The 898,702-nt window shown below is 72.2% G+C and carries 845 protein-coding genes, 11 tRNA genes, 1 other RNA gene, 46 pseudogenes and 3 riboswitches (2 of these 906 only partly in view); of the genes and pseudogenes, 394 read left to right on the forward strand and 509 right to left on the reverse strand.

What is annotated here, in order from left to right; all coding sequences use genetic code 11:
• The 9 genes from KRR39_RS17345 to KRR39_RS17380 all read right to left on the reverse strand — a co-directional run.
• On the reverse strand, window positions 1-1,675 hold the 5' portion of the coding sequence (locus KRR39_RS17345; protein ID WP_216938734.1) for a rhamnan synthesis F family protein. 470 nt of this gene lie to the left of the window's left edge; only the first 1,675 of its 2,145 coding nucleotides appear in the window; it begins with the start codon at window positions 1,673-1,675; its stop codon lies off the left edge, out of view.
• Window positions 1,672-2,232, reverse strand: coding sequence for a hypothetical protein (locus KRR39_RS17350; protein WP_216938735.1), 561 nt, complete (start codon window positions 2,230-2,232; stop codon window positions 1,672-1,674). The genes KRR39_RS17345 and KRR39_RS17350 overlap by 4 nt, the downstream gene beginning before the upstream one ends.
• 145 nt (window positions 2,233-2,377) lie before the next feature.
• Window positions 2,378-3,166 (reverse strand): type III pantothenate kinase, encoded by a 789-nt coding sequence (locus KRR39_RS17355; RefSeq protein WP_216938736.1) that lies wholly within the window; start codon window positions 3,164-3,166, stop codon window positions 2,378-2,380.
• Window positions 3,163-4,077 carry a carboxylating nicotinate-nucleotide diphosphorylase gene (gene nadC, locus KRR39_RS17360; RefSeq protein WP_254185221.1) on the reverse strand — a complete coding sequence of 305 codons (915 nt, stop codon included), beginning with the start codon at window positions 4,075-4,077 and terminating at the stop codon, window positions 3,163-3,165. Before nadC ends, KRR39_RS17355 begins: the two co-directional genes overlap by 4 nt.
• Window positions 4,074-4,382 carry a hypothetical protein gene (locus KRR39_RS25085; RefSeq protein WP_254185222.1) on the reverse strand — a complete coding sequence of 103 codons (309 nt, stop codon included), beginning with the start codon at window positions 4,380-4,382 and terminating at the stop codon, window positions 4,074-4,076. Before KRR39_RS25085 ends, nadC begins: the two co-directional genes overlap by 4 nt.
• A complete protein-coding gene (locus KRR39_RS17365; RefSeq protein ID WP_254185223.1) occupies window positions 4,382-5,719 on the reverse strand; it encodes an L-aspartate oxidase in 1,338 nt (445 codons plus the stop codon). The genes KRR39_RS25085 and KRR39_RS17365 overlap by 1 nt, the downstream gene beginning before the upstream one ends.
• Before the next feature lie 10 nt (window positions 5,720-5,729).
• Window positions 5,730-6,146 carry an aspartate 1-decarboxylase gene (gene panD, locus KRR39_RS17370; RefSeq protein WP_216938737.1) on the reverse strand — a complete coding sequence of 139 codons (417 nt, stop codon included), beginning with the start codon at window positions 6,144-6,146 and terminating at the stop codon, window positions 5,730-5,732.
• Entirely contained in the window at window positions 6,146-7,003 is an 858-nt protein-coding gene (panC, locus tag KRR39_RS17375; protein ID WP_216938738.1) for a pantoate--beta-alanine ligase, read from the reverse strand. Before panC ends, panD begins: the two co-directional genes overlap by 1 nt.
• Window positions 7,000-7,896, reverse strand: a complete 897-nt coding sequence (locus KRR39_RS17380) for a Rossmann-like and DUF2520 domain-containing protein (RefSeq protein ID WP_216938739.1) — start codon at window positions 7,894-7,896, stop codon at window positions 7,000-7,002. Before KRR39_RS17380 ends, panC begins: the two co-directional genes overlap by 4 nt.
• A gap of 151 nt (window positions 7,897-8,047) precedes the next feature.
• Here KRR39_RS17380 and KRR39_RS17385 point away from each other — a divergent pair, with 151 nt between their 5' ends.
• Window positions 8,048-9,022: an SAM-dependent methyltransferase gene (locus KRR39_RS17385; protein WP_254185224.1), complete on the forward strand. Its 975-nt coding sequence runs from the start codon at window positions 8,048-8,050 to the stop codon at window positions 9,020-9,022.
• Here the strand turns inward: KRR39_RS17385 and KRR39_RS17390 are convergent.
• The 3 genes from KRR39_RS17390 to KRR39_RS17400 are packed head-to-tail and all read right to left on the reverse strand — an operon-like array spanning window position 9,012 to window position 11,986.
• Window positions 9,012-10,118 (reverse strand): calcium:cation antiporter, encoded by a 1,107-nt coding sequence (locus KRR39_RS17390; RefSeq protein WP_216938740.1) that lies wholly within the window; start codon window positions 10,116-10,118, stop codon window positions 9,012-9,014. The two genes, KRR39_RS17385 and KRR39_RS17390, sit on opposite strands and share 11 nt — an antisense overlap.
• 12 nt (window positions 10,119-10,130) lie before the next feature.
• Window positions 10,131-11,498 carry a PH domain-containing protein gene (locus KRR39_RS17395; RefSeq protein WP_216938741.1) on the reverse strand — a complete coding sequence of 456 codons (1,368 nt, stop codon included), beginning with the start codon at window positions 11,496-11,498 and terminating at the stop codon, window positions 10,131-10,133.
• Window positions 11,495-11,986 (reverse strand): PH domain-containing protein, encoded by a 492-nt coding sequence (locus KRR39_RS17400; protein WP_216938742.1) that lies wholly within the window; start codon window positions 11,984-11,986, stop codon window positions 11,495-11,497. Before KRR39_RS17400 ends, KRR39_RS17395 begins: the two co-directional genes overlap by 4 nt.
• 102 nt (window positions 11,987-12,088) lie before the next feature.
• Between KRR39_RS17400 and KRR39_RS17405 the strand changes: the two genes are divergently transcribed.
• Both KRR39_RS17405 and KRR39_RS17410 read left to right on the forward strand, forming a co-directional pair.
• Window positions 12,089-14,002, forward strand: a complete 1,914-nt coding sequence (locus tag KRR39_RS17405) for a glycosyltransferase family 2 protein (RefSeq protein ID WP_216938743.1) — start codon at window positions 12,089-12,091, stop codon at window positions 14,000-14,002.
• On the forward strand, window positions 13,999-15,579 hold the full coding sequence (locus KRR39_RS17410; RefSeq protein ID WP_216938744.1) for a glycosyltransferase family 2 protein: 1,581 nt from the start codon (window positions 13,999-14,001) through the stop codon (window positions 15,577-15,579). Before KRR39_RS17405 ends, KRR39_RS17410 begins: the two co-directional genes overlap by 4 nt.
• Window positions 15,580-15,840: 261 nt before the next feature.
• Here the strand turns inward: KRR39_RS17410 and KRR39_RS25090 are convergent, their stop codons facing one another.
• Window positions 15,841-16,050: a hypothetical protein gene (locus KRR39_RS25090; RefSeq protein ID WP_254185225.1), complete on the reverse strand. Its 210-nt coding sequence runs from the start codon at window positions 16,048-16,050 to the stop codon at window positions 15,841-15,843.
• Between the two features lie 71 nt (window positions 16,051-16,121).
• Between KRR39_RS25090 and KRR39_RS25095 the strand changes: the two genes are divergently transcribed.
• Together KRR39_RS25095 and KRR39_RS17420 are read left to right on the forward strand one after the other, a co-directional pair.
• On the forward strand, window positions 16,122-16,796 hold the full coding sequence (locus tag KRR39_RS25095; RefSeq protein ID WP_254185226.1) for an NADH-quinone oxidoreductase subunit D-related protein: 675 nt from the start codon (window positions 16,122-16,124) through the stop codon (window positions 16,794-16,796).
• Window positions 16,797-16,858: 62 nt separating this feature from the next.
• The gene (locus KRR39_RS17420; protein WP_216938745.1) at window positions 16,859-18,727 is read left to right on the forward strand and encodes a glycosyltransferase; all 1,869 of its coding nucleotides are present in this window, start codon (window positions 16,859-16,861) and stop codon (window positions 18,725-18,727) included.
• On the opposite strand, the gene KRR39_RS17425 is transcribed toward KRR39_RS17420, so the two are convergent.
• Genes KRR39_RS17425 through KRR39_RS17435 form a run of 3 tightly spaced genes read right to left on the reverse strand, consistent with a single transcriptional unit; the run spans window position 18,714 to window position 23,681 of the window.
• Complete coding sequence (locus KRR39_RS17425; protein WP_216938746.1) at window positions 18,714-19,724, reverse strand: sulfotransferase family 2 domain-containing protein; 1,011 nt, start codon at window positions 19,722-19,724, stop codon at window positions 18,714-18,716. The genes KRR39_RS17420 and KRR39_RS17425 overlap by 14 nt on opposite strands.
• Before the next feature lie 4 nt (window positions 19,725-19,728).
• Window positions 19,729-20,472, reverse strand: coding sequence for a class I SAM-dependent methyltransferase (locus tag KRR39_RS17430; RefSeq protein ID WP_216938747.1), 744 nt, complete (start codon window positions 20,470-20,472; stop codon window positions 19,729-19,731).
• Entirely contained in the window at window positions 20,469-23,681 is a 3,213-nt protein-coding gene (locus KRR39_RS17435) for a bifunctional glycosyltransferase/CDP-glycerol:glycerophosphate glycerophosphotransferase (protein ID WP_216938748.1), read from the reverse strand. Before KRR39_RS17435 ends, KRR39_RS17430 begins: the two co-directional genes overlap by 4 nt.
• Between KRR39_RS17435 and KRR39_RS17440 the strand changes: the two genes are divergently transcribed.
• Window positions 23,650-24,888: an acyltransferase family protein gene (locus KRR39_RS17440; RefSeq protein ID WP_302053507.1), complete on the forward strand. Its 1,239-nt coding sequence runs from the start codon at window positions 23,650-23,652 to the stop codon at window positions 24,886-24,888. The two genes, KRR39_RS17435 and KRR39_RS17440, sit on opposite strands and share 32 nt — an antisense overlap.
• 6 nt (window positions 24,889-24,894) lie before the next feature.
• Here KRR39_RS17440 and KRR39_RS17445 read toward each other — a convergent pair whose 3' ends face one another.
• From KRR39_RS17445 to KRR39_RS17455, 3 genes are read right to left on the reverse strand one after another with little or no spacing between them, the layout of a single operon-like run.
• On the reverse strand, window positions 24,895-27,462 hold the full coding sequence (locus KRR39_RS17445) for a glycosyltransferase (RefSeq protein WP_216938750.1): 2,568 nt from the start codon (window positions 27,460-27,462) through the stop codon (window positions 24,895-24,897).
• Between the two features lie 43 nt (window positions 27,463-27,505).
• A complete protein-coding gene (locus KRR39_RS17450; protein ID WP_216938751.1) occupies window positions 27,506-28,576 on the reverse strand; it encodes a GNAT family N-acetyltransferase in 1,071 nt (356 codons plus the stop codon).
• Between the two features lie 35 nt (window positions 28,577-28,611).
• Window positions 28,612-31,791: a glycosyltransferase gene (locus tag KRR39_RS17455; protein ID WP_216938752.1), complete on the reverse strand. Its 3,180-nt coding sequence runs from the start codon at window positions 31,789-31,791 to the stop codon at window positions 28,612-28,614.
• 229 nt (window positions 31,792-32,020) lie between these two features.
• On the opposite strand from KRR39_RS17455, the gene KRR39_RS17460 reads away from it, so the two are divergent.
• Complete coding sequence (locus KRR39_RS17460; protein WP_216938753.1) at window positions 32,021-33,409, forward strand: glycoside hydrolase family 16 protein; 1,389 nt, start codon at window positions 32,021-32,023, stop codon at window positions 33,407-33,409.
• Between the two features lie 6 nt (window positions 33,410-33,415).
• On the opposite strand, the gene KRR39_RS17465 is transcribed toward KRR39_RS17460, so the two are convergent.
• From KRR39_RS17465 to dacB, 17 genes and pseudogenes are all read right to left on the reverse strand, one after another.
• Complete coding sequence (locus KRR39_RS17465; RefSeq protein WP_216938754.1) at window positions 33,416-34,756, reverse strand: CDP-glycerol glycerophosphotransferase family protein; 1,341 nt, start codon at window positions 34,754-34,756, stop codon at window positions 33,416-33,418.
• Between the two features lie 1,699 nt (window positions 34,757-36,455).
• A pseudogene (locus KRR39_RS26250) lies at window positions 36,456-36,920 on the reverse strand (glycosyltransferase family 2 protein); the annotation flags it as partial.
• A 39-nt stretch (window positions 36,921-36,959) separates the two neighbouring features.
• Window positions 36,960-37,613, reverse strand: a complete 654-nt coding sequence (locus KRR39_RS17475) for a hypothetical protein (RefSeq protein WP_216938755.1) — start codon at window positions 37,611-37,613, stop codon at window positions 36,960-36,962.
• Between the two features lie 18 nt (window positions 37,614-37,631).
• Window positions 37,632-38,114, reverse strand: a complete 483-nt coding sequence (locus KRR39_RS17480) for a DUF3180 domain-containing protein (protein ID WP_216938756.1) — start codon at window positions 38,112-38,114, stop codon at window positions 37,632-37,634.
• A gap of 7 nt (window positions 38,115-38,121) precedes the next feature.
• Window positions 38,122-38,691 carry a 2-amino-4-hydroxy-6-hydroxymethyldihydropteridine diphosphokinase gene (gene folK, locus KRR39_RS17485; RefSeq protein ID WP_216938757.1) on the reverse strand — a complete coding sequence of 190 codons (570 nt, stop codon included), beginning with the start codon at window positions 38,689-38,691 and terminating at the stop codon, window positions 38,122-38,124.
• A complete protein-coding gene (gene folB, locus KRR39_RS17490) occupies window positions 38,688-39,074 on the reverse strand; it encodes a dihydroneopterin aldolase (protein WP_216938758.1) in 387 nt (128 codons plus the stop codon). The genes folK and folB overlap by 4 nt, the downstream gene beginning before the upstream one ends.
• Window positions 39,067-39,498 carry a nuclear transport factor 2 family protein gene (locus tag KRR39_RS17495; protein WP_216938759.1) on the reverse strand — a complete coding sequence of 144 codons (432 nt, stop codon included), beginning with the start codon at window positions 39,496-39,498 and terminating at the stop codon, window positions 39,067-39,069. Before KRR39_RS17495 ends, folB begins: the two co-directional genes overlap by 8 nt.
• Window positions 39,491-40,303 (reverse strand): dihydropteroate synthase, encoded by an 813-nt coding sequence (gene folP / locus KRR39_RS17500; protein WP_216942766.1) that lies wholly within the window; start codon window positions 40,301-40,303, stop codon window positions 39,491-39,493. The genes KRR39_RS17495 and folP overlap by 8 nt, the downstream gene beginning before the upstream one ends.
• Window positions 40,304-40,418: 115 nt before the next feature.
• Window positions 40,419-41,294: a TylF/MycF/NovP-related O-methyltransferase gene (locus KRR39_RS17505; RefSeq protein ID WP_216938760.1), complete on the reverse strand. Its 876-nt coding sequence runs from the start codon at window positions 41,292-41,294 to the stop codon at window positions 40,419-40,421.
• 16 nt (window positions 41,295-41,310) lie between these two features.
• The gene (locus tag KRR39_RS17510; RefSeq protein WP_216938761.1) at window positions 41,311-42,351 is read right to left on the reverse strand and encodes an endonuclease/exonuclease/phosphatase family protein; all 1,041 of its coding nucleotides are present in this window, start codon (window positions 42,349-42,351) and stop codon (window positions 41,311-41,313) included.
• Between the two features lie 147 nt (window positions 42,352-42,498).
• Entirely contained in the window at window positions 42,499-43,110 is a 612-nt protein-coding gene (gene folE / locus KRR39_RS17515) for a GTP cyclohydrolase I FolE (protein ID WP_216938762.1), read from the reverse strand.
• Window position 43,111: 1 nt separating this feature from the next.
• On the reverse strand, window positions 43,112-45,118 hold the full coding sequence (gene ftsH, locus KRR39_RS17520; RefSeq protein ID WP_216938763.1) for an ATP-dependent zinc metalloprotease FtsH: 2,007 nt from the start codon (window positions 45,116-45,118) through the stop codon (window positions 43,112-43,114).
• A 136-nt stretch (window positions 45,119-45,254) separates the two neighbouring features.
• Window positions 45,255-45,806 (reverse strand): hypoxanthine phosphoribosyltransferase, encoded by a 552-nt coding sequence (gene hpt, locus KRR39_RS17525; RefSeq protein ID WP_216938764.1) that lies wholly within the window; start codon window positions 45,804-45,806, stop codon window positions 45,255-45,257.
• A 4-nt stretch (window positions 45,807-45,810) separates the two neighbouring features.
• Window positions 45,811-46,800, reverse strand: coding sequence for a tRNA lysidine(34) synthetase TilS (gene tilS, locus KRR39_RS17530; protein ID WP_216938765.1), 990 nt, complete (start codon window positions 46,798-46,800; stop codon window positions 45,811-45,813).
• A gap of 2 nt (window positions 46,801-46,802) precedes the next feature.
• Window positions 46,803-47,534: pseudogene (locus KRR39_RS17535) on the reverse strand (zinc-dependent metalloprotease); the annotation flags it as partial.
• A 49-nt stretch (window positions 47,535-47,583) separates the two neighbouring features.
• Window positions 47,584-47,886, reverse strand: a pseudogene (locus KRR39_RS25105) (zinc-dependent metalloprotease); the annotation flags it as partial.
• 9 nt (window positions 47,887-47,895) lie between these two features.
• On the reverse strand, window positions 47,896-49,401 hold the full coding sequence (gene dacB, locus KRR39_RS17540) for a D-alanyl-D-alanine carboxypeptidase/D-alanyl-D-alanine endopeptidase (RefSeq protein ID WP_216938766.1): 1,506 nt from the start codon (window positions 49,399-49,401) through the stop codon (window positions 47,896-47,898).
• A gap of 2 nt (window positions 49,402-49,403) precedes the next feature.
• On the opposite strand from dacB, the gene KRR39_RS17545 reads away from it, so the two are divergent.
• Entirely contained in the window at window positions 49,404-49,970 is a 567-nt protein-coding gene (locus KRR39_RS17545; RefSeq protein WP_436972061.1) for an inorganic diphosphatase, read from the forward strand.
• 11 nt (window positions 49,971-49,981) lie between these two features.
• Here KRR39_RS17545 and KRR39_RS17550 read toward each other — a convergent pair whose 3' ends face one another.
• The 6 genes from KRR39_RS17550 to KRR39_RS17575 all read right to left on the reverse strand — a co-directional run bounded on the left by KRR39_RS17550 (window position 49,982) and on the right by KRR39_RS17575 (window position 58,859).
• The gene (locus KRR39_RS17550; RefSeq protein WP_216938768.1) at window positions 49,982-51,934 is read right to left on the reverse strand and encodes an acyl-CoA dehydrogenase family protein; all 1,953 of its coding nucleotides are present in this window, start codon (window positions 51,932-51,934) and stop codon (window positions 49,982-49,984) included.
• Window positions 51,935-51,989: 55 nt separating this feature from the next.
• A complete protein-coding gene (locus KRR39_RS17555) occupies window positions 51,990-53,480 on the reverse strand; it encodes a C40 family peptidase (protein ID WP_216938769.1) in 1,491 nt (496 codons plus the stop codon).
• Between the two features lie 517 nt (window positions 53,481-53,997).
• Window positions 53,998-55,086, reverse strand: coding sequence for a phosphatase PAP2 family protein (locus KRR39_RS17560; RefSeq protein ID WP_254185229.1), 1,089 nt, complete (start codon window positions 55,084-55,086; stop codon window positions 53,998-54,000).
• Window positions 55,087-55,097: 11 nt separating this feature from the next.
• Complete coding sequence (locus KRR39_RS17565; protein ID WP_216938770.1) at window positions 55,098-56,111, reverse strand: ABC transporter ATP-binding protein; 1,014 nt, start codon at window positions 56,109-56,111, stop codon at window positions 55,098-55,100.
• Between the two features lies 1 nt (window position 56,112).
• Window positions 56,113-57,777 (reverse strand): ABC transporter permease, encoded by a 1,665-nt coding sequence (locus KRR39_RS17570; protein ID WP_216938771.1) that lies wholly within the window; start codon window positions 57,775-57,777, stop codon window positions 56,113-56,115.
• An 8-nt stretch (window positions 57,778-57,785) separates the two neighbouring features.
• On the reverse strand, window positions 57,786-58,859 hold the full coding sequence (locus KRR39_RS17575; RefSeq protein WP_254185230.1) for a thiamine ABC transporter substrate-binding protein: 1,074 nt from the start codon (window positions 58,857-58,859) through the stop codon (window positions 57,786-57,788).
• Window positions 58,860-58,898: 39 nt separating this feature from the next.
• A riboswitch (TPP riboswitch) is annotated at window positions 58,899-59,005 on the reverse strand.
• A gap of 38 nt (window positions 59,006-59,043) precedes the next feature.
• Here KRR39_RS17575 and KRR39_RS17580 point away from each other — a divergent pair.
• Genes KRR39_RS17580 through KRR39_RS17590 form a run of 3 tightly spaced genes read left to right on the forward strand, consistent with a single transcriptional unit; the run spans window position 59,044 to window position 61,615 of the window.
• A complete protein-coding gene (locus KRR39_RS17580) occupies window positions 59,044-59,478 on the forward strand; it encodes an alpha/beta hydrolase (protein WP_216938773.1) in 435 nt (144 codons plus the stop codon).
• Window positions 59,478-59,924 (forward strand): alpha/beta hydrolase fold domain-containing protein, encoded by a 447-nt coding sequence (locus tag KRR39_RS17585; protein ID WP_216938774.1) that lies wholly within the window; start codon window positions 59,478-59,480, stop codon window positions 59,922-59,924. Before KRR39_RS17580 ends, KRR39_RS17585 begins: the two co-directional genes overlap by 1 nt.
• Window positions 59,924-61,615: a phosphatidylglycerol lysyltransferase domain-containing protein gene (locus tag KRR39_RS17590; protein WP_216938775.1), complete on the forward strand. Its 1,692-nt coding sequence runs from the start codon at window positions 59,924-59,926 to the stop codon at window positions 61,613-61,615. The genes KRR39_RS17585 and KRR39_RS17590 overlap by 1 nt, the downstream gene beginning before the upstream one ends.
• A gap of 13 nt (window positions 61,616-61,628) precedes the next feature.
• Here KRR39_RS17590 and KRR39_RS17595 read toward each other — a convergent pair whose 3' ends face one another.
• The 4 genes from KRR39_RS17595 to KRR39_RS17610 all read right to left on the reverse strand — a co-directional run bounded on the left by KRR39_RS17595 (window position 61,629) and on the right by KRR39_RS17610 (window position 63,608).
• A complete protein-coding gene (locus tag KRR39_RS17595) occupies window positions 61,629-61,823 on the reverse strand; it encodes an HNH endonuclease signature motif containing protein (RefSeq protein WP_216938776.1) in 195 nt (64 codons plus the stop codon).
• Window positions 61,824-62,223: 400 nt separating this feature from the next.
• Window positions 62,224-62,490 carry a DUF222 domain-containing protein gene (locus tag KRR39_RS26255; protein WP_216938777.1) on the reverse strand — a complete coding sequence of 89 codons (267 nt, stop codon included), beginning with the start codon at window positions 62,488-62,490 and terminating at the stop codon, window positions 62,224-62,226.
• On the reverse strand, window positions 62,406-62,783 hold the full coding sequence (locus KRR39_RS17605) for a hypothetical protein (protein ID WP_216942994.1): 378 nt from the start codon (window positions 62,781-62,783) through the stop codon (window positions 62,406-62,408). The genes KRR39_RS26255 and KRR39_RS17605 overlap by 85 nt, the downstream gene beginning before the upstream one ends.
• A 114-nt stretch (window positions 62,784-62,897) precedes the next feature.
• A complete protein-coding gene (locus tag KRR39_RS17610) occupies window positions 62,898-63,608 on the reverse strand; it encodes a transporter substrate-binding domain-containing protein (RefSeq protein ID WP_216938778.1) in 711 nt (236 codons plus the stop codon).
• A gap of 105 nt (window positions 63,609-63,713) precedes the next feature.
• Here KRR39_RS17610 and KRR39_RS17615 point away from each other — a divergent pair, with 105 nt between their 5' ends.
• From KRR39_RS17615 to KRR39_RS17635, 5 genes are all read left to right on the forward strand, one after another.
• A complete protein-coding gene (locus tag KRR39_RS17615) occupies window positions 63,714-64,796 on the forward strand; it encodes a ferredoxin reductase (protein WP_216938779.1) in 1,083 nt (360 codons plus the stop codon).
• 29 nt (window positions 64,797-64,825) lie between these two features.
• Window positions 64,826-66,022: a fatty acid desaturase family protein gene (locus KRR39_RS17620; protein ID WP_216938780.1), complete on the forward strand. Its 1,197-nt coding sequence runs from the start codon at window positions 64,826-64,828 to the stop codon at window positions 66,020-66,022.
• Window positions 66,019-66,456, forward strand: coding sequence for a hypothetical protein (locus KRR39_RS17625; RefSeq protein ID WP_216938781.1), 438 nt, complete (start codon window positions 66,019-66,021; stop codon window positions 66,454-66,456). Before KRR39_RS17620 ends, KRR39_RS17625 begins: the two co-directional genes overlap by 4 nt.
• Before the next feature lie 72 nt (window positions 66,457-66,528).
• Window positions 66,529-66,957 carry a GNAT family N-acetyltransferase gene (locus KRR39_RS17630; RefSeq protein WP_216938782.1) on the forward strand — a complete coding sequence of 143 codons (429 nt, stop codon included), beginning with the start codon at window positions 66,529-66,531 and terminating at the stop codon, window positions 66,955-66,957.
• Between the two features lie 212 nt (window positions 66,958-67,169).
• Entirely contained in the window at window positions 67,170-67,619 is a 450-nt protein-coding gene (locus tag KRR39_RS17635) for an iron chaperone (protein WP_216938783.1), read from the forward strand.
• A 16-nt stretch (window positions 67,620-67,635) separates the two neighbouring features.
• Here the strand turns inward: KRR39_RS17635 and KRR39_RS17640 are convergent, their stop codons facing one another.
• Both KRR39_RS17640 and KRR39_RS17645 read right to left on the reverse strand, forming a co-directional pair.
• Complete coding sequence (locus tag KRR39_RS17640; protein WP_216938784.1) at window positions 67,636-69,087, reverse strand: phospholipase D-like domain-containing protein; 1,452 nt, start codon at window positions 69,085-69,087, stop codon at window positions 67,636-67,638.
• A 119-nt stretch (window positions 69,088-69,206) separates the two neighbouring features.
• A complete protein-coding gene (locus KRR39_RS17645) occupies window positions 69,207-70,223 on the reverse strand; it encodes an MBL fold metallo-hydrolase (RefSeq protein WP_254185231.1) in 1,017 nt (338 codons plus the stop codon).
• 153 nt (window positions 70,224-70,376) lie between these two features.
• Between KRR39_RS17645 and KRR39_RS17650 the strand changes: the two genes are divergently transcribed.
• From KRR39_RS17650 to KRR39_RS17660, 3 genes are all read left to right on the forward strand, one after another.
• Complete coding sequence (locus tag KRR39_RS17650; RefSeq protein WP_216938785.1) at window positions 70,377-71,432, forward strand: zinc-dependent alcohol dehydrogenase family protein; 1,056 nt, start codon at window positions 70,377-70,379, stop codon at window positions 71,430-71,432.
• 31 nt (window positions 71,433-71,463) lie between these two features.
• A complete protein-coding gene (locus KRR39_RS17655; RefSeq protein WP_216938786.1) occupies window positions 71,464-72,048 on the forward strand; it encodes a hypothetical protein in 585 nt (194 codons plus the stop codon).
• Window positions 72,049-72,166: 118 nt separating this feature from the next.
• The gene (locus tag KRR39_RS17660) at window positions 72,167-73,300 is read left to right on the forward strand and encodes an MFS transporter (RefSeq protein ID WP_436972062.1); all 1,134 of its coding nucleotides are present in this window, start codon (window positions 72,167-72,169) and stop codon (window positions 73,298-73,300) included.
• On the opposite strand, the gene KRR39_RS17665 is transcribed toward KRR39_RS17660, so the two are convergent.
• Entirely contained in the window at window positions 73,278-74,162 is an 885-nt protein-coding gene (locus KRR39_RS17665) for a DMT family transporter (RefSeq protein ID WP_216938788.1), read from the reverse strand. The two genes, KRR39_RS17660 and KRR39_RS17665, sit on opposite strands and share 23 nt — an antisense overlap.
• Window positions 74,163-74,217: 55 nt before the next feature.
• Here KRR39_RS17665 and KRR39_RS17670 point away from each other — a divergent pair, with 55 nt between their 5' ends.
• Window positions 74,218-74,808 carry a TetR/AcrR family transcriptional regulator gene (locus KRR39_RS17670; protein ID WP_216938789.1) on the forward strand — a complete coding sequence of 197 codons (591 nt, stop codon included), beginning with the start codon at window positions 74,218-74,220 and terminating at the stop codon, window positions 74,806-74,808.
• Here KRR39_RS17670 and KRR39_RS17675 read toward each other — a convergent pair.
• From KRR39_RS17675 to KRR39_RS17690, 4 genes are all read right to left on the reverse strand, one after another.
• Window positions 74,791-75,111 carry a helix-turn-helix domain-containing protein gene (locus tag KRR39_RS17675; RefSeq protein WP_216938790.1) on the reverse strand — a complete coding sequence of 107 codons (321 nt, stop codon included), beginning with the start codon at window positions 75,109-75,111 and terminating at the stop codon, window positions 74,791-74,793. The genes KRR39_RS17670 and KRR39_RS17675 overlap by 18 nt on opposite strands.
• A gap of 85 nt (window positions 75,112-75,196) precedes the next feature.
• A complete protein-coding gene (gene lon / locus KRR39_RS17680; RefSeq protein WP_216938791.1) occupies window positions 75,197-77,521 on the reverse strand; it encodes an endopeptidase La in 2,325 nt (774 codons plus the stop codon).
• A 107-nt stretch (window positions 77,522-77,628) separates the two neighbouring features.
• Window positions 77,629-78,663 carry a YihY/virulence factor BrkB family protein gene (locus KRR39_RS17685; protein ID WP_216938792.1) on the reverse strand — a complete coding sequence of 345 codons (1,035 nt, stop codon included), beginning with the start codon at window positions 78,661-78,663 and terminating at the stop codon, window positions 77,629-77,631.
• 43 nt (window positions 78,664-78,706) lie between these two features.
• On the reverse strand, window positions 78,707-79,582 hold the full coding sequence (locus tag KRR39_RS17690) for a LysR family transcriptional regulator (RefSeq protein WP_216938793.1): 876 nt from the start codon (window positions 79,580-79,582) through the stop codon (window positions 78,707-78,709).
• An 84-nt stretch (window positions 79,583-79,666) separates the two neighbouring features.
• On the opposite strand from KRR39_RS17690, the gene KRR39_RS17695 reads away from it, so the two are divergent.
• Both KRR39_RS17695 and KRR39_RS17700 read left to right on the forward strand, forming a co-directional pair.
• Window positions 79,667-80,563 (forward strand): EamA family transporter, encoded by an 897-nt coding sequence (locus tag KRR39_RS17695; protein ID WP_216938794.1) that lies wholly within the window; start codon window positions 79,667-79,669, stop codon window positions 80,561-80,563.
• On the forward strand, window positions 80,560-81,270 hold the full coding sequence (locus KRR39_RS17700) for a polyamine aminopropyltransferase (protein ID WP_216938795.1): 711 nt from the start codon (window positions 80,560-80,562) through the stop codon (window positions 81,268-81,270). The genes KRR39_RS17695 and KRR39_RS17700 overlap by 4 nt, the downstream gene beginning before the upstream one ends.
• Here KRR39_RS17700 and KRR39_RS17705 read toward each other — a convergent pair whose 3' ends face one another.
• Together KRR39_RS17705 and KRR39_RS17710 are read right to left on the reverse strand one after the other, a co-directional pair.
• Window positions 81,271-81,846, reverse strand: coding sequence for a GNAT family N-acetyltransferase (locus KRR39_RS17705; protein WP_254185232.1), 576 nt, complete (start codon window positions 81,844-81,846; stop codon window positions 81,271-81,273). It lies immediately after the preceding gene.
• The gene (locus tag KRR39_RS17710) at window positions 81,836-82,219 is read right to left on the reverse strand and encodes a DUF427 domain-containing protein (RefSeq protein ID WP_216938796.1); all 384 of its coding nucleotides are present in this window, start codon (window positions 82,217-82,219) and stop codon (window positions 81,836-81,838) included. The genes KRR39_RS17705 and KRR39_RS17710 overlap by 11 nt, the downstream gene beginning before the upstream one ends.
• A gap of 169 nt (window positions 82,220-82,388) precedes the next feature.
• Between KRR39_RS17710 and KRR39_RS17715 the strand changes: the two genes are divergently transcribed.
• Window positions 82,389-82,835, forward strand: coding sequence for an SsgA family sporulation/cell division regulator (locus KRR39_RS17715; protein ID WP_216938797.1), 447 nt, complete (start codon window positions 82,389-82,391; stop codon window positions 82,833-82,835).
• 20 nt (window positions 82,836-82,855) lie between these two features.
• On the opposite strand, the gene KRR39_RS17720 is transcribed toward KRR39_RS17715, so the two are convergent.
• Window positions 82,856-83,449 (reverse strand): helix-turn-helix domain-containing protein, encoded by a 594-nt coding sequence (locus KRR39_RS17720; RefSeq protein WP_216938798.1) that lies wholly within the window; start codon window positions 83,447-83,449, stop codon window positions 82,856-82,858.
• 47 nt (window positions 83,450-83,496) lie between these two features.
• Between KRR39_RS17720 and KRR39_RS17725 the strand changes: the two genes are divergently transcribed.
• A complete protein-coding gene (locus tag KRR39_RS17725) occupies window positions 83,497-84,321 on the forward strand; it encodes a class I SAM-dependent methyltransferase (protein WP_216938799.1) in 825 nt (274 codons plus the stop codon).
• A gap of 116 nt (window positions 84,322-84,437) precedes the next feature.
• Window positions 84,438-84,647, forward strand: a complete 210-nt coding sequence (locus KRR39_RS17730) for a hypothetical protein (protein WP_216938800.1) — start codon at window positions 84,438-84,440, stop codon at window positions 84,645-84,647.
• Between the two features lie 3 nt (window positions 84,648-84,650).
• On the opposite strand, the gene KRR39_RS17735 is transcribed toward KRR39_RS17730, so the two are convergent.
• The 3 genes from KRR39_RS17735 to KRR39_RS17745 all read right to left on the reverse strand — a co-directional run bounded on the left by KRR39_RS17735 (window position 84,651) and on the right by KRR39_RS17745 (window position 88,519).
• The gene (locus KRR39_RS17735; protein ID WP_216938801.1) at window positions 84,651-85,448 is read right to left on the reverse strand and encodes a DUF4386 domain-containing protein; all 798 of its coding nucleotides are present in this window, start codon (window positions 85,446-85,448) and stop codon (window positions 84,651-84,653) included.
• Window positions 85,449-85,473: 25 nt separating this feature from the next.
• A complete protein-coding gene (locus KRR39_RS17740) occupies window positions 85,474-85,740 on the reverse strand; it encodes a DUF8691 family protein (RefSeq protein ID WP_216938802.1) in 267 nt (88 codons plus the stop codon).
• A gap of 64 nt (window positions 85,741-85,804) precedes the next feature.
• On the reverse strand, window positions 85,805-88,519 hold the full coding sequence (locus KRR39_RS17745; RefSeq protein WP_254185233.1) for a winged helix-turn-helix domain-containing protein: 2,715 nt from the start codon (window positions 88,517-88,519) through the stop codon (window positions 85,805-85,807).
• 149 nt (window positions 88,520-88,668) lie between these two features.
• On the opposite strand from KRR39_RS17745, the gene KRR39_RS17750 reads away from it, so the two are divergent.
• Together KRR39_RS17750 and KRR39_RS17755 are read left to right on the forward strand one after the other, a co-directional pair.
• Complete coding sequence (locus KRR39_RS17750) at window positions 88,669-88,908, forward strand: hypothetical protein (protein ID WP_216938804.1); 240 nt, start codon at window positions 88,669-88,671, stop codon at window positions 88,906-88,908.
• Window positions 88,909-89,243: 335 nt separating this feature from the next.
• Window positions 89,244-89,615 (forward strand): annotated as a pseudogene (locus tag KRR39_RS17755) (MFS transporter); the annotation flags it as partial.
• 19 nt (window positions 89,616-89,634) lie between these two features.
• On the opposite strand, the gene ctlX reads toward KRR39_RS17755, so the two are convergent.
• Both ctlX and KRR39_RS17765 read right to left on the reverse strand, forming a co-directional pair.
• Window positions 89,635-90,666: a citrulline utilization hydrolase CtlX gene (ctlX, locus tag KRR39_RS17760; protein ID WP_216938805.1), complete on the reverse strand. Its 1,032-nt coding sequence runs from the start codon at window positions 90,664-90,666 to the stop codon at window positions 89,635-89,637.
• A 113-nt stretch (window positions 90,667-90,779) separates the two neighbouring features.
• Window positions 90,780-92,258, reverse strand: coding sequence for an aldehyde dehydrogenase (locus KRR39_RS17765; RefSeq protein ID WP_216938806.1), 1,479 nt, complete (start codon window positions 92,256-92,258; stop codon window positions 90,780-90,782).
• Between the two features lie 138 nt (window positions 92,259-92,396).
• Here KRR39_RS17765 and KRR39_RS17770 point away from each other — a divergent pair, with 138 nt between their 5' ends.
• Window positions 92,397-92,864, forward strand: a complete 468-nt coding sequence (locus tag KRR39_RS17770; protein WP_216938807.1) for an OsmC family protein — start codon at window positions 92,397-92,399, stop codon at window positions 92,862-92,864.
• Between the two features lie 73 nt (window positions 92,865-92,937).
• A complete protein-coding gene (locus tag KRR39_RS17775) occupies window positions 92,938-93,744 on the forward strand; it encodes a GTPase domain-containing protein (protein WP_216938808.1) in 807 nt (268 codons plus the stop codon).
• On the opposite strand, the gene KRR39_RS17780 is transcribed toward KRR39_RS17775, so the two are convergent.
• Genes KRR39_RS17780 through KRR39_RS17790 form a run of 3 tightly spaced genes read right to left on the reverse strand, consistent with a single transcriptional unit; the run spans window position 93,735 to window position 96,372 of the window.
• On the reverse strand, window positions 93,735-95,414 hold the full coding sequence (locus KRR39_RS17780) for a bifunctional 3'-5' exonuclease/DNA polymerase (RefSeq protein ID WP_216938809.1): 1,680 nt from the start codon (window positions 95,412-95,414) through the stop codon (window positions 93,735-93,737). The two genes, KRR39_RS17775 and KRR39_RS17780, sit on opposite strands and share 10 nt — an antisense overlap.
• 38 nt (window positions 95,415-95,452) lie before the next feature.
• A complete protein-coding gene (locus tag KRR39_RS17785) occupies window positions 95,453-95,755 on the reverse strand; it encodes a hypothetical protein (RefSeq protein ID WP_216938810.1) in 303 nt (100 codons plus the stop codon).
• Window positions 95,756-95,802: 47 nt separating this feature from the next.
• Window positions 95,803-96,372: a mycothiol transferase gene (locus tag KRR39_RS17790; protein ID WP_216938811.1), complete on the reverse strand. Its 570-nt coding sequence runs from the start codon at window positions 96,370-96,372 to the stop codon at window positions 95,803-95,805.
• 106 nt (window positions 96,373-96,478) lie between these two features.
• Here KRR39_RS17790 and KRR39_RS17795 point away from each other — a divergent pair, with 106 nt between their 5' ends.
• The 3 genes from KRR39_RS17795 (at window position 96,479) to KRR39_RS17805 (ending at window position 98,525) form a co-directional block, all read left to right on the forward strand.
• Complete coding sequence (locus KRR39_RS17795) at window positions 96,479-96,913, forward strand: VOC family protein (RefSeq protein ID WP_216938812.1); 435 nt, start codon at window positions 96,479-96,481, stop codon at window positions 96,911-96,913.
• Window positions 96,914-97,012: 99 nt separating this feature from the next.
• Window positions 97,013-97,621 (forward strand): maleylpyruvate isomerase N-terminal domain-containing protein, encoded by a 609-nt coding sequence (locus tag KRR39_RS17800; protein WP_216938813.1) that lies wholly within the window; start codon window positions 97,013-97,015, stop codon window positions 97,619-97,621.
• Between the two features lie 88 nt (window positions 97,622-97,709).
• Window positions 97,710-98,525, forward strand: coding sequence for a methyltransferase domain-containing protein (locus KRR39_RS17805; RefSeq protein WP_216938814.1), 816 nt, complete (start codon window positions 97,710-97,712; stop codon window positions 98,523-98,525).
• Here the strand turns inward: KRR39_RS17805 and KRR39_RS17810 are convergent.
• From KRR39_RS17810 to KRR39_RS17830, 5 genes are all read right to left on the reverse strand, one after another.
• Window positions 98,512-99,054 (reverse strand): dihydrofolate reductase family protein, encoded by a 543-nt coding sequence (locus KRR39_RS17810; protein WP_216938815.1) that lies wholly within the window; start codon window positions 99,052-99,054, stop codon window positions 98,512-98,514. The genes KRR39_RS17805 and KRR39_RS17810 overlap by 14 nt on opposite strands.
• A gap of 96 nt (window positions 99,055-99,150) precedes the next feature.
• A complete protein-coding gene (locus KRR39_RS17815; protein WP_216938816.1) occupies window positions 99,151-99,831 on the reverse strand; it encodes a hypothetical protein in 681 nt (226 codons plus the stop codon).
• A gap of 117 nt (window positions 99,832-99,948) precedes the next feature.
• The gene (locus KRR39_RS17820) at window positions 99,949-100,575 is read right to left on the reverse strand and encodes a hypothetical protein (RefSeq protein WP_216938817.1); all 627 of its coding nucleotides are present in this window, start codon (window positions 100,573-100,575) and stop codon (window positions 99,949-99,951) included.
• The gene (locus KRR39_RS17825) at window positions 100,572-101,576 is read right to left on the reverse strand and encodes an inorganic phosphate transporter (protein ID WP_254185235.1); all 1,005 of its coding nucleotides are present in this window, start codon (window positions 101,574-101,576) and stop codon (window positions 100,572-100,574) included. The genes KRR39_RS17820 and KRR39_RS17825 overlap by 4 nt, the downstream gene beginning before the upstream one ends.
• Before the next feature lie 183 nt (window positions 101,577-101,759).
• Window positions 101,760-102,227, reverse strand: coding sequence for a YybH family protein (locus tag KRR39_RS17830; protein WP_216938819.1), 468 nt, complete (start codon window positions 102,225-102,227; stop codon window positions 101,760-101,762).
• 222 nt (window positions 102,228-102,449) lie between these two features.
• Here KRR39_RS17830 and KRR39_RS17835 point away from each other — a divergent pair, with 222 nt between their 5' ends.
• From KRR39_RS17835 to KRR39_RS17845, 3 genes are all read left to right on the forward strand, one after another.
• Entirely contained in the window at window positions 102,450-104,282 is a 1,833-nt protein-coding gene (locus KRR39_RS17835; RefSeq protein WP_216938820.1) for a glycoside hydrolase family 15 protein, read from the forward strand.
• A gap of 77 nt (window positions 104,283-104,359) precedes the next feature.
• Window positions 104,360-104,959 carry a dihydrofolate reductase family protein gene (locus KRR39_RS17840; RefSeq protein WP_216938821.1) on the forward strand — a complete coding sequence of 200 codons (600 nt, stop codon included), beginning with the start codon at window positions 104,360-104,362 and terminating at the stop codon, window positions 104,957-104,959.
• Window positions 104,960-105,133: 174 nt separating this feature from the next.
• The gene (locus KRR39_RS17845) at window positions 105,134-105,538 is read left to right on the forward strand and encodes a DUF1003 domain-containing protein (protein WP_216938822.1); all 405 of its coding nucleotides are present in this window, start codon (window positions 105,134-105,136) and stop codon (window positions 105,536-105,538) included.
• Between the two features lie 6 nt (window positions 105,539-105,544).
• On the opposite strand, the gene KRR39_RS17850 is transcribed toward KRR39_RS17845, so the two are convergent.
• On the reverse strand, window positions 105,545-105,886 hold the full coding sequence (locus KRR39_RS17850; RefSeq protein ID WP_216938823.1) for a DUF2200 domain-containing protein: 342 nt from the start codon (window positions 105,884-105,886) through the stop codon (window positions 105,545-105,547).
• A 135-nt stretch (window positions 105,887-106,021) separates the two neighbouring features.
• Between KRR39_RS17850 and KRR39_RS17855 the strand changes: the two genes are divergently transcribed.
• The 3 genes from KRR39_RS17855 to ppsA all read left to right on the forward strand — a co-directional run bounded on the left by KRR39_RS17855 (window position 106,022) and on the right by ppsA (window position 109,848).
• Complete coding sequence (locus KRR39_RS17855) at window positions 106,022-106,501, forward strand: VOC family protein (RefSeq protein WP_216938824.1); 480 nt, start codon at window positions 106,022-106,024, stop codon at window positions 106,499-106,501.
• A 117-nt stretch (window positions 106,502-106,618) separates the two neighbouring features.
• A complete protein-coding gene (locus KRR39_RS17860) occupies window positions 106,619-107,464 on the forward strand; it encodes a pyruvate, water dikinase regulatory protein (protein WP_216938825.1) in 846 nt (281 codons plus the stop codon).
• An 11-nt stretch (window positions 107,465-107,475) separates the two neighbouring features.
• Window positions 107,476-109,848, forward strand: coding sequence for a phosphoenolpyruvate synthase (gene ppsA, locus KRR39_RS17865; RefSeq protein WP_216938826.1), 2,373 nt, complete (start codon window positions 107,476-107,478; stop codon window positions 109,846-109,848).
• A 12-nt stretch (window positions 109,849-109,860) separates the two neighbouring features.
• Here the strand turns inward: ppsA and KRR39_RS17870 are convergent, their stop codons facing one another.
• A complete protein-coding gene (locus tag KRR39_RS17870; RefSeq protein WP_216938827.1) occupies window positions 109,861-110,250 on the reverse strand; it encodes a hypothetical protein in 390 nt (129 codons plus the stop codon).
• 229 nt (window positions 110,251-110,479) lie between these two features.
• Between KRR39_RS17870 and KRR39_RS17875 the strand changes: the two genes are divergently transcribed.
• The 5 genes from KRR39_RS17875 to KRR39_RS17895 are packed head-to-tail and all read left to right on the forward strand — an operon-like array spanning window position 110,480 to window position 113,917.
• A complete protein-coding gene (locus tag KRR39_RS17875) occupies window positions 110,480-110,980 on the forward strand; it encodes a VOC family protein (RefSeq protein ID WP_254185236.1) in 501 nt (166 codons plus the stop codon).
• A 12-nt stretch (window positions 110,981-110,992) separates the two neighbouring features.
• Window positions 110,993-111,160 (forward strand): hypothetical protein, encoded by a 168-nt coding sequence (locus KRR39_RS17880; protein WP_216938828.1) that lies wholly within the window; start codon window positions 110,993-110,995, stop codon window positions 111,158-111,160.
• Window positions 111,157-112,530: a dihydrolipoyl dehydrogenase family protein gene (locus KRR39_RS17885; RefSeq protein WP_216938829.1), complete on the forward strand. Its 1,374-nt coding sequence runs from the start codon at window positions 111,157-111,159 to the stop codon at window positions 112,528-112,530. Before KRR39_RS17880 ends, KRR39_RS17885 begins: the two co-directional genes overlap by 4 nt.
• Window positions 112,527-113,285 (forward strand): SDR family oxidoreductase, encoded by a 759-nt coding sequence (locus KRR39_RS17890; protein WP_216938830.1) that lies wholly within the window; start codon window positions 112,527-112,529, stop codon window positions 113,283-113,285. The genes KRR39_RS17885 and KRR39_RS17890 overlap by 4 nt, the downstream gene beginning before the upstream one ends.
• Window positions 113,282-113,917, forward strand: a complete 636-nt coding sequence (locus tag KRR39_RS17895; protein WP_302053596.1) for a redoxin domain-containing protein — start codon at window positions 113,282-113,284, stop codon at window positions 113,915-113,917. The genes KRR39_RS17890 and KRR39_RS17895 overlap by 4 nt, the downstream gene beginning before the upstream one ends.
• A gap of 20 nt (window positions 113,918-113,937) precedes the next feature.
• Here KRR39_RS17895 and KRR39_RS26260 read toward each other — a convergent pair.
• The 5 genes and pseudogenes from KRR39_RS26260 to KRR39_RS17920 all read right to left on the reverse strand — a co-directional run.
• Window positions 113,938-114,273 (reverse strand): annotated as a pseudogene (locus KRR39_RS26260) (nuclear transport factor 2 family protein); the annotation flags it as partial.
• A gap of 124 nt (window positions 114,274-114,397) precedes the next feature.
• Window positions 114,398-114,772 (reverse strand): annotated as a pseudogene (locus KRR39_RS26265) (nuclear transport factor 2 family protein); the annotation flags it as partial.
• Between the two features lie 29 nt (window positions 114,773-114,801).
• Window positions 114,802-115,824, reverse strand: a complete 1,023-nt coding sequence (locus KRR39_RS17910) for an FAD-binding oxidoreductase (protein WP_216938832.1) — start codon at window positions 115,822-115,824, stop codon at window positions 114,802-114,804.
• A 133-nt stretch (window positions 115,825-115,957) separates the two neighbouring features.
• Window positions 115,958-116,092, reverse strand: a pseudogene (locus tag KRR39_RS26270) (hypothetical protein); the annotation flags it as partial.
• The gene (locus KRR39_RS17920) at window positions 116,061-116,537 is read right to left on the reverse strand and encodes an MOSC domain-containing protein (protein ID WP_216938833.1); all 477 of its coding nucleotides are present in this window, start codon (window positions 116,535-116,537) and stop codon (window positions 116,061-116,063) included. The gene KRR39_RS17920 and the pseudogene KRR39_RS26270, both read right to left, overlap by 32 nt.
• Before the next feature lie 244 nt (window positions 116,538-116,781).
• Between KRR39_RS17920 and KRR39_RS17925 the strand changes: the two genes are divergently transcribed.
• Window positions 116,782-117,054, forward strand: a complete 273-nt coding sequence (locus tag KRR39_RS17925) for a hypothetical protein (RefSeq protein ID WP_216938834.1) — start codon at window positions 116,782-116,784, stop codon at window positions 117,052-117,054.
• Window positions 117,055-117,087: 33 nt separating this feature from the next.
• Here KRR39_RS17925 and KRR39_RS17930 read toward each other — a convergent pair whose 3' ends face one another.
• Entirely contained in the window at window positions 117,088-118,536 is a 1,449-nt protein-coding gene (locus KRR39_RS17930; protein WP_216938835.1) for a DUF2252 domain-containing protein, read from the reverse strand.
• A 219-nt stretch (window positions 118,537-118,755) separates the two neighbouring features.
• Between KRR39_RS17930 and KRR39_RS17940 the strand changes: the two genes are divergently transcribed.
• The 4 genes from KRR39_RS17940 (at window position 118,756) to KRR39_RS17955 (ending at window position 121,960) form a co-directional block, all read left to right on the forward strand.
• On the forward strand, window positions 118,756-120,210 hold the full coding sequence (locus tag KRR39_RS17940) for an MFS transporter (RefSeq protein WP_216938836.1): 1,455 nt from the start codon (window positions 118,756-118,758) through the stop codon (window positions 120,208-120,210).
• An 89-nt stretch (window positions 120,211-120,299) separates the two neighbouring features.
• Window positions 120,300-120,626: an ArsR/SmtB family transcription factor gene (locus KRR39_RS17945; protein WP_216938837.1), complete on the forward strand. Its 327-nt coding sequence runs from the start codon at window positions 120,300-120,302 to the stop codon at window positions 120,624-120,626.
• Window positions 120,623-121,156 carry an SRPBCC domain-containing protein gene (locus KRR39_RS17950; protein WP_216938838.1) on the forward strand — a complete coding sequence of 178 codons (534 nt, stop codon included), beginning with the start codon at window positions 120,623-120,625 and terminating at the stop codon, window positions 121,154-121,156. The genes KRR39_RS17945 and KRR39_RS17950 overlap by 4 nt, the downstream gene beginning before the upstream one ends.
• A 132-nt stretch (window positions 121,157-121,288) precedes the next feature.
• On the forward strand, window positions 121,289-121,960 hold the full coding sequence (locus tag KRR39_RS17955) for a VC0807 family protein (protein ID WP_216938839.1): 672 nt from the start codon (window positions 121,289-121,291) through the stop codon (window positions 121,958-121,960).
• Window positions 121,961-122,003: 43 nt separating this feature from the next.
• Here the strand turns inward: KRR39_RS17955 and KRR39_RS17960 are convergent, their stop codons facing one another.
• Window positions 122,004-123,017, reverse strand: a complete 1,014-nt coding sequence (locus KRR39_RS17960) for a LacI family DNA-binding transcriptional regulator (RefSeq protein WP_254185237.1) — start codon at window positions 123,015-123,017, stop codon at window positions 122,004-122,006.
• Window positions 123,018-123,136: 119 nt separating this feature from the next.
• Between KRR39_RS17960 and KRR39_RS17965 the strand changes: the two genes are divergently transcribed.
• Together KRR39_RS17965 and KRR39_RS17970 are read left to right on the forward strand one after the other, a co-directional pair.
• The gene (locus KRR39_RS17965) at window positions 123,137-124,168 is read left to right on the forward strand and encodes a Gfo/Idh/MocA family oxidoreductase (RefSeq protein ID WP_216938840.1); all 1,032 of its coding nucleotides are present in this window, start codon (window positions 123,137-123,139) and stop codon (window positions 124,166-124,168) included.
• Window positions 124,165-124,956, forward strand: coding sequence for a TIM barrel protein (locus tag KRR39_RS17970; RefSeq protein WP_216938841.1), 792 nt, complete (start codon window positions 124,165-124,167; stop codon window positions 124,954-124,956). Before KRR39_RS17965 ends, KRR39_RS17970 begins: the two co-directional genes overlap by 4 nt.
• Window positions 124,957-124,959: 3 nt before the next feature.
• Here the strand turns inward: KRR39_RS17970 and KRR39_RS17975 are convergent, their stop codons facing one another.
• Both KRR39_RS17975 and KRR39_RS17980 read right to left on the reverse strand, forming a co-directional pair.
• Window positions 124,960-125,961, reverse strand: a complete 1,002-nt coding sequence (locus KRR39_RS17975; RefSeq protein ID WP_216938842.1) for a sugar phosphate isomerase/epimerase family protein — start codon at window positions 125,959-125,961, stop codon at window positions 124,960-124,962.
• Complete coding sequence (locus tag KRR39_RS17980) at window positions 125,958-127,181, reverse strand: Gfo/Idh/MocA family protein (RefSeq protein WP_216938843.1); 1,224 nt, start codon at window positions 127,179-127,181, stop codon at window positions 125,958-125,960. The genes KRR39_RS17975 and KRR39_RS17980 overlap by 4 nt, the downstream gene beginning before the upstream one ends.
• A gap of 133 nt (window positions 127,182-127,314) precedes the next feature.
• On the opposite strand from KRR39_RS17980, the gene KRR39_RS17985 reads away from it, so the two are divergent.
• Window positions 127,315-128,334: a LacI family DNA-binding transcriptional regulator gene (locus tag KRR39_RS17985; RefSeq protein WP_216938844.1), complete on the forward strand. Its 1,020-nt coding sequence runs from the start codon at window positions 127,315-127,317 to the stop codon at window positions 128,332-128,334.
• Between the two features lie 4 nt (window positions 128,335-128,338).
• On the opposite strand, the gene KRR39_RS17990 is transcribed toward KRR39_RS17985, so the two are convergent.
• From KRR39_RS17990 to KRR39_RS18050, 13 genes and pseudogenes are all read right to left on the reverse strand, one after another.
• Window positions 128,339-129,205 (reverse strand): sugar phosphate isomerase/epimerase family protein, encoded by an 867-nt coding sequence (locus KRR39_RS17990; RefSeq protein ID WP_216938845.1) that lies wholly within the window; start codon window positions 129,203-129,205, stop codon window positions 128,339-128,341.
• A gap of 45 nt (window positions 129,206-129,250) precedes the next feature.
• The gene (locus tag KRR39_RS17995) at window positions 129,251-130,258 is read right to left on the reverse strand and encodes a Gfo/Idh/MocA family oxidoreductase (protein WP_216938846.1); all 1,008 of its coding nucleotides are present in this window, start codon (window positions 130,256-130,258) and stop codon (window positions 129,251-129,253) included.
• A gap of 57 nt (window positions 130,259-130,315) precedes the next feature.
• Entirely contained in the window at window positions 130,316-131,239 is a 924-nt protein-coding gene (locus tag KRR39_RS18000) for a TIM barrel protein (protein ID WP_216938847.1), read from the reverse strand.
• An 11-nt stretch (window positions 131,240-131,250) separates the two neighbouring features.
• Window positions 131,251-132,748: pseudogene (locus KRR39_RS18005) on the reverse strand (CoA-acylating methylmalonate-semialdehyde dehydrogenase).
• A gap of 82 nt (window positions 132,749-132,830) precedes the next feature.
• Window positions 132,831-133,010: a universal stress protein gene (locus KRR39_RS25110; protein ID WP_254185238.1), complete on the reverse strand. Its 180-nt coding sequence runs from the start codon at window positions 133,008-133,010 to the stop codon at window positions 132,831-132,833.
• A gap of 236 nt (window positions 133,011-133,246) precedes the next feature.
• The gene (locus tag KRR39_RS18015; protein WP_216938848.1) at window positions 133,247-134,071 is read right to left on the reverse strand and encodes an ATP-binding cassette domain-containing protein; all 825 of its coding nucleotides are present in this window, start codon (window positions 134,069-134,071) and stop codon (window positions 133,247-133,249) included.
• Between the two features lie 2 nt (window positions 134,072-134,073).
• Entirely contained in the window at window positions 134,074-135,138 is a 1,065-nt protein-coding gene (locus tag KRR39_RS18020) for an ABC transporter permease (RefSeq protein WP_216938849.1), read from the reverse strand.
• Between the two features lie 73 nt (window positions 135,139-135,211).
• A complete protein-coding gene (locus KRR39_RS18025) occupies window positions 135,212-136,204 on the reverse strand; it encodes a substrate-binding domain-containing protein (RefSeq protein WP_216938850.1) in 993 nt (330 codons plus the stop codon).
• A gap of 251 nt (window positions 136,205-136,455) precedes the next feature.
• Window positions 136,456-138,408 carry a 3D-(3,5/4)-trihydroxycyclohexane-1,2-dione acylhydrolase (decyclizing) gene (gene iolD / locus KRR39_RS18030; protein WP_216938851.1) on the reverse strand — a complete coding sequence of 651 codons (1,953 nt, stop codon included), beginning with the start codon at window positions 138,406-138,408 and terminating at the stop codon, window positions 136,456-136,458.
• A complete protein-coding gene (iolB, locus tag KRR39_RS18035; protein ID WP_216938852.1) occupies window positions 138,405-139,334 on the reverse strand; it encodes a 5-deoxy-glucuronate isomerase in 930 nt (309 codons plus the stop codon). Before iolB ends, iolD begins: the two co-directional genes overlap by 4 nt.
• Window positions 139,331-140,212 carry a class I fructose-bisphosphate aldolase gene (locus KRR39_RS18040; RefSeq protein WP_216942784.1) on the reverse strand — a complete coding sequence of 294 codons (882 nt, stop codon included), beginning with the start codon at window positions 140,210-140,212 and terminating at the stop codon, window positions 139,331-139,333. The genes iolB and KRR39_RS18040 overlap by 4 nt, the downstream gene beginning before the upstream one ends.
• 5 nt (window positions 140,213-140,217) lie before the next feature.
• The gene (gene iolC, locus KRR39_RS18045; RefSeq protein WP_302053509.1) at window positions 140,218-141,177 is read right to left on the reverse strand and encodes a 5-dehydro-2-deoxygluconokinase; all 960 of its coding nucleotides are present in this window, start codon (window positions 141,175-141,177) and stop codon (window positions 140,218-140,220) included.
• Window positions 141,174-142,178: a Gfo/Idh/MocA family protein gene (locus KRR39_RS18050; protein ID WP_216938853.1), complete on the reverse strand. Its 1,005-nt coding sequence runs from the start codon at window positions 142,176-142,178 to the stop codon at window positions 141,174-141,176. The genes iolC and KRR39_RS18050 overlap by 4 nt, the downstream gene beginning before the upstream one ends.
• 152 nt (window positions 142,179-142,330) lie before the next feature.
• On the opposite strand from KRR39_RS18050, the gene KRR39_RS18055 reads away from it, so the two are divergent.
• Together KRR39_RS18055 and KRR39_RS18060 are read left to right on the forward strand one after the other, a co-directional pair.
• Window positions 142,331-143,071 (forward strand): GntR family transcriptional regulator, encoded by a 741-nt coding sequence (locus KRR39_RS18055; RefSeq protein ID WP_216938854.1) that lies wholly within the window; start codon window positions 142,331-142,333, stop codon window positions 143,069-143,071.
• Window positions 143,072-143,199: 128 nt separating this feature from the next.
• Window positions 143,200-143,457 (forward strand): hypothetical protein, encoded by a 258-nt coding sequence (locus KRR39_RS18060; protein WP_216938855.1) that lies wholly within the window; start codon window positions 143,200-143,202, stop codon window positions 143,455-143,457.
• 50 nt (window positions 143,458-143,507) lie between these two features.
• Here the strand turns inward: KRR39_RS18060 and KRR39_RS18065 are convergent, their stop codons facing one another.
• Entirely contained in the window at window positions 143,508-144,434 is a 927-nt protein-coding gene (locus tag KRR39_RS18065) for a ketopantoate reductase family protein (RefSeq protein WP_216938856.1), read from the reverse strand.
• Between the two features lie 161 nt (window positions 144,435-144,595).
• Here KRR39_RS18065 and KRR39_RS18070 point away from each other — a divergent pair, with 161 nt between their 5' ends.
• Window positions 144,596-144,892 (forward strand): DUF4193 domain-containing protein, encoded by a 297-nt coding sequence (locus KRR39_RS18070; protein ID WP_216938857.1) that lies wholly within the window; start codon window positions 144,596-144,598, stop codon window positions 144,890-144,892.
• Between the two features lie 31 nt (window positions 144,893-144,923).
• Here KRR39_RS18070 and KRR39_RS18075 read toward each other — a convergent pair whose 3' ends face one another.
• Window positions 144,924-145,103, reverse strand: a complete 180-nt coding sequence (locus KRR39_RS18075) for a hypothetical protein (RefSeq protein WP_216938858.1) — start codon at window positions 145,101-145,103, stop codon at window positions 144,924-144,926.
• 132 nt (window positions 145,104-145,235) lie between these two features.
• Between KRR39_RS18075 and KRR39_RS18080 the strand changes: the two genes are divergently transcribed.
• Window positions 145,236-145,700 (forward strand): DUF8821 family protein, encoded by a 465-nt coding sequence (locus KRR39_RS18080; RefSeq protein WP_216938859.1) that lies wholly within the window; start codon window positions 145,236-145,238, stop codon window positions 145,698-145,700.
• Here the strand turns inward: KRR39_RS18080 and KRR39_RS18085 are convergent.
• On the reverse strand, window positions 145,684-146,103 hold the full coding sequence (locus KRR39_RS18085; protein ID WP_216938860.1) for an SRPBCC family protein: 420 nt from the start codon (window positions 146,101-146,103) through the stop codon (window positions 145,684-145,686). The two genes, KRR39_RS18080 and KRR39_RS18085, sit on opposite strands and share 17 nt — an antisense overlap.
• Window positions 146,104-146,276: 173 nt before the next feature.
• Between KRR39_RS18085 and KRR39_RS18090 the strand changes: the two genes are divergently transcribed.
• Window positions 146,277-146,813 (forward strand): gluconokinase, encoded by a 537-nt coding sequence (locus tag KRR39_RS18090; protein ID WP_254185240.1) that lies wholly within the window; start codon window positions 146,277-146,279, stop codon window positions 146,811-146,813.
• On the forward strand, window positions 146,810-148,393 hold the full coding sequence (locus KRR39_RS18095; RefSeq protein WP_216938862.1) for a GntP family permease: 1,584 nt from the start codon (window positions 146,810-146,812) through the stop codon (window positions 148,391-148,393). Before KRR39_RS18090 ends, KRR39_RS18095 begins: the two co-directional genes overlap by 4 nt.
• Window positions 148,394-148,422: 29 nt before the next feature.
• On the opposite strand, the gene KRR39_RS18100 is transcribed toward KRR39_RS18095, so the two are convergent.
• The 7 genes from KRR39_RS18100 to KRR39_RS18130 form a co-directional block, all read right to left on the reverse strand.
• The gene (locus tag KRR39_RS18100) at window positions 148,423-149,430 is read right to left on the reverse strand and encodes a sugar phosphate isomerase/epimerase family protein (protein ID WP_216938863.1); all 1,008 of its coding nucleotides are present in this window, start codon (window positions 149,428-149,430) and stop codon (window positions 148,423-148,425) included.
• A gap of 25 nt (window positions 149,431-149,455) precedes the next feature.
• A complete protein-coding gene (xylA, locus tag KRR39_RS18105; protein WP_216938864.1) occupies window positions 149,456-150,622 on the reverse strand; it encodes a xylose isomerase in 1,167 nt (388 codons plus the stop codon).
• 33 nt (window positions 150,623-150,655) lie between these two features.
• On the reverse strand, window positions 150,656-151,864 hold the full coding sequence (locus KRR39_RS18110) for a Gfo/Idh/MocA family protein (RefSeq protein WP_216938865.1): 1,209 nt from the start codon (window positions 151,862-151,864) through the stop codon (window positions 150,656-150,658).
• Between the two features lie 89 nt (window positions 151,865-151,953).
• Window positions 151,954-153,006: a substrate-binding domain-containing protein gene (locus tag KRR39_RS18115; RefSeq protein WP_216938866.1), complete on the reverse strand. Its 1,053-nt coding sequence runs from the start codon at window positions 153,004-153,006 to the stop codon at window positions 151,954-151,956.
• Between the two features lie 82 nt (window positions 153,007-153,088).
• Window positions 153,089-154,183, reverse strand: a complete 1,095-nt coding sequence (locus KRR39_RS18120) for an ABC transporter permease (RefSeq protein WP_216938867.1) — start codon at window positions 154,181-154,183, stop codon at window positions 153,089-153,091.
• Window positions 154,180-155,733 (reverse strand): sugar ABC transporter ATP-binding protein, encoded by a 1,554-nt coding sequence (locus KRR39_RS18125; RefSeq protein ID WP_254185241.1) that lies wholly within the window; start codon window positions 155,731-155,733, stop codon window positions 154,180-154,182. Before KRR39_RS18125 ends, KRR39_RS18120 begins: the two co-directional genes overlap by 4 nt.
• A gap of 93 nt (window positions 155,734-155,826) precedes the next feature.
• On the reverse strand, window positions 155,827-157,035 hold the full coding sequence (locus KRR39_RS18130; protein ID WP_216938868.1) for an ROK family transcriptional regulator: 1,209 nt from the start codon (window positions 157,033-157,035) through the stop codon (window positions 155,827-155,829).
• A 295-nt stretch (window positions 157,036-157,330) separates the two neighbouring features.
• Here KRR39_RS18130 and KRR39_RS18135 point away from each other — a divergent pair.
• The 4 genes and pseudogenes from KRR39_RS18135 to KRR39_RS18145 all read left to right on the forward strand — a co-directional run.
• Window positions 157,331-158,812 (forward strand): annotated as a pseudogene (locus KRR39_RS18135) (PAS domain S-box protein); the annotation flags it as partial.
• A 31-nt stretch (window positions 158,813-158,843) separates the two neighbouring features.
• Window positions 158,844-159,005 (forward strand): annotated as a pseudogene (locus KRR39_RS26280) (hypothetical protein); the annotation flags it as partial.
• Window positions 159,006-159,053: 48 nt separating this feature from the next.
• On the forward strand, window positions 159,054-159,506 hold the full coding sequence (locus KRR39_RS18140; protein WP_216938870.1) for an EAL domain-containing protein: 453 nt from the start codon (window positions 159,054-159,056) through the stop codon (window positions 159,504-159,506).
• A complete protein-coding gene (locus KRR39_RS18145; protein ID WP_254185242.1) occupies window positions 159,424-159,870 on the forward strand; it encodes an EAL domain-containing protein in 447 nt (148 codons plus the stop codon). The genes KRR39_RS18140 and KRR39_RS18145 overlap by 83 nt, the downstream gene beginning before the upstream one ends.
• A 22-nt stretch (window positions 159,871-159,892) precedes the next feature.
• On the opposite strand, the gene KRR39_RS18150 is transcribed toward KRR39_RS18145, so the two are convergent.
• Both KRR39_RS18150 and KRR39_RS18155 read right to left on the reverse strand, forming a co-directional pair.
• Complete coding sequence (locus tag KRR39_RS18150; protein WP_216938872.1) at window positions 159,893-160,909, reverse strand: acyltransferase family protein; 1,017 nt, start codon at window positions 160,907-160,909, stop codon at window positions 159,893-159,895.
• A gap of 48 nt (window positions 160,910-160,957) precedes the next feature.
• Window positions 160,958-161,461 carry an SGNH/GDSL hydrolase family protein gene (locus KRR39_RS18155; protein WP_367303751.1) on the reverse strand — a complete coding sequence of 168 codons (504 nt, stop codon included), beginning with the start codon at window positions 161,459-161,461 and terminating at the stop codon, window positions 160,958-160,960.
• A gap of 471 nt (window positions 161,462-161,932) precedes the next feature.
• Here KRR39_RS18155 and KRR39_RS18160 point away from each other — a divergent pair, with 471 nt between their 5' ends.
• Complete coding sequence (locus tag KRR39_RS18160) at window positions 161,933-162,148, forward strand: hypothetical protein (protein WP_216938874.1); 216 nt, start codon at window positions 161,933-161,935, stop codon at window positions 162,146-162,148.
• 103 nt (window positions 162,149-162,251) lie between these two features.
• On the opposite strand, the gene KRR39_RS18165 is transcribed toward KRR39_RS18160, so the two are convergent.
• Window positions 162,252-163,046 carry a hypothetical protein gene (locus KRR39_RS18165; protein WP_216938875.1) on the reverse strand — a complete coding sequence of 265 codons (795 nt, stop codon included), beginning with the start codon at window positions 163,044-163,046 and terminating at the stop codon, window positions 162,252-162,254.
• An 803-nt stretch (window positions 163,047-163,849) separates the two neighbouring features.
• A complete protein-coding gene (locus KRR39_RS25680) occupies window positions 163,850-164,278 on the reverse strand; it encodes a hypothetical protein (RefSeq protein WP_302053510.1) in 429 nt (142 codons plus the stop codon).
• Between KRR39_RS25680 and KRR39_RS26285 the strand changes: the two are divergent.
• Both KRR39_RS26285 and KRR39_RS18175 read left to right on the forward strand, forming a co-directional pair.
• Window positions 164,258-164,317, forward strand: a pseudogene (locus KRR39_RS26285) (hypothetical protein); the annotation flags it as partial. The gene KRR39_RS25680 and the pseudogene KRR39_RS26285 sit on opposite strands and share 21 nt — an antisense overlap.
• A 37-nt stretch (window positions 164,318-164,354) precedes the next feature.
• Window positions 164,355-164,792 (forward strand): PP2C family protein-serine/threonine phosphatase, encoded by a 438-nt coding sequence (locus tag KRR39_RS18175; RefSeq protein WP_367303752.1) that lies wholly within the window; start codon window positions 164,355-164,357, stop codon window positions 164,790-164,792.
• Window positions 164,793-164,817: 25 nt separating this feature from the next.
• Here KRR39_RS18175 and KRR39_RS18180 read toward each other — a convergent pair whose 3' ends face one another.
• The 6 genes from KRR39_RS18180 to KRR39_RS18205 form a co-directional block, all read right to left on the reverse strand.
• Window positions 164,818-165,762: a PilZ domain-containing protein gene (locus tag KRR39_RS18180; RefSeq protein WP_216938877.1), complete on the reverse strand. Its 945-nt coding sequence runs from the start codon at window positions 165,760-165,762 to the stop codon at window positions 164,818-164,820.
• A gap of 257 nt (window positions 165,763-166,019) precedes the next feature.
• The gene (locus KRR39_RS18185; protein WP_216938878.1) at window positions 166,020-168,740 is read right to left on the reverse strand and encodes an EAL domain-containing protein; all 2,721 of its coding nucleotides are present in this window, start codon (window positions 168,738-168,740) and stop codon (window positions 166,020-166,022) included.
• 17 nt (window positions 168,741-168,757) lie between these two features.
• Window positions 168,758-168,832: riboswitch (cyclic di-GMP riboswitch) on the reverse strand.
• 150 nt (window positions 168,833-168,982) lie between these two features.
• Window positions 168,983-170,029, reverse strand: coding sequence for an AraC family transcriptional regulator (locus KRR39_RS18190; RefSeq protein WP_216938879.1), 1,047 nt, complete (start codon window positions 170,027-170,029; stop codon window positions 168,983-168,985).
• Window positions 170,030-170,292: 263 nt separating this feature from the next.
• Window positions 170,293-170,859 (reverse strand): hypothetical protein, encoded by a 567-nt coding sequence (locus tag KRR39_RS18195; RefSeq protein ID WP_216938880.1) that lies wholly within the window; start codon window positions 170,857-170,859, stop codon window positions 170,293-170,295.
• Window positions 170,860-170,894: 35 nt separating this feature from the next.
• Window positions 170,895-171,953 (reverse strand): hypothetical protein, encoded by a 1,059-nt coding sequence (locus KRR39_RS18200; protein WP_216938881.1) that lies wholly within the window; start codon window positions 171,951-171,953, stop codon window positions 170,895-170,897.
• Between the two features lie 14 nt (window positions 171,954-171,967).
• Complete coding sequence (locus KRR39_RS18205; protein WP_216938882.1) at window positions 171,968-172,489, reverse strand: hypothetical protein; 522 nt, start codon at window positions 172,487-172,489, stop codon at window positions 171,968-171,970.
• 100 nt (window positions 172,490-172,589) lie between these two features.
• A riboswitch (cyclic di-GMP riboswitch) is annotated at window positions 172,590-172,665 on the reverse strand.
• A gap of 324 nt (window positions 172,666-172,989) precedes the next feature.
• On the opposite strand from KRR39_RS18205, the gene KRR39_RS18210 reads away from it, so the two are divergent.
• On the forward strand, window positions 172,990-174,045 hold the full coding sequence (locus KRR39_RS18210; protein WP_216938883.1) for a hypothetical protein: 1,056 nt from the start codon (window positions 172,990-172,992) through the stop codon (window positions 174,043-174,045).
• A 69-nt stretch (window positions 174,046-174,114) separates the two neighbouring features.
• On the opposite strand, the gene KRR39_RS18215 is transcribed toward KRR39_RS18210, so the two are convergent.
• The 8 genes and pseudogenes from KRR39_RS18215 to KRR39_RS18255 all read right to left on the reverse strand — a co-directional run bounded on the left by KRR39_RS18215 (window position 174,115) and on the right by KRR39_RS18255 (window position 183,866).
• Window positions 174,115-175,782 carry a cyclic nucleotide-binding domain-containing thioredoxin-disulfide reductase gene (locus KRR39_RS18215; protein WP_216938884.1) on the reverse strand — a complete coding sequence of 556 codons (1,668 nt, stop codon included), beginning with the start codon at window positions 175,780-175,782 and terminating at the stop codon, window positions 174,115-174,117.
• Window positions 175,760-176,038 (reverse strand): UBP-type zinc finger domain-containing protein, encoded by a 279-nt coding sequence (locus KRR39_RS18220; protein WP_216938885.1) that lies wholly within the window; start codon window positions 176,036-176,038, stop codon window positions 175,760-175,762. The genes KRR39_RS18215 and KRR39_RS18220 overlap by 23 nt, the downstream gene beginning before the upstream one ends.
• Window positions 176,035-176,535, reverse strand: coding sequence for a thioredoxin (gene trxA / locus KRR39_RS18225; protein WP_216938886.1), 501 nt, complete (start codon window positions 176,533-176,535; stop codon window positions 176,035-176,037). Before trxA (KRR39_RS18225) ends, KRR39_RS18220 begins: the two co-directional genes overlap by 4 nt.
• A complete protein-coding gene (clpB, locus tag KRR39_RS18230) occupies window positions 176,532-179,168 on the reverse strand; it encodes an ATP-dependent chaperone ClpB (RefSeq protein ID WP_216938887.1) in 2,637 nt (878 codons plus the stop codon). Before clpB ends, trxA (KRR39_RS18225) begins: the two co-directional genes overlap by 4 nt.
• On the reverse strand, window positions 179,159-180,475 hold the full coding sequence (locus KRR39_RS26590) for a DnaJ domain-containing protein (protein WP_436972001.1): 1,317 nt from the start codon (window positions 180,473-180,475) through the stop codon (window positions 179,159-179,161). The genes clpB and KRR39_RS26590 overlap by 10 nt, the downstream gene beginning before the upstream one ends.
• On the reverse strand, window positions 180,475-180,987 hold the full coding sequence (locus KRR39_RS18245) for a nucleotide exchange factor GrpE (RefSeq protein WP_216938889.1): 513 nt from the start codon (window positions 180,985-180,987) through the stop codon (window positions 180,475-180,477). The genes KRR39_RS26590 and KRR39_RS18245 overlap by 1 nt, the downstream gene beginning before the upstream one ends.
• An 11-nt stretch (window positions 180,988-180,998) precedes the next feature.
• Window positions 180,999-182,898 (reverse strand): annotated as a pseudogene (dnaK, locus tag KRR39_RS18250) (molecular chaperone DnaK).
• Between the two features lie 101 nt (window positions 182,899-182,999).
• The gene (locus KRR39_RS18255) at window positions 183,000-183,866 is read right to left on the reverse strand and encodes an MEDS domain-containing protein (RefSeq protein ID WP_216938890.1); all 867 of its coding nucleotides are present in this window, start codon (window positions 183,864-183,866) and stop codon (window positions 183,000-183,002) included.
• A 133-nt stretch (window positions 183,867-183,999) separates the two neighbouring features.
• Between KRR39_RS18255 and KRR39_RS18260 the strand changes: the two genes are divergently transcribed.
• Together KRR39_RS18260 and KRR39_RS18265 are read left to right on the forward strand one after the other, a co-directional pair.
• Entirely contained in the window at window positions 184,000-184,533 is a 534-nt protein-coding gene (locus tag KRR39_RS18260) for a thioredoxin family protein (protein ID WP_216938891.1), read from the forward strand.
• A 570-nt stretch (window positions 184,534-185,103) separates the two neighbouring features.
• Window positions 185,104-186,072, forward strand: a complete 969-nt coding sequence (locus KRR39_RS18265) for an AraC family transcriptional regulator (RefSeq protein ID WP_216938892.1) — start codon at window positions 185,104-185,106, stop codon at window positions 186,070-186,072.
• Window positions 186,073-186,094: 22 nt separating this feature from the next.
• Here KRR39_RS18265 and KRR39_RS18270 read toward each other — a convergent pair whose 3' ends face one another.
• Complete coding sequence (locus KRR39_RS18270) at window positions 186,095-186,436, reverse strand: response regulator transcription factor (protein ID WP_254185760.1); 342 nt, start codon at window positions 186,434-186,436, stop codon at window positions 186,095-186,097.
• Complete coding sequence (locus tag KRR39_RS26295; protein ID WP_367303678.1) at window positions 186,376-186,912, reverse strand: MEDS domain-containing protein; 537 nt, start codon at window positions 186,910-186,912, stop codon at window positions 186,376-186,378. Before KRR39_RS26295 ends, KRR39_RS18270 begins: the two co-directional genes overlap by 61 nt.
• A 174-nt stretch (window positions 186,913-187,086) precedes the next feature.
• Between KRR39_RS26295 and KRR39_RS18280 the strand changes: the two genes are divergently transcribed.
• Window positions 187,087-187,677: an NADPH-dependent FMN reductase gene (locus KRR39_RS18280; protein WP_216938895.1), complete on the forward strand. Its 591-nt coding sequence runs from the start codon at window positions 187,087-187,089 to the stop codon at window positions 187,675-187,677.
• An 81-nt stretch (window positions 187,678-187,758) separates the two neighbouring features.
• Here the strand turns inward: KRR39_RS18280 and KRR39_RS18285 are convergent, their stop codons facing one another.
• The 4 genes and pseudogenes from KRR39_RS18285 to KRR39_RS18300 all read right to left on the reverse strand — a co-directional run bounded on the left by KRR39_RS18285 (window position 187,759) and on the right by KRR39_RS18300 (window position 192,001).
• Window positions 187,759-189,480, reverse strand: a complete 1,722-nt coding sequence (locus KRR39_RS18285) for a putative bifunctional diguanylate cyclase/phosphodiesterase (RefSeq protein ID WP_367303754.1) — start codon at window positions 189,478-189,480, stop codon at window positions 187,759-187,761.
• Window positions 189,481-189,574: 94 nt separating this feature from the next.
• Window positions 189,575-190,198: pseudogene (locus KRR39_RS26300) on the reverse strand (PAS domain-containing protein); the annotation flags it as partial.
• Between the two features lie 368 nt (window positions 190,199-190,566).
• Window positions 190,567-191,475, reverse strand: a complete 909-nt coding sequence (locus KRR39_RS18295) for an AraC family transcriptional regulator (RefSeq protein ID WP_216938897.1) — start codon at window positions 191,473-191,475, stop codon at window positions 190,567-190,569.
• A 154-nt stretch (window positions 191,476-191,629) separates the two neighbouring features.
• Window positions 191,630-192,001, reverse strand: coding sequence for a hypothetical protein (locus KRR39_RS18300; protein ID WP_216938898.1), 372 nt, complete (start codon window positions 191,999-192,001; stop codon window positions 191,630-191,632).
• A gap of 85 nt (window positions 192,002-192,086) precedes the next feature.
• On the opposite strand from KRR39_RS18300, the gene KRR39_RS18305 reads away from it, so the two are divergent.
• Together KRR39_RS18305 and KRR39_RS18310 are read left to right on the forward strand one after the other, a co-directional pair.
• On the forward strand, window positions 192,087-192,587 hold the full coding sequence (locus tag KRR39_RS18305) for a MarR family winged helix-turn-helix transcriptional regulator (protein WP_216938899.1): 501 nt from the start codon (window positions 192,087-192,089) through the stop codon (window positions 192,585-192,587).
• Window positions 192,588-192,593: 6 nt separating this feature from the next.
• Window positions 192,594-192,884, forward strand: a complete 291-nt coding sequence (locus tag KRR39_RS18310; protein WP_216942788.1) for a FadR/GntR family transcriptional regulator — start codon at window positions 192,594-192,596, stop codon at window positions 192,882-192,884.
• A gap of 68 nt (window positions 192,885-192,952) precedes the next feature.
• Here KRR39_RS18310 and KRR39_RS18315 read toward each other — a convergent pair whose 3' ends face one another.
• From KRR39_RS18315 to KRR39_RS18340, 6 genes are read right to left on the reverse strand one after another with little or no spacing between them, the layout of a single operon-like run.
• The gene (locus KRR39_RS18315) at window positions 192,953-194,314 is read right to left on the reverse strand and encodes an MFS transporter (RefSeq protein WP_216938900.1); all 1,362 of its coding nucleotides are present in this window, start codon (window positions 194,312-194,314) and stop codon (window positions 192,953-192,955) included.
• A 3-nt stretch (window positions 194,315-194,317) separates the two neighbouring features.
• Window positions 194,318-195,571 carry a xanthine dehydrogenase family Fe-S subunit gene (locus tag KRR39_RS18320; protein WP_216938901.1) on the reverse strand — a complete coding sequence of 418 codons (1,254 nt, stop codon included), beginning with the start codon at window positions 195,569-195,571 and terminating at the stop codon, window positions 194,318-194,320.
• Window positions 195,571-196,488: an FAD binding domain-containing protein gene (locus KRR39_RS18325; protein WP_216938902.1), complete on the reverse strand. Its 918-nt coding sequence runs from the start codon at window positions 196,486-196,488 to the stop codon at window positions 195,571-195,573. Before KRR39_RS18325 ends, KRR39_RS18320 begins: the two co-directional genes overlap by 1 nt.
• Window positions 196,485-197,264: an enoyl-CoA hydratase/isomerase family protein gene (locus KRR39_RS18330; protein WP_216938903.1), complete on the reverse strand. Its 780-nt coding sequence runs from the start codon at window positions 197,262-197,264 to the stop codon at window positions 196,485-196,487. The genes KRR39_RS18325 and KRR39_RS18330 overlap by 4 nt, the downstream gene beginning before the upstream one ends.
• A 1-nt stretch (window position 197,265) precedes the next feature.
• Window positions 197,266-199,683, reverse strand: a complete 2,418-nt coding sequence (locus KRR39_RS18335) for a xanthine dehydrogenase family protein molybdopterin-binding subunit (RefSeq protein WP_216938904.1) — start codon at window positions 199,681-199,683, stop codon at window positions 197,266-197,268.
• Entirely contained in the window at window positions 199,680-201,251 is a 1,572-nt protein-coding gene (locus KRR39_RS18340; protein WP_216938905.1) for a class I adenylate-forming enzyme family protein, read from the reverse strand. Before KRR39_RS18340 ends, KRR39_RS18335 begins: the two co-directional genes overlap by 4 nt.
• 69 nt (window positions 201,252-201,320) lie before the next feature.
• On the opposite strand from KRR39_RS18340, the gene KRR39_RS18345 reads away from it, so the two are divergent.
• Both KRR39_RS18345 and KRR39_RS18350 read left to right on the forward strand, forming a co-directional pair.
• Window positions 201,321-201,860 (forward strand): PadR family transcriptional regulator, encoded by a 540-nt coding sequence (locus KRR39_RS18345; protein ID WP_216938906.1) that lies wholly within the window; start codon window positions 201,321-201,323, stop codon window positions 201,858-201,860.
• A gap of 95 nt (window positions 201,861-201,955) precedes the next feature.
• Entirely contained in the window at window positions 201,956-202,630 is a 675-nt protein-coding gene (locus KRR39_RS18350) for a GntR family transcriptional regulator (protein ID WP_216938907.1), read from the forward strand.
• 72 nt (window positions 202,631-202,702) lie between these two features.
• Here the strand turns inward: KRR39_RS18350 and KRR39_RS18355 are convergent, their stop codons facing one another.
• From KRR39_RS18355 to KRR39_RS18425, 16 genes and pseudogenes are all read right to left on the reverse strand, one after another.
• Window positions 202,703-203,896 (reverse strand): MFS transporter, encoded by a 1,194-nt coding sequence (locus tag KRR39_RS18355; RefSeq protein ID WP_367303679.1) that lies wholly within the window; start codon window positions 203,894-203,896, stop codon window positions 202,703-202,705.
• A complete protein-coding gene (locus KRR39_RS18360; RefSeq protein WP_216938909.1) occupies window positions 203,880-204,350 on the reverse strand; it encodes a MaoC/PaaZ C-terminal domain-containing protein in 471 nt (156 codons plus the stop codon). The genes KRR39_RS18355 and KRR39_RS18360 overlap by 17 nt, the downstream gene beginning before the upstream one ends.
• Window positions 204,351-204,420: 70 nt before the next feature.
• Complete coding sequence (locus KRR39_RS18365) at window positions 204,421-205,011, reverse strand: CoA transferase (RefSeq protein WP_216938910.1); 591 nt, start codon at window positions 205,009-205,011, stop codon at window positions 204,421-204,423.
• Window positions 204,947-205,642, reverse strand: coding sequence for a CoA transferase (locus tag KRR39_RS18370; protein ID WP_216938911.1), 696 nt, complete (start codon window positions 205,640-205,642; stop codon window positions 204,947-204,949). The genes KRR39_RS18365 and KRR39_RS18370 overlap by 65 nt, the downstream gene beginning before the upstream one ends.
• A gap of 28 nt (window positions 205,643-205,670) precedes the next feature.
• Complete coding sequence (locus KRR39_RS18375) at window positions 205,671-206,633, reverse strand: cyclase family protein (protein ID WP_216938912.1); 963 nt, start codon at window positions 206,631-206,633, stop codon at window positions 205,671-205,673.
• Between the two features lie 20 nt (window positions 206,634-206,653).
• Entirely contained in the window at window positions 206,654-207,406 is a 753-nt protein-coding gene (locus KRR39_RS18380) for an enoyl-CoA hydratase (RefSeq protein WP_216938913.1), read from the reverse strand.
• A 133-nt stretch (window positions 207,407-207,539) separates the two neighbouring features.
• Window positions 207,540-207,935, reverse strand: a complete 396-nt coding sequence (gene sodN / locus KRR39_RS18385) for a superoxide dismutase, Ni (protein WP_216938914.1) — start codon at window positions 207,933-207,935, stop codon at window positions 207,540-207,542.
• A 35-nt stretch (window positions 207,936-207,970) separates the two neighbouring features.
• Window positions 207,971-208,411, reverse strand: coding sequence for a molybdenum cofactor biosynthesis protein MoaE (locus KRR39_RS18390; protein WP_216938915.1), 441 nt, complete (start codon window positions 208,409-208,411; stop codon window positions 207,971-207,973).
• Window positions 208,412-208,413: 2 nt separating this feature from the next.
• Entirely contained in the window at window positions 208,414-208,692 is a 279-nt protein-coding gene (locus tag KRR39_RS18395; RefSeq protein ID WP_216938916.1) for a MoaD/ThiS family protein, read from the reverse strand.
• On the reverse strand, window positions 208,689-209,726 hold the full coding sequence (gene moaA / locus KRR39_RS18400) for a GTP 3',8-cyclase MoaA (RefSeq protein WP_436972002.1): 1,038 nt from the start codon (window positions 209,724-209,726) through the stop codon (window positions 208,689-208,691). Before moaA ends, KRR39_RS18395 begins: the two co-directional genes overlap by 4 nt.
• Complete coding sequence (locus tag KRR39_RS18405) at window positions 209,723-210,622, reverse strand: XdhC family protein (protein ID WP_254185245.1); 900 nt, start codon at window positions 210,620-210,622, stop codon at window positions 209,723-209,725. Before KRR39_RS18405 ends, moaA begins: the two co-directional genes overlap by 4 nt.
• Window positions 210,623-210,744: 122 nt before the next feature.
• Window positions 210,745-210,819 (reverse strand): annotated as a pseudogene (locus KRR39_RS26655) (hypothetical protein); the annotation flags it as partial.
• Window positions 210,820-210,882: 63 nt separating this feature from the next.
• Complete coding sequence (locus tag KRR39_RS18410) at window positions 210,883-211,845, reverse strand: cyclase family protein (RefSeq protein WP_216938917.1); 963 nt, start codon at window positions 211,843-211,845, stop codon at window positions 210,883-210,885.
• Between the two features lie 53 nt (window positions 211,846-211,898).
• On the reverse strand, window positions 211,899-214,364 hold the full coding sequence (locus KRR39_RS18415; RefSeq protein WP_216938918.1) for a xanthine dehydrogenase family protein molybdopterin-binding subunit: 2,466 nt from the start codon (window positions 214,362-214,364) through the stop codon (window positions 211,899-211,901).
• Window positions 214,361-214,843, reverse strand: coding sequence for a (2Fe-2S)-binding protein (locus tag KRR39_RS18420; RefSeq protein ID WP_216938919.1), 483 nt, complete (start codon window positions 214,841-214,843; stop codon window positions 214,361-214,363). Before KRR39_RS18420 ends, KRR39_RS18415 begins: the two co-directional genes overlap by 4 nt.
• A gap of 4 nt (window positions 214,844-214,847) precedes the next feature.
• Complete coding sequence (locus tag KRR39_RS18425; RefSeq protein ID WP_216938920.1) at window positions 214,848-215,702, reverse strand: FAD binding domain-containing protein; 855 nt, start codon at window positions 215,700-215,702, stop codon at window positions 214,848-214,850.
• Between the two features lie 220 nt (window positions 215,703-215,922).
• Between KRR39_RS18425 and KRR39_RS18430 the strand changes: the two genes are divergently transcribed.
• Both KRR39_RS18430 and KRR39_RS18435 read left to right on the forward strand, forming a co-directional pair.
• Entirely contained in the window at window positions 215,923-217,143 is a 1,221-nt protein-coding gene (locus KRR39_RS18430) for a CaiB/BaiF CoA transferase family protein (RefSeq protein WP_216938921.1), read from the forward strand.
• Window positions 217,144-217,248: 105 nt separating this feature from the next.
• Complete coding sequence (locus KRR39_RS18435) at window positions 217,249-217,557, forward strand: CBU_0592 family membrane protein (RefSeq protein ID WP_216938922.1); 309 nt, start codon at window positions 217,249-217,251, stop codon at window positions 217,555-217,557.
• 150 nt (window positions 217,558-217,707) lie between these two features.
• Here KRR39_RS18435 and lhgO read toward each other — a convergent pair whose 3' ends face one another.
• The 8 genes and pseudogenes from lhgO to KRR39_RS18465 form a co-directional block, all read right to left on the reverse strand.
• Window positions 217,708-218,520: an L-2-hydroxyglutarate oxidase gene (gene lhgO / locus KRR39_RS18440; protein ID WP_254185248.1), complete on the reverse strand. Its 813-nt coding sequence runs from the start codon at window positions 218,518-218,520 to the stop codon at window positions 217,708-217,710.
• Window positions 218,517-218,783: an FAD-dependent oxidoreductase gene (locus KRR39_RS25135; RefSeq protein ID WP_254185249.1), complete on the reverse strand. Its 267-nt coding sequence runs from the start codon at window positions 218,781-218,783 to the stop codon at window positions 218,517-218,519. The genes lhgO and KRR39_RS25135 overlap by 4 nt, the downstream gene beginning before the upstream one ends.
• Window positions 218,784-218,787: 4 nt before the next feature.
• Entirely contained in the window at window positions 218,788-219,339 is a 552-nt protein-coding gene (locus tag KRR39_RS26305) for an aldehyde dehydrogenase family protein (protein WP_367303680.1), read from the reverse strand.
• 103 nt (window positions 219,340-219,442) lie between these two features.
• Window positions 219,443-220,261 (reverse strand): annotated as a pseudogene (locus KRR39_RS26310) (aldehyde dehydrogenase family protein); the annotation flags it as partial.
• Window positions 220,262-220,335: 74 nt separating this feature from the next.
• Window positions 220,336-222,849 (reverse strand): ATP-binding cassette domain-containing protein, encoded by a 2,514-nt coding sequence (locus KRR39_RS18450; RefSeq protein WP_216938923.1) that lies wholly within the window; start codon window positions 222,847-222,849, stop codon window positions 220,336-220,338.
• A gap of 101 nt (window positions 222,850-222,950) precedes the next feature.
• Window positions 222,951-224,051: a substrate-binding domain-containing protein gene (locus KRR39_RS18455; protein WP_216938924.1), complete on the reverse strand. Its 1,101-nt coding sequence runs from the start codon at window positions 224,049-224,051 to the stop codon at window positions 222,951-222,953.
• A gap of 32 nt (window positions 224,052-224,083) precedes the next feature.
• Window positions 224,084-225,151, reverse strand: coding sequence for an ABC transporter permease (locus tag KRR39_RS18460; RefSeq protein WP_216938925.1), 1,068 nt, complete (start codon window positions 225,149-225,151; stop codon window positions 224,084-224,086).
• Window positions 225,152-225,295: 144 nt separating this feature from the next.
• The gene (locus KRR39_RS18465; RefSeq protein WP_302053511.1) at window positions 225,296-226,219 is read right to left on the reverse strand and encodes an NAD(P)-dependent oxidoreductase; all 924 of its coding nucleotides are present in this window, start codon (window positions 226,217-226,219) and stop codon (window positions 225,296-225,298) included.
• Between the two features lie 170 nt (window positions 226,220-226,389).
• Between KRR39_RS18465 and KRR39_RS18470 the strand changes: the two genes are divergently transcribed.
• From KRR39_RS18470 to KRR39_RS18490, 5 genes are read left to right on the forward strand one after another with little or no spacing between them, the layout of a single operon-like run.
• Entirely contained in the window at window positions 226,390-227,169 is a 780-nt protein-coding gene (locus KRR39_RS18470; RefSeq protein WP_216938927.1) for an SDR family NAD(P)-dependent oxidoreductase, read from the forward strand.
• Window positions 227,170-227,204: 35 nt separating this feature from the next.
• Window positions 227,205-228,584, forward strand: coding sequence for a M24 family metallopeptidase (locus KRR39_RS18475; protein WP_216938928.1), 1,380 nt, complete (start codon window positions 227,205-227,207; stop codon window positions 228,582-228,584).
• A gap of 17 nt (window positions 228,585-228,601) precedes the next feature.
• Window positions 228,602-229,714: a zinc-dependent alcohol dehydrogenase gene (locus tag KRR39_RS18480; RefSeq protein ID WP_216938929.1), complete on the forward strand. Its 1,113-nt coding sequence runs from the start codon at window positions 228,602-228,604 to the stop codon at window positions 229,712-229,714.
• Window positions 229,711-230,769: a 2,3-butanediol dehydrogenase gene (locus KRR39_RS18485; protein ID WP_216938930.1), complete on the forward strand. Its 1,059-nt coding sequence runs from the start codon at window positions 229,711-229,713 to the stop codon at window positions 230,767-230,769. The genes KRR39_RS18480 and KRR39_RS18485 overlap by 4 nt, the downstream gene beginning before the upstream one ends.
• A 27-nt stretch (window positions 230,770-230,796) precedes the next feature.
• The gene (locus KRR39_RS18490; protein WP_216938931.1) at window positions 230,797-231,777 is read left to right on the forward strand and encodes a zinc-dependent alcohol dehydrogenase; all 981 of its coding nucleotides are present in this window, start codon (window positions 230,797-230,799) and stop codon (window positions 231,775-231,777) included.
• An 84-nt stretch (window positions 231,778-231,861) separates the two neighbouring features.
• Here the strand turns inward: KRR39_RS18490 and KRR39_RS18495 are convergent, their stop codons facing one another.
• Complete coding sequence (locus tag KRR39_RS18495; protein ID WP_367303681.1) at window positions 231,862-233,097, reverse strand: SDR family oxidoreductase; 1,236 nt, start codon at window positions 233,095-233,097, stop codon at window positions 231,862-231,864.
• A 106-nt stretch (window positions 233,098-233,203) separates the two neighbouring features.
• Here KRR39_RS18495 and KRR39_RS18500 point away from each other — a divergent pair, with 106 nt between their 5' ends.
• The 3 genes from KRR39_RS18500 to KRR39_RS18510 all read left to right on the forward strand — a co-directional run bounded on the left by KRR39_RS18500 (window position 233,204) and on the right by KRR39_RS18510 (window position 236,263).
• Window positions 233,204-233,857, forward strand: a complete 654-nt coding sequence (locus KRR39_RS18500; protein ID WP_216938933.1) for a helix-turn-helix domain-containing protein — start codon at window positions 233,204-233,206, stop codon at window positions 233,855-233,857.
• Between the two features lie 151 nt (window positions 233,858-234,008).
• Complete coding sequence (eboE, locus tag KRR39_RS18505; protein ID WP_216938934.1) at window positions 234,009-235,226, forward strand: metabolite traffic protein EboE; 1,218 nt, start codon at window positions 234,009-234,011, stop codon at window positions 235,224-235,226.
• 5 nt (window positions 235,227-235,231) lie between these two features.
• On the forward strand, window positions 235,232-236,263 hold the full coding sequence (locus KRR39_RS18510; RefSeq protein ID WP_216938935.1) for a ketopantoate reductase family protein: 1,032 nt from the start codon (window positions 235,232-235,234) through the stop codon (window positions 236,261-236,263).
• A 14-nt stretch (window positions 236,264-236,277) separates the two neighbouring features.
• Here KRR39_RS18510 and KRR39_RS18515 read toward each other — a convergent pair whose 3' ends face one another.
• From KRR39_RS18515 to KRR39_RS18530, 5 genes and pseudogenes are all read right to left on the reverse strand, one after another.
• Complete coding sequence (locus KRR39_RS18515) at window positions 236,278-236,730, reverse strand: VOC family protein (RefSeq protein WP_216938936.1); 453 nt, start codon at window positions 236,728-236,730, stop codon at window positions 236,278-236,280.
• Window positions 236,731-236,768: 38 nt separating this feature from the next.
• Window positions 236,769-237,599, reverse strand: a complete 831-nt coding sequence (locus KRR39_RS26595; RefSeq protein ID WP_254185250.1) for an FAD-dependent oxidoreductase — start codon at window positions 237,597-237,599, stop codon at window positions 236,769-236,771.
• Window positions 237,600-237,672: 73 nt separating this feature from the next.
• A pseudogene (locus tag KRR39_RS26600) lies at window positions 237,673-238,146 on the reverse strand (FAD-dependent oxidoreductase); the annotation flags it as partial.
• A gap of 52 nt (window positions 238,147-238,198) precedes the next feature.
• Complete coding sequence (locus KRR39_RS18525; RefSeq protein WP_216938937.1) at window positions 238,199-239,533, reverse strand: dihydrolipoamide acetyltransferase family protein; 1,335 nt, start codon at window positions 239,531-239,533, stop codon at window positions 238,199-238,201.
• 27 nt (window positions 239,534-239,560) lie between these two features.
• Window positions 239,561-241,741, reverse strand: coding sequence for an alpha-ketoacid dehydrogenase subunit alpha/beta (locus KRR39_RS18530; RefSeq protein WP_216938938.1), 2,181 nt, complete (start codon window positions 241,739-241,741; stop codon window positions 239,561-239,563).
• A gap of 127 nt (window positions 241,742-241,868) precedes the next feature.
• Between KRR39_RS18530 and KRR39_RS18535 the strand changes: the two genes are divergently transcribed.
• Entirely contained in the window at window positions 241,869-242,375 is a 507-nt protein-coding gene (locus KRR39_RS18535; RefSeq protein ID WP_216942792.1) for a VOC family protein, read from the forward strand.
• A gap of 28 nt (window positions 242,376-242,403) precedes the next feature.
• The gene (locus tag KRR39_RS18540) at window positions 242,404-243,090 is read left to right on the forward strand and encodes a GntR family transcriptional regulator (protein WP_216938939.1); all 687 of its coding nucleotides are present in this window, start codon (window positions 242,404-242,406) and stop codon (window positions 243,088-243,090) included.
• A 96-nt stretch (window positions 243,091-243,186) separates the two neighbouring features.
• Here the strand turns inward: KRR39_RS18540 and KRR39_RS18545 are convergent.
• The 10 genes from KRR39_RS18545 to KRR39_RS18590 form a co-directional block, all read right to left on the reverse strand.
• A tRNA-Thr gene (locus KRR39_RS18545) sits at window positions 243,187-243,262 on the reverse strand.
• Window positions 243,263-243,335: 73 nt separating this feature from the next.
• Window positions 243,336-244,337 (reverse strand): agmatinase, encoded by a 1,002-nt coding sequence (gene speB / locus KRR39_RS18550; protein WP_216938940.1) that lies wholly within the window; start codon window positions 244,335-244,337, stop codon window positions 243,336-243,338.
• Entirely contained in the window at window positions 244,337-245,893 is a 1,557-nt protein-coding gene (locus KRR39_RS18555; protein WP_216938941.1) for an alpha/beta hydrolase, read from the reverse strand. Before KRR39_RS18555 ends, speB begins: the two co-directional genes overlap by 1 nt.
• A 31-nt stretch (window positions 245,894-245,924) precedes the next feature.
• Window positions 245,925-247,064, reverse strand: coding sequence for a DNA polymerase III subunit delta' (locus KRR39_RS18560; RefSeq protein WP_216938942.1), 1,140 nt, complete (start codon window positions 247,062-247,064; stop codon window positions 245,925-245,927).
• Window positions 247,061-249,031: a dTMP kinase gene (gene tmk, locus KRR39_RS18565; protein WP_254185251.1), complete on the reverse strand. Its 1,971-nt coding sequence runs from the start codon at window positions 249,029-249,031 to the stop codon at window positions 247,061-247,063. The genes KRR39_RS18560 and tmk overlap by 4 nt, the downstream gene beginning before the upstream one ends.
• A gap of 107 nt (window positions 249,032-249,138) precedes the next feature.
• Complete coding sequence (topA, locus tag KRR39_RS18570; RefSeq protein ID WP_216938943.1) at window positions 249,139-251,868, reverse strand: type I DNA topoisomerase; 2,730 nt, start codon at window positions 251,866-251,868, stop codon at window positions 249,139-249,141.
• A 65-nt stretch (window positions 251,869-251,933) separates the two neighbouring features.
• The gene (locus KRR39_RS18575; RefSeq protein WP_254185252.1) at window positions 251,934-253,430 is read right to left on the reverse strand and encodes a DUF7059 domain-containing protein; all 1,497 of its coding nucleotides are present in this window, start codon (window positions 253,428-253,430) and stop codon (window positions 251,934-251,936) included.
• 82 nt (window positions 253,431-253,512) lie between these two features.
• Window positions 253,513-255,822: a sodium-translocating pyrophosphatase gene (locus tag KRR39_RS18580; RefSeq protein ID WP_216938944.1), complete on the reverse strand. Its 2,310-nt coding sequence runs from the start codon at window positions 255,820-255,822 to the stop codon at window positions 253,513-253,515.
• Between the two features lie 193 nt (window positions 255,823-256,015).
• Window positions 256,016-256,417 carry an ATP-binding protein gene (locus KRR39_RS18585; protein WP_216938945.1) on the reverse strand — a complete coding sequence of 134 codons (402 nt, stop codon included), beginning with the start codon at window positions 256,415-256,417 and terminating at the stop codon, window positions 256,016-256,018.
• A 4-nt stretch (window positions 256,418-256,421) separates the two neighbouring features.
• Window positions 256,422-256,760 carry an anti-sigma factor antagonist gene (locus KRR39_RS18590; protein ID WP_216938946.1) on the reverse strand — a complete coding sequence of 113 codons (339 nt, stop codon included), beginning with the start codon at window positions 256,758-256,760 and terminating at the stop codon, window positions 256,422-256,424.
• Window positions 256,761-256,816: 56 nt separating this feature from the next.
• On the opposite strand from KRR39_RS18590, the pseudogene KRR39_RS26315 reads away from it, so the two are divergent.
• The 4 genes and pseudogenes from KRR39_RS26315 to KRR39_RS18600 form a co-directional block, all read left to right on the forward strand.
• A pseudogene (locus KRR39_RS26315) lies at window positions 256,817-258,070 on the forward strand (DEAD/DEAH box helicase); the annotation flags it as partial.
• Window positions 258,071-258,212: 142 nt separating this feature from the next.
• Window positions 258,213-258,794, forward strand: a complete 582-nt coding sequence (locus KRR39_RS26320) for a hypothetical protein (protein WP_367303682.1) — start codon at window positions 258,213-258,215, stop codon at window positions 258,792-258,794.
• A gap of 175 nt (window positions 258,795-258,969) precedes the next feature.
• On the forward strand, window positions 258,970-259,239 hold the full coding sequence (locus KRR39_RS26325) for a Zn-binding domain-containing protein (protein ID WP_367303755.1): 270 nt from the start codon (window positions 258,970-258,972) through the stop codon (window positions 259,237-259,239).
• Between the two features lie 67 nt (window positions 259,240-259,306).
• Window positions 259,307-259,699, forward strand: coding sequence for a hypothetical protein (locus KRR39_RS18600; protein WP_216938947.1), 393 nt, complete (start codon window positions 259,307-259,309; stop codon window positions 259,697-259,699).
• A gap of 65 nt (window positions 259,700-259,764) precedes the next feature.
• Here KRR39_RS18600 and KRR39_RS18605 read toward each other — a convergent pair whose 3' ends face one another.
• The 7 genes from KRR39_RS18605 to ssd form a co-directional block, all read right to left on the reverse strand.
• Window positions 259,765-260,133, reverse strand: coding sequence for an Rv3654c family TadE-like protein (locus KRR39_RS18605; RefSeq protein ID WP_216938948.1), 369 nt, complete (start codon window positions 260,131-260,133; stop codon window positions 259,765-259,767).
• Complete coding sequence (locus KRR39_RS18610; RefSeq protein WP_254185253.1) at window positions 260,130-260,597, reverse strand: TadE family protein; 468 nt, start codon at window positions 260,595-260,597, stop codon at window positions 260,130-260,132. Before KRR39_RS18610 ends, KRR39_RS18605 begins: the two co-directional genes overlap by 4 nt.
• Before the next feature lie 2 nt (window positions 260,598-260,599).
• Window positions 260,600-260,785: a DUF4244 domain-containing protein gene (locus tag KRR39_RS18615; RefSeq protein WP_216938949.1), complete on the reverse strand. Its 186-nt coding sequence runs from the start codon at window positions 260,783-260,785 to the stop codon at window positions 260,600-260,602.
• 144 nt (window positions 260,786-260,929) lie between these two features.
• Window positions 260,930-261,673 (reverse strand): type II secretion system F family protein, encoded by a 744-nt coding sequence (locus KRR39_RS18620; RefSeq protein WP_216938950.1) that lies wholly within the window; start codon window positions 261,671-261,673, stop codon window positions 260,930-260,932.
• A complete protein-coding gene (locus KRR39_RS18625; RefSeq protein ID WP_216938951.1) occupies window positions 261,670-262,455 on the reverse strand; it encodes a type II secretion system F family protein in 786 nt (261 codons plus the stop codon). The genes KRR39_RS18620 and KRR39_RS18625 overlap by 4 nt, the downstream gene beginning before the upstream one ends.
• The gene (locus KRR39_RS18630) at window positions 262,452-263,627 is read right to left on the reverse strand and encodes a TadA family conjugal transfer-associated ATPase (protein ID WP_216938952.1); all 1,176 of its coding nucleotides are present in this window, start codon (window positions 263,625-263,627) and stop codon (window positions 262,452-262,454) included. Before KRR39_RS18630 ends, KRR39_RS18625 begins: the two co-directional genes overlap by 4 nt.
• Complete coding sequence (gene ssd / locus KRR39_RS18635; RefSeq protein WP_216938953.1) at window positions 263,624-264,694, reverse strand: septum site-determining protein Ssd; 1,071 nt, start codon at window positions 264,692-264,694, stop codon at window positions 263,624-263,626. Before ssd ends, KRR39_RS18630 begins: the two co-directional genes overlap by 4 nt.
• A 351-nt stretch (window positions 264,695-265,045) precedes the next feature.
• Between ssd and KRR39_RS18640 the strand changes: the two genes are divergently transcribed.
• Window positions 265,046-265,855, forward strand: coding sequence for an HAD family hydrolase (locus tag KRR39_RS18640; RefSeq protein ID WP_216938954.1), 810 nt, complete (start codon window positions 265,046-265,048; stop codon window positions 265,853-265,855).
• A 262-nt stretch (window positions 265,856-266,117) separates the two neighbouring features.
• Here the strand turns inward: KRR39_RS18640 and KRR39_RS18645 are convergent, their stop codons facing one another.
• The 3 genes from KRR39_RS18645 to abmR are packed head-to-tail and all read right to left on the reverse strand — an operon-like array spanning window position 266,118 to window position 267,774.
• Window positions 266,118-266,813 carry a Fic family protein gene (locus KRR39_RS18645; protein WP_254185254.1) on the reverse strand — a complete coding sequence of 232 codons (696 nt, stop codon included), beginning with the start codon at window positions 266,811-266,813 and terminating at the stop codon, window positions 266,118-266,120.
• 39 nt (window positions 266,814-266,852) lie between these two features.
• Window positions 266,853-267,203, reverse strand: coding sequence for a cupin domain-containing protein (locus KRR39_RS18650; RefSeq protein ID WP_216938955.1), 351 nt, complete (start codon window positions 267,201-267,203; stop codon window positions 266,853-266,855).
• 49 nt (window positions 267,204-267,252) lie between these two features.
• Window positions 267,253-267,774 (reverse strand): ATP-binding transcription factor AbmR, encoded by a 522-nt coding sequence (abmR, locus tag KRR39_RS18655; protein ID WP_216938956.1) that lies wholly within the window; start codon window positions 267,772-267,774, stop codon window positions 267,253-267,255.
• A 59-nt stretch (window positions 267,775-267,833) separates the two neighbouring features.
• Between abmR and KRR39_RS18660 the strand changes: the two genes are divergently transcribed.
• The 8 genes from KRR39_RS18660 (at window position 267,834) to acs (ending at window position 276,599) form a co-directional block, all read left to right on the forward strand.
• Window positions 267,834-268,685 (forward strand): class I SAM-dependent methyltransferase, encoded by an 852-nt coding sequence (locus KRR39_RS18660; RefSeq protein ID WP_216938957.1) that lies wholly within the window; start codon window positions 267,834-267,836, stop codon window positions 268,683-268,685.
• Window positions 268,686-268,691: 6 nt separating this feature from the next.
• Window positions 268,692-269,813, forward strand: a complete 1,122-nt coding sequence (locus KRR39_RS18665) for a sensor histidine kinase (RefSeq protein WP_216938958.1) — start codon at window positions 268,692-268,694, stop codon at window positions 269,811-269,813.
• Entirely contained in the window at window positions 269,810-270,541 is a 732-nt protein-coding gene (locus KRR39_RS18670; protein ID WP_216938959.1) for a LytR/AlgR family response regulator transcription factor, read from the forward strand. The genes KRR39_RS18665 and KRR39_RS18670 overlap by 4 nt, the downstream gene beginning before the upstream one ends.
• Window positions 270,538-270,909, forward strand: coding sequence for a hypothetical protein (locus tag KRR39_RS18675; RefSeq protein WP_216938960.1), 372 nt, complete (start codon window positions 270,538-270,540; stop codon window positions 270,907-270,909). The genes KRR39_RS18670 and KRR39_RS18675 overlap by 4 nt, the downstream gene beginning before the upstream one ends.
• Window positions 270,906-272,405 (forward strand): sodium/solute symporter, encoded by a 1,500-nt coding sequence (locus KRR39_RS18680; RefSeq protein WP_216938961.1) that lies wholly within the window; start codon window positions 270,906-270,908, stop codon window positions 272,403-272,405. The genes KRR39_RS18675 and KRR39_RS18680 overlap by 4 nt, the downstream gene beginning before the upstream one ends.
• Window positions 272,406-272,538: 133 nt before the next feature.
• Entirely contained in the window at window positions 272,539-272,916 is a 378-nt protein-coding gene (locus tag KRR39_RS18685; protein ID WP_216938962.1) for a DUF485 domain-containing protein, read from the forward strand.
• Entirely contained in the window at window positions 272,913-274,535 is a 1,623-nt protein-coding gene (locus tag KRR39_RS18690) for a monocarboxylic acid transporter (protein WP_216938963.1), read from the forward strand. Before KRR39_RS18685 ends, KRR39_RS18690 begins: the two co-directional genes overlap by 4 nt.
• 129 nt (window positions 274,536-274,664) lie before the next feature.
• Entirely contained in the window at window positions 274,665-276,599 is a 1,935-nt protein-coding gene (gene acs, locus KRR39_RS18695; RefSeq protein ID WP_216942802.1) for an acetate--CoA ligase, read from the forward strand.
• A 3-nt stretch (window positions 276,600-276,602) separates the two neighbouring features.
• Here the strand turns inward: acs and KRR39_RS18700 are convergent, their stop codons facing one another.
• Window positions 276,603-277,196: a pentapeptide repeat-containing protein gene (locus KRR39_RS18700; protein ID WP_254185256.1), complete on the reverse strand. Its 594-nt coding sequence runs from the start codon at window positions 277,194-277,196 to the stop codon at window positions 276,603-276,605.
• An 84-nt stretch (window positions 277,197-277,280) separates the two neighbouring features.
• Between KRR39_RS18700 and KRR39_RS18705 the strand changes: the two genes are divergently transcribed.
• Window positions 277,281-277,709, forward strand: coding sequence for a phage holin family protein (locus tag KRR39_RS18705; RefSeq protein ID WP_216938964.1), 429 nt, complete (start codon window positions 277,281-277,283; stop codon window positions 277,707-277,709).
• Entirely contained in the window at window positions 277,702-278,625 is a 924-nt protein-coding gene (locus tag KRR39_RS18710) for an alpha/beta fold hydrolase (protein ID WP_216938965.1), read from the forward strand. Before KRR39_RS18705 ends, KRR39_RS18710 begins: the two co-directional genes overlap by 8 nt.
• Here KRR39_RS18710 and KRR39_RS18715 read toward each other — a convergent pair whose 3' ends face one another.
• From KRR39_RS18715 to nth, 5 genes are read right to left on the reverse strand one after another with little or no spacing between them, the layout of a single operon-like run.
• The gene (locus KRR39_RS18715) at window positions 278,626-279,798 is read right to left on the reverse strand and encodes a MarP family serine protease (protein ID WP_216938966.1); all 1,173 of its coding nucleotides are present in this window, start codon (window positions 279,796-279,798) and stop codon (window positions 278,626-278,628) included.
• Between the two features lie 10 nt (window positions 279,799-279,808).
• Window positions 279,809-280,537 (reverse strand): NUDIX hydrolase, encoded by a 729-nt coding sequence (locus KRR39_RS18720; protein ID WP_254185257.1) that lies wholly within the window; start codon window positions 280,535-280,537, stop codon window positions 279,809-279,811.
• A 20-nt stretch (window positions 280,538-280,557) separates the two neighbouring features.
• Window positions 280,558-280,992, reverse strand: coding sequence for a VOC family protein (locus tag KRR39_RS18725; RefSeq protein ID WP_216938967.1), 435 nt, complete (start codon window positions 280,990-280,992; stop codon window positions 280,558-280,560).
• A 10-nt stretch (window positions 280,993-281,002) separates the two neighbouring features.
• Window positions 281,003-281,614: a TlpA family protein disulfide reductase gene (locus KRR39_RS18730; protein WP_216938968.1), complete on the reverse strand. Its 612-nt coding sequence runs from the start codon at window positions 281,612-281,614 to the stop codon at window positions 281,003-281,005.
• A complete protein-coding gene (nth, locus tag KRR39_RS18735) occupies window positions 281,611-282,312 on the reverse strand; it encodes an endonuclease III (RefSeq protein ID WP_436972063.1) in 702 nt (233 codons plus the stop codon). Before nth ends, KRR39_RS18730 begins: the two co-directional genes overlap by 4 nt.
• Before the next feature lie 116 nt (window positions 282,313-282,428).
• Here nth and KRR39_RS18740 point away from each other — a divergent pair, with 116 nt between their 5' ends.
• Window positions 282,429-283,106, forward strand: a complete 678-nt coding sequence (locus KRR39_RS18740; protein WP_216938970.1) for a Crp/Fnr family transcriptional regulator — start codon at window positions 282,429-282,431, stop codon at window positions 283,104-283,106.
• A gap of 51 nt (window positions 283,107-283,157) precedes the next feature.
• Here the strand turns inward: KRR39_RS18740 and KRR39_RS18745 are convergent, their stop codons facing one another.
• The 4 genes from KRR39_RS18745 to sp36 are packed head-to-tail and all read right to left on the reverse strand — an operon-like array spanning window position 283,158 to window position 285,454.
• Entirely contained in the window at window positions 283,158-283,958 is an 801-nt protein-coding gene (locus KRR39_RS18745; protein ID WP_216938971.1) for an MBL fold metallo-hydrolase, read from the reverse strand.
• Entirely contained in the window at window positions 283,955-284,836 is an 882-nt protein-coding gene (locus KRR39_RS18750; RefSeq protein WP_216938972.1) for an NUDIX hydrolase, read from the reverse strand. The genes KRR39_RS18745 and KRR39_RS18750 overlap by 4 nt, the downstream gene beginning before the upstream one ends.
• Window positions 284,837-284,843: 7 nt before the next feature.
• Window positions 284,844-285,302: a RidA family protein gene (locus KRR39_RS18755; protein ID WP_216938973.1), complete on the reverse strand. Its 459-nt coding sequence runs from the start codon at window positions 285,300-285,302 to the stop codon at window positions 284,844-284,846.
• A complete protein-coding gene (gene sp36 / locus KRR39_RS18760; RefSeq protein ID WP_216938974.1) occupies window positions 285,299-285,454 on the reverse strand; it encodes a Sp36 family protein in 156 nt (51 codons plus the stop codon). The genes KRR39_RS18755 and sp36 overlap by 4 nt, the downstream gene beginning before the upstream one ends.
• Window positions 285,455-285,508: 54 nt before the next feature.
• On the opposite strand from sp36, the pseudogene KRR39_RS26330 reads away from it, so the two are divergent.
• The 5 genes and pseudogenes from KRR39_RS26330 to KRR39_RS18780 all read left to right on the forward strand — a co-directional run.
• A pseudogene (locus KRR39_RS26330) lies at window positions 285,509-285,670 on the forward strand (alpha/beta hydrolase family protein); the annotation flags it as partial.
• A 25-nt stretch (window positions 285,671-285,695) separates the two neighbouring features.
• Window positions 285,696-286,241, forward strand: a complete 546-nt coding sequence (locus tag KRR39_RS18765; protein WP_216938975.1) for an alpha/beta hydrolase family protein — start codon at window positions 285,696-285,698, stop codon at window positions 286,239-286,241.
• 13 nt (window positions 286,242-286,254) lie between these two features.
• A pseudogene (locus tag KRR39_RS26335) lies at window positions 286,255-286,902 on the forward strand (styrene monooxygenase/indole monooxygenase family protein); the annotation flags it as partial.
• A gap of 70 nt (window positions 286,903-286,972) precedes the next feature.
• The gene (locus KRR39_RS18775) at window positions 286,973-287,986 is read left to right on the forward strand and encodes a flavin reductase family protein (RefSeq protein ID WP_216938976.1); all 1,014 of its coding nucleotides are present in this window, start codon (window positions 286,973-286,975) and stop codon (window positions 287,984-287,986) included.
• Window positions 287,987-288,114: 128 nt separating this feature from the next.
• The gene (locus KRR39_RS18780; RefSeq protein ID WP_216938977.1) at window positions 288,115-289,056 is read left to right on the forward strand and encodes a type IV toxin-antitoxin system AbiEi family antitoxin domain-containing protein; all 942 of its coding nucleotides are present in this window, start codon (window positions 288,115-288,117) and stop codon (window positions 289,054-289,056) included.
• Between the two features lie 51 nt (window positions 289,057-289,107).
• Here the strand turns inward: KRR39_RS18780 and KRR39_RS18785 are convergent, their stop codons facing one another.
• Both KRR39_RS18785 and KRR39_RS18790 read right to left on the reverse strand, forming a co-directional pair.
• Window positions 289,108-289,758 (reverse strand): CoA transferase subunit B, encoded by a 651-nt coding sequence (locus KRR39_RS18785; protein WP_216938978.1) that lies wholly within the window; start codon window positions 289,756-289,758, stop codon window positions 289,108-289,110.
• Between the two features lies 1 nt (window position 289,759).
• Window positions 289,760-290,551: a CoA transferase subunit A gene (locus tag KRR39_RS18790; protein WP_216938979.1), complete on the reverse strand. Its 792-nt coding sequence runs from the start codon at window positions 290,549-290,551 to the stop codon at window positions 289,760-289,762.
• A gap of 174 nt (window positions 290,552-290,725) precedes the next feature.
• On the opposite strand from KRR39_RS18790, the gene bagA reads away from it, so the two are divergent.
• Window positions 290,726-291,718 carry an ATPase BagA gene (bagA, locus tag KRR39_RS18795; RefSeq protein WP_216938980.1) on the forward strand — a complete coding sequence of 331 codons (993 nt, stop codon included), beginning with the start codon at window positions 290,726-290,728 and terminating at the stop codon, window positions 291,716-291,718.
• Entirely contained in the window at window positions 291,715-292,896 is a 1,182-nt protein-coding gene (gene bagB, locus KRR39_RS18800) for an ArsA family ATPase (RefSeq protein WP_216938981.1), read from the forward strand. Before bagA ends, bagB begins: the two co-directional genes overlap by 4 nt.
• Before the next feature lie 35 nt (window positions 292,897-292,931).
• On the opposite strand, the gene KRR39_RS18805 is transcribed toward bagB, so the two are convergent.
• Window positions 292,932-293,240 carry a WhiB family transcriptional regulator gene (locus KRR39_RS18805; RefSeq protein WP_216938982.1) on the reverse strand — a complete coding sequence of 103 codons (309 nt, stop codon included), beginning with the start codon at window positions 293,238-293,240 and terminating at the stop codon, window positions 292,932-292,934.
• 357 nt (window positions 293,241-293,597) lie between these two features.
• On the opposite strand from KRR39_RS18805, the gene KRR39_RS18810 reads away from it, so the two are divergent.
• A complete protein-coding gene (locus KRR39_RS18810; RefSeq protein ID WP_216938983.1) occupies window positions 293,598-295,988 on the forward strand; it encodes a transglycosylase domain-containing protein in 2,391 nt (796 codons plus the stop codon).
• A gap of 38 nt (window positions 295,989-296,026) precedes the next feature.
• Here KRR39_RS18810 and KRR39_RS18815 read toward each other — a convergent pair whose 3' ends face one another.
• The gene (locus KRR39_RS18815) at window positions 296,027-296,491 is read right to left on the reverse strand and encodes a GatB/YqeY domain-containing protein (RefSeq protein ID WP_254185260.1); all 465 of its coding nucleotides are present in this window, start codon (window positions 296,489-296,491) and stop codon (window positions 296,027-296,029) included.
• A gap of 64 nt (window positions 296,492-296,555) precedes the next feature.
• Between KRR39_RS18815 and KRR39_RS18820 the strand changes: the two genes are divergently transcribed.
• The 5 genes from KRR39_RS18820 to KRR39_RS18835 all read left to right on the forward strand — a co-directional run bounded on the left by KRR39_RS18820 (window position 296,556) and on the right by KRR39_RS18835 (window position 300,474).
• Complete coding sequence (locus KRR39_RS18820; RefSeq protein WP_216938985.1) at window positions 296,556-297,509, forward strand: metallophosphoesterase; 954 nt, start codon at window positions 296,556-296,558, stop codon at window positions 297,507-297,509.
• Between the two features lie 26 nt (window positions 297,510-297,535).
• A tRNA-Pro gene (locus tag KRR39_RS18825) sits at window positions 297,536-297,609 on the forward strand.
• A 452-nt stretch (window positions 297,610-298,061) separates the two neighbouring features.
• Window positions 298,062-298,187 carry a hypothetical protein gene (locus tag KRR39_RS25690; protein WP_302053513.1) on the forward strand — a complete coding sequence of 42 codons (126 nt, stop codon included), beginning with the start codon at window positions 298,062-298,064 and terminating at the stop codon, window positions 298,185-298,187.
• An 83-nt stretch (window positions 298,188-298,270) separates the two neighbouring features.
• Window positions 298,271-299,596, forward strand: coding sequence for a helix-turn-helix domain-containing protein (locus KRR39_RS18830; protein ID WP_216938986.1), 1,326 nt, complete (start codon window positions 298,271-298,273; stop codon window positions 299,594-299,596).
• A gap of 53 nt (window positions 299,597-299,649) precedes the next feature.
• On the forward strand, window positions 299,650-300,474 hold the full coding sequence (locus KRR39_RS18835; RefSeq protein ID WP_216938987.1) for a hypothetical protein: 825 nt from the start codon (window positions 299,650-299,652) through the stop codon (window positions 300,472-300,474).
• On the opposite strand, the pseudogene KRR39_RS18840 reads toward KRR39_RS18835, so the two are convergent.
• The 7 genes and pseudogenes from KRR39_RS18840 to ffs all read right to left on the reverse strand — a co-directional run bounded on the left by KRR39_RS18840 (window position 300,475) and on the right by ffs (window position 306,752).
• Window positions 300,475-301,516 (reverse strand): annotated as a pseudogene (locus KRR39_RS18840) (aspartate-semialdehyde dehydrogenase).
• On the reverse strand, window positions 301,513-302,781 hold the full coding sequence (locus KRR39_RS18845; protein WP_216938988.1) for an aspartate kinase: 1,269 nt from the start codon (window positions 302,779-302,781) through the stop codon (window positions 301,513-301,515). Before KRR39_RS18845 ends, KRR39_RS18840 begins: the two are co-directional and overlap by 4 nt.
• Window positions 302,782-302,929: 148 nt before the next feature.
• Window positions 302,930-303,538, reverse strand: a complete 609-nt coding sequence (locus KRR39_RS18850; protein WP_216938989.1) for a DUF5063 domain-containing protein — start codon at window positions 303,536-303,538, stop codon at window positions 302,930-302,932.
• Entirely contained in the window at window positions 303,535-304,131 is a 597-nt protein-coding gene (gene recR / locus KRR39_RS18855) for a recombination mediator RecR (protein WP_216938990.1), read from the reverse strand. The genes KRR39_RS18850 and recR overlap by 4 nt, the downstream gene beginning before the upstream one ends.
• 3 nt (window positions 304,132-304,134) lie before the next feature.
• Window positions 304,135-304,509: a YbaB/EbfC family nucleoid-associated protein gene (locus KRR39_RS18860; RefSeq protein WP_216938991.1), complete on the reverse strand. Its 375-nt coding sequence runs from the start codon at window positions 304,507-304,509 to the stop codon at window positions 304,135-304,137.
• Window positions 304,510-304,536: 27 nt separating this feature from the next.
• Window positions 304,537-306,570: a DNA polymerase III subunit gamma and tau gene (locus KRR39_RS18865; RefSeq protein ID WP_216938992.1), complete on the reverse strand. Its 2,034-nt coding sequence runs from the start codon at window positions 306,568-306,570 to the stop codon at window positions 304,537-304,539.
• Window positions 306,571-306,659: 89 nt separating this feature from the next.
• Window positions 306,660-306,752, reverse strand: an RNA gene (gene ffs, locus KRR39_RS18870) — signal recognition particle sRNA small type.
• 85 nt (window positions 306,753-306,837) lie between these two features.
• On the opposite strand from ffs, the gene KRR39_RS18875 reads away from it, so the two are divergent.
• Window positions 306,838-306,925, forward strand: a tRNA-Ser gene (locus tag KRR39_RS18875).
• Window positions 306,926-307,006: 81 nt separating this feature from the next.
• Here the strand turns inward: KRR39_RS18875 and KRR39_RS18880 are convergent.
• Window positions 307,007-307,990 carry an EamA family transporter gene (locus KRR39_RS18880; protein WP_216938993.1) on the reverse strand — a complete coding sequence of 328 codons (984 nt, stop codon included), beginning with the start codon at window positions 307,988-307,990 and terminating at the stop codon, window positions 307,007-307,009.
• Between the two features lie 39 nt (window positions 307,991-308,029).
• Between KRR39_RS18880 and KRR39_RS18885 the strand changes: the two genes are divergently transcribed.
• The 7 genes from KRR39_RS18885 to KRR39_RS18915 all read left to right on the forward strand — a co-directional run bounded on the left by KRR39_RS18885 (window position 308,030) and on the right by KRR39_RS18915 (window position 312,962).
• A complete protein-coding gene (locus KRR39_RS18885; RefSeq protein WP_216938994.1) occupies window positions 308,030-308,569 on the forward strand; it encodes a CGNR zinc finger domain-containing protein in 540 nt (179 codons plus the stop codon).
• A 287-nt stretch (window positions 308,570-308,856) separates the two neighbouring features.
• On the forward strand, window positions 308,857-309,960 hold the full coding sequence (locus tag KRR39_RS18890) for a PucR family transcriptional regulator (RefSeq protein ID WP_216938995.1): 1,104 nt from the start codon (window positions 308,857-308,859) through the stop codon (window positions 309,958-309,960).
• 113 nt (window positions 309,961-310,073) lie between these two features.
• Entirely contained in the window at window positions 310,074-310,328 is a 255-nt protein-coding gene (locus KRR39_RS18895; RefSeq protein WP_216938996.1) for a twin-arginine translocation signal domain-containing protein, read from the forward strand.
• Window positions 310,329-310,333: 5 nt separating this feature from the next.
• A complete protein-coding gene (locus tag KRR39_RS18900) occupies window positions 310,334-311,731 on the forward strand; it encodes a DUF4331 domain-containing protein (protein WP_216938997.1) in 1,398 nt (465 codons plus the stop codon).
• Complete coding sequence (locus KRR39_RS18905; RefSeq protein ID WP_254185261.1) at window positions 311,728-312,105, forward strand: hypothetical protein; 378 nt, start codon at window positions 311,728-311,730, stop codon at window positions 312,103-312,105. Before KRR39_RS18900 ends, KRR39_RS18905 begins: the two co-directional genes overlap by 4 nt.
• Before the next feature lie 204 nt (window positions 312,106-312,309).
• The gene (locus tag KRR39_RS18910; protein ID WP_216938998.1) at window positions 312,310-312,570 is read left to right on the forward strand and encodes a hypothetical protein; all 261 of its coding nucleotides are present in this window, start codon (window positions 312,310-312,312) and stop codon (window positions 312,568-312,570) included.
• Between the two features lie 32 nt (window positions 312,571-312,602).
• Window positions 312,603-312,962, forward strand: coding sequence for a YrdB family protein (locus KRR39_RS18915; RefSeq protein ID WP_216938999.1), 360 nt, complete (start codon window positions 312,603-312,605; stop codon window positions 312,960-312,962).
• A 3-nt stretch (window positions 312,963-312,965) separates the two neighbouring features.
• Here the strand turns inward: KRR39_RS18915 and KRR39_RS18920 are convergent, their stop codons facing one another.
• Complete coding sequence (locus tag KRR39_RS18920) at window positions 312,966-314,564, reverse strand: helicase HerA-like domain-containing protein (RefSeq protein WP_216939000.1); 1,599 nt, start codon at window positions 314,562-314,564, stop codon at window positions 312,966-312,968.
• Between the two features lie 48 nt (window positions 314,565-314,612).
• Here KRR39_RS18920 and KRR39_RS18925 point away from each other — a divergent pair, with 48 nt between their 5' ends.
• The gene (locus KRR39_RS18925; RefSeq protein ID WP_216939001.1) at window positions 314,613-314,909 is read left to right on the forward strand and encodes a type II toxin-antitoxin system VapB family antitoxin; all 297 of its coding nucleotides are present in this window, start codon (window positions 314,613-314,615) and stop codon (window positions 314,907-314,909) included.
• Window positions 314,910-314,914: 5 nt separating this feature from the next.
• The gene (locus tag KRR39_RS18930) at window positions 314,915-315,457 is read left to right on the forward strand and encodes a LytR C-terminal domain-containing protein (RefSeq protein WP_216939002.1); all 543 of its coding nucleotides are present in this window, start codon (window positions 314,915-314,917) and stop codon (window positions 315,455-315,457) included.
• Here the strand turns inward: KRR39_RS18930 and KRR39_RS18935 are convergent.
• A pseudogene (locus KRR39_RS18935) lies at window positions 315,454-316,936 on the reverse strand (potassium/proton antiporter). The gene KRR39_RS18930 and the pseudogene KRR39_RS18935 sit on opposite strands and share 4 nt — an antisense overlap.
• A 230-nt stretch (window positions 316,937-317,166) precedes the next feature.
• On the opposite strand from KRR39_RS18935, the gene KRR39_RS18940 reads away from it, so the two are divergent.
• Window positions 317,167-318,348 (forward strand): pyridoxal phosphate-dependent aminotransferase, encoded by a 1,182-nt coding sequence (locus tag KRR39_RS18940; protein ID WP_254185262.1) that lies wholly within the window; start codon window positions 317,167-317,169, stop codon window positions 318,346-318,348.
• Between the two features lie 7 nt (window positions 318,349-318,355).
• Here the strand turns inward: KRR39_RS18940 and KRR39_RS18945 are convergent, their stop codons facing one another.
• On the reverse strand, window positions 318,356-319,015 hold the full coding sequence (locus KRR39_RS18945; RefSeq protein ID WP_216939003.1) for a hypothetical protein: 660 nt from the start codon (window positions 319,013-319,015) through the stop codon (window positions 318,356-318,358).
• A gap of 189 nt (window positions 319,016-319,204) precedes the next feature.
• On the opposite strand from KRR39_RS18945, the gene KRR39_RS18950 reads away from it, so the two are divergent.
• The gene (locus tag KRR39_RS18950; protein ID WP_216939004.1) at window positions 319,205-320,020 is read left to right on the forward strand and encodes a COG4705 family protein; all 816 of its coding nucleotides are present in this window, start codon (window positions 319,205-319,207) and stop codon (window positions 320,018-320,020) included.
• A 46-nt stretch (window positions 320,021-320,066) separates the two neighbouring features.
• On the opposite strand, the gene KRR39_RS18955 is transcribed toward KRR39_RS18950, so the two are convergent.
• The 3 genes from KRR39_RS18955 to KRR39_RS18965 form a co-directional block, all read right to left on the reverse strand.
• Window positions 320,067-320,153: transfer RNA gene (locus tag KRR39_RS18955), tRNA-Ser, on the reverse strand.
• A 43-nt stretch (window positions 320,154-320,196) separates the two neighbouring features.
• Window positions 320,197-320,637, reverse strand: coding sequence for a tRNA adenosine(34) deaminase TadA (gene tadA / locus KRR39_RS18960; protein WP_216942812.1), 441 nt, complete (start codon window positions 320,635-320,637; stop codon window positions 320,197-320,199).
• A 26-nt stretch (window positions 320,638-320,663) separates the two neighbouring features.
• Entirely contained in the window at window positions 320,664-321,161 is a 498-nt protein-coding gene (locus KRR39_RS18965) for a tRNA adenosine deaminase-associated protein (protein WP_216939005.1), read from the reverse strand.
• Between the two features lie 114 nt (window positions 321,162-321,275).
• Here KRR39_RS18965 and upp point away from each other — a divergent pair, with 114 nt between their 5' ends.
• Window positions 321,276-321,917, forward strand: a complete 642-nt coding sequence (upp, locus tag KRR39_RS18970; RefSeq protein ID WP_216939006.1) for a uracil phosphoribosyltransferase — start codon at window positions 321,276-321,278, stop codon at window positions 321,915-321,917.
• A 7-nt stretch (window positions 321,918-321,924) separates the two neighbouring features.
• On the opposite strand, the gene KRR39_RS18975 is transcribed toward upp, so the two are convergent.
• The 5 genes and pseudogenes from KRR39_RS18975 to KRR39_RS18990 all read right to left on the reverse strand — a co-directional run bounded on the left by KRR39_RS18975 (window position 321,925) and on the right by KRR39_RS18990 (window position 325,025).
• Window positions 321,925-322,098 (reverse strand): hypothetical protein, encoded by a 174-nt coding sequence (locus KRR39_RS18975; RefSeq protein WP_216939007.1) that lies wholly within the window; start codon window positions 322,096-322,098, stop codon window positions 321,925-321,927.
• A 111-nt stretch (window positions 322,099-322,209) separates the two neighbouring features.
• Window positions 322,210-322,557: an NAD(P)(+) transhydrogenase (Re/Si-specific) subunit beta gene (locus KRR39_RS25155; RefSeq protein WP_367303756.1), complete on the reverse strand. Its 348-nt coding sequence runs from the start codon at window positions 322,555-322,557 to the stop codon at window positions 322,210-322,212.
• 109 nt (window positions 322,558-322,666) lie between these two features.
• A pseudogene (locus KRR39_RS18980) lies at window positions 322,667-323,593 on the reverse strand (NAD(P)(+) transhydrogenase (Re/Si-specific) subunit beta); the annotation flags it as partial.
• The gene (locus KRR39_RS18985; protein ID WP_216939008.1) at window positions 323,590-323,880 is read right to left on the reverse strand and encodes an NAD(P) transhydrogenase subunit alpha part 2; all 291 of its coding nucleotides are present in this window, start codon (window positions 323,878-323,880) and stop codon (window positions 323,590-323,592) included. The gene KRR39_RS18985 and the pseudogene KRR39_RS18980, both read right to left, overlap by 4 nt.
• Complete coding sequence (locus KRR39_RS18990; protein ID WP_216939009.1) at window positions 323,877-325,025, reverse strand: NAD(P) transhydrogenase subunit alpha; 1,149 nt, start codon at window positions 325,023-325,025, stop codon at window positions 323,877-323,879. Before KRR39_RS18990 ends, KRR39_RS18985 begins: the two co-directional genes overlap by 4 nt.
• Before the next feature lie 128 nt (window positions 325,026-325,153).
• On the opposite strand from KRR39_RS18990, the gene KRR39_RS18995 reads away from it, so the two are divergent.
• Window positions 325,154-326,134 (forward strand): magnesium transporter CorA family protein, encoded by a 981-nt coding sequence (locus tag KRR39_RS18995; RefSeq protein WP_216939010.1) that lies wholly within the window; start codon window positions 325,154-325,156, stop codon window positions 326,132-326,134.
• Window positions 326,135-326,269: 135 nt separating this feature from the next.
• Here KRR39_RS18995 and mmsB read toward each other — a convergent pair whose 3' ends face one another.
• The 9 genes from mmsB to KRR39_RS19040 form a co-directional block, all read right to left on the reverse strand.
• The gene (gene mmsB / locus KRR39_RS19000) at window positions 326,270-327,541 is read right to left on the reverse strand and encodes a multiple monosaccharide ABC transporter permease (protein WP_216939011.1); all 1,272 of its coding nucleotides are present in this window, start codon (window positions 327,539-327,541) and stop codon (window positions 326,270-326,272) included.
• Complete coding sequence (gene mmsA / locus KRR39_RS19005) at window positions 327,538-329,085, reverse strand: multiple monosaccharide ABC transporter ATP-binding protein (RefSeq protein WP_216939012.1); 1,548 nt, start codon at window positions 329,083-329,085, stop codon at window positions 327,538-327,540. Before mmsA ends, mmsB begins: the two co-directional genes overlap by 4 nt.
• An 82-nt stretch (window positions 329,086-329,167) precedes the next feature.
• On the reverse strand, window positions 329,168-330,256 hold the full coding sequence (chvE, locus tag KRR39_RS19010; RefSeq protein WP_367303683.1) for a multiple monosaccharide ABC transporter substrate-binding protein: 1,089 nt from the start codon (window positions 330,254-330,256) through the stop codon (window positions 329,168-329,170).
• Between the two features lie 62 nt (window positions 330,257-330,318).
• Window positions 330,319-331,824: an L-arabinose isomerase gene (araA, locus tag KRR39_RS19015; protein WP_216939014.1), complete on the reverse strand. Its 1,506-nt coding sequence runs from the start codon at window positions 331,822-331,824 to the stop codon at window positions 330,319-330,321.
• The gene (locus KRR39_RS19020; protein WP_216939015.1) at window positions 331,821-332,534 is read right to left on the reverse strand and encodes an L-ribulose-5-phosphate 4-epimerase; all 714 of its coding nucleotides are present in this window, start codon (window positions 332,532-332,534) and stop codon (window positions 331,821-331,823) included. Before KRR39_RS19020 ends, araA begins: the two co-directional genes overlap by 4 nt.
• On the reverse strand, window positions 332,531-334,222 hold the full coding sequence (gene araB / locus KRR39_RS19025) for a ribulokinase (protein ID WP_254185263.1): 1,692 nt from the start codon (window positions 334,220-334,222) through the stop codon (window positions 332,531-332,533). Before araB ends, KRR39_RS19020 begins: the two co-directional genes overlap by 4 nt.
• A 79-nt stretch (window positions 334,223-334,301) precedes the next feature.
• The gene (locus tag KRR39_RS19030) at window positions 334,302-335,396 is read right to left on the reverse strand and encodes a LacI family DNA-binding transcriptional regulator (RefSeq protein WP_216939017.1); all 1,095 of its coding nucleotides are present in this window, start codon (window positions 335,394-335,396) and stop codon (window positions 334,302-334,304) included.
• On the reverse strand, window positions 335,393-336,037 hold the full coding sequence (locus tag KRR39_RS19035) for a class I SAM-dependent methyltransferase (RefSeq protein WP_216939018.1): 645 nt from the start codon (window positions 336,035-336,037) through the stop codon (window positions 335,393-335,395). Before KRR39_RS19035 ends, KRR39_RS19030 begins: the two co-directional genes overlap by 4 nt.
• A 10-nt stretch (window positions 336,038-336,047) precedes the next feature.
• Window positions 336,048-336,959: a 1,4-dihydroxy-2-naphthoyl-CoA synthase gene (locus tag KRR39_RS19040; RefSeq protein WP_216939019.1), complete on the reverse strand. Its 912-nt coding sequence runs from the start codon at window positions 336,957-336,959 to the stop codon at window positions 336,048-336,050.
• 94 nt (window positions 336,960-337,053) lie between these two features.
• Between KRR39_RS19040 and KRR39_RS19045 the strand changes: the two genes are divergently transcribed.
• Window positions 337,054-337,488 carry a nitroreductase family deazaflavin-dependent oxidoreductase gene (locus KRR39_RS19045; protein WP_216939020.1) on the forward strand — a complete coding sequence of 145 codons (435 nt, stop codon included), beginning with the start codon at window positions 337,054-337,056 and terminating at the stop codon, window positions 337,486-337,488.
• Window positions 337,489-337,516: 28 nt separating this feature from the next.
• Here the strand turns inward: KRR39_RS19045 and KRR39_RS19050 are convergent, their stop codons facing one another.
• The 6 genes from KRR39_RS19050 to KRR39_RS19075 form a co-directional block, all read right to left on the reverse strand.
• On the reverse strand, window positions 337,517-337,720 hold the full coding sequence (locus KRR39_RS19050) for a ferredoxin (protein ID WP_216939021.1): 204 nt from the start codon (window positions 337,718-337,720) through the stop codon (window positions 337,517-337,519).
• The gene (locus tag KRR39_RS19055) at window positions 337,701-338,909 is read right to left on the reverse strand and encodes an NADH-ubiquinone oxidoreductase-F iron-sulfur binding region domain-containing protein (RefSeq protein WP_216939022.1); all 1,209 of its coding nucleotides are present in this window, start codon (window positions 338,907-338,909) and stop codon (window positions 337,701-337,703) included. The genes KRR39_RS19050 and KRR39_RS19055 overlap by 20 nt, the downstream gene beginning before the upstream one ends.
• Window positions 338,906-339,493: a ferric reductase-like transmembrane domain-containing protein gene (locus tag KRR39_RS19060; RefSeq protein ID WP_216939023.1), complete on the reverse strand. Its 588-nt coding sequence runs from the start codon at window positions 339,491-339,493 to the stop codon at window positions 338,906-338,908. The genes KRR39_RS19055 and KRR39_RS19060 overlap by 4 nt, the downstream gene beginning before the upstream one ends.
• Entirely contained in the window at window positions 339,490-340,401 is a 912-nt protein-coding gene (locus KRR39_RS19065; RefSeq protein WP_216939024.1) for an FAD:protein FMN transferase, read from the reverse strand. The genes KRR39_RS19060 and KRR39_RS19065 overlap by 4 nt, the downstream gene beginning before the upstream one ends.
• A 1-nt stretch (window position 340,402) precedes the next feature.
• Window positions 340,403-340,720: a hypothetical protein gene (locus KRR39_RS19070; RefSeq protein ID WP_216939025.1), complete on the reverse strand. Its 318-nt coding sequence runs from the start codon at window positions 340,718-340,720 to the stop codon at window positions 340,403-340,405.
• 99 nt (window positions 340,721-340,819) lie between these two features.
• The gene (locus KRR39_RS19075; RefSeq protein WP_216939026.1) at window positions 340,820-341,206 is read right to left on the reverse strand and encodes a hypothetical protein; all 387 of its coding nucleotides are present in this window, start codon (window positions 341,204-341,206) and stop codon (window positions 340,820-340,822) included.
• Between the two features lie 260 nt (window positions 341,207-341,466).
• Between KRR39_RS19075 and xylA (KRR39_RS19080) the strand changes: the two genes are divergently transcribed.
• From xylA (KRR39_RS19080) to KRR39_RS25165, 6 genes and pseudogenes are all read left to right on the forward strand, one after another.
• Entirely contained in the window at window positions 341,467-342,651 is a 1,185-nt protein-coding gene (gene xylA / locus KRR39_RS19080) for a xylose isomerase (protein ID WP_216939027.1), read from the forward strand.
• A gap of 204 nt (window positions 342,652-342,855) precedes the next feature.
• On the forward strand, window positions 342,856-343,998 hold the full coding sequence (locus tag KRR39_RS19085) for a sugar ABC transporter substrate-binding protein (RefSeq protein ID WP_216939028.1): 1,143 nt from the start codon (window positions 342,856-342,858) through the stop codon (window positions 343,996-343,998).
• Between the two features lie 100 nt (window positions 343,999-344,098).
• On the forward strand, window positions 344,099-344,875 hold the full coding sequence (locus tag KRR39_RS19090) for an ATP-binding cassette domain-containing protein (RefSeq protein WP_216939029.1): 777 nt from the start codon (window positions 344,099-344,101) through the stop codon (window positions 344,873-344,875).
• Between the two features lie 248 nt (window positions 344,876-345,123).
• Window positions 345,124-345,267: pseudogene (locus KRR39_RS26340) on the forward strand (ABC transporter permease); the annotation flags it as partial.
• 334 nt (window positions 345,268-345,601) lie between these two features.
• Window positions 345,602-346,210: an ABC transporter permease subunit gene (locus tag KRR39_RS25160; protein ID WP_254185264.1), complete on the forward strand. Its 609-nt coding sequence runs from the start codon at window positions 345,602-345,604 to the stop codon at window positions 346,208-346,210.
• Window positions 346,207-347,415 (forward strand): ROK family transcriptional regulator, encoded by a 1,209-nt coding sequence (locus KRR39_RS25165; protein ID WP_254185265.1) that lies wholly within the window; start codon window positions 346,207-346,209, stop codon window positions 347,413-347,415. Before KRR39_RS25160 ends, KRR39_RS25165 begins: the two co-directional genes overlap by 4 nt.
• Before the next feature lie 15 nt (window positions 347,416-347,430).
• Here KRR39_RS25165 and KRR39_RS19100 read toward each other — a convergent pair whose 3' ends face one another.
• From KRR39_RS19100 to KRR39_RS19110, 3 genes are read right to left on the reverse strand one after another with little or no spacing between them, the layout of a single operon-like run.
• Window positions 347,431-348,267 (reverse strand): SDR family oxidoreductase, encoded by an 837-nt coding sequence (locus KRR39_RS19100; RefSeq protein ID WP_367303684.1) that lies wholly within the window; start codon window positions 348,265-348,267, stop codon window positions 347,431-347,433.
• Between the two features lie 3 nt (window positions 348,268-348,270).
• Window positions 348,271-348,921 (reverse strand): ACT domain-containing protein, encoded by a 651-nt coding sequence (locus tag KRR39_RS19105; protein ID WP_216939031.1) that lies wholly within the window; start codon window positions 348,919-348,921, stop codon window positions 348,271-348,273.
• 2 nt (window positions 348,922-348,923) lie between these two features.
• Window positions 348,924-349,676, reverse strand: coding sequence for an MOSC domain-containing protein (locus tag KRR39_RS19110; protein WP_254185266.1), 753 nt, complete (start codon window positions 349,674-349,676; stop codon window positions 348,924-348,926).
• Window positions 349,677-349,794: 118 nt separating this feature from the next.
• Between KRR39_RS19110 and KRR39_RS19115 the strand changes: the two genes are divergently transcribed.
• The 3 genes from KRR39_RS19115 (at window position 349,795) to KRR39_RS19125 (ending at window position 351,609) form a co-directional block, all read left to right on the forward strand.
• Complete coding sequence (locus KRR39_RS19115) at window positions 349,795-350,121, forward strand: YidH family protein (protein ID WP_216939032.1); 327 nt, start codon at window positions 349,795-349,797, stop codon at window positions 350,119-350,121.
• Between the two features lie 69 nt (window positions 350,122-350,190).
• A complete protein-coding gene (locus KRR39_RS19120; RefSeq protein WP_216939033.1) occupies window positions 350,191-350,694 on the forward strand; it encodes a SigE family RNA polymerase sigma factor in 504 nt (167 codons plus the stop codon).
• Between the two features lie 9 nt (window positions 350,695-350,703).
• Window positions 350,704-351,609 (forward strand): hypothetical protein, encoded by a 906-nt coding sequence (locus tag KRR39_RS19125; protein ID WP_216939034.1) that lies wholly within the window; start codon window positions 350,704-350,706, stop codon window positions 351,607-351,609.
• A 1-nt stretch (window position 351,610) separates the two neighbouring features.
• Here the strand turns inward: KRR39_RS19125 and KRR39_RS19130 are convergent, their stop codons facing one another.
• The 3 genes from KRR39_RS19130 to KRR39_RS19140 all read right to left on the reverse strand — a co-directional run bounded on the left by KRR39_RS19130 (window position 351,611) and on the right by KRR39_RS19140 (window position 355,814).
• Window positions 351,611-352,087, reverse strand: a complete 477-nt coding sequence (locus KRR39_RS19130; protein ID WP_216939035.1) for a (2Fe-2S)-binding protein — start codon at window positions 352,085-352,087, stop codon at window positions 351,611-351,613.
• Window positions 352,088-352,100: 13 nt separating this feature from the next.
• The gene (locus KRR39_RS19135; RefSeq protein ID WP_254185267.1) at window positions 352,101-354,236 is read right to left on the reverse strand and encodes a molybdopterin cofactor-binding domain-containing protein; all 2,136 of its coding nucleotides are present in this window, start codon (window positions 354,234-354,236) and stop codon (window positions 352,101-352,103) included.
• 363 nt (window positions 354,237-354,599) lie between these two features.
• Window positions 354,600-355,814, reverse strand: coding sequence for a PucR family transcriptional regulator (locus tag KRR39_RS19140; protein ID WP_216939036.1), 1,215 nt, complete (start codon window positions 355,812-355,814; stop codon window positions 354,600-354,602).
• Between the two features lie 303 nt (window positions 355,815-356,117).
• On the opposite strand from KRR39_RS19140, the gene KRR39_RS19145 reads away from it, so the two are divergent.
• The 7 genes from KRR39_RS19145 (at window position 356,118) to KRR39_RS19175 (ending at window position 363,542) form a co-directional block, all read left to right on the forward strand.
• Window positions 356,118-356,879, forward strand: coding sequence for a DeoR/GlpR family DNA-binding transcription regulator (locus KRR39_RS19145; protein ID WP_216939037.1), 762 nt, complete (start codon window positions 356,118-356,120; stop codon window positions 356,877-356,879).
• A 137-nt stretch (window positions 356,880-357,016) separates the two neighbouring features.
• Entirely contained in the window at window positions 357,017-358,357 is a 1,341-nt protein-coding gene (locus tag KRR39_RS19150; RefSeq protein WP_216939038.1) for an ABC transporter substrate-binding protein, read from the forward strand.
• Window positions 358,358-358,504: 147 nt separating this feature from the next.
• On the forward strand, window positions 358,505-359,434 hold the full coding sequence (locus KRR39_RS19155; RefSeq protein WP_254185268.1) for a carbohydrate ABC transporter permease: 930 nt from the start codon (window positions 358,505-358,507) through the stop codon (window positions 359,432-359,434).
• Window positions 359,431-360,339 carry a carbohydrate ABC transporter permease gene (locus tag KRR39_RS19160; RefSeq protein ID WP_216939040.1) on the forward strand — a complete coding sequence of 303 codons (909 nt, stop codon included), beginning with the start codon at window positions 359,431-359,433 and terminating at the stop codon, window positions 360,337-360,339. The genes KRR39_RS19155 and KRR39_RS19160 overlap by 4 nt, the downstream gene beginning before the upstream one ends.
• Window positions 360,340-360,382: 43 nt before the next feature.
• Window positions 360,383-361,396, forward strand: a complete 1,014-nt coding sequence (locus KRR39_RS19165; RefSeq protein WP_216939041.1) for an NAD(P)-dependent alcohol dehydrogenase — start codon at window positions 360,383-360,385, stop codon at window positions 361,394-361,396.
• The gene (locus tag KRR39_RS19170) at window positions 361,393-362,010 is read left to right on the forward strand and encodes a nucleoside/nucleotide kinase family protein (RefSeq protein ID WP_254185269.1); all 618 of its coding nucleotides are present in this window, start codon (window positions 361,393-361,395) and stop codon (window positions 362,008-362,010) included. Before KRR39_RS19165 ends, KRR39_RS19170 begins: the two co-directional genes overlap by 4 nt.
• 44 nt (window positions 362,011-362,054) lie before the next feature.
• Window positions 362,055-363,542: a mannitol dehydrogenase family protein gene (locus tag KRR39_RS19175; RefSeq protein ID WP_216939042.1), complete on the forward strand. Its 1,488-nt coding sequence runs from the start codon at window positions 362,055-362,057 to the stop codon at window positions 363,540-363,542.
• Between the two features lie 117 nt (window positions 363,543-363,659).
• Here the strand turns inward: KRR39_RS19175 and KRR39_RS19180 are convergent, their stop codons facing one another.
• Window positions 363,660-364,712 (reverse strand): ROK family glucokinase, encoded by a 1,053-nt coding sequence (locus KRR39_RS19180; protein ID WP_254185270.1) that lies wholly within the window; start codon window positions 364,710-364,712, stop codon window positions 363,660-363,662.
• Between the two features lie 34 nt (window positions 364,713-364,746).
• On the opposite strand from KRR39_RS19180, the gene KRR39_RS19185 reads away from it, so the two are divergent.
• A complete protein-coding gene (locus tag KRR39_RS19185) occupies window positions 364,747-365,442 on the forward strand; it encodes a L,D-transpeptidase family protein (protein WP_216939043.1) in 696 nt (231 codons plus the stop codon).
• Window positions 365,443-365,457: 15 nt separating this feature from the next.
• Here KRR39_RS19185 and KRR39_RS19190 read toward each other — a convergent pair whose 3' ends face one another.
• The gene (locus KRR39_RS19190) at window positions 365,458-366,294 is read right to left on the reverse strand and encodes an aldo/keto reductase (protein WP_216939044.1); all 837 of its coding nucleotides are present in this window, start codon (window positions 366,292-366,294) and stop codon (window positions 365,458-365,460) included.
• A gap of 94 nt (window positions 366,295-366,388) precedes the next feature.
• Between KRR39_RS19190 and KRR39_RS19195 the strand changes: the two genes are divergently transcribed.
• Together KRR39_RS19195 and KRR39_RS19200 are read left to right on the forward strand one after the other, a co-directional pair.
• Entirely contained in the window at window positions 366,389-367,012 is a 624-nt protein-coding gene (locus KRR39_RS19195; protein WP_216939045.1) for a DUF4232 domain-containing protein, read from the forward strand.
• Between the two features lie 53 nt (window positions 367,013-367,065).
• On the forward strand, window positions 367,066-367,407 hold the full coding sequence (locus KRR39_RS19200) for a hypothetical protein (protein ID WP_216939046.1): 342 nt from the start codon (window positions 367,066-367,068) through the stop codon (window positions 367,405-367,407).
• 12 nt (window positions 367,408-367,419) lie between these two features.
• On the opposite strand, the gene KRR39_RS19205 is transcribed toward KRR39_RS19200, so the two are convergent.
• The 3 genes from KRR39_RS19205 to KRR39_RS19215 all read right to left on the reverse strand — a co-directional run bounded on the left by KRR39_RS19205 (window position 367,420) and on the right by KRR39_RS19215 (window position 370,572).
• Entirely contained in the window at window positions 367,420-367,878 is a 459-nt protein-coding gene (locus KRR39_RS19205) for a BLUF domain-containing protein (protein ID WP_216939047.1), read from the reverse strand.
• Window positions 367,879-367,996: 118 nt separating this feature from the next.
• The gene (locus tag KRR39_RS19210) at window positions 367,997-369,175 is read right to left on the reverse strand and encodes a CaiB/BaiF CoA transferase family protein (RefSeq protein ID WP_216939048.1); all 1,179 of its coding nucleotides are present in this window, start codon (window positions 369,173-369,175) and stop codon (window positions 367,997-367,999) included.
• Window positions 369,175-370,572 carry an SLC13 family permease gene (locus KRR39_RS19215; RefSeq protein WP_216939049.1) on the reverse strand — a complete coding sequence of 466 codons (1,398 nt, stop codon included), beginning with the start codon at window positions 370,570-370,572 and terminating at the stop codon, window positions 369,175-369,177. The genes KRR39_RS19210 and KRR39_RS19215 overlap by 1 nt, the downstream gene beginning before the upstream one ends.
• Window positions 370,573-370,694: 122 nt before the next feature.
• Between KRR39_RS19215 and KRR39_RS19220 the strand changes: the two genes are divergently transcribed.
• Both KRR39_RS19220 and KRR39_RS19225 read left to right on the forward strand, forming a co-directional pair.
• Window positions 370,695-371,363, forward strand: coding sequence for a FadR/GntR family transcriptional regulator (locus KRR39_RS19220; protein ID WP_254185271.1), 669 nt, complete (start codon window positions 370,695-370,697; stop codon window positions 371,361-371,363).
• Between the two features lie 8 nt (window positions 371,364-371,371).
• Entirely contained in the window at window positions 371,372-372,148 is a 777-nt protein-coding gene (locus tag KRR39_RS19225; protein WP_216939051.1) for a sulfite exporter TauE/SafE family protein, read from the forward strand.
• Window positions 372,149-372,341: 193 nt separating this feature from the next.
• Here the strand turns inward: KRR39_RS19225 and KRR39_RS19230 are convergent, their stop codons facing one another.
• Window positions 372,342-373,910 carry an MFS transporter gene (locus KRR39_RS19230; protein ID WP_254185272.1) on the reverse strand — a complete coding sequence of 523 codons (1,569 nt, stop codon included), beginning with the start codon at window positions 373,908-373,910 and terminating at the stop codon, window positions 372,342-372,344.
• Between the two features lie 58 nt (window positions 373,911-373,968).
• Between KRR39_RS19230 and KRR39_RS19235 the strand changes: the two genes are divergently transcribed.
• Both KRR39_RS19235 and KRR39_RS19240 read left to right on the forward strand, forming a co-directional pair.
• Window positions 373,969-374,853, forward strand: a complete 885-nt coding sequence (locus KRR39_RS19235) for a MarR family winged helix-turn-helix transcriptional regulator (protein WP_216939052.1) — start codon at window positions 373,969-373,971, stop codon at window positions 374,851-374,853.
• Between the two features lie 54 nt (window positions 374,854-374,907).
• Window positions 374,908-374,983, forward strand: a tRNA-Arg gene (locus KRR39_RS19240).
• A gap of 560 nt (window positions 374,984-375,543) precedes the next feature.
• On the opposite strand, the gene KRR39_RS19245 is transcribed toward KRR39_RS19240, so the two are convergent.
• The 5 genes from KRR39_RS19245 to KRR39_RS19265 all read right to left on the reverse strand — a co-directional run bounded on the left by KRR39_RS19245 (window position 375,544) and on the right by KRR39_RS19265 (window position 379,950).
• Window positions 375,544-376,665 (reverse strand): 2Fe-2S iron-sulfur cluster-binding protein, encoded by a 1,122-nt coding sequence (locus KRR39_RS19245; RefSeq protein ID WP_216939053.1) that lies wholly within the window; start codon window positions 376,663-376,665, stop codon window positions 375,544-375,546.
• 91 nt (window positions 376,666-376,756) lie between these two features.
• Window positions 376,757-378,034 carry an aromatic ring-hydroxylating oxygenase subunit alpha gene (locus KRR39_RS19250; protein ID WP_216939054.1) on the reverse strand — a complete coding sequence of 426 codons (1,278 nt, stop codon included), beginning with the start codon at window positions 378,032-378,034 and terminating at the stop codon, window positions 376,757-376,759.
• A 74-nt stretch (window positions 378,035-378,108) separates the two neighbouring features.
• A complete protein-coding gene (locus KRR39_RS19255; protein WP_216939055.1) occupies window positions 378,109-379,146 on the reverse strand; it encodes an NAD(P)-dependent alcohol dehydrogenase in 1,038 nt (345 codons plus the stop codon).
• A gap of 58 nt (window positions 379,147-379,204) precedes the next feature.
• Window positions 379,205-379,477, reverse strand: a complete 273-nt coding sequence (locus tag KRR39_RS19260) for a CBU_0592 family membrane protein (RefSeq protein WP_216939056.1) — start codon at window positions 379,475-379,477, stop codon at window positions 379,205-379,207.
• 44 nt (window positions 379,478-379,521) lie between these two features.
• Complete coding sequence (locus KRR39_RS19265; RefSeq protein ID WP_216939057.1) at window positions 379,522-379,950, reverse strand: hypothetical protein; 429 nt, start codon at window positions 379,948-379,950, stop codon at window positions 379,522-379,524.
• Between the two features lie 240 nt (window positions 379,951-380,190).
• Here KRR39_RS19265 and KRR39_RS19270 point away from each other — a divergent pair, with 240 nt between their 5' ends.
• The 3 genes from KRR39_RS19270 to KRR39_RS19280 all read left to right on the forward strand — a co-directional run bounded on the left by KRR39_RS19270 (window position 380,191) and on the right by KRR39_RS19280 (window position 384,094).
• Window positions 380,191-381,213 carry a helix-turn-helix transcriptional regulator gene (locus KRR39_RS19270; RefSeq protein WP_216939058.1) on the forward strand — a complete coding sequence of 341 codons (1,023 nt, stop codon included), beginning with the start codon at window positions 380,191-380,193 and terminating at the stop codon, window positions 381,211-381,213.
• A gap of 184 nt (window positions 381,214-381,397) precedes the next feature.
• Complete coding sequence (locus tag KRR39_RS19275) at window positions 381,398-382,801, forward strand: ammonium transporter family protein (RefSeq protein WP_216939059.1); 1,404 nt, start codon at window positions 381,398-381,400, stop codon at window positions 382,799-382,801.
• Window positions 382,802-383,227: 426 nt separating this feature from the next.
• A complete protein-coding gene (locus KRR39_RS19280; protein WP_216939060.1) occupies window positions 383,228-384,094 on the forward strand; it encodes an aldo/keto reductase in 867 nt (288 codons plus the stop codon).
• A 16-nt stretch (window positions 384,095-384,110) separates the two neighbouring features.
• Here KRR39_RS19280 and KRR39_RS19285 read toward each other — a convergent pair whose 3' ends face one another.
• Window positions 384,111-384,287: a hypothetical protein gene (locus tag KRR39_RS19285; RefSeq protein WP_216939061.1), complete on the reverse strand. Its 177-nt coding sequence runs from the start codon at window positions 384,285-384,287 to the stop codon at window positions 384,111-384,113.
• Window positions 384,288-384,680: 393 nt separating this feature from the next.
• On the opposite strand from KRR39_RS19285, the gene KRR39_RS19290 reads away from it, so the two are divergent.
• Together KRR39_RS19290 and KRR39_RS19295 are read left to right on the forward strand one after the other, a co-directional pair.
• Window positions 384,681-386,171, forward strand: a complete 1,491-nt coding sequence (locus KRR39_RS19290; RefSeq protein ID WP_216939062.1) for a tetratricopeptide repeat-containing diguanylate cyclase — start codon at window positions 384,681-384,683, stop codon at window positions 386,169-386,171.
• 49 nt (window positions 386,172-386,220) lie between these two features.
• Window positions 386,221-386,517, forward strand: coding sequence for a putative quinol monooxygenase (locus KRR39_RS19295; protein WP_216939063.1), 297 nt, complete (start codon window positions 386,221-386,223; stop codon window positions 386,515-386,517).
• Here the strand turns inward: KRR39_RS19295 and KRR39_RS19300 are convergent.
• The 4 genes from KRR39_RS19300 to KRR39_RS19315 form a co-directional block, all read right to left on the reverse strand.
• Entirely contained in the window at window positions 386,501-386,878 is a 378-nt protein-coding gene (locus tag KRR39_RS19300) for a cupin domain-containing protein (RefSeq protein WP_216939064.1), read from the reverse strand. The genes KRR39_RS19295 and KRR39_RS19300 overlap by 17 nt on opposite strands.
• Entirely contained in the window at window positions 386,875-388,083 is a 1,209-nt protein-coding gene (locus KRR39_RS19305; RefSeq protein WP_216939065.1) for an MFS transporter, read from the reverse strand. The genes KRR39_RS19300 and KRR39_RS19305 overlap by 4 nt, the downstream gene beginning before the upstream one ends.
• 104 nt (window positions 388,084-388,187) lie before the next feature.
• Complete coding sequence (locus KRR39_RS19310; RefSeq protein WP_216939066.1) at window positions 388,188-388,640, reverse strand: hypothetical protein; 453 nt, start codon at window positions 388,638-388,640, stop codon at window positions 388,188-388,190.
• Window positions 388,637-389,185: an RNA polymerase sigma factor gene (locus KRR39_RS19315; RefSeq protein WP_254185273.1), complete on the reverse strand. Its 549-nt coding sequence runs from the start codon at window positions 389,183-389,185 to the stop codon at window positions 388,637-388,639. Before KRR39_RS19315 ends, KRR39_RS19310 begins: the two co-directional genes overlap by 4 nt.
• Window positions 389,186-389,328: 143 nt before the next feature.
• Between KRR39_RS19315 and KRR39_RS19320 the strand changes: the two genes are divergently transcribed.
• Genes KRR39_RS19320 through KRR39_RS19350 form a run of 7 tightly spaced genes read left to right on the forward strand, consistent with a single transcriptional unit; the run spans window position 389,329 to window position 392,119 of the window.
• Window positions 389,329-389,793, forward strand: coding sequence for an Asp23/Gls24 family envelope stress response protein (locus KRR39_RS19320; RefSeq protein ID WP_216939067.1), 465 nt, complete (start codon window positions 389,329-389,331; stop codon window positions 389,791-389,793).
• Complete coding sequence (locus KRR39_RS19325) at window positions 389,790-390,098, forward strand: hypothetical protein (protein ID WP_216939068.1); 309 nt, start codon at window positions 389,790-389,792, stop codon at window positions 390,096-390,098. Before KRR39_RS19320 ends, KRR39_RS19325 begins: the two co-directional genes overlap by 4 nt.
• A complete protein-coding gene (locus KRR39_RS19330) occupies window positions 390,095-390,385 on the forward strand; it encodes a hypothetical protein (RefSeq protein ID WP_216939069.1) in 291 nt (96 codons plus the stop codon). Before KRR39_RS19325 ends, KRR39_RS19330 begins: the two co-directional genes overlap by 4 nt.
• A 37-nt stretch (window positions 390,386-390,422) precedes the next feature.
• On the forward strand, window positions 390,423-390,602 hold the full coding sequence (locus tag KRR39_RS19335; RefSeq protein ID WP_216939070.1) for a hypothetical protein: 180 nt from the start codon (window positions 390,423-390,425) through the stop codon (window positions 390,600-390,602).
• Window positions 390,595-390,987, forward strand: a complete 393-nt coding sequence (locus KRR39_RS19340) for an Asp23/Gls24 family envelope stress response protein (protein ID WP_216939071.1) — start codon at window positions 390,595-390,597, stop codon at window positions 390,985-390,987. Before KRR39_RS19335 ends, KRR39_RS19340 begins: the two co-directional genes overlap by 8 nt.
• Window positions 390,984-391,541, forward strand: a complete 558-nt coding sequence (locus KRR39_RS19345; RefSeq protein ID WP_216939072.1) for a DUF6286 domain-containing protein — start codon at window positions 390,984-390,986, stop codon at window positions 391,539-391,541. Before KRR39_RS19340 ends, KRR39_RS19345 begins: the two co-directional genes overlap by 4 nt.
• Window positions 391,538-392,119: a hypothetical protein gene (locus KRR39_RS19350; RefSeq protein ID WP_216939073.1), complete on the forward strand. Its 582-nt coding sequence runs from the start codon at window positions 391,538-391,540 to the stop codon at window positions 392,117-392,119. The genes KRR39_RS19345 and KRR39_RS19350 overlap by 4 nt, the downstream gene beginning before the upstream one ends.
• A gap of 4 nt (window positions 392,120-392,123) precedes the next feature.
• Here the strand turns inward: KRR39_RS19350 and KRR39_RS19355 are convergent, their stop codons facing one another.
• Window positions 392,124-393,131 (reverse strand): aldose epimerase family protein, encoded by a 1,008-nt coding sequence (locus KRR39_RS19355; protein ID WP_216939074.1) that lies wholly within the window; start codon window positions 393,129-393,131, stop codon window positions 392,124-392,126.
• Window positions 393,132-393,154: 23 nt separating this feature from the next.
• Between KRR39_RS19355 and KRR39_RS19360 the strand changes: the two genes are divergently transcribed.
• The 3 genes from KRR39_RS19360 (at window position 393,155) to KRR39_RS19370 (ending at window position 397,480) form a co-directional block, all read left to right on the forward strand.
• Entirely contained in the window at window positions 393,155-394,150 is a 996-nt protein-coding gene (locus KRR39_RS19360) for an aldo/keto reductase (protein WP_216939075.1), read from the forward strand.
• Window positions 394,151-394,481: 331 nt separating this feature from the next.
• The gene (locus KRR39_RS19365; RefSeq protein WP_216939076.1) at window positions 394,482-396,311 is read left to right on the forward strand and encodes a phosphoenolpyruvate carboxykinase (GTP); all 1,830 of its coding nucleotides are present in this window, start codon (window positions 394,482-394,484) and stop codon (window positions 396,309-396,311) included.
• A 128-nt stretch (window positions 396,312-396,439) separates the two neighbouring features.
• Entirely contained in the window at window positions 396,440-397,480 is a 1,041-nt protein-coding gene (locus KRR39_RS19370) for a phospholipase D-like domain-containing protein (protein ID WP_216939077.1), read from the forward strand.
• Window positions 397,481-397,725: 245 nt separating this feature from the next.
• Here KRR39_RS19370 and KRR39_RS19375 read toward each other — a convergent pair whose 3' ends face one another.
• The 5 genes from KRR39_RS19375 to KRR39_RS19395 form a co-directional block, all read right to left on the reverse strand.
• Window positions 397,726-397,908 (reverse strand): hypothetical protein, encoded by a 183-nt coding sequence (locus KRR39_RS19375; protein ID WP_216939078.1) that lies wholly within the window; start codon window positions 397,906-397,908, stop codon window positions 397,726-397,728.
• A 320-nt stretch (window positions 397,909-398,228) separates the two neighbouring features.
• Window positions 398,229-400,790 carry a CHAT domain-containing protein gene (locus tag KRR39_RS19380; protein ID WP_216939079.1) on the reverse strand — a complete coding sequence of 854 codons (2,562 nt, stop codon included), beginning with the start codon at window positions 400,788-400,790 and terminating at the stop codon, window positions 398,229-398,231.
• 10 nt (window positions 400,791-400,800) lie between these two features.
• Window positions 400,801-401,316: a hypothetical protein gene (locus KRR39_RS19385; RefSeq protein WP_216939080.1), complete on the reverse strand. Its 516-nt coding sequence runs from the start codon at window positions 401,314-401,316 to the stop codon at window positions 400,801-400,803.
• Window positions 401,316-401,936, reverse strand: a complete 621-nt coding sequence (locus tag KRR39_RS19390) for an RNA polymerase sigma factor (protein ID WP_216939081.1) — start codon at window positions 401,934-401,936, stop codon at window positions 401,316-401,318. The genes KRR39_RS19385 and KRR39_RS19390 overlap by 1 nt, the downstream gene beginning before the upstream one ends.
• Entirely contained in the window at window positions 401,933-403,549 is a 1,617-nt protein-coding gene (locus KRR39_RS19395; protein WP_216939082.1) for a S8/S53 family peptidase, read from the reverse strand. Before KRR39_RS19395 ends, KRR39_RS19390 begins: the two co-directional genes overlap by 4 nt.
• Before the next feature lie 453 nt (window positions 403,550-404,002).
• On the opposite strand from KRR39_RS19395, the gene KRR39_RS19400 reads away from it, so the two are divergent.
• The 3 genes from KRR39_RS19400 (at window position 404,003) to KRR39_RS19405 (ending at window position 406,311) form a co-directional block, all read left to right on the forward strand.
• Window positions 404,003-404,701, forward strand: coding sequence for a T3SS effector HopA1 family protein (locus tag KRR39_RS19400; RefSeq protein WP_216939083.1), 699 nt, complete (start codon window positions 404,003-404,005; stop codon window positions 404,699-404,701).
• A gap of 27 nt (window positions 404,702-404,728) precedes the next feature.
• Window positions 404,729-405,382, forward strand: a complete 654-nt coding sequence (locus KRR39_RS26345) for a hypothetical protein (RefSeq protein ID WP_367303685.1) — start codon at window positions 404,729-404,731, stop codon at window positions 405,380-405,382.
• Between the two features lie 170 nt (window positions 405,383-405,552).
• On the forward strand, window positions 405,553-406,311 hold the full coding sequence (locus KRR39_RS19405) for a metallophosphoesterase (protein WP_367303757.1): 759 nt from the start codon (window positions 405,553-405,555) through the stop codon (window positions 406,309-406,311).
• A gap of 139 nt (window positions 406,312-406,450) precedes the next feature.
• Here KRR39_RS19405 and KRR39_RS19410 read toward each other — a convergent pair.
• A tRNA-Ser gene (locus tag KRR39_RS19410) sits at window positions 406,451-406,541 on the reverse strand.
• A 77-nt stretch (window positions 406,542-406,618) separates the two neighbouring features.
• Window positions 406,619-407,077 carry a hypothetical protein gene (locus tag KRR39_RS19415; protein WP_216939085.1) on the reverse strand — a complete coding sequence of 153 codons (459 nt, stop codon included), beginning with the start codon at window positions 407,075-407,077 and terminating at the stop codon, window positions 406,619-406,621.
• 114 nt (window positions 407,078-407,191) lie between these two features.
• Here KRR39_RS19415 and KRR39_RS19420 point away from each other — a divergent pair, with 114 nt between their 5' ends.
• Window positions 407,192-407,554 carry a hypothetical protein gene (locus tag KRR39_RS19420; protein WP_216939086.1) on the forward strand — a complete coding sequence of 121 codons (363 nt, stop codon included), beginning with the start codon at window positions 407,192-407,194 and terminating at the stop codon, window positions 407,552-407,554.
• Here the strand turns inward: KRR39_RS19420 and KRR39_RS19425 are convergent.
• The 5 genes from KRR39_RS19425 to KRR39_RS19445 all read right to left on the reverse strand — a co-directional run bounded on the left by KRR39_RS19425 (window position 407,515) and on the right by KRR39_RS19445 (window position 412,353).
• Entirely contained in the window at window positions 407,515-409,794 is a 2,280-nt protein-coding gene (locus tag KRR39_RS19425) for a SpoIIE family protein phosphatase (RefSeq protein ID WP_216939087.1), read from the reverse strand. The two genes, KRR39_RS19420 and KRR39_RS19425, sit on opposite strands and share 40 nt — an antisense overlap.
• A gap of 99 nt (window positions 409,795-409,893) precedes the next feature.
• A tRNA-Ser gene (locus tag KRR39_RS19430) sits at window positions 409,894-409,985 on the reverse strand.
• A gap of 43 nt (window positions 409,986-410,028) precedes the next feature.
• Window positions 410,029-410,262: a biotin/lipoyl-binding carrier protein gene (locus KRR39_RS19435; RefSeq protein ID WP_216939088.1), complete on the reverse strand. Its 234-nt coding sequence runs from the start codon at window positions 410,260-410,262 to the stop codon at window positions 410,029-410,031.
• 49 nt (window positions 410,263-410,311) lie between these two features.
• Complete coding sequence (locus KRR39_RS19440) at window positions 410,312-411,484, reverse strand: hypothetical protein (protein WP_216939089.1); 1,173 nt, start codon at window positions 411,482-411,484, stop codon at window positions 410,312-410,314.
• Window positions 411,485-411,573: 89 nt separating this feature from the next.
• Window positions 411,574-412,353 carry a carbon-nitrogen hydrolase family protein gene (locus KRR39_RS19445; RefSeq protein ID WP_216939090.1) on the reverse strand — a complete coding sequence of 260 codons (780 nt, stop codon included), beginning with the start codon at window positions 412,351-412,353 and terminating at the stop codon, window positions 411,574-411,576.
• Between the two features lie 25 nt (window positions 412,354-412,378).
• On the opposite strand from KRR39_RS19445, the gene mobA reads away from it, so the two are divergent.
• The 4 genes from mobA (at window position 412,379) to KRR39_RS19465 (ending at window position 414,954) form a co-directional block, all read left to right on the forward strand.
• Complete coding sequence (gene mobA / locus KRR39_RS19450; RefSeq protein ID WP_254185274.1) at window positions 412,379-412,969, forward strand: molybdenum cofactor guanylyltransferase; 591 nt, start codon at window positions 412,379-412,381, stop codon at window positions 412,967-412,969.
• 80 nt (window positions 412,970-413,049) lie between these two features.
• The gene (locus KRR39_RS19455) at window positions 413,050-413,355 is read left to right on the forward strand and encodes a DUF6457 domain-containing protein (protein ID WP_216939091.1); all 306 of its coding nucleotides are present in this window, start codon (window positions 413,050-413,052) and stop codon (window positions 413,353-413,355) included.
• Between the two features lie 33 nt (window positions 413,356-413,388).
• On the forward strand, window positions 413,389-414,366 hold the full coding sequence (locus KRR39_RS19460; protein ID WP_216939092.1) for an NAD(P)H-quinone oxidoreductase: 978 nt from the start codon (window positions 413,389-413,391) through the stop codon (window positions 414,364-414,366).
• A gap of 9 nt (window positions 414,367-414,375) precedes the next feature.
• Entirely contained in the window at window positions 414,376-414,954 is a 579-nt protein-coding gene (locus tag KRR39_RS19465; protein WP_302053515.1) for a bacterial proteasome activator family protein, read from the forward strand.
• Between the two features lie 157 nt (window positions 414,955-415,111).
• Here KRR39_RS19465 and KRR39_RS19470 read toward each other — a convergent pair whose 3' ends face one another.
• Genes KRR39_RS19470 through KRR39_RS19485 form a run of 4 tightly spaced genes read right to left on the reverse strand, consistent with a single transcriptional unit; the run spans window position 415,112 to window position 418,886 of the window.
• Window positions 415,112-415,888: a succinate dehydrogenase/fumarate reductase iron-sulfur subunit gene (locus KRR39_RS19470; protein ID WP_216939093.1), complete on the reverse strand. Its 777-nt coding sequence runs from the start codon at window positions 415,886-415,888 to the stop codon at window positions 415,112-415,114.
• A 52-nt stretch (window positions 415,889-415,940) separates the two neighbouring features.
• Window positions 415,941-417,812: a fumarate reductase/succinate dehydrogenase flavoprotein subunit gene (locus KRR39_RS19475; protein ID WP_254185275.1), complete on the reverse strand. Its 1,872-nt coding sequence runs from the start codon at window positions 417,810-417,812 to the stop codon at window positions 415,941-415,943.
• On the reverse strand, window positions 417,812-418,603 hold the full coding sequence (gene sdhC, locus KRR39_RS19480; protein ID WP_216939094.1) for a succinate dehydrogenase subunit SdhC: 792 nt from the start codon (window positions 418,601-418,603) through the stop codon (window positions 417,812-417,814). Before sdhC ends, KRR39_RS19475 begins: the two co-directional genes overlap by 1 nt.
• A gap of 7 nt (window positions 418,604-418,610) precedes the next feature.
• Window positions 418,611-418,886 (reverse strand): Rv0250c family protein, encoded by a 276-nt coding sequence (locus KRR39_RS19485; RefSeq protein ID WP_216939095.1) that lies wholly within the window; start codon window positions 418,884-418,886, stop codon window positions 418,611-418,613.
• A 107-nt stretch (window positions 418,887-418,993) separates the two neighbouring features.
• On the opposite strand from KRR39_RS19485, the gene KRR39_RS19490 reads away from it, so the two are divergent.
• The gene (locus KRR39_RS19490; RefSeq protein WP_216939096.1) at window positions 418,994-420,232 is read left to right on the forward strand and encodes a multidrug effflux MFS transporter; all 1,239 of its coding nucleotides are present in this window, start codon (window positions 418,994-418,996) and stop codon (window positions 420,230-420,232) included.
• A 10-nt stretch (window positions 420,233-420,242) separates the two neighbouring features.
• On the opposite strand, the gene KRR39_RS25170 is transcribed toward KRR39_RS19490, so the two are convergent.
• The 6 genes and pseudogenes from KRR39_RS25170 to KRR39_RS19510 form a co-directional block, all read right to left on the reverse strand.
• Window positions 420,243-420,647 (reverse strand): HAD family hydrolase, encoded by a 405-nt coding sequence (locus KRR39_RS25170; protein ID WP_367303758.1) that lies wholly within the window; start codon window positions 420,645-420,647, stop codon window positions 420,243-420,245.
• Window positions 420,648-420,831: 184 nt separating this feature from the next.
• Window positions 420,832-421,107, reverse strand: a pseudogene (locus KRR39_RS25175) (HAD family hydrolase); the annotation flags it as partial.
• Window positions 421,101-421,508, reverse strand: coding sequence for a nuclear transport factor 2 family protein (locus tag KRR39_RS26605; RefSeq protein ID WP_254185767.1), 408 nt, complete (start codon window positions 421,506-421,508; stop codon window positions 421,101-421,103). The gene KRR39_RS26605 and the pseudogene KRR39_RS25175, both read right to left, overlap by 7 nt.
• A pseudogene (locus tag KRR39_RS19500) lies at window positions 421,494-422,306 on the reverse strand (HAD family hydrolase); the annotation flags it as partial. The pseudogene KRR39_RS19500 and the gene KRR39_RS26605, both read right to left, overlap by 15 nt.
• Before the next feature lie 7 nt (window positions 422,307-422,313).
• Window positions 422,314-423,603 carry a serine--tRNA ligase gene (gene serS / locus KRR39_RS19505; protein ID WP_216939097.1) on the reverse strand — a complete coding sequence of 430 codons (1,290 nt, stop codon included), beginning with the start codon at window positions 423,601-423,603 and terminating at the stop codon, window positions 422,314-422,316.
• 47 nt (window positions 423,604-423,650) lie between these two features.
• Entirely contained in the window at window positions 423,651-424,781 is a 1,131-nt protein-coding gene (locus KRR39_RS19510) for a phospholipase D-like domain-containing protein (protein ID WP_216939098.1), read from the reverse strand.
• 155 nt (window positions 424,782-424,936) lie between these two features.
• Here KRR39_RS19510 and KRR39_RS19520 point away from each other — a divergent pair, with 155 nt between their 5' ends.
• Window positions 424,937-426,514, forward strand: a complete 1,578-nt coding sequence (locus KRR39_RS19520) for a bifunctional phosphatase PAP2/diacylglycerol kinase family protein (protein WP_254185276.1) — start codon at window positions 424,937-424,939, stop codon at window positions 426,512-426,514.
• Window positions 426,515-426,566: 52 nt separating this feature from the next.
• Entirely contained in the window at window positions 426,567-427,646 is a 1,080-nt protein-coding gene (locus KRR39_RS19525; protein WP_216939101.1) for a C45 family autoproteolytic acyltransferase/hydrolase, read from the forward strand.
• A 25-nt stretch (window positions 427,647-427,671) separates the two neighbouring features.
• Here the strand turns inward: KRR39_RS19525 and KRR39_RS19530 are convergent, their stop codons facing one another.
• The 6 genes from KRR39_RS19530 to pheA are packed head-to-tail and all read right to left on the reverse strand — an operon-like array spanning window position 427,672 to window position 432,292.
• Window positions 427,672-428,208, reverse strand: coding sequence for a hypothetical protein (locus KRR39_RS19530; RefSeq protein ID WP_216939102.1), 537 nt, complete (start codon window positions 428,206-428,208; stop codon window positions 427,672-427,674).
• Complete coding sequence (locus tag KRR39_RS19535) at window positions 428,205-429,989, reverse strand: alpha/beta hydrolase (RefSeq protein WP_216939103.1); 1,785 nt, start codon at window positions 429,987-429,989, stop codon at window positions 428,205-428,207. Before KRR39_RS19535 ends, KRR39_RS19530 begins: the two co-directional genes overlap by 4 nt.
• Entirely contained in the window at window positions 429,986-430,297 is a 312-nt protein-coding gene (locus KRR39_RS19540) for a hypothetical protein (RefSeq protein WP_216939104.1), read from the reverse strand. The genes KRR39_RS19535 and KRR39_RS19540 overlap by 4 nt, the downstream gene beginning before the upstream one ends.
• Window positions 430,294-430,845 carry a hypothetical protein gene (locus KRR39_RS19545; RefSeq protein ID WP_216939105.1) on the reverse strand — a complete coding sequence of 184 codons (552 nt, stop codon included), beginning with the start codon at window positions 430,843-430,845 and terminating at the stop codon, window positions 430,294-430,296. Before KRR39_RS19545 ends, KRR39_RS19540 begins: the two co-directional genes overlap by 4 nt.
• Window positions 430,846-430,904: 59 nt before the next feature.
• Entirely contained in the window at window positions 430,905-431,330 is a 426-nt protein-coding gene (locus KRR39_RS19550) for a DUF4446 family protein (protein WP_216939106.1), read from the reverse strand.
• A 23-nt stretch (window positions 431,331-431,353) separates the two neighbouring features.
• Window positions 431,354-432,292, reverse strand: coding sequence for a prephenate dehydratase (gene pheA / locus KRR39_RS19555; protein ID WP_254185277.1), 939 nt, complete (start codon window positions 432,290-432,292; stop codon window positions 431,354-431,356).
• A gap of 97 nt (window positions 432,293-432,389) precedes the next feature.
• On the opposite strand from pheA, the gene larB reads away from it, so the two are divergent.
• Genes larB through KRR39_RS19575 form a run of 4 tightly spaced genes read left to right on the forward strand, consistent with a single transcriptional unit; the run spans window position 432,390 to window position 436,131 of the window.
• A complete protein-coding gene (gene larB, locus KRR39_RS19560) occupies window positions 432,390-433,082 on the forward strand; it encodes a nickel pincer cofactor biosynthesis protein LarB (protein ID WP_254185278.1) in 693 nt (230 codons plus the stop codon).
• Window positions 433,079-434,272: a nickel pincer cofactor biosynthesis protein LarC gene (larC, locus tag KRR39_RS19565; protein WP_254185279.1), complete on the forward strand. Its 1,194-nt coding sequence runs from the start codon at window positions 433,079-433,081 to the stop codon at window positions 434,270-434,272. The genes larB and larC overlap by 4 nt, the downstream gene beginning before the upstream one ends.
• Before the next feature lie 6 nt (window positions 434,273-434,278).
• A complete protein-coding gene (locus KRR39_RS19570) occupies window positions 434,279-434,887 on the forward strand; it encodes a TMEM165/GDT1 family protein (protein ID WP_216939108.1) in 609 nt (202 codons plus the stop codon).
• Between the two features lie 20 nt (window positions 434,888-434,907).
• Window positions 434,908-436,131 (forward strand): arginine deiminase, encoded by a 1,224-nt coding sequence (locus KRR39_RS19575; protein ID WP_216939109.1) that lies wholly within the window; start codon window positions 434,908-434,910, stop codon window positions 436,129-436,131.
• Window positions 436,132-436,386: 255 nt separating this feature from the next.
• On the opposite strand, the gene KRR39_RS19580 is transcribed toward KRR39_RS19575, so the two are convergent.
• The 6 genes from KRR39_RS19580 to KRR39_RS19605 all read right to left on the reverse strand — a co-directional run bounded on the left by KRR39_RS19580 (window position 436,387) and on the right by KRR39_RS19605 (window position 441,262).
• Window positions 436,387-437,352, reverse strand: a complete 966-nt coding sequence (locus tag KRR39_RS19580; RefSeq protein WP_216939110.1) for a DUF5926 family protein — start codon at window positions 437,350-437,352, stop codon at window positions 436,387-436,389.
• Window positions 437,353-437,400: 48 nt separating this feature from the next.
• On the reverse strand, window positions 437,401-437,811 hold the full coding sequence (locus KRR39_RS19585; RefSeq protein WP_216939111.1) for an ATP-binding protein: 411 nt from the start codon (window positions 437,809-437,811) through the stop codon (window positions 437,401-437,403).
• Between the two features lie 80 nt (window positions 437,812-437,891).
• A complete protein-coding gene (locus KRR39_RS19590; protein ID WP_216939112.1) occupies window positions 437,892-438,698 on the reverse strand; it encodes a glycerophosphodiester phosphodiesterase in 807 nt (268 codons plus the stop codon).
• Window positions 438,699-438,752: 54 nt separating this feature from the next.
• On the reverse strand, window positions 438,753-439,649 hold the full coding sequence (locus tag KRR39_RS19595; protein WP_216939113.1) for a hypothetical protein: 897 nt from the start codon (window positions 439,647-439,649) through the stop codon (window positions 438,753-438,755).
• 44 nt (window positions 439,650-439,693) lie between these two features.
• Window positions 439,694-440,887: a DUF8462 domain-containing protein gene (locus KRR39_RS19600; protein WP_216939114.1), complete on the reverse strand. Its 1,194-nt coding sequence runs from the start codon at window positions 440,885-440,887 to the stop codon at window positions 439,694-439,696.
• 111 nt (window positions 440,888-440,998) lie between these two features.
• The gene (locus KRR39_RS19605) at window positions 440,999-441,262 is read right to left on the reverse strand and encodes a hypothetical protein (protein ID WP_216939115.1); all 264 of its coding nucleotides are present in this window, start codon (window positions 441,260-441,262) and stop codon (window positions 440,999-441,001) included.
• 57 nt (window positions 441,263-441,319) lie between these two features.
• On the opposite strand from KRR39_RS19605, the gene KRR39_RS19610 reads away from it, so the two are divergent.
• The gene (locus KRR39_RS19610; RefSeq protein ID WP_216939116.1) at window positions 441,320-442,186 is read left to right on the forward strand and encodes an Fpg/Nei family DNA glycosylase; all 867 of its coding nucleotides are present in this window, start codon (window positions 441,320-441,322) and stop codon (window positions 442,184-442,186) included.
• Window positions 442,187-442,241: 55 nt separating this feature from the next.
• Window positions 442,242-442,577 carry a rhodanese-like domain-containing protein gene (locus tag KRR39_RS19615; RefSeq protein ID WP_216939117.1) on the forward strand — a complete coding sequence of 112 codons (336 nt, stop codon included), beginning with the start codon at window positions 442,242-442,244 and terminating at the stop codon, window positions 442,575-442,577.
• A gap of 52 nt (window positions 442,578-442,629) precedes the next feature.
• On the opposite strand, the gene aat is transcribed toward KRR39_RS19615, so the two are convergent.
• Window positions 442,630-443,313 (reverse strand): leucyl/phenylalanyl-tRNA--protein transferase, encoded by a 684-nt coding sequence (gene aat / locus KRR39_RS19620; protein WP_216939118.1) that lies wholly within the window; start codon window positions 443,311-443,313, stop codon window positions 442,630-442,632.
• 83 nt (window positions 443,314-443,396) lie between these two features.
• On the opposite strand from aat, the gene KRR39_RS19625 reads away from it, so the two are divergent.
• Window positions 443,397-444,077, forward strand: a complete 681-nt coding sequence (locus tag KRR39_RS19625) for an EcsC family protein (RefSeq protein WP_216939119.1) — start codon at window positions 443,397-443,399, stop codon at window positions 444,075-444,077.
• Here KRR39_RS19625 and KRR39_RS19630 read toward each other — a convergent pair.
• The 8 genes from KRR39_RS19630 to KRR39_RS19665 all read right to left on the reverse strand — a co-directional run bounded on the left by KRR39_RS19630 (window position 444,038) and on the right by KRR39_RS19665 (window position 454,224).
• On the reverse strand, window positions 444,038-445,267 hold the full coding sequence (locus KRR39_RS19630; RefSeq protein ID WP_254185280.1) for a hypothetical protein: 1,230 nt from the start codon (window positions 445,265-445,267) through the stop codon (window positions 444,038-444,040). The genes KRR39_RS19625 and KRR39_RS19630 overlap by 40 nt on opposite strands.
• Window positions 445,264-446,466, reverse strand: coding sequence for a hypothetical protein (locus tag KRR39_RS19635; protein ID WP_216939120.1), 1,203 nt, complete (start codon window positions 446,464-446,466; stop codon window positions 445,264-445,266). Before KRR39_RS19635 ends, KRR39_RS19630 begins: the two co-directional genes overlap by 4 nt.
• The gene (locus KRR39_RS19640; protein ID WP_216939121.1) at window positions 446,463-447,554 is read right to left on the reverse strand and encodes a hypothetical protein; all 1,092 of its coding nucleotides are present in this window, start codon (window positions 447,552-447,554) and stop codon (window positions 446,463-446,465) included. Before KRR39_RS19640 ends, KRR39_RS19635 begins: the two co-directional genes overlap by 4 nt.
• A gap of 15 nt (window positions 447,555-447,569) precedes the next feature.
• Window positions 447,570-448,490, reverse strand: coding sequence for a hydroxymethylglutaryl-CoA lyase (locus KRR39_RS19645; protein WP_254185281.1), 921 nt, complete (start codon window positions 448,488-448,490; stop codon window positions 447,570-447,572).
• A 16-nt stretch (window positions 448,491-448,506) separates the two neighbouring features.
• A complete protein-coding gene (locus tag KRR39_RS19650) occupies window positions 448,507-450,453 on the reverse strand; it encodes an ATP-binding protein (protein ID WP_254185282.1) in 1,947 nt (648 codons plus the stop codon).
• Between the two features lie 65 nt (window positions 450,454-450,518).
• Window positions 450,519-452,075, reverse strand: coding sequence for a carboxyl transferase domain-containing protein (locus KRR39_RS19655; RefSeq protein WP_216939123.1), 1,557 nt, complete (start codon window positions 452,073-452,075; stop codon window positions 450,519-450,521).
• A gap of 188 nt (window positions 452,076-452,263) precedes the next feature.
• A complete protein-coding gene (locus tag KRR39_RS19660) occupies window positions 452,264-452,812 on the reverse strand; it encodes a hypothetical protein (protein ID WP_216939124.1) in 549 nt (182 codons plus the stop codon).
• Window positions 452,813-453,132: 320 nt separating this feature from the next.
• Window positions 453,133-454,224: a class I SAM-dependent methyltransferase gene (locus tag KRR39_RS19665; protein WP_216939125.1), complete on the reverse strand. Its 1,092-nt coding sequence runs from the start codon at window positions 454,222-454,224 to the stop codon at window positions 453,133-453,135.
• A gap of 145 nt (window positions 454,225-454,369) precedes the next feature.
• On the opposite strand from KRR39_RS19665, the gene KRR39_RS19670 reads away from it, so the two are divergent.
• Genes KRR39_RS19670 through KRR39_RS19685 form a run of 4 tightly spaced genes read left to right on the forward strand, consistent with a single transcriptional unit; the run spans window position 454,370 to window position 456,473 of the window.
• Window positions 454,370-454,924: an SACE_7040 family transcriptional regulator gene (locus KRR39_RS19670; protein WP_216939126.1), complete on the forward strand. Its 555-nt coding sequence runs from the start codon at window positions 454,370-454,372 to the stop codon at window positions 454,922-454,924.
• 5 nt (window positions 454,925-454,929) lie between these two features.
• A complete protein-coding gene (locus KRR39_RS19675; protein WP_216939127.1) occupies window positions 454,930-455,607 on the forward strand; it encodes a VOC family protein in 678 nt (225 codons plus the stop codon).
• 39 nt (window positions 455,608-455,646) lie between these two features.
• A complete protein-coding gene (locus tag KRR39_RS19680) occupies window positions 455,647-455,982 on the forward strand; it encodes an ArsR/SmtB family transcription factor (protein WP_216939128.1) in 336 nt (111 codons plus the stop codon).
• On the forward strand, window positions 455,979-456,473 hold the full coding sequence (locus KRR39_RS19685) for an SRPBCC domain-containing protein (protein ID WP_216939129.1): 495 nt from the start codon (window positions 455,979-455,981) through the stop codon (window positions 456,471-456,473). Before KRR39_RS19680 ends, KRR39_RS19685 begins: the two co-directional genes overlap by 4 nt.
• On the opposite strand, the gene KRR39_RS19690 is transcribed toward KRR39_RS19685, so the two are convergent.
• The 5 genes from KRR39_RS19690 to KRR39_RS19710 form a co-directional block, all read right to left on the reverse strand.
• Window positions 456,470-456,922: a group II truncated hemoglobin gene (locus KRR39_RS19690; protein ID WP_216939130.1), complete on the reverse strand. Its 453-nt coding sequence runs from the start codon at window positions 456,920-456,922 to the stop codon at window positions 456,470-456,472. The two genes, KRR39_RS19685 and KRR39_RS19690, sit on opposite strands and share 4 nt — an antisense overlap.
• A 64-nt stretch (window positions 456,923-456,986) precedes the next feature.
• Window positions 456,987-457,898 (reverse strand): haloalkane dehalogenase, encoded by a 912-nt coding sequence (locus tag KRR39_RS19695; RefSeq protein ID WP_216939131.1) that lies wholly within the window; start codon window positions 457,896-457,898, stop codon window positions 456,987-456,989.
• Window positions 457,899-459,365: a cryptochrome/photolyase family protein gene (locus KRR39_RS19700; RefSeq protein WP_216939132.1), complete on the reverse strand. Its 1,467-nt coding sequence runs from the start codon at window positions 459,363-459,365 to the stop codon at window positions 457,899-457,901.
• 39 nt (window positions 459,366-459,404) lie between these two features.
• Entirely contained in the window at window positions 459,405-460,190 is a 786-nt protein-coding gene (locus KRR39_RS19705) for an ABC transporter permease (protein ID WP_216939133.1), read from the reverse strand.
• On the reverse strand, window positions 460,187-461,095 hold the full coding sequence (locus KRR39_RS19710) for an ABC transporter ATP-binding protein (RefSeq protein ID WP_216939134.1): 909 nt from the start codon (window positions 461,093-461,095) through the stop codon (window positions 460,187-460,189). Before KRR39_RS19710 ends, KRR39_RS19705 begins: the two co-directional genes overlap by 4 nt.
• A 129-nt stretch (window positions 461,096-461,224) precedes the next feature.
• On the opposite strand from KRR39_RS19710, the gene KRR39_RS19715 reads away from it, so the two are divergent.
• The 7 genes from KRR39_RS19715 to KRR39_RS19740 all read left to right on the forward strand — a co-directional run bounded on the left by KRR39_RS19715 (window position 461,225) and on the right by KRR39_RS19740 (window position 469,198).
• Complete coding sequence (locus KRR39_RS19715) at window positions 461,225-462,400, forward strand: sensor histidine kinase (protein ID WP_216939135.1); 1,176 nt, start codon at window positions 461,225-461,227, stop codon at window positions 462,398-462,400.
• Window positions 462,388-463,056 carry a response regulator gene (locus tag KRR39_RS19720; protein ID WP_216939136.1) on the forward strand — a complete coding sequence of 223 codons (669 nt, stop codon included), beginning with the start codon at window positions 462,388-462,390 and terminating at the stop codon, window positions 463,054-463,056. The genes KRR39_RS19715 and KRR39_RS19720 overlap by 13 nt, the downstream gene beginning before the upstream one ends.
• A 224-nt stretch (window positions 463,057-463,280) precedes the next feature.
• Window positions 463,281-464,477 (forward strand): ABC transporter transmembrane domain-containing protein, encoded by a 1,197-nt coding sequence (locus tag KRR39_RS25185; protein ID WP_254185283.1) that lies wholly within the window; start codon window positions 463,281-463,283, stop codon window positions 464,475-464,477.
• Window positions 464,474-465,073, forward strand: coding sequence for an ATP-binding cassette domain-containing protein (locus tag KRR39_RS25695; RefSeq protein ID WP_302053516.1), 600 nt, complete (start codon window positions 464,474-464,476; stop codon window positions 465,071-465,073). Before KRR39_RS25185 ends, KRR39_RS25695 begins: the two co-directional genes overlap by 4 nt.
• Window positions 465,066-466,988, forward strand: coding sequence for an ABC transporter ATP-binding protein (locus tag KRR39_RS19730; RefSeq protein WP_216939137.1), 1,923 nt, complete (start codon window positions 465,066-465,068; stop codon window positions 466,986-466,988). The genes KRR39_RS25695 and KRR39_RS19730 overlap by 8 nt, the downstream gene beginning before the upstream one ends.
• A gap of 43 nt (window positions 466,989-467,031) precedes the next feature.
• Window positions 467,032-467,517, forward strand: coding sequence for a glutathione peroxidase (locus KRR39_RS19735; RefSeq protein ID WP_216939138.1), 486 nt, complete (start codon window positions 467,032-467,034; stop codon window positions 467,515-467,517).
• 121 nt (window positions 467,518-467,638) lie between these two features.
• Complete coding sequence (locus tag KRR39_RS19740) at window positions 467,639-469,198, forward strand: DHA2 family efflux MFS transporter permease subunit (protein ID WP_367303687.1); 1,560 nt, start codon at window positions 467,639-467,641, stop codon at window positions 469,196-469,198.
• Window positions 469,199-469,267: 69 nt separating this feature from the next.
• On the opposite strand, the gene KRR39_RS19745 is transcribed toward KRR39_RS19740, so the two are convergent.
• A complete protein-coding gene (locus tag KRR39_RS19745) occupies window positions 469,268-471,223 on the reverse strand; it encodes a M13 family metallopeptidase (RefSeq protein WP_302053517.1) in 1,956 nt (651 codons plus the stop codon).
• Window positions 471,224-471,282: 59 nt separating this feature from the next.
• Complete coding sequence (locus KRR39_RS19750) at window positions 471,283-472,251, reverse strand: NADPH:quinone oxidoreductase family protein (RefSeq protein ID WP_216939139.1); 969 nt, start codon at window positions 472,249-472,251, stop codon at window positions 471,283-471,285.
• Between the two features lie 224 nt (window positions 472,252-472,475).
• On the opposite strand from KRR39_RS19750, the gene KRR39_RS19755 reads away from it, so the two are divergent.
• A complete protein-coding gene (locus tag KRR39_RS19755; RefSeq protein WP_216939140.1) occupies window positions 472,476-473,189 on the forward strand; it encodes a GAF and ANTAR domain-containing protein in 714 nt (237 codons plus the stop codon).
• Window positions 473,190-473,240: 51 nt separating this feature from the next.
• On the opposite strand, the gene KRR39_RS19760 is transcribed toward KRR39_RS19755, so the two are convergent.
• Window positions 473,241-474,497 carry a M15 family metallopeptidase gene (locus KRR39_RS19760; RefSeq protein WP_216939141.1) on the reverse strand — a complete coding sequence of 419 codons (1,257 nt, stop codon included), beginning with the start codon at window positions 474,495-474,497 and terminating at the stop codon, window positions 473,241-473,243.
• Between the two features lie 142 nt (window positions 474,498-474,639).
• On the opposite strand from KRR39_RS19760, the gene KRR39_RS19765 reads away from it, so the two are divergent.
• Together KRR39_RS19765 and KRR39_RS19770 are read left to right on the forward strand one after the other, a co-directional pair.
• Window positions 474,640-476,421 (forward strand): molybdopterin-dependent oxidoreductase, encoded by a 1,782-nt coding sequence (locus KRR39_RS19765; RefSeq protein ID WP_216939142.1) that lies wholly within the window; start codon window positions 474,640-474,642, stop codon window positions 476,419-476,421.
• Window positions 476,422-476,534: 113 nt separating this feature from the next.
• On the forward strand, window positions 476,535-477,218 hold the full coding sequence (locus KRR39_RS19770; RefSeq protein ID WP_254185284.1) for a fasciclin domain-containing protein: 684 nt from the start codon (window positions 476,535-476,537) through the stop codon (window positions 477,216-477,218).
• 478 nt (window positions 477,219-477,696) lie between these two features.
• Here KRR39_RS19770 and KRR39_RS19775 read toward each other — a convergent pair whose 3' ends face one another.
• Entirely contained in the window at window positions 477,697-478,323 is a 627-nt protein-coding gene (locus tag KRR39_RS19775) for a TetR/AcrR family transcriptional regulator (RefSeq protein WP_216939143.1), read from the reverse strand.
• Window positions 478,316-478,483 carry a rubredoxin gene (locus KRR39_RS19780; RefSeq protein WP_216939144.1) on the reverse strand — a complete coding sequence of 56 codons (168 nt, stop codon included), beginning with the start codon at window positions 478,481-478,483 and terminating at the stop codon, window positions 478,316-478,318. Before KRR39_RS19780 ends, KRR39_RS19775 begins: the two co-directional genes overlap by 8 nt.
• Before the next feature lie 94 nt (window positions 478,484-478,577).
• Between KRR39_RS19780 and gnd (KRR39_RS19785) the strand changes: the two are divergent.
• Window positions 478,578-480,024, forward strand: a pseudogene (gene gnd / locus KRR39_RS19785) (NADP-dependent phosphogluconate dehydrogenase).
• A 55-nt stretch (window positions 480,025-480,079) separates the two neighbouring features.
• On the opposite strand, the gene KRR39_RS19790 reads toward gnd (KRR39_RS19785), so the two are convergent.
• The 3 genes from KRR39_RS19790 to KRR39_RS19800 all read right to left on the reverse strand — a co-directional run bounded on the left by KRR39_RS19790 (window position 480,080) and on the right by KRR39_RS19800 (window position 483,111).
• The gene (locus KRR39_RS19790; RefSeq protein ID WP_254185285.1) at window positions 480,080-481,255 is read right to left on the reverse strand and encodes an alkane 1-monooxygenase; all 1,176 of its coding nucleotides are present in this window, start codon (window positions 481,253-481,255) and stop codon (window positions 480,080-480,082) included.
• A gap of 63 nt (window positions 481,256-481,318) precedes the next feature.
• Window positions 481,319-482,077 carry an ABC transporter permease gene (locus tag KRR39_RS19795; protein ID WP_254185286.1) on the reverse strand — a complete coding sequence of 253 codons (759 nt, stop codon included), beginning with the start codon at window positions 482,075-482,077 and terminating at the stop codon, window positions 481,319-481,321.
• Window positions 482,074-483,111, reverse strand: a complete 1,038-nt coding sequence (locus KRR39_RS19800; protein WP_216939145.1) for an ATP-binding cassette domain-containing protein — start codon at window positions 483,109-483,111, stop codon at window positions 482,074-482,076. Before KRR39_RS19800 ends, KRR39_RS19795 begins: the two co-directional genes overlap by 4 nt.
• 132 nt (window positions 483,112-483,243) lie before the next feature.
• Between KRR39_RS19800 and lepB the strand changes: the two genes are divergently transcribed.
• The 3 genes from lepB to hrpB all read left to right on the forward strand — a co-directional run bounded on the left by lepB (window position 483,244) and on the right by hrpB (window position 487,095).
• Entirely contained in the window at window positions 483,244-483,948 is a 705-nt protein-coding gene (lepB, locus tag KRR39_RS19805; protein WP_216939146.1) for a signal peptidase I, read from the forward strand.
• A gap of 10 nt (window positions 483,949-483,958) precedes the next feature.
• Window positions 483,959-484,579 (forward strand): LURP-one-related family protein, encoded by a 621-nt coding sequence (locus tag KRR39_RS19810; protein WP_216939147.1) that lies wholly within the window; start codon window positions 483,959-483,961, stop codon window positions 484,577-484,579.
• A gap of 149 nt (window positions 484,580-484,728) precedes the next feature.
• Entirely contained in the window at window positions 484,729-487,095 is a 2,367-nt protein-coding gene (gene hrpB / locus KRR39_RS19815; protein ID WP_254185287.1) for an ATP-dependent helicase HrpB, read from the forward strand.
• A 37-nt stretch (window positions 487,096-487,132) separates the two neighbouring features.
• On the opposite strand, the gene KRR39_RS19820 is transcribed toward hrpB, so the two are convergent.
• From KRR39_RS19820 to KRR39_RS19835, 4 genes are read right to left on the reverse strand one after another with little or no spacing between them, the layout of a single operon-like run.
• Window positions 487,133-487,807 carry a response regulator gene (locus KRR39_RS19820; protein WP_216939148.1) on the reverse strand — a complete coding sequence of 225 codons (675 nt, stop codon included), beginning with the start codon at window positions 487,805-487,807 and terminating at the stop codon, window positions 487,133-487,135.
• Window positions 487,804-489,642: a DUF4118 domain-containing protein gene (locus tag KRR39_RS19825; RefSeq protein WP_216939149.1), complete on the reverse strand. Its 1,839-nt coding sequence runs from the start codon at window positions 489,640-489,642 to the stop codon at window positions 487,804-487,806. Before KRR39_RS19825 ends, KRR39_RS19820 begins: the two co-directional genes overlap by 4 nt.
• 26 nt (window positions 489,643-489,668) lie before the next feature.
• Entirely contained in the window at window positions 489,669-491,645 is a 1,977-nt protein-coding gene (locus KRR39_RS19830; RefSeq protein WP_367303688.1) for an APC family permease, read from the reverse strand.
• A complete protein-coding gene (locus KRR39_RS19835; RefSeq protein WP_216939150.1) occupies window positions 491,642-492,010 on the reverse strand; it encodes a hypothetical protein in 369 nt (122 codons plus the stop codon). Before KRR39_RS19835 ends, KRR39_RS19830 begins: the two co-directional genes overlap by 4 nt.
• Window positions 492,011-492,167: 157 nt before the next feature.
• Between KRR39_RS19835 and KRR39_RS19840 the strand changes: the two genes are divergently transcribed.
• The 3 genes from KRR39_RS19840 to KRR39_RS19850 all read left to right on the forward strand — a co-directional run bounded on the left by KRR39_RS19840 (window position 492,168) and on the right by KRR39_RS19850 (window position 494,353).
• The gene (locus KRR39_RS19840) at window positions 492,168-492,680 is read left to right on the forward strand and encodes a GNAT family N-acetyltransferase (RefSeq protein WP_216939151.1); all 513 of its coding nucleotides are present in this window, start codon (window positions 492,168-492,170) and stop codon (window positions 492,678-492,680) included.
• A gap of 127 nt (window positions 492,681-492,807) precedes the next feature.
• Entirely contained in the window at window positions 492,808-493,545 is a 738-nt protein-coding gene (locus KRR39_RS19845) for a DUF222 domain-containing protein (protein ID WP_216939152.1), read from the forward strand.
• Between the two features lie 4 nt (window positions 493,546-493,549).
• Complete coding sequence (locus KRR39_RS19850; protein WP_216939153.1) at window positions 493,550-494,353, forward strand: methyltransferase domain-containing protein; 804 nt, start codon at window positions 493,550-493,552, stop codon at window positions 494,351-494,353.
• Between the two features lie 10 nt (window positions 494,354-494,363).
• Here the strand turns inward: KRR39_RS19850 and KRR39_RS19855 are convergent, their stop codons facing one another.
• On the reverse strand, window positions 494,364-494,981 hold the full coding sequence (locus tag KRR39_RS19855) for a hypothetical protein (RefSeq protein ID WP_216939154.1): 618 nt from the start codon (window positions 494,979-494,981) through the stop codon (window positions 494,364-494,366).
• 26 nt (window positions 494,982-495,007) lie between these two features.
• Here KRR39_RS19855 and KRR39_RS19860 point away from each other — a divergent pair, with 26 nt between their 5' ends.
• Window positions 495,008-495,178 (forward strand): hypothetical protein, encoded by a 171-nt coding sequence (locus tag KRR39_RS19860; RefSeq protein ID WP_216939155.1) that lies wholly within the window; start codon window positions 495,008-495,010, stop codon window positions 495,176-495,178.
• 40 nt (window positions 495,179-495,218) lie between these two features.
• On the opposite strand, the gene KRR39_RS19865 is transcribed toward KRR39_RS19860, so the two are convergent.
• Window positions 495,219-495,662, reverse strand: a complete 444-nt coding sequence (locus KRR39_RS19865) for a pilus assembly protein CpaE (RefSeq protein ID WP_216939156.1) — start codon at window positions 495,660-495,662, stop codon at window positions 495,219-495,221.
• 173 nt (window positions 495,663-495,835) lie between these two features.
• Here KRR39_RS19865 and KRR39_RS19870 point away from each other — a divergent pair, with 173 nt between their 5' ends.
• The gene (locus KRR39_RS19870; protein ID WP_367303689.1) at window positions 495,836-496,264 is read left to right on the forward strand and encodes an Hsp20/alpha crystallin family protein; all 429 of its coding nucleotides are present in this window, start codon (window positions 495,836-495,838) and stop codon (window positions 496,262-496,264) included.
• Window positions 496,265-496,306: 42 nt separating this feature from the next.
• On the opposite strand, the gene KRR39_RS19875 is transcribed toward KRR39_RS19870, so the two are convergent.
• Window positions 496,307-497,932 carry an alpha-amylase family protein gene (locus KRR39_RS19875; protein WP_254185770.1) on the reverse strand — a complete coding sequence of 542 codons (1,626 nt, stop codon included), beginning with the start codon at window positions 497,930-497,932 and terminating at the stop codon, window positions 496,307-496,309.
• 336 nt (window positions 497,933-498,268) lie between these two features.
• On the opposite strand from KRR39_RS19875, the gene KRR39_RS19880 reads away from it, so the two are divergent.
• The 6 genes and pseudogenes from KRR39_RS19880 to KRR39_RS25705 all read left to right on the forward strand — a co-directional run bounded on the left by KRR39_RS19880 (window position 498,269) and on the right by KRR39_RS25705 (window position 501,765).
• Window positions 498,269-498,703, forward strand: coding sequence for a PGPGW domain-containing protein (locus KRR39_RS19880; protein WP_216939158.1), 435 nt, complete (start codon window positions 498,269-498,271; stop codon window positions 498,701-498,703).
• 8 nt (window positions 498,704-498,711) lie between these two features.
• On the forward strand, window positions 498,712-499,194 hold the full coding sequence (locus KRR39_RS19885) for a DUF2867 domain-containing protein (RefSeq protein ID WP_216939159.1): 483 nt from the start codon (window positions 498,712-498,714) through the stop codon (window positions 499,192-499,194).
• Window positions 499,195-499,266: 72 nt separating this feature from the next.
• Window positions 499,267-500,145 carry an aldo/keto reductase gene (locus KRR39_RS19890; RefSeq protein WP_216939160.1) on the forward strand — a complete coding sequence of 293 codons (879 nt, stop codon included), beginning with the start codon at window positions 499,267-499,269 and terminating at the stop codon, window positions 500,143-500,145.
• A gap of 1 nt (window position 500,146) precedes the next feature.
• Window positions 500,147-500,791: a TetR/AcrR family transcriptional regulator gene (locus tag KRR39_RS19895; protein ID WP_216939161.1), complete on the forward strand. Its 645-nt coding sequence runs from the start codon at window positions 500,147-500,149 to the stop codon at window positions 500,789-500,791.
• 61 nt (window positions 500,792-500,852) lie between these two features.
• Window positions 500,853-501,365: pseudogene (locus KRR39_RS25700) on the forward strand (aldo/keto reductase); the annotation flags it as partial.
• A 73-nt stretch (window positions 501,366-501,438) separates the two neighbouring features.
• Window positions 501,439-501,765 carry an aldo/keto reductase gene (locus KRR39_RS25705; protein WP_302053602.1) on the forward strand — a complete coding sequence of 109 codons (327 nt, stop codon included), beginning with the start codon at window positions 501,439-501,441 and terminating at the stop codon, window positions 501,763-501,765.
• Between the two features lie 8 nt (window positions 501,766-501,773).
• Here the strand turns inward: KRR39_RS25705 and KRR39_RS19905 are convergent, their stop codons facing one another.
• Window positions 501,774-502,577: a hypothetical protein gene (locus KRR39_RS19905; RefSeq protein WP_216939162.1), complete on the reverse strand. Its 804-nt coding sequence runs from the start codon at window positions 502,575-502,577 to the stop codon at window positions 501,774-501,776.
• Window positions 502,578-502,636: 59 nt separating this feature from the next.
• Window positions 502,637-503,884 carry an MFS transporter gene (locus tag KRR39_RS19910; RefSeq protein WP_216939163.1) on the reverse strand — a complete coding sequence of 416 codons (1,248 nt, stop codon included), beginning with the start codon at window positions 503,882-503,884 and terminating at the stop codon, window positions 502,637-502,639.
• Between the two features lie 134 nt (window positions 503,885-504,018).
• Here KRR39_RS19910 and KRR39_RS26350 point away from each other — a divergent pair, with 134 nt between their 5' ends.
• A complete protein-coding gene (locus KRR39_RS26350; RefSeq protein WP_367303690.1) occupies window positions 504,019-505,629 on the forward strand; it encodes a phospholipase D-like domain-containing protein in 1,611 nt (536 codons plus the stop codon).
• Window positions 505,630-505,734: 105 nt separating this feature from the next.
• On the opposite strand, the gene KRR39_RS19920 is transcribed toward KRR39_RS26350, so the two are convergent.
• Window positions 505,735-505,822 (reverse strand) — tRNA-Leu (locus KRR39_RS19920).
• A gap of 219 nt (window positions 505,823-506,041) precedes the next feature.
• Here KRR39_RS19920 and KRR39_RS19925 point away from each other — a divergent pair.
• From KRR39_RS19925 to pknB, 8 genes are read left to right on the forward strand one after another with little or no spacing between them, the layout of a single operon-like run.
• A complete protein-coding gene (locus KRR39_RS19925) occupies window positions 506,042-506,818 on the forward strand; it encodes an FHA domain-containing protein (protein WP_216939164.1) in 777 nt (258 codons plus the stop codon).
• Window positions 506,806-507,297, forward strand: coding sequence for an FHA domain-containing protein FhaB/FipA (locus tag KRR39_RS19930; RefSeq protein WP_216939165.1), 492 nt, complete (start codon window positions 506,806-506,808; stop codon window positions 507,295-507,297). The genes KRR39_RS19925 and KRR39_RS19930 overlap by 13 nt, the downstream gene beginning before the upstream one ends.
• Window positions 507,298-507,308: 11 nt before the next feature.
• Window positions 507,309-508,820 carry a PP2C family protein-serine/threonine phosphatase gene (locus KRR39_RS19935; protein ID WP_216939166.1) on the forward strand — a complete coding sequence of 504 codons (1,512 nt, stop codon included), beginning with the start codon at window positions 507,309-507,311 and terminating at the stop codon, window positions 508,818-508,820.
• Between the two features lie 5 nt (window positions 508,821-508,825).
• Complete coding sequence (locus KRR39_RS19940) at window positions 508,826-510,214, forward strand: FtsW/RodA/SpoVE family cell cycle protein (RefSeq protein WP_216942856.1); 1,389 nt, start codon at window positions 508,826-508,828, stop codon at window positions 510,212-510,214.
• Window positions 510,211-511,677: a peptidoglycan D,D-transpeptidase FtsI family protein gene (locus KRR39_RS19945; RefSeq protein WP_216939167.1), complete on the forward strand. Its 1,467-nt coding sequence runs from the start codon at window positions 510,211-510,213 to the stop codon at window positions 511,675-511,677. The genes KRR39_RS19940 and KRR39_RS19945 overlap by 4 nt, the downstream gene beginning before the upstream one ends.
• Window positions 511,674-512,111: a hypothetical protein gene (locus KRR39_RS25205; protein ID WP_254185288.1), complete on the forward strand. Its 438-nt coding sequence runs from the start codon at window positions 511,674-511,676 to the stop codon at window positions 512,109-512,111. The genes KRR39_RS19945 and KRR39_RS25205 overlap by 4 nt, the downstream gene beginning before the upstream one ends.
• Complete coding sequence (locus KRR39_RS19950) at window positions 512,003-513,289, forward strand: protein kinase domain-containing protein (RefSeq protein WP_254185772.1); 1,287 nt, start codon at window positions 512,003-512,005, stop codon at window positions 513,287-513,289. The genes KRR39_RS25205 and KRR39_RS19950 overlap by 109 nt, the downstream gene beginning before the upstream one ends.
• Window positions 513,286-515,286: a Stk1 family PASTA domain-containing Ser/Thr kinase gene (gene pknB / locus KRR39_RS19955; RefSeq protein ID WP_436972004.1), complete on the forward strand. Its 2,001-nt coding sequence runs from the start codon at window positions 513,286-513,288 to the stop codon at window positions 515,284-515,286. Before KRR39_RS19950 ends, pknB begins: the two co-directional genes overlap by 4 nt.
• Here the strand turns inward: pknB and KRR39_RS19960 are convergent.
• Window positions 515,207-515,938: pseudogene (locus KRR39_RS19960) on the reverse strand (DUF881 domain-containing protein); the annotation flags it as partial. The gene pknB and the pseudogene KRR39_RS19960 sit on opposite strands and share 80 nt — an antisense overlap.
• A 112-nt stretch (window positions 515,939-516,050) precedes the next feature.
• Here KRR39_RS19960 and KRR39_RS19965 point away from each other — a divergent pair.
• A complete protein-coding gene (locus tag KRR39_RS19965) occupies window positions 516,051-516,524 on the forward strand; it encodes a cell division protein CrgA (protein ID WP_216939170.1) in 474 nt (157 codons plus the stop codon).
• Window positions 516,525-516,785: 261 nt separating this feature from the next.
• Here the strand turns inward: KRR39_RS19965 and KRR39_RS19970 are convergent, their stop codons facing one another.
• Window positions 516,786-517,682 carry a rhomboid family intramembrane serine protease gene (locus KRR39_RS19970; RefSeq protein ID WP_254185289.1) on the reverse strand — a complete coding sequence of 299 codons (897 nt, stop codon included), beginning with the start codon at window positions 517,680-517,682 and terminating at the stop codon, window positions 516,786-516,788.
• Between the two features lie 11 nt (window positions 517,683-517,693).
• A complete protein-coding gene (locus tag KRR39_RS19975) occupies window positions 517,694-518,215 on the reverse strand; it encodes a peptidylprolyl isomerase (RefSeq protein WP_302053519.1) in 522 nt (173 codons plus the stop codon).
• A gap of 151 nt (window positions 518,216-518,366) precedes the next feature.
• Between KRR39_RS19975 and KRR39_RS19980 the strand changes: the two genes are divergently transcribed.
• A complete protein-coding gene (locus KRR39_RS19980; RefSeq protein ID WP_216939172.1) occupies window positions 518,367-519,173 on the forward strand; it encodes an apolipoprotein A1/A4/E family protein in 807 nt (268 codons plus the stop codon).
• Window positions 519,174-519,245: 72 nt separating this feature from the next.
• On the opposite strand, the gene KRR39_RS19985 is transcribed toward KRR39_RS19980, so the two are convergent.
• From KRR39_RS19985 to KRR39_RS20000, 4 genes are read right to left on the reverse strand one after another with little or no spacing between them, the layout of a single operon-like run.
• On the reverse strand, window positions 519,246-520,292 hold the full coding sequence (locus tag KRR39_RS19985) for a 1-acyl-sn-glycerol-3-phosphate acyltransferase (protein ID WP_216939173.1): 1,047 nt from the start codon (window positions 520,290-520,292) through the stop codon (window positions 519,246-519,248).
• Entirely contained in the window at window positions 520,289-521,128 is an 840-nt protein-coding gene (locus KRR39_RS19990) for a patatin-like phospholipase family protein (RefSeq protein WP_216939174.1), read from the reverse strand. Before KRR39_RS19990 ends, KRR39_RS19985 begins: the two co-directional genes overlap by 4 nt.
• A gap of 10 nt (window positions 521,129-521,138) precedes the next feature.
• A complete protein-coding gene (locus tag KRR39_RS19995) occupies window positions 521,139-521,495 on the reverse strand; it encodes a DUF3817 domain-containing protein (protein WP_216939175.1) in 357 nt (118 codons plus the stop codon).
• A complete protein-coding gene (locus KRR39_RS20000) occupies window positions 521,492-522,349 on the reverse strand; it encodes an SURF1 family protein (protein ID WP_216939176.1) in 858 nt (285 codons plus the stop codon). Before KRR39_RS20000 ends, KRR39_RS19995 begins: the two co-directional genes overlap by 4 nt.
• Window positions 522,350-522,461: 112 nt before the next feature.
• Between KRR39_RS20000 and KRR39_RS20005 the strand changes: the two genes are divergently transcribed.
• Window positions 522,462-524,273, forward strand: coding sequence for a sensor domain-containing diguanylate cyclase (locus tag KRR39_RS20005; RefSeq protein ID WP_216939177.1), 1,812 nt, complete (start codon window positions 522,462-522,464; stop codon window positions 524,271-524,273).
• 54 nt (window positions 524,274-524,327) lie between these two features.
• Here KRR39_RS20005 and KRR39_RS20010 read toward each other — a convergent pair.
• Both KRR39_RS20010 and KRR39_RS20015 read right to left on the reverse strand, forming a co-directional pair.
• A tRNA-Ala gene (locus KRR39_RS20010) sits at window positions 524,328-524,401 on the reverse strand.
• 34 nt (window positions 524,402-524,435) lie between these two features.
• On the reverse strand, window positions 524,436-524,561 hold the full coding sequence (locus tag KRR39_RS20015) for a DLW-39 family protein (RefSeq protein WP_216939178.1): 126 nt from the start codon (window positions 524,559-524,561) through the stop codon (window positions 524,436-524,438).
• A 199-nt stretch (window positions 524,562-524,760) separates the two neighbouring features.
• On the opposite strand from KRR39_RS20015, the gene KRR39_RS20020 reads away from it, so the two are divergent.
• The gene (locus KRR39_RS20020; RefSeq protein ID WP_216939179.1) at window positions 524,761-526,359 is read left to right on the forward strand and encodes a GGDEF domain-containing protein; all 1,599 of its coding nucleotides are present in this window, start codon (window positions 524,761-524,763) and stop codon (window positions 526,357-526,359) included.
• A gap of 52 nt (window positions 526,360-526,411) precedes the next feature.
• Here the strand turns inward: KRR39_RS20020 and KRR39_RS20025 are convergent.
• The 9 genes and pseudogenes from KRR39_RS20025 to dnaA form a co-directional block, all read right to left on the reverse strand.
• A tRNA-Ile gene (locus KRR39_RS20025) sits at window positions 526,412-526,485 on the reverse strand.
• Between the two features lie 100 nt (window positions 526,486-526,585).
• A complete protein-coding gene (locus KRR39_RS20030; protein ID WP_254185290.1) occupies window positions 526,586-527,272 on the reverse strand; it encodes a DUF3566 domain-containing protein in 687 nt (228 codons plus the stop codon).
• A complete protein-coding gene (gene gyrA / locus KRR39_RS20035) occupies window positions 527,272-529,941 on the reverse strand; it encodes a DNA gyrase subunit A (RefSeq protein WP_216942862.1) in 2,670 nt (889 codons plus the stop codon). Before gyrA ends, KRR39_RS20030 begins: the two co-directional genes overlap by 1 nt.
• Before the next feature lie 138 nt (window positions 529,942-530,079).
• Complete coding sequence (gyrB, locus tag KRR39_RS20040) at window positions 530,080-532,140, reverse strand: DNA topoisomerase (ATP-hydrolyzing) subunit B (RefSeq protein ID WP_216939180.1); 2,061 nt, start codon at window positions 532,138-532,140, stop codon at window positions 530,080-530,082.
• Between the two features lie 366 nt (window positions 532,141-532,506).
• Entirely contained in the window at window positions 532,507-533,121 is a 615-nt protein-coding gene (locus tag KRR39_RS20045; RefSeq protein WP_216939181.1) for a DciA family protein, read from the reverse strand.
• Window positions 533,111-534,268, reverse strand: coding sequence for a DNA replication/repair protein RecF (gene recF / locus KRR39_RS20050; RefSeq protein WP_216939182.1), 1,158 nt, complete (start codon window positions 534,266-534,268; stop codon window positions 533,111-533,113). Before recF ends, KRR39_RS20045 begins: the two co-directional genes overlap by 11 nt.
• A 13-nt stretch (window positions 534,269-534,281) precedes the next feature.
• Complete coding sequence (gene gnd / locus KRR39_RS20055; protein WP_216939183.1) at window positions 534,282-535,181, reverse strand: phosphogluconate dehydrogenase (NAD(+)-dependent, decarboxylating); 900 nt, start codon at window positions 535,179-535,181, stop codon at window positions 534,282-534,284.
• Between the two features lie 79 nt (window positions 535,182-535,260).
• Window positions 535,261-536,409, reverse strand: a complete 1,149-nt coding sequence (dnaN, locus tag KRR39_RS20060) for a DNA polymerase III subunit beta (RefSeq protein WP_216939184.1) — start codon at window positions 536,407-536,409, stop codon at window positions 535,261-535,263.
• A gap of 433 nt (window positions 536,410-536,842) precedes the next feature.
• Window positions 536,843-538,343 (reverse strand): annotated as a pseudogene (gene dnaA, locus KRR39_RS20065) (chromosomal replication initiator protein DnaA).
• A gap of 694 nt (window positions 538,344-539,037) precedes the next feature.
• Between dnaA and rpmH the strand changes: the two are divergent.
• From rpmH to KRR39_RS20115, 10 genes and pseudogenes are all read left to right on the forward strand, one after another.
• Window positions 539,038-539,175, forward strand: a complete 138-nt coding sequence (rpmH, locus tag KRR39_RS20070) for a 50S ribosomal protein L34 (RefSeq protein WP_216939185.1) — start codon at window positions 539,038-539,040, stop codon at window positions 539,173-539,175.
• Window positions 539,176-539,205: 30 nt separating this feature from the next.
• Window positions 539,206-539,556 carry a ribonuclease P protein component gene (gene rnpA, locus KRR39_RS20075; RefSeq protein ID WP_216939186.1) on the forward strand — a complete coding sequence of 117 codons (351 nt, stop codon included), beginning with the start codon at window positions 539,206-539,208 and terminating at the stop codon, window positions 539,554-539,556.
• Complete coding sequence (gene yidD, locus KRR39_RS20080; protein ID WP_216939187.1) at window positions 539,553-539,819, forward strand: membrane protein insertion efficiency factor YidD; 267 nt, start codon at window positions 539,553-539,555, stop codon at window positions 539,817-539,819. The genes rnpA and yidD overlap by 4 nt, the downstream gene beginning before the upstream one ends.
• Window positions 539,800-540,741: pseudogene (gene yidC, locus KRR39_RS20085) on the forward strand (membrane protein insertase YidC); the annotation flags it as partial. The gene yidD and the pseudogene yidC, both read left to right, overlap by 20 nt.
• Window positions 540,742-541,258: 517 nt before the next feature.
• Window positions 541,259-541,714 carry a Jag family protein gene (locus tag KRR39_RS20090; protein ID WP_216942865.1) on the forward strand — a complete coding sequence of 152 codons (456 nt, stop codon included), beginning with the start codon at window positions 541,259-541,261 and terminating at the stop codon, window positions 541,712-541,714.
• Window positions 541,715-541,791: 77 nt separating this feature from the next.
• Window positions 541,792-542,475, forward strand: coding sequence for a 16S rRNA (guanine(527)-N(7))-methyltransferase RsmG (rsmG, locus tag KRR39_RS20095; RefSeq protein WP_254185291.1), 684 nt, complete (start codon window positions 541,792-541,794; stop codon window positions 542,473-542,475).
• Window positions 542,476-543,067: 592 nt separating this feature from the next.
• Window positions 543,068-543,955, forward strand: coding sequence for a ParA family protein (locus KRR39_RS20100; RefSeq protein WP_254185773.1), 888 nt, complete (start codon window positions 543,068-543,070; stop codon window positions 543,953-543,955).
• A 134-nt stretch (window positions 543,956-544,089) separates the two neighbouring features.
• On the forward strand, window positions 544,090-545,100 hold the full coding sequence (locus KRR39_RS20105) for a ParB/RepB/Spo0J family partition protein (protein ID WP_436972064.1): 1,011 nt from the start codon (window positions 544,090-544,092) through the stop codon (window positions 545,098-545,100).
• A 415-nt stretch (window positions 545,101-545,515) separates the two neighbouring features.
• On the forward strand, window positions 545,516-546,136 hold the full coding sequence (locus tag KRR39_RS20110; protein ID WP_216939190.1) for an ArsR/SmtB family transcription factor: 621 nt from the start codon (window positions 545,516-545,518) through the stop codon (window positions 546,134-546,136).
• A complete protein-coding gene (locus KRR39_RS20115; RefSeq protein WP_216939191.1) occupies window positions 546,136-547,371 on the forward strand; it encodes an MFS transporter in 1,236 nt (411 codons plus the stop codon). The genes KRR39_RS20110 and KRR39_RS20115 overlap by 1 nt, the downstream gene beginning before the upstream one ends.
• Window positions 547,372-547,417: 46 nt before the next feature.
• On the opposite strand, the gene KRR39_RS20120 is transcribed toward KRR39_RS20115, so the two are convergent.
• From KRR39_RS20120 to KRR39_RS20130, 3 genes are read right to left on the reverse strand one after another with little or no spacing between them, the layout of a single operon-like run.
• Complete coding sequence (locus KRR39_RS20120; RefSeq protein WP_216939192.1) at window positions 547,418-548,182, reverse strand: lysophospholipid acyltransferase family protein; 765 nt, start codon at window positions 548,180-548,182, stop codon at window positions 547,418-547,420.
• 19 nt (window positions 548,183-548,201) lie between these two features.
• On the reverse strand, window positions 548,202-549,257 hold the full coding sequence (locus KRR39_RS20125; RefSeq protein WP_216939193.1) for a D-alanine--D-alanine ligase family protein: 1,056 nt from the start codon (window positions 549,255-549,257) through the stop codon (window positions 548,202-548,204).
• Window positions 549,254-550,618 carry an aminotransferase-like domain-containing protein gene (locus tag KRR39_RS20130; RefSeq protein WP_216939194.1) on the reverse strand — a complete coding sequence of 455 codons (1,365 nt, stop codon included), beginning with the start codon at window positions 550,616-550,618 and terminating at the stop codon, window positions 549,254-549,256. The genes KRR39_RS20125 and KRR39_RS20130 overlap by 4 nt, the downstream gene beginning before the upstream one ends.
• An 82-nt stretch (window positions 550,619-550,700) precedes the next feature.
• Between KRR39_RS20130 and KRR39_RS20135 the strand changes: the two genes are divergently transcribed.
• The gene (locus KRR39_RS20135; RefSeq protein WP_216939195.1) at window positions 550,701-551,387 is read left to right on the forward strand and encodes a GNAT family N-acetyltransferase; all 687 of its coding nucleotides are present in this window, start codon (window positions 550,701-550,703) and stop codon (window positions 551,385-551,387) included.
• 13 nt (window positions 551,388-551,400) lie between these two features.
• Here KRR39_RS20135 and KRR39_RS20140 read toward each other — a convergent pair whose 3' ends face one another.
• From KRR39_RS20140 to KRR39_RS20180, 9 genes and pseudogenes are all read right to left on the reverse strand, one after another.
• On the reverse strand, window positions 551,401-552,588 hold the full coding sequence (locus KRR39_RS20140; protein ID WP_216939196.1) for an N-acetylmuramoyl-L-alanine amidase: 1,188 nt from the start codon (window positions 552,586-552,588) through the stop codon (window positions 551,401-551,403).
• A 166-nt stretch (window positions 552,589-552,754) separates the two neighbouring features.
• Window positions 552,755-553,073 (reverse strand): annotated as a pseudogene (gene trxA, locus KRR39_RS20145) (thioredoxin).
• Between the two features lie 129 nt (window positions 553,074-553,202).
• Window positions 553,203-554,228 carry a thioredoxin-disulfide reductase gene (trxB, locus tag KRR39_RS20150; protein WP_216939197.1) on the reverse strand — a complete coding sequence of 342 codons (1,026 nt, stop codon included), beginning with the start codon at window positions 554,226-554,228 and terminating at the stop codon, window positions 553,203-553,205.
• 136 nt (window positions 554,229-554,364) lie between these two features.
• Window positions 554,365-555,087: a hypothetical protein gene (locus tag KRR39_RS20155; protein WP_216939198.1), complete on the reverse strand. Its 723-nt coding sequence runs from the start codon at window positions 555,085-555,087 to the stop codon at window positions 554,365-554,367.
• The gene (gene sigM, locus KRR39_RS20160; RefSeq protein WP_216939199.1) at window positions 555,077-555,844 is read right to left on the reverse strand and encodes an RNA polymerase sigma factor SigM; all 768 of its coding nucleotides are present in this window, start codon (window positions 555,842-555,844) and stop codon (window positions 555,077-555,079) included. Before sigM ends, KRR39_RS20155 begins: the two co-directional genes overlap by 11 nt.
• Window positions 555,841-556,539: a hypothetical protein gene (locus tag KRR39_RS20165; RefSeq protein ID WP_216939200.1), complete on the reverse strand. Its 699-nt coding sequence runs from the start codon at window positions 556,537-556,539 to the stop codon at window positions 555,841-555,843. The genes sigM and KRR39_RS20165 overlap by 4 nt, the downstream gene beginning before the upstream one ends.
• A 71-nt stretch (window positions 556,540-556,610) precedes the next feature.
• Window positions 556,611-557,918, reverse strand: coding sequence for a protein kinase family protein (locus tag KRR39_RS20170; RefSeq protein WP_216939201.1), 1,308 nt, complete (start codon window positions 557,916-557,918; stop codon window positions 556,611-556,613).
• Window positions 557,919-557,987: 69 nt separating this feature from the next.
• Window positions 557,988-559,796: a murein biosynthesis integral membrane protein MurJ gene (gene murJ, locus KRR39_RS20175; protein WP_254185292.1), complete on the reverse strand. Its 1,809-nt coding sequence runs from the start codon at window positions 559,794-559,796 to the stop codon at window positions 557,988-557,990.
• The gene (locus tag KRR39_RS20180; protein WP_216942998.1) at window positions 559,793-562,009 is read right to left on the reverse strand and encodes a DUF6049 family protein; all 2,217 of its coding nucleotides are present in this window, start codon (window positions 562,007-562,009) and stop codon (window positions 559,793-559,795) included. Before KRR39_RS20180 ends, murJ begins: the two co-directional genes overlap by 4 nt.
• A gap of 96 nt (window positions 562,010-562,105) precedes the next feature.
• Between KRR39_RS20180 and KRR39_RS20185 the strand changes: the two are divergent.
• Window positions 562,106-563,513, forward strand: a pseudogene (locus KRR39_RS20185) (CCA tRNA nucleotidyltransferase); the annotation flags it as partial.
• Window positions 563,514-563,654: 141 nt separating this feature from the next.
• Here KRR39_RS20185 and KRR39_RS26660 read toward each other — a convergent pair.
• Entirely contained in the window at window positions 563,655-564,314 is a 660-nt protein-coding gene (locus tag KRR39_RS26660; RefSeq protein ID WP_496113270.1) for a YdeI/OmpD-associated family protein, read from the reverse strand.
• Between the two features lie 40 nt (window positions 564,315-564,354).
• Window positions 564,355-565,032 (reverse strand): NADPH-dependent F420 reductase, encoded by a 678-nt coding sequence (locus KRR39_RS20195; protein WP_216939202.1) that lies wholly within the window; start codon window positions 565,030-565,032, stop codon window positions 564,355-564,357.
• Window positions 565,033-565,117: 85 nt separating this feature from the next.
• On the opposite strand from KRR39_RS20195, the gene KRR39_RS20200 reads away from it, so the two are divergent.
• On the forward strand, window positions 565,118-565,684 hold the full coding sequence (locus KRR39_RS20200) for a TetR/AcrR family transcriptional regulator (protein WP_216939203.1): 567 nt from the start codon (window positions 565,118-565,120) through the stop codon (window positions 565,682-565,684).
• Between the two features lie 6 nt (window positions 565,685-565,690).
• On the opposite strand, the gene KRR39_RS20205 is transcribed toward KRR39_RS20200, so the two are convergent.
• The 3 genes from KRR39_RS20205 to KRR39_RS20215 all read right to left on the reverse strand — a co-directional run bounded on the left by KRR39_RS20205 (window position 565,691) and on the right by KRR39_RS20215 (window position 568,854).
• Window positions 565,691-566,983, reverse strand: a complete 1,293-nt coding sequence (locus tag KRR39_RS20205) for an MFS transporter (RefSeq protein ID WP_216939204.1) — start codon at window positions 566,981-566,983, stop codon at window positions 565,691-565,693.
• Between the two features lie 116 nt (window positions 566,984-567,099).
• Window positions 567,100-568,179 carry an inositol-3-phosphate synthase gene (locus KRR39_RS20210; RefSeq protein ID WP_216939205.1) on the reverse strand — a complete coding sequence of 360 codons (1,080 nt, stop codon included), beginning with the start codon at window positions 568,177-568,179 and terminating at the stop codon, window positions 567,100-567,102.
• A 27-nt stretch (window positions 568,180-568,206) separates the two neighbouring features.
• Complete coding sequence (locus KRR39_RS20215; RefSeq protein ID WP_216939206.1) at window positions 568,207-568,854, reverse strand: PadR family transcriptional regulator; 648 nt, start codon at window positions 568,852-568,854, stop codon at window positions 568,207-568,209.
• Window positions 568,855-569,124: 270 nt separating this feature from the next.
• Between KRR39_RS20215 and KRR39_RS20220 the strand changes: the two genes are divergently transcribed.
• The 4 genes from KRR39_RS20220 to KRR39_RS20235 all read left to right on the forward strand — a co-directional run bounded on the left by KRR39_RS20220 (window position 569,125) and on the right by KRR39_RS20235 (window position 574,710).
• Window positions 569,125-571,509 carry a transglycosylase domain-containing protein gene (locus KRR39_RS20220; protein WP_254185293.1) on the forward strand — a complete coding sequence of 795 codons (2,385 nt, stop codon included), beginning with the start codon at window positions 569,125-569,127 and terminating at the stop codon, window positions 571,507-571,509.
• Window positions 571,510-571,534: 25 nt separating this feature from the next.
• Window positions 571,535-572,938 (forward strand): glycosyltransferase family 87 protein, encoded by a 1,404-nt coding sequence (locus KRR39_RS20225; RefSeq protein ID WP_216939207.1) that lies wholly within the window; start codon window positions 571,535-571,537, stop codon window positions 572,936-572,938.
• 95 nt (window positions 572,939-573,033) lie between these two features.
• The gene (locus KRR39_RS20230; protein ID WP_216939208.1) at window positions 573,034-574,083 is read left to right on the forward strand and encodes a glucose 1-dehydrogenase; all 1,050 of its coding nucleotides are present in this window, start codon (window positions 573,034-573,036) and stop codon (window positions 574,081-574,083) included.
• Between the two features lie 69 nt (window positions 574,084-574,152).
• On the forward strand, window positions 574,153-574,710 hold the full coding sequence (locus KRR39_RS20235) for a TIGR03086 family metal-binding protein (protein WP_216939209.1): 558 nt from the start codon (window positions 574,153-574,155) through the stop codon (window positions 574,708-574,710).
• On the opposite strand, the gene KRR39_RS20240 is transcribed toward KRR39_RS20235, so the two are convergent.
• The 6 genes from KRR39_RS20240 to KRR39_RS20265 all read right to left on the reverse strand — a co-directional run bounded on the left by KRR39_RS20240 (window position 574,707) and on the right by KRR39_RS20265 (window position 580,881).
• Window positions 574,707-575,756, reverse strand: a complete 1,050-nt coding sequence (locus KRR39_RS20240; protein WP_216939210.1) for an alanine racemase — start codon at window positions 575,754-575,756, stop codon at window positions 574,707-574,709. The two genes, KRR39_RS20235 and KRR39_RS20240, sit on opposite strands and share 4 nt — an antisense overlap.
• A 4-nt stretch (window positions 575,757-575,760) precedes the next feature.
• Window positions 575,761-576,912, reverse strand: a complete 1,152-nt coding sequence (locus KRR39_RS20245; protein ID WP_254185294.1) for a lipid II:glycine glycyltransferase FemX — start codon at window positions 576,910-576,912, stop codon at window positions 575,761-575,763.
• Between the two features lie 18 nt (window positions 576,913-576,930).
• Window positions 576,931-577,785 (reverse strand): alpha/beta hydrolase family protein, encoded by an 855-nt coding sequence (locus KRR39_RS20250; RefSeq protein WP_216939211.1) that lies wholly within the window; start codon window positions 577,783-577,785, stop codon window positions 576,931-576,933.
• Window positions 577,782-578,579, reverse strand: a complete 798-nt coding sequence (locus KRR39_RS20255; protein WP_216939212.1) for a deoxyribonuclease IV — start codon at window positions 578,577-578,579, stop codon at window positions 577,782-577,784. Before KRR39_RS20255 ends, KRR39_RS20250 begins: the two co-directional genes overlap by 4 nt.
• A gap of 10 nt (window positions 578,580-578,589) precedes the next feature.
• Window positions 578,590-580,284 carry an AMP-binding protein gene (locus tag KRR39_RS20260; protein ID WP_216939213.1) on the reverse strand — a complete coding sequence of 565 codons (1,695 nt, stop codon included), beginning with the start codon at window positions 580,282-580,284 and terminating at the stop codon, window positions 578,590-578,592.
• Between the two features lie 99 nt (window positions 580,285-580,383).
• Entirely contained in the window at window positions 580,384-580,881 is a 498-nt protein-coding gene (locus tag KRR39_RS20265; protein WP_216939214.1) for a pyridoxamine 5'-phosphate oxidase family protein, read from the reverse strand.
• 239 nt (window positions 580,882-581,120) lie between these two features.
• Between KRR39_RS20265 and rpsF the strand changes: the two genes are divergently transcribed.
• The 5 genes and pseudogenes from rpsF (at window position 581,121) to KRR39_RS20290 (ending at window position 584,703) form a co-directional block, all read left to right on the forward strand.
• Window positions 581,121-581,411, forward strand: coding sequence for a 30S ribosomal protein S6 (rpsF, locus tag KRR39_RS20270; protein WP_216939215.1), 291 nt, complete (start codon window positions 581,121-581,123; stop codon window positions 581,409-581,411).
• A 30-nt stretch (window positions 581,412-581,441) separates the two neighbouring features.
• A complete protein-coding gene (locus KRR39_RS20275; RefSeq protein ID WP_216939216.1) occupies window positions 581,442-582,068 on the forward strand; it encodes a single-stranded DNA-binding protein in 627 nt (208 codons plus the stop codon).
• Window positions 582,069-582,145: 77 nt separating this feature from the next.
• Window positions 582,146-582,382: a 30S ribosomal protein S18 gene (gene rpsR, locus KRR39_RS20280; RefSeq protein WP_187580252.1), complete on the forward strand. Its 237-nt coding sequence runs from the start codon at window positions 582,146-582,148 to the stop codon at window positions 582,380-582,382.
• A 15-nt stretch (window positions 582,383-582,397) separates the two neighbouring features.
• Window positions 582,398-582,842, forward strand: a pseudogene (rplI, locus tag KRR39_RS20285) (50S ribosomal protein L9).
• A gap of 217 nt (window positions 582,843-583,059) precedes the next feature.
• Window positions 583,060-584,703 (forward strand): phospholipase D-like domain-containing protein, encoded by a 1,644-nt coding sequence (locus tag KRR39_RS20290; protein WP_216939217.1) that lies wholly within the window; start codon window positions 583,060-583,062, stop codon window positions 584,701-584,703.
• Here KRR39_RS20290 and KRR39_RS20295 read toward each other — a convergent pair.
• Window positions 584,700-585,227 (reverse strand): hypothetical protein, encoded by a 528-nt coding sequence (locus tag KRR39_RS20295; RefSeq protein ID WP_216939218.1) that lies wholly within the window; start codon window positions 585,225-585,227, stop codon window positions 584,700-584,702. The two genes, KRR39_RS20290 and KRR39_RS20295, sit on opposite strands and share 4 nt — an antisense overlap.
• Before the next feature lie 220 nt (window positions 585,228-585,447).
• Here KRR39_RS20295 and KRR39_RS20300 point away from each other — a divergent pair, with 220 nt between their 5' ends.
• Together KRR39_RS20300 and KRR39_RS20305 are read left to right on the forward strand one after the other, a co-directional pair.
• A complete protein-coding gene (locus KRR39_RS20300) occupies window positions 585,448-586,536 on the forward strand; it encodes a phospholipase D-like domain-containing protein (RefSeq protein ID WP_216939219.1) in 1,089 nt (362 codons plus the stop codon).
• On the forward strand, window positions 586,493-586,843 hold the full coding sequence (locus KRR39_RS20305; RefSeq protein ID WP_216939220.1) for a hypothetical protein: 351 nt from the start codon (window positions 586,493-586,495) through the stop codon (window positions 586,841-586,843). The genes KRR39_RS20300 and KRR39_RS20305 overlap by 44 nt, the downstream gene beginning before the upstream one ends.
• 377 nt (window positions 586,844-587,220) lie before the next feature.
• On the opposite strand, the gene KRR39_RS20310 is transcribed toward KRR39_RS20305, so the two are convergent.
• A complete protein-coding gene (locus KRR39_RS20310) occupies window positions 587,221-588,558 on the reverse strand; it encodes an MATE family efflux transporter (protein WP_254185295.1) in 1,338 nt (445 codons plus the stop codon).
• A gap of 545 nt (window positions 588,559-589,103) precedes the next feature.
• Between KRR39_RS20310 and dnaB the strand changes: the two genes are divergently transcribed.
• Window positions 589,104-590,489, forward strand: coding sequence for a replicative DNA helicase (dnaB, locus tag KRR39_RS20315; RefSeq protein WP_216942874.1), 1,386 nt, complete (start codon window positions 589,104-589,106; stop codon window positions 590,487-590,489).
• Between the two features lie 1,832 nt (window positions 590,490-592,321).
• Entirely contained in the window at window positions 592,322-592,765 is a 444-nt protein-coding gene (locus KRR39_RS26360; RefSeq protein ID WP_367303691.1) for a helix-turn-helix domain-containing protein, read from the forward strand.
• A gap of 518 nt (window positions 592,766-593,283) precedes the next feature.
• Here KRR39_RS26360 and KRR39_RS20325 read toward each other — a convergent pair.
• From KRR39_RS20325 to KRR39_RS20350, 7 genes and pseudogenes are all read right to left on the reverse strand, one after another.
• Entirely contained in the window at window positions 593,284-593,979 is a 696-nt protein-coding gene (locus tag KRR39_RS20325; RefSeq protein ID WP_216939222.1) for a helix-turn-helix domain-containing protein, read from the reverse strand.
• Window positions 593,976-594,878, reverse strand: coding sequence for a V-type proton ATPase subunit F family protein (locus tag KRR39_RS20330; protein ID WP_216939223.1), 903 nt, complete (start codon window positions 594,876-594,878; stop codon window positions 593,976-593,978). Before KRR39_RS20330 ends, KRR39_RS20325 begins: the two co-directional genes overlap by 4 nt.
• A 286-nt stretch (window positions 594,879-595,164) precedes the next feature.
• Window positions 595,165-595,962, reverse strand: a complete 798-nt coding sequence (locus KRR39_RS20335; protein ID WP_216939224.1) for an AAA family ATPase — start codon at window positions 595,960-595,962, stop codon at window positions 595,165-595,167.
• A gap of 43 nt (window positions 595,963-596,005) precedes the next feature.
• Entirely contained in the window at window positions 596,006-596,587 is a 582-nt protein-coding gene (locus KRR39_RS20340) for a Mu transposase C-terminal domain-containing protein (RefSeq protein ID WP_216943001.1), read from the reverse strand.
• Between the two features lie 78 nt (window positions 596,588-596,665).
• A pseudogene (locus KRR39_RS26365) lies at window positions 596,666-596,788 on the reverse strand (hypothetical protein); the annotation flags it as partial.
• A gap of 13 nt (window positions 596,789-596,801) precedes the next feature.
• Window positions 596,802-597,611 (reverse strand): annotated as a pseudogene (locus KRR39_RS26665) (TnsB C-terminal domain-containing protein); the annotation flags it as partial.
• Entirely contained in the window at window positions 597,608-598,519 is a 912-nt protein-coding gene (locus tag KRR39_RS20350) for a hypothetical protein (protein WP_216939226.1), read from the reverse strand. The gene KRR39_RS20350 and the pseudogene KRR39_RS26665, both read right to left, overlap by 4 nt.
• A 311-nt stretch (window positions 598,520-598,830) precedes the next feature.
• On the opposite strand from KRR39_RS20350, the gene KRR39_RS20355 reads away from it, so the two are divergent.
• Window positions 598,831-599,214, forward strand: coding sequence for a hypothetical protein (locus KRR39_RS20355; RefSeq protein WP_216939227.1), 384 nt, complete (start codon window positions 598,831-598,833; stop codon window positions 599,212-599,214).
• Window positions 599,215-599,367: 153 nt separating this feature from the next.
• A complete protein-coding gene (locus tag KRR39_RS20360) occupies window positions 599,368-599,736 on the forward strand; it encodes a hypothetical protein (RefSeq protein ID WP_216939228.1) in 369 nt (122 codons plus the stop codon).
• Between the two features lie 585 nt (window positions 599,737-600,321).
• On the opposite strand, the gene KRR39_RS20365 is transcribed toward KRR39_RS20360, so the two are convergent.
• Both KRR39_RS20365 and KRR39_RS20370 read right to left on the reverse strand, forming a co-directional pair.
• Entirely contained in the window at window positions 600,322-602,556 is a 2,235-nt protein-coding gene (locus tag KRR39_RS20365) for a hypothetical protein (protein ID WP_216939229.1), read from the reverse strand.
• Window positions 602,557-602,797: 241 nt separating this feature from the next.
• Window positions 602,798-603,772, reverse strand: a complete 975-nt coding sequence (locus KRR39_RS20370; protein WP_216939230.1) for a hypothetical protein — start codon at window positions 603,770-603,772, stop codon at window positions 602,798-602,800.
• 463 nt (window positions 603,773-604,235) lie between these two features.
• Between KRR39_RS20370 and KRR39_RS20375 the strand changes: the two genes are divergently transcribed.
• From KRR39_RS20375 to KRR39_RS20410, 8 genes are all read left to right on the forward strand, one after another.
• Window positions 604,236-604,532, forward strand: coding sequence for a hypothetical protein (locus KRR39_RS20375; protein ID WP_216939231.1), 297 nt, complete (start codon window positions 604,236-604,238; stop codon window positions 604,530-604,532).
• Window positions 604,513-606,717: a DEAD/DEAH box helicase gene (locus KRR39_RS20380; RefSeq protein WP_216939232.1), complete on the forward strand. Its 2,205-nt coding sequence runs from the start codon at window positions 604,513-604,515 to the stop codon at window positions 606,715-606,717. Before KRR39_RS20375 ends, KRR39_RS20380 begins: the two co-directional genes overlap by 20 nt.
• Before the next feature lie 40 nt (window positions 606,718-606,757).
• On the forward strand, window positions 606,758-609,466 hold the full coding sequence (locus KRR39_RS20385; RefSeq protein WP_216939233.1) for a helicase-related protein: 2,709 nt from the start codon (window positions 606,758-606,760) through the stop codon (window positions 609,464-609,466).
• Window positions 609,467-609,799: 333 nt separating this feature from the next.
• Window positions 609,800-612,049, forward strand: coding sequence for a helicase-related protein (locus KRR39_RS20390; RefSeq protein WP_216939234.1), 2,250 nt, complete (start codon window positions 609,800-609,802; stop codon window positions 612,047-612,049).
• The gene (locus tag KRR39_RS20395) at window positions 611,946-612,344 is read left to right on the forward strand and encodes a DUF8741 domain-containing protein (protein WP_496113267.1); all 399 of its coding nucleotides are present in this window, start codon (window positions 611,946-611,948) and stop codon (window positions 612,342-612,344) included. The genes KRR39_RS20390 and KRR39_RS20395 overlap by 104 nt, the downstream gene beginning before the upstream one ends.
• 44 nt (window positions 612,345-612,388) lie before the next feature.
• A complete protein-coding gene (locus KRR39_RS20400) occupies window positions 612,389-614,125 on the forward strand; it encodes a DNA methyltransferase (RefSeq protein WP_216939236.1) in 1,737 nt (578 codons plus the stop codon).
• Complete coding sequence (locus KRR39_RS20405) at window positions 614,088-616,277, forward strand: hypothetical protein (RefSeq protein WP_216939237.1); 2,190 nt, start codon at window positions 614,088-614,090, stop codon at window positions 616,275-616,277. The genes KRR39_RS20400 and KRR39_RS20405 overlap by 38 nt, the downstream gene beginning before the upstream one ends.
• Window positions 616,278-616,419: 142 nt before the next feature.
• The gene (locus KRR39_RS20410; RefSeq protein WP_216939238.1) at window positions 616,420-617,397 is read left to right on the forward strand and encodes a 5'-nucleotidase; all 978 of its coding nucleotides are present in this window, start codon (window positions 616,420-616,422) and stop codon (window positions 617,395-617,397) included.
• 309 nt (window positions 617,398-617,706) lie between these two features.
• On the opposite strand, the gene KRR39_RS20415 is transcribed toward KRR39_RS20410, so the two are convergent.
• The 7 genes from KRR39_RS20415 to KRR39_RS20445 all read right to left on the reverse strand — a co-directional run bounded on the left by KRR39_RS20415 (window position 617,707) and on the right by KRR39_RS20445 (window position 623,470).
• Window positions 617,707-618,294: a DUF3618 domain-containing protein gene (locus KRR39_RS20415; protein ID WP_216939239.1), complete on the reverse strand. Its 588-nt coding sequence runs from the start codon at window positions 618,292-618,294 to the stop codon at window positions 617,707-617,709.
• Window positions 618,270-618,692: a phage holin family protein gene (locus tag KRR39_RS20420; protein WP_216939240.1), complete on the reverse strand. Its 423-nt coding sequence runs from the start codon at window positions 618,690-618,692 to the stop codon at window positions 618,270-618,272. The genes KRR39_RS20415 and KRR39_RS20420 overlap by 25 nt, the downstream gene beginning before the upstream one ends.
• Window positions 618,689-619,414, reverse strand: a complete 726-nt coding sequence (locus KRR39_RS20425; protein WP_216939241.1) for a hypothetical protein — start codon at window positions 619,412-619,414, stop codon at window positions 618,689-618,691. Before KRR39_RS20425 ends, KRR39_RS20420 begins: the two co-directional genes overlap by 4 nt.
• A 305-nt stretch (window positions 619,415-619,719) precedes the next feature.
• Window positions 619,720-620,487, reverse strand: coding sequence for an alpha/beta fold hydrolase (locus KRR39_RS20430; protein WP_216939242.1), 768 nt, complete (start codon window positions 620,485-620,487; stop codon window positions 619,720-619,722).
• Window positions 620,488-620,535: 48 nt separating this feature from the next.
• A complete protein-coding gene (locus KRR39_RS20435; RefSeq protein WP_216939243.1) occupies window positions 620,536-621,423 on the reverse strand; it encodes a fructose bisphosphate aldolase in 888 nt (295 codons plus the stop codon).
• Between the two features lie 137 nt (window positions 621,424-621,560).
• Window positions 621,561-622,457, reverse strand: a complete 897-nt coding sequence (locus KRR39_RS20440; RefSeq protein WP_216939244.1) for an ornithine cyclodeaminase family protein — start codon at window positions 622,455-622,457, stop codon at window positions 621,561-621,563.
• The gene (locus tag KRR39_RS20445) at window positions 622,454-623,470 is read right to left on the reverse strand and encodes a proline racemase family protein (protein ID WP_254185297.1); all 1,017 of its coding nucleotides are present in this window, start codon (window positions 623,468-623,470) and stop codon (window positions 622,454-622,456) included. Before KRR39_RS20445 ends, KRR39_RS20440 begins: the two co-directional genes overlap by 4 nt.
• 102 nt (window positions 623,471-623,572) lie before the next feature.
• Here KRR39_RS20445 and KRR39_RS20450 point away from each other — a divergent pair, with 102 nt between their 5' ends.
• The 5 genes from KRR39_RS20450 (at window position 623,573) to KRR39_RS20470 (ending at window position 628,720) form a co-directional block, all read left to right on the forward strand.
• The gene (locus tag KRR39_RS20450) at window positions 623,573-625,174 is read left to right on the forward strand and encodes a hypothetical protein (RefSeq protein ID WP_216939245.1); all 1,602 of its coding nucleotides are present in this window, start codon (window positions 623,573-623,575) and stop codon (window positions 625,172-625,174) included.
• A gap of 130 nt (window positions 625,175-625,304) precedes the next feature.
• Window positions 625,305-625,715, forward strand: a complete 411-nt coding sequence (locus KRR39_RS20455; protein WP_216939246.1) for a YciI family protein — start codon at window positions 625,305-625,307, stop codon at window positions 625,713-625,715.
• A 6-nt stretch (window positions 625,716-625,721) separates the two neighbouring features.
• Window positions 625,722-626,945 (forward strand): RNA polymerase sigma factor, encoded by a 1,224-nt coding sequence (locus KRR39_RS20460; RefSeq protein WP_254185298.1) that lies wholly within the window; start codon window positions 625,722-625,724, stop codon window positions 626,943-626,945.
• The gene (locus KRR39_RS20465) at window positions 626,942-627,838 is read left to right on the forward strand and encodes an MBL fold metallo-hydrolase (protein ID WP_216939247.1); all 897 of its coding nucleotides are present in this window, start codon (window positions 626,942-626,944) and stop codon (window positions 627,836-627,838) included. The genes KRR39_RS20460 and KRR39_RS20465 overlap by 4 nt, the downstream gene beginning before the upstream one ends.
• 51 nt (window positions 627,839-627,889) lie before the next feature.
• Window positions 627,890-628,720 (forward strand): NYN domain-containing protein, encoded by an 831-nt coding sequence (locus KRR39_RS20470; protein ID WP_216939248.1) that lies wholly within the window; start codon window positions 627,890-627,892, stop codon window positions 628,718-628,720.
• 10 nt (window positions 628,721-628,730) lie between these two features.
• Here the strand turns inward: KRR39_RS20470 and KRR39_RS20475 are convergent, their stop codons facing one another.
• Window positions 628,731-629,603 carry an EamA family transporter gene (locus KRR39_RS20475; RefSeq protein ID WP_216939249.1) on the reverse strand — a complete coding sequence of 291 codons (873 nt, stop codon included), beginning with the start codon at window positions 629,601-629,603 and terminating at the stop codon, window positions 628,731-628,733.
• A 98-nt stretch (window positions 629,604-629,701) separates the two neighbouring features.
• Between KRR39_RS20475 and KRR39_RS20480 the strand changes: the two genes are divergently transcribed.
• Window positions 629,702-630,499 (forward strand): alpha/beta fold hydrolase, encoded by a 798-nt coding sequence (locus KRR39_RS20480; protein WP_216939250.1) that lies wholly within the window; start codon window positions 629,702-629,704, stop codon window positions 630,497-630,499.
• Window positions 630,492-631,076, forward strand: a complete 585-nt coding sequence (locus KRR39_RS20485) for a TetR/AcrR family transcriptional regulator (RefSeq protein WP_216939251.1) — start codon at window positions 630,492-630,494, stop codon at window positions 631,074-631,076. Before KRR39_RS20480 ends, KRR39_RS20485 begins: the two co-directional genes overlap by 8 nt.
• A gap of 15 nt (window positions 631,077-631,091) precedes the next feature.
• Here KRR39_RS20485 and KRR39_RS20490 read toward each other — a convergent pair whose 3' ends face one another.
• Window positions 631,092-631,745, reverse strand: a complete 654-nt coding sequence (locus KRR39_RS20490) for a response regulator (RefSeq protein WP_216939252.1) — start codon at window positions 631,743-631,745, stop codon at window positions 631,092-631,094.
• Window positions 631,742-632,923 (reverse strand): sensor histidine kinase, encoded by a 1,182-nt coding sequence (locus KRR39_RS20495; protein WP_216939253.1) that lies wholly within the window; start codon window positions 632,921-632,923, stop codon window positions 631,742-631,744. The genes KRR39_RS20490 and KRR39_RS20495 overlap by 4 nt, the downstream gene beginning before the upstream one ends.
• 204 nt (window positions 632,924-633,127) lie before the next feature.
• On the opposite strand from KRR39_RS20495, the gene KRR39_RS20500 reads away from it, so the two are divergent.
• The 3 genes from KRR39_RS20500 to KRR39_RS20510 all read left to right on the forward strand — a co-directional run bounded on the left by KRR39_RS20500 (window position 633,128) and on the right by KRR39_RS20510 (window position 634,900).
• On the forward strand, window positions 633,128-633,604 hold the full coding sequence (locus tag KRR39_RS20500) for a hypothetical protein (RefSeq protein WP_216939254.1): 477 nt from the start codon (window positions 633,128-633,130) through the stop codon (window positions 633,602-633,604).
• Window positions 633,605-633,672: 68 nt separating this feature from the next.
• Entirely contained in the window at window positions 633,673-634,170 is a 498-nt protein-coding gene (locus tag KRR39_RS20505) for a thioesterase family protein (RefSeq protein ID WP_216939255.1), read from the forward strand.
• A gap of 4 nt (window positions 634,171-634,174) precedes the next feature.
• Window positions 634,175-634,900: a VOC family protein gene (locus tag KRR39_RS20510; protein ID WP_216939256.1), complete on the forward strand. Its 726-nt coding sequence runs from the start codon at window positions 634,175-634,177 to the stop codon at window positions 634,898-634,900.
• Here KRR39_RS20510 and KRR39_RS20515 read toward each other — a convergent pair.
• Entirely contained in the window at window positions 634,897-635,070 is a 174-nt protein-coding gene (locus KRR39_RS20515; RefSeq protein ID WP_216939257.1) for a BBE domain-containing protein, read from the reverse strand. The two genes, KRR39_RS20510 and KRR39_RS20515, sit on opposite strands and share 4 nt — an antisense overlap.
• Before the next feature lie 35 nt (window positions 635,071-635,105).
• Here KRR39_RS20515 and KRR39_RS20520 point away from each other — a divergent pair, with 35 nt between their 5' ends.
• Complete coding sequence (locus KRR39_RS20520; RefSeq protein WP_216939258.1) at window positions 635,106-635,513, forward strand: PPOX class F420-dependent oxidoreductase; 408 nt, start codon at window positions 635,106-635,108, stop codon at window positions 635,511-635,513.
• On the opposite strand, the gene KRR39_RS20525 is transcribed toward KRR39_RS20520, so the two are convergent.
• The 7 genes from KRR39_RS20525 to KRR39_RS20555 form a co-directional block, all read right to left on the reverse strand.
• Window positions 635,504-635,953, reverse strand: coding sequence for an MmcQ/YjbR family DNA-binding protein (locus KRR39_RS20525; RefSeq protein ID WP_216939259.1), 450 nt, complete (start codon window positions 635,951-635,953; stop codon window positions 635,504-635,506). The genes KRR39_RS20520 and KRR39_RS20525 overlap by 10 nt on opposite strands.
• 55 nt (window positions 635,954-636,008) lie before the next feature.
• Entirely contained in the window at window positions 636,009-637,442 is a 1,434-nt protein-coding gene (locus KRR39_RS20530; protein ID WP_216939260.1) for a selenium-binding protein SBP56-related protein, read from the reverse strand.
• Between the two features lie 184 nt (window positions 637,443-637,626).
• Entirely contained in the window at window positions 637,627-638,388 is a 762-nt protein-coding gene (locus tag KRR39_RS20535) for an alpha/beta hydrolase family protein (protein ID WP_216939261.1), read from the reverse strand.
• Window positions 638,389-638,425: 37 nt separating this feature from the next.
• Window positions 638,426-639,217: a hypothetical protein gene (locus KRR39_RS20540; protein ID WP_216939262.1), complete on the reverse strand. Its 792-nt coding sequence runs from the start codon at window positions 639,215-639,217 to the stop codon at window positions 638,426-638,428.
• An 80-nt stretch (window positions 639,218-639,297) separates the two neighbouring features.
• The gene (locus KRR39_RS20545; RefSeq protein WP_216939263.1) at window positions 639,298-639,717 is read right to left on the reverse strand and encodes a hypothetical protein; all 420 of its coding nucleotides are present in this window, start codon (window positions 639,715-639,717) and stop codon (window positions 639,298-639,300) included.
• Between the two features lie 4 nt (window positions 639,718-639,721).
• Window positions 639,722-640,786 carry an endonuclease/exonuclease/phosphatase family protein gene (locus tag KRR39_RS20550; protein ID WP_216939264.1) on the reverse strand — a complete coding sequence of 355 codons (1,065 nt, stop codon included), beginning with the start codon at window positions 640,784-640,786 and terminating at the stop codon, window positions 639,722-639,724.
• 85 nt (window positions 640,787-640,871) lie between these two features.
• Window positions 640,872-641,405, reverse strand: a complete 534-nt coding sequence (locus KRR39_RS20555; protein ID WP_216939265.1) for an exonuclease/endonuclease/phosphatase family protein — start codon at window positions 641,403-641,405, stop codon at window positions 640,872-640,874.
• Window positions 641,406-641,908: 503 nt separating this feature from the next.
• Between KRR39_RS20555 and KRR39_RS20560 the strand changes: the two genes are divergently transcribed.
• From KRR39_RS20560 to KRR39_RS20570, 3 genes are all read left to right on the forward strand, one after another.
• Window positions 641,909-643,159, forward strand: a complete 1,251-nt coding sequence (locus KRR39_RS20560) for an alpha/beta fold hydrolase (protein WP_216939266.1) — start codon at window positions 641,909-641,911, stop codon at window positions 643,157-643,159.
• The gene (locus tag KRR39_RS20565) at window positions 643,156-644,142 is read left to right on the forward strand and encodes a DUF2332 domain-containing protein (protein WP_216939267.1); all 987 of its coding nucleotides are present in this window, start codon (window positions 643,156-643,158) and stop codon (window positions 644,140-644,142) included. The genes KRR39_RS20560 and KRR39_RS20565 overlap by 4 nt, the downstream gene beginning before the upstream one ends.
• Window positions 644,143-644,204: 62 nt before the next feature.
• Window positions 644,205-645,704, forward strand: coding sequence for a flavin-containing monooxygenase (locus tag KRR39_RS20570; protein WP_216939268.1), 1,500 nt, complete (start codon window positions 644,205-644,207; stop codon window positions 645,702-645,704).
• Here KRR39_RS20570 and KRR39_RS20575 read toward each other — a convergent pair.
• Window positions 645,701-646,057, reverse strand: a complete 357-nt coding sequence (locus tag KRR39_RS20575) for a hypothetical protein (RefSeq protein ID WP_216939269.1) — start codon at window positions 646,055-646,057, stop codon at window positions 645,701-645,703. The two genes, KRR39_RS20570 and KRR39_RS20575, sit on opposite strands and share 4 nt — an antisense overlap.
• Before the next feature lie 52 nt (window positions 646,058-646,109).
• On the reverse strand, window positions 646,110-646,685 hold the full coding sequence (locus tag KRR39_RS20580; RefSeq protein ID WP_254185299.1) for a CGNR zinc finger domain-containing protein: 576 nt from the start codon (window positions 646,683-646,685) through the stop codon (window positions 646,110-646,112).
• Window positions 646,686-646,754: 69 nt separating this feature from the next.
• On the opposite strand from KRR39_RS20580, the gene KRR39_RS20585 reads away from it, so the two are divergent.
• Window positions 646,755-647,999 carry an MFS transporter gene (locus KRR39_RS20585; RefSeq protein ID WP_254185300.1) on the forward strand — a complete coding sequence of 415 codons (1,245 nt, stop codon included), beginning with the start codon at window positions 646,755-646,757 and terminating at the stop codon, window positions 647,997-647,999.
• Here KRR39_RS20585 and KRR39_RS20590 read toward each other — a convergent pair.
• Window positions 647,893-648,408, reverse strand: a complete 516-nt coding sequence (locus KRR39_RS20590) for a class I SAM-dependent methyltransferase (RefSeq protein ID WP_216939271.1) — start codon at window positions 648,406-648,408, stop codon at window positions 647,893-647,895. The genes KRR39_RS20585 and KRR39_RS20590 overlap by 107 nt on opposite strands.
• Window positions 648,409-648,605: 197 nt before the next feature.
• Window positions 648,606-650,678: an MMPL family transporter gene (locus tag KRR39_RS20595; RefSeq protein ID WP_216939272.1), complete on the reverse strand. Its 2,073-nt coding sequence runs from the start codon at window positions 650,676-650,678 to the stop codon at window positions 648,606-648,608.
• 24 nt (window positions 650,679-650,702) lie between these two features.
• On the opposite strand from KRR39_RS20595, the gene KRR39_RS20600 reads away from it, so the two are divergent.
• On the forward strand, window positions 650,703-651,200 hold the full coding sequence (locus KRR39_RS20600; RefSeq protein WP_216939273.1) for a MarR family winged helix-turn-helix transcriptional regulator: 498 nt from the start codon (window positions 650,703-650,705) through the stop codon (window positions 651,198-651,200).
• Window positions 651,201-651,254: 54 nt separating this feature from the next.
• Here the strand turns inward: KRR39_RS20600 and KRR39_RS20605 are convergent, their stop codons facing one another.
• The 3 genes from KRR39_RS20605 to KRR39_RS20615 are packed head-to-tail and all read right to left on the reverse strand — an operon-like array spanning window position 651,255 to window position 653,256.
• On the reverse strand, window positions 651,255-651,581 hold the full coding sequence (locus KRR39_RS20605) for a putative quinol monooxygenase (RefSeq protein WP_216939274.1): 327 nt from the start codon (window positions 651,579-651,581) through the stop codon (window positions 651,255-651,257).
• Window positions 651,582-651,615: 34 nt separating this feature from the next.
• Complete coding sequence (locus KRR39_RS20610; protein WP_216939275.1) at window positions 651,616-652,236, reverse strand: TIGR03086 family metal-binding protein; 621 nt, start codon at window positions 652,234-652,236, stop codon at window positions 651,616-651,618.
• A gap of 6 nt (window positions 652,237-652,242) precedes the next feature.
• Window positions 652,243-653,256, reverse strand: coding sequence for a sigma-70 family RNA polymerase sigma factor (locus tag KRR39_RS20615; RefSeq protein WP_216939276.1), 1,014 nt, complete (start codon window positions 653,254-653,256; stop codon window positions 652,243-652,245).
• A gap of 116 nt (window positions 653,257-653,372) precedes the next feature.
• Here KRR39_RS20615 and KRR39_RS20620 point away from each other — a divergent pair, with 116 nt between their 5' ends.
• On the forward strand, window positions 653,373-655,307 hold the full coding sequence (locus tag KRR39_RS20620; RefSeq protein ID WP_254185301.1) for a penicillin-binding transpeptidase domain-containing protein: 1,935 nt from the start codon (window positions 653,373-653,375) through the stop codon (window positions 655,305-655,307).
• 51 nt (window positions 655,308-655,358) lie between these two features.
• On the opposite strand, the gene KRR39_RS20625 is transcribed toward KRR39_RS20620, so the two are convergent.
• Window positions 655,359-656,024: an RDD family protein gene (locus tag KRR39_RS20625; protein WP_216939277.1), complete on the reverse strand. Its 666-nt coding sequence runs from the start codon at window positions 656,022-656,024 to the stop codon at window positions 655,359-655,361.
• Between the two features lie 149 nt (window positions 656,025-656,173).
• Here KRR39_RS20625 and KRR39_RS20630 point away from each other — a divergent pair, with 149 nt between their 5' ends.
• Window positions 656,174-656,977, forward strand: coding sequence for a PP2C family protein-serine/threonine phosphatase (locus KRR39_RS20630; protein ID WP_216939278.1), 804 nt, complete (start codon window positions 656,174-656,176; stop codon window positions 656,975-656,977).
• 107 nt (window positions 656,978-657,084) lie between these two features.
• On the opposite strand, the gene KRR39_RS20635 is transcribed toward KRR39_RS20630, so the two are convergent.
• The gene (locus tag KRR39_RS20635; RefSeq protein ID WP_216939279.1) at window positions 657,085-660,132 is read right to left on the reverse strand and encodes an ExeM/NucH family extracellular endonuclease; all 3,048 of its coding nucleotides are present in this window, start codon (window positions 660,130-660,132) and stop codon (window positions 657,085-657,087) included.
• Window positions 660,133-660,353: 221 nt separating this feature from the next.
• Between KRR39_RS20635 and KRR39_RS20640 the strand changes: the two genes are divergently transcribed.
• Window positions 660,354-660,878: a YbaK/EbsC family protein gene (locus KRR39_RS20640; RefSeq protein WP_216939280.1), complete on the forward strand. Its 525-nt coding sequence runs from the start codon at window positions 660,354-660,356 to the stop codon at window positions 660,876-660,878.
• A gap of 275 nt (window positions 660,879-661,153) precedes the next feature.
• On the opposite strand, the gene KRR39_RS20645 is transcribed toward KRR39_RS20640, so the two are convergent.
• Together KRR39_RS20645 and KRR39_RS20650 are read right to left on the reverse strand one after the other, a co-directional pair.
• The gene (locus KRR39_RS20645) at window positions 661,154-662,701 is read right to left on the reverse strand and encodes a glycerol-3-phosphate dehydrogenase/oxidase (protein ID WP_216939281.1); all 1,548 of its coding nucleotides are present in this window, start codon (window positions 662,699-662,701) and stop codon (window positions 661,154-661,156) included.
• Window positions 662,698-663,315 (reverse strand): TetR/AcrR family transcriptional regulator, encoded by a 618-nt coding sequence (locus KRR39_RS20650; protein WP_216939282.1) that lies wholly within the window; start codon window positions 663,313-663,315, stop codon window positions 662,698-662,700. The genes KRR39_RS20645 and KRR39_RS20650 overlap by 4 nt, the downstream gene beginning before the upstream one ends.
• 17 nt (window positions 663,316-663,332) lie before the next feature.
• Between KRR39_RS20650 and KRR39_RS20655 the strand changes: the two genes are divergently transcribed.
• Window positions 663,333-664,910, forward strand: a complete 1,578-nt coding sequence (locus KRR39_RS20655) for an FAD-binding oxidoreductase (RefSeq protein ID WP_254185302.1) — start codon at window positions 663,333-663,335, stop codon at window positions 664,908-664,910.
• 204 nt (window positions 664,911-665,114) lie between these two features.
• Here the strand turns inward: KRR39_RS20655 and KRR39_RS20660 are convergent, their stop codons facing one another.
• Both KRR39_RS20660 and KRR39_RS20665 read right to left on the reverse strand, forming a co-directional pair.
• Window positions 665,115-665,813: a pirin family protein gene (locus KRR39_RS20660; protein ID WP_216939283.1), complete on the reverse strand. Its 699-nt coding sequence runs from the start codon at window positions 665,811-665,813 to the stop codon at window positions 665,115-665,117.
• A gap of 10 nt (window positions 665,814-665,823) precedes the next feature.
• The gene (locus KRR39_RS20665) at window positions 665,824-666,813 is read right to left on the reverse strand and encodes a GGDEF domain-containing protein (protein WP_216939284.1); all 990 of its coding nucleotides are present in this window, start codon (window positions 666,811-666,813) and stop codon (window positions 665,824-665,826) included.
• Between the two features lie 223 nt (window positions 666,814-667,036).
• Between KRR39_RS20665 and KRR39_RS20670 the strand changes: the two genes are divergently transcribed.
• The 3 genes from KRR39_RS20670 to KRR39_RS20680 are packed head-to-tail and all read left to right on the forward strand — an operon-like array spanning window position 667,037 to window position 670,179.
• A complete protein-coding gene (locus KRR39_RS20670) occupies window positions 667,037-667,492 on the forward strand; it encodes a hypothetical protein (RefSeq protein ID WP_216939285.1) in 456 nt (151 codons plus the stop codon).
• A 48-nt stretch (window positions 667,493-667,540) separates the two neighbouring features.
• The gene (locus KRR39_RS20675; RefSeq protein WP_216939286.1) at window positions 667,541-668,917 is read left to right on the forward strand and encodes a GH1 family beta-glucosidase; all 1,377 of its coding nucleotides are present in this window, start codon (window positions 667,541-667,543) and stop codon (window positions 668,915-668,917) included.
• A complete protein-coding gene (locus KRR39_RS20680; RefSeq protein WP_216939287.1) occupies window positions 668,914-670,179 on the forward strand; it encodes an MFS transporter in 1,266 nt (421 codons plus the stop codon). The genes KRR39_RS20675 and KRR39_RS20680 overlap by 4 nt, the downstream gene beginning before the upstream one ends.
• A gap of 84 nt (window positions 670,180-670,263) precedes the next feature.
• Here the strand turns inward: KRR39_RS20680 and KRR39_RS20685 are convergent, their stop codons facing one another.
• The 4 genes and pseudogenes from KRR39_RS20685 to KRR39_RS20700 form a co-directional block, all read right to left on the reverse strand.
• Window positions 670,264-670,680 (reverse strand): hypothetical protein, encoded by a 417-nt coding sequence (locus KRR39_RS20685; protein ID WP_216939288.1) that lies wholly within the window; start codon window positions 670,678-670,680, stop codon window positions 670,264-670,266.
• Between the two features lie 66 nt (window positions 670,681-670,746).
• Entirely contained in the window at window positions 670,747-671,184 is a 438-nt protein-coding gene (locus tag KRR39_RS20690; protein ID WP_216939289.1) for a VOC family protein, read from the reverse strand.
• 57 nt (window positions 671,185-671,241) lie between these two features.
• Window positions 671,242-671,835, reverse strand: a pseudogene (locus KRR39_RS20695) (alpha/beta fold hydrolase); the annotation flags it as partial.
• A 238-nt stretch (window positions 671,836-672,073) separates the two neighbouring features.
• A complete protein-coding gene (locus KRR39_RS20700; RefSeq protein WP_216939291.1) occupies window positions 672,074-672,628 on the reverse strand; it encodes a hypothetical protein in 555 nt (184 codons plus the stop codon).
• Between the two features lie 136 nt (window positions 672,629-672,764).
• Here KRR39_RS20700 and KRR39_RS20705 point away from each other — a divergent pair, with 136 nt between their 5' ends.
• A complete protein-coding gene (locus KRR39_RS20705) occupies window positions 672,765-673,685 on the forward strand; it encodes an NAD-dependent epimerase/dehydratase family protein (protein ID WP_216939292.1) in 921 nt (306 codons plus the stop codon).
• Here the strand turns inward: KRR39_RS20705 and KRR39_RS20710 are convergent.
• On the reverse strand, window positions 673,682-674,362 hold the full coding sequence (locus KRR39_RS20710; RefSeq protein WP_216939293.1) for an SRPBCC family protein: 681 nt from the start codon (window positions 674,360-674,362) through the stop codon (window positions 673,682-673,684). The genes KRR39_RS20705 and KRR39_RS20710 overlap by 4 nt on opposite strands.
• Window positions 674,363-674,402: 40 nt before the next feature.
• Entirely contained in the window at window positions 674,403-675,620 is a 1,218-nt protein-coding gene (locus KRR39_RS20715; RefSeq protein ID WP_216939294.1) for a wax ester/triacylglycerol synthase domain-containing protein, read from the reverse strand.
• A 265-nt stretch (window positions 675,621-675,885) separates the two neighbouring features.
• Here KRR39_RS20715 and KRR39_RS20720 point away from each other — a divergent pair, with 265 nt between their 5' ends.
• Window positions 675,886-676,101, forward strand: coding sequence for a hypervirulence associated TUDOR domain-containing protein (locus tag KRR39_RS20720; protein ID WP_216939295.1), 216 nt, complete (start codon window positions 675,886-675,888; stop codon window positions 676,099-676,101).
• A 13-nt stretch (window positions 676,102-676,114) separates the two neighbouring features.
• Here the strand turns inward: KRR39_RS20720 and KRR39_RS20725 are convergent, their stop codons facing one another.
• Genes KRR39_RS20725 through KRR39_RS20740 form a run of 4 tightly spaced genes read right to left on the reverse strand, consistent with a single transcriptional unit; the run spans window position 676,115 to window position 678,613 of the window.
• Window positions 676,115-676,789, reverse strand: a complete 675-nt coding sequence (locus tag KRR39_RS20725) for a VOC family protein (RefSeq protein ID WP_216939296.1) — start codon at window positions 676,787-676,789, stop codon at window positions 676,115-676,117.
• Window positions 676,786-677,232 (reverse strand): YdeI/OmpD-associated family protein, encoded by a 447-nt coding sequence (locus tag KRR39_RS20730; protein WP_254185303.1) that lies wholly within the window; start codon window positions 677,230-677,232, stop codon window positions 676,786-676,788. The genes KRR39_RS20725 and KRR39_RS20730 overlap by 4 nt, the downstream gene beginning before the upstream one ends.
• A gap of 56 nt (window positions 677,233-677,288) precedes the next feature.
• A complete protein-coding gene (locus KRR39_RS20735; RefSeq protein WP_254185304.1) occupies window positions 677,289-678,050 on the reverse strand; it encodes an SDR family NAD(P)-dependent oxidoreductase in 762 nt (253 codons plus the stop codon).
• On the reverse strand, window positions 678,047-678,613 hold the full coding sequence (locus KRR39_RS20740) for a GNAT family N-acetyltransferase (RefSeq protein ID WP_254185305.1): 567 nt from the start codon (window positions 678,611-678,613) through the stop codon (window positions 678,047-678,049). The genes KRR39_RS20735 and KRR39_RS20740 overlap by 4 nt, the downstream gene beginning before the upstream one ends.
• Before the next feature lie 255 nt (window positions 678,614-678,868).
• On the opposite strand from KRR39_RS20740, the gene KRR39_RS20745 reads away from it, so the two are divergent.
• Window positions 678,869-680,152: an alpha/beta hydrolase gene (locus KRR39_RS20745; protein ID WP_216939299.1), complete on the forward strand. Its 1,284-nt coding sequence runs from the start codon at window positions 678,869-678,871 to the stop codon at window positions 680,150-680,152.
• Between the two features lie 136 nt (window positions 680,153-680,288).
• Here KRR39_RS20745 and KRR39_RS20750 read toward each other — a convergent pair whose 3' ends face one another.
• The 3 genes from KRR39_RS20750 to KRR39_RS20760 form a co-directional block, all read right to left on the reverse strand.
• A complete protein-coding gene (locus KRR39_RS20750) occupies window positions 680,289-681,419 on the reverse strand; it encodes an aminotransferase class V-fold PLP-dependent enzyme (RefSeq protein WP_216939300.1) in 1,131 nt (376 codons plus the stop codon).
• A gap of 351 nt (window positions 681,420-681,770) precedes the next feature.
• The gene (locus tag KRR39_RS20755) at window positions 681,771-682,394 is read right to left on the reverse strand and encodes an NADPH-dependent F420 reductase (RefSeq protein WP_216939301.1); all 624 of its coding nucleotides are present in this window, start codon (window positions 682,392-682,394) and stop codon (window positions 681,771-681,773) included.
• A 178-nt stretch (window positions 682,395-682,572) separates the two neighbouring features.
• On the reverse strand, window positions 682,573-683,307 hold the full coding sequence (locus tag KRR39_RS20760; RefSeq protein ID WP_216939302.1) for an SDR family NAD(P)-dependent oxidoreductase: 735 nt from the start codon (window positions 683,305-683,307) through the stop codon (window positions 682,573-682,575).
• A gap of 137 nt (window positions 683,308-683,444) precedes the next feature.
• Between KRR39_RS20760 and KRR39_RS20765 the strand changes: the two genes are divergently transcribed.
• Window positions 683,445-684,086, forward strand: coding sequence for a TetR/AcrR family transcriptional regulator (locus tag KRR39_RS20765; protein WP_216939303.1), 642 nt, complete (start codon window positions 683,445-683,447; stop codon window positions 684,084-684,086).
• A 726-nt stretch (window positions 684,087-684,812) separates the two neighbouring features.
• Here KRR39_RS20765 and KRR39_RS20770 read toward each other — a convergent pair.
• Window positions 684,813-685,691: a Gfo/Idh/MocA family protein gene (locus KRR39_RS20770; RefSeq protein WP_216939304.1), complete on the reverse strand. Its 879-nt coding sequence runs from the start codon at window positions 685,689-685,691 to the stop codon at window positions 684,813-684,815.
• A 558-nt stretch (window positions 685,692-686,249) separates the two neighbouring features.
• Between KRR39_RS20770 and KRR39_RS20775 the strand changes: the two genes are divergently transcribed.
• Together KRR39_RS20775 and KRR39_RS20780 are read left to right on the forward strand one after the other, a co-directional pair.
• Complete coding sequence (locus tag KRR39_RS20775) at window positions 686,250-686,870, forward strand: antibiotic biosynthesis monooxygenase (protein ID WP_216939305.1); 621 nt, start codon at window positions 686,250-686,252, stop codon at window positions 686,868-686,870.
• 76 nt (window positions 686,871-686,946) lie between these two features.
• Window positions 686,947-687,105, forward strand: a complete 159-nt coding sequence (locus KRR39_RS20780; RefSeq protein ID WP_216939306.1) for a hypothetical protein — start codon at window positions 686,947-686,949, stop codon at window positions 687,103-687,105.
• Between the two features lie 538 nt (window positions 687,106-687,643).
• On the opposite strand, the gene KRR39_RS20785 is transcribed toward KRR39_RS20780, so the two are convergent.
• Genes KRR39_RS20785 through KRR39_RS20795 form a run of 3 tightly spaced genes read right to left on the reverse strand, consistent with a single transcriptional unit; the run spans window position 687,644 to window position 690,688 of the window.
• Entirely contained in the window at window positions 687,644-689,059 is a 1,416-nt protein-coding gene (locus tag KRR39_RS20785; protein WP_216939307.1) for an amidase, read from the reverse strand.
• Window positions 689,056-689,238: a hypothetical protein gene (locus KRR39_RS20790; protein WP_216939308.1), complete on the reverse strand. Its 183-nt coding sequence runs from the start codon at window positions 689,236-689,238 to the stop codon at window positions 689,056-689,058. Before KRR39_RS20790 ends, KRR39_RS20785 begins: the two co-directional genes overlap by 4 nt.
• Window positions 689,239-689,248: 10 nt before the next feature.
• Window positions 689,249-690,688: an APC family permease gene (locus KRR39_RS20795; protein WP_216939309.1), complete on the reverse strand. Its 1,440-nt coding sequence runs from the start codon at window positions 690,686-690,688 to the stop codon at window positions 689,249-689,251.
• 194 nt (window positions 690,689-690,882) lie between these two features.
• Between KRR39_RS20795 and KRR39_RS20800 the strand changes: the two genes are divergently transcribed.
• From KRR39_RS20800 to menC, 3 genes are all read left to right on the forward strand, one after another.
• Window positions 690,883-691,785 (forward strand): hypothetical protein, encoded by a 903-nt coding sequence (locus KRR39_RS20800; protein WP_216939310.1) that lies wholly within the window; start codon window positions 690,883-690,885, stop codon window positions 691,783-691,785.
• A 59-nt stretch (window positions 691,786-691,844) separates the two neighbouring features.
• Window positions 691,845-692,942, forward strand: a complete 1,098-nt coding sequence (locus KRR39_RS20805) for a M20 family metallopeptidase (RefSeq protein WP_254185306.1) — start codon at window positions 691,845-691,847, stop codon at window positions 692,940-692,942.
• Window positions 692,943-693,146: 204 nt separating this feature from the next.
• Complete coding sequence (gene menC, locus KRR39_RS20810) at window positions 693,147-694,052, forward strand: o-succinylbenzoate synthase (RefSeq protein ID WP_254185307.1); 906 nt, start codon at window positions 693,147-693,149, stop codon at window positions 694,050-694,052.
• Between the two features lie 3 nt (window positions 694,053-694,055).
• Here the strand turns inward: menC and KRR39_RS20815 are convergent, their stop codons facing one another.
• Entirely contained in the window at window positions 694,056-695,669 is a 1,614-nt protein-coding gene (locus tag KRR39_RS20815) for a PucR family transcriptional regulator (protein WP_216939312.1), read from the reverse strand.
• Between the two features lie 227 nt (window positions 695,670-695,896).
• Here KRR39_RS20815 and KRR39_RS20820 point away from each other — a divergent pair, with 227 nt between their 5' ends.
• Complete coding sequence (locus tag KRR39_RS20820) at window positions 695,897-697,153, forward strand: FlgD immunoglobulin-like domain containing protein (RefSeq protein ID WP_216939313.1); 1,257 nt, start codon at window positions 695,897-695,899, stop codon at window positions 697,151-697,153.
• A 644-nt stretch (window positions 697,154-697,797) separates the two neighbouring features.
• Window positions 697,798-698,871, forward strand: coding sequence for a hypothetical protein (locus tag KRR39_RS20825; protein WP_216939314.1), 1,074 nt, complete (start codon window positions 697,798-697,800; stop codon window positions 698,869-698,871).
• A gap of 106 nt (window positions 698,872-698,977) precedes the next feature.
• Here the strand turns inward: KRR39_RS20825 and KRR39_RS20830 are convergent, their stop codons facing one another.
• From KRR39_RS20830 to KRR39_RS20855, 6 genes are all read right to left on the reverse strand, one after another.
• Window positions 698,978-699,766, reverse strand: coding sequence for a hypothetical protein (locus tag KRR39_RS20830; protein WP_216939315.1), 789 nt, complete (start codon window positions 699,764-699,766; stop codon window positions 698,978-698,980).
• Window positions 699,767-699,916: 150 nt separating this feature from the next.
• Window positions 699,917-700,828 (reverse strand): tyrosine-type recombinase/integrase, encoded by a 912-nt coding sequence (locus KRR39_RS20835; protein ID WP_216939316.1) that lies wholly within the window; start codon window positions 700,826-700,828, stop codon window positions 699,917-699,919.
• 151 nt (window positions 700,829-700,979) lie between these two features.
• A complete protein-coding gene (locus KRR39_RS20840) occupies window positions 700,980-701,657 on the reverse strand; it encodes a hypothetical protein (protein WP_216939317.1) in 678 nt (225 codons plus the stop codon).
• A gap of 189 nt (window positions 701,658-701,846) precedes the next feature.
• Complete coding sequence (locus KRR39_RS20845; protein ID WP_216939318.1) at window positions 701,847-703,190, reverse strand: FlgD immunoglobulin-like domain containing protein; 1,344 nt, start codon at window positions 703,188-703,190, stop codon at window positions 701,847-701,849.
• 218 nt (window positions 703,191-703,408) lie between these two features.
• Entirely contained in the window at window positions 703,409-704,002 is a 594-nt protein-coding gene (locus KRR39_RS20850) for a hypothetical protein (RefSeq protein ID WP_216939319.1), read from the reverse strand.
• Window positions 704,003-704,152: 150 nt separating this feature from the next.
• Window positions 704,153-704,917 carry a thermonuclease family protein gene (locus KRR39_RS20855; RefSeq protein WP_216939320.1) on the reverse strand — a complete coding sequence of 255 codons (765 nt, stop codon included), beginning with the start codon at window positions 704,915-704,917 and terminating at the stop codon, window positions 704,153-704,155.
• 416 nt (window positions 704,918-705,333) lie between these two features.
• On the opposite strand from KRR39_RS20855, the gene KRR39_RS20860 reads away from it, so the two are divergent.
• Window positions 705,334-705,852 carry a hypothetical protein gene (locus KRR39_RS20860; protein WP_216939321.1) on the forward strand — a complete coding sequence of 173 codons (519 nt, stop codon included), beginning with the start codon at window positions 705,334-705,336 and terminating at the stop codon, window positions 705,850-705,852.
• A gap of 291 nt (window positions 705,853-706,143) precedes the next feature.
• Here the strand turns inward: KRR39_RS20860 and KRR39_RS20865 are convergent, their stop codons facing one another.
• Complete coding sequence (locus tag KRR39_RS20865; RefSeq protein ID WP_216942886.1) at window positions 706,144-707,085, reverse strand: DUF2510 domain-containing protein; 942 nt, start codon at window positions 707,083-707,085, stop codon at window positions 706,144-706,146.
• Window positions 707,086-707,382: 297 nt separating this feature from the next.
• Here KRR39_RS20865 and KRR39_RS20870 point away from each other — a divergent pair, with 297 nt between their 5' ends.
• The 3 genes from KRR39_RS20870 (at window position 707,383) to KRR39_RS20880 (ending at window position 710,343) form a co-directional block, all read left to right on the forward strand.
• Window positions 707,383-707,628: a hypothetical protein gene (locus KRR39_RS20870; protein WP_216939322.1), complete on the forward strand. Its 246-nt coding sequence runs from the start codon at window positions 707,383-707,385 to the stop codon at window positions 707,626-707,628.
• A 181-nt stretch (window positions 707,629-707,809) separates the two neighbouring features.
• Window positions 707,810-709,156, forward strand: a complete 1,347-nt coding sequence (locus KRR39_RS20875) for a Swt1 family HEPN domain-containing protein (RefSeq protein WP_216939323.1) — start codon at window positions 707,810-707,812, stop codon at window positions 709,154-709,156.
• 323 nt (window positions 709,157-709,479) lie between these two features.
• Complete coding sequence (locus tag KRR39_RS20880) at window positions 709,480-710,343, forward strand: hypothetical protein (RefSeq protein ID WP_216939324.1); 864 nt, start codon at window positions 709,480-709,482, stop codon at window positions 710,341-710,343.
• Between the two features lie 119 nt (window positions 710,344-710,462).
• Here KRR39_RS20880 and KRR39_RS20885 read toward each other — a convergent pair whose 3' ends face one another.
• Window positions 710,463-711,566, reverse strand: coding sequence for a DUF4365 domain-containing protein (locus KRR39_RS20885; RefSeq protein WP_216939325.1), 1,104 nt, complete (start codon window positions 711,564-711,566; stop codon window positions 710,463-710,465).
• Between the two features lie 348 nt (window positions 711,567-711,914).
• Between KRR39_RS20885 and KRR39_RS20890 the strand changes: the two genes are divergently transcribed.
• From KRR39_RS20890 to KRR39_RS20900, 3 genes are all read left to right on the forward strand, one after another.
• On the forward strand, window positions 711,915-712,811 hold the full coding sequence (locus KRR39_RS20890; protein WP_216939326.1) for a DUF4238 domain-containing protein: 897 nt from the start codon (window positions 711,915-711,917) through the stop codon (window positions 712,809-712,811).
• A gap of 417 nt (window positions 712,812-713,228) precedes the next feature.
• Window positions 713,229-714,326 (forward strand): DUF262 domain-containing protein, encoded by a 1,098-nt coding sequence (locus KRR39_RS20895; protein ID WP_216939327.1) that lies wholly within the window; start codon window positions 713,229-713,231, stop codon window positions 714,324-714,326.
• Between the two features lie 11 nt (window positions 714,327-714,337).
• A complete protein-coding gene (locus tag KRR39_RS20900; protein ID WP_216939328.1) occupies window positions 714,338-714,979 on the forward strand; it encodes an MAE_28990/MAE_18760 family HEPN-like nuclease in 642 nt (213 codons plus the stop codon).
• A gap of 337 nt (window positions 714,980-715,316) precedes the next feature.
• Here KRR39_RS20900 and KRR39_RS20905 read toward each other — a convergent pair whose 3' ends face one another.
• Window positions 715,317-716,054, reverse strand: coding sequence for a FadR/GntR family transcriptional regulator (locus KRR39_RS20905; protein WP_216939329.1), 738 nt, complete (start codon window positions 716,052-716,054; stop codon window positions 715,317-715,319).
• Between the two features lie 81 nt (window positions 716,055-716,135).
• Here KRR39_RS20905 and KRR39_RS20910 point away from each other — a divergent pair, with 81 nt between their 5' ends.
• Window positions 716,136-717,047, forward strand: a complete 912-nt coding sequence (locus KRR39_RS20910) for a proline iminopeptidase-family hydrolase (RefSeq protein ID WP_216939330.1) — start codon at window positions 716,136-716,138, stop codon at window positions 717,045-717,047.
• A 39-nt stretch (window positions 717,048-717,086) separates the two neighbouring features.
• Window positions 717,087-718,487 carry an APC family permease gene (locus tag KRR39_RS20915; RefSeq protein ID WP_216939331.1) on the forward strand — a complete coding sequence of 467 codons (1,401 nt, stop codon included), beginning with the start codon at window positions 717,087-717,089 and terminating at the stop codon, window positions 718,485-718,487.
• Between the two features lie 16 nt (window positions 718,488-718,503).
• Here KRR39_RS20915 and KRR39_RS20920 read toward each other — a convergent pair whose 3' ends face one another.
• A complete protein-coding gene (locus tag KRR39_RS20920) occupies window positions 718,504-720,534 on the reverse strand; it encodes a VldE C-terminal domain-containing protein (protein ID WP_216939332.1) in 2,031 nt (676 codons plus the stop codon).
• A gap of 159 nt (window positions 720,535-720,693) precedes the next feature.
• Here KRR39_RS20920 and KRR39_RS20925 point away from each other — a divergent pair, with 159 nt between their 5' ends.
• Window positions 720,694-720,885, forward strand: coding sequence for a hypothetical protein (locus KRR39_RS20925; RefSeq protein WP_216939333.1), 192 nt, complete (start codon window positions 720,694-720,696; stop codon window positions 720,883-720,885).
• Between the two features lie 3 nt (window positions 720,886-720,888).
• On the opposite strand, the gene KRR39_RS20930 is transcribed toward KRR39_RS20925, so the two are convergent.
• Together KRR39_RS20930 and KRR39_RS20935 are read right to left on the reverse strand one after the other, a co-directional pair.
• Window positions 720,889-722,892, reverse strand: a complete 2,004-nt coding sequence (locus tag KRR39_RS20930) for an NADPH-dependent 2,4-dienoyl-CoA reductase (protein WP_216939334.1) — start codon at window positions 722,890-722,892, stop codon at window positions 720,889-720,891.
• On the reverse strand, window positions 722,889-723,449 hold the full coding sequence (locus KRR39_RS20935) for a PadR family transcriptional regulator (RefSeq protein WP_216939335.1): 561 nt from the start codon (window positions 723,447-723,449) through the stop codon (window positions 722,889-722,891). The genes KRR39_RS20930 and KRR39_RS20935 overlap by 4 nt, the downstream gene beginning before the upstream one ends.
• A 112-nt stretch (window positions 723,450-723,561) precedes the next feature.
• On the opposite strand from KRR39_RS20935, the gene KRR39_RS20940 reads away from it, so the two are divergent.
• From KRR39_RS20940 to KRR39_RS20970, 7 genes and pseudogenes are all read left to right on the forward strand, one after another.
• A complete protein-coding gene (locus KRR39_RS20940; protein ID WP_216939336.1) occupies window positions 723,562-724,455 on the forward strand; it encodes an ABC transporter substrate-binding protein in 894 nt (297 codons plus the stop codon).
• Window positions 724,452-725,300 carry an amino acid ABC transporter permease gene (locus KRR39_RS20945; RefSeq protein ID WP_254185309.1) on the forward strand — a complete coding sequence of 283 codons (849 nt, stop codon included), beginning with the start codon at window positions 724,452-724,454 and terminating at the stop codon, window positions 725,298-725,300. The genes KRR39_RS20940 and KRR39_RS20945 overlap by 4 nt, the downstream gene beginning before the upstream one ends.
• Window positions 725,297-726,034 carry an amino acid ABC transporter ATP-binding protein gene (locus KRR39_RS20950; protein ID WP_216939337.1) on the forward strand — a complete coding sequence of 246 codons (738 nt, stop codon included), beginning with the start codon at window positions 725,297-725,299 and terminating at the stop codon, window positions 726,032-726,034. Before KRR39_RS20945 ends, KRR39_RS20950 begins: the two co-directional genes overlap by 4 nt.
• Before the next feature lie 31 nt (window positions 726,035-726,065).
• Window positions 726,066-726,506: a DUF4396 domain-containing protein gene (locus KRR39_RS20955; RefSeq protein WP_216939338.1), complete on the forward strand. Its 441-nt coding sequence runs from the start codon at window positions 726,066-726,068 to the stop codon at window positions 726,504-726,506.
• A gap of 176 nt (window positions 726,507-726,682) precedes the next feature.
• On the forward strand, window positions 726,683-727,894 hold the full coding sequence (locus KRR39_RS20960; protein ID WP_216939339.1) for an ice-binding family protein: 1,212 nt from the start codon (window positions 726,683-726,685) through the stop codon (window positions 727,892-727,894).
• Entirely contained in the window at window positions 727,891-728,568 is a 678-nt protein-coding gene (locus tag KRR39_RS20965) for a class F sortase (RefSeq protein WP_216939340.1), read from the forward strand. Before KRR39_RS20960 ends, KRR39_RS20965 begins: the two co-directional genes overlap by 4 nt.
• 44 nt (window positions 728,569-728,612) lie before the next feature.
• A pseudogene (locus KRR39_RS20970) lies at window positions 728,613-729,599 on the forward strand (CaiB/BaiF CoA transferase family protein); the annotation flags it as partial.
• A 336-nt stretch (window positions 729,600-729,935) separates the two neighbouring features.
• Here the strand turns inward: KRR39_RS20970 and KRR39_RS25215 are convergent.
• The 3 genes and pseudogenes from KRR39_RS25215 to KRR39_RS26370 all read right to left on the reverse strand — a co-directional run.
• Window positions 729,936-730,220 (reverse strand): annotated as a pseudogene (locus KRR39_RS25215) (CbrC family protein); the annotation flags it as partial.
• Between the two features lie 37 nt (window positions 730,221-730,257).
• On the reverse strand, window positions 730,258-730,686 hold the full coding sequence (locus tag KRR39_RS25220; protein WP_254185310.1) for a hypothetical protein: 429 nt from the start codon (window positions 730,684-730,686) through the stop codon (window positions 730,258-730,260).
• Window positions 730,687-730,840: 154 nt separating this feature from the next.
• A pseudogene (locus KRR39_RS26370) lies at window positions 730,841-730,984 on the reverse strand (MerR family DNA-binding transcriptional regulator); the annotation flags it as partial.
• A 127-nt stretch (window positions 730,985-731,111) separates the two neighbouring features.
• Here KRR39_RS26370 and KRR39_RS20985 point away from each other — a divergent pair.
• The 4 genes from KRR39_RS20985 to KRR39_RS21000 all read left to right on the forward strand — a co-directional run bounded on the left by KRR39_RS20985 (window position 731,112) and on the right by KRR39_RS21000 (window position 736,982).
• Complete coding sequence (locus KRR39_RS20985; RefSeq protein ID WP_216939341.1) at window positions 731,112-732,332, forward strand: acetyl-CoA C-acetyltransferase; 1,221 nt, start codon at window positions 731,112-731,114, stop codon at window positions 732,330-732,332.
• Between the two features lie 53 nt (window positions 732,333-732,385).
• On the forward strand, window positions 732,386-734,587 hold the full coding sequence (locus KRR39_RS20990) for a 3-hydroxyacyl-CoA dehydrogenase NAD-binding domain-containing protein (protein ID WP_216939342.1): 2,202 nt from the start codon (window positions 732,386-732,388) through the stop codon (window positions 734,585-734,587).
• Between the two features lie 69 nt (window positions 734,588-734,656).
• On the forward strand, window positions 734,657-735,403 hold the full coding sequence (locus KRR39_RS20995) for an ABC transporter ATP-binding protein (protein ID WP_254185311.1): 747 nt from the start codon (window positions 734,657-734,659) through the stop codon (window positions 735,401-735,403).
• Window positions 735,378-736,982 (forward strand): hypothetical protein, encoded by a 1,605-nt coding sequence (locus KRR39_RS21000; protein WP_216939343.1) that lies wholly within the window; start codon window positions 735,378-735,380, stop codon window positions 736,980-736,982. The genes KRR39_RS20995 and KRR39_RS21000 overlap by 26 nt, the downstream gene beginning before the upstream one ends.
• 79 nt (window positions 736,983-737,061) lie before the next feature.
• On the opposite strand, the gene KRR39_RS21005 is transcribed toward KRR39_RS21000, so the two are convergent.
• Both KRR39_RS21005 and KRR39_RS21010 read right to left on the reverse strand, forming a co-directional pair.
• Complete coding sequence (locus tag KRR39_RS21005) at window positions 737,062-737,592, reverse strand: hypothetical protein (RefSeq protein ID WP_216939344.1); 531 nt, start codon at window positions 737,590-737,592, stop codon at window positions 737,062-737,064.
• 56 nt (window positions 737,593-737,648) lie between these two features.
• Window positions 737,649-738,233 (reverse strand): TetR/AcrR family transcriptional regulator, encoded by a 585-nt coding sequence (locus KRR39_RS21010; protein WP_254185312.1) that lies wholly within the window; start codon window positions 738,231-738,233, stop codon window positions 737,649-737,651.
• Between the two features lie 40 nt (window positions 738,234-738,273).
• On the opposite strand from KRR39_RS21010, the gene KRR39_RS21015 reads away from it, so the two are divergent.
• The 7 genes from KRR39_RS21015 to KRR39_RS21045 all read left to right on the forward strand — a co-directional run bounded on the left by KRR39_RS21015 (window position 738,274) and on the right by KRR39_RS21045 (window position 745,158).
• On the forward strand, window positions 738,274-739,527 hold the full coding sequence (locus KRR39_RS21015; RefSeq protein WP_216939346.1) for an acyl-CoA dehydrogenase family protein: 1,254 nt from the start codon (window positions 738,274-738,276) through the stop codon (window positions 739,525-739,527).
• A complete protein-coding gene (locus KRR39_RS21020; RefSeq protein WP_216939347.1) occupies window positions 739,524-740,330 on the forward strand; it encodes an SDR family NAD(P)-dependent oxidoreductase in 807 nt (268 codons plus the stop codon). Before KRR39_RS21015 ends, KRR39_RS21020 begins: the two co-directional genes overlap by 4 nt.
• Window positions 740,327-741,394, forward strand: coding sequence for a phosphotransferase family protein (locus KRR39_RS21025; protein ID WP_216939348.1), 1,068 nt, complete (start codon window positions 740,327-740,329; stop codon window positions 741,392-741,394). Before KRR39_RS21020 ends, KRR39_RS21025 begins: the two co-directional genes overlap by 4 nt.
• Entirely contained in the window at window positions 741,391-742,053 is a 663-nt protein-coding gene (locus tag KRR39_RS21030; RefSeq protein WP_216939349.1) for a histidine phosphatase family protein, read from the forward strand. The genes KRR39_RS21025 and KRR39_RS21030 overlap by 4 nt, the downstream gene beginning before the upstream one ends.
• A gap of 7 nt (window positions 742,054-742,060) precedes the next feature.
• Window positions 742,061-742,807, forward strand: coding sequence for an SDR family oxidoreductase (locus KRR39_RS21035; RefSeq protein WP_216939350.1), 747 nt, complete (start codon window positions 742,061-742,063; stop codon window positions 742,805-742,807).
• 135 nt (window positions 742,808-742,942) lie between these two features.
• On the forward strand, window positions 742,943-744,580 hold the full coding sequence (locus KRR39_RS21040) for an ABC-F family ATP-binding cassette domain-containing protein (protein WP_216939351.1): 1,638 nt from the start codon (window positions 742,943-742,945) through the stop codon (window positions 744,578-744,580).
• A 203-nt stretch (window positions 744,581-744,783) separates the two neighbouring features.
• Window positions 744,784-745,158: a VOC family protein gene (locus KRR39_RS21045; protein ID WP_216939352.1), complete on the forward strand. Its 375-nt coding sequence runs from the start codon at window positions 744,784-744,786 to the stop codon at window positions 745,156-745,158.
• A 98-nt stretch (window positions 745,159-745,256) separates the two neighbouring features.
• Here KRR39_RS21045 and KRR39_RS21050 read toward each other — a convergent pair whose 3' ends face one another.
• The gene (locus KRR39_RS21050) at window positions 745,257-745,850 is read right to left on the reverse strand and encodes an acetoacetate decarboxylase family protein (protein ID WP_216939353.1); all 594 of its coding nucleotides are present in this window, start codon (window positions 745,848-745,850) and stop codon (window positions 745,257-745,259) included.
• A gap of 132 nt (window positions 745,851-745,982) precedes the next feature.
• On the opposite strand from KRR39_RS21050, the gene KRR39_RS21055 reads away from it, so the two are divergent.
• The gene (locus KRR39_RS21055; protein WP_216939354.1) at window positions 745,983-747,368 is read left to right on the forward strand and encodes a flavin-containing monooxygenase; all 1,386 of its coding nucleotides are present in this window, start codon (window positions 745,983-745,985) and stop codon (window positions 747,366-747,368) included.
• Between the two features lie 25 nt (window positions 747,369-747,393).
• Here the strand turns inward: KRR39_RS21055 and KRR39_RS21060 are convergent, their stop codons facing one another.
• The 4 genes from KRR39_RS21060 to KRR39_RS21075 form a co-directional block, all read right to left on the reverse strand.
• The gene (locus KRR39_RS21060) at window positions 747,394-748,458 is read right to left on the reverse strand and encodes a LacI family DNA-binding transcriptional regulator (protein ID WP_216939355.1); all 1,065 of its coding nucleotides are present in this window, start codon (window positions 748,456-748,458) and stop codon (window positions 747,394-747,396) included.
• A gap of 64 nt (window positions 748,459-748,522) precedes the next feature.
• A complete protein-coding gene (locus KRR39_RS21065; RefSeq protein ID WP_216939356.1) occupies window positions 748,523-748,717 on the reverse strand; it encodes a hypothetical protein in 195 nt (64 codons plus the stop codon).
• Between the two features lie 96 nt (window positions 748,718-748,813).
• Complete coding sequence (locus tag KRR39_RS21070; RefSeq protein ID WP_216939357.1) at window positions 748,814-750,211, reverse strand: MFS transporter; 1,398 nt, start codon at window positions 750,209-750,211, stop codon at window positions 748,814-748,816.
• Between the two features lie 11 nt (window positions 750,212-750,222).
• Window positions 750,223-750,717: a GNAT family N-acetyltransferase gene (locus KRR39_RS21075; RefSeq protein WP_216939358.1), complete on the reverse strand. Its 495-nt coding sequence runs from the start codon at window positions 750,715-750,717 to the stop codon at window positions 750,223-750,225.
• Between the two features lie 99 nt (window positions 750,718-750,816).
• Here KRR39_RS21075 and KRR39_RS21080 point away from each other — a divergent pair, with 99 nt between their 5' ends.
• The 8 genes and pseudogenes from KRR39_RS21080 to KRR39_RS21115 all read left to right on the forward strand — a co-directional run bounded on the left by KRR39_RS21080 (window position 750,817) and on the right by KRR39_RS21115 (window position 760,686).
• Entirely contained in the window at window positions 750,817-751,419 is a 603-nt protein-coding gene (locus KRR39_RS21080) for a TetR/AcrR family transcriptional regulator (protein ID WP_254185313.1), read from the forward strand.
• Window positions 751,416-752,207: a TIGR03084 family metal-binding protein gene (locus KRR39_RS21085; RefSeq protein ID WP_216939359.1), complete on the forward strand. Its 792-nt coding sequence runs from the start codon at window positions 751,416-751,418 to the stop codon at window positions 752,205-752,207. The genes KRR39_RS21080 and KRR39_RS21085 overlap by 4 nt, the downstream gene beginning before the upstream one ends.
• Entirely contained in the window at window positions 752,200-753,915 is a 1,716-nt protein-coding gene (locus tag KRR39_RS21090) for an acyclic terpene utilization AtuA family protein (protein WP_254185314.1), read from the forward strand. Before KRR39_RS21085 ends, KRR39_RS21090 begins: the two co-directional genes overlap by 8 nt.
• Window positions 753,912-755,057: an acyl-CoA dehydrogenase family protein gene (locus KRR39_RS21095; RefSeq protein ID WP_216939360.1), complete on the forward strand. Its 1,146-nt coding sequence runs from the start codon at window positions 753,912-753,914 to the stop codon at window positions 755,055-755,057. Before KRR39_RS21090 ends, KRR39_RS21095 begins: the two co-directional genes overlap by 4 nt.
• Window positions 755,058-755,125: 68 nt before the next feature.
• Window positions 755,126-756,677, forward strand: a pseudogene (locus KRR39_RS21100) (acyl-CoA carboxylase subunit beta).
• A complete protein-coding gene (locus KRR39_RS21105) occupies window positions 756,674-758,704 on the forward strand; it encodes an acetyl/propionyl/methylcrotonyl-CoA carboxylase subunit alpha (RefSeq protein WP_216939361.1) in 2,031 nt (676 codons plus the stop codon). The pseudogene KRR39_RS21100 and the gene KRR39_RS21105 overlap by 4 nt, the downstream one beginning before the upstream one ends.
• Window positions 758,701-759,870, forward strand: coding sequence for an acyl-CoA dehydrogenase family protein (locus KRR39_RS21110; RefSeq protein ID WP_216939362.1), 1,170 nt, complete (start codon window positions 758,701-758,703; stop codon window positions 759,868-759,870). The genes KRR39_RS21105 and KRR39_RS21110 overlap by 4 nt, the downstream gene beginning before the upstream one ends.
• Before the next feature lie 54 nt (window positions 759,871-759,924).
• On the forward strand, window positions 759,925-760,686 hold the full coding sequence (locus KRR39_RS21115) for an enoyl-CoA hydratase-related protein (protein WP_216939363.1): 762 nt from the start codon (window positions 759,925-759,927) through the stop codon (window positions 760,684-760,686).
• A gap of 4 nt (window positions 760,687-760,690) precedes the next feature.
• On the opposite strand, the gene uvrA is transcribed toward KRR39_RS21115, so the two are convergent.
• Window positions 760,691-763,147, reverse strand: a complete 2,457-nt coding sequence (uvrA, locus tag KRR39_RS21120) for an excinuclease ABC subunit UvrA (RefSeq protein WP_216939364.1) — start codon at window positions 763,145-763,147, stop codon at window positions 760,691-760,693.
• A 311-nt stretch (window positions 763,148-763,458) separates the two neighbouring features.
• Here uvrA and KRR39_RS21125 point away from each other — a divergent pair, with 311 nt between their 5' ends.
• Both KRR39_RS21125 and KRR39_RS21130 read left to right on the forward strand, forming a co-directional pair.
• Window positions 763,459-764,835: a glycosyltransferase 87 family protein gene (locus KRR39_RS21125; RefSeq protein WP_216939365.1), complete on the forward strand. Its 1,377-nt coding sequence runs from the start codon at window positions 763,459-763,461 to the stop codon at window positions 764,833-764,835.
• Window positions 764,836-764,925: 90 nt separating this feature from the next.
• Window positions 764,926-766,683: a SpoIIE family protein phosphatase gene (locus KRR39_RS21130; protein WP_216939366.1), complete on the forward strand. Its 1,758-nt coding sequence runs from the start codon at window positions 764,926-764,928 to the stop codon at window positions 766,681-766,683.
• Window positions 766,684-766,790: 107 nt separating this feature from the next.
• Here the strand turns inward: KRR39_RS21130 and katG are convergent.
• Both katG and KRR39_RS21140 read right to left on the reverse strand, forming a co-directional pair.
• Window positions 766,791-768,717: pseudogene (gene katG, locus KRR39_RS21135) on the reverse strand (catalase/peroxidase HPI).
• 346 nt (window positions 768,718-769,063) lie between these two features.
• Entirely contained in the window at window positions 769,064-769,492 is a 429-nt protein-coding gene (locus tag KRR39_RS21140) for a Fur family transcriptional regulator (protein ID WP_216939367.1), read from the reverse strand.
• Window positions 769,493-769,915: 423 nt separating this feature from the next.
• Between KRR39_RS21140 and KRR39_RS26375 the strand changes: the two genes are divergently transcribed.
• On the forward strand, window positions 769,916-770,311 hold the full coding sequence (locus KRR39_RS26375; protein WP_367303760.1) for an MOSC domain-containing protein: 396 nt from the start codon (window positions 769,916-769,918) through the stop codon (window positions 770,309-770,311).
• Window positions 770,312-770,424: 113 nt separating this feature from the next.
• Here the strand turns inward: KRR39_RS26375 and helR are convergent.
• Together helR and KRR39_RS21155 are read right to left on the reverse strand one after the other, a co-directional pair.
• Window positions 770,425-772,536: pseudogene (gene helR, locus KRR39_RS21150) on the reverse strand (RNA polymerase recycling motor ATPase HelR); the annotation flags it as partial.
• A gap of 85 nt (window positions 772,537-772,621) precedes the next feature.
• Window positions 772,622-773,242 carry a TetR/AcrR family transcriptional regulator gene (locus KRR39_RS21155; protein ID WP_216939369.1) on the reverse strand — a complete coding sequence of 207 codons (621 nt, stop codon included), beginning with the start codon at window positions 773,240-773,242 and terminating at the stop codon, window positions 772,622-772,624.
• A gap of 60 nt (window positions 773,243-773,302) precedes the next feature.
• Here KRR39_RS21155 and KRR39_RS21160 point away from each other — a divergent pair, with 60 nt between their 5' ends.
• Window positions 773,303-773,776 carry a quercetin 2,3-dioxygenase gene (locus KRR39_RS21160; RefSeq protein ID WP_216939370.1) on the forward strand — a complete coding sequence of 158 codons (474 nt, stop codon included), beginning with the start codon at window positions 773,303-773,305 and terminating at the stop codon, window positions 773,774-773,776.
• 13 nt (window positions 773,777-773,789) lie between these two features.
• Here KRR39_RS21160 and KRR39_RS21165 read toward each other — a convergent pair whose 3' ends face one another.
• Together KRR39_RS21165 and KRR39_RS21170 are read right to left on the reverse strand one after the other, a co-directional pair.
• The gene (locus KRR39_RS21165; protein WP_216939371.1) at window positions 773,790-774,068 is read right to left on the reverse strand and encodes a WhiB family transcriptional regulator; all 279 of its coding nucleotides are present in this window, start codon (window positions 774,066-774,068) and stop codon (window positions 773,790-773,792) included.
• 66 nt (window positions 774,069-774,134) lie between these two features.
• The gene (locus KRR39_RS21170; protein ID WP_216939372.1) at window positions 774,135-775,496 is read right to left on the reverse strand and encodes an MFS transporter; all 1,362 of its coding nucleotides are present in this window, start codon (window positions 775,494-775,496) and stop codon (window positions 774,135-774,137) included.
• A gap of 143 nt (window positions 775,497-775,639) precedes the next feature.
• Here KRR39_RS21170 and KRR39_RS21175 point away from each other — a divergent pair, with 143 nt between their 5' ends.
• Window positions 775,640-776,653 (forward strand): sigma factor-like helix-turn-helix DNA-binding protein, encoded by a 1,014-nt coding sequence (locus KRR39_RS21175; protein WP_254185316.1) that lies wholly within the window; start codon window positions 775,640-775,642, stop codon window positions 776,651-776,653.
• A gap of 12 nt (window positions 776,654-776,665) precedes the next feature.
• Here the strand turns inward: KRR39_RS21175 and KRR39_RS21180 are convergent, their stop codons facing one another.
• Together KRR39_RS21180 and KRR39_RS21185 are read right to left on the reverse strand one after the other, a co-directional pair.
• Window positions 776,666-777,649: an SPFH domain-containing protein gene (locus KRR39_RS21180; protein ID WP_216939373.1), complete on the reverse strand. Its 984-nt coding sequence runs from the start codon at window positions 777,647-777,649 to the stop codon at window positions 776,666-776,668.
• On the reverse strand, window positions 777,646-777,909 hold the full coding sequence (locus KRR39_RS21185; RefSeq protein WP_216939374.1) for a hypothetical protein: 264 nt from the start codon (window positions 777,907-777,909) through the stop codon (window positions 777,646-777,648). Before KRR39_RS21185 ends, KRR39_RS21180 begins: the two co-directional genes overlap by 4 nt.
• A 169-nt stretch (window positions 777,910-778,078) precedes the next feature.
• Between KRR39_RS21185 and KRR39_RS21190 the strand changes: the two genes are divergently transcribed.
• Together KRR39_RS21190 and KRR39_RS21195 are read left to right on the forward strand one after the other, a co-directional pair.
• Entirely contained in the window at window positions 778,079-780,265 is a 2,187-nt protein-coding gene (locus tag KRR39_RS21190; RefSeq protein ID WP_254185317.1) for a HelD family protein, read from the forward strand.
• Window positions 780,266-780,401: 136 nt separating this feature from the next.
• The gene (locus KRR39_RS21195) at window positions 780,402-782,306 is read left to right on the forward strand and encodes an anthranilate synthase family protein (protein WP_216939375.1); all 1,905 of its coding nucleotides are present in this window, start codon (window positions 780,402-780,404) and stop codon (window positions 782,304-782,306) included.
• Window positions 782,307-782,403: 97 nt separating this feature from the next.
• Here KRR39_RS21195 and KRR39_RS21200 read toward each other — a convergent pair whose 3' ends face one another.
• The 8 genes from KRR39_RS21200 to KRR39_RS21235 all read right to left on the reverse strand — a co-directional run bounded on the left by KRR39_RS21200 (window position 782,404) and on the right by KRR39_RS21235 (window position 789,914).
• A complete protein-coding gene (locus KRR39_RS21200) occupies window positions 782,404-783,795 on the reverse strand; it encodes a S1C family serine protease (protein ID WP_216939376.1) in 1,392 nt (463 codons plus the stop codon).
• A 24-nt stretch (window positions 783,796-783,819) separates the two neighbouring features.
• Window positions 783,820-785,220 carry a HAMP domain-containing sensor histidine kinase gene (locus KRR39_RS21205; protein ID WP_216939377.1) on the reverse strand — a complete coding sequence of 467 codons (1,401 nt, stop codon included), beginning with the start codon at window positions 785,218-785,220 and terminating at the stop codon, window positions 783,820-783,822.
• The gene (locus KRR39_RS21210; protein ID WP_216939378.1) at window positions 785,217-785,930 is read right to left on the reverse strand and encodes a response regulator transcription factor; all 714 of its coding nucleotides are present in this window, start codon (window positions 785,928-785,930) and stop codon (window positions 785,217-785,219) included. Before KRR39_RS21210 ends, KRR39_RS21205 begins: the two co-directional genes overlap by 4 nt.
• 83 nt (window positions 785,931-786,013) lie before the next feature.
• The gene (locus KRR39_RS21215; protein ID WP_216939379.1) at window positions 786,014-787,243 is read right to left on the reverse strand and encodes an EAL domain-containing protein; all 1,230 of its coding nucleotides are present in this window, start codon (window positions 787,241-787,243) and stop codon (window positions 786,014-786,016) included.
• Between the two features lie 144 nt (window positions 787,244-787,387).
• On the reverse strand, window positions 787,388-788,269 hold the full coding sequence (locus tag KRR39_RS21220; RefSeq protein WP_216939380.1) for a fructosamine kinase family protein: 882 nt from the start codon (window positions 788,267-788,269) through the stop codon (window positions 787,388-787,390).
• Between the two features lies 1 nt (window position 788,270).
• Window positions 788,271-788,816: a low molecular weight protein-tyrosine-phosphatase gene (locus tag KRR39_RS21225; RefSeq protein ID WP_254185318.1), complete on the reverse strand. Its 546-nt coding sequence runs from the start codon at window positions 788,814-788,816 to the stop codon at window positions 788,271-788,273.
• Window positions 788,813-789,187, reverse strand: a complete 375-nt coding sequence (locus KRR39_RS21230) for a phage holin family protein (protein ID WP_254185319.1) — start codon at window positions 789,185-789,187, stop codon at window positions 788,813-788,815. Before KRR39_RS21230 ends, KRR39_RS21225 begins: the two co-directional genes overlap by 4 nt.
• A gap of 58 nt (window positions 789,188-789,245) precedes the next feature.
• Window positions 789,246-789,914: a GntR family transcriptional regulator gene (locus tag KRR39_RS21235; protein WP_216939381.1), complete on the reverse strand. Its 669-nt coding sequence runs from the start codon at window positions 789,912-789,914 to the stop codon at window positions 789,246-789,248.
• A 235-nt stretch (window positions 789,915-790,149) separates the two neighbouring features.
• Here KRR39_RS21235 and KRR39_RS21240 point away from each other — a divergent pair, with 235 nt between their 5' ends.
• Entirely contained in the window at window positions 790,150-791,046 is an 897-nt protein-coding gene (locus KRR39_RS21240) for a dimethylarginine dimethylaminohydrolase family protein (RefSeq protein ID WP_216939382.1), read from the forward strand.
• A gap of 266 nt (window positions 791,047-791,312) precedes the next feature.
• On the opposite strand, the gene KRR39_RS21245 is transcribed toward KRR39_RS21240, so the two are convergent.
• Entirely contained in the window at window positions 791,313-792,263 is a 951-nt protein-coding gene (locus KRR39_RS21245) for an EamA family transporter (protein WP_216939383.1), read from the reverse strand.
• A 75-nt stretch (window positions 792,264-792,338) separates the two neighbouring features.
• Here KRR39_RS21245 and hisC point away from each other — a divergent pair, with 75 nt between their 5' ends.
• The 5 genes and pseudogenes from hisC to KRR39_RS21265 all read left to right on the forward strand — a co-directional run bounded on the left by hisC (window position 792,339) and on the right by KRR39_RS21265 (window position 798,466).
• Window positions 792,339-793,430, forward strand: coding sequence for a histidinol-phosphate transaminase (gene hisC / locus KRR39_RS21250; RefSeq protein ID WP_216939384.1), 1,092 nt, complete (start codon window positions 792,339-792,341; stop codon window positions 793,428-793,430).
• A 197-nt stretch (window positions 793,431-793,627) separates the two neighbouring features.
• Window positions 793,628-795,415 (forward strand): ABC transporter ATP-binding protein, encoded by a 1,788-nt coding sequence (locus KRR39_RS21255; RefSeq protein WP_254185320.1) that lies wholly within the window; start codon window positions 793,628-793,630, stop codon window positions 795,413-795,415.
• A 240-nt stretch (window positions 795,416-795,655) separates the two neighbouring features.
• A pseudogene (locus KRR39_RS25230) lies at window positions 795,656-795,994 on the forward strand (ABC transporter transmembrane domain-containing protein); the annotation flags it as partial.
• Window positions 795,995-796,073: 79 nt separating this feature from the next.
• Entirely contained in the window at window positions 796,074-797,324 is a 1,251-nt protein-coding gene (locus KRR39_RS21260) for an ABC transporter ATP-binding protein (protein ID WP_254185321.1), read from the forward strand.
• Window positions 797,325-797,476: 152 nt separating this feature from the next.
• Window positions 797,477-798,466 carry a DUF2157 domain-containing protein gene (locus KRR39_RS21265; protein WP_216939385.1) on the forward strand — a complete coding sequence of 330 codons (990 nt, stop codon included), beginning with the start codon at window positions 797,477-797,479 and terminating at the stop codon, window positions 798,464-798,466.
• Window positions 798,467-798,523: 57 nt separating this feature from the next.
• Here the strand turns inward: KRR39_RS21265 and KRR39_RS21270 are convergent, their stop codons facing one another.
• Window positions 798,524-798,988, reverse strand: a complete 465-nt coding sequence (locus KRR39_RS21270) for an SRPBCC family protein (protein WP_216939386.1) — start codon at window positions 798,986-798,988, stop codon at window positions 798,524-798,526.
• 44 nt (window positions 798,989-799,032) lie between these two features.
• Window positions 799,033-800,055: an EamA family transporter gene (locus KRR39_RS21275; protein ID WP_216939387.1), complete on the reverse strand. Its 1,023-nt coding sequence runs from the start codon at window positions 800,053-800,055 to the stop codon at window positions 799,033-799,035.
• Between the two features lie 282 nt (window positions 800,056-800,337).
• Here KRR39_RS21275 and pdhA point away from each other — a divergent pair, with 282 nt between their 5' ends.
• From pdhA to KRR39_RS21300, 5 genes are all read left to right on the forward strand, one after another.
• Entirely contained in the window at window positions 800,338-801,504 is a 1,167-nt protein-coding gene (gene pdhA, locus KRR39_RS21280) for a pyruvate dehydrogenase (acetyl-transferring) E1 component subunit alpha (RefSeq protein ID WP_216939388.1), read from the forward strand.
• On the forward strand, window positions 801,501-802,478 hold the full coding sequence (locus tag KRR39_RS21285; RefSeq protein WP_216939389.1) for an alpha-ketoacid dehydrogenase subunit beta: 978 nt from the start codon (window positions 801,501-801,503) through the stop codon (window positions 802,476-802,478). Before pdhA ends, KRR39_RS21285 begins: the two co-directional genes overlap by 4 nt.
• Window positions 802,479-802,513: 35 nt before the next feature.
• A complete protein-coding gene (locus KRR39_RS21290) occupies window positions 802,514-804,010 on the forward strand; it encodes a dihydrolipoamide acetyltransferase family protein (RefSeq protein ID WP_436972065.1) in 1,497 nt (498 codons plus the stop codon).
• 200 nt (window positions 804,011-804,210) lie between these two features.
• Complete coding sequence (locus KRR39_RS21295) at window positions 804,211-804,792, forward strand: GntR family transcriptional regulator (protein WP_302053603.1); 582 nt, start codon at window positions 804,211-804,213, stop codon at window positions 804,790-804,792.
• Entirely contained in the window at window positions 804,789-806,144 is a 1,356-nt protein-coding gene (locus tag KRR39_RS21300) for an MFS transporter (protein ID WP_254185322.1), read from the forward strand. The genes KRR39_RS21295 and KRR39_RS21300 overlap by 4 nt, the downstream gene beginning before the upstream one ends.
• Here the strand turns inward: KRR39_RS21300 and KRR39_RS21305 are convergent.
• The 8 genes from KRR39_RS21305 to KRR39_RS21340 form a co-directional block, all read right to left on the reverse strand.
• Complete coding sequence (locus KRR39_RS21305; protein WP_216939392.1) at window positions 806,098-807,591, reverse strand: carboxyl transferase domain-containing protein; 1,494 nt, start codon at window positions 807,589-807,591, stop codon at window positions 806,098-806,100. The two genes, KRR39_RS21300 and KRR39_RS21305, sit on opposite strands and share 47 nt — an antisense overlap.
• Window positions 807,592-807,641: 50 nt before the next feature.
• Window positions 807,642-809,057, reverse strand: coding sequence for an ATP-binding protein (locus KRR39_RS21310; RefSeq protein ID WP_216939393.1), 1,416 nt, complete (start codon window positions 809,055-809,057; stop codon window positions 807,642-807,644).
• Complete coding sequence (locus KRR39_RS21315) at window positions 809,057-810,715, reverse strand: NAD(P)/FAD-dependent oxidoreductase (RefSeq protein WP_216939394.1); 1,659 nt, start codon at window positions 810,713-810,715, stop codon at window positions 809,057-809,059. The genes KRR39_RS21310 and KRR39_RS21315 overlap by 1 nt, the downstream gene beginning before the upstream one ends.
• A 102-nt stretch (window positions 810,716-810,817) precedes the next feature.
• Window positions 810,818-812,254: a M1 family metallopeptidase gene (locus tag KRR39_RS21320; protein WP_216939395.1), complete on the reverse strand. Its 1,437-nt coding sequence runs from the start codon at window positions 812,252-812,254 to the stop codon at window positions 810,818-810,820.
• Between the two features lie 42 nt (window positions 812,255-812,296).
• Window positions 812,297-813,601, reverse strand: a complete 1,305-nt coding sequence (locus KRR39_RS21325; protein WP_216939396.1) for a glycoside hydrolase family 32 protein — start codon at window positions 813,599-813,601, stop codon at window positions 812,297-812,299.
• A 5-nt stretch (window positions 813,602-813,606) separates the two neighbouring features.
• Window positions 813,607-814,872: a phenylacetate--CoA ligase PaaK gene (gene paaK, locus KRR39_RS21330; protein WP_216939397.1), complete on the reverse strand. Its 1,266-nt coding sequence runs from the start codon at window positions 814,870-814,872 to the stop codon at window positions 813,607-813,609.
• A 1-nt stretch (window position 814,873) separates the two neighbouring features.
• The gene (gene paaI, locus KRR39_RS21335; protein ID WP_254185323.1) at window positions 814,874-815,314 is read right to left on the reverse strand and encodes a hydroxyphenylacetyl-CoA thioesterase PaaI; all 441 of its coding nucleotides are present in this window, start codon (window positions 815,312-815,314) and stop codon (window positions 814,874-814,876) included.
• Entirely contained in the window at window positions 815,311-815,907 is a 597-nt protein-coding gene (locus tag KRR39_RS21340) for a GNAT family N-acetyltransferase (protein WP_367303692.1), read from the reverse strand. The genes paaI and KRR39_RS21340 overlap by 4 nt, the downstream gene beginning before the upstream one ends.
• On the opposite strand from KRR39_RS21340, the gene KRR39_RS21345 reads away from it, so the two are divergent.
• Window positions 815,900-816,751: an alpha/beta fold hydrolase gene (locus tag KRR39_RS21345; protein WP_216939399.1), complete on the forward strand. Its 852-nt coding sequence runs from the start codon at window positions 815,900-815,902 to the stop codon at window positions 816,749-816,751. The genes KRR39_RS21340 and KRR39_RS21345 overlap by 8 nt on opposite strands.
• A gap of 44 nt (window positions 816,752-816,795) precedes the next feature.
• Window positions 816,796-817,671 (forward strand): hypothetical protein, encoded by an 876-nt coding sequence (locus KRR39_RS21350; RefSeq protein ID WP_254185324.1) that lies wholly within the window; start codon window positions 816,796-816,798, stop codon window positions 817,669-817,671.
• A 7-nt stretch (window positions 817,672-817,678) separates the two neighbouring features.
• On the opposite strand, the gene KRR39_RS21355 is transcribed toward KRR39_RS21350, so the two are convergent.
• Genes KRR39_RS21355 through KRR39_RS21365 form a run of 3 tightly spaced genes read right to left on the reverse strand, consistent with a single transcriptional unit; the run spans window position 817,679 to window position 822,585 of the window.
• Entirely contained in the window at window positions 817,679-820,126 is a 2,448-nt protein-coding gene (locus KRR39_RS21355; RefSeq protein ID WP_254185325.1) for a GcvT family protein, read from the reverse strand.
• The gene (locus tag KRR39_RS21360; RefSeq protein ID WP_254185326.1) at window positions 820,116-821,042 is read right to left on the reverse strand and encodes a choline kinase family protein; all 927 of its coding nucleotides are present in this window, start codon (window positions 821,040-821,042) and stop codon (window positions 820,116-820,118) included. The genes KRR39_RS21355 and KRR39_RS21360 overlap by 11 nt, the downstream gene beginning before the upstream one ends.
• A 1-nt stretch (window position 821,043) precedes the next feature.
• The gene (locus KRR39_RS21365) at window positions 821,044-822,585 is read right to left on the reverse strand and encodes an amino acid permease (RefSeq protein WP_216939401.1); all 1,542 of its coding nucleotides are present in this window, start codon (window positions 822,583-822,585) and stop codon (window positions 821,044-821,046) included.
• A gap of 132 nt (window positions 822,586-822,717) precedes the next feature.
• Between KRR39_RS21365 and KRR39_RS21370 the strand changes: the two genes are divergently transcribed.
• From KRR39_RS21370 to KRR39_RS21415, 10 genes are all read left to right on the forward strand, one after another.
• Entirely contained in the window at window positions 822,718-823,449 is a 732-nt protein-coding gene (locus KRR39_RS21370; protein WP_216939402.1) for a FadR/GntR family transcriptional regulator, read from the forward strand.
• A gap of 28 nt (window positions 823,450-823,477) precedes the next feature.
• Complete coding sequence (locus KRR39_RS21375) at window positions 823,478-824,845, forward strand: glutamine synthetase family protein (RefSeq protein WP_216939403.1); 1,368 nt, start codon at window positions 823,478-823,480, stop codon at window positions 824,843-824,845.
• Between the two features lie 8 nt (window positions 824,846-824,853).
• Window positions 824,854-826,215 carry an aldehyde dehydrogenase family protein gene (locus tag KRR39_RS21380; protein ID WP_216939404.1) on the forward strand — a complete coding sequence of 454 codons (1,362 nt, stop codon included), beginning with the start codon at window positions 824,854-824,856 and terminating at the stop codon, window positions 826,213-826,215.
• Between the two features lie 74 nt (window positions 826,216-826,289).
• Window positions 826,290-827,057 carry a 3-oxoacyl-ACP reductase gene (locus tag KRR39_RS21385; protein WP_216939405.1) on the forward strand — a complete coding sequence of 256 codons (768 nt, stop codon included), beginning with the start codon at window positions 826,290-826,292 and terminating at the stop codon, window positions 827,055-827,057.
• 57 nt (window positions 827,058-827,114) lie between these two features.
• Entirely contained in the window at window positions 827,115-827,762 is a 648-nt protein-coding gene (locus KRR39_RS21390) for a gamma-glutamyl-gamma-aminobutyrate hydrolase family protein (protein ID WP_254185327.1), read from the forward strand.
• Between the two features lie 175 nt (window positions 827,763-827,937).
• Window positions 827,938-829,233: an extracellular solute-binding protein gene (locus KRR39_RS21395; RefSeq protein ID WP_216939406.1), complete on the forward strand. Its 1,296-nt coding sequence runs from the start codon at window positions 827,938-827,940 to the stop codon at window positions 829,231-829,233.
• Window positions 829,230-830,174 (forward strand): carbohydrate ABC transporter permease, encoded by a 945-nt coding sequence (locus KRR39_RS21400; protein ID WP_254185328.1) that lies wholly within the window; start codon window positions 829,230-829,232, stop codon window positions 830,172-830,174. The genes KRR39_RS21395 and KRR39_RS21400 overlap by 4 nt, the downstream gene beginning before the upstream one ends.
• Complete coding sequence (locus KRR39_RS21405; RefSeq protein ID WP_216939407.1) at window positions 830,174-831,004, forward strand: carbohydrate ABC transporter permease; 831 nt, start codon at window positions 830,174-830,176, stop codon at window positions 831,002-831,004. Before KRR39_RS21400 ends, KRR39_RS21405 begins: the two co-directional genes overlap by 1 nt.
• 7 nt (window positions 831,005-831,011) lie before the next feature.
• Window positions 831,012-832,178 carry an ABC transporter ATP-binding protein gene (locus tag KRR39_RS21410; protein ID WP_216939408.1) on the forward strand — a complete coding sequence of 389 codons (1,167 nt, stop codon included), beginning with the start codon at window positions 831,012-831,014 and terminating at the stop codon, window positions 832,176-832,178.
• A gap of 67 nt (window positions 832,179-832,245) precedes the next feature.
• Window positions 832,246-832,983 carry a hypothetical protein gene (locus KRR39_RS21415; RefSeq protein ID WP_216939409.1) on the forward strand — a complete coding sequence of 246 codons (738 nt, stop codon included), beginning with the start codon at window positions 832,246-832,248 and terminating at the stop codon, window positions 832,981-832,983.
• Between the two features lie 71 nt (window positions 832,984-833,054).
• Here KRR39_RS21415 and KRR39_RS21420 read toward each other — a convergent pair whose 3' ends face one another.
• A complete protein-coding gene (locus KRR39_RS21420; RefSeq protein WP_216939410.1) occupies window positions 833,055-834,560 on the reverse strand; it encodes a S10 family peptidase in 1,506 nt (501 codons plus the stop codon).
• Window positions 834,561-834,639: 79 nt separating this feature from the next.
• Here KRR39_RS21420 and KRR39_RS21425 point away from each other — a divergent pair, with 79 nt between their 5' ends.
• A complete protein-coding gene (locus KRR39_RS21425) occupies window positions 834,640-835,062 on the forward strand; it encodes a VOC family protein (RefSeq protein WP_216939411.1) in 423 nt (140 codons plus the stop codon).
• 24 nt (window positions 835,063-835,086) lie between these two features.
• On the opposite strand, the gene KRR39_RS21435 is transcribed toward KRR39_RS21425, so the two are convergent.
• Together KRR39_RS21435 and serA are read right to left on the reverse strand one after the other, a co-directional pair.
• A complete protein-coding gene (locus KRR39_RS21435) occupies window positions 835,087-837,039 on the reverse strand; it encodes an aldehyde dehydrogenase family protein (RefSeq protein ID WP_367303693.1) in 1,953 nt (650 codons plus the stop codon).
• A gap of 47 nt (window positions 837,040-837,086) precedes the next feature.
• Window positions 837,087-838,295, reverse strand: a complete 1,209-nt coding sequence (gene serA, locus KRR39_RS21440) for a phosphoglycerate dehydrogenase (RefSeq protein ID WP_216942914.1) — start codon at window positions 838,293-838,295, stop codon at window positions 837,087-837,089.
• A gap of 217 nt (window positions 838,296-838,512) precedes the next feature.
• Here serA and KRR39_RS21445 point away from each other — a divergent pair, with 217 nt between their 5' ends.
• Both KRR39_RS21445 and KRR39_RS21450 read left to right on the forward strand, forming a co-directional pair.
• A complete protein-coding gene (locus tag KRR39_RS21445; RefSeq protein WP_216939413.1) occupies window positions 838,513-839,376 on the forward strand; it encodes a hypothetical protein in 864 nt (287 codons plus the stop codon).
• Window positions 839,377-839,534: 158 nt separating this feature from the next.
• Complete coding sequence (locus tag KRR39_RS21450) at window positions 839,535-840,443, forward strand: hypothetical protein (protein WP_216939414.1); 909 nt, start codon at window positions 839,535-839,537, stop codon at window positions 840,441-840,443.
• Window positions 840,444-840,451: 8 nt separating this feature from the next.
• On the opposite strand, the gene KRR39_RS25235 is transcribed toward KRR39_RS21450, so the two are convergent.
• On the reverse strand, window positions 840,452-840,952 hold the full coding sequence (locus KRR39_RS25235; protein WP_254185329.1) for a class I adenylate-forming enzyme family protein: 501 nt from the start codon (window positions 840,950-840,952) through the stop codon (window positions 840,452-840,454).
• Window positions 840,953-841,034: 82 nt separating this feature from the next.
• Window positions 841,035-842,060: pseudogene (locus tag KRR39_RS25240) on the reverse strand (AMP-binding protein); the annotation flags it as partial.
• Between the two features lie 128 nt (window positions 842,061-842,188).
• On the opposite strand from KRR39_RS25240, the gene KRR39_RS21460 reads away from it, so the two are divergent.
• Both KRR39_RS21460 and KRR39_RS21465 read left to right on the forward strand, forming a co-directional pair.
• Window positions 842,189-843,985 (forward strand): NHL domain-containing thioredoxin family protein, encoded by a 1,797-nt coding sequence (locus tag KRR39_RS21460; RefSeq protein WP_216939415.1) that lies wholly within the window; start codon window positions 842,189-842,191, stop codon window positions 843,983-843,985.
• 339 nt (window positions 843,986-844,324) lie between these two features.
• Window positions 844,325-845,743: a DEAD/DEAH box helicase gene (locus KRR39_RS21465; protein ID WP_216939416.1), complete on the forward strand. Its 1,419-nt coding sequence runs from the start codon at window positions 844,325-844,327 to the stop codon at window positions 845,741-845,743.
• Window positions 845,744-845,811: 68 nt separating this feature from the next.
• Here the strand turns inward: KRR39_RS21465 and KRR39_RS21470 are convergent, their stop codons facing one another.
• Complete coding sequence (locus tag KRR39_RS21470) at window positions 845,812-846,027, reverse strand: DUF6458 family protein (protein ID WP_216939417.1); 216 nt, start codon at window positions 846,025-846,027, stop codon at window positions 845,812-845,814.
• Window positions 846,028-846,191: 164 nt separating this feature from the next.
• Window positions 846,192-848,051, reverse strand: coding sequence for an acyl-CoA dehydrogenase (locus KRR39_RS21475; protein ID WP_216939418.1), 1,860 nt, complete (start codon window positions 848,049-848,051; stop codon window positions 846,192-846,194).
• Between the two features lie 266 nt (window positions 848,052-848,317).
• Between KRR39_RS21475 and KRR39_RS21480 the strand changes: the two genes are divergently transcribed.
• Complete coding sequence (locus KRR39_RS21480; RefSeq protein WP_216939419.1) at window positions 848,318-848,608, forward strand: hypothetical protein; 291 nt, start codon at window positions 848,318-848,320, stop codon at window positions 848,606-848,608.
• An 18-nt stretch (window positions 848,609-848,626) separates the two neighbouring features.
• Here KRR39_RS21480 and KRR39_RS21485 read toward each other — a convergent pair whose 3' ends face one another.
• The 4 genes from KRR39_RS21485 to KRR39_RS21500 all read right to left on the reverse strand — a co-directional run bounded on the left by KRR39_RS21485 (window position 848,627) and on the right by KRR39_RS21500 (window position 851,140).
• Window positions 848,627-849,085: an arsenate-mycothiol transferase ArsC gene (locus KRR39_RS21485; RefSeq protein ID WP_216939420.1), complete on the reverse strand. Its 459-nt coding sequence runs from the start codon at window positions 849,083-849,085 to the stop codon at window positions 848,627-848,629.
• Window positions 849,082-849,843, reverse strand: coding sequence for an MIP/aquaporin family protein (locus tag KRR39_RS21490; RefSeq protein WP_216939421.1), 762 nt, complete (start codon window positions 849,841-849,843; stop codon window positions 849,082-849,084). The genes KRR39_RS21485 and KRR39_RS21490 overlap by 4 nt, the downstream gene beginning before the upstream one ends.
• A 73-nt stretch (window positions 849,844-849,916) precedes the next feature.
• Window positions 849,917-850,306: an arsenate-mycothiol transferase ArsC gene (locus tag KRR39_RS25245; protein WP_254185330.1), complete on the reverse strand. Its 390-nt coding sequence runs from the start codon at window positions 850,304-850,306 to the stop codon at window positions 849,917-849,919.
• Window positions 850,307-850,669: 363 nt separating this feature from the next.
• Complete coding sequence (locus tag KRR39_RS21500) at window positions 850,670-851,140, reverse strand: ArsI/CadI family heavy metal resistance metalloenzyme (protein WP_216939422.1); 471 nt, start codon at window positions 851,138-851,140, stop codon at window positions 850,670-850,672.
• A 187-nt stretch (window positions 851,141-851,327) separates the two neighbouring features.
• Between KRR39_RS21500 and KRR39_RS21505 the strand changes: the two genes are divergently transcribed.
• The 3 genes from KRR39_RS21505 (at window position 851,328) to KRR39_RS21515 (ending at window position 852,868) form a co-directional block, all read left to right on the forward strand.
• On the forward strand, window positions 851,328-851,702 hold the full coding sequence (locus tag KRR39_RS21505) for an ArsR/SmtB family transcription factor (protein ID WP_216939423.1): 375 nt from the start codon (window positions 851,328-851,330) through the stop codon (window positions 851,700-851,702).
• A gap of 9 nt (window positions 851,703-851,711) precedes the next feature.
• The gene (locus KRR39_RS21510; RefSeq protein ID WP_216939424.1) at window positions 851,712-852,056 is read left to right on the forward strand and encodes a DUF3817 domain-containing protein; all 345 of its coding nucleotides are present in this window, start codon (window positions 851,712-851,714) and stop codon (window positions 852,054-852,056) included.
• 68 nt (window positions 852,057-852,124) lie between these two features.
• Entirely contained in the window at window positions 852,125-852,868 is a 744-nt protein-coding gene (locus KRR39_RS21515; RefSeq protein WP_216939425.1) for a hypothetical protein, read from the forward strand.
• A gap of 12 nt (window positions 852,869-852,880) precedes the next feature.
• On the opposite strand, the gene KRR39_RS21520 is transcribed toward KRR39_RS21515, so the two are convergent.
• From KRR39_RS21520 to KRR39_RS21545, 6 genes are read right to left on the reverse strand one after another with little or no spacing between them, the layout of a single operon-like run.
• The gene (locus KRR39_RS21520; protein ID WP_216939426.1) at window positions 852,881-853,786 is read right to left on the reverse strand and encodes a cation diffusion facilitator family transporter; all 906 of its coding nucleotides are present in this window, start codon (window positions 853,784-853,786) and stop codon (window positions 852,881-852,883) included.
• Complete coding sequence (locus KRR39_RS21525; protein ID WP_216939427.1) at window positions 853,786-854,529, reverse strand: cation diffusion facilitator family transporter; 744 nt, start codon at window positions 854,527-854,529, stop codon at window positions 853,786-853,788. Before KRR39_RS21525 ends, KRR39_RS21520 begins: the two co-directional genes overlap by 1 nt.
• The gene (locus KRR39_RS21530; protein WP_436972007.1) at window positions 854,526-854,900 is read right to left on the reverse strand and encodes an ArsR/SmtB family transcription factor; all 375 of its coding nucleotides are present in this window, start codon (window positions 854,898-854,900) and stop codon (window positions 854,526-854,528) included. Before KRR39_RS21530 ends, KRR39_RS21525 begins: the two co-directional genes overlap by 4 nt.
• Window positions 854,901-854,942: 42 nt before the next feature.
• Window positions 854,943-856,595: an FAD-binding dehydrogenase gene (locus KRR39_RS21535; protein ID WP_216939428.1), complete on the reverse strand. Its 1,653-nt coding sequence runs from the start codon at window positions 856,593-856,595 to the stop codon at window positions 854,943-854,945.
• A 53-nt stretch (window positions 856,596-856,648) separates the two neighbouring features.
• A complete protein-coding gene (locus KRR39_RS21540; protein ID WP_216939429.1) occupies window positions 856,649-857,350 on the reverse strand; it encodes a VIT1/CCC1 transporter family protein in 702 nt (233 codons plus the stop codon).
• 51 nt (window positions 857,351-857,401) lie between these two features.
• Window positions 857,402-858,034 carry a response regulator transcription factor gene (locus KRR39_RS21545; RefSeq protein WP_216939430.1) on the reverse strand — a complete coding sequence of 211 codons (633 nt, stop codon included), beginning with the start codon at window positions 858,032-858,034 and terminating at the stop codon, window positions 857,402-857,404.
• Between the two features lie 193 nt (window positions 858,035-858,227).
• On the opposite strand from KRR39_RS21545, the gene KRR39_RS21550 reads away from it, so the two are divergent.
• The 3 genes from KRR39_RS21550 to KRR39_RS21560 all read left to right on the forward strand — a co-directional run bounded on the left by KRR39_RS21550 (window position 858,228) and on the right by KRR39_RS21560 (window position 861,211).
• Entirely contained in the window at window positions 858,228-859,781 is a 1,554-nt protein-coding gene (locus tag KRR39_RS21550) for a sensor histidine kinase (protein WP_216939431.1), read from the forward strand.
• A 249-nt stretch (window positions 859,782-860,030) separates the two neighbouring features.
• On the forward strand, window positions 860,031-860,489 hold the full coding sequence (locus KRR39_RS21555; protein WP_216939432.1) for an RrF2 family transcriptional regulator: 459 nt from the start codon (window positions 860,031-860,033) through the stop codon (window positions 860,487-860,489).
• Between the two features lie 77 nt (window positions 860,490-860,566).
• Window positions 860,567-861,211: a PAS and ANTAR domain-containing protein gene (locus KRR39_RS21560; RefSeq protein WP_216939433.1), complete on the forward strand. Its 645-nt coding sequence runs from the start codon at window positions 860,567-860,569 to the stop codon at window positions 861,209-861,211.
• A gap of 1 nt (window position 861,212) precedes the next feature.
• On the opposite strand, the gene KRR39_RS21565 is transcribed toward KRR39_RS21560, so the two are convergent.
• The gene (locus KRR39_RS21565) at window positions 861,213-861,860 is read right to left on the reverse strand and encodes a DUF2461 domain-containing protein (RefSeq protein ID WP_216939434.1); all 648 of its coding nucleotides are present in this window, start codon (window positions 861,858-861,860) and stop codon (window positions 861,213-861,215) included.
• 55 nt (window positions 861,861-861,915) lie between these two features.
• On the opposite strand from KRR39_RS21565, the gene KRR39_RS21570 reads away from it, so the two are divergent.
• Window positions 861,916-862,476 (forward strand): ATP-binding protein, encoded by a 561-nt coding sequence (locus KRR39_RS21570; protein WP_216939435.1) that lies wholly within the window; start codon window positions 861,916-861,918, stop codon window positions 862,474-862,476.
• Here KRR39_RS21570 and KRR39_RS21575 read toward each other — a convergent pair.
• The 5 genes from KRR39_RS21575 to KRR39_RS21595 all read right to left on the reverse strand — a co-directional run bounded on the left by KRR39_RS21575 (window position 862,466) and on the right by KRR39_RS21595 (window position 868,716).
• Window positions 862,466-863,548 (reverse strand): endonuclease/exonuclease/phosphatase family protein, encoded by a 1,083-nt coding sequence (locus KRR39_RS21575; protein WP_367303761.1) that lies wholly within the window; start codon window positions 863,546-863,548, stop codon window positions 862,466-862,468. The genes KRR39_RS21570 and KRR39_RS21575 overlap by 11 nt on opposite strands.
• Complete coding sequence (locus KRR39_RS21580; protein ID WP_216939437.1) at window positions 863,545-863,901, reverse strand: fibronectin type III domain-containing protein; 357 nt, start codon at window positions 863,899-863,901, stop codon at window positions 863,545-863,547. The genes KRR39_RS21575 and KRR39_RS21580 overlap by 4 nt, the downstream gene beginning before the upstream one ends.
• Window positions 863,902-863,973: 72 nt before the next feature.
• A tRNA-Gly gene (locus tag KRR39_RS21585) sits at window positions 863,974-864,049 on the reverse strand.
• Between the two features lie 87 nt (window positions 864,050-864,136).
• Window positions 864,137-865,189, reverse strand: a complete 1,053-nt coding sequence (locus KRR39_RS21590) for an aldo/keto reductase (protein ID WP_216939438.1) — start codon at window positions 865,187-865,189, stop codon at window positions 864,137-864,139.
• Window positions 865,190-867,933: 2,744 nt separating this feature from the next.
• On the reverse strand, window positions 867,934-868,716 hold the full coding sequence (locus KRR39_RS21595; RefSeq protein ID WP_216939439.1) for an SGNH/GDSL hydrolase family protein: 783 nt from the start codon (window positions 868,714-868,716) through the stop codon (window positions 867,934-867,936).
• A gap of 77 nt (window positions 868,717-868,793) precedes the next feature.
• Between KRR39_RS21595 and dcd the strand changes: the two genes are divergently transcribed.
• The 4 genes from dcd to KRR39_RS21615 all read left to right on the forward strand — a co-directional run bounded on the left by dcd (window position 868,794) and on the right by KRR39_RS21615 (window position 872,612).
• Window positions 868,794-869,369: a dCTP deaminase gene (gene dcd, locus KRR39_RS21600; RefSeq protein WP_216939440.1), complete on the forward strand. Its 576-nt coding sequence runs from the start codon at window positions 868,794-868,796 to the stop codon at window positions 869,367-869,369.
• Window positions 869,370-869,465: 96 nt separating this feature from the next.
• Window positions 869,466-870,491: a GGDEF domain-containing protein gene (locus KRR39_RS21605; protein ID WP_216939441.1), complete on the forward strand. Its 1,026-nt coding sequence runs from the start codon at window positions 869,466-869,468 to the stop codon at window positions 870,489-870,491.
• Between the two features lie 312 nt (window positions 870,492-870,803).
• A complete protein-coding gene (locus KRR39_RS21610; protein WP_216939442.1) occupies window positions 870,804-872,093 on the forward strand; it encodes an HNH endonuclease signature motif containing protein in 1,290 nt (429 codons plus the stop codon).
• A gap of 114 nt (window positions 872,094-872,207) precedes the next feature.
• Window positions 872,208-872,612, forward strand: a complete 405-nt coding sequence (locus KRR39_RS21615; RefSeq protein ID WP_436972008.1) for a YchJ family protein — start codon at window positions 872,208-872,210, stop codon at window positions 872,610-872,612.
• A gap of 174 nt (window positions 872,613-872,786) precedes the next feature.
• Here KRR39_RS21615 and KRR39_RS21620 read toward each other — a convergent pair whose 3' ends face one another.
• The 6 genes from KRR39_RS21620 to KRR39_RS21645 all read right to left on the reverse strand — a co-directional run bounded on the left by KRR39_RS21620 (window position 872,787) and on the right by KRR39_RS21645 (window position 879,321).
• Window positions 872,787-872,948 (reverse strand): hypothetical protein, encoded by a 162-nt coding sequence (locus KRR39_RS21620; protein WP_216939443.1) that lies wholly within the window; start codon window positions 872,946-872,948, stop codon window positions 872,787-872,789.
• A 162-nt stretch (window positions 872,949-873,110) separates the two neighbouring features.
• A complete protein-coding gene (locus KRR39_RS21625; protein WP_216939444.1) occupies window positions 873,111-873,932 on the reverse strand; it encodes a DUF4097 family beta strand repeat-containing protein in 822 nt (273 codons plus the stop codon).
• A 93-nt stretch (window positions 873,933-874,025) separates the two neighbouring features.
• Window positions 874,026-874,586, reverse strand: a complete 561-nt coding sequence (locus tag KRR39_RS21630; protein ID WP_254185331.1) for a pilus assembly protein HicB — start codon at window positions 874,584-874,586, stop codon at window positions 874,026-874,028.
• A 232-nt stretch (window positions 874,587-874,818) separates the two neighbouring features.
• Entirely contained in the window at window positions 874,819-877,470 is a 2,652-nt protein-coding gene (locus KRR39_RS21635) for a heterodisulfide reductase-related iron-sulfur binding cluster (protein WP_216939446.1), read from the reverse strand.
• A 132-nt stretch (window positions 877,471-877,602) separates the two neighbouring features.
• A complete protein-coding gene (ppk2, locus tag KRR39_RS21640; protein WP_216939447.1) occupies window positions 877,603-878,463 on the reverse strand; it encodes a polyphosphate kinase 2 in 861 nt (286 codons plus the stop codon).
• Window positions 878,464-878,556: 93 nt separating this feature from the next.
• Window positions 878,557-879,321: an IclR family transcriptional regulator gene (locus KRR39_RS21645; protein WP_216939448.1), complete on the reverse strand. Its 765-nt coding sequence runs from the start codon at window positions 879,319-879,321 to the stop codon at window positions 878,557-878,559.
• Between the two features lie 81 nt (window positions 879,322-879,402).
• Here KRR39_RS21645 and hutH point away from each other — a divergent pair, with 81 nt between their 5' ends.
• On the forward strand, window positions 879,403-880,941 hold the full coding sequence (gene hutH / locus KRR39_RS21650) for a histidine ammonia-lyase (RefSeq protein ID WP_216939449.1): 1,539 nt from the start codon (window positions 879,403-879,405) through the stop codon (window positions 880,939-880,941).
• Entirely contained in the window at window positions 880,938-882,596 is a 1,659-nt protein-coding gene (gene hutU, locus KRR39_RS21655) for a urocanate hydratase (RefSeq protein ID WP_216939450.1), read from the forward strand. Before hutH ends, hutU begins: the two co-directional genes overlap by 4 nt.
• Before the next feature lie 53 nt (window positions 882,597-882,649).
• On the opposite strand, the gene KRR39_RS25250 is transcribed toward hutU, so the two are convergent.
• Together KRR39_RS25250 and KRR39_RS26380 are read right to left on the reverse strand one after the other, a co-directional pair.
• Window positions 882,650-882,925 carry a hypothetical protein gene (locus KRR39_RS25250; protein WP_254185332.1) on the reverse strand — a complete coding sequence of 92 codons (276 nt, stop codon included), beginning with the start codon at window positions 882,923-882,925 and terminating at the stop codon, window positions 882,650-882,652.
• A gap of 67 nt (window positions 882,926-882,992) precedes the next feature.
• A pseudogene (locus KRR39_RS26380) lies at window positions 882,993-883,289 on the reverse strand (DnaJ family domain-containing protein); the annotation flags it as partial.
• On the opposite strand from KRR39_RS26380, the gene KRR39_RS21665 reads away from it, so the two are divergent.
• The gene (locus KRR39_RS21665; protein WP_216939451.1) at window positions 883,288-883,923 is read left to right on the forward strand and encodes a hypothetical protein; all 636 of its coding nucleotides are present in this window, start codon (window positions 883,288-883,290) and stop codon (window positions 883,921-883,923) included. The pseudogene KRR39_RS26380 and the gene KRR39_RS21665 overlap by 2 nt on opposite strands.
• Before the next feature lie 2 nt (window positions 883,924-883,925).
• On the opposite strand, the gene KRR39_RS21670 is transcribed toward KRR39_RS21665, so the two are convergent.
• The 3 genes from KRR39_RS21670 to KRR39_RS21680 form a co-directional block, all read right to left on the reverse strand.
• Window positions 883,926-885,371 (reverse strand): MFS transporter, encoded by a 1,446-nt coding sequence (locus KRR39_RS21670; protein ID WP_216939452.1) that lies wholly within the window; start codon window positions 885,369-885,371, stop codon window positions 883,926-883,928.
• The gene (locus KRR39_RS21675) at window positions 885,368-886,693 is read right to left on the reverse strand and encodes a M20/M25/M40 family metallo-hydrolase (RefSeq protein ID WP_216939453.1); all 1,326 of its coding nucleotides are present in this window, start codon (window positions 886,691-886,693) and stop codon (window positions 885,368-885,370) included. Before KRR39_RS21675 ends, KRR39_RS21670 begins: the two co-directional genes overlap by 4 nt.
• A 154-nt stretch (window positions 886,694-886,847) precedes the next feature.
• Window positions 886,848-887,459: a nitroreductase family protein gene (locus tag KRR39_RS21680; protein ID WP_216939454.1), complete on the reverse strand. Its 612-nt coding sequence runs from the start codon at window positions 887,457-887,459 to the stop codon at window positions 886,848-886,850.
• Between the two features lie 10 nt (window positions 887,460-887,469).
• Between KRR39_RS21680 and KRR39_RS21685 the strand changes: the two genes are divergently transcribed.
• The 5 genes and pseudogenes from KRR39_RS21685 to KRR39_RS21700 all read left to right on the forward strand — a co-directional run bounded on the left by KRR39_RS21685 (window position 887,470) and on the right by KRR39_RS21700 (window position 891,874).
• Entirely contained in the window at window positions 887,470-888,675 is a 1,206-nt protein-coding gene (locus tag KRR39_RS21685; RefSeq protein ID WP_216939455.1) for an allantoate amidohydrolase, read from the forward strand.
• A 65-nt stretch (window positions 888,676-888,740) separates the two neighbouring features.
• Window positions 888,741-889,178: pseudogene (locus KRR39_RS25260) on the forward strand (amidohydrolase family protein); the annotation flags it as partial.
• Window positions 889,179-889,326: 148 nt separating this feature from the next.
• The gene (locus KRR39_RS25265) at window positions 889,327-890,031 is read left to right on the forward strand and encodes an amidohydrolase family protein (RefSeq protein WP_254185333.1); all 705 of its coding nucleotides are present in this window, start codon (window positions 889,327-889,329) and stop codon (window positions 890,029-890,031) included.
• Entirely contained in the window at window positions 890,028-891,179 is a 1,152-nt protein-coding gene (gene hutI / locus KRR39_RS21695; RefSeq protein ID WP_216939456.1) for an imidazolonepropionase, read from the forward strand. The genes KRR39_RS25265 and hutI overlap by 4 nt, the downstream gene beginning before the upstream one ends.
• A 50-nt stretch (window positions 891,180-891,229) precedes the next feature.
• A complete protein-coding gene (locus KRR39_RS21700; RefSeq protein ID WP_216939457.1) occupies window positions 891,230-891,874 on the forward strand; it encodes a peptidylprolyl isomerase in 645 nt (214 codons plus the stop codon).
• Here KRR39_RS21700 and KRR39_RS21705 read toward each other — a convergent pair.
• A complete protein-coding gene (locus KRR39_RS21705; RefSeq protein WP_216939458.1) occupies window positions 891,858-892,826 on the reverse strand; it encodes a helix-turn-helix transcriptional regulator in 969 nt (322 codons plus the stop codon). The two genes, KRR39_RS21700 and KRR39_RS21705, sit on opposite strands and share 17 nt — an antisense overlap.
• Before the next feature lie 80 nt (window positions 892,827-892,906).
• On the opposite strand from KRR39_RS21705, the gene KRR39_RS21710 reads away from it, so the two are divergent.
• The 6 genes from KRR39_RS21710 to KRR39_RS21735 all read left to right on the forward strand — a co-directional run.
• On the forward strand, window positions 892,907-893,410 hold the full coding sequence (locus KRR39_RS21710) for a GNAT family N-acetyltransferase (protein ID WP_216939459.1): 504 nt from the start codon (window positions 892,907-892,909) through the stop codon (window positions 893,408-893,410).
• A 55-nt stretch (window positions 893,411-893,465) separates the two neighbouring features.
• Entirely contained in the window at window positions 893,466-894,497 is a 1,032-nt protein-coding gene (locus KRR39_RS21715) for a Gfo/Idh/MocA family protein (protein WP_216939460.1), read from the forward strand.
• Window positions 894,494-894,988 carry a heme-degrading domain-containing protein gene (locus KRR39_RS21720; RefSeq protein ID WP_216939461.1) on the forward strand — a complete coding sequence of 165 codons (495 nt, stop codon included), beginning with the start codon at window positions 894,494-894,496 and terminating at the stop codon, window positions 894,986-894,988. The genes KRR39_RS21715 and KRR39_RS21720 overlap by 4 nt, the downstream gene beginning before the upstream one ends.
• 89 nt (window positions 894,989-895,077) lie before the next feature.
• On the forward strand, window positions 895,078-895,236 hold the full coding sequence (locus KRR39_RS21725; protein ID WP_216939462.1) for a hypothetical protein: 159 nt from the start codon (window positions 895,078-895,080) through the stop codon (window positions 895,234-895,236).
• The gene (locus KRR39_RS21730; RefSeq protein WP_216939463.1) at window positions 895,233-898,298 is read left to right on the forward strand and encodes a helix-turn-helix transcriptional regulator; all 3,066 of its coding nucleotides are present in this window, start codon (window positions 895,233-895,235) and stop codon (window positions 898,296-898,298) included. Before KRR39_RS21725 ends, KRR39_RS21730 begins: the two co-directional genes overlap by 4 nt.
• A gap of 89 nt (window positions 898,299-898,387) precedes the next feature.
• Window positions 898,388-898,702, forward strand: the start of a protein-coding gene (locus KRR39_RS21735; protein WP_254185334.1) for a cytochrome P450. It continues 1,050 nt past the right edge of the window; 315 of the gene's 1,365 nt are visible here — the first part of the coding sequence; its start codon is at window positions 898,388-898,390; its stop codon lies off the right edge, out of view.

The raw sequence follows: 898,702 nt of genomic DNA on the forward strand, positions 1-898,702 counted from the left end.
AGACGTGCGCGGACCGCACGAGCAGGTGCTGGCCGAGCTGGCTGTGCAGCGGCGCGACGGTCACGTTCTCCCCGGCCAGGTCCACCCGCCGGCTGCGGGTCAGCACGATCTTCTTGACCGACGGGTCGTCGCGGACCGCCTCGAGGACGGCGCGGGAGGCGCCGGGCAGCAGGTGGTCGCGGTCGTCGACCGGGAACGCCCACCAGTGGTCGAACTTCGGCGCGTGGCGGTCCTCCCTGACGAGCTCCCACCACGGCCAGGGCCGCGGCACCACCGTGCGGGCGCCGGCGTCCCGGAGGAGCGCGAAGCTGCGCTGCAGCCGGTCGTCGGGCGACACGCGCAGCAGGTTGTGCTCCATCCTGTCCACGGGCGCGTCGGGGACGGCGGCGAGGACCCGTTCCTTCCAGTGCACGAGGTCCGGGACGTTGCGACTGTTCTCGGAGAGGAAGTTGCGCTTCAGCAGCGGGAAGCCCAGCTCCAGCAGGTCGAAGTACTGCTCGGTGTAGAGCGGGTGGAAGGGGTAGAGACCAGGGACGAACGTGTCGTAGTCGAAGCCGCGGCACATCAGGTAGCGGCTCAGGCCGATCTCGTACTTGGTGATCACCAGCTGCTTGTCGACCTGCGGCACCACCGACTCCACGCGGCGGCGGAAGCCCGGGTCGCGCACCACCGGCGCCCGGAACACCATGAAGTAGGAGCTCACGTGCAGGTGGTCGTTGTCGTTCATCACGCGCTCGCCGATCATCCGGCTCTTGACCTCGTCGGCGTCGAGCGGCAGGCCGTGGTTCGAGTGCTTCTCGAAGCCGTGCTTGCTGGCCTGCAGCCCCCACCAGTCGCTCGCCCGGCCGTCCATCGCGGCGAACACGTCGTCGAGCGGGCGCAGCAGGAACGTGCTGTCGTTGGCGAAGACCATCTCGTCGTAGGTGTCGATGACGTCCCACCCGACCAGGTCCCGCGCCAGGATCGACAGCGACCCGAAGTCGTAGGCACCGTGCGCGACCGCCCAGGCGCCCTTCGTGTACGGCGCCAGCTTGGCCAGCTCGTCCGGCTCCACGTAGCCGTCCGCGAGGTAGTAGACGTCCGCGTGGCGGTTCAGCTCGCGGAGGAAGTCCAGCACGTAGTCGTCGACCACGCCGTCGTTGTCGTAGCCGGCGAACAGGCACACGCGCCGGGGTCGCCGGCCGGCGACGTACGTCGCGGGGGGCCGCGGCGGCAGGCGCGGCTGGACCGGTGCGTGGCCGAGGTGCCGGCCGACGAGGAGGTAGTGCAGCAGCGGGTCGACGTCGGCCGCCGTCGGGTCGAGGTACTCCGCCCAGTACCACCACACGTCGAACTCGCGGCTCGGGTTGCACAGGGTCTGCCAGCCGGTGCCGCAGAAGTGCTCGGCGGCCCCGATCTTGCCGTTGCGGACCGGCGGGTTCACCCGCGTGTAGAGCGGCACGTCGAGCAGCCCGCTGCGGGACACCACGGCCGTCTCGCAGCGCAGCAGGTCCTGCTCCGACGGCACCGAGGGCGCCGGCCGGCCGGACCCGGGACGGTGGAGGTCCGCCACGACGGCGTCGAGGCCGCGGTCGAGCAGGTCGCGCACGTCGGCTGCACCCGGCCCGGTGCGGCGCTCGGACACCCAGTGCCCGACCAGGCACCGCCACTGGGCCAGGAAGTCGGCGGACGTCACGCCGGCGCCGCCGGACCGGACCGCGGTTCAGGCGCGTCGCCGACCTCGAGGGCGTGCAGGAGGGCGTTCTCCCCGGACTCTCGCAGCTCCGGGTGGGTGTCGAGGTAGCCGAGCAGGTCGAAGTCGGGACCGGGGTCGCGGCCCTGGCTGTGGCCGTCGCGCAGGAAGTGCAGGGCCGGGTCGACCGCCAGCTTGGCGACGGTGAGGTTCCGTCGCAGGTACCACACGGGTCTGAACAGCCCGGACTGGCGGAGCACCTGGATCTGGCGCCACTCCTCGGGGGTCACGTCCCCCCGACCGCGCTGCCACCACGCAGCCCGGGCGCGGCGACGCGTCTCCCGGTAGAGGACGTCGACCAGGGCCTTGGCGAGGATCGTGGACTCGCGCTGCGCCCGGGCGCGGGCCCGGCGGAGCCGCGCCTGCTTCTCCCGGACGGCCTCGTTCTCCTCGCGGACCTGGGCGAGCTCGAGCCGGCACAGACGAAGCTCTTCCCGCAGCATCTGCACTTCCCCGCGGGACTCGGTCACGATGCCGCGCGGGTCTGGTTCGGCTCCCATGAGGTGGTAGACCTCTCCCTGTCGCACTGGTCCCCAGCAGAACGGTCGACGGCTGACGTTAACATGGGCCCGACGCTTGGCGAAGCATCCGCGCCCGCAGCAGCCCTCAGGGCGACCTCGGTGCTGAGCGGGCCGCGCCGGAGACCTAGGCGTCCGGCCGGTTGCGGCCGAAGACGATCTCCAGCCCCTGCAGCGTCAGCCAGGGCTGGTGCTCGGTGAACACCGCGCACTCCTCGACGACGAGCGGGGCGAGGCCGCCGGTGGCGATCACGGTCAGGTCGTCGTTGCGCAGGCCGAGCTCCTCGGTCATCCGGTCGACGATGCCGTCGACCAGCGACGCGAATCCGTAGAGCACCCCCGACTGCAGGGCCTCGACGGTGTTCTTGGCGATCACCGACCGGGGCCGGAGCAGCTCGACCTTGCGCAGCTGGGCGCCGCGCCGACCGAGCGCCTCCAGGGAGATGTCGATGCCGGGGGCGATCGCCCCGCCGACGTACTCGCCGCGGACGCTGACCACGTCGAACGTGGTCGCGGTGCCGAAGTCGACGATGATCGCCGGGCCGCCGAACAGCTGGGAGGCCGCCAGCGCGTTGATGATCCGGTCGGTGCCGACCTCGCGCGGGTTGTCCATCAGCACCGGGACACCGGTCCGCACCCCCGGCTCGACGATCACCTGGGGGACGTCGCCGTGGTACATCCGCAGCATGTCGCGCCACTCGTGGAGCACCGCGGGGACCGTCGCGCAGACGGAGACGCCGCGGAGGTCGGCGTCGACCGGCGAGTCGTTGAGCAGGCCCTTGAGCAGCACGCCCCACTCGTCCGCCGTACGTCGCTCGTCGGACGCCACCCGCCAGTGGTCGACGAGGTCGCCGTCGTCGAGCAGGCCGATCGTCGTGTGGCTGTTGCCGATGTCGGCGCAGAGCAGCGGCCTCACGACGCCGGTTCCCGGCCGGTGCCTCCCGGGCGCAGGTCCATCGCGACGTCGAGCACCGGCGCGGAGTGCGTGATCGCGCCGACCGCGATCAGGTCGACGCCGGTCGAGGCGACCTCGCGGGCCCGTTCGAGGGTCAACCCTCCGGAGGCCTCGAGCCGGGCCCGGCCGGCGGTCACGCGGACCGCCTCGGCCATCTGCGCGGTGGACATGTTGTCGAGCAGGATCTCCGGGGCGCCGGCGTCGAGCAGCTCGCGGAGCTGGTCGAGGGTGGTGACCTCGACCTGCACGGGCAGGCCCGGGTAGCGTGCGCGGACCGCACGGTAGGCCGGCACCACGCCGCCCGCGGCGAGCACGTGGTTGTCCTTGACCAGTGCCTGGTCCGACAGGGTGGCGCGGTGGTTGAGACCGCCGCCGCACCGCACGGCGTACTTCTCCAGGGCCCGGAAGCCCGGCGTGGTCTTCCGGGTGTCGCGGACCCGCGCGCCGGTGCCGGCCAGCGCGTCGACCCAGCGGGACGTGGCGGTGGCGACGCCGGACAGGTGGCACAGGAAGTTCAGCGCGGTCCGCTCGGCGGTGAGCAGGGCCGGCACCGCGCCGTGCACGGAGAGCAGCACGTCGCCGCGGACGACCCGGTCACCGTCGGCGGCCGACCGGCGCACCTCGACGTCGGGGCCGACGACGGCCCGGAAGACCAGCTCGGCGACCGCCAGGCCGGCCACCACGCCGTCGGCGCGGGCGACGAGGTCGGCCCAGGCGGTCCGTGCCGGGTCGAGCGTGGCGGCGCTGGTCACGTCCTCGCCGGGCAGGTCCTCGGCGACGGCCGCCGCGACCGCGGCGGAGACGGCCCGCGGGTCGAGGCCGGCAGCGGCGAGCTCCAGGTCCAGTGCGGTCGTCGGGTCGGTGCTGGTCACGCGAGGGCTCCTGTGAGGACGGGTGAGAGGGCGAGCCGGGGCACCCCGGCGTCGAGCACGACGTCGACGTGCCGGGCCCAGTGCGCGTCGTCGCGCTCCGGGAAGTCCTCGCGCCAGTGCGACCCGCGGGTCTCCTCGCGCCTCGCGGCGGCGTCGACCAGGGCGGCGCTGACGGTGAGCAGGTTGGTCGACTCCCAGGCCGCGACGTCCGCCACGTCCGTCGTCCGCGCGGCGAGCCGGTCGAGGGCGGCCGCGCCGTCGGAGAGCCCGGCGGCGGACCGCAGCACCCCGGCGGTCTCGGTCATCACGTGCTGGAGCCCGCCGCGCACGTCCCCGCCCACCAGCCCGGGCGGCCGCGGGTCCTCGGCGGGTTCCTGCCGGGGGGCAGGCCGGTGGCCAGGTGCGCGGCGATCCGGCGGGAGAACACCAGGCCCTCCAGCAGCGAGTTCGAGGCCAGCCGGTTGGCGCCGTGCACCCCGGAGCAGGCGACCTCGCCGCAGGCGAAGAGGCCGGCCACCGAGGACTGGCCGTGCAGGTCGGTGGCGACGCCGCCCGACGCGTAGTGGCAGGCCGGCCCGACCGGGATCAGCTCGGTGACCGGGTCCACCCCGTGCGAGCGGCAGGTGGCCAGGATCGTGGGGAAGCGGCGCTCCCACTTCTCGGCGCCGAAGCCGCGGGCGTCGAGCCACACGTGCTCGGCGCCGGTCTCCCGCATCCGGCGCATGATCGCCTTGGCCACCACGTCGCGGGGGGCCAGGTCGGCCAGCTCGTGCTGGCCGAGCATGAAGCGCTCGCCCGCGTCGTCGACGAGGAAGGCGCCCTCGCCGCGCACCGCCTCGGAGATCAGCGGCTGCTGGCCCGTGGAGCCCGCGCCCAGCCACATCACCGTCGGGTGGAACTGCACGAACTCCAGGTCCCGCAGCACCGCGCCGGCCCGCAGCGCGAGCGCCATCCCGTCGCCGGTGGACACCGGCGGGTTGGTGGTCGCGGAGAACACCTGGCCCAGCCCCCCGCTGGCCAGCACCACCGCCCGGCAGAGCACCGCGCCGACGCCGTCGCGCTGGCCCTCGCCCATCACGTGCAGGGTCACTCCCGCGACCCCGCCGTCGGCCCCCGGGACGAGGTCGAGGACCAGGGCGTGCTCGGTGACGTCGATGTCGGGGGCGGCCCGGACGGCGGCGACCAGGGCGCGCTGGATCTCCGCGCCGGTCGCGTCCCCGCCCGCGTGCGCGATCCGGTCGCGGTGGTGCCCGCCCTCCCGGGTCAGGGACAGCTCGCCGGCCTCGGTGTGGTCGAACACGGTGCCCAGGGAGATCAGCTCGCGCACGGCGTCCGGGCCCTCGGTGACCAGCACCCGCACCGCCTCCTCGTCGCAGACCCCGGCGCCCGCGACCAGCGTGTCGTGCAGGTGCTGGTCGGGGGTGTCGCCGGGGCCGAGGGCGGCGGCGATCCCGCCCTGCGCCCACTGCGTGGAGCCGGCGCTGAGCAGGTCCTTGGTGACCACCATGACCGAGCCCACCGACGGCGAGGCGCGCAGCTGGAGCGCGGCGGTCAGGCCGGCGATGCCGGAGCCGATGACGACGACGTCGGCATAGGTCGTCCAGCCGGGAGGGGGAGCAGCGAGGCGCTGCGGCAGGCTCACACGCCCGAGGCTAACGGGCGGGCGCGTCGCCACGGACGAGTCCCGTCCCGGGCAGCGCCTCGGCGGGGTCGTGGCCGGTGCCGATCACGCGGTTGCCGGCGTCGACGAACACCACCGACGGGCGCAGCTCGCGGGCCTCGGCGGTGTCCATCTGCGCGTAGCCGATCAGGATCACCACGTCGCCGGGGTGCACCAGCCGCGCGGCCGCGCCGTTGATGCCGAGCACCCCGGACCCGCGCTCGCCGGCGATCGTGTAGGTCTCCAGCCGGGCGCCGTTGGTGACGTCGACGACGTGCACCAGCTCGCCGGGCAGCAGGTCGGCCGCGTCCAGGAGGTCCTCGTCCACGGTCACCGAGCCGACGTAGTGCAGGTCGGCCTGGGTCACCGTGGCGCGGTGGATCTTGCTCTTCATCATCGTGCGCAGCATCAGTGGTGCCCTTCCTGGGTGCCGAGGTGCACGGCGAGGTTGTCGATCAGCCGGGTGCTGCCCACCCGCGCGGCGACCAGCAGCCGGGCCTCGCCCGCCTCGGGCGGGTCGCCGAGCCCCGGGGAGGTCAGCGCGAGGTAGTCCAGGTCGACCCCGTCCGCCGCCGCCAGTACGGCGCCCGCGTCGGCGAGCACCCGCGCGGCGCCCGCCGGCCCGGCGTCCGCCCCGGCCCGCAGCGCCCGGGACAGGGCTAGGGCGGACCGGCGCTGGCCGGGGTCGAGGTAGGCGTTGCGCGAGGACAGGGCCAGGCCGCCGTCCTCCCGGACCGTGGCGGCGCCGACGACGTCGACGCCCATGCAGAGGTCGTCGACCATCCGGCGGACCAGCACCAGCTGCTGGTAGTCCTTCTGACCGAAGACCGCGGCGTCGGGCCGGACCAGCCCGAACAGCTTGGCGACGACCGTCAGCACGCCCCGGTAGTGGCCGGGCCGGGTCGCGCCCTCCAGCACCCCGCCCAGGGGACCCGGCTCGACGGTCACCTGCGGGTCGCCGCCGGGGTAGACCTCGTCGACCGAGGGTGCGAACACCACGGCGGCGCCGTTCGCCCGGCAGACCTCGAGGTCGGCGTCGAAGGTGCGCGGGTAGCGGTCGAGGTCCTCCCCCGCCCCGAACTGCAGCGGGTTCACGAAGAGCGACACCACCACGGTCCCGGCTCGCTCCGCGGCCTCCCGGACCAGCGCGGCGTGCCCGCCGTGCAGCGCACCCATCGTCGGCACCAGGCCGACGGTCCCGCCCCGCGCGCGGTGCGGCCGGAGCGCGTCGTCGAGCTCCGCACGGGACCGGGCGACGAGCGTCACGCGCCCCGCCGGGCGGCCGGGCTGGGCGCCGGGAGCGCGTCGTTGAGGATGCTCACCAGCTTGGCGGCGCGCAGCGGCAGCAGCCGTCCGTCGACCACTGCGCGGTTCGCGGTGGCCCGGGCCAGGGCGACGTACGACCCCAACGTGCCGGGCGCGGTGCGGGCGACCTCGGCGAGGTGTGCCCGGACCGTCTCCACGTCGCCGCGGACGATCGGGCCGGTCAGCGCGGCGTCGCCGTAGGTCAGCGCGTTGTCCAGTGCCGCGGTGAGCAGCGGCCGCAGGGTCGCGGCCGGGTCGGTGGCCCCCGACTCGCGGAGCAGGTCCATGGCCTGGGAGACCAGCGTGACCAGGTGGTTGGCGCCGTGCGCGAGACCCGCGTGGTAGAGCGTGCGGCGGTCCTCGTCGACCCAGACGACGCTGCCGCCGAGGTCGGCGACCAGGGTGCGGGCGAGCGCGCGGGTGCCGTCGGTCGCGGTCACCCCGAACACGCAGCCGGGCAGCCGGGCGACGTCGACGTGGGTGCCGGTGAACGTCATCGCCGGGTGCATCGCGAGGACCTCGGCGCCCACCTCGGCGGCCGGCGCGAGCACCGCCAGGCCGTGCTTGCCCGAGGTGTGCACGACCTGCTGGCCCGGACGGATCGCGCCGGCGGCGGCCAGCATGGTGACCACGTTCGAGAGCATGTCGTCGGGCACGGTGAGCAGCAGCAGGTCGCAGGACCGCGACACGGCGGTCGGCTTGTCGACCCGGACGCCCGGCAGCAGCGTCTCGATGCGGGTGCGCGACGCGGCGGACTCGCCCGCGACGGCGACGATCTCGTGCCCTGCGGCGTGGAGCGCTGCCGCGAGGACCGCGCCGACGCGCCCGGCGCCGACTACCCCGATACGGGTCATGGACTCATCACCTTTCGTTCCAGTCCCCACGAGGAGGTACCGGACGGCCTGATGCGTGCACGGTCGAGCGTACGCGCGGCCCGCCCGGGCGGACACCCGGCCGGCCGGTGGCCTGCGTCACACGGCTCCCCCCGGCCCGTAGCCTGGCGCGATGACCTCGCTCGGCATGCCGGCGGTACCCCCGCCGACCCCGCACCCGACCTGGAAGCAGGCCTGGGACGCCGCGCTGTACGGCGCCGACGGGTTCTTCCGTCGCGAGGCGCCCGCGGCGCACTTCCGGACCTCCGTGCACGCGTCCCCGCTGTTCGCGCGGGCGCTCGCCACGATGACCCGGGAGGCCGGCCTGGACACCGTGGTGGACATCGGCGCCGGGCGCGGCGAGCTGCTGACCGCGCTGCGAGCCCTGGACCCGGGCCTGGACCTGCTCGGCGTCGAGGTCGCCGCACGGCCACCCGGCCTGGACCCGGCCATCGCCTGGACCACGGCGCTGCCCGAGGCCGTCGAGGGGCTGGTGGTGGCCAACGAGTGGCTCGACAACATCCCCTGCCACGTCGTCGAGGTGGCCCCCGACGGCCGCCTGGTGGTGGTGCACGTCGACCCCGCGACCGGCCAGGAGACGCTCGGCCAGCCGCTCGGCCACTCCACGGTCGCGCCGTCGCTGGCCGCCTGGGTGGAGCGGTGGTGGCCGCTGGACGCCCGCGAGCCGGGCACCCGCGCCGAGGTGGGCAGCACCCGGGACGCCGCCTGGGCCGACGTGGTCGCGCGGGTGACCCGCGGGATCGCCGTCGCGGTGGACTACGGCCACACCGCGCAGCACCGGCCGCCCTTCGGCTCGCTGCGCTCCTACCGCCGCGGCCAGGAGGTCGACGTGCTCCCGGACGGGTCCCGCGACGTCACCGCGCACGTGGCCGTGGACGCCGTGGCGGACCGGGTCGGGGGCGTCGTACGTCGCCAGCGGGACGTGCTGCGCGAGCTCGGCGTCTCGGGTGAGCGGCCGGACCTGGGCCTCGCGACCCGCGACCCGGCGGCCTACGTCCGGGCGCTGGCCGGCGCGACGGAGGCGGCCGAGCTGACCGCCGAGGGGGGCCTCGGCGACTTCTTCTGGGTCGTGACGGTCAGGGACTGACCGACAGGAACAGGAACGCCGCGAACAGGATCAGGTGCACGGCGCCCTGCAGGCGGGTCGCACGTCCGGGGATCACGGTCAGGATGCTGACCACCACGGTCAGCGTGAGCAGCACGATCTGCACCGACCCGAGACCCAGAAGCAGGGGGCCGTCCAGCCAGATGGAGGCGACCGCGATGGCGGGGATGGTCAGGCCGATGCTGGCCATCGCGGAGCCGTAGGACAGGTTCAGACTGATCTGCACGCGGTCGCGGGTGGCCGCGCGGAACGCCGCCAGCGTCTCGGGGAGCAGCACGAGCAGCGCGATCACGACCCCGACGAACGACGGCGGGAACCCGACCGCCTTCACGCCGGCCTCGATCGAGGGCGACTCGACCTTGGCCAGGCCGACCACCGCGACCAGCGCGAGCAGCAGCAGGCCGAGGCTGGTCCAGGCGGCCGGGGCGGTCGGCGGGTCGGCGTGCACCTCGGGCGGGGCGACCTCGCCGGACGGCGTGACGGGCAGGAAGAAGTCCCGGTGCCGCACGGTCTGGTTGAGCACGAACAGCGCGTAGAGCACCAGCGAGGCGATGGCGGCGAACGCGAGCTGGGCCGAGGAGAACCGCGGGCCCTGGGCGCTCGAGGTGAACGTCGGCAGCACCAGGCTCAGGGTGGCCAGCGAGACCACGGTGGCGAGCGCCGCGCCGGTGCCCTCGGGGTTGAAGTTCGAGACCCCGAACTTCCGGGCGCCGGCGAGCAGCGCGAGACCGACGATGCCGTTGCAGGTGATCATCACGGCGGCGAAGACGGTGTCGCGGGCGAGCGACTCGGCCTTCTCGCCGCCGGACGCCATCAGGGTCACGATCAGCGCCACCTCGATGACGGTGACCGCCACCGCGAGCACCAGCGAGCCGTAGGGCTCACCGAGCCGGTGGGCGATCACCTCGGCGTGCTGGACGGCGGCCAGGACCGCACCGGCGAGCACCAGGGCCACCAGGCCGACGGCCACCGGCCCGAGGCCGCGGCCCCAGGTCAGGGCCAGCGCCACCACGGCCACCGCTGGGACGACCGTCGGCCAGGCGTGGGTCAGCCGGGACTGGATCGAGCGGGGGGGCATGACCTCACCCTGTCAGACGGATCCAGGCAGCTGCCCGCTCCGGGCCCGGCGGGCGCTCTCGTTGGCGCGGTCGAGCAGCCGGCGCGCCTCGCCCGCGTCGCGGTGCCGCAGCCGGACCCGGACCGGTCCGGGCGGGCTGTCCACGCGCAGGTCGGCCAGGTCGAACCGGCGCTGCCACGGCCCCTGGTGGACCTGCAGGGACTGCACCCGGGCGTAGGGCACGACGTGGGTACGCCGCCCGAGCACGCCCTCGCGGCTGACCAGGAGGTGCTCGCCCAGGCCGGAGGGCTGGAACCGCCGGCGCACCGGCGCCACCCACCGGGCCCGCTGCGGCGGCCCGGTCAGCGGCACCGCGTCCGGGTCGGGCGAGCCGGCCTCCTCGAGCAGCCGGCGGGCGAGCCACAGCGCCGTCGCACGGGGGGCCACCGGCATCACCGTGGACGTCGACGGCTTCCCGTCGCGGTCGCCGCTGGTGTAGCCGGCCAGCGACACGTCGACCTTGGCCCAGCCGAGCCGGCGCCACAGCAGCGGCTCGGTGACCACCACGCCCTGGACGCGGGACACCGCGATCGTCTGCGCGTCGAGCTCGAACAGCCCGCGCCGGACCTGGAGACCGGCAGGCGTCTCGGAGACGGTGAGCCGGTAGTAGGCCGACAGCTTGCGGAACAGCGTCACCGCGAGACCGCCGAGCAGCGGCACCGCCGCGGCCAGGCCGCCGACGATCTGGCCGAAGAACACGAACAGCCCGGCGAAGACCAGCGTCGAGACCAGGAACGCCCCGAACTCCGCCGACAGCAACAGGCTGACAACGAGCATGGCGGGGTCCAGCGAGACCAGCACCCGGTCGGGCGGGGCGACCGCCCCGACGACCGGCCCCGACCCGACCGACTCGTCGGTGGCAGCGGCGGGCTCGGCCCGGTCGGTCTCCCCGGCCCGGACGGCGTCCCGCCTGGCCAGCAGCGCGGTCCGCAGGTCCTGGGCCTCCCGGAGCGGCAGGAAGGCCAGCGACCCCTCCCGGGCCCCGCCCCCGGCGACGTCCATCTTCAGCTCGGCGAGCCCGAAGATCCGAGCGACGAAGGGCTGGCTGATGTCGATGCCCTGGAGCCGGTCCACCCGGATCCGCCGCGACTGGCGGGACACCACGCCGGTGTCGACCCGCAGCTCGTCGGCCTCGATCCAGTACTTCGTGCGCAGCCACGAGGCGGCGCCGTACACCGCGCCGGCGACCAGCAGCCCCAGCAGCAGCCAGGCGATCGGCCCGGCGTCGCCGCGCAGCAGGTCGTCCCAGGTGGAGGCGGCCACCGCGACCACGAGCAGGAAGCTGCGGACCAGGGGGGTCAGGGGGGACAGCCGCTTGTAGGGCCGCTCCGGCTCGCTCACAGCCCCGCTGCCTGCGCCTCGCCCTGCGACGTGAGGCGGTCCCGGAGCCGGGCCGCCTCGTCCGCGGGCAGCCCGGGGATCCGTGCGCTGGTGCCCGGGCTGGCGGTGTGCAGGTGCACGCTGGCGATCTTGAACAGCTGCTCGAGCGGCCCCGCCTGCACGTCGACGTACTGCATGCGTCCGTAGGGGACGACCACCATCGCCCGGAAGAGCACCCCGTGCTTCACGTAGAGGTCCTCGTCGCGCTCGGCGTAGGCCCACCACTGGGCGTTGCGCCCGATCAGCAGCCAGCCCCAGGCCAGCAGCGCGAGCAGCACCACGACGGCCGGCAGCCACACGAGCACCGGCAGGGACCACAGCAGGGTCGCGACGACGACCAGCACCAGCCCGACGACGCCCGCCGCGCCGAGCACCGACCTGCGCAGCCGGGCCAGGGCCGGGGACACCGGCCGCCAGTCGTTCCCGGGGGGCGCGAAGAGGTCGTCCACGCGCACGAGACTACGTGCGGACCGCGAGGGGGACCGGCCCGACGCGGCAGCCACGACCTAGACTGCGGGCATGGACAACGGGGTCGTCGGCTGGTGCCACCCGTGAACCCACGCTCGCCGTCCGGCCTCGACGCCTTCCTCGACCCGGCCGCGCACGTGCTCCTCGTGCGGGACCCGGCCCTCGGGCCGGGAGAGGTCGCCGCGCTCGGCCGGTTCACCGCCCGCGCCGACCAGCGGTCGCTGACCTCCCCGATGACCGACGAGCTCGGCGCCGTGCTGGAGCAGGTCGACGCGGTGGTCGTCGTGGTCCGGGACCGGGTCGCGCTGCGCCGGGCCGTGGCGGCCGCGCAGGGCCTGCCGCGGGCCGAGCGGGTCGCCTGCGTGCTGCTCGAGCTCGTCGGCCAGCCGCCCACCCTGGTGCCGTCCCGCACGTGGCCGCGGCTCACGTCGCTGGCCGTGGACACCGCCGACGGCGGCGCACGGGTGCATGCCTCCTTCGCCGCGCCGGTCCCGGCCGGCCAGGTGCTGGCCGAGCTCGCGCGCCGCACCTCCCCCGCGCACCTGATGGCCCCGGGCTGGCCGGTGCTGGGCGCCCGGCTCGACCAGCCGCACCACTGGCCGCCGGGGGACGCGCTCGCGATCGTCGGCAGCGAGGCGGCGCTGCGCGACCCGGCCCCCGACGACACCGCGGACGTACTGCTGCTCGACACGCCGCCCGACGGCACGGCCGAAGCGCCGCACCCGGTCACCGGCCGGGTCCAGGTCACCCGGGTGCCCACCGGCACGCTCTCCCTGGGACCGCTCGACGACGTGGTGCTGAACCCGGTCGGGTTCAGCCGCCGGCCCACGGTCCCCGCGGCCCACCTGCGACCCCTCGCCGGCGGCCGGCACCTGCTCCAGGTCCGCGCCCCGGGCGCCACCGACGTCGTCGTCGACTCGCGCGCCGGACTCGGCGACGGCCACGTCGAGCAGCTGCGGCCCTACACCGGCGTGCACGTCGACTGGGACGGCGGCGACGGCCCGGTGTCCTACGCCCGGGTGGTCGCCGGCCTGGCGATGGCCGGCGTGCCGCTGACCGCCGACCCGGTGCCGGCCTGGGCGCGGGCCCTGCTCGTGCCGGCGCTGGTCGCCGAGCTGGACCGGGACGCCGACCTCACCGACGACCTGGCCCGCGAGGTGCGCAGCATCCGGCTGCGCCGGGCCGCGCTGGCCGGGCACGGCGCCGGCGCCTGGCGCCGCGGGACGGCCGACACGGTCGACGTACGCCCGGAGCCGGCGACCCGGGTCTCGGTGCTGCTCACCACCCGGCGACCCGACATGCTCGAGCACGCCCTGCGCCAGGTGGGGCGCCAGCGGGGCGCGGACCTGGAGCTGCAGCTGACCACCCACGGCTTCGACGCCGACCCGGCGCTCCTGGCGGCGTTCGCCGAGCGGTCCGGCGTGCCGGTGACCGCGGTCGGCGCGCCCACGGACCGGTCGTTCGGCAACGTCCTGGACGACGCCGCCCGGCGGGCCTCGGGCGACGTGCTGCTGAAGATGGACGACGACGACTGGTACGGCCCGGACTTCGTCACCGACCTGCTGCTGGCCCGCGGCTACTCCGGTGCCGACCTGGTCGGCTGCCCGCCGGAGTTCCTGTTCGTCGAGCCGCTGTGGGTGACGGTGCGCCGCCGGGACGTCACCGAGCGCTACACCTCGGTGGTGGCCGGCGGGACCATGATGGTGTCCCGGGAGGCGTACGCCGCGGTGGGCGGCTTCCGCGACACGCGCAAGTACGTCGACGCCAACTTGTTCCGCGCGCTGCGGGCCGCAGGAGGGACGATCTACCGGACGCACGGGCTCAACTACCTACTCCGCCGACAGTCCGCCGGGCACACCTGGGAGCCTGGACTCGGATACTTCGTGAGCCGGGGCCGATCCCGGCAGCAGTGGAGGGGCTTTCGGCCGAGTCCTCTGCTGGAGCACGAACCGACCGACCGGCCTGCACGGACGCCTCACGAGGAGCCCCCTGGATGACCGAGCAACCCGCACAGTCCCGAGTCTGGGGGAACGCGTGGCGTGACCTCACGCCACCGGTGCTCGGCGCCTGGAAGCCGGAGCTCTCCGTCAGCGTGGTCATCCCGGCCCACCAGGCCGCGGAGACGCTGCCCTACTGCCTGGCCGGCCTGGCCGCCCAGACCTACCCCGCCGAGCTGCTCCAGGTCGTCGTGGTCGACGACGGCAGCACGCCCGCGCTCCAGCTCCCCGAGCTGCGCCCGGAGAACACCAGCGTGCTGCGCACCTCGGAGTCCTGGGGCCGGGCGCACGCCTGCCGCCAGGGCGCCGAGTTCGCGGACGGGGACGTGATCCACTGGCTCGACTCCGACATGCTGCTGCACCACGACGAGGTCGAGGCGCAGCTGCGCTGGCACCACCTCGTCGACTACGCCGTGGTCCTCGGCCACAAGCTGTTCATGGACCCGGCCGAGGGCATGCCGTCGGTGCAGGACGCCTTCGAGGAGGTCCGGGCCGGACGGGCCGGCAAGCTCTTCGACGGCCGCTGGACGGCCACCCACGACTGGGTCGAGGAGTTCGTCGCCAAGCACGACGACCTGAACGCCTGCACGTTCCACGCCTACCTCGTGCACGTCGGCGCCAGCGCGTCGGTGCGCCGGGACTTCTACCTCACCACCGGCGGCCTGGACTCCACGCTCAAGCTCGGCGAGGACGTCGAGCTCGGCTACCGGCTCGCCCAGCGGGGCGCGCTGTTCGTCCCGGACCGCGAGGCGCGCTCCTGGCACCTCGGCCGCTCGACCGTGATGCGCCGGCAGAACGAGGTCAACCGCTACAACCGGCCGTTCGTCACCGACCGGATCACCGACCTGCGGCACTGGCGCAAGAAGGGCCGCAGCTACTCCGTCCCGTGGCTGCAGGCCGTCGTGGACACCCGCGGCGCGTCCTTCGAGGACGTGACCTACACCGTCGACGGGCTGCTCACCGGCAACGTGGCCGACCTCGAGGTCGTGCTGCTCGGGGACTGGACCCAGCACGGCGACGAGCGCCGTCCGCCCCTCGAGGACGCCCAGCTCGACGCCCGCATGCTGCACGCGGAGTACGTCGGCGAGCCGCGGGTGCAGTTCGGCGCCGAGCTGTCGGCGACGGCGTACCCCGCCGCCTGGCGGCTGGTCGCCCCGGCCGGCTGGTCGCCGAGCCGCGACACGCTGCGGCGGATGACCCGGGAGGCCAACGGCCAGAACCGCGGCCTGCTGTCGGTGATGATGCCGGACGGCACCTCGGCCCGCTTCGAGCGCACCTCGACGTTCGCCCGGGCCCTGCTGCTGCGTGCCGAGGGCGAGGACCTCGACGACGTGGCCGACGGCGTCACCGGCTCCTGGTGGTACGACGGGCCCGAGGAGGGCTTCACGCACGTCTCGTCGCGCGTGGAGACCCCGACCGGCGACCTGACCCGGGCCGTCGCCCGGCCGATGCGCCACCCCGCCGCCACCGCCCCGCGGCCGGACGACGGCCCGGCGGACGGGCGCACCGACGACCGGCCGGGCGTCCGGCAGACCGCCCGTCGCGCGCTCGGAGCCGTGCGCCGCCGGTTGCGGTAGTGCGAGGATGACGCGCGTGGCCGGACAGGAGCAGGTGACCGTCGGCATCGGTGCCGGTGCGGCCGGGCTGTCCGGGCACGAGCGCGGCGGCACCAGCGGGCTCGCCACCCAGGACATGGTCCTGAACATCGGGCCCCAGCACCCGGCCACGCACGGCGTGCTCCGGTTGCGGCTCACCCTCGACGGCGAGCGGATCGTCGACTGCGAGCCGATCGTCGGCTACATGCACCGCGGCGTCGAGAAGCTCTTCGAGGTCCGCGACTACCGGCAGATCATCGTGCTGGCCAACCGGCACGACTGGCTCTCGGCGTTCTCCTCCGAGCTCGGCGTGGTGCTGGCGGTCGAGCGGATGCTCGGCATGGAGGTGCCCGAGCGGGCCACCTGGACGCGCACCCTGCTGGCCGAGCTGAACCGGGTGCTCAACCACCTGATGTTCCTCGGCTCGTACCCCATCGAGCTCGGCGCGATCACGCCGATCTTCTACGCCTTCCGCGAGCGCGAGACGATCCAGGCCGTGATGGAGGAGGTCTCCGGGGGGCCGGATGCACTACATGTTCAACCGGGTGGGCGGCCTCAAGGAGGACCTGCCGGCGGGCTGGCTGGACCGGGTCGCCGACGCGGTCACGGCGGTCGGCAACCGGCTCTCCCAGATCGAGGACCTGATCTTCGGCAACGAGATCTTCCAGGCCCGCACCCGCGGCGTCGGGGTGCTCTCGCCGGCCCTGGTCGACGCGTACGGCGTCAGCGGCCCGATCGCCCGGGCGTCCGGCGTGGACTTCGACCTGCGCCGCGACGAGCCCTACCTCGCCTACGACGCGCTGCTGGCCGACGGGTCGCTGCAGGTCGCGGTCCGCGAGGACGGCGACTGCTACTCCCGGTTCGGGCTGCTGCTGGACCAGGTGAAGGTGTCCCTGGACGTGGCCGAGGCGTGCGTCGACCGGCTGCGCTCCCTGGAGCGGGGGCCGGTGAACGTCCGGCTGCCGAAGATCCTCAAGGTGCCCGAGGGGGCGACGTACTGCTGGACGGAGAACCCGCTCGGCATCAACGGCTACTACCTGGTCTCGCGCGGGGAGAAGACCCCCTGGCGGATGAAGCTGCGCAGCGCCTCGTTCAACAACATCGCGGTCCTGCCCGAGGTGCTGGAGGGCTGTCTCGTGGCGGACATGGTCGCGATCCTGGGCTCGATGTTCTTCGTGGTCGGGGACATCGACAAGTGAGTCCCGACCGGTCCGACCCCCGGCACCGGGCTCGACCACCCGGGGACCGATAGGGTCTGCCCGTGCCGTCGACTGAGCTGCCCACGGGCCGCTACCTGAGCTGCCCCATCGACCTGAGCCCGGATGCCGGCGGTCAGACGCGCGCGATGCTGATGCGCAACCGGATCTTCGTCACCGAGGGCGGGGTCAAGCCCGTGGTGGCCACCTTCAACGCCCGCACCGACCTGCCCGAGCGGCGGGCGATGCTGCTCGAGCGCGGGCTGCTGCTGCCGGAGATCAGCACGCCGAACATCTACGAGCACTACCGGAACAACCCCTGGGAGGACGAGGAGCCGGGCGGCGAGCAGCTGCCCGACCTCTCCGCGCACACCGCGACCCAGGAGTTCTTCCCCGACGGCACGCCGTTCCGCACGGTCTACCGCTCCGACCCCTCGAAGGGCTCGGTCTTCGACTACCACCGCGCGGACGGGTCGACGTACCTCCGCCTGCCGAGCTTCGTGTTCAAGGAGCCGGAGACGTGGCCGAGCTCGATCCAGCGGGTCGGGCCGGACGGCGCGGTGCTCGGCGAGTTCAAGTCGGTCGGCCAGTGGTTCAAGCGGTTCGTCCGGCACCTCAGCGGCGACGAGCGGACCTTCGTGTTCGTCGACTCGCGGTTCAGCGTGCAGCACCTGGTGCCGATGCGGGCCAAGAACGTGCACGTGGTCTACGTCCTGCACAACATCCACGTCGCTCCCCCGCGGCTGTGGAGCTCGGAGCTGTCCGACATCTACGGACGGCTGGTCGGCAAGGTCGACGACGTCGACGCGTTCGTGACGCTGACCGCCCGCCAGCAGGACGACATCGCGCAGCGCCGCGGCCGGACCACCAACCTGTTCGTCGTGCCCAACCCGGTGGACATGCCCGACCGGGCGCCGGACCTGCCGCCCCGCGACCCGCACCGGGTCACCGTGGTGGCCCGGCTCGAGAAGCAGAAGCGCCTCGGGCACGCGATCCGGGCCTTCGCCCTGGCCGCCCAGCGGGTGCCCGAGGCACGGCTGGACATCTACGGCGCCGGCAGCCAGCTGTCGGTGCTCGAGCAGGTCGCCGCCAAGCACGGCGTCTCCGACTCGGTCACCCTGCACGGGCACGACCCGCGGGCCCGGGACGCGCTCTGGAGCTCCAGCGCGTTCCTGATGACCAGCCTGTTCGAGGGCTACCCGCTGTCCACGCTGGAGAGCCTCAGCCACGGTTGCCCGGTGATCAGCTACGACATCAAGTACGGCCCCCGCGAGCAGATCAGCGAGGGCGTCGACGGCTTCCTCGTGCCGGCCGGCGGGGTCCGGCAGATGGCCGACCGGATCGTCACCATGCTCACCTCCCCGGAGCTCGTCGCGCGGATGAGCGAGGCGGCCCGGGAGAAGGCCCGCCACCACGGGCACGGCCGGTTCCTCGACGAGTGGCGCCAGGTGCTCGAGCAGGTCGTCGAGCTCGCGCCGCTGCGCACCCACCTCGAGGACGTCCGGCTCGACGTGACCCGCCTGGAGACCGCGGAGCCGGGCCTGCGCGGTCGGCTGTCCCGCCGGCCCCTGCCGGCGCACGCGACCCGCGACGCGGTGCTCCGCTTCGCCGGCGAGCTGCACGTCACCGGCCGCAGCAAGCAGTCCTCCCTGGACGACGCCGAGATCACGCTGACCGCGGTGCACGCAGCGAGCGGGTACAGCGTCGACCTGCCGGTGACGGCCACCCGGTCCGCCGACGGGTTCACGGTGTCCGCGGAGGTCCCGCTCAAGGACGCCTTCGGGGACGAGCGGCTCGACGACGTGCGGCTGCGGCTGCGGCTCGTCTGGCAGAACAGCTCCTGGGAGACGCAGCTCTCCCGCCCGGCCGGGGACGACGACGGCGTCGAGGTGGGCTACACCGCCGACGGCGCCGTACGCCTCAGCCTCCGCTGACCCCGGGAAGCGCCCGGCGGACGATCCGGCCGGCCCGGCCGCGCACCCGCTGCAGCGTGCTGCGCTGGGCCGGGACCGCGGGCGGCCGGGCGCGGAGCCGGGTCCGCAGCTCCCGGATCGTCGCGCGCTGACGGGCGTGCGACTCGAGCAGCAGCCGGTAGAGGTCCCCGATCCGCTCGCCGCGCTCCGCGAGCCGGCCGATCTCGGCCAGCTCGGCGCCGGAGTACTCCGAGGAAGCCAGTCCCCTGGGTACGACCTCGGGGTAGCCGAACTGCTCGAAGTCGGCCGCGTAGTGCCGCCCGACCACGTCGACCACCTCGGGGGTGAACAGCGCCTCGACCGGCGCCAGAGGCGTCTCGTTGCTGCGCCGCAGGACCGGCATCCGCTCCAGGCCCAGCGGCTTCAGGTGGGCCTCGAGGTCGCTCATCAGCTCGCCGAACTCGGCGGTCTGGTAGACCCGGCTGTAGGGCACCCGGTCGGGGCGGAGCAGCCGGGACTGGGAGCGGAAGTGCCGGTCGTGGAAGATCGGCGCCGTCGGGTCGGCCGCGAGGCTCCGCACGAACGTGTGGAAGTCCTCGACCACGTCGCTGGTGGAGGTCGGGATCCGCGGCCAGGTCGCCTCGGGGAAGTGCTTGGCGAAGTGCGGCTCGTGCAGCAGGAACTTCGACTGCCAGCCCGACCACAGCCGGGCGGCGGGGTGCCGGACGACGGCGAAGACGAACCAGCCGTTCTCCGCGGTGATCTGCGCCAGCTCCTCGTCGTCGAGCTCGTGCAGCATCGGGGTGCGCTGCCACCGGGACCGGTGGTGGATGGTCATCGAGCGCGAGGTCTCCGCGCTGGGCGTCTCGTAGAAGTGCTCGGGGTCCTCCTCCTGGAGGTCCGCGACCAGCCACTTGAGGCTCGTGCAGGCGGCCTTGGGGACCGACACGTAGACGGTCTTCCACCGCCGCATCACGTACGTCGCGGTCTTGTTCGGGGGCAGTCCGGTGCGCTGCATCGGGTCAGCCTCTCGGTCGTCGGGCCCGGCCGGCGATCCGGCTGAGCAGCGTGGGGGCCGGCGCGGTCGCCGGCTCCGTGCGTCGGGCGAGCTGGTCTCCCAGGGTGCGGGCGCGGTAGCCGCCGGCGAGGTCCACGAAGGCGTGCTCGCCCCCGGTGACCTTCTGCATGAGGAACTGCCGGTGCGGCAGGGCGTAGATGCGGGCCCCGACCGCCTCGGCGAAGTACACCGCGAACGGGAAGACGAGGGTGGGCTCGAACGTCCGGTCGTGCTGGAAGATCGTCCGGCAGAAGTCGTCGCCGGCCAGGAACCCGCCCTCGCGGATCTTCGGGTAGAGGCTGACCAGGTCGACAGTGACCCCGCGCAGCGTGTGGTCGCCGTCGACGTAGGCGAGGTCCAGGGAGGCGTCCGGGATCCGGTCCACGACCTCGAGCGTCTTGCCGCGCAGCACCACCCGGCGGTCCGCGTGCGCGGCGGTCCGCTCGAGGGTCTCGGCGTGGAACCGCTCGAAGGCGGCATCCTTGCGGTTGGCGGGCTTGTTCCAGTCGTCGAGGTGCCGCCACGGGTCGACCAGGTAGTAGCGCTCGATCCCCGGGCAGTCGTCGAGCATCCGCTGGGCGAAGGCACCCCGGTAGACGCCGACCTCCACGACGGTGCGGATCGACTGCTGCTGCACGAAGTCGACCCAGAGGTCCATGCGGGTGGGTGCCTGGGCCAGGGCCCGGACCGCGGTCTCGTCGAACGTCATGGCGCCTCGCTGCGGTAGGGGTGCACGCCGAGGATTGCGTCGACGACGCGCGCCGAGGCCTTGCCGTCGTCGTGCGGGGCGAACTCGGCCCGGAAGGTCTCGCGCCGCTCGGCGAACCCGTCGGGCCCGCGCAGCGCGGCGACCACCTCCTCGGTGGTCAGGCAGACCGGTCCCGGAACCGTGTCGTGGTAGTCGAGGTAGAAGCCCCGGTTGTCGTCGCGGTACTCCGCGAGGTCGGGCGCCAGGAAGATCATCGGCTTGTCGGTCAGCACGAAGTCGAAGAACACCGACGAGTAGTCCGTGACCAGGGCGTCGGCTGCGACGTACAGGTCGGCGATGTCGGGGTAGCGGGTGACGTCGATGACCCGGCGGTCCGGGTCGACGTCCTCGGCGGCGCGCACCGAGTTGTAGTGCCCCCGGACCAGCACGACGGCGTCGTCGAGCTGCTCCACGACCTGGTGCGGGTCGAGGTAGAGCACCTTGTCGAAGACCCGGCCCACCCGCAGGTTGTCCCGCCAGGTGGGGGCGTACAGCACGACCTGCTGGTGCTCCCCGATCCCCAGCGCCTCCCGGGTGCTGCGGCGCCGGTCGGCGGCGTCGTCGGCCAGCATCACGTCGTTGCGGGGGTAGCCGAGCTCCATCACCGGACCGTCGTACCGGAACGCGCTGGACAGCGAGCGGGTGCAGAACTCGCTCTGGCTGAGCAGGTAGTCCCAGCCGTCGCGCGCGATCAGCAGCTGGCGGCGGTGGTGCCAGTTGAAGAAGTCCAGGTGCGGCCGGTCGTGCGCGATCCGCTTGAGCGGGCTGCCGTGCCAGGTCTGGAAGTACAGCTGGCCCTCCCGCTTGCGGAAGAAGTACGGCAGCGAGGCGTTGACCAGCAGGTACCGCGCGCGGCCGAGCAGCTCGAAGTACTCCCGCGAGAACCGGATCACCGGGCGGGCACCCTCGGGCACCTCCACGGAGTAGTCCATCACGCTGAAGACCAGCTCGAGGTCCTCGTGGCGGCCGGCCAGCTCGCGGCACAGCGCACCCGGGTTGTCGCCCGCGGCCTTGCCGGCGAACGTCTCGAACAGCACCACGTCGAGCAGCGGCTGGGTGCGCGCCTCGGGGTAGGTCTCGTCGCGCAGCCGGCGGCGCATGTACGGCGGCCGGCTGGTCCGCCACTCGGCGGGCACCACCCGCAGGGCCAGCGCGCCCTCCAGCGACACGTGCGGCACGACGTGCAGGTGCGAGTCCTCGACGTACAGCGGCAGCCGGCGCCACAGCGACCGCTCGGGCGCGACGTCGAGCGTCCGGCCGTCGGCGGTGCGGGCCAGCACGTCGTAGCGGTCGGCGGGGAGCGACGTACGGCCCACGCCCCACTCGTCGCCGAACAGGTCCAGCTCGACCTCGAAGGCCTCACCCGTGCGGGAGGCCGGGCGCCAGGCGGTGCGCGAGCGGGGCCCGACCAGCGCGATCTCCACGTCCCGGTCGGTGCTGCCCGACAGCCGGACCACGCCGCCGGACGCGGTCACCTCGGCGACCCGGACCGGCCCGGTCGGCGCGGGCGGACGGAGGTCGGCGCGCGAGGAGGGCCGCAGCTCGATGCTCAGCCCGTCGTGCTGGGCCCACCGCGGCTCGACGGTGGTCCCGCCGACGGTGGAGGTCTCCAGCAGGCCGGCGTTCACGTTGACCGCCCGGCTGTGGAACCCGGCGGTGCGCTGGTGCGCACCGATCCGCAGCTCGGCCTGCACCTCGAGCACGACCGGGACGCGGCCCTCGGGGGTGGGCAGCGTGCTGATGTCGACGTCGCAGCTGAACGCGCCGCCGCTGTGGTCCTCGTGGGCGCGCTGCGACCACTGGTTGACGTTCGGCTCGGGGGTCGGGGTGGTCGGCACCCGCCAGGTCCGCCCGGACGCCGGGTCGCGCAGCACGACCGTCACCTCGCTCGGGGCGTAGGCGTCGTCGAGGTACTCCAGGAACGCCGCGCCCTCGAGGTGCAGCACGTCGGGCCTCGGCCAGCGCACCACCAGCAGCCGGGTCCGGTAGCGCAGCTCGCTGTCCGCGACCCCGGTGAGCTCGTCGGAGGCCTCGGCGAGCGCGTCGATGAAGGGCAGCGTGAGGTGCGGGCGGGCGCCCACCATCCGGTGCGGGTAGCCGTTCTGGTTGTCGAAGGCGTACTCCAGGAAGCTCTCCGCGGCGGCCCGCTCGTCGTGCGCGCACAGCCACGCGATGATCCGGTCCTCGGCCGGGACGGCCGGGAACGTCTCCGCGGAGACCAGGTCCAGGAGCCGGCGCAGCTCGGCGCCGAGGGCCTCCCAGTAGCCGTCGTCGCGGGTGATCGCGGCGCGGACCAGGTCCGGGACGGTGGTGTGCAGCACCTCGGCGAAGTACGCCCGCTGCACCGGCTCGCTGGCCGTGGCCACCACCAGCTCGCCCGCGGTGCAGATCTGCGCGACCCGGTCCGCGACCCGGCCGCGGTCCTGCAGGCCCTGCTGCCACAGCGAGCGGTTGTCCTCGCGCCAGCCCCAGCGGTAGACCACCGAGGGCAGGATGTCCACGCGGTCGGCCCGGAGCATCGCGTCGACGATCGTGACGATGTCGGAGTGGTCCCCCTCGGTGGCGAACGCCAGCCCCTGCTCGTCCCAGAAGGCGCGGCGGAAGACCCTCGTCCCGGGCATCAGGTTGGCCATGATCTCGGGGTGGTCGTCGACGCGCACCCCGATCCGGCGCTGGGCGTTCGACCGCTTGGCCCAGGTCGGCTCCTGGTGCTGGCCCTGCTGCTGGAGGGTGACCGAGCCGATGCTGAGGTCCGAGCCGCTCTCCCGCAGCGCACCGCCGAGGCGCTCGTAGGCCGTCATCAGCACGGTGTCGTCCGCGTCGCAGAACGCGAGGTGCCGTCCGGTGGCCCGGGCGACGCCGGCGTTGCGGGCCGCGCCCACCCCGAGGTGCGGCTGGGTGACCACCCGGACCCGCCGGTCCGCGTCGGCGTGCCGCCGGGCGATCTCCGCCGAGCCATCGGTCGAGCCGTCGTCGACGAGCACGATCTCGAGCTGCGGGTGGGTCTGCGCGAGGAGGCTGGCCAGGCAGGCGTCGAGGGTGCCGGCGGCGTCGTGGAAGGGCACGACCACGCTGAGCCGCGGCAGCGTCGGCCCCCCGCGTCGCAGCACCACGCGTTTCACGAACTGGGCCGGGCGGGTGCGTTTGAGGCGCCTGACCGACAGCTCCATCAGCGACAGTCTCCTTCGGGGGGCCGGTCCGGCGCGCCCGGGCGCCCGGTCGTCCCCGTGTCGGCCAAGGTGGTCGAGACACTCTAACCTTCACCAAAACACTCGCGCGAAACGGCAGGTACGCACCATCGACGTCGCACCCACGTCCGGCAGGCCGGGCGCACCCAGGCTCGCTGCGCTCGACGGGCTCCGGCTCCTGGCTGCGTTCAGCGTGCTGGCCTACCACTACACCGGCATCAACCGGGACTACTGGGGCGCCAGCCCGATGGTGGAGTTCCCGTCGCTGCACCAGCTGAGCCGCTACGGCTACCTCGGCGTCGAGCTGTTCTTCATCATCAGCGGCTTCGTGATCCTGATGACCGCCTACGACCGGACCGTGCAGTCCTTCGTGGCCTCCCGGGTGGCCCGGCTCTACCCCGCCTACTGGGTGGCGATCCTGCTGACCTTCGCGCTGCAGCAGTTCTGGCACGGCGGCCGGGAACCGACTTCGATGGAGGCGCTGGGCAACCTGACGATGGTGCAGTCGGCGTTCGGGCTGACCGACGTCCAGGGCGCGTTCTGGACGCTCTGGGTCGAGCTGCGCTTCTACGTGCTGATCGGCATCTTCATGCTGGTCGGCATGAACCGGCAGCGTCTCCTGGCGTTCGCGGTCATCTGGCCGGTGCTCGGGCAGGTGGCGGAGAACAACCACGCGTCGTTCGTCGCGACGGTGCTGATGTCGACGTACGCCCCGTACTTCGCGGTCGGCATCGTGCTGTTCCTGCTCTCCACCGACCTGCTGAACCTTTCGTGCTGGCTCGGTCTGGGGTTCACCTGGGTGCTGAGCGTGCAGCAGGCCACGGCGTACGCCGAGCGCGCCTCCGCGCTCACCGGCGCGCCGGTGCGGCCGCTGGTGACGGCGGTCGCCGTGACCGTGATGGTGCTGGCCGTGCTGGCGTGCTCGCACGGACCGCTGTCCCGGATCCGGTGGAAGTGGCTGACGCTCGCCGGCGCCCTGACCTACCCGCTCTACCTGGTGCACGGCCAGGTCGGGTTCTTCCTGATCGAGACCCTGCAGACGCACCTGCAGAGCTACGTCGTGCTGGCGATCGCCACGCTCACCAGCTTCGCCCTGGCGTTCGTCATCCACCGGTTCGTCGAGCGGCCCGCCGCCCGGCCGCTGCGCCGTGCGGTGGACCGCTCGCTGGAGAACCTGACGGTGCGCTGAGGCGCGCTACTTCCCGGCGTAGGCGCGCCAGCGCTCCTGCTCGGGGACGACCCGGCGACCCCAGGGCTTGGTGATGCCGGTCCAGTGCACGAGCACCGAGTCGGTCACCGCGTCCTCGCTGGGGACGTGCTGCCACCGGTCGGGGATCTCGGCGTGGTCCGGGCCGGCCAGGTAGTGCAGCACCTCGGTGGCGTTCATCCGGAAGTCCGCCATCAGCGCGACCGCCTCGGCGGGCGGCTGCTGGCGACGGGACTCGGCGAGGTCGACGACCAGCAGGTCGGTGCCGAACGCGTCGAAGTCGAAGGCGTGCCGGGCGTGCGCCGTGCGCCGCAGCTCGGAGGACAGCGCCGTCCGGTCACGCAGCCGCGCGGCCGCCCAGTGGAGCATCTGGAAGCCGCTCGACTGGTTGGACCGCGAGCGGGCGGACGCGAACGCGTGCCCGTCGAGGTCGAGCGCGGCCAGCTCCGCGACGTCACCGTCGACGACGGTCTCCGCGGGCAGCACCACGACCCGCTGCACGCCCGGCAGCAGGTCGGGAAGCACCAGCCGGGCCACCGAGTTGGCGGTGCGCACGGGCGGGTGCACCGCGGCGTCGAGCCCGCCGGTGCGCACCCAGCTGAACGTCACCTCGGGGAACGCCCGCGCGAGCGTGAGCCGGGTCCGCTCCGCCTTGGGCCGACCCAGCAGCCACACGTGCAGCGGCCGCGAGGAGTTGGTGGCCAGCGAGCGCACCAGCGCCGAGAGGCGGCGCACGTCGGACTTGGTCACGAAGACCGCGCAGTTCACCTCGTCACCGGCGTGGCGGGGGGTGGCCGGGGCCACGTGCACGGTCTCGGCGACCGCGGCCGCGACGGCCTGGTCGAGCCGCGGCGGGGCGGTGCGGGTGCCGGCCGGCGCGTGCAGCCGGGCCTCGGCCTCGGCCACCTTGCCGGCGGTCAGCTCGCGCCAGCGGCCGTAGACCTCGTCCTCGCTCGCGCCGGACAGGATCAGCGTGAACGTCTCCTGGAGCAGCGCGATGATGCCGTCCCGCATCGAGGAGAACGCCTCGTCGGTGATCCCGGCGAGCCCGTCGAACCGGATGTCGGACATGTTGGCGGGCTTGAAGTCCACCGGGACCCCGAGCGAGCGCAGCGGCAGGTAGGCGTGCAGCCGGCTGGTGACCACCTTGGACAGGTCGCGGCGGTAGGTCTCGAGCCGGTCCACCGCGTCGTCGCAGTTCTCCAGGAACGAGCGGCGGCGCACGGCGCGGTCGGAGTGGTGGAACGTCGGGGCGCCGGCGGGCACCGAGCCGTCGAGCACGTCGACGTACCCCACGGGGGCGGAGGCGTCGGGCCGCTCGTCGGTCTCGGGGAACACCGTGCTGACCGTGGTGGTCATGCAGCCGGAGAAGAACGCCGGGACGCCGGCCGACAGCAGCAGGTAGACCGTGGTCCAGTCACGGCAGCCGACCGGGCCGTAGCGCTTGAGGTAGGCGATCGCGTCGTCGGTGAGCAGCTCGCGCTTGTTGCAGTGGAAGGACACGAACAGCGGGCGGAGCGCCGAGTGCAGCGGGAAGCCGTAGCGCATCTTGAACAGCGGGTGCATGAACCACCCGAAGCAGAGGGTCCAGGTGCCCTCCGGGATCTCCTGGTACATCGACGCGTCGCGGTGGATCGTCATCACGTCGACGTCGGCGTCCACGCCGTCCAGGCGCAGCGCCGGCCGGGTGCGCTCGCCGAGCCGGTCGAGCAGGGCGACGAGGTCGTCCTCCCCGTGCAGCCGCACCGACCGGTGCCGGACGAGGTGACCGAGGGAGGCGATGCTCTGCACGTGGTCGCCGATGTTGGCCGAGCCGCGGTTCATCCCGGGGTGCCCGTAGTCGACGACCGCGAAGGCCGGCCGCTCGCCGCGCGGGGCGGTCCGGTCGATCCCGGCGCGGACCCAGGGCTCGAGCCAGGCGCGGTTGCGCTCGACGCGGTCGGCGTCGGCCGGGAGCTGCGCGGCGGTCGCCTCGACCACGTCGAAGAGCTCGCCGGCCAGCGCGTGCTCGCCCGCGCCGAAGACCACGCCGACGATCGTCACCCAGTCCCGCAGGCTGATCACGGCAGGCTCGTGGGTCGCGACGTCGCGCAGCTCCTCGACGGTCTGCTGCCGGGCCGTCTCCAGCCCGCAGCGGGTGTACTCCTCCGGGGCGTACGTCGCCCAGGCGGCCCGCGGCAGCGCGGTGAACCGGGCCCAGGCCAGCTCCAGCAGGCCGCGGTGGAAGGCGAGCACGCCGCTGGCGAGGTCACCGACCTCGCGGCTCTGCCCGTGGCGGCGCAGCGACTCGGTGAGGCTGACCGCCGACTCGACGTCCCCGTCGGCGACCCACTCGCGCACCTGGGTGAGCACCGAGGTGGTCAGGTCGTCTCCGCGCAGCAGCCCCTCGAGGAGCGTGCCCTCGTGCGGCGGCTCGGCCGGCGTCTTGGGTGCGGCGGGCGCGGCGACCGGGGTGGCCGGCGCGGGGGCCGCGTTCGGGGCGGTCGGCCGCCTCAGCAGGCCGGCCGCGCGGTTCGAGACACGCTCGCGCAGGGCACGCGGGGAAGGGGGTTGCATCGATCTCCTCGAGAACATCCGCAGGGGTGGACGGCGGCTAAGACTACCGTCCTGGTACAGGTTGGACCGGAACGTCCCGGTGCCACGACTCGGTGACGTACTTCGTGGTCCAGCCCATCGAGACGTAGAGCCCGTCCGCCCCGGTCGGTGAGTCCGCGTCGACCTCCAGGCCCACCCGGTCCCGGCCGCGGGAGGCGGCGTCGGCGACGACGGTGTTCAGCAGGGACTTGGCCACCCCGCGGCCGCGGGCGTTCTGCAGGACGCCGATGTACTCCACGTAGCTGCCGGCCGGTGCGTCCCCCGCGCCCGGCGAGACGGCGCCCACCAGGGCCCCGGCGGGCTCCGGCGGGCCGTCGTCGTCGACCAGCTCGGCGATCCACCAGTGGTCCCACCGGTGGCCGGGGTCCTCGCGCAGCCGTGAGACGAACTCGTCGAAGGTCTCCGCGTGGGAGTTGAAGTGGTCGGCGAAGGCGCTCTCGAGGATCTCGTGGACCGTGCGCAGGTCGTCCTCGTCCGGCATCCCGGTGCCCTGCCGCTCGACGGGCCGGATCCGGACACCCGGCTTGGCCTCCGCGTCCAGGTCGGCCTCGCCCGGCTCGACCGGACGGGTCATCTGCCACCAGGTGCGGACCTGGGTGAACCCGGCCCGCTCCAGCCAGCGGTGCTGCCGGTCGTCCTCGGCGAAGGCGCCGCTGTCGATCTGCTGCACGTCCAGCCCGCGCCGCCGCCCGACGACCTCGGCGACCCGCTCGGCCCAGGAGAACAGCCACGCAGCGACCCGGTCGGCCGTCTCGTCGTCGAGCCGGCGGTCCACGACGGTGACCAGGAGCATCCGGCCCGCGGCCCGGTCGTGGGCGCTGGACCAGCCGATGATCGTGCCCTCCGGACCCCGCAGGACCACGTTCTCCCGGGTCAGGTCGTCCTGCGGGGAGATGTCGATCAGCAGGTCCTCCTCCGAGGCGCCGGCCCAGCCGCGGCCGAAGGCCTCGTGGCGGCGCAGCAGCGCGGTCAGCTCGGCGGCGTCGTCGGGGCCCGGTGTGGACGCGGTCCAGCCGTCGGGGAGCTCGGCGCTCAGGTCGCGGGTCGGCTGGTCCTCGTCACGGGGGGGAGTCACGCCGGTCATTGTGTCGCAGTCGGCTGCCCGGCGGGTCAGCGCCTGCGCTCCTGCTCGGCCCGCACCGCGAGCGCGGCGTCGAGCAGCACCCGGGCGCGGGTGAGGAAGGAGTGCTCCCGGTGCACGAGGGCCGCCACCCGGCGGCGCTCGTCGAGGCTGCCGAAGATCTCGTCCCGGTCGGGGGCGTTCACCAGGGCGGCGAGCTCCGTGGCGTTCCGGGCCACCTGCACCGACGAGCCGAACAGGTGGTTCAGGCCGGTGACGTCGTCGGTGACCACCCGGGCGCCGCTGGCCGCGGCGTCGAACAGCCGGTTGGACAGGAACCCGTCCGCCCGCATGTCGTCCCAGTGGTCGTTGAGCACCACCCCGGCCGAGGCGTACATCGCGCCGAGGTCGGTGTTCGGCACGAACTCGCCGCGCAGCACCCCGGGCGACAGGAACTCCTCCCAGCAGGTGCCGTAGACCGAGAGCGGGAGTCCGGCGGCCATCGCGTCCTCGACCATCGGTCGCCGCTTGCCGCGGGAGTTGCCGACGAACAGCACCTCCGGGCCCGAGTCCGCGACCGCACGGTCGGGGTGGAACAGCACCGGGTCGGTGGCCTGCATCAACGGGTCGATGTGCATGCCCCAGCGCTCGGACATCTTCTTGGACCAGGACTCGCTGGCGGCCAGCACCCGGTCGTAGGAGGTGGCCTCCTGCCAGGACAGCATCTCCGGGTGCGAGATCACCCAGGCGAGGTTGACCTGGCCGTACGACGGCTGGAACTCGGTCCGGCCGCGGATCGTGAGGACCACGTCGTCGAGGTAGCCGGTGCTCCGGTAGAACTCCGACCCGCGGTCCGTCACGACGTCCTGCCCGAGCTCGCGCAGCGCGGCGGCGAGGCAGCGGGCGAAGTGCGTGTCGCCCCACGCGTCGCCCCACGGGCCCTGCGTCGCGGGGTTCTTCAGCGCCCAGCGCAGCCGCGGCGGGTGCTGGGTGACCAGGGCCCGGGAGCGGACCAGCACCGGCTCGGGGGTGCACAGCCGGCGGTCCTCGCTGATCACCGTGCGGACCACGTGGTCCACCACGTCGAAGCCGCGGCCCACCCAGATCGCGGAGTCGTCGCGCGGGGCGGCCTCGTCCCAGCGGTCCAGGAACAGCCGCCGGTTCATCACGACCTTGTCGAAGCGGCCGGCCGTGCGGGACTCCAGGTGGGTGACCCGGGAGCCCGGCTCGACCACGCAGCGCCCCGGGCGGAGCCGGGCCAGCCGCAGGCAGAGGTCGACGTCCTCCATGCCGTTGCGGAACAGCGGGTCGAAGCCGCGCAGGGCGACCACGTCCTGGAAGCGCATCGCCAGCGAGGCGCCGGTCAGCGCGGAGAAGGACTCGCGCTCGAGCCCGGCGGCGTCCTCGACGGGGAAGCCGGCCAGGAAGGCGTAGGGCACGCCGCCGCAGTCGGGGAAGACCACCCCGGCGGACTGGATCGTGCCCGAGGGGTAGAGCAGCAGGGACTGCACGGCCTGCACGCCCGGGTCCGCGAGCTGGGCGACGAGCGGGCGCAGCCAGCCCGGGTCGACCTTGGTGTCGTTGTTGAGGAACACCACGGTGTCGCCGGTGACCTCGCCCACGGCCAGGTTGTTGCCGACCGCGTAGCCGAAGTTGGTCGGCGCGTGCACGACCCGCACGCCCTCGTGGCGGGCGGCGAGGGAGTCCAGCATCTGCGCGGTCGCCGCGTCCGAGCCGTTGTCGAGGACGACGCACTCCAGGGACATCCCCGCGGGCAGCTCGGAGGCCAGCACGGTGAGCACGCTGCCGCGGGTCATCCGCCAGTCGTCGTGGGTCGGGATCACCACGGAGACCACGTCCGGGGCGGACGGACGCTGCTCGAGGCGCTCCCAGTCGATGGCGTAGCGGTTGAAGGCGACGTCGCTCCAGGTCGGGACCGTGGAGTGGTCGGGGACCGGCTGCTCCGGCGGGTCGAGCCGGCGCGCCTCGGCGACCACCTCGACGTCCCGCTCGACGCCCACCCTGGTGACGTGGGTGGCCTCGTGGCGGCTCAGCAGCCGGATGGTGAAGTCCGCCTCCCAGCCCCCGCGCAGCGTCTCGTCGAAGCCGCCGACCTCGTCGAGGACCGCGCGGGCCAGCACCAGCCGGGTCAGCTCGACGGTGGCGATCGTGACGGGCGGGGTGCCCGAAGGGAGGGTCGCCGCGGCGTACACGGGGGGCTTCTCGGGGCGGTGCACGAGCATCGAGTCGTAGGCGACCCCCCGGCCGTCGCGGCAGGCGGCGGCCAGCCGGCGTAACCGGCCGGGCTCCCAGGACTCCCCGGCGGCGACGAACGCGACCAGGTCGCCGGTGAGCTGCTCGAGCGCGAGGTTCAGGCCGGTCGAGGCGCGCGAGCCCTCGTGGCGCACCACGACCAGCGAGACGTGGTCGGGCAGCGGCGCCAGCCGGGCGTCCAGGTCGGGGACCAGGCCGTCGGTGACCACCACGATCTCCAGGCGTACGTCGACCTGGTCGACGACCGAGCGCAGCGTGCGGGCCAGCGTGTCCACGCCGCGGACGGACTCCACGACCACGCTGACGCGGGGCGGCGGTCCCCCGGTCTCGGGGGCGGGCAGGTCCGCGGCGTGCGAGGCGGGGAGCCGGCCGGTGCGCAGCCGGGGGACCAGCCTCTTGCGCGCGGCCCACTCGTGCCACCGGGCCGCCGACCAGTCGGTGAGCCCGCGGGGCTCCTCCGGGGTCGGGGTGTACCAGGGGTTGGGCGCCAGGCCCTGGGCCGCGCCGTGCTCGACGTAGTGCCCCAGCGGGCCGCTCGGGTGCCGCCGGGACTCGGGGTGCGCGCGCACGTAGCCCTTGAGGTCGAACAGCGGGTGCGGGGAGAGCTTGAAGAGCCGCTTCTCCAGGTAGGCGACCAGCGGGTCGGCGTCACCGACGGCCTCGGGGGCGCGCACCGCGACGTGGTGCGGCACGAACAGCGGGTGCGGCCAGAGCCCCCGGCGGGCACCGTGCCGCAGGTAGTGCCGGGCGGCCTCGGCGGGGACGGTGCTGCAGCCCGCGGCCCCGGCGTACCAGCCGGCGTCGAACAGCGGGGACGCGAGAATTCTTTGCTCGTCGTCGGCCTGTTGCGCGGAGGTGTCGGGGACCTGGTCGCTAGAGTCGTCCGCACGACGGGTCGCGTCGAGCACGCGGCGCGCGGCACCGCGGGAACTCGCGATCATCTGCTGGACGAACATCAGAGAAACTCCCCCGATCATCGGTGCCCCCCGTGGCAGCCGCTCGAGCCCATGTCGCCTGGGCCGGGTAGATCCGGTCGAATCGGTCGGGCACGACGCCTCAGGGTATACGCCGGAGGCCTCCACCGCATCCGGAAGCGGTCACCTGGAGCCCCACCGGTACCACCCACCACAAAGAAATCTTTGCGTTTCAGGTACCACAGGGCAATTAACCTTTTACTCTGGCCGCATGAATCGAGCACGTTCCTTCCTGGCCTCCGCCGCCGCCGTCGCAGTCGCGGCCGCCGGACTCAGCCTCGTCACGCCCGCCACGCCCGCCTTCGCAAGCACGTCCTTCGTGCTGAGCCCGACCGCCCCGGTGGCCGGCGAGTCGTTCGCCGCGACCGGCAAGGTGTCGACGCGCTTCAAGCGTCCGGTGGTCCTCAAGGTCTACAGCGGCGGCGCCTGGCGCACCGCGATGAAGGGCTACACCACCAGCAGCGGCACCTACCGCTTCGCCGGCATGAAGGTCGCCGCGCCGACCACCTACGCGGTGGCGGCTCCGGCCTACCGCTACAAGGGCAAGACGTACGGCGCCTCCACCAGCACCAAGCGGGTCGCCCGCCCGGTCGGCCAGTCCGGCGCCATCTCGGTGCTTCCCCAGGTGTCCCAGCGGGGCACCGGCGCGTTCCGCGCGTCCGGCGCGTACAACTCGGTGCTCGCCAAGTTCAGCCCGGCCCGTCCCGGCCGCGTCGTCACCTTCCAGCGCTTCGTCAACGGCTCGCTGATCGGCTCGGGCACCGCCAAGGAGGGCGCGGACGGCACCGCCGCCTACAAGGTCACCCTCGGCGCCGGTCAGACGATCAGGGCCACCGCCGCCGCCCGGTACGGCGCACCCGCGGTCGCCACTACGACAGCCACCAACGACTGGCGGCTGATGTTCGACGAGGAGTTCAACGGCTCGTCGCTGAACACCCACGTCTGGAACTACCGCAACGAGGGCAAGTACCTGCCCTCCCGCCTCAAGTCGCGCGCCGACCGCCGGATGGTCTCGGTCAGCGGCGGCACGCTGAACCTGCGCGTCAAGCCCGACCCGGCCCGCCCCGGCCGCTTCCTGAACAGCCAGGTCTCCACCGAGGGCAGCTACCGGTTCACCTACGGCACGGCCGCCGCGCGGATCAAGTTCCCGACCCGTCGCGGTCAGCACGGCGGGTTCTGGCTGCAGTCCCCGACCTACGCCTCCTACCCGGGACGCCCGAGCGTGGCCGGCGCGGAGATCGACATCGCGGAGTTCTTCGGCAAGGGCTACACCGGCGGCGGTCTGGGCAACTACCTCTACTACCGCAACTCCGCCAAGAAGGACGTCAAGTCCGGTGGCATCTCGCCCGGTGCGCAGAAGCTGCTCGCCCACGGGGACACCTGGTGGAAGGCCTACCACGTGTTCTCGGTCAACTGGACCCCGCAGAGCTACACCTTCTTCGTCGACGGCCGCCAGCTGTACCACTCCACCCGGGCGCTGTCCCACACCAACGAGTTCCTCGTGCTCAGCCTGCTGAGCTCGGACTGGGAGCTCAAGGACTTCAACAAGAAGTACCCGCCGACCATGAAGGTCGACTGGGCGCGCGTCTGGCAGCGCTAGGACCGCTCAGTCACGGGCTGCGGGGAACAACAGCTCGAGGAGGCGGCGGGTCGCACCGCCGTCCTCGAGCTCCCCGTAGGTCTCTCGCATCCGGTGCCGGTCCTCGGCGTGGGCATCCCCCGCCTCGAGGGCCGGCACCAGCTGTTCCAGGGTGCTGACGACCGGGCCCGGCGGGTCGGCCAGCAGGTCGACGTACAGACCGCGGTCGCCGGACTGGTACTCCTCGAGGTCCGGGGCCAGCAGGACGACCGGCTTGTCGGTCAGCACGAAGTCGAACAGCACCGCCGAGTGGTCGCTGACCAGCACGTCGGCGGCCAGGAACAGCTCCGCGAGGTCCGGGTACGTCGTCACGTCGACCACCCCCGGGCCGGAGACGGACGCCGACGCGGCGGTGTTCGGGTGGCCGCGGACCAGCACCACGGTGTCCCCGAGCCGGGCGGCCAGGTCGGCCGGGTCGGCCACCAGCACCTTCTCGTGGTGCCCCCGGGCCCGGGCGTTCTCCCGCCAGGTCGGGGCGTAGAGCACCACCCGCCGGCCGTCGGGCACGCCCAGCCGCCGGCGGACCGCGGTCCGCAGCGCCCCGTCGGGGTCGGCGAGCAGCCGGTCGTTGCGCGGTGAGCCGATCTCGGCGACCGGCCCCGGGTAGCCGAGGGCCTTGGTGAGCACCGCCGAGGTGAACGCGTTGGGCGTGACCAGCAGGTCCCACTGCCGGGACTGCTCCTCCAGCAGCTCGTCGTCCTCGTCGAGCACGCGCGGGTCGTTGACGTCCGGACCGAGCCGGCGCAGCGCGGTGCCCCGCCAGGTCTGCACCAGCACCTGGTCCTCGGCCTTGGCGAACCAGCGCGGGAAGGTGCCGTTGGTGACCAGGGTCCCGGCACGGCCCACCGCGTCGAACCAGGCCGCGGTGCCCTGCACGACCGCGCGGCAGCCCGCGGGCGCCGGGATCGCGGCGTCCGCGACGCTCCAGACCACCTCGCGGTCCGGGTCGTGGGCCAGCAGCGCCCGGGCGAGGGCGCCGGGGTCGCCGTCGGTGCCGGCGCCACCGAAGCTCTCGAGGACCACGGCGTCGCTGCGCGGGGCGCGCAGCGCGTCGGCGTAGACCGTGGCGCGCAGCAGTTGGCGGCCGTACGAGCTCGACGGGTCGGGGTCGACGTCCTTGACCCGTCGGAGCGCCAGGCCGCCCTGCGCCGAGACCCGCACCCGCCAGCCGTGCCGCTGGCCCGGCGGGACCAGGGTGCGGGCGGCGCGGACCGGGACCTCCTGGTCGGCCGACCGGGCCTCGAGGGCGTACAGGTCGCGCCAGAGAGGCGAGGTCGCCCGGTCCCAGAAGTCGAAGGTGGTCGGCACCTCGGCGCTGAACCGGCCCTCGGTGACCGCGACCTCGCAGACGCTGCCGTTCGCGCGGCTGCCGGCGAGCCGGAGCGTGGAAGGAGCCGACGTCGACGGCCCGGCCGGTGACCCGCAGCGCCGACGGTCCCGGCTCGAGCTCGTCGAGGACCACGTGCGGCACGCGGGGGGTGAGCAGCAGGGCGCGGTCGGTGGCGGCGCCGAGGTCGGCGCCCTCGCCGAGGCGGAGCCCGTCCAGGTCGAACGCGGCGACCAGGGTCAGCGGCCGGTCCTCCCCGCAGTCCAGGCGCAGCGGGGCGGGCAGCGGCCCGGCCAGGTCGGCCAGCGCGACCTCCAGGTCGTGCGACCGCGGGCTGGCGGGGTCCCCGGTCACCCGGGTCGCGAGCGGCCGGTCCTCGCGCAGCACGGCGACCGGCGCGCCGGCGGCCCCGACGTGCACCCGCAGCCGCAGCCGCCCGTCGACGACGTCGGCGGCGAGCACCGCGGCGTGCCGCGCGTGCACGGTCACCTGCCAGCCCAGGCGGCGGTGCCAGGAGTCCACGACGAGCGCGTCGTCGACCACCTGCGCGTGCACGGCACGGGAGGTGCCCACGTCGTTGCGGTGCGCGAAGAAGCCACCGCCCTGCACTCCCGCGGCGTCGACGTCCACCGACACCCGCCAGGTCGTCGGCCGGCGCGGGTCCGAGGCGCGCACCAGGCGGCGTACGTCGAGGGTGGCGGCGAAGCCCGAGCCGCGGTGGTCCTCGAAGACCCGCCGGGCGAACCGGTTGGCCTCGACGCTGTCCTCCTGCACCGCGGGTACGTCGACCTGCCCGGCGTCCGACCAGGGGGGAGGCAGCACGTGCAGGGTGGTGCTCACGTCGTAGCGCGCCGGCGGCAGGTGCCGCACGAAGGCGGTCCCGCGCAGCGTGACGCGGCCCTCGGACCAGCTGACGTCGTCGAGCTGGGCCGAGGCGGGCAGGTCGACCGCGGCGAGCCGGAGCATCTCGTCGGTCTCCGGGCCGGGCGGCAGCCCCAGGTCGACGTCCGCGACCAGGTGGCCGTCGCGCAGCACCGAGGGGAAGTTGGAGGTGTCGAGCTGCTGCACGGCGAACAGCCGGGTGAGCGCGTCGCGGTCGCGGCGGGCGGCCAGCCGGGCGGCGACCCGGAAGCGCAGCTCCAGGGAGTCCCAGGTGGCGGCCGGGGCGTGCTCGACCAGCCAGGCGGTCGCCGTGGTGAGCACCGTCCAGTAGGACTCGTCCGCGGTCAGCGCGGCCTTGAAGTAGGGCATCAGGTCCAGCCGGAACACCTTGGTGAACCACTCCCCGACGACCAGGTCGGAGGCGCCCTGGTCGAGGAGGGCGGCGACCTGCTGCTTGGCCGCGAGCCGGTCGCGCAGGTCGTCGGCCTGGTGCTTCTGCTGGGTGATCGAGGTGCCCTCGACCCGGGTGCGCCACAGGTAGACCGCGTCGGTGAGCACGTCGAAGCTGCGTGCCTCGAGGTAGGCCCGGGTGATCGGCACCTGGTCCTCGTAGCGCACGCCCACCGGGAACTGCAGGCCGGTGCGCACCAGGAAGTCGCGGCGGAACACCTTGGTGACCGCCCAGATGTTGCCCAGCATGGCGGGGGCGTCGTCGATGGTGATCGCCGGCCGGGGCTCGGCGTGCAGCGCGCGCAGCCAGTGCCGCTCGACGTACCGGCCACGCACCTGGCGGCGGATCGACCCGACCGCGAAGTCCGAGCCGGTCTGCCGCAGCGTCCGGACCATCTTGGTCCAGCCGCCCGGGGTGACGGTGTCGTCGGAGTCGACGAAGGTGACCAGGTCGCCGGTGGACTCCGCGATGCCGCGGTTGCGGGCGGCGCCGAGGCCGGCGTTGTCCTGGCGGACCACCCGGACCCGGGGGTCGCGCTCGGCGTAGGCCCGGGCGATCTCCGCGCTGCCGTCGGTGGAGCCGTCGTCGACGAGCAGCACCTCGAGGTGCGGGTAGCGCTGCCCGAGCACCGAGTCGAGGCACTCCGCGAGGTAGCTCTCGACCTGGTAGACCGGCACCACCACGCTCAGCAGCGGCTCGTCGGGCAGCGCACCGTCGGCCCCGTGCAGGGCGCGGTCGGCCGGACGGCCGGTGACCAGCCCCCGGAGGGCCCGTCCCAGCCGTCGTCCTCCCCTACCGATCGCGACGCTCACGACGAGCCAACATACCGAGGCGCTCCGGGCTCCGGGGGATCAGGCGTGCTTCTGCTCCTGCACCGGGGAGACCGAGCCGGCCGCGACCCGCTCCTCCCAGGCGATGAGGTCGACCACTGCGTCGACGTCGACCTCGGCGTGCCAGGTGGCCAGCTCGTCGGCCTGCTCGGCCTTGCGGATCTCCAGCTCCTGGACCCGCTCGGTCAGCGTGACCAGGCGCTCCTGGGCGTCGTTGGCGCGGCGGGCCTCGCGCTGCACGCGGGCCTCGGCCTCGATGGCGCGCTTCTCCGCGGCGACGACGTCGTCCTCGAGCGCGGCGACGTCGCGGTCGCGACGGACCAGCCGGTCGGTCATCACGGTGGTGAACTCGGCGTGCTCGGAGGCCCGCTCGGAGAACATGCTGCGGTAGGCCTGGGCCTGGGCGGCCCGGTCGCCGGCGGCCTCACGCCGGCTCTGGGCGAGCTCGTTGTAGACGATGCGCGCGGCGGCCCAGCCGCTGGCCAGGGCGACGACGGAGGCGATGCTGAGCCACAGCGGCGACTGGGTGGGCAGCGCGACCAGCACGAGGGCGGTCGCGGCGCCGAGCAGGGCCACCGCGACGGTCACCCGGACGCTGCGCTGCCGGCGACGGCCGGGGCGGGTGGCAGAGGAGGCAGGAGTGACGGGCGAGGCGGACGGGGAAGAACTGGCCATGGGCTCAGCGTAGGACGCTCACTCGTCCGGACCGACCCGACACGCACGCTCGAGGAGCAGCGACCCGGCCACCAGCGCCCCGCCGGCGAGCCCGCCGACCAGCGCGTGCACCATCCGCTGGTGGGCCAGCTCGGCGTCGGTGAGCCCCAGCCAGCTCAGGGCGTAGCCGAGGTAGCCGCCGGCCACCAGCGCCCCCGCCAGCGAGCAGGACTTCGCCAGCACCAGCCGGTTGACCGCGAGGTGCGGCTGCAGCCGCTCGTGGCGCCGGTGCAGGGAGCGGTGCGTCGACCAGGCCACCGAGACCATCACGAGCGCGACGAAGGCGAGCGCGAGGACCGGCAGCCAGCCCACCGTCGGCGCGGTGCCGCCGAGCCGGATGCTCACCGGCTTGAGCAGCCAGCCCAGCACCAGCCCGACCAGCGCGGTCCCGATCAGCGAGCCCGCCGTGGTGGAGCGGATCCGGCCGCCGCCCTCACCGGGGTCGTCGGGGTTCTCGCTCACCGGGGCGTCACTGGAAGGTGAGGCTCAGGTCGTCGCGCAGCGTGATCGTCTGGTCCGCCGTCTTGGCGAGCAGGTCGGCCACCGGCCCCTGGTCCAGCAGCTCGGCGTCCGGCTCGACGTCGTTCCAGGGGGCCAGCACGAAGGCCCGCTCGTGCGCCTTGGGGTGCGGCAGCACCAGGTCCTCGTCGTTGGCCCGGCGGTCGCCGACCACGATCAGGTCGACGTCGAGGGTGCGCGGCGCGCCGGCCTCGTCGGTGCGCTCGCGGCCGTAGGCGTCCTCGACGGCCAGGGCGCGCTCCAGGAGGGTGCGCGCCGACAGCGTGGTGTCGGCGAGCACGACGGCGTTCAGGAAGTCCTTGGACCCCTCGGGGGCGTCGAGCGGCGCGGTCTCGTAGACCGGCGAGACGGCGGTGACCCACACCTCGGGGGTGTCGGCCAGCGAGTTCACGGCGCCCTGGAGGTTGTTCAGCCGCTCGCCGAGGTTGGAGCCGATCGCGAGCACGCAGCGGCGGATGGGATGCATCTCGCCCGTGAGGGTGTCGGTGTCCACGATGTGCGGGTTCGGGGTTTCAGTCACGGGGGGGCTCCGGGTCTCGTTCGGGTGATCGTCAAGGTGACGTCCGAGAACGTCGCCTCGAGGGGGGCGTCCGGCTTGTGCACGGTCACCTCGGTCCATCGCACCCGCTGGTCCGCGAGAGCGACGTCGGCGATGCGTTGGGCCAGCGTCTCGATCAGGTCGACAGGGTCGGTCTCGATCGCGTTCTTCACCTTCGCCACGAGGTTTCCGTAGTCGACGGTGTGCTGCAAGTCGTCGGTGCGTGCCGCGTCGCGGGTGTCGATCCCGATCACCAGGTCGACGACGAAGACCTGGCCGTCCCGGCGCTCGAAGTCGAAGACGCCGTGGTGGCCGATCGCCTCGATGCCCTGCACGGCCAGCTGGTCGGTCGATTCGTCACGCATCGTCATGGTTATCCCCGGACAGTACCGGGGAGGCGTGGTGGATCCACAACCGCCAGCCCTGCTCCGTGCGGACGAACACGTTGGTGGCCACGGCCCGCGCTCCCCCGAAGGCGTCCGGCCCGGTCCGGTCGTCGCCGGTCAGCACGTTCTCCGTGCAGGTCACCGACGCGACCCCCGGGAGCACGCTGACCTCGACGTCGGTCAGGAAGAACTGGATGTACGGCGTGTTCGCCATGATCAACGCCCAGGAGCGGTTGATCGCGCTGGTGCCCCGCACGGGCAGCGCCCCCGGGTGCACGCAGAGCGTCTCGGGGTCCTCGAGCCACAGGTCGAGCATCGTGTCGAGGTCGGCGCTCTCGAACGCCTGGTAGAACGCGGTGTTGACCGCCTCGACCTCGCGGTGGTCCTGGGAGCGGTCAGCCACGCCCGGCTCCCGCCCCGGCGGCCCACCGGTGCGCCACCCGCACGGCGTCCAGGGTGGCGCGCACGTCGTGCGCCCGGATGCACCAGGCCCCGGCGGAGGCGGCCAGCGCGGAGGTGGCCGTCGTCCCGTCCTGGCGCTGCTCGGGGGGCCGCAGCCCGCCGGACGGGTCGGCCAGCAGCGAGCCCAGGAACCGCTTGCGGCTGGTCGCGACCAGCACCGGGTGGCCGAGGTCGTGCAGCCGCTCCAGCCCGGCGAGCACGTCCCAGTTCTGGTCGGCGGTCTTGGAGAACCCGATGCCGGGGTCCACCGCGACCCGCGTGGGGTCGACCCCGGCGGCCTCGGCGGCGGCCAGCCGGGCCCGGAGCTCGTCGCTGACGTCGGCGACCACGTCGTCGTAGTCGGTGTGCCGCTGCATCTGCTCGGAGTGCGCCCGCCAGTGCATCAGCACGTAGGCGACGCCCAGACCCGCCACCGTCGGCAGCATCTTCTCGTCGGCCAGGCCGCCGGAGACGTCGTTGACCAGGACCGCGCCGCTCTCCACGGCCGCGGCGGCCACCTCGGCGCGCATCGTGTCGACCGAGACCAGCACCCCGTCGGCGACCAGGCCGGAGACCACCGGCAGCACCCGGTCGAGCTCCTCGGCCACCCCCGGGCGTACGGCGCCGGGGCGGGTCGACTCGCCGCCCACGTCGACGAGGTCCGCGCCCTGCGCGACGAGCCGGCGGCCGTGCTCGAGGGCCCGCGCCGGGTCGAGGTAGCGGCCGCCGTCGGAGAACGAGTCGGGCGTCACGTTGAGCACGCCCATGACGAGCGCGCGGCCCGGCCGGGGCAGCCCGTCGACGTACCGCGGCGGCTCGGCGAACTCGAGTCGGCGCTGGGGACCTGGCATGCGCCGACCCTATCCCCGGGGATCCCCGGAGTCAGACCCGGACGACGTGCACCTTCGCCCGGCGCTCCACCACGTAGCCGGGGCGGTCGGCGAAGTACTCGTCGACCGCCCGGCGGCAGCCGGACCACGCCCAGTAGTCGTCCAGGACGATCCGTCCGCCGGGGACCAGCACCGGGGCGATCCGCTCCAGGCAGGTCAGCGTGGACTCGTACCAGTCGCCGTCGAGGTGGGCGAGCGCCACCGGGCCGTCGGGGTGCACGGTGTCCGCGAACAGCCCCTGGACCAGCTCGACGCCGTGCTCCGCGACCGGCACGCCGAGCCGGTCGAAGGAGTCGGTGACCTCGTCGTACAGGTTGTCCCGGTAGCCGTAGTAGGTCTCCTCGCCCACGCCGCGCGACTCACCGGCGAGGATCCTCCGGTAGCGCTCGTGCACGTCCGCGCCGTCCGCGTCGGTGGGCGGCGGGATCAGCCCGAACACGTCGTAGACCTGCATCGGCCGGTCGGGCGACTTCGCGGCGGCCATCACGATCGCCGACCCGCCGCGGGCGGTGCCGGCCTCGACCACCGCTCCGGGCAGGCCGCGCCGCTCGACGTCCAGGACGAGCGTGGCCAGTGTGGCCAGGTTCTCCTGCGACAGGTAGGTCAGCTTCTCCGCGGCCACCTGCTCGATCACCGCGGCGACGCGGTCCGGCAGCACGAGGTCGTGCACCGGGCTGCGCAGCGAGGCCCGGGTCAGCTTCAGCTCCCGCTCGAGGCCGGCCGCCTTCTGGCGGGCCTGCCTGAGCTGGGTGCGGGTGCGCCGCAGCCGGGTGCGGGCCTGGGCGAGCTCCTGCTGCAGGACGTCGTCCGGCGCGGCCGCGGGTCGCAGCCGCGCCAGGACGCGTCGTGCCGTGTTGCTCGCGCTCACGCGAGGATGCTAGCCGTCAGGGCAGCGTGAGGGTGGCCCTCATCATGTTGTGGTCCGACGGGATCGTGCCGGTGAGCTGCATCGAGCCCTCGTCCACCGCGGCGACGACCTCGAACTCCCGGACCGGCAGCGAGTTGCTCGCGAAGATCCAGTCGATGCCGTTGCCGGTGCGCGGCGTGGACGACGCACGGTCGTCGCCGTAGCCGCCGACGGACCGACGGAAGCCGTTGAACGAGTTCACCCAGGCGTGCCGGGTGCTCTGCGCCCGCAGGGACGTGGGGTTCGTGCGGTAGCGCTGGCCGAGGGTGTCGCCGTACCCCGCGCTCTCCATCGCCGGCAGCATCGTGGCGGCGTAGGGGGAGTACTTCGAGGTGTTGAAGTCACCGGTCGCGATGACCGGGCGCGAGCCCTTCATCGAGTTGATCTTGGCGATCATGTCGCCCCACTGCTGGATCCGCACGGGGATGCTGTACGGGTCGAGGTGCGTGGTGGTGAACAGGAACTCCTTGCCGGTGGCCCGGTCGCGCAGGACCGTCCAGGCCAGGTAGCGGGCGGTCTTGCCCGGGACCTGGTGCGGGTAGCGGTAGGCGCCCCTGTAGATCAGCGCGAGCTTGTCGTGGTTGTAGAGGATCCGGTTGTCGCCGGAGGCCGCACGGTTGCGGTAGTGGCACTTGTTGGAGCTCCAGGCCCGCACGCAGTTGTACGACGCGGTGCTGGTCAGCGCGTAGTGGCCGCCGGCGGCGTTGAGGCCGTTGCGCAGGTCGAGGAACTGGGTGCTGCCACCCACCAGGCGGCTCTTGTAGACCGTGCTCTGGTTCGCCTCCTGGATGCCCACCACGTCGAGGCCCTGCCCGAGGATCTGGCTGATGATCGTCCCGCGGCGGTCCTTCCAGACGTGCCGGTCGCCGCTGGCGCCGGGGTCGGCGCTCACCGTGACGATGTTGAACGTGCCGACCCGCAGGTCGGTGCTGGTCCTGGCGGTGGCCGGCGCTCCCGTGCTCACCGTGGCCGCCACGATCGCGCCCAGTGCGCAGAGCGCAGCGGTAACAGTCCGCATTCTCATTGGTTGCCCTTCGTCGCCCGAGATGTACTAGAAAGGAGTATCGGGCGATACTAAGGGCCACTTGAGGGCTCTTTCGAACCCAAGAGTGTGACAAGGGGCATTCTTCCGGAAGCTCAGCCTCCGGGCGTCAGGTCCGGAAAGTCAGCGTCCGGACATGATGAGGCTCATGGCCTCGGCGCGGGTCGCCGCGCGGTGCATCGAGCCCCGGACGGCCGAGGTGACCGTCTTGGAGCCCGGCTTGCGCACGCCCCGCATGGTCATGCAGAGGTGCTCGGCCTCGATCACGACGATGGCGCCGCGGGCCTCGAGGATCTCCATCATCGCGTCGGCCACCTGGGTGGTCAGCCGCTCCTGGACCTGGGGGCGCTTGGCGTACACGTCGACCAGCCGGGCCAGCTTGGACAGCCCGGTGATCCGGCCGTTCTCGTTGGGGATGTACCCGACGTGGGCGACCCCGGTGAACGGCACCAGGTGGTGCTCGCACATCGACCACAGCTCGATGTCCTTGACCAGGATCATCTCCTCGTGGCCGGCGTCGAACGTGGTGGTGAGCACGTCCTCGGCGGCGAGCCGCATCCCGCCGAGCAGCTCCTGGTAGGCCCTGGCGACCCGGGCCGGGGTGTCGAGCAGACCCTCGCGGTCCGGGTCCTCCCCCACCGCGATCAGCAGCTCGCGGACCGCCGCCTCGGCCCGCGGCCGGTCGAAGTCCGGGATGTCCGGCCGCGGCTCCTGGCTGATGCGGTCGATCGCCATCTCAGTCGGTGCCGCGCACGTTCGGGTCGCCGTGCACGTCGCCGCCGCTGCCGGGGGGCGTCAGGATGACCGCACCCTTGGCCTCGTCGGCCGCCACCCCGTTGGCCGCGCTCTTGGGCACCACGACCGGCGGGATGTCCGAGGGCTCCCGGCTGGGCGACCCGGTCCACGCGGGACGGGCCGGCCGGCGGCGCAGCGGGACGAAGACCTCGGCGATCTGCGCCTTGTCGAGGGTCTCCTTCTCCAGCAGCGCGGTGACCAGCGAGTCGAGCACGTCGCGGTTCTCGACCAGGATGTCGAAGGCCTCCTGGTGCGCGTTCGCGAGCAGCGTCTTGGTCTCCTGGTCGACGATCGCGGCAACGTCCTCGGAGTAGTTGCGCTGGTGCCCCATGTCGCGGCCCAGGAACGGCTCGGAGCTGTTGTCGCCGAGCTTGATTGCGCCCAGCCGCTCGGTCATGCCGTACTCCGTGACCATCGCCCGGGCCACCGAGGTGGCCTTGTCGATGTCGTTGCCGGCGCCGGTGGTGGGGTCGTGGAAGACCATCTCCTCGGCGGCCCGGCCGCCGAGCATGTAGGCCAGCTTGTCGAGCAGCTCCGAGCGGGTCTGGGAGTACTTGTCCTCGTCGGGCAGCACCATCGTGTAGCCCAGCGCCCGGCCGCGCGGCAGGATCGTGACCTTGTGCACCGGGTCGGTGCCGGGCAGCGCCGCGGCCACCAGGGCGTGACCGCCCTCGTGGTAGGCGGTGATGAGCTTCTCCTTCTCGCTCATCAGCCGGCTGCTGCGCTGCGGACCGGCGATGACGCGGTCGATCGCCTCGTCGAGCACCTCGTTGTCGACCACCTTGAGGTTCTTGCGGGCGGTCAGCAGCGCGGCCTCGTTGAGCACGTTGGCCAGGTCGGCGCCGGTGAACCCGGGGGTACGACGGGCGACGCTCTTGAGGTCCACGCCGGGGGCCATCGGCTTGCCGCGCGAGTGCACCTGGAGGATCTGGTGGCGGCCCGCGAGGTCGGGGGCGTCGACGCCGATCTGCCGGTCGAAGCGGCCCGGGCGCAGCAGCGCCGGGTCGAGGATGTCGGGACGGTTGGTCGCCGCGATCAGGATGACCCCGCCGCGCACGTCGAAGCCGTCCATCTCCACGAGCAGCTGGTTGAGGGTCTGCTCGCGCTCGTCGTGGCCGCCGCCCATGCCGGCGCCGCGGTGCCGGCCGACGGCGTCGATCTCGTCGATGAAGACGATCGCCGGGGCGTTCTCCTTGGCCTGCTCGAACAGGTCGCGCACCCGGGAGGCGCCGACACCGACGAACATCTCCACGAAGTCCGAGCCGGAGATCGAGTAGAACGGGACGCCCGCCTCACCCGCGACCGCGCGGGCGAGCAGCGTCTTGCCGGTGCCGGGCGGGCCGTAGAGCAGCACACCCTTGGGGATCTTGGCGCCCACGGCCTGGAACTTGGCGGGCTCCTGGAGGAACTCCTTGATCTCGCCGAGCTCCTCGATGGCCTCCTGGCAGCCGGCGACGTCCGCGAACGTCGTCTTCGGCATGTCCTTGGAGATCAGCTTGGCCTTGGACTTGGCGAACTGCATGACGCGTCCGCCGCCGCCCTGGACCTGGTTCATCAGGAACAGGAACAGCACGATGATGATCACGAAGGGCAGGAAGGTGGCCAGGATCTGGCCGAGCAGGCTCGGCTTGGCGACCTTGGTCTGGTAGTCCTCGATCGACCCGTTCTTCACGCCGGCCTCGGCCGCGTTGATCAGGTCGCGCTGCTGACCGGCGACCCACGACGAGGTGACCTTCTTGCCGTTGTCGAGCTCGGCCTGGATGGTCTGGTCGCGGTCGATGAACGTGACCGTCTTGACCGTCCCGTCGCTGATGTAGCCACTCATCTTGGAGGTGTCGATCTCCTGGTACCCGCCGTTGGGCGCGAGGTACTGCAGGGCGATGAGCACGCCCACCACGGCGACGACGATCCACAGCCAGGGACCCCGGAAGATTCTTTTGACGTCCATGTTTCGGGGTCTAGACCCCGACCTCCTGACAGCTCAGACCAACGACGACACGACCGTACACGCGGAGTACAACGAACCGGACCACGCCGTCCGTTCCACCTATTGTCCCCCGTGGCCTGTGAGCCGCGTCTCCGGGTCAGGAGTAGACGTGCGGCGCGAGGGTGCCGATGGAGCGCAGGTTGCGGTAGCGCTCGGCGTAGTCGAGGCCGTAGCCGACCACGAACTCGTTGGGGATGTCGTAGCCGACCCACTTGACGTCGACCGACATCTGCAGGGCCTCGGGCTTGCGCAGCAGCGTGCAGATCTCGACCGAGGCCGGGGCGCGCGAGGTCAGGTTGGAGACCAGCCAGGACAGCGTCAGCCCGGTGTCGATGATGTCCTCGACGATGATCACGTGCCGGCCGGAGATGTCGGTGTCGAGGTCCTTGAGGATGCGGACCACGCCGGAGGACTTGGTCCCCGACCCGTAGGACGAGACCGCCATCCAGTCCATCTCGAGGTGCCGGCTGAAGTGCCGGGCCAGGTCGGCCATCACCATCACCGCGCCGCGCAGGACGCCGACCAGGAGGATGTCCTTGCCTTCGTACTCCGCCTCGATCTCGGCGGCCAGCTCACCGAGCCGGGACTGGATCTGCTCCTCGGTGAAGAGGATGTTCACCAGGTCGCCCTCGATGTGCGATTCGTCCATGGCGTCAGCCTGCCACAGGGGTTCGGCGGAACCCCAGCCAGTCCCCGTCGCGGAACGCGGTCAGGTGACCGGGCAGCCGGACCTGCTTGCCGCGGACCGGGCCGGGCGGTCCCGGCACCAGCTCGGCCATCGCCAGCACGTGCACCCGGAACAGCTCGGCGTCGGGGCAGCCCGCGGCCAGGGCGGCCCGCCGGAGCACCCGGACCACGACCGCCCGCGGCTGCGCGGCCAGCCGGGAGCACGCGAGCGCCCCGTCCCGGTCGACCTCGCGGAGCACCGCGTCGGCGAGACCGTCCAGGGCGGCGGAGTCCTCGCGGAGCTGGTCGGCGGTGCGGGCCAGGGCCACGGCGACCCCCGGTCCCAGCTCCCGCTCGAGGACCGGCAGCACCTCGTGCCGCACCCGGGACCGGGTGAAACGTGGGTCCTCGTTGTGCGGGTCGGTCCAGAACCCGATTCCCTCGTCGCGGCAGGCCACCTCCGTCTGGGCGCGCGTCACGTCGAGGAGGGGCCGGCGGTAGGGGCCGAAGGCGGGGCGCATCCCGGACAGCGACCGGCTCCCCGAGCCGCGGGTCAGCCCGAGCAGCACGGTCTCGGCCTGGTCGTCGAGGGTGTGCCCGAGCAGGACGACGTCGGACCCGCTGCGCTGCGCGACCTCGGCCAGCACGGCGTACCTCGCCTCGCGGGCGGCGGCCTCGGGGCCCTGGCCGGCGGCGCTCACCGCGACCCGCACCGAGACGGTCTCGTCGACGCCGAGCGACGCCATCTGCGCGACCACCGAGGCCGCGTGGGCCGCGGAGCCCGCCTGCAGCCCGTGGTCGACGGTCACCCCGACGACGTGCCGGGCGGTGCGCCGCGCCTCGAAGACGGTGGCCGCCAGCAGCGCGAGGGAGTCCGCGCCGCCGGAGCAGGCCACCAGCACCACCCCGTCCTCGACGTCGGCCAGGCAGCGGCGGACGGCGAGCCGGACCGCGGCGACGGCCGGGGGCAGCGTCACGGCTAGCCGTGCACGCGGCGGACCCAGGCCTCCGGGTCGCCGATCTCGTCCTTGGACGGGAGGTGCGCCGCCTCGGACCAGACCGCGTTGAAGCCGTCCATCCCGACCCGGTCGATGGCGCCGCGCACGAACTTCGCGCCGTCGCGGTACTGCGCCATCTTGGCGTCGAGGCCGAGGAGCCGCCGCAGCAGCCGGTCGCCGGGACCGGCGCCCTTGCGGCGCTTGTTGAAGGTCGTGCGGATGTGCTCGACGCTCGGGATCACCGAGGGGCCGACCCCGTCCATGACCACGTCGGCGTGCCCCTCGAGCAGCGACATCACCCCGGTCAGCCGCTCCATGACGACCCGCTGCTCGGGGGTGGAGAACAGGTCGAGCAGGCTGACGTCCCCGTCGCCGCGGACCAGGTCGCCCATCCGCTTGACCGCGTCCCCGACCATCGCGGCGATCTTGGCGGGGTCGAGGTCCACGGCGCCGACGAGGTTCTCGATCTCGCCGTGGATGTGGTCCTTCATCCAGGGCACCGCGGTGAACTGCACCCGGTGGGTCTCCTCGTGCAGGCAGACCCACAACCGGAAGTCCGTGGGGTCGACGCCGAGCTCCTGCTCGACGTGCACGATGTTCGGGGCCACCAGCAGCAGCCGGCCGGCGGCCGGACCGGCGTCGCCGGCCAGGCCCGGGCCGGAGTAGAACGGGTCGAACTGGCCGAGCACCTTCGAGGACATGGAAGCCGAGCAGGCCGCCGACCTCGAGGCCGGTGACCTTGGACCCGACCGCGTCGGTGACCGCGTTGGGGGTCGAGCCGCGGCGCGCCTGGAGCTTGTCGACGAGCGGGCCCATCACCTGGGCGAAGCCGTCGGCGTTGGCCTGGATCCAGCCGGTCCGGTCCACCACCAGCACGGGTGCGGTCCGCTCGGAGGCCACCAGGCCGGTGAACTCGGCGACCAGCCCGGTCGAGCGGTCGGCGTCGGCCTTGAGCTCCGCGACCACCGCGTCGGCGTCCGGACGGGTGATCGCCGGCCCCGGGCCGGCGATCCGGGAGGCGGCGGAGACGGCGAGGTCCCAGTCGATCATGGTGCGTCCTGACATGCTCCGACCCTACGGGGTGGCTGCGCAGGTGCAGCCGGCCAGCGCTGCGGAGATCTCGTCGAGCAGGGACCGCGCGGCCAGCGTGTTCGGCAGCCGCACCCGGTCCGCGATGGCGACGAAGCCCAGCACCGCCCCGTCCACCGTGGTCACCGTGCCGGTCAGCCCGTGCACCCCGGTCAGGGTGCCGGTCTTCGCCCGGACGGTGCCCAGCCCGGCCCGGTCCCCGGTCTGGAACCGGTAGGCCAGGGAGCCGGTGAACCCGGCCACCGGCAGGTCGGCGACCACGCTGCGCAGCCCGGGGTGCTCGGGAGCGGAGGCGGTGGCGATCACCGACAGCAGCGTCCCCGGGGTGATCAGGTCGTGCCGGGACAGCCCGCTGCCGTCGTACACCCGGTCCCCGGTCAGGTCGACGCCCAGCCGGGTGAGCACCGACCGGACGGCGCGGGCGCCGCCCGCGAAGGAGCCGGGCCGGCCCTCGGCCAGCGCCACCTGGCGGGACAGCACCTCGGCGCCCTCGTTGTCGCTGACCTCGAGCACGTGCTGGACGACCTGGGCGAGCGGGGCGCCCTGGACCGAGGCGAGGTCCTGGGCGCCGTCGGCGGCCGGCCCCGGGGACGGCCGGCCGAGCACGGTGATCCCGCGCCGGCGCAGGGCGTCCGCGAACACCTGGGCCGCCGCGGCGGCCGGGTCGGCGCTGCGCCCGGCGAGCCCGGTGCGCTCCCGGCCCTCGTCGACCCACAGCGGCGAGATCGGGCTGACCACGGCGTCGGGGACGTAGGAGGGCTCCCAGCGCGGGTTCACCGCCGGACCGGCGAACAGCGAGGTGTCGTAGCCGAGCCGGACCCGCGACCGGCCGACCGCGCGGAGCCCGCGGGCGGTGGCCCGGGCCAGGGTGTCCAGGTCGGCGCGGGCCGGGTAGGTGCCGTCCGGGTCGCCGGCGGTGCGGCCGAGCAGCGGGTCGCCGCCGCCGACCAGCACGATGCGGGGCGAGGACGGCGTCGCGACCACCCGGGTGGTGAAGCGGTGGTCGGGACCCAGGGCCTCGAGCGCCGCGGTGGCGGTGAGCATCTTCAGCGTCGAGGCCGGGGTCACCAGCCGGGCGCCGTGCCGGTAGACCACGGTGCCGTCGGGGAGCTGGGCGACGTCGACCGCGACGTGCCGGCCGAGCCGGCGGTCCGCGACCAGCGCAGCCACCGCCCGTCGTACGGCGGCGGGGTCGACGGGCACGGCCGCGGAGGTCGGCGCGACCGCGGCGGCAGGCCGGGCGGCGGGCAGCTCGAGCCCCGGGGGCGGGAGCACCTGCGCCGGCTGGGTCACCGGGGACGGGAAGTCGAACCCGAACCAGCGGGCGCCGAGGTCGAAACGGAAGGTCAGGCCGGCCGCGACCAGGACCAGCACGACCAGGCCGGCGGTGCTCCGGCGGAACCACCGGGAGCGGTCGCGGACGTGTGCTGCGTCACGTTCCGGCACCTCGAACCCTCCCGGCTCCTCGTTCCCGACGTTCGTGCGGGACACTTATCGAAGCAGACCGCGGCAGTCATGGAGGAAGTGCAGTGGAGTTCGACGTCCTGGTAGAGATCCCCAAGGGTCAGCGCAACAAGTACGAGGTCGACCACGAGTCGGGTCGTATCCGTCTCGACCGGACGCTGTTCACCTCCACGCAGTACCCCGCCGACTACGGCTACATCGAGGACACCCTCGGTCTGGACGGCGACCCGCTCGACGCGCTGGTGCTGCTGCAGGAGCCGACGTTCCCGGGCTGCCTGATCAAGTGCCGCGCGATCGGCATGTTCCGGATGACCGACGAGGCCGGCGGCGACGACAAGGTGCTGTGCGTCCCCGCGACGGACCCGCGCCTGGAGCACCTGCGCGACATCAGCCACGTCTCCAAGTTCGACCGCCTGGAGATCCAGCACTTCTTCGAGGTCTACAAGGACCTCGAGCCCGGCAAGTCCGTCGAGGGCGCCAACTGGGTGGGTCGCACCGAGGCCGAGGCCGAGGTCGTCGCGTCGTTCCAGCGGGTCAAGGACCTGGGCCGGCCGATGCCCACCACCCGCGCGCAGGGCGCTCCCAACCCGCACTGATCGCGCCCGCCTCAGCTGCCGGAGAACTCCAGCAGCTCGGTGCGGAGCATCTCGCGCGGGATCCCGAAGGCGTCGACGAGCTGCTGGGCCAGCGGGCGCAGCCGGCGGCCCAGCTCGTTGACCTGGGCCGTGACGGCCTTCGCCCGCGCCCCGGAGAGCCGGCCGTGCTCGAGGAACCAGCCGCGGTCGGCCTCCACGCCGCTGAGCGCGGAGAGGTCGCACAGCAGCTTGAGCGCGTCCCGGTTCGGGCCGGCCTCGACGGTCGCGAGCTTGTCGAGGAACGCCTCGAGCACGATCCGCTCGACGTGCGCGTGGGCCGCGCCGATGACGTGGTCCTGGCAGCGACTGAACACCTCGGCCGGGTCGGTCCCGGCGTCGATACCGCTCTTGAGCCGTCGGGCCAGGGAGGCCAGCAGGTGCTCCTCGCGCCAGGTCAGCAGCTCGAGCTGGTAGCGGCTGTCCAGCAGGTCCGGGACCTCCTCGGCCGTCCGGCCGCCCACCGGCACCACGTCGCGCAGCCGCTCCAGGACCGAGCGGGCGTTGGTGCGCTCGAGCACCGTCTCCACCGCCGTGGACGCCACGAACCGCACCAGCCCGATCTGGTCGAGGTCCTCGAAGGAGTCCTTGTAGTCGGTGAGCAGGCCCTTGGCGACCAGCTGCATCAGGATCGTGTTGTCGCCCTCGAAGGTGGTGAACACGTCCGTGTCGGCGCGCAGCGCGTCGAACCGGTTCACCGACAGGTAGCCGGCCCCGCCGCACGCCTCGCGGCACTCCTGGATGGTCCGGGACGCGTGCCAGGTGCCCAGCGCCTTGGTGCCGGCCGCGCGTGACTCCAGCGCCCGGCGGGCCAGCTCGGCGGCCCCCTCCTCCTCGATGTCGGAGAACGCTGCGTGCAGGTCGGCGGCCACCCGCTCCTGGGCGAAGTGCAGCGCGTAGGTGCGGGCCAGCAGCGGGAACAGCCGGCGCTGGTGCATGCCGTAGTCGAGGAGCACCTCCTCGGTGCCGGAGCCCGGGTTGCCGAACTGCCGGCGCCGCTGGGCGTACTCCACGGCGATCGCCAGCGCCACCTTGGAGGCGTTGACCGCCGCCCCGCCCACGCACACCCGGCCCTGCACCAGGGTGCCGAGCATGGTGAAGAACCTCCGGTTGGCGTTCTCGATGCCGGAGGTGTAGCGGCCGTCCTCGGTGACCGCGGCGTAGCGGTCCAGCAGGTCGGTGCGCGCGACCCGCACCGAGTCGAACCAGAGGCGTCCGTTGTCCACGCCGTTGAGGCCGATCTTGGGCCCGCAGTCCTCGATGCGCACGCCGGGCGCCGGCTCGCCGCGGTCGTCGCGGATCCGGACCACGAACGCGTGCACGCCGTGCGACTCCTCGCCCACCACGAGCTGGGCGAACACGACCGCGTGGCTGGCGTGCCGGGCGGCGTTGCCGATGTAGTCCTTGCGGGCCCGGTCGTCCGGGGTGTCGAGGACGAACTCGCCGGTCCCCGCGTCGTACGTCGCGGTGGTGCCGAGCGCCTGCACGTTGGAGCCGTGGCCGGACTCCGTCATCGCGAAGCAGCCGAGCAGCCGACCGTGGATCAGGTCGTCGAGGTAGGCCTCGTGGTGCGGCCGGGTGCCGAGCTGCAGGATCGCGCCGCCGAACAGGCCGAACTGGACGCCCACCTTGACCACCACCGACAGGTCCCCGAGCGCGAGCGTCTCGAAGGCCGCCACCGAGGCTCCGACGTCGCCGCCGCCGCCGTACTCCGCGGGGAAGCCGAAGCCGGTCTGCCCCGTGGCCGCCATCTCCTGGACGACCTCGAGGACGCGTTCGCGGAACTCGTCGCGGGGCAGCGTCCGCTGGTCCTCGAGGATGCCGGCGTGCGCGGCGAGGTTGCTCCGGACCAGGGCACGCACCTCGGCGTACTTCCCGTCCAGGGTCGCGGTCAGGGCAGGGACGTCGAGCACGTCGCGGTCGGCCATGCCCTCATGCTTCCACCCCGGGCCGGGCTCGAACCGTGCAACTTGTCACACGGGGTTACAGGCGCACCGCGAAGTCCGGGTACCACGCGTAGATCGTGTTGTACCGGACGTTCGCGCCGGTGTGCGGGGCCTCCAGGAAGCTCCCGCCGCCGAGGGCCAGTGCCACGTGGTGGATGCCGCTGGGCCGGCCGTTCGAGCTCCAGAACAGCAGGTCGCCCGCCCGGGCGTCGGCCACCGGGATCGGGGTGCCGGCGTCGTACTGCGCGACGGAGTAGTGCGGCAGCGACCTCCCGGCGGCGGCCCAGGCCCGCATCGTCAGCCCGGAGCAGTCCCACGAGTCCGGACCCGTGGCGCCCCAGCGGTAGGGCTCGCCCAGCTGCGCCTTGGCGTAGGCGAGCACGCCGTCGATCCCGCCGCTGGGCGCCGGCGGGTCCGGCGGCGTCGGCGGGGTCGGCGGGGTCGGCGGGGTCGGCGGGGTCGGCGGGGTGGGCGGCGTCGGCGGGTCCGGCGTGGGGTCCGGCTTCGGGGTCGGCGTCTGGTCCTGGCTCTGGGCCTGGTCCTGGGCCTGCTGGGCGGCCTTCTTCTTGGCGGCCGCCTCGTCCGCGGCCTGCTGCTGGGCCGCCGCGGCCTGCTCGGCCGCCTTCTTCTTCGCGGTCGCCTCGTCGGCGGCCTGCTGCCGGGCGGCTTCCTCGGCGGCGGCCTTGGCGGCTGCCGCCGCCTCGGCCCGGGCCCGGGCCTCGGCCCGCTTGCGGGCGATCTCCTCCAGGGCGGTCTGGCGCTGGCGGGCCAGGCCGACCGAGATGTGCTGGGCCTGCGCGAGCGCCCGGATCAGCCGGTCCTTCTCGGCGGCGATGCCGGCCGCCTCGGACTGGGCGGCGTCCGCGCTGGCGGTGGCGGCCGCCTTGGCCTCCTCGGCCCTCGCCGCCAGCACGACCTGCCGGGCCTTGGCGTGCCGGGCCTTGCTCTCGAAGACCTGCGCGAGCGACTCCGTGGCCGCGAACCGCTTGTAGTCGGCCTGCAGGGCGGTCGAGGCGCCCTGGAAGGCGGCGTACTGGTCGAGGACGCGCTCGGGGCCGTCGGCGCTCATCATCGCGTTCAGCGCGGTGAGGTCCCCGCCGTTCTGGTACGACTGCGCGACCAGGCCGCCGATCCGGTCCCGCTGAACGGCGACCGTACGACGGGCGTGGGCGGCGTCCGCCTTCGCCTGCCGGTAGGCGTCCCGCGCCTGCTCGAGGTGCCACATCGCGCCGTTGTAGGCCTCGGAGGCCTGCTCGGCGCGCAGGTTGGCCTCGTCGAGGCGCTGGTTGGCCAGGAGCAGCCGGCCCTTGATGGCGCCGACGTCGTGCGCGGTGCGCTCGGCGCGGGCCTTGGCGCGGTCGACCTGGTCCTGGCTCGGGTAGGCGCCCGACCCGTCGCCCGATCCGCTGCCGGCCCCGTTGCCCTGGTCGCCCGAGGCGACCGGGACGGCCGCCACCCCGAGGCCCACCGTGAGGGCCAGGGCCAGGGTCACGGTGGCCGCGGGGGTGGCCAGGCGCAGTCGTCGCAAGGGTCGAACCTTTCGTCCGCCCCTCGAGCCGCTTCCCTTCGGTTCGCGGGGCTGTGTCGGCGGCGCCGTCGACCCGCGGGGACTCTCGTTCCCCGCGGTCCGGTGGCACCGGGTGCGTCCACCCGAGCGGGGACTGCCGAAGGAACGCTAGTGCTCATCAGTCACAAAGGGAACAGTTTCCCCAATAAAAACTCTGGCCCCACGGCGTGTCCCCTTGACAAACTACAAGGATGTAATTCACAAGAGACGGCCCCGGGCACGCCTGAGCGACCGCCGGGGAGGGTCGCGGGGCGTCGGCGGGAGCCCGGGAACGGGCACGAAAAAAGGCCCCGTCCCCTTGGGAGGTGGGGACGGAGCCTTCTTCGGGTCCTGCCCCCTTGGGAGGTCGAAACAGGAACCACTTGCGGGAGATGGTGTGGTCCCCCCCGGACCTCCGCTCCGTGCAGCAACCAGCGTACGACACGGGCGGGTCACAACCCAGGTGCGAAGCGGACTAATCCGGGATGGCCCGGACGGACTACTCGGTGGGGACCGGCGCCCGGTCCTGCTCGTCCTCGTCCTCGTCCAGCACGGGGACGCTGGCGGTGGAGGTCGTCGGGTGCGAGCCGCGGCCGTGCCGCTCGAACTTCTGCCCGGTCGCCAGGCCGCCCAGCCAGACCGAGACGACCGCGATGGCCGCGCCGGCGAGGTCGTCGGCGATGTAGTGCCAGCCGAAGTACAGCGTCGAGACCACGGTCAGCCCGAAGTAGACCCACATCCCCCAACGGATCAGGGCGTGCCGGACCGTGTAGTGGGTGACCAGGGCCAGCGTCAGCACGATGCCGACGTGCAGGGACGCGAAGCCCGCCACGCTCTGGATCGAGTCGGTGGTCAGCGGCGCGTTGAGGACGTCCTGGCGCCCCCACCACAGCGAGTCCTGGAGCGACTTCACCCCGGTCACGTCGAGGTCGGTGTAGAGGAAGGGGAACGCGAAGTTGGGCCCGAGGGTCGGCAGCACGTAGTAGCTGACCGTGCCCAGCGCCCACGCGAGGCACTGCGAGGTGGCGTACCAGTAGCCGTAGCTGATGTTGCGGGACCAGACCAGGAAGACGATCAGCGACGCCGGCGAGATCGGCAGGAACAGCAGGTAGACGGTGGCCAGCACGTGCGCGGCGACGTTCTCGCCGAGCAGGTGGTGCAGCACGATCGCCGGCTCCTGGCCGAACATGATCGCCTTGTCGAAGCTGTGCAGCAGCAGGTCGTGGGTCTTGGAGTCGTTCACGAGCGGCAGGAAGTTCTTGAGGTTCCGGTAGCTCACGTAGGTGACGTAGAAGCTGACCAGGCCGACCACGACCAGCCCGATGCGCTGCCGGGTCCAGTGCTCGTCGATGATGCTCTTCGCGTGCGTGCCGAACGACGACATCCGGCGTCGCGAGCGCCACAGCGACCGGGGCACCACGTCGACGACGAAGGCGCCGACCACCATCATCGGCAGCCGGAACCACGACGGGCCGAGCGATCCGTCGGGGTCCTTGAGACCTTCGCCGAGGGTCAGGCTCGCGACAACGGCGACGACACCCATCATGAGTGCCACGCCCACCAGGAGGCCGTACGCTCGCCGTTTCACAACGACACATCCTAGGTGCTGAGGGCCGGCGGGTCAGATCGGCCGAGCGGCGCGGTCCGCGTGAGATCGACCACCAGCCGCACGTCCTGCCCGACCCCGGGTCCGGGACCGCCCGGGTGCGGCAGGTCCGCGACCGCCGGCAGGTCTCCGACCCCCTCGACGTGCACGGTCAGCCGGACCAGCTCCGGGGTCATCCGCGCCGCGGTGACCCGTCCGAGCAGCGGCCCGTGCGGGACCTCGCGCAGCGCCGACCTGCGCAGCGCGACCGGGGCCGCCGACCCGGTGACGGTGCGGGCCGCGTCCCCCTCGAGGACCGTGGCGTAGCCGAGGAACCGGGCCGCCTCGGCGTCCGCCGGCCGGCGCCAGACCTCCTCGACGGTGCCCGCCTGGACCAGCCGCCCGGCCCGCATCAGCGCCATCCGGTCGGCCACCGCGAACGCCTCCTCCTGGTCGTGGGTGACCAGCAGGGCCGTCGTACCGGCGGTGACCAGGATGTCGCGCAGGTCGTGGGCGAGCCGCTCGCGCAGCCCGCGGTCGAGGGCGGACAGCGGCTCGTCGAGCAGCAGCAGCCGCGGCTCGACCGCCAGCGCGCGGGCCAGGGCGACCCGCTGCCGCTCGCCGCCGGACAGGTGCGTGATGCTGCGGTCGCCGAGCCCGGGCAGGCCGACCAGCTCGAGCAGCTCGGCCACCCGGCGGGCCACCTGGTCCTTGGGGATGCGGCGCAGGCGCAGCGGGTAGCCGACGTTGCCGGCCACGGTCTGGTGCGGGAAGAGCTGGCCGTCCTGGAACATCAGCGCGAAGCCCCGCCGGTGCGTGGGTACGGCGGCCAGGTCCTGCCCGTCGTAGGAGACGCTGCCGGCGTCGAGCGCCTCCAGGCCGGCGACCGCGCGCAGCAGCGTGGACTTCCCGCACCCGGACGGCCCGAGCACCGCCAGCACCTGTCCGGCGGGGAGGTCGAGGCTGACGTCGTCGACGGCGGGGGCGGCGGCGTCGAAGCGCACGGTGAGGTCGCGGACGGTGAGCACGTCAGAACGTTCCCACGGACCCGAGCCGGAACCGCTCGACGGCCGCCATCACCGCGACGGTGACCAGGCCGAGGACCACCGAGGCGGCCAGTGCCATGCCGAAGTTCTGGTCCCCGGGACGCGACACCAGCTGGTAGATCAGCACCGGCAGGGTGGGGTTCTCCGGACGGGCCAGGAAGCTGGTCGCCCCGAACTCGCCGAGCGACACCGCGAACGCGAACCCGGTCGCGGCGAGCAGCGGCCGCCAGAGCACCGGCAGGTCGACGGAGAGCGCCACCCGCAGCGGCGAGGCGCCCAGGGAGGCCGCGGCCTGCCGCTGCCGGGGTTCGAGGGAGCCCAGCACCGGGACCAGCGTCCGGACCACCAGCGGCAGCGCGACCATCGCCTGCGCGATCGGCACCAGCACCGCCGAGCTGCGCAGGTCCAGGGGCGGCCGGTCGAGGGTGACCAGGAACCCGAAACCCAGGGTCACCGCGGAGACCCCGAGCGGCAGCATGAAGACCGAGTCGAGCAGCGCCACCGCCCGTCGTCCGGAGCGGGCCCGCGGCCGGCGGGAGACGGCCAGCGACACCAGGACCCCGAGCAGCATCGCGAGCAGGGTGGCGTCGACCGCGACCCGCCAGGAGCTCGCGAGGGCGGTGGACGCCGGAACCAGCAGCGCGGTGCCCTGGCCGGCGCCGCCACCGGTGCCCGCGAGGTCCCGGTAGTGCCCCAGCCCCCAGGTGTCGCCGACCCGCAGCGAGCGGAGGAGCAGGGTGAGCAGCGGGGCCGCGACGAAGCCGAGGGTCAGCGTGGTGAGCGCGACCACCGGCAGGTCCCGGCGCCGGGGACGGCGGGTGGCGTCGCGCTCGCCGGTGCGCTCCAGGGCGTGCTCGCGGGTGGACCGGGTCCGCTGGGCGCCGTACAGCAGCACGCTGACCACCACGAGCTGGAGAACCGAGAGGGCGGCGGCGCCCTGCAGGTCGAGGAGCTGGGTGGTGAGCAGGTAGATCTCGGTCTCGACGGTCGCGTAGCGCAGGCCGCCCAGCGTGAGCACGACGCCGAACGCCGTCGCGCAGAACAGGAACACCACGCTGGCCGCCGAGACGATGCCCGGCAGCAGGGCGGGCAGCGTGACCGTCCGCAGCACCTGCAGCGGCGAGGCGCCGAGGGCGGCCGCGGCCTCCTCGCGGCGCCGGTCCAGCCCCGCCCACAGCGAGCCGACCGTGCGGACCACGACGGCCAGGTTGAAGAACACCATCGCGGCGATGATCGCGGCCGGGGTGCCGTCGAGCTCCAGCCCGCCGAGCGGCCCCGAGGAGGCGAGCAGCGTCCGGAACGCGACCCCGACCACCACGGTCGGCATCACGAACGGCATCAGCACGAACGCCCGCAGCAGGCCGCGGCCGGGGAAGCGCAGCCGGTAGAGCACGAACGCGACCGGCACGCCGAGCAGCACCGTGACCACGGTCGCCAGGGCGGCCGACCAGACCGTGAACCACAGCACCCGGTGCACGCGCGGCCGGCCGAGCACCTCGAGGACGCCGGCCACGTCGAGGTGCCCGTCCGGCGCGAAGCCGCGACCGACGATGCCCGCGACGGGCAGCACGAAGAACACCGCGAGGAACGCCAGCGGCAGGGCCGCCAGCGCGACGACCCCGGCCCCTGCTCCCGCCCGCCTGCTCATCGTTCGGCTCACCGGGTGGTGACGTCGCTCCACTCCCGCAGCCAGGTGTCGCGGTTCTTGGCGACCTCCGCGGGAGCGACGGTGAACGGCTTCGGGGCGACCTCGGCGTACCTCGCCCAGTCCGCGGGCAGCGTCGCCTGCCGGTCGACGGGGAACACGTACATGTTCTCGGGCAGCGCCTCCTGGAAGGACTTCTGCTCCATGAAGTCGATGAACGCCCGGGCGCCCTCCGGGTTCTTCGCGCCGGCCAGCACGCCGGCGTACTCCACCTGCCGGAAGCAGGTGTCCAGCAGCGCGCTGGTGGTCGGCTTCGTAGCGCCCTTCGGGATCGTGAACGGCGGCGAGGAGGCGTAGGACAGCACGATCGGCCGGTCCCCGCCCCCGCCGCCCGCGGTGAAGTCGACCTCGTAGGCGTCCGACCAGCCGGAGGTGATCTTGGTGCCGTTGCCCATCAGCCTCGTCCAGTACGACGGCCAGGCGTCGCCGTACCTCGCCACGGTGGCCAGCAGGAACGCCAGCCCCGGCGAGGAGCTCGACGCCCCCGGGGTCACGAAGAGGTCCTTGTACGCCGGCCGGGTCAGGTCGTCCAGCGACGCGGGCGGGGTGAGGTGGTGCTTCGCGAACCAGGTGTCGTCGACGTTGACGCACACGTCGCCGAAGTCGACCGGGGTCAGCCGCGCGGCCTCCCGGGCGTCGGGGAGCGCGTAGTCCGCGACGGAGCCCGGCAGGTCCTTCGGCGTGTAGTCGGCCAGGATCCCCTCGTCGACCGCCCGCGAGGCGAAGGTGTTGTCGATGCCGTAGGTCATGTCCGCGATCGGGGAGCCCTTGGTCAGCACCAGCTTGTTGGTGAGCTGGCCGGCGTCGCCGTTGGGCTCGATCTTGACGGTGTAGCCGGTCTTCGCGGTGAACTGCTTCAAGACGTCCTTGGACATCGCCCAGGAGTCGTGGGTGGCGACCACGACGGTCCTGCCCGCGCCGGAGCCGGTCGACTCCGCCGTCGTACCCCCGCCCACGGAGCAGGCGGTCGCAGAGGTCAGCGCCAGCGCCAGCCCTGCCGTGGTCAGTGCGCGCAGAGCGTGCATGGGTGTCATCTCCCGTTCGTTCTGGGAGGGAACCGCGTGTGCGGTCGAGACTCGACTTCCTTCGCCGGTGCTAACCGAATCAGGTTCGAGGGTCAGCGGGCCATCCCGCACTCTCAGCGCCCGGTGGCGCTCCCCTGTCGTTCCCCGCCGACACTACACGCGCCGGCCTCGGTAGCCTCCGGTCGTGCCCAGTCCCCAGCACCAGCTCCTGACCCGCGTGATCCCGGTGATCCGCCGTCGCAGCGAGGTGCTCGATCCCGAGCAGGTCCGCCGCGACGTGCTGGCCCGTCAGGCGCAGGCGGACCCGTCACCCCCGCGACGGGTGGCCCGCGCGTTCACCGTGCGCCGCACCGAGCGGTCCGGGCTGCCGGTCTTCGAGCTCGCCCCGCGCGGCGCAGACCCGGTCCGGACCGTGCTCTACCTGCACGGCGGCGGGTTCGTCAGCGGACTGGACCACTTCCACTGGCGGTACGCCGCCCGGCTGGCCCGCGGCCTCGGGGTGCGCGTCGTGCTGCCGGCCTACCCCCTGACCCCGACCCACACCTGGCGCGACGCGCTCCCCGGCTCGTCGACCTGTTCGAGCAGCTCGCGGTCGAGTCGCCGCAGGGCGTCGTGGTGATGGGCGACTCCGCCGGTGGTGGGCTCGCGGTCGGTCTGGTCCAGCAGGTCGTGCGCCGCTCCGGCCCGCAGCCGACCCACCTGGTGGCGTTCGCCCCCTGGGTCGACCTGACCGGCGAGACCCCCGGCACCGCGGAGGCCGCGGCCGACGACCCGTGGCTGACCCTGGGCAAGCTGCGGCTCTACGGCACCTGGTGGGGCGCGGGCGACCCGCCGGCCCCCGAGGCCAGCCCGCTGACCGGCGACCTGTCGGGGCTGCCCCCGACGCTGGTGCTGTGCGGCACCCGCGACCTGCTGGTGCCGCAGGCCCGCGCGCTGGTGCGGGCCGCCCAGCAGGTCGGCAGCCCGGTGACGTACGTCGAGGAGCCCGGGCTGCTGCACGTCTACCCGCTGCTCCCGATCCCGGAGGCCCGGCGGGCGTGGCGCCAGGTGCGGGCGTTCCTCTGATGTGGCGCCGTCTCTGGACGACCGTGCGCACCCCGTCCTGGGTCGCCCGGATCGTCGGCCTGGTCGGCGCGGTCACCGTGGTCAGCGCGGTGCTCCCCGGCTTCCGGGACCGCACCCGGATCATCTACGAGCTGGTGCCGGACGCGTTCCCGGCGGCCGCCACGACCGGCGCGGCCGCCGTGGGCCTGGTGCTGGTCGTGCTGTCCCGCGCCCTGCGCCGCGGCAAGGCCCGGGCCTGGCTGCTGGCCACCGTGCTGGCCGCCGTCGCCGCGCTGCTGCACCTGCTCAAGGGCCTCGACGTCGAGGAGGCCGTCCTCTCGCTCGCCCTGGTGGTGCTGCTGCTCGGCGCCCGCGGCAACTTCACCGCCAAGCCGGACCCCCGGTCGCTGAGCCGGACCGTGGCGGTGCTCGTGATCGGGCCGCTCGTCGCGACGGTCCTCGGCTGGCTGTGGCTGGCGATCGACGCGGACGGCCAGGTCCCGGGGACCGGCACCCCGGCCCGGTTCGCGCACGCGTTCCTCGGCCTGTTCGGGATCACCGGGCCGGTGCGGTTCATCGACCAGCGCGACGGTCAGCGGGCCGCGGTCGCACTGGTGGTGCTCGGGGCGTCGGTGCTGCTGGTCGCGTTCCTGGTCGCCCTCGCCCCGGCGGACGGCCCGCACGGCCTGAACGCGGAGGAGGACGGGCGGCTGCGGGCGCTGCTCGACTCGTGGGGCTCCATCGACTCGCTGTCGTACTTCGCGCTGCGCAACGACCGGTCGGTGATCTTCTCCCCCTCCGGCAAGGCCGCGATCACCTACCGCGTGGTCGGCACCGTCTCCCTGGCGGCCGGCGACCCGCTCGGCGACCCCGAGGCGTGGCCCGGTGCCATCGCGGAGTGGCTGGCCGAGGCCCGCTCGTTCGGCTGGGTGCCGGCCGTGCTGGCCGCGAGCGAGCGCGGCGCCGAGGCGTTCCACCGGGCCGGGATGGACGCCCTCGAGCTCGGCGACGAGGCGATCCTGCACGTCGGGGAGTTCTCGCTGGAGGGCCGCTCGATGCGCGGGGTCCGGCAGGCGGTGTCCCGCTGCGAGCGGGCCGGCCTGCAGGTGACCTGCGCCCGGGTGGCCGACCTCGATGACGAGACCCTGGAGTGCGTCCGGACGCACGCCGACCAGTGGCGCGACGGCGCGGTGGAGCGCGGGTTCTCGATGGCGCTGGGCCGCTTCGGCGAGCGCGCCGACGGGCAGGCGGTGGTGGCGCTGTGCCGGGACGGTGCGGGCGAGCTGCGCGGGCTGCTGCACTTCGTGCCGTGGGGCGCCGACGGGCTGTCGCTGGACCTGATGCGCCGCGACCGGGAGTCCGAGAACGGCATCGTCGAGCAGATGGTCGCCGGCCTGATGGCCGAGACGGCCGCCCTCGGCGTACGTCGCGTGTCGCTGAACTTCGCGGTGTTCCGCAGCGTGTTCGCCCGCGGGGAGCGGCTCGGCGCCGGACCGGTGCTGCGGGTGTGGCGCGCGGTGCTGCTGTGGGCGTCGCGGTTCTGGCAGATCGAGTCGCTCTACCGGGCGAACGCGAAGTACCAGCCCGAGTGGGTGCCGCGGTTCGTCTGCTTCCGGTCGTCGGCCGACCTGCCGCGGGTCAGCGTCGCGGCCCTGCGCGCGGAGGCCTTCCTGGTCGCGCCGTCCTGGGTGCAGCGGTTCGTGCGCTCCTGAGCCCGCGGTCCCCTCACCGTCGTCGGTGGTAGCGGACCTCGCCGGTGGGGAGGTGGCTGAGGTCGAAGCGAGGGTCGTGGGCGCGGCGGTGGTGGAACCCGCAGAGCGGGACGCCGTTGTCGAGGTCGGTGCCGCCACCGTGGCCCCGCGGCTGGGCGTGGTGGACGTCGCACCAGGCGAAGGGACGCTCGCAGCCTTCGCGGCACACGTGTGGTGGATGACCGACAGGGCTCGGCGCTGCGCGGTGGAGTGCAGTCGGCGCTCCCGCCCGAGGTCGAGCACCTGGTAGGCGCTACCCAGGACGACCGGCAGGAGGCCGGCGTTGCAGGCCGGCCGGCGAGCCTCGCCTGCCGAGAGGTGCACGCCGGTGTCCAGCCGGGCCGACGCGAGCCCGTCGAGCAGGCGCTGGTGGTCGACGTGCACCAACAGCGTCAGCGCGTTGCGGGTGAAGCCACCCGCGATCCCGTCGGCGCTGGTCGGGAGATGCTCGATGAGCTCGGTGAACCCGTGCCCCAGCCTCTCCGACCCGTTGCGCCCGGGTCGATGGGCGACAGCCTCGTGGCGGACGGGCTCGCCGGCCCTGTTGCGGGACAGCTGCGCCGGGGGGGTCAGCACCCTCGCTTCGTGCGCGTCGGCCAGCTCCCGGGTGACCACCTCGAGCATCCGCCGACGGCCTGCCTCAACCGCTTGGCGTTCGCCCCCGCGACCGCCTCGGCCACGAGCCCTGCCTCCGCAGCCCGCCGCTGCGCGTCGCTCACGTCGACCGGGAGCAGGTCCGCGGACCGCACGATCACCGCGACCTGGTCCTGGTTGACCGCACCGGCGGCGAACGCGTCCCGGGTCGCGTGGTAGGTCTCCTCCAGCCGCCGCGCCACCGGACCAGGTTGGCCGTCTCCGCCCGGTTGGCCCCCGTCAGCCGGGCCGCCCACGCATCCGTGCCGGTCACCCCGAGCGACTGCGCCACCTTCCGGGCGTCGGCTTCCGCCAACAACGACAGCCGCAGCGCCGCTGCCTGCCCCTCCAGCGCAGCCGCACCGACGAGGGCGTCGGTCAGCTCGTCCACGTCCAGTCCCGCGACCGGGACCGCGGCGGCCGCGCGCATCGCCGCCCGCGCCGAGGGCACCGCGTCGCGGACCCGGCCACCGGGATGAAGCTGAGCGACTGACATGCCCTCAGCCAACCGGTGACCACCGACAGGACCGCCGCCACATCTCGACTCGTGAGACACTAATCGAAACTTCTTTCGAGAGCCCGTCGACGCAGTCACGCCTCCCGGCAGTCGCTAGGCCGGCGGGGCGACGGTCGCGCCGGGCTGCCCGGAGCGCGCGAGCGAGTCGGTGACGAAACCACTCGCCTTCAGCTCCTCCACGACGTCCCGCAGGAACGCCACGGCGCCGGGAGTCCTGTCGACCGACGTACCCACTGCCTGCTCGATCTGCATGAAGCGCTCCTCGACCACCCGGACCTCGGGATGGTCGGCGGCGTAGGCGGTCATCGGCTGGCGGATGCCGGCACCGGCCTCCAGGCCCTGCTCGCGGAACACGTCGACGCCCTCGGCCCCGCGGACCACGGTCGCGTGACGCAGCGTGCGCGTGAGGAACAGGTCGTAGGCCGAGCCCTGCTTGACGCCGACGCGCACGCCGGGCCGGTCGACGTCCGCCGGCGTGGTGAGGTGCGAGTCCGCCGGGACGACGTACACGCCCTCGATCACGACGTACGGCGCGGTGAACGCCACCTCCTCGGCGCGTGCGGGGTCCACGGCGAGGAAGCAGAGGTCTGCCCGGCCGTCGGTCATCGCCGCCAGCGACGCGCGGGCCGCGTCGAAGCAGACCAGCTCCAACGGCACGCCCAGGCGGCCGGCGACCTCGCGCGCCAGGTCGACGGTGACGCCCGACGGCTGCTCCGGGGTGCCCTGGGCCAGCACCGGGTTGCCGAGGTTGATCGCGGCGCGCAGCACGCCGGTGGGCACGAGGTCGGCGGAGAGGTCGCTCATGCCGTGGATCGTACGAACCGGGGCTTCCCAGCAACTGTAACTCTGAGTTACAGTTTCTCGGACGACGACGACCGCTCCGACCACCACGGACAGGGGGGAGCCCGGATGGCCCGGTTCGACTGGCAGCTCGACTGGCAACGTGTCCGGGACGTCGCGAGCCGGCTCACCACCCCGCTGCACCCCGACGACTACCTGTCGATGATCAACCCGCTGTGGTCGACCCGCGAGCTGCGCGGGCGGGTGGAGGAGGTCGTGCCGGAGACCGACGACGCCGCGACCCTGACGATCCGCCCCGGCTGGGGCTGGTCGTTCGACCACCGGGCCGGGCAGTACATCGGCATCGGCGTGGAGCTCGACGGCCGGTTCCACTGGCGGTCCTACTCACTGAGCTCGGCCCCGCGCCACGACCGGGGCACCGTCACGATCACCGTCCGGGCGATGCCCGAGGGTTTCCTGTCCGACCACCTGGTGCGGGGCCTCGCGCCGGGCACCATCGTGCGGCTCGCCGCACCGGCCGGGGAGTTCACGCTCCCCGACCCGCCGCCCGCCCGGACGCTGTTCCTGGTCGGCGGCAGCGGCATCACCCCGGTGATGTCGATGCTGCGCACGCTCGACCGGCGGGGCACCATGCCGGACGCGCTGCTGGTCTACTCCTCGCCCAACCAGGACCGGATGATCTTCCGCGAGGAGCTCCGCCGGCTGCACGAGAAGCACCCGACCCTGCGGGTGATCGAGCGGTTCACCGAGAGCGAGGGGCTGTTCGCGCTCGACGAGCTGGACACGGTGTGCCCGGACTGGCGCGACCGGAGCACCTGGGCGTGCGGCCCGGCGGCGATGCTGGACGCCGCGGAGGCGCACTGGCAGCGGGCCGGGTGCGAGGACCTGCTGCACCTGGAGCGGTTCTCCCTGGACTTCGGCGACAGCGATGCCGAGGGCGGCGTGATCACGTTCGCCAACTCCGGCAAGCAGGTCGAGGTGGACGGCGCGACAACGCTTCTGGAGGCCGGCGAGCAGGCCGGCGTGGGCATGCCCTACGGCTGCCGGATCGGGATCTGCCACACCTGCACGCTCACGCTCGCCTCCGGGCGGATCAAGGACCTGCGCACCGGCGAGGAGCACTTCGAGCCGAACGAGTCCGTCCAGACCTGCGTCACCGCCGCGTGCGGCGACATCACCCTGAACATCTGACGAGCAACCCACGACCTGAGGAGAAGCCCATGGCGATCTCGGACGTCACGGAGTACACCCACCTGTCCCCCGAGCAGGTCGACGAGCTCGGCCGCGAGCTCGACGAGATCCGCGCGGAGATCGAGGCGTCGCGCGGCGCCGCCGACGCGGCGTACATCAACCGCGTCATCACCGTCCAGCGACGGCTCGCCGCCGCGGGCCGGATCACGCTGTTCGCGAGCCGGTACAAGCCGGCGTTCGTCGCCGGCACCGCGATGCTCGGGGTCGCCAAGATCCTGGAGAACATGGAGATCGGGCACAACGTCATGCACGGCCAGTGGGACTGGATGAACGACCCGGAGATCCACTCCAGCACCTGGGAGTGGGACACCGCGCAGCCCGCCGAGCAGTGGAAGCACTCGCACAACTACGTGCACCACCAGTTCACCAACGTGCTCGGCCACGACAACGACATCGGGTACGGCGTGCTGCGGATGGCGCGCGAGCAGCGCTGGCACCCGGTCAACCTCGGTCAGCCGGTCTACAACACCCTGCTCGCGCTGCTGTTCCAGTGGGGCGTCGCGCTGCACGACCTGGACCTCGAGGCGATCCGCAAGAAGCGCAAGGATCCCGAGGAGATGAAGCGGCAGCTCAGGCAGATCGGCCGGAAGGTCCGCCGGCAGTTCGCCAAGGACTACGTCGTCTACCCGCTGCTGTCCGGCCCGAACGCGCTGACCACCCTGAAGGCCAACGCAACGGCCAACGTGATGCGCAACGTGTGGTCCTACCTGATCATCTTCTGCGGGCACTTCCCGGACGGCGCGATGCACTTCACCGAGGAGGAGATCGAGGACGAGACCCGTCCCGAGTGGTACCTCCGGCAGATGCTCGGCTCCGCGAACTTCCAGGGCGGCCGGCTGCTGCACGTGCTGTCCGGCAACCTGGGGTTCCAGATCGAGCACCACCTGTTCCCCGACCTGCCGAGCAACCGGTACGCCGAGATCTCCGTGCGGGTCCGGGACCTCTGCCGCCGGTACGGCATCCCCTACACGACCGGCCCGCTGCACCGCCAGTACGGCCAGGTGCTGCGCACCATCCACAAGCTCGCGCTGCCCAACGGGATGACCACCGACGACACCCCGACCCCGCCGCCCAGCCCGATCGAGCGCGGCCGCCGGCTGACCGACGCCGAGCGGCCCACCCGCCGCCTGGAGACCGGCGGCTGGTCGACCCGCCGGTCGGCATGACGGTGCCCCCGCTCCCCCGCGCCCTGGCCGAGCGGCCCCGGGACGCGACGTACGACGTCCCGGTGCCGTTCGCGTGCGGCGACGACGCGCTCGGCGCGCCGCTGAAGAGGCGGGTGCTGCAGTGCGCGCTGAGCCGGGTCTGCGGGCTGTGCGGGCGGTCGCTGTCGTGGGGCGTGACGTTCGTGGGCTCTCCGGCCGAGGGCGAGGCCGGCGCGTTCCTCTTCCCGCCCTCGCACCGGGAGTGCGCGGAGGCAGCCCTGCTGCTCTACCCGCGGCTGGGCGTGCCGGTGCTCGGTCAGGACGCGCCGCTCGCGGAGTGGGCGGTGCTGGTGACCGGTGGCTTCGAGCTGGTCCGCCCGGCGTCCCGCCAGGGAGACATGCGGGTGCGGTTCACCGCGAACTCGGTGAGCGAGCGGCGGACCGTGGCGGTCTAGGCTCGCCGGCGTGACGACTGCACAGACCCCGGTCCACGACCAGGTCCCCACCGTGCGGCTGGAGGCGGGGTCGTGACCGAGGTCCGGGTCGCGGCGTTCGACGAGCTGGACGCACGCACGGCGTACCTGCTGTGGCAGCTGCGCGAGTCGGTCTTCGTGGTGGAGCAGGAGTGCCCCTACGCCGAGCTGGACGGGCGGGACCTCGAGCCCGGCACCCGGCACGTCTGGGCCGCCGACGCGAGCGGTCCGATCGGCTACCTGCGGGTGCTGGACGACGGCGACCACGCGCGGATCGGGCGGGTGCTCGTGGCCCGCCCGCACCGCGGTCACGGGCTCTCGTCGGAGCTGATGCGTGCCGCGCTGGACCTGGTCGGCGACCGGCCGTCGGTGCTGGACGCCCAGTCGCCGCTGGCCGGGTGGTACGAGACGTTCGGCTACCGCCCGGACGGCGACGAGTTCGTCGAGGACGGCATCCCGCACGTCCCGATGCGCCGCGGCTGACGCGCTCACGCGGCGAGCACCAGGGCGGCGAAGGCCTGCTCGCACCGAGATGCCCCCTCGTCGAGAAGGGTCCGGATGTTCGCACGTGCGGGCATGGTGTCGACCGACCCATCCGAGCAGGAATCGAGAAGCACGACCCCGGACGGCGCGCCTAACGTCGTCTGCGAGGGGCCGGCGCGGCGCCGGCCCCCGGATGACGGAAGGACCCGAGCATGTCCACGAAGAGTGCAGGCACCCGGCCGGACGGCTTCACCGCCGAGGAACGTGCCGCGATGAAGGAGCGCGCCGCCGAGCTGCGGGCCGAGGGCCGGAAGGGCGCGAAGAAGGCCGACGGCCTGGAGGCGCTGCTCGAGCGGATCGCGCAGATGGCTCCGGACGACCGGGCCCTCGCCGAGCGCGTCCACGTGGCGATCACCGCGACGGCACCCGGCCTGACCCCGAAGACCTGGTACGGGATGCCGGCCTACGCGAACGCCGACGGCAAGATCGTGGTGTTCTTCCAGGACGCGGGAAAGTTCGGCTACCGGTATTCCACCCTGGGGTTCCAGGACGCTGCGCACCTCGACGACGGCGACGTCTGGCCGGTGGCGTACGCCCTCCAGCAGTGGACCCCGGCCGTGGAGAAGCAGGTCGTCGAGCTGGTGCGGGCCGCGACCTCCTGACCGCGGCCGGCACCCGTCAGCGCAGGATCCGCACCTTGCGGGGCGCGGAGACCGCGGCGCCGGCGACCAACGTCGGCGAGCTGGTCGCGGCGGTGACGGTGCGGAACTGCCACACCCCGAGCTTCCCGGTCGGGACCTTGATCTTGTAGCTGCTGGTCCCCAGGGGGCTGGTGGCCGAGACGGTGTGCCAGGTCCCGTTGCGGTAGAGCCGCTGGATCTTCACGACCCGCCCGGCGTAGTCCTGGCTCATGGTTCCGGTCATGTACACCGGCCGGAGACGGTGCACGCGGGTCTTGCTGACGTGGCTGGTCAGGTAGGTGTTGTGCTGGACCGGGGCCGGCGTCGGGGGGACCGGCGGGACGACCGGCGGCAGGCCCGCGGTGATCAGCGCGTCGTAGAAGCCGAGGTACTGGTTGTAGGAGGCCAGGTCGTCGCCGACCTCGACCGCGGTGTCCTCGTTGCGGAACGACTGGTTGGTCCAGTTGTCCGACCCGGTCCAGATGCGGACGTGCGGGCCGGTCGCGTCCAGGTAGGAGGCCAGCATCAGCTTGGTGTGGATGCGCTTCTTGTTCGTGAAGACGCCGGGGTACATCGGGATCCCGGCCCGGGTCAGGATGCCCTTCACCCCGGGGCCGACGGACTCGCCGACGACGGCGCTCACGGTCGCGCCGGCCGCCTTCTTCGCGGCGAGCGCGTTGGCGATCCAGATGCCGCGCGTGTCGTACCAGGCGAACTGGGCGACGCGGATGTTCGTGTTCGCGTCCGAGGGCAGCGCGTTGATCCGGGTGACGACCGGGTCGGTCTCGGCGGTGGCGGTCGGGTCCGGGAAGAAGTAGCCGAATCCGTTCGTCCAGGCCCGGGTGACGTACGGGTCCGCGAGCGCGACGTCGAACTTCTGGCGGCTCTGGATCGAGGCGAAGGCGTCGTACACGTCCTGGCGGTTCGTGTAGGTGAACATGTCGGAGTACTGGACCTCCGTGCCGTACCCGGTCAGGTTCGTGGACCCGACCATGGTCACGTAGGGGGTCTGCCCGACCTTGGAGAACGACCAGGACTTCTGGTGGGTGACGCCCCGGGTGCCGCGTGCCGACCCCTTGGTCAGCACCAGGTAGTCGCGCCGGGTCGGGTCGGACCCGAGCGCGGCGTCGAGGCGCTTGGACGGCGACCAGGCCCGCGAGTGGCCGTCCAGGACGATCTGCAGGTGCACCCCGCGCCTCTTGGCGGCGAGCAGCGCGTCGGCGACCCTGCCCAGGGAGAACGAGTAGCCGACGATCCGGATCGTGCCGTTGCGCGGCGTGTGCTTGATGTTGTCCATCAGCCGGGTCAGGATCTCGTTCGACGCGGCGGTCGGATCACCGAAGACGGGTCCGGCGATCGGCGTGAAGTTGTCGACGGCGGCGGCGGCGGGGGCTTGCAGACCCGTCAGCGCGGTCGCGCTCAGGGCCATCGCGGTGAGCGTGGCGGCCATGGTGCGAAGGGGCGAGAACGGCATCAGCAAGGGTCCCTGTCCGAGAGGGGAAAAACGAGCCAGGTCAACGTACCTGGTCCCGGACCCCCCAGTCCCAGTTTCCCCAGAGAAAGTCCAGGTCAGCGCGGCGCGTAGGCGTTGACCCCGCCGTCGTCCGTGCTCGTGATCGAGCCCCGGGCGGCCAGCAGCTCCAGGTGCGCCATCGTCTCCATCGAGGCGAGGGCGGAGTTGAACACGTCGAGCTCGTCGAGGTGCCGCTCGTGGCGGGTCCAGGGCAGGTCGCCCGCGACGGCGTACGCCGTGGTCCGGCCGGCGAGCACGGAGGCGAGGCAGAGCGCGAGCCGCTCGTCGTGGTGGGCGACCAGCTCGTCGATGCGCGTGTGGCTGGACGCTGTCACGTCGCCGTGCGCGGGGAGCAGCCGCAGGTCCGGCATGGCGCGGACCTTGGCGAGGGAGCCCAGGAAGTCGCCGAGCGGCTGGTCGGCGTACGCCGGCTCGAACCCGATCGACGGGGTGATGGTCGGCAGCACGTGGTCGCCGGCGAACAGCAGGCCGGCCGCGAGGTCGGCGAACACGAAGTGGCCCTGGGTGTGGCCCGGCGTCGAGACCGCGTCGATCGTGCGGGTGCCGACCGTCAGCTGATGGTCGCCGTCGAGCCAGGTGTCGGGGTACTCCCACATCGACGGGTCGGGCACCTGGCCGCCCATCGCCTCCTGCCAGCCCGCTGCGACCTCCGCGGCACCCGCGCGCCGGATCTGCGCGAGGGTGGGGTCGGACCCGGACCCGCCGCGCACGACGTCCAGGTTGCCCCGGTCGCCGAGGCCGAGGCTCACGTGCGACCCGACCTCACGGCGGATCGTCACGGCCTGGGTGTAGTGGTCGCGGTGCGCGTGGGTGACCAGGAAGCGGGTGATGTCGGAGACCGTCCGGCCGATCGACGCGAGCGACTCGTCGAGCTGCTTGCGGGACGCGTCGAGCGCCCAGCCGCCGTCGACGAGGGTGAGCCCGTCCTCGGTCTCGATCGCGTAGACGTTCACCGCGCGCAGCCCGTCCATCGGGAGCGGCAGCGGGATCCGGTGGATGCCGTCGGCGACGGGATGGGCGCCGGGCTCGGTCCAGTGGGGTGCGTCGGTCACCCCCGGAGTCTCTCAGGGTGCGCGGGACCTAGGTCCCCCGCATCGGGGCGCTAAGACCGCTGCCCCGGCCGGGGCGGCCCGGAAACGCTGGAGGAGCGGTGGGCGCGGACCGGCCGATGCCGCCGCGACCTGCTGGCTTCCGAGGAGGACGACATGTTGGCACTCGTGTACGACGGACCCGGTTCGCGCGTCTGGAAGGAGGTCCCGGACCCGGTGGTCCAGGACCCGGGCGACGCCGTGGTGCGGGTGGACGCGACCACGATCTGCGGCACGGACCTGCACATCCTCAAGGGCGACGTACCCACCGTCGACCGGGGCCGGGTGCTCGGGCACGAGGCCGTGGGCACGGTGGTCGCGACCGGCGCGGGCGTGCGTGGCGTCGCCGAGGGCGACCGGGTGCTGGTCTCCTGCATCACCTCCTGCGCGCGCTGCCGCTACTGCCGCGAGGGCCGCTACGGGCAGTGCCTGAGCGGGGGCGGCTGGATCCTGGGCCACCGCATCGACGGGACGCAGGCGGAGCAGGTCCGGATCCCCTACGCCGACACCTCGCTGCACCGGCTCCCCGACCAGGTCAGCGACGAGGCGGCGGTGCTGCTCTCGGACATCCTGCCCACCTCCTTCGAGGTCGGCGTGCTGGCGGGCACCGTGCGGCCCGCGGACACCGTGGTGATCGTGGGCGCCGGCCCGATCGGGCTGGCCGCGGTGCTGACCTCCCGGCTCTACAGCCCGACCCACGTCGTGGTGGTGGACCCCGTCGGGGCGCGGCGCGACGCCGCCAAGCAGATGGGCGCCGACCTCGCCCTCAGCCCCACGGACGACGTGCTCGCCGCGGTGCAGGACCTCACGGCGGGGCTGGGGGCGGACGTGGTCGTCGAGGCGGTCGGGGTGCCGGAGACCTTCGAGCTCTGCACCACCCTGGTGCGGCCCGGCGGTCACGTCGCGAACGTCGGCGTGCACGGCGTCCCGGCGACCCTGCACCTGGAGGACCTGTGGATCAAGGACGTCACGATCACCACCGGGCTCGTCGACACCCGGACCACCCCGCAGCTGCTCGGCATGCTCGCGGCCGGCCAGATCGACGTCTCCGGGCTGGTCACCCACCGGTTCGGCCTCGCCGAGATGCAGGACGCCTACGACGTGTTCTCGCGGGCCGGCGAGACCGGCGCGCTGAAGGTCGCGCTGTTCGGCGACCACGCCCGGATGCCCTGACCGGTGCCGGCCGGCGAGCAAGAATGAGCGGGTGCTGACTGACGAGCAGATCGCGACGATGTCGCCGGCCGAGCGACACGACCTGATCCGGCGGCTGGTCCGCCCGGTCGACGACCTCGTGCCGTCGCGCCGGTGGCTGCGGCGCACCCGGGAGCTGCGGATCCTGCTCCTGGTGGTCAGCGCCGCCGCGCTGGTGCCGTGGATCGTCTACCTGGCGGTGTCCCTGCCGCCGCGGTACGTCGCACACAACTGGGACGTCACCTGGGTGGGGTTCGACGTGCTGCTGCTGGTACTGATGGTCGCCACCGCGGTGCTCGGCTACCTGCGCCGGCAGATGCTGGTGCTCACCGCCTTCGCGACCGGGGTCCTGCTGGTCTGCGACGCGTGGTTCGACGTGCTGACCGCGCACGGCGACGACCAGGTCTGGTCGCTGGCCACCGCGCTCCTCGTCGAGCTGCCGCTCGCCGCGGTGCTCATCACCGGGTCGATGCAGATCCTGCGGCTGGTCGCGGCCCGGCTCTGGGCGCTGGACGACGGCGCGCACGCCTGGCAGGTGCAGATCCCGCTGCCCAGCGACGCCGACCGGGCGGTGGGCCGGCCGGCCCGCGTCAGATGAGCCACATCTCGTTGGAGGAACCAGGCACCGGCTCGTAGCGTGGGGCCCGATGAAGAGCCAGGGCACGGTCGAGGGTCTGACCTCCGGGAGCAGCGAGCTGCGGCGGCTCAACGTCGCGATGCTGTTCGCCGCGCTGGCCGCCTTCGGCCTGCTCTACTCCACGCAGGCGCTGCTGCCCGCGATCGGCGCCGACTTCGGGGTCGGTCCGACCGCCGCCAGCCTCACCGTGTCCGCCGCGACCGGCGCCCTGGCGCTGGCGATCCTGCCGCTGTCCTCGCTGGCCGAGTCCGTCGGCCGGGTCGCGGTGATGCGCGCCGGGCTGCTGGTCGCCTGCCTGTTCACGTTCGTGGCCGCCGCGGCGCCGTACTTCTGGATGCTGCTGCTCTCCCGCGGGCTCGTCGGGGTGGCGCTCGCCGCGGTCGTGGCGGTCGCGGTCGCGCACCTCGGCGACGAGGTGCACCCCGCCGAGCTGGGCACCGCGATCGGCGTCTACGTCGCGGGCAACACCCTCGGCGGCATCTCCGGGCGGCTGATCCCGGGCCTGGTCGAGGAGAGCAGCTCGTGGCGGGCCGCGATCGGGCTGCTCGGCGTGGTCGCGCTGCTCGCCGCGCTGGCGTTCACCCGGCTGCTCCCCGCCGCCCGTCGTACGTCGACCACGTCGGCCGGGCCGCGTGACCACGTCGGCGCCCTGCGGGAGCTGGTGCGGGACCGCGACATCCTGCGGCTGTGCCTGCTCGCGTTCCTGCTGATGGGCGGCTTCGTCGCCTGCTACAACTACCTGACCTTCCGGCTGGAGGCCGCACCGCTCGGGATGTCCACGACCGTCACGTCGCTGCTGTTCCTGGCCTACCTCGCGGGCACCGTCAGCTCCCCGCTGGCCGGCCGGCTCTCGGACCGGTTCGGGCGGCGCCGGCTCGCGCTGGCGGGGATCGTGGTGTCGCTGGCCGGGCTGGCGCTGACGCTCCCGGACCACCTCGCGTCCATCACCGCCGGGCTGCTGGTGTTCACCGCCGGCTTCTTCGCGACCCACTCGGTCGCCAGCTCGTGGGTGTCCTCGCTGGCGGCCGGCCGCCGGGGCCAGGCGGCGGCGATGTACCTGCTGGCCTACTACCTCGGCTCCAGCGCGTTCGGCGCGCTGATCGGGCTGGCCTACCAGTACGACGGGTGGCCGGCCGCCGCCGCGTCGATCGGCACGCTGTTCGTGCTCGGCGGCCTGACGGTGCTCGGGATCAGGCCCGGGCGCCGCGCGTGACCGGCCGGCCCGACCGCCGTACGACGAGGTAGACGGCCAGCGCGCAGACGACCGCGCCGGGCAGCGCGAGCAGCGCCGGCCGGGTGCCGAACATCAGGAACGCCCACAGGGCGGTGGTCGGCGGGGTGAGGAACAGCAGCGTGCTGACCCGGGTCGCGCCGCTGCGCCGCAGCACCAGCAGGTAGGAGCCGTAGCCGCCGAAGGTCGACAGCGCGACCACCCACAGCACCGCCCACCAGAACCGCGGGTCCGCGGGCGGCGTCAGGTGCCGGTCCGCGGTGGCCACCAGCAGGAAGAACACCGCGGCGGTGAGCGTCTGCACGGTCAGCGACTCCAGCAGCGAGACCGGCAGCCGGAGCCGCCGCTCGAGCAGGGTGCCGGAGGCGAGCGCCAGCATCCCGCCGACCACCAGCGCGTAGCCGAGCAGCGGGGCGCCCGCACCGAGGTCGCCGGCCACGACGAGCGCGACGCCGACCACGCCGAGCACCAGGCCGACCCGCTGCCGGACGCTGGTCCGCTCGCCGAGCAGCGGCCCGGCCACCACCGCGACGAGCAGCGGCTGCAGGGCGGCGACCAGGGCGGCGGTGCCGGGCGGGACGCCGAGGCCGACGCCGGTGACCACGCCGCCGAGGTAGAGGCACTGGCAGAGCAGACCGACCAGCGCCAGCCGCGGCCAGGTACGACGGTCGGGGCGGATCCCGCGGACCGCGGCCCAGGCCCCGACGAGCAGCGCCGCCGCGAGGTAGCGCCAGCCCAGCAGGGTGTCCGACGGGGCGGTGCGGGTGCCGAGCTCGGCCCCGATGAACCCGGAGCTCCACATCACCACGAGCAGGGTCGCGGGCAGCCAGTCGGAACGTCTCACCCGAACAGGGTAACCATACCGGTAGGTATACTCGCAGTGGACTCCAGGAGGCGAGATGACCGCACTGCCCGTCGCGACCACCGTGGACGACGTGACGACCCCCGCCGGCGCGCGGCTCCTCGACACCGCCAGCCGGCTCTTCTACGAGCGCGGCATCCGGGGCGTCGGCGTCGAGCTGATCGCCGAGGAGGCGGGCACCACCAAGAAGACGCTCTACGACCGCTTCGGCTCCAAGGACGGCCTGGTGGTCCTCTACCTCCGGCGCCGCGCCGCGCACTGGCAGCGGCGTGCCCTGGCCCACCTGGCCGAGCACCCCGAGCCCGGACCGGAGCGGATCCTCTCGGTCTTCGACGCCCTCGAGGGCTGGCTGGACCGGCAGGAGCGCGGCTGCGCCTTCGTCAACGCCTACGCCGAGGTGGGCGGCACCGACCACCCCGCGCTCCCGCTGATCCGGGCCGAGAAGGCCTGGATGCGCGAGCTGTTCACCGTCCTGGCGGAGGAGGCCGGCTGCCCGGGCAGCGACCGGCTCGGGGCGCAGCTGCACCTGCTCTACGAGGGTGCGGTGGTCGCGCTGACGGCCGGGGACGAGCCGGACGCCGTCCGGCACGCGCGCGCCGCGGCGGAGCGCCTACTCCGGACGGACTGACGCCCGCTCGTCGATCTCGTGGCGTCGCATCAGCGGCACCCCGGACGTGTGCCGGACGTGCGACAGCGCCCCGCGGTCCACCAGGGACCGGACCACGACCGGCGACAGTCGCAGGATGCGGGCCGCCTGGGTCACGGTGACCCAGTAGGACCGCGGGTCGCGGGCGTGCCGCCGTACGTCGTAGTGGACGGCGGCCACCGCCTCGACCTCGCCGGGCGTGACCCGGCGCCCCTCCAGCAGGCGGGCTGCCTCGTCGGGCGTGCAGCCGAGGACGTTGACCGGGTCGAACACGAGCTCGTTCATGGAAGCTCCCGAGAGACGACGCTGCGCCAACCCTCTTCTCGAGTCGTGCTCCGAGGGTAGGCGCAGCGTCGCGGTTGGTAAAGACTCAGGCAGCGACCGTTCCGGCCGGCGCGGCACTCCCCAGGGCTCCGGCGACGACGTCGAGCACGTCGCCGACCAGGTGCACGGTGACCGCGTCCCGGACCTCGGCGGGTACGTCGTCCAGGTCCGCCTCGTTGCGCTGGGGCAGGAACACCTCGGTCAGGCCGGCCCGCTGGGCAGCGAGGAGCTTCTGCTTCACGCCGCCGATCGGGAGCACCCGGCCGTTCAGCGTGACCTCGCCGGTCATCCCGACCTCGCCGCGGACCGGTCGCCCGGTCGCCAGCGACACCAGGGCGGTGACCATCGTGACGCCCGCGCTCGGTCCGTCCTTCGGGACGGCGCCCGCGGGGACGTGCACGTGGATGTTCCGGTCCAGGACCGTCGGGTCGACGCCCAGGGCGTCGGCGTGCGAGCGGACGAAGGACAGCGCGATCTGCGCGGACTCCTTCATCACGTCGCCGAGCTGGCCGGTCAGCGTCAGCCGGGGCTCACCGGCCGACGAGGACGCCTCGATGTAGAGCACGTCACCGCCCATGCCGGTGACGGCCAGGCCCGTGGCCACACCCGGCACCGAGGTGCGCTCGTGCGACTCCGGGGTGAACCGCGGCCGCCCGAGCAGCTGCTTGAGGTCCGGCTCGTCGATCGCGATCGCGCCGGGCTCCACGGCCAGCCGGGTCGCCGCCTTGCGCAGCGCCTTGGCGATCAGCCGCTCCATCTGCCGCACGCCCGCCTCGCGGGTGTAGCTGGCCGCGAGCTCGCGCAGCGCGGCGTCGCTGACGGTGACCTCGTCCTCGGTCAGCGCCGCCCGCTCCAGCTGCCGGGGCAGCAGGAAGTCCCGGGCGATGGCGACCTTGTCGTCCTCGGTGTAGCCGTCGAGCGTCACCATCTCCATCCGGTCCAGCAGGGCCGAGGGGATCTGGTCGACGACGTTGGCGGTCGCGATGAACAGCACGTCGGACAGGTCCAGGTCGAGCTCGAGGTAGTGGTCGCGGAACGTGTGGTTCTGCGCGGGGTCGAGCACCTCGAGCAGCGCGGCCGCCGGGTCGCCGCGGTAGTCCGCGCCGACCTTGTCGACCTCGTCGAGCAGCACGACCGGGTTCATCGAGCCGGCCTCCTTGATCGCCCGCACGATGCGGCCGGGCAGGGCCCCGACGTACGTCCGCCGGTGGCCGCGGATCTCGGCCTCGTCGCGGACACCGCCCAGGGCGACCCGGACGAACTTGCGGCCGAGCGCCCGCGCGACGCTCTCGCCGAGCGAGGTCTTGCCGACGCCGGGAGGGCCGGCGAGCAGCACCACGGCCCCCGAGCCGCGGCCGCCGACGACCTGCAGGCCGCGGTCGGCGCGACGGGCCCGGACCGCGAGGTACTCCACGATCCGCTCCTTGACCTCGTCGAGGCCGTGGTGGTCGGCGTCGAGCACCGCGCGGGCGGCGGCGATGTCGTCCACGTCCTCGGTGGTGACGGCCCAGGGCAGCTCCAGGACGGTGTCCAGCCAGGTGCGGATCCAGGCGGTCTCGGGGCTCTGGTCGCTGGAGCGCTCGAGCTTGTCGACCTCGCGCAGCAGCGCGGCGCGCACGGCGTCGGGGACGTCGGCGGCCTCCACGCGGGCGCGGTAGTCGTCGGAGCCCTCGGGCTCGCCCTCGCCGAGCTCCTTGCGGATCGCGGCGAGCTGCTGACGCAGCAGGAACTCCCGCTGGCTCTTCTCCATGCCCTCGCGGACGTCCTCACCGATCTTGTCGGTGATCTCCTGCTCGGCGAGGTGCTCGCGGGTCCACTCGATGAGCACGGTCAGCCGGTCCGCGACGTCGGGCGTCTCGAGCAGTCGGCGCTTGCGGTCGTCGCTGAGGTACGGCGCGTAGCCGGCCGCGTCCGCGATGGCCGACGGGTCGGTCATCCGATTGACGGAGTCGATGACCTGCCAGGCCTCGCGGCGCTGCAGGACGGCCACCACGAGCCGCTTGTACTCCTCGGCGAGCTCGCGGGCGTGGTCGGAGACGTGCTCCGGGTCGTAGGGGACGGTCTCGACCTCGACCCAGAGGGCCGCGCCGGGACCGGTGACGCCGCTGCCGATGCGGGCGCGCTCCTCGGCCTTGAGGACGGCGGCTGCGGCTCCCCCACTGAACCGGCCGACGCGCTCGACGCTGGCGATGACGCCGTACGACGCGTAGCGGTCCTCGAGACGGGGGGCGACCAGCAGCCGGCCGTCGCTGCTGGAGCGGGCGGCGTCGATGGCGGCCTGGGAGGACTCGTCGAGCTCGATCGGCACGACCATGCCGGGAAGCACGACGAGGTCGGTGACGAACAGGACGGGGAGTGACGTGGAGGACATCAAGGTCCCACCTTTCCGGACTTGAGCGGTACCGACTCAACTCCGGTGCCCGGGCGGCTGTTCCGCCGTTCTCCCAGGGCGAACAAGCCGCCCCTCCCTACTCCTCCCTACTCCTCCCGGTGCTTCGCGGGCTCCCCGTGGCCCTCCCGCAGCTCACGGCCGCGCGCGACGTCGGCGGCCTCCTTCTTCTCCTGCTTCTCGATCGTGCGGGTGTCGCGCGGCGGCAGCTGCAGGGTCTCCTCGGCCGGCAGGCCGGCCTGCAGCTCCCGGCCGCGCTCGAGCTCGGAGTCCAGCTCGGCGCCGAAGAGCAGCGCGAGGTTGGTGATCCACAGCCAGAGCAGGAAGACCACGACGCCGGCCAGCGCGCCGTACGTCTTGTTGTAGGAGGAGAAGGTGGCGACGTACACGCCGAACAGCGCCGAGGCGACGACCCAGACCACGATCGCGAGCAGGGCGCCCACGCTGATCCAGCGGAACTTCGGCTGCTTCACGTTGGGCGTGGCCCAGTAGAGGACGGCCACGACGAGCACCACGACCAGCAGGATCACCGGCCACTTGGCGATGTTCCACACGGTGACCGCGGTCGACCCGATGCCCAGGGCGTTGCCGACCGCGTCGGCGGCCGGTCCGGTGACGACCAGCGCGAGGGCGACGGCAGCGACCAGCACCAGGGAGACGAGGGTGACCAGCAGCATCACCGGGCGGAGCTTCCAGAACGGGCGGCCCTCGCGGATCTCGTACATCCGGTTCATCGCCCGGCCGAACGACCCGACGTAGCCCGAGGCCGACCACAGCGCGGTGAGCAGGCCGACCACGAAGGCGATCCCGGCGGCCTGCGGCTGGGTGGCCATGTCGGTGAGGGGCTGCTCGATGCTGGACACCATCGAGCCGGCGCCCACCTGCTTGGCGATGCCGAGCAGCGTCGTGACGGTCTGCTTGGGGTCGCTGACCAGGCCGACCAGCGAGAGCAGCGCGATCATCGCCGGGAACAGCGCCAGCACCGCGTAGTAGGTCAGCGCGGCGGCCAGGTCGGTGCACTGGTCGGCGGAGAACTCGCGCGCGGTCTTGCGCAGCACGTAGACCCAGGAGGGCTTGGTCAGGTCGGTCGGGGATTCCGGCTCGGCGTCCGCGGTGTGGCTCATGGGTGACCGGTGCCCGCCCGACGGCCCGACAAACCGTGCCGGTTCAGGTGAGCAGCCGCAGCACCAGGGCGAGCGGTGGCCACGCGGTGCGTCCGCGCCGCACCACGGCGTGCGCCCGCAGGGTCACCCGCGGCTCCGCGAGCGCCAGCACCCGCACCCCGTCGACGACGGCCCGGGCCTGCGGCAGCAGGCCCACCCCGAGCCCGGCGACGATCAGGTCCTCGACCAGCTCGAGGCTGTCGGCCCGGTGCACCACCCGGGGCACGAAGCCGGCCTGCGAGGCGACCCGGGCGACCGCCTCGAGGTCGGAGTTGTTGCGCGAGTTCACGATCCAGTCGCTGTCCCGGTAGCGGGCCAGGACGTCGACCGACGTGCCGGGCGCGGGCGGGTCGCCGGCCGGCACGCCGAGACCCCAGTCCGCCTCCCAGAGCGGGACCGTCTCGAGCGTCGCGTCGAAGCCGGCCGGCGCGAGGGCGAACTCGTAGGTCAGGGCCAGGTCGATGTCGTCGGCGGCGAGCAGCTCCAGGCACTCGTCCGGCTCGTGCTCCAGGATCTGCAGGTGCACGTCGGGGTGCTCGGCGGCCAGGGTGTGCACGACGGGCATCAGCGTGGCCCGGACCGCGGTGGCGAACGCCGCGACCCGCACGGTGCCGGCCGGGACCGCCGACGGGTCGAGGTCCAGCCGGGCCGCCTCGATCGCGGCGAGGATCGTCACGGCGTGGTCGGCCAGCCGCCGGCCGGCCGGGGTGAGCCGGACCCGCCGGCCCTCCGGCTCGACGAGCGGGGTGCCCACCTCCCGGGCGAGCGCCGCGATCTGCTGGGAGACCGTCGAGGTGGTCACCGAGAGCACGTCGGCGACGGCCCGCATCGAGCCGAGCCGGGACAGCTCGAGCAGCAGCTCCAGGCGGCGGGGTTCCATGGCCAGCATCATTCACTGGTCCCGAACGGTATGTCCACCGGACTCACGTGGACGCGAACGGTTCTGGCGTCGTCTACTGGGTGCATGAGAACGTCAGCCCGCTCCGGCACCTTCATGGCCGTCGCCTCGATGACCTGCGTCCAGCTCGGGCTGGCCGCCTCCGTCGGCCTCTTCGACGAGATCGGCCCCGAGGGCGCGGCCTGGCTGCGGCTGACCTGGGCCGGCGTCCTCGTGCTGGTGCTGGTGCGTCCGCGCCGGTCCGACTTCACCCGGCGCGGGCTGGTCGCCGGGGTGGCCCTCGGCGTGGTGACCGCCGGCGTGACGATGCTGTTCATGGCGGCGGTGGACCGGCTGCCCCTCGGCACCGCGAGCGCCCTGGAGTTCCTCGGCCCGCTCGGCGTCGCGGTGGCCCGCAGCCGCGGCGGCCGGCTGCTGCTCTGGCCGCTGCTGGCCGGGGTCGGCGTGCTGCTGCTGACCGAGCCGTGGCGCGGCGCGGTCGACCCGGTCGGGGTGGCCTTCGCCCTGGGCGCGGCGGTCTGCTGGGCGGCGTACATCCTGCTCACCCAGGCGGTCGGCGACGAGCTCTCCGGGTTGCACGGGCTGGCCGTCTCGCTGCCGGTCGCCGGGATCGTGGCGACCCTCGTCGCAGGACCGGGGACCTGGCCGTCGCTGACCTGGCAGGTCGCGCTGGTCGGGATCGGGCTGGCCTTCCTGCTGCCGGTCGTGCCGTTCAGCCTGGAGATGCTCGCGCTGCGCCGGCTCACCACCGCGGCCTTCGGCACCCTGATGAGCCTGGAGCCGGCGATCGCCCTCGTCGTCGGGCTGCTGCTGCTGCACCAGGCACCCGGCCTGTGGCCGGTCGTCGGGATCGGGTTCGTGGTCGCCGCCGGGATCGGCGCCGAGCGCACCGGCGCCCGGGCGCACGCAGCCGCCGGGGTTCCCGCGGCCGCGCCGGGCGTCCCTGCCACACTGGAGCGATGAGCGCACGGTTCGAGGAGCTCGACTGGCGCGAGACGCCGATGGGGGAGATCAGCCTGCGGCGGCGCCGCGAGCCGGTCCTCGACGTGGACGTCTTCGAGGTGCGGCTGGGTGAGGAGTACCTCATGTCCAGCCTGTTCACCGTCGCCGAGATCGAGCTGTCCCGGCTCGGCCTCGCCGCGCACCGCGGCACCGGGCTGGACGTGCTCGTCGGCGGGCTGGGCCTGGGCTACACCGCGGTGGCCGCCCTGGAGGACCCGCGGGTCGACGCGCTCACCGTGGTCGAGGCGCTGCCCGAGGTCGTCGACTGGCACGAACGCCGCCTGCTGCCGGTCTCCGACGAGCTGGTCTCCGACGAGCGCAGCCGGCTGGTGACCGCCGACTTCTTCACCACGATCGGGGCCGGGCAGCCGCTCTCCCCCGACGAGGCCGAGCGCCAGTACGACGTGCTGCTCGTCGACATCGACCACAGCCCCCGGCACGTGCTGCACCTGAGCCACGCGGTGTTCTACTCCGCCGCCGGCCTGCGCCGGATGCGCAAGCGGCTGCGGCCCGACGGCGTGTTCGCACTCTGGTCCGACGACCCGCCGGACCCGGACTTCGTCGGGCTGCTCGAGGCGGAGTTCGACACCGTCGCCTCGCACGTCGTGGAGTTCGACAACTTCCTCACCGGCGGCACGTCGGCCAACACGGTGTACGTCGCGCGCTAGCTAGCCCCGCTGCGGCGCGATCGGGACGTCCAGCTCGCCCTTGCGCAGCCGGAACACCTGCAGCCGCAGGTCGTAGTACTTCTCGGTCTCGCCGACCCACTCCATGCCGACCCGCTGGGCGGTCGCGGCGCCGCGGCCGTTCTGGGTGCGGACCACCGCGAACAGCTCGTCGACCCCCGAGGCGAACGCGTGGTGCGCGACCGCGTGGCCGGCCTCCGCGGCGTACCCGTGGCCCCAGGCGTGCGGCGCGAGCTGCCAGGCGACCTCCAGGTCCTCGCCCTGCGGCGGGAGCGGGAGCACCGCCACGCCGCCGACCAGCTCGCCCGTCCCGGACAGCTCGACCGCCCAGCGACCCTGCGGGGGCTCCAGGTCCTCGCCGAGCCAGGTCCCGATCAGCGAGCGCATCCGGTCGACGCCGTCGACCCGCTCCATGGCCGGGCTCAGCCAGCGCGCGACGTCCGCCTCGCCGTACACCGCGAGCGCGGCCTCGGCGTCCTCGAGCACCCACGGGCGCAGGGTCAGCCGCGGCGAGCGGATCGTCCGGCCCTCCACCGTGACCCGGTGCTCACGCGACACGGTGCACCTCGATGGCGTCCACCCGATCAGGGTAGAACGCGACGTGGTCCCGCACGACCGCCACCGCGTCGTGCGGGGCGGGGTAGAACCAGGCGGCCGCCGGCACGAGGTCGTCGCCCACCTGCAGCGCGTAGTAGGAGGCCGCGCCCTTGTAGGGGCAGTACGTCGCGTGGTCGCTGGACCGCAGCACGGCCGGGTCGACGTCGGCCAGCGGGACGTACTGCACGGGCGGGTACGACGCTTCGCGCAGCGTGATCGCGTCGACCGTGTCGGCGACGACCCGGCCGCCCAAGCGGACGGTCACGCGCGCGCCGGTCGGCTCGAGGGAGATCGGGTGGTCGGGTCCGGGGAGGAGGATCAAGGTGTCCGTCATACCGCGAGAACGCCCCGTCCGGGCTGCCCATTCCGCCGCGACACGCTGACCATTCGGTTGATTTCTTCACTAACCCTTAAGCCGAGGCCTCCGGAGGCCGACGTATCTCCCTGTGGAGGGGATCCACTTACCGCGGTTGACGCGGGGGGGAACAGGGAGCAGGTCGCGCATGAACACGAACCAGGACGCCACGTCCGCCTTCTCGCACAGCGTGCCCGGTCGGGCCGTCGTGAGCACCGGCCACCTCTCCGTCGGGACCCCGGTGGTCGCCGACCTCGGCTACGACGTGAACGACCCCTACGCCGTCGTCGCGATGTTCCGCACCGAGACCCAGGACGTCGAGTGGACGTTCGCCCGGGACCTGCTGCACGACGGCCTGACCGAGCCCACCGGCGACGGCGACGTGCACGTGTGGCCCTGCCTCGACGACGAGGGCCGCGCCACGGTGACCATCGAGCTCTGCTCCGACGGCGGCGACGCCCTCGTGCAGCTCCCGACGCTGGCCGTCGCGGCCTTCGTCGACCAGATGTACACCGCCGTGCCGGCCGGCACCGAGTCCGAGCACGTCGACCTCGACCGGCTGCTCGCCGAGATCCAGGCCGCCGAGAACGCCTGATCCGGGCGTGGCCGGTCCCGTCAGGGGCCGGTGAGGTCCACCGTCGAGGCGTGCAGGTGCGCGCGCTCGCCGTCGTGGTCCAGGATCACCAGCACCTCCACCGGTCCGCCGTGCGCCCCGAAGGCGTGCGGCACCATCGTGGAGAACTCCGCCGCCTGACCGGTCTCCACCAGGACCACCCGGTCCCCCAGGTGCAGCCGGGCGGTGCCCGACAGCACCGTGAACCAGTCGCGCCCCGGGTGCACGCCCTGCCGGAGCGGCCCGGCCTCCACCGGCTCGGTGATCCGGATCTTCGCCACCGTCATGCCGTGCGGCGAGCGCTCGCCACCGAGCACCCAGGTGGTGACCCCGCGCGACTCGTCGCGGTGCGGCTTGATCACGACGTCGTCGTCGTCAGCCGACTCCACGAGCGCGTCGAGCGTCGTGCCGAGCGCCCGGGCGATCACGGTCAGCTGGTCCAGGGCGATCCGCCGGCCGCCGGTCTCGATGCGGCTCAGCGACGAGGGGCTCAGGTGGCACCGGGCGGCCAGCGCGTCCAGCGACCACCCGCGCGCCTGGCGCAGCCCCTTGATCCGCTGGCGCACGACGGTGTCCAGGTCGGTCTCTTGCGTCATACGCAAGATGGTATGCCACTAACGCACAACCGTCGTACCGTGGCGGCATGACCCATGCACACGACCACGACCACGACCAGGCCACCGGACACCCGTCTGGGCGACCCAGCGCCCTGGCCGAGCTGCTCGACCTCGACGCCACCGTGCTGCACGCCTCGTGGGCCGACGTGACCGCCTGGGTACGTCGCCTCGGCGACGGCATCCCGCACCGCCGGCTCCTCGACCTCGGGGCCGGCACCGGGAACGGCACGGTGGCCCTCGCCCAGCGGTTCCTCGGCGCCGAGGTGGTCGCGCTCGACGTGTCGGAGGAGATGCTCGGGCGGGTCCGGCGCCGGGCCCTGGACCTGGGGCTGGCGGACCGGGTCCGGACCGTCCGCGCCGACCTGGACGCCGGCCTGCCCGACCTCGAGCCCGTCGACCTGGTCTGGGCCTCGATGTCCCTGCACGAGGTGGCCGACCCGGACCGCGTGCTGGCGGACGCCCACGCGAGGCTGCACCCGGGCGGCCTGCTCGCCCTCGTGGAGATCGACGGCCCGGTGCGCTTCCTGCCCGACGACGGGCTCGAGGCCCGGCTGACGTCGTTCCCCCACCACGGCCGGGACTGGGCCCGGCTGCTGGAGAAGGCCGGCTTCGAGCCGGTCGCCGGCCGCACGTTCGACATCGAACTGGCCCCGCCGCACCCGCCGGCCGTCGGTCGCTACGCGCACGCCTGGTTCAGCCACCTCCGCTCGGCCCTCGCCGGGACCCTCGACCCGCGGGACGCCGCACGCCTCGACGCGCTGGCCGACCCGCACGGTCCGGGCTCGGCGCTGCACCGCGACGACCTCGTCGTGCACGGCAGGCGCACCGGCTGGGTGGTGCGCCGGCCCTGACGAGCCGCTCCGGGACGGTCAAGGAACCGGCCCTCGTCCGGAGGGGATGAGTCGGGCCGCCGCCCAGCGGTGTTGGCTCGGGAGGACGCCAAAACCCCGCGCCGAAGGGAACCGACATGACCGGGCTCGAGTGGATCCTCTGGATCATCCTGGCGACGTTCTACGTGTGCTGCCTGTTCACCGTCTGCATGATCACCTTCCAGAAGGGCCACACCCTGATCGGGATCGTCGGCATCTTCATCCCCCTGCTCTGGCTGGTCGGTGCGATCCTCCCCGCCCGGCCGGGGTCGAGCTACGAGGCCAGGGAGCGGGCCCGGTTCGCCTAGGAGCTACGCGACCTCCGCCCGTACGACCCCGGCGAGGTGCTCCCGGGGCCGGGCGGTGATCACGACCGCACCATGCCTTCGGTGATCCGCGCCGGCTTGAAGCCCTTGAAGGTCAGGTACACGCCGAGCGAGAACTCCCAGACGACGATCGGCGCGGCCACGATCCACCAGGCGGAGCCGTGATGGGTGAGGCCGAGCATCGAGGCGACCGTGACGGCGAGCAGCAGGGGGGCCGCCGACGAGGCCCATCGCCGGGATCACCTTGGGCACGAGGCCGGACTTGTACATCAGCGTCCCGAGCAGCAGCCCGTTCAGGGCGGGCATCAGGTTGGGCCCGACCAGGAACACCCAGTTGTAGCTGGCGACCAGGGCCTGGCCGGTGATCTCCAGCGTGTGCGCCTCCGCACCGGTGGCGCCGGGCTGTCGCAGGGAGACGACCGTCAGCAGGCTCACGACGCCGATGGCGACGACGGCGGCCTCGAACATCCGGGTGCTGACGAAGCCCAGCGCCATGGACTGGCTCTGCCGCTTCATCACCGGGTACAGCGCGACCGCGCTGCCGACCGCGGTCAGGGCGTTGACGAGGTCGAGCAGGGTGCCCCACACCACCTGGGTGTCGGCACCCGAGCCGATGATGTAGTGCGGGTCGTCGATCACCGGGCGGAGGAGGAACACGGCCGGGATCGAGCTGGCGAACGTGATCAGGTAGAAGAGACCGCCGAAGAACGCGCTCCTCCTCGCCGGGTCCATGGACGCTCGCTCCGCGGGCGGGGTGCGGGTGGCGCGGACGGTGGTGGTCATGTCGTTCTCCTTGGTGGGTGGGCGGTCAGCGAGCGCCGGGGACGTCGTCACCGGGCAGCTGCGACGGGAGGTGCGTCACCGAGACGAGCGGGAGCCCGACGTCGCGCACCTTCTGCAGCAGCCCGTGCAGCGCGGCCTGGTCGACGACCTCGCCCCGGAGGGTGGTGGTGCCGTCGTTCTCCCGGGTGAGGGTCAGCCCGTCGAACCAGGCGGACCACCGGGGGTCGAGGTGGCCCTGGAGGCGGATCTCGTACTGCCCTGCCTCGTCCGGACGTCCCTGCGTCTCGCTCATGGCCTGAAGCTAGGGCCGGACGGGGTGAGTGGGGATCACCAGATGTGGTGAACCCGGTGCTGACTCAGCGGGCGCGGTCACCGGCGCGCGGCATCAGGTCGAGCTCCTCGGCCCGGCGCACCGCGGCCCGGCGGTTGTTCACGCCGAGCTTCGCGTAGATGTTCTTGGTGTGCGTGCGCACGGTGTTCAGGGACACGACGAGCTCGCGGGCGATCTCCGGGCCGCCCAGGTCGGTGCCGAGGAGCCTGAGCACGTCGAGCTCGCGCCGGCTGAGCGGGTCGACCAGGCCCGGCCGGGCGACGGGCACGGCATCCGTGCGGGTGCCGGCTGCGGACCGGAGCCGGGCGACGTACGCCGGGGCGAGGCCGTGCCGCGCGGCGGCCGCCAGGAGCGCTGCCATGGCCGGGCCCTCGTCCACGAAGGTGCGGACGTACCCCTCCGGCTCGGCCAGCGCGAGCGCCCGCCCGAGCGGGACCAGGGCGGCCGGGAGGTCGCCGCGCAGGCGGGCCGCGAGCGCCTGGAGCACGAGGACCTCGATGACGGTGCCGGTCCGCTGCCCCGTCTCCGCGCCGGCGAGGAGCCGGTCCAGGAGCCCGGTCGCCTCGTCGAGGGCCGGCTGGTCGCGGTCGCGCTCGAACCGGGCCAGGAGCGCCCGGGCCAGCGTCACGTGCTCGAACTCGTGCAGGTACGCCACGTCGCCGGTCGCGGGCAGGCCTCGGTCGCGGGCCCAGCCGAGGGCCTCGTCCACCCTCCCCTGAGTGATCAAGGTCCGGGCCCGCACCGCCGGGACCGGTCGCACGTCGGGCGAGAAGTCCCCGACGTAGACGCGCTCCGCCTCGTCGAGCAGGGCCAGGGCCTCGACCGGGTTCCCGTCGAGCGCCCGCAGCGCGCTCTTCGCGACCCGCAGGCGGTAGGGGTGCTGCGGCAGGCCCAGGTGCTCGCCGAGCTCCTCGCTGCTGTCCACGAGCCTTCGGGCCTCGCCCAGGTCGTCGCGCTCGCGGTGGACGGTGCTCATCCCGACGTACATGTCGGCGGTGCCGCGCAGCAGCGGCGCCCGGTGGTCGGGAGCGAGTCGCAGGGCCCGTTCGTAGGTGAGCATCGCCTCGCGCAGGCGGCCCTGGGTGATCAGGATGTCGGCGAGCGCGATCGACAGGCCGAGGACGTCGGCGAGGTGCCCCGCAGCCTGCATGCTGCCCAGGGACCTCGTGTACGCCTCGCGGGCCGACTCGAGGTCGCCGGTCCACCAGGAGGCGAGCCCCACCAGCGCGGTCGCCGAGGCCCGGCCGATGTGGTGGTCGTCCTCCAGGAGCGCCAGGGCCCGCCGGGCGTGGGCCAGCGTGGCGGCCGGGTCGCCCTGGACCAGCGCCAGGCCGGCCCGGTGCACGGCCACCCCGGCCGGCAGCCGGCGCAGCTCCTCCTCGTCGACGACGACCACCCGGTCGGCGTCCTCCGGGCCGGCGAGCCAGCGCTCCGCGTCCACCAGGTGCCGCTCCACCTCCGAGAAGCCGCCGGTGGCGAGCAGCGCCCCCGCGAACCCGTTGCTGAGCACCGGCCGGAACGCCAGCACCTCCTCGGGCAGCCGCTCGAGCCAGCTGCGCAGCACGGCCTCCTGCCGGTTGCGGCGGGTGGCCGGCATGGCCAGCTCCACCAGGTCGGCGGCCCGCTCCAGGTGCCCGCCGGCCATCGCGTGCTCGATCGCCGCGACCGGGTCGCCGTGCTCGGCGAACCAGTCGCTTGCCCGGCGGTGCAGCGTCGCGACCAGGTCCGGCGCCTCGTCGGCGAGCCGCGCCCTCAGCACGTCCGCGAACAGGTGGTGGTAGCGGTACCACTGGCGGCGGTCGTCGAGCGGGACCACGAACAGGTTGCCCCGGTCGAGGGCCTCCAGCGTGGCCCGGCCGCCACTGCCTCCGGTGACGGCGTCGCACAGCGAGCCGTCGAGCCGGCCCAGCAGGGAGGTGTGCAGCAGGAAGTCGCGGACCGGCGCGGCCTGCCGCTGCAGCACCTCCTCGGCCAGGTAGTCGACGATGTAGCGGTCGTCCCCGGTGAAGCCGGCGATGAACCCGGCGACGTCGTCCCGGCCCTGCATCGACAGCGCGGCCAGCTGGAGCGCGGCGATCCACCCCTCGGTGCGCTCCTCGAGGGCTGCGACGTCCTGCGTCGTCAGCCGCAGGCCCATCACCTCGGTGAGGTACATCGCCACCTCCGCGGGCCGGAAGCGCAGCTCCGCGGCCCGGATCTCGACCAGCTCGCCGCGGGCGCGCAGACGGGCGAGCGGCACCGGCGGGTCGGCCCGGCTGGCGATGACCAGGTGCAGCCGCGACGGCATCCGGTCGAGCAGGAAGGCCATCGCCTCCTGGATCTCGCGGGAGTCGACGAGGTGGTAGTCGTCGAGCACCAGCACGAGGTCGTCCCCGGTCGCCCCGAGGTCGTTGAGCAGCGTCGTGAGCACCAGGTGGATCGGCGGCGGCTGCGGCGAGGCCAGCAGCGCCAGCTCGTGCGCGCCGACCCCCGGCGCGACCGTCCGCAGCGCGGCGATCACGTAGGTCCAGAACGACACGAGGTCGTTGTCGCCCCGGTCCAGCGACACCCAGGCCGCGGACGGCCGTCCGGCCAGCCACTCGGCGAGCAGCGTCGTCTTGCCGAAGCCGGCGGGCGCGGAGACGAGCATCAGCCTGGTCGCTGCCCCGGCGTCGAGGCGCTCGCCGAGCCGGGGGCGCGGGACGGCCCCGTCCCGCGGTCTCGGGACGTAGAGCTTCGTCTCGAGCAGAGGCGCTGGCACGACCGTCTCCCGGCGCGGGTGCGTCATGTCAAGGGTTCTGGGTCTCCTCGTTCCTGCCCGCCCGGCCCAGACTAGACCCGTCGACGGGGCGGCCGGTGCGGGTGTTGCACTGGGCCCAGTCGCCCCGAGGAGCCCCGAGGAGCCCCGTCATGTCCGACAGTTCCGTCCTCGGGAGCCCCACCCAGGAGCGGGTCGGCCGCGGGTTCGTCGCGCTGTACGCCGCGGCGTACATGGGCGCGATCCTGCTGTTCCTGGCTCCCCTGCTGGTCTCCCTGTCGTTGAAGGTCAGCTCGCTCGTGGGGATCGACCGGGCACCCACCAGCCTCTCGCTGGTCGCCGGGACCGGCGCGCTGCTCGCGATGTTCGCCACCCGTTCTTCGGCCGGATGAGCGACCGCACCTCGTCCCGGCTGGGCATGCGCCGGCCCTGGCTGGTCACCGGCCTCGTCGGCGGCTCGTGCCCGCGGACCGGCCGGCCTGGTCGGGCCGAGAGCTGGCCGCCACGTTCTACGTCGACCCGCGCAGGAACCCCGACTTCGCGTGGGCGTTCGCGAGCCGGTTCCTGCTCGTCCTGGCCTACGCGTTCCTGACCACCTACCAGGCCTACTACCTGCTGGACCGGCTCGACAGCACCGAGGCCGCCGTACCCCGGCAGATCTTCCTGGGCACGCTCGCCATGTCGGTCCTCGTCGTGGCCGCGTCCCTGCTCGGGGGGCACGCTCTCCGACCGGACCGGGCGCCGCAAGGTCTTCGTCTGCGGCGCCGCGTGCGTGTTCGGCCTGGCGCTCTTCGTGATCGCGAGCGCCGGCAGCCTGCTCGGCTACCTGGTCGGGATGGCGGTCGGCGGGCTCGGCTTCGGTCTCTACATGGCCGTCGACCTGGCCCTCGTCGCGGACGTCCTGCCCGACCAGGCCAGCCTCGCCAAGGACCTCGGCGTGATGAACATCGCCGGGGCCCTGCCCTCCTCGCTGGCTCCGGCGATCGCGCCGCTGGTCCTCGCGATGAGCGGCCGCAGCTACGGCGTGCTGTACGCCGTGGCCGGGGGCTGCGCGCTGCTCGGCGCCGCCGCCGTGCTGCCCGTACGACGCGTCCGGTAGGCCGCTGCGGCCTCCCGGGTCAGTCCGCGGCGCCGGCCATCGCGACGTCCTGGCCGTCGGCGGTGTGCGGGTTCTCGTCGATCGCCTCGACGGCAGCCGTGGGCTCGGGCTCGGTGGCCGGGCGCCGGTCGAGGTGGACACCGGCGATCATGCACCGCACCGACCCGCCGGCCAGCTCGATCGTCGGGATGTCGACGGCCACGATCTCGCAGGACTCCTCGATCACCGCGACCTGGTCCGGTCGCAGGCTGCGGCGTGCCCGCCCCGACATGGCCATGAGGTAGCGGCGCCGGCCCTCCGGCGTCCGCCCGCACAGCTCCACCGCGTTGCCGGCGAACTCCCGGATCTGCTGCTCGGTCAGCTCCACGACGGTCCGCCCGGTGACCGAGAGTCGCTCGCGGACCTCGGCGCGACGCTGCTCGTCCGGGATCATCTCCAGGGCGATCATCGCGACGTCCGTGCCGATGCAGGCGATCACGTTGGTGTGGTAGACCGGCACACCCTCGGAGTCGACCGCGTCGAAGGCCATCGGCTCGTAGCCGAAGTCGGTGCAGAACCGCTCCAGGACGTGGGTGTCGGCCCGGTGGCTCCGGGCCGCGTAGGCGACCCTCGAGACGTGGTCGAGCACCATCGCGCCGGTGCCCTCGAGGAAGATGCCGTCGGGCTCCAGGCCGGAGTAGTCGACGATCGTCTGGACCCGGTAGCGGGACTTCAGCAGCTCGAGCACGTCGGCGCGGCGCTCGTGGCGACGGTTCGAGGCGTACATCGGGTAGACCGCGATGTTGCCGCCGGCGTGGGTGGAGAGCCAGTTGTTCGGGAAGACGCTGTCGGGGCGGGTGTGGTCCTCGTCCTCGAAGACGTGGACCGTCACGCCGGCGTCCCGCAGCGCCTGGGCGACGGCGTCCATCTCGCTCAGCGCCTTCGCCAACGTCGCGTCGTCGGACTGCCCCTCCGGGACGTCCCGCTGGAACGAGTTGTCGGCGGCGGTGGCGGGGTTGGGGATGAACCGTTCCGCACGGATCAGGATGACGGTCGAGGGGGGCCTGCGCACTCACGGTTGGACCCTAGAACACCGGTCCGGCCGGCCCGCAGGCGCCTCACGTCCCGGGCCGGCCAGGACCTCTACCGCGCGACGACGCCGGCACGCCGGACCGGCGGTGAGGGTCAGCCGAGCTTGAACGGGTCGCGCAGCTCGCCGGTCAGCTCGATGTAGACCGACTTGGTCTCGAGGTACTCCTCGACGGCGGCGAGGCCGTTCTCGCGGCCCAGCCCCGACCTGCCGAACCCCCCGAACGGCATGTTGGGGGCCACCACCCGGTAGGCGTTCACCCAGATGCTTCCCGCGCGCAGCTGGGCCGCGACCCGGTGAGCGCGGTGGACGTCCTTGGTCCACACCGAGCCGGCCAGCCCGTACTCGGTGCCGTTGGCCAGCCGGACCGCCTCGGCCTCCTCGGAGAACGTGCACACCGAGAGCACCGGGCCGAAGATCTCCTCGCGCACCACGGTGCTCTCCGGGCCCACCCCGGTGATCACGGTGGGCTCGACGAACAGGCCACCGAGCCCGGAGGCGGCCCCGCCACCGGCGGCGAACGTGCCGCCCTCCTCGGCGGCGATCCTCAGGTAGCCGAGCACCTTGTCGTACTGCGGCCGGTTGGCCACCGGACCCATCTCGGTCTCCGGGTCGTTCGGGTCTCCGAGCCGGATCGTCTCCGCGCGGGCCACCACCTTCGCCACGAGCTCGTCGGCCACGGACTCGTGCACGACCAGCCGCGACCCCGCCATGCAGGTCTGTCCGGTGGCGGCGAAGACACCGGCGACGATCCCGTTGGCCGCAGCGTCCAGGTCGGCGTCGGGGAACACGGTCTGGGCGGACTTCCCGCCGAGCTCGAGGGTCACCCGGTTCACGTTCTCGACGGCTGCCCGCGCGACCGCGATGCCGGTGGCGGTGGATCCGGTGAACGCCACCTTGTCGATCCCGCGGTGCCCGGACAGCGCCTCTCCTGTGGAGCGGTCCCACCCGGTCACCACGTTGAGCACGCCGGCCGGCAGACCGGCCTCGTGCAGGATCTGCGCGAACGCCACGGTCGAGGCGGGCGAGTGCTCCGAGGGCTTGGCGACACAGACGTTCCCCGCGGCCAGCAGGGGCGCGAGCTTCCAGGTGAGCAGCAGCAGCGGGCTGTTCCACGGGGTGATCGCCCCCACGACCCCCACCGGTTCCTTGCGCGTGTAGGCGAAGTAGTGAAGGTTCGCCAGCGGGACGGTCGCCCCTTCCAGCTTGTCCGCCAGCCCGGAGAAGTAGTTGAACCAGGACGACAGACCGGCCATCTGCCCGGACATCTCCCGCATCAGCTTCCCCGAGTCGTTCACCTCCAGCCTCGCCAGTCGCCCGGCGTTCGCGTCCAGGGCGTCCGCGCACCTGCGCATCACCGCCGCGCGCTGGAACCCGGTCAGGTGGCCCCACTCACCGTCGAAGGCACTCCGGGCCGCGGCGACCGCGGCGTCGACGTCGTCCGGCGTGCCGTCCGCGAGGCGCGCCCACGGGGCACCGGTGTAGGGGTTCTCGGACTCGAACGTGCGGCCCGAGACCGACTCCACGTCCTTGCCGTCGATGAAGAGCCGGAACTCCTCCAGCACCGTGTCCATGCCACGAATCTAGAGCGGACCCACCCGAGGGGCCAGCCCCTCAGGACGACCTGATACCCGGTCCACGAGCTCCCAGCGGCCGCCGGACCCGGCGGGTCACCTTGGAGGTGCGAGGTGCGGGGGGGACAGGCTCGGGGCATGGAGCATCGCTACGACCTGACCGTCACCTGGACCGGCAACACCGGGCAGGGCACCTCCGGCTACCGCGGCTACCGGCGCACCCACACGGTGACCGCGGAGGGGCCACCCGACCTGCTGGGCTCCGCCGACCGCACCTTCCACGGCGACCGGGAGCGGTGGAACCCCGAGCAGCTCCTCGTCGCCTCCCTGGCACAGTGCCACATGCTGTCCTACCTGCACGTCTGCGTCGACGCGGGCGTCACCGTGACCGGGTACGTCGACCGGGCCAGCGGGTCCATGAGGACCGAGGCCGACGGGAGCGGACGGTTCACCGAGGTGGTGCTGCGTCCGGAGGTCACCGTCGCCGACCCCGCCACGGTCGAGGCCGCGACGGAGGCCCATCACCGCGCCCACCAGTTGTGCTTCATCGCGAACAGCGTCAGCTTCCCGGTGCGCCGCGAGCCCGTGGTCCTTGCCCGGGCGTGACGTGCGGCGTGGCCGGCGGAACGTAGGCTCGGACGCGCCAGCCGGCTCCTGATTCGCAGGCCGAGGAGGCCCCGTGTCCCGCACAGCAGCTCGATTCCGGACGATCCTGCCCACCACGGGTCGCACCGCGCTCGGAGCGACGCTCGCCGGCGGCGTGCTGACCGGCCTGGCGTCGGCTCCGGAGCGGATGAGCCGGCTGTTCCGGCGGCGCTTCCCCACGGTGGCCGTCACGGGGATGACCGGGGTCGGCAAGACCCAGCTCGCCGACCGGCTCGCGCGGCGCACCTCCGGCGACGGCGTGGCCGAGGTCGGCTCGGCGGTGATGGAGCGCCGCACCCGCCGTTCTCCCCGGTTGCACGGCTTCCGCTTCCTGGTGGTGCCGGGCGACAACGCGGCGACGCGGCTCGGCGCACTCGACGAGGTGTTCCACGACGAGCCGGTCGACGGGGTGATCCACGTGGTCGCCAACGGTCACGCCACGCCGCGGCGTACCGCCGGGACGACCGGTACGGCGACCGCCAGCCGCGAGGAGCAGCTCGCCGCCGAGCTCGAGGACTGGGCGATCACCTCGCACCGGATCGCCTCGATGGCGGTGCGCCGCGACAAGCCGGTCTGGCTGGTCATCGCGGTGACCAAGACCGACCTGTACCCCGACGAGGTGGACGAGGTCGTGCACTACTACTCACCCGGGAGCGGGTCGCCGTTCGGCGACAAGGTCGACGAGCTGCGGGCCCTGGCCGGCGGCGCGAAGCTCTCGGTCGACGTGCTCCCGGTGTCCAGCCAGGGCGCCGACCGCAGGTCGGCCGTCTCGGGCAAGCGGGCCGGCGCGATGGTCGAGGCGCTCGCGGTCCGGCTGACCCAGCTCAGCGGTCACGTCTGAGGGCGACTGGCACCTGGCGCCACCGGCTCCGCGGTGAGGCCCGGCTTGCCGGCGTCGGCGTACGACCGCACGATCGAGACGTTCAACGGGAAGTCGATGCTGAGGTCGCGGAACAGCAGGCCGGCAGCCGTCGCTGCTGCCTCGGCGGCCTGCGCCGCGACCGCCTCGGCGAGGGCGGCCGGGGTGTGCACGACGACCTCGTCGTGGAGGAAGAAGACCAGGTGCGGCCGGGAGGTGAGCGTCCCGGTGGCCCCCAGGCGCCACAGCCGGTTGCGCAGGTCGGCGATCCAGCACAGGGCCCACTCGGCGCCGGTGCCCTGCACGACGAAGTTGCGGGTGAAGCGCCCGTACGCACGCCGCAGGCGGGCCTGGCTGTCGGGATCGGCCGGCGGGTCGTCGGCGTCGCGGTCCCACGCGTCGCCCAGGTCCGGCGACCCGCGCCCCAGCAGCGTGCGCACCACCTGGCCCTGCTCACCGGCCCGGGCCGCCTCCTCGACGAGACCGAACGCGGCGGGGTAACGCCGGGTGAGGTCGGCGACCATCCGGCCGCTCGCCCCGCTGGTGGCGCCGTACATCGCGCCGAGCAGGCCCAGCTTCGCGTCGGTGCGGCTGGCCACCGCGCCGTCGTCGACCATGCCTTGGTAGAGGTCGGCGCCTCGGGCCGACCTGGCCAGCGCGCGGTCGCCGCTCATGCCGGCGAGCACCCGCGGCTCGAGCTGTGCGACGTCGGCGACCACGAACTGCCAGCCGTCGTCGGCCACCGCCGCGGGCCGGACCTGCAGCGGGAACGACAGCGCGCCGCCCCCGTTGGACGACCAGCGGCCGGTGGACGAGCCCGCCGGCTGGTACGACGGCCGGAACCGGCCGCCGCTCACCCATTCGTCGATCCAGGCCCAGCCGTTGGTCGAGAACAGGTGCGCGAGCTGCTTGTAGCGGAGCAGCGCTCCGATCCCCGGGTGCTCGAGCGCCCGCAGGGAGGACGCGCGGGTGTCCGTGACCTCCAGCCCGGCCCGGCGCAGCGCCGCCAGCAGCTCGGGCCGGGAGTCCGGGTTGAGCCCCGGGGCGTCGAACGCGCCGCGCACCTCGGCAGCGAGCGCCTGGAGCTTCTGCGGGCGGGTGCCACGCAGCGGCCGCGGCCCCAGCAGGTCGGTCAGCAGGCGCTCGTGGACGTCGAGTCGCCACGGCACGCCCGCGAACGTCATCTCGGCCGCGACGAGGGCTCCCGACGACTCCGCCGCGAGCAGCAGCTCGAGCCGGGTGGCCTCCGGGGACGCCGCCACCGCGGCCAGCTGACGGGCGTCCTCGAGATCGGCGCGCAGGTGCTCGGCCGTGTCGTCGATCGAGAACAGCGCCGGATCGGAGCGCGCGCTCGGTCCGAGGCGGTCCCAGTGCTCCGACTCCTCCCCTGCCAGCAGCCGTCCGTCCACCGCGGGCGCCCGCCGCAGCAGGTGGTGGCCCAGCCGCAGGTCGTGGCAGCGCTGGACGCGCACCCCCGCGGCCAGCAGCGAGGGGTACCAGCGCGCGGTGTCGTCCCACACCCAGCGCGGAGCCTCCGCCTCGCGCGCCGTCACGTAGGCCGGCAGGTCGGAGACCGGCACCTCGCGATCGGTGCCGCCGTCGACCGCCCGCACCCGCTCACCGGGGAGACGCGACAGCGAGACCCGGGTCATGGGGACAGCCTGTCATCCGTCGCCGACGCCGCAACGCGCTACGTCGTCAGGGGTGGTTCGGGCACGGCGGCACTCCACCGGGCCCGACGCTCGTCGTCGGACTGCTCCCACCACGGCGTGCCGCGCTCGCCGAGGGCCACCTTCGACGCCTGCACCCCGGCGCGGGCGGCCGGCTCGTCCTCGGTGCCCTTGGTGCGGCGCACCTCCCGTCGCCACGCCATCAGCACCCGGGTCAGCTCCGCGCGTCGCTGCTCGGGAACCGCCGGGTCGGAGGCGCGCCACCGACGGCCGCCGATGACCAGGTACCGACCGTCGGCGGTGCGCTCAGGCGGCTCGCTCACCCGGAGACCCTAGACCGGCGCCATGACCGTGAGCCACGAACCGGGCCTCAGGTCAGGGTGAACGGCACCGGCGGACCGGGCGGGTCCTCCCCGACCCGCCCGTCGACGGCCTCGCGGAGGAGATCCGCCTGGCCGGTGTGCCGCCCGTACTCCTCGATCATGTCGACCAGCAGGCGTCGTACCGTCGCCTCCCGGCCTCCGCCGTCCCGGTAGGTCGAGCCGGGACCACCGCGCCCGAGCGCCTCCCGCACCGCCACCCGCGACCGCTGCACGGCCTCGCGCCACAGCCGGTGGAGCGTCTCCGGGGGGTCGAGGTCTGCGGACCCGAACACCCACGCCGACCGGCTCTCCGCGGCCACGTCCGCCCAGGGTCGGGGCAGCCGGGCGCCGGCCAGGTCCCGGGTGAAGTTCAGGTCCTCCATGTACGCCAGATGCTTGAGGAGCCGTCCCAGGGAGAGCTCGGACGGCCCGAGCCGCCGGGCCAGCCCGTCGCCGGCCAGTCCGGCGCACTTCCACTCGAACGTCGCCCGCTGACGTTCCAGGGACCCCACCAGGGTCGAGGCCTCGTCACCCACGGCCGGTGGTTCCGGGTACCCCGGCGACTGCGCTCCGCTCATGCGGGAACCGTAGGACGCGTACCGGACGAAAGGCTTCCTGGTTCCGCACCGGTGCCACGGTCCGAATCGCGTGGCAGGGGCCGGGCCGCGCCCCTAGGATGCACCGATGGTGTCGGTCAAGGAGTTCCAGGTCACCTTCGACTGCGCGGAACCGGAGCGCGTCGCCCGCTTCTGGTGCGAGGTGCTGGGGTACGTCGTCCCGCCGCCGCCCGAGGGGTTCGCCACGTGGGACGACTTCGACCGCTCGCTGCCGCCCGAGCACCAGGGGTCGGCGTTCGCCTGCACCGATCCCACGGGGGTGGGCCCGCGACTGTTCTTCCAGCGCGTCCCCGAGGGCAAGGTCGTGAAGAACCGGCTGCACCTGGACGTCCGGGTCGGCACCGGCCTCGTGGGCGAGGAGCGCCTGGCGGTGCTGGAGTCCGAGTGCGCGCGGCTGCTCGCGCTCGGCGCCGTTCGCGTGCGGCTGCTGGTCGCCGACGAGGACAACGAGTCCTGCCTCGTGATGCAGGACGTCGAGGGCAACGAGTTCTGCCTCGACTGAGGGCCGCGACGTCCGCCGCACCGAACCGGGAGGCACCGTGAGGCTGCTGCTCACCTCCACTCCGGCGACGCCGACCGCGGGTGAGCGAGACTGAGTCCCGTGAGCGTCATCGTGTCCAGCTTCACGGAAGCCGCCTTCGCGGTGCGGGACACCGTGGCCCGGGTCCCCCGCGACGCGTGGGACGGTCCCGGCCTCGGTGAGTGGACCGTGCGCGACCTCGTCGGGCACACCAGCCGCTCGCTGGTCACCGTCATCGAGTACCTGGCCCGGCCGGTCGACCGGGAGGTGGTCCACTCGGCGGCGGCGTACTACACCGCCATCTCGGCGGGCACCTTCGACCCGGCCGCGGTCACCGAGCGGGGCCGACGGGCCGGGCGCGATCTCGGCGACGATCCCGCGACCCGTTTCCACGCGCTCGTGGACGAGGCGGTCCGGGTGGCGCAGCGAGCCGACCCCGACCTCGTCGTGCACACGATCGTGGGCGGCATGCGGGTCGCGGCCTACCTGCCGACGCGCACGTTCGAGCTGTGCGTCCACGGGCTCGACCTCGCGGCCGCGACCGGCGCCCCGATCGCGCTGCCGGCCCGGGCCGTCGAGGAGGCGGCCGCGCTCGCGGCGGTCTCCGCGGCCCAGCGCGGCCTCGGGCCCGACCTCCTGCTGGCGATGACCGGGCGGCGCGGCCTGCCGCCCGGGTTCAGCGTCGTCTGACCCGCCGGGGTCTTCCGCCCGCGTCCCGGGAGCGGTATCACGGAGGAGGTCGACCGCTCTGTCACGGAGGACGGTCAGGAGGACAGCCATGGCGACGTACTCTCTCGGCTCGAGCGACCCGGAGATCGCTCGGCTGGACGCGCAGGCAGAGTTCCTCCGGGCGCCGACCCGGGTGCTGCTGGAGGCCTCGGGCATCGGCCCGGGCATGCGGGTGCTGGACCTCGGCACCGGTCTGGGGCACGTGGCGGCCGCGGTCGCCGAGCTCGTCGGTCCGCACGGCGAGGTGGTCGGCCTCGACGTCGACCCGCGCATGCTCGAGGTGGCGCGCACCAGGACCGAGCACCTGCCCCAGGTGCGCTTCGTCGAGGGGGACGTGGCGCGGTGGCGCGAGGACCGCTCCTTCGACGCGGTCGTCGGTCGGCTGATCCTGTTCCACCTCCCGGACCCGGTCGGAGTGCTGCGCCATCACCAGCAGGCGCTCCGCCCCGGTGGCCGGGTGGTCGTGCTCGACTACGACATCGGGGGACTCCGGTCCGAGCCCGGGGACCCGCTCACCGACCGGATGGCCGCGCTGATCCTGGCGGCGTTCCGCGCCGCCGGCGCCGATCCGACCATCGGGTCGCGGCTCGAGCCCCTGCTCGCGGAGGCCGGGGTCGAGGACGTCGAGGGCTTCGCGATCGCGCGGTACCTCGCGAGCGACGATCCCGTGGGCCCGGCCATGCTCAGCGGCGTGGTCCGTTCGCTGGCGCCGGTGATGGTCGCGCACGGCCTGGCGACCGAGGCGGAGCTCGGTCTGGACACCCTCGCGACGCGAGCGGCGGCGTCGCTGCGGTCGACGGGCTCCGTCCTGGTGCCCCCGACACTGGCGGGAGCCTGGGGCCGGGCGGGGCTCAGTCGCCGGTGACCACGCGGTAGTGCACCAGCAGGGAGCCGGACGGGCTGCCGACGCTCCGGACCAGCTCGAGGGGGTAGCCCGTGTCGTCCTCGAACAGGCGTCGACCGGTCCCGACCACGCGTGGCGCGACGAGCAGCCGCACCTCGTCGACGAGTCCCGCGGCCAGCAGCGACCGGGTCAGGGAGAGGCTGCCGTGGATCCCGATGTCGCCACCGTCACCCGCCTTGAGCGTACGCACGAAGTCCTCGACCGGCCCGCGGACGGGCTCCGCGTTCGTCCACTCCCTCGTCAAGGGTGTCGCAGTCGCGACGTACTTCTGCACGGTGTTGATGAAGTCGGCGAAGGGCTGGTCGTCGGACTTCGGCCAGTGGGCCGACCACTCGTCGTACATCCTGCGCCCGAGCAGGACGGTGTCCTGCGTCGCGATCACCTCCCCGAGGTTGGCCTCCATCACCTCGTCGAACTCGAGCAGGAACTGCTCGGGGGACTCCGCCACCCCGTCGACCGACACCAACGTGTACGCCACGACCTTGCGCATGCTGTCCACCTCTCTCGCGCTGCCCGGGTCCGGGGGGCGCACGGGTACCGACTACCCGCCCCGGCGGAACTCATCGGGGCACGGACGTCCCGTCGTTCAGCGGCGGTGGTGGCGCGGCTCCACCATCCGGGCATCCTCCTGGAAGTGCGGGTCCCCCACGAGGTACTGCCCGAGCAGGCTGTCGTGACGGTGCGGCACGGGACGCACCGGTGCCGGGACCACCCGGCCCTCGGCCTTGTCCCAGAACCGGTCGGCAACGGCCCAGAGCCTGCGCGCCACCGGACTGGCCCTCCCCGTGTGAGGGAGGTGCGGGTGCGGCCGGGTGGGAGCACGGGTCTCGGCGTCGAAGACGCGCTGCGCCAGCCCGTCGAGGTCCTCGGGCTCGTCGTACCGGATCAGGTCGTCCACGAGGCGGATCTCGAGCCGGTTGTGCTCCGACAGCTGCCTCTGCACGACGTCCCACAGCCGCGGCCACGGCAGCCTGGCCGCATGGGCCTCGCCGTAGAGCCGCGCCTTGACCAGGGTCAGGGTCTGCTCCAGCGACCGCGCCGCCTCGAGGTACTCCACCGAGAGCAGGGCCCCCGCGGGTGACTGCTTCCGGACGCGGGGCACCAGCACCGCCTCCACGGCGGCGAGGTGACGGCTGGTCGCCGCCAGGAAGGCGTCCGGGGTGTCGCGGGGCCGGCCCGGGCTGGGGGCACGGGCCGCGGCGACCCGCTCCTCGAGCGAGCGGTGCGTCGCCTCGACGGTCATCGCGAGGGAGGCTCCGTGCGTCATGCCACTCACCTTCTTGCCGTGAGAGCCCGACGCCGTGCGGCCGCGTCGGGCCACCTGGTCAGTGTCCCTCTCAGGCGGGGCAGCAACAAGCGTCCGGACCGGACCGCGACACCCGGTTCAGTCGGCTGCGACCGGGTGCCCGTAGGCAACCTGCTCGACGCCCAGGCGCAGCAGCCCGGCCAGGGCGTCGTCCCGTCGAGCCGCGGGCAGCCTCCGGCTGGCGAGGACCGATGCCTCGACGGCGCGTGCCGCGGGGCCGGCCACGAACAGCCGCACCTTCCGGCGGTGCCGGCGCCCGCCGACGGACACCCCGGCCGGGCCGGCGTCCTCGGCCGCGAGCTCGTGGCGGAGGACCAGCGTGGCGACCCCGTGCAGGTGGCTCAGCAGCAACGACGGGCCCCACGACAGCGCCTCCTCGGTGCAGGCGGCTGCGACCCGCGCCGCGGCCAGGAGCTGGTGCCGGGGTTCCACGTCGGCCCGCGCCAGGACGGGCACCCAGGTGGTCAGCCGCTGACGACCGGGGTCCGTCGAGGCGTCGTTGACCAGGCGGGCCAGGAGCGCCAGCACCGGATGGGTGCAGGCCGGGGCGTCGCTCCACGGGAGGTGAGCGGCGGCCGACACCGCTTCCATCAGGCAGGCACCCTCCTCCGGCACGAGGTGCTCCCCGCGGTCCAGCCACGGCTGGGGCAGGGGCCGGGGTGAGCCGTCCACGACGCCTCCCGCGGGGTCGGTCGGGCTGCTCATGGCAGCCGGAGGATGACCTTGAGCACCCAGTACGCCGCAGCCGCCATCAGCCCGGCGGCCGGGAAGGTGAGCACCCAGGCGATGACGATGGAGCGCGCCATGCCCCAGCGGACCGCGGAGATCCGCCGCGTCGCACCGGCGCCCATGATGGCCGAGGTGATCGTGTGGGTCGTCGAGACCGGGGCCTGGAACCCGAACGCGGTGACGTAGAGCACCGACGCCGCCACCGACTCGGACGCGAACCCGCGCGGCGAGTCCAGGTGGATGATGCGCCGGCCCAGGGTCCGCATGATGCGCCACCCACCGGAGTACGTGCCGAGCGAGATGGCGCCCGCCGACGCGGCGATGACCCACACCGGCAACGGGTCCCCCTCGCTCACGTACCCGCCGGTCGCCAGCGCCAGGAAGATGACCCCCATCGTCTTCTGCGCGTCCTGGAGCCCGTGCCCCAGCGCCATCGCGCTCGCCGACACCGTCTGCGAGAGCCGGAACCCGCGGTTCGTCCGGTGCGGGTTCGCGTGCCGGAACCCCCACATGATGCCCAGCATCAGCAGGAACGCCAGGCTGAACCCGACCACCGGGGACAGGAACATCGGGATCACGACCTTGTCGACGAACACCGACCAGTGCACGAGGCTCCCGGACGCGATCGCGGCACCGACCAGCCCGCCGATCAGCGAGTGCGTCGAGGAGGACGGCAGTCCGTAGTACCAGGTGATGAGGTTCCACGCGATGGCACCGAAGAGCGCCCCCATCACGATGACCAGGCCGTGCGCGGGCGAGCCGTTCGGCACGATGGTGTCGGAGACGGTGTGCGCGACCTGCTGGCCGAGGAACGCTCCCACGAAGTTCATCACCGCCGCCAGCACCAACGCGACCCGCGGCGTCAGCGCACGCGTGGACACCGACGTCGCGATCGCGTTCGCCGCGTCGTGGAAGCCGTTGGTGAAGTCGAACACCAGCGCCACGACGACCAGCGCGATGATGATGGCCAGAGTCAAGGAGGTCACCTCGGTCCGCTCGGCCCGACCCTCGACAGGTGACGCGTCCTGCTCCGGCCGAGGCAACGGCGTGCGTGCTCCAGACTTGCACCGGGGCCGGCCCCGGAACATGGCACAGGTGCGTCGTTTCGGTGACCACCCGTCGGTGACCCGCCGTGGGCGCGGACCGGACGGTCGCCCGCCTCACTCCGCGGCGTGCTCCCCCCGGGCGATCTCCGCGAAGAGCTGGGTGCCGACCGGGCGGGTGAGCGGGTCGGCGTGCCGGTGCACCAGCTGCCAGCGACCGCCGTCGCGGCGGAAGACCAGCGTGATGCGCAGCGACCACTCCTGCCGGGGCAGGTCGCCGACCGTCCCGTGCTGCCGCTCGGTGGCGACCAGGACCGCGAGACCGTCCGAGGCGTACGCCGCGTGGACCTCGAGGTGCACCTCTCCCCCGCGGAACGTGCTCGCGGTCCGCTCGACGGCCTGGTCCGACCCGTCGAAGCCATGGCGGGGGTCGCCGCCGTACGGAGGGGTGAGGGTGAAGTCGGGAGCGTGGTCCGCGAGGGCCGCGTAGCGGGGCAGGTCGCCGTCCAGGTAGGCCTGCGCGGCGACGGACCACAGCTCCGTGAGATCGGCGACGTGCTGGTCGGTGCGGTCGTCGGTTGCCATCGTCGGCGCCTCCCGGTCGTGCTGCGACGTACCCCCGGAGCCGCAGTATCGGTCATGCCGGCGCCCGACGACAGCGTCCGCGTCGTCGCTCCGCACCGTCCGTAGTGGCCATTGACGTGCGGCGAGCGCCGGTGGTGGTTTGGACGTCACCGGGAACGCGCTGCACCGCTGCCACCGTCGAGGGACGGTGCCACGCCGCTCCACGACCCGCAGCGAGGAACCATGAGCGCCACACCGATCGCCGACCACGCCCTGCTCTCGGACTGCCACTCCAGCGCCCTGGTCGACACCTCCGGGTCCGTCGAGTGGCTGACCTTCCCGCGCTTCGACAGCCCGTCGGTGATGGCGCGGCTGCTCGACGACCACGCCGGCCACTGGTCGATCCGGCCGGCAGGCGACTTCAGCAGCACCCGGCGCTACCTCGACGGGACGCTGGTGCTCGAGACCACCTTCCACACCCCGTCGGCCACCGTGGTGCTCACCGACGCCCTCGCGATGGGCCCCGACAACGAGGGCCACCGGCTGGGCCGGGACGTCCCGCACCTGCTGCTCCGCACGGTCACCTGCGTGTCCGGAGCCGACGAGCTGGAGGTCTCCTACGCGCCGCGGCCGGAGTACGGGCTGGTCGTGTCGCTGCTGTCCGAGACACCGGGCGGGGTCACCGCGCGCGGCGGCGCGGAGTGGCTGGTGCTCACGACGCCGGTCCCGCTGTCGCTGACCCGCGGCACCGGAGTCGGGAGGACCCGCATCTCCGCCGGCCAGACCCTGTACTTCGCGCTCCACCGGTCCACCCTCGAGGAGACCCCGGCCCACGTCTGGGCGGAGGACGAGATCGCCGCCGTGCTGGACCGCACCGTCGACGCGTGGCGGTCCTGGTCGACCCTGCACCAGTCCTACGAGGGCCCGTGGCAGGACCTGGTGCACGCCAGCGGACGGGTGCTCAAGGCGCTGACCTTCCAGCCCAGCGGGGCCGTGGTCGCGGCGGCCACCACGTCGCTGCCCGAGGGCGTCGGCGGGGAGCGCAACTGGGACTACCGCTACTCCTGGGTGCGCGACGCCAGCCTCACCATGGAGGCGCTCTGGGTCGCGGCCTGCCCGGACGAGGCCGACGACTTCTTCGCGTTCATGGCGACCGCCGCCGCCTCCGGGGTGGGGCCGGACCGGGCGCTGCAGATCATGTTCGGCGTCGGCGGGGAGCACGACCTCAGCGAGCGCAGCCTGCCGCACCTGTCCGGGTGGCGCGACAGCGCGCCGGTCCGGGTCGGCAACGGCGCCTGGGGCCAGCAGCAGCTCGACGTGTACGGCGAGCTGCTGGGTGCCGCGAGCCGGCTGACCGACCAGCTGCACGACCTCGACGCGGACACCCGCCGCTTCCTGTCCGCGCTCGCCGACGCGGCCGCCGTACGGTGGCGGGAACCGGACCAGGGCATCTGGGAGGTGCGCGGCGCCCCCCGGCACTTCCTCCACTCCCGGGTGATGTGCTGGGTCGCGCTGGACCGGGCCGTCGCCCTGGCCGACGTCATCGGCGACCGGTCCCGCGTCGGGGAGTGGCAGCGGGTCCGCGACCAGATCGCCGAGACCGTCGTCCGCGAGGGCTGGAGCGACACCGCCGGAGCCTTCACCCAGTACGTCGGGACCGACGCCCTCGACGCCTCCACGCTGATGCTCCCGATCGTCGGCTTCCTCCCCGCCACGGACCCCCGGGTGCTCGCCACCCTCGACGCGATCGAGGAACGGCTCACCGACGAGCGTGGTCTCGTCTACCGCTACCGGACCGAGGACGGCGTGGACGGTCTCGCCGGCGAGGAGGGCACCTTCCTGCTCTGCACCTTCTGGCTCGCCCAGGCGCTGGCGATGGCCGGCCGGGCCGAGCGGGCCCGTGAGGTGTTCGAGCGGGCCGCCCGCTACGTCAACGACGTCGGGCTGCTCGGCGAGGAGGTGGATCCCGCGACCGGGGAGCTGCTCGGCAACTTCCCGCAGGCCTTCAGCCACATCGGCCTGGTCAACGCGGCCTGGGCGATCGCCGAGGCCGAGCAACGCGTGCCCACCGGGTGAGCGCCGGGTGAGCGCCGGGCGATGAGTCCCGCGGACCCGACCGGTCTGCCCTCGTGAGGGTCACCGGAGGAGGAACCATGGGAAAGATCATCGCGTCCATCACCACGTCGGTCGACGGCTACGTCACCGGCCCGGACGACGGCCCGGAGCTCGGCCTCGGCCGCGGGGGCGAGCGCCTCCACTACTGGGTCATGGGCGGTCCGTGGACCTACGAGGGTGACCACGACTTCGCGATGCACGGCCCGGACAAGGAGTTCTACGACGAGCTCGTCTCGACGCTCGCCTCCGGGGTCGTCGGCCGCGGGATGTACGACGCGGCCCGGGCGTGGGGAGGGACCAACCCGTTCCCCGGGACGCTGTTCGTGCTGACCCACCGCACCGAGGACCAGCCGGCGCCGGAAGCCGGCTTCCGGTTCGTCGACGGCCTCGACACGGCACTCGCCCGGGCGAGCGAGGCGGCCGGGGACGGGGACGTCGCCCTCGGTGGCGGCGCCGACGTCATCCGGCAGGCGCTGGCGGCGGGGAAGGTCGACGAGCTGGTCATCTCGACCGCCCCGGTGATCCTGGGTGCGGGCAAGCGGCTGTTCGACGGGTTCGACCGGGACGTGGACCTCGAGGTGGCCCAGGTCCGCAGCTCGCCGTACGCCACGCACGTGCGCTACACCGTCGCCAAGTAGCCCCGGTGTCGGACGGCACGGAGCGTGCCACCCGCGTAGCCTGCGGCAGGTGGACGCCGCAGCAGTCGTCACCCGGCCGGTCGCCCGACCCGCCGCACGGCGCTCGACCATGCGTCTCGAGCTGGGCTGAGGTCGCACGACCGCCCCGAAGGGGGATGCCCCATATTGGGGTCCATGACCTCCCCAGGCAACCACGCCCCCCGCGTCCACCCGGTGACGGCGGCGATGCTGGCGCAGCGCGCCGAGAGCGTCCAGCTGAAGATCGCTGACGGGATCACCACGTTCGCCGGGTCGATGACGTTCGTCTACATCCACGCGGCCGCCTTCGCCGTCTGGATGCTGGTGTTCGAGCGCAGCCCGTGGCCGACGCTCACCCTGATCGTCTCGCTCGAGGCGATCTTCCTGTCGACGTTCGTGCTGATCGGCCAGAACCGCCAGGCCGCCTTCCAGCAGGCCAAGGCGGACCACGACTTCGTCGAGTCCGAGCTCGAGCTGAAGACGAACACCGAGATCACCCGGCAGATCCACACGCTCACCACCGAGCTGCACCGGCGGGTGGTGACGGAGGGGGCGGGCTGAGCCGGGTTACGCCCGCAGGACCTTGTCCATCGACTTGCCCTTGGCGAGCTCGTCGACCAGCTTGTCCAGGTAGCGGATCTTCTGCATCAGCGGGTCCTCCACGTCCTCGACGCGCACCCCGCACACCACGCCGGTGATCGACGACGCCTGCGGAGGGAGCTGGGCAGCGGCGAAGAAGTCCTCGAAGGTCGTGCCCGTGGCCAGGTGAGCGCCGAGCGCCGGCTGGTCGAAGCCGGTCAGCCACTCGATCACCTGGTCCAGCTCGGCCTGCGTGCGCCCCTTCCGCTCCACCTTCGTCACGTAGTGGGGGTAGACGGACGCGAAGCTGGTGGTGAAGATCCGGCTCATCCTGCTGAGGATAGTGCGTCGGGGAACGCGGACCGATGAGTCTGCTGCCGCGGTCCGGTCCTTCCTTGCACGGGCGTGCCGCCACCGGGGGTGGGCGGTACGCCGCCGACCAGATCGACGCACGAGGAGGACGCGATGGCCAGGGTGTTTCCGTGCCTGTGGTTCGACGGCAACGCGGAGGAGGCGGCCGAGTTCTACGTGACGCTGCTGCCGGACAGCCACGTCGACAAGGTCTGGCGCTCGCCGGCCGAGACGCCGTCCGGGCCGCCGGGGATGGTGCTGACGGTCGACTTCACGGTCGCCGGCGAGCGGTTCCAGGGGCTCAACGGCGGCCCGGACTTCAGGTTCACCGAGGCGGTGTCGTTCGCCATCGAGTGCGACGACCAGGCCGAGGTGGACCGGCTGTGGGCCGCGCTCACCGCGAGCGGCGGCGAGCCGGGACCGTGCGGCTGGCTCAAGGACCGGTTCGGGCTGTCCTGGCAGATCGTCCCCCGCCGGCTGAACGAGCTGCTCGACGACCCCGACCCCCAGCGTGCTCGCCGGGCGATGGAGGCGATGCTGAAGATGGGCAAGATCGACGTCGCCGAGCTGGAGAACGCCGCCGCCGCGGCCTGACCCGGACTCCTCGACGGCCTCCTCCACGGCGCCCGGAGCCAAGTCGGCGCGACCATCCACTAGCGTTCGACCTGCGACCGGACGGTCGAGCCCGGCCGGGCGCGAGGAGGAGGGCCCATGGTGGACGCGGACACCTCGAGCGCAGCTGTGCCGGTGTTCTTCCTCTCCGACAGCACCGGCATCAGCGCGGAGACGATGGGCAACGCGCTGCTGATCCAGTTCCCGGGTCGCCGGTTCGAGCGCACGCTGGTGCCGTTCATCTCCTCGGTGGCCGAGGCTCGTGAGGTGGTCGCCCGGCTCGACGCCGTGCTGGACACCGGCGGACCCACCCCGCTCGTGTTCACCACCGCCGCCGACGACGACGTACGCCGGGAGCTGCGCCGCACCCGGTGCCCGATGATCGACTTCTTCGACCTGCACATGGAGCACGTCGAAGCCGTGCTGGGCGCACGCGGTGCGCACGCAGCGGCCCGGTTGCACGGTGTCGGCGACGTGAAGCGCTACAACAGCCGCATGCAGGCGATCGAGTACGCCATCGAGCACGACGACGGGCAGAGCCTGCGCGCGCTGGAGAAGGCCGACGTCGTCCTGCTCGCCCCGTCCCGGTGCGGGAAGACCCCGACCTCGATGTACCTCGCCCTCCAGCACGGCATGTTCGTGGCCAACTACCCCCTGGTCGACGAGGACTTCACGAGCACGCACGAGCTTCCGCGGCCGGTCGCCGAGCTCGGCCACCTGTGCTTCGGGCTGGTCACCTCGCCCTCCCGGTTGTCCGCCGTCCGCAACGAGCGTCGCCCCGGGTCCCGGTACGCCTCCATCGAGCAGTGCACCTTCGAGCTGCGACGGGCCCGGGCCCTGTACGAGGCGAACGACCTCCCGGTCATCGACTCCTCGACCAAGTCGGTCGAGGAGATGTCCACCATCATCTTGCAGACGCTCAGGAAGAACCGACCGATCGCTTGAGGAGCCCGTCCATGACTGACAACGTCCGATGGTTCGACCAGATCAGCCTCCAGGACCTGGAGCAGGTCGGCGGCAAGAACGCCTCCCTCGGCGAGATGGTCGGGAACCTGTCGTCGCTGGGCGTGCGGGTGCCCGACGGGTTCGCCACCACGGCCGACGCGTTCCGGCGCTTCATCGGCGAGACCGGCCTGGCCGAGCGGATCAGCTCGGACCTGGCCGGCCTCGACACCGACGACGTACGACGGCTGGCCGAGGTCGGTCGGTCGATCCGCGAGGCCGTGGCGGCCCAGCCGTTCCCGCCCGACCTCGAGGAGGACATCCGCTCGGCCTACGAGAAGCTGTCGTCGGGCGACGCGGAGCGTTCGTTCGCCGTGCGTTCGTCGGCGACCGCGGAGGACCTGCCCGACGCCTCGTTCGCCGGGCAGCAGGAGACGTTCCTGAACGTGCGCGGCATCGACGCGGTCCTGCACGCGATCCGCGAGGTCTTCGCCTCGCTCTACAACGACCGGGCGATCGCCTACCGGGTGCACCACGAGTTCGACCACGACGCCGTGGCACTCTCGGCGGGCGTCCAGCAGATGGTGCGCTCTGACGTCGGTGCGTCCGGGGTGATGTTCACGATGGACACCGAGTCGGGCTTCACCGACGCGGTGTTCGTGACCTCGTCGTACGGCCTCGGCGAAGCGGTCGTGCAGGGCGCGGTGAACCCCGACGAGTTCTACGTCTACAAGCCCGCGCTGCGCGCCGGCCGACCCGCGATCCTCAAGCGCGGCGTCGGGTCGAAGACCACCAAGATGGTCTACACCGACGACCCGGCGGTCGGCCGCACGACGGAGTTCGTGGACACCGAGGAGGCCGAGCGCCCGCTGCTCAGCCTCACCGACGACGAGGTCGAGGAGCTGGCCCGCCACGCTCTGACGATCGAGGAGCACTACGGCCGGCCGATGGACATCGAGTGGGGCAAGGACGGCCTCGACGGCCTGCTCTACGTGCTGCAGGCCCGGCCCGAGACCGTGCAGTCGCGGGTGACCGGCGCCCAGCAGCGGTACCGGATGGACGCCACCGGCGACGTCGTCGTCGAGGGCCGGGCCATCGGCCAGCGGATCGGCGCCGGCGCGGTGCGGGTGCTGCGGACGGTCGAGCAGATGCACGAGTTCGTCCCCGGCGAGGTGCTGGTCGCGGACATGACGGACCCCGACTGGGAGCCCATCATGAAGCGCGCGTCCGCCATCGTCACGAACCGCGGCGGCCGCACCTGCCACGCCGCCATCATCGCCCGCGAGCTCGGCATCCCGGCGGTCGTCGGCACCGGCACCGCGACCAAGGTGCTCGAGGACGGACGCCCGGTGACGGTGTCCTGCGCCGAGGGCGACACCGGCCTCGTGTACGACGGCGAGCTCGCGTTCACCGTCACCGAGACCGAGCTCGAGCAGATGCCCGAGATCGCCACGAAGATCATGATGAACGTCGGCACGCCCGAGCAGGCCTTCGCCTTCTCGCGGCTGCCGAACGCCGGCGTCGGCCTGGCCCGCCTGGAGTTCATCATCAACCGCCAGATCGGGATCCACCCCAAGGCACTCCTCGAGCTGGAGACCCTGGACGGTCCGCTGCGCGACCAGATCACCGAGACGATCGCGGCCTACCCCGGCCCCCGCGAGTTCTTCGTGCAGCGGGTGGCCGAGGGCGTCTCGATGATCGCGGCGGCCTTCGCGCCGAACCCGGTGATCGTCCGGATGAGCGACTTCAAGTCCAACGAGTACGCGAACCTCACCGGCGGCGAGCTCTACGAGCCGCACGAGGAGAACCCGATGATCGGCTACCGCGGCGCGTCGCGGTACCTCTCGCCCGACTTCGTGGACTGCTTCGCGATGGAGGCCGAGGCGCTCAGGTACGTCCGCGACACGATGGGCCTGACCAACGTCAAGATCATGATCCCGTTCGTCCGCACCCTCGCCGAGGCCGAGGGCGTCATCGACCTGCTCGCCCGGCACGGGCTGCGCCGCGGCGAGAACGACCTGCAGGTGATCATGATGTGCGAGGTGCCCTCGAACGCCATCCTCGCGGACCAGTTCCTCGAGCACTTCGACGGGTTCTCGATCGGCTCGAACGACATGACCCAGCTGACCCTCGGCCTGGACCGGGACTCCGCCCTGGTCGCCGCCTCCTTCGACGAACGCGACCCCGCCGTCTCGTTCATGCTCGAACGGGCCATCCGCGCCTGCCGTGCGGCCGGGAAGTACGTCGGCATCTGCGGGCAGGGGCCGAGCGACCACCCCGACATGGCTCAGTGGCTGCTCGACCAGGGCATCGAGTCGATGTCCCTCAACCCGGACACGGTGGTGGACACCTGGCTCCGTCTCGCCAAGAGCACGACCCCGGCCTGAGCGGTCCGGCGGTCAGGGGTTGCGGGTCGCGCGGATGGTCGGGCTGGTGTCGGCCTTGCAGCCGATGACGTGCCGGACCCGGGCGTAGAACCTGCCCTCGGTCCCGGTGTTCCCGGTCGACCACCGGTAGACGCCGCCCTCGAGGGACGCGGTGTCCGTGGCGAACCGCACGTCGTCCCCGCCGCCACGAGCGCCCTTCTGCCGGACCACGACGACCACCCGGTCGGCCGCACACCTCTTCGGGCGAGGGCTCGTCACGACGCCGGACAGGTCGGTGCCCTCCGCCTGGATGGTGACCGTCGTGCTCGCGTCGCCCGGTGCGCCGGCGGCGGAGGCACCGGTGCCCAGACCCGCCGCGACGGCGATCGCCAGGACCGGGACGGTCAGCAGCGTGCCTCTCATGACCCACCTCCACGGACGGTGTCGTCGGTCGGACCACTCCCGCGAGCGTAGGTCGCCGGACCTGCCGCCAGAAGGCCCCGACCGGACCATTGCGCCCCACCCGGTGGGGGGTCGGCCCGGCCGGGCGAGGCGGCCCGGGGACGCCTTGACGACGCTCAGGTCCGCGGCGCACCGTGGAGGGACCGACGCACCACGGGCAGCCACGACGCCGTCGAGCGAGGAGGCACAGATGAGCAGCGTCGACACCAGCACCGAGACCGCGACCGCCAGCCCCCCGGTGAAGCCCGGCGAGATGCGGCTCGAGGTGGTGCTCGTGGCGGTCTCGGACGTCGACCGGGCGAAGCGCTTCTACGAGGGCCTGGGCTGGCGCCTCGACGCGGACCTCGTCGTCGACGACGGCTACCGGGTGGTCCAGCTGACGCCCCCCGGGTCCGCCTGCTCGATCATCTTCGGCACGGGGGTCACGACGGCCCCACCGGGCTCGGCGGAGGGGCTGCAGCTCTCGGTCTACGACATCGACGAGGCCCGCGAGGACCTCCTCGCGCGGGGGGTCGAGGTCAGCGAGCCGTTCCACGACGTGACCGGCATCTTCCACCACGCCGGCACCGAGGGACGCCTCGACGGTGCCGCGCCGGAACGCGCGGACTACGGCTCGTTCGCGTCGTTCACCGATCCCGACGGCAACGGCTGGCTGCTCCAGGAGATCAAGACCCGGTTGCCGGGCCGCTGAGGGGAGACGCACATGGGCACGACCTACGAGTCCGTGAGCGACCTCGCGCAGGCCCTGCGGCGGGCTGCCGAGGCGCACGGGCAGCACGAGGAACGGACCGGCGAGGCCGACCCGGACTGGCCGGACTGGTACGCGCTGTACATGGTCCGGGAGCGCGCCGACGAGGAGCTCCCGACATGACCAGCGACTACGACGTGATCGTGCTCGGCGGCGGCTCGCCGGGCGAGCACTGTGCCGGAGCCCTCGCCGAGGGCGGTCTGCGGGTGGCCGTCGTGGAGCGCGAGCGGGTGGGCGGGGAGTGCTCCTACTGGGCCTGCATCCCGTCGAAGACGCTGCTGCGGCCGGGCGAGGCGGTCCACGGGGCGAACGAGGCCGCCGCCACCGCCCGGGTCGACGTGCAGGCGGTCCTGGCCTGGCGCGACTTCATGGTCTCGGACTACTCCGACGCCGGGCAGGAGCGCTGGCTGGCGGACCAGGGCATCGACCTGCTGCGCGGCACCGGCCGGCTGGCCGGCCCGGGCGTCGTCGAGGTCGACGGCGCGCGCCGCACCGCCGACCACGTGGTGCTCGCGAACGGCGCCGACCCGGTGGTGCCGCCGGTGCCCGGCCTGCGCGAGCTCCCGGGCGTCTGGACGAGCCGCGAGGCGACGTCCATGCGGGCCGTCCCGCGCCGGCTGCTGATCATGGGTGGCGGGCCGGTCGGGGTCGAGATGGCGCAGGCGGTGCGCCGGCTCGGGGGCGAGGTCGTGCTGGTCGACATGGCCGCGCACCTGCTCGCCCGGGAGCCGGCTCCGCTCGGCGAGGCGCTGGGCGAGGTCCTGCTCCGCGAAGGCGTCGAGCTCGCCCTGTCCGCCGGCGTGACCGCCGTACGACGCGACGGCGAGGACTACGTCGCGACGCTCGACGACGGGCGGGAGCTGCGCGGCGACCGGCTGCTGGTCGCCACCGGCCGGCGCCCGCGGGTCGACGGGCTCGGCCTCGAGACCGTCGGCGTCGAACCGGACGTGCACGGGGTCCCGGTCGACGCGCACCTGCGCGCGGCGGAGAACCTGTGGGCGATCGGCGACGTCACAGGCCTGTGGCCGCTCACGCACGTCGGGAAGTACCAGGGCGAGGTGGTCGCCGCCAACATCCTCGGGGAGGCACGACGGGCCAACTACGAGGCCGTGCCTCGTGTGACCTACACCGACCCACAGGCCGCGGCGGTGGGCGCCGCGCAGGACCGCTTCAGCGCCACGGCGCTCTTGTCCGAGGTGGCCAAGACCGCCACCTACACACGCGCCTACGCAGAGAGCAACGGCTTCCTGACCCTGCTGAGCGACGGTCGGCGGCTGACCGGCGCCTACGCGCTCGGCCCGGAGGCGGGCGAGTGGCTGCAGCAGGCCACGGTCGCCATTCGCGCACACGTCCCGCTCGACCTCCTGCGCGACACGATCCAGCCGTTCCCGACGTTCTCCGAGATCTACGTCGCCGCGCTGAAGTCGCTCGGCGCCGAGGTCGCGGCGGGCTACCAGACGGTCGGCGCGGCACCACCGGAGGCGGGACCGTGACCACCGAGAGGGTCCCGGCACCCGGACGCGAGCCGGACCTGCTGGGCCAGACCGTCGTGGTGATCGGCGGCAGCGCGGGGATCGGCCTGGAGACCGCGAGACGGGCCCGGGCCGAGGGAGCCGACGTCATCCTGACCGGCCGCGACGGCGAGCGGCTGCGGCGCGCCGCGACCGACCTCGACGCGCTGGGCACCGCGACGTTCGACGCGCACGACATGGCCGCCCTCGAAGGGTTCTTCGCGGGCCTCGAGGCTCCGATCGACCACGTGATGGTGACCGCCGGGCGGCCCTACTACGCACCGCTGGCCGAGATGGACTTCGACGAGGCACGCCGGGCCCTGTCCGAGCACCCGATGGTGATGCTCGGGGCGGCGCGGTACGCCGGACCCCGGGTGCGTCCGGGAGGCACGCTGCTGTTCATGGGCGGCACCGGTGCCCGCCGCACGGGCGTCGGTCTCGGGATCATCTCGGCGACGACCGCGGCCCTGCCGGCGCTGACCGCCAACCTGGCGCTGGAGATCGCGCCGGTCCGCGTGAACCTGATCGCCGCCGGCTTCGTCGACACACCGCTGTCGGCGTCGCTGCTCGCCGACCAGCTCGAGGCCCGCCGCGACCAGCTGCGCAGCACCCTGCCGATCGGGCGCGTGGTCGGTCCGGCCGACGTGGCGGCGCTGGCGGTCCACCTCATGACCAACACCGCCCTGACCGGGGCGACGTACGACATCGACGGCGGCCAGCAGCTCGTCCCCGGCTGACCAGCCGCGGTGGACCATCGACCGAAGGGCCTCCACCATGCGCTCCGACATCGTCCCGGGCGGCACGTTCCCCGACTACGAGCTGCCCGACCACACGAACGTCCCCAGGAGGCTCAGCGAGCTCCAGGGGGGGCGACCCGGTCGTGCTCACCCTCGCCCGCGGCCACTACTGCCCCAAGGAGCACCAGCAGCACCTCGAGCTCGCCGCGTTCTACCCGAGGATCGCGGTGGCCTACACGCAGGTGGCGACCATCGCGACCGACGAGCACCACGAGCTCCAGGAGTTCCGCGCCTCGGTCGGCGCGCAGTGGACGTTCCTCTCCGACCCCGGACGCACCGTCCAGCGGGACCTCGACATCGCGGAGTACACCGACCCCGACCACGACCCGATGATCCCGCACACCCTCGTCCTGAAGCCCGGGCTCGTGGTGCACAGCATCTACAACGGCTACTGGTTCTGGGGTCGCCCCTCGGTCACGGACCTCTGGCACGACCTGCGGGAGGTCACCCGGGAGATCCGTCCCGACTGGGACCTCAGCACCCCCGGGCTCCGGGACGCCTGGGACGCCGGGGACCTCTCCCGCTTCCACGGCTGGGACCGGCGGGCCGCCGCCGGTGCGGGCCGCTCCTGACGTCGCCGCCCGACCCGGCGCTAGTCCGTCCCCGGTCCCTCCGGCGCGGTGTCGCCGTACGCCCGGACCTCCGCGATCCTGCCGGTGCGGCCCACGCTGAAGACGCCGAGCGCCGCCTGACGCAGCGGCTGCGAGACGTCCCGGCGCACGACGTTGTGCTCCAGGGCGCACACGCGGCCGTCGTCGACGAGTGCACAGGGCTCCACGGGGACGCCGCCGGCGGGGAACAGCCCCGCGTAGTAGGCGCTCAGGGCGTCCGGACCGCGGTGCACGTGCCGGCCCGACGGGTCGTGGGCACAGCCGTCCGGTTCGAAGGCGGCCACGACCCCCTCGACGTCTCCGGCCGCGAACGCCCCCCAGGTACGTCGCCACGGCGTCCGGGACGGGCAGGTCGGGGTCCGCCTGCAGCAACGGGGGACGGCTCGTGCGTCGGCCCGTGAGCGGCCGGCTCGAGAAGTAGACCCGCACCTCGTCGATGCGCCCGTCCGGCTCGCGCTCGGCGACCACGGCGACCGGCAGGTCGACCGGGCCGTGCTCGGTGTCGAGGTGCAGGACCACCTCCTCGAACCCGGACCGCTCGTGGATGACGTGGTCGACGTCGTCCACCGACGCGTGGCGCTCGTGCAGCCAGGCGCTGGTCTCGGCGACGAACGCCCGGAACGCCGCCTTGCCCCTGATCCGACCGCGCACCGGGTCGTGCACCTGCGGCTCGCCGGCGAACGACTCGACCAGCGGGTCGGGGTCACCGGCCATCAGGCCGTCGAAGTACGGCACGGACACCAGCTCGTCGCGACGTCGCTCGTCCAGGATCCGCTGCAGCGACGGCGCTGTGAACAGCTCGGGCACCCACGGCATGACAACCAGCGTCCCACAGCCGCTCGCGGTCAGAGGTCCACGACGAGGTCCGCCGTCGGCCGCGCCGAGCAGATGAGCAGCTCGTCGCCGCCGGGTGGCTCGAGCGGCGGCGTCACGTACGCCGCCTGCCCGGACAGCACCGCGGTGGCGCAGGTGTGGCAGACGCCGGTGCGGCACGACCACCGGGTGGGTACGTCGCACGCCTCGGCGAGCTCGAGCACCGAGGCGTACCGGTCCGACCAGCTCGTGGCGAGCCCCGTCCGGGCGAAGGTCACCGCCGGCCCGGTGCCCGCGGGCCCGGGAGGCTGGTGCGGCGGCGGCGCGGCGTCCCCGACGACGCCGGGGTTGATCGGCGGTCGCGACCCGAACCGCTCGGTGTGGATACGGGCCGCTGCCACGCCGACCCCGGCGAGGGCGGCCGTGACGTCGTCCATGAACGCCTCCGGGCCGCAGACGTACGCGGTCGCGTCGGCCGGGAGACCCAGGCCGCCGATCACCTCCGGGGTGAGCCGTCCGGCCCGGACTCCCGGTCCCGCGGCGAGCGGCTGCGCCGGAGCCGTGTAGTAGACGAGGGACTGCGCGGCCGGGAGTCGCCCCAGCAGGTCGGAGACCTCGACGGAGAAGGCATGGCTGTCCGCGTCGTGCGTGGCGTGGACCCACCACACCTCGCGCCTGCTGCGCTCGCCCGAGAGCCGGTGGAGCATCGCCAGCAGCGGCGTCTGGCCGATCCCGCCGGAGACGAGCAGCACCGGCCCGGTGCCGTCGTCGAGCACGAAGTCGCCCCGCGGCGCCGCCACCTCGATCCGGTCCCCGCGGTGCAGGTGGGCGTGCAGGTGGGAGCTGACCAGCCCGTGCGGCTCGCGCTTGACGCTGATCCGGTAGCCGCCGCCCTCCGCGTCGCCCGACAGGGAGTAGGTCCGCACCGGGACCGGGTCGCCCGCGCCCGGCACCCGGACGGTGAGGAACTGGCCGGGCCGGTACGCCGGGAGCGGCGCGTCCCCCGCGAGCCGGAACGACGTCACGGACCCGCTCTCGGCGACGACGTCGGTCACGGTGAGGGGGGCGGAAGCCGGCCCAGGCCGGTGGGGGCGCGACCGCGATCCCGGCGGGCCGGGCCTCCGCGTGGTTCTCCACCATGGTGCGGAACGACTCGCGCCAGCCCGGGCTGAGGGCCGGCACGTCCAGGGCTGCCTGCAGCTGCTGCACGTCGTGCCCCGGCAGGTAGAGCAGCGCGTCGACGTCGGCCACGGTCAGCGCGTGCGGCCCGCGCGCCGTGCGCACGATCTCGTCACCGGCACTGACGTGGCCCTCGGCCAGCACCCGCAGGTAGAACCCTGGGCGGCGGTGCGCGACCAGCAGCGACGGCAGCTGCGGCTCCCCCCATCCGCATCCCCACCCGGAAGCAGGTCACGCGCGGCTGGGTGACCTCGAACTCCGCCTCGCCGATCCGGTACCGGTCCCCGATGCAGACCGCGTCGTCGGCGAGACCGTCGACGGTGAAGTTCTCCCCGAAGGCACCGTGCGCCAGGTCGTCGCGCCCGAAGAACTCCTCCCAGTGCCGGTAGGACGCGGCCTGGTAGACGAGCACCGCACGCTGCTCGCCGCCGTGCCCGACCAGGTCGCCCTGACCGTCGCCGTCGATGTTCAGGCGGCGGACCATCCGGGGCCCGGTGACCGGGCTCTTCCACACGCCGGTGTGCACGGTGCGACCGCGCCACGTCACGTCCTCGGGCATCCCGACGTTGACCGACAACAGAGTCGCCATCGCCTCGCTCCTTCCCCGGCCTCGCAACGATTCTGTCGTGCCGGGCGGCTCGACAGCCAGCACCCGGGAGTAGACCACCTGCGCCGGCGTGGGCCCTCCAGAGCCGAGGTTCCTGGCGTTCGGGACATCCGGACAACCCTGCCCCGCGGTCGTTGTTGCAGCGGGCGCCCGACGGGCGAAGAGTGAAGGACCAGGGCCGCGACCAGAGCGCGACCGGCAACCCTGACTCAGAGGGAGACCCGAGATGATCCTGGCAACGACGAAGGTCGAAGACGTGGACCGGTTCCTCACCATCTTCTCGACCAAGGGCGCCGAGAAGCGCGGGCAGCACGGGTCCAAGGGCTCGACCGTCTTCCGCGACCCTGTCGAGGAGAACCGGGTCTGGGTGCTGTTCGACTGGGATCCCGAGGGCTGGCAGGAGTTCGTGTCCGACCCGGAGGTGCCGCCGATCCTGCAGGAGGCCGGGCACGTCGGCAAGCCGCAGCCCGCGCAGCTCGTCGGTCGGTACGACGCCTGAGCAGGATCCGCCGGCGGGCGGAGGCCCGGCAGGTCAGGGACGGAAGGCGGAGCCCGTCCGGTCCAGGGCACCCTCCGTGGCGGGCACCGTGCCCCGCTTGACGGCCCGGACCAGCGCGGCGTGGTCGGCCTCGGTCTGGTCGGCGTACGACCGGGCGAACCGCACCATCGCCCGGTCCAGCTTGGCGGACCCGCCGGCGTAGCCCGCGATCATCGACGCCCCGCTGGTGCGCGCGTGCCCCTTGGCCAGCAGGTGTCCCACGATGCCGGCGTAGTCGGCCAGCGCGGCGGGATCGATGGCGTCCAGCGGGATGGTGCCCTTCATGTTCCGGAACTGCCGGACGTAGTACTGCCGCTCGCCGACGGTGGTCCACCCGAGGAGCGGGTCGCTCACCGTCTGCAGGGCCTGCTGGTACTCCACCACCCGCTGGCCCTGGTGGGCGTGCCAGGCGGACTCGCCGTGCACGTGCTCGGCCAGCACCGACCGGCGGGCCTGCTTCAGCTGGAGGAACAGCACGTCCTCGGGGCTGCTGCCCTCGAGCAGCGCGACGTACGCACGCAGGCCGACGCTGCCCACCCCGACCACCTTGTGCGCGATGTCGAGCAGGGTGTAGCCGCCCAGCACCCGCCGCCAGTGCGGCGCCAGGGTGGTGAGGTACTCGTCCAGCGCGGCCGCGATCTGGTCACTGTCCTCGTCGGACACGTGGGTGATCAACGGCGGCTCGTCGACCATGCGCCGGCGCCCCTCGTGCTCGCGGGTGAACCGCGGCAGCGCGCGGTCACTGGTCCGGTTCCGGGCCCGCTTGGCGGACCGCGCGATCTCGGCCCGGAGCGTCTTCTCGCTGGCAGTCTCGTGCAGGCGCTTCACGTCCAGACGGTTGTAGGAACGCTGGAGCAGCGGCTGCTCCGCCAGGAAGTTCACCTCGGCCCGGTAGGCCGACACGCACGACCTGACGGCCTCCGCGCACTGCCGCTCGCCGGACGAGTTCTCCCGCCCGGCCACCCAGATGCTGGCCGCGAGCCGCCGCAGGTCCCACTCCCAGCCGCCCGGGTGGGCCTCGTCGAAGTCGTTGAGGTCGATGACGAGCTCACCCTCCGGGGAGGCGTAGAAACCGAAGTTCCCGAGGTGCGCGTCACCGCAGGCCACAGGCATGATCCCGGTGGCGGGCAGGCCGGCGACGTCCGCGGCCATCACGATGGCGGTGCCGCGCAGGAAGCCGTACGGCGAGCTGACCATCCGGCTCACCCGGATCGGGACCAGCTCGTCCACACGGCCGCGGTGGGACTCCTGGATCAGCCGGACCGGGTCCGGCCGGTCGGCGGGTGCCTCCCAGCCGCCCAGGGCCTTGCGGGGCACCTGCTTGCGCAGCGCCCGACCCAGCGCGAACCGCTCCCGTCGCGACGTCGGTCGCTTCCGGAGCGAGCTGAACGCCTCGCCCTCGGCCGTGGCCAGGACCTCGTGCACTCCCGGGCTGCTCGTCACCTCGTCACCTCCAGTGCCGGACGCGTCTCGTTCTACCAGAGTCCGCGGCCCCGGCCCTGAATCATCCGGCCCAGACGAGGCGTCGGTCCGGCCTCCCCACCCAGACTGTGAGGCTGGGTCGGCGCGCGCCGCCGGCGTACCAGTCCAGACACAACGCTGTGTCCCGACCACGGGAGTGCCGATGCAGACCCGGTGGAAGAGCACCCTGGAGCCGGAGCGATGACCTCATCGTCCGCGCGGACCGGCGTCGCGTCGGGTGCCGTCGTGCTCCCCCTGGCGCTGGCGCAGTTCGTCGCCAGCTACGCCGGCAGCAACATGAACGTGGCCATCAGCACGATCGCCGACGACATCGGCACGACAGTGGTCGGCATGCAGACGACCATCACGCTGTTCACGCTGACGATGGCCTCGTTGATGATCCCCGGCAGCAAGCTGACCGACATCTGGGGCCGCAAGCCCTGCTTCATGTGGGGGCTGGCCATCTACGGCGCCGGTGCCCTGCTGGCCTCGCTGTCCCAGGGGCTGCCGCTGATGATCGTCGGCTACTCGCTGCTCGAGGGCGTCGGCTCCGCCCTTCTGATCCCCCCGATCTACATCCTGATCACGGTGCTGTTCTCGGACACCAAGACGCGAGCCAAGTACTTCGGCATGGTCAGCGGCGCCGCCGGGCTGGGCGCCGCGGCCGGTCCCCTGATCGGCGGCCTCGTCACGAGCGCGATCAGCTGGCGCGCCTCGTTCGTCCTGCAGGTGCTCATCGTCGCGCTGGTGGCCGTGCTGGCCCGGAAGATCGACGACCCACCGCGCGAGAGCGCCGCGCCGCACTTCGACCTGACCGGTGCGATCCTCTCCGCGGCAGGTCTCTTCTTCGTGGTCTTCGGCATCCTGCAGTCCTCGACGTACGGATGGTTCCGCTCACGGGCCGACTTCACCGTCGGCGGCACGGTCGTCCTCCCGCAGGGCGGCATCTCCCCGGTGTGGCTCTACCTCGTCATCGGCGCGCTGTTCCTGCTGTGGTTCTTCCTCCACCTCCGCTCCACTGAGCGGCACGGCAAGGACCCGTTGGTCTCGACCAGGCTGTTCCACAACCGGACCTCCAACCTCGGGCTGACGACGCAGACCATCCAGTGGCTCACCATGCAGGGGTCCTTCTTCGTCATCTCGGTGTTCCTGCAGCAGGTGCGCGGCTACAACGCCATCCAGACCGGTCTGATGCTCACCCCCACCACTGTCGGCGTGCTGCTGGCGGCCGGCACCGCGGAGCGGCTGGCCCGGCGACGTTCCCAGCGGTTCCTGATCCGGCGCGGCTTCGCCGTCACGATCATCGGCCTCCTGCTGGTGCTGGCCCTGGCCCGCGAGCACTCCAGCAACTGGACCTTCATGCCGGGACTGTTCCTCGTCGGCGCCGGCATCGGGGTCATGCTCACGTCCTCGGTCAACGTCGTGCAGTCGGCCTTCCCCGAGGAGGACCAGGGCGACATCTCCGGGGTCTCCCGGAGCGTGTCGAACCTCGGCTCCTCGCTGGGCGTCGCCCTGGCCGGCTCGGTCCTCGCCGCTGATGCCTTCCCGGGCAACAGGTCGTTCGCCGTCTCGCTGGTCATCATGACCGTCATCGCCGTGATCGGCTTCGTGGCCGCGCTGCTGATCCCCAAGGACCCCGAGAAGGCCACGGCCTGACCCTTCGTGCTGCGGGCTGTGCGCGGCGGGCGGGCGTCGGGCTGCTAGGTACCTTGACGGGTACGTAACTGGCTTGGTACGAAGGGACCATGGAAGACGCTCTGAGAGCGCTCGCGGACGACAGCCGGCGAACGATGCTGGAGGCGCTGGCCGCCGGCCCGGCCACCGCGGGCGAGCTGGCGGCGCTCGTCCCGATCGCACGCCCCGGGGTCTCACGGCACCTGCGGGTGCTGCGGGAGGCGGGCCTGGTCGAGGTGCACCGAGAAGCGCAGCGGCGGGTCTACACCCTCCGCCCCCAGCCGCTCGCCGAGATCGACGACTGGCTGGGTCGACAGCTGGCGCAGTGGGAACAGCGGCTGGACGCACTCCACACCGAGGTCGCACGCGGCAAGCGTGCACGAAAGGACTCCCGATGACCGCCGACACACCTGGAACCGTGCGCACCCTGGGCATCCTGCGAGCAGCGGACGGCACGGGCGTCGTACGCCTGGAGGACCGGTTCGACACCGACATCGACGACCTCTGGTCAGCCCTCACCGATCCACCGCGGCTGGCCCGCTGGCTCGGCGAGGTCGAGGGCGACCTCCGTCCGGGCGGCGAGTTCCGCGCGCACTACTACGCCAGCGGGTGGGAGGGCACCTGCCGCGTGGACGTGTGCCAGCCCCCGCACCGACTGCGGATCCTGACCACGTCCCCGGACGAGCCGGACGGCGTCCTCGAGGCGGTGCTCACCGCCGACGGCGACCACACGGTCCTGGTGATCGAGGACCGCGGCCTGCCGCTGGACCAGATCGCCGCCTACGGCGCAGGGGACCAGGTCCACGTCGAGGACCTCGCCGCCTACCTCGCCGGCCGTGCACGCTGCGACGCGCGGGCGCGGTGGCAGGAGCTGCACCCCGCCTACCAGGAGCTGGCCGCGCGGCTCGCTGGGCACGGGACCGGGTAGTCACTGGATTCGCGACCGGCTCCGGCGGGTACACGGACGGGGCCGAGGATCCCAGCGCGGAGCGCCAGTGCTCCGTCGTTCCCGGTGCACTCCAGACATCCAGCCGTAGCGCGCTGGGGACGGTCAGCCCACATGAGCTCGATCCCCGACACCGATCTCGCACCGAACCAGGTCACCTCCCGACCGGCCTTCCCTCCCCTCAGGTCCGTCGTCGCCCGGGCGCTGGCAAGCCTCACCACCGCCGTCGTGGCGCCGACCGTGCTCTTCGCGGCGACGCTGATGACCTTCGACGTGATGGCCGCGGTGACGGTCGCGCTGGCCTGGGTGGTCGGCGCGACGGGCTGGCGGTGGGCGACCGGGCGGCCGGTGTCCGGGCTGCTCATGCTGACGCTGGGGATCATGACCATCAGGACCGGGTTCACGCTGGCCACCGGGAACACGTTCGTCTACTTCGTGCAGCCGGTCTTCGCCGATGCCGCCGTCGCGGCGCTCTTCCTGGGATCACTGGCGACCGCTCGACCCCTGGTGGCCCGGCTGGCGCCGGACTTCTACCCGGTCGACGCCGCGCTTGCCGCGCGCCCCAAGATCCGGCGGCTCTTCCGTCGGCTGACCTTGCTGTGGGGCCTGGTCGTGGTCGTCAAGGGGAGCGTGACGCTGTGGCTCCTGGTCTCCCTGTCGACGGTCCACTACGTGCTGATCCAGAGCAGCACGATCATCGCCCTCCTGCTGACCGCGACCGCCGCCACGGTCGCCCTGTCGGCCGTCGTGGGCCGTCAGGAAGGCATGTTTCGGCCGACCGCCTGACCGGGCGCCCGCCGTGTCGACGCTCCACTGAGGTGGGCTCCGGTCAGCCGACGGGTGCCGTGGTCCGCCTGACCACGAGGCGGGGAGGGACGACGACCTCGGAGCGAGGGGGTGCGTCCGACCCGTCCACGACGCGGCTCACCGCGAGCTCCAGCGCCGAGCCGGCAAGACGGGTGGCGTCCTGGGCCACGGTGGTGAGCGCGACGCTGGAGAGACCCGCGACGTGACTGTCGTCGTACCCGACGACCGACAGCCCGCCGGGCACGGAGACACCCTGCGCGCGGACGGCGGCGAGGAGACCCGCTGCGCAGTGGTCGTTGAAGGCGGTCACGGCCGTCGGCAGCGATCCCGCCAGCAGCTCCGCGGCCGCCCTCTCACCGTCCTCCTCGGTGAGGCCGCCCGCGACCTCCGCGGCTCGCGACTCCAGCCCCAGTGCCCGCATGGCGTCTCGGTAGCCACGACGGCGCTCGGCGGCGCCGGGCGCCCGACGGCCGTCGACGTGCACGATGGACTCGTGCCCGAGACCGGACAGGTGCTCGACGGCGATGCGTGCACCGGAGATGTCATCCGTGCGTACGACGTCCGCGACCCTCGTCCGCAGGGCCCGGGCCACGACGACCACCGGCAGCCGCTCGGCCAGCTCCTCGATGGCCGCCTGCGGAAGGGTCGGACCGATGAGGATCAACGCCTCGCAGCGGTAGCCGAGCAGCGACTGCACCGCTCGGGTCTCGTCTCGGGTGGGTGCCGCAGCGCCGAGCGCGAGGTCGTACCCGGTCGTCTCGGCAGCGCCGTAGAGCGCCTCGACCACCTCCGCGTGGAACTCGCGGTGCAGGCCGAACACGACACCGACGGTCCGGCTCCGGTTGCTGCCCAGCAACCGGGCCCTCTGGTCCGGACGGTAGGACAGCTGGTCGGCGGCTTCCATGACCCGCTGCCGGGTCTCGGGACTCGCCCCCGGAACGCCGCGGAACACGATCGAGACCAGAGCCCGCGAGACCCCTGCCCTCGCCGCCACGTCGGCCATCGTCACGGCGGCGGGACGCTTGTCCGACCTCACAGGCGTGCCTCCTTCGTCTCGGCGCACTCGAAGTCTAGAGCGCTCTAGAGCATCGCTTGACGGCTGCCCCTCCCGCGACCAGACTAGAGCGCTCTAGTACCCACCGAGGGAGCGTCCGCATGACCCGTCTCACCGCCGTGTCCGACCCGGTTCGAACCGGCCTCATCGGCGCCGGGAGGATCGGCACCTCGCACGCCACGCTCCTGGCCCGCCACGTGCCAGGAGCAGAGCTCGTCGCGGTGGCGGATCCGCGCCCGGCGGCGGCTACGAAGCTGGCCGACGCACTGGGCTGCCGCGCGGTCGACGTCGCCGACCTGTTCGCCGACCCGTTGATCGAGGCCGTGGTGATCACCGCCTCGTCCGAGGCGCACGCCGACCTGGTCGTGGCCGCGGCGGAGGCCGGCAAGGCCGTGTTCTGCGAGAAGCCGATGGGTCTGACGATCGACGACATCGACCGGGCGGTCGCGGCGGCCGAGTCCGCGGGCGTGGTCCTCCAGGTGGGCTTCAACCGTCGTTTCGCCGCCGACTTCGCGGCCGCTCACCAGCTGGTCCTCGAAGGTGACATCGGCACCCCCCAGCTGATGCGGTCGGTGACCCGTGATCCCGGCCTGGCCGACCCGGGCGGCGTGCCACCGTGGACGATCTTCGTGCAGACGCTGATCCACGACTTCGACACGTTGCTGTGGCTCAACCCGGGTGCCAAGGCGGTCAGCGTCCATGCCACTGCTGACGCCCTGGTGGCACCTGAGTACAAGGATGCGGGCCTCCTGGACACCGCCGTCGTCGTGATCACGTTCGACAACGGCGCGATCGCCGTCGCCGAGGCCAGCTTCGCCGCGTCGTACGGGTACGACGTCCGGGGCGAGGTCTTCGGGTCGGCGGGCATGGTCACCGTCGGTGGCGGGGCGCGGTCCTCCCTCGAGCACTCCACCAGCTCCGGCCGTCACGTCGACACCGTCCGCGGTGACGTCGAGCTCTTCCGCCAGGCCTATGCAGCGGAGTTCACCGAGTTCACCGACGCGGTCCGCGAGGGGCGGCCCTCCTCCGTCGGCGGGCCCGACGCGCGCCGCGCCCTGGCCGTCGCGCTGGCCTGCATCGAGTCGGTCAAGACCGGGGCGCCGGTCCTCGTCGAGAAGGTCGACGGGCGATGAGCGGCTACGGCTTCACCCTTGCCGTCTGCGCCGAGATGGTCTTCCGCGAGCAGCCCCTCGAGGAACGGGTCCGGACGATCCACGACCTCGGGTTCGCCGTCGAGATCTGGGACTGGACGACCAAGGACCTCGGCGCCCTGGCGGCCACGGGGGCGCACTTCACCTCCATGACCGGGTACGTCGCGGGGAACCTGACCGACCGCGAGGGCGCCGACACGCTGCTGCGGACGGCCGAGCAGTCCATCGCCGCCGCCGAGGTGCTCGGGACGCCGAACCTCAACCTGCACGGCACCGGGCTGGACGGGAACGGCCTGCCCGTCGAGCCGGTCGAAGCGGTGACACCGGCCATGTGGGACCACGCCGTCGGAACCCTCACCCGCGTTGCCCGGCTGGGCGAGCGCGAGGGGGTCGTGTTCTGCCTGGAGAACCTCAACACCGCCGTCGACCACCCGGGCACCCCGTTCGCCACGGCCGCCGACACTCGCGCACTGGTGCGTGCCGTCGACAGTGCGCACCTGCGCATGAACCTCGACCTCTACCACGCCCAGATCGGGGAGGGGAACCTGATCCAGCTGATCCGCGACAGCGTCGACGACGTCGGCGAGGTCCAGGTCGCCGACGTGCCCGGCCGGTGCGAACCCGGGACCGGCGAGGTCAACTACCCCGCGATCGCCCGGGCCCTGCACGAGGTCGGCTACGCCGGCGTGGTCGGCCTCGAGGCCTGGGCGTCCACGGACAGCCACACCGCGCTGCACCGGTTCCGGCAGGCGTTCACCGAGGCGGCCTGACCCTCAGCGGTTCGCGGGAGCGGCCGCGCGCAGCAGGACGTCCGCAGCCACCTGGAGCCCTTCGATGCGACCCAGCGAGGTGTCCTCGTGCTCGATGTTGACCGCCATGTCGGGGTCGACGTCGCGCAGGGCGTCGACGAACCTGGTCCAGAAGTCGACATCGTGACCGCGGCCGAGCGCCACGAAGTCCCACGCCGAGTCCGACGGCCACTCGTTGACCCACTCGTCCCCGCCGAGGTTGACCCGGTCCTCCTCCGGTGAGAGGCGACGGAACCGCTCGTCCAGCACGCCGTACACGGAGACGTGGTCCTCGTTGATCCGGACGTCCTTGGCCGCCGCGTGCACCACCAGCGGTCCGAGGTAGCGGACGGCGGCCACCGGGTCCATGCCCTGCCAGAACAGGTGGCTCGGGTCCATCTCGGCGCCGACGTTGGCGGCCCCCACCCTGTCGACGAGGCGCTTGAGGGTGGGCGGGTTGAACACGAGGTTCTGGGGGTGCATCTCGATGGCCACCTGGACGCCGTTGTCCGCGGCCAGGGCGTCGATCTCCCGCCAGAACGGCACAGCGACCTCGTCCCACTGGTAGTCGAGCACGTCCAGGGACCCGGAGTTCCAGGCGTTGACGACCCAGTTGGGGACGGTGGCTCCGGGCTCGCCGCCGGGGAGGCCCGACATCGTCACGACCCGTGTCTGGCCGAGCAGGCCGGCAGCCCGGACGGACCTGCGCAGGTCCTCGGCATGCTTCGGACCGATGGCGGGGTGCGGGTGCAGCGGGTTGCCGTTGCAGTTGAGCCCGGCGAGGGTGACGCCCTTCGCCTCGAAGAGCGCCAGGTAGTCGTCGCGCGCGGCCTGGCTGACCAGGATGTCGTCGATCGGGATGTGCACCGGGGGCAGGAACCCGCCGGAGTTGATCTCGGCCGCGTCGAGGCCGAGACCGGCGATCACGTCGAGCGCCTCCGGGAGCGGGCGGTCGTGCAGGACGGCGGTGTAGACACCGAGCTTCATGAGAGGACCTTTCCGTGGTGGGGGTCGGTGTGGTGAGTGCCGGAAGGGACGGGAACCCCTGCCCCGCCGTTGGCCGCGGAGGTCGCGACCGCGGAGAGGATCTCCATGTTGTGGACGCCCTCGTCGAACGTGGCGCAGCGGGGGAGCGAGTCCGCTTCCGGCAGGCCGGCCACCTCCTCGAGGAAGGCCCGGGCCTGGTAGGCGAAGGCATCGTTCTGGCCGAAGCCCACGCTGGGCGCGTCCATGGCCAGCCCACCGGCCAGGTAGGGGTGCTGGGGGCCGAGGATGACCTGGCGGAAGCCGTCCCGGGCGGGGTCGTCGCGCAGGAACAGGCCGATCTCGGCCGGGCGGCGCTGGTCGAACGTCGCCGAGCCGTTCTCGCAGAACACCTCGAACATCAGGCTGTTCGCGTGGCCCGCCGCGACCCGGGACACCTCCAGAGCGCCGCCGGCGTCGGCGAACGCCACGGAGAACGCCGCGTAGTCGTCGTTCTCGACCGGCTCCAGGACGTCCGAGACCGCCCCGTGGTCGTGGCCCATGACCGCGCCGAGGGGCACCGGACGGGCGCGGATCACCGTGTCGAGCCGGCCGCCACTGACCTCGCTGATGGCACCGCCGAGGAACTCGGCCACGTAGCTCAGGTGGCTGCCGACGTCGGCCAGCGCACCGGACCCCGGGCCGCCCTGGTACCGCCAGCTCATCGGAGCCGACGGGCTGCACCCGTAGTCGGTCCAGTAGCGACCGCTGAAGTGCAGCACGCGGCCGAGGACGCCGCTGTGGATCAGGTCGCGGATATAGGCGATCCCCGGGGTGCGCCGGAACGTGAACCCGATCCGGGCCAGCGAGCCGGCGCCGACGGCGTGGTCGGCCATCGCGCGGGCCTCGTCCAGGGTGTCGCTCATCGGCTTCTCGCATAGCACGTGCTTGCCTGCGTCCAGCAGGCCCTGCACCACCTCGCGGTGCAGCGAGTTGGCGATCACCACGCTCACCACGTCGATGTCGTCGGCCTCGGCGATCGCCTGCCACGACAGGTCGTGCCGCTCGTAGCCGAAGCGGCGCGCAGCCAGCTCGCCGAACCCGGCGTTCACGTCGGCGATGGACACCAGCCGGACCGGGGGCAGGGTCGGGTCGTACAGGGACGGGGCGGTCCGGTAGGCGGCGGCGTGGGCCCGCCCCGCCATCCCGGCGCCGATGACGGCGACTCCCAGGCTGTCCTTCATGGCCGGTTCTCCTCATCGCTGCTCTTGGTATTTGGAGCGCTCCATTTGGAGCGCTCCAAACACTAGGATCCGCGCTAGTGTTCCGTCAAGAGGACCAGACAACCTCCCGACCGACCCCGCACAGAGGAGCCCGATGACCCGCGGACGTCCCCCGGCCCGGCCGACGATCTACGACGTCGCCCAGCGGGCCGGGGTGTCGAAGTCCCTGGTCTCGCTGGTCCTGCGGGATGCGCCCCACGTCAGCCCGCAGCGCCGTCAGGCGGTGCTCACCGCGATCTCGGACCTCGGCTACCGACCGAGCAGCGCCGCCAGCTCCCTGGCCGGCAACCGGACGCGCAGCATCGGTGTCGCGATCGACGACTTCGAGAACCTGTGGTTCGTGGACCTGCTCAGAGGCATGCGCCGGGTGCTCGACGAGTCCGGCCACACCGTGTCCGTCGCCGACCGCCATCTCAACGCGCACCTCGAGCGGGACCCGGTCGAGGCGTTCTTGTCGATGCAGGTCGAAGGCATCGTGCTGGCGATGGAGAGCGGCGGACCGGTTCCCGACCTCGGCGGCGTCCCGGTGGTCGTGGCAGGAGCCCGCGACGTCGTACCCCCCGGGGCGGACTTCGTCGCCAACGACGACGCCGAGGGGGCCCGCCTGGCCACCGAGCACCTGATCGGCCTGGGACACGTCAGGATCGGTCACCTGACCGGCGGCGGCGGGATCGCCGCGCTCCGCCGCGCCTCCTACGAGGCCACGATGACCGCTGCCGGGCTGACCCCGGTGGTGACCGGGAGCGGCGCCACCACCGAGGAGGACGGGTACGTCGCCACGCTCGCCCTCCTCGAGGCGCTCCCCGACGTCACCGGGATCTTCTCCGCCAACGACGTCATGCTGCTCGGGGCGCTGGCCGCCCTGCGCGAACGTCACCTCGCCGTCCCCGAGGACGTCTCGGTCGTCGGCTACGACAACTCCCCGCTGGCCGCCTCGCACTACCTGCAGCTGACCACCGTCGACGACCGCAGCGTCGACGTCGGGGCCTACGCCGCCGAGGCGATCCTCGCCCGGCAGGACGAGCCCGACCGGGACCCGTCCCACGTCCTCCTGTCGCCGACCTTGGTGCACCGCGCCTCTACGTCGGCGCCGCCACGGACGGTCCGTCGGTAGGGGCTCACCACCCGCTGGTGTGCCGGGTGATCGCCTCCCGCATGAAGAGGCTGGACTCACGGGCCCGGTCCTCCCAGGCGAACACGCACGCGGTCATGATGTTCCGGTCGCTGTCACCGAAGCCGAGCCGTTTCAAGGTCGCGAAGAAGAGCTCCCAGTCGACCTCTCCCTGTCCGATGTCGAGGTGCTGGTGCACCCGGGCGGTGGAGCCCGGCGGGTTCACGATGTAGCGCAGGCCCGACGACGCCGTGTGGTCGAAGGCGTCGGCGAGGTGCAGCTGGGTCATCAGCGGGCCGGCGTACTCCATGATCTCCACCATGTTGCCGCCCATGTGGAACGTGTGCGGTGCGCAGTAGAGGAACGAGACCAGCGGGCTGTTGATGCCGCGCACCATGTCCACGGCGACCAGTCCGTCCTCGACGAAGTCGTCGGGGTGCGGCTCCAGGCGCAGCTCCACGTCCTCCCGCTCGAAGACCGGGAGCAGCTCCTCCATCGACTTCCAGAACATGCCCTCGCTCCGGCTCGCCTGCTCGGGACGACCGTTGAACTCGGAGTTCATCACGTGGCAGCCGAGGTCCACGGTGATCTGGATGGCCCGCTTCCAGTAGCGGACCGCCGCCCGACGTTCGTCCTCGTCCGGACCCGACCACCGGTAGAGCGGCAGGTGCGCCGCGACCCTGACCCCGGCGGCGTCCAACGACTTCTTGAACCGCTTCACGCCCGAGTCGTCGATCCGCGGGTGCAGGAAGAACGGGGTGAGGTCCTCGCGGGGCGAGAGCTCGATGTACTCGAAGCCCAGGTCGGCCACGACCCCGGCCAGCTCGAGCAGGGGCGTCGTACGAAACATGTAGGGGTCGATGGCGACCTTCATGGCATTCCTTTCCGTGCCCGGGAGGCGTCCGCGAACGGCGGGCGGTCAGCCGTACAGGGCGGGCTTGGTCCCGAGCTCGATCTCGACCCGGTCACCGCTGTAGAGGGCGTTGACCCCGGCATCGCAGACGACCTGCGCCGCGTAGCCGTCCCAGGCGCTCGGCCCGACGGCACCCAGACCTCGGGAGACCGCGTTTATCCACTCCTGGAACTCGACGTCGTAGGCGGTGATGAAGCGCTGCCGCCAGTCCTCCGGCACCTCGACCCCCACCCGGTTCGCACTCCGGACGACCACCAGGCCCCGGTCCGCCAGCGCGGCGGTCCCGGTCTCGCCGATGACCTCGCCGCGGATGTCGTACCCGTAGCGGATGTTGACCGACGTCTCGACGTTGACCAGCACCCCGGACGCGCTCTCGATGATCATCAGCAGGGGGTCCTGCAGGTCTCCGCCCAGGCTGTTCGGCTTGGCGGCGAGGACCCGGATCGCGGCGAGCTCCTCGCCGAGCAGCCACCGGACCACGTCGAAGTCGTGGACCGCGGTGTCCACGATCGCCATGTCCTTGGTGTAGTGCTCGGGCACCGAGGGGTTGCGGTGCCCCGAGTAGTAGATCAGTGGCGCGCCGACCTGGCCCGAGTCGATGACGTCCTTCAGGGCCCGGTAGGACTCGTCGTACCGCCGCATGAAGCCGACCTGCACGAGCCGGCTGCCGTGCGCGACCTCGGCGTCGATGATGTTCCGGCAGGCCTCCGGGGTGGTGGCCAGCGGCTTCTCGCAGAACACCGGCTTGCCGGCCGCGACGGCGGCCAGCACGTACTCCTCGTGGGTCGGGCCCCAGGAGCAGACGACGACCGCGTCGACCCGCTCGTCGGCGACCAGGTGCTGACCGGACGGGTGCACCGTGGCGTCGGGGAGCCTGGAGGCCACCTCCTTGGCCACCATCTCGTTGGCGTCGGTGACCGCGACCACCTGGGCGCCGGAGACGACCTGGGTGAGCCGACGGATGTGGTCCTGCCCGATCATGCCCGTCCCGATGACTCCGACTCGCAACGTCACTTCTCGCTCCTCCCGCTCGCTGGTGCTGTCTGTCCGTTGGGTCCGTGTGCCTGCGCCTCAGTAGGGCCAGCGGCGGACCGGGCCGAGGCCGCAGCCGACGTAGTAGCCGGCGGTCCGGGCCCCGATGGGCAACGGGATGTGCGGCTCGACGGGGTAGAGGTCCTGCTCGATCACCGCGAAGATCTCCCGGTCCAGCGCGCCGAGCGCGTCGAGCAGCGGCGGCATGTCCGGCACGCCGTACGGCGGCTCGCACATGACGCCGAGCTTGACCGCCTCGGCGAGCGAGACCTTCTCGGCGAGCACCCGGGCCCGGACCACCGGGTCGACCGACTTGAGGTGGACGTAGGTGATGCGCTCGGGGAACTGCTCGATGATCTCCAGGTTGTCGCCGTCGCAGTAGGCGACGTGCCCGGTGTCCAGGCAGAGGTTCACCAGCTCCGGATCCGTGTCGTTGAGGAACCGTGCGATCCGTTCCTGGGTGTCGACGTGGGTGTCGGCGTGCGGGTGGAAGACCAGCTTGACGCCGTGCTCCTCGAGCAGGAACCGGGCCAGCTCGTCGGTGCCGGTCACGAGGTTCTTCCACTGCTCGGGGTCGATGTCCGCGCCTTGCGTGGACTCACCGGTGTGCTGGTCGGTGTACTGCTCCGGCAGGTGCACCAGGTACTCCGCGCCCACGGCGGCCAGCAGCTTGGCCTCCTGCCCGAACTCCACCTTGGCCTTCTCCAGCGCCTCCGCGCCCTTGTGCAGGCCCGCGAAGACGGTGCCTCCGCAGACGGTGAGGCCGCGTCGCGCCAGCTCCTCGTTCAGCCGAGCCGGGTCCTGGGGCATGAATCCCTGGGGCCCCAGCTCGGTGTAGACGTATCCCACCCGGGCGATCTCGTCGAGGTACACCTCCCAGGTGACCTGGTGCGGGTCTTCCGGGAACCACACCCCCCACGAGTCGGGGGCGGTGCCGAGGCGGAGCCGGGACAGGTCGGCCATCTCGGGTCTCCCTACTTCGAGGTCGGGAAGTGGAAGCTGGCCTCGCTGGCGTGGCTGGCCCTCGGCCAGCGCGCGGTGACCACCTTGGCGCGGGTGTAGAAGCCGACGCCCTCGGGTCCGTGCACGTGCTTGTCACCGAACAGCGAGTCCTTCCAGCCCCCGAAGGAGTAGAACGCCATCGGGACCGGGACGGGCACGTTGATCCCGATCATCCCGACGTGCACCCCCCGCTGGAACCGCCGGGCGGTCTCGCCGCTGGAGGTGAAGATCGCGGTGCCGTTGCCGTAGGGGTTGCTGTTGATCAGCGCGATGGCTTCGTCGACGTCGTCGGCGCGGACCACGGACAGCACCGGACCGAAGATCTCCTGCGTGTACACGTCCATGTCGGTGGTGACGTCGTCGATGACGGTGGGGCCCACGAAGAAGCCGTCCTCGTGCCCGTCCACCACGTACCCGCGGCCGTCGACGGCGATGCTCGCCCCCTGGGTCTCACCGGTCTCGATGAGACCGACGATCCGCTGCTGCGCCTCGCGCGTCACGACCGGACCCATCTCACTGTCCGAGTCGCGGCCGGAGCCCACCTTGACCGCGCGCGCCCGCTCGCTGACCGCCGCGACGATCGCGTCCGCCGCACCCCCCACGGCGACGACCGCGGAGATGGCCATGCACCGCTCCCCCGCCGACCCGAACGCGGCAGCCGCGAGATGGTCCGCGGCGAAGTCGACGTCCGCGTCGGGCATGACGATGGCGTGGTTCTTGGCCCCTCCGAGAGCCTGGACCCGCTTGCCGGTGGCCGTCCCCCCGCTCGTGGATGTAGCGCGCGATCGGCGTCGACCCGACGAAGGAGACCGCCGCGACGTCCGGGGAGTCCAGGATCGTGTCGACCGCCACCTTGTCGCCGTGCACGACGTTGAAGACGCCGTCGGGCAGACCGGCCTCCTGCCAGAGCTCGGCGATCCGCATCGAGGCCGACGGGTCCCGCTCGCTGGGCTTGAGGACGAAGGTGTTGCCGCAGGCGATGGCCACCGGGAACATCCACATCGGCACCATGGCCGGGAAGTTGAACGGCGTGATGCCGGCGACGACGCCGAGCGGCTCCCGGAAGGAGTACGTGTCGACGTCGGTGGACACCTGGTCGGAGAAGTCTCCCTTGAGCAGGCTCGGGATGCCACAGGCGAACTCGACGACCTCGAGGCCGCGCTGCACCTCTCCCAGCGCGTCCGAGAGGACCTTGCCGTGCTCGTCCGTGATCAGCTCGGCGATCTCGCCGGCGCGAGCGTTCACGAGCTCGCGGAAGGCGAACAGCACCTTGGCACGGCGGCTCACGGACGTCTGCGACCACTCGACGAACGCGTCCTTGGCGGCGGCGATCGCCGCGTGGACGTCTGCCTCCGACCCCAGGCACACCTCGGCCTGCTGCTGGCCGGTCGCCGGGTTGAAGACGGCGGCGGTGCGGTCGCTGCTGCCGGCGGTGGTCTTGCCGGCGATCCAGTGCTCGATGGTCCTCAACATGGGCCTTCTCTCATCAGTAAGCATGATCGGGAACTCTCACGAGGTCGTTCTTACACGGGACAGGTGCGTCGACGCTCGCTCACGGTGCCTTGACCACGAGCACCGGCAGCTTCGCCTCGAGGATGACCGTCTGGGCCACGCTGCCCAGGAGCGCCTTGCCTACAGGTGAGCGTCGTCGGGCGCCGATGACGAGCAGGTCCGCGTCGACGGCGTCGACCAGCCCGAGCAGGGCGTCGCCGAGGTCGCCCCCGGCGGTCACCAGGTGGAGCTTCCACGTGATGGGGGGGCCCGTCCCCCACGACCTTCTCGATCTCGTCGGAGACACCGAGCCGGTAGGCCTCCTTGTTGTCGGCGTCGATCGACGCGACGACGTGCAGCACGGCCAGATCCGTGTCGCGGTATCTCGCTTCCCGCACGGCCTCGAAGAGCGCCTTGCGACTGGTTGCCGATACCTGGTGGGCCACAGCGACGGTCATCGGGAGCAACCTCCTCTCGTCACGAGCCGGGACGCTTGAGCTCGTGGGACAGCTCGGTCAGCTCGTCCCCGCCGGCCATCTGACGGGTGAGCTCGTCGAGGCCGACCTCGGACCGCTTTTTGTCCAGCACGGCCTCGCCCAGCTTGAGGATGATGAAGTGGTCGCCGACCAGGTAGGCGTGGTGCGGGTTGTGGGTGATGAACACGACGCCCAGGCCGGCGTCCCGCGCAGCCGCGGTGTACTTGAGCACCACGCCGGACTGCTTGACTCCCAGGGCAGCGGTCGGCTCGTCGAGGATCAGCACCCGCGCACCGAAGTAGACCGCTCGGGCGATGGCGACACACTGTCGCTGCCCGCCCGACAGGGTCCCGATGGGCTGGTCGATGTCCTTGACGACGATCCCCATCTTGCGCAGCTCCTCGTCCGCGATCCTCTTCATGTCGCGGATCTTGAGGCCTGCGAAGGGGTACGTCCCGTTCGTCATCTCGGAGCCGAGGAAGAAGTTGCGCCACACCTCCATCAGCGAGACGACGGCAAGGTCCTGGTAGACGGTGGCGATGCCGTGCGCCAACGACTCCCGCGGCGACGAGAAGGACACCGGCTTGCCGTCGACGAGGAGCTCGCCCTCGTTGTGGGGGTGCAGGCCGGAGATGATCTTGATCAGGGTCGACTTGCCGGCGCCGTTGTCCCCGAGCACACAGGTGACCTCCCCCGCCTTGACCGTGAGGTTGATGCCCTTGAGCGCCCGGATGGCTCCGTAGGTCTTGCCCACGTTCACCATCTCGACGAGCTTCTCGCCTTCGTGCAGCTCGGGATCGGCGTGCTCGTGCAGAGTGTCGGTCATGGCTAGCCCACCTTCCGGGTGGTCGAGAGCTTCTTGACGTAGAGGTTGACGATGACCGCCAGCAGCAGCATGACGCCGAGGAAGGCCTTGAACCAGTTGGGGTCCCAGCCTGCGTAGACGATGCACAGGTTCGTCATACCGAAGATGAAGGCGCCGATCGCCACGCCGAAGGCGTTGCCGTACCCACCCGTCAGCAGCGTTCCACCCACGACCGCCGCGATGATGTAGAGGAACTCGTTCCCGACGCCGTTGCCGGCCTGCAGCACGTTGAAGTTGTAGAGGTAGTGCATGCCCGTGAACCAGGCCAGGAACGACACGGTCATGAACAGGCCGACCTTGACCTTCAGCACCGGGACACCGACGGCCCGGGCGCTGTCCGCGTTGCCGCCGACGGCGTAGATCCAGTTGCCGATCCTCGTCCGTTGGAGGATGTAGCCGGACATCGCTACGAACAACAGCCACCAGATCACGGTGATCGGCAACGTCACGCCGAAGACGTGGAACTCGTGCGCGAAGACGGCGTTCAGGAAGCTGTAGCCGTCCATCTGGTTGATGTTGGGGCTCGAGACCGATCCGGTGATCAGCTTGGTCACGCCCAGGTTCGCACCCTGCAGGACGAAGAACGTGCCGAGGGTGATCAAGAAGCTGGGGATGCCGGTTCTCATCACGAGGTAACCGTTGATGAAGCCCACCAACAGGCAGAACACCAGCGAGAGGACCGCTCCCACGATCAGGTTGATGCCGAGCTCGTAGCAGAACATCGCGTTGAACAGCCCTGCCGCGGTCACGGTGACGCCGGCGGAGAGGTCGAACTCGCCACCGATCATCAGCATGCCGACACCCACGGCCACGATGCCGATGGTGGAGGCCTGGTAGAGCACCGTGAAGAACGAGTCGGCCGACCGGAACGCCGGCGCGACGATGAGGAAGAAGATGAAGATGACGATGGCGGCGACCAGGGCGCCCACTTCGGGTCGGGCGAGCAGGCGGTTGGACAGGCCGAGGGTCACCCGATTCGAGGACTCCGCCGGCGCGGACGACGGTGGGGCTTTGGTGGTGTGGCTCATGGTTTGCTCCGTTGGCTGATCCGCGAGGGATGGTCGGCACGCAGCCGCCGACCACCCCTGCGGGAGGTGCGGACTAGCGGGTGTTGTTCTCCACGAAGGGCAGGATCTTGTCGATGTTGGTCTTGTCGACGAACGACGGACCGGTCAGCACGGGGCCGCCGCCGCCCATGATGTTGCCGTTCTTCTTGAACAGGTAGAGCTGGCTGATGGCCAGGTAGCCCTGGAGGTAGGGCTGCTGGTCGATGCAGAACTGGAGGTCGCCGGCCTTCACTGCCTGGGCCGCGTCGATGTTCAGGTCGAAGGTGCCGACCTTGGCCTTGCTGTTCGTCGCCTTGATGGCCTTGATCGTGTCCAGCGCCTGGGCGGCGCCGAGGGTGATGACCCAGTCGACGTCCTTGTCCTGGCTGAGCTTGGCCTGGATCGAGGAGGTGACCGCGGAGTCGTCCGCCCCGTTGACCTGGATGTTCTCGGTGTTCGGGAAGGAGTCCTTGACACCCTTGCAGCGGTCCTCCAGGGCGACCGACCCGGCCTGCTGGATCGTGCACAGGATCTTCGTGGCTCCGGCGGCCTTCGCCTTCTCCCCCGCCTGCTGGCCCGCCAGGAACTCGTCGGACGAGAAGTGCGTGAGGGCGCCCGCCTGCTTCCAGAAGTCGGAACCGGAGTTGAAGCTGTCGACGGGGATACCGGCGGCGACTGCCTTCTTGACGGACGGGATGAGCGCGTCCGGCGTGACCAGGGTGGTAGCGATCCCGTCGACGTGCGAGTCGATCGCGTTCTGGATGAGGACGGCCTGCTTCGTCGCGTCGGGGTCCGCGGAGTACTTCAGCGTGGAGCCGGTGTCCTTGGCTGCCTGGTTCGCGCCTGCCTTGATCCGGTCCCAGAACGTGTCACCCGGCGTCTCGTGGGTGATCATCGCGAAGGTGTAGCCGGAGTTGCCGCCGCCGCCGCCGCTGCCGCCGGTGTCGGTGTTCTTGGGTGCACCTCCCCCGCTGCAGGCAGAGACGAGGAGGGCGCACGCGGCGACGAGGGCCAGGGCGCCGCCTTTCCGTGGTCGAGACAGGTTCATCGGGACGTTCCTTTCGTCATGAACACACTTCCGCCCGACAGGGACGGGAGGCGGGGGTCGCTTCCGATACGGCTGGGCCTGGGACCTGAGCGAGAGCTCATGCGGCGACCTCCACCTCCGGGTGCCGGCGGGATACCGGCGGGACCTCAGCCTTCCGAAGCGATCCATCTCCTGTCAAGCATTTGTCCTAACATATTGATCTCAGACGGCAGGCGCCGTCAGCTTCGACAGAACCGAGTCGCGCCAAGTCGTCACAAGAGGGGCGCTTCGCCCGCTGGCGGCGTGACGAAGCTTCGCTGGGTGCTCCGGTGCTCCTCGTAGCGCTGGTAGGCGCTCCGGGTCGAGTCCAGCTGCGAGACCTCGCTGACCGGGACGTCCCACCACGCCCGGCTGTCCGGCGCGTAGACCGTCGGGTCCGTGTTGACATGGATGACGACGGGTCCGGCGTCCGCCGGCGACTGCTTGGCCGTCCGGATGGCCTTCTCGAGGTCGTCGCGGGACGCGACCTCGATGACGTGCACGCCCAGGCTCCGGGCGTTGGCGGCGAGGTCCACGGGCAGGACGTCACCGTCGAGCCGGCCGTCGGGGTCCCGGTAGCGGTACCGGGTGCCGAACCGTTGCGAGCCCAGCTCCTCCGACAGCGACCCGATCGAGTGGAAGCCGTGGTTCTGCACCAGCACGACGATGACCTTGACGCGCTCCTGGACCGCGGTGACCAGCTCCGTGGGCATCATCAGGTAGCCGCCGTCGCCGACCATCGCGAAGACGTCGCGGGTCTCGTCGGCGAGGCGCACCCCGATCGAGGCCGGCACCTCGTATCCCATGCAGGAGTAGCCGTACTCGACGTGGTACCCCTTGCGGTCCCGCACCCGCCACAGCTTGTGGAGGTCTCCCGGCATCGACCCGGCCGCGCAGAGCACGACGTCGCGCGGGTCGCTCAGCTCGTTGACCAGGCCGAGCACCGTGCCCTGGGTGAGCAGGCCCGGCTCCAGCCGGTCGGTGACCGAGGCAGGCGGGTCGTAGGCGGCCTCCACCTCGGCGTCCCACTCCCGCCACAGTCTCGCCTGCTCCTCGCGGTAGTCGTCCCCCACGGAGTGGTCGCCGAGCGCCTCGGCGAGGCCGGTCAGCGACTCGCGGGCGTCGGCCACCACGGACAGCCCGGCCTGCTTGCCGGCGTCGTAGCCGGCGATGTTGAGGTTGACGAAGCGCACCTCGGGGTTCTGGAAGACCGTCCGGGACGCCGTCGTGAAGTCGCTCCACCGCGTCCCCACGCCGATCACGACGTCCGCCTCGCCCGCCAGTGCGTTGGCGGCCGTCGTCCCCGTGGAGCCCACGGCACCCATCAGCTGCGGGTGGCCGTGCGGGAGCGATCCCTTGCCTGCCTGGGTCTCCCCCACCGGGATCCCGGTCCGGGCGCACAGGTCCAGCAGGGCCCGCTCGGCGCCCGAGTAGTGCACCCCTCCCCCGGCGACGATCATCGGCCGCCGGGCGGCGCGGACCACCTCCGCGGCCGCGACGACGCGGGCGTGCTCGGCCGGGGGCCTGGCCACGTGCCACGTGCGGTCGGCGAACAGCTCGACGGGCCAGTCGTGCGCCTCCGCCTGGACGTCCTGCGGCAGCGCCAGGGTGACGGCCCCGGTCTCCGCGGGATCGGTGAGCACGCGCATCGCCTGGAGCAGCGCGGAGGGCAGCTGCTCGGCGCGCCAGACCCGGTCGAAGTACCGGGAGACCGGGCGGAACGCGTCGTTGACGGTCACGTCCCCGGCGTACGGCGCCTCGAGCTCCTGCAGCACCGGCGCCGACCGCCGCGTCGCGAACGTGTCCGAGGCGAGCAGCAGCACGGGAAGCCGGTTGATGGTCGCCAGCGCGGCCCCGGTCACCATGTTCGTCGAGCCCGGACCCACCGACGCGGTGCAGACCCAGGTCTGCAGCCGGTCCTTCTGCCGCGCGTAGGCGACGGAGGTGTGCACCATCGCCTGCTCGTTGCGCGCCAGCACGTAGGGCAGCGCCGGCCGGTTGCCGGCGTCGAGCGCCTTCGTCTCGTGCTGCAGCAGCGCCTGACCGATGCCGGCGACGTTGCCGTGCCCGAAGATGCCGAAGCAGCCGGCGAACAGCCGCTGCCGCTCGCCGTCCCGCTCCGACCACTGCACCGCCAGGAACTCGACCGTCGCCTGGGCGACGGTGAGTCGGACCGTCTCGCTCATCGGGGCTCCCCTCCCACTGGCAGCCTGGGGTCGACCGCCATGCCTTCCCACGTCTGACGCACCCAGCCGTGGCTCGGGTCGTCGCAGATCAGCCAGGCCCGCTGGTCGCCGGGGCCGGCCATCACGTTCAGGTAGTACAGGTCGTAGCCGGGCGCGGCCATCGACGGCCCGTGCCAGCCGTGCGGCACCAGGACCACGTCCCCCGTGCGCACCTCGGCGAAGACGTCGATGGGCCGCTCGGCGGTGCCGTAGACCCGCTGGTACCCCACCGGGTCCTGGCCTCCGGTCGTGGGAGCACCACCCTCGACCTGGGTCTCGAAGTAGTAGATCTCCTCGAGCTCGGTCTCCACCCCGTCCCGGTCCTCGTCGTGCTTGTGCGGGGGGTACGAGCTCCAGTTGCCCGCCGGGGTGACCACCTCCACCGCGATGATCGAGTCGGCTTCGAGCGAGCCGGGAGCGGCGAAGTTCCGGACCTCCCGCGAACAGCTCCCGGCCCCCCGCAGCTCGACCGGGACCTCGTCCGCCAAGACGTGCCGGAAGGCGGTCTCCGCGCGTCCGTCGCGCACCCGCGCCGCGCAGATCGCGATCCGGGAACCGGCGGCGGTGCCGGACACCTCGAGCCTCGACCCCGCGGGCACGTAGGCCACGTCCGTGCTGCCGGCGAAGACCGATGCCCGACCCAGCAGGGCGGCCTGGTGCGTCGTCCCGGCGGAGTCGGTGCACGCGACCGACGCGGCTCCGGACAGGGGGACGACGACGTACTCCCAGCCGGGCTCCGCGGTCGACCAGCACTCGCCGACGTCCAGGGTGACGACCCGCAGCCCCGTGTGCTGCCAGCCGGGGAGCGAATGGTCGACGAGCACGTCACAGCCGTCGCGCCGCGCGGAGCCGCTCGGCAGGAACCACTGCGACCGGCTCTCGCTCATCGGGACCCCGGGGTGACCCCGTGCACCAGCTCGGCCGCGATGTCCACGGCGGCGGCCACGTCGCCGTCCGGCGGGAACAGCAGCGCCCGACCGATGACGAGCCCGCGCACGGCCGGCAGCTCGAGGGCCTTGCCCCAGGACGCGTAGGTGTCCGCCGGGTCCCCCTGGGGATCCCCGCCGAGCAGCAGGGTGGGCATGGTGGTGGCTTCCATCACCCGGGCGAGCTCGTCGACGACCGGCAGCTTCAGCCAGGTGTGGGCGCTGCTGGCCCCGAGCCCCGCCGCGATGTGGATGGACCGGATCGTGTTGTCCGGGTCGAGCAGGTTCGTCACCCGACCACCGTGGACGACGGACATGAAGGGCTCCACCATCGCCATCAGGCGGCGTTCGGCGAGCTCGCTCACGGCCCTCCCGGTGCTCTCCAGCGTCGCGACGGTCCCCGGCTCGGACAGGCAGATGCGGGTCAGCATCTTGCCGCCGTCGAGGCCACGCGCGGCGATCTCGGCGGCTGTGTAGGCGGTGAACCGGTCATCGAGCTCGAAGCTCGCGCCCTGGAGCCCGCCGCGGTTCATCGAACCGATGACCAGCTTGCCCTCCAGGACACCCATCAGCAGCAGGTCGTCGAGGATGTCGGGGGTTCCCAGCACGCCGTCGACCCCGGGCCGCGCGAGCGCGGTCGCCAGTCTCTCCAGCAGGTCCGGACGGCTCGCCATCGCCATCGCCTCGGAGCGCACCCCGAGGGCGCCGCGGGCGGGGTGGTCGGCGGCAACGAGCAGCAGCCGCCCGTCTGCCCCGAGCAGGGGGCGCTTGGCGCGGGCGTCCCAGCCTTCTGCGATCCGGTGCGGCTCGCGGGCGCGGATCTCGGTGAGGTCCACCATCGCTGTCACGACTTCCTCCCACTGTCTCGGCTGGCGAGAGCCTGTTCGATCTCCGCCTCGTCCGGCATGGCGGTGGAGCATTCCAGCCGTCCGGCGACCAGGGCCCCGGCGACGTTGGCGAACTCGAGGATGCGTCGCAGCCCCCACCCGGCGAGGAGGCCGTGCACCAGCGCCCCGCCGAAGGCGTCGCCGGCACCGAGGCCGTTGACGACGTCGACCGGATGGGGAGGCACCTCGACCCGCTCGTCCGCAGTCGCCGCCAGCACGCCCTTGGGGCCCTGCTTGACGACGGCGAGCTCGAGGCCGCGCTCGAGCAGGGCGTCGGCGGCACGCTGCGGGTCGGTCTCACCGACCGCCACCTCGCACTCCTCACGGTTCCCGACGGCCACGGTGACGTGCTCGAGCGCCTTGCCGACCTCCGTGGAGGCCTCGGCGGGGTCCGCCCAGAACATCGGCCGGTAGTCGAGGTCCAAGATCGTGTGGCGGCGGCGGGCCCGGGCCTCCCAGGCGGCGGCGTGGGCCGCACGGGAGGGCTCCTGGGACAGCCCGGTGACCGTGGCCCAGAACACCTCGGCGTCACGGATCGCCTCGAGCGGCAGGTCGGCCGCGGTGATCTGCAGGTCCGGTGCAGTGGGGTAGCGGTAGAAGTACAGCGGGAAGTCGTCCGGGGGGAAGACCTCGCAGAAGGTCACCGGCGTCGGCGGCCCCTCACCGGCCGTGATGAAGGTGGGGTCCACGCCGAGGCGCTCCGCCTCGAGGCGCACGTACCGGCCGAACGGATCCTGGCCGGTGCGGGTCACCAGCGCCGTACGGCGTCCGTAGCGGGCGGCGGCGACGGCCACGTTGGTCGCGCTCCCGCCGAGGAACTTCTGGAACGTCTGCACCTCCTCGAGCCCGACACCGTGCTCGAGCGGGTAGATGTCGACGCCCGTGCGTCCCATCGACACCAGGTCGAAACCAGTCACGTCGCGTCTCCGATCTCGTTCATCTCCACGGCGCGTCCGGTCGCGCGTGACAGCTCGCAGGCCTCGGCGACCCGGAACGCCTGCAGGGAGTCCGCCACCGTGCAGGGACTGTCGGTCCGCCCGGCCACCACGTCGCAGAACGCGGCCAGCTCGGTGCGGTAGGCGGGGAGGAACCGTTCCATGAAGGACCACTTGCGGGGGCCGCACGGGTAGTCGACGCCGGCCTCGGCCGAGCGGACGGCCAGCGAGTCGTCGTACCCGACGCCGATGGTCCCCTCCGAGCCCATCACCTCCATCCGCACGTCGTGACCACCACCGTTGTACCGAGTGGCAGAGACGGTGACCAGGGTCCCGTCGTCGAGGGTCAGCACCGCGGCAGCCGTGTCGACGTCCCCCGCGTCGGCGAAGAAGCTCGCGCCCTTGTTGGCACCGACGGCGTAGACGCTGGCGACCTCGCGACCGGTCACGAACCGGAGCACGTCGAAGTCGTGGATGCTGCAGTCGCGGAACAGACCTCCGCTGGTCGGGATGTACGCCGCGGGCGGTGGTGACTGGTCGTGCGTGTTCGCCCGGACCGTGTGGAGGAAGCCCAGCTCCCCGCTGACGACGGCCTCCCGCGCACGCCGGTAGCCGGCGTCGAACCGGCGCTGGAAGCCGACCTGCACCGGGACCTCGGCCTCCTCGACGAGACGCACCAGTTCGATCGTCTCGGAGAGCGTTGACGCCACGGGCTTCTCGCAGAAGACAGGGACCTTCGCGGTCAGGGCCGCGCGGAGCGCCGGGGCGTGCCCGGACGTCGAGGTCGTGATGACGAGGGCGTCCACCCTCGTCAGCAGGTCGTCGAGGTCCGGAGAGAGCTCGTACCCGTTGGCCTCGGCCAGCCGGGCGGCGCCCTCGGGCAGCACATCGGTCAGCACGATCTGCTCGACGTCCTCGAGCGCTGCCAAGGTCGATGCGTGGAAGGCACCGATCCGTCCTGTGCCTGCCAGTCCGATTCGCATGGGTCAGATGTCCCGTTCTGTCGCGGTTGGGAGTCGCGGGTCGTCGATGACCAGTACAGGAAACGATGCAGGCTGCGCGTCAACGCGTCAATAGTTTGTCCTTACGTCATTACTTGACCATGACCTGATGAGGCTCCGCTAGAATCCGTGCCATGAGCGCTCTCCAGGTCAAGGTGATGATCGACCGGCAGTCCCCCGTGCCGCTGTACCACCAGCTTGCCGAGCAGTTCAGCAACGCGATCACCGTCGGTCAGCTGCAGCCGGGCGACGCGTTCGAGAACGAGATCGCGGTCGCGGAGCGCCTCCAGGTCTCCCGGCCCACGGTTCGCCGGGCCATCCAGGAGCTCGTCGACCAGGGCCTGCTGCTGCGCCGCCGCGGGCTCGGCACGACGGTCGCGAACAGCAAGGTGCACCGGAAGTTCGAGCTCACGAGCCTGTACGACGACCTGGCGCGGGACAAGCGCCATCCGCGCACCACCGTCCTCGACCACGCGATCCGGACCAACGAGCGGGCCGCGTCCGCGCTCGACCTGGGCGCGGACGTGCCGCTCCTGCACCTCGTCCGGGTCCGTTACGCGGGCGACACCCCGCTGGCCCTGATGACGAACTGGCTGCCGCCGGGCCTGAGCGACCTGACCCGTGAGGACCTCGAGGACCAGGGGCTCTACGCCTGCCTGCGCGACCGCGGGGTGAAGCCGGTCGTCGCCCAGCAGAACATCGGCGCCCGCATGCCGACCACGCTCGAGCGCCGGCACCTCGAGATCCGTGGCTCGCAGCCGGTGCTCACGATGACCCGGATGGCCTTCGACGCGTCCGGCAAGGCCGTCGAGTTCGGCGACCACAGCTACCGCGCCTCGGACTACACGATCGACCTGATGGTCGACGAACGCTGACCCGTCCGTCGGCCCCGCGACCCGCGGAACCGGGAGCCGGATGGCGGCCTCCCGGTCACCCGGGAGGCACCGTAAAATCACCTTCGCACGCCAGCCACAGCGGCTGGTCTCGGTGGGAAGGCATGGACATGGGCGACCAGGAGCAGCTGCAGGAGCTGCACGACGCCTATGTGTGGGAGGTCAACGCGGCGGTCGGCGAGGGTCGTCCCGACCTGGTCTCGAGGCTGGCCGACGACTACGTCGACCGGGCCCTGGAGCTCCTGACCGCGGGAGCGCCCACCCCGTGCGGACGAGGAGACTGCGCCATCTGCCGGCAGCCCCGCCCGGCGCACGGCCGGCCGCGTCGCCGCGGGTGGCGCCCCGTCGGGCGGCGCAGAGGGCGCTGAGCCGTCCCTGCAGGTCCCGGCGGGGGCGAACCCTGGCCTCAGCCGCTGCCTCATCGCTGCGCGCGTGCGGCCCACGGTTGGAGGACGCCGTACACAGCCCTGCTCGTGGGCACGTCGACGCTCCGGAGGCCGCCCCGTCGGACGACCTCGCCCAGCAGGCTGTCCAGCTCCATCCGACGCCCGTGGACCAGGTCGTGGTAGAGCGACGAGGTGCCGCCCGGCTCGAGCGCGTCGGCGAAGCCGAGCGTCCTGTCGGGCAGGTCAGCGGGCAGCTCGACCCCCTCTGCCGCCGCCACCGCACACACCTCGGCGGCGAGGTCGCGGAACAGCGCGCGACCGGCGGGCTGCGACCGGATCTCACCGATGGGCAGCCGTACGGCGGCCGTCACTCCCGCCTGGGCGCAGATGAACGCGAACTTGGACCACAACGCCGCCCGGATGTCCGGCGACTCGTCGGCCGTGACGTCGGCCGCGCGGAACGTCTCCACCAGCGACGCGACCCGCTGGCTGCCGCCGCCGCTCCACTCGCCGACCACCAGGCTGGCCGGGCCACCGGTGTGGTCGACGACACCCGGTTCCGCAAGGGTGGCGAAGATGTAGGCGGCACCACCGACCACCCGGTGGTTCCCGAGTGCGGCCGCGAGGCGCTCCTCGTTGTCCACGCCGTTCTGCAGCGAGACCACGGCGCTCCGGTCGCCCAGCACCGGCCGGAGCATCGACGCGACCCGGTCCGTGTCGTAGGACTTCACGGTGACCAGCACGTAGTCGGCCACTCCGCCGGCCGCGGGGTCCTCGGTCGCCCGGACCGGCACCTCGAAGTCACCCCGGATGCTGCGGACGTGCAACCCGCCGGCCTTCAGCGCCTCGAGGTGGGCGCCGCGCGCGACGAAGGTGACGTCGACACCGGACTGGACCAGCCGTCCGCCGAAGTACCCGCCCACCCCACCGGCACCGACCACCGTGACCTTCACGTCCACCCACGATGCTCGGCGCCGAGCAGCACGTCAACGTCGTGACGGCCCGCCCGAGCGCCGGGACCGAGCCCCGGAAGGGTGCTCCCCGGTCCAAACGCCGAACTAGTCGTAGGCCGCCACACCCGCGGGGCTAGCATTCGCCCTCCGCCCCGAGAGGAATCCATATGGCTACCGACTACGACGCTTCCCGCAAGTCAGAGGACGAACAGAAGGAGGAGAGCCTGGAGGCCCGTCGCCTCACCTCGGGTGACCAGGACAAGACGTCGGGGAAGGTGGACGAGGACGAGTCCGACCTCGCCGACACCTTCGAGCTTCCCGGCGCTGACCTGTCCCACGAGACCTTCACCGTCGAGGTGACGCCGAGGCAGGCCGACGAGTTCACCTGCTCAGCCTGCTTCCTCGTCCAGCACGTGTCCCGTCGGTCCGCCCCGGCCGTCGACCTGTGCAGCGACTGCGCCTGAGGGCGGGGGACGCCGCCGCCCGGGTGGGTCGTCAGCGGTCGATCATCTTCTGCACGGCTGCCGGGTAGCGGTCTCCCTGGACCTGCACGCTGGTTGAGGCGTCGTCCAGCTCGGCGAGGTCGTCGGGGGTGAGGCCCAGGCCCGCCGACCCCAGGTTCTCGTCGAGGCGCTCGAACTGCCCGGTGACCCCGGGCTCACCCTCATCACCCACACGGTCGAGCCCGCCTCCCCGAAGACTCCCTGAGGACCAGCTGAGCCGGAGCACCGGGACCCGGAAGGGCCAGGCGATCCGCCGCCGCCCCCGCTAGCGTGGGGTCGACAACCCCAGATCCGGGAGGTGCCCATGCCGTACGTCGTCGACTTCGTGGACGTGTCCACGGTCGGGTTGGAATCGTCACCGGTCGCGGAGGCGCTTGCCGGGCTGAGGGCGAACGAGGCTCGCTACTTCAAGAACAAGTACGACCACACCTTCACCGTCGAACCGGCCGACGACGCGACGGACGTCGTCGACTGGGTGCACCGCATCCTCAAGGAGGAGCGCGACATCGTCCCCGCGGCCCGACCGCTCGAGGCGACGGCCTTCGAGGTCGACGGGATCCGGATGGCCTACGTCTTCTACGAGTCCGGCTTGTCGATCAACGTGATGTACGCCGTCGCGGAGTCGGGAAAGCGCGCTGTGGGGTTCAAGCTCTCCGAGGGCATGGAGGTCCCCGAGGAGCTCGCCTCGCGTTTCAAGTTCGCGCGGCAGAAGTCGAAGCTGGCCGGCACGATCCGCGGGTCCTACTTCGTCATCAAGGGCGCGTACTGAGTCGGGTGAAGGTCTCGGCCTCGGTCTCGACCATGCCCCGGGACTTGCGCCCGAGGAGCAGCTCGACGACCCGGGACAGAGGTCCGGACCACTCCAGCCGCAGGTCCAGCCGCGATCCGGCGCCGTCGTCGTGCACGGTGTGCACGCCCGTGCTCCGCACCCCCGGACCGGTGGACACCCAGGTGAAGGACCGCGCCTGCGGCTGCCACTCGGTCACCTCCCAGACCGCCTTGGGCAGGCCGGGCTGACGGACCTCGAACCTGGATCCGACCCCGGTCGGCCCACCTCCGAGCGACCGCACCGAGTCGACGGTCGGGAGGCGGTCGCCCCAGCGCTCGACGTCGCTGACGACCGACCACAGCCGGTCAGCCGTCGCGGCGGACCGGGCGCTCGCACGGATCATGGGGCCATGATGCTCGCCCTGGTGGGGGCGGGACCAGCGTCGCCGTAGGCTCCGCCGGCCCGAAGGCCGACGGTCGACGCCTGCATCACGTGACCGAGGGTCGCGGGATCGGCGGGACGCGAGTACGGTCACGTGTCATGAATCGGGCGCCTCGAGCGCAGATAGTCGTGGTCATGGGTGTTTCGGGCGTCGGCAAGACGACTGTGGCCAAGGGCCTGTCGACGGTCCTCGGCTGGACGTACGCGGAGGGCGACGCGTTCCACTCCGAGGCCAACGTCGCGAAGATGGCCGCCGGGACGCCGCTGACCGACGAGGACCGCTGGCCGTGGCTGCGCAGCATCGGCGAGTGGATGTCGGCTGAGATCGCGGCGGGTCGCTCCGCGGTGGTGACCTGCTCGGCGTTGCGCCGGGTCTACCGCGAGCTCGTGCGCGCGGGCCGTCCCGAGGTCGTCTTCTGCCACCTCGTCGCCGACCCAGGACTGATCGGCGACCGGATGGAGCGGCGCGCCGACCACTACATGCCCGCGTCCCTGCTGCCCAGCCAGCTGGCCACGCTCGAGCCGCTCGAGCCCGACGAGCCCGGCGTCGAGGTGTCCGTCGACGGCGAGGCAGCCCAGGTCATCGCCCGGGCGCTGGCGGCACTGGACCTGCAACCACCCGGGACGAGAACGCCCCGGGACACGCGAACCCGCGAAGGGAACACCAGATGAGCGCCCTGCTGAGTGCCACGGCGGCCGTCCGGCCGCGCCTGCTGTCGCTCGTCGAGGACCCGCCGACGCTGACCCACGCCGGCAACACCCAGATCGTGCTCGCCGCCGTGCTGGGCATCGCCGCGGTGGTGGTGCTGATCGTGTGGGTGAAGATGCACCCGTTCCTGGCTCTGATGCTGGGCACCGCGGTGATGGGGATCGTCGCCGGTGTGGCTCCGCTCGACATCATCACGAGCTTCACCACCGGGTTCGGCGGGACTGTCGGTGCCGTGGGACTGCTGATCGGTCTCGGCGCGATGCTGGGCGCGCTGCTCGCCGACTCCGGGGGCGCGGACACCATCGTGGACACCATCATCGGCAAGGTCGGCAAGCGAGGGCTGCCCTGGGCGATGGCGTTGATCGCGGCCATCCTCGGGCTCCCGCTGTTCTTCGAGGTCGGCGTGGTGCTGCTGGTCCCGGTGGTGATCCTCGTGGCCCGCCGCACCGACGTCCCGTTGATGCGGGTCGGCATCCCCGCCCTGGCCGGCCTGTCCATCCTGCACGGCCTGGTCCCGCCGCACCCCGGCCCCCTGGTGGCCATCGACGCCCTCGGCGCCGACCTGGGGCTGACCCTGCTCTTCGGGCTGATCGTCGCCGTGCCGACGCTGGTGCTGTGCGGTCCGCTGCTGGCCAGGTTCGTCGAGCAGTGGGTGCCCCTCCACGCCAGCGACGAGGCAGTGGCCCGGGTCACCGGCGGGCACCTCGGCGTCAGTGCCGGGGCCACCGCCCGAGGCTCCGCTGCGGGCCCGTCGGACGGGACCTCCACGGAGGTGGCGGGGGGCGCACCCGCGCGCGCCGGCGCCGCGGGAGGGTTCGCCGATGCTCCGGCGGGCACCGGCGGGGACCGTGCCCCCGCACCTGACCGCGTACGTCGCCGCCCGTCGTTCGCCTTCGCGGTCATCTCGATCACCCTGCCGGTGATCCTGATGCTGGTCCGGGCGATCGCCGAGCTCACCATGAAGGAGGGCACGCAGCCGCGCACCTTCCTGGAGTTCATCGGCACACCCGCGGTCGCGCTGCTGCTGGCCGTCCTGCTCTCCATGTTCCTCCTCGGCTACAGCACCGGCATGACCCGGGAAGGTGTGGAGAAGGCGATGGGGTCCGGCCTGCCGGGCATCGCGGGCATCCTGCTCATCGTCGCGGCCGGCGGAGGCTTCAAGCAGATGCTCGTCGACGCCGGCGTCGGCGGCGTGATCGCCGACTGGGCCCAAGGGTCGGGGATCTCGACCCTCCTCCTCGGCTGGCTGGTCGCCGTCGGCGTCCGCCTCGCGACCGGATCGGCCACCGTCGCCACCATCACCGCCGCCGGCATCGTCAGCGGGATCGCTGCGGACCTGCCGACCAACGAAGTCTCCCTGCTGGTGCTCGCGATCGGCTGCGGGTCACTGTTCTTCAGCCACGTCAACGACGCGGGATTCTGGCTGGTCAAGGAGTACTTCGGGCTCACGGTCGGGCAGACCATCAAGTCCTGGTCGGTGATGGAGACGGCCATCTCGGTCGTCGGCATCATCTGCGTCCTGCTGCTCAACCTCGTCGTCTGACCCTCCGTCCCGCCGGAGGTCGGCCGGAGTCAGTCGGTGGTCGCGAACGCCGAGTCGAAGGCCGCGTCGGGCGGGTCGAAGGCCAGCGAGCGCACGAAGTCGAGCGCCTCGGGCGCCCCGCGGAGCCGGTCCATGCCGGCGTCCTCCCACTCCACCGAGAGGGGGCCGGTGTAGCCGATCGTGTTGAGCATCCGGAAGCAGCGCTCCCACGGCACGTCCCCGTGACCGGTCGAGACGAAGTCCCAGCCGCGGCGTGGGTCGGCCCACGCCAGGTGCGACCCGAGTCGGCCGTTGCGGCCGTTGCCGACCTGGAGCTTCGTGTCCTTGCAGTCCACGTGGTAGATCCGGTCCCGGAAGTCCCACAGGAACGACACGGGGTCGAGGTCCTGCCAGACGAAGTGGGACGGGTCCCAGTTGAGCCCGAAGGCCTCCCGGTGGCCGACGGCCTCGAGCGCCCGCACGGTCGTCCAGTAGTCGTAGGCGATCTCCGAGGGGTGCACCTCGTGGGCGAAGCGCACCCCCTCGGCGTCGTACACGTCGAGGATCGGGTTCCACCGGGCGGCGAAGTCGTCGTAGCCGGCGTCCACCATCGCCTGGGTGGCCGGCGGGAACATCGCGACGTACTTCCAGATGGAGGATCCGGTGAAGCCGATCACGGTGTCGACGCCCAGCCGCCGCGCGGCCCGCGCGGTCATCTTCATCTCCTCGGCGGCCCGCTGCCGCACGCCTTCGGCGTCGCCGTCGCCCCAGATCCGGCTCGGCAGGATCTCGCGGTGCCGCTCGTCGATCGGGTCGTCGCACACCGCCTGTCCCTTGAGGTGGTTGGAGATCGCCCACACCTTCAGGTCGTACTTCGCGAGCACCTCGCGCTTGCTCGCGAGGTAGGCGTCGTCCTCCACGGCGGCCCAGACGTCGAGGTGGTCGCCCCAGCAGGCGATCTCGAGCCCGTCGTACCCCCAGCCGGAGGCCAGGCGGCAGACCTCCTCGAAGGGCAGGTCGGCCCACTGTCCGGTGAACAGGGTGATCGGTCGCGTCATCGTCGGTTCCTTCCGGTCCGGGTGCTCAGCGGGCGCCGAGCAGGTGTTCCATGGCGAGCTGGTCGAGCGCCTCGAACGCCAGGCCCTGCTCGGCGAGGGCGGCGACGTCGTGCCGCTCGGCCCGCAGCTCCTCGATGGTCTCGCCGTCGGCCAGCGTGGGCACGCCGAGATCGCCGACCCTGGCGGCCTGCAGGGCCTCGTGCACCGCAGGGTCGGCCCGGAACGCCCGGGTCCGCTCCCGGAGCATCAGGTAGTTGCGCATGCAGGCCTCGGCGGTGACCCAGACCCCCTCGTCGTCCTCGGTCCGGGCCGGCTTGTAGTCGAAGTGCCGGTAGCCGTCGTACGCCGCGCCGCCCGGGCCGCCCTCGAGGACGTCGACCGTCCAGAAGGCACCGCGGAGGTTGCCGGCGCCGAAGCGGAGGTCCTGGTCGAAGCGGGGACCGTGCTGGCCGTTGAGGTCCACGTGGAAGAGCTTGCCGTGCCAGAGCGCCTGGGCGATGCCGTGCGCGAAGTTCAGCCCGGCCATCTCCTCGTGACCCACCTCGGGGTTGAGGCCGACCCGGTCGGGCTCGTCGAGCTCGGAGATGAACGCGAGGGCGTGCCCGATGGTCGGGAGCAGGATGTCCCCGCGCGGCTCGTTGGGCTTGGGCTCCAGGGCGAAGCGCAGGTCATAGCCCTGGTCGCGCACGTAGGCGCAGAGCAGGTCGAGCGCCTCCTTGTAGCGGGCCAGCGCCGACTGGACGTCCTTGCTGCCACCGGACTCCGAGCCCTCGCGGCCGCCCCAGAGCACGTAGGTGCGGGCGCCGAGCTCGGCGGCGAGGTCGATGTTGCGCAGCACCTTGGCCAACGCCAGGCGGCGCACCCGGCGGTCGTTGGCGGTGAACCCCCCGTCCTTGAAGACGGCGTGCCCGAACAGGTTGGTGGTCGCCATCTCGACGACCAGGCCGGTGTCGGCGATCGCCTTCGCGAACCGGTCGAGGGTCAGCTGCCGCGTGCTGTCGTCGGGCACGAGGTCGTCGTCGTGGAAGCTCAGGGCCGCGGCCCCGATCCCGGCGAGCCGCTCCACCGCGTAGACGGGATCCATCGGTGGCCGCACCGGCCCGCCGAAGACGTCGACCCCCTGCCACCCGACCGTCCACAGGCCGAACGAGAAGCGGTCATCGGGGGTGGGGACGGGCAGTGCTGCTGACATCGGGACTCCTCGTGGTGCGGTGTGGGACGGGGGTCAGGCGGCGGGGACGGGGGCGGCGGTCGGCTCCCAGGCGCCCAGCTCGGCACTTCGCTGCACGGCGGCCAGGACGCACTGGACCTGCAGCCCGTCACGGAAGGACGGGAGCGGCTGGTCACCGCGGCCGAGCGCCGTGACCAGGTCGACGACCTGGTGGGTGAAGCCGTGCTCGTAGCCGAGGCCGTGGCCGGGCGGCCACCAGCTCCCGACGTAGGGGTGCCCGGGCTCGGTGACCAGGATCCGGCGGAAGCCGGCGGTCTCGGCGGGCTCGTCGGCGTCGTAGAGCTCCAGGACGTTCATGTCCTCGAAGTCGAACGCCAGGCTGCCCCGGGACCCGTTGATCTCCAGCCGGATGGCGTTCTTGCGCCCCGTGGCGAACCGGGTCGCCTCGAAGACACCGACCGCCCCGCCGGTGAAGCGGGCCAGGAAGGTCGCGGCGTCGTCGACGGTCACCTGGCCGGTCCCGAGGCTCGAGCCGCGTCCGGTGTCGCCACCCAGGTGCGTCGCAGACGAGCCGTCGGACAGGGGGCGCTCCCGGACGAAGGTCTCGAGCATCCCGTTGACCGTGACGATGCGCTCGCCGGTGATGTGCTGGGCCAGGTCGACGATGTGGGCCCCGATGTCGCCCAGGGCGCCCGAGCCGGCCTTGTCCTTGTCGAGCCGCCAGGTCATCGGCGACTGCGGGTCGGTCAACCAGTCCTGGAGGTACTGCGCGCGGACGTGCCGGATGTCGCCGATCCGGCCCTGCTCGACCAGCTGCCGGGCCAGGGCGACGGCGGGCACCCGGCGGTAGGTGAAGCCGACCATGGCACGCACGCCGTCGCCGGCGGCGAGGTCCGCGGCGTCCGCCATCGCCTGCGCCTCGGCCACCGAGTTGGCGAGCGGCTTCTCGCAGAGCACGTGCTTGCCGGCCCGGAGAGCCGCGATCGCGATCTCTGCGTGGGTGTCCCCCGGGGTGCAGACGTCGACCAGGTCGATGTCGCTGCGTGAGACCAGCCGGGTCCAGTCGGTCTCCGTGGACTCCCAGCCGAGCCGGCGGGCGGCCTCGGTCACCCGGCCCGGGTCCCGTCCGCACAGCGCCCGGAGGCGCGGGTGCAGCGGGAGGTCGAAGAAGTGCGGTGCCGTGCGCCAGGCCTGGGAGTGAGCGGCGCCCATGAAGGCGTACCCGACCAGGCCGATGCCGAGGTCCGGGACGATCGGGTGCATGGGGGGGTCCTCGGATTTCTGGAGGGAGGGGAGGAGGGCGGCGGTGGAACCGGGCCGGCCGGGACGTGCGGCCCCGGCCGGCCACCAGCTCAGGACTCGAAGCCGAGCGCCATGTAGTCGTCCACGTTGTCCTTGGTGACGACGGGCGCGTTCAGCACGATCCGCTTCGGGACCTCGACCTGGACCAGGTCGGAGAGGCCCTTGTTCTGGGCGATCAGCCGGGCCAGGCGGATGCCGTCGGCCGCCTGGGTCGGCGGGTAGATCACGGTCGCGGCCATCGAGCCGTCCTTGATCCAGCGCATCGCGTTGGCCGAGCCGGCACCACCGATGAAGGCGAACTCGTGACGGTCCGCGTTGTCGAAGGCCGCCTTGACGCCGACGCCCTGGTCGTCGTCGTGGTTCCAGATGACGTCGATCTTGGGAGCCGCCTGGAGCAGGTTGGAGGCGGCCTTCTCCCCGGACTCCACGGTGAACTCGGCGGCGACCCGGTTGTCGACGTTCTGACCGCAGGCCTTGAGCGCGTCCTTGAAGCCCTTCGACCGGTCCTGGGTCAGCGGCAGCGAGTCGATGCCGGCGATCTCCGCGATCACGGCGTCGTCGAGGCCCTTGTCCTTGACCACCTTGCAGGCGTACGTGCCGGCCGAGACGCCCATGCCGTAGTTGTCGCCCAGGACGGTGGTCCGCGCCGCGAACGGCGAGGAGAACTCGCGGTCGACGTTGATGACCGGGATGCCGGCCTCCATCGCCTTGGTGGCCACGTCGGTCAGTGCCGCCCCGTCGGTCGGCAGCAGCACGATCGCGTCGACCTTGTCGTTGATGAAGGTCTCGATCTGGCTGATCTGCAGGCTGGCGTCGTTGGTGCCCTCGGCAGCCTTCAGCTCGACGTCGTCGTACTTCTTCGCCTCGGCCAGCGCCGAGCTGTTGATGGCGGCGAGCCACCCGTGGTCGGCGGCAGGACCGGAGAACCCGATGACGACCTTCTTGCCCGGGTCGTCGTTGGCGGACACGGCCTTGCTGTCGGTGCCGCCCGACGAGCTGTCGGTCTCCGGCGTGTTGCTGGTGCAGCCGGCGACGACCAGCAGGGCGGCGAGCGCACCTCCGGTGACCAGGCGGAGCCGGCGGTGCGGGTGGGGACGAGACATGTTCTGCTCCTTGGTTGCCGGGAACACGCGTTCCTGGGTTCTTGACGTCCGAGACAGAGGCGGTTCTGGTGGTGCGGGTGGGCTAGGTGCCGCTGTTGCTGCGCGTCGCGAGCCGCTGCTGGAGCAGGACCGCGGCGACGATGATGAGTCCCTTGGCGACCGACTGGGCCGAGCTGGACAGGTTGTTCTGGGTGAAGACGTTGGAGAGCGTGGTGAAGATCAGCACGCCGAGCACGGTGCCGACGATGGTGCCGCGGCCGCCCGACAGGAGGGTGCCGCCGATGACGACGGCGGCGATGGCGTCGAGCTCGTAGAGCGTGCCGTGGGTCGAGGACCCGGTCGTCGTACGAGCCACGATCATCACCGCGGCGATCCCGCAGCACAGGCCGACGATCGCGTAGAGCGCGACCGTGTGCCGGCGTACGTCGATGCCGGCGAGCCGGGCCGCCTCGGGGTTCCCGCCCACCGCGAAGGTGCGACGGCCGAAGGTGGTCCGGTTCAGGACGACCCAGCCGACCGCCGCGACGACGGCGAAGATGATGACCAGCAGGGGCACCCCGAGCGCCGAGTGACGGAAGAAGTCGCTGAAGCCGGGGACGTCGACGATCTGGGTGCGGCGCTGGGCGATGATCTCCGCGAGCCCGCGGGCGGCGGCGAGCATCGCGAGGGTGGCGATGAACGGCACGACCTTCCCGTAGGCGATCAGCAGACCGTTGACCAGGCCGCAGACCGTGCCCACCACCACCGCGGCCAGCACGATGATCGACCAGTGGTAGTCGCGCGCCATCGCCTGCGTGGCCAGCGTCGTCGACCACACCGAGGCGAGCGCGACGATCGCACCGACGGACAGGTCGATCCCGCCCCCGGTGATCACGAACGTCATGCCCACCGACACGACGCCGATCACGGCGGCGAGCCGCAGGATCGTCAGCGCGTTGTCGATGCTGGCGAACTCCTGGCCGGCCGTGGCGATCCCGACCAGGCAGAGGAGGAAGAGCGCCACGACGAGACCGAGGTTGCGGCCCACGGAGGAGCTCATCAGACCCCCGAGCACACCGCGCGACCTCTCGCGGCCGCTGCCCGACAGCGACTCCTGGACGACCTGGTCCCGCGCCGCGACCGGATGGCTCGTGGCGGCCGCGCCCGTGGGGCGAGCCGTCTCCTGTTCCGGGTTCATGCGGCACTTCCTTCCATGACCAGGTCGAGGACCCGGTGCTCGTCGATCTCGTCGGCCGGTCCCTCGTGCACGACCAGCCCTTCCCTGATCACCAGGACCCGGTCGGCGAGACCCAGGACCTCTTCCATCTCGCTGGAGACCACCACGACCGCGACCCCGCGCTCGGACAGCGACCGGATGAGTGCGTAGATCTCGCTGCGCGCGCCGATGTCGACGCCGCGGGTCGGCTCGTCGAGCAGCAGCACCCGGCAGTCCCGCATCAGCCACCGCGCCAGCACGACCTTCTGCTGGTTGCCACCGGACAGCGTCCTGACCGGCCGGGTGACCCCGGGCGGGCGCACGTCGAGCGCCTTCGTCAGCTCCAGGGCGGAGGAGCGCTCGGCCGACCCGTCGAGGAAGCCGGCCCGCGCGAAGCGCCCGAGGCTGGAGACCGTGATGTTCTGGTAGATCGCCTGGTCCAGGAGCAGGCCCTGGCTCTTGCGCTCCTCGGGTGCCAGACCGATGCCCGCTCGGACTGCGGCGGAGACCGACCCGCCGCGCAGGCGCTTGCCGTTCACGGCGACCGTCCCGCTCGTCGGCTTCCGAGCGCCGTACACGGACTCGAGGATCTCGGAGCGACCCGAGCCGACGAGGCCGGCCAGCCCGACGATCTCTCCGGCCCGCACCGAGAAGGAGACGTCGGCGAACGACTTGGCGAGGCTGAGGCCGGTGACCTCGAGGACGGTCGGAGCAGCGGCGTCCAGCGTGGCCCGCGGCGGGAAGACGTACTCGATGTCGCGGCCGGTCATCAGCCGGATCAGGTCGGAGGTGGGGGTGTCTCGCGCCCGGAGGTCGGTGGCGACGGTGCGACCGTCCTTGAGCACCGTGACCCGGTCGCCCACCTGCCGGATCTCCTCGAGCCGGTGGGAGATGTAGACGACCGCGACCCCCTGGTCGGTGAGGTCGCGGATCACCCGGAACAGCGACTGCACCTCCTGCTGGTCGAGGGCCGCCGACGGCTCGTCCATGACGATCAGCCGGGTGTCGTGCGACAGCGCGCGGGCCATGCTGACGATCTGTTGCCCGGACGCCGGCAGGGTCCCGACCTCGCGGTCGACGCGGATCTCCTCGTGACCCAGACGGGCGAGCAGGGCCCGGGCCGCGCGACGGGTGTCGCCCCGGCGGAGCAGCCCGCCACGGGACTTCTCGTGGCCGAGGAAGATGTTCTCGGCGACGCTCAGCCCCGCGACCAGGTCGAGCTCCTGGTAGATCGTGGAGATGCCCAGCGAGATCGCGGTGTCCGGGGTGCTCAGGGCGACGGCCTCGCCTCGCCACTCGATCTCGCCCTCGTCCGGACGGTGGGCGCCGGCCAGCACCTTGATGAGCGTGGACTTCCCCGCGCCGTTCTGTCCCAGCAGGCAGTGCACCTCACCGGGCCGCACCAGCAGGTCGACTCCGTCGAGCGCCCGGACGCCGGGGAAGGTCTTCACGATCCCGCGCATCTGCAGCAGGGGCGCGGCGCTGTCGAGCGACGGTGCCCCGGACGGGCTGCTGGTCAGGTCGCTGTCCACCTGGACTCCTCGGCTGGCGACGTGACGGGCGTCACGGCGGCATGCAGAGAAACCTAGGGCGCCAAACGAAAGTTGACAAGAGTATTTCGCAAGTTACTTGCGAAAGTCTCCCGGTGCATAGACCGCGTCGCTGATCAGCCGGGCCGCGCCGACCACCCCGGCGTCGCCACCGAGCTCGCTGAGCACGACCGGCAGGTTCCCGGTCGCGAGCGGCAGCGACTGCCGGTAGATCGCGCTGCGGATCTCGGCCAGCAGCGTGTGCCCCAGACCGGCGACGCCACCCCCGATGACGATCAGCCCCGGGTTGAAGAACGACACCAGGTTCGCGAGCACCGTCCCCACCCGGCGACCGCCGTCGCGGGTCAGCTGGAGCGCCGTCGCGTCACCGCGCTCGATCGCCCGACCGATGTGCGCCGCCGTCAGCCGACCGTCCGCCTCGAGCATCTCGGCGAGAATCTCGGAGCGTCCCGCCCGTGCCGCACTCGACGCATCGCGCGCCAGAGCCGCTCCGCCGAAGAACGCCTCCAGGCACCCGTGGTTCCCGCACGCGCAGACGGGCCCGGACTGCTCGATGCGGATGTGCCCGATGTCGCCGGCGCACCCGTCGGCGCCGCGGTAGAGGTGCCGGTCCACCACGATGCCGCAGCCGATGCCGGTGCCGATCTTGACGAACAGGAACGCGGAGGCGGACCGGGCCACGCCGGTGTGCTGCTCCCCCAGGGCCATCACGTTGACGTCGTTGTCCAGCAGCACCGGCGTCCCGAGCTCACGCGAGAGCGCGTCGCGGACCGGGTAGCCGTCCCACCCGGGCATGATCGGCGGCGACACCGGCATCCCCGCGTGGAAGTCCACCGGGCCCGGCACCCCGATGCCCAGCCCGGCGGGACGCTCCACGCCCTGCTCGGCCAGGAGCTTGCGGGTCAGCTCGATCGCCTCGGCCAGCACCCGCTCGGGGCCACGCCGGATGTCCGCGTCGGGCGTCGAGGCCCGGGCCAGCACGCCGAGCCGGCCGTCGGTGACAGCGATCCTCATCGAGGTGGCGCCGAGCTCGATGCCGACGAAACGGAGCCCCGCGTCGAGGTCGACCAGCGTCGAGCGCCGCCCGCCCCGTGACGCCGCCGGCCCGCCGTCCTCGGCGAGGCCGAGCTCGACCAGGCGCCCCACCTCGGCGGCCACCGTCGTCCGGGACACCCCGAGCCGGGCGGCCAGGTCCATCCGGGACAGCGGCCCCTCGTCGCGCACGTAGGTCAGGATCCTGGATTGGGTGGGAGTCTCGGCCCGGCCGGAGAGTACGTGCGCCATGACTCCGGATCCTGCCACGCCGGCTCACCGTCCGCGATCTTTCGAAGGCGGATGACGTAAGCCCGCGGACCGTGACCCGGCGCCGACGGGTCGCCCGCGCGACACCACCACCCGAATGGACAGACCCCATGCGGGAGCCGACACTGCGCGTGCCTTGCTGCGCCTCGCGGGTCACCGGGCTAGACACAAGGCACCCTTTTGTCGGTTTCACGTGCCCTCGGGCGGGGCTTGGTACGGTCGCCGTCGCTGTCGCCCCTGATCTGGGAGACCGTCGTACCAGGGAGCCGGGGCCCACGTGTCTGTCGACGCTGACGCAGCAGGAGAACGCCTCCTGGCGGAGAATCTGGCTGCCCTGCTGTCGGCCGGCAGCGACACCACGGACGCGTCACCCGAGGCCTCCACGCCGAGTGCGGCCCTGCGCCTCATCGAGGCCCTCGACGCGTTGCCCGATGCGCTGATGGTCCTCGACGCCCACGGGATCGTGACGTGGGCGAGCTCGGCGACCTCCGAGGTCCTGGGCTGGTCCCCGGACGAGCTCGTGGGGCGGTCGATCGCCGTCGTGGCGCTGGAGGAGAACGCCGAACACCAGCAGCAGGTGCTGGAGGAGATGCGACGGACCGGCACGGCTGTCACCTTCTCGGCCCAACGGCGACGTGGCGACGGCGAGGTCATCGAGGTCTCGGTGTCGATGGCGCCGCTCCGCGACTCCACGACCGGCGTGTCCCTCGGCAGCTGCGCCTCGGTCCGCAGAACGGCGCCGCAGGTCCGGCTGCAGACCCAGCTGGCGCAGCAGGACTCGATCAGCGCGGCACTGAGCCGTCGCTCCTCCGACGTCGCCTTGATCGCCAAACCGGACACCGAGATCACGTTCATCTCACCCTCGATCCTCGACGTGATGGGCTACACCCCCGAGGAGCTCGTGGGCGCGAAGGGCCTGGGGCTCGTCCACCCGGACGACCTGCCCGGGGTGGAAGCCTTCGTGGGTCGAGTGGTCTCATCCCCGGGCGCGGTCGAGCGCATGACCTTCCGGGTCACCAACGCGGCAGGTGAGTGGCGCTGGATCGAGGAGACGCTGACCAACTGCTTCGAGGTTCCGGGTGTCCAGGGACTCGTCGCCAACGTCCGCGACGTGACCAACGAGGTCGAGGCACGTGCTGCACTCACGGCGTCCGAGCGCCGGTACCGCACCATCGTCGAGACCGCCCAGGAAGGTGTGCTCGTGCTCGACCGCGACTCACGCGTCCTGTTCGCCAACCGCAAGGCAGCAGATCTCCTCGGGCACGCACGAAGCAAGCTCTTCCGTCGTCAGCTCACCGAGCTCGTCGACCAGACGACCACCGAGGAGATCCGGCGAAGAATCGGCTCCCGCGCAGACAGGGGGCATGAACGTTTCGAGGTCACCTATCCGCATCCGGACGGGGGCAACCGGATCTTCGAGGTCGCCGCCTCCCCGATCTCCCTGGACGCCGAGGGCGCCACCGGTTCCCTGACGATGATCTCCGACGTCACCGACGCGCGGCGCATCGAGACGGAGCTGCAGCACCGCGCTCTGCACGACGCCCTCACCGGACTGCCCAACCGGGCGTTGTTCACCGACCGGCTCTCGATGGCGCTGTCCCGGCAGCAGCAGGAGCCGGACCATCCGAGCGTCGCAGTGCTCTCCCTCGACGTGGACGGCTTCAAGCTCATCAACGACGTCCACGGGCACGAGTTCGGCGACGCGATCCTGGTCGAGGTCGCCCACCGGCTGCGCAGCGCCTCCGGACCGGCGGACACCGTCGCTCGCATCGGGGGGCGACGAGTTCTTGGTGGTCGCCGAGGGAGTCGGGGTCGACGGGGCCCTGGCCCTCGCGGACCACCTGCGCAGGTCCTTGCTCGAACCGGTCGTCGCGTTCGGAACCACCCTCTACGTGGACGCCAGTGTCGGCATCGCCGTGGGTCCCCAACAGTCGCCGTCCTCGCTGCTGAGGTCGGCTGACGACGCGATGCACCAGGCCAAGGCGCAAGGACGCGGTCGCGTGCAGGTGTACGACGTCGCGAGCGGCACCGACAACGGACGCAAGCTCCAGGTGTCCATCGCGTTGCGCGAAGCCCTCGACGCCGACCGCATCACGCTGGGCTACCAGCCCGTCGTCGACCTGACGCACGGCGGCGTCGTCGGGGTGGAGGCCTTGCTGCGCTGGGAGCACCCCGACCTCGGCCCCGTCCCGCCACCGGAGGTCGTCGCGGCCGCCCACGCCATCGGTCTCGCGGAGCGGCTCGACCTGTGCGTCCTGCGGCGGGCCTGCACCGACATGGCCCGGATGCGAGACCGTGGGATCGGCACGGACATCCACTTGGCTGTGAACCTCAGCGCGCAGAGTATCGAGGGCACCCGACTCCCCCCAGATGGTGTCCGACACGTCCCGCCTGGCCGGGTGGCCCTTGGGTCAGCTGACCCTCGAGGTCACCGAAGGCGTGCTCATGAGTGACACAGGTGCGGCCGCCGCCGTCCTGGCACGACTTCGCGAGCTCGACGTGTCCGTCGCGATCGACGACTTCGGCACCGGGTACAGCTCGCTGGCCTACCTCAAGCGACTGCCCGTCGCCACCCTCAAGGTCGATCGGTCCTTCGTCGAGCAGGTGCCGGGTGACCCCGAGTCGTGTGCCATCGCGCGCTCGATCACCGATCTGGCCCGAGCACTGTCGCTGACCACCGTGGCGGAGGGTATCGAGACCCAGGCGCAAGCCGACTACATGCGCCGTCTGGGGTGCACGCGTGGTCAGGGGTTCCTGTGGAGCCCCGCCGTCCCGCCGCTGGAGCTCGAGGACCTGCTGCTCGCCTGGCCTGGCTAGGCAACCGCGCGCGCTGTTCCTGTCAGGAAGCGACGGGCGCGGGCACCACCGCCGCCGCCGGTCGGCGACCTTGCAGCGGGACCTCGATGAACCGGAACGACAGCGCGGCGATCGCCAGGGCCACGCCACACAGGGCGAGCTTCAGGGGCACCTCCACGCCGGGCATTCCAGGGGTGGAGAACAGGGTGATCAGCGGGATGTGCCAGAGGTACCAGCCGTAGGAGACCCGGCCGACGTACCGCAGCGGCGGGAACCTCAGCAGGGGATCGCCCCTGCCGGCCACCTCGCCGGCGATCATGAGGACGGCGCCCGCGGTGGTCAGGGTGGCGACCATGTCCACCCGGGGCGCGGTCGGCGACCAGAGAGCGCTGGCGATGACCGCCGCGGCTCCGATCCACGTCGCACCTCGCCCGATGGGGGGCTTCCAGCCGGTTGCGAAGGCGGCGGCCAAGGCGGTCCCGGCGAACATCGCGAAGGCGTTCGTGTCCGTTCCCAGCACCGCGTGGAATCCCTCGGCGTTCCAGCGAGCCATCACGGATGCCGCCACCCCCAGAAGGCTGACCGCCAGCACCGCCGCGGGACGACGACGGAGGGCGACGACCACCAAGGGCCAGACGACGTAGAACTGCTCCTCGACGGAGAGTGACCACAGATGCCCGAAGGGGAAGATCCATCCGGTCTGCATCTCGCGGATGTTGGCGACGTACAGAAGACCCGGCCACGCTGCATCGCCGTACTGCCTGACCGTCCACCCTGCCAAGACGAACGCCGGCAGGAGCAGAGCCAGCATCACGAGGAGCGCCGGCAGGAGTCTGCGTGCTCGCCTGGGCCAGAAGGACGAGAGGTTCTGGCCTCCGAGCAGGATGCCCGTGATGAGGAAGCCGGAGAGGACGAAGAACAGGGTCACGCCCGCTTGACCAGCCAGGTTGAGGTGCGGGACGGCGGAGTGGCAGAGGATCACCAGGATGATCGCCAGGCCGCGAACACCGTCGAGCCCAGGCAGCCGACGTAACCGCCAAACTTCCCCTGAAGAACGCATAGGGAACATCTTGGGGCATGGCGGCCCGGATTGTCTCCCTCGCCAGCGTCAGGAGGGTGAGATCTGCCGCATGGTCCTGACCGCTTGGACCAGGCGCTGCGCAATGTAGGCATGCCCCGCGCTGTTGACGTGGGTGTGGTCGAAGTCGTAGCCGGGACTGTTCGCATCGGTGAACCACTTGCGTGCTGCAGGGTTCACGGAGTAGGCGCCGGCGGCCCTGGCGGCCGCGTCGATGGCGGCGGCCGTGTCAGCGAGGACGTGCTGCAAAGGCTGAGGCGCGCACGGGCCCAGCACGATGATCACGGCCCCGGGCCACGCCTCATGAACCGCAGCGATGACCTGCCCGGTGTCTCTCAGGAGCTGCGACCGATCGGCACGGAGGTCGTTCTGACCGCCCTCCAGGACCACGACGTTGAACTGCGTCGGAGTCCCGGCGAGTGCCCTCACCCGGGTGAGGTAGTCCTGGCCGGCTTCGCCGCTGACCCCGCCCCCGAACGTGAACCCCGTGCCCCCCCACAGCGTTGACGGTGGGGGTCCAGCCGAGAGCCGCAGCGGTCTTCATCGCCCAGGTGTCCGCCGGCTGGTCGGCGCCGACCCCGGCTGCGTAGGAGTCGCCGATGAACAGCGCGTTGGAACCCGGCGGCACCAGCTTGACCAACCTGGGCGCGTCAGCACGGAGGGTGGGCAGTGGACGGTTCAGAGCGCGGTTGGGGTCCAGTGTGTCGCTCCACCGCCCGACGACGAAGCCAGCCGCCGCCACCAGCACCAGCACCACCGCGCCCAGGACCAGCGCTGCCGGCCTACCTCCACGACTCACGGGCAGACCCTCTCACCCACGCCCGCCGTACGCACCAGGGAGGTCACCTCTGCGGCGACCACGTCGTGCCGGCGCAGCCCGTCGAGGTCGAGCCTCGACGCCGGGCCGAAACCTGCAAATTCCCTCCGCTCCTTCAATCGCATGCCGACGCATTCGGGCAGTCGCCGTTGGAGGAGCTGCCGGCGCTTCCTGTCAGACGGATGGTCATGGCCGAGGACTTTGGGACGGGCTTTGCCGAGGTGCTGTCGGTGATGAACGCCAGCACCCAGGAGCAATCCACGAGGATCCTCGGCAGATACGAGCGCACCGGCGAGATCAAGCGGTACATGGATCTTCCGCCGGATCCGGCGCTGGTCGACGTGAGACCGACCGTAGCGGTGACCACGGATGGAATCGGTTGGCCGGGAGCCGCTGCAGGCTGACTCCGGACGCGAGTCAGCTCAGGTCCGCGGTGTGCTTCACTTCCCCGCTCCCGGGCATGCCACCCCCGGAGCCAGATGAGGTACGTGGCCTGGCACCGCGCCGTTAGCCGCCGAACTGCGGCCTTGCGTACCGGGAGAGCCGCAACTCGGCTCCGAGCTCCTCACCCGCGGATGTCAGCGGCTGACCGCCGCTGGTCTGGCTGCTCCAGATCCAGGGCAGCACGTGTTTCGTTGCACTGCCCTCAGCAGCCGCGATGACTAGCTCGCGTGCCCGGTCACGGAGGTCCTCGAGGCTCTCCCCCGACTCTGTGTGTGCGTCGGACGCGCGTTGCTTGCCGTCGTCCGCGGTCGCAACGATCAGCTCCCATAGGTCGTCTCGCGGCACGGCCGGCTCGCTGGCCTCGACCGCTCTTGCTACCTCGCTCATCCACCCGGCGCGCCACTCTGTCCAGGGTGTCCCCAGCGAGCTGATCAGCTGCCGCGCCGCCTCGACGTACGCCCCGGCGGCCGGCTCGTCGTCGGCCCAGACCGCCTTGATCAGCGGGAGGACCTCGGTCCACACGATGTGGTGGTACCGCTGGCCAGCACGCACCTCCGGAGCTGGCTTGTCCAACGTGCCGGTCAGATAGGTCAGATCGATGGACGCGTCCGGATAGTGGTGCGCCCCGAGGTCGAGGTAGTGGGGCAACTGGTCGGGCCGGTGACTCCTCGCCTCCGTCTTCAGCTCGACCATCCAGACTCGGTCCGGCCACAGCACCGCCCAGTCCGGCCATCCCGACCGCTCGGCCTCGTGACGGCGTGGCAGCTCGAACTCGTCGACGAAGACGTCGCACGGCGAACCCGGGTCTTCACCGAAGACCAGGACATGGAGCCGACGCAGGAACTCGGCGCCCCGCACGGTCGGCTTGCTGCGCGTGCCCCACGGGGGGATACGTCCCACCCACGATCAGACAGGTCAGCACGAGTTGCAACGATTCCTCGCGCCACAGCTTGCGGCGCGTCAGCACGCGGCGGATGTCTTCGTAGGGGTCCAAGAGACGTCTTCCTTTTAGTAGCCATGACCGTACGACAGGACCGCCCAACTCAGATGAGCCGCATCGCCGCCCCGGGCGGGCCGCCCCTGCCGTCGGGCTGGCTGTGGGACCCAAGAAGACGCTGCTTGTGCCAGCGCTCCTCAGGCGGCATCACCCTCATCAACTCCCTGAGAAACGACACACCTCCACTGCCACCCCGTTCACGTGGAGGCGCCGCAGTCCTACTGCGCCCTGGTTTGGCCGGGGGCAGTTTCTCAGGCCAGGACGTAACTGCTCGGCAGCGTCCGCGGTCACGTGCTCCCGGGGTCACCGGTCGCGCAGGTGGCGAGCCCCGGACGGCGCACGAACCGGCCACTCCTCTGCGCTTTTCGGATGGTCCGACGCGACAGCAGCATGTTGACTGTCAACGTGCGACCCGCTCCCGCACAGGCGTACATGGCGGGGGCCCTCGCTGCCACGGCGGCGACGTGCACATCTTCTCCGTCAGGCTGTCCCGCCACAGGAAAGGGCATAGTCCGGCCTCGTCGAACTTGAGCAGCCAGGTTTCGCGGAGCCGTGGGAAGCGGTTCACGGCCCTCTCCGGAACCGCTCCCGGCGCACCGTCCGGCTCGTCGCGACGGGAAACCGCCGGCACCCCCGAGGGGAGCCGGCCTCGGAGGGATGGGCTTCAGCGATCGGAAGGATCAGCGACGTGAACCGCTGGGCAATTCCACAGGCGAACTCCCGGATCAACCCGAACGGGGGTACCCGGATCGGCTTCGTTCTTCTGACGGACCACGAGCCCGATGGCCGAGCGTGGTGGTTTGTTCCGATCCCCGGCGGTGGCGGCCTCTTGATGGGACCCCTCGCACCGCACCGCCCCTCCTCCCCTGGTGGGCGAAAGCCCGCCGATCGCGAGCGCACCGCCGAGCCGCCCCGCACCCTGCCCCTCGAGAACGAGCACCTGCCACCACACGTGCCCCGCCAGATCGGTTCGGTGGAGCTGGCCTCGCACTACCGCACGGGCGACCGAGCACTCGACGTCGGCGGCGACTGGTTCGACGCGGTGCCCGTCGACGACGGTCTGGTGCTCGTCATGGGGGATGTTGAAGGTCACGACTCCCGCGCAGCGGCCCTCATGCTGGAGCTCCGGGAGGTCACCCGGGTCGCGGCGCGCGAGGAGAAGACCCCCGCTGCCGTCCTGGCGCGCTTCAGCCTGGCTCGACGGGAACGACAGCGACCGGTTCGCCACAGCTCTGGTCGTCCACATCGACGTCCCTACCCGCACCGCCACCGTCGCCTCGGCCGGACACCTGGCCCCGGCTCTGCTGAGCCCGACGCCGACAGGCACGGTGCCGAGCGCCCTGGAGCTCGAGACGGGACCACCGTTGGGCATCGGACAGGAATGGCATGACCGCAGCACGCAGTTGCCGGCCGACGCCGTTCTGTTCCTCTTCACCGACGGCCTCGTCGAGACCCGGGTCGACGACATCGACGAGGGGGTACGCCGCCTCGGCGAGCTCCTGGAGGGCTTGCCCTTCGACGCTCGCACGATCCTCCACAGCGCGCTCGAGCTCCATCCGGGCGAGGATGAGGACGACGTCGCCGTCCTCGTCGCACACGTCCCTTAGCGCAGCCATCCCGGCTCGTGCCGCGTCACACCGGTGACCCCGAGATGACGACGCCTTGCAGCAACGCTTCCTGGGGCTCTCGCAGCTTGACGAACTGCAGGCCCACCGCTGCCCCGCTCTCCTCGACACGGCACCAGCCGACGCGGGCCCGGAGAACAACCAGCGTGCCGTTCACGTTCAGCGTGACGTGAGCTGACGTCCCGGTGACCGGCAGGGACTCCGGCGGCAGGTCCGGTGCCAGGTCGCACCTGACGCCCTGCATGCTGAGGTTGGCCGTGGTGCACGCGACGTCGTGACCAGGCCATTGGAGCCGGGCGCGGGAGACGAACACGACTCGCTGACTCAGGCGCCGGTCGAAGATCACGACCCGGGTGCTCATCGTTCCCGGGTCCGCCTGTGGGGTGCGGTCCCGTCCGGGGAGCCCGACCGGTTCCGCGACGGGGGCAGGACGGGAGCGGTCCGCTGCTCCCCCGCCATGCGCTTGCGGCACGGCTGGCTGCTCCGCTTTGTCCTCACCCAGCTCGGGTGCGCCCGCATCCCGGGCGTCGTGATCCGTGGACTGCGCCGCCGGATCCTCGATCTCCGGGGAGTCGTCTCGCTCCTGCTCCGGCGACTCGTCCTCGACGCGAGGGCTCTCGGGCGCGCGGCTGCCCGGGACCTCGCGTCGACGGCGCAGGGCCCGGAGGACGAGCAGTCCGATCCCATGGATGGCAGCGATCAGGGCCACAGCCAGCGCGGTCCCACTGATCGTCGTGGCTCGGGCAGGTGTGCCGACCGATTGGGCCCGCGGGGCGACGTGGTGGGGCCCGGCCGACACTGACTCGGGCCGCCGAGCAAGCTGATCCGGACCGCGCTGCGTGTCGGCAACCTCGCTCGTCGTCTGGGCCGGCCGGCCGAGCTCGAACTGGTCGCCGGAGAGCTCGTTCCAGATCATCGCTGACGACAGGAGAACGAGCTCGACGACCAGCAAGGCGGCGGCGCCGTACGCGGACGCCAGAGACCGCAGCCACGACTCTCGTCGCGTCCGAGCGCGGGGACCGGTGTGGGCGAGCTCCGACCGCGGGGAGCGCCCACTTCGCACGACGGGGACCGGTGGCAGGAGGAGGCGCCAGGCCAGGTTGTGCCTCATGTCAAGTCTCTCCGGATGAGGTCCGTCGGGGGTCGAAGCGCGTCACGTCCGACGGGCAGGCGGTGCGGCGCAACGACGGGCAGGTGGCCCGTGGGGAGTCATCTGGCGGTCCGCTTCCAGAGGTCCGGGTAGGCGTGGTCGGCGATGACGGAGGCCACGGAGCTGGGATGCCACCGCGTTCCCCGTGGCGTGCGGTAGTCCTGCGAGTTGAGTGCGGCGGCAATGGTGCGCAGGGACGCCCCTTCCCGGTGCAGGCGAAGGAGCAGCATCAGGCCGTGCTCCCGGGTCGCACGAGATCCCGCGGCACGTGCTGGCGTGTCCGCGCGGGCGGGGGCCTGCACGTCGAACTGCTCGCCCGACGAGGACAGGACCTGGCTCAGGTCTGGAAGACTCAGCGGCTTGCTCCAGAGGTAGCCCTGGGCGGCGTGACAGTCGAGGCGCTGCAGCAGGTCGAGCTGCTCGTTGGTCTCGACCCCTTCCGCGATGGCCAGCACACCCATCGCCCGGCAGAGGTCGACGACGCTGGCGCAGATCGCGAGATCGTCGGCCTCGGTGGTGACATTCCCCACGAAGCGGCGATCGATCTTGAGTCGAGCGACCGGCAGCGCCTGGAGGCGGGACAAGCCGCTGTAGCCGGTGCCGAAGTCGTCCAGGGAGACGCTGAAGCCCTTCGCCACGATGCCCTGGAGGATGGCCGCCGCTTCCTCGGGATCACCGATGACGGCGGTCTCGGTCACCTCGAGAGCCACGCACGTGGCCGGCAGCCCGGACATCCAGACGGCCTCGTCCACGGCAGCCTGGAGATCCCCCTGGGTGAGGTGCAGGGCCGAGATGTTGACGGACACGTACACGTCCTCGGCGACCAGGTCGAGGGTTCGCAGCCGAGCGAGGTCGGCGGTGGCCCGCTGCAGGACCCACCGGTCGAGCTGACAGGCGAGGCCGCACTGCTCGGCGACCGAGACGAAGACCTCGGGGGAGATCGAGCCCTTGTCCGGGTGGCGCCACCGGGCGAGCGCTTCCACGCCGAGGAGACGGCCGGTGCTCAGCTCGACGATGGGCTGGTAGTGCAGCTCGAGAACGTCTTGGTCCAAGGCCTTCGCGAGGTCGACCGACAGCTCGAACCTCGCGCGCGCTTCTCCGGTGCGACCGGGGTCGAACACCTCGACGTTGCCCGCGCCGCGGCGCTTGGCGGCATGCATCGCGGCCCCCGCAGCTCCCAACAGCTCGGTGGTCGCACAGTCGTCGGAGGAGGTCGCGACCCCTCCGCTCACCGTGATCCGCACCTCATGGCCCTGCACGTCGAACGGTTCCCGAAGAGCCGTCATCACGCGTTCGGCCAGCTCCATGCAGTCGTCGGCGGGCACGTTCTCGGTGAGGACCACGAACTCGTCCCCTCCGCCGCGCGCGACCGTCTCCCCCGGGCGGGCGCAGCGCTGGACACGTTTCGCGAGCTGCACGAGAAGCTCATCCCCGGCCGCGTGCCCGAACGACTCGTTGACGAGGGCGAAGCCGTCCACGTCGAAGGCCATCACGGTCACGGTCGCCGCGGCGTCGCCCTGGTGCCGCTCGACCGCCTGCGAGATCCGGTCATGGAGCAACGTGCGGTTGGCGAGACCGGTGAGCTCGTCGTGCAGGGCCCGCCCGCGCAGCACAGCTTCGCTGTGCTTCATCTCGGTGATGTCGGAGAGCATGGTGAGTCGTGCGACGTAGGCGCCGGTGGCGTCCGTGAGGGGGCTGCTGGTGGCCCGGAACCATCGCTCCCGCCCGTCCGGGTGGGGGTAACGGAGCTCGTACTCCTCCGTGCCCTGGAACTCAGCGTCCCCCAGACGGGGCAGCAGCGCACTTCCCTCGTCCGGGCCGAACAGATCGGTGGGACCGCGGGTGTAGAGCTCCTCGAAGGTGCAACCGGTCATGTCCGCCACCTTCTGGTTGACGTAGGTCGTCCGGCCCTGCGGGCTGGCGACCCAGATCCCTTCTTGCGCGGTCTCCACGATGGCGCGGTACCGCTCCTCGCTCTCGCGGAGGGCAAGTGACGCCTCGACGCGGGCGGTCACGTCGCGCAGGTTGACGACGATGCCCCCGATCGCGGGCTCGTCGATCTTGTTGCTGATCCACGACTCGACCCAACGGAAGCCACCTTCTGCATGTCGGTGCCGGTACACCAGGGAGACCGGTGTCTCGGGGCTCTCCTGCACGCGCACGAACGCGTCCTGCACGTCCTGCCGGTCCTCGGGATGCACGAAGTCGAAGCCGGCGGAACCCAGGACGTCCTCGGGCGCGAAGCCGAACTGGACCACCGTCGCGTTGGCGTAGAGGACCGTGCCGTCGGGTGCGTTCACCACGGCGATGTCAGAGGCGCGTTCGAGCAGGGCCCGGAAGAACAGCTCTCGCTCCTTCAGCGCCGACTCGGCCTGCCTCTGCGCGCTGAGGTCGACGACGAAGGAGGCGATGCTGTGCGGCCGGCCCTCGTCGTCGGCAAGCAAGGAGGCGATGAGCCGCGCCGGAACCGGGGTGCCGTCCGGGCGTTCGTAGACGCGTTCGTACTCCAGGTCGTGCGTCGACGGGTCGTGCAGCAGCTCCTGGGCACGGCTGGGCGGACACGTCGGGTGCGCGAGCTCGTCGACGTGCATGCCCAGCAGCTCTTCGGACGTGCGGCCGAGCAGGTCGCACATGGCGCCGTTGACGGCAGTGAGGCGCAGGTCGAGATCGGTCAGGGCCTGCGCGAGTGAGGACTGCTCGAAGCGGGCCCGGAAGTGCTTCTGGCTCCAACTCGCACCTGCGGAAGTCGCGTGGCAGCAGGCCACACGTGGCGTGGTCATCTCGGTACACCTCTCGGTTCGGTAGCCCGGCTGACCGAGGCGGTCCCGTGGCTTTGCGTCCCCGCCTTGCAACGGGTTTGCCCTTCTCGTCGTTCGACGATCTTCCGGGTGTCCTGCTGCGTGGCGGGGCGCAACCCGGCAGAACCCTCCGACCACGTCATCTCTCAAGGGAGCGGGAACTAGTCACTGTGGGTACGGCGTCCCGGCTCGAGGTCGCGGAGGCGGGGGCCGCCCGCGCGCACTCACCCACGAGTCAACCGTCGAGCGTTAAGCGGGGCTAGCCGATGAACGCACGATCCTGTCCGATCCGCGCACCGCGGGGCTTTCCGGACTGCGAACGTCGTGCCCGAACCTCGTTGCAGTGTCGTCGACGGCGTCTCACCGACGAGGCGTCGATATGCGGACGAGAAGCGACCCAGGTGCGTGAACCCCAGGTGGTAGGCCACGGCTCCTACAGTCGTCGACCCCGGAGCGGCCCGGAACAGCGCGTCGTGCGCTCTGCTGAGGCGCACCCGTCGCAGATATGCCATCGGGGGGACGCCCAACTCATTGGCGAAGCGTTTCTGCAACGTGCGCACGCTGACGTGGACCCGCCGAGCAAGCTCGGGGGTCGACCAGTCCCGTTCCGGATGTTCCTCCAACAGAGTTCTCGCGTGCCGGATTGTTCGCGACGACGCACTCGCGCCGGCGTCAAGCACGTCACCACTGAAGTCGTGGGGATGGCCGACCAGCAGCCCGTCGAGGATCAAGCGCTCAAGCTGTCGACCCGTGGTGGGGTGGCTGGCAAGCCCAGGTCCCGTCTCGAACTCCTGGAGGACGATGTTCAACGTCTCGCGCCATCCACGTGCTGCCGGCGAGGACAGGTCCATCACGGGTCCGAACGAGACAGGACTGGACACCGTCCTGCCAAGCAGTTGTTCGAGCTCTGTCTCCAGCGACCGCCGCGGGATCATGAGGCACAGCTGGGTGCACCCCTCCAACCAGGTGATCTCGGCCGGGCGATCCGGCGGGAAGACGCCTGCCTGCCCCGGTTCGGCGCCTCGCCTCGGACCGGTCCCCATGCGGGAGACGGCCCGCCCGCGCACCGGGACGTTGACGTGGTAGTGCGTCGCGTCGGCAGTGGTGAGGCGGACGTCGGCGCCGTCGGACAACCGGCCCACGGTGGTCGAGCCGACCTTGACTACGTCGAGCTGCATGTCGATCGTCGCAGCCTCGAGCGGCTCGACGCGATTCGGCAGGTAGAACTCCGCGAGGCGCAGTTCCGCTTCGTGCTTGTCCCGCGTGCGCACGACGGTCGCTGTCGACGGCTCCCGCCGTCCAAGGGTCGAAGCCACAGTGTCACCCCCGCCAGTGCTCGCGGCCGCGCGCCCGCTCAGCGGCACCCAGGGTAGGCACGCTGTCAAGTCGGTCGGTTCCGCCGCACCGAGCCGGTCCATGATCCGACTCAGATGCTGTGCGGCTGATGCGCTCGACGGCCACGACACGGAGTGCGAGCAGGACGAGGTTGATGACGATGCGGGAGCAACCGGGCCGCGCGGCGTCTGGCGGGCCGCTACGACACAGAGTGGGTGAGGGTGCCCACGTAGACACCGGCGGCCATGTTGGCGGCGACCCTCACGTCGATGGTGGGGTTCCAGGTCGCGGTGTTGTCGCCCTCGATGCCCGTGGCGGTCACCACCGGCGACACGCCGCTCAAGGTGACCGGGTCGTTGGCGGCGTAGGTCGCGGTGCCGACTTTGGTGATCGGGCCTGCGGTGTAGCCGACGAAGCCTGCTCCGATGGCCGGCCCGGAAGGCGGGGTGAAGGCCGTCGAGATCACCGTTGCCGTCCAGCCCGCGCCGGCCGGCGCCCCGCGTGAGTCGATAACCTGCACCTGGCCGAGCTGCCCGCTGATCGTGACCGCTCCGACGATGTTGGACTTCGTGCCGAGGTTGCCGGCGTCACCGGGGGCACTGATGGACAACCCCCCGCCCTGCAGTGTCACCGTGGCGCTGCTGACCGCTGTCTGGTCGGCGACCGCGGGAGCGTTGGCGCCGAGGCCGACGCTTATGGGCGCGATCAGGCAGGCGGCCAGGAACGGAACAAGAAGTGCAGGCGGGACGAGCAGGCGGCGTTGCATCAGGTGCCCTTCGGGGGGGACGGGGTGCCGGGTGATCAGGACGCGCTGTGTGCAGGTGTGCCCGCACGTCTGCGAGGCGCTTGGTGAGCTCCGCCACTGCGGCGGTGGCGGCGGCGAACCAGGAACGACCCGCCGCCGGCCAGCAGGACGAGAAGCAGGAGGCCTCCTCCGACCCACCACCACACGCTGGTGCCCTGGTCGACGGAGACGGTCTGGCCGGTCCCGGACTTCGGGAACGTCAGCGTGGCCTGGGCGGTCTCGGTGAGCAGGCCGCTGGTCACCGAGAGGTGCGCCTTCCAGGGGCCGGCGGGCAGTCGCTTGTCGAGCCGGACGGTGACCGGCTCGGTCTGCCCGAGGCCGAGGGTGGTGCCCAGGGTGACCGGGAACGGGCCGGCCGCCAGGCCGCCGGGTCCGCCGCTGAGGGTGAGCTTGCCGCGGAGGTCGAGGGCCCGTCCGCCGGTGTTGTGGATCGTCGCGGCCACCACAGGGGTTCCCGACCGGTCCCGCTCGGCGGTGAACGACTCGACCTTGAAGGCGGAGGCGGGGACGCCGCCGGGACCGACCGACAGATAGACGCGGATGCCCACGCGGCTGACCTGGGTGACCGCGCCGCTGCCACCGGAGGTGGTCTGGGCCCACAGCACGGCGTACTGCTCGCCCGGAGCGGCGTCGGAGGGTACGTCGATCGTGACGTCGACCATCTTCTTGGCGCCGTCGGCCAGTCGCAGGCGAGGGCTGCTCACGGCGGTCCAGGTGGTGAGCTCGTTGGGGGTGTTGCCCTCGAGACCGACAAACGAGCCCTTCGCGATCTGCGCCGCGGCCGGGTAGACGGCCACGTCGGTGGGGGCGCCGGTGTCGTTTGACACCTCGATGCGCCGTTCGATCCGGGCCCCGGGCTTGACGTGGTCGATGATGTAGACCCGTGCGCGCGGGTCGTCACGGGTGGCCACCGGGGCGTCGACCAGGCGGATGCCGATGCCGGTGTGGTCGGTGCGGGCGGTGTTAACGGGGGTGCTGAGGGGGGTGCCGAAGGCACCGGCGGCCGGGACGAGTGTCCCGGCCACCAGTGCCATCAGGATGAGCAGTCGACGCATGAGGAGATCTGGCCTCAGACGATCGAGGTGGTGACGGTGCCCGTGTAATCGCCCGCGAGGGCGCTCGCCGGCAGCGAGACCGTCAACGTCGGGGTGTACGACGCGGTGTTGTTGCCGCTCGCCGCGGTGCCGGCTGCGACGGAAGCCACCGCCGTGATGCTGGTCGGGCCACCAGTCGTCGGGGTCACCGTGCCGGCGTGTCCGGTGGCTGCACCCGAGTCGTAGGAGACCCCGGTCGAGACCGAGCCGGCTCCGTCGACGAACGTCGTGGAAGCCGCGGACATGACCCAGCCAGCGGTGCTGCCGCGGGTGTCGCTGATGCCGACCGCGCCGAGGGAGCCGGTGACGCTCGCGGCTCCCGGGGCACCGTTGGTCAGCGGCGCGTTGGCTGCCGGGGCGACGTCGAGGCTGCCGCCCGCCAGGGTGAAGGTGGCGGTGGTGTCGCCGGAGCCGGCCGCCATGGCGGAGCCGACCGGGAGGAGCGCGAGGACCGAGCCGGCGACGGCGAGGGTCCCGAGCGTGCGAAGTGTCTTCATGAGGTGAGCTGTCCAGCTTCCTGTGTGACGGCCCTCGCACCGCAGCCTGGAGACCGCCCCGGTAGGAGACACCGGAACGCGCTGAGGGACGAGGAACCTGTTCGGTAGCCCGGCTGACCCGGACGGGCCCCGTGGCTTTGCGTCCCCGACTCACATCGGGTTTGCCGTTTCGCGCTGGCACCGGACATCCGATCCGCTGCCAGGATCTGGAGGGCAACCTGCCGCTTCCTCGTCTCTGCCACCAGCATCGGCACCCCTCTCCGCTGCGGATTGATGGTCGTTGCCCACAACCCCCCAAACCGACCCCCTGAGAACTGGTCACGACGTGGTCCGGAGGCCGTGGGAACCGGTCGCGGCGTCGTCGCCGACCCGGTGAGGACTAGTCCTGAACCAGTCTCCCGCCGCCCGACCGTTCCTCTTGCTTCCGGCGCACGGTGCTCCCACACTCGCACCATGACGCAGAGGGGTCGGAACCATCGGCGCAGCCCGGCTGCCCTCCCATGAGCACCGACGAGGTGCGGATCGGGCTCATCTCGGCTCCGGGTGCGGCCACCGAGATCGCGGCGAACCTCGCCGAGGACCTGCACACCGACCTGAGCCTGCACGTGGCCACCGTCCGCTGGCGGGTGCCCACGGTGGTCGACGCACTCGTGCACCCACCTGCCGACGACGCCGCCCTCGTCGCCGCGGCCCGGGACCGGCTCCTGCAGGAGGACTGGGACCTGGTCGTCTGTCTCACCGATCTGCCACTGAAGGTGCACCGGCGACCGGTGGTGGCCCACGCGAGCCCTCTGCACGGCGTGGCCGTCGTGTGCGTACCCGCCCTGGGGGCCATCGGACTGCGTCGACGCACCCGTGACACGGTCGTCGGCCTCGTGGGCACCTTGCTCGGGGAGACCGAGGACTACTCCCTGGCGGGCCCTGCCGCTGGCGTCGGACGACGCGCGCGCGAGCTCGGAAGGAGCCAGCAGCCTGAGGAGGACGGCAGCGTGCTGTTCACCGCGAGGGTCCTCAGCGGGAACCTGCGACTGCTGATCGGGATGATCCGGGCCAACCAGCCCTGGCGGCTGGCCATCGGGCTCTCGCGAGCGCTGACCGCCGCCCTCGCCACGGGAGTCTTCGCGCTCGTCACCCCCGACATCTGGAGGCTGAGCGACGCGCTCGGCTGGATCAGGCTCTCGGCGATCGCGGTGGGCTCCGTCGCGGCGATCACCGTCGCGCTGATCGCCGGAGCCGGCCTGTGGGAGCGCGCGTCGCACCCGGTCGGGCGCAAGCAGGCCACCCTCTTCAACCTGGCTACCACGGCAACGGTCGTGCTGGGCGTGCTCTCCCTCTGCGCCGCGCTCCTCCTGCTCGCCCTGCTGAGCTCCCTGTTCCTGGTGCCTTCGCAGCTGCTCGGGAACGGCCTCGGGCACGCGGTTCGGGTGGGCGACTACATGAAGCTGGTGTGGCTCACCAGCTCCCTGGCCACCCTGGGCGGGGCCCTCGGGGCGGGCCTGGAGAGCGACGAGGCGGTCCGGAACGCGGCGTACACCTACCGGCAGGACGGGGACTAGGCCGGGTACGCCGCGGCGAGGCCATCCGGCCCGCGACACGCTGATGGTCTGACCTGACGCCGGTGGCCGTCATCGTCGGCCGGCCCGGACGAGGTAGTCGTGCACCAGGCGCACGGCGACCGCGCCCTCGCCGACGGCGGACGCCACCCGCTTCACCGAGCCACTGCGCACGTCCCCGACGGCGAAGACCCCCGCGGTCGCGGTCTCGAACATCGTGCTTCCTCCCTGGCCGGCGCCGCTCAGCACGAACCCCTTGTCGTCGAGCGCGATCGCGCCCTGGAGCCAGCGGGTGTGCGGCTCGGACCCGATCAGCACGAAGAGTGCGGACGTCGGGAGCGACCGGAGCTCGTCGGTCCCCAGGTCGCGGACGACCACCTCCTCGAGGCCGAGGTCGCCCCGCAGCTCGCACACCTCGCAGTTGAGCCAGACATGCACCAGGGGGGTGGAGGCTATCCGGTCTGCGAGGTAGCGGGACATGTCGCGGTTCAGGTCGTCGTGGTTGATCACGAGGTTGACGTGGGCGGCGTTGCGGGCGAGGAACAGGGCCGCCTGCCCGGCGGAGTTCCCACCCCCGACGACCGTGACCGGGTCGCCGCGGCACAGCCGCGCCTCGAAGTCGGTGGCGGCGTAGTAGACGCTGGGGCCCTCGAGCCGGTCCATGCCGGGGACGTCCAGGCGCCGGTAGCGCACACCGGTCGCGAGCACCACGGCGTAGGCCTCCACCTGGGCGCCGTCGGTCAGTCCCACGACGAAGTGGCCGTCGATCCGGCCGAGCGACCGGGCCTCGCCAGGAATCGTGAAGGTGGCGCCGAACTTGCGGGCCTGCACCACCGCTCGGTCGGCGAGCTCGGCGCCCGAGACGCCCGCCGGGAAGCCGAGGTAGTTCTCGATACGGGACGACGTCGCCGCCTGTCCTCCGGTCGCGATCGCGTCGAGCACGACCGTGGAGAGTTCTTCGGAGGCGGCGGTCACCGCAGCGGCGAGACCGGCCGGGCCGGCGCCGACGACCAGCACGTCGAGCGCCTCGCGGACCGGCGCGTCCTCCCGCAGGCCGAGGAGCTCGGCCAGCTCCGTGTTGCTGGGGTTGCGCAGGACCCGCTGCCCCTTCCAGATCACGACGGGGGTCTCCTCGGGGGGGACGTCGAACGCGCGCAGGGTGACCTCGGCGTCGGGATCCTCCTCCACGTCCTCCCAGCGGTACGGGACGCGGTTGCGGCTCGCGAAGTCCCTGAGCCGACGGGTGTCGGCCGAGTAGCGGGAGCCGATGATCCGGAGGCCGGCGCCGAGGTCGGCGTGAAGGTTGCGCCGGAGGATGAAGGCCCGCAGGATCAGGTCCCCCAGCGCCTGGTCCTGGGTGACGGCCTCCTTGAGCCGGTCGTAGGGGACTTCGAGGACCTCGACGTCGGTCTGGGCCACGGCGGTGACGAAGACCGCCTGGCCGGTCAGCATCGAGAGATCACCCACGAAGCGACCACGTCCGTGGACGGCGATCACCCGTGACGCTCCCTCGGGGTCGTCCTCCTGGACGACCCGGACCCGGCCGTCCAGCACGACGAACACGCCGCAGTCGCGATCCCCCTCGCAGAACAGCGTGGCGCCCTTGGCCAGCCGCTTCCGCTCGCCGTACCGCGAGAGCAGCATGATCTGCTCGTCGGACAGCCGGGGGTAGGCGCCGGTGGTGTCGGGGGTCTCGGGCAGGTCCGGGACCTCGGGCTCAGACGAACTGCTCGTCGGCATAGCACCACCTCCAGTTCTCCCCCGGCTCGATCGATCGCACGATGACGTGACCGGTCGTGGCGGCGTGCGCGCGCGCGTGACGCATCGGGGAGGAGTCGCAGCAGCAGACCTCGCCGCACGTGAGGCACTGGCGCAGGTGCACCCAGGGCGTGCCCAGGAGCAGGCATTCCTCACAGCCCGGCGTGGTGGGCTGCCCCACCCTCCGGACCAGGGCGAGGTGCGGGTCGGGGACCAGCCGGCCGGAGAGCGTGGTCATCGCCGGTCGTCCTCGCTCGACGAGGCGTTCCCGGGACTGGGCTCCGCACCTTCCTTGGGCAGGTGCTCGGTGAGCCAGGTCCGCAGCGCGGGTGCGGGTGCGGCCCCGACCTGCTTGTCGACCACCTGGGCGCGGTGCATCAGGACCAGGGTCGGGATCGCCTGCACCTCGAACCGTCGGCTCACCTCCGGCGCCTCGTCCGCGTTGACCTTGACCAGCTTCAGCCTCCCTGCGAGCTCCGTCGCCAGCTGCTCCAACGCCGGGCTGACCATGCGGCAGGGACCGCACCACGGCGCCCACACGTCGACGAGCACCGGGATGGTCGACTCGTCCACCACGGCGGCGAAGTCCGCGTCGGACGTGTCGACCACCCACGGCAGTGGGTTCTGGCAGTTCCCGCAGCGGGGCGCTCCGTCGGCGGCGGCGGGCACCCGGTTCTTCGTGCTGCAGCTCGGGCACACCACGACCTTCGTCGGGGTCTTCACCGTCGCGCTCATGCCACTGCCCTCTTCTGGTCGTCGGGTCGCCCCGGTACGACGGTGAGCTCGCCGTCGACGAGGTCGACCACGATGGTCGAGTCCTCGGGCAGGTCACCGCGCAGCAGCGCGCGGGCGACGCGGGTCTCCACCTCACGGGTGATGAAGCGCCGCAGCGGACGAGCGCCGTAGGCCGGGTCGAAGCCCTGCTCGGCGATGAACCTCCGGGCCTCCTCGGTGTCCACGAGCGAGATCCGTTGGTCCGCCAGGCGTTCGCGCAGCTCCTCGAGCTGGAGGTCGACGATGCGCTCGATCTCGGCGAACGTCAGAGGCTTGAACAGCACGGTCTCGTCGATCCGGTTCAGGAACTCCGGCCGGAAGTGGGATCGCAGCGAGCTCATCACGAGGGCCCGGGCCTCCGACTTCACCTCGCCGTCCGGCGTGACCCCCTCGAGCAGGTACTCCGAGCCGATGTTGGAGGTCATGATGATGACGGTGTTGCGGAAGTCCACCGTGCGCCCGTGGGAGTCCGTCAGGCGCCCGTCGTCGAGCACCTGGAGCAGGATGTTGAAGACGTCGGCGTGGGCCTTCTCGATCTCGTCGAGCAGGACCACCGAGTAGTGCTTGCGCCGGACCGCCTCGGTCAGCTGGCCGCCCTCCTCGAACCCGACGTAGCCGGGTGGTGCACCCACGAGCCGGCTCACGGTGTGCCGCTCCTGGTACTCGCTCATGTCGATCCGGATGATGTTCTCCTCGCTGTCGAAGAGAGCCTCCGCGAGCGCCTTGGCGAGCTCGGTCTTGCCGACACCGGTCGGGCCGAGGAAGACGAAGGAGCCGATCGGGCGGGTCGGGTTCTTGATCCCGGAACGCGCCCGCACGACCGCGTCGGTCACCAGCTGGACCGCCTCGTCCTGGCCGATCACCCGCTCGTGGAGCACCTCGTCGAGGCGGAGGATCTTCTCCCGCTCGCCCTCCTGGAGCCGGCTCACCGGGATGCCCGTCCAGCGGGCCACGATGGCGGCGATCTCGTCGGCGGTGACGACCTCGCGGAGCAGGCGCCGCCCGGACTGCTTCGCCTCGAGCCTCTCCTCGGCGGCCGTGAGCCGTCGGTCGAGGTCGGGCAGCTTGCCGTGGCGCAGGCTCGCGGCCTGGTTCAGGTCGTACTCCCGCTCGGCCCGTTCGCTCGCCAGGCGAACCTGCTCGATCTCCTGGCGCAGCGCCTGGACCTCGCGGAGCGCCTGGCGCTCCGCCTCCCACTGGGCCCGCACCGCGTCGGCCTCGGCCTTCAGGTCGGCCAGCTCCTTGCGCAGCTCCTCGAGGCGACGCCGGCTGGCCGGATCCGTCTCCTGGGCCACTGCGGCCTCCTCGATCTCCAGCCGGGTGACCCGGCGGGTCAGCTCGTCGAGCTCGGCGGGCATCGAGTCGATCTCGGTGCGCAGCATCGCGCACGCCTCGTCGACGAGGTCGATGGCCTTGTCGGGCAGGAACCGGTCGGAGATGTAGCGGTGGCTCAGGGTGACCGCGGCGACCAGCGCGCCGTCGTGGATCTTGACACCGTGGAAGACCTCGAAGCGCTCGCGCAGCCCCCGGAGGATCGACAGGGCGTCCTCGATGCCCGGCTCGTCGACCACGACCGGCTGGAACCTGCGCTCGAGGGCCGCGTCCTTCTCGATGTGGCTGCGGTACTCGTCGAGGGTCGTGGCCCCGATCATGTGCAGCTCGCCACGCGCCAGCATGGGCTTCAGCATCTGGCCCGCGTCCATCGCACCTTCGGACGCCCCGGCCCCGACCACGGTGTGCAGCTCGTCGACGAACAGCAGGATCTTCCCCTCGGCGGCCAGGACCTCGTTGAGGACGGCCTTGAGCCGTTCCTCGAACTCGCCGCGGTACTTCGCACCGGCGACGAGCGAGCCCATGTCCAGGGCGAAGACGGTCTTGTCGCGGAGTCCCTCGGGCACGTCACCGTTGTGGATCCGCTGCGCCAGGCCCTCGACGATGGCGGTCTTCCCCACTCCGGGCTCACCGATCAGCACCGGGTTGTTCTTGCTCTTGCGGGACAGGATCTGGATGGTGCGACGGATCTCCGAGTCCCGGCCGATCACCGGCTCCAGCCGGTCGGCGGCGGCGTCCGCGACGAGGTCGCGACCGTACTTCGCGAGGGCTTCGTAGGTCCCCTCGGGAGTGGCGGACGTGACCCGCTGCGCACCCCTGACCGATGTCAGGGTCTGCAGGAACGAGTCGTGGGTCACGTCGTGCCGGGCCAGGATCCGACCGGCTGCCGAGCCGGATCCCTCGTCGAGGAGGGCGACGACCAGGTGCTCGACGGAGACGTACTCGTCCTTGAGCCTGCGGGCCTCCTTGTCAGCGACCTCGAGGACGCGGTTCAGCCGCTGGGTGACGTACACCTTCCCGGGCTCGGCGCCGGACCCGGTGACGCGCGGGCGCTTCGTGAGCTCGGCCTCCAGGTCCTCGCGCAGCCGCTCCACGTCCGCACCCGCCCGGGCCAGGAGCGGCGGGACCAGGCCGTCGGTCTGCTCCAGCAGCGCCAGGAGCAGGTGCTCGCCGTCCACCTCTTGGTGGCCGAACCGGAGCGCCTTGGTCTGGGCGTCGTGCAGTGCCTCCTGCGACTTCTGCGTGAGTCGGTTCAGGTCCATCGAACTCCCCTCTCTGGGCGTGAGCGTCGTTGTGATCTCTCCAGGTCGGAGATCCGCTCGAGCAGGTGCATGACCAGGCCGAGCGACGAGTAACTGAGGTTCAGCCGCAGGTGCAGCCGTTGGATCGTGGCCATCTCCCGAACCTGGGCCGGGTCGAACCAGAGGTTGCCCTGGGCGTCCCGGGTGATGTCGAGAAGCCCGAGCGTGACCAGCCGACGGACCAGCTCCGGGTGCACCCCGGTGATCCGGGCGTAGCTGTCCAGGCTCAGGCGGTAGGGGCGGGCCAGCGGCCATCTCGTCCCGATCGATGACCCGGTCGGTGAGCCGGTGGTCGTCGCGGTCATCGTGCGCTCCTCGGGTCGAAGGTCGAGACCTTCGCGAGCCGCTCGAACAGCTCGCGTTCGTCCGCCGACGGCGACCTGGGCAGCTTGACCTGGGCCTCGGCGTACAGGTCCCCCGGCTTGCCCCGCTTGTTCGGCAGCCCGCGGCCCCTCAGCCGCAGCCGGCGATGGCTGGAGGTGCCGGCCGGGACGCCGACGGTGGCGGGGCCGCCGGGGGTGTCGATGTCCACCGACGCACCGAGCGCGGCCTCCCAGGGGGGCCAGGGGCAGCAGCACGTGCAGGTCTCGGCCCTCGAGCCGGTAGCGAGGATGAGGGGCGATGCGGACGACGAGGTACAGGTCGCCCGCCTCGCCCCCGCCGGACCCCTGACCGCCCTGGCCGCGCAACCGGATCCGCTGGCCGTCCACGACACCCGCGGGGACGTTCACGTCGATGGTGCGCGGACCGTCGGCACCACTCATCGACAGGGTCCGCCGGGTCCCGTTGTACGCCTCCTCGACGGTCACCTCCACTTCGCTCTCGTGGTCGGAGCCGGAGACCGGTCCCCATCCACCCCGGCCGCGGCCGCGGGCACCGAAGATGCCACCGAGCAGATCCTCCAGATCCACGTCCCCGACCGAGCCGGAGTACCGGAAGTCGCCCGAGGGACCGGCCCCGCCCCAGCCGCTCGACCGCCCGCCGCCGGCGTCGGCGCCTGCGTACGCGCGCGCCCGGCGGTAGGCCTCCGGGTCCACGTCGGGACCCACGCGCCGGAAGTCCTCGCCGAACGCGTCGTACCGCTTGCGCTGGTCGGGGTCGGAGAGCACGTCGTACGCCTCGGCGAGCTCCTTGAACTCTTCCTCGGCGCCGGGATCCTTGTTGACGTCGGGGTGCAGCGTGCGGGCGCGCTTGCGGTAGGCCCGTTGGATCTCCGACTGGTCGGCATCGCGGGAGACACCGAGGACCTCATAGGAGTCCCGGGCCATCACTCGCTCCTGGTCGCCACGACGACGGACGCCGGCCGGAGGATCTCGCCGTCCGGCCCGTAGCCGGGCCGGACGACGTGTGCGACCGTGCCGGGGACGAGGTCCTCGTCGGTGACGGTGCTGACGGCTTCGTGCCGGGCGGGGTCGAAGGCCTTGCCGGTCTCGTCGTCGCGCCGGGGGTAGCCCAGGTCGGCAAGGACCGTGAGTGCCTGCTGGTGCACGGCACGCACGCCCTCGACGATCTGGTCCGGGTTCGAGGCGGCGTGCTCGAGTGCACGCTCGAGATTGTCGAGGACCGGCAACCAGCGGACAGCCACCGATGCCCGCTCCTGCTCGCGGGCGCGGATCACGTCCTTGGCGCACCGCTTGCGGAGGTTCTCCAGCTCCGCGGCTGTGCGGCGCCACGAGTCCTCGAGCTCGGCGATCTTCCTCTCCGGCTCGGCGGCACCGTCGGCGACGGCAGCGTCGGCGGCGTCGGCGAGCTCGGTTTCGGGGTTCTCCTGTCCGGCCATGACGAGGACACTCAGTGCGTCGTGAACTCGGCGTCGATCACGTCGTCCGAATCGTCGCCCGGTCCGGTCTGGGCGGAGCCGGCCGACTCGCCGGTGGTGCCGGCGCCGGCCGGGCCCCGGGCGGACATGCTCAGCGCCTGGGCCATCTGGTGCAGCTCGCCCGTGAGGGACCGCAGGCGGTCGGTCGGCGCCTGCTCGTCGAGAGCCGCGCGCGCGTCGTTGATCAACATCTCAGCCCGGGCGCGGTCGTGCTCGGGGACCGCGTCCCCGGCCTGCTCGAGCTGGTGCTGCACCTGGTACGTCACGGAGTCGAGCTCGTTGCGGGCGTCGACGTGCTCACGGAGCTGGGCATCCTCGCTGCGGTGCGCCTCGGCGTCCGAGACCATGCGGTCGACCTCCTCCTGGGGCAGGGTCGAGGTCTCGCTGATGGTGACCTGCTGCTCGGCTCCGGTGTCCTTGTCCTTCGCGGAGACGTGCAGGATGCCGTTGGCGTCGATGTCGAAGGTGACCTCGACCTGGGGCTCCCCCCGTGGCGCGGGCCGGATGTTCTCCAGCCGGAACCGTGCGAGCGCCCGGTTGTCGCTGGCGCGCTCTCGCTCCCCCCTGGAGGACCACCACGTCCACCGCCTGCTGGTTGTCCTCGGCGGTGCTGAAGACCTCGGTGCGACGCGCCGGGATCGTGGTGTTGCGCTCGATGACCTTGGTCATCACTCCGCCCTGTGTCTCCAGCCCCAGGGAGAGTGGTGTGACGTCCAGGAGCAGGACGTCCTTCACGTCTCCCTTGATGATGGCAGCCTGGACGGCCGCCCCGAGTGCGACGACCTCGTCCGGGTTGACGGTCATGTTGGGTTCCTTGCCGCCGGTCATCCGGCGAACCAGGTTCTGCACGGCAGGCAGCCGCGTGGAGCCGCCGACGAGGATGACCTCGTCGATGTCGTCCGCGGTGACCTTCGCGTCCCCCAGGGCCTGGGTGACCGGACCCATGCAGCTCTCGACCAGGTCCGCAGTGAGCTGCTCGAACGTGGAGCGCATCAGGTTGACGTTGAGGTGCTTGGGGCCGGAAGCGTCCGCGGTCACGAACGGCAGGTTCACCGCGGTCTGGGTGACCGACGACAGCTCGACCTTGGCCTTCTCGGCCGCCTCGAACAGGCGCTGCAGGGCTTGCGCGTCCTGCCGTAGGTCGACGCCGTTCTCCTTCTTGAACTCGTCCGCGAGGTAGTCCACGACACGCCTGTCGAAGTCGTCCCCGCCCAGGTGGGTGTTGCCGGCCGTGGACCGCACCTCGACCACGCCCTCACCCACGGTCAGGACGCTGACGTCGAAGGTGCCGCCGCCGAGGTCGAAGACGAGGACGGTCTCGTTCTCGAGCTTGTCCATCCCGTACGCCAGGGCCGCCGCGGTGGGCTCGTTGATGATCCGGAGCACCTCCAGGCCGGCAATCTTGCCCGCGTCCTTGGTGGCCTGCCGCTGGGCGTCGTTGAAGTGCGCCGGCACGGTGATGACCGCCTCGGTGACTCGCTCGCCGAGCGCCTTGCCCGCGTCGTCCGCCAACTTGCGCAGGATCTGCGCGGAGATCTCCTCCGGCGCGTAGAGCTTTCCGTGGACCGAGAACCGGACTGCTCCGTCCGGTCCGGCCACGACATCGTAGGAGACCGTGTGGATCTCGCTCTCCACCTCGTCGTACTTGCGGCCGACGAAGCGCTTGGCCGAGTAGATCGTGCCCTTGGGGTTCAAGATCGCCTGTCGCCGGGCCATCTGGCCCACGAGTCGCTCACCGCTCTCGAGGAACGCGACGACGGAGGGTGTGGTCCGGTTCCCCTCGCCATTGGGGATGACCTGGGGTTGGCCACCTTCCATCGCCGCGATCACCGAGTTGGTCGTTCCTAGGTCGATTCCAACAGCTCTACCCATGACGCACTCCGTTCACTGGATGCCGGACCCGGCCATGCTTTCGACGTGCACGGCCGGGGGCATCCCGTGAACAGGTACAACTGCGGTCGCCGCTGGGGACGTCAGGCGGCCGGGGGGCCGTGCCGGAGTGCGAGGACCGTGAGCTCGACGCGCGAGTGGATACCGAGCTTCACGTACATGTGCTTGAGGTGCGCGTCCACGGTGTGGGGCGACACGATCAGCTGCTCGGCTATCGCGCGGTTCGTCATGCCGCTCGCCACGAGCTCGGCGACCCGGACCTCGGCGCCGGTGAGGGACAGCCACTGGTCACCCTCGCCCACGGGTCCGAGGTGGAGGTCGGCCAAGGGGTAGCTGACGACGGCGGGGGGCGTGGTCTTCGGGTAGTCGGTCGGCGCCAGGCAGTGAGGGTTGTGGAGCACGGTCCCGTCGAGGAGCACCTGGGAGTGGATCCTGAGCACGTTGACGAGCATCTCCACCCCGAACCGCTGCAGGTCGTACAGGCAGAGGAACAAGGCGGGCACCTCGGCGAGGACCTGGGTGACGGCGGACTCGTGGACGGACAGCTCCTCCGCGCCGGGCTCACGCGGTCCCCAGGACATCTCCCCGGCTGCCCGCAGCAGGGGGAGCTGGTCGCCGGTGGACGACGCCGGGTGGGTTTCGAGGAACGTAGTCATCTGCTCGACGGCGAGCTTCCCGGCCCGGAGGTAGGCGTGGGAGGCCGGGTAGACGCCGAGGTGCCCGGAACGGGGCGTGTCGCCGCGACCTGCCGCTCCGTACGTCTGCTGCCGCATGCTCCTCGGCTCGAGGCCGTCGATGAGGCAGACGCACTGGTCGCCGTGGCGCAGCCCCTCCTGCATGAACGGCACCAGCAGCCGGTCTCGCTGGTCCGGTCCCGAGTAGATCGCGCAAAGGTGCATTCCCGGACGGATCTCGCCCACCCCTGCAATCCCCATGCGAAGGTCGTTCACCAGGGCGTCTCCTATCGTGTGACCCCATTCCGCTCGATGCTACGCGCGAGCAAGGTCGCGTGCGTGGGCGAGCGCGCGGTGAGGGCCGTCGTCGGTCTGGACCTGTTCGACCGCGAACGGCAGCTTTGGCAACGTGGTCGATGATCGCGGCCGGCAGGAGGAGACGTGGCACGTGACGGGTGAGGCGCGCAGGGGGAGGGGGACCCGGGCGCGGATGCTCGCGTGCAGGCTGTGTGGTCACCGGAACCGAGTGCTGTCCGGAGCGCTCGACCTCCCCCGGTGTCGCGACTGTCACGGCCCGCTGCCCTGGCTCGTGGACGCCTCGGACGTCGACTTCGCCGGCGTCGCGGACGCCGCTGCGCTGCCGGTGCTGGTGGACTTGTGGGCGCCTGTCGGCCCCCACGGTCCCAGGGTGATCCCGGTGATGGAGCAGGTGGCCGGCGACCTGGCGGGCCAGGTGAAGGTGGTCAAGGTCAACGTCGAAGGCGCGCCCCGGCTGTCCCGCCGCTTCTCGGTGCAGGCATCTCCGACCCTTCTCGTCATGGAAGGGGGAAGGTTGGTCGCCTGCAAGTGTGGACCGGCCCCTGCCTACGAGATCCTCGGGTGGGTCGAGCAGGTTCTCCCCCGCGCGGTCGCGCAGCTGGCGGATCCCCGGAACAGGGGATGACACCTGCACCTCCGGTTCATTGACTGGAGGGCGTAGGAGCCGCTCAGTTGCCCAGGAAGAGCGGCACGGGGCCCGACCAGGCTGCCCACAGACCGGGACCGGACGAACTCAGGGAGGAAAGCCATGACCTTGGTGCGCTTCGAGCCGTTCCCAGAGTTGGACCGATGGACCGAACGGGCCCTGACCAGCCTGCCAGCCGCCGGCCACGTGCCGAGGAGGGCGATGAGGTGATCGTCGACGGGCTTCCTCACGGAGAGTTCTGTCGGCAGCTGTTCCTCGGGGAGAACCTGGACTCGATCCCCGTGGCGGAGGCCAGCAAGCCGCGCAAGGTCTCACTCCAAGAACGATCCGAAGCGGCACGAGCAGGCGCTGTCGACGCCGCCAAAGCCCAATAGACCAAAGCGATCGAGCCCGTCACGCCGAGTCTCCGGCTCCCGCTCGACGGTCTCCCAGCCCGAGGGGCACAGAGAAATGGTTGCTTCCGCACAGCAGGCGCGACAGCCGTCCGCCTTCAGCCACGTCACGAATCCACCAGACTCTGCCTCGCAGGTCCCGCTCTCCATCTCTGGGGTGAGCGAGCCGGCTCAGGCCGAAGCGATCGTCACTGACTTCTACCTGCCGCACCGACTCGAGGTGTCGCCGCGCCAGGGTGACTTGAACATGTCCTTGACCGCGGTCAGGCTCGACCAGCTCACCATCGGGCGGCTGGCGTACGGGCAGGAGATCGGGCTCGTGACGGACGAGGCCACGAACTTCCACGTAGACCTTCCTCTGGCCGGACACGCCGAGATGAGTGCGGGAGCGTCCGAACCTGTCATCGCGCAGTGGGGGAAGGCAGCGGTCTTCTCCCCTGGGGAGCCGGCTGGTCTGCACGGGAGTGCGGACTGCTCGCTGATGTGCCTCATGATTCCCCGGGGAAGCTTGGAGGCAACTCTCGAGGAGCTCCTGGGACGGTCGATCGGGCGAGCCCTGCGCTTCGACTTCGCCATGCACCTGCGGGGACCGGTAGGTCGTTCCTGGGTCGACACCCTGCAGCTGGTGCTACGCGAGCTCGATGACGGGCCGGGGCTCCTCACGAACCAGCGCGCCGGCCGGCACGTCCAGTCGCTCCTGCTGGACGGGTTGTTGCTCGGCCAGCCGAACAGCTACAGCGAGGAGCTGGCCGGCGGAACACGGCCGGGCTCGAGTGCGGCGATTGCTCGAGCCGTCGACCTCGTCAACGACAGGGCAGACGAACCCTGGTCGAGCACCTCGCTGGCTCGAGAGGTGCATGCCAGCGTCCGAGCACTTCAGGAGGGCTTCAAGCGGGACGTGGGCAGGCCACCCATGCGGTATCTGCGGGACGTGCGTCTGCGCCGCGTCCACGGCGACCTCCAAGGAGCGAGCTCCAAGAGCACGACCGTCGAGGCCGTCGCCATCCGTTGGGGCTTCTTGCACATGGGTCGGTTCGCCGCTGCCTACCGCGCCGCGTTCGGCGAGACTCCGTCGACGACGCTCGCTGGGGAGGGGACGAGCCGCCTCGTCCTCGGGGTCGCCTGAACGTCTGTGCTCGACGTGATCGTCACCATTCGCCAGGGTGCTGCAGCGCGAGGGCAGTGAGCTCGACGCGGGTGTGGATGTCCAGCTTGATGTAGATGTGCTTCAGGTGGGCATCGACCGTGTGGCGTGAGACCACCAGGATCTTGGCTATCGCTCGATTCGTCTTCCCGTCCGCCACGTGAGCCACGATCCGTAGCTCCGACACCGTCAGGGCGTCCCAGCCATCACCTGCGGCTGCCTGCTCGCGGTGGGCCTGGACGCCTGCCGCCGCACCGTGGCCCGCACCGACCTGGTCGTGCGAGCTCACCAGCACGGTGCCGTCCAGGAGCACCGTTTCGTGCGCCCTGATCGCGGCCACCAGCATCTCCACCCCAAGGAGGGCAGGTCGTACACGCACATGACCACCGCGGACAGCTGCTCCACCGCCTGGTGCGTGGTCGACTCGTAGAGCAAGAGGTCGTCCACCGCCCGCGGCTGCCGCAGGAGCCAGCCCATCTCCACGCTCACACGCAGGAGCGGGGGCCGCGTCTCGGCGGGACGGTGCGCACGATCGGTCAGGAACGACGTCATGCGGTCCGCCGAGAACTGGCCGGCCCGCAGACAGACGTCCGATGCGCGATGGACAGCCGGCCGATGGCCGTCTGCGGTCCTCCCGACGCCCGGGTGATCGAGCGCCAGCGCACCGTCGAGGTGGTCGACCAGCGACACGCACCTGTCCCCGCGCCGCTGCCCCTCGCGGAGGAAGGCGAACCGGGCCCTCTCGCGCTCAGCCGGATCCGAGTAGAGCGCACACCAATGGGTCCCAGCGCGCATGTCGGCCCCCCCCTCTCCGTGCCCCATCCAACACGTTCCGCTCTCATCCGCCCATCCCGCGAACGCGGGATGACAGCACGATCGCCGGTGAGCAGGTTGGTTGACCACGGCGCTCGAGCATCCAGGTAGTCGGAAGAAGGGGACATGTGACCTGCGATGGTCGTGGGGCGCCGTTCGGAGGGGGGAATGGAAGGGGACCAGATGTCTGGGTACCAGGTCGGCTACTTCGTCGGCAGTCTGTCATCCGCGTCGATCAACCGTGTCCTGTCGCGTGCGCTGATCCGGCTGGCGCCCGAGGACCTCCAGTTCACAGAGATCGGGATCAGGGACCTGCCCCTCTACAGTCCCGACTTCGACGACCACTTTCCGCCTGAGGCAACCGCGCTCAAGGAGGCCATCGCACGCGCGGACGCCGTCCTGTTCGTCACCCCGGAGTACAACCGGTCCATCCCCGGCGCCCTGAAGAACGCCATCGACTGGGCGTCCCGGCCGTGGGGCCAGAACTCCTTCCACCACATCCCCGCGGGCGTGATCGGGGCATCGGTGGGTCCGATCGGCACTGCGGTGGCCCAGCAGAGCCTTCGCGCGGTCCTGAGCTTCTGCAACGCCCGTCAGATGACCGCGCCGGAGGCCTACATCTACTTCTCGCACTCGGTGTTCGCGGACAACGGCGAGGTGACCAACGAGGAGACCGCGACCTTCCTGCGCAACTACATGACCGAGTTCCGGGACTACGTGGAGCGGGTGCTGACCGTCCTCCCCCGCGCCCGCGACCACGAGCCTTTGGGCTGATCAGGCCGGAGCCGCCGCCGGTCGGGGAGCAGGAGGTGGCCCGGGACCCCTCCGCGGCCCTGGTCAGGCGACTCGCGTAGCTCAGGCACCTCGAGCGAGCCAGGTCAGGAGAGCTTCCTTGTTCATCGGCCTGCCCCAGAGATATCCCTGGCCGGAGGGGCATCCCAGCTCCAGGAGCATGTCGTGCTGCGCCTGCGTCTCGACACCTTCTGCGATCGCCTGGATGCCGAGGTCGTGGCACAGGGTGACGACGCTCGCGCAGATGGTGCGGTCGAGCTCCCCCTCGGCGGCGTCGACGACGAAGGACCGATCGATCTTCACCCTCGAGACGGGCAGCCGGCGCAGGTAGGCCAGGCTGCTGTACCCCGTGCCGAAGTCGTCCAGCGCCACACCGAAGCCGTCGTCGGCGAGGCGCCTCAGCACGGCCGAGGCACTCTCGGGGTCCGCCATCACCGCGGTCTCCGTGACCTCCAGACCCAAGCAGCTGGGAGGGAGACCGGCCAACCAAGCGGCCTCGCTCACCGCAGTCCACAAGTCACCCCCGGTGAGGTGGAGCGCCGATACGTTGACCGACACGTACACGTCGGGACGCACATGACCCCCCGCCCGCAGGTCGGAGAGGTCGGCCGTTGCCCTCCGCAGCACCCACCGGTCCAGGCTTCGGACGAACCCGCCCTGCTCGGCGATCGACACGAAGAGGTCGGGACTGACGAAACCACGGACCGGGTGGTTCCAGCGTGCCAGGGCCTCCATGCCCAGCAGTCGACCGGTCGCGATCTCCACGATGGGTTGGTACCAGAGCTCCAGCTGCTCCTCGGAGAGCGCCGACCGCAGCTCGACGTTGAGGTCGAACCTGGTTCGCGCCTCGGCCGCGAGCGACCCGTCGAACATCTGGGTCCCGCCGTCCCCACGGCGCTTGGCCACGTACATCGCCGCGTCGGCTGCCTGGAGCAGCTCCTCGGGTCGACACACCGCGGAGCTCGCGATGCCCACGCTGGCGGAGACGTGCACCGGGCGTCCCTCGATGTCGAAGGGGTCGTCGAGCACGGCCAGCATCCGGCTGGCCAGGGCGTGTGCCTGGGCCGCCGTGAGGCCCTCGGCGAGAACGACGAACTCGTCACCCCCGAACCGTGCCACCGTCTCGCCCGGAAGCGAGGCCGCTCTCAGTCTCCCGGCCAGCTGACACAGCAGCTGGTCCCCTGCGGCGTGACCTACGGAGTCGTTGACGAGCTTGAACTGGTCCACGTCGAGGAACACCACGACGACGCTGTCGGTGACCCCCCGCGTGTGGCGCTCCTTCGCCTGCTCCAGGCGGTCCTGCAGCAGGGTCCGGTTCGGGAGGCGCGTGAGGTTGTCGTAGAGGGCCTGGCGCCGCAGCGCTCGCTCCACCCGTTTCATCTCGGTGATGTCGGAGACCATGCCGAGTGACCCGACGAACTCCCCGTCGGAGTCCCACAACGGGCTGCCGTGCACCTGGAGGCATCGCGACGTGCCGTCCGGGTGCCGGAGGTGGAGCTCGTACTCCTCCGCCCCGGCGGTCCGGCGGGCGAGGAGCCGGCGGCTCAGCGAGGTGGCGTCCTCGACGTCGAGGAGATCGAGGACCCCTCGGGCATAGAGCTCCTCGATCGGGTGGCCGACGATGTCGGCCATCTTCTGGTTGACGTACACGGTGCGCCCTTGCGGGTTGACGAGCCAGATGCCTTCCTGCGCGGTCTCGACGATGACGCGGTAGCGCTCCTGACTCTCCTGCAGGGCCCGGTCGGACTCGACGCGGGACGTGACGTCGCGCAGGTTGATGACGATCCCCCCCGATCTGCGGGTCCTCGATCTTGTTGCTCAGCCACGCTTCGACCCACCGGCACGCGCCGCTGGCATCCTGGTGGCGGTAGACGAGCGACACGGCCTCTTCCGGCTGCCTCTGAACCTGGGCGAAGGCTGCCTCCACGAGGTGTCGGTCCTCGGGATGGGCGAAGTCGAGTCCCTGCCGGCCGAGCACCTGGTCCGGGGTGTAACCGAAGGAGTTGACCGAAGTCTCCGCGTGCACAACGGTCCCGTCCGGCGCGCTGACCACGGCCACGTCGGTCGCCCGCTCCAGAAGGGCCTGGAACAGCGACTCCCGGCACCGCAGCGCCTCCTCGGCGCGTCTCTGGTCAGTGAGGTCGACGACGAACGCCGCGATGCTCTGGGGCGACCCGTCCTTGTCGCGCACCAGCGTCGCGAACAGCCGCGCCGGCACCCGGATCCCGTCGGGACGCTGGTAGACACGCTCGTACTCCAGCATGCCGCTGGCATCTTCCTCGAGAAGCTCACGGGCCCGACTTGCCGGTCCGTCCCGGTGCGTGAGGGTGTCGACGTGCACCCCGATCAGTTCCTCCGCAGAGCTGCCGAGAAGCCTGCTCATCGCGGCGTTCACCATGACGAGACGCAGGTCGAGACCGGTGATCGCCTGAGGTAGGTGGGACTGCTCGAAACGAGCCTGGAAGTGCAGGTCTGCGTCCAACCCGGCCTGGGGCCCACACATGTCGTTCCCTCTCTGTGGGTAGGCCCCGCTGACCCTCGACGGGTCCCGTGGCTCTGCGTCCCCGGCTCGCGACGGGTCTGCCGTTGCCGTACATGTGTGTCGTGGGGATCGAGCCGGAGGCCGTGACGCGGCTACGCGCCGGGTCACGGGCCGGTCGAGGTTGTCCTGCCATCTCTGGCGGGGCCCTCGCCCCTGCCTTCTCGGCAGGCTGTCCGCCCCGTGTCGGACCACCACGCGTCAGGGAGGGCGCGGTGGTCCGAGCAGAAACGTCCCGAGCTCATCGAACCAGCGACCGGGTGGGCGGGGCTAGCCGTCCTGCGCGCCGGACGGTCCGCATCGCGCGCGGGTCCTCCCACCGGCTCGGGGGCTCATTCGCGTCGCAGGGTCTCCGACGGAGACTCGCCGAACACGAGCCGGTAGGCAGCGGCAAAGCGTCCCAGGTGGGACACGCCCAGTCCGGAGGCCACCCTCGCGACCGTCGTCTGGGCAGAGGAGGCCTCGCGCAGCAGGTCGCGGGCCCGGCGCAGCCGGACCTGTTGCAGGTACTTCATGGGTGGCAGGCCGAGGTCCCGCGCGAACCCCTCCTGAAGAGACCGCACGCTGACATGCACGCGGACTGCGAGCGACGACGTCGACCAGGCTTCCTCAGGCTGCTCCTCCAACAGCTGTCGTGCCCGCGCCACCGGTCCCGACGAAGGGCGCCACGTTCCCCGGTCCAGAGCCTCGCTGTAGTTGTGCGGTTGTCCGAGAAGGAGCCCGTCGACCACCAGCCTCTCCAGCTGCCTGGCCACGCGCCTCTGAGAGGCCAGCCCCGGCCCCTCCGTGAGCTCGGTCCGCACCACCTCCAGCGAGGCACGCCACCCGCGTGCCGTGGGAGTGGACAGGTCCATCTCGCTCTCGAACACCAACGGCTTCGAGACGGAGCGGCCGAGGAGCTGCTCGAGCTCCTCCACGACCGTCTGCGCGGGAATCTTCAGGCACAGCTGCAGGCTGTCCGCGCCCCACACGATGTCGGCTGGATACCCGGGCATGAAGACGGTGGCCCGGCCAGGGACTGCGGAGGTCTCGGCACCCCTGCCCATGCGGCTCACCACCCCACCTCGAACAGGCAGGTTGACGTGGTAGTCGGTCGCCTCGGCCGTGAGCAGCCGCGTCTGGGTGCCGAAGGAGACGAGACCGACCGTGGCCGAGTCGAGCCGCAGCGCGTCCAGACGGAGCGCGAGCGGCCCGGTGCCCAGGGGGTCGACGCAGCTGGGGAGGTACGCGTCCGCGATCATGGCCTCGGCCTCGTGCGGGTCTCTCGTCCGCACAGCACCTGCTCGACCGTCCCGCCCCTGCTTGGTCATCTGAACCTCTCAGTGAGCGCTCGACGGTACCAGCAGGCGAAGCCGCAGGGTCAGTCTCACGACCGCGAGGTCTCCACAGGGAGAGTCAGCCGAGGAACATGAGGTAGGCGCCGACCAGGGCCGGGATCCAACCGCTGAGGAGCCACCAGCTGAAGATCGACTTGCGGTGGATCACCAGGCCGCCGGCGATCGCGACCACGCCGAACAGGCCGCCGATGACCAGCAGCCCGATCTGGGAGCTCGGACGGTCGTTGACGAAGAAGGCGGCCACGACGAAGCCGGCGGCGAGGTGCAGGATGGTCGTGGTCACGAGGATGGACATGACCCACTGCTGCACGTGGGTCAGGCTCATGTCACGGCGACCTCCGGTCGACCGGGGATGGTTCGGGTCCATCAGGTGCTTGGCCACGCGCGGCGGGGGCTGGGTGCGTTGCGGGTCGGATGCTGTCATCTGCACGGGTCCTCCTGGAGGCGCTTCACTTCTCCGCCACATCATTGGTGTACCAATGATTAGTGTAGCAATCGTTGGTAGGCTAAGCACTATGACGCAGACGACACCGGCGGCGCCGGACCTCGAGGACCCGCTGGCCCTGGAGCAGCAGGTGTGCTTCGCGTTGTCGGTGGCGGCGCGCAACGTGGTCGCGGTCTACCGGCCACTGCTCGAACCGATGGGGCTCACCCACCCCCAGTACCTGGTGATGCTTGCGCTGTGGCAGCACGAACCGGTCTCCGTGCGCGAGCTCAGCCGACTCCTGCTGCTCGACCCCGGCACCATGTCACCGCTGCTGAAGCGGCTCGAGGTCGCCGGGCTGCTGGTGCGCGGACGCGACCGCAGCGACGAGCGGGTGCTGGCCGTCACCTTGACCGACAGAGGGAGAGCCTTGAGGGACCAGGCCGAGCACATCCCGCCGGCCGTGGTCGCGAAGCTCGGCATGGGACTCGAGGAGCTCACCGCGTTGCACGACAGCCTCACCCAGGTCATCGCGGCCTCGCAGGCGGCGCTGGTGGACGGCCGGGTGGGCGGCGGCGCGGCAGGTCACTGACGCCGCATCAGCGAGGCCCACTTCGTCGCTCTCGACGGCCGGCTGCACCGCCAGGTCGCCGAGGCGAGCGGCAACCCCCTGCTGCTGCACGTGTGGGACTCGATCTCACCCCAGTTCGAGGAGTACTCGCTGAAGGTCATCGGCATGCCGGGCCGCCTCCAACGAGCGCATGCCGACCACTGCGGCATCGTCGACGCCATCCTCGACCGCGACTGTGCGCTGGCCGCCCAGCGCGCTCACGACCACGTGGCCGCCGTACAGCTGGAGCTCCAGAACGCCCACGACACGACGCCCTGATCCGCGCCGCTGCCGCAGCCACGACGGCGTGTGCCGCCAGAGTCCTCTCTGGCGGCACACGCCTCTCGTCAGGCCTTCTGCCGCTCACTGTCCGTGGCGGCCACGTCGAGCCGGCCACGCGTCTCGGGGCTGCACAGCACGGCCGCGACGAACACCGCTGCGGCGCCGATGATGAATGCCACCAGCCGGCCGGGGATGTCGGAGACGGTCGGGCTCAGCAGGTTCACGAAGGTGGGCAGCAGGCCACCGAGCATGAACCCGGTGTTCCACGAGACCGCGGTGCCTCGGGAGCGGATCGCGGTCGGGTAGCGCTCGTTGAGGAAGATCATCACCGGCGAGTAGGCCGCGTTGGCCAGGAAGGCGAGCAGACAGGCTGCGAGCACGATCCGGGTCGTGCTGCCGGGGTCGCTGTGGGCGATGAAGAGGGTCAGGACGGGCAGCGCGACGATGTTGACGGCGCCCAGCGCCAGCATGGTCCTGCGGCGGCCGTACCGCTGGCTCGCCTCCCCCGCGAGGGCTGATGCGACGACGACCACCAGGCTGCTGACCAGCAGCACGGCGCCCCGCGGGCCGGACGGCATTCCCACGACGGAGTCGAGCATGGTGGGCAGGAAGCCGGACGTCAGGTAGTACATCGCCCCACCGCCCGCCGCGACCGCGACGTTGAGCAGCGTGATGTTGCGGTACTCCCCCGCGATCAGGTCCAGGAACCGGAGCCGGGCGGCGGGCGCACCACCCTTGGCGGCGTCCTGGGCCTTGAGCCACATGGGCGACTCCTCGACCTTACGCAGCACGAAGAGGCTGAGCAGACCGCCCATCAGGCCGCTGAAGAACATCACCCGCCAGCCGAACTCGTTGAACGAGTCGCCGGGGTAGAAGCGGCTCACGACGATGAACACCACGCTGGCCATGGCCGCGCCCAGCCCAGCGCCACCGGCGCCGATCAGACCGCTCATCAGGCCGCGCCAGCGGGGTGGGACGCTCTCGGTGCCCAGCGTGTGCGTGGTGGCTGTCACCCCACCGACGAACAGTCCCTGGATGACGCGGAGGACGAGGAAGATGACCGGGGCGACGACGCCGACCGAGGCGTACGTCGGCACCAGCCCCATCGCCGCGGTCGACAGGCCGACGCCGGCCATGACCGTGACCATGATGGTCTTCCGGCCCTTGCGGTCGGCGAGCTCGCCGAAGAAGGCCGCGCCGGCGGGTCGCATCACGATGCTGACGGCGAACGATGCGAAGACCAGCGCGAGGCTCAGCGTCTCCGACTCGGCCGGGAAGATGTGATGGCCGACAGCCTTCGCGACGTAGAGCAGCAGGAACAGGTCGAACAGGTCGAACGCCCAGCCGGCCACGGAGGCGAAGGCGGCGGGCAGCGCGGCCTTGCTCGGTGGCGCGCCGGCAGCGGAGTCAAACGTGGGCTGGGACATGGGTCACCGTTCGTCTCTCGAGGGGGTACGACGCCTGTCACGTCGCGTGGTGCGGTCCCGGCTGCGTTGCCGGAGGCTCCGGAGGCGGGCGCGGGCCCGGTCGGACAGGGCACCGACGAGGATCGCGACGGCACCGGGTGGCTTCGCGCCCACATCGGGCTCAGCCCCGGCCGCGGCCCGGTCCATGCCGCGCGCGAAGTCCTCGAACATGCGGCGGCTGACGTCACCGGCGAGGGACCGACCGAAGCTGGCGACCCGGCCGGTGAGGAACACCCGGGCCTCGGCGTGCAGTGAGACGCCGGTCCCTGCGGGGGTCGCGGACATCACGATCTCCGCCTGGGCGCTCCCGCCACCGGTGTCCTTGCCCTGGGCCCTCAGCACGAGGCGGTCGTCGCGCTGCTCGAGCACCTGCGCCATGCCGTCGAAGGACAGGCGCACCGGGCCGAGCGCGATGCGGGCCCGGCCGCGGTACCAGTCGTCCCCGAGCTCGTCGGTCAGCTCCGCGCCGGGCAGGCAGCGGGCAAGCAGCCGGATGTCGCCGAAGACCTGCGCCACCTCGGTGGGCGCCGACTCGAGCTGGCTGGTGACGTCGACGGTGATCGTGGGCTCGCCCGTGGGGAGCGCGATCTCGTCGGGGTGGTGCCCCGGCACGGCGGCCGTGGCCACCTCCGCGGCGGCGGCAGGGCCTGCACCAGACGGCGTACGACCGACCAGGGTGCGCTGCGCACAGTTGCCCGGCCCGGGCAGCCCGTCGCGGTGGGCGTGCGCCACCTCGTCGACGGCGTCGATGATGTTGCGGTAGCCAGTGCACCGGCACAGGACTCCGGACAGCTCTTCGGGCAGGTCCTCGGTCGCGACGTCGGGCTCGTGGGTGAGCAGGTCGTAGGAGCTCATCAGGAAGCCGGGCGTGCAGAAGCCGCACTGGAGGGCGTGGTGCTTGCTGAACGACTCCTGCAGCGGGTGCAGGTCGTCCTGGCGGCCGAGGCCCTCGACGGTGGTGATCTCGGCACCCTCGAGCTGGACCGCGAAGAGGAGGCAGGCACGGGAGGCCTGGCCGTCGACGAGGATCGTGCACATCCCGCAGATCCCGTGCTCGCACCCGACGTGGGTGCCGGTCAGGCCGAGGTGGTCCCGGAGCGCGTCGGACAGCGTGATCCGGGCCGGAAGGGACAGCGTGACCTCGCTGCCGTTGACGGTCATGGTGACGTCGACGGTGTCGTCGGCCTCGGTGCGGGCGTAGGCGTACGGGAGGCTCATCAGGGCTTCCCCTCTCGGTGTGGTCGGAGGGACTTCAGGTAGGCCCGGGCGACCTGGCGGGAGACCAGGCCGGCGATCAGCTGGCGGCGGTAGGCCGCACTGGCGTGCGCGTCCCCACCGGTGTCCACCACGTCGTCGGCGATGCCGTCCGCGTGGTCGGCCAGCGCCCGGCGCAGGTCGGACTCGTCGGGGTCGGTGCCGGTGGCGTCGAGTGCCGAGCGCAGCTGTTCGGTGACGTCGCGGGTGACCGGGTGGTCGGAGATGCCGAAGCAGCTGATCCGGGCGCGGGAGCCGGCGCTGGTGGTGCGCACCCGGACTGCCGCGCCCGCCAGGGCGAAGTCGCCGTGCCGGCGGGCAATCTCGCCGAACCCGAAGCCGTCGCCCTCCTCGGCGACCGGGAACCGGACCTCGGTCAGGAGCTCCTCGGGCAGGATCACGGTGCTCATCGCACCGGTGAAGAACTCAGCTGCCGGGATCTCCCGCACGCCCTCGGCGCCGGCGACCACCATGGTGGCGTCCAGGCAGGAGGCGACCGCGGGCAGCTCGGCCGACGGGTCGGCGTGCGCGATGCTGCCGCAGACGGTGCCGCGGCTGCGGATCTCGCGGTGGCCGACCCAGGGCAGCGCGAGCCGCAGCAGGGGTACGGCGGCCGCGGCGTCGTCGTACTGCACCTGCCGCTGCCGCACCGTCGCACCCACCCCGAGGTGGCCGTTGCTCCGCGAGATCTGCCTGAGCTCGGGGACGGCGTTGATGTCGACGAGCATGGAAGGGCGCCCCAGTCGCATCGCCAGCACCGGCACGAGCGACTGGCCCCCGGCCAGCACCTTGGCGCCGTCGCGGGCCAGCTCGGTGAGGGCGTCCTCGGTCGTGCCGGGGCGGACGTAGGCGAACGGGGCGGGCTTCCACGGCTGGTTCACCGACCCTCGAACTTCGGGGCGCGCTTCTCTCCGAACGCGGCGACGCCCTCGGCGAAGTCGTGGCTGGCGCGCAGCATGGAGTAGGCCTTGCGCTCCAGCTCGATGCCCGTGTAGAGCGGGCCGTCGATGCCCCGGTCGAGGACCTCCTTGGCGGTCCGCAGCGCCATCGGCGAGTAGCCCAGCAGCATGGAGACGACCGTGTCGGTCTGCTTCTCGAGCTCCTCGGCGTCGGCGCAGTTGTGCGAGGTGAGGCCCCAGTCGAGGGCCTGCTGTCCGGTGATCCGCTCGCCGGTGAGGATGTGGTACTTCGCCCGGGACAGGCCGATCAGCCGGGCCAGGCGCTGCGTTCCGCCGCTGCCGGGGATCATGCCGAGCTTCATCTCGGGGAGGGCGAACCGCGACCGGTCGGTGGCGATCCGGATGTCGCAGGACAGCGCCAGCTCGAGGCCGACCCCGAAGCAGTAGCCGTCGATCGCGGCGATGACCGGCTTGGGGCTGCGAGCCGCAGCGGTCACGTTGTGGCCGAGGTCGGTCAGGTCGACCGGGTCGACCTCCATGAAGCCGGCGATGTCGCCGCCGGAGGTGAAGTGCTCGCCCTCGGCCCGGATCACGACGACCTGCACCTTCCGGTCCGCGTCGATCTCGGCGAATCGGTCGGCCATCACCTGGCGGGTCTCCCAGGTGATGACGTTGTAGCGGCCGTGCGACAGCGTCAGGTTGGCGACTCGGCCGTCGTGGCTGCGGTCGAGACGGATCTTGCCTCCGGTGAGGGGCATGTCAGGTTCCTTTCGTCTGGTGGAGCAGTTGGTGGAGGACGTTCCCGTGCAGGGGCAGCGAGTTGATGGCGATGCCCTCGGGGGCGAGTGCGTCGGCGACGGCGTTGGCGATGGCGACGGGAAGACTCATCGAGCTGCCCTCACCGGAGCCCTTCGCGCCGAGCCGGGTCAGGGGCGAGGGCGTCACCACGTGGTCGCTGACCAGCGGGAAGCACGCCTCCGCCGAGGTCGGGCACAGGTAGTCCATGAAGGTGCCCGCGGTCGGCTGGCCGGAGTCGGAGTAGGTCATCTCCTCGTAGAGCGCCCCTCCGAGGGCCTGCGCGAGCGCCCCGTGGATCTGGCCGTCGACCAGGGTCTGGTTCAGGATCGTGCCGGCGTCGTGCACGCTCGAGACGTTCTCGATGGTGATCCGCAGCGTCTCCGGGTCGATCCGTACGACGACCACCTCGGCCACGAACCCGTAGCACAGGCTGGAGTTGATCTGGTCGGTGCGCGAGGCCGCCTTCGACTGCGGCGGGGTGAACGCCGCCTCCTCGTAGAGCCGGGCCGAGACGCCCTCGGGCAGCGAACCCGGATCCCAGTGCACGAGCCCGGCGGCGTGCCGGAACTCCACCGACCGGGAGGGCTCGTCGACGACACGCACCGTGCCGTCGGCCAGCTCGAGGGTCCCGGGATCGGCTTCCAGCAGCACACCGGCCGCGATCTTGATGGTGGCCGCGATGCGGTCGGCGGCCTCCAGGAGGGCGCTGGTCAGCAGCGGCGCGAACCGTGAGGAGTAGCTGCCGGAGCTGATCGTCCAGGGCGTGCTGTTGGTGTCCATCTCGACGCGCGGGCGCACCTGCTCGACGGGAAGCCCGAGGTGTCTGGCGACGATGTCGCGGGCCACGGTCGCGTGGCCCTGGCCCTGCGGGACGGTGCCGAGCAGCACCGAGACCACGCCCTGCAGGTCGACGCTGATCCGGACGTGCTCGGTCGAGCCTGACTTGCCGCGCTTCGCGGTCCGGTCCTGCACCGGAGTGGCCAGGCCGACGTACCCGATGTTCGTGGCGGAGGGGTCGACGATCGTGGCCATGCCGATGCCCATCCACTCCCCGTTGCCCCGGGCGACGGCCTGCTCCTTGCGCAGCCGGTCGTAGTCGACGTTCGCGAGGGCCAGCTCGAAGGCGCGGTGGTAGTCGCCGCTGTCGTAGATCCCGCCGCTGGGTGTGGCATGGGGGAACTGGTCGGCGTCGAGCAGGTTGCGCCGGCGTACGTCGGCCGGGTCGAGGCCGAGCTCGGCGGCGATGTCGTCGATCAGACGCTCGAGGCCGAAGTAGAGCTGCTGGCCTCCGAACCCGCGGTTGAGCCCGGTCGGTGCCTTGTTGGTGACCACCGCGCGGGCCCGGATCTCGACCTGCTCGATGCGGTAGGCACCGGTGATGTTGCCGAAGCAGCGGTAGAGCGTGCTGGGCTCCGGGGGGCGCAGGTAGGCGCCGACGTTGTCGACGAGGTCGACGCGCAGTGCGCTGACGACTCCGTCGTCGTCGACCGCGGCGGAGAACGTCATCAGCCGGTCGGACCCCGACGAGCTGGCCTGCAGGTGCTCGAGCCGGTCCTCGGTCCAGCGCACCGGCCGGCCGGCGTGCTTGCTGGCGAGGGCCATCAGTGCGATGTAGGGGTAGACGGCCGACTTGATACCGAAGCTGCCGCCGATGTCGGCCGGGACGACGAGCCGCAGCGAGGAGGTCGGGATGCCGAGGCTGCCGGCCACCACCGGGGCCATCGAGAACGGGCCGTGGAAGTTCGACCACGCCGTGATCTCAGGTCCGTCGGCGCGGTCCTGCCAGTCGGCCACGACGGAGTAGCACTCCATGGGCGTGGAGGAGTAGCGCGGGAACGAGTAGCTGCCGGTCACGGTGTGCGCCGCCCGGTCGAACGCCGCGTCGACCTCGCCGAACGTGAAGGTGCGGTCGGTGGCGACGTTGCTGTCGGCCTGGTCGTGCAGCCGGGGTGCGTCGTCCTCGAGCGCCTGGTCCGTGCGTACGACGGCGGGCAGCACCTCGTACTCGATCTCGACGAGCTCGGCGGCATCCTCGGCGGCGTACCGGTCGGCGGCCACGACCACCACGACGGGCTCGCCGACGAAGCGGGTCTTGTCGGTCGCGGTCGGGTAGTAGGGCGTCGGCGCCTTCACCGACAGCGGGAACGGCCGCAGGGTGGCCAGCACCTCCTCGGGGCCGATCACCGCGGCCACGCCCGGGTGGTTGCGTGCCACGTCGAGGTGCACCGCCTTGATCCGGGCGTGCGCATGGGGGCTGCGCACCACCGTGGCGACGAGGGTGCCCGGCAGCGGGTCCATGTCGTCGAGGAAGCGGCCCTGCCCGGTGAGCAGGGCGGGGTCCTCGATCCGGCTCGGCCCGGTCTTCTCCGACGGGGTCATCGCTTCGCCGTCCCGGTGGTCTCGGCGAGCGACGAGAAGTCTCCGGAGGCCAGGTGCCGGCGCAGGATCTTGCCGACCGCGGACTTCGGGATGTGGTCGACCACGACGATGCGCTTCGGCCGCTTCATCGACGGCAGGCCCGAGGCGCCGCGGGCGTAGGCCTCCACCTTCTCGAGGGTGCGGGCCGGGTCGACACCGGGCCGCCCGACGACGAAGGCGGTGACCGCGTGCCCCCACTTGTCGTGCGGCGTGCCGACCACGATGACCTCGTCGAGGTCGGGACACCCGGCGAGGGCGTTCTCGATCTCCTCGGGGTAGATGTTCTCCCCGCCGGAGTTGATCATGTCGTCGACCCGGCCGGCGATCCACAGGTCGCCGTCCTCGTCGGTGCTGGCCAGGTCGCCGGTGAAGTACCACCCGTCGCGGAGGGACTTCGCGTCGGCGTCCGGCCGGTTCCAGTAGCCGGCGAACGCCTCCGGGCTGGCGGCTGACACAGCCACCTGGCCCTGCTCACCCGGGGCGACGATGTCGTCGGGGTGGGCGCCCGGGTCGGGATCGACGAGGCGGACCCGGGAGAAGACGCCCGCCCGGCCGGCACACCCGGGCTTGGCGGCACTGTCGGGGCCGATCGAGAACGTGTAGATCTCGGTGCTGCCGAAGTGGTTGACGAACCGTTCGGGGGCCAGGGTCTCGGCCAGCCTCTGGGCCAGCGCCGGGGTCATCGACGCCCCGGCGTACGCCAGCTTGCGCACCGACGTGGCCTCGTCGAGACGGCCGGTCTGGAGCAGGGCCCAGAAGATCGTGGGCACGAGGTAGAGCGCACTGACGTTCTCCTGCGTGATCAGGTCGAGGGACGCGTCGGCGTCGAACTTCGCCTGGGGCACCCAGGTGCCGGCGGCCAGCACGGACGCCAGCAGGCTGCGCAGGCCCATGGTGTGGAAGAGCGGCATCACGCCGAGGGTCACCTCGCCGGGGGCGTGCCCGGTCTGCACCAGGTGGGCGAGCGTCGCGTGGAACTCGGCGGCGTGCGTGCGCGGCACGCCCTTGGGCCGCCCGGTGGTGCCGGAGGTGTAGAGCATCACGCTGATGTCCGACTCGGTCGGCGGGAGCGGGGCCGGCCCGGAGCGGGCACGGTCGGTCTCGGCCGCCAGCGAGGCCGTGCCGCGCGGCTGGTCGCCGGGCGCGCCGGCCCAGACGAGGGTGGGCGGCCGCTCGACGGTCTCCAGCGCCTGGGCGGCCAGGGCGTAGGTGGTCTCGTCCACCGCGACCAGCACCGGCGAGCAGTCGGAGATGCAGTAGGCGAGCTCGTCGACACCGAACCTGGTGGAGAGCGGGAGCGAGGCGATACCGGCCTTCTGCGCGGCCAGGTGCAGCGTGGCCAGGGGCTCCCCGCCCTGGAGCAGGAAGATCGCCCGCTCGCCGGGGCCGGCACCCAAGGCGCTGAGCGCGTGCGCGACGCGATCGGTCCGGGTGTCCCACTCGGCGTAGGTCATCGGAGCAGGACCGCCGACGGCTCGGCGGTGCGGGTAGCGCTCCGCGGTCCATCGGAAAGCGGTGGCGAGATCCATGGCCTGTCCCATCATCTGCTTCATACCGTCTGTTTCGGACGCCGCGAACGCTACGGTACGGTTCGGACCATGTCAATGGGAAAACTGACCACGACGTCGTACGTCGTGCTCGGCATGGTGGCGATGCGCGGACCCAGCACGTCCTACGACCTGAAACGGGCTGTGAACCACTCGGTGGGCTACTTCTGGCCCTTTCCCCATGCGCAGCTCTACTCCGAGCCGAAGCGGCTCGAGGAGCTCGGCCTGCTCGACCTCGAGGTGGAGCCGGAAGGCAGACGCCGGCAGACCTACTCGATCACCCACGAGGGCCGCGACGCGCTGGGCGCCTGGCTGGCCGAGCCCACCACGGAGCAGCTGCAGGTGCGCGACGTCGCCGAGCTCAAGCTCTTCTTCGGCGAGTTCGCCCGGCCCGAGGACGTGCTCAACCTGGCTCGTGAGCAGATCCGCCAGCACGAGGACCGCATCGAGGTCTACGAGTCCATGCAGGCGCGCTTCTCCGAGCGTGAGGACGTCGCCGACCGCATGGTGCCGCTGCAGCTCGGGCTCGAGCTCGAGTACGCCGCGCTGAAGTTCTGGCGAAAGCTGGAGAAGGAGCGCAGCTCTGCCTAGCCGTCGGATGGGAGTCGCGTCGCTGATCGCATGGCGATTGTCGCGGTTGCGTGGGTATTCATGGGATGTCGCCGCAACGTCGTAATGTTGCACTCATGCGGACCGCAAACGGCAAGGGCGAGACCCACCATACGAGCCAGCAGCACGCGGTCGCATGGCTTCGCCGCGCCATCGTCGAGGGCGAGCTGCGGCCCGGTGCACACATCCAGCAGGACGAGATCGCTGAACGGATCGGCGTCAGCCTGATCCCGGCACGTGAAGCGCTCAAGGTGCTCGAGGGCGAAGGCCAGGTCACCTACATTCCGCGGCGGGGGTACTTCGTCTCGGAGCTGCTCATCGAGGACCTGGTCGAGGTCAACATGCTGCGCGAGCTGCTGGAGGACCGCGCGGCACGCGCTGCGGTCGAGTTCTTCGACGACGATGCGCTCGACCGGCTGGAACAGGCTGCCGAGGAGTGCTCCCGGGCGTCGACCAGCGGTGACGTGGCCGCCCAGCTCGCCGCGAACCGTCGGTTCCACTTCGGCATCTTCGAGGCCGGCAGCGGTCCGCACATGATGCGCTTGATCCGGCTCCTCTGGGAGTCGACCGAGGCCTACCGCGCCATCTACTACAACGTCGAGGCCGAGCGGCACGCCGCGGACGATGCGCACGCGCGGATTCTCGAGGCGGCGCGGGCTCGCGACACCGAGCGCCTCGTGGCGGAGCTCGACGCGCACCGCGACCACGCCTTGCGGTCGCTGGTCCAGATCCTCTCGCGCCCCACGGATTGATCCTGCGCCCCGCTCCCTCCGCCCCGACGCGAGCCGCCCAGGCCGTCCAGGCCGTCCGGGAGAGCCCACGGGTCAGGGGCGGGGTCTGGCCGGGCGTGGGGCCGAACGTCCGGGCGAAGTAGGCAGTGCCACGTAGGGCAGCAACCAGATGGCAGCCACGACCAGCAGCCCGACGGTCGGACGCGACCGTTGAACGGCCGCCCCCAGCAACGGGGTGCCGGCGACGATGAGTGCGTTCGCGTAGGCGTTCATCAGCCCGACGGCCGTCGCCGGGCGGTCCGGCCGCCGCGCCTGCGCAGCCGCCAGGACCCCCGCGAAGGGCAGCCCGCTCAGCGTGCCCAGCGCGACGACCGAGAGGAGCGCGACCGCCGGCGTCGAGGGGAAGGCGAGTGCGGCGCAGCAGACGGCGCAGGACACCAGCGAGACCTTGATGACCGCGGGCAGCCACTCGGGTCGCCTGCGGACGAGGTGGCCGCCCAACGGACGACTCAGGATCGTGGTCACGAGGATCAGCGCGGCGAGTGCCGCGGCCGTGCCGGTGCCGAGTCCCCAGGCCCGCTGCAGGATGACCGAGGCCCAGTTGCTCAGGACCACGCCCAGCCCGAGCGTCACGGCGTGGATCGCGGAGAGCCGGTGCAGCTCGTGGTCGAGGAGGACGGAGGGACCGCCCGCGGCGGCGACGGGTCGGCCCAGGGTCCGCGGCGTGGGTCGGGACAACGCCAGCGCAACGATCGCGAGCACGGCGACCGCTGCACACGAGAGCCAGGCCGAGCGCCAACCCAGCAGCGGCTCGAGGAGCGGGATCACCGCTACGGCGATCCCGCCCGACCCGATCGCGGCTCCTCCGAACAGTCCGAGGCCTGCGGGGCCCACTCCGCTCGTGCGCGCGATCTCGGCGCCCGCAACGAAGCCGACGGCGCTGCCCGCGCCGGCGATGGCACGGGCGACGAACGCGACCATCAGCTCGGGGGTCACTGCGGCGGCCAGGTAGGCGAGGACGACCAGCGTCAACCCGGCCAGGGCGACGGGTCGCGCACCGAATCGATCCACGAGGGTGCCCGCCGGCAGCTGCATCGAGGCGTAGACGACCGCCAGGACCGTGGTCAGCAGACCGATGGTCACCAGGTCCGCACCGTAGGCGTGCGTCAAGGACGCCACCCCTGCCCCGGCCGCGGTCAGTCCCCATCCCGCGGCGCCGCCGACCAGGCACGGAACCACCACACCGCCGCCGTACGGCGCGGGTGCGGGTCTAGGAACCGTCGGCACAGCGGATCATGCGGAGGGGACGGTAGCGAAGGACCTCTTCCCCGTCGCGGACCACCCGGTTCTCCGTCCGGACGAGTCCGCGGTCGCCCTTGGAGGTGAGCCGTCGGTCCACCACCTCGACCTGGACCTCGATCGAGTCGCCCACGAACACGGGCGCCAGGACTTCGACGTCGGCACCGAGAAACGCGACGGCTGTGTGGTGCAGGGTGTTGGTCTGCATGACCAGACCCTCGGCCAGGCTGAAGGTCAACGCACCGGGGACCACCCGGCGCCCGTCGCCGCCGAGGTTCGCCTGCCGTTCGTCGAGGAACAGTGGCTCGACGAAACCCGCCAGCGCGACGAAGGTCGAGACGTCGTAGTCACGCACGGTCCGACCCGCCGTCCGCATCGACCAGCCGATCTCGAACTCCTCGTAGTAGAGGCCCATGGGACCGGAAGCCTGGTGCTCACTCATGACTGCTCCATTCGTTGTGCTGTTCCCATGACACCGGCGGTGCTGGGGTTCCCGTCCGTCGCAGCGGCTGCTAGGACGAGGGGGGCTGTGCTGCGCCCGTCCGCTCCAGCTCGGCGATCTCGGCGTCGGTCAGTCCGATCTCCTGCAGGACGGACCGGGTGTGCTGGCCCTGTCGCGGCGCCGGAGGAACCTCGTCGAGTCCGTGGCTGAAGCGCAGCGGGAACCGCGCCTGGACGAGGGGTCCTTCCGACGGATGCTCGACCTGTCGGAAGAACCCCGTCTCCCGCAGATGCTCGTCGTCGAACAGCTCCTCGACCGTGCGCAGTGGCATGACCGGGATGTCGGCGCGCCGAAGGGCGACGAGCCAGTCGGCGGTCGTGCGTCTGCTCATCACCTCCGCCACCAACCCGTACAGCTGGTCGATGTGCCGGGTGCGCGCGCCGATGTCCTTGAACCGGTCGTCGGTGATGAGCTCGCTGCTCCCCGCCAGCTCGAAGAAGCGCTGCCACTGGGCATCGGTGTAGATCACGACCGAGAGGTGTCCGTCCAGGGTGGCGTAGGGCTTGCGGTTCTGCGACGCCGTGCGGGCGTAGCCACTAGGCCCGTTCGGTGGGTCGAAGACCCGTCCGCCTTGTTGTTCCAGCAACATGAAGGAGGCCATGAACTCGAACATGGGAACGGTGAGCACCTCCCCCCGAGCCAGTCGCTGCCCGCCTGTGCAGGGCCGCCATGATCGCTACCGCCCCGGCCAGCCCGACGGTCTTGTCCACCATCGGGGTGGCGACGTACTGCGGTGGTCCGCCCCGGCCCTGGGTGGCCGCGACTCCTGACACCGCCTGGATCACGTCGTCGTACGCCGGTTCGTCCGCGTAGGGCCCGTCGTCGAAGCCGCGGAAGCAGCAGTAGATGCAGGTGGGGTTGAGGTCGACCACCGTGTCCGGGCCCAACCCGAGGGACGCGGCCGCCTTGGGGCGCAGGTTGTGCGCGAAGACGTCGGACCGCTCGAGCAGGCGGGAGAGTGCGCCGCGGGCTCCGACCTGCTTGAGGTCGAGAGTCACCGCCCGCTTGCCGACGTTGGCGTTCAGGTAGATCGGGCCCATGCCTGGCGACCTCCCCGCACCGATCCTGCGCACCGCGTCGCCGGCGGGCGGCTCGACCTTGATCACGTCAGCCCCGAGCTGCGCCAGCATCATCGTCGCGTAGGGACCCATCAGGGTCGTGGTCATGTCGAGGACGCGGACGCCGTGCAGCGGGCTTCCCGGTGGGGTCGAGCTGTCGCTGGTGGCGGGCACCGTCACGCTCCTGTCTCGATCCGCCGGGTCAGAAGACCGCGAGGGGGTTCACGGCGCTGCCGGCCGCACCCACGACGGGGAGCACGGGAGCCACGAGCAGGAACTCGAAGCGGCCGCTCCGGTGGCAGTAGCCCGCGACAGCGGCGACGTCCCAGATCTCCCCCAGCGCCAGCCCCATGTGCGGGATGGCGACCACGTGGAAGGGGAAGGCGCCGCCGAGCTCGCTCGGACGCACCTCCAGCCCCCAGGTGTCGGAGGCCACGGCCGCGAGCCGGCGCTCGTGGATCCACGGCAGCGTGTCCACCGACAGGCCCGGCGCCGGGCCGCCCGCGTAGTCTCCCCAGTCGCCGCGACGCTCCTCCAGCATTCCGGTCCTGACGATCAGGGCGTCACCGGTTCCGACGTCGCATCCCTGCGCCTCCAGGGTCGCCTCGAGGTCGTCCACGCCGATCGGGTATCCCGGCTCGAGCGCGGCGACGCCGTGGTGCGCCGCGACGTCGACCAGGACACCCCGCATCACGAACTGGTGCCGCCACTGCTCGATGCCCGCGTACGTCGCTCCGTGCGCGCCCACGCGTGCGGCGGGCTTCCCGTTCCACATCCGACCCTCCCAGAAGACGTGCCCGAGCCCGTCCCACTGGGTGGCGGCCTGGTGCGGCAGGATCACCACGTCGTCACCGACGCCCAACCCGCCGGTGGGGCCCCAGTCCGGTGGCAGGCGTTGGACGCCGCCGACGTGATCGGCACCGGTCTCCCGCATCAGGTTCACCGGGTTGACCCGGAAGCCGCCCTGCTGGGGGCCGGACGGTCCGAGATCCAACGCCATCGAGATCGAGACACCGTCCCGGACCAGGGCGGCTGCCCCGGCCACGGCCTCGGCGGTGACGTGGTTCAGCGTGCCGACCTGGTCGTCGGGTCCCCAGCGGTCCCAGTTGCTGCACTCGTCGATCAGCGAGCGCAGTCGCTCGAGATCCGGTCGCGCGTCGGGCATGGTCCCTCCTTCCTGTCGCGTCACTTGCGGAACCTGTCCATGAAGTCGTGGACCGCGGGCTTGGTCGCAGACGACGCCTGTGCCCAGGACTCCAGCTCCAGCGTCGCCTCGAAGCCATCGCGCGCGGCCGTCCGCACCGCCCTCTTGATGTCCCGGGAGAGCTGGGAGTCCATCGCCGCATACCTGCGTCCGAGCTCCAGCGCGGCGGCCAGCGGGTCCTCCTCGAGCGCCACCGCCAGGCCCGCCTCGACCGCGTCAGGTCCCGACACGCTGCCACCGTCGAGGAGCAGCTTGAGCGCCCGCTGCTCGCCGAGGGCCTGCACCAGGAACCAGGTGCAGCCGCCACCGGGATGGAGCCCGATCCGCGAGAACGTCGCCGCGAAGCTGGCCCGCGGCCCGGCGATGCGGATGTCGCAGACCATGGCGAGGTTCAGCCCGGCGCCGACCGCCGGGCCCTGCACCGCCGCGATCGTCGGGATCGTCAGGGAGCGCAGCACCAGGAAGCTCTCGTACACCTTGTGCAGGTCGTCGCGCAGGGTGGCGACCGACCGGTCGCTGCCCCCGAAGATCGCGGGCAGGTCGGCACCGGCGCAGAACGCCGTTCCCGCACCGGTGACGACGAGGGCCGTCGCTGCCGGGTCCGCCCGGACCGCCGCGACGCTCTCCACCAACGCCGCGCGCATCTCGTCGTCGATGACGTTGCGCTTGTCCGGGTCGTTCAGGGTCAGGACCCGCAGCCCGCCGTCCTCCGACGTCAGTCTCACCTTGCTCACCATGTGCTCCTTAGGGGGTGCCAGGCCGTCCCACGGCAGCGGACCACCAGGCGGGAACGACCGGTTTCTCTCCGGGACGGGACAGTGCCCCGCGGGCGGCCGGTCTGCCCGGCCGCCGCACGGTCGAGGTCGATCAGACCTTCTTGGTCGCCCAGAAGATCTCGGCGATCTCGTCGATCTTGGCCAGCAGGTCGTCGGCCACCTGGGCATCGAGCGAGCCCTTCGCGCCGGTCGCGCCGGCGAGCTTGGTGGCCTCGTTCACGAGCTGGTGCAGCTGGGGGTACTTCTCGAAGTGCGGGGGCTTGAAGTAGTCGGTCCACAGCACCCAGAGGTGGTGCTTGACCAGCTCGGCGCGCTGCTCCTTGATCAGGATGGCGCGGGTGCGGAAGTCGGGGTCGTCGTTGTCGTCGACCTTGGCGATGACGGCCTTGATCGACTCGGCCTCGATGCGTGCCTGGGCCGGGTCGTAGACGCCGCAGGGCAGGTCGCAGTGCGCGCGGACCTCGATGGTGGGAGCGAACAGTCGCATGGTGGTCTTCCTCTCGGTGGAGCGCTGGTGGTTGCTCACGGGCAGTTCACCCATTCCTCGGTGCCGTCCGTGAAGACTTGTCGTTTCCAGATCGGGACGCGGGCCTTGGCCTGCTCGACGATGTCCTCGCAGGCTGCGAAAGCGTCACCGCGATGGGCGCCGGAGACCGCGACGACGAAGGCCGGCTCACCGATCCGCAGGGGTCCGGTCCGGTGCTGTGCCTGTACGGCGAGCACCCCGGGGTGACCGAGCAGGACCCGTTGGACCGTCGCGGTGAGCACGCCGGCGGCACTCGGGTGGGCCAGGTACTCGAGCGCGGTGACCGACCTGCCGTGGTCGTGGTCGCGCACCACCCCGACGAAGAGCACCCCGGCGCCGGCTGCTGCACGCTCGACGAACCGCAGGGCGCGGACCGGGACGATGGCCTCGGAGGAGACCGAGGCGGCGACGGGAACCCTGATGCCAGGTGCCGTCATCCTCATCCTCCCGCGAACGGTGGCAGCACGTCGACGCAGGCGACGCCGAGCAGGGACCCGGTGGGCTCGTGCGCGACCCGACCGTCGAGGAGGAGCGACGCGACGGCCATCACCGAGGTCATCCGGGCGCCGTGTGCCTCGCAGATGGTCCTGACCAGGTCCTCGACGGTCGCGGCCGCGACCCGTTCCGTGGCCACACCGGCCGCGGCCCGGGCGGCGGCGAAGTACCGGACGACGACCGAGGGATCCGCGCCCTCGGCTCGCCCGCTGACGGTCGTCATCCGCCGATCGCGCTCATCGGTCGGTCCGGCTGGACGAACTCCTGGTCGCCGACCTGGTGGCCCGGCCCCTTGCCCCACATGACGTCCCGCCACGCGTCGGCGATCTCGTCGTCGGTCGCGCCCCCGCGCAGCAGTGCCCGCAGGTCGGTCTCGGTGCGGGCGAACAGGCACGACCGGACCTGCCCGTCGGCCGTCAGCCGGGTCCGGTCGCAGGCGGAGCAGAAGGGCCGCGTCACCGAGGCGATGACACCCACCACGTCGGGTCCCCCGTCCACCAACCAGGTCTCCGCGGGCGCAGCTCCGCGGGCGTGCGGCGTCGGGGTCAGCGCCACCTCCTCGCTCAGGCGGTCGAGGATCTCCGCGGCAGTGACCATGCCCGTGCGCGACCAGCCGTGCTGTGCATCGAGCGGCATCTGTTCGATGAACCGCAGCTCGTAGCCGTGGTCCCGGCAGAACCGGAGGAGGTCCACCGCCTCGTGGTCGTTGACGCCTCGCATCAACACGGTGTTCACCTTGACCGGCGCCAGGCCGGCCGCGTGGGCGTGCTGCAGCCCGGCCAGCACCTGGTCCAGGCGGTCGCGCCGGGTCAGCTGGAGGAAGCGCTCACGATCGAGGGTGTCGAGAGAGACGTTGACCCGGGTCAGGCCGGCCTCCACCAGCGCCCGGGCCGTCTTGTCCAGCCCGATCCCGTTCGTGGTCAGCGAGACCACGGGACGGGGACCAAGGCCTGCGGTCGCCTCGACGATCCGGACGAGGCCGGCACGGATGAGGGGCTCACCTCCGGTGAACCGCACCTCCTCGACCCCGAGCAGCTCCACCGCGATCCGCACGAGGCGCACGATCTCGTCGTCCGACAGCAGCCTGTCGGAGCCCAGCCACGCCAACCCCTCGGCCGGCATGCAGTAGGTGCACCGCAGGTTGCACTTGTCGGTTAGGGACACCCTGAGGTCGGTGGCGACCCTGCCGAACCGGTCGGCCAGCCCTGCCGTACTCGCAGGTCGCGGGAACGCAGGGTCCGGCAGCAGCAGGCTCACCGGTGGATCGCCGTTCCGGTCTCGGAGAGCCGCCTGCCGGAGCCGCCCGAGGCGAGCGCGATGATCTCTGCCACGATCGACACCGCCGTCTCCTCCGGTGTCCGCGCTCCGATGTCGAGCCCGATCGGGGACGACAGCCGGCTCAGGGACTGCTCGTCCAGGCCGATCTCCCGGAGCCGGGTGAGCCGGTCCTCGTGGGTGCGCCGGCTGCCCATCGCACCGATGTAGCCGGCCTTCCCCCGGAGAGCTAGCTCCAGCAGGGGGACGTCGAACTTGGGGTCGTGCGTGAGCACGCACAGCACGGTGCGTTCGTCGACGTCCCGACCGGCCAGGTACCGGTGCGGCCAGTCCACCACCACCTCGTCGGCGTCGGGGAACCTCTTGGCCGTCGCGAACACCGGCCGGGCGTCGCACAGGGTGACCCGGTAGCCCAGGAACTTGCCGGCCCGGACCACCGCCCCGGCGAAGTCGATCGCCCCGAAGACGAGCATCTCCGGTGCGGGAGCGAACGACTCGACGAAGACGGTGAGCTGGTCCATGCGCTGCTCACCGTTCTCGCCGACATGGGCGACCCCGGTCGTGCCGTGCTCGAGCATGCCGCGGGCGATCACCGCGACGCTGTGGTCGAGGTCAGCGCTGCCGAGGGAGCCCGACAGGGTGTCCGGACCGACCACGATGCGGTGGCCGAGGTCGCCGGGCCCTTCGACCACGGTGGCGACAGCCAGGCCGTGCTGACCCCGGACCGCGGCGAGCACGTCGGGAAGCTCCGGGAAGCGCGGAGCATCCACGGGCTCGACGAAGATCTCGAGGATTCCGCCGCAGGTCAGCCCCACGGCGAACGCGTCGTCGTCCTGGACGCCGTAGGTCTGCTTCGCCGGCAGCCCGGTCCGCAACACCTCCTGCGCGAGCTCGTAGACCGCACCCTCGACACAGCCCCCCCGAGACGCTGCCGACCGCTTCCCCCGTCTCGGCGACGGCCATCGAGGCGCCCGGCTGCCGGGGGGGACGAGTTCCACGTGCGTACGACGGTGGCCAGCGCGAAGCGCGTGCCCGACGCGTGCCACCCGGCGATCTCCTCGAGGATGTCCCTCACGACAGACCACTCCCCTGTCCCGCGGCGAGGTCGACTGACCCGCGTCCCCGGGCCGGGTCCGCTTCAGGACGCATGGAGCGGCATCGCGATCGGACGCATCGGCGCCGCCGTCGAACCGCGCAGCCGCAGACCCGCGGAGACGAGCGCGAAGGAGTACAGCCTCGCCGCGGCGATCTCCTCGAGGTTGACGTTCTCCATGATCGGGACGCCGCACTCGGCCAGCAGGTACGTGTGCACGGGATGCCAGTTGTCCGGGTCCGCGGACGGCATCTGCTCCAGCGCCACACTGTCCGAGCCGATGATCATGGCGCCCGCCTCGGCCAGCAGTGCGGCACCTTCCCGGTTGAGCCCCGGCTCGCGGAAGAGGTAGCGCTCGGGTTCCGTCCAGACCGTCATCCGGCCGGTCCGGATCAGCACCACGTCACCGGGCCGCACCTCGGTCCCCTGGTCCGCCATGATGCTGGTCAGCTCGTCGGCGCCGATGGCGTAGGAGTCCGGCAACAGGTCGGTGCCGTGGGCGCCGGCGACATCGATGAGGATGCCGCGGGCCATGATCGGCGGCTGCTGCTCGGCGCCGCAGGCGAGCCAGTGCCGGCTCCCGAGATGCTCCTCCTCCGTGTGCCCGTTCCAGACGCCTCCGGAGTACCCGAAGTGGTTCAGCGCGTCCAGATGCGTCCCGGTGTGGGTGTACATAGAGAAGGCGTCCCCGGAGTAGGCCACCAGCTCGTTCTGCTCGCGGCCGAGGCCCATCACGTCTTCCGCGACCGAGCCGGAGGGCGTGTGCGTCATCCAGAACTGGTAGGTGGGATCACCGAGCCCCGCCCACGACGGCATCCCGACGTGGTACTCCACCGACAGGTCGAACAGCCGGGTCGGGTCGGCCTGCGCCAGGATCGCGGCACGCGACTCCGACGTCATCATGTTCAGCATCCCGATCTGGTCGTCGGGACCGAACGGGCTGCTGCTCACGGTGTGGCGACGGGCCCGCGCGGCGGCGATCGGGCTGTCGGGTTCGGACGGGGTCATGGTGCCTCCACCGGGTCGGAAACGCGGAAAGCGGGTCGATGCATGTCGGGGCCTCAGCCGGCGACGGGCGAGGTCAAGGGCGCGTTCCGGACCAGCGCGCGAACCCGCATCGGGTCCAGCGGGGTCCGCTCGACCGTCACGCCGAACTCGCGCAGCGCGTCCTCGACCGCGGACAGCAGCACGGCCGGCGTGCCGATGCAGCCGCCCTCCCCGACGCCCTTGGTGCCGAGCGGGGTGATCGGCGAGGGCGTCTCCTTGTGCAGCACCTCGATCGGGGGCACCGACATGATGTTCGGCAGCTGGTAGTCGTTCAGGGTCTTCGTGAGGAGCTTGCCCTGGTCGTCGTAGCTGAGCTGCTCGAACATCGTGCCGCCCAGGCCCTGGATCGTGCTGCCGATGATCTGACCGTGCACGATCGCGGGGTTGACGACCTTGCCGCAGTCGTGGGCGATCCACATCTTCTCGATCTGGATCTCGCCGGTCTCCACGTCGACCTCGACCACGACGCCCTGGGCGCCGCTGCCGTGGGTCGGGTAGAGGCGCACACGGCCGTGCTCGTCGGGCACCCAGCTCACGTTGGGATTGGTCCAGACGTGGTTCGCCTCGAGCGTCGGGCTCTCCTCGCCCGGCAGGGTCGCGTACGGCCCCGGGAACAGGTAGACGGCCCGGGCCACCTCCTGGACCGACAGGCGGGTGTCCGGTACCCCGGCGACCCAGACCTCGCCGCGGCCCAGCTCGAGGTCCTCGGGGTCGGCCTCGAGCATCCCGGCCGCCGCCTTGAGCAGCTTGCGGCGCACTTCCCCGGCCGCCTCGTACACCGCACTCATCCCGTAGGTGGCGCCGCGGCTGGCGTAGGCCCCCAGCCCGTAGGGCACGGCCTTGGTGTCGCCGTAGACGACCCGGACATCTCCGGGGTACAGGCCCAGCCGGTCGGCGGTGATCTGCGCCAGCGAGGTCTCCACCCCCTGCCCGATGCCCTGCAGACCGGTGAGGACCATCGCCTTCCCGTCCGGCATGATCCGCACGGACGCGGTCTCGTACCCGTTGAAGACCGACATCGGGATGGAGCCCGCGGACGGCTCGAGGAAGGAGATGACGCCGATACCGACGTGCCGACCCTCCGCGCGGGCCTGCTCCTGGCGCAGCCGCAGCGCCGGCAGGTCCATCGCCTCCGTCAGCATGTCGAGGAGCTCCGAGAAGCTGCCGCTCTCGATGATCGGACCGGCCGCCATCTCGTAGGGGAACTCGCGGACCAGGTTGTGCTGGCGGATCGCGACCGCGTCGATGCCGAGCTTCGCGGCGGCGGTGTCCATGAGCCGCTCGATCGCCAGGTTCGCGGTCTCCTTGCCGTAACCGCGGTAGGCGCCGTAGGGAGCCTTGTTGGTGACCACGGCCTGCACGCGCGCCTTGTAGGAACGCACGTGGTAGGGACCGGCGCTGTAGATCCCGCCGACGAGCAGGGCGCCCAGCCCGGCCGAACGGGTGGCACCGTCGCAGCCCTCGTCCCCGACCAGGTGCTCCCGGATCGCCAGCAGGGTGCCGTCGTCGTCGAAGGCCCCTTCGACGTGGTGGGCGTAGTCACGCGACGCGGGGCCGCTGCTCAGCCAGTCCCCGCGTGGCTCGAACCACTTGACCGCACGTCCGGAGAGCTTGGCCAGCAGTGCCGGAATGACCTCGGCGTCGACTTGTGTCTTGTTGCCGAACCCACCCCCGACGTCGTCGGCCAGCACCTGCACGTTCGGTTCGGAGAGGCCCAGGATCTGGGCGATCAGGGTGCGGGACTGGTGCGGGAGTTGGGTCGAGACCCGCAGCTTGAGAGTCTCCCGGCCGGCGTCGTACTCCGCGACCACCGCGCGGGTCTCCATCGGGACCCCGCTGTACCGGTGCGCGGCGGGACGGCAGGACACCACGTGCGGCGCCGACGCGAACACGGCGTCCGGGTCACCGATCTCGAAGGCCCAGTCGCACTGGATGTTGTGCCCCCACTCCTCGTACAGCACGGCCTTGGGGCTCCAAGGCCCGTCAGGAGCATCGAAGGGATGCACGCCGAGTGCGTCCTCCACCGAGGCGACCGCCGGCAGCGGCTCGTACTCGACGTCGATGGCGGCCAGGGCGTCCTCCGCGGCGTACCGGGTCTCGGCGATGACCGCCGCGACCGGCTCGCCCTCGTAGTGCACCTTGTCGGTGGCGATGGCGTAGACCTTCGGCAGCTTCATGTCCATCAAGTCCATGCCGGCCGGGATCTGGGTCCAGTGCTCGGCTGCCTCCGCACCGGAGATGGCCAGCACGACGTCCGGCATCGCCTGCGCGCGGCTGGTGTCGACCGAGACGATCCGCGCGTGGGCGTGCGGGCTGCGGAGGATGGCGCAGTAGACCGGGTCCGCCACGACGGCGTCGTCGGCGAACATGCCCTGGCCGGTCAGCAGGCGCAGGTCCTCCGACCGCCTGACCGACTGCCCGACGAACGGCTCGGTTCCGGTGTCGGAGCCGGCCCGCGACTGTGAGTCGTTCGCGTTCATGACGTGACCTCCTGGTTGGCCGCGGCGCGCACCGCGTCGATGATCGACAGGTATCCCGTGCACCGGCAGAGGTTGCCGACGAGGTGCTCCTTGATCTCCTGCTCGCTGGGGTCGGGATTCTCGCGGAGCAGCGCGTCCGCGGCGACGACCATGCCGGGGGTGCAGAACCCGCACTGGAGGGCGAAGTTGTCGCGGAAGGACTCCTGCAGCCTGCTCGTCCCGCCCTTCGGGGTCAGTCCCTCGACCGTGGTGACCTCCTTGCCGTCCGCCTGCACGGCGAGGAAGAGGCAGCTCTTGACCAGCTGTCCGTCGACGGTGACCGTGCACGCCCCGCAGATGCCCTCTTCGCATCCGATGTGCGTTCCGGTCAGCCGGAGGTCGTCCCGGATCAGGTCGACCAGGAGGGTGCGGGGCGCGACCTGGCGGGTGTGCTCGGTGCCGTTCACGGTGACGGTGATGGTGGTGGTGGACTCGGCCATGGGGTCAGCCCCTCTCGTTGGTGGTGGCGAGGACCAGCCTGCGGAGCAGGACGACGGCGGCCTCGAGGCGGTATTCAGCGGATCCGTGCATGTCGGAGAGCGGCTCGGTGCTGGCGAGGTCGGCCGCCAGAAGCGTGGCGGCATCGTCCACGGCACGCGGGTCGCTCAGGTCGGCGTTCTCGAGCGCCTCCTCGACCAGTCGTGCCCTCAACGGACGAACGCCGAGGCCGCCGACACCGATGCCGGTCACCTGCCCGGCCGCAGCGGCCACGGCGACGTTCACGACGGGCACGCCGTTGGGCTGCCGGGAGATCTCCCGGTACGCACCGCGGGCGTCCGGCCCGGGGTCGGGAAGGTGAACGTCGGTGAGCAGCTCGCCCGAGCTCAGGACCGTCTGCAGGTATCCCGAGAACAGCTCTTCGACGGCAAGACGTCGGCTGGACCCGTCCGACCGCACGGTGACCTCCGCGCGCAGCGAGATCAGGGTGGAGGCCATGTTCGAGCGGGGATTCGCGAAGCACAGGTTGCCACCGATCGTCGCCCGGTTCCGGACCTGCACGTCGGCGGTGAGCTTCGCCGCCTGCTGCAGCGAGGGGAACCTGGCCGCCACCTCCGGGATCACGCAGAGCTCGGCGATCCGGGTCAGGGCGCCGAGGCGGAGACCACCGCCGTCCAGGCTCACCGCGCGCAGCTCGTCGAGGTCGTTGATGTCGACCAGGTGCTGGGGTGACGCCTGGCGGAGCTTCATCGATTGGAGCAGGCTCTGCCCGCCTGCGAGGACCTGAGCGCCGGCGGCGAGAGCGCTGAGCGCTTCGTCGATCGATGTCGCTCGGGTGTAGTCGAAACTGGTCGTTCGCACCGTCTTTGACTCCTCTTCGTGGAAGGTCTGGCACCCGTGATCGCCGCTGTGCGCCGCCGCGAGGTCGAGGCTTCACGAGAGAGAAGGAACGAGACGCTCCACCAAGCCACGACGCTGATTATAGTTTATAGTCCAGCCTCAGGGATCTGACAAGGGATTCATCCACGCTCATTGCACATCAACGTCGGGAGCACGCGTGATGGGGTTCAGAGAACCGGACATGGACCAGGGCACGGGGACAGGAGCGGGCCCACTCGAGGGTCTGGTCGTGGCGGACTTCAGCCGAGTCCTGGCCGGGCCGCTGGCGTCGATGTTCCTGGCCGACCTGGGCGCAACGGTCGTGAAGGTCGAGCGTCCGGGAGTAGGTGACGACACCCGCTCGTGGGGCCCTCCCCATGTCGGTTCCCTGAGCACGTACTTCACGAGCGTGAACCGGAACAAGCGCAGCGTGACCTTGGACCTGACGGATCCGGCGGACCTCGAGCTTGCGCACACGTTGGTCGAGCGGTCGGACGTGTTCATCGAGAACTTCCGTCCGGGCAAGCTCGCCGACTTCAAGCTCGACTCGGCGTCGCTGCTGGCCGCCCATCCACGACTGGTCTACTGCTCGGTCACCGGATTCGGCAGCACCGGCGGCGCGCACCTCCCCGGGTACGACTTCGTGGTCCAGGCCGTCGGCGGCCTGATGAGCATCACGGGTGCCGAGGACGGGGAGCCCACCAAGGTCGGGGTCGCCCTCGTCGACGTCCTGACCGGCCTCCACGCCACCATCTCGATCCAGGCCGCCTTGCGTCACCGGGACAACACGGGAAGGGGCCAGCTGGTCGAGGTGAACCTGCTGTCCAGCCTCATCGCCTCCCTCGTCAACCAGGGCGCTGCCTACATCAATGGGAGTCCGCCGCCGGCCGCGATGGGGAACCAGCATCCGAGCATCGCCCCGTACGAGACGCTGGCCACGAAGGACAACCCGATCGCCGTGGCGGTCGGCAACGATCGCCAGTTCCACACCCTTGCCCGTGCCATCGGGCGGCCCGAGCTGTCGGGTGACGAGCGGTTCCGCGCCAACGGCGGCCGCGTGGCGAACCGTCGAGAGCTGATCAGGGAGCTCGAGACCACGTTGCGGGCGGCGCCGGTGGCTCACTGGACGCAGGTGCTGCAGGACGCCGGCATACCGTGCGGTCCCGTGAACGACATCGCCGAAGCCATCGCCCTGGCCTCGGACCTCGGACTCGAACCGACAGCCAGCTTCACGGGGCCCGTGGGCGAGCCCACGATCGAGACGCTCGCCAGTCCCCTGCGGCTGTCGCAGAACCCGGTGGTCTACCACCGTCCACCTCCGCAGCTCGGAGCGGACACCGCTGAGGTCCGCGAGTGGCTGCTGGGCGACGGAGCGGAGCCGTTGGACGCTGACGGCAGATCCAAGGGTCCTGGCCGCTCGTGAGCATGGCCGGTTGATCGGGCACGGCCGGGGGTTCCGCTTGGCACCGGTGTGTCCTTTCGAGCATGCTGCGTGCCTGGCGCGAACTCCCAGGGGCGGCCCACGCCCATGTTCTACGAGAGAGAGGTGCTCGTGACGACCCTGATCGATGTCATCGGCTGGGCCGGGGCAGGCACGTTGGTGCTCGCCTACGCGCTGGCAGCAGGCGGGACCCTGTCCGTGCGCACGCGGACGTCCGCGGCCATGAACGTCCTTGGTGGTCTGGGACTGCTCATCAACTCCGCGGCCAACGACGCTTGGCCGTCCGTGGGGCTCAACCTCGTCTGGCTGGGCATCGGCATGACGGGTCTCATCCGGTACTGGCGCTATGCGTTCGTGCCGGCCGAAGCGACGTCGTCCGATCAGCGAGAGGGGTAGTACGGAAGGCGGCCCATCCCCCGGGTGCACCAGCCTGACCTGGTGCACGCGGCCCTGGCACGGACGAGGTCAGCCCAGCCACGGCAACCATCCGCTCTGATCAGAACAGCGACGCCGGAGCCGATGGCGAGGAGCCCGTGCTCCCCACCATCAGAGGACGTGTTCTCGCATCAGATGTTCAGCGATTGCCATGGCCGAGGTGGCCGCCGGCGAGGGTGCGTTCCGGATGAGGGTGACCGCTCCCAGGGTGTCGACCGCGAAGTCGTCGGCGAGCGATCCGTCCCGGTTCCACGCCTGGGCACGCACCCCGGACGCGATCTTGGCCTGCAGGTCTTGGCTTTGCAGCTCCGGGATGAAGCGTCTGGCCTCTCGCCCGTAACGCGACTTCATGACCGAGCTGCCGATCTCCTTGAAGCCCGTGCGCCAGTGTTCCCGCGCCAGGGCTGGGGCCCCGGGCCAGGTGGCAATCTCCCACAGGTCACGGCCCGACACGTCCCGCCACCGGTAGCCCTCTCGGGCCAGCGCAGGAACGGCGTTCGGGCCTACGGTGACCTGGTCGTAGACGCCTCGGGTGAAGTGCACGCCCAGGAACGGGTATCGAGGGTCGGGAACGGGGTAGACCATCCCCGCCACCAGAGCGCGCCTGTCAGGGACGAGTGCCCAGTACTCACCCCGGAAGGGCAGGATCCGCGGGGCGGGTGAGGCACCTACCATCCGAGCGACCACATCGGACTGCAACCCTGCGCAGATCACCAACCGGTCGAAGTGGTGGTCCCCGCCGCTCGTCCTGACGAGCAGACGGTCGAGCTGCGAGTGGATCCCGACGACCTCGTGCCGCAACAGGACGTGCCCGTCAGCCCCTCGTACGTCGTCGGCCATCGCCTCCGCGATCGCGGCGAAGTCAACGACCGCGGTGCGGGGCGAGTGCAGAGCGGCGGAGCCTCTCACGTGCGGCTCGATCACCCCCCCTCGCGGTAGGGAAGGTGCTTCTCCTCGCAGTACTCCCGCGTCATGCTGCGCCCGCGAGCGCACAGCTCCGCCTTCAACCACCCCGGCGGGTAGTAGAGGCCGGCGTGCACGACACCGGAGTTGCGTCCCGTCTGATGGGTGGCGACGCGGGTCTCCTTCTCCAGGACCGTCACCTCGGCGTCGCGGCTGCGGGCCAGCGCCCGCGCTAGGGCGAGTCCGACGATGCCGCCGCCGACGATCCCGATCTGCTCCGTCATGCGGTCACCGCGGCCGGATGCCCACGTAGCGTGTCTCCAGATACTCCTCGATGCCTTCGCGGCCTCCCTCACGACCGAATCCGGAGGCCTTCACCCCGCCGAAGGGTGCAGCAGGGTTCGAGACCACTCCCTGGTTGATGGCCACCATCCCCGTGTCGAGCCGCTCGGCCAGGCGAACGGCGTTGTCCAGGTCGCGCGTGAATGCGTACGCAACGAGGCCGTACTCCGTGGCGTTCGCCAGCCCAAGGGCCTCGTCCAGGGTCTGGAACGCCGTGATCGGAGCAACCGGTCCGAAGATCTCCTCCTCCAGGAGCGCTGCGTCCGGAGACACGTGTCGCAGCACGGTCGGCGAGTAGAACCACCCGGGTCCCTCGGCAGGTCGACCGCCGACCACGACCTCGGCCCCGCCCTGAACCGCCTCGTCCACCAAGGACGCGACCTTGTCGCGCGAGGGCGCGTCGATCATCGGCCCCACCTGGACGCCGGCCTCGGTCCCGCGCCCGACCCGGAGGGCAGCCATGCGCTCCGCCAGCCGGGCCGTGAACGGCTCGACCACGCTCTCGTGGACCAGGAACCGGTTGGCCGCCGTGCACGCCTCCCCCCATGTTGCGCATCTTCGCGAGCAGGGCACCGTCCACGGCGTCGTCGAGGTCTGCGTCCGGGAGGACCAGGAACGGGGCGTTGCCGCCGAGCTCCATCGACACACGCAGGAGCTGCTCCGCCGACTGCTCGACCAGGCGGCGCCCGACGTCGGTCGATCCCGTGAAGGTGAGCTTGCGGACCCTGCTGTCGCGGATGAGGGGCTCCATCACGGCCCCGCTCGTCGAGGTGGTCACCACGTTCAGGACGCCATCGGGAAGCCCGGCCTCCTGCATGAGCTCGGCGAGGGCGTACATGGACAGCGGCGTCTGCGCCGCCGGCTTGACCAGCATGGTGCAGCCGGCCGCGACGGCCGGGCCGATCTTCCTGGTTCCCATGGCGAGCGGGAAGTTCCAGGGGGTGATCATGAGCGTCGGCCCCACCGGCCGCTTCAGCGTGAGCAGGCGCGTCGCGCCGTCCGGGGACGTGGCGTACTGCCCCGCGATGCGGACGGACTCCTCGCTGAACCAGCGCAGGAACTCCGCGGCGTACCTCACCTCGCCGTGGCTCTCGGCGAGCGGTTTGCCCATCTCCAGCGTCATCAGCAGGGCGAGCTGGTCCGCCCGGGCGATCATCAGGTCGAACGCACGCCTGAGGATCTCGCCCCGCTCACGGGGGGCCGTCTCCGCCCAGGCCTCCTGGGCCCGCACGCTGGCGTCGAGGGCGCGCCGGCCGTCCGCCACGGAGGCGTCGGCGACCTCGCACAGGATGCGACCGGTAGCCGGGTCGTGGACCGGCAACGTACGGCCGCCTTCGGCCCCGACGCGCGCACCGTCGATCCAGAGCGCGTGGGGGACGGACGCGACGAGGCGCTCCTCGTCCTCGGACGTGATGTGCATGCAGGCTTCTCCTGGTCGAGGACGTCGTGCTCGGTGGTACCCCTACCGGGGCGATGCGCTGCGGCCGCCGCCTGTCAGGTGACCAGGGTCCGCTTCGTGCGTCGGGACCGGGCCAGGGTGTACACGACCGCTGCCACGAGGATGAGCAAGCCCTGGAAGTAGTACTGCGCCGTCGAGCCCAGCCCCAGGAACCCGGTCGCGTTCAGGACCTGCTGCAGCAGCACCGCGCCGGCGAGGGTGCCGACGAAGGTGCCCCGGCCGCCCAGGAGGCTGGTGCCGCCCAGGACCACCGCGGTGATGCTGGTCAGCGTGTACGCCGATCCCTGCGACGGGTCGCCGATCCCGTACTGCCCCATGAGCATCAGCGCCCCGAGGAAGACGAACAGGGACGAGGCGACGTACGCGAGCACCACGGTCCTGCTGACCTTGATGCCGATCCGTCGCGCGGACTCCTCGTTCGACCCGACGGCCCGCAGCTTCCAGCCCCAGGGACGGCGGCGGAGCGCGAACTCCAGGCCGATCACGATCACCAGGAAGACGATGAAGGCGACCGGGACAGCGCCCAAGGAGTAGTTCACGGCCGACTGGAAGGACTGGCTGATGTAGCCGTCCTGGGTCGACCTCAACAGGAAGGCGAACCCGCCCAGCCCGATGTACGTCGCAAGCGTCGCCGCGATCGGGGTGAACTTGCCGAACCGGATGAGGCAGCCGTTCACGAGTCCGACGAAGGCCGCCACCGCCAGCATGATCGCCAGTCCGAGCAGCACGGTGCCCATCGACTTGCCGTCGTTGACGAAGAACGACGCGATCACCACCAGGAATCCCGCGAGAGGGCCGACGGAGAGGTCGATCCCGCCGGTCAGCAGGGCGATGTTCTGCCCCAGGGCGATGAACCCCAACGCCGTCGCCGCGGTCAGCAGGTTCGTGATGTTGAACGCGGAGAGGTATCTGTCGTTCTCGGGGACGATGTACGCCGCGAGCGCCACCATCACGCAGAGCAGGAGAACCGTCGGCGTGTAGTCGCCGAGGATGAACCGACGGAACCGCGAGGAAGCCGTCTTGCGCTGGGCCGCGGCCACGGCGACCACCTCGGCGGTCGAGGTCACCGCGGCCGAGACGATGCGCTCCTCGGTGACCTCGTCGCCCTTCAACGTGGCGACGACGTGACCGCGGGACATGACCAGGACCTGGTCGCAGAGCCCCTCCAGCTCCTTGGCGTCCGAGGACGCGACCACGACCGGGATGCCGTCGCGCGATGCTGCCCGGAGGATCGTGTAGATCTCGGCGCGCGCACCGATGTCCACGCCTTGGGTGGGCTCGTCCGCCACCAGGATCACCGGGTCGGACAGCAGGGCCCGGGAGATGACGACCTTCTGCTGGTTCCCGCCCGACAGCGCCGCGACCTGCGCCTCCATCGACGGCGCCTTCACGGACAGGGACTGCAGGGAGTCGTGCACAGCCGCGACCTCGGCATCACGACCGATGAGGAAGCCTCGCTTGAACCGGCTGAGCGCCGAGACGGCCGCGTTCTCACGCACCGACAGGCTCATCATGAGCCCCTCGGCGTGCCGGTCGGCCGGCATGTACGCCGCTCGGTGGAGGAGGTTGCCGGAGGACAGCGCAGCGCCCTCGACCGCCACCTGCCCGGAGAACGACTCCAGGCCGGCCAGCGCGCGCAGCAGCTCGCTCTGACCGTTGCCGACCACTCCGGCGATGCCGATGATGTCCCCGCGGCGGGCGGAGGCGCTGACCGTGGCGAACCCGGGTCCCGTCAGGTCCTCGAGCACGAAGTTCGCCGGCTGGTCCACGTCCGCGTCGTGCTTCGGCGGGAACGTGGAGTCGAGCTTGCGCCCGATGATGAGCGCCAGCAGCTCGTCGTCGCTGATGTCGGCGACCGCAGAGGTGCCCCGCAGGCGGCCGTCCCGCAGCACGGTCACCCGGTCGGCGAGCTCCCGGACCTCGGCCATGCGGTGCGTGATGTAGATGACCGCCGTCCCCGCAGCCACGACCCCGCGGACCCGTTCGAAGAGCGCGTCCACGGCGTCGGCCCCGAGCGGCGCGGTGGGCTCGTCGAGGACGAGCAGCTTGGGACGCACGGCGAAGGCCTTGACGATCTCGAGCAGGTGCTTCTCGGCGAGCGTCAGCGTCTCGACACGGTCGTGGAGGTGCACCCGCAGCCCGGCCTCGTCGATCAGTCGCTGCGCCACCTCGTGCGCGCCACCGTCCCGGAACACCGAGGCCGGGAGCGCGACCTGGAGGTTCTCGAGGACCGTCATGTCGGGAAGCACCGCCGGGTGCTGGTGGACGATCGCGATCCCGAGGGTGGTGGCGAGCTTGGGGTCCAGCGAGTGAACAGCCTGTCCCTCGAAGACGATGGATCCCGAGTCCGGTTGCGTCGTACCGGTCGCCACGTTCATGAGCGTCGACTTGCCGGCTCCGTTCTCACCGAGGATGGCGTGCACCTCCCCCGGGCGGATGTGCACGGACACGTCCGTCAGCGCGGCGACACCCGAGTAGCTCTTCGAGATGTTCGCCAGGGAGAGCGTCTCGGTCATCGTGTCTGGCGCGTCGGTCTTGATCACAGTCATCCTTTTCGTGGTCGAGGATCTTCGGCGGCCCGGCCGGTCGGGTCGGGGGCGTCCCCGACCCGACCGGCTCAGCAGCGTGCCCCCGGGCTGCTCCCCTGGTGTTACTTCCCGAGCTTCGCCTGCTCCGCGCCGGGCATCTGCGCGGACAGGTAGGTGTCACCGGGGAGGTTGGGGTTGCACTGGACGTCGTTCGGCTTCTTGCTGATCGAGTCCTCGAAGATCGGCGCCTTGAACGAGTCGGCGGTCGGGACCTTGCCGCCCGTCGCCTTCGCGACGGCCACCTGCACCGCGAGCCGCACGTTGTCGTTCCCGGTGGCCACCGTCATCATCTTGAACGGGCTGGCCGCCTGGCTGTCCTTCCAGAAGCAGCTCAACGAGTTGCCGTCGGACGTGGCCAGCGCCGGGATGTCCCGGCCGCTCTTGGGGAACAGCGGCAGGGAGCTGACGAGGGTCGGCCCGAAGTCGGAGACGATCACGTCGATCTTGGGGTACTTCGCGATGTCGGCGGTCAGCAGCTGCTGGGTCTTGGTCGGGTCCCAGTTGGTGGGCTGGAACGGCGTCTGGCCGATGAACTTGTAGCTGTCGGGGAGGGTCTTGCGCAGGGCTTCGTACTCGCTCACGCTCTGGCTGTTGCCGGCCGGACCACCGAGGAAGAGGATGTTGCCGCCGTTCGGCACCGCCTCCTTGATCCAGTTCGCCCAGTTGACGCCGTCGTTGGAGAAGTCGCTGCCGATCCACGCGTCGTAGTTCTCGCCGGCCTTGCCGCCGGGGTCGACCCGGTAGGGAACGGTCACGACCCCGGCCTTGTAGGCGCTGGTCAGGGCCGGGAGGACCGCCTTGCCCGCGTCAGGGAAGACGACCATCGCGTCGACGCCCGTGGAGACCATGCCCTTGATGTCGGAGATCGACTTCTGCACGTTGCCCTGGCCGTCGGCGTACTGGAACTTCGTCACGCTCGGGCACTTGGACGCCTCATCCTTGCCCGAGGCGGTGGTCACGAGCCGCCAGCTGTTGCCGCCGAACCCGTCCAGCAGGGCGAAGGAGATCTTCTTGGTGCCACACCAGTCCGGGGCGCCGGCGACATGGGTGACCTTCCCGTTGTCGGCGCCGTTGCCCGAGCTCGACCCGGCACAGCCGGCGAGGACCAGGGACAACGTGCTGGCCACGAGGCCGACCGTTGCGAGCTTGGTACGACTTGTCATGTGTCTGTCCTTCTCGAGGTACGTGGCTGACGTCACGCAGATGGGGGCTTGGGTCCAGGGGTGGAGCGAGGAGCGGGGATCAGGACGCGACGGCGACGGGTCGCCGTCGTCTGGTGAGCGAGGCCCAGACGGCGCCCCAGTTCACGGTGTAGAGGGAGACACCGACGGCCAGGGCGGCTGCCTGGACCAGCGGCGAGATGGCCGGTGAGACACCGAGGACGTCCACGAGCTGGGTGAGCTGCTGCAGGAACACCGCTGCCACCACGGTGGCCAGGGGGGAAGCCGCGTCCGCCCAGCAGCGACGTCCCGCCGAGCACGACGACCGCCACGGAGGGCAGCAGGAACGTGTCGCCCGCGTAGGCGATCGGTTGGGACGTGATGCCTGCGATGAGGATGCCACCCAGGCAGTACAGGAGCTGGGCCCAGACGTAGGACAGCGACTGGTGGGACCTCACCCGCAGGCCGATGGCTCGCGCGGCGCGGGGGTTGGCGCCGATGGCCTCGAAGCGCCGGCCCGCGACGGTGGCCTTGACCGACAACGACACCACCACGAGCGCTACGAGCGCGAAGAACACCGAGTGCGGGACGCCGAGGGTGGACCCACCTGCGACGGAACCCAGCAGGTGGGTGGTGATCCGCGGGCGACCGCCGGAGATCCCCAGGTTGACGCCGTAGAGGAGCGCGTTCGTCCCCAGGGTGGCGATGATCGGGTTCAGGCCCAGCCCGCCGATCAGGCCGCCGTTCAGCACACCCGCGGCGATCGCGAACAGCAGGGCGAGCAGGATGGCCGGCAGCAGCTTGGAGTCGTCACCGTCCGGGATGTGCGTCACGATCACGAGCGACAGCGAGATGCCGCCGGCGACGGAGAGGTCGATGCCGCCCTGCTGTACCACCAGCATCTGGCCCAGCCCGGCGATGGCGAGAACGGCCGCGATCGGCAGCATGCCCGACAGGGACGTCGGGGACACGCTGGCCGGCTCGACCACCGCGCTGATGACGAAGAGCAGGACGGTGGCCGACCCGATGGTCGCCAAGCCCTTCGAGACCGAGACGCGTCCGCGTGCGAGGCGGCGGGTCTCCTGCTGTGCTGCGTCGACCATGGTCTCCCCATGTCAGATGGACGTCACTCTGGTGGCTGTGTCCCGGGTCACTCGTGTTGAGCGTGACTTTACGGATGGGCCGAGGTGTTCACAAGGGGTTTCTGATTTTTTCCGAAACACCCTCGCCGTGCAGTCCCGCGCCACCTACGAGGGCGTGCGTGCGAGCCGACGCGTGACCTCGGCGACGGCCGACCAGTCCAAGCCGGCCAGCCCGGGGTCGGCGAGCGCCCGGTCGAAGAGGTTCCGCAGGACGGGAAGGGTGGGGAGCACCACCCCGTGCGAGTCCGCCGCCGCCTCTGCCAACGACAGGTCCTTGCGGCCGAGACCGACGGTGAACCCCGGCGGGGAGTAGGTGCCGGTCGCGATCAGGTTGCCGTATCCGGTGTACGCCGATCCGGCGAAGGCGACGTCCGTCAGGATCTCGACGAAGGCAGGGCCGTCGACGCCGCCCCGCTCCACCAGGGTGATCGACTCGGCGAGCGCCTGGAGCGCGTGGATGAGGTTGTAGTTGACGCCGATCTTCACCAGGTTCGCCTGCCGCGCCTGCTCTCCCACCACCCACGTTCGCTTGCCCAGCGTGTCGAGCACCGGACGGATCTTCTCGATCACACCCGGCTCTCCCGCTGCGACGATGTTCAGCTGCCCGGCCTCCGCCACCGGGGCGCGACCGAGCACCGGCGCGGCGACGTACGCGACGCCGGCTGCGTCGTGCCGGGCAGCGAGGAGGTCTGCCGCCTGCACGCTGACGGTCGCATGGTTCACGTGCACGGCACCGGGAGGGGCGAGGGCCAGGACCTCCGCCGTGAACGTGCTCTGGACCGCTTCGTCGTCGGCCAGCATCGAGCAGACCAGGCCCGGAGCCAGTGCCTGCTCCACCGTGTCGGCGCGGTGCGCACCCAGGGCGACCAGCGCGTCCACCGGACCTGGGCTCCGGTTCCACACGTGTACCGAATGTCCTGCGGCGAGGAGCCGCCGCGCCATGGCGGTGCCCATCACGCCCAGTCCGACGAATCCCAGCTCAGCCACGGCTCTCTCCTTGGTCGGCACGGATCCCGAGTCTCGCTGCACGGCGTCGCGCCGGCCCCGGGAGGTGTAGTGGTGGTGAACGTAGCCCAGTCGACCACCCGCTCACCACCGTGAGCGCCGACACTCTTGACACATCCGTTCACCCACAGGTTCAATGTCGACCTACGCGATGTGCAGTAACACTGCACAGTCTTCCTCGAGAGGGTTGCCCGGTGACCGCACGACTTCCAGGCCGGACCGTCGTCGTCACCGGGGGCGCCAGCGGCATCGGTGCGGCCATCGCCAGCGGGTGCGCAGCCGAGGGCGCCCACGTCGTCGTCGCGGACCTCGACGAGGCCGGCGCCCGCGCCGCCGCCGAGGCGATCCGCTCCCGGGGTGGGGTCGCGCTGGCGGTGGCGGTCGACGTCGCCGAGCGTGCGTCCGTGCGCGCCGCCGTCGAGCTCGCGGTGTCGGAGTTCGGACACCTGGACGTGTTCTTCAACAACGCGGGGACGAACACGCCGATGCGGTTCCTCGACGTCACCGAGGAGAACTTCCTGACGGTGATGCGGGTCAACGCTCTGGGGGTGCTGATCGGGACGCAAGAGGCTGCGCACCAGTTCCTCGCACAGAAGTCCTCCGGCAAGATCATCAATACCGCGTCCATCGCCGGGCGTACCGGATTCGCCGACTTCGCGCCGTACAGCGCCTCCAAGGCTGCCGTGATCTCACTGACCCAATCGGCGGCCCGCGCCCTCGCGGGACACGGGATCACCGTGAACGCGTTCGCCCCGGGCGTGGTCGCCACTCCCCTGTGGACCAAGCTCGACGCCGACCTCGCCGCCATGGGCGCGGGCGACTCGGGCTTCGACTCCATGGCCGCCGGCATCCTGCTCGGCCGCCCTGCCCAACCCGCTGACATCGTGCCGACGGCGGTCTTCCTCGCCGCCGAGGACTCCGACTACATCACGGGCCAAGTCATCCCCATCGAAGGCGGAATGATCCTTGTCTGACCGCACTTCACGGCACTGAGAGGCGTCACCCCACCATGAGCACAGCAACTTTCGGTACGAACGCGGTCGACTGGGAGGATCGGATCTCCTTCGATCGTCTGCGGACCGAGCGCCTGGCGCGACTGAAGACCCAGCTGGAGAGCTCCGAGCTCGGCGCCGTCCTGGCCTTCGACTTCTCGAACATCCGCTACATGTCCGCGACCCACATCGGCACGTGGGCGATGGACAAGATGATCCGCTTCTGCCTGCTGACCCGGAACTCCGACCCGATCATGTGGGACTTCGGCTCCGCGGCCAAGCACCACCAGCTCTACAACCCGTGGCTGTCGACTACGACGGCCGAGATGGACGCCGACCCCCACGCTCCGCACCACGGAGCCGTGCGCCCCCGGGCGGAGTCGGGTGCCCGCGCGGGCATCTCGACCCTGAGGGGAGCCTTCCACCCTGATGCCGGGATCGCCGAGGAGGTTGCGCGCAAGATCAAGCGGGAGCTGGAGAAGTTCGGTGTCCTCGGCGAGCCGCTCGGGGTCGACGTGATCGAGCTGCCGATCCTGTTCGCGCTCAAGCAGGCCGGCATCGACGTCGTCGACGGCCAGCAGGTGTTCCTCGAGGCACGATCCATCAAGACCCGTGACGAGATCTCGTTGCTCACCCAGGCGGCCTCGATGGTGGACGCGGCCTACGACAAGCTGTACGAGTTCCTTCGTCCGGGTGTCCGGGAGAACGAGACCGTGGGACTGGTGTCGAAGACCCTGTACGACCTCGGGTCGGAGTACGTCGAGGGAGTCAACGCCATCTCCGGCGAGCGGTGCTCACCGCACCCCCACGTCTACTCGGACCGCATCATCCGCCCGGGCGACCCGGCCTTCTTCGACATCCTGCACAGCTACAACGGGTACCGCACCTGCTACTACCGCACGTTCGCGGTCGGGTCAGCGAGCACGGCACAGAACGACGCCTACATCCGAGCCCGGGAGTACATGGATCGAGCCATCGCGCTGGTGCGGCCCGGTGCCACGACCGCGGACATCGTCAAGGTCTGGCCCACCGCACAGGAGTTCGGGTTCCCGGACGAGGAGGCCGCATTCGCCCTCCAGTACGGACACGGAGTCGGCCTGTCGATCTGGGAGAAGCCGATCTTCTCGCGTCTGGTGTCGCTGGACCACCCGGAAGTCCTGAAGGAGGGCATGTTCTTCGCGCTCGAGACCTACTGGCCCTCCGCGGACGGGATCGGTGCGGCCCGCATCGAGGAGGAGCTGGTCGTCACGGCCACCGGCTGCGAGGTGGTCACGAAGTTCCCGGCCGAGGAGCTCCTGGTCGCCGGTCAACGCTACTTCTCCGTCGGCGGCCAGCTTCCCTCGCTCCGCAGCTCCCAGTCACACCTGAACACCGCTGCCGGGCGGGGTGACGAGTGACCCCCGGCGGATCCCTGATGAAGGCCGCGGTCTACCACGGCAGTCGCGACGTCCGCATCGAGGACGTCCCCGTGCCCGAACCCCGCACGGGCGAGGTGCTGCTCAAGGTGGTCAGGACCGGCATGTGCGGCACCGACGCCACGGAGTGGTCGGCGGGACCGCACCTCTTCCCGGTGGAACGCCGCCACCCGGTGACCGGTCACGTCGGCCCCATGATTCCCGGGCACGAGTTCGTCGGCGAGGTCGTCGAGTCCGCACCCGGTGGAGGCCGGTTCGCGGTGGGCGACCTCGTGGCCTGCGGCGCCGGGGTGTCGTGCGGCGAGTGCGATCGGTGTCGTGAGGGTCGGACGAACCTCTGCCGTCGCTACTACACGCTCGGCCTCAACACCGCCGGCGGGATGGCCGAGTACGCCGCCGTGCCGGAGACCAGCCTCGTCCCGATCCCGGGCGGACTCTCCGTCGACAGCGCGGGCCTTGCCCAACCCCTTGCCGTCGGGCTCCACGCAGCCCGCAGAACCGGAGCACGCGCCGGGGACCACGTCGTCCTCATCGGGGCCGGCGCCATCGGGTCGTTCACGCAGGTCGGCCTGGGATACCTGGCCGACGTCGACCTGACCGTCATCGACTTCCCCGGCAGCCGGCTGGAGCGGGCTGCCCGGCTGGGCGCGACCCGGACCCTCGCAGCGGGACCGGACGCCGGCGACGCACTCGTCGACGCCCTGGGACCGCAGACGGTCGACATCGTCATCGAGGCGAGCGGGGCTCCCGGACAGCTCAACAACGCCCTCTCCCTCGTCCGCAACGGCGGGACCATCCTCCAGGTGGGTCTGCCCTCCCGGCAGCAGGAGGTGGACGTCCACTCGTTGGTGATGCGGGAGATCACGGTGGTCACCACGCTCGCCCACGTCTGCGGTCAGGACCTCGCGCCGGCCCTGGAGGTCCTTGCCACGACCCGGCTCGCCGACGAGCTCCTGGACTCCGTCCACCCCCTCGACGATCTCGGCGAGCAGCTCGAGCGACTGTCCACGGGACGTCTGGAGGGGAAGGTCCTGTTCGACCCCAGCCTCTCACCGGCGTCGACGGACTCGAAGATCGACATCCCTTCAGCAAGTGAAAGGCCACTCCGATGAGAGCAGCAGTGTTCTACGGCGACCACGACATCCGCGTCGAGGAGGTGACGTCACCCACCGGGCCGGGACCGGGTGAGGTCCTGGTGCGACCGTACTGGTGCGGGATCTGCGGGACCGATCTCCACGAGTTCGCCATGGGCCCCATCGTGATTCCCTCCAGCCCGCACCCGCTGAACCGCTCCGAGCTGCCACAGATCCTCGGACACGAGTTCTCGGCCGAGATCGTGGCGGTCGGCGCCGGGGTGACGTCGGTCAAGGAGGGCCAGCGGGTGTCGGTCATGCCGCTGCTCTACTGCGGCGAGTGCTACTACTGCCGCCGAGGGTTGAACCACCTGTGCGTCTCGATGGCGTGCGTCGGTCTCAGCTTCGGTTGGGGAGGGATCGCGGAGCTCGCGGTTCTTCCCGCGAGCCACGTCAGCGTCCTTCCGGACGGGGTCTCGGACCTCCAGGGTGCCCTCATCGAGCCGGCCGCCGTGGCGGCGTACGGCGTGGACACCGCGGGAGTGCGGCCGGGCGACACCGTGCTGATCACGGGCGCGGGACCGATCGGTGCCCTGGCGGCGCTCTACGCCTTCTCGCTCGGCGCGCGAGTCATCGTCTCCGAGGTCAACGGCACCCGGGCGGCCCTCGCGACGAGCCTCGACGTCGGCGACGTCCTGGACCCCTCCAGCGTCGACGTCACCGCCTGGGTCAAGGACGAGACGAACGGCATCGGTGTCGACGCCGTGATCGAGTGCTCCGGCAACGAGCGCGCCCTGCAGACCGCGCTGACGGCCGTTCGGTCCGCAGGTCGCATCTCCCAGACCGGCCTGCACACGAAGGCGGCCGCGATCGACCCGATGGTGCTGTCCGAGCACGACATCACCCTGGCCGGGACCTGGTGCTACCCGGTCACGGACTGGCCTCGCATCATCGGCCTGGTGGCCAGCGGGCGGCTGCCCGTCGACAAGGTGGTCAGCGACCAGATCGCCATGGACGACATCGTCGCGAAGGGTTTCGAGACGCTCCTGTCGCCAACCGGCGACCAGGTCAAGGTGCTTGTCAACGCCCGCTGACGCGGGCCGAGCTTCCATGGAGGACGAATGAAGGCACTGCAGTACGCCGAACGCGGCCGTGCGCTCGTCGCAGAGCTCCCGACACCGACGATCGCCGACGACGAGGTGCTGGTCGCAGCACGATCCGTCGGGGTCTGCCACTCCGACATCGACCTGCTCGAGGGCCGCTACATCATCCCGTTCGAGTATCCCCTTATCCCGGGACACGAATGGTCCGGTGAGGTGGTGGCCGTCGGGCCGAAGGTGACGGGGTTCCGGCCCGGCGATCGCGTGGTCGGTGAGTGCGTGATCGGCGCCGACCACTTCGGCTTCTCGATCAGTGGCGCCGCGGCGGAGTTCTTCGTGGCGAAGCCCGGCTGGCTGCACCACCTGCCCGACAAGCTGTCCCACACGATGGGGGCCCTGGTCGAGCCGTTCAGCGTCGCCTACTACGCGATCGTGCGGGCCGGCGGCGTCGACGCCAGCGACACCGTCGTCGTGCTCGGTGCGGGTCCGGTCGGTCTGGCGGTCACGGCGGCAGCCGCCGCGATGGGGGCCAGGGTCGTGGTGGCCGAGCCCTCCGCCGACCGCCGGAAGGCGGCAGAAGCACTGGGTGCAACGCTCGCTGTCGGACCCGACGAGCTCGACACCGCGCTGGACGGACTGACGAGGGGACGCGGGGCCGACCTCGTCCTGGAGGCCAGCGGCCGCCCGGACGTGATGGCACGTGCCCTGGAGCTGGTCGCGTTCCAGGGCCGGGTCGGCTACATCGGGATCGACGTCGGCCAGGAGGCACCGGCGAAGCTCGGGCTCATCCAGTCCAAGGAGCTGCGCATCACGGGATCCATCGGCTCACCGGGCGTGTGGCCCGAGACGCTGCGGTTCCTGGCGAACAGCGGAATCGACCTGTCTCCGCTGGTCACCCAACGCTTCGGCATCGATGAGGCACTCGACGCGCTGGACGCGGCTCACCATCCCGAGTCGACCATCAAGGCGCACCTCGAGCTCGAGGGTGCACTGACCGGCTGACCAGCAGCCCGGAGCACGTCAGCCCCGTCCGGACCAGTCGTGGTCCGAGCGGGGCTGACCTCTGTCACGCGCCGGTGCCGACGGTCACGGGATGATCCGCGCCTGTCGGTACTGCTCGACGTAGTCGAAGAAGCTGTCGCGGGTGTCGCGGAACCCGAGGAAGCCGGCCTTGCGGCTCTTGTTCATGTCGGTCAGGACCTCGATGTTGCGTCCCAGGTCTCCGTCGCTGTGCCACCAGGAGGCGATGCGGTTCAGGTCAGGCTCCACCAGCCCGTGTCGCGTCGCGATGTCGTGCCACACCTGCTCCATGCCCGCCATGCTGGCTTCCAGGGTGCGGGGTCGTCCTTCGAACCCCTCCCACTTCAGCCCGAAGTGTTCGGCGATCTGCGGCCACAGCCAGCGCCAGCGGAAGACGTCCCCGTTGGCGATGTTGAAGGCCTGGTCGTGCCCGGCGTCGTCGGCGCTGGCCCAGATGATCTGGTCGGCGAGCAGGCCGGCGTCGGTCACGTCGGTCACCGAGTTCCACTGGGTCTCGGAGCCGGGGAACACGAACGGCCTGCCGAGCTCCTTGCAGATGGTCGCGTACGCCGCGAGCGTCAGGACCATGTTCATCGCGTTGCCGGTGGCGAACCCGAACACGGTGTGCGAGCGGTGCACGCTCCAGGTGAAGCCGTTGCGACGGGCGGAGGCGAAGACCTCGTCCTCCTGCGCGTAGTAGAAGTTGGGCGAGTCCAGCCTCGGCTCCTCCTCGCGGAAGGGCGTGTCTGCCATGACCCCGGTGGCGTACGCCTCGAAGGGGCCGAGGTAGTGCTTCAGACCCGTCATGAGCGCCACGTGCCGGACCGAGGCGGCGGGCTCCAGCGCCGCCAGGAGATTGCGCACCGCTCCCCCGTTCACTGCGATGTTCTCTGCCTCGGTCTCCTGCCGCGTCCAGGCGGTGACCGCGACGATCTCCGGCCGGACCCCGTCCAGGGCTCGTGCCAGGCCCTCGGGATCGCTCAGGTCAGCCTTCACCGGCGTGACCGCCGGAGACGGTGACCCACCGCTCCGAGACAGTCCGAACGTCTCCCAGCCCAGTCCGACGAGCTTGGCGGCCACGGTCTGACCGACGATCCCGGTGACGCCCACCACGAGCGCCCTTCTTCCACCCGCTGCTGATTCCACGGCACGACCTCGATCACCTAGACGGAAACGTTCTCTGACACTGTCCAATAGCGGAACGAAGCGACTATACTGTTCTCTGTGGCTAAACGCTACGGCCGCGGACGTGTCACCACGTCCGACCGGGTCGACCCCCTCGACACTCGAGCGCTCCCGCACGTCGCCACGCCCGATGCGGCAGTAACGAGACTGCTAGCATCGCGCCAGCACATCGACCTCACGCACTCTGCGCGTGCCAGGGATGAGTGACCACGTGAGGGTTTCCATGGACAATCTCGGTGAGCGGCTCAAGAGCATTCGCCTGAAGCAGGGCCTCTCACTGCGAGAGCTGGCCCGCCAGGCCAACGTGTCGCCGTCCTTCATCTCGCAGATCGAGAACGGCAAGTCACAGCCGTCCGTGGCCACCTTGTACTCGTTCTCCCAGCTTCTGGACATCTCCATCGACGACCTGTTCGACCACCGCGCGTCCGCGCCGAGCGGCGTGGTCGCTGCCCAGGTCACCACCGCCTCCGCTGTCGCGACCGGCAACGGCCGCATGGATCCCATCCACGCCTGGCAGCCGTCCGAGTACTCCAACCGCGTCTCGGTCGTCCATCCCTCGCACCGGCCCCACCTGACGATGGCGGAGGGCGTGACGTGGGAGCGGCTGGCCGCGACCCCCGAGCACGCCGTGAACTTCATGAAGATCTCCTACGGCCCGGGCGCGAACACCACGGACGGCGGCGAGCTGGTCGCCCACGAGGGCTACGAGTACGGCTACGTGCTCTCTGGAGAGGTCGAGGTGGAGGTCGGCGACGAGGTCTTCACCCTGCGAGCCGGCGAGTCGCTCGGGTTCGACTCGTCCATCCCGCACGTGCTGCGCAACGTCGGCACCGAGGTGTTCGAGGGCATCTGGTTCGTGCACGGCCACGCGCACTGAGTCCTTCGACCGCGCCTTGACACCTCCCGCCGGCGACCTTAGCGTGATGTTCACACTCGCTGAACAGCGTTAACCCTGGTCTCACTCCGCTGGCACTTGCTGCGCGCGGCTCTGCCCAGCTGAGACGCACGGCAGACAGGGACACCGCGTCATGGATCTCGGCAACGGCCTCGGACATCTCTCGTACTCCACGCTGGTCCATGCCGGTGACACGTGGGAGGACATGCGCGCCAGCCTCGAGACGTACCTCCCCCAGGTGAAGGCGCGGGTAGCCCCCGACCAACCGTTCGGGGTCTCGCTGCGCATCTCGGCCTCGTCGGCCGCCACCCTCACCGAGAGCAGCGACGAGCGGGCCCGGCTCACGGGGTTCCTCACCGAGCACGACATGTACGTCTACACGGTCAACGCGTTCCCCTACGGGCCCTTCAAGGGCGACAGGGTCATGGAACGCGTCTACGAGCCGGACTGGACGACCGAGGAGCGGGTCACCTACACCAACCAGGTCGCGGACATCCTTGCCGAGATCTCCCCGCCCGGCATCAGCCCCAGCATCCAGACCGCCCCGCTGGCCTTCATGCCGAAGGTCAGCGGTGATCCGTACGTCGCCCGGTTCACCACCAACCTGCTCCGTGTCGTGGCCCATCTGGTGTCGCTGGAGGCAGCCACGGGACGCCGGGTGAAGCTGGCCCTCGAGCCCGAGCCGGCGTGCTTCCTGGAGACGACGGAGCAGACCGTGGCCTTCTTCCGTGAGCGGCTGCACGCACCCGCCGGCGTCGCGGAGCTCGCCAGCCTGTGCGGAGCACCGCTCTCCGAGGCGGAGGGCTTGATGCGTCGGCACCTCGGCGTGGTCTTCGACATCGGCCACCAGTCCGTCGGGTTCGAGGACATCCCGCACTCGCTGCGGCTGCTGACGGACGCCGGCATCCCGATCTTCAAGCTGCAGGAGGCCGCCGCGCTGTGGGTCCCTGAGCTCACTGCCGACCTGGTTCCGCAGCTGCGCGTCTTCACCGACACGATCTACCTGAGCCAGACGACGTTGCGGCGCGACGGCGCGGTCACCAAGTTTCTCAACCTGGGCGAGGCGCTCGACGCCTTCCAGCAGGAACCCGGGGCGGGCGTCGCGGAGATGCGGACGCACTTCCACGTCCCGGTGTTCCTCGAAGAGCTCGGACCGTTCCGCACCACGCGCTTCGCGGTGCAGCAGGCACTCGCGGTGCACCGGGCGACACCGCTGTCGGACCACCTCGAGATCGAGACCTACACGTGGGACGTGCTGCCGGAGCACCTCAAGACCGGCGACATCACCGACTACGTCACCCGCGAGCTCGAGTTCGTCCGCGACGAGCTCACCGGCAGCGGCCGGGGATGACAGCCATGCGCATCGCCGTCCTGGGCACCGGAGCGAACGGTGCGTCCATCGGCGCCGATCTCGTCAACGCAGGTCTCGACGTCACCTTCATCGAGCAGTGGCCGGCCCACGTGGAGGCCATGCGGTCACACGGTCTCCGGGTCGAGATGCCAGGCTCGGTGGAGACGACGAGCGGCCTCACCGTCCTGCACCTGTGCGAGGTCGCCACCCTGCGTCGCCCCTTCGACCTCGTCCTGGTCGTGGTGAAGGCGTACGACACACGGTGGACCTGCGAGCTCATCAAGCCTCTGGTGGCTCCGGACGGTCTGGTGGTGGGCGTCCAGAACGGGATGACGGTCGACACGATCGCGGAAGTGGTGGGGCCTCAGCGCACGCTCGGTGCGGTCATCGAGATCTCCTCGAACATGTTCGTCCCGGGCGTCGTCGAGCGGCAGAGCCCTCGTGACCGCTCCTGGTTCGCCCTCGGCGGCATCGAACCGGACGCCCACCACCGGGCTGAGGCCGTGGCCGCCGTGCTCGCGCACGCGGGGACCGTGGAGGTCTCTGACGACATCCGCGCCTCCAAGTGGATGAAGCTGGTCGTGAACGCCGCCGAGCTCGTGCCGTCCGCGATCCTCGACCTCGCCCTGGCCGACGCGGTCGCCGTACCCGGCATGCGCGACTTCATGGTGCAGGCGGGCCGGGAGGCGTTGACCACGGCGATCGCCCTTGGTGTCGCGCCGCGGCCGATCTTCGGGATGGCGGACGCACTCACCGAGGACCCCGACCGCTACGTCGAGCAGCTCTTCGACGCGGTCCTGACCGACTTCACCCTGCCCGAGACCCGCACGACGGTGCTGCAGGACTGGATGAAGGACCGTCGCAGCGAGGTGGAGGAGATCAACGGTCTCGTGGTGCGCGAGCAGGCCCGGCTCGGCGGCTCCACCCCTGCCAACGAGGCGACCGTGCGGCTGGCACGGCTGATCGAGGCGGGCGACCGACCGGCCGGGATCGACAACGTCGGCGCGCTGCTCGACGCCGTGACGACGGCGGACTGACGAGTCGCGAGCGCTCAGTGCGACGGAGCGGCCTGCTGGAAGAGCTCCAGCGTGACTCCGTTGGGATCGCGGAAGTAGACGAACGAGCAGCCGGCCAGCGGCCCGTCCTCGATGTCGAGCGGTGGCGCGAGGAACTCGATCCCCTTGCCCAGCAGGGATTCGTACGTCGCCCGCAGGTCGGGTACGTCGATGCACACGTGCGCGCTGCCGACGTCGGCGTTGGACCGCTCGTTCTCCTCGGTGCGCGGGTTGTCGTAGCACAGCAGCTCGACGACGCAGGAGCCGAACCGGAGGAACGCGAAGCTGAGCTCAGCGTCCGGGACGCCGACGGCCGTCGACAGGTCCGGCCCCGACCCGTGGGCCACGAACTCACGCTGGACCCCGAAGGTCTGCTCGTACCAGAGCAGGGACTCCTCCAGGTCGCGGACGGTGATCCCCACGTGGTGCATGTCCCCGAACGAGACCATGTTCTTCCTCCCGGAGCTGTCTTCTTGCGCGGACTTCGTCAGGCGTGGTCGTGCAGCGGCTTGCCGGCGAGCGCCAGGGCGGCCTCGCCCAACGCCTCGTTCTGGGTGGGGTGGGCGTGGACGAAGCGGGCGATGTCCTCGGGGAAGGCCTCCCAGCTGACCATCAGGGCCGCTTCGCCGACCTGCTCACCCATCCGGGCGCCCACCATGTGCACGCCGACGATGGGACCGTTCATCTCTCGGACCAGCTTCACCAGGCCGCTCGTGCCGAGGATCTGGCTCTTCCCGTTCCCGGCGAGGCTGTACTCCCTCGTCTCGACGTCCCCGTAGAGCTCCCGTGCCTGGGCCTCGGTGAGTCCCACGGAGGCGATCTCGGGGTCGCAGTAGGTGACCCGCGGCACCAGGCGGTCCTCGACGGGCTCAGGGGCAAGGCCGGCGATGTCCTCGGCCACGAAGATGCCGTGCGCGAACCCTCGGTGCGCCAGCTGGAGTCCCGGCACCAGGTCACCCACGGCGTAGACACCGGCTGCGCTGGTGCGCAGGCGCTCGTCGGTCACCACCCAGCCCCGGTCGAGGGTCACGCCCGCGTCCTCGAACCCCGCCCCGGACGAGGCGGGCCCGCGACCGATCGCCACCAGGACGACGTCCGCCTCGATCTCGACGTCGTCCGCGAGACCGACGGAGACCCCGGACCCGGTCTCCTTCACGACGTCCACCGTCGCGCCGAGACGGAGCTGGATGCCGCGCTTGCGGAAGGCGCGTTCGAGCACCTTGCTCATCGCCACGTCTTCGAGGGGCACCAGGTGCGGCAAGGCCTCCACGACCGTGACCTCGGCACCGAACGAACGCCACACCGACGCGAACTCCACCCCGATCACACTTCCCCCCGATGACGACGACCCGCGCCGGCACCTCCTGGAGCTGCAGCGCCTGTTCACTCGTCACGATCCGCTGGGTCGGCTCCGCGCCGGGCAGGGTCCGGGGGTACGACCCGGTGGCCAGCACCAGGTGCTTGGCGGTGAGGGTGCGTCCGTCGACGTCCACGGTCGTCGGGGACGTCACGTGCCCTGCACCCTCGACGTAGGTGACACCGCCGGCCTTCACGAGTCCCTGCAGGCCCTTGTAGAGCCGGCTCACCACGCCGTCCTTGTACGCGTTGACCTGTGCCATGTCGATGCCGTCGAACGACGACAGGACGCCGTACAGGTGCCCCTCCAGGGTCGAGTCGGCCACCTCGGCCGCGTGCAGGAGCGCCTTGGTGGGGACGCAGCCGTTGTGCAGGCAGGTCCCGCCCAGCCGGTCCTGCTCGACGAGCGCGACCGAGAGGCCGAGCTGTCCGGCCCGCAGCGCGCAGGCGTAGCCGGCGCTGCCACCGCCGAGCACGACGACGTCGAAGTTGTCGGTCGGTTCGCTCATCTGGTCCGCTCCTCGAATGGCTCACGCTGGTGGCTGGGGCTGCAGGGACCCGTCAGACCACGAGGCTGAGCGGGTGTTCCAGGGCCGCGACCAGCGCCTGCATCCACTGGGCGGCCAGCGCTCCGTCGATGGCTCGGTGGTCCACCGAGAGCACCAGCTCCATGACGGTGGCCACGCCGACCTGCCCGTCGACCACCCGCGGAACCTGACGCGCGGCGCCGACGGCGAGGATCGCGGACTGCGGAGGGTTGATGATCGCCGAGAACTCGGTGACGCCGTACATGCCGAGGTTCGTCACGCTGATGCTTCCGCCCTCGAGGTCCCGTTGCTGCAGCCGCCCCTCGTTGGCGGCGGCGGCGAAGGCCTTGACCCCGGCCGAGATCGACGACAGCGAGCGTCCCTCCACGCCGCGGAGCACGGGAGTGACGAGGCCCCGCTCCGACGCGATGGCGACCGAGACGTCGACATGCTCGAACCGGCGCATCGCGTCGTCGGTCCACACGACGTTCGCGTCCGGCACCCGGGTGTGGGCGACCGCGACGGCGCGCAGCACGAAGTCGTTGACGGAGAGCTTGACCGGCGAGTGCTCGTTCAGCTGCTGCCGAAGGCCCGACAGCTCGTCGATGACGGCCTCGCCCTTCAGGTAGAAGTGCGGGATCTCCTGCTTGCTCTGGGTGAGCCGGGCGGCGACGGCGCGTCGCAACCGTGTGTGCGGCACCTCCTCGAAGCCCTGGGCGGCACCGCCTGCGGTCGGCTCCGCGGGGACGGCCGCGACGGGCCGCTCGGCAGCCGGCTGCTCGGCGGAGGCCCGCTGACGGGCGGGGTCCTTGAGCGCGGCCTCGACGTCCTTGCGAACGATCCGCCCGTTGGGCCCCGACCCGGTCAGCCCCTCCGGAGAGAGCCCCGCCTCGCGGAGCAGCTTGCGCGCGATGGGGCTGACGAAGAGGCGTGTGGAGCCGGCCGGTCCCTCGGGGCTGCGCGGGGATGCCTCCGAGACCCTGTCCAGGTCCTGGGGTGGTGCACCCTGCCCCGGGCTCGGGGACTCCGCCTCGGCCTCGGGGACCTCCCGCCGCGGCGGCGCCGGCTTCGCGCTCCCGCCCACGAAGCCGAGGTCCTCGAGGATCGCGTCGAGGTCCGCGTCCAGCTCCGCCGCTGTCCCCAGCAGCGCCAGCGGCGCGCCGACCTCGACCTCGGTCCCACTCTCCGCCAGCAGGCGCAGCAGCACGGCGCCGGACGGCGCCTCGATCTCGACGACCGCCTTCTCCGTCTCGACGACGGCGACGGCGGCCCCCGCGGTCAGGGTGTCGCCGGCCTTCACCAGCCACTCGGACAGCACGACCTCGGTGGCTCCGGCGGCGACCTCCGGTACGCGCAACAACTCAGCCATGTGGGCTCTCGCTCCTCTGTCGTCTCGTCAGCTCGTGGTCACGGCGCGGAGCGCGGCCACGACTTCTTCGGTCCTGGCAATCGCGGCGCGTTCGAGCACCTTGCTGATGCTCGGCGAGGCCTCGGCCCCGGTGACCCGCTCGATGGGGGCGTCGAGCCAGTCGAACAGCCGGAGCTGGATCTCGTCGGCCAGCCACCGTCCGTACGACGTGCCGATCGCACCCTGTTCGACGATCAGGACCCGGTTGGTCTTGCGCACGCTGGCCTCGATCGTGTCCCAGTCGATCGACGCCCGGTCGAGCCAGCGCAGGTCGATCAGGTCTGCCGACACCTCCGGGACCTGGTCGAGAGCTTCCGCGCAGTGACCCACCATCGAGAGGTAGGAGATGACGGTCAAGTCCGATCCCTCCCGCCGTACGGCTGCCTTGCCGACCGGGATGCGGTAGTCGAGGTCGTCCACCGGGGCGGTCCCGACGGCCGCGTAGAGGTCCACGTGCTCGAGCACGACGACCGGGTCGTTGCACGCCATCGCGGTGTTCATCAGCCCCACGTAGTCGAAGGGCGTGGAGGGCGCGACCACCCGGAGACCGGGGGCCGTGGTCAGCACCCCGGCGGGATCCATCGAGTGCTGCGAGCCGTACCCGGTGCCGGCCGCCAGCTTGCTGCGCAGCACGAACGGCACGTCGTTGTCCCCGCCGAACATGTGCCGCGCCTTGGCCACCTGGTTGAACAGCTGGTCCGCAGCCACCCACATGAAGTCCGCGTACATGAACTCCACGACCGGGCGGAACCGGCCGTCCAGCGCCATCCCGCCGCCCAGGCCGGCGAACGCGTTCTCACTGATCGGCGTCCCCAGCACGCGGTCCGGGAAGAGCTCCAGCGGGCGCTTCGTCGCGCCGTTGGTGCCGCCCTTGAGACCGTTGACGTCCTCACCCAGGACGATGACCGACTCGTCGGTCTCCATGCGTCGGGCCATGACGTCGGAGACCACGTCGATGAACTTGCGCTCGGCGAGCTCACCGTCGTAGGTGTCCAGCTCCTCGTAGCGGCTCGACTCCAGCTCGCTCAGGTCACCGCGGATCCCCACGTCGACGAAGCCGGGGTCGGGCCAGAGCGACCCGATGATCCGACGTTGCCCGGGCTTGCCGTCGGGCACGGGCTCGAGCAGTGCGTCGCCGATGTCCTTCATCACCTGGTCCACCTCGTCGGCGACGCCCTGGAGCTCCGCCTCGGTGCACAGCTCCCGGGCCAGGAGGTGCTCGCGGAGCTGCAGCAGCGGGTCGCGGTCCCTCCAGAGCTTCTCCTCGGCCTTGTCCCGGTAGCCGAACGCGCTCCCGGGGTACGGGCCGTTCTGGTGGAAGTAGCGGTAGAGGTCGGCCTCGATGATCGTGGGACCGTTGCCCGCGCGCATGTGCTCCAGGGCCTCGGTCATGGCCAGGTGGACTGCCAGCGCGTCCATCCCGTCCACCCGCCAGCTCGGGATGTTGAAGCCGGGGCCGCGCGCGGACACCCGAGTCTCCGCGGTGGCGGCGGCGACGGGCGTGGACACGGCGTACTGGTTGTTCTCGATGAAGAAGCAGACCGGGAGCTTCCAGGCGGCCGCCAGGTTGAAGCTCTCGAGCACGGAGCCGATGTTGACGGCGCCGTCGCCGAAGTAGGTGACGGTGACGGCGTCGGTCCCGGACCGCTTCTGGTTGAACGCGAAGCCGGCCGCCTGGGGAACGCCGCCGCCGACGATCGCGTTGGTGCCCATCGCGCCGGCCTCCCGCCACTGGAGGTGCATGGAACCGCCACGTCCCCGGCAGAAGCCGTCGGCGAGCCCGCAGATCTCGGCGAGCGTGCGACGGAGCACCTCGCGCACGTCCTGGGTCAGCTCGGGCAGCGAACCCGACTTGGCCAGGGTGACGTGACCGAACGCCTTCGCCAGGAACTGGTGGTGTCCTCGGTGGGAGCCGTTCACGAAGTCGTCGGAGCGCAGCGGCAGGATCGAGCCGGCCGCGCCTGCCTCCTGCCCGATGCTGGAGTGCGCCGGGCCGTGGACCAGTCCCTGGCCGGCGAGCTCCAGCACGTACTCCTCGAACGAGCGGATCCACTGCGTCCGGCTGAACAGCGTCCGCAACAGGTCCGGGTCCGCGGTCGCCCAGTCCTCGGCGTTCGTGCTCAGCTGCACCCACGGCGCAGCGGCGGAGAGGTCCTCGTGACTCGGCATAGCGACAGCCTCCACGGCATTATTGGATCCACAGTTTGGTTCTCGTGCTCGCGTGCGGCCCGGGAATGCGGTTAGTGTCGGCAGCGTAGACCATTCAATGGATCCATTTCAAGGGAGCTGGGTGACGATGGACACAGTGCTGACCGGCGTGCGTCGCGTGGACCACATCGGGGTGACCGTGCCGGACCTCGAGGCCGCGCACGACTTCTTCGTGCGGGTCCTGGGCTGCGACTACCTCTACCGGCTCGGACCGTTCGCGGACTCGGGCCACTGGATGAGCGAGCACCTCGGTGTCGACGACACGACGGTGATGCGCCAGCTCCGGTTCTACCGCCTCGGCGGGCAGGCGATCTTCGAGGTCTTCCGGTACGACGCCGCCGACCAGAACGCCGTACCGCCACGCAACAGCGACGTCGGGGGCCACCACATCGCGTTGTACGTCGACGACCTGGACGGGGCGGTCGCGGCGCTCCTGGCGGAGGGCATCGAGGTCCTCGGCGAACCCACGACCAGCCGCGGTCCCAGCGAAGGCCAACGGTGGGTCTACTTCCTCTCACCGTGGGGCCTGCAGTTCGAGCTAGTCTCCTACCCGCACGGCAAGGCCTTCGACCACGACCCAGCCGCCTTCGACTAGAGCCACCGGCACCTGGAAGGAGCTGTCCATGACGCTGCCACAGGACCGGTCCCCCGTCGCCAGCCAGCGGATCTCCGACATCGTGGCCGACCGGATCCTCACGGGGATGCTGCCGCCCGGCGCCAGGATCAAGCAGGACGAGCTCGCGGACGAGCTCGGGGCCAGCCGACTACCGGTCCGCGAGGCGCTCCGCATGCTCGAGTCCCGAGGACTCGTCACGTTGAAGGCGAACTCCGGCGCCTGGGTTGCCCAGATGAGCCTGTCCGACCTCGATCTCTCCTACGAGATCCGGGAACGAGTGGAGCCCCTCCTCCTGACGAACAGCCTTCCACGCCTCACGGATGAGGACCTCGACAAGATGCGATCCGTCCAGGACGAGATCGAGTCCAACGACAACGTCGAGCGGTTCTTGTTCCTGGACCGCAAGTTCCATTGGTTGTCCTACAGCCGGCACTCCGCACCCCAGCTGGCGTCCATGATCGAGCGCCTCTGGGACACGACCCAGCACTACCGGCGCGCGTTCGTCGAGCTCTCCAAGAGCCAGGGATCCTGGATCATCGCGGCCGAGCACCGGTTGCTCCTCGAAGCGCTTACTCGCCGGGACGCGGTGACAGCGAGCACCGTCCTGGGCATGCACATCCGGCGGACGCGCGTGGCGCTGGCGAGCCACTCCGAGCTGTTCCCGCAGGAACCAACGGCTGCCGAGTCGGGCTAGCGGCAGGCCGACCCCTGCCGCTCCTCGGCTGCACCCGGAGGGGCTGGCCAGCCTGCGGACGCTCTGCCTCACGGACCGACTGGCCCGGGACTGTGCTGGAGCCGCCTGTCGGAATCGAACCGACGACCTTCTCATTACGAGTGAGACGCTCTACCGACTGAGCTAAGGCGGCGCAGTGCCCGACCTGACAGCCGGGCACGCCGGACGAGTATACGAAAGACCGACCCGGCTGCCGAATCCGGCCGTCAGCGGCCCTCGAGCAGCGGTCCGGCGGGGTCGTGGGACAGCCCGCGCCGTCGCGCCGCCATCCCGGAGAGCGCCTCCAGGGCGACCCGGTTCGCGAGCGCCGCGGTGATCTCGGCGTGGTCGTAGGGCGGGGAGACCTCGACGATGTCCAGGCCGACGACCGGCAGCTCCAGGCAGATCCGGCGCACCGAGTCGAGCAGCTGGCGGGCCGAGAGGCCGCCCGGCTCCGGCGTACCCGTGCCGGGCGCGTGTCCGGGGTCGCAGACGTCCACGTCGACGGAGAGGAACACGCCGTCGCAGTCGTCCAGGGCGATCCCGAACGCCTCGGTCAGGCAGGTGTCCAGGCCGCGGCTGCCGATCTCGGTCATCTCGTAGGACCGCATGTTCTGCTCGGCCATCCACGACAGCGTCTCGGGCGGCGGCCAGTAGCCGCGCAGCCCGATCTGCAGGAAGCGGTCGCCGCGCAGCGCCCCGGACTCGATCAGCCGGCGCATCGGCTGGCCGTGCCCGTAGAGCGAGCCGAACTCGATGTCGCCGGTGTCGGCGTGGGCGTCGAAGTGCAGCATCGACACCCTGCCGAAGCCGTGGTGCCGGGCGACCCCGGTCGCGTCCGGCAGCGCGATGGTGTGGTCGCCGCCGAGCACGAGAGGTACGGCGCCCGCCGCCGCCACGGTGTGCACGGCCTCCTCCAGCGAGGCGATCGAGCGCTCGACGTCGCCGGAGTACATCTCCACGTCGCCGGCGTCCAGCACGCGGAGGTCCTGCAGGGCGTCCACCCGGAGGGCGAGGTGCGGGCGGGAGCCGTCGTGCGGCAGGTAGTCGGTCTGCCGGATCGCCATCGGGCCGAACCGGGTGCCGGGCCGGTGCGACGTACCTCCGTCGAACGGCGCCCCCACGATCACCACGTCCGCACCGGCGTACGTCGCGGGGTCGTCGAGCGCGCAGCGGTCCACGCCGAGGAAGGTGATGTCCGGGCCGTACTGGGGGCCGTACCTCGCCATCAGCAGTCCACCTCGGCCTTCGGGACGGTGCCCTGCACGAGGTAGGACTCGACGGCGGTGTCGACGCAGGAGTTCCCGGACTTGTAGCCGGTGTGCCCGTCGCCGTCCCGCTTGACCAGCACCCCGGAGTCGAGCTGGTGGGCCAGCGCCTCGGCCCAGACCAGCGGCGTCGCCGGGTCACGGGTGGTGCCGACCACCATGATCGGGGCGGCGCCCGGGGCCTTGATCGGCGCGCCTGTCCGGCCGGTGTGGACCGGCCAGTTCTCGCAGGCGGAGAGCCCGTAGGCGAACGCCCGGCCGAAGGTGGGGGACGCCTTCTCGAAGCGGGGGACGTACTTCTCCACCTCGGAGCTCGGCACCCCGTCGTCGTGGTCGAGGCAGTTGACGGCGTAGAGCACCTCGAGGGAGTTGCTCTGGTAGCCGTCCGGGCCGCGCGAGACGTAGGCGTCGGCCAGCGCCATCAGCTGCGCGCCGTTGCCGGCGAACGCGGACTGCAGCGCCTGGTCGAGGATCGGCCAGTAGCCCTTGTTGTAGAGCGGCAGCCAGACCCCGACAAGCGCGTTGCCGGACTCGAGCCGGCGGGAGGCGGTGCCGGTCAGCGGCTTCTTCTCCACGTCATCGAGGAAGGTCCGGATCCGCTGGGTCCCGGCGTCGACGCTCTTCCCGAGGAAGCAGCCGCCGCGGTCGACGCAGGCGCCGACGTAGGCCCGCAGCGCGACCTCGAAGCCCCTGGCCTGGACCAGGCTCTGCTGGACGGTCGAGATCGAGGGGTCCAGGGCCCCGTCGAGCACCATCCGGCCGACCCGCCCGGGGAACAGCCCGGCGTAGGTGGCCCCGATCGCGGTGCCGTAGGAGGCACCGAAGTAGGTCAGCTTCCTGTCCCCGAGCGCCGCGCGCAGGACGTCGACGTCCTTGGCCACCTCGACGGTGGACATGTGCCGGACCAGCGCGCCGCTCTCCCGGAGGCAGCCCTGGCCGAGCCGGGTGAGCAGCTCGTCGGAGTGCGCGGTCTCGGCGGCGGTGTCCGGGTCGGGGTCGGAGGCGATCAGGTCGTCGAGCTCCTTGGTGCCCGCGCAGGTCAGCGGGTCGCTGGTGCCGACGCCCCGCGGGTCGAACCCGACGACGTCGAAGGAGCCGAGCAGCTCCGAGCCGAACGAGGACGACGCGCCGGCGGCGTAGTCCACGCCGGAGGCGCCGGGGCCACCCGGGTTCACCACCATCGAGCCGAGCCGGCGCCCGGCGCTGGTCGCGGGCACCTTGAGCACCTGCAGCTTGATCGTGCGGCCCTGCGGCTTCGCGTAGTCCAGCGGCACGGTCAGGGTCGTGCACCGGTCACCGCCGCGGCACGAGCGCCAGTCGAGCTTCTGCTCGTAGAAGGACCGCAGGCCCGCGTCGGCGGTCGCGGTCGCCGACGGCCCGCTCGACGCGATCGGGCTCGGGGTCAGCGACGGCTTCTCCGCGGCCTTCCGGTCGCCGGTGCCGAGGAGGCCGCACCCGGAGAGCAGCAGCGCCAGCACGGCCAGGAGTACGACGCCACGTCGGCGGGGTTGGGTCACGCCACCACTCTAGGAGACCCGCCCTGGCGGCTCAGCGGATCCGCAGCTCGACCATCATCGACTCGAGCGCCAGCAGCGGGGTGGTGTTGAACTCCATCATCTGGTTGCGGGCGGTGAAGATCGCGTCGATCCGGCGGATGTTCTGCTCCGGGCTGGACCGGCGGGCCAGGTCCTCGACCTGGTCGCGGACCTCCTCGTTGACCAGGTCGCCGCGGGCCCCGGTCTGCAGGGTGATCGCGTCGCGGTAGACCGACATGATGTCCATCAGCCCGCGGTCGATCACGTCCATCACCCGGCGCTTCTCGCGCTGCTTCTGGCTGTGCTGGAGCTCCTTGAGGCCGGCGCGGTAGGCGCGCGAGGTCTTGGCCTTGCGGTCGTCGCCGTAGAGCGCCTCGAGCTCGGTCTGCTCCCGGGCGTTGCTGCGCTCGGTGAGCGAGGCGGTCTCGTCCTTGGCGATGTCGACCAGGTTGGCCGCGGCGTTCATGCAGGCGCCGAGCGAGGTCAGGCCGCCGGGCAGCGAGACCACCTCGCGGCGCCGGTTGCGGGTCTTCTCGTCGGTGGCCAGCGCCCGGGCGCGGCCGATGTGGCCCTGGCTGGCCCGGGCCGCGAAGGCCGCGACGGACTCCCCGACGCCGTGCTGCTCGACCAGGAACCGGGTCACCTCCCGGGCGGTCGGCGTGGCCAGCGTGACGTTGCGGCAGCGGGAGCGGATCGTCGGCAGGACGTCCTCGATGGTCGGCGCGCACAGCAGCCAGACGGTCTTCGGGGTCGGCTCCTCGATCGCCTTGAGCAGGGTGTTGCCGGTGCGCTCGCCGAGCCGGTCGGCGTCCTCGATCACCATCACCTGGTGGCGCCGCTCGACCGGGGACAGCGCCGAGCGGTGCACCAGCTCGCGCATGTCGTCGATGTAGAGCACCGAGGTCTCCGAGCGGGTGATGCTCACGTCGGGGTGCGACCCGGCCAGGGCGGTGCGGCAGGCGTGGCACTCCCCGCAGCCGGTCCCGCGCTCGCACTGCAGCGCGGCGGCGAACGCCAGCGCCACGTTGGAGCGGCCGGACCCGGGCGGACCGGTGAACAGCCAGGCGTGCGTCATGCCCTGGCCGGCCACGGCCGCCTTGAGGGGCGCGACCGCGTGCTCCTGGCCGACGAGGGTCGCCCAGACTCCGCTCACGCGTCCGCCCGCCGGACCGCGTGGTCGAGCAGCGGGCGCAGCCGGTGCCGGATCTCCTCGGCGATCTCGTCGACCGGCCGCCGCGCGTCGACGACGAGGTAGTGCTCGGGGGCGTTGCCGGCGAGGTGCACGAACCCGTCACGCACCCGCTCGTGGAAGTCCACGGACTCCGCCTCGATCCGGTCGCGCTCCACGAACCGGGTCAGCCCCTGCTGGGGCGGCAGGTCGAGCAGCACCGTGAGGTTCGGGCGCAGGTCGTCGGTGGCCCAGCGGGCGATCCGCTCCACCTCCCGGTCGACCAGCGCCCGCCCGGCGCCCTGGTAGGCCAGCGTGGAGTCGACGTAGCGGTCGGTGACGACGACCGCCCCGCGGGCCAGCGCCGGGGCGACCACCCGGTCGACGTGCTCGGCCTTGTCGGCGGCGTAGAGCAACGCCTCGGTGCGGGGCGAGATGTCGCCGGTCGCCGGGTCGAGCACGATCGTGCGGAGCTTGGCGCCGACCTCGGTGGCCCCGGGCTCGCGGGTCAGCACCACGTCGTACCCGTCGGCCTCGAGCCACTCGCGCAGCCGCTGCGACTGGGTGGACTTGCCGGCGCCCTCGCCGCCCTCGAACGCGACGAAGCACCCGGTGGCGGAGTAGACCCCCGCCGACCCGGTGAAGGAGTGCCGCAGCTCGGTCATCAGCGAGGGTCCGTTCCGGTCGACCATCTGACGGTAGGACGCCACACCGACAGCCGTCATCAGCACGGCGGCGATCAGGAACGTGAACGCGGCGCCGTTGTAGACCAGGTAGGGGTGGCCGAACTCGTCGAGCGGGCCCAGGGTGTGGGTGCCGATCAGCCCGGCCAGCAGCGGCGAGACGGCCAGCACCAGCGCCAGCGCGAGCCGGATCATCGAGCCGACGAACGCGAAGGTCCGGCCGCGCACCTCGTCGGGCACCTCCAGGCCGAGCATCGTGTTGCCGGTGATCCACCCGACGCCGGCGAAGAAGCCGAGCACCGCGGTGATCCCGACGACGACGGGCAGCTGCTGGACCAGGGCGAGCGGGAACAGCAGCAGGCCGGTGAGCGTGAGCGCGATGCCGAACAGCCGGCGCCGGGACAGCCCCTGGAGCAGCCGCGGGCCGCGCCACATGCCGAGGCCCAGGCCCGCGAAGACGGTCCCGAACAGCACGCCGTAGCCGGAGTCGCCACCGCCCAGGTCGGAGACGAAGGTGCGGGCCAGCCCGATCACCACGCCGCCGGCGGCGAACGCCCCGACGATCCCGATCACCAGGCCGCGTACGACGGGCGTGGTGGCGACGTACTTCCAGCCGTCGAGGACCACCTTCAGCGCGCTGCTCTCGGGGTCGACCGACGCGGGGCCGGACGGGATGTGCTTGAGCCGGGTGATCACGAAGCCGGAGACGATGAAGGAGACCGCGTTGAAGTACAGCGCGAGGTCGACCGGGCCGCCGATGAAGCCGTCGAACACGTGCCGGTAGAACTTGTCGACCAGGGTCAGCCCGGCGAAGACGGCGGCCGCCGGCAGGGCCGAGCCGTAGGTCGTGGCCAGGCTGATCTGGTTCGCGGCCTCGAGCCGGTGCCGGGGCACCAGGTTGGGCACGGTGGCGTCCTTGGCGGGGCCCCACACCAGGCTGACCGCCTCGACCAGCACGGTCACCACGAAGATCCACCAGAGCTGGCCGACGATCGGGATCGTCACGAACAGCGCGCCGCGCAGGTAGTCGCCCCAGATCAGCGTGCGGCGGCGGTCCAGCTTGTCCGCGACGTACCCCGCGATCGGGCCCATCACCAGCGCGGGCAGCACCCGCAGGAACAGCACGGTGGCGATCGCGTAGTTCTTGCCCGCGTAGGACTCGGCGCTCGCGTTGGCCATCGCGGTCAGCGCCAGCAGGCCCATCCAGTCGCCGAGGCTGGAGAGCCCCAGGCCGATCCACAGGTTGCGGAAGTCCCGGATCCGCAGCACCGCGGCGAGGGAGTGGTCGGGCGCGTTGCGCAGCTCCCCCCACGCCTCGTTCGGCCGCCCGCTCAGTCACGGGATCACCCTACGGGTGACCCCGGTCCGGATGCGGGTCAGCCCTTCTTGGCGGTGGCGGTCTTCGCCGTCTTCTTCGCGGCCGTCTTCTTCGCGGCCGTCTTCTTCGCCGGGGTCTTCTTCGCGGCCTTCTTGGCGCCCTTCTTGGCCGCCTTCTTCGCCGGACCCTTCGCGCGCCGCTCGGCCAGCAGCTCGGCCGCCCGCTCGATGGTCAGCGTCTCCTCGTCGTCGCCCTGGCGCAGCGTCGCGTTGAACTCGCCGTCGGTGACGTAGGTGCCGAACCGGCCGCTCTTGAGCCGGACCACCTGCCCGCTGACCGGGTCGGTGCCGACCTCCTTGCCCGGGTCGGCCGCGGCCCGGCCCCGCTGCTTCGGCTGGGCGTAGATCGCCTGGGCCTCCTCCAGCGTGATCGTCAGCAGCTTCTCCTCGGAGTCGATCGACCGGGAGTCGGTGCCCTTCTTGAGGTACGGGCCGTAGCGACCGTTCTGTGCGGTGATCTCGTCACCGGTCTCCGGGTCCACCCCGACCACGCGGGGCAGCGTGAGCAGCTTGAGCGCGTCCTCGAGCGAGATCGTGTCCAGGTTCATCGACTTGAACAGCGAGCCGGTGCGCGGCTTGGCCGACTTCTTCGCGTCCTCGGGCAGCAGCTCGGTGACGTAGGGGCCGTAGCGGCCGTTCTTCGCGACGATCACCAGGCCGGACTCGGGGTCCTCGCCGAGGCGGGTCTCCTCGCCGGCCGGGTTGGCCAGCAGCTCCCGGGCCTTCTCGAGCGTGAGCTCGTCGGGCGGCAGGTCCTCGGGCACGTTGGCGCGGATCGGGGCGCCGTCGCCGTCCTCGGGGCCGGGGGCCTCGATGTAGGGGCCGTAGCGGCCGACCCGCAGCTCGATGCCGTCGGCGATCGGGAACGTGGCCAGCTCGCGGGCGTCGATGTCCCCGAGCTCGGTGACGAGCTGCTTGAGGCCCTCCACGTCGCCGTCGCCGAAGTAGAACGACGCCAGCTCGGCGTTGCGGTCGCGACGGCCGCCGGCGATCTCGTCGAGCACGTCCTCCATGCTGGCGGTGAACTCGTAGGACACCAGCCGGGTGAAGTGCTCCTCGAGCAGCCTGATCACCGAGAACGCCAGCCACGCCGGCACCAGCGCGGTGCCCTTCTTGTACACGTAGCCGCGGTTCAGGATCGTGCCGATGATCGAGGCGTACGTCGACGGGCGGCCGATCTGCCGCTCCTCGAGCTCGCGGATCAGGGAGGCCTCGGTGTAGCGGGCCGGCGGCTTGGTCTGGTGGCCCGAGGCGGTGATGCTGGCGGCGCTGACGGCGTCGCCCTCGGACACGTTCGGCAGCCGGGTCTCCCGGTCGTCGGTGTCGCTGTCCGGGTCGTCGGACCCCTCGACGTACGCCTTGAGGAAGCCGTGGAAGGTGATCACCCGGCCGGAGGCGGAGAACACCACGTCCTCCCCGCTCGCGGCCGGACCACCGAGGCGCACGGTGACGCTGCGCCCCTCGGCGTCCTTCATCTGGGAGGCGACGGTGCGCATCCAGATCAGCTCGTAGAGCCGGAACTCGTCACCGGTCAGACCGGTCTGGGCCGGGGTGCGGAAGTTCTCCCCGGCCGGGCGCACCGCCTCGTGGGCCTCCTGGGCGTTCTTGACCTTGGAGGTGTAGGACCGCGGCTGGTCCGGCACGTACTCCGCGCCGTACAGCTCCCGGGCCTGGTTGCGCGCGGCGGTGATGGCGGTCTCCGACAGCGTGGTGGAGTCCGTGCGCATGTAGGTGATGAAGCCGTTCTCGTACAGCCGCTGGGCGACCGACATGGTGCGCGAGGCGGTGTAGCCCAGCTTGCGGGAGGCCTCCTGCTGCAGCGTTGTCGTGCGGAACGGCGCGTAGGGCTGGCGGCGGTAGGGCTTGGCCTCCACCGAGCGGATCTCGAACGTGGTGTCGTCGAGGCCCGCGACCAGGGCCTCGGCCCGGGTGCGGTCCAGGTGCACGACGTTCGCGCCGGCCTTGAGCTCGCCGAGCGAGGTGAAGTCGCTGCCCCGGGCCACCCGCATCTCGTCGATCGAGTGCAGCTTGGCGGGGAACATCCGCTCGTCGTGCTGGGCGCCGGCGTCGAAGGTGCCCTCGAGGTCCCAGTAGCCCGCGGTCCGGAACGCGATCCGGTCGCGCTCCTTGTCGACCACCAGCCGGGTCGCGACGGACTGCACGCGGCCCGCGGACAGGCCGGACATGACCTTCTTCCACAGCACCGGGGAGACCTCGTAGCCGTAGAGCCGGTCCAGGATCCGGCGGGCCTCCTGCGCCTCGACGAGGTCCATGTCGATGTCGCGGGGGTTGTCGACCGCGGCGTTGATCGCCTGGGGGGTGATCTCGTGGAAGACCATCCGGCGGACCGGGACCTTCGGGTTCAGCTCGTCGAGCAGGTGCCACGCGATGGCCTCGCCCTCGCGGTCCTCGTCAGTGGCGAGGAAGAGCTCGGAGGCGTCCTTGAGCAGCCCCTTGAGCTTGGTCATGTGGGACTTCTTGTCCCGGGACACCACGTAGTAGGGCGTGAAGTCGTTGTCGACGTCCACGCCGAGGCGGGCCCAGGGCTCGCCCTTGATCTTGGCGGGCACGTCGGCCGCGCTCTGCGGGAGGTCGCGGATGTGCCCGATCGAGGACTCCACGACGTAGCCGTTGCCCAGGTAGCCGGCGATCGTCTTCGCCTTGGCAGGCGACTCGACGATGACCAGCTTGTGCCCGGTGCCGCCAGCGGCACCTGTTTTCTTCGCCAACTCTTCTCAGGCTCCCTCAGTACGTGTTCGCGGTGACACGGTAGCGCCTGGTGCCGCGCGACCCGTCACGCCGGGGTGAGGAACCCGTCCGCCACGAGGTCGCGGACGGCAGGCGTCCGGTCCCTCCGCAGCGCGGTCGCGTCCTCGTCCAGCAGCGTGGCCAGGGCGTCCAGGATCTGGCCGACCGTGAGGTCCCCGTCGCACGCCCCGACCAGACCGGCCTCGACGGTGTCGGCCCGCCGGGCGCGTCGCATCCCGCGCTGCTGGCGCAGCACGATGGTCTCCGGCTCGCCGGCCCCGACCTCCCCGACGGTCTCCTGGCGGACGTCCACCCGGACCTCCAGCCGGGCGGCGAGCAACGCCTCGTCGTCGGCGGCCGCCAGGAAGTCGGTACGACGGGCCCGCTCGGCGACCTCGCGGCCGAGGGGCTGCTCGATCTCGAAGGGCCACTCCTCCAGGTGCAGGACCGGCGACCGGTCCGGGTGACCCTGGTGACCGGTGCGGCGCAGGTGCAGCCACCCGAAGCCCACGGCCTCGATGTCCTGCTCGGCGAACCACGCCAGCCAGGCGTCGTACCGGCGGGCGTAGTCGGGACGCCCGTGCACGCCGGCGTCCTTGAGCCACAGCTCGACGTACTCCGCGGGGTCGGCCACCTCGCGCTGCACGACCCAGGCGTCGCAGCCGCTGCCCTCGAGCCAGCCGCCGACCCGGTCCTGCCAGGGCTCCCCGCGCCGGTGCACCCAGTTCGCGAGCACCTGCACCCAGCCGCCGGGGTTCAGGTGCGCGGGCGCCCGGGTGACCACCCGGCGGACCATCTCGTCGCCGGGCAGCCCGGAGTCGCGGTAGACCAGCCGCGCGTCGGTGGCCGGCGACACCACGAACGGCGGGTTGGTGACCACCAGGTCGAACCGCTCGCCGGCGACCGGCTCGAACAGGCTGCCCGCGCGGACGTCGACGCGCACCCGGTTCAGCGCGGCGTTCAGCCGGGTCATCGCCAGCGCCCGCTCGTTGACGTCGGTGGCGACGATGTCGTCGACGTGCTCGGCGAGGTGCAGGGCCTGCACGCCGCAGCCGGTGCCGAGGTCCAGGGCCCGGGCGAACGGCTCGCGCACAGTCAGCTGGGCCAGCGAGGAGGACGCGGAGCTGATCCCGAGGACGTGGTCGGCGCCGACGTCGATGGGCGCTCCGTCCAGGCCCGGGGTCAGGTCGCTGACCACCCACCAGCCGCGGCCGTCGTCGGCGTAGGGGCGTACGTCGACCAGCGCCCGGACCTCGCCGCCGGAGACCTCGAGCAGGTGCGCCGCCGCGAGGGCGTCGACCAGCCCGGGCAGCGCCCGGTCGGCCGCCTCGCGGGACACCGGCGCCTGCAGCGGCCAGAGCCGGACCAGCGTCTCCAGGGGCGAGCCGCCGGCCGTGGCGCGCAGCCCGGGGGTGGTCTCGTTGCGCGACAGCGCGGCGTGCGCCATGGGACCGAGCAGGTCGGCCACCTCGTCGTACCCGAAGCCGGTGCGCTCCAGGGCGGAGCGGAGGCGGTCGACGAGGTCGGGTGCGAGGAGGTCCACGCCTGTCACCCTAGGGGGGACCGACGACGACGACCCGCCTGCCGGGGCAGACGGGTCGTCGAGGGTGCAGCGGCGGTGCCGGTCAGCGCGTGGCGGGCGCCTCGACCGGGTCGCCGATGCTGACCGAGCGGCGCTTCGAGACGACGATCGCCGCGGCGATGATCGCCACCGCCACGACCGCGATCAGGATCCGCACCGGGTCGTTCTGGTTGTCGCCCACCGAGAGGCTGACCACCGCGGTGGCGATCAGCAGGGAGACCAGGTTCATCACCTTGATCAGCGGGTTGATGGCCGGGCCGGCGGTGTCCTTGAACGGGTCGCCGACCGTGTCGCCGATGATCGTCGCCTCGTGGGCCGGGGACCCCTTGCCGCCGTGGTGGCCGTCCTCGACGAGCTTCTTGGCGTTGTCCCAGGCGCCGCCGGAGTTGGCCAGGAACACGGCCATCAGGGTGCCGGTGGCGATCGCGCCGGCCAGGAAGCCGGCCAGCGAGGTGGCACCGAGCCCGAACCCGACCGCGATCGGGGCCAGCACCGCCAGGATGCCGGGGGTCACGAGCTCGCGCAGCGAGTCCTTGGTGACGATGTCGACGACCTTGCCGTACTCCGGACGGCCGGTGCCCTCCATGATCCCGGGGATCTCCCGGAACTGGCGGCGGACCTCGTAGACGACCGCGCCGGCAGCCCGGGCGACCGCGTTGATGGCCAGGCCGGAGAACAGGAACACCACCGCCGAGCCGAGCAGCGCGCCGACGAGCACCGCCGGGTTGAACACGCTGAAGTCCAGCAGGTTGCTCTCCTTGGCCGTCGGGTTGGCCTTGGCGAGCTCCTCGTAGATGGAGGTCGCGTAGGAGCCGAACAGCGCGGTCGCCGCCAGCACCGCGGTGGCGATCGCGATGCCCTTGGTGATCGCCTTGGTCGTGTTGCCGACCGCGTCGAGCTCGGTGAGGATCTGGGCGCCCTCCTCGCTCACGTCGCCGGACATCTCCGCGATGCCCTGGGCGTTGTCGGAGACCGGGCCGAAGGTGTCCATGGCGACGATCACGCCGACCGTGGTGAGCAGTCCGGTGCCGGCCAGCGCCACCGCGAACAGCGAGACGGTCAGCGCCGCGCCACCCAGGAGGTAGGCGCCGAAGACGGCCGCCCCGATCACCAGCGTGGTGTAGACCGCGGACTCGAAGCCGACCGAGAGGCCGGACAGGATCACAGTCGCGGCGCCGGTCAGCGAGGTGACGCCGACGTCCTTGACCGGGCGGTGCTCGGTGCCGGTGTAGTAGCCGGTCAGCGCCAGGATGCCCGAGGACATCACGATGCCGATGACGACCGCCGTGGAGGCGATCAGCCGCGGGTCGCCGTCGAAGGAGGCGAACTGCGGCCCGAACTCGGCGAAGCTGCCGGGCAGGTAGAGGAAGGACAGCACGATGCTGGCGACCGCGGCGATGCCGGAGGAGAGGTAGAACGACCGGTTGATGGTCTTCAGGCCGTTCTCGCCGGCCTTGGGCTTGGTCAGGTAGACACCCGCCACCGCGGTCAGCGCCCCGATCGCGGGGATCAGCAGCGGGAAGACCAGGCCCTTGTCGCCGAACACCTGCGAGCCGAGGATCAGCGCGGCGACCAGCGTGACGGCGTAGGACTCGAACAGGTCGGCCGCCATGCCGGCGCAGTCACCGACGTTGTCACCGACGTTGTCGGCGATCGTCGCAGCGTTGCGCGGGTCGTCCTCGGGGATGTTCTGCTCCACCTTGCCGACCAGGTCCGCGCCGACGTCGGCGGCCTTGGTGAAGATGCCGCCGCCGACCCGCATGAACATCGCGAGCAGCGCGGCGCCGAAGCCGAAGCCCTCGAGCACCTTGGGCGCCTCGCCCTGGAAGAACAGCACCACCAGGCTGGCGCCGAGCAGGCCGAGGCCGACGGTGAGCATGCCCACCATGGCGCCGGTCCGCAGGCCGATCGTCATGGCCGGCTCCCGGCCCTCGGCGTTGGCGGCCGCGGCGACGCGCAGGTTGGCGCGCACGGCGAGGTTCATCCCGAGGTAGCCGACCGTGGCGGAGAAGCCCGCGCCCACCAGGAAGAACACCGAGCGGAAGATCCGCACCGTCAGGTCGTCGGCGGGCAGGGCGAGCAGGGCGAAGAATGCGATGGCGGCGAAGATCGCCAGGGTCCGGAACTGCCGGGTGAGGTAGGCGTTGGCCCCCTCCTGCACCGCTCGCGCGATGGTCTTCATGTTCTCCGTGCCTTCACCAGCGGCAAGGACCTGACCTCGGAACACCACGGCCATCACCAGCGCGACGAGCGCGATGACGCCGACGATGACGACGAGTATCAGGTTGCCTCCGGACAGGTCCACGGTCGCAGCCCCGCCACCGGTCTCGGCGGCAAAGATGTGCCCGGACATACGTCCTCCTCTTGTGGGCGCTCAAGCCCGGCGATGATCTGGTCCACGGTCCGACGGACCGCACCGCGTGCAGGCGGTGTGACCTGCCTCACGCGGCGTTGTGCCGGGGAGTCTACTGAGATCGGCAGGGCGCGCGAGGACAACACATGTGGGATAGCCCACATTTCAAGGGGATCTCGGGAGAACCGAGCGCTCAGACGAGGGCCCAGGACATGGACAGCACGGTGCTGTCGTCGTCCTGGGCGATCGTGAAGTCGTCGATCAGGCCGCGCAGCAGGGCCCACGGCTCGATGCCGTCGATGTCGCTGGTGGGCGGGTCCTGGGCGGCGATGGAGCCGGCCGCCGCGACGGAGACGCGCAGCCGGTCCTCGAGCCGCATGCGGACCTCGACGGGCCCCACGTCGGTGCTGTCCTGACCGACCAGCAGCGCGCAGGCCTCGCCGACGGCGAGGCGGACCTCCTCGACGAACTCCTCGTCCTGCGAGGCACGACGGGCGACGGCGGCCGCGACCAGCCGGACCGTGCGCACCAATGCAGGGTCCCGGGCGATGGCGACGGTGATCCCGGTGGCGGTCCGAGCCGCTCCGGCCGGCACCGCTCTACCGCTCGGCGAGCGCGTCGGCCTGCGACCCGTGGATGGCGAAGACCTTCGCCAGACCGGTGATACGGAAGATCTTGAGCAGCCGCTCCTGGTTGCAGATCAGGCGCATCGAGCCGTCGTGGGCGCGCACCTTCTTGAGCCCGCCGACCAGGACGCCGAGTCCGGTCGAGTCCAGGAAGTCGACCTTCTCCATGTCGATGACCAGGTTGTAGTTGCCGTTCCCGACGAGCTCGGTGATCTTGTCACGGAGCTTGGGAGCGGTGTACACGTCGATCTCGCCGCCCACCTCGATGATCGTGTGACCATCTTCGTGGCGCGTCTCGAGTGACAGATCCACGTGCGACTCCTCACCGATGTCGGCTGATGCTGCTTCGTACCGGCGATCATTCAACCATGCACCGCCGCAGAGCAGCGGACACTCCGGGAAAAGCGGGCGTCGGTGGTCTGACCAGCGGATCCGCCGGGGGTGGTCTTTGGGACACTCCGGGGGTGGTGAACGACGTGTCAGCCTCGCCCGCCCGGGCGGTCGTCAGCCGGTTGGCGCTCACCCCGGGCCGCGAGGACAGCCTCACCCACCTCGAGGTGATCCCGGCACGCCCCGGTCGCCGCGCGCCCTGGCCGGAGTGGGCCGACCCCGGGCTGGTCGAGGCGCTGCGGGCCCGCGGCATCCCGGAGCCGTGGCAGCACCAGGTCGACGCCGCCGAGGCCGCGCACCGCGGCGAGCACGTCGTGCTCTCGACGGGCACCGCCTCGGGCAAGTCGCTGGGCTACCTGCTGCCGGCCCTGAGCGCGGTCCAGTCCGCGCGCGGGCGCTCCGGGCGGCGCGGCGCCACCACGCTCTACCTGTCCCCGACCAAGGCGCTGGCCCAGGACCAGCTCGGGTCGGTGCGCGGCCTCGGCCTCCCGGGGCTGGCCGCGACCACCCACGACGGCGACTCGTCGGTCGAGCAGCGCGACTGGGCCCGTGACCACGCGGAGTACGTCCTGACCAACCCCGACATGCTGCACCACTCGCTGCTGCCGGGGCACCAGCGCTGGTCCCGGTTCTTCGGCCTGCTGGAGTACGTCGTCATCGACGAGTGCCACCACTACCGCGGCGTCTTCGGCGCCCACGTCGCGCAGATCGTCCGGCGGCTGCGCCGGGTGTGCGCGACGTACGGCGCCTCGCCGACGTTCGTGCTCGCCTCTGCCACCGCCGCGGAGCCCGACGTCACCGCCTCGCGGCTGACCGGACTCGCCGTCCGCGCGGTGTCCGAGGACTCCTCGGCCCGCGGCGAGGTGACGCTGGCCCTGTGGGAGCCGCCCTTCGCGTCCTACCTCGGCGAGAACGGCGCGCCCGTCCGGCGCGCCGCCACCTCCGAGACCGCCGACCTGCTGACCGACCTGGTCGTCGACGGGGTGCGGACACTGGCGTTCGTGCGCTCGCGCCGGGGCGCCGAATCGGTGGCGATGACCGCGCGGCGGCTGCTCGGCGAGGTCGCCCCGGAGCTGGCGGACCGGGTCGCGGCCTACCGCGGCGGCTACCTGCCCGAGGACCGCCGGGAGATCGAGCAGGCACTGCGCTCGGGCCGGCTGACCGGGCTGGCGGCGACCAACGCGCTCGAGCTCGGCATCGACGTGTCCGGTCTGGACGCGGTGCTGATGGCCGGCTTCCCCGGGACCCGGGCGGCGCTGTGGCAGCAGGTCGGCCGGGCGGGGCGGGGCGGCCAGGACGCCCTCGGGGTGCTGGTCGCCCGCGACGACCCCCCTGGACACCTACCTCGTCAACCACCCCGAGGCGCTGATCGGGGTGCCGGTGGAGGCCAACGTCTTCGACCCGGACAACCCCTACGTGCTGGGTCCGCACCTGTGCGCCGCGGCCTCCGAGCTGCCGCTGACCGAGGAGGACCTGCCGCTGTTCGGGCCCCGGGCCCGCGACGGTGTCGAGGCCCTGACCGCGGCCGGGATGCTGCGCCGCCGGCGGCACGCGTGGTACTGGACCGACCGGAGCCGGGCCGGCGACCTCGCCGACCTGCGCTCCACCGGAGGTGCCCCGGTGCGGCTGGTCGAGGACGGCACCGGCCGGCTGCTGGGCACCGTGGACGCCGGCTCGTCGCACGGCACCGTGCACGAGGGCGCGGTCTACCTGCACCAGGGCGAGACCTACCTCGTGCTCGGGCTGGACCTCGAGGACCGGGTCGCCACCGTGGTGCTCGACGAGCCGGGCTACAGCACCACGGCCCGCGAGGTCACCGACATCGAGATCACCGAGGAGCGCGAGCACGCCGCCTGGGGCGCGGCCCGGGTCAGCCTCGGCGGCGTCCGGGTCACCCACCAGGTGGTGTCCTTCCTGCGTCGCCGGGTGCCCTCGGGGGGAGTCCCTCGGCGATGAGCCGCTCGACCTCCCCGAGCGCACCCTGGACACCACCGCGGTCTGGTGGACACTGCCCCCGGAGCTGCTGGCCGACGGGGACGTCGCGGCCGTCGACCTGCCGGGCGCCGCGCACGCCGCCGAGCACGCCTCGATCGGGCTGCTGCCGCTGTTCGCGACCTGCGACCGCTGGGACATCGGCGGGGTCTCCACCGCCCTGCACCCGGACACCGGCACGCTCACCGTCTTCGTGTACGACGGGCACCCGGGCGGCGCAGGTTTCGCCGAGCGCGGGTTCCACGCCGCCCGGGCCTGGCTCTCCGCGACGCGGGAGGCGATCGCGGGCTGCCGGTGCGAGGAGGGCTGCCCGTCGTGCGTACAGTCGCCGAAGTGCGGGAACCAGAACAACCCGCTCGACAAGCGCGGCGCGGTCGCCCTGCTCGACGTCCTGCTCGGCGCCGCCTGACCCCTCCGGGTTTGCCGGTCTCCCCCGCGGGAAGAACTCCCTGGACCGACCCGGAAGGAACTCCCCCATGCTCGTGCTCGGCCTCATCTTGATCCTGCTCTCGGCAGGCACCCTGGTTGCCGTGCTCTCCAGCGGCACCGACGACCACGCCCAGCTGTTCGGTGGCGCGATCGACGTGTCCACGCTGGTGGTGTTCCTGGCCGGCGCGGCGGCACTCCTGGTCTTCATCATGGGACTGGAGCTGGTCCGGTCCGGCGTCCGCCGGGCGAACGCGAACCGCAAGACCAAGAAGAAGCTCCGCAGGTACGAGAAGCGCGAGGAGCAGCGCGACGACACCCCGGCCGACCCGGGCAGCACCACCGGCACGACGGCCCCCGCCGACACGACCGCGAGGCCGACCGGCACCACCGGCAGCACGCAGGGCGGTCCCTACGAGACCCCGCCCCCGCCGAGCCGCTGACCCCGCCCTCGGGCCGGCCGGTGCGCGGGTCACTGCCCGGATCACTGCCCGGGTCACTGCCCGGGTCACTGGGCGGGCCCCGCTGACACCGGCCCGGCCCGGGCCCGGCTGCTCACCTCGAGCGTCCGGCCGAGCACCGGACCGGCCTCCCGCAGCACCCGGACGGTGACCACCTCGCCGTCGACCGCGCACGAGCCCAGCCGCGCGCCGTTGCGGCCCGCCGTCGAGCCGGCGGCCGCGCACGGGTCCGCGCCGGCCTGCAGCGCTCCGGCACCCGCCAGGGCGGATAGGTCCGCCGCTGAGGCGACCCGCCGCTGGTCGGCGACGACCCCGCCCAGCGCCGCCACCAGCACGGTCGTGAACGCCAGCACTCCGACCAGGCCGAGGGCCGGCACCGTGGCACTGCCCCGCTGGTCGCGACGGGGGCGGCTCACTGCGGCTCCCGGGCCGCGACCGCCTCGGCGCGAACGTCGACGCCGGGCAGGAAGCCGAACAGTCCGCCGGGTCCGTGCACCTCGGTGCGCACCCGGACCACGACGGTGTCGCCGTCCTCCCGCACGGTGATCCGGGAGCCGTCGGGAGCGACCCGCCGGCCCAGCGCGGTGGCCGAGCCGGCGGCGTCGTCACGGGCCACGGCCCGCGCGGTCTCCCGGGCGGCGTCCACCACGCGCACCTGGGTGGCCGCCAGCGACAGCAGCCAGACCAGCCCGAGCGCCACCGCGGCGAGCGCCGGCAGCACCATCGCCGTCTCGGCGGTCACCGACCCGCGCTCGCCGGCCGCCCGTGAGCCGGCCGCCCGTGAGCAGACGGCGCGTGGGCCGGCCGCCCGTGGGTGGCCGGTGGCGGTGCCCCGCAGCCCGCGGCCCACCCCGGCCGACCGGTGATCTCGCACGGCCACGGTCAGATCCCGATGACCTTCATGACCAGCTCGAACAGCGACTTGAGCAGCGACTGCCCGAAGTCGCTGGTCAGCAGCTTGATCAGCACCGAGGCGAAGCCGCAGCCGGCGGCGGTGACGACGGCGTACTCGGCGGTGGTAACACCGCGCTCGGAGCGGAGCCGGGCGACGGGGGACTTCTTGGTCATGGTGACCTCCTGGGACGGGCCCACCGGGGTGGGCGTGGGTTGACGTCCCGGACTCTCGTCCGATCCGGCACCGCCCACGAGAGGCTCCGGCCGCGCTGGGGACGAACCCCCGGTGCCCGCCGGTGTGGAGAGGAACTGGTCGGCTCAACGGCCCGCGAGGACGCCTAGCGAGCCGGCTACCAGCGGCGCCACGCCCACCAGGACGAAGGCCGGGAGCAGGCAGAGACCGAGCGGGATCGCGGCCTGCACCCCGACCGCCCGGGCCCGGCTCTCGACGTCGGCGCGCGCGGCCCGGCGCAGGTCGTCGGCGAGCCGCTGCATCGCGTCGGCCACCGACGCGCCGCTCCGCGCCGCGCGGGCCAGGGCGCGCCCAAGCCCTCCGAGCTGGGGGTGCCGGGCCAGGTCGGACCAGACCGTCACCGGATCCACGCCGAGCTGCAGCCGGTGGGACACCGCGGCGAGCTCCTCCCGCACCGGTGGCCCCACCGCGGCGCGGATCTCCTCCAGGGCGGCGGCGGGGGACAGTCCGGCGGCCAGGCAGGCGGCCATCAGGTCCACGACGTGCGGGACGGCCGCCGCCAGCGCGAGGCGGTGCCGACGCGCGGCGGGGGCCTCCAGGCGGCCGACCACCCGCCAGCACACGGCACCCGCGGCCAGCCCGACCACCGCGGCCAACGGCCCGCCGACCAGGACGCCGGCGCCGAGTGCGACCGCGGCGGTGGCCAGGGTGCGCAGGGGCGGCGGGCGCTCGCGCGGCCCCCGACCGGGCGTGGCCGGCGCTGTCAGGGTCCCCGGCGCCGGTCGCCGCGACGGGAGGGCCGCGGCCACCGCGACAGCCGCCCCGACGGCCGCCACCAGCGTCAGGGCGGCGTGCGACCCGGCGCTCATGCCCGCAGCACCGTGGCGGCGATGCGGTCGATCCAGAGCAGCCCGGCGAGCGCGAACAGCGCCCCGAGGCCCAGGCAGCCAACGCCGACGGGGGTGCCGAGCAGGAAGTGCCAGGGGTCGCCGCCGACCCCGGTCGACATCGCCAGCGACGCGACCGGCAGCACCGCGACGAGCCGGGCGGTGGCCTGGGCGGAGGCCAGCTCGCCCTGCACCAGCCGCCGGGTGCCCTGCCGCTCGCGCGCGGTCAGCGCCACCTGCCCCAGTGCGGCGGCCAGCCCGGCCCCGGAGCGTTCGGAGACCTGCCAGGCCGAGGCGACCTCGGCCAGCCCCTCGGCGCCCCGGACCGCGGCGAGCCTGCGCAGCGCGGCCGGGACGTCGGCGCCGAGCCGGGCGGCCGCGACGACGGGTTCCAGGTCCGGCCAGAGCTCACGGCAGTGCTCCAGGCCGGCGGCCGGCGGCTGACCGGCGCGCAGCTCCCCGGCCAGCGCCTCGCAGACGTCGACCACCACGGCCTGCCGCACGGTGGCCGCCCTCGCCGCCCGTCCCCGGCGCACCAGGAGGCCGGCACCGCCGAGCGCGCCGAGCGACACGAGGCCGAGCGCCAGCCGGGTGCCGTCGGCGAGCACCAGCAGGCCCGCACCCGCTCCGGCCGCCGCCACGACCAGCACCGGCGCGACCGCCGGCCCGCGTGACGACCCGCCCGGCGGCCGGGGGGCACGACCGCGGACCGGCCACACCAGGGCGACCGCCGCCGCGGCGGCCAGCACCGCGACCACCCTCACCGGCCCGGCCAGCCGTCCAGCCGGTCCACCAGCGCCCCGGCAGCGGGGTGCTCGTGGGTGCGCCCGTCGGCGTCGAAGGTGACCGCCGGCTCGGCGACCACGGCACCTTCCGCGGTGCGGCGCAGGGCGGCCACCTCGGCGACCCGCCGACGGCCGTCGGGACCGCGGGCCAGGTGGACCACGGCGTCGACGGCGGCGGCCAGCTGGCTGTGCGCCGCCGCCCGGGGCATGCCCGCCACCATCGCGAGCGCCTCGATCCGGGCCGGGACGTCGGCGGCCGAGTTGGCGTGCACGGTCCCGCAGCCGCCCTCGTGGCCGGTGTTCATCGCCGCGAGCAGGTCGGTGACCTCGTCGCCACGGACCTCGCCGACCACCAGCCGGTCGGGCCGCATCCGCAGGGCCTGCCGGACCAGCACCCGCATCGGCACCTCCCCCGCGCCCTCGACGTTGGCCGGCCGGGACTCCAGGCCGACCACGTGCGGGTGGTCCGGGCGCAGCTCGCTGGCGTCCTCGACGACCACCATCCGGTGCCGCGGGTCGACCAGGGACAGCAGCGCGGACAGCAGGGTGGTCTTGCCCGAGCCGGTGCCGCCGCTGACCAGGAACGCCAGCCGGGCCTCGACGACCCGCCGCAGCAGCGAGGCCGCGTCGGCGTTGACGGTGCCCCGCGCCAGCAGCTCCTCGACCGAGAACACCCGGGCCCGGGGCACCCGCAGGGAGATGACCGTGCCCGGCCGGGCCAGGGGGGCGAGCACCGCGTGGAACCGGGTGCCGTCGGGCAGCCGGAGGTCGACGTACGGGGTGGCGTCGTCCAGGCGCCGCCCGACGGACCCCGCCAGCCGCTGCGCGAGCCGGCGTACGGCGGCCTCGTCGGCGAACCGGGTCGGCGTCAGCTCGAGGCCCTCGCCCCGGTCGACGTAGACCGCGGCGGCGCCGTTGACCAGCACGTCGGTCACCCCGGGCAGCCGGACCAGGGGCTCGAGGGGGCCGGCGCCCAGCACGTCCTGGCGGAGCAGGTCGTGGACCGCGAGCACGGTGGAGTCCCCGACGGGGCGGCCCTGGTCCCGCAGGGCGCGGGCCACCACCTCGGGCGACAGCGCCGCGCCGCTGCGGGCGAGCTGCTCGCGGACCCCGTCGAGGACCTCGGCGGGCAGCGGCTCGGCGCCCCTCACGCCACCCACCGGCCGGCCCGCTGCACGTCGAGGGCCACCCGGGCGGCGCGGGACAGCGGCGAGCGACGGGAGTGCACCGGCCCGAGGCCGAGGTCGACGTGCTCGGCCAGCCGGCGCTGGGTCGGCACCCGGGCGACCAGCGGCAGCTCGAGGACGCCGGCGACGTGCTCGGCCGGGACGGACGCGGCCGCCCCGCGCACGACCAGGCCGACGTCACCGGCCAGCCCGCGCAGCACGGCGGCGACCTTGCCGGCCGAGGCGACCCCGGCGACCGTGGTGCCGGCCACCAGGAGCACCTGGTCGCAGCGCGAGACCACCTCGGCGCTGACGTCGTCGACGGTCCGCGGCAGGTCGACGACCACCACGTCGTGCCCGCGCCGGGCGGCCGAGAGCACCTCGCGGACCGAGGCGGCCTCGAGGGCGACCGGCGGGCCCGGCGCCCAGGTGAGCACGGCCAGCCCGTCCTTGACCGGCAGCGCGGCCCGCAGCGAGCGGGACCCGAGCCGGCCGTGCGAGCCGACCAGCGCGTCCCAGCGGACCCCGGTGGCCGGGTGGGGGGCGGCGTCGAGCCCGACCACCCGGTCGACGCCGGGGCCGAGCGGGTCGAGGTCGAGCAGCACGGCCGGCTCGGCGGCGGCCGCGGTCAGCGCCAGCGCGCAGGCGAACGTGGTCGCGCCCACGCCGCCGGACCCGCCGACCACACCGACCGTCCGGGCCCGGTGGGCGACCCCGTCGGCGGCGTCGGTGAGCAGCTCCACCAGCCAGGCGTCCGCGGCCGGCAGCTCGACGACGTCGGCGGCGCCGACGGCCAGCGCGGAGCGGAACAGCCCGTCGCGGACCGGCCCGGGACCCACGACGTGCACGTGCTCGCGGCGGGCGGGGCGGTGCGACGCCACCGCCTCGGCGAGGTCGGCCCCGACCAGCACGACCGAGGCCGCGCCCCAGGAGCGCAGTGCCGCAGCCGCGTCGTGCGCGACGTCGAGGGTGGTGCCCGCGGCGGCCGCGAGCCGCAGCAGGTCGTCGAGCAGGAGCTCGTCGCGGGTGATCAGCAGCGCCGGTGACGTCATGGCCCGACCCTGGTCCGCGCGCGGACCGGCGACCAGGACCGTCGTACCGGCTGGGGACGAGCGGGCGGGCGGCCCGGCTGTGGACGGAAGCCGGCCGGGACAGGGGGCGGCCCCTGGCCGGGGGGTGACCAGGGGCCGCGGGTCCTGGCTCCTGGGGGGAAGAGCCGGGACCGCGCCGACGGCTGGGGGGGAATAGCCGCCGGACGTCTCGGAGGTCAGCCTGGTGGTCCGGCGAGGGAAAGCCGAGCACTGACCCCACCACAGCGATGGTAGCGCGCCCTTTACTCCCTGTCGCGGCCACTATGCTCGGGAGCCAACCCGGCAGGAATCGGACTCTGGAGGCTCGTACCGGTGGGTCGACCCGCAGCCTTCTTCGACCTGGACAAGACGATCATCGCCAAGTCCAGCACCCTCGCGTTCAGCAAGCCGTTCCAGGCCGGCGGGCTGATCTCCCGGCGCGCCGTGCTGCGCAGCGCCTACGCCCAGTTCGTCTACCTGGTCGGCGGCGCGGACCACGACCAGATGGAGAAGATGCGGCAGTTCCTCTCGGGGCTCTGCGCGGGCTGGGACGTGCAGACCGTCCGCGACATCGTGGCCGACACCCTGCACAACGTGGTGGACCCGCTCGTCTACGACGAGGCCGTCTCGCTCATCGAGGAGCACCACCTCGCCGGCCGCGACGTGATCATCGTGTCGGCGTCCGGCAGCGAGGTCGTCGAGCCGATCGGGGAGATGCTCGGCGCCGACGGCGTGGTCGCGACCCGGATGCGGGTCGTCGACGGGCGCTACACCGGCGAGATCGACTACTACGCCTACGGCGAGCACAAGGCGGCGGCCATGCACCGGCTGGCCGAGGAGCACCACTACGACCTGTCCCGCAGCTACGCCTACAGCGACTCGATCACCGACCTGCACATGCTCGAGGCGGTCGGCAACCCCTACGCCGTCAACCCCGACCGGGAGCTGCGCCGGCAGGCCACGGCGCGCGGCTGGCCGGTGCTGGTGTTCACCCGACCGGTCGCGCTGCGCAGCCGGATGCGGCTGCCGCAGAGCAAGCCCACGCTGGCCGCGCTGGCCCTCGGGACGGCCGCAGCGGTGGGCGGCGCGGTCTGCGTCCTGGCCCGTCGGCGGCTCGGCCGCGACACGCCCGGCCGTTCCTAGACCAGGCCCCGGAAGCCTTGTGGCCCCCAGCCCAGAGGCGTACAAAGGGAACACAACTCAAGACCCGCACATGAGCCAGGTACCCACGCGGCGAACTCCCTTCCTAATGGGCGTTGTCCTTCGGATCACACCGGAGCAACCTTTAGTGATGCACGCCTGGTAGCCATCGGTCTCATGTGTCAGCGGCGGCACCTCCTGTCCTCCGGGACGCGAGGTGCCGCCTGCATTGACGCCCAGGCTCGTGCCCGGTCCGGGCCCCGGTTCAGCCCGCCAGCGGGCTCGCCTCGGCGCCCTGGGCGTAGGCCTCGGCGGCGTACAGCAGCCAGCCGTGCACGCCGGCCGGGCCGCCGTCGCGGTAACCGCGCAGGTTCGACTCGTACTCCGCGCGCACCGCGAGGTGCCCGGCCTCGGGCACGACCAGCGACTTGGCGTCCACGCCGCGGGCGACCAGGACGAGGCGCTCCGCGGCCCGGGCGACCAGCCCGTTGCGGGAGACGAACGGTGCGGTGACCGCGATCTCCGCGTGCACCACGGCGGCGACGACCAGCGCCGGGGCCGTGGTCGGCGCGGTCAGCAGGCCGGCGAGGTCGCGCAGCCGGGCCGCCCCGTCGGCGCCCCGGGGCCGGCCGAGCTCCTGGTCGGGCACCTCGCCCTTCGCGGCCAGCGTGTGCATCCGGGCGAGCGCCTGCAGCGGGGAGCCGTTCAGGGTGGGCAGCAGGCCGAGCAGCTCCGAGCTCAGGCGCACCGCCGCCCGGGCCACCGGGTCCCCGCCGTCCGCGCGCACCTCGTCGAGCGTGGAGGCCGACCCCTCGAGCACGGCGCTGGCGTGCGCGCCGCGCAGCAGCGACTCCCCGGTCAGGTCGGGCGTCGTACGACGCAGGCCGCGGTCGCGCAGCAGCGCGTCGATGCCGTCCCGGGTGGCGGCCATCGCGGACGCCACGCCCTCGAGATTCGCCAAGCGGGACAAGGGATCACGGTCGTCGGGCACGACCGCAACCTAGCGGACGGTCGGTCCCACCGGAGCAGGCCCGGGTCGTGCGCCACCGGGGGCGGGCTCCTTGAGCTCCACGAACAGCACCTCGGTGTCGGTGCTGCCGATGTTCTCCCCGGCGTGCTCCTGGGCCGGCAGCCAGCCGACCAGCCCGGAGGGCATCGCCACGTCCCGCGTCGTGCCACCCGCCACCAGCCGCCGCTCGAACGCGGACAGCGTGACCATCACGCTGTCCGGGTGGGCGTGCGGGGTGGTCCGGTGGCCCGGGGCGTCGTGGTAGCGCAGCACCCGGACCCGCTCGTTCTCGAAGACGACGGTGTAGGCGTCCGCGTCGGTCCGGGCCGGGTCCAGGGTCATGCCGCTCATGGTCGGCCGGGCACCGGAGGACGGCAATAGTCCGTGCAGGTCAGGCGTCCGGACCCTTGGCCCGGACGTCGGCCACCGTGGTCATCGCCTCGCGCAGCTCCGCGAGCCAGTCGTCCTGGTGCTGGCCGACCAGGCGCACGCACCAGGCGAGCGCCTCGGACCGGGACCGGGCCACGCCGGCGTCGACGAGCGTGTCGAGCACCTGCCGCTGGGGCTGGCGCAACCGGGTCATCACCGGGGCCGCGACGTGGGTGAACAGCTCCTCGCGCTCGCCGACCCGGACCTGCCAGGACACCTTGCGCTCGAACCGCCGCTCGGCCTCCGCCGCGATCGAGATCCGCTGCGCCCGGGTGTCCTCCCGGAACGCCCTCGCCCGGCCCGCGCGGGCCTCGTCGGCCTCCGCGGCCGCGGTGCCTTCCGCGAGGTCGACGTCGGCCAGGGTCAGCCGGACGATGACCTCCTCCCGGTCGACGGACACCTCGACCGGCTCGTGCTGCCACTGCTCGGGGACCCGGCCGGTGAACCAGCCGCGGACCCGCTGCTCCGCTTCGTTTGTAATCATGTAATCGACATTACTCCGGCGTGCACGAGAGGCAAGCCCGCGTTGGTAACCTCACCGCGATGGACTCTGCCGATCCCCTGCACCGCCGCGAGCGGACCGCGCCCGCCCTGTCGTTCGGCGGGGTCGCGGACGCCTACGACCGCGCCCGGCCGTCGTACCCGGCCGAGGCGGTCACCTGGCTCACCGGTCTGGACCACGCCCACGTCCTGGAGCTCGGTGCGGGCACCGGCAAGCTGACCGAGGAGCTGGTCCGCCAGGGCCACCGGGTGGTCGCCACCGACCCGATCGACGCGATGCTGCGGCACCTGGTCCGCCGGCTGCCCGGCACCCCGGCCGCGGTCGCCGCCGCCGAGCGGATCCCGCTGCGGGCCCGCTCGGTCGACACCGTGGTCGGCGCCCAGTCCTTCCACTGGTGGGACGTCGAGCGCGCGCTCCCCGAGATCGCCCGAGTGCTCCGGCCGGGCGGCCACCTGTCACTGGTCTGGAACCTGCGCGACGAGCGGATCCCCTGGGTACGCCGCCTGGGCACCCTGATCGGCACGCAGGAGCAGCAGAACGACCCGACGCACGCGCTGCTGTCCTCGAACCTGTTCGGCTTCGTGGAGAGCGCCACCTTCCGGTTCTGGCAGCCGCTCGACCGGGCGCGGCTGCGCGACCTGGTGCTGTCGCGCTCCAACATCGCGATGATGACCGAGACCAACCGGGAGCGGGTGATGGCGCAGGTCGACGAGATGTACGAGAGCTACGGCCGCGGCGCCGACGGGATGCTGCTGCCCTACGTCACGCGCTGCTACAAGGCCGTCGTCCGGCCGCCGTCGCTGGCCGACGACGACCGCCCGGACCGGCCGACCCCCTCCCGCGCCAGCGACGACGGCGGCGACGCCGACGCGCTGCTCATCGACTTCCAGTAGGCCGCCGTGGCGGCGTGGGCGTGGCTCGGTCGACGACACCTCGGCACCGGCGCGGACCGGACCACGTTCCGCACCCTGCACACCGCCTCGCTGACCACCCCCGCCCTGCGCGGCGGGCTGACCACGGCGTCGGCGGAGAAGGCGGTGCGGCACCTGCGGAGCCTGCTCGGCGCACCGGCGATCGCGCTCACCGACACCACGGACCTGCTCGCCTGGGACGGCCGGTTCTCCCACCACGGCGACCAGACCGGACCGCTGGCCCGGCAGGTCGTCGAAAGCGGCGCCACCACCGTCCGGCAGCGCGCCGCCCTCCCCTGCCAGGACCCGTCCTGCGGGCTGCGCCAGGTGATCGTCACGCCGCTGACCGTCGAGGAGCGGGTGGTCGGCACCCTCCAGGTGTTCGCCGGCTCGGCGTCCGCGGGCCTGGTGCGGGCCGCCGACGAGGTGGCCCGCTGGGTGTCCGGGCAGCTCGAGCTCGCCGAGCTCGACGCGTCGCGCACCCGGCTGATGGAGGCCGAGGTGCGGGCGCTGCGGGCCCAGATCAGCCCGCACTTCGTCTACAACTCGCTGACCGCCATCGCGTCCTTCGTGCGCACCGACCCCGAGCGGGCCCGGGAGCTGCTGCTGGAGTTCGCGGACTTCACCCGCTACTCCTTCCGTCGGCACGGCGAGTTCACCACGCTGGCCGAGGAGCTCGGGTCGATCGAGCAGTACCTCGTGCTGGAGCAGGCCCGGTTCGGCGACCGGCTCGACGTGACGCTGCGCATCGCCCCGGAGGTGCTGCCGGTCGTCGTACCCTTCCTGTCCCTGCAGCCGCTGGTGGAGAACGCGGTGCGGCACGGGCTGGCCGGCAAGGACGGCCAGGGCCGCATCTCGATCACCGCCGTGGACCACGACTTCGAGGCGGTGATCTCGGTGGAGGACGACGGCCTGGGCGAGGACCCCGAGCGGGTCCGCCGCGCGCTCGCCGGCGACACGACCACGGACTCGGTCGGGCTGGGCAACGTCGACGAGCGGCTCCGGTCCACGTTCGGCGACGACTACGGCCTGGTCGTGGAGACCGCTCCCGGCGCCGGCACCAAGGTGACCGTGCGCGTCCCGAAGTACGCCCCCGGGGTCCACGCATGAGCCTGCGGATCCTGGTCATCGACGACGAGCAGCCGGCCCTCGACGAGCTCGCGTTCCTGCTCGGCCGCGACCCGCGGGTGACCGGGGTGCTGACGGCCGGCTCGGCTGCGGAGGCGCTCGCGGTGCTGCAGGACCAGCAGGTGGACGCGGTCTTCACCGACATCGCGATGCCCGGGCTGACCGGCCTCGACCTGGCCCGGGCGCTGTCGCGCCGGCGCACGCCGCCCGCGGTGGTGTTCGTGACCGCGCACGACGAGCACGCCGTGGCCGCCTTCGACCTCGACGCCGTGGACTACCTGCTCAAGCCGGTCCGCGACGACCGGCTGGCCGAGGCGGTCCGCCGGGTGGACGCCGCCGGCGCCGGGGTGGCCGACGGCGAGGAGAGCATCCCGGTCGAGCTCGGCGGCGTCACCCGCTTCGTCGCCCGCAGCGACGTGCGCTACGCCGAGGCGCAGGGCGACTACGCGCGGCTGCACACGGCCGAGGGCAGCCACCTGCTCCGCACCCCGCTGAGCACCCTGGAGGAGGACTGGCACGACGCGGGCTTCGTGCGCATCCACCGCTCGCTGCTCGTCTCCCTGGCGTACGTCGACGAGGTCCGCGTCGAGGGCGGCCGGTGCAGCGTGCTGGTCGACGGCACCGAGCTCACCGTCAGCCGCCGGCACACCCGCGAGCTGCGCGACGTGCTCGTCCGGCAGGCCCGGCCCGGCGGGACCCCGCGCGGATGACCGAGCCGCCCCGCCGGGTGCGGGTCACCAGCCCGCGCACCGGCGCGACCCGGCGGCGGCGCGTCACCGGCGCCTCCGAGATCGACGCGCAGACCGACCTGGGCGAGGTCTACATGACCTCGCTGCTGCGCTCCCAGCTGCGGCTCGCGCTGCTGGTGCTCGGTGCAGTCGTGGTGCTGGTGGCCGGCCTGCCCCTGGTGTTCACGGTGTTCCCCGGCCTGGTCGACGTACAGGTGCTGGGGATGCCGCTGCCGTGGGTGCTGCTGGCGTTCGCGGTCTACCCCGTGCTGCTCGGCCTGGGCTGGCTCTACGTGCGGGCGGCGGAGCGCAACGAGCGGGACTTCGCCGAGGTGGTGGAGCGGCCGTGAGCCCGGCGTTCGGCGTGGTGGCGGTGCTGCTGGTGGTGGTCGCGACGCTGTCGATCGGCGCCTACGGCTGGCGGTTCTCGCGGACCACCAGCGACTTCTTCGTGGCCTCCCGGTCCGTGCGCCCGGCGCTGAACGCGTCGGCCATCGGCGGGGAGTACCTCTCCGCCGCCTCGTTCCTCGGCGTCGCCGGGCTGGTGCTCGCGTTCGGCACCGACATGCTGTGGTACCCGGTCGGCTGGACCGCCGGCTACCTCGTCCTGCTGGTGCTGGTCGCCGCGCCGCTGCGCCGGTCCGGTGCCTACACGCTGCCCGACTTCGCCGAGGCCCGCCTCGAGTCCCGGTCGGTGCGCGGCACCTCCTCGCTGCTGGTCGTCGGGGTCGGCTGGCTCTACCTGATGCCGCAGTTCCAGGGCGCCGGGCTCTCGCTGGGCACGGTCGCCGGCACCCCGCCGTGGGTGGGCGGCACGGTGGTCGGGGCGGTGGTGCTGGTCAACGTGCTGTTCGGGGGCATGCGCAGCATCACCTTCGTGCAGGCCTTCCAGTACTGGCTCAAGCTCACCGCGCTGCTCGTCCCGGCGATGTTCCTGCTCGCCGTCTGGCGCGGCGACGGGTCGCCCGCCCTGGCCGACGGCGCGTGGGCGTCGCCGCTGGACTCCACCGAGGCGCACCCGCTCTACACGACCTACTCGATCATCGTCGCGACGTTCCTCGGCACGATGGGCCTGCCGCACGTCGTGGTGCGGTTCTACACCAACCCGGACGGCCGGACCGCCCGTCGTACGACGCTGGTGGTGCTGGCGCTGCTCGGGCTGTTCTACGTCCTGCCCCCCGTGTACGGCGCCCTCGGCAGGCTCTACGCGCCGGACCTGGTCGCCGCGGGCGCCACCGACACCGTCGTCCTCGAGCTGCCCGCGCGGATGGTCGGCGGGCTCGGTGGCGAGCTGCTGTCCGCGCTGACCGCGGCCGGCGCCTTCGCGGCGTTCCTGTCGACCTCCTCGGGGCTGACGATCGCGGTGGCCGGCGTGATCAGCCAGGACGTGATGGGCCGGCGGTTCCGTGGCGTGCGCGCCTTCCAGGCCGCGGCGGTCGTCGCGGTCGTCGTACCCCTGGGGCTGGCCGTCTCGGCGGAGGGCGTCGGCGTAGCCCGGGCGGTGGGGCTGGCGTTCGCGGTGGCGGCCTCGACGTTCTGCCCGCTGCTGGTGCTCGGCATCTGGTGGCGACGGCTCACCGACGTCGGCGCGATCGCCGGGATGGTCGTCGGCGGCCTGCTCTCCGGGGCGGCCGTCGTGCTGACCCTCCTCGACGTGGCCCGGCCCGGCTGGTCCGGGGCCCTGCTGTCGCAGCCGGCCGCCTGGACCGTGCCGGTGGCCTTCGCGACGATGGTCGTCGGCTCGCTGCTCACCCCGTCCCGGCTGCCGGCGCACGTCTCGCGCACGATGGTCCGGCTGCACACCCCCGAGGCGGTGGCCCTGGACCGCGGGCCGCAGCCGCTCTGACCGTTCGTCGTCCGTTCCGGGCCGCCTGCCGCACCGGTGGCCGCGCCCCCTCCCCGCGGGTCGCCGCCGTCCCTAGCGTGACGGGCATCACAGCCCGGTCACCGACCGGGCCGACGACCCTGAGGTGATCCGGATGAGCGACGAAGAGACGACATCGGCGGCCGAGCCGCCGGCCTGGAAGGCCCACGGGACCTCCGGCCACGCGGTCTACGAGGAGCTGGCCGCCTCCGAGGACTTCCACGAGCTCCGCAAGCGGTACCGCGCCTTCGTGGTCCCCTACACGGTGGCGTTCCTGACCTGGTACCTGCTGTACGTGCTGATGTCGAACTGGGCCGACGGCTTCATGGACACCAAGATCGTCGGGCACGTCAACGTCGCCCTGGTCTTCGGGCTGCTGCAGTTCGTCTCCACGTTCACGATCGCGGTGATCTACTCCCGCTTCGCCAGCCGCCGGCTCGACCCGCTCGCCGGCAACCTGCGCGAGCGCTACTACGACGAGGTGCCCCGATGAGCACGCAGACCCTGACCTCGATCCTGTTCCTGGCGGTCGTCGCGCTGACCGTCGGCATCACCTTCTGGGCCAGCCGGCAGACGTCCGGCGCCACCGACTACTACTCCGGCGGCCGGTCGTTCAGCGGCTTCCAGAACGGCCTGGCGATCTCGGGTGACTACATGTCCGCCGCGTCGTTCCTGGGCATCTCGGGCGCCATCGCGCTGGCCGGGTACGACGGCTTCCTCTACTCCATCGGCTTCCTGGTCGCCTGGCTGGTCGCGCTGCTGCTGGTCGCCGAGCTCCTGCGCAACTCCGGCCGCTACACGATGGCCGACCAGCTCGCCTACCGCATGAAGCAGCGCCCGGTGCGCACCGCCGCGGCCACCTCGACCGTCGTGGTCTCGATCTTCTACCTGCTCGCGCAGATGGTCGGCGCGGGCTCCCTGGTCGCCCTGCTGCTCGGGGTCGACAGCCAGTCGCTGAAGAACATCACCATCGTCGGGGTCGGCCTGCTGATGATCTTCTACGTCACCGTCGGGGGCATGAAGGGCACCACCTGGGTGCAGATCGTCAAGGCGGTGCTGCTGATGACAGGCACCGTGCTGATCACCGTCCTGGTGCTGGCGAAGTTCGGCTTCAACATCTCCGACCTGCTCGGCGCCGCGGCGGAGAACACCGGCAAGGGCGAGGCGTTCCTCCAGCCGGGCCTGAAGTACGGCGTCAGCACCACCAGCAAGATCGACTTCGTCAGCCTCGGCATCGCGCTGGTGCTCGGCACGGCCGGCCTGCCGCACATCCTGATCCGCTTCTACACCGTCCCGACCGCCGCCGACGCGCGGCGCTCGGTGCAGTGGGCGATCGGGCTGATCGGCGCGTTCTACCTGATGACCCTGGTCCTCGGCTTCGGTGCCGCGGCGCTGATCGACACCGGCGCGGACAGCAAGGTCGCGGCCAGCGGCGGCAACCTCGCCTCCCCGCTGCTCGCCGAGGCCGTCGGCGGCGGGTCCGGGTCCACCGGGGGCGCCGTGCTCCTGGCACTGATCTCCGCGGTGGCCTTCGCCACCATCCTCGCGGTGGTCGCCGGGCTGACCCTCACCTCGGCCTCCTCGGTGGCGCACGACCTGTACGCCAACGTCTGGAAGCGGGGCACCGCGAGCGAGCAGTCCGAGATCAGGGTCGCGAAGATCTCGGCGTTCGTGATCGGCGGCATCGCGATCGCGCTGGCGATCCCGGCGCAGAAGCTGAACATCGCGTTCCTGGTCGCGCTGGCCTTCGCGGTGGCGGCGTCGGCGAACCTGCCGTCGATCATCTACAACCTGTTCTGGCGCCGGTTCAACACCCGCGGCGCCACCTGGAGCATCTACGGCGGCCTGGTCTCCAGCCTCGGGCTGGTGCTGTTCTCGCCGGTGGTGTCCGGCAAGGTCGTCGACGGCGTCAACCTGAGCCTGCTGCCGGCGAGCATCGACTTCTCCTGGTTCCCGCTGGAGAACCCCGGCATCGTGTCGATCCCGCTCGGCTTCCTGTTCGGCTACCTCGGCGCGGTCACCTCCAAGGAGCCCGAGGCCGAGGCGGCGTACGACGAGCTGGAGGTCCGGTCCCTGACCGGCGCCGGCGCCGAAGGGGCCGTCAGCCACTGACGGTCCTGCGGGGGAGGGGCTACCTGCTCGGAGGGTGCCCCCTCCCCCGGCGCATGACTAGGGTGACCGGAGACCGTGTCGAGAACCGAGAAGGAGCCGATCGTGAGCGAGCAGGGCCTGTCCAACCTGATGCACGAGGAGCGCCACTTCGACCCGCCGGAGGAGTTCGCGAAGAACGCGAACGTCACCGCCGAGGTCTACGAGGAGGCCGACCGCGACAGGCCGGCGTTCTGGGGCAAGCAGGCCGAGCGGATCACCTGGGCCGAGCCGTTCACCGAGGTGCTCGACTGGAGCAACCCGCCCTTCGCCAAGTGGTTCGTCGGCGGCAAGCTGAACGCGTCCTACAACTGCGTGGACCGGCACGTCGAGGCCGGCAACGGCGACCGGGTCGCCTACCACTGGGTCGGCGAGCCCGAGGGCGACACCCGCGACGTCACCTATGCCGACCTCAAGGACGAGGTGTCCCAGGCGGCGAACGCGCTGGTCGAGCTGGGCGTCCAGGCCGGCGACCGGGTCGCGATCTACATGCCGATGATCCCCGAGACCGTCGTCGCGATGCTGGCCTGCGCCCGGATCGGCGCCCCGCACATCGTGGTGTTCGGCGGGTTCTCCTCCCAGGCGCTGGTCGACCGGATCCAGGACTGCGACGCCCGCGTGGTGATCACCGCCGACGGCGGCTACCGCCGCGGGTCGGCCGCCGGGCTCAAGCCGGCCGTCGACGAGGCGCTCGAGAAGTGCCCGTCCGTCCGCAACGTCGTGGTGGTCCGGCGCACCGGCCAGGACATCGGCTGGACCGAGGGCCGCGACCTGTGGTGGGACGACGTGGTCGGCCGGCAGAGCACCGAGCACACCCCCGAGGCGTTCGACGCCGAGCACCCGCTCTACGTGATGTACACCTCCGGCACCACCGGCAAGCCCAAGGGCATCCTGCACACCACCGGCGGCTACCTCGTCGGCACGTCCTACACCCACTGGTCGGTCTTCGACCTCAAGGACGACGACGTGTTCTGGACCGCGGCCGACATCGGCTGGGTCACCGGGCACTCCTACATCGTCTACGGTCCGCTGGCCAACGGCGCGACGTCCGTGATGTACGAAGGCACCCCGGACACCCCGCACAAGGGCATCTGGTGGGACATCGTCGAGAAGTACAAGGTCTCGATCCTGTACTGCGCCCCGACCGCGATCCGGACGTTCATGAAGTGGGGCAAGGAGATCCCCGAGAAGGCCGACCTCTCCTCGCTGCGGCTGCTCGGCTCGGTGGGTGAGTCCATCAACCCCGAGGCGTACATGTGGTACCGCGAGGTCATCGGCGGCGGGAGGTGCCCCATCGTGGACACCTGGTGGCAGACCGAGACCGGCCAGCTGATGATCAGCCCGCTGCCCGGCGTCACCTCCGGGAAGCCCGGCTCGGCGATGAAGGGCCTGCCCGGCATCTCCGCGGTGGTCGTCGACGACGCCGGCAAGCCGGTGGGCAAGGGCGAGGGCGGCTACCTCGTGCTGACCGAGCCGTGGCCGGCGATGCTGCGCACGATCTACGGCGACGACGAGCGCTACAAGGACACCTACTGGTCGCGCTTCGAGAACATGTACTTCGCCGGCGACGGCGCCAAGCTCGACGAGGACGGCGACATCTGGCTCCTCGGCCGGGTCGACGACGTGATGAACGTGTCGGGCCACCGGCTGTCCACCACCGAGATCGAGTCCGCACTGGTGTCGCACCCCAAGGTGGCCGAGGCCGCGGTGGTCGGCGCCACCGACGAGGACACCGGCCAGGCGGTCTGCGCGTTCGTGATCCTGCGGGACTCGGCGGGCGACGGCGGCGACGACATCGTCGAGGAGCTCCGGGCGCACGTCGCCAAGGAGATCGGCAAGATCGCCCGGCCGCGGCAGATCATGGTCGTGCCCGAGCTGCCGAAGACCCGCTCCGGCAAGATCATGCGGCGGCTGCTGCGCGACGTCGCCGAGGACCGCGAGGTCGGCGACGTCACCACGCTGGCGGACTCGACGGTGATGAACCTGATCTCCGACAACCTCAAGGGCGGCGGCGCGGACGAGGACTGAGGCTCAGCCGACCACGGCGCCGTGCTGCTCGGCGAGCACCACGGCGCCGGCCAGGTCGAGCCGGGTGCCGCGCATCCGGGCGTCCCGGAGGTCGGCGTGCTCCAGGGTCGCGCCCCGCAGGTCGGCCTCGCTGAGGTCCGCGCCGCGGAGCACCGCCCGGGAGAGGTCGCAGCCGGCCAGCACGGTCCCGGTCAGGTCCGCCTCGGCGAGGTCGGCCTCGGTCATCACCAGGCCGGACAGGTCCACCCGGGACAGCGTGGCGCCGCGCATCGTCACGCCGCGCCACTGGCCGCCGGTGACCGTCAGCGGGCGCAGCGTGCAGCCCACGAAGACCGAGCCGTCGAGCTTGCTGCCGCGCAGGGTGGCGCCGAACAGCGACGTACGACGGAGCGTGCAGCCGGCGAACGCCGCCGACTCGAGCACCGCGGCGTTGAACCGGACGGACTCGAACGTGCACGACTCGAAGACCACGCCGCGGGCCGTCGCCTCGGTCAGGTCGACGTCGCGGAACGTGCAGCCCACGTAGCGGCGACCGGTGAGGTCCTCGGCGTACCAGTCCTCGTCGCGGAAGGTCTCGTCCTGCGCGGTCACGGTCACCGCACCACCCTCACACAGGCGCCCGGGCCGCCGTACGAGGTGCACGGTTTGGTCCCGGTAGTCTTCGGGCACCAAGGAGGCACCATGACCCACGTCAGCAACGCACCCGTGACCAGGCCCCAGCCCGACGTCCCCAGCAAGGACGACCCGACCCTCGGCAAGCTCGTCTCCGACGCGAGCCGGGACATCTCCGCGCTCGTGCGCGGCGAGATCGCCCTGGCCAAGTCCGAGCTCAAGGTGAGCGTCAAGGCCGGCGGCCTCGGCCTCGGCCTGTTCGGCGCCGCCGCGTTCCTCGGCCTGCTGGCGATCATCATGCTCTCGGTGGCGATCGCCTACTTCGTGCACATGACCGGGCTCGACCTGGCCTGGTGCTTCCTGATCGTCTTCGTGCTCTACCTCCTGATCGCCGGGCTGCTCGCCTTCATCGGCGTCAAGAAGGTCAAGCAGGTCAAGGCGCCGGAGCGGGCGATCCACCAGGCGCAGGAGACCAAGAACATCCTCAAGCGTGGCTGAGCAGCACCCCCACCGGCACCACCCCGACTCCGTCGAGATCCCGGGCCCCTGGCAGCACCGTCACGTCGCTGCCAACGGGGCCCGGTTCCATGTCGCGGAGGCGGGCCCGTCCGACGGCCCGCTGGTCCTGCTGCTGCACGGCTTCCCCGAGTTCTGGTGGGCCTGGCGCGCCCAGCTGCCGGTGCTGGCCGGGCTGGGCTACCGCGCCGTCGCGATGGACCTGCGCGGCTACGGCGGCTCGGACAAGACCCCGGACGGCTACGACCCGCTGACCCTCGCCCAGGACGTGGCGGGCGTGGTCAAGGCGCTCGGCGCGCGCAGCGCGGTGCTGGTCGGGCACGGCTGGGGCGGGTACGTCGCGTGGACGGCCGCCGCGCTGCACGCGCGGGAGGTCTCGGCGCTCTGCGCGGTCTCGGCGCCGCACCCGGCGGCGATGCTGGGCGCGCTGCGGCCCGGCAGCCTGGCCGCGCGGCACGTCCTGGCGATGCAGCTGCCCTGGGTCCCGGAGCGGCGGCTGGCCGACCCGTCCAGCGGCTTCCTGGCCGACCACCTGCGCTCCTGGAGCGGTCCGGGGCCGTTCCCGGACGTCGACGCGATCGCGACGTACCAGCGTGCGATCGGGCTCTGGCCGGCCTCGCACTGCGCGCTGGAGTACCACCGCTGGCTGTTCCGCTCCCGGCTGCGCGCCGACGGCCGCCGGTTCGGGCGGCTGATGCGCCGACCGGTCAGCCAGCCGGTGCTGTCGGTGTCCGGCGCCGAGGACCCGGCGGTGCCCGTTGACGCCGTCGCCCGCTCGCGCGCGCACGTCGTGGGCGGGCTGACCGAGCAGGTGCTGCCCGGGGTGGGGCACTTCCCGCACGAGGAGGCCCCGGAGGCGTTCACCGCGGCCCTGACCGGCTGGCTCGGGCGGCTGTAGCTAGGCGCAGGCGCCGGTGTCCACGTCGGTGGAGCGGGTCAGGCCCTGCGCGGCGGCGCCGGCCACCTGCTCGGAGGTCAGCGCGTAGCCGGTGTCGGTGTCGGTGACCGACGCCGCGAAGATCACCCCGAGGACCTTGCCGGCCGAGGAGACCAGCGGGCCGCCGGAGTTGCCGGGCCGGACCAGCGCGCGCAGCGAGAACACCTCGCGCACGACGGTGCCGTCACCGTAGATGTCGGGGCTGCGCAGCCGCTGCTCGCCGCGGATCCGGGCGGCCTGCACGTTGTAGGGGCCGTCCTGCGGGTAGCCCAGCACCGCGCCGGCCTGGTTCGGCCGGCCGCTCTGGTCGAAGCGCAGGAACGGGCCGCGGGTGCCGTCCACGGCGAGCACCGCGATGTCGATGTCCGGGTTGTAGTAGACGACGGTCGCCGGCCGCTCGTCCTCGCCGACCAGCACCACCGGCCGGTCGACGCCGGCCACGACGTGCGCGTTGGTCATCACCCGGTTCGGGCCGTAGAGGAAGCCGCTGCCCTCGACGCCCCGGTTGCAGGAGTTCTCCCCGCGGATCTTGAGGACGCTCTCCTGCGCGCGCTGCACGTCGGGGTCGCGGGCCACCCGGCCCGGCGGCGGACCCACGTCGATGATCCGCTCGGGGGCGAACGGCTCGAGGTAGCGCGGGAAGAAGCTCGACCCGACCACGTCGTTGAAGGAGTTCAGCGCCTGCACGGCGTTCGCCGGCATCACGCCGTTGACCCGGTCCAGGACCGCCGAGCTGCGCACCTCGCGGCTCGCCCAGGGCAGCTTGGCCCCGCTGACCGCGACGCCGAGCGCCCACGCGACGACCAGGACCGCGGCCATGCTCAGCGCCGCGCCGCCGATGGCGTCGAGGGCGCGGACCGGCTGCCACTTGATGCGCGAGCGGATCTTGGCGCCGGCGTACTGCAGGATGGCCTGCCCGAAGGACGCGCAGACCAGCACCACGAACAGCGCGGCCAGGGAGACCCACAGGGCGGGCTCCGCGTCGCCGAGGAGCCGGGGGGCGAGCCAGACCCCGAGCAGCCCGCCGAGCAGCAGGCCGCCGGTGGCGAACGCGCCCGCGATGAAGCCCTGCCAGTAGCCGGAGACGGCGTAGGCGACCACGAGGACGACCAGGAACCAGTCGAGGACGTTCACGTCGTGGACCTCACCGCTCGCGGAAGTTCGTGTTCGGCGTCGGTGGTTGCGCGGCCACCTCGGCCCGGGCGGTCAGCATATGGTCGGGAAGGTCGCGCAGGACGTCGGCGTCCCAGGGGCGTGTCCAGCCGAGGAAGTCGAAGAGCCGGGCGATGATCCCGGCGGTGAACCCCCACAGGATCAGGTCCTTGTCGTCGCCGATCAGGAACGCCGGACCCTTCCAGCCCGACGGGTGCCGGGTGGACACCCGGTGCTCGGGGTCGAGGAGCTCCTCGATCGGGACGCGGTAGACCGCGTGCACCTCGGCCGGGTCCACCACGCCGACCGGGCTCTCCTCGCGCCACCAGCCGAGCACCGGCGTGACCGCGAAGTTGCTAGGCGGCAGCCACAGCTGCGGGAGCGTGGCGAACACGTCGACGCCGCCCGGGTCGAGGCCGGTCTCCTCCTCGGCCTCGCGCAGCGCGGTGGCTGCGGGCGAGGCGTCCTCGGGGTCGGTGGAGCCGCCCGGGAAGGAGACCTGGCCGGGGTGCGAGCGCATGTCGTGGGCGCGCTCGGTGAGCAGCAGGTCGGGGCCGCGGGAGCCGTCGCCGAACAGCATCAGCACGGCGCCCTCGCGGGGCTCCGTGCCCTCAGGGGGCACGAACCGGGTCAGCTCGTCGACGGTGATCGTCCGGGCGCCGCGACGAACGGGCTCGAGCCACTCCGGCAGCGCCGGCTCGTGGGGGGTCGCGTCGGGCACGAGTGGAGCCTACCGAGCCGTCACACGACGCAGAACTCGTTGCCCTCCGGGTCGGCCATCACCACGTGGTCGGGCCGGTCCGGGCCGCCCACCTCGGCGAGCACGGTGGCGCCGGCGGCGGTGAGCCGCTGCACCGTCGCCTCGATCCGGGGCCACCGCTCCGCGTGCGGCAGGTGGCGGCCGCCGCCGACCTGCACGTCGAGGTGGATCCGGTTCTTGGCGGCCTTGGCCTCGGGGACCTTCAGGAACGAGATGCGGGCCCGTCCGCCGGCCGGGTCGACGATCGACGCGGCGTCGTCCCACTCGTCCTCGGGGACGTCGAGCTCGCGGAGCCAGTCCTCCCAGGTGCTCCAGCCCTGCGGCGGTGGCGCGTCGACGTACCCCAGCGCGACCTTCCAGAACTCCGCGAGCCGGCCGGCGGCGTCGCAGTCGAAGGTCAGGGTCCACTCGTCCACCGGGTCCTCCTCAGGACGGGATGCGCACGTCGAGCGCGTCCTGCACGAGGCCGCGCAGCTCGGCGTAGGACGTCACCACCCGGAACTCCGGCTGGGAGACCGAGCCGTCCTTGCCGACGAACACCACGCCGGGCAGGCCGCGGACCCGGAACGGCGCCCGGAGCGCGCCGCCGGGGTCGGCCATCAGCGGGAAGGTCACGCCGGCGTCCTTGACCAGCTGCAGCGCCGCCTCGGGCTGCACGTCGAGGTAGTCGATGCCGACGACCTTCACCACGCCCTTCCCCTTCTCGTGCAGCGCCTGGTAGTACGGCAGCTCGCTGCGGCAGGGCCCGCACCACTGCGCGAACAGGTTGATCACCAGGGGCCCCTTGAGCGAGGTGAGGTCGACCGTGCGGCCGCCGCCCAGACAGCGCAACCGCACCGCGGGCAGCCGGTTGCTGCCGCTGCCGCCGCCCGGGCACGGCTCGACGCCTGCCCCGGCCTTGAGCGCCCGCAGCGCCGGGGTGTCCACGTCCACCCGGGAGTCCCCCGCCGTCGTCGACCCGGCCCCGGACGTCGAGGTCCCGGGCGTGCACGACGCGAGCAGCAGGCACACCAGCAGCGCACCGAGCAGCCGTCTCACGCACGCCCCTCGGTCTTGACGAGCTTGGCCGCCAGCACCGGGTCGGTGGGCCCCTCGCCGTACGCCGGGCACCAGCGCGCCACCGGGCAGGCCCCGCACGCGGGGTTCCGGGCGTGGCAGACCCGTCGGCCGTGCCAGATCAGGTGGTGGGACAGCATCGTCCAGTCCTTCTTGGGAAACAGCGCGCCCACCTCGTGCTCGACCTTGACCGGGTCGGTCTCGGCGGTGAGGCCGAACCGGCGCGCGAGCCGGCCGAAGTGCGTGTCGACGGTGATGCCCGGGATGCCGAAGGCGTTGCCGAGCACCACGTTGGCGGTCTTGCGGCCCACGCCGGGCAGCTCGACGAGGTCCTTCAGGCGGGGCGGCACCTCCCCGCCGTGCCGTTCGACGAGCGCCGCGGACAGCTTGAGCAGCGACTCGGTCTTGGCCCGGAAGAACCCGGTCGGCTGGATCAGCGCCTCGAGCTTGTCCCGCTCGGCGCCGGCCATCGCGGCCGCGTCCGGGTAGGCCGCGAACAGCGCCGGGCGGACCGCGTTCACCCGGCGGTCGGTGGTCTGGGCCGACAGCACGGTGACCACGAGGAGCTCGAAGGGGTTGTCGAAGTCGAGCTCGCAGCGGGCGTCCGGGTAGGTCTCCCCGAGCACCCGGTCGATCTTGCGGGCACGGCGGACGAGCGAGGTGTCGGGCACGTCCGCCAGCCTATCCGGGGCCCCACCGGGGTGTTCTTGGCGCTCGCGAGGGGTCATACGACAGACTGTGACCTGAAGCACCGACGGCGGGCCCCGACCGTGGGGCCCGATGAGGAGGACATCTCGTGGACAACGACGTACTTCGCCAGTCTCCGCTGTTCAGCGCGCTGGACGACGAGGCGGCGACCGCACTGCGCGCCTCGATGTCCGAGACGCGGCTGCGCCGAGGCGAGGTGCTGTTCCACGAGGGCGACGAGGGCGACAAGCTCTACGTCGTCACCGAGGGCAAGGTGAAGCTCGGCCGGACCTCCGCGGACGGCCGCGAGAACCTGCTCGCGATCCAGGGCCCCGGCCAGATGTTCGGCGAGCTGTCGCTGTTCGACCCGGGCCCCCGCTCGGCCACCGTGACCGCCGTCACCGACAGCGTGTTCTCCTCGCTGTCCCACGAGGACCTGCTGCGCTGGCTCGACGGCCGTCCCGCCGTCGCCCGCGGCCTGCTCGCCCAGCTGGCGGGCCGGCTGCGCCGGGCCAACGACGTGGTCGCCGACCTGGTGTTCTCCGACGTCCCCGGCCGGGTCGCCAAGGCGCTGCTCGACCTCGCGGACCGGTTCGGCCGGACCGCCGACGACGGCGTGCACGTGCACCACGACCTCACCCAGGAGGAGCTCGCCCAGCTGGTCGGCGCGTCCCGCGAGACGGTCAACAAGGCGCTCGCCGACTTCGTGAACCGCGGCTGGCTGCGCCTCGAGCCGCGCTCCGTGGTGATCACCGACATCGAGCGGCTCTCCCGCCGCGCCCGCTGACCCGTCACCCGCGCAGGGGTTTCCCCGGCGTGTCGTCGCAGGACTGACGGGTCAGCCGCGCAGGTACTCGATCTGCGCGCGCACGCTGAGCTCCGCCGCGCCCCAGAGCACCGGGTCCACGTCGGCGTAGACGGTCTCCACCACCTGCCGGGCCATGTCCTCGGCCGGGTCGGTGCCGGCCGCGCGGAGCCCGGCCAGCGCCTCGCGGACCTGGTCGAGCCGCTGCCGGCGGTGCGCGAGGTAGTGGTCCAGGACGCCGAGCGCGTCCTCGATCACCGGCCCGTGGCCCGGCCACACCGCGGTCACGTCCTGGGCCTCGGCCAGCGCGTGCAGCCGGTGCAGCGAGTCCAGGTAGGCCCCGAGCTGCCCGTCGGGGTGCGCCACGACCGTCGTACCCCTGCCGAGCACGGTGTCGCCGGTCAGCACCGCGCGCTCGGCCGGCAGCACGAACGACAGCGAGTCCGAGGTGTGCCCCGGGGTGCCGACCACGTGCACCTCGAGCCCGTCCACGGCGACGACGTCCCCGTCCCCGAGCCCCTCGTCGCCGAGCCGCTGCCCCGGGTCGAGCGCGCGTACGCCGCAGCCGACCCGCTCCGCGAAGCTGCGTGCCGCCTCGGAGTGGTCGAGGTGCCCGTGGGTCAGGAGTACGGCGGCCACGTCACCGGCGTGCTCCGCGACGGCGTCGAGGTGCGCGAGGATCTCCGGGCCCGGGTCGACCACCACCGACCGCGCCGCGCCGGGCTCGCGCAGCACCCAGGTGTTGGTGCCGTCGAGCGTCATCATGTTCGGGTTCGGCGCCAGGACGCACCGCGCGCGCTCGCCGAACGTCCCGCCGGCCCAGGGCTCGGTCATCCGCGCATCCGCGCCGCCACGTCCTCGCCGAGCCGGACCAGCCGGTCGGGGATCGTGAGGTAGGCGCCGTCGTCGCCGATCACGGCCTGGGGCTCGACCGCGACCAGGTCGCGGCCCGCGGCGGCGTCGAGCACCTCGGCGGTGCTGAGGTGGTCGAACATCTCCAGGCAGGTGCAGTAGGTCGGCGGCAGCATCAGCATCTCGTGGGCGTCCACCGCCCGGATCGCCTCGCGCAGCGGCAGCCAGACCACGTGGTCGGACTCGGTGGACACGTCGCGGGTGGCCTGGCCGGCCGGCAGCTGGGCGACGAAGAACCGGGCGTTGAACCGGCGCGGCTCGAACACCGGCGTCACCCAGGAGCCCCACAGCCGCAGCAGGTCCGTGCGCAGCTTGAGGCCGCGCCGGTCCAGGAACGAGGTGAAGGAGATCTCCCGGCCCTCCAGCGCCCGGCGATCCTCCTCCCAGTCCTCGCCGGTGGTGTCCTCGACCACGGAGTCGGTGGTCGGCCCGGCCAGCAGCACGCCGGACTCCTCGAAGGTCTCCCGCACCGCGGCGCAGACCAGCGCCCGGGCGAACGCCTCGTCGGTGCCGAGCAGCGCCGCCCACTCCGCCGGGGTCGGCCCGACCCAGCCGATGTCGGCGTCGAAGTCGCGCTTGTCGACCCCGCCCCCGGGGAACACGCACATGCCCGCGGCGAACGCCATGTCGACGTGCCGGCGCAGCAGGTACACCTCCAGCCCGCCCGGCTGCCCGTCGCCGTCGCGCAGCAGCACGACCGTCGAGGCGTGCCGGGCGTCGACCGGCTCACGGGTGCCGTCGGTGAAGGCGCGGGCGTGCGCGGCCAGGTCGTCGGGCAGTCGGCGGGTGGGGTCGGTCACGGTGCCCTCAGATCTCGACGACGAGCTCGACCTCGACGGGCGCGTCGAGCGGGAGCACCGGGACCCCGACCGCGCTGCGGGCGTGCTGCCCGATCTCGCCGAACACCTCGCCGAACAGCTCCGAGGCGCCGTTGGCGACGCCCGGCTGGCCGGTGAAGTCCGGGGTGGAGGCCACGAACGCGACGACCTTGACGATCCGCTTGATGTTCGACAGCTCGCCGATCTCCGCGCGCACCGCCGCCAGCGCGTTCAGCGCGCACTGCCGGGCGCACTCGACGGCCTCCTCCGCGGTGACCTCGCCGCCGACCTTGCCGGTGGTGATCAGCTGGCCCTCGCGCATCGGCAGCTGGCCGGAGGTGAACACGTGGTTGCCGCTGCGCACCGCCGGCACGTAGGACGCGACCGGCTTGGCGACCTCGGGGACGCTCAGCCCCATCGCCTCGAGGCGCTGCTCGGGCGTGGTCACTGGACCGGCCGCTTGAAGTAAGCCACCAGGTTCTCCGGGTTCATCCCCGGCACGACCTGGACGAGCTCCCAGCCGTCCTGGCCGAAGTTGTCGAGGATCTGCTTGGTGGCGTGCACCAGCAACGGCGCCGTGAAGTATTCCCATTTCGTCATGCCGGGACTCTACTGCCGACGGTTTACGGTGGCGCCGTGCAACCCGACGACGTGATGACCCGGGCCGCGGAGCCCCCGGACGCGGTGCTCCGCTACGCGCCGCACGAGGCCGGCCTGGTCGACGTACACCTGCCGGCGGAGCTGTCCGCACCACGACCGCTGGTGGTCTACGTGCACGGCGGCTTCTGGCGCGAGGCCTACGACCGCGTGCATGCCCGTCCGCTCGCGAACGCGCTGGCCCGTGCGGGGTTCGTGGTGGCGTCGGTGGAGTACCGCCGCGGTCCGGGGGGCCTGGCCGGACACCTCCGCCGACCTGGACCGTGCGCTGTCCGCGCTGCCCGGGCTGCTCGACGGAGCCGCCGTCCGCACCACGACGACCACGCTGGTCGGGCACTCCGCGGGCGGGCACCTCGCGCTCTGGCTGGCCAACCAGCCGCACCCGGTCCAGCGGGTCGTCGCGCTCGCGCCGGTCGGCGACCTGCGGGCCGCCGCCGCGTGGGGCATGGGCTCCGGCGCGGCCGTCGACTTCCTCGGCGGCACCCCCGAGCAGGTCCCCGGGACGTACGACGCCGCGGACCCGGCCACCCGGATGCGCACCCGCCCCGCGGCCGACGTCGTGGTGGTGCACGGCGACCGGGACCAGGCCGTCCCGGTGGAGAGCAGCCGCGGCCTGGCCCGGCGGTTCGACTGGCTGGACTACCGCGAGCTGCCCGGGGTGGACCACTTCGCGGTGATCGACCCGCTCGCCCCGGCCTGGACGGACGTGCTCGCCGCGATCCGCGGGTGAGACGCTGGGACCCATGAGCTCCCCTCGTCGCATCGCCGTGGTGGGCGCCGGCCCCGCGGGCACGGCGCTGGCGCTCGGCCTGGTCCGGCACGGCTACGACGTGACGCTGGTGTCGGACCGGACGGCCGAGGAGATCCGGGACGGCTCGGTGATGTCGAGCCAGATCACCTTCGAGTCGGCCCTGGAGAGCGAGAGCGCCCTGGGCATCGCCCGGCTGCTGCCGTCCTCACCGCCGATCGAGCAGATGACCTACGAGACGACCCGGCTGGACGGCTCCACCGCGGCGTTCGCGACCCGGCTCAGCACCCCGGCCCGCTCGCTGGACCAGCGCGTGCGGGTGCCGCTGCTGATGGAGGAGATCGAGCGCCGCGGCGGCAAGGTCGTGGTCCGCTCGGCGACCGTGCAGGACCTCGAGGACCTGGCCCGCGACCACGACCTGGTCGTCGTCTCGACCGGCCGGGGCGGGCTGGCCTCGCTGTTCGAGCGGGACGCCGACCGGTCGCCGTACGACGCACCGCAGCGGGTCGCGGCGCTCACCTACCTGCACGGCATGGCACCCGCCCCCGAGGGCCCGGGCCTGCGCTACCGCTCGGTCGAGGGCGTCGGGGAGTGCTTCACCTGCCCGGCGCTGACCGTCGACGGGCCCTGCGACATCGTCGTCGTCGAGGGCGTCCCCGGCGGGCCGCTCGACTGCTGGGACGACGTGACCTCCCCCCGCCGAGCACCTAGCTGTGCTGCGCTCCGCGCTGGCCGAGCACTTCCCGTCCGAGGCGGCCCGGCTCGCCGGCGCGACCCTGGTCGACGACCGCTCGGTGCTGCGCGGCCGGATCACCCCCGTCGTACGGCGTCCGGTCGGCGCGCTGCCCAGCGGCGCCCCGGTGCTCGGGATGGCCGACGTCGTGGTGCTCAACGACCCGCTCACCAGCCAGGGGTCGAACAACGCGCTCAAGTCGGCGTCGTTCTACCTCGAGGCGATCGCCGCCCACGAGGGCCCGTTCGACGCCGGCTGGATGCAGCGAACCTTCGACAACTTCTGGCGCGGCTGGGCGCAGTGGGCCACCGAGTGGACGAACTCCTGGCTGCGCCCGGCGACCCCGCACCAGCGCAGCGTCGTCGACGCCGCGGCCCGGCACCCGGCGATCGCCGCCCAGATCGCCGCCGGCTTCGACGACGCCCGGCTGTTCACCCCCTGGTGGTTCGACCCCGAGGCCGCCGCCTCGTTCGTCGCCGCCGCGGTCCGGGCCGAGGGCGCCCGGTTCGACGTCCGGGACCTGCGCCGGGCGCTGGGCCAGTACGCCACCGGCGTCACGGTGGTCACCACCACCGACCCGGCCGGCGAACGGTTCGGGATGACCGCGAACTCGTTCACCTCGGTGTCGCTCGACCCGCCGCTGGTGCTCTGGGCGGCCGGCCGGGACTCCCCGTCGCTGCCGGCCTTCGAGGCCTCCGAGCGGTTCGCGGTCAACGTGCTGGCCTCCGACCAGCACCACCTGTCGCGGCAGTTCGCCACCTCCGGCAGCGACAAGTTCGACGGTGTCCGGCTGCTGGCCGGCGACCCGCCGCTGCTGGAGGGCACGGTCGCCCGGTTCGTGTGCCGGCGGCTCCCCGGGGACCGCGGCCGCATCGAGGCCGGCGACCACGTGCTGTTCCTGGGCGAGATCGAGTCCTACGACGCCGACGGCGGCGAGCCCTTGGTGTTCCACTCCGGCTTCTTCCGGCTGGCCACCAAGCACCCCGACCTCTGACCCCCCTCCCGCCGACCCGTCACCCGTGCAGCAGTTCTCCCGGCGTGTCGGGGCAGAGCTGACGGGTCGGCGCCGCGACCTCTGTGGACGACCGCCGCGGCCGGCGCGGGCGGACCGATCCTGCTGGGATGTACGACGACCTCTCCCCGCTGCACGCGCACCCGTCGCTGCCCACCGACCGGCCGTTCACCCACCGGCAGGCCGTGGACCTGGGCATCAGCCGCGAGGTGCTCCGCCGGATGGTCCGGGTCGGCCTGCTCCGGCGCGTGCTGCGCGGCGTGTACGTCGACGCGGCGGCCGACGACGGGCTGCTGATGCGCACCCGGGCCGTGTCTCTGGTGGTGCCCGCCACCGCGATCGTCACCGACCGGACCGCCGCCTGGCTGCACGGCGTCGACGCGCTCCGGCCCGGTGACCACCTCGTGCCGCCGCCCGTCGAGGTCTTCCAGCCGCCCGGCCGCACCCGGGTGCGCACCGCCGCGACGTCCGGGGGCGAGCGGACCCTGCTGCCCCACGACGTCGAGGTCGTGCACGGCGTGCGGGTCACCACCCCGCTCCGGACCGCCCTCGACCTCGGCCGGCTGACCCGGCGCGACCACGCCTTCGCCGCGCTCGACGCCCTGCTCCGGCTGGGCCGCTTCGGGCACGACGAGCTGCTGCGCGACGTGGAGCGCTTCCGGGGTCAGCGGGGCGTCGTACAGCTGCGGGAGCTGGCGCCGCTCGCCGACGCCCGCGCGGAGTCCCCCGGCGAGTCGGTGCTCCGGCTGCGCTGGCTCGACACCTCGCTGCCCCGGCCCGAGCTGCAGGTCGAGGTGCGCGAGCACGGCCTGCTGCGGGCCCGGCTCGACCTGGCCGTCCCCGCGCTCCGCCTCGCCGTGGAGTACGACGGCCGCGACTGGCACACGTCCCCGGCCCAGCGGGCGCACGACCGGCAGCGCCGCGACTGGCTGGGCGCACACGGCTGGACCGTCGTGGTGCTCGGCCGTCGCGAGGTGTTCGACCAGCCGCACCTCGCGGCCGTCCGGATCCGGGAGGCGCTGGTGCCGCTGCTGCGCCGGCGGGCCGGCTGACCCGTCACCTGTGCGACGACACGCCGCGGGAAGGGCTGCGGGAGTGACGGGTCAGCGGAGCGGGGGCTCGGTCTTCTCGCGGACCTCGTCCTCGGTGACGCCGGGGGCCAGCTCGACGAGCCGCAGGCCGCCGCCCTCGCCGGTGACCGGGTCCCGGGGGTCGATGTCGATGACCGCGAGGTCGGTGATGATCCGCTGCACGACGCCCTTGCCCGTGTAGGGCAGCGAGCACTCGTCGACGATCTTGTACGACCCGTCCTTGGCGACGTGCTCCATCAGCACGATCACCCGCTTCGCGCCGTGCACGAGGTCCATCGCGCCGCCCATGCCCTTGACCATCTTGCCGGGGATCATCCAGTTCGCGATGTCGCCGGCGGCCGAGACCTGCATGGCGCCCAGGATCGCGGCGTCGATCTTGCCGCCGCGGATCATCCCGAACGACGTCGCGGAGTCGAAGAACGAGGCGCCCTTGCGCAGCGTCACGGTCTCCTTGCCGGCGTTGATCAGGTCCGGGTCCTCGTCGCCTTCGAACGGGTAGGCGCCGACACCGAGGATGCCGTTCTCCGACTGCAGGACCAGCTCCACGTCCTCGTCGACGTAGTTCGGCACCATCGTCGGCAGCCCGATCCCGAGGTTGACGTACGACCCGTCCTTCAGCTCCGAGGCGGCCCGGGCGGCCATCTCCTCACGCGTCCACGGCATGTCAGGCACCTTCCTGCGACGACGGGCGGGGCCGGGTGGTCCGCTTCTCGATCTGCTTGGCGTCGACCTGCTCCGGGGTGAGCGCGACGACCCGCTGCACGTAGACGCCCGGGGTGTGCACGTCGTCCGCCTCGATCTCGCCGGGCTCGACGAGGTGCTCGACCTCGGCGATGGTCACCCGGCCGCACATCGCGGCGAGCGGGTTGAAGTTGCGGGCGGACTGGCGGAACACCAGGTTCCCGTGCCGGTCGCCCTTCCAGGCGCGCACCAGGCCGAAGTCCGCGACGATCGCCTCCTCGAGGACGAACTGCTTCTCGCCGTCGTGGGTGCCGAACGTGCGCACCTCCTTCGCGGGCGAGGACACGGTCACGTTGCCCTCGTCGTCGTACCTCCAGGGCAGCCCGCCCTCGGCGACCTGGGTGCCCACGCCGGTGGCGGTGAAGAACGCCGGGATGCCCGAGCCGCCGGCCCGCATCCGCTCGGCGAGGGTGCCCTGCGGGGTCAGCTCGACCTCGAGCTCGCCGTGCAGGTACTGCCGGGCGAACTCCTTGTTCTCCCCGACGTAGGAGGAGATCATCCGCCGGATCCGGTGGTTGAACAGCAGCCGTCCGAGGCCCCACTCGTCCACGCCGCAGTTGTTCGACACCGCCTCCAGCTCGTCGGCACCCTGCTCCAGCAGCGCGTCGATCAGCACCGTAGGAATGCCGCACAGCCCGAAGCCGCCCACCGCGATCGTCGAACCGCTGGCGATGTCGGCGACGGCCTCGGCGGCGCTCGCGACCACCTTGTCCACGAGGACCTCCCTCTCCACCGGGCCCGGGCGGCCCGTGCCGCCACCCTAGCCAGGCAGGTGTGCCCGGGGTCACGGGCCACCGGCACACAGCTGCGCGGCGCGGCTGCGTGGCTGCCACATGAGTGCCGTCACATCCACGTTTCCGGGTACGCCGGCCGGGCTACTGTGCGAGGCATGAGCAAGGAGCCCTGGGACGACGTACGCCTGCACGTCGTGACCGGCAAGGGCGGCACCGGCAAGTCGACGGTCGCCGCGGCCCTGGCGCTGGCGCTGGCGTCGCGCGGCAAGAGCGTGCTGCTGTGCGAGGTCGAGGGCCGCCAGGGCATCGCCCAGCTGTTCGACGTGCCCCCGCTGCCCTACGAGGAGCGCCGGGTCGTCCAGGGCCCGAACGACGGCGGGGACCTCTACGCGCTGGCGATCGACCCGGAGTCCGCGCTGCTGGAGTACCTCTCCATGTACTACCGGCTCGGACGGGCCGGTAAGGCCCTCGACCGCTTCGGGGTCATCGACTTCGCCACCACCATCGCCCCAGGCGTCCGCGACGTGCTGCTGACCGGCAAGGTCTACGAGGCGGTGCAGCGCAACAAGCGCACCAAGAACGCCCGCGAGTACGACGCCGTGGTGCTCGACGCACCGCCCACCGGCCGGATCTCGCAGTTCCTCAACGTGAACACCGAGCTCGCCGGGCTGGCCAAGGTCGGTCCGATCCGCAGCCAGGCCGACACCGTGATGACGCTGCTGCGCTCGAAGCGGACCGCGGTGCACCTGGTGACCGTGCTCGAGGACATGCCGGTGCAGGAGACCGCCGACGGCATCACCGAGCTGCGCAAGGCCAGGCTGCCGGTCGGCGCCGTGGTCGTGAACCTGGCCCGCCGGGCCGAGCTCGACGACGCCGAGCGGGACCTGGCGATCTCCGGCGAGCTGGACCGCGACGGGGTGGCCGCCGACCTGGCGGAGGTCGGGATCAAGCCGACCGAGACGCTGGTCTCCGGGCTGCTCGCCGAGGCCCGGGAGCACGCCGAGCGCCGCGACCTCGAGGACGAGCAGCGCAAGCGGATCGCCGAGCTGGGCGTCCCCACGTACGAGCTGTCCCGGCTGCCCGACGGCATCGACCTCGGCGCGCTCTACGAGCTCGCCGCCGACCTCTGCAGGCAGGGCCTGGCATGACGCGCACCGGCACGACCCGGGTCGGCCCGCTGGTGGCCGGCCCCGACGGCTCCCCCGCCCTGGACGTCGACGCGCTGCTCGCCGACCCGGGCACCCGGATCATCGTGTGCTGCGGCTCCGGCGGGGTCGGCAAGACCACGACGTCCGCCGCCCTGGCGCTCCGGGCCGCCGAGCAGGGCCGCAAGGTCGTCGTGCTGACGATCGACCCGGCCCGGCGGCTGGCCCAGGCGATGGGCATCGAGAAGCTCGACAACGTGCCGCGCCCGGTGCCCGGCGTGACCGGGGGCGGCACCGGGTCCCTGGACGCGATGATGCTGGACATGAAGCGCACCTTCGACGAGGTGGTGGAGAGCCAGGCCAGCCCCGAGAAGGCCGCGCAGATCCTGGCCAACCCGTTCTACGTCGCGCTCTCCAGCTCGTTCGCCGGCACCCAGGAGTACATGGCGATGGAGAAGCTCGGCCAGCTCGACGCGGACGCCCGGCGCACCGGCAGCTGGGACCTGATCGTGGTGGACACCCCGCCGTCCCGGTCGGCGCTGGACTTCCTGGACGCCCCCGAGCGGCTCTCGAGCTTCCTGGACGGCCGGTTCATCCGGCTGATGCTGGCCCCGGCCCGCGGCCCGGCCAAGCTGATGACGGCCGGTCTCAGCGTGATCACCAACGCGCTGACCAAGATCCTGGGAGCGCAGGTGCTGCGCGACATGCAGACGTTCGTGTCCGCCTTCGACACGCTGTTCGGCGGCTTCCGGCAGCGCGCCCAGAAGACCTACGCGCTGCTCCAGGCCGACGGTACGGCGTTCCTGGTCGTCGCGGCGCCGGAGACGGACGCGCTGCGCGAGGCGGCGTACTTCGTGGAGCGGCTCAAGGAGGACCGGATGCCGCTCGCCGGGCTGGTCGTCAACCGGGCCAGCCGGACCCCGAGCGGGAAGCTGTCGGTCGAGCGGTCGCTGGCGGCGGCGGAGCGCCTCGAGGAGGAGGGCACCGACGGCCCGACGGCCGGGCTGCTACGGCTGCACGCCGACCGGACCCGGATCGTGGCCCGCGAGTCCCGCCTGCGGGCGCGGTTCGCGACGGCCCACCCGGACGTGCCGACGACCGTCGTACCGGCCCTGTCGACCGACGTGCACGACCTCGACGGCCTGCGCCGGGTCGGTGGACATCTCGCGCAGACGCCGTGACCGGGTCGCGTGACCCGGTCCGAGCGGTGCTGCGGTCAGGCCGGGACGAGCTCGGCGCTGGCGGAGACCGCGGCGACGTGGTCGAGCATCGCGGTCTCGAGCAGCCGACGCCACGAGGTGACGTTCGGGCGGCGACGCAGCAGCGCACGACGCTCACGCTCGGTCATCCCGCCCCAGACGCCCCACTCGATCTCGTTGTCGAGCGCCTCGGCGAGGCACTCGGTGCGCACCGGGCAGCCGGCGCACATCTGCTTGGCGCGGTTCTGAGCCGCGCCTCGCACGAACAGCTCATCCGGTCGTGTCTGGTTGCACAGTGCCTTGACGGCCCAGTCTTCGTTCCACATCGGCCTTCGTCCCTTCCGAGAAGGGCCCACCTCCCAGCGGGCCGTCCGAGTCAATCCCCACGTAAAAGGTAAAGAACGAGAACTGCACGAAACAGACACAGAGGGAGCAATTTCTGCTAGTCCGTTCTGACTACGAGGAACAACCGAACGTCCCTCAAGTACCCGACGAACGCTGCGGCTGAGCGGTGGTGGTGCGGATGTGACGACCCGGGCGCCCCTCGCACGGGCCTGCATAGCCCGTTCGGGCTATCCCGGGGTGTGACCCCCGCGCCACGCCCGGCCACGTCGGGTGCGTGACAGCCGACCCCCGGTGCGCTACTCCCGGGCGCCCCGGGCCGGTCACGTACCCTGGGCTCCATGCCCTCCCGCAGAACCGATCGTCTCCGGCCTGCCAGCATCGCCTCCCACCTGGGTGTGATGGTGGCCGTGGCAGCCGTGATGGGGGTGCTGGTGGCCGGCCTCGCGATCCCGTTCGCGGCCGTCACCGGGCTCTCCACGCGCACCGTCGCCGACGGCATGGACAAGATCCCCTCGGACCTCACCGCCGAGCCGCTCGCGCAGCGCACCCGCCTGCTGGGCCGCGACGGCGCGGTGCTCGCGACGCTCTACGACCAGAACCGCGTGAACGTGCCGCTGGCCAAGGTCGCGCCGATCATGCGCAAGGCGATCATCGCGATCGAGGACTACCGGTTCTACCAGCACGGCGCCCTGGACCTGAAGGGCACGATGCGCGCCTTCGTGACCAACCAGGCCAGCGGCGGCTCCACCCAGGGCGGCTCGTCGATCACCCAGCAGATGGTGAAGATGACGCTGGTCAACCAGGCCAAGACCAAGGCCGAGCAGCAGGCGGCGACCGCCGACACCTACCAGCGCAAGATCAACGAGCTGCGCTACGCGATCGCCTTCGAGGAGAAGTACTCCAAGGACTGGATCCTGGAGCGCTACCTCAACATCGCCTACTTCGGTGACGGCGCCTACGGCATCGAGGCCGCCTCCCGGCACTACTTCTCCCGGCCCGCCTCCGACCTCACGCTGCGCCAGGCCGCCCTGCTCGCCGGGCTGGTGAAGAACCCCACCGGCTACGACCCGACGAACAACCCCGACCGGGCCCGCGAGCGCCGCAACATCGTGCTGACCCGGATGGCCCAGCTCAACGTGGTCTCCCAGAGCGAGGCCCAGAAGGCCGAGAGCCAGCCGCTCGGGCTCAAGGTGACCGCGACCCGCAACGGGTGCGTCTCCTCGGCGGCCCCGTTCTTCTGCGACTACGCCATCCAGTACCTCCTGGCCGACACCGGCCTGGGCAAGACCATCGAGGACCGGCGCCGGCTGCTGTTCAGCGGCGGCCTGACCATCAAGACCACGGTCGACCTGCGCTACCAGCGCGCCGCCGACGACTCGGTGAGCCGGCACGTCCACCCGACCGACCAGGCCATCGGCGGCCTGGCGATGGTGGTGCCGGGCACCGGCGAGGTCCGGGCGCTGGCCCAGTCGCGCCCGATGGGCAGCAGCAAGAAGAAGGGTGAGACCTACCTCAACTACGTGGTGCCCAAGCGGTACGGCGACGCGAACGGCTTCCAGGCCGGCTCGACCTTCAAGGCGTTCGTGCTGTCCGCGGCGATCACCCAGGGCATCCCGCTGTCGACCCAGATCTCCTCGCCCCAGACGGTCTCGATCCCGGAGAACCGCTACCGCGTCTGCAACGGCCACTACCTGCTGAGCACCGACGTGTGGAGCCCGGAGAACTCCACCGGAAGCGGCACCTTCGACCTCTACAAGGGCACCCAGCTGTCGGTGAACACGTTCTTCGCCCAGCTGGAGGAGCGCACCGGGCTGTGCGCACCGACGACGCTGGCCAAGAAGATGGGCGTGAACGTCCCGGACCGCGACGTGGTCGGGCCGTTCACCCTCGGCGTCACCGACGTCGACCCGCTCACGATGGCGGGGGTCTACGCGACGTTCGGCGCCCGCGGCAAGTGGTGCGAGCCGCGACCGGTCAGCACGGTGCTGAACAGCGCCGGCAAGACGATCGAGGACTACCCCGCGAAGTGCCAGCAGCTGCTGCGCACCGACGTCGCCGACGCGGTCAACGACATCCTCAAGGGTGTCCAGGAGCCGGGCGGCTTCGGGTACGACGCCGGGCTCGCGCTCGCCCAGCAGTCGGCCGGCAAGACCGGCACGACCAGCGACAACAAGGCGGTCTGGTTCGACGGCTACACCCCGAACCTCGCCACGGTCGCGATGATCGCGGGCGCGAACTCCCTGGGTCACCCGCTGAGCCTCAACGGCCAGACCGTCGGCGGCGTCTACATCGAGGGCGCGCACGGCTCGACCACGGCCGGCCCGATGTGGGGCGACGCGATGAAGGTCATCCAGGACTACCTGCCGGACGAGACGTTCAGCTCGCCGAACCCGCAGACCATCCAGGGCCAGTCCGTGCTGGTGCCCTCGCTGGGCGGTCAGGGCACCGACGCGGCCGGCGCCGCGCTGCGCCAGGCCGGGTTCGTCCCGGTGGTCGGCCCGACGGTCGACAGCTCCTACCCGGCCGGCACCGTGGCCTACCTCAGCCCGGGCTCGGGCACGTCGGTGGGCACCGGCAGCACCGTGACGATCTACGTCTCCGACGGCACCCCGTACGTCGCCCCGCAGCCGACGCCCCAGGCCCAGCCGAACGGCAACGGCGACGGCAACGGGAACGGGAACGGGAAGGGCCGCAAGAACGGCCGGGGCAACGGCCGCGGCGGGCGCTGAGCGGCGACCCGCGGCCCCACCCTTCGCGACGGCTCGGCTCAGGAGCCGGCGAGCTGGCGACGTACCTCCGTGGAGACCGCACCGCCGTCGGCGCGACCCTTCACCTGGGGCTGGAGCGCGCCCATGACCTTGCCCATCGCCCGCATGCCGTCCCCGGCGACGCCGAGCGAGGCGATGGTCGCGGTGACCAGCTCGGAGATCTCGGCCTCGCTGAGCTGAGCCGGGAGGTACTCCACGATCACGTCCGCCTCGGCGCGCTCCTTGGCGGCGCTGTCGGCGCGGCCGGCGTCCTCGAACGCGGTGGCCGCCTCGCGACGCTTCTTGGCCTCGGTGCTGAGCACGCCCACGACGTCGTCGTCGGTGAGCTCCTTGTGCTCCTTGCCGGCCACCTCGGCGTTGGTGATCGCCGAGAGCACCATCCGCAGCGTCGACGAGCGCAGGCTGTCGCGTGCCTTGATGGAGGTGGTCAGGTCGGTGCGGAGGCGGTCCTTGAGGTCACTCACGAGCCCATTGTCGCAGCCGGGCGCCAGCCGATTCGAGGCGACGGCCGTGTGGCAACCTGAGGGCATGGCGAGCCCCCCGCACCCCGCGCTCCGCACCGCCGCCCGGGTCGCCGCCCTGGCGGCTCTGAGCGGCTCCACCGCCCTGGCGTACGCCGCCGTCGTCGAGGTGCGGTGGTTCGCCCTGCGGCGGGCCACGCTGCCGGTCCTGCCGCCCGGCCACGGGCCGCTGCGGGTCCTGCACGTCTCGGACCTGCACCTGAGCCCGAGCCAGGGCCGCAAGCGGGCCTGGGTCAAGACGCTCGCCGAGCTCGAGCCGGACCTGGTGGTGAACACCGGGGACAACCTGGCGCACCCGGACTCGGTGCCCGCGGTGTTGGACGCCCTCGGCGACCTGCTCGACGTGCCGGGCGTCTTCGTGTTCGGCTCCAACGACTACTTCGCGCCGTCCGCGCGCAACCCGGTGCGCTACCTGCTGCCCGACCGGGGCCAGCGCAACACGCACACCCCCAAGCTGCCCTACGGCGACCTCCGCGACGGCTTCGAGCAGCGCGGCTGGGTCGACCTCACCAACCGGCGCGACCGGCTGACGGTCAAGGGCACGACCTTCGCCTTCGCCGGCGTCGACGACCCGCACCTGGAGTACGACGACCTCGTCAGCGTCGCGGGACCCGCCGACCCCACCGCCGACGTGCGCATGGGCGTGACGCACGCGCCGTACCTCCGGGTGCTCGACCAGTACGCCGCCGACGGCTATGAGACGGTGCTGGCCGGCCACACGCACGGCGGCCAGGTCTGCCTGCCGGGCCGGGCCCTGGTGACCAACTGCGACCTCGACGCGGGTCGCGCCAAGGGCCTGCACCGGCACCCGGCGCACGCCCCCGAGGGCACCCCCGGTGCCTCCTGGCTGCACGTCTCGGCCGGGCTGGGCACCTCGCCGTACGCACCCGTGCGGTTCTGCTGCCGGCCCGAGGCGACCCTGCTGACGCTCACCGCAGGTCCCGGTTTCGTGGGCGCCTGATCTGTCGGTTAGAGTGACGTCGCCCTCGGGCTGTGGCGCAGCTTGGTAGCGCGCCTCGTTCGGGACGAGGAGGCCGCAGGTTCAAATCCTGTCAGCCCGACCGAGTGGTAATCCGGCACAGGCCCTCGCACTGACGTGCGGGGGCCTGCGTCGTTCCCGGGTGCCGGCCAGGTGCCCCCCGAGCCGCGGATCGGCGATCCCGCGGTCGTCGGTCGCGCCGTCACGAGGTGGCCGAGCCGGTCCTCCCCGGGGACTGACAGGACCTGACCGGACCTGACTGGGGCCGGAGGACGCCGATCCGGCCATCGGTCTAGACAGGTCGTCTCCCGCGCTGTCATGAATTTTCCGGTACTTCGGAAGGCTCCGGAACGGATCCGTCAAGGGGTTCGAGGGGTGCTCTTTCGAGCAATCCGAAGAGCAAAAAGGACATAGCGGGATCTTCTATGGCAAAGAATCTAGATCAATCTTTACCATCGGACACCTCCACCGAACGGTCAGATTCTCTACACTCATCCTTACTATTTTGTTAGTTTTTCCACCCTGGGAGTAAGAATGCGCACCTCGATCCGTCTCTTCGTGGCCGGTCTCGTCAGCTTCGCCGTCGTCGGCGTCCTGCCCGCCACCTCCGCCGACGCCGCCCCCAAGGTCAGCGCGATCAGCACCGGCTGCTGCCGCTGATCACCGACCGCCTGTAAGGGCGGTCAGTCAAGAATCTGTCAAGGACTCTCTACTGGCGTGTTGCTGCTCCTACTCTTTGATGCATGAGCAGCACAATTGGGACACGCATCCGAGACCTGAGGCAGTCCAAGGGACTGACGCAGCAGGCGCTGGCCGGCGACGGCATCAGCTCCGGCTATGTCTCCTTGATCGAGTCCGGCAAGCGCACGCCGTCCGACGACGTGGTTCGTCGCCTGGCGAAGCGGTTGGGCGTCCCCGTCGAGGCCCTGGTCGTAGCTGACCAGCCTTCGGCAGACGCCGACCAGGCACGCATGGAGATGAACTTCGCCCGGATGGCACTGGCGAACGGAGACTCCGCGCAGGCGGTGCGTGGGCTCCAGTCGCTTCCCCTTGACCAGATGGACAGCCGCACGGCGCTGGACGCTGCCCTGGTTCTTGCCGAGGCGCTCGCTCAGACCGGCGAGCTCACGCAGGCCGTGGGGACGCTCGAGTCGATCATCGCCCGGTGCCGCCGCGAGCAGTCGTGGGTGACCTTGGCGACCGCGTCGGCCAGTCTCGTGATGATGTACGTCGAGTCCGGAGACAGTGACCGCGCGTGCCTGACCGCCGAGGCCGCGGTGGACGAGATCGTCGTGGCCGGCCTGGAGGGCACCGACGAGCACATCCGGCTCGGCGCCGTCCTCGTCTGGGCCTGCTACGAGCGCGGAGACCTCCTGTACGCGACGCGACGCGCCGAGGAGCTGATCGAGGTCGCTGACCGGCTCGGTTCCTCGCGAGCCCGTGGCGCGATCTACTGGAACGCGTCGATGGTGGCGCACGGCCGTGGACGGGTGACCGACGCCCTCCGCCTCAGCGAGCGCGCCCTTGCGCTGGTCGCCGAGGAGGAGTCCGGCCGCGACCTCCCGCGGCTGCGCCTGCACTACGCCTGGCTACTGCTCAACAACGACTCCCCGCAGGCCCGCGAGGCCCTGGCGCAGCTCGACCGGGCCGAGTCGGACCCTGCGATCCTCGGCGACAAGTTCGACCTCGGCAACGCCGCCACGATGCGTGGTCGTGCCCACCTCTTCCTGGACGAGCTCGACGACGCCGCGGAGCAGGCTGCCCGCGCGCTCCAGCTGCTCGGACCGTCCGACCACATCAACCGGGCCGAGGCGCTCCTGCTGCTCGGTGACGTCGGCGCGGCCCGTGGCGACGACGACCTCCGCAACGAGGCGTACGGCGAGATGGAGCTGGTGCTCTCCACGATGGAGCAGTCCCGCATGGTGGCCCGCATGTGGCGGGCGCTCGGCGACGCACTGCGGGAGTCGGGCGACGCCCTGGGCTCCATCGGCGCCTACGACCGTGCCCTGGGCATGATCGGGATGCCCCGTCGGGCCCGCTCCCGGATGCGCCACCTCATCAACACCTGAGCCCGGCCCGGCGATGCTCCGGCGACCCCGACCGCTCTGGCACACTGCGACGCATGCCTGACGCGCCGACCGACGACGGGGACGAGCGCTCCTCGGACACCTCGAAGCTCGAGCTCCCGTCGCTGAAGCTGCCCGGCTTCGGCCGGCGGCGCGCCCGCTCCCGGAGCACGACGGGCGACGAGGTGCAGCCACGGGACGGCGGGCCGGCCGCGCCTGCCCAACCGGTCGCCCCACCGGTCGCCCAGCCGCTCACCCGGCCGGTCACCCCACCGGTCGCGCCCGCTGAGCGGGCCGCCGAGCCTGCCGAGACCGCGCCCTTCGTGGTGCGCGCGCCGGAGCCCGCGCAGCCGTCCGCCGAACCGGACGAGTCGTGGCTCGAGGACACCGCCGTCGCACCGGAGCACGGAGCCGGGCCCGGGCCGGCACCGGAGGCCCCCGGGCACCGGACCGCCCGGCGCCGGCCCCGGCTGCCGCCGCCGGCCGGCGGGGTCGCCGCGCTGGTGACCGGCGCGCTGGTCGGGCTCGCCGGCGCCCTGCTGACCTATCTCTCCCTGCGCGGCTGCGAGGCGGTGCGGGGCACCGAGTCCTGCGGCGGTCCCGGTCTGCTGCTGCTGGTCGTCATCCTGGGCCTGATGGTGCTGCTCGGCAGCGTCGTGCTGGCCGCGCTGCGCGTCTCCGAGCCGCGCGGCACGAGCCTGCTCGCCGTCGGAGTGCTGGCCGTCGTGGTCCTGCTCGTCCCGCAGGAGGCGCTGTTCTCGGCGTGGACGTTCCTGGCCGTGCCGGTCATGGGGGCCGCGGCGTACGCACTCGCCCGGTGGGTCACCCACCTGCACGTCGAGACCCCACCGGAGCGGGGTCCCGCGCACGACGTGCGCTGATCAGCCCCGGTCGGCCGCGACCAGCTCGGCGATCTGCACGGTGTTGAGCGCCGCGCCCTTGCGTAGGTTGTCCCCGGTGACGAACAGCGCGAGGCCGCGTTCCCCGTCGACACCGCTGTCCTGACGGATCCGGCCGACGAAGCTCGGGTCCTGGCCGGCCGCCTGCAGGGGGGTGGGGACGTCGGACAGCAGGACCCCCCGGTGCGGAGGCGAGGATCTCGGCCGCGCGCTTGGCCGGCAGCGCCGACGCGAACTCGGCGTTCACCGAGAGCGAGTGACCGGTGAAGACCGGCACCCGCACGCAGGTGCCAGAGACCCGCAGGTCCGGGATGTCGAGGATCTTGCGGCTCTCGTTGCGGAGCTTCTGCTCCTCGTCGGTCTCGTCGCTGCCGTCGTCGACCACCGACCCGGCCATCGGCAGCACGTTGAACGCGATCGGACGGACGTACTTCGCCGGCGCGGGCATCTCGACCGCCGCGCCGTCGTGGGTGAGCAGCGGGCCGCGGTCCCCGACCGCGGCGACCTGGCCGGCCAGCTCCTCGACGCCGGCCAGCCCGCTGCCGGACACGGCCTGGTAGGTGCTGACCACCAGCCGCACCAGCCCGGCCTCGTCGTGCAGCGGCTTGAGCACCGGCATCGCGGCCATCGTGGTGCAGTTCGGGTTGGCGATGATGCCCTTCCGCGCCAGGCGTACGGCGGCCGGGTTCACCTCGCTCACGACGAGCGGGACGTCGGGGTCCATCCGCCAGGCCGAGGAGTTGTCGACCACGACGGCACCCGCCGCGGCGTACCGCGGGGCGAGCAGCCGGGAGGTCCCGGCACCGGCGGAGAACAGCGCGATGTCCAGGCCGGCGGGGTCGGCGGTCTCGGCGTCCTCGACGACCACGTCCCGCTCGCCCCAGGTGATCATCGAGCCGGCGGACCGGGCGGAGGCGAAGAACCGGATCTCGGAGACCGGGAAGCCGCGCTCGAGCAGGATCCGGCGCATCACCGCGCCCACCTGGCCGGTGGCGCCGACGATGCCGATCCGTACGCCGCTCATCGCCCGGTCCCGCCGTAGACGACCGCCTCGACGTCCTCGGAGTCGAGGTCGAAGGCGGTGTGCGTGGCCGTGACGGCGTCGTCGACCTGCGCCTCGTCGACGATCACCGAGATCCGGATCTCCGAGGTGGAGATCATCTCGATGTTCACCCCGGCACCGGCGAGCGCGGCGAAGAAGCGGGCCGTCACCCCCGGGTGCGACCGCATGCCGGCGCCGATCAAGGAGACCTTGCCGATCTGGTCGTCGTAGAGCAGCGAGTCGTAACCGACCTCGTCCTGGATCCGGGCCAGCGCGGACATCGCGGTCTGGCCGTCGTCACGGGGCAGCGTGAAGGAGATGTCGGTGAGGTTCGTGGACGCCGCGGAGACGTTCTGGACCACCATGTCGAGGTTGACCGCGGAGTCGGCCAGTGCCTCGAAGATGCGGGCCGCCTCACCGACCCGGTCCGGCACGCCGACGACGGTGATCTTGGCCTCGCTGCGGTCGTGGGCCACGCCCGCGATGATCGCCTGCTCCATGGTGTCGTTGTCCTTCTGGTCGGTGATCCAGGTGCCGGTCAGCTTGTTGAACGACGACCGCACGTGGATCGGCATGTCGTAGCGGCGGGCGTACTCCACGCAGCGCAGGTGCAGGATCTTCGCGCCGCACGCCGCCATCTCCAGCATCTCCTCGTAGGAGATCCGCTCGCGCTTGCGGGCGCTGGGCACGATCCGCGGGTCGGCGGTGAAGACGCCGTCGACGTCGCTGTAGATCTCGCAGACGTCCGCCTTGAGGGCCGCGGCGAGCGCGACCGCGGTCGTGTCCGAGCCACCGCGCCCGAGCGTGGTGATGTCCTTGGTGTCCTGGCTGACCCCCTGGAAGCCGGCGACGATCGCCACCGCCCCCAGCTCGAGGGCCTTCTCGATCCGGCCCGGGGTGACGTCGATGATCTTGGCCTTGCCGTGCGTGCCGTCGGTGATCACGCCCGCCTGGCTGCCGGTGAACGACCGGGCCTCCTGGCCGAGGTTGCCGATGGCCATCGCCAGCAGCGCCATCGAGATCCGCTCGCCGGCGGTCAGCAGCATGTCGAGCTCCCGGCCGGCCGGGAGCGGGGAGACCTGCTCGGCGAGGTCGATCAGCTCGTCGGTGGTGTCCCCCATCGCCGAGACCACGACCACGACGTCGTGGCCGTCCCGCTTGGCGTCCACGATCCGCTGGGCGACCCGCTTGATGCCGTCGGCGTTCGCGACCGACGAGCCGCCGTACTTCTGCACGACAATGCCCACGGAACTTCCTCTGCTTCGACCGGTCGGAGGGACGGGTGGATTCTAGCGACGCGGCGCACGACGCCGGCGCCGGGCGACGGATGGCAAGACGACGGTCGCCGGAGGATTTCCGGTGCGCTGCCCGCACCGGGTGGTGCGGCAGGAGGATCTACGGCGTGAGCAGCTCGTCGGCGGCGGCGACCTGGTCCTGCTCGCTCTCGAACTCGGCGTCCAGCCGGTCGTGGGCGACCACGGACTGCAGGGCGCGCAGCACCCCGCTGGCCTCGTTGCCCCACGAGGAGACGTAGGAGAACTGCCACCACCACAGCGCCTCGCTGACCCGGCCCGCGCGGTAGTGCTGCAGGCCGTGGGCGAGCGCCGTCGCGATGCTGGTCAGGTCGTCCGACAGCAGCGACGACACGATCTCGGGCGGGTCGACGTAGGGGTCGAAGACCTCGCTGTAGGCGTCGACGCTCTCCAGGAGCACCGCGAGCCGCAGCCGCAGGGCGTCGAGGTCGGGGTCCGGGCCCGGGTCCGGCTCGTACTCGTCGGCGGGGGTGAAGTCGGAGTGCACCCCGAGCCGGCCGCCGGCGAGCAGGATCTGGCTGGTCTCGAGCAGCAGCAGCGGGATCGCGCTGCCGCCCGCCTCGCCCTGGGAGATGGCGCGCAGCGCGAGCAGGAAGCTGCCGACGTGGTCGGCGATCTGCTGCGCGAAGTCCTCGAAGTCGCTGTGCGGCTCGACCGTGGTCGTCGCCGCACCCGTGGTGATGTCGCTCATTCGACCGATCGTCTCCCTTCGAAGGCCCGCCCGAGCGTGACCTCGTCGGCGTACTCCAGGTCCCCGCCTACGGGAAGTCCACTCGCAAGTCGCGTCACGCGCAAGCCCATCGGGCGCAGCAGCCGCGTGAGATACGTCGCGGTCGCCTCGCCCTCGAGGTTCGGGTCGGTGGCCAGGATGACCTCGGTGACCACCCCGTCGGCCAGCCGGGTCATCAGCTCGCGGATCCGCAGGTCGTCCGGACCGATGCCGTCGATGGGCGAGATCGCCCCGCCGAGCACGTGGTAGCGCCCCCGGAACTCCCGGGTGCGCTCGACGGCCACCACGTCCTTGGACTCCTCGACCACGCAGATGACCGAGGGGTCGCGCCGCTGGTCGCGGCAGATCCGGCAGGTCTCCTCCTCCGCGACGTTGCCGCAGACCGCGCAGAACCGCACCCGCTCCTTGACCTCGACCAGCACCTGCGCCAGCCGGCGTACGTCGACCGGGTCGGCCTGGAGCAGGTGGAAGGCGATGCGTTGTGCGCTCTTGGGCCCCACGCCGGGGAGTCGACCGAGCTCGTCGATCAGGTCCTGGACGACACCTTCGTACATGTCCTAGAAGCCGAGCGAGAGCCCGGGACCGCCCTCCGGACCGGGCTCGCCACCGAGACCGCCGGCCAGCGGCCCCATCTTCTCCGCGGCGAGCGCCTGGGCCTGGCCGGCCGCGTCGCGGTAGGCCGCGACGATCAGGTCCTCGAGGTCCTCGGTGTCGGACGGGTCGAAGCTGTCCTTGCGGATCTTCACCCCGACCAGCTCGCCGGTGCCGTTGACGGTGACCGTCACGAGGCCGTCGCCGACGGTGCCGACGACGGTGGCCGCCGCGAGCTCCTGCTGGGCGGCAGCCATCTGCTCCTGCATCTGCTGCGCCTGCTGGAGCAGGCTGTTGATGTCGAACCCGCCGTCGCCGAAGGGGTTCTGGTTCTCAGTCATCGCGTCTCTCTCGGGTCGGTCATGGCGTCAGTCGTGCTTGATCTCTTCGATGATGCTCGCACCGAGCTCCCGCTCGAGGAGCTGCGCACCGCCGAGGGAGTGGTCGTCGGCATCGGGGTCGTCGCGGTGGGCGTGCTCGTCGGAGTCGTCCGGCGGCCCCAGACGAGGGTTTCCGGCGGGCCGGGTGTCCTGGATCGCGCCGCGCGCGGTGGCGATGGACTCCGGATCGACCGGACGGCGGGGGGCCGCTTCCGGGGCGGTCGCTGTCGGCGGCGCGGGGCGCTCCGGCGGGGCCGGCTGCTCCGCGACCGCGGGGCGGGTGACGGTGAGCGGCGGCTCGGCGCCGGGCTGGGCCGACGGGTCCACGATCGCCTCGATGCGCCAGTCGTGGCCGATCACGTCGATCGCCGCCTGCCGCAGGATCTCCTCGCTGCCGCCGCTGGTGAACGAGTTGCGGGCGCCGGCGTTGACCAACGCGACGGTCATCGTCTTGTCGTCGACCGCGACCACCTGGCCGTTCTGGCTGAGCAGGATCCAGGTGTAGCGGCGCTTGAGCTTCACCGCCTCCAGCAGGTCGGGCCACAGGCGGCGCACGTCGACGAGGCCGAGGCCGCTCGACGTACCGGCGGCGGCCGGGGCGGGCTCCGGGGCGGTCTCGACCGGCTCGACCACCGCGGACTCGGGGGCGGCCTCGGGAGCGGTATGAACCGGCTCGACCACCCGGGTCTCGGAAGCGGCCACCACAGGCTCGACCACCGGGGGTCGGGGCACCGGAGTGGTCTCGACCGGCTCGACCGCCGGGGGCTCGGGAGCGGCCACGGCAGCCTGGACCGGCCGGGCGACGGGCTGCGGGGCGGGTGCTCGGGGCGCGGCGGCGGCGCTGGGCACGCCCTCGATGGCCATCCGCTTCTCGATCCGGTCGAGGCGCGCCATCACGCCCTCGGTGCCGTGGTAGGCACCGGGCAGCAGCACCCGCGCGCAGATCAGCTCGAGCAGCAGCCGCGGCGCGGTGGCGCCCTTGAGCTCGGTCAGGCCGTCGGCGACCAGCTCGGCGGACCGGCTCAGGTCGGCCCGGCCGAAGCGCGCCGCCTGGGCGGTGAGCCGCTCCCCCTGGTCCTGCGGTACGTCGATCAGGCCGGTGGCGGGCGCGTCGGGCACGGCGGAGATGATCACCAGGTCGCGGAGCCGGCGCAGCAGGTCCTCGGTGAACCGGCGCGGGTCCTGGCCGGTCTCGATCACCTTGTCGACGGCGCCGAACACGGTGGCGCCGTCCCCGGCGGCGAAGGCGTCGACGACCTCGTCGAGCAGGGTGTCGGGGGTGAACCCGAGCAGCCCGGTGGCGAGCTCGTAGGTGACGCCCTCGGGGCCCGCGCCGCCCATCAGCTGGTCGAGCACGGAGAGGGTGTCCCGGGCGGAGCCGCCGCCGGCGCGGACCACCAGGGGCAGGGCGGCCGCGTCGACCTCCACGCCCTCCTTGGTGCACAGCTCGCGCAGGTAGTCCGACAGCGTGCGCGGCGGGATCAGCCGGAACGGGTAGTGGTGGGTCCGCGAGCGGATGGTGCCGATCACCTTCTCGGGCTCGGTGGTCGCGAACACGAACTTGAGGTGCTCGGGCGGCTCCTCGACGAGCTTGAGCAGGGCGTTGAAGCCCTGCGGGGTGACCATGTGCGCCTCGTCGATGATGTAGACCTTGTAGCGGCTGCTCACCGGGGCGAAGAACGCCCGCTCGCGCAGGTCGCGGGCGTCGTCCACGCCACCGTGGCTGGCCGCGTCGATCTCGATGACGTCGATCGAGCCGGGGCCGCCCCGCGCCAGGTCGGTGCAGGACCGGCAGACCCCGCACGGGTCGTCGGTCGGCCCCTGCTCGCAGTTGAGGCAGCGGGCCAGGATCCGGGCGCTGGTGGTCTTGCCGCAGCCGCGCGGGCCGGAGAACAGGTAGGCGTGGTTCACCCGGTTGTTGTTCAGGGCCGCGCGCAGCGGCGTCGTGACGTGCTCCTGGCCGATGACCTCGGCGAACGTCTCGGGCCGGTAGCGGCGGTAGAGGGCGAGCGGTGCTTCCACGCCTGAACCCTAACCAGCCGGTCCGACAGCCGGTAGGGCGCCGTCCGGCCGGGGACGGGGCCGGTCACCCGCACGGCGTCCGGACAGCGAAAGGCCCCCCCGCGCACCCGACAGAGCTCACTGACCCTTGCTGCCTTCCGGCCCTGGGGGAGTTGGGCGAGATATCGCCGCACGGGGGGTTGCCCAGGAGTCTAGGTGAGAGCGCCGGAAGGGCCCAAGTCGGGGGGGATTTCATCTCCACCGGTCCCGACCGGTAGCCTCTCCGGCGGAGGATTCGCCTAGTGGCCTATGGCGCTCGCTTGGAAAGCGGGTTGGGTTAACGCCCTCAGGGGTTCGAATCCCCTATCCTCCGCCAGGCAGCTGGGTCGACCAGCACGAACGCCGGCCCGAACCCGAGGGAATCCCCCGGGGTCGGGCCGGCGTTCGGCCGTCCGGCTCAGGCGCAGACGGGCTCCGGACGGACCGCGGTGCGCTCGCCGAGCTTGACCGCCACGACGCCGGCCAGGATGAGCAGGCCGCCGAGCAGCTGCGCGGGCCCCGGCAGCTGGCCCAGGAGCAGCCACGCGAAGCCGACGGCGGCCAGCACCTCGAGCAGCGCCACGAACGACGCCAGCCGGGACCCGAGCCGGCGCCCGGCGCCGATCCCGGTCGTGTAGGCCAGCGCCGCCGTGACCAGGCCGAGGACGACGAGCGGGACCCACCAGGCGACGGCCCGGTCGGCGTACGCCGTGGCTGCGGTGCCGGCCCGCATCGGCAGCAGACCGGTCAGGCCGAGCAGCCCGAGCGCGACCGTGCCCACCACCAGGCCCCCGCCGGCGAGCACCAGGGGCGGCAGTCCGTTGTCCTCGTCGGCCGAGATCACGAAGTAGCTCGCGGCGCCGACCATGGCGCCGAGCGACCACGCCACTCCGGGCAGGCTGACGTCGGCGCCGGCCAGCACACCGAGGACCAGCACCAGGCCTCCTGCGGCCAGGACGGCACCGAGGACCGTCACCGGCCCGGGCCGCTGGTCGTGCCGCAGCCAGAGCCAGCCGACGACCGCCGCCGGGGCGGTGTACTCGATGAGCAGGGCGGGTGCGACCGGCATGTAGGACACCGCTGCGAAGAAGCAGAACTGGGCCGCGGCGACGGCCAGGAGCCCGTAGGTGACCACCAGCCGGGCGTTGCGGCGCAGCAGCCCCCACCGTCCGCCCAGCGCGCGGAGCCCGAACGGGACGACCACGAGTGCGGCCAGCCCCATCCGGACCAGGACGATCGCGCCCGGGCTCCAGCCCGTGTCCAGGAGCCCGCCGGCCAGCGCGCCGGACATCCCGAAGGACACGGCCGACAGCACCGCCAGCCCGAGACCGGCGGCGGTCCGGGAGCGCGGCGCGCCACGGGTCCCGGCCCGCACCGCGGCGTCATTGGCGAAAGAACTCATGGCATGTGACGTTAGCCGCGGGCCGTGTAACATGTCAACATGGTTTTTGCACATGACACGGAGGAGGCGCTCCGGTCCGCCGTGTGGCTGGCCAACAGCGGGCTGCCCCCGGACACGCTGACCACGGTCGCGCAGCTCGACGCGTGGTTCGGTGCCTACTCCTACACCGGCCGCCGCGACGGCACGCCGGAGGAGCTCGAGGCGGTCCGCGCGCTCCGGCCGCTGCTCCTCGAGGTCCTCACCAGCGACCTCGAGCGGACCGTGGAGCTGGTCAACACGATGCTCGTCGAGGCGCACGCGGTCCCCCGGCTGGTCCGGCACGACCAGTTCGACTGGCACGTGCACGCGACGCCCGCGCAGGCCGACCTGGTCACCCGGGTCAAGGCCGAGACCGGGATGGCGATGATCGACGTCGTCCGCGCCGGCGAGCTGTCCCGCCTCGGGGTGTGCGCGGACGACGAGTGCGAGGGGGTGGTCGTCGACCTGTCCCGCAACCGGTCGCGGCGCTTCTGCAGCACGCTCTGCGCGAACCGCAACGCGGTGGCCGCCTACCGCGCCCGGCAGGCCGCACCGCGGTGAAACGGCGGCGCCCCGGTGGGGGGACCGGGGCGTCGTCGCGTGGTGCCCACCCCCTCCCCGGGGCAGGCACCCTCTGCTCGGCGACCGGACCGGGGGGAAATCGGGCCGACGGGCAGAGCAGGGACCGGCCACGTGGGGGGCTTCGGGCGGGTCCCGGGGCCATGGAGGCCCTTTACCCAGGATGACCTCCGACGGTTCCCCTCGACACTGTCGATGCGACAGACTTGGGCCGCGGGGGTTGTCCGGGCGCACAAGGAGTCACGCTGAACCCTCGCCTGCAGCGGGTCGTGCTCGACCTGCTCGAGGACTTCCCCGTCGACCGGGTCGTCGACGAGGCGGTCGCGCAGGTGCGGGCGGAGGTGCCGGCGTTCCGCACGCTGGACTCCGAGCGGATGCGGGCAGACATCGCCGGGGCGATGTCGCTGGCGGTCGCGTCGGTGCGCGACGGCGTCGACCGGGACGGCCTGGAGGGTGACGCGCTCCGGGCGATCGGCGCGGTGCGCGCCGAGGAGGGCGTCGACGTCGACGCGATGCTCGCCGGCTTCCGGATCGTCGCCCGGGTCACGATCGACACGATGCTGGAGATCGCCCGCCAGCGCGGCGTGGACTCGATGGCGTCCCTGGAGCTGACCCGGGCGGTCTGGGTGCACTGCGACGACGCGGCCGCCGCGCTGGCCGCCGGTCACCGGGCCTGGACCGAGTCGCCGGACCGGCGTGCCGTGACCTCCACGCAGGCCGCCCTGCGCCGGCTGGTCCGCGGGGACCTCACCGACGAGCTGACGGCCGAGGCGTGCGCCGAGCTCGGGCTGGACGTCGCCGGCAGCTACTGCGTGGTGCTCGCCGGCAGCGGGGACCACCCGCTCAACCCGGCGCTCGCGGGACGGCTGCTGGCGTCGTACGACGACACGACGGTCGAGCGGGTCGTCGGCGTGGCCACGTCCCTGACCGGCGAGTCCTGGGGCTGCCCGGTGGGGTACGGCGACCGGGTGCCGGTCCGCGACCTGCGCGCCTCGTTCCACGGGGCGCTGCTGGCCTGGGAGATGGCCGAGGCCTTCGGGCTCGACGAGCCGCAGCACGCCGACGACGTACGCCTGCTGCGCGCCGTGCACCTGCTCCCCGAGATCGGGGACGCGTTCGTCGAGCAGTGCTTCGGCCACCTCGACGAGGCCCGCCAGGAGGCCCTGCGCGCGACGCTGCACGCCTGGTTCGCCGCCCAGGGCAGCACCGACGCGGCCGCCGAGGTCCTGTTCGTGCACCGCAACACGCTGCGCTACCGGCTGCGCTCGTTCACCGAGTCGACCGGGCTCAGCCTGGACCGGCCCGAGGACTCGTTCGCGGTCTGGTGGGCGATGCGCCGCCTCGACGAGCAGCGTCGTCACCCGGAGGTCTAGACCAGTTGGGGTGCCGGGTCGGCGCACCCGTCCGAACCGGCGCGCGGCGCGAATGTGCCTATGGCGCAGATCACACGGTCTGCCGACCCACGACTCGCTCGAAGGGATCTCACATGAGCGACACATCCCGACGCCGCTTCATCGGCGTCGCGGGGGCAGGTGCGGCAGCCGCAGGGGCCACCGTCCTGGTGCCCTCCGCAGCCTCCGCAGCCCAGACCCGCCTGCACGGCAAGGCCGCCACGTCGCCGATCGTCGCGTTCGTGGCGGACGGTTCCTCCGACGAGGTGACCCTCATGGTCGACGAGCGCGAGGTCGTCGTGCACGACCGGGACCTCGTCAACCGTCTTCGCAACGCAGCAGGGAGCTGACCCACATGTCCTCACACCGCGAAGCACCGGAGATCTCCAAGGACCCGGTTGCCGACAACACCGACGTCTACGCCTTCGTCAGCCCGAAGAAGCCGACGCACGTCACGCTGATCGCGAACTTCATCCCGCTGCAGAAGCCGGACGGCGGCCCGAACTTCTACGAGTTCGGCGACGACGTGCTCTACGAGATCAAGATCGCGAACAAGGGCAAGGCCACCGCGGACGTGGTCTACCAGTTCCGCTTCCACACCGAGATCCGGAACAAGAAGACGTTCCTCTACAACACCGGGCGGATCAACTCGCTCGGCGACTCCCAGTGGAACCGTCCCCAGTTCTACTCCGTGACCCGGATCAAGAACGGCCGCAAGACCGTCCTCGGCCGCGACCTGCGCTGCCCGCCGGTCAACGTGGGGCCGCGCAGCACGCCGAACTACGAGGAGAGCCTCGGCAGCCCCGCCCGGCACCGTCTCGGCATGCGCACCGTGTTCGCCGGCCAGCGCGCCGAGGGCTTCCACGTCGACCTGGGCGCCATCTTCGACCTGGGCACCCTGCGCCCGTTCGCCCAGGCGCACCTGGTGCCCTCGGCCGAGGCGATGGACGGGGTGGACTCCACCAAGACCTACAACGTGCACACCATCGCGATCGAGGTGCCGATCAGCGAGGTCAGCCGCTACGGCAACAAGCCCACCGACGCGATGGCGCCGGGCGCGGTGATCGGCGTCTGGGCGACCGCGAGCCGCCGCAAGTCGCGCATCCTGAACGCCAAGACCGGCAAGACCGAGGGCCACGGCCCCTGGCAGCAGGTCTCCCGCCTGGGCAGCCCGCTGTTCAACGAGGTCATCGTGCCGATGGCCGAGAAGGACAAGTGGAACGTGGACTCCCCGTCCGGCGACAAGGCCTACGCGAAGTACGTCAACCGCCCCGAGCTGGCCGGGCTGCTGCCGGTGCTCTACCCGGGGGTGTTCCCGAACCTCGCGAAGTACACCAAGCCGCGGGCGGACCTGAACGCGATCCTGCTGACCGGCATCCCGAGCGGCGTGGTGCCCGGGTTCCAGAACTACACCGGACCGGTCGAGTCGGACATGCTCCGGCTGAACGTCGCCGTCCCGCCGACACCGATGGACCGGGCCAACCCGCTGGGCCTGGTGGCCGGGGATCCCGCCGGCTACCCCAACGGGCGCCGGGTCGTCGACGACACGACGACCATCCAGCTGCGGGCCATCGCCGGTCTCACGATCCCGCTGGTCGACAAGTCGTTCACCCCGGACGGCGCGACCAGCAAGGTCACGGACGGTACGACGAACGAGAACCCGGCCTACAAGGACCACTTCCCGTTCCTGGGCGCTCCGAACGGTGGGTACGAGACCAAGCCGGGCTCGTCCATGACCACCTCGTCACCGTGACCGAGCACCTGCACCAGCACGGCCACGAGCACGGGCACACGCACGGGCCGGGTCACGTCGACGCGGAGAACCCCTTCGCGGGACAGGGCTCGGTGCTGCTCGACATCGGGGACGACGTCGGGGCGCTCGTCGTCTCGACGCCGGCCTCGATGGTCGGCGTCGAGATCGAGATCCGGCCCGCCGGTGGGGACGTCCACGGCCACTACCCGCACGTCGCGGTGGTGGCCCGTCCGGTCGGGGACGAGCTGGTCCCCTCGCTCGTGTACGGCGACCTGACCGAGGGCTCCTACGAGCTCTACGAGAAGGGCGGCGGGCCCGTCCGGCTCACCGTCGAGGTCAAGGGCGGCTCCGTCACCGAGGCGGAATGGCCCTAGGCCGTCCGGGTACCGGTTCCTCGGAGGTGGACGTCCCACGGGGGGCGTCCACCTCTGCCGTTCCCGGGGCCCGCGGGGTTGTTCACGAGTTCGCCACACATGGACGCCGATATTTCTTCTCCCTGTCACACGGGGTAACGGTCCCGTCGCATGGCTCGCGCACCCTGGACTGGTCAGCAACCGACCTTTTCCCGGGGGACCCACATGACCGCCGCCATCGCCGAGAGCGCCGAGACCGCCACCACCAGCCGCACCCGCGGGCCCGCTCCGCGGTCCGCGATGACGCTGGTCGACGCGAGCTACGACGCCGAGAAGGCCAAGGCCGAACGGCTCGCCGCGGCCGCCCAGCGCCGGGCCGCCGCCCGCGCCCGCGACCTCACCGCCCTGCTCCGCGACCGGCCCGACCTCGCCGGGGTGCACGCCCCCGCGGACTTCGCCGTCGACGCGGTCCGCTGGTGCGCCTGACGTAGCGCGGCCGCGTCGGGCAGAGTGGCGTCGTGGACGAACGCCCCTCCGGCCCGAGGTCGGCCCTGCTGCTGCTCCGCTTCCTCGCCGAGCTGGCGATGCTCGGCGCCCTGGCCTGGGGCGGCTGGAACCTCTCCGGCAGCGACCCGGTGTCGCTGGTCGCGGCGGTGGCCCTGCCGGTCGCCGGCGCCCTGGTCTGGGGCCGCTGGGTCGCGCCCCGGGCGGCGCACCGGCTGCCCGACCCCGCCCGGGCCGGCGTCGAGCTGGTGCTGTTCATGGCCGCGTTCGTGCTGCTCACCCGCTCCGAGCCGCAGCCGGACACGCTCGGCTGGGCGCTGGCGATGCTGCTGCTCTACCTGCTCAGCATGCCCGCACGCCGGCTGCGGGTCTGAGGCTCACCGGCGACGGCCGACCCCGAAGACGCCCCGCACGATCTCGCGGGCGGCGGTGCGCACCAGGTCCCGGGCCATCGGCGACCTCAGGATGTCCTGCACGGTCCCGGCGTCCTGCTTCTTCCGCGAGGGCGCCCGGGTCGTGCCGGTCGGGTAGTCCAGGTGGTCCTCACCCGTCCTCGGCGCCGGCTTCCCGGCGCTCGCCGTCTTCTCCTTCTCGGCAGCCGCGGCGCCCGCCTCCAGCCGTGCCGCGAGCCGCTCCCGGGCCGAGTCCCGGTCGACCGCCTCGGCGTACTTCGGGGTCAGCGCGGAGGCCGCCACGCTCGCGGTCATCGCCGCCGGGTCGGCCGGCCCCATCCGCGACTCGGGGGCGCGCAGCCGGGTCCAGGCGACCGGGGTGGGCGCACCGCGCTCGTTCATCACCGTCACCACCGCCTCGCCGATCCCGAGCGAGAGGATCACCGTGCCGAGGTCGGCGTAGGACGAGGTCGGGTAGGTGTTCACGGTCGCCTTCAGGGCCTTCGCGTCGTTCGGGGTGGCCGCCCGCAGCTGGTGCTGCACCCGTGACCCGAGCTGAGCCAGGATCTCGTCGGGTACGTCGGTCGGGCTCTGGGTCACGAAGAAGACGCCCACGCCCTTGGAGCGGATCAGCCGCACGGTCTGGGTGATCGCCCGGAGGAAGTCCTTGGAGGCGTCGGCGAACAGCAGGTGCGCCTCGTCGAAGAAGAACACCAGGCTCGGCTTGTCGGGGTCCCCGAGCTCGGGGAGGTCGTGGAACAGGTCGGCGAGCAGCCACATCAGGAACGTGGAGAACAGCGCCGGACGGTCCTGCAGGTGCGGCAGCTCGACGAGCGAGATCAGGCCGAGGCCGGAGGCGTCGGTGCGCAGCAGGTCGCGGGTGTCGAACTCCGGCTCGCCGAAGAACGCGTCGGCGCCCTGGTCCGCGAAGCCGATCAGCTCGCGCAGGATCACCCCCGCGGTCGAGGACGACAGCCCGCCGAGGTCCTTCAGGTCGCCCTTGCCCTCCTCGGAGGTGAGGAAGGAGACGACCGCGCGGAGGTCGGCGAGGTCGAGCAGCGGCAGCCCCGCCGCGTCGGCGTAGTGGAACACCAGGCCGAGCGAGGACTCCTGTGTGTCGTTGAGACCGAGCACCTTGGCCAGCAGGGTCGGGCCGAAGGACGTCATGGTGGCCCGCAGCGGGATGCCGGTGCCCTCGCCGCCGAGCGCGAGGAACTCCACGGGGAAGCCGGTCGCGGCCCACTGCTGGCCGACCGAGGCGGCCCGCGCGGAGACCTTCGGGTTCTCCTCGCCCGGGGTCGACAGCCCCGACAGGTCGCCCTTGATGTCGGCGGCGAACACCGGGACCCCGTGCGCGGAGAGCTGCTCGGCGAGCAGCTGCAGGGTCTTGGTCTTGCCGGTGCCGGTCGCGCCGGCCACCAGGCCGTGCCGGTTCAGCATCGCGAGCGGGATCCGGACCCGCGCGTCGGAGAGCCGGTCCGCGTCGAGCAGCAGACCGCCGAGCTCCAGGGCCGGCCCTTCGAAGGCGTACCCCGCGGTGACGGCGGCGAGGATCGGGTCCGGCTCTGCTGACGGGGCGGTCACTCCCGCACCCTACCGAGCCCCGCGGGGCCGCGCCTTATGCTTGCCAGCGTGATCTTCAAGCGCGTCGGTGACGGCAGGCCGTACCCCGACCACGCCCTCGCCCCGCGGGACTGGGCCGCCCTGCCCCCGCGCCAGGTGCGCCTCGACGAGCTGATCACCACCAAGGACACCCTGCAGCTCGCCGCCCTGCTCGACGAGGACTCGACGTTCTTCGGCGACCTGTTCGCGCACGTCGTGGAGTGGCACGGCGAGCTCTACCTCGAGGACGGCCTGCACCGCGCGCTGCGGGCGGCCCTGCAGCAGCGCCACGTGCTGCACGCCCGCGTGCTCGTCGTGGAGGCCTGATCGCCGTGGCCCACCGTCACCTCACGACCGGCATCACCCTGCTCGTGCTCGTCGGCATCCTGGTGGTGGGGGTGGTGCTGGGCTCCAAGTCCCTGTTCGCGCCGCTCCCGGACAGCGGCCAGGCGGCCGGGAGCCCCTCCCCGACCTGCGCCACGCAGGTCGTGAAGAAGGGCCAGCGGATCCGCTCCACGCAGGTCCAGGTCAGCGTCTTCAACGGCGGCACCCGCTCCGGTCTCGCCGACGAGACGCTGCAGTCCCTGGCCAAGCGCGGGTTCACGGCCGGCGACACCGGCAACGCCCCCTCCGGCACCAAGGTGCGGCGGGTGCGGGTCTTCACCACGACCAGGAACGACCTGTCCGCGACGCTCGTCGCCCGGCAGTTCGGCCGCAGCACCAAGGTGGTCGTCACCGACACCGACCTCGGCCCCGGCGTCGACGTGGTCGTCGGCAACAAGTTCGCCAAGCTCGCCAAGGCCCGGCACGTGCTCACCGTGCGGAAGAGCTCCTCGGTGTGCGTCCCGGTCCCCAGCGCCTCGCCCGCCGGCTAGGCCCGTTCGCCACCGAGCCAGTCGGCCAGCCGGCCGCGCAACGACACCGCCCGCAGCCGCGCCTCGGTGGCCTCCCGGCACCTGCGGGGGGTGACCACCAGCATGTCGTCGCCGCGGCGCAGCACGGTCCGCTGGTCCGGCACCAGCGTCAGCCCGTCACGGACGAGCAGGGACACCGAGGCGCCCACGGGCAGCCGGAGCTCGCCGACCTCGACGCCGTGCAGGCGGGACTTGCGGGTGATGTTGATCTGCAGCAGGTCGGCCGCGATCCGCTCCAGCGGTGCGGCCTCGACCTCGATGTCGCGCGGCTCGCCACGCACCGTGACCCCCAGCCGGTCGGCGACCCACGGCAGCGTCGGGCCGGTGAGCAGCGTGTAGATCACCACCATCACGAAGACGATGTCGAACAGCTCCTCGCCGCCGGCCACGTTCTCGGCGAGCGGGATCGTGGTGAGCACGATGGGTACGGCGCCCCGCAGCCCCGCCCAGGACACGAAGACCTGCTCGCGCACGCTCATCCGGTGCGCCCACGAGCAGGCGATCACCGAGAGCGGCCGGGCCACCAACGTCAGCAGCAGGCCGGCCAGCGCCGCGACCACCACGTGGTAGACCGAGATCCGCTCGGGGGACACGAGCAGGCCGAGCATCACGAACAGCCCGATCTGCGCGAGCCAGGCGACCCCCTCGGAGAAGGACCGGGTCGCGGCGCGGTGCGGCAGCTCGCTGTTGCCGAGCACCAGCGCCGCCGTGTAGACGGCGGCGAACCCGGACGCGTGCAGGGCCGCCGTACCGGCGTAGGCGAAGATCGCCAGGGTCAGCACCGCGATCGGGTACAGGCCCGAGGACGGGAGCGCCACGCGGCGCATCAGCCAGGCGCCGCCGAAGCCGACCGCGAGGCCGGCCACCACGCCCATGGCCAGCTCGTAGGCCACGATGCCGACGAAGCCCAGCACGCCGTGGTCCAGCGCCGCGCCGGTGCTCACCAGCGACACCAGCAGCACGGTCGGCGCGTCGTTCAGGCCCGATTCGGCCTCGAGGGCGCCGGTGATCCCGCGGGGCAGCGGGACGCGGCGCAGCACCGAGAACACCGCGGCCGCGTCGGTCGGCGACGTCACCGCACCGAGCAGCACCGCGAGCTGCCAGTCCAGGCCGAACAGGTAGTGCGCACCGAGCGCCATCACGGTCACGCTCACCCCGACGCCGACCGTCGCCAGGGAGACGCCCAGCCGCATCGCCGGCCGGATCTCGGCCCAGTGGGTCGTCAGGCCGCCCTCGGCCAGGATCAGCACCAGCGCCGTGGAAGCCCAGCGCGTGCGCGACGTTGGCGTCCTCGAACTGGATGCCCAGCCCCGACTCGCCGAGCAGCACGCCCATCATCAGGTAGATCAGGAGGCTGGGCAGACCGACGCGGACCGAGACCCGGACGGCGAGGATCGCCACGAGCATCACGACCGCGCCGACCAGCAGGACCATGTCCATCTGGTGCGCGTCGAAGCTCACTGTCACCTCGGCTTCGGCAGGGGGCGGGTGCTCATCCTAGTGTCGGGTGACGCAAGCGGCCGCCCTCGCCGGGGGATGGACAAGGACGGCCGCGACCGTGGCGAGCGGGGTCCGCTCGGGTGACCACCGTCCCCCTTCGCGCACACGAGACGCCATAGTCCGATGGGACGGTCTGCCCGGGCATCCGGCCGCACGGCTAGCGTGGGGCGATGCCTTCCCTTCTCGCGATGCAGTCGGTGGCCAGCCGGGCGAACGTCCCGCCCTTCCACGTGATGGACCTGCTCGCGGCCGCCGCCGAGCGGGGCCGCACGCACGGGGACCTGCTCAACCTGGTCGCGGGCCAGCCGTCGACGCCCGCACCCGTCCCGGTGCGCGACGCCGCGCGGCGGGCGCTCGACGAGCAGGTGCTCGGCTACACGGTGGCCCTCGGCATCCCGGAGCTGCGCGAGGCGATCGCCGGGCACCACGCCCGGATGCACGGCCTGTCCGTCGACCCCGCGGACGTCGTGGTCACGACGGGCTCCTCCGGCGGCTTCCTGCTCGCGTTCCTCGCGGCCTTCGAGGCCGGCGACCGGGTGGCGATCGCGCGCCCCGGCTACGCCTGCTACCGCAACGTGCTCACCGCGCTGGGCTGCGAGGTCGTCGAGCTGCCGGCCGGTCCCGGCTCCCGCTTCCAGCCCACGGTGGCGATGCTGGAAGCCCTCGACGAGCCGGTGCAGGGACTGGTCGTGGCCAGCCCCGCCAACCCGACCGGAACGATGCTGGCGCCGGCCGAGCTGGCCGCGCTGGCCACCTGGTGCGAGGCGCACGGCGTGCAGCTGATCAGCGACGAGATCTACCACGGCATCGAGTACGCCACCCCGATGCAGCACGCCTCGGCCTGGGAGACCTCCCGCGAGGCCGTGGTGTTCAACTCGTTCTCGAAGTACTTCTCGATGACCGGCTGGCGGATCGGCTGGATGCTCGTGCCGGAGCGGCTGCGGCGGGCGGTCGACGTGCTGACCGGCAACTTCACGATCTGCCCGCCGGTGCTGTCCCAGCACGCCGCCGTCGCGGCGTTCACCGACGCGTCGTACGCCGAGTGCGACGGGCACGTCGCGCGGTACGCCGACAACCGCCGGCTGCTGCTCGACGGCCTGCCCCGGCTCGGGATCGACCGGCTGGCACCGGCCGACGGGGCGTTCTACGTGTACGCCGACGTGGGGCACCTGACCGACGACTCGATGGCGTTCTGCCACCGGCTGCTCCGCGAGACCGGCATCGCCACGGCGCCCGGCGTGGACTTCGACACCGAGGTGGGCAACCGGTTCGTGCGGCTGTCGTTCGCGGGCGCGACCGACGACGTGGCCGAGGCCCTGGTCCGGCTGGAGGACTGGCTCCCGCCGGCCTAGCGGACGGTCAGCGCTGGGTCATCCGCACGGTCTGGCGCCACAGGTCCTCGCCCAGCGGCACCGGCTCGTGCGCGAACCACTCGCGGCACAGCGTGATCGTGTGCGCCAGCAGGTCGACCAGCAGCTCGTCGGAGTTCGGCACGCTCGCCGCGGCGATGCCGGACACCGCCGAGTGCACGATGGCCGGCGCGCTGCGCTTGGCGAAGCTGGTGCTGCTGCCCCAGCCGAGCGCCGAGAAGCCCCGGGCCCAGTCCCGGGCGAGCGGCACCTCGTCGAGCCGGGCCCGGGTCCGTGGGTCGAGGTGGTGCTTGGGCCGGCCCTCGAGCTGGTTGAGCATCCGCTCGCAGCGCAGCAGGCCGACCGCCGCGACGCCCTGGCGCTCCGAGGCTGCGACCGGCAGCGCCGCGAGCGCGGCCTCCCGGGCGATCCAGGCGTCCACCCGCGGGTCGTCGCCGTGCAGACCGATGACCTCCGGGATCAGCGGGACGAGCCGGCTGCGGGCGAAGTCGTCGACGTGGTCGTTGACGTCGCGCGCCATCGACGCGAGCAGCGGATGGGTGCAGCCCGGGTGGTCCGACCAGGCCTCCCCGGCGAGGAAGGAGGCGAGCTCCATGAAGCAGGCGCCCTTCTTGGGCGACCTGTGCTTGCCCCGGGACAGCACCGGCATGGCGTCAGGGGCGTGGACGGAAGGTGTGCTGTGGGTCCTCTGGATCATCATGACCAGCTCCGTGAGTGCGACCTTTTCCGTCAGTCTGCGCCCGGGACCAGCCGCCCCACAAGCCCCTTTCCGGGTCAGTCGCCGGGCCGGTGGGACCGGTCAGGTGGTGGTCAGGCGATGCGTCCCAGGCTGTCCCGTATGAGCCCACGAGTCTTCCGCGCCCCGAAGGTCCCCGAGGTCTTCCTGCTCTTCTGGGTGGTCAAGCTGCTCACCACCGGCATCGGCGAGGCGGGGGCCGACTTCCTGGGGACGGTGAGCATCCCGCTGGCGGCGGTGGTGGGGATCGGCGGCTTCCTGCTCGCCCTGCGGCTGCAGCTGCGGGCCACGACGTACCACCCGGTCCGCTACTGGGTCACGGTGCTGTCGGTCGCCCTCTTCGGCACCATGGTGGCCGACGGCCCGCACGTGCTGCTCGGGACGCCGTACGCCGTGGACTCGGCCCTCTACGTCGTGCTGCTGGTCGGCGTGCTCCTCTGGTGGCGGCTCAGCGAGGGCACCCTGTCGGTGCACTCGATCACCACCGCCCGCCGGGAGCGGTTCTACTGGGCCACCGTGCTGCTCACCTTCGGGCTCGGGACGGCGCTGGGCGACACCACCGCCATCGACATGGGCCTCGGGTTCGCCTGGTCGATCGTGCTCTTCGGGGTGCTGATCCTGGTGCCGCTGGCGCTCTGGCGGGGCGGCCTGGACGCCACGATCGCGTTCTGGGCGTCCTACGTGCTCACCCGGCCGCTCGGCGCCTCCGTGGCCGACTGGCTCGGCAAGCCCCCGTCGAACGGCGGTCTCGGCTGGGGCGACGGTCCCGTCTTCGGCCTGGGGCTCGCGCTGTTCGCCGCCCTGGTCGGCTACCTGACGATCACCCACGGCGACGTCGAGGGCACGCACCGCAGCCACCACGAGGAGCCTGCCGGCCCCGTGCTCCCGGAGCCCGAGCCCGACTACGCGACGGACTGAGAACAGAGAACCCGCCCCGGACCGAGGTCCGGGGCGGGTCAACCGGCGGTGGCGGAGGGATTTGAACCCTCGGTTGACTTGCGCCAACAAACGCTTTCGAGGCGTTCTCCTTAGGCCGCTCGGACACGCCACCGCCGACGAGGGTACTAGACCGGGACGGGTGCGCAGAAATCGCGTCAGGGAGTGCTGCGGTGCCCGGCGAAGAACTCCACGAGCAGGGCCGAGGACTCCTCGGCGAGCACGCCGGTGAGCACCTCCGGGCGGTGGTTCAGCCGCCGGTCGCGGACGACGTCCCACAGCGACCCCACGGCGCCGGCCTTCTCGTCGTACGCCGCGAACACCAGCCGGTCCAGCCGGGAGAGCACGACCGCGCCGGCGCACATCGTGCACGGCTCGAGGGTGACGACCAGGGTGCAGCCGGTCAGCCGCCACTCGCCGCGGACGGCGGCCGCCTCGCGGAGGGCGACGACCTCGGCGTGCGCGGTCGGGTCGGCGTCCGCCTCGCGGCGGTTCCGGCCCCGGCCGATGACCGCGCCGGACGGGTCGAGCACCACGGCCCCGATGGGCACGTCGTCGGTGGCCAGCGCCGCGCGCGCCTCGTCGAGGGCCTCGCGCATCGCGGGGACCCAGGGGGCCGACGTGCTCACGAGGCGTTGGCGCCGACGACCTCGTCGTAGAGACGACCGAAGCCCAGCTTGCCGGCGATGTCGCCGAGCATCTCGTCCGGGTAGAGCTCGTAGTCGTCGATCAGCGCACCCATGTCCATGGCGTGCAGCCCCAGGTCGGAGACGATGCCGAGGTCGCCGGCCGGCTCCTGGTCCTCCTCGTCGTCGGGCAGCGGGAGGTCGAGGTGCTCCACCACGGAGGCGGCGATGGGCCAGTCGGTGGCGGCGGTGACGTCGGAGAGCAGCAGCCGGGTCTCGGCGCCGGTCACCCGCAGCAGCAGGAAGAAGTCCTCGTCGACCGAGACCAGGCCGAGCGCCCCGCCGTCGCCGGGGTAGCGGCGCAGCTCCACCGCCAGCTCGTCGAGGTCCGCGGCCTTCTCGGGCTCGAGCTCCTCGAGCCGCCAGACCCCCTCCTCGCGGTAGGCGACCAGAGCGAAGTCGACGCCCTCGACGTTCGCGTCCGTCTCCTGCGACATGTCGCCTCCCAGTACATCCCCGTGGTCCCGACCGGCCCCGTTGACGTTTCCCTCCGAGGATGACAGGTCGCCCGCGCTCGCACCACCGCGGCCGGACGCACTAGGTTTGCCGCCATGCGTACCCACGTCGCCGACCACCCGCTGATCGCGCACAAGCTGACCACCCTGCGGGACGAGCGCACCGACTCCCCGACCTTCCGCCAGCTCGCCGACGAGCTCGTCACGCTGCTGGCCTACGAGGCCACCCGCGACGTACGCGTGGAGACGGTGACCGTGCGCACGCCGGTGGCGGACGCCGAGGGCATCAAGCTGGCCACCCCCAAGCCGCTCGTGGTGCCGATCCTGCGGGCCGGGCTCGGGATGCTCGACGGCATGATGCGGCTGCTGCCGACGGCCGAGGTCGGCTTCCTGGGCATGGTGCGCAACGAGCAGACCCTCGAGGCGTCGACGTACGCCGAGCGGCTGCCCGAGGACCTGTCCGGGCGGCAGTGCTACGTGCTCGACCCGATGCTGGCGACCGGCGGCACGCTGGCCGCGGCGATCCGGTTCCTGGTGGAGCGCGGCGCCGACCACATCACCGCGATCTGCCTGCTCACCGCCCCGGAGGGCTGCGCGCGCCTGGAGAAGGAGCTCGAGGGCCTCGACATCCCGGTCACGGTCGTGACCGCGGGCATGGACGAGCGGCTCAACGAGAAGGGCTACATCGTGCCGGGGCTCGGCGACGCCGGGGACCGGCTGTACGGCGTGGTGGGCTGAGCGGCGCTCAGAAGCTGAAGATGGGGACGACGCCGGTGGCGATCAGCACCATCAGGCCGAGCACCACGAGGCCGAGGACCAGGTAGCTCCAGCTCTTGGAGCTGCGCTCCTCGTCCGACTCGGGGGCCTCGTAGCGGTGGCCGTCGGGGCGGCTGTAGGGGCTGTTCTCGTCATCGGGCATGCGGCTGACCTCCTGTGTCACGGCGGCACGGGCAGCGGGTGGCCCGGCCGGCCGTCGACGGCTTAACGACGCTGCCGCCGATAGGTGACTCGGTCTGCGTGGAGGTCTGGGTCACAGGGCCTTGACCGCGCTGAGCAGCTTGCCGAGGGTGTCCTTGGCGTCGCCGAACAGCAGCGTGGTCTTCGGGTCGAAGAGCAGCTCGTTCTCGATGCCCGCGAACCCGGGGCGCATCGAGCGCTTGAGGAAGACGATCTGCTGGGCCTCGTCGGCGTTCAGGATCGGCATGCCGTAGATCGGGGCACCGGGCGAGGTCTTCGCCGCCGGGTTCACCACGTCGTTGGCGCCCACCACCAGGACGACGTCGGCCTGCTTGAACTCGGAGTTGATGTCGTCCATCTCCTTGAGCTGCTCGTAGGGCACCTGCGCCTCGGCGAGCAGCACGTTCATGTGGCCGGGCATCCGGCCGGCGACCGGATGGATCGCGTAGTCGACCTCGATGCCGCGCTCCCCCCAGCACGTCGACGAGCTCGCGCAGCGTGTGCTGGGCCTGGGCGACCGCGAGGCCGTAGCCCGGGACGATGATCACCCGGTGGGCGTAGCCGAGCAGGATCGCGACGTCCTCGGGGCCGGCCGAGCGCACCGGCCGGTCGGACGCCTCCCCGGCGCCCAGGGTGGACCCGCCCTTGAGGGCCCCGAACAGGATGTTGACCACCGAGCGGCCCATTGCGGACGCCATCAGCTTGGTCAGGAAGGTGCCGCTCGCCCCGACCAGCGTGCCGGCGACCAGCAGCACCGTGTTGTCCAGGACGTAGCCGCCGGCCGCGACGCTCAGGCCGGTGAACGCGTTCAGCAGCGAGATCACGATCGGCACGTCCGCGCCGCCGACGGGCAGCACGAGCAGCACGCCGAGCAGCAGCCCGACCAGGGCCAGCACGGTCCCGATCCACACCGCGGGCCCGGTGACCGTCGCGACGGCCAGCGCCACCGAGCCGAGCAGCGCCAGGGCGAAGGCCACCGGCAGGCCGGGGAACACCACCGGCCGTGAGGTCATCAGCTCCTGCAGCTTGGCGAAGGTGACCAGGGAGCCGGAGAACGACACCGAGCCGACCAGGATCGTGAACGCGGTCGCGGCGAGCGTGAAGCCCGGCGCGGAGGTGCCGACCAGGTCGCCGAGCTCGAGCAGCGCGACGAGGGCCGCGGCGCCGCCGCCGACCCCGTTGAACAGCGCCACGAGCTGCGGCATCTGGGTCATCTGCACGCGCCGAGCGCCGACCAGCCCGACCGCCGTACCCACGGCGATGGCGACCAGGATCGGCACGACGTGGTCGAGCTCGGCGTAGAAGAACACGACCACGCAGGCGAGCACCGCGCCCACGGCGCCGACCAGGTTGCCGGCGCGGGCGGTGCGCGGGGACGAGAGGCCCTTGAGGGCGAGGATGAAGCAGACGGCGGCCAGCAGGTAGGCCAGCTGGGCCCAGACGGGGGTCGCGGTCACTTGGCGGGCCTCTTCCGGGTGAACATCTGCAGCATCCGGTCGGTGACCACGAAGCCGCCCACCATGTTGACGGTGGCCAGCACCACCGCGACCAGGCCGATCACGAGCTCGAGGGTGGTCCCGGCGTAGCCGGTGACCAGGATCGCGCCGAGCAGGATGATCCCGTGGATGGCGTTGGCGCCGGACATCAGCGGGGTGTGCAGCGTCGAGGAGACCTTGGCGATCACCTCGACGCCGACGAACACGCTGAGGATGAAGATCGTCAGCCAGACGATGGGCTCGCTCATGGTGCGTCCCCTTCCAGGGCGGCGCGGGTGGGCTCGTGCCGGATCGCGCCGCCGTGGGTGACGCACGAGCCGGCGACGATCTCGTCGTCGAAGTCGGGGGCGAACAGCGCCTCCCCGTCACCCTCGCCACCGGAGCGGGTCATCAGCGTGACCAGGTTGACGACGTTCTGGGCGTAGAGCCGGGAGGCCGGCCCGGGCATCTGGCCCGGCACGTTCGCGCCACCCCAGACCTGGGCGTGGCCGACCCGCACGACCTTCCCCGGCTGGGCGCCCTCCACGTTGCCGCCGGACTCGGCCGCCAGGTCCACGACGACGGACCCGGGCTTCATCTGCTCGACCATCTCCGCGGTCACGAGCAGCGGCGCGCTCCGGCCGGGCACCGCGGCGGTGGTGATCAGCGCGTCCGCGTCGGCGATGTACGGCGCCAGCAGGTCACGCTGCCGGGCAGCCCGGTCCTCGGTCATCTCCCGGGCGTAGCCGCCCGTGCCCTCCAGCGTCTCGAGCTCGAGCTCGATCGCGATCGCGCCCATCGAGCGGATCTCCTCCGCGGCGGCCGCCCGGACGTCGTACGCCTTGACGACGGCGCCGAGGCGCTTGGAGGTGGCGATCGCCTGCAGGCCCGCGACGCCGGCACCGAGCACCACCACCTGGGCGGGCGGGACCGTGCCGGCGGCGGTCATGTTGAGCGGGAAGAAGCGGCGCAGCAGCCCGGCCGCGACGATCGCGCAGCGGTAGCCCGAGACCAGCGCCTGCGAGGACAGCGCGTCCATCGACTGGGCCCGCGAGATGCGCGGCACCAGCTCCATCGCGAACGACGTCACGTCGCAGTCCCGCAGGTCGGCGACCAGGTCGAGGGACTGGTTGACGGGCAGGAACGAGACGGTGGCCGTGCCGGCCCGCAGGCGACGTACGACGGAGGCGTCGAGGGGGTTCACCGACACCACCACGTCCGCGTCCAGCCAGGGCTCCTCGAGGACCTCCGCGCCGGCCGCGACGTACTCCTCGTCGTCGTGCAGCGCGCCGGCGCCGGCGCCGGGCTCGACGACGACGACGTACCCCAGCCCGGTCAGCTTGCCGACCAGCTCGGGGACGAGCGCGACCCGGGTCTCGCCCGTCCGGGTCTCCAGGGCCACTGCGATCCTCACCTTGGGCAACCTAGGGCACCCGCCGCGGGGCGGCCACCATTTGGGACACCGGTCTCACCCGTGTCGCCGCGGCCCGTCCGTCCGGGCGGGTGCTTTACGGCACCGCCGGCGAGGGACACGCTGGGCAGATGGACGTGCGGTTCGTGGACGCAGAGGGCGCGCACCCCCATGACAGCGACGACGTCGTCGTGCTGCTCGAGCGCGACGACGGGTTCCTCTGGGTCGACGTACCGGTCTGGGACCAGCAGGTCGACGGCTTCCTGGCCGGGCTCGGCGTGCACCCCCTCGTCGTCGAGGCCTGCAAGCAGCGCAACCACGTCCCGACCGTGCACGGCTACGCCGACCACTACTTCGTGACGGTGCACAGCCCGCTGCTCGGTGCGGCCGGGCACGTGCACCTCCTCGAGCTCGACCAGATCGTCGGCGACCGGTTCCTGGTCACCGTGCACGGCCCGCTGAACCCGGTCGTGGACCCGGCCGCGGCGCTCGTCGAGACCGCCGGGGTGCTGGCCCGGATCGAGGGCGGCCGGTTCCGCCCCACGACGCCCGCCGAGCTGTCGTACGCCGTCACCTCGGCCGTCGCCCGGCGCCAGCGGGGCCTGGTCGGCGACGTCGCGGAGAAGCTCCCCGACCTCGAGCAGCACGTGATGGCCTCGCAGCTGGTCGACCCCGAGACGCTGCTGGAGCGGATGTTCCTGATCCGCCACGAGCTGATCACCGCCCGCACGATGGCCGCGCAGACCCACGACGTGTACGCCCGGATGGGCTCGCTGGACCGGTTCGTCACGGACGACGCCCGGCACCTCGCGCACGACCTCGCCGACCAGTTCGACCGGGTCCGCTCGATCGCGGACGGCGAGGCGCAGTTCCTGTTCGGGGTCATCGAGCTCTACCAGACCAAGGTCAACACCAAGATGACGCTGGCGATGGAGCGGCTGGCCGTGATCGCCGCCGTGACGCTGCCGGTCACCGCGATCGCGTCGGTCTACGGGATGAACGTGATCGTCAACCAGCACACGCACGTCACCCAGCTGGTCGTGGTCGTGATCGTGATGGTGACGATCTCCGGGCTGCTGCTGCGGTGGGCGCGGCGGCAGGGGTGGTGGTGAGCCCGCCGGAGTCGCCGGGTCGGGGGTCGATCCGCCGCCGGAGACGCCGGGTCGGCCGGACGCACGAGCACCCCGGCGCGAGGGGCTCCGGGGTGCTCGGGTGCAGCGGGTGGTTCGGGGGGGAACGGGGTGCGGCTAGGTCCTGGCCTCCGTGTCGTGGGCCTTCTCCTGCTCGATCTCGGCGACCAGCTCCTCGGGCGGCGGCGCCTTGTCCGAGGACTCCTCGGCCCCGGCACCACCTCCGACCGACGTGCGCTTCTTGTTCCAGACGTCGAAGGCGACCGCGGCGAGCAGCACCAGGCCCTTGACCGTCTGCTGCCAGTCGATCGAGATGCCCATCAGCGACATGCCGTTGTTCAGGACACCCATCACGAAGCCACCGATGATCGCGCCGACCACCGTGCCGACACCGCCGGTGACGGCCGCGCCGCCGATGAACGCCGCGGCGATCGCGTCGAGCTCGAAGTTCGTGCCGGCCTTCGGGTTGGCCGCGGTCAGGCGGGCCGCGGTGACCATGCCGGCCAGGGCGGCGAGCAGACCCATGTTGGTCATCACCAGGAAGTCGATGCGCTTGGTGCGGACACCGGACATCGTGGCCGCGTCGACGTTGCCGCCGATGGCGTAGACGTGCCGACCGGTCACCGTGCGCTGGGTGATGAAGCCGTAGACGCCGATCAGCACGAACAGGATCAGGCCGACGATCGGGACGCCGCGGTACTGCGCCAGCAGGTAGGCGAAGATCATGATGACCGCGACCATCGCGACGAGCTTGGCGTAGAACAGCCCGACCGGGACCACGTCGAAGTTGTAGCGGACCGCCGAGGCGCGCTTGCGGAACTCCAGGGCGACCAGGAACACCGCGAGCAGCGCGGCCAGCACCAGGGTCAGGTTGGACAGGCCGGTGTCCGGACCGACGTCGGGCAGGAAGCCGTTGCCCATCGCCTCGAAGCCGTCCGGCAGGCCGCCGACAGTGGCGCCCTTGAGCACGACGAGCGTCAGGCCGCGGAAGATCAGCATGCTGGCCAGCGTCACGATGAACGCCGGGATCCCGACGTATGCGACCCAGAAGCCGTGCCAGGCGCCGATGGCCGCGCCGAGCACGAGGCAGAGGATCACCGCGAGCACCCACGGGACGTCGTACTTCGTCATCAGGATCGCGGCCACCGCACCGGTGAACGCGGCGACCGAGCCCACCGACAGGTCGATGTGCCGGGCGATGATGACGATCACCATGCCGATCGCCAGGATCAGGATCGAGGCGTTCTGGGTGAACAGGTTGGTCAGGTTCAGCGGCCTCAGCAGGATGCCGTCGGTGGTGATCTGGAACAGCACCACGATGGCCACGAGAGCGATGACCATCCCGTACTGGCGGACGTTGCCGCGCAGCGCGTTCTTCAGCGAGTTCATCGGACTACCTCTTGCTCCTGTGTCGACTTGGTCATGTAGCGCATGAGTGACTCCTGGTTAGCCTCGGCGCGACTGAACTCCTGGGTGATGCGACCCTCGGCGAGGGTGTAGATGCGGTCGCAGAGCCCGAGCAGCTCGGGCAGCTCGGAGGAGATCACGATGACACCCCGGCCCTGCTTGGCGAGCCGCTGGATGACGCCGTAGATCTCGTACTTCGCGCCGACGTCGATGCCGCGCGTCGGCTCGTCGAGGATCAGCAGCTGCGGGTCGGTGAACATCCACTTGGACAGCACCACCTTCTGCTGGTTGCCGCCGGACAGCTTGGCGACGCCCTCGTTCACGGTGGGGGTCTTGATGTTCATGCTGGTGCGGTACTTCTCCGCGACCACGACCTCCTCGCGCTGGTCGACCGTCAGGCCCTTGCGGATCTTGTCCAGCCCGGCCGACGTGATCGAGCGCTTGATGTCGTCGAGGAGGTTCAGCCCCAGCACCTTGCGGTCCTCGGTGAGGTAGGCGATGCCGGCGTCGATCGCGGCGTGCACCGAGCGCAGGTGCAGCTCCTTGCCGTTCAGGGTGAGCCGGCCCTCGACCCGGCTGCCGTAGGACCGGCCGAAGACGCTGCGGGCCAGCTCGGTGCGACCGGCGCCCATCAGGCCGGCGATGCCGACGATCTCGCCCTTGCGGACGGAGAGGTTGGCGTCCCGGATGACCGCGCGGGACGCGTCCAGCGGGTGCATCACCGACCAGTCGCGGAGCTCGAAGAGCACGTCGCCGATCTCGGGCACGTGCTCGGGGAAGCGGTTCTCGAGGTCCCGGCCGACCATCCCGCGGATGATCCGGTCCTCGTCGACGGCGTCCGCGGCGACGGCGAGCGTCTCGATCGTCCGGCCGTCCCGGATGATCGTGATCTCGTCGGCGATCTGCTCGATCTCGTTGAGCTTGTGGCTGATCATGATCGAGGTGATGCCCTTGCCCTGCAGGCCCTTGAGCAGGTCGAGCAGGTGCTGGGAGTCGTCGTCGTTCAGCGCGGCGGTGGGCTCGTCGAGGATCAGCAGCTTCACTTCCTTCGACAGCGCCTTGGCGATCTCGACGAGCTGCTGCTTGCCGACGCCGAGGTGCTTGACCTGGGTCAGCGGGTTCTCGGCCAGGCCGACCCGGGCGAGCAGCTCGATGGCCTGGCGGTTCGCCCGGTCCCAGCTGATGATCCCGCCCTTGGCGGTCTCGTTGCCGAGGAAGATGTTCTCGGCGATCGACAGCTCGGGGATCAGCGCGAGCTCCTGGTGGATGATGACGATGCCGGCCGCCTCGCTCTGCCGGATGTCCTTGAACTCGACCACCTGCCCGTCGAAGAAGATGTCGCCGTCGTAGGTGCCGTGCGGGTAGACGCCGGACAGCACCTTCATCAGCGTGGACTTGCCGGCGCCGTTCTCCCCGCAGATGGCGTGGATGTCACCGCGGTTGACGGTGAGGCTGACGTCGCTGAGCGCCTTGACACCAGGGAACTCCTTGGTGATGGAGCGCATCTCCAGGATCGGCTGGCTCATGTGCGGGTTCCTCCGGACGGGAGTGGGGCGGTGGGGTGCCGTGGTGCCCCGGTCCAGGCGGACCGGGGCACCACGGCGTGGATCACTTGAGCTCGGCGTCGGTGTAGTAGCCGGTGTCGACGAGAGCAGTCTGCACGTTCTCCTTGGTGACCGACAGCGGGTCGAGGAGGTAGGACGGGACGACCTTGGTGCCGTTGTCGTAGGTCTTCGTGTCGTTGACCTCCGGCTTCTTGTCGTCGCCGATGGCCTTCACCATGGCCACGGTGACCTTCGCGAGGTCGCGGGTGTCCTTGAAGACGGTGGAGTACTGCTCACCCGCGAGGATCGACTTGACCGACTGCACCTCGGCGTCCTGGCCGGTGACGACGGGCAGCTTCTTGCCGCCGCCCGAGTAGCCGTTGGACTTCAGCGCCGCGATGATGCCGAGCGACAGGCCGTCGTAGGGCGAGAGGACGCCGTTGACGGTCTCCTGCGTGTAGCTCTTGGTGAGGATGTCCTCCATGCGCTTCTGGGCCGTGGCCGGGTCCCAGCGCAGGATGGCGGCCTGCTCGAACTTGGTCTGGCCGGACACCACCTTGATGTCGCCGGAGTCGATCATCGGCTTGAGGACCTTCATCGCGCCGTTCCAGAAGAACGTGGCGTTGTTGTCGTCCGGCGAGCCGGCGAACAGCTCCACGTTGTACGGCGCCGCGCCGCCCGCCTTGAGGCCGTCGACCAGCGACTGCGCCTGGATCTCGCCGACCTTCTCGTTGTCGAAGGTGGCGTAGTAGTCGACGGCGTCGGTGTCCCTGATCAGCCGGTCGTAGGAGATGACCGGGATGTTGGTGTCCTTGGCCGTCGAGAGCACGTCGCCCAGCGCCGTACCGTCGATGGCGGCGATGACGAGCATCTTCTCGCCCTTGGTGACCATGTTCTCGACCTGGTTGACCTGGGTCGGGATGTCGTCCTCGGCGTACTGCAGGTCGACCTTGTAGCCGGCCGCCTCGAGCTGCTTCTTGATGTTGTTGCCGTCGGCGATCCAACGCTCCGACGACTTCGTGGGCATGGCGACACCGATGGTGCCCTTGTCCCCGCCACCGGCGGAGTCACTGCCGCCCCCGCAAGCCGCAAGGCTCAGGGCCAGAGCGGTGCCGGCGACTGTCGCGATCAACTTGCGCACTGACTTCTCCATCTCGTTGTTGCTCGGACTGCAGGGGCTCTCCCTGTCCGTCTTTCCTGTGTCTGCGCAGACATTCAGAACCCCTGCGCCAGTCGGTGGTACGCCTGGTTCCAGCGCAGCTCCTGGCGGAGCCGGCGGACCGTGGTGTCGGCGTCGATCAGCACCAGCTCGGTGCCGACCATATCTGCGAGGTCGCCGAGGTGCTCGGCCGTCAGCGCGGTGGACAGCACCGTGTGGTGCGGCCCGCCGGCGGTCAGCCAGGACTCGGTCGACGTGTGCAGGTCGGGGGCGGGCTTCCACACGGCTCGCGCGACGGGCAGCCGGGGCAGCGACTCCAGCGGAGCCACCACCTCGGCCTCGTTCGCGACGAACCGGAACCGGTCCCCGAGGTCGGAGGTGCCCAGGATGACGGCCTTGCCCGGGGCGGCGTCGAAGACCAGCCGGACCGGGTCCTCGCGGCCGCCGATCCCCAGCGGGTGGATCTCCAGGGTGGGCGTGCCGGTCGCGATCGACGGGCAGACCTCGAGCATGTGGGCGCCGAGGATCAGCTCCTCGCCGGGCACCAGGTGGTAGGTGTAGTCCTCCATGAAGGAGGTGCCGCCGGGCAGGCCGTCGGCGACCACCTTGAGGGTGCGCAGCATGACCGACGTCTTCCAGTCACCCTCGCCGCCGAAGCCGTAGCCGTCGGCCATCAGCCGCTGCACCGCGAGGCCGGGAAGCTGGCGGAGCCCGCCGAGGTCCTCGAAGTTCGTGGTGAACGCGGTGAAACCGCCCTCGGTGAGGAAGGACCGCAGGCCGAGCTCGATGCGCGCGCCGTAGCGCAGCGACTCGTGCCGCTCGGCGCCGGCGAGCAGCTCCGGGGCCACGTCGTAGAGGTCGGCGTACTCCTCCACGAGCACGTCGATCTCCTTGTCCGCCACTGCGTCGACGACCTCGACGAGGTCGTTGACGCCGTAGGTGTTCACCGACACCCCCCACCGCAGCTCGGCCTCGACCTTGTCGCCCTCGGTCACCGCGACGTTGCGCATGTTGTCGCCGAAGCGGGCGAGCCGCATCGTCGACAGCTCCGCACGTCCGAGGGCCGCACGCGTCCACGTCCCGACACGAGCCGTGACGCGCGGGTCGCTCACGTGACCGGCGACCGTCAGGCGGTCGAGGCCGAGCCGGGTCTGCATGAAGCCGAACTCGCGGTCGCCGTGGGCGGCCTGGTTCAGGTTCATGAAGTCCATGTCGATGTCGGACCAGGGCAGCTCGACGTTGGCCTGCGTGTGCAGGTGCAGCAACGGCTTGCGCAGCTGGTCGAGACCCGTGATCCACATCTTCGCCGGGCTGAACGTGTGCATCCAGGCGATGATCCCGACGCACGCGTCGTCGGCGTTCGCCTCCAGCATCACCCGGCGGATCGCGCCCGCGTCGGTGAGCACCGGCTTGGCTACGACCCGGGCCGGCACGTCGGCGGAGGCGCCGAGCGCGTCGGAGACCTGCCGGGACTGGTCGGCGACCTGCCGCAGCACGTCCTCGCCGTACAGCCCCTGGCTGCCGGTCAGGAACCAGATCTCACGGATGGTGGGGCCGGTCACGAGCTGCTCCCGAGGGTTGACGGAGTGGTCGCGGGCTGCTGCCCGTAGACGTTCTGGTAGCGGTCGTAGAGCGAGTCCACGTGGCTCTGGGCGATCGGGATCGTGTCGCCGAGCTGCCGGGCGACGTGCACGGTGCGGGCGACGTCCTCGAGCAGGACCGCTGCCTTCACGGCGGCCCGGGCGTCCTTGCCGACGGTGAACGGACCGTGGTTCTGCATCAGCACCGCCTTGGACCGGCTGCTGCGCAGGGTCGCGACGATGCCCTCGCCGATCGACTCGTCGCCGATCAGCGCGAACGGCCCGACGGGGATGTCCCCGCCGAACTCGTCGGCGATCATCGTCAGCACGCAGGGGATCGCCTCGCCGCGGGCCGCCCAGGCGGTGGCGTACGTCGAGTGGGTGTGCACGACCCCGCCGACCTCGGGCAGGTGCCGGTAGACGTAGGCGTGCGCCGCGGTGTCCGAGGACGGCGCGCGGTCACCCTCGACGAGGACGCCGTGCAGGTCGGTGACGACCATCGTCTCGGCGCTGAGGTCGTCGTAGGAGACGCCCGAGGGCTTGATCACCATCAGGTCCTGGCCGGGCACGCGGGCCGAGACGTTGCCGGCCGTCCAGGCGACCAGCCCGTTGCGGGTCAGCTCCGCGTGCAGGTCGGCGACGTGGGCACGCAGGACGGCGAGGGTGGCCGTGACGTCGGTGGTGAGGCTCATGCGTCGACCTCCGCCGGGGCCTGGGCGCGGACCTGGCGGCGCCGGGCCTTGAGCCGGTGCATGACCTCGTTGGCGCCGCGCCCGAAGTAGTCGTGCAGGGTGCGGTACTCGTCGTACAGCGCGTCGTAGGCGAGCACGTTGGCCGGGATGGGGACGTAGCGACCGCGGTCGAGGCGGCCCATCACCTCGGCGGCGGCGTGCACGTCGGGGTACTCCCCCGCCGCGACCGCTGCGTGGATCGCCGAGCCGAGGGCCGGGCCCTGCGTCGAGCCGATCGTGGAGAGCGGCAGGTTGGTGACGTCGGCGTAGATCTGCATCAGCAGCGCGTTCTTCAGCAGCCCGCCCGCCACGACGAGCTCCTTGACCGGGACACCCGCGCCGTCGAACGCCTCGATGATCGCGCGGGTGCCGAAGGCGGTGGCCTCCAGCAGCGCGCGGTAGACATCCTCCGGCCGGGTCGCGAGGGTCAGCCCGACGACGACCCCGGAGAGGTCGTGGTCGACGAGGACCGAGCGGTTGCCGCTGTGCCAGTCGAGGGCCACCAGGCCGTGCTCGCCGACGGCCTGCCGGGCGGCCAGCTCGGTGAGGTACTCGTGCACGCCGAGCCCCGCGGCGGCCGCGGCCTCACGGGTGGCGGCGGGGACCTGGTGGGTGAGGTACCAGCCGAAGATGTCGCCGACGCCGCTCTGGCCGGCCTCGTAGCCCCAGAGCCCCTGGGTGATGCCGCCCTCGACGACCCCGCACATGCCGGGCACCTCACGCAGCACGTCGCCGTTCATCACGTGGCACGTCGAGGTGCCCATGATCGCGACCATCTGGCCGGCCTCGACCGCGCGGGCGGCGGGGGCGGTGACGTGGGCGTCGACGTTGCCGGTGGCGACCGCGATGCCCTCGGGGAGACCGGTCAGCGCGGCGGCCTCCGCGGTCAGCGAGCCGACCCGGTCGCCGAGGCGGGCCATCGGCCGGTCGATCTTGTCCGCGACGAAGTCGGCGAAGGCCGGGTTCAGCTCGGCGAGGAAGTCGCGGCTCGGGTAGGTGCCGTCCTGGTAGATGCCCTTGTAGCCGGCGGTGCAGGCGTTGCGCGTGAGCGTCCCGCACAGCTGCCAGACGATCCAGTCGGCGGCCTCGACGAAGTGCGCCATCTCGGCGTAGACCTCGGGAGCCTCCTCGAGCATCTGCAGGCCCTTGGCGAACTCCCACTCCGAGGAGATCAGACCGCCGTAGCGGGCCAGCCACACCTCGGAGCGCTTGCGCGCCAGCTCGTTGAGCCGGTCGGCCTGGCCCTGGGCGGCGTGGTGGCGCCACAGCTTGACGTAGGCGTGCGGCTCCCCGGCCAGCCGGGGCAGCTCGGACAGCGGCGTGCCGTCGGCGGTGGTCGGCACCATCGTGCACGCGGTGAAGTCGGTGGCGATGCCGACGACCGCGGACGGGTCGACCCCGGCCTGCGCGAGGGCTGCCGGCACGGCGACCCGGAGCACGTCGACGTAGTCCGCGGCGACCTGCAGGGCCCACTCGGGCGCCAGCGGCGTGCCGTCGGGCAGCTCGCGGTCCAGCACGGCGTGCGGGTAGTCGTGGCTGGCGGTCCCGAGCTCGGCGCCGTCGGAGACGCGCACCACGAGGGCCCGGCCCGACAGGGTGCCGAAGTCCACGCCGATGACGACGCGGTCGGTGCTCACGGGCTGGCTCACGCACTCTCCTCGGGGATTGATGTGAACGCTCATGTGAGCGTTCACATTGGAGGAGTGTGTCGGTCGACACACGGGCCGGTCAAGCACCACGGGGATAAATCTTCGCGGCGCGCCCGGATTTCTTCCGCTGTGGACGTTTAGTTCCGCGGCCGGGGGGAGGTGGGGCGGTGGACTGCCGGACCACCAGGGTCGTCGGGACCAGGTCCGCGGTCGGCTGCTCCTCGCCCTCGAGCACCCGCTCCAGGATGTCCATCACCCGGCGGCCGAGCTCCGCGAAGTCCTGGCGGACCGTGGTCAGCGGCGGCTCGAAGTACTGCGCCTCGGGCAGGTCGTCGAAGCCCACGACGCTGACGTCCTCCGGCACCCGGCGGCCGGCCTCGTGCAGCGCCCGGATCAGGCCGAGCGCCATCTGGTCGTTGGCCACGAACACCGCGGTGACGTCGGCCTCCCGCGCCAGCGACGTCCCGGTGAGGTAGCCGCTGCGCGCGCTCCAGTCGCCGCCCCAGCGCAGCGGCGGGACCCGCCGGCCCTGCGCCTCCAGCTCGGCCCGCCACCCGTCCCGCCGGGCGTGTGACTCCGCCCAGCCCAGCGGGCCGGACAGGTGCACGACGGTCTCGTGACCGAGCGAGAGCAGGTGCGCGGTGGCCAGGCGGGCGCCCTGCGCGTTGTCGACCCCGGCGGTCAGCGGCGTCTCGGAGAGGTCGCCCTCGACGACCACGAAGGGGACGTCCAGCCCGAGCGAGTGCGCCTCGCGCAGCACGCTCTCGTGCGGGACGATCACCACGAGCGCCTCCACGGCCTGCTCGAGCAGCTGGTCCACGGCCGCGCGCAGCGCCTCCCGCGACATCGAGAGCACGCTGACGGTCGCGACCCGGTAGGCCGAGTCCCGGGCGGCCGCTTCCAGCGCGTGCAGCACGTTGGCCGGCCCGAACTGGCTGGTGCCCCAGGTGACGACCCCGAGGGTGCGCGACCGGGCGGAGGCGAGCTGCTTGGCGGCGAAGTTGCGGCGGTACTTCAGCTCCTCGACGGCGGCCATCACCCGGTCGTGCGTCTCGGGCCGGACCCCAGGCATGCCGTTCAGCACCCGGGAGACGGTCTGGTGCGAGACGCCCGCACGGGCCGCCACGTCGGCCATCCGCGCAACCCGCGGACGCTCGTGGGACGTGGGGCTCATGGGCCGATGCTAGGGCCACCCCTGGCGACGCTGACGACGTAGCCCGCCTCCGGCGCGTACGCCACGGCGTCCCAGGTCGAGAACCGGTCGACGACGTGCAGGTCGCAGGACGCCAGCGCGGCGTCGTACTCCTCGAGGGGGGTGACCGGGCAGCCGCGCGGCAGGTGCGCCCGGTCGAGGCCGAACCCGGCGACCAGCAGGCCGCCGTCGACGAGCAGCCCGGACAGCGCGGCGACGGTGCTCCCGAGCGTGCCCGGCGCGAGCAGCGGGACGACGTTCCCGGCCAGCAGCACCAGGTCGTACGGCGGTCCGGCGGCCAGCCCGGGCGGGAGGTCGGCGAGGTCGCCGGGCACCCAGGGCAGCGCGGGGTCCTGGTCCCGGGCGACCGCCAGCATGGAGTCGTCGACGTCGAGGCCGACGACGTCGAACCCCTGTGCGGCAAGGCGGATCGCCACCCGTCCGGTGCCGCAGCCGGCGTCGAGCACCCGCGCACCGGGTGTCAGCAGCGCCGCGCAGAACGACGCCTCGCCGTGCACGTCCGCCCCGCTCGCCGCGAGCGTCGCGAAGCGCGCGGCGTAGTCGCGGCCGGACGTGCCGCCGGTGAGCTCCTGCCAGCGGGTGGCCGGCCGGTCCGTGGCCATCGGCCGGTCCTCAGTAGTACCAGGGGAAGGGCGACCAGTCGGGCTCGCGCTTCTCCAGGAACGCGTCGCGACCCTCGACGGCCTCGTCGGTCATGTAGGCCAGCCGGGTCGTCTCACCCGCGAACAGCTGCTGGCCGACCAGGCCGTCGTCGAGGGCGTTGAAGGAGTACTTCAGCATCCGCTGGGACGTCGGCGACTTGGCGTTGATCTTGCGGCCCCACTCGAGCGCCTCCTTCTCCAGGTCGGCGTGGTCCACCACGCGGTTGACCATGCCCATCCGGTGCGCGTCCTCGGCGGTGTACTCCTCGCCCAGGAAGAAGATCTCGCGGGCGAACTTCTGGCCGACCTGGCGCGCGAGGTAGGCGGACCCGAACCCGCCGTCGAACGAGCCGACGTCGGCGTCGGTCTGCTTGAACCGCGCGTGCTCGCGGCTGGCCAGCGTGAGGTCGGCGACCACGTGCAGGCTGTGCCCGCCGCCGGCCGCCCAGCCGGGCACCACGCACAGCACGACCTTCGGCATGAACCGGATCAGCCGCTGGCACTCCAGGATGTGCAGCCGCCCGAGCCGGGCCTTGTCGACGGTCTCGGCGGTCTCCCCCTCGGCGTACTGGTAGCCGGCGCGGCCGCGGATCCGCTGGTCGCCGCCGGAGCAGAACGCCCAGCCGCCGTCCTTGGGGCTCGGGCCGTTGCCGGTCAGGATCACGCACCCGACGTCGCTGGAGACCCGCGCGTGCTCGAGGACCCGGAGCAGCTCGTCGACGGTGCCGGGGCGGAACGCGTTGCGCACCTCGGGACGGTCGAAGGCGATCCGCACGGTGCCGTGCGCGACGGCCCGGTGGTAGGTCAGGTCCTCCAGGTCCTCGAAGCCGGGGACCGCGCGCCAGGCGGTCGGGTCGAAGATCTCGGACACGTTGTCAGCCATGAGGGGAGGCTAGGGCACCCCCTCCCCCGACTTGTCAGGCGGTCGATCGGCCAGGGCCGATTGACCGCCTGACAAGTCGGGAAGAAGGAGGGGCATGACACTCAGTGGCGAGTACGAGCCCAGCCCCGAGCAGTGGGTGCGCGACCAGGTCGAGCGGTACGAGGCGTCCGGCGGCACCGAGGCCACCACGCTGCGCGGCGTCCCGGTCGTCGTGGTCACCTCCCGCGGCGCGAAGAGCGGCAAGATTCGCAAGAACCCGCTGATGCGGGTCGAGCACGACGGCCGGTACGCCCTGGTCGCCTCCAAGGGCGGTGCCCCGCAGCACCCCACCTGGTACTTCAACCTGGTGGCCCACCCGACGGTCGAGGTCCAGGACGGTCCCGACCGGCGCGAGTACGCCGTGCGGGTGCTCGAGGGCGACGAGCGCGCGGCCTGGTGGGAGCGGGCGGTCGCCGTCTGGCCCGACTACGCGGACTACCAGACGAAGACCGACCGCGAGATCCCGGTGTTCCTCGCCGAGCCGGCCTGAGAGCGGCCCGGTCCGCCGTCCGTCCGGCTCAGCGCAGCCGGAGCGCGAGCAGCGGGCACAGGTCGACGGCGCGCCGGGCGTGCTCCTCGAGCCCGGGCGCGACGTCGAGCGAGCGGTCCGCCCGCCGGGCGAGCGGGTAGCCCCACTCGTCGCGGGTCAGCACCTCCGGCAGCAGCTCGGCGCACAGGCCGTGCCCGTCGCAGCGGGTCCAGTCAACGTGCAGCGTGGACACCGCAGCCACCTCCCAGGTGCACGGCGACCTCGTCGGCGAACACCCGCATCGTGCTGGCCACGAAGCGCGCGGTGCCGTCGGGGTGCGCGCAGGCGCCCCGCCCGACGACCAGCTGGCGCATCCGGTGCACGTCGTCGACCAGCCGCGGGTCGCGCTCGCGGCGGGCCAGCCGGGTCAGGGCATCGGCCATCCGCGGCAGCCCGTTGACGCAGGGCCCGCACTGCCCGGCGACCTGCTCCGCGAGGTACGTCGCCACCGCGGCGCTCTCGACCAGGCCGCAGCGGTCCCGTCCGAGGACGGCGACCACGCCGGCGCCGACGGAGGCCCCGTGGGTCACCAGCGAGCTCTTCGACATCCGGGTGCCCGCCACGGCGCGGCCCGGGACCCAGGCCCCGTGGTAGCCGCCGACCAGCACCGCCTGCGCGTCGTGGGGCGAGCAGCCCGCCGCCGCGAGCAGGCTGCCCAGCGACGTACCGAAGGGGACCTCGAACACGCCGGGCGCCGGCACCGCGCCGCTGACCGTGGACAGGAAGGTGCCGGGCTCGTCGTCGGTGCCGACCGAGCGGAACCAGTGCGGGCCGAACCGGGCGAGCAGCGCGACGTGCGCCAGGGTCTCGACGTTGTGCACCAGGGTCGGGCGGCGGTGCACGCCGCGTTCGTAGACCCGGACGCTGCGGTCCGACGGCAGGCCGGGCCGGCCGTTCAGCGCGTTGACCAGCGCGGACTCCTCCCCCGACACGAACCGGTCCTCGACCTGCACGACCTCGATGCGCAGCGACTCCGCGCGCAGGCCGACCTGCTCGCGCAGGTGCTCGACGATCTCGGGACGCGCGGTGGTGAGGTAGGCCCGCCGGGCGCCGACGGCGCGGGCGGTCAGCACCAGGCCGTCGATGACCAGCTGGGGGGCGGCCAGCAGCAGGGTGCGGTCCTTGTCGCTGACCGGCTCGCCCTCGGAGGCGTTCCCGACCACCACCCCGTGGCCCTTCGCGGCGACGCCGCGCAGCTTGCGCGCCGACGGGAAGCCCGCGCCGCCCCGTCCGACGAGACCGGCGCGCTCCACGAGGTCCGGCAGGTCGACGTACGAGGCGAGCGGGCCGAACGTGTCGAGGTGGTCGCGCAACCCGGGACCCGGGGCGGCGAATAGCCGGCGGGTGTCGGTGGGAGCGGCGAGGCCGGGAGCGATCGTCATCGGGTCACTGCCTTCCGTGCGGGGAGCGTGCGGGGGATGCGGCGCTGGCCGCGCTGGCCGAACGAGCCGGAGGTGCGCCACCCGACGGCGGCGGCGACCGCGAGGACGCAGGTCGCGGCGACGGCCCGCATCCACAGCGTGCCGGCGTCGGTGCCGGTGCCGAGGGCGTGCAGGAGGGCCAGCGGCCACATCACGTAGGCCGACCAGTGCACGGCCCGGAACACGCGCGGGCCGACCCGGTGCCGCAGCAGGCTGGTGCCGACCAGCACGACGAGCACGTCGACCGCGAGCGTGCCGAGGCCCAGCCAGAACGGCCGGTACGTCGCCAGGAACGGGAACGCGAGGTCGACGAGCTTGAGCTGCGCGTAGGGGTCGAAGAGCAGCGTGCCCACGTGCACGGCGATCAGCCCGGTGCCGGCGAGGCTGGCGGTCTTGTGCAGGTCCGCGAACCCGAACCGGTTCAGGCCTAGGCCGGCGCGGCCCGAGCGGGTGGTGATGCCCAGGACCATCGTGACGGTGAACATCACCAGCGCGACCAGTCCGGTGCCGCGGCCGAGGTACCAGAGGGCTTCGGTGAGGTTCATGCCACCAGCCCCGTCGGCCAGCCGTCGGTGTGCACCAGCACGCCGTCGTGGCGCAGGAAGCGGGCCGGCAGGCCGAGGCCGCGGACCCAGTCGACGGCCCTCTCTCCGCGGACCAGCGAGGCGGTCGTGACCGCGTTGGCGTGCGCGCAGGTGCCGGCCGCGACCGTGACGCTGCGCCAGAACGGCCGGGCCGGCTGGCCGGTGCGGGGGTCGACGATGTGGTGCATCGTGCAGCCGCCGCGCACCCACCGCCGCGAGACGGTGCTGGAGGTGGCGATCGCGGAGCCGGCGGGCAGCTCGACCTGCGTCCACGGGTCCTCGTCGCGGTCCTGGACGTGCACCTGCCAGCCGGGGGCGGGTGCGGGCCCGGCGGTGGCGATGTCGCCGCCGAGGCTGACCAGCACCCCGGTGCCCAGCGCGCCGTGCACCAGCTCGGCGGCGCGGTCGGCGGCCACGGCCTTGGCGGTGGCGCCGAGGTCCAGCTCGACACCGGCGGGGAGCCGGAGCCGGGAGCCCTCGAGGCGCAGGCGGCGGTAGCCCGGCACCGGCCGGATCACCGCGCGCAGCGGGCCGGCGTCACCGGTGACCAGCTGCAGGTCGCGGTCGTAGCCGAGGCGACGCAGCGCGCCGCCGACCGTGGGGTCGACGTCGCCGTCGGTGAGCTCGGCGGCGGCCAGCGCCTCGGCGACGAGGTGCGCCATCGTCGGGGAGAGGGTCACCTCTCCGGAGCGCTCGGCCAGCCGGCAGATCTCGCTGTCGGCGCGGAACCGGTTGGCCGCGTCGTCGACCTGGGCGAGGTAGGAGTCGACCAGCTCGCGGGCGCTGCCGAGCACGCCGGGGTTGGTGACCACGAGACGCGCGCGGGTGCTCCACAGCTCCCACTCGACGGCGGCGGTGGTGGTGGCCATCTCAGGACCCGCTGGTCGAGGCGTTGGCCGACCCGCTGCCGGCCGACAGGCCGGGTGCGGTGCTGCTGCTGCTTGAGCCGGAGCCGCCGGAGGTGCTGGTCGAGCCCGTGCCACTGGTGCTGCCGCTGGTGCTGCCCTGGCTGGTGGTGCTCTGGGCCGCGCTCGTCGACCCGTTGTCCAGGGCACCGATGCCGAGCACCGCGGCGAGGCCGAGGGAGGCCGCCGCCGACGTACCGACGAGGGTACGGCGCAGGCGGCCGGCCCGTCGGACGGCGCGGTCCCGGTCGACGGGCTGCTCGGGTGATCGGTACTGGTCCATGGGGTCCTCGCTCGGTGGGGGTGTTCCTCCAACGATGAACCGGGTTCCTGTGCGGGCTCTTGGAGTCCCGCCGGGCTTCCCTGTGCAGTCCCTGTGAGCTCAGGAACCGCTGGTGCTGCCGTGGCTCTGCCCGAACCCGGGCTGCAGCCCGGGCGCCTGGGGCTGGCTCTGCTGCTGCGGCTGGGTCTCCTGCGGCTGCTGCCGGGGCTGGGCCTGCCCGCCGCCGTCGTCGCCGCTGTCGTCCTGCCAGCCGGAGAAGTCGTCGTCGCCCGAGCCGCCCGTGGTGCCACCGGTCGTGGTGCCGCCGACCTGGACCGGCTGCCCGGATCCGGAGGAGGAGCTGCCGGACGTCGCGTGCGGGGCGTGGGTCGCGACCACCCCGGCGACGCCGAGGGAGCCGGCGACACCCGCCGCGACGAGTCCGACGCGCAGTCGCCGGACGAGCCGGAGATGGGCGTCTCGCTGTGCCGAGGGGTCGCGTGTCATACCGCCAGGATGCGAGCCGTTCCTGAAGATGCTCTGTGAGACCGCTGGTCGGGCGGTGTGCGTCTGGGCCGGCCGCGCCGACCCGGCGTGTCTGGCGGCGGTCCGCCCGCCACAGGCGCCGGGTCGGCGGGGTCCGGGCCGCCAGAGGCGCCGGGTCGGCGGGTGGGACGTCCGGTGTGACCGTTGGCACACGGCGCCGGGAGGTCTAGGGTCACGCTGGATTAGTTGCCGCGGAGAACAAATCACCCGGAGGTAGACCCATGGCACCCCGCCCCACCCCTTCCGACCGCTTCACCTTCGGCCTCTGGACGGTCGGCTGGCAGGGCCGCGACCCGTTCGGGGACGCGACCCGTGCACCCGTCGACCCGGTCGAGTCCGTGCACCGCCTGGCCGGCCTCGGGGCCGCCGGCGTCACCTTCCACGACGACGACCTCATCCCGTTCGGCTCGTCCACCAGCGAGCGCGACGCGCACGTCTCGCGGTTCAAGGACGCCCTCGCCGAGACCGGCATGACGGTGCCGATGATGACCACGAACCTGTTCACCCACCCGGTCTTCAAGGACGGCGGCTTCACCAGCAACGACCGCTCGGTGCGCCGCTACGCGCTGCGCAAGGTGGCCCGCAACATCGACCTGGCGGCCGAGCTCGGCGCCCGGACCTACGTCTTCTGGGGCGGCCGCGAGGGCGCGGAGTACGACGGCGCCAAGGACGTGCGGGCCGCGCTCGACCGCTACCGCGAGGGCATCGACACGCTCGCCGCCTACGTGCTGGAGCAGGGCTACGACCTGCGCTTCGCGATCGAGCCGAAGCCCAACGAGCCCCGCGGGGACATCCTGCTGCCCACGGTCGGGCACGCGCTGGCCTTCATCGCCGAGCTCGAGCACCGGGACATGGTGGGCCTGAACCCCGAGGTGGGGCACGAGCAGATGGCCGGCCTGAACTTCACGTCCGGCGTCGCGCAGGCGCTGTGGTCCGGGAAGCTGTTCCACATCGACCTCAACGGCCAGCGGTCCATCAAGTTCGACCAGGACCTGGTCTTCGGCCACGGCGACCTGCTCAACGCGTTCTTCCTGGTCGACCTGCTCGAGCACGGTGCGGACGGCTCCCCGACGTACGACGGGCCGCGGCACTTCGACTACAAGCCGTCGCGGACCGAGGACATGGCCGGCGTCTGGGCCTCCGCGGAGGCGAACATGGCGACGTACCTGCTGCTCAAGGAACGGGCGGAGGCCTACCGCGCGGACCCCGAGGTGCAGGCCGCCCTGGAGGCGTCCGGCGTCGCCTCGCTGCGGCAGCCGACCCTCACCGAGGGCGAGTCGTTCGCGGACCTGCTCGCGGACCGGGGCGCGTGGGAGGACTTCGACGTCGAGCGGGCCGCCGAGCACGGGTTCGGGTTCGTGCGGCTGAACCAGCTGGCGCTCGAGCACCTGCTCGGAGCCCGCTGACCCTGCCCCGTTTGGCCCGAGTCGCCCCGGGTTGTGGACCGCCTGGGGCAGATTTTAGGTAACGAATCGGTCTCGGGATGACGCGTGACGGTCGTCACAGGCATATGTTCGCGCGCAGAACAATCACGGATCACACCGCACACCTCTGGGGCTCGCAGGCGGCACACGTGCAGAGCGGCTCCTCCGACGAAAGGGTTTCAGCGCATGCGCAAGACCAACGTGTCGATCGCCTTCGTGGGGCTCACCCTCGCGATGGCCCTCGCCGGCTGCGGGGGATCGAGCAACGACAACAGCTCGGGCTCGTCCTCCAGCGCCGCCTCCTCGCCGTCCGGTGCGGGTGCCTCGTCGAGCGGAGCGGTCGACGGCAAGGGCGCCAAGGTCGGCATCATCCTGCCCGACACCACGTCGTCGCCCCGGTGGGTGACCGCCGACCCCGAGGCGCTCAAGGCCAACTGCCAGAAGTTCAACCTGGACTGCAACATCCAGAACGCCGGCGGCTCCGCCGCGAAGATGCAGACGATCGCCCGGCAGATGACCTCCGACAAGATCAAGGTCCTGATGATCGTCGACCTCGACCCGGCCTCGGGCGCGAAGATCGAGCAGGAGGCCGCCAAGAACGGCGTCATCCCGGTCGACTACGACCGCCTCACCCCCGGCGGCGGCGCGGCGCTCTACGTCTCCTTCGACAACGTCAAGGTCGGCGAGGTGCAGGGCAAGACCCTCACCCAGTGCCCGCAGGTCGCGAACGAGAAGAGCGTGAAGTACGTCGAGATCGACGGTGCGCCGACCGACAACAACGCGACGCTGTTCAAGCAGGGCTACGACGGCGTGCTGTCCAAGACGGCGGGCTGGACCAAGGTCGGCGAGCAGACCGGCAACTGGGACGCCCCCACCGCGGGCCGGGTGTTCAGCTCGATGCTCGGCAAGAACCCCGACATCAAGGCCGCCATGGTCGCCAACGACACGATGGCCGGCGCGGTGATCACCGACCTCAAGCGGCAGAGCCTCAACGGCAAGGTCGCGGTCTCCGGCCAGGACGCCAGCGCCGAGGGCCTGCAGCACATCCTCGACGGTGACCAGTGCTTCACCATCTACAAGCCGTCGACCGCGGAGGCCGCCCCGGCCATCGAGGCGATCGCCCAGCTCGCCAACGGCCAGGTGCCCGACACCAAGGGCGTGACGATCACGGACCCGCAGACCAAGAAGAAGGTCCCGGCCATCCTCGCCACCCCGGTCGCGGTGACCATCGACAACGTCGCCGACCCGATCAACGACCAGTACACCCCGAAGAAGGACGTGTGCACCGGGGCGTACGCCGCCAAGTGCACCAAGGCCGGCGTGAACTAGCGGCCCGTCGCGCAGCAGCAGGGTGGCCGTCGTCGGCGCAGGCGCGACGGCGGCCACCTCGCTGCTCACCCAGCACCCACGAAAGGATCGTGCCCCGCCCATGAGCGACCACCCCCTGATCGAGCTGCGCGGCATCAACAAGAGCTTCGGACCCGTCGACGTGCTCAAGGGCGTCGACTTCGTCGCCCGGGCCGGCGAGGTCACCGCTCTGGTCGGCGACAACGGCGCCGGCAAGTCGACCCTGGTCAAGTGCATGAGCGGCACCTACCCGATCGACTCCGGCGAGTACCTCTTCGAGGGCAGGCGGGTGACGGTGCACTCGCCCCGGGACGCCAGCGCGCTGGGCATCGAGATCGTCTACCAGGACCTCGCGCTGTGCGACAACCTCGACATCGTCCAGAACATGTTCCTGGGCCGCGAGCAGCTCAGCGGGGTGGTGCTCGACGAGAGCAGCATGGAGCACTCCGCCGAGGAGACCCTGCGGTCCCTGTCGGTGCGCACGGTCAAGTCGGTCCGGCAGCGGGTGGCCAGCCTCTCGGGCGGCCAGCGGCAGACCGTGGCGATCGCCAAGGCCGTGCTGTGGAACTCCAAGGTCGTCGTCCTCGACGAGCCCACCGCGGCGCTCGGCGTCGCGCAGACCGCCCAGGTCCTCAGCCTCGTACGTCGCCTGGCCGGTCGCGGCCTGGCCGTCGTGCTGATCTCGCACAACATGCTCGACGTGCTCGAGGTCGCCGACAGCATCGCCGTGCTCTACCTCGGCGAGATGGCCGCCCAGGTCGAGCGCTCCGAGGTCAACCAGCAGCAGCTCGTCGAGCTGATCACCACGGGCCGGCTCGGTGCCGAGCCGGCCGCGAGCTCGAAGGGAGCCGACGCATGACCGACGTCGACGACAAGGAGCACCAGGACATGTCGGCGGTCGCCTCGACCGTGCCGGCCGCCCGCTCCGCCCGCGACTACGTCCGGCTCTACGGGCAGCGCGTCCGCGGCGGCGAGATGGGCTCGCTGCCCGCGGTCGCCGGCCTGGTGGCGCTGGTCCTGCTGTTCTCGGCGATCCAGCCGACCTTCCGGGGCCTCTACAACTTCGGCAACATGCTCACCGAGGGGTCCGGCCCCGTCCTGCTGGCGATGGGCCTGATCTTCGTCCTGCTGCTCGGCGAGATCGACCTGTCCGCGGGCTTCGCCGGCGCCGTCTGCGCGGCGGTCATGGTGCGGCTGATGGTCGGCTACGACATGTCGTGGTACATCAGCATCGGCGCCGCGCTCGTCACCGGGATGGTGATCGGGCTGCTGATCGGGCTGCTGGTGGCGAAGGTGCGGATCCCGTCCTTCGTGGTCACGCTCGCGTTCTTCCTCGCCTTCCAGGGCGTCGCGCTCTACATCGTCAACAACGGACCGGGCGCGCACGGCGACGTACGCATCACCGACGACGTGGTGCTGGCGTTCGAGAACTCCCAGATGCCCAAGTGGGCCGGCTGGCTGCTCGCGGTGGTGATCATCGTCGGCTACGCGGTCGTGGAAGCTGTCGGCGCAGCGCGCCCGGCGGGCCCGGGGCCTGCTCGGCGAGCCGACCGCGATCCTGTTCGCGAAGATCGCCGCCCTGACGTTGGGCACCCTGCTGGTGGTGTTCCTGCTCAACCAGAACCGGTCGATCAACCGCAAGCCGATCCTCACCAACGTCGACGGCACCATCAAGCTGGTCACCCCGCCGGCCGTCGAGGGTGTCCCGTGGGTGGTCCTGGTCCTGGCCTTCTTCTTCGTGGTGTGGACCTTCCTGCTCTCCCGGACCCGTTACGGCCGGCACATCTACGCGGTGGGCGGCAACGAGGAGGCCTCGCGCCGGGCCGGCATCGCCGTGGACCGGGTCCGCATCTCGGTATTCGTGCTGTGTTCGTTCATGGCCGCCGTGGGTGGCATCATGATCGGCTCGAACGTGGCAGCGGTCTCGGTGCAGAACTACTCCGGCAACACGCTGCTGCTCGCTGTGGGTGCCGCCGTGATCGGCGGCACCAGTCTGTTCGGCGGCAAGGGCCGGATGGTGGACGCGCTGGTCGGAGGAGCGGTCGTGGAGGTCATCCAGAACGGCATGGCCAACCTGGTGCAGGGCAACAACGGCTCGTCGGTGCAGTACGTCGTCACCGGCATCGTCCTGCTCCTCGCAGCCGCGATCGACGCGATCTCGCGCCGGCGCGCGGGGGCGACGGGACTGGGATGATCCGTCCGTCCGGCGAGGGCAGCGGCCCGGCGGCACGGCCCGACGCGATCAGGCGGCACAACCTGAGCCTGATCCTCGGGAACGTGCACCGGGACGGCCCGCTCACGCGCGCGGACCTGACCCAGCGGCTCGGCGTCAGCCGGTCGACGGTCGCGGCGCTGGTCTCGGACCTGATCGCGCTCGGGCTGGTCGAGGAGTCCGTGCCGGTAGGCGGGGACGGCGTCGGACGGCCCTCGCACCTGGTCGGGCCGGCCGCCCGCGGGCCGCTCGTGATCGGCGTCGACGTGGACATCACCCACATCACCTCGGCGGCGATCGGGATCGGCGGCCGGGTGGTGTCCCGCGAGTCGATCATCACCGGCGCGCACCCGGTCACCCCGGAGCAGGCGGTCGACATGGTCGTGGCCGCCGTCGGCCGGCTCACCGCGCCGCTCGGGCGTCCGGTCCTCGCGGTCGGGGTGAGCGTCCCCGGCACCGTGAACCGGAACACCCGGACCGTGGGCGAGGCGCCCAACCTGGGGTGGCAGGACGTCGCGCTCGGCGAGATGCTCGAGAAGCGGCTGGGCCCCGACCTCCCGGTCGTGATCGGCAACGACGCCGACCTGTCCCTGCTCGCCGAGCTCGGCCGGGGCAGCGCCCGCGGCTGCGACGACGTGGTCTACCTGATCGGCCGGATCGGCGTCGGCGCCGGCATCGTCGCCAACGGGCTGCCGCTGACCGGCCGGGACGGCCGCGCCGGGGAGGTCGGCCACAACGTGGTGCAGACCGACGGGCCGGCGTGCCACTGCGGCAAGCGCGGCTGCCTCGAGACGATCATCGGCGACGTGGCGCTGCTGGCCCTGGCCGGCCGACGGGTCGCCCCCACCGAGGAGAACGTCGCCGCGGTGTTCGACGACGCCCGGGCCGGCGACGAGCGGGCGCTGGGCGCCGTACGCGCGGTGGCCGACTGGATCGGGCACGCGCTGGGCAACCTGGTGAACACCTTGAACCCGCAGCGGGTGATCCTCGGCGGCTCGCTGGCCGGCGTCCTGGCGCTCGCCCGGGTCGAGGTCGAGCACTCCCTGGAGCAGTACGCCTTCGACCCGGGCCACCCGGTCGAGCTGGTGATGCCCCGGTTCGGGACCGACTCGGCCCTGCTTGGGGCCGCGGAGCTCGCGTTCGCCGGGCTGATCGAGGACCCGTTCCTCGCCGTCGCGCACCACTGAGCCCCACCGGAGGGCTCAGCCACCGGGGGTGAGCAGCTCCTCCAGCGACGTCGCCGGGCGGCCGGTGAGCAGCTCGACGTCCCCGGTGACCCCGGCCAGCTCGCCGGCCGCGATCGCGGTGTAGGTGCTGACCCAGGCGGCCACCTGCCAGTCGGCCGCGCCGTACGCCGACCGGGAGGCGTAGGCCTCCTCGAGCGTCTCGTCGACGAAGGAGAAGTCCCGGCCCAGCACCCGGCTCATGGTGGCGGCGGCCTCGGTCAGGGTGATCGCGGCCGGACCGGTGAGCTCGTAGGTGCGTCCCGCGTGTGCCCCCGGGTCCAGCAGCACCGCGACCGCCGCGGCCGCGATGTCGTCCTGTGCCACGGCGGCGACCCGCCCGTCGTCCGCCGGCCCGCGGATCACGCCGTCCGCGCCGGCGAGCAGCGGGAAGAAGTCGGCGTAGAGGTTGTCGCGCAGGAACGTCGGGACCATCCCGGACCGCTCGATGTGCCGCTCGGTGAGGTGGTGGTCGCGGGCCAGCAGGAACGTCGCGTCCGGGGCGGCCCCGTAGAACGAGGTGTACACCAGGCGCCGCACGCCGGCGGCGGCCGCGGCGTCCACGAACGTGCGGTGCTCCTCGAGCCGGTCCTCGGCCTCCGCCGCCGAGACCATCAGCACCGTGTCCAGGCCCTCCAGCGCCCGTCGTACGGCGGCCCCGTCGGCGTAGGACGCCTGCACGACCGTGCTGCCGGGCAGCTGCGGCGCCTTCGCCGGCGTGCGCACCACGAGCCGCTGCTGCACCCCCTCGGCGGCGAGCAGCCGGGCGATCCGTCCCCCGAGGTGGCCGGTGGAGCCGGTGACGCCGAGCACCACGGGTCAGCCCGCCTTGGCGATCGAGGCGGCCAGCGCCGCCAGGTGCCCGAGCCGCGCGAGCTCGGAGTCGAGGACCTCCGGGCCGCCGCGGCGGCCGAACAGCACCATCTCGTTGGGGCTGCCGATCGGCGCGCCGGCGACCAGCGTGCCCTCGGCCAGCAGCGCCCAGTCGTCGGGGAGGTCGAGCCGCAGCGCGTGCGTCGCGGGGAACCAGTCCGGGTGGCCGGCGGTCGTCTCGGGCGCCGCCGACGTGCGGTGCAGCACCTTGACCTGGTCGCCCTTGCGCCGCAGCCGCATGCCCCAGTCGGCGCGGAAGGTGATCGGCAGCAGGTCCACGATGTCGTCGCGGGCCGCGGTGGGGTTCTGGGTGAGCGCCTCGACCGCCTCGAGGTCCAGGAACAGGTTGCCCCCGGCGCCGTACCGGGAGATCCACAGCACCTTGACCCCGTCGAGGCGGTTGCACGCGGAGACCAGCGAGTCGGGCATCACGCCGGGTGCGGTCTCGAGCAGCACGTCGTCGACCGCGGTGCCGTCGGGGCGGTGCTCGACGATCTCGATCGCCTCGATGTCGCCGCCGGCCTCGCCGATGGCGGCCGCGACGGCGCCGAGCGAGCCGGGGACGTCGGGAAGCTCGACGCGCAGGAGGAACGGCACTCTCAGACCCTTTCGACGTGGGCGTCGACGTCGACCCTGCCGGGCTTCGTGACGACGGCGTCGACCCCGAAGACGACCTCCCCCGAGTGCTGACGATATCCCCCGAGGGCCTTCAGCACCTGCGCGCTCCGCTCCCCGGACGCCGGGTCGAGGTCGACCACGGCGCAGCGGGGCACCACGCCGCGCACCGTCACCGCGGCCTCCCCCACGCGCAGCGTGCCGCCGACCCAGCCGTCCTCGACGTGCGCGAGGGCATCGCCGACGTCGACGGTGAAGGTGGAGCGGAACTGCGCCCCGTCGACGGGTGCGCCGACGCGGCCGGCCAGCGTGGCGAGCGAGGACGTGGTCACCAGGGTCACCGAGGCGCCGTACACGACGTCGCCGGGGCGGGTGGAGCGGGCCAGCACGACGTCGGTGCCGAGGTGCGCGGAGTACGCCTCCGCCCAGGGGCCGCCGACCACGTCGAGCGTCGCGACGCGTCCCCAGTAGTCCACCTCGAGGGTCTCGCCGGTCGGCGCGGGCACGTCCTGGACCGTGCCGCCCGGCAGCGTGACGGTCAGCACGCCGCCGTACCAGCGGGCGGAGGTGCGCAGCAGCGACGGGTTCTCCACGGTGCGCAGCACCCGGGCGCGGGCCGGGTCGACCAGGCAGAAGACCCGGTCGCCCACCGGGCCGTCCAGGGTCAGGTCCACCGTGGGCAGGTCCTGGTGACGACCGCCCTTGACGGGGGTCAGGCCGATCCGCGTGATGTGCACGACGCACACCCTGCCACGGCGCCGTTTCACCGGGGTTTCCGACGACGTGGCCCGACCGTGACCCGGAGGTCGCCCACAGCATCCGATGTCGGGGAGGCGTGTGGATAGCGTGGGGGGGGTGGACGCACCGGCGGACTACCGCTACCTCCTGGCCAACGAGCGCACCTTCCTCGCCTACGTGCGGACGGCGCTGGCGCTCCAGGTCGCCGGTCTCGGCGTGCTGCAGTTCCTCACCAGCTCGCACGACGCCGTCCGCTACACGCTCGGGATCGCCCTGGTGCTGGTCGGCTCGTTCGTGGGCGTCACGGGCTACCGGCGGTTCCACGACAACGAGCACGCGATCCGCACCGGTGGCGACATGCACACCGCCCGCGGTCCGGCGCTGATCACGGTCGCGGTCGCCGCGCTGCCGCTGCTCGCGGCGGTCGTGCTGACCTTCACGTGAGCGTGTAACGCCACGGCGGTGCCGCGCGTCATCACTGTGACGGCACCCAGCACGGAACCGGGGGGAACGATGGGCAGCGAGACGTTCGAGGAGCTCGTGCGGACCACGGGCGACCAGACGTTCCGCACGGCACTCCTGCTGTGCGGTGACTGGCACCTCGCCGAGGACCTGACCCAGACGACGTACGCCAAGGCCTTCGCGAGCTGGTCCCGGGTACGACGGGCCGACAGCCCGCCCGCCTACCTCCGCACGGTCCTGGTGAACACCTACCTCTCGCACCGCCGGCTGCGCCGGAGCTCGGAGCTGCCGAGCGGCACCCTGCCCGAGACGTGGCAGCCAGGGATCGACCCGAGCGTCCGGCTGACCCTGCTCGCGGGCCTGCGGGAGCTCTCGCGCACCGACCGGGCGGTGCTGGTGCTGCGCTTCTGGGAGGACCGGAGCGTGGCGCAGACCGCCCACGACCTGGGCATCTCCGAGGGCGCCGTGCGGACCCGGACCACCCGGGCGACCCAGCGGCTGCGGACCGTGCTGGACACCGACCGTCCCGACCTGGTCGCCGACCACGGAGCCTGAGGAGACCTGATGAACGCCCACGACACGGACCACGAGGACCTGCGGGCCCGGTTCGGCGAGGTCGTCGACGGGGCCGGGCTCGACCTCGACCGGCTGGCCGGCGGGGCGCGCCGGCGCGGCGGCCGGATCCGGCGGCGCCGCCGGCTGCTCGCGGTGGCGGGGACCGGGGCCGCGGTGGCTGCCGTCGTCGGCGGGCTGGCGCTGACCGGGACCGGGAGCACCGCCTCCGCTCCCCCGGTCGCCACCGGCAGCACGGCCCCCACGGCCCCCACTGGCACGCCGTCCCCCGTCCCGACGGCGGCCCCCTCCCCCGCCGGGCTGGTCGTCCCCGAGGGGCAGGCGGTCGCGGTCACCGGCCGCTCCACGGCCGCCGCCCTGCTGGACCTCGTCGGCCAGCTGGTGCCGGGCCGGGCGAGCGACGTGGGCGGGCAGGGGCAGCCCCCGGCCCGGCCGGAGGACGGCGCGGCGGCGCAGACCTACGCGACGTTCACCTGGACTCCGGCCGCCGGCGGAGCGGGCACCCAGGTGATGGTCAACGTGCAGAACGCGTTCGGGGGCGCCGGGCCGGACCAGGCCGGCCGGCCGTTCTTCTCCTGCCGCGACGACCGGGTGGCGTGCACGGTCGACCGCGCGGACGGGCTGCTCGTGGTCTCCTACGAGCGGCACCGCGGCGCCGCGGTCGACCGGGTCGTGGACGTCTACCACCGCGACACCGGGCTGCGGGTCGTGGTGGCGAGCACGAACGCCGACGAGGTCGAGAAGGGCCGCCCGGTCCGCGAGGACCCGCCGCTCTCGAGCGCCGACCTGCGGGACATCGCCACCCTGGACGCCTGGGGCGCGACGCTGCCCCGGCCGTGGGACCAGGCCGGGGCAGCGCTCTCGCCGTACCACGACTACGACGCGGAGCAGCCGTGAGCTACATGTGCGCGGCGCCGGCCTTCACGGCCTCCCGGATCCGGGTGTAGGTCCCGCACCGGCAGATGTTGCGGATCTGGTCGAGGTCGGCGTCGGTGACCTCCCGGCCCTCGGCCTTGGCCTTGTTGACCACCGCGACCGCGGCCATGATCTGGCCGGGCTGGCAGTAGCCGCACTGCGCGACGTCCCGGTCGATCCAGGCCTCCTGCATCGGGTGCAGGTCGGCGCCCACCGTGCCCGGCAGCCCCTCGATCGTGGTGATCTCGTCGGTCTCGCCGATCTTCTCCACGGGCACCGAGCACGGGTTGAAGGCCTTGCCGTTGACGTGGCTGGTGCAGGCCTTGCAGACGTTGATCCCGCAGCCGTACTTCGGGCCGCGGACGCCGAGCACGTCGCGCAGCACCCAGAGCAGCCGGACTCCGTCCTCGACGTCGACGGTGACCTTCTCGCCGTTCAGCATGAATGAGTGGTTCGGCATCGGGTGTCTCCGTTCAGTACGTGTGGTCGAGGCCGTCGGTCGGCGACTCGGGGACGGGCGGGATCCGGGTCTTCGGGGTGAAGGCCAGCGGCTTGGTGTGCTGGAGCGGGAAGCTGGTCGGCATCGTCCCGGTCGCCCGGGCGAACGCGCAGACCACGGCCGCGCCCGTGGAGGCGACCCCGAACTCCCCGGCGCCACCGGGCTCCTCGGAGTCCGACGGCATGATGTGCACCTCGACCACCGGCGGGACGTTCCACTCGCGCGTGTAGAAGTAGTTGTCCCAGCTGCCCTCGAGGAACGCGCCGTCCTGCAGGTGCAGGCTCGAGGTGAGCATGTTGGCCAGGCCGTCCATGATCCCGCCCTGCATCTGCGCCTCGAGGCCGCGCGGGTTGATCGCCAGGCCCACGTCGACGGCCATCACGACCTTGGTGACCCGGGGACCGGTGACCCCGTCGCGGACCGTGCGGTTGACGGTCCCGGGACGGCAGTCGATCTCGACGAGGACCGCGTTCACGCCCTTGTACTCCTTGTGCAGCGCGATGCCCTGCGCCGTACCGGGGGCCATCGAGCGGCCCCAGCTCCCGGCCTGCGCGACCTTGTCGAGCACCGCCCGGGCCCGCTCGCTCTTGGTGAACTCGCGCCGGAACCGGTAGGGGTCCTTGCCGAGCTTCTTGGCCAGCTGGTCCACGACGAGCTCGCGGGCGGCCGCGACGTCCGGGGAGTAGATGTTGCGCATGCTGCTCGTGTTGAAGCCCAGGTCGACCTCGTTGAGCAGCTGGTTGGTGGCGCCGAAGTTGTAGGGCACCTCCTGGGTGAGCGCGAAGATGGTCTGCGAGAAGCCGATGTCGCCGACGGGGAGCTTGCCGGCCAGCGCGGTGATGATCTCGCCGAGGCCGTGCCCGAAGTCGGTCTTGACGCTGGTGTGCCGCTGCTCGTAGGTGAGCACCTCGCCCGCGGCGTACGACGCCCGGATGCGGGTCGTGGCCATCGGGTGGGTCCGGCCGACCCGGGAGTCGTCGGTGCGGTGCCACATCAGCCGCACCGGCTTGCCGATCGCCTTCGAGCACTGGGCCGCCTCGACGGCCGCGTCGTAGAACAGCTTGCGGCCGAACGAGCCGCCGCCCTCCATGACGTGGAACTTCACGGCGGTCGGCGCCATGCCGAGCATCGTCGCGATCTCCTCGGCGGCGGTGATCGGGCTCTTGCAGGCGCCCCACACCTCCGCGCCGTCCTTGCGCACGTCGGCGATCGCGCAGTTCGGCTCCAGGGAGCTGTTGCTGCGGAACCAGAACGTGAAGTCCGCGTCGACGGTCTTCACCAGCGGGCCGAGCTTGGGCACCACGAGCGGCACCTCCGCGGCCCGGAGCGCCTTGAGCACGGTGGCGTCGGACTGGCCGGCGACCGTGCCGTCGATCCAGCTGACGTCGAGGGCGCGCACGGCGTCGATGCACTGACCGAAGGTCTCGCCGCGCACCGCGACGCCGGTCGGGACGAGGGCCACGTCGGTGATGCCGGGCATCGCCTCGACGGCTGCCCGGTTGCGGATCGCCTTCGGCTTGCCGTTCAGCGTGGGCGCCCGGCAGATCATCGTCGGCTTGGCGTCGGGGACGTCGAGGTCGAGGGTGTACTGCTTGGCGCCGGTGACCGCGGCCCGCGCGTCCAGCCGGTTCTGCGGGGTGCCGATCACGGTGTAGTCCCGCTTGGTGGTCAGCTCCACCTCGACCCTGCGGGGCGAGGACACGGCGGCCTTGGCGGCCAGGTCGCCGTAGGAGACCGTCCGGCCGCCGGGCGCCTCGACGACGCCGGCCTTGGTGGTCAGGTTCGCCACCGTGTCGCCGAGCTCGAGGGCGGCTGCGTCGAGCAGCGCGCCCTTGGCGATGGCCGCGGCGACCCGGATCGGCGTGAACGTCGACACGGTGGTGTTCGAGCCGCCGGTGAGCTGGTTGAAGACCAGCTCGGGGCGGGCCGGGGCCAGGGTGACCTTGACCCTGTCGACGGGCAGGTCGAGCTCCTCGGCGATCAGCATCGCGGTCGAGGTGGTGATGCCCTGGCCGTTCTCGGACCTCGGCAGCTCGAAGGAGGCGGTGCCGTCGGTGTTGATCACGACGGTGATCAGGTTCGACGTCGCGCGGGCGGCGTCGGTGAGCATGTCGTTGAGGTCGTAGATCTCCGGCGGCTGGGGGCCGGACGGCAGCGCGGCGTAGGCCGGCGTGCTGCCGCCGAGACCGAGCTCGGCAGCGGCGGCCAGGGTCGGTGCCGCGACGAGGAAGCCGAGGAAGCGGCGGCGACCGGGGTCGGCGGCGCGCCCCCCCGGGACGGTCCTCAGGGCCGCTCGCGGCGGCTTCGGCGGACGGGATGGACGGGGTACGACGAGACAGAGCCATCGGCTGTCCTTTCACACTCGACCCGAGCGATTGGTGAAACGAGCTCCTCCACCGTGACAGCCGTCACTCGTGGGCGGGATGCCCGGAGTGCCCACATCTGGAGGTCCGTCGTTGGGCGCACTGCACAGTCATTCGGCCGGGCCGAGCAGCCGGTGAGCGCGCAGGGCCAGCACCAGCTCGACCGGCATTGTGCCGGTGGTGAGGTCGCGGCCGGTGGCCTCGCTCAGGCGCCGCAGCCGGTTCAGCACCGTGTTGCGGTGGCAGTGCACCAGCTCGGCGGTCCGGCCGGCCGAGCCGGCGGTCTCCACCCAGGCGTGCAGCGTCGCCAGCAGCGGGCCGCGCTCGGGCTCGGGCAGGTCGAGCAGCGACCCCAGCCAGGTCCGGACCAGCTGCTGGGCCAGCTCGGGCGACTGCAGGAGCATCGCCTCGGGCAGCCGGTCGTCGAGGCAGGCGACGGTGTCCGACGGGCCGAGCGTGCGCAGCGCGAGCGCGGCCTGGCGGAAGCCGACGGGCACCCGGGCCAGGCCGTCGACGGGCGGGGAGACGCCGCCGCGGACCTCGAGCACCGAGCGCAGCGCGTCGAGCTCGCGGTCCGGGGCCTCCCCGACGACCAGCACCAGGCCGACCAGCGCCGCGCCGCGCACCTGCCAGGTGGACACGACCCGGGCCCCGGCGAGCCGGTCGCGCAGCCGCCGGACGGCACCGGTGTCGCGGGAGGCGGGCTCGGCCACCACGACGACGTACCGGCCGTCGACGGGCACCTCGAGCATCCGGGCGGCCTCGAACGCGAAGCCCGGGTCCTCCGCGACCCCGGAGAGCAACCCCTCCCAGATCGAGGTACGTCGCTGCTCGTCGGCGCGGACCGCGAGCCGCTCGGCGTCGTGGTAGGCGGCGGCGACCTGCGAGGAGGTCCGGTCCACGACCTCCCACACCCGGGTGCCGACGTCGAGCAGGCCGTCGTCGTCGATGTCCTGGTCGCGCGCCTCGGCGACCAGCGCCTCCCAGACCAGCCGGCCGCCCATCCGGAACGAGCGGAGCAGGTCGTCGATCGGCAGGCCCTGCTCGGCGCGCCGCTGGCCGGTCGCCCGGGCGGCGTCGTACTCCTGGCCGTGGTAGGCCTCGGTGCCGCCGACCAGCTGCAGGATCCGGGTCAGGTTGTCGTGGCAGGAGCGCCACAGGTCGTCGGAGGGCACCACCCGCGTGCTGCGGTAGCCGGGGTTGCTCTCCTCGATGGTGGTGACCAGCTGGTCGGCGAGGGGCGCGACCCGGGTCAGCACGCGGCGGGCGAGGTCCCCGGCGACCGGTCCGGCCAGAACGTGTGAACGCTGTGGTGCGGCTCCCATGCCTGACTAACGCGCCGGCGGCCGGAAGGACACGGGCCGGCCCGGACCCACGTGGGAATGCCCGTGCGGCTGTGGGAACCGAATGCCCGAACGGTCATAGAGTCACCTGCATTCGGTCATCCCGCACCCGCGGGCTGCCCCACATGGACCCTCCCGGAAGGCGTCGTACATGGCGGAACCAGGCACCTCACCTCACAAGAACCGGGCATCGGGGTATGCCCATCCGGGCTCGCTGCTGCCCGTTCCCTCATGCAGACTGACGACGTGGCCCACGTCACACCCACCGGACCGGGAGGAGGCGCGATGAAGGCGGACGAGCGTCAGCGCCAGATCCTGGTCCGGGCCCGCACCGACGGCCGGGTCGAGGTCGGCAGCCTCGCCGTGGACCTCGCCGTCGCCGAGGAGACCGTCCGCCGCGACCTGCGCGAGCTGGTCGAGCGCGGCGTGCTCCAGCGGGTGCACGGCGGCGCCTACCCGGTGGAGAGCGCCGGCTTCGAGAGCAACATCAAGCACCGCTCGACGTCGCTGGTCGCGGAGAAGCGACGCATCGCCGTGGCCGCTGCCGAGCGGCTGCACGGGGCGGAGACGATCTACGTCGACGAGGGCGTCACCCCGCAGTTCGTGGCCGAGGAGCTCGCGCCGGAGACCCCGATCACCGTGGTCACCTCCTCGCTCCTGGCGGCCAGCGCGCTGGCGGAGACCCCCAACGTGACGGTGCTCCTGCTCGGCGGCCGGATGCGCGGGCGGACGTTGGCGACCGTCGACCACTGGGCGCTGCGGATGCTCGGGGACCTGGTCATCGACCTCGCCTTCCTCGGCTCGAACGGCATCTCCCGCGAGCACGGCCTCACCACGCCGGACCCCGCCGTGGCGGCGGTCAAGAGCGCCGTCGTCGAGCGGTCCCGGCGCCGCGTCTTCGTCGGGCTGCACACCAAGTTCGGCGCGTCGTCCTTCTGCCGTTTCGCCGAGATCTCGGACTTCGAGGTCCTGGTCACCGACTCGGGGCTGAGCCTCAGCGAGGCCCGCCGGTTCGCCGTCCTGGGACCACAGGTGGTCCGCGCCTAGCACCAGCACCAGCACCAGCACCAGCACCAGCACCACAGATCAGCAGCAACGACCGAGAAACACACCGACTCCGGGCCACCTGGCCCGGGTATCGACCGGAGGTAGCAGTGGTGACCAGATCGACGAGAAGGATCGCGATGGCGCTGGCCCTGCCAGCAGTGGCCGGGCTCGCCTTGTCCGGTTGCGCCGGCGCGGGCGGCGGGGGCGGCGGGGGCGGGGGCGGCTCCAAGTCGATCAACGTCCTGATGGTGGGCAACCCGCAGATGGTGGACATCCAGAAGCTCACCAAGGACAGCTTCACCAAGGACACCGGGATCACGGTGAACTACACGGTGCTCCCGGAGAACGAGCTCCGCGACAAGGTCACCCAGGACGTCGCCACCGGGGCCGGTCAGTACGACGTGGCCACCGTCGGCGCCTACGAGGTGCCGATCTGGGCCGGGAACGACTGGCTGCACGAGGTGGACTCCTACGCCGACGGCGACTCGTCCTACGACAAGGCCGACCTGCTCAAGCCGATGGTGCAGTCGCTGTCCGGCGAGGACGGCAAGCTCTACGGCCTGCCGTTCTACGGTGAGTCCTCGTTCCTGATGTACCGCAAGGACGTGCTGCAGAAGAAGGGCATCACGATGCCCGAGCGGCCCACCTGGCAGCAGGTCGCCGACATCGCGGCCAAGGTCGACGGCGCCGAGCCCGGCATGAAGGGCATCTGCCTGCGCGGCCTGCCCGGCTGGGGCGAGATGTTCGCACCGCTGACCACCGTGGTGAACACCTTCGGAGGCACCTGGTTCGAGAAGGACTGGACGCCGAAGGTGAACGCCCCGGAGTTCAAGGCGGCGACCAACTTCTACGTGAACCTGATCAAGGCGCACGGCGAGCCCGGCGCCTCGCAGGCCGGCTTCACCGAGTGCCTCAACGCGCTCAGCCAGGGCAAGGTCGCCATGTGGTACGACGCCACGTCGGCCGCCGGCTCTCTCGAGGACCCGAAGGTCAGCAAGGTCGCCGGCAAGATCGGCTACGTGCAGGCGCCGGTCGAGAAGACCAAGGCCTCCGGCTGGCTGTGGACCTGGGCGTTCGTGATGCCCAAGACCACCAAGAACGCCGACAACGCCTCGAAGTTCATGCTCTGGGCGACCAGCAAGGACTACGAGAAGCTGGTCGGCGACAAGCTCGGCTGGTCCCGTGTGCCGGCCGGCAAGCGGGCGAGCACCTACGAGATCCCGGAGTACAAGAAGGCGGCCGCCGCGTTCGGGCCGCAGACGCTCCAGGCGATCGAGGAGGCCAACCCGGAGGACCCGGGCGTCCAGCCCCGGCCGACCGTCGGTGTCCAGTTCGTCGACATCCCGGAGTTCCAGGACCTCGGCACCAAGGTGAGCCAGGACATCGCGGCCGCCATCGCCGGACGCGGCACCGTCGACGACGCCCTCAACAAGGGCCAGGCCCTGGCCGAGGACGTCGCCAAGAAGCAGACCCAGTAGGTCCACGCCCCGGTGCGGGGCGGCCGGCCCGGCCGTCCGCCCCGCACCACGGGCTCCCCCGCACCCGCGTCGACCGCGCCCCTCACGTCCACACCCGGAGGAACCATGAGTGCCCAGGCGCCTACCGCCCACACTTCCGGCCACACGATGTCCCGCGGCGAGCGTTGGCGCCGGCGCGGGCCGCTGCTGCCGGCCCTGATCTTCACGATCGTGATCACGCAGATCCCGTTCCTGCTGACCATCGCGATCTCCACCCTGAACTGGAACGTGCTCGAGCCCGGGGAGAAGAACTTCCTCGGCATGGGCAACTACTCGTCGTTCGCGTGGTTCGACAACTACGTGACGGTGTTCACCGACACCCGGCTGCGGCACGCGGTGATCAACACCGTCGTGCTGACCGCCTCGGTGGTCGTGCTCAGCTCGCTGCTCGGGCTGGGGCTGGCGGTGCTCCTGGACCGGAAGTTCCGCGGCCGGGGCGTGGCCCGGACCCTGCTGATCGCACCGTTCCTGGTGATGCCGGTCGCGTCCGCGCTGGTCTGGAAGCACGCGCTCTACAACCCGGACTACGGCCTGTTCAACGGCGTCCTCAACTGGGTCTGGCAGCTCTTCGGTGCCGACCAGGGCCCGGTCATCGACTACGTGTCGAAGTTCCCGATGCCCGCGGTGATCGCTGCGCTCGTGTGGCAGTGGACGCCGTTCATGATGCTGATCCTGCTGGCCGGGCTGCAGTCCCAGCCGGGGGACGTGCTCGAGGCCGCGAAGATCGACCGCGCCGACGGCCGGCAGACCTTCCGCTACATCACGCTCCCGCACCTGCGCCAGTACATCGAGCTGTCGGCCCTGCTCGGCTCGATCTACGTCCTGCAGACGTTCGACGCGATCTTCACCATCACCCAGGGCGGCCCCGGCTCGGCCACCACGAACCTGCCCTACGAGATCTACCTGACCATGTTCCGCAAGTACGAGTACGGCGAAGCCGCCGCTGCGGGCGTCGTCGTGGTGATCGGCACGATCATCGTGGCCACCTTCGCGCTCCGCACCATCTCGTCGCTGTTCACAGAGGAGGCCTCACGATGACCGTCAGTGCCGACACCGAGAGAAACCCGTTCGCGCCCGAGGACGCCGCCGTCGCCCAGAAGCGCCGGCGCGCGCACAAGGTCAAGGAGGACACCTCCGCCAACGCCGGTGCCTGGTGGACGTTCTTCGCCTGGCTGCTGACCCTGGTGTTCTTCGCGCCGGTCGCGTGGATGGTGCTGACCTCCCTGCACCAGGAGTCCGACGCGGCGACCAACCCGCCGTCGATCTTCGCGCCGCTGACGCTGGAGAACTACGCGGCGGTGTTCAACCGCGGGGTCTCCTCGTTCCTGATCAACTCCCTGATGGCGAGCGTGATCTCGACGCTCTTCGTGCTGCTGCTCGCGGTGCCGGCGGCGTACGCGCTGTCGATCAAGCCGGTGGAGAAGTGGACGGACGTGATGTTCTTCTTCCTGTCCACCAAGTTCCTGCCCCCGATCGCCGCGCTGCTGCCGATCTACCTGATCGTCAAGCAGATCGGGATGCTCGACAACGTCTACACGCTGGTGTTCCTCTACACCTCGATGAACCTGCCGATCGCGATCTGGATGATGCAGTCCTTCCTCGCGGAGGTGCCCAAGGAGATCCTGGAGGCCGCCCAGGTCGACGGCGCCGGGCTGTTCCGCACGCTGGTCAGCATCGTCGCGCCGATCTCGGCCCCCGGGCTGGCCGCGACCAGCCTGATCTGCTTCATCTTCAGCTGGAACGAGTTCATGTTCGCGGTCAACCTCACCGCGACCCGGGCCTCGACGTCGCCGATCTTCCTGGTCGGCTTCATCTCCAGCCAGGGCCTGTTCCTGGCCAAGCTCTGCGCGGCCGCGACGCTGGTCTCGCTGCCGGTGCTGATCGCCGGGTTCGCCGCCCAGGACAAGCTGGTCCGAGGGTTGTCCCTCGGCGCCGTCAAGTGATCCGTCCCGTCCTGTCCCGCCGTCCCGGAAGGTCGCCACGACGATGCGTGTGAGTGTGCTGCTCGGAGCCCGCGACCTGGTCGTGGAGGAGCGTCCCGACCCGGTCCCCGGTCCGCACGAGGTGCTGGTGCGGGTGGCGTCGGTCGGGGTGTGCGGGTCGGACGTGCACTACTTCGAGCACGGCCGGATCGGCAGCCACGTCGTCGACTCGCCGCTCGTGCTCGGGCACGAGGCCTCCGGGGAGGTGGTCGGCGTCGGCTCCTCGGTGACCCGGCTGTCCCTCGGGCAACGGGTGTCGGTCGAGCCGGGCGTCCCGGACTTCACCTGCTCCCAGTGCCTGGCCGGTCGCTACAACCTCTGCGAGACCATGCGGTTCTACGCCACCCCGCCGATCGACGGGGCGTTCGCCGAGCTGGTCACCGTGCACGAGCAGTTCGCGCACCCGGTGCCGGACCGGATGACCGACGACGCGGCCGCCCTGCTCGAGCCGCTGTCGGTGGGGCTCTGGGCCTGCCGCAAGGGCGGGGTCCAGGCGGGCTCCCGGGTGCTGGTCACCGGTGCCGGACCGGTCGGGCTGGTGGCGATGCAGGCGGCGCTGGCCCTGGGCGCGGCCTCGGTGGTGGTCACGGACGTGAACCCGCACCGGCTGGCCCTGGCCCGGGAGCTCGGCGCGACCGACGCCCTCGACGTGGACGCGACGCCGGTCAGCGAGTCCGGGCTCGCGGTCGACGTGCTGCTGGAGTGCTCGGGCCACCCGGGTGCCACCGCCGACGCCCTCGGGGCCGTGGCGCCGGCCGGCACCGTCGTGCTGGTCGGCATGGGCGGCGACGAGATGACCCTGCCGGTCAGCCGGATCCAGGAGCGCGAGCTGACCGTCACCGGCACCTTCCGCTACGCGCACACCTGGCCGGCCGCGATCGCGCTGGCCGCCTCGGGACGGGTGCAGCTCGACCGCCTGGTCACCGGCCACTACGGGCTCGACCGAGTCGCCGAGGCGCTGAGCGTCGGCCGCGCCGACGTGCACGCCGTCAAGCCCGTCGTCCGGCCGGGCTCGTGAGCGCCGTGACACCGGACCTGGTCGCCCGGGCCCGGGCGCTGGCCGGGGCCGGCCGCGGGATCCTCGGCGTGTCCGGCGCCCCGGGTGCCGGCAAGTCCACGCTCGCCGCGGACCTCGTCGCGGCCCTGGGCGGGAGCGCCGTCGTCGTGCCCCTGGACGGCTTCCACCTGCACGACGCCGAGCTCGCCCGGCTCGGGCTGAGCGAGCGCAAGGGCTCCCCCGAGACCTTCGACGTCGCGGGCTACGTCGCGCTGCTGCGCCGGCTGCGCACCGAGACCGAGCACGTCGTCTACGCCCCCGAGTTCGACCGGTCCCGCGAGGAGTCGGTCGCCGGCGCCATCGCCGTACGCCCCGAGCACCGGCTGGTCGTCACCGAGGGCAACTACCTGCTGCTCGACGAGGACGGCTGGCGCGACGTGCTCCCGCTGCTCGACGAGTCCTGGTTCGTCGAGGGCGAGGAGAAGACCCGGCTCTCGCGCCTGGTGCGCCGGCACGTCGAGCACGGCAAGCCGCCCGACCTGGCCCGCCGCTGGGCCACCGAGTCCGACCAGGCCAACGCCGAGATCGTGGCCCGCACCCGCAAGGCCGCCGACGTCCTCGTCGAGATCGGCTGACCCCCCACGTCCGCACCGACCATCCCGAGTCCCCGGAGGGAACCATGCAGCAGCTGACCGCGCAGACCGTCGCCGAGCTCGGCGAGCAGGTGGCCGTGCCGACCTACGACCGGTCGCAGGTCACCACCGGCATCGTGCACTTCGGCGTCGGCGGCTTCCACCGCGCGCACCAGGCGATGTACGTCGACGCGCTGATGAACACCGGCCAGGCCCTGGACTGGGGCATCACCGGCGTCGGCCTGCTCCCCGGCGACCAGCGCATGCACGACGTGCTGCACGCCCAGGACTGCCTGTACACGCTGGTGGTCAAGGACCCCGACGGGACGATGCACCCCCGCGTGATCGGGTCCGTCGTCGACTACCTGTTCGCCCCCGACGACCCGGAGGCGGTGCTGCGGGTGATGTCCGACCCGGCGACCCGGATCGTGTCGCTGACCATCACCGAGGGCGGCTACCTGGTGAACCAGGCGACCGGCGAGTTCGACGCCGACGACCCATCCATCCAGCACGACCTCGCCGCGGGCGCCGTACCGTCCACGGCGTTCGGGTTCGTCACCGAGGCCCTCGCCCGGCGCCGCGCCGCCGGCGTCGAGCCGTTCACGGTGATGTCCTGCGACAACATCCAGGGCAACGGCGAGGTGGCGCACAAGATGATCGGCGCGTTCGCGCGGCTCAAGGACGCCGAGCTGGCCGGCTGGCTCGAGGAGCACGTCTCGTTCCCGAACTCGATGGTCGACCGGATCACGCCGGTGACCACCGACGCCGACCGCGCCCACCTCGCCGAGGAGTTCGGTGTCCAGGACGGCTGGCCGGTGGTCTGCGAGCCCTTCACCCAGTGGGCCCTCGAGGAGCGGTTCCCGACCGGGCGTCCGCCGTTCGAGGAGGTCGGCGTCCAGCTCGTGCCGGACGTGACGCCCTACGAGCTGATGAAGCTGCGGCTGCTCAACGCCAGCCACCAGGCGCTGGGCTACCTCGGCTACCTGGCCGGGTACCGCTACGCCCACGAGGTGTGCAGCGACGAGCTGTTCACCGGGTTCCTGCTCGGCTACATGGACGACGAGGCCACCCCGACCCTCGAGCCGGTCCCGGGCGTCGACCTCGACGCCTACAAGCACGAGCTGATCGCGCGGTTCGCGAACCCGGAGATCAAGGACACCCTGGCCCGGCTGTGCGCCGAGAGCTCCGACCGGATCCCGAAGTGGCTGGTTCCGGTGGTCCGCCAGGAGCTGGCCGCCGGCGGACCGGTCCGCCGCTCCGCGCTGGTGATCGCGGCCTGGGCGCGCTACGCCGAGGGCACCGACGAGCAGGGCGAGCCGATCGAGGTCGTGGACCGCCGCAAGGAGGCCGTGATGGCCCGGGCGGCCGCCCAGCACGAGGACCGGCTGGCGTTCCTGCGCGACCCCGACCTGTTCGGTGACCTCGTCGAGGACGAGCGCTTCACCGCGGAGTACGTCGCCGCCCTTGACTCCCTGGACAGGGTCGGCGCACGAAAGACGGTGGAGGCCTGGGAGGCCACCCCTCCCCAGCTGTAACGCGGGGTTATCGACGCTCCACCCGAGGTACGACGCGGGCAGACCGTCCACATCCCGCGCAAAGCCGCGCGCTCAGCGCCGCGCCGCGCGCCCGCGCGCCGCCGCGCGCACGCGCGCTCAGCGCGAGAACAGGGGGCGGCGCTCGCGGCGGCGACGGCGGCGGCGCGAGCGGCGTGCGGCGGAGCGGGCCATGTCCGCGGCGCCGACGAACCCGGCGTCCGGGCCGAGGGCGGCGCCGACGATCGACGGCTCGACCCGGTGACCGCGGCCCACCAGGGTGCGGGCGAACGCCTGCCGGGTCGGACCGAGCAGCAGGTCGCCGGCCGCCGACACCCCGCCGCCCACGATGATCGCGCTCGGGTCGAACGCGGCGGTCATCCCGGCCAGGCCCACGCCGAGCCAGGTGCCGATGTCGGCGAGCAGCTCGACGGCCAGGGGGTCCCCGGCCTGCGCGGCCTCGGTGACCAGCGGCCCGGTCAGCCGGGACACGTCGCCGTCGACCCGGGCCTTGAGGTCGTGGGCCACCGGCGAGTCGGCCAGCACCAGCTCGCGGGCGTCACGGACCAGCGCGTTGCCCGAGGCGTACTGCTCCCAGCAGCCCCGGTTGCCGCACTCACAGCGGTGCCCGTCCGGCACGACCTGCATGTGCCCGAACTCGCCGGCCATCCCGTTCTGGCCGCGGAACACCTTGTTGTCGATCACCAGCGCGCCGCCGATGCCGGTGCCCAGCGTGATGCACAGGACGTAGCGGTGGCCCACGCCCGCGCCGAACCGGCACTCCGCGAGCGCCGCGGTGTTCGCGTCGTTGTCCACCACCACCGGCACGGCGATCCGCTCCATGAGCGCGGCCCGCAGCGGCTCGTCGCGCCAGGCGAGGTGCGGCGAGAACAGCACGGTCGCCCGGGCGGCGTCGACGAACCCGGCCGCGCCGACCCCGACCGCCGCGACGTCGTACTGGGCGCTCAGCGTGTCGACGAGCTCGACGATGGTGTCCTCGACGTCGCGCACGCTGCGGCCGGGGGTGAGCCGGCGCTGGCTGGTGAGCACGGTGCCGAAGGAGTCCACGACGCCGCCCAGGACCTTGGTGCCGCCGATGTCGATGCCGATCGTCAGCGGGCCGGGTCGCCCGATCATCGCGCGTCGGGTGCCGTGGCGGTCGTTCTCGGGCATGGTCGCGAGACTACGCGGGCGTCATACTCCGTCCATGCGCGCACTCCGGCGGACGGCCGTCGTCGTCCTCACGCTCCTGGCGACCGTGCTGGTCGCCGTCCCCGGCCAGGCCGCCGACGGCACTGCGCAGGCGCAGCGCCGGTTGAACGCGCTCGGCTGCGACGCCGGACCGGTCGACGGCCGCGCCGGCACCTGGACGCGGACCGCCGTGGTCCGCTTCCAGGCCGCCAACCGGCTCGCGCAGAGCGGCTCGCTGACCGCGTCCACCCGGTCCCGGCTGTACGGCGCGGCGCCGGTGCGCTGCACCGCGCGACCCGTGCCGGGCCCCCGGACCGGGCGCCGGGTCGTGGTCAGCCAGACCCAGAACTGGGTGTGGCTGGTGCGCGCCGACGGCCGGGTGCTGGCCCAGGGCGGCGTCGTGGACAACCCGCGCTACCTGCGGCCCGGCACCTACACCGCGGGCGCCAAGTGCGGCCGCGCCGCTCGGATCCGGGACAACTCGGACGCCAGCGGGCGCCTGCGGCTGCACCACTTCACGCGGTTCGCGGCCTGCGGGATCGGCTTCCACCAGATCCCGCAGTACCGCTCGACCGGCGCGCAGATCCACGCGGACTTCCTGCTCGGCACCGACGAGGCCGAGTCGCACGGCTGCGTCCGGGTCAGCCGGGCGATGTCGCAGAGGATCTGGGACTTCGCCACCGCCGGCACGAAGATCGTCGTGCTGCGCTGACCCGGACCGCCGAGGTCACTCCGGGACGTAGTTGAACGTGTCCGGGTCCGGGCCGGTCCGCTCGCCCCGGTCCAGCGCGGTGATGTCGGTCATGTCGGTGCCGGAGAGCTCGAAGTCGAAGAGGTCGAAGTTCTCCTCCACCCGCGAGCGGGTCACCGACTTGGGGAACACGATGTCGCCGCGCTGCAGGTGCCAGCGCAGGGTGACCTGGGCCGGGGTCTTGCCGACGTTCTCAGCGATCCGCACGATCGTCGGGTCGTCGAGGACCTTGCCCTGCGCGATCGGCGACCACGCCTCGGTGGCGATGCCGTGCTCGGCGTCGAAGGCGCGCACCTCGTCGTTGGCGAGGTAGGGGTGCACCTCGATCTGGTTGACGGCCGGCGTCACGCTGGTCTCGCCGTGGATCCGGCGCAGGTGGGTCGGCTGGAAGTTCGAGACGCCGATGGCCCGGACGCGGCCGGAGGCGTACATCGTCTCCATCGCCTTCCAGGTCTCCACGAAGTCGCCGACACCAGGCAGCGGCCAGTGCACCAGGAACAGGTCGAGGTACTCGATGTCCAGGTCCGCGAGCGTCTGGTCGAAGGCGCCGAGCGCGTCGTCGTACGCGTGGAAGCTGTTGTTGAGCTTGCTGGTCACGAAGAGCTCGCCCCGGTCGATGCCAGAGGCGCGGACGGCCTCGCCGACCTGCTTCTCGTTGCCGTACATCTCGGCGGTGTCGATGTGCCGGTAGCCGACCTCGAGGGCCGCCAGCGTGGCGTCCTTGGTCTTCTCCGGCTCGATCTGGAACACCCCGAAGCCGAGCTGCGGGATCTCCACCCCGTTGTTGAGCGTGAGGTTCGGTACGACGGTCATGTGACTCCTTCTCGGTCGCGGATGCGTCCTCGCGGTACCCAACACGGCCGCGTCGACGCGTCATTCCGGGTGTGGGGTGTCGAATACTGGGCCCATGCACCCGATCCGACGCCTCCTGCCCGTCGTCGCCCTCACCGGGGCGGCCCTCGCCCTGTCGGGCTGCGGCGGCGACACCTCGTCCGGCACCGGCGACGCCGGCTCGACGACCACCGTCACCGCGACCCCGTCGAGAGACGCCTCGGCCTCACCCTCGGCAGGGGACTCGGGCTCCTCCGCGCCCGCCAGCCCCCGGGGCCCGGCGGGCTGCACCACGGCGGACCTCGAGGTGACGCTGTCGGCCGGCGAGGGCGCGGCGGGCTCGACGTTCTACGCGGTGCGGCTGACCAACTCCTCCGACAGCCCCTGCCGCACCGGCGGGTTCGGCGGGGTCTCGCTGGTCGGCGCGGGCGGCCGGCAGATCGGGGCCCCGGCGGACCGGACGGCGAAGGAGACCGCCACCCGGATCACGCTGCGCCCCGGCCAGGCGGCCGAGGCGACCCTGCAGGTGGCCACCGCCGAGAACTTCCCGGCGGGCCGGTGCCGGCCGGCGCGGGCGAAGGGTTTCCGGGTCTACCCCCCCGACGAGACCCACTCGGTGTTCCTCGCCCGCCCCACGACGGCCTGCCGCAACGCGAGCGTGCACCTGCTGAGCCTGAAGCCCTACCAGCGCGCGGCGTGAGGTTGCCGCGGTCGGGTACACCGGGGACATGACGTTCCCCCCTGAGCAGGCTCATGACCACCGCCACCGCGTCGTACGGCGTCTACGCCCTCGCCGTGCCGCGGCACCTCGGCAACGCGGTCGACCCCAAGCACGCCGCCGACTACGACCTGCTCGCCCGCACGTACGGCGCCCGCGACCTCGCGATCAGCAGCGTCGGCCTGCTGGCGAAGTCGCCGAAGGCAGTCACCGCCGCGATGACGATCCGGATCCTCTGCGACGTCGCGGACGGGCTGCTGCTCTCCGGCCGGGCCGCGGACGCGCAGACCCGTCAGAAGGTGCTCGGCGTGACGCTCGGCTGGGCGACGCTGAACGCGCTCGCGCTCGGCACCGACCGGCGGCGCGCCCGCAGTTGACCGGCCTGCGGGTCAGGCGGAGTCCTGCGAGGCACCCCGCGCCGCGTCGCGCATGAACGCGAGGATCTCGTCCTGCTCGGGCGTGGTCCCGCGCCCCGCAGCCGGGGCGATCCCGTCGACGTGCGCGATCAGCGGGATGTCCGGCTCCCCGTCCTCGGCGACCTTGGCCATCGCCCACCGGGAGAACGCCGGGGCCGCCACGACCCCGCTCTCGAGGACGGTGACCGCCTCGTGCCGGGGATCCCGCGCGATGTGCTCGAACAGCTCGCGCACGGCAGCCTCCTCCCCTTCGAGGACCTGGACGAAGGTCTCCTCGGTCAGCAGCAGGGCACCGCAGATGTGCCGTTGCTTGTTCTGCGAGCGGGCGACCCCGAAGAGGTCACCGAGCTCTTTCTTCCGCCCCTCCTCGGGGATCAGGTCCCGGCTCCGGTAGATCAGCCGGAAGGTCGTCGCAGGCACGTCGCTGGGCATGGACACTCCTCCTCACGCCGACCGCGACCGCACCGGGGAGACCGGGCGGTCGGGACGTCGGGGCCCATCCTGGACGCCGCCGCCCCGCCCTCCTGTCTCAACGTGCGACGGGCCCGTCTCAGTGCCCCAGCCAGTCGCGGACGGCGGCCCCGTGCTGGTCCAGCGTCGGCGGCGCGGAGTGCTCGTCGCGGGTCACCTCGTCGCCGTGCCGGTCGAAGAAGCGCAGCGGCGGCCCGGGCAGGGTGACCCGCCCCAGCGTCCCGTGCTCGACCTCGATCGTGAGGCCCTGGCTGGCGACCTGGTCCCAGGCGTAGACGTCGTCGAGCGTGCGCACCTTGCCCGCGGGGATGCCGACCTCGGCGAGCCGGGCCAGCAGCGGCTCGGCGTCGTACCCGGCGAAGGCCGCCTCGACGAACGCGATCGTCTGCTCGCGGTGGGCCACCCGGTCCGGGTTGGTCTCCAGGCCGGGGGTCGCCGGGTCCAGCTCGAACCCGGCGCAGAACCGGCGCCACAGGTTCTCGCTGCCCAGCGCGATCTGCACGGTGCCGTCGGCGCAGTGGAACAGGCCGTAGGGCGCGATCGAGGCGTGGTGGTTGCCCTGCGCGTGGCCGACCTCGCCGGCGACGGTCCACCGGGTGCCCTGGAAGGCGTGCACCCCGACCGTCGCGGCGAGCAGCGAGGTCCGCACGACGGTGCCCACCCCGGTGCGCTCCCGCTCGAGCAGCGCGGCGAGCACGCCGTACGCGCCGTACATCCCGGCGAGCAGGTCGGCGATGGGCACGCCCACCTTCTGCGGGTCCTCGGGGCCGGAGCCGGTCAGCGACATCAGGCCGGCCTCGCCCTGCGCGATCTGGTCGTAGCCGGCCCGGCCGCCCTCGGGGCCGTCGTGCCCGAACCCGGTGATCGACAGCACCACCAGCCGGGGGTTCAGCTCCTGCAGGCTCTCGAAGCCGAGCCCGAGCCGGTCCAGCACGCCGGTGCGGAAGTTCTCCACGAGCACGTCGGCCCGGCGGACCAGGTCGAGCAGCACCGCCTTGTCGTCGGCGGCCTTGAGGTCGAGGGTGACCGACTCCTTGTTGCGGTTCGCCGAGAGGAAGTACGTCGACTCGCGGACCTCGCCGCCGGGCGGGTCGACGAACGGCGGGCCCCAGCCGCGGGTGTCGTCGCCGGACGCGGGGACCTCGACCTTGATCACCCGGGCCCCGAGGTCGCCGAGCATCATCGTGGCGTGCGGGCCGGCCAGCGCCCGCGTCAGGTCGACGACCAGGGTGCCGTCCAGCGGGCCGGTGCTGCCCATCAGACCCACCCGGGCAGGACCACGGCGGCCCAGACGAGCAGCGGTCCGACGACCACCACGATCGCGCTGTAGGTGAGGATCTGCTTGTAGAACCGCTCCTCGCTGATCGTGTCCGGCCGGTTCGCGACCATCAGCGCACCGTTGGTGGAGAACGGGCTCACGTCGACGATCGTGGAGGACACCGCGAGCGCGGCGACCAGGCCGATCGCGCTGACCCCGCCGCCGGTGATCAGCGGGATCGCGATCGGGATGATGATCGGCAGCAGGGCCGTCGAGGACGCGAACGCGGAGACCACCCCGCCGACGTAGCAGAGGATCAGCGCCCCGAGGACGGCCGCGCCGAGCCCGGCGGCCCACTTGCCGACGTACTCCGGCGCACCCGCGGTCTCCAGGATCGCCGCGAACGTGCTGACCCCGGCGACCAGCAGGACCGTGGCCCAGGCGATCTGGCCGACGGCGCCCTTCTGCTGCTTGGGGAACAGCGCGGTGAGGATGACCGCGGCGGTGATCGCGGTGAAGCCGATGTTCTTGTCGAAGACCAGCGCCACCACGGCGACGGCCACGAACGCGACCAGCGTGACGACCTGGTCCAGCACCACCTTGGGCGGTGCCGAGGTCTGCGGGGCGAGCGTGCCCACGGCACCGCCGCGGTCGGGGGCGTCGCCGGTCCCGAGCGTGGTGCGGTCGCGGTGGGCGGAGGAGCCCGCGTGCACCGCCGCCGCGCCGGTCCCTGCGCCGGTCCCCGCGCCGGTCTCCGGGTCGTCGTACATCTCGTTCGCGTCGATGCGGCGCGACAGCAGGTCCTTGCCGCCGAGCACCACGAACAGCACGACCGCGATCAGCAGGTTGACCACCAGGCTGGTCAGGAAGACGGTGACCTCGCCGACCGGGAGGTCGTTGTCGCGCATCACCGAGTTGGTGATCGTGCCGTAGATGCTGATCGGCGAGAAGCCGCCGGCCTGCGCGCCGTGCACCACGAACATGCCCATCAGCAGCGGGTTGATCTTGTAGCGGCCGGCGAAGCCGAGCGCGATCGGGCCGATGATCGCGCAGGCCGCCGGGCTCGCGGCGCCCATGGCGGTCAGCAGCGCGGTGACGAAGAACATCACCCACGGGATCAGCGCCACCCGGCCACCGACGGCCTGCACCGCCTTGCGCACGATCAGGTCCACGGTGCCGTTGTTGCGGGCGATCGCGAACAGGTAGGTGACCCCGACGAGCGTGAGGATCAGGTCGCCGCTGATGCCGGCGATGATCTCCTTCTCGTCCAGGCCGAGGGAGTACATGCCCACCAGCCAGGCCGCGACGAACGCCAGCGCGCCCATGTTGATCGGCAGGACGGTGCCGACGACGAACAGCGCGACGAGCGCCAGGATGGATACCCATTCAGGGGACATGCGGTTTCCTTGCTTCCCGAGGGGTGACCGTGGTCACATGAGGATCAGTGGCCTAGCCAATAGGCCAATGCCCGATCTGTCAATAAGGTGACCCCGTGCCCGAGACGAACGCTTTGCGACCGGTGACCCGACCGCGCCTCTACGAGCAGGTGGCGCAGCGGATCCTCGGGTGGGTCCGCGAGAACGGCCTGCAGGTCGGCGACCGGCTCCCGCCCGAGCGCGAGCTGGCCACCCGGCTCGGCGTCTCCCGGGCCACCGTCAGCCAGGCGCTCGTGGCGATGGAGGTCGTCGGGGTGGTCGCGGTCCGGCACGGCGACGGAGCGGTGCTGGTGGACTCCTCGGGTACGTCGAAGGTGGTCGACGCCCTGCGCCGGCACGCCCGGCAGCTGCCCGAGGTCATCGAGGCCCGCGAGGCCCTGGAGTCCAAGCTGGCCGGCCTCGCCGCCACCCGGCGCAGCGAGGCCGACCTGGCGCGCATCGACGACGCGCTCGCCGTGATGGCCGCCGACATCGACGCCGGCGGCCGGGGCGTGGAGGGCGACGAGCTGTTCCACGCGGCCGTGACCGCCGCCGGCCACTCCGCGCTCCTGGAGCGCCTGATGGGCGAGATCGCCGACCTGGTCCGGGAGAGCCGGATCGAGTCGCTCTCCCAGCCCGAGCGGCCGCGGGAATCCCTGGAGGGGCACCGCCGCATCGCCGCCGCGATCCGCGACCGGGACGCCCCGGGCGCCACCGCGGCGATGAGCGACCACGTCGAGCGGGTCAGCGACGTCGCGCTGCTCCGGGGCTGACGGCCCGCATGGACCTCCCCTTCGTGCTGGCGGTGCTGGCCGCCGGCTTCGGCGCGGGCTTCGTGCTGACCGCGGTCGGCGCCGGGTCGCTGGTCAGCTTCCCGATCCTGGTCGGCGCCGGCCTGTCCCCGCTGGTCGCCAACGTCTGCAACAACGTCGGGCTGGTGCCCGGCGGGCTCACCGGGGCGTTCGGGTTCCGGCGCGAGCTGGCCGGCCACCGGGCACTGGTGCTGCGGGTCGCCACCACCAGCGCGGTCGGCGCCCTGCTCGGCGCGGTGCTGCTCCTCGCGCTGCCGCCCGGGGCGTTCAGCCAGGTCGTGCCGTGGCTGGTGCTGGGGTCCGCGACCCTCGTCGGGCTCGGCCCGTTCATCGCCTCCGCGGTGCGCCGCCGGGCGGTCCGGCTCGGCGTGGAGGTGGCCGACGACCGGGTCGTGATGGGCCCCCGGCTGACCGGGCTGTCCGCGCTGATCGGGGTGTACGGCGGGTACTTCGGCGCGGCCCAGGGCGTGCTGCTCGTCGCGGTCCTGGCGCTCGGTCTCGACGTACCCCTGTCGGCGGTGAACGGCCTGAAGAACGTCGCGGTGGCGGCCGCCAACGTCGCGGCCACGCTCGTCTTCGTGTTCTTCGCGCCGCTGGACTGGCCCGTGGTGGGGCTGATCGCGATCGGCTCGGTGGTCGGCGGCTGGCTCGGCGCTCACCTCGGCCGCCGGCTGCCCCCGACCGTGTTCCGGGTGCTGGTCGTCGTCTTCGGCTGGGCGGTAGGCCTGAAGCTCCTGCTGTCCTGACCCGCCCCCGCTTGTAACGCGGGGTTATGGACGCTCCACCCACGGCGTACCGCGTGCGAACCGTCCAGAGCGCGTGCGGAGCCGGTCGGCGTACGGCGTCGGCCCCGCTGGTCGTGGGCTGTGGACGGTTCGCGAGCGTCATACCTCGGGTCCAGCGTCCATGACCCCGCGTTACAAGCGGCGGGGGGAGGGGTCAGGCGACCGGGGCGGACTCGCGCTCCCTGTCCCCCGCCGGGGCGCCCTGGCCCTCGAAGTCCTTGGCCCGGATCAGCAGCAGCGACAGCAGCCCGGCCACCAGCGCGATCACCGCGGCGATCGTGGTGATGTGGTTCAGCGCGTCGACGAAGCTCTGCGTCGAGGCCTGCGCGAGCGTCGCGCGGACGCTGTCCGGGGCCTGCGCCAGGACGGCCTTGATCTGCCCGTTGGTCACCGCCGCGGCGACCTGGTCGGCCCGGCCCGCCGCCGGGGTGCCCGCCAAAGCGTCCTGGATCCCGCTGGCGACCTGGTGGGCGAAGATCGAGCCGAGCGCGGCGATGCCGGTGGCGATGCCGACCTGCCGGAACGTCGAGTTCACGCCCGAGGCCATCCCGGCCCGCTCGGGGCGTACGACGCCCACCGCCGTCGAGGCCAGCGGCACGTTGATGAAGCCGATGCCCAGGCCCGCCACGACCAGCCCGGGGATCAGGTGCGTCCAGTCGGAGGTGACGGTGATGCCGCGCATCAGGAACAGCCCGAGCGAGGCGACCAGGAAGCCCGGCCCGATCAGGAACTTGGTCGGGACGTGGCTGGTCAGCCGGCCCGCGATGATCGCCGCCACGAACGACATCCCGGACAGGAACAGGAACCGCACGCCGGCCTCGACCGCGGAGTAGCCGAGCACGTTCTGCACGTAGATGATCAGGTAGGTCAGCAGCGAGAACACCGACGCCGACACCCCGAGCGCGGCGACCAGGCCGCCGACGAACGTCGGCTTGCGGAGCAGCCCGAGGTCGAACATCGGCTTGTCCTGGAGCAGCTGGCTGACCACGAAGGACACCAGCAGCACGCCGCTCGCCACGAAGCTGCCGACCACCAGCGAGTCGCCCCAGCCGTCGACGCCGCCGCGGATCAGCGCGAGCACCAGCAGGCCGAGGCCCGAGCTGAAGGTCACGAAGCCGATCCAGTCCGGCCGGCCGGCGTGCGGGTCGCTGCTCTCCTCGACCTTGGTCAGCGTGACGGCCAGCGCCAGCACGCAGATCGGGATGTTCACCCAGAAGATCCAGTGCCAGGACAGGCCGCTGGTCAGCACGCCGCCGAGCACCGGGCCGACCGCGACCGCGACGCCCGTGGTGGCGCCGAAGTACGCGAACGCCGTACCCCGCTCGCGGCCGTGGAACGCGCCGGACAGCAGCGCGAGCGCGGTGGCGAACATGACCGCGCCGCCGACGCCCTGCGCGGCGCGGGCCAGCGACAGGAACAGCACCGTCGGCGCGAGGCCGCAGAACAGCGACCCGATCGTGAACACCAGCGTGCCGATCGCGAACAGCCGCTTGCGGCCGTAGCGGTCGGCGAGCGAACCCGCGGTCAGCTGCAGCGCGGCGAGCGTCAGCGCGTAGGCGTCGATCACCCACTGCAGGTCCGACAGCGACGCACCCAGGTCGCGCTGGATGTCGGGCAGCGCGACGTTCACGATCGTGATGTCGAGCAGCAGCATGAACACGCCCGTGCACACCGCGACCAGGGTCCACCACTTGCCGGCCATGTCGGTCTCCGTCTGCGTCAATTCGTCAGGGAGCAAATCATCAAGGACTGAATGATTGCCTCGTGTACGGTAACCGGCCATGGAGGAGTCGGCAAGAAGGGCAGCGCTGTCCGACCTCTACTCCCTGCCCGGGCACCTGCTCTGGCGCTCGTCCGCCCGGGTCGGGGCAGAGATCGCGCTGCTGCTCCCGGGGCGCGCGGACCTGCACGCGTACGCCGCCCTGCAGGCCCTCGCCCAGGACGAGCCGCTCTCCCAGCAGAGGCTCGCGAACATGTGCGGCGTCAGCGGCACCACGATGACCTCGGTCGCCGAGGCGCTGCAGCGCGACGGCCTCGCCGAGCGGCTCCGCAACCCGGACGACCGGCGCTCCTACGCCCTCACGCGTACGACGGCCGGGCGGGCCGCCGTGCGCCGCTGGGAACCGGACGTCCGCGGTCTCGAGGCCCGGCTCACCGCGCCGCTCACCGACACCGAGGTGCTCCGGCTGCGCCGGCACCTGTCCTCGCTGGTCGGCGACCAGCTCGACGAGCGCACCCCGCAGGCGCTGCTCGACAGCACCGGGTTCCTGATCACCCGCAGCCACGCCGTGATCCACCGCGAGCTGCTCACCGCCCTCGAGCCGCTCGGCATCGAGCCCCGGCACTTCGGGACGATGCGCGCGCTGCGGGCCGCCGGCCAGGTCACCCAGGGACAGCTCGGCGCCCTGCTCGACGTCAGTCCCGCGTCCGTCGTACAGATCGTGGACCACCTGGAGGACCTCGGCCTCGTCGAGCGGCAGCGCGACCCCGCCGACCGGCGCGCCTACCGGCTGCACCTGCTGCCGCCCTCCGCGGCGGTCCTCGCCGAGGCGTCGGCCGTCGCGGACACCCTCAACGACGACCGGTACGGCGGCCCCCGCACCCGGCCCCGCGTCGAGCTGGTGCGGCTGCTGCAGAAGTTCCTCGCGGCGCCCGTCGACCACTGAGGGCGTCCGATTTCGCCCGTCAGTGACACACACGCTAAACTTCCCGAGTTCCGCGCGCCTGTAGCTCAACGGATAGAGCATCTGACTACGGATCAGAAGGTTAGGGGTTCGAATCCCTTCAGGCGCACCACGCAAAGCCCAGGCCACTCTCGCCAGTGACCTGGGCTCTTGTGCGCTGGGGCGAGTCGAGCGAGAACCTCCGGGCGGACCCGGGACGCGGCCACCCATGAGCTAGCAGCAGCCAGCTCACATCCGCCCCTCCCCGCAGATCCCGCCGACCATGTCGAGAGCCGTGGCTGCCGTGGCAGGTCCCTGCGCGGTCCGGTCGGAACCAGCCCGGAAACGTCCATGCAAACGACGTCCGGTGGACGGATCGAGAGGACGGGCGTCATCGCGAGCTGCTCCGCCGTGATCGAGACCTGAGTCGCGGCACTTGAGACCCTCACCGACGTGCGGCTGGCCGGGGACCGAGATGGAGAGCTTGGCGAGATCATTCGGGACGTACCCCAAAGGTCAGAAGTTCGCCATCTCTGTGACTCGACACTTCCCGGCGGAGGCGGAGGGGGATGCGGATCGACGACTCGACCGCCCGGAGCACGTCAGCGAGCTGCGCCGTAACGCCCACGGGACCGGCATGTGGCCCAACTGTCATTCACGCGCGTACGTCGGCGCACGACTTGTCGTGAGTCATCACGCGTCGAAGTCGACGATGACGCGGTCGGTCACTGGGTGCGCCTGGCACGCGAGGACGTAGCCCGCGCCGAGCTCGTTCCTGTCGAGAGCGGAGCACCGGTCCATTTCCACGGACCCTTCCACGACCTTCACCCGACACGTGGCACACACGCCATCCGAGCAGGAGTACGGCAAGTCAGGCCGCAGTGGCAACGCCGCCGCCAGGATCGTGGCGCCACGAGAGGACAGCTCGAAGTTGAGTTCCTCGTCATCGATGCGTACAGACACGTTGCTCACGACCAAGGGCCGATCTTGGGCGGCGTCGATGTCCTCGGTGTCCGTGGCGCTGAAGTACTCGCGAAGGATCCTCTCCTCCGAGAGCCCACAGTCGAGCAGCGTTGCCGTGACAAAGTCGATCAAGCCGGCGGGCCCGCACATGATCCACTGGTCCACTGGGCCGGCGGCAGAGTCAACTGCCAACCAGGCCTCCAAGCAGGCGCGGTCCAACCTCTCCGGGGGTCCGAGGGCGGTTGCCACCGCGTCATCCCAATAGTGAATGACGGAGAGACGAGGGCCGAACCTCACGCACAAGGCGTCCAGTTCGTCCATGAACATCGTCGACCGTCGACTCCGATTCGCATACAGCAGGGTGAACCGGCTCCGCGGTTCTGCGCCCAGAATGGTTGCCGCCATGGAGAGGATCGGGGTGATCCCGCTCCCGCCGGCCACCGCTACATAGTGCTTGTCGGCGAGCGGATCCAGCTCGGTCGTGAAGCGACCGGTGGGTGTCATCACCCGGAGTTCGTCATCGACGCGGAGCCGGCTGGTGGCGTAAGTCGAGAATCGGCCATCCGCTACGCGGCGGATGGCAATCCGGAGAGCGTCGCTGTCGGCTGGGGAACAGATCGAGTAGGAGCGTCGGATCTCTTGGCCTCCGTCGTCATGCACGATGGCGACATGTTGGCCATGCTTGAACCGGTATGCCTCACGCAAGTGTTCGGGTACGGCGAGCGTGACGACGACGGCGTCGTCAGTCTGAACTTCCACATCGCTGACACGGAGCGTGTGCAACGAAGGGCGGCCGCGCCGATGCGCTTGGAAGGCTGCGACCTGCTCGCGATTGTGGCTCAGAAGCGGCATGGGTTAGTTCTCCTTGTAGGCCATGCAACGGGCCGACCGTGGTCCAAAGGGCAAGGGCCCGAGGACCACGGTCGGCCCGATCACACTTTGGTCAGACGTCGATTCCGGTCAGCCTCTTCGCCATGTACTTCTGAAAGGTCCAGATCGGACGCTCAAGAGGTGAGAGTGCACCGCCCTGACGGGCCTGGTCGGACTTCAGCATGCCCTGGATTCCAGTGACCATCGCGGAGTCCTCCTCCTGGATCTGCCGCAGCCAGTCCTTCATCTCGCCGCGAATCTTCCCCAGATCCGGGTGGTCCATCTTCGACTCGTGCACGCAGACAGCCAGATCGAACTTGTGCGAGTCCGGGCCGGTCGGCCACCACTTCGCAACCAGAAGCACGTCGGGACCCGGGGAGAACCACATGGTCGGGTAGATCCCTACCAGCAAGGAGTGCGAGCGTTGGAAGGCCGACAGCCCATCGATCGACGGAAGCGCCAGAGGCTGGAGGTAGTGCCCGTCCTCCTCGCCAGTCGCGCCCTCCTGGCTCACGAACATCCGCTGGTAGTAGAAGAACTCCGACTCGGTCGTGTCCGCATCGACAAGATGGGCCGGCCACAGCGGCTCAATTGACTCCTTGTGGGCGCCTTGGTGGTGGTAGGCCTCACGACCGTTGTCCATGGCCAGCTTCCAAGTCGTCGGGACTTCGGGCCAGTCCAAACGGTCGAGCATCTTCCACTCGTCCAGCCGGTAGGGCGCCAGCAGCGCGTCCATCTCGGAGAAACGGGGAGCGAGCGGCTCCGCATTGGGGTCGAAGTTCATGAACACGAAGCCGTTCCACACCTCGGTGGCGTAGGTCGCGAGGTTGTACGACCCACACGCCCGCTCGCGCTCGAACAGGGTGCTTCCGGTCATCAACGGGGCACCGGTGAGCTGTCCTTCGGTGTTGAACGCCCACGAGTGATAGGGGCAGACGAAGGATTCGGTGTTGCCGGCCTCGGCGCCCTTCTCCCGCTCCTCGAAGAGCAGGTCCATGAACCGGTGAGGACACACGCGGGAAAAGGCCCGGATCTGCATGTCCTTGCCGCGCACGAGCACGACCGGCTCGCCCGCGATCTCCGCCGCGAACCAGTCGCCCGGGTTCTCGATCTCGTCGGTGCGACACAGATAGAGCCAGTCCTTCTTGAAGATGCGCTCGACCTCGAGGTCGTAGAGGTCGTGGCTGGTGTAGTACTCGGAGGGCAGGAGCTGGGCCTCCTCCAGCGGGCGCGACGCGTACTCGACGATGAGGTCGAGCAGTTCCTGCACGTTCGTCGTCATCGGCGATGCCTTTGACTTGCTCCCGTTCCGCTCCGCGTGCGGGTGGATCTCGTTCTGCTGCGTGACCATAGGTCCTCCTTCTGGTTCTGGACAGAAAATGTGTGGGTGCCGTCCGGACGGGTTCTCCGTCAGAACGCGTTGCGTCAGCTCCCGGGGACCAAAATTCCTCGACCGACCAGGTTCCCGGACTCGAGGTCGTGGATGGCGTCGTTGACCGCAGACAGCGGGTAGGTGGTTGTCTCCAAGGTCACCTTCCCTTGTGCCGTCAGGGCCATCAGCTCGACGAGGTCCTTGTAGGTTCCGACCAGGTTTCCGACCACTTCGATCTCGCGCGACACCAGCTCGATGGTCGGGATGCGCAGCTCGCCGCCGTACCCGACGCAGGAGTAGCTGCCTCGGTTGCGCACCATGGCGGTGCCCTGCTCAGGCGTTGAGTGCTCTCCGACGAAGTCCAGGACGACGTGGGCTCCGCCCTCGGTGATGTCCTGGACCTCGCGCAGGAGTTTCTCGGATCCCTCGGCGGCATTGACCGTGTGATGGGAGCCGACTGAGCGAGCCAGCTCCAGCGCCGGTTCGGAACGATCCACCACCGTGATCGTCGCGGGAGTCGTGGCCGCAAGCGCCTGGATCGCGATGTGCCCCAGACCACCGGAGCCGATGACGACGACATGGGTGCCCGGAGTCAGGAGCCGCTGAGCCTTGCGCACCGCGTGGTACGCGGTCAGGCCGGCGTCGGCGAGGGCGGCGACCTGGATCGGCTGCAGGTTGGCCTCGAGCTTCACGATCGCCCGGGCGTTCGTCAGCAGGAGATCGGACATCCCCCCATCGACGTTCAGACCGGGAAACACCGCGTCCTCGCAGTGCGAGTCGTCGCCGAGGCGACACGGGATGCACAACCCGCAGGTCACGAGGGGGTGCGCGATGACGGCGTCGCCCGGGGCCACATTGTGAACCGCGCTGCCGACCTCCCGCACCCAGCCGGCGTTCTCGTGTCCCAAGACGTAGGGCAGCTGCGGATTCTGGATGTCGGCCCACTGGCCCTCGATCACGTGCAGGTCCGTGCGACACAGGCCGGCAGCGCCGATCTCGACGAGAACGTCGAAAGGCCCCGTCACCTTCGGCTCGTCCACCTCGTCGAGGCTGGGCTCCTTGCCATAGGCATGGACACGAACGGCTTTCATCGCTTGCTCCTCTGAATTGTCATGAAATGGATGGACGGTGCCTGCGTCGTCGCCGCCCTCATGTCGACGCCCGGTCGAGAGTGGTGGGCGACTCGTCGACGCCCCCGCTCACCGCACGCAGCAGGGCGACGAGTGAGACGCCGGCCCACACCCCTTCCAGGAGCAGGAACCCCCATTGACGTCCCTGGGCGGCTTGCACGCTCAGGACCGTCGACCCGATCAGGTTCAGACCCGTGTAGGCGACGGACCGCGTGTCGAGCCGACCGAACTGGGCAAGAACGAACGGGACCAGCACGCACAGCGAGCCAGCGATCTGAATGAGCTGCTTCACGGCGTCAGGACGAGAGTCGCGGGAGGTCGATCTCGCCGGAGCCCTCAATGAATCCGACGAAGCGGATCGGCCCGGAGGGAGGCAGGGGGGGTGCCGAGGCTGTCAGACATGTAGTTGAGCAGCATGCTCACCTTCCCGGCGGCGCCCTCCCACTTGCCGGTGCCCGAGTTGAAGGTCCACGTCCCTTGGTCGACTTCGTCGCTGCGGAACCAGTCCGTCCGGCCGCGCAGCAGGTCGCCATCGGCGTCCTGGAACTCGAGCGCCCCGAATCCAGACGGGACCTCGCCCGCGTTGTCCATCTCGTCCACTCCGACGATCCGCATCTTCAGGTAGTGCGAGCCGGCATTCTCAAAGGAGAATCGACACACAAAGATTCCTTGGTAGGACGCCTGGAGCTGTTCGTCGTTGATGCGAACAGGCGTGGACCAGTCGGCGTGACCGCCGGATGCGATGGTGACCTGGTGCAGTGACATTCACGATCTCCTCGTCTGATTTTCATTTGCCGTCGGGCTATTCAGCACGAGGGGCCCGCGTGGCGGCTACTGGCCGATACGCCGACTTTTGAGGCGGATTTGGTACACCATGGATGATGATTGGCCGATCGGCCGATTGACCCACACCGAGAACCGGTGTGAAGTCCAGCTTGGCGGGATGGGCGAACCGGGTCGCCCCAGATTTTTCGAGCCTTGGGCATACCCGAAGAAGGTCGCCACATGTCACGTGCGTTCTCGCAGAACACCATGGGTGCCGTCGCGCGCATCGGCGCCGCGGCCTCGTCCGCCGCCAGCGTGTCCGAACGGATGGTCGAAATCCTCGATCAGCTCGGGACGGTGATTCCGATCGCGGGATCCATGGTCTCGGTGGTCGATCCGGTGACGAACCGGAGGACGACGGTCACCACCTCCGGCTACTCACCGTCGACCGAGGCATACCTGAACAGTCAGGACTTCCACCACGAAATGATCGCGCCGTACAGCCTGCCACGACTCGGTGCCCCGGTGCGGCTGCGGGACCTGCCGGTAGATCCGATGAGCCTGCGGTGCGTCGCCGAGCATTGGCAACCTGCAGGATTGCTCGAAGGGGCCCTCAGCGCACTCGTCACCGCGGACAACCGCTACGTCGGGTTCGTCGACGTGTCGACCGGCGACCACGCTCACCCCTCCGACGACGCCATCACGGTCGTCGAGCACGTGCTGCCGATCCTGGCGAACGTCGTCGACCCCCTCCAGTCGGCCAAGAGGTTGGTTTCTTCGCTGACCGGTGACTGCTTGGCCGTGGCCCTGGGCGGCGACGGTGAAGTCATCCCGCTGCAGGGCGACCTGAAGCCCGGCATGCTCGAACCGCGCGGCGACCTTTACCCCACCGTGGCGCGGCGGCTGGGAGACAAGCTGTCGTCCACCGCCTTCCTGTGGCCGACGCCCGATGACGGGTGGTACGCCTGTCGGGCCTACCGGTGCCGGGACTACATCGTCGTCCTGGCACCCCGGGCGCTGACTCACGACCACGGACTCACACAGCGGGAGCTGGAGATTCTCACGCTGCTGGTCGACGGGAGCTCGAACGAGGAGATCGCCAGCCGGTTGTGGATCTCCCCCCGCACAGTGAGAGCGCACGTGGAGCATGTCCTGGCCAAGCTCAACGTACCCACGCGAGCGGCCGCGGCCAGCAGAGCGATGGAGAACGGCTTGCTCCTCAGCCCCGAGGTGATTGCGTACGTGAGGTCGCGTAAGCGATAGCAATGTCTTTACTCCGTGATGGCCGATCCGCCAATTGTCGCTCCTGACCGCGTCCCCCCACGATGAGTTCGTTCCACCGCAGCCGGGCAGAAAGCCGGACTCGTTCTCGCACTGATTCAAGTCCTGCCTGAAACGACCGCTGTTCTGCTGAATTCCATTTCGAGTCAGGACAAGGGTGATATCAGTGTTCTCAGTCTCCTTTCCCGAGCAAGCCTCTCTGTATGGCTTCATCTCGGTCGTGTTCTTCGCCGTGGGAACGACGAGTCTGTTTCTGGCGGTCATCGCCATGGGGCTCATCGACAGCGGTCTTGTCCGACGCAAGAGCGTGCTCGACACCTGGGTCCAGAAACTTATGTGCGCCATGTTGGCTGGCTTCGCCATGCTGATCGGCGGCTACGCACTGTGGCAGTGGCAGTTCAACTCCGCACTGGGTGTTCCGAACCCGCTCCGCCAGGCGATGAGCGACTGGTGGATCGGGGGCGAGAACTTCCGGCACATCGCGACGGAGCTGAATCCGACCCTCGTGCCCGGAGCAGACACCCTGCAGTCCTACGGCGCGTTCTTCTTGACCTGGGCCGCCCTGGTGGGTGCCTTGCTCCACAGCGTCGGCATCGAGCGGGCGAAGGCACTGCCCATGTTCGTCCTCTCGATCGTGGCCGGCGGCGTGGTGATGCCGGTGATCGCGTACCTGACCTGGGGCTCCGCCGGACCGCTCAGCAACGCCGGAACGCACGACTACGTGGGGATCTTTGCGATGTACCTGCTCGTCGGTTCCTGGGCACTCGTGCTCGCCTGGCGGATCGGTCCCCGTCTCGGGGCGATGTCCTTCCACCCCCGCACGGCCGGGCCGGCACCACAGAACCTCGGAACCAGCGCGGCGGGAGCCGGCCTGCTCATGGTGGCCCTCCCCATGCCGATCCTCAGCTGTGGCTACTTCGTCCCCGACGTCGGGTATTTCGGCATCTCCCTCACCTCGAGCGGGATGGGACTCGTCCTGACCAACCTCTTCGTCGCCTACTCCGCCGGAGCGATCTCGGGCGGTGTGATCGCATACGTGACGCGCAAACCGGTTCTGGCCATCTTCGGCCCGATCGCGGGATACGTCGCTTGCGCAGCCGGCTTGGACGTGTTCACCCCCGTGGAGACGTTCTTGGTCGCACTCGGGGGCCCTGTCGCCACCTACATCGGCATTCGCACCATGGGGCGACTCGGGATCGACGACACGAAAATTGTTCCGCTCACCCTGTTCGGGGGCACCTACGGCGCCATCGTGACGGGCTTCGTTGCCTGGGGCACCAAGACTGGTGGCTACTTCGACGGCACAGGTAAGTATGCCTTCCAGCATGCCGAGATCACGCCGTGGTGGCAGATTGCGGGCTGGGCGGTCACTGTCGCCATCGCCCTCCTGTCCGGATTGGTTGTCGTCCTGCTCCTGGAGAAGACCGTCGGGCTACGGGTTACGGAGGAGCAGGAAATCGCTGGTCTGGACGTGAGCTACTGGGACTCGCCTCCCTCAGAAGACGACGTCGATCTCGTCGGAGCCGCCGCAGGCCCGGCTCCCGCTGTCGGATCCGTCCGGGTCAACTGAGCCACTCACTCACGCGACAGCGGCGCTGGCCTCACTCACCCATGGACATGGGTAAGTGAGGCCAGCGCGGTGTCGGCTCGAAACGATGGGCATGACGTCATCCGGACCGCGATCGTGGATCGAAACGAGGTCGTCGCCAAAGCGGCCGTGGAGCAGGACATCAGGTCCATCACCGGACTGCTCTCCTCAAGAGCCGAGGGAGCCCTTCGAGACCTTCGAGGAGTCCGGATCCGCCAGACGCACAAACGGTGGCCCCTCCGCCAAACACGCCGACCCTCCCCCGGCAGCTGACTTGTCACGTCCTCGGTCACGAGACCCGGGTCGGACTGACACCAGGACCGGGTCGGGGTGAGGTCCGGGGCCGGTGGGGCCCTCCGTGGCAGGCTGTGGGTCTCGACATCCACCTCTCTCACGGACGGACCACCTATGGAGCTGCGACGGCTGGGCGGGCTCGGACACCAGAGCTCGGTGCTGATCTACGGGGCGGCGGCGCTCGGCGACGTCGACCAGGACACCGCCGACGCCTCGGTCCAGGAGGCCCTCGACGGGGGCATCAACCACTTCGACGTGGCCCGCGACTACGGCGACGCCGAGCTCCGCCTCGCCCCGTGGATGCCTCGGATCCGCGACTCGATCTTCCTGGCCACCAAGACCGGCGAGCGGGACCGGGACGCCGCCTGGGCGCAGATCAACGAGTCGCTCGAGCGGCTGGGCACCGACACCGTCGACCTGCTCCAGCTGCACGCGGTCGGCGACCTCGACGAGCTCGACAAGGTGACCCGCGCCGGCGGTGCGCTCGAGGCCGCGCTGCGCGCGCAGGAGGAGGGCCTGGTCGGCGCCGTCGGCATCACCGGGCACAGCCACACCGCGCCGAGCACGCACCTGGAGGCGCTGCGCCGGCACCCGTTCGCCTCGGTGCTGACCCCGCTGAACCCGGCGCTGTGGCAGGTGCCGGGCTACCGCGAGGACTACGAGGCGCTGGTCGCCGAGGTCCAGCGCCAGGACGCCGCGCTGATGACGATCAAGACCGTCGCGCGCCGCAACTGGCCCCAGGGCGCCGACCAGTCCTTCGCCACCTGGTACGAGCCGCAGAGCGACCCCGGACGGATCCGGGCCGGCGTCTCGTGGGTGCTCGCGCACCCCGAGGTGACCGGGCTGGCGACCCCCGGCGACGTACGCCTGCTCACGCACGTCCTCGCCGCCGAGGCCGACCGGATGCCGGTCCCCGACGCCGAGGCGGTGCTGGCCGGCGACGCGGACTACTCCTCGCCGTTCCTCGACATGCCGATCTAGGACCGGCGACGCTCGGTCAGCGGGCGGCCTCGGCCATCGCGGACTCCAGGCTCCCGAAGGTGCCGGCGTACGTCGCGGTCTGGTCGCCCACGTCTCGGAACTCCAGCCGCCATCCCGTCAGGCAGCGCGACACCATCCACCGACGGCCCCGCTCCCCGATCCCGATGACCGGCTGACTCTCCGTCGCGAACACCACACCCATCTCGCACCCCCGTGCCTCGAAGTGAGGGTCGGTACACCGTTCGTCCCGGCCCAGGACAAGTAGTGACATGAACGGACCGCGGACTCCACCCCTGGGACCGAACAGGGTCCGAATGGACCACCCGCCGCCCCTCCCCCGGACCAGTGCGGTTCCGCACGGGCCACACCCCCGGGACCCAGCCGGGGGACCGCGGGTAGTCCGGACGCAGGTGAAGCCCGGGACAAATCCGCGCGGCTTTTGGTCGAATCGTGAGGGAACCGTGTGAGATGCCCCTAACATCGGTTCGCGGGTGGATGGATCCACGTGGCCTGGTCGGGGGATCGGAGACTGGTGCAGACAGAAGAGAAGCCGGAGCCTGCCGAAGCGATTCGGCAGGTGGAGCACATGCTCCGGTACGACGCCCGGACCGCTCTGGCGCGCGCCCGCACCGAGCTGGACGTCGCCGGGGCCGACCCGGACACCGTCACCTACCAGCGCTGGCTGCTGATCAAGGGCGCCGCACAGGCGCGCATCGGGGACACCGAGGACGGCGCGCGGATCATGCGCGAGGTCAAGGGCTGGGCCGAGGAGCGGGGCGAGGACACCCTGCTCGCGGTGAGCCACCGGCGCCTCTCCGCGCTGTTCCGGCGGGTGGGTGACCCGGCGCTGATGCTCGAGCACGCGGTCGTCGCCGTCGACCTGCTCGACGACGGCGTCGAGGCCGCCATGCACGCCGACCACCTGCTCGGCCTGGCCGACGCGCTGGGCGCCAGCGGCTCCTACGAGGACTCGATCCGGCGCTACAACGAGGCGTCGGTGCTCGCGGACGGCTGCGGCGACCGCTACCTGCAGCTCGCGGTGCTGAACAACCTCTCCTACACGCAGTACGAGGCCGGTCTCTCCTCCGAGGCGGTGGCCACCGCCGAGCGGCTGCGCAAGGAGGCCGAGAGCGACGGCCAGCCCCTGATGACGCACAACGCGGACACGATCGCGCGCGCCTACCTCGCCGTGGGCCGGTTCCACGACGCCGCCGAGGTGCTCGAGCCGCTGATCGCCGGGGCGGACACCGGCGAGGACTGCGACGGCGTGGTCTGCGCGCTGCTCACGCTCACCGAGGTGCGCCGCAAGGCCGGCAGCTTCGACGAGGCGCAGGCGGCGCTGGACCGGGCCAACCAGCTCGCCCAGCACTACGCGCTGTCCGGTCGGCTCATCGAGGGCCTCAGCGAGCAGGCCGAGCTGCACGCCGCCCGCGGCGACTACGAGCGGGCGTTCGAGACGCTGCGCGACTTCCACCGGGCCGACGTCCAGCTGCGGGCGATGGAGCGCGACGGCCGGGCCCGCACCCTGAACGCGATCTTCGAGGCCACCGAGGCCCGCCGCAGCAGCGACTTCTTCCGCGAGCTGTCCGTGCGGGACCCGCTGACCGGGCTGCACAACCGCCGGCACCTCGACGCCCGGCTGCTCGAGCTGCTCGAGCAGGTGCAGTCGGACGGTTCGCACCTGACGGTCGGCCTGGTCGACCTCGACCACTTCAAGCGGATCAACGACACCCGGTCGCACGCGGTCGGCGACGAGGTGCTCCGCCAGGTGGCCCAGCTGCTGCAGACCGCGGCCGAGGAGGTCCCGGGCGGGCTGGCCGCGCGCATGGGCGGCGAGGAGTTCCTGGTGCTGCTGCCGGGCATCGACCGGGCCTCCGGCGTCGTGCGGCTCGACAACCTCCGCCGCCGGATCGCCGCGCACCCCTGGGCGCCGGTCACCGACGGGATCGCCGTGACCGCGAGCGTCGGGGTCGCCTCGGCTCCGGTCGACGAGCTCGAGCGCGGCGCCCTGCTGGCGCTGGCCGACGAGAACCTCTACCGCGCCAAGGCCGACGGCCGCAACCGCGTCGTCGCCTGACCCGTCGGGGCCTACCGTGGGGGGACAACCCCGACGGAAGGACACCACCATGACGGTCGACCGAGGACTGCTCGCCCTGCTCGAGGCCAAGCCAGGCAAGGGCGACGAGCTCGCCGCGTTCCTGGAGCAGGGCCGCGCGCTCGCGGCCGAGGAGGCCGGCACCGTGACCTGGTACGCCTTCCGGCTCAGCGACACGACCTACGGGATCTTCGACACCTTCGAGAACGAGGAGGACCGCCAGGCGCACCTCAACGGCCGGATCCCGGCCGCCCTGGGCCAGGTGGCCCCGGACCTGCTGGCCGCCGACCCCGACATCCGTACGACGGACATCATCGCGGTGAAGTAGGTCCCTCGACGTTCACCGTCGGCACGCCGTCCCCGGCGCGGGCGATCACCGCGACCGACGGCGTGCCCGCGGGGTTGCTCTCGCGGTGCACGGTGAACGCCGGCACGTGCACGAAGTCACCCGCCTCCGCGTCGACGTACCCGTCGTGGCCCTCGAACTCCAGGCGCAGCACGCCGGAGACGACGTACAGGCTGGACTCGTTGCTGTCGTGGTGGTGCCAGCCGGAGACCGCGCCCGGGGCCGTCTCGACCTGACCGGCCCACAGCCCCGGCGCCCCGAAGGCCTGGGACCGCGCCATGCCGGGCGTCGGGTCCGCCGCCACGAGCTCGTCGGCCTTCACCACGCGGACTGGTTCGCTCATCCGACCAGTGTGGCACCCGGCCGTGCGCGCCGGCCGGACCGCCTCGAGAGCGCGTAGGCGCCGGCCACCGTCGCGGCCACCACCGCCGCGAAGCCGACGCCGGCCGGCACGACGCCGACGGCCGCCGAGGTCAGGCCCTCGACCACGACCGGCACCGACATGCCGACGTAGACGACCGCGAAGTAGGCGGAGGTCACCGCCGCCCGGGTGCCGTCCGGCGTGTGCGCGACCAGCGTCGCGAGGCCCTGGCTGAAGCCGACGCCGTGGCCGAGCCCGGACACCAGGCCGCCGAGCACCAGGACCGGCCACCAGCCGGTCACCATGGCGAGGGCCAGCAGCGCCATGCCGGTCACCAGCGCGGCCGCGGCGACCCGCTCCCAGGTGCCCTCGCCGAGCCGGGTCAGCGCGACCTGGCCGACGGCGGAGCCGACGTAGAACGTGGAGATCAGCAGGGCGACCGCGACCGGGCCGGTGACGCCCAGGACCTCGGCGGCGATCGTCGGGGTGACCGCGGTGAACAGGCCGAGCACCGCGAACGCCGCCAGCCCCAGCGCCCCGGTGGCCACGAAGAACGGCCGCACCTCCTCGGGGACGGCGAGCCGCATCCGGTGCAGCCGCGCCCCAGCAGGGCCGGCCCGTTCCGCCGACTCCGGCAGCAGCGCGACGACGACCAGACCCGCCAGGCACAGCCCGAGGTGCACGGCGTACGGCGTCCGCATCGGTGCCGGAGCCCAGGCCACCAGGAGCCCGCCGAGCAGCGGGCCGAGCCCGAGCCCGGTGACGTTCGCGGTCGTCGCGACCAGCGGGGCGCGCCGCGTCCAGGATCCGCGGGCCGTCTCGGTGACCGCGGCCGTCGCGGTGCCGACGAAGATCCCGGCCGACAGCCCGGAGAGCAGCCGCCCGACGAGCAGCACCGCGACGCCGTCGGCGAGCAGGAAGCAGCCGGCGCTGAGCACCGCCGCGACGAGGCCGGCGGCCAGCAGCGGCCGGCGCCCGAGCACGTCCGACCACTGGCCGAAGGCGACCAGCGCGACCAGCACCCCCGCGGCGTACGACGCGTAGACCACCGTCACCGTCACCAGGCCGAACCCGAAGGACTGCTCGTAGGTCCGGTAGACCGAGGACGGCAGCGTCCCGCCGGTCATCACGACGGTCAGCACCAGGGCGAGCGCGACGGTCTGCGGGGCACGGGTCGGGGACGGCACCCGCCCAGCCTGCCCCGATGCCCGGGCGCCCAGTCCTCCTGACCGCGGACCGGGCACCCTGCCGGACCTCCCACGGCGGGGTGCCCGGCCAGCTGCTCCGCTGCCTACTGCCGGGGGTCCTCGAGCGTGACGTCCACGACGGCGACGCGTACGTCGACCGCGTCGGCGGAGTCCAGCAGCACGCCTCGCAGCACGCTGCGGGTCACGGCCCGGCAGAGGTCGCCCAGCGCCGGCAGGTCCAGGTCGTAGCGGGCGACCACCTCGACTTCGACCGCCGTGCACACGTCGCCGTCGAGCTCGAGCCGCAGTCCCGAGGGCGCGGCCCCCTCGACCCCGCTCAGCGCGGCCCGCAGCGCGCTCAGCACCACCCGCTCGTTGACGTGCGTCGTCGAGCCGAGCTCGTCGGTCAGCGGCACCAGCACGGAGCGGCCCGGGCGGACCGTCCCGCGGATCCGGCGCATCACCCCGCCGGCGGTCTGCTCCCAGTCCGGGGCGGCCGTCGGCTCCTCGCGCGCCAGCGCGGCGGCCCGGTCGAGCGGGTCGGGGGTCTCGCTCATCGCCACGCCTCCATCCTCCTCGCCAGTGCCTCGCGGCTGCGGTGCAGCAGTCCCCGCACGCTCGTCGGGGTGATGCTCAGTGCGGTCGCGATCTCGTCGTACGACAGGCCCTCGACCTCACGGAGCAGCCAGCACGACCGCTGCCGGATCGGCAGCTCCTGGAGCGCCGCCCGCAGCGCGCCGAGCAGCTGGCTCTCCATCGCCCCGCCCAGCGTCACGTCGGAGACCGACTCTATGTGCCGCTCGAGGGCCTCGTCCTCCAGCGGGGTCGGCTTGCGCGTGCGCTGCAGGTCGGCCGCCCGGCGCGAGACCAGGGTGAACAGCCAGGTGCGCAGGGTGGACTCGCCGCGGAACCCGTCGAGGCTGCGCCAGGCGGAGACCAGCGCCTCCTGCGTCGCGTCGGACGCGTCGTCGTCGTCGCCGAGGATGAACCGGGCGTAGCGCCGCATCCCCGGGCCGTGCCGGTCGACGATCACGGCGAAGGCGTCGGTGTCCCCGAGCCGGGCCGCGCGCGCCAGCGCGGCGTCGCTGCGCTGCTGGTCCACGCCCCTCTTGTGCCCCGACCCCCTGCGTCGAACCCTGGGAGGGGCGACGTGTCCCACGTCACCCGGACCGTCGCGTGAGGTTTCCGCTCCCCGGCGCGACCCACCTCTGACACACGAGATCGCAGACGACGAAGGAGCCAGACATGGCCGAGCAGACCAGCACGCCGATCACGGGCAGGACCACCGACATCGCCACCCAGGGCACCGGCGCCCTCGCGAGCGACCACGGCAAGACCGCCATCGCGGACACCGTCGTGTCGAAGATCGCCGGCATCGCGACCCGCGAGGTGAGCGGCGTCTACAACCTCGGCGGCGGCGCGACCCGTGCGGTCGGCGCGATCCGCGAGCGCATCCCGGGCTCGCGCACCAACTTCGGCCAGGGCGTCACCGTCGAGGTCGGCGAGCGGCAGGCCGCGATCGACGTGGACCTCGTCGCGGAGTTCGGTGTCGCGATCGCCGACCTGGCAGCCGGGGTACGCCGCAACGTGATCTCCTCGGTGGAGCGGATGACCGGTCTCGAGGTCACCGAGGTCAACATCACGGTGCACGACGTCCACCTCGAGAACGAGGACGACGACACCGAGCCCGCCCCGAGCCGCGTCGAGTGACCAGCGGTACCCCCGGCCCCGCCACCGGCACCACCGGCGGGCCCGAGCTCGTGGACGCCGTGGCCGAGACCGTGCGCGCCGTCCCCGGAGTCCACGACCTGCACGGCGGCGTCCTCGGCGAGGTGGGCACCTACCTCCCAGGTCGTCGCGTGGCCGGCGTACGCCTGACCGACGACGGCTGCGACCTGCACATCGCCGCGACCCGCGTGGCACCGCTTGCCGACACCGTCCGGGCGGTGCGCGCCGCGGTCCGCCCGCTGGTCACCGGCCGCATCGACGTGACCGTCGAGGACGTGGTCGCGTGAGCGGCCCGGTGGACGTCGCAGGGGACGCCGCGGCGCGGGCCCGGCACGCGCGCCGCGAGCTGGTCAAGCTGCACCACCCGGACCGCGGCGGCGACGCGGAGCGGTTCGTCGAGGTCCTCGCGGCCCTCGACCCGCTGCCCGCCCGCGCGGACCACCCGCGCACCCCCGGCGTGCCCCCGACGCCGGCACGACCCTCCGGGGGCCGGCGCCGCCGCGCCCTGCTGCTCGGCGTGCGCGCCGGGCTGCCCCGACGGATACCGGGAGCCCGCCGCTATGCGACCTACTGACGAACTGCACGGGGACACCACACCCCCAAGGAGTGACATGAACCGCTCGACGCTCGGACTCCTGGCCGGCCTGCTGCTGGCCGTCGCCACCGTGATCGGCGGCCTGCTCGGGCTGCTGCTCGCGATCGTGCTCGGTGGCCTCGGCTTCGCCGTGGGCGCCTACCTCGACGGGGACTTCGACCCTGCCGAGCTGACCCGGAGCCGTCGGCGTGGCTGAGCCCACCCGCCCCGCCGCCGGCGCGGAGGACTCCGCCGGCGAGCGGGGCAGCCTCGAGCTCGCCCCGCGCGTGGTCACCCGGATCGCCGAGCTCTCGGCGCTGCAGGTCGCCCACGTGGTCCGGCGCTCCGAGGGGATCGAACGGCTCGTCGGCCGCCGGCTGCCGCGCGCGTCCGCGTCCCTGGACCGGGACCGGGTCCGCATCGAGGTCGACGTGGCCGTGCAGTGGCCCTGTCCCGTCGAGGAGGTGGCGGGGCAGGTGCGCCACCACGTGGCGGCCGAGACGGCCCGGCTGACCGGGCTGACGGTCCGCTCCACCGAGGTGACCGTGCACGCCGTGACCCGCGAGAGCACCCCCCAGCGCCCCCCGAGGAGGGTCCAGTGAGCACGTCCACCCGCACCCGGGTCACCCCGCCCGCCCCCCGCGCCGTGCCCGCGGCCGCCTGGCTCGGCCCCGCCGCGGCCGTCCTGCTGCTCGCGCTCGGCGTGGTCGCCGGCCAGGACGCGCTGGCCCGCTGGGGCGTGACGTCCGTGGGGGCGTCCTGGCTCGGTTCGACCCTCGACGGCCTCGACGGGCTCCGCGCCGCCACCTGGACCGTGCCCGTGGGCATCGCCCTGGTGGTGGTCGGGCTGGTGCTGCTGGTCACGGCCCTCAAGCCGCGCCGCCGCACCCACGTCCCGGTCGAGGCGGCCGCCGACCTCTGGCTGGCCCCCGCCGCACTGTCCGCCCTCGCCCGCGACGCCGCCGAGGGCGTGCGCGGGGTCTCCCGGGTCTCGGTCGCCGCCACCCGCACCGCCGTGCGCGTGCGGGCCGCCGCCGACCACCCCGACGAGGTCGCCGGCCCCGTCGAGGAAGCCGTGCGGGCCCGTCTCGCCGGCGCGCAGGTGAAGGTCACCGTGCGCACCCACCGTCTTCCCGGCGAAGGAGCAGACCAGTGACCCGCACGCTCGTCGCGATCGACCGGACCGTCGGGGTCCTCCTCGCGCTGGCGCTGGTCGCCGGCGGGCTCCTGCTGGTGGACTGGCGGCTGGACCTCGTCACCTCCCTGCCGGACGGCGTGCGGATCTCCCCGCTGCTCGACGCGGCGGCGGCGCCCTGGTGGCCGTTCGCCACCGCGGTCGCCGCGGTCGTGCTGGCCCTGGTCGGGCTGCGCTGGATCGTGGCGCACCTGCCCCGGCTGGGCAACCCGGACACCCGGCTCGCCGACAGCTCGGGCGCCGGCCGGCTCAACCTGGACACCGCCTCGGTGGCCCGGGCGACCGCCGCCGACCTCCAGTCCGACAGCGTGCTGCCGCAGGCCCGCGGCCGGGTCCAGGTCCGCCGCGGCCGGCCGACGGTGCAGCTCGACGCGCACTGCGCCCCCGGGGCCGACGTCGCCGAGCTGCGGGAGCGGGCCGAGCAGGTCACGCGCGACATGGCCCGGGCGTTCCCGTCCGGCGACCTGCCGCTGCGCGTGGTCGTCGACGCCCCCCGGCGCCGGGACCGCGGCCGCCGTACGACGCCCCGGGTGCAGTGACCGCTCAGCCGGCGTCGAACGCCCAGCGCACCCGGCGCCGGTAGGTCTCGCCCGGGCGCAGCGTGGCGTCGCCGAACGCCGGCCGGTTCGGGGTGTCGGGGAACGCCTGCGGCTCGAGCGCGACCCCGTCGCCCTGCCGGTAGCCGCGCCCGGAGGGGCCGACGACCGTCCCGTCGAGGAAGTTGCCGGTGTACACCTGCAGGCCGGGGGCGTCGGTGGACAGGGTCAGCGCGAGGTCGCGGGTCCGCAGCGTCGCCACCTCCCGCATGCCGCTGCCGCGCAGCACCAGGTTGTGGTCGATCCCCCGGGCGGCGAGCAGCTGCGGGTGCCCGGTGCGTACGGCGTCCCCGAGGCGGGTCGCGGCCCGCAGGTCGAACGGCGTGCCGTCGACCGCGGCCAGCTCCCCGGTGGGAAGCAGCCGCGCGTCGGTCGGGGTGTAGGCGTCCGCGTGCACCGACAGCGTGTGGTCGTCGACGGACCCGGCGCCCTCGCCGTCGAGCTGGAAGTAGGAGTGCTGGGTCAGGCTGACCGGCGTCGGCGCGTCCGTCGTGGCGGTGAGCTCGACGGCGACCGCCCCGCCCTCGACGGTGCCCTCGACGGTGCCCTCGACGGTGTAGGTCACGCTCGCCCGGACCGTCCCGGGGAACCCCTGGTCGCCGTCGGGGCTGACCAGCGTGAAGGTCGCCGAGTCCGGGCCCAGCGCCGCGAGGGTCCAGTCCCGGGTGTCGAACCCGGCCGGCCCGCCGTGCAGCGTGCTGCCGTTCTCGTTGACCGCCAGGGCGTACGTCGTCCCGTCGAGGTCGAAGCGGCCGTCGGCGATCCGGTTCGCGAAGCGGCCGACCGTCGCGCCGAGGAACGCCGTGCCCGCGACGTACTCCTCGCGGGTGCGGTGCCCGAGCACCACGTTGCGCGGTCCGCTCGGCGTCGGCACCAGCAGCCGGTGCACCGTGGCGCCGTACGCCAGGAGCTCGACACGCAGGCCGTCCGCCGGACCGATCAGATGCGTCTCCACGGGTGCGAGTGTAGGAAGGGGCCATGGAACAACGAACCCTGGGCAGGACGGGCCGCTCGGTCTCCGTCGTCGGACTCGGCACGTGGCAGCTCGGCGCGGACTGGGGGGAGGTGTCCGAGGACGACGCCCGCGCGGTCCTCGACGCCTCCGTCGAGGAGGGCGTCACCTTCTTCGACACCGCGGACGTCTACGGGGACGGGCGCAGCGAGACGGTGATCGGCCGCTTCCTGGCCGACCGTCCCGACGCCGGCGTCACCGTGGCCACCAAGATGGGCCGCCGCGTCGAGCAGGTCCCCGAGAACTACGTGCTCGACCACTTCCGGGCCTGGACCGACCGCTCGCGCCGCAACCTCGGCGTGGACACCCTCGACCTCGTCCAGCTGCACTGCCCGCCGACGTCGGTGTACTCCGACGACGCGGTCTACGACGCGCTCGACACCCTCGTCGAGGACGGTGCGGTGGCGGCGTACGGCGTCAGCGTGGAGAAGGTCGAGGAGGCGCTGGCCGCGCTCGCCCGCCCGCACGTCGCGACCGTGCAGATCATCGCCAACGCGTTCCGGCTCAAGCCGCTCGAGGCGGTGTTCCCGGCGGCCGCCGAGGCCGGCGTCGGGATCATCGTCCGGGTCCCGCTGGCCTCCGGCCTGCTGTCCGGCAAGTACGACGCGGGCACCACGTTCGCGGCGGACGACCACCGCTCCTACAACCGCGACGGGAGCGCGTTCGACGTCGGGGAGACCTTCTCGGGCGTGGACTACGAGACCGGGCTGGTCGCCGCGCGCGAGTTCGGCGAGCTGGTCGCCGCCGAGGCGCCGGCGGGCACCACCTCGGCGCAGGCGGCGCTGGCCTGGCTGTGCCAGCAGCCGGCCGTGTCCAGCGTGATCCCGGGCGCCCGCAACGTCGAGCAGGCCCGGGCGAACGCGGCCGCGGGCCGGGTCGGGCCGCTCGGCGAGGCGTTCGACGCCGGCGTCCGGCGGATCTACGACACCCACCTGCGGTCCACGATCCACCCCCGCTGGTAGGCCGCGCGACGGCGTCGCGGAGCGCCCGACTTCGGCCTGGAATCGGGCAGAACTCGGGCGCTCCGAAGGCATATCTCGGGCGGGTGAGCGCTGCCACCGGCCTTTGACCGATCCAATAGCCGGGCACCGGACCTTGTGAGTACATTCACCAGCACCTCGAGCCGTCGGGCTTGCTCGACGGCCGTCGGGGTACCGACCCAGTGGCCCGCAACGACGCGGCCGACTCAACTCCACAGATCGACTCCACGACACACCACCGACCCCGTCGGTGGCCGTCCGTCGTTCCCCGACCCGGGGCGAGGACGCGAATGCGCGAGAGGAACCGGTGAGCATGACCGCCGACACGACCCAGCCCCACATCGGGCAGAGCGCCGCCACGACCCACGAGGGCATCCTCGCCTGGGTGGACGAGGTCGCCGAGCTCACCCAGCCGGACCGGGTGCACTGGTGCACCGGCTCCGACGAGGAGTGGACCGAGCTCACCGACGCCCTGGTGGCGAGCGGCACCTTCACCCGGCTGAACGCTGACAAGAAGCCGAACTCCTTCCACGCGGCCTCCGACCCCACCGACGTGGCACGCGTCGAGGACCGGACCTTCATCTGCAGCGTCGACGAGAAGGACTGCGGGCCCACCAACAACTGGATGGACCCGCAGGAGATGAAGGCGATCATGACCGACCTCTACCGCGGGTGCATGCGGGGTCGGACCATGTACGTCGTCCCGTTCGTGATGGGCCACCTCGAGGCCGACAGCCCGATGTTCGGCGTGGAGATCACCGACTCGGCGTACGTCGTCGCCTCGATGCGGGTGATGGCCCGCATGGGCAGCAACGTGCTGCGCCGGATGGAGGAGGTCGGCGCGACGTTCGTGCCCGCCCTGCACTCGGTGGGCATGCCGCTGGTCGACGGCCGCGCCGACGTCTCGTGGCCCTGCAACGACACGAAGTACATCGTGCAGTTCCCCGAGGAGCGGATGATCTGGTCCTTCGGCTCGGGCTACGGCGGCAACGCGCTGCTCGGCAAGAAGTGCTACGCGCTGCGGATCGCCAGCGTGATGGCGCGTGACGAGGGCTGGCTCGCCGAGCACATGCTGATCCTCAAGCTGACCAGCCCCGAGGGCGTCCGCAAGTACATCGCGGCCGCGTTCCCGAGCGCGTGCGGCAAGACCAACCTGGCGATGCTCGCGCCGACCATCCCGGGCTGGAAGGTCGAGACGCTCGGCGACGACATCGCCTGGATGCGGATCGGCGACGACGGCCGGCTCTACGCGGTGAACCCGGAGTTCGGCTTCTTCGGCGTCGCACCCGGCACCAACGAGCTGACCAACCCCAACGCGATGCGCACCATCGACATCGGCAACTCGGTGTTCACCAACGTCGCGCTCACCGACGACGGCGACGTGTGGTGGGAGGGCCTGGAGAACACCCCCGCCCACGCCACGTCCTGGAAGGGCGAGGACTGGACCCCCGACAGCGACGAGCTGTCGAGCCACCCGAACAGCCGCTACTGCACGCCGATCAAGCAGTGCCCGATCCTCGCACCGGAGTACGACGACCCGCGCGGCGTACCCATCGACGCGATCCTGTTCGGCGGGCGGCGCAAGACCACCGTGCCGCTGGTCACCGAGGCCCGGGACTGGACCCACGGCACGTTCATGGGTGCCACGCTCAGCTCGGAGACGACCGCCGCGGCGGTCGGCCAGGTCGGCGTCGTGCGCCGCGACCCGATGGCGATGCTGCCGTTCATCGGCTACAACGCCGGTGACTACTTCAACCACTGGATCACCGTCGGCAAGGACAACGACGCCGCCAAGCTGCCGAAGATCTTCTACGTCAACTGGTTCCGCCGCGACGAGGACGGCGGCTTCCTGTGGCCCGGCTTCGGCGAGAACAGCCGGGTGCTCAAGTGGGTCGTGGAGCGCATGGAGGGCCAGGCCGAGGCGGTCGAGACCCCGATCGGCTACGTGCCGACGCCCGGCTCGCTCGACACCGACGGCCTCGACATGACCGAGGAAGAGCTGGCCCAGGCCCTCGCCGTCGACGTCGAGGAGTGGAAGGCCGAGATCCCGCAGATCACCGAGTGGTTCGAGAAGTTCGGCGAGAACCTCCCCGCCGTGCTGTGGACCGAGCTCGACGGCCTGAAGGCTCGTCTGGGCGCCTGACCCCAGCCCGTCGAGGGCCCTCTCCGCGCGGCGGGGAGGGCCCTCGTTCTTCGGTGGTGCTGCCGTGGGACGCGGACCCGCTGCGGCATACTGTCGCCCTGGCACACGGGGTGGAATCGGAGGGGCGAGTGACCCGCAGTAGCTACGGGCCGGAGCAACGGCACCTGCTGGAGTCCACCGCGTCCCGGATCTACAGCAACGCGGTCGCCCACGGGTCCCTGCGCACCGACGACCCCCGGCTCGCCGCCGGCAGCGAGCAGCGCCCCGCCCTCGACCTGCTCGTGGACCTCGGGCTGCTGCGCCTCGACGAGGACCTCGGCCGGCTCTTCCCGGTCGACCCCGCCGCCATCCAGTCCCAGGTGGTCGTGCCGCTGGGCATCCAGGGCGCCGAGCTGCTCACCGAGTCCGCCCGCTGGGCCGACGCCTTCGGTGAGCTGGGGCAGACGTTCCGGACCTCCCCGCAGGTCTCGGTGAGCCCGCTGACCGAGATCCACGGCATCGAGAACATCAACAACTTCATCCGGGCCGCGGTCAGCGACTGCCGCGGCGAGCTGCTCACCGCCCAGCCGTCCGGGCGGCGCAAGGCGACCACGCTGGCCGTCGCCGAGGAGCGCGACGTCAAGGCCCTCGAGCGGGGCGTGAAGATGCGCACGCTCTACCAGCACCCGGCCCGGCACAGCCCGGCCACCCGCAACTACGTCGCCGACATCGTCGCCCGCGGCGCCGAGGTGCGCACCCTCGACGAGTTCTTCAAGCGGCTGATCGTGGTGGACCGCAAGCTGGCGATCATCCCCGGTCCGGCCGGCAACGAGATGGCGGTGGCGATCCGCGAGCGCTCGCTGATCTCCTACCTCGTGGACATCTTCGAGCGGTCCTGGGAGCGGGCCCAGCCGTTCAGCCTCAGCGGCAACCAGGTCGAGCGCAACATCGCCGCCGACGTCCGGGCGATGTCGATCCGGCTGCTCGTGGAGGGCCACAGCGACCCGGCGAGCGCCAAGCGGCTCGGGGTCAGCACCCGGACCTACGCGGGCTACATCGCCGCCCTCAAGGACGAGTTCGGGGTGCAGACCCGCTTCCAGCTCGGCTACGCGATGGGCGCCGACGCCGGACCGGAGCGGTCCGGCTCGTTCGGCCACGCCGACGACGACGACGGCTTCGACGACCTCTGACCCCGGGGTCCGACATCGGTGACCCCCTGGGTCACGCGCCGGCACCGGTGTCGGGACACGGGCCCGGACGTGCTGCGAGGACAGTCACCGAAGTGACTGTCCTCGCGGGGCGGACGGAGAACGGGCCGGGGGGATGGCTCGGGAACGAACTGCCGGGGGGGGATGACTCGTTCGTCCTGTTCTCACGTCCTGCGGTGCGACCTTCCGGGGGGACCAGAAGCCGACCGTGTACGGGGGGTGCCGGGTCAGTCCCAGCCGGTGTCGCTCGCGGCGACCCTGGTGAGGGTGTGGCCCGTGGTGCTGCTCGTGGGCGCCTTCAGGTCCCAGCCCGTGTCCCGTGCCTGGGCGGGAGCGAACCCGCCGACCGCGAACGCGCTGACCAGAAGGAGCCCGGCAAAGAACTTGGCAACCGTGCGGTTCTCTTTCATGGATACCTCGTGCTCTGTCACGGAGAGCTCAGGGGTGCTCTCCTGCGTCTAGTGTCGGTGCACGGAACTCCCTGCGGCCACAAAACCGGCCCGCATGAGTGTGCACTGCACGTTCCTGCAGAATCGACATACTGCTGCGGGAACCTGCGTGATGCCTTATAGTGCGCGCAGCGCTCCGGCAGCCGGTGCGAACCCATGGATAGGGTCCAAACCGACGAAAGAACCACCCCGGAGCGCCTCGCACATGCTTGCGTAGTTGTGCAGCCCAGGCAAGCACCCGGGGCGCCCGGATCCCCGGGCGCCGTCGAGCCGGCCCGGAGCTACCAGCCGGCCCCGAACGCGACGAACGGCGCCGGCTCCTCCTCCGCCGCGAGCGCCCCGGCCAGCGCCTGCGGGCTGCTCGTCCCGGCCGCCATCGACGCGTGCGCGTGCTGCATCACCCGCGCGGCGACGTCGTCGCGGACCCGGGCCACCCCGGCCAGCACCGAGCGGGACCCCAGGTGCAGCAGCACGCTGGTCAGCCCGAGGCCCTCGTCGCCGGGCCGCACGGTCGCCAGTCCCGCCTCGCAGGCCGACAGCACCACGCACGGCGCCGGCTGGTCACCGGCGTCGAGCTCGTAGGCGTAGAGCGGGCCGTCGGAGACCCGCAGCGAGGAGAACAGCGGGCTCTCCTGCTGGTGGGTGCCGTGCGCGGCGACGTGCACCACGTCGGCCCCGGCGAGCGCGAGCCGCAGGGACTCGGTGGTCGCGTCCCCGCCGGTCAGCAGCTCGGCGCCGGGCCACAGCGCGTGCACCCGGCGGGCCTCGTCCTCGGCGCGGTGCAGGCCCGGGCCGGCCACCGACACCACCCGCGGCCGGGTACGACGGACGTGGTCGCCGGCCCGCAGCCAGGCGGTGGCGCTCGGCGTCACCACGACCGGCAGGCCGCGCCGGGACGGCAGCAGGCTCCAGGGCAGCAGCACCAGCGCCGCGCTGCACGAGACGACCAGCGCCTGTCCGTCGACGCCGACCGGGGCCAGCAGCAGGTCGTCGAGCCGGCCCAGCCCGGCGTCCAGCGAGCGTCGTACCGAGTCCTTGAGCGGCGGGGGCAGCAACGGCATGGCCAGCGCGTCCAGGTCGGCGCGGACCCGCTGCACCAGCTCGTCGACCCGCCCGGCGTCGGCCAGGTCGACCAGTGCGGGACGGCGCGCCGACGCGGTCACCGCGGTCCACCGGCCGCGGTGCACCACGTAGGTCACGAAGGCGGTGCCCGTCGCCCGGGCCGCGGCGCGGGTCTCCGCCACCCGGGCGCTGTCCTGGCCGCTGACCTCGGCCGCGCCCTCGAGCTCCCACGCCCGGGCCCGGATGTCGCGCTGCAGGGCACCGGCCCGGCCGCGCAGCCGGGCCAGCGCCTCGCCGGCCGCCGGGTCGCCCTCCAGGCCCCGGGCCTCCTCCTCGGTCTGCCGCAGCGCCGCCAGCAGGTCGGCGGTGCGCTCGTCGCGGGGCGGGCCGACGCTGGCCAGCCGGATGGAGATCGCCCGGCCGCGCTCCACCGCGGCGAAGAACTCCGCGGCGCTGCCGCTGCGCTCCGCGAGCTCGAGGCCGAGCCGGGCCAGCGGGAGGCCGTGCACGGCGCTCGCGGTGCGCAGGTCCAGCGACCCGAAGCCGTTCTGGTAGGACCCGAGCTCGGCCAGCCCCCGGCGCACCTCGCCGGCGGCCCGGACCCGGTCGCCGCGGTGCAGCGCGGCCAGCGCGCGCACCTCCCGGGTCAGCAGCCGCGAGGGCAGCGGGTCGGAGGCGCGCATGGCCGGCGCCAGCCTGCCGGCCTCACCGACGTCCCCGCCGGCGCGCAGCGCGCACTCGCGGGCCAGCAGCTCTGCGGGCCGGGCCAGGTCGACGCGCTTCTCGGCGCGGCAGTCCTCCGCCAGCCGGCGGGCCCGCGTCCCCACCTGGAGCAGCGCGGCGCGGCGGCTGCGCTCGGGCCGCTGCTCGACCGCCAGCCGCTCGCACTGGAGCACCAGCAGCTGGGCCTTGCGCTGCCACTGCAGGTTGCGCCGGCGCACGAAGATCCGCTCGGCGGACCGGGCCAGCTGCCGGGCCCGGTCCGGCTCGCCCTCGACCAGGGCGCACTCGGCACGCACCAGGTCGGTCTCGGCCAGGTCCTGCGGCAGGCCCGCGGCCCGGAACTCGGTGGCCGCGCGGGCCAGCAGCTGCTCGGCGTCGTGGGCCAGCCCCGCCTCGCGCAGCACCCGGGCCCGGTCCAGCAGCAGCACCGGGTGCTCGTTCTCGTCCCCCCGGCCGGCCTCCTCCATGGCCGCCAGCGCGCGCGGGATGCGGCCGGCCAGGAAGTCGACGTACCCCAGGTTGTGCCGGGCCTTGGAGGCGTAGAGCTGGTCCCCGGAGCGGAGCGCGATCGCGATCGCCTCGGTGAAGTCGGCCGACGCGGCGTCCAGCGCACCCCCGTCGAGGTGCAGCACCCCCCGGTTGAGCAGGATCGAGAACTGGTCGGAGGAGTCGGCGACGGCCATCACCTCGACGGCCCGGTCCAGCGAGCGCAGCGCGTCGGCGCCGCGTCCGCTGCGCAGCAGCAGCAGCCCGCGCTGGCCGCGCACCGAGGCCCGCATCGACTCGGCACCGACCTCGCCGGTGATCGCCTCCGCCTCGTCGAGCAGCGACATCGCCGCGTCGAGGTCGCCGGTGAGCTCGTACTCCGCGGCGGCCAGGCCGAGCACCACCCGGACCCGCTGCAGGCCCACCTCGGCGCGCGGGTCGGCGGACCGCTCGATGCGGGTCCGCAGCCGCCGGTAGCGGGTCACCGCCCGCGCGGGACGGCCCTGCTGCGACTCCTGGCGGGCGGCCTCGACCTCGGCGCGCAGCGCGTCCGGGTCCAGGGTCGTGGCCACCGGCCCGAATCTACAGCTGGAACAGGGGCGTCACGACGGCATTCTCCGCATCGTCGTCCCCGAGCGGATGGAAGCTCAGCTGGCCGAACCCCTCCTCGAGCCGGTCGAAGCTGAACCGGCCCTGGTCGTCGGCGAGCACCTCGAGCTCGGGGCCGCCCTGGACCCGGATCCGGACCCGGTACGGCGCCGACGGCGCCAGCCAGCCGTCCAGCCGCAGCCGTCCGGGGCCGACCCGGCTGACGGTCACCATCGCGGTGAGCCGGTCGGCGGAGAACGTCAGCGTCTCGGTGCGGGTGCCCGCGCCCTGCTCGCCGCGCACCCCCATCGCGTCCAGCGGCACCCGCGTCATCCGGGCCACCTCGTCGAACACCTCGTCGAGGGCCAGCGAGAAGTGCACCCGCTCGACGAGGTCGACGGGGGCCGGGTCGGTGGCGTCGTACAGCGCGCGCACCTGCTCCAGGGTCGCGGCGTCGACGTCGTCGAGCGGCGCGGCGGCCAGCTCGGCGAGCGTGCGGTCGTCGTCCATCACCACTCACTTCCTTCCCAGTGCGGATCGGACGCCAGGACCTGGCGCAGCTTGGCGAGGCACCGGCCGCGGGTCGGGCCGATGCTCCCCACGGGCATGCCGAGGGACTCGGCGATCAGGGCGTAGTCCGGCCGGTCGGCGAACGCGATCACCCGCATCAGCTCGCGACACCGGTCGGGCAGCTGCTGCACGTGCTCCCAGAGCCGGTGCTGCAGCTCGTCGCGGAACACGGCCTCGTCGGGCAGCTCCTCGCGCTCGGCCGGCAGCGCGGAGAGCTCCTCGCCCTCCTGGCCGAACAGCGCCGCGGTGTGCGCCTGGTCGGACCGGGACCTCTTCGCCACCCGCCAGGCCTCGCGGCGGGCCGCGGTGAGCAGCCACTTCACCACGGTCTGCGGGTCGCGGATCGAGTCGCTGCTGTGCAGCAGCCGCATCCAGATCGTCTGGACGACGTCCTCGGCGGCGACCGCGTCGACGCCCTGCCCGCGCACCGTGTGCCACAGCAGCGGGGTGAGCAGCGCGACGAGCTCGTCGAGCGACCCGCGGTCGCCGTCCCGGTAGGCCGCGAAGGCGTGCGTGGCCCGGTGCACCAGCGTCTCGCCCTCGGGCCGGGTGCCGATCATGCGAGCGCCCGCTTCGGCAGGTCGGCGAGCACCCGGCGGCCGCGGGCCACGGCACTCGCGGCGTCCGTGCCGGTGTCGCCGGCCTCGAACTCCGCCTGCAGCGCCAGCGCCACCTGCCCGGCGAAGACCGGCGCGGAGAACGACGTACCGCTCCAGACGGCGAAGCCGGCCAGGTAGTTGTCCGGGTCGAGCGAGCGGCGCCACTCCCCGGCGGCGTTCAGCAGCTCGTGGCTGGCCGCCTCGGACGCGTCGTACGTCGTGGGGAAGGTGCTGACCAGCGCCGCGCCCGGCCGGAGGTAGCGGACCCACGGGCCGTCGTTGCTGAACATCGCGATCGAGCCGTCCGGGTTGAGCGCACCGACCGCCGCGACCGGCACTTGCCGCTCGTCGTCGGGGACGCTGCCGCCGTCGTACGGCGCGAAGGCGGCCGGGTACGCCGGCCGGGAGGTCGCGTCGTTGCCGGCCGAGACCACCACGCACACGCCCCACCGGCCGAGCAGTGCGAGCGGGCCGTGCAGCAGGGCGTCGAACGCCGAGTCCTCCGGCTGCTCGTGGTAGTAGCCGAGCGACAGGGAGAGCACGTCGACGGGCTGGTAGCCGGCCTCGCCGTTGACGCCGAGCAGGTGCCGCAGCGCGAGCAGCTGCAGGGACCTGAGCAGGTCCGACTCGTCAACCTCGCCGTCGTCGCCGAACAGCCGGACGGACAGGACCAGCGCGTCGGGGCAGGCCTGCCGGACCAGCCCGGCGATGAAGGTGCCGTGCCCGGCGTCGTCGCCGAGCTCGCCGACCAGCTCGTCGCCCGACCCGGCCGGCTCCCCCGTGCCGGTCAGCCCCGGGACGCCGATGGAGGTGCCCAGGACCTGCGGGTCGCGCAGCACGAAACGCTCACCCAGCCAGGGGTGCGGACCCACGCCGGAGTCGAAGACCGCCACCACCGGGCGGCGCGCCGCGTCGTCGTCCTGCCGCTGCCGCGGCTGGGGAGGCGGACCGAGCCAGGCCACCGGCTGACGGCCGCCGAGGCCGGCCTGGGTGTACTGCGAGACGGCGAAGGAGTGCGGGTTCGTCACCGGGTGCGGGTTGGTGACCGGGTGCGGGTTGGTGACCGGGTGCGGGTTCGTGACCGGGGTGGGGTCGATGTCGCGGCTGCTGGCCGGGTGCTCCAGGCCGACGTCGCCGTGCCGCGGGGAGTCCCGGCCGACGCGGCTGCGGTAGCTCTGCAGCAGCCGCCACGTGTCGATGGGACGGAACACCGTCTCCTCCCGGTCGCGGCTCGGCTCCAGGCGCACCCGCTCGACCCAGACCACCTCGAGCTCGGCGCGCTGGGCGTCGGTGAGCGGTGCCCGGTCGAGCACCTCGCGGCCCAGGGCGCTGCCGTCGTCGCGGGCCAGCGTGAAGCCGGCCTCGGCGGCGACGGACTCCAGCGCGGCGTAGGTGTCCGGGTGCCGCCCGCGCACGAGCAGCGAGTCGGCGACGTACACCGTCTCGCGCACGCCCGGCTGGTCGTGCACCTGGTAGGCGGTGCCCGGGTCGAGCACCCGCCGCCGGGAGCCCGAGCTGGACCCGACCGACCGCGGCTCCGCGGGCAGGGGACGGTTCACAGGACTGCTGACCATCGCGTGCTGTCCACCCTTCGTCCGTCCCGAGATCGAGGCTCCGTCCCCGGAGCATATTGAGGGTCTGCGTGCGCGTCACGAGGCCGCGGTCCTGCCTGCGGGGCGGTGAGGAGCACCGGCGCCGGTGGAACCGCCAGGCGTCGCCCCCCGGCGCCTGACGGTTCCACCGTCCCGGTTCCCCTCTGCCCGTCCCGGCGACCGGAACGACCCCTGTACGCGCCGCCCGCCGTGACCCCGTCGGGGCCGTCGTGGCTCCCCCCGGGGCCACGTGACCCAGAAGAGCCGCTCCCGGGGGTCCTGATACGTCCTGCCGGAACTTCTTTCCGCAGGTATCAGTCCCGGAGCCCGCCCGCTCCTCCCCGGTGCGGCGAACGGCGCCGCCGGGCCACGGCCCCAGTCAGCGCCGCCACCGCCGCCGCCACAGCCAGGACTGCATCGACACCGGGAGGCCGGATGTTCCACCGCCACTTCGAGGAGCTCGACGACGCGGTGCGCACGGCGCGCAGGGCCGTCACCACCCTGCACCTGGTCGACCCCGACGGGCTCGGCCGCGTGCTGCACGACCGCTGGTACCTCGGCCTGGCCTCCGCGCAGGGCGCGCGCCCCGAGGCGCGGGCCTGGCAGGCGTGGGGACCGCTCTGGACCGCGGACCTGGCCGGCCCGCGGGGGCCCGGGCTGGTGCGGCTGCACCTCAGCGTGGACCCGCGGACCGCGCTGCACGCCGTGGGCGCCGTCACCCACCGCGCGCAGGGCTGGGAGCACCCGTGGCAGCTCACCTCGACCGCGCTCGGCGGCGACCTGCCGGCCCCGGAGTCGACGGTGCTGCTGCTGCCCACCGCGTCGCTGCTCCCGCTGCGCGCCGAGGTCGTCGCGCTCGTGGAGGACCTGCGGCCCTTCCTGGCGGTCGGCGTCCCGGCCCTCACCCTGCCGATCGGCCGGGGCGCGGCGCTCTCGGAGAACCCCGCCGACGGCCGCACCTTCGGGGAGAACCGCTGCCGGCTGGTGGCCGAGGCGGTGATCGGCAGCATGCGGGTGCACCACCGCGCCCAGGTCGACCGGGCGATCGCCAGGTTCGCGGCGGCCGGCGTGGACCCCGAGCGGCCCTACCTCGAGCAGCGCACCACTTGGGACCGGCCCTGGCGGGCGGCGTGACGAGCGTCCCCTCCTAGTCTGGGACGGGTGCAGCCCACCCCGCCCGGACCGAGCCGGCGTCGCCGCCCCGGGTGGCGCCTCTGGCTGGCGCTGTCCGCCGCCTGGCTGGTGGTCGCGCTGCCGAGCGCGGCGGCGCTGTTCCTGACCGGCTCGCGGGCGACCGTCGTCGCCGGGCACGACGCGGTGGTCTCGCCCAGCCTCGACGGCTGGGCGACGCTCGACCTGGGGCCGTACCTGCCGAGCTTCCGCTATCCCACCGGCGGCACGGTCGGCGCCCACATCGACCTCGGCAAGACCACCGCCGACAGCTACTCCGCCCTGATCCAGCGCTACGCGTTCATCGCCGGCAACCCCGAGGGGCAGGTCCGCAAGGTCCGCGCCACGCTGACCGGCCTGGCGGTCGACAGCGCGGTCGACGGCGCCCTGCTCGCGCTCCTGCCTCCGGCGGTCGTGCTCCTCGTGGGCCGGCGCCGGTGGACCGAGCTGCGCAACGCCGCCACCCCCGCCGTACGGCGGTCACGGTGGTGGCGGTGCTCGTCGCGGGCGTGCTCGTCGTGCGTCCGTGGGAGCGCGACGACGAGGTCGTGGAGCAGGACACCTGGCAGCCGGTCGCGAGCGCGATCCCCGACGTCCCGGTGCCCGACGAGGCCAAGCCGCTGCAGATCGAGTCCGGCCTGGTGACCAGCGGCACCCGGCGCCTGGTGGAGAGCGCGATCGACTCCTACCGGCGCAGCACCGAGTTCTACGGCCGGCTCGTCGACGCGTCCTCGGACCTGTCCGGGCGGCTGCACCAGCCCGCGGACGGCGAGGTGGTCGGCCTGCTGGTCAGCGACCGGCACGACAACATCGGCATGGACCCGGTGGCCCGCGCGATCGGCGACCAGGGCGACGCGACGTTCCTGCTGGACGCCGGCGACGACACCTCGACGGGGAGCTCCTGGGAGGCGTTCAGCCTGGAGTCGCTCGACGACGCGTTCTCCGACTACGACGACCGGGTCTCGATCGCCGGCAACCACGACAACGGCGACTTCGTGACCACGCAGGCCCACCGGCTCGGCTTCACCACCCTGGACGGCCGGGTCGTGGACGGACCGGCCGGCATGCGGCTGCTCGGCGTCAGCGACCCGCGCAGCAGCGGCCTGGGCACCTGGCGCGACGAGCGCGGCATCTCCTTCGAGGATCAGGAGAAGCGGATCGCCGACGTGGCCTGCCGGCACGACGCCGACGGGGACCGGATCGGCACCCTGCTGGTGCACGACGCCAACAGCGGCCGTCAGGCGCTCAACGACGGCTGCGTGGACCTGGTGCTGGCCGGCCACCTGCACGAGCAGGTCGGCCCCAGCGCGACGACCGGCGCGAACGGCAAGGTCGGCTACTCCTACACGAACGGGACGACCGGCGGGGCTGCATACGCCCTGGCCATCGGCAGCAAGCTGCGCCGGGACGCGGAGGTCACGCTGGTGACCTACCGGGACGGGACGCCGGTCGGCCTGCAGCCGGTGACGATCACCACCATCGGCGCGTTCCGCGTCGGGGCGTACGTCGACCTGGCGCCGACCGGCCCGGCCGCCGGCACGACCGAGGGCCCGTCCGGATCGGCGAGCCCCTGAGCCGACCGACGCCCGGCCCGGCTCCCGGCCCGACGCGCCAGGACGCGGAAGCGGCTCCCACCGGTGAGGTGGGAGCCGCTCCTGCGTCCTCAGGGGCCGACGTCAGCGTTGCGCTGAGCACCGGCGGCACCTGCTGGCCTGGCGGAGGTGGCGGGATTTGAACCCGCGAGAGGGGGTAACCCTCAACCCGCTTAGCAGGCGGGCGCCATAGGCCACTAGGCGACACCTCCAGACAGCCAGCACAGGCTACCGGGCGACCCGCGAACCGTGCGAATCGGCCGGTCCCGGACGCGTGTCCCGGCCTGCTTCAGGCGAGTCGCCGGTACCCGTGACCGGTGTCGAGGTGCTGCTGCAGGTCCCGCACGAACGCGTCCGCCGGGCCGGCGAGCACGTCGACGGGGATCGTCGTGGTCCGCCCGTCACGGAGCCGGAGCACCACGCAGCGCTGGCCCTCGACGGTCGGGGAGGTCACGTCCTCGACGTCCTTCCAGCGGGCCTCGCGCACCCCGGCGCCCCGCACCGACCGCACCCGGTAGCCACCCGCGTCGAGCCGCACCACGACCCGGCGGCGCAGCGCGGCCACGCCGGCCAGCACGAGCAGGGCGACCACGACGGCGACCACCAGCCCGACGCTCAGCACCGCGGCCGGCAGCGAGGCGGCCAGCACCACCCCGGCGAGGAGCAGCACGAGGACGCCCACGAGGGCCAGGCCGAGGCCGAGCAGCCGGACCACGAACGGCGCCGCGAAGCGATAGTTGGACGACACGCCCCTGATTAGACCGAATCCCCGTCCAGCCACCAAATGGCCGCTGCCTCTTGTCACCGTCACGTGACCGGGGTCACACTCGAAAGTCCACCAGGCCCCGGGAGGTGGACCCCCATGACCGGTTTGGAACACGCCATCATCGGGCTGCGACAAGCCCTCGACGCACCCCGCCGGCACCGCGTGTGGCGCTGGCTGGTGCGGCACCGGATGGCCGGCGTCCGCGACGTCCTGGCCCTCGGGGAGCGTTCCCGCAGCGGTGACGCGTGGCTGGCGGGCCGGGAGATGAGCCTGCACCGGGAGCGGGTGGTCCTGCTCCGGCGGCTCTCCGAGCTCGGGCCGCGGGTGCTCGAGGAGCCCGACGTCGAGACCGTCCGCAGCGACCTGCACCGGCTGGTCGCCGATCTCGAGCACTACCGCCAGCACCTCAACGACCTGGTCTACGACTCGGTGTCCCTGGAGCTCGGCGGCTCGGAGTAGGGCCGCCGGCGCAGCGCCAGCAGCACCACGTCGTCGTCCGGGGCCTCCGGGCACAGCTCGGCGAGCACGGAGTCGACCAGCTTCTCGAGCGGCTGCTCCGCGACCGCCGCGGCCGCGGCCAGCAGCCGGTCGATGCCCACGTCGATGTCCTCGCCGCGGCGCTCGACGAGGCCGTCGGTGTACATGAGCACGGTCAGGGACGGCTCCAGGACGAGGCTCTCCTCGTGCCGCTCGAGCTCCGGTACGACGCCCAGCAGCACGTCGTGCGACCCGAGCCGCTCGCCGCGCCCGTCGGCGGTGATCATCACCGGCGGCGGGTGGCCGGCGTTGGACCAGGTCAGCGCCTTCTCGCCGTCCTCCCGCTCCTCGACGCGGGCCACCACCACGGTGGCGTTGGTCGACATCCGCAGCGTGACCAGGGCCCGGTCGAGGTCCCCGAGGAGCCGGGCGGGGCCGCCGCCGCCGGCGACCGCGATGCCGCGCAGCACGCTGCGCAGCTGGCCCATCACCGCGGCGGCCACCGAGTCGTGCCCGACCACGTCGCCGACCACCAGCACCGTGGCGCCGTCCTCCTGCGCGAACGCGTCGTACCAGTCGCCGCCGATCTGGGCCGCCCGCGCGGCCGGGATGTAGCGCACGGACACCTCGACGTCGTCGGGGGCGACCGGCTCGGTCAGCATGCTCCGCTGGAGCTGCTCGGACATCTCCCGCTCCCGGCCGAAGGACTGGGCGTTGGCCAGGGTGATGCCGGCGCGTCGGCTGAGGTCGGAGGCCGCCCGGATCTCTGCCGGGGTGAACGGCGGGCGGTTCTCGCCGCGGGCCAGCGTGATCAGCCCGATCACCCGGTCGTCGATCACCAGCGGGAAGACGCCCACCGACCGCAGCCCGAGCCCGGTCACCGCGCGCACCGCCACCTCCGAGCGCAGGACCCGGGTCGCCACGCCGAGGGCGTCGTCGTTCTCGACGAACGGCTCGCCGCTGCGCAGCGCGGCCAGCGACCCGACGGCCTCCTCGCGGTCGTCGAGCCGGTGCCGGGCGAACAGCCCGGTCAGGTCGCGCTGCTCGGGGTCGTGGTGCCACCAGTCCACGTCGACCAGGCGTCCGTCGTCCCCGACCAGGCTGACCACGGACCAGTCCGCGAGCACCGGGACGACCAGCCGGGCGAAGCTGCGCACCGCGTCCTCGGCCTCGAGCGAGCTGGCGAGCAGGTCGCTGGCCCGGGCGATCAGCGCCATCAGCGACGCCTCGCTCTGCACGCTCTCGGCCGCGACCCGGCGGTCGGTGGTGTCGTAGACCGCACCCACGAGATGCACGACGCTGCCGTGCGCGTCGTACAGCGGGCGGCCCCGGGCGGCCAGCCAGCGCTCGGAGCCGTCGGGCCGGATCACGCGGTACTCCTCGGCGTACTCGCCGCCGGTCTCCACCGCTGTGGCCACCGACCGGGCGACGCGGGGCCGGTCCTCGGGGTGCACCCGGTCGACGAACGCGGCGACGGGACGCGGCAGGTGCTCCTGGTCGCCGGGGTCGCCGGGCACGCCGGGGACGCCGAACATCTCCAGCAGCCGGCTGTTCCCGGACATCGTGCCGGCGACGAGGTCCCACTCCCAGCTGCCGATGCCGCCGGACTCGATGGCCAGGCCGAGCTGCATCCGCACCAGGTCGCGCTCGCCCTCGGTGGCGGCCCGCTCCAGCTCGGCGCTCGTCGCCTGGGCGAGCTCCTCCAGCACGGTCACCTCGTCGTCGGACCAGGTGCGGGCCTGCTCGTCGTAGACGCAGAACGCTCCGACGACCCACCCGTGGGCGTCCGCGAGCGGCACCCCGAGGTAGGAGCCGACCGCCCCGGTCCGCACCGGGGGAAGGTGCTCCACCCGGGAGTCCAGCGGGGCGTCGCCCACCACCAGGGGCGCCCCCGATCGGGCCGTCACGGTGCACAACGAGTCCGCGCGGGAGGTCGGTGCGCCGGCGGCCGCGTGCGCCCCGGCCCCGGCGCCCCCGGTCACCACCTGCAGGTCGGTGAGCAGGGAGACCTGGGCCGAGCTGGTGCGCAGCAGCCGGGCGGCGAGCCCGCTGAGCCGGTCGAGCACCTCGTTGCCGGGCGTGGCCGGCTGCAGGCGCCGGGCGGCGGCCAGGCGGCGCGGGTCGTCGAGGTCGACAGCACACCCCGCCTGCCGGGGTGCCGGCTCCTGGTCGTGCGGGACCACCGCAGCTCGCCTCCGATCGGTGCCGCGGATCGCGGGCACGGGTGTCCGAGTGTAGGAAGATCCTGGCGCCGGACGGGGCCGAACGTCCAGACCACCGGCGTGCGCAGGTGGACGGTGCGAAGGGGATCGACGAGCCGGTGGCAGAGGGGGCGGGATTCGAACCCGCGGCTGACATCACTGCCAGCGACCGCTTTCAAGGCGGTTCCGATCGGCCGCTCCGGCACCCCTCCTGGCGGGAGCCCGCAGGCGCCCACGCAGGGATTCTAGAGGGGCCTACAGGTCGATCGTGACGAGGACGTCGCCCTCCTGGACGACGTCGCCCTCACCGACCTTGACCGCGGTCACCGTGCCGCCGTGCTCGGCGAGCACCGGGATCTCCATCTTCATCGACTCCAGGAGCGCGACGGTGTCTCCGACGGCGACCGTGTCGCCGGCCGCGACGGTCACCGTGAGGACGTTGGCGACCATCTCGGCGACGACGTCCGCGGTCCGGGGTGCACGAGCCATGGCGTGGACGCTACACCGCCCGAGGGACGCCGTACGGCGGTCCGCCCGGTCAGAGCAGCGGCTGGGTGCGACCCGGCTCGGGACGGTGCGCGGTCGCCTCCTCCAGGCGCCGGGCTCGGCGCCCCCGGGCCCCGGAGGCGAAGCTGTCCGCGCGGATCACCAGGTAGCCCAGGAGCAGACCGGCGACCAGGGAGTAGCCGGTGGCCAGACCGGCCTCGAGCAGCGACACCTCGTGGTCGAGCAGGCTGGTCGCGACGACTGCCAGCGCGGCGACCCCGAACCCGGTGCCCCACCAGCCCTGGCGGCGCCGCGCCCGGGTGGACACGCCCCAGGCCAGCGCCGGGATGCCGAGCAGGAGCTCGGTGGGACGCGGGACGGCGCCGAGCACGTCGCGCAGCCGGTGGGTGGTGCCCTCGATGGCGTCCACCACCTCCGGGGAGCCCCAGCGGCCGATCGCCTCGGTGTAGGCCAGCGTCACGGCCAGCAGCCCGATGCCGCTGACCAGCATCACCGCGCCGCGCCGGCCGAGGCCGTGCAGGCCGGCCGCCAGCCGGTAGGCCAGCGCCAGTGCGCCGAGCAGCGAGAGGCCGAGGACCAGGTAGGAGGCCCGCTCGAGGGACACCTGGGCGTCGTAGGCGTTGGCCGCGAGCGCCGCGACCACCGCCACCAGGACGGCGAGCAGGCACTCGCGGGCGACGGCGCCGAACCGGGCCGCCGGGCCGGTCACCATCACGCCGAGGACGGCGCCGACCACCGCAGTGGTCACCGCCGCGGCGGCCGGCAGCACCGGCAGCGAGGTGAGCAGCGCGGCGAGGACCAGCACTAGGGCCAGGGCACCGGCGACGACCGGCCGGCCGCCGGTGCGGGCGGCCAGCGCGAACGCGAACGTCACGGTGACCGTGGCGGCCCCGGCCTGCGGGACCCAGGCGGGCACGTCGAGCGGCGTCCAGGCCGCCACCAGGGCGGCGGTCCCCGCGAGGGTCAGCACCAGCCACAGCGCGCTGACCAGGTGCGCCGGCCAGCGGCGCACCCGGACAGGCTTGGGCGGGGGCAGCGCCTCGGGGGTCTCCCGGTCGTGGCCGGACGGGCGGACGGTGGCGAGCTCGGAGGGGCCGAGCGTGGCCGGCTCGGAGGGGGCGGGCCGCGCGGACCGGGACCAGCGCTGCCCGGCCTCCGGTGCGGCGCGTCGCCGTCCCGCGCGCTGGTCGGCTCGCGCGGTCATGGGGCCCCGTCCTGGTCGTGCCGGCCCCCGGTGGCCGACGCCCCGCAGGATACCAACGGCCGTCGCCCCAGGATCCGGCCCCGGGACCCTCAGAAGCGGCGGTTGGCCAGCGACGGGTTGGTGGCCCGGGCGTCGTCGAGGGCGTCCCGGCCGACCGACGCGGCCAGCACGTGGTCGCCGTCGCCGAGCTCGGCGACCAGCTCCCCGGCGGGGCCGACGACCAGCGAGTGTCCGGTGTAGCGCGGACCCGGCTGGCCGACGGCGGCGACGTACACGGTGTTCTCGATGGCGCGCGCGGTGGCCAGCGTCCGCCAGTGGTGCACCTTCCCGGGGCCGGCCACCCACGCGGACGGCACGACGAGGAGCTCGGCGCCGCGGTCCACCAGCTCGCGGGCGAGCTCGGGGAAGCGCAGGTCGTAGCAGGTCATCAGCCCGACCGAGAAGCCGCCGACGTCGACCAGCACCGGCTCGACGGGGCCGGCGACCAGCCGGTCGGACTCCTTGTAGCCGAAGGAGTCGTAGAGATGGATCTTGCGGTACGACGCCCGCAGCCCGTCCCGGTCGACGACGGCGAGGGTGTTGAAGGGCCGCTCCGGGTCCTCGCTGCGCTCGAACATGCCGGCGACCACGGTGGTGCGCTGCTCGGCGGCGAAGGCGGTCAGCGCCGCGACGAACGGGCCGTCGAGCGGCTCGGCCACGGCCGCGAGGTCCGAGCCGGGCGCGCCGAAGTCGCGCATGAACGCCTCGGGCAGCACCACCAGCCCGGTGTCGGGCTCCAGCGTGCCGGCGACCGCCGCGAGGGCGGCACGGTTCTCGGCGGACTCGAGCGAGGACGCCTTCTGCACCAGGGCGAGACGGAGGGAGCTCACCCCTCCACCCTGCCAGACTGGGCGCGTGGAGCACCCCGGAGATCCCCTGCGCCTCGGCGCCGTCGTGCTCACGGGCGGGACGGCGGCCCGGATGGGCGGTGCCGACAAGGCCGCCCTGCAGGTCGACGGCGTGACGCTGCTGGAGCGCTCGCTCGCCGCGACGGTCGGCGTGGCCGAGGTGGTCGTGGTGGGCGAGCAGGTGCCCACGTCGCGGTCGGTGCGCTGGACCCGCGAGGAGCCGCCCGGCGGCGGTCCGGCGGCGGGCCTGCTCGCGGGTCTGGACCGGTTCGCCACCCCGCCGGACCTCGTCGTGGTGCTGGCGGTGGACATGCCGCGCGTGAACGGCGGCACGGTGGCCCGGCTGACCTGGGCCGTCGAGGCCGACCCGGAGGTGGACGGCGCGGTGCTCGTCGACGCCGACGGGCGCCGCCAGACCCTCGCGGCGGTCTACCGGCACGCCGCCCTGACCGCGGCGCGTCCCGCGGACCCGGCCGACGACCACGGCCTGCCGGTGCGCCGGCTGCTCGCCGCGCTGCGCCTCGTCGAGGTCCCGGCCGTCGGGGACGAGGCCCGGGACGTGGACACCTGGGAGTCGTTGCGCGACCTCACTCAATGACCTGGTCCGCGGAGCGCTGATCGACCTCGGGTGAGGCGTTTCCGGTTGCCAGATCGGACTTTGCGTACCACGCTGGTCGGGTGAACCTGCACGACTGGATCGACGAGCTCTGCGACGTACTCGACATCGAGACCGAGGTGGACGAGGCGCTGGTCCTCGACCTCGCCCGGGACGCCGCGCACAACGTCGAGCGTCCCGCCGCCCCGATCACCACCTACCTGCTCGGCTACGCCGCGGCCCTGCACGAGGCCGATCCGGAGCGGGTCGAGAAGCTCGCGGCCGCTGCGACGGCGCTCGCCGAGCGCTGGGACGGCAAGGACCCCGAGGCGGAGGCCGAGGACATCGAGCTCGACGACGAGGCGATCAAGCTCGTCGACGCCGACTGAGCGGTCACCCGGCCCCGCCCTAGGGTGGGGGCCATGCGCGCTGTCATCGCCCCGGACCCGGGCGGCCTCGAGGCCCTCGTCGTCACCGACCTCCCCGACCCGAAGCCGGGACCCGGCGAGGTCGTGATCGACATGACCGCCACCGCGGTCAACCGCGCGGACACCATGCAGCGCCAGGGCTTCTACCCGCCGCCGCCCGGCGCGTCCGACGTGCTGGGACTCGAGTGCTCCGGCGTGGTCAGCGCCGTGGGCGAGGGTGTCGACGCCTGGTCGGTGGGCGACGAGGTCTGCGCCCTGCTCGCCGGCGGCGGGTACGGCGAGAAGGTGCTCGTCCCGGCCGGCCAGGTGATGCCGGTCCCCGAGGGCGTCGACCTGGTCACCGCCGGGGCGCTGCCCGAGGTGGCCGCCACGGTCTGGTCCAACCTGTTCATGATCGCCGGCCTGCAGCAGGGCGAGACGCTGCTCGTGCACGGCGGCGGCGGAGGCATCGGCACCTTCGCGATCCAGCTCGCCCACGCGCTCGGCGCCCGGGTGGTCACCACCGCCGGGTCGCAGGAGAAGCTCGACGCCTGCCGCGCGCTGGGCGCCGACGTGACGATCAACTACAAGGAGCAGGACTTCGTCGAGGAGGTCATGAAGGCCACCGACGGGGCAGGCGTCGACGTCATCCTGGACAACATGGGCGCGAAGTACCTCCCCCGCAACGTCGAGGCGCTGGCCACCGAGGGCCGGCTGGTCGTGATCGGCCTGATGGGCGGCGCGAAGGGTGAGCTCGACCTGGGCCTGCTGCTGCGCAAGCGCGGGGCGGTGATCGCCACCTCGCTGCGCGCCCGCCCGGTCGAGGAGAAGACCGCGATCTGCGCGTCGTTGGTCGAGCACGTCTGGCCGCTGGTCGCCGACGGCTCGGTGAAGACCCTGGTGCACGCGACCCTGCCGCTGGAGGAGGTCCGCGAGGCTCACCGGATCATGGAGGCCAGCGACCACATCGGCAAGATCGTGCTCACGGCCTAGGGTGGAGCCATGACCTCTGAGCACCCCGACGACCAGTCCCGCGGCGACGCGGGGAGCGACGACCCGCGCGTGATGATCATCGGGCCCGACGGGACGGCGACGGCCGGCGGCCCGCCCTCCGAGGACGGTGAGCGCAACCTCACCGACCTGGTCGAGCAGCCCGCGAAGGTGATGCGGATCGGCGGGATGATCCGGCAGCTGCTGGAGGAGGTGAAGGCGGCCCCGCTCGACGAGGCCAGCCGGACCCGCCTCGCCGGGATCTACGAGGCCTCCATCAAGGAGCTCGAGGAGGGCCTCGCCCCCGAGCTCGTCGAGGAGCTGGAGCGGCTGTCGCTGCCGTTCGCCTCCGACACCCCCTCCGAGGCGGAGCTGCGGATCGCCCAGGCCCAGCTGGTCGGCTGGCTCGAGGGCCTGTTCCACGGCATCCAGACCGCGATCTACGCCCAGCAGGTCGCGGCCCGCGCCCAGCTCGAGCAGATGCGTCGGGCCCTGCCGCCCGGGATGACGCCGGACGACGCCGGCCACACCCCCGGTCGGCCCGCCCACCCCGGCGAGGAGCCCGGCAACCGCGGCGGCATGTACCTCTGAGCGATCCACCCCTCGGACGTCCTGGGCTGTCCAGGCTTTCTAGTCCGAACGCCGGGTGCAGGCAGCAGCGGCAGACCGCCGTACCCGGATAGTCCGTGACGTTCCTGCTGCCTACGGGCCGGGGTGACAGCAAGTTCGTCACGGACTAACCGGAGAGTCAGACCTCGTCGCGGGAGGCGCGGTCCTGGGAGCGCAGGCCGATCTTGCTGCCGAGCCAGGTGACCGGGTCGTACTTCCGGTCCACGACGCGCTCCTTCATCGGGATGATCGCGTTGTCGGTGATGTGGATGCCCTCCGGGCAGACCTCGGTGCAGCACTTGGTGATGTTGCACATCCCCAGGCCGGCCGCGTCCTGGGCGAGCTTGCGGCGGTCGTTGGTGTCGAGCGGGTGCATGTCCAGCTCGGCGTACCGCAGGAAGAACCGCGGCCCGGCGAACGCCTCCTTGTTGTCCTCGTGGTCGCGTACGACGTGGCAGACGTCCTGGCACAGGAAGCACTCGATGCACTTGCGGAACTCCTGGCCGCGCTCCACGTCGGCCTGCATCATCCGGCGCTTGCCGTCGGCGTCGCGCGGGGTGAGCTTCGCCGCCGGCACCTGCTTGGCCTTCTCGTAGTTGAACGAGACGTCGGTGACCAGGTCGCGGATCACCGGGAACGCGCGCAGCGGGGTGATCGTGATGGTCTCGGTCTCGTCGAAGTCCGAGAGCCGGGTCATGCACATCAGCCGTGGCCGGCCGTTGATCTCCGCGCTGCACGACCCGCACTTGCCGGCCTTGCAGTTCCACCGGACCGCGAGGTCGCCGGCCTGGGTGGCCTGCAGCCGGTGCACCGCGTCCAGCACGACCTCGCCCTCCTCGACCTGGACGGTGTAGTCGCCGAGGTCGCCCCCGCTGCGGTCGCCCCGCCACACGCGCAGGCTCAGGTCGTATCCCATCAGTGCGGGTCCTTCCGGGAGTGGTCTCGACAGGCTCGACCGGCCGGGGCCGTCATGCGTCGAACAGCTCTCGGAGCTGGTCGGGCATCACGGGCAGCGGCTGGTGCTCGAGGTGGACCGGGGAGGCGAAGTCCCCGCCGGCCAGGGTGAGCACGAGGTTCACCCGGCCCCAGGCGTCGTCCGGTCCGGGGAAGTCGTCGCGGGTGTGCCCGCCGCGGGACTCCTCGCGCTCCAGCGCCGCCTTCGCGATGCACTCGGAGACCACCAGCATGTTGGTCAGGTCGATCGCGAGGTGCCACCCGGGGTTGTACTGCCGGTGCCCCTCGACGGAGAGCCGCTTGGCGCGCTCCTTGAGCTTGCCGATCTCCTCGAGCGACTCCCGCAGCTCGTCGGCCTTGCGGATGATCCCGACCAGCCGCTGCATGACGTCCTGGAGGTCCTTCTGGATGGTGTACGGGTTCTCGCCGCCGTGCTCGATCTCGAAGGGCGCGAGCGCCGCCGCGGCGGCGGCGCGCACGTCGTCCGCCGAGACCTGCGGCCGCGCGTCCCGGAGCCGGTGCGCCGCGTACGCCGCGTTGTGCCCGGCCCGCCGGCCGAAGACGAGCAGGTCCGACAGGGAGTTGCCGCCCAGCCGGTTCGAGCCGTGCATCCCGCCCGCGACCTCGCCGGCGGCGTACAGGCCGGTCAGGATGCTCTCCTCGGTGTCGGGGTCCACCTCGACGCCGCCCATCACGTAGTGGCAGGTCGGCCCGACCTCCATCGGCTCGGCGGTGATGTCGACGTCGGCGAGCTCCTTGAACTGGTGGTACATCGACGGCAGCCGGCGACGGATGAACTCGGCGTCCCGGCGCGAGGCGATGTCCAGGAAGACCCCGCCGTGCGGTGACCCCCGGCCGGCCTTGATCTCGGAGTTGATCGCCCGGGCGACCTCGTCGCGGGGCAGCAGCTCGGGGGGCCGGCGGTTGTTCTTCTTGTCGGCGTACCAGCCCTCGGCCTCCTCGATGGTGTCGGCCGTCTCCGCCTTGAAGAACTCGGGGATGTAGTCGAACATGAACCGCTCGCCCTCGGAGTTCTTCAGCACCCCGCCGTCGCCGCGCACCGACTCGGTGACCAGGATCCCCTTGACCGACGGCGGCCAGACCATCCCGGTGGGGTGGAACTGCACGAACTCCATGTTGATCAGCGAGGCGCCGGCCTTCATCGCCAGCGCGTGCCCGTCGCCGGTGTACTCCCACGAGTTCGAGGTGACCTGGTAGGACTTCCCGATCCCGCCGGTGGCGAGCACCACGGACGGTGCGTCGAAGACCACGAAGCGTCCGGTCTCGCGCCAGTAGCCGAACGCCCCGGAGACGCGTCCCCCCGGGCCGGCGGAGTCCTTGAGGATCTCGGTGACGGTGAACTCCATGAAGACGTCGATGCCGAGCGCGACGGCCCGCTGCTGCAGGGTGCGGATCATCTCCAGGCCGGTGCGGTCGCCGACGTGCGCCAGCCGGGCGTAGCGGTGGCCGCCGAAGTCGCGCTGGGAGATCAGCCCCTCGGGGGTGCGGTCGAACAGCGCACCCCACTCCTCGAGCTCGAGGACCCGCTCGGGGGCCTCCTGCGCGTGCAGCTGGGCCATCCGCCAGTTGTTGAGCATCTTCCCGCCACGCATCGTGTCGCGGAAGTGCACCTTCCAGTTGTCGTCGGGGTAGACGTTGCCCATCGACGCGGCGATGCCGCCCTCGGCCATCACGGTGTGCGCCTTGCCCAGCAGGGACTTGCACACGATCGCGACCCGGGCGCCGGCGTCGTGCGCGGCGATCGCGGCGCGCAGCCCGGCCCCGCCCGCACCGATCACCACGACGTCGTACTCGTGGCGCTCGAAGCCTGCGTCGGGGCCGGAGTCCATCCGGTTCCCGGTCATGGGATGGCGCTCGTCGCTCATCAGAAGAACCTCAGGTCGGAGATGGCACCGGTGGCGAGGAGGTAGACGTAGAGGTCCGCGATCGCCACTGAGAACAGCGAGAGCCAGGCGTAGCGCGCGTGCTTCTCGTTGAGCCGCGACACCAGCGTCCACGCGCGGTAGCGCACCGGGTGCTTGCTGAAGTGCCGCAGCCGCCCGCCCACGGCGTGCCGGCACGAGTGGCAGCCCAGCGTGTAGAGCCAGATCAGCACGACGTTGGCGAGCAGCACCAGGGTGCCCAGGCCCATGTGGCCCCACTCGCCGGTCTCGTCGCGGAAGCCGAGCACCGCGTCGTAGGACAGCACCAGCGCGACCAGCACCGCGGCGTAGAAGAAGTAGCGGTGCACGTTGTTGAGGATCAGCGGCAGCCGGTTCTCCCCGGAGTACTTCCCGTGCGGCTCGGCGACGCCGCAGGCCGGCGGGCTCAGCCAGAAGGACCGGTAGTAGGCCTTGCGGTAGTAGTAGCAGCTCATCCGGAAGCCGAGCGGGAAGATCAGGATGACCAGCGCCGGGGACAGCTGCCACCAGCTGAACGGCTGGCCGAAGTCCGAGGAGCCCTCGACGCACGAGGACGTCAGGCACGGCGAGTAGAACGGCGAGAGGTACGGCGCCGCGTAGTAGTCGTGGCCCGCGAACGCCCGCCAGGTCGCGTAGACGACGAACGCCGCGAACACCGTGAACGTGACCGCCGGGTAGAGCCACCAGCGGTCCTGCCGCAGCGTCCTCGTGTCGAGCCGGGCGCGCCCGGGACTGCTGACCCCCTGTGTCGTCACGCCTGGCTCACTGGGCGTGCTGCGTCTCGGACTGCGCGTCCTGCCACATGCTCTCGTCGTAGGGGTCGTCGGGGATCAGCACCATCTCGTCGGCCCCCACGGCGGGCCGGTGACCGGGCTGCGGCTCCCCGAGGTGGTCGAGCGACTCTGCGAGACGGTCCACGTCCGAGGTCAGCCGTCGTACGCCGAGGGTGTCGCCGTACTCGTTGCGGATCCGCAGCACCGCCGCGGCCAGCGCGGTGAGGGCCTCGCGGGCGGAACCGACCGCGTCCTGAGCTGACATCCACGACCTCCGGTGCTGAGAAGTGAACTGGGTCACATCCGAACAACGCCGAGTCTTGCGCGGAATCGGCTTTTCCGAAAGGGGGCGCGCCCGTCCACACTGGGACCATGACCGCGACCGCACCGACCCGTCCGGCCCGCGAGTCCCCGACCGGCCGCCGCTACGTGCAGCTCGTCCTGGTGCTCGGTGCGCTGATCGCGCTCGGCCCGCTGACCATCGACATGTACCTCCCGGCGTTCCCGCGGATCGGCGACGACCTGGGCGCCAGCGACTCCGCGGTGCAGCTGACGCTGACCGGGATGCTCCTCGGCCTGGCGGTCGGCCAGCTGGTGATCGGGCCGCTGTCGGACGCGTTCGGCCGGCGCCGCCCGTTGATGGTCGGGATCGCCACCCACGCGGTCGCGTCGCTGGCGTGCGCGGTGGCCCCGACGATCGGCGTGCTCGCGACCGTGCGGGTCGTCCAGGGCTTCGCCGGCGCGGCGATCTCGGTGGTCGCGATGGCCACCGTGCGCGACCTGTTCGAGGGCGTCGCGGTCGCCCGGATCATGTCCCGGCTGATGCTGGTGATCGGGCTGGCGCCGATCCTCGCGCCGACCATCGGCGGCTTCGTGCTGACGTTCACCTCCTGGCGCGGCATCTTCGTGGTGCTCGCCGCCGCGGCGGTCCTGCTGGTCGGGGTGGCCTTCCTCTTCCTGCGCGAGACGCTCCCGGTCGACCGCCGGCGGCCGGCCGGCGTGCGCTCGTCGCTGGCCGCCTACCGCGAGCTGCTGCGCGACCGGGTGTTCGTCGCGCTGGCGGTCATCGGCGGGTCGATGATGGCCGCGATCTTCGCCTACGTCTCGGGCGCGCCCTTCGTGCTGCAGGACGGCTTCGGGCTGGACACCCGGACGTTCGGTCTGGTGTTCGGCCTCAACGCGGCCGGCCTGACGCTGACGTCCCAGGTGAACCCGGTGCTGCTGCGCTGGTTCACGGTGCGCCAGGTGCTCGGCGGCGCGATCGTCGGCGCGGGGCTCGCGGCGGCCGTGCTGCTGACCGTCGGGCTCACCGGGGCGGGCGGCCTGGTCGCGGTGCTGGTGCCCCTCGCGGTGCTGGTCTCGACCGCCGGGCTGGCGCTGCCGAACGTCCCGGCGCTGGCGCTGACCCGGCACGGCGAGGCGGCGGGTACGGCGGCCGCGGTGCTGGGCTGCGTGCAGTTCGGCGTCGGCGCCGTGGTCGCCCCGCTGGTCGGCGCCTTCGGCAGCACCACGGCCGCGCCGATGGGTGCGGCGATGCTCGCGGTCACCCTGCTGGCGGGCGTGCTGATGTTCGGGGTGGTGCGCCGGGAGCGGAACCCACCCCGGTTCTGAGCGGCCCCGCTCAGAGGTCGAACAGCTCCTCGAGCACCGCGGCCACCCCGTCGTCCTCGTTGGACGGGGCCCGCCGCCCGGCGAGGTCGAGCACGCTGGGGTGCGCGTTGGCCATCGCGTAGGACGTCCCGGCCCACCCGAGCATCGCGAGGTCGTTGGGCATGTCCCCGAAGGCGACCACCTCCTCGGGGGCGATCCCGAGCTCGTCGCACAGCAGCGCCAGCGTCGAGGCCTTGGTGACGCCCGCGGCGCTGATCTCGACCAGGGCGCCCGTCGAGGACCAGGTCGTGGTGACCAGGTGGCCGACGGCCTCCTCGGTGGCCGCCCAGAACGCCTCGGGGTCCCGCTCCTCGTGCCGGGCCAGCAGCTTGACCGTGCTGTCGTCGAAGATCGCGTCGAGGGGGCCGACCTCGATGTCGGGGGGGCAGCGGGTAGCGCTCCATGAACGCCGGCTCCTTGCCGAACCCGGTGGTCTTCTCCAGTGCGAACGTCGTGCCGGGCACCGCCTCGCGCATCAGGCCGGCGACGCGCAGCCCCACGTCGACGGGGATCGGCCGGGCGCTGCGCACGGCGCGCGCCGGGACGTCGTACACGATGCCGCCGTTGGAGCAGACCGCCAGCCCGTGGTCGCCGACGTGCTCCCACAGCTCGTGCATCCAGCGGATCGGCCGGCCGGTCACGAACACCACGGTGACGCCGAGGGCCTCGACCGCGGTGAGGGCCGCACGGGTCCGCCCGGTCACGGTGCCGTCGGTGTGCAGCAGGGTGCCGTCGAGGTCGGTCGCCACCAGCTTGAGCACGGGCCGCAGGCTACCGGGTCGTCCGGTTGCGGGGGCGCTCGAGCGCGCGCTCGACCGGACGACCCGGTTCACCATCGTTCGGTGAGGTGCTCGCGGCCCGGCGGCGGCTCGTAGCCGGCGGGCCAGAACTCCACGACCTCGGTGACCAGCCCGTCCACGACCGTCAGGAACGCGACCGCGTCGCCCTCGGCGGAGTCGCCGACCCGGGCGGCCAGCCACAGCACGCCGTGCTCGCCGTCGGCGACGACCCGCTTGGCGCGCAGGTGCCAGTCGCCGGGGAACTCCCGGTTGAACCGCAGGAGCGTGTCCCGGCCGCGGACCCGCTCGCGGGTCTGCGGCAGCTCGTAGACCACGTCCTCGTGGAGCAGCGCGCTCCAGCCGTCCCAGTCCCGGGCCTCGAGCGTGGCGACGAACCGGCGTACGACGTCCCCGGTGACTCCGCCCGGGGTGCCGTCGACCGGGAACCACCGGGACAGCTCGAAGGCGACCCCGTCGTTGCTCACCGTCTCGGTGACGTCGTCGGCGGCCTCCTGGACCTCCAGCGGCGACTGCCCCATGGCGACCCCGCGGCCGGCCCACTGCAGCATCTCGATGTCGTTGCGCCCGTCGCCGATCGCGAGGACGTCGGCCTGGTCGATCCCGAGCTCGGCGGCCACGTCGGCGAGCGCCGAGGCCTTGGAGATGCCCTCGGGCGCGATGTCGAGCCAGGCCGTCCAGCCGATGAAGTAGTTGGTGCCCTGCAGCCCGACCTTCTCGGCGAGCGCGAGGAACTCCTCCTCGGAGGAGTGCGGGTCGCGGATGATCACACGGGTGACCGGCTCGGCGACCAGCTCCTCGACGCTCTGCAGCACCATCTCGCCGGTGATCTCGCCGTCCGGGAAGGGCCGGTTCAGCCGGTAGCCGACGCCGACCTCCTCGACGGCGACCGCGGCGTTCGGCACCTCCTCCAGCAGCATCAGCACGATCTTGCGGGCGTCGAAGGTCTCGGTGGAGCGCACCTCGACCGGCGGGTAGCGGAACGTCACCGAGCCGTTGCTGGCCACCGAGATCGTGCGCCGACCGTCGCGGGGCAGGCCGAGCAGCTCCCAGATCCGGGTGATGCCGAAGGTCGAGCGGCCGGTCGCCAGCACGATGTGCGCGCCCGCGTCGTACGCCCGGTTGACCGCCGCGACCACGGGCGCGGTGATGAGCTCCTCGACCTGGCCGGTGTCCGGCGAGTTGACGAGGAGGGTGCCGTCGATGTCGAGGGCGACCAGCTTCGGGGAGAAGGTCAAGACGTCATCACCGGGCGACCACCGGCTCCAGGACCTCACGACCCTGCAGGTAGGGCTGCAGGGCCTGCGGGACCCGGACGGAACCGTCCGCCTGCTGATGGGTCTCGAGGATCGCCACGATCGTGCGCGGGATCGCGACGAGCGTGCCGTTGAGCGTGGCCAGCGGCTTGATGCCGCCCTCCTCGGCCGGGAACCGGCCGCGGATGTCGAGGCGGCGGGCCTGGAAGTCGGTGCAGTTCGACGTCGACGTCAGCTCGCGGTAGCGGCCCTGGGTCGGGATCCACGCCTCGCAGTCGAACTTGCGCTGCGCGGACAGGCCGAGGTCGCCGGCCGCCGTGTCGATGACGCGGTAGGCCAGCTCGAGCTTGCCGAGCCACTCCTTCTCCCAGCCCAGCAGCCGCTGGTGCTCGGCCTCGGAGTCCTCCATCGTCGTGTAGGAGAACATCTCCACCTTGTCGAACCAGTGCACCCGGATGATGCCGCGGGTGTCCTTGCCGTAGGAGCCGGCCTCCTTGCGGAAGCACGGGCTGAACGCGGCGTACCGCAGCGGCAGGTCCTGGGCGTCGATGATCTCGTCGGAGTGGTACGCCGCCAGCGGCACCTCCGAGGTGCCGACGAGGTACATGTCCTCGCCCTCGACGCGGTAGACGTCGTCGGCGGCCTGGCCGAGGAAGCCGGTGCCCTCCATGGCGCGGGGCTTGACCAGCGTCGGCGGGATCATCGTGGTGAACCCGGCGCCGCGGGCCTGGTCCATCGCCATGTTCACCAGCGCGAACTCCAGGTCGGCGCCGATGCCGGTCAGGTAGTAGAACCGTGCGCCGGACACCTTGGCCCCGCGGTCGATGTCGATCGCGCCGAGGATCTTGCCGAGCTCGACGTGGTCGCGGGGCTCGAAGCCCTCGGCGGCGAAGTCGCGGGGCTCGCCGACGTGCTCGAGCACGACGTAGTCGTCCTCGCCGCCGGCCGGGGCCGCCTCGGCCGCCGGGTTGGGGATCGCCATCACGCAGCTGCGGTAGGCGGCCTCCGCCTCGGCCTGCGCGGCCTCCGCCTTCTTCACCTCGCCGGACAGGGTCTTGGTGCGCGCGAGCAGGGCCTGCTTCTCCTCGCCCTGGGCAGCCGGGATCTGCTTGCCGAGGCTCTTCTGCTCGGACCGCAGGGCCTCGAACTCCACGATCGAGGAACGCCGGCGCTCGTCGGCGGCGAGCGCGTCGTCGACCACGGCGGTGGACAGACCGCGCTTGGTCTGGGCGGCACGCACACGGTCCGGGTGGTCGCGAAGCAGGCGGGGATCGATCATTGCGCCAGACTATCCGCCGCCGGACGGAGCGCTCACCCGGTTTCGGGTCAGCGGGGGGCCGACGCGGTCCAGATCCGCCGGAAGTTCCGCTGGTAGGCCGCGACCGCGCGGGCGCCGCGCACCCGCAGGGTGACCTCGTCGTTGTGCAGCGACCGGTCGGTCCAGTTGTGCGACCCGGTCCACACGAGGCTCGCGCCCCGGCTGCCGGCGTACCGCCCGGAGACGTACATCAGCTTCTCGTGGGTGTAGCCCGCGACGCCGGTCTGCCGCAGCGGCACCCGGCCGCGGGTCAGGACCGCCCGGACCTGCCTCCCGAAGCCGACGCCCGCGAGCACCCGGACGTTGCAGCCCTGCGCGCGCAGGTCGGCGACCCGGCGCGCGAGCAGCACGCCCCGCTCGCCGTTCCACGCGTGCATCGAGACCCGCAGCACGGTGCGGCCGCGCCAGCCGGTGCCGTCCCCGGCCCCGCGGCAGCGCACCAGGGACAGCCGGCGGACCAGCCGGTCGGTGCCCCGGGACGGCGCCACGTCGGTGCGCAGCCCGCGGCCGGCCGACGGCAGCGCGAGCGGGTCCTGGGGCTCGTCGCGCAGCATCGCCCGGAACAGGGTCCGGAACTGCCGGAACAGCCGGCGGTCGTCGCGCACGACGTAGAGGTCCTGCCACTGCCGGGCGGCGGCGTAGGCGGTGAAGTTCATCGACCCGACCATCACGACGTCCGCGGCCCGGCCGGACCGCGAGATCGTCACGAACTTGGCATGCTGGTTGCCCGTCGTACCCCGGCAGGAGTGGTCGCAGACCCGCACGAAGCTGTGCCGCCGGGTGCTGGTGCCGAGCTCGCGGCGCAGCGCCCGGACCGAGCCCCACTGCGCGGAGCGGTCGTCGACGACCACCTGGACGCGGACCCCGCGGCGGTGCGCGCGGCGCAGCGCCTGGGCCGTCGAGGGCATCGCGAAGGAGTACGCCGCGAGCCGCACGGTCGAGCCGCCGGGAGCCCGGCCCACGGCCCGGTCCACGCGCCGCACCAGGGCGTACTGCTGGCGCTCGGTCCCGGTCGGGTCGTTGAACCGCGCGACCCCCGGCGAGTCGGTCCGGGCGACCGGGTCGTGGCCGGTCGCCGGCGCGACGCCGCCGAGCAGCAGCGCGGGGCCGGTGACGGCGGCGACGAGCCAGGGCAGCATCGGCGAGCTCCGGAGGTGGGTGCGGGCGGGCGGCTCATGCTAGCCACGCGACGGCTGTGACGTAGGTCCGACCGCCGCGAGGCATGCGCACCCCGGAGCGGGGGCACCGTCATACTTTCCAGCGACCCTGTCCCCTCCGCCCGATCGGGAGCCCCGTGCCGTCCACCCGGAACCGCTACCGCCTCCTCGCGGGAGCACTGCTCTGCCTGCTCGTGGTCGTCGCACTGGCCGTCGTCTACAAGGCGGACGTCCGGGTCCTCGACGAGCTCGACAACGACCTCGAGTCGGGACCCCAGGGCTGGACCTTCCGGCACCCGGCGGCGCAGAGCTTCTTCCTGTTCGTCGAGGCCGCGTTCACCACGCTGCCGATGGCCGTCTACACCGCGATCGCCGCCGCCGTGCTGTGCTGGCGCAAGCACGGCAGGGCCGCCCTGTGGACCGTCGTGGTGATGTCCGGCGCGTCGCTGACGACGTTCTTCCTCAAGGGCCTGCTGCAGCGCAAGCGGCCGGTGTGGCCGGACCCGGTCACCACGCTGACCAGCTTCTCGTTCCCGTCCGGGCACTCCACCGGGATCGCCGCCGCGGCCGGGGTGGTCATCGTGCTGGCGGGCCTGCTCGTACGGCGCCGGGGGCTGCGCCGCGCGCTGTGCACCGCCGCCGTGCTGCTCGCGCTGCTCGTCGGCCTGGACCGGATCTTCCTCGGCGTGCACAACCCGTCGGACGTGCTCGCCGGCTTCGCGGTCGGCGGGTTCTGGGTGCTCGGCGGGCTGGCGGCGTACGACCCGGCGCCGAAGGCCAAGGCCCGGGAGGCGTTCAGCACCCCGGTGCCGACCACCCGCAAGCTCGCGGTGGTGCTGAACCCGATCAAGGTCGAGGACGTCGACGCGTTCAAGGCGATGGTCGACCGGGCCGCCGCCGAGGCCGGCTGGAACGAGCCGGTGTGGTTCACCACCACGGTCGAGGACCCGGGCCGCTCGATGGCCGAGCAGGCCGCGGTGGCCGGCGCCGAGCTGGTGATCGTGTGCGGCGGCGACGGCACGGTCCGCACGGTGTGCGCCGAGCTGGCCGGCACCGGCGTCTCGGTCGGCGTGGTGCCCGCCGGCACCGGGAACCTGCTGGCCCGCAACCTCGGGATCCCGCTGTTCCTGCAGGCCGCCGTCGACGTCGCGCTGAACGGCCAGGACCGGGCCATCGACCTGGTCAAGGTCTCCGGCGACGGGATCGGCGACGACGAGCACTACATGGTGATGGCCGGGATGGGCTTCGACGCCGCGGTCATGGAGGGCGCCAACGAGAAGGTGAAGGCCAAGGTTGGCTGGCTGGCCTACGTGGTCTCCGCGCTGCGCAACCTGATGTTCCCCGCGGTCCGGGTCGAGCTGTCCGTCGACGGCGGCGAGTGGACCCGGCACCGGGCCCGGACCGTGCTGATCGGCAACGTGGGCTACCTGCAGGCCGGGATGCCGCTGCTGCCCGACGCGGCCATCGACGACGGCGTGCTCGACGTGGTGCTGCTGCACCCGAGCCGGTTCCTCAGCTGGATCCCGCTGGCCGTGCGGATCCTGTCCAAGGGCCGGCACACCGACGACCTGGTGAACCGGATGACCGGCAAGACGATCAGCGTCCGGGCCGGCAGCGACACCCCGCGCCAGCTCGACGGCGACTCGATCGGCTCCGGCCGCGAGCTGCACGCCGAGTGCGTGCACGGCAAGCTCCTCGTCCGCGTCCCCCGCTGACTGCCCGAAGCATCCGATGTCGGGGGAAAGCGGGCGGCGCTACGGTGGGCGGGTGAGCACCACGACCTTCACGTCCTCCGTCCTGGCCCCGCACGCGCGGGGCGTCGAGCTGGGTCGCCGGTTCGCCGGCGAGATCGCGGACACCGTCGCGCGGTACCGCACGCTGTGCGAGACCCGGGCGCGCGGGCCGTTCGACGTCGACCTCTGGGCGGCGCGCGCCTGGACCACGATCCAGCGGGTCGCGCCGGGGCACGCCGACGAGATCGCCGGGATCGCCGAGGGCGCCGGCCTGCCGGTCGAGGCGGTCGCCTCGATCAACGCGCGGACCGAGATCCTGGTCGCCGCGAACCCGACCGGCCAGACCGAGTGCTCGACCGTCATCGCGCTGCCGCCGGGCCGGCCGCCGGTCGCGGTGCAGACCTGGGACTGGTACGACGCGATGAGCGACGGCTGGTTCACCTGGACGATCCCGTTCCCGGACGGCCGCGTCGTGCAGACCGTCACGGAGTTCGGGATGCTCGCCAAGATCGGCGTCAACGACCGCGGGGTCGGCGTGATGCTCAACATGCTGCACCACGCGAACGACGCCGGTGCGGTCGCCGGCGGCGAGATCGGCCACCCCGTCCACCTGCTCTCCCGGGCGATCCTCGACGACGCCGCGTCCGTCGACGAGGCGGTCGCGATCGCCTCCGCCCCGCCCACGACCGCCTCCACGTCGCTGACCGTCGTGGACGACCGCGGCGGCGCGGTCACCATCGAGCTGTTCCCCGGCGGCCCCGGTCTGCGCCTCGCCGAGGACGGGGTGCTGGTGCGCACCAACCACTTCGTCTCCGAGGCCGGCCGCGACGGCTGCCTGGCCGGCACCATCGGGATCAGCACCGAGCTGCGCCGCGACCACCTCGTCGCGGCCTTCGCGGAGCGGCTGCCGCAGAGCACCCAGGACGTGTACGACGCGATGACCCACCACCTCGCCGACGGCGGCGTGTGCCGGCACCCGCTCACCGACACCGACCCGGTGCTCTGGCACCGGACGCTGGCGACCGTCGGCATCGACGCGGCCGCCCGCACCCTCGACGTCCACGAGAACGGCCCGTGCGGGCACCGCCTGGCGCCGGTCGAGCAGACCGTCTAGGCCGACCGCCGGCGCCCGGACCGGGTCAGCCCGCGGACCCGCCGAGGTCGAGCTGCTCCTGGCCGCCGAACTCGGTGTCCTGCCCCTTGGCGGTGCGCACGCACCGGCCGGACAGCCCGACCGTCATCGCGTCGCTGCCGCGTCGGGCATCGGGGTCGAGGGCCAGCTTGAGGCCGTCCTTGGCCAGCCGGGCGTTCGGGTACGGGTCGTCGGTGTACGTCGCGTCGGTGACCTTCCAGCCGGAGCCCTGCAGCGTCGTCACGGCGGCCCGGATCCGCGCCGCCACCGGGGACCCGTCGCCGGGGACCTTCGCGCCGGCGCGGTACTCGATCGCGTAGGTCGGCGCGCTGCCGCACGAGAGGTAGGCACCGGTCGCCTCGGTCACGGTGCCGCCGCCCTTCGCCAGGTCGGCGGCGACCCCCCGCAGCGCAGCCACGATCGTGGCGCGCTCCTGGCGCAGCGACGCCGCGGCGTCCTTCGGGTCGGGCTGGGACACGCATCCTCCGAGCAGCAGGACCGCGAGGGCGGTCGCGAGGGCGGCGCACGCACGCCGCAGGGTCATGGTCGTCCTCCCACGGTGTCGGACCGGCCCGCCTCGTCGGACGTCGGCGTGCGGTCCTGCTCCGGGTCCTGCGGTCCTTCGTACCAGGGATCGTAGGTGTGGTCGGCGAGGCGGACGTCACCGCCGTGCCCGTCGACGACCCGCCCGATGTTGTAGAGCGACTCGGTGTCCACGTTGAAGTAGTTGCCGTGCTGGCCGGTGCCCCGGTGCCAGCCGCTCCGGGTGACGTCCTCCGCCTCGAAGCGGTGGGCGCCGAAGTCGTCCTCCGACGGGTCGTTGCCCAGGCCCGCCCCGGCGAGCGTGTGCGCGCCGACCCAGCCGTGGTCGCCGAGCGCCGCGACGAGGTCCTCGCTGTTGCGGCCGACCCACACGTGGTCGGCCCCGACCCCGAGCTCGCTCGCGTGGTCGACGCCGCCGCCCGCGCCGGGGCTGCCGACCAGCACGAGGTCGTCGACGGCGACGTGGTGGTCGGTGGCGGCGTGCGCGAGGGTGGTGGAGCCGTAGCTGTGCCCGATCGCGGTCAGGTGCGCGGCGTCGTGCGGACGTGAGGCCCGCAGCCCGTCGATCGCGTCGGCGAACCGCTCGCCGCCGTCCTCGGCGCGCCCCTCGGTGAGGGTGGCCGTGTCGTAGAACGCGTCCGGGGCGTCGTAGCCCAGCCACATCATCGACGCGATCGTCGAGCCGTCGCCGCGGTAGGTGGCGGACTGGTAGACGTTGATCGCCTCCTGGGTCAGCGTCGGCGCGTCCTGCCCGTCGTTGGTGATGCCGGGCACCCGGACCGCCACGTCGTCGGCGGTGTCCAGGTCGCCCACGGCCACCGCGATCCGGCCGTCCCCGTCGAAGGCGCCGGGGTCGTAGAGCCACAGCTGGCCACCGGGCGTCTCGCCGGTGGTCGGGTCGACGTACCCGTCCGCGCGGTCGAGCGCGGTCCCGGCGGCGCGGGCGTTGGCCAGCGTCCGTGCCTCCAGCGAGGAGATCGTGCCGTCGTCCTCCTTGCCGGCGAGCAGGTCGAGGTCGCCGTCGAGGGTGATCCGGTTGGCCTGGTCGCGGGCGTCGGCGGGGAGGCCGTCGGCGCAGCCGACGACGTCCGGGTACGTCGCGACGACCGCTTCCTTCTCCGCAGCGGTGAGCGTGCTCCACCACTCCGCCACCTGCGTGGGGGAGGCGCCGTGACCGGGGGCGCCGGGCCGGCCCATCGCGCCGGACGCCAGCGGGTCGGCCGTGCCGCCGGGGCCGAGGATCCTCTCGAGCGCGACGGCGCCCTCGAAGGCGGTCCGCATCAGGTCCTCGTTGGCGCGCACCTTGCGCTGCAGCGCCTCGTGGTCCAGGACCAGGCTGCGGTAGCCGGTGCGGAGGTTCTGCGCCCGGTCCTGGAGCGCGGCCACCTCCTCGGGGGTCGCGTCCCGGGCGGCGGCGACGTCGGCGACCAGGTTGTCCCGGGAGCCGTCCAGCCAGACCTTGGTGTCCTCGAGGGCGTCGCAGTCGTGCAGCAGGTCCGTGAGCGTGTCGCCGTGGCCGCTGCAGACGTGCGCGACGCGCTTGAGGGTGGCGGCCATGGTCGCGTGCTCCCCGGACGCGCGGGAGGCCGCGGCGGCGTAGGCGTCGTAGGCGTCGCCGTACCAGCCCGGAACCGCCTTGGCCGTCGCGGCCAGGTCGCCGAACTCCTCGTAGCGGCCGGCGGCGACGTACAGCGCGCGGGCGACGGCGTCGACCGACCCGGGGTCGCCCTGGGGGCGGCGGATCGTCGGCTCGGAGGCGGGGATCCGGATCGTGACGGTCATCGGGCCGGGCCCAGCCGGCCGTCGAGGCGCCCGAGCTCGACCTCGCTGAGCGCGTCGGTCCGGCCGTACAGCGAGTCCGTGGACCCCAGCGCCCTCACGAAGCCGTCCGCGAGCGTGCTGCTCTCGCCGGCGTAGCCGGTCCACGCGGCGAGGAAGGTCGCCGCGGCGCCCCGGACCGACGGGGCGAACCCGGACGGGCTCTCCGCGGCCAGCCCGTCCTGCGTGGCGACCATCAGCTCCTGGAGGCTGCGCCACTGCTCGGTGGTCAGCGGGATCGAGCCGGCGGTGACGCCGTAGCCGTCGCTCACGGCCGCTCCCCCAGCAGCCCGCGGGCGGTCCCGGTCCCCACGAGGTAGGACCCGCACCGGTAGGTGACGGCGTAGCGGCCGCGCGCCTCGACGTGCACGACCTGGACCTCGCGGCGCAGCGGCTCCTCCTCGGTGCCGCCCCGGCCGGCGAGGACGCGTGGCAGGCCGTCGCCCGGCGCGAGCACGTGCCAGCCCGCGCCGGTCAGCGACCGCTCGGCGGCCGCGAGCGCCCGGGTGGCGGCGACGGCGTCGACGCCCTCGGCCGCGACCAGCGCCTCCCGCGCGACCGAGCCGGTGACCGCGCCGGGGGTCCAGCGCGAGCGCACCCGGGGCAGCGGGATCCCGGCGGCCACGTCCCCGAGGAGCTCGGTCAGCTCGGCGTCGAACCGTGCGGGTACGTCGACCAGGTCGGCCGCCCGGACCCGTTCGGCCGGCGGTTCCTCGGGGGGCTGCGGCGGCAGCAGGACGATGTCGAGGTCCGGGTGCCGGCGGCGCACGACCCCGAAGAAGGCGTCACCCGCTACGGCCTCGCCGTCCCCCGTGGTCATGCGAGGAGACTAGGCCACCGCGGAAGCCCCGGTGAGCGTCCTTCGGGGTGGGGGGACCGTCAGGCCGACTTGGCGAACTTGACGGCTTCCTCCTCCTCGGGCGACATCGCCTGGTCGCAGGACCAGGTGGCGATGTTCTTGGCGTAGGTGCGGGCCTCGCTGCGGCCGTGGATCGACGTCAGCACGACCCCGTTGCCGCTGTCGTCGAGCAGCGCCAGCGACCAGGACAGGTGACCGCCCATGTCCCCGAACGCGTCGTAGCGGACGACCGCCAGGTGACGCAGGGCGTCGGCGGCCTCGACGCGGAGCGCCTGCACCTCGCCCCGGAGCCCCTCGAGGTCGGCCGGCACGCTCGCCGGGTTGCGCCGCGAGATCCGCCGCGCGTGGACCGTCGTACGCCGGAGCGCGAGCAGCGCGACCACCAGCGCGGCGACGCTCACCAGGAGCAGCAGCACGACCAGGACAGAGAGCAGGGACTCGTTCATCGCCGCCGAGCCTAAGGAACGGGTCAGTATCCGTTGCGGAGGCGCGCGAGCCAGGCGGCCGCGTCCAGGAACTCCCGGTCCGAGGTGCCGACCCGGATGTCGGGCGCCACGCCGTCGTGGCGCTCGTAGGAGCCGAGGAACCGCACGTCCGCGCACACCCGCCGCAGCCCCATCAGCGCCTCGCCGACCCGGGCGTCCTCGACGTGCCCCTCGCAGTCGATGGAGAAGCAGTAGTTGCCGAGCGCGGCACCGGTGGGCCGCGACTCGATGCGGGTCATGTTCACGCCCCGGACCGTGAGCTGGTCGAGGATCTCCAGCAGCGCGCCCGGGTGGTCCTCGCGCATGAACGCCACGATCGAGGTCTTGTCGCGGCCGGTGGGCGGCGGCGGCGGCCCGGGCCGGGAGACCAGCACGAACCGGGTCAGCGCGTCCGGGTTGTCCCCGATGCCGCTGGCCAGGGTCGCCAGCCGGTAGTGCTCGGCGGCCACCGGCGCGGAGATCGCCGCCTGCCACCCGGCGTCGGGCTGGGTGAGCATGAACGCGGCGTGCGCCGTCGAGGTGGTGTGCACCACCTCGGCGTCCGGCAGGTGCAGCGCGCACCAGCGCCGGGTCTGGGCCGCGGCGTGCGGGTGGGTGGCGATCCGTCGTACGTCGTCGCGGCCGACACCGGGACGGGCCAGCAGGCTGAACGCGATCGGCACGGTCATCTCGCGGGTGATCTGCAGCGGCTCGCCGGTGGCCAGCTCGTCCAGCGTCACCGGGACCGAGCCCTCGACGGAGTTCTCGATCGGCACCACCGCGCCGTCGGCCTCGCCGCCGCGGACGGCGTCGAGCGCGACGGTCACCGTCGAGCAGGGCTGCAGGTCGGCCTTCGCCGCCGCAGGCAGCGAGCGCAGCGCCTGCTCGGTGAAGGTCCCCTCGGGGCCGAGGTAGGCGTAGCGGGCAGGCGGGACTCCGGGCACGGTCAGCAGCCTAGGGGGTCGCTCCGGTGGTTGCCGTCGCGAGCGTCGCGCAGCAGGCAGTTCCACCGAAGTGTCCCCCGGCGGATAGATTCGCCGGGTGAGAGATGACGGCATCACCCCCCTGGGTGACTACGCGCGGCTGGACACCGACCGCGCGGCGCGCACCGGCGACCCCGAGGTCGTCTACGGCGCCGGCAAGACCCCGCAGCAGGTCGTGGAGATCCTCCGCACGCTGGCCGTCGCGCACCCGGAACGCGCGGTGCTCGCCACCCGGGTCGCCGACGACGCCATCGACGCGGTTCGCGCGGCACTGCCCGAGGCGGTCGTCGACGCCGTCGCCCGGGCCGTGACGCTGGGCCCGCTGCCCGAGGCGCGCGGCACCGTCGGCATCGTGTCCGCCGGCACCTCGGACGCCCCGGTCGCCGCCGAGGCCGCCCTTACCGCCCGCGTGTACGGCGCCGGGGTGCGCCTGGTGAGCGACGTCGGCGTCTCCGGGCTGCACCGGATCCTCGCCGCGCGCGAGGAGCTGCTCGCCGCCGACTGCCTGGTCGTCGTCGCCGGCATGGAGGGCGCCCTGCCCAGCGTGGTCGGCGGCCTGGTCGGGGTGCCGCTCGTCGCGGTGCCGACCAGCGTCGGCTACGGCGCGTCGTTCGGCGGGTTGGCGGCGCTGCTCGGGATGCTGAACTCCTGCGCGCCCGGCGTCACGGTCGTGAACATCGACAACGGGTTCGGCGCCGGCGTCTTCGCCGCCCGGGTCGCCCGCAACGCCGCACCCCGGCCCACCGCGTGATCGGCTGGGTCGACGCGTCCTCGGGCGCCAGCGGCGACATGCTGCTCGGTGCCCTCGTCTCAGCCGGTGTCCCGCTCGAGGTGGTCGCCGGGGCAGTCGACGCGGTCGCCCCCGAGCACGTCGCGCTCACCCCGGAGACGGTGTCCCGCAACGGGTTCGCCGCCACCCGGCTGCACGTCGACGTCGCGGACAGCAGCACGCACCGCACCTGGCGCGACGTGGCGGCGCTGCTCGCGGCGGCCGGGCTGCCGGACGCCGTACGCCTGCGGGCGCACGCGACCTTCGAGCGGCTCGCGGTCGCCGAGGCGGCGGTGCACGGCACGTCGCCCGAGGACGTGCACTTCCACGAGGTCGGCGCCCTCGACGCGATCGCCGACGTCGTCGGGGTCTGCGCGGGTCTGGCGCACCTCGGGCTCGACGCCCTGGTGGTCTCCCCCGTCGCGGTGGGCTCCGGCCGGGTGCACGGGGCGCACGGCGAGATGCCGGTGCCGCCGCCGGCCGTGGCCGAGCTGCTGCGCGGCGTACCGTCCCACGCCGGACCGGGCGAGCGCGAGCTGTGCACGCCGACCGGCGCCGCGCTGCTGACCGCGCACGCCACGTCCTACGGCGTGCAGCCGGCGATGACCGTGCGGGTCGTCGGGGTCGGCGCCGGGGGGCGCGACCCGGCCACGCACGCGAACGTGCTGCGGCTGTTCGTCGGCGAGGCCGCGAGCGAGACGCCGAACGGCACCGACGGCCCGCTGCTGCTGGAGACCAACGTCGACGACCTGGACCCCCGGCTGTGGCCGAACGTCCTCGCGGCGCTGCTCACCGCCGGCGCCTCGGACGCCTGGCTGGTGCCGATCCTGATGAAGAAGGGCCGCCCCGCGCACACCCTGCACGCCCTGGTGTCGGCGGTGCACGCGGACGCCGTACGCACCGAGATCTTCCGGCAGACCTCCACCATCGGGCTGCGCGAGATCGCGATCGGGAAGACCGCGCTGGACCGGGACATGCGGACCGTGCAGGTCGACGGCCACGAGGTCCATGTCAAACTTGCCCTGCACAACGGCGTCGTCGTGAACGCGCAACCGGAGTACGACGACGTGGTCCGGGCCGCGACCTCGACGGGGCGCCCGGTCAAGGAGGTGCTGGCCGACGCGGTCGCCGCGAGCCGCCCCTTGGTCACCCGCACCGCCCCCGATCTTTAGGACTTCATGGACCTCGCGATCTTCGCCCTGACCTTCGGCGCCATCTTCATCGTCGAGCTGCCGGACAAGACGTTCATCGCCGCGCTGGTGCTCTCCACCCGCTACCGCCCGCTCGCCGTGTGGATCGGCGTCGGCCTCGCGTTCGGCGTGCAGACCCTCGTCGCGGTCACCGCCGGCGCGCTGGCCACCCTGCTCCCCGACCTGCTGATCCGGTCGGTGGCGCTGCTGATCTTCCTGATCGGCGCGATCATGCTGGTGCGCACCGCGCCCGGCGCGGACGCCGCGGAGAAGGAGCAGGAGGAGGAGTTCGCCGCCAAGGCGGCCGAGCCCCGCTCGTTCGTCAAGGCGGCCGTCGCGTCGTTCCTGGTGCTGTTCGCCGCCGAGTGGGGCGACCTCTCGCAGCTGCTGACGATCAGCTTCGTGACGAAGTACCACGACCACGTCAGCGTGTTCGCGGGCGCGTGGGCCGCGCTGCTCACCGTCTCGGGCCTCGCGGTGCTGGCCGGACGGGTGCTGCTGCGCTACATGCGACTGTCGGTGCTGCACTACATCGGCGCGGCCGTCTGCCTGCTCCTGGCGGTCGTCACGCTGGTGGAGGTCGTCAAGGCCGTCTGAGGAAGCACTACGCTCGCTCCATGACGAACCATGGCGCCGACAGCGAGGTCGGCCGGCTCCGGACCGTGATGCTGCACCGTCCGGGCAACGAGCTGAAGCGACTGACCCCGCGCAACAACGACAAGCTGCTGTTCGACGGCATCCCGTGGGTCAGCCGGGCCCAGGACGAGCACGACGCGTTCGCCCAGGCGCTCCGCGACCGGGACGTCGAGGTGCTCTACCTCACCGACCTGCTCACCGAGACCCTGCAGAGCGAGTCCGCGCGCGAGCACGCCATCGCCGGCGCCATGGGCAGCCTGCACCTCGGCGACACCCTGCGCGCCTACCTCACCCGGGCGCTGCACGACCAGAGCCCCGAGGAGCTGTGCGCGTTCCTCACCGCCGGCGTGCGCAACGACGAGGTGCAGGGCGGGCACGGCCTGGTCACCAGCCTGCTGGCGCACGACGACTTCCTCATCGACCCGCTCCCGAACCTGCTGTTCACCCGGGACTCCAGCGTCTGGATCCGCGACCGGGTGGCGATCACGTCGCTGGCGATGCCGGCCCGGGAGCGCGAGACCCAGCTGACCGAGCTGATCTACACCGGCCACCCGCGCTTCGCCGGCACCCCGAAGATCCACGGCTGGCAGCGTGAGCACGTCGAGGGCGGCGACGTGCTCCTGCTCGCGCCGGGCGTCATCGCCGTCGGCGTCGGCGAGCGGACCACCCCGGCCGGCGCCGAGCGGCTGGCCCGTCAGGTGTTCGGCGCCGACCTGGCGCACACCGTCCTGGCGGTGCCGATCGCCCAGGAGCGGGCCACGATGCACCTGGACACGGTGTGCACGATGGTCGACGTCGACAAGATCGTGATGTACCCCAACGTCGCCGACAGCCTGCAGGCCTACGCGGTCACCGTCCGGGACCGCAACGGGAACGGCGACGCCGACCTGGTGCTCCAGGTCGCGGAGGCCCAGCCCTTCCTGGTGGCGGCCGCCAAGGCGATGAGCATCGACACGCTGCACCAGATCGACACCGGCCTGGACCCGGTCACCGCGGAGCGCGAGCAGTGGGACGACGGCAACAACACGCTGGCGATCTCGCCGCGGGTGGCGGTCGCCTACGAGCGCAACATCGAGACCAACTCACGCCTGGAGGAGTCCGGGATCGAGGTCGTCGCGATCTCCGGCTCCGAGCTCGGATCCGGCCGCGGCGGGCCGCGCTGCATGTCCTGCCCGGTCACCCGCGAGCCGCTCCCCCGGCCCTGACCCGCAGAGGGTCCGGCCGGGTGGTCCGCGGCGGACGGGGGGTCCGCCTTAAAGTGGAAACCCGGCCGTTGCTGACGGGGGATACAACAACGACCGGGCACTGGTAAATGTACGGGGTGGTTGAGCCTTTGATCAACATTTCTGACCGAATATGACCCAGCACACGCCGCTTTTACCTGGTGCGGTCTAGGCCGAGGGCCGGCCCCGGCCCCGACCCCGGGCCGCGCGGAGCAGCAGCCCCGGCCGGCAGCCGGATCAGCGGATCGTGACCTGCCGGTTGGCCAGCCCGTGCCGTGCCGAGCGCTCGTCCGCGCTCAGCGGTGAGCCGTCCGCCCGGGCGGCGTCCAGGTCGGTCGCGAGCTGCTTGACGGCGTCCTCCAGCACCTCGGGACCGGTGCCGGCGGGCAGGTCCCACACCGGCACCAGCCGGCCGTGCGCCCGGAACATGCCGACGAACCGCGAGCCCTCGGCGACGACGTCCTTGCCCGCGACGTGCAGCCGGGCCAGCGCGTCGAGCAGCGGCTCCTCGTCGTACGGAAGCACCCAGCGCAGGTGCTCGCGGGTGCCCACGTCGGTCCAGTAGGCGGCCTCCACCGAGCCGAGCCGCCGGCTCGGGTTCGCGGCGCCGTTCGCGGACTCCAGCGAGGCCGCCGCGGTGCCGTCGGGGTCCTCGACGTCGGCGATCCAGAAGTCGAAGCCGTCGTGCACGGTGACCTCGAGCGGCGCGTCGGTCAGCAGGTCCTGCAGCCGCGGCCCGTCGCCGGGGTTGTCGGTGAGGCCCACGATGCCCTCGCCCGGCTCGGCCGCCAGCGCCTTCAGGAGCACGGCGGCCAGGTCACGGCTCGGGTCGCCGAACGCGTGCTGCACCTGCAAGCCCAGCCACACCGAGCCGTCCGCGCGCGACAGCGCCGGCGCGGCCATCGGGAGCAGCGAGCACAGCTGCACGGTCCGGCCGTCGGCGACACCGTCCCGCAGCGTCAGCGGGGCGGTCGCCGCGGCGATGATCTCCCGCATGGCGATCAGGTCGCACTCGCCGTTGATGCCCTCGAACGGCCGGGCGACGTACGTCGGGACCGGGCCGGCGACGGAGCCGTGGCACGCCTTGTACCGGCGCCCCGACCCGCACGGGCACGGCTGACGGGGCCCGACCCCGCCCGCGTGCTCGGCGGTGCCGTCCGGCTGGCTGGTGCTGCGTGCCTTGACGCGCGACTTCTTTCCCATGCCGCGAAGCCTACTGAGCGGGGTGCGCGCCGGCGTCGGGCGGGAGGCTCAGAGGTGCAGCAGCGCGTGCACGGTCGAGCGCGAGCCGGTGCGCTCGGTCCACCAGTCCTGCGCGAGGATCCCGACGATCGCCATGCCGCGTCCGGCCAGCGCCGACGAGGGCGCGTTGACCGTGCGGGGGCGGGTGCCGCTGCCGCCGTCGGTGACCGACAGCTGCAGGCCGCGCTCGTCGAGCACCCAGGAGACGTGGATCTGGCCGTCGCTGAGCGGCTGCGCGTGCCGCACGGAGTTCGCGACGAGCTCGGAGATCACCACGCGGGCGTCCTCGACGGCCTCGCCGGAGCCGCCGACGTCGCACATGAAGACCTTCAACCGCTGCCGGGCGAGGGAGACCGACGACGCGGTGAAGGGGAGGCGCATCGTGACCGGTGCACGCACGGACCTGCTGGCCACGGTCATCATCCCTCCTCGTTCGTCGCTTCGAGCAGGATGATGCCCGGTCGACCCGGCGCCAAACACGCGGCGCGGTGGCGTGGGTCTCAGACCGCCCGGGGCCCTCCGAAGTGGTCGAGCGCCATCGCCGGGTTGTCGGTGATCACGGCCTCCACGCCGAGGGCCGCACACAGGTCGAGGTCCGCCACCGTGTTCACCGTCCACACGTGGATGCGGCGGTCCCGCTTGCGCAGCCGGCTGCCCAGCCGGGGGTTCTCCCGCAGCAGGTCGATGCCCGGTCCGGCGATCCAGCCGGGGCCGAGCATGCTCGTCGCCATCTGCCAGGAGTACTGCCGGTCGATCAGCAGCACCACCTCCAGGTCGGGGGCGAGCTTCTTGATCCGGGTGAGCGCCACCGGGGAGAAGCTCATGATCCGGGCCGGCGAGTCGGCCCCGGCCCAGCCGACGGTCTCGAGCAGGTCGACCAGGCGCCGCTCCACCAGGCCGGCGTACCGGGTGGGGTGCTTGGTCTCGATGGCCAGGTCCACCGTCTGGTCGTAGTCGCGCGCCGCCTGGATCAGCCGCTCCAGGGTGAGCACCCGCCGGGTCTGGTCGTCGAGCTCGGGGGCCTCGTCGTCGAGGTCCACCCAGGGGTTCTTCCAGGAGGCGAAGTCCAGCTCGTCGAGCTGCGCGAGCTCCATCGTGGAGACCACCCCGCGGCCGGTGCTGACCCGGTCGACCCGGCGGTCGTGCACGCACACCAGGTGCCCGTCGGCGGTCAGCCGGACGTCGCACTCGAGGCCCTCGGCGCCCTGGTCGAGCGCGGCGATGTAGGCCCCGAGCGTGTGCTCGGGGTTGTCGTGGCTGGAGCCGCGGTGCGCGACCACCTGAGGGCGGCCCTCCACGTGACGCATGGGTCCATCGTGGCACTTCCCCGCACCGGGTGCCCGCAGCACCGGCCGCATGTCTCAGTCGTCCCGGTACGGCGCGAGCAGCTCGCGCAGCGCGTCGTCCCCGTGCCCGTCGAGCCGGTCCTCCGCGATCCGCCGGGCCGCGCCGGCCAGCAGGTCCGCCACCTGCACCCGGGCGTCGGCCCGCGAGTCCACCAGGCGTACGTCGACCAGCGGACCGGCGCCGCCGCCCTGCTCCACCAGCAGCTCGCGCACGTGGGCGACCCGGCGCGCGGTGAGCGCCTGCTGCTGGTCGTGCACGAGCAGCACCGGGCGGCCGCCGCGGCCCCAGTGCCGGACCGCGGCGACCAGCGCCGGGACGAGGGGCTGCAGCCGCGGCGTCATCCGGGCGGTGTCGGTCAGCGGGCCCAGGAGGGTCTCCTGGTCGACGGCGTGCACCAGGTCCGCGAGGGCGCCGACGGCCCCGCGGCCGGGCAGCGCATCCACCCGGCGCAGCAGCCCCGCCCCGGTGAGCTCGACGTCGACCCGCCCCCGGGCGCGCATCACGTCGTTGAACGCGGACAGCAGCCCGGTCCACGCCGCCTCACCGACCTCCTCGGCGGCGTCGCGGTGCAGCGCCTCGGCGAGCGGGGCCGGACCGCCCACCAGCGCGACGAGCTCGCGCACGGCGTACGCCCGCTTCTCGACGAGGTGCACGTGGGCCCGACCGGCCAGCGGCCCGCCCTCGCCGATCAGCCAGACCAGCGCCGCGCGGTTCTGGGTGCGCAGGACGACGCTGGCCTTGTACTCCTCGGCGGGCGACCGGGTCCGGCCGCGGAGCTCGACGATGCAGTCGGCCGCCGCCGCGGCGTCGATGTCCACGCTCGCGTGGGCGAACATCCGGGTCGTGCCGCCGACGACCTTCTCACCCTCGGAGCCGGACTCGTCGCAGGCGATCTCCCGGGGTACGGCCACGCTCAGACGCTAGGCCACCGTCCCGGCCAGGTCACGCGGTTTGCTCAGCCGCGCTGGCCGCGCAGGAACTTGCCGAAGTGCGGCACGGTGAACGCGACGGTGCCGCGCTCGCTGGAGTACACCAGGCCCTTCTTGATCAGGCCGTCCCGGGCCGGGGAGAGGCTCTGCGGCTTGCGGCCCAGCGCCTGCGCGATGTCGGAGGTGGGCACCGGGCCGTCGTCGTGGTGCGCGGCCAGGTCGGCCATCGCCCGCATGTAGTCGCGCTCGGCGGGCGTGGCCCGGTCGTAGCGGGCCCCGAAGAACCCGACGGCCAGCTCGCCCTCGGCCTCCGGCGCCGCCTCGCGGACGTCGGCCACCTCGATCGGGCTGGTCAGCGCGGCGTCCCAGGTGACCTTGCCGTAGGCCTGCACGAAGTAGGGGTAGCCGTCGGTGAGCAGGTAGAGCTCGTCGAGCGCCTCGGCGGTGTAGTCGACGTCCTCGGTACCGGCCGGCACGAGCAGCGCCCGGTCCGCCATCTCGCGCGGCAGCCGGTCCACGACGACGTACCGGAAGAGCCGCTCGGCGTAGGACTTGCTGGCCGCCAGCGCGACCGGCAGGTGCGGCAGCCCGGCCCCGACCACCACCAGCGGCGCGCCCTGCTGGCTGATCTCGTGGCACGCGCCGCACAGCGCGGCGAGCTCGTCGGTGGAGATGTCCTGCATCTCGTCGACGAAGATCCCGATGCCCACCCCGAGGTCGCGGGCCAGGTCGGCGACGTCGGTGAACAGCTCGATGAGGTCCAGCTCGAGGTCGCCGGAGTCCGCCCGGCCCTTCATCGCCGGCACGTCGGTCGGCGGCTGCCAGCGCACCTTCTTGCGGTCCGGCAGCGGGGTGCGCAGCGCGAAGGACTTGACCACGCCGGCGACGGTGTCCACCCGGTCCGGGTCGCGGTGCCGGTGCGCGACCTCGCGGACCGCGGCGTGCACGGCCTGGGCGAGCGGCAGCCGCAGCGACTGGTCGGGGCGGGCCTCGAACTTGCCGGTCCCCCACGCCCGCTTCACCGCCTGCCCGCGCAGCGCGTTGAGCAGCACGGTCTTGCCGACGCCGCGCAGGCCGGAGAGCACCATCGACCGCTCGGGGCGCCCGGCGGCGACCCGCTCGAGGGTGACCTCGAACTGCTGGAGCTGCCGGTCCCGGCCGGCGAGCTCGGGCGGGCGCTGGCCGGCGCCGGGGGCGTAGGGGTTCCTGACGGGGTCCACGATCAGACTGTATCCCGACGTCTAGCGAAAACCTTAGATGTCCCTAGCGCGCCCAATCGTCCCCAAGACCCGTCGAGCCGGGCGCGGGTCGGGTCCGGGCCGGGACTCCGGTCAGCCGGCCCGCGGGCCGTCCACCTGGGTGAGCCGGGCCCGGTGCACGTCGTACGACCTGACCAGCCCCTCGCGCAGCGCGTCGATCATGTCCGGGACCTCCTCGACCGGGAGCCGGAACGTGCCGGTGCAGGTGCCGCCGCTCCACAGCGAGAGCACCACGACGTCGGCCTCGGCGTGCCACGAGACCCGCATCGCGCGCCCGTCCCCGCGGGAGTCGAGGAAGACCTCGCCCGCGGAGGGCAACGGGGCGACCGGGCGCATGGGAACAGTGTGACGCGAAACACCTGAACTGTCATGGGTGCCGCCTAGGATTGCGCTGTGCCCGAGCTGCCCGAAGTGGAAGGACTGGCGCTCGACCTCGCCGGTCGACTCGACGGACGCGCCATCGCGCGCGTCGACATCGCCGCGTTCAGCGCGCTGAAGACCTTCGACCCGCCACTGTCCGCCCTGCAGGGCAGCTTCGTGGACGGCGTGACCCGGCACGGCAAGTTCATCGACATCAGCGCCGGCGGCCTGCACCTCGTGATGCACCTGGCCCGCGGCGGCTGGGTGCGCTGGCGCGAGGAGGTGCCGGCGCTGCCGCCCAAGCCGAGCAACAAGTCGCCGATGGCCGCGCGGGTGCACCTCGACGACGGCTCCGGCCTCGACATCACCGAGGCCGGCACCAAGAAGCGCCTCGCCCTGTACGTCGTCCGCGACCCCGGCGACATCCCGGGCATCGCCAGCCTCGGGCCCGACCCGCTCGACGAGGCGTTCACCATCGACGTGCTCGGCGGCATCCTGCAGGCCGCCGGCCGGGCGCAGGTCAAGGGCGTGCTGCGGCACCAGGGCACGATCGCCGGCATCGGCAACGCCTACTCCGACGAGCTGCTGCACGCCGCGCGGATGTCGCCGTTCAAGCCCGCCTCGAGCATCACCGGCGACGACCTGCAGACCCTGTACGACGCGATCCGCACGATCCTCGGCGACGCGGTGGCCCGGTCGCGGGGGCTGCACGCCGCCGACCTCAAGAGCGAGAAGAAGAGCAACCTCGCCGTGCACGGCCGCACCGGGCTGCCCTGCCCGGTGTGCGGCGACACCGTGCGCGAGGTGTCGTTCGCGGACTCCTCGCTGCAGTACTGCCCCACCTGCCAGACCGGTGGCAAGCCTCTCGCCGACCGCCGGATGTCCCGGCTGCTCAAGTAGCCGGTCGCGCCCCCTGCGCGCGGGCGACTTGCTGCGATCGGTCACAGTGGGACCCATGACTGGCATCCCCACCGTCGCGATCAGCGGCGTCCCCGACCCGCTCCCCGACGGCCTGCACGTCCTGGACGTCCGCGAGCCCGACGAGTGGCAGGCCGGCCACATCGACGGCGCGGTGCACATCCCGCTGCGCGACCTGCCGGGCCGCCTGGCCGACGTGCCCCCGGGGCAGACGCTGGTCGTGTGCAAGGTCGGCGGCCGCTCGTCGCAGGCCGCGGCGTACCTCCTCCAGCAGGGCCACGACGTCGTCAACCTCGACGGCGGGATGCTCGACTGGCAGGGCGCCGGGCGGCCGATGGTCAGCGAGACCGGCGGCGCCCCGCAGGTCGTCTGAGTCCCGGCTCGACCTGAACCCGGGCCCGGCTCGGCCTCGGTTCAGGCCCGGGTCAGCGGAAGGCCTCGGGCAGGGGTACGGCGGCCGCGTCGGCGATCATCCGCAGGTAGTCCGGCCGGGCCACGCTCACCACGCCGAGCGAGGCGAGGTGGTCGGTGCGCCACTGCACGTCGAGCACCCGCCGGTCGGCGTGCTCGTCGCTCATCAGCCCGACCAGGCCGACCAGCGCCACCTTCGAGGCGTCGGTGACCCGGTGGAACATCGACTCCCCGGCGAACAGGCCGCCGACCGCGACGCCGTACAGTCCGCCCACCAGGTCGTCGTCCTGCCACACCTCCACCGAGTGCGCCCAGCCCAGCTCGTGCAGCCGCGTGTAGGCGTCGAGGATCTCCTCGTCGATCCAGGCGCCGTCGCGGTCCGGGTCGGCGCAGGCCCAGATCACGTCGTCGAACACGGTGTCGACGCGGACCTCCATCTTGCGCACCGACTGCCGCAGCGACCGCGAGACGCGCAGCCCGTCCAGCGGCAGCACGCCCCGCTCGACCGGCGACCACCAGAGCATCCCGAGGCCCGGGTCGTCCGACGGCATCGGGAACAGCCCCTGCCGGTACGCCGCCAGCAACGTCCCGGGCTCGAGGTCGGCGCCCATCCCGACCAGGTCGTCGGCGCCGCCGTCGTCGGGCAGCTGCGCGAGGTCGGGGAACACCCACCCGGTCACGGGCGGCTCGGTCGGCATGGCTCCATCCAATCAGGGCACAGGTCAGGTACAGCGCGCTCGGTAGGCTCGAGGCGGCAGTCAGCACCAGGACCGGAGGACGCATGGGGATCGGCAGCTCGTTGACCAAGGGACTCGCACCGCGGGTGACCCGGCTCGCCCCGGAGATGAGCTCCACCTTCGTGCACAACGCGCTGCGTCGCGCCATCGAGGGCGCCGGCCCGCTCCCGGCGGCGGCGCAGGCGGCCGACAAGCAGCTCGCCGAGCAGGGCGGCGACCGCGAGCGCGCCGTGCACGAGCTGATCGAGAACCACGTCCGGCTGGCCGGCGCGCAGGGCTTCGCCACCAACATCGGCGGCCTGGTCACCGCGGCCGTCACGATCCCCGCCAACATCGCCGGGATCGCGCTGATCCAGTGCCGGCTGGTGGCCGGGATCGCGCACCTGCACGGCTACGACCTCACCGACCAGCGGGTCCGCAACGCGGTGCTCACCTGCCTGCTGGGCGAGGACGCGGTCAAGTCGATGGTGCGCAAGAAGAAGCTGCCGAGCACGCCGATGGGGATCGCGACCGCGCCGACGCACGACCCGGACCTGGACCGGATCGTCGCCAACGAGGTGACCTCCGAGCTGCTCACCAAGGTGGCCGGCAAGCGGATCGCCACCACCGTCGGGCGCCGCGTCCCGGTGGTCGGCGGCCTGGTCGGCGCCGGCACGGACGCCTACTCCACCTGGCAGATCGGCCGCTACGCCGACCGGGAGCTGCTGCCCCGCAACCGCCGGTAGACCGCCAGGCCGGCCGCCGCGACCCGGTTGTCGTCGGCGGTGTTGACCAGCCGGCGCTTGACCCGGAACCACAGGCCGCGGGCCCGGTCGAGCTCGGCCAGCGCCGAGCCCAGGTCGCGCCGCAGGTGCTGCTCGACCTCCTCGCGGCGGACCACCTCCTCCAGCAGCGTCACGATCGACTGCACCGCGGCGTCGGCGACGTCGGCCTCCACCGGCTCGTCGGGGTCGGCGAACGGCTGGTCGAGGTCGTCGGGCCGCAGCTCGTCGAGCGAGCCCACCACGTCGTACCCCTGCTTGGCGAGCTCCTCGATCCAGCTCTCCGACAGGTCCACCGCCCAGGCGCGGACGTCCGGCGGCAGGCCCAGGCGCGGGGAGCCGGAGCGCTGCGACAGGGTGCGGTGCGCGAGCAGCTCGCGGACGTACTCGCGGTAGTCCTCGTTGGCCAGCACGCCGCCGTTGACCTCGGCGTTGATCCGGCGCACGAGCGCGGTCTCCGGGACGCCGAGGGACGGGTTCGCCCGGTCGGTGGCCCGTTCGAGCACCGCCCTGTCGAGCCCGAGCACGGCGGAGAACCGCTGCCAGAGCAGGTCGCGCGGCGCACCGGGCTTCGGCACCGTGACCAGGTGCACCCGCTCGGGCGGCAGCGAGCCGCCCCAGCGGTCCAGGATGTCGGGCACCTCCTGGACGCCCCAGAACCAGGAGGCCAGCTCGCCGGAGCGCGAGGGGTCGGTGATCTTGTCGAGGAACGAGCGGTAGGTGACGTTGCGGCGGTGCTTGACGTTCTCCTGCCACTCCGCGGGGATCTGCCGGACGAGGTCGCGGGCGGACAGCACGACGTGCACCTCGGCGTCCCCGAACGAGTCGAGCGCGCGGCGTACCTGCTGCCGGCTCGCGGTCGCGAGGATCTCGTGGGACACGATCGAGGTGCCCGGCCAGGCACGGACCCGCTCGGCGAGCCGGTCCCAGGCGCCGACGGCCTGCGTCTCGAGGCCGCCCCAGTGCAGCTCCATCAGGTCGAGGGCCGCGAGGAAGTGCTCGTCGAACCGGTCGGCGGGGTAGAGGATGCCCTGCCCGGCCAGGGACTCGCGGTTGAGGAACAGCACGTCCTGGACGTAGGAGGTGCCGGTCTTCGGCGCACCCACGTGCACCAGGACGCGGCGCGGTCCGGGCACGGCTCCGGGGTCACTCACCGCTGGTCCGCCTTCCTGGTCGCGCCCGGCACGGCCCGGTCGAGGCAGGCGTCCAGCAGGACGTCCAGCACGTCGACGAGCCGCGGGCGGGTGGGGACGTCCTCGAACCGGGGGACGACCTGCTCCGGGTCGCCGTGCACAGAATATCCGCCGGCCGACAGCTCCTCGGCGACGGCACGCGACCGTGCGGTCGCCCAGTCCCGGAACGGCTCGGGCACGGTCAGCGGGTGCCGGCGCCCGGCGGTGCCGAGCGTGGCCACCAAGGTCCGGGCGACGGCGTCGTGCCGCGACGCCGAGGACCGCACGTTGAGCACCGCGTTGACCCGGCGCACGACGTCCGCCGCCGGCGGGGACAGGTCGCGCCAGCGCGGCTCGCGCAGCGCCCGGCGCGGCGTCGGGTCGACGTCGAGCAGCCGGGCGACGTCGCGGGTCGCGGTGACCGGGTCGACCGGCGCGACCAGCACGTGCACCTCGGCGGGACCCACCCGCTCGGCCCACAGGCGGGCCAGCGCCGGGTAGTCCGCCGAGGGGGGCAGCTCGCGCCGCCCGGACCAGCGCTCCACGAAGCCCGGCCAGCGCACCGGGGCGCCGCGCTGCACGCGGGCCGACCAGACCTGGGCGAGGGTGACGTCGAAGGGCTCCACGACCAGCAGCACGCGTGGCGGGTCGCCGCCCTCGACGTGGCCGGCCGCCTCCAGCCTCTGGCGTACGACGGACGTGGTGACCGGCGCGCCCGCGAGCGTGAACGCCGGGGTCCGGGTGAACAGCCGCCGTCGTGCGGGGTGGGCGGCGGGCGCGTCGGGGGCGCGCAGGAGCAGCTCGGTCAGCGCACCGACGCCGACCCGGACCAGCTCGTCGGCGGGCACGTCGGCGGGGTCCACCGGCGGGGCGCCGAAGCGGCGCGGGCCGTCCCCGGTCCCCGTCCAGGACAGCGGCTGCTGGGCGCGGCCGCGGCCCGGGCCGGACCGGCCGATCACCAGGTCGGCGAGACCGCGGAAGGCGTCGGTGTCGTCGCTCCGGGCCAGGCGGTCGGCCAGCCGTCGTACGAGCTCGAGCTGGGCGGCGCCGGGCATCGTCCAGCCCGGCGGGACGGCCACGTCGGTGGCGGCCGGCCGGGCGACCCACGTCGACCACGGGGTGGCCCCGCCGGACCGCAGGTGCTCGGTCCAGGACCGGGCCGCCTGCTCGTAGGGGGTCACTGGCCCCGCAGCCGGCGGGCCGCGCGGCCGATCCGGGCGGTGATCTGCTCGTGCGGGTCGGGGCGGTTCGCGGCCTCCATGGCCAGCGCGACGATCGCGTCCAGCGCGGCGTCCACCATCTCGACCCGCCGCGGGCGGTCCGGGTTGGCCCACGGCGTGCCGGGCGCGGTCGGCACCGGGCGGAGGTCGGCGACATCGCCGATCACGTCGATGCCGGACCCGACGATCCACTCGATCCACTCGTCGGCGACCTCGTCGGCCCACGGGAACGCGGCCGGCGGCAGCGTCACCTTGGTCATCCCGGGCCGCTGCGCCAGGGTCTGGTGCACGACCAGCTCGCGGACCAGCCGGCGGTACTCCTCCGAGGGCAGTCCGGCGTCCTTGAGGCGGCGGTTCAGCCGGCGGACCAGGGTGGTCTCCGCGGCACCGATCGAGACGTTCTCCCGGTCGCTCTGCTCCGGCGCCCAGGCCGGGTCGATGCCGAAGGCCTGGCAGTAGCGCCGCCACAGCAGGTCCCGCGGGGCGCCCGCCTGGGGCACCGTCACGAGGTGCACGTTCTCCGGCGGCAGGCCCTTGCTCCACCGGCTGAGCACGTCCGGGAGGCTCTGCACCCGCCAGAACCACATGTTCGGCTTGGTCCGGCGCGAGGACTGCACCTTGGACAGGAAGCCGGCGAACGCCTGCTTGCGCTGGTGCTTGATCCCCTCCTGCCACTCGGCGGGGATCTGCCGGGCGAGGTCGCGGGCGGAGTACACCAGGTGCACCTCGGCGCCCTCGAGGCTCGCCATCGCCCGCTTCACCTGGTTGGTCCGCGCCGCGGCCAGGATCTCGTGGGAGACGATCACCTTCCCGTTGAGCCGGCGGACCCGGTTCATCAGGCCCTCCCACTCGCCGTCCACGTCGACGTGCAGGCCGCCCCAGGGCATCTCGAGCAGGTCGAGGGCGGGCCGGAACTGGCTCGCGTGCAGCTGCAGCGGGTAGTGCACGCCGTGCCGGGCGAGCTCGGTCTTGTTCAGAGCCAGCCGGTCCTGGAGGTACGTCGTCCCCGTCTTGGGCGCACCGACGTGCAGGTACACGACACGACTCATGGCGGGAAGTCTGCCCTACCCCGACATCGCGCGGACGACCGCGCTGGGACTCGGGCGGCCGAGCTCGCCGGCCATCCACGCCGAGGTGCTCACCAGCGCGTCGAGGTCGACGCCGTGCTCGACACCGAGACCGGTCAGCAGCCACACGAGGTCTTCGGTGGCCAGGTTGCCGGTGGCGCTCTTCGCGTAGGGGCAGCCGCCCAGACCGCCCGCCGAGGCGTCGAACGTGGTGATGCCGTGCCGCAGCGCCGCGACCGCGTTGGACAGCGCCTGCCCGTAGGTGTCGTGGAAGTGCATCGCCAGCGACTCGTTGGGCAGCCCGGCCTCGTTGAACGCCCGCAGCAGCGCCCCGACGTGGCCGGCCGTGCCGGTGCCGATGGTGTCGCCCAGGGACAGCTGGGAGGCGCCGAGGTCGAAGAGCCGCCGGCCGACGTCCACCACCTGCTCGACCGGCACCCCGCCCTCCCAGGGGTCGCCGAAGCACATCGACACGTAGGCGCGCACGTCCAGGCCGGCCTCGCGCGCCCGTCGTACGGTGGGCTCGAACATCGCGAACTGCTCGTCCAGGCTGCGGTTCAGGTTCCGCTGCGCGAAGGTCTCGGTGGCGCTGCCGAAGATCGCGATGTGCCGCAGGCCCTTCTCCAGCGCCCGGTCGAGCCCGCGCTCGTTGGGCACCAGCACCGGCATCTCGCGGGCGACGTCCCCGAGCTCGTCCACCAGCGCGTCGACCAGGTCGGCGGCGTCCGCGAGCTGCGGCACCCACTTCGGGTGCACGAAGCTGGTCGACTCCACGACCGGCAGCCCCGCGGCGTGCAGCCGGCTCACGAACCGCGCCTTGGTCGCGGTCGGGACGGTCGCCTTCTCGTTCTGCAGCCCGTCGCGCGGCCCGACCTCGTAGATCGTCACCGCCCGGGGCAGCGAGGGATCGGGGACCACGGTCGGCAGGGGGTGGTCACGACGCGTCCCCCTCCTCCGAGGTGACGACGAAGAGGGTGGCGCCCAGGGCGACCTGCTCCCCGTCGGTGACGCGTACGTCGACGGTGCCGGCGAACGGCGCGGTGAGCGAGAGCTCCATCTTCATCGCCTCCATCACCCCGAGCACGTCCCCCGGCTCGACCCGTTGACCGTGGACCGCGGCCACCGACAGCACGGTGCCCGGCATCGGCGCGGTCAGCGTGCCGTCGCCGACGTGCAGCGTCGGGTCCGCGAACACGTCGGGGCGGGTGAACACCCGCCGCTGGCCGCGGTGGGTGACCTCGACCGCGTGCGGCCCGACGTCGACGAGCGCCTGCTCGCGGCGCCCGTCGAGGGTGACCACCATCAGGTGCAGCTCCGCGCTGATCTGGCTGACCGGCACGCCGTCGACGGTGCCCGCGGCACGGTCGACGAGCACCGTGCGGTCCAGCTCGACGACGACCGGCGCCGGGTCGCCGGCCACCCGCCAGCCGTCCCCGCGGAACGGGTGGTCGTCGCCGGGGGACATCGTGTCGACCATCGCCTGGGTCCACGCGGCGATCGTCCGGGCGGTGTCCGGGGACGGCTCGGCGACCTCCGCGTGGTCGAGCCAGGCGGTGTCGATCGTCGCGTCCCGGAACTCGTCGCTGGCGACCAGCACCCGCAGGAAGCCGGCGTTGGTGGTCAGCCCCATGAACGCGGTGTCGTCGAGGGCCTCGACCAGGGCGAGCCGTGCGCTCTCCCGGTCGTGGCCGTGCGCGATGACCTTGCCGAGCATCGGGTCGTAGGCCGTGGAGACGACCTGGCCGGTCTCGAGGGCCGCGTCGACCCGGACGCCTCGGGCCGCCGGCGAGAACCGGTCCGCCTCGGCGCCCGGCCAGCGCACCCGCAGCGCCGTACCCGCCTGGGGGAGGAAGCCGTGGAAGGAGTCCTCGGCGTAGACCCGGGCCTCGATCGCGTGCCCCTGCAGGCGTACGTCGTCCTGGCCGAACGGCAGCGGCTCGCCGGCCGCGACCGCCAGCTGGAGCTGCACCAGGTCGAGCGGGCGGCCGTCGACGCGGACCACCAGCTCGGTCACCGGGTGCTCGACCTGCAGCCGGGTGTTCATCTCCAGGAAGTAGGCCTCGCCGGTGTCCGCGTCGAGGAGGAACTCCACGGTGCCGGCGTTCACGTAGCCCACCTGGCGGGCCAGCGCGACGGCCGATTCGGTGACCAGCGTGCGGACCTCCGGGGTGATCGTCGGGGCGGGCGCCTCCTCGAGCACCTTCTGGTGCCGGCGCTGGGTCGAGCAGTCCCGCTCGAAGAGGTGCACGACGTGGCCGTGCGCATCGGCGAGCACCTGCACCTCGATGTGCCGGCCGTGCTCGACGTACTTCTCGACCAGGATCGTGTCGTCGCCGAACGAGGAGAGCGCCTCGCGCCGGGCGGAGGCCACCGCCGCGTCGAAGTCGGCGGGGTCGCGGACGATCCGCATGCCCTTGCCCCCGCCGCCCGCCGCGGCCTTCACCAGCACCGGGTACGCCGACTTGTCAGGCGCTGAGTCGGCTCGAGCCGATCCACCGCCTGACAACTCGGCGGAGGGGACGACGGGTACGCCGGCGGCGACGGCGATCTCGCGGGCGGCGTCCTTGCGGCCCATCTGCTCCATCACCGTCGCCGAGGGGCCGACGAGCACCAGCCCGGCGTCCTCGACCGCCCGGGCGAACGCGGCCCGCTCGGACAGGAAGCCGTAGCCGGGGTGGATCGCGTCGGCACCGGTGGCGCGGGCCGCGGCGACCACGGCGTCGATGTCGAGGTAGCTCTCCACGCGGATCGCGTCGTCGGCCTCCCGGACGTGCGGCGCGGTGGCGTCGAGGAGGGTGTGGATCGCCACGCTGCGCAGCCCCCTGGCCCGGCAGGCGTGGATCACCCGCAGCGCGATCTCGCCGCGGTTGGCGACCAGCACGGTGCGCAGCGGCCGGGCCGTGGGGATTGCCTCACGAGGGGTCGGGCTTGTCGGGACCACTGTCATCACATCCGGAAGATGCCGTAGGACGGCTCGGGGACGGGCGCGTTGGCGGAGGCGGCGAGCCCCATGCCGAGCACCCGGCGGGTGTCGACGGGGTCGATGACGCCGTCGTCCCAGAGCCGTGCGGTGGAGTAGTACGGCGAGCCCTGGTGCTCGTAGGTGTCGCGGATCGGGGCCTTGAAGGCCTCCTCGTCCTCGGCCGACCACTCCTCGCCGCGGGCCTCGAGGCCGTCGCGGCGGACGGTGGCGAGCACGGACGCGGCCTGCTCGCCGCCCATCACGGAGATCCGGGCGTTCGGCCACATCCACAGGAACCGCGGGTCGTAGGCCCGCCCGCACATGCCGTAGTTGCCGGCCCCGAAGGACCCGCCGATCACCACGGTGAACTTGGGTACGACGGAGCAGGCGACCGCCGTGACGAGCTTGGCGCCGTCGCGGGCGATGCCGCCGTTCTCGTACTCGCGACCCACCATGAAGCCGGTGATGTTCTGCAGGAACACCAGCGGGATGCCGCGCTGGTTGCACAGCTCGATGAAGTGCGCGCCCTTGAGCGAGGAGGAGGAGAACAGGATCCCGTTGTTGGCGATGATGCCGACCTGGTAGCCCCAGATCCGCGCGAACCCGCAGACCAGCGTCTCGCCGTAGAGCGCCTTGAACTCGTGGAACCGGGACGCGTCGACGATCCGCCGGATCACCTCGCGGACGTCGTAGGGCGTGCGCGAGTCGGTCGGCACCACGTCGTACAGGCCGTCGGGGTCCTCGGCGGGCTCCTCGGGAGTGGCCGGCACGAGCGAGGGCGCTGGCACGCGCTGGAAGGTGGAGACGATCGAGCGGACGATCGCCAGCGCCTCGGCGTCGTCCCCGGCGAGGTGGTCCACCACCCCGGACTTGCGGGCGTGCACGTCGCCGCCGCCGAGGTCCTCGGCGGTCACCACCTCACCGGTGGCCGCCTTCACCAGCGGCGGGCCGCCCAGGAAGATCGTGCCCTGGTCCTTGACGATCACCGACTCGTCCGACATCGCGGGGACGTAGGCGCCGCCGGCGGTGCACGAGCCCATCACGGCGGCCACCTGCGGGATGCCCTGGGCGGAGAGGTTGGCCTGGTTGAAGAAGATCCGGCCGAAGTGCTCCTTGTCGGGGAACACGTCCTCCTGCATCGGCAGGAACGCGCCGCCGGAGTCGACGAGGTAGATGCACGGCAGCCGGTTGGCCCGGGCCACCTCCTGGGCGCGCAGGTGCTTCTTGACCGTGATCGGGTAGTAGGTGCCGCCCTTGACGGTGGCGTCGTTGGCGACGATCACGCACTCGCGGCCCGAGACGCGGCCGATGCCGGTGACGATGCCGGCCGAGGGCACCGCGTCGTCGTACATTTCGGTGGCGGCCAGCGGGCTGAGCTCGAGGAACGGGCTGCCGGGGTCGAGCAGCCGGTCGACCCGCTCGCGGGCGAGCAGCTTGCCGCGGTCGAGGTGCTTGCGCCGCGCGGACTCCGAGCCGCCCTGGCGGGCCGCGACGAGCCGCTCGCGCAGGTCGTGGACCAGCGTCCTCATGTCGTCCGCCATCGCGCTCCCTCCGCCGGTGGCCCCGTCGGACCACTCACCGGCCAGGTTAGCGACCGTTAACCAACTAGTCCACACCGATAGTCCGTGACGATCTCGTCCTCCCAGGGCCCCGGGACGACAAGTCCGTCACGGACTATCGGGGAGGGTGCGACGGGACGGCCCTCCCCCATCGAGTGAGGGGAGGTGCGCTACGGGGTCAGGATCTTGCACGTGTAGGCGTCCGAGCCGTCGGCGTTGATCCGGTCGCAGACCACGGTGCGGTTGAAGGTCTCGCCGTCCACCTTGACGTTCCAGGTGAGCTTGATCCCCATCACGTACGCCACCTCGGCCCCGAGCGGGATGTCGTCGGTGGTGACGTCGTAGGTCCGCCACCCGTTGACCGGATCGGTCTTGTCGATCTGCACGCCGGTGGACTTGTAGGAGGTGCTGCCGGCGTTCAGCTTGTACGACAGCCTCGGCCTGGTCGGGGAGATCGAGGCCAGGCTGGTGTTGTTGCGGCCCTTGATCGCGATCGTCTGGACGATCGTGGCGTCCGTGCAGGTGTCGGTGGGGACGCCGGCGTCGTACACCCGGAGGCTGGCCTTGGTCGTGAACTGCTCGCCCCCGGCCGAGAAGTTCTTGGTGTACTTCAGCGGCGCGAAGTTGCAGTCGTTCACGGGGTCGGCGCTGACGGGCACCGCGGCCACGGTGCTGGCGGCCAGGGCAAGGCCCGACAGTGCGGCGGTGAGCGTGTGCATGGGTGTGGTCCTTCCGGCTGGGAGCGGTAGCGGTCCCTCTCAGGATTGGTTCCGACCGGAACGAGGTCCATAGCCGTCCGGCACCACCCTGCGGGTCGCCGGGGCCAAGGCCCAATGCCTCAACGGGGTCCGGCCCTCGCGCCAGTCAATGACCCCGACGGCCCCCACCCCCGCACACCCGTCATCCGCCCCATCTCCCCCGCCCGTCCAAGAAGCCCACCCGTCCCACGGATCGGCGTTTGTGCCGACATCGAGCCCGGGCTCCCCCCGATAGTCCGTGACGTTCTTGCTGCCCCAGGACCCCCGGGACGACAAGTTCGTCACGGACTATCGGGGAGGGTGAGGCGGTAGAAGCGGAACATGTCGTGCTCGACGGGCAGCACCTGTACGTCGACGAAGCCGGCCTCCCTCGCGTAGCCGCGCAGCGTGTCCGGCCGCATCACCGTGCCGGTGCCCACCGACCCCGGGTGGGAGAGCCCGTCCGGGAGGCACACCAGCAGCGAGATGCCGTACATCAGCTGCTCCACCGGGTCCCCGGGACCGGTGAACGTCTCGGGCACCTTCTCGTCCATCACCAGCACCGTGCCGCCGGGCCGCACCAGCGCCCGCGCCCGGCCCAGCACGGACACCGGGTCGGGCAGGTCGTGGACGCACTCGAAGGCGGTGACCAGGTCGTAGCCGCCGACCTCGCTCGCGGGTCCGGTGCTCGCCGCCGCGGCGTCGACCAGGTGGAAGGTGACCCGCTCCCCCACGCCGTACGACGCGGCGTGCCGGCGCGCCGCGTCCACGCTCGCCGGGTCCACGTCGAAGCCGTCGACCCGTGCCGCCGGGTAGCCCAGCGCGATCCCGATCGAGGACCAGCCCTCGCCGCAGCCGATGTCGGCGACCCGCCCGCCGGCGGTGAGGTCGCGGTGCACCTCCGGCAGCACCGGCAGCCAGTCGTGGGCGAGCGGGCCGAGGAACAGCGGCCGGTTCGCGTCGGCCTGCGCGGTGCGCATCAGCGGCCCGAAGGCTTCCCAGCCGACGCCCCCGCCGGTGCGGTAGGCGTCCTGGAGCGCGGGGAGCTGGGCCGCCGCCGCGGCGACCATCCGGGCGAACGGCGTGAAGAACGACGGGCTGTCGCGGTCGGCGAGCACGGCCGCGTGCTCCTCGGGGAGCGAGTAGCGGCGCTCCTGCGCCGGCCGGACGGGGTCGTCCACGTCGACGAGGCCGGCCACGGTCTGCTGCTCGAGCCACTCGCGGGCGTAGCGGGGGTGCAGGCCGGAGCGCTCGGCGACCTCCTCGGGGGTCAGCGGGCCGTCGCGGTGCAGCAGGTCGTAGACCCCGAACTGGTCCCCGATGTGCACCGTGAGCACGTCCAGCGCGCCGAGGACGGAGGCGAAGAGGTGGTCGGCGAGCTCGTCGGTCTGCATGGCACCTCCAGGGCGGCGGACGACCGGGTCTCCGGCCGGTCCCCACAGGCTCGACCCGGAGTGCCGGGCCGTCAACGGACCGGTCTGGAGCGGAGCCGTTCCGGGGATGGTGAGCGTTCGTTAACCGACCGGCTAGCCTGCTGGCATGGCCGCGACCCGCCGGGATCAGATCCTCGACACCGCCGCGCGGATGTTCGCGGAGCGGGGCTTCCACGGCGTCTCGGTCGTCGAGCTCGGTGCGGCCTGCGGCATCTCCGGGCCGGCGCTCTACAAGCACTTCCCCTCCAAGGACGCGATGCTGGCGGAGATGCTGGTCGCGATCAGCGAGGAGCTGCTCAGCGTGGGGCGGGCCCGGTCCGCCGGCGCGGCCGACCCGGCGGACGCGCTGCGCGCCCTGGTCGCCTGGCACGTCGACTTCGCCCTGCACCACCAGCCGCTGATCGTCGTGCAGGACCGCGACTGGACGAACCTGCCCGACGAGGCGCGGGAGCGGGTGCGCAGCCTCCAGCGCCGGTACGTCGACCTGTGGGCCGACCGGCTGCGCGAGGTGCACACCGACCTGACCCCGAAGCGGGCCCGGGCGATGGCGCACGCGACCTTCGGGCTGATCAACTCCACCCCGCACAGCGCCCGGCTGCCCGAGCCGGAGATGGCGCCGATGCTGGAGCGGATGGCTGTCGGTGCCCTCGGCCTAGGGTGAGGCGCATGCCTCTCGCGACCTTCAAGGACCTCTGCCTCGACGCCCGCGACCCGGTGCTGCTGGGTCGTTTCTGGGCCGGCGCCCTCGGCCTGGAGCTGCACCGCCAGGAGGGGGGCGACACCTACCTCACCGGCCCGACGCCGCAGCACACGATCTGGGTCAACCGGGTGCCGGAGCCGAAGACCGTCAAGCACCGGGTGCACCTCGACGTGAACACCGGCTCGGTCGCGGAGCTCGAGGCCCTCGGCGCCACCGTGCTGGACGCCGAGTCGTTCCGGTGGGTGCTGATGGCCGACCCCGAGGGCGGGGAGCTCTGCGCGTTCGTGCGCGAGGGACCGATCACCCAGCGGCTCTTCGAGATCGTCGTGGACACCGGCGACTCCCCCGACGAGGCGCACCGGTCGGCCGCGTGGTGGGCCGAGCTCCTCGGCGGGCGGCTCGTCGACAGCGAGCGCGGGTTCTCCTACGTCGACCAGGTCCCCGGGGCGCCGTACGACTCGCTCGACTTCATCCCGGTGCCGGAGCCGAAGACCGTCAAGAACCGGGTGCACCTCGACGTCAGCACCCCGGACCTCGGCGCCCTGGTGGCGGCCGGCGCGACCGTGCTGGACGACCGGGCCGAGCTCGGCTGGACCGTGCTCGCCGACCCCGCCGGCAACGAGTTCTGCGCGTTCCCGTCCTGACCCCTGGCGCTTATTCAACAGAAATGTAGAATAAGCCGGGTGACGACGGAGCAGCTGGATCCCGCGGTGACGTTCGCGGCCCTGGGCGACCCGGTGCGTCGGGGGATCGTCGACCTCCTGTCCGCCCGGGACCTCACGGTCAACGAGCTCGCCGCGCGGTTCCCGATCTCCCTGCAGGCGGTCTCCCGGCACATCAAGGTGCTGGAGACCGCGGGGGTCGTGTCGCGGCGCAAGGTGGCGCAGACGCGCCCGGTGCACCTCGAGGCCGGTGCGCTGGCCCGCTCCGTCGACTGGCTCGAGGCGCACCGACGCCGTCTCGAGTCCCGCTACGCGCGGCTCGACGAGCTGCTCGAGGAGATCAAGGAGCCGACATGACCAACGACCGCACTGTCACCGCCCGCGCCGGCGAGCAGAGCATCGCCTTCACCCGTGAGTTCGAGGCGTCCGCGGCGCTGGTCTTCGCGGCGCACACCGATCCCGCCCTGCTCGGGCGCTGGACCGGCCCCCGGGGCACCGAGATGCGGGTCCGGGAGTTCGACGCGCGCACCGGCGGCTGCTGGAGCTACGTGATCGAGAGCGGCGACGGCGCGTGGGCGTTCCACGGGTCGTTCCACGAGGTCACCGCCCCCGACCGGCTGGTGCAGACCTGGGAGTTCGAGGGCGACCCCGGCAACCCCACGTTCGAGGTGCTGACGTTCTCGGACCTGCCCGGTGGCCGCAGCCGGCTGGAGGGCACGTCGCTGTTCCTGACGGTCGCGGCCCGCGACGCGATGCTCGGCGGGATGGACGAGGGCATGGACGAGAACTTCCAGCGCCTCGACGAGCTGATCGCGGCCGGCGAGCTCGCCGACGCCCCGTCGGCCTAGGCCTGCAGGCCGTCCCAGGACCACCGTGGCACCGCCGCGGCTGCCGGGACGGGCACCCCCGGGTCGGAGTAGGTCAGCACGTCGTCGACCGCCCACTCCATGTAGGCGCGCAGCACCGCCCGCAGCTCCGGGTCCTGCGGCAGCCCGGCGTCGTCGGCCGCGGCCACGAAGCAGTCCACGAAGCGCCGGCCCAGGTCGGTCATCTCACCGTTGCCGGCGTGCATCCGCAGCAGCGCGGGCTGGTCGCCGCAGGAGGCGGAGTACTCCGGCGGGCCACCGAGCACCTCCGCCCAGTACGCCGCCAGCCGCTCCACGTGCTGGGGGTGCTGGTCGTCGTGCGAGAACGGGTGGTTCAGCTCGGGGTCGGCCAGGCACCGGGCGTGGTGGGCGCGGGCGAGGGCCAGTAAGGCGGTCCCGCCGCCGGCGGCCTCGAACACGCTCGGACGCATGCTGCGAGTGTCGCCCCGCCCGGCGTCGCCTGTCGAGGCTCGCCGGGCGCGGGTGGCCCGCGCCTCAGCCGGACCGGTGCACGAACCCGGCGACGATCTCGCCGAGCCGCGGGCCGGCGTCCTCCTGCAGGAAGTGGCCGGCACCCGCGAGGACCGGGTGGTCGAGCCCCTGCGCGCCCGGCATCGACCTGCGCAGCACCGGCGCCATCGGGCCGGTGATCGGGTCGCCGTCGCTGAACGCGACCAGGAACGGCAGGTCGGCGTGCGTCAGGGTCTCCCAGGCCGCGCGGTTCGCCGGCGTCGCCGGGTCGTCGGGCGAGGTGGGCACCAGCGTCGGCATCACCCGCGGTCCGGCGGTGTACGCGTCGTCCGGGTACGGCGCGTCGTACGCTGCCCGGACCTCCGCGGACATCGGCGTCGCGCAGCCGGCGGCGACGAGCCGCCCGACGTCGAGGTGCTCGGCCCGCTCGACGGCGCCGCGGAACCGCCACCAGACGTCGGGCATCGGCAGGTCCCCGGTGGGCAGCCCGGTGTTCGCCGCCACCACCGCACGGAACCGGTCGAGGTGCTCGGCGACCAGGCGCAGCCCGAGCAGGCCGCCCCAGTCCTGGCCGACGAGCGTCACGTCGCGCAGGTCGAGGACGTCGAAGGCCAGCGCGCGCAGCCACTCGACGTGCCGGGCGTAGCTGTGGTCCTGCTGCCGGGCCGGCTTGTCGGAGCGGCCGAACCCGACCAGGTCCGGGACCACGGCGCGGATGCCGTGCGCCACGAGCACGTCGACGACGTCGCGGTAGAGGAAGGACCAGGTCGGCTCACCGTGCAGCAGCAGCGCCACCGGCCCGTCCGGCGGCCCGGCCTCGACGTACGCCATTCGCAGGGTGCCGCCCTCGCCGTCCGGCACCTCGGCGTACGACGGTGGGCGGGCGGACCCGGGCAGGGCGGCGAAGCGGTCCTCGGGGGTGCGCAGCAGGTCCATTCAGCGACCCAACCACGCGGCGGCCGTGGCGGCGAGCTCCCGCTTGCGGGCGTCGTCCATCCGGTCGTAGGTCCGGACCGCGAAGCCGCTGCGCGGGTTGGACTCGAAGCCCTGGCGGTGGTCGGCGACGAACTGCCAGTAGAGCGCGTCCCAGGCCTCGCACCACGGACCGGTGCCGAAGTCGCTCATCTTGCGCAGGTAGTTCGACCCGCTCACGTAGGGCTTGGTGGTGACCAGCTCGCCGGCCGCGAACTGGCTCATCGCGTAGACGTTGGGCACCATCACCCAGTCGTAGGCGTCGACGAACAGCGTCATGAACCACTCGTAGACCTCGTCCGGGTCGGTGCGCAGCAGCAGCATCGCGTTGCCGAGCACCATCAGCCGCTCGATGTGGTGGGCGTAGCCGTGCCGCAGCACCCGCCGGACCACCGTGTCGACCGGCTCCAGCCCGGTCGTGCCGTCCCACCACCCCGGGCCGAGCTCGCGGGTCAGCCCGAGCAGGTTGCGGGTGCGCATCGCCCGCCCGTGCACGACGTAGGAGGCCCGCATGTACTCCCGCCACCCGATCACCTGGCGGACGAACCCCTCCACGCTCGGCAGGTCGACCCGGTGCTCCTCGGCGTGCGCGACCGCGCGCTCCACGACGTGCCGGGGGTCGAGGAGGCCGACGTTCAGCAGCGGGCTGAGCGCCGAGTGGAACAGCCACGGCTCGTCGGCGGCGATCGCGTCCTCGTAGGGCCCGAAGCCCGCGAACCGGTCCTCGAGGAACCGGGTCAGCCAGGTCTCGGCCTGCCGGTGGGTGGTCGGCCAGTGGTACGTCGCGGGGTCGCCGGGGTTGTCGGGGAAGGCGTCGCCGACCCAGGCGATCGCGTCGCGGACGTGCTCGCCGCGGGTCGCCTGGGGCATCGCGGGGACGGTCACGTCCCGGGGGAGCCGCCTGCGGTTCTCGGTGTCGAAGCTCCACCGGCCGCCGGCGGGCCGGTCGCCGTCCATCAGCACGTCGAGCCGCCGGCGCTGCCGCTCGTAGAAGTGCTGCATCCGCGGCCGCCTCGCGGTCCCGAACGTCTCGGCGATCTCCGCGCGCGAGGTGAGGAACCCCGGTGTCTCCAGCACGGTCAGCGGGACGCCGGCACGGCGGCAGACCGCCCGCAGGTCGCGCTCCAGCCAGTCGTCGACGACGTCGAAGACCGACAGCGCGGTGACGCCGTGCCCGGTGAGCACGTCGGCCAGCCCGGCGTCGCTGGTGGTGTCCGCCGACGTGGCGACGTACGCACAGGCGAAGCCGGCCGAGGCGAGCCGCTCGGCGAAGGCCCGCATGGTCGCCCGGTGCAGGACCAGCTTGTGGGTGTGGAACGGGAGCTGCCGGAAGAACAGGTCCGGCTCGACGAGCACCATCAGCGTGCCGGGGTCGGCGGCGAGGTGCTCGACGAAGAGCTGGTGGGGGAAGATCACCCGCGCCGTGGTCACGTGTCCCCTGTGCCACGGCGCGGGTGGTTCGAAACGCGGCTACTTCACCTCGGCCCGGAGCACCCGGAGCACGCCGAGGGCGAACGGCAGCAGCACCCACAGCGCGGTGCTCGTGGCCAGCTGGCCCCACTGCTCGCCGGTCATGTCCACCCCGCTGTACAGCGGCGGCTGCGAGGTGCCGAGGTCGATCCACGGGGCGACGTCCTTGAGCGCGCTCCACAGGTTCGCCACGATCGAGAACGCGATCGGGACCACGAAGTACACGACGATCGCCGCGGCGGAGTTGAGGAACAGCAGGCCGAAGGCCAGTCCCTGCAGCACGCCGGTGGCCTGCAGCACCCCGAACTTGGCCAGGTCGTCCGGGCCGATGTGCGCCCACGCGTCAGAGGCGCCCCCCACCACGGTCGCCAGGGCGGCCAGCGCCACGGCGAGCACGATCGCGGCCAGCCCGGCGAGCAGCGCGGCGATCACCTTGGCGACCACCACCCGGCCGCGCAGCGGCATCAGCGTGAAGGTGACCAGCGCGGTCCGCTGGTTCCACTCGCTGGTGACCAGCAGGATGCCGAGCACCGGCAGCAGGAACCCCTGCGGCGTGGCGGTCGCGCCCATGAAGTTCAAGAACGTGCGGTCGGACTGCTTCGCGGTGAGGAACACCGTGGTGACGATCAGCAGCGTGATGACGCCGATCGCGATCAGCAGCCACTTGCCGGAGCGGGTGTCGGCGAGCTTGCGCAGCTCGACGAGGACCAGCCGGCCCAGCGGGATGCGCGGCGTGCTCGAGATGTCGAGGGTCGCGGCGGTGGGCTCGAGAGCGGCGGCGGTCATGCGAGGGCCCCTTCCTGGGTGGTGTCGCGCTGGGTGTCGGCGGTCAGCTGGAGGAACAGCTCCTCGAGCCCGGCGCCGTCGGCGGGGCGCAGCTCGACCAGGGTGATGCCGGCGGTCGCCGCCACCTTGCCGATCTGCACGGCCTCGGCGTCACTGCGCAGCCCCTCGCCGGACGGCACCGCGTGGATGCCCTCGCGGGTGAGCGCGTCCAGCAGCGACTCGTGCTCGACGGCCTTCACGTAGGCACCGCGGGTCTGCAGCAGCTCGGCCTTGGTGCCCTGGGCGACGATCCGGCCGCGGCCGATCAGGATCAGCTCGTCGGCGATCCGCTCCACCTCGTGCAGCAGGTGCGAGGAGAGCAGCACGGTGCCGCCCCGCGCGGCGTACTCCTTGAGCAGCCCGCGCATCCAGTGGATGCCGGCCGGGTCCAGGCCGTTCGCGGGCTCGTCGAGGATCAGGATCTGCGGGTCGCCGAGCAGCGCGTGCGCGATGCCCAGCCGCTGCCGCATGCCCAGCGAGTAGTTGCGGACCCGGCGCCGGGCCTCGGTCGGCGAGAGCGAGACCAGCTCGAGCATCTCCTCCACCCGGGTGCGCGGCAGGCCCATGGTCTGCGCCCCGATCGTCAGGATCTCGCGGCCGGTGCGCCCGTCGTGCTGTGCGGAGGCGTCGAGCAGGACCCCGACGTGCAGGCCCGGGTTCGGGAGGTCGGCGTAGCGGTGGCCTCCGATGGTGACGCGCCCGCGGGTGGCCGGCGTGAGGCCGACCATGATGCGCATCGTGGTGGACTTGCCTGCGCCGTTCGGCCCGAGGAAGCCGGTGACCCGGCCGGGCTCCGCGACGAAGGACACGTCGTCGACGGCCAGGTAGCCGCCGTACGTCTTGGTAACCCCGTCAACTGTGATCATGGGTCGAGCCTGTCGGCCGCGCGGGCGCGCTGCATCAGCCCGCGGGATCGCGCACCCCCTACTTAAGTCGGCCGCGCGCGAGACCCCGGTTGCTGCGGCGGCACGGCCCCGGGCTCCTAGGGTGGGACGGTGCAGGAGCCGACGCCCGAGCAGTACAACCCGCCGCTGACCTGGCGCTCGCACGCCTGGCGCACGGCCGGGGCGCTGTCGATCAGCGCGGTGCTCTGGCCGACGACCGCGGCCGTCCAGTGGCAGCAGGCCCGCCCGCTGTTCTGGCTGGACCTCACCCTCGGGCTGCTCACCCTGGTGCTGTCGTTCGGGCGGCGCCGCTGGCCGTTCGCGGTGGCCTCGGTGTCCGCGGTGCTCGGTGCCGTCTCGGTCTCGTCGGCCGGGCCCGGCGTGCTCGCGTCGGTGTCGCTGGCGACCCGGCGGCACGTGCCGCAGATCCTGGCGGTGGGACTGCTGGGCCTGGCCGGCGCGGTCGTCTACCCGATGGTCGGTCCGAGCCCGACCGACGACCCGTGGTGGATCACCTTCGCCTTCGGCCTGGCCTTCACCGTGGCGATGCTGGTCTGGGGGATGTACCTCGGCTCGCGGCGCGAGCTGCTGTGGACGCTCCGGGACCGCGCCGAGCGGGCCGAGGCCGAGCAGGGGCTGCGCGTGGAGCAGGGCCGGTCCACCGAGCGGGCCCGGATCGCCCGGGAGATGCACGACGTGCTGGCGCACCGGATCAGCCTGATCACCCTGCACGCGGGGGCGCTGGCCTACCGCACCGACCTGACCGCCGACGAGATGCGCGGGACCGCCGAGCTGATCCAGACCAAGGCGCACGAGGCGCTGACCGACCTGCGCCAGGTGCTCGGCGTGCTGCGCGGCAACGACCCGGCCGCGCTGCTCGACCGACCGCAGCCGACCTTCGAGGACCTGCGCGCCCTGGTCCGTGAGGCCGAGGACTCCGGCATGCGCATCCAGTACGACGAGCAGGTGCTCGACGCGACCGGGATGCCGGACCCGGTCGGCCGGGCGACGTACCGGATCGTCCAGGAGGGGCTCACCAACGCCCGCAAGCACGCCCCCGGGGTGACCGTGCTGGTCGACGTCGGCGGCTCGCCCGAGGACGGCGTCCGGATCCGGATCCGGAACCCGGCCCGGAGCGCCCACGCCCTCGACCGCACCGCACCGCCCGGGGCCGGGCTGGGGCTGGTCGGCCTCGGCGAGCGCGCCAAGCTCGCCGGCGGGCGGCTGGAGACACGGCGCCGCGGCGGCACCTTCGAGCTGACCGGCTGGCTGCCGTGGCAGCCGTGACCCGCCCGCCGATCCGGGTGCTGGTGGTCGACGACGACGCCCTGGTGCGCTCCGGGCTGACGATGATCCTCGGCGGTGCGCCCGACATGGAGGTGGTCGCCGAGGCGGTCGACGGCCGCGACGGGATCACCGCCGCGCGCCGGCACCGCCCGGACGTGGTGCTGATGGACATCCGGATGCCGCTGATGGACGGGCTGGAGGCCACCGAGCACCTCGGGTCGTGGGAGTCCCCGCCCCGGGTGATCGTGCTGACGACCTTCGACGCGGACGACTACGTCGCGCGGGCGCTGGGCGCGGGGGCGAGCGGCTTCCTGCTCAAGGACACCGCGCCGGCCGCGATCATCGAGGCGATCCGCCGGGTGGCCGACGGCGACCCGATGCTCTCCCCCAGCGTCACCGCGCGGCTGATCGCGCAGCTGCGCTCCGGCGCGCCCGACCGGACCCGGCTGGCCCGCGCCCGGCTGACCCGGCTGACCGAGCGCGAGCACGAGGTCGCCGTCACCATCGGCGAGGGCCTCAGCAACGCCGAGATCGCGGCCCGGCTGCACCTGTCGGTGCCCACCGTGAAGGCGCACGTCGGCCGGCTGTTCGCGAAGCTCGAGGTCGACAACCGGGTGCAGATCGCCATCTGCGTCCACGACGCCGGCCTGTCCTAGCCCCCGCGACCGGCTGCCGGGGTGTGACGTCCCGCTCATCGGCCCCGGGCCCTGGTAATTGTGTCGCCCGGGCACGTCCCGTGCACCTACGCTCGCTGTGCCATGCGCGACTTCCCCCCGTCCGTCAGGACCTACTACGCGCTTCCGGGGAGACCCCCGAAGCGGGCCCGGACCTGCGCTCACCGGGCCGGTTCCTCTGGTCGGTCATCTCGCGCCAGCGCGACGTGGTCGCGACCGCGGCGGTCGTGGGCGTGCTCTGGCAGCTGCCGCTCACCGTCGGACCCTTCCTGGTCGGCCGCGCCATCGACGAGGGCGTGCTGGCGCACTCCGCGTCGGCGACCCTCTACTGGAGCGGGCTGCTGCTGGCCGTCACCGTCGTCGGTGCGGTGTTCGGCATCCTGATGCACACGTTCGTGGTCCGCAGCTGGCTGATCGCGCTCTACGGCACGACGTTGATGGTGACCCGCAAGGCCGCCCAGCTCGGCCACGTGCTGCCGCGACGTACCCCGACGGGCGAGGTGCTCAGCGTCTCCGGCAGCGACGCCGACGAGTTCGGCGGCCTCACCGAGATCACCGCACGGGCCTTCTCCCAGCTGGTCGCCTACCTCGCGGTGGCCGCGATCGTGCTGGCCACCTCCCCGCCGCTCGGGCTGCTGGTGCTGCTGGCCGCCCCGGTGCTGGTCGCGGTGGCGCTGCCGCTGCTGCGCCCGCTGCACCGGCGCCAGGCCGTCGAGCGGCAGCGCACCTCCACGCTGACCTCGCTGGCCACCGACATCGTCGCCGGCCTGCGGGTGCTGCGCGGGATCGGCGGCGAGGACACCTTCGGCCGCAACTACGCGGCCCAGTCGCAGCTGGTGCGGCAGGCCGGCGTCGGCGCCGGGATCTGGCAGGCCGCGATCGAGGCGGTCGGCGTGCTGTTCTCCGGCTGCTTCGTGGTGCTGCTGATGTACACCGGCGCGAAGGCCGTCGAGGCGGGCACCCTGTCGGTCGGCGAGCTGGTCAGCTTCCTGGGCTACGGCCTGTTCATGGTCGGGCCGATCCGCACCTTCTTCGAGTTCGCCCAGAAGCTCACCCGCTCGCTGGTCTCGGCCCGCAAGGCCGTCGCGGTGCTGGAGCAGACGCCGCCCTGGACGGCGCCCGCCACCGCCGCGTCCCTGCCGCGCGACGCGGACCTGGTCGACGAGAGCACCGGGTTCGTGGCCACCCCCGGGCTGCTGACCGTGGTGGTCAGCGCGCTGCCGGAGTCCTCCGCCGAGCTCGCCGACCGGCTCGGCCGCTGGCTGCCGCTCGAGGAGGAGCCGCCGCCGCTGATCGAGGAGACCCCCGCCGCGGTGGCCGGCGGACCCGCGCCGAGCGCAGCGAGCGCCGAGCCCGGATCGCCGCCGCGGACGCCGAGCGCGCCGCGCGCCCCTGGGGCGTGACCTACGGCGGCGTCGACCTGTCCCGCGTCCCGCTCGACGAGGTGCGCCGCACCGTGCTGGTCAGCGACACCGGGTCGCAGCTGTTCGCCGGCTCGCTGCAGGACGCGGTCGACCCGCACGGCGTGCTCACCCGCGAGCAGGCCGAGCAGGCGCTGCGGGTCGCCGGTGCCGAGGACGTGTACGACGCGCTGCCGGGCGGCTGGGCCGGCCAGATCGACGAGCGCGGCCGCGGGCTGTCCGGCGGCCAGCGCCAGCGCGTGGTGCTCGCCCGCGCCCTGGCCGTCGACCCGGAGGTGCTGGTGCTCGTCGAGCCCACCTCGGCGGTCGACGCGCACACCGAGACCCGGATCGCGGAGCGCGTCGCGGCGCACCGGCGGGGCCGCACGACCGTGGTGACCACGGTGTCCCCGCTCTGGCTGCACCACGCCGACCGGGTGGTGCTGCTCGCCGACGGCCGGGTCGCGGCCCAGGGACGTCACGAGGACCTGCTCGCCGACGAGCCGCGCTACCGCGAGGTGGTGCTCCGCGCCTTCGACGAGCCGGCGACCGGCGAGCACCCCGAGGACCTGCTCAGCCCGGAGGACTCCCGTGTCTGACCTCCTCGACGGCTCCGCGGACACCTGGCGCGACCGCGCCCTGGACCCGCCGCTGCTCCCGCCCACGCTGGACCCGACGCCCCCGGACGCCGACCTCCGCGCCCGGGTCGACGGGCTGCGCCGCCGGCACACCGTGCGCCGCGAGCGGGCCGAGCAGGTCTACGCCGACTCCCGCAGCCCCGAGCGGGGCTGGCCGGTCGCCGACGACCGCGCCGTCCTGAGGTTCGCGGCGGACCTGGTCCGCTCCCGCCGCCGCTGGTTCGTGGCGATGGTGCTGCTGAACGCCGCCGCGGCCGTCGCGGCCCTGGCCGTCCCCAAGCTGCTCGGGGTGCTCGTCGACCGGGTCACCGGCACCAGCCCGGCCGAGGGCATCGGCACCCTGGCCGTGGTGATCGTGGCGGTCGTGCTGGCCCAGTCCCTGCTCACGTTCGCCGGGCAGATCACCTCCACGCTCTTCGGCCAGGACCTGCTCGCCTCCGCCCGCGAGTACGTCGTCGGCACGATCCTGCGGCTCCCGCTGAGCCGGGTGGAGGGCGCCAGCACCGGCGACCTGGTCACCCGGGTCACCCGGGACGTCGGCACGATGAGCCGGGCGGTGCAGTTCGGCGTGCCGATGGCCGTGATCACGCTGCTCACGGTCGTGCTGTCGGTCGGCGCGATGCTGCTGAACTCAGTGCTGCTCGCGGCGCCGGCGCTGCTGATCATCAGCACGTCGTGGTTCCAGGTCCGCCGCTACCTGCGCCGTGCCCCGAAGGCCTACATCGCGGAGGGGGCGTCGTACTCCCGGATCAACAGCACCCTGACCGAGACCGTCGAGGGTGCCCGCACCGTCGAGGCGCTCGGCCTCGCGGAGCGCCGGATCCGGGCGACCGAGGACGACGTCGCGCTGTCCGGCCAGGCCGAGCGCTACAGCCTGACGCTGCGCAACCTGCTGTTCACCGTCATCGACGTGGCCTTCAACGCGCCGCGGGTGGTGACCGTGCTGGTCGGCGCCTGGGGCTACTGGAACGGCTGGGCCACGCTCGGCCAGATCACCACCGCGGTGCTCTACGTCGAGGCGCTCTCCGGGCCGCTGGACCGGCTGGTCGGCGAGGTCGACCGGCTCCAGGTCGGCGCCGCCTCGACCGCGCGGCTGCTCGGCATCGCCACCGTGCCGCCGGACCGGGTGCCCGGCACCGCCCTCCCGGCCGGCCCGGACCTGGTCGGCGAGGACCTCCGGTTCGCCTACCGGCCCGGCCACGACGTGCTGCACGGGGTCGACCTGACCCCGCGCGTCGGGGAGCGGCTCGCGGTCGTCGGGCCCAGCGGGTCGGGCAAGTCCACCCTGGGCCGGCTGCTCGCGGGCATCAACGGCCCGCGCACCGGGTCGGTCCGGGTCGGTGGGGTCGACCTGGTGGCACTGCCCCTCGAGACGCTCCGGACCGAGGTCGCCCTGGTCACCCAGGAGCACCACGTGTTCGTGGGCTCGGTGCGCGACAACATCGTGCTGGGCCGCCAGGACGCCGGCGACGCCGCGGTCTGGGACGCCCTCGCGGCGGTCGGCTCCGCGGAGTGGGTGCGCCGCCTGCCGGACGCGCTCGACACGATGGTCGGCTCGGGCAACCTGGCGCTCACCCCGGCCCAGGCCCAGCAGGTAGCGCTGGCCCGGCTGGTCATCTCCGACCCGCACACCCTGGTGCTCGACGAGGCCACCTCGCTGATCGACCCCCGCACCGCACGCACCCTCGAGGGCAGCATGAACAGCCTGCTCGAGGGCCGCACGGTGATCGCCATCGCGCACCGGCTGCACACCGCCCACGACGCCGACCGCATCGCGGTGGTCATCGACGGGCGGATCGTGGAGCTCGGCGCCCACGACGAGCTGGTCGCGCTCGGCGGGGAGTACGCCGACCTGTGGCGGGCCTGGACGAGCTGACGGGCCGACCGGCCGGCGGGTCCCGCCACCTAGGCTGGGGGCCATGAGCCTCCTGGACATCCCGATCGCCCGCCTCGACGGCACCGACGCCACCCTCGGCCAGATCACCGGCGGCGGTCCCGCGCTGCTGGTCAACGTCGCCTCCAAGTGCGGGCTGACCCCGCAGTACACCGCCCTCGAGGAGCTGCAGGCGCAGTACGCCGGCCGCGGCTTCACCGTCGTCGGCGTGCCGTGCAACCAGTTCGGCGGCCAGGAGCCCGGCAGCGCGGAGGAGATCGCCGACTTCTGCTCCGCGACCTACGGCGTGACGTTCCCGATGACCGAGAAGGTCGAGGTGAACGGCGCCGGCCGGCACGCGGTGTACGACGAGCTCGTGCAGGTCGCGGACCAGGCCGGGAAGGCGGGCGACATCGCCTGGAACTTCGAGAAGTTCCTGGTGGACGGCGAAGGCACGGTCGTCGCACGCTTCGCCCCCACCGTCGTACCGGACGACCCGCAGGTCACCGGAGCCATCGAGGCCCTCCTCTGATCGCCGACCCGTCACTCGTGCAGCAACACACCCGGCGTGTCGCTGCACGAGTGACGGGTGGTGGGTGGGTTCACACACCATTAATGTGACCCGGGGTTCCGGAAGTCCCTACCCTGGGGCGGTGACCACCCAGACCCCACCGCAGCCCACGTCCCTGCCACCCGGATCGGCGCCCCACGGCAGCGACAAGCTCGACAAGGACGTCCTCCTCGTGGCCGGCGTCGTCGTGCTCGGCGCGATCATGTCGATCCTCGACATCACCGTCGTCAGCGTCGCCCAGCCCACCTTCCAGCGCGTGTTCGCGGCCTCACCGGCCGCGGTCGCCTGGACGATGACCGGCTATACCCTGGCCCTCGCGTCGGTGATCCCGCTGACCGGGTGGGCGGCCGACCGGTTCGGCACCAAGCGGCTCTACATGCTCGCGGTCGCCCTGTTCGCCGGCGGCTCGCTGCTGTGCGCGACGGCCAACAGCGTCGAGATGCTCACCGCGTTCCGGGTGCTCCAGGGCCTCGGCGGCGGCATGCTGATGCCGCTGGGCATGACGATCATGACCCGCGCCGCGGGCCCGGACCGGATCGGCCGGGTGATGGCCGTCCTCGGGGTGCCGATGCTGCTCGGCCCGATCTTCGGCCCGATCCTCGGCGGCTGGCTGATCGACATCGCCTCATGGCACTGGATCTTCCTGATCAACCTGCCGATCGGCGCGGTCGCGCTGGCCTACGCCGCGCTGGTGCTGCCGGCGGACAACCCGACGCCCTCGGAGAGCTTCGACTTCGTCGGCATGCTGCTGCTCTCCCCCGGCCTGGCGCTGTTCCTGTTCGGGGTCTCCTCGATCCCCGAGGCCCGCACCGTCTGGTCGGCCCGGGTCCTGGTGACCGCGGCGATCGGCCTGGTGCTGGTCGCGGCGTTCGTGCTCCGCTCGCTGTTCCGCTCCCCGGAGCACCCGCTGATGGACCTGCAGCTGTTCCGCAACCGCGCGCTGAGCGTCTCGGTGATCGCGATGTCGCTGTTCGCGATGGCGTTCTTCGGCGCCAGCCTGCTGTTCCCGTCCTACTTCCTCCAGGTGCGCGGCGAGAGCACCCTGCAGGCCGGGCTGCTGCTCGCCCCGCAGGGCATCGGCGCGATGCTCACCATGCCGGTCGCCGGCATCCTCACCGACCGGATCGGCCCCGGCAAGATCGTGATCACCGGGATCACCGTGATCGTGGTCGGGATGGCGATGTTCACCCAGGTCGGCGTGGACACCTCCTACACCTACCTGCTCAGCGCGCTGTTCGTGATGGGCCTGGGCATGGGCGGCACGATGATGCCGATCATGACCTCGGCGCTGCAGACGCTGCGCGACCACGAGATCGCCCGCGGCTCGACGCTGATGAACATCACCCAGCAGATCGCCGCGTCGATCGGCACCGCGCTGTTCTCGGTGCTGCTCACCAACGGCTTCAACTCCAGCGCCGCGGTCGGCCAGCTCCGGTCCGCGCTCGAGTCGCCCGAGGGTCTGCGCGCGCTGCCGGATCCGTCCGTGCTGCCGAAGGCGCTCGCCGACATGGCCGACGCGTTCGGCAACGTGTTCGTGGTGGCGACGGTGCTGGTCGCGCTCTGCCTCGTCCCGGCGGTGATGCTGCCGCGGACCAAGCCGAAGGCGCCCGCGGACGACGCCGCCCCGGTGCTCCTGCATTGACCGGCCCGCTGACCCGTCACTCATGCAGCGAAACACCGGGAGTGTTGCTGCACGAGTGACGGGTGGGCGCTACCAGATGCGGACGCGGTCCGCGGGGTCGAGCCACAGGCCGTCGCCGGGGCGTACGTCGAACGCCTCGACGAACTCGTCGAGGTTGCGCACGATGTTCGCGCGGAACTCGGCCGGGCTGTGCGGGTCGACCGTGAGCAGCTGGAGCAGCTGCTCCTTGCGGCGCTTGGAGCGCCACACGTTCGCGAAGCTGAGGAACACCCGCTGCGCGCCGGTCCAGCCGCCGACCTCGGGGGCCGGCTCGTCGCCGAGGCTGATCAGGTAGGCCTTGAGCGCGATGGTGATGCCGCCCAGGTCGCCGATGTTCTCCCCGACCGTCAGCGAGCCGTTGACGTGCTCGCCGGGCAGCTCGGCCGGCTCGAAGCCGTCGTACTGCTTCACCAGCTTGTCGGCCCGGCCCTGGAACGCCTCCCGGTCGGCGGCGGTCCACCAGTCCGCCATGTTGCCGAGCTCGTCGTACTGCGAGCCCTGGTCGTCGAAGCCGTGGCCGACCTCGTGGCCGATCACCGCGCCGATGCCGCCGTAGTTCTCGGCCGGCTCGGCGTCGGCGTCGAAGAACGGCGCCTGCAGGATGCCGGCCGGGAAGCAGATCTCGTTCATGCCCGGGTTGTAGTAGGCGTTCACGTGCTGCGGCAGCATGAACCACTCGTCGCGGTCGACCGGGGAGCCGATCTTGCGCAGCTCGCGGTCGGTCTCGAACGCGGAGACCGCGCGGACGTTGCCGAGCAGGTCGTCGGCGCCGACCTCGAGCGCGGAGTAGTCGCGGAACGTGTCGGGGTAGCCGATCTTGGGGCGGAACGTCTCGATCTTGCGGTAGGCGCGCTGCTTGGTCTCCTCGGTCATCCAGTCCAGGGAGGCGATGCTGCGCCGGTAGGCCTCGAGCAGGTTGGCGACCAGGCCCTCCATGATCTGCTTGGACTCCGGCGGGAAGTGCCGGGCGACGTACTCCTCGCCGACGGCCTCGCCGATCGCGCTCTCCACGAAGCCGACACCGCGCTTCCAGCGGACCCGCAGCTCGGGGGTGCCGTTCAGCGTGCGGCCGTAGAACTCGAAGTTCTCCTCCACGAACGCGGTCGAGAGGTACGGCGACGCCGCCCGCAGCACGCGCGCCGCGACCCACGCCTTCCAGTCGGCCAAGGGCACCTCCTCGAGCGCCACGGACAGGTGCTCGAGGTAGGACGGCTGCCGGACGATCGTCTCGGCCAGCGTCGACTCGTCGGCGCCGAGCGCGCGCGCCCAGGTGTCCAGCGGCAGCGCCGGCACCAGCGCACGCAGGTCGGCGAGCGGGGTCAGGTTGTAGGCCTTGAGGACGTCCCGGGTCTCGGCCCGCTCCCAGTGGCCCTGGGCAAGCCGGGTCTCGACGTCCATCACCTGCTGCGCGGCGCCGGCCGGGTCGGCCCAGCCGCCGAGCGCGAAGATCTTCTCCACGTGCGCGACGTAGGCCGCGCGGATGTCGGCGAACTTGTCCTCGCGGTAGTAGGACTCGTCGGGCAGGCCGGTGCCGCTCTGCACGATGTTGAGCAGGTAGCGGGTGGCGTCCCGGTCGTCGGTGTTGACGTAGGCGCCGAAGAAGCCGCTGCCGCCGCGGCGCTCGAGGCCGCCGACGAACTCGACGAGGGCGGCCAGGTCGGGCAGCGCCGCGACCCGCTCCAGGTCGGCGCGGACCGGCTCGGCCCCGAGCGCCTCGATCCGCTCCTCGTCCATGAAGCTGGTGAACAGGTCACCGATCTTCTGGGCGTTCGAGCCGTGCTCGTGCTCGCCCTCGGCCAGCTGCTCGATGATCGCCTTGACCCGGTCCTCGGACTGCTCGGCGAGCACCGCGAAGGCACCCCAGGCGGAGCGGTCGGAGGGGATCTCGGTGGTCTCGAGCCAACGGCCGTTGACGTGCCGGAAGAGGTCGTCCTGGGGACGGGTGTCGGGGTCCATGCCCGCGCGGGCGTCATCGAGAATCGTCACGCGCGCCAGGCTACAACCGCCCGCCGCGCGGAGGCGGCCGGACGCGACGGCGCCTCGGCTCAGCGCAGGGTGAGCACCGTCTTGCCGAGCACCGTCCGGTTCTCCAGGTCGGCGAGCGCGCGGGCGACCTCCTCGACCGGGTACGTCGTGCCCACCGGCGGGTCGACGACGCCGGACTCCATCATCGGCAGCAGGGCGTCCCACTGCCGGCGCATGAACCCGGGCCGGGACATCGCGTAGGCGCCCCAGCCGACGCCGCGGACGTCGGTGTTGTTCAGCAGCAGCCGGTTGACCTTGACCTGCGGGATCGTGCCGCCCGTGAAGCCGACTACCAGCAGCCGGCCGAGCTGCCCCAGCGAGCGCAGCGAGTCGGTCATCAGGTCCCCGCCGACCACGTCGACCAGCACGTCGACGCCTCGGCCGTCGGTGAGCTCCTTGACCGCCGCCAGGAAGCCGTCCACCAGCACCGCCTCGTCGGCGCCGAGCGCCCGGACGAAGTCGGCCTTCTCCTGGGTGGAGACCACGGCGACGGTGCGGGCGCCGTACCCCTTGGCGACCTGGAGGCACGCGGTGCCGACACCGCCGGCCGCCCCGTTGACCAGCACCGTCTCGCCCGGCTGCAGCTGCGCGCGGGTCTCGAGGGCGAACTGCGCGGTCAGGTAGTTCATCGGCAGCGCGGCGGCCTTCTCGAAGGTCACCCCGTCCGGCAGCGGGAAGAGCGCGTCCGCGGAGGTCGAGACGAGGTCGGCCCCGCCGCCGTAGGGCAGGCAGCCGGCCACCCGGTCGCCCACCGCGAGCCCGGAGCCCTCGTCGCTCTCGCGCACCACCCCCGCGAAGTCGACGCCGAGCTGGAAGGGCACCTCGGGCTTGAGCTGGTACTCGCCGCGGCTGAGCAGCAGGTCGGGCCAGCTCGTGCCGAGCGCGTGCACCTCGACCAGCACCTCGCCGGACGCACGGGTCGGGGCGGGGGCCTCGACGACCCGGACACCGGCGGGACCGTCGAGCGAGACGACCTGGACCGAACGCATGAGCTCTCCTTGCGACGTACGACGGGGGCGGGTCCGAGTATGCCCACCCGATTCTCGCGCAGGGGAGCGGGACGGGACCGGCAGGTAGGCTCGGCCGAGGCGGATCCCCTTTTCGCCCCGGCGCTCGCCCCGGGAACTCCACGGTCCCGCGCAGCGGCGCGTGTCAGAATGGCGGCGTCTTGAGAGCGACAGGACGCAGCACACGGGGTGGAGGGCCACCAGACATGAGCGACGAGCTAGTTCCGTACCCCGCCGACGAGGCGACCGCCGGGATCTTCCGCTCCCTGGCGCAGATCGTCTACGCCAGCGACAGCTTCGAAGAGGTGTACGACGCCGTGGTCGGCGCCGCACCCCGGCTGGTCAACGGCTGCGACCACGCCAGCCTGATGCTGCGCGGCAGCGACACCTTCCTCACCGTCGCCTCGAGCGGCGAGGTGGCCCGCACCATCGACGGCTACGAGCGCGAGCTGGGCGAGGGCCCCTGCCTGGACGCGATCGTCGACAACTCCGTCTACCACGACGCCGACCTGACCGACGGCTCCCCGTGGCCGCGGCTCACCGAGCGGGTGCTCGCCACCACGCCGGTGCGCAGCATGGCCGGGTTCCGGCTGCTGGTCGGCGACCAGAAGTCCGGGGCCCTGAACCTCTTCTCCGAGACCCCCGGCGGCCTCGACAACGACTCGGTCGACCAGGGCATCGTGCTCGCGTCGTTCGTGACCGTGGCCCTGCTCGCCGCCCACGAGCGCAAGACGGCGGAGACGCTGCGCGCCGGGCTGACCAGCAACCGCGAGATCGGCAAGGCCATCGGGCTGATGATGGCGTTCCACAAGATCAGCGACGAGGCGGCCTTCGCGATGCTGCGCAGCGCCTCGCAGGACATGAACATCAAGCTCGCCGAGGTCGCCAAGCAGGTCGTCGACCACCACAACAAGGTCTGACCCGCCTCCCCGCGCCGGGTCGTCCGGTTGCGGGTGCGGCCAGGCGCACGCTCAACCGGACGACCCGGCGCGGACGACCTGGGACATCTCGAAGTGCATCGGGTCGGTGTAGGACCAGTCGCCGCCCCAGGCGAAGCCCCACTTCTTGAAGATCGCGACGACCTGCCGGTCCATCTCCCCGACGGTCCCGCGCTGGTTGCCGGGCACGTTCAGGTCGACGGCGATGCCCCAGGAGTGCAGCGACAGCCCCTTGCCGGGGTCGTTGGCGATGAACCGCGGGTAGTAGCAGCCGGCGTACTCCCCGGGGTGCACCCGGTCGGCGAGCCCGTCGGCGACCACCTCGGTCAGCGCGGCCCGCAGCTGCGGCAGCATCCCCTTGTTGCAGGTGACGCTGCCCAGGATCGGGACCTGCTCGGTGCGGATGAACGAGCGCACCCAGGCCTGGTCGGGGGTCACCGTCCCGTCGGCGTGCGGGGTGTAGGTGAAGGTGCCCACCGCGTCGCTGACCGAGCTGCCCGAGAGCACGGCGGTCTGCCGGACGTCCACGTTGAACTCCAGGGCCAGCGTCTGCATGGTGATCCCGGGGCCGACCGCCTTCTCGAGCCGGTCCATCACCGCGGACGGGGTCAGCTTCCCCGTGGACACGAGGAGCGCGTTGTCGCGGGGCAGGCCGAGCTGCTCGCCGCGCTTGTAGTTCACGACCGCGGAGATCTGCTTGACCAGCGGGGCGTAGGCGCCGATGTGCACCTCCGGTGAGTCGGCCGCCGTGCCGAGGTGGAGGTAGCCCTCGGGCTGCTCGAGCCGGCGGGGCAGGGCCGGGTCGACCGCGACCTCGCCACCCGCGACCCGGGACCAGACGTCGTCGGCGCTCGCGGACTGCAGCGTGGTGAAGCGCCGGAACGCGCCGGGGTCCACGGCGGCGACCGAGAGCGTGCGGCCGTTGAGCGACAGGGACGCCAGGGACAGCGGCATCGCGGCCTCGACGCCGCGGACGCGGCGGACGGCCGCGCGCACCGAGGCGGGGATCGTGCGGCTGCTGGTGACCAGCACGTCGGCGGGCAGCAGCGGCGGGCGCAGCTTGCCGGGGTCCGCCACGGCGTAGGCGTCCGAGCCCGCGCCGCCGGCGCCACCGGTCGCGCTGCCGTCGGCCGGGTCGCTCGCCTCGGAGGCTCCGCCGCTCGGGCCGGAACCGGTGGCGCTCGCCCCCGTGCGACGGATCGTGTCGGTGCCGCCGCAGGCGCCCAGCACCAGCACCAGGACGGCGCACAGCACCGCCCCCGCACACCTCCGCACGCGCTCGTGCCGCATCGCTCCCCTCCCGTGACCCATGTCTCCCCCGGGACCGTCCCCCCAGTTTCACCCGTGCCGTCAAGACGGTCCCGGGAACCCGGGAACCGGCCGGCGGCCCCCGTGCACCCATCCGGCGGGGCCGCCGTACCGAACCACGGGCATGTCTGACACCTCGCACGGCCCGGAGCGCCGACGTGGCGCGTCCCGCCACCGCTGGATCCTGGGCGGTGCGGCCGGCCTGCTCGCCGGGGCCGCGGCCGTAGCCGTCTCGGAGGCGCTCGCCGCGCTGCTGACCGGCGTCACCTCGCCGCTGCTGGCGGTGGGCAACCGGGCCGTCGACGCGACCCCGCGCCCGCTCAAGGAGTTCGCGATCCGGACCTTCGGGGAGAACGACAAGCCGGTCCTGATCGGCGGCGTCATCGTCACGGTGGCGCTGCTCGCGGTCGTGGCCGGCGCGGTCGGCGTCCGCCGGCCCCGGGTCGCCCTGGGGGCGTTCCTGGTGCTGAGCGTCGTGGCCCTGGTGGCCGCTCTGACCGACCGGTCGGCCACGGCCTCCCCGCTCCTGTGCCTGCTGCCGGCCCTCGCCCTGATGGCGGTCGGCGCCGTGGCACTCCTCCTGCTGCTGCGGGCCCTGCGCGCACCGGCGCGTACGGCGGTGACCTCGCGGCCCTCGGGGCCCACAGGCACCGCCGTCGCCGAGCACGCACCCACGGGTCGCGCCGGGTCCGCAGCGCCGTCCTCCCCGTCCGCCCCCGACACCGTCTCCTCGCCCGGCCCGGTCCACCAGGTCGAGACCGTCGAGGACGGCAAGCCCCGGATCCTGGTGCGCGACCTGCTGCCCGCGCACGTCGAGGGCGACGACCTGCCCACGGCGTTCGACCGCCGGAAGTTCCTCGCGGCCGCGGCCGCCGTCGGTGCCGTGGCCGTCGCCGGTGGCGCGGTGCGGCAGACGTTCGGTGGCTCCGCGGCCGCCGGCGAGCGCGCCGACATCACGCTCCCGAAGCCCGGCGCCCCGACCCCGGCGCTCGCGTCGGGCACCAGCCTCGACGTCCCCGGCATCACGCCGTACCTCACGCCCAACAAGGACTTCTACCGCGTCGACACCGCGCTCAGCGTGCCCGACGTGCCGATCGACGGCTACACGCTGCGGATCCACGGCATGGTCGACAAGGAGATCGAGCTGACCTACGAGGACCTGCTGGCCCGCCGGATGATCGAGAAGCGGATCACCCTGACCTGCGTCTCGAACCCCGTCGGCGGCAAGTACGCCGGCAACGCGACCTGGCTCGGCGTCCCGATCCGCGACCTCCTCGAGGAGGCCGGGGTCCAGGACGGGGCGGACGCCGTCAAGTCCACCAGCGCCGACAACATGACCATCGGTACGCCGCTCGGCGCGTTGAACGACCCGGAGCGCGACGCGATCCTCGCGGTCGCCATGAACGGCGAGCCGCTGCCGCTGGCCCACGGGTTCCCGGTGCGGATGGTCGTGCCCGGTCTCTACGGCTACGTCTCGGCGACCAAGTGGGTCGTGGACATCGAGGTGACCCGGTTCGCGGACTTCAAGGCCTACTGGTCCACCCGTGGCTACTCGGTGAAGGCGCCGATCAAGACGGCGGCGCGGATCGACGTACCCAAGTCCTTCGCGCAGGTGAGGACCGGCGACAAGGTCCCGGTCGCCGGCGTGGCCTGGTCCCAGGACCGCGGCATCAGATCAGTCGAGGTGCGCGTCGACGGGGGTGCGTGGGAACAGGCCACGCTCGCCGACCAGGACAACATCGACACCTGGCGCCAGTGGGTGTGGATGTGGGAGCCGCAGGCCGGCACCCACCAGCTCGAGGTCCGCGCCACCGACGACACCGGCTACACGCAGACCGACAAGCGCGTCCCGATCGCGCCCAACGGCTCCACCGGCTGGCACAGCGTGAACGTCACCGCCGGCTGACCCGGAAGTTTCTCCCCCTTTTCTGCAGCACCGACCCATCCGGTCCCCCGGGGGTCGCGAACCACCCACAGAGCAAGGCACCCAAGCCGAAGTTCCGACGAAAGGCACATCTCATGCGCACCATCAAGAGGATCGCAGCCGCAACGGCGGTCGTGTCCGCGCTCACCATGACGGCAGCCTGTGGCAGCGACAGCTCCACGGACTCCAGCGCGAGCGACACCGCCAGCAGCGCCGCCCCGTCCGCCCCGGAGAGCAGCGCCTCCGCTCCCGAGAGCAGCGCGGCCGCCGACCCGGCCGCCGACCTCGTCGGCCCCGGCTGCGCGGACTACGCCAAGCAGGTCCCGGACGGCAGCGGCTCCGTCGCCGGCATGGCCGCCGACCCGGTGGCCGTCGCCGCCGGCAACAACCCGATCCTGAAGACCCTCACCGCCACGGTGTCCGGCAAGTTCAACCCCAAGGTGAACCTGGTCGACACCCTCAACGGTGGCGAGTTCACGGTCTTCGCCCCGGTCGACTCGGCCTTCGCGAAGCTCCCCAAGGCCACCCTGAAGCTCCTGGCCACCCCGAAGGGCGCCAAGACGCTGTCGACGGTCCTGACCTACCACGTGGTGCCGAACCAGATGCTCCCCACCGAGATCGAGGGCCAGACCCTCAAGACCGTCCAGGGCGGCACGGTCAAGGTGACCGGCTCCGGCGACAACCTGAAGGTCAACGGCGCCAACGTGATCTGTGGCGGCGTGCACACCGCGAACGCCACCGTGTACCTCATCGACTCGGTGCTGATGCCGAAGATGTGACCCCGTGCTGGTGGTCGAGCCCGGTGACACCCACCACCTGTCCCGGGCCCGACCACCCCACAAGCTTGGCTCGGGAGGCCGCTCCTTCCCGCGCCGAGATTGGGTGGATCAACGCAGTGGCCTCGACCTCCGGGTCGGGGCCACTGTCCTGTCTCCGGCCCGTCTCCGGCCCGTCTCCGGCCCGTCTCCGGCCCTGCTCCGGGCCACAGAACGGGGCGGACCGGGTGGACGCCCCGGCATCATCCGCGGACCGGGTGGGTACGACGTCCCCATGAGCGAGCCAACGAACGAGCAGACCGGCCAGGACGACGCCACCAGCGAGACGCCGGAGGTGGGCCTGATCGCGGACGAGCAGCTCCCCGAGGACCTCCAGCCGGCGAAGAACCCGCTGGCCGCCGACCCCGACGACGAGTCCGACGACAGCGGCTCCGAGGAGCCCCAGGTCGACGGCCTGCCCGACATGGGACAGCCGGGGGGCCTAGCTCCGGGCCTCGGTGCCCGGCCGGGTGCCGAGCACCCGGGCCACGATCCAGGCGAGGTCGTCGGCGGTGCGCGCCGGCCCGCCGCCCGGCTGCATCACGTGGCTGAGCACCAGCCGGACGATCGCGTCGACGGACGCGTCCACCTCGGCCGGCGACAGCCCCAGGTCGGGGAACCGGGTCAGCCGGGCGAGGATCACGTCCCGGGCCGCGGCGATCACCGGGGCGGCGTCGGTGGTGAGGAACGGCAGCAGCGCCGTGTCGGCTCCCGGTGCGCCCGCCGAGACGCCGTGCGCCGAGGCGAGCATCCGGTTGAGCAGCGGGTTCGCCTGCGCCAGCATGAGGGTCTGCTCGGCGGCGGCCCGGATCGCCTCGACCAGGTCGTCGTGCGTGTCCAGCTCGTGCGCGACGACGGCGAGGAACCGTTCGAGCTCACGGAGCACCATCGCCTGCCCGAGCGCCGGCTTGGCGCCGTACTCGTTGTAGACGGTCTGCCGGCTCACCCCGGCGATCGCGGCGACCTTCGCCATCGTCACCGCCGCCCAGCCGTCCTCGACGGTGATCCGCGCGGTGGCGTCGAGCACCCGCTCGGGGACCGGCCGCGCGGCCGGGGACGGCTCAGCCATGCACGGCCTCGAAGTCGGCCCTGTCGCGCACGCCGCAGTCGGGGCACGGCCAGTCCTCGGGCACCTCGGACCAGGACGTGCCCGGGGCGAACCCCTCGCGCGCGGCGCCGGCCTGCTCGTCGTACACGTAGCCGCATCCGGGACAGGCGTACCGGCTCATCGTCGCTCCTCACTCGTGGCTGGCTGGACGTGCCGCCGAACCTACCGGGCGACGCACCTGGCCGCCCTTGGGTCGCGGTGGAAGGCTGGCTGGCATGACGTCGACGCCTGAAGCCACCGCCACCATCGGTCTGACCGGGCTCGCGGTGATGGGCCGCAACCTGGCCCGTAACATCGCCCGGCACGGCCACACCATCGCGGTGCACAACCGGACCACCTCCCGGATGACCAGCCTGGTCGAGCAGTTCGGCGACGAAGGCACCTTCGTCGGCAGCGAGTCGCTCGAGGACTTCGTCGCCTCGATCCAGCGACCGCGGGCGATCATCGTGATGGTCAAGGCGGGCGAGGGCACCGACGCGGTGATCGACGACCTGGTGCCGCTGCTCGACGAGGGCGACATCGTCGTGGACGCGGGCAACGCGCACTTCCAGGACACCCGGCGCCGCGAGCAGGCGCTGTCCGCGAAGGGCCTGCACTTCGTCGGCATGGGCGTCTCCGGCGGCGAGGAGGGCGCGCTCGAGGGGCCCTCGATCATGGTCGGCGGCTCCGACGACGCCTACGCCCGGCTCGGGCCGGTCCTGGAGTCGATCGCGGCCCAGGTCGACGGCACGCCGTGCTGCGCGCACGTCGGGCCGGACGGCGCCGGGCACTTCGTGAAGATGGTGCACAACGGCATCGAGTACGCCGACATGCAGCTGATCGCCGAGGCCTACGACGTGCTGCGCCACCTGGTCGGCCAGGAGCCGGCCGAGATCGCCGAGGTGTTCCGGGAGTGGAACCGCGGCGACCTGGACTCCTTCCTGATCCAGATCAGCGCCGAGGTGCTCGCGCACGTCGACGCCGCGACCGGCAAGCCCTTCGTGGACGTGGTCGCCGACGCCGCCGAGCAGAAGGGCACCGGGCGCTGGACCGTGCAGAGCGCCCTCGACCTGGGCGTGCCGATCACCGGCATCGCCGAGGCCACCTTCGCGCGCAGCATCTCCGGGCACCTCGCCCAGCGCCGCGCCGCCCAGGCGGTGTTCGAGGCCCCCGACGCGGTCCGCGACCTCGACGACCCGCAGGGCTTCGTCGACGACGTGCGCACCGCCCTGCTGGCGGCCAAGATCGTCGCCTACGCCCAGGGGGTTCGACCAGATCACCGCCGGCAGCAACGAGTACGGGTGGGGCATCGACCCCGGCGAGATGGCCACGATCTGGCGCGGCGGCTGCATCATCCGCGCGAAGTTCCTGGACCGCATCGCCGACGCCTACCAGGCCGAACCCGACCTGACCACGCTGCTCACCCAGGAGTACTTCGCCACCGCCGTCAAGGACGGGGCCGACGCCTGGCGCCGGGTGGTCACCGCGGCCACTGGTGCGGGGGTGCCGGTCCCGGCCTTCGCGACGTCGCTGTCGTACTTCGACGCGCTGCGCCGGGACCGGCTGCCGGCCGCCCTGATCCAGGGGCTCCGCGACTTCTTCGGGGCGCACACCTACCAGCGCATCGACCGCGAGGGCACCTTCCACACCCTGTGGGCCGAGGAGGGCCGCCCCGAGGTCTGATCCCCCCGAGTTGTCAGGCGGTGGATCGGTCAGGGCCGACTCACCGCCTGACAACTCAGCGGGGGGCGTACGTCGACCACTTGCTCGGGTCCACGTTGGCCCGCGACATGTCGCCTCCGAAGTGCGCGCGCACCCGCGGGTCCATCACCCGGCGCCACAGCGGCGGGACCAGCGCGAGCAGGATCATCCCGGCGTACCCGGTCGGCAGCGCCGGGGACTCCTCGAAGTCGCGCAGCGTCTGGTAGCGCCGGGTCGGGTTCGCGTGGTGGTCGCTGTGCCGCTGCAGGTGGTAGAGCAGCACGTTGGTGGCGACGTTGTTGCTGTTCCACGAGTGGCTGGGCAGCACCCGCTCGTAGCGGCCGGTGCCGTCCGGGCCGGTGCGCTGCCGGCGCATCCCGTAGTGCTCGAGGTAGTTCACCACCTCCAGCAGGCCGATCCCGACGACCGCCTGGACGACCAGGAAGGGCAGCACCCGCCACCCGAGTGCGGCGACCAGGGCGCCCCAGAGCACGAGGGACATCAACCAGGAGTTGACCACGTCGTTGCGGATCGACCAGTGGCTCTGCTGGCGGCGCCGGAAGCGCGGCTTCTCCAGGTTCCACGCGCTGCGCAGCGAGCCGAGGACCGTGCGCGGCAGGAAGGCGTAGAGCGACTCGCCAACCCGGGAGCTGGCCGGGTCCTCCGGGGTGGCGACCCGGACGTGGTGGCCGCGGTTGTGCTCGATGTAGAAGTGCCCGTAGAAGCTCTGCGCCAGCGCGATCTTGGCCAGCCAGCGCTCGTGCTTCTCCTTCTTGTGACCGAGCTCGTGGGCGGTGTTGATCCCGATGCCGGCGATCATCCCGGTGGTCAGGGCCAGGCCGACCTCGTCCACCAGCGGCAGCCCGCCGCGGGCGACCAGCCAGCAGGACCACCCCAGCGCGACGTACTGGACCGGCAGGTAGAGGTAGGTGATCCACCGGTAGTAGCGGTCCTCCTCGAGCGCCTCGATCACGTCGTCGGGCGGGTTGCTGCGGTCCAGCCCGGCCAGCAGGTCCACCACCGGCACGACGCCGAAGACCACGATCGGCCCGATCCACCACCAGACCCCCCAGCCGGTCAGTGCGTGCAGCCCCGAGGCGACGAACGCCAGGGACGGCACCACCAGGCCGAGCAGCCACAGGTAGCGCTTCGAGTCGGTCCACTCCTGCGTGGACTGCTGCGAGACGGTCGAGCCGGTGTCCAGTGCGGTCACGGGGTACCTCCAGGTCGGTTTACAAAACCATAGGGAATGTAAACCGACCTGGCAAGGGCCTGCCTAGCTGTTCTCCTTGCGGAAGGTCGCGGTGCCCCACCACAGCGCCAGCCCGAACAGCAGCAGCGACCACCCGGTGCCCCAGAACATCCCCGAGGAGGTGAGGTCGCCGGCGAACGCGCTGCGCACCGCGTCCACGACGTGCCGGATCGGCATGAAGTCGCTGGCCCGCAGCAGCCAGGCCGGCCCGATCGTCATCGGAAGCAGGATCCCGGACAGCAGCAGCACCGGCATCATCACCACGTTGATCACCGGCGCCATCACGTCCTCGCTCTTGGTGGTCAGCGCCAGCGCGTTGGAGGCGGCCGCGCACGCACCGCCGATCAGCAGGGTGAGCAGCACCCCGACGACCAGCCCGGTGACCGAGGCGTCCATGCCCAGCGCGTAGCCGAGGCCGATCAGGATGAACGCCTGCACGAGCAGCTGCAGCAGGTCGCGGTAGAGCCGGCCGACCAGCAGCGCGGTGCGGTTGGCCGGGGTGACCCGCTCGGCCTCGATCACGCCCTCGCGCCACTCGCCGATCAGCGAGAAGCCGGCGAAGAACGCCCCGAAGATGCCGAGCTGGACGAGCATGCCGGGCACGAAGAACGTGTAGGCGTTGGTCGCCCCGAACTGCTCCACCAGCGGCTTGAGCAGCGGGCCGAACAGCAGCAGGTAGAGCACCGGCTGGAAGGCGCCGATCAGCACCCACGCGGGGTTGCGGAGGTTCATCCGCAGCTGGCGGCGGAACACGATGTGGCTCTCGCGGAGGAACGTGGTCACTGCAGGGCTCCCTCGGGTACGTCGGACGGGGCGGTCGGCTCGCCGGGGGCGTCGGCCGGCCGCGTGGACTCCGCGTCCCGCAGCGAGCGGCCGGTCAGCGAGAGGAACACGTCGTCGAGCGTGGGGCGGTGCACCTCGATGGAGTCCAGGTCGATCCCGGACCGGTCCAGGTCGCGCAGCAGCCCCTGCACGGACCGGCCGGCGCGGGGCACCCGGCCGCGCACGTGGCGGCCGTCGACCTCCACCTCGCCGCGGGAGTCCCCGAGGGAGGCGAGCTTGCGCGCGGCCTCCGCGACCTGGTCGGCGTCGACCAGCTCGAGGTGCACCAGGTCGCCGGCGACCTGGGTCTTGAGGTTGTCGGAGGTGTCCGCCGCGACGATCCGGCCCTGGTCGATGATCAGGATCCGGTCGGACAGCGCGTCGGCCTCGTCGAGGTAGTGGGTGGTGAGGAAGACGGTCGCGCCGCGCCGGGAGCGGAGGTCGCGGATGTGCTCCCAGAGGTTCGCCCGGGCCTGCGGGTCCAGCCCGGTCGTCGGCTCGTCGAGGAAGACCAGCCGCGGCTCGTGGATCAGGCCCATCACGATGTCGAGGCGACGCTTCTGGCCTCCGGACATGTTCTTGGGCATCCGGGTCCACAGCCCGTCGAGGTCCATCTGCTCGAACAGCTGCCGTCCGCGCGCCTCGCAGACCTGCTTGGACAGGCCGTAGAGCATGCCGTGGTCGACGACCTCGTCGCCGGCCCGCGCCCCGCTGAACGCGCCACCGGCCTGCGAGACGTAGCCGATGCTGCGACGTACCTGGACGGACTCGCGGACGACGTCGTACCCGGCCACCGACGCGGTGCCCGCGGTCGGCGTCAGCAGCGTCGTCAGCATCCGCAGCGTGGTGGTCTTGCCGGCGCCGTTCGGGCCGAGGAAGCCGACGACCTCGCCCTCCTCGACGTCGAGGTCGACGCCGTCGACGGCGCGCACCTCGGTCTTCTGCCGGCCCTGCTTGGTGTGGAAGGTCTGCACCAGACCTCGCGCATGGATCACGTTGCTCCCCATTCCCGGACCAAGGGGTCCGCTCCGCAGTACAGACCGCACCACCGACAGGAACTCATCGCCGACCCGGCTCGAGGTCGGTCAGGGCGGGCCCGCTGCGGTACGTCGCATAGAGTCGCGGGCATGACGACCACGGACGGCGACGCTGCTGTCACGAAGAAGCGGCGGACCCTCCCGGTCTGGCTGGAGACGGTGATCCTGCTCGTCCTGGCGCTGCTCGTCTCGGCGATCGTGAAGACGTTCTTCGTGCAGATGTTCTTCGTGCCGTCGGGCTCGATGCGTCCGCTGTTCGTCGAGGACGACCGGATCCTGGTGCAGAAGATCTCCTACTGGCACGGCGACGTGCACCGCGGCGACGTCGTGGTGTTCGACGACCCGGGCGGCCAGTGGCTCGGCACCGAGGGCGTGCCCGCGCTGTCCCCGCTGCAGAAGGTGCTCTCCGAGGTCGGGCTGTACCCCACCGGCGGGCACCTCGTGAAGCGCGTGATCGGCGTCGGCGGGGACCGGGTGAAGTGCTGCGACCCTCAGGGCCGGGTCACCGTGAACGAGATCCCGCTCGACGAGAAGTCCTACATCATGCGCGGCGCGCACCCCTCGGACCGGACCTTCGACGTCACGGTCCCGCCGGGTCGGCTGTGGGTGATGGGCGACAACCGCGCGAACAGCGAGGACTCCCGGTTCCACCAGGACCTGCCGGGCGGCGGCTCGGTGCCGGCCAACGACGTCGTCGGCAAGGTCTACGCCATCGTCTGGCCGTTCGACCGGGCGCACCGTCTCAAGGAGCCGGCGACCTTCGAGAACCCGAAGCTGCGGGCCACCGACCGCTAGCCTGACTCGTATGCCCCCCTTCGACCCGAACGACCACGACGTCTTCCTGCTCCGGCAGAAGTGGACGATGGTCATCAACCGCTACTTCTTCTCGCTCCCCGACGCCGACGGCCGGGAGGGCGAGCGGTTCGCGTTCGTGGAACAGGCGCGGTTCAAGTTCAAGGAGGACATCCGGTTCTTCACCGACGAGTCGAAGTCGACCGAGGTGCTCCGGATCAAGGCCCGGCGGCGCTTCGACCCCGCCGCGCGCTACGACATCACCGACTCCAACGGCGACAAGATCGGCGAGATCCAGAAGGCCTTCGCCGCGAGCCTGCTGCGCTCGACGTACCTGCTGTACGACGCGCTGGGCAACCAGGTCGCCGAGGCCACCGAGCGCAGCCTGGCGGTGGCCCTCTTCCGGCGGCTGGTCGGCTTCGTGCCCTACATCGGCAACTACGCCGACTGGCTCCCGATCCCGTACCACTTCGTGTTCAAGCGGGGTGGCCGGGTGCTGGTGAACCACACCCGCCAGCCCTGGAAGCTCAACGACCACTACACGATCGACTGCACCCCCGACGCGGAGCGCACGCTGGACCGCCGTCTGGTGCTCGCCGCGGCCGTGGGGATGGACGCCCTCCAGGCGCGCTGAGCGGGTGGCCGCCGACCCGATCGCCCGTCTCCTGGCCGACCCGCCGGACCTCCCGGTCGGTGCCGGGCTGGCCGGGCTGACCGCGGCGCTCGGGACCCGCGGCACCGCGGTGGTGCAGGCGCCCCCCGGGCACCGGCAAGACCACGCTGGTGCCCCCGGCGGTCGCCGCGCTCGTGGGCTCCTCGGGCCGGGTGGTGGTGACCCAGCCCCGGCGGATCGCGGCCCGGGCGGCGGCCCGGCGGATCGCGCACCTGCTCGGCGAGCCGGTCGGCCGGACGGTGGGGTACGCCGTGCGCGGCGACCGGCGCACCAGCGCGGCCACCCGGATCGAGGTGGTGACCACCGGCGTGCTGCTCCGGCGGCTGCAGCGCGACCCGGCGCTGCCCGGGGTGGCGGCCGTGGTCCTCGACGAGGTGCACGAGCGCCAGCTCGACGCCGACCTGACCCTGGCGCTGCTGGTCGACGTGCGCCAGAACCTCCGGGACGACCTGCTGCTGGTCGCGATGTCCGCGACCGTCGAGGCGGCCCGCACCAGCGCCCTGCTGGACGACGCGCCGGTCGTGGCGGTCAGCGGGGCGCTGCACCCGGTCGCCGAGGTCTGGTGCCCGCTGCCCACCGGGGTGCGCCGCTCCGACGACCGCGGCGTGACCCCGCGCTTCCTGGACCACGTCGCCGCCTGTGTACGACGCGCGCTGGCCGAGCAGCCCGGCGACGTGCTGGTGTTCCTGCCGGGGGTCGCGGAGGTGTCCGGGGTGGTGCGCCGGCTCGGCGGCGTGGACGCCGACGTGCTCCCGCTGCACGGGCGGCTGACCTCCGAGGAGCAGGACCTGGCGCTGGCCGCCGGGCCCCGGCGGCGGGTCGTGGTCTCCACCGCGGTCGCCGAGTCGTCACTGACCGTGCCCGGGGTGCGCACCGTCGTCGACGCCGGGCTGTCCCGCGAGCCGCGCACCGACCACCGGCGCGGGCTCGCCGGCCTGGTCACCGTCGGGGTGAGCCGGGCGGCGGCCGAGCAGCGGGCCGGTCGCGCGGGGCGCGAGGCCCCCGGTGCGGCGTACCGCTGCTGGTCGCCGGCCGAGCACGCCCACCTCCCCCCGCACCCGCAGCCCGAGATCGCCACCGCCGACCTCACGTCGTTCGCCCTCGAGCTCGCCGTGTGGGGCACCCCGGACGGCACCGGCCTGGCGCTGATGGACCCGCCGCCGCAGACCGCCCTCGCGGCCGCCCGGTCGACGCTGGCGGACCTGGGCGCGGTCGACGAGGACGGCTCGGTCACCGACCGGGGCCGGGACATCTCCCGGGTCGCGGCCGACCCGCGGCTGGCCCGCGCGCTGCTCGACGGGGCCGCCGTGGTCGGCGCCCGGCGCGCCGCCGAGGTCGTCGCGCTGCTGTCCGAGGACGTCCGCTCGCCCGGTGGGGACCTGGTCGCCGCGCTGCGGGCCGTCCGCCGCGGCGGCGCCGCCGCGGCCGGCTGGTCGTCCTCGGTGCGGCAGCTGCGGGCCGCGCTGCCCGCCTCGGTCCGGGAGCACGACGGCGAGCGCGGGCTGCCCGACGACCTCGCGGTCGGGCTGGTCGTCGCGCTGGCGCACCCGGGACGGGTCGCCCGGCAGCGCCCCGGCTCGACGGCCTACCTGATGGCCTCCGGCACCGGTGCCGTGTTCGGCCCCGGCGGGTCCGCCCTGTCCGGCACCACCTGGCTGGCCGTCGCCGACGCAGACCGCCGCCCCGGGATGCGGGACGCGACGATCCGGTCCGCCGCGCCGATCGACGAGGACCTCGCCCTGGAGGCGGCGGCCGCCCTCTGGCACGAGCAGGAGCTGGTCGGGTGGGCCGACGGCCGGGTGGTCGCGCGGCGCAGCACCCGGCTCGGCGCCATCGAGCTCGCCTCCGAGCCGATCGCGTCCCCGGCGCCCGCGCTGGTGGCCGCGGCGGTGCGTGAGGGTCTGCGGGTGGAGGGCCTCGCGGTGCTGCCCTGGACCGAGGCCGCCAGCTCGCTCCGGGCCCGGATGGCGTTCCTGCACGACGCGCTGGGCGACCCGTGGCCCGACGTGTCCGACGAGGCGCTCACCGCGTCGACCGAGTCCTGGCTCGGCCCGGAGCTCGCCCGGATCCGCGGCACCCGCGACCTGCGCCGGATCGACGTCCTGTCCGCGCTGCGCCGGCTGCTGCCCTGGCCCGACGCGGGCCGCCTCGACGAGCTCGCCCCCGAGCGCGTCCGCGTGCCCAGCGGCTCCCAGGTCCGCGTGGAGTACGACGGGGAGCAGCCCGTCCTCGCGGTGCGGATCCAGGAGGCGTTCGGGTGGGCCGCGACCCCACGTCTCGCCGACGGCCGCGTGCCGCTGCTGCTGCACCTGCTGTCCCCGGCCCGGCGCCCGGCCGCGGTGACCGCCGACCTGGAGTCGTTCTGGCGCACCGGCTACCCGGCGGTGCGGGCCGAGCTGCGCGGGCGCTACCCGAAGCACGCCTGGCCGGAGGACCCGTGGACGGCCCCGCCCACCCGCGGCGTCCGCCGGAGGTAGCGACCTCTCCGGGGCCTTCCCCGACACCGGGGTCGGATCAGGGCACGAAGCGGTAGCCCATGCCGGGCTCGGTGACGAGGTGCCGCGGCCGGGACGGGTCGGCCTCCAGCTTGCGGCGCAGCCCGGCGAGGTAGACCCGCAGGTAGTTGGTCTCGACGGTGTACCCGGGCCCCCAGCCCTCGCTGAGCAGCTGGCGCTGCGACACCAGCCGCCCGGGCCGGGTCACCAGCGCCTCGAGCAGCCGCCACTCCGTCGGGGTGAGCCGGACCTCCTCGCCGTCGCGGTAGACCCGGGTCGCCGCGAGGTCGACGGTGAACGCGTCGGTCACGACGGGCGCCGGCGGCTGGTCGGGCACCGCGCGGCGTACGGCGGCCCGCACCCGCGCCAGCAGCTCGTCCATGCCGAACGGCTTGGTGACGTAGTCGTCGGCGCCCACGTCGAGCGCCTCGACCTTGTCGTCCGACCCGTGCCGCGCGGACAGCACGATCACCGGCACCTGGCTCCACTCCCGGATCGTCCGGAGCACCTCCACGCCGGACAGGTCGGGCAGCCCGAGGTCGAGCAGCACCACGTCCGGCTCGTCGTCGTGGCAGGCGTCGACGGCGGTCCGTCCGTCGCGGGCCGGCAGCACGTCGTACCCCCGGGCCCGCAGCCCGATCGCCAGCGTCCGCTGGATCGCCGGGTCGTCGTCGACGACGAGCACGCTGGTCACGGCTGGACCAGCTCGTGCAGCAGCGGCCGCGGAGTGGGTACGGCGGGCAGCGAGACCGTCATGGTCAGGCCGCCGCCGGGGGTATCGGAGGCGGTCAGCGTGCCCCCCATCGCCTCGGTCAGGCCGCGCGCCACCGCCAGGCCGAGGCCGACGCCTGCGCCGGCCGGGGCGTCCCCGAGCCGCTGGAAGGGCTCGAACAGCGCCGCGCGGTCGGCGGCCCGGACGCCGGGGCCGTGGTCGACGACCCGGAGCCAGGCCCGGCCGTCCGTGACGCCGCTGTCGACCTGGACGCCGGCGTCGGTGTGCCGCAGCGCGTTGTCCACGAGGTTGGCGACCACCCGGTCGAGGAGGCCGGCGTCGACCCGCACCGCCGGCAGGTCGTCGGGCAGGTCGAGCTGCACGCGGTCGCCCTCGGCCAGCCCGGACAGCGCCCGGGAGACCACGTCCTCGAGGCCGACGACGTCGGGCACCAGGGTGACGCCGCCGGTCTGCAGCCGGCTCAGGTCCAGCAGGTTCGCGATGATCGCGCCGAGCCGGTCCGCGGAGTCCTCGATGGCCGCGAGCAGCTCGCCCTGGTCGTCGGCGGTCCACCGGACGTCCGGGGTGCGCAGCGTCGAGACCGCCGCCTTGATCCCGGCCAGCGGGGTGCGCAGGTCGTGGGAGACGGCGGCGAGCAGCGCGGTCCGCAGCCGGTTGCCCTGCTCGAGCCGGTCCGCGGCGGCGGCCTGGACGGCCAGCTCCTCGCGGTCGAGGACCACCGCGAGGTGCGTGACGAACGCGCCCAGCACCCGCAGGTCGTGCGGCGGCAGGGTCCGGCCCCGCAGCAGCAGCACCACCGGCTCGCCGGCGTCCGTGGCCACGTCCGCGTCGCGCGGGTCGAGCGGCGGGCGGTCGCCGCGGGTGGCCACCCGGGTCGAGGTGCCGTCCGGCCCGGACCGCAGCAGCGTCACGGCGGTCATCGAGAAGGTCTCGAGCACCAGGTCCAGCAGCTCGTCGACCCCGTGCCGGGTGCGCAGCAGGGCCCGGTTCAGCCGGGACAGCGAGTCGGCCTCGCGACGGGCCAGGTCGGCCTGCACCGACCGCCGGGCCGCTGCGTCGACGACCGAGGCGACCGAGACCGCGACCACCAGGAACAGCACCAGCGCGACCACGTTCTCGAGGTCCGCGACGCTGAGCGTGTGCAGCGGCGGGGTGAAGAAGTAGTTGAGCAGCAGGCTCCCGACCAGCGCCGCCGCGACCGCCGGCCACAGCCCGCCGACGAGGGCGACCAGCACGGTGAGCGCGAGGTAGGCGAGCGCCTGGATGGTGGGGACGCTCCGCGTCGCGTCGAGCACGGCGGTCAGCAGCACCGGCCCGGCCAGGCCCAGTGCCCAGCCCCCGAGGCGACGGGGCCCCGACAGCGCGCTCGGCCGCTGCGCGTCGGCCGCGCCCCGGGCGTAGGGGTGGCTGACCATCAGCACGTCGATGTCGCCGGAGTCCGCGACGAGCCGGTCGCTCACCCCGGCCCGGACCGCGGCCGCCAGCCGGCTGCGCCGCGAGACGCCGACCACCACCTGGGTGGCGTCGATGCCGCGCGCGTAGTCCAGCACCGCCTGCGCCGGGTCGGCCCCGACCAGGGCGTGGTGCGTCCCGCCGAGCTCCTCGGTCAGCGCACGCAGCCGCGCCAGGCCCGGGGGGTCCGGGGCCCCGCCGGGAGCCGGGCGGGCGACGTACACGCTGTGCAGCTCGCCGCCGGCGCCCCGTCCCGCGATGCCGGCCGCACGGCGCAGCAGCACCTCCCCCTCGGGACCGCCGGTCAGCGCGACCACGATCCGCTCCGGGCTCATCGGGACCATGCCTTCATTGTGCTCCCGCGCCCGTCCTAGCCGACGTGCACGCGCGGGCGGTCCCGGCGGTGCGGCTCCGCGCGGCGCAGCACCTCCCGGGTGACCGGTGCGACCTCCCCGACCCCGAACAGCAGGAACCGCGCGAGGTTCGCGGCCGGGTTGCCCTCGGTCCACTCGAAGTAGATGTGCGGGGTCACCCCGGTGCGGTCCCGCACGGTCAGCAGCAGGGTGGCCAGCGCGTTGGCGACCGACGACGACTCCAGCGTGAGGACCCGGTAGGTCCCGTGCAGGACGTGCCCGTGCACCTCGAGCGCCCCGGTCTCGAAGTCCGACGGGTCGGTGACCGTCACCTCGACGAAGATCACGTCGGTGTCCAGCGGGAGGTCGTGGTCGCTCTGGATCTGGCGCAGCTTGTCGTCGTACTCCTCGCGGTCGCGGGCGCCGGGCTCGTTGGCGACCAGCCGGATCGTGCGCCGGGCGCAGTCGCGCAGGAACAGCTCGGCGGTCTCGTCGAGGCGTACGTCGGTGGTGCGCAGCTCGAAGGAGCGGTTCAGCCGGGACGCCACGGAGATCGCCAGGATGCCGCCGATGAAGCAGGCGCCGATCTTCACGCCGTCGGGCCGCTCGACGACGTTGTCGACGGTCGTGTAGACGAACACCAGCGTGATCACCGCGAACGCCCGCGACAGCCAGCGCTGCCCCGCGCGCCGGGCGGCCAGCGTGACCGCCGTACCCGCGGAGGTGAACAGCACCAGCACGCCGGTCGCGTAGGCACCGCCCTGCGCGTTCACGTCCGCCTGGAAGATCCAGGTGACCAGGAAGGCGACGGCGGTCAGCAGCAGCACCAGCGGGCGTACGGCGCGGGCCCAGCTCGGCGCCATGCCGTAGCGCGGGAGGTACCTCGGGATCAGGTTGAGCAGCCCGGCCATCGCCGATGCCCCGGCGAACCAGAGGATCGCGATCGTGCTCACGTCGTACACCGTGCCGAACCCGTTGCCGAGGTACCCGTGCGCGAGGTAGGCCAGCGCCCGGCCCGAGGCCGCACCGCCGGGCTGGAACGCCGCCGGGGGGATCAGCAGCGTGGTGACGAAGCTGCTGGTGACCAGGAAGACGCTCATGATCCCGGCGGCCACCGCGAGCATCCGCTTGGCGCCGCGGATCCGGCCGGCGGGGTCCGCCTCGGTGTCGCCGTGGTCGCCCCGCACGTGCGTCATCACCGCGACGCCGGTCTCGAACCCGGACATGCCCAGCGCGAGCTTGGGGAAGACCAGCAGCGACAGCGCGACGATCATCAGCGGGTCGCCGTGCTGGGTGGTCAGTGCCGTGGACCAGTCGGTGACCACGCCGGGCTCGGTGACCACGTGCCACATGGAGACCGCGATCACGACCACGTTGAGGGAGAGGTAGACGCCGACCAGGGTGACCGCGATGCCGATCGCCTCGGTGAAGCCGCGCAGGAAGACCCCGCCGAGCAGCGCCAGCAGCACCAGCGTGATCGCGACCTGGTGCCCGTGCAGCAGCGCGGGCACGTTCGGGTTCTCCACGATGTGCGCCGTCGCGTCCGCCGCGGACAGCGTCATCGTGATCAGGAAGTCGGTGGCCGCGAAGCCGAGCAGCACCAGGACGAACAGCTTGCCCTTCCAGAACGACAGCAGCCGCTCCAGCATCGCGATCGAGCCCTCGCCGTGCGGGCTCTCCTCGGCGACCCGGCGGTAGACCGGCAGCGCGCCGAACACGGTCAGCGCGACCAGCACCAGGGTGGCGAACGGCGAGAGCACGCCGGCGGCGATCGCGGCGATCCCCGGCTGGTAGCCCAGCGTGGAGAAGTAGTCGACGCCGGTCAGGCACATCACCTTCCACCACGGGTGCGTCCGGTCCCCGCTCGGTGGCTGCGCGTGCGGCCCCGGGTGCGACGTGGCCCGGTCGGCCATGTCCTCGAGCAGCCAGCCGCGGAGCCGGCCGGGGCCCGGCTCCCGGTCCGGGGTGGTCCGCGGGTGGACGGTCGTGGTCATCGAGCTCCTCGTGGGCGGGTGCTGAGTGCGGCGGCGACGGCGGCCGTGACGAGCAGGGCCAGCCGGACGACGTCGGCGGGGCCGTGCACGACGAGCTCGCCGTGCCGGTCCCCGAGGAAGCCGGTGACGAACAGCCAGCCGGTGACGGCGACGGCGACGCCCGTGCGGACCCGCTGGCGGACGCTGCAGGCCGCGACCACGACGGCCACGCCGGCGACCGTGAAGGAGTCCCCGGTGAGGTCGACGACGGCCAGGCAGGCCCAGTACGCCGCGAACAGCCGGGCGCCGGCGTCGCTCCGGAGCAGGCGCGCCAGGGGTACGTCGCGGGTCGACGACTCCCGGGGCAGGTGCACGGTCTGGGTCATGCTTCGATGATCCGGCGGCGGGACGCCGTACGACGGGTTCTTAACGAGCCTCTAACGGCCCCACTTTCCGCGCCCCCGTCTCCCGAACTCGCAGGGAGGTCGGGCGACCTCTGGGTCACCTCTCGTCCCCGTTGGCCGAGGAACTAGCGTCGGCCGGATGGACGAGCCCCTGCCTCCGCTGCACCTGGTCCTGCTCTCGATCCCGGCGATGCGGGCCCTCGTCGAGGGCGACCTCCCGACCGCGTCCGCCGTCACTGGCACGACCGCGACGCCGTACCTCGTCGACCACGCCTGGCTCTGGCGGATCCGCCTCGCCCAGGTCGAAGCCGACCCGGTCGCGCTGGACTGGATCGCGCGCCTCGCGGTCGCCCCCGACGGCACGGTGTGCGGGATCGTCGGCTTCCACGGGCCGCCCGACCAGCGCGGCATGGTGGAGGTGGCGTACGGCGTCGACCCGCTGCTGCGCCGCCGGGGGTACGCCCGGGCCCTGCTCGCCCTCGCGCTGGACTGGGCCGCCGACGAGCCCGCGGTCAAGGTCGTGCGGGCCAGCATCAGCCCGGACAACGAGGCGTCCCTCGCCACCCTCCGGCCCTTCGGGTTCGAGCGCGTCGGCGAGCAGTGGGACGAGGAGGACGGCCTCGAGCTGCTCTTCGAGCGACCTGCCCGGTGACGGCGGTCCGGCGTCCGGACGGGTGTGCGGCAGGCCCGTTCGCGTCCACAGCAGACCTCCTCTCGGACTTCTGCACACCTCGGATCTCCGACCGGAAACAGTCTCCGGCGCTCCCTAGGTTGGAGGCATGTCCCTTGACCAGCGCACCGGCGATCCCGAAGCCGCGCACCCGATCACCCGGTTCTCGCACCGGGCGAACGCGGTGCTCGACGGCCTCGTCGACGCGCCCACCTGGACCCTGACGGCCGCGGAGGCGGGCGCGGCGCTCGTCGACCTCACCCGGCTCCAGGCGCGGGTCGCCGAGCTCCGGCTCCGGGTGCTCGCCGCTGCGGACACCCTCGACGTGGGCGCCGACAGCGGGTGCATGCCGCGGGCCGGCGGCGTCAACGCCACGGTCGTGGTCACGATGACGCTGGAGCAGCTCCTGTCCGGGCTGGGCGCGGCCGGTCTCGACACCGGTGACCGGATCTCGGCCGGCGCGGCGCGGCGGCTCGCCTGCCGGGCCGGCCTGGTCCCGGCCGTGCTCGGTGGCGCCTCCCAGGTGCTCGACCTCGGCCGCACACGGCGCCTCCACTCCCGCGCGCAGCGGCTCGCCCCCCGGCCTCGAACAGGGCGGCTGCTCCGCGGAGAGCTGCGACCGCCCGGCCGCGTGGACCGAGGCTCACCACGAGGTGCCCTGGTCCGAGGGCGGCGGGACCAGCGTCCGCGCCGGCCGGCTGCTCTGCTCGCGGCACCACCACCTGGCGCACGACTCGCGCCAGGAGATGACCCGGCTCGCCAGCGGTCAGGTGCGCTTCCACCGGCGGACGTGAGTCTCATCGGCCGGCAGGGCGGGTCCCGGCGGCTGACCGGAGTGGCAGCCTGAGGTGATGACGAACGCGTACACCCACGGGCACCACGAGTCGGTGCTCCGCTCGCACCGCTGGCGGACGGCGGAGAACTCGGCCGGCTACCTGCTGCCACGGCTCCACCCGGGGATGCACCTGCTCGACGTGGGCTGCGGACCGGGGACGATCACCATGGACCTCGCGGAGGTCGTCGGCCCGGAGGGCAGGGTGACCGCGCTGGAGCGCACCGCCGACGCCCTGGACCTGGCGCGGGCCGAGGCGGACGCCCGGGGCACCACGAACGTCGACTTCGTGGTGGGGAACGTGACGGACCTCGACCTCGGGGACGACTCCTTCGACGTGGTGCACGCCCACCAGGTGCTGCAGCACGTCGACGACCCGGTCCGGGCGCTGCGCGAGATGCGTCGGGTCTGCCGAGCCGGCGGGACCGTGGCGGCGCGCGACAGCGACTACAGCGCGTTCGCCTGGTTCCCCGCGACGGCCGGGCTCGACCGGTGGTTGGAGGTGTACCTGCAGGTGGCCCGCGCCAACCACGCGGAGCCCGACGCCGGGCGCCGGCTGCTCTCGTGGGCCCGGGACGCCGGGTTCACCGACGTCACCGCCGGGTCCAGCACCTGGTGCTACGCCAGCCCGACGGACCGGGCCTGGTGGGGCGGGCTGTGGGCCGACCGGATCGTCGAGTCGGCCGTGGCCCGGCAGGCGGTGGAGGGTGGCTTCGCGACGCCCGCCGAGCTGGCGGAGATCGCGGCCGGCTGGCGCCGGTGGGCCGAGCAGGAGGACGGGTGGTTCAGCGTCCTGCACGGGGAGGTGCTCGCCCGCGCCTGAGGGGGCCGGTTCAGACCTGGACGCGGACCTCGTCACCGAGGCGGGCACCGGCCAGCAGCTCCAGCTCGTCGCCGGACCAGAAGCTTCCGGGGTCGTACCAGTTCGTCGGCCGCTCGGGGCCGAGCAGCCCCATCGCCTGGTACGTCGCGGCGACCACCTCCGCGCAGTACGTCGTCTCGACCGGCGCGGGTCGACGCACGCGACCCCGGACCCACCGGCCGGCCAGCGCCGCGGTCGCGGGGAACGGCGTCCCGTCCATCCGGGCGATGGTCTGCAGCAGCGCGGCCTCCATGTCGGCGGTGACGGTCGCGTCGAGCTGGCGCAGCCAGGCCCGCTGCTCGTACCGGCCGGTCCACTGCTCCACGGCGTCGCGCAGGTCGTGCAGCTGGACGCCCCGGTGGTGGGACCCCGTCCACACGTCGAGCAGGCCGCGGCCGAGCTCGGCGTGCCACATCAGCGGCGGCATGTCGTCGAGCACCACCGCCATCCCGACGTGGTTGACCGGGCTGTTGGTCAGCGCCCGGATAGCGTGGTCCGCGGCAGAGCGACCACGGAACAGCCACAGGTCGCCGGTGCGGGTCAGGTCGACCGCGGCGTCGAGCGGGAGCGGGCTGTTCCGGTCGGTCATCGACAGATCTCCTGGAAGGTGCGCGGATGAAGCTGTGGAAGGCGCTCGGACTCGCCGGGCTGGCCGGGGTGGCGACCACCGGGGCCATCATCGCCCGGAACCAGCGCGCCCGGGCGCAGCTGACACCCGACCAGGTGCGGGAACGTCTGCACGAGCGCCTCGAGCAGAGCCAGGAGCAGGGCCCGACCCGCGGCTAGCACCCCGGACGGCGACCCGGCCCCGGGACCGCCGGGCGGGTCAGGGCAGCACGGACAGCAGCGCCCGGGCGTAGGCCCGCTCGGCGTCGATGTCGACGTGCCGGACCTCGGCGGGCGCGACGCCCGCAGCAGCGGGACCCACCGCCTCGGACGGCACCTCGGACCCCGCGCTGAGCACCACGGCGAACCCGCCGGTCACCGACTCGAGCCGCAGGAACCGCTCCCCCAGCGCGTCGCGGAGCTGCTCCTCGCGCGGCAGCCAGATCACCTCGTCGCGGGCGATGCTGTCCAGCGCCCACTCGACGGTGCCGTTGAACCGCATCTCGCTGCCGAACTCCAGCTCGGCCACCTCGATCGACATCCCGCTGATCACGAACACCTCGTCGTCGAGGTCCCGGTCCGGGACCAGGAACCGGTCCCCGCTGGAGGGCGCCCACTCCAGACCGCGCGCGGCCAGCGCCTCGGCGAGCTCTCGGGTGATCACCCGACCATTCTGACCCGCTCGCGCAAGCGCGACCGGCGGCCGGGGCAGCCGGGCATCCTGCCGGCTGACCAACGGCTCTTGCCTCGGGCCGTCACGTGCGCTATATAAAACCTGTAACAGTCAATACAGGCTGTGACCCGATCCGAGCAGCTGTGGAGGTAGAGATGATGTACATGCGCACCGACCCGTTCCGTGACTTCGACCGCCTGGCCCAGCAGGTCCTCGGCGCCGGCACGACCTCCCGGCCCGCGGTGATGCCGATGGACGCCTGGCGCGAGGGCGACACCTTCGTCATCGAGTTCGACCTGCCCGGCGTGCCGGCCGAGACCCTCGACATCGACGTGGAGCGCAACGTGCTCACCGTCCGGGCCGAGCGGCCGCGCCGCAGCGGCGACTGGGAGACGCTCGCCTCCGAGCGCCCCTCCGGCCTGTTCAGCCGTCAGCTCGTGCTCGGCGACAACCTCGACCTCGAGAAGCTCGAGGCGTCCTACGACGACGGCGTGCTGCGCCTGCGCGTACCCGTGGCCGAGCGCGCCAAGCCACGCCGCATCGAGGTGTCGAGCGGCACCCGGAGCGAGGACACGACCGCGATCAGCTCCTGAGCACGGGGGTGCGGGCGGCCGGACCGCTGCCGGTCCGGCCGTTCACCGCGCGGTCAGCCAGGCCGCGGCGTACGGCGCCAGCTGGACCGCCCCGTCCCGGACGGTGGGCGGCGAGCCGGAGACGTGGTCGACCACGGTCGCCGGGTCCAGGCCGAGGTCGTGGAGCACCGAGAGCGGGACGTGCCGCGGAGCGGGCATCACGTTGTAGGCACCGAGCATCGGGCCCAGCGGGTGCCGGCGGGCGACCAGCAGCACCCCGGGGTCGCACGGGTCGAGGACCAGGGCGGGGACCGACGCGTGCAGGTGCGGCAGGGCCGCGCGGGCCCGGACCAGGTGCCGGACGCCGGCCTGGATGCCGTGCTCGTCGGCCGGCAGCGGCCAGGGCATCCGGGGCCGGTGCACCCACCGGTTGTCCCCGGCGTGCTCGGGCCCGTCGGGACCCGTGTCCCAGTCGGGGTCGTTGAGCAGCCCGAGCTCGTCGCCCATCCAGATCACGGGCAGCCCACCGAAGCCGAGCACGACCGCGTGTGCCAGGAGGATCCGCTCGACCGCCCACGGGTCCCCGGTGCCCAGCCCGGCCAGGGAGGCCAGCGACCCGGAGATCCGCCGGTCGCCCGTCGCCGGGTTCTCGCCGAACACCAGGCCGTCGGCCCAGGAGCCCGGGAAGGCGCCGGAGTAGAAGTCCGACAGGAACCGCCGGTGCTCGAACCCGGACAGCCCGACGGCCGCCGCGTCCTCGTCGGAGATCGCCCAGCCGATGTCGTCGTGGCAGCGGGCGTAGGTGATCCAGGCGGTGGTCGACGGCACCGGCGGCAGCTGCTGCAGGGCCCGCGAGGCCAGCCGGGCGTCCTGGCTGGCGAGCATCGACCAGACCTGCACCATCAGCCCGTTGTGGTAGGCGAGGTCGCTGACCTTGCCGTGGTGCTCGCCCTGCCCGAGGTAGGCCGGCAGGTCCTGCGGGCCGACGATCGCCTCGGCCTTGAACAGCACCGCCGGGCACGCGATCCGGGCGACGGCGCGCAGCGCCTGGGTCAGCGCGTGCACCTCGGGCTGGTTCTGGCAGCTGGTGCCGAGCCGCTTCCAGGTGAACGCGATCGCGTCGAGCCGGAACACCTCGACGCCGTGGTTGGCCAGGTCCAGGATCACGTCGGCGTACTCGCACAGCACGTCCGGGTTCGCCCAGTTCACGTCCCACTGGTAGGCGTTGAACGTCGTCCAGACCCAGCCCTCGAGCTCGTCGTCCCAGGTGAAGCTGCCGGGCGCGAGGTCCGGGAACACCTCCGGCAGCGTGCGCTCGTAGGCGTCCGGCACCGTCCGGTCGGGGTAGACCAGGAAGTAGTCCCGGTACGTCGCGTCGCCGGCCCGCGCCCGGACCGCCCACTCGTGCTCGCGCGCGACGTGGTTGAGCACCAGGTCCAGGCACAGGCTGATCCCGTCGCCGCGCAGCCGCCGGGTCAGCGCCCGCAGGTCGTCCAGCGTGCCGAGGTCCGGCCGCACGCTGCGGAAGTCCTGCACCGCGTAGCCGCCGTCGTTCGGCGCCGGCCGCGGGGTCAGCAGCGGCATCAGGTGCAGGTAGCCCACCCCCAGGTCCGTGAGGTACGACGCCCGCTCGGCCACCCCGGCCAGCGTCCCGGCGAACCGGTCCGCGTAGGCGGCGTAGCCGACCATCCCGGGCCGCTGGAACCAGTCCGGCTCCAGGGAGCGGCGCAGGTCCAGCCGGTGCAGGTCGTCCTCCCGCGCGGCGTACGCCCGCGCGGCCAGCCCGACCAGCCGGTCCACGACCGCCGCGGGGTCGGCGTACAACGGGGCCACCGCGGCCTCGAGGTCCGGCAGCCACCGGGCCAGCCGGGCCTCGAACACCTCCCGTCGGAGCGGGGGAAGCTCACGCAGCGGATCAGGGGCGGCGGGGGTGTGCACCGCCCCAGTATCCTGAAGCGGGCACCTTTCGCGTCCCCCGACCGTCGTCCGGGTAACCGCGTCGAACGCCCGGAGCCAGGAGACCTCATGTCGAGCACCCCCCGCACCGACCCCTCCGAGCGGGCCGACGCGCTCGGAGGCGAGCGTCCGGTCGAACGCGGCTCGTTCCGCGACCGGGTCCGCAGCAAGCCCGGACTGGGGCAGGCGTGGCGGGTGGGCGTGTTCCTGGTCGGCCTGGTCTGCATCCTGGGCGGCTTCGCGCTCGCCGTGCTGCCCGGGCCGCTGACCATCCCGCCGGTGCTGCTCGGCCTGTGGCTGTGGTCCACCGAGTTCCAGTGGGCGCACCGGTTCTTCGAGCCGTTCAAGAAGAAGGGCCAGGAGGCCTGGGAGCACGCCAAGCGGCACCCGGTCAGCTCGACCTTCTTCACCGTGCTCGGGCTGGTGCTGGCCGGCGTCGCCATCTGGGCGACCAGCCACTTCCACCTCATGGACCGCGGCAAAGACCTCGTCGGGCTGGGCTGACCCGCCCGATGGCGTACGTCGACCGGCACGCCGTCCTCGTCGACGCCACCCCGGACCAGGTCTGGGCGGGCGTCACGGCGCTCGGGGGCGACCCGCGCTTCTACGCGCCGCGGGCCCTGTGGCGGGTGCGCGGCCTCGCCGACGGGCTGCTCGGCGGCCCCGGCTGGCGGATCACCGGTCCGGGGCGGCCGCTCGAGCCGGGCGACGCGATGGACTTCTGGGAGGTCGTCGAGGTGCGTCCGCCGACCCGGCTGCGGGTCCGCGCGGCGACCCGGCTGCCCGGCACCGCGTACCTCGACCTCGGGGTGCGGGCCTCCGGCGCGGGCACCGAGCTGAGCCTGCGCACCACGTTCGAGCCCGCGGGCGTCGCCGGGCACGCGTACTGGTGGGCGACCGTCGGCGCGCACACCGCGACGTTCGCGCTGATGACCCGCCGGCTGGCCGGCCTCGTCCTGGAGCCCGCGACGCGCCCCGCGGTCGGGGGACCGTGAGCCGGGCTTGAACGACACGCGCACCGGACTAAAGTGAACTGATCGTTCAGTTCTCTAGCTCCAGGAGTGTGCATGACCACCACGCAGGACAGCACCACGAACCTCGCCGCCGCCTCGGGCAGCTACCGGATCGGGGGCGACCTGCCCGTCGTGCGCCTCGGCTACGGCACCATGCAGCTGCCCGGTGAGGGCGTCTGGGGCCCGCCGAAGGACCACGACGGGGCGCTGGCCGTGCTCCGCCGGGCGGTCGAGATCGGCGTGACGTTCTTCGACACCGCCGACTCCTACGGTCCCGAGGTCGCCGAGGACCTGCTCCGCGAGGCGCTGCACCCCTACGCCGACGACGTGGTGATCGCCACCAAGGCCGGACTGACCCGCCAGGGCCCCGGCGTCTGGACCCCGGTCGGCAACCCGGCCTACCTCCGCCAGCAGTGCGAGCTCTCGCTGCGCCGCCTCGGCGTCGAGCAGATCGACCTGTTCCAGCTGCACCGGATCGACGCGAACGTGGCGGCGGAGGACCAGATCGGCGAGCTGAAGAAGCTGCAGGACGAGGGCAAGGTCCGGCACATCGGGCTGTCCGAAGTCTCCGTCGAGCAGGTCGAGGAGGCCCGCAAGATCGCCACCATCGCGACCGTGCAGAACCTGTTCAACCTCGCGAACCGCACCGCGGAGCCGGTGCTGGACTACTGCACGGCGAACGACATCGGCTTCATCCCGTGGTTCCCGCTGGCCACCGGCGAGCTGTCCCAGCACGACGGCCCGCTGGCCGCGGCGGCCCGGCAGCACGACGCCACACCGTCGCAGCTCGCGCTGGCCTGGCTGCTCAAGCGCTCGCCGGTGATGCTGCCGATCCCGGGCACCAAGAGCGTCGACCACCTGGAGTCGAACACCGCCGCCGCCGGCATCGAGCTCACCGACGACGAGTTCGAGGCGCTCACCGAGGCGGTCTGAGATGACCGCGGGCGGCACCAGGACGGGCGGGCAGGAGCCGGACAACGGCACGGCCCTGTTCGCCCGGCCGGTGAAGCCGCGCAGCATCAAGGTGCACGAGGCCGCCGTGAACGCCACCCGCGACCTGCTCGCCGAGGGCGGCCTCCCGGCCGCCACGATCGACGCGATCGCGGCCCGGTCGGGCGTCAGCAAGGCCACCCTCTACAAGCACTGGCCCTCCCGCACGGCGGTCGCCGCCGAGGCGTTCGGCCGGGACATGGCCGACGCGGTGCCGGCCTCCGACACCGGTACGACGGCCGGGGACCTCGCCGAGCAGGTGCTGCTGGTCAGCCGGTTCTACGCCAGCCCCGAGGGCACGGTGTTCTCCCAGCTGCTGGCCGCGACGGTCACCGACGAGGGCGGCGCGGCGTACTTCCGGGCCTGGTTCCTCGCCGGCCGCCGCAAGGCGATCGCCGCGATCTGGCAGCGTGGCACCGAGCGGGGCGACGTACGCCCCGGGGTCGACGCGGACACCGCCATCGACCTGCTGTTCGGGCCGCTGATCTACCGGCTGCTCACCGGGCACCTCCCCCTGACCGACGAGGCAGCGACCGCCGTCGCCGACGCGGCGCTGCACGGACTACTCACCACCACACCGAAGGACTGACATGCGCTACGAGAAGCTGGGCAACACCGGGCTCGAGGTCTCAGCCCTCACCCTGGGCTGCATGAGCTGGGGCGACGCGTCGCGCGGCGGGCACCAGTGGGTGCTCGACGAGAACGCCGGCCGGGCGATCATCAAGGACGCGCTGGAGGCCGGGATCAACTTCCTGGACACCGCCAACGTCTACTCCGCCGGCAGCAGCGAGGAGATCACCGGCCGCGCCGTCCGGGACTTCGCGCAGCGCGAGGACGTGGTGCTGGCCACCAAGGTGCACGGCCGGATGCGGCCCGGGCCCAACGGCGCCGGCCTGTCCCGCAAGGCGATCCTGCACGAGATCGACGCGTCCCTGACCCGGCTCGGCACCGACTACGTCGACCTCTACCAGATCCACCGCTGGGACGACTCGACGCCGATCGAGGAGACCATGGAGGCGCTGCACGACGTCGTGCAGGCCGGCAAGGCGCGCTACATCGGCGCCTCGTCGATGTACGCCTGGCAGTTCTCCAAGGCCCAGCACGTCGCCGACCTCGGCGGCTGGACCCGGTTCGTGTCGATGCAGGACCACTACAACCTGCTCTACCGCGAGGAGGAGCGGGAGATGCTGCCGCTGTGCCAGGACCAGGGCGTCGGCGTGATCCCCCTGGAGCCCGCTGGCCCGCGGCCGGCTCACCCGCGACTGGGACGCCGACACGGCGCGCTCGGAGACCGACGAGTTCGGCGGCACGCTCTACCGCGACGAGGACAAGGTCGTCGTGGACACCGTCGCCGCCGTCGCGCGGCGGCTCGGGGTGCCCCGGGCCCAGGTCGCGCTGGCCTGGGTGATGCACCAGCCGGCGGTCACCTCACCGATCGTCGGCGTGACCAAGCCGCAGCACCTGCGCGACGCCGTCGCGGCCGTCGACCTCGAGCTCGGCGAGGCCGACCTCGAGGAGCTCGGCGCGGGCTACGTCCCGCACGCCGTCGCCGGGCACCGCTGACCCGAGGCTCAGTCGGTCCCGGTGCGCTGCGGCCCGAGCGCCCACGGCCGCGCGTCGCTGCCGTGGGGGGTGCGGGTGATCGACGCCAGCACCCGGCGCAGCAGCGGGTCGTCGGCGGGACGGTCGTAGGCGACGTCGTACAGCTCGGTGACCAGGTCGGTGAGCAGCGTCGCGCCGACGTCGTCCAGCGGAGTCTGCGCCGGCAGCCAGACCAGGTGCAGCGGGAGCAGGGTGCCGGACGTCATGTCCGGCATCCCGTAGCCCGGGACCCGGTCGACCACCCGGCAGCCGAACCGGCGGTAGTACGCCAGCCGGCGCCGCCGGACCACCGACTCGACCGGGTCCGCGGTGTCCTCGACGCGCTCGACCTCGCCGAGGAACCCGTGCGTGACGCCGTGCGCGGGCAGGTGCTCGCGCAGGAACAGCATCAGGCTGAGCCCCACCCCGGGGACCGAGGCGTCGCGGTGGGTGGCGAGGTAGAGCAGGGCCGCCGAACCGGTCCGCGGGAGCAGCGCCACCACGGCCACGCCCGCGACCGGCTGCTCGGCGGAGCCGGCGACCGCGACCAGGAACCGGCCGGCGCGGTGCCGGCCCCGCAGGGTGTCCCAGTCGTCGCGCTCGTCGGCGGCGAACCGGTCCTCGAGGACCGCCCCGACCTGGTCGAGGAGCGCGTCCCCGGGTCCGACCCAGTGCGCCACCAGCTCGCGGGACGCCGGCGCGGACGCCCGGCGCGGGGCGGGCAGCACGGTGCTGGCGAGCAGTACCGGCGGACTGTCAGGTTCACCCGGTATCGCCGGGGTGTGGGCGTTCATCCCAGGAGTGACGCAGCCCCGACGCCGTTTTGTCCAGCGAATGCCCCGGATCCGAGCCGTCAGACCACGTGCGGCTCGGCCAGCTCGGGCTCGACGCCGTGGTGCCGCACGGCCCGCGCGAACAGCCCGAGCGTGGGCAGCAGCAGCACCGCGCCCAGGGTGAGGGCGGCCCGGACGCCGTACCGGTTGCCGACCAGGCCGAGCACCGGGCCACCGCCCCACTCCCCGGCGCTGCCCGCGATCGAGGTCACCGACAGCACCGTCGCGCGCAGCGGGGAGTCGGTGATGCTGCCGTTCAGCCAGGCGTGGAACGGCGGCCCGGCGAGGTCGCGGACGACGGCGGTGGCGAGGTACGCCGCGGCGGCCGGCCACCAGGTCCCGGTCAGCGCGAACGCCAGCGCGCAGAGCATCAGCAGCAGGTGCATGACCAGCAGCAGCCGGGCGAGCCGCGCCGGGGACAGCCGCTCCCACCGGGTCACCAGCGGCGCCGCCACCCCCAGGGACAGCAGCGTCACCGCGATCGCGAGCACGCTGAACCAGGTCACGCCGTCCAGGCCGAACAGGTCCGGGACGCCGACGTCGAGCAGCAGGTGCGCCTCCCACAGCCGGTCGAAGCCCTCCTGCCAGGCGCCCAGCACCAGGAAGATGCCCAGCACCAGCACCAGCACCGGGGTGCCCCGGACGACCCGGACCCCGTCCCGGGCGGTCCGCAGGCCCTGCGCGACGTGGCTGCCGGTGCGCTCCGGGCGGGTGAAGCCGTGCTCGGCCATCGCGACGGCGACCAGCACGGCGATGCCGACCGACACGGCGCCCGCGACCAGCAGCGGCAGCCGCAGGTCGACCAGCGCCAGCGGGATGGCCGCCACCAGGCCCAGCAGCCGGCCGACCCGGCCCACCTGGGCGCCCCGGTTGTAGGCCCGGTTCATGGTGTCCCGGTCCGTCTCGTCGGCGAGCCAGGCGTCCTCGGCCCCGCTGCGGAACGTCCAGCCGGCACCCCACACCGCCATCCCGAGCAGCACCGTCCAGGCCGCCGGCACCAGCCCGACGACCAGCATCCCGCCGCCCATCACCACGCCGGCGACCACCAGCGACAGCCGCCGGCTGTACAGGTCCGCGACGATGCCGGTGGGCACCTCGAACACCGAGTAGGCGACCTCGAGCGCCGTACCGGCGAGCACCAGCTCCAGCGGGCTCATCCCCACGTCGCGGATCAGGTAGACCGGGGTGGTCACCCAGCTCAGCGCGGCCACGAAGCCCCACAGCCCGGAGTACGTCAGCCACATCGGGTAGGCAGCCAGGCGGGTCACCGCCCGAGCATGGGGCCGGTGGACCCCTCCCACAACTCGTTTACCCCGATAGTCCGTGACGGACTTGCTGTCCCGGGGCCCCCGGAAGGACCAGTTCGTCACGGACTATCGGGGGGACCGGGCATCCTGGGGGCGTGCCCCGCGACCCGATCGACCCCGCCCACTGGCTGCTCACCCGTGAGGAGCGCGGGAACCCGGGCACCCGGCTCGACGACGTGCACCCGGCCGGCGAGGCCTGGTCGGAGGGCAACCTGGTCCGGCCGCTGATCCACGGCGCGACGTACTTCGCCGAGCTCTTCGAGCGCCTCGAGGCCACCCGCGCCGGCGACCTGGTGTTCTTCACCGACTGGCAGGGCGACGCCGACGAGCGGCTGCTGGGCACGCCGGGCAGCGAGGTGGCCGAGGTGCTCGCCCGCGCGGACGAGCGCGGGGTCGACGTGCGCGGCCTGGTGTGGCGCTCGCACTGGGAGAGGCTCGGCTTCACCGCCGAGGAGAACCGCCGGCTCGGCCAGGACCTGCAGGAGCGCGGCGCGGAGGCGCTGCTCGACATGCGGGTGCGCACCGGCGGCTCGCACCACCAGAAGTTCGTGGTGATCCGGCACCGGGACGACCCGTCGCGCGACATCGCGTACGTCGGCGGCATCGACCTGTGCCACTCCCGGCGCGACGACGCCGACCACCACGGCGACCCGCAGGCGCTCACGATGGCCGCGGAGTACGGCGCCACGCCGCCGTGGCACGACATCCAGGCCGCGATCACCGGGCCGGCCGTGCACGACGTGGAGACGGTCTTCCGGGAGCGCTGGGAGGACCCGACCCCGCTCAGCCGCAACCCGGTCTACGTCACCCAGGACCGGCTGCTCGGGCTCGACCTCAGCCCCGACCCGCTGCCGGCCCAGGCCCCGCCGCCCCCGCCGGTCGACGGCGGCACCCACGTCGTCCAGCTGCTGCGGACCTACCCCGACCTCCGGCACGGCCGCGACTACCCGTTCGCGCGGGGCGGCGAGCGCAGCGTCGCGCGGGGTTACACGAAGGCGCTGAGCCGGGCCCGCCGGCTGGTGTACATCGAGGACCAGTACCTCTGGGGCCACCACGTCGGCAACGTGTTCACCGACGCCCTGCGCGACAACCCCGACCTGCGGGTGGTCGCCGTGGTCCCGCTGTTCCCGGACCTCGACGGCGCCTCGCGCCCGCCGCAGCTGTTCGGCCGTCGGCGCGCGATGCTGGAGATGATGCAGGTCGCCCCCCACCGGGTCGCGATCTACGGCATCGAGAACCACGCCGGCACGCCGGTCTACGTGCACGCCAAGACCTGCATCGTCGACGACACCTGGGCGAGCATCGGCTCGGACAACTTCAACCGGCGGTCCTGGACCCACGACTCCGAGCTGTCCGCTGTGGTGGTCGAGCGCGGGGACACCGGCGAGGCGCGGTACGCCCGCGACCTGCGGCTCACCCTGGCCGCCGAGCACCTCGACCGGTCCGTCGACCCGGCGACCCTGGCCGACGTGATGGCCGACTGCGTGGACCCGGTCGGGATGTACGACGCCTACGCGCGCGCCGCCGAGGGCCTCGACGCGTGGCACGAGTCGGGGCGCACCGGTCCCCGTCCGGCCGGACGGCTCCGACGGCTCGACCCGCCGCAGCTCTCCCGCCTGAGCCGGGTGCTCGCGCTGGCGCCGTACCTCCTGCTGCACGACCCGGACGGCCGGCCGCGCCCGCTGCGCCGGCGCAACGGCTTCTGAGCACCAGGCCCGGGTCGGGGTGACCGAAGGCCCGGGTCGAGGGCCCCAAACGGCGAAGTCCCCGGCAGGTGAACCTGGCCGGGGACTTCGATCTGCACCTTGCGATGGTGCGCGAGGGGGGGAGTTGAACCCCCACGCCCTTTCGGGCACACGGACCTGAACCGTGCGCGTCTGCCTATTCCGCCACTCGCGCGTGAAGCCCGCTCAGACTAACCCACGTCGACGACCCGCCCCAAACCGGGCCGCGTCCGCCCGGGGTCGGCCATCACGTGCCCGTTACGATGCGGGTACGCCGGACCCGGCGCCTGCGCGCGGACGTAGCGTTCTGTCATGCTCACCGCGCGTGCCTGCGGGGGTTCGGCCCGCGAGAGACGGGGGTACGACATCGACAGGGCAGCGAGAGGAGGCGGGCGTGGGAATACTGCAGAACTTCGAGAACCGACTCGAGCAGATGGTCTCCGGCGTCTTCGCCAAGGCCTTCCGCAGCGCCGTGCAGCCCGTGGAGATCGCCTCCGCCCTGCAGCGTGAGGTCGACAACTCCGCGCAGATCCTCTCCCGCAACCGGCGGCTGGTGCCCAACCAGTTCCACGTCGAGCTCTCCGCGCAGGACCACGAGCGGCTCTCGCCGTACTCCTCGACGCTCGCCCAGGAGCTCACCGAGATGCTCCGCGACCACGCGCACGAGCAGTCCTACGTCTTCACCGGGCCGGTCACGATCGCCTTCGACGAGCGCGACGACCTGTCCACCGGCCGGTTCCGGGTGCGCAGCGCCGCGCTGGCCAAGGTCACGCCGGTCTCGGACCGTTCGGTCACCGACACCGCCGTACGACGGGCGAAGGTGATCCTGGAGGTCAACGGGATGAAGCACCCGCTCGACCCGCCCGGCATCGTGATCGGCCGTGGCAGCGAGGCCGACCTGCGGATCAACGACCCGGGCGTCTCGCGCCGGCACGCGGAGATCCGGGTGCACGCGAACGACGCCGGCACGGACGTCAGCGTCGTGGACCTCGGCTCCACCAACGGCATGCTGGTCAACGGCAGCAAGGTGCAGCAGGCCACGCTCGACGACGGCGGCACGATCAAGATCGGGAACACCACCATGACCGTCCGGTTCCTGCCGTCCACGGGCGGCCCGGCCCCCCCGCACCTCCGGCACCAGCGGATGGGGTGGCGACGGTGTCTGAGCTGACGCTGATGCTGATCCGGTTCGCCTACCTGGCGATCCTGTGGATCTTCGTGCTGTCGGTGATCTCGGTGGTCCGCTCGGACATGTTCGGGGCGCGCATCGACTCCACGCCGCGCGCGGACCGCAAGTCCCAGCGGCAGGCCCGCAAGAGCGAGAACCGCGGCGCCAAGCCCACCAAGCGCCCGCGCGGCGCGCCCACGCACGTCGCGATCGTCGAGGGCGCCAACGAGGGCGAGACGGTCTCCCTCGACGAGGCGCCGATCCTGATCGGCCGCGGCTCGGACGCCGCGATCCGGCTCGACGACGACTACGTCTCCACCCGGCACGCCCGGATCGCCAGCTCGGGCGACCAGTGGTTCGTCGAGGACCTGGGCTCCACCAACGGCACCTACATCGGCTCCCACCGGCTCACCCAGCCGACCACCCTGCAGCTCGGCAGCACGGTGCGGATCGGGAAGACCACCCTCGAGCTGAGGAAATAGGGCTGCCCTCGATGGAGCAGAACGACAGTCCCGACGATCCCGTCGCCGAGACCGGTAGCGACCGGCTCGCGCTGCGCTACGCCGCTCTGTCCGACGTGGGCCGGGTCCGCAAGGACAACCAGGACTCCGGCTACGCGAGCGAGAACCTGCTGGTCATCGCGGACGGAGTCGGAGGCGCGGCCCGTGGCGACGTGGCCAGCAGCACCGCCGTGCAGGCGCTCCGCCGGCTCGACGGCCCGCCGCCCGCGGACCTGATCGAGGCCCTCGCCGGCGCCATCCACCGCGCGCACGACCGGATCGCCGAGCTCGTCGAGCAGCAGCCCGAACTCGACGGCACCAGCACGACGGTCACGGCGGCGCTCTTCGACGGCCACCGGATCGGCCTCGCGCACATCGGCGACAGCCGCGGCTACCTCCTGCGGGACGGCACGCTGTCGCAGCTCACCAAGGACCACACGTTCGTGCAGAGCCTGATCGACGAGGGCCGGATCACCGAGGAGGAGTCCCGGACCCACCCGCACCGCAACCTGATCCTGCGCGCGGTCGACGGGGTGCACGAGACGGACCCCGACCTGTTCTACATCGAGCTCGCGCCCGGCGACCGGCTGCTGCTGTGCAGCGACGGCGCCTCGGGCGTGCTCGACCACGAACGGCTCACCGACATCCTCGGCAGCGGGTCGATCGACTACGCCGTGGTCGAGCTGATCCGCGCCTCGCTGGACGCCGGCAGCTCGGACAACATCACCTGCGTGGTGGCCGACGTGGTGGACCCGGCCGTCCCCGACGACGGCCCGCCGCTGGCCGCCGCCTCGACCGGACCGATGATCGTCGGCGCCGCCGCCGAGCAGCCACGCCGCGCCGGGCAGGGCTCGAAGAGCTTCTTCCGGGGTCACCGCGGCGGCGACACCGGGGAGATCGAGCCGGTCCCGGGCGAGGAGCCCGCTCCGGTCGGCGCGCGCCCCGTCGACCCGGAGGAGCTGCGCTACGCCCCGCAGGAGCCGCACCGCGGCCGCTGGGTGAAGACCGTGGGCGCCCTGGTGGTGCTCGCCCTGGTGCTCGCCGTCGCCGCGGTGCTGGGCTACCGCTACAGCCAGAGGCAGTACTTCGTGGCCGGCCACGACTCGCGGGTGGCGATCTTCCGCGGCGTCCAGGCCGACATCCCCGGGGTGCGGATGAACCGCGTCGCCCAGCAGACCGACGTGACGATCGCGTCGCTGCCCGACTTCCCGGCCGAGCAGGTCCGCGCGGGCATCCCCGCGGAGTCGCTGCGGGACGCCCGGCAGATCGTCGCGCGGCTCGACGACGCCGTCCGGATCTGCCCCACGCCGACCCCGACCCCGACGCCGACACCCACCCCGACCGGTCGCGGCACGGGCCAGGCCGGCGGGTCCCCGAGCGCGCAGCCCAGCCCGACCGCGTCGCCGACCCCGACTGCCACCCCGACTCCGACGGCGACCCCGACCCCGACGGCCGGGGCGTCGGCCACCCTCGCTCCTCCGGACTGCGTGGAGGCCACCCCGTGAGCGCCATGCAGGCGTTGCGCGACGCCGCCTTCACCCACCGCCGCCGCCGCGGCGCCGAGCTGTTCCTGCTCGTCCTCAGCCTGGTCGTCGGTGTCGGCGCCTACGCTGCGGTGGGCCTCGGCGTCGAGGGCACGGTGCCCGCCGACATCGTCGGGTACGGCGGCTGGCTGGCCGCCCTGTGCCTGGTCTGCCACGTCGTGGTTCGCCTGGTCGCGCCGTACGCCGACCCGGTGCTGCTCCCGATCGTGGCCGCGCTCAACGGCCTCGGCCTCGCGATGATCCACCGGATCGACCTGGCCCGGGTCGCCGCCGAGCCCGACTCGCAGACGTTCGCCCGCGGCCAGCTCGTGTGGATGACGCTGGGCGTGATCCTCTTCGTGCTGGTGCTCGTCGTGGTCCGCGACCACCGGCGGCTCCAGGCGTTCACCTACACCTTCGGCTTCGCCGCGATCCTGCTGCTGCTGATGCCGCTGATGCCGCTGATCGGCGTGACCCGCAACGGCGCGCGGATCTGGATCAACCTCGGCCCGCTGAGCTTCCAGCCCGGTGAGGTCGCCAAGGTGATGCTGGTGCTGTTCTTCGCCGGCTACCTCGTGCTGCACCGCGACGCGCTCGCCCTGGCCGGCCGCCGGTTCGCCGGCATCGACCTGCCCCGCGGCCGCGACCTGGGGCCGGTCCTGGTGATGTGGCTGATCAGCCTGGGCGTGCTGGTCTTCCAGCGCGACCTCGGCTCGTCGCTGCTGTTCTTCGGGCTGTTCCTGGTGATGCTCTACGTCGCGACCGAGCGGCCGGGCTGGCTGGTCGTCGGCTCGGTGATGTTCCTGGCCGGCGCCTACGCCGGGTTCCTGGCCTTCGGGCACGTGCAGACCCGGGTGAACGCCTGGCTGCACCCCTTCGACCCGGCGAACGCGACCGGCGCCTACCAGATCATCCAGGGGATGTACGGCATGGCGTGGGGCGGTCTGGTCGGCCGCGGGCTCGGCCAGGGCGACCCGACGCTGATCCCGTTCTCCTACTCCGACTTCATCATGGCCTCGCTCGGCGAGGAGCTGGGGCTGACCGGCGTGATGGCCGTGCTGCTGCTCTACGGGCTGATCGTCGAGCGCGCGCTGCGCACCGCCCTGGTCTGCCGGGACGCGTTCGGCAAGCTCGTCGCGGTCGGTCTCGGCGTGGTCTTCGCGCTGCAGGTCTTCGTGGTCGTCGGCGGCGTCACCAAGCTGATCCCGCTGACCGGCCTGACCACCCCGTTCCTGTCCTACGGCGGGTCGTCGCTGGTGGCCAACTGGGCGATCGTCGCCCTGCTGCTGCGGATCTCCGACCAGGCCCGCCGGCCCCTTCCCGACCTGACCTCCCCGGAGGAGGACGACGCCACCCAGGTGGTGAATCTCCGATGAACAAGCCGATCCGCACGATGTCCATCTTCTGCATGCTGCTGTTCGCGGCGCTGCTGCTGAACACCACCTACCTGCAGTACGTCGACGCCGGCAGCCTCAACTCGCGCGGCGACAACAAGCGGGTGCGCGACGCGGAGTTCTCCCGCAAGCGCGGCGCGATCGTCGCCGGTGGCTCGTCGGTGGCCGAGAGCGTGCAGAGCGACGACGCCTACAAGTACCAGCGGGTCTACAAGCAGCCCCGCAAGTACGCCCCGCTGACCGGCTACTACTCCTACATCTACGGCCGCTCGGCGGTGGAGTCCAGCCAGAACGAGATCCTCTCCGGCAGCGACCCGCGGCTGTTCGTCAACCGGGTCGTGGACATGCTCGGCAACAGCCAGCCCAAGGGCGGCTCAGTGACGCTGACCGTCGACCCCAAGGCGCAGACCGCGGCGTACGACGGGCTGCGGGCCCTGGGCAGGAACGTCGAGGGCTCGGTCGTCGCGCTCGACCCGTCGACCGGCAAGGTGCTCGCGCTGGTCACCTCCCCGACGTACGACCCGAACCGGCTCGCCTCGCACAGCTTCAGCGACGTGCAGAAGGCCTGGAACGAGCTCACCGCCGACAAGAACCGGCCGCTGCTCGACCGCGGGATCCAGGAGGTCTACCCCCCGGGATCGACGTTCAAGCTGGTGACCGCCGCCGCGGCGCTGTCCAGCGGGCAGTACACCCCCGACACCAAGGTCAAGGGCGGCGCCAGCCTCGACCTGCCGCAGACCTCGACCGACCTCGTCAACGAGAACGGCAGCAACTGCGGCGGCGACCCGATCACCCTGACCCAGGCGCTCGAGGTGTCCTGCAACGTGTCGTTCGGCGACATCGGGCTGCGGCTCGGCGACGACGCGCTGCGGGCACAGGCCGAGAAGTTCGGGTTCGACCAGACCTACCTCAACGACCTGCCCGGGCAGGTCAAGAGCCGGTTCCCGGAGAGCCCGGACGAGCCGCAGACCGCCCTGTCCGCGATCGGCCAGTTCGACGTGGCGGCCACCCCGCTGCAGATGGCCATGGTCGCGGCCGGGATCGCCAACAACGGCACGGTGATGCGGCCCTACGTCGTCGACGAGGTGCAGGCACCCGACCTGTCCAGCCTGGAGAAGACCAGCCCCGAGGCGCTGCGCAGCAACGCGGTCTCGTCCTCGGTGGCCCGCGACCTGACCCAGATGATGGTCGAGGTGGTCGACAACGGCACCGGGACCACGGCGCGGATCCCGGGCATCAAGGTGGCCGGCAAGACCGGCACCGCGCAGAGCTCGCCGGATCGGCCGCCGTACGCCTGGTTCGTGTCCTTCGCGCCGGCCGACAACCCCAAGGTCGCGGTGGCGGTGCTCGTCGCGGACGCCGGCGTGGCCCGCGACGCGATCTCCGGCAGCGGCCTGGCCGCACCGATCGCCAAGAACGTCATGGAAGCCGTGATCGGCAAGTGAGCGGGGACCAGCGGCTCCCCGACGCGCCCCGCTACCGGCTGGACTCGCGCATCGCGACCGGCGGCATGGGCGAGGTCTGGAAGGCCACCGACACGGTGCTCGGCCGCGAGGTCGCGGTCAAGGTGCTCAAGCCGGAGTACGCCGACGACGCGACGTTCCGGAGCAGGTTCGAGACCGAGGCCCGCAACGCGGCGGCGCTGCACCACCCCAACGTCGCGGCCGTCTTCGACTTCGGCGAGCTCCCCCCGATCCGGCCGGGAGCGGCGGGCCGCCGCAGCCCTACCTCGTCATGGAGCTGGTCCGCGGCGAGCCGCTGTCCGCGCTGCTGCGCGGCGGGGAGCCGATGCCGCCCGAGCCGGCCGCCGAGCTGCTGGCCCAGGCCGCGGACGGGATCAGCGCCGCGCACGCGCTCGGCATCGTGCACCGGGACGTGAAGCCGGCCAACCTGCTGGTCACCCCTGACGGCACCCTGAAGATCACCGACTTCGGCATCGCCCGGGCCGCCGACGCGGTCGCGCTGACCCAGACCGGCCAGGTCATCGGCACCCCGCAGTACCTCTCCCCCGAGCAGGCCGAGGGCAAGGCGGCCACCGCGGCCAGCGACATCTACTCCCTCGGCGTGGTGCTCTACGAGTGCCTGGCCGGACGGCGCCCCTTCGACGCCGACAGCCCGATCGCCACCGCCCTCGCGCACCTGCGCGACGACCCGCCGCCGCTCCCCGACGAGGTCCCCGAGCACCTGCGCGAGACCGTCCGGGTCGCGCTCGCCAAGGACCCCGCCGCGCGGTTCGGCTCCGCGGCGGCGTTCGCCACGGCGCTGCACGGCGGCCCGGTGGTCGGCGGCGCGGGCACCCCCGCGGACCCGGGCGCCGACGCCCCGACGGTGGTGGCCGCCTCCGCCGCCGCGCCGGTGGCCGGTGCGGCCGTGGCCGCCGCGGCAGCCGGGCACGACGCCGACGACGGCACCCGCGTGCTGTCCGCCCCCGACGACGTGCCGCCCCGCGGCCCCCGCGGTCCGGCTCCCGCTCCGCCGCCCGGCCCGGCCGAGCGGCGACGTACGCCGGGCTGGCTGCCGTGGGCCGCGGCCGCGGCCGCCGTGCTCGTGGTGGTGCTGGTCGTCTCCCAGCTCGGCGGCAACGGGGACGACCCCGCGGCGCCGACGTCCGGGGACTCCCCGTCGGCGACCAAGGGCTCGAAGGCGCCCTCCCGCAGCGCCTCGCCGAAGCCGAGCCCGTCGCGCACCCCGTCCGCCAGCGACACCCCGAGCGAGACTCCGTCCGCGTCGCCGTCGGAGTCGCCGTCCGCGCAGACCGTGACCGTCGACCCGGCCGCCTACGTCGGGCGGCCGGCGAAGGACGCCCGCAAGGACCTCGAGAAGCTCGGCCTGACCGTCGCGGAGACCACGGTGGAGAACCCCGGCGACCAGGAGAAGGACGGGGTGTCCGGCGTCAGCCCCTCGGGCGAGGTCGAGCCCGGGTCGACGGTGACGCTCTCGGTGTACGGCGACCCGGTGCAGGTCGAGGTGCCCGGCGCGAGCACCGGCCCGAGCACCGGCGCGGACACCGGCCCGGGCAACGGCAAGGTCAAGGGAAAGGTCAAGAAGCAGCCATGAGCAACGATCAGCCCGAGGGCAACGGTCCCCGCGTCGGGGGTCGCTACGTGCTCGGCGACCTGCTCGGACGCGGCGGGATGGCAGAGGTCCGCAAGAGCACCGACGTCCGCCTCGGGCGGGTGGTCGCGGTCAAGCGGCTGCGCACCGACCTGGCCAGCGACCCGACCTTCCAGGCACGCTTCCGCCGCGAGGCGCAGAGCTCCGCCTCCCTGAACCACCCCGCGATCGTGTCGGTCTACGACACCGGCGAGGAGCCGTCGACCGACGGGTCCGACGTCCCGCAGCCCTACATCGTGATGGAGTACGTCGCCGGCCGGACGCTGCGCGAGATCCTCCGCGAGGGCCGCAAGATCCTGCCGGAGCGGGCCCTGGAGATCACCTCGGGCGTGCTCGCGGCGCTGGACTACAGCCACCGGGCCGGCATCGTGCACCGCGACATCAAGCCCGCCAACGTGATGCTCACCCCGAGCGGCGACGTGAAGGTGATGGACTTCGGCATCGCCCGGGCGCTGGCCGACGCGTCCTCGACGATGACCCAGACCGCGGCCGTCGTCGGCACGGCGCAGTACCTCTCCCCCGAGCAGGCCCGCGGCGAGACCGTGGACTCCCGCAGCGACGTGTACTCCACCGGCTGCCTGCTCTACGAGCTGCTCACCGGCCGGCCGCCGTTCGTCGGCGAGAGCCCGGTGTCGGTGGCCTACCAGCACGTCCGCGAGCAGGCGCCGCCGCCGTCCTCGATCGACGGGGACCTCACCCCCGAGATCGACGCGATCGTGATGAAGTCGCTGACCAAGCGCGTCGAGGACCGCTACCAGAGCGCCGCCGCGATGCGCGCGGACATCGAGCGGTACCTCGCCGGCAAGCCGGTCGCGGCGCCCGTCGTGCCCGTGTCCGGGAACGGCTTCGTGCCCGACCACGAGCCCACCTCGATGTTCACCGGGGTCCGTGACGACGAGCCCGAGGAGGAGCGCAAGAAGCGCTGGCCGCTGGTGCTGGCGATCCTCGGCGTGGTCGCCCTGCTGGTGGCGGCCGCCGTCGTCGGCCCGATGCTGTTCAGCTCCGCGCCCGAGACCCGGACCGTGCCGCAGGTGGTCAGCATGACCCAGCCGCAGGCCGAGGCCCGGATCAAGGCGGCCGGGCTGGTCGTCGGTGACGTGTCGAAGGAGGCGTCCGAGGACGTCGCCAAGGGCCAGGTCATCGCCCAGGACCCGGACCCGCTCTCGACGCTGCCGCCCGGCGACCCGGTGGACCTCACCGTCTCGACCGGCCAGCCCGACGTGGTGGTGCCGGACATCCTCGGCGACGACAAGGACACCGCCCGGCAGAAGCTCACCGACGCCGGGCTGCGCGTGAAGCTGGTCCAGAAGAAGTCCGACGAGCAGCAGGACATCGTCATCGACAGCGACCCGCGCCCGGCGACCAGCGTCACCAAGGGCAGCCTGGTCACCGTCGTCTACTCGGCGGGCCCGCAGCAGGTGCCCAGCGTCGTCGGCCTCAAGGAGGGCGCCGCGCGCGCGAAGCTGGAGAAGGCCGGGTTCAAGGTGGACTCCGTGCAGGACTCGCAGACCGAGTCGACCAAGGGCACCGTGCTCAAGCAGAGCCCGTCGGCGTTCACCACCCAGCCGCAGGGCACCACCGTGGTGATCACGGTGTCGAGCTACGAGCCGCCGAGCCCCACCCCGACGCCGACCCCGACGCCGACCCCCACCCCGACCCCCACGCCGACCCCGACCGTGCCCACCCCGCCCACCGAGTCGCCGTCGGTCCCACCCCCGCCTGAGGCGGGGGACCCGGGACCACAGGACCAGGGGTCGAGCCGGGACTCGTGCGGGCTCGAGCCGGGGGTCAGGCCGCGGGCTTGGCGTACTCGAGCTCGGTCGAGCCGGAGTAGCCGGGCAGGTCTACCGAGTCGTGCGTCTCGACGCTCCAGCCGAGGCCGGACTCGGCGACCACCCGCAGGTAGAGCTGGATGTACGGGCTGGTCGTCACCGAGGTGAGCATGTCGTCGGTGGGGCCGATCGCGGTGATGCGGTACGGCGGCGAGTAGGGCACGCCGTGCAGGATCACCACGTTGCCCACGCACTTCACGCCGGTCGTGGAGACCACGCGCTGGTCCTGGATCGTCATCGCCTCGGCCCCGCCGGCCCACAGCGAGTTCACGACCGCCTGGATGTCCTGCTGGTGCACGAGCAGCTCGCTCACCGCGGACAGGTCGTCGCCGGCCGCGTCGAGCGCCTGCTTGGGCGCGTCGTCGAGCGTGATCGTGACGCCCGGGCCGTGCACCGGGGACAGCCCGGCGGGTGCCTCGAGGGCCTTGGCCTTCCTCTGCTCGACGGTCCCGCCGACGGTGCCGAGGTCGGCGGTCAGCCGGTCGACCTCGGTGGTGAGGTCGGCGGCCCGGGTCCGCAGTCCCTCCAGGTCCTTGGCCTGCGCGTTGGCCAGGCCGTCCAGGTCGTCGTACCTCCCGGCCCGCAGGTCCATGCCGCGCGAGCTGACCATGCTGGTGACGAACAGGATCCCGGCGACCAGGAAGACCGCCGGCCCGAGGAGTCGCCAGACCAGCCCGCGCGAGCGGTAGGTCCGGGTCCGCGCCGCGAAGGCGGTCGCCAGCCGGGCGTGCCAGCTCTGGCGGTGCGGGTGCGTGGTCATCGGGCCGCCTGCGAGGTGTGTGCGTGGGGAGGGTCGACGCCGACTAGGCTATCGGAGTCCACAACGGGTCCCGCGACACCGCGGGCCCGCCCAGGAGCACCCAGGAGTTCTCGTGTCGTCACCTCGTCCGTCCGGCAACGGCGGCAAGACCAAGCGCCCCGCCCCGAGCGGCAGCTTCGCCCCCGCCGCGGGCATCTCGTGGGTGCGCACCGGGCTGGCCGCGCTGGTCGTGCTGCTCGGCATCGCCTGGCTGGTCGTGTACGTCGTGGTGGCCGGACCGGACACCGACGGCACCAAGCTCACCTGGATGGGTGACCTGGGGCGCTGGAACTACCTGATCGGCTTCGGCCTGGTCTTCCTCGGCCTGGCGATGGGCGCGCACCCCTCCACCCCGCTCGGCCGCGGTCGCGGCGTGGTGGTCGGGATGCTCGGCAGCTTCCTGATCGGCCTGGTCTGGATCGTCCTGTACTACGTCACCGGCTCGGAGATGACGCTGCCGCTGCTCACCGACCTCGGTCAGTACAACCTGATGGTCGGCATCGGCTTCATGGCCGTCGGGTTCGTGTACGCCACGCACTGGGAGTAGCCACCTCGGCGGACGGCCGTCCACACAGTCACACAGGTTCACCGAGCCGGTGTCGCGGAGCGATCTCGCGGCACCGGTTCTGCACATCTGTGCATGACCTTGTGGACGAATTACACCGCTGGAATTTCATCCACAGGGTTTATCCCCAATGTGGACAGAGGCCAGGGACGGCGCCGGCGGACGAGGCGCGATGGTCCCGAGATACCCGGTGGGGGCATGCACGAAACCTGGGGCCCGGGCGGGGAGGGACCAGCGTGCGGGTCAGGCCAGGACGGCGACGCGGGTGCCGGTGGTGACCAGCACCAGGAGGGCGACCGCGACGATGCCGCCGGTCTGCCAGAGGGTGCGGTTGGTCCGGGGCGCGTAGACGATCACGGTGCCGAGCAGCAGGCCGCCGATGAAGCCGCCGAGGTGGCCCTGCCAGGAGATCATCCGGACGAACATGAAGGTGATCACGAAGTTCACGCCGATCCAGGTGAGCATCCCGCGGACGTCGCCGTGGACCTTGATGGCCACCACCAGCATCGCGCCCATCAGGCCGAAGATGGCGCCCGAGGCGCCGAGCGTCTGGCCGTAGGGGGTGGAGAACCACAGCACGGTGGCGCTGCCGGCCAGCCCGGAGATCAGGTAGACGGCGAGGAAGCGGGTGCGCCCGATGGCGAGCTCGAGCTGGGGCCCGAGGGTCCACAGCGCGAGCATGTTGAAGCCGATGTGCCAGATCGCGACGTGGGTGAACATCGAGGTGAGCAGCTGCCAGACGTCGCCCTGGGAGACGCTGGCGAACTGCGGGTAGACCACCCCGAGGTAGCTCGAGGACGGCCGGAGCGCGAGGTAGTCGACGAGCCGGCTGCCCGCTCCACCGGTCGCCAGGATCGCCACCCAGACCACGACGTTGATCGCGATCAGGACCTGCGAGGTGAGCGCCGGGTTGCCGGACCGCTGGCCGCCGTACGCCGTGCGGCCGGACCGGGTCTCGCGGGACCCCTCGTGCACGCAGGACGGGCACTGGAACCCGACCGAGGCGGGACGCATGCAGTCGGGGCAGATCCGGCGGTCGCACCGCTGGCAGCGGATGTGCGCCTCGCGGTCGGGGTGCCGGTAGCAGACCGGGGCCTCCTGCTCGGAGGCCCCGGTCGCCGGCGTGTCAGGCGTGCTCATCGGTGCTGGTGTCAGCGCCTGTCGATCTCGACCGACTCGATCACCACGGCGTCCTTGGGGCGGTCGCCCGCACCGGTCGGCGTCACGTTGATCTTGTCGACGACGGCACGGCTGGCCTCGTCCTCCACCTCGCCGAAGATCGTGTGCTTGTTGTTCAGCCACGGGGTCTCGGTGGTGGTGATGAAGAACTGCGACCCGTTGGTGCCCGGGCCGGCGTTCGCCATCGCGAGGAGGTACTTGCGGTCGAACTGGAGCTCGGGGTGGAACTCGTCCTTGAACGTGTAGCCCGGGCCACCGGTGCCGGTGCCGAGCGGGCAGCCGCCCTGGATCATGAAGTTCTCGATGATCCGGTGGAAGCCGAGCCCGTCGTAGAACTTGTCCGGGGACTTCTTGCCGGTCTGCGGGACCTGGTACTCCTGGGTCCCCTCGGCCAGACCGACGAAGTTCTCGACGGTCTTCGGGGCGTGGTTCGGGAACAGGTGGATGACGATGTCACCCTGGTTGGTCTTCAACGTCGCGTAGGTCTCGGACACCGCGCCGCCTCTCGGGTCGTCGGACATGTGGTCGTGGAGCCTTCCGATCCTCCCACGTCGCCCAACCGGGTCCGGCCGGGACCGTCCCGCGGTCCGTCCGGTCGCGTCTCGCCGCGGTGCCCCCGTGTTTCATCTCGCCACCGTTGCGGGCATGATCGACCGGGGAACGGGCATCAGCACGTGGACCGACCAGCAGACCCGGACGGCGGATCTGAGAAGAGAGGACCTCGCCACGATGATCGGCAAGAAGAAGACCCTGCGAGAGCAGATCCTTGACCAGGCCAGTGACCTGGCGGACAGCGCCCGCGACAAGGCCGGTCCGGTGCTCGCCGACGCGCGCGACCGCGCCGTGCCGGTGCTTGCCGACGCCCGTGACAAGGCTGCGCCGGTCCTCGCCGACGCCCGCGCGAAGGCTGCGCCCTACGTCTCCGAGGCCCGTGACAAGGCGGCTCCCTACCTCTCCGACGCGAAGGGCAAGGCTGCGCCGTACGTCTCCGACGCGCGTGACAAGTTCAGCGACACCATCCTGCCGGTGCTCACCGCGGCGCTCGCCAGCGTCGAGGAGGCCACCGAGGAGGCCCGCGGCGAGTCCAAGAGGCGCGGGAAGGCCGTGGCCGCCGCGCTGAAGGGCGAGATCGAGGCCCCGCAGCCCAAGCACCGCGGCCGCAAGCTGCTGGTCCTCGTCGGGCTCGGCGGCATCGCCTTCGCGGCGTACAAGAAGTTCGGCGCCAAGCAGCCGACCACCAACTGGCAGTCGTCGTACACCCCGCCGCCGGCCCCGGCTCCGACCGCCACCGGCGGTCCGGTCGGCGCGACCGGTGCTGGTGCGCACCGCGCCGACGCCGACGACGTCGCGGCCTCCACCCCGGGTGAGGCGGCCTCCGACGCGACCGACGTGCCGCACGACGCCACCACGCCGGACAACCCGGTCACCGAGATCGACGTCGAGAACAAGTAGCACCGTCTCGCGACACGGCCCCCCCTCACCTCCGGGTGACGGGGGCCGTTCCGCGTCCCGGGGACCCGCGGGTCAGGCGGCGGGGGTGCTGCGCCGCCAGGTGCGCACCGGCAGGTCGACCGGGCGGTGCTCGGCGACCCACGCGTCGATCTGCTCCCACCAGCCGAAGAGCCACTCGATGCGCGCCTCCCGGTCGTCGGGGATCTCGGCGCGCGGCACCCGCCACCAGCGCATGATGATCTGCTTGTCCATCGGCAGCTCGCGCCAGATGTCGCGCACCGTGAAGAGGTGGTCGAGCCCGGTGTGCGCGACCAGCACGACGTCGGCGTCCGGCGCCGCGTCCAGCGCCGCGATCAGGCCGCCCGGCCGGGGCGCGAGCACGTTCTCCATCCGCTCGGCGCGCCGCGCCATCGTCTCCAGCCCGAGCCGGCGGAGCTTGTCGATGCCACGCTGGCGGCGCTCGGGGGTGAAGTTGCCGCCCTCGGGGAAGATCACGAACGCGTCGTTCTCGTCGAGGTTGCGGGCCAGCGCGCCGACCTCGTCCTCGAGCCGGTCCGCGGCGGCGCCGCGCCGGTTCGGCGAGATGAACCGGTTGGGCAGCCGGTTCAGGATCACGTCGATGGCCGGGTCCCACTGCAGGGTGTCCTTGAGCACGACGCGGGGCTCGCGGCCGTACCAGTGCATCAGCGCGTACATCAGCGTGAACGAGTCCGCCGGGCCCGCGTGCCGGCAGCAGACGATCAGCGGCTCGCCGGGGAACGCGTCCGGCGGCGTGCCCTCGGTGACGATCTTCAGCCGCGCGACCCGGCGGGCCTCGCGGAAGAAGATCACGAGGTAGGTCTGCACCAGGTCGTAGTGGATCCGCTCGAAGAACGGCCGCCGGATGAACCAGCCGAACCCGGAGGCGATCCACAGCCCGAACAGCTCGACGAGCATCAGGCTCTCGAGCACCAGGTGCATCAGCAGCAGGGACAGCAGCCGCAGCGGCCGCAGCCGTCCGGGTACGACGGGCGAGAGCACCGTCGCGACCAGCAGCCAGAGCGGGATCGTGGTCAGCACCAGCACGGTCAGCGCGATCAGGGCCGGGGCGAGCACGATCCGCCGGAACCAGTGCCTCACCCGTGCTCCCGGAGGTAGGCCGACGAGGCGTCGTACGCGGTGTCGATGCGGCGGCTGATCGCGGTGAAGTCCCGGTAGCCCAGCAGCGAGTCCTTGCCGGGACCCGGACCACCCGGCCCGTCACCGGCCCCGGTCGGCAGCACGTGAGCGGTGACGTGCTCGGGCAGCGCGGCCATCTCCCGGTGGAACCGGTGCCGGCGGGCGATCTCGAAGGAGACCCGGGCGACCTCCCACGGCTTCGTCGGCGGCTTGAGCGGCCGGTCGACCCGGCCGACCTGGAGCACGTAGATCGTCGTCGCCCCGCACTCGACGGCGCGGCCCACCGGGATCGAGTTCACGATTCCGCCGTCGAGGTAGTGCTGCCCGCCCACCTCGGCGGGGCGCAGCAGACCGGGGACGGCGGCCGAGGCCATCACCGCGTCGGTGACCCGGCCCTCGGCGAACCAGTGCTCGGAGGCGTCCTCGATGCGGGCCGCGCAGCACTGGAAGGGCACCGCCAGGTCCGCGAAGGTCAGCTCGCCGAGCTCCTGGACGAGCCGGTCGCGCAGCGGCTTGGCCGAGTGCAGGTGGGTGCCGGTGCGCACCGCCCGGGTGACCTGGCGCACCGGCCCGTCGCCGTACACCTCACGGGTGCTCGCGGCGCTCTGCCACAGCCCGAGCAGCCGGTCGATCACCGCGTCGCCGGGGTCGGCCGCGACCAGGGCGCCGTTGAGCGCACCCACCGACGTGCCGAGGATCAGGTCCGGTCGGACGTCCGCCTCGAACAGCGCCCGGAGCATGCCCACCTCGACCGCGCCGAGCAGGCCGCCTCCACCGAGGACGAAGGCGGTGCTCACCACGGAGGGCTCAGGCCACGGCCGGCGCGGTGTCGCTGCCGGCGCCGAGCTGGGCCCGGACCTGGGCGGTGGCCCGGTGCTCGGCCCAGAAGGACAGCACCGGGACGGTCCCGCAGAGCAGCGTGACCAGCGTGAACCCGATGGTCCACCGGGCCTTGCGGGAGAGCAGGAACGCCATCACCAGGAAGATCATGTAGAGCCAGCCGTGCGCGATGCCGAGGTTCTGGGTGATCCACTCACCGGTGAGCTGGAGGCTGGTGCCGTCCTGGGTGAGGTACTTCAGCGGCACGCCGACGAGGATCAGCACGATCAGCAGGACGCCGACGACGTTGGCCATCACGCGGTAGCGGAGCAGGGCGGTCTTCACGGGCTCGACGGTACTCCAGTGACCCCGCTCACCCGGGGGTCGGAGCCGGTCCCCGCCCCGTCGTCGGCCGGTTCGTCGGGGCCCTCCTCCTCGAGGCGCTGCCGCTCGAGCTCGTCGCGGCACCAGCGCCACCAGATGTAGACCGCGAACCCTCCGAACACCCACCACTCGAAGGCGTAGAGCAGGTTGCGCAGCGCGGTGAACGTCTCCGCCTTCGGCAGCGACGCGGGCGTCACCGGGCGGAGACCCGGCTCCACCCCCGAGGACGCCCGCGTGGTCGAGCGGGCGATCACGTAGCCGCCGTACAGGTCCTGGTCGACGTGCTGGATCGCGTCCGCGACCCGCATCTCGGGGATCACGTCGTCGGTCGGGTCGGGGTCGCTCAGCCCGGAGCCCTCCCCGGGCTGCAGCCAGCCGGTCACGTCCACCGTCCCGGTCGGCGCCGGAGGCACGTCGGCCACCGTCGGCGCCCACCCGCGTACGACGAGCATGGCCGGCGCACCCGCGCAGGACGTCGAGCCGGCGCACACCTCGACCGGCGTCACCGCCCACACCCCGGTCCGGCCGCCGAGGTCGCGGTCCGCGACGTAGACCGTCGAGCGCGGCAGCCACCGGCCGGCGAGCCGGACCGGCTGGCCGACGGCGTCGCCGGGGAACGGGTCGTCGGCCGACATCACCGAGGCCAGCGCCCGGGCGGGCGCGTCGGCGAGGGAGGCGGCCTGGTCGTGGCGGCGCGAGCCCCAGGCGTCGTACTGCCAGATCCCGAGCAGCACCGCCGCGGTGGTCGCCAGCACGGCGAGCGCGTGCAGGCCGAGCAGGCGCGGGGCGAGGAGGCGGCGGACGGGGAACGGCACCCCACCAGCGTACGTTCGGCCGATTCCGCCCCTGCGGGGCCGGTCGGCGGTAAAGTCGAGGCGCGCAGATCTCGGGACCCCGGTCTGCCGGTCGACGACGGGCAGGGACAGCGTGGGCAGCGCACGGCAGCGCTCGACGGGCCTGGTGGACGAGCTGCAGAGCAGCCACCGGTTCACGATCGGCGTGCTCGTCTCGGTGCTGGTGCTGAGCCTGTTCACGTCCGGCTACCTGATCCTGGTCAGCCAGCCCCGGCTGACCAACTACGTCGAGCTGGCCCGCGAGGCCCGCGACGTGCACGAGGCGATGCTCGACCAGGAGACCGGCCTGCGCGGCTGGCTGGCGACCGGCGACCCGATCTTCCTGGAGCCCTACACGGCCGGCCGCGCCGCTTCCGCGGCGTCCGTCTCGGGACTGCTGAGCGACGTGAAGAGCAGCCCCGACGTCACCGACGGCGTGGTGAGCATGCTGCTGGCCCGCCAGCGGTGGGAGAGCTGGGCGAGCGAGGCGGCCGCCATGCGGGTCACCCCCGCCCAGCGCACCGACGGCACCCTGGCCCGGTTCCTGCTGGACGGCAAGGAGCTGTTCGACGCCTACCGCGAGCGGGACCTGGTCAGCACCTCCGCGATCCGGGACCACCGCACCCAGGCGCTGACCCGGCAGACCGAGGCGATGGTCGCGGTGCTGGCCAGCTACCTGGTGCTGCTCGCGGCCACCGCCGCGATCACGATGCGTCGTCGCCGGAGGCTGCAGGCCGCCCTCCTCGCCCCGATCGAGGACCTGCACATGACCATCAGCCGGATCCGCACCGGCGACCTGAGCGCCCGCACCGAGCCGACGACCGTCCCGGAGCTCGCGGAGATCGGCAACGCCCTCGGCGAGCTGGCGGCCACCCTCGAGGAGGCCGAGGTGGCGGCCACCGACCGGGAGATCCGGCTGGCCTTCCTCGCGAACCGGTTCGAGACCGTGGTCCGCGTCGGGCGCGAGATCGCCGGCAGCCTGTCCATCCGCTACGTCTCCAGCACCGTGACGACCGCCGCGGCCGAGCTGCTGGGCACGACGACCACGCTGTGGCTGCGCGGCGAGGACCAGGGCTTCCACGCCGTGCACCGCAGCACCGACGCGCACGGTGCGCCGGCCCCGAGCACGCTGGTCCCGCCGGCCGTCGTGCTCTCCGCCGCCACCGGCGCGGTCCCGGTCAGCACCGACTCGCGTCGCGCCTACCCGCTCGTCCTGGCCGGCACCGTGACCGCGGTGCTGCAGGTCGAGACGCCGGTCGTCGACGACGACACCGACCAGGTGCTCGTCTCGCTGCTGTCCACCGCGGCCGCCGCGCTGGAGTCCGCACACCTGCACAGCACCGCCCGCGAGCTCGCCGACATGGACGGTCTCACCCACCTCCCGAACCGGCGGCGCTTCGAGATCGACATCGACACCGAGTGGGAGCGCTGCCGGCGCTACGGCCGCCCGATGAGCCTGATCATGATGGACCTCGACCACTTCAAGCGGCTCAACGACGAGCACGGGCACCTGCTCGGCGACCAGGTGCTGCGCGAGGTGGCCACCGCGGTGAACGGGGTGCTCCGCAGCACCGACACCGCCTACCGGTACGGCGGCGAGGAGATCGTCGTGCTGCTGCGCGAGACCGGGCTGGAGGACGCCGCCTTGGCCGCCGAGCGGCTCCGGGAGGCCGTCTCGGTGATCCGGGTCGTCGAGCACCCGCAGGTCACGGTCTCCACCTCCGCCGGCGTGGCGGCCCGGCACGCCTCGATGTCGCACTACACCGGGCTGGTGTCCAAGGCCGACAAGGCGCTCTACGAGGCCAAGCGGCTCGGGCGCAACCGGGTGGCGGTCGATGGCGACGGCGGGCTGGGCGAGACGCTCTTCCGCGGCAGCCCCGGCCCGTCGCCGGTCACGCCGACCTGACCGGATGCGGCAGCGCCCCTCCCCCGGACCGGGAGAAGGGCGCTGAGCTGCGGGTGGAGCCAAGGGGACTCGAACCCCCTAACCCCCTGCTTGCAAAGCAGGTGCGCTACCAATTGCGCCATGGCCCCCGGTGCGTCACAGCATGACGCCGGTGCTGACCGCTCAGGAGCGGGTGACGTTGTCGGTCGCCTCGGCCCACAGTGCCTGCTCGCGCTGGCCGGCCTTGGCCTTCCTGCTCGCGAGGACGGCAGCGGCGGCTGCCAGGGCGACGAGGACGATCTTCTTCATCGGTGGTCCTTTCGGGGTGTGCGACGCACGACTCTACCAACCGGGAACGCGGGCCCGGACCCGGACCTGGAGGCGTTCGACGCCGCCGGGGCGCAGTGACGACCGTCGCTCCACGGCAAAGCCTGGCCGTGAGTCTGGCCAACCTGCCTGTGCCGGCCCGGTGCACGTGCCACCCTGGAACGGTTGGAGGGGTGAGCCTATGCGGGCCTGGGTTCTCGTGGCAGTCGCGACGCTGTTGGGCGTCGCCTTCGTCGGCGTGCTCCGGGTCCCCGGACTGGGCGAGACGCCCACCCTTCTGATCAGCAACGGCGGGCAGCTGCTGGCGGCCGTGCTGGCCTCGGCCGGCTGCGCGGCGGCGGCCCGCAGGACCCACGGGCAACGCCGCAGGGCCTGGGGCTGGCTGTCCGCCGGCACCGCGTCGTGGGCGGCCGGGCAGGCGGTCTGGAGCTACTACGAGGTGGTCCTCGACCGGCCGGTCCCGTTCCCGTCGCCGGCCGACGTCGGGTTCCTGGGCTTCCCGCTCCTCGCCGCCGTCGGCCTGGTGATCTGGCTGGGCAGCCAGACCGACGAGCTGGTCGCGCGCGGCCGGGACCTCCTCGACGGGCTGATCATCGCGGGGTCGCTGGTGGTGATCTCCTGGGTCACCGCGCTCGGCTCGGTGGTGGCCGAGGGCGGTGACGGCTGGTTGCCGCTCACCCTGTCGCTGGCCTACCCGGTCGGCGACCTGATCCTCGCGACCCTGGTGCTGCTGGCCCTGTCCCGCGGCTCACGCGCCGAGCGCACCAGCCTGGTGGTCCTCGCCCTGGGTCTCGGCGGTCTCGCGATCGCGGACAGCTCCTACGTCTACCTGGTCAGCCTGGAGAAGTACTCCTCCGCCGACACCATCAGCACCGGCTGGGTGATCGGCTTCCTGCTGGTCGCGGCGGCCGGGCTGACCGTGCGGCCCGCCCCCGACGACGCCAGCCGGCACATGGCCGAGCACGCCCGGCCCACGGTGGTGCCGGTCCCCTCGGTGCTGGGCATGGCGCTGCCCTACGTGCCGCTGCTCGGGGCGGTCGCCGCCCTGATCGCCAACCGGGTCACCGGGGCCCGCACGCCGACCATGAACCTGGTGCTCGGGTCGAGCCTGATCATCGTGGTGCTGATCCGGCAGTTCCTGGCGATGACCGACAACCGACGGCTGCTGGTCGCGCTCGGCGAGGCCCGCGACCAGCTCGAGTACCAGGCGCTGCACGACGCCCTGACCGGGCTGGCCAACCGGGTGCTCTTCGCGGACCGCCTCGACCGGGCCCTGCTGCAGCCGGGCGCCGCGGTCAGCGTGCTGTTCTGCGACCTCGACGACTTCAAGCTGGTCAACGACGAGCGCGGGCACGAGGCCGGCGACGTGTTGCTCCGGGAGGTCGCGCACCGGCTCCTGGACTGCGTCCGGGCGACCGACACGGTGGCCCGGCTCGGCGGCGACGAGTTCGCGATCCTGCTCGAGGACTCCTCCGACGCCGCCTACGTCGCCGACCGCGTGGTCGGCGCGATGCGGCGCCCGGTCTCCGTCGACGGCCGCGAGGTGCGTACGTCGATCAGCGTGGGCGTCGCGCACCACGAGGGGGGCGGCGAAGCCGTCGACGAGCGGCGCGAGCCCGGCCGCCGTGCCGTCGAGGTGGGGGCGACCGTCCCGGCCGCGCGCCGCGAGTCCACCGCCCAGCTGCTGCTGCGCACCGCCGACGCCGCGATGTACGCCGCCAAGGGGGCCGGCAAGGCCCGCGCGGTGCTGGCCGCGGAGCCCACCGGGGCGCGGTCGTAGGTCCGGGAGACAGCAAGCCCCGCCGGCACGAGGTGCGGGCGGGGCGGTGCTGTGGGCCTAAGAGGACTTGAACCTCTGACCTCTTCCTTATCAGGGAAGCGCTCTAACCGTCTGAGCTATAGGCCCGGGTCGGCTCCGCGATGCTGAGCCGACGGGGAAGATTACCCCATCGGATCGGCGGCGCCCAAACCAGGAGAAGCGGTCGACCGAACTGCGGAACCGCAGGTCAGCGCTCGTCCTCCGCCAGGGTGACCTCGACGCCGCCCAGCAGCGCCGCGGCGAGGTTGTAGAGGAACGCACCGAGCGTCGAGATCGCGGTGATCAGCACCACGTCGACGACCGCCACGATCATCGTGAAGCCGAGGACCCGGCTGGTGCCGACGTAGTTCTGCACGTCGAAGTTCTGCGCCGAGTCACCGCCCAGCACGTCGCTGACCGTCTGGTTGATGGAGTCCCAGACGCCGGCGGCACCGAGCACCGACCACACCACCGCGACCGCGACGACGGTCACGATGCCGAAGGCGATCGAGAGCAGGAACGACGTCTTCATCACCGACCACGGGTCCAGGTGGACCAGCCGCAGCCGGGCCTTGCGGGTCCCGCGCGGGCGCGCCGTCGGGGAGCCGGGGCGCGCGGAGGACGGGGAGGACGCGGTCCGGCCGCCGTCGGACCCGCCGGGCATCGGCGAGCCGGACCGCGGCCGGGCCGGGCCGCTGCCGGTCGAGGTCGACCGGGACGACGTGCCCGACGAGGCGGCCGACTGCACCGCGCTGCCGGCGGCGGCCACGGCGGAGGAGACCCGCTCCGTCAGCGGGCGCTTGCCGGTGTTCCCGGTGGACTCCGTGGAGTGCGACGGTCCCGCCAGGGAGCGTCGCGGCGCCAGCGGCGTCTCGTCGGCACGTCGGTCAGCCATCAGGACTCCTCGTCATCCGTGCTGTCGGGCTCGTCAACGGCGTCGTCGACCGGTGCGGCCTCGGGCGCGTCAGGCTCGATTGTCGCATCCGGCACCTGAGCGGCCGCATCGTCGCCGGAGGTGGTCTCGACGGCGACCTCGCCGGCGTGCTCCTCGGCAGCCTCGACGGCCTCGTCGATCTCGGTCGCCCGCTCCACGCTGCGGGCCACCACGGCGACGCCGTCGCCCTTGGTGACGCCGACGAACCGGACGCCCTTGGTGTCCCGGCCGGTGGGCCGCAGGTTGTCGTCGATCGCGCTGCGGGTGACCTGGCCGGACTGCTTGATGGCCAGGACCTCGTCGCCCTCGACGACGATGAACGCGCCGACCAGGCTGCCCCGGTCGTCGTCCTGCTTCATCGCCTTGATGCCGATGCCGCCGCGCGACTGCAGCCGGTAGTCGGAGATCCGCGAGCGCTTGGCGAAGCCGCCCTCGGTGATCGTGAAGACGTACTGCTCGACGACGTCGGGCAGGTCGCCGGCCGCGGTGGACGCCCCGGCGTCGGCCGCCCGGGCCGCTGCGGCCTCCTCGGCCTCGATCTGCTCGGACCGGATCACCGACATCGACAGCAGCTGGTCGCCGTCGCGGAACTTCATGCCGGTGACGCCCGAGGTGGCCCGGCCCATCGGCCGCATGTCCGTGGACGCGAAGCGGATGGCCTGGCCCTTGCGGGAGACCAGCAGCACGTGGTCGTCCTCGCCGACGAGCTCGGCACCGATCAGGGCGTCGTCGTCCTCGCGGAAGTTGATCGCGATGACGCCGGCCTGGCGCGGGCTGTTGTAGTCCCCGAGCCGGGTCTTCTTCACCAGGCCGTTGCGGGTGGCCAGCACGAGGTAGGGCTGCTGCTCGTAGTCACGGATCGCCAGCACCTGGGCGATGTCCTCGTCGGGCTGGAAGGACAGCAGGCCGGCGACGTGACCGCCCTTGGCGTCGCGGGACGCCTCGGGCAGGTTGTAGGCCTTGGTGCGGTAGACCCGCCCGGCGGTGGTGAAGAACAGCAGCCAGTGGTGGTTGCTGGTGGCCATGAAGTGCTCGACCACGTCGTCGCCGCGCAGCGTCGCGCCGCGCACGCCCTTGCCGCCGCGCTTCTGCGTGCGGTAGAGGTCGGCACGGGTCCGCTTGGCGTAGCCGCCGCGGGTGATCGTGACGACGAGCTCCTCGTCGGGGATCAGGTCCTCCATCGACAGGTCGCCGTCGGAGGGGATGATCTGGCTGCGCCGCTCGTTGCCGAACTTCTCGACGATGGCGGCGAGCTCCTCGGAGATGATCTGCCGCTGCCGGGTCTCGCTGCGCAGGATGTCCTCGAGGTCGGCGATGATCAGCTCGAGCTCGGCGAGCCGGTCCAGGATCCGCTGCCGCTCCAGGGCGGCGAGCCGGCGCAGCTGCATGTCCAGGATCGCCCGGGCCTGCAGGTCGTCGATCTCGAGCAGCGCCATCAGGCCCTCGCGGGCCTCGTCGGCGTCCGGGCTGCGCCGGATCAGCGCGATGACCTCGTCGAGCATGTCGAGGGCCTTCACCAGGCCGCGGAAGATGTGCGCGTCCTGCTCGGCCTTGCGCAGGCGGAAGCGGGTACGTCGCTGGATGACCTCGACCTGGTGGGTCACCCAGTGCGAGACGAACTGGTCGAGGGTCAGCGTGCGCGGCACGCCGTCGACCAGGGCCAGCATGTTCGCGGAGAAGTTGGTCTGCAGCTCGGTGTGCTTGAACAGGTTGTTCAGCACCACCCGGGCGACGGCGTCGCGCTTGAGCACCACGACCAGGCGCTGGCCGGTGCGGCCGGAGGTGTCGTCCCGCACGTCGGCGATGCCCTGGATCTTGCCGGCGTCGGCGAGCTCGGCGATCTTCAGCGCGAGGTTGTCGGGGTTGACCTGGTAGGGCAGCTCGGTGATCGAGATGATCGTGCGGCCCTTGGCGTCCTCGTCGATGTCGACGACCGCGCGCATGGTGACCGAGCCGCGACCGGTGCGGTACATCTGCTCGATGCCCTGCTGGCCGACGATCAACGCGCCCATCGGGAAGTCCGGGCCCTTGATCCGGGCGAGCAGCGCGTCGAGGAGCTCCTCGCGGGAGGCCTGCGGGTTCTCCAGCAGCCACTGGACGCCCTCGGCGACCTCGCGGAGGTTGTGCGGCGGGATGTTGGTGGCCATCCCGACCGCGATGCCGGCCGAGCCGTTCACCAGCAGGTTCGGGAACCGCGCCGGCAGGATCACCGGCTCCTGCGAGCGGCCGTCGTAGTTGGCCTGGAAGTCGACGGTGTCCTCGTCGATGTCGCGGACCATCTCCAGGGCCAGCGGCGCCATCCGGCACTCGGTGTACCGCATCGCGGCCGCGGGGTCGTTGCCCGGCGAGCCGAAGTTGCCCTGCCCGTCGACCAGCGGCGCGCGCATCACCCAGGGCTGCGCCAGCCGCACCAGGGTGTCGTAGATCGCGGTGTCGCCGTGCGGGTGGTACTGACCCATCACGTCGCCGATGACGCGCGAGCACTTGGAGAAGCCGCGGTCGGGACGGTAGCCGCCGTCGTACATGGCGTAGAGCACGCGGCGGTGCACCGGCTTGAGGCCGTCACGCACGTCGGGCAGCGCACGACCCACGATCACGGTCATCGCGTAGTCGATGTAGGACCGCTGCATCTCCACCTGGAGCTCGACGGGCTCGATGCGCCCGTTGTTGCCCGGCTGGCCGAACTCGATGGTGTTGTCAGTCACGGTGTGTCTCTCTCAGTCGTACGACGAAAGGGTCTCGACAGGCTCGACCGCCCAGGAGGCGGCTCAGATGTCGAGGAAGCGGACGTCCTTGGCGTTGCGCTGGATGAACGAGCGCCGCTGCTCGACGTCCTCGCCCATCAGCACCGAGAACATCTCGTCGGCCTGCGCCGCGTCCTCGAGGGTGACCTGGAGCAGGAGCCGGTTGTCCGGGTCCATCGTGGTCTCCCACAGCTCGTTGGCGTTCATCTCGCCCAGGCCCTTGTAGCGCTGGATGGCGTTCTCCTTGGGCAGCTTCTTGCCCGACTCCTGGCCGACCCGCACCATCGCGTCGCGCTCGGCGTCGGAGTAGACGAACTCGTGCTCGGCCGGCTTGTTCCAGCGCAGCCGGTAGAGCGGCGGCTGCGCGAGGTAGACGTAGCCGTGCTCGATGAGCGGCTTCATGAACCGGAACAGCAGGGTCAGCAGCAGGGTCCGGATGTGGTGGCCGTCCACGTCGGCGTCGGCCATCATCACGATCTTGTGGTAGCGGACCTTGTCGATGTCGAACTCTTCGTGGATGCCGGTGCCGAGCGCGGAGATGATCGCCTGCACCTCGGTGTTGGCCAGCACCTTGTCCAGGCGGGCCTTCTCGACGTTCAGGATCTTGCCGCGGATCGGCAGGATCGCCTGGATGCGCGGGTCCCGGCCACCCTTGGCGGAGCCACCGGCCGAGTCGCCCTCGACCACGAAGATCTCGCACTCCTCGGGGTTGGTCGACTGGCAGTCGGCGAGCTTGCCGGGCAGGCCGCCGCCGCCGAGCAGGCCCTTGCGGCTGCGCGCCAGGTCGCGGGCCTTGCGGGCCGCGATCCGGGCGGACGCCGCGGCCTGCGCCTTGCGGACGATGTCGCGGCCCTCGGCCGGGTTCTTCTCCAGCCAGGCGCCGAGCTGCTCGTTGACCACGCGCTGGACGAAGCCCTTGGCCTCGGTGTTGCCGAGCTTGGTCTTCGTCTGGCCCTCGAACTGCGGCTCGCCGAGCTTGATCGAGATGATCGCGGTGAGGCCCTCGCGGACGTCGTCGCCGGAGACCCGGTCCTCCTTCTTCTTGATCAGGTTCCACTCCTCGCCCCAGTTGTTCACCAGGGACGTGAGCGCGGAGCGGAAGCCCTCCTCGTGGGTGCCGCCCTCGTGGGTGTTGATGGTGTTCGCGAAGGTGTGCACCGACTCGGAGAACGTGGTGTTCCACTGCATCGCGACCTCGAGGCTCATCCCGCTCTCGGGCAGCTCGGCGTCGAACGCGATCACGCTGGCGTTGGCCTTGTCCTTGCGGCGGTTCAGGTGCTCGACGTAGTCCACCAGGCCGCGGTCGAAGCAGAACCGGTGCTCGATGACGCCCTCGACGGCGCTCGACCGGTCCACCACCGGTGCGTCCGGGTCGTGCGTGGCCGCGCCCTCGGCGTCCTCGGCGATCGCGTCGGCGACGCCCGCCATGTGCGCCCGCTCGTCGCGGATGATGATCTCGAGGCCCTTGTTGAGGAAGGCCATCTCCCGGAGCCGGTTGGTGATCGTCTCGAGGGAGTACGTCGTGGTCTCGAAGATGTCCTCGCTGGCCCAGTAGGTGACCGTCGTACCGGTCTGCTCGTCGGGGCCGAGCGGCTCGAGCTGCTCGAGGGGGCCGTCGGGCACGCCGAGGCTGAAGGTCTGCCGCCAGTGGTAGCCACGGTTGCGCACGTCGACCTGCAGGGTGCTGCTGAGCGCGTTGACGACCGAGACGCCCACGCCGTGCAGACCGCCGGAGACCTTGTAGCCGCCGCCGCCGAACTTGCCGCCGGCGTGCAGCATCGTCAGCGCCATCGTCACGGCCGGCATGTCCTGGCCGGGCGCGGTGTCGGTGGGGATGCCGCGGCCGTTGTCCTCGACCCGGACGCCGCCGTCCTCCTGCAGCGTCACCTTGATGCTGGTGGCGTAGCCGGCCAGCGACTCGTCGACGGAGTTGTCGACGATCTCCCAGACCAGGTGGTGCAGGCCGCGCTCGCCGGTGGAGCCGATGTACATGCCCGGGCGCTTGCGGACCGCCTCGAGACCCTCGAGGACCTGGATCGCGGAGGCGTCGTACTTGCCCTCCTCGACCGCGTGGCTCTCGCCCATCGGCGCGAGCGCGAGGGCCGCCTCGGCGATCGCCTCGGCGGGGATGTCGGTCTGCGGGGGAGCGGTGTCTGGGTCGCTGGTCGGGGGGTGTTGGCGGGCATCTCTTCAGCCACGAGCCATCCTCTTCACGTCTGCAGACATAGCGAAGGTCGACCCCGGAATCGGGGAAACGACCGGCTCCAGCATACCCCGTCAGGCCCTATTTCGGCGGGTGTGCTCCCCAGCAGGGGGGCCGTCTCTTCACCGGAGAGGCCGTTTCCCGGCCCCACAGGGCCCACTGGACGGCTGCACAGGGGCGCGTTCTAGTCCCTATACCGGCCCCGGGGGCGCACAACGCCTCCGAGGGCCGCTGCGGGTGCGGCCCGCTCACCCGTAGGTGTCGCGGGGACCCCGGCCGTCGCGCACCGAGCGCAGACCGCGCTTCCAGCTGGGGCCGTGCGGGCCGAGCACCTCGATCAGCGTCACGGTGCCGTCCCCGAGCTCCTCGTTGAGGCGGCGCACGACGGTCGGGGCGAGCAGCTTCATCTGGGTGGCCCAGGCGGTGGAGTCGGTGCGCACCACGAGCTTCCCGCCGCCGGCGTCGGTCCGGTCGAACGACTCGGGCGTGCAGTGCTGGGCCACCTCGCGGCCGACCATCACCTCCCAGCGGGAGAACACCCCGTGCACCCGCACGTCGGTGCCCCACCCCTGGTCCCGCACCAGCCGGCCCATCGTGGCGTCCAGCAGCTGCGGGTCGCGCTCGTCGGGGTGCGCCCCCGAGGCCTGGGTGTCGACGCGGCGCCGGGTGGGCCGGAACTTCGAGGCGGCGCCGGACGCCGTACGACGCTTGGCGCCGGGTCGCGCCAGGGACCGGGCGATGCTGCGCGCGAGGTCGAGGCCGGAGTCGTCGTGCTCGGGCGGCTCGGCCCCGGCCGGCGCCCCGGCGCGGGCGGGGTCGTCGGGCCGCTCCGGGGTGGCGGGGTCCCGCGGCTCAGGAGACACCGGGCAGCACCTTGCCGTCCACCACGTCGATGCGGGTGCCCGCCAGCGCCGCCGGCACGTCCTGCGGGACCGCGGCAGTGACCAGCACCTGCTCGGCACCGGCCACCAGCTCGGCGAGCTTCTCGCGCCGCTCGGTGTCGAGCTCGGCGAAGACGTCGTCGAGGATCAGGATCGGGTCGTCGCCCACCGAGCGCAGCAGGTCGTAGGACGCCAGCCGCAGCGCGAGGGCCATCGACCAGGACTCGCCGTGCGAGGCGTAGCCCTTCACCGGGAGCGGCCCGATCATCAGCGTCAGCTCGTCGCGGTGCGGCCCGACCAGGCTGATCCCGCGGTCCACCTCGTCCGCCCGGCGGCGCTCGACCTCGGCCAGCAGCGCGTCGGCGAGCACCGCGCGGTCGTAGGTGTAGCCGCCGGTCTCGGCGAGGGGCAGCTCGAAGGACGGCTTGTAGGTCATCGTCGCGTCGGTGCGGGTCGCACCCTCCGCGACCGCCTCGTAGCTGCTCGCGACGTACGGTCGCAGGTCGTCGACCAGCGCGAGCCGGGCGGAGAGCAGCTCGGCGCCGGTCTGCGCGAGGTGCGAGTCCCAGACGCCGAGGGTGGCCAGCGCCGAGTCGGCGCTGCGGCCCTGGCGACGGGCGATGCCGGCGGTCTTGAGCAGCGAGTTGCGCTGCTTGAGCACCCGGTCGTAGTCGGAGCGGACCCCGGCGAACCGCGGGGCCCGCTGGACGAGCAGGTCGTCCAGGAAGCGCCGGCGCTCCGACGGATCGCCCTTCACCAGCGCCAGGTCCTCGGGGGAGAACAGCACCGTGCGCACCAGCCCGAGCAGCTCGCGGGCCCGGGGCACCGGCGACCGGTTGATCCGGGCCTTGTTGGTGCGGCCGGGGTTGATCTGCACCTCGAGCACCGCCTCGCGACCGTCGCGCACCACCGCCGCGCGGACGACGGCGTGGTCGGCACCGAACCGGACCAGCGGGGCGTCGCCGGCCACCCGGTGCGAGGAGAGCCGGGCGATGTAGTCGATCGCCTCGACGAGGTTGGTCTTGCCCTGGCCGTTGCGGCCGACGAACGCGGTCACCCCGGGGCCGAGCGGTACCTCGGCCTCGGGGTAGGACCGGAAGTCGTGCAGGGTGAGGTGCGAGACGTGCACAGCCGCCGGCCGGTCAGCCCTGGTCGCCGCCGGGGGGCGCGCTGGTGCGCGTGGCGTGCCCGCCGAACTGGTTGCGCATGGCGGCGACGGCCTTCATCGCGGGGCTGTCGTCCTGGCGGGAGACGAACCGCGCGTAGAGGGCGGCGGTGATCGCCGGCGTGGCGACGGCGTTGTCGATGCCGGCCTCGACGGTCCAGCGGCCCTCGCCCGAGTCCTCGGCGTAGCCGGCGATCTGCGAGAGCGCGTCGTCGTCGTCGAGCGCGGCGACGAGCAGGTCGAGCAGCCAGGACCGGATGACCGTGCCCTCGCGCCAGGAGCGGAACACCTCGGTGACGTTCTCGACCTCGTCGACCGCGCGGAGCAGCTCCCAGCCCTCGGCGTAGGACTGCATGATGGCGTACTCGATGCCGTTGTGGACCATCTTGGAGAAGTGCCCGGCGCCGACCTTGCCGGCGTGCACCCAGCCGAACTCGCCCTCGGGCTTGAGGGCGTCGAAGACCGGCTGGACGACCTTGATGTTCTTCGGGTCGCCGCCGGCCATCAGCGCGTAGCCGTTCTCCAGGCCCCAGACGCCGCCGGAGACGCCGCAGTCGACGAAGCCGATGCCCTTGTCCGAGAGCAGCTCGGCGTTCAGCTTGTCGTCGGTCCAGCGCGAGTTGCCGCCGTCGACGATCACGTCGCCGTCGCCGAGCAGCTCCTTGAGGGCCTTGACCGTCTCCCGGGTGGGGTCACCCGCGGGCACCATCACCCAGACCACCTTGGGGGAGGGCAGGGCGGCGACGAGCGCCTCGAGGCTCTCGACGTCGCTCACGTCCGGGTTACGGTCGTAGCCGACCACGGTGTGCCCTGCGCGGCGGATGCGCTCGCGCATGTTCCCGCCCATCTTGCCGAGGCCGATCAGACCGAGCTCCATGCCGCTCCTTCGAGGTGTGTGGTTCCCCGCCGGGCGGGGTGGGTGCGTCCGGGCTCAGGCTACTCGCGCCGGAGTGCGCTCAGGAGAGCAGCCGGCGCGGCATGAGCAGGTAGCGGAAGGCGCCGTCGACGTCGCCGTCCAGGCTGCTGGCACCCGACATCACGGCCGGCTTGGACGCCTGGGTGAACGCGAGCTCGACGACCGGGTCCTCGAGCGCGGTCAGGCCGTCGAGGAGGAACTGCGGGTTGAACCCGGTGGTGATGTCCTCGCCGGTGACGACGGCCTCGATCTGCTCGGTCGCGAGCGCCTCGTCGCCGCTGCCGGCGTCCAGCGTCAGCACGCCCGCGGAGAACGCGAGCTGCACGGCGGTGTTGCGCTCCGCGACCAGCGAGACCCGCTTGACGGACTCCACCAGGGTGGCCCGGTCGACCCGGGCGACGGTGGCGTGCTGGGCGGGGAACAGCGTGCGGACCTTGGGGAACTCGCCGTCCAGGAGCCGGGTGGTGGTCCGTCGTACGCCGCCGCCGGCCGCGCCCTCGAAGCCGATGATGCCCTCGCCCGCGCCGGACGAGGCCAGCGCGATGGTCACCTCGGTCCCGGACGTCAGCGACTTGGCGGTGTCGGCGAGGACCTTGGCAGGGACCAGCGCGGCCGCCGACACGTCGGTGGCGCCGGGGTTCCACTCGAGCTCGCGCAGGGAGAGCCGGAAGCGGTCGGTGGCCAGCAGCGAGATCGCCGAGCCCTCGATCTCGATCCGGACGCCGGTCAGCACCGGCAGCATGTCGTCGCGGCCGGCCGCGGTGACGGCCTGGGCGACGGCGTTGGCGAACAGGTCGCTGCGCACCGTGCCGGTGGCCTGCGGCATGTCCGGGAGGGTGGGGTACTCCTCGACCGGCATCGTCTGGAGGCTGAACCGGGCCGAGCCGCACACCAGCGAGACCTTGGAGCCCTCGACGGTCATCTCGACGGGCTTGTTGGGCAGGCTGCGGCAGATGTCGGCGAGCAGGCGGCCGGAGACCAGCGCCTTGCCCTCGTCCTGGACGGAGGCCGGCAGCGTCGCGCGGGCGGACGTCTCGTAGTCGAACGTGGACAGCTGCAGACCGTCGCCGCCCTCGACCGTCTCGATCAGCAGGCCGGCCAGGACCGGGACGCTGGGTCGCACCGGCAGGCTGCGTGCCGCCCAGGCAACGGCATCGGCGAGCACGTCGCGTTCGACGGTGAACTTCACTGGTCTCCTCCATGGCTGCGAGCGGCGTGTGCAGCAGCGGTCTTCCGGGGTGTGCATCCTGCCACGCGCCGTGCGGCTCCGGCAGAGGGAGTCACCAAGTTGTGGTTCGCCGCGGCCGAGCCGGTGCGGGCCGCGAGGCAGGTTGTCCCCAGGTCGGGGCGGGGAGAGATGTTTCCGGAGATTCGGATCATGTACAGGTCAGTAGTGTTAACAGGTGCGGTGGACAGTGTGGATAACTCGTGTCGTCGCAGGTCAGACCCGGTTTGGCCGTCCCGCCGCCCTGTGGACGACGACCCGGTCAAGCTGAGCGGCCTGTGCACGGCCGGCTGGGTCGGTCGGCCGTCGACAGGGTTGTCCACAGTCGGTGCACCGAGGAACGACACGAAACCACAGCCTCGTCCCCAGGCCGGGCGGCCCGGGAACGGGTTGTGGTTCACGACTGCCGGGCCTGCTGCTTGATCCGGTTGGTCAGCTCGGTGACCTGGTTGTAGACGCTGCGGCGCTCGGCGAGCAGCTGCCGGATCTTCTTGTCCGCGTGCATCACGGTGGTGTGGTCGCGGCCGCCGAACTGCTGGCCGATCTTGGGCAGCGAGAGCTCGGTGAGCTCGCGGCACAGGTACATCGAGATCTGCCGGCCGGTGACCAGCACCCGGCTGCGGCTCGGGCCGCACAGGTCGTCGATCGACAGCCCGAAGTAGGCGGCCGTCTGGGCGATGATCAGCGCCGCGGTGATCTCCGGCTCGCCGCCCTCGGGGATCAGGTCCTTGAGCACGATCTCGGCCAGCGTGAGGTCGACCGGCTGCCGGTTGAGGCTGGCGAAGGCGGTGACCCGGATCAGGGCGCCCTCGAGCTCGCGGATGTTGGTCTGGATCTTGCTGGCGATGAACTCCAGCACGTCCGGCGGCGCGGTCATCCGCTCGGTGGCGGCCTTCTTGCGCAGGATCGCGATCCGGGTCTCCAGGTCGGGGGGGCTGCACGTCGGTGATCAGGCCCCACTCGAACCGGTTGCGGAGCCGGTCCTCGAGCGCCTCGAGCCGCTTGGGAGCCCGGTCGGAGGTGATCACGATCTGCTTGTTCGCGTTGTGCAGGGTGTTGAACGTGTGGAAGAACTCCTCCTGGGTCTGGATCTTGCCTTCCAGGAACTGGATGTCGTCGATCAGCAGCACGTCCACGTCGCGGTAGCGCCGCTTGAACCGGTCCTGCCGGTCGTCGCGGATCGCGTTGATGAACTCGTTGGTGAACTCCTCGGAGCTGACGTAGCGGACCCGCGCCCCGCTGAACAGGCTGCGGACGTAGTGCCCGATGGCGTGCAGCAGGTGGGTCTTGCCCAGGCCGGAGTCGCCGTAGATCAGCAGCGGGTTGTAGGCCTTGCCGGGAGCCTCCGCGACGGCCACCGCGGCGGCGTGCGCGAAGCGGTTCGACGAGCCGATGACGAAGGTCTCGAAGATGTACTTCGGGTTGAGCCGGGTCTCCATCACGCTGCCCGCGCCGGACTGGGGCCGCGAGGAGGCGGGCTGGGCCGGCGTCGGCACGTCCAGCGGATTTGTCGACAAATGGCTAAATGGATTCAGGGTGGAGTCGTCGTCGTCCTCGGCGCCGTCGGGTCCCGGGGTCGGCGCGTCGACGGCGCCGCCGTACTCCCCGAGGCCGCGGAACTCCGAGCCGCCGTAGCCGGTGGCGGGACGGTCCGTGCGGTCCAGCCCACCGAGCTCGGGGTCGACGGTGACCGCGATCCGGACCTGGCGGTCGAACGAGGCGCCGAGGGCGTCCTCGAGGCGGGTGCGCAGCCGGCCCTCGATCTGGTTGCGGGTGAAGTCGTCGGCGACCGCGATGATCGCGGTGCTCTCGTGCAGCGTCACCGGATGGCTGCCGGCCAGCCAGGCGCGCTGGTTGGGCGGCAGGTCCTCGACCAGGGCGCTCCAGACCCGGTCCAGCTGCGCCGGTCCGCTCCGGTCGGGGTGCTGATCACGGGCGGCGTCGCCGCCGAAGCCGTCGGGAAAGGTGTCGTTCGGGGTGTCACTCACGGGCACTCAGGGGGGATGTCCCCCACTCCAATTCAACGTCGTGCGTGGGTCGGCCTGGCACACGTCCTGGGGCGGTGGACCACCGGGGTGCGCGGGGTCCTCGTGCCGGTGGTGACCGCCGACACCTCGTCCGGCTGGTCGATCCACACGTTTGTCCACAGGTTGTGCATGCTGCCCGGATGGGTGGTCAAGCGGTCCGAGAACGGGCGACGACCCCGCTGCTGTCCCGGAAAAGCCCAGGTCAGAAGCGTTTCTCAACGGAAAGGGACACAAGCCGAGACTGAGGAGAACAGGGAGAACGTCGACCGCGGGGAAACTCGGGACGTGCGAACGCTAACAAGCGGGTCACCTGTGGATCAAGCGGTTGTCCACAGGCTGCCAGTTTGACCGGCCTGAACGCCACCGCGTACCGTTGGGCGGTCGAACCGGTGTCGACCGGTGCCGCATGTCCACGGCCTCTTCCGTCGGCTCCGCGACAGCCCTGGTTCCGGCCGGATCGCTGCTGCGGGGCACCAGGATGGCCCCCGCGGACGGGCGGTGCCAGCCGACACCCCGGGTTCGGACCATCTGACCTCGTCACACGCACAGTTTCGGAGATCTCCTCGTGAGCAAGCGTACGTACCAGCCGAACAACCGTCGTCGTCACAAGGTGCACGGCTTCCGCCTGCGGATGCGCACCCGTGCGGGTCGCTCGATCCTGGCCTCGCGCCGCCGCAAGGGTCGCAACAAGCTCGCCGTCTGACGGCGTCCACCATGCGTCCCGTGTCCTGCCTTGCTTGACCGGCCGCACCGGCTGACCACGTCGGCCGGGTTCACCACGGCGGTCCGCACGGGCCGTCGGGCCGGCGCCCGCACCCTGGTCCTGCACCGGGGTGCGGATCCGCACGGGCCGAGCGGCCCGCGGGTCGGCTTCGTGGTCAGCAAGGCGGTCGGGAACGCGGTGGTCCGCAACCGGGTCAAGCGTCGGCTGCGTCACCTCGCCCGGGAGCGACTCGCGTCGCTTCCGGGTTCTGCCGTGCTCGTGGTCCGGGCGCTGCCCGCGTCGGCCGGGGCGTCGTACGCCGAGCTCGGGCGCGACCTGGACAAGGCGTGGACGCGCCTCGACCGGGTGCCGGCGCCATGAAGTACCTGTTGATCGGCCTGCTCAAGGCCTACCGGTTCGCGATCAGCCCGCTCTACGGGCAGGTCTGCCGCTACCACCCGTCCTGCTCGGCGTACGCCCTCGAGGCGGTGACGGTGCACGGCAGCCTGCGGGGCAGCTGGCTCGCCGCCCGTAGAGTCGGTCGGTGTCACCCCTGGGCAGCCGGTGGTTACGACCCGGTTCCCCCCCAAGATGTCGCACCCCCATCAGACTCAAGGAGCCTGAGTGTTTTCTACCCTCGGTGACATCGGCGGCTTCATCATGGCGCCGCTGTACTGGATCACGTCGCTCGTCATGTCCGGCTTCCACTCGGTCTTCGGGGCCCTCCTCGGCCCGGAGTCGGGCTGGGCCTGGGTGCTGTCGATCATCGGGCTGACCCTGGTGATCCGCGCTGCCCTGATCCCGCTGTTCGTGAAGCAGATCAAGTCCAGCCGGAACATGCAGCTGCTGCAGCCCAAGGTCAAGGAGCTGCAGAAGAAGTACGGCCACGACCGGGAGCGGCTCGCCCAGGAGACCATGGCGCTGTACAAGGAGACCGGCACCAACCCGTTCGCCTCGTGCCTGCCGATCCTGCTGCAGATGCCGATCTTCCTGGCGCTGTTCCGGCTGATCGACCACGCCTCCAAGGGCGAGACCCGCGGTGTGCTGACCCAGCAGCAGGTCGACCAGCTGGAGAACGCGAAGATCTTCGGCGCGCGGATCGCGGACAGCTTCACCAAGGCCGACGGACAGGTCAACGTGCAGATCCTGGCCGCCGTGCTGGTGATCGCCATGACCGCCACGACGTTCCTCACCCAGCGTCAGCTGATGAGCAAGAACATGCCGGCCGACGCGATGACCGGTCAGTACGCCCAGCAGCAGAAGATGCTGCTCTACGTGCTCCCGGTGGTCTTCGCGGTCGGCGGTATCGCCTTCCCGATCGGCGTGCTCTTCTACTGGACCACCTCGAACCTGTGGACGATGTGCCAGCAGTTCTACGTGATCCGCAACAACCCGGCTCCCGGCACGCCGGCCGCCAAGGCCAAGCAGGAGCGCGACGCCGAGAAGCGCAAGCGCAAGGGCCTGCCCGACCCCGCGACCCCGATCGAGTCCACCGTGACCGAGACGGCCCCCGAGGCCCCGGCCCGCCAGCAGCCCAAGAAGCAGACCCGCAGCCAGCGCAAGAAGACCCCGCCCGCCGGCGCCGCCAAGAAGCCGGCCGTGAAGCCGGGCGACGACCCGGCCGGCGCCACGGAGCGCGGGCGTGACGAGGGCGACGAGCCCGGGCGCAACAGCGCCTGACCCCATCGGGCCCGCGCGGCCGTCTGTGGCGACCCACCCCGAACTCAGCTGATCCAGCACGACCGACAGGGAGCACCCCGTGACCGACCAGAACACGTCCGAGACCGAGCACGACGTCCCCGAGACGGCCTCCGACGCGCAGCACCCCTCCTCCACCGCCACGTCCGTCGAGGAGAGCACCCCGGAGACCGGCCCGGACGCTCCGGCGGACGCCGACGCGACTACCTCCACCGGCGAGTCCCACGCCTCTGACGCCTCCGAGGACTCCGCCGCCACCGCCGACCCGGACGCCTCGGAGCCTTCCGACTCCGACTCCGACACCGACACCGACGCCGACACCGACACCGACTCTGACTCTGACTCTGACGACGCCTCGGACGACGCCTCGGACGAGGACAGCGACGTGGACCGCCTGGAGAACGAGGGCGACATCGCTGCGGACTACCTCGAGGAGCTTCTCGACATCGCCGACCTGGACGGCGACCTGGACATGGACGTCGAGGGTGACCGGGCCTCGGTGAGCATCGTCGGCGGTGACGTCAGCACGCTGATCGGGCGCAACGGCGAGGTGCTCGAGGCGCTCCAGGAGCTGACCCGGCTGGCCGTCTACCGGGAGACCGGCGAGCGGTCCCGCCTGATGCTGGACATCGGCGGCTTCCGTGCCGACAAGCGGTCCCGGCTCGAGAGGGTCGCCGACGAGGCCGTCGCCGAGGTCCGCTCCTCCGGTGAGCGCAAGGTGCTCGACCCGATGAGCCCCTTCGAGCGGAAGGTCGTGCACGACGCCGTCGCCGCGGCCGGGCTGTCCTCGGAGTCGGAGGGCGAGGAGCCCCGGCGCCGGGTCGTGGTGCTCCCGTCATGAGGTCCTGATCCGTGTCGGACGCAACGGACCCCGTTGTTTCACGTGAAACGCCCCCTGTGCCGACGTCGGCACAGGGGGTGTTCGCTGCTCGCCTGGACCTCGCCGAGCGGTACGCCGCGCTGCTGGCCGACGCCGGCGTGGTGCGGGGACTCATCGGTCCCCGTGAGGCGCCCCGGCTCTGGGAGCGGCACCTGCTGAACTGCGCGGTGCTGGCCGACGCCCTCCCCGAGGACGCGGACGTCTGCGACCTGGGCACCGGCGCCGGCCTCCCCGGCCTGGTGCTGGCGATCCGCCGACCCGACCTGCGGGTGACGCTCGTCGAGCCGCTGCTGCGCCGCACCACGTTCCTGGACGAGGTGGTGGCCGAGCTCGGCCTGGACCGCGTCGAAGTGGTCCGCGGCCGGGCCGAGGAGCTGCACGGACACCGGGAGTTCTCGGTGGTGACGTCCCGGGCGGTGGCTCCGCTGGGCCGGCTGCTGGACTGGTCCATGCCCCTGGTGCGCCAGGGTGGCGTGCTCGTCGCGATGAAGGGCGCCTCGGCGGCCGAGGAGCTGGCCGCGGCGACGGCCGACCTGGAGCGACATGGTGCGGGCGTCGTGGAGGTGCTGACCCTGGGCGCGGAGGTCGTGGATCCCCCGACCACCGCGATCCGGGTGGAAGCCACCCGCCCCTCGCGGCTAGGTTGGGACGCTGCGGACGAAGTGCGTGGTGCCTCCCGTCCGGGTCGGGCTCAACGGAAGCGGAAGGGACGACGCAGGTGACGGTCTCGGGAACCCCCGATCGGGAGGTCGAGCGACCGGTCCCCCTCGGCACGGCCGGTCCGGCCCGTGTCCCGGTGGTCGACGGGTTGGGCTGGCCGGACACCGGGCGCTCGACGACGAGCGGGTCCGACGGGTCGACCGAGTTGCTCGGGTGGCCGGCGGATCGGGTTTATGCACAGAATCCACAGGGTGGTCCACAAGACGATCCGGTCAATCCGGATGAGTCGTCGCCCGCTGGATCCGTTTCACGTGAAACGTCGAGTTCGCGCTCTCCTGACTCCGTGGTTTCACGTGAAACACCTTCCCGGCGTCCACCCGCCCCCCTGGTCGAGCGCCAGCCCCTGCACGACCCCACCCCTGTTTCACGTGAAACAGGGTCCCCCCGACGTGGGTGCCATGCCCGCCCCGAAGGACACCCCTGTGCAGCAGCCCCCCCTCCTCCCCGTCGAGCGCCGGCGTCCCGTCCGCGACCGGTCCCGGTCGCGAGCCGGTCGACCCGAGCCGCTTCGGCCCGCATCCCGCTCCCGGGACGCCGTACCGGACGGCAGGGGACCTGGCCGCGCTGGGGCTGGCGGCCGACACGTCGACGCCGCTGGCCCGGTCCGTCGAGCACTCGCTGCTGGTGCGCGAGGGGCGACGGCTCAGCGACCCGCTGCCGCGTCCGCCCCGGACCCGGGTGATGGTGGTCGCGAACCAGAAGGGCGGCGTGGGCAAGACCACCACCACGGTGAACATGGCCGCCGCGCTGGCGCAGCACGGCCTCCGCGTGCTCGTCGTCGACCTGGACCCGCAGGGCAACGCCTCCACGGCCCTGTCGGTGGATCACCACCGCGGCACCGCCTCCACCTACGACGCGGTCGTGGACGGCATGCCGCTGGTCGACATCGTCCAGCCCTGCCCGGAGATCGACGGGCTGTTCGTCGTCCCGGCCACCATCGACCTGGCCGGCGCCGAGATCGAGCTGGTCAGCCTGGTCGCCCGGGAGGGTCGGCTGCGCAAGGCGCTGCACGCCCACCCGTGGGTCTTCGGGGAGGGCGAGGACCGCTTCGACTACGTGCTCATCGACTGCCCGCCGTCCCTGGGGCTGCTCACCCTGAACGCGCTGGTGGCCGGCGACGAGATGCTGATCCCCATCCAGGCGGAGTACTACGCGCTCGAAGGGCTCGGCCAGCTGCTCGAGACCGTCGAGATGGTCAAGGCGCACCTGAACCCGGACCTCGAGGTCTCCACGATCGTGCTCACCATGTACGACGCCCGCACCCGCCTCTCCGCCGGTGTGGCCGACGAGGTGCGCACGCACTTCGGCGGACAGGTGCTGCGCACGGCGATCCCGCGCTCGGTACGCATCTCGGAGGCACCGAGCTACGGCCAGACGGTGATGACCTACGATCCCGGCTCAGCGGGTGCGCTGAGCTACCTCGAGGCCGCGCGCGAGATGGCGCTCTCCGTGAACGGCGCCGACGAAGGAGCCCAGGCATGACCCAGAAGCCCCAGCAGCGACGCGGTCTCGGTCGCGGTCTCGGCTCGTTGATCCCGACCGCACCCCGACCGGAGGCGGAGCCCGCGGCGGGCGCCGCCCCGGTGGACGGCACCCCGCACCCGGACGGCACGGCCATGTCCACGGGCACGGCCACGGGCACGGCCACGGGCACGTCCACGTCCACGGCCGGGGCGTCGGGTGATGGCGCGGGTCGCGCGGTGGACTGGATCGGTGCGCCCGCGAGCGAGCCGGCCGCCGGCACGGACGAGGTCGCTCCCGCTCCCGCTGCCGAGCCGGAGGACGACGGCTCGCTGCGGCAGGTCGCGGGCGCCTACTTCGCCGAGCTGCCGGTCACCGCGATCGCCCCCAACCCGCGCCAGCCGCGCCAGGTCTTCGACGAGGAGGCGCTCGCCGAGCTGGTGCACTCCATCCGGGAGATCGGGCTGCTCCAGCCGGTCGTCGTACGCCCCGCAGGGGAGGGCCGCTACGAGCTGATCATGGGTGAGCGGCGGTGGCGGGCCACCCAGGAGGCCGGCCTCGACACCATCCCGGCGATCGTGCGGGAGACCGGTGACGACGCCCTGCTCCGGGACGCGCTGCTGGAGAACCTGCACCGCTCCCAGCTGAACCCGCTCGAGGAGGCCGCCGCCTACCAGCAGCTGCTCGACGACTTCGGCTGCACCCACGAGGAGCTGGCCACCCGGATCGGCCGGAGCCGGCCCCAGATCAGCAACACCCTGCGGCTGCTCCGGCTCTCCCCGGCCGTGCAGCGCCGGGTGGCGGCCGGAGTGCTCTCCGCGGGCCACGCCCGCGCCCTGCTCGGAGTGGAGAGCCCGGACGTCCAGGACCGGCTCGCCGCCCGGGTGGTGGCCGAGGGGATCTCGGTGCGCGGCCTGGAGGAGATCGTGACGGTGGGTGACCTGGGCACCGGCACCCCGCCCGCGGTCCGCCGCAGCCGGCCGACCGCTCCCGGCCTCACCGACCTGGCCTCCCGGCTCTCGGACCGGTTGGAGACCCGGGTCAAGGTGGACCTCGGCAAGCGCAAGGGCCGGATCACCGTGGAGTTCGCCTCCCTGCCCGACCTCGAGCGGATCATCGGGCTGATCGACCCCGGGCACCCGACCCGGGAACGCCACGACGGCTGATCGACGAAGCGACTTGTCGCTTTGTCGACAAAGCCATAAAGCGTCGAATGCCTGAATCTCCTCGGCAATGAGTCGATCGCCCCGCGTCGGTCGCGCTGGGTCGGCCGTGCTGGGTGCGTTGCGCTGGGTCGGCTGCGCTGAGTCGGCCGCCCGGTGTCCGCCGGGCTGCTGAGGCGCTCGCGTGCCCTCGTTCCCCGGCTGGGCCCTCTCACATCCTCCCCGGCACGGCGGCCTGGCGGTAAGCGGTGGGAACGTGGTCGGTCCTCCGGCAGTGCACCCTGGGCAGGTCGCACCGCAGGGCTGAGCTCCAGGACCGGGACACCGGGCCGGCGCGGGACCTCGCCCCGGACCACAGGCGCATCACCGCAGGTCAACACCTATTGAAAGTAACCTTTCGAAAGAATACCTTTCTTCCATGCCGCTCACCCGCCGCCGCGTCACCGACACCGACGCCCTCAAGGCGCTCGCGCACCCCGTCCGGCTGGCGCTGCTCGAGACGCTGGTGACCCAGGGCCCGATGACCGCCACCCAGGCCGCGGACCGGGTGGGCTCGTCGCCGTCGAACTGCTCCTGGCACCTGCGCAAGCTCGCCGAGCACGGCTTCGTCCGGGAGGCGCGCGGGCACACCGGGCGCAACCGGCCGTGGCAGGCGGTCAGCCAGGGCCTGGACTGGGGGGAGCCCGACGCCGACCCGTCCGCCGGCGCCCCCGACCGGATCGCCACCGAGGCGCTGACCGACCTGCTGGTGGAGCGCGAGGTGCAGCGGCTGCGGGCGGCGCAGGCGTCCCGGGACACCGAGCCGCCCGCCTGGCAGGAGGTCACCGGGCTCGCGTCGTCGATGCTCTGGCTCACCGCGGAGGAGGCGGCGGACCTGCGGCGGGACCTGGCCGACCTGCTGCAGGCGCGCAGCGAGCTCTCCGCGGAGCGTGCCGCCCACCCCGGGACCCGCCCCGAGGGCGCCCGCCTGGTCTCCCTGGTGGGCTGGCTGGTGCCCGCCGGTCCGCCGCGCGACCCGGAGCCGGGAGCCCGCCCGTGATGCGGGCGGCGTTCCGCACCCCGGGGTTCGGCCGGCTGTACGCCGGCCTCGGCGCTAGCATGTTCGGCGACTCGCTGATGCTGATCGTCCTGTCGATGTGGGTCAAGACGCTGACCGGGTCGAACGGCGCGGCCGGAGCGACGTTCCTGGCGATGACGGCGCCGGCGCTGCTGGCCCCGGTGCTGGGGTACGTCGTGGACCGGGTGCCGCGACGTACCTTCCTGGTGGTCGCCAACGTGCTCTCCGCGCTGGTGATGGCGCCGCTCCTGCTGGTCCACGACGCCGGGGACGTGTGGATCGTGTACGCCGTGGCGTTCTGCTACGGCATCTCGTTCGTCGTCGTCCCCGCCGCGCTCAACGGGCTGCTCAAGGACCTGTTGCCCGAGGACGTCCTGGTCGAGGCCAACGCGTCCCTGTCGGTCACCCGCGAGGCGCTCCGGCTGGTCGGACCGCTGCTCGGCGCCGCGACCTTCTCGGTGGCCGGGGGTGGCGTGGTGGCGATGGCGGACGCGGTGAGCTTCCTGCTGGCGGCGCTGGCGGTGGCCGGGCTGCGGGTGGAGGAGCGCCGCGACGACTCCCGGGCGCCGCAGCACTGGCGGGTCGAGGTCCTCGAGGGCGCGTCGTTCATCCGGCGTACGCCGCTGCTGCTGCACACCACGACGGCGCTGGCGCTCGCCCTGCTGGTCATCGGGTTCGCCGAGTCGGCGGTCTACGCGGTGGTGGAGGCCTTCGGGCACCCGGTCTCGTTCGTCGGGCCGCTGCTGACCGTGCAAGGGGTGGGCGCGGTCTCGGTCGGCCTGGTGGCCAGCCGGGTGGTCCGGCGCTTCGGGGAGCCCGCGGCCGTCGTGGTCGGGCTGCTGGTCACGGCGCTCGGCCTGCTCGGGGTCGTGGTCGCCGACCGGACCTGGCAGCTGCTGGTCACGGTGGCGGTGCTCGGCGGCGGCATCCCGCTGATCTTCGTGGCGTTCAACACGCTGCTGCAGAAGCAGACGCCCGGCCGGCTGATGGGCCGGGTCAGCGCGTCGGTCGAGGTGCTGGTGACCACCCCCCAGGCGCTGTCCATCGGGGTGGGCGCGGTGCTCGTCGGCCTGCTGGACTACCGGCTGATCTTCGCGATCATGGCAGCCGGCACGACGCTCGCGGCCGGCTACCTCGCGCTCACCCTGCGGTCGGTGCGCGGCGCACCCGTGCCGGGCGAAGCCAGCCTGCTCCCCGCCCACCCCGATAGTCCGTGACGTTCTTGCTGCTCGGCACCCTGTGGGACAGCATTTCCGTCACGGACTATCGCTGGCGCTTGGCGGCCCGGGCCTTGGCTCGTTCGCGCTTCTCCTCCGCGTCCAGCACGGCCGCCTCCTCCGGGGTCGGCGCGCTGCCGCCGTACGACGCGGGGAGCCACCAGGAACCCGGCGGCTGCTCGTCGGCCGGGTAGGCCCGGATCGTCTCGTCGAGCAGCCGGGCCATGGCGGCCTTGAGCTCGGCGGTCTCGGCCACCGAGTTCTCGCCGGTGGGGTGCAGCGGCGTGCCGACCGAGATCGCGATCGTCTTGCCGCGGGAGAAGTCCTGCGGGTGGGACTTGGTCTTCAGCCGCTGGGTGCCCCACAGCACCGCGGGCACCAGGGGGACGCCGGCCTCGGCGGCCATCCGGGTCGCGCCGGTCTTGAACTCCTTGAGCTCGAAGCTGCGGGAGATGGTCGCCTCGGGGAAGATCCCGACGACCTCGCCCTGGCGCAGGTAGTCGACCCCCTGGGCGTAGGACTGCAGGCCGTCGCCGCGGTCCACCGAGATGTGGTGCAGCGAGCGCATCAGCGGGCCGCTCCACCGGTGGTCGAACAGCTCGCGCTTGGCCATGAACCGGACCAGCCGCTTGGAGTCCTGGGTCGCGAAGCCGCCGAGGATGAAGTCGACGTAGGAGATGTGGTTGAGCGCGAGCAGCGCCCCGCCCGTGCGCGGCACGTTCTCGGTCCCGTGCATCTGGAAGCGCAGCCCGAGCGCCTTGAAGCCGAGCTTGGCCGTGAGGATGATCGGCGGGTAGGTGAGGTCGCGCACGGGGGTCCTAACGATCGGCTCAGCTCGGGTCGTGATGACGTTCGACTGCTGTTCGTACCAGATCGGCCATCAGGTCGCCCAGGTCGAGCCCCGCCGCCGCCACCGCGAGCGGCACCGTGGAGGTCTCGGTCAGGCCCGGGGCGACGTTCACCTCGAGGAACCAGACGGTGCCCTGGGCGTCGATGATCAGGTCCGAGCGGGACAGGTCGCGCAGCCCGAGCACCTCGTGGGCGGTGAGCGCCACCCGCGCGCACTCGGCGGCCAGCTCGTCGGAGAGCTTCGCCGGGACCTGGAACTCCGTGCTGCCCGCGGTGTAGCGGGCCGCGTAGTCGTAGACCCCGCCGTCCGGCACGATCGAGACCACCGGGAGCGCGCGGGGACCGGTGCCGGTGTCCACGACGGGTACGGCGACCTCGGACCCGACCACGAAGCGCTCCACCAGCGCGGTGTCGCCGTAGGCGAAGGCGTTCACCATCGCGCCGGCGAGCGCCGCGGCCTCCCGGACGGCCGTGCAGCCCAGCGCGGACCCGCCGCGGGCCGGCTTCACGATCAGCGGCAGCCCGATCGAGGCGACGATCGCGTCCATCACCGCCGCCGCGCCCAGCTCGCGGAACGTCTCGTGCGGGAGCGCGACGCTGGCCGGCGTGTGCAGCCCGGCCCGGGCCACGACGGCCTTGGCGACCGGCTTGTCGAACGCCGCCCGGCAGGCCGAGGGCCGGGAGCCGACGTAGGGCACCCCGACGAGCTCGAGCACCTCGCGGACCGCGCCGTCCTCGCCGGTCTCGCCGTGCAGCAGCGGCAGCACGCAGTCGGGCGCCTCGTCGCGGAGCATCCGCAGCAGGTCGGCGTCCACGTCGCGTACGTCGACCTCGGTGCCCGTCTCGCGCAGCGCCTCGGCGACCCGTCGGCCCGAGCGCAGCGACACGTCGCGCTCGTGGGACAGCCCTCCGGCGAGCACCACGACCCGCCCCACCTGCGCCGGGACGCCCGTCGTCGCGCCGGTCGTGCCGCCGGTCGTGCCGCCGGTCGTGCCGCCGGTCGCTCCTGTCGAGACCACTGCGTCGTCCTCGCTCATGTCAGGTCCGTCGTCGGGCCGTCGTACCCGCGGTTCAGGCCGGGGGTCCGGGCGGTGCCGAGGCCGGTGCCGAACGTGTGCCGCAGCTCGACCTCCTCCTCGATCACGCCGACGAGGCGACGGACGCCCTCGCGGATCCGCTCCGGGGTCGGGTAGCAGTAGGACAGCCGCATGCTCTGCGCCCCGAACCCGTCGGCGAAGAACGCGGTCCCGGGCACGAACGCCACCCGGGCGGTCACCGCTCGCGGCAGCATCGCCTTGGCGTCGAGGCCGTCGGGCAGGGTCAGCCACACGTAGAAGCCGCCGGTCGGCACGTTCCACCGGGCGGCGGCCGGCATCATGTCGTCGAGCGCGCCGGTCATCGCGTCACGGCGCTCGCGGTACATCTCCCGGAACTGCTTGATCTGGCCGAGCCAGTCGTGCTTGTCGAGGTAGGCGGACACGACCATCTGCGAGAAGGACGGCGGGCAGAGCGTCGCGGACTCCTGGGCGAGCACCAGCTTCTCGCGGACGGCGTGCGGGGCCAGCGCCCAGCCGACCCGGAACCCGGGCGCGAACGTCTTGGAGAACGAGCCGAGGTAGATCACCCCGTCCGCCTCGTCGGCGCGCAGCGCGCGGTAGGGCTCCTCGTCGAAGCCGAGCAGCCCGTAGGGGTTGTCCTCGAGCACCAGCACGTCGGCCTCGCGGCAGATCTCCAGGATCTCCGGGCGGCGCTCCGCGGCCAGCGTGACGCCGGCCGGGTTGTGGTAGTTCGGGATCGTGTAGACGAACTTGATCCGCTTGCCGGCGGCCTGCACGTGCGCGATCGCCTCGCGCAGCGCCGAGGGCACCAGGCCGTGCTCGTCCATCTCCACGTGCACCACGTCGCACTGGTAGGCCTTGAACACGCCGAGCGCACCGACGTACGACGGGGCCTCGCAGATCACCACGTCACCGGGGTCGCAGAAGATCCGGGTGACCAGGTCCACGGCCTGCTGGGAGCCGACCGTGACCACCACGTCGTCGGGGTGCGCCTCGATGCCCTCGAGCCGCATCACGTCGCAGATCTGCTCGCGCAGCCGCGGGTCGCCCTGCCCGGAGCCGTACTGCATCGCGGTGCTGCCGCGGTGCGCGACCAGGTCGGCGATCGCCTCGCCGACCACGTCGAGCGGCAGCCCGGAGATGTTCGGCATGCCGCCGGCCAGCGAGACCACCTCCGGCCGGCTGGCCACCGAGAACAGCGCGCGGATCTCCGAGGCGGTCATCCCCTGGGTGCGGGCGGCGTACCGGTCGACGTAGCTGTCGAGCCGGGTGCTGCCGTCGGCCCGATGCCGGCTCGGGGGCCGGTCCGGGTGCCGGTTCTGGGGAAGCTGCTGGGACATCGGGACTCCTGTCGGGGTTGCTCCTAGGATGAGGCATCGGGGGGTCCGCGGCGCGGAAGGGGTCACGACATGGGCAGGCATCGTGTCTAGGCGGCTGGCCCGCCTGACGCTGGACAACCTCGGCGACGTGCCGCAGGGCTGCCGGTCCTGCACGTTCTGGGAGCTCGACCCGGTGCGCCGCCAGCGGGCGCTGGACGCCGGCGAGTCGTGCAGCGAGAAGGAGGCCTGGGTCTCCCGGGTGCTCCTGGAGTGGGGCTCCTGCGGCCGGGTGGCGTACGTCGACGACGACCCGGCCGGCTACGTCCTGTACGCGCCGGCGACCTACCTGCCGGGCGCCGACGCGTTTCCCACCGCGCCGGTCAGCGAGGACGCGGTGCTGCTGGCCACCGCGATGGTCTACCCCGAGTACGCCGGCTCCGGTCTGGGCCGGGTGCTGATGCAGACCGTCGTGAAGGACCTGGTCAAGCGCGGCGGGATCCGGGCCGTGGAGGCGTTCGGGGACACCCGGGCGGCTCCACGGGCGAGCAAGGGCGACCCGCCACCGGTGACCTACGGCACCTGCGTGCTGCCGGCGGACTACCTGCTGCGGGTCGGCTTCAAGACCCACCGTGCGCACCCGCGCTACCCCCGGATGCGGCTCGAGCTCAAGTCCGCGGTCACCTGGCGCGACGAGGTGGAGAGCGCGCTGGAGCGGCTGCTGGGCGCCGTACGACCGGCGCGGCACCCGGCCGCGGACCCGTCCCACCGCAGCAGCAACGGCGGGTCCTGAGCGGCCGGTCCGGTCAGGGCCGGTGGTGGCGCAGCGCGGCGCGGAGCTCGCCGAGCCGCAGCACCCCGGTCTTGGAGTCCGACTCCGCGTCGAGGTAGACCCGCTGCACCGCGACCACGACCGCCTCGGCGATCACGTCGCGGAAGCTGGGGTCGGCCAACCGGGCGGCGTCGCCGGGGTTGGTGAGGTAGCCGGCGTCGATCCGGACCGCCGGCATCTTGGTGCGGCGCAGGATGTCGAAGGTCTTGCCGTGCGAGCGCAGGTCGCCCAGGTCGGTGCGGGCCACGATCTCCCGCTGGACCAGACCGGCGAACCGCTCGCCCGCCGAGGAGGCGACGCCGTGCGCCTCGGAGCCGTAGTAGTACGTCGAGCAGCCGGCCGCGTCGGGGTTCTCCGAGCCGTCGACCTGCAGGGAGATGCACAGGTGCGCGTCGGTCCGGTTGGCGAACTCGGCCCGCTCGACCTCGGTGGCCTCCGAGGCGCCGCCGGTGTTGGTGAGGAAGGCCTGGACGCCGGTCGCGACCAGCCGGCCCTCGATGCGCCGGGCCAGGTCGGTGGTGATGGCGTCGGCGTGCAGCCGCATCGCCGAGTCGGCGAACCGGCCCACCGACGGGTCGATGACCACGATCTTGCCGGTCAGCTGGGGGCCCTCGCGGCGGATCCGCTCCTCGGCGCGCATCGCGTTGGGGCTGCCGCCGCGCACGATCGGGGCGAGCCGGGACAGCGACTTCAGGGTGGCCGGGCCGCAGGTGCCGTCCGCGGGCACGCCGACGTTGCGCTGGAAGTCGCGCACGGCCTGCTCGGTCTGGTGCCCGAAGCGGCCGTCGAGCTTGCCGACCTTGAAGCCGAGGTCGAGCAGCCGCTGCTGGAGCGCGAGCACGTCGTCGCCCGCGGAGAGGTTGCCGGGCACGTGGGTGAGCAGCCGGTCGCCGAGCCGCCAGCGGGCCTCCTCGAGCACCCGGTAGGTGCTGGGGCCGACGATCCCGTCGATGGCGAGGCCGCGCATCTGCTGGAAGGCCCGGACCGCCCGGTCGAGGGACTCGTCGAAGGTGTCGGGGTCGGTGTGCCGGCCGCCGTCGGGGTCGGTCAGGCCGAGCAGCCCGAGGCGGGAGCGGATCTCCGAGACGGCCCGGCCGCGGTCGCCCACGCGGTACAGCGGGGCGGTCGGGGTCGGGGTGGGTGCGGTCTCGAGGTCGGACATACCGACTCCTCTCGCGTGCACACAGGTGGGGGACAGGGCGCGGATCCGCCCTAGCCAAACAGAACGGCGGCCATTCGCCAAGGCCGCCGCACGGCCCGCGGGCCCGGCCGGACGGACGACGCCCGCGTCCTCCGGGGAGGGCGCGGGCGTCGGGGAACGGTCCGGGTCAGCCGATGAAGTCGCTGAGCTCGCCGAGCAGCGCGGCCTTGGGCTTGGCGCCGACGATCTGCTTCACGAGCTCGCCCTTGTGGAACACGTTGAGCGTCGGGATGCCCGTCACGCGGTACGCCGCGGGGGGTGACCGGGTTCTCGTCGACGTTCATCTTCACGAAAGTGATCTTCTCGCCGTGCTCGGCGGCGATCTCCTTGAGGATCGGGTCGACCTGCCGGCACGGACCGCACCACTCGGCCCAGAAGTCCACGAGGACGGGCTTGTCGGACTTCAGCACGGAGGCGTCGAACTCGGCGTCGGTGATTGCTTGCATCTCGGCCACGAGGTGCTCCTTCAAGGGGGGTGTCGGTGGGGCGTCGGTCTGGTCAGTCAACACGGGGGCGGGGACATTTCTTCCCACCGCCGCGGGGTCCGGGTGAGCCGGACCGGTGGGTGGCGCGGGTCAGGCGCCGGTGGTCTGCACCTGCTCGGTGAGCATCTCCGAGACCTCGATCTCGCGGACGCTCTCCTCCGCCTGCCGGCCCGAGGACGCCTCGTGGTCGAGGGCCGCCAGGAACCGCTCGGCGTCCAGCGCGGCCGCGCAGCCGGTGCCGGCGGCGGTGATCGCCTGCCGGTAGTGGTGGTCGACCAGGTCGCCGCAGGCGAACACGCCGGCGAGGTTGGTGCGGGTGGAGGGCTGGTCGACCAGGACGTAGCCGTTCTCGTCGAGGTCCACCTGGCCGCCCAGCAGCTCGGAGCGGGGGTCGTGGCCCACCGCGATGAACAGCCCGGTCGCGTCCATCTCGCGCTTCTCGCCGGTGACCGTGTCCACCAGGGTCAGGCCGGTGAGCTTGTCGTCGCCGTGGATCGTCTCGACCGCGGAGTTCCAGGCGATGTCGATCTTCGGGTCGGCGAAGGCACGCTCCTGCATGATCTTGGAGGCGCGCAGCTCGCCGCGGCGGTGGATCAGCGTCACCTTGGAGCCGAAGCGGGACAGGAACGTCGCCTCCTCGACGGCGGAGTCGCCGCCGCCGACGACCGCGATGTGCTGGTCGCGGAAGAAGAACCCGTCGCAGGTCGCGCACCAGGAGACGCCGTGGCCGGACAGCCGGTCCTCGCCCTCGACGCCGAGCTTGCGGTAGCCCGAGCCGGTGGCCAGGATCACCGCGCGGGCGCGGTGCTCGACCCCGGCGCCGTCGGTGACGACCTTGACCTCGCCGGTCAGGTCCACGGCGGTGACGTCGTCGGCGACCAGCTCGGCCCCGAACCGCTCGGCCTGCGCGCGCATCTCGTCCATCAGCGCTGGGCCCATGATGCCGTCCCGGAAGCCCGGGAAGTTCTCGACCTCGGTGGTGTTCATCAGCGCGCCGCCGGCGGTGACGGAGCCCTCGAACACGAGGGGCGCCAGGTTCGCGCGCGCGGCGTACACGGCGGCGGTGTAGCCGGCCGGGCCGGAGCCGATGATGATCACGTTGCGGGTGCTGGACATCAGGGACGAACTCGCTTCCTCGAGCGGACGGGACCGCGGTGGATGCGGTCCCGTGCGTGTCAACCGATCCTAGGTGGGCGGCATTCCCCCGTCACCTTCACCGCCCCGGCGCGCTCCGCCCGGCCCGCGGGCGGGGTCACGGCTGCCGGACCGTGCGGGTCGCCACAGGGCTGGACGCGTCGTCACAGGAGTAGATCCGTGCCACACGCGCCCCGTGCGCGGGCGGGTCCAGCACCAGCGTGGCGCGCCTCCCGTCCAGCCGTACGTCGACCACGTCGGCGCCCCGCGGCACGGCCGGCGTGGCGCAGGCGGTGGCCCGGGCCGAGCCGCCGCCGGAGCCCTCCGCGTTCTTCGCGGGGGACCTGAGCGCGGCGGCGGCGCGGCGGACGTCGGCGTCGAGGGTGGCGGTGCGCAGCCGCAGCCGCGGCACGGTGCCGGGGGCAGCGAACTGGGCGCCGCCCGACGCGGACGGGGCCGATCCCGCCCCGGGCTGCACCCGGTCCTGGGCACTGCCCCCGGCGCCGGCGGACGCCGAGGAGGTGCCCGAGTCCGCGCCCGAGGTGCCCAGGCCGCGGGTCACGACCGCACCGCCCGCGGCCGCGATCACCGCGACCGCCGCCGCGGCGACCAGCACGTTCGGCCACTTCCGGCGCCGTCGGGCGGCGAGCTCGTCGGGCTGCCCGGCGGGTGGCCCGGCGGGTGCCGGCGCGGACTGGGAACGGCCCTGGACCAGCTCGGCCAGGACGTGGTCGAGCCGGGCGGCCACGTCGGGCGGCACCGACCCGCTCTCGGCGTGGGTCTCGGTCCGGCCGGCGGCGGCGAGCGCGCGGCGGACCTGCTCCTCCTGCTCAGGTGTCACTGCTCGTCACCTCCTCACCCGGGGTTCGGGGTCGCTGCTCGGTCGGGGTCGTGCCGGGGCCGGGGGCCGTCGGGTCGTCCGGGGGTCGGACGCGGGGCCCGTCGTCCGGGTTCCCGCCCGGCCCGGCGCGGGTCTCCGGGGCGTGCGCGGCCAGCAGCGGCAGCAGCCGGGCCCGGCCGCGTGAGCACCGGCTCTTCACGGTGCCGGGCGCGCAGTGCAGGATCTGGGCGGTCTCCTCGACCGAGTAGCCCTCCAGGTCGACCAGGACCAGCGCGGCCCGCTGGTCGAGCGGCAGCTCGGCCAGGGCGCCGAGCAGGGCGGTCCGGCGTTCGTGGTCCACGGCCAGGTCGGCGGGGTCGACGAGCGCGGCGGGGGTCGCCCCGGGCCCGTCCCGGACGTCGGCGACGACCGTGGCCCGGCCGGCCGCGCGGCGCTCGTCGAGGTCGTCGGGCAGCGGGTCGGCCATCCGCACCCGCCGGCGCCGCAGCCGGTCCAGACAGGCGTTCACGACGATCCGGTGCAGCCAGGTGGTGACGGCGGCGTCCCCGCGGTAGGAGTCGGCCCGCCGGAAGGCGGCGATCAGGGCGTCCTGGAGGGCGTCGGCGGCCTCCTCCCGGTCGCCGGTGGTGCGCAGCGCGACCGCCCAGAGCCGGTCCCGGTGCCGGGCGAACAGCGTCCCGAACGCCTCGGGGTCACCGTCGAGGTGCGCCCGCAGCAGGGCCCGGTCGTCGGGTCCCTCGGGATCGGTCCCGCTCATGACGAGACGGAGATCTCCGCGACCCGGCCCTGGAACCCGCCGGGGGTGGACGGCAGCGACGTCAGCCAGACCACCAGCCAGCGGGTCGTGACGGGCTTCTTCAGGGTGAGGTTGGCGCGGCTGTCGGCGTCGGCGGTCGAGGCCACCGTCTTGAGGCCCTCGGTGCTGGAGGGCGCGGTCCGGGCGTCGGGCGCGGCCAGCACGTCCAGCGAGGTGCCGGTGCCGAGGAGGTCGACCCGCACCTTGCCGACCTCGGTCGGCTTGCCCAGGTCGACCAGCAGGCCGACGCCGTCCTTGAGCTTCGCGAGCTCGTCGTAGTAGGTGCTCGTGCGCCAGGCGGTGGACGGCTTGCCGTCGGCGGCGAACCGGGCGAGGTCGGGGTTCTCCTCCGGCGGGTCGCCCTGCGGGTCGAAGTCGGTGACCCCGGAGATCGCGACCGGCGTGCTCGCGCTCCGCGAGGACGAGCCGGACGGTGAGCTGCTGCTCGCGCCGCCGGCGGTGCCGGCGTCGCCCGATCCGCGGCCCAGGTTGAAGGCGAGGACCACGCCCACGACGAGCACCAGCACGGCCGCCAGGACCGCGGCGAGCCGCAGCCAGCTGGTGCCGGGCTTCGCGGCGTCCCAGCTGCCGGTCTCCGGGTCGTCGGGGTCGTCCGCGACTGCGGGGTCGGCGTCGGGCCCCCAGACCGGGGGCACCCGGCCGTTGCCGGTGCCGGTGACGCGCGAGCGGGTGCCCGTGTCGGGGCCGCCCGACCAGCCGGTGCCGGTCAGGGCGCCGGGCCCCTCGTGGTCGGTGCCGGTGCCCGGTCGGGCCGGCCCGTCCGCGAACAGCGGCCGCTCGGGGATCTCGGGCGGGGGCGCCTGCGGGGCGGGGGCACGGCGGGTGGGCTCCGGGTCGGACCAGCCGGAGAAGCCGCCGAGGCCCCGGGAGACCCCCCGCCGTGCGAGGGGTCAGGGGCGTGGTCGTCGGCGTGGCCGACGCCGGACCCCAGGTCGCCGGCGGACACCCACTCCACCTGGCTGGTCTCGTCGTGGAAGACCGGCACGCCGGCCTGGGTGCGGTCGTCGTCGTCCGAGCCGGTCGGGGCAGGGAAGGCACCCGTGGCGGCGAGCTCGCCGGTGTCGGCGCCCTGGCCGTCGGGGGTGCCCCGGGAGCCGGACGGGTCGGTCCAGGGGGTGGCGGTGTGCAGCTCGGTGGCCGGGCCGTCGTCCTCGTGGTCGTGACCGCCGCCGGCGAGGTCGAGCACGGAGGTGTGCTCGTACTGCGGCGCTCCGGTGGGGTCGCCGATGTAGTCGCTGAGCGCGGCGTAGATCTCGTGGGCCGTCTCGAGCGGCACGGCGTGGGTGTGCGGGCCGGCGTTGAGCACCCGCTCGCAGATCGCGTCGAGGGGGCGGGGGACGCCCGCCCGCACCTGGCGCGGGCGCAGCGGACGGCCGTGCTCGGCGGGCGCCTCGGGGACGGTCGAGCCCTCGGTGCCGGGCCACCGGCCGACCAGCGCGGCGTACAGCAGGGCGGCGAGGTTCACCACGTCGGACTCGTGGGCGCTCAGCACGGCCCCGCCGGTGACCCGGCGCTGGTCGCGCCCGGCGCGGTCCTGGAGCACGGCGTCGACGACGAAGCCGATCAGCTTGACCGACCCGGCCTCGGTGACCATCACCTTCTCCGGGAGCAGCCGTCCGTGCGCGACCCCGTTGCGGTGGGCGGTGGCGATCGCCTCGGCGACCTCCTTGACCACCCAGGCGGCGCGGCGCGGGGGCAGCGGGCCCTCGGCGAGCATCTCGTCGAGGGACACCCCCGAGCCCCACTCGTTGACGACGTAGACCACGCCGTCCTCGGCGGCCGCGTCGAGCACCCGGAGCAGGTGGCCGTCGGTGACCAGCGCGGAGGTGCGGGCCGCGGTGAGCAGGGCGTCGGCCCGCGCGTCGGACTCGGCGATCACGTGCACGGCGACGCTGCGGGCCAGGGTCTGGTCGGTGGCCCGCCAGAAGCGGGCGCCGTCGGTGTCGTCGAGGAGGTCGTCGAGCGTGAAGCGTCCGGCCAGGACGGACCCGGGTCCGATCGGTTTCTCGGCCACGTCCCTCCTCGTCCCCGTGCGCCGGCCGTGCGCCGGTCGCTCTGCGCGCCCCATGCTACGGGCGGTCGGTCACCGCCGGAGCCGGCTGGTGACCAGGTTCATGACACTCGTCACCTCGGTGATCCGCATCGCCCGGGCCAGCGCGAGGAAGACCACGACGTCCACCGTGCCGGTGACCACCAGCAGGCTCAGCGCGTGCACCAGCCCGTCGCCGGGGGCCCACACCTGCTGCATGCCCCACCGCACCGACCAGGCGAGCGCGGTGGAGAGGCCGGCGGCGATCAGCAGCCGGACCAGGAAGCGCATCAGCACCGGCGTGTCGAGGCCGCCGAGGGTCCGGCGCAGCATCGTGTAGGACGTGAGCGCGCCGACCAGGTAGGCGCCCGCGTACGCCAGCACCAGACCGGGAGCGGTGCCCGACGGGGAGACGTGGCTGGTGAACGCGACCGCGAGGACCACGTTGGTCGCCGCGATCACGCACTGCACCAGGAACACCGTGCGGGTCCGCTCGAGGGCGTAGAAGCCGCGCAGCATCAGGTAGTGGGTGGTGAAGAACACCAGCCCGGGGGCGAACAGCGCCAGCGACACCGCGAAGTCCGGCACGGTCTGCCGGCCGGCGCCGTAGCCGACGACGACCCGGCTGAGGTCGAGCGCCACGACCGGCAGCAGCAGCGCGAACGGGATGATCAGCGCGAACGTGGTGCGCAGGGTCGAGGCCACGCTGTGCCCGACCCCGCGGAGGTCGGAGTCGACCGCGAAGGACGCCAGCCGGGGCAGCATCGCGGTCGCTAGCGAGACCGTCGCGATCGCGTGCGGCACCATCACCAGCAGGAAGGCGTTGGAGTAGATCGTGTAGCCGGTGCCGGCCCCGCCGCCGCCTCGCGAGCACGCGCCGCTGACGGCGTCCGCCGTACCGGAGGAGGCGATCCGCACCACGACCGTGTAGGCGATCTGGTTGACCACCACGAACAGCACCGTCCAGGTGCCCAGCCGCAGCGTGTGGCCCAGGCCGGTGCCGCGGAAGTCGAAGCGCGGGCGGTAGCTGAAGCCGGCCCGCTTGAGGAACGGCAGCAGGATGAAGAACTGCACCGCGATGCCGAGCGTGGAGCCCAGCCCGAGCAGCAGCTCCTGGCCGTGCGTGTAGCCGCCGACCATCGACCCGGGGCCGGACAGCACCGCCGGGTCGACCCCGCCGGCCCGGCAGAGGTCCGCGACCGGGGAGAACACCAGGAGGTACGTCGTGAGCACCGCCACCGAGATCACGTTGTTCGCGATCGGCGCCCACATCATCGGCCCGAAGCTGCCGCGGGCGTTGAGCACCTGCCCGACCAGCACGAACATGCCGTAGAAGAAGACCTGGGGCAGGCAGTAGCGCGCGAAGTCGATCACCGACTCGCGCTGGGCGGCCAGCTCCGGGGTGAAGAAGCTGCCGTCCAGGAACAGCCGCATCAGCAGCGGCGCGGCGATCACCAGCACGGCGGTCACGCCGGCCAGGAACAGCGCCGCCAGGGTGATGATCCGGTTGGTGTAGCCGTCCCCGCCGTCCGGGTCGTTCTTCATCGCCCGGACCAGCTGCGGGACGAGCACGGCGTTGAAGACGCCGCCCGCGAGCAGGATGTAGAGCATGTTCGGGACGGTGTTGGCGATCGTGAACACGTCGGCGTGCAGCTGCTGGCCGAGCGCCGCGGCGAGCAGCCCGTTGCGCACGAAGCCGCTGAGCCGGGACACCACGGTGCCCGCGGCCATCAGCGCGCTGGAGGACAGCACGCCGGCGTCGGTGCCGGTCTCGGGACCGGTCTCGGGGGCGGTCCCGGGCTCCTGCGCCCCGGTGGGCGGCGGGCTGCCGCGTCGGGTGCCGTCCCGGCTGGTGCCGCTCACGCGTCGACCCCCCGCTGCAGGCGCGGCCCGTGGGTGGCCCGGCGGCGGCGTACCCGGCGGAACAGCCGGACCGCGATCGCGAGGAACAGCAGCACGGCGCCGGCGGCCATGATCACCCAGACCACGGTGCTGACCCGGCTGGTCCGCACGCTCAGCTGGGTGAGGCTGCCCAGCGGGTTGCCCTCGGTGTCGGTGGCGACCAGCGTCACCGCGTGCACGCCGATGTCGTTCGAGCTGGCCTTGAGCCGGATCGCGGTGCGCTTGCCGGGACCGAGGGTGACCGGGTCGATCCTGGAGATCCGCAGCCCGGAGCTGCGGGTCTGCGCGGCGATGCCGACCCGGACCGGCTGGTCGAGGCCGTTGACGAGGGTGATCTGGATCGGACCCTGCTCGCCGGACATCATCACGAACCGGGGGCCCTCGATCCGGACCTCCTGCATCTGCGCCCGCAGGTAGCCGGTGGTGCTGTCGGCCTGGCGCACCGCCCCGGCGGGGTCGTCGCGGACGTTCTGCGACGAGGCGAGCATCGCGACCCGGTCGAGCACGTGCTGGACGGTGTCGTTGTCGGGCAGCAGCCGGCCGTACGTCGACCCGGTGCCGGCGAGCCGCCGGGTGGCCTGCAGGTTCGAGGCCGGCAGCTCGGCCCGGCGCTCCGAGCGGGGGTAGACCGGGGTGCGCTCGCCGCTGGCGTCGGCCGGTGCGAGCTCGCCGCCGGAGACCACCGAGGGCAGGTCGGTCAGCCGCAGCCACGGCTGGTCGAGCCCGGCGAAGAAGTCCGAGGAGGCCCAGGCGCTGCCCGGGTCCCAGTACGGCGGCGTGGAGACCACGAGGGGCCGGGCCGCGTCGGAGGACAGCGCGTGCAGGGCGGCGTCGCTGAGCAGCCGCTGGCGCATCGCGAGGGCGGCGTACCGCGAGTTCGGCCGGGGACCGCCGTCACCGGCCTCGTCGTCGGTGCGGACGACCGGCGCCCGGCCGTCGCGGGTGAGCACGGTGCGCTGCGCCCGGGGGAAGGCCGACTCGGAGAGCAGCACCGGGGTCCGTGGGTCGACGTCGCGCAGCGCGGTGTCGGGCAGCCGGCCGCTGACCGGGTCCACGACCGGGGTGCCGGCCTCGAGGCCGAGGGCGGTCATCGCCAGCGCGCTGAGGTCGGTGGCCTGCTGGTAGAGCCCGGCGAGCGGGGTGCCGAGCGCGGCGGCGACGTCGAGGTCCCCGTAGGGCACCGTGGTGACCTCGTGGGTGGGCGCCTGCCGGCGGAACTCCTCCAGCCAGGCGCGGGCGGCGACCGCCTGCGGGGACGGCTCCGCGGCCGAGCTCACGTCCCCCGCGTCGCCCTGGTCGGTGCTCGCGCCGGCCGAGGGGCTGGTGCTCCCCGACGGGGACGGGGAGGCGCTCGGGCTGCCGCCGCCGGCGCTGCCGTCGGGGCCCGGGTCGATCTTGGGGTTGTCCTGGGCCACCGAGGTGACCGCGTCCAGCACCGCCGGGTCGACCACCCAGGTGATCGGCGCGGTGGCCCGTCCGCTGAGGTTCAGCAGCCGGTCGAGGCGTCCGTCGGTGCCCACCGACCGCTGCCAGCCGGGCAGGCCGAGCAGCCGGCCGGCGGCGCCGCGGCGCACCTCGTTCTTCACCGGCACCACCAGCGCGAGCCGGGTCGGGGTGGTGCCCTGCGGCAGCTGCGGCACGAAGGTGCGGGCCCGGCCGTCCGCGACCGTGTCCCGGCCGGTGCTGTCCGAGCCACCCAGGACGTGCACGCCGATCCAGTAGACGCCCGGCGCCGACCCGATGCCCAGGCTGCGCCGGGGGACCGAGACGCGGTAGGACGTGGTCTCGCCCGGAGCGAGGTCGCCGAGGTCGTCGTACAGGCCGTCGGAGGTGAGCCGCTCGCCGACTGGCTCGAACTCGCTGGTCGCGGCGGCGGCGGCGAGCTCGTCGGCGCTGGTCATCGGGGTGCGCGAGGTGAACAGGTAGGCCCGCAGGCTGGTCCAGTCCTCCTGGGAGCGGTTGGTGACCTGCCCGGTCAGCGTCACCCGACCGGAGGGGGGCAGCACCGACGGGGTCATCGTCTCGACGCTGACCCGCAGCGGCGAGCGGGTGCTGTTCGCCGACTCGCTCGCGGCCGTGGCGGGCCCGGCGGGGGTGAGCAGCGCCGTCCCGGTCGCCGCCAGCACCGCTGCGAGCAGGCAGGCGGCTGCACGGCGAAGGACGGGGCGGGTCACACGGGCAAGGCTAACGGCGGGCACCGTGCCCCCCCGGCCGCTGGCATAGAGTTCGCTCCCGTGTCCGACCAGCCCGAGCGCCCCCGCCTCCGCGAGGTGCAGTCCCGCGCCGTGCGCGAGCTGCTGCGCGTCTCGCCGGTCGTCGACGAGCTGGGCGCCCGGTTCACGGCCGCGGGCGAGCAGATCGCCCTGGTCGGGGGGCCGGTGCGCGACGCGATGCTGGGACGGCTGCACCACGACCTGGACCTGACCACCTCGGCCCGTCCGGAGAAGACCGAGAAGCTGCTCGCCGGCTGGGCCGACGCGGTGTGGGACATGGGGCGCTCCTTCGGCACGATCGGCAGCCGCAAGGGCGACTGGACCGTCGAGATCACGACGTACCGCACCGACGCCTACGCCGCGGACTCCCGCAAGCCGGCCGTGGAGTACGGCGACTCGCTCGAGGGCGACCTGGTCCGCCGTGACTTCCACGGTCAACGCGATGGCGGTGACGCTGCCGGGCCGCGAGTTCGTCGACCCGTACGGCGGCATGGAGGACCTCGCCCGCGGGGTGCTGCGGACGCCCGGGCGGCCCGAGGACTCGTTCTCCGACGACCCGCTGCGGATGCTGCGCGCCGCCCGGTTCTCCGCCCAGCTCGACTTCGACGTCGACCCGGCGGTGGTGGCGGCGATGACCGGCATGGCCGACCGGATCGGGATCGTCTCGGCCGAGCGGGTCCGCGACGAGCTGGTCAAGCTGGTGACGTCGCCGCACCCGCGCCGGGGCCTCGCGCTGCTGGTGGAGACCGGTCTCGCGGAGCTGGTGCTCCCCGAGCTGCCGGCGCTGGCCCTGGAGCGCGACGAGCACCACCGGCACAAGGACGTCTACGAGCACACGCTGACGGTGCTCGAGCAGAGCATCGACCTCGAGGACCGGCTGCCCGGCGGGGGCCCGGACTTCGTGTCCCGGTTCGCGGCGCTGATGCACGACGTCGGCAAGCCCCGCACCCGGCGGTTCCAGGACGACGGCACGGTCACCTTCCACCACCACGACGTGGTCGGCGCCAAGCTGACCCGCAAGCGGATGAAGGCGCTGCGGTTCTCCAACGACGAGATCGACGAGGTCGCCAAGCTCGTCGAGCTGCACCTGCGGTTCCACGGCTACGGGTCGGGGGAGTGGACCGACTCGGCGGTCCGCCGCTATGTCCGCGACGCCGGCGACTCGCTGGCCCGGCTGCACGTGCTCACCCGCGCGGACTGCACCACCCGCAACCGCCGGAAGGCCGAGCGGCTGGCCCGCACCTACGACGACCTCGAGGCACGGATCGCCCGGCTCGCCGAGGAGGAGGGCCAGGCGGCGATCCGCCCGGACCTCGACGGCAACCAGATCATGGAGCTGCTCGGCATCGGGCCCGGCCGCGAGGTCGGTGCGGCCTACCAGTACCTCCTCGAGCTGCGGATGGACAACGGCCCGATGACCGAGGACGCCGCCCGCGAGGCCCTGCAGGCCTGGTGGTCCGCCCGCCACCCCCCTCCTGACCCACCCCCCCAGGGGGAAACCCACCCACCCAGGGGAAACCCAGCCACCCACCCCCGCCGACCCGTCACTCGCGCAGCAACCCGCCCGGCGTGTCGGTGCACGACTGACGGTGGGCGGGTACGGCGGTCAGCGGCCCTTGAGCTGGCGGGGCTGGTTCGCGCGCCGACCGACCGCAGCCTCGTCGACGGTCTGCCGGACCCGTCGCTCCCGGGTCCCGGCGCGCTTCGCCGACGTCACCCACTCCAGGATCGCCCGCCGCGTCGAGCGGGGGAACGCGTCCCACTCCGCGCGGGCGGCCGGCACCTCGTCGAGCGCGGCCCGCAGGTCGTCCGGCTCGGCCAGGGTCTCCACCTCGTCGAGCGCGGACCAGCTGCCGTTCGCCTTGGCCCGGTCGATCGCCGCCTGGCCCGCCGGCTGCATCCGGCCGGTCGCGAGGAGGTGCTCGACGTGCTCCTTGTTCACCCGCGACCAGCCGCTCGTCGGCCGGCGCGGGGTGATCGTCACCGCGGCCCGGTCCGCGTCGACGGCGCGAGCGGTGGTGTCGATCCACCCGAAGCAGAGCAGCACCCGGACCACGTCGGGGTAGGCGACGTACGGTCCGCGGCCCTTCTTCCAGCGCACCAGCAGAGCCCGGCTCCGGTCGAGGTGGTGCTCGGCCAGCCAGTCGTGCAGCACCTCCACGGAGGTGACCTCGACCCGCTCGACGTGGTCGTCCACGGGCCCGATGCTACGCAGCGCCGACGACTCCCAGCACCCCGCCGACCCGTCACTTCTGCAGCGACACACCGGGCGTGTTGCTGCACGAGTGACGGGTCGGCGGGAGGGGTCAGCGGACGATCTTGAAGTTGAACGTGCCGGTGCCGAGCGTGCCCATCAGCCGCAGCCAGACCGGCAGCAGCATCTCGGTGCCGCGCGCGCCGCTCAGGTCGCCGAGGTCGATGACGTCGTCGTGGCCGAAGCTCTCCAGCAGCCCGACGACCGTGGCCTTGGCCGCCGCGTCGTTGCCGGACACGAACACCGTGGAGCTCTCGCCGAGCGAGCGCGGGTCCACCATCAGCGCCGCGGTCAGCGTGTTCAGCGCCTTCACCACGAGGGCGTCGGGGAACTCCCGCTGGATCTGCTCGCCGAGGGAGTCGGTGTCCTTGACGAACAGGGAGGGCGGGAAGCCCTGGGAGAAGTCCAGCGGGTTGGAGACGTCCAGCAGCGGCTTGCCGGCGAGGTTCTCCGCGCCGGCCAGGCCCAGCACGCCCAGCGAGGCGCTGCCGTTCGTGGCCAGCACGACCAGCTCGGCGCCCCCCGCGGCGTCGGCGAACGTCGCCAGCGAGACGCCCGGGTGGGCGGCCTGCCAGGTGGCGTACGGCGGGTTGCCCATGCCGTCGGGCTCGGTGCGGGCCAGCGTCGCCTGCGGGTCGCGGGTGCCGACGGTGACGGAGTGGCCGAGGTCGTGGAGCCGGCCGGCGAGGGCCTGACCGACCATGCCGGTGCCGAGGACTGCGATGTTCATGGTGCTGCTCCTTCGACGGAGAGATAGACAGGTCTGTCTGTTGGACGGAACCATAGCAGACAGATCTGTCTGGTTGAATGGGCCCATGACCCAGCCGAGCGCCGCCCGCCAGCGGATCCTGGACACCGCCTTCCGGCTGTTCTACGCCCGCGGACTGCGAGCGGTCGGCGTGGACACGATCATCGCCGAGTCCGGGGTGGCCAAGGCGACCTTCTACAAGCACTTCCCGGCCAAGGACGACCTGGTCCTGGCCTACCTCGACCGGGTCGACGGGGTCTGGACCGGCCAGCTCCACGAGGCCGCGGCCCAGGCGGGGCCCGCGGCGCGCGACCAGCTGGTCGGGCTCTTCGACGCGCTCTCCTCGAGCTGCCGGCGGGACGGCTACCGCGGCTGCGCGTTCCTCAACGCCGCCGCCGAGTCGGTCCCGGGCACCCCGGTGCACGAGCGGACCGTGGCCCACAAGCAGGCCGTGCTCGCCTGGGTCGAGGGGCTGGCCACCGAGGCCGGCGCCGAGCAGCCCGCGGCGCTGGCCCGCTCGCTGACCCTGCTGCTCGACGGCGGCCTGGCCAGCGGGGCGCTGGACGCCGACCCCGCGGCCGCCCGGGTGGCGCAGCAGTCCGCCGCGGCGCTGGTCGACGCCTGGGTGCGCTGAGCCGGGTCAGACGGTGACGGGCCGGCGGACCCGGGTGACCTGGGCGTACCAGGCCGCGGTCGCGAGGTACCCCACCGCGACGGCCGCCAGGACGACGTACGACTTGCCGTCGTCGGGCAGCACGAGCGCGCCGACCGCGGCGGCGGCCACGAACGCGACGTTGAAGATCACGTCGTAGAGCGAGAACACCCGGCCGCGGAACACGTCGTCGACGTTGGTCTGCACGAGGGTGTCCACCACGATCTTGATGCCCTGCGAGGCGACGCCGAGGAAGAACGCGGACACCAGCAGCGCCGGCTCGGTGTACAGCGCGCCGGGGAACAGCTGGGTCACCGCCGCACCCACCAGCAGCGCCAGCACCCAGCTGCGCTGCGAGATGCGCTCGGTGACCACCGGGGTCAGCACCGCCGCGGAGATGAACCCGACCCCGCTGACCAGCACGGCGACCGACAGCTCGTTGAACGCCGCGTCGGACTCGCCGGGGCCGTGGAAGTAGTTGCGGTAGAGCAGGATCAGCGACACCGTCGAGATCCCGTAGAAGAAGCGGTGCGCGCCGATCGCGGTCAGCCCGTACGCCGCCGGCCGGCGCTCCCCGAGGTGCCGGAGGCCGTCGACCAGCCCGACCGCGACGTGCCGGACGTGCTCGCGGACCGCGGGTCGCGCCAGGTCCAGGTCGGGGCCGAGCAGGTCGCGCGGGATCCGGAGCGCGAGGCAGCCGGCGGCGCCGTACAGCACGGCGGCGGTCCACAGGACGCCCACGTCGCCGTCCGCGCCGAGGCTCGCCCAGCCGATCCGGGCGCCGCTGCCGAGCGCCAGGCCGGTCAGGAACGCCAGCGTCCCCGCGGTCGGGGTCAGCGCGTTGGCGGTGATCAGGTCCTCCTCGCCGACCACGTGCGGCAGCGAGGCGGAGAGCCCGGCGAGCAGGAACCGGTTGACCGAGAGCGAGGCGAGCACCAGCGCGAACAGCGCCGGACCGCGGACCTCGGCGTGCACGGCGACGGCGAGCACCGCGACCAGGCCGACCCGGACGAAGTTCGACCAGGCCAGCACCTGCCGTCGCGACCAGCGGTCCAGCAGCACGCCGACGAACGGTCCGAGCACGCTGAACGGCAGCAGCACGACGGCCAGCGCGCCGGCGATCGCGGAGGGTCCGGGGGCCCGCTCCGGCGAGAACACGACGTACGACGCCAGCGCGACCTGGAACACGCCGTCGGTGAGCTGACTGCCGATCCGGACGGCGAAGAGCCGGCGGAACCAGGTGCCCCGCAACAGGTGCACGAGGTGACGCAGGGCGGTCATGCCCTCATCATGCTCTCGCGCGAGAACCCACCGACCCGGCGGGTCTGGCGGCCAGCGGCCGCCAGACCCGCCGGGTCAGTGGTGCGTGGCCCGCCAGACGCGCCGGGTCAGCGGGGTCAGCGCTCGACGTCGCCGCGGATGAAGGCCTCGACCTGGGCGCGGCCGAGGTCGTCGGCCATCTGCACGGGTGGGGACTTCATCAGGTAGGTCGAGGCGGACAGGATGGGTCCGCCGATGCCGCGGTCCAGGGCGATCTTGGCGGCGCGGACGGCGTCGATGATGATGCCGGCGCTGTTGGGGGAGTCCCAGACCTCGAGCTTGTACTCCAGGTTGAGGGGGACGTCGCCGAACGCGCGGCCCTCGAGGCGGACGTAGGCCCACTTGCGGTCGTCGAGCCAGGCGACGTAGTCGGAGGGGCCGATGTGCACGTTGCGGGCGCCCATGTCGTGGGTCATGTTGGAGGTGACGGCCTGGGTCTTGGAGATCTTCTTGGACTCCAGGCGGTCGCGTTCGAGCATGTTCTTGAAGTCCATGTTGCCGCCGACGTTGAGCTGGTAGGTGCGGTCCAGGACCACGCCGCGGTCCTCGAAGAGCTTGGCCATCACCCGGTGGGTGATGGTGGCGCCGACCTGGGACTTGATGTCGTCGCCGACGATGGGGATGCCGGCGTCGGTGAACTTCTGGGCCCACACGGGGTCCGAGGCGATGAACACCGGCAGGGCGTTGACGAAGGCGACGCCGGCGTCGATGGCGCACTGGGCGTAGAACTTGTCGGCCTGCTCGGAGCCGACCGGGAGGTAGGCGACCAGGACGTCGACCTGCTGCTCCTTGAGGACCGCGACGACGTCGACGGGGTCGGCGTCGGACTCCTCGATGGTCTCGCGGTAGTACTTGCCGAGCCCGTCGTAGGTGGGGCCGCGTTGCACGCTGACACCCAGCGGTGGGACGTCGGCGATCTTGATGGTGTTGTTCTCGGAGTTGTTGATCGCCTCGGACAGGTCGAAGCCGACCTTCTTGGCGTCCACGTCGAAGGCGGCCACGAACTCCACGTCGGAGACGTGGTAGTCGCCGAACTTGACGTGCATCAGCCCGGGCACCGCAGCGCTCGGGTCGGCGTCGCGGTAGTACTCGACGCCCTGGACCAGGGAGCTCGCGCAGTTGCCGACTCCCACGATTGCTACTCGTACCGAACCCATGGGTCTCTCCTCGGATCTTCTTATTAGCTACTGGTGCTGGATGTCTTGCTGCGGGGGTGTGGCCAGGGTCTGGGGTCCCTGGGCGGACGCCGGCTGCTCCGGGTGGCGCGAGCTCTCGTCGTCCCTGCGCTCGGCGTTGATCAGCTCGGAGAGCCACCGCACCTCGCGCTCCACGGACTCGACCCCGTGGCGCTGGAGCTCCACGGCGTAGCGGTCCCTCTGCTTGTCCATCTGCTGCTGGGTCAGCTCGAGCTGGTGCTGGACCCGGTCGAGACGTTCCTGGAGCCGGCTGCGGCGTCCCTCGAGGATCCGCAGCCGCGCCCCGATGTCGGTGCGGCTGAAGAACGCGAACCGTACGTCGAAGTTGTCGTCCTCCCACGCGGACGGCCCGACGTCGGCCATCAGCGACTTGAACTGCTCGACCCCCATCGGGGTGAGCTCGTAGACGATCCGCTGCCGGCGGCTGGTGGCCCCCGGCTCGGGAGCCGTCACGTGCTCGGCGATGGACCCGGCCTTGAGCATCTTCTTCAGCGCCGGGTACAGGGAGCCGTAGGACAGCAACCGGCTCCAGCCGAGCACCCCGTTGACCTGCTTGCGCAGCTCGTAGCCGTGCATGGGTGACTCGTGCAGCAGTCCGAGGACTGCGAGCTCGAGGGTCTCACCACGACGTGCCACGGGTGTGCTCCTGGGGACTTGGTTGCCGATGCATAGCGGTTGTTCCTATCGCCCCAACATATCGCATCGATATATCGCTCGTGCGGACGCGACGCCCCGGGCCCGACGTGGCCCTCGCCACACCCGGGCGCCGGGGGTTGGCGCGGGGCCCGGCGGGGAACACGTCAGTGCCCTCGTCCGACGGGGCGGCCTCTACCCTGTCGAGGGGTCGGTCCGCTCCGGACCGGTCCCCACGTCCCACCCGTCCCTTCCCCGCGCCCCGGAGTTCCGTTGAGTCCTGACCGCAAGGCCACCCCGTCCCGAGGCGGTGCCAAGAAGGCCCCCGCCGGCGCCAAGAAGGCCCCGGCCGGTGCGCCGACCAGCCGTCGGGCGTCCACGGCGCCTTCCGCCGCCTCCCGCGGAGGGGGCGGTGCCGGGAGCCGGGCCGCCAAGCCGGGCAGCCGGACCCCGAGCGGCAAGCCGCGCCGGAGCCTGGGCCGCCGCCTGGTCAAGTGGGTGCTGCTCGCCGGGCTCGGGTTCTTCCTGCTCGGCTGCGCGGCCTTCGCCTACGGCTACGCGACCACCGACGTGCCGGACCCGAACAAGGACTTCCAGGCGCAGACCACGTTCGTCTACTACTCCGACGGGAAGCACGAGATCGGCCGGTTCGCCAACCAGAACCGCACGAGCGTCGCGCTGTCCGACGTACCCCAGCACGTGCAGGACGCGGTGATCGCCGCCGAGGACCGCTCCTTCGAGACCAACAAGGGCATCGACCCCAAGGGCATCCTGCGGGCGGCGTTCAGCAACGCCCGCGGCGGCTCCACGCAGGGTGCCTCGACGATCACCCAGCAGTACGTCAAGGTCCTCTACCTCTCCCAGGAGCGCACCCTCACCCGCAAGGTGAAGGAGGCGTTCGTGTCGCTGAAGATCCAGCGCCAGGAGTCCAAGGACGAGATCCTGCAGGGCTACCTGAACACCATCTACTTCGGCCGCGGCGCCTACGGCATCCAGGCCGCCGCGCAGGCGTACTTCGACAAGGACGCCAAGGACCTCACGGTCGGGGAGGGCGCGGTCCTCGCGTCCGTGCTGAACTCGCCGACCGCCTTCGACCCGGCCAACGGCGCCGACGCCCGCACCCGGCTGCTCGGCCGCTACCAGTACGTCCTGGACGGGATGGCGTCGATGGGCAACCTGGACGCCGACCGGGCCGAGCAGGTCAAGCAGCGGCTGCCGAAGTTCCCGCGCATCAAGTCCGAGGACCAGTACGGCGGCCAGCGCGGCCACGTGCTGACCCTGGTCAAGCGGGAGCTGCTCGCCAAGGGCTTCACCGACCAGGAGATCTCCGGCGGTGGCCTGAAGGTGACCACCACCTTCACCCGCAACGCGATGGACGCCGCCTCCCAGGCGGTCCGCGAGCAGAAGCCGCAGGGCCTCAAGGGACTGCACATCGGGGTCGCGTCGGTCGACCCGCGGACCGGCGCGCTCAAGGGCTTCTACGGCGGCCAGGACTACCTCAAGAGCCAGATCAACTACGCGAGCCGGACCGCCGGCTCCCCGGGCTCGGCGTTCAAGCCGTTCGCGGTGGCCGCGGGCATCAAGGACGGCTACGCGCTGACCAGCACCTTCGACGGCAACTCGCCGTACGTGTTCCCCAACGGCCGGGACAAGGTCGTCAACGAGGGACCGGGCGACGGCAACGACTACGGCAGCGCGATCTCCCTGACCAAGGCGACCGAGGAGTCGGTGAACACCGCGTTCGTCGACCTCACCCAGTCGATGGAGGACGGCCCCCAGAAGATCCTGGACATGGCCGTGGACATGGGCGTCCCGTCCTCGGCGCCGGGCCTGGAGCCGGTCGCCGGCATCTCGCTCGGCTCGGCGACGATCAGCCCGGTCGACATGGCCAACGCCTACGGCACGATCGCCGACGGCGGCAAGGCCAAGAAGTGGTACGTCATCAACAAGGTGACCTCGGCCGGCGGCGAGGGCCAGTACAAGGCCCCGCAGCAGACCCGGCGGGTGCTGTCCGAGGACGTCGCCAGCGACGTCAGCTTCGCCCTGCAGCAGGTGGTCAAGAACGGCACCGGGCAGAACGCCCTGGCGCTCGGCCGGCCGGCCGGCGGCAAGACCGGCACCGCGACCAACGCCGACGGCAACGTCTCGTCGTCCTGGTTCGTCGGCTACACCCCGCAGCTCGCGACCGCCGTGATGTACGTCCGCGGTGACGGCAACGACAACCTGAGCTGCGTGGAGAAGCACGGCGAGAGCTGCACGCCGGGCTACCTCGTGCCCTACTTCGGCGCGGAGTACCCGACCCGGACCTGGACCGACGCGATGAAGCTGTCGCTGGACGACGCCGACGTGGAGGCCTTCCCGCCGGCCGCGAACGTCGAGGCCAAGCAGGACGACCACGCCCCGCAGCCGACGTACACCCCGGCGCCGACGCCGACCCAGCAGCCCACTAAGAAGCCGACGAGGACCCAGCAGCCGACGAGGACCCAGCAGCCGACGCCGACGCCGACGCCCACCCCGACGCCGACGCCCACCCCGACACCGACGCCGACGCCGACTCCCACCCCGACACCCGCCCCGACGGGCCCGGCGACGATCGTGCCACCCACCCCGGCCGCGGCGGGCAACCAGCGATCCGCGCCACCCTCCGGCGGTCCGTAGATGACAACCCGTCCATGATCGGGCGATGAGCGAGGTCGTCCGCCCCTCGCGGACCGACCCGCTGGTGACCGCCGCGAGCGAGAGCATCGGCGGTCCGTCCGGCGACCGCTCGGCCGGGCACTGGTGGTGGACACCGGTCCGGGTGGTGCTCGCGGTCGCGGCCCTGGCGTTCGTGCTGGGGATGGTGCAGAAGACGCCGTGCGTGCGCGACGACTGGTCCGGCTCCCAGCTGCGCTACGGCGCGATGTGCTACTCCGACGTGCCCTACCTCTACACCGGGCGGGGCTTCGCGGCGGGGTACCTGCCCTACACCGACAACGGCGGGCGCTACCAGGCGATGGAGTACCCCGTCCTCACCGGCTACTTCGCGTACGGCGCCGCCGTGGTCACCCACGCGCTCGGCGACGGCGACCTCGCCGCGCGCCGGCTGGTCCCGGGCGACCGGGTCTACGCCCAGCCCGGCGTCGGTGCGGAGTCCAGCCTCTACTTCGTGGTGACCGCGGTGCTGCTGGCGCCGTTCGCGCTGCTCGCCGCCTGGTTCCTCACCGGCGTGCACCGGCGCCGGCCCTGGGACGCGATGCTCTTCGCGGCCTCGCCCGCCCTGGTGCTCACCGGGCTGGTCAACTGGGACCTGCTCGCGGTGACCGCCGTCGCCGGCGCGCTGTGGGCGTGGTCCCGCGACCGGCCGCTGCTCACCGGGGTCCTGCTCGGCCTCGGCACCGCGATCAAGCTCTACCCGCTCTTCCTGCTCGGGGCGCTGCTCGTGGTGTGCCTGCGCCGGGGCCGGATGCGCGCGTTCGGCGCGACCCTCGGCGCCGCGGTGCTGGCCTGGCTGGCGGTGAACCTGCCGGCGATGCTGACCGCGTTCGACCAGTGGAAGGTGTTCTGGACCTTCAACGACCGGCGCGGTGCCGACCTCGGCTCGGTCTGGCTGGTCTGGCAGCAGATGGGGCACACCGTCACCCCCGGCCTGGTGAACGCCGTCTCCCTGCTCTTCTTCGGCTCGGTCTGCGTCGGCGTCCTGGTGCTCGGGCTGCGCGCCCGCCGTACGCCCCGGATCCCGCAGCTCGCGTTCCTGGTCGTGGTCGGCTTCCTGGTGGTCAACAAGGTGTACTCCCCGCAGTACGTCCTCTGGCTGCTCCCGCTCGTCGCGCTGGCCCGGCCGCGCTGGCGCGACGTGCTGATCTGGACCGCCGGCGAGGTGTTCTACTTCGGCAGCGTGTGGCTCTACCTCGGCGGCTGGACGGCGTCCGGGTCGAGCGGCCAGCCGGACCGGTTCTACTGGCTCGCGATCGTGGTCCGGGTGGCCGCCGAGCTCTACATCGCGGTGCTGGTGGTCCGCGACGTGCTGCAGCCCGCGCACGACCCGGTGCGCGCCGACGGCCTCACCGACGACCCCGCCGAACCCACTTCGCTCGCACCCGCTTGACGCACTGGGCCCCGGCCGTCCGGCCTGCCCGCCGGGGAGGTCGGACGGTGCCGCGCGCGGGCTTGGCACCGACCATCCCTGGGTACGACGGACGTATGCGCGCACTCACGACGATCCCCCTCACTCCGGACTCCCTGGCGGTCGTCGACGTCCCCGACCCGGTGCCGGGGGCCGGCGAGCTGCTCGTCGACGCGCTCGCCCTGGGGGTGTGCGGCACGGACCGGGAGATCGCCCGGGGCGACTACGGCTGGGCGCCGGCCGGCCAGGAGCGGCTGGTCATCGGGCACGAGTCGTTCGGCCGGGTCCGCGAGGCGCCGGCGGGGTCCGGCTTCGCCACGGGCGACCTGGTGGTCGGCGTGGTGCGGCGGCCGGACCCGGAGCCGTGCGGGGCGTGCGGGCACGGGGAGTTCGACATGTGCCGCAACGGGGGCTACACCGAGCGCGGGATCAAGCAGCTCGACGGCTACGCCAGCGAGCAGTGGACCGTGGAGACGGACTACGCGGTCAAGCTCGACGACCGGCTGGAGGACGTCGGCGTGCTGATGGAGCCGACCACGGTGGTCGCCAAGGCCTGGGAGCAGGTGGAGCGGATCGGGGCGCGGGCCTGGTTCGAGCCGCGCCGCGTGCTGGTCACCGGCGCCGGGCCGATCGGGCTCCTCGCGGCCCTGCTCGGGACCCAGCGGGGCCTCGACGTGCACGTGCTGGACCTGCCGACCAAGGGCGCCAAGCCGCAGCTCGTGCACGGCCTGGACGCGACCTACCACCACTCCGACATGGACGCGATCATGGCGCGGGTCCGTCCCGACGTGGTGATCGAGGCGACCGGTGCGCCGGGTCTGGTGTTCGCGGCGATGCGCGGCGCGGCGCCCTACGGCATCACGGTGCTGACCGGCGTCTCCTCCCGAGGGCGGACGGTCCGGGTGGACGCCGGCGAGCTGAACCGCGACATCGTGCTCGACAACGACGTGGTGGTGGGGTCGGTGAACGCCAACCTGCGGCACTACGCCCACGCCGCCGAGGCGCTGGCCGCCGCGGACCTCGACTGGCTCGGCCGGGTGGTCAGCCGGCGGGTCCCGCTCGAGGACTTCGCCGACGCCTTCACCCCGCAGGACGACGACGTCAAGGTCGCGCTGAGCTTCGGCTGACCGGCCGATGAGTTCCGGGCAGCACGACGGTCTGCACCCGTGACCGTCCCTCCGACGAAGGAGCTCCGCATGTTCGACCTCGGCCCTGCGTCCGACGACCTGGTCCGCGTGGTCCGCGGCGTGCGCGACGACCAGCTCGACGCGCCGACGCCGTGCGCCGAGTGGTCGCTGGCGGACCTCCTCGCCCACGTCCACCAGTTCGCGACGGTGTTCGCCGCGAACGCGCGGAAGGCGCCGCCCTCGGTGGCCGACGGCCTGCCCGCCGACTGGCGCGCCGACCTCCCGCTCCGGCTCGCCGACCTGGCCCAGGCGTGGCGCGACCCGGCCGCCTGGCAGGGCCGGGTGGCCGCCGGCGGCGTGGAGATGACCGGCGAGGAGAACGCGGTGGTGGCCATCGAGGAGCTCGTCGTGCACGGGTGGGACGTCGCCCGGGCCACCGGCCAGGACTTCGAGCCCACCCCCGGGTCTCTGGACCACGTCGAGCGGTTCCTCGTGGTGTTCGCCGAGCCGCTCGCGTCCGGGCAGGGTCCCTACGGGCCGCCGCTCCCCGCCGGGTCCGACGCCACTCGGCTGGGGCGTTACCTGGCGGCAGCCGGCCGCGACGCGGCGTGGCGGCCGGCCGGCTAGTCGCTGATGATCGTCTGGTCGAACGTGGTCGCGGTGAACCGGACCCGGACGTCGACCTCGTCGCCGACCGCGGGCACCTTGGCGCCGTGCGACAGGAACAGCATCGAGGCCTGCATGTGCGGCGGCTCGGCGAACAGCCGCTGCTTGCCGTCGACGGTGTACGGCGAGCGCACGAACCCGGCCGCGTCCAGGCCGCCCTTGGCGATCCGGGCGGCCCGGTCCTTCAGGGTGGCGCCGCCGGTGGGGGCCTCGAGCCCGATGCCGTGCGCCGTGCCCCCGGACACCACGAGGATCGTGCCGGCCGCCGGGGCGGTGCGGCTGCGGTAGCCGTAGACGTCGCCGCGCTCGACCGGGTGCACGTCGAGCACCGTGGAGCGGACCTCCAGCGCGGAGCGGTCGCCGAGCCAGAGCTGGGTGCCGATCCGCGGGCGGAACTCGTAGTCCGGGTAGGACTGCCGCAGCACCCCGAGCTCGGTGTCGGTCAGGTGCGAGACGAAGACCCGGTGGGTGGCCAGGCCGGCGGCGACCACGTCGGTCATCAGCCGGTTGACCTCGGTCAGGTGCGAGCCCTGGGAGATCGGCAGGTGCACCGCGACCCCCTCGACCGCGAGGCCCTCGACCAGGCCGGCGGCCTCGCGCAGGTCGCGGGCCGAGAAGCCGTGCCGGCGCATCGAGGTGAGCCGCTCGAGCACCACCCGCGGCTTCGCGCCCGAGCCCGCGGCCCGCTCGGCGAGCGCGCGCAGGTCCTCGAGCCGGCCGACGGTGTGCACGACGTGGCTGTCGAAGACCACGTGGGTCTCGAACGGGCGCCAGGGGCTGAGCACCATGACGGTGCCGTGGAAGGCGGCCGCGACCGGCGTGACCTCGTGGTACATCCCGACGGCGACCGTGTCGACGCCCAGCCAGGCGGCCCGCGCGGCGAGCCGCTCCACGCCGAAGCCGTAGCCGTTGCCCTTGACGACCGGCACGATCCCCGGGTGCGCGTCGCGGACGGCCTGGAGGTGCGTGCGCCAGCGGGGACCGTCGACGTACAGGGTCAGCGGCACGTCGTCACCTCCTGCTCATGTAGAGGGAGAACGCCTTGTAGACCACCGGGTTGAGCGGGAGGTCCCACTCGCCGGCGTACTCCACGGCCTCGCCGCCGGTGCCGACCTTGAACTGGATCAGCCCGACGTGCGAGTCGTCCGGGTCCAGGGTGTCTGTGATGCCGCGCAGGTCGTAGACGTCCGCGCCGGCGGCCAGCGAGTCCGAGATCATCGCCCACTGCACCGCGTTGGAGCCGCGCACGTCGCGCTTCTCGGTCGAGGAGGCGCCGTAGGAGTACCACGTGTGGCCGCCGACCCGGACCCAGACGGTCGCGGCGACCAGGTCGCCCTCGTGGCGGGCCAGGTAGAGCCGGATCCGGTCCGGCTCCTCGGCCAGCAGCGCGCTGAACATGGTCTGGAAGTAGGACAGCGGGCGCGGGGTGAAGTGGTCGCGCTCCGCGGTGAGCGCGTAGAGCTCGTGGAAGGCGGGCAGGTCCGCGGGCGTGCCGTGGGTGACCTCGACCCCGGCCTTGGCGGCCTTCTTGATGTTGCGCCGCCACTGCTGGTTCATGCCGGCGAGCACGTCCTCCCCGGTGCGCGCCGCGCCCCCGGCGTCGCGCAGCGGGATCTGGAAGTTGTACTGCGGCTGGCCGGCCGCGAAGCCGCCCTCGACCTGCTGGGGCCGCCAGCCCAGCTCCTGCAGCTGCGAGACCACCCGCGCCCCGGCCTGGGACCGCTCGCTCGGGGGTACGTCGCCGAGCCGGCGCACCGACGCGTCGGCCACGCCCTGCTTGACCGCCGCGGCGTCCCAGCGGCGGGTCACCACGGGGGGTCCCATCCGCACCCCGAACGCGCCGGCCTTCTTCAGGTGCCGGACCATCGGGTTGAGGTAGACCCGCAGGTCCTCGGCGTCCCAGTCCAGGACCGGTCCCTCGGGGAGGTAGGCGAGGTAGCGCTTGACCTTGGGCAGCTGCCGGTAGAGCACCAGGCCGGCCCCGACCAGCCGGCCGGACGGGTCGTACCAGCCGATCGACTCCCGCCGCCACTCGCTCTTGACCGTGCCCCACGCCGGGGTCTGCAGGAAGCTCGCCGATCCCCCGTCGGCGGTCCAGGTGCGCAGGAAGTCCAGGTGCTGCTCCGGCGTGAGGGTGCGCACGGTCAGGGCGGGGGAGGTCACGCCCCGAGGGTAACGGGCCTACCGGGACAGGCCGGCGAGCACCTCGACGGTCCGCTTCCAGGCCGGTGTGCGCGGGTCGATCAGCGAGAAGTGGTCGCCGGGCACCTCGACGAGCGCGGCGTCGTCGCCCGCCGCGCGGGCCGCCGCGACGTACGCCCGGCTCTGGGAGATCGGCACTGTGGAGTCGTCGGTGCCGTGCACGCAGCGGATCGGCAGCCCCAGCGGCAGCCGCTCGATCGGGTCGGCCAGCCGGTAGCGGCCGGGGACCCGGCCCGGCAGGCCACCCACGATCCCGGGTACGGCGGTCCCGCCGAGGCCCGTGTCCGCGGCCGTGCGCAGGTCGAGCACGCCGGCCTGCGGGACCGTCGCGGTGACCCGGACCCGGGGCCGCCCGCCGGGCAGCCCGGTCCCGCGGCGGGACGCGGCCCAGGCGGCGAGGTGACCGCCCGCCGAGTGGCCGAGCGTGACGACCCGGGCGGGGTCGACGTCGAGCCGGTCGACGTGGTCGACGGCCGCGGCGACGTCGGCGTAGGTGGTCGGCCAGCCGCCGCCGTCCCCGAGCCGGCGGTACTCGATGTTCCAGGCCGCCCAGCCCCGGTCGGCGAGGTCCGCGGAGATCGCCGCGCCGAGGTCGAGGCCGAAGCCGCTCTGCCAGAACCCGCCGTGCACCACCACCACGGTCCCGCGACCGGGCTCGCCGTCGGGCAGGTAGAGGTCGCCGAACTGGTCCCGGCCGGTGCCGTAGTGGTGCCGGACCGGTTTCGGGGCGGAGCTCGCCGGCTCCGGCGGGGGCGAGGAGCAGGCCGCGAGGAGGGCGGCACCGGCCGCGCCGAGGACGGACCGGCGGGTGGCCCGCGGGCGGGCCAGCGTCACAGGCGCTCGCGCAGGAAGGCGAAGTCGGCCTTGTGCTCGTCGGGTCCACCGGGCGTCTCGCACACCACCGGGGCGCCGGCGTCGCGGACGACCGCGGCCAGCTCGTCGGGGGCGATCCGGCCCTGCCCGAAGTTGGTGTGCCGGTCGGCGCCGGAGTCGAACTCGTCGCGGCTGTCGTTGCAGTGCACGAGCGAGATTGGGCCGGTGATCGCGACCAGGTCGGCGACCACCGCGGACAGGTCGTTGCCGCCGGCGTGCGCGTGGCAGGTGTCCAGGCAGAACCCGACCTGCTCGAAGCCCTCGGCGGTCGAGATGGCGTCCCAGACCCGGCCGATCCGGTCCAGCGACCGGGTCATCGCGTTGTCGCCGCCGGCGGTGTTCTCGATCAGCAGCGGCAGCTTCAGGTCGGTGGCCTCGACGGCCTTGCGCCAGTTGTCGAACCCCTTCTCCGGGTCGTCGGCCTTGTTCACGTGGCCGCCGTGCACGATCAGCCCCTTGGCGCCGATCGTGGCCGCGGCGTCGACGTGCTGCTGGAGCAGCTTGCGGCTCGGGATCCGGATCCGGTTGTTCGTGGTGGCGACGTTCACGATGTAGGGCGCGTGCACGTAGAGGTCGACCCCCGCGGCCTCGGCGTCCGCGCGCAGGGCGTCGGCCCCGCCGGCGTACGCGACCTCCGGGCCCTGGTAGCCCTGCGGGTCGCCGAGGAAGAACTGCACCAGGTCGGCGCCGCGGGACTTCGCCTCGGCGATCGGGTCGTTCTGGGCGACGTGCGCACCGATTCTCAAGCCAGCCATGTCCCTCACCCTACGACCGGCCGGGGACACCCCGCTGCGCCGCGGGTCCGCCGTAGAGCCGGTCGATCACGTCGGCGTACTTCGCCGCGATCGGCCGGCGCCGCAGCTTCAGGGTCGGGGTCAGCTCGTCGCCGCCCGGCTCCCAGAACGACGCCAGCACCTCGAACTCCTTGACCTGCTCGACCCGGGACAGCCGGGCGTTGCCCGCGGCGATCCCGGCCGCCACCGCCGCCCGGAGGCCGGGGTCCTGCGCCAGGACCGCGGGTTCCGGCGCCAGACCGTGCCCGGCGGCGTACGCCGCGGCGGCGTCCGGGTCGAGCGCCACCAGCGCGACGTTGTAGGGCCGACCGTCGCCGACCACGGTGATCGCCGCGGCCAGCGGGCAGCCCACCTTGAGGGTGCTCTCGATGTTCGCCGGGGACATGTTCTTGCCGCCCGCGCTGATGATGATCTCCTTCTTGCGGTCCACGATCGTGACGTAGCCGTCCGCGTCGACGCAAGCCACGTCCCCGGTGTGCAGCCAGCCCTCGGCGTCGATCGCCTCGGCGGTCCGCTCCGGGTCGCCGCGGTAGCCCGAGGTGAGGTACGGCGCGCGCACCAGCAGCTCGCCGTCGTCGAGGAGCCGCGTCTCGAGTCCGGGCAGGGGCAGCCCGACCGTGCCGACGCGGGGACGGTCCGGCGGGTTGAGCAGGCCGGCGCCGGTGACCTCCGACATGCCCCACAGCTCGACCAGCGGGACGTCGAGGCCGGTGAAGAAGTCCAGCGTCTCGGGGGCGACGGCCGCGGCGCCGGACCACGCCCAGCGGCACCGGTCGAGCCCGATCGCGGCGCGGAGCTGTCCGCGCAGCGCCTCCGGGGCCGAGGCCGGGTCGAGCCCGGGGACCTGCGCCTCCAGCGCGGCCTTGAGCTTCTCCCAGACCCGGGGGACCGCGAACCAGATCGTCGGACGGGTGTCCACGAGGGCAGCCCCGATGGTCCGGGCGTCGGCGACGTAGGTGACCTGGACCCCGAGGACGGCCCCGAAGTACTGCGTGGTCACCCGGTCCGCGATGTGCGCCGACGGCAGGAACGAGGTGATCCGGTCCCCGTCCCGGACGCCGACCACCCCGGTGATCGCGCGCACCTGCTCCAGGACGTGCCGGTGGGTGGTCTGCACGCCCTTCGGAGGACCGGTGGTGCCGGAGGTGTAGATCAACGTCGCCAGGTCGTCCGGCCCGACGGCCCGCCAGGCCGCGTCGAAGTCGAAGCCGTCCTCGTCGGCCGCCTCGAGCGCGGCCAGGGTCAGCGTGCCGGGCCGCTCGGCGTCGACGCACACCACGTGGTCCAGGTCCGCGCCGGCGGCGGACACGACGTCGAGGGTCGCGGACTCGCAGACCACCACCCGGTTGCCGGCGTTGCCGAACAGGTGGGCGACCTGCTCGGCCGACGAGGTGTTGTAGACGGAGAACGGCGCGGCCCCCAGGTGCATCCCCGCGGCGTCGACGAGCGCGAACTCGGGGCGGTTGGCCAGCATCAGGCCCACCGTGTCGCCGCGCCGGATGCCGAGGCCGTGCAGGCCGGCGGCGATCCGGCGCACCCGGGCGCCGTACTCCCGCCAGGTCAGCGTGACCGCGTCCCCCGGCGTGCGCAGCGCGACCGCGTCCGGGTCACGAGCGACGGTGCGCTGGAAGGCCGCGCAGAGGGTGGCAGGGAGGTCGGTGGGCATGCGTCACCTCGCGGGAGGGCCGGTCGGTCGCTGGGAGCCTGCCACCCGGACCGCGAGGTCCACCAGACCCGCGCGGGTCATCCCGCCCGCGGGGACGCCTCAGCCGAGGTCGACGGTCTCGTTGTCGCCCTCGAAGCGCTTGCCGGTCAACTTGGCCTTCACCAGGTTCGCCACCTGGGTGACCTTGCTGCCGGGGCTGTCCCAGTACTCCGCCGAGTGCGCGTCGACCATGATCAGCACGTTGTTCGGGTTCTCCGGTCCGCCCTCCATCCAGGCGTCGGTGAAGGTGTTCCACAGCTCCTCGAGCTTGGCGTGGTCGTCGACGACGGACGCGGTCCCGGACACCGACACCCACGAGCTGCTGTCGGAGTAGGCGACGTTCACCTCCGGACGGGCCTCGATGTTGCGGACCTTCTCCGAGGCGCGCTCCGCGATGAACCAGACGTCGCCGTCGAACTCGACGTCCTGCGTGGCCATCGGCTTGCTGACCAGGCGGCCGTCGGGACCGACGCTGGTGAGCATCGCGAGACGGGTCTTCCGGATCAGGTCGTGCACCTTGGTCTGCTGGTCGCTGGTCTGCTCGGGTGTGTTCGTCATGCCCCCCGGTACCGCGGCCGGCGCCCGCTCATGCTCCTGTGGACGACGATTTCCGCGGGGTGTCCGCCGCTGATATCGTGACGCAGTCGATCGGTCCGTCCCCCGCGTCCAGAGTGGGTGTGGCGAGCGGTCGGCACGCCGCACTCCTCCCAGCAGCACCGGGGGTCGTACGGCGTACGCAAGCCCTCCTGCCACGGAAACGCCGTGGCCGCCTGAGTCCGAAGGAGGTGGAGACTGCTTTGCGTGCCTACGAAGTAATGGTCATCCTCGATCCCGACCTCGAAGAGCGAACGGTCGCCCCGTCGCTCGACACGTACCTCAACGTCGTCCGTCAGGACGGCGGGACGATCGAGAACGTCGACGTCTGGGGACGTCGTCGTCTCGCCTACGAGATCGACAAGAAGCCCGAGGGCATCTACGCCGTCGTCAAGCTGAACGCCGAGCCGGCCACGGTCAAGGAGCTCGACCGCCAACTGGGTCTGAACGAGTCCGTCATGCGCACGAAGGTCCTCCGACCCGACATCCGCTGACCGCCACCGACTACCGACTGGAGGCCTGACATGGCAGGCGACACCCCGATCACCGTGGTGGGCAACCTCACCGCCGACCCCGAGCTCCGCTTCACCCCTTCGGGTGCCGCGGTGGCGAACTTCACCGTGGCCTCGACGCCGCGGACGTTCGACCGGCAGACCAACGAGTGGAAGGACCAGGACACCCTGTTCCTGAACTGCTCGGTCTGGCGGCAGGCGGCCGAGAACGCGGCCGAGTCGCTGACCCGCGGCATGCGGGTCATCGTCCAGGGACGTCTGAAGGCCCGCAGCTACGAGACCCGCGAGGGCGAGAAGCGCACGGTCTTCGAGATCGACGTCGAGGAGGTCGGCCCCAGCCTGCGCAGCGCGACGGCCAAGGTCGCCAAGACCAGCCGCTCCGGCGGCGGCCAGGGCTTCCAGTCCGGTGGCGGCGACGACCCGTGGGCCAGCAACCAGGGCAGCCAGGGGGGGCGGCCAGGCGGCTGCTCCGGCCGGCGGCCAGGGCGGCGGCTCGTGGGGCGGCAACCAGGGCGGCGGCTCGGGCTACTCGGGCGGCTCCACCGGCGGCACCCAGGGCGGCCAGTCCGACCCCTGGGCGACACCGGGCGGCGGCTCGGGCTCCAGCGAAGAGCCCCCGTTCTGACCACCCACGGGTGAGCATCCCGCTCACTCCCGCACCACCATCCCTCTGACCATTCCGGCGCACGCCGGGCTCTACGAAAGGGAGCACCACAATGGCCAAGCCAGTACTCCGCAAGCCGAAGAAGAAGGTTTGCCAGTTCTGCAAGGAGAAGGTGTCCTACGTCGACTACAAGGACACCACCCTCCTGCGCAAGTTCATCTCCGACCGCGGCAAGATCCGCGCTCGTCGGGTGACCGGCAACTGCGTGCAGCACCAGCGCGACGTTGCCATCGCGGTCAAGAACGCCCGCGAGGTCGCTCTCCTGCCCTACACGTCCACCGCTCGCTGAGGAGGCTGAGTACACATGAAGCTCATCCTGACCCAGGAGGTCGGCGGCCTCGGTGCCCCCCGGCGACATCGTCGAGGTGAAGGACGGCTACGGCCGTAACTTCCTGATCCCGCGGGGCTTCGGCATCCGCTGGACCAAGGGCGGCGAGCGCACCGTCGACTCCATCAAGGCCGCACGCTCCAGTCGCGAGGTCCGCGACCTCGACCACGCCAAGGAGATCAAGGCCAAGCTCGAGGCGTCGACCGTGCAGCTGCCGGTCCGCGCCGGCGAGGGTGGCCGGCTCTTCGGCGCCGTCACCGTCAGCGACATCGCCGCGGCGATCACCGAGGCGGGCGCACCCGTCGACAAGCGCAAGATCATCGTCGGCAACCCGATCAAGTCCCTGGGCACGCACCAGGTGACCGTGAAGGTGCACGACGAGCTCGACGCGCTCGTCAACCTGAACGTCGTCGCCGGCTGACCCGCCGAGCCTCGTTCATCGAGGAGGCGACGAGCGGTACAGACCGCTCGTCGCCTCCTCGGCTTTATACCGGGGCGTGTGCGCAACACCTCTTTACCTTTTCGGGTGTTGTTCTGCGAGTCCCCGACCCCCCGTGTTGTCATGGGCTGCTGACGATCCGGTCAGCTGTGGGAAGCCGCGGCAGTGCGCTGCCCGGCTCGTCTTCGGGAGTTCTCTGGTGCGTTCGCTGCTTCGCCTGCTGGTCCTGCTCGGGGTGCTGCTCAGCTCCACCGCCGTCGCCCCGATGGCCTGGGCCGACCCGACGACGCCGGTCGCACCGACCGCGGTCGTGGACACCGGGCCGGCCAACCCGACGACGTCGCCCGCGAGTGCCCCGGTGTTCAGCACGTTCACCTTCCACGCCGACAACCCGGCGGCGACCTTCGAGTGCCGGATCACCGGCCCCGGCCGGACCAACGTGTTCGGCCCCTGCCCGGGCGGGGTGGCCGGCCGCGCGACGTACACCAACCTCAAGGGCGGCAGCTACGTCTTCACCGTGCGCGCGGTCCTCGGCACGCTGGTCGGCCCGCAGACCGCCGACTACGCCTGGCAGGTCCTGGACTGCTCGCTGGTCTCGACGCTGTGCCCGGTGTTCGCCCCCGACCACTACACGGTGCCGGCCGGCGCGACCTTCAACGACCCGACCGGCAACCTGGTCGCGCAGCGCCGCAACCTGACCCACGTGATCCGCACGATCAGGTCGATGCCGGGCTACAAGGTGCCGACCCAGGCCGCCTGCGACCCGAAGGTCTACCCCTCGACGATCCGGATCTCGCTGTACTCCGCGACCGACATGACGTTCGCCCGGGCGCTGGTCGCCGCGGCCCGGCGCTGCATCAGCGTGCAGATCCTGATGAACAACCACCTCGGCCCGGTCAACACCCCGTCGATCCGCTACCTCCAGCACTACCTCGGCCCGAAGGTCAGCGACAGCACCGGCGTGCGCCGCACGTTCGCGCACCGCTGCAACTTCGGCTGCCGCGGCGGCGGCGTGCTGCACGCGAAGTTCTACCTGTTCGACACCGCGCTGGCCGCGCCCGGTGGCCAGAACATCGCGCACACGGTGATGGTCGGCTCCTCGAACATGACCTCGAACGCGTCCGGCGTGCAGTGGAACGATCTCTACACGGTGCGCGGCGACGCGAGCCTGTACAGCCAGTACCTCTCGATGTTCGCGCGGATGGAGCGCGACCGCGACCAGCAGCGCACGTTCACCTTCACCGCCGGGGCCTACCAGACCACCTTCACCCCGCTGACCCCGAACTCCACCGACCCGACGATGGCGGCCCTGCAGTCGATCCACTGCACCGGCGCCAAGGGTGGCACCGGCATCGGCGGCCGGACGGTCGTCTACATCAACATGCACGCGTGGTTCGGGGTCCGCGGCTACGCGTTCGCCAACCGGGTCCGCCAGCTCTACGACAGCGGCTGCTACGTCAAGGTGCTCTACAGCTTCATGAGCTTCAGCGTCTACAAGAAGCTGTCCAGCGCGGTCGGCCCGCGGATGTCGGTGCGCCGGACGATCTTCTCCAAGCACGGCGGCATCAACGCGACGCTCTACAGCCACTTCAAGAACATCTCGGTGTCCGGGGTGGTCGGCAGCAACCACGCCGCGTACGTCGTCTGGACCGGCTCGAACAACTTCACCAACGACGGCGTGAAGTTCGACGAGGTGACCATGCGGATCGCGTCGCGGGCGGCCTACGAGCAGTACCGCGCCCAGTTCCTCTACATCACCAAGCGCCGGACCTCGGGGGTCTACGCGTCCTTCGCCGAGCCGATCGGCGGCGGCCGGGCGATCCACGCCCCGGCCGGGGGCTAGCCGGCCGGCGCCGGCTCGGGGGTGCGGCTCCAGGTGCGACGCGAGACGGCGAACGTGTAGGAGACCAGCGCGACGTTGGCGAGCACCGCGACGACGGCCACCGGCGCGGCCAGCGCGTCGACCCTGCCGCCGTACACCAGCACGGGGCCGAGCGCCACGGCGACGAACACCCAGCGGAGCAGGCCGAAGCGGCCCGCCTCCTTGGCGCCGGCCCGGTCGGCCAGCGTGCACAGCGAGCCGCACAGCACGACGCAGAACGCGGTCTGCGGCAGGCTGGCGCCCCACTGGCCGCTGGCCGCGAGCCGCTCGTCGAGCGCCGGCAGCACGAGGGGGACGGCGACCAGGCCGGCCAGCACCGCGAGGGTCAGCGCCGTGCCGCCGAGGGGGAGCGTGCGGCGCAGCGGCAGCAGCCCGGCGACGACCAGGCCCCAGCCGACCGGGTCGGCGAGCGCGTCGTACCCGGCGAAGCGGGCGCTGAGGAACACGATGACCAGGCCCATCGCGACCTTCTGCAGGGGTGTCACAGGGTGAGCCTACGAGTGCCGGTCACCGGCGGGGCGTAAGGTTCCGTCGGCGCCACCGGATGGTTGGCGTGTCCAGATGTCGGCTCGCCGGCAGCAGGATCCAGCCGATCACCTGACACAATCCGGGGTCGGGTGTTTCCATCGTTCTTTTACTGCTGATTTCGGGGTGTTCGCGGGGGCAGCCTCCGAACTCGACAGGGGGTTTCTCTCCATGCGTGGTGTGTCCAGGTTCGTCGTCTCGATGGCGGTCGCGGCAGCGGCCGTGCTCACGGTGCCGGCGGTGTCCGCCGACGCGACGCCCGCCGCCGCCTCGGTGCGGTCCGGGGTGGTCGCCGCGAAGCGCGCCGTCACCCCGGTCCCGGGTCAGCCGGCGACGTACAAGAAGTTCTCCCCGGTGCACTACTCGCCGCCGGCCGGCCCGCGGTTCAACAACCCCTACGGCTCCCAGTCGGCCCGGCGCAACCTGCTGACCCACGTGATCCGTGCGGTCAAGAGCGCGCCCGGCTACCGCATCCCCAAGGGCATCGACCCGGCGACCGGCAAGCAGGCGGCCTGCCCGACGAACCCGGCTGAGTACCCCTCCGAGATCAAGATCGCGCTGTACTCCATCGCGGACCAGTCGTTCGTCGACGCGATGATCGACGCGACCCGCCGCTGCGTCAGCGTCAAGCTGCTGATGAACTCCCACCTCAACGTCGACAACTCGCCGTCCTGGCGGCGGCTGGTCAACGGCGTCGGCGCCAAGACGAAGGCGTTCACCAACCAGCGCAGCTACGTCTACCGGTGCAGCAACGGCTGCCTCGGCACGACCGTGCTGCACACGAAGTTCTACCTGTTCTCGCAGGCGGGGTCCGCCACGGACACCGTGATGGTCGGCTCGAACAACATGACCAGCAACGCGGTCCGGGTGCAGTGGAACGACCTGTTCACGGTCAACGGCAACACCGCGCTGTACGACGAGTACACCGCGATGTGGAACAAGATGGCGCCGGACCACAGCAGCAACGGTCCGCGGATCTTCGAGGCCGGCCCGTACACCTCGACGTTCTACCCCTACCGCCAGGCCAACAAGAGCAACGACAAGACGCTCAACGCGCTGAACACGATCCGCTGCACCGGCGCGACCGGCGGCGCCGGGTACCACGGGCACACGGTCGTCTACATCGCGATGCACGCCTGGCACGGCAGCCGCGGGCTCTACCTCGCCCAGCGGGTCCGGCAGCTCTACAACAACGGCTGCTACGTCCGGATCCTCTACAGCTTCCATGGGCCACGGCACCTACACGGTGCTCACCCGTGGCACCAATAGCCGGATGATCGCCCGCCGGGTGCTGTTCCCCGGACCGAGCGGGCTGGTCGCGGCGAAGTACTCGCACATGAAGATGTTCGCGGCGTCCGGCAACGTCGGCGGCGACACGTCCAACTGGGTCACCTGGACCGGCTCGAACAACTGGGCCGACCGCAGCATCAAGGCCGACGAGGTCACCCTGCGGATCCCGTCGAGGTCGGTCTACAACGCGTACGTCGACCACTGGAACTTCATGCGGGCCCGGCGCTCCTCGAGCGTCTGGGCGATCTACGAGGAGCCGGGCGGCGGCGGCCGCGCCCCCGACTGACCGGCAGCCCCGCCCCGCAGCACCCGGACGGCCCTCGCGCGAGAGAGACACCTCTCGCCCGGGGGCCGTCCCGTGTTTCACGGGAAACCACGCCGCCACCCGGCGCCTCTGGTGGCGGGAAGCCCGCCGACCCGGCGCCTCTGGCGGCGGAAGGCCCGCCGATCCGGCGCCTCTGGCGGCGGGAAGCCCGCCGACCCGGCGCCTCTGGCGGTGATCCGTGTGCCGACCAGCGACATCCGCGCCCGCGGCCTGGCCGATCTGACAGGGATCGCGTCGCCACACACCAAAGTCGCCGGGTCAGCGGCTCTCCCGCCGCCAGAGTCGCCGGGTCAGCGGCTCTCCCGCCGCCAGAGTCGCCGGGTCGGGTTCCGCCGGTCTCAGCCGCCGGTGACCATCCAGGCGGTGCCGCGGGCCCGGTGCAGCAGCACCACGGCCCGGCTGCCGATGAACCCGACCCCGAAGGCCGCCCACAGCCAGGTCAGCCCGGCGCCGGGTCCCGACCCGAGGTGCCCGGCGAGCAGGGCCAGCGGCGCGAACACCGCGAGGACCGCGATCCCGCCCCAGGCCAGGTAGCGGCCGTCCCCGGCGCCGATCAGCACGCCGTCCAGCACGAACACCACCCCGGCGACCGGCTGGAACACCGCGGCCACGAGCAGCACCGGCCAGAGCAGGTCGCGGACCGCGGGGTCGGTGGTGAACAGCCCGCCGAGCAGCGGCGCCGCGGCCGCGAGCAGCACCCCGGTGATCACGCCGGACCCGACGCCCCACTGCACCATCCTGCGGGTGATCGCCCGGGTGCCCTCGCGGTCGCCCGCCCCGAGGGAGCGGCCGGTGAGCGCCTGGGCGGCGATGGCGATCGCGTCCAGGGCGAAGGCCAGGAACGTCCAGAGGGTCAGCGCGAGCTGGTGGGTGGCCACCGAGGCGGCCCCGAGCGACGCCGCGACGTACGTCGTGACCAGCAGCGACGCGCGCAGGGTCAGCGTGCGGACCACCAGCGCGACGCCCGCGTGCGCCGCCCGGCGCACCCCGGCCAGGTCCGGACGCAGCGGTGCGCCCTCCCGCCGGGCGGCGCGGACCACCACGGCGAGCAGCGCGGCGGCGGACCCGAGCTGGGCCAGGTCGGTGCCGATCGCGGAGCCGGCGATGCCGAGGTCGAGGCCGAAGACCAGGACCAGGTTCAGCACGATGTTCAGCAGGTTGCCGACCACGGCGACGACCAGCGGGGTCCGGGTGTCCTGCAGCCCGCGCAGCACCCCGGTCGCGGCCAGCATCACCAGCAGCGGCACGACCCCGAGGAACGCCAGCCGCAGGTACGTCGTGGCCGGTACGTCGACCGCGGGACCGGCCCCGAACAGCCCGACCAGCCGGCCGGCCAGCAGCACCCCCGCGACCGTCGTGACGGTGCCGATCAGCACCGCCAGCCAGACCCCGTCGACACCCTGGGCCAGGGCCCCCCGCACGTCCCCGGAGCCGACCCGGCGGGCCACCGACGCAGTGGTGCCGTAGGCCAGGAAGACGCACAGCCCGACCGCGGTCTGCAGCACCGCGCCGGCGACGCCGAGCCCGGCGAGCTCCGGGGTGCCGAGGTGGCCGACGATGGCGGCGTCGGCCAGCAGGAACATCGGCTCGGCGACCAGCGCGAGGAACGCCGGCACCGCCAGCCGGAGGATCTCCCGGTCGTACGCGCGCCGGGCGGCCGGGTCGGAGGTCTGCACCGGGCCAGCCTACGGGCGGTAAGACTCACATGCCATGGTTGATCGTGACAGGACTACCCCGGTAATGGCTGTGTGTAACTAGTCCAATCTTGGGGATCACGGTCGGCGCCAGGAGCTTTGTCGACATGGAGACAGCAGAACGTCCGGGGGGTGGAAGGTGAACGGAATCTTTCGGAGCCTTTCTCCGGTGCACAGGCGTCACAGGTCGTTCCTGCAGGTCAGAGGCCGTTTTACGGCCAAGACGGAAAAGTTCTCCACAGGTCGGTGAACAGGCTGTGCACATGTCGCCGGGCGTGTTCCACACGGTGCGGGGGGTTATCCACATAGCCCTGTGGACAGTGGGCTTTGTCCGGTGCGTCCGGACCCGTAGCGTCAGCCACCGCAGTCCGCAGCAGGGGATCGTCGGAGCGGCTGCACGAAACCGTCGGCGCGGGCTGGAAGAGTCTCGAGAGTCGTCACGAGAAGGGCATCGCACCGGTGAGCCGAGCATGAGCATCGCGTCGTCCAGCAGTGGGTACGCCCACGACACCGAGCCGTCGTTCGCGATGGACGGGCCCTGGTCCGCCCCCGCCGACCCGGGCTTCGGCGGCGGCGGCGGTGGCGGTGGCCGCGGCGGGGACCGCACCCCGCCCCAGGACAACGACGCCGAGCAGAGCGTGCTGGGCTCGATGCTGCTGTCCAAGGACGCCATCGCCGACGTCATCGAGTCGGTGCGCGGCACGGACTTCTACCGCCCCGTGCACGAGACGATCTTCGACGCGATGGTCGACCTCTACGGCCGCGGCGAGCCGGTCGACCCGATCACCACGACCGCCGAGCTGCAGCGTCGCGGCGAGCTGGCCCGGATCGGCGGTGCGCCGTACCTCCACACGCTGTCGGCCAGCGTGCCGATCGCGGCGAACGCCGCCTACTACGCCGAGATCGTCCGGGAGAAGGCGATCCTGCGCCGCCTCGTCGACGCCGGCACCCGGATCGCGCAGATGGGCTACGCCGGGGAGGGCCAGGTCGACGAGGTCGTCGACCGGGCCCAGGCCGAGGTCTACGGCGTGGCGGAGAAGCGGTCCTCGGAGGACTACGCACCGCTGAGCGAGATCATGGAGTCCGCGCTCGACGAGATCGAGGCGATCAACAACCGCGACGGGGCGATGGTCGGCGTGCCGACCGGCTTCGCGGACCTCGACGAGCTGACCAACGGCCTGCACGGCGGGCAGATGATCATCGTCGCGGCGCGTCCCGCGATGGGCAAGTCCACCCTCGGGCTGGACTTCTGCCGCGCGGCGGCCATCCACAACAACATGGCCAGCGTGATCTTCTCTCTGGAGATGACCCGCAACGAGATCACCATGCGGCTGCTCTCGGCCGAGGCGAAGATCCCGCTCAACCACCTGCGCAACGGCAACATGAACGACGACGACTGGACCCGGCTGGCCCGCAAGATGGGCGAGGTCTCCTCCGCGCCGCTGTTCATCGACGACTCGCCGAACATGACGATGATGGAGATCCGGGCCAAGGCCCGCCGGCTCAAGCAGCGCCACGACCTGCGGCTGATCGTCATCGACTACCTCCAGCTGATGACCTCCGGCAAGAAGGTCGAGTCCCGTCAGCTCGAGGTCTCGGAGTTCTCCCGGCAGATCAAGCTGCTGGCCAAGGAGCTCGAGATCCCGGTCGTGGCCCTCTCGCAGCTCAACCGTGGCGCCGAGCAGCGCGCCGACAAGCGCCCGATGGTGTCCGACCTGCGTGAGTCGGGCTCGATCGAGCAGGACGCCGACATGGTGATCCTGCTGCACCGCGAGGACGTGTACGAGCGCGAGTCCACCCGTCCCGGCGAGGCCGACATCATCGTGGCCAAGCACCGCAACGGTCCGACCCGCGACCTGACCGTGGCGTTCCAGGGCCACTACTCCCGCTTCGTGGACATGGCCCACGGCTGACGGTCCGCGTGTAGGGCGACATCGGACTGTCACCGGTGCGACAGCAACTGCCACCACGAAACGACAGCAACTGTCACCGCCTGCGACATGAAAGCGTCACCACTCATTGTGGATAACTGACAGGTCGGGTCACCAGTGACAGCGCGTGTCACTTATCCACAACCTAGTCGAGGCAGTTGAGCGCGACGCTCGCTCCTGCGATTCTGCTGCGCGTGAGCGACCCGAAGGCATGGGACCCCGACTGGATCACCGCCCGAACCGCCAGTCGGATCCTGGGCGTTGGTCGAAGCGGGCTGCACCGTTTTCCTTGTTCAAACCAGGTGTTGCACCGAGATCTGTTGTGCGCTGTTCTGCCGGAGAGGAACATCCACGAGGCGCGGAGCCGGAGCGCGATGCGGGGCTGCGAGGCAGGAGCGAGGCGGGCCGCCTGCCTAACACGGCCCACACCGCCGGGTTCGGGCCACCGGCCTAGGGTGGCCCGTCCCCGTTAGGTTGAGTATGGCGTCGACCGGGAGGGGATCTCCAGGGTCGCCGGTGGTCCGCTTGGGCTGCTCCATTAGCGGCGCGTTGCGTGCCAGATCGGTGGACCATGTCTGGAGCCTTTGGGCGCGTACGCGAACGTGAAGTTGCGTGTCGCCTACGCGGTGTTGTCGGGCTCCGCTCAGCGGTCAAGTGTGCGGCGCAGTGGTACGACAACCAACTGAAGTAGAGCGGCCCCCAAACGGCGGGAGCGGTTCGCGTTGTGGCTCTACCGGTGAAGGTCCGTGGTCCAACCGCCACCGTCGGCCTCGCGGGCCGCCTCGGTGAGGACGGACCGGAAACGGTTTGGAAAGTCCTGGATGTAGGGGGAGAGTTCCGGGGTTCCAGGCAGCGAGGTCGGCGAGCACGTCTTCCGCACTTGACGCCTGGTGACGTGCAGTGAACTGTGACGCCGCAGCGGAGTCCTGCGAGTTGATGAATTGCCAACTCTTGAGGACCGCGCTCTCGCCGATCTTGGCTTGCACGACGGTGAGGTTGTGCGGGGTGACTGGGTAGCCGCATCGACTGAGGATGTCGGCACAGTAGTCATCAGGGAACGGGGGCGGGGTGAGGGTGAACGAACCGTCGGGGATCGTCCCGGTCGAAGACAGGCTGGGATCGAATCCCTTGAGGGTGCCGATGATCGGCATCGCTTGTAGGCGAGCGTCCCCGGAGCCAAGAGGGATGAGTGCGATCTTAACGCCCGCCTGGTCGGTCCAGTAAAGCGCGAAGATCGGATGACTGTCGACGTCAAGACAACACACAGCCGTGTCGGGTGCCGGGCCCGCGCCGAGCCAACTCACGCCCGCTTCAGAGACCAGTGGCATGTCGGGGTATGGACGCTGCTGGTAAGTGCCAACCGCGTCTTCCAATGCTCCAAGGGCATCATCGACAGCCAGGTCGGAACGAAGGCTGCGACCCGAGCCCAGCGTCTGCGGACGAGACGGGGTCGGGGCCGTCTTGCGCGAGAACAATCCCATGGGATCTCCGTTTCAAGATCGGGTGGAGAAATAGGGTCGGTGGGGCCCAAGAGCCAGCCGGATGCCTCCAGGTGCAGGAACGAACTAAGCAGCCTCAGGGCAGTCGGCTAGGTGCGGCCCTTGCCGTTGCACGAGGGACAGACTTTCTTGGTCCGGCAGGTTGGGCAGGCACCACCGATGATGCCGCCGAGTTTGCCGCTGCCATCGCAGCGGGGACAGCGCCCCTTGCCCCGACAGGTCGGACAGATTGCCACGATCATTCCCCCTTCGAGAGCGTCCCCACGCAGTCGTGCCGGGGCGGGTAGCGCCCGACCATCGCAGGCTAACGCGTAGATGTCACCGCTCGGAAGACTCTGTCTCAACCTTTCCACGAGCCGCGCGTTGGGCTGTCACGTAGCCCGGGGTCAGGCGGGGCTCAGCGGGCACGGAGGCGCTGGCACCGCCGTCGCATCACGCCCAGACTCGCGAGGGAAAGGCTGGTCGAGGAGGGCACCGTCCTCCGGGCGGACCGGCGGTCCTCGCAGCGACCGGCCCTCGCGGCGATACTCCCTGACCCAGATCGAAGCCATCGCTGCCGGGCGCGCCGAATGGATCAGCAGCGAAGAGGTGGCGCGCGTCCTTGGCGTGAGCAGGACGCGTGTCAACCAACTGGCCCGCGCCGACTTGATTCCTTTCGAGACTGACATCCGAGGCATCCGCCGGTACCGCCGCAGCCAGGTGGAAGTCGTCGCCAACGCCCGCATGGTCCGATGGCACCACCAGGATCAGCAGGCTTAGCCCACCAGTGACCGGACTACGGATCCGCGCACGCAAACCACTGGATCTGCCGATGCGCTGACGTTCCGGGAACGCATGTCACCATGCTGCAAAGCGATGACCTAGCGCTGGACGTCTCGGGGTTGCCTGCGAGCGGCATTGTCGCGCTGTCGACGGGTACGTTCTGAGGGATCGGCACGAGTGGTACGTCGCAAGTGATGGAGGCGGACGATGTTTGGGAGATTGCTGCGCGGGTTGCGCGGCTCGGGTGACTCGGGCGGCGCGACCAAGAGCCGGACGCTGTACAACTGGCACTGCGAGTGTGGTGCGCACTCTCGCGGCGGCGACCCGTTCCACAGCGACGCTGAGTACAACGCCCAACGGCACCAATGGGGCAAGGGCGTCGACCATCCCTTGCCTGAGGTTTATTCGACTGTGGAGCAGGTCCCTGCGGATTGGCCTTGATCTGACGCGCGGCGACAACCCCACCGGATCTGCCGCCATCCGGCGGTACGACCATTCGGACGCGTGGATGCCCCCTAGGCGTGTGGGTCGCCGAAAGTCACGGCGTCGGCGATGTGGGGGTCTTCGCGTTCGCCCGTGAGGATGCCGTGGTTGATAAGCGCGCCGGTGATGAAGCGGCGACGGGTGGTGTTGGAGCCAGAGACGTCGGTCCATGGTCGCCCCTGCATGAGGGCGTAGATGGCTTGGTAGTGCTCGATGGTGAGTCCCTTGTTGGACGTGCTGACCTCGTTGAGCGATTGGCGTGTGGCGGCGTGGTTGTGGAGGGGAACGATGCTTGCTTCGCCGTGGGAGCGGTTAAGGCGGAGTCCGGCGGGACGTAGCCGTCGGTCGGCCTCCTTGTAGGCGGTGGTGAGCCGGTCCAGGTTCCAGTCCAGTGCGTCACATAGTTCGCTGTTGAGCGTGGGGGTGTTCCCTCGGTCGTAAATGGCGCTGATGACCGTCGCGAAGTCTTCGGCGGTCTCGCCTCCGGGTGGCTGTTGGCCTGGGTCTGGGTCGGGCTGGTCGGGTGCGGCGATGAGGGCCTGTAGGGGTAGCCCGAGGTGGTCGGCGAGTCGGGTGAGGGTGGCGACTCGGAGGTCTCCGGGGTCTTCTTCGCCGTCGAGGAGGCGGGTGAGTGTGTTGATGGACATGTCGCTGCGGTAGGCGAGTTCGCTGACGAGCATGCCGGTGTCGTTGAGGGCATGTCGGATGAGGTGGTGGTTGAAGGTCATGTCAGGTCCCTAATCTGGATGCCGAGCCGGTAGAGGGCACGGTCGTAGTGAGTTTTGTGGTCGTTGGAAAGGTTCTTGCCGTCGATGGGCAGGCCCAGGTCACGTCGCGCGTCGGTGAGGATCTCTTGGTGTTGCCGGACGCCGGGTAGGTCGAGGAACAGGTCGGACGGTTTGGCGCTCTCTTGGCGGCGGCGTTCGAGTTGAGCGTCCAGGTACGGCCTGGCGAGGTTCGGAATCGGGTGTCCGCAGACCTGTCCGGTAGCCAGGACCTGGGTGATGTCGTTTATGGTCACGGCACGGATCGTGTCGGTAGGTAGGCCGAGCAGGTAGAGGGCCACTACGGCGGCCCGCTCGGGTCGGATGTATGCCCTGAGTGAGTGCCAGTGGTGCTCGGTTGGCCTTGGCGGTTGGATCGCAGTCAAGGTGCCGAGCATCCGGTCGGGGTGGGCTTGCATGAGGTGGCCACGCGAGAAGAGTGCGCGTTGGGTGGCTCGGACGGCGACCAGGATCTCGGCGGTAGTGGTGGCGTTCCGGGCACGGTGTCCGAGCATGTCAAGGACTGCCTCTTCGTTTGGGGAGACGGACATGGCGGTGTCGAAGGTGTGTCGATAGTCGTCGTCGATGGCCTTGAACCGCTCGGGGTCGTTCTGGCGGTGACAGCGGTCGCGGAAGATCAAGAAGTCGACCTGCGGGAGGTGGTCCATTCCGTATCGGGGTTCGTCGTTCGACTTGGCTTTCGGGAGCAATGAATGGGTCGTACAGAACTCGTTCCAGGGGAGTGCCGCGACGTGGAGCCCGTAGCGTGAGAGGGCGCTGAGGGTTGTGCCCCCGTGCCCGGGTTCGCTGACGAGTACGACCGTGTCAAGGGTGGGCGCGAGGTCCATGACGGTCCGGATCACCCAGGGACGGACACGATGCGCGTCTGGAATCACGGCGGTGTGGATGCCGTGGGACGCGACCCAGATGGGCAGGTATTGCTTGTGTTCTTGTTCCCGGATGGAGCGAGTGCCGATGAGGTCGACCCTCTTCCGATTTGCAGGAGGACTCGGATGGCAAGGCCGCCGGGTGACTTCCCCTCGTAGTCGGCTAGGTGCAGGAGCACGGAGTGGTGGGTGGGAGCGAAGCGTCCGGACAATCCCTCGGAGGGGATGACGTTGGACGGCGCTTCGGTGAGCAGCAAGGTAGTCATGCTGCGGCCCCACCGTGAAGGATCCGCGCGATCCGTTCGGCGTCCTTGGCTGTTAGCGGCTGCGCTTTTCCGCTGGTAGGCGTGGCGGTGAGGTAGTCGATGTGGATGGCGATGTTCTCCCAGCCGCCGATGCTCGCTCCGGCCAGGCGATTGTTCATGCGGTGAATGAGTTCTCGCTTAGTGACGGCGAGGCGAGGGTGCATGGTGGACGCGATGAGTACGGCGGTCTCGTCGCTGAGCGCCTCATCGAAGTGAACCCAGCGGCGGATGCGGCGGCGAACCTCGGTCGCGCTTTCGATGGCGGGTTCAACGTCGCAGCCGACGAGGAGCATGGGGAACCGGCTGCCCCGGTTGACGACGCCGTCCCACAGGTAGCGCAGGTGCTGGACCCCACGTAGCCCAAGGTGGTGCGCTTCGTCAGCGATGATGCCGATGTCTCCGACAGAGAGCCGGTGGATGAGGCTGTTGAACATGTGGTCGGCGCTAGGGACGCGCTCGATGCGGAACACGGCCCGGTACACGACGCTGAGCAGGTCCTTGCGGTTTCCGTTCAGCGGCAGCGTGCAGTAGCGCCAGTCGCGGTGGGACTGGCGTGCCGCCCACGAAGCAGTGCTCGTCTTCCCAGCGCCTGACTGACCGTCGAAACAAGCGATGTCGGCCTCGTTGTCTGTGATGTTGAAGGCAAACAGGGCGTCCTCGACGGTCTCGGTGATAGCCCAGTTGGCGGGCATGGGCGGGAGCATCCCGAACGCGCTGAGCGCCTGCGGGTTGCCTGATGCGGGGTTGTTCGTCATCTTCTTCTCCTTGTGTGGGTTCTGCTGAAAACAGTGGGGTTGCTTAGAACCAGTCGTCGGTTCCGGTGCGGCGGGCAGTCATGACTTCCCGGTTCTCCGCGCGAATCTCGGCGGCGCGTTCCTCGGCCCGCTCCCGACGCTTCTTTGCGGCGGGCGTCTCGGCCTTGGCGCGCTTCTTGGAATTGGGCTTGGGTTGCGTCCGGGTGACGAAGTCGCTGTCGTCATCGATCTGGTCTCCGAGCGCTTCGTGCACGAGCGCCGCCTTGGAGGCCACTTCTTGTGCGGCGATGGCCTCCAGCGACGTGCTGAGGGTCTTGGTGGCAGCCCGACGGTCGGCGGCTTGGTCAGCGGCATCGGCGGGGTCGACATAGCGAGACCACGCCGCCTTGGTCACGTACTGACCGTCCGTGGTGTAGATCTCGACGTACTCGTAGCGGGCGGGAAGGAACCGGACGAGGACCTTCTTGCCTTCCAAGCGGGAGCGCCAGCGGTCGCTTTCGCTGTCGTCGGGGTCCGTACGTTCTCCGTCGAGGTGGTAGAACCGGCGATCCCACTGGACGCGGCCCTTCAGGACGGTGCGCTCGATCTGCTGAGTCATGGCAGCCCGAATGGCCTGCTCGTTCATCGGCTCGATCTCGGCGTCGTCAGCGGCCCAGCGGGCGAACGGCGTCTGCCCGTCCAGGCTGCGGTGCGGGCGCTTGAAGTTGTACTTGCGTAGCCACTTCGCTGCCTTGAGTTGGACGGTCGCGAGGGGGGAGCACCTGGTCGGCGGGGGACGGAACTGACGCTGTGCGGGGGTCGCTCGGCGTCCACTTCTTCCGGTCACGGCCCTCGATGAACGGCACCAGTTCTTCTTTGATGGTGCGGTGCCACCGCTCGATCATGCCGTTCTGGTTCGGGTGGTACGCCTCGGCGTACTTGCGGCGGGTGCCTTCCTTGAGTAGGCCGACGGTCATGGCGCGCGAGACCAGGTCGCCACCCCTGTCGGACCGGATCACCACCGGTTGTCCGCCGACCCGGACCTCATCCTCGATCCAGCCGACTCCGGCGACCGCGATGGTCTCGACGTCTTCCTCAATGCTCGGCGTGTACGGGCCGACGGTGCAGGCGAGGATCATCCGGCTCGCCGCATCGATGATCGTCGTCATCCATGGCTTCTCGATCGTGCCGTCTGGCATCAGGCACCAGATCTGCAACTTGGTGTGGTCCATCGCCCACTCGTCATTGATGTGCTCGTAGTGACGGTCCAGCGTGGGCAACCCGGCGCGAAGCGCCTCGTAGCCGCCACGAGCCCCCGCAAGAACGCGCTGGTCGTAGTGCTTCTCGGCGTAGCGCTGCATGGTGCGGACGTGACAACCGGGGTCGTCACCGCGCTCGGTCAGGGTCTCGTGGATACGTGCAATGGACCCCTGCCCACGGACGAGCATCTCCGTGAACTCTTCGTTCGGTTCCCAACGGTCACGCGGCTTGTGCACGTATCCGCGCGCCACCATCCGGCGCACCGTCCGCTCGTGAACCCCCATCACCTTGGCTGCACGCCGGACGTCCTCGTTGGACACCTCGTCCTCGGTGTCCTTGATCCGCAGGAGCGTGGCAAGGACTGCTTCCTTGAGATCGGGTGCGGTCCCCGTGACTGGCGAGAGACTCATGAGAGGCCGCCTGCCGTCGGACGGGTGGGGTTACCGCGACGCGGGCTGATCGGAACGGGAAGCCCGACGGACGGAACCAGCCGAGCCAGCCGCATCACGTCGATGGGAACCAGCCGCGTCCCGACGAAGTGGTCGCCGAAGGTCGCTGCACCGGCGACTGAGTAGCGACGGGCCTGGGCGACCCACCCCTTCGGCATCACGGTGGCAACCCGAGAAGTCTTCAACTCGTCGAACATCACCGACCCGTCCACGGTGTGGAACCAGGCGACATCGACACGACCGCCGCCCTCGGTGTCGTACTCGACCCCGAGCACATTCCAGGGATCGACCGGCGCGAGCCTGGTCAGGTAGCGGAACGCGAGCCCGGACGCTTCCGTCGCGATCACGCGACGCCGGTTGGGGTTGGCGTTCACGAGAGCCTCCGAGAACGCGAAGAGCCGTTCGATGAGGTTCTCGGGGTACTGGTTGTTGACCCGCAGCCCGACGTGGGCCGCGACCAGGGCGTGAGTGAGAACTCCGACGTCAGAAGCACCGGTTCCCGAAACAGGGGACCGCAATGGCAGTGACGGCATCAGAACTCCTAGGGAGCCTGACCCGCCGCGCGAGGGCAGCGGGCTAGATGAGCCCGTCGATGAGGACCGGGCAGACGAGCGGGGCGCTGCGTCTGACGCCGTCGAGGTCGTGCATGACTGCTCCTGTGCTGTCTTCGACCCCTCATCGACGGTGGTTGCCGTCTTGATCGGGAAGACAATCACACGGCTCCGACAGTCCTCACTCAACGAGCCATCCTGCACATCGTCGAAGAGGTCGACGGTCACCTCAGCGGAGGTGCGCGCAGTGAAATCGACGTGCACGACACGGGCATCGTTGTCGGCTGTCGAGTCGTTGAATCCGGAGTCCTTGGGCATAACTCAAGGCTGGATTCTGGCTCTGACACGTCCTGGGGGCTCCGGACGAACACCGCCACTTCTTCGTACCGACGCGCGCACGGACTGGTATACATACGCGCAAGCACAAGGCACGACTTCAGACGTCTAGACGTCCCCTTGGGGCCGGACGGAAACCACATTCAGATAGGGACACAATCGGTCCCGATCACATCACCGGGGGCAAAGTGTCAGACCCAGATCGAGTCCTTCCCCGCCCGCGTCGCATGCGGCGCTACCCGAATACCGACGTACTCCTCGAAGGCTCGGGCCCCCGGAACACCACTCTGAAGATGACCGAGGTTCTTGCAAAGGACTTCCGCCTGACCCCACGTCCCAGTCACAAGAAGGTCAGCCCCGAAGGGGACTTCTACTACTGGTGCCTGACCTGTAACTACTGCCAACCCGGACAGGCAGCACTGTGCCCACGCGACAAACGCGAGTACGACCGGAAACGCAAAGCAATCGAACGCGAAGCCGCTCGCCTTGACATGCGCGTTGACAAAATCGTCCTACGTCGAGTCCACGACCGTGCCGACCGCACGTACCGAGCCAGATCCGAACTCATCGAAGCGATCAACGCCAAGGCCCCCTTTGAGGACCAGCAGCGGGCACTCCTCACCTTCACCAGGCACCTGCTCAAAGTGATCGAAGATCTCCCGAAGCCCCGTCCATGACCGCGAACAGAGACAGCCGAGTCGGAAATCTCTCGTCCCTCGGTGCGTATGCGAGAGCGCGATCCACAGGTCTGACCGCGAGGCCTGCTCTTCGCCCACCTCATATGTCACCATTTCCCGCATACACGCCTGCGGGCGAGCAAGGGGGAAACGATGGCGAGCCAGAAGACGTACTACGAAGCCATGCAGAGCGCAGTCGATGCCGCAACGGTAGACGCCGACGCCCCTCACGATGAACGCGTTACCTTCGACCGCCATACCCTGGACCGGGTAATGCGCCTCTACAAGGAGCCGGGCGGCGAAATGAAGGCTCGGTTCGCCTGGCGCGACCTCCTCAACGCCATCATCGAAAGACGCGACGCCGAGGCCGGTCTGGCGCTGTGGACTCTGCGCGACCGACTCACCGGGTCAACCGGACGTAGGTATGAGGAGACTGTCAACGGACTCCTCGCCAAGCCCGACGCACCACGGTCCCCAGACGACCCCGATACCGACCTCACCTGGCTTTGGCCCGAAGGGTGACAGAGGAGAACGCGGAGCCCCGCACCTCGAAGCCAGTGACCGCTGACCCTTCAGCGCCGCGAACCCCGTCCCCTCGTCGCTTCTCCCGACTCGACGAAGTTGCCGACATGTTCTCCACCAGCACCATCCAGATCCTCGCCCTCATCCGTCGCGGTGAACTCCGGGCCATCCAATCGGCGGTCGAGGCCAATGGCGCATCGAACAGACCATCGAGGTAACCGCCGGTACCGGCGCAGCCAGGTCGCAGTGGTCGCCAACGCTCGTTTGGTCCGTTGGCACCACCTGAACTTCGAAACCGACCGCCCTTCCTGGGTTGCCCGGTGCCCTGGTGGACCTGGACCGGTGAAGGCATCGCCGGGCTCTGGGCCATCAGCCTCTACCGCATGAGCCAAGACTGACCGCTCGGAAAGCGCTTGCGCCCTCGCTGAGGTGAACCGGGAGGCGGGCCGATACGTGGTTGCGCGCGGGGAGTCGCGAGTCGGCGCGGGGTGCTGTTGCTTGTCAGCACCGCAATCTGGATAGGACATCAGTGCCCTGCCGTGAACTCAGGGAAGTGCCGCGCGTGTTGTCGCCGCCGTCGATTTCCTATATAAACCCGACGGTCCCGAGAGCGTAAGCCAGATCGGGTGCGTCGAGAGGGTGACCGTGTTCAAGGCTCTTGATAGACAGCACGCCGTCGGAGGTGCGGTCTGGATGGAAGGTGGACCAGGTGTTGCAGCGCGGACAGTCACGACCTATTAGGTATGGGCGAAGCAGGTGCAGATTTCCCTGACCGTCAGCGACATACAAACTTCCTTGCTCAAGGTCGCTACGGGCTTGTTGCATATGTACGAAGGGCACGACTGGGTGGTCACCCATGAGGCGTCGATAGGTGACATCGGTTATTCCCGAGAGGGAGTCATAGCGGACATCGCTGACGTGGATCAGCGGTAAATCCGTGAGGAACGAGGCACTCTGGATGAGCATCTGTAGGTCTGCGAACTCTTCCTCCACCATCGCACTGAACTCGGCGTCGGTGTAGCGGCGGAGATGGGCCTGGGCCTGGCGACGGCTGCTGAGACGGCGTCGGGGGCCTGCCGTGGTCTCCGACAGCAGACTGCGAACTTCGCCCAGCGGCTGCTCATCGGGAAGTCGACGAAAGGCCCTACCAGAGATCTCTTCGAGGACTGCAACCCAGTCACCTAGTCCCGGACCCGAGCGCCCGGACGAGAGTTTCTCCTTGATCGCTTGGGTCGCTCCCACCGGGAGCCCCGCATGTCGCGCCATGACGAGACCGATCATGGCGCAGTAGCAAAGCAGCACCTCGTAGGTCTCCAGGATCGCTTCGTGGGTCTGCCGTAGATCTGCTCCAGTGCGAAGCGCTTCAAGAGTGCGCCAACGATATGCAATGGGATAGGGATAGCGAGTACGGACCCGATAGTCGGGATCGTCCACGAGTGCTGCGGCCTCACCCTTGAGACGGAGGGTTCTGCCCCGGTCAACTAGTCGGGCGCGCGCATCTCTTGATGAGTCGCTGTCGAACGTTGCGAGCAGAAGGCGCTCTGCCTCTCGCGCCCAGTCTGTGAAATGTTGTGAGGCGCTTGCCAAGTCGTCAAGTGCGGCGGTCAACGCCGCGTCTGGCTCTGGGAGCGGCAAGTCTCGCAACGCCGCCGAGGTCAGTCTCATCGTGACGCCACGAGCAGCGGTGAGCGCCGCTGCGAGTTCGGATCGGAGGAACAGGACGATCATTTGCCGATGTGCTGTTGTCAGCGGACGTTTGGGACGTAGGGCGAGCACGCTTCGACCCACGACCGCAGGAAGGTCCAGTGCCTGCACCTCCGCAACTATGTGGCCCGTAGAGACGGATGGACGCCTTATGGAACGAATGAGGAACTCCCCCACGCGGAGAGGTTCAGAAGCGCCCGCGTGTACCCACATCGTGTCTGGATCGATAGCCGCGATGGTGCCGTCCGCTAAGACATCGCGCCCGTCCAAGAACCGGGTCGCGCCCGGTTCAGTCGACTCGCACGGCCCGCCTACAAGCGCCCCGAGAGTCGGAAGGGGTGAAATGACGTGAAAGAGGTCTTCGAGTGCCTCGGTCGCTCCGAACCCCGCCAACTCGGACTGGCGGCGGAGAATATCCGGATCATGCCTTTCAAACGCCAGACTTTCACCTGGTTCCAGCGAGCGACGGACAACGTAGCCATGCTCACCGCGACCTCCCTCCCTCTTCAGGAGTCGTCGGAAGTCGTCGCGAACCGATTCCGGGTTCGGGCCTCGCGGTATGCGAAACATCTTCAAAGGTAGGTCTGGGCCTCCGTGACACAGCAGGAGAAAGCGCACAGACACTGACGTGTGCACTGACTCAAGGGCACCCGAGGCTTCGATGACCATTCGGGGCTTCCACTGGGAGAGCATCTCGGCCCGAAAGCGTTGGCCACTGGCTGAGGTCAGCGTGGACATGGGGACTATGAGTCCAAGGAATGTCTCCCGTCCCTCGGGTGCATCGACAGATAAGGCGATGGACTCTTGAAGGTCAGGTGCCCGAGCAGACTTACCGTCGCGGTTCAGGGGAAGACCCCTTCCCCAGGGCGGGAAGAACAGCACCGGACCTTCGAGCAACGCGGCGTTCGAGAGAGAGGGAAGGTCTTCCAGAGGCCCCGACCGTGAGTTCAGATCCTCCAAGGAGTTCGGGAGAGTCATACGCCCAACTCCGTCGGTATCCGTCCCGTTCACACGAAGTAGCGAAGGCACGCTGTCGGAGAACTCCGCGAAAGTCTGAAGGATTAGGTCTGCGAAGAGGTTGCCCTGCCGTTCAATCCCGCTCGTGCTTGGGTGCATTCCGTCGTCCGATCTGGAAACTACCGTCGTTACTGCGAGGACGCTACGGTGACAAGTCCGTTGGGGAGCAGAATCACGGGAAAGCCATTTTCGGGGCTGAATATGGTCTGCTTTTAGGTTGCAGCCCCTTAGCCGCCCGCGATGGGTTGCGCGCGGTCACCTCTCTAAAATCCATCAGAGCAGTTGGTCAAAGATCAGCCGACGAGGACCCAAGTCCTGCAGCAGGGACCCATGAACCCGGTCAGTGGGCTGCCGCCTGGATCGCCTTGCTGGAGCGCTCCGCCGCTTCGATGGAGGGCTCGGTCAAGAGTTGGTCGAGGAGCGCCCAGATACGCCGAGCCCGATAGATTTTCCCGGTCGGGATCGCCGGGACCGGGATGTCCGGGCCGAGGTCGTAGACCACGTGCGGGACACCGTCTGGTCGGGTGGGGGCTTCGGGGCCGCCTGGGATGTCGGGCCAGCGGTCGCCGAGCGAGGGTAAGACGGTCGAGGACACGACCCGGTTGACCTGCTGCAACTTCCCGTCCCACCGAAACCCCATCAGTACCGGTGGGCGTCGGGGCCAGTTCTTCCCGAACGGATGGAAATAGGCCCGCTCGGTGGTCACGTAATCCCGGAAGGTGCGGTCGCCGAACCGGTCCTTAGAGACCGAGACGACGTAGACCCACTGATCGTTGTACGCCCGCACTGCGGTGGCTCCCTTCAGGTAGGTCTGCAGTTGCGTGAGCCAGACTCGTTCTGCCCCGTTTCGGGTGTCGGCGAGCGCGCTGCCCAGGTCCGTGCGGACCTGGTCCCAGGGCAGGTGCCGGACCGGCACCCCGTCCACGTCGATGGGGAGTTCGCGGGCGGCCCAGGCGAGCGAAGAGTCCGAAAGGGAGACCAGCAGGGGGACGGTGACCCCGGCGAACCGTCCGACGTAGCGGGTCAGTTGTGCCTCGCCCGGTTGCAGCCAGCCCTTCTTGGCCTCGACGATCAACAGCACCTCCGTGCCGGTGTCTGAGGTCAGGCGCAATTCCAAGTCGGTGCGGCCAAGGTCGTCGGGCGTCTCTAGGGCGACCTCGACCTGGGTTGGGTCCCCGGGGAGCCCGAGCCGGGACCATAGCGCTCGCCGCAGCGCCGGGGAGACGGAGAGGGTCCAGCCCAGCGAGGCTGTCAGGTCGACCTCGTCCCGACCGATGAGGTCGAGGACCGAGGTGATCTCGTGCTGGTACCGCATCAGCGACTGTCCCGACGGGTGGGCTGGGGGATGGCGGAGTAGGGGCTGAGGCATGGTCCCCTCAGTATTGGTGCCGCCAGCCTGGTTCGCAGAAGAACACTTCGTCCGCTCCGTCGCGAGGATGCAGTTGGCTGACGGATGGGGCTCGGCAACGAAGCCTCGTTTTGCCGCTTTCTCGATCCGCCATCCACCCCGGGACACCTCGTTCATCACGAAGACGTGTCCGCTCACATTGCGCCAGCGAGCCGCCCGAGCCGAGTCGCGTCGGCGGGCAGGCCCTGGAGTCGTCCGGAGTGCCGGAAAATGCTACGACCTGTCCATGTGGACAAGTACCGTGCAACCAGTTAAGAACTCAACGGGGGCGGTTCGCCGGAGTGGAAGTCACAACTTCGGTGAAGCGAGAAGGTTGCCGATATCCCTCCAAGTGCTAAGCCGGTAGATGGAGCGAGGGACAAGGGAACTGATGGACGTTTTCAAGGTGCGCGACGAGGTCATCGACGACTACCGCGCGTTCACTCAGGGCTTCCTCACCATCAGGGACACCGAGATCCGCGAGAAGGTGGAGTCCGACATCGACTCCGGCCTTCTCTGGCCAGAGCCGTGGCTGGCTTTGAACCCCTCCTTCGAGACCGGCGGGTCCGTAGATGACCTGGTCGACCAAGGTGCCCTTGCCGAGACGACCGCGAAGGTGTTCCGAATCAAGGAGCACGAGGGGGGACCCGGGCGCTCGACCCATCACCTTGCACGCACACCAGCGTGATGCGCTCGCGGTGGCGGCGTCGGGCGAGTCCTATGTCCTTACGACCGGCACGGGGTCGGGTAAGTCGCTGACCTACTACATCCCCATCGTTGATCGGATCGTCCGTGAGGGCTCTGGGAAGGGCGTTCGCGCGATTGTCGTGTATCCGATGAACGCGCTGGCGAACAGTCAGTTGGAGGAACTGAAGAGGTTCCTGCATCGAGGGTTCGGTGGAAAGTCGCCGGTGACGTTCGAGCGCTACACCGGACAGGAGAGCCGGGAGAAGCGCGACGAGATCCTCAAGAACCCGCCGGACATCATCTTGACCAACTACATGATGTTGGAACTGATGCTGGTCCGTCCCCAGGAGCGGAAACTCATCACCGCGTCCAAGGATTTGTCGTACCTCGTGCTCGATGAACTCCACACCTACCGTGGGCGGCAGGGCTCCGACGTAGCGATGCTGGTGCGTCGGCTCCGGCAGGCCACGGGGGCGGCGAACATCCAGTGCATCGGTACTTCCGCCACGCTCGCCGGACCCGGGACATTGGCCGAGCAGCGGATCGAGGTTGCCGCCGTCGCGTCTCGTGACTTCGGTGTCGAGGTCAAACCCACCTCAGTCATCGGCGAGACTCTGCGCCGGGCTACGAATGGAGCGGTCGACAAGGACGCGCTTCGCCAACGGATCCATGCTGCGCCGCCAACCACCTACGCCGACCTCCACGTCGACCCCCTTGCCGTCTGGATCGAAGACACGGTCGGCATCACCGAGAAAGAGGGCAGGCTCGTCCGGGCACAGCCACGGACACTGGAGCAGGCCAGCCGCCAACTCGCGGACCTCACCGGGGCTGACGCTGGGGAATGTGCCGCCGCGATCCGCGCGACCCTCATGGCTGGCGCAGGCGACGACGCGGTGGACCCGTCCACGGGCAAGCGCCTGTTTGCGTTCAAACTGCACCAGTTCATCAGCCGAGGTGACACGGTGTATCAAACCCTTGCCGTCGGTGAGGACCGCTGGTTCACGACCAAGAAGCAGATGTTCAAGCCGGGCGACCCTGGGAGCCTGCTTTTCCCGCTCGCGTTTTGCCGTGAGTGCGGACAGGAGTACCTCCTCGCTGCGCTCGATGACTCTGCCGGGTACCCGAGGTTCGTGCCCCGTGAAGAACGAGACCAGTCCGGGGAGAAGAAGACCGGGTACCTGTTTCTGTCCGCGAGCGAGTCGTGGCCCGAGAAGTCCGACACTCTCGCCCTTGCCGACCGGGTCCCCGAAGCATGGGTGACGGGGACCGGCGACGAACGACAGATCGCTGCCGACCGTCGCGACCTTCTGCCTGACGTGAAGCAGGTCGACCGCAGCGGAGCCATCGTGGATGCCGGTGGTGTCTCGGCGGCGTACCTGGACAAGTTTCGGTTCTGCCTCAACTGCCGCACCGTCTACGAGTCCGCTCGCGGTAACGACTTCGCGAAACTCTCCTCGCTGGGGTCCGAAGGGCGTTCTTCGGCGACCACCGTGTTGTCCGCTTCCATCGTGCGCGCCCAGCAGAAGGAAGTCGGCATCGCTGACGCAGCCCGCAAGGTGCTGACGTTCACCGACAACCGGCAAGACGCCAGCCTGCAGGCCGGACACTTCAACGACTTTGTTCTAGTGGGCCAGACCCGTGCCGCACTGCATCGCGCTGTTCGTGACCATCAGGACAAGACGGGAGGCCCGCTAAATCACGAGGACCTGCCCGCCGCCGTGGTCGCCGCGCTCAACCTCGACCCGACCGAGTACGCCAAAGAACCGGGTGCCCGGCTGACCGCTGAACGCGCCGCGAAAGCGCTACGGGAGGCGGTCGCCTATCGCGTGTACGCCGACCTGTCACGCGGCTGGCGCATCACCATGCCCAACCTTGAAGAGACGGGCCTGTTGCACGTCGCCTACGCCTACGTAGGTGAACTCTCCGCCGACAGCACCAGGTGGAGCAGCGACACGTGGTCCCAGATGCCCGACGCGCTCGCCGCTGCCTCCCCGGAATCGCGTCAGAAGATGATCGTCGCGCTCTTAGACGAGATGCGTCGCAACCTATGCGTACGCACTTCCTACCTGACCGAAGAGGGCAGCGAGCGCATCAAGAGCCTGTCCGAGGCGCACCTCATCTCACCCTGGGCACTCACAGACGACACCCCGGCCCGGTCTGGCACCGCGTACCCCCCGGTCCCGTAGGAAGGGCGACCGATCCGTTACCGACCTATTCATCTCCGGCTTGTCCTCCTACGGGCGGTGGCTGCGGAACCGGTCCGGACTCAAAGCCCTCGACGGCACCAAGTTGTCGGTCCAAGACGCCGAAGACACGATCCGCGCCATTCTCGAAGTGCTCAAGACCGAAGGGCTCGTGGAGAAGGTCGACGACCGGCCCGGGGAAGTCCCCGGCTTCCAGATCAACGAAGCCGCCCTGCAGTGGGCTCCCGGCGACGGCAGCCGCCGCACCGTAGACATCCTGCGCGTCACCACCGACGACGCCGGAGGGCGCGTCAACCCGTACTTCCGCGACTTCTACCAGACCCTCGCGACCAGTCTCGGCGGACTCACAGCAGCCGAGCACACCGCACAGGTCCCAGCCCAAGTCCGTGAAGGACGCGAGGAAGCGTTCCGAAAGGGTGACCTTCGGGTCTTGTACTGCTCACCCACGATGGAACTCGGCGTCGACATCTCCACCCTGAACGCCGTCGGCATGCGCAATGTGCCGCCCACACCCGCCAACTACGCGCAACGGTCCGGACGGGCAGGTCGTGCCGGTTCCCCAGCACTCGTGGTGACCTATTGCGCCACCGGATCCGGGCATGACCAGTTCTACTTCCGCCGCTCAGACCTGATGGTCTCCGGACAGGTCGCGCCACCGAGGCTGGACCTGTCCAACGAGGACCTCATCCGTGCGCACGTACACGCCATCTGGCTCGCCGAAACCGGACAGGACCTACACGGGGCGATGCAAGACATCGTTGACCTCGATCAAGACACCCTGCCGTTGCTCCCGTCCATCGCTGCCTCGCTTGCCGACGAGGGAGCCAAGAAGCGGGCCGTGTCCGCAGCGAACGCAGTGCTGTCCGGCACGAGCGAGGTCACGTCGGCGGCGTGGTGGAAGCCCGGCTGGCTAGAAGACGTGGTGCGGCAGTCCCCAAGCCAGTTCGACCGGTCCATCAACCGGTGGCGCGGCCTGTACAAGAACGCCCAAGCCGAGGCACTCCGACAGACCGAGATCGCCAACAACCTGTCAGTCACGCCCGGTGAACGCAACGCCGCCAAAGCCCGTCGCCGCGAAGCCGAGTCACAGATCGAGTTGCTGCGCGGCGGAGGAGACGACCGCAACCAGTCCGACTTCTACCCCTACCGCTACCTCGCCTCCGAAGGGTTCCTGCCGGGCTACTCATTCCCAAGGCTCCCACTCGCGGCTTTCATCCCAGCCGGTCGCAAGACCAAGGCCGGGGAAGGCGACTACGTACAACGGCCCCGGTTCCTCGCCATCACCGAGTTCGGGCCGGGCGCGTTCATCTACCACGAAGGTGCCCGCTACTCCGTACACCGTGTACAAATCCCGGTCGGCTCCGACCCGTCCGGTGGACCGCTCTTGGAATCCGCGAAGCGATGCACCGCCTGCGGCTACCTCCACAAGCCCTCCGGCGACGGCGACGGCCTCGAAATCTGTCAGCGGCCCGGTTGCGGCGCTGACCTGGGGGCTGGCCACGTCGGGAACCTTCTGCGCATGCAGACCGTCATCACCCGCCGCCGCGACCGCATCTCCGCCGATGAGGAAGAACGACACCGGTCCGGATTCGACATCGAGACTGCTGTCCGCTTCGAACCGCACGGGGAACGGTCAAGCCACACCGTCGTCACGGTCCGTGACGCCGCTGGTGATGTCGTCGCCACGCTCACCTACGGCGACACCGCCCTCATCCGGCGTATGAACATCGGCTTTCGCCGCCAGAAGGTCAAAAACGGGTTCCCGCTCAACCTCCAAGACGGACGGTGGGGAAAGAACGCCGACACCCCCGAGGCACAGGCAAAGGAAATCGACGCCGGGGGAGAGTCCGTCTCCGCAGGCAAAACTACGGCTCTCGTGATCCCCTACGTCGAAGACCGCTGCAACGCGCTCCTAGTCGAGTTTTCCAACCACCTCTCGGATGAACAGAAGATCGCCGTCCAATACGCGTTGAAGCGCGGTATCGCCATCGCGTTCCAGTTGGAAGACAACGAACTCGCCGTCGAACCTCTACCAAGCCCTGCCGACCGCAACCTGCTGTTGTTCTACGAAAACAGCGAAGGCGGAGCAGGGGCCCTGCGCCGGTTCGCCATGGACACCCACTCCTTCCGCAACGCGGTCACTGAAGCACTCGACGTCTGCCACTTCAATCCCGAGACCGGCGAAGACCTCAACCACGCGAAGCACGCCATCCGTATCGGCTCCACCAAGCCAGAGCGCTGCGAACGAGCGTGCTACGACTGTCTGCTGTCGTACGGCAACCAGCCCGACCACCTCGCGCTCGACCGACACAAGGCCAAGGACGTCCTGGTGGGTCTCCGCGACGCCACCCTCGAAGTCGGGGCCGGTGGACAGTCACGACAGGAGCAGTACGAAACCCTCCTCGCGGAGTCCACAACCAGCGCCGAAACGCACTTTGTGGAGTGGCTGTTCAAGCGCGGCTACCGGCTCCCGACCCATGCCCAGTATCGAGTCGCGGACGCCGAAGCCCTGCCCGACTTCGTTTATGCCGATAGAGACGTCCGAACCGCCGTCTATGTTGACGGACCTGTCCACGAATACAGCGACGTGGCAGCACGCGACGCCCAAGTGGAGAAGCGACTGCTGTCCAAGGGCTGGTTCGTGGTCCGGTTCGACATCAAGAACAACACCGCGTGGGACCAGCAGTGCATGGACCTGGTCGACGTGTTCGGACAAGGAGACACTCTGTGACGACCACCCCGGTGGCATCCCGGTTCACCGAGGGGACCCTCGTGGCCTCCCGCGACCGGGAATGGGTCGTCGTCGACGCATCCGACCCGACGTTCCTTCTCGTCCGTCCGCTGGCGGGCGCTGATGAGGACATCTCGGCACTCATGCCTGCCCTCGAAGAGGTCACCGAGGCCACCTTCCCGCCTCCCACCGTGGAGGACCTCGGGGACGGGACTGCCGCCCGCTTGCTGCGCGACGGTCTCCGGATCGGATTCCGAGCCTCCGGGGGGACCGTTTCGCAGCCTCGCCGGGCTCGCTGTCACCCCACGTGCCTACCAGTACGTGCCGTTGCTCATGGCGCTCCGCCAGGGCGGTGACGCGGTACGGCTCCTCATCGCGGACGGCGTCGGAATCGGCAAGACCGTGGAAGCCGGACTCGTCGCCGCCGAACTCCTCGCCCAAGGAGAGGCCAGGGGTCTGGCTGTGCTCTGCAGCCCGGCGCTGGCTCCGCAGTGGCGCGAGGAACTGCGGGTCAAGTTCAACATCAACGCCACCCTCGTCCTGCCGTCGACCGTGAACCGGCTAAACCGGGGGCTGCGCATGGGAGAGTCCCTGTTCGACCGCCACCCTTACGTCGTCGTGTCCACCGACCTCATCAAGCAGCGCAACTACCGCGACGACTTCGCCCGAACTTGTCCCAACCTTGTCATCGTCGACGAAGCCCATACGTCCGTCACCGCTGGGGGAGCGAACTCCCGCAGCGGCGCGACCCTGCGTCACCACCTTTTGCAGCGACTCGCCGCCGACCCCAAGCGGCACATGCTGTTCCTCACCGCCACACCTCACCAGGGTGACGACCAAGGCTGGAAAGGCCTCCTGGCGCTCCTCAACCCCGAACTGGAGCACCTGCCGTCCGACCTGTCCGGTGCCCAACACGACGACGCCCGACGCGAACTCGCCCGCTACTTCGTTCAACGGCAACGCGGAGACATCGCTGACTTCCTTGAAGACACGGTCTTCCCGGATCGGGCCACCACAGAAGAGACCTACAAACTGCACCCCGAGTACCGGGCATTGCTGGACCGGGTCCTGGACTATGCCCGCGAGACCGTCAGCGACGACGCCATTGCAGGAACCGTCCGCCAGCGGGTCCGCTGGTGGTCCATGGTCGCCCTGCTCCGCTCGCTCGCATCCAGCCCCGCTGCTGCCGCGACCACGCTGCGGAACCGTGCCGCCACCGCCGAGGCAACCACCGACCAGGAAGCCGACGAGATCGGACGCAACCTGATCCTTGACGAGGACGACGACGCCTCCACCGATGCAGACGACATCGCCCCCGGCGCAGACGACACACCCACTGGCGCTCCCGCCACGTCAACACGCCGCAAGTTGCTGGAGTTCGCCCGCCAGGCCGACGCACTGGTCGGCACGCAGAAGGACACCAAACTCGCTCGCCTCACCGAGATGGTGAAACGGCTTCTCGACGAGGGCTACCAGCCGATTGTCTTCTGTCGGTACATTCCCACCGCTGAATACGTCGGTGAACACCTCCGCAAGGCGCTGGCGAAGACGGCTCGCGTCGAAGCGGTCACAGGCACCATGCCTCCCGAAGCGCGAGAAGCAGCCGTCGCAGACCTCGGCACTCACGACGGCCCCCACGTCCTCGTCGCCACCGACTGCCTGTCCGAGGGCGTGAACCTGCAGGATTACTTCAACGCCGTCGTCCACTACGACCTCGCCTGGAACCCCACCCGACACGAACAGCGAGAAGGTCGCGTTGACCGATTCGGACAACGCGCCGAGACGGTCCGTGCGATCACCTACTACGGGGTCGACAACCCCGTAGACGGCGTCGTCCTCAACGTTCTCATCCGCAAACACGAAGCCATCCGCAAGTCCACCGGCGTCTCCGTGTCACTCCCCGCCGACTCCGCACTCGTGATGCAAGCCGTCTTCGAGGGCCTCATTCTTCGACGCGGCGACGACGCCCAGGAAGCCCTTTTCGACCTCCCCGGCTTCGACAGCGAAGAAGAACTCTTCGACACCTGGCAATCCACAGCCGAACGCGAGAAGCGGTCCAGGTCCCGGTTCGCCCAACACGCCCTGTCTCCGGCTGCGGTAGGCGAGGAACTCAAGGAGGTCCGTGCCGCCCTAGGTGGACCAGCCGACGTGGACAACTTTGTTCGCAACGTCCTCGTTCGCCTCGGAGCGAACCTTGTCGAAACGGGGGGAGGGATTCACCGCCACCGTCGCCACCCTCCCGAGGGCGCTTCGCGACATGCTGCCCATCAAGCCCACCGACGCGACCATCACCTTCGTTCGCGACCTCCCGGCCCCCGTCGGTGCCCATGTGCTGACTCGCACCGCCCCCGCCGTCGAGGCGCTGGCTTCCTATGCCCTCGACGCAGCGTTGGACCCGCTCCTTGCCCCGGAGTTCCGTCCCGCCCGGCGCTCCGGCGTCATGCGTACCACCGCCGTCACCGACACCACCACACTCCTGGTGACTCGCATGCGGTTCCACGCCACGATGCCAGGACGGGACAGAGACGTTCCCATGGTCGTAGAAGAGGCACACCTCGCCGCGTTCACCGGTACTCCGGATAACCCGACGTGGCTCAGCGACGAAACCGTGGCCGACCTGTTGAAGGCGACCCCCGCCGGGAACATGCCTGAGTCGATGGGGAAGGCATTCATCACCCCAACGCTCGATGCCCTCAATCAGGGGCATCTGTTCGCCCACCTGTCAGATGCAGCCGATACAAAGGCACAGGAACTCGACGACTCGCATCGTCGGGTTCGACAAGCCGCAGGAACCCTCGTCCGTGGGCTCCGGGTCACCGCCCAGAAGCCCGTCGACATTCTCGGCGTCTACCAGTTCATCCCAGGAGGAAACGCATGAGTCGCCTCACTAGCGGTGGCGCGACTTACCCGACCATCAATACGGTGGGAGCGCTCCTCCCACCCGATCTGCTAACTCGGCTCGCCAACAGCGAACTCGAACACCTCAAGCCCAGCACCTACGGGCTCCCCGAGTCCTTCACGCTTCGGCAGGCAGCCGCCCGTGCATGGGAACTGTTGCTCCCCACCTACCGGTCCTTCCAGACGCGACTAGCCGCAATGACGGACAGCGACCCCGCCACCGTCGTCACCCGCGACCGGTGGACCAGCGTTCTCCTCCGCGAACTGGGCTACGACCTCACCACAATCCCGAACATCCAGATCGAGGACGACACGTTCGACGTTCGCTACCTCGACGGCCACGTCCCAGTTCACCTGCTTGGCTGGAACGTCGACCTCGACAAACGAGCCTCCACCAACGTACGAGGAGCATCCCGTAGCGCTCCGCACTCGCTCATCCAGGAACTACTCAACCGCACCGACAAGCACCTATGGGCCATCCTCACCAACGGCAAACGCCTCAGGCTCCTGCGCGACAACATTGTCATGGGCCGACCCGCCTACATCGAATTCGACCTCGAAGGCATGTTCACCGGCGAACAGTTTGCCGACTTCGCCATCCTCTACGCACTCGCCCACGCCACCCGACTCCGCTCCGAACAGCCTGCGGACTGCATCCTCGAACAATGGCGAACCGCCGCCATCAACGACGGCACCCGAGCGCTCGATCACCTCCGCGACGGCGTTGTCGAAGCCCTCAAGAGCCTCGGTACAGGCTTCCTCGAACACCCAGACAGCGCCGCCCTCCGCGACCTCCTCCGGGGTAACCACGGTGCGAGCGACGACTACTACCGCTGGCTCCTCCGCCTTGTTTACCGGCTAATCTTCCTGTTCGTTGCTGAGGATCGCGATCTGCTCCACCCTGAAGACACGCCCACTGAAATTCGTCGGCGGTACGCCGACTACTTCTCCACACAGCACCTGCGCGAACTTGCGACTCGTCGCCGGGCCGGACGACACACCGACACGTGGGCAGCCCTCCGCCTTGTGTTCGACGCACTCGGGAACGACGGCGAACCCGGCCTCGGGCTGCCCGCCTATGGATCCGACCTCTTCAATGCAGGCTTCATCGGCACCCTGAACGACGCCAAGATCAGCAACGAGCGGCTAATGGACGCGGTCCGTTCGCTCTCCCAACTTCCCGACCCGGGGACTGGCACGCTGCGACCCGTCGACTACAAGAACCTTGGCTCTGAGGAACTCGGATCCGTTTACGAAGCACTACTCGAATACGTCCCGACAGTGGGAGACGACGGGGCATTCAACCTAGGCGTGCAAAGTGGGAATGCCCGCAAGACCAGCGGCTCCTACTACACGCCCACGGAACTCGTTGAACTCCTCCTCGACGAGTCACTCGACCCAGTCCTGGACGAGGCGAGCGCGGCAGAGAACCCCATCGAGGCACTCCTCGCGATTACCGTGTGCGACCCCGCATGCGGCTCCGGGCACTTCCTCGTCGCGGCAGCGCGACGAATCGCTCGCCGACTTGCCATCGCGCGCACTGGAGACCCCGAACCCACCCCGGATGCCATGCGAGAAGCCCTCCGAGAAGTTGTCGCGCACTGCATCTACGGCGTCGACCTCTCGGACCTCGCCGCAGAACTCGCCAAGGTGAGTCTCTGGCTCGAATCGCTGACACCAGGGAAGCCGCTCGCATTCCTAGATGCCCACATCAAGGTCGGGAATGGCTTCATCGGAGCATCCCCCCGCGCTACTCGCTGAAAACATCCCGGACGACGCATTTACGCCGGTGCACGGAGACGACCAACCGTGCGACATCTGCTCCGCAGCAGGCAGCGCGAAGTGCAACCACAAATGGTCATCGATAGTCCGAAAGCACAATCAGTCGGAGCGCCAGAACGCTGGTGAGCAAACGCTGTTCGGCGTCCACGGTGTGCGCATCGACAACGCCGCACTCGCCGCCGCACTCGACGACATCGAACACCAGAATGCTGACGACATCGCTAGTGTGCGCGCCAAGGCAGACGCGTGGCGACGCCTCGACAACAGCACCGAACTGCGCCGCGCACGAACCGTGGCTGACGCGTGGTGTGCCGCGTTCATGTGGACACTCAATCGTGACGCCATCCAGCCAATCACCCACGAGGGTCTGCTCGCGCTCCAAGGCGACCCTGACCTCGTACCTCTCGCCGCCCAGCGAGAGGTCGTTGCACGCCTCGCTCGCAAGTACCGGTTCTTCCATTGGCACCTTGAGTTCCCACAGATCTTCCGAGCCACCGGTGGTGCGGAGGCGGGCACGCAAGGTTGGTCCGGTGGATTCTCGCTTGTACTTGGGAACCCGCCGTGGGACCGGGTGAAGGTCCAGGAACCTGAGTTCTTCAACGCTGCCGGACGGCCCGACATCGCCAAGGCGACTGGAGCCAAGCGGCGAAAGATGATCGAGGCGTTGTCTGCGGAGGATCCGCCACTCTTCGATGCTTACTCAGCAGCGCTGCAGGAGGCCGAGGCGACCGCCTGCTTCCTTCGCAATTCTGGGCGTTTCCCGCTTGCGGGCGTTGGTCGCGACATCAACACATCCTCGATCTTCGTGGAGTCCTCCAGCCAACTAATCGCCCCGACGGGTCGGTTGGGGCAAGTGGTCCCATCGGGCATCGCCACGGACGACACAACGAAGAATCTCTTCGCCGAACTGTCAGACGGGCGGCTCGTCACGCTGCTCGACTTCGACAACCGGAAGGGGATCTTCCCTGCGGTTCACTCAGCAACGAAGTTCTGCGTTCTGATAGCCAAGGGAACGCGTGACAGGATGGCGAAGGCGCGTTTCGCGTTCTTCCTCCAAGAGCCCAAGGAAGCCAAGGATCCGTCCCGTTGGATCCCCATGAGCGCCAGCGACATCGCTCTTATCAACCCCAACACGCGGACCTGCCCCATCTTTCGGACGGTCCGACACGGCGAAATTGCCCTGGACGTTTACCGAAGGCACGCCGTGTTGTCCGGGCCAGAGGCAACGCGCGAACCGAACGGATGGGCGTTCACCACGCGGCCTGGCCTTTTCCACATGGGCAACGACTCCGCCCTGTTCACGGAAGATGCCGACGCCCCCGGTAACGTCCGCCTGTACGAGGCGAAGATGGCTCACGCTTACGATCACCGCTGGGCAAACCTCGCGGGCGTCTCCGAGGCCCCAAATCGCAGCGACCCCAAGGATTTGGCTCAACCACGCCATTGGGTCAGCCAACGCGAGGTGAAGCGTCGGATCGGTGCCGAGGTGCCCTTCCTTACAGGCGTTCGTGATGTCACCAACTCCACGAACGAACGCACCTTGATTCCGCTGGTGTTGCCGCCAGAGGGGGTCGGACACAACATCACGCTCTTCCAGGTCCGCACCCACGCCCTATCGCTTGTGGCTTGCTTCGCCAGCCTGGCGTGCGACTTCATGTCCCGGGTGAAACTGGGCGGAACACACATGAGTGCCTTTGTGCTTCGCCAACTTCCCATTCCCTCACCGCAGACCTTCGACGAGCCCTGTCCATGGGATTCGCAACTGACCCTCGCAGAGTGGATCCGACCACGCGTCCTCGAACTCCTTTGGACCGCCGAGGACCTCAACGGACTGGCGATGAGCGAGAACCTGTCAGGGCAGCCGTACGTGTGGGATTCGGAGCGCCGTCGCACGTTGCGAGCCGAACTCGACGCCGCCTTCATGCATCTCTACGGACTGCGTCGCGACGAGGTTGACTTTGTGCTCGACGACTTCCCCATTGTGCGCAAGGCCGAAGAGAAGCAGTACGGACGGTTCGCGCTGAAGGAACTCATCCTCAATCTCTACGAGGACATGGCGCGGGCTTCGGCAAGCGGACAACCCCTGAAGTCTTCGCTTACTCCTCCGCCCGGCGGCGGGCCTCAAAACTAGGCAAGACGTGGTTCTGTCCCCAGGTGTGCCAGTGAGCCGTCCAATCGTCCGCGTCGCAGTCGAGTAGCGGAGCGGGTGGGGCAATGCGTGCTAGTCCTGAGCACGAGGACGAGTGTTGAGGGACCTAGGAGAGGCCATAGGCATGCCGTACGACCTGAAGGACCGACTCGTAGTCGGGATCGCATCAAGCGCGCTCTTCGACCTCGCAGAATCGGACAAGATCTTTCGCACTCAAGGCGAACAGGCATACCGGGACTACCAGGAAGAGAACCTCCATACCCCGCTCGCCCCGGGGATGGCGTTCTCCTTTATTCGACGACTCTTGTCGATGAACGACCTGAGCGACGACCTGAGCGACCCGCTCATAGAGGTGATCGTCATGTCACGCAACGACCCAGACACCGGTCTCCGAGTCATGGAGTCCATCGAACACTACGAACTTGCGATCACCCGGGCGATCTTCATGCAAGGAAAGGCCCCCTACGCTTACATCCCCGCCCTCAATGTCTCCCTGTTCCTATCCGCCGATGAAGCAAACGTGCGCGAAGCCAACCATGCGGGCCACCCAGCAGGACGCGTCCTGCCCTCCGCCATGGTTGACGACGATGACGACCATGACCTCCGCATCGCCTTCGACTTCGATGGAGTCCTTGCAGACGATGAGTCTGAACAGGTCATGCAACGAGGCGGGCTCGCCAACTTCCACGAACACGAGACCGAAGAAGCGGTCTCGGCCCACAACCCAGGGCCGCTCCAGCCGTTTCTCCTCAGGATCGCTCGCATTCAAGAGCGCGAGCAGGCCCTTAGGCTCAAAGATCCGACCTACCGCGTACGCCTTCACGTCGCCATCGTCACCGCACGAAACGCGCCCTCGCACAAGCGAGCCATCGGCACCCTCAAGCAATGGGGGGTGATGGTCAACGACGCGTTTTTTCTCGGCGGTATCGACAAGAACGCGGTCATCAGCGTCCTACGCCCTCACATCTTCTTCGATGACCAGCGAGGTCATCTTGAATCCACCTCCGAGTCGGCCCCATCCGTTCACGTGCCCTTCGGAGCCCTCAACGAGAAGACCGAAATGTGGGAACCAAGCGACGAACCGGCGGAGGGAGACGACTAAGCGTGACTCTCGACGCCACCGGACACTTACGGAACGATTGCCTCCGTCCTAGCCAGGCGGGTCTACGGTCGACTGGTCAAAGGGCACTTCGAAGATCTGTGGCACGTCACCGAGACTACCGATTTGGCCTGTGGATAAGTGACACGACCTGTCACCGGTGACGCCCTGTGTCGCGACCGGTGACAGTCTGGCGTCGCCCTACACCGCGACCCCGCGGGCGACGTCGAGGTCCTGGTGAGTCGAGTCCGGCCTGGTACGCCAGAACCCCCGACAGCGCGGCTGTCGGGGGTTCTGTGCTGCGCGTGAGGGTCAGCTCGGAGTGGCTTCGTCCTTGACGTTCTGCGCCGAGGACTGCCCTTCCTCCTTGACGTGCTGCGCCGACTCCTGCGCGGTCGACTTGAGCTGCTGCGCCGAGTCCGCGGCGGACTGCTTGAGGTCGCCGGCCAGGTCCTGGCCCACCGACTTGGCCTCGTCGACCAGCGGCTGGCCCTGCTCCTTGGCCACCTCGGTCAGCTTCTGAGCGGCCTGGCTCTCCTTCTCGCTGGCCGGGATCAGCGCCGAGATCAGCATGCCGGCGCCGAAGGCCACGAGACCCGCGGCCAGCGGGTTGCCCTGCGTGCGTGACTCGATGGTGTCGAGCGCGCCCGTCGCACCGTCGGCCACCGAGCCGGTGGCGCTGGACGTGGAGCCACTCAGCCTGTCGCCGGCGTGGGAGGCCGAGCCCATCACCTTGTCCCGGACCGAACCGATCCGGCCCTTGGCCGCCTGCTTGCGACGGTCCATCACCCGGGCCGGGCTGACCTTGTCGGTCAGCTCGTCGATGTCGCGGGTCAGGTTCGAGCGGGTGGCCTCGATGTCGGCCGGGGTGGGGGTCAGCTCTTCTGTGTTTTGGCCCATTGGACGTCCTCCTTGAGAGTCTGCTGCGTGGTGGGGAGTTGCGGGTTGGCTTCCTTGATCTCCTTGCGTCCGCGCGACGCCAGGACAGCGGCAGCGGCACCCCACAGGAGTGCCACGATCAGCGCCGCGAGCTCGACGGGCATCCAGTTGTCGAGCAGGTACGTCAGGGCGAAGGACAAGAAGAAGAGCGCGAAGTGGCCCGCCAGCCCGGCGCCGCCGAACATGCCAGCGCCCTTGCCCAGCTTGGAGACCTCTTGCTTCATCTCCGTCTTGGCGAGCTCCATCTCCTGCTTGATCAGCGTGCTCATGTCCTTGCTGATGTCGCCGACGATCTCGCCGACCGAGCGGGTCTCGCCCGGTCGGTCCGTCGGGGGACCGTACCGGTCAGCCGTGCTCATGAAAGGCCGCCGGTCGAGCGGGTCTCGGCCCAGGTCGTGTCTCCGGCCACGGAGCCGGCCGGGTTGGGGAGGCCGGCGTCCGCGTCGGGGTAGACCGGCGTCGACTCGGGGACTCCGGTGCCGGCGAGCGGCGTGCCGGCCGAGGTGCCGTAGCCCGCGGGCTGGACGGCAACCGGGGCGGTGCCGCCGTACGTCGCGCCGCTGCTGCTGGAGCCGTTGCGGGCGTCCTTCGCGCCGCGGGTGAGCCGACCGGCGACGACGCCGGCGGCCAGGGCCCCGAGCAGGAAGGTGCCGGGCTTGCGGCGGGCGTAGCTGCGGACCTCGTCGAGCAGGTCGCGGGGCTCGCGTCCGTCGATCCGGGACGAGAGACCGCGCACCCGGTCGGCCGCTTCGCGGGCCAGGTTCGAGGCGATGCCCTGGTCGGTCTGCGTGGCCATCTTCTCGAGGTCGTCCCCGACCGACTGCAGCGTGTCGACGAGCCGGTCACGCTGGGTCCTCGACTGCTCCTCGACCTGCGTGGTGGCCTGGTCGAGCAGGTGCGTCACCTGCGTCTGCGCCTCGGACGCGACCCGCTGGGCCTCGTCCTTGGCGACGCCGGCGACGTGCTTGCTCTCGTCCGCGGCGGTGCCGGCGGCCTGCTGAGCCTGGTCCTTGGCGCTCGTCGACGAGGAGCTCTCGCCGGCGGAGCCGATGGGTGTGTCGTACGGGTGGTCTACCGACATGAACGTGCTCCTTCTGTTGGTCGTTCCGGTCGCGCTGTGCGCGGAGGTGGTGTCCAGCACGACGACGGCGGACGAACTCCTCGTCGTCGGGAAAAGCTGCTCGTCGCCCCTGTCGCTGTCAGTGGCCGACGTCCACGGCGTACCCGGTCCGTCGCGTCCCATACCGGTCCACCGGCGAGTGTCTTACGGTGTAAGCGGGGCGTTTGACGCGGTCCCCACGGGGCACTAGGGCGGGCTGCCCGGGCCCGCTCCGGGACGAGGTCGGCACGGCGTCCGGCAGGCGCGCCTGCCGTCAGCGGGCGCCGTCAGTCCGCGCGCCCCACCCGCGCCAGCCACTCGGCGACGAGGGCGCGCAGCAGGTCCGGCTGCTCGTGGGGCAGTGCGTGCCCCGCGTCGTCGACGACCGCGAGCGAGGCGTGCGGGTAGTGCTCCAGGAGGCCGGCGGCCGCGGCGTACCCGACCGTCGAGTCGAGCCGCCCGGCCACCACCAGCGTCGGGCCCGGGTACGCCGGTCCCCGGCCGGGGGTGAGCTCCCACCGCTCGCCGATCCGGCCGAGCGCGGCCTGGTCGACGAGCGCGGCCGCCGGCCGGACGTAGCGCTCGTAGCGCTCCAGCATCTCGGGGGTGTGCACCACGAAGTAGCCGCGGAACTCCTCGTCGCCGATCGCCTCCGGCCCGGTGACGACCCGGTGCTCGGGGACCTCGCGCAGCCCGGGCAGCAGCGGACAGACCAGCGCGAGACCGGCGACCCGACCCGGCTCCCGCGCGGCCATCGCCTGCGCGTAGTAGCCGCCCGCCGAGTGACCGACCAGGAGGTACGGCGCCCCGTCGGCGACCTCGGCGGCGAAGTCGAGCAGCGTGTCGAGGACGTCGTCGGCGCTGCGCAGCCGGTCGGGGGCCGGTGTCCGGCCCGTCCCGGGGAGGTCGGGATAGATCCGCCGGAACCCCGCGACACCGTCGAAGGCCGGCTCGAAGCACGCCTCGGCCTCATGGTGGTCCACCCCGGCGCCGTGCAGCACCAGCACCGGCCGACCGGCACCGTGCTCCGCGTGGTGCACCCCGCGCGTCCCCATGCGGCACATCTAGCCACGTGCAGGCCGCTCCGGTCCAGGGCCCAGGTGTCAGGTCGACGAGGCGGCGTAGATGCCGGCGATGGAGGCGTCGAGCGCCGCGTCGAACTCCGCGTCGCTCAGGGAGACGGTCAGTCCTTCGGTGAGCGCCCGAGAGAAGCTGGCGATCACCCCCGGGTTCCTCGTGAGGCGTGCGTTCGCCTCCGCGCGGGAGTAGCCGCCGGAGAGCGCGGCCACGCGCAGCACCCGCGGATGCTCGAGCAGCTCGCGGTGGTAGCCGTCCTGCTCGGGGAGCGTCAGCTTGAGCATCACGTCCTGTCCCGCGCCCAGCCCGTCGAGGTGCGAGAGGAGTGCGTCCTTGAGGAGCTTCTCCGTCGCCGCCTTCTCCGGGCTGTGGATGTCGATCTCGGGCTCGATGACGGGGACCAGGCCGGCCGCCAGGATCTGCCGCGCGACCTCGAACTGCTGGGCGACCACGGAGCTGACGCCGGTGTCGTCCGCGGTCAGCACCACCGAGCGCATCTTGGTCCCGAAGACGCCGTGCCGCTTGGCCCGGTCGAGCAGCCCGTCGAGGCCGGGGATCGGCTTCATCAGCCGTGCGCCGTCGGCCTCGGGCTCCAGGCCCTTGTCCACCTTGAGGAGCGGCACCACGTGCTTCTGCGTCCAGAGGTACTCCGCCACACCCCTGCCGCCGATCTCCCGGTCCATGGTCTGCTCGAACAGGATCGAGGCCAGGATGCGCTCCCCGTCGAACACCGGGCTGGTGATGATGCGGGTGCGCATCTCGTGGATCAGGTCGAACATCTCGGCCTCGCCGGAGTACGCCGTCTCCTCGACGCCGTACAGCCTCAGCGCCTTCGGAGTGCTGCCCCCGCTCTGGTCCAGGGCGGCGATGAAGCCCGTCCCGGTCCTGATCCTGCTCAGCATGCGCTCGTCCACCCGACGTCCTCTCCGACGACGGACCACCGCTGTGGCCGTCTCCGCCCCCGCGCTCCCTCCAGCCTCACTCTCCGACGGCGAGGCTGCGAGGGACGTTCGTCCTGACCTGCGGGCTCCACGGCCGACGAGGGCAGCCGTCAGCCGTCGCCGTGCTCGACGACCGCCGCCGCGACGACGAGGTCCTGCCACGACATCCCGACGCTCTTGAACACCAGCGGACGGTCGGCGGGTACGGCGGCCGCGCCGGTCAGCACCGCGCGCATCGGCACCAGGTCGCGCGGGGCCAGGGCGCCCTCGGCGATCGCCAGCACCACGTCGCCGGCCTCCCGCAGGGCGGTGGCGACGTCCTCCACCACGACCGTGGCCCGGCCCAGCAGCGCGGCGTCGAGCTCGCGGGCGTCCGGCTCGTGCGACCCGACGGCGACCACCACCGCGTCGTCGCGCAGCAGGCGGGAGTTCAGCACCGGCGAGCGGGCGGAGGTCGCGCAGACGACGACGTCGGCCGCCCGCACCGCCTCGTCGGCGGCCGGCGACCCCAGCGCCACCGCGGCGAGCGAGGTCCGGGACGGGTCGCGGACCAGGTAGGTGGACGACGCCAGCGGGCGGACCGCGGCCAGCGTCGAGACGTGGGCGGTGGCCTGCGGGCCGGAGCCGACGACTGCGACCCGCAGCGGCCGGTGCGGCAGCCGCTGGAGGACGGCAGCCACCGAGACCGCGGGCGTGCGCAGCGTGGTGAGGGCCGTCCCGTCGAGCACCGCGCGCAGCGCGAGGGTCTCCGGGTCGAAGAGCAGGTAGACCGCCTGGATGCGGGGCAGGTCGCGGGCCGGGTTGCCGGGGGCGACGGTGACGACCTTGACCCCGGCCCCGGTCGGCGCCTCCGACGGCATCAGCAGGAACTGGCCGCGCGCCAGGGCGACCGGCACGCGGGCCGGGTCGGCGGCCGGGTCGAGCCCGCGTCGTACGGCGTCGGTGAGGGCCCGGACCGCCGCGGCGGGTCCGAGGGCGGCGACGGCGTCCGCGTCGAGGTACCTCATCGCAGCTGGAACCCGGGGACCATCGGGTCGGACGGGTCGATGCAGAACTCGTGCTGCCCGGTGCGGTAGGCCGTGCCGGTGACCTGGGGAAGCACGGCGGGGCGGCCGCCGACCTCGACGGTGCCCAGCACGGTCCCCGTGAAGGTGCTGCCGACGACCGAGTCGTGCCGGAGCACGGTGCCGCTCGGCAGGCGGCCGTCGGCGGCGAGCACCGCGAGCCGGGCGCAGGTGCCCGAGCCGCACGGCGAGCGGTCCACCTCGCCGTCGGCGAAGACGGTCACGTTGCGCTGGTGCACCAGCCCCTCGGTGCCGCCGAGGTCGTCGAACCAGATGGTGCCGTAGACGCCGCTCAGCCGCGGGTCGCTCGGGTGCACCGCGTGCTCGGTGCCGTCCAGCGCCCGCCTGATCTCGCGGCCGAGCGCGACCAGCTCCCCGAGGTCGCCCGGTGTGACCGACAGTCCCACCTGGGCGGCGGGCAGCGTCGCGTAGACCGCCCCGCCGAACGCCACGTCCACCCGCAGCTCGCCGCGGGAGGTCGGCACGGCCACGTCGGTGGCGATGACCCAGCTCGGCACGTTGACGAAGTCGACGGACACCACCCGGGCGCGCTCGCGGTGCACGCGCGCGCTCACCCGGCCGGACGGTACGTCGATCACCACGTCCACGCTGCCGGTCTCCGGGGCCGCCACCAGCCCGGACTCCACGGCCCACACGCCGAGCGCCATCGTCCCGTGCCCGCAGGCGGTGGAGAAGCCGTCCTTGTGCCAGAACAGGACCCCCAGGTGGGCCGCGTCGTCGTCGGGCGGCACGAGGAAGCCGCCGTACATGTCCGCGTGACCGCGCGGCTCCGAGCACAGCACCCGGCGCAGGCCCTGGACCTCGGGATCCTCGATCGCCCGCGCCCGGCGCTCGGCCACCGTCGCACCCGGGATCGGCACCGGCGGGTCCACCACGATCCGGAACGGCTCGCCACCCGTGTGGTAGTCCGTGGTCGCGATCCTCGACGGCAGCACGTCGGCATCCTGCCACGGGACGAGCCTGGCTCGGCCCGTGCCGGCGGGGCCTGGCCGGGCGTAGCGTCTGAGGGAGACGTGCCGCGCAGGAGGTGGTGAGCCATGGCGGACCAGCGGGCCACTCCCGACGAGGTCCGGATCCGGACCAGCCCGCGGGAGCCGGTGACCGACCCCACGCTCGGGATCGAGGTCCCCCGTCCCCCCGCGGCCGCTCCGGCGCGGCACCGTCTGGTCACCCTCGGGGACTCCCTCACCCAAGGGTTCATGAGCGCGGCCGTGCACCGCACCGACGTGTCGTGGCCGGCGATCGCGGCGTACGAGCTGGGCCTGACCGCCGAGCAGTTCACGTTCCCGACCTACGAGTGGCCGACCGGGCCGGGCGGCCTGCCGCTGGACCTGGAGCGGCTGGCCCGGGCGTTCGAGAAGCGGTTCGGCGCGCACCTGGACTTCTGGGAGATCGTGACGGCCGGACTGTGGCTGCGCTCCTACCTGGACCGGATCGAGGACTACTGGGAGCGCGGGGACGGCTCCCGGACCCCGCCCGGCGGCGCACCGTTCCACAACACGGCGGTCTACGGGTGGGACCTGCTCGACCCCCAGCTCCTGACCGCGCCGATGGTCGCCTCCCGGCTGGCCGGCCCGACCCGGGACGACGTGCTGTCGCAGCTGGTGGAGCACCACCAGGACCGGGCCGCCTGGCCGGTCCTGCAGCGGGCCCGCAGGGGCAACCGCGGCCGCACGGTCCTGGACGCCGTGACCGACATGAGCCGGCCCGCCCAGGGCGTCGAGACGCTGGTGGTCGTCCTGGGTGCGAACAACGCGCTCGGCTCGGTCGTCACGCTGGAGCCCGCCTGGACCCCGGAGGGCTACGACGACCTCCCTCCCGAGGAGCGCCTGACGGCCCGGGTCGGCTGCAACCTGTGGCGGCCCAGCGCCTTCGCCGCCGACTGGTCGCTGCTCGAGGAGAAGCTGCGCGGGGTCGCAGCCCAGCACGTGATCATCGCGACGGTCCCGTCGGTCACCATCGCGCCGATCGCGCGGGGCACCTTCACGAAGGTCCGTCCGGAGTCCCGGTACTTCCCCTACTACACACGGCCGTGGGTCACCGACGAGGACTTCGACCCCCGCCGCGACCCGCACCTCACCGCCGACGAGGCCCGGGCGATCGACTCCGCCATCGACTCCTACAACGAGACGATGATCGGCTCCGTCGCCGCCGCCCGCACCGACGGCCTCGACTGGTACGTCTTCGACATGGGGTTGCTCCTCGACCGGCTGGCGACCCGGCGCTACATCGACAGTCCCTGGGCGAGGCCGGCCTGGTGGACCCCCTACGAGCTGCCACCCGCGCTGCGTGCGCTGGACCCGGTGCCGAACACCCGGTTCTTCCGGGCGGGTCCCGAGGGGCGCACCGACGGCGGGCTGTTCTCCCTCGACGGGGTGCACCCGACGACCAGCGCCTACGGCATCCTCGCCCAGGAGGTCATCAAGGTGATGGAGCTGGCCGGCGTGGAGTTCGCCGACCGCCAGGGGCAGCCGCGCACCGGCCCGGTCCGGGTCGACTTCGAGCGGCTGCTCCGCGCCGACACCCTGCTCAGCGACCCGCCCGCCGCGGTCAGCAACACGCTGAGCCTGCTCGGCTGGCTCGACGACCGGCTCGACCTGGTCACCCGGTTCCTGCCCTTCGTGCACTCGCCCCTCTAGCGGCGGGGCGGCGGTGCGCCGGAGGTTCCCGGTGGGCGGGGAGTGATGTCATGTCGAGAAGCGCCGGTCGGCTCCGCTCATCAGGTGAAGGGCCGCGACGGACGCGGTCCACGACACCAGGAGAACCACCATGCCGAAGTACCTGCTCCTCAAGCACTACCGCGGCGGCCCGGCGCCGCACCACCCGTTCCCCCCGATGGACCAGTGGGCCCCCGAGGACGTGGAGGCGCACATGGCCTTCCTCCAGCACGTCAGCGAGCTGCTGGAGAAGAACGGCGAGCTCGTCGACGCGCAGGCGCTCACCCCCGCCCGCACCTGGGTCCGGTACGGCGGCCCGGACGCCGCCCCGGTGACCACCGACGGCCCGCTGCCCGAGACCAGCGACCTCGTGGCGGGCTGGTACATGATCGACGTCGACTCCCACGAGCGCGCCGTCGAGCTCGCGGCGTACGTCTCCTCCGAGCCCGGGCCCGGCGGGGAGCCGCTCTACGAGTGGATCGACGTCCGCGAGGTCATGTCCGAGGCACCCGCGGACGACTGACCCGCCGTGACCGACGAGCCGACGCCGCGACTGGACGAGGGTGCCCTGCGCGCCCTCGTCCCGCGGGTGCTCGCGGTCCTGGTGCGGCGGGGCGAGGACTTCTCCGCCGCGGAGGACGCGCTGCAGGAGGCGTTGCTGGAGGCGCAGCGGGTGTGGCCCGAGCACCCGCCGCGCGACCCGCGCGCGTGGCTGGTGACGGTCGCGACCCGGCGGCTGGTCGACGTACGTCGCAGCGAGGCGGCCCGGCACCGCCGGGAGGAGGCGACGTACGCCGAGCCGCGGCCGGTCGGCGCCGAGGAGGGCGACGACACCCTCTTCCTGCTGTTCTGCTGCTGCCACCCCGACCTCACGCCCGCCTCCCAGGTGGCACTGACCCTGCGCGCCGTCGGCGGTCTCACCACCCGGGAGATCGCGGACGCGTTCTACGTGCCGGAGGCGACGATGGCGCAGCGGATCAGCCGGGCCAAGCGCGCCCTGCGGGACCGCCGCCTGGACCGGGCCGGCGACCTCGCCGTGGTGCTGCGGGTGCTCTACCTCGTCTACTCGGCCGGGCACGCGGGCCGGGTGGACCTGGCCGGCGAGGCGGTCCGGCTCGCCCGCCAGCTCACCCTCGCCACCGAGGAGCCGGAGGCCCGCGGGCTGCTCGCGCTGATGCTCCTGAACCACGCCCGGCTGCCGGCGCGCCTCGACCCGGAGGGCCGGATCGTCACGCTCGACCGGCAGGACCGCGGTCTCTGGGACACCCGGGAGATCGCCGAGGGCGTGCGCGTCCTGCAGTCGGCGCTGGCCGTCGGGCGCCCGGGCCGCTACCAGGTCGAGGCCGCCATCGCCGCCCTGCACGACGACGCGGCCGTCGCCGAGGAGACCGACTGGCCGCAGGTGCTGGCGTGGTACGACGACCTCGTCGCGCTCACCGACGACCCGGTGCGCCAGGACCCGGCGGCGGTGCTCGGCCGCGCGGTGGCGGTCGGCCACGTCCTCGGCGCCGCCGCCGGGCTGCGCGAGACCGACCGGCTGGCCGGCGTGATCGGCGACCGGCACCGGTGGCACGCCGTGCGCGGTCACCTGCACGAGCTCGGCGGCGACCTCCCGGCCGCGGCCACGGCCTACGCCGAGGCGGCCCGGCTGGCCACGAACCTCGCCGAGCGCGACCACCTGGTCCGGCAGGCCGCCCGCGCGCGCCGCGGAGCCGGGGGACCGGTGGCCGGGGCTGGGATGATGCCCGCATGACCACCACGCTCGACTGGTACGGCTGCGCCACGTTCGGCCTGCGCACCGCGGGGATGCACATCCTGCTGGACGCGTACGTCGACCGGGCGGCCACCGCGGCCGGGCCGGGCCTGCGTGCCGAGGACATCACCGACTGCGACTGGATCGTGATCGGGCACGCGCACTTCGACCACCTCTACGGCGCGGAACGGATCGCGCCGGCGACCGGGGCCCGGATCGTCGCGGGCTACGAGTCGGTGCGGCTGCTGGAGGCGCTGGGCGTCCCGCTCGAGCAGATGGTCCCGGTGGCCGGCGGGGAGACCGTCGACCTGGGGAACGGGTGCCGGGTGACCGCCTACCCGAGCCAGCACTCCTGCGTCTGGTCGCACGGGCAGATGCCGCAGGCGGGCGAGGTGTGCCTGGGTGACCTCGGGGTGACCTGGCAGGAGCAGCAGACGCGGATGCAGGCGCTGACCCGGCACCTCGCCACCGCGCTGGACCCGGTCGCCGGTGAGCACCTGCAGGCCGCCCTGGCCGGGCACAGCGACCGGGGCGACGGCGGGGCCCTGCTGTTCCTCTTCGAGCTCCCGGACGGGTCGCTGCTGTTCCAGGACACCAGCGGGCACTGGAGCGGCGTGCTCGCGCACCTGCGGCCCGACGTCGCGATCCTGGCCGCCGCCGGCCGGGGCAACGTCGACGGGGAGCCGGTCCAGGGGACCCTCGCGGACTTCGTGGCCCGGCAGGCGGAGCTCCTGGGCGCGCCCCGGATCCTGCTCAGCCACCACGACGACTGGCTCCCCGGCTTCTCCGTGGACACCGACCTGGTCCCCGTGCGCGCGGCGCTCGCCCGGCGCTGCCCGGAGGTCGAGCTCCTCGAGCCCGGCTACTGCGCGGGGACCGTGCTGTTCGGCTGACCGGGCGGTGCGCCCCTTCGGCGCGGCGACCTCCCGCACTACGCTCCCGACATGCCTCCCGCACCGGACTCCAGCCGGCTCGCCGTCCTCATCGACGGTGACAACACGACGCCCACGATCATCGAGGCGCTGCTCGCCGAGATCGCGAAGTACGGCAGCGCCACGGTCAAGCGGGCCTACGGCGACTGGACCACGTCGAGCCTGCGCGGCTGGAAGGAGGCGATCAACGCGCACGCCATCCAGCCGATGCAGCAGTTCGCCTACACCACCGGCAAGAACGCGACCGACAGCGCGATGATCATCGACGCGATGGACCTGCTCTACACCGGCAACCTGGACGGGTTCTGCCTGGTCACCTCCGACAGCGACTTCACCAAGCTCGCCTCCCGGCTCCGGGAGTCGGGCAAGACGGTGTACGGCTTCGGCGAGCCCCGCACGCCCCAGGCCCTGGTCGCCGCGTGCGACAAGTTCGTCTACCTCGACGTGCTCCGGCGTCCGGACAAGCCGACGAAGGAGCCCAGCGACGAGGGCGCGGCGGACACCGCCCCGTCCCGCGCGAGCGGCAGCGAGCTGCGCCGGGACGCCAAGCTGGTCAGGTTGCTGCGCGAGGGGATCGACGCGGCCTCGGACGACGACGGCTGGGCCAACCTCGGAGGCGTCGGCTCGTACGTCGCGAAGCAGGCGCCGGACTTCGACTCCCGCAACTGGGGCTACGCCAAGCTGGTCGACCTGGTCACCGCGATCGACCTCTTCGAGGTGAAGCGGTCCGCGGGGCAGGGGCCCCGGGTGCGGGAGCGGCCGAAGGGGGAGACCGCCAAGAAGGCGCCCGCCAAGACGGCCACCAAGAAGGCCAGCAGAGCGGGCACCGCCCGGAAGTCCTGAGCCGCCCCGCTCACACGGTGACCAGGACGACGCCGGTCGCCACGAGGACCGTCGCGGCGATGCGCCAGCGGCCGAAGCGCTCCCCGAACACCACCGCGCCGATCACGGCTCCGACGATGACGCTCGACTCGCGCAGCGCGGCGATCGGCGCCAGGGCGCCCCGGGTCTGGGCCCAGAGCACGAGCGCGTAGGCGGCCATGGACAGCGCCCCGCCGGCCAGGCCGGCCCGCAGGTGCGGCCGGAGCTGCCGCGGCAGCCGCCCCCGGCGGACCACCAGCGCCGCGACCGGCAGCACCGGTCCCTGCAGGAGGAACAGCCAGCCGGTGTAGCCGGCCACCGTGCCCGCGCTGCGCACCCCGACGCCGTCCAGCGTGGTGTAGGTCGCGATGGCCACCCCGGTCAGGACCGCGGCCGCGATCGCCGGACGCGCGGCCCGGGTGGGCACCCCGCCCACGAACACCAGCAGGCCGAGCCCGACGGAGATGGTGACCACCCCGACCAGCCGGAGGACGGACAGCTCCTCGTGGACGAGGACCGCCGCGCCGAAGGCCACCAGCCAGGGCGACGTGCCCCGGGCCAGCGGGTAGACCTGGCCGAACTCCCCGAGCCGGTAGCAGCGCATCAGCAGCAGGTTGTAGACCACGTGCATCGCGGCGGAGCCGGCCAGGAACGGCCAGCAGGCCCGCGCGGGGGCCGGGGCGACGAGCACGAGGACGACGGCACCCGCGGTGACCGCGGTGCCGATGAGTGCGAACCCGACGAGCTGGTCGCCGATGGCGTGCGCCAGCGCGTTCCACACCGCGTGCAGCACGGCGGCCGCCAGGACGGCCCCGGTGACGGCGACCCCGACCGAGGCCGGAGCGGCGGTGGCGATGCTCAGCACGAGGTGACCCCCGGACGTCTCGTGGCCCGACCAGTGGCCGGCTGCCAGCACCCTATCCGGCCTTGACAGGGCAGGCTATTGACATTAGCTTTTTGGGTATGACATCTAGCCAGTTCCTCGTGCGGCCCGAGGGTCGCCTCGCGTACGACGTCACGGGCTCCGGCCCGCTGGTCGTCTGCTCTCCCGCGATGGGCGAGCTCCGCTCGTCGTACCGGCACCTGGTGCCGCTGCTCGTGGACAGCGGCCTGCGGGTCGCCACCCTCGACCTCCGCGGCCACGGCGACTCGGACGCCACGTTCTCGTCGTACGACGACGTGGCCCTCGCCTCGGACCTGCTCGCCCTCGTCGACGAGCTCGGCGGGCCGGCGCTGCTGGTCGGCAACTCGATGAGCGCCGGCGCCGCGGTGATCGCCGCCGCCGATCGTCCCACCGCGGTCAGCGCGCTGGCGCTGCTCGGGCCGTTCGTGCGCAACCCGTCCGGCGGCCGGCTCGCCACCTTGATGTTCCGGCTCGCGCTCACCAGGCCCTGGGGACGGTCGGCGTTCCTGTCCTACTACCCCCGGTGGACGCCCGGCGTCCGCCCCGAGGGGTACGACGAGCACGCGGCCGCCGTGCGCGACAACCTGCGCCGACCGGGTCACTGGAAGGCGTTCGCGGCGACGACCCGCACCACGCACGCGCCGGCCGAGGCCCGGCTGGACGAGGTCCGCTGCCCGGCGGTCGTGGTCATGGGCACCGACGACGTCGACTGGAAGGACCCGGCCGCGGAGGCCGCGTGGGTGGGGGAGCGGCTGCACGCCGAGGTGCTGATGGCCCCCGGGGTCGGGCACTACCCGCAGGCGCAGGCCCCGGTGCTCGTCGCGGAGGCCGTGACGTCGCTGGTCGCCCGTGCCTAGGGCCGGGCTGTCCCCCGAGGTCGTGGTGGCCGAGGCGGCCGCCCTGGTGGACGCCGAGGGCGCGGGCGCGCTCACGCTCGCGGCCGTGGCCAAGCGGTTCGGCGTCGCCGTACCCAGCCTGTACAAGCACGTCGGCGGCCTCGAGGACCTGCACTCCCGGCTGGCCGTGCTCGCCGCCCGCGACCTGGGGACCGCGCTGAGACGCGCCGCGACCGGCCGGGCGGGGCGCGACGCCCTCGCGGCGGTCGCGGCGGCCTACCGCGACTACGCCCGCGCGCACCCCGGCTGCTACGGCTACCTGCTCCGGGCCCGGCCCGAGGACGCCGAGCACGCGGCGGCCAGCCAGGAGGTGCTGGACGTGCTCTACGCGCTGTTCGACGGCTACGGCATCCGGCCGGGCGCGCCCGCCGTCGACGCGGCCCGCTTCGTGCGGAGCACCCTGCACGGCTTCGTGGCCCTGGAGAACGCCGGCGGTTTCGCGATGGCCCGGCCCGTGGGCCGCAGCTTCGCCCGGGCCGTCGACGGCCTCGACACCGCCCTGTCCGGCTGGGAGGCCGACGTCCCCGCGGCCGGGTGAGTCCCGGGGCGCCGGTCAGGCCTGGTCGGCGTCGTGCACCAGGATGGCGATGTGCACCCGGTTGGTGACGTCCAGCTTGGTGAACAGCCGCGACACGTGTGCCTTGACCGTCGCCTCGCTGAGGAACAGCGAGGCGGCCACCTCGGCGTTCGACGCCCCTGCCCCGATCGCGGTGGCCACCTCGCGCTCGCGGTCGGTGAGCGTGGCGAGCCGGCGCGCGGCGTCGCGGTGCCGGTCGGAGGCCGGGCTGGTGCCGAAGTGCGCGAGCAGGGTGCGGGTGACGGACGGCGAGATGATCGCGTCGCCGGAGGCGACCAGCCGGACCGCCCGGATGATCTCCGCGGGCGGCGTGTCCTTGACCAGGAACCCTCCGGCGCCGGCGCGCAGGGCGCTCATCACCTGCTCGTCGGCCTGGAAGGTGGTCAGCACGATCACCTGCGGGGCCGGGTCGAGCCGGCGCACCGCGGCGGTCGCGGTGATCCCGTCCATCTCCGCCATCCGGATGTCCATCAGCACGACGTCGGGCCGGTGCGCCCGGACGGCGGCCACCGCGTGGGCGCCGTCGTCCGCCTCGCCCACCACCTGGAGGTCCTCGGCCGAGGACAGGATGATCCGGAGACCGGCGCGCACGAGGGCGTCGTCGTCGACCAGCAGCACCCGGATGGTCACCACTGCAGCTCGGCGTCGACCACGAAGTCGCCCGATCCGTCCGGCCCGTGCACGAGCGTGCCGCCGGCGAGCGTGACGCGCTCCTGCAGCCCGAGCAGGCCCGCGCCGGACCCGGGCAGCGCCGGTCCGCGGGCGGCGTGGATCGGCTGGCGGTTGCGGACGACGACGTGCAGGCCGGCCCCCGGTGCGCCGGTGACGTGCACGCTCGAGTCCGTGCCGGTGGCGTGCTTGCCGATGTTGGTGAGCGCCTCCTGCACGATGCGGTAGGCGTCCCGGCCCAGCGCGCCGGGTACGTCGTACGCGTCGTCGACGTCCATCTCCAGGTCGATCTTCGCGCCCGCCCGCCGGGTCTCCCCCACCAGGCGGCGGACGTCGGCCAGCGTGGGCTGCGGGGCGGCCGGCACCGGCTCCTGGCCGGGCTCCTCCCGGAGCACCCCGATCACGCTGCGCAGCTCCTCGAGGGCCTGGCGGGCGGTGGAGCGCAGCAGCTCGGCGGTCTCCCGCACCTTCGCCGGCGGCAGGTCCGGCCGCACCTCGAGACCGCCCGCGTGCAGCGCCAGCAACGAGATCCGGTGCGCGAGGACGTCGTGCATCTCCCGGGCGATCCGGGCGCGCTCGGCCGTCCTCGCCCGGTCCTCGTGCAGCCGCTGGTCGGCCTCCGCCCGCAGCGCCCGCTCGCGCAGGGAGAGCAAGAGCTGCCGTCGGGCCCGGACGAACATCCCCCAGGCCGTGGCCGCCAGCGCCAGCGGCGTCACCACCGCCACCACCGAGAGCGGGTCGGTCGTCGGGCTGTAGACCGCGAAGAGCAGGGCGGACGGCACCCACAGTGCGGTGACGAGCAGCGCCGGCCGGGCCGGGCGGTAGACCGCGAGCGAGAACAGCGCCAGCAGCCCGGGCGCGGTCGCGGAGATCGAGACGGTGCCCAGCACGACGCACAGCAGCGCGACCCCGAGCGGCCACCGGCGCCGCCACCACAGCGAGAGGCAGGCGGCCACGCCACACGCCACGTCGAGGTACACCTGACCGGCGGACAACGGGTGGAGGGTGTCGCGCAGCGCCGGGCTGAGGAACAGCGCCGCGAGCACCACCCCGGCCAGGCACCCCGCGGCGTCCACCGCCAGGTCGCGGCCGGTGCGCCGCCCACCCGTCTTCCCCCACGACCTGCTCGACCGGGACATGACTTCAGGGTAGGGGTCGGGCCCGGCCCGGGACACCGACGAAGGTCGGTGCGGGCCGCGACGAAAGGCGGGTCTGCCCACCGCGGGAGCCCGTCCTTTGCTCCCTCCCGGCACCGACGACCCGCCGATGTGCCGACCCGGGCTCCGCGGCGATCGTGGTGAGTCGGCACCGGTCGGTGCCGCACACCACCAGGAGGCGACACCATGAAGCAAGCGCCAGCACGACCGTCGGCACCTTCCCCGCAGCCGCAGCCCGTCCCGGCCGTGCCACCTCCGGGCCGGCTGTCGCTGTGGCAGCTGAACCTGCTGCGCGTGGGCTACCTCGTGATGGGCGTGGGCCTGGCGGTCTTCAAGTGGCCCACCTTCCTCGACCACGGGCCGTGGAGCCTGGCGGAGGGCACGAAGGAGTGCATGCTCGTCGCGATGTCGGTCCTGGCGCTGCTGGGGCTGCGGCACCCGCAGCGCATGCTGCCGATCCTGCTCTTCGAGGTCGCCTGGAAGCTCCTCTGGCTCGGCGTCGTGGCCCTGCCGCTGTGGGTGCACGGCGAGCTCGGCGGTGCCACGCGCGTGCAGGCCGGGACGGTGCTCTGGGTGGCGATCATCATCGCGGTCGTCCCGTGGCGCCACGTGCTCGGCCAGTACGTGACGGCCCCCGGCGAGCCCTGGCGCCGGACCCGGTGAGCGGACGCCGTCCCCGGGCGGACGCCTGCGCGGCCGCACCGGGACCGGCCCCGGTATCGTCACGAGGCGTGACATCACCCCACCCCACGTACGAGCAGCTCGTCGACCTGCCGGCGTACGCCGAACAGCCCGTCCCGATCGCGTTCGAGGACGTCAACGGCCACCTCAACGTCCGGCACTACACCGGCATCGCCAGCGAGGGGCTCGACGAGTCCCTGGTCGGGCTCGGGATCCCGCAGAACTGGCCGGTCTCCGGGCACGCGTGCTTCTCCGCCGAGCACCACCTGACCTACCTGGCCGAGCTGCGCACCGGTGACACGATGTCGGCGCGGGTGCGGCTGCTCGGGCGGGCGGAGCGGGCCGCGCACGCCCTGGTCTACCTGCTCGACGACTCGCACCAGCGGCTGAGCTTCGTGATGGAGGAGGTCTTCCTGCACATCGACATGGAGACCCGCCGCACCGCGCCGTGGCCCGACCACGTGGCGGCCGCCCTCGACGAGCGCATCGCCGCGAACGCCGACCTGCCGTGGCAGCCCGACGTGTCCGGCTCGATGAGCCTGCGCTGAGCCGATGACCGTCCGGCTCGTCGACCTCTGCTTCGACGCCCACGACCCGGTCGCGCTCGCGCGCTTCTGGGGCGGCGTCCTGGGCTGGGAGACGGCCGACGACGACCCGCAGGACGGTGTCACGCTCCTGCCGGCCGACGACACCGGGTTCCGGCTCTGGTTCGTCCCCAGCAGCGAGCCGAGGTCCGGCCCGAACCCCGTGCACCTCGACCTCACGAGCAGCTCCCTCGAGGACCAGCAGCAGACGGTGGCCAGGGCGCTCGGGCTCGGCGCCCGGCACCTCGACGTCGGTCAGCTCCCCGAGGAGGAGCACGTGGTGCTCGCCGACCCCGAGGGCAACGAGTTCTGCGTCGTCGAGCCGGGCAACGGCTTCCTCGCCGACTGCGGGTTCATCGGGGCGCTGTCGTGCGACGGCTCGCAGTCCGTGGGGTACTTCTGGAGCGCGGCGCTCGGCTGGCCGCTGGTCTGGGACCAGGACCAGGAGACCGCGATCCGCTCACCGCACGGCGGACCGAAGATCGCCTGGGGCGGCCCGCCCCTGACCCCGAGGACCGGGAAGCACCGGACCCACTTCGACCTCGCCCCTCCGGCCGACGGCGACCAGCAGGTCGAGGTCGACCGCCTCCTGGCCCTCGGGGCGACGCGCGTGGACATCGGCCAGGGCGACGTCGGGTGGGTCGTGCTGGCCGACCCCGACGGCCACGAGCTCTGCGTGCTGCCTCCGCGCTAGCCGGTCGCCGGCGCGATGTTGGCGCTGCCCCGGAACACGTTGCCCGGGTCGTACGTCGCCTTGAGCCGGCCCAGCCTCGCGAACTTCTCCTCGCCGTAGGCGGACCGCACCGGGTCCCGGTCGTCGTACTCCGCCGACCCGTCCACGTAGGACCCGTCCCGGGCGGGCACTCCCCGTTCGCACGGGGCAGGGGCAGGATGGCGGCATGGACCTCGACGACGCACGGGAGTTCGTCCGCACCCACCACCGGGCGGTGCTCGCGACCCGCACCTCCTCCGGCATCCAGCAGAGCCCGGTGCTGGTCGGCGTGGACGACACCGGCCGGCTCACCGTCAGCAGCCGGGAGACCGCGTTCAAGACCAAGAACCTGCGCGCCGACCCGTGGGCCCAGCTCTGCGTGCTGAACGACCGGTTCTTCGGGGACTGGGTCTACGTGGAGGGGCGCGCCGAGGTGGTCTCGCTGCCCGAGGCGATGGAGCCGCTCGTGGAGTACTACCGCGGCATCTCGGGCGAGGCCGACGACTGGGACGCCTACCGGGCCGGGATGGAGCGGGAGCGCCGGGTGATCCTCCGGATCACGCCGACGCGGGCCGGGCCGGACCGTCAGGGCTGAGGACCGGCCGGCGCGTCCGCGCCGTCCGCACGGGACGCCAGCCACGCGGCGGCGCGGCGTGCAGAGGCGCGGGACAGCCAGGCGTCCTGCACCAGCTCGGCCAGCTCCTCGCGGCTGAGCTCGCCCACCCGTCCGGCCCTCAGCAGCACCGAGGGGTGGCCGTCGAAGTGCGCGGTGGTGAAGAACGGCGTGGACTCGTCCTGGACGAGCGCCTGCTTGTCGCCCTCCGACGCCACCCAGAACACGATCACGTCGGTGAGCCGCTCCCCGGTCACGGGGTCGAGCGCGTCGGGGCGCGGGGTCCGGAAGAAGATGAAGGACCTGCCGCCCACCTGGTAGACCGGGTTGCCGCTCGTGCCGTCCACGACGGTGACGTGCGGCAGGCCCCGGGCCAGCGCGTGCACGTCCTCGAGGCGGGCTCTCCGCTCGGCGCTGCCCATGTCCTGGAAGATACCTCCAGCCGGCGGGGTCGCGGGTGCGACCGGACGCGCCGGGTCAGCTCCAGCAGTAGGAGTCCGAGGACGCGTCGCCGCCCTGCAGGCGCACCTGGTGGACCCGGCGCCCGCGGAACTCCTCGCCGTGCGGGAAGAAGCGCCGGTCCGGGGTCATCCCGCCCGCGACCGGGTCGGTGTCGATCTTCGCCATCCAGGCGCCGGTGCCGTCGGGGTAGAACTGGTCGTCCCACGCGCCGTACAGCGAGTTGGTGACGTAGACCCGGCGCCCGTCGCGACTGACCTCGACCATCTGCGGCCCGCCGGCGAGCGGTTCGTCCGGCGCCGACGGGTGACCGGTCCGTCGCACGATCCCGCCGAGCTGCACCGACCCGACCTCACGCGGCGCGGCCGGGTCGGAGACGTCGTACTGCTTGAGCTCGCCGATGCCCCAGCACGACACGTAGAGCATCCGGTCGTCCACGGACAGGTCGATGTCGGTGACCAGGGGAGGGACCGCGGCGAAGGGCTTCAGCGCCGGCGGCAGGTCGTCCGGGTCGGCCGGCTGGGCCGGGATCGTGATCACCTTGTCGACCTGCCAGTCGCTGCCCTCGCGGTGCCAGCGCCACACCGACGCGGACAGGTCCTCGGTCGAGATCACGACGCCCACGAACCCCCACGTCGCGTCCGGGTCGTGGGAGGGGCGGAGCTCCAGCACCATCTGGTGCTCCGGGCCCAGGTCGAGCGTCTGCTGGTGCCGGCCCTCGGCGAGGTCCCAGAAGTGCATCTGGTGGCCGTACTTCTGGCCGAGCAGCAGCTCGGGCACGATGCCCTCCTCGATCATCGACGGGGTGCCCCACTCGCTGGAGACCAGGGTGTTCTGGTTGAGGTGCCACCAGGCGTCGTAGGCGAGGTACTGCGGCCCGCGGTCGGTCTCCCAGGCGCGCAGCACGTCGAAGGTGTTGTGGTCGAGCAGCGCGATGCCGCCCGGGCCGTCGACGCCGTCCGCGCCGCCGAGGCAGGTCAGGAACACCCCGTCCGGACCGCAGTGCAACGTGTGCGGCCGCGAGTAGCCGGCCTTCTCGGCGAGCTCGGAGGCCTCGATCGTCTTGTGCAGCCGCGGCGCGCGCGGGTCGGGCTGGGTGTCGAGGACGTGCACCCGGGAGCTGCGCAGGCCGGGCAGCAGCAGGAACCGCCGCTGCAGGCCGTCCGGCCCCATGTCGTGCCCGGCGTGCATCAGCGCGCTCGAGCAGGCGTTCCACCCGAAGTGGTGCAGCTCGTCGCCGCGGGTGGGCAGGTCCACCCAGCCGACGACCTGCGCGAAGTCCGCCGAGGACTCGTCGACGTCGAGGACGGCCAGGGCGTCCGGGCGCTCGCCGGAACGGTCGAAGGCGACGACGTAGGCCAGCCGCTCGGTCGGTGCCGCCGCCGCCTCGGCGGCGCTGCGGTAGAACGTCGGGTCCGTCTGCTGCGACGACGTACCGGCTGATGGGCTCATCGCTACCAACTCCTCGGGCGACCCGGGGACGAGCAGCCAGCTCCCCCCGATGCACGGTGCCCACGACGCTACGTCGCGCGGCGGGGCGCTCGGCAGGGCCCTTCCAGGCCATTCGCGCGTGGGTCCCCGGTGCGGAGCGGGTGGGCCGAACGGACCGGGACCTGGCGCGGCGGCCGGACCCGGGTCAGGCGTCGGCGAGGTAGGGGTCGGCCCAGGCGCTGATGATCCGGGCGGCCCGCTTGGCCTGGTTGCGACCGGTGAGCAGGTGGTCGGCGCCCTCCAGCGACACGAAGCTGCGCGGGTGCCGCGCGGTCCGGAAGATCTCGCTCGCGTTGGCGATGCCCACGGTGTTGTCGGTCGGGGAGTGCATCACCAGCAGCGCCCGGTGCAGGGTGCGGATCTGCTCGCGCAGGTCCGCCGCGCGCACGTCCTCGATGAAGTGCCGCCGCAGGGTGAGCGCCCGGCCGCCGATCAGGAACGCGGCCTCGCCGTCGGCCAGGATCCGCTCGACCAGGGCGTCGTAGTTGTGCTCGACGTGGCCGGGGTCGTACGGCGCCCCGACGCTCGCCACCGCGCGCACCGAGTCCACCTCGTGGGCCGCGGCGATGACCGCCGCGCCGCCGAAGGAGTGCCCCACCAGGAGCCGCACCTCGCGGCCGGACCCGTTCATGAACCGGGCGGCCTGCACGGTGTCCCCGACCTTGTGGGAGAACGAGCCGTCGCCCCACTCGCCCTCGGAGTCACCCAGCCCGAGGTTGTCGAAGCGCAGCATGCCGATGCCCTCGGCGGCCAGCTGCTTGCAGATCCGGCTGGCGGCGGGACAGTCCTTGCCCAGCGTGGAAGCCGTGCGAGAACACCCCCAACCCCGGGTCGGCCCCTCGGGCGGGTCGACCAGCCCGGCCAGCACCGGTCCGCTGCTGCTGCGGAACCGCACGCGCTCGGCCATGCCGCCGATCCTTCCAGACAGCCGCCGTGCGCGGGGGTCAGCAGGTCGCGCCGGACCGGCCGGCCGTGGGCGCGGGGGCGGCGATCGACCTGGTGTTCGGCTTGCGGAGCGTGTGGTAGCGCAGCCAGTCCATCTGCATCCGGCTGACGTTCATCCGCCTCCCCGGCTCGCCGACCATCGCGAACCGGACGGTGAGCGGGACGCCGGACAGTGCCGCGCTGCGGCGCTCGGTGCTGACCACGTGCGCATCGACGAACCAGGCGATGTGGCTGCTGGTGACCTCGACGGCGAAGGTGTGCCACCGGTCGTTGCCGAGGTTCATGCCGTGCCGCGCGGCGCTCTCGAGGTCCGGCAGGTTGCGGATGTAGAAGTGCGCGCGGTTGGTGCCGAGCCGGTAGCTCTCCAGCGCGACGTCGCGGGCCCCGCAGTTCTGCGGCCGTCCGGCGGCGGGCACCAGCTCGGTGCGCACCCGGTACGACGTCGCGGCGGCGGTGTACTGCCGGGACCGCAGCCGGATCTCCCAGCGGCCGACGGCGTGGCCGGCGCCCTTCAGGGTGGCCACGACGTTCCCGGCGCGGCCGGTGTTCAAGGTGAGCATGCCGTGCTGGGTGCGGGCGTTGCCGGCGCCCGGGGCGGACACCGTCCAGATCCGCTTGCGCGGTCCGACGAAGTCGTCCTGCCACACGTGCTTGCCCCAGCCGTAGGTGTTCGCGGCGTTCACCGGGCCGGGCACCCGCGCGTGGTTCGCCGAGGACGGGCTGAGCGGGACCAGCGTGAGGGACAGGGCCGTGACGGCGCCGAGGGTGGCGGCGCGGCGCAAGGAGTTCATCGGGACAAGGTACGCGTACCGCCCCCGGGTCGTCCGGTTGAGCGCGCGCCGGGGCGCCCCCGCAACCGGACGACCCGGGGTCAGGGGAGGGCGGCGGCGAGCGCGCCGGCCAGCGCGACGACCGCTCCGACGCTGCGCAGCCGGTCGACGATCAGCAGCCGCCGGAGCAGCGCCGGCTCGGGTCCGGCGGCCAGCCGTCCGTGGGTCGGGGCCGCCGCCGTGGCGGTGACGGTGACGGCCAGCAGCGTGCCGGCGTCGGCGACCCAGGTCCCGGCCGAGGGGTCGCCGGTCGTCGCGCCGAGGCAGGCGACCAGCGCGGCGCCGTACACCAGGGCGACGAGCGGGGCGATGCCGCGGGAGTGCCGGGCGTGCGCCGCGGCCCACTGGCCGGCCGGCACCGCGACGAGCGCGGGGTAGGCCACCAGCGTGACGGTGAGCTGGAAGCCGGCGTGCAGCGCGGCGGCGCCGAGCAGCAGGACGTCCCAGGTCCCGGCGCTCACGCGGTCAGTCGGTCTTCTGGTCGGGCGACTTGCCGACGATCCGGACCCGCGAGACGACCACCGGGTGGTCGGTGGTGATGTCGACCAGCCGGCTGCGGTCCTCGAAGTAGCCCGAGAACGTGACGCCCTGCGAGCCGAAGATCCAGTCGACCGCACGCGGCCGGTCCGCGCGGCAGCCGCCGTTGTTGGTGCCGCCCCGGGCCGCCACCATCGGCGCCCCGGAGGTCATCGCGCAGAAGTAGCCGTCCCGCTCGTTCATGTCGCCGGTGACGAAGACCGGGACACCGGTGCCGATCAGCCGGTTGGCCAGCGCGATCTCCACGCGGGTGGCCCGGTCCCGGAAGCGCTGCTGGCGGTGGAAGCGGGCGGTGTCGGCCGGGTTGTGGAAGTTCGCGAACCAGGCCTCCACGCCGGTGTCGAGGTTGCGCAGCTTGACGTAGGGCATCGCCCGCGGGCTGCCGTTGAAGTAGGGGATCCGCACGATCTTCTTCTCGACCGCGACGAACTTGTCCCGGCGCCAGCCGATCGAGTTCTCGGTGTCCCGGGCCTTCAGCGCGAAGCCCGGCCAGAAGTCCATCGCGGTCTGCCGCTGCAGCGCGCCGAGCTGCGGACCCTGCAGCTCCTGGAACCCGACGACGTCCGAGCCGTGCCGGTGGACCAGGTCGGCGGCCCGGCCGGCCCGGACCCGGCCCGACGCCATCCCGGGGCGCTTGCCGTTGCCGGAGGTGTGGCTGGCGCCCAGCACGTTGAACGAGCTGATCGTGAAGTCGAGGACCGGCGCGGGAGCCGGCGGCTCGGGCTTCGGCTTCTTGGTCGGCTTCTTGGTGGGCGTGGGCCGGGCGGTCAGGGTGACCGGGCGGCCGGGGCTCTGTGACGGCAGCGCGCTGGGCGGCGTCACCTCCGACGGGGTGCTGCCGGTCGGGCTGGCGGGCGTGCTCGACGGGTGCGGCGCGGGACCTCCGGAGACCTGGTCGGAGTCCTGGTGCACGACGTAGGCGACGCCGATGCCGACCAGGGCCACGAACACCACGGCGGTCACCAGGGCCAGCACGCCGGGGGTCCACTTCACGGCTGAAAGATACCCCGCAGCGCGGCCCGTCCAGACCGGGTTGCGGCAACTGTGACGTCGGTCCCGACCGCGGTCCGGTGGGGAGTCAGTAGGTGACGGCCGGAACCACCGGCAGCGGCGGCGTCGGGGACAGCGCGGCGGGCGCCCTGGTGCCGTCGACGGTCACCTCGGTGACGATCATCGGGTGGTCGGTGGTGCGGGCGACAAGCGGGCTGCGGTCCTCGATGTAGCCGCTCCAGGTGAGGTCCGGCGACCCGAAGATCCAGTCGACCGCGCGCGGCTTGTTGGCCACGCAGACCCCGTTGGACGAGTAGCCGCCGCGGGCCGCGACGAGCGGGGCCTCCACGATGACGCGGCACATGTACGGCGCCCGGTCGTTCATGTCGCCGGTCATGAAGCGCGGGATCCCGGAGGCGGCCAGCTGGTTGTGCAGCGCGACCTCGACGCGGGTCGCCTCGGCGCGCCACTTGCCCTGGTTGCGGTACTGCGCGGTGTCCGCGGGGTTGTGGAAGTTCGTGAAGTACGACATCAGCCCGGAGGTCTTCTCGCGCAGCAGCACGATCGGCATCGGCCGGGGGTTGCCGTTGAAGTAGGGGATGTTCACCGTGGTCGCCTGCACGAGATCGAACTTGTCGGTGCGCCAGCCGATGGAGTTCTCGGTGTCGCGGGCCCGCAGCGTGAAGCCCGGGTAGACCCCCCCAGGCGCCAGCGGTGATCTGCAGGAACTTGGTGAGCTGGCTGGCCTGCATCTCCTGAAAGCCGACCACGTCCACGCCGTGCTGGTCGAGCAGTTGGTTGGCCCAGATGATCCGGGTGGCACCGGTGGAGCGGGCGCCGCCGGAGGGGGTGTGGCTGGCGCCGAGGACGTTGAACGAGCTCACGGTGTACGTCGCGGACGGGGGCAGCGCACGGCGGGTCGTCGAGGACGCGGGCGCCTGCGCGGCCACGCCGACCAGGCCCGCGAGCAGCAGCGTCACGAACACTGCCGTCACAGACGACACACGACTCGACTTCTCCACCATGAGTAAAAGGTAAACGGCCCGACGGCGTGGCATAACCCGTTCGGTGATATTTCTGCTAATCGGCGCCGATGTCCCGCGGGCGTCGGGGCATGATCGGGGGATGAGCGACCACCACACCAGCACGGTGCACGTCCCGGGCCTCGTGCTCACCGACCACGAGGTCTGGGTGCCGCTCGACCACGCGAAGCCGGACGGCGACCGGATCACCGTGTTCGCCCGCGAGGTCGCCGACGTCGACGGCCGCGACAAGCCGTTCCTGGTGTTCCTCCAGGGCGGCCCCGGCAGCGAGGCGCCGCGGCCCACCCGGCACCCGGCCAACCCCGGCTGGCTGGACCGGGCGCTGCAGGACTACCGGGTGCTGATGTTCGACCAGCGCGGCACCGGGCGCTCCACGCCGATCGGGACGCTGCCGGGGATGACGCCGCAGCAGCAGGCCGACCACCTCGTGCACTTCCGCGCCGACTCGATCGTGCGCGACGCCGAGCTGGTCCGGCAGGCGCTGGGCGTGGACCGGTGGAGCGTGCTGGGCCAGTCCTTCGGCGGGTTCTGCTCGCTGACCTACCTCTCCTTCGCGCCCGAGGGCCTGCGCGAGGCGTTCTTCACCGGCGGCGTGCCCCCGGTGGGCCGGGCCGTCGACGACGTGTACGCCGCGACGTACCGGACCCAGCTCGAGCGGAACCGGCGCTACTACGCGCGCTACCCCGGCGACCGGGACCGGGTGCGGGCGCTGCACGAGCGGCTCGACGACGGCGGGGTCACGCTGCCGAACGGCGACGTGCTGTCCTCGCGCCGGTTCCGGACGATCGGCAGCGGGCTGGGGATGAGCGACGGCGCCGAGCAGCTGCACTACCTGCTGGAGCTCGACTGGGCCTCGCCGATGTTCCGCCACGACCTCGCCGCGGCGCTGCCGTTCCAGGGCCGCAACCCGCTGTACGCCGCGGTGCACGAGGCCTGCTACGCCGACGGCGTGACCACCGGCTGGTCGGCGCAGCGGATGCTCCCGGAGGAGTTCGCCGCGGACGAGACGCTGTTCACCGGCGAGCACGTGTTCCCCTGGTCTCTCGGCGAGGACCGCGAGCTCGCGCCGCTGGCCGAGGCCGCCGACCTGCTGGCGTCCTACGCGTGGCCGCGGCTGTACGACGAGGAGGCACTGCGCTCCTGCGACGTGCCGGCCGCCGCCGCGATCTACGCCGAGGACGCCTACGTCGACCGGGCGTTCTCGGAGGAGACCGCCGCGCTCGTGCCGTCGCTGCGCCCGTGGGTGACCAACGAGTACGAGCACAACGGACTGCGGGCCGGCGGCGACCGGATCCTCACCCACCTGTTCGACCTGGCCCGCGGCCGCCGGTGAACCCGGTCGGCGGGGAGGAGACCGCACAGTCCTACCGTGACTTCGCCGAGCAGGCCCGGGGGTCGTCGGCCTGCTTCACCGACTGGGCGCTGGCCGTCGCGGCGGACCCCGAGGTGCTTGCGCTCGTCGAGTCGCTGCCCGCCGCCAAGCGGCAGCCGAACCTGGTGCTCGCCGCCGCCCGGTGGCACGGCGCCCCCGCCCCCGGACCGTACGACGGGCTGCGGACCGTGCTGCTCGACGACTGGGACGCGGTGCGGGCCACCGTGCTGTCCCGGGCGACGCAGACCAACGAGGTCGGCCGGTGCGCGACGCTGCTGCCGGTGCTCGCCGGGCTGCCCGGGCCGCTCGCGCTGCTCGAGGTGGGCGCCTCGGCGGGGCTCTGCCTCTACCCCGACCGGTACTCCTACCGCTACCCCGGTCACCCGCTCGACCCGGTCGACGGACCCAGCCGGGTGCTGCTCGAGTGCTTGGTGGACGGGGACCCGCCGCTCCCGGACGCGCTGCCCGAGGTCGTCTGGCGCGGCGGCATCGACCTGAACCCGCTCGACGTGCGCGACGACGACGCGATGCGCTGGCTGCGGACGCTGGTCTGGCCCGAGCACGAGGACCGGCGCACCCGGCTGGCCGCCGCGGTCGACCTGGCGCGCGAGGACCCGCCGACGCTGGTGCGCGGCGACCTCAACGACGCGCTGCCCGACCTGGTCGAGCAGGCCCCGGAGGACGCGACGCTGGTGGTGTTCCACTCCGCGGTGCTGGCCTACCTCTCCGCGCAGGACCGGGACCTGTTCGCGCTGCAGATGGCCGTGACGCCGGGGCATTGGGTCGCCAACGAGGGGCCGCGGGTGCTGCCGACCGTGGCCGCGACCGCCCCCGAGGGCCCGCCGCCCGGTGCCGTCGTCGGCCCGGCGCCGTTCCTGCTGGCGCTGGACGGCCGGGCCGTCGCCTGGACCGAGCCCCACGGCCGCGCCCTGACCTGGCGCTGACCCTGGCCCGGGGGAGGGTCCGACCCGGGCCTCGTGCTGGAACACGTTCTAGGCTCGGCGGCATGAGCGAGCACGTCGACGTCCTGGTGATCGGCGCCGGCCTGTCCGGCATCGGCGCCGCCTGCCACCTCGAGGAGCGGCTGCCCGGGACGTCGTACCTCGTGCTCGAGGCGCGCGACGCGATCGGCGGCACCTGGGACCTGTTCCGCTACCCCGGGATCCGCTCGGACTCCGACATGTTCACGCTCGGCTACCGGTTCCGGCCGTGGACCGGCGAGAGGTCCATCGCGGACGGCCCGGCGATCCTGGACTACGTGCGCGGCACCGCTGCGGCGTACGGCGTCGAGGAGAAGGTCCGCTTCGGCGCGAAGGTGGTCGCCGCCTCCTGGTCCGGCGAGGACGCGACCTGGACGGTGCGGCTGGCCTCGGGCGCGGAGCTGACCTGCGGGTTCCTGTGGTGCTGCAGCGGCTACTACTCGTACGACGCGGGGTACACCCCGGACCTGCCGGGGCTCGAGGCGTTCACCGCCGCCGGGGGCGAGGTCGTGCACCCGCAGCAGTGGCCCGAGGGCCTCGACCACACCGGCAAGCGGGTCGTCGTGGTGGGCAGCGGCGCGACCGCCGTGACGCTGGTGCCCGCGCTCGCCGAGCGGGCGGCGCACGTGACGATGCTGCAGCGCTCGCCCACCTACGTCGTGTCGCTGCCCGGTGTCGACCGGGTCGCTGCCCGGCTGCGCGAGCGGCTGTCCCCCGCGAGGGCGTACGCGCTGACCCGGTGGAAGAACGTGCTCGTCACCACCGCGAGCTACCAGCTGGCCCGGCGCCGCCCCGAGCTGATGAAGCGGCTGATCCGCAAGGGCGTCACCAGCCAGCTGCCCGCGGGCTTCGACGTCGACCGGCACTTCAAGCCGGCCTACGACCCGTGGGACCAGCGGCTCTGCCTGGTGCCGGACGGCGACCTGTTCCGCTCGATCCGGCACGGCCGGGTCGACGTGGTCACCGACCACATCGACACCTTCACCCCGACCGGCCTCCGGCTCGTCTCGGGCGAGGAGCTCGCGGCGGACGTCGTGGTGACCGCGACCGGCCTGGCCCTGCTGGCGTTCGGCGGCATCGCGCTGTCGGTCGACGGGGTCGACGTACACCTGCCGGAGACGATGGCCTACAAGGGCATGCTGCTCTCCGGCGTGCCGAACTTCGCCTACGTGATCGGCTACACGAACGCGTCCTGGACGCTGAAGGCCGACCTGGTCAGCGAGTACGTCGTGCGGCTGCTGTCGTTCATGCGCGACCAGGGGCACGACACGGTGGTGGCCGAGCGGGACCCGGCCGTCGAGGAGGAGCCGTTCATGGACTTCGCCTCGGGCTACGTGCAACGGTCCCTGCACCTGCTGCCCAAGCAGGGCTCCCGGGCGCCGTGGCGGCTGCGGCAGAACTACCTGCGAGACGTGCTGACGATCCGTCGCGGGGCGGTCGAGGACGACGTGCTGCGGTTCTCGCACTCCCCGTCGGCCCGGGACCGCGCGTCGGCCCGAGCAGCACCCGGCGGTGGTCCGGACTAGCCGATCCCGGCCACCGCGTCGAGCCGTTGGAGCAGGTCGTGCGCGGCGAGCTCGACCTTCTTGTGCCGCCACTCGGCCGCCCGATAGACGCAGGCGATCAGGCCGCTGCGGTGCACCCGCCGGAAGTCGCCGTAGACGAAGGCGTACCTCGCCTTGGACTCGTCGCCCGGCCCCTCGGTCAGGCCGAGGTGCCAGGCGGCGTACTCCTCCCAGGTGTGGTTCTCCAGGTACGCGTTCCGCGCCTCGGCGTTCGGCTGGGCGTCGCCCCAGTCGCTGTCGAGGACGTACTGCTTCGCCTCGATCAGCTCCCGGCACCGCCGGACCCCGGCGTCGTTCACCTCGTAGCTCGCCATGTCCGCACCCTAGAACGGTCGAGCCGGGTCTGGTGAGGGTTCGAGCCGGGGCTCAGTCTCGCCGCCGGGCCCGGAACGCCGCCGCCTTCGTGCGGTTCTGGCACGCGGTCGAGCAGAACCTCCGGGTCGCGTTGCGCGAGGTGTCCACGAACACCCGGTCGCAGCGCTCGGCCGCGCACCCGCCGAGCCGCCCGGCCAGGTCGCTGCCGATCGCCAGCGCGAGCCCCGTCGCGCAGCCGGCCGCCCAGCCGGTGGCGAGCGAGTCGTCGGCGCCGTGGAAGTGCACGTGCCAGCCGTCCCCGTCGGGCAGCCGGTCGAGCTGCGGGCGCGCGCCGGCGTCGAGCATCAGGGTGTTGAGCAGGCGTACGGCGCCCCGGTCGTCCCCGCGCGCCATGCTGCTGAACACCTCCCGCAGGTCCGCCGAGAACGCGACGAGGGCGTCGGCCTCCGCGTCGCTCACCCGGGGTGCCCGACGGCCTTCGCCACCCAGCGCGGTCGCGACGGCGCGACGGCGTGCGGCACCCACCGGCGTCTCGGTCGCGACGCCGCCGCTCTCCCCGGGCGTGAGGTGGTTGACCAGCCGCGCCGCGACGTCGACCAGGTTCAGCACGTGACTGTCGAAAGTCATTTGACCAGTCACTCTCGCTCTCGTAGGTTGGTGACTGACGAACAGTCTGACACCAGTGACGGGGGAACGATGTCGGGACCGCTCCCGAGGGCCGTGCACGTCCTGGTCGCGGCCCGGGCGGTGAACCGGCTCGGCGCCTTCACGCTGCCGTTCCTCGCGGTCACGCTGGTGCGCGAGCTCGACGCGACCGTCGCGCAGGCGGGGTACCTGCTCGCGGCGTTCGGTCTGGCCACCCTGCCCTCACGGCTGCTCGGCGGCCACCTCGCGGACCGGATCGGCGGCCGGGCCACGATCGTCGCCGGCCTGGTCGGCACCGCCGCGGCCCAGCTGCTGGTGGCCGCGGCGCCGGGCCTGTGGGTCGCCGGGGTCGCCGTGGTGCTGCTCGGGCTGGCGTTCGAGGTCTACGAGCCGCCCAGCCAGGCGCTCGTCGCCGACGTGACGACCGAGGACCAGCGCCCCGCGGCGTACAGCCTGATGGCGGGGGCGATGGCCGCCGCCGGGATGGCCGCCGGCCTGCTCGCGCTCGCCCTCGCCGGCGTCGGGCTGCGCTGGCTGTTCGTCGTCGACGCGGCCACCTGCCTGGCCTGCGCGGTCCTCGTCGGGATGACAATTCCGGCGGGACCGCCCGTCGTCGCCGCCCGTCCGCGCGCCTCCGCCGCCTGGCGCGACAGACGGCTCCTGGTGATGCTGGGTGCGGGGACGGGGTTCGCCCTGGTGTACCTCCAGATCACCATCGCCCTCCCGCTGACGCTCGTCGCCCGCGAGCTTCCCGTCGCCGGCACCGGCCTCCTGCTCACCGTCTCGGCGACCACGATCGTGCTCGCCCAGCCGCTGCTGCGCCCCCGGCTGCTGGGCCGGCTCGACGACTTCGCGGCGATGACCGGCGGCTACGTGCTGCTGTCCGTCGGGCTGTTCGCCACCGGGTACGCGCGGTCGCTCCCCGCGTTCGCGGCCGCGGCGGTGCTGTGGAGCCTCGGCGACCTGGTGCTGCTCGGTCGCGCCTACTCGGTCGTCGCGGCGCTGGTGCCGGCCGGGCGGCGAGGTGGCTACCTGGCGGCCTACGGGACCAGCTGGGGCTTCGCCGCGGTCGTCGCTCCCGCGGTCGGCACCGGGCTGCTGACGTACGGCGGCCCTGCGCTGCTCTGGTCGTCACTCGCGCTGCTCTGTCTGCTGCTCGCGGCCGCCCAGCCCGTCGTACGCCGGGTGGTCAGCGGTGGTACTCCACCCGCCACAGCGGGCCGTCCAGCTCCTCGGCCCGCACCACCTCCAGGCCGTCGGCGGCGAGCCGCTCCATCGACGCGCGGGTCAGGCTGAACGGCGGGCCGGCCGCGGGGTCGACGCCGGCGACGTGCCGGAACGCCACCGCCAGCAGCGTCCCGCCGGGCGCGACCAGGTCGGCGACCCCGGCGATCGCGCGGTCCCGCGGCGGGTCGGGCAGCGCCTGGACCGTGAAGATCTCCACGACGAGGTCGAACGCGTGGCGCCAGGCGGCCGGCAGGTCGAGCAGGTCTGCGACCCGGTAGTCCACGGTCGATCCCGGGTGCCGCTCCGCCGCCAGCCGTACGGCGGTCGCGGCCACGTCGAAGCCGGTCGTCTCGAAGCCCAGCCGGGCGAGGTACTCCGCGTCCGCACCGAGCCCGCAGCCGACCACGACGGCCCGCCGGCCCTCGCCGCGCACGTCGTGCCGCTCGGCCCACTCACGCAGCAGCGCTCGCGGTCCCACGGCATGCCCACCTCGCCGGCCTCGCCGGCGGCGTACAACCGGTCGAACCAGGCGGTCGGACGGCCCTCCGCGACCGCCTCCGCGAACAGCTCACCGGCCCGCCGGTCCCAGTCCCGCACCATCCCGCGAGCCTGCCCCGACCGCACCCGCCCTGTCGAGACCACTACTCCCCGGCCCGACGTGCCCCGCGTCCCGGGTCAACGGGGGCGGCGGCGGGTGCCCGGGGTCCCGGGCCACCAGAACCGCTCGCCGATCAGCGCCACCAGGGCCGGCACCAGCACCGAGCGCACCAGCAACGTGTCCAGCAGCACCCCGAAGCCGACGATCACCCCGATCTGGGTCAGCGTGATCAAGGGCAGCACGCCCAGCACGGTGAACACCGCGGCGAGCAGGATCCCGGCGCTGGTGATCACGCCGCCGGTGACGGCCAGCGCGGTGGCGATGGAGGTCCGGGTGTCCTCGGTGGCGGCCTCCTCGCGGGCCCGGGTCGCCAGGAAGATGTTGTAGTCGACGCCCAGCGCGACCAGGAACAGGAAGCTGAGCAGCGGCACACCGAGGTCGAGCGCGGGGAACCCGAACCAGTGCGAGAACGCGAACCACCCGGCGCCCAGGCTGGCCACGAAGGTCGCCACCACGGTCAGCACCAGGACCACCGCGGCGACCACCGAGCGCAGCAGCAGCAGGAGCACGACCATCACGATCCCGAGGATCAGCGGCAGGATCACCCGCTGGTCGCGGGTCGCGGCGGTCTTGGCGTCCAGGGCCTGGGCATCGGTCCCGCCGACGAGCGCGTCCGGGTCGACCTGGCGTACCGCGGCGCGCAGGTCCTCCACGACCGCCGAGCTGGCAGCGGACTCCGGGGCGGCCGAGAGCACGGCGTCGAGCTCGACGAGGTTCGCCTCCGACGCGCCGGGTCGGACGCTGCTGACGCCCGGGACCGACGCGGCCGCCCGTCTCACGGCGTCGGCCCGCTCCGGCGTGGTCAGGACGGCGGTGGGCTCCGAGGACCCGGCGGCGAAGTGCGCGCCGAGCACCTGCTGGCCGACGACCGACTCCGGCTTGGCGCGGAACTGCTCGGTCTGGGACAGGCCGGTCCTGAGGCCGACGGCTCCGGCGCTGAGCACGCCGAGGACCAGCAGGCTGACGATCGCGACCGGCACCGGACGGGCGGTGACGGAGCGGCCGACCTTGGACCAGAACCCGGTCCGGGTGGGCTCGGCCTGGCCGGGTCGCGGCACGAACGGCCAGAACAGCCCGCGCCCGAAGATCAGGAGCGCGGCGGGCAGCACGACCAGGGCGTAGACCACCGCGGTCACCACCCCGATGGCCGCGGAGAACCCGAGGCCGCGGTTGCTCGGGCTGACCGCGAACCCCAGGGACAGCAGGGCGAGCACGACGGTCGAGGAGCTGGCCAGGATCGCCGGCGCGGCCTGCGAGAGGGCGACCCGCATGGCGTCGTACCGGTCCTCGAGCAGCCGGAGCTCCTCGCGGTAGCGGGCGATCAGCAGCAGGGCGTAGTTCGTGCCGGCGCCGAAGACCAGCACCGAGGTGATCCCGATCGTGGCCTCGTCGATGCTGAAGCCGAACGCGTCGACGGCCAGCGACACCAGCTTGGTCGCCACCTGGTCAGCGGTGCCGACCACGGCCAGCGGCACCAGCCAGAGCCAGGGGCTGCGGTAGGTGAGCAGCAGGAGCAGGGCGACCACGCCGACGGTGGTCAGCAGCAGCCGGACGTCGGCACCGTCGAACACGGCGCCGAGGTCGGTCTGGAAGGCCGGGCCGCCGGTGACGTTGGCGTCCAGGCCGACCGGCAGGTCGGCGGCCACCTGGGCGCGGATGTCCTCCACGGCCGTGCGCTGGGCGGTGTCGGACAGGTCGGTGGACAGCGGTACGCCGATCAGCGCGGCCTCGCCGTCGTCGGAGAACGCGGGGAAGGTCTTCTGGCCCTCGGCCGCCAGCGGGCGCAGCGCGCCGACCAGCCCGCCGATCACCTGCCGGTCCTCGGCGGTGAGCGGCTTCCCGCCCCGGTCGAAGACCGCGAAGGCCGGCGCGTACGCCGTCGCGGGCAGCTTCTGCTGGGCCCGCAGCGCGAGCGTGGACTCGGCGTCGTCGGGCAGCGCGGCGGCGGGGTCGGTGCTCGCCTGCGCCGCGGCGACCAGGGAGAGCGCGAGCCCGGAGAGCAGGAGCGCTGCGACCAGGACCACCCAGGAGGTGCGGCGGGTGTGCCAGGGCCGGCGAGCCTCTTTGTTTCGGCCGTCGAATAGTTCCACGCTGGAAAGAGTAGACTATCGGGCATGTCGGATGGCAACCCCCGGGTCGGACCGGTCCGGTCCTGGGTGGTCCGCAGCATGCGGACGTTCGGGAACGAGCTCGAGCTCTACATCGCCGCGGCCGGGCGCGAGAACGAGATGCACCGCACCGACCTCGCCGGCCTGTCGATGGTGATGGACGAGGAGTCCCAGGGGCACCCAGTGACGCCGGGCCGGCTGAGCAGCTCGCTGCAGCTCAGCGCCCCGGCGACCTCGGCGATGCTCGACCGGCTCGAGCGGCTCGGCCACGTCCGTCGTACGCCGCACGCGACGGACCGGCGCTCGGTGGTCGTGGAGATCACCGACCACGCCCGCGAGGTCGGCGGGGCGATGTTCGGCCGGATGGCCCAGCACCTCGGTCCGGTCCTCGCGGCCTACGACGACGACCAGCTCGCGCTGATCGCGGAGTTCCTCGACCGCGCCTCCGAGGCGACCCGGGCCGCGCGCGAGGAGACCCCCCCCGCTGACCCCCTGACCCCCTGACCCGGTCGTCCGGTTGCGGGAGCGCCCGGGCGCGCGCTCAAGCGGACGACCCGGTCAGCGGTCGACGGCCATCTCGCCCAGCTCGGACCAGTCCGTGCCGGGCACCTCGAAGTTCACGATCTTCGGGGTCGCGGCGAGGTACTTCGGCAGGTCCTGCTGGGCCTTCTTGAAGTGGTCGGACTGCACGTGCGCGCCGCCCGCCTCGCCGTCGCGGAAGGCCTCGACGAGGACGTACTCGTTCGGGTCGGTGACGCTCCGCGACCACTCGAACCACAGGCAGCCGTCCTCGGCGTTGCAGGCCTCGGTGAACTCCCGCGAGAGCTGCGGCCAGTCGTCGGCGTGCTCGGGCAGGACCTGGAACTTGGCGGTGATGAAGATCAAGACGGCTCCTCGGGTCGTGGCTGGGCCTCCGAGCCTACGAGCGTCGGCCCAGCGCGGCGAGCAGTCGGGTGCTCGGCCGCGCGTGCACGGGTACGTCGACCGGGTCGGCGAACCGCGCGGGACGGTCGGCGTGGTCCACGAGCAGCGGCAGCACCTCGAGGAGCTCCAGGGCCAGGCCCGGCGGCAGCGGCCGGTCCGCGCCGCAGGCCTGCGCGACGTCCCAGCCGTGCACCGCGATCTCCAGGGCGCCGGCGGCCGCGACCAGGTCGGAGCGCAGCTCGCGGTCCGCGACGGCGACCGGTCCCGGACCGGGGTGGTGGGTCCAGGCCGCGAGCAGCGCGCAGGCGCGGTGCTTCAGGGCCTCGACCAGGTCCTGGACGGGCCGGGCGACGGCACCGGGCCCGGCGCGGACCGGCACCAGGTCGACGTACCCGATCTCGGCGGCCTCGGTGAACGCCGCGAGCGAGTCGACCATGTGCCGCAGCAGCGCGTGCAGGTCCCAGCGCTCGCACGGGGTGCGGGCGTCCGGCGGCGCGCCGCCGACCAGGAGCAGCGACCCGCGCGTGTAGTCGACGGCGCGGCCGAGCAGCTCCGGGCCGGCGAGCCGGCGGGGAGACTGCCCGGGGTCCGCGGCCCAGGGTGAGGGCGTGGACATGCGACCTCAGACGTCGACGGCGAGGCTGGCCGGCAGGCCGAACAGCTCGAAGAGCTCGGGGCCGAAGAACGCGCCGACGTGCTCGACGCCCTCCGGGCCGAGGGTGAGGACCTGGAGCTGGAACGGGTGGAAGACGTCGTCCTCGCCGCGCATGTAGAGGCCGAACGCGGGCTGCCCGTTGGCACGGGTCGGCAGCATCCGCATGTCGTGCACCCCGCCCGGGCACTGGGTGTCGATGAGCCGACCGATGTTCTCGGCGCCCTGGTACCACCCGGTGAACGGTGGCATCTCCCAGATCGCGTCGCGGGTGAGCATCGAGACGATCGCGGCGACGTCCTTGTCCCAGAAGGCCTGCACGTAGCGGTCCAGCATCTGCTTCTGCTCCGGGGTCGGCTCGCCCACGGTGTCCGCGGAGAGGTTCGCCTTCTCCAGGGTGGCGTGCGCGCGCTGCAGGGCGCTGTTCACCGAGGCGGTCGTCGTGTCCAGGGCCTCGGCGACCTCGGCGGCCCGCCACCGGAGCACGTCGCGCAGGATCAGCACCGCGCGCTGGCGGGCCGGGAGGTGCTGCAGGGCCGCCACGAACGCCAGCCGGATGGTGTCCCGGTCGGTGACCACGGCCAGCGGGTCGGCCGACGTGCCGGAGTCGAGCAGCGCGTCGGGTGCCGGTTCGAGCCAGGGGATCTCGCCGTTCTCCTCCAGCGGCGCGCCCGCCTCGCTCGACGGGGCGCCCAGACCGGCCGGCAGCGGTCGCCGGTCGCGGCCCTCGAGCGCGGTCAGGCAGACGTTGGTGGCGATCCGGTAGAGCCAGGTGCGCACCGAGGAGCGGCCCTCGAAGTTGTGGTAGGCGCGCCAGGCCCGCAGGTAGGTCTCCTGCACCAGGTCCTCGGCGTCGTGCACCGAGCCGGTCATCCGGTAGCAGTGCGCCAGCAGCTCACGGCGGTAGGGATCGGTCGCCTGCGGGAAGTCCGCCACCGCCGGAGCCCCGGGTGTCGCGTTCTCCGTCACCGTGCTGGTGGCCATCGGTCCCCGCCTTCCTCCGTGTGCGCCCCACCCTAGGTCGGCGCGGCTCTCCTGGAAACAGACTTGTCGGTCGAGGAGAACTCATCGCTCCGGGCCGGCGCTTTTGACCGACCCCTGTGACCCGTGGTGCGATCGGGGCGTGGAAGCGCCTGGGGAACCTCACCGCCGCCCTGCTCGTCACGCTGCCGCTCGCGGGCTGCACCGGAGGCCCCCAGGGCCCGAGCGTCCAGGACGCCGCCGGCGAGCTCGCCGCCGCGCTGTCCGCGGGCCGGCTGACCACGGTGGCGTTCAGCGGCGGCACCCCGCAGCAGGCTCAGGGGCTGTGGACCCGGGCGGTCGACGGCCTCGGGGACTCCAAGCCGCGCGTCCAGGTCGGCAAGGTGACCGAGGGTGCCGACGGCAAGCCGTCGACCGCGACGCTGTCCTACGTGTGGCGGCTGGCCGGGAACGCCCAGCCGTGGACCTACGACACCACCGCCGAGCTGACCCGCGGCGGCGACGACGCCTGGCAGGTCCGGCTCGACCCCTCCCTGGTCTACCCCGACCTGAAGCAGGGCGAGTCGCTCCGGCTCACCCCGGTGGATCCCGACCGTGCCGACATCACCGGCGCCGGCGGGAGCCGCCTGGTCACCGAGCGGCCGGTGCTCCGGTTCGGTATCGACAAGGGCACCGTCCCCGCGGCGTCGGCCGGCGCCTCGGCCCGTCGGCTGGCCCGGCTGGTGGGCGTCGACCCCGCGGCGTACGCCGAGCGGGTCCGGGCTGCCGGGCCGAAGGCCTTCGTCGAGGCGATCGTGCTCCGCCCCGCCGACGCGGGCAGCAAGCGCGGTGCCGCCGGGCAGATCCCGGGGGCCGCGGTGGTCGGTGACACCCTGCCGCTGGCACCCACCCGCGAGTTCGCCCGGCCGATCCTGGGCTCGGTCGGCCCGGTGACCGCGGAGATCGTCAAGGAGTCCGACGGCGCCTACCGCGCCGGCGACGAGGCCGGTCTGAGCGGGCTGGAGGCGCGGTACGACGAGCGGCTGCGCGGCACGCCCGGCGCCGACGTCGAGGTCGTGGACGCGAAGGGCCAGGGCCGCGAGGTGTTCAGCGTCGACCCGCAGCCCGGCGACCCGCTCGCCACCACGCTCGACCCGCGGCTGCAGCGCCTGGCCGAGCGGGTGCTCGGCGGCGTCTCCCCGGCCTCCGCCCTGGTCGCGATCCGGCCCTCGAGCGGCGACGTGCTGGCCGCCGCCAGCGGCCCCGGCGGTGGCGGCCTGTCCACCGCGACCGTCGGCCAGTACGCCCCCGGCTCCACCTTCAAGGTGGTCACCAGCCTCGCGCTGCTGCGCTCCGGGCTCGAGCCGTCGAGCACGATGTTCTGCCCCGAGACGGTCGTCGTGGACGGCAAGCGGTTCAAGAACTACGACGACTACCCGGCCGACGGGACCGGCCGCATCCCGCTCAGCCTCGCGGTCGCGAACTCCTGCAACACCGCCTTCATCGGCGAGCGGGAGACCGTCGACCAGCCCGAGCTCGCCCGGGCCGCCGCCTCGCTCGGCCTCGGCGTGGACCACGACCTCGGGTTCCCGGCCTACTTCGGGAAGGTCCCCGCCACCCTCGAGGAGGCCGGCTCGGAGACCGGGCACGCCGCCTCGCTGATCGGGCAGGGCCGGGTCACCGCGTCCCCGCTGGCGATGGCGACGGTGGCCGCGTCGGTGGCGAAGGGGTCGGTCGTGGTGCCCCGGCTGCTCCCGGACCAGGCCGCCGACCAGGCCGCGGACGGGGCCACCCCGCAGACCCCGCTGACCGCGGCCGAGGCCCGGCAGCTCCGCACGCTGATGCGCGGCGTGGTCACCCAGGGCAGCGGCCGGTTCCTGCTGAGCGTGCCCGGCGCCCCGGTGCTGGCCAAGACCGGCACGGCCGAGTTCGGCTCCGAGGAGCCGCTGCAGACCCACGCCTGGATGATCGCGGTGCACGGCGACCTGGCCGTCGCGGTGTTCGTCGACGTCGGCGACTCGGGGTCCGGGACGGCCGGCCCGCTGCTCGACCGGTTCCTGCGCCAGGCCGGCTGACGCCGCGGCCACCCGGTCCCTGCGGACCGGGGTGGCCCCCTGCGACGTCGGTCAGCCGATCTTGAGCACCCTCGTGCCGCCGGCGAACCGGTCGTGCCAGCCCTGCTTGGTGGGAGAGGTGCTGATCGTCACCGCGATCGTGATCGCGGCGGCGAGCTCCAGCAGGCTGCCGACGAGACCGAGCAGCGGGATGATCCCGAGGATCCCCAGGCCGGTCCACACGTTGCGCTTGAAGGCCTGCTCCACCGTCGGGTGGCCGCCCTCGGGCCCCTGGGTCTCCAGCTTGAGCAGCATCTTGCCGACGGTCTGCCCGCGCTGGGACTCCATCACCACGAAGTAGCCGAGGTAGAGCGCCGTGGTGATGATCGCGGAGAGCGCGCCGATCGCGAAGCCGTTGCCGGTGCTGAGGCCGTAGCCGGTGGCCGAGCTCGCCCCGAGCAGGCCGACGATCAGCACGGCGCTGATGATCGCGTTGACGATGCCGACCAGGATGCCGTCGATGAGCCGGGCCAGGAAGCGGATCCCCACGTCGGCCGGCTGGCCGACCCCACCGGTGGCCGGGCCGTAGCCGTAGCCGGGCTGCGCGCCGTAGGGGGCGCCCGGCGGGGGCGGCGGCGGCGGTGCCGGCTGCCCGGGCCCGGTGGACCAGGCCCCGGGCGGTGTCTGGCCGGGGGGCGGGGTGCCCTCCGGAGGCGGGTTCTGCGTCGGCTCACTCATGATGTCCCCTCACTTCACTGGGCGTGCCTGGCGGTCCGGCGGACCACCCGGACACCTGACGCTAGTGAATGCGTGAACGCTTGTCAGCAGCCGGGCCTTGTCGCCGGCGTGGCGGCGGGGGAGGCTGTCGGGAACACGAGGAGGCCGCGATGCTGAGGTTCCACCGCGCCGGGCGCAGCCACAGCGGGCTGGTCCGAGCCGTCAACGAGGACTCCGGGTTCGCCGGCCCCTCCCTCGTGCTGGTCGCCGACGGGGTCGGGGGCGCGGCCGCCGGCGAGGTCGCGTCGGCCACCGCGGCCTACGTCACCAGCGCGCTGGCCCTCGGCCGGCCCGACGCGGACCCGGTCGCCGTGCTCACCGAGGCGGTCCGGCTGACCCACGAGCAGCTCGAGGTGGGTACGGCGCAGGACCCGTCCCGCACCGGGATGGGCACCACACTCACCGCGCTGCTGACCGACGGCGCGCGGGTGGCGCTCTGCCAGGTCGGCGACTCGCGCGCCTACCTGCTGCGCGACGGGACGCTGACCCAGCTCACCCGGGACCAGACCTTCGTGCAGCTGCTCGTCGAGCAGGGCGTGATCACCCGCGAGCAGGCCCGCCGGCACCCCCGCAAGAACGTCGTCCTGCAGGCGCTGGAGGCCGGGCACCCCGCGGAGCCGGACGTCGGCCTGGTCGACGTACGCCTCGGGGACCGGCTGCTGGTCTGCTCCGACGGGCTCACCGACCTCGTCGAGGACGACCAGGTCCGGGTGTGCCTGGAGCAGCCGGACGCCGAGGAGGCCGCCCAGGCGCTGGTCGACGCGGCGCTCGCGGCCGGCGGGGTCGACAACGTCACCTGTGTGGTGGCCGACGTCGAGGACGGTCCCCGGCTGGTCCCGGACGGGGCCCGGCTCGGGGCGTTCAGCTCCCCGGACCTGGTCGTCGACCCGGCCGCCGTCCACGCCCTCGGCTGACCGGCAGAGCCTCCGGCTGCACGACGAGGCCCCCGGCTGATCGAGCCTGTCGAGATCACTGGGAGTCTCGACGGGCTCGACCAGCCGGGGGCCGGCCGGGGGGTGGGTCAGTTCTGCACGGTGAAGGTGACCGGCGTGGTCACCGCCTCGGCGAGGTCGCTGCCAAGGTACTGCACGGAGACCGTCTCCTGCCCCTTCGTCTTGTACGGCGCCAGCGTGATCGTCGCGTGCCCGTCCACGAGCTGCTCGAAGCCGAGGATCGCGCCGTCCTGGCGGACCACGACGTAGCCGGTGACGACCTGGCCGGGCGCGGTCAGCGTCACGTCGAGCCGCGGGCTGGTGGTCTTCTTGTGGATCACCGTCGGCTGGACTCCGACGACGACCCGGGGCGTCGCCTTGACCACGTCGAACGCGACGTCGGCCGAGGACGGCGCGAAGGCCGAGGTGCCGCCGAAGCTCGCGGTCACCGTCTGCGTGCCGACGGCCTGGTAGGCCGGCAGCGTCAGGGTGGCGACGCCGTTGCTGACCGGGGCGGTGCCGAGCACGGTGCCGCCGGAGGTGAACGTCACCGTCCCGGCGTCGACGGTGCCGGTGTCACCGGCGACGCGGGCGGTGAGGGTCGGCTTCGTGTCGCGGACCACGACCGGCTCGGGGGAAACGGTGGCCGTCGTGGTGGTCGCGGCCGGCGGCGCCGGGACGTCGAAGCCGACCAGCAGCGGGTCGTGGTCGCTGGAGCGGTACGGGTCCGGCGCGTAGAAGCTCGTCGCGTTGTAGTTGAACCGGCTGTACTCGTAGGCCACCGACTCGACCGAGTTGATGTTCCACACGTGGGCGCCGGTCACCTGCGCGAGCGCCGGGCCGTTGGCGAGCACGTGGTCGAGCGACCCGACGACACCGCTGAACTGGTAGGTGTACTCGTCCGGCGCCCGGTCGGCACCGATGTCGGTGTACCCCGCGTCGTACAGCACCTGCAGCGGGTCCTCCTGGGTGTAGGAGTTGAAGTCACCGGTGAGGAACACCAGGTCGGTGCCGGCGAGCGCCTTCTGCTGGTCGGCGAAGGTCACCAGGGCCTTGGCCTGCGCGACCCGGTCCGGGTTGGCGTTGCCCTGGCCGGTGCCGTCGTCGACGCCGGAGCCCTTGGACTTGAAGTGGTTCACGATCACCAGGAAGTCCTGGGCGGCGGTGCCCCCCGCGGGTCGGAAGGCCTGGGCCAGCGGCTCGCGCGCGTTGTCGAACGCCGGGTCCTGCAGGATGTGGGAGGTGCCGACCGGGGCGGCCTTGGCCTGCTTGTAGATGAAGGCCGTGCGGATCACGTCCTCGTCGGTGACCGCGGGGCGGTCGGCCGGTGTGGGGGAGGGCACGAACTTCCAGACCGCCGAGCCGGCGGCCGCGTTCAGCGCGTCGACCAGCGAGGACAGCGCGTCGTCGCGACGGTCGGGACCGGCGTACTGCGCGGAGTTCTCGATCTCCTCCAGGGAGAGCACGTCGGCGCCGAGGGTGTTGATGGCGGCGACGATCTTGGCGCGCTGGCGCAGCAGGTTCTCGTCGTTCGCCGCGCCGCGGGGGCCGTTGCCGTTGCAGGAGTTGACGGTCACCTTGTTGCCGGCGCGGTCGTTGTAGAAGCTGCAGGTGCCGCCGTCGGCGACGAAGTCGTCACCGGTCTCGGGGAAGAAGTTCAGCACGTTGAAGCTGGCGACCTTGAGGTCGCCGCCGACCGGGGCCGGCGCCGCGGGGCGGGTGTCGGGGAACGTCGCGGGCTGCACGGTGGCGGCGTTCGCGGCGGTCAGCTGCTGGGTGGGCTGCAGCTTCCAGGCGTTGTTGCGGTAGTCGAGCACGACCGGCCGGGTGAACGTCGCCGGCGCCCCGACCCGGATCGAGTGGTCCGCGGTCAGGTACGGCAGCGGGACGTCCTTGCCGCTGGTCAGGTAGTTCAGCGACGAGCCGTCGTCGAGGACGACCTTCTTGGTCGCGTTGTCGGCCTCGACGGCCTGCGCGGCCGGGCCGGGCTTCGCCACGTCGGTCGGCTGCGGCAGCGGCCGGGTGTCGTGCGCGAGGCCGATCTCGGCGTACTGGTTCAGCGAGTAGTTGTCGGTGACGGTGTAGGCGCCCTGCGGGGCGACGAGCATGCCCTCGAGCGACTCGCGGCTCGCGTCGGTGGCCGGGAAGCCGACCGTGGCGGGGGCCGGGGTGGCGACCTGGTCGATCAGCGTGGTCACGCCGCCGGCGGCCGGGGTCAGCTCGGTCATCCCGGCGAACTCGGTGACCTTGCCGGTGACCTGGAGGAAGTCGCCGACGTGCGGGTACGTCGCACCGCTGCCGGCGAACACGAAGATGCCGTCGGACGTGTCGTGGGTGGACAGGTCCAGGGCGCCACCGGTGCCGGGGGTCTGCAGGTAGTAGCCGTTGAAGCCGCCGGTCGGGTACGCCGCGGTGACGACGCCCTTGGTGATCACCGACTGGTCGACGAACGGGCTGGTCGCGCCCGGGCCCTGGATCTGCTCGATGCTCGCGGGGACCGGGTCGCCCGGGGGCTGGGTCGGGCCGGTCGAGGAGTTCTCGGGCTTGGGGGCCGCGGAGCCGAAGTCGGCCTTGTTGTCGTTCGTGTCCGCGCCGGCCGCGGTGCGGGTCGCGGCCGTGGTGTTGGACAGCGTCGGCGCGGGGGCCGAGCCCTCGAACGCGTTCGCCGTGCCGTAGCCGACCAGGTCGACGACGCTCGGGTCCGTGGCGGGCACGGGGGTCGCCGACGAGGACAGGAAGACGACGCCGTTGGTGCCGGACAGCGCCAGCGTGCCGGTCGCGTCGGGCGTCGGCAGCGCCCCCGACGGGGTGGCGCCGGCGGCCTCGGCCACCAGGAACTTGCCGTTCGCCGGGACGGTGCCGCTCAGCGCGGTGGCCGCGGACGTCGTACCGGTGGCGGAGCGGTACTGCACGCTCATCCCGGCCAGCGGGAGCGGGGAGCCGGTGGTGTTCTGCAGCTCGATGAAGTCGTTGGTGTACGGCGCGCCGGAGTTGCCGCCGCCTCCGTAGACCTCGCTGATGACCAGCCCGGAGGTGCTCGCCGCGGCGGGCGCGGCGGTGGCGAGCGGGGCGAGGGGGGTGGCGACGAGGGCGAGGCCGACGGCGGCTGCCCAGCGGCGGGACGGGGATCGGGACACGCTGCATCTCCTGGTGGCGGGGGTGGTGCCGAGGGACCCGGCAGACCACCGGGGCGCGTGTGGGCGCCGCCCGGAGGCGTGAGGCGATCTCCCGAGATGAAGAACCAGCGGAGCGTATCCCCCCAAACCCCCCGAGCGGGAGGGCGTGAAGGTATCGAGAAGGTGACGATCAGGGGTGGAACCGGGCGGATACGGTGGCCGGATGGTCCTGCCCACCCTCGGTGCCCTCGTCCCCCCTGCCCGCGCTCGAGCACCCCGGCCTGCTCGGCGCCCCGGTCGCCCGGGCCCTCGCGGGCTGGCCGCACGCCGCCGAGGTCGGGGTCGTCGAGATCGACCCGGAGCTCGCCGACACCGCGGCGATGACCGAGGCCTACGACGTCCCGCTCACCGCGAGCGCGAACTGCGTCGTCGTCGCCGGGAAGCGGGCCGGCGAGGAGCGCGTCGCGGCGTGCGTCGTACGCGCGGACACCCGCGCCGACGTCAACGACCTGGTCAAGCGCAGCCTGGACGTCCGCAAGGCGTCGTTCCTGGCGATGGACCGGGCCGTCGAGGAGTCCGGGATGGAGTACGGCGGCATCACCCCCGTCGGCCTGCCGGACGGCTGGCGGCTGCTCGTCGACGAGGCCTGCCTGGCGATCGACGTCGCGATCATCGGCAGCGGGGTCCGCCGCTCCAAGCTCCTGCTCCCCGGCCGGCTGCTCGGGTCCCTGCCCGGCGCCGAGGTGGTCCCGGGCCTGGCCCGCTGACCCGGGCCCAAGGTGAGTCCGACCCGGGCCCAAGGAGACCCCGACCCGGGCCCAAGTTCACGCCGACCCGGGCCCAAGTTCACGCCGACCCGGGTCCAAGTTCACGCCGACCCGGGCCAGGGGTGAGTCCGACCCGGGCCTCGCGATCACGTCGAGCCTCTCCGCGACGGGAGACCCGGGTGGACCTCTTCCAAGACCCGGGTGGACCTCTTCCAAGACCCGGGTCGACGTTGACTGGGACCCGGGTCGGGGTTGGCTGAGGTCCGGGTCGTGGTTCACGTGAGCAGGGCGAGCACCTCGGCCGCGGCCGCCTCGGCGAGCACCCGGTCCGCCGGCACGAGCCCGATCCGGGTCCGCCGGTCGAGGAGGTCGTCGACGTCGAGCGCCCCCTCCTGTACGACGCCCCAGATCAGCTCGGCCCTCGTCGTGGCCAGGCCGTCCGCCACCGGGGCGAGCAGCGTCGCGTCGTCCAGGCCGAGGCCGCGACCGTGCGCGAGCAGGGCGGGCGCCTCGGCGCCGTACCTGCGCACCAGCCGGGCCGGTGCGTCCACCCGGGCCAGCGCCGCACGGGGCGCGGCGCCGACCAGCGGCAGGTCGCGGGTGCGGCAGGGGCCGGCGGCCAGCGGGGTCCGGGCGAGGGCGCGGTCGACGGCGTCCTCGGCCATCCGACGGTAGGTCGTCAGCTTGCCGCCGACCACGGTCACCACGCCGTCGGCCGACTCCAGGACCGCGTGCCGCCGGGACAGGTCCGCGGTCGCGCCGCCGGGGCCGGTGTCGAGCAGCGGCCGCAGCCCGGCGTACGCGCCGACCACGTCCGCGCGGGTCACCGGCCGCTCGAACGCCGGCCCGATCACCCCGAGCAGGAACTCGATCTCCGCGTCGGTGGGGACGGGCACGTCGGGTACGTCGCCGTCGACCGGCTCGTCGGTGAGCCCGACGTACACCCGGCCCTCGGGCTGCGGCAGCGCGAACACGAACCGGCTCGTCGAGCCGGGCACCGGTGCCATCACCGCGGTGGTCAGACCCTCGAGGGCCGCCGAGCGGAGCACGAGGTGGGTGCCGCGCGACGGCCGCAGCCGGACACCGGGCACCAGGCCGCCCGCCCAGATGCCCGCCGCGTTCACGACGGTGCGCGCCCGGATCGTGGAGGTGGTGCCGGTGAGCTCGTCGCGGACGACCGCGCCGTCCCCGGACAGCTCGGTGACCCGGGTCCGGGTCAGCACCCGGGCGCCGTACGTCGCGGCGGTGCGGGCCAGGCCGACGACGAGCCGGGCGTCGTCCTCGAGCTGACCGTCCCAGGACAGCAGCCCGCCGCGCAGCCCGTCGGCGCGCAGCCCGGGGACCAGGCCGAGGGTCTCGGTGCGCGAGAGCCGCCGGGGCCGGGGGAGCACGTCGCGCGGGGTGCGCGCGGCCAGCCGCAGCAGGTCCCCGGCGACCAGGCCGGCCCGGGTCAGCCGCGCCGCGCCGGGCGCGACCGAGGGCTGCAGCGGGACCAGCATCGGCAGCGCGCGGGTGAGGTGCGGCGCGGTCCGGGTCATCAGCACCCCGCGCTCGACGGCGCTCTCGTGGGCGACGCCGACCTGCCCGTGGGCGAGGTACCGCAGCCCGCCGTGCACGAGCTTCGAGCTCCACCGCGACGTACCGAAGGCCAGGTCGTGGGCGTCGACGGCGACCACGGACAGCCCGCGCGAGGCGGCGTCCAGCGCCACGCCTGCGCCGGTCACGCCGAGCCCGACGACCAGCAGGTCGACGACCCGGCCGTCGGTGGCCTCGGCCAGCTCCCGCTCCCGCCGTACGACGGACAGGGCCGGCGACCCGCTCACGGGTGGAGGTACCCGTCCACCAGGGCCCGGAGCTCGCCGTCGAACGCCGCCGCGTCGAGGCCGTCGCCGGTCATCGTCGCCGTGGACAGGCCGAAGCCGTAGGCGGCGAGCAGCACCGAGCGGGCCAGCAGGGCCGGGTCGCCGGCTCGTACCGAGCCGTCGGCCCGCCCTTCGACGACGCCGGCCTCGAGCCGGGCGAGCAGCGCGTCCTGGGTTCGGCCGCGACGCTCGAGCAGGTAGGGCAGCAGCAGCTCGGGGTCGACCTCGACGATGGTGCGGAACAGCTCGTTGCGACGCAGCGCGGCCACGGTCGCGGCGACCCCGTCGGCCAGCCGCTCGCGCGCCGACCCGGCCGACGAGGGCTCCTCGGCGATCCCGGACCACTCGCGGGTCATCAGGTCGCCGACCAGGCTCCGCATGTCCGGCCAGCGCCGGTAGATCGTCATCCGCGAGACGCCGGCCCGCCGCGCCACGTCGGTCAGCGTGCTGCGTCGCCAGCCCAGCGCCACGATGCTGGCGCGGGCCGCGTCGAGGAGCGCGTCGTCCCCCGCGGCCCGGCGGTGGCCCGGCGGGGCCGTCTGGGTCGCCCGGGAGATGTTACGAAGTGACGGCACATGTCACACTGTAACGCATGACGACTCCGATGCACTGGGCCCGCTGGGGCGACCCCGACCAGGCCGCCGCCCTTCCCGAGGCCGCCCGCGGGCTGGTCGAGCTCGCGTTCGGCCCCGCCGAGGAGCGGCCCACCACCCCGCTCGCCGAGGTCCGGGTCCCCGAGCCCGCGCTCGCCGCGGACCTGCTGGCCGGGCTGCGCGACCTCGTCGGCGCCGACCACGTGCACATCGACCACGAGACCCGGGTCCGGCACACCCGCGGCAAGTCGACGTCCGACCTGCTCCGGATGCGCGCCGGCGACGGCTCGGACGCCCCCGACGCCGTCGTCCGGCCGGCCGGCCACGACGAGGTGCAGGCACTGGTCGGCTGGTGCGCGGAGCACCGGGTCGCGCTGGTCCCGTTCGGCGGCGGCACCTCGGTCGTCGGCGGGCTCACCGTGCTGCGCGAGGGGTACGCCGGCGTGGTGTCGCTCGACCTGGGCCGGCTCGACGCGCTGGTGTCGGTCGACGCCGAGTCGGGGACCGCCGTGCTCCAGGCCGGGGTGCTCGGCCCGGCCGCCGAGGAGCTGCTCGGTGCGCACGGCCTGATGCTCGGGCACTTCCCGCAGTCCTACCGGTACGCCTCGGTCGGCGGGTTCGCCGCGACCCGCTCCAGCGGCCAGGCCTCGTCCGGCTACGGCCGCTTCGACGCGCTGGTCGTCGGGCTCACCGTCGCCACCCCGATCGGCACGCTCGAGCTCGGCTCCGCACCGGCGAGCGCCGCCGGCCCCGACCTGCGCCAGCTCGTGCTGGGCTCCGAGGGCGCGTTCGGGGTGATCACCTCGGTGACCGTCCGGGTCCGCCCGGTGCCGTCGGTGAAGGTGTACGACGGGTGGCGGTTCGACTCGTTCGCGGCCGGGACGGCCGCCTTGCGCGCGCTCGCGCAGTCCGGGGCGGCGCCGACCGTGCTGCGGCTCTCCGACGAGAACGAGACGGCGATCAACCTCGCCCAGCCCGACCAGGTCGGCGGCGCGAGCGCGGGCGGCTGCCTGATGATCGCCGGGTTCGAGGGCGAGCCCGCCGACGTCGAGCCGGCCCGGGTCGTCGCCTCCGCCCGGCTGACCCGGGCCGGCGGGGTCCGGGACGAGACGGCCGGGCCGTCGTGGGCCGCCGGCCGGTTCCACGGCCCGTACCTCCGCGACGCGATGCTCGACGTCGGCGTGCTCGTCGAGACCCTGGAGACCGCGACGTTCTGGTCCGGCCTGCCCGGGCTGTACCGCGCGGTGACCGCCGCCGTCACGGGCGCGCTGGCCGACGACGCGCCGCTGGTGCTCTGCCACGTGTCGCACGTCTACCCGACCGGTGCCTCGCTGTACTTCACGGTTGCCGCCAAGCAGCGCGGCGACGGCCTCGAGCAGTGGGCCCGCGCGAAGGCCGCCGCGTCCGACGCGATCGTCGCGGCCGGCGCGACGATCACCCACCACCACGCGGTCGGCCGGGACCACAAGCCCTGGCTGGCCCAGGAGATCGGGCCGGTCGGGGTGGAGATGCTGCGCGCGGTCAAGGAGCGCCTCGACCCGCACGGGGTCCTGAACCCCGGCGTCCTCATCCCCTGACCCGGCGACTCTGGCGGCGAGCGCCCGCCGACCCGGCGACTCTGGCGGCCGAGCGCCCGCCGACCCGGCGACTTTGGCGGCCGAGCGACCACCGACCCGGCGCGTCTGGCGGGCCGCCGTACGGTGCCGACCTACGGACCTGGGCTCCCCGCCGCCAAAGCCGCCGGGTCGGCGCAGCCCCCGCCGCCAGAGTCGCCGGGTGGGCTAGGGGAGCTGCCAGGCCAGGAGCTCTGCTCCCGGAGAGAGACCCGTCGCCCTCGGGGCGCCTTCGGCGGTGAACCTCGCGGCATCGCCCTCCGCCAGTCGGCCGGCGCCCTCCAGGTCGACCGACCCCCGGGCCACGAAGACGTGCAACCGGGGCGCGTCCGGCAGCTCGACGGACTCTCCCGGACCCAGCCGCGCGACGTGCAGGGCGGCTCCCGAGGTGTGGATCCGGACGGCCGCGTCGAGGCCGGGGAGGCCGGAGGCCAGCGCCGTCAGCCCCTGTACGTCGACCCGCGACCGTGCGAAGGACGGGGTGAGCCCGGACTCGTCGGGCCGCACCCACATCTGCACGAAGCGGGTCGGCTCGGCGGCGCCCGGGGCGTCGTTGCGCTCGCTGTGCCGCACGCCGCTGCCCGCGCTGAGCCGCTGCACGACCCCGGGGGTGAGCACGCCGGAGTGCCCGTGCGAGTCCTGGTGCACCAGGCTGCCGGCCAGCACCCAGGTGACGATCTCCAGGTCGGCGTGCGGGTGCAGGTCGTACCCGTGCCCCGGAGCGACCACGTCCTCGTTGTGCGCGACGAGCACCGCGTGCCCCACGTTGTCCGGGTCGTAGTGCTGCCCGAAGGAGAACGAGTGCCGCGACGTCAGCCAGTCCGTCGTGGTCTCGAAACGCTCCCCGCCCCGCCGTACGTCGATCACGCGACCCAGGCTAGGCCAGCGAGTTCGCCACCACCGTGGAGGAGAGCCGGCCGTGCTTGGCGACGTACTGGGCCCGGTCGGCCTCGGCGAACAGCCGGGCCGGCGTCAGCGTCGTGCCGTGCGTGACGGCGGCGGTCGCGGCACCGGCCGAGACGCCGACGCCCGGACCGGAGTGCCAGGTGCGCCGGCACAGCCGGTCGGCGGCGGCGACCACGGCGGCCGGGTCGTGCCCGGAGACCAGCACGGTGAACTCGTCCCCGCCGACCCGGGCGACCAGGCTGCCGGCCAGCCGGCTGAACTCGGAGGTCAGCGCCCGGGCCACGGACTGGATGAGCTGGTCGCCGGCGAGGTGCCCGAGGGTGTCGTTGACCTGCTTGAGCCGGTTGATGTCGAGCGAGACCACCGTGACCGTGCGCACCGAGCGGGGCGCGACGTCGAAGGCCTGGGCGGCCCGCTCGTCGAGGGCCCGGCGGTTCAGCAGCCCGGTCAGCGGGTCGCGGTAGGCGAGCTGCTCGAGCGACTCCTCGCGCACCGCCCGGCTGATCGCACCGCCGAGGATCGCCATCAGCGCCTCGAGGTAGGACAGGTCCAGGCTGCTGAAGTCCGGGTGGTCCACGGTGCGGGTGGCGTAGAACTCGCCCCACAGCTGGCCGTCGACGACGATCGGCGACCCGATCGCGCAGTGCTTGGCGAGCTCCTGGAGCAGCAGCCGCTCGCGGCCGTCGGTGCCCGGGTCGTCGACCGCGGCCCGCCACGGGACCCAGTCCTGGCTGAGCACCGCGAGGTTCGCGTACTCGCCCATGTCGTAGACCTCGTTGTCCGGCCACCGCACCTCGGTCGGGCCGAGGTCGCCGACGTTGACGATGGTCCGCACGGTGCTGGTGCCGGTCTCCAGCCGGCTGACGGACACGCTGGACGCGTCGAGCGCGAGGAGCGCCTCCTCGGCGGCGATCTCCAGCAGCCGGAACAGCGCCTCCGAGCGGCCCAGGGCGCGCGCCATCTCCGCAAGGCTGCGGATGCGCGTCTCCTGCACGGCTGGCAACACCTGTCCGACTCCCTCAGTGCGTCGTGGTGCGGGGCCCGAGAGGCCCGTCCGACTGTTGCTTCGGTCGGTGGGGACGGCCACTACAGGCCTGGCTCGAGATTCTGCACGATCGACACGGCGAGATGTCCGGTTAGTTCGTGTATGACACCACTGGACTACCGCGGGCTAGCCTGCCTGCATGTCACCGGTCCGGGTCGTGGGACTCCTCGCGGGGCTGCTGGCCGCCGGTACGTCGCTCGGCGGGTGCTCCGCGCCGGCCGCCCGTCCCGCGCCGGACCCGGCGCTGGGGCCCGTCGGCCCGAGCACGCCCACCCCCGGCTCCACGGCGGTGTTCGACTGCGGGACCGTCGACGTCCGCGACCTCCACGGCGTCGGGGCCGACCGGCGACGTACCGCGCTGGACCGGGCCGCGGGCTGCGTGCGCGACGCGCTGGCGGCCGGGCGGCCGGCCCGGTTCGTGCGGGTCGGCGGCGACGCGGGTCGGCCGACGCGGTCGACGTACCTCGTGACCGGGCGGGGAGAGCTCTCGGTCAGCGTCGAGCAGGACGGCCGGACCCGGGTGCGGCGCTGCACGAACGCGACCGGGCTGTCCCTGCTCGGCACCTGCTCGCGGGACCCGGGCCCCGGCTCCTGAGTCCCGTCGGTGCGGGACCGGGACGCCGCGATCTGCCAGGGTGTCGCCATGTCGTCCCCCACCCCTGCCCCGTTCCTCCCTGCCGGCTTCCGCTTCGGCACCAGCACCGCGGCGTACCAGATCGAGGGCGCGGCCCGCGAGGGCGGCCGCGGCCCGTCGGTCTGGGACACGTTCTGCGCGCGGCCCGGGACGATCTCCGACGGCAGCAACGGCGACGTGGCCTGCGACCACTACCACCGCTATCCCGAGGACGTCGCGCTGATGCGGGACCTCGGCGTCGGCGGCTACCGGCTCTCGATCGCCTGGTCGCGGGTGCAGCCCGAGGGCAGCGGCCGCGCGAACCCCGAGGGCCTGGCGTTCTACGACCGGCTCGTCGACGAGCTGCTCGCCGCCGGGGTCCGGCCGATGGCCACGCTGTTCCACTGGGACCTGCCGCAGGCGCTCGAGGACCGCGGCGGCTGGCTGCAGCGCGACACCGCCGAGCGGTTCGCGGAGTACGCCGCGCTGGTGGCGCTGCGGCTCGGCGACCGGGTCGAGCACTGGTGCCCGGTCAACGAGCCCAACGTGGTGACGATGCTCGGCCACGCGCTCGGCGTGCACGCCCCCGGCAAGCAGCTGATGTTCGACGCGCTGCCGGTCGCGCACCACCTGCTGCTCGGGCACGGCCGGGCGCTCGCCGCGCTGCGGGCCGTCGGCGCGCGGAGCGTCGGCACCGCGAACAACCACTCGCCGGTGCGGGCGGCCTCCGACGACGCCGCGGACGTGGCCGCCGCCGAGCTCTACGACACGTTGTGGAACCGGATCTTCTCCGACCCGATCCTGCTCGGCCGCTACCCCGCCGGCATCTTCGAGCTGATGCCCGGGCCGGTCGAGGACGACCTCGCGGTGATCGGCGCGCCCGTCGACTTCTACGGCCTCAACTACTACAACCCGACCCGGATCGCCGACCCTGCCTCCCCGCTCCCGGCCGAGCCGGGCTTGGACGAGGTGCTGACCGCGCGCGGTGCGCCGTTCAAGATGGTGCCGCTCGAGGGGTACGACCGCACGGCGTTCGGCTGGCCCGTCGTGCCCGACGGCCTGCGGGAGACCCTGGTCGGCCTCCGGGCGACGTACGGCGACCGGCTGCCGCCCGTCTACGTCACCGAGAGCGGCTGCGCGTACGACGACGTGGTCGGTGCCGACGGGGCGGTGCACGACCCGGAGCGGGTGGCCTACCACGACGCGCACCTGCGGGCCGTGGCCGACGCGATCGCCGACGGGGTCGACGTACGCGGCTACTACGCGTGGTCGCTGCTCGACAACTTCGAGTGGGCCGAGGGGTACTCCAAGCGCTTCGGCCTGGTGCACGTCGACTACGCGACCCAGCAGCGCACGCCCAAGGACTCCTACGCGTGGTACCGCGAGCTGATCGCCGCGCACCGGTGACCACTCTCCCGCCCCCGCCCGGGTCGGTCGAGCCCGTCGAGGCGTTCGCCGACCCGCTGGTCTCGGTGCCCAGGCGCTGGGTCGCCTCGGTCACGCTGGCCGGGCTCGGGCTGTGGGCGGGGTTCTTCGGGCCGATCCAGGTGCTGCTCGCCCAGCAGGCGCAGGTGGTCTCGCCCGACCACAAGGAGTTCGTGTTCGGGGTGGTGACCGGCGTCGGGTCGGCGGTCTCGGTGGTCGCCAACCCGCTGTTCGGCGCCCTCTCCGACCGGACCACGTCGCGCTTCGGCCGGCGGGTGCCGTGGGTGCTGGTCGGCGCGCTGCTCGGTGCCCTCGCGCTGGTGCTCCTCGCGACCGCCCAGTCGATCCTGGCCATGGTGCTCGCCTGGAGCCTGGCCCAGGCCTCCCTGAACGCGATGTTCGCGGCCCTCACCGCGACCGTCCCCGACCTGGTGCCGGTCCGCGAGCGCGGCGTCGTCGGCGGCTGGGTCGCGGTCTCCCAGACCCTCGGGATCGTCGGCGGCGTCGGCATCGCCACCGCGACCGGCGGCATCGCGGCCGGCTACTACGCGACGGCTGCCGCAGTGGTGGTGCTGGCGGTCCCCTACGTGCTGGGCAGCCGGGACGTCGCGCTGCCGCGGGCGCTGCGACCGGACTTCTCCTGGCCGGTGTTCCTGCGCTCGTTCTGGATCTCGCCGGCCCGGCACCCCGACTTCGCCTGGGCCTGGCTGACCCGGTTCCTGGTCAACCTCGGCAACTCGCTCGGCACGCTGCTGCTCTACTTCTACCTCCAGGACGCCGTCGACTACCCCGACCCGGAGCTCGGCGTGCTCGTGCTCACCGTCGTCTACGCGGTCTTCATCGTCGCCAGCACGGTGGTCTTCGGGCTCTGGTCCGACCGGCTGCAGCGCCGCAAGATCTTCGTCGTGGTCTCCGGCGCGGTCACCGGCCTGGGTGCGCTGATCCTCGCGGTCCTCCCGACCTGGCCCGGCGCGCTCGCCGGCGCGGTGGTGTTCGGCATCGGGTACGGCGTCTACCTCTCGGTCGACTTCGCCCTGTGCACCGAGGTGCTGCCCGCCGCCGAGGCCCGCGCCAAGGACCTCGGGGTGATCAACATCGCCGTCGCGCTGCCCCAGGTGTTCGCGCCGTTCGTCGGCTCGTTCCTGGTCGCGTACGCCGGCGGGTACGTCACGTTGTACGCCGTGGCCTGCGCCGTCTGCCTGCTCGGCAGCGTGTTCGTGCGCAACATCCACGGGGTGCGCTAGGTCCTCCCGCTCAGCTGTGGAACGGAACCAGCCTCAGCGAGGCCCGAGGGGGCACGGGTCGTTCCACAGCTCCGCCGGCGGGTGTCACCACTGCAGCCGCATCTCGAGCAGGGTGGCCAGCGCGACCGACTCACCGTCGCGCGCGCCTTGCCCGACCTGCAGCGTCGGCGCCGTCGGCGTCACCGGGACGGTGCGCCAGCGGCCGAAGCGCTCGGGCGACACGACGAGCAGGTAGTACCTGCCGTCCTGGCCGAGGCCGACCGAGTGGTCCTTGCGCAGGTACCACCCCACGACCCCGGTCCGGTAGCGCCCGCGCCCGGTCCACGGCTTGGCCGTCAGCTCCTCGGTCGGCAGCCCCGCCGCGGTCGCCCGCTCGACGAACCGGTCGAGCAGCACCTGGGCCTCGCTCGCCTCCTGCTCGCGCTTCCGGCGCTCCGCCTCGGCGTGGTACTCCGCGCTCGCGGCCCGCTCGGCCCGGCGCCTGGCTGCGTCGTCGTCCACCGGAACCTCCGTCTCGGGCACATGGTCGCCGGGTGGTTTCCCGGCGGCCGGCGAGGATCGACCTGGTCAGCTCTTCTGCAGCTCCTCGGCCAGCATGACGATGATGCCGCTCGGGCCGCGCACGTAGGTGAGCCTGTAGACGTCCTCGTAGGTCGCCACGCCGCGCAGCGGGTGGCAGTCGTGCCGCGCGGCGATCGCCAGGGCCGCGTCGATGTCGTCGACCGAGAAGGCCACGCGGTGCATGCCGATCTCGTTGGGCCGGGTGGGTTCGGTCTCGATCGCGTCGGGGTGGAGGTACTCGAAGAGCTCGAGGCGACCGTTGCCGTCCGGCGTCTGGAGCATGGCGATCTTGGCGTGGTTGCCGTCGAGGCCGACGGCGGTGTCGGTCCACTCCCCGCTGACCGTGTCCCGGCCGAGGACGGTGAGCCCCAGGTCGGTGAAGAAGGCAATGGTCGCCTCCAGGTCGCGGACGGCGATCCCGACGTTCTCGAGCTTGATCGGCATGTGTCGCAGGTTACCGAGTCGGCGCGGTCCGGTCAGGTCCCGGCCGCCGCGGACGACCTACGCGGTTCCGGCCGTCCGCTCGGCGGCGTCGAGGAGGACCCGGGCCAGCCGCTCGGGCTGCACGAGCTGCGGCCAGTGGCCGCCGGGCAGGTCGACGTACTCGACGTCCCGGACGGCGGCGAGCTCCGGCAGGTCCCCGCCGGCCACCCACTCGCGGAGCTGCTCCGCGGTGTACTCCGGGCACACCGCGGTGACCGGGACGTCGTACCGGCGGGGGTCGTGCAGCCGCACGGGCTCGCTGAGCACCCCCTCGGGGACCGGGATGGCCTCGGCGTAGAGCCGTTCGAGGGTCGGCCCGTCGAGGTCGGCGACGTTCGCCTCCTCGCCGACCTCCTTCCAGTCCGGCATCGCGACCTCGCCGTTCTCGGCGGGCAGGCCGCGCAGGAGGGCGCTGCCGTCCTCGCTCGGGAAGCCGCCGACGTACACCGCGCGGGCGACCCGGTCCGGGCGGGCGTCGACGGCGGCGTGCCCGATCCCGCTGCCGGCGGAGTGCCCGACCAGCAGCACCGGGCCCTCGGTCGCGTCGATCGCGGCGACGACGGCGTCCACGTGGTCCCGCAGGGTGATGCCCGAGCGGGGGGGCGTCCTTGCCCTCCATCCCGGGCAGCGTCAACGGGTGGGCCCGGTGCCCGGCGCGCTGCAGCGGCGGGACGACGTCGTCCCAGCTCGAGCCGTCGAGCCACAGGCCGGGGATCAGGATGATGTCCATGGGGGTCCTCCGAACGGGGTGGACGGACGGCGGGAGAGCGCCGTCGTGAGGTCCCGTCGGACGCTAGTCGGCATTGCGGACGGTGTGCGTCCGGAACCGACCAGCGACCTGCGACCGGGGTCAGCGGCCCGGGGTGACCCGCCCCAGGATGCCCTTGCTGACCTCGGACGCGCGCTGCTGCTCGCCGGCCAGCGAGCTCACGACCACCAGGGTGCCGGTGAGCGCGGGCACGACCCACTGCAGGACCCGGAGCTGCGACTGGGCCTTCGCCGCGTCGTCGGGGGTGGCCAGGGACGGGGTGGTGGCGTCCTGGACCGGGACGTCGTGGTGCTGGGAGACCTTCTTGCCCAGGACCCGGCTGTACGCCGTGACGCCCAGCGCCGCGACGGTGAGGGCGGTCTTGGCCAGGGCCATCGAGGCGACACCCTGCTGGCCGGCGACCCGGCCCTTGTCGCCGGCGAGCTGGCCCACGCTGCCGACCAGGTGCAGGCCGATCGCCGCCGCGTTGACGGGGGTCCACTTGTCCCAGCCGGTGTTGGCGACCGCGCCGCTGCCGGTGGCGGTCTTCGCCTCGGCCGAGGCCGGGTTGAGCGACACCGCGTTGGCCAGCGTGCCGCCGAACCAGGCGGAGAGGCCGACGTCGTGCAGCGAGCGGGAGAGCGTGTTGCGAGCCATGAGGGAACCTCCTGAGACGGGGAGGTCCACAGCGTCGTCGCCGTGGACCAGAACGATCTCGGTACCCGGCCCCTCCCGGGTGAAACGCCGTCGCGTGGGTCATCGGGCCTCAGGGCGCCCGTGCCAGGGTGGTGGGATGACCGAGTCCAGCCCCTCCCCGTCCGCCGTCGTCGTCGTCACCGGGGCGAACGGTCTGGTCGGCTCCCGCACCTGTGCCGCGCTCGTCGAGCGGGGTGCGACCGTGCGTGCCGTCGTACGACGTCCCGGCACCGCCCCGGCCCTCGCCGGCGTCGAGGAGTGGGTCGGTGACTTCTACGACCCGGAGCTGGCGGCCGCCGTGGTCGCGGGCGCGGACGCCGTGGTCACCACGGTCCACCCGATGGGGACCGACCGCGCGACCCAGCACCGGATCGCGGTGGACGGCACACCGGTCCTGGCGACGGCTGCCCGGGACGCCGGGGTCGAGCGACTGGTGCACATCTCCACGGCGGGCGTCTACGACCGCTCACCCGGCACCGGCGACGTGGACGAGGACGCCGCGCTGGTCGCGGACGACGCGGACGCCTACGCCGTGACCAAGCGTGACACCGACGCCGCGCTGACCGAGGTCGACGGGCTCACCCGCGTGCTGCTCCGTCCGCCGGCGATCCTCGGCGCCGCGGAGACCTCGGTCTGGAACACGCTTCGTCCGGCCGCGATGCGCGACGACGAGAACGCCCGGCACGCCGTCCCCGAGCAGAGCTTCGCCTGGGTGCACGTCGACGACCTCGCCACCTTCGCCGCTGACCTGGCGTCCGGCCGGGTGGCGGCCGCGACGGACCCGGCAGCCGGACCGGTCGCGGGCGGGTGCACCGTGGTGAACGTCGCGGCGGGCCCGGCGACGGTCCGCGACTACTACGCGACCGTCACCGGAGCCCTCGGCGTCGAGCCGGTCTGGGACGACCGTCCGGTGTGGACCGGCCGCATCCTGGCCGGGCGGGCCCACGGGTGGGGCTGGACACCGAGCGTGGACCTGACCCGCGCACTGGCCGAGATCGACGACGGGCTGCGCGGCTAGCGGGTCGGCGTCCCGGCAGCAGCCGTGTCCTCGACGTTGCGCTTGAGGACCCGGAGCATCCGCGCCTGCATCACCCAGACGACCGGCGGGAACAGCCAGGACGCGAGCAGCAGTCCCAGCCAGCGCGGGCGGAAGGCCTCGTACCCGCCGATCACGAGCCGGGTGCGCCCACCGGGCAGCGCGGTCAGCAGGAACCCCCAGAGCCCCTCGGTGTAGGCGGACGGCCGGGGCTGCCGCGGGTCGAGGGTCCGGCCGCGCAGGTCGCTGCACCCGTGCAGCCCCAGGAACCGGCCCGGCTCGAGCGCGGCGACCTCCCAGGCGTCCACCAGGCCGTGGCGGGTCCGGTACCTCACCGGGTCGCCCACCTCGAGCGCCTGCCACTCGGGGTGGACCTCGCGGGCGCTCGGGTGGCCGGCGTTGTCGAGGTGGTCCCAGGAGTACCAGCCCGCCCGGTCCCCGCCCAGCTGCACCAGCCACGGCCAGACCTGGTCGGGCGGTGCGTCGATGGTGACCGCCATGGTCGCGCCCCGCCGCCCGTCGGGGACCACGTCCGCGCCGGGGTACGGCCCCCTGACCTCCGTCTCGGTGGCGCCCCAGGTCCGGAGCCGGGGGAGCACCCAGCCGACGTAGACCAGCACGCCCAGCGCGGTGGCCGCGGCCCTGCCTGCGACTGCCATGCGGCCAGCGTGGAAGCAGGCGGGAGGACCGGCCAGGGGCCTAGGTCCCGGTCCCGCCGCCCCGGTCCGGCGTAGACGTCTCGCGCAGCGCGTCCGCCAGGCAGGCCCGCAGCACCTCCTGGTCCGGGAAGTGGTCCGGGTCGGCGACGGCCGCGACGGTCAACGTGCCGGCGTACGACAGCACCTCGAAGGAGACCGTCGAGTTCCCGCTCTCGGCGACCACGACCGGTACGGCGGAGACGACCCGCCGCCCGTCGAACGACACGGGCTCGACCGGGCCGCGCACGTGGCTGACCAGGGTGTGGAACCGGTGCTGGTGGTCGAGGTACCACCGGTAGCCGCCGGCCGCGGCCAGCGGCCGGAACAGCCAGCCGAGCACGGCGATCGGCGGGGGACCGCTCGCACCCGCCTTCCCGGCCCGGACGGTCGCGGCGACCGCCGCCAGGCGCTCGGCCGTCGCGCCCCTGGTCGGCACCGGGACCAGCAGCGGGCTCACGAGGTTGCCGAGCCCGGCCCGCTGCTCGGCGCGCCGCCCGGACACCGGGACGGCGACCACGACGGAGTCGACGCACTCACCCCGCCGCTCGAGCACCCGCTGCAGCGCGGTCGCGACGGCGACCAGCACGGCGTCGTTGGTGGTGGCGCCGTGCCGGTGCGCGGCCGCGCGGACCGCGTCGTACGGCGCGCGCACCACGACCACCCGGCGGCGGGCACCGGTCCGGCGCATCAACGAGCACTCCGCGATCCGCGGCGGCCGCAGCCCCCCGCCCGCCTGCATGGACGCCCGCAGCAGCCGCCACGAGCCGGCGACGCCGCAGACCGCCTTCGCCTTGGTGCGCACCGCATCCCTCAGCAGGTCCGGCACCGAGGGGCGGGGCCGCGCCGGCCGGACGGCGGTCGTCTCCGGGCCGGGGTCCACCAGGCCGGCCAGGACGGTGAGCCCGCCGATCCCGTCCGCGAGGACGTGGTGCAGCACGACCACGAGCGCGCTCCGGTCGTCCGGCAGCCCGGTCACCAGGACCACCGACCACAACGGCGCCTCCCGTCGGAGCGGGGTCATCACCACCTCCAGGGCGGTGTCCAGCAGCGCCTGGGCGTCGCCGGGGGCCCGGCAGGCGACCGCGCGGACGTGGCGCCGGACGTCGAAGCCCGGGTCGTCGACCCAGACCGGGCCGCCGCAGCCGAACGGCACCGTGACCAGCCGCTGGCGCAGCCGGGGGGACCGACCGGGTCCGCTGGTCGACGAGGTCGCGGGCACGCGGCAGGGACAGGGGGGCCGTCGAGCTCGAGGACGACCCCGAACTGCTGCGGGACGTCCCCGTTGTCCATCGCCAGGAAGGCGCGGTCCGACGCGCTCGCGCGCTCGACCGGCGTCGGCCCGGTCGTCGTCCCCGGTGCCGGCAGCCGCCGACGGATCGCCACGCCCATGCGGCCAGCGAACCCCGTCGTACGACGGGACCGGCAGGGCCCAACGTCCCGGGGTCGACCGGTGTGCGCACGCCCGCTGGGGGTACCGGGCACCCATGTCCGACAAGAAGCTGAGCAAGGGCGACCAGGTCGAGTGGAACAGTCACGGCGGCACCGCGGAGGGCACGGTCGAGAAGAAGATCACCCGTGACACGCACGCCGCGAAGCGGGACGTGAAGGCCTCCGAGGACGACCCGCAGTACCTCGTGAGGAGCGACAAGAGCGGCGGCGAGGCGGTCCACAAGCCGGACGCGCTGAAGAAGAAGAAGTAGGCGGGCCGTCCGCTCAGCCCGGCGGGAAGACGCAGAACTCGTTGCCCTCGGGGTCGGCCAGCACGGTCCAGTGCGGCTGCTCCCACAGGTACGTCGCCCCGCGGGCGAGCAGGTCCTCGACGCGACCGACGACGTCCCAGTGCACGCGGTTGGGCTCGGTGCGCGGCTCGGGCACCGGAGCGAAGTCCAGCGTCATCCGCTCGTCGACCGCCACCCCGCTCAGCGTCCACCAGTCGTCCCCGGGCTCGCGCGTCGGCTCGACCCCGAACAGCCCGCCCCACCAGCGAGCGAGGGCCTCGGGATCGGCGCAGTCGATCCCGATCCCGTGGATCCGGTACGCCGGCAGCCGGTCCGGGGGTCGCACGAACGCGCAGAACTCGTTGCCCTCCGGGTCGGCCATCACGTTCCACCCGAAGGCGTTCTCCGACGCCGGCGCCAGCACCCGGGCACCGAGGGCGGTCAGGTCGTCGACCGATCCGCAGTCCACGTCGAGGTGGACGCGGTTCTTGACCCGGTGCGGCCGGTCGACCGGGTTCACCCACAGGGTGTGCCGCGACGTCGCCCCGCCGAGCCGGGCCGGTGGTTCACCGTCCGCGACCTCGAGCCCGCTCACCTCGGCCCAGAACCGGGTCTGGAGGTCGACGTCGACCGCGTCCATGCACAGGTCCTGCCAGGTCACGAGGCTCACCGCTGCTTGCCTGCCAGGAAGAGCGCGACCGCCTTCTCCACACGTCGTTGCCGGGTCTCCGGAGCCTTGGCGGCGTTGATGTTGTCCACGTGATAGCGCCGCAGGCTGTTGGAGAGCCCGTCGAAGAACTGTCGGGCGGGCGCTGCCTGCTCCATCGCAGCAGCGAAGTCCGGGGGCACCTCCACCTCCCGCGGGGTGTCGGCGACCTTCAGGGTCACGGAGATCGCGTCGCCGCCCCTCAGCCCGGTCGCCTCGCGGATCGCAGCACTGACACCGATGAGGTGTCGACCACCCATGACGGCAACCGTGCTGCGGTACTCGTACCCGTTCACCGTCACCAGCACCGGCGGACGTCTGCCGTGCCCCAGCTGCTCGATGACCTGCTCCGGCACAGGGATGCCGGTGTTGTTCCCGCTCGAGCTCAAGGTCGTCTCGAAGGTCACGCCTTCGCGCTGTTCCGGTGTCATCGCTCTCCCGTCGCTGTCGAACCGACTCGAAACTAACCGAGGTACGACGCCCGGGTGGTCGACAACCCTCCGACAGTGTCCTCAGCGGCCCGCGCTCTGGCCGCCGTCGAGGTGCAGGATCTGTCCGGTGACGAACGGGGCCGACTCCAGGTAGAGGATGCCGTCGACGACGTCGCTGACCTGGCCGACCCGTCCCAGGGGTGGAGCGCCGCAAGGGAGTCGTAGGACTCCGGCGCATGTTCCGGGGTCTGGATGACGCCCGGCGAGACCGCGTTGACCCGGATGCCGTGCGCGGCGTACTCGATGGCCAGGGACCTGGTGGCGGAGGCGAGACCGCCCTTGGTCAGCGCGGTGAGGACGGCGGGTGTCTGGGAGTCGGCGAAGTCCGCGAGCGTGGCCGAGACGTTGACGACGTGGCCGCTGCGTCGCTCGAGCATCGCGGTGATGACGCGCTGGGTGAGCCAGAAGAACCCGGCCAGGTTGACGCCGACAGCTCGCGCGTAGTCGGCGGCCGTGTAGTCGGTGAACGGCTTGGCGACGTACACGCCGGCGTTGTTGACGAGGGTGTCGATGCGGCCGAACCTCTCCAAGGCGCCCTCGACGACGCGGTCGGCGGTGGCGGGATCGGAGATGTCTCCGTCGATCGTGAGCAGGTCCGCGTCGCTGGCCGGCACGATCGTGCGCGAGGTCGCCACGACCGCCCAGCCCTGCCGCCGGTAGCCGGCCACGAGGCCGGCCCCGATGCCCTGCGAGCCGCCCGTGACGACGACCACCTTGCGAACCCGCTCGCTCATGCATCTGCCCCGGAGGACGGCTGCCACTGCCGCCTGAGCAGCCCGTAGACCCACGAGTCCGACACGTCTCCGTTCACCACGCAGTCCTCGCGCAGCGTGCCCTCGCGCACGAACCCGAGCTTCTCCAGGACACGCGCCGAGGCCGCGTTGCGCGTGTCGGCCTCGGCCTGCACCCGGTTCAGGTCCAGCGTGTCGAACGCCCACTGCAGCACGGCGCGGGCGGCCTCGGTCGCGTAGCCGTGGCCCCAGGCCGCCTCCTCGAGGCAGTAGCCCATCGCCGCGCTGTGGTAGTCCGGGTTCCACCGGGTCAGGGAGCACCAGCCGAGGAACGTCGCGTCGGAGACGCGGTCCAGGGCCAGCCGTGCCCCGCTGCCGTCCTCCGCCATCTGCCGGCAGGCCACGAGGAAGCGGTCGGCGCGCGCCGGCTCGGTCCAGGGCGGAGAGTTCCAGTAGCGCAGCACGGAGGCGCTGCTGTGCAGCGCGAACAGGGCGTCCGCGTCCTCGGTGGTGAAGGGGCGCAGCCGCAGCCGGTCGGTGTGCAGCGTGGGGGTGAGCAGGGACATGCCTGCCATGGTGCCTTGCCCGTACGAGCGTCCGCCGGGCCGGGAACGCCAGTCGCCGTCCGGATGGCACTGCGTGCGCCCCGGTCGAGTCATGTCCCTGCCCTGCCGTTTGGACCATGCTCGAAGGGCGGGGGTGCGCATACCTGGCAAGCCGAGGTGGTCGACATGACGTTGCGAAGCGAGACTGCGCCCACGAGTGACGACCCGGTCCCGCCCCCCGTGCCGGCGTCACGGCGTACGCACCTGGGGAGAGTCGTGGCCGGTTCGCTGGCAGCTGGGTTCGCAGCGGCGGTCGTGCTCCCGTTCCTGCCAGTCGCCTCGGTGGATGTGGACTTCTCCACCGCGATGGTGCTGCTCGGGTGGGCGCTCGGGTGGGCGCTCTTGGCGGTGCTGTCCACACGGTTCACCGACCAACCTCAACGCTGGGCCGTAGTGCCCGCGATCTTCATGGCGGTGGCTGGTGCGTTGCTGCTCGTGGCCCCGGGCGCCGTGGTGGACGACCTGGGCTGGGTCTGGCCGCCCGCTCTGGTGATCTTGGTGGTCTGGATGTGGATCCGCGCCAAGCGCACGATGCACAGCCGGGCCAGGGTGTGGCTGCTGAACCCGGTGCTGGTCGTCCTGGTGCTCCTCGCTCTGGGCGGGGTGTACGAGAGGATCGCTCAGTCCGCCGCACCGGTGGTCGCCATGCGCGGGCAGCTCGTCGACGTCGGACCGTACCGCCTCCACCTGGAGTGCCACGGTTCACGCCGCCCGACCGTGGTCCTGGAGCCCGGCGGTGGTGGCTCGGCAGCCTCGATGGGACTGATCGCGCCCGCGGTAGCCCGCGACACCCGGGTGTGCGTGTACGACCGGGCAGGGCGGGGCTGGAGTGATCCTGCCGCGAGCCCGCCCGATGCTGCCCAGATCGCCACCGATCTCCACACGCTGCTGAACCGCGCGCACGTTCCGGGTCCCTACGTGCTGGCCGGGCACTCGTTCGGCGGGCTGTACGTGAGGACGTATGCCGCGAAGTACCCCGATGAAGTCGCCGGTCTCGTCCTGGTCGACTCCACCGCCGCCCACGACACCCCCGTGTCGGCACCGAAGGCGGCTTCCTACAGCGTCCTGAAGCATGCGACCTCGCTGATCGCGACCACTTCCCACGTGGGCCTCGGTTGGTTCCTCGCCAACAGCGACTACGCGTATCTGCCGCCGAAGTACCGCGACGATGCACGTTCGACTGCAGCCTCCGGGAAGGAGATGGCCGGGTTCCTCGATGAGTTCGGCGTCGCGAACCGGTCCGAGGCCGAGGCCGGGACACTCCGCACCCTGGATGCGAAGCCATTGATCGTCCTGACCGCCACCGTCGACAACTCCAAGGGATGGATGGCTGACCAGGACAAGATGGTCACGCTGTCGAGCAACAGCGTCCATCGCGTCGAGCCAGGGGCGACCCACGCGTCCTTCGTGGACGACCCAGCGCACGCCGCCGCCGTCACCCGAGCGATCCACGACATCGTCGTCTCACTCCGGACCGGGGCACCGCTGAGCCACCCCTGACGCCGGCCGCTGACGGCACATGCTTCGGGTCGCCGGTCCCAGAGGCCGGTTGCTACTCGTCACGTGAGTCGATGCACCGGGGCCGGGTGACGTCTTGGCCGGGTGCCATTCCGACGGACTTCCTCCAGCGGGGGAATCAGCGGACGAGTTGGTCGAGGCGTGCCTCGAGGCGTTCCACCGTGCTGTCGACATCGGTGAGCTTGTCGAGCCCGAACAGTCCGATCCGGAAGGTCGAGAAGTCGTCGCCTTCGCCGCACTTGAGCGGCACGCCAGCGGCCACCTGCATGCCCAGGTCTTTCAGTTTGGCCCCGCTACGGATGTCCGGGTCGTCGGTGAACGCGACCACCACGCTGGGTGCCGCGAATCCGTCGGCGGCGACGGACGGGAACCCGCGTTTGGCCAGCGCGGCGCGGACTCGCGTCCCCAGGACGATCTGGGCTCGGCACAGGTCGGCAAGCCCAGCGTCGTGGGTCTCGCGCATGAGTGCAGCGTTGTGCGCCAACGCGTCTGTCGGCATCGTTGCGTGGTAGGGGGTGCGTCCCTCGGAGTAGGCCTCGGTGATCGTGAGCCACTGCCGGAGATCGGCGGCGAAGCTCGTCGAGGTGCTCGACTCGACGGCCGCCCGGCCGGCCTCCCTGAGGATCACGAAGCCCGCGCACGGCGAGCCGCTCCAGCCTTTCTGCGGAGCCGTGAGGAGGACATCGATTCCGAGATCGGCCATGTTCACCCAGAGCGCCCCCGACGCGATGCAGTCAAGGACGAACAGCCCCCCGACATCATGGGTCGCCGCAGCGACGGCACGGAGGTAGTCGTCGGGCAGCACGATCCCGGCGGCCGTCTCCACGTGCGCCGCGAAGACCACCTCGGGACGGGTGCGCTCGATGGTCTCGACCACATCGCCGATCGGAGGCGGTACCCATGGTGCGTGCCGCTCGTCGGACGTCGGTCGGGCGAACAGGACGGGGGCTTCGGCCGGAATGGACCCGGCATCGAAGATCTGCGACCAGCGGTAGGAGAAGAAGCCGTTGCGGACGACGAGGCATCGGCGGCCGGTCGCCAGCTGCCGGGCGACCGCCTCCATGGCGTACGTGCCACCACCTGGGACGACCGCGAGGGTCTGGGCCTGGTAGGTCGTGCGGAGCACCTCAACGATGTCCTGCATGACCGCGACGAAGCGCTTCGACATGTGGTTCAGCGAACGGTCCGTGAAGACGACGGAGTACTCCAGCAGTCCACCGGGATCGACGTCAGCGCGAGGCAGGTCCACGACCTCAGACTCCCACAGGTCTTCTCGGCGCGCCCCTGCGTCCTGGTCGCGGCGCAAAGACCCACCGGCCCGCCAGTGCATGAGAGGCGGATGCGAAGTACGCCGCCAGACCCGCGAAGACGACGGTGTCGAACACGCCTATCCTCCTCCGACACCGAGTCGTCCTCGATCATCGGGCACGCGGTCCCGCGGACGCCTCACCCGATTCCGACGACCTCACCTCGGCACCGTGTCGCCTCAGGTTCGGCGCCGGGAAGCCCCGCCGACCTGATGCACGAGTGCATCGACGGCCCCACCGGCCGGGTCAGGCAGGTGTCAGCGTCCCGCGGCAAGACTGCTCGGACGTGGGGCTCAGCCGGTGAGTTCATCGACGCCGAGGGCGAAGTCCCAGTGGCCCACCCCGTTGCTGGCGAGGCCCACCGTGACCACGCCCACTCCTTCCAGCCAGTGCGCCATCTTCAGGCCGCCGACGTCCAGCGGGCGCAGCCCGATGCTCTCGATGAATGCCGCTACGCCCGCCTTGGCCTGCGCATCGTCCCCGGCCATGAAGACGTCGGGTCGACCCTCCTCCAGGACCTTGCGGAAGATGGTGTTGAACGCCTTCACCACGCTGGCGCCGGCCGGGGCCACGTTGGCGACTTCCCGCGCAATCGAGGTCTCCTCGCTGTGGGCCAGTCCGTCGAACGTGGCGTTGAAGGGGTTGCTGATGTCGACGATGACCTTGCCCTCGAGGGCGTCTCCGTACTCGACGACGACCGGAACGACACCGTCGTACAGCACGGCCGTGATGACGATGTCACCTGCCGGGACGGCGCCCCACGTGCCCGTCGTCGCGTCGCCGCCCAGGGCCTTGGCCAGGTCATCGGCCTTGGACTGGTCGCGTCCCATGACCTCGACGGTGTTGCCGCCCGCTACCGCGAGCGTGCCGATGGTGCGGGCCATGTTCCCCGTACCGATGAGGGTGATGCGGCTCATGATGTGTGCTCTCTTCTGTCTTCGAGGTGTCGCTCTGTCTCGTTCGTGCTGGGCCAGGTCAGGACCACGGGACGAGGGCATCCGGTGATCGCTAGCCCCTGGTACGCAGCTGCCCGTGGCAGCGTGCCGACGCGAGGCGCGAGGTGGCGCCCTGCCGCTCGGCGGTGGCGTGGGTGGTTCAGAGGGCAGTCATGCCGCCGTCGGTGACCAGTTCCACTCCGTTGACGTAGCTGGAGTCGTCGGAGGCGAGGAACAGGGCGACAGTCGCGATCTCCTCGGGCCGGCCCATCTCTCCGCGGGGGATGAGGGACTCGAACGCGGCCATGGTTGCCGCGTCGAACAGTTCTTCCTGCTTGGCGGTGGCGACCTGGCCGGGGGTCAGGACGTTCACCCGGATCTTGCGGTCGCGCAGCTCGTTGAGCCAGACACGGGCCCAGGCCTGCTGGACGGCCTTGCTTCCCGCGTAGAGGCTCCAGCCGGGAAAGGCGCCGAGGGAGGCGTTGGACCCGGTCATGAAGATCGAGCCGTTGTCGTTGATCAGCGGCAGTGCCTTCTGCACGGTGAACAGGGTGCCGCGCGCGTTGAGCGAGAAGGCACGGTCGAACTGTTCCTCGGTGATCTCGCCGAGGACGGCAGGCTCACCCATCCCGGCGCTGGCCCACAGCACGTCGATCGAGCCCTTCTCCCGCTGGACGGTGGCGTACAAGCGGTCCAGGTCGTCCAGGTCGGACGCGTCACCCTGGACGGCGGTGACGTTGCGACCGATCAGCCTGACCGCGTCGTCCAGTGCGTCCTGCCGCCGGGCCTGGATGAAGACGTGCGCGCCTTCCTCGACGAACAGCTGGGCGCCGGCCAGTGCCATGCCGGTGGACCCGCCGGTGATCACCGCTACCTTGCCATCGAGCTTTCCCATGATCACTCCGTTGCTGGTTGGTGTTCCGAACAGTCCAGCTCCTTAGGTACACCGGACTGTGTATGTAACGTACGCACGACGTGGCGCGTGCGCAAGCTATGTAGACCGGTGCGTACCCAACGGTCTACGCTGGAGGTATGACGGAGCTGGAGAAGGGCCCTCTGGGCCGGCGCCGGGGCAGGGGCGCACGCGAGCGCATCCTCAGCGCCTCACAGCAGCTGTTCCGCGACCAGGGCATCAACCGCACCGGCATGGAACAGCTCAGCGCCGTGGCCCAGGTGTCCAAGCGCACGGCCTACCAGCACTTCGCCACCAAGGACGAGCTGGTCGCCGAGTACCTGCGCAACGTCGATCCCGACGTCATGCCCGGCGTGTTCGACCGCGCCGACCTCACCCCTCGCGAACGGCTCCTCACCGCCTTCGACATGCCCGCGTCCACGCCCATGTGCCCCTACATCGCGGCGTCCGTCGAGCTGCACGACCCCCAGCACCCGGCATCCCAGTACGCCCGCGACTACAAGACCGCCGTAGCCGCGCGGCTCACCGAGACCGCCCGCGAGGCGGGCGCCACCGACCCCGAACAGCTCGGCGAGCAACTGGCGATGCTTCTCGACGGCGCCGCGGCTCGGAGCCAGGTCCTCGACAGCGATTCCTTCCCCACCGCCGCCGCCATCGCCGCCGTCCTCATCGACCACGCCATCGCCGCGTCCTCTCCTCGGACACCCGGCGATGACCAGGGAGCTACCAAGTCCGGTCTCGTTCCGGTGGAAAGCCGATGATGGCCCGATCATCCCTGGTCAGCCGGGAGACGGCGTCGAGCTCGGCACTCGGGAGGGGGATCGGCCCACGAGATCTGGCCGCAAGCATCCGTACGCATCGTCGACGTCGGCGGTGAGGAAGTGGACGCCTCAGCACCGCAGCAAGCTGTGCGGTGGTCATCGGCATCGGCCGGAACGGGAAGAGCCGCGTTGGGGTGGACATGGAGCACCTCACGCGACGACCTAGCGCGAGGTTAGGGTGCGCTCGCCGCTGACACGACGAGGCTCTCGGAGTCTCGACGCTAGCCCTGGCTGAGCACTACCGCAGGCGGTGACGTGACGGAGTGGGTCAAACCCGAGCCTCGAGGCGGTCGTCGGCCAAGTCCACACGGTCGAAAGGGTCTCGCAGCCGCAGGGCGCCGGGCGCGGAGTCCGGGACGACCGGGTGGGTGACCACGTGCGACCCCGGCGTGAAGATGCCGCCGCCGAAGGCGACCACGACGTTCTGTTTACCGGCCCGTGCTTGAGGCTCTTGCGGGGGTTGGTGCCCCGCGCCTTGACGCCGATGTCGAGGGAGGCCCAGCAGGGGTGTCGCGCGCCGCACCATTGATGGTCAGTCCTTCCCAAGCGTTGGTGGCGGCGATCTCGGCCATCCGTGCCGAGCAGGCGATGCTCGCCTCCGCCCAGGGGGACCGACCGCGGGCTGAGGAGCCCTGGGCGAGATCCACCGAACGCACCCGGTGCGCCTCAACGGCCCATGCGGAGCTTGGTGTCGGCGGCCTCGATGACCCGCTGGATGTGCAGGCCCCGGTTGACGTCGAGTGCGTGCGCCTCGCCGGTCCGTGCGGCGTTGGCGAACTCGGCGAACATGGTGGCGTAGTCGGCCGTGCGCTCGGCATCGGAGCAGTCGACCGATGTCTTGCCGTCCGCCCCGACGAACTCGAACACAGCCTCGTCATAGTCGATCGTGCTGCTCGACCCCAACGTCGACTCGGAGGGCCCGACCAGCCGGTGCTCCAGCCTCAGGGTGACCCAGGCGTTCTCGTCGTCCTCGGCGTCCACGTCGACGACCGGTCCCATGGCGGCGTCGAGGAGATCCGCGACGTGCGGGCCGACATCGAACAGGAGGCCACGTTCACCTCGCCACCGGTCGGCCTGCGCAGGCTGGTCCCTGTGCACCTTGACGACCCGGCAACCACCGCCTCGGGGTCGTCGGTCCGGACCGTGTGCCTGGAGGAACCGCTGGACCTCCGCGGTGTACCGCCACGTGAAGGCGACCTGAGAGACGACGCCGGCGGCGACCACCGTCTCGGTCAGTCGCTCGGCGTCAGCGAGGTCCCACGCGATCGGCACCTCCAGCAGCACACTCTTCCCGGCCCTGGCGGCGATGCCGGCGAGCTCACCCTGGACGGCAGGTGGCACGGCGAAGCAGACCGCCTCACACGCGTCGAGCAGATCCACGAAATCGGCGAACACCGAGACGTCGTACCGCTTGGCGAACTCCTCCGCGGCGAGGGTCCGTCGCGTCCACACGCCCACGAACTCGAGGTCCGGCGACGCGGCAAGGGCGGACGCAAAGACCCCGGCTCGCCTTCCCGCTCCCACCAGACCCGTCGTCACCGTCACGCATCGAGACTAGGAGTGGGGACCCGGGCCGGGCATCCCCTGTTCGCGTGACTCGACGCTCACGGGTGCAAAGAGGCACCGCCCCAGGTCACGAGATGTCCTGAGGCGGTGCGGATGCCGGGCCCGTAGTCCAAACGGGATCGAGACGGAAGATGTCAGTGAGCCGTCTGCTCTGGAACCGGGGTCTCCCCAGGTCTCTGAGCCACCCGATCATCTGAGAGCGCGTGTCCCATCACCTGCGCGGATCGCGGCATGAGCGGACGTTTCCATAGCCTCATCGCCTGGTGCGGCTGAGCGCCTAGAGGCAGGTGTACTGCTCGTTGGGTGCGGGGTGAAGGACGAGTTCCTGTGGAATGTGCGCGGGACTCTTCGGCTCAGGACCCTGGCAGCGTACGGGGATGCTTTCACGGGGCCGTGAAGCGCGCTGGGGCGTCCGTCGCCGGACACCGCCCGCGTGGCTCCGGCGATCCCATGTACGCGGGATGACAGGCGGACCGCCCGACCGGCACGTTGGAGTCTCCACCCTGCCAGCGCTCGGGACCGTCCACGGGAGTCGAGATGCAGTTGCGAGCCACCCTGATCACGGCCGACCCGGCACGGCTCGAGGAGGCCGTCCGTTTCGTCGAGACCGACGCGCGCAAGCTCGTCGAGGGCGAGCCCGGCAATCTCGGCATGTCGCTGAAGGTCAACAGCACGCTCGGAGTCGCGGTGGTGCACAGCTTCTGGGTGTCAGCCGACGCGATGCGGGAGAGCGACAAGCACGTGCGTTCGACCCGGGAGACCGCTGCTGACCGCGCCAGTGGCACGGTCTCCGTGGAGACCTACCGGGTTGCGAGCGTGGTGAGGGTGGCCCCCTGGGCATCGGGGGGCGGGGTCCGGGTGACGCGCGCTGACGCGGACCCCTCCCAGCTCGACACGGTGGTCGCCGCCTACGAGGACACCGCCGTCCCGTGGCTCACCGAGACCGCGGGCTTCTGCGGCGCGCTCTTCGTCGCGCAGCAGCGCACGGGCCGCACCGTCAGCGAGACGATATGGAGCGATGCGGCCGCGCTGGCCGAGAGCCGGAGCGTGGCGGCCGCCATCAGGGTCGACACCGCGGCGGCCGCCGACCTCGCCGTACGAGGGCTCGAGGAGTACTCCCTGCTGTTCAGCACGGTCCGGCCCGTGCCCGCCGAGTGACCTCTCCCATGCGTCTGTTCGACGGGACGCGGGCGCCTACTCGACGGGGGCAGGGTCGAGCGCGTGCAAGGTTGTCGTGCTCGAGTTGCAGGAGGGGCATATCGGCGTCGATGGTTGGGATCTCGGCTTCTGTCGCCTCGACATTGCAGTCGTCGAACTTGGTGAGCGTCCGGCCGGCGGCCCGAGGTTCAGCGCGAACCTTTCTGAGTACGGCGCCCCTGACGTGGCGACCTGACGATCAACGATGCGCCGGCGCAGGTTGGTCGCCAGCCAGCCGCGGCCGGAGATCAGACGTCGTTCCTCGAAGCACAGACCTCCAGCGGGCAAACGCTCTCGCTGCAGGCCCCTGCAGGCTGCAGGGCACGGTCGGCGCGGCGCGCAGCTCGAAGCAGGCGTCGTTGTTGCCGGAGCTTCACCCGTGACCAGATCATCCGGATCTCCGAGAGCGTCACCTATCGACAGTGAGCAGCAGCCCCAGGCGGGCGGGCGCTACGGCGCGTGCCCGCTCATCGGTTGTGCGTATGTTGTGCGGGGCGCCACCTTCACCGGTTGTGAGAAATGGGACACAACCAGTAAGAGCGCTCGCCGACCGCGCCAAAGGGCTTCGGCACGTCCGCTCATCGGCACATCCGGTAAACGGCACTTGCCGATAGGCGGCGGTTCGACGCGCCCACCTGCGCGCGTCCAGGGCAAGAGCGACCGATCGCAAGTGATGTGCACAGCCGGAGCGAGGAACTGGTCAATCGGACGTCGCGCCGCGTGGCAGTCGCCGTCTAACGGTCGAGGTAGGCCGTCGCTCGTCGCGATCCGAGAGGCTCAGTCGATTCGAGCAGGTGCCCGACGTCCAGCACGCTCTGCTCCCCGCGTGCGGGACCGATGATCTGCATCCCCACGGGGAGTCCCTCGACAAGACCGCACGGCACCGACAAGGTAGGGAGACCCAGCAGGCTGGCTGGGCCTACGAGCCGGATCAGGTTCTCCAAAGCGTCCACCTCCTTGCCATTGAGGAGCGCCGTCTCGGAGCCGATCGTTGGCGTGCGGATCGGTAGCGTGGGACCCGCGATCACGTCGACCTCGGCGAAGGCGGCTTGCACCTCTGCGCGAAGATGCCGCCGGATCTGCTGCGCCTCCAGGTAGTCGACAGCTGACGGCAGCTCTCCGCACTCGAGGAGCAGCCGCACGTCGTCGCTGTAGTCCTGCGGACGGTCGCGCAGGTTCGCGCGGTGCACTGTGCTGGTCTCGCTGGTGTCAATGATGGTGAGCGCGTACTCCGCGTCCTTGAGCCCCGGGATGCTGATCGTCCGAACCTCCGCGCCCAGGCCACGCAGCGACTCGATGCCTGCGCGGACGGAGCGGGCGATCTCGTCGTCCACGTCGCTGAAGTAGAAGTCCTCGACGACACCGATGGTGACGCCCTCGAGGCTGGTCCGCAGGGAGCCGGCAGTGGTGGTGCCCGGCAGGTTCAGGGACCCGGGGTCGCGCGGGTCGTAGCCGCTGATCGCGTCGAGCATGACGGCCGCGTCCTTGACGCTGCGAGTCATCGGACCGACGTGGTCCAACGTCCAGGCCTCCGGGAAGCAGCCGAACCGGCTGACCCGTCCGTACGTCGGCTTCAGCCCGACGATGCCGCAGAACGCGGCCGGGATGCGGATCGAGCCGGAGGTGTCCGACCCGAGCGCCGCGGTCGCCATGTTGCTCGCGAGCGCAGCGGCCGAACCGCCGCTCGAGCCGCCCGGGCTCTTGTCGAGGTCCCACGGGTTGCGGCAGGTGCCGTAGTAGCGGTTGTCCGTCGTGCCACCCAACGCGTACTCGTGCATGTTGAGCTTGCCGAGGAACACGGCGCCCGCCTCGGAGAGCCGGTCGACCACGGTGGCGTTGGTGCTGGAGACGAAGCTGCCGTGGATCTTCGACCCCATGGTGGTGACCCGGTCGGCGAAGTAGATGTTGTCCTTGATGGCCAGCGGTACGCCGTGCAGCGCGCCCCGGTAGTGGCCGCCGGAGATCTCGGACTCGGCCTTCCTAGCTTCGTTGAGAGCGTCGTCACGGTAGACGTCTATATAGGCTTTCAGCGTGTCGTCGTGACGCCCCATGTTCTCTAGCACGGCAACGGTCACCTCGACCGGAGACACTTGACCGGACTCGAGCATCGGAGCCAGCTCGTGCACCGGCAGCGCTGCGAGGTCGCTCATGCCTGCTCCTCCACTGCTCGCCAGGTCACGGCGATCTCGTGGTCGGCCAGCAGGGACTCGTCCACCTCGCCGCGCAGCCGCAACATCTTGGCCCAGTACTGTTCGAGCGGGGCCTCGTCCTCTGCGGGGACAGTGAGGCCGCGGTTTTGCAGACGCTGGAGAGCGGTTGGATTCGTCATCGGTGCCCTTTCAGTCGGTGACCTGCGGCTCGCGCAGGGCGGCCATCGCGTCCCGGCGGGAGCGCAGGTAGAAGAAGTAGTATGCGAGCCCCAGTGCATAGATGATCGCAACGGCGATGAGATCCTTCCTGGCCTGCTGGCTCAACGCCAGCAAAGCGCCCAGGATCGCAAGCACCGGCGGCACTGGGTAGAGCGGCAAGCGGAACGTCCGCACCGAGGTCTTGTCACGTTGCCTGCTCACGATCGTGGTCACCCCGACGAACACGTAGATCGAGATGGTGAGCACGGACACGAAGGTCACGACGGCGACGATGTCGGAGGCGAAGCAGAGGATAGTGGCGCATACGCCGACGACGAGGGTGGCCACCCAGGGGGCGTCGGTCGCAGGCAGGAGCCTTTGCAGCGCTTTGCTGACCGGCGACGGCCAGATGCCGTCACGACCGCTTGCCCAAAGCACCCGGGCGAACTGCAGCGTGATCGCCAAGCAGGCATTGAAGAACGCGATGACCGCTCCAATGATGAGGATCGTGGCCGCGGTGTGGCCCCAGTGCTGCTCGACGACGTAGGTGAGTGGGGTGCTGGAGGACAGGAACGCCTTGAGGTCAGGAGCTCCGAAGGCTGCACCGAGGAACGCCGCCAGTTCGAGCCCCACGCCCACGAGGCAGGACACCAGGACCGCCTTGCCGACGTTGCGAGTCGACCCCTTCGTCTCCTCGGCGAACGAGATGGCCGCGTCGTACCCGTTCACGGACTGCAATGCGATCGCAACTGCGGCGACGACAGCTCCCGTCCCGAAGGACTGCAGCGTCCCGTCCACGACCCCCATTGGGTCCAGGAAGGTCGAGACGCTCTGTGTGGGGTTGGAAAAGCCGGCCACTGCAATGACCACAATGACGACCATCTCCAGGGCCAGGAACAGTGCGGTCATCAACGCGTTGACGTGAATCTTCAGCATCGCCAGGCCAGTGACAATGACCATGGCGATGGCGGCAGAGAGGTTGACCGGAAATACGTCGTTGAGTGAGTTGAGGTAGATGCCCACGCCGAGCGCGATACTCGCGGGGAGGAAGATCGCCTGCACGACGTAGCTGAGCAGGGTGAGAAAGGCGGCCCACGTGCCAAGCACCCGGGCCACGATCGAGTAGATGCCGCCGGCGATCGGATAGAGCGCGCCCAGCTCAGCCATACACAGGGCGACCATCACGGCCAACGTCGCACCGGCGAGGTAGGCGAGCACCGACCCGGTGCCGGCCACCGCAACCACGGCAAGCCCGACGATCAGCAGCGAGCCTGCCGGCGTGATGTCCGACAACGTAAGGATTACCGAGCCGATCGTCGTCAGGCCCCGCTCGAGCCGTGGCCTGTAGCCCAGCTGACGGAGCCGGGTGTCCCCGTCGATATCGATGTGAACGGTGTCAGTGGGATGTGGTCCGCTCGGTGCGTTGGCCATCAGTGATCCTTCAAGGTGGGCGAGATGGACGTCAGGGTGCCGTCGGGTGCGGCGAGCCTAGGGGAGACCAACGTCTCGAAAGGTTTGCCGATTGCACAGGCTTTTCGTCCGAGAGTTGTCACCTTTGCACGAAGCGGCACCGGACGGCCCGAGGAAGGATGGGTCGCCAACCGCTCCCGGCGAAAGGACCCGATATGCCGCACACCGCGCCACCACCGGACAGTCGGGCGCGGGACGACGCGGCTATCCCGGACGAGCTCGCTGAGTCCGCGGTGACCGGGGCCGAGCGCGATGCCCGGGAGGCAGCAGACCGCGCGCAGATCACCATCGTCGAGGCGCGGGACGAGTCCGCCGCACGCCTGATCGCGGAGGTCGGCGCCAGGGTCTGGGGCCCGCGCGGCACGCTCGCACCCAACGAGCTGCGGGCCCTCATGCACGCCGGGGACCCGGTGCACCTCGCCCTAGACCGCAGCCAGCCAGGGCGCGACGTAGTGGGGTTCGCGGTCGGCTTCGTCGGCTGGTCACCGTTGCTGCACGTGCACTCGCACCAGGTCGGAGTCGTGGACGGACATCGGCGCCGCGGAGTCGGCTACGCCCTGAAGCTGGCGCAGCGGCACACCTGCTTGTCCCACGGCATCACCGACATGCGCTGGACGTTCGACCCGTTGGTGCGCCGCAACGCGTCGTTCAATCTGGGGGCGCTCGGTGCTCACGCCGCCGCATTCCACGTCGATTTCTACGGCGCGATGGATGACGCGATCAACGAGGGCGACGCCTCGGACCGGTTGGAGGCGGTCTGGGCGCTGGCGAGGCCGCTGCCCTCTCGGCCAAGCGCCGCGCCCGCGATCCGTGGCGAGCTGGTGCCCCTGCTCGTCGAACGCGACGGCCGGCCACAGCCGACCGGCGCCGACCCGTCGGCCGGAGCCATGCTCGCCATACCGGCCGACTACGAGACCTTGCGAAGGCAGGACCCCTCTAGCGGCAGGGCCTGGCGCGCTGCTGTTCGCGAGGTCCTGCGCGCGGCGTACGCCTCCGGCCTGCGCGTCGGCCGGGTCACCGACACCGGCTACCAGCTGGTCGCCGGGGACGACGCGTGATGTCCGGACCGGATCCGCTCATGCAGGTGTGCGCCCGGTTGGCCGCCCAGCAGGGCGCCATGGTCTCGATGCTGGACACCTTGGTCTCCAGCGAGTCCCCCTCCAACGACCCGGCTCTTCTCGCGATCACCGCTGACCTGGTGGCAGACCTGGGTGAGAACCTGCTGGGCCAGCAGGCCGAATGGGTGACGACGAGCGGGCCGAAGGCCCTCAGGTGGGACCTTCCCGAGGTTCGTAGCGAAGCCGCGCCGGTCGTTTTGCTGGCTCACCTGGACACGGTCTGGCCAGTGGGCACACTGGACCGCTGGCCGTTCTCGGTCACCGACGACCGGGCGACCGGTCCGGGCGCCTTCGACATGAAGGCCGGTATCGTCCAGGCCTTCTTCGCCCTGGCCGCACTCGCCGAGGCCGGGCTCCCGCGTCCACCCGTCGTCGTGCTGGTGACGGCGGATGAAGAGATCGGCTCACCCGCCGGGCGCGAGCTCGTCGAGGCCGCCGCACAAGGAGCGAGCGCGGTACTCGTGCTGGAAGCCTCGGCCGGTGGCGCCTTGAAGATCGCCCGCAAGGGCGTCGGTAACTATTGGCTGCACGTCACCGGCCGAGCCGCGCACGCCGGACTCGAGCCGGAGATGGGCGTCAACGCACTGGTCGCCGCCGCCGAGCTTGTGCTGGCCCTTGGCGGCATCGCCGACGCCGCTGGGGGCACCACCGTCACGCCGACGGTGGCCGATGCTGGCAGCGCCCAGAACACCGTCCCGGCGACCGCGTCGATCGCGGTCGACGTTCGCGCCGTCACGGTGGCCGAGCAGGAACGGGTCGACCACGCGCTGCGGGCCCTGCGTCCGTCGAATGGCGCCACGGTGACGGTCGAGGGTGGGATCAACCGCCCGCCGCTCGAGGAGCGGGCCGCAGCCGACCTGTACGCCCTGGCGCAGCGGGCCAGCAGCCGCTGCGGGCTTCCACCGCTTAGCTCGACACGCGTGGGCGGTGGGTCCGACGGCAACTTCACCGCGGCGCTTGGCGTGCCGACGCTGGACGGGCTCGGTGCCGTGGGTGCGGGCGCGCATGCCGAGGGCGAGTACGTCCTCACCACCGCCATGCCCCAGCGAGCTGCCTTGCTCGCTGGCCTGATTGTCGAACTCGCGAGGAGAAGTTGATGAAGCTAGCGTCTGTTGAGCTGCTGCGTCTGAAGATGCCGCTGGTCGCGCCGTTCCGTACGTCGTTCGGCGTGCAGACCGGACGTGACGTCCTCCTCGTCGTCGTCCACACGACCGACGGGGCCACCGGCTACGGCGAGTGCGTCGCGCTGGCAGACCCGGTCTACAACGAGGAGTACGTCGAGGGGGGCTGCGCATGTCCTGTTGCGCTATCTCGTGCCTGCCGTTCTCGCCGAGCCCGACCTCACCGCCGCGAAGGTCGCAGGTCTCACCGACGGCATCGTCGGGCACCGTATGGCGAAGGCCGCGCTGGAGCTCGCCGTGCTCGACGCGCAGCTGCGCACAGTGGGCATGAGCATGACCGAGTACCTCGGCGGAGTGCGGGAGAGGGTCGACGTCGGCGTTTCAGTTGGCATCACCGACACAGTCGAGGACCTCGTGCGCGTCGTAGGCGACTTCCGAGCGCAAGGCTATCGTCGGGTCAAATTGAAGATCCAGCCCGGCTTCGACGTCGAGCCCGTCACAGCGGTGCGGGAAGCGTTCGGGAGTGCCCTGGCGCTTCAGGTGGACGGCAACACCGCTTACCGTGCCAAGGACCTGGCCCACCTGACCGAGCTGGACGCATTCGGCCTGCTCTTGATCGAACAGCCCTTCGAGCACGACGCCAATGACCTGCACGCTGAACTGGCCACTCGGTGCGTCACGCCGATCTGCCTGGACGAGTCGCTGACGTCGTCGGCGACCACGGCGGCCGCCATCCACTCCGGCGCCTGCAGTGTCGTGAACATCAAGGCCGGCCGGATGGGTGGCTACCTTGAGGCCCGTCGGGCGCATGACGTCGCGACCGCCCTGAACACGCCGGTGTGGTGCGGCGGCATGCTCGAGACTGGTCTGGGCCGAGCCGCGAACCTGGCCCTGGCCTCGCTCCCGGGCTTCACGCTTCCCGGCGACATCTCCGCCTCCGACCGCTACTACGCCCAGGACATCACCGAGCCGTTCGTGTTGGTCGACGGTCAAGTCGCGGTGCCGCAAGGTCCTGGGCTGGGGGTCACCGTGCGGGAGGACGTGCTGCGAGAGGTGATCACGTCGCGTCAGACCGTGTCGGCGTAGACGTCATAACTTGCGTAGGTGCAGGGCAGCCATCAGCCGCTCATCCGGGTCGTCCAGTCGCAGGCCCGAGAGCGCCTCGATGCGCTGCAAACGGTAACGCAGCGTATTGCGGTGCACGTTCAACGCCTTCGCGACCGCGCCGGCGTCCCCGAACCCGTCGAGCCACGCCCGCAGGGTCACTCCGTATTCGCTGCCATGTTTCGCGTCGTACTCGACGATCCGGGCCACGGGTCCCTCCCACAGGGCTGACATCGGCGTGAGGGCAGCGAGAGCCTTGTAAACCGACACCGACGCTCGGACCTCCTCGTGCGACGCAACGGGACCGCGGGCAGGCTCCCGCGCCAGGCATTGAAGGATCTCGTCCACCGACGCTGTGCTGGCCGCAGCGACATGCAGGGTCGACACAACCGGGCCGCAGGCCACGCGGACGCGGAAGCCCGCCTGCTCGGCGTCGCTCGCCAGCCCCAGAGCCAGCCTCTGGATACCGTTCTCGACCTGCGCCCAGTCGTCACCGGTGAGCTCCGGCAGTAGTGCCAGCATGCGCACCCCCGCCAGGGTGCTGGACACGTGCCACCGGAAGGCCATAGCGCGGGCGTTGATGAGCTCGTCGATCCTGCGGTAGGCGTGGTGATCGGCCGGCAGCGTGCCGCGGGAGTCGAGCGCGATCCCCATGACCGCAGCCGGGAGGTCGGCGTCAATGCCCAGAGCGTCGGCCGCGGTCCGTACGTCCACGCGGTCCTCAAGCAGCTGCCGAAGCATGTCCTCGCGATGCTGCTGCAGTGTGAAGCCGACACTCTGAGCACGCAGCAGGTGCGCGGACGCCGCCCGCGCGGCATCGTGCATCACCGTCTCGGCCTCGCGACCGAGGGGCACCTTCCCTTCAAGAGCCCACAAGGTTCCGAGCACCTCGGCGTCGGCTCGCACCGCGACGGCCAGCCTACGTCTCAGACCCAGCGAGGCATCGGCCTCAAGTTCGACGACGGTGTCGGACTCCCGCAAGGCGTTGAAGACGCCCATCTCACCGAGGTGGCGGAGATAGATCTCGGGCACCCGACGACCCAGAATCGCCTCGCGTCGTGGAGTGTCTAGCTCGTCATCTTGCAGCGTCGAGTAGGCGAGCACGTGGCTCGTCGCATCCTCGATGGTGACGGCACCGCCGACTGCCATGGCGAGGACGTTGGCGAACCCGAACAGGTCACCGACTGCCTGGAGGCTTCCTGACGATGAGTGCGCAGCCGTGATGGCGTGCCGCATCAGGACGCTGATCTGCTCCCATCGCATCGCCTTCGGCAGCTCCATCAACGTGACGCAGGCACCCTCGGCAGTGCTTCGCAGTCGAGACGCCCCCACGTCGGTCGACTTGACCACGACCGCGGCCGCCTGCGCCACGCCCGCCGCTTCGAGCAGCTCGACGGCCTGCTCCGACGGAGCGTGGACGCCGACCGCCAGCACCACGTCCCCCCGCCGTATGACAGGCGGATTGACGGGGTCGTAAACGATCACCTCGCAGGCGAAAGCCGTCTCCAGCCCGGGGGTCGAGAGAACGCGGACGACGGCCGAGCCCAAGGTCTTCACAAGCCGGCTGAGTGGAACACCGTCCTCCTCGACATTCACCATCTATTTAGGCTCCACTCGGTTGTACGCAATTCGATGTGCAGGTGAAGCCTCGCACGGGAGGCGTGCATATTCGGCCAGCATGCAGTATCTGACAGGTGGGAGGCCACAACCGCACGGAACTCATCTCGCAACTCGGAGACGCCAATGGTGTGGCCTCCGCCGTGCGCACCGTGTCGTACGCTCCGACCCGCCAGTCATCAACCGGGGGAGGCGCCGTGCGTCGCAGCATGCTCATCGCCGTCACCAGCACCATGGTCGCGCTCGTGGTCTCCCTGCTCGGCTTCACGCCGGCCCGGGCGGGCGTCACCGGCACGGGGTCCCCGGCGCCCGGACCGCACGACACGTTGGCGCTCACGTACCGCCACTACGCCGTGAAGCAGCCCGGTGGCAGCGTGCGCGAACGGGTCGGCATCCACCTCGGTGCAGCCGCCGAGGTGCACATCGGCCTTCGCGACGGCTTCGGCCGGTTCGTCCGGGGGCGGGTGAACCTGGGCACGCTGTCTGCCGGGTGGCACTACTGGACGTGGTCGGGCTACCAGAACGGCGGGGTCCCCGCGCCGGACGGCCGCTACGGGGTCACCGTGCACGCCACTTTCGAGGAGTCCGGCTTCACCACCCAGGACGGGCTCGAGGTGCTTGTTCACCGTCGGTACCACCCGGGCTCGGTGACCAGCACCTACTCGACCATCTACCCGCGCGCCAGCACCCTGCACGACTCGACGACCCTGGGCTTCCGTCCCCTCGAGATGGTCCGGGCGACCATCCGGATCCGTGACGCCGCCGGCCAGGTCGTGTTCACGTGGGCGTACGAGGTGTTCCACACCTACCTGCGGGTGACGTGGGACGGCCGCACCGGACATGGTCGGGCTCTGCGGGCGGGCACGTACTACGTGACGGTGTCCGGCGTCGACAGGGATCATCTCGCCGGCCGCACCCGGGCGCGCGCCGTGAAGGTGTCCGGGCAGAGGTTGGTGCAGCGGACCAAGACCATCACGGTGGCTCCGGCCGACGTGGTTCAGCCCTTCTGTGGCTATGACTCAGGCAACGGCTGCTGGGACTACCCGCAGTGCGGCACAGTTGCGCCCAGTGACCGGTTCACCCAGAACGGGGCGCTGAGCTACCGGTCAGGGCGGGGCTGCGCCCAGCCGGCACCGTGGGTGCCCCTGTCCCGCCGCCATGAGGTCACGCTGACCGACGACGCCCCACGGGGCTACGGGACGATGGCCGTGTCCGTGTTCGGAGGCCCAACGACCGCTGGCGCCGCGGACCAGGGTGTTCTCTCCGCGGGTGGCCTCAGCGCGTCGACGGGGCCGGACACCGACGACCACGCGACCGTCCTTCCGCCGGTCCCCGTCGGGCACGTCGCGGTCGGTCATGCCGACTACGTGCCCGGGCTCGCGTGGGAGTTCACGACTCGGGACGGCGCCAGCTATGACGCTGCCTACTACATGGTGACGTACACGTTCCTCACGCCTCAGTCCTGACCGGCTGTCCTTCCCTACTCGAGGAACGTGGCGCGGTCCGCCCTCTTGACCAGATTCGAGACACTCACAGCGGTGAAAGCGTTGGGCACCCTGCCGGCTCGGCTCGGTGGGAGGAGCTGGCCTGATCAGGAGCTTGACCACCTGGCGTGAGTGGCGCCTGGCGTGGAGGTTCGACTTTGGTGATCTTCAGGGAGCTGAGATCGACGTAGTCATCGACCTCAAGTGTTCCGGCAAGCAGCCTTTCGATCTCCGAGTACTCGTGGGCGAGGTCTGCGTTGCCAGATGCGACCTCGCGAACTGGGACTCGACGTGACGGCGGGCCGCCTCTGCCTGCCGTTCGGCCGCCGCGCGCGCTCGATTTGCAGCGGCCTGCGTCCGTGCGAATGGCTCCGGCTTGATAATCCTCGGACCACCGGGTGTCTGGGCGACGTGGGGCCAAGCCGTTTGGTTTGAACCCTTCCGAGGCATGTCTGTCCCGGCGAGGAAGTCGGCCCGGCGAGCGTCGCAGGGCCGCCTGGTCGCTGTCGCGGCGAAAAGATGCAGTTCGAACGCTCAGTGAAAAGGGCGCTTACTTGTCCGCGACGCCTGTTGGTGGATGACGAAGTTGCGTGGGGCACGAGGGACTGAGCGCTAGCGTCCTCACCATGTCCACACATCCCGATGTTCGGATCGAGCCTGGCCCGGACGGCTCTTGGTCGCTGATGCTTCGTGAACGCCCCGTCGTCACGGGGTTGTCCCGCGAGCAAGCCGAGCGGGAGGCGATCAAGACTCCGAGTGAACTCGTTCTTGGCACCCCGTTCGCCGATGACTGGTTCAACCGCGGATACGCCGCACAGAGGATCACCGAAGGGTCAGTGCGCGCCGAGGACGTCTGTGACCCGATCGAGTATCAGGGATATCGGTTCGATCTCTTCGATCTCTACGACCGAATGTGGGGGATCAGCGAGGCCCTCGAGGACGGAACACGCCTCTTCCGGCCGAAGCCAGGCAGCCGCCAAGCTTTGAAGTGGCTGATCGCGGATCTCTCCGGGACCCCTGCCGACTCGCGCAAGACGATGCCGGAAAATAACGCCCTGCGCCACGCGACCCATGCGCGTCTACAGGAGCGCGGCTGGTCCGAACGGATCAACCAGGTGTCATTCCGGTTGCTCCGCGAACCGGGCGGCGACGACGCCGTTGTGCCGATCAAGACCGTCGATGCAGCGGAGGAAGACGGCGAGGCCATCGTCGACGTCGAGGCCGACGACGTCACCGAGAGCGGCCGGCTCCGACTCGGTGAGTTCGAATGGAGCACATGGCAGGATCTTGACAGCGCAGCAAGGGAAGCAACGAAACACCCAGGCGTTTACCTGGCCCGCAGCGGACGCGACATCGTCTACGTCGGTATGGCCGGGGAACGCCGTGGCATGGGCGTTCGAGGACGTCTTCAGACCTACGCTCGGGGCCGTGGCGCAGTTTCGGGACTGGGTGAAGCCGCACTCGACCGGGCGTTTGCCGATCCAGCGTGGCTCGCCAGCCGTCTCGCCAGCCTGCACGCCGAGGGCCCGGCACGGTCGAAAGAGTGGGCCCGCGATGCCATCCGGCATGTGAATCTCCAGGTGTGCTGGACTGCTGCGCCGGACGCGGAGACAGCCAAGGCCTGGGAGCACAGCATTCTGCTCGAGCTCGAAGACGTAGCCCTGTGGAATCGAGCCAGGCCACGCCAAACGAGCGAGTAACCGCTCGGGTAAAGAAAGCCAGCTTCAGCGCGAACACGTGGAGCTCGCGGCGGACGCGCATGCACGCCTGCGGCCTCAAGGCACGCCACCCCCCGGAGGGTCGGTCTCAACTACCGAGCGGCACCTTCTGCGTGTGGTCCCACGAAGCGGCGCGATAGTCCTCGAGCCTTCGTACTACGTCGGTGGCGGCGCTCTGGCTGACGGGCTGGTCCTGGAGTCTTGTGAGCCATTCCACGAGGCGCCGGCCTGAAACGAAATCGATACCGTCCACGTTGGCTCCGTCGGGTACGCCGTGGTGAGCCGCGCCCCAGAGCACGACGACCGGGGTCACTCGAAGCGGGTTGATCTTGGCTCGGTGACGCGCTCCCCGCTCGCTCTTGAAGAGGGTTCGTGCCAAGGCCTCGGCGCGCATTTGGGCCTTCGTGGCGGCCTTAGCCATGTCGATGGTGTCGCTGGCGTTGTTGCGCCATTTGGAGTCGATAGCGACTAGGCCGCCGTTGCGGGTGACGACGAGGTGATCGAGATCGCCGGCTTGGAGGTTGATGCTGTCGACCCAGCCCCAGATCAGTCGCTTCCGTTTCGCGCGCTGCAGTTCGCTGCGGGTGTTTTCCTCGCCCCAGGCACCTCGTAAGTGCCAGATGGCTTGGCCATCGTTGGCGAGGAACGCTGCGTGTAGGAGGTGAAGAAGGATTGCGACCAAGGTTGCCTGGACGACTCCAAGCAGCCACCAGGTGAAGGCGTTCGGCGTCATGACGACGGTGAACAGAAAGAACTCCAGGGTCAGCAGTCCGACAACACCGGCGGTGAGCAACGCGATGAGCAGGAGGTTCGCTCTGGACCACTGAAGGAACCGGCGCCGGAATTCGCGACGTGAAAATGGCCGATACCTGGTCATCGGTAACTCCTTGTTGTGGCAGCGTCGGAGAGTCAACCCCACATTCGGTCCGTTGGCAGGTTGTTTTACGACATCCGTCAGCTTGTGACTTGCAGGGCGATGACTCTCGAGAGTGCCCGGGCGGCGCGGCAGTTCGACCGAGGCGTCAAGTTAGACGCCGGCAACGTACGCGGTGAGGAAGTGGACGCCGTGGCGGTCGAGGTTGCCTCTGGCTCGGTCGTAGTGCTCGGTGGTGCGGGGGTCGGCGTGGCGAGCGAGTATCTGGACGTCGCGGAGGGGGACGCCGGCATCCAGGGCGTTGGTGATCGCGGCGTGGCGCAGCGAGTGCGGGCTGATGTGGCGGCGGATGGCGGCGGTCTTCGCGATCCGGACCACCATCCGGTAGACGTCGCGGCGGTCGATCGGCTTGCCGGAGACGGGGCGGAGTACCAGCGGGCCGGTGGTGCGTTGCCCGCGACATGCCTCGAGCACGCGCAGCACCGGGACGGTGAGGGGCATCGTCGCGGGCTTGTTTCCCTTGCCGACCAGATGCAGGACGCGGTGACCGCGCAGCGTCTCGGCGTAGTCCTCGATCCGCACCGCCGCGGCCTCGGAGGCTCGCAGTGCATTGATGCCGAGCAGGTAGGCAAGCGCGCCGTGGTGGACGCTGACGGTCTGAGCTACCTGGAGGAACCGGATCAGCTCGAGCCGGTCCAGGCCCTGCGTGCGGGACTCATCGGAATGGACCTTCGGGAGTCGTGCGTAGACCGCGGGGTCGGAGACGATCAGCCCGTCGATGTGCGCGAAGCGGAAGTAGCCGCGCACCGCGTGCATCATCGTGACAACCGAGGAGTCCATCAGTCCACCGTCGCCGAGCTTTCGGATGTAGAGCTCGATATGCGCGCGCTGGATTCCGACCAAGGGATCGAGCGCGTTGGTCTCGCACCAGGCGAACCAGCGGCGGAGCTGAAAGGCGTCCAGCGCGTGGGTATGGCCGGAGTACCGCGCCAGGTAGGAGACCGCCGCGAGCTGTGCAGGGGACATGGCGTCGGGCTGGAACGGAAGAAGTGTCGTGCTGGACATCGAAGTCACCTGGCGAAAGAGGCTCAGCCTCGCCACGGATCGCCACACGCGGTGAGGCACTTGCCCAGACGCTATGAATCACAGCGTCGGGGAGTGCCCTGCTACGGCGGTATGACGCGGGCCGCGCACTTGCGTCGACTCGCGTCGGGCGTCAACCTGCAGCGGCCTCTGGCCAACCGATTCCATCCGTGGTCACTGCGAGGATCGGTCTCATGTCGACCATCGCCGGATCCGGCGGAAGATCCAAGTACCGCTTGATCTCGCCGGTGCGCTTGTATCTGCTGAGGATCTTCGTCAATTGCTCTGGGGTGCTGGCGTTCATCACCGACAGCACGTCGGCAAAGCCCGTCTCAAACTTCTCGGCCATGACTATCCGTCTGACAGGAACGGCCGGCAGCTGATCTAACGGCGGCTGCCTGAATGCGTCGGCGTGCGCTTGAAGCAGCGGAGCGAGATCAGTCGAGCGCGTCGCGCGACCGTCAAGCCCAGAGCGGCAATCGGTGTAGGCCGACTCGATGAGTGGTTGGCCGAATCCAACCGCAAGGGCTTGAGCACGGTGACTGACCTGGCAGACAACGTTCCATCCCTCCCTCGGGGTTCGAACTGCACGCTTGAGCTCGACGAGCACCACGCGACCAGAGCTGTCGAGGAACAAGAAGTCGATCGACGGCGCGTTCCAGTGTCGTCGAGCATCGTTGACCTTGTAGTCGGTCATCACCTCCCATGCGGCTAGGAAGAACGGTTCACCACTGAGGCGGACCTGTTCTTGGCCGAGCCAAGACGCCGTCAAGCGCTTCTGCATCGACCACTCGGTCTCCTCGGGCAGCATGGTTGGAATCTACGGTCTGTCGCCCTCCTCTTGAGTGAGCATCGCGATCTGGCTCGGCCTACCAGTTCGCGGCGGTATGACGCAGACCGGTGCGACGCAGGCATGACTCTGCTCCGGTTCCATGCGGGGGACACTTACTTTCGGCGTCTGCTTCAAGATCGCGTGCTCAGCCCAGCCAGGGCGTGTGGTCTACGGCTGGGGGGTCAGGTACGTGTAGTGCACAGTGATGTCGGCGACGTCGTAAGAGTCGGTCCCGAGCGTCGCGATCGACCAGCTGAGGGACCTTTTGTAGATGCCGGACACCCAGTCCTCGTATGGGCGCTTCGTGGGCGGGGTTGTCGTCACGGTCTCACCGGCGACCGGTGCCGACGTGCCGTCGGGATGGCTTGTGTCGTTGGAGTAGCCGATCCCATTGACGAACAGCCGAGCGGTGTCGCTCTCCCCGGCCACGGTGGGCTTGCCCCGCATGGACAGCCACGTGGACCGCAGACCCCGCGGTGCGACCTGCGGTGTCAGCGTGTCCAGGGCGAGACCGCCACCGGCTACGGCGAGGCTCGTGTACCAGGGTCCGCAGGTGTCGGACGAGCGGAAGCTCTTCGCACCCGGCTCGGCATACACCTCGGAGGGCACCACGGTGCCGCACGGCATGGGCTGCGGATCTCTGCCGCCGGTCGTGTCCGTGGGTGTCGTCGACCCACGGGTCGGCGGGGCGACGACCGACCCGGTGGCCTCGACCAGGGGCTTGTCCGACACGTGCACCGCGACGGCCTTGGCGGGGCCGGGGTTCCCCGCTGCGTCCCGCACTGCGTACTGAAGCCGGTAGGTCCCGGCCGGGAGGGGGTAGTTTTTCTTGAAGTCCGTCCCGCGGAACTCGATGGGCGCCCCCTCCGGGTAGTCACTGGGGCGGTAGTCGAAGGAGCGCGACGTTGCGACCACGTGTCCGCTGGCGTCCTTCACGCTGAACACGACCTGTCCCAGCTCGGTCATCGGGTCGTCGCCGGTGTTGTTCAGGGTGACCCCGATGCGGTCCTGGGTCAGCGTCGTGTGCGGGTACACGGTGTCGGCGCTGAGCGTCGGTGTCCACTTCGTGTTGAAGTAGGTGTCGACGAAGACGTTGGCTGCGCTGCGCGATGTCTTTCCAGCTCTGGCGACCTGGTCGGCGACGAAGATGGCGTAGTAATGGCCGTCGCGGACTGGCTTGCCGCGTGGGTTCTTGCCGTTCCACTGCCAGGCGTGAACGCCGCCCGAGAGCCGTCCAAGCTTCTTCCTGTAGACGACCGTTCGGTCCGTGTTGTTGCGGCGGACGGTGACGATGACGTCCGACCTGCTGGCGAGGTTGTACCTGATGCGGACGTTGTCCTGGGAGCCGTCTCCGTTCGGGGACAACGCACCCTCGTAGACGTCATAGCCAAGCCTGATCACGGGCGGCGTCGTGCTGGCGGCGTCTGCGGACTCTGGGGCTGTGAGCGGCGCGAGAAGCAGGGCGGCCGCGACGAACGCGACCGTGACCCTGCCCAGGGAACGCTGGGACATTGACGGTGCGCTGGCGATTGGGTGAAGCACAAGAGTCCCCCGAGAATTGGCGTTCAAAGGTCTGACTGTAGTGGGCGCGAGCCTCCGTCGCCGGCGAACCCGGCCGAGGGCCGGCGCCCTCCTGGCGGACGTCCGTGGTGCGTCCGCGTCGCGGCGAAATGACTCAGCATTTCTAACCCGCCTAGGTGGCGCCCAAGCACGAGGCGGCTGCGACTGAGTCAATCGTCCGACCAGTGCTTGTCGACCACGCGGCCATTCTCGTACCAAATCTCGGCGTAGATGGCGTAGCCGGGGCCCGAGCGGCAGTACCGGTAGCTGCGGTGGCTCGCACCGTCGATTCCGGTGGTGCCGAAAATATGCGACACCCGAGCTTGTGTATCTCCGTTCTGCACGCGCTCGTACTCGGCGTTTGTCGCGCAGCCGCGGCGTGGTCGCGGCAGTGGCTCTCGGTAGCCGTCGGCGCCGCCGACCAGGATCTTTGAGAAGTAGCGCTGGAAGTCAAGGGTCGTCGGGGCGTAGAGCCTGAGAGGGACACGCCTCTTCGTATAGTGCCCGTTCGCGCAGTTCGGCTTGCAGTCGTTGACCCACTGTCGGGCCGTGGCCGTCGCGTATGTCTGGGTCCACTGGGACCATTGCACGCGGTCGAAGTAGCCGTTTCCGTCGCCGCACGCCAACTGAAGTGTTGCGGGCCGATGTTGTGCCACCCGGGTGCACGAGTAAAGCGCGGGAGTCGTGACTGCGGAGGTGGGGGCCGCTACGGCCAGCGGGCTCACCGCAAGTCCCAGAGCAGCAAGGCCGGTTCGAATACGCATCAGCTGCTCCCCAAGTCGAACTTGCGGTCCAAGCGTTCAACGCAGTCCGCGGTATTGCTGAGTCCGGCAACTCCCTCTTCCGAATCCTTGAACCGCCATGCCCTTCGACTCTTCGTCACGCGTTCCTCCTAAACCTTCAGGCAGATTTGGCTAGCAGGCCTTCCAGATACCGCGAGGCGCTGACTTCGCCGCTGCCTCGGAGCTGGTGTATTGAGCGGCGCGCTTGAACGGCACGTTGTTGTAGACGTACACGGCGGCATGGCCCGTCCACACTTGGGTCCGGTTGACGTCGCGTCCGTCCTGGACGCGACTGACGTAACGCAGCAGCCGCCCGTAGCGGTCCGCATTCGCCTGCGTATTGTCCGAGACGAGCTTGACGCGCGTCATTAGGGGAAGAAGCCGCTTCATGTAGCTCGAAGCAGCTGGCCCGCCACACTCGACTCTGCCGTACACCTCGGGGGTGTCAATGCCGACAAGACGCACGCGGCGCTTCGCGCCTGACGAAAACTTCACGTCGACCGTGTCACCGTCGACGACCTTGGTGACCCGCGCGTACTGGACGACCGTGGGCTTGGAAGGCTTGGGTGTCGGTGTCGGTGTGGTCGTTGCCGGCGGGGGAGTGGGCGTGGTGTCTACGGGCGGCGGAGTGGTCGGTGTGGGCTGCCCTGTGGGGGTTGTCCCGTTGTAGCAGGGGCAAGGGAGCGACTCGCAGACGATCCAATCGCCATCCGCATCTAGGCGGTGAGGATCGGATCCAGGGCTGTTCGCCAAGAAGAAGCTCTGGGCTGCCGCCTGGGTCGCGAAGTCGCTGCAGTCCCGGTCGTAGATGGCTTGAGCTGGCGATGTCACGAGCACTGTCAGAAAGCCGACCACGAGCGCGATCGTGGGCAGGATGGCAACGCGCTTCAAAGACATGATTTCCCCCGGAGCAAGACAGCTGGACCCAGGAGCCTAGGGGGAGACACACCCCTCTGTCCGACGTTCACTGCATAGCGTCATGAGTCCTCCTTGGAGCACGTCGAGCTCGATTGGCCGTTGGGTGTCGTCTGCCAGGTGCGCTGGTCAACCCGTTGGGCCGGCGAGCTGGCGGAACCGTTGGCGGTCACCACGGGATCCGTGCGGTGGCGCGCCAGTCCACTACCTGGCACCCATGGGTCCGTCGCAGCCCGGGCACGCAGCCTTTCCCACTTGGTCGAGATATCTGCTTGGACGCCAGCCGCCGCGCGGCCAAGGAACCATAGGATCTGCAACGGGGAGCGCCACCGTCCACGTAACCTGCTCAGGTCCGGCGCCACCACCGGCGACACATCGCAACTCTCGGGGACCCCGCCATGCGCACGCTCACCGCCATCACCGCCACCGCCGCTGTGCTGGCCGCCGTCGTCTCGGCCGCCGCACCGGCCAGCGCCGACGTCTTGTCCTTCACCGACAAGCGCGGGGACGCTGCCGCCCGCTACGACCTGACGGCGTTGCGGGTGAACAACTCCGCCGCCCGGGTCTCGGCCACCGTCCACGTCCGCGACCTGCGCGGGGACCGGACCCAGATCTTCGGGCTGACCGTCGCGGTCGTCGGCGGGGACACGACCTACATGCTCTCCACGGTGCGGCGCGCGAACGGCACGACCACGAGCCGCATTGACGGCTACACCTCTGACTACACCGACGTGACCAGCGACTGCACCCTGGTCAGCCGCTGGCAGCCGGTGAAGAACACCATCAGCGTCTCGCTGCCGCGCGCCTGCGTCGGTGGGCCGGGCGCACTGCGTGCGAACCTCTACATCGGAGCGGGCAACGGGAGCACCGGAGACCCGGCCGACCAGAGCAAGGTCGTCCGGGTCGGTCAGGGCTGAGCCCGGGTAGACACCACCGACGGCTGCCTCGCGGCCTGGCACGTCAGTGGTGAGGCATGGCGTCGCTTCGATGAAGACGAACACTTTGACTGACGAAGACAGTAGTGACGGGTTCTTTCGATGAACCCATCCCAGGCATCGAAGATGGCCAACTGGGGGCAACCTGCGGCGCTGAACGCGGCGGTGTGACGCAGGTCGGAGAGGTCTAACGCCACCTGCCATTTTCACCGGATCCGCAGGATGTTCCCCTGGTGACTCATTATTCGGAACCGGGCCCCGGGGAGCCAGCGATCAGAGTCCGCTAAGCAGCTTGGCCTTGGCACTCGCGAACTCCTCGTCCGTCAGGATCCCCTCCTGGCGGAGGGCGGCGAGTTCGCGGAGGCGGTCCGCCAGACTCGGAGGCGATGTCTGAGCCGGAGCAGCTGCCTCGGGCTGGACCGGTGGCGCAAGCTCAGCTGCCCCCGTGTCTGCGGTCGACGAGCCGTGGATGCCGAGAACGGCATTAGCCGCGGCTTCGAGCGCCAATCCAACGTCGACGTGGCCCTGCTTGGCGGTCTTGAGCCCCACACTGTTCGGAACCTGGTTGGACAGCGTGTAGATCTGACGGTCCGTAGCGACTGTCAGGTACGAGGTGCGAGACCCTTGGCTGGCGACGTGGGCCAACCCGGCAGCCGCCAAACCCGGTGCACTGGTCTTCATCAAATGCTTCGTGCCCTTGAGCAGGCCTGCAACGGCAGGGCCGATTGCACTCTCGAAACCGGAGCCGCCCTGTGAGAGCTGATCCGAATTTGATGGCGTGAACGTGATCGAGCGCAACTTCTCGTACGGCGTCTTCGCGTTGATGCCACCACCGCTCAGATTCGCGGCCATCTGCGATCGCACATTCGCGACGCTCGGGCGCTCCGGTTGCTCACCAAACGCAACGCGGACGTAGCCACCCTCGTAGACCTCGACGGTCGACAGCCCGAAGGTTCCGCTGGTAACGAGCGCGCCGGCAGCGGCTACTTCCTCCGCCCACTTCCGCTCCTGGGCTTCCCTTGATTCTCTCTTGTCGGCTGACCGATCGGCGGCAGCCTTCTTGAGCCTGGCGAACGCACCGTCCTTCTTGTCGGCCATGGGGGCTGTGGCACCGGCGCCAGGGTCGTGGATGTGCTCCGTCCACGCGGTCCCGTCCCAGTACCGTGTCGTGCCCTGGTCGTCCGGATACCACCCCGCGGGGGTCTGCTGGCTCATGTCGGCATCTTGACATCGGGGCTCGACAGAACCGAGGACCCTCGCCGCGATAGCTAGTTCGTGCTCCTCGTTCGCGGCGAAAGGACGCACCCTTGGGACCGAGCCCGCTGCGTTGGCGCGCGAGCTCTTACCGCGGCGTACTGGTTTGGTTCCTGACCGGTTTTCGGAGACCGGTCGCGCCCTAGTTGGGCAGCAGATCGTTGACCCGGCATCAGCGTCTGCCTAGGTTGATGCTTCGTCAACGAGCCGCAAGAGGGTGAATGCATTGCCTACTGGACCGCTGCACCAGCGCTACGGGTGGGAACCCTCGGTGCCGACACGAGCGAGGACTGCCGGTGCACGATCGGTGAGGATCACAACGACTACGGCGTCCTTATGGCTGAGGTTAATTTCGGGCAGGACGACCAGGACGACGGCGACCGGGACAGCGATGAGACGCTCAACGTCTACGACGCGGCCGATATCTGGATGTCGCATGGAATGGACGAGGACTACACCTTCGGCTACAGCGAAGATGAGTTGCGGCGCGCCGCCGGCAGGTGACCACCACGCGGCGGAATGGGGCAACCACAGAGCGTGGAGGGGGGCAGTACAGATGGTCGCCCGTCCTCCGGTGGCATGAGGTCACGACCGGGCCGAGCCGCGTGCGACGGGGTACATAGGTGCTTCGCGTTCGGCACCCTGGGGCGCCGCGAGTAGGGGTTGACTTGGTTAGGCTGCTGCAGTGAGTGATAGTGAGCGGATCCAGGTCGGGCAGGCGCTCGAATCGATATCTGTGGCGTTGGCGCCCTACGTGGAAGAGGCCATGGTAAATGCCTACGGCGACGACTGGGACGAGGTGGTTGCGGAGGAAGACGCCCGCCGGCGAAAGGATGGCCGGAGGTTCCCGGTCTCCAAGACCGACCTCTCTGTCTTGCTCAAGGCGCTCATTCATCGACGCATCGATCCGTGGTCCAGCCTCCGCAACTTTCCCAGGATGCGGGCTTACGCCAGCGAGATCCTGACGCTTCGGAATCTTCACGCACATGGAGACCCCTGTGAGGGGGAACATGGGCGCCTCGTTGATACCGGTCGTCGGCTTATCATGTTGCTTGGTATCTCCCTTCCGGAAAGCCTAGGGCCGACGCCGCATGCGGGTGTGGAAGTGGCTGTTGGCGAAAGTGGAGTGGAACTGCCTTCCCAGCTGCCAATCCGCATTGACCGTTGGGACGCCAAGATGGTCTCACTTGGTGAGGCCGGCGAGCAGGTCGGCGAAATCCTCATGAGGGCGTATGTGCTTGAGCGTGAGTGCCGTGCCGTGAGCAGTGCCGCGCTGATGGATCTCGACCCGAAGGCACCTGACTTCGAAACATTCCACCAGGAGTTGTGGTCCGCGGTCAGCGCCGCTGGGCCTGAGGTTGTCGAACTCCTCCGACGCTTGGAACAACTGGAGCTCGCCGGCCCTCAGCCCAAGGACCCAGCCATGTCGCTTCTCTTTCTACATGGACGCCACGTGCTGACAACGGGGTTCCTAGAGGCGGCCTGCAAGAGCCACCTCGGTGACATCGAACAGCACCAGTTGGATGCGATTCGCGACGCCGCCAGCGCTATCAGCGAGGCGGCCCGACATCAATCAGGTGCGGCATTGGAAGAGCGGCTTAAGGCCATCTCCGTAACGACTGACTTGGCTCGCGAGCGCGTGAACGAGTCGCGGCGCCTTGTCCAAGCCATGACAGTCGGCGACTACACATCATCAGTACTGCGTGTTGCTTCCGAATTGGATGACGCGAGCCCGATTGCCAATGCCATCGTCGCGGCCGCCAGGTTTGAACTCGCGGACGCTTCGCATGATGAAGCCGGCAACTGGACTCCAGAAGCCCTACCCCACATCCAAGACGCAGTTGCCCGCCTTAGGTTCGAGGCAGCCATGGAACCAGGGTCCTCCCGGGAGAGTCTCCTGGTCACAGCCCTCCGTCGTGAAGGTGAGATCTACGTCGACATCGACCAGCCTGAGCAAGCCCTTCAGTCGTTCGCTCGCGCTGAGGAGATCATCGACCGATACCCCTCGGCCGACCCCTCCCTGTCCGCGTGAGTGCTACTCCCTTTCCGTCGTCCCGCGAGGGCCCATCGGGCGCATGCTGAACGACTCATAAGCGTTCTGCACCTTGGTGTAGCCGCCAAATCCGTTTCTCCGCCCAGGTTTCCTGCGACAACCTGCGCTGAAGCCGGATGACCCGGCACACGCAAGAGCCCTGCCGTCCAGCCGAATCAATCAGATCAGCGCCCAGAGACGTTTGATCGGCGAGACGGTGCGGCCAACACGCGGCGATATGACGCTGCCGCTAGATCAGAGAAGGATTCGCGCTCTGACTCCGGGGCCGACACACTTCGTGTGTGACGTCGAGAAGAACGCCCATGCAGACGGGTTTTCCGGTCGATCTTCGAGGTGAGTCAATTGCTCGTCGCGACCATGCGGGCCCCTACGGTGATGTCGAGATGAAGGCAGCTCGAATCATTGAGCGGGCGACAGGAGCGCAGGTCGTTCTTCAAGATGACAACGTCGGGCCGCCAAAGCCCGACCTTCGCCTCGAGTACGGCGACGGGCGCAGGGGCATCGGTGAAGTCGTCACAGTGACTGACCCCGCTCGCGCCGCTGAGACCATGGCGTTCGCACACGGCGGACTCGACATCGTCGACGACAATCTGCGTTGGCAATGGTGGATCACAGCGCCGGCCCGCGTAGACCGCCGTCGTCTCCGCGAGGTCCTGGTTCCGGTGCTCGCAGACATGGAGGTCGCCGGAGAGCGACCACCCGCGCTAGGGCCAATCAACATGGCGACGGCAGGTCCTGGAGTTTTGAGGCTGTTGGACCTGGGTGTCACAGAGGTCGCGGCGAACGATCGCGCTGGAGACCAGGCTGGACATGTGCGATGGCAGCCGGAGGGAGCGGGGGGAACGCTCGAGGTGGATATCGAAGCCTTCCACGTGTGGCTTGCCGCCTTCCTGGCCAAGCCGCTCGCCCAGTCGAAGCTAAACAAGCTAGCTGGCGTGCCCGGCGAAATTGAACGGCACCTCTTTGTTGGCGTTTCTTGGAGCGCGCCTTGGCCGGTCGTGCGGCTCCTTGACCGTGAAGTTGATGCGCTGCCCTTCCGGGAGCCCGCTTTGCCAGAGAGCGCCAGCCACCTGTGGGTATGGGGATGCGAGCTCCCGGGGCGCGCTCTCGCCTGGTGGCCGGAGTGCGGATGGCTCGATGTCCAGCGTCACTGGCTAGCGGACTAGTCGCATCCGGTTGAGCTTGGGTCCGATTTGCTCATCACTCGCACTGAATTGACCGGTTGTCGTCCTCTGCGGCGGTGTGACGCCCCATCAGCATCATGGCTGCGGCGTCGTCAGTCTCCTCAGCTGTACCGGTTGACGGGCCGTCGCCACCGCAATTTCCCTGCGAACGACCGGTGAAGGGCCGGCGTCAACAAGACCAGCGTTGATAGCGCACCCAGCCCGACGGGTGTCCCCGCTATCCGCAGACCCTGCGTGCGCCACGGGCCGGCGCCGTGCTCGGTGTCATTGATAAAGACGACAGTCTGGCCCGTGTCGCCTCCGAGTAGCTGGTCGAATCGCGCTTCGTCGAGGTCGGCGCGGGTTCGCAACGCGCCCGGACTAGCCATCACAAGGATGGAAACCTTGCCGTGCGCGGTGAACCACTGGCCTTCCTCGCGCGGTTCGGCTGGATCGGTGTAGCCGTATTCAATACTCAGCGGAAATGGCCATCGCAGGGTCCCAAAGAGACGTCCCTGGAGCAGGCGAGTGCGCGCTAGATGGACATCTACGTCCGAGTCAACGGCAAGAACCTCAGCAGCGTCGAGCTCGACGTCGAGGACAAACTCGTGGGCTTCGAGGATTGCATCGACAAGTTCGCTGAAAGTGGACGGTTCTACAACGTCGAGCTCGTTACGCAACGGGTCAAGGCGGTGGCCGAGGTACTGGCCACGCCATGTCGTGGTGTCGATCCGCATCGACGCGTGCCGATCGAGGTCGTCGAGGAATGTTTCGTCAACTAGACAGGACGGTGGGACCCATACGCGGATTGACTTCTGCCCAGGCTCGCCGACCTCCTCCCACCGGACGTCGACGCCCCATCTGTTCTCGACGAGCTCGCGGACGTCGAGCGCCACGAACTCACTGATTGACTCGACCCAAACCGCTATGTATACGACCTCGGGAGCGTCGTACCACTCGCGCAAGTGGGCGATCTCGACGTCGGCGTATGCACCTTTGTCATTGAACTTGGCCGCGTTGAGCGTCGCGGCGTGGAGCCCCTTGAGTTGGAACCAAACCCTCGTCTGGCCCACCTCGTTAGTGCCAGTCCGCTTCAGCCGGATGCCGAGGTCGATGGCTCCCCGGTCGCGGTCGTACTCCAGCCACAGGGAGCGCCCGTGCAGTCGTCTGCGTAGCTCCAAGACGTACCCGTCTTCGAACTCCTCCTCTGGGATGGTTGTCGACACGTACCAAATGTTGCACGCCACGCACCGCCAGCGAAGATATGTGTGTCGACGCGGAGCAGTCATCGCGATCGAGTGATCGCTCAGCCGGGCTGTCTCGGTTCTCAGAACCGCGCTCATTGCGGCTCTGCTCGGCGACACTCACTTGCTGGGCGACAGATCCCTTACGCCCTCGGGTGCTGACGATCGGAGATGAGGCTCGGCACGCGGAAGTACGCATCGTGAGGGGTGCCGGTCGTTCCATCAAACGGTCGCTCCTTCAAACCTCAATGCCGCAGCACTTCAAGCCAGGAGAACCCGCGCAGCCAACCCCGTCGGCGCGCCGGTCGCCCGTCGACGACAATCAAACTTGTGGCTCACAACATCCGCCCGGCCCGAGGCCAGCACACTGTCACCGAACGACTCCTCAAAGGATTCGCTGCCGACGACGGACGCCTAGCCGTCTTCGACCGTGAATTCCGTCAACGTCGCCTCCGCACCCCCGGCGCGGGAATATTCACTACCAACTTCGACTCGTGGGACTCCCGAGGGTCCGAGGACCGATGGAACCTGTTTGAAGTCAATTTCCCGGCCGCTCTCGCGCGGGTCAAGAATCGGGCAGCGTTGATGGACCCACCGACGGTCGACACTCTTAGAGACATGCTCGCCCTTCATTGGCTCCGCAGCAGGGGCATGGTGAGAGCCCGCGGTCAAGCTGTCAGCCGCACGTTCGGAAGCTACAGGCGCGACGCACCTGACACACGGCCCGAACTCTTGGCTGAAGCACTGCGGCAGCGAACCGGTCTCGTCGCCACATCGCGGTCATCACTCGAATGGATGGCCGATCAAATGATCAACGACGTCCAGGCGAATGACCTCGCGAAGTGGCACAGTCAGCAAAACCTCGAGTACTTCCAGGCGGCCCGCACGCGCTTCCAGCAACTTGATCTACACGTCCATTACTCCGACACACGCGATCTGGCCATCGGCGACTGCCCGGTCGTCACCACAATCAAGGGACGATCGGGCGCTGGGCCACACCAGGACATCGGCGTGCAGAAGGCCGACCACGTTGCCATGCCAATCACACCGGACATCCTCATCACCCTCGGCGCCGAACCTCCCAGTAAGAATCTGAGCGACAACGAAGCCGACTATTACGACAATCTCCAATGGTCAACGTTCGAAGTTTGGATTGCTGCGCGCCCCGGCGGCACGGCCGATCAACGCCTCAAACATGAAGCCCAGCAGAAGCGCCCGCTCCCGTAGGCACGTGGCCAACCATGCCAGCAGCAGTGGATGAGACCGGAGTCTGAGTCCCGAACGTTCTCCATTGGTTCGTCATCGCTGCGACTGACGTATCTCGGCTACTTGTTGACTTCTCCTCCGGCAGTGGCCGGGCCAGGCGGTTGTCGAGGTGCTCGGTGGGACCTCGCCTGAGCCTGTGCGGCTTCAATCACGACCGGTCCAAGAGAGCACCATCGCGCGACGTGCGTGATTCTGCGGAGCGAGCCTGGAGTAGGTGGGGAAGGTTCGGATGCGGCGAGGTGACGCGCGGTGCCGGTGCCGAAGCCGCGCTACGTCTAGGGTTAGTCCGCGATCGGGAGCCGAATGGGTTTCTGCGCCACTTACCGCTGCGCTGTCCGCTATGGAGCGAGCTTGAATAACTAGTAGAGAGGCAAGTCAATGAGCCTAGAAGCCGAGATTGACCGGAATCGTCAAAGTATCCGCTCTGACGGATATGCAATGTCGATCGGAGAAGTACTGAATCTCTACCGCGACGAGGAGATTCGGATCCGTCCCGAGTTTCAGCGACTTTTCAGGTGGCCAATCGAGATGCAAGCGAGACTCATCGAATCCATCTTGTTGGACATCCCGTTACCAACGATTTTTGTTGCGCAAGCAGAGGATGGCGTTTGGGAGGTGGTGGATGGGCTGCAACGGCTTTCGACAATCCTCCTCTTCATGGGTGAACTACGCGACGAAGTGTCGAAAGAGCACATGCCCCCCTCGACGCTAGTCAAGACCAAGTACCTGCCAGCCCTGGAGGGCATGCTTTATACCGAACTGCCGCAGAGCATCAAGCTGCAGTTGAAGCGTGCCCGTCTCGACTTCAGAATCCTGCTGCGAGAGTCAGATGACGCAGTGAAGTATGAACTCTTCGATCGCTTGAACAGTGGGGGCATGGCAACAAGTCCGCAGGAAGTCAGGACCGCGCTGGTAATAATGCGGGACCCGACATTCCATCTCTGGCTTCAGGACCTGAGAAATCTAGAATCGTTGCAAAACACAGTGGCCATTACGGATCGCCAACTGGCCGAGCAGTATGATTTGGAGCTCTTAGTGCGATTCTTGGTCTATCGAGAGAGTGCACCGGAGGCCCTGTCGTCCTTCGCGGATATCGACTCGTTCTTGACTGAGCGACTTCTCGAAATTGCAAGCGACGACACTTTTGATCGCGATGGGAACGATTCCATCGTGCGCACCGTGTTTGACGTTATCTGGAGTCTCGGGCCAGAGGCATTCCGAAAATTCGATGCCGTCAAAGGTAAAACGGTTGGCGCGTTCAGCGTTTCAGCGTACGAAGCGGTGACCTCAGGCGTGGCAACGAATCTCGATAGCTGGATCAAGGTGCCCGAAGCTCAGCGAGAGGCACTCTTGCGAGAACGGGTTCAGGCGCTGTGGAGCGACAGTGAGTTCCTGCGGCACAGCGGTGCTGGCATACGAGCGACCACGAGGGCACCAAAGATGCCAGCGGTCGGCGCGCGGATTTTTTCGGTATAGCGGGCAAGTGAATGGCGATTCGGACCTTAGAAGATCTCGAGGCTCGCTTGACGGCGGATCTCAAGTGGCGCAATCAAGAACTATTCTCTTGGGAGAAGCAGGTAGAGAGAACCAAAGATTTGACACGGTCTGGCTTGCTCCGTGGAGGGTGGGCGCTTATTTACGCGCACTGGGAGGGGTACGTGAAGAGTTCGGGAGTTGCCTACCTGGAATGGGTGTCGCGTAAGGGTCTAAAACTGAGTGACCTTCGCGACGAACTGGCCGCCGTCTCTATACGAGCATCCCTCCAAAAACTGGCTGAAGAAAAGAATCCTGAACGGCACACGGAGATTGTCACTCTGGTTCGCGAGGAAGCCTTGCGTCCTGCGGAACTTCCGTATACAGATGCCATGATCCGCACCAATTCGAACCTGAATTTCAAGGCATTTTCTTCAATCATGCACGCTCTGGGGTGTGACGCGAGCGCTCACGATGCTCACAAGATGTTTATTGACTCGAGATTGTTGAAACAGAGGAACGGCATTGCCCACGGCCGCAAAGAGTACGTAGAGCTTGAAGAATGGGTCGAGGGTCGCGATATTGTCATGAAAATCCTTCGGGATGTGCGGACTCAGATCGCAAATGCTGCAGCGCTCAACGCGCACCTTCGTTGATGCGTCTTCACTCGCGCTGTTGCCCCTTGGTGGCAGCTGGAAGACTCCTAAAACCTTCCGCTTTACGGACAGCAATTGGGATTGCGACATAACAGGATGTTGTCGCAAACCTGTGCGCGGACGTAACGCCGTCAGTTGAAGGATCGAAGTGCTTCGGTATGTCAGAGTTGACTGGTTTCCAAGTGACTCTCAGAGGTGGCTGGTTGCGGCCGGGTCATTCTGGGCGGTGTGCTGCGCCTTCATGCGCTCGCCAGCGAGGTGCAACGGGACTGCTGAGCGACGCAGATCTCGCGCCAGGTCGATGGTCCCGCCGAGTCCGTGCGGCCCGGGAGGCCGATCAGCTCGTCGTTGCCCGAGCCTTGCTGAGGCCGGCCTCCAGGATCTCCAGCGTCAGCCCGTAGTGCTGACGCGCCACGTCGAACGCGCGGGCGGTGTCGCGCTCGATCACCGCCTCGACGAGCGCGTGGTGCTCTCGTCGGGCCGTGCTGAGGAACTCGTCGGGGTAGGGCTCCGACCCGAAGCCGAGGGTGGCTTCGCGGGACAGTTCGACGCTGAGCACGGAGAGCCGCTCGTTGCGCGCGACGGCGGCTATCTCCCTGTGCAGCCGGTCGTCCGCGGATCGGGCTGCGGAGGAGTCGGCCGCCGAGTCGAACTGGGTGAGCCGCTCGCGCAGGAGCTCGGCATCCGCTTCGGTGCACCGCTCCGCAGCGGTGCGCGCGATGGTGGCCTCGACGAGGCACCGGTACTCACAGAACTCCCGCAGTGCCGGAAGCTCGCTCTCGAGCGTGCGGAGCGCGACGTCGGGCGCGACCGTCGTCCAGTCGGCCTCGGTGACGAAGGTTCCGCCTTCGCGGCCGCGCACGGAGGCGAGGAGTCCCAACCCGGAGACCAGCCGGATGGCCTCGCGCACGGTGACGCGAGAGACCCCCATCAGCTCGGCGAGGTCCCTCTCCGAGGGAAGACGGTCGCCGGGGGAGTACGCGCCGACGGCGATGGCGGTGGTGAGCCGGTCCGCGAGCGCCTGGGCCTTGGTGACGACCGGTCCTCGATCGTGGAGCGGTGACGCCGCTGGCATGTCTCCTCCTCCGCAAAGGTATTGCAAGCAGACCTTTGTCGTGCTTCACTCCTCCCGGTCGCATCAACGAGAGGTGTTCCCATGCATGTGGACGTGGTCGAGCGGCGCTTGCACGGCGCTCACGGGAGCACGTGGTACCAGCGCAACATACCCGACCGTTCGCGCCCCGGGGCCTTGCCGCTCGTCGTGCTGCACGGCGGCCCGGGCATGGCGCACGACTACCTGCGCAGGCTCGTCGATCTCGCCGGCGACGGCCGTGAGGTCATCGTCTACGACCAGGTGGGCTGCGGCCGGAGCAGCCACCACCCCGACGCGCCGGCCGAGCACTGGACCGTCGACCTGTTCGTCGACGAGCTCGAGGAGCTGGTGCAGCACTGGGGGATCGCCGACGGCTTCCACCTGCTCGGACAGTCCTGGGGCGGCATGCTCGCCCCGGAGTACGTCCTGGCCCATCCCGGCCGGGCGACCAGCCTGGTCCTGATGGACAGCCCCGCCAGCATGCCCGGCTGGGCCGCCGGCACCCGGCGGCTCTTGGCGGAGCTGCCTGCGGGCGTCCGCGACGCGATCGAGCGCCACGAGTCCGCCGAGACCTTCGAGGACCCCGAGTACGTCGCCGCGGTCGACGCGTTCTACCGCAGGCACCTGTGCCGGCTCGATCCGTGGCCGCAGGACGTGCTGGACTCGTTCGCGCAGCTCGAGAAGGACCCGACCGTCTACACGTCGATGATCGGCCCGAGCGAGTTCACGATCACCGGCACCCTGGCGCAGTGGTCGGTCGCCGAGCGGGTGCAGGACCTCCGGCTGCCCACCCTCGTCGGCTACGGCGAGCACGACGAGGCCACCGACTCCTGGCGTCCGTTCGCCGAGCGGATCCCCGGCGCGGTGGTCCACGAGTTCGCCGGGGCCAGCCACACCCCGCACCTGGAGTGCCCCGAGGAGTTCGACCGCGTCGTCGCGGACTTCCTGCGCACTCACGACCGACCCGCCCGCTGAGCCCCAGTCCCCTTCCCGTCCCACGAACAGAGGTCCCCCATGTCGTCGTCCCGTCACGTTGACGAGGCAGCCGAGTCGGCTCAGCAGCTGGAGCAGCACGGCTACAAGCAGGAGCTGCGCCGCACGATGTCGTTGTCGGACGTCGTCGTCTACGGGCTGATCTACATGGTCCCGATGGCGCCGGTCGCCGTCTTCGGCACCATCGACAGCTTCGCGCACGGGATGGCCGCCCTGGTGTACGTCGTCGCCGCGGTCGCCATGGTGTTCAGCGCCATCAGCTACCGCGAGATGGCCCTGCGCTACCCCATCGCCGGCTCGGTCTACTCCTACGTGCGGCGGGGACTCAACCCGTTCGTCGGCTTCCTGTCCGGCTGGGCGATCCTGCTGGACTACCTGCTGCTCCCGGCCCTGCTGTCGGTGTTCGCCGCGATCGCGATGACCACCGTCGTACCCGGCATCGCGGCGTGGGTGTGGATCATCCTGTTCGTGGTGGCGGCCGCGGTGATCAACCTGGCCGGCATCGGCGTGACCGCGCGGATGAACATGCTGTTCCTGTGGATCCAGGTCATCGTGCTCGCGGTCTTCGTCGTGGGCGCCGTCATCAAGGTGGCCCAGGGCGAGGCCACGTTCACGCTCGACCCGCTGTACCGGCCGGCCGGCTTCTCCTGGGGGATCGTGTTCGGAGCCATCCCCCTGGCCGCGCTGAGCTTCATCGGCTTCGACGCGATCTCCACCCTGAACGAGGAGGCCGAGGGCGGGGGCCGTGCGGTCGCCCGCGCGACGATGATCGTGCTGGTGGCGGTCACCGTGCTCTTCGTCGTGCAGGTCTACGCCGCCGCCGCGTTCGCGCCGGCCGACGGGAACTTCTCGAGCAGTGACCGGGAGCTCAACGCGTTCTACGACATCTCCGGGGACATCCTGGGCAGCTGGTTCAAGGTCGTGGTCACCCTGACCTCAGCGTTGATCGCGATCTTCGCCAACTCCATCGCCTCCCAGGCGACCTCGTCGCGCCTGGTGTTCAGCATGGCGCGGGACCGCCTGCTGCCGCGCGTGCTGTCCACCGTGGTCACCGACCGCCAGGTCCCGCAGAACGCGATGCTGCTGATCGCCGGCCTCTCGCTGGTCATCGGGCTGGTGGGCTCCCAGCACTCGACCCTGCTCATCACGCTGGTGACCTTCGGCGCGCTGACCGCATACATCCTGCTGCACGTCGCGGTGCTGTGGCACCTGGGCATCCGCGGGAGCCGGCGGAGCTGGTTCGCGCACGTCGTCTCGCCCGTGCTGGGAGCCGCGGTGCTGGCCTACGCGCTGTGGAGCGCGGACCCGCACGCGAAGGTCCTCGGGCTTGCGTGGATGGGCGTCGGGGTGCTGCTGGCGGTGTTCCACCACGTCCGCGGCACCCTGGACACCCCGCAGGAGCAGCCCCGGCAGCTGGTCTGACCCCCGCGGGTGAGCGTCAGCGGGACAGCGTGACGGCAAGGGTGCCGGTGTTGTCGCCGTGGTCGACGTCCAGCACCGCGAGGCGGAGCGGCCCGTTCTTGGCGGCGGTGAACGCCGTCGAGTACGCGTGGTCCGCCGCGCAGGGCGTCGTACCGGTGAGCGGGTGCCACTCGACGCGCTGGCCGTCGACCCACAGCTCGAGCGGTTCCTGGCCACCGAGCACCTGCGGGTCGTACGGCGCCCAGCCGGCTCCGGTGGCCACACAGGCGGCGTCGGCCTGGACCGCGCCGGAGGCGTAGCTGCCGCGCGCGGTCAGCGTCACCGTCTGGCCGGCCTTGACCCTCATGGCCGAGTCGGTGCCGGTGGGCTGGCCGGTGCTCACGGTCACCGAGTCGCTGCGCTGCGTCCACGGCGCGGTGGCCGCCGGCGTCGCGGCGGGGGCGGCGGTCGGGGTGGCGACCGGGTCGAGGCGCTGGACCGTGACGACCACGGCGCCGGTGTCGTCTGCGCGGGTCAGCGGGTCCCAGAGCGCGAGCTCGACCTGCGCGGTGCGGGTCGCGGTCCAGGTCGCGACGTGGGTGCGGGTCGCGCAGAGCGCCCCGCCGTCGGCCGCGGTGCCGGCGAACGGCACGCCGTCGACGTACAGGCCGCCGTGCGCCTGGTCGGGGTGCGTCCGGTCCAGCGAGACCCGGGACGACCAGGCGCCGGCGGACGCGACGCAGCGACCGTCGGTCTGCACGCCGCCGCCGAGGCCGGCGGTGCCGCTCGTGGTGACCCGGTAGGTCACGCCCTGCTGGACGGCACCCGCGGTCCACACGGTGCCGCTCGCCGCGGGCACCGAGACGGTCTCGGTCTGCAGGCCGGCCCCGGCCCGGGCCGCGGTGGCGGTGGGGGCCGCCGCGAGCCCGGGCGCCTGGGGCAGTCCGGAGCTGACGTTGGTGGTGCGGCGCGAGACCAGCACGGTCAGCGAGCCGCTGGCGCCTGCGGGCCGGTTCGCGACCCGGAGCGCGAGCGCGCCGGTGCGCTTGAGCTTGACCGTGCGCGTGTAGACGTGGCTGGAGTGGCACCCCGCGGCGACGGCCCGGCCGTTGACCAGAAGGTCGAGGGCGCCGTGGGCCTTCCTGCCCGCGCGGGTCGGCGCGGGCATCCAGCGGCGGCTGGTGGGCGACCAGCGGCAGGAGGCGTCGGCGACCTGCGCAGCGGTGCCGTAGCCGTAGACCCCGGCGGCGGTGACCTTGTAGGCGATCCCGCGGCGCAGCTTGAACGGCGTCCTCCTCGTCGTGCCGTTCACCGGGACCGCGACGGTGACGAACGGCCGCTTGCGCAGGTCGAGGACGCCGGCCTTGGTGCGCGGGACGAGGGGTACGGCGGGCACCGTCGGCGGGGCCGGGGTGGTCGGCGTGACCGGGGTGGTCGGCGGCGTGACCGGCACGGTCGGGGCCGTCGGCACGGCTGGGACGTCGGTGGCGCCGGTGTACCAGCTGGTCAGGCCGTTGCCGCCGGCCCGGCTCAGCGAGATGTGCACGTGGTTGCGGTGCCGCAGCGTGTCACCGCAGGTGCTGAGCACCTTGCAGGCCTGGTAGGGCCGGGCCCTGAAGCCGTAGTAGGAGGAGTAGATCTGGTCGTTCCAGATGAGGTACATGATCCCCATCCGGCGGGCCAGCGCGTCGGCGTTGCCCTCGGCGTCGGTGGCGAAGAGCCGGGCCAGGAACGCCGCGACGTACGCCCGGTCGCGGGGCGAGTAGACGCTGACCGCCCAGTCGAACGCGCGGCCCTCCTTGTGCTCGGAGACGCCGCCGTCCTTGCAGGAGCGGGAGATGCCCAGCGAGCCGCTGCCCGGGTAGGTCGCCTGCAGCCACACCGACAGCTTCGTGGCCCCGGGCTTGGCGTCCGGGCTGCAGTTGGTCTGCGGCTCGTAGCCGGAGAAGTCCTCGATCGGCACCGCCGTCGCGGCCACCGGGACCAGCACCAGCAGGGCCACGACCAGGGCGAGCAGCCGGCTCGCGAGTCGTGCCGGTCGGGCGGGCGGGCGGTGCGGTGCGGGCATGGGCGCGGGGTCCCCCGGGTGAGTGGTGCGACGGAGCGTTCCCTGCCCCATCGGCATGGGGGGCCGCGGACCTGAGGGGTCGGCGGGTGAAAACACCGCAGTCGTCGGCGTGTCGCGCTTGACTCGCCGTCGGCGCGTCGGCGGCCCTAGGCTGGCGGCATGCGGAAGACACTGACGATCACCCTGGGCGTGCTGATGGTCGTGATCGGTGCGGTGTGGACCTTCCAGGGGCTCGGGTACCTCAAGGGCAGCCCGATGACCGGGGTGGAGCTGTGGGCGATCCTCGGTCCGCTGGTCGCCGGGCTCGGGGTGGCGCTGGCGATCGTGGGGGTGCGGTCGCCCAGAGCCTGAGCATCACAGGGCGGCGGCGAGCTCGGTGCCCTGCTTGATGGCCCGCTTGGCGTCCAGCTCGGCGGCCACGTCGGCGCCGCCGATCAGGTGCGCCTCCACCCCGGCGAGCAGCAGGTCGTCGTACAGCGTGCGCACCGACTCCTGGCCCGCGCACACCACGACGTGGTCGACCTCGAGCAGCCGGGCGACGCCGTCGACGGTGACGTGCAGCCCGGCGTCGTCGACGCGGTCGTAGGTCACCCCCGGGACGAGGTGCACGCCGGAGTCCTTGAGCACCGCGCGGTGCGCCCAGCCCGAGGTCTTCGCCAGGCCCTTGCCGATCGCGGTGTCCTTGCGCTGCAGCAGGTGCACCTCGCGGGCCGGGGTCCGCGGCTTCTTCTCGGTCAGCCCGCCGGGGTGCAGCGCCGGGTCGCCCACGCCCCAGTGCGCCATCCACTCGTCGAGGTCCTCCTCCGTGTGGGTCAGGAAGACCGCCACGTCCACGCCGATCCCGCCGGCGCCGACGACCGCGACCCGACGGCCGAGGGGGACGGCGCCGGAGATCGCGTCCGCGTAGGAGACGACCGACGGGTGGTCGGCGCCCTCGAAGCTGACGGACCGCGGGACCACGCCGGTGGCGACCACCACCTCGTCGTACGACGTGAGGTCGGCGACGGACGCCGCCGTGCCGAGCCGTACGTCGACCCCGAGCACCTCGAGCCGACGGGCGTAGTACCGCAGTGTCGAGGCGAACTCCTCCTTGCCGGGGATCGCCATGGCGAGCCGGAACTGTCCGCCGAGCGCGGAGGACGCCTCGAACAGCGTCACGTCGTGCCCGCGCTCGGCGGCGGCCACCGCGGTGGCGAGGCCGGCCGGTCCGGCGCCGACGACCGCGACGGTGCGGGCGTGCCGGGTGGGGGCGAGCGTCAGCGTGGTCTCGTGGCAGGCGCGCGGGTTGACCAGGCAGGAGGCGCGCTGGTTGGCGAACGTGTGGTCCAGGCAGGCCTGGTTGCAGCCGATGCAGGTGTTGATCTCGTCGGCGCGGCCGGCGGCGGCCTTCTCCACGAACGACGGGTCGGCCAGGAACGGGCGGGCCATCGAGACCAGGTCGGCGCCGCCGGAGGCCAGGACCTCCTCGGCGACCTCGGGGGTGTTGATCCGGTTCGAGGCGCACACCGGGATGCCGAGCTCGGGCCGCAGCCGGGCGGTGGTCGACGCCCAGGCGGCGCGCGGGACCTGGGTGATGATCGTGGGCACCCGGGCCTCGTGCCACCCGATGCCGGTGTTGATCACCGACGCGCCGGCCGCCTCGACCTTGCGGGCCAGGGTGACGGTCTCGTCCCAGGTCTGGCCCCCGGGCACCAGGTCGAGCAGCGACATCCGGTACATCAGCAGGAAGTCCTCGCCGAGCGCCTCGCGGACCCGGCGGACCACCTCGACGGGGAACCGCATCCGGTTCTCCGCGGAACCTCCCCACCGGTCGGTGCGGTGGTTGGTGTGCGGGGCGAGGAACTGGTTGATCAGGTAGCCCTCGGAGCCCATCACCTCGATGCCGTCGTACCCGGCCCGCCGCGCCAGCCGGGCGGCGTCGACGTAGTCCCGGATCGTCCGCTCGACCCCGCGCCCGGACAGCGCGCCGGCCTTGAACGGCGTGATCGGCGACTTGCTCGCGGAGGCCGAGACGTTCAGCGGGGTGTAGCCGTAGCGGCCGGCGTGCAGCACCTGCAGGACGATCGCGCCGCCCTCGGCGTGCACCGCGTCGGTGACCTGGCGGTGCCCGTCGGCGTGCGAGCGCCGGGTCATCATCGAGCCGAACGGCAGCAGCCAGCCGCGCACGTTGGGGGAGTGGCCGCCGGTGACGATCAGCCCGGCGCCGCCGCGGGCCCGCTCGGCGAAGTACGCCGCGAGCTCGGGCAGGTGCCTGGCCTTGTCCTCCAGGCCGGTGTGCATCGAGCCCATCACGGTGCGGTTGCGCAGCGTGAGGTGCCCGATCGTCAGCGGGGCGAGGAGGTGCGGGTACGGCGTCATGCGGGAGCTCCTGCGGAGAGGGAGGTGTGGGCGGTGAGGTACTCGGTCAGCCAGTCCACCCAGAACTGCTCGAGGCGGATGCCGCCGCGCAGCACCAGGTAGACGTCGAGGTCGTGGTCGGCCAGCGCGGCCGGGTCCGGGTAGCCGGCGGCCAGCTGCTCGTAGTGCGCGAGCCGGGTGGCGTGCTCGGCGCGGTGGCGCTCGACCTGGGCGAGCACCGCCGCCCGGTCGCCGTACGACGCACCACGGAGCTTGACCGCCACCTCGGAGCGGAACTGCTCCAGCGGCGTCGGCTCGCCGATCCACCGGGCCAGCTCGCGGCGGCCGGCCGCCGCGACGGCGTACACCTTCTTGGCGGGCCGGCCCTGCTGCGCGACGGCGGTGGAGCGCACCCAGCCGTCGGCCTCCATCCGGGCCAGCACGCGGTAGATCTGCTGGTGGGTCGCGCTCCAGAAGAACCCGATCGAGCGGTCGAAGCGCCGGGTCAGGTCGAGGCCGGAGGCGGGCCGCTCGGGCTGCTCGGCCAGCGACACCAGGATCGCGTGCTCGAGGGCCATGCCGACCAGACTGCCCGAACCGGACCCCCTATGCAACGAGTTGCACGTGTGGTCCGGCGCACGTCGGTGAGACCGGCGGCCGGAGCGGACCCGCGAGTCCTACGATCGGCGCATGCGCCTGACACCCGGCCTCGCCCTGGCCACCCTCCCGCTGCTCCTGGCCACCGTGGCCTGCGCCCCCGTCGAGGAGTCGACCAGCTCGAGCGACCAGCCCTCGGCCGCCACCAGCTCGTCGAGCGCCCCCGCTCCGGACGACTGCGCGCCGGACAAGCTGGCGCTGAAGAAGCCCGGCACGCTGACCATCGGCACCGACTCGCCGGCCTACGAGCCGTGGTTCTCCGGCAACGACCCGACCAACGGCAAGGGCTTCGAGTCCGCGGTCGCCTACGCCGTGGCCAAGCAGCTCGGCTTCACCACCGACCAGGTCAGCTGGGTCAAGGTGCCGTTCAACAACTCCTACGCCCCGGGCGCGAAGTCGTTCGACTTCGACATCAACCAGATCTCGATCACCCCCAAGCGCGCCGAGGTGGTGTCGTTCTCCGACGGCTACTACTCCGCGGCCCAGGGCGTCATCGCGCTGAAGAAGTCCCGGGCCGCCGGCGTCACCTCGCTAGCCGACCTGCAGGGCCTCAAGCTCGGCGCGCAGACCGGCACCACCTCGCTGACCGCGATCACCGACGTGATCAAGCCGGCGACCCAGCCGCTGGTCTTCGACGACACCAACCAGGCCAAGCAGGCGCTGCTCAACGGCCAGGTCGACGCGATCCTCTCCGACCTGCCCACGGCGTTCTACATCACCGCCGCGGAGATCCCGAAGAGCACGATCGTCGGCCAGTTCCAGCCGGAGACCGGTCAGCAGGAGGAGTTCGGGATGCTCTTCGAGAAGGGCAGCACGCTGGTGCCCTGCGTCGACCAGGCGCTGAGCGCGCTGCGCGACGACGGCACGCTGGCCGGCCTCGAGAAGCAGTGGCTGTCCGACGTGGTCGACGTACCCGTCCTGCAGTGAGCGACTGGTCCCCCAGCCCGCGGCAGGTCGAGCGGCTGCGCGTCCGCCGTCGGCTCGACAACCGGGCCCGGCTGGTCGCCGGCGGTACGACGGTCGCGGTGCTGGTGCTGCTGCTCGTCGGCCTGACCGGGTCGCCGGGCTGGCCGCGGGTCAAGGAGACGTTCCTGTCCTGGCCGGACGCGAAGGCGGCGTTCCCGGCGATCGCGTCGGCGTTCTGGGTGAACGTGCGGATGTTCCTGGTCGCCGAGCCGCTGATCCTGGTGGTCGGGGTGCTGGTCGCGGTCGCCCGCGGCACCGTCGCGCCGGTGCTGTTCCCGGTCCGCGCGCTGGCGGTGCTCTACACCGACCTGTTCCGCGGCGTGCCGACCCTGCTGGTGGTCTTCCTGGTCGCGTTCGGGCTGCCCGCGCTGCGGCTGCAGGGCGTCACCACCAGCCTGTTCTGGCTGGGCGTGCTGGCGCTGGTGCTGTCCTACGGCGCCTACGTCGCGGAGGTGTTCCGCTCCGGCATCGAGGGCGTGCACCCCTCGCAGGTCGCCAGTGCGCAGGCGCTCGGCCTCTCGCACGCCCAGTCGCTGCGGTTCGTGGTGGTTCCGCAGGCGGTCCGCCGCGTCGTACCCCCGCTGCTCAACGACTTCGTCTCGCTGCAGAAGGACACCGCCCTGGTGGCCTCCGTCGGGCTGGTCGAGGCGCTGCGCCAGGCGCAGGTGTACTCGAGCTTCAACTTCAACTTCTCCTCCTACCTGGTCGCGGCCGCGTTCTTCGTGGCGCTGACCATCCCGCTGGCCCGGCTCACCGACTGGCTCGGCCGCCGCTACGCGCGCCGCGAGCGGGCGGGGGCCCGATGAGCCCGCTGCTGCGGGTCGAGAACCTCCGCAAGGCGTACGGCGACAAGGTGGTGCTGCGCGACGTCAGCCTGGACGTCGAGCCGCACGACGTGGTCTGCCTGATCGGGGCCTCGGGGAGCGGCAAGTCCACGCTGCTGCGCTGCCTGAACCTGCTCGAGACCGTCGACGACGGCGGCATCTGGTTCGAGGACGAGGAGATCACCGACCCGCGCGTGGACGCGCGACAGGTCAGGGCCCGGATGGGGATGGTGTTCCAGGCCTACAACCTGTTCCCGCACATGACCGTGCTCGACAACCTCACCCTCGCGCCGCGCCGGGTGCACGGCACGCCCCGGGCGGAGGCCGAGGCCCGGGCGCGCGAGCTGCTCGGCCGGTTCGGCCTGGCCGACAAGGCCGACGAGCACCCCGACCGGCTCTCCGGCGGCCAGCAGCAGCGGGCCGCGCTGGCCCGGGCGCTGGCCACCGACCCGTCCCTGGTGCTGCTCGACGAGGTCACCTCCGCGCTCGACCCGGAGCTGGTCGGCGAGGTGCTCGACATCCTGCGCGACCTGGCCACCGGCGGCACCACGATGGTGCTGGCCACCCACGAGATGGCCTTCGCCCGGGAGGTCGCCTCCCAGGTGTGCTTCCTGCACGACGGCGCGATCCTGGAGCGGGGCACCCCCACCGACGTGCTCGGCGCGCCGACGAACGACCGCACCCGGCAGTTCCTGCGCCGCGTGCTGCCCTCTTGACCGGCATACCCCCTAGGGGTATAACGAAGGGATGGACCACACCTGGCGCACCGCGATCTCCGCGACCCTGCACTGCCTGACCGGCTGTGCGATCGGCGAGGTCCTCGGCATGGTGCTGGCCACCTGGTGGGGCTGGGCCAACGGGCCGAGCATCGCCCTCTCGGTGCTGCTGGCGTTCTTCTTCGGCTACCTGCTGACCAGCACCTCGGTGCTCCGCGCCGGGATGGGCCTGCGGACGGCGGTCCGGGTCGCCCTGGCCGCCGACACCGTCTCGATCCTGGTGATGGAGGTCGTCGACAACCTGGTGATCCTGCTCGTCCCGGGCGCCCTGCACGCCGGGCTGGGCGACGCGCTGTTCTGGGGCTCGCTGGTGTTCTCGCTGGTCGTCGCGTTCGTGGTCACCGTGCCGGTGAACCGGGCGATGATCTCCCGCGGGCGGGGGCACGCCGCCGCGCATGCCTACCACCACTGATGCCCCTCTGGCTTCGGTCGCCGGGCCGGTGGACTTGAGGGGTGATTAGACCGATTTGCGAGAATTTCCGAGTCACTGCGGATCGGAAAGAACCGCGGCTACCGTCGAGGCACCCCCGGACACGACCAGTCCCCCCCGCCAGCGTGTCCGCCCTCCTCTCGAACCCCGGTGCACCCATGCGTCCTGCCCTGCCCGTCGTCCCTGCCTCCCGCCTCCGCCCCCGCGGCACCCGCGCGCCGGCGGTGCTGCTGTCCGGCGGCGTCGCCCTGGTGGCGGCCCTCGCGGCGGTCGGCCCGGCCTCCGCGGCCCAGGTCCCGGTCGACCTCGGCACGGCCACGTCGTACGCCGTGCTCGCCGGCAGCACGGTGACCAACACCGGGGTCAGCAACATCTCCGGTGACCTCGGCGTGAGCCCCGGCACCGCCGTGGTCGGCTTCCCGCCCGGTCTCGTGACCGGCGGCGTCATCCACGCCGGCGACGCCAACGCCGCGCAGGCCGAGCAGGACCTGGTCACCGCCTACGACACGGCCGCCGGCGAGACCCCGCAGACACCGGTCGGCCCGGACCTGGCGGGCCAGACCCTGGTCGCCGGCATCTACGGCAACAGCAACGCCGCCGGGACGCTCGGCCTGACCGGCACCCTCACCCTGGACGGCAAGAACGACCCGAACGGGCTGTTCGTGTTCCAGGCGGACTCCACGCTGATCACCGCCTCGGGGGCGAGCGTCCGGCTGATCAACGGCGCGAACCCGTGCAACGTGTACTGGAAGGTGGGCAGCTCGGCCACCCTCGGCACCAGCACCGAGTTCGTCGGCAACATCCTCGCGCTCACCTCGATCTCGCTGGACACCGACGCGAACGTCCAGGGCCGGGTGCTGGCGCGCAACGGCGCGGTGACCCTGGACTCCAACGACGTCAGCCGGCCCAGCTGCGCGGCCACCCCGACCGGGGGCGGCGGTGGCGCGACCCCGACGGCGGCAGCGACTCCGACCGCCGGCACCACCGGCACCCCGACGGGCGGGACGACCCCGACGACCCCGACGACCCCGGCGGCGAGCCCCTCCGGCAGCACGGGCGGCACCACCACCCAGCAGGGCGCCAGCGTGTCCGGCAGCAAGGGTCCGGGCAGCCACGGCCCGGGTTCCGGCACCGGCCGGCACGGCTCCGGCTCCGGCTCCGGCCTGACCTCGACGCCCACCGGGGCGCGGCTCACGACGGTGTCGGTCATCCCGCCCGGGCACCCCGAGACCGGTCTGGGCGGCGCCGCGGCAGGTGGCCCGGACAGCCGGCTCCTGGCGCTCGGCGGGACGGCCCTGGCCGGGGCCGCGGTCGCAGCCTCCCTGGCCGCGCGCCGGCGTCGCGTCGAAGGTCGTGACACCCGGTCGTGACCGGCCGTCACGCCCCGGGCGGACGGCGCACGCCGTGGGTCCTGCTGGCCGTGGTGCTGGCCCTGGTCGGCGCGGCCAGCCTCGTGCTGGCGCTGCAGGGCCGGCGGGACCAGCAGGCACCGCCGGTCGCCGCACCCGCGGCGGGGCGGTCCCCGGCGCAGGCAACCCCCGCGGACCCGGTCACGCCGGCTCCCGCCACCACGCAGCCGCCCGCCCCGCCGGTCCGGCTGCTCGTGCCCACGCTGCACGTGTCCACCCGGCTGCTGCGGCTCGGCGTGCACCGGGACGGGACCGTCGAGGTCCCGGCCCCCGAGGACGCCGACCGGGCCGGCTGGTTCCGGCTGGGGCCACCCCCGGGCCAGGTCGGCTCGGCGGTGATCCTCGGCCACGTCGACTCGCTGTCCGGCCCGGCGGTGTTCTACGAGCTGCGCCTCCTGGTGCCCGGTGACCGGGTCGACGTACGCCTGGCGGACAGGGCGGTCGCCCGGTTCCGGGTGGACCGGGTGCGGACCTACCCGAACGCCGACTTCCCGGCGCGCCGGGTGTACGGCTCGCACGGCTACGCCGGGCTCAACCTGGTGACCTGCGGCGGCGCGTACGACCGGGAGACCGGCTACCAGGCCAACGTCGTGGTCTACACCCGCCTCGTGCACACCACGCCCGCCCCCGCCTGACCGCAGCCCGGACGCAGCGCACCGGGGCTGGTTGGATGGCGGGCATGAGCTACGCACTGGGGCAGGGGACCGGACCGCTGCGGGGCGTCCGGGTCGTGGAGATCGCCGGCATCGGGCCGGGGCCGCACGCCGCGACGCTGCTCGCCGACCTGGGCGCGGACGTGATCCGGGTCGAGCGCCCCGGCGGCGCGACCAGTCCCGGCACCCGGGAGACCGACCTGCTCACCCGCGGCCGGCCCAGCGTGGCGCTGGACCTGAAGCGTCCCGAGGCCGTGGCGGCGGTGCTCACGCTCGTCGAGGGCGCCGACGTGCTGCTCGAGGGCATGCGCCCGGGCGCCACCGAGCGGCTCGGCCTCGGCCCCGAGGACTGCCTGGCCCGCAACCCGCGCCTGGTCTACGGGCGGATGACCGGCTGGGGGCAGACCGGTCCGCTGGCGCCGACCGCGGGGCACGACCTGAACTACATCGCGGTCGCCGGCGCCCTGCACGGCCTCGGGCAGGACGCCGACCGTCCGCAGTTCCCGACCAACCTGCTGGGCGACTTCGGTGGCGGGTCGACGTACCTCGTGATCGGGGTGCTCGCCGCGCTCCTCGAGTCCAGGGGCAGCGGCCGCGGGCAGGTCGTGGACGCCGCCATCGTGGACGGGACCGCGCACCTGTCGGCGATGTTCGCCGGCATGCTGGCCAGCGGGTTCGCCCGCGAGCGGCGCGGCGCCAACCTGCTCGACGGCGGCGCACCGTTCTACGACGTCTACGAGACCGCCGACGGCAAGCACATGTCGGTCGGCCCGCTCGAGCCGCAGTTCTACGCCGTCCTGGTCGACCTGCTCGACGTCCCGGACGCGCCGGCCCGCGACGACCTCGCCCGGTGGCCGGCGCTGCGGGCCACGTTCACGGCGAGGTTCAAGGAGCGCACCCAGGCCGAGTGGACCGCGCTCTTCGACGGCACCGACGCCTGCGTCGCCCCGGTGCTGCCGCTGACCGAGGCGGCCGCGCACCCGCACCTCGCGGCCCGCGGCACCTACGTCGAGCGCGACGGCGTGCTGCAGCCCGCGCCGGCGCCGCGGTTCTCCCGCACCGGGGCGACCCTGACGACCGGCCCGAGCGTGCCCGGCGGCCAGACCCGCGAGGCGCTCGCCGCCTGGGGGGTCGCCGACGTGGACGCCCTGATCGAGTCGGGTGCCGCGGTCCAGCAGGCTCAGGGGGGCGTCGGAGTAGGACAGCTCCGCGCGGCAGTGCAGGCAGCGGAACAGGTACGTCGACCCGACGACCGCCGTGGCCATCAGCCCGGAGGGCGCGTCGACGGCCAGGCCGAGGTAGGCCGCGGCGTCGTCGCAGCAGTACATCCAGTGCTCGTGCTGCCAGCCCGCGAACCCCACGGTCCGGGTGGCCAGCTCGTCGAGCACCTCGGCGGGCACGCCCGGCGGGACGCCGACGCCCACGTCGGTGAACTCCGCGCCGAACCGGCGGGCCGCCGAGCCGTCCGCGATGCACCAGGGGCAGAGCCGCTCGTCGAGGTCCTCCGCGGCGTGCACCGCACCGGCGTACACCACGCCGCGGGCCTGCCCGCAGCACACGCACGCCCGCGCGGTCTCGGTCACCATCTCGGTGGTGACCGGGTCCGGGTGGTAGCGGAACACGGGCAGCGGCATCACCCGTCGAGTCTGCCGAACCGGACCGCGCCGTGTGTCAGCGGGTGCGGCGGTGGACGGTCTCCCGCTTGGTCTCGTTGACCGCCGACTCGTAGGCCGTCACCAGCGCCGCGATCGTCACCGGCTTGAACCGCTCGACGACCTCGCGCAGCTGCTCGGGCGTGGAGTCGCCGTCCTTGTAGGCCGGCCAGACCTTGGTGCGGAACAGGTCGGTCAGTTCCGCGGCGACCTGGCGGCCGTGCTCGGTGAAGATGTCCTGGGCCGCCAGCGCCGCGTCCAGCGGCATGCCCAGGTCGAGCAGCGCGACGCCGACCGAGAGGTGCGCGATCGCGACCTGGTACTTCCCCTGCTTGGTCGGGAACACGATGCCCAGCGCGTTCAGGGTGTCCAGGTCGTCGTCGGACAGCGGCCGTCCGGCGCGCTTGCCGAGCTCCCGCCGCGAGATCGTCTCGGGCAGCTCGGCCATCCACGGCGCGAGCAGCGTCCGGTGCAGCGCGATGGTCTCCGGGGACGCGTCGGCCGGGATGCGGGCGACGTACTTCTCGATCGCGGACAGCGTGGAAGCCGTGCGCCTGCAGCTCGCTGACCAGCTCCAGCCGGGCGACGTGGTCCGGGGAGTAGTAGCCCGACCGGCCGCGCCGGATCGGCGGGGGCACCAGGCCCTTGGTCGTGTAGAACCGGATGTTGCGCACCGACATCCCGACCCGGCGGGTCAGGCTGTCCAGGGTGATCAGCTCAGCGGTCTCGTCGGACTGCTCGGGCATCGGGTCCTCGGGCTCGGTCGGGCGGGCGTGGGTGACGGATCACAGGGGCTGCTGGTTGACGACCTTAACAGTAGGAGTGTCACAATCGAGGCGCAGCCCCGTCACCGACCAGTTGGGACAACCGAGCATGGCTGAGCAGCCGCAGGCCTTCGTGTACGACGCGATCCGCACCCCCCGGGGCAAGGGCAAGAAGAACGGCTCCTTGCACGAGGTGAAGCCCGTCGACCTGGTCGTCGGGCTGCTCGACGAGGTCAAGGCCCGCAACCCCGGGCTCGACCCGGCGCGCGTCGACGACGTGGTCCTCGGCGTGGTCACCCCGATCGGCGACCAGGGGGCCGACATCGCCAAGACCGCGGCGCTGGCCGCGGGCTACCCCGAGACCGTCGCGGGCGTGCAGCTCAACCGGTTCTGCGCCTCGGGGCTGGAGGCCGTCAACCAGGCCGCGATGCGGGTCCGCTCCGGCTTCGAGGACCTGATCCTCGCCGGTGGCGTGGAGTCGATGTCCCGGGTGCCGATGGGCTCCGACGGCGGCGCCTGGGCGATGGACCCCCGCACCGCGCTGGACACCTCGTTCGTGCCCCAGGGGATCGGCGCCGACCTGATCGCCACGCTCGGCGGCTGGACCCGGGAGGACGTGGACGGGTTCGCGGCCGAGTCGCAGGCCCGGGCCGCCAAGGCCCAGGCCAACGGCTTCTTCGACCGCTCGGTGGTGCCCGTCAAGGACTTCAACGGGCTGACCGTGCTGGAGCGCGACGAGTTCATCCGCCCCGGTACGACGGTCGAGAGCCTGGCCGGACTCAAGCCGTCGTTCGCGCAGATCGGCGACCAGGGCGGCTTCGACTCGGTGGCGCTGGAGAAGTACCACTGGGTCGAGGAGATCGACCACGTGCACCACGCCGGCAACTCCTCCGGGATCGTCGACGGCGCCGCGCTCGTGGCGATCGGCACCGAGCAGGTCGGCATCGACCTCGGCCTCACCCCGCGCGCCCGGATCCTGGCCGCCGCGGTCTCCGGCGCGGACCCGACGATCATGCTGACCGGCCCGGCGCCGGCGTCCCGCAAGGCGCTCGCCAAGGCCGGGCTGACGCCTGCGGACATCGACCTCTACGAGATCAACGAGGCGTTCGCGGCGGTGGCGATGCGGTTCATGCGCGACCTCGACCTGCCCCACGAGAAGGTGAACGTCAACGGCGGCGCCATCGCGATGGGCCACCCGCTCGGCGCGACCGGCGCGATGATCCTCGGCACGCTGATCGACGAGCTCGAGCGCCGCGACCTGCGCTACGGCCTGGCCACGCTCTGCGTCGGCGGCGGCATGGGCATCGCCACCGTCGTCGAGCGCATCTGACCTCCCGTCCCGTCTTCCGCCCGTCTTCAGCAGACTCTTCAGCAGAGGAACCCATGACCGACACGAGCACGCAGACCGCCGTCCGCTACGAGCAGGACGCCGACGGCATCGTCACGCTGACCCTGGACGACCCGACGGCCGGCGCGAACACGATGAACGAGCTCTACCGCGACTCGATGAGGGCCGCGGTGGACCGGCTGGTGGCCGAGAAGGAGTCGGTCACCGGCGTCGTGGTGACCAGCGGCAAGAAGACGTTCTTCGCCGGCGGCAACCTCAAGAAGATGATCGAGGCGACCCCGGACGACGCCCCCGCGCTGTTCGCCGAGATCGAGGGCATGAAGGCCGACCTGCGCCGCCTGGAGACCCTGGGCCGTCCGGTCGTGGCCGCGGTCAACGGTGCCGCGCTCGGCGGCGGCCTGGAGATCGCGCTCGCCTGCCACCACCGGATCGCCTACGACGACCCGCGCACCGAGCTGGGCCTGCCCGAGGTCACCCTCGGCCTGCTGCCCGGCGGTGGCGGCGTCACCCGGGTCGTGCGGATGCTCGGCCTCACCGACGGCCTGATGGGCGTGCTGCTCACCGGCACCCGGTTCAAGCCGGCGCAGGCCCTCGAGAAGGGACTCGTGGACGAGCTCGTCACCGACCGCGACGCGCTCGTCCCGGCCGCGAAGGCCTGGGTGCTGGCGCACCGCGACGACGACGAGGCTGCCGTACAGGTGTGGGACCGGGCGGGCTACCGGATGCCCGGCGGCACGCCGTCGACCCCCAAGCTGGCGGCCTTCCTGCCGGCGTTCCCGGCCAACCTGCGCAAGCAGACCAAGGGCGCGAACTACCCGGCCCCGCGGGCGATCCTGTCCGCCGCGGTCGAGGGCGCGCAGGTCGACTTCGAGACCGCGAGCCGGATCGAGTCGCGCTACCTCACCCGGCTGCTGGTCGGGCAGAACGCCAAGAACATGATCCAGGCGTTCTTCTTCGACCTGCAGGCGATCAGCTCCGGGTCGCTGCGCCCCGAGGGCGTCGAGAAGTTCACCGCGACCCGGCTCGGCGTGCTCGGCGCCGGGATGATGGGCGCCGGCATCGCCTACTCCGCGGCCCGCTCCGGCATCGAGGTGGTGCTCAAGGACGTCAGCCTCGAGGCCGCCGAGAAGGGCAAGGCCTACTCCGCGACGATCCTGGACAAGGCGATCGGCCGCGGGCGGATGACGCCGGAGAAGAAGGCCGAGATCCTCGACCGGATCACCCCGACCGCCGACCCGGCCGACCTGGCCGGCTGCGACTGCGTGATCGAGGCGGTCTTCGAGGACCCGGCCCTGAAGGCCCGCGTGTACGGCGAGGTGCAGCACGTCGTGAACCCCGACGCGCTGCTCGCCTCGAACACCTCGACGCTGCCGATCACCGAGCTCTCCGCGGCCGTCGACCGGCCCGAGGACTTCGTCGGCATGCACTTCTTCTCGCCGGTCGACAAGATGCCGCTGGTGGAGATCATCCGCGGCGCGAAGACCTCGGACGCGACCATCGCCCGCGCCATCGACGTCGTGCAGCAGATCAAGAAGACCCCGATCGTGGTCAACGACAGCCGCGGGTTCTACACCTCGCGGGTCTACGGCACGTTGCTCACCGAGGCCGCGGCGCTGCTCGACGAGGGCGTCGACCCGCAGACCATCGAGCGGGCCGCGACGATGGCCGGCTTCCCGGCGCCGCCGCTGGCGATGCTCGACGAGGTGTCCCTGACGCTGACCCGGAGCATCCGCAAGGCCACCCTCGAGGCCGCCGCCCGGGACGGCGTCGCGCTGCCCGAGCAGCCCGGCACCGCGACGATCGACCGGATGGTCGACGAGTTCGGGCGCCGCGGCAAGGCCGCCGGGGCCGGGTTCTACGACTACCCCGAGGGTGCGAAGAAGAAGCTCTGGCCCGGGCTGCGCGAGCACTTCACCCGCGGGGACGTCCAGGTCCCGCTGGTCGACCTGCAGGAGCGGTACCTGTTCCGGATGGCGCTGGAGACCGTCTCCTGCTTCGCCGAGGGCGTCATCGACTCGGCCGCCGCGGCGAACATCGGGTCGATCATGGGCATCGGCTTCCCGCCGCTGTACGGCGGCGCCGTGCAGTACATGCAGGGCTACGAGGGCCCCGCCGGCACCGGGCTGACCGGGTTCGTGGCCCGGGCCCGTGAGCTCGCGGCCACCTACGGCGAGCGGTTCGCCCCTCCGTCGTACGTCGTGGACCTGGCGGAGCGGGGCGGCTCCTTCCCCGCCTGATCGGCGAGACGGGGGAGCAGTTTGCGCACATCGCACGCACGACCGGCCGATGCGGGGAACAATGGGCCGGTGACTGCCGCACCAGCCGACGACGTGGTCGTCCCCGCCGCGGGACCCGTCGTCGACATCGAGTCGCTGTGGGTCCGGTTCGGATCGGTGGACGCGGTGCGGGGCATCGACCTGCAGGTCCCGGCGGGCACCGCCACCGCGCTGCTCGGCCGCAACGGCGCCGGCAAGTCCACCACCATGCGGGTGCTGGCCGGCGTGATCCCGCCGACCGAGGGCCGGGTGCACGTCGCGGGCCTGGACATCCGCACCGACTCGCTGGCGGTCAAGCGGATCACCGGCTACTGCCCCGACGTCGGCGGGCTGGTGCCGCGCGCGACCCCGTGGGAGCACCTGCAGCTCGCCGCCCGGCTCCGCCGGATGCCGGACGGCTGGGAGGACCGGGCCCGCGACCTGCTCGAGCGGTTCGACCTCGGCGGCGTGGCGCACCGGGTCACCGGCGGCTTCAGCCACGGCATGGGCCGGCGGATGTCGGTCATCCTCGCCGCGTTCCACCAGCCCCGCGTCGTGCTCCTCGACGAGCCGTTCGACGGTGTCGACCCGCTCGGGGTCGAGGCGACCATGGAGGTCATCGCGGACGCCCGCGCCCACGGCAGCGCCGTGCTGGTCTCCACCCACCTGCGCGAGCTCGCCGTCGAGGCCTGCCAGCACACGATCGTCCTGCGCGGCGGCGCGGCCGTGGCGGAGATGAGCGCCGCGGAGATCGGCGGGGAGGACGGTGCGGGTGTCTACCGCGCGCTCCTCGACTAGGCCGCGCGACTCCCGCAGCCCGCGCCGGCTGGACTGGAAGCCCCGCAGCATCCGGCTCGGCTCGGCGACCCAGGAGGCCGTCCGGGCCACCCGCGACGTCCGGCACCTGCTGAGGTTCCGGCTCGCCGGGCTGCGCGGCCGCTCGCGCCGCGCGGTGCCGGTCACCCTCGCCGTGCTGGTCCTCCTCACCGTGCTCGCCGCGACGCTGCCGGCGTTCCTGCCGGAGCTGACCGTCAGCCGCCAGGACATGCTGCTCCTGCTGCCCACCTCCTACGTCAGCGTGCTGGTGATCTCCCTGGTCTCGGCGGCGTCCACCGGCGGCGGCCGCGAGCTGCTGCCGCGCCACCAGGCCGTCGCGTTCCCGGTCAGCCCGACCACCGACCACCTCGGCGCGCTGCTGATGGCGCCGCTGAACATCGCCTGGCTGCTGCAGTGCTGGACGCTGCTCGCCGCGACGTCGTACGCCGTGGGCGCCCGCCCGCTGCTGCCGGTCGCGATGGCGCCGGTGTTCCTCTGGCTGGTCACCGGCACCGTGATGGCGCAGTGCCTGGCCTGGGTCGTGGAGTGGCTGCGCCGCGGGCCGAGCGGCTCCTACGTCGTCCGGGGCACGGCGGTCGCGATCGGCGGCCTGGTCGCGCTCCTCGTGGTCACCGGCCGGCTCACGCCCATGCTGGACAACAGCCCGACGCTGCGGGTGGTGCTCGCGGTCCTCGCCGGCGCCCAGGGCGACTGGCTGCCCTGGCTGGCGATGATGAACTGGCTGCTGGGCATCGCGATCGTCTCGGTGGTGGTCGGCGCCTGGATGGCCGACCGGGTGTCCCGCCGCTCCGCGAACGACGAGCTGCGCGTCGAGTCCTCCCGGCACAAGGCCCGCCCGAACCCGGGCTCCGACTTCGTCGCGCTGCTGCGCACCGACCGGGCGGGCATCTGGCGCTCGCTGCCGATGCGCCGCGGCATGGTCGTGCTCGCGCTGTTCCCGGGCCTGATCGCGCTCGGCGGTGACTTCGACTGGGCCAAGGTGGCGATCTTCCCCGGCCTGGTCGCCTCCGGCGGCGTGCTGCTGTTCGGCGTCAACTCCTGGTGCCTGGACGGGCACGGCGCGCTGTGGCGCGACAGCCTGCCGGTCTCCCCGCGGCTGGCGTTCGCCTCCCGGGTCGCCGTGCTCATGGAGATCCTGCTGGTCGCCACGCTCGCCACCCTGCTGCTGGCCTCGCTGCGGGCCGGCCTCCCGGACGTCTCCGAGCTGGTCGCGATCGTCTGCGGCACCGTCGTGGTCACCCTGCAGGTGGTCGCGACCGCGCTGCGCTGGTCGGTGCGCAGCCCCTACGCCGTGGACCTGCGCAGCTCGCGCGCGACCCCGGCGCCGCCGCTGGTGATGGTCGGCTACTCCTCGCGGCTCGCGCTGAGCACCACGCTCACCGGCCTGCTGTTCAGCGTCACCACCCGGGCGCCCTGGACCTGGTCGGTGCTGCTCGCGCTGCCGTTCCTGCTCTGGTCCGCGGTCAAGCTCCACCGCACCTCCCACCGGTGGGCCGACCCGGAGGTCCGGTCCCGGGTGATCGCCACCGTCGCCAGCTAGCCCCGCCCGCGCAGCGGCGTCCGCACGAGCACGTCTCGGCCGGCGTCGGCCAGCAGGTTGGCGGCAACCCGGAGGCCGGTCAGCCGGCGTTCGGCTGCGCGCACTTCATCATCGGCTCGACGAGGTCCTTGCGGGCGGCGGCCTCGTCGCCGGTGAACACGTGCGTGAACATGGCGCGCAGCGAGGTCTCGTTGAGGGTCTTCTTGACGCAGTCCTGCATCGCGGCCGGGACCTGGCCGCTGCTGGTCATCGCCTTGTTCATCATGCCGGGGACGTCGGTGCAGCCGAAGAGCACGTCGGTGGCCTTCTTGGCGTCGCCGGCGGACATCTTCACCGAGGTGACGTCCTTGCTCGCCTTGTTGTCGGAGGTGAGCATCTTGTACTTCTTCAGCTGGTCGGTGCCGATCTTGTCGACGAGGCCGTTGCCGATGCAGTCGGCCTCCTTCTGCTTGAGGGACAGCAGCGAGGAGGCGTTGTCGCTCGAGGACTTCTGCGACTTCATGATCGAGGCGGACAGCGCCTTGGAGGCGTCGGCGTCGTCGTTGCTCCCGCAGGAGGAGAGCGTGAGGGTCAGGGCGGCGGCCGCGACGGCCGCCAGGGTCTTCTTCATGGTTCCCCGGTTTCTTCATGTGGAGGACAGGGGCTTCTGCCGAGCATAACGACGGGCTAGCGGAGCGCCACCAGCGCGTGCAGCGCCGCCACCCCGTGGTCGACGAGCTCCTCGGCGGTCCGGGTCCGCCGGTCCGCCGGCCGCCCCGACCAGGACAGCGCGCGGTCCTCGACGTACATCCACCAGGCGTGCACCACGTCGGCGTGCTCGGGCCCGAGGTCCAGGCAGGTCAGCACCCGGCGGGTGGCCCGGTCCCAGATGTCGTCGTACACCTCGACCACCGCCACGTCGCCGGCCCCGGTGCCGTGCAGCAGGGAGAGGTAGAACGCGCGCCGCCGGTCGATCTGCTCGGCGAAGAGCCGCACCATCGAGCGCACCTGCTCCGCCGGCGGCAGGTCCGGGTCCGGGGCGGTGTTGCGCAGGATCCGCCGGCCGGCCGCGGCGATGCACTCGCGGTAGAAGTCGGCCTTGGTGGGGAAGTAGTGGAACAGCAGGCTCCGGGAGATGCCCGCCTCGGCGGCGACCTCGTCGACCGAGAGCTCGTGGATCGGCCGGTCGACGAGCTTGGCCAGCCCGATGCCGACGAGCTGGCGGCGCCGGTCGTCGCGGGTCAGCCGGGTCCTGCGGGGCGTGACCGTCACGCTATTGAGCATTGCTCAACAAGGATCTAGGGTCAAGGACATGGACTTCTCACCGTCACCGCGGGCCGCCGACCTCACCGAGCGGGTGCGGACCTTCCTGCAGACCGAGATCGAACCCGTCGAGGCGGACTACCACCGCGAGCTCGCCGCACTGCGCGCGCAGGGCGGCGACGCGGTCTGGCAGCCGCTGCCGCTGATCGCCGAGCTGCAGGGCAAGGCCCGCGCGCAGGGGCTGTGGAACCTGTTCCTGCCCCGCGAGCACGCCGGCGAGTACGCCGCGCGCTACGGCACCGACGGCGGCGAGGGCCTCACCAACACCGACTACGCCCCGATCGCCGAGCTCACCGGCCGCTCGGCGCTGGCGCCGCACGTGTTCAACTGCAACGCGCCGGACACCGGCAACATGGAGGTGCTGCTGAAGTACGGCACCGACGAGCAGCGTGCGCAGTGGCTCGAGCCGCTGCTGCAGGCCGAGATCCGCAGCGCGTTCACGATGACCGAGCCCGACGTGGCCTCCTCCGACGCCACCAACATGGCCGCCACCGCGGTCGTCGAGGGCGACGAGGTGGTGATCAACGGCCGCAAGTGGTGGTCGACCGGCGTGGGCCACCCAGACTGCAAGATCTTCGTGTTCATGGGGCTCACAGACCCCGACGCCGACCGGCACTCCCGGCACACCATGGTGCTGGTGCCCCGCGACACCCTCGGCGTGAAGGTCGAGCGGATGCTGTCGGTGATGGGCATGCACGACGAGCCGCACGGCCACGGGATCGTCTCCTTCAGCGACGTACGCGTCCCGCTCGCCAACGTGCTGCTCGGCCCCGGCCGGGCCTTCGAGATCGCCCAGGGCCGGCTCGGTCCTGGTCGCGTGCACCACTGCATGCGGCTGGTCGGCCTCGCCGAGATGGCCCTCGAGCTCGCCGTACGACGGGCCACCACCCGGACCGCGTTCGGCCGGCCGCTGGTCAAGCTGGGCGGCAACGCCGAGCGGATCGCGGACGCCCGGATCGCGATCGACCAGGCCCGGCTGCTGGTGCTGCACGCCGCCTGGAAGCTCGACACCGAGGGCTCCCGCGGGGCGCTCTCGGCGGTCAGCCAGATCAAGGTCGCGGTGCCGAACATGGCCCAGCAGGTCGTCGACATGGCGATGCAGATGCACGGCGGCGCGGGCTTCGACGAGGAGCTCCCGCTCGCCGCGGCCTGGGTCAGCGCCAGGTCGCTGCGGATGGCCGACGGCCCCGACGAGGTGCACCGCGGCGTGATCGCCAAGCTCGAGACGAAGAAGTACGCATGAGGGTCCTGGTCACCGGCGGAGCCAGCGGCCTCGGGGAAGCCCTGGTGAACCGCTTCGCCGAGAGAGGCGACCAGGTGATCTCGGCGGACCTCGCCCACCCCGACTTGTCAGGCGCTGAGTCGGCTGGGACCGGTTCACCGCCTGACAAGTCGGTGGTGCGGCGGGTCCTCGACGTCACCTCCGACGCGGACTGGGCGTCCGCGGTCGACTTCGTCTCTTCCTCGTGGGGTGGGCTGGACCTGCTCGTGAACAACGCGGGCGTCGCGGGGGGCGGCCGGATCGAGCGGTGCTCGCTCGAGGACTGGCAGTGGATCTTCGACGTCAACCTGTTCGGCGTGGTCCGCGGCACCCGCGCGTTCGTGCCGATGCTCAAGGCCCAGGGCTCCGGCCGGATCGTGAACACCGCCTCGCTCGCCGGCCTGGTGCACCCGCCCGGCATGGGCTCCTACAACGCGGTCAAGGCCGCCGTCGTGGCGTTCAGCGAGACCGCCGCGCACGAGCTCGCGCCGTACGGCGTCGGGGTCACGGCCGTCTGCCCGTCGTACTTCAGGACGAACCTGATGTCCTCGATGCGCGGCGGCGACGCCGACCTCGCGGCGCAGATCACCCGCATGGTCGAGCGGTCCCCGATCACCGCCGACGACATCGCCGCGGCGGTGCTCGAGGGCATCGAGCGCGGCGACGAGCTGATCCTCCCCGACGAGCCGGCCCGGGCGGCGTACGCGCTGAAGCTGTCCGACCGCACGGCGTACGACGAGCAGATGCGCGCCACCGCGGCGCGGGCGAAGGAGCGTGACGCATGACCGACCCCTCAGTGGACGTCCGCGAGGAGGACGCGTTCGACGTCGCCGCGATGACGGCCTGGCTCGCCGAGCACGGGCGCGACGTGCCCGCGGGGACGCCGGAGGTCCGGCAGTTCCCGGGCGGCGCCTCGAACCTCACCTACCTGCTGTCCTACGACGAGCGCGACCTGATCCTGCGCCGGCCGCCGTCGGGCGTGAAGGCCAAGAGCGCGCACGACATGTCCCGCGAGTTCACCATCCAGTCCAAGCTGGCGCCGGTGTTCGGGCTGGTGCCCGGGATGGTGGCGTTCTGCGACGACCCGGACGTGATCGGCTCGGACTTCTACGTCATGGAGCGGCTCGCCGGCACGATCCTGCGCCGCGACCTGCCCGACGGGCTGGCGCTGTCGGAGGACCAGGCCCGCACGCTCTGCACGAACTTCCTCGACGTGCTCGTCGACCTGCACCAGGTCGACCCGTCGCAGGCCGGGCTCGACGACCTCGGCCGGGGCGCCGGGTACGTCGCGCGGCAGGTCGGCGGCTGGTCGGACCGCTTCCGCAAGTCCCGCACCGACAACGTCGGCGACTACGAGCGGGTGATGGGCTGGCTCGACGAGCAGCAGCCCGACGACGTGGCGACGACCGTGATCCACAACGACTTCCGGCTCGACAACGTGGTGCTCGACGCGGACGACCCGCTCCGGGTGATCGGCGTCCTGGACTGGGAGATGGCCACCCTCGGCGACCCGCTGATGGACCTCTCCGGCGCGCTGGCCTACTGGATCCAGGCCGACGACGACGAGGACTTCCGCGCGGCCCGCCGGCAGCCCTCGGACCTGCCGGGGATGCTGACCCGCGCCGAGATGGTGGACTACTACACCTCCCGGATGGGCCTCTCGGTGACGCCCGAGCAGTGGCGGTTCTACGAGGTCTTCGGGCTGTTCCGGCTCGGCGTGATCGCCCAGCAGATCTACTACCGCTACCACCACGGGCAGACCACCAACGAGGCCTACGCCCGGTTCCTGCCGATGACGCAGTACCTCGAGCAGCGCTGCAACCGGCTGATCGACGAGGCCACCGGATGAGTGTGCTGCTGCTGGTCCGGCACGGCCAGGCCTCCTGGGGCGAGGCCGACTACGACCGGCTCTCCGCGGTCGGCGAGGAGCAGGCCCGGGTGCTCGGGGCGGCGCTGGCCGCCCGTGGCGTGCGGCCGGACCTCGTCGTCCGCGGCTCGATGCTGCGGCACCGGCAGACCGCCGACGGCGCGGTGTCCGCGGCCGGCTGGGACGCGACCGTCGGCGAGGACGCCGACTGGGACGAGTTCGACCACATGAGCACGCTGACCGGCTCGGTCGCGTGGTCCGAGGTCGAGGGCGAGACGTACGACGAGCGGGTGCTCCGGTTCGAGGCGACCATCGACCGCTGGGCCTCGGGGGAGCACGACGACGAGTACCGCGAGAGCTTCCCGGCGTTCCAGCAGCGGGTCCACGGCGCCTTCGAGCGGACCGTGGAACGGCTCGAGCCGAAGCAGACCGCGGTGGTCTTCACCTCCGGCGGCCCGGTGTCCTGGGTGGCCGCGACGCTCGCCGAGGGCGGGCTGCCGGCCTGGTCGCGGTTGTCGAAGGTGGTGGTGAACTCGTCGGTGACCAAGGTGCTCAGCGGTCGCCGCGGCACCAACCTGCTGACGTTCAACGACCACAGCCACCTCGAGGGCGGGGCTCCCGGCCTGCTCACCTATCGCTAGGAGCTCCATGACCACCGTCCTGATCACCGGCGCCAGCTCCGGCCTCGGCGAGGAGATGGCCCGCCAGCTCGCCGCCCGCGGCCACGACCTCGCCCTGGCCGCCCGCCGCACCGACCGGCTGGAGCGGCTCCGCGCCGAGCTGGCCGAGCGGCACCCCGGCGTCCGGGTGGAGGTCCGGGCCCTCGACGTGAACGACCACGACCGGGTCTTCGAGGTGTTCCGCGCCTTCCGGGCCGACTTCGGGTCGATCGACCGGGTCGTGGTCAACGCCGGCCTCGGCAAGGGCGCGCCGCTCGGCACCGGGCGGTTCGAGGCCAACAGGGAGACCGCGCTGACGAACTTCGTCGGCGCGCTCGCGCAGACCGAGGCCGCCCTGGAGATCTTCCGCGACCAGCAGGCCGGTCACCTGGTGATGATCTCCTCGATGTCCGCGATGCGGGGGATGCCGAAGGCCGGCACCACCTACGCCGCCACCAAGGCCGGGGTCGCGCACCTCGCCGAGGGCGTGCGCGTCGACGTGCTGGGCACGCCGATCAAGGTGTCGGTGGTCTACCCCGGCTACATCCGCTCGGAGATGAACGAGAGGGTGCGCAACGCCCCGTTCATCGTCTCCACCGAGGTCGGGGTGCGGGCGATGGTCGAGGCGATCGAGAAGCAGAAGCCCTCCGCGCGCGTCCCCGCCTGGCCCTGGGTCCCCCTCGGCTTCGCCCTCAAGCACCTCCCCCTGCCCCTCGCCCGCCGCCTGATGGCCTGAGGAGCTCACCCCGACCCGGGCCTGGGGTCAGGTCGACCCGGGCCTGGGGTCAGGTCGACCCGGGCCTGGGGTCAGGTCGACCCGGGACTGGGGTCAGGTCGACCAGGGACTCGCGCGAGCACCTACGATGACGCCGTGTCTGCCACCCTCGTCGCCAAGGACCTGTCCGGGGGCCACGCGCACCGCACGCTGTTCGAGCACCTCGACCTGACCGTCGCCCCCGGCGACGTGATCGGCGTCCTCGGCGCGAACGGCGCCGGCAAGACCACCCTGCTGCGGCTGCTCGCGGGCGACGTCGCCCCGCTCGACGGGTCGGTGCACGCGGCCCCCCGCGACGCGTTCGTGGGCTGGCTGCCGCAGGAGCACGAGCGGGTCGCCGGCGAGACGGTGGCCGGGTACGTCGCCCGTCGTACCGGAGCGGCGGAGGCCACCGCTGCCATGGAGGCGGCCGCCGAGGACCTGGGCTCGGGAGGGCCGGGCGTCGACGACGAGTACGCCCGGGCCCTGGACCACTGGCTGGCCAGCGGCGCGCCGGACCTCGACGAGCGGATCGCGCCGGTGCTCGCCGACCTCGGTGCGGACGTCGGCCCGGACGCGCTGATGACCTCGCTGTCCGGCGGCCAGGCGGCCCGCGCGGCGCTGGCGGCGCTGCTGCTCAGCCGGTTCGACGTGGTGCTGCTCGACGAGCCCACCAACGACCTGGACCTGGCCGGCCTGGAGCGCCTCGAGTCGTTCGTGCACGGCCTGCGCGGCGGCGTCGTGCTGGTCTCCCACGACCGGGAGTTCCTGGCCCGCTGCGTCAACCGGGTCGTCGAGCTCGACCTCGCGCAGAACCAGGTCGCGGTCTACGACGGCGGGTACGACGCGTTCCTGGCCGAGCGGGCGGTGGCCCGGCGGCACGCCCGGGAGGCCTACGACCAGTTCGCGGCGACCAAGGACGACCTCGTCTCGCGGGCCCGCACGCAGCGCGAGTGGAGCTCCCAGGGCGTCCGCAACGCGATGAAGAAGAGCCCCGACAACGACAAGATCCGCCGCAAGGCGCAGGCCGAGTCCTCGGAGAAGCAGGCCCAGAAGGTCCGGCAGATGGAGTCCCGGATCGCCCGGCTCGACGAGGTCGAGGAGCCCCGCAAGGAGTGGGCGCTGCAGTTCAGCATCGGCTCCGCCCCGCGGTCCAGCTCGGTGGTCGCGACGCTCAACGAGGCGACCCTGCGGCGCGGTGACTTCGCGTTCGGGCCGGCGTCGCTCCAGGTCGACGCCGGTGAGCGGATCGGCATCACCGGCCCGAACGGCGCCGGCAAGACCACGCTGCTCGGGCTGCTGCTGGGCCGGCTGGAGCCGGACGGCGGTACGGCGAGCCTGGGCGCGAGCGTCGCGGTCGGTGAGATCGACCAGGCCCGGTCCGGGTTCGACGAGGACCTGCCCCTCGGGGACGCGTTCGAGGCCGCCGTACCCGAGCTGGCGCCGGCCGACGTCCGGACCCTGCTCGCGAAGTTCGGCCTGAAGAGCGACCAGGTCACCAGCCGGGTCGGCCGGCTCTCGCCGGGAGAGCGGACCCGCGCCGGGCTGGCGCTGCTGCAGGCCCGCGGGGTGAACCTGCTGGTGCTCGACGAGCCCACCAACCACCTCGACCTGCCGGCGATCGAGCAGCTCGAGCAGGCACTGGACTCCTACACGGGCGCGTTGCTGCTGGTCTCCCACGACCGGCGGCTGCTGGACAACGTGCACCTCGACCAGCGCTGGGACGTGGCCGCCGGCCGGGTCACCCTCCGCTGACCTTGGCCCGGGTGCAGGCCGACCCGGGTCCGGGTCCGGGCCGAGCCGGGCCAAGGTGCAGGCCGAGCCGGGCCCGGGTCGAGCGCGCCGGTCGCGACCTCGACCGTGCTGCCCGTCCCTTGACCCGTGCGCGGCGCGGGCGTAAGCCTGTGCACCCGGACCGCGCTGCGGCGGCCGGACGGCGGACTGGTCGGGAGGACCTGATGAGCGGACGCGTGGTGCACTTCGAGATCCCCTTCGAGGACCAGGAGCGGGCGGCGGCGTTCTACGCGGGCACGTTCGGCTGGGACCTGAACCCGTTGCCGGAGATGCGCTACGTGCTGGCGACCACCGGTCCGAGCGACCAGGGTCCGCCGAGCGAGCCGGGCTTCATCAACGGCGGCCTGCTCGAGCGCGGGACGCCGGTCAGCGGCCCGGTGCTGGTCGTCGACGTCGAGGACATCGACGCGACGCTGGCCACGATCGAGCAGTCCGGGGGTACGACGGTCACGGCGAAGCAACCTGTCGGGGAGATGGGCTTCTCGGCCTACTTCACCGACCCCGAGGGCAACCTGATGGGCCTCTGGCAGAACGCCTGAGCGCGGGCGACTCCGCCCAGCTCCGCACGCGCTGTGGACGCTCTGCCGGCGGTGTGCCGTGGGTGGAGCGTCCATAACCCCGCGTTACAAGGAGTGCGTCAGCCGAACCTCAGGCGGACGTCCCTCACGCGCAGGGACAGCGCCGGGTGCCGGCCGTGCAGGAACGCCAGCGGGCCGTGCGCGTCGAACTTCCAGGCGCCGCGGCACGGCAGCCCCCGGCCGCTGCCGCGGAACGGCGTGACCACCGGACCGACCGACGACTCCTGCACGGTGCTCATCGCGAACGGGGTGCGCAGCAGGGCCGCACCGGGCACCGACGTGAACGCCGCGGACGCGATCTGCTGCCCCTCGGCCACCGCGCTGAACGTGGTCCGCGAGGTCGGCCCGAGCCGGCCGTCGCGCAGCGGGAGGTGCGCGAGCTGCTTGGGGAGCGCCCACAGCGCCCGGCCGGCGTCGCGGGAGGTGGGCGAGTCCACCCAGATGTCGGTGACGCTCACCCGGCGGGAGCGGACGCCGTCGACGAGCCGGGCCACCAGCAGCTCGTGGTAGGCCAGCACGCCGCCCTCGCGGTAGTCGACGAACGCGGCGCCGTACACGCCGGGCGGCCGGTCGGGCCGGTCGCTCTCCCGCACGACGAACACCGACAGCCACAGCTCCGCGCGCAGCTGCCATGGCGGGGAAGGGAACGGCATGCCCGCAGCCTAGGCGGCGCGGCCACGGGAGAATTCACGGCGTCGAGAGGTCCCACAGGGCAAGCGGTTCTGGCAGGGTGGGGCGTTAACGCTTCGCCGGGGACGCGGCGGGACGCGGCGGAGGGGAACCCGATGGACAAGCGCGTGTGCGTGATCGGAGCAGGCTCGTCCGGGATCGCAGCGGCGCAGGTGCTGGACGCCCGCGGGATCCCGTTCGACTGCTTCGAGACCGGCAGCGAGGTCGGCGGCAACTGGCGCTACGGCAACGACAACGGGATGTCCTCGGCCTACCGCTCGCTGCACATCAACACCTCGCGGGACCTGATGGAGTACCGCACGTTCCCGATGCCCGAGGACCTGCCGGACTACCCCTCGCACTGGCAGATCGCGGCGTACTTCGACGCGTACGTCGACCACTTCGGCCTCCGCGAGGCGATCTCGTTCCGCACCGAGGTCGTCAAGGTCGAGCCGCGGCCGGCGGGTGGCTTCGACGTGACCCTGCGGGTGCGCGACGTGCACGGTGACGTCAGCGAGCCGGAGGTCCGGCGCTACTCCGACGTCGTGGTCGCCAACGGCCACCACTGGGACCCGCGCTGGCCGGAGCCGTCGTACCCGGGCGCCGAGACGTTCCCGGGTGAGCAGCTGCACGCGCACTACTACCGCACCCCGGACGTCCTCGAGGGCAAGCGGGTGCTGGTGCTCGGCATCGGCAACTCGGCCAGCGACATCGCCGTGGAGTCCTCCCGGGTGGCCGCCGAGACCTACCTCGCGATGCGCCGCGGCGCGCACGTCATCCCGAAGTTCCTGTTCGGGGTGCCCACCGACCACCTCACCAGCTCACCGCTGGCGCGCGGGCCGCTCCCGCTCCAGCAGCTCGGGATGGCGGCGATGCTGCGGCTCGCGCAGGGCCGGGTCACCGACTACGGCCTGCCCCGGCCCGACCACGCGGTGCTGCACGCGCACCCGACGGTCAGCGACGACCTGCTCACCCGGCTCGGGCACGGCGACATCACGGTGCGCCCGAACATCGACCGCTTCGAGGGCAGCAAGGTGTTCTTCGTCGACGGCACCGCCGCCGAGATCGACACGGTGGTCTACTGCACCGGCTACAAGGTGACCTTCCCGTTCCTCGACGAGCGCTTCGTGACCGCTCGCGACAACCACGTCGACCTCTACCGCCGGGTCGTCGACCCCGAGCACCCCGGCCTGTACTTCGTCGGCCTGATCCAGCCGCTCGGCGCGATCATGCCGCTGGCCGAGGCGCAGTCCGAGTGGGTCGCCGACCTCGTGTCCGGCGAGGGCACGCTGCCGTCGTACGACGAGATGCGCCGGCAGATCCGGGTCTACGACGAGCGGCTCGCCAAGCGGTACGTCGCCTCGAAACGGCACACCATCCAGGTCGACTTCCACGCCTACCTCGCCGAGGTCGTGCGCGAGCGGCGTGCGTCGCGGGAGCGGGCCGGCCACGTCGCGCCGAGCCTGCGGTCCCGGGTCGGTCGGCGCCTGCGCCGGTCGTGACGTCGGCACCGTCGCACCGGCCGGTTCAGCGGCGCGGCTTCGCGGTGCTGCCGCGCACGACCAGCTCGGTGGGCAGCAGGACGTGCCGGGCCCGGGCCTTGGTGCCCGCGCGCCGGGCGTCCATGACCCGGCGCAGCTCGGTGGCCGCCGTCCGCCCCTTCTCGGCGATGTCCTGGCGGACGGTGGTCAGCTGCGGGCGCAGCCGCCGGGCGAGCGGGCTGTCGTCGAAGCCGACCAGCGAGAGGTCGCCGGGGATGCTGAGGCCGAGCTCCTCGGCGGCCCGCATCACGCCGCTGGCGATCACGTCGGAGAAGCACAGCACCGCGGTCGGCCGGTCGGGGCGGCCGAGCAGCTCGAGGGCCGCCGCGTGGGCCTCGGTGTCGTCGCTGTTGAGCTGCCGGTGCACGACGGGCGTGATGCCGGCGGGGGTGAGCACGTCGAGGTAGCCGAGCAGCCGCTCGCGGGAGACGTACTTCGACCCCGCGGCGTGGGCGACCGGGTCGGCGACGAAGCCGGGGGCGCCGCCCAGGGCAGCGGTCATCACGCCGACGCGGGTGTGGCCCAGGTCGACGAGGTGCTGCGCGGCCGCCCGGCCGCCGCCGCGGTCGTCGACGTTGATCGAGGTGACGCCCTTGGTCGGCTCCTGGTCGACGAAGACCATCGGCAGGTTGCGCCGGGTGAGCCAGTCGGCGGCGGTCATGTCCGGGTCGCAGGAGTAGACGATCGCGGCGTCCATCGGGACGTCCCGGGCCGGGATCACGTCGTCCACGACCGCCGAGGACAGCAGGGTGATCGCCAGGCCGGTGGGGGCCAGCTCCCCGGCGATCGTGCCGAGGAAGCCGGTGGCGATGTCGTCGTCGAAGGCGTAGCGCAGCGAGGACGTGAGCACGATGCCGATGGCGTTGGTGGTGCCGCGGGCCAGGTTGCGTGCGGCGGGGTCGGGGCCGGCGTACCCGAGCTTCTTGGCGGCGTCGAGGATCGTCTGGCGCATCGAGGCGGAGAGCTGGTCCGGCCGGGAGAAGGCGTTGGACACGGTCATCCGGCTGACGCCGACCTGGTCGGCGATCGTCTGCAAGGTCACTCGAGCCACGCCGCCAGGGTAACCAGTCCCGGCAGCGGCGTGCTCACGAGTGAGCCTCACGCCGAGCGAGGGGTCAGTGGGCCGGGCTGTAGTCGGCCGGCGCGAGCAGGTCGGCGACGCGGTGCAGGACGCCGGAGAGCAGCGACCGGGTGCGCGGGGCGCGGGGGGCGTGCTCCTCGGCCCGGACGACGGTGGCCAGCGGCTCGCCGTAGGTGAACTGGTCGGCGACGGCGTCGCGCGCGACGTCGAGGGTGAGCAGGGCGAACATGGGAACTCCTCGGATGAAAACGGGTGAAACACTTTCTATACCGCTACAGTACGAGGCTGTTCTGTAGCGGTCAAGTGGAGACGCGTGATCCGCGTCTCAGGCGCGCACGGGGGCGGCGTCCCGCAGGCCGACGAAGCTGATCGCCGCGCCGGCGAGCAGCAGCACCGCGCAGATCAGCTGGGCCTGCTGGTAGCCCGCGGCGAACACCGCCGGGTCGCGGTAGTCGGAGCCGGCGATCCCGACCACGGCCGGCAGCGCGCTCACCGCGAGCAGCGAGCCGGTCCGGGCGACCGCGTTGTTGATGCCGCTGGCGATGCCCGCGTAGCGGTCCGGGGCCGCCGCCAGCACGCTGGAGGTCAGCGGCGCGACCAGCAGCACCAGGCCGGAGGAGAACACCAGCACGCCGGGCAGCACCCCGGTGAAGTAGCCGGTGTCCGCGTCGATGCCCCGCAGCACCAGGGTGCCCAGGCCGCACAGCGCCGGTCCCACGGTGAGCGGCAGGCGTGGCCCGATCCGGCTGGCCAGCGCGCCGGAGCGCGAGGAGAGCAGCAGCATCACCAGGGTCAGCGGCACCGTCGCGAGGCCGGCCTTCAGCGGCGACCAGCCGGTGACCACCTGCAGCTGCAGCACCAGGAAGAACAGCATCGAGCCGAGCGCGCCGTAGACCAGCAGGGTGAGCAGGTTCGCCACCGAGAACGTCCGCGACGCGAACAGGTGGATCGGCACCAGCGCGTCGGGGTGCCGGCGCTCGAACACCACGAACAGCACCAGGCAGGCCACGCCGACGACGGCCGCCCCGACGACGTACGCCGTGCGGGCGGAGCCGTGCTCGATCAGCGCGTACGTCGCCCCGCCGAGCCCGACCGCGCCGAGGCCGGCCCCGACCACGTCGAAGCCGCGGGCCGCCTCGGGGTCGCGGGACTCCGGGACGTGCCGCGCGGCGACCAGCAGCACCGCGACAGCAACCGGCACGTTGATCAGGAAGATCCACCGCCAGGAGGCGTTGTCGACGATCCAGCCGCCGAGCAGCGGGCCGATCGCCGCGGCGATGCCGCCGAGCCCGGCCCACTGGCCGATCACCTTGCCGCGGTCGGCGACCCGGAACGAGCCCTGGATCATCGCCAGGCTGCCCGGGGTGAGCAGCGCCGCGCCGACGCCCTGGAGCAGGCGGGCGCCGATCAGCTGGCCGGGCGACTGGGCCACGCCGCACAGGGCCGAGGCCAGGGCGAACCAGGTGACGCCGACCAGGAAGACCCGGCGGCGGCCGAAGTGGTCGCCCAGCGAGCCGCCGACCAGGATCAGCGAGGCGAGCGCGAGCAGGTAGGCGTTGACCACCCACTGCAGCTGGGCGATCGACGCACCGAGGTCCTCGCCGATGCTGCGCAGCGCGATGTTCACCACCGTGCCGTCGAGCATCGCCATCCCGGAGCCGAGCACGGCCGCGGTCAGCACCCAGCGGCCCTGCGGCGAGCCGGCGGCGATCTGGGGGGCCATCCGGACGTCGACTACCGGTCGGACTGCGGGATCAGCCGCGTGTAGCGCATCTCGGTCGGGTGCGGCGGCCATGGTGCGGGGCGGCGCTCGCCCTCGACCGGGCGCCAGCCGAGGTACTCGTAGAGCCGGCGGGCCCGGTGGTTCTCCTCCAGGCACCATAGCTCCGCGATCGTCGTGCCGCGCACGTCCATCGCGTGCAGCACGGTCTCGATCGCGGTGGTCGCCAGCCCGGTCCCCCACTGGTCGGGGTGCACGGCCAGGTGCCGCAGCGAGCGGTCGTCGTAGGCCGCGAACAGGTCGAGGCCGCCGTCCCTGCGGTCACCGGCGTCCCGCACGAGCACCTCGACCCCGGGCTCGTCGAGCACCAGCGCCCAGCGGGCGAGCACGTCGTCCTCGGGGAACGGGAACCGGTCGGGCGGGAACACGTGGCGCAGCCCGACGAGGTTGGCCTCCCGCTCGAGGTCCCGCAGGGCCGACAGGTCGTCCAGGGTCGCCGCACGGAACATGCGCCCATGGTGGCGCACCCGCCTGCCGGCACGCCAGGCGGCGTCCACCAGCAAAAGTCAGGCTTGACTGTTTGTTTGTCCGGACCGCAGGATGGCCGGGTGCCGACCACCGCCCGCGTGCCGCAGGAGGAGCGCACCCGCGCCATGCGCCAGCGGCTGCTCGACGCCACCGTCGAGTGCCTGGTCGAGTCCGGCTGGAGCGGTACGTCGACCACGCTGGTCTCGCAGCGCGCCGGGGTCAGCCGGGGCGCGCAGCTGCACCACTTCCCGACCAAGGACGCCCTCGTCCTCGCGGCCGTCGAGCACCTCTCCGCCGCCCGCCGCCAGGAGCTGCAGGCCGCCGCGGCCGGGCTGCCCACCGGCCCGCGCCGCACCCGCGCCGTCCTGGAGATGCTCGCGGTGCACTTCACCGGACCGGTGTTCTCCGCCGCGCTCGAGCTGTGGGTCGCGGCCCGCACCGACGCCGCGCTCCGGCTCGCCGTCGGCCCGCTCGAGCAGCGGATCGGCCGGGAGACGCACCGCTCGACCGTCGAGCTGCTCGGCTTCGACCAGTCCGAGCCGGGGGTCCGCGAGCTGGTGCAGGCCACCCTCGACCTGGTCCGCGGCCTCGGCCTGGCCAACACGATCACCGACGACACCGCCCGCCGGGGCCGGATCCTGGACGCCTGGGCCGAGGTCCTGGACCAGAAGGTCCGCGGATGAACGACCGGCTCGCGGCGGTGCTCGCCGACCTCCGCGCCGAGGGCGACCAGCTCGAGGACCTCGTGGTGCCGCTCGACGAGCCGGGCTGGCGGACCCCGACGCCGGCCGCGGGCTGGGACGTCGCGCACCAGGTGGCGCACCTGGCCTGGACTGACGAGGCCGCGCTGGCCGCCGCCACCGACCGGGCCGCCTGGGACGCGGGCGTGCGGGCGGCGGCGCAGGACCCGGACGGCTTCGTCGACGCCGAGGCCGCGCGCGGGGCCGCCGTACCCCCGGGCGAGCTGCTGGACCGCTGGCGCCGGGCGCGGGCCGCGCTGGCCGAGGCGCTGGCTGCGGTGCCGGAGGGCACCCGGCTGCCGTGGTACGGCCCGCCGATGAGCGCCACGTCGATGGCCACCGCCCGGTTCATGGAGACCTGGGCGCACGCCCGCGACGTGGCCGCCGCGCTCGGCGTGGAGCTGCCCGCCGACGACCGGGTCCGGCACGTGGTGCACCTCGGGGTGCGCACCCGCGGCTTCGCCTACGCCAACCGCGGGCTGCCGGCGCCGACCGCCGAGGTGCGGGTGGTGCTCACCCTGCCGAGCGGGGCGGTCGTCGAGCACGGCCCGGCCGACGCGCCCGCCCGGATCACCGGCTCGGCCCACGACTTCGCGCTGGTCGTGACCCAGCGGCTGCACCCCGAGGACGCCGACCTGGTCGCCGTCGGCGAGGCCGCCTTCGAGTGGCTCGACCTCGCGCAGGCCTTCGCCGGCCCGTCGGGACCGGGACGCGAGCCGCGCCGTGGCTGAGGTGCTCCGGGTCGGCAACTGCAGCGGGTTCTACGGCGACCGGCTCTCCGCGATGCGCGAGATGCTGCTCGGCGGCGAGCTGGACGTGCTCACCGGTGACTACCTCGCCGAGCTGACGATGCTGATCCTGGGCCGCGACCGGCTCAAGGACCCGACGCTCGGCTACGCCCGTACGTTCCTGCGGCAGGCCGAGGACTGTCTCGGGCTCGCGGTCGAGCGGGGCGTGAAGATCGTCGCGAACGCCGGGGGCCTCAACCCGGCCGGGCTCGCCGAGCGGCTCCGCGAGGTGGCCGCCGGGCTCGGGCTCGACGTGCGGGTGGCGCACGTGCAGGGCGACGACCTCCTCGACCGCGCCGGTGCGCTCGGCCTCGGCGGTGCACCCCTGACCGCGAACGCCTACCTCGGCGCCTTCGGCATCGCCGCCGCGCTCACCCACGGCGCCGACGTCGTGGTCACCGGCCGGGTCACCGACGCCTCGGTGGTGGTCGGCCCGGCGATCGCGCGGTTCGGCTGGACCCCCACGTCGTACGACGAGCTCGCCGGCGCGGTGGTCGCGGGCCACGTCGTGGAGTGCGGGGCGCAGGCCACCGGGGGCAACTTCTCCGGCTTCACCGCCGCGGACCGCCCGCTCGGGTTCCCGCTGGTGGAGATCGCCGCCGACGGGTCCTGCGTGGTCACCAAGCACGACGGCACCGGCGGCCAGGTCACCCTCGACACGGTGACCGCCCAGCTGGTCTACGAGATCCAGTCCGCGACGTACCTCGGACCGGACGTGTCGACCCACCTGGACTCGCTCGTCCTGACCCCCGCCGGCCCGGACCGGGTGCGGATCTCCGGCGCGACCGGCTCGCCGCCCCCGGAGACGCTGAAGGTCTGCGTCAACGAGCTCGGCGGCTTCCGCAACCAGGCCGAGCTGGTGCTGGTCGGCCTCGACGTCGAGGAGAAGGCCGCCTGGGTCCGGTCGCAGCTCACCGCCGCGCTCGACGCGGCGCCCGGCGGGCCGCCCGCGGTCGTCGAGTGGTCGCTGGCCCGCACCGACCACGAGGACGCCGACACCGAGGAGGCCGCGTCCTGCCGGCTGCGGGTCTCGGTGCGCGACGCCGACGCGGCCCGGGTCGGCACGGTGTTCACCGCGCCGCTGGTCGAGCTCGCGCTGGCGTCGTACCCCGGCTTCACGCTGACCGCCGCGCCGTCGCCGGCGACGCCCTACGGCATCTACCGCGCCGCCCACGTCCCCCGCTCCGAGGTGAAGGAGCAGGTCGTGATGGCAGACGGCACCACCCTGGAGATCGCCGACCCGTCACCCGTGCAGCAGCATCCCCGGCGTGTCGTCGCACCAGTGACGGCTCGGCCCCCCGGTGGCCCGCTGTGCCGGCTGCCCCTCGGCCGCGTGGTGCACGCCCGCTCCGGGGACAAGGGCGGCGACGCCAACATCGGGGTCTGGGCCAGGGACGCCGCGGCACGCCCGGACCGGGTCGCCTGGCTGCTGGACTTCCTCACCCCCGACCGGGTCCGCACGCTGCTGCCCGAGACCGCCGACCTCGACGTCGAGGTGTTCGCGCTGCCGAACCTCGGCGCGGTCAACGTGCTGGTGCACGGCCTGCTCGGCGAGGGCGTGGCCGCGTCGTCCCGCTTCGACCCGCAGGCCAAGGCGCTGGGCGAGTGGCTGCGCTCGAGGTACGTCGACGTGCCGGAGGCCCTGGTGTGAACGGGTTCTGGACCACCGAGCAGGCCGCGTTGAGGGACTCCGCGCGGGCGTTCGTGCGCGCCGAGGTGGTGCCGCACCTGCAGGAGTGGGAGGACGCCGGGTCGGTGCCGCGGGACCTGCACCGCTCGGCCGCCCGACTCGGGTTCCTCGGCCTCGGCGTCCCGGAGGAGATCGGTGGCGCGGGCGGGACGTTCCTCGACGCGCTGGCCGTGACGGAGGCGTTCACCGAGGCGGGCGCGTCGTCGGGGCTGCTGGCCGCGCTCTTCACCAGCGGCATCGCGCTGCCGCACCTGGTCGCCTCGGGGGACGCCGGCCTCGTCGACCGGTTCGTGCGGCCGACCCTGGCCGGCGAGACGATCGGGTCGCTGGCGATCACCGAGCCCGGCGGCGGGTCCGACGTGGCCCGGCTGCGGACGACGGCCCGGCGGGACGGGGACGCGTACGTCGTCGACGGGTCCAAGACGTTCATCACCTCCGGGGTCCGTGCGGACTTCGTGACGACCGCCGTACGGACGGGCGGGGCGGGGCACGGCGGGATCAGCCTGCTGGTGGTGGAGCGCGGCACGCCGGGGTTCACCGTCGACCGGTCGCTGGCGAAGATGGGCTGGCACTGCTCGGACACCGCCGAGCTCGGGTTCGCCGGGGTCCGGGTGCCGGTCGCGAACCTGGTCGGCGAGGAGGGCACCGGCTTCGCGCAGATCGCCCGGGCGTTCGTGACCGAGCGGCTGGCGCTGGCCGCGCACGGCTACGGCATCGCGGCCCGGGCGCTCGCGCTGACCGCTGACCACTGCCGGATCCGCGAGACCTTCGGGCGGCCGTTGATCGCCAACCAGGTCGTGCAGCATCGGCTCGTGGAGATGCACCGCCGGGTCGACGTGGCCCGGACCTACACCCGCGCCGTCGCCGCCCGGTACGTCGCCGGCGAGGACCCGCTCGTCGAGGCGCTGCACGCCAAGGCGTTGGCGGTGCAGGCCGCGTCGTACGTCTGCGACCAGGCCGTGCAGCTGCACGGCGGCACGGGATACCTGCACGGGACCGAGGTGGAGCGGCACTACCGCGACGCCCGGATCCTGGGCATCGGAGGAGGAGCGACCGAGGTGCTCGACGACCTGAACGCCAAGCTGCTGGGGTACGCACCATGACCGACCCGTCAGTACTGCCAGGACACGCCGAGGAAACTGCTGCACGGGTGACGGGTCGGCGGGAGGCGATGCTGGAGAAGATCGCGGCGCTGGACGCGGAGCACGCCAAGGCGGTCGCCGGCGGCGGCCCCAAGTACGTCGACCGGCACCACGCCCGCGGCAAGCTGCTGGCCCGCGAGCGGATCGAGCTGCTCCTCGACGAGGGCTCGGCGTTCCTGGAGCTGTCCCCGCTCGCCGGGTGGGGCTCGGACTTCGCGGTCGGCGCCAGCGTGGTCACCGGGATCGGGGTGGTCGAGGGCGTCGAGTGCCTGGTGATCGCCAACGACCCCACCGTGCGCGGCGGCGCGAGCAACCCGTGGACGGTGAAGAAGCTGTTCCGGGCCGCCCAGATCGCCAAGGAGAACCGGCTGCCGACCGTCAACCTGGTCGAGTCCGGCGGCGCCGACCTGCCCACCCAGAAGGAGATCTTCATCCCCGGGGGGCGCGCTGTTCCGCGGGCTCACCGAGGCCAGCGCCGACCGCCGCCCGACGATCGCGCTGGTGTTCGGCAACAGCACCGCCGGCGGTGCGTACGTGCCGGGCATGAGCGACTACGTGGTGATGGTCAAGGAGCAGGCCAAGGTGTTCCTCGGCGGCCCGCCGCTGGTCAAGATGGCGACCGGCGAGGAGTCCGACGACGAGTCGCTCGGCGGCGCGGAGATGCACGCGCGGACCTCCGGGCTGGCCGACTACCTCGCCGTCGACGAGCGGGACGCGATCCGGATCGGGCGGCGGATCGTGGCGCGGCTCAACCACCGGAAGGTGGTCTCGACAAGCTCGACGTACGCCGACCCGGACGAGGACGTCGAGGGGTTGCTCGACCTGATCCCGACCGACCTCAAGGAGCCGTTCGACCCGCGCGAGGTGATCGCCCGGGTGTGCGACGGGAGCGGCCCCGGCAACGAGGTGGCGTTCGACGAGTTCAAGCCGCTCTACGGGCCGTCTCTGGTCACCGGCTGGGCGCGGCTGCACGGCCGCCAGATCGGCATCCTCGCCAACGCGCAGGGCGTGCTGTTCTCCGAGGAGGCCCAGAAGGCCGCGCAGTTCATCCAGCTCGCCAACCAGGTCGACGTACCGCTGCTGTTCCTGCACAACACCACCGGCTACATGGTCGGCGCGGAGTACGAGCAGGGCGGCATCATCAAGCACGGCGCGATGATGATCAACGCGGTGAGCAACTCCACCGTGCCGCACCTGTCGATCATGATGGGCGCGTCCTACGGCGCCGGGAACTACGGCATGTGCGGGCGCGCCTACGACCCGCGCTTCCTGTTCACCTGGCCGTCCGCGAAGTCCGCGGTGATGGGCCCGGCGCAGCTCGCCGGGGTGCTCTCGATCGTCGCGCGGGCAGCGTCCGAGGCGAGCGGGAAGCCGTACGACGAGGAGGCCGACGCCGGCATGCGGGCCTACGTCGAGCAGTCCGTGGAGGAGCAGAGCCTGCCGTTCTTCCTGTCCGGCATGGTGTACGACGACGGGGTGATCGACCCGCGCGACACGAGGACCGTCCTGGGCATCTGCCTGTCCGTCATCGAGAACGCCCCGATCCGGGGCACCGACCGCTTCGGGGTGTTCCGCCTGTGATCACGCGAGTCGCCGTCGCCAACCGGGGCGAGATCGCCAGCCGGGTCTTCGCGACCTGTCGCCGTCTCGGCATCGAGACCCAGGCGCTGTTCTCCGACCCCGACGCGGACCTGCCGTACGTCGCGGAAGCGGATCTCGCCTCCCGGCTCCCGGGCGCGACACCGGCCGAGACCTACCTCCAGGGCGAGCGGATCGTGCAGCTGGTCCGGGCCACCGGCGGTCAGGCCGTGCACCCCGGTTACGGGTTCCTGTCGGAGAACGCCGACTTCGCGCGGACGGTCATCGCCGGACAGCTGGTGTGGATCGGGCCCCCGCCCGAGGCGATCGAGGCCATGGGCTCCAAGGTCCGTGCCAAGGAGCTGATGCGCCGGGCCGGCGTACCGGTGCTCGAGGACCTGACGCCCGGGTCCGCGACCGAGGCGGACCTGCCGCTGCTGGTCAAGGCGTCGGCCGGGGGCGGCGGTCGCGGGATGCGGGTCGTGCGACGGCTGTCCGACCTGGCCGCGGAGGTGGCACGCGCGTCGGCCGAGGCGCAGTCGGCCTTCGGCGACGGCACCGTCTACGTCGAGCCCTACGTCGAGCAGAGCCGGCACGTCGAGGTGCAGGTGCTGTGCGACCAGCACGGGGCCGGGGTCGCGCTCGGCGACCGCGACTGCTCGCTGCAGCGCCGGCACCAGAAGGTCCTGGAGGAGGCACCCGCCCCCGGCCTCGCCGACGAGACCAGGACGGCGATGCACGAGGCGGCGGTGGCCGCGGCGCGGGCGGTCGGCTACACCAACGCCGGCACCGTCGAGTTCCTCGTCGACGCGGCGAGCGGCCGGTTCTTCTTCCTGGAGATGAACACCCGGCTGCAGGTCGAGCACCCCGTCACCGAGTGCGTGACGGGCGTCGACCTGGTCGCGGCCCAGATCGCCGTCGCGGAGGGGCGCACCCTCGACGAGATCCTGCCGGGCGGCGTCCCCACGCCCAGGGGCCACGCGGTGGAGGTCCGGCTCTACGCCGAGGACCCGGCCGCGGGCTGGCAGCCGACCGCCGGTCGGCTGGTGACCTTCGACGTCCCGCACGAGACCGCGTTCGAGGTGCCGGCCGGACACGGCGTGCGGCTGGACGCGGGCTTCGCGTCGGGCAGCGAGGTCGCCATCCACTACGACGCGATGCTGGCCAAGGTGATCGCCTGGGCTCCGGACCGCCCGTCGGCGCTGCGCATGCTGGCGGGGGCCCTCCGGCGGGCCCGCGTGCACGGGCCGCGGACCAACCGCGACCTCCTGGTGGCCGTGCTCGAGGACCGCGACGTCCTCGCGGCGACCATGACCACCGGCACGCTCGAGCAGCGGCTGGTCAAGGAGTTCTCCGACCTCTCGCCCTCGGGTGATCCCGACCTCGCGCCGTTCGTCGCCGCGGTGGCGCTGGCGGCGCGGGACGCGGCGCGCCGGACCGTGCAGCGCGGCATCCCGGCCGGCTGGCGCAACGTGGTCTCCCAGCCGCAGCGGACGGCCTTCGAGGCCGAGGGTCTCGACGAGCCCGTGGTCGCGGAGTGGTCCCCCGACCGGGGCGGCTTCCGTGGCCACGACCACCTGCGGGTCGTCTCGGCGACGCCCACCCGGGTGGTGGTCGAGGAGTACGGCGTGCACCGTCGCGTGGTGGAGGTGCACGTGGACGACACGACCGGTGAGGTGTTCCTCGACGGCGGCCTCCGCCAGCGGCTGCGGCGGCTGCCCCGGTTCGTGGACCCGGCCGACCAGGTCGCGAGCGGTTCGCTGCTCGCGCCGATGCCCGGGTCCGTCGTACGCCTGCACGTCGAGGCCGGCGCCCCGGTCACCGCCGGTGACCCGGTGCTGGTGCTCGAGGCGATGAAGATGCAGCACACGATCACCGCCCCGCACGACGGCACGGTCACCGACCTGCCGGTCGCGGTGGGGACCCAGGTGGCGGCCGGCGAGGTGCTGGCGGTGGTGTCGACGAGCTCGACCACCGAGAACCGCTCCACCGACGAGGACCGCTCGACTAGCGAGGGAGAACCGGCATGACCGAGCAGATCGCGTTCACCGAGACCGACGAGCGGATCACGCTGCGCCGCCAGGTGGCCAAGCTGGCCGGCGGCTACGGCCGCGACTACTTCACCGCGCAGGCGCGCAGCGGCGGGAAGACCACCGAGCTGTGGCGGGAGATCGGCCGCAACGGCTACCTCGGCATCAACATCCCCGAGGAGTACGGCGGCGGGGGCGGCGGCATCGGCGACGTGGCGGCCGTCTGCGAGGAGCTCGCCGCGCAGGGCTGCCCGCTGCTGATGATGGTGGTCAGCCCGGCGATCTGCGGCACGGTCATCACGCGCTTCGGCACCGAGGAGCAGAAGCGGAGGTGGCTGCCGGGCATCGCCGACGGCACCGCGACGATGGCGTTCGCGATCACCGAGCCGGACGCGGGCACGAACTCCCACAACATCACCACCACCGCCCGCCGGGATGCCGGGGGCTGGGTGCTCAAGGGCCGGAAGATCTACATCTCCGGCGTCGACGAGGCCGAGAACGTGCTCGTCGTGGCGCGCGCCGAGGACTCCCGGACCGGACGGCTGAAGCCCTGCCTGTTCGTGGTGCCCACCGACGCCGCCGGCTTCGAGTTCACCCCGATCCCGATGGAGATCGTCAGCCCCGAGCAGCAGTTCTCGGTGTTCATCGACGACGTGCGGCTGCCCGCGGACGCGCTCGTCGGCGACGAGGACGCCGGCCTGGTGCAGCTGTTCGCCGGCCTCAACCCGGAGCGGATCATGGCCGCGTCGTTCTCCACCGGCCTGGCCCGCTTCGCCCTCGACAAGGCCGTCGCCTACGTCAAGGAGCGCGAGGTGTTCGGGGTGCCGATCGGCAGCCACCAGGGGCTCGCGCACCCGCTGGCGATGTCCAAGATCGAGATCGAGCTGGCCCGGCTGATGACCCAGAAGGCCGCCGCGCTGTACGACGCCGGTGACGACGCGGCCGCGGGCGAGGCGGCGAACATGGCGAAGTACGCCGCCGCCGAGGCCGCCTGCGACGCGGCTGACCGGGCCGTCCAGGCGCACGGCGGCAACGGGATCACCCAGGAGTACGGCGTCGCCGGCCTGCTGGTCGCCGCCCGCGCCGGCCGGATCGCGCCGGTCAGCCGGGAGATGATCCTGAACTACGTCGGGATGCACTCCCTCGGGCTGCCCAAGTCCTACTGACCGGGCCGGCCGGACTAGCCTGCGGAGGGCGACCTCTACCGAACGGACCTGCCCATGACCGACGTCCCCGCCGAGCTCGTCCACTACCGCGTCGACGACCACGTCGCCTCGGTGGTGCTCGACTCCCAGCACAACCGCAACGCGCTCTCCCGCCAGCTGGTCCACCAGGTGTACGACGGGCTCGCGCGGGCCGAGGCCGACGATGACGTCAAGGTCGTGCTGGTCCGCGCCGAGGGCCGGACGTTCTGCTCCGGGGCGGACCTGGCGGAGGCGAGCGCCGACGGCATGGAGCAGACCGCGTCGCAGATGGTCGAGCTGCAGCGCCGGATCGCCACGCTGCCCAAGCCGGTCGTCGCGCGGGTGCACGGCAACGTCCGGGCCGGCGGCATCGGCATCGTCGCGGCGGCCGACATCGCGGTGAGCGCGTTCGACGCGACGTACGCGTTCACCGAGGTCCGGCTCGGGCTCGCCGCGGCCGCGATCTCCCTCTCGGTGCTGCCGCGGATGACCGACCGGTCGGCGGCGCTGACGTTCCTCACCGGCGAGGTGTTCACCGGCCGGGACGCCGAGCGGATGGGCCTGGTCACCCGGGCCGTCGCGGAGGACGAGCTGAACCTCGAGGTCGACGAGATCTGCGCGTCGCTGGCCAAGGGCAACCCGCAGGGGCTGCGCGAGACCAAGCTGCTGCTCGGCCGCCCGCTGGTGGAGCGGATCGACACGCTCGGCCCGGACCTGGCACGGCTGTCGGCGTCCCTGTTCGGCTCCGACGAGGCCAAGGCCGCGATGCAGGCGTTCCTCACCCGGAAGAAGAAGTAGCGGCTCAGGCGCGCCCGAGCCGCCGCGCGAGGTAGGGCGCGGTGGCGCTGCCCGCGGCCCCGGCCACCTCGGTCGGGGTGCCGGTGGCCACCACCCGGCCGCCCGCGTCGCCGCCGCCCGGGCCGAGGTCGATCACCCAGTCGGCGGTGGCGATCGCGTCCAGGTCGTGCTCGACGACCACCACGGTGTTGCCGGCGTCGACGAGCGTGTGCAGCTGGCGGAGCAGCAGCGCGATGTCCGCCGGGTGCAGCCCCGCGGTCGGCTCGTCGAGCAGGTAGAGCGCGTGCCCGCGCCGGGCGCGCTGCAGCTCGGTGGCCAGCTTGATGCGCTGGGCCTCGCCGCCGCTGAGTTCGGTGGCGGGCTGCCCCAGCCGGAGGTACCCCAGCCCCACGTCCCGCAGCGTCTCCAGGCTCCGCGACGCGGCGGGGACGTCGGCCAGGAACTTCGCGGCGTCGTCGACGGTCAGCGCGAGCACCTCCGCGATGTTCTTGCCCCGGTAGGTCACCTCGAGCGTCTCCTCGTCGTAGCGGGTGCCGTGGCAGGTCGGGCACGGGGAGTAGGTCCCGGGCAGGAACAGCAGCTCCACCGACACGAAGCCCTCGCCCTGGCAGGTCGCGCAGCGACCCTCCGCGACGTTGAACGAGAACCGCCCGACGCCGTACCCGCGTCGGCGGGCCTCGTCGGTGGCGGCGTACAGCTTGCGCACCGCGTCGAACATCCCGGTGTACGTCGCGAGGTTGCTGCGCGGGGTCCGGCCGATCGGCCGCTGGTCGACCCGGACCAGGCGGTCGAACGAGTCGAGGCCGGCGGCACCGGCGACGTCGATCTCGAGCTCGGCCTCGTCGGGGTCCTCGGGGGCGACACCGAGGTGCCCGCGGACCAGCTCGGAGAGCACCTGCGAGACCAGCGTCGACTTGCCGGAGCCGGACACGCCGGTCACCGCGGTCAGCACGCGCAGCGGCACGTCGACCGAGACGTCGCGCAGGTTGTGCCGCGAGACGCCGCGCAGGTGCAGCCATCCCTGCGGGTCACGGGGGGTGTGGTCGAGGGACGCCGCGCGGCCGAACAGGTGCGCGCCGGTGACCGACTCCTCGACCTGCTCGAGCCCGGCGACCGGGCCGGAGTAGAGCACCCGTCCGCCGCCCTCGCCGGCGCCGGGGCCGATGTCGACCACCCAGTCCGCCCGTCGTACGACGTCGAGGTCGTGCTCCACCACGAACAGCGAGTTGCCGGCGGCCTTGAGCCGGTCGAGCACGTCGAGCAGCGGCTCGGCGTCGGCCGGGTGCAGGCCCGCGGAGGGCTCGTCGAGCACGTAGACGACGCCGAACAGCCCGGACCGGAGCTGGGTGGCGATCCGCAGCCGCTGCGCCTCGCCCGGCGACAGGGTGGTCGAGCTGCGACCCAGGGAGAGGTACCCCAGCCCGAGGTCGAGCAGCACGTCGAGGCGGGCGACCACGTCGGCGCTGATCCGGACCGCGACCTCGGTCGTCGCGGCGGAGGTGCCGCTCCCGCCGGCGGAGGTCTCCGCGACGGGCCGCAGCAGCGCGGCGACCTCGCCGAGCGGCAGCGCGTTCACCTCGGCGATGGACCGGCCCGCGAAGGTCACCGCGAGCGCGTCCGGTCGCAGCCCGCTGCCGTGGCAGGCCGGGCAGGGCGTGCTGCGCACGAAGCGCATCGACCGGTCGCGCATCATCTGGCTCTTGGAGTCCGCCAGCACGTGCATGACGTGCTTGCGGGCGCTCCAGAACTTGCCGTAGTAGCCGTGGTCGATGCGGTCCCGCTCGGGCTTGATCAGCACCGAGGGCTGCTCGTCGGTGAACAGCAGCCAGTCCCGCTGCTTCTTCGGCAGCTTGCGCCACGGCCGGTCGACGTCGATGTCCAGGCCGCGGACGATGCTGCGCAGGTTCGCGCCCTGCCAGGCGCCCGGCCACGCGGCGATCGCGCCCTCGGCGATGCTCAGCGACGGGTCGGGCACCATCAGGTCCTCGGCGACGTCGTGCACCACACCCAGCCCGTGGCACTCCGGGCAGGACCCGGCGGCGGTGTTGGCGGAGAACGCCTCGGCCGGCAGCCGGGAGACACCGGCGGGGTAGCTGCCGGCGCGGGAGTAGAGCATCCGCAGCAGGTTCGACAGCTCGGTGATCGTGCCCACCGACGAGCGCGAGCTCGGCGCCCCGCGGCGCTGCTGCAGGGCGACGGCCGGCGGCATCCCGGTGATCTGCTCGACGTGCGGAGCCCCGACCTGCTGCAGCAGCCGCCGGGCGTACGGCGCCACCGACTCGAAGTAGCGGCGCTGCGCCTCGGCGTACAACGTGCCGAACGCCAGCGAGGACTTGCCCGACCCGGAGACGCCGGTGAAGGCGACCAGCGCGTCGCGGGGGATGTCGACGTCGACGTCGCGCAGGTTGTGCTCGCCGGCACCTCGGACGTGGACGAAGTGGTCGGGCACGGGGGTGGTCACCGCATACCGGTACCCCGGCCGGCCGCTCGCACGCGGTGACCCCGGCCACCCGCGCGATCGCGGGTGAACCATCAGCCGGTTCTCAGGCGCGGCTCAGCACCGCGGGCGCACAGTGGGAGCAGGCTCGACAGGCAGGACCGAGATGAGGCAGGACCCGAGGACCCTCGCTGCGGGTCCGGGCCGCGACGACCCGAGCACGCGGGCGCTGCTGCTGGTCGTGGTGGCGGTCGCGGTGCTCGCCGCGGGGGTCCGGGCGGTCGTGCTGGTCGACAGCGGCGGGGTGTCCGGGCTGCTGGGCTACGACCAGGGGGGTGTACTTCTCGGCTGCCGAGGCGCTCGCCTGGGGACGGCTGCCCTACCGGGACTTCCTGTTCCTGCACCCGCCCGGCGTCGTCGTGGCCCTCGCGCCGCTCGGTGCCCTGGCCCGGCTGACCCGCGACTCCTGGGGGATCGAGCTGGCCCGGGTGGCCGCGGTCCTGCTCGGCGCGGTCAACGCCGGGCTGGTCGCGCTGGCCGCCCGACGGGCCGGGCTGGTCGCCGCCGCGACGGCCGGGGCGTTCTACGCGGTCTGGCGACCGGTCGCGGTCACCGAGACCGAGACCCGGCTCGAGCCCTTCGTGTCGCTCGGGCTGCTCGTCGCGCTGGCCGTGCTCGCGACCGCCCCGGACCGCGTGCGGCGCCGCGCGCTCGTGCTGGCCGGCTGCGGCCTGGGGTTCGCGCTGACCGTCAAGATCTGGGCGGTGGTCCCAGTCGTGGTGGTCCTGGTCTGGTGCGTGGCGCGGTTCGGCCGGCGCGCGGCGGCCTGGGTGGCGGTGCCGCTGGTCGCCACCGTGGTGGTGGTCTGCCTGCCGTTCCTGCTCGCCGCACCGGGCCCGATGTTCCGGATGGTGGTCGTCGACCAGCTCTCGCGCGGACGGATGGCGGCCACCCTGACCAAGCGGACGACCGGGATGCTGGGCCTGTCCGAGGTCGTCGGGCACCGTCCGCACCTGGAGGGACCGGTGCTGCTGCTGCTCGTCGCCGGGGCTGCCCTCCTCGCCCTCGCCTGGGTGAGGGTGCCGTCGGCCCGGGTCGCGGTGGTGCTGCTCCTCGCGCAGGGCGGCGTGGTGCTCGCGAGCCCGTCGTACTTCCGCTACTACGACGCCTACCCGGCCCCGGCGCTGGCGCTGTGCGTGGGCGCGGTCGCGGCGGCGGTCCTCGGGCTGCTGCCCGCGCGGCCGCGTGCGCCCGTCGTACGTCGCACCGCGGCCGTCACGCTGGCGCTCGGGCTGGTCCTCGCGCTCGGGGCCGCCGCGGGCAGCGACACGCGCGCCGTCATCGGCCGGGCGTTCCCGGCCGCCGCGCTGCGCGGGGCGGTGAGCCGGGCCCGCTGCGTGACCGCCGACTCGGCGGGGGCGCTCGTGCAGCTCGACGTCTTCGGGCGGGACCTGCGCCGCGGCTGCCCCGTCGTGATCGACGTGGGCGGGCTGTCCCACGACCGGGACGCGGCGGCGATCGTCGGCGGGCTGCAGACGTCGAGACGCACCGACCAGCGCTGGCAGCGCGACGTGCGCGGCTACCTCCGGTCCGGCGGGGCGCAGGTGCTGGTCCGGCGGCACTACGACGGGTTCGACCGGGCCACGATCCACAGCCTGCACCGCCCCCGGCTGCGGCTCGACGCAGGGGCCTACGCGGTCTACGGCCGCTGAGCCGAACGGACCTTCCGCGCCGGGCCACGCTCGTGTAGACAGTGAGCCGACGGGCGGGGGCGCCACCGGATCGAGGCGGAGGTGTCCAGGGTGCAGCGCTACATCGACGAGCTGAGCCTGCTGCACGCGCTGCGGCTCGCGGTCGTGGCCACCGACACCGCCGGCGTGATCACCTTCGTCAACGAGGCGGCCACCGAGGTGTACGCCTCGGACGCCGAGGGCCTGGTCGGTCTCGAGCTCCGGGAGCTGCTGCCGGTCGAGCCGGACGAGGCCGCCTCCTTCGACCTGCACGCGGTGCTCGCCGGGGAGACCTGGAGCGGGGACCTGGCCGTACGGCGCCCGGGTGACGGCACCTTCGTGGCCGCCGTCTCGGCCACCCCGATCCGGAGCGGGGACGGCACCCTGGTCGGGGCCGTCGTCGCGGCCGAGGACATGACCGAGATCCGCAACGCCGAGGCCGAGGCGGCGGCCAGCGAGCAGCTCCTCCGGCTCGCCCACGAGGCAGCGCAGCTCGGGAGCTGGCACTGGGACATCGCCTCCGGGGTCACGGTCTGGGACGAGCAGCTCGAGGCCATCTACGGGATGCCGCCCGGCGGCTTCGACGGCACCTTCGCGGCGTGGGCGGAGACCGTGCACCCCGACGACCGCGACCAGGTGATGGCCGTCGTCGAGGAGGCGCTGACCACCCGGTCGTCGTACGTCCTGCGCAACCGCACCACCTGGCCGGACGGCACCGTCCGCTGGATCGAGGCGCACGGCAAGGTCACCAGCGACGAGCAGGGCAACCCGACCGGCACCATCGGCTGCGTGCGGGACATCACCGACCGGGTGACGGTGCAGCAGCGCCAGGCGGACGCGGCCGCGCGGTCCCGGCTGCTCCACGAGGTGACCGCCGCGTTCTTCGAGGCCTGGACGCTCGACCAGGTCGAGGCGGTGCTGGCCTCCAGCATCGAGCGGCTGGGGGAGATCCTCGGCGACAGCGTGCGGCTCCGGGTCCCCGACGACCTCTCGACGGTGACCGGCGGGATCGCGTTCGTGGCGGAGGTGCGGCGTCCGCTCGCCCACGAGGACAGCCAGCTGCTCGACACGCTGGCCGCGCAGTGCGCCATCGCCGCCCAGCGGGCCGAGCTCCAGGCGCGCACCGCCGACATCGCCGAGCAGCTGCAGTCCAGCCTGGCCGCGAGCCCGCTGCCCACCCTCGACCGGTTCGACCTGGCCGTGCACTACGCGCCCGGCGGCGACGAGCTCGAGCACGTCGGCGGTGACTGGTACGACGCGGTGAGCACGCCGGGTGGCTCGCTGGTGCTCGTCGTGGGCGACGTGATGGGCCGCGGCGTCCGCGCGGCCACCACGATGATCCGGGTCCGCGCGGGGATCCGCGGCCTGCTCACCGTCGACCCGGCCCCGCGGGCGGTCATCACGGCCGCCGACGAGATGATGACCCGCGACGCGCCGGACCAGTTCGTCACGGCGGTGGCGGCGCTCGTGGACCCGGAGACCGGGAGCCTGACGCTGTGCAACGCCGGCCACGTGCCGGTCGTGGTGGTGCACCCGGACGGCCGGACCGAGGCGCTCGGCGACGGGTCGGGGGTGCCGCTGGGCGTGCCGGTCGACCTCGAGCGGAGCGTGGCCACCGCACGGCTCGACCCCGGGACGCTGCTGGTCCTGGTGACCGACGGGGTCGTCGAGTCCCGGGCGCGGGACCTCGACCAGGGCATCACCGCGCTGCGCGAGCGCGCCGCGAAGCTGCGGGACCGGCCGCTCGGCGAGCTGGTCGTCGCGCTGGCCGCCCTCGCCGACCAGTCGCTGCGCGACGACGTCACGGTGGTGGCCGCCCGGCTGAGGTGACAGCCGTCACTGCGGCGGACCGCTGCCGTGCATCACTTCTGGTGCCCGATGACTCGGAGACCGGCCGGGCCGGCCGGGCGGCGCCGGAGCGCCACCCGGCCAGGGGATCAGGCCAGGTCGAACCGGTCGAGGTCCATGACCTTGGCCCACGCGGCCACGAAGTCGGTCACGAACTTCTCACCCGCGTCGTCGCTGGCGTAGACCTCGGCGACGGCGCGCAGCTCGGAGTTCGACCCGAAGACCAGGTCGGTCCGGCTGCCGGTCCACCGGACCTCGCCGGTGGTGGCGTCGCGGCCCTCGAACGTCTCGTGGGAGTCGTCGGTCGCCTTCCACGTCGTACCCAGGTCCAGCAGGTTGACGAAGAAGTCGTTGGTCAGCGAGCCGGGGCGATCGGTCAGCACGCCGACCGTCGACTGGTGCGCGTTGGCCCCCAGCACCCGCAGACCGCCCACCAGCACGGTCATCTCGGGGGCACTGAGGGTGAGCAGGTTGGCGCGGTCGAGCAGGAGGTACTCGGCAGGCAGCCGCTGACCCTTGCCGAGGTAGTTGCGGAACCCGTCCGCGCTCGGCTCGAGCGCGGCGAAGGACTCCACGTCGGTCTCGTCCTGCGAGGCGTCCGCGCGTCCCGGGCTGAAGGGCACCTCGACCTCGTGGCCCGCGGCGCGGGCGGCCTGCTCGACCCCGGCGGCCCCGGCCAGCACGATCAGGTCCGCGAGCGAGACCTGCGTGCCCGCCCGGTCGGCGTTGAAGGTCTGCTGGATCCCCTCGAGCGTGCGCAGCACGGCCGCGAGCTCGTCGGGGTCGTTGACCTCCCAGCCGTTCTGGGGCTGGAGCCGGATCCGCGCACCGTTGGCGCCACCGCGCTTGTCGCTGCCGCGGAACGTCGAGGCGGACGCCCAGGCGGTGGAGACCAGCTGGGACACGGTCAGCCCGGAGGCCAGCACCTGGCTCTTGAGGGTGGCGACGTCCTCGGGCCCGACCAGGTCGTGCGTGACCGCCGGGATCGGGTCCTGCCAGAGGAGCGTCTCCTGCGGGACCTCCGGACCGAGGTAGCGGGCCAGCGGCCCCATGTCGCGGTGCGTCAGCTTGAACCAGGCGCGGGCGAACGCGTCCGCGAACTCCGCCGGGTTCTCGTGGAAGCGCCGCGAGATCGGCTCGTAGATCGGGTCGAAGCGCAGTGACAGGTCGGTGGTGAGCATCGTCGGGACCCGGCCCGGCGAGCCGGCGTCGGGCCCGGGGATGGTGCCCGCGCCGGCGCCGTCCTTCGCCTGCCACTGGTTCGCACCGGCCGGGCTCTTGACCAGCTCCCACTCGTAGCCGAAGAGGTGGTCGAAGAAGTCGTTGCTCCAGGCCGTCGGGGTCGTGGTCCAGGTGACCTCGATGCCGCTGGTGATCGCGTCCGCCCCCTTGCCGGTGCGGTAGGAGTTCTTCCAGCCCAGACCCATCTCCTCCAGCGGAGCGGCCTCGGGCTCCGGTCCGACGTACTCGTCGGGGTCGGCCGCGCCGTGCGTCTTGCCGAACGTGTGGCCGCCGGCGATCAGCGCGACGGTCTCCTCGTCGTTCATCGCCATCCGCAGGAACGTCTCGCGGATGTCGCGGGCCGCAGCCAGCGGGTCGGGGTTGCCGTTCGGGCCCTCCGGGTTGACGTAGATGAGGCCCATCTGGACCGCGGCGAGCGGGTTCTCGAGCTCGTGGTCGCCGGTGTAGCGGGCGTCGCCGAGCCACTCGGTCTCCGGGCCCCAGTAGACGTCCTCGTCGGGCTCCCACACGTCCGGGCGGCCGCCGGCGTACCCGAAGGGCGTGGAAGCCCATGGTCTCCAGCGCGACGTTGCCGGTCAGCACGATCAGGTCGGCCCAGGACAGGCTCCGGCCGTACTTCTTCTTCACCGGCCAGAGCAGCCGGCGGGCCTTGTCCAGGTTGCCGTTGTCGGGCCAGCTGTTGAGCGGGGCGAAGCGCTGCTGCCCGGCCCCGGCGCCGCCGCGGCCGTCGCTGATCCGGTAGGTGCCGGCGCTGTGCCAGGCCATCCGGATCATGAAGGGCCCGTAGTGGCCGAAGTCGGCGGGCCACCAGTCCTGGGACGTGGTCAGCACGTCGGCGATGTCCTGCTTCCACGGCCGCGAGGTCGAGGGTCTTGAACGCCGCGGCGTAGTCGAAGTCGCCGCCGAGCGGGTTCGCGACCGCCGGGTTCTTGGCGAGGATCTTGAGGTTCAGGCGGTCCGGCCACCAGCCCCGGTTGCCGCCGCCCTGGGTCGGGTGCGGGGCGCGGTCGTGAGCCACCGGGCACTGGCTGGCAGTGGGCTCCCCGGCCTCCTCGTTCATCTCGCCGACGACTGCATCGTGGTGCTCAGGCATGACATTTCCTTCCGGTGCTGGGGTGGGTCACGAGCTGGGGGTGGAGCAGGCGGGGCAGAGACCCCAGTACACGACCTCGGCCTCGTCGATCGTGTAGCCGTGGTCGTCCGACGCGGTCAGGCAGGGCGTCGTCCCCACGGCGCAGTCGACGTCCACGACGGCGGCGCACGAGCGGCACACCAGGTGGTGGTGGTTGTCCGCGACCCGCGACTCGTAGCGGGCCACCGAGCCGGGCGGCTGGATGCGGCGCAGCAGGCCGACCTGGGTCAGCACGCGCAGGACGTCGTACACCGTCTGGTGGGACACCTCGCCGAGGTCCGCGCGGACGACGCCGATGGTCGAGTCCGTGTCGGCGTGCGGATGGTCCCGGACGGCGCCCAGCACCGCCAACCTCGGCCGCGTCACGCGCAGCCGGGCCTCACGCAGCTGGGGCTCGAACTCGGAAGCCGGGGGCACGATCCCGAGTCTGGTCCTGTCTCTGGAATCGGTCAAGATTGGGACGGCTGGCGTCCGGACCGCTCCAGCGGGCCACCGGGCCGCCCCGGGAGCCGACCCGGTGGCGCCCGCACGTGGACGTGGGGGTGCTCCCGCCGACGAGGCCTCTCCAGTCGGCGGGAGCGGCACAGCAAGGGTTGCCCGCCGCGGGCAGCCCACACACAGGTCTGGACAACCTCCTGGGCACGGGCCCTCCTTGACCGGTCGGGCAGCATGGGCGCCGTGGACCGGCCGGGCAGTCGTACGTCGGGTGCCGACCGGCGCTCCGCAGGACAGGTGCCCCTCCCGTTTCCGGCACCGGAGCCGCCCGCCGGGGCGGAGCCTCCTGTCCCACCGCCTGCCGTGGTCGTGGCGCTCCGGGTCGCGCCGGGGCGCCGGCTGCCGATGAAGCCGGTCGACGAGGTGGTCGTGGAGACCGGCCGCGGGATCGTCGGCGACCGCTACCACGGCACGAGGCACCGGCACGTGACCCTCCAGTCGGCCGAGCGGCTCGCCGAGGCCGCCGCCGAGCTCGGCGTCCCGGTCCTCCCCGAAGGCACCCGCCGCAACGTCACGGTGGCGGGCTTCGACGTGCCGACGGCGCCCGGGACCCGGATCCGCGTCGGCGACGTCCTGCTGGAGGTGGTCCGGGTCGCGGCGCCGTGCCGGATCCTCGACGACGAGATCGCGCCCGGGGCCGCCGCGGCGCTGCGTCGCCGGGCCGGCTCGGTGTGCCGCGTCCTGGCCGGCGGCGATCTCCGGGTGGGCGACCCGGTCGCGGTCGACGTCAGCGACCGGTGAGGACGACGAGCTGCTGGGTCGCCCGGGTCATCGCGACGTACCTGTCCACGGCCCCCCTCGATGCCGGTGCCGAACCGCTCCGGCTCGACGAGGACGACGAGGTCGAACTCCAGCCCCTTCGACAGCTCCGGGGTGAGCGACCGGACGCGCGGGGTGGCCACGAAGGTCGGGTCCCCGATGACGCAGGCGATGCCGTCGTGGTGCTCGGCGAGCCAGGTGTCGAGCACCGACCCCAGCTCCGAGGCGGACCCGTGCACGACGGGCACGCCGCTGCTGCGGACGGACGTCGGCACGTTGGCGTCCGGGAGCACGCTGCGGATGACCGGCTCGGCCTCGACCATGACCTCCGTCGGTGTCCGGTAGTTGATGCTCAGCGAGGCCAGGTCGATCCGGTCGAGCCCGACCCGCTCGAGGCGCGCCGCCCACGTCTCGGTGAACCCGTGCCGCGCCTGCGCGCGGTCCCCCACGATCGTGAAGCTCCGGGACGGGCAGCGCAGCAGCAGCATCTGCCACTCCGCGTCGGTGAGCTCCTGGGCCTCGTCGACCACCACGTGCGAGAACGGGCCGGCGAGCAGGTCCGGGTCCGTGCCGGGTACGGCGTCCTCGTCGACCAGCGCGGCCTGCAGGTCCTCTCCCCGCAGCATGGACATCACCTGCATCTCGGTGTCGTCCGTGGCGACCAGGTCGTCCACGACCCGGGCCAGGTGCTCGCGGTCGGCCGCCCGGGCCGCGGCCAGCCGGCGCCTGCGCCGCGACGCCTCCGGGTCGCCGAGCCGCTGCCGGGCCGCGTCCAGCAGCGGCAGGTCGGAGACCGTCCAGGCCTCGGGGTCGCCGCGCCGCAGCCGCCGCACCTCGTCGGCGTCGAGCCAGGGGGCGCACAGGCGCAGGTAGGCCGGCACCGTCCACAGGTCGCCGACGAGGTCGGTCGCCTCGAGCAGCGGCCAGGCCCGGTCGAAGGCGCCCGCGAGCTCCCGGTTCCGGGCCAGCGACCGGCGGAGCTGGTCGGGCGGGACGTCCTCGTCGGCCTCGTGCTTGTCGACCAGGATCGTGAGCAGCGCCTCCCACACCTGGTCGCGGCCCTCGTTGTGCGGCGTACCCGGGTCCGGGGCCTCGAACGCCTCCGCCCAGTCGGTGCTGCTGAGCCAGACGTCCGACCAGTGGGTCTCGACGGCCATCCCCTCGGTGGGCGGCTCCTCGTAGAAGCGCACCGCCGGCTCGATGGCCCGCACGAGGTCCGCGGACGCCTTCAGCGCCGCCACGTCCGGGTCGGTCTCCACCGCGGCGGCCGGCCCCTCCGGGACGAGGTCACGCAGGGTGCAGGTCTGCACGCCCTCCTCGCCGAGGCTGGGCAGGACGTCGGCGACGTAGGAGAGGTAGGGCTGGTGCGGTCCGACGAACAGCACGCCGCCCCGCCGGTGACCGAGGCGCGGGTCGGAGTACAGCAGGTAGGCGGTGCGGTGCAGCGCGACGACGCTCTTGCCGGTGCCCGGGCCGCCGTCGACGACGAGCGCGCCGCGGGACCCCGCCCGGATGATCGCGTCCTGGTCGGCCGCGATGGTGCCCAGCACGTCCCGCATCCGGGGCGACCGGCTGCTGCCCAGGCTGGCGATGAAGGCGGACTGGTCGTCGAGGGCGGCGGCGTGCCCGTCGAACCCGTCCGCGGTGAACACCTCGTCCCAGTAGTCGCTGATCCGGCCGCCGGTCCAGCGGTACCGGCGGCGGCTCGCCAGCCCCATCGGCCGGGCGTGGGTCGCCCCGAAGAACGGCTCGGCCGCCGGGGAGCGCCAGTCGACCAGCAGCCGACGGCCCGTGCTGTCGGTGAGGCCCAGCCGTCCGACGTACACGGGCTCGGAGCCGTCGGCGCCGACCATGTGGCCGAGGCACAGGTCGAGGCCGAACCGACGCAGCGCGCGCAGCCGGGCGGTCAGCCGGTGCACCTCGTTGTCCCGGTCCATCGCCTCCTGCCCGCCGCCGCCGGGTGCCCTGCGCGCCGCGTCGAGGCGGTCGGTCAGGTCGGCGACCGACCGCTCCAGGCTCTCCGCGACCGCCGCGAAGTGCCGCTCGTCGCCGGCGACCAGCGCCGGGTCGGCCTTGCGGGCGAGGAGGTCGGGGAGGGCGAAGGCACTCGTCGTCAGCGGGTTCACGGCATCGGCTCCGATCCAGCACGTCGGGTCACGTGTCGGCGGCCGTCCGGTCCTGGCCGTCGGCCGGAGATTCTGCGGCACGACCGGGGTCTTGCCGCAAGCCCTGGGGTCGGCTATACGTTGGGAGTGGCGGGGGACGCAGGGTCGTGCACGTCCCGGCCGCGGGTCAGTCCGTCGACGAGGCCCGTTCGGCGTCGGCGAGCGTCTGGCCGAGGAGTGCGCGGGCCGACCAGAGCATCTGCTCGCTGGCCTCCTCGCGGCTGAGCCCGGCGACGTCGGTGAGCCAGACGAGTGCCTCGATGCCCACGGCGCTGCGGACGGACAGGGCGACCCGGTGGATCTCGGCGTCGCCGAGACGCGGACGCAACGGGGCCAGCGCCTCCTCGAACCAGGCGATGGCCCGGCCCTGACGGAGCGGCAGGGACTCGCGCGTGGTGTCCGGGTCGAGCGAGAGCCGCAGCATGGTCCGCTGCTGGTGCTCGGTGTCGACGACGAGCCCGATGAAAGCCTCGACGGCACCCAGGAGCCGGGCAGCGGGGTCGTCGCCGGCGTCGTCCGGGACCAGGGTGCTCGTGGTGGTCTCGGGGTGCGCGGCGACCAGCAGCGCGGTGCGGGTGGGGAAGTAGCGGTAGGCCGTGGTGCGCGACACCGCCGCGGCCTCGGCCGCCGCCTCGACCGTCGGCGCCGTCCCGCCGCGCGCCAGCAGCTCGCGCGCGGCGGCCACCAGGGCGTCGCGGGTCCGCTGCTTCTGCCGGGTCCGACCGGTGCGCTCGTAGGGCGTTGACACGCCCGTCACGGTACCCTAATCTCGTCATGGGACATGAGTCCCATAAATGGGAGGTTGCTCATGGCGACGCTGGGGACGACGGTGCGGGCCCAGGGCACGGGTGAGCGGCGCTGGTTCTGCGGCGGTGGGGTGCACACCTGGCTCGCCGGCGAGGGCGAGACCGGCGGCGCCTACCTGCTGTTCGAGGACGAGCTGGACGCGGGCAAGGTGACCCCACTGCACCGACATCCCGACGCGGACGAGACTTTCTACATGCTCGAGGGGGAGGTCCGGCTGCACGTCGCCGGGGACGAGCAGATCCTCGCGGCGGGCGGGATCGCGATCATCCCGCGCGGCGTACCCCATGCGTTCGCGGTGACGACGCCGACGGCCCGGATGCTGTGTCTCCAGACGCCCGGGGGTGGAGAGGCGTTCTACCGGCAGGCGAGCGAGCCGGCGGGGGCCGGTGAGCCGCCGGTGCCGGACTTCGGGCGGGTCCGGGCGGCAGCCGCCGCGACCGGAGCGATCGAGCTCCTCGGACCTCCGCCGTTCTGAGCCGGACTGGTGGCTAGACCCCGGAGGCGGTGCGCGCCCGGGCGGTGCGACGGCGCAGCGACCGGCGCTCGTCCTCGCTCAGCCCACCCCAGACGCCGTGGTCCTGGTTCTCCTGGAGGGCCCACTCGAGGCACTGGGCACGGACCTCGCAGCCGCTGCAGATCTGCTTGGCCTCGTCGACCTGGGTCACCGCCGGTCCGGTGGTCCCGACGGGGAAGAAGAGCTCCGGGTTCTCGTCGAGGCAGGCGGAGCGGGAGCGCCAGTCGGCGTGGGGGGTGGCGTACGGCAGCATGACGTGCACCGTTCCCCATGTGGGGCCAGTCGAACCATCCGGGTCCGGCGGTGCTGGACCAGTCGCTCAGACCGGGGTGGTGCGTCCGGTCAGCGCCCAGCCGACGGCGGCGGCCACCGCGCCCCCGCCGAGCAGCACCGCGAACACCGCCGGACCGGGGGACGGCGCCGCGCCGGCGACCAGCGCACCCCCGAATGCCAGCCCGACCGCCATCGCGGCGGCCGCCGCGGTCTGCGCGGCGCCGTTGTTGCGGCCCTGCTCGTCGTCGCGGGACAGGTCGAGCACCATCACGGCGAGCGTCGAGGACGAGACGCCCATCCCGACCCCGGCGAGCGCCCAGCCGGCCAGGCCCCACCAGGGGGCGAGGGGGGTGACGGCGAGCAGCGTCGCGACCGTGAGCCCGACGGTCATGCAGGCCAGCCCGCCGCCCAGCATCCGGGAGCGGGTCGGCGCGGTGTAGTGGCCCTGGATCCAGGAGCCCAGCGCCCACGTCACGCCGGTGACGGTGAGGCTGACGCCCGCGGTGGCCGGGCCGAAGTCGTGCAGCAGGGTGAGCAGCAGGGGGATGAACGCCCCCACCGCCCCGAACGCGGCGCTGACCAGGCCGCGCACCGCGACGACGGTCGGCAGCCCCCGGGCGCCGCGCACCGTCCCGGTCGGCAGCAGGCGCACGACGCTGACGAACAGCACGACGGCCGAGATCACGAGCACCGTCCAGGCCAGGGGCCCGTCGGAGGAGAGGTGCTCCCCGGCGAGGGTGGGCGCCAGGACGCCGGCGCCCGCGAGCAGCGCCCAGCCCACCCCCATCCGGACACCGGCCGGGGGTCCGTCGGCGGTGACCCACGGGGCCGGGCCGATCGCCGGGCGCAGCAGCAGCCAGGTGGGTACGACGAGCGCCAGCACGCCGAGGAACACCCAGCGCCAGCCGAGCTGCTCGGTGACCACGCCCGTGACGACCGGCCCCAGGACCGAGGGCAGGATCCAGGCGGCCGAGACGAGCGAGAACATCCGCGGCCGCAGCGAGGGGTGCAGCACGCGGGCGACCAGCACCATCAGGGACACGTCGACGAGCGCCTCGCCGGCACCGCTGACCAGCCGGCCGACCACCACCACGGGCATCGCCCAGGCCAGCCCGACCAGCAGCTGGGCGACCGCGAACGCGGCGACACCGGTGCGCAGGACGGGCAGCGGCCCGCGCCGGTCCGCCCAGCCGCCGGCCACCGCCAGTGCCACCAGGAAGCTCGCGGCCGGGGCGGCGTTGGCCAGCCCGAACGACGCCAGCGCGTCGAAGTCCCGCACGACGGTCGGCAGCGCCGTCCCCACGGCCCGGTCGGCGAACGCCGCGAGGGTGATCATCGCGACCGTCCCCACGGACAGCGCGAGGTGGTCGCGCAACCGGGGGGCGCGGGTGGCGGTGGTGGTCGTCATGGCAGCAGCCTGCAACTTCATGTCGGGGTGAGGTCAACCGGATTGTCCCTGTGCGGCGGGCGCGCGGGGCAGGATGGTGGTAGACGGTAGGGCAGGACTGCCGCGCGGACCGCCCGGTCCGTGCCATCGAGCGGAGCACGCCGGTGAGAACGCACAGGGACGACCGTCCCGACTTCGAGGACTTCGTCGCCGTGTGCTCGGGCCGGCTGCTGCGGACCGCCTACCTGCTGACCCGGGACGCCGACCTGGCCGAGCGGCTGCTGGAGCGGGCGCTCGGGCAGGCCTGGTTCGGCTGGAACCACCTCGACGACCAGCCGGAGCTCGAGGTCCGGGCCACGCTGGTCAACACCTACGACACCTGGTGGCGCCGCCGCTGGGACCGCCGGCGACCGGCCGCGGGCCGGACCGACTCCTGGGACACGCTGCCCCGGCACCAGCGCGTGGTGCTGGTGCTGCGGTACTTCGACGACCTGTCGGCCGAGGACGCCGCGGACCTGCTCGAGGTGCCGGTCGGCACGGTCCGGCACCGGGCCACGGCGGCCCTGCGGCGGCTGGACCTGACCGAGGACCGGCTGCGCGCGGCGCTGGCCGAGCGGGCCGACGGTGTGGGGGAGGGCATCGGGCCGCGGGCGCGCGCCGACGCCGTGGAGGCGCGGGTGGCCCGCGCGCACCTGCGGCGCAGGACCTGGGTGGGTACGGCGGTCGGGCTCGCGTCCGCCGCGGTGGTGGTCGGCGCGGCCGTCGTACCCCCGCTGCTGCCGCAGGCGCCGGCGCCGGGTCCGGGGCCGCTCGAGCCGATGGTCCAGACGCCGCCCCGGCTGGCCGGCTGGGCGATGCCGGAGAAGGTGCACACCCAGGGCCGGGTCTACCGGTTCGCCCGCGGCGAGCAGAGCCGGGAGCCGCGCGGCCTGCTCCGGGTCGCGGTGCCGTCGTCGAGGGACCTGAAGGTGATCGCCTGGTCGACGACGCCCGGCACGCCCGGCCGGGTGGTGGTCAGCGTCGACGGCACCGTGGTCAGCAACAGCGGCGCGGGCGTGTTCGAGTACCCCGTCGTGCTGGCCGCCGGGCGGCCGCACCTCGTCGTGGTCCGGCCGACCGCGGCCCGCTCGGGGGACCGGATCGGGCTGGCGATCTACGAGCCCGACCGGGGGTTCTGAGACCGGCCGGGGTCAGTTGCCGCCGTTGCCGGTGATCAGGCTGCCCGTGGAGGGCTGGTAGGGGTTCAGGCCGTGGTCGAGGGCGTACTGCTTGAGGTAGCCGTCGCGGCCGAGGACCTTGATCCGCTCGTTGATCTTGGCCGCCTCGGCTTTCTCCACGGCGATCTGCGCGTTCGCGGCGGACTCCCGGGCGGCGGCCTCCGCCTCGGCGGCCTTGGCCTTCGCGACCGCCTCCTGCTGCTTGACCAGGGCGTTCTTGATCGCCTGCGGCGGCTCGGGCTTCTGCAGGGTGATCGCGAAGTTCTCGAAGAACTCGGTGTCGCCGTCGGTCTGCCGGTTCACCAGGTCCGGGAGCTGCTCGAGGACGTCCTTCTCCCACGCGGCCTTCTTGGTCGGGTCGGTGTAGAGCTCGGTGTAGGTGTAGTTCTGGCCGGCCCGGTCGATCGCGGTGTCCAGCGGCCGCGCGATGTACACGTTGAGCATCTGCCGCCAGCCGTCCGAGCGCTGGCCGTCGTCGGTCATGTACGCCTGGTACCGGTTGCCGATCAGCTCGTGGAACCGCTGCAGGGCGCCGCCGCGGTACGTCGTGCCACCGATCTGGATCGGCTGGCAGGAGGTGTTCAGCAGGAAGTTCGTGACCCCCTCGACGGTCATCTCGATGCCGTCCCGCGTGACGAAGGTGATCTGCAGTCCGTCGCCGGTGGTGTCGGCGTCGAACACGAAGTTGGTCTGCGAGGCGGGGTAGGCGAAGTGCGAGTCGCCGGGGCCGTCGAACACCCGGTTGGACGGCTCGATGCAGTCGGAGAACCGCTTGCTGGAGAACGCGCCGCCCTTGTAGTGCAGGGAGACCTGGTCCGGCCCGGTCGAGGCCGTCGAGGGCCGCACGAACATCAGCATCGCGATCACCACCAGCACGACCACGACGAGGACCAGCACGACCCGGCCGCCGCGTCCGGTGCGGACGGCGTCGAGGGCTTCGGTGTTCCTGGGGCTCACGGCTCCAGCTCCTTCTTCTCGTGCGCGCGGATCTCGTCGATGACGATCGTGGAGAGGTTCGGGTCGAGCTCGCGCTGGTCCCAGGCGATGTCCTTCAGGCGCGCGACGAGGGCGCGCAGGGCGGTGATCTCGCGACGTACCGCGTCGACGGTGCGGGCGTCGACGGCCTGCTGGGTGGCCGAGCCGCGACCGACGAAGTAGCCGACCGCCCCGGCGAGCAGCACGAGCAGCAGCACGGCCAACGACGCGTACGCCGGCATCCGGGCCCCCGATCTGAGCGGCCGTCCCGTCGACGACCGTGCACGGAGGCTAGCCGACCCCGGCGGTCCCGCGGGGCGGCTGACGAGAAACGGGGACGGGGCCTCCGGCGGGCGGGGTAGAGTTGCGGACTTGCCCGAACAGGTTCTGACCGCATCCAGGAGCCGAAGCTTGTCGATCGACCAGGCCACGAACGACACCGTGGCGCAGCAGGAGCTCGAGCACGAGCAGGAGTTCGTCGACGGCGTCTACGAACAGCTCGAGCGATCCACCAAGAACGCCCAGGAGCTGGCGCGGGAGGGGCACGGCCGCGCGCACCTCGGCCACGAGGGCGGTCTCGTCGAGCGCGACGCGATGGTCTTCCAGGCGGCCAAGCGGATCGCCACCCTGAACGCCGCCCACGAGGGCCTGGTGTTCGGCCGCCTCGACCTGTCCACGCCGGGCGAGGCGCCGCGCTACATCGGCCGGATCGGCCTGCGCGACGAGGACCGCGACACGCTGCTGATCGACTGGCGGGCCCCCGCGGCGGCGGTGTTCTACCAGGCCACGGCCGCGGATCCGCAGGGCGTCGTACGGCGCCGGGTGCTGCGGTGCGCCGGCGCCAAGGTCGTCGCCGTCGAGGACGACCTGCTGGACTCCGAGATCGAGACCGACCTGGTCGTGGTCGGCGAGGGCGCGCTGATGGCGCAGCTCAGCCGGGCCCGCGACCGGACCATGCACTCCATCGTGGCCACCATCCAGGCCGAGCAGGACAAGGCGATCCGGGCGCCCAGCAAGGGCGTCGTGTCGATCTCCGGCGGCCCCGGCACCGGCAAGACCGTCGTCGCGCTGCACCGTGCCGCGTTCCTGCTCTACAGCGACCGGGCCCGCTACGAGCGGGGCGGCGTGCTGATCATCGGCCCGTCCGGGGTGTTCATGCGCTACATCGAGCGGGTGCTGCCCTCGCTCGGCGAGACCGCGGTGGCGCTGCGCTCCCTCGGCGAGGTCGTCGACGGCCTGCGCTCCTCTCGGCACGACGAGCCGGCGGTGGCCGACGTCAAGGGCTCCGCGCGGATGGCCGAGCTGATGCGACGTACCGCGCGCCAGGCCGTGCCGAACGCGCCCCGCGACCTGCGGGTCTTCTACCGCGACGACAACCTGGTGCTCGGCCCCCGCGAGCTCGCCGCGGTGCGCCGACAGCTGCTGTCCCAGGGCAAGCGCAACCGGCAGGTGCCGCGGGTCGCGAACGCGCTGCTCGACGCCATGTGGCGCCAGGTCCGCGGCGAGCGCGGCCGCGAGCGGGGGCGCGAGGAGTTCAACGACACGTTGCTCGGCACCGCGGCCTTCGTGGACTTCGTGCTCTCGTGGTGGCCGCCGCTCGACGCCACCGACGTGCTCGGCTGGCTGCGCGACCCCGAGGTGCTCGGCCGGGTCGCCGAGGGCGTGCTCAGCCGCGGGGACCAGGCGCTGCTGTCCCGCTCGTTCGGCCCGGTGCGCGAGCCCCGCGAGGTGCGGACCACCCCCGACGACTGGTCGATCGAGGACATCGCGCTGCTCGACGAGCTGCGCTACGAGCTCGGCGACGTGCCCCAGAAGCCGCGCGGGGACCGCGACGACGACAACGACCCGCTGGCGCACCTGTTCGACGACGAGGTGCCCGAGCTGACCACGTTCGTGGACCGGGACGCGCCCCGGCAGAACCCGCGCACCACGGTCCGGGTCGAGGACGACGGCTACGCCCACGTGCTGGTCGACGAGGCCCAGGACCTCACCCCGATGCAGTGGCGGATGGTCGGCCGGCGGGGCCGGGTGGCGACGTGGACCGTCGTGGGCGACCCCGCGCAGTCCTCCTGGCCGGTGCCGGCCGAGGCGACCACGGCCCGCGAGGCCGCCCTCGGCGACAAGCCGCGGCACTCCTTCCACCTGTCCACGAACTACCGCAACAGCAGCGAGATCTACGACTTCGCCGCCCGGTACGCCGAGCGGGTCGGCCTCGACGCCGACCTGCCGAACGCCGTGCGCGCGACCGGGATCGACCCCGAGGAGCGGACCGTCGTCGACCTGCGCGAGGGCACTCACGACGCCGTCAAGGAGCTCGCCGGCGCTGTCGAGGGCACGATCGGGATCGTCGTACCGGCGGCGCGGCGGGACCAGGTGCAGGGCTGGCTCGAGGGCTGGACCGACCTCGCCGAGGCGGCGGCCGGCGGCAGCCTGGCCCGGGTCGCGGTGCTCACCGGCCTGGAGACCAAGGGCCTGGAGTTCGACGGCATCGTGGTGGTCACCCCCGACGAGATCGAGGCGGAGTCGGTCACCGGCCGCGCGACGCTCTACGTCGTCTACACCCGGGCCACCCAGCGGATGATCACCCTCACCACCTGACCCCGACCCGGCGCGTCTGGCGGCGAAACGCCCGCCCACCCGGCGCGTCTGGCGACGAGCCGCCGCCAGAGTCGCCGGGTGGGCGGGGGTGAGACCGCCAGAGTCGCCGGGTCGGCGGTGGGTAGAGTCCGGCGCTATGGACGCCTCGCCCTTCCCCACCGCAGCGGCCGGACTCGAGGCGATGCTGGGGCACGAGGCCTGGGCGGTGATCCGGCTGCGCGACTCGGGCACGGTGACCCTCGTCGGCGGCGCCCGCAGCGAGGTGGGGAGCCTGCTCGACGTCCCCCTCGAGGAGGGCGTGCCGGACCCCGCGCGCCGGTTCGACCGGCTGGTCGCGATCCCGTTCCGGCAGGTCGCCGAGCGCGGCTTCGAGGCCCACGACGACGGCACCCCGCTGACCGTCGTCGACATCGAGCAGGAGACCGAGGTCCCGCTCGCCGAGCTGCTGGCCGCACTGCCGCGCGAGGAGCTGACCTTCGCCGACCGCGGCGGCTTCGACACCACCGACGAGCAGTACGGCGTCGTGGTGGACGCCATCATCCGCGACGAGATCGGCCACGGGGAGGGCGCCAACCTCGTCATCGGCCGGCACTACCGGGCCCAGGTCGAGGACTGGGACGCGGCCAAGGCGCTGACCGTGCTGGGCCGGCTGCTGGAGCGCGAGCGCGGCGCCTACTGGACCTACTGCTTCTTCACCGGCGACCGGTTCCTGGTCGGCGCGAGCCCCGAGCGGCACGTGTCGGTGCACGGCGGCGACGTCCGGATGAACCCGATCAGCGGCACGTTCCGGCTCAAGGGGCTGACCGACGAGCGCGAGCGGAAGGCGCGGCTGCTGGACTTCCTGGCCGACGAGAAGGAGATCTACGAGCTCTTCATGGTCGTCGACGAGGAGCTCAAGATGATGTGCGACATCTGCCACGAGGGCGGCCAGGTGCTCGGCCCGTTCCTCAAGCCGATGACGCACCTGGTGCACACCGAGTACCTCCTGGCGGGCCGCACGGACCGCGACGTGCGCGAGGTGCTCCGCGACACGATGTACGCCGCCACCGTCACCGGGTCGCCCGTGGAGAACGCCTGCCGGCTGATCAAGAAGTACGAGCCGGAGGGGCGCGGGTACTACGGGGCCGCGCTCGCCCTGCTGGGCCGCGACGCCGCGGGGGAGGCCACCGCCGACTCCCCGATCGTGATCCGCACCGCCGACGTCGGGCTGGACGGCAGGCTCAAGGTCACCGCCGGCGCGACGCTGGTGCGCGACTCGCAGGCGGCCCACGAGGTCGCGGAGACGCACGCCAAGGCCGGCGGGATCCTGGCCGCGTTCGGACTGGTCGACCAGGCCACGTCGGCGGCCGAGGGCCTCGACGAGCTGACCCGCGACGAGGACGTCGTGATCGCCCTGGGCAGCCGCAACCAGCGGCTCAGCCGGTTCTGGCTGACGGACCAGGGCGGCTCGCCTCCCGCGCCCGAGCTCAAGGGCAGGTCCGCGGTGATCCTCGACGGCGAGGACGACTTCGTGAACATGCTCCGGCACGTCCTCGCGGTGATGGGCATGACCAGCTCCGTGGTCCGGCACGAGGACTTCACCCCGGAGGCCGTCGACGGCTTCGACCTGGTGATCGTCGGGCCCGGCCCGGGCGACCCGCGCGACGCCGAGCACCCCAAGATCGCCGCGTTCGGTGCCGCGGTCGACGTGCTCCTGGAGCGCGAGCAGCCGTTCCTGGCGGTCTGTCTCGGCCACCAGGTGCTCTGCGGGCGGCTGGGCATCGACCTGGCGTTCAAGGACATCGTGTTCCAGGGCACCCAGTCGCGGGTGGACCTCGGGGAGCGCGAGGAGAACGTCGGCTTCTACAACACGTTCGTCGGCCGGGTCGGCGGCGAGCTGCCGCCGGGCGTCTCGACCCGGGCCGACCCGCTGACCGGGGACGTGCACCTCGTGGAGGGGCCGCACTTCCGCGGCATCCAGTTCCACGCGGAGTCGATCCTGACCGAGCACGGCTACGAGCTGATCCACGACCTGGTCCTGGACCTGCTGCACACCCCCTGACGCACGAACCCCCCTCCCCGTCGACCCTGTTTCGACGAGGAGGGGTGGTCGTCAGGCCCGGGTGGACCTGACCCGGGGCCCGGGTCGGCGGGGGTGCCTAGCTGCTGGCCGAGCCGCCGTCGCTGTCGAGCGTGACCTGGACGGTGCGGGTCTTGTTGCCGCCCGCGACGACGGTCAGCGTGACCTTGTCGCCGGGACGGTGGCCGCGGATCGTGGCGACCAGCGAGTCGGACCCGGTCACCACCTGGTCGTCGACCTTGGTGACCACGTCGCCGCGCTTGAGCCCGGCCTTCTGGCCCGCCGAGCCCTGGTTGACCGACTCGATGCCGGCGCCGCTGAGCAGCCCGTTGGTCGAGGCCGCGTCGGACACCGAGACGCCGAGCCGGGCGTGCGTGGCCTTCTCGCCGTTGCGGAGCTGCTGCACGACCGGCCAGACCTGCTCGATCGGGATCGCGAACCCGAGGCCGATCGAGCCGCCGGAGGACGAGTCGGGGCCGCCGCTGGACGCCGTACGGATGGAGGAGTTGATGCCGATCACGTCGCCGCTCAGGTCGACGAGCGGGCCACCGGAGTTGCCGGGGTTGATCGCCGCGTCGGTCTGGATGGCGGGGTACGTCGTGTCCTGGCCGCTCTGGTCGGACTCGCTGCCTACCGACACCGGACGGTTCAGCGCGCTCACGATGCCGCTGGTGACCGTGGCCTCGAGCCCGAACGGCGAGCCGATCGCCACCACGTTCTCGCCGACCTCGACCTTGCCGGAGGTGGCGATGGTGGCCGGCTGGAGACCGGAGACGCCCTCGGCCTTGATCACCGCGAGGTCGGTCAGCGGGTCGGTGCCCACGACCGTGGCCTTCTTGGCGCTGCCGTCGTTGAAGTTCACCGAGATCTCGCCGCCCTGGCCGGCGACCGCGGCGACGTGGTTGTTGGTGAGGATCTCGCCGTCGGAGCTGATCACGATGCCGGAGCCGGAGCCCTCGCCCTGCTGGCCCTTGACGTTGATCTTGACCACCGAGGGCAGCACCGCGCGGGCCACGGACTCGACCGAGTCGGCGGCCGGGGCGACGTCCTTGTGGGCGACCACCGGGGAGCTGGTCGACCCGGCCGAGGACGTCTGCGAACCGGAGCCGCCCCCGACCAGGTCGTCGACCGCGGTGAACCCTGCTCCGCCAGCCAGGCCGCCGAGTCCACCTACGACGAGGGCCGCCGCCAGGAGCGCGGCGACCACCCCGCCGCTCGGACGGGAGGGCCGCGTGCGAACCGGCCCTGCCTGCTCCGTGCGGTCGGCGAAGCCGAACCCGAACCGTGCGGTGTCCCCGCTCGCAGGTGCGGGTGCGGGTGACGGCGAGGCGACATGCGGGTCCGGCCGGTCAGGGGTGCGGCCGGCCTGGGCGCCGTACCGGTGGGAGGTTCCCGCGGTCCGGTCGTCCGTGGACCCGGGGGTCCGCTGCGTCTCGTCGTCGTTGCCGTGGTTCGGGCTCTGCTCCGTCATGTCCACCACGATGGCGGTGCAGGCTTAAGTGCCGCTGAGAGAGCGCTGGGACGCGGCCGTGACTCTGCCGGGGACCTCGAACCAGAAGGCGGCCCCACCCTCGGTGGACCGGCCGACCTGCACCTTGCCGCCGTGCCGCTCGGCGACCTGCCGGACGATCGCCAGGCCGAGGCCGGAGCCGGGCATCGTGCGGGAAGCGGTGGAGCGGTAGAACCGGTCGAAGACGTGCGGCAGGTCGTCGTCGTCGATGCCGTGCCCCTGGTCGGACACCAGCAGCGTGCCCTCGGTGAGCCGGACGGTGACCGTGCCGAGCGGCGGGCTCCACTTGGCGGCGTTGTCGAGCAGGTTGGTGACCGCGCGCTCCAGCGAGGCGGAGTCGCCGACGACCCACCAGGGGTCGGCGTGCAGGTCGAACTGCAGGCTGCTGGCCCGCCGGCGGACCCGCTGCACGGCCCGCTCGGTGATCTCCGCGAGGTCGACCTCCTCCAGCGCCCGGGCCGCCGGCTCCTCGCGGGCGAGCTCGGTGAGGTCGCCGATCAGCGTGGTCAGCTCCTCGATCTGGAACCGTACGTCGTCCAGCAGCTCGATCCGCGCGGACTCCGGGAGCCCGCCCTGCCGGTCGGCCTGGGTGAGCAGGTCCAGGTTGGTGCGCAGCGAGGTCAGCGGGGTCCGCAGCTCGTGCCCGGCGTCGGCGACGAGCTGGCGCTGCCGGTCGCGCGAGGCCGACAGCGCGGCCAGCATCGCGTTGAACGCGCGGGCCAGCCGGGCGATCTCGTCGTTGCCCTCCACCTCGATCGGGTCGAGGTTCTCGGTGCGGGCGATGTCCTCGGCGGCCTCGGTCAGCCGGCGCACCGGCCGCAGGCCGTTGCGGGCGACGCCCCAGCCGGCCAGCGCCGCGGCGATCACGCCGGCGATCCCGAAGATCGCCATCACCGCGCCGAGCCGGTCGAGCGTGGACTCGTTGGCGTCGAGCGACTGGGCCACCACCAGCGCGATGCCGTCGGTGTTGGTCGGGATCGTCGCGACCCGGTAGTTCGTGCCCTGGCTGGAGATCGTCCGGCAGGAGTAGTCGCTGGTGCCGCGGGCCACGGCCAGCTCGGGGGCGCCGAGCTGGATGGTGTCCTGGTTCGGCCCCTTGGTGGTCACGATCCGGCCGTCGGCGGTGACGTAGCCGACCTTGGTGTCGGTGGCGCCGAGCATGAACGCCGGGATGTCGCGCACCGTGTAGTCGCTGAGGTCGTACTGCGCCGCGACGTACGCCCGGCGGTGCAGCGAGGCGTCCATCGAGGACTGCAGCTGGTGCCGGACGGTGAGGTACGCCGCCAGCGCGACGATCGCCACGGAGAGGCCGACGGCGAAGGTGGTCAGCAGGATGACCCGGCTGGCCAGCGACCGCCGGTAGCGGAACCGGGACGGGCCGTTCATGACTCTTTGAGGACGTACCCGACGCCGCGCACCGTGTGGATCAGCCGGGGCTCGCCCTCGGCCTCGGTCTTGCGGCGCAGGTAGCCGACGTAGACCTCGAGGGAGTTCGCGGTGGTGGGGAAGTCGTAGCCCCAGACGTCCTCGAGGATGAACGAGCGGTCCAGGACCCGGCGCGGGCGGTGCAGGAACATCTCCAGCAGCGTGAACTCGGTGCGGGTCAGCTCGATCGGGCGGTCGCCGCGACGTACCTCGCGGGTGGCGAGGTTCAGGGTCAGGTCGGAGAACGACAGCACCTCCTCGTCGAGGCCGTCCGGTCCGGGGGTGTGCACCCGGCGGAGCAGCGCCCGGAGCCGGGCGAGCAGCTCCTCGAGCGCGAACGGCTTGGTGAGGTAGTCGTCGGCGCCGGCGTCGAGGCCCTCGACCCGGTCACCGACCGAGTCGCGCGCGGTGAGCACCAGGATCGGCAGGTCGTTGCCGGCGGTGCGCAGCGCCCGGGTGGTCTCGATGCCGTCGAGCCGCGGCATCATCACGTCGATGACCAGTGCGTCGGGCGGCTGGCCGGCGATCGTGGCGAGCGCCTCGGCCCCGTCGCTGGCCAGGCTGACGGCGTAGCCGTTGAACTCCAGGGACCGGCGCAGCGACTCGCGCACCGCCCGGTCGTCGTCGACGACCAGGACGTGGGGGGTCGGTTGCTCGGTGCCTGTGGTCACGTCCCAACTCTGCCACCCGTGCCTGAGTCGCGGCTGAGAACCGGCCGAGGGGTGCCGGTGCGGTGCCGGGCGGCGCGTCCGGGTCAGCCGCGGGTGTCGGCGAGGTAGGTGACCACGCGCTCGATGGGCACCGCCCCGACCAGCCGGCCGCCGTCGTCGACGCACAGCAGCGGGTCGAAGCGCTGGGCCGGGATCCGGGCCACCGCGCGGTGCGCGGCGTGCGCCACCGTCGTGTCCTGGTCGATCCAGGTGCTGGCGTCGGCGAGCTGGACGCCGCGCGCGCCGACGACCGCGACGGGCCGCGACTCGGCGTCGACCAGCACCACCAGCGGCGCGGAGACCACCTCACCGTCCAGGTCCGCGTCCTCGGCGGCGAACGCCTCGCGCGCGGTGGTCAGGTCGCGGACCACGACCACGTCCTGGGTGAGCAGCCGCAGGCTGTCGCGGGCCACCGGGAACCGGCGCAGCTTGAGGTGCGCGGAGGTGTCGGTGTCCAGGTCGGCCCAGGGCAGCGCGGGCCGGGCCAGCAGGTAGCCCTGCGCCATCGTCACGCCCAGCGACACCAGGGTGTCGAGCTCCCCGGAGCGCTCGATGCCTTCGGCGAGCACCTCGGCGTGCACCCGGGTGGCGAACGAGCCGATCATCTCGACCAGGGCGCGCTTGGTCTCGTCGCAGTCGATGTTCTCGATCAGCCGCCGGTCGAGCTTGATCAGGTGCGGCTTGATCCCGACGATGTGCTGCAGCCCGGCGTAGCCGGCGCCCGCGTCGTCGAGCGCGATCAGCGCACCCACGCCCCGGAGCCGGTCGAGGATCGGCTGGAGCGCCTCGTAGGAGTCGATGCGGGCGTGCTCGGTGAGCTCGATGATCACCCCGGACAGCGACGGGTGCTCGCTCCACACCGCCTGGACGACGGGGTCGGCGATCACGTCCGGGCCGATGTTGACCGACAGGAACGTGTCGGCCGGCAGCTCGTCGCGGGAGTCCAGGGCGCGGCGCAGGGTGAGGCTCTCCAGCTGGGCGCCGCAGCCGTGCCGGTGCGCGGCGGCGAACCACTCGAGCGGGTCGGAGACCGAGTAGCCGTCGAACCGGGCCAGCGCCTCGTAGCCCACCACGGTGCCGCGGACCAGGTCCACGATCGGCTGGAAGTGCACGCCGACCCCGACTCCGCGCAGCGCGGAGCCGAGCATCGCCGGCCAGTCGACCTGGCTCGGCAGCGCGGCGAGCGCGGGCTGGCCCGGGGGCGTGGGCGGTCCGGGAGGCGTGGGCGTGCCGGAAGGGCCGGTGGTCGCGCGGACCGGCATGGCGGGCTGCATCAGGGTGGCTCCTGGTCGGGCCGGCAGGGAGCGGGCGCCGGAGTGGCGCTCGGGGCCCGGACCTCGACGTCCGCATGCTGGCACGCGGAGCCCCATTCCGTCCTGATGTCGCGCGGCGTGGCGTCTTAAGGAGTACGAACCGGGTCAGAGCAGGCTGCGCGCCGCGTCGCCCGCCCGGGCGCCGTACCCGCTGCCGCCGGAGCCGGACCCGAAGTGGCAGGCGTGCACCAGCAGCGGGAACAGCTGGTGCAGCGCGACCCGGTCCTGCCAGCCGTCGGCGAGCGGGCTCACCTCGGCGTAGGCCTCCAGCACCCGGGGCAGCTGTGGGCAGCCGAACAGGCTGAGCATCGCCAGGTCGGTCTCCCGGTGCCCGCCGTGCGCCGCGGGGTCGATCAGCCAGACCCGGGCGCCCAGGCCCCACACGAGGTTGCCGGACCAGAGGTCGCCGTGCAGCCGGGCCGGCGGCTCGTCGGGGCCGGCGAGGTCGACGATCCGGCGCACCACCCGCTCCACCGCGCCGGCGTCGGCCGCGGAGATCCCGCCCCGGTCGCTGGCGAGCTTGAGGTAGGGCAGCACCCGGCGGGTCGCGAAGAACTCCGGCCAGGTGGGGGCGCCGCGGTTGGGCAGCGGCAGCGTGCCGATGTAGCCGTCGGTGCCGGACCCGGTGCCGAACCCGTCGGCCCCGGCCCGGTGGGTGGCGGCGAGCTGGCGGCCGAACGCCTCGGCGCCGTCGGTGGTGGGCCGGCTGGCCTCGATCCACGCGACGATCAGGCAGTCGTCCTCGACGGCGAGCACCTGCGGCGTGCCCACGCCGCCGGCCTCGGCCAGCCAGCGCAGGCCCGCGGCCTCGGTCCGGAAGAAGTCGGCCGGCGCGTGCGGCCGGGTCTTGATCAGCGCGGAGGTGCCGTTCGACAACCGGAGCCGGGTGGCGGTGCAGATGTCCCCGCCGGCCACCGGCGTGGTGGCCACGACGGCGGTCCCGAGCAGCGTCTCCGCCCGGTGCGCGACCCCGCCCAGCCGTGCCACGTCAGTCGCCCGGCTCCACCGCGACGGGCCGGGCCCCGCGCAGCGCCGCGTCCAGCGCCGCGACCAGGGCGTCGCAGGTCCGCTCGACCATCGCCAGCACCGCGGCGAAGCCGTCGTCGCCGCCGAAGTAGGGGTCCGGCACGTCCCGGTCGTGCTCGCCGGCGCGCGGGTCGAAGTCGCGGAACATCCGCACGGTCGCGTCCGGTCCCTGCGCGACGATGTCGGCGTAGTTGTCGGCGTCCATGGCCAGCACCAGGTCGGTCTCGGCGAACCACTCCGGCCCGAACTGCTGTGCGACGTGCCGCGAGGCGTCGTACCCGTGCGTGGTCAGCAGCGCCGCGGCCCGCCGGTCCATCGGGCCGCCGACGTGCCAGCCGCCGGTGCCCGCGCTGACCACCTCCACGCGGTCGCCCAGCCCGGCCGCGTCGACCCGGTCGGTGAGCACCACGTCGGCCATCGGCGAGCGGCAGATGTTGCCCAGGCACACCACCGCCACGCGGTACGGCGCACCGCCGGGCCGGGTCGGCGCGGGGAGGGCGGCCGTCACCGGTCACCCGGCAGGACGAGCTCGAGGCACCAGCTGACCACGCTGATGATCAGGGCGCCGACGATCGCGGTCCAGAAGCCGTCCACCGAGAAGCCCAGGCCGAGCTGCTCGGAGAGCCAGCCGGTGAGCATCAGCATCAGCGCGTTGATCACGAAGATCAGCAGCCCGAGCGTGAGCAGGATGAAGGGGAAGGAGAAGAACTTCACCACCGGCCGGACCACGGCGTTCACCACGCCGAACAGCACGCCGACCACGAGCAGGGTCAGCAGCTGGTCGCCCCGGCCGGCGTCGGTCAGCCGGATGCCGGCCAGCAGCCAGGCGGCGGCCGCGATCGCGACGGCGTTCACCACGACCCGCATCAGGAAGCTCACGCCCCGATCTTGCCAGGTCGCCACCAGCGGGGTGCGGGAGCCGGGAGCCGGGCGGCCCTCAGGCCAGGTCGAGGGCGGTGAGCATCGAGGTCTCGGCGTGCTCGAGGTGCCGGGTCAGCTCGGCGGCCGCCTCGTCGAGCCGGCCGGCCTCGAGCAGGTCGACCAGCGTGGTGTGGGAGTGCACCTGGTCGCCGGCGTTGCGCCGGATCCGGTCGACCTTGGCCAGCGCGAGCCGGATCTCGGAGGTCAGGGACTCGGCCAGCGCGACCAGCCGGGTGGACCCGGTGAGGCCGACGAACGAGCGGTGGATGGCCAGGTGGGCGGCGGTCAGCTCGGCCGGGCTGGCCCCGGAGCCGGCCGCCTCGGCGAAGTCGCGCAGCGCCCGGCGGCAGGCCTCCCGGGCCTCCTCCCCGGCCTCGGCCCACCGGTGCACCCCGGCCACCTCGAGCACCAGCCGGGCGGCGGACACGTCGTGCACGGAGGCGGGGTCGGGCTCGGTGACGTGCACGCCGCGGTTGGGGGTCCGGGTGGCGAGCCCCTCGGCCACCAGCACGCCGAGCGCCTCGCGGATCGTCGAGCGGGACACCCCCATGGCGCCGGCCAGCGCGACCTCCCGCAGCGGCGTACCGGCCTCGACCTCGCCGTCGAACAGTGCCCGGCGCAGCTCCTCGGCGACCCGGTCGACGGTCGAGGAGTGCTCCAGGCTGAGCGTCTCGAACGGGTTCACCGGTGCTGCCCTCCCTGGGGTGCCGTGGGGAACCGGGCGGGCGGGCTGCTCGCGGGGCTCCGGCCGTCACGCGACCCGAACGCGGGTGTGACGCCCGCGACACATTGTCGGACAAAACTTGACGGGCGGGCCACCCCGGGTCGCATACTGGGCTCGCGTCTGATTGTCCGACAATCCGACCAGCGGTGTGACCGAGGCCGCGGGGACGTCACGAGACCAGCCGAGGAGGCGAACGATGGAGCAGCACACCCTGAGCTGGGGCCGGCGCTACCTGATGGTGGAGCCGGACCACTTCCGCGTGGACTACGCGATCAACCCCTACATGGACGTCCGCGACCAGCCCGACCCGGCGCTCTCCCGTGAGCAGTGGCGCGGGCTCGTCGAGGCGATCCGGTCCGCCGGCGGCGAGGTCGAGGTGCTCGGCCAGCGCGCCGACAGCCCCGACATGGTCTACGCGATGAACCTCGGCCTGGTGGTCGACGGCGGCCCCGCCGGGGCGGACCGGCGGGTCGTGCACTCGCACATGCGCCACCCCGAGCGCCGCCGCGAGACGCGGACCGCGCAGCCGTGGTTCGCCGCGCACGGCTTCGCCGGGACGTACGTCGGGCGGGACGGCGTCGGCGCGCACTTCGAGGCCGGCGACGCCTTCGCCTGGCGCGACGCGCTCGTCGTGGGCTACGGCCCGCGCACCGAGGAGCTCGGTCTCAAGCACCTGGCCACCGAGCTGGACGTCCGGGTCCGCGGGCTGCGGATCACGCACCCGGGGATGTACCACCTCGACCTGGCGTTCTGCCCGCTCGACGAGACCCGCGCGATGGTCTGCCCGTCCGCGCTCGACGAGGCCTCCGCCGCGGCGCTGCTGGCCCTGGTGCCCGAGCCGCTGGTGCTCACCGAGGAGGAGGCGCTGACGTTCTGCGCCAACTCGATCGTGGTCGGCTCGACCGTGCTGATGCCCGCCGTGCCGGACCGGGTCCGCGCGCAGCTGGAGGACTGGGGCTTCGAGGTCGTGCTGGTCGACGTCGGCGAGTTCCACAAGGGCGGCGGCTCGGTCCGCTGCCTGACCAACCCGCTCGACGTGGTCCGGGGCCGCGACCTGCCCCGCGTCGCCGGCGGCGAGGTGCTGCTGCCCTGACCTGCGAGCCGCCGGACCCGCCGGCGGCCGGCGGACGGCGCGGCACGGGCCCGCACACCTCGCGGTGTGCGGGCCCGTTCCCGTGGTCTCCCACGTGTCCCCCCCGGAGGTGGCACCGCGGTTCCCGTAGCAGGACGGGGCACGTGGTGCCGTGCCGGCGCCGACCAGGCCCCCCCTCGCGCCGCCGACCGGACCAGCCTGCCCGATCCACCGACTCGTCCGCGTCGTCCGAATGGTCGGTTCGAAACCATCCGGACAGGGGAGGTTCACACGAGGTGGGGTGGTTCGACCCGGACGGTCCGGCGGGCGCTCTGGGCCACGACGATGCCCGCGACCACGGCCACGCCGCCCGCCAGCGCGACCGCGTCGAGCGTCTCCGCGAACCAGACCCAGCCCAGCGCGCTGACCCCGATCGGCTCGAGCATCGCGACCATCGTCACGGTGGTGGCCGACAGGTGCCGCAGGGCCAGCAGGGTCAGCCCGAAGGGCAGCAGCGTGCCCACCACGACGATCCAGGCCAGCACCGCCCACACGGGTGCGCTGGCGCCGGCCAGCCGGCCGAGCAGCGGGGCGTGCGTGCCGAGCAGGCCCCAGCGGGTGCCGGTCAGCGGGTGCACCACGTTGAGGCCGACGGCGGCGACCCCGAACGACCAGAGGATCACCCGCAACGGGTCGAGCCGCCCCACGCCGTGCTCCCCGATCAGGAAGTACGCCGCGAAGCAGACCGCCGCGCCGAGGCCCGCGAGCACGCCGACCCCGTCGAGCACGAGGCCGCGCCAGATGCCGGTGGCCGCGGCCAGCCCGCCCCAGGCCAGCGCGAGGCCGCCCCACAGCCGCGGGCGGACCCGCTCGTGCTGCACGAAGCGCGCCCACAGGGCCACCAGGATCGGTGCCTGGTACTCCAGCAGCAGGGCCATCCCGACCGGCAGCCGGTCGATCGCCACGAAGTAGGTCCACTGCAGGGCCGCGACGCCCAGCAGCCCGTGCGCGACGACGAGCAGGCCGAGCCGCCCGGGCGGTGGGCGCAGCGCGTCCCGGCGGAACAGCACGGCGACCAGCAGCAGCACCGCGAACGTGCCGCTGACCCGCAGGGTGGTCAGCGCCACCGGGTCGACCCCGGCACGCAGGGCGACCCGGGACACCCCGGCGTTCTGGATGAACAGGGCCGACCCGACCACCACGAGGGCGAGGCCGACGGCGGGGCTGCGGGGCTGCATGCGCCCGAGCGTAAGGGGTGTAGACCGCTCTCACCCCTGTCGTACCAGGGGCTGGGAACGGGTAGTCTTCGGGCCATGACGACGAGCCCCTCCGCCGCACCCGGTCCGCAGGTCCGCCAGGTCGTCCGGGACCTCCCGGCCTACGTCCCGGGCCGCCCGCCCGCGCCGCGGCCGGGCGTCACGACGTACAAGCTGTCCTCCAACGAGAACCCCCACGACCCGCTGCCCGGGGTGCTCGAGGCGGCCGTCGAGGCGGCCGGGCGGATGAACCGCTACCCGGACATGGGCTGCACCGAGCTGTACGCCGCGCTCGCCGACCGGCTCGAGGTGCCGGTCACGCGCCTCGCCGCGGGCACCGGGTCGGTCGCCGTGCTCTACCACCTGCTCCAGGCGTTCTGCGAGCCCGGCGACGAGGTCGTCTACGCCTGGCGCTCCTTCGAGGCCTACCCGATCGCGGTCGCGGTCCCCGGCGCGGTCTCCGTGCAGGTCCCGCTGACCGCGGACGCCCGGCACGACCTCGACGCGATGGCCGCGGCGGTCACCGACCGCACGAAGGTGGTCATCGTCTGCAGCCCGAACAACCCCACCGGCCCGTCGGTCCGACGCGCCGAGCTCGAGGCGTTCCTGGACCGGGTGCCGCCGCACGTCGTGGTGGTGCTCGACGAGGCCTACCGCGAGTTCGTCCGCGACCAGGACCCCTTCGACGGGGTCGAGGTGCACCGCTCGCGCCCCAACGTCGTGGCGATGCGCACCTTCGCCAAGGCCTACGGCCTGGCCGGCTTCCGGGTCGGGTACGTCGTCGCGGCCGAGCCGATCGCGGCCGCCGTACGCGCCTGCGCCCTGCCGTTCGGCGTCTCGTCGGTCGCGCAGGCGGCGGCCGTCGCGTCGCTGGCCCGCGAACCCGAGCTGTTCGCGCGGGTCGAGGCGCTCGTCGCCGAGCGCGCCCGGGTGGCCGGGACACTGCGCGAGCAGGGCTGGGACGTCCCCGACGCCCAGGGCAACTTCGTCTGGCTGCCGCTCGGCGACCGGGCCACCGACTTCGCCGCCGCCGCCGAGCGGGCCGGGGTGATGGTGCGCCCGTTCGCCGGCGACGGGGTCCGGGTCAGCATCGGCGAGCCCGCGGGCAACGACGTGCTCCTCGAGGTCGCGGCGGCGTTCCGGGCCTGACGCCACCGGGCTCCGGGGCGCTGCGGCCCACGGGGTGGTGTCGGTGGTGGGTGGTTGTCTCGGACCACGGAAAACGAGTTGGGGCCGGTCAGGACCACCGAGTAATCTGTGCCTTACAACTTCCAGACGCTTCCGGTCCCGGGTCATCCGCCCTGCCCGGGGGGCGTCCGGCACCACGAGGGGACTGCCACCAGCAGATGACGGACGCACCAGCCGAGACAGCCGGCCCGAACGACCATCCCCCGGCAGGCGTGGGGTCGCTGTGGCGGCTCCGCGGCTACCTGCGACCGCACCTGCGCGCGCTGGTCATCATGGCCACCACCGCGCTCTCCGGGGTCGGCCTGACGATCGCGATCCCGCTCGTCACCCGGGCGATGATCGACGGCCCGATCGCGGACCGGGACCTCAGCGCGCTGCTGCCGCTCGGCCTGCTGGCCCTGGCGCTCGGCGTCCTCGAGGCGGTGCTGATCTTCATCCGCCGCTGGGTGCAGTCCAACGCGGTGCTCGGCGTCGAGACGACCATGCGCCACGACCTCTACGCCCGGCTCCAGCAGCTCCCGATGGCCTTCCACGGCCAGTGGCAGTCCGGCCAGCTGCTCTCCCGGGTCACCAACGACCTCTCGAGCATCCGGCGGTTCTTCGGCTTCGGGCTGCTGTTCCTGGTGATGAACGTGCTCCAGCTGGTCGTGGTCACCCTCGTGCTGCTCAAGATGTACTGGCCGCTCGGTCTCGTCGTCGCGGCCGCCGCGCTGCCGATCATCGCGCTGTCCAACCGCTTCGAGCGCACGTACGTCCTGGTCTCCCGCCGGGTCCAGGACCAGCAGGGCGACCTCGCGACCGCGGCCGAGGAGGGCGCGGTCGGCTTCCGGGTGATCAAGAGCTTCGGCCGGGGGCCGTTCGTCGCCGGGCGCTACAACGACTCCGCGCGCACCCTCTACGACACCTCCATGGACAAGGTGCGGCTCTCCGCGAAGTTCTGGACCTTCCTCGAGGTGATCCCCAACTTCGCCGTGGTGGTGGTGCTGCTGTTCGGCGCCCTCGGCGTCGGCCGGGGTGACCTCACCCCCGGCACCCTGGTCGCCTTCATCACGCTGATGCTCTCGCTGGTCTGGCCGATCGCCTCGCTGGGCTACATCCTCGCGATGGCGCAGGAGGCGATGACGGCGGGAGCCCGGATCAACGAGATCTTCGACACCGAGCCCTCCATCGTGTCCGGCGCGCACGTCATCGAGCGGCCCCGCGGGCACCTGCGTCTGGAGGGCGTCGGCTTCGCCTTCCCCGACCAGCCCGACGAGCCGGTGCTGCACGACGTGAACCTCGAGGTGGCGCCCGGCGAGACGGTCGCCATCGTCGGTGCCACCGGCTCCGGCAAGACCACGCTGACCGCCCTGGTCCCGCGGCTCTACGACGTGACGGCCGGGCGCATCACGGTCGACGGGATCGACGTACGCGACCTGGAGCTGGGGAACCTGCGGCAGATCGTGGCGACCGCCTTCGAGGAGCCCACGCTGTTCTCGATGAGCGCGCGGGAGAACCTCCTGCTCGGCCGCCGCGACGCGACCGAGGCCGACGTGCACGCGGCCGTCGAGGTGGCCCAGGCGCAGTTCGTCCACGACCTGCCGTGGGGGCTGGACACCCGCATCGGCGAGCAGGGCATGTCCCTGTCCGGCGGGCAGCGCCAGCGCCTCGCGCTGGCTCGCGCGGTGCTCGCCCAGCCGCGGATCCTGGTGCTCGACGACACCCTGTCCGCGCTCGACGTGCACACCGAGAAGCTCGTCGAGGAGGCGCTGCGCCGGGTGCTGGCCGACGCGACCGGCATCGTCGTCGCGCACCGCGCCTCGACCGTGCTGCTCGCCGACAAGGTGGCCCTGCTCCAGGACGGCACGATCACCCACGTCGGTGACCACAGCGAGCTGCTCGCCACGGTCCCGGCCTACCGCGAGCTGCTCGCGGCCGACGCGGACCTCGAGGAGGTGGGCGCATGAGCACGCCCCCCCACGACCGGCCCCACGACCGGCCCGACCCCCGCACCTGCGGCCCCGGCCGGGCAGTCCGCGACCGGTGCCGCGCCCGAGGAGTCGCAGTGGCGCGGCGTCGCCGCCGAGCACCGCGGCGACGACCTCACCGCGACCGAGTCCGGGCTGCTGCAGGACCGGTCCCGCCGGCTCCTGGGCAGCCTGCTGCGCCCGCACAAGAAGGTCCTCCGGGTGCTGCTCGCGATCGTGGTGCTGGAGAACGCCGCCCGCCTGTCGATCCCGTACCTCGTCAAGGAGGGCATCGACCGCGGCATCCCGCCGATCAAGGCGACCGGGGACACCTCGGTGCTGTACACGGTCGTGGCGCTGGTGCTGCTCGCCACGATCGTCCAGGCGATCACCCGCCGTACGTTCCTGGTGAAGTCCGGCAAGATCGGCCAGGACATGCTCTACGAGCTCCGCCGACGGGTGTTCCGGCACTTCCAGAAGCTCAGCCCCGCCTTCCACGACGAGTACACCTCCGGGCGGGTGATCTCCCGGCAGACCTCCGACATGGACGCGATCTACGAGATGCTCGAGACCGGGTTCGACGGCCTGGTGACCGCCGTGCTCACCCTGGTGGGCGTCGCGATCCTGCTGCTCACGCTGGACGTGGAAGCTCGCGCTGGTGGCGCTGGTCTGCTTCCCGTTCCTGCTCTGGCTGACCAACTGGTTCCGCAAGGAGTCCTCCAAGACCTACCGGGTCACCCGCGAGAAGGTCGCGCTGGTGATCGTGCAGTTCGTCGAGTCGATGCTGGGCATCCGCGCGGTGCAGGCGTTCCGCCGCGAGCCGCGCAACCAGGAGATCTTCGACGACGTCAACGAGCAGTACCGCGCCGCCAACCTCCGCGCGTTCCGGCTGGTCGCCTGGTTCATGCCCGGCATCAAGCTGATCGGCAACATCACCATCTCCGTGGTGCTGCTGTACGGCGCCTACCTCGCGTTCGAGGGCGAGGTCACCGTCGGCGTGCTCGCAGCGTTCCTGCTCTACCTGCGGCAGTTCTTCGAGCCGATGCAGGAGATCTCGCAGTTCTACAACACCTTCCAGTCCGCCAGCGCCGCGCTCGAGAAGCTCTCCGGCGTGCTGGAGGAGCAGCCCAGCGTGCCCGAGCCGGACCGCCCGGCCCGGGTCGGCGAGGTGCGCGGCGACGTGCGCTTCGAGCAGGTCCGCTTCGAGTACGTCGAGGGCGCGGCGGTGCTGCCCGGCCTCGACCTCGAGGTCCCCGCGGGCCAGACGGTCGCGCTGGTGGGCACCACCGGCGCCGGCAAGACCACGATCGCCAAGCTGCTGTCCCGGTTCTACGACCCGACGGCCGGGCGGGTCACCCTCGATGGCGTCGACCTGCGCGCGCTCGACGAGCGGACCCTCCGGTCGGCGGTCGTGATGGTCACCCAGGAGAACTACATGTTCGGCGGCACCGTCGCCGACAACATCCGGTTCGGCCGTCCCGAGGCGACCATGGACGAGGTGGTCGCGGCGGCGCAGGCGATCGGCGCGCACGAGTTCATCACCCGGCTGCCGCACGGCTACGAGACCGACGTCGCCAACAAGGGCGGCCGGCTCTCGGCCGGCCAGCGCCAGCTCGTCGCGTTCGCCCGGGCGTTCCTGGCCGACCCCGACGTGCTGATCCTCGACGAGGCCACCTCGTCTCTCGACGTGCCCTCCGAGCGGCTCGTGCAGCGCGCGCTCCGCACGATCCTGGCCGACCGGACGGCCGTGATCATCGCCCACCGGCTCTCCACCGTGGAGATCGCCGACCGGGTGCTGGTGCTCGAGCACGGCCGGATCGTCGAGGACGGCTCCCCGCACGACCTGGTGGAGTCGCAGACCGGCCGGTTCTCCGACCTCCACGACGCCTGGCTCGAGTCCCTCGCCTGACGCCGACCCGTCACCCGTGCAGCACGGACACGCGCGTCGCGGTGCATGAGTGACGGGTCGGCGGGGCCGGGACCATTGACCCTGGGGGCCGGCCCGCCCCCGGCGCGAGGATGGGGCCGCGGGGGCGAGGGTCCAGGGTCGAGGTGAGGGCGATGGCGACACCGGCAGTGCCCCTCGACACCCTGCTCTCCCGCTGGGTCGCCGACGGGCTGGTGAGCGCCGAGCAGGCCGCCGCGATCCGGGACGCCGAGCCGGGCGCCGCCGTCGTCGCGACGCAGCCGAGCGTCGTCGGCCCGGTCGGGCCCGAGGCGACCGCACCCGGCCACTCGCTGCTGGTCGAGGCGCTCGGCTACCTCGGTGGCGTGGTGATCCTGGTCGCCGCGGGGCTGGTCACCGCCCGGTTCTGGGACGACCTCTCGGGCGGCGGCCGGGTCGCGATCGGGGCCCTGGCCACGGCGCTGCTCGTCGGGGCCGGCCTGAGGGTGCCCCGCGGCCCCGGTGACGTGCTCGACGACCCGGGCCGCCGGCTGTGCGCGGTGCTGCTGGGGATGGGCGTCGCCGGCACCGCCGTCACGCTCGGCCTGGCCGCCAACGAGCTGCTCGACCTCACCGGTGAGCCGGCGGCGCTGCTGACGGCCGGCGGTGCGGCCCTGGTGGCGGGCGGGCTCGCGTGGCGCCGGCCGTCGGTGGTGCAGCAGGTGGCGACCGTCGTACCCCTGATGGTGAGCGGCGGCGTGCTCGCGTCGCTGCTCGGCGCGGGGACGTTCGGTGTCGGGCTGGCGATCTGGCTGGTCGGTCCGGCGTGGTACGCCCTGGGGACGCTCGGGCTGTTCGGTCCGCGCCGCGCGGACGCCCCGCTGGCGGCCACGGTCTGCGTCGCGGGGGCGGTGGTCGCGACCCCGACGGACGCCGGGATCGTGCTGGGGCTGGGCACCACCGCTGCGGTGGTCGCGCTGGCCCTGGTCCGGCGGGACCTGCTGCTGCTCGGCGTCGGGGCGGTCGCCGCGTTCCTGGTGCTGCCGCCGGCGGTCGGGACCTGGTTCCCCGGGTCGGTGGCCGCGCCGGTCGCCCTGCTCGTGGTGGGCTTCGGGCTGGTCGCGGTCGCGCTGACGATGGCCCGCACCTCCCGGCACCCCCGCTGACCCGTCACTGGTGCAGCGGGACACGCGTGTCTGGACTGCACGAGTGACGGGTGGGCGTCAGGGGGTGGCGGCGAGGTCTTCCTCGGCGGCCTTCTTCAGCCGCACCAGGGTCTCGGTGATGCCGGCCTGGTTGCGGGCCGGGAAGCCGAGCGCGCGCAGGGCGGCGAACACCGGCGCGGAGTAGCGCGTCGCGTCCCAGGTCTCGGTGACCCGGGTGGCGCCGTCGCCGACGGGCTCGAGCTCGTAGCGCCAGCGGTGCGCGCCGAAGTGCCGCCACGCGATCCGCCGGTCGGCCTCGAGCTCCACGACCGTGTTGCGGATCTTGTAGGGCAGCCCGAACAGCTTCATGTCCATGCCGAACGTGTCGCCCTTGGCGACCAGCCGGTCGGGTCCCGTGATCACGCCCTGCAGGGAGCCGGAGCCGTCGATGCGGGGGTGCTGCCGGGGGTCGGAGACGATCGCGAACACCACGGCGGGCGGGGCGTCGATCGTCGTGCTGTCCGAGACCAGTCTGTCGCTCATGGCCCCACGGTAGCCAGCGCGGGAAGCCGGCCGGCGCCGAGGCGTCAGCGCGCGGGGTCCTCCGCGCAGACCTCGTCGACAGGTCCGGGCTCGCCGCCCACCGCGGCGGGGACCGGTCCGCCCCCCGCCTTCGTCGTACGGCGCCGGGGTCGCTCGGCCGAGATCACCAGGGCCACCGCCGAGACCACGATCCCGCCGCCGGCCACGACCGCCCAGGTGACGTGCTCGCCGAGCACCAGCCAGCCGAGGAACACCGCGACCACCGGGTTGACGTAGGCGTAGGTCGCCACGAAGGAGATCGGCGCGTTCGCGAGCAGCCAGACGTAGGACGTGAACGCGACGACCGAGCCGAACACGACGAGGTAGCCCAGCGCGCTCCAGGTGCGCGCGCCGTAGGCCGCGGCGGTGAACGACTCGCCGGAGAGCCGGCCGACGGTGAGCAGCAGCAGGCCGCCGAACAGCATCTCGTAGACCGTCGTGACGAACACGTCCCGGGGCAGCCACAGCCGTGGCTGCACGTAGGAGCCGAACGCCCAGCAGGTCGACGCGAACATCACCAGCAGCGCCGGCCCGACCGGGAACCCGCCGACCGCCCCGCCGCCGACGAGCACCAGCACCGCGAGCCCGGCGAACCCGAGCAGCACGCCGGCCACCGACAGCGGCCGGGGGCGGTCGCCCTCGGCGAACCGGAACACCACGATCATCAGCGGCGCCACGGCGATCAGCAGCGCGGCGACGCCCGAGGGGGCGCCGAGGTTCTCCGCGACCGACACCATCCCGTTGCCGAGCAGCGGGAGCATCAGCCCGAGGAACGCGGTGCCCAGCGCCTGCCGGCGGGTGAGCCGCAGCCGCCGTACGCCGCCCTTCAGGCGGAGCAGCGCGCCGAGCACCAGGGCCGCGGTGGAGTAGCGCAGGCCCATCGAGGTGAGCGGCGGGGCCTGCTCCACGACGATCCGGATGGCGAGGTACGTCGACCCCCAGACGACGTACACGATGCCGAGCGCGACCAGCACCAGGCCGAACGCGGGGGCTGCCTTGGCGACCGGCGCCGGCACGGTGTGTGTCATGGGTGTCCCTTCTGTGACTCCTGTCAAGGTTAGGGCGTGCCTGACCCGGGTGTCGCGCGACTTTCGGACATCTTGTGCACCACATCCGGTCACCGACCTGATTAGGCGGTCCTCGCGGGGAGCCGGTACGTTATGGCTACCCCGACCGGTGTGGTGCCGGTCACAGCACGACCAGCCGCACGGCCGCGACGCACCATCCCCGCGCGCGCGTCGCGCAGCGCGTCGTGAGCTTCTTGCCGGCAGCGGACACCCCGTGAGCCGACGACACGAAGGAGTGCACCCTTGAGTGAGCACAAGTCCGACTTCGGGCCGGACCTCGGCGAGGTCTTCGGGCCCCACCAGGCCGACGGCGGCCCAGACCTGGTGCAGCTGCTGACGCCCGAGGGCGAGCGCGTCGAGCACCCCGACTTCTCCTTCGACCTCGACGACGAGGCGATCAAGGGCTTCTTCCGGGACATGGTGCTGACCCGGCGCATCGACACCGAGGCCACCGCGCTCCAGCGGCACGGCGAGCTCGGTATCTGGGCCCAGCTCCTCGGCCAGGAGGCCGCGCAGATCGGCTCCGGGCGGGCGCTGCGCAAGCAGGACTTCGCGTTCCCGACCTACCGCGAGCACGGCGTGGCCTGGTGCCGCGACATCGACCCGCTCCGGCTGCTCGGCCTGTTCCGCGGCGTCGACCAGGGCGGCTGGGACCCGAACGACGGCAACTTCGGGCTCTACACGATCGTGATCGGCGCGCAGACCCTGCACGCCACCGGCTACGCGATGGGCATGCAGCGCGACGGCGTGGTCGGCACCGGCGACCCGGACCGCGACGCCGCGGTCGTCGCCTACTTCGGTGACGGCGCGAGCAGCCAGGGCGACGTCAACGAGGCGTTCATCTTCGCGGCCTCCTACAACGCCCCGGTCGTGTTCTTCTGCCAGAACAACCAGTGGGCGATCTCCGAGCCGATCGAGCGGCAGACCCGGATCCCGCTCTACCAGCGGGCCCTCGGCTTCGGCTTCCCCGGCGTCCGCGTCGACGGCAACGACGTCCTCGCGACGTACGCCGTGTCGCAGGCCGCCCTGCAGCGGGCCCGCGACGGCCAGGGCCCCACGCTCGTCGAGGCGTACACCTACCGGATGGGCGCGCACACGACCACCGACGACCCGACGCGCTACCGGCTCTCCGAGGACCTCGAGACCTGGAAGCTGAAGGACCCGATCCAGCGGGTCAAGGCCTACCTCACCCGCAACGGCCTGGCCGACCAGGACTTCTTCGAGGAGCTCGACCACGAGGCCGAGAAGCTCGGCGAGCACCTGCGCGAGGGCTGCCGGGCGCTGCCGGAGCCGAAGCCGCTCGACGTCTTCGACTACGTCTACGCCGAGCAGACCGAGGAGCTGGCGGAGCAGAAGGCCGGGTACGCCGCCTACCTCGACTCCTTCGAGACCACCGGAGGTCACCGATGACCAAGATCACCCTGGCCAAGGGCCTCAACGCCGGCCTGCGCAAGGCGATGGAGGACGACCCGAAGGTCCTCATCATGGGCGAGGACGTCGGCAAGCTCGGCGGCGTGTTCCGGATCACCGACGGCCTGCAGAAGGACTTCGGCGAGGACCGGGTCATCGACTCGCCGCTCGCCGAGTCCGGCATCCTCGGCACCGCGGTCGGCATGGCGATGCGCGGCTACCGGCCGGTCTGCGAGATCCAGTTCGACGGGTTCGTCTACCCGGCCTACGACCAGATCGTCAGCCAGGTCGCCAAGATCCACTTCCGCAGCATGGGCAAGGTCAAGATGCCCATCGTCGTGCGGATCCCGTTCGGCGGCGGCATCGGCGCGGTCGAGCACCACAGCGAGAGCCCCGAGGCGCAGTTCGCGCACACGCCGGGCCTCAAGGTGGTCGCCTGCTCCAACCCGGTCGACGGCTACTGGATGATCCAGCAGGCCATCGCCTGCGACGACCCGGTGATCTTCCTGGAGCCCAAGCGGCAGTACCACGCCGACAAGGCCGAGCTCGACGAGTCGGTCCTGCCGCAGCCGCTGTTCACCTCCCGGGTCGTGCGCGAGGGCTCGGACCTCACCCTGCTGGCCTACGGCCCGATGGTGAAGACCTGCCTGCTGAGCGCCGAGGCGGCCGCCGGCGAGGGCAAGAGCGTCGAGGTCATCGACCTGCGCACGCTGTCCCCGCTCGACCTGGGCCCGGTCTACGCCTCGGTCCGCAAGACCGGTCGCGCCGTCGTCGCCCACGAGGCGCACGTCAACCTCGGCATGGGCTCGGAGATCGCGGCCCGGATCACCGAGCAGTGCTTCTACCACCTCGAGGCTCCGGTGCTGCGGGTCGGCGGGTTCGACACGCCCTACCCGCCGAGCCGCATCGAGGAGGAGTGGCTCCCCGACCTCGACCGCGTGCTCGATGCCGTGGACCGCTCGCTCGCGTACTGATCGCCCCGAGGAGAACTGCTGTGCCTGACTTCAAGCTGCCCGACGTCGGCGAGGGCCTCACCGAGGCCGAGATCGTCACCTGGAAGGTGAAGGTCGGCGACGTGATCAAGATCAACGACATCATCGTCGAGATCGAGACCGCCAAGTCGCTCGTCGAGCTGCCCTCGCCGTACGCCGGGACCGTGCAGGCCCTGCACGTGCCGGAGGGCGAGACCGTCCCGGTCGGCACGCCGATCATCACCGTCGGGGACGGCGCGGCCGCCCCGGTCGCGGCGCCGGCTCCCGCCGCGGCGCCCGCCGCCACGACGTCCAACGACAGCGACCCCTACCTCGGGCTCGCCGAGAAGGCCGGCGCCGCCTCGGTGGCCGCCGGCGAGATCGACATGTCGAACCCGGCCGCGACCGGTGGCGGCGAGAACCAGACGCTCGTCGGCTACGGCCCGCGCACCGCCTCGGTCCAGCGCCGTCCGCGTCGCGGCGGTGCGAGCCCGTCGACCGAGGCCGGAGCCGCCGCGCAGCTGCAGCTGCAGGGCGCGTTCGGCCAGGGTGCCCGGGAGAGCACCGACGTGGTCCCGGCCGACGAGCCGGTGGTGCCCGCGACCCCGGCCGTGCACGAGCCGGCGGCCCCGTCGGCGCCGACCGGCGACGTACGCGTGCTGGCGAAGCCGCCGGTCCGCAAGCTCGCCAAGGACCTCGGCGTCGACCTGCGCACCCTGACCCCGACCGGCCCGCAGGGCACCGTGACCCGGGCAGACGTCGAGGCAGCGACGTCGACGTCTCCCGAGGAGTTGTCCGGCGCTCAGACGGCCCCGACCGGGTCAACGCCTGACAGGTCGGCGGACCGGCGCGAGCCGATCAAGGGCGTGCGGAAGATGATGGCCCAGGCCATGGTCGACTCCGCGTTCACGGCCCCGCACGTCACCGAGTGGATCACCGTCGACGTGACCAGGACGATGAAGCTGGTCGAGAAGCTCAAGGCGCACCGTGACTTCCGCGAGGTCAAGGTGTCCCCGCTGCTCGTCGTCGCCAAGGCGGTCTGCCTGGCCATGCGCCGCACCGAGGAGATCAACGCGACCTGGGACGAGGCGGCCGGCGAGGTCGTGTTCAAGTCCGGCGTGAACCTCGGGATCGCCGCGGCCACGCCGCGCGGCCTGGTGGTGCCCAACATCAAGGGCGCCGACGCGCTGTCGCTGCCCGAGCTGGGTGCCGCGATCAACGGCCTCACGCGTACGGCGCGCGAGGGCCGCACGCAGCCCGCGGAGATGAGTGGCGGGACGTTCACGATCACCAACGTGGGCGTCTTCGGCGTCGACGCGGGCACCCCGATCATCAACCCCGGCGAGTCGGCGATCCTGTGCTTCGGTGCGGTCCGGCCGCAGCCGTGGGTGCACAAGGGGCGGATCAAGGTGCGCGACCTCACCACCTTGGCGCTGTCCTTCGACCACCGGCTCGTCGACGGCGAGAAGGGCTCGCGGTTCCTGGCCGACGTGGCCGCGGTGCTGGAGGACCCGAGCAGCGCGCTGCTCTTCTAGCCGGCCCTAGGCCCGGAGGGACCGGGGCGGGGCGGGGCTCCGGCCGCTTACGATGGACGCGATGAGCACGCCCGACCCCGCTGTCGACCCCACCGCCCTTCCCGCCGCCGCACCCGTCGTCGTCCCCCCCGGCCTCCTCCGCCCTCTCCGTCGAGGACCAGTACGGGGAGCGCGCCTACGAGTTCGCCAAGTGGGCGATCCTGAGCGCGGTCTACCCCGCCGGGACCCTGGTCGGCGAGGCCGAGCTGGCCCACGAGATCGGGCTGTCCCGTGCCCCCGTGCGGGAGGCCTTCCTGCGCCTGGAGATGGAGGGCCTGGTCACCCGCGAGCCGGGCTACGGCGCCCGGGTGAGCACCTTCTCCCTGGACGAGGTCGAGGACGTGCTCGAGGCCCGGGTGCTGGTGGAGAACCACACCGCGGGCCGTTCCTTCGCGCACCGCGAGGAGCTGCTGCCCCGGGCCGAGGCCGCGCACGAGGCGATGGTGCGCAGCTGCCGGGAGCGCGACACCGCCGCCTTCACGGCCGCGGACCGGCTGTTCCACGAGCTGATCGTGGACGCCGCCGGCAACGCGCTGCTGTCCGCGGTCTACCGGACGCTGCGGGAGCGGCAGACGCTGTTCACCTCGGCGGTGGTGCGCGGTCGCGCCGACCGGATGCAGGACGCCATCGCCGAGCACGTGCGGGTCCTGACCACCCTGCGCGGCGACGACCAGGAGGCGTTCTGCGCCGCGGTCAACGACCACCTGGCGTGGTCGACCGCGCTGGCGCGGGAGTCCCTGTGACCGAGAGCCACCGGCTCGGCGGTCGCCGGGCCGTCGTCGTGTGGGGCACCGGCGTCGCGGTCTACTTCTTGGCGATCTTCCACCGCTCCTCGCTCGGCGTCGCCGGCCTGGCCGCGGCCGACCGCTTCCACATCACCGCCTCCCAGCTGTCCACGTTCACGGTCCTCCAGCTGCTGGTGTACGCCGCGATGCAGATCCCGGTCGGCGTGCTGCTCGACCGCTTCGGCCCGCAGCGGCTGCTGGTCGCGGGCGCGGTGTTCATGACCGCCGCGCAGCTCGGCTTCGCCTGGACCGGGACGTACGGCGGCGCGGTGACCGCCCGGGTGTTCGTCGGGATGGGCGACGCGATGGTGTTCATCAGCGTGCTGCGGCTGATCGCGTCCTGGTTCCCGCCGATGCGCAGCCCGCTCGTCACGGCGTTCACCGCCATGCTCGGCCAGTGCGGTGCGCTGGTCGCGGCCATCCCGCTGTCCCGGTCGCTGGCGACGTACGGCTGGACGGTGACGTTCGCGGCCAGCGCCTCGGTCGGCATCCTGCTCGGGCTGCTGGTGATCCTGCTGGTCCGCGACGTGCCGCCGGGGGCGCCGCCGTCCCGCTCGGTCAAGGACGTCCGGACGGTGGGCCGCGACCTGCGGCTGGCCTGGCAGGACCCCGGCACCAAGCTCGGGCTGTGGTCGCACTTCACCACCCAGTTCGCCTCGAACGTGATGGGGCTGCTGTGGGGGTTCCCGTTCTTCGTGCACGCCGAGCACCGCACCAAGGGCCAGGCCGGGGCGCTGCTCACCCTGCTGGTCGTGGTGTTCATCGTCGGCGGTCCGCTGATCGGCGGCTACATCTCCCGGCATCCCTGGCAGCGCTCGACGGTGGTGCTGTCCATCGTCGCGGCGATGGCGACCACCTGGACGGTGACGCTGCTGTGGCCCGGGGACGCGCCGACCTGGCTGCTCTGCGTGCTGGTCGTGACCACCGGCCTGGGCGGGCCGGGGTCGATGATCGCCTTCGACCTCGCGCGCACCTTCGCGCCGGCCTCCCGGCTCGGCCAGGCCAGCGGGATCGTCAACGTCGGCGGGTTCACCGCCTCGCTGCTCGCGGTGCTCGGCATCGGCCTGGTGCTCGACGCCGTCACGCAGGGGTCGTCGACCGACTACAGCAGCGGCGCGTACAAGACCGCGATGTGCGTGCAGTACGTCTTCTGGGTGCTCGGCGGCCTGCAGGTCTGGCGCTACCGGTACCGCGCACGGGCGCACCTCGCCGACACCCAGCCCGAGACGTTCCGGGACATGAGCGGCTTCGAGGAGTACGCCCCTAGGCCCTCCCGAGTGCGCGATATCGGGCGGCGCGGTCGGCGGTGACGGTGGCCGAGTCGCGCTGCATCAGCGCGGCCAGCTCGTAGCGCAGCACGTCCGAGAGCCGGGCGCAGAACGCCTCCGGCTCGTCCGCGGCGTCCGGTCGCTCCGCGACGATCCGGTCCACGATCCCGTTGCGCCTCAGGTCGAGCGAGCGCACCCCCTGGGCGCGGGCCATGTCCGGGGCGTGGTCGAGGTCGCGGTGCACGATCGCGCTCGCGCCCTCCGGTGGCAGCGGGGACAGCCAGCCGTGCTGGGCGGCGATCACCCGGTCGGTCGGCAGCAGGGCCAGCGCGCCCCCGCCGTTGCCCTCGCCGAGCAGCAGGCACAGCGTGGGCGCGTCGAGGGTGACCAGGTCGGCGAGGCAGCGGGCGATCTCGCCGGCCATCCCGCCCTCCTCGGCCTCCACCGACAGGGCCGCGCCGGGGGTGTCGATGACGGTCATCAGCGGCAGGTGCAGCTCGGCGGCGAGCCGCATCCCGCGCCGCGCCTCGCGCAGCGCCCCCGGCCCGAGCGGGTGCGCCTTGGTCTGGCCCCGCCGGTCCTGGCCCAGGAAGATGCACGGCGAGCCGCCGAACTTCGCGAGCGCGATCAGCAGCCCCGGGTCGGACTCGCCCTGCCCGGTGCCGTTGAGCGGGATCACGTCCGTGGCGCCGTACTTCAGCAGGCGGCGTACGCCGGGCCGCTCGGGGCGCCGCGAGCGGGTGACCGACTCCCAGGTGTCCACGTCGGGGATCTCGTCGACCGGCGGGTTGGGTACGTCGACCAGCACCTCGTTGCGGGCGGTCAGCACGGTCAGCGCGCGGGCCAGGATCTCGGCGACCTGGTCGTGCGGGACGACCCCGTCGATGAGGCCGTGGGCGTAGAGGTTCTCCGAGGTCTGCACACCCTCGGGGAACGTCCGGGCGTAGAGCGCCTCGTAGACGCGCGGCCCCAGGAAGCCGAGCAGCGCACCGGGCTCGGCGACCGTGACGTGGCCCAGCGACCCCCACGAGGCCATCACGCCGCCGGTGGTCGGGTGCCGCAGGTAGACGAGGTAGGGCAGCCCGGCCTTCTTGTGCGCCGCGATCGCCGCGGAGATCTTGATCATCTGCACGAAGGCGACCGTGCCCTCCTGCATCCGGGTGCCGCCGGAGACCGGCGCGGCCAGCAGCGGCAGCCGCTCGGCCGTCGCGCGCTCGACGGCGCGGGTCAGCCGCTCGGCGGAGTCCACGCCGATCGACCCGGCCAGGAACCGGAACTCGCAGGCCACGACGGCCACCCGTCGCCCGCGCATCCGGCCCTCCCCGGAGATCACCGACTCGTCGAGCCCGGTCCTCTCCTGCGCGGCGGCGAGCTCCGCGGCGTACTCCTCGGAGATCGGCCCGCGCACCGGAGGCGTGTCCCAGGAGGTGAACGACGCGTCGTCGAGCACCAGGTCGATCAGGTCGGTCGCGGAGAGACGGTCAGCCATCCCCCGAACCTACCGACCCTCGCCGGCCGGGGTGCGGGCGGAGCGGGGGGTCAGTCCGGGGGGAGGTCGACCGGCAGGCGGACCCGCATGACCGTGTCCCCGGGCCGGGAGTCGACGGAGATCTCGCCGTGGTGCCGCTCGACCACGATGCGGCGGGCGATGTCGAGGCCCAGGCCGGTGCCGGCGTCCACGTCCTTGGTCGTGTAGAACGCCTCGAACGCCCGGGCCGCCACCTGCGGCGTCATCCCGGTGCCGGTGTCGCCGACCTCCACGACGACCGAGCCGTCGTCGAGCCGGGTGCTGACCCGCAGCGTGCCGGAGCCGCCCATGGCGTCGACGGCGTTGTCCACGAGGTTGGTCCACACCTGGTTCAGCTCGCCGGGGTACGCCTCGATCATCGGTACGTCGTCCGCGTACTCCCGCACCACCGCCACCCCCGGCCGCAGCTTGTGGCTGAGCATCACCAGCGTGCTCTCGAGGCCGTCGGTGACCCGGATGCGTTGCCGCGAGGCCCGGTCCATCTGCGAGTAGGAGCGCACCGCGCCGACCAGCTCGGAGATCCGGCGGGTGGACTCCCGCACCTCGCCCAGCAGGGTCGCGGCCTCGAACGTGCTGGCCGCCCACCGCAGCGCCGGCTCGAGCGCCGGGCCCTCGACCACGGCCGCGACCCGGTCGCACCACGCCACGTCCACGCCGGCCGCGGCCAGCGGGGCGGCCAGCGTCCAGCCGTCCGCGACGCCGCGCCGGGACAGCCACGCCGACAGCTCCTGCTCCCGGTCGGCGAGCGCGAGCGGGTCCACCGCCGCCGGGGCCGAGCCGGGCGGGGCGACCACGGCCGGCACCACCTCGAGGCGCAGCGCGTCGAGCGCCGCGAACTGGCCCGGGGAGATCTCGTCGTGCGCGAGCCGGCCGAGCGAGGAGAGCAGCGTGTCGCAGGTGGTGCCGAGGGCGTCGGCGGCCCGGGTCGCGGCCGCGGCCGGGTTGTTGATCTCGTGGGCGAGCCCGGCGGCCAGCGTGCCCAGCGTCAGCAGCGCCCCGCGCTGCCGGGCGGTCGACTCGATGGAGCGGGCGGTGCGGTAGACGCCCTCGATCAGGTGGCCGCCGAACGGGAACCACGCGTCCGAGAGCCGGCGCAGCACCGCGGACGGCACGCACAGCACCCGTCCAGGTGCCACCCCGCGGCCGGTCGCGAGGTAGACCCCCTGGTCGTCCCAGGCCCGGAAGCCGCCGGCCCAGCGGCCCGGCACGTCCATCCGCGCGACGACGGTCTCCTCGCGGCCGATCACCTTGACCAGCTCGAGCGCACCGTCGACCAGGACCCACCAGGAGTCGGCCGGCTCGCCCTCGCGGAACAGCACGGCGCCCGGCGCGACGCCGACCTCGGCGCCGCCGGCCAGCAGCTCCGCCAGCCGGTCGTCGTCCAGCCCGTCGAAGAGCGGCAGCGGGCGCAGGTCCGCGACGCGCATCAGGTCGTCGCCAGGTAGCGGTGCACGAGGTAGACCGACATCGCGCCCTCGCCGACGGCGGACGCCACCCGCTTCATCGAGTCCAGGCGCACGTCGCCCGCGGCGAACAGCCCGGGCACGCTGGACTCCAGGGCCAACGGCGGCCGGGCCAGCGGCCAGCGGGGCCCGGCGTCGGACGCGGCCAGCTCGGGGCCGGTGAGCACGAACCCGAGGTCGTCGCGGACCACGTCGGGACCGAGCCACTCGGTGCGCGGCGCCGCGCCGATGAACACGAACAGCCAGCTCGTCGCCACGTCCTCGGTGGTGCCCGCGTCCCGGTCCCGCAGGGTCAGCGTCTTGAGGTGGCCGTCGCCGGACGCCGCGGCGACCTCGGTGCGCAGCCGGACCTCGACCGTCGGGACCGCCCGGATCCGCTCGACGAGGTACTGCGACATGCTCACCTCCAGCGAGCCGGACCGGACCAGGAGCACCACCCGCTTGGCGAAGCGCGACAGGTTCAGCGCGGCCTGGCCGGCGGAGTTGGCCGCGCCGACGATGTAGACGTCGTCGTCCTGGCACTGGCTCGCCTCGGAGGCGTTCACGCCGTAGTAGACGCCGCGGCCGGTGAGGTCGGCGAGCCCCGGCGCCGCCAGCCTCCGGTAGGAGACGCCGGTCGCGGCGACCACCGCGCGGGCCTCGATCTCCGCACCGCCCTCGAGGAGCACCGCGCGGACCGGCCCGCGCGTCTCGAAGCCGACGACGTCGCGGGCGAGCACCAGCTCGGCGCCGAACCGGGTCACCTGGGCCAGCGCCCGGTGCGCGAGGTCGGAGCCGCTCAGGCCGCGCGGGAAGCCGAGGTAGTTCTCGATCGCCGCGCTCTGGCCCGCCTGCCCGCCGGGTGCCTCGCGCTCGACGATCACCGTGCTCAGGCCCTCCGAGGCGGCGTACACGCCGGCGGCCAGCCCGGCCGGCCCGCCGCCGACGATGCAGAGGTCGTAGAGCGGTCGCTGGGCGCTGGTGTGCAGGCCGAGCGCGCCGGCGACCTCCAGCGTCGAGGGCGAGCGGAGGGTCGGGCCGTCCGGCACCAGCACCAGCGGCAGGTCGGCGGGCTGCGCCTGCGCGAGGTGCTGGAGCCGGGTCCCCTCGGCGTCCCGCTCGACGTCGTACCAGCGGTAGGAGACGTGGTTGCGGGTCAGGAACAGCTTGATCTCATGGCTGCGGTCGGACCACCGGTGCCCGACCACCCGCACCTCGGACGTCTCCTCGGGGTGGTCCTGCCGCCAGTCGTCGAGCAGCTCGTCGACGACCGGGTAGAGCCGCTCGTCGGGCGGGTCCCACGGCTTCATCAGGTAGTAGTCGAGGCCGATGTCGTTGATCGCGGTGATCGCGACGTCGGTGTCCGCGTAGGCGGTCAGCAGCAGGAACTTCGCGTCCGGCGCGTGCTCGCGGGCCAGCGCGAGCATCTCGGTGCCGGTCATCCGCGGCATCCGCTGGTCCGCGACGACCATCGCGACCGGGTCGTCGCGCAGGGCCAGCCGGGCCAGCAGGTCGAGCGCCTCCGGGCCGGACGTGGCGCGGACGACCCGGTAGTCGGCGCCGTACCGGGCGAGGAGGTCACGGCCGATCGCGGCCGACACCATCGGGTCGTCGTCGACCGTCAGGATCGCGGGCTTGCTCATGGCATCGCCGTTCCGGGTGGGCTGTGGCCGTTCCCGAGGTGGCCGCAGGACGAGGGTGCGGTTGCCCGTCAGCATAGGCGGCCCCGACCGGATCGGGCAGCCTCAGGCGGGCGGGGTCCGGGAGAGCAGCCAGCGGTCCACGAACGCCCGCAGCTCGACCGGGTCCTCCCCGGTGCTCGCGGCCAGCCAGGCGACGTACGACGTCCGGTCCTGCACCGTGTTGCGGTGCTCCTGCGGCCACCGGCGGACCAGGTCGTCGAAGACCGCGGCGCCGAACCGCTCGCGCAGCCGGACGAGCATCCGCGCGGTGCAGAAGTACACGTTGATCTGCGCGAACTGGTCGGGGTCGTAGGCGCCGGGCGGGCCGTAGAGCCGGCGCCAGAGCCCGTCGGTGCTGGTGAACTGGTCGTCCCAGTAGGCCCAGGTCTGCCAGCCGCGGGACGTCGAGAACAATGCCTCGACGTACATCGCCATGCCCTCGTTCATCCACAGGTCGGACCAGTCGTCGGGCGTGACGGTGTCGCCGTACCAGGCGTGCGCGAGCTCGTGGACGACCGTCTGGCGCACCCCGCGGGTGCCGAACCGGTAGTTCCGGGCGCCGAAGGTGACCAGCGTCTGGGTCTCCATCGCGGAGTCCGACGGCGTCACCACGACCCCGGCCCGGTCGAACGGGTAGGGCCCCAGGCGGCTCTCCAGCCACCGCAGCGCGGCCGGCGTGGCGCGCAGCGGCACGAGGTACTCCGGGTGCGCGCGCGGCACCCAGTAGCTCAGCGGCAGGCCGTGCGGGCCGGTCTGGGTGGCCCGCACGTAGGGCCCGATCGCCACCGTCATCAGGTAGGACGCCATCGGGTCGCGGTTGGTGAAGTGCGTCAGCGTCCGGCCGTGCCGCACCCGCCGGCTGTCCAGCCGGCCGTTGGACACCCCGACCCAGCGGCGCGGCACGTCCAGCGCGACCCGGTAGGTCGCCTTGTCCGACGGGTGGTCGTTGACCGGGTACCACGTGAACGCGCCGTACGGCTCCTGCATCGCCCACGCCTGGCCGTCGCGGGTGGTCTGCCAGCCGAGCCCGGCCATGTCGCCGCGGCTCGACGGCGCCGGCGTGGGACCCGGGCGGCCGCGGTAGGAGATCACCACGTCGTACGTCGACCCCGCGACCAGCCCGGGCGCGGAGACGTCGAGGTGCCGGCCGGCGTGCCGGGACGTCGAGGCGACCGGCCTGCCGGTCCGGCGGTCGGTCACCGCGAGCCGGGAGACCGCGAGCCGCCCGGACAGGTCGAGCCGGAACCGGCCGTCCCGCGCCGGGACCAGCCGGACCCGTGCGACCCCGGCCAGCGTGCGGGTCCGCGGCTGCCAGCGCAGGTGCAGGCCGTAGTCGAGGACGTCGACCCCGGGGTTGCCGACGGAGGGGTAGACCGAGTCGGCGTGCCGGTCGGTAGTCGAGGCCGGGGCCGGCGTCGACGGTGCGGCCACCGTGGCGGCGGGCATCGGGGCACCGGCGAGCAGCGCGCTCGTCAGCGCGGCGACCAGAGAACGCAGCATGCACACCTTCCCTGACGACCCGGACCCCCGGATCCTAGGGGCTCACGGCCGGGTCGGGACGTGGAACGGCGTCAGCGCCAGCGTCCAGGCCGTCACGGTCCCGGGCACGTCGAGCCGCCACCGGCTGCCCGGACGCGGGTAGCCCCGGGTCGTGCACGACTCGGGACCGCCCGCGAAGATCTCCACCATCGAGCCGTCGACGAGCAGCCGGGGCGGCTGCAGCGGCTCGGCCGGGGTCTCCCAGCGCGCGACGGGCTCCGAGGTCCCGTCGGCGTGCACCAGCCACAGCTCCGACCGGGTGCCGGCGGCGAGCTCGACCTCGTACGCCGCGGCCCTGAACGGCCGGCCGGGCGTGAGGTCCAGCCGGGCCGCCCGGAGCCCGGTCAGCTCGGCGGCCGGCCGCGACACGAGCCGGTCGCCGTGCAGCCGCAGGTCGCGGGGGAACGTCAGCGCCCCGGCCCAGCCGGCCCGCCGGACGTCGGCGTCGCTGCGGCCGTGCTCCCACGACCACGCCCACAGCAGCACCCGGCCGTCGTGCGCGAGCAGCTGCGGGGCGTAGAAGCAGGGGCCGGTGTCGAGGACCCCACCGGTCGCGGGCACGAAGCGCGGGGTGCCGCCCTCGAGCAGTAGGTCGCCGACCAGCCAGCGGACCCCGGCCAGCGGGGACCGGTCCCCGTCCGCGCGCCACAGCGAGAGCACCAGCAGCCACCGGTCCCCGAGCCGGACCAGGTTGGGGCACTCCCAGATGTCCGCGGGCGCGAGCGGGCCGGCCACCGGGTCGTCGGGGCCCAGCAGCCGGCCGAGCTCCCGCCACGACGCCAGGTCGTCGGCGTCGTACACCAGCAGCGCGGGACTGCCGTGCGGGCTGCCGGCACCCTGGACCGCGTAGCGGTGCCCGTCGAGCTCGAACAGGAAGGGGTCGCGCACGTCGCTCAGCGTCGGGTCCTGCGGCATCCCGACCGCCGGCCGGGGGTCCTGCACCCACGTCGCGAGGCCGTCCCCGGAGCGGGCGAGCAGCACGTGGGAGGCGCCCGAGGTGTCCGCGACCCCGCTGTACACCGCGGTCGGGACGCCGTCCTCGACGGTCAGGCAGCCGGTCCAGCAGCCGCGGGCGTCGTGCCCGCCGGGCCGCGGCACCAGGGCCGGCGGCTCCGCGCGCCAGGACACCAGGTCGGCGGAGCTGACGTGCCCCCAGGTGATCGCGTCGTGCACCGGCGCGGCCGGGTTGTGCTGGAAGAACACGTGGAACCGCCCGTCGACGTGCGCGAGGCCGTTGGGGTCGTTGACCCACCCGGCGGCGGGGCGTGCGTGCAGCGCCGGGAACGCGGGGTCCGGGGGAGCGGTCATCCGGGTCAGCGCCGGTCGGAGATCCGTCGCGCCTTGCCCAGCGAGCGCTCCAGCGCGTGCGGCGCGAGCACCTCGACCCGGACCGTCGTGCCGACGTTGTCCTTGACGTGCCCGGCCAGCCGCCGGCCGAGCGCCTCGCGGTCGGCCTCGGCGACCTGCTCGTGCGCCTCGACCTGGACCGTCAGCTCGTCGAGCGTGCCCGGCCGGGTGAGCACGCACAGGTAGTGCGGGGTCAGCCCCTCGACCTTGAGGATCTGCTCCTCGACCATCGTCGGGAAGACGTTCACGCCCCGCACGATCATCATGTCGTCGGTGCGGCCGGTGACCTTCTGCATCCGCCGGAACGCCGGGTAGGCCGTGCCCGGCAGCAGCCGGGTCAGGTCCCGGGTTCGGTAGCGGACCACCGGCATCGCCTGCTTGGTCAGGGACGTGAAGACCAGCTCGCCCTCCTCGCCGTCGGGCAGCACCTCGCCGGTCACCGGGTCGATCACCTCGGGGTAGAAGTGGTCCTCCCAGACGTGCAGCCCGTCCTGGGTGTCCACCGCCTCCTGCGAGACGCCCGGGCCCATCACCTCGGACAGCCCGTAGATGTCGACGGCCTTGATGCCGCCGCGCCGCTCGACCTCGCGGCGCATCTCGTCGGTCCACGGCTCGGCGCCGAAGATCCCGATCTCCAGGCTGGTGCTGCGCGGGTCGACGCCCTGCGCCTCCATCTCGTCGAGGATCGCGAGGAAGTACGACGGGGTCACCATGATCACCCGTGGCTCGAAGTCCACGATCAGCTGCACCTGGCGCGGGGTCATGCCGCCGGAGACCGGGACCACCGTGCAGCCCAGCCGCTCGGCCCCGTAGTGCGCGCCGAGACCGCCGGTGAACAGCCCGTAGCCGTAGGCGACGTGCACCAGGTCCCCGGGCCGGCCGCCCGCGGCGTAGATGGAGCGCGCCATCACCTCGGCCCACACGTCGAGGTCGTCGCTGGTGTAGCCCACGACGGTCGGCTTGCCCGTCGTACCGGAGGAGGCGTGCACCCGGCTGACCTCGGCCCGCGGGACGGCGAACATGCCGAACGGGTAGTTCTGCCGCAGGTCCTCCTTGGTGGTGAACGGGAACCGGGCCAGGTCGGCCAGCGACCGCAGGTCGGCGGGGGCCACGCCCACGGCGTCGAACGCGCGCCGGTAGTGCGGGACGTGCTCGTAGACCCGATCGAGGGTCGTGCGCAGGTCGACCAGCTGCTGCGCCTGCAGCGCCTCGACGTCGAGGTCGGGGATCATCTCAGTCCTCCTCCGTCGGCTCCGGGGAGAACAGCGTCCCGCGGATCTCCTTGCTGCGGCCCACGAACTGCGCGACGACGGCGTCGGCGGACCGGACCGTGACGTCGTAGACCCCGTCGCGTCCCTCGCGGCTGCGCTCCACCGCGTCCGCGACCAGCACGTCCCCGAGCCGGGTGGGCGCCAGGAAGCTGATCTCCGCGCCGGCCGCGACGGTGCTCCGGTTGTAGGAGTTGCAGGCGAACGCGAACGCCGAGTCGGCGAGGGTGAAGGTGAGGCCGCCGTGCCCGATCGCGTGCCCGTTGACCATGTCCGCGCGCACCGTCATCCGCAGCCTCGCGCGGCCGGGGGCGACCTCGACGAGCTCCATGCCCAGGCCCTGGCTGGTGGCGTCGCCGGCCCACATCGCCTCCGCGCTTCGGCGGGCGACCTCGTCCGGGGTCACAGCGGCTTCTCCAGCATCGCCACCAGGTGCTCGTCGTCCCCGAGCCGGCCGACCTCGCGGTAGCCCCGGGCGGCGTGGAACGCCAGGGACGCGTCGTTGCGCGGCACGAGGTTCACCTCCAGGGCGAGCCGGGTGTACGGCGCCGCGATCCGCTCGATCTCGTCGTACACCTGGCCGCCGAGGCCGCGCCGCCGGAAGCCCTCGTGCAGCACGATCCGGTCCAGGTAGTAGAACCGCTCGTGCCGCGCGGCGAACCAGCGGTAGTTGACCGAGTCGTACGCCGCGCCCGGGGCGAACGTGATAACGAAGCCGGCGAACGCGCCGTCCACGTCGAGCACGTCGAACCGGTCGGCGCTCTCGCGCACCTCGTGCAGCCGGGCCTCGTCCATCGGCGCGAGCTTCCACGACGTTGCGGTCGTTGAGGGTGAGGACGTCGGCCACGTCGGTGTCGCGCAGCGGTCGCAGGTCGGGCACCTCGTCACCCTAACCGCGGCCGGACCCTGTCCACTCCTCGATCCGGGTGGGTGCGGGGAGCGGAGGCCCGGCCCTAGCCTGGGCCGGGGGCGTTCATCCGGAGGGAATCCGATGACCATCACAGCCGGCGAGCAGGTCGAGATCGACCACGCCAACGCGTCGGACGCGACGCCGATCGTCTTCGTGCACGGCCTGTGGCTGCTGCGCAGCAGCTGGCGGCCCTGGCGGGACGCCGCGGAGAGCCAGGGGTTCGTGACGCTGGCGCCCGGCTGGCCCGACGACCCGGAGACCGTCGCCGAGGCCCGGGCGCACCCGGACGTGCTCGCCGGCAAGGGCGTCGCGGGGGTCACCGACCACTACGCCGCGGTGATCGGCAGCCTGCACCGCGCGCCGGTGGTGATCGGTCACTCGTTCGGCGGGCTGATCACCCAGAAGCTCGCGGGGCGCGGCCTGGCGCGGGCGTCGGTCGCGATCGACCCGGCCCCGTTCCGGGGCGTGCTGCCGCTCCCGGTCTCCGCGCTCCGGGCGTCCTCCGCGGTGCTCGCCAACCCCGCCAACCGCGGGCGTGCGGTGATGCTCAGCGAGAAGCAGTTCCGCTACGCCTTCGGGAACGCCGTGTCGGAGGGCGAGTCCCGCGAGCTCTACCAGCGCTACGCGGTGCCGGGCCCGGGCCGCCCGCTGTTCCAGGCCGCGACGGCCAACCTGCACCCCGGGACCGAGGCGAGCGTGGACACGATGCACCCCGAGCGCGGGCCGCTGCTGATCGTCTCCGGCGAGCGGGACCACACCGTGCCGTGGGCGATCGCCAACGCGTCGTACAAGAAGCAGGCCCGCAACCCGCACGCGACCGCGATCACGGAGATCTCCGGACGGGGCCACTCGCTGGTGATCGACCACGGCTGGCCGGAGGTCGCCGACTCGGCGTTCGGGTTCCTGGCCACGCACGGCGTCACCGCGTCCTGACCGGCCGCTCGAAACCACCTGCGCCGCGACGCACACTGGGCACCGTGGCCCTGTCCGTCGACCGCCGCGGCTTCCTGCTCGTCGCAGGAGGCGCCGTGCTGACGGCCTGCAGCGGTGGCGCCGGCCCCGTCCCTCGCGCGTCGGCGCCCCGCTCCTCGGTCGCGCCGGCGCGCACGCCCGCCCCCACACCGGCCCCCGCGCCGGGGCTGCCCCCCGTCACTCGCTGGCAGCCGGGCCCTGCGGAGCTGGTGCCGGCGGCCAAGCGCGCGGCGGTCCACGAGGTCGAGCGGCGCGGGACCGGGCCGACGCGCGCCGTCCAGGTGGTCGACGCGCAGTACGGCGGCCTGCTGCCCGACACGGCCAGCGTGCTCGTGGTCTGCCGGTCCTGGCGGCTCCGGGACGGGAAGGTGACCCCGGGCGGGGCGACGTACGACGTCCGGGTGGCCCGTCGCGCCTCCGGATGGCAGGTCACGGCGGTGCACCCCTCACGACCCGGGCCGGCACGCCGCCCGCTGACCGGCCGGGAACGGGCGGTGCTCACCAGCAGCCGCATCGGGCTGCCTCCGGCCGCCCGGGCCGACGTGCTGTCCGGGCAGGTGCACCCGAGCGTCCTGGGAGCGATGCTGGCGGTCTCGAGGGCTCACCGGATCGAGGTGAGCGTCGTCCGGTCCGGCCATCCCCTCCACGTGTTCGGCACCACCCGGCTCAGCGACCATCCCCGCGGCCGGGCCTTCGACACCTGGCGGGTGGACGGCCAGCCGGTCGTCAGCGCGGACCGGCGGCTCGTCGCCGGCTACCTGCACGCGCTGGCCGACGCGGGCTCCTACAACGTCGGCGGCCCGGTCCTGCTGGGGGCGGCACCGCAGTGGTTCAGCGACGCCACCCACCACGACCACGTCCACGCGGGGTTCACCACCTGACCCCCGGTCAGCCGCGGATCCGGTCGTTCCCGGGGTCGTACGGCGCCCGCAGCCCGACCCGGACCGGGTGCACCGCGCCGCCGGCGTCCACCGACCAGGAGCCCGAGCCGACCCAGTCGCGCGACGTCGTGCCGGCCGGGTCTGCGACGTACCCGAGCCCGACGCAGGCGCCGACGGTCTCGCCCCAGGCCGCACTGGTGAGCTGGCCGACCGGGACCCCGTCGCGGAGCACCAGCTCGCCGCCCCACAGCATCGGCTCGGGGTCCTCGACGACGACCGAGACCAGCCGCCGGCGGGGTCCGGCGGCGCGCGCCGTCTCGACCGCGGCCCGGCCCAGGAAGTCCACGTCGGTGCGCAGCTTGCAGGCGAACAGCAGCCCCGCCTCGACCGGCGCGTGGTCCGGGGTGAGCTCGCGCCCGAACGCGCGGTAGCCCTTCTCCAGCCGCAGCGACTCGATCGCGGAGTAGCCCGCGTCGACGACGCCGAGGTCCGCGCCGGCGGCCATCAGCGCGTCGTACACGCCGGTGGCGGTCTCGGTCGGGGCGTACAGCTCCCAGCCCAGCTCGCCGACGTAGGTGATCCGGGTGGCCCGCACGGTGGCGCGGCCGACCCGCAGCATCCGCGACGTCGCGAAGCCGAAGTCGTCGAGCGGCTCCCCGGACACCACCGCGAGCAGCTCCCGCGAGCGCGGCCCCATCACGCCGAGCACGGCGTGCGCGGAGGTCACGTCGACGACCCGGGTGTCGTGCCCGGCCGGCACGTGCCGCCGCAGGTGGTCGAGGTCGCGCTCGGTGGTGGCCGAGCTGCTCACCAGGAGGTACTCCTCGGCCGAGACCCGGGTGACGGTGAGGTCGGACTCGTAGGTGCCGCGCCGGTTCAGCAGCGCGGTGTACACGACCGTGCCGACCGGCACCGCGACGTCGTTGGAGCAGATCCACTGCAGGCTGGCCTCGGCGTCGCGGCCCACCACGAGGTACTTCGAGAACGAGGTCTGGTCGAACACCGCGACCCCGGTGCGGGTGGCGCGCTGCTCCGCGGCCGACCAGGGCAGCCAGGCCGGCTTCCCCCAGGTGTACGGCGTCCGCGGCGACGTCCCGGCCGGCGCGAAGACGTTCGGGCGCTCCCACCCGGCCCGGGACCCGAACGCGGCGTTGCGGGCGGCGAGCCGGTCGTGCAGCGGCGAGCAGCGCAGCGGGCGGGCGCTCTCCAGCTCCCGGTTCGGCCACGGCACGGCGTAGTGCAGGCCGAGGATCTCCACGACCCGGTCGCGCAGCCACCCGGTGTTCGCGGCGTACGCCCCGAACCGGCGGAGGTCCACCGACACCAGGTCGCTGGTCGGCTCGCCCTCGACGACCCACTCGGCCAGGGCGCGGCCGGCGCCGCCCGCCGAGGCGATGCCGACCGAGTTGAAGCCGGCGCCCACGAAGAAGCCGCGCACGTTCGGGGCCTCGCCCATCAGGAACTGGTTGTCGGGGGTGAAGGACTCCGGCCCGTTGTAGAACTTGCGGATCCCGGTCTCGGCGAGCGCCGGGATCCGGTGCAGGGCGCTGTCCATCAGGATCCCGAAGTGGTCCCAGTCCTCGTCGAGCAGCGCGAACTCGAACGGGTAGGGCACCTGGTCCGGCGCGACCCACGGCTTGGCCTCGGGCTCGAAGCCGCCGACGACCAGGCCGCCGACCTCCTCCTTGAAGTAGGTCCAGCCGTCCGGGTCCCGCAGGATCGGCAGGTCCGGGTGGACGCCCTCGACCTGGTCGGTGACGACGTAGAAGTGCTCGGCCGAGTGCAGCGGCACCGCGACGCCGGCCATCGCGCCGACCTGGGCGGCCCACTGGCCGGCGCAGTTCACCACCACCTCGGCCTCGACGTCGCCGCGGTCGGTCCGGACCCCGGTCACCGCGCCGTCGCGGACGAGCACGTCGAGCACCCGCGTCCGCTCCGCGACCGTGGCCCCGTGCTGCCGGGCGCCCTTGGCCAGCGCCATGGTCAGGTCGGTGGGGTTGGCCTTGCCGTCCCCGGGCAGCCAGATCGCGCCGAGCAGGTCGTCGACGCGCATCGCCGGCCAGCGGGACAGCGCCTCGTCGGGCGTCATCATCGAGCACTCGAGCCCGAACGCGTCCGCGGTCGCCGCGGTCCGGCGCAGCTGGGTCATCCGGTCCTCGGTGCGGGCCACGATCACCCCGCCGCACTGCTTGTAGCCGGCGGACAGCCCGGTCTCGGCCTCGAGCCGGGCGTACAGCTCGCCGCTGTACTGCACCAGCCGGGTGCCGCTCTCCGAGGCCCGCAGCTGCCCGACCAGGCCGGCGGCGTGCCAGGTGGTGCCGCCGGACAGCGACCCCTGCTCGAGCAGCAGCACGTCGGTCCAGCCGAGCCGGGTCAGGTGGTAGGCCGTGCTGGTGCCGATCACCCCGCCACCGACGATCACGACCCGGGCCCGGGACGGCAGGTCAGTCGGCACGCGCAACCTCCTCCAGCAGGGCGTCGAAGCCGCGGGAGGTGAACCCCCGTGCGGCCTTCTCGAACCGCTCGCGGCCCCAGCTGTCGAAGTCGAAGTCCAGGGTGCTGGCGCACGCCTGGATCGCCCCCCACAGCGACCAGCCGTAGGCCGACACCAGCGCCTGGAGCCGCACGCGCGCCAGCCGGCTCCGGGTCGCCCGTCCGTCGTACGCCGCGAGGAGGGCCTCGACCTGGTCGTCGTCGAGGTCGCACTCGGTGGCGGTGTTGCCCAGCTCGAAGCAGGCGTCGTTGTTGCCGGAGTACTCGTAGTCGATCAGCCACACCCGGGTGCCGTCGTCGACGAAGTTGCCGGCGAGCAGGTCGTTGTTGCAGGGCACGGTCGGCGCGGCCCGCACGGCGAGCGCGGCCTGCACCCGGCGGAAGGCCGGGCCGTGGTCGGCGTACCCCTCGACGAGGCGGAAGCCCCGCTCCTGCACGGTCCGCAGGTAGCCCGCCTGCCGGGCGAACATGTCGAAGTCGCCGGTGAACCGCGGGCCGTCGTGCAGCCGCCGGACCGCCCGCCCGGCCCGCGCGAGGGCGTCCGGGGAGGCGAACGAGCCGTTGTCGTACGTCGTCCCGTCGATGTAGCCGATCACCAGCACGCCGAGGTCCGGCCGGTAGTCGACGACCGGGGCGCCGACCCCGGCCTGCGCGGCGGCCCGGGTGTTCAGGTGCTCGGCGTCCCGGTCGATCCCGAGCAGCGCCGCGTCCCCGCGGAACCGGCGGACGACCAGGTCGTCGGTGGGCGTGGTCACCCGGAGGTTCTGGTTCGTCAGGCCGCCGGGCAGCTCCACGACGGAGCGCGGGAGGCCCCGCAGGACCGGGATCCGGTCCAGCAGGGCCTCCAGCTCGACGTCCTGCGCGAGGTCGTCGGCCACGTCAGTCGTCGAACGCCTTGATGACGGTCTCGTCGATCGTGTGCTTGGGCCCGGTGAACCACTTCTTCGCCGAGACGTTCCACCAGATCGCGAGCACGATCAGCACGCCGAAGGTCAGGATCGGGGCGTAGTTGAAGCTCGCCCAGCTGAAGTCCTTGTTGAAGGGCACGCCCGACGGGGTGAAGGGCAGGATGAAGTAGACGGAGATGACCGCGATCTCGATGACCGCGACCAGGTTCATCCACTTGTACTTCGACCCGAGGGTCCACGACCCCGGCTCGAAGGCGTCGCCCATCCGCCAGCGCAGGAAGATCGGGATCAGGAAGGCGAGGTACAGCCCGATCACCGCGACCGACACGATCGCGAGGAACGCGACCGGGATGCCACCGATGCTCTTGAGCGCCGGCAGCGTGATGATGATGCCGATCGTGGTGACGAAGATGACCGCGTTGGCCGGGATCCGCGTCTTGGGGTTGACCTTGGCCAGCCAGGTGGAGCCGGGGATCGCGCCGTCGCGGCTGAACGCGAAGGTCATCCGGGACGCGCTGGTCAGGCACGCGGTGGTGCAGAACAGCTGGCCGGCGGTGGAGATCAGCAGCACCAGGAAGTGCCAGCCCTCCGGCAGCGCCTGGCTGAAGATGACGTCGATGCCGCCGCCGCCCTCGGTCACCTTGGCGGGGTCCTGGACGGCGAAGACGAACGCCAGCAGCAGCACGTAGCCGCCGATGGCCGAGTAGAAGATCGACCGCCAGATGCCCTTGGCCGCGCCGTCCGCCGCGTCGTGCGTCTCCTCCGACAGGTGCGCCGAGGCGTCGAAGCCGGTGATCGTGTACTGCGTGAGCAGGAAGCCCAGCGGCAGCACGAGGAACCAGTAGCTGCTGTTGCTGAAGCCGGAGTTGTTGATCCGCTCGGTGAACACGAAGTTCACGCTCTGGTGGGTGTCCGGCACGATGATCAGCACCAGGATCACGATCGCGGCACCCGCGACGTGCCACCACACCGAGATGTTGTTGACGACCGCGAGCAGGTGGCTGCGGAAGATGTTCATCACCGCGGCCAGCACCAGGATCACCACGAACAGGATGAACACCCGGGTGAGGGAGTAGCCGTCGGCCCAGTCGCTGCTGATCGTGCTGATGGTCAGGTCGAGGAAGGTCGCCGCGCCGTAGGCGACCGAGGCGGTCACCGCGAGCAGCCCGATCAGGTTCAGCCACCCGGTGAAGAAGCCCGCCGCGGGGCCGCCCATCTTGGACGCCCACCAGTAGATGCCGCCGGACGTCGGGTACGCCGACACCAGCTCGGACATCGTGAAGCCGATGATCAGGATGAACGCCGAGATCAGCGGCCAGCCCCAGGAGATGGCGACCGGGCCGCCGTTGTTCCAGCCCTGGTAGAAGGTCGTGAAGCATCCGGCGAGGATCGAGATGATCGAGAACGAGATCGCGAAGTTCGAGAAGCCGGACCAGGAGCGGCTGAGCTCCTGCTTGTAGCCCAGCTTGGCGAGCAGCTGCTCGTCGGAGGACAGTTCGGTCGGTTCGGCCATTGGGGCTCCCAGGACGAGGGGCGAAGTTCGCTCAACGTAGCGCCGCCCGAGAAAGTCCGTCCAGACCTTCGGCGTAAAAGGTTTGAAGTCAAACCATTGACTCCGTTACGTCCCTGTCACGAGACTTGCGGAGTGTCGGCCAACCCCAGCATCGAGCTGAGCGAGACCGTCCTGCGTGCCGTGCGGGGGCATCACGCCTTCGAGGGATGTGTCGAGCAGCTGGGCACCGCCATCCGGCTCGGGGTCTACCCCCGCGGGACCTCGCTCCCACCCGAGCGCGAGCTCGCCGAGCGGATGGGCGTCTCCCGGGCCACGCTCCGCGAGGCGATCGCCGCGCTGCGGGCGGCCGAGTTCGTCCAGACCACCCGTGGGCGCGGCGGCGGGACCGTGGTGAGCTACCGGCCGAGGAAGCCGTCCGCCCGCGGCGCCCGGGCCCTCGGGCCGCGCAGCGACGCGCTGCGGGACATGCTGGTCTTCCGCCGGGTCGTGGAGCCCGGCGCCTGCCACATCGCCGCCTGCCGGGAGCTCGGGGAGAGCCAGCGGGACCTGCTGGTGGCCGCCCACGACGACGTCGCCGGGGCCACCGACCCGGCCGAGCACCGGCAGGCCGACTCCCGCTTCCACCTCGCGGTCGCCGCGGTCACCGAGTCCCCGCTGACGGTCCGCGCCGTGGCGGCGGTCCAGTCCGACCTGCACGACATGCTCAGCGCCATCCCGGTGCTCGACGTCAACATCGAGCACTCCGCCCGGCAGCACCGGACGATCCTCACCGCGATCCTCAAGGGCGAGGCCACCCAGGCCCGCCGGGTCATGGAGAGCCACTGCGACGACACCGCCGCGCTGCTCCGCGGACTCCTCACGTGAGCACCATCCCGACCAACCTGGAGAACCCATGAGCCTGCCCAAACGGAACCCCCGGCTGCTGAGCCTCGAGCACCTCAAGGACCTGATCCGCAACGACGAGGTCGACACCGTCGTCATCGCCTTCACCGACATGCAGGGGCGCCTGCAGGGCAAGCGGCTGCACGCGTCGTACTTCGTGGACGTGGTGGTCGACCAGGGCGCGGAGGGCTGCAACTACCTGCTGGGCGTCGACGTGGACATGAACACCGTCGACGGCTACGCGATGACGTCGTGGGAGAAGGGCTACGGGGACATGGAGTTCGTCCTCGACTACGACACGATCCGCTGGCTGCCGCACCTGCCCAAGACCGTCCTGGTGCAGTGCGACCTGGTGCTGGCCGACCACGTGGCCGTCGAGCCGGCGCCGCGCACGATCCTCAAGAAGCAGCTCGCCCGGGCCGCCGAGCTCGGGTACGTCGCGCTGGCCGGCACCGAGCTGGAGTTCATCGTGTTCGACGACACCTACGAGAGCGCCTGGAACGCCGGCTACCGCGGGCTGACCCCGAGCAACCAGTACAACGTCGACTACTCCATCCTCGGTACGACGCGCGTGGAGCCGCTGCTGCGCGACATCCGCAACTCGATGCACGCCGCCGGGATGGTCGTCGAGGGCGCGAAGGGCGAGTGCAACCTCGGCCAGCACGAGATCGGCTTCCTCTACGACGAGGCGCTGGTGACCGCGGACAACCACTCGGTCTACAAGACCTCGGCCAAGGAGATCGCGGCGCTGCACGGCAAGGCACTGACGTTCATGGCGAAGTTCGACCAGCGGGAGGGCAACTCCTGCCACATCCACCTGTCGCTGCGCGGCGCCGACGGGGACGTCGTGTTCTGGAAGGACGGGCGGCGTACCCCGCTCTACGACCACTTCGTCGCAGGCGTGCTCGCGACCATGCAGGAGTTCACGCTGTTCTACGCGCCGAACGTCAACTCCTACAAGCGGTTCGCGGACGGCTCCTTCGCCCCCACCGCGGTCGCCTGGGGCCTGGACAACCGGACCTGCGCGGTGCGGCTGGTCGGGCACGGGCCGTCGGCCCGGATGGAGAACCGGCTCCCGGGTGGGGACGTGAACCCCTACTTGGCACTGGCTGCCATGCTGGCGGGCGGCCTGCACGGCATCGAGCACGAGCTGGAGCTCGAGGACGAGCAGGTCGGCAACGCCTACACCTCCGACAAGCCCAAGGTGCCCCGCACCCTGCGCGCCGCGAGGGACGCGTTCACCACCTCGGAGGTGGCGCGGTCCGTCTTCGGTGACGAGGTGGTGGACCACTACACGAACATGGCCGACGTGGAGCTCGCCTCCTTCGACTCGGCCGTGACCGACTGGGAGCTGCGCCGCGGCTTCGAGAGGATGTGACCCGCAGCATGAGCACCTACACGGTGGTCAACCCGGCGACCGAGCAGCCGGTGGTCGACGTGCAGCTCGCGACGGCCGAGGAAGCAGACGTGCTGATCGAGCGCGCGCACGCCGCGTTCCCGGCCTGGCGCGACGTCGCCCCCGGCGAGCGGGCCCGGCTGCTGCGCCGGTTCGCCGCCGTCGTCGACGAGCACGTCGAGGAGCTCGCCGAGATCGAGGTCCGCAACGCCGGCCACACCTGGGGCAACGCCACCTGGGAGGCCGGCAACGTCCGCGACTGCCTGAACTACTACTCCGCGTCGCCGGAGCGGATGTTCGGCCGGCAGATCCCGGTGCCCGGTGGCGTCGACCTCACCTTCCACGAGCCGCTCGGCGTCGTCGGCATCATCGTGCCCTGGAACTTCCCGATGCCGATCCTGGCCTGGGGGATGGCGCCGGCGCTCGCCGCCGGGAACACCGTGGTCCTCAAGCCGGCCGAGCTCACCCCGCTGACCGCCATCCGGATCGCCGAGCTGGCGCTGGAGGCCGGTCTCCCCGAGGGTGTGCTCACGGTCATCCCGGGCAAGGGGTCGGTCGTCGGCGAGCGGTTCGTGACGCACCCGCTGGTCCGCAAGGTGGCGTTCACCGGCTCCACCGAGGTCGGCAAGCGGATCATGGCCGGCTGCGCGGAGCAGGTGAAGCGCTGCACCCTCGAGCTCGGCGGCAAGAGCGCCAACGTGATCTTCGCCGACGCCGACCTGGCCGCGGCGGCCGCGGCGGCGCCGTACGCCGTGTTCGACAACGCCGGCCAGGACTGCTGCGCACGCTCGCGGATCCTCGTCGAGCGCTCGGCCTACGACGAGTTCCTCGGGCTGCTCGAGCCCGCCGTGCGCGGGATGGCGGTGCTCGACCCGACGGACCGGTCGAGCGAGATGGGCCCGCTGATCTCCGCCCACCAGCGCTCCGTCGTGCAGGGGTACGTCGACGAGGTCGACGTCGCCTTCGCCGGCAGCACGCCCGAGGGGCCCGGGTTCTGGGTGCCGCCGACCGTCGTGCTCGCCGGCTCCCCGGACGAGCGGATCTGGCGCGAGGAGGTGTTCGGCCCGGTCGTCGCGGTGATGCCCTTCGACGACGAGGCCGACGCCGTGGCCCGGGCCAACGACACCGAGTACGGCCTGTCCGGCTCGGTCTTCACCAACGACGTCGGCAAGGCGCTGCGCGTCGCGCGCGGCATCCAGGCCGGCAACCTGTCGGTGAACTCGAACTCCGCGGTGCGCTACTGGACCCCGTTCGGCGGCTACAAGCAGTCCGGCCTCGGCCGCGAGCTCGGCCCGGACGCCCCGAACGCCTTCACCGAAGAGAAGAACATCTTCATCTCCCACTCACGCTGACCCGTCACCCACGCACCCCTTTCCCCGGCGTGTCGTGGCACAAGTGACGGGTCGCCCAGGAAAGGACGCACGACATGGCAGGACGTCTGGACGGCAGGGTGGCCGTCGTCACCGGCGGGTGCTCCGGCATCGGCCTGGCGACGGTCAAGCGGTTCGCCGAGGAGGGCGCGCAGGTGGTCATCGGCGACCTGGACGACGCCCGGGGCAAGGAGGTCGTGGCCGGCATCGCGGGGCTGTTCGTGCACTGCGACGTCACCGACAAGGAGCAGGTCGACGCGCTGTTCAAGGCCGCCAAGGACACCTACGGCTCGGTCGACATCGCGTTCAACAACGCGGGCATCTCGCCGCCCGAGGACGACTCGATCCTGGACACCGACCTCGACGCCTGGCGCAAGGTGCAGGAGGTCAACCTGACCAGCGTGTACCTCTGCTGCAAGGCGGCGCTGCCCTACATGCTCGAGCAGAAGCGCGGCTCGATCATCAACACCGCCTCGTTCGTCGCGGTGATGGGTGCGGCCACCTCGCAGATCTCCTACTCGGCCTCCAAGGGCGGGGTGCTCTCGATGTCGCGCGAGCTCGGCGTGCAGTTCGCGCGCGACGGCGTGCGGGTCAACGCGCTGTGCCCCGGGCCGGTCAACACCCCGCTGCTGCAGGAGCTGTTCGCGAAGGACGAGGACCGGGCGCAGCGGCGGCTGGTGCACGTCCCGATGGGCCGGTTCGCCGAGCCGGAGGAGATCGCCAACGCCGTGCTGTTCCTGGCCTCCGACGAGTCCAGCTTCATCACCGCCAACACGTTCCTCGTCGACGGCGGGATCTCCGGCGCCTACGTCACCCCGCTGTGACGCACGTCGAGCCGCTCGTCGGCCTGTCCACCTACCGGGAGCAGGCCCGGTGGGGGGGTGTGGGACCAGCCGGCCGACCTGCTGCCCACGACGTACGTCGACGCGGTGACCCGCGCGGGCGGCGTACCCGTGCTGCTGCCACCGCAGGACCCGTCGACCGCGCGCGCCGTCGTGGCCCGGCTCGACGCCCTGGTGATCACCGGCGGCGCGGACGTCGACCCGGGCCGGTACGCCGCAGAGCCGCACCCGCGGACGGTCAGCTGGCGGACCGACCGGGACGCCTGGGAGCTGGCGCTCCTCGACGCCGCCGACGCCAGGAGCCTGCCGGTGCTGGGGATCTGCCGCGGGATGCAGGTGATGGCGGTGCACCGCGGGGGCCGGCTCGTCCAGCACCTCCCCGACGACGTGGGGCACGAGACGCACTCGCCGGGCGGGGACGTCTTCGGCGACGTCGAGGTGTCGGTCAGCGCGGGCACCCGGCTCCGGGGGCTGGTCGGCGAGGAGGGCCTGGTGTCCTGCCACCACCACCAGGCGGTCGCCGAGCACCCCGGCTACACCGCCTCCGCGTACGCCGCCGACGGCACGCTCGAGGCGATGGAGGCCGCCGGCGACCGGTTCGAGGTGGCCGTCCAGTGGCACCCCGAGACGCGCGCCGACGCCGGCCTGTTCAGCGGTCTGGTGGCCGCGGCCGTCGACGCCGGCTGACCCCGGCGTCGCGCGAACGCACCCTCCGCCCCGGTCTGCTCCGACTCGTCCGCGATCCTCCTCCGGCCGCTCCCGAAGAACACTCCGGAGCAAGCGGACGTAGCGGCCATCGGCCCTTGCGGTCGGCAGAAACAGGCGCACTATGAGATCCACGGCATGGTGCGAGGAGGGGCGCATGAGGTCTTCCGAGGTCCGAGGGGCCGGCGTCGGAGCCCGGCGGCGGAGCGTGGCCCTGACCGCCGTGCTCGTCCTCGTGGCCGGCCTGCTGGCCGCCTGCTCGTCGGCCTCGGCCAAGCCGGTGCTCACGTGGTACATCAACCCGGACACCGGTGGCCAGGACGCGGTCGCCAAGCGGTGCAGCACGAGCCAGTACACGATCACCACCCAGGTGCTCCCCACGGACGCCGGCCAGCAGCGCATCCAGCTGGCCCGCCGCCTCGCGGCCGGTGACTCGAGCATCGACCTGATGAGCATCGACCCGCCCTACACCGCGGAGTTCGCCAACGCCGGCTACCTGGCCCCCATCCCGGCCGACCTCGCCTCGACGTTCGCCAAGCGGTCCTTCCGCAGCGCGGTCGCGGCGGCGACCTGGAAGGGCCGACTGGTCGTGGCGCCGTTCTGGTCCAACACCCAGGTGCTGTGGTACCGCAAGTCCTTCGTCAAGAAGGCCGGCATCGACATGAACCGGCCGGTGACCTGGACGCAGATCATCAAGACCGCCTCGCAGAACGGCGGCACGGTCGCGGTCCAGGCGAACAAGTACGAGGGGTACGTCGTGTGGATCAACGCCCTCGTCTCGGGCGCCGGCGGGACGCTCGTGAAGAACGCCGCCAAAGGGGTCGACGCGACGATCTCCGTCAACTCGCCCGCCGGGCACGCCGCCGCCGGCGTGATCGAGGACCTGGCGCACTCCAAGGCCGCTCCGGCCGACCTGTCGGTGTCCACCGAAGGCACGGCCGGCACGACGTTCGGCGGTCCCACCGGGGCCTTCATGGTCAACTGGACCTACATCTTCCACAACTACGACTCCGACGCCCCGCAGGTCGCCAAGGACATCGGCTACACGACGTATCCGCGGACCCTGCCGGGTCGGCCGGCCCGGCCGCCGTACGGCGGGATCGGGATCGGGGTCAGCAAGTTCTCCGCCCACGCCGCGCTGGCCACCCAGGCGCTCTCCTGCCTGACGTCGCCGACCAGCCAGGGCGTGAACGCCAAGATCACCGGCAACATGCCGTCCAGCGCCGCGGGCTACCAGTACGCGCCGCTGAGGAAGATCTACCCGGCGAACCTCCTGGCGCTGTTCCAGAAGAGCCTGGTGCTGGCCGCGCCCCGGTCGGTGACGCCGTACTGGAGCGACATCTCCAGCGCGTTGCAGAGCACGTGGCACTCGCCGACCAGCGTGAACGCCTCGACGCCCCAGAAGTCGGCGAGCTTCATCGAGCAGGTCCTGCAGGGAAAGGCGCTGCTGTGACGACCACCGTGTCCACCCCGACGACGAGCGCGGCCGAGCCGCACGCCAGCGACCGGGCCACCGCGGAGAACCGGCTGGGTCTCAAGCTGGTCGCCCCGGCGGTGGTGATGATGCTGCTGGTGACCGCCTACCCCATGCTGCAGGCGCTCTACCTCTCGCTCTTCCGCTACCGGCTGACCACCCCGGGCGAGAAGCAGTTCGTCGGGCTGGGCAACTACGCCACCGCGCTCACCGACTCGCTCTTCTGGCAGGACCTGTTCAACACCGTGGTGATCATGGTCGTGAGCGTGGCGGTGGAGCTGGTGATCGGCTTCGCGTTCGCCATGGTGATGCACCGGATCATCGTCGCCCGCGGCCTGATGCGTACCTCGATCCTCATCCCCTACGGGATCATCACCGTGGTCTCGGCCTTCGCCTGGCAGTTCGCGTTCAGCCTCAACAACGGGTTCGTCAACGGCTGGTTCCAGTGGCTGCCGTGGATCAGCGCGGACACCAACTGGTTCGGCTCCCACTGGCCGGCGATGTTCGCGATCATCGTCTCCGAGATCTGGAAGACCACCCCGTTCATGGCGCTGCTGCTGCTCGCCGGGCTGTCCCAGGTGTCCGACGACATGCTCGAGGCCGCGCAGGTGGACGGCGCGACGTGGTGGCAGCGGCTGTACAAGGTGATCCTGCCGAACATGCGCGCGGCGATCATGGTGGCGGTGCTGTTCCGCGCGCTCGACGCGTTCCGGATCTTCGACAACATCTTCGTGATGACCAAGGGTGCGCAGGGCACCGAGTCCAGCTCGTTCCTGACCTACCGGCAGGTGATCGAGCAGTTCCAGCTCGGCATGGGCTCGGCGCTGTCGGTGCTGCTGTTCCTCGCGGTGCTGCTGCTGGCGTTCCTGATCGTCCGGCTGTTCCGCGTCGACCTGGCGCAGGCGAGGGGTGAGGCGTGATGAGAGGACGGACCGCCGTCGGGATCTGGACCGGCTTCGTGCTGATCCTGGTCTGGTGCCTGCTGCCCGTGGTCTGGATCCTGTCGCTGTCGTTCAAGCCGGTCTCCGAGACCACCGTGGGCAGCCCGCAGTTCCTCCCGAAGACCTGGACGACCCAGAACTACTCCGACATCATCGCCAACCCCGACTTCACCCGTGCGCTGCTGAACTCCTTCGGCATCGCGCTGATCTCCACGGCGCTGGCGGTCCTCTTCGCGACGTTCGCCGCGTACGCCATCGCCCGGCTGGAGTTCCGCGGCAAGCGGCTCGTGCTCTCGCTGGCGCTGGCGATCGCGATGTTCCCGGTGGTGTCGCTGGTCGGCCCGCTGTTCGACATGTGGCGCGCGGTCGGGCTGTTCAACACCTGGCCGGGGCTGATCATCCCGTACATGTCGTTCACGCTGCCTCTGGCGATCTGGACGCTGTCGGCGTTCTTCCGGGAGATCCCGTGGGAGATGGAGCAGGCCGCGCAGGTCGACGGCGCCACCAACTGGCAGGCCTTCCGGAAGGTGATCGTGCCGCTCGCGGCGCCCGGCGTGTTCACGGCCGCGATCCTGACCTTCTTCTTCGCCTGGAACGAGTTCGTGCTCGCGATCTCGCTGACCTCGACGACGGCGGCCCGCACGGTGCCGGCCCAGCTGTCGTACTTCGTCGGGCCGGACCCGTTCAACCCGCCGTACTCCCAGCTCGCGACCGCCTCGGTCGTGGTGACCATCCCGGTGGTCCTGATCGTCCTGCTGTTCCAGCGCCGTATCGTCGCCGGGCTCACCGCCGGCGCAGTGAAGGGGTGAGACCCGCGTGGCCGCCATCGAGATGAAGCACATCGTCAAGAAGTACGGCGACGGCTTCCCGGCCGTCAACGACGTGAGCATCGACGTCAAGGACGGCGAGTTCATGATCCTGGTGGGGCCCTCGGGCTGCGGGAAGTCCACGCTGCTGAGGATGATCGTCGGCCTGGAGGACATCACCTCCGGCGACATGGTGGTCGGCGGCGACCGGGTCAACGACAAGGCGCCGCGCGAGCGCAACCTCGCGATGGTGTTCCAGAACTACGCGCTCTACCCGCACCTGACGGTCTACGAGAACATCGCCTTCCCGCTGCGGCTGTCCAAGCAGTTCAGCGAGAAGGAGATCGACGAGAAGGTCCGCCAGGCCAGCGAGCTCCTCGAGCTCGACGAGCACCTCGAGCGCCGGCCGGCGAACCTCTCCGGCGGTCAGCGGCAGCGGGTCGCGATGGGGCGGGCGATCGTCCGCCAGGCCGAGGCGTTCCTGTTCGACGAGCCGCTGTCGAACCTCGACGCCAAGCTGCGCGGCCAGATGCGCACCGAGATCTCCCGGCTGCAGCGCCGGCTCGGCATCACCACGGTCTACGTCACGCACGACCAGACCGAGGCGATGACCCTCGGCGACCGGGTCGCCGTGCTCAAGCGCGGCATCCTGCAGCAGCTCGCGACCCCGCGCGAGCTCTACGAGCACCCCAACAACCTGTTCGTCGCCGGGTTCATCGGCTCCCCGCCGATGAACTTCCTGCCGGCGACCGTCGAGGGGGAGACCGTCAGCCTCCCGTTCGGGAAGGTGTCGATCCCGCCGGAGAAGGCCCGGCTCGCCCAGGGCAAGGGCCTGCTGATCGCCGGCATCCGGCCCGAGCACTTCGACGACGCGGCGGTGGTCGAGCCGCACCGGCTCGAGCACGGCTCGACGTTCCGCGCCAAGGTCGACGTCACCGAGTGGCTGGGCAACGAGGCCTACGCCTACATCCCCATCGACCTGCCCGCGGAGATCCAGGGCCAGCTCACCGACCTGGAGCGCGAGCTCGACATGGAGGCACTGCGGCCGCAGCTGGTCGTCTCCCTCGACGCCGCGAGCCGGATCGGGGAGGGTGAGGAGGCGGAGATCTTCGTCGACGCCCGCAAGATGCACCTGTTCGACCCGGAGTCCCAGGAGAACCTCACCGTCGGTCTCTGACCCACCCGGAGCCCGACCCGGGTCGAGGTGACGGGAGGCCCGGGTCGGCGTGAGGGAAGGAGCTGGGATGCAGGCGAGGAGAGTGGTCGCGGGAGCGGTGGCCGCGCTGGTCGCCGGGCTGGTGCCGGGGTCCGCGGTCGCCGGGGCGCAGGCCGGCGCACCGGGCTCGGGTGCGGGTCCCGGGTCGGGATCGCCGGAGTTCGACCACCCCGGCCGCAACGTCTACTTCCCCCTGGTGCCGGGCACCGTGTCCCGCTACCGGGGGTCCGCCGACGGGGAGCAGCTCCGCGAGACGGTCACGGTGACCCGCCGGCACAGGACGATCCAGGGTGTCCGCACCACGGTCGTGCTCGACGTGCTGCGCCGGCTCGACGGCAGCCTCGCGGAGCGCACGGACGACTGGTACGCGATCGACGACCTCGGCAACGTCTGGTACTTCGGAGAGGCCACCGCCACCTACGACCGGCACGGCCACCTCCAGGACCGGGAGGGGTCGTGGCAGTCCGGTGTCCACGGCGGACGGCGCGGCATCGTCATGCCGGCGTCGCCCCACCCCACGAACGCCTACCGGCAGGAGTTCGACCGCGGCACCGCGGAGGACCAGGCCTGGATCGTCCAGCGGCACCTCCGGGTCACGGTGCCGTTCGGGGTCGTCGAGGAGGGCCTGCGCAGCTTCGAGTGGTCGCGCCTCGAGCCGAACGTGCTGTCGGCCAAGATCTACGCCCCGGGCCTCGGCATCGTGCGCGAGCGCGACGTGGCCGGCGGCGACGAGACGTTCGACCTCGTGTCGGTCACCCGGCACTAGCCGACGGATGGCCCGAGTGGTCTCGACGGGCTCGACCAGCCGAGGACAGGCTCGAACGGCCGGGCCGCACCTCAGCGGCCGCCGGCGCGGGTGACGAAGCCCGCGAGGTCCTTGCTCTGCTGGAGCCGGGACGGCTCGTGGACGTACATCATGTGCCCGGCCTCGTAGTACTTGTGCTCGATGTTGGCGCGCAGCTCGTCGGGCAGGTGCAGGTGCGCGATGACGTCCTCGGCCGCGAAGTGCGGCGTGGCGCCGTCGTAGTAGCCGTAGGCGACGTGCACCTGCAGGTGCGGGTTGGCCCGCATCGCCCGCTCCAGCTTCGGGGTGACGTCGACCGGGCGGCCCTCGAAGTCCTTGAACGACCAGGGGTTCACGCGTCGGGAGATCTGCTCGTAGGGCAGGTCGCTCTCGTAGCCGAGCTCGTCGCGCACGTAGTGGTTGAACGCGGCGGCGTACGGTCCGGCGATCGCGTCGTGCGACGGGTCGGCGTCCATCTCCTCGGCGATCGCGGAGGCCATCGGGCCGGTGAAGCGGGCGTCGAGGCGGCCGACGGTGCGGCGCTCGTCGCGCAGCAGCTCGCCGAAGAACCGCCAGTGCTCGATCCGCAGGTCGGCGCGGTCCACGTAGTCCTCGCTCAGCCCGGTCAGCCCGGCCAGTCGCCGCACCGCGGCGGCGCGCTCCTTCGCGGTCAGCCGGTCGCCGCGCGAGAGCACCCAGGGGTAGTCGCGCGCGGCGTACTCCTCGGCGTCGGCGAGCACCGACTGCAGGGACCGGCGGCCGTGCCTGCCGTGGTAGTGCGCGACCGCGGCGTACGTCGGGAGGTACAGCGCGTGCGCCCGGTCGTTGCGCTGGTTCTCGAAGTCCAGCGACGCGAAGTCGAGCACGCTGGAGATCAGGATCAGCCCGTTGAGGTACATCCCGTAGCGGGACTGCAGGTGCTCGGCGAGGGCGGCGCCGCGCGTGGTGCCGTAGGACTCGCCGGCCACGAACTTGGGCGACATCCAGCGCTTGTTGCGCGAGGTCCACACGCGGATCAGCTCGGCGACCGAGTCGATGTCGCCCTGGTAGCCGTGGAACGGCTCGGGCTTGGTGCCCTCGACGGCCCGCGAGTAGCCGGTCGACACCGGGTCGATGAACACCAGGTCGCTGACGGCGAGCAGGGACTCGGCGTTGTCGGCGAGCTCGTACGGCGGCGGGGTCAGCGCCCCGACGTCCCCCATCACCACCCGTCGCGGCCCGAGCAGACCGAGGTGCAGCCACACGCTGGAGCTGCCCGGCCCGCCGTTGAACGCGAAGGTCACCGGCCGGTCCGGGGCGCCGCCCTCGACGACGTACGACGTCATCGACATCTCGGCCTTGGCCTTGAACCCGGTGAACTTGCCGTCCTCGTAGACCTCGTCGCGGAGCACGACCCGGCCGGTCGTCGCGGCGTACTCCAGGGTCGTGCGCCCGACCCGCAGGTGGTGCCGGGTGGTGACCAGGTCGTCGGTCGGGTCGGCCGGCTTGGTCTCGGCGGCCCCCGCCTTCGGGGTCTCGTCGGTGGTCTTCTTCTCGGCAGGCGTCTTCTCGTCGGGCACGGGAGCAGCCTAGGACGTCCGGGGCTTCCGTCCCCGGCGACGCGGGGACAGAATCGGGAGACGCACAGGAGGAGGACACATGACCAGCAGGCTCAACCCGTACCTCGGGTTCCGCGACAACGCGCGCGAGGCGATGGACTTCTACCACTCGGTCTTCGGCGGCGAGCTGACCAGCAGCACGTTCGCCGAGATGCAGGCCAGCGAGGACGACACGGAGAGCGGCAAGATCATGCACTCCCAGCTGGTCACCCCGAGCGGCTACACGCTGATGGCCGCGGACACCCCGAACAGCATGGAGTTCTCACCGACCAGCAACCACTCGGTGTCGCTCAGCGGTGACAGCTCGGACCAGGCCGAGCTGAGCGGCTACTTCGAGAAGCTCTCCGCCGGCGGCACCGTGGCGCTGCCGCTGGAGAAGGCGCCCTGGGGCGACTACTTCGGGATGGTCATCGACCGGTTCGGGGTGCAGTGGCTGGTGAACATCGGCGGTTCCCCGGCGTAGCGCGGCCCGGCGGTACGTCGCGGGCTAGCGCCGCACGCGGTACTGCAGGTGCACGACGCCGTTGCCGAACTGGTGGGTGGCGACGGGCTCCAGCTCGAGCCGGATCCCCTCCGGCAGCGCGGACGTGCCGCCGCCCACCAGCACCGGGCTCCAGAACAGGTGCACGTCGTCGACGAGCCCGGCCTGGAAGGCGCGCGCCCCGAGGCGGGGCCCACCGATGGTGACGTCCCGGTCGGCCGACGCCACCAGGCGGCGGACGGCGTCGGGGTCGAACCGTCGCTCGAGGCGGGTCCGCGCCGACGTCACCGCCGGCAGGGTAGTCGAGTAGACGACCTTGTCGGCCGCCCGCCAGATCTTCGCGAAGTCGCGGACGACGGCCGGTGCGTCGGGCTCGTCGGGCAGGGTCTCCCAGGCAACCAGCACGTCGTACATCCGGCGGCCGTAGAGATGCGTCCCGACCGGGCGCAGCAGGTCGTTGACGAACGCGTGCACCTCCTCGTCGGGCGCGGACCAGGAGAAGTCGCCCTCCTGGTCCGCGACGTACCCGTCGAGGGAGCTGATCGCCGAGTAGACGAGCCGTCCCATCGGACTGTCGGCCCTCAGCCCTTGGAGACCCGGACGAGCTTCTTGTTGACGAACTCGTCCATGCCCCACGGACCGAGCTCGCGGCCGAAGCCGGAACGCTTCCACGCCGCCGAAGGGCAGCGCCGGGAGCGTGGTGCCGTGCTCGTTGACGAAGGCCATGCCGACGTCGAGACGGTCCGCGACCTCGCGGGCGGCCTCCAGGTCGGTGCCCCAGACCGAGCCGCTGAGCCCGAACGAGGAAGAGTTCGTCAGCTCGACGGCCTCGTCCGCGGACCCGACCTTGTAGACCACGCCGACCGGGCCGAACAGCTCCTCGGAGAAGGCGTGGGTGCCGGGCTTCACGTCCGCGAGCAGCGTGGGCTGGACGTAGGCACCCGGGCCGTCGACCTTCTGGCCGCCGACCAGCACGGTCGCACCCTCGGCGACCGCGGTCTCGACCTGCTGGGTGAGGGTGTCCGCCGCGGCCTGCGAGGAGAGCGGGCCGATCGCGGTCTTGGGGTCCATCGGGTCGCCGGGGACCATCGCCGCGAACGACGCGGTGAGCTTGGCGACGAACTCGTCGTAGTAGGGCTCGAGGACCACGAAGCGCTTGGCGGCGTTGCAGGCCTGCCCGGTGTTGGACATCCGGCCGCGGGTCGCGGACTTCACCGTGGCGTCCATGTCGGCGGTGTCCAGCACGATGAACGCGTCGGAGCCGCCGAGCTCGAGGACGACCTTCTTCAGGTTCCGCCCGGCGATCTCGGCGACCGCCGAGCCGGCCCGCTCGGAGCCGGTCAGCGAGACGCCGTGGATCCGCGGGTCGGCGATCATGTCGGCGATCTGGTCGTTGGTGGCGAAGACGTTGACGTAGGCGTCGGCGGGCAGGCCCGCGGCGACGAAGATCTCCTCCATCAGCAGGGCGGCCTGCGGGCAGCTCGGCGCGTGCTTGAGCACGACGGTGTTGCCGAGCATCAGGTTCGGCGCCGCGAACCGGGCGACCTGGTAGTAGGGGAAGTTCCACGGCATGATCCCGAGCAGCGGGCCCACCGGCAGCTTGCGTACGACGGTCTCCTCGGCCCCTGGGACGTCGAGGGGCTCGTCCTCGAGCAGCTTCGGGCCCTGCTCGGCGTAGTAGGCGTAGATCATCGAGGAGAGCTTCACCTCGCCGGCGGCCTGCTTGACGGGCTTGCCCATCTCCAGGGAGATGGTGCGGGCGAGCTCGTCGGCCCGCTCGTCGTACAGCTCGGCGACCCTGGTGAGGACGGCGGCGCGGTCGGCGACGGGGGTGGCCCGCCACGTCGCGAAGCCCGAGGTGACCCGGGTGAGGGCCTGCTCGACCCCGGCTGCGTCCAGGGTGGGGAACTCCCGGACGGTCTCGCCGGTGGCAGGGTTGACGGTCTTGTAGTCGGTCATGTCCCGACCGTACCCGTCCGAACGGGCGCCAGACAGGGCCCGGACGTCTACTCGATCACGCGCAGCCGGACGGTCTCCGGGATGGCGTTCAGGCCCGCCAGCACCTCACCGGACAGGCCCGACCCGGTGTCGGTGACGACGTAGCCGGTGTGCCCGCGGGTGGCGAGCACCTGACCGGCGATGTTCACGTCGTGCTCGGCGAGGACCTGGTTGACCTTGGCCAGCACGCCCGGGGTGTTGTGGTGGATGTGCGCGATCCGCTGGGCCTGTCCCTCGGACACCTCGGAGCGCCCCGGGGTCAGCGTCGGCAGGTTCACCGACAGGGAGGTGCTGCCGCTGTGCACGTAGTCGCGGAGCTTGCCGCCGACGAACCGGCCGATGTCCTCCTGAGCCTCCTCCGTCGACCCGCCGACGTGCGGGGTGAGGATCACGTTGGGTAGGCCGCGGAGCGGGGACTCGAAGGCGTCGCCGCGCTTCTTGGGCTCGGTCGGGAACACGTCGACCGCGGCGCCGGCCAGGTGACCGGACGCCACCGCGTCGCGCAGGGCGCCGTAGTCGACGACGAAGCCGCGGGAGAGGTTCAGGAACAGCGAGCGGGGGCGCATCTGGGCGAACTGGGCGGCCCCGAAGATGCCGGCGTTGCCCATCCGGCCGTCGACGTGCAGGGTGACCGTCTCGACGGTGTCGAGCAGCTCGTCGAGCGAGGAGCACCGGCGGGCGTTGCCGAGCGCCAGCTTGTCGTCGGTGTCGTAGAAGTAGACCTGCATGCCGAGCATCTCCGCGACGACCGACAGCTGGGAGCCGATGTTGCCGTAGCCGACGATGCCGAGCGTCCGGCCGCGGATCTCGTGGCTGCCGGTGGCGGACTTGTCCCAGATCCCGGCGTGCAGCGCCTTGTCCCGCTCGGTGAGCCGGCGGGCCATCGCGATGATGTTGGCGATCGCGAGCTCGACGACCGAGCGGGTGTTGGAGAACGGCGCGTTGAACGCGGCGATCCCGTGCGTGGTAGCGGCGTTCAGGTCGATCTGGTTGGTGCCGATGCAGAACGCGCCGATGGCGACCAGGTCGGGCCGGGCGGCCAGGACGCGGGGGGTCACCTCGGTCTTCGAGCGGATGCCGAGCAGGTCGACGCCGTCGAGGGCCTCGATCAGCTCGTCCTCGTCGAGGGCGCCCGGTCGGTTCTCGACCTCGATGTCGGCCGCGCCGAGGATCGACGAGGCGAGCGGGTGCAGGTTCTCCAGGAGCAGCGCTTTCACACTGCCCACTGTCCCAGGCTCCCGCGAGGCCCCGGGCCTGGCCCCACCTCGTGGACATCGAAGACGTTTCCGAGATATCCCCGGCAGCCGGCCCGTGCTGGTCTTGACCGGGGTTGTCGGCACCCGGTGGGGGGGCCTGTTTCCTGGGAGGCGGGGCAGGCGAGGGAGGGCGTCATGAGGGGTCGCATCTGGGGGGGCACTGGCGAGTCTGGTCGGGGTGGTCCTCGTGGTGGTCGGGGGCGACGGGGGGCCGGCGTCCGCGACCGGCGGCTGCGCGTCCCCGTGGGTCTACGCGGAGTCGCAGGCCTGGTGGTCCCCGGCGCCGGGCACCACCGGCGGGCAGGACTTCGGGCACGTGCACGTCGGGGCCTGCATCCCGGAGCGGGACACGCTCACCGCGAGCACGGCGCTCCCGGTCACGGTGATCCTGCACAACAACCCGGGCGTGCTCCAGGACGTCGGCGTCGTCTACCGGAGGGACTCCTCGGAGAAGACGGTGGCCAAGGTCGCACCGGTCCAGCGCACCTGCCCGGCCATGGAGACCTGCACGATCGCGATGACGGCGCCGATCGACCTCGCCAAGTTCTCCCACAGCGGGCTGCAGGAGGTCCGGCTGCGGGTGTTCGTGACCGAGCCGGACGGGAAGGTCCTGCACGCCAGCCTCAACTTCCAGGTGGACGTCGAGAACGGCAAGACCCGCTCGGACGTCACCCGGGAGTCCTACCTGCGCTCCAAGGGCTGGTACACCGGCTTCGGCTACTGCGAGGCGGACGTGCTCGGCGTACCCGTGCCCGACGGCCCGGTGAGCGGCACGGTCTCCTTCGCGGTCCAGCAGGTCGACCACGGGTCCGGTGACGTCGACCCGAGCTACCACCGGGTCGCGCTGGACTCCGACGCGCACGCCGGGATCCCCGGCACGATGCTGGCCGAGGGGTTCGGGCCGATGGTGCCCGCGCTGGTCACCGTCGACACCACCCGGCTCGCGAACGGGACCCACCGGCTCGTGCAGCGGGCGGAGTGCGCCCGGGGCAACCAGGTGCTCGCGGGGGTGAGCGTGCTCCGCTTCGACGTGCAGAACTGAGGCCTTTTACCACTTCTGTCCGGTTGAAACGTGACAAGCGGAAATTAAGGTGATTTTCAGGTCTTCGACCCGGTTGCGGTCAAGACCGGGGTGCTGAGAGGCCCCCCCCGAGTGCCGACTCCTCTCCCTGGACCCGGGTCACTCGAGGGAGAACAAGCATGAGATCTCGCATCTGGCTCGCACTGGCGAGCCTGGTCGGCCTGCTCGGGCTGGTGGCGGTCGTCGGGAACAGCGGCACCGCCTCCGCCACCGGCGGCTGCCCCGCACCACGGGTGTTCGCGGAGTCCCAGGCGTGGTGGTCCCCGGTGCCGGGCACGACGGGCGGCAAGGACTTCGGGCACGTGCACGTCGGTGCCTGCATCCCCGACCGGGACGTCCTCTCGGCAAGCACCACCGTCCCGCTCACCCTGATCCTGCACGACAACCCCGGAAAGCTGCAGGACGTCAGCGTGGTCTTCAAGACCAACGCCTCGGAGACGACGGTGGCCAAGGTGGTCCCCAGCCAGCGGACCTGTCCGGTCGGCCAGACCTGCACGATCACCGCGACGGCGCCGATCGACATCTCGAAGTTCGACCGCAGCGGCCTCCAGGAGGTCCGGTTCCGGGTGTACGTCGACGAGCCCGACGGCAAGCGGATGCACAGCAGCCTGAACTTCCAGGCCTACGTGCAGAACGGCAAGGCCAAGTCCGACGTGACCCGTCAGCCCTACCTGCGCTCGAAGGGCTGGTACACCGGCTTCGGCTACTGCGAGGCCGACGTGCTCGGCGTACCCCTGCCGGACGGGCCGCTCAAGGGCACCGTGCGGTTCACGGTGCAGCAGGTCGACCACGGACCCGACGACGTCGACCCGACCCACCACCGGGTGGCGCTCGACGCGAACGCGCACGCCGGGATCCCCGGGACGACGCTGTCCGACGGGCCGGGGCCGCTGCCGGCCACCACGCTGAGCGTGGACACCACCACCCTGACCAACGGCACCCACCGGCTGGTGCAGAAGGTGGAGTGCGCGAAGGGCAACCAGGTGGTGTCCGGAGCCGGCGTGTTCCTGTTCGACGTGCAGAACTGACCCCGCGGTCAGTGCACCTGACGGTCCTGGCCGGCCCAGAAGGGCTCGCGCAGCTTGAACTTCTGGAGCTTGCCGGTCGCCGTACGAGGCAGCTCGTCGACGAAGTCGATCCGTTTCGGGCACTTGTAGCCGGCCAGCCAGGTGCGGCAGTGCGCGACGAGCTCCTCGGCCGTCACCTCGCCGGAGGCCGGCACGACCAGCGCGGTGATCAGCTCGCCCCACTTCTCGTCGGGGATGCCGATGACCGCGACCTCGCGGACCCCCGCGTGGGACATCAGCGCGTCCTCCACCTCGATCGAGGAGACGTTCTCGCCGCCGGAGATGATCACGTCCTTCTTGCGGTCGGAGATCACCAGGTAGCCGTCCTCGTCGAGGTAGCCGCCGTCGCCGGTGTGGAACGTGCCGCCCTCGGTCACCCGTGCGGTCTCCTCGGGCTGCTCCCAGTAGCCGTCGAGGTTGTGGTTGGAGGAGGTGAGCACCTCGCCCTGCGGGTCGATCGAGACCCGCACGCCGAGCGCGGGCGCCCCCCTGCCGGCCGAGCCGCCGGGCGCGCTCGTGGGTGTCGAGGCCGTCCCACTCGGCCCGGCCGCGGTTGACCGTCACCAGGGGCGAGGTCTCGGTCAGGCCGTAGATCTGGATGAACTCCCAGCCGAGCTCCTCCATCACCCGCTCGATCGTCCGGGTGGGCGGGGGAGCGCCGGCCACGATGATCCGCACCCGGTCGCGGCCCGGGACCTCGCCGTCCCAGGTCGCGGCGCCCTCCAGCGCCGCGCTGACGACGGCCGGCGCCGCGCACATCACGGTGACCCCGTGCCGCTCGACCCGGCGCAGGATCTCGGTGCCGTCGACCTGGCGGAGCACGACGTGCTGGCCGCCGACGCCGGTGATCCCGAACGGCATGCCCCAGCCGTTCGCGTGGAACATCGGCAGTGTGTGCAGGTAGACGTCGCGGTCGCTGATGCCCGCGTGCAGCCCGAACACGGTGGCGTTCAGCCACAGGCTGCGGTGCGTGAGCTGGACGCCCTTGGGCCGGGCCGTGGTGCCCGAGGTGTAGTTGATGGTCGCCGTCGCCCCCTCGTCCGGCTCGTCCCACGGCCGCGGCTCGGTGCCGGGGAGGTAGAGGTCGTCGTCCTCGCCGAGCAGGAACTTGTGGCGGACGTCGAGCGCGGCCAGCGTGTCCTTCAGCGCGGGGTCGGCGTAGACGACGTCGGCGCCGCAGTGGCCGACGATGTACTCGATCTCGGGACGGCTCAGCCGGAAGTTCACCGGCACCAGCACCCGGCCCCAGCCGCTGACGCCGAAGAACGACGTGCACAGCCGGGCGGAGTTCTGGGAGATCACCGCGACCCGGCCGCCCACCGGGACGCCGAGCCGGTCCAGCTGCGCCGCCTGCGCCCGGGCGTTCGCGGCGACCTGCCGGTAGGTCAGGTCGCCCAGGCTCGGCGCCGGCTGGTCCGGCTCGTCCACGACGCCGACCCGGTCGGGGTAGACGCTCTCGGCGCGGTCCAGGAAGTCACGAACGGTCAGCGGGTAGAACACGGAACCTCCAGCGGCTGGTCGAGCCTGGCTCTCGGGCGGTCGAGCCTGTTCTCGGGCGGTCGAGCCTGTCGAGACCACCCTTCACCACCCGGGACCGCCGGACCACCCTCCGAGCGGACGGGCCCGGCCGCGACCCTGGCCCGCCGCCACCGGCTCCGGCCGACCCCTCGGGATGACGCGCGGGCCCTCTCGCGTTAACTACCGGCGTGAGTGCTCCCGACACCGGCCGTCGTCCCCGCGTCCGCGCCCCCGAGCTCGCCGGCCGCGGCTGGCTGAACACCGGCGGCCAGACCCTGCGCCTGTCCGACCTGCGCGGCCGCTTCGTGCTGCTCGACTTCTGGGCCTTCTGCTGCATCAACTGCCTGCACGTCCTGGACGAGCTGCGCCCCCTGGAGGAGAAGTACGACGGCGAGCTCGTCGTGGTGGGCGTGCACTCGCCGAAGTTCGTGCACGAGGCCGACCCGGACGCGCTGCGCGCCGCGGTCGAGCGCTACCAGGTCGAGCACCCGGTGCTCGACGACCCGGAGCTGGTGACCTGGCAGGCCTACACCGCCCGCGCCTGGCCGACGCTGGTGCTCGTCGACCCGGAGGGCTACGTCGTCGCGCAGTACGCCGGCGAGGGGCACGCCCACGCCATCGACGCCCTCGTCGCCGAGCTGCGCGACGAGCACCGCGCCCGCGGCACGCTGCAGCCGGGCGGCTCGCCCTACGTCGCCCCGCCCGTGCAATCCGGCGACCTGCTGTTCCCGGCCACGACGGTCGCCCTGCCCGGCGGGGGCTTCCTGGTCGCGGACGCGGGGCACCACGCCCTCGTCGAGCTCGCGGCGGACGCGGAGACCGTCGTACGCCGCATCGGGTCGGGGGAGCGCGGCCTGGTCGACGGCGGGCGGCCGTCCTTCAACGAGCCCAACGGACTGTGCCTGCTGCCCGACGACCTGGCCGCCGCGGTCGGGTACGACGTGGTGGTCGCCGACACCGTCAACCACGCGCTGCGCGGCGTGCACCTCGCGACCGGCACCGTCCGCACGCTCGCCGGGACCGGTCGGCAGCTGGTGCCGGGCGAGGACGACGGCGCGCTGTCGAGCCCGTGGGACGTGGCCTGGTGGCAGGACCGGGTCTGGGTGGCGATGGCCGGGGTGCACCAGCTCTGGACCCTCGACCCGCGCACCGGTGCCGTCGAGGTGGCCGCCGGCACCGCCCACGAGGGCCTGCTGGACGGCCCGCTCGCCGAGGCCTGGTTCGCCCAGACCTCGGGGCTGGCCGCCGCGGGGGACCGGCTGTGGATCGCGGACAGCGAGACCTCCAGCCTGCGCTACGTCGAGGCGGGCGAGGTGCGCACCGCCGTCGGCACCGGCCTGTTCGACTTCGGGTTCCAGGACGGCGACGCGGGCACCGCGCTGCTCCAGCACCCGTTGGGGGTGACCGTGCTGCCCGACGGTTCGGTCGCGGTCTGCGACACCTACAACGGCGCCGTACGACGCTGGGCGGACGGGCAGGTGACCACCATCGCCACCGGGCTGGCCGAGCCGAGCGGCGCGGTCGTCGACGGGAAGCACCTGGTGGTCGTGGAGTCCGCGGCGCACCGGCTGACCCGGGTCCCGCTGGCCGGCGTCGCCCGCGCCGACGGGTTCGCGCACACCACGCAGCGCCCGGTGACCGAGATCGCCGGCGGGGACCTGGAGATCGTCGTGGACTTCACCCCGCCGCCCGGCCAGAAGGTCGACGACCGGTTCGGGCCGCCGTCCCAGCTCTTCGTGTCCTCGACGCCGCCGGGGCTGATCCGGGCGGGCGAGGGCCGCGGCACCGACCTGGCCCGGGTGGTCAGCATCGACGCCGCGGTCGGCGACGGGGTGCTGCACGTGGCCGCCCGGGCCGCCTCCTGCGACGCGCACGGCGGCGAGGGCGCGGCCTGCCACCTGCACCAGCAGGACTGGGGGGTGCCGGTGCGGGTGACCTCCGGCGGCGAGGCCCGGCTGGTGCTGCCGCTGTCCGGGCTCGCCTGACCGCCCACCCGGCGCCAGTGGCGGCCAGATCCCGCCGACCCGGCGTGTCTGGCGGGCGTACCGCCGCCAGACACGCCGGGTCGGCGCGAACCGGGCCGCCAGACGCGCCGGGTCGGCGAAGCGTGGTGCAGGTCTCCCTCGCTCTGGTCGGCCTCGTCCGGGTGCGCTGGTAGGATCGAGGTAGCCAAGGCCGCTCGTCGGCCTTCTTTTGTGGCCCGGTGTGGGTGCGCGGATCGTCGCGCAAGACCAGTGATCGGGCACGAACTGCGTCTCGCAGGCTCGCCGGACCACGCCGTGGATTCGTTGCAGGGACGTGCCCGCCATCCTGAGGAAACCTTCTTGTCTTCCCCTGCCCCGACCCTGCCCTCCTTCGCCCAGCTCGGCCTGTCCGGCAAGGTGATCATGGCTCTCGAGAAGCTCGAGATCACCACCCCGACGCCGGTCCAGGCCGCCGTCATCCCGGACGCCATGAAGGGCTCCGACGTGCTCGGCCGCGCCCAGACCGGCTCCGGCAAGACGCTCGCCTTCGGCCTGCCGATCCTGGCCCGCCTGGCCGGTGAGCACAGCCGCCCCAAGCACCCGCGTGCGCTGATCATCGTGCCGACCCGCGAGCTGGCCACCCAGGTGCGCCGCTCCATCGAGCCGCTCGCGTTCGCCACCCAGCTCAAGCTCGTCACCGTGTACGGCGGCACGCCGTACGACCGTCAGATCAAGCAGCTGAAGGCCGGGGCCGACATCGTCGTCGCCACGCCGGGTCGCCTGCAGGACCTGATGGACAAGGGCCACTGCCGCACCGACGACGTGCAGATCACCGTCCTCGACGAGGCCGACCACCTGTGCGACCTGGGCTTCTACCCGGCCGTCGACAAGCTGCTCAAGGCCACCCCGTCCACCGGCCAGCGGATGCTGCTCTCGGCCACGCTCGACGGTGACGTCGACCGCCTGGTCCGGGCGCACCTGCGCGAGCCGGTGCTGCACGAGCTCGACGCCAACAAGGGCTCGGTCACCACGATGGCGCACCACGTGCTGGTCGTCGGCGGCTTCCGCGACAAGGTGGAGGCGGCGGTCGCGCTGATCGAGGCCAACCCGCGCTCGATCGTGTTCACCCGCACCCGTGAGGGCGCCACCGAGCTGGCCGAGGCGTTCGGCACGCACGGCATCGAGGCGGTGGACCTGCACGGCAACCTGTCGCAGCGGGTGCGCGAGCGCAACCTGCACAAGTTCTCCTCGGGCAAGGCCTCCGTGGTCGTCGCCACCGACGTCGCCGCGCGCGGCATCCACGTCGACTCGGTCGGCCTGGTCGTGCACTTCGACGCCCCGGCGGACGCCAAGGCCTACCTGCACCGCTCCGGGCGTACGGCGCGGGCCGGCGAGGCCGGTGCGGTCGTCTCGATCACCACGCCGCGCCAGGTCGACGACGTCGTGCGGCTGATGAGCCGGGCCGGCGTCGAGTCCCTGCACCACGACTCGCGCAACACCCCCCACCCGATGACGGCGGAGGCGCTCTCGACGTCGGGCACCCCGGCGCCGCAGGCCAACAAGGGCGGCTCGACCTCCGCCAGCCGTGGCCGCACCGGCGGCTACCGCGGTGGCAGCAGCACCGGCGGCTACCGGGGCAGCAACAGCTCCTCGTCGCGCAGCAGCAGCGGCGGCTACCGGGGCAGCGCCCCCAGCCGCGGCGGCCGCGCGGGGCAGACCGGCAACGGTCGCCCGAAGACCGTCAGCCGCAGCGAGCGCTGGTCGCCCGCCGACCGCTGAGCCTCAGCCTGACGAACGCCGAAGGGGCGTCGAGACCATGGTCTCGACGCCCCTTCTGTCTGTCCGGGTCAGCGGGCAGGGTCGTCGTAGCGACGCTCCTCGACGTGCTTGGTGCGCGAGCGCTGCTGGTTCATCACCAGCGCCAGGATGATCGCCAGCACGCCGACGACCAGCAGGATCCACCCGAGTGCCACGTCGTCCACCAGGCCGATGTCGAAGTTCACGACACCGAGCACGAGGATCAGGCCGACCACCAGCAGCACGATGCCGGTACCGATACCCATGTTGTCTCCTAGGTTCTCTGCGACCGCGGTCGCCCGGGGCGGTGTGCCCTCGGTCACAGGGATACCCCTGGCCCGGCGATCTCAATCCGGGACCGCTCAGGTCACGTGCGACGGCCGCCCCACCCGCAGCGGGTGGGACGGCCGTCGTACGTCGGGCGGGTCGGTCAGAACGCGGACTCGTCGAGCTCCATCAGCGACAGGTCGGTCGCCTCGGCGATGGCCCGCTCGGCGGTGATCTTCGGGAGCACGGTGCGGGCGAAGAACTGCGCCGCCGCGACCTTGCCCTCGTAGAACGCCTGGTCCTTGCCGGTGTCGCCGGAGAGCTTCTCCAGGGCGATCTCCGCCTGCCGCAGCAGCAGCCAGGCGCAGACGATGTCGCCGAGCACCATCAGCAGGCGCGAGGTGTTCAGGCCCACCTTGTAGATGTTCGCGATGCTGCCGCCCTCGGCGTTCGGGTCGGCCGACATCAGGTCGGTGATCAGGTGACCGACGATCGCCTGGGTGTCCTCGAGCCCCTTGGCGAGCAGCTCGCGCTCGTTCTTGAGGCGGCCGTTGCCGGCCCCGCTGCCGATGAACTTCTCGATCTCGCCGGCCAGGAAGCCGAGCGCCGTGGCCTGGTCCTTGACGATCTTGCGGAAGAACAGGTCCTGGCCCTGGATCGCCGTGGTGCCCTCGTAGAGCGTGTCGATCTTGGCGTCCCGGACGTACTGCTCGATCGGGTAGTCCTGCAGGAACCCGGACCCGCCGAAGGTCTGCAGCGACTCGGTGCCGAGCAGCACCCACGAGCGCTCCGAGCCGTAGCCCTTCACGATCGGCAGCAGCAGGTCGTTGACCCGCTCGGCGAGCTCGTCCTTCTCGCCGTTGTGCTCGGAGACCATCACCCGGTCCTGCCAGGAGGCGGTGTAGAGCACCAGCGCGCGCATGGCCTCCGCGAACGACTTCTGGGTCATCAGCGAGCGACGTACGTCGGGGTGGTGGGTGATCGTGACGCGCGGCGCGGTCTTGTCCGAGGCGCGGGTCAGGTCCGGGCCCTGCACGCGGCTCTTGGCGTAGTCGAGCGCGTTGAGGTAGCCGGTCGACAGCGTCGCGATGGCCTTGGTGCCGACCATCATCCGGGCGTTCTCGATGACCTGGAACATCTGCGCGATGCCGTCGTGCACCTCGCCGAGCAGCCAGCCCTGGGCGGGCTCGTGCTCGCCGAAGGTGACCTCGCAGGTGTTGGAGACCTTGATGCCCATCTTCTTCTCGACGTTGGTGACGTGCGCGCCGTTGCGCTCGCCGGTCAGCTCGCCGGTCTCGAGGTCGAAGTGCAGCTTGGGGACGATGAACAACGAGAGGCCCTTGGTGCCGGGTCCGCCCTTGCCCTCGACGCCCACCGGCCGCGCCAGCACGAGGTGGATGATGTTCTCGCTCATCTGGTGCTCGGCGGAGGTGATGAACCGCTTCACGCCCTCGATGTGCCAGGAGCCGTCGGACTGCTGGGTGGCCTTGGCCCGGCCGGCGCCGACGTCGGAGCCGGCGTCGGGCTCGGTGAGCACCATGGTGGCGCCCCACTGCTTCTCGATCATGTGCTCCGCGATCTTCTTGTCGCGGTCGTTGCCGTTGCGGTGCAGGATCGAGGCGAAGCTCGGGCCGCAGGCGTACATCCAGACCGGCGCGTTCGAGCCGAGCACCAGCTCGCCGATCGCCCAGTTCAGGGTCGACGGCGCGGGCTGGCCACCGAGGGCGGCGGGGATCGAGAGCCGCCAGTACTCCGCGTCCATCCAGGCCTGGTAGCTCTTCGCGAACGACGCCGGGACGTCCGCGGTGCCGGTCGCCGGGTCGAACACCGGCGCGTGCCGGTCCCCGTCCTCGTACGACGCGGCGAGCTCGTCGCCCGCCAGCCGGTCGACCTCGCTGAGGATCGAGCGCGCCGTGGCGGTGTCGATCTCCTCGAACGGGCCGGTGCCGAGGATCTCGTCGCGCGCGAGGACCTCGAACAGGTTGAACTCGATGTCCCGGAGGTTGCTCTTGTAGTGGCTCACTGCTCCACCTTCGAAATCAGGAGGTACCGCTCACCCGAGGATGGGCGGTGGCCGGCATGTCGGCCCTACTCGTCAGTAACATCATTATGCTACCGGCGAGTACGAACGGCAACCCCGACCCCCCGACCGGCCCGTCCGGGTCATTGTCGGCCCGGGGCCCCGCCCCTAGCGTCGAGGAGGGTGACCAGGACGTCGCACCGGGGGGAGCTGGGGCGGCGCCCCGCCGAGCGGCACCGGTCATCCGCCCGACCCGATCGGAGCAGGCCATGGCCTACGGAATCGTCCACCACTTCGCCGGCGGCACCCAGGAGCAGTACGACGCGTCCATCGCCGCCGTGCACCCCGGCCCGGACCAGCTGCCGGAGGGCCAGGTCTTCCACGCCGCCGGACCGTCGGAGGGCGGCTGGACCATCGTCGCGGTCCACGAGTCCCAGGCGAGCTGGGAGAAGTTCCGCGACGAGATCCTCCTGCCGCGCATGCAGGCCGGCATCGACGGCGGCTTCGCCGGGCCGCCCACGGAGACCACGATCGACCTGTACGCCCTGCACACGCCGTAGCCCGGCGCCGCGGCCGGCTCAGTGCGGGGCGAGGACCGAGGGCGGCAGCTCCAGGTCGGGCACCAGCTCGACGAGCAGGGCGCGGACCCGGGCGTCGAGGTCGGCGACGATGCCCCGCACCGTCCGCGGGTCCTGCCCGCCGGGGTCGGCGACCGGCCAGTCGACGTACCGGACGCCCGGCACGTAGGGGCACTCCTCGCCGCAGCCCAGCGTGACGGCGACCGTGCTCGCGGCGACGGTGTCGCGGGTCAGGCGCTCGGGCACCTCGCGCGAGGTGTCCAGGCCGAGCGCCTCGAGCACCTCGGCGACCTCGGCGTGGATGTGCTCGCCGGGCTGGGTGCCCGCGGAGAGCGCGCGCACGCGGCCGCCGGCGTAGTGCTCGGCCAGCACCCGGCTGATCACGGAGCGGCCGCCGTTGCGGACGCAGGCGAACACCACCTGGGGGACGGTCTCGGTGGGTTCCTCGGGGGTCGTCATCGGGCGCTCCTCGGGGTGCTGCCGGTCTCGTGACCGGGTGCGTGCGGGACGACGACGTCCCCGGCCGCCTCGCCGACGTGCGGGTAGAGCCAGGCGACGAGGCCGACCGCGACCGCGCCGCCGACGAGCTGGGCGAGGACGAAACCGGGGACGGAGCCGGGAGCGATGCCGGCGAAGGTGTCGGAGAAGACCCGTCCCAGGGACACCGCCGGGTTCGCGAACGACGTGCTCGAGGTGAACCAGTAGGCGGCCCCGATGTAGGCGCCGACGGCGGGCGCGGCGAGCATGCCCCGACCGGTGCGCGCGAGGGCGAAGACCAGCGCGACGAGCCCGGCCGTCGCGACGACCTCGGCGAGGAGGAGGTGGCCGCCGGAGCGGTCCTTCGTGGAGAGCTCGGTGAGCGGCACCTGGTACATCAGGTTGGCGAGCTCGGCGCCGGCGACCGCCCCGACGCACTGCGCGACCGTGTAGGCGGCCGCGTCGGCGCCGGAGAGCCCGGTGCGGGTACGGCGGCCGAGGAACCAGTCGGCGGCGGACACGACGGGGTTGAGGTGGGCCCCGGAGACGGGACCGAACAGCAGGATGAGGACCGTCAGGCCGAGGAACGTGGCCGTCGAGTTCTCCAGGAGCTGCAGGCCGACGTCGTCGGGCGAGAGCCGTTGCGCGGCGATGCCGGACCCCACGACGACCGTGACGAGCAGGGCGGTGCCGAGGAGCTCGGCGGTGAGCCGTCGGGCGAGGTCGCGAGGTGGCGTCATCGGGTGGTGTCGTTCCTTCGGTGCAGGTCGGTGCAGGTCGGTGCAGGTCGGGGGCAGGAGGCGTCAGGAGGCGTCAGGAGGCGGCGAGTCGTGGCGCGAAGCGGGTGACCCGACGCGCGAGCTCGTCGTAGGCACGGTCGAACGCGGTGTCGGTGCCGGCGGGGACCGGATCGGGGACGGACCAGTGCAACCGGGGCCCGCGCGCCTGGTCGGTGCGGTCGAGGGCCTCGTGGGCGTGGTCGCACACGGTCACCACGCAGTCCTCGGGGTGCAGGACGTCGGCGAGGGCCTGCGGGTGGGTCCCGGTGAGGCGCAGGCCGCGCCGTCGGGCGACGGCGACCGCTCCGGCGGCGACGCGGGCGGCCGGTCGGGTGCCGGCCGACGTGGCCGGCACGGTGCTCGCCTGTCGCCACAGGGCGGCGGCCAGCTGGGAGCGCGCGGAGTTCGCGGTGCACACGAACACGACGCGTGGGACGACGACCCGGACCGGGGGGGAGCAGGCCGTCCAGCGCGTCCGGGACGAGCTGCAGGTAGGAGCGTCGACCGTCGGCCTCGGAGCGGTGCCGCGCCACGAGGCCGGCGTCCGCGAGGGCCCCGAGGTGGTGCGCGAGCAGGTTCGACGGCATCCCGAGGAGCTCCCCGAGCTCCGAGGGGGGACGCGTCCCCGGACCCGAGCGCGTCGACGATCCGCAGCCGCGCCGGGTCGGACAGCGCCGCGTGCACCCGGGCCCGGCGGACCACGTCGGCCCCGGTCGCCCCGGTCGATGAGTCAGTGGTCATTGACTCAAGTTTCACTGACCTCTCGCACCGGGTCAACCGCGCCGGGTCACCTGTCGCAGCACCCGGCGCCCGTGACGACGCCGAAGTCGGCCGCGTCCGGGTTCCGCTCGATCCCGGCCACCTCGGCGAACGTCCGGCCCTCCAGGTCCGCGCCGGCGTCGGCGAGCACGACGTAGTTCTCCCACCGCTGGCCGTCCGGACCGGTCACCCAGTGCTTGTCCTGTCGGGCGTAGCAGCACACGACGTCCCCTTCGACGTCCAGGGTGAGCCCGGCGGCCTCCAGGCGGTCCGCCTCGGCCTCGACCTCGTCCATCGACTCGCGCTCGACGCCGAGGTGGTTGAGCGTGCCGGTCCGGTCCGGGTTCTCGAACAGCACCAGCTTCAGCGGCGGGTCCGCGACGGCGAAGTTGGCGTAGCCCGGCCGCCGCTTGGTGGGCGCCGTGCCGAACAGGGTCGAGTAGAACTCGACGGCGGTGTCGATGTCGTCGACGTTGAGGGCGAGCTGGAGGCGGGACATCGGAGGGCTCCTTCGGGTGGCGGGCGGCACATAGACGGTTGTCGATGACCTGGATGACCCCATGGTGCCCATAGACGTCCATCGATGCAAGCGGTCCGCCCGGCGGGCGCTGCGCGGCGGACCCGGCGACGCACCCCTCCTGACCTGGCTTCATCGACGTCCACCGATGCCGTGGCATCATGGGGGCATGCCGAAGCAGCTGCCCGTGCTGGACCCCGCGCCGCACCCCGTGTGCTGTGCGCCGTTGGCGTCCGCGCCGCTGTCCGCGGCGGACGCGAGGACCCTCGCGAGCCGGCTCAAGGCCCTCGCGGACCCCGCCCGGCTGCGGCTGCTCTCGCTGATGATGGCCAACGAGGACCTCGAGGCGTGCACCTGCGACCTGACCGCGGCCCTGGGGCTCAGCCAGCCGACGGTCAGCCACCACATGAAGAAGCTCGGCGACGAGGGCCTGGTGCGCGCGCACCGCAAGGAGGGTCCGTGGACCTACTACCGGGTGGTGCCCGAGGCGCTGGCGGGGCTGGCGCACGTCATCGCGCCGGCGGCGTCCCCGAGCGGCACCTAGACTCCGGGGGTGTCCCACCGAACCCTCGTGCTGCTGTTCCGTGTCGTCGCGACCGCCGAGGCCTTCTCGTGGCTGGGGCTGCTGGTCGGGATGTACCTCAAGTACCTCACCGACGTGGGCGAGGTGGGGGTCAAGATCTTCGGCCCGGTCCACGGCGGGATCTTCGTCGCCTACGTGCTGCTGACCCTGCTGCTGTCGAGGTCGGCGCGCTGGACCCGCGGGACCACCGCGGCCGGGCTGGCCTGCTCGGTGCCGCCGTTCGCCACGCTGGCGTTCGAGGTGTGGGCGCAGCGGACCGGACGGCTGGCGGAGCGGCGTACGCCCGAGGCCGTCGCGGTGCCCGCGCGGCGCTGACCGCCGCCGACCCGCCCGGGCGGTCGGGTCGTGCCCGCCGTGGGGACGTGCGGGGGGAGACTGCTGGCATGAGCAGACTCCCCCACCCCGGTGCATGGGCGCTCGCCGGCGCGGCGGCCCTCACGACGTCCCTGGTCGCCGGTCCCGCTTCCGCGAGGACCGTGGAGGTCCCCGACGGCCGCGACGTGCCGGCGAGCGCCGACCTCACCTCGGCCACCTACCGGGACGGCGAGGCGCGCGTGGAGGTGACCGCGCAGGTGCGGGCGCTGCGGCGGTCCGGCCGGGTGGTCGCCCTGGTCGGGGCGCCGGACTCCGACACCGTCTACTCCGCGACGGTCTGGCCCCGTCCGGACGGCTCGGTCGGGACCCGGCTCGAGCTGGTCACCGACGTGTCCCGCTCGCCGCGGTCCTGCGCGGTCGAGGCGGCGTGGTCGGTGCGCACCAGCACCGTGGAGGTGTCGGTCCCGCAGTCCTGCCTGCGGTTCGGCCGGTTCCTGGAGCAGCACTACGTGCAGGTCCGGATCGCGGCGGACGGCGGCCGGGACAGCGCCCGGGGCGTGGACGTGGGGCGGGGGAGCAGCCCCGGCTGCGCGACCGCCGGCGAGATCCGGGGCCTGCGCCGCGGCGACACCAAGGCCCACGTGCACGCCCTGCTCGACACCGCCGGCCGGTTCGGGGACGGTGCCGCCGGCGGGTACTCCCGCATCTACCGGTCCTGCTCCGGCGGCCGCCCGTGGTACGTCGACTACGACGGTACGACGGACCGGCTCGAGGCGACCGGACGCGTCCGGGGGGCCACCACCAACGTGTGAGGCGCCGGGGCCTCAGGCGTGCGTCTCGTGCTCGTGGTCGGCGTGCGCGGCGGCCTCGAACTGGATCGTGGAGTGCTCGACGTCGAAGTCGGTGTCCAGGCAGCGCTGGAGCTCGTCGAGCATCGGCCCGAGGTGGCCGTCGTGGAAGCACGAGTCGTCGACCACGACGTGCGCGGTGAGCACCGGGAGCCCGGTGGCGACCTGGCTGGCGTGCAGGTCGTGGAGGTCGTGGACGTGCGGCAGCGACAGGATCCGGGCCCGCACCCCGGCGAGGTCCAGGCCCTTGGGGGTGGACTCCAGCAGGACGTCGACGCTCTCGGACAGCAGCCGGATCGTCCGCGGGATGATCAGCACTCCGATCACCAGCGAGGCGACCGCGTCCGCGCGCATCCAGCCGGTGAGCGCGATGACACCGGCGGCCAGCAGGACGGCCACCGAGCCGAGGGCGTCGTTGACCACCTCCAGGAACGCCGCGCGCATGTTGAGGTTCGCGCCCCGTCCGCCGGCCAGCACCAGCAGGCCGACGACGTTGCCGACGAGGCCGACGACCCCGAACACCACCATCGCTCCCGAGGTGACCTCGGGCGGGTCGACGAGCCGCCGGACCCCCTCGACGAGCACGAAGACGCCGACCGCCAGCAGCACCGCTGCCTGCCCGGCCGCGGCCAGCACCTCGGCGCGCCGGTAGCCCCAGGTGCGCGCGTCGGTCGCCGGGCGGCGGGAGAGCGCCGAGGCGACGACGGCCAGCGTCAGGCCGGCGACGTCGGTGAGCATGTGCCCGGCGTCGGCGAGCAGGGCCAGGCTGCCGGAGACCACCGCCCCGACGACCTCGACGAGCAGCACGGCGACGGTGATGCCCAGGACGACGCCCAGCCGGCCGCGGTGGTCCGCGACCTCGCCGCCGTGGTCGTGGCCCATCAGCGGTGGTCCTCGTGCGTCGTCGGGCGGGGCCCGGGCTGCTGGGGCGCGCAGCAGTCGCAGCCGTCCGCGCAGGCACCGCCGGCGCCGACCGGGGCGGGGACGCAGCAGGCCTGGCCCCGCCAGGCGTCCCGGCCCTCCTTGGCCGCGACCGCGGCGATCACGAGACCGGCGAGCGGGTCCGCCCAGGACCAGCCGAGCGTCGCGTTCACGACCAGGCCGACCAGGAGGACCGCCGACAGGTAGGTGCACAGCAGGGTCTGGGTCGAGTCGGCGACGACCGTCGCGGAGCCGAGCTGCCGTCCGGTGCGGCGCTGCGCCCAGGACAGCACCGGCATCACGACCACGGACACGGCGGCCAGCGCGATCCCGACCGGGGAGTGCTCCGCGGCCTGGCCGGTCGCCAGCGACCGGACCGACCCGACGGTGACGTAGGCCGCGAGGGCGAGGAACGAGACCGCCATCAGCCGCAGCGCGTGCCGCTCGCGGGTCTCCGGGAGCGGGTGCCGGAACTGCCAGAGGACCACGAGTCCCGAGGAGACCTCGACGACCGAGTCCAGGCCGAACCCGACCAGCGCCACCGAGCCCGCGACGAGGCCGGCCGCCACCGCGACGGCGGCCTCGACCACGTTGTAGGCCACCGAGGCGCCCGCGAGCAGCTGCGCGCGCCGGCCGAGCTGCTGCCGGCGCCCGGCCGGCGGGAGGGTCGCCGGCGGGGCGGTGACGAGGCCGTGACCCGTCACGACCCGGCCCCCTCGCCGTAGCGGGGGCAGAGCACCACGGCGTCGCCGGTGAGGCCGAGCAGCGTCTCCGCGGCGGCCAGCAGGTCGAGGGTGGCGGCGGGGTGTGCGAGCGCGTAGACCGAGGCGCGACCCTGCGGGCGGACCGTGACGATGCCGCAGTCGAGCAGGCAGGCGAGGTGCTTGCTGACCGTGGACTGGGCGAGCCCGAGATGCCCGGTCAGGTCGACGACCCGGTGCTCCCCGAGCGCCAGGTGCTGCACGATCGAGAGCCGGGACCGGTCGCTGAACCCGTGGAAGAGGCAGGCCGCCGCGGTGAGCGCGGCGACCTCGCCCCGCCCGTCCTCATCGACCGTCGCCTGTGTCATCGCCATTCGACGATGCTAGGGGGCCAGCCCGGCGACGACAACCCCGCGTCAGCCCACCGCCCGGGCGAGGGCCCGCCCGGCCGCGCGCCCGGAGAAGATGCAGCCGCCCAGGAACGTGCCCTCCAGCGAGTTGTAGCCGTGCACGCCGCCGCCGCCGAACCCGGCCACCTCGCCCGCGGCGTACAGGCCGGGCAGCGGCGCGCCCCCGGGCCCGAGGACCCGGGCGTCGAGGTCGGTCTCGAGTCCGCCGAGCGACTTGCGGGTCAGCACGTGCAGGCGTACGGCGATCAGCGGACCCTTCGCGGGGTCCAGGAGCTTGTGCGGGGTGGCGACCCGGATCAGCTTGTCGCCGCGGTAGCTGCGGGCCTGCCGCATCGCGACGACCTGCAGGTCCTTGGAGAACGCGTTGTCGAGCTCGCGGTCGCGGTCCTCGACCTGCCGCCGGACGTGCGCGGCGTCGACCGGCGCCTCGGGGGTCAGGGCGTTCATCCCGGTCACCAGGTCCTCCAGGGTGTCCGCGACGACGAAGTCCTCGCCCTTGTCCTTGAACGCCTCGACGGGCCCGGTCGCGCCCTTGGAGAGCCGCTGCCGGAGCAGCTCGCGGACGCTCTTCCCGGTGAGGTCGGGGTTCTGCTCCTGGCCGGAGAGCGCGAACTCCTTCTCGATGATCGCCTGGGTGAGCACGAACCAGGAGTGGTCGTGCCCGCTGGCCCGCAGCAGCTTCAGCGTGCCGAGGGTGTCGAAGCCGGGAAGCCCCGGCAGCGGCAGCCGGGTGCCCGAGCCGTCCAGCCACAAGGACGACGGGCCCGGCAGGATCCGGATCCCGTGCATCGGCCAGATCGGGTCCCAGTTCTTGACGCCCTCGACGTAGTGCCACATCCGGTCGCGGTTGATGTGGCTGGCGCCCGCGGTCTCGGCGATGCCGAGCATCCGGCCGTCCACGTGGGCGGGGACACCGGAGATCATCTGCTCGGGCGGGGTGCCGAGCCGCGCGGGCCAGCTGGCGCGGACCAGGTCGTGGTTGCCGCCGATGCCGCCGCTGGTGACGAGCACGGCCTGGGCGGTGAGCTCGAAGGTGCCGACCGCCTCCCGCGACGTGCTCGCCGCGCGCGGGGCGTGGTCCGGCGCCAGCACGGTCCCGCGCACGCCGGTCACGGAACCGTCGTGGACCACCAGCTCGTCGACCTGGTGCCGGAACGCGAAGGTGACCAGCCCGAGCTCGACGCCGCGCCGCACGATCCGCTCGAACGGCTCGACGATCCCGGGGCCGGTGCCCCAGGTGATGTGGAAGCGGGGCACCGAGTTCCCGTGGCCGCCGGCCAGGCCGCCGCCGCGCTCGGCCCACCCGACGACCGGGAACACCTTGTGGCCGCGCTGCTGGAGGTAGGCGCGCTTCTCCCCGGCCGCGAAGTGCACGTAGGCCTCGGCCCAGGCCCGCGGCCAGTGGTCCTCGGCCCGGTCGAACTGGGCGGAGCCCTGCCAGTCCTGCCAGGCGAGGTCGACCGAGTCCTTGATGCCCATCCGGCGCTGCTCGGGGGAGTCCACCAGGAACAGCCCGCCGAAGGACCAGAAGGCCTGGCCGCCGAGTCCCTGCTCGCCCTCCTGGTCCACGAGCACCACCGAGCGGCCGGCGTCCACCAGCTCGGCCGTCGCCACCAGCCCGGCGAGGCCGGCGCCCACCACGATCACGTCTGCGTCCATGCCCGAAGCCTCGCCCACGCCGGGTGGGAACGCGGACCCGCCCCGCCGGTCGCTCACGCGCCGAACAGCGAGCCGACCAGGAAGGTGATCGCCATCGCGACCAGGCCCACGCCCACGTTGCGCAGGATGGCCGGCCGGGCGGGGGCGCCGCCGAGCCGGGAGCTGACCACGCCGGTGAGCACGAGGGCGGCGGTCACGGCCAGCACCGTCACGGACAGCCGCAGCGACGGCGGCGGCAGCAGGATCGCCAGCAGCGGCAGCAGGGCGCCGACCGAGAAGGCGGTCATCGAGGACCAGGCCGCGTGGAACGGGTTGGTGCGCTCGGTGGGGTCGATCCCGAGCTCGGCCTCCGCGTGCGCGGCGAGCGCGTCGTGCTCGGTGAGCTGCCGGGCGACGTCCCGGGCCAGCTCGGGGGTCAGGCCCTTCTCGACGTAGATCGCGGTGAGCTCCTCGAGCTCGTGCTCCGGGAGGTTCGCCAGCTCCCACTCCTCCTTGCGCAGCGCGGCGCGCTCGGTGTCGGACTGGCTGCTGACCGAGACGAACTCCCCGCCGGCCATCGACAGGGCCCCGGCGACGAGGCCGGCCAGGCCGGCGACCAGGATCGTCGGACGGTCGCTGGTGGCCCCGGCGACCCCGACGACGAGGCCCGCGGTCGACACGATGCCGTCGTTGGCGCCGAGCACCCCGGCCCGCAGCCAGTTGAGCCGGCTGGCCAGGCCCTGGGAGTGCGGCTCGTCCTGGTGTACGTCGCTCACGTCCGGCTCCTCGGTGGGGTGCGCCTCAGCCTACGAGGGCGGCGAACCGGCTCAGAGGTCCGGGAGCAGCCCGTCGCGCACCGCGATCGAGAGCGCCTCGAGCTTGGAGTGCGCCCCGAGCTTGGCCGAGAGGTTGGCGATGTGGTTGCGCACCGTGTGCACGCTCACGCTCAGCGTGCCGGCGATCGCCGCGTTCGACAGGCCGTCGGCCAGCAGGGCGAGCACCTCGCGCTCGCGCTCGGTGAGCTCGCCGCGCGGGGTGCTGCCGCCGCGCTGCAGCCGGGGCAGCAGCCGGGCCAGCATCTCGGGCGAGATCACCGCCTCGCCGGCGGCCGCCGCCCGGACCGCCGAGGTGACCTCCTGGAGGCTGCGGGTCTTGGAGACGAAGCCGGCGGCGCCCGCCTCGATGGCGGCCACGAGCACGTGGTCGGCGGCGCTCGCGGTCAGCACCACGACCGCGACGCTCGGCCGGATCGCGCGCAGCTCGCCGATCGCCGCGACCCCGTCGCCGTCCGGGAGCCGGTGGTCGAGCAGCAGCACGTCGGGTGCGCTGGTCGCCAGCAGCCGGCGTGCCTGGGCGAGCGTCCCGGCGACCCCGACCACCGTGAGCCCTGGCTGGTCGTCCAGGACCACGGCCAGGCTCGCGCTCAGCACCTCGTGGTCGTCCACGATCAGCACCCGCACCGGGCGGTCGTCGGACGACCCCGGTGCGTCCGGGCGATCGGGCGAAGTGTCGATGGTCGCTGCCTCGTCTCGTCGCCGGCGCTCACAGGCCGGGTCGAGTAGAAACGCTCGCACATCTAGTGCCGTCGCACTAGACGACGCCGGTCGCCCGCGGTCCTCGCGCCGCACGGCGCTGCGGACGTAGCGTGACCGGATGAGCACGCCGAGGCCCGCTCCCCGGGCCGTCGCCCTGCCCGGGCTGGTCGAGATGCTGCTCGACGCTGCCCCGATCCCGGTCGTCGCGATCGACGCGGACGGTCGGGTGACCTACGCCAACGAGTCCGTGACCGAGTCCTTCGGGTGGGACCCCGGAGAGCTGGTCGGGCTGCCGGTGCAGACCCTGGTGCCGGCCGGCGTCGACGGGGTGGGCGACGACGGCCACGACGGCGTCGGGCTGCACAAGGACGGGACCCCGGTGGCCGTCGAGGTCACCGTGACGTCCCTGCCGGTCGGGGACCGTGGCGAGACCTGGCTGGTCGCCGGGATCGTCGACCTGTCGACCCAGCGGAGCACGGAGGGGCGCCTGCACTCGGTCGGCCGGGCGTACCTCACGCTCGCCCAGATGAACCAGGCCATCGTCCGGGCGCCCGACGAGGCCACGTTGTACGCCGAGACCTGCCGGGTCGCGGTCGAGCAGGGCGGCTACCTCGGTGCCTGGGTGGGGGCCGCCGACGACCAGGGGCGGGTGCTCCCGCTCGCCACCGCCGGCGTGCTGGACGACTACATCGACCACCTGGAGATCACGGTGGACCCCGCGGACCCGCGCGGCCGGGGCCCGACCGCGGTCGCGCTGCGCGAGGGCCGTCCCTGCTACAGCGGCGACTTCCGCACCGACCCGGCCACCGCGCCGTGGCACGAGCTCGCCGCGCCGTACGGCATCGCGGCCTCGGCGACGCTGCCGCTGCACCTGGCCGGTCGGCCGGTCGCCGTGCTGTCGCTGTACTCCGGGCGGTCCGGGGAGTTCGACGAGGACATGCGCGCGCTGCTCGCCCAGGTCGGCGAGAACGTCTCGTTCGCCCTGGACGGCTTCGCCGCCGCCGAGCGGCTCCGGCACGTGGCGGCGCAGCGCAGCGGGCTGCTGCACCGGCTGGTCTCGGTGCAGGAGGACGAGCGCGCCCGGATCGCGGCCGACCTGCACGACGACGCGGTGCAGGTGCTGGCCGCCATCGACCTCCGGCTCGGGCTGCTGCGGCAGCGGCTCGAGGAGGCCGCGCCCGACCTGGTGCCCTCGGTGGAGACCATCCAGGACACCGTGACGCACGCCGTCGACGGGCTGCGCCAGCTGCTCTTCGACCTCGAGCCACCAGCCGAGCACAGCACCTGCGAGGCGGCGATCCGCGACGCGGCCGCCCACATCTTCGTCGGTCAGCCGCTCACCTGGACCCTCGACTGCGCGGACGACGTGTCCCTGCCCGAGGTGGAGCGGGCGCAGACGCTGCGGATCGTCAAGGAGGCGCTGATCAACGTCCGCAAGCACGCGCAGGCGACGCGGGTCGACATCGTGGTGCGCAGACGGGACGGAGGGGCGGAGGTCACCATCACCGACGACGGGGTGGGGGTGGACCCGGACCAGCTGGTCCCGGTGCCCGGCCACCGCGGCCTGGAGACGATGCGGGACCGCGCCGAGATCACCGGCGGCTGGCTGCGTCTCGAGCAGCCGGCGTCCGGCGGGACGACGCTGCACTTCTGGATCCCGGGGACGTCCTAGCCGTGCCGGAGGGCTGCCCGGCGAGTTGACGCGGTCGCCACCGCCTCATATCGTAGTTATCTGGTAGACAAACTACGTCAGGCTGACGGGTGCGCCGGGAGCCCGGGGGCCGACCGCGAGGGCGAGCCCGTGTCCGCCTGACCCCCGATCGCGGGACCCGGTGGCGCGCACCCGCCGCCGGGTCCCGCACCCCGCGCCGGCTCGGCGCTGTCCGCACCGTTTTGTGTAGTTGTCTGACAGACTTATCGCATGCGAGTCTCCGCGAAGTCCGACTACGCCCTGCGGGCGCTCATCGAGCTGGCCTCCCGCAAGGACGGCGCACCGGTGAGCGCGGAGGAGCTCGGCCGGCTGCAGGAGATCCCACACGGCTTCCTCCAGGCGATCCTCGCGGACCTGCGCAGGGCCGGCGTCGTGATCAGCCAGCGCGGGCAGTCCGGCGGCTGGCGGATGGCCCGTGACGCCGGCACGGTCAGCGTCGCCGACGTGATCCGGGCCGTGGACGGCCCCCTGGTCAGCGTCTACGGACTGCGCCCCGAGGCGGTCTCCTACAACGAGTCCGCCGAGGTGCTCCAGCACGTCTGGATCGCCGCGCGCAGCAGCCTGCGCGACGTCTTCGAGCACGTCACGATCCGGGCGCTGGCGGACGGCAAGCTGCCCAAGGCGGTCTCCTCCCGCACCGCGTCCGAGGACGCCTGGCAGCCGCACTGACCGGGTGCGGGGCTCCGCTACGATCCCTGCTTGGTTGAGCAGACAGCCGCGCTTGAACGCCCGAGCCGAGGCTGGATGTGACGACGTCGATCCCGGGACCGCCCGGAACCTTTCGCTTCTCCCGCAGCACCCAGGCCTGGACCTGGTCCGAGCAGCTCTACACCACCTTCGGGTTCGCCCCGGGTGACGTGGTGCCCACCCGGGAGCTGGTCCTGTCGCACCAGCACTCCGAGGACCGTGGCACGGTGCAGCAGGTCCTCGACGACACCCTCGAGACCGGTCGCCCGCACTGCGTGTGGCACCGGCTCGTCGACGCGCAGGGCAGCACCCGCCAGGTCGTCACCCTGTGCGCCGGCGACTTCGCCGGCGACGGCACGCTGGTCGGCGTGAGCGGCTTCCTGGTCGACCTCACCGAGCCCGTCCGTCGTACGACGGCCCGCGAGGTGGACGAGGCGCTGGAGCTGATGGCGCAGAGCCGCCCGGCGATCGAGCAGGCCAAGGGCGCGCTGATGGTGACCTACGGGCTCGACGCCGACGAGGCGTTCCTGCTGCTGCGCCGCTACTCCCAGCAGGTCAACGTCAAGGTGCGCGACGTGGCCCGCGCGGTCGTCGAGTCGCTGCCGGACCGCGACCTGCCGCACGTCTCCCGGGCGGTCTGGGACGCGCTGGCCGCGGGGCTGTCCGGCCCGGTGGCGGACGTCCAGGAGTCGACCGGCACCTGAGTCAGACGGTGGCGTGAGCGTCGACCCACTCGACGAACGCCCGCCCGGCGCGCCAGTCGTCGCGCACCCGGTCGAGCAGGTCGGCGGTGTGGATCACCGGCTCGAAGCCGTAGGACTTCCCGAACGACATCGACTTGTGCCGGAGCAGGTCGATCCGCGGGTGGTCGGCGTCGTACCCGCGCGGCGTGGTCTTCAGCGTCTCGCCGCCGAGCTCCCAGCCCTGGCGGAGCATCCGGTCGACGATCTTGCGCAGCGCGGTGCCGGTGCGGTCGTCGTCGACGGCGGCGCGGAAGGCGGCCAGCCGCGGCGAGCCGGAGTCGTAGAAGCCCACCCCGACCCGCACGCCCGGGGCTCCGACCTGGACGTACCAGCCGGTGCCCTGGCCGGCCTGGACGAAGCCGCCCTGGTGGGTCTTGTAGGGCGTCTTGTCCTTGGCGAACCGCACGTCGCGGTAGGGCCGGAACAGCTTCGCCTTGCCGAACTCCGGCTCCAGGGCCGCGACGAGCGCCGCCATCGGCGCCTTGACCGCGGTGTCGTAGGTGTCCTTGTGCGCCGTCCAGAACGACTTGGTGTTGTCCATCTCGAGGTCGTCGTAGAAGTCGAGGGCCGCGACGGGGAAGCCGTCGAACGCCGTACCGGTTGCGTCCATGCCCGCGAGGATAGTTCGGGGTCCCGGGGGGTCCGCCTGTGCCATAGTCCCGGGCGTGACCGGACCCCGCCTCCTGCTGCTCAACGGTCCGCCCGGCGTCGGGAAGTCGACGATCGCGCGGCGCTACGCCGACGAGCACGCCGGGGTGCTCGCCCTCGACGCCGACCGGCTGCGGGGCCTCGTCGGCGGGTCCGCCGAGCGCTTCGAGGAGACCGGGGAGGTCGTGCGGCGGCTGGCCCTCGCGATGCTGGCCGAGCACCTGCGGGGCGGCCGCGACGTCGTGCTGCCCCAGTACCTCGGCCGGGTCTCCGAGCTCGAGCGGTTCGAGCGGGCCGCCCGCGACGCCGGCGGCGCGGTCCACCACCTGGTGCTGCTCGACGACGCGGACGCCTGCGTGCGTCGCTTCGGGTCGCGGGGCGACCGCGAGGACGACCCCTGGCACGCGCAGGTGCGGGACGCGGTCGCGGCGTCCGGGGGCGAGGAGCTCCTGCGGGCCATGCACGCCCGGCTGCTCGACGTGCTCGCCGCGCGTCCCGCGGCGGTCGTGGTGCCGAGCCGCGAGGGCCACCCGGCCGCGACGTACGACGCGGTGTTGGCGGCCCTGGTCAGGGGATGAGCAGCGTGGCCGCGACCATCGAGTGGTCCGAGGGGATCACGCCGGAGATCTCCAGGGTCGACGGGTCGTGGTCCACGACCGTCTTCCAGTCCGTGACCGGCAGTGCGTTGCTGGCGAACACCCAGTCGATGTTGTTGCCGATCCGCGAGCCCTGGAAGGCGGAGTAGCCCGACACCTTGCGCACGAAGCCGTGGAAGGAGTTCATCCAGGCGTCCACCCGGTTCTGGGCCCGCGGCGAGACGGCGTTGGGGTTGGCGTACTGCTGGTTGAGCACGTCGCCGAAGCCGGCGCGCTGCATCGCGGGCAGCATCTGGGCGGCCCAGGAGGAGAACTTCGAGGTGTTGAAGTCCCCGACGACCACCACCGGGCGGCCGTTCTGCAGGGCCGTCACCCGGTCGATCAGCTCGTGCCACTGGGCCACCCGGACGGCGGTGTCGTAGGAGTCGAGGTGGGTGTCGGCGAACAGGAGCTCACCGCCCGTGGCGCGGACCCGGAACACGCCCCACGCCAGGTAGCGGTCGATGTGGCCGGCCGACTGCGCGGCGTACCTCAGCGAGCCCTGGGCGAGCAGGTCCAGCGTGTCGGTGTTGTAGAGGATCCGGGTGCTGTTCGAGGCGCCGCGGTAGGCCGGCACGCAGGCCTGGTTGCTGTTCTCCCGCGCGCAGTTGTACGACGCCTCGTTGGTCACCGCGTAGTGCGCGCCGGCCGCGTTCACCGCACCGCGCAGGTCGCCGTACTGGGTGGTGCCGTAGTCCAGGCTGCTGCCGTAGATCGTGCTCTGGTTGGCCTCCTGGAGCCCGACGACGTCGACCTGCTCGCGGAGGATCTGGGCGGCGACCACCGCGCGGCGCTCCCGCCAGGGCCGCATGTCGGCGGTCGACTTGGCGTCGTTGTTCACGCCGAAGACGTTGAAGCTGGCGACCCGGACCGGCGCCTGGCCGGTGCTCGTGCCGGGGGCCGGTGTGCCGGCCGGCCAGACGATCGGGGTGGCGGCGGGCGCGGCGGGCGGCGGCGTGCTCGGGGCGGCGGGCGTGAAGGTGCGCCCCGAGGCGGTGCGGGTGAACGGGCTCAGCGGCTCCCGGTGCGCCGGTCCACCACCTGGACGCGGACGTAGTAGCGGCTCGCGGCGCGCAGCCCGGTCAGCCGGCCCGCTGCCCGGCCGGTGCGCAGCGACCTGGCCCCGCGCATCGCCGCGCTGGTGGAGTACTGCACCCGGAACGCCCGCGCCCCGCGCGGCGCCGTCCAGCGCACCGTCAGCGTGGTCGCGGTCGCGGCGCTGGTCCGCAGCCCCTTCGGCGCCGACAGCCGGTGCGCCGCGTGGGCCGGTCCGACCAGGGTCAGGCTGGCGGCCAGCACGCAGAGGCAGGCGAGCAGGGCGCGCACGACGGGGCCGTGCGGACGCACGGCGGGGTGCGAGGCGGACATGGTGTTCCCGGAGACTCAGACGAAAGACCGACGTCTGAATTGTCGGAATTTCCGGGACTGTCCTGAAGTGCGTGGAGCGGATGACGAGATTCGAACTCGCGACATCGACCTTGGGAAGGTCGCGCTCTACCAGCTGAGCTACATCCGCAGGCCCCCGTGCGGGGACGACGCAGATAGTACCCAATGACTGCGCCGTCCCGCCGGGACCCTCCCGCGCCGGGCGGCGCGGGTCAGCTCACGGGGCGTCGGCCAGCCAGCCGACCAGGTCCACCGTGCGGCCGCGCTGGTGAACCCCGGGGCCGCCGTACGGGTAGTCCGCGGCACCCGGGTCGCTGGCCGCGTCCAGCGCGGCGACCTCGGCCTCCTCGAGGTGCAGGCCGGCGGCACCGAGGTTGTCGGTGAGCTGCTCGGTGGTCCGGGCGCCCAGGATCACCGACGTCACCGCCGGACGGTCGGCCAGCCAGGCGAGGGCGACCTGCGCCATCGTCACGCCGCGGCCCTCGGCCACCGCGCGCACCGCGTCCACGACGTCCCAGGTGCGCTGGACGGTCGAGCGCCGGTCGTAGGCCTCCACGCCGCGGGCGGGGTCCTCGCCGAGCCGGGTCGCGCCGGTCGGGCGCTCGTCCTGCTTGTACTTCCCGGTCAGCCAGCCGCCGCCGAGCGGGGACCAGGGCAGCAGCCCCAGGCCGGCGTCGAGGCACGAGGGCACGATCTCCCACTCGAGCTCGCGGACCAGCAGGTTGTACTGCGGCTGCAGGGTGACCGGCGGGGCCCAGCCGTGCTCCCGGGCCAGCGCCACGGTCTTCTGCACCTGCCAGCCGGTGTAGTTCGAGAGCCCGACGTAGCGCACCTTGCCGGCGCGCACGAAGTCGTCGAGCGTGCCCAGGGTCTCCTCGAGCGGGGTGACCGGGTCCCAGGAGTGCACCTGGTAGAGGTCGACGCACTCGGTGCCGAGGCGGCGCAGTGAGTCCTCGAGCGCGCGCTGCAGGTGTCGGCGCGACAGCCCGACGTCGTTCACGTCGTCGCCCATCGGGAAGCGGCCCTTGGTGGCCAGCACCACCCGGTCGCGCACCTCCGGCGAGGCCTTCGCCAGCCACCGGCCGATGATCTCCTCCGAGGTGCCGCCGGTGTAGACGTCGGCGGTGTCGACCAGGTTGCCGCCGGCCTCCAGGAACGTGTCGAGCTGCTCGTGGGCGCCGGTCTCGTCGGTCTCCTTGCCGAAGGTCATGGTGCCGAGGGTGAGGGTGGAGACGGCGCAGCCGGTCCGGCCGAGGGTTCTGTAGTCCATGCCGCCATCCTGACCTTGCACGCAAGGGGTTGCCAACCGGGCTTGTCGGGTATTTCATCCAGTGACAGCCGTCACTCGGGAAGAAGAGCACATGCGCCGTACGCCGCTCGTTGCAGCCGTCCTCTCCACCGCCCTCGTCTTCCCGCTCTCGGTCGTCGACGCGGCGAGCAGCGCCCCCGCGCGACGGGCCGGTGACGACCCGGAGTCGTCCGCGCTCCGGTCCGCCGAGCTGTCCGCCACCACCCGGCTCGCCGACCGGCGCAGCCTCGTGGTCGGCGACCGGTTCTACGAGATGGGCGCCGAGGACGGCAGCTACCCGGCGACCGGGTTCCACACCCGCGGGGAGATGGGCGGCTTCTGGACGCCGCCGGTCAAGCTCCTCGACGGGCTGTGGTTCAAGCTGGGCGACTCGTGGCTGTCGTCGAAGAAGTACACCAGCGGCTTCGGCTACTCCCGGATGGACCTCGGCACCTACGACGGGGTCCGGGTCACCCGCACCGACTTCGCCCCCAACGGCATCCGGGCCGGCGTGGTCGGGCTGCGGCTCTCGTCGCCCACGGCGCGGACCGTGACGCTCGCGGTCGACGCGCACTCCGAGCTGATGAAGGTCTACCCCTGGGGCGAGACCAAGCCCAGCCAGACCACCTACAACCTGCCCGATTCTGCGTCGGTGGACGGGCGCAGCCTGCTGTTCCGCGAGCTGGGCCGGCCTCCCGAGCCGGGCGCCGAGGTGCACGACTACGCCGCCCTGGTCGGCTCGTCGCTGACCCCGTCGGCCACCGACGTCACCGGCGCCCACCGGGGTCCGCAGGGTGCCGTGATCTGCCCGGCGTCCGGCGCCGGCACCCCGGACCAGCCCGACCGCTGCGACGACACGGCCTACGGCAAGGGAGCCGGCGGCGGCCTGACCTACCGGCTCAGCGTCCCCGCCGGCGGCCGCACGGTGTGGTTCTCCGTCGCCGGCTCCGACGACGGCGTCGCCGCGGCCCGCAGCGCGCAGAGCGCCGCCCTGCGCAACCCGGCCGCCCTGCTCCGTACCAAGCGCGCCGAGCGGGCCGCCGTACAGCAGCACACGCGGGTGATCCTGCCCGGCGACCGGCTGCTCCAGCAGAGCGTGACCTGGAGCAAGCAGAACCTCGCCGACTCGGTGCAGGAGGCCCGCCACCTGCAGGTCCGGGTCACCAACGCCGGAACGAAGTACCCCGCACCGGTCGGCACGGTCTCGAAGGCCCGCTGGATCGGCGCCGGCTGGCCGGACTACCCGTGGCTGTTCGCGACCGACGGCGAGTACACCGGCTTCGCCGCCGTGGCCAGCGGCCAGTTCGCCGCGATCGAGGACCACCTGCGGGCGCTGCGCGACGTCAGCGTCGCCGCCAACGGCACCAGCGGCAAGGTCGTCCACGAGGTCACGCCCGACGGCCAGGTCTACTTCGGCGCGAACGGCGACCCGGGCAACACCGACGAGACCGCGAAGTTCCCGAGCCTGGTCGCCCTGGTGTGGCGCTGGACCGGCGACGACCGGTTCCGCGACGACCTCTACTCGTTCGCGGTCAGCAACATGCGCTACATCTTCCGCGAGCTCGACGCCGACCAGGACGGCTGGCCCGAGGGGCTGGGCAACGTCGAGCGGGCCGGGATGGGCGAGGAGAAGCTCGACAACGCGGTCTACACGATCCGCGGGCTGCGCGACCTCGCCGACCTCGCGGCCAGCAAGGGCGACACCACGACCCGGCGCTGGGCCGCCGGCAAGGCCGCCGGCCTCGAGGCGCGCTTCGACAAGACCTGGTGGTTCGGCCCCGCCGCCCAGCAGTACGCCGACTCGCTGGACGACCCGGGCAACAAGCAGGTGTTCCAGCGGCACTGGATCGGCGTGACCCCGGCCGAGGCCGAGATCACCCGCCCGGGCCGGGTCGCCGGCCCGCTCGCCCCGACGGCCCACGCCCGGGCGCTGGTCAAGAAGCGCGAGTCGGCCTGCTACTCGGGCACCTACGGGCTCTTCCACACCGGCACCGGCGCGACCAGCGACACCGGCGGCAACCCCGGCGCGACCTGCGACTCGGCCACCTCGTCGGTGAAGGCCGAGCGGGCGGTGTTCACGCTGAACACCTCGATCATGGCGGTCGCCGAGGCGGCGCTCGGCCGGATGGCGCCGAGCCAGCTGCGGCGCTACACGACCGACAACGCCCGGGTTCAGCTCGCCCGCAAGGTGTGGGAGCTGCCCGGCGCGATGCCGGAGATCGTGCCGTCCCCGGACTTCAAGCCCGCGAACATCGACCGGAAGTTCACCGAGCGGTCGATGGCGCTGCAGGCCTGGGGCACCTACGGCATCCTCTGGCCGGTCGTGCACTACCAGCTCGGCGTCAGCCCCGACGCGGGCCGGGACCGGTTCACCGTGGTGCCGCAGGTCCCCTCGCGGCAGTACCAGGTCGCCGGCCGCGACATCCGCATCGGGCACGGCCTGGTCAACGTCACCGCGACCCGCGGCAACGGGCGGCTGGTCACCACCGTCAAGCAGGACCGGCGCTCCGCGCTCACCATCGGCGCGCTGCTGCCCGCCGGTGCGAAGGTCTCGAAGGTGACCCTGGACGGTGCCAAGGCGTCCTACCGCGTGGTGAGCACCGCGCGCGGCCGTGAGGTCCGGGCCGGGGGGCGGCCGCGAGGCCGGCCGCACCGTGCTGGTGGTCCGCTACCGCTGACCGCGCTCGCGGGGCCGGTCCGGGCGGTGCCCGGGCCGGCCCCTCGGCTCACCCCACCCGGGACGGTACGACGGGCGCGAGCCCGGGCCGGCGCGGCGAGAGGGCGTCGCCGGACGACGTGCCGCGGAGCCGGCGCTGCACCCACGGCGCGGCGTGCGCCCGGGCCCAGGCCAGGTCGGCGTCACGGCGCTGGCGCCGGTCCATCTCCGGCAGCGGCGCGAGGTCGAACGGCACCAGGTCGTGCTCGACCCCCAGCGCGTCCAGCACCGCGATCGCCATCCGCTGGTGGCCGGCCGAGGACATGTGCAGCCGGTCCACGTCCCAGAGCCGGGCGTCGCGGTACTCCCGCAGCCGCCAGAAGTCCACGACGGTCGCGCCGTGCGTCTCGGCCACCTCGCGGACCAGCTCGTTGTAGGTCGCGACCCGCCCGCGCAGGTGCCGGAACACCGGCGCGAAGCCGAGGTCGAAGCCGGTGAAGAGCACGACGTGCGCCCCCGAGCCGGCCAGCCGGGCCACGGCCGCGTCGTACCGCTGGACGAGGGCGTCGATGCTGACCCGGGGCCGGAGGATGTCGTTGCCGCCGGCGTAGACCGAGACCAGGTCCGGGCGCAGGGCGAGGGCGGGCCCGACCTGCTCGGCGATGATCGCGTCCATCTTGCGGCCGCGGATCGCCAGGTTCGCGTAGCCGAGGTCGGGGACCGTGGCGGCCAGCCCCTCGGCGGCCCGGTCGGCCCAGCCCCGCACGCCGTTGGGCCGCGTGGGGTCGTGGTCGCCGACACCCTCGGTGAACGAGTCGCCCAGGGCGACGTACCGGTGGAAAGTGCTTGCCATGTGCACCATTCTCGACGGTGTCCACGGCCGGCCGCGATCGGGGGCCCGCGGGCGGGAGGAGTCTGTAGGGTGCCGGTGTGCTGCTCTCCGACCGCGACATCCTCGCCGAGATCGACGCCCGCCGGGTCGCCCTGGAACCCTTCGACGCGGGCATGGTGCAGCCGTCGAGCGTCGACGTCCGGCTGGACCGGTTCTTCCGGGTCTTCGAGAACCACAAGTACCCGCACATCGACCCGGCACAGGACCAGCCCGACCTCACCCGGGAGGTCGAGCCCGAGGGCATGGAGCCGTTCATCCTGCACCCCGGCGAGTTCGTCCTCGGGTCGACGTACGAGGTGGTCACGCTGCCCGACGACGTCGCCGCGCGCCTCGAGGGCAAGTCCTCGCTGGGCCGCCTCGGGCTGCTGACCCACTCGACGGCCGGCTTCATCGACCCGGGGTTCTCCGGGCACGTGACCCTGGAGCTGTCGAACGTCGCGACCCTGCCGATCAAGCTGTGGCCCGGGATGAAGATCGGCCAGCTCTGCTTCTTCCGCCTCTCGTCGCCGTCGGAGCACCCCTACGGCTCGGCGAAGTACGGCTCGCGCTACCAGGGCCAGCGCGGCCCGACGCCGTCGCGGTCCCACCTCAACTTCCACCGCACCGACATCTAGGTCGCACCCACCGGCTGTCCCGCAACCGCCGCGCGGCCGCCCCCGGCTGGGTCACACTTCTCCCGGAAGTCCACCAGGTTCTCGGGAGCGTTTTCGATGGTCGCAGCGGTACGGCGCTGGGCGGTGCCGGTCACCGAGTCCGAGGCGCGGGTGCTCACCAGCGCCTGTCTCGCCGCGTCGGCGCTGTCCGCGTTCTGCTCGCTGGTGCCGTTCAGCCCGACCGCCCCGACCCGGTTCTCCGCGCTGCTCGCCGTCGTCGCCGCCGCGCTCGGCGGGACCCTGTGGGCCTCGCGGCGGCGGCTCGCCCAGGGCGTCGTGCACGCGGTGATCGGCCTGGTCGTGGTGCTGGTCAGCGGCTGCGTCGCGCTGTCCACGACGCCGGTCGGCGCGGCCGTCACCGCGTTCGGCTTCGTGTGGATCGCGATCTTCGTCGCCTGGTTCCACCCCGGCGTCGCGACCCGCCTGCACACCGCGGCGATCGGGGTCGGCCTTCTCGTCGGCCTGGCCTGCAGCGACGCCCCCGCCCTCGTGCAGACCTGGGTCTTCGTGATGGCCACCGTCGCCGGGGTCGCCGGCACCCTCGACGTGCTGGTCCGCCGGCTGCGCCGCGCCGCCGACCACGACCAGCTCACCGGGCTGCTGAACCGCTCCGCGTTCCTGGCCGCCGCGCGGCGCACGCTCCGGCAGCCGCCGGCCCGCCGCGGCCCGGTGTCGGTCGCGGTCCTCGACCTCGACGACTTCAAGCTCGTCAACGACCGCGACGGTCACGCCGCGGGTGACCGGCTGCTGGTCGACCTCGCGACCAGCTGGCAGGCGACGGTGCGACGTACGGACGTGCTGGCGCGGTACGGCGGCGACGAGTTCGTGCTGCTGATGCCGGACACCACCGCCACGGACGCCGCCGAGCTGCTGTACCGGCTGGGTGCCGCCAACACCGCGTCGCGGTGGACCGCCGGCGTCGCGCAGTGGGCCGGCGAGCCGCTCGAGGAGTGGATCGCCCGCGCGGACGCCGACCTGTACCGCCGCAAGGCCCGGCAGCGCGGGCTCGGTGACGCGGGGGCCGGCCGGTCCGTGCTGCACCGGGCGCCGGCGCCGGAAAGCGTCGCCAGCCGCACTGCCTGACGCCGACCCGGCGCCTCTAGCGGCGGAAACTGTGCCGACCCGGCAACTCTGGCGGCGGGAGGGTCGCCGACCCGGCGGCTTTGGTGGCGGGAGGGGCGCCGACCCGGCGTCTTTGGTGGCGGGAGGGGCGCTGACCCGGCGGCTTTGGTGGCGGGATCCCGGTCGAGCCGGTGGGTACGACGGTGTGGGACTGGGCTCGTGCGGGTGCCCGCGCAGGCCAGGTTTCGTGCACCGTTGCCGGCCGGTCGTGGTTGTGCACGGGTGCGGGCATCTGTTCGGAAGTGATGGCTGGTTGTTCTTAGCGTGGTGGGTATGTCGACGACCATCCGGACCGAGGACCAGGCGCATCCGATCGCCCGGTTCTCCGGCCGGCTGCATCAGGTGCTGGACGGGCTGGCGGAGGCGCCGGCGTGGTCGATGACCCCGGACGAGCAGCGCACGGTGGTGGTGGGGCTGGCTCGGGCCGAGGCCCGGCTGGCCGAGCTGCGGCTGCGGGTGCTGGCCGTCGCGGACCGCAACGACGTCGCGGCGGACTCGGCGGCGACCTCGACCGGTGCCTGGCTGGCCCAGGTCACTCGGCGGACCCGGGGTGCCGCGCACGCCGAGGTGGCTCTCGCGGTGGCGTTGGATACCGGGTTCAGCGTGACCCGGGACGCGTTGGCGGCCGGGCGGGTGGATCCGGCGCAGGCGACGGTGATCGTCCGCTCGATCCAGGCGTTGCCGGAGTCGGTGTCGAGGCTGGACCGGGGGCGGGCCGAGGCGCACCTGGTGCGGGCGGCCGGCGAGTTCGACGCGGCGGCGCTGAGGGTGCTGGGGCGGCGGGTCTTGGAGGTGATCGACCCCGACGCCGCGGACCTCGCCGAAGGTCGTCGGCTCGAGGCCGAGGAGGCCGCGGCCGCCCGGGCCACGTTCCTGGAGCTGTCGGCGAACCCGGACGGCAGCCACACCGGCCGGTTCAAGATCCCCGCGCTGCACGCGGCGATGCTGACCAAGATGCTGCACGCCTTCACCCACCCCCGACACCACGACCAGCAGCAGCCAAACAGCCGGGTGAGACTGTCGCGGCCCGAACGGCTGGGGGAGGCGTTCTGCCGGCTCCTGGAGCGGGTGCCCGCCGACCGGCTGCCGGTGGCCGGCGGGATGTCGGCGACCGTGGTGGTGCTGCTGGACTACGACCGGCTGCTGTCCGGGCTCGGCACCGCCACCTTGGACACCGGGCAGCCCCTGTCGGCCGGCGCAGCCCGGCAGCTGGCCTGCGAGGCCGGGATCGTGCCCGCGGTCTGGCGGCGCGCCCTGGGCTCGGCGTCGGTGGTGCTCGATCTGGGGCGGCGGACCCGGCTGCACACCGAGGCCCAGCGCACCGCGCTGACCATCCGGGACCGGGGCTGCACCACGGTGGGCTGCGACCGGCCGGCCGCCTGGTGCCACGCCCACCACGACCAGCCCTGGTCCCAGGACGGACCCACCAACCTCGTCAACGGTCGGCTGCTGTGCGCGTTCCACCACGGCAAGGCCCACTCACCCGGCTACGACACCAGCCACCTGCCCACCGGACAGATCCAAGTTCCACCGACGGACGTGAGAGCATCCGCGCATGGGTGAGCGCCATGGGCTCCTGGACCACGAGGGTCTTCGGACCGCGGCGCTGCTCGGCGTCGTCCAGACCGTGTTCCACGTTCGCAAGCTCCACCGGCACGGCTGACCGCGGAGCCGACGATGACCTCGCCGATCGGGATGACGGAGGACTGCCCCTGCGGCACCGGGCAGGCGTACTCCGCCTGCTGCGGTCCTCTCCACGACGGGCAGGCTGCCGCGACGGCCGAGCAGCTGATGCGTTCGCGGTACTCCGCTTACGCCCTCGGCCGCACCGACTACGTCTTCCGCACCTGGCACCCGCGCACCCGGCCCGACGAGGTCGAGAACGACACCACCCTGACCTGGGAGCGCCTCGAGGTGCTCAGGTCGCAGGGCGGCGGAGCCGACGACCTCGTGGGCGTGGTCGAGTTCCGAGCCCGCTACCGCACGTCGGTGGGCGCTGGGGCCATGCACGAGACCAGCCGGTTCGAGCGCAGGGCCGGCCGCTGGGTCTACGTCGACGGGGACGTCGAGCCCACGAGCTGACCCACAGGGCCGCACCGAACCGGGCGCCGCCTGCGCCGCCAGAGTCGCCGGGTCAGCAGGCGTCGGGCCGCCAGAGTCGCCGGGTCGGCGGGGCGGACGTGACGGGACCCGCTGCGCGGTGGTGGCGCGCAGCGGGTCCGGTCGGTGGTGCGGTCTGCGGGTGCGGCTCGGGGGTCATCCGTCGAGGCGGTCGGCCATCCGGTGCAGGCGGTGGGCGAGCGCGTGCCGACCGTGCGGCTTGTACGTGCCCGGGACGCGGGACCGCTGGGCGGTGGCGACGCGCTCGGCGATCTGCTGGGAGGCGAGCTTCTGGTTGAGGTATCCGAACTCAGACATGGCGGTGGTTCCTCTCGGTGGAACGGGAACGGGTGGTGGTCTCTTCGAGCGTGGCGGGCGCCGTACGGCGGGCGCTTGACCGTCCTTGCGGGACTGACCTGGTGCGGCTCGGGCGGGCGTCGGCGTCGTCGCCCGGGGCGGAGGCCCAGAGCCAGGTGACCCTCACAGCTGCTCCAGGTACACGTCGCCGCTGACCGTCTTGGCGCGGAGCTCGATGTAGTCCTGGTCGCCCTCGGGCTGGCCGGCGCCCTGGAGGTTGGAGCGGACGCTGCCGGTGACGCTGCTGACGTCGGTCCACACCGGGACGCCGGCGGGGATGCCGACCCGGATGTCGCCGGAGGCGTTCTTGGCCTGGAGCTGGCCGCGGCGGGCCCGGTCGATGACCAGGTCGCCGGAGGCAGTGCTCAGGTTGACGTCCTCCTGGGCCTCGCGGACCCGCATGTCGCCGGATCCCGACTTCACCAGGACCGGTCCGGCGGCGTGGTCGATGAGGATGTCGCCCGAGCCGGTGGAGATGTTCACGGCATCCGCGGCCCGGGTCAGCGTGACGTCGCCGGAGCCGGACTTCACGCGCAGCGGGCCGGTCGCCCGGTCCAGCTGTACGTCGCCGGAACCGGTCTCGACGAAGGCGGCCTCACCGGTCTCCTCGAGCCGTACGTCGCCCGAACCGGTCTTCAGCATCGTCTCGCCGAGCCGGCCCTCCGCCCGGACGTCGGCCGACCCGAGCTTGGTGCTCAGCCGGCTGTCGGTGGGCATCGAGACGCGCACGGTGACGTCGTGGGAGGAGCCGAAGAAGCCGGTGCTGCGCGACTTGGCGACCACCAGGATCTCGTCGCCGCGCTGGTCGACGACCACGTCCTCGGCGTTCTTGCCCTCGACGTCGACGACCGTCTCGGTGGTGTCGCCGGCGGTGATGACGAGCTCGCCGCTGCCCAGCTCGACGTACAGGGAGACGGGCTCCGGGGTGGTGAAGGTCCTCTGCATGGTGATCTCCGTTCGTCGGGCCGAGGGCGTGCTCGGCTCCCGGGCCGGCGGTCGCCGGTCGGTGGGGTAGGTGCGGGAGGTGGTGCCGGGTGGCTAGACCCAGCCGGTCATGCGCTTCGAGCCCCGGCCGCGGCCGGAGGCGAACCCCTGCCCGTCGAGGAAGGGGATGCTGGAGAGGTCGATGTCGACGTTGACGGCGCCGCGCTCGCGGGTCGCTGCCCGGACGACGTTGACGATCCAGCTGTTCAGCGAGTGGCCGCCCTTGGTGGCGAGCTCCTCGGCCTTGTACTTCACCGACTCCGGGATCCGCAGCGTGATCCGGGCCAGCGCGCCGTCCTCGTCGTCCTCCGCGTCCTCGGGGGCCAGCGGCGGCGTCGGCGGGGTGGGCGGGGTAGGTGCCTGCATCGGCATCGTGGGTACGTCGACCACGAACTGCGGCTCGCGGCCGCGGAGCCGGACGTCGACGGAGCCGGCCGGGAGGTCGGCGGTGATCTCGGCGGCGGCCTGCGACAGGGCGTCCATCAGGGCGAGCCGGACGGCCGGGTCGAGGGCCAGCGCGAGCCGCTCGGCGGCGGCCTTGGCCTCCGGGCCACCGGCCTCGGCGGCGGCCGCGAGGTCGTGCCGGAGGCTCTCGACGTAGGGGGTGATGTCCATGTGCACCATCCTGACACCAGGGTGACGTCACGTCAAGCATCGATGACGTCATTTCTGACGTCGCTTGGCGTCAGGTGGTGTCAGAGGGCGTCACTTGGCCGGGGCGTCCGCTGGGCGAACCGTCACTCGTGCCACGACACGCCGAGGAAAGTGCTGCACGGGTGACGGGTCGCGGGACGTGGCAGGGCCCGCACCCCGGGAGCGGGGTGCGGGCCCTCTTGGGTTCCGAGTGTCAGAAGAGGCGGTCCTGCTCCTCCACCTGCTTCTTCGCCGGCCGGTCGGTGGCCGGGTCGTTCGTGGCGGGCTCGGAGTCGGCGCCGGGCTGATCCTCGGTGGCCGCCCGCTCCGCGGGGTCCTCCTCGCCGCCGGCGACCTCGGGGGCCGCCGGGCCCGGCTCGGGCTCCACCTCGGGGTGCGACTCGACCTGGGCCTCGGGCTCCGGCTCGGGCTGCGGGTCGGGCTGGGCGGCCTCGACCTCCGGGTCCGGCTCGGCCGTCGCCCCGGCGTCGGCACCGACGTCCTGGTAGTCGCTGACGGTGTCCTGGGTCTGGGTCACGTCGCCCTCCTCGGGCTCGGCCTTCGTCGCGACCGGGTCGGCCGCGGACGAGTCGCCGGTACCCGGTCCGGGACGGTCCAGCAGGGCGGTGGTGGTGCCGGCCGACGCGGCCGCCGTACCGCCGTCGGCGCCGTCCGGGGCAGCCGCCGCGGGGCGCTTGACCGAGGCGAGCAGCATCTGCGCGACGTCGAGGACCTCAACCTCCTCGCGGGCCTTGCCGTCGGCCTGCAGCGAGGTGAGCCCGTCGGACAGCATCACCCGGCAGAACGGGCAGCCGACCGCGATCTGGTCCGCGCCGGTGCCGACCGCCTCGGTGGTGCGGTTCAGGTTGATCCGCTCGCCGGTCTTCTCCTCCATCCACATCCGGGCGCCGCCGGCGCCGCAGCAGAAGGACCGCTCGCTGTTGCGGGGCATCTCGGCCAGCTCGGCGTTGGGGATCACCGCGAGCAGCTCGCGGGGCGGGGAGTACACCTGGTTGTGCCGGCCCAGGTAGCACGGGTCGTGGTAGGTGATCGACTTCTTCGCGACGCTCGGTTCCGCGGCGACCGGGGTCAGCCTCCCCTCACGCACCAGCCGGTTGAGCAGCTGCGTGTGGTGCACGACCTCGAGCTCGACACCGAACTCGGCGTACTCGTTCTTCAGGGTGTTGAAGCAGTGCGCGCAGGTGGAGACGACCTTCTTGACCTTGGCCTCCTTGAACACCTCCGCGTTCTGCATCGCGAGCTGCTGGAAGACGAACTCGTTGCCGGAGCGGCGCGCCGGGTCGCCGGTGCAGGTCTCGCCGTTGCCGAGCACCGCGAACGACACGCCGGCCAGGTCGAGCAGCTCGGCGACGGCGCGGGTGGTCTTCTTGGCGCGGTCCTCGTAGGCGCCGGCGCAGCCGACCCAGAACAGCCAGTCGACCTCGTCGAGGTCCTCGACGTCCGTGCCGACCTGCTTGACCTCGAAGTCCAGCCCCTTCGCCCAGTCCATCCGCGCGTTCGGCGACATGTTCCAGGGGTTGCCCTTGTTCTCCAGGCCCTTGAAGAGGCCGTTGAGCTCGGAGGGGAAGTTCGACTCGACGAGCACCTGGTAGCGGCGCATGTCCATGATGTGGTCGACGTGCTCGATGTCGACGGGGCACTGCTGGACGCAGGCGCCGCACGACGTGCAGTTCCACAGCACCTCGGGGTCGATCACCGCACCGCCGGACGGCAGCGTCGGGTCGCCCTCGGTGGCGCCGACCAGCTCGCGCTCGGCGGCCGCCTTGACGTGGTCGGGGAGCGCGTCCCGGTCGGCCTCGTCGGCCAGCAGGTACGGCGCCTTGGCGTAGGCGTGGTCGCGCAGGTTGGTGATGAACAGCTTGGGGGACAGCGGCTTCTCGGTGTTCCAGGCCGGGCACTGGCTCTGGCAGCGGCCGCACTCGGTGCACGAGGTGAAGTCGAGGATGCCCTTCCAGGCGAAGTCCTCGATCCGGCCGATGCCGAGCGGGGTGTCCTCGTCGAGGTCCTCGATGTTCTCGAAGTCGATCGGTGCGCCGTTGACCATGATCGGCTGGAGGCCGCCGAGCGCCGTACCGCCGTCGGAGCGGCGCTTGAACCAGATGTTGAAGAACGCGGTGAACCGGTGCCAGGCCACGCCCATCGTGGTGTTGCGCGAGATCACGATCATCCAGGTGAAGGAGATGACGATCTTGAGCATCGCGACCAGGTAGATGACGTTGGCCAGCGCGGACTCCGACATCCCGCTGAACAGCTCGCCGATCCAGAACGAGAACGGGTAGTGCAGCGCGTTGGCGGTCTCGCCTCCGTACTGCGAGATCGCGTACTCCGCGCCGCGCAGCACCGCGATGCACAGGCCGACGCCGAGGATGACCGACTCGACGAAGTACGCCTGCCACATCGTCGAGCCGTAGAACCGGCCCTTGGTGCCGCGGGTGCGCTCCTTCGGCCGGGTCACGCGGTAGCCGATGAAGGCGACGATCGCGATCAGCATGCCGACGGTGAAGAGCTCGGAGATCCACTCGTAGAGGAAGAAGTGCCCGACCAGCGGCAGCGCGAAGTGCGGGTCGAACAGCTGGCCGAACGCGGTGAGCAGCGTGAAGAACAGCAGCCCGAAGCCGATGAAGACGAACCAGTGGCCGACCCCCATCGCGGTCCACTGGAGCATCCGGGTGTGCCCCAGGGTCTCCTTGAGCATGTTCGTCCAGCGGGCGGCCTTGTCGTCGGTGCGGCCGACGGCGGGCTGCCCGATCTTGACCGTGGCGATGATCGAGCGGATCGCCTTGACGAACAGTGCGATGCCGACGGCCGCGATGGCCAGGGACACCACGATGGCGAAGATCTGCATGGAGGCTCCTGTGTGCTGCGAGGTAGCTGCGTGCGAGCGTCTGCCGAGCGTAGGGCGACGCGGAGGACCGAGTCACCGGCCGCGCCCTGTGACAAGAATCTTACCTATCGGTAACTTCGCCGCGGCCCGGGGTCAGTACAGCTGCGGCACGAAGGTCTGCTCCACCATCGGCGGCCGCATGTAGGCGATCTTCCGCATGTCCGGGAGCCGCACCGGTGCCGGGGTGACGTCCTCGTAGTCGAAGCGCGAGAGCAGGTGGGTGAGGCAGTTGATCCGGGCCGCCTTCTTGTCGTCGGACGGTACGACGAACCAGGGGGCCTGCTTGATGTCGGTGTACTGGAAGGTGGTGTCCTTGGCCATCGAGTACCGCACGTAGAGCTCGTGCTCGGCCAGGTCCATCTCGGAGAGCTTCCAGCGCTTCAGGGGCTCCTGGTTGCGGGCCTCGAACCGGCGGCGCTGCTCGGCGAAGCTGACCGAGAACCAGTACTTCAGCACCACGATGCCGGAGCGCACCAGCATCCGCTCGAACTCGGGGCAGCTGCGCAGGAACTCCTCGTGCTCGGCCTCGGTGCAGTAGTCCATCACCCACTCGACGTTCGAGCGGTTGTACCAGGAGCGGTCGAACAGCACCATCTCCCCGACCGACGGGAGGTGCTCTACGTACCGCTGGAAGTACCACTGGGTGCGCTGCCGCTCGGTCGGCTTGGGCAGCGCGACGACCCGGACGATCCGCGGGCTGGTGCGCTCGGTGATGGTCTTGATCACCCCGCCCTTGCCGGCCGAGCCGCGGCCCTCGAAGACCACCAGCACCCGTAGGCCCCGGGACTGGATCCAGTGCTGCAGCAGCACCAGCTGCTCCTGGAGCCGGGCCATCTCGGCCTCGTAGACGGCGCTGCGGAGCTTGCCCGCCGAGTTGTAGTGGGCCGGGTTGCGGTCCTTGGGGGAGCCGCCGACGTCGTCCGCCCCCTCGGGAACGGTGTGGTGGTCCTTCATCGAGCCCCTGTCTGGTGGGCCGCGCCCGGACCGCGCGGCCTGTAGGCATCGTCGGTCATGCCCTCGCGGCCAGGCAAGGGCCTTCCGTCCCGGTCACCGGGCGGCGGGCCGGCCGCCCAGCCGTCGGGTGACGGTGTCCGCGCACCGCTGGGTGTGCCGCACCGCGCGGTCCACGTCCACGCCGGCGTCGACGGGGTAGGTCACCGCGACCCCGGCCACCGGGTGCTGGTTGTGGTCGAGGACCGCGGTGGCGACCGAGGCGAACCCCGGGGTGACCTCGCCCTGCTCGACCGCGTAGCCGCGCTGCCGGGTCTCCGCGAGCAGGGTGCGCAGCGCGCTCAGCGACGTCGGGCCGACGCCGTGCCGGTCCACGAACGCCGACCGGTCCGGGAACAGCGCGCGGACCTGGGGCGCGGGCAGCGCGGCGAGCACCGCCCGGCCGCTGGCGGTGAGCTGGGCGGGGAGGCGCACGCCGACGTCGGTGACCAGCGGCGGCCGCCCGGGGGCGCGCTCCTCCAGCACGTAGAGAACGTCGCGCCCGTGCAGCACCGCGAGGTGCGCGCTCTGCCCCACGGCGTCGACGAGCGCGGCCAGGTGCCGGCGGGTGATCCGCTGCAGCGGCTCCTGGCGCGCGTAGCCGCTGCCCACCTCGAAGGCCGCGACCCCGAGCCCGTAGCGGTGCTCCTCGGCGAGGTGCACCACGAAGCCCTCCTCGATCATCGCGGTCACCAGGTGGTAGGCCGTCGAGCGCGGCAGGCCCACCTCGGCCGCGAGCCGGTCCAGGGTCACCGGGTCGGGTTGGCGTGCGAGGTAGCGCAGCACCCGCAACGCCCTGGTCGCCGCCGGCACCTGTCCCATGCCGTCAGGCTATCTCGGATCCGAGACAGTCGGCGGCCCCGCAGGCTGGTGGGCACCGGGTGCGGGGGGTGGAATGAAGCCATGACAACCGTGACCGTGGGCATGGGCCCGGTTTCCTTCGCCGACGTGCTCGCCGTCGCCCGTGACGGGGCCGCCGTCGAGCTGCACCCGGACGCCGTGACCGCCATCGAGCAGGCCCGGCTGACCGTCGAGAAGCTGGCCGCCGCGCCCACCCCGTCGTACGGGATCTCGACGGGGTTCGGCGCGCTGGCCACCCGGCACATCCCGACCGAGATGCGCGCCCAGCTGCAGAAGTCGCTGGTCCGCTCGCACGCCGCCGGCAGCGGTCCCGAGGTCGAGCGCGAGGTGACCCGGGCGCTGATGCTGCTGCGGCTGTCCACGCTGGCGACCGGCCACACCGGCGTCCGCCCGGTCGTCGCGCAGACGATGGCCGCGATGCTCACCCACGGCATCACCCCGGTGGTGCACGAGTACGGCTCGCTCGGCTGCTCGGGCGACCTCGCCCCGCTCTCGCACTGCGCGCTCGCGCTGATGGGGGAGGGCGAGGTCAGCGACGAGCACGGCGTACGTCGACCCGCCGCCGTCGCGCTGTCCGAGGCCGGCCTGGCACCCGTCGAGCTCGAGGCCAAGGAGGGCCTGGCGCTGATCAACGGCACCGACGGGATGCTCGGCATGCTGGTGATGGCGATCGAGGACCTGCGGATGCTGCTCAAGGCCGCCGACGTCACCGCGGCGATGAGCGTCGAGGGGCAGCTCGCCACCGACCGGGTCTTCGCCGCCGACCTGCAGGCGCTGCGCCCGCACCCCGGCCAGGCCGCCTCGGCCGCGAACCTCGTCCGGCTGCTCGCCGACTCCCAGATCGTCGCCAGCCACCGCGGGCCGGACTGCAACCGGGTCCAGGACGCCTACTCGCTGCGCTGCTCGCCCCAGGTGCACGGCGCCGCCCGGGACACCGTCGACCACGCCGCGCTGGTCGCGTCCCGCGAGCTCGCCTCGGCGGTCGACAACCCGGTCGTGCTCGACGACGGCCGCGTCGAGTCCAACGGCAACTTCCACGGGGCCCCGGTCGCCTACGTGCTCGACTTCCTGGCGATCGTCGCGGCCGACGTGGCGTCGATCAGTGAGCGCCGCACCGACCGGTTCCTGGACCGGACCCGCAGCCACGGCCTGCCGCCGTTCCTGGCCCACGACCCCGGCGTCGACTCGGGCCACATGATCGCGCAGTACACCCAGGCCGCGATCGTCTCGGAGATGAAGCGGCTGGCCAACCCGGCCAGCGTGGACTCGATCCCGAGCAGCGCGATGCAGGAGGACCACGTCTCGATGGGCTGGTCGGCGGCCCGCAAGCTGCGCCGCTCGGTCGACGGGCTGGCCCGGGTGGTCGCCATCGAGTACCTCACCGCGGCCCGCGCGCTGGACCTCCGCGGCCCGCTGGAGCCGTCGCCGGCCACCGCCGCGGCGGTCGCGCTGCTGCGCCGCAACGTGCAGGGCCCCGGGCCGGACCGGCACCTCTCGCCGGAGATCGAGCACGCATTCGACGACGTACGCAGCGGCGCCCTGGTGCGCGCTGTCGAGGACACGATGGGAGAGCTGGCATGACCTCTGGACCCCGTGAGGTGCGCGCGCCGCGCGGCCCCGAGCTGACCGCGAAGAGCTGGCAGACCGAGGCCCCGCTGCGGATGCTGATGAACAACCTCGACCCCGAGAACGCCGAGCGCCCCGACGACCTGGTCGTCTACGGCGGCACGGGCAAGGCGGCGCGGTCCTGGGAGGCGTACGACGCCATCGTGCGCGCCCTGACCACGCTGGAGAACGACGAGACGCTGCTGGTCCAGAGCGGCAAGCCGGTCGGCGTGATGCGCACCCACGAGTGGGCGCCGCGCGTGCTGATCGCCAACTCCAACCTGGTCGGCGACTGGGCCAACTGGGAGGAGTTCCGCCGGCTCGAGCACCTCGGGCTGACGATGTACGGCCAGATGACCGCCGGCTCGTGGATCTACATCGGCACCCAGGGCATCCTGCAGGGCACCTTCGAGACGTTCGCGGCGGTCGCCGACAAGCGGTTCGGCGGCACGCTGGCCGGCACCATCACGCTGACCGCCGGGCTGGGCGGCATGGGCGGCGCGCAGCCGCTGGCCGTGACCATGAACGACGGGGTGGTGATCTGCGTCGAGTGCGACCAGTCGCGCATCGAGCGCCGCATCGAGCACCGCTACCTCGACGTGCAGGCGACGTCGGTGGCGCACGCGCTCGAGCTGGCCGTCGAGGCCCGCGACGCCCGCCGGCCGCTGTCGATCGGCGTGCTCGGCAACGCCGCCGAGATCGTCCCGGCGCTGCTGGAGCAGGACGCCCCGATCGACGTGGTCACCGACCAGACCTCCGCGCACGATCCGCTCTACTACCTGCCGGTGGGCACCGCGTTCGAGGACTGGGACACCGAGCGGACGGAGGACCCGGCCGGGTTCACCAAGCGCGCGCAGGACTCGATGGCCGTGCACGTGCGGGCGATGGTGGGCTTCCAGGACAAGGGCGCCGAGGTCTTCGACTACGGCAACTCGATCCGCGACGAGGCCCGCAAGGGCGGCTACGACCGGGCGTTCGACTTCCCGGGGTTCGTGCCGGCCTACATCCGGCCGCTGTTCTGCGAGGGCAAGGGTCCGTTCCGCTGGGCGGCGCTCTCCGGCGACCCGGCCGACATCGCCGCCACCGACAAGGCGATCCTCGAGCTGTTCCCGGACAACGAGCGGCTGCACAAGTGGATCACCATGGCCGGCGAGCGGGTCGCGTTCCAGGGCCTGCCGGCCCGGATCTGCTGGCTCGGCTACGGCGAGCGGCACCTCGCCGGGCTCAAGTTCAACGAGATGGTCGCCAGCGGCGAGCTCAAGGGCCCGATCGCGATCGGCCGCGACCACCTGGACAGCGGCTCGGTGGCGTCGCCCTACCGGGAGACCGAGTCGATGCTCGACGGGTCCGACGCGATCGCCGACTGGCCGCTGCTCAACGCGCTGGTGAACACCGCCTCGGGCGCGACCTGGGTGTCGATCCACCACGGCGGCGGCGTCGGCATGGGCCGATCGATCCACGCCGGCCAGGTCACCGTCGCCGACGGCACCGAGCTCGCCGCCCAGAAGATCGAGCGGGTGCTGACCAACGACCCGGGCATGGGCGTGATCCGGCACGTGGACGCCGGCTACCCCGAGGCCCGGAAGGCAGCCGAGGAGCGCGGCGTGCGCATCCCGATGCTCGAGGGATAGTCCGTGACGGACTTGTAGTCCCGGGGCCTCCGGAGCAGCAAGAACGTCACGGACTATCGGGAGCGGCGGTGCCACCACCTCTGCCTGGGTGGCTCCGGGTCCTCGGGCTTCGGCGCCGCCGCGCGGGCCCGCCGCTCGGCGCGCCGCGCGCGCCAGGCCTCGACCTCGGCGTCGACGTCCCGGGTGGGCGTGACCACCGGCGGCCCGCCGGTGAGCTGGCGGCGGGCGTCGACGATCCGCGCGTTGAAGTCCTCCACCAGGCGTCGTACGCCGTCGGGGGTGGCCTCCCGGTCGAGCACGCCGTCGAGCTCGGCGTCCTCCTTGCGCAACCCGATCGCCGGGGGGCGCGATGCCGGTGATCTTCTCCCGCTCGATGAGCTGCTTCACCCACCAGTCGGGGTCGTGCTTGTCGGGGAGCTCCAAGGGCTTGCCGGCCCCGGGCAGGTCGTCGAACTCGCCGCGCTCCATGGCCCGCTGCACCTGGAGGTCGACCCAGCGGGCCTGGTTGCGGACCCGCTCGGCGGCCGCGCCGCGGCCGGTGCGCTCGTCGCGCTCGTCCTCGAGCCGTGAGCGGTCGATGCGCCGAGGTGCGGACTCGGACTCGTCGGGCCGCTGGGACATGGTCACCCCCGAGGTGGTCGGTCGATCCAGTCTACGGACCGCCCGCACGCCCGTGTGGAAGCATGCGGCCATGGCGGACGCCGACGACACGCCCACCGGCCCCGCGCCGGCTCCTGACCGACTCCCGGTGCCCCGGCTGACGTCGCGCTCCGGCCTGCTCTGGGGCCTCGCGACGCTGGTCGGCCTGCTGGCCGTCTGCGCGACCGTGTTCGTCACCCAGCCGCAGAACCGCTGGGCGGTGCTGGTCCTCGTGCCGGTCGCCGTGCTCCTCGTCGCCTTCGTGCTGGTGCGCAGCGCCTGGGTCGAGACGGCGACCGGGACCGTCGTGCACCGCACGCTCCTCGGGTCCCGGCGCGTCCCGCTGGCCGAGGCCGACCGGCTCCGGCTGGTCACCAACCGCGGTGGCGGCCTGCTGCTGCAAGTGCGCCGGCGCGGCAGCCGGCGGGCGGTCCACCTCCCGGTCCTGGCGTTGACCGACTACGTCCGCCGCTCGCAGGACCCGGCGACCCTGCGCGCGCTGGCCGGCCAGGTCGAGGCCTTCGCCCCGGAGCGCACGCGGGTCGCCGGGCAGCTGGTCCGGCAGGCCGAGCACCTCGAGGGCGGCGGCAGCCCCGAGGACTCCCCGCTCGCGGCCCTCGTCACACACAGCGTCACCACCGCTGCCAAGGGCGGCGGCGCGGCCGGCGGGACCAGCCTCCTCGACTGAGCTCAGGTCCGCTCCGCGAACGCCTGCCGGGGTACGACGAGCAGGGCGGCCGCCGCGAGCAGCGCGGTTCCGGCACACACGGCCCACACCGTGAGGTAGCCGCCGAGCGGCGCGTGGCCCGCGGCGGAGTCGGGGTCGAGCGAGCCGGTCGTCGCCAGGGCGATCGCGAAGACGCTCGACGCGATGGCCCCGCCGATCGTCTTGGTGGTGTTGGTCATCCCGGTCACGAAGCCGGTCCGGTCCGCGGGCGCGGCGGCGGCCGCGGCGGCCGGCAGCGCGGCGACGAGACCGCCCGACCCGACGCCGGCGACCGCCATGTTCACCAGGGCCTCGAGCGTCGAGCCGTGGAAGGGGAGGAACAACCCGTAGCCCACCGCGACGAGCACGCACGCCGCGACCATCGCCCCGCGGGTGCCGAGGCCCCGGGCGACGACCGGCAGCAGCAGCGCGCCGGCGACGAGCGCGACGACGTACACACCGATCAGGGTGGAGACGAACCCGGCCGAGGCGCCCAGCCCGTAGCCGACCACCGCGGGGTCGGTGCGCGCGAACGTGGAGAGCGGGATCTGCGCGCCGAGCACGGACATGCCGAACAGGAACGCGGTCAGCTGCACCGGCCACTGGCCCGGCGTCGCGAGGAGGCGTACGTCGATCAGCGGCTCGGCGACCCGCAGCTCGAACCGGGCGAACGGCACCAGGGCCAGCAGCCCCAGGAGGACGAGGACCCACGCCGCCAGGGAGCCCGGGCCCTGGAGGCGGACCAGGATCAGCCCGCCCATCACCAGGGCGAGGGCCAGCGTGACGAGCCCGAAGCCGCGCCAGTCCACGGTGCCGTGGCCGGCGGGCGCGGTGGCCGCCACGCCGAACCAGACCACGACGAAGCACAGCGTGACCGCGACGGCGGGGACCATCAGCACGGTGGTCATCGACGCCGCCCCGCCGTCGACGAGCGCCCCGGAGGTGAGCGCGCCGACGATCACGCCGAGCTCGAGGGCGGCGACGAGGAACGCCGCGGCCCGCCGGGTGAGCACCGTCTGCCGGCCGGTGCCCGCCGTGCGCCGGTGGATGATGCTGACCTCGAGCGGCAGCCAGACGACGTAGAAGCCCTGCAGCGCCCAGGCGACCAGGAAGGTCGTGAAGCCGGGCGAGAACGCCACCGCCCAGGACGCCAGCGCCGTCACCGCCGTCGAGACCAGCAGCACGTTGCGGTGGCCGATCAGGTCGCCGAGCCGCGCCAGCAGCGGCACGACCAGCGCGGACACGACGAGCTGCGCGGCCTCGAACCAGTTGACGTCGGCGTCCCGGATCGACAGGTGCCGGGCGATGTCGGAGAAGATCGGCGTGTAGTAGCCCTGCAGGATGCCGCTGGCGACCTCCACGCCGACCAGGAACCCGACCACGGTCCACAGCCCGGTCCGCGGCGTCGTCGGGCGGACGGTCGTGGTCACGCCGGGAGCCCTTCGACGAGGCGGCGGTACCACCGGGCGCCGTCCGCGAGGTCGTCGACGCGGAGGTGCTCGTCGAAGCTGTGCAGGCTGGCCCGTTGCGGGCGGGACATCCGGAACGGCGTGTAGCGGTAGACCCGCGGGCACAGCGCGGTGAAGAAGCGGGCGTCGGTCGCGCCCATCATCACGTACGGGGTCGCGATCGCGTCGGGGAACACCTCCTCGATCGTGGCGGTGACCAGCCGGAACGCGTCGTCGTCGGTGGGCGACACCGGGCTGGCCTCGCCCGCCTCGAGCACCTCGACGGTGACGGAGTCGTCGTGGACGGCCGCCCGGACGTGCTCCACGACCGACGCGACCGTGTCGCCGACCAGCACCCGCACGTTGACCCCGGCGCGGGCGGTCGAGGCGATCACGTTGAGGGCGGGCGAGCCCTGGAGCGTCGTCACCGCGGCCGTCGTACGCGTCATCGCCGCGGTCTCCGGGCCGGCCGCGACCAGCGCCCGGGCGAGCAGGGGCGGGGCCTTGTGGGCGTGGGCGAGCAGCGGGCGGAGGGCGGCCGGGGCGTGCGGCGCGACCCGGCGCAGCATCTCCAGCGTCGGCGCGGGCACCCGCGCGGGGAACGGGCTCCGCTCCAGCCGCAGGATGGCGCGCGCGAGCCGGGCGGTGGTGTCCATCCGCGAGGGCATCGACGAGTGACCGCCGCGACCCTCGGTGCGCAGCTCGAGGTTGGTGGTGCCCTTCTCGGTCACGCCCACCACGGCCAGCGGGGCGGCCACCCCGGGGAAGGCGTCCGCGGCGACCGCGCCGCCCTCGTCGAGCACGAACCAGGGGAGGACGCCGCGACGCTCGAGCTCCACGACCGCCGCGGGGGCGCAGGTGCCGGACACCTCCTCGTCGGCCCCGAACGACAGCCAGACGTCCTGCGCCGGTGTGAACCCGTCGGCCAGCAGGGTCTCGACCGCCTCGCAGATCGCCACCAGCGAGCCCTTGTCGTCGAGCGTGCCGCGGCCCCACACGGCGCCGTCGGCGAGGACCGCGCCGAAGGCCGGGTGCTGCCAGGGCGCGGACTCGTCGACGGGTACGACGTCGAGGTGCGCCATCAGCACGACGGGGCGCTCGTCCGACGCGCCCGGCCAGTGGAACAGCAGCCCGTGCTGCCCGATGCGGGTCAGCGCGAGGTGCCCGTGCAGCAGCGGGAACAGCTCGGCCAGGGTCGCCACGAACAGGTCGAACGCCTCGGTGTCGACGGCCGTCGGGTCGGCGTACGAGATCGTCGGGATGCGCACCAGGGTGCGGAGCTTCTCGGTCAGGGTGGCGCTCACCCGCGCAACCTAGTCCCCGCGGGGCCGGTGCGCCCGCAGATCGGCCAGGCTCGTCCGTCCGCCCCCGGCATCTCGGATCCGAGACGCCTCGGGAAGCACCCGCATTGACCCGGTGCACCCGGGTCGGTGGACTGGTGGCATGCCCGCCGCCGAGTCACCAGCGTCCGCGGTGCACGACCTCCTCGGTCGGCTTGCGGGCCCGGCGGCCGGGCGAGCCGGCGGCGCCGTGGTCGCTGTCCTCGGGCAGGTGGCCGACCGTGATCGCACCGATCGGCGTGAACCGCTCGGGCACCCCGAACTCCGTGCGGAACCCCGCCACCTGCTCACGCGGGATCCCGAAGAAGCAGGCGCCCAGCCCCTCGTCGACCGCGGTCTGCAGGATCAGCAGGGACGCCATGCCGGTGTCGATGTGCCAGTAGGGCACCGGCCAGCGGCGCTCCTCCTGGTCGCGCCAGCCCTTGTCCGGCTCGGCGTAGCGCTCGAGGTAGGCCGCCTTGCTGGACAGCGGCACCACGACCACGGGCGCGGTCCGCATCCCGCCCAGCCAGCGGCTCGACGGGTCGGCGTCCGGCGGGCTGGCCGCCGCCCAGAAGCGGTCGAGGTCCGCGGCGTCGTCCAGCACGAGGAACGACCAGCCCTGGCTGAACCCGGCACTCGGGGCGCGCACCGCGTTCGACAGCATCCGGTCCACCACCGCCGGGTCCACCGGCCGGTCCGCGTAGCGTCTGACCATCTTGCGCTTGCGCACGACGTCCTGGAACTCCATGGAGACGATCATGGCCCCTGTGCCTGACTTCGAGCAGATGTGGCGCGACCTCGCGCCGGTGGGCCGGTCGGCCGGCAGCGGTGGGTACTTCCGCCAGCCGTTCACCAGCGCCGAGCGCGAGGCGACCGCGTGGTTCCTCGAGCAGTGCGCCGCCCGGGGGCTCGACGTGCAGCGCGACCGGTTCGGCAACCTGGTCGCGTGGTGGCGCCCGGACGGCGTGGCCCCGGCCGCTGCGGGGCGGGGCGTGCTGGTCGGGTCGCACCTCGACTCGGTCCTCGACGGCGGTGCGTACGACGGACCGCTCGGCGTGGTCTCGTCGCTGGCTGCCCTCGACGTGCTGCGCGACCGCGGCTTCGCCCCGACCCGCCCGATCGGCGTCGGCGTCTTCGCCGAGGAGGAGGGGTCGCGCTTCGGCCTGGCCTGCCTGGGCTCGCGGCTCGCCACCGGCGCGACGACCTGGGACCGGGCGCGGGTGCTCACCGACCGCGACGGCGTCTCCCTGGAGGACGCCGTGGCCGGCGTGCAGACCGGGGAGGCCGACCTGCTCGCCGAGGTCGGCTGCTTCGTCGAGCTGCACGTCGAGCAGGGCCGCGACCTCGTGGACCGGGACGCGGCCGTCGGCGTGGCCAGCGCGATCTGGCCGCACGGCCGCTACCGCTTCGACTTCACCGGCGAGGCGAACCATGCCGGCACGACGCGGATGGAGGACCGCCGCGACCCGATGCTGACCTACGCCATGACCGTGCTCGCCGCGAACAAGCAGGCCCGGCTCTCGGGGCAGCGCGCGACGTTCGGCCGGGTCGACGTACGCCCGAACGGGACGAACGCCGTGCCGTCGGCGGTCACCGCGTGGCTGGACGCCCGGGCCGAGACCGCCGAGCACCTCGACGCGATGCTCGCCGACGTCGAGCGGCTCGCCCAGGAGCGCGCCGGCCGCGACGGCACCGGGCTGGTGGTGACCGCCGAGTCGGTGTCCGGTCCGGTGCACTTCGACGCCGGCCTGGCCGCCCGGATCGCCGGGCCCGGGTCCTGGCCGGTGATCCCGACCATGGCCGGGCACGACGCCGGCGTGCTGTCCGCGGCCGGTGTGCCCACCGCGATGCTGTTCGTGCGCAACCCGACCGGCGTCTCGCACTCGCCCGACGAGCACGCGGAGACCGCGGACTGCCTGGCCGGGGTCGAGGCGCTCGCGGACACCCTGGAGCGGCTCGCGTGAGCGCCCCCGTGAGCACCTACTGGCTCGAGCGCGCCTGGCTCGGTGACGGTCCGGTGCGCGACGGCGTGCTCGTCGACGTCCTGGACGGACGGTTCACCCGGGTCGTCGAGGGGGCCCCCGGGGACGCGGAACGCCTGCCGGGGTTGACGATCCCCGGTCTCGCGAACTGCCACAGCCATGCGTTCCACCGGGCCCTGCGGGGTCGCACCCAGCGCGAGCGAGGGACGTTCTGGACCTGGCGCGAGCAGATGTACGCCGTCGCCTCGACGCTGACGCCGGACAGCTACTTCGAGCTCGCGCGGGCGACGTACCGGGAGATGGCGGCGGTCGGCATCACCTCCGTGGGCGAGTTCCACTACCTGCACCACGGCCCCGGCGGCACGCCGTACGACGACCCGAACGCGATGTCGCACGCGCTGGTCGAGGCCGCACGCGAGGCCGGGATCCGGATCGCCCTGCTGGACACCTGCTACCTCACCGCCGGCATCGGACGGCCGCCCGAGGGGGTCCAGCTGCGGTTCTCCGACGGCGACGCGGACTCCTGGGCCGCCCGCCTCTCCCGCCGAGCCGTCACCTCTGCGGCGACACCCCGCGAGAACGGCTGCACGAGTGACGGGTCGGCGGTGCGGTGGGGGGGCCGCGATCCATTCCGTGCGGGCCGTCCCCCGCGACCAGATGCCTGTGGTTGCTGCTTGGGCCGAGGAGCACGCGGCGCCGCTGCACGTGCACCTGTCCGAGCAGGTCGCCGAGAACGACGCCTGCGAGGCGGCCTACGGCGCGACCCCCACCGAGGTCCTCGCCCGGGCCGGTGCGCTCGGCCCGCGCACCACCGCCGTGCACGCCACCCACCTGAGCACCTTCGACGTGATCCTGCTCGGCGGCTCCCGCACCCGCGCCTGCTTCTGCCCGACCACCGAGCGCGACCTCGGCGACGGCATCGGCCCGTCCCGCCGGCTGCTCGGGGCCGGCGCCCCCCTCACCCTGGGCTCGGACAGCCACGCGGTCATCGACCTGTTCGAGGAGATGCGGGCCGTGGAGCTCGACGAGCGGCTCGCCACCCGGGAGCGCGGGCACTGGTCGGCCGAGGAGCTGCTCCGCGCCGCGACGTACGACGGGCACGAGTCGCTCGGCTTCGACGAGGTGGGGCGGATCGAGGTCGGGGCCCGCGCGGACCTGGTCACGCTCGACACCGCCAGCGTCCGCACCGCCGGCACCGGCGCCGACACCGGCACCGCGGTGTTCGCCGCCTCGGGTGCCGACGTCGTCCGGGTGCTGCGCGACGGGGTCGACATCACCCCCGACCCGGCCGACCTGGGCGCCGAGCTCGACCGGGTGATCCGTAGGTTGCTGCCATGACGTCCGTCGCGCTGACCGGGATCGGCGAGCTCTCCACGCAGGACGACGAGCTCGGCCTGCTCCACGACGCCGCGCTGGTCGTCGAGCACGGCCGGGTGGCCTGGGTGGGCCCGGCCGCCCAGGCGCCGGCCGCCGACACCGCGCACGACCTCGGCGGCCGGGCCGTGGTCCCCGGGTTCGTCGACTCGCACAGCCACCTGGTGTTCGCCGGCGACCGGGCCGAGGAGTTCGCGGCCCGGATGACCGGCACGCCGTACTCCGCCGGCGGCATCCGCACCACCGTCGCCGCGACCCGCGCCGCGTCCGACGAGCAGCTCGCCGCCAACCTGGCCCGGCTCGTCGACGAGATGCGCCGGCAGGGCACCACCACCGTGGAGGTCAAGAGCGGCTACGGCCTCACCGTGCACGACGAGGCCCGCAGCCTGGCGCTGGCCCGTCAGGTCACCGAGGAGACCACCTTCCTGGGCGCGCACGTGGTGCCCCCCGAGCTCGCCGACGACCCGGCCGCGTACGTCGACCTGGTGACCGGCCCGATGCTGGACGCCTGCGCGCCGCACGCGAGGTGGATCGACGTGTTCTGCGAGTCCGGCGCCTTCGACGAGGACCAGGCGCGGGCGATCCTCCAAGCGGGCAAGGAGAAGGGCCTCGGCGGACGGCTGCACGCCAACCAGCTCGGCCCCGGCCCCGGGGTCCGGCTGGCCTGCGAGCTCGGCCTGGTCGCCGTGGACCACTGCACCTACCTCACCGACCAGGACGTCGACGCGCTCGCGAGCAGCGGGACGACGGCGACGCTGCTGCCGGGTGTGGAGTTCTCCACCCGCTCGCCGTACCCCGACGGCCGCCGGCTGCTCGACGCGGGCGTCTCGGTGGCGATCGCCAGCGACTGCAACCCGGGGTCCTGCTTCACGTCGTCGATGCCGCTGTGCCTCGCGCTCGCGGTCCGCGAGATGGGGCTCTCGCCGGCCGAGGCGCTGACCGCGGCCACCCGGGGCGGCGCCCGGGCCCTGGGACGGACCGACGTCGGCCACCTCGGCGTCGGCGCCTGCGCCGACCTCGCGGTGCTCGACGCCCCGTCGTACCTCCACCTCGCCTACCGGCCCGGGGTCCCGCTGGTCCGCGAGACGTTCGTCCGCGGCCGGCTCACCTGAGCGGCGAGCAGCCCGCGAGCGGCGCGGGACCTCCCCGTACGATCCTCGCCATGCGCATCTCGGCGGTCCTCCTGCTCACGGCGGTCACCGCCTCCCTGCTGTCCGGCTGCGGCCAGGACGACGCCTCCGGCTCGGACCGGGCGAGCGGGAACGCCTCCGCCGCGTGCACGTACACCGCGACCGGGGACGCGGCCCGCAAGGTCGACCTGCCGCCGGGCGACCCCGCCCCGGCGCGGTCGCTGACGATGACCACCAACCGCGGCCCGATCGGCCTCACCCTGGACGACGCCGCCGCCCCGTGCACCGCCGGCTCGTTCACCTCCCTGGCCCGGCAGGGGTACTTCGACGACACCAAGTGCCACCGGCTGACGACCCAGGGCATCTTCGTCCTGCAGTGCGGCGACCCGACCGGCACCGGCTCGGGTGGTCCCGGCTACTCGTTCGACGACGAGCTCACCGGCCAGGAGACCTACCCCGCCGGGACGCTGGCGATGGCCAACGCCGGGCCGAACACCAACGGCTCGCAGTTCTTCCTGGTCTACGCCGACACCGCGCTCCCGCCGGCCTACACGGTGTTCGGGAAGCTCGACCCGGCCGGCACGAAGGTGGTGCTGGACATCGCGAAGAAGGGCACCGCCGACGGCAGCGGTGACGGGGCCCCCAAGCAGGACGTCGTCATCACGTCGGTGAAGTAGCCGGCACCGCCGCGGCGAACCGCGCCGCCAGCCGGGCCACCGCGGCGCGCAGCTCGGGGCCGCCCTCGACGCGGAAGTCGACCGGCACGTTCGCCAGCCACTCACCGGCGTACATCGCGGGGTTGCTGGTGCTGCCGACGAGCACGCAGCCGTCCCCGGCGGGCTCGAGCCGTCCCATCGGCGGCCGGACCCAGGGCGCCACCTCGGCGGGTGGAGCGTCGAAGACGACGCGGGTGGGGAACTCCCAGCCGGTGCCGAGGTTCTCCTCCAGCACCGCCACCGCGTCGAGGTCCGCGGGCGGGGTGAAGGACCCCGCGGTCAGCTGCACCGCGCGGACCCGGTCGAGCCGGTAGGTGCGGATCGCGTCGGCCCGGTGGGAGCGGCACAGGAGGTACCACCGGCCGTGCCGCACCACGACCGCCCACGGGTCCACCTCGGCCTCCCACTCGTTGCCGGACTCGCTGCGGTAGCCGACCACGGCGGTACGGCGCGTGGCGACCGCGTCGACCAGGGTGCTGGTCAGGGCCGGGTCCGGGCTGGTCCAGTGCCGGTCGCGTGCGGCGGACGCGTGCTCGCGCAGCGCCGCGGCCTCCCGCCCGACCCGCTCGGGCAGCGCCCGCACCACCTTGTCGAGGGCGGAGCCGACCAGGTCCTCGCCCTCGGCCGGGGCCGGGCGTCCGTCGAGCACCGCCATCACGAGGCCGAGCGCCTCGGCCTTGGTGAACACGACCGGGGGCAGCCGGGTGCCCTGGCCCAGCCGGTAGCCGCCGTACGGGCCGCGCGTGGACTCGACGTCGACGCCCGCCTCCCGGAGGATCCCGACGTAGCGGCGGGCGGCCCGCTCCGAGACCCCGAGCCGCTCGCCGAGCTCCTCGGCGGTCGTGCCCGGACGGTGGCGCAGCACCTCCAGGGCCCGCAGGGCCCGGGCGGTGGGACTGAGATCGGCCGGCACCCGGGACAGGCTAGGCCCCGATCGCGGGAACCGGAAGCAGAGCGTCCGGAACCGGTCCTGGCGTCGGCTACTGTCCTGCCATGCCGCAGCTGGTGCTCCCCACCGTCGAGCTGCACGCCGCCTGGTCGGAGGCACGCGCGGACTGGGGTCCCGGGACCCACGAGGACGGGTTCGGGCTCCGCGAGCAGGACGACGTCGAGAGCCCCGAGGGGTTCGCGGCGTGGGTGCGGCGGCTGCGCGGCGGGCCGGGACCGGCCTCCGCGACCTGCTGGTGGATCGTCGAGGGGGAGGCCGTCCTCGGCGGCATCGCCCTGCGTCACGGGACCGACGACACCGTGCTCCGGCTCGGTCACGTCGGCTACGGCATCCGGCCCTCGGCCCGCGGGCGCGGGCTGGCCACCTGGGCGCTGGGCGAGGTCCTGCCGGTGGCCGGCGCGACGGGCCTCGACCGCGTCCTGGTGGTCTGCGAGGAGGGCAACGCGGCGTCGGCGCGGGTGGTCGAGCACCACGGCGGCGTGCTGGAGGAGGTCCGCGACGCCGGCCCGGTCCGCGTCCGTCGCTACTGGGTCGCCACGCCCGGGTGAGCGCCGCGCCGGGCGGGGGTTGGCAGGGAGGTCGCGGTCCGGGGAGGGTGGCCCCATGGACCCGCTCAGGATCGGACTCGTCGGCTACGGCTTCGGCGGGAGGTACTTCCACGCCCCCTTGATCGCGTCGGCGCCCGAGTGCGCGTTCGTCGGCGTCGTCACCGCGTCCGAGGAGCGCCGGGCGCTCCTGCGCGCGGAGCACCCCGGCGTGGACGCCTTCGACTCCCTGGCCGCGCTGGCCGCCGCGGGCGCGGAGGCCGTGAGCATCTCCACGCCGGCCGACACCCACTCGGCGCTCACCGACGAGGCGATCGGCCGCGGCCTGGCGGTCGTCTGCGACAAGCCGTTCGCGCTGGAACCGGCGGCGGCCCGTCGTACGGTCGGGCTCGCGGCGGACGCGGGGGTCGTGCTCAGCCCCTACCAGAACCGGCGGTGGGACTCGGACTTCCTCACCGTGCAGGCCCTGGTCGCCGACGGGTCGCTGGGGGAGGTGCGCAGGTTCGAGTCCCGTTTCGAGCGGTACGCCCCCGACGCCGGGCCCGGCCGGGCCGGAGGCGGCACCCTGCTCGACTTCGGCGCCCACCTCGTCGACCAGGCGCTCCGCCTGCTCGGCCCGGTCGAGTCGGTGCACGCCGAGTCCCGGACCCGGGAGAGCGGGCTGGACGACGACGTGTTCGTCGCGCTGCGGCACACCGGCGGCGCCGTCTCGCACCTGTGGGGCAGCTGGAGCCAGCACGCGCCGGGGCCGCGCTTCCGGGTCACCGGCACCGCCGGGTCGCTGGTGATCACGACCGGGGACACCCAGGAGGACCTGCTGGTCACCGGGGAGACCCCCGCGACCACCGGCAGCTGGGGCGTCGAGGCGGCGTCCGACCTCGACCGGCTGTTCACGCCCGCGGGGTCGTCGCCGATCCGGCTGCAGCGCGGCGCCTGGGACACCTACTACCCCGCGTTCGCCCGCGCGGCGCGCGGCGACGGCCCGCCCCCGGTGGCCGCGGCCGACGCCGTCGCGACCGCGGACGTCCTCGAGGCCGCCCGGGTGAGCGCCGCGACCCGCCAGGTGGTCCGACCGGGGGCGGACCGGTGACCGGCCGCGCGCTGCTCGACGAGCTGGAGGCGCAGGAGGCCCGGCTGCTGTTCGACCGGTTCGACGAGGACACCGCGTGGGAGCTCGGTGTCGCGTTGCGGGACGCCGCGCTGGCGGCCGGGCTGCCGGTGGCCATCTCGGTCCGCCGCAACGGGCAGCGGCTCTTCCACGCCGCGCTGCCCGGCGCCTCGGCCGACAACGACGGCTGGCTCGCCCGCAAGTGCGCCGTCGTGGACCGCTACGGCCGCTCCTCGCTGCGGGTGGGCGAGCAGTTCCGCGTCGACGGCGGGTCGTTCGACGAGAAGTCCCGGCTCGACCCCGCGAAGTACGCCGCGCACGGTGGCGCGTTCCCGGTCCTGCTCCGGGGCACCGGCTGCATCGGCACGGTCGCGGTCTCCGGGCTGCCCCAGCTCGAGGACCACCGGCTCGTCGTGGAGACCCTGGAGGCCTTCCTGGCGGGCCAGGTACCTCAGAGACCCTCAGGCGGCTGAGTCCGGCAGGGATAGGGAGTTCTCCCGATGTGCGGGCCCACCTCAGAGGCACAGGATCGGGTCATCGCAGAACATCCGAGGAGATGATCATGATGATGACTCCGGAGCCCTTCCTGAGCGCAGAGATCGCGTACCGCCAGCAGCACCTGGCCGAGCTGTACGGACGGTCGCCCCGTCGCTTCCGGGTCCCGCGCCGGCGCACGCTGCGGCTGCCGCACCCGCGCCGCCGCCCGCTGTCCGTGGCGTGAGCGCCCAGCCGGTCGAGGCCCGTACGACGGGGAGGCGCACGCCGCGCACGGCGTCGGTGCTCTCCGCGATGATGGTCGACGTGGCACCTCTGACCGACCCGCGGCACCCGATGCTGGGGCGCGACCGCGAGCTCGCCCTGCTGGCCGACCTGCTCGGCCTGGCGGGGGAGCCGCGGTCGCGCTGCGTGCTGCTCGCCGGTGACGCCGGCGTCGGCAAGACCCGGCTGCTGCGCGAGCTCGCGGCGAGCACGACCGGGGCCGGCTGGCGCACCCTGGTCGGGCACTGCCTCGACTTCGGCGACAGCGCGCTGCCCTACCTCCCCTTCTCCGAGCTCTTCGGCCGGCTGGTGCTCGACTCCCCGGAGGCCGCCGCTCGGCTGACCGAGGCGCACCCGGCGCTCTCCCACCTGCAGCCCGGACGGCGGCTGATCTCCGGCGCCGCCGCCGGCTCCGGCGACTCCGGGGACAACCTGGACCGCTCCGACCTGTTCGAGGCGATCCACGGGGCGCTCGACGAGCTCTCCGCGGAGCAGCCGGTCCTCGTGGTGATCGAGGACGTGCACTGGGCCGACCGGTCCACCCGGGACCTGCTGTCCTTCCTGTTCGCCCGCCCCTTCCGCGGCCGGGTCAGCGTGCTCGCGTCGTACCGCTCGGACGACCTGCACCGGCGCCACCCGCTGCGCGCGGCGGTGGCCCAGTGGGTCCGGGTCCCCGGCGTGCACCGGGTGCAGCTCGACCCGCTCGCCGACGTCGACGTACGACGGCTGGTGCAGGCCCTGCTGCCCGGGCCGCTGTCCGAGGGCGACCTGCAGGGGATCGTGCGGCGGGCCGAGGGCAACGCGTTCTTCGCCGAGGAGCTGGTCAGCGCCGCCCAGGGCTCGCAGGGCCCCGACGGCCCCGACGGCCCCGAGGGCTCCCGGGGCGACGGCCTGCCCGAGGACCTCGCCGACCTGCTGCTGGTCCGGCTCGACCGGCTCGACGACGGCGCCCGCGAGGTGGTCCGGGCCGCGGCCTGCTCGGGGCGGCGGGTCAGCCACGCCCTGATCGCCGCCGTCGTCGGCCACCCCGACGACGAGCTGGAGCGCTCGCTGCGCACCGCCGTCGAGCAGAACGTCCTGGTCCAGGTCGGCGTGGACAGCTACGCCTTCCGGCACGCCCTGCTCGCGGAGGCGGTCTACGACGACCTGCTGCCGGGTGAGCGGGTCCGGCTGCACGCGGCCTACGCCGAGGCGCTGCGCACCCGGCGCGTCGACGGCACCGCCGCCGAGCTGGCCCGGCACGCCCGGCTGGCGCACGACCCGGTGACCGCGGTCCGGGCGAGCGTCGAGGCCGGCGACGAGGCGATGGGTGTCGGCGGGCCGGAGGAGGCGGCCGCGCACTACGAGGCCGCGCTGGAGCTGGCGGCCGACCCACGGCTGGCCACCGACCTCGACCAGGTCGAGCTCGCCGTGAAGGCCGCGGAGGCGCTGGTCGCCTCGGGCCACCCCGAGCGGGCCGTCCAGCTGGTCCGGGCCCAGCTCGCCCACCCGTCGGCCACCGGGCCGGCCCGCCGGGCCCGGCTGCTGATGTCCCTGGCCACCGCGACGATGACGCTCGACAACGCCGGCGACCCGCTCGCGCTGACCAGCGAGGCGCTCACCCTGGTCCCCGACGAGCCCAGCGCCACCCGGGCCCGGGTGCTGAGCCTGCACGCCCGGGCCCAGCTCTGGCACGGCCACGACGAGGACGCCGCGCAGCAGGCGATGGAGGCGCTCGGCCTGGCGCAGAAGCTCGACCTGCCCTCCGTGGTCGCCGACGTGACCACCACGCTGGCCGGCATCGACGACCGGGCCGGTGACGCCGAGACCGCGCAGCGGGTGCTGCACGAGGTGATCGAGCGGGCCCACCGCGACGGCGACGTGCACGCCGAGCTGCGCAGCCGCTACCTCCTCGCCAGCCTGCGTCACGAGCGTGGCGATTTGGCTGCGGCCCGCGACGCCTACCACCAGGGCTACCTCGTGGCCCGTGACAGCGGCCGCCCGTGGGCGCCCTACGGCTTCGAGGCCCGGCTGATGGAGGCCTTCGTGGCCTACGAGACCGGCGACTGGGACGCCGCGCTCGAGCTGACCGTGGTCGGCGGCCAGTCCCCGCCCCCGCTCGCCGAGGCGCTGCTGCTCGGCGCGCGGGTCCGGGTCTGCGTCGGCCGCGGCGACCCGGCGAGCCCGCGGCTGCTCGCCCAGCTGCGGCCGCTGTGGACGCTGGACGGCCTGGTGGGCATCAGCGGGGCCGCGGCCGAGATCGACCTGTACGGCGCCGCGGCCGACGTGCCCGCGGTGCTCGCGTCGTTCGACCGGGCGGTCGAGGTCGTCGGGGTGCCCTGGTCCGAGGCGTTCCAGGCCCGGATCCGGCTGACCGCGCTGGTGCTCGGGCACCTCGCGGACGTCGCGAGCACCGCGCCGCACGCCGACCGCGCGGTCCTGCTCGAGCGGGTCCCGGACCTGATGGCCGGGGTCGAGCGGGTGATGCAGCGGGTGCACCGGCGCAAGCGGCCGTTCGGTCCCGAGGGCGTGGCCTGGCTGGAGCGGACGCACGCCGAGCACCTGCGGCTGCGCTGGCTCGCCGACGACGCCCCGCCCGAGGAGGCCGACCTGGTGGCGGCCTGGCAGCGGACGGTCGCGGCGTTCGAGGAGATGGGGCAGCCGCACGAGACCGCCCGCTCGCAGGTGCGGCTCGCCGCGGTGCTGCGCGCGACCGGCCGGACGTCCGAGGCCCGCGCGCTCACCGACGCGGCGCGGCGGGTGGCGACGGCGCTCGGCGCGCAGCCGCTGCTGGCGCTGCTCGGCCGCGGCGGCGAGCCCTCGAGGCCGCGCGAGACCCGGACCGACGCGACGCTGACCGCCCGCGAGACCGAGATCCTCGGCCTGGTCGCGCAGGGCCGGAGCAACGGCGAGATCGCCCGGCAGCTGTTCATCAGCACCAAGACCGTGAGCGTGCACGTCTCGAACATCCTGGCCAAGCTGGGCGCCGCCGGCCGCACCGAGGCGGCCGCCATCGCCCGGCGCGACGGCCTGCTGCCGTCCTAGCCGGGGAGTGGTCCCGACCGGCTCGACCCGCCGGACGGGCGTGCCGCACGGGGTTCCGTCGCCGGTCACATACTCGTAGTATGCGAAGCATGTCGGTGACGGACGACCGCTTCGCGCGGATGCAGCCCTTCGGCCCCGGGACGCGGCGGTCCCGGTCGCGGCGGGTGCCCCCCCGGGACCTGCCGCCCGGGCCGCGCTGGCCGTCACTGCTGCAGAGCATCGCGCTGGTCCGGTTCCGCCACCGGTTCGTGCCCGCCCTGCACCGCCGCTACGGCGACGTCTTCACGGTGCGGATCATGCCGAAGGGGTCGGCGCTGGTGCTGTTCACCCGGCCCGAGCACGCCAAGGAGATCTTCGCCGGCGACCCGGAGGTGTTCCACGCCGGCAAGGGCAACGCGATCCTC

Source organism: Nocardioides panacis, assembly GCF_019039255.1.
Lineage (GTDB): Bacteria > Actinomycetota > Actinomycetes > Propionibacteriales > Nocardioidaceae > Nocardioides_B > Nocardioides_B panacis.

Coding starts and splice junctions, on each gene's coding strand:
- KRR39_RS17350 (WP_216938735.1), bottom strand. CDS start 2,232: ATGGGAGCCGAACCAGACCCGCGCGGCATCGTGACCGAGTCCCGCGGG.
- KRR39_RS25085 (WP_254185222.1), bottom strand. CDS start 4,382: ATGACCGAGACCGCCGGGGTGCTGCGGTCCGCCGCCGGGCTCTCCGAC.
- panD (WP_216938737.1), bottom strand. CDS start 6,146: ATGCTGCGCACGATGATGAAGAGCAAGATCCACCGCGCCACGGTGACC.
- KRR39_RS17380 (WP_216938739.1), bottom strand. CDS start 7,896: ATGACCCGTATCGGGGTAGTCGGCGCCGGGCGCGTCGGCGCGGTCCTC.
- KRR39_RS17385 (WP_254185224.1), top strand. CDS start 8,048: ATGACCTCGCTCGGCATGCCGGCGGTACCCCCGCCGACCCCGCACCCG.
- KRR39_RS17390 (WP_216938740.1), bottom strand. CDS start 10,118: ATGCCCCCCCGCTCGATCCAGTCCCGGCTGACCCACGCCTGGCCGACG.
- KRR39_RS17410 (WP_216938744.1), top strand. CDS start 13,999: ATGACCGAGCAACCCGCACAGTCCCGAGTCTGGGGGAACGCGTGGCGT.
- KRR39_RS25095 (WP_254185226.1), top strand. CDS start 16,122: ATGCACTACATGTTCAACCGGGTGGGCGGCCTCAAGGAGGACCTGCCG.
- KRR39_RS17425 (WP_216938746.1), bottom strand. CDS start 19,724: ATGCAGCGCACCGGACTGCCCCCGAACAAGACCGCGACGTACGTGATG.
- KRR39_RS17430 (WP_216938747.1), bottom strand. CDS start 20,472: ATGACGTTCGACGAGACCGCGGTCCGGGCCCTGGCCCAGGCACCCACC.
- KRR39_RS17435 (WP_216938748.1), bottom strand. CDS start 23,681: ATGGAGCTGTCGGTCAGGCGCCTCAAACGCACCCGCCCGGCCCAGTTC.
- KRR39_RS17445 (WP_216938750.1), bottom strand. CDS start 27,462: ATGCAACCCCCTTCCCCGCGTGCCCTGCGCGAGCGTGTCTCGAACCGC.
- KRR39_RS17455 (WP_216938752.1), bottom strand. CDS start 31,791: ATGTTCGTCCAGCAGATGATCGCGAGTTCCCGCGGTGCCGCGCGCCGC.
- KRR39_RS17460 (WP_216938753.1), top strand. CDS start 32,021: ATGAATCGAGCACGTTCCTTCCTGGCCTCCGCCGCCGCCGTCGCAGTC.
- KRR39_RS17475 (WP_216938755.1), bottom strand. CDS start 37,613: ATGGCCAGTTCTTCCCCGTCCGCCTCGCCCGTCACTCCTGCCTCCTCT.
- folB (WP_216938758.1), bottom strand. CDS start 39,074: ATGCGTGACGAATCGACCGACCAGCTGGCCGTGCAGGGCATCGAGGCG.
- folP (WP_216942766.1), bottom strand. CDS start 40,303: ATGGGCGTGCTCAACGTGACGCCCGACTCGTTCTCCGACGGCGGCCGC.
- KRR39_RS17510 (WP_216938761.1), bottom strand. CDS start 42,351: ATGCGGACTGTTACCGCTGCGCTCTGCGCACTGGGCGCGATCGTGGCG.
- folE (WP_216938762.1), bottom strand. CDS start 43,110: ATGGCGATCGACCGCATCAGCCAGGAGCCGCGGCCGGACATCCCGGAC.
- ftsH (WP_216938763.1), bottom strand. CDS start 45,118: ATGGACGTCAAAAGAATCTTCCGGGGTCCCTGGCTGTGGATCGTCGTC.
- hpt (WP_216938764.1), bottom strand. CDS start 45,806: ATGGACGAATCGCACATCGAGGGCGACCTGGTGAACATCCTCTTCACC.
- KRR39_RS17550 (WP_216938768.1), bottom strand. CDS start 51,934: ATGGCCGACCGCGACGTGCTCGACGTCCCTGCCCTGACCGCGACCCTG.
- KRR39_RS17570 (WP_216938771.1), bottom strand. CDS start 57,777: ATGAGCAGGCGGGCGGGAGCAGGGGCCGGGGTCGTCGCGCTGGCGGCC.
- KRR39_RS17575 (WP_254185230.1), bottom strand. CDS start 58,859: ATGCACGCTCTGCGCGCACTGACCACGGCAGGGCTGGCGCTGGCGCTG.
- KRR39_RS17585 (WP_216938774.1), top strand. CDS start 59,478: ATGGGCGACTCCGCCGGTGGTGGGCTCGCGGTCGGTCTGGTCCAGCAG.
- KRR39_RS17590 (WP_216938775.1), top strand. CDS start 59,924: ATGTGGCGCCGTCTCTGGACGACCGTGCGCACCCCGTCCTGGGTCGCC.
- KRR39_RS17605 (WP_216942994.1), bottom strand. CDS start 62,783: ATGTCAGTCGCTCAGCTTCATCCCGGTGGCCGGGTCCGCGACGCGGTG.
- KRR39_RS17610 (WP_216938778.1), bottom strand. CDS start 63,608: ATGAGCGACCTCTCCGCCGACCTCGTGCCCACCGGCGTGCTGCGCGCC.
- KRR39_RS17615 (WP_216938779.1), top strand. CDS start 63,714: ATGGCCCGGTTCGACTGGCAGCTCGACTGGCAACGTGTCCGGGACGTC.
- KRR39_RS17620 (WP_216938780.1), top strand. CDS start 64,826: ATGGCGATCTCGGACGTCACGGAGTACACCCACCTGTCCCCCGAGCAG.
- KRR39_RS17625 (WP_216938781.1), top strand. CDS start 66,019: ATGACGGTGCCCCCGCTCCCCCGCGCCCTGGCCGAGCGGCCCCGGGAC.
- KRR39_RS17635 (WP_216938783.1), top strand. CDS start 67,170: ATGTCCACGAAGAGTGCAGGCACCCGGCCGGACGGCTTCACCGCCGAG.
- KRR39_RS17640 (WP_216938784.1), bottom strand. CDS start 69,087: ATGGCCGCCACGCTCACCGCGATGGCCCTGAGCGCGACCGCGCTGACG.
- KRR39_RS17650 (WP_216938785.1), top strand. CDS start 70,377: ATGTTGGCACTCGTGTACGACGGACCCGGTTCGCGCGTCTGGAAGGAG.
- KRR39_RS17660 (WP_436972062.1), top strand. CDS start 72,167: ATGCTGTTCGCCGCGCTGGCCGCCTTCGGCCTGCTCTACTCCACGCAG.
- KRR39_RS17670 (WP_216938789.1), top strand. CDS start 74,218: ATGACCGCACTGCCCGTCGCGACCACCGTGGACGACGTGACGACCCCC.
- KRR39_RS17675 (WP_216938790.1), bottom strand. CDS start 75,111: ATGAACGAGCTCGTGTTCGACCCGGTCAACGTCCTCGGCTGCACGCCC.
- lon (WP_216938791.1), bottom strand. CDS start 77,521: ATGTCCTCCACGTCACTCCCCGTCCTGTTCGTCACCGACCTCGTCGTG.
- KRR39_RS17685 (WP_216938792.1), bottom strand. CDS start 78,663: ATGAGCCACACCGCGGACGCCGAGCCGGAATCCCCGACCGACCTGACC.
- KRR39_RS17690 (WP_216938793.1), bottom strand. CDS start 79,582: ATGGAACCCCGCCGCCTGGAGCTGCTGCTCGAGCTGTCCCGGCTCGGC.
- KRR39_RS17695 (WP_216938794.1), top strand. CDS start 79,667: ATGAGAACGTCAGCCCGCTCCGGCACCTTCATGGCCGTCGCCTCGATG.
- KRR39_RS17700 (WP_216938795.1), top strand. CDS start 80,560: ATGAGCGCACGGTTCGAGGAGCTCGACTGGCGCGAGACGCCGATGGGG.
- KRR39_RS17710 (WP_216938796.1), bottom strand. CDS start 82,219: ATGACGGACACCTTGATCCTCCTCCCCGGACCCGACCACCCGATCTCC.
- KRR39_RS17715 (WP_216938797.1), top strand. CDS start 82,389: ATGAACACGAACCAGGACGCCACGTCCGCCTTCTCGCACAGCGTGCCC.
- KRR39_RS17720 (WP_216938798.1), bottom strand. CDS start 83,449: ATGACGCAAGAGACCGACCTGGACACCGTCGTGCGCCAGCGGATCAAG.
- KRR39_RS17725 (WP_216938799.1), top strand. CDS start 83,497: ATGACCCATGCACACGACCACGACCACGACCAGGCCACCGGACACCCG.
- KRR39_RS17730 (WP_216938800.1), top strand. CDS start 84,438: ATGACCGGGCTCGAGTGGATCCTCTGGATCATCCTGGCGACGTTCTAC.
- KRR39_RS17735 (WP_216938801.1), bottom strand. CDS start 85,448: ATGACCACCACCGTCCGCGCCACCCGCACCCCGCCCGCGGAGCGAGCG.
- KRR39_RS17740 (WP_216938802.1), bottom strand. CDS start 85,740: ATGAGCGAGACGCAGGGACGTCCGGACGAGGCAGGGCAGTACGAGATC.
- KRR39_RS17750 (WP_216938804.1), top strand. CDS start 88,669: ATGTCCGACAGTTCCGTCCTCGGGAGCCCCACCCAGGAGCGGGTCGGC.
- KRR39_RS17765 (WP_216938806.1), bottom strand. CDS start 92,258: ATGGACACGGTGCTGGAGGAGTTCCGGCTCTTCATCGACGGCAAGGAC.
- KRR39_RS17770 (WP_216938807.1), top strand. CDS start 92,397: ATGGAGCATCGCTACGACCTGACCGTCACCTGGACCGGCAACACCGGG.
- KRR39_RS17780 (WP_216938809.1), bottom strand. CDS start 95,414: ATGACCCGGGTCTCGCTGTCGCGTCTCCCCGGTGAGCGGGTGCGGGCG.
- KRR39_RS17790 (WP_216938811.1), bottom strand. CDS start 96,372: ATGAGCGGAGCGCAGTCGCCGGGGTACCCGGAACCACCGGCCGTGGGT.
- KRR39_RS17795 (WP_216938812.1), top strand. CDS start 96,479: ATGGTGTCGGTCAAGGAGTTCCAGGTCACCTTCGACTGCGCGGAACCG.
- KRR39_RS17805 (WP_216938814.1), top strand. CDS start 97,710: ATGGCGACGTACTCTCTCGGCTCGAGCGACCCGGAGATCGCTCGGCTG.
- KRR39_RS17810 (WP_216938815.1), bottom strand. CDS start 99,054: ATGCGCAAGGTCGTGGCGTACACGTTGGTGTCGGTCGACGGGGTGGCG.
- KRR39_RS17815 (WP_216938816.1), bottom strand. CDS start 99,831: ATGACGCACGGAGCCTCCCTCGCGATGACCGTCGAGGCGACGCACCGC.
- KRR39_RS17820 (WP_216938817.1), bottom strand. CDS start 100,575: ATGAGCAGCCCGACCGACCCCGCGGGAGGCGTCGTGGACGGCTCACCC.
- KRR39_RS17830 (WP_216938819.1), bottom strand. CDS start 102,227: ATGGCAACCGACGACCGCACCGACCAGCACGTCGCCGATCTCACGGAG.
- KRR39_RS17835 (WP_216938820.1), top strand. CDS start 102,450: ATGAGCGCCACACCGATCGCCGACCACGCCCTGCTCTCGGACTGCCAC.
- KRR39_RS17840 (WP_216938821.1), top strand. CDS start 104,360: ATGGGAAAGATCATCGCGTCCATCACCACGTCGGTCGACGGCTACGTC.
- KRR39_RS17845 (WP_216938822.1), top strand. CDS start 105,134: ATGACCTCCCCAGGCAACCACGCCCCCCGCGTCCACCCGGTGACGGCG.
- KRR39_RS17850 (WP_216938823.1), bottom strand. CDS start 105,886: ATGAGCCGGATCTTCACCACCAGCTTCGCGTCCGTCTACCCCCACTAC.
- KRR39_RS17855 (WP_216938824.1), top strand. CDS start 106,022: ATGGCCAGGGTGTTTCCGTGCCTGTGGTTCGACGGCAACGCGGAGGAG.
- KRR39_RS17860 (WP_216938825.1), top strand. CDS start 106,619: ATGGTGGACGCGGACACCTCGAGCGCAGCTGTGCCGGTGTTCTTCCTC.
- ppsA (WP_216938826.1), top strand. CDS start 107,476: ATGACTGACAACGTCCGATGGTTCGACCAGATCAGCCTCCAGGACCTG.
- KRR39_RS17870 (WP_216938827.1), bottom strand. CDS start 110,250: ATGAGAGGCACGCTGCTGACCGTCCCGGTCCTGGCGATCGCCGTCGCG.
- KRR39_RS17875 (WP_254185236.1), top strand. CDS start 110,480: ATGAGCAGCGTCGACACCAGCACCGAGACCGCGACCGCCAGCCCCCCG.
- KRR39_RS17880 (WP_216938828.1), top strand. CDS start 110,993: ATGGGCACGACCTACGAGTCCGTGAGCGACCTCGCGCAGGCCCTGCGG.
- KRR39_RS17885 (WP_216938829.1), top strand. CDS start 111,157: ATGACCAGCGACTACGACGTGATCGTGCTCGGCGGCGGCTCGCCGGGC.
- KRR39_RS17920 (WP_216938833.1), bottom strand. CDS start 116,537: ATGGCGACTCTGTTGTCGGTCAACGTCGGGATGCCCGAGGACGTGACG.
- KRR39_RS17925 (WP_216938834.1), top strand. CDS start 116,782: ATGATCCTGGCAACGACGAAGGTCGAAGACGTGGACCGGTTCCTCACC.
- KRR39_RS17940 (WP_216938836.1), top strand. CDS start 118,756: ATGACCTCATCGTCCGCGCGGACCGGCGTCGCGTCGGGTGCCGTCGTG.
- KRR39_RS17945 (WP_216938837.1), top strand. CDS start 120,300: ATGGAAGACGCTCTGAGAGCGCTCGCGGACGACAGCCGGCGAACGATG.
- KRR39_RS17950 (WP_216938838.1), top strand. CDS start 120,623: ATGACCGCCGACACACCTGGAACCGTGCGCACCCTGGGCATCCTGCGA.
- KRR39_RS17955 (WP_216938839.1), top strand. CDS start 121,289: ATGAGCTCGATCCCCGACACCGATCTCGCACCGAACCAGGTCACCTCC.
- KRR39_RS17965 (WP_216938840.1), top strand. CDS start 123,137: ATGACCCGTCTCACCGCCGTGTCCGACCCGGTTCGAACCGGCCTCATC.
- KRR39_RS17970 (WP_216938841.1), top strand. CDS start 124,165: ATGAGCGGCTACGGCTTCACCCTTGCCGTCTGCGCCGAGATGGTCTTC.
- KRR39_RS17975 (WP_216938842.1), bottom strand. CDS start 125,961: ATGAAGCTCGGTGTCTACACCGCCGTCCTGCACGACCGCCCGCTCCCG.
- KRR39_RS17980 (WP_216938843.1), bottom strand. CDS start 127,181: ATGAAGGACAGCCTGGGAGTCGCCGTCATCGGCGCCGGGATGGCGGGG.
- KRR39_RS17985 (WP_216938844.1), top strand. CDS start 127,315: ATGACCCGCGGACGTCCCCCGGCCCGGCCGACGATCTACGACGTCGCC.
- KRR39_RS17990 (WP_216938845.1), bottom strand. CDS start 129,205: ATGAAGGTCGCCATCGACCCCTACATGTTTCGTACGACGCCCCTGCTC.
- KRR39_RS18000 (WP_216938847.1), bottom strand. CDS start 131,239: ATGGCCGACCTGTCCCGGCTCCGCCTCGGCACCGCCCCCGACTCGTGG.
- KRR39_RS18015 (WP_216938848.1), bottom strand. CDS start 134,071: ATGACCGACACTCTGCACGAGCACGCCGATCCCGAGCTGCACGAAGGC.
- KRR39_RS18020 (WP_216938849.1), bottom strand. CDS start 135,138: ATGAGCCACACCACCAAAGCCCCACCGTCGTCCGCGCCGGCGGAGTCC.
- KRR39_RS18025 (WP_216938850.1), bottom strand. CDS start 136,204: ATGAACCTGTCTCGACCACGGAAAGGCGGCGCCCTGGCCCTCGTCGCC.
- iolD (WP_216938851.1), bottom strand. CDS start 138,408: ATGAGCGAGACGGTCCGACTCACCGTCGCCCAGGCGACGGTCGAGTTC.
- iolB (WP_216938852.1), bottom strand. CDS start 139,334: ATGAGCGAGAGCCGGTCGCAGTGGTTCCTGCCGAGCGGCTCCGCGCGG.
- KRR39_RS18040 (WP_216942784.1), bottom strand. CDS start 140,212: ATGGTGGACCTCACCGAGATCCGCGCCCGCGAGCCGCACCGGATCGCA.
- KRR39_RS18050 (WP_216938853.1), bottom strand. CDS start 142,178: ATGCGAATCGGACTGGCAGGCACAGGACGGATCGGTGCCTTCCACGCA.
- KRR39_RS18055 (WP_216938854.1), top strand. CDS start 142,331: ATGAGCGCTCTCCAGGTCAAGGTGATGATCGACCGGCAGTCCCCCGTG.
- KRR39_RS18060 (WP_216938855.1), top strand. CDS start 143,200: ATGGGCGACCAGGAGCAGCTGCAGGAGCTGCACGACGCCTATGTGTGG.
- KRR39_RS18070 (WP_216938857.1), top strand. CDS start 144,596: ATGGCTACCGACTACGACGCTTCCCGCAAGTCAGAGGACGAACAGAAG.
- KRR39_RS18080 (WP_216938859.1), top strand. CDS start 145,236: ATGCCGTACGTCGTCGACTTCGTGGACGTGTCCACGGTCGGGTTGGAA.
- KRR39_RS18085 (WP_216938860.1), bottom strand. CDS start 146,103: ATGATCCGTGCGAGCGCCCGGTCCGCCGCGACGGCTGACCGGCTGTGG.
- KRR39_RS18090 (WP_254185240.1), top strand. CDS start 146,277: ATGGGTGTTTCGGGCGTCGGCAAGACGACTGTGGCCAAGGGCCTGTCG.
- KRR39_RS18095 (WP_216938862.1), top strand. CDS start 146,810: ATGAGCGCCCTGCTGAGTGCCACGGCGGCCGTCCGGCCGCGCCTGCTG.
- KRR39_RS18100 (WP_216938863.1), bottom strand. CDS start 149,430: ATGACGCGACCGATCACCCTGTTCACCGGACAGTGGGCCGACCTGCCC.
- xylA (WP_216938864.1), bottom strand. CDS start 150,622: ATGTCAGCAGCACTGCCCGTCCCCACCCCCGATGACCGCTTCTCGTTC.
- KRR39_RS18110 (WP_216938865.1), bottom strand. CDS start 151,864: ATGCACCCGATCGTCCCGGACCTCGGCATCGGCCTGGTCGGGTACGCC.
- KRR39_RS18115 (WP_216938866.1), bottom strand. CDS start 153,006: ATGTCTCGTCCCCACCCGCACCGCCGGCTCCGCCTGGTCACCGGAGGT.
- KRR39_RS18120 (WP_216938867.1), bottom strand. CDS start 154,183: ATGAACCCGGAACAGGAGACGGCTCGCCCCACGGGCGCGGCCGCCACG.
- KRR39_RS18130 (WP_216938868.1), bottom strand. CDS start 157,035: ATGGCGCACGTACTCTCCGGCCGGGCCGAGACTCCCACCCAATCCAGG.
- KRR39_RS18145 (WP_254185242.1), top strand. CDS start 159,424: ATGGTGTCCGACACGTCCCGCCTGGCCGGGTGGCCCTTGGGTCAGCTG.
- KRR39_RS18150 (WP_216938872.1), bottom strand. CDS start 160,909: ATGCGTTCTTCAGGGGAAGTTTGGCGGTTACGTCGGCTGCCTGGGCTC.
- KRR39_RS18160 (WP_216938874.1), top strand. CDS start 161,933: ATGGCCGAGGACTTTGGGACGGGCTTTGCCGAGGTGCTGTCGGTGATG.
- KRR39_RS18185 (WP_216938878.1), bottom strand. CDS start 168,740: ATGACCACGCCACGTGTGGCCTGCTGCCACGCGACTTCCGCAGGTGCG.
- KRR39_RS18195 (WP_216938880.1), bottom strand. CDS start 170,859: ATGCAACGCCGCCTGCTCGTCCCGCCTGCACTTCTTGTTCCGTTCCTG.
- KRR39_RS18200 (WP_216938881.1), bottom strand. CDS start 171,953: ATGCGTCGACTGCTCATCCTGATGGCACTGGTGGCCGGGACACTCGTC.
- KRR39_RS18205 (WP_216938882.1), bottom strand. CDS start 172,489: ATGAAGACACTTCGCACGCTCGGGACCCTCGCCGTCGCCGGCTCGGTC.
- KRR39_RS18210 (WP_216938883.1), top strand. CDS start 172,990: ATGAGCACCGACGAGGTGCGGATCGGGCTCATCTCGGCTCCGGGTGCG.
- KRR39_RS18215 (WP_216938884.1), bottom strand. CDS start 175,782: ATGCCGACGAGCAGTTCGTCTGAGCCCGAGGTCCCGGACCTGCCCGAG.
- KRR39_RS18220 (WP_216938885.1), bottom strand. CDS start 176,038: ATGACCACGCTCTCCGGCCGGCTGGTCCCCGACCCGCACCTCGCCCTG.
- trxA (WP_216938886.1), bottom strand. CDS start 176,535: ATGAGCGCGACGGTGAAGACCCCGACGAAGGTCGTGGTGTGCCCGAGC.
- clpB (WP_216938887.1), bottom strand. CDS start 179,168: ATGGACCTGAACCGACTCACGCAGAAGTCGCAGGAGGCACTGCACGAC.
- KRR39_RS26590 (WP_436972001.1), bottom strand. CDS start 180,475: ATGGCCCGGGACTCCTATGAGGTCCTCGGTGTCTCCCGCGATGCCGAC.
- KRR39_RS18245 (WP_216938889.1), bottom strand. CDS start 180,987: ATGGCCGGACAGGAGAACCCCGAAACCGAGCTCGCCGACGCCGCCGAC.
- KRR39_RS18270 (WP_254185760.1), bottom strand. CDS start 186,436: ATGCTGGTGGCCGCGATCAGGGCGCACGAAACGGTGCTCCTGGACGGC.
- KRR39_RS26295 (WP_367303678.1), bottom strand. CDS start 186,912: ATGGGGCACGGAGAGGGGGGGGCCGACATGCGCGCTGGGACCCATTGG.
- KRR39_RS18280 (WP_216938895.1), top strand. CDS start 187,087: ATGTCTGGGTACCAGGTCGGCTACTTCGTCGGCAGTCTGTCATCCGCG.
- KRR39_RS18295 (WP_216938897.1), bottom strand. CDS start 191,475: ATGATCGCGGACGCGTACCTCCCCAGCTGCGTCGACCCCCTGGGCACC.
- KRR39_RS18305 (WP_216938899.1), top strand. CDS start 192,087: ATGACGCAGACGACACCGGCGGCGCCGGACCTCGAGGACCCGCTGGCC.
- KRR39_RS18315 (WP_216938900.1), bottom strand. CDS start 194,314: ATGTCCCAGCCCACGTTTGACTCCGCTGCCGGCGCGCCACCGAGCAAG.
- KRR39_RS18320 (WP_216938901.1), bottom strand. CDS start 195,571: ATGAGCCTCCCGTACGCCTACGCCCGCACCGAGGCCGACGACACCGTC.
- KRR39_RS18330 (WP_216938903.1), bottom strand. CDS start 197,264: ATGCCCCTCACCGGAGGCAAGATCCGTCTCGACCGCAGCCACGACGGC.
- KRR39_RS18335 (WP_216938904.1), bottom strand. CDS start 199,683: ATGACCCCGTCGGAGAAGACCGGGCCGAGCCGGATCGAGGACCCCGCC.
- KRR39_RS18340 (WP_216938905.1), bottom strand. CDS start 201,251: ATGGATCTCGCCACCGCTTTCCGATGGACCGCGGAGCGCTACCCGCAC.
- KRR39_RS18345 (WP_216938906.1), top strand. CDS start 201,321: ATGTCAATGGGAAAACTGACCACGACGTCGTACGTCGTGCTCGGCATG.
- KRR39_RS18350 (WP_216938907.1), top strand. CDS start 201,956: ATGCGGACCGCAAACGGCAAGGGCGAGACCCACCATACGAGCCAGCAG.
- KRR39_RS18360 (WP_216938909.1), bottom strand. CDS start 204,350: ATGAGTGAGCACCAGGCTTCCGGTCCCATGGGCCTCTACTACGAGGAG.
- KRR39_RS18365 (WP_216938910.1), bottom strand. CDS start 205,011: ATGGCCTCCTTCATGTTGCTGGAACAACAAGGCGGACGGGTCTTCGAC.
- KRR39_RS18375 (WP_216938912.1), bottom strand. CDS start 206,633: ATGCCCGACGCGCGACCGGATCTCGAGCGACTGCGCTCGCTGATCGAC.
- sodN (WP_216938914.1), bottom strand. CDS start 207,935: ATGCGACTGTTCGCTCCCACCATCGAGGTCCGCGCGCACTGCGACCTG.
- KRR39_RS18390 (WP_216938915.1), bottom strand. CDS start 208,411: ATGACGGCACCTGGCATCAGGGTTCCCGTCGCCGCCTCGGTCTCCTCC.
- KRR39_RS18395 (WP_216938916.1), bottom strand. CDS start 208,692: ATGACGACCGTCAGCGGGCGAGCCGAGGGCGCGGATCCCTCGGTCGTC.
- KRR39_RS18410 (WP_216938917.1), bottom strand. CDS start 211,845: ATGACCCCGTCCGAACCCGACAGCCCGATCGCCGCCGCGCGGGCCCGT.
- KRR39_RS18415 (WP_216938918.1), bottom strand. CDS start 214,364: ATGAACGCGAACGACTCACAGTCGCGGGCCGGCTCCGACACCGGAACC.
- KRR39_RS18420 (WP_216938919.1), bottom strand. CDS start 214,843: ATGGCCGAGTCCACCACCACCATCACCGTCACCGTGAACGGCACCGAG.
- KRR39_RS18430 (WP_216938921.1), top strand. CDS start 215,923: ATGGACCAGGGCACGGGGACAGGAGCGGGCCCACTCGAGGGTCTGGTC.
- KRR39_RS18435 (WP_216938922.1), top strand. CDS start 217,249: ATGTTCTACGAGAGAGAGGTGCTCGTGACGACCCTGATCGATGTCATC.
- KRR39_RS25135 (WP_254185249.1), bottom strand. CDS start 218,783: ATGACGGAGCAGATCGGGATCGTCGGCGGCGGCATCGTCGGACTCGCC.
- KRR39_RS18450 (WP_216938923.1), bottom strand. CDS start 222,849: ATGACTGTGATCAAGACCGACGCGCCAGACACGATGACCGAGACGCTC.
- KRR39_RS18455 (WP_216938924.1), bottom strand. CDS start 224,051: ATGACAAGTCGTACCAAGCTCGCAACGGTCGGCCTCGTGGCCAGCACG.
- KRR39_RS18460 (WP_216938925.1), bottom strand. CDS start 225,151: ATGGTCGACGCAGCACAGCAGGAGACCCGCCGCCTCGCACGCGGACGC.
- KRR39_RS18475 (WP_216938928.1), top strand. CDS start 227,205: ATGAGCACAGCAACTTTCGGTACGAACGCGGTCGACTGGGAGGATCGG.
- KRR39_RS18480 (WP_216938929.1), top strand. CDS start 228,602: ATGAAGGCCGCGGTCTACCACGGCAGTCGCGACGTCCGCATCGAGGAC.
- KRR39_RS18485 (WP_216938930.1), top strand. CDS start 229,711: ATGAGAGCAGCAGTGTTCTACGGCGACCACGACATCCGCGTCGAGGAG.
- KRR39_RS18490 (WP_216938931.1), top strand. CDS start 230,797: ATGAAGGCACTGCAGTACGCCGAACGCGGCCGTGCGCTCGTCGCAGAG.
- KRR39_RS18500 (WP_216938933.1), top strand. CDS start 233,204: ATGGACAATCTCGGTGAGCGGCTCAAGAGCATTCGCCTGAAGCAGGGC.
- eboE (WP_216938934.1), top strand. CDS start 234,009: ATGGATCTCGGCAACGGCCTCGGACATCTCTCGTACTCCACGCTGGTC.
- KRR39_RS18510 (WP_216938935.1), top strand. CDS start 235,232: ATGCGCATCGCCGTCCTGGGCACCGGAGCGAACGGTGCGTCCATCGGC.
- KRR39_RS18515 (WP_216938936.1), bottom strand. CDS start 236,730: ATGGTCTCGTTCGGGGACATGCACCACGTGGGGATCACCGTCCGCGAC.
- KRR39_RS18525 (WP_216938937.1), bottom strand. CDS start 239,533: ATGGCTGAGTTGTTGCGCGTACCGGAGGTCGCCGCCGGAGCCACCGAG.
- KRR39_RS18530 (WP_216938938.1), bottom strand. CDS start 241,741: ATGCCGAGTCACGAGGACCTCTCCGCCGCTGCGCCGTGGGTGCAGCTG.
- KRR39_RS18535 (WP_216942792.1), top strand. CDS start 241,869: ATGGACACAGTGCTGACCGGCGTGCGTCGCGTGGACCACATCGGGGTG.
- KRR39_RS18540 (WP_216938939.1), top strand. CDS start 242,404: ATGACGCTGCCACAGGACCGGTCCCCCGTCGCCAGCCAGCGGATCTCC.
- speB (WP_216938940.1), bottom strand. CDS start 244,337: ATGGCGAGGTACGGCCCCCAGTACGGCCCGGACATCACCTTCCTCGGC.
- KRR39_RS18580 (WP_216938944.1), bottom strand. CDS start 255,822: ATGTCCGGGCACATCTTTGCCGCCGAGACCGGTGGCGGGGCTGCGACC.
- KRR39_RS18600 (WP_216938947.1), top strand. CDS start 259,307: ATGCTCGTGCTCGGCCTCATCTTGATCCTGCTCTCGGCAGGCACCCTG.
- KRR39_RS18615 (WP_216938949.1), bottom strand. CDS start 260,785: ATGACCAAGAAGTCCCCCGTCGCCCGGCTCCGCTCCGAGCGCGGTGTT.
- KRR39_RS18620 (WP_216938950.1), bottom strand. CDS start 261,673: ATGAGCGCCGGGTCGCACGCCGCCCTGACGCTGGTGGCGGCCGTCGGG.
- ssd (WP_216938953.1), bottom strand. CDS start 264,694: ATGACGTCACCGGCGCTGCTGATCACCCGCGACGAGCTCCTGCTCGAC.
- KRR39_RS18650 (WP_216938955.1), bottom strand. CDS start 267,203: ATGACCCTGGACCCGGCCCGGACCGACGCGGACGCCTACACCGTCGTC.
- abmR (WP_216938956.1), bottom strand. CDS start 267,774: ATGATTACAAACGAAGCGGAGCAGCGGGTCCGCGGCTGGTTCACCGGC.
- KRR39_RS18660 (WP_216938957.1), top strand. CDS start 267,834: ATGGACTCTGCCGATCCCCTGCACCGCCGCGAGCGGACCGCGCCCGCC.
- KRR39_RS18670 (WP_216938959.1), top strand. CDS start 269,810: ATGAGCCTGCGGATCCTGGTCATCGACGACGAGCAGCCGGCCCTCGAC.
- KRR39_RS18675 (WP_216938960.1), top strand. CDS start 270,538: ATGACCGAGCCGCCCCGCCGGGTGCGGGTCACCAGCCCGCGCACCGGC.
- KRR39_RS18685 (WP_216938962.1), top strand. CDS start 272,539: ATGAGCGACGAAGAGACGACATCGGCGGCCGAGCCGCCGGCCTGGAAG.
- KRR39_RS18690 (WP_216938963.1), top strand. CDS start 272,913: ATGAGCACGCAGACCCTGACCTCGATCCTGTTCCTGGCGGTCGTCGCG.
- acs (WP_216942802.1), top strand. CDS start 274,665: ATGCACGAGGAGCGCCACTTCGACCCGCCGGAGGAGTTCGCGAAGAAC.
- KRR39_RS18705 (WP_216938964.1), top strand. CDS start 277,281: ATGACCCACGTCAGCAACGCACCCGTGACCAGGCCCCAGCCCGACGTC.
- KRR39_RS18745 (WP_216938971.1), bottom strand. CDS start 283,958: ATGACCGAGCCCTGGGCCGGCGGGACGTTCGGCGAGCGCGCGCGGTGC.
- sp36 (WP_216938974.1), bottom strand. CDS start 285,454: ATGACGAAATGGGAATACTTCACGGCGCCGTTGCTGGTGCACGCCACC.
- KRR39_RS18780 (WP_216938977.1), top strand. CDS start 288,115: ATGTACGACGACCTCTCCCCGCTGCACGCGCACCCGTCGCTGCCCACC.
- KRR39_RS18785 (WP_216938978.1), bottom strand. CDS start 289,758: ATGCCGTGGACGCGTGAGGAGATGGCCGCCCGGGCCGCCTCGGAGCTG.
- bagA (WP_216938980.1), top strand. CDS start 290,726: ATGAGCAAGGAGCCCTGGGACGACGTACGCCTGCACGTCGTGACCGGC.
- bagB (WP_216938981.1), top strand. CDS start 291,715: ATGACGCGCACCGGCACGACCCGGGTCGGCCCGCTGGTGGCCGGCCCC.
- KRR39_RS18805 (WP_216938982.1), bottom strand. CDS start 293,240: ATGTGGAACGAAGACTGGGCCGTCAAGGCACTGTGCAACCAGACACGA.
- KRR39_RS18810 (WP_216938983.1), top strand. CDS start 293,598: ATGCCCTCCCGCAGAACCGATCGTCTCCGGCCTGCCAGCATCGCCTCC.
- KRR39_RS18820 (WP_216938985.1), top strand. CDS start 296,556: ATGGCGAGCCCCCCGCACCCCGCGCTCCGCACCGCCGCCCGGGTCGCC.
- KRR39_RS25690 (WP_302053513.1), top strand. CDS start 298,062: ATGCGCACCTCGATCCGTCTCTTCGTGGCCGGTCTCGTCAGCTTCGCC.
- KRR39_RS18830 (WP_216938986.1), top strand. CDS start 298,271: ATGAGCAGCACAATTGGGACACGCATCCGAGACCTGAGGCAGTCCAAG.
- KRR39_RS18835 (WP_216938987.1), top strand. CDS start 299,650: ATGCCTGACGCGCCGACCGACGACGGGGACGAGCGCTCCTCGGACACC.
- KRR39_RS18850 (WP_216938989.1), bottom strand. CDS start 303,538: ATGAGCGACATCACCACGGGTGCGGCGACGACCACGGTCGAGCCGCAC.
- recR (WP_216938990.1), bottom strand. CDS start 304,131: ATGTACGAAGGTGTCGTCCAGGACCTGATCGACGAGCTCGGTCGACTC.
- KRR39_RS18860 (WP_216938991.1), bottom strand. CDS start 304,509: ATGACTGAGAACCAGAACCCCTTCGGCGACGGCGGGTTCGACATCAAC.
- KRR39_RS18880 (WP_216938993.1), bottom strand. CDS start 307,990: ATGAGTTCTTTCGCCAATGACGCCGCGGTGCGGGCCGGGACCCGTGGC.
- KRR39_RS18885 (WP_216938994.1), top strand. CDS start 308,030: ATGGTTTTTGCACATGACACGGAGGAGGCGCTCCGGTCCGCCGTGTGG.
- KRR39_RS18895 (WP_216938996.1), top strand. CDS start 310,074: ATGAGCGACACATCCCGACGCCGCTTCATCGGCGTCGCGGGGGCAGGT.
- KRR39_RS18900 (WP_216938997.1), top strand. CDS start 310,334: ATGTCCTCACACCGCGAAGCACCGGAGATCTCCAAGGACCCGGTTGCC.
- KRR39_RS18910 (WP_216938998.1), top strand. CDS start 312,310: ATGACCGCCGCCATCGCCGAGAGCGCCGAGACCGCCACCACCAGCCGC.
- KRR39_RS18940 (WP_254185262.1), top strand. CDS start 317,167: ATGCCTTCCCTTCTCGCGATGCAGTCGGTGGCCAGCCGGGCGAACGTC.
- KRR39_RS18945 (WP_216939003.1), bottom strand. CDS start 319,015: ATGCCGGTGCTGTCCCGGGGCAAGCACAGGTCGCCCAAGAAGGGCGCC.
- KRR39_RS18950 (WP_216939004.1), top strand. CDS start 319,205: ATGAGCCCACGAGTCTTCCGCGCCCCGAAGGTCCCCGAGGTCTTCCTG.
- tadA (WP_216942812.1), bottom strand. CDS start 320,637: ATGCGCGAGGCCCTCGACGAGGCGCGCGCGGCGCTGGCCACCGACGAC.
- KRR39_RS18965 (WP_216939005.1), bottom strand. CDS start 321,161: ATGTCGCAGGAGACGGACGCGAACGTCGAGGGCGTCGACTTCGCTCTG.
- upp (WP_216939006.1), top strand. CDS start 321,276: ATGCGTACCCACGTCGCCGACCACCCGCTGATCGCGCACAAGCTGACC.
- KRR39_RS18975 (WP_216939007.1), bottom strand. CDS start 322,098: ATGCCCGATGACGAGAACAGCCCCTACAGCCGCCCCGACGGCCACCGC.
- KRR39_RS25155 (WP_367303756.1), bottom strand. CDS start 322,557: ATGCCCGGCCACATGAACGTGCTGCTCGCCGAGGCGCAGGTGCCCTAC.
- KRR39_RS18985 (WP_216939008.1), bottom strand. CDS start 323,880: ATGAGCGAGCCCATCGTCTGGCTGACGATCTTCATCCTCAGCGTGTTC.
- KRR39_RS18995 (WP_216939010.1), top strand. CDS start 325,154: ATGGACGTGCGGTTCGTGGACGCAGAGGGCGCGCACCCCCATGACAGC.
- mmsB (WP_216939011.1), bottom strand. CDS start 327,541: ATGAACTCGCTGAAGAACGCGCTGCGCGGCAACGTCCGCCAGTACGGG.
- mmsA (WP_216939012.1), bottom strand. CDS start 329,085: ATGAGCCAGCCGATCCTGGAGATGCGCTCCATCACCAAGGAGTTCCCT.
- chvE (WP_367303683.1), bottom strand. CDS start 330,256: ATGGAGAAGTCAGTGCGCAAGTTGATCGCGACAGTCGCCGGCACCGCT.
- KRR39_RS19020 (WP_216939015.1), bottom strand. CDS start 332,534: ATGAGCCTCACCACCGACGTCACGGCCACCCTCGCCGTCCTGCGTGCC.
- KRR39_RS19030 (WP_216939017.1), bottom strand. CDS start 335,396: ATGAGCCCCACGTCCCACGAGCGTCCGCGGGTTGCGCGGATGGCCGAC.
- KRR39_RS19035 (WP_216939018.1), bottom strand. CDS start 336,037: ATGGCCACGGACCGGCCGGCCACCCGCTGGCAGGAGCTCACCGGCGGC.
- KRR39_RS19040 (WP_216939019.1), bottom strand. CDS start 336,959: ATGGCTGACAACGTGTCCGAGATCTTCGACCCGACCGCCTGGCGCGCG.
- KRR39_RS19045 (WP_216939020.1), top strand. CDS start 337,054: ATGACACTCAGTGGCGAGTACGAGCCCAGCCCCGAGCAGTGGGTGCGC.
- KRR39_RS19055 (WP_216939022.1), bottom strand. CDS start 338,909: ATGACGATCGCTCCCGGCCTCGCCGCTCCCACCGACACCCGCCGGCTA.
- KRR39_RS19060 (WP_216939023.1), bottom strand. CDS start 339,493: ATGAACCTCACCGAAGCCCTCTGGTACCTCGGCCGCGGCACCGGACTG.
- KRR39_RS19065 (WP_216939024.1), bottom strand. CDS start 340,401: ATGGCCACCACCACCGCCGCCGTCGAGTGGGAGCTGTGGAGCACCCGC.
- KRR39_RS19070 (WP_216939025.1), bottom strand. CDS start 340,720: ATGGACCAGTACCGATCACCCGAGCAGCCCGTCGACCGGGACCGCGCC.
- KRR39_RS19075 (WP_216939026.1), bottom strand. CDS start 341,206: ATGACACGCGACCCCTCGGCACAGCGAGACGCCCATCTCCGGCTCGTC.
- xylA (WP_216939027.1), top strand. CDS start 341,467: ATGGCACCCCGCCCCACCCCTTCCGACCGCTTCACCTTCGGCCTCTGG.
- KRR39_RS19085 (WP_216939028.1), top strand. CDS start 342,856: ATGCGCAAGACCAACGTGTCGATCGCCTTCGTGGGGCTCACCCTCGCG.
- KRR39_RS19090 (WP_216939029.1), top strand. CDS start 344,099: ATGAGCGACCACCCCCTGATCGAGCTGCGCGGCATCAACAAGAGCTTC.
- KRR39_RS25165 (WP_254185265.1), top strand. CDS start 346,207: ATGATCCGTCCGTCCGGCGAGGGCAGCGGCCCGGCGGCACGGCCCGAC.
- KRR39_RS19120 (WP_216939033.1), top strand. CDS start 350,191: ATGGGCAGCGAGACGTTCGAGGAGCTCGTGCGGACCACGGGCGACCAG.
- KRR39_RS19125 (WP_216939034.1), top strand. CDS start 350,704: ATGAACGCCCACGACACGGACCACGAGGACCTGCGGGCCCGGTTCGGC.
- KRR39_RS19130 (WP_216939035.1), bottom strand. CDS start 352,087: ATGCCGAACCACTCATTCATGCTGAACGGCGAGAAGGTCACCGTCGAC.
- KRR39_RS19135 (WP_254185267.1), bottom strand. CDS start 354,236: ATGCTCACCGACGCCGCCCGCGCGACGTCGAACCTGATCACCGTCGTG.
- KRR39_RS19140 (WP_216939036.1), bottom strand. CDS start 355,814: ATGGGAGCCGCACCACAGCGTTCACACGTTCTGGCCGGACCGGTCGCC.
- KRR39_RS19145 (WP_216939037.1), top strand. CDS start 356,118: ATGAAGGCGGACGAGCGTCAGCGCCAGATCCTGGTCCGGGCCCGCACC.
- KRR39_RS19150 (WP_216939038.1), top strand. CDS start 357,017: ATGGCGCTGGCCCTGCCAGCAGTGGCCGGGCTCGCCTTGTCCGGTTGC.
- KRR39_RS19155 (WP_254185268.1), top strand. CDS start 358,505: ATGTCCCGCGGCGAGCGTTGGCGCCGGCGCGGGCCGCTGCTGCCGGCC.
- KRR39_RS19160 (WP_216939040.1), top strand. CDS start 359,431: ATGACCGTCAGTGCCGACACCGAGAGAAACCCGTTCGCGCCCGAGGAC.
- KRR39_RS19165 (WP_216939041.1), top strand. CDS start 360,383: ATGCGTGTGAGTGTGCTGCTCGGAGCCCGCGACCTGGTCGTGGAGGAG.
- KRR39_RS19175 (WP_216939042.1), top strand. CDS start 362,055: ATGCAGCAGCTGACCGCGCAGACCGTCGCCGAGCTCGGCGAGCAGGTG.
- KRR39_RS19180 (WP_254185270.1), bottom strand. CDS start 364,712: ATGCCCGAGAACGACCGCCACGGCACCCGACGCGCGATGATCGGGCGA.
- KRR39_RS19185 (WP_216939043.1), top strand. CDS start 364,747: ATGCGCGCACTCCGGCGGACGGCCGTCGTCGTCCTCACGCTCCTGGCG.
- KRR39_RS19190 (WP_216939044.1), bottom strand. CDS start 366,294: ATGACCGTCGTACCGAACCTCACGCTCAACAACGGGGTGGAGATCCCG.
- KRR39_RS19195 (WP_216939045.1), top strand. CDS start 366,389: ATGCACCCGATCCGACGCCTCCTGCCCGTCGTCGCCCTCACCGGGGCG.
- KRR39_RS19200 (WP_216939046.1), top strand. CDS start 367,066: ATGACCACCGCCACCGCGTCGTACGGCGTCTACGCCCTCGCCGTGCCG.
- KRR39_RS19205 (WP_216939047.1), bottom strand. CDS start 367,878: ATGCCCAGCGACGTGCCTGCGACGACCTTCCGGCTGATCTACCGGAGC.
- KRR39_RS19210 (WP_216939048.1), bottom strand. CDS start 369,175: ATGGGCAGCACCGGCCCGCTGGACGGCACCCTGGTCGTCGACCTGACG.
- KRR39_RS19215 (WP_216939049.1), bottom strand. CDS start 370,572: ATGTCCCCTGAATGGGTATCCATCCTGGCGCTCGTCGCGCTGTTCGTC.
- KRR39_RS19225 (WP_216939051.1), top strand. CDS start 371,372: ATGGACCTCCCCTTCGTGCTGGCGGTGCTGGCCGCCGGCTTCGGCGCG.
- KRR39_RS19235 (WP_216939052.1), top strand. CDS start 373,969: ATGGAGGAGTCGGCAAGAAGGGCAGCGCTGTCCGACCTCTACTCCCTG.
- KRR39_RS19245 (WP_216939053.1), bottom strand. CDS start 376,665: ATGCCGCTTCTGAGCCACAATCGCGAGCAGGTCGCAGCCTTCCAAGCG.
- KRR39_RS19250 (WP_216939054.1), bottom strand. CDS start 378,034: ATGGTCACGCAGCAGAACGAGATCCACCCGCACGCGGAGCGGAACGGG.
- KRR39_RS19255 (WP_216939055.1), bottom strand. CDS start 379,146: ATGAAAGCCGTTCGTGTCCATGCCTATGGCAAGGAGCCCAGCCTCGAC.
- KRR39_RS19265 (WP_216939057.1), bottom strand. CDS start 379,950: ATGTCACTGCACCAGGTCACCATCGCATCCGGCGGTCACGCCGACTGG.
- KRR39_RS19270 (WP_216939058.1), top strand. CDS start 380,191: ATGTCACGTGCGTTCTCGCAGAACACCATGGGTGCCGTCGCGCGCATC.
- KRR39_RS19280 (WP_216939060.1), top strand. CDS start 383,228: ATGGAGCTGCGACGGCTGGGCGGGCTCGGACACCAGAGCTCGGTGCTG.
- KRR39_RS19290 (WP_216939062.1), top strand. CDS start 384,681: ATGCTCCGGTACGACGCCCGGACCGCTCTGGCGCGCGCCCGCACCGAG.
- KRR39_RS19295 (WP_216939063.1), top strand. CDS start 386,221: ATGACGGTCGACCGAGGACTGCTCGCCCTGCTCGAGGCCAAGCCAGGC.
- KRR39_RS19300 (WP_216939064.1), bottom strand. CDS start 386,878: ATGAGCGAACCAGTCCGCGTGGTGAAGGCCGACGAGCTCGTGGCGGCG.
- KRR39_RS19310 (WP_216939066.1), bottom strand. CDS start 388,640: ATGAGCGAGACCCCCGACCCGCTCGACCGGGCCGCCGCGCTGGCGCGC.
- KRR39_RS19320 (WP_216939067.1), top strand. CDS start 389,329: ATGGCCGAGCAGACCAGCACGCCGATCACGGGCAGGACCACCGACATC.
- KRR39_RS19335 (WP_216939070.1), top strand. CDS start 390,423: ATGAACCGCTCGACGCTCGGACTCCTGGCCGGCCTGCTGCTGGCCGTC.
- KRR39_RS19360 (WP_216939075.1), top strand. CDS start 393,155: ATGGAACAACGAACCCTGGGCAGGACGGGCCGCTCGGTCTCCGTCGTC.
- KRR39_RS19365 (WP_216939076.1), top strand. CDS start 394,482: ATGACCGCCGACACGACCCAGCCCCACATCGGGCAGAGCGCCGCCACG.
- KRR39_RS19375 (WP_216939078.1), bottom strand. CDS start 397,908: ATGAAAGAGAACCGCACGGTTGCCAAGTTCTTTGCCGGGCTCCTTCTG.
- KRR39_RS19385 (WP_216939080.1), bottom strand. CDS start 401,316: ATGGACGACGACCGCACGCTCGCCGAGCTGGCCGCCGCGCCGCTCGAC.
- KRR39_RS19390 (WP_216939081.1), bottom strand. CDS start 401,936: ATGATCGGCACCCGGCCCGAGGGCGAGACGCTGGTGCACCGGGCCACG.
- KRR39_RS19395 (WP_216939082.1), bottom strand. CDS start 403,549: ATGGTCAGCAGTCCTGTGAACCGTCCCCTGCCCGCGGAGCCGCGGTCG.
- KRR39_RS19400 (WP_216939083.1), top strand. CDS start 404,003: ATGTTCCACCGCCACTTCGAGGAGCTCGACGACGCGGTGCGCACGGCG.
- KRR39_RS19405 (WP_367303757.1), top strand. CDS start 405,553: ATGGACCCGGTGGCCCGCGCGATCGGCGACCAGGGCGACGCGACGTTC.
- KRR39_RS19420 (WP_216939086.1), top strand. CDS start 407,192: ATGACCGGTTTGGAACACGCCATCATCGGGCTGCGACAAGCCCTCGAC.
- KRR39_RS19435 (WP_216939088.1), bottom strand. CDS start 410,262: ATGGCTCGTGCACCCCGGACCGCGGACGTCGTCGCCGAGATGGTCGCC.
- KRR39_RS19440 (WP_216939089.1), bottom strand. CDS start 411,484: ATGACCGCGCGAGCCGACCAGCGCGCGGGACGGCGACGCGCCGCACCG.
- KRR39_RS19460 (WP_216939092.1), top strand. CDS start 413,389: ATGCGCGCTGTCATCGCCCCGGACCCGGGCGGCCTCGAGGCCCTCGTC.
- KRR39_RS19465 (WP_302053515.1), top strand. CDS start 414,376: ATGACCTCTGAGCACCCCGACGACCAGTCCCGCGGCGACGCGGGGAGC.
- KRR39_RS19470 (WP_216939093.1), bottom strand. CDS start 415,888: ATGGGATACGACCTGAGCCTGCGCGTGTGGCGGGGCGACCGCAGCGGG.
- KRR39_RS19475 (WP_254185275.1), bottom strand. CDS start 417,812: ATGAGCGACGAGCGCCATCCCATGACCGGGAACCGGATGGACTCCGGC.
- KRR39_RS19485 (WP_216939095.1), bottom strand. CDS start 418,886: ATGTCAGCTCAGGACGCGGTCGGTTCCGCCCGCGAGGCCCTCACCGCG.
- KRR39_RS19490 (WP_216939096.1), top strand. CDS start 418,994: ATGACCGCGACCGCACCGACCCGTCCGGCCCGCGAGTCCCCGACCGGC.
- serS (WP_216939097.1), bottom strand. CDS start 423,603: ATGATCGATCCCCGCCTGCTTCGCGACCACCCGGACCGTGTGCGTGCC.
- KRR39_RS19510 (WP_216939098.1), bottom strand. CDS start 424,781: ATGCTGCCCTGGCTCGTCGCCGCCGTCACCGGCCCCGCGCTGCTGCTC.
- KRR39_RS19530 (WP_216939102.1), bottom strand. CDS start 428,208: ATGACCCTGCGGCGTGCGTGCGCCGCCCTCGCGACCGCCCTCGCGGTC.
- KRR39_RS19535 (WP_216939103.1), bottom strand. CDS start 429,989: ATGACCGTCACGATCCGGATCCCCGCCTCCGAGCCGACGATCCGCCGC.
- KRR39_RS19545 (WP_216939105.1), bottom strand. CDS start 430,845: ATGACCACGGGGGACGGCGAGGCCGTAGCGGGTGACGCCTTCTTCGGG.
- KRR39_RS19550 (WP_216939106.1), bottom strand. CDS start 431,330: ATGAACGAGTCCCTGCTCTCTGTCCTGGTCGTGCTGCTGCTCCTGGTG.
- KRR39_RS19570 (WP_216939108.1), top strand. CDS start 434,279: ATGGACCTCGCGATCTTCGCCCTGACCTTCGGCGCCATCTTCATCGTC.
- KRR39_RS19575 (WP_216939109.1), top strand. CDS start 434,908: ATGACGAACCATGGCGCCGACAGCGAGGTCGGCCGGCTCCGGACCGTG.
- KRR39_RS19580 (WP_216939110.1), bottom strand. CDS start 437,352: ATGGGAAAGAAGTCGCGCGTCAAGGCACGCAGCACCAGCCAGCCGGAC.
- KRR39_RS19585 (WP_216939111.1), bottom strand. CDS start 437,811: ATGACCGTGGCCAGCAGGTCCGTGCGTGCACCGGTCACGATGCGCCTC.
- KRR39_RS19590 (WP_216939112.1), bottom strand. CDS start 438,698: ATGCGTCACGTGGAGGGCCGCCCTCAGGTGGTCGCGCACCGCGGCTCC.
- KRR39_RS19605 (WP_216939115.1), bottom strand. CDS start 441,262: ATGCGCCCGGTCGCCCCGTTGCCCTCCGCGGGCGAGGTCTTCCTCGAC.
- KRR39_RS19615 (WP_216939117.1), top strand. CDS start 442,242: ATGACTGGCATCCCCACCGTCGCGATCAGCGGCGTCCCCGACCCGCTC.
- aat (WP_216939118.1), bottom strand. CDS start 443,313: ATGCCGACCGAGCCGCCCGTGACCGGGTGGGTGTTCCCCGACCTCGCG.
- KRR39_RS19625 (WP_216939119.1), top strand. CDS start 443,397: ATGGGGATCGGCAGCTCGTTGACCAAGGGACTCGCACCGCGGGTGACC.
- KRR39_RS19640 (WP_216939121.1), bottom strand. CDS start 447,554: ATGAGTCGTGTCGTGTACCTGCACGTCGGTGCGCCCAAGACGGGGACG.
- KRR39_RS19655 (WP_216939123.1), bottom strand. CDS start 452,075: ATGGCGGACGACATGAGGACGCTGGTCCACGACCTGCGCGAGCGGCTC.
- KRR39_RS19660 (WP_216939124.1), bottom strand. CDS start 452,812: ATGCACACGCTCACCGCCGCACTGTCGGGCCTTGCCCTGGCCGCCAGC.
- KRR39_RS19665 (WP_216939125.1), bottom strand. CDS start 454,224: ATGCAGACCGACGAGCTCGCCGACCACCTCTTCGCCTCCGTCCTCGGC.
- KRR39_RS19670 (WP_216939126.1), top strand. CDS start 454,370: ATGGCCGCGACCCGCCGGGATCAGATCCTCGACACCGCCGCGCGGATG.
- KRR39_RS19675 (WP_216939127.1), top strand. CDS start 454,930: ATGCCTCTCGCGACCTTCAAGGACCTCTGCCTCGACGCCCGCGACCCG.
- KRR39_RS19685 (WP_216939129.1), top strand. CDS start 455,979: ATGACCAACGACCGCACTGTCACCGCCCGCGCCGGCGAGCAGAGCATC.
- KRR39_RS19690 (WP_216939130.1), bottom strand. CDS start 456,922: ATGCGTCCGAGCGTGTTCGAGGCCGCCGGCGGCGGGACCGCCTTACTG.
- KRR39_RS19695 (WP_216939131.1), bottom strand. CDS start 457,898: ATGGACCTGCTGCGCACCCCCGAGGACCGCTTCGCCGCCCTGCCCGGG.
- KRR39_RS19705 (WP_216939133.1), bottom strand. CDS start 460,190: ATGACCGCCGCCGCTCTCGAGCCCACCGCCGCGACCCTCGACATCTCG.
- KRR39_RS19710 (WP_216939134.1), bottom strand. CDS start 461,095: ATGATCACAGTTGACGGGGTTACCAAGACGTACGGCGGCTACCTGGCC.
- KRR39_RS19735 (WP_216939138.1), top strand. CDS start 467,032: ATGAGCCTCCTGGACATCCCGATCGCCCGCCTCGACGGCACCGACGCC.
- KRR39_RS19750 (WP_216939139.1), bottom strand. CDS start 472,251: ATGCGTTCGGTCCAGGTCGTCTCGCTCGACGGTCCCGCCGGTGTCCGG.
- KRR39_RS19755 (WP_216939140.1), top strand. CDS start 472,476: ATGAGCGACGAGCTAGTTCCGTACCCCGCCGACGAGGCGACCGCCGGG.
- KRR39_RS19760 (WP_216939141.1), bottom strand. CDS start 474,497: ATGCGGCACGAGCGCGTGCGGAGGTGTGCGGGGGCGGTGCTGTGCGCC.
- KRR39_RS19765 (WP_216939142.1), top strand. CDS start 474,640: ATGTCTGACACCTCGCACGGCCCGGAGCGCCGACGTGGCGCGTCCCGC.
- KRR39_RS19770 (WP_254185284.1), top strand. CDS start 476,535: ATGCGCACCATCAAGAGGATCGCAGCCGCAACGGCGGTCGTGTCCGCG.
- KRR39_RS19775 (WP_216939143.1), bottom strand. CDS start 478,323: ATGGCTGAGCCGTCCCCGGCCGCGCGGCCGGTCCCCGAGCGGGTGCTC.
- KRR39_RS19780 (WP_216939144.1), bottom strand. CDS start 478,483: ATGAGCCGGTACGCCTGTCCCGGATGCGGCTACGTGTACGACGAGCAG.
- lepB (WP_216939146.1), top strand. CDS start 483,244: ATGACGACCACGGACGGCGACGCTGCTGTCACGAAGAAGCGGCGGACC.
- KRR39_RS19810 (WP_216939147.1), top strand. CDS start 483,959: ATGCCCCCCTTCGACCCGAACGACCACGACGTCTTCCTGCTCCGGCAG.
- KRR39_RS19825 (WP_216939149.1), bottom strand. CDS start 489,642: ATGGTCCCGATGAGCCCGGAGCGGATCGTGGTCGCGCTGACCGGCGGT.
- KRR39_RS19830 (WP_367303688.1), bottom strand. CDS start 491,645: ATGACCACGACCGTCCACCCGCGGACCACCCCGGACCGGGAGCCGGGC.
- KRR39_RS19835 (WP_216939150.1), bottom strand. CDS start 492,010: ATGACCCAGACCGTGCACCTGCCCCGGGAGTCGTCGACCCGCGACGTA.
- KRR39_RS19840 (WP_216939151.1), top strand. CDS start 492,168: ATGGACGAGCCCCTGCCTCCGCTGCACCTGGTCCTGCTCTCGATCCCG.
- KRR39_RS19845 (WP_216939152.1), top strand. CDS start 492,808: ATGTCCCTTGACCAGCGCACCGGCGATCCCGAAGCCGCGCACCCGATC.
- KRR39_RS19850 (WP_216939153.1), top strand. CDS start 493,550: ATGACGAACGCGTACACCCACGGGCACCACGAGTCGGTGCTCCGCTCG.
- KRR39_RS19855 (WP_216939154.1), bottom strand. CDS start 494,981: ATGACCGACCGGAACAGCCCGCTCCCGCTCGACGCCGCGGTCGACCTG.
- KRR39_RS19860 (WP_216939155.1), top strand. CDS start 495,008: ATGAAGCTGTGGAAGGCGCTCGGACTCGCCGGGCTGGCCGGGGTGGCG.
- KRR39_RS19870 (WP_367303689.1), top strand. CDS start 495,836: ATGCGCACCGACCCGTTCCGTGACTTCGACCGCCTGGCCCAGCAGGTC.
- KRR39_RS19875 (WP_254185770.1), bottom strand. CDS start 497,932: ATGGTCGGCTACGCCGCCTACGCGGACCGGTTCGCCGGGACGCTGGCC.
- KRR39_RS19880 (WP_216939158.1), top strand. CDS start 498,269: ATGTCGAGCACCCCCCGCACCGACCCCTCCGAGCGGGCCGACGCGCTC.
- KRR39_RS19885 (WP_216939159.1), top strand. CDS start 498,712: ATGGCGTACGTCGACCGGCACGCCGTCCTCGTCGACGCCACCCCGGAC.
- KRR39_RS19890 (WP_216939160.1), top strand. CDS start 499,267: ATGACCACCACGCAGGACAGCACCACGAACCTCGCCGCCGCCTCGGGC.
- KRR39_RS19895 (WP_216939161.1), top strand. CDS start 500,147: ATGACCGCGGGCGGCACCAGGACGGGCGGGCAGGAGCCGGACAACGGC.
- KRR39_RS19905 (WP_216939162.1), bottom strand. CDS start 502,577: ATGAACGCCCACACCCCGGCGATACCGGGTGAACCTGACAGTCCGCCG.
- KRR39_RS19935 (WP_216939166.1), top strand. CDS start 507,309: ATGGAGCAGAACGACAGTCCCGACGATCCCGTCGCCGAGACCGGTAGC.
- KRR39_RS19940 (WP_216942856.1), top strand. CDS start 508,826: ATGCAGGCGTTGCGCGACGCCGCCTTCACCCACCGCCGCCGCCGCGGC.
- KRR39_RS19945 (WP_216939167.1), top strand. CDS start 510,211: ATGAACAAGCCGATCCGCACGATGTCCATCTTCTGCATGCTGCTGTTC.
- pknB (WP_436972004.1), top strand. CDS start 513,286: ATGAGCAACGATCAGCCCGAGGGCAACGGTCCCCGCGTCGGGGGTCGC.
- KRR39_RS19970 (WP_254185289.1), bottom strand. CDS start 517,682: ATGAGCACGCCTGACACGCCGGCGACCGGGGCCTCCGAGCAGGAGGCC.
- KRR39_RS19980 (WP_216939172.1), top strand. CDS start 518,367: ATGATCGACCGGGGAACGGGCATCAGCACGTGGACCGACCAGCAGACC.
- KRR39_RS20015 (WP_216939178.1), bottom strand. CDS start 524,561: ATGAAGAAGATCGTCCTCGTCGCCCTGGCAGCCGCCGCTGCCGTCCTC.
- KRR39_RS20020 (WP_216939179.1), top strand. CDS start 524,761: ATGCGGGCCTGGGTTCTCGTGGCAGTCGCGACGCTGTTGGGCGTCGCC.
- KRR39_RS20030 (WP_254185290.1), bottom strand. CDS start 527,272: ATGGCTGACCGACGTGCCGACGAGACGCCGCTGGCGCCGCGACGCTCC.
- gyrA (WP_216942862.1), bottom strand. CDS start 529,941: ATGCAGCGGTCCTACATCGACTACGCGATGACCGTGATCGTGGGTCGT.
- gyrB (WP_216939180.1), bottom strand. CDS start 532,140: ATGGGCGAGAGCCACGCGGTCGAGGAGGGCAAGTACGACGCCTCCGCG.
- gnd (WP_216939183.1), bottom strand. CDS start 535,181: ATGGAGCTCGGTCTGATCGGCCTCGGCAAGATGGGCGGGAACATGCGC.
- yidD (WP_216939187.1), top strand. CDS start 539,553: ATGAAGTACCTGTTGATCGGCCTGCTCAAGGCCTACCGGTTCGCGATC.
- KRR39_RS20105 (WP_436972064.1), top strand. CDS start 544,090: ATGTCCACGGGCACGGCCACGGGCACGGCCACGGGCACGTCCACGTCC.
- KRR39_RS20110 (WP_216939190.1), top strand. CDS start 545,516: ATGCCGCTCACCCGCCGCCGCGTCACCGACACCGACGCCCTCAAGGCG.
- KRR39_RS20115 (WP_216939191.1), top strand. CDS start 546,136: ATGCGGGCGGCGTTCCGCACCCCGGGGTTCGGCCGGCTGTACGCCGGC.
- KRR39_RS20125 (WP_216939193.1), bottom strand. CDS start 549,257: ATGAGCGAGGACGACGCAGTGGTCTCGACAGGAGCGACCGGCGGCACG.
- KRR39_RS20130 (WP_216939194.1), bottom strand. CDS start 550,618: ATGTCCCAGCAGCTTCCCCAGAACCGGCACCCGGACCGGCCCCCGAGC.
- KRR39_RS20140 (WP_216939196.1), bottom strand. CDS start 552,588: ATGTCCGACCTCGAGACCGCACCCACCCCGACCCCGACCGCCCCGCTG.
- trxB (WP_216939197.1), bottom strand. CDS start 554,228: ATGTCCAGCACCCGCAACGTGATCATCATCGGCTCCGGCCCGGCCGGC.
- sigM (WP_216939199.1), bottom strand. CDS start 555,844: ATGAGCGGGACCGATCCCGAGGGACCCGACGACCGGGCCCTGCTGCGG.
- KRR39_RS20195 (WP_216939202.1), bottom strand. CDS start 565,032: ATGAACATCGCAGTCCTCGGCACCGGCATGGTCGGTCAGGCCCTCGCC.
- KRR39_RS20200 (WP_216939203.1), top strand. CDS start 565,118: ATGACCCAGCCGAGCGCCGCCCGCCAGCGGATCCTGGACACCGCCTTC.
- KRR39_RS20205 (WP_216939204.1), bottom strand. CDS start 566,983: ATGACCGCCCTGCGTCACCTCGTGCACCTGTTGCGGGGCACCTGGTTC.
- KRR39_RS20210 (WP_216939205.1), bottom strand. CDS start 568,179: ATGGGTTCGGTACGAGTAGCAATCGTGGGAGTCGGCAACTGCGCGAGC.
- KRR39_RS20225 (WP_216939207.1), top strand. CDS start 571,535: ATGAGCGAGGTCGTCCGCCCCTCGCGGACCGACCCGCTGGTGACCGCC.
- KRR39_RS20230 (WP_216939208.1), top strand. CDS start 573,034: ATGCGCGCACTCACGACGATCCCCCTCACTCCGGACTCCCTGGCGGTC.
- KRR39_RS20235 (WP_216939209.1), top strand. CDS start 574,153: ATGTTCGACCTCGGCCCTGCGTCCGACGACCTGGTCCGCGTGGTCCGC.
- KRR39_RS20255 (WP_216939212.1), bottom strand. CDS start 578,579: ATGGCTGGCTTGAGAATCGGTGCGCACGTCGCCCAGAACGACCCGATC.
- KRR39_RS20260 (WP_216939213.1), bottom strand. CDS start 580,284: ATGCCCACCGACCTCCCTGCCACCCTCTGCGCGGCCTTCCAGCGCACC.
- KRR39_RS20265 (WP_216939214.1), bottom strand. CDS start 580,881: ATGACGAACACACCCGAGCAGACCAGCGACCAGCAGACCAAGGTGCAC.
- KRR39_RS20275 (WP_216939216.1), top strand. CDS start 581,442: ATGGCAGGCGACACCCCGATCACCGTGGTGGGCAACCTCACCGCCGAC.
- rpsR (WP_187580252.1), top strand. CDS start 582,146: ATGGCCAAGCCAGTACTCCGCAAGCCGAAGAAGAAGGTTTGCCAGTTC.
- KRR39_RS20305 (WP_216939220.1), top strand. CDS start 586,493: ATGGGCCACGGCACCTACACGGTGCTCACCCGTGGCACCAATAGCCGG.
- dnaB (WP_216942874.1), top strand. CDS start 589,104: ATGGACGGGCCCTGGTCCGCCCCCGCCGACCCGGGCTTCGGCGGCGGC.
- KRR39_RS26360 (WP_367303691.1), top strand. CDS start 592,322: ATGTCACCGCTCGGAAGACTCTGTCTCAACCTTTCCACGAGCCGCGCG.
- KRR39_RS20325 (WP_216939222.1), bottom strand. CDS start 593,979: ATGACCTTCAACCACCACCTCATCCGACATGCCCTCAACGACACCGGC.
- KRR39_RS20335 (WP_216939224.1), bottom strand. CDS start 595,962: ATGACGAACAACCCCGCATCAGGCAACCCGCAGGCGCTCAGCGCGTTC.
- KRR39_RS20340 (WP_216943001.1), bottom strand. CDS start 596,587: ATGAACGAGCAGGCCATTCGGGCTGCCATGACTCAGCAGATCGAGCGC.
- KRR39_RS20350 (WP_216939226.1), bottom strand. CDS start 598,519: ATGCCCAAGGACTCCGGATTCAACGACTCGACAGCCGACAACGATGCC.
- KRR39_RS20355 (WP_216939227.1), top strand. CDS start 598,831: ATGACCGAGGTTCTTGCAAAGGACTTCCGCCTGACCCCACGTCCCAGT.
- KRR39_RS20360 (WP_216939228.1), top strand. CDS start 599,368: ATGGCGAGCCAGAAGACGTACTACGAAGCCATGCAGAGCGCAGTCGAT.
- KRR39_RS20365 (WP_216939229.1), bottom strand. CDS start 602,556: ATGCACCCAAGCACGAGCGGGATTGAACGGCAGGGCAACCTCTTCGCA.
- KRR39_RS20370 (WP_216939230.1), bottom strand. CDS start 603,772: ATGCGGTACCAGCACGAGATCACCTCGGTCCTCGACCTCATCGGTCGG.
- KRR39_RS20375 (WP_216939231.1), top strand. CDS start 604,236: ATGGACGTTTTCAAGGTGCGCGACGAGGTCATCGACGACTACCGCGCG.
- KRR39_RS20390 (WP_216939234.1), top strand. CDS start 609,800: ATGGCGCTCCGCCAGGGCGGTGACGCGGTACGGCTCCTCATCGCGGAC.
- KRR39_RS20405 (WP_216939237.1), top strand. CDS start 614,088: ATGGCTTCATCGGAGCATCCCCCCGCGCTACTCGCTGAAAACATCCCG.
- KRR39_RS20410 (WP_216939238.1), top strand. CDS start 616,420: ATGCCGTACGACCTGAAGGACCGACTCGTAGTCGGGATCGCATCAAGC.
- KRR39_RS20415 (WP_216939239.1), bottom strand. CDS start 618,294: ATGGGCCAAAACACAGAAGAGCTGACCCCCACCCCGGCCGACATCGAG.
- KRR39_RS20420 (WP_216939240.1), bottom strand. CDS start 618,692: ATGAGCACGGCTGACCGGTACGGTCCCCCGACGGACCGACCGGGCGAG.
- KRR39_RS20425 (WP_216939241.1), bottom strand. CDS start 619,414: ATGTCGGTAGACCACCCGTACGACACACCCATCGGCTCCGCCGGCGAG.
- KRR39_RS20430 (WP_216939242.1), bottom strand. CDS start 620,487: ATGGGGACGCGCGGGGTGCACCACGCGGAGCACGGTGCCGGTCGGCCG.
- KRR39_RS20440 (WP_216939244.1), bottom strand. CDS start 622,457: ATGAGGTACCTCGACGCGGACGCCGTCGCCGCCCTCGGACCCGCCGCG.
- KRR39_RS20450 (WP_216939245.1), top strand. CDS start 623,573: ATGGCGGACCAGCGGGCCACTCCCGACGAGGTCCGGATCCGGACCAGC.
- KRR39_RS20455 (WP_216939246.1), top strand. CDS start 625,305: ATGCCGAAGTACCTGCTCCTCAAGCACTACCGCGGCGGCCCGGCGCCG.
- KRR39_RS20465 (WP_216939247.1), top strand. CDS start 626,942: ATGACCACCACGCTCGACTGGTACGGCTGCGCCACGTTCGGCCTGCGC.
- KRR39_RS20470 (WP_216939248.1), top strand. CDS start 627,890: ATGCCTCCCGCACCGGACTCCAGCCGGCTCGCCGTCCTCATCGACGGT.
- KRR39_RS20480 (WP_216939250.1), top strand. CDS start 629,702: ATGACATCTAGCCAGTTCCTCGTGCGGCCCGAGGGTCGCCTCGCGTAC.
- KRR39_RS20495 (WP_216939253.1), bottom strand. CDS start 632,923: ATGTCCCGGTCGAGCAGGTCGTGGGGGAAGACGGGTGGGCGGCGCACC.
- KRR39_RS20500 (WP_216939254.1), top strand. CDS start 633,128: ATGAAGCAAGCGCCAGCACGACCGTCGGCACCTTCCCCGCAGCCGCAG.
- KRR39_RS20510 (WP_216939256.1), top strand. CDS start 634,175: ATGACCGTCCGGCTCGTCGACCTCTGCTTCGACGCCCACGACCCGGTC.
- KRR39_RS20520 (WP_216939258.1), top strand. CDS start 635,106: ATGGACCTCGACGACGCACGGGAGTTCGTCCGCACCCACCACCGGGCG.
- KRR39_RS20525 (WP_216939259.1), bottom strand. CDS start 635,953: ATGGGCAGCGCCGAGCGGAGAGCCCGCCTCGAGGACGTGCACGCGCTG.
- KRR39_RS20530 (WP_216939260.1), bottom strand. CDS start 637,442: ATGAGCCCATCAGCCGGTACGTCGTCGCAGCAGACGGACCCGACGTTC.
- KRR39_RS20535 (WP_216939261.1), bottom strand. CDS start 638,388: ATGGCCGAGCGCGTGCGGTTCCGCAGCAGCAGCGGACCGGTGCTGGCC.
- KRR39_RS20540 (WP_216939262.1), bottom strand. CDS start 639,217: ATGAACTCCTTGCGCCGCGCCGCCACCCTCGGCGCCGTCACGGCCCTG.
- KRR39_RS20560 (WP_216939266.1), top strand. CDS start 641,909: ATGAGCGACCACCACACCAGCACGGTGCACGTCCCGGGCCTCGTGCTC.
- KRR39_RS20570 (WP_216939268.1), top strand. CDS start 644,205: ATGAGCGAGCACGTCGACGTCCTGGTGATCGGCGCCGGCCTGTCCGGC.
- KRR39_RS20575 (WP_216939269.1), bottom strand. CDS start 646,057: ATGGCGAGCTACGAGGTGAACGACGCCGGGGTCCGGCGGTGCCGGGAG.
- KRR39_RS20580 (WP_254185299.1), bottom strand. CDS start 646,685: ATGACTTTCGACAGTCACGTGCTGAACCTGGTCGACGTCGCGGCGCGG.
- KRR39_RS20585 (WP_254185300.1), top strand. CDS start 646,755: ATGTCGGGACCGCTCCCGAGGGCCGTGCACGTCCTGGTCGCGGCCCGG.
- KRR39_RS20600 (WP_216939273.1), top strand. CDS start 650,703: ATGTCGGATGGCAACCCCCGGGTCGGACCGGTCCGGTCCTGGGTGGTC.
- KRR39_RS20610 (WP_216939275.1), bottom strand. CDS start 652,236: ATGTCCACGCCCTCACCCTGGGCCGCGGACCCCGGGCAGTCTCCCCGC.
- KRR39_RS20615 (WP_216939276.1), bottom strand. CDS start 653,256: ATGGCCACCAGCACGGTGACGGAGAACGCGACACCCGGGGCTCCGGCG.
- KRR39_RS20625 (WP_216939277.1), bottom strand. CDS start 656,024: ATGAGTGAGCCGACGCAGAACCCGCCTCCGGAGGGCACCCCGCCCCCC.
- KRR39_RS20630 (WP_216939278.1), top strand. CDS start 656,174: ATGCTGAGGTTCCACCGCGCCGGGCGCAGCCACAGCGGGCTGGTCCGA.
- KRR39_RS20655 (WP_254185302.1), top strand. CDS start 663,333: ATGACGACTCCGATGCACTGGGCCCGCTGGGGCGACCCCGACCAGGCC.
- KRR39_RS20665 (WP_216939284.1), bottom strand. CDS start 666,813: ATGGCGCGCGCCCTGGGCCGCTCGGAGGCGCTGTTCCGGCTGCTGGAG.
- KRR39_RS20670 (WP_216939285.1), top strand. CDS start 667,037: ATGTCACCGGTCCGGGTCGTGGGACTCCTCGCGGGGCTGCTGGCCGCC.
- KRR39_RS20675 (WP_216939286.1), top strand. CDS start 667,541: ATGTCGTCCCCCACCCCTGCCCCGTTCCTCCCTGCCGGCTTCCGCTTC.
- KRR39_RS20690 (WP_216939289.1), bottom strand. CDS start 671,184: ATGCCGATCAAGCTCGAGAACGTCGGGATCGCCGTCCGCGACCTGGAG.
- KRR39_RS20700 (WP_216939291.1), bottom strand. CDS start 672,628: ATGGCTCGCAACACGCTCTCCCGCTCGCTGCACGACGTCGGCCTCTCC.
- KRR39_RS20705 (WP_216939292.1), top strand. CDS start 672,765: ATGACCGAGTCCAGCCCCTCCCCGTCCGCCGTCGTCGTCGTCACCGGG.
- KRR39_RS20710 (WP_216939293.1), bottom strand. CDS start 674,362: ATGGCAGTCGCAGGCAGGGCCGCGGCCACCGCGCTGGGCGTGCTGGTC.
- KRR39_RS20720 (WP_216939295.1), top strand. CDS start 675,886: ATGTCCGACAAGAAGCTGAGCAAGGGCGACCAGGTCGAGTGGAACAGT.
- KRR39_RS20735 (WP_254185304.1), bottom strand. CDS start 678,050: ATGAGCGAGCGGGTTCGCAAGGTGGTCGTCGTCACGGGCGGCTCGCAG.
- KRR39_RS20740 (WP_254185305.1), bottom strand. CDS start 678,613: ATGTCCCTGCTCACCCCCACGCTGCACACCGACCGGCTGCGGCTGCGC.
- KRR39_RS20755 (WP_216939301.1), bottom strand. CDS start 682,394: ATGAGCCGCATCACCCTCATCGGTACGGGGAACATGGCCCGCACCATC.
- KRR39_RS20760 (WP_216939302.1), bottom strand. CDS start 683,307: ATGGGAAAGCTCGATGGCAAGGTAGCGGTGATCACCGGCGGGTCCACC.
- KRR39_RS20765 (WP_216939303.1), top strand. CDS start 683,445: ATGACGGAGCTGGAGAAGGGCCCTCTGGGCCGGCGCCGGGGCAGGGGC.
- KRR39_RS20775 (WP_216939305.1), top strand. CDS start 686,250: ATGCAGTTGCGAGCCACCCTGATCACGGCCGACCCGGCACGGCTCGAG.
- KRR39_RS20785 (WP_216939307.1), bottom strand. CDS start 689,059: ATGAGCGACCTCGCAGCGCTGCCGGTGCACGAGCTGGCTCCGATGCTC.
- KRR39_RS20790 (WP_216939308.1), bottom strand. CDS start 689,238: ATGACGAATCCAACCGCTCTCCAGCGTCTGCAAAACCGCGGCCTCACT.
- KRR39_RS20795 (WP_216939309.1), bottom strand. CDS start 690,688: ATGGCCAACGCACCGAGCGGACCACATCCCACTGACACCGTTCACATC.
- KRR39_RS20800 (WP_216939310.1), top strand. CDS start 690,883: ATGCCGCACACCGCGCCACCACCGGACAGTCGGGCGCGGGACGACGCG.
- KRR39_RS20805 (WP_254185306.1), top strand. CDS start 691,845: ATGGTCTCGATGCTGGACACCTTGGTCTCCAGCGAGTCCCCCTCCAAC.
- KRR39_RS20815 (WP_216939312.1), bottom strand. CDS start 695,669: ATGGTGAATGTCGAGGAGGACGGTGTTCCACTCAGCCGGCTTGTGAAG.
- KRR39_RS20820 (WP_216939313.1), top strand. CDS start 695,897: ATGCTCATCGCCGTCACCAGCACCATGGTCGCGCTCGTGGTCTCCCTG.
- KRR39_RS20825 (WP_216939314.1), top strand. CDS start 697,798: ATGTCCACACATCCCGATGTTCGGATCGAGCCTGGCCCGGACGGCTCT.
- KRR39_RS20830 (WP_216939315.1), bottom strand. CDS start 699,766: ATGACCAGGTATCGGCCATTTTCACGTCGCGAATTCCGGCGCCGGTTC.
- KRR39_RS20835 (WP_216939316.1), bottom strand. CDS start 700,828: ATGTCCAGCACGACACTTCTTCCGTTCCAGCCCGACGCCATGTCCCCT.
- KRR39_RS20840 (WP_216939317.1), bottom strand. CDS start 701,657: ATGCTGCCCGAGGAGACCGAGTGGTCGATGCAGAAGCGCTTGACGGCG.
- KRR39_RS20845 (WP_216939318.1), bottom strand. CDS start 703,190: ATGTCCCAGCGTTCCCTGGGCAGGGTCACGGTCGCGTTCGTCGCGGCC.
- KRR39_RS20850 (WP_216939319.1), bottom strand. CDS start 704,002: ATGCGTATTCGAACCGGCCTTGCTGCTCTGGGACTTGCGGTGAGCCCG.
- KRR39_RS20855 (WP_216939320.1), bottom strand. CDS start 704,917: ATGTCTTTGAAGCGCGTTGCCATCCTGCCCACGATCGCGCTCGTGGTC.
- KRR39_RS20860 (WP_216939321.1), top strand. CDS start 705,334: ATGCGCACGCTCACCGCCATCACCGCCACCGCCGCTGTGCTGGCCGCC.
- KRR39_RS20865 (WP_216942886.1), bottom strand. CDS start 707,085: ATGAGCCAGCAGACCCCCGCGGGGTGGTATCCGGACGACCAGGGCACG.
- KRR39_RS20880 (WP_216939324.1), top strand. CDS start 709,480: ATGCAGACGGGTTTTCCGGTCGATCTTCGAGGTGAGTCAATTGCTCGT.
- KRR39_RS20895 (WP_216939327.1), top strand. CDS start 713,229: ATGAGCCTAGAAGCCGAGATTGACCGGAATCGTCAAAGTATCCGCTCT.
- KRR39_RS20900 (WP_216939328.1), top strand. CDS start 714,338: ATGGCGATTCGGACCTTAGAAGATCTCGAGGCTCGCTTGACGGCGGAT.
- KRR39_RS20905 (WP_216939329.1), bottom strand. CDS start 716,054: ATGCCAGCGGCGTCACCGCTCCACGATCGAGGACCGGTCGTCACCAAG.
- KRR39_RS20910 (WP_216939330.1), top strand. CDS start 716,136: ATGCATGTGGACGTGGTCGAGCGGCGCTTGCACGGCGCTCACGGGAGC.
- KRR39_RS20915 (WP_216939331.1), top strand. CDS start 717,087: ATGTCGTCGTCCCGTCACGTTGACGAGGCAGCCGAGTCGGCTCAGCAG.
- KRR39_RS20920 (WP_216939332.1), bottom strand. CDS start 720,534: ATGCCCGCACCGCACCGCCCGCCCGCCCGACCGGCACGACTCGCGAGC.
- KRR39_RS20925 (WP_216939333.1), top strand. CDS start 720,694: ATGCGGAAGACACTGACGATCACCCTGGGCGTGCTGATGGTCGTGATC.
- KRR39_RS20930 (WP_216939334.1), bottom strand. CDS start 722,892: ATGACGCCGTACCCGCACCTCCTCGCCCCGCTGACGATCGGGCACCTC.
- KRR39_RS20935 (WP_216939335.1), bottom strand. CDS start 723,449: ATGGCCCTCGAGCACGCGATCCTGGTGTCGCTGGCCGAGCAGCCCGAG.
- KRR39_RS20940 (WP_216939336.1), top strand. CDS start 723,562: ATGCGCCTGACACCCGGCCTCGCCCTGGCCACCCTCCCGCTGCTCCTG.
- KRR39_RS20950 (WP_216939337.1), top strand. CDS start 725,297: ATGAGCCCGCTGCTGCGGGTCGAGAACCTCCGCAAGGCGTACGGCGAC.
- KRR39_RS20955 (WP_216939338.1), top strand. CDS start 726,066: ATGGACCACACCTGGCGCACCGCGATCTCCGCGACCCTGCACTGCCTG.
- KRR39_RS20960 (WP_216939339.1), top strand. CDS start 726,683: ATGCGTCCTGCCCTGCCCGTCGTCCCTGCCTCCCGCCTCCGCCCCCGC.
- KRR39_RS25220 (WP_254185310.1), bottom strand. CDS start 730,686: ATGGCCGAGCTGCCCGAGACGATCTCGCGGCGGGAGCTCGGCAAGCGC.
- KRR39_RS20985 (WP_216939341.1), top strand. CDS start 731,112: ATGGCTGAGCAGCCGCAGGCCTTCGTGTACGACGCGATCCGCACCCCC.
- KRR39_RS20990 (WP_216939342.1), top strand. CDS start 732,386: ATGACCGACACGAGCACGCAGACCGCCGTCCGCTACGAGCAGGACGCC.
- KRR39_RS21005 (WP_216939344.1), bottom strand. CDS start 737,592: ATGAAGAAGACCCTGGCGGCCGTCGCGGCCGCCGCCCTGACCCTCACG.
- KRR39_RS21015 (WP_216939346.1), top strand. CDS start 738,274: ATGGACTTCTCACCGTCACCGCGGGCCGCCGACCTCACCGAGCGGGTG.
- KRR39_RS21020 (WP_216939347.1), top strand. CDS start 739,524: ATGAGGGTCCTGGTCACCGGCGGAGCCAGCGGCCTCGGGGAAGCCCTG.
- KRR39_RS21025 (WP_216939348.1), top strand. CDS start 740,327: ATGACCGACCCCTCAGTGGACGTCCGCGAGGAGGACGCGTTCGACGTC.
- KRR39_RS21030 (WP_216939349.1), top strand. CDS start 741,391: ATGAGTGTGCTGCTGCTGGTCCGGCACGGCCAGGCCTCCTGGGGCGAG.
- KRR39_RS21035 (WP_216939350.1), top strand. CDS start 742,061: ATGACCACCGTCCTGATCACCGGCGCCAGCTCCGGCCTCGGCGAGGAG.
- KRR39_RS21045 (WP_216939352.1), top strand. CDS start 744,784: ATGAGCGGACGCGTGGTGCACTTCGAGATCCCCTTCGAGGACCAGGAG.
- KRR39_RS21050 (WP_216939353.1), bottom strand. CDS start 745,850: ATGCCGTTCCCTTCCCCGCCATGGCAGCTGCGCGCGGAGCTGTGGCTG.
- KRR39_RS21055 (WP_216939354.1), top strand. CDS start 745,983: ATGGACAAGCGCGTGTGCGTGATCGGAGCAGGCTCGTCCGGGATCGCA.
- KRR39_RS21065 (WP_216939356.1), bottom strand. CDS start 748,717: ATGTTCGCCCTGCTCACCCTCGACGTCGCGCGCGACGCCGTCGCCGAC.
- KRR39_RS21070 (WP_216939357.1), bottom strand. CDS start 750,211: ATGGCCCCCCAGATCGCCGCCGGCTCGCCGCAGGGCCGCTGGGTGCTG.
- KRR39_RS21075 (WP_216939358.1), bottom strand. CDS start 750,717: ATGTTCCGTGCGGCGACCCTGGACGACCTGTCGGCCCTGCGGGACCTC.
- KRR39_RS21085 (WP_216939359.1), top strand. CDS start 751,416: ATGAACGACCGGCTCGCGGCGGTGCTCGCCGACCTCCGCGCCGAGGGC.
- KRR39_RS21110 (WP_216939362.1), top strand. CDS start 758,701: ATGACCGAGCAGATCGCGTTCACCGAGACCGACGAGCGGATCACGCTG.
- KRR39_RS21115 (WP_216939363.1), top strand. CDS start 759,925: ATGACCGACGTCCCCGCCGAGCTCGTCCACTACCGCGTCGACGACCAC.
- KRR39_RS26375 (WP_367303760.1), top strand. CDS start 769,916: ATGAAGCCGGTCGACGAGGTGGTCGTGGAGACCGGCCGCGGGATCGTC.
- KRR39_RS21160 (WP_216939370.1), top strand. CDS start 773,303: ATGGCGACGCTGGGGACGACGGTGCGGGCCCAGGGCACGGGTGAGCGG.
- KRR39_RS21165 (WP_216939371.1), bottom strand. CDS start 774,068: ATGCTGCCGTACGCCACCCCCCACGCCGACTGGCGCTCCCGCTCCGCC.
- KRR39_RS21170 (WP_216939372.1), bottom strand. CDS start 775,496: ATGACGACCACCACCGCCACCCGCGCCCCCCGGTTGCGCGACCACCTC.
- KRR39_RS21185 (WP_216939374.1), bottom strand. CDS start 777,909: ATGCCGGCGTACGCGTCGTTGGCCGTGCTGCTGCTCGTGCTGCTCGCC.
- KRR39_RS21195 (WP_216939375.1), top strand. CDS start 780,402: ATGGACGCCTCGCCCTTCCCCACCGCAGCGGCCGGACTCGAGGCGATG.
- KRR39_RS21200 (WP_216939376.1), bottom strand. CDS start 783,795: ATGACGGAGCAGAGCCCGAACCACGGCAACGACGACGAGACGCAGCGG.
- KRR39_RS21205 (WP_216939377.1), bottom strand. CDS start 785,220: ATGAACGGCCCGTCCCGGTTCCGCTACCGGCGGTCGCTGGCCAGCCGG.
- KRR39_RS21215 (WP_216939379.1), bottom strand. CDS start 787,243: ATGCAGCCCGCCATGCCGGTCCGCGCGACCACCGGCCCTTCCGGCACG.
- KRR39_RS21240 (WP_216939382.1), top strand. CDS start 790,150: ATGGAGCAGCACACCCTGAGCTGGGGCCGGCGCTACCTGATGGTGGAG.
- KRR39_RS21245 (WP_216939383.1), bottom strand. CDS start 792,263: ATGCAGCCCCGCAGCCCCGCCGTCGGCCTCGCCCTCGTGGTGGTCGGG.
- hisC (WP_216939384.1), top strand. CDS start 792,339: ATGACGACGAGCCCCTCCGCCGCACCCGGTCCGCAGGTCCGCCAGGTC.
- KRR39_RS21255 (WP_254185320.1), top strand. CDS start 793,628: ATGACGGACGCACCAGCCGAGACAGCCGGCCCGAACGACCATCCCCCG.
- KRR39_RS21265 (WP_216939385.1), top strand. CDS start 797,477: ATGGCGACACCGGCAGTGCCCCTCGACACCCTGCTCTCCCGCTGGGTC.
- KRR39_RS21270 (WP_216939386.1), bottom strand. CDS start 798,988: ATGAGCGACAGACTGGTCTCGGACAGCACGACGATCGACGCCCCGCCC.
- KRR39_RS21275 (WP_216939387.1), bottom strand. CDS start 800,055: ATGACACACACCGTGCCGGCGCCGGTCGCCAAGGCAGCCCCCGCGTTC.
- KRR39_RS21285 (WP_216939389.1), top strand. CDS start 801,501: ATGACCAAGATCACCCTGGCCAAGGGCCTCAACGCCGGCCTGCGCAAG.
- KRR39_RS21305 (WP_216939392.1), bottom strand. CDS start 807,591: ATGGCTGACCGTCTCTCCGCGACCGACCTGATCGACCTGGTGCTCGAC.
- KRR39_RS21310 (WP_216939393.1), bottom strand. CDS start 809,057: ATGCGCGTCGCGGACCTGCGCCCGCTGCCGCTCTTCGACGGGCTGGAC.
- KRR39_RS21315 (WP_216939394.1), bottom strand. CDS start 810,715: ATGAGCAAGCCCGCGATCCTGACGGTCGACGACGACCCGATGGTGTCG.
- KRR39_RS21320 (WP_216939395.1), bottom strand. CDS start 812,254: ATGCTGCGTTCTCTGGTCGCCGCGCTGACGAGCGCGCTGCTCGCCGGT.
- KRR39_RS21325 (WP_216939396.1), bottom strand. CDS start 813,601: ATGACCGCTCCCCCGGACCCCGCGTTCCCGGCGCTGCACGCACGCCCC.
- paaK (WP_216939397.1), bottom strand. CDS start 814,872: ATGATCCCCGACCTCGACGTCGAGGCGCTGCAGGCGCAGCAGCTGGTC.
- KRR39_RS21345 (WP_216939399.1), top strand. CDS start 815,900: ATGACCATCACAGCCGGCGAGCAGGTCGAGATCGACCACGCCAACGCG.
- KRR39_RS21340 (WP_367303692.1), bottom strand. CDS start 815,907: ATGGTCATCGGATTCCCTCCGGATGAACGCCCCCGGCCCAGGCTAGGG.
- KRR39_RS21365 (WP_216939401.1), bottom strand. CDS start 822,585: ATGGCCGAACCGACCGAACTGTCCTCCGACGAGCAGCTGCTCGCCAAG.
- KRR39_RS21375 (WP_216939403.1), top strand. CDS start 823,478: ATGAGCCTGCCCAAACGGAACCCCCGGCTGCTGAGCCTCGAGCACCTC.
- KRR39_RS21380 (WP_216939404.1), top strand. CDS start 824,854: ATGAGCACCTACACGGTGGTCAACCCGGCGACCGAGCAGCCGGTGGTC.
- KRR39_RS21385 (WP_216939405.1), top strand. CDS start 826,290: ATGGCAGGACGTCTGGACGGCAGGGTGGCCGTCGTCACCGGCGGGTGC.
- KRR39_RS21395 (WP_216939406.1), top strand. CDS start 827,938: ATGAGGTCTTCCGAGGTCCGAGGGGCCGGCGTCGGAGCCCGGCGGCGG.
- KRR39_RS21405 (WP_216939407.1), top strand. CDS start 830,174: ATGAGAGGACGGACCGCCGTCGGGATCTGGACCGGCTTCGTGCTGATC.
- KRR39_RS21415 (WP_216939409.1), top strand. CDS start 832,246: ATGCAGGCGAGGAGAGTGGTCGCGGGAGCGGTGGCCGCGCTGGTCGCC.
- KRR39_RS21425 (WP_216939411.1), top strand. CDS start 834,640: ATGACCAGCAGGCTCAACCCGTACCTCGGGTTCCGCGACAACGCGCGC.
- KRR39_RS21435 (WP_367303693.1), bottom strand. CDS start 837,039: ATGACCGACTACAAGACCGTCAACCCTGCCACCGGCGAGACCGTCCGG.
- KRR39_RS21450 (WP_216939414.1), top strand. CDS start 839,535: ATGAGATCTCGCATCTGGCTCGCACTGGCGAGCCTGGTCGGCCTGCTC.
- KRR39_RS21470 (WP_216939417.1), bottom strand. CDS start 846,027: ATGGGTATCGGTACCGGCATCGTGCTGCTGGTGGTCGGCCTGATCCTC.
- KRR39_RS21480 (WP_216939419.1), top strand. CDS start 848,318: ATGGCCTACGGAATCGTCCACCACTTCGCCGGCGGCACCCAGGAGCAG.
- KRR39_RS21485 (WP_216939420.1), bottom strand. CDS start 849,085: ATGACGACCCCCGAGGAACCCACCGAGACCGTCCCCCAGGTGGTGTTC.
- KRR39_RS21490 (WP_216939421.1), bottom strand. CDS start 849,843: ATGACGCCACCTCGCGACCTCGCCCGACGGCTCACCGCCGAGCTCCTC.
- KRR39_RS21500 (WP_216939422.1), bottom strand. CDS start 851,140: ATGTCCCGCCTCCAGCTCGCCCTCAACGTCGACGACATCGACACCGCC.
- KRR39_RS21505 (WP_216939423.1), top strand. CDS start 851,328: ATGCCGAAGCAGCTGCCCGTGCTGGACCCCGCGCCGCACCCCGTGTGC.
- KRR39_RS21515 (WP_216939425.1), top strand. CDS start 852,125: ATGAGCAGACTCCCCCACCCCGGTGCATGGGCGCTCGCCGGCGCGGCG.
- KRR39_RS21520 (WP_216939426.1), bottom strand. CDS start 853,786: ATGGGCCACGACCACGGCGGCGAGGTCGCGGACCACCGCGGCCGGCTG.
- KRR39_RS21530 (WP_436972007.1), bottom strand. CDS start 854,900: ATGGCGATGACACAGGCGACGGTCGATGAGGACGGGCGGGGCGAGGTC.
- KRR39_RS21535 (WP_216939428.1), bottom strand. CDS start 856,595: ATGGACGCAGACGTGATCGTGGTGGGCGCCGGCCTCGCCGGGCTGGTG.
- KRR39_RS21550 (WP_216939431.1), top strand. CDS start 858,228: ATGAGCACGCCGAGGCCCGCTCCCCGGGCCGTCGCCCTGCCCGGGCTG.
- KRR39_RS21555 (WP_216939432.1), top strand. CDS start 860,031: ATGCGAGTCTCCGCGAAGTCCGACTACGCCCTGCGGGCGCTCATCGAG.
- KRR39_RS21565 (WP_216939434.1), bottom strand. CDS start 861,860: ATGGACGCAACCGGTACGGCGTTCGACGGCTTCCCCGTCGCGGCCCTC.
- KRR39_RS21580 (WP_216939437.1), bottom strand. CDS start 863,901: ATGTCCGCCTCGCACCCCGCCGTGCGTCCGCACGGCCCCGTCGTGCGC.
- KRR39_RS21590 (WP_216939438.1), bottom strand. CDS start 865,189: ATGGACTACAGAACCCTCGGCCGGACCGGCTGCGCCGTCTCCACCCTC.
- KRR39_RS21595 (WP_216939439.1), bottom strand. CDS start 868,716: ATGGCAAGCACTTTCCACCGGTACGTCGCCCTGGGCGACTCGTTCACC.
- KRR39_RS21605 (WP_216939441.1), top strand. CDS start 869,466: ATGGTCGCAGCGGTACGGCGCTGGGCGGTGCCGGTCACCGAGTCCGAG.
- KRR39_RS21610 (WP_216939442.1), top strand. CDS start 870,804: ATGTCGACGACCATCCGGACCGAGGACCAGGCGCATCCGATCGCCCGG.
- KRR39_RS21615 (WP_436972008.1), top strand. CDS start 872,208: ATGACCTCGCCGATCGGGATGACGGAGGACTGCCCCTGCGGCACCGGG.
- KRR39_RS21620 (WP_216939443.1), bottom strand. CDS start 872,948: ATGTCTGAGTTCGGATACCTCAACCAGAAGCTCGCCTCCCAGCAGATC.
- KRR39_RS21625 (WP_216939444.1), bottom strand. CDS start 873,932: ATGCAGAGGACCTTCACCACCCCGGAGCCCGTCTCCCTGTACGTCGAG.
- KRR39_RS21630 (WP_254185331.1), bottom strand. CDS start 874,586: ATGGACATCACCCCCTACGTCGAGAGCCTCCGGCACGACCTCGCGGCC.
- KRR39_RS21635 (WP_216939446.1), bottom strand. CDS start 877,470: ATGCAGATCTTCGCCATCGTGGTGTCCCTGGCCATCGCGGCCGTCGGC.
- ppk2 (WP_216939447.1), bottom strand. CDS start 878,463: ATGAAGGACCACCACACCGTTCCCGAGGGGGCGGACGACGTCGGCGGC.
- KRR39_RS21645 (WP_216939448.1), bottom strand. CDS start 879,321: ATGGGACAGGTGCCGGCGGCGACCAGGGCGTTGCGGGTGCTGCGCTAC.
- hutH (WP_216939449.1), top strand. CDS start 879,403: ATGACAACCGTGACCGTGGGCATGGGCCCGGTTTCCTTCGCCGACGTG.
- hutU (WP_216939450.1), top strand. CDS start 880,938: ATGACCTCTGGACCCCGTGAGGTGCGCGCGCCGCGCGGCCCCGAGCTG.
- KRR39_RS21665 (WP_216939451.1), top strand. CDS start 883,288: ATGGCGGACGCCGACGACACGCCCACCGGCCCCGCGCCGGCTCCTGAC.
- KRR39_RS21680 (WP_216939454.1), bottom strand. CDS start 887,459: ATGGAGTTCCAGGACGTCGTGCGCAAGCGCAAGATGGTCAGACGCTAC.
- KRR39_RS21685 (WP_216939455.1), top strand. CDS start 887,470: ATGGCCCCTGTGCCTGACTTCGAGCAGATGTGGCGCGACCTCGCGCCG.
- hutI (WP_216939456.1), top strand. CDS start 890,028: ATGACGTCCGTCGCGCTGACCGGGATCGGCGAGCTCTCCACGCAGGAC.
- KRR39_RS21700 (WP_216939457.1), top strand. CDS start 891,230: ATGCGCATCTCGGCGGTCCTCCTGCTCACGGCGGTCACCGCCTCCCTG.
- KRR39_RS21710 (WP_216939459.1), top strand. CDS start 892,907: ATGCCGCAGCTGGTGCTCCCCACCGTCGAGCTGCACGCCGCCTGGTCG.
- KRR39_RS21715 (WP_216939460.1), top strand. CDS start 893,466: ATGGACCCGCTCAGGATCGGACTCGTCGGCTACGGCTTCGGCGGGAGG.
- KRR39_RS21725 (WP_216939462.1), top strand. CDS start 895,078: ATGATGATGACTCCGGAGCCCTTCCTGAGCGCAGAGATCGCGTACCGC.